This window comes from Marinomonas sp. (genome assembly GCF_965225885.1).
GTDB lineage: Bacteria > Pseudomonadota > Gammaproteobacteria > Pseudomonadales > Marinomonadaceae > Marinomonas.
The window spans coordinates 1,608,187-2,530,932 of record NZ_OZ245329.1; the positions used below are offsets into that span (position 1 = coordinate 1,608,187).

The window sequence follows — 922,746 nt, forward strand, 5'->3', positions numbered from 1 at the left end:
TGGCGTACTATTTTGTCCGCTGCGATGAGGTTCATTTTTGGCGTACCAATGAACTCTGCAACAAAGCGGCTGTTTGGTTGGCGATAAAGTTCAAGTGGCGTACCAACTTGCTCAATTTGGCCTGTATTCAAAATAACCACGCGGTCGGCCAAGGTCATGGCTTCAACCTGATCATGGGTAACATAAATCATCGTTGTGCCGAGTTTTTTGTGAAGGCGAGCGAGTTCTAAACGCATTTGTACACGCAGTGCGGCGTCTAGGTTAGATAGCGGCTCATCGAACAAGAAGACTTTCGGCTGGCGCACAATGGCGCGACCAATGGCAACACGTTGGCGTTGGCCACCAGACAGTTCTTTTGGTTTACGTTCTAATAGCGCATCAAGCTGCAAAGAAGCAGACACGGAGCGAACTTTTTCTTTGATTTCGGTATCCGATACTTTGGCAAGACGCAGCGCAAACGATAAGTTGTCGGCCACCGTCATGTGTGGATACAAAGCATAAGATTGGAACACCATGGCAAGGTCGCGTTTTGACGACGCCACTTCGGTAATGTCTCTGCCGTCTAGTTCTATACTTCCGCCAGTGCTGGATTCTAAGCCTGCAATAGTCCGTAGTAATGTGGATTTACCACAGCCAGATGGCCCAACGAAGACGACGAATTCACCTTCCTTAATACTTAGATTAATGCCGCGCAATGCGTGGTAGCTGTCATAGTGTTTTTGTAAATCAGTGATCGCTAAGTAAGTCATAAAGAAACTTCCTAATAATTATTTTACGGCGCCGAATGTAAGGCCTTGGACTAATTGTTTTTGACAGAACCAACCGAAAATAACGATTGGTGCGCAAGCAAGTGTGGATGCGGCTGATAATTTCGCCCAAAACAGACCCTCAGGGCTCGAGTAAGAGGCAATCATCGCGGTTAATGGAGCAGCATCGGATGCAGTCAAGTTGAGAGACCAAAAAGCCTCATTCCAACAAAGCACGATAGATAAAAGAGCAGTTGACGAAATGGCACCAACAGAAAGTGGCAGCACAACTTTCACCACTTCATCCCAAGGGGTTGCACCGTCCATTCGCGCGGCTTCAAGGATTTCTTTTGGCAAATCTTTGAAGTAGGAGAACAGCATCCACACGATAATCGGCAGGTTCATTAGGGTGAAAATGATCACCAAAGCGGTTTTTGAATCTAATAAGCCATAATCTCTGCAAAGGATATAAATAGGGACTAACACGCCGACTGCTGGCAGCATCTTAGTAGAGAGCATCCATAGCAAAATGTCTTTGGTGCGTTTTCCTGGGAAAAATGCCATGGAATAAGCCGCAGGAATGGCAATCACCAGAGCGATAATGGTTGAGCCAAATGACGTGACGACGGAGTTCCATGCATGATGAATGTAGTCACTACGCTCTTGAATGATTCTGAAGTTATCCAGTGTTGGTTCAAAGAACAGAGACGGTGGTACAGATATCGCCTGCAGTTCGGTTTTGAACGAGGTGATAAACATCCAAAAAATCGGGAAAAATAACACCAATGCTACCGTCCATGCGAACAGTCCAGTAAGAATGGTTTTGAGTTTGCGTTGTTGATTAAGAGTCATTGTATTCACCTCACACCGTTAAGTTTTTGCCAACGGCACGAATTAAGAAAAAGGCCACGATATTGGCAAGCAACACGGCAAACAAACCTCCAGCAGAAGCCACACCAACGTCATATTGCAGAAGTGCTTGGTTATAAATTAGATACGCTAAGTTTGTACTGTCGTAACCTGGACCACCGCCAGTGGAAACGAAAATTTCAGCAAATACCGCGAGTAGAAAGATGGTTTCTATCATCACCACCACGGCAATTGGGCGTGCAAGGTGTGGAATAGTTAAATAGCGGAAGATATGCCAACCTGTTGCTCCATCCATTTGAGCAGCTTCTTTTTGTTCCGTATCTTGTGATTGAAGAGCAGTAACAAACACCAAAATAGCGAAAGGTAACCATTGCCAACTGACCATGATAATGATTGACACTAACGGGTAACTTGATAGCCAATCTATGGGTTCAAAACCTAGCGATTCTGATATCCACGCAAAAATGCCGTAAACAGGGTTCATCATCATGTTTTTCCAAATCAATGCATTGACGGTTGGCATGATAAAGAAAGGCGATATTAATAAGACTCGAACAATGCCTTGGCCGAAAAACGGCTTATCAATCAAAGCGGATAGCATCACACCTAAGACCACAGTGATGATTAAGACGGACAGTAGCAAAATTAAGGTGTTCGATACCGCTGGAATAAAGCCAGGGTCAGTAATAAAGAATTCAAAATTCATCAAACCGACGAAGTTATTCTGACCTGGGTACAATAAGTTGTAGCGGATGGTGGAAAAATAGATGGTCATGGATAATGGAATGATCATCCAAACCAAAAGCATGATGACGGATGGTGCCATTAATAAGCGAGTAATTGAGCGCTTCATGTTGTGTTTCTCTTATTATAAGCAGGGGAGAATCTGTTCTTGTGCAGAACGAATCAAAAGTAAGAAATAGGGCTAAGCCCTATTTCTTTGTCGAGCTTAATGATGGCTAGTAATAACCCGCTTGACGCATTTGACGATCTGCAGAGGTGTTTGCAGATTTCAAGGCTTGATCGACTGTCATAGAACCAGACAATGCACCTGAAATCATTTGCCCTGTTGTGGTCCCAATCGCTTGGAACTCAGGGATAGCTGCAAACTGAACACCCACATAAGGAGATGGTTTTAGTGTGCTGTCATTTGGATCAGCAGAATTGATGGCTTTTAATTCTGCTTCAGCAAAAACGGCGGCTTTTTGGAACTTAGGATTCTCATAAGTGCTGGCTCTTGTACCTGTTGGTACGGCTGCCCAGCCATTCTTTTCACCGACAAGCTTGATGTATTCCTTAGACGTTGCCCAGCGAACAAATTTTTGTGCGGCATCTGCGTTTTTAGTCGCCGCTGGGATACCCAATGCCCATGACCAAAGCCAGTTCGCGCCTTTTTCCGTTACTGCATAAGGCGATTGAGCAAAGCCAACTTTATCAGCCACTTTACTTTGTTGAGGGTCGGTTACGAAAGACGCCGCGATAGTCGCGTCAATCCACATGCCACATTTGCCTTCGTTGAATAACGCTAGGTTTTCATTGAAGCTGTTGCTGCTTGCGCCTGGAGGACCATATTTGTTCAATAGATCAACATAGAAGTTAACGGCATTTTTCCATTCCGCTGTTTCTAACTGAGGTTTCCAGTTTTCATCAAACCAACGTGCGCCAAAGGAGTTTGCCATGGCTGTCATGAATGCCATGTTGTCACCCCAGCCAGCTTTGCCACGTAAGCAAATACCATAAATGCCTTTTTCAGGGTTATTGACGGCAGCTGCTACATCACGAATGTGTTCCCAGCTGTCTCTGTCATTTATTTCCATGCCTGCCGCTTTCACAAGGTCTTTGCGGTACATGACCATGGAGCTTTCACCATAAAATGGCGCTGCATACATGGTGCCTTTGTAAGACAAGCCGCCACGAATGGATGGCAGGATGTCTTTTGCATCATAGCTTCCGCTGGTGTCGACTGCTTGTAGCCAGCCGCGTTCACCCCAGATAGGTGCTTCATACATACCAATGGTCATGACGTCATAAAGACCACTTTTGTTGGCTATATCTTGAGTGACGTTTTGACGTAAAACACCTTCTTCTAAAGTTACCCATTTAACTTTGATGCCTGGGTTGGCTTTTTCAAATTCAGGTGTGAGTTTTTGCATTTCGATCATGTGGCCATTGTTTACAGTAGCCACTGTGATTTGAGTTGCTGAGAAGGCGCTAGCAGCTGTCATAGCCGCTGTGATAGATACCGCATAAGTTAGGGTATTTTTGGTAAGGCGTTTCATAGGTTTCCCCCAGTTTGGAGTTTCTTTGTTTTTATAGTCGTACCTAATTCTTGATAATTGCTCATCAAGTGATCATTAATATAGGTCATGTCAGAATTGACCTGTTAATACATAAAACGCCAATAAATGTACTATTTTGTTTCATTTTTTAGTTATTGATAGAAATTGAGTCAATTTAATACTCTTTTGATGTCCTTTAATTGACTCTATGTCTAATAAGGTTTTACGTGATAAATGTCAGTGAATGATGCCAAGGTATTTTCGTTTTTTTTGTATAAATGGCTATAATGGCGGCATTCTATCTCAAGGGTAATGACATGACTGAAACCACAGATTCGATTAGTTTTAAACGTCTTAAAATGCAGTGTCGTCGCGGCATGTTGGAACTCGATGTTCTGCTAGAGCCCTTTTTAGCGGACGTGTATTTGACGTTGGAAGAAGAAGACAAACAGCGCTTTGTTAATTTGCTTACCTGCGAAGATCAAGATCTTTTCCCATGGTTTATGCAAAGTGCTGTACCGGAAGATCCGGATCATGCTCGCATTGTTAATATTATTGTGTCTCGTGTTCAGCCTGAAAACTACCGAGCTTAAATGCTCGTGGATTGGCATAAGTCTGTGGCTATTTGTAGTCGTAGCTTATGTTGCTCTGTTGCAGATTTATTGGATGCCTGCCGTTTGGCGGGCATTGCTTTATCTGGTTGTTGGCTTAGGAGGATTGGTGCTACTCATTCGTATGTTTCGTCAGCCTGCACGACAAATAGGCATCGATGAGCAAGGCGCGTTTTTATTTGATCGAGGAGGTTATGAAAGGCTACTTTTTATACGCGCCAATGGCGTTCAATTGATCGCTAAAGTGGATCAAGGGCAGACTTTTTTAGATCGAATTTGGCCCAAATATCGAGTGATATATCGCGATAGCGTGGCAGTGGAAGCGTATCAAGTTCTGCGTTCTTATGCGGCGCAACAAATCTTGCAGCGCCGCAGTGAAGAGGCTAAAAAACGTTTTGGTTCAAAAGCTTAATCTGTGTTTTTGGGTGTCAATATCGTTGGTGTGCTGGTGGTTAGCTTATTTGGATAATCTAACGTGAAGTGCAAGCCGCGACTTTCTTTTCGAGACATCGCCGAGCGAATGATCAAGTCAGCAACCACGGCTAAATTTCGCAGTTCCAATAAATCATTCGAAACCTTGTAGTTAGCGTAAAACTCTTGGATTTCTGACAATAATAAATCAACCCGATGTTTGGCTCTTAATAGGCGTTTATCGGTTCTTACTATGCCGACATAATCCCACATAAAACGTCGCAATTCTTGCCAGTTATGGGTAATCACCACGTCTTCATCAGAGTTTGTTACCTTGCTTTCATCCCAATCAGGAATCACTACATCATTGGTTTGTAAATTGTTTTCAGAGATATGATGAGCGGCAGAGCGAGCAAAAACAATACATTCTAATAAAGAGTTACTTGCTAGACGATTAGCTCCATGAAGACCGGTATAAGCGGTTTCACCAATAGCATAAAGGTTGTCTATATCGGTTGCGCTGTGACGGTTAACAACCACGCCACCACAAGTATAGTGCGCAGCAGGTACGACAGGGATTGGCCCTTTCGTCATGTCATGGCCATATTCTAAACAGCGTTTATAAATGGTTGGGAAGTGCTCTTTGATGAACTCTGGATCTTTATGAGAAATATCCAATAAAACATGGTGAATCCCAAGACGTTTCATCTCGTGGTCAATTGCACGTGCAACAATATCTCGCGGTGCCAATTCCTCTCGTTTATCAAACTTCGCCATAAAGCGAGTGCCATCCGGCAATAAGAGTTTACCGCCTTCGCCACGAACTGCTTCAGAGATCAAAAAGGTTTTGGCTTTAGCATCGTAAAGACAAGTTGGGTGGAATTGATTGAACTCCATGTTTGCAACTCGACAACCTGCTCGCCACGCCATAGCAATGCCATCTCCAGAAGCGGTATCTGGATTACTGGTATAAAGATAAACTTTGCTGCTGCCACCACAAGCGAGTGATACAAAGCGCCCATGGAAAACTTCAATCACATCGTCATCAAGATTAAGAGCGTAAACGCCAACCGCTCGGTTTGGTCCTGTGATGCCGAGTTTTTTAGTGGTGACGACATCAATGGCCACGCGATCAGGGAAAAATTCGATATTTGGATGATTGCTTGCGTTCTTGATAAGCGTTTTAGAAATCGCTAAACCTGTCGCATCAGCGCTATGAATAATGCGTCTGTGGCTGTGACCGCCTTCTTTTGTTAGATGATATTCCTCACTTTCCCCATAACGAGTGAAAGGAACGCCTTGATCAATCAGCCAATCGATACTTTCTTTAGAGTGTTCAACCGTAAAGCGAATCGCTTCTGGATCGCCAAGCTCAACGCCCGCGTCTATGGTGTCGTTGATATGAGAATCAATAGTATCTTTGTCCGACAATACAGCCGCAACACCACCTTGAGCATATAAAGTGGATCCTTCACGGATATCTGCTTTGGTCAAAATAGCAACGCTATGCTTGTCTGCCAGCTCAAGAGCAAGCGTTAGCCCTGCGGCTCCCGCGCCAATAATGACGATGTCGTGTTTATAATGTCGGCTCATGTTATTGATCTAATTATGGCTTAAAAATTAATGTTACTATTGTTGCCAGTAAATAGTGAATACTTTCTGAGATTGCATTTTAAATATTCATCATACTTCATTATTTAGAGCGAGCGGTTATTTCTCTAAATAGGTGATTTGATAATATGAAATGGGAACTCGTTGAGTGGAACGTTGTCTTCTCTTGTAATGAGCAAGGGCGCAGACGAAAAAGGTTTTAATATGAGGTGCCTATGCAGCACGAAACGTCTTCTGATCAGGCGTTAGTTGAGAAAGTACAGCAGGGTGACAAGCGGGCGTTTGATCTGCTTGTTATCAAATATCAATATAAGGTCATGGGTTTAATTGGACGTTATGTACAAGATAGAAGTGAAGTACTGGATGTAGCTCAAGATAGCTTTATTAAAGCGTATCGTGCGATAGGGAGTTTTCGTGGAGAAAGTGCTTTTTACACTTGGTTGTATCGTATTGCTGTAAACACAGCAAAAAACTACCTTGTGAGTCGTTCTCGTCGTCCGCCAGAATCTGATGTTGAGCTGGATAATGAAGAGGTTTTCAGTGTGTATGAATCCTTAGCGGATATAGACACGCCTGAAGCAAAGCTAAACAGTGATCGTCTTGAAAAAGCGATTCATTATGCCATTCAGCATTTGCCGGAAGAATTGCGTAGCGCATTAACCTTACGTGAATTCGATGGTCTGAGTTATGAAGATATTTCATTGATCATGGACTGTCCTGTAGGAACGGTTCGATCACGTATTTTTCGCGCACGAGAAGCGGTAGAAAAACACATACGTCCATTGATGGATACAGGAGAGTAAATATGACAGCTTTAAACGGCAGTTTCCCAAAAAATGATTGCTCCCGAGATAATGACAGTACTCGAGAAAATGATGGCTTCCAAGAACACAATAGTTCCGAAGAAGTGCATTCTAGTTTGTCGGCTATGTTCGATGGCGAAGCGACAGAGCAGGATCTAGAACGATTAATTGATGAAGACAGTGCTGAGTTAAGTTGTCAGCTGGAAGCTTACCATTTAATTCAGCAGGCACTTCACAAAGAGTCACCGGTTGCCGTAGGTCTTGAAGATAGCTTGATGCGTCGTGTGCGAGCAGGAATTAATGTTGATGCTTCATTTCCAGAAGAGCAAAGCGCAAAAAATTTGCTGCCTTTTGTTTTATCTAGTGAAAACAGAGCTTCTCGTCCAGTGTGGCGCGTTGCCTTGTCTAGCGTTGCTGTGGCCGCGAGTGTTGCGTTTGTCGTGATTTTTGGTGGCAATGAATTACTAACGCCAGGTTCAGAGACACCTAATTTGGTGGCGGAAGTTCGTTCGCCATCAACCAATAATATGGTTGTAACGCCATTGGCTGAGTTAGATAAAGATACTTTACAGATAGATAACGTTAGGTTGCAAAATTACCTTCGACAACATGCTGAACAAGCCGCGATGACCGTTGGGCAGGGAATGATACCTATGGCTCGAGTCGTTAGTTACCCAATAAAAGAGTAATTTATGAGACTATTTCCGCCATTACATATTTTTTTCACAGTGCTATGCCTTACTATTTCGGGTATGAGTGTGGCAAGTAGCACGATGCCAGATGCATTGCATTTATTAAGAAGTATGACTCAATCATTTTCTACGCTGAGTTACGATGGTGTGTTTGTACATTCTGAAGCAACGAATATTAATAGCATGCGTGTACGTCATGATTTGATGGGCGGTGTGGAATATGAAAGCTTGGTGGATTTAGATGGTGATAAAATTGAAGTCTTGCGCATTGACAACAAAATTATTTCTGTCTATCCAAATGCGCTTGTTGCCAATATGCGCGCACCATTAGTGCCGCCTTTCAAACGTTTTAAAGATGTAGAAAGTGACCGACTTATTAAAGGTTACGATATGGTTGTTGGCGAACACACAAGTCGGATTGCGGGTCGCAAAGTGGTCGCTGTAAAGCTTGTGCCAAAAGATCAATATCGCTATGGGCATCAATTTTGGTTAGACACAGAAAATCATTTTCTTTTAAAGCATGATATGTTGAAAACGAACGGTGAGTTGTTAGAGCGAATCCAATTTACCTCGGTTAATTTTGCACCTGACTTGAAAGATAAAGACTTTGTCCCCAAAGAGGGTAGTTACTCTGAACCCGTTGTTGAAGCTCAGCCAAGACGTATCAAAAATCTTTGGCAATTCGACTGGTTACCGGAAGGTTTTTCTTTGGTTTGGCCAGAAGCGAGATCTTTAAATCATGGCACCAGTATGTTGCTGTTGTCTGATGGAATGGCGACAGTATCTATTTTTGTTGAGCCGACGATGAAGTCCAAAGCCATGTCCATTTTAAATATGGGCGCAACCATCGCTGGTGAGCGTAGTATTAAAGTAAAAGATCAGTTGTATTTGTTGACCATGGTTGGCGAAGTTCCAGAATCTACCATTGAAAAACTGATGACTGTATTTATGCCAAGGCAAGAGTAATGATTGAAGAAACTGGAAGAGTATTATCCATAGAAGATGGCTTTGCGGACGTAGAAACAATACGTACGAGCAGCTGTACTTCCTGTCGTGCTCGTCATGGTTGTGGACATCATGCAATTGCTCAAGTGTCTTCCTCGAATCGAATGCGCATGCGAGCCATTGACCCTTTGTCAGTAGAAGTTGGACAGAGTGTTGTTGTCGGAATTCCAGAGGATACTTTATTGCAGGCTTCAGTTTGGATGTATTTGGTTCCATTACTTGGTCTGGTTGGCGGAGCGGTTATACCGTCCTTGTGGGGCGGCGAATCGGGTATCGCGGTTATTTTCTCGATTATTGGCTTTGCTGGCGGTTTGTTATTGGCAAGAAACAAGTCAAAACAAGAAATGAACAATCTTGAGTATTATCCCAAAATTTTAAGAATTGAATCGCTTAACGATGGTCATATCCCTTTGGTCGTGACATCGTAAGCGTCTAAATGTCTTCACCTGGCACTGTAATGAATTTGGTACGTCTTAAGGAGACCAATCAATGAACAGATTGCTTAAACACGTTAGCATGATTGTCGTCAGTAGTTTTATGATGGCTTCGATGTTGACTCATGCGGCTTCGCTTCCTGACTTTACCGAGTTAGTGGAGAAAGCCTCTCCCGCTGTTGTGAATATCAGTACGGAACAAACTGTTACCACAAAAACGGCTAATGAAGGTGGTCAGCAATTAGGGCCAAACAGCGAAGAACTTAATGAATTCTTCAAACACTTCTTTGGTCAGCAGCCTTTCGGTCAACAAGCGCCACCGCAGCAGGGACAGCGAAGTTCATTGGGATCTGGTTTTATTATTTCCCATGATGGTTATGTATTGACCAATAATCACGTTATTGATGGCGCGGATGTAATTCATGTTCGCCTTAATGATAGACGTGAATATATCGCAAAACTTATTGGTACAGATCCTAGGACCGACTTAGCTCTGCTTAAAATCGAAGCGGATGACTTACCTATAGTTAAGATGGGCGATTCAGACAAGCTTAAAGCGGGTCAGTGGGTGCTAGCAATTGGCTCACCATTCGGTTTTGACTACACAGTGACAGCTGGTATTGTTAGTGCAACAGGACGAAGCTTGCCGTCTGATAACTATGTGCCATTTATCCAAACGGATGTCGCGATCAATCCGGGCAACTCCGGTGGTCCATTATTTAATTTAGACGGTGAAGTGGTTGGTATTAATTCGCAAATCTACACTCGATCTGGTGGTTTTATGGGTGTGTCATTCGCGATTCCGTCCAAAGTCGCTATGTCGGTAGTAGATCAGCTGAAGAACGATGGCAAAGTATCTCGCGCTTGGTTAGGTGTGTTGATTCAGGATGTCAATAATGAGCTGGCTGAGTCATTTGGTTTAGACAGATCAAACGGTGCATTGATTAGTCGTGTATTACCAGATTCTCCTGCCGAAAAAGCAGGCTTAAAATCTGGCGATATCATCTTGGAATTTAATGGTGAATCCATCGCCCATTCTGGAGAGCTACCTTATATTGTTGGGCAGATGAAAGCGGGTGAAAAAGTCGACGCGAAAGTCTATCGAGATGGCAAAGAACAAACCATTTCGGTGACGCTAGAAGCTCGACCAAATGATCCTAAAACGATAGCTCAATCTCAACAGGATCAAAACCGTCTTGGTATGATTGTTGGAGAAGTACCTGCAGACATGGCGAAGAAATTTGAAATTGACGGTGGTGTTGTTATCGAACAGGTACTTGGTGGTACAGCCGCTCGTAATGGATTGCAGCAAGGTGATGTGATCACTATGTTAAATGGAAAACGCATTGCCAGTGTCGCGGAATTTACTGACATTGCCAAAGATATTCCAAGTGGACGATCTGTACCTATGCGAGTGATTAGACAAGGCTATCCAATGTTTATTCCATTCAAAATAATGGATTAATCATTATAAATTGAACAAGAAGAAATGATTAAAGCGACCAAACGGTCGCTTTTTTTTGCTTTAAACTTGCAGTTAAATATTAGACATGTAACTATTTTTTATAGTTTTAGGCCATATTTTCGGTGTTTTTTATTTAGAGAACGAATTATTTTAAAGGAGCGGATTGTGGAGCAAGTGGTAGAGAAGGGTATTTGTTTTCGTTTAGGAAGTGAGCGTTATGTTCACCCTATTTCAACTGTCAAAGAAGTACTTAGTTACCAGTCTCCGGCTCCTGTTCCAGGTGCTCGTGAAGGTGTTGAGGGCATGATTGATGTGCGTGGTAATATGGTCACCGTTTTGTATGGCACGCATTTGTTGAATTTAGATCCAGCTGAGTGTGAAGAGGAAGGTCATATTATTGTACTGGATTTACCAACTGGCTATTTTGGAATTCGAGTAGAAGCCGTGGAGCGAGTTATGGACCTACCTGAAAATAATGACACTCATGGATTGGAGTATCGAGATCATGACTGTATTCAAGGTACTATTCAGCACGATGATGAGCTTTATATTTTAGTGGAGTTCAATGATTACTGTTCTGCGCTAGATTAATCTTATTTTAATTTGCGAGCCAATGAAAAGGTATCATTGACTCGCTAGTTTTATCTGTTCTTTGGGCTGTTTTTGAATAGCTATTACAGCTGTTTTGAGAAGATTTTGGAGTTACGTTGATAGTTGTACAGCGCTTGTTTTTGCGTTGGTAAGCTCGCCAATGTCGTTTCGCTAAATCCCCTTTCTATAAACCAATGAGCGGTTCGTGTGGTTAATAAAAAGAGCATGGTTAGATTTTGACGCTTAGCAGATTGCTCTATGCCTTTTAGTAAGCGTTCACCACGATTTGAGCCTCTGTAATCTGGCGATACTGCCAAACAAGCCAACTCACCGGAGTACTCTTGCTCAAACGGATAAAGTGCCGCGCAGGCGACAATGGCGCCATCACGTTCAATGACAATAAAGCGATCTATTTCATTTTCTAGAAGTTCGCGAGATCGCCTTACCAAAACACCTTTTTCTTCCAGTGGAGCCAACAGTGCCATCATACCGCCCACATCATCAATGTGAGCTGGGCGCAATTGCTCATAGCTGTCTTCATCAATCATGGTGCCTGAACCTTCACGAGTGAAGAGTTCTTGTAAAAGGCCACCATTTTCATTGTAAGAAATTAAATGCGCTCTCGGTACACCTTGACGCACGGCTTGAACACAGGCCTCTAATGAGGCTTGGGTGATGGTAGATAGCGTTTTTTCTTTAAGAATGGCTTCAGCGTCTTTGGTTAATAACTCAGAGTAGAGTTCGCCGTCACTTTTGAATACGCCTTCTTCTTCAGAGAAAATAACCAGCTTATCTGCTTTTAGCTGTACCGCAGCTTGGATGGCAACGTCTTCGCTTTTTAGGTTAAACACCTCTCCTGTTGGAGAAAAGCCAAGGTGAGGTAAAAGTACCATGTTGTCATCTTCAAGTAAGCGAAAGATGGCTTCTGTGTCGATTCTGCGTACCTCACCTGTGTGTCCATAGTCGATGCCATCGACGACGCCCAACGGTCTGGCGATAACATAATTACCGCTACACACTTTTAGCCTAGCGCCATCCATTGGTGTGTTTGAAAGTCCCATAGATAGCTGAGCTTCAAGCTGAACGCGCACCGCAGCAGAGGCTTGGATAATGTCCAATAGCTGATCTTGTGGCGTGACGCGATAATCGTCTTCGACTCGACTGACTAAATGCCGATTCGCTAATATTCGGCTTATTTGTGGTCGTGCGCCTTGTACTAAGACAAGGCGGATTCCTAGTGAATCCAACAAGGCAAGGTCGTGAATAATGCTTGAAAAGTGAGCGCATTCTACGGCCTCACCTGGAATCAATATGACAAAGGTTTTTCCTCTATGAGCATTGATATAGGGGGAAGAATGGCGGAACCAGTCCACATGATTGAATTCTTCTGTCACGCTATTCCTCATTTTTTTGCTCGTTTAATTGCAGGCAAAAACGCTCGATTAGACCGCGAATCACCTCTTGCATAGGTTGAATATGATCCAGCGCCATAAATTCATTTGGCTGATGGGCTTGATCAATAGAGCCTGGCCCTAAAATTAAGGTTTCCATTCCCAATTGATTTAGAAAAGAACCTTCAGTTGCAAACGCCACCGTACTTGCTTGACGATTGGTTAAGGCTTCACAGGCTTTTATGATATCCGATTCGATTGATGTATAAAAAGATGGAACATCAGGAAATAAACTATTCAACTGTATTATTGTGCCCGTTTTTTCTTCTATACGTGGCAATATCTGAGCAATTTCCGCCATTAATGCTTGATTACTCATGCCTGGTAGTGCTCGTAAATCAAACTCTAACTCACAGTGTCCGCAGATACGGTTTGGGTTATCGCCGCCATGGATGCAGCCAAAGTTCATGGTTGGGTAGTCAATGACAAAGCTCGCATCTCGATAATTAGTTTTAAGCTTCTGGCGGAATAGCATTAATTCTGACATTACATCATGCATCGCATCCAGTGCGTTATTACCCAATAACGGATTTGAAGAATGTCCAGATCGCCCTGTCACTTGGATACGCTCCATCATAATGCCTTTGTGAGCATAAATAGGTGTTAATGATGTGGGCTCTCCGATCAGAGCGTATCTTGCTTTTAATGAAGCTCGTTCAACTAGGGTTCTTGCACCCGACATGGAGCTTTCTTCGTCAGCGGTCGCCAGAATAATAAGTGGCTGTTTTAAATTAGACAGCTGCATTTGTCGAACAGTATCGATCACAATGGCAAAGAAACCTTTCATATCACAGCTGCCTAAGCCATAAAGTTTTTGATCTCTTTCTTCCAATTTAAATGGGTCTGATTTCCAACGACCTTTATCGTAAGGAACCGTATCTGTGTGGCCTGCAAGCACCAAGCCACCATCGCCAGTTCCGAGTGTCGCAATCAGGTTGAACTTATGGGGTTGGTCAGGTAATGGCATGACTTCGCATTGAAAACCTTGCGAGCTGAGCCAGCTTTCAAGTAATTGAATCACGCCTTTATTTGACTGATCCCAATGGGTTTGACTAGAACTGATAGAAGGTGAAGCAATAAGTTGCGACATCATACTAATTAGAGAGGGGAGTGCGGGCATAAAAGGATATTCCTTGAATCCGAGTTATTGTCGAATATTACTACTGTAAGCTAGGCATCTGATACACTTGCTCGCACATTATTTTTTCTTTGTTGTTTGCTCAACAGCAAAGGTTTTAGAGGTTCAAATATTATGGCTACCGAGCTAGAGCTAAAGTTAATGCTTCACTCTGAGTATCTCAAGTCCGCAAGTGAGTTTCTTGATGAAATTTGTGCATCTTCTGATTCTGATGAACAATCTCGTCAGCCAACATTGGCTTTGATGAATGCCTATTTTGATACGGAAGACGCAGACTTGATGCAAGGCGGTATGGCATTGCGTATCCGCGCTGTTAATAATAAGTTTATTCAAACCGTCAAAACGCGTGGCAGTAACCGCATCGGCATGCATGCTCGTGGTGAATGGGAGTGGTTTGTACCCAGCGATCAATTGGATTTGTCTTTATTAAGTGACGTTCCTTTGCCCGAATCATTGCAAGATAAGTCTTGGTGTAGCAACTTGGTCGAGGTTTATCGTACGGACTTTGAGCGACAAGTTTGGAACATCCAATCCCAAGAAACCAAAATGGAAGTGGTTTGTGACCAAGGTTTGGTAACCTCTCCTTATGGTGAAGACGCGATTTGTGAGTTAGAACTGGAGCTTAAAGAGGGTGAGGAGGCGGGTTTGTATCAGTTTGCGTTGCAACTCGCAGAGCATGTGCCAGTTCAGGTTAGTATCGTTTCCAAGGCACAAAAAGGCGTGCGTTTAAAATACGGACAGATTGAATTCCCTAACAAGCCAGTGAATACTTCTAATACATTAGAATTGGCCGCATATTGGTATGAAGTGTGGTTAGTTTATTGGGAAGCCATGTATTTTATGAAAGACGAAGCGCTGATGCAGCCTTTGCGCCATTCCATGGCCCAATTAAATGCCTGTTTGCCCAATCAATTAGCACTAGCATTAGAGCGTTTAGATAGTGAATTAGAACAACAACTAATCGAGGAAGAAGACTTGTTGCTGAAAAAGCTCGCAGGAATGACTCAAATTGGCCTCACCATGCTGGCTGTTGGACAATGGTTAAACCAACAATCTGTGTAAAAAATAAAAAGAAGATTTTGTAAGGAAGCCCTGTGACACCTCCGCATTTGAACCCGAACTACGCGATATTTTGTGAACAATCCTCTTCTCGTGCTTTGTTACTGGAGCATATCCAAGACGCTCGAGAAAGACATGGTCTTGATTCATTAAACCAAGAGCAAATTGATACGTTAGAGCCCTTGTGGATTTTGAGTGATTATTTGCATCAGCAATTTACTCGTTTTCCCCATTGGTTAGATGATTTGCTGGCGCTTAAAAAATTACCTGAAAAGCCGTCCAAAGAAGCCTTGATGGCTGGTGAAGCGTTTTTCTCATGTGAGGCGGGCGCTTGCCCGGCAGAATCGCCAGAGCCATTGGACGAAGCGGGTCTTGTTAAGCGTTTGCGTTTGTATCGTCAGTGGTGGATGGTGCGGTTGATTGCCTTGGATATTCAGCAGAGACTTTCATTGACCGAGCTGACGTCACGTTTAAGCGCTTTAGCGGATGCTTGTGTGAATGCCAGCCTTCAATGGACAACGCAGCACTATCTCGCCTTGTATGGTCAGGCGTTGGATAGTCACGGTCAGCCTCAGTCGATGATTGTCATTGGTATGGGCAAACTGGGCGGCAACGAGTTAAACCTGTCTTCTGATATCGATTTGATTTTTGCGTTTCGTGAACATGGCGATACCCAAGACGGAAAGAAAAGTCTGTCTCACCAAGAGTACTTCACTAAGTTAGGTCAAAAACTGATTCAGCATTTAGATCAGGTTAACGCAGATGGGTTTGTGTTTCGAGTCGATATGCGTTTGCGGCCGTTTGGCCAGTCTGGTGCTTTGGTACTTAACATGGATTCCTTGGAAAACTATTACCAAGATCAAGGGCGAGACTGGGAGCGTTATGCCATGATCAAGGCTCGTGTCATGTCGGGTAATGCGCTGGATGTAAGGGAATTTGAGGCCTTACGAAAGCCCTTCGTCTATCGTAAATACCTTGATTTTGGTGCGATAGGCGCGCTGCGTGATCTTAAGCAAATGATTGCCAAGGAAGTACGCCGCAAAGGCATAGAACACAATATTAAATTGGGCGAAGGCGGTATTCGTGAAGTGGAGTTTATCGCTCAAGCTTTACAGATATTGCATGGTGGCCGAGATCAAGGTTTGCAAACCCCGGCCTTGTTGAAAGTCTTACCTTACCTTGCTCAACAGGATTATTTGCCCGTCGAAGAAATGGATCAACTTCGTGAGGCATATTTACTTTTACGTCGCACCGAGCATGCATTGCAAGCAGTAAATGACGAGCAAACTCAGCTATTGCCAGAAGATGATCGAGCGCGAACTCGTATTGCTTTGATAGTAGGTTTCCCTTCGTGGGAAGCTTTAGATAAGCGACTCTGGGAAGTGCGAAAAAATGTGCATTGCTCTTTTGTGGCGCTAATCGATGATGGTCACGAAAGCAGTGAGGAAGTGAAAAATCAGGAAACATGGCGTTTATTGATTAAGCATCCGGAAGACCGAGAGGCCATCCAAGACGCGATTGAGCAGATTGCTTGGCAGGATCAAGAGGCAAGCATTTCACGTATTTCTCAATTGCTTAGCTCGCGCACTGTGGTGTTTATGCAGCCTATTGGTCATGAACGACTTGCTGTATTTTTAGCAGCTCTGATTTCTAAGTTAACAGACGAAGCCAATCCAGATTTGGTATTAGAGCGTGTTTTCCCTATTCTAGAAGCAGTGTTACGTCGTACTGCGTATTTGGTTTTATTGTGCGAAAACCAAACCGCGCTGACGCACCTAATTCGGTTGTGTCGAGAAAGTGTCTGGTTTACCGAGGCAATTTCGACGACACCTGCGTTGTTGGATGAACTGCTAGATGCTAATACGCTCTTTTCGCCACCCGATAAAACCATGCTAGCGGAAGAGTTGCGACTTATCTTATTGCGTTTGCCGGAAGATGATGAAGAAGCTCAGATGGACGCCATGCGTCGCTTTAGGCGTTCTATTATCTTGCGTATTGCTGCCTGTGATATCACCGAGATATTACCTGTCATGAAAGTGAGCGATCACTTAACTTGGTTGGCGGAAGTACTTTTAGATCATGTGTTACAGCAGTCTTGGCAATATTTGACTAAGAAGCACGGCTTTCCAGTGAGTCAAGGAGAAGCCGCTTTAACACCACAATTGGCGATTATTGGTTATGGTAAGTCAGGCGGCTGGGAGCTGGGTTACGACTCAGATCTCGATCTTGTGTTTATTCATGATGCGCAAGCAAACGGCAGTACAGATGGTGATCGCAGTATCGACAATCTCACTTTCTATACGCGCCTCGGGCAGCGCTTAATTCACATGATTACTAGCTTTACCGCTGCTGGTCGATTGTACGAAGTGGACATGCGCTTACGTCCTTCGGGTAACTCTGGTTTGTTGGTATCGAGTTTAGATGCTTTTAAAGATTACCAGCAAAAAGAAGCCTGGGTTTGGGAGCATCAGGCGTTGACTCGTTCACGTGGTTTGGCAGGTGAGCCTCATTTGCTAGCCAAATTTGAAGATTGCCGCAAAGAAATTATAGCGTCGGTTCGAGATCGTAATGAATTAAAAGCGGAAGTCATCAAAATGCGCGAGAAGATGCGTGCTCACCTTGATACGGGCGGCAAAGAAAAAGGTTTTGATCTGAAACAAGGGGCTGGTGGCATTATTGATATTGAATTCATGGTGCAATATTTAGTGTTGGCTTGGTCATGTAAATACCCCGAGCTGATGCGATTCTCCGACAATGTTCGACAGCTTGAAGCAGCCGCTTTAGTTGGCTTGATTGGTGCTGAGCAGGCCGAAAAAATGACGGATACTTATACGCTTTATCGGTCTCTAACTCATCGATTGAGTTTGCAGCAGCAGGGTAGAGTGGTTCAAAAGGATACCTTGGTCGATAACCAAAACTTGGTGAGTCTGTATTGGGATAGCTTTGTGAGTGATGACAAAATTTGATGGTGCGGTTTGTTATAAAAAATGTTGTGAAAAGATGTTCGTAAATTGATCAAAGCCCAGCTATACTGAATTTATTGATGTTTTTTTAGACGGAAGATGTAAGTAAAAAGTGTTCGTCTAAAATCATTACTACGAACCCAAGATAGATAATTAAGGGGGCAAAATGCCAAGCATTAATGGTTTAAGTAGTCCTGCAATGGATTATGCCAGTGAAGTTTATAGCGCAAATCTAGCCAAAGCCGCACAGGAACAGCAAGGGAAGCAAAACCTTGAGTTACTTCAAGAAGCGACAAAAAACGTCACTCCTGTAGCGAGTAGCGGCCCACAAGCCACAACGGATAACCTAGGACAAAATATCAATATTAATGTTTGATAGCTGTGTTTGGTTGCCCTTGAAATACGTTTAATAATTAAAAAGCCCCGCTGAGTATTTTCAAAGTACTCAGCGGGGCTTTTTGTTCTCTGACTGGAACGAAGTAGAGCTTAGACTTATTTATTTACTTATTTATTAAGCGCTGCTCTTCTTCGGATAATGGTTGTTCTTTAATTACTGCTTCAAAAGCTTTGAGACGTTTGTAGATAGATAGTAATTCTACGATGGTTGTCCAAGAGTTAATTAAGTATTGAAACGAATTCTCTACCTGATTAAACGCATTGATTACACGTTGCATAATACCAAATGTTAAAGCACCAGCGACGATAGAAGGGCCCAAAACAATGAATGGAATAAACTGACCAATACTTAGGTAGCCATACCGAATGACGTTAAAGTACAAGTAGTTAAAATACAAACGGAAGTAATTTTTTCTTACATTGAGAAACAATTCACTTAAGGTGATCGGATTGGCTCTGTCTTCATTATCTTCACCATAGACAAGCTCTTTACGGTAAGCCGCTTCTACCCGTTGGTTTTTGAATTCTAATCCTGGTAAACGGATACCAGCGACAGCCAGTAATATCGTGCCAATAATGGACCATGTGATTGCGACAAAGACAAGTGCCTGTGGAATCTCACCAATTAATGGCAGCGTGGTTACATAACCTGACAGACTCCATAGAATAGGTAGAAAAGCGATTAAAGTCATAATGGCGTTTAAGAAATTCACCCCAAGGCTTTTTAAGATCGAGGCGAAGCGCATTGTGTCTTCTTGGATACGCTGAGATGCCCCTTCAATATGACGAACTCGTTCCCAATTTGCTGTGTAATATTCGGTCATTGCGGTACGCCAGCGAAAAACATAATGGCTAACAAAGAATAAATTCAACACAGAAACTGTGATTGACACCACCACAATCAGGGTGACCGTCGCCATTTGACCATAGAAATCCGCTAGTGTTATTTTGCCAGGATCAGATAGTGCTTTTTGTATTAAGTCGTAAAAGCTACCATACCAGTTATTTAGCATCACGCTCACTTGAACATGAAACCAAGTGACAAACACAATGAGTGCTGATCCAAGTACTGACCATTTTGCCCATTTCTGACCACCGTAAGTTACCCAGAAACTGACAAACAATAGATAACAAAGGATCATGTATTGGTATGACCAAATATCAATGGCTGTTTTTTGTGCGTCTTGGAAAGCGGCCTGTGCCGCGGCATCAGCGCCTTCGGCTAATGCATCTGGAAAGTGAACACCAAACAATGAGCCTAAGCTCAAACTGGCACCAAAATCTTGGACAAAAAAATACCATGCCAATATGCATGAAATAGACCATAGGGCAAAACTAAGAAAAAAGAGCTTGGGGTTTGGAAAGAAGGATTGAAACACGGTTTAGTTTCTCTATTAGTTGAATAATTCATAAGCCATTGATTTACGCAGGGTTGTTTAATGGCGCTTTATCGGAGCTTAAACCAGTCAAGTGATAATCACAATCAAACAGCCCTTAAGGAATCAGCAAAAAAGACGATAACCCATTAATAATTCGTCATTATGATTATAATTGGCTGTGAGGTTACTGGATTGGAGCAATAAGGGAATAGTATGACACGGGTTGATGTGTATTTAGTTAGAGCTTTTTCTATTGCTGGCCATGGTGGAAACTTAGCAGGTGTGGTTTTAAATGCCGATACGTTAACGGATGTGCAGAAACAATTCATAGCTAAGCAAGTGGGTGTGTCAGAAACGGCCTTCGTAAGTCAAAGTGATACAGCGGATTTCGAGTTGTCTTTTTTCACCCCAACGGTAGAAGTGGATTTTTGTGGTCATGCCACGTTGGCGGTATTTTGGTTGTTGCATTATTTTCAGCATATTTTGGCTGGTAGCTATCAACAAGAAACAAAAGCAGGCATCTTATCTGTCGAGGTGGCGTTGCATGGCGATGTTTTGATGAGTCAGAGTTTGCCTGTTTGGTTGGCAGAGCACAGCGCAGAAGAAATTGCCCCTATGTTAGGTCTCCGATCACAGGTTATTGCTCAACTTGGTTTGCCTATTCAGGTTGTGTCGACCGGATTGGTTGATGTTATGGTTCCTGTTCCCTACGGCGTGTTGGATTGTCTTGAAGTTGATAGTGAGGCGATAACGCGTTTCTGTCAGCAGCATCAATGTGTCGGATTTCATGTGTTTGAAATGAACCCACCAGAGGCTATCTATACGGCAAGTTGCCGAAACTTCGCACCAGCCGTTGGTATTCCAGAAGAATCCGCGACAGGTAGCTCGAGCGGAGCGCTTGCGTGTTATTTGAATCGACACTTTGGTTATCAGCAGATGGTTTTTGAGCAAGGTCGAGCAATGAAAATGCCGTCGCGTCTAGTGACTCAATTAACAATAAAAAGTGGCGCGTTAACCCAGGTTCAAGTTGGTGGAGAAGGGGCGTTTTTAAAAAGAGTAATGTTAACCTGCTAATGTAGATGATTGTTACATATAGCTTGTTTGGTTATTTGATATTGGAGAATAAAATTCTATATAGATATTGTTAGTTTTTAGGGGGAGGGCAGCTAGTTATGCCTTTATCAAAACATGCTTGATAATGTTTTCCCATATTGATGCGTAGATTAGAGCTTGGATGGCTTGATAGAAAATCGGATAAATTATTATCCTCTTTGTTTTCTTCTATTCTAGTCGCAGGCTCATCGTGTATTTGATCAATACTACCAATAGAATCTTGTTCTATTCTTGTTAATATGGCTCCCAAGCTTGAAGGGGGGATACCCGCAGTCAAGGCATGTTCATAAGCAAACTGGTCTGCCTGAGCTTCATAATGTCGAGAATAGACGCTGCTGACAAGAAATGAGCCAACGCCAATACCTAAATCAGCAACAGAGCTGACATCACCCAATATCAAAGACGAAGCAACTGTCATGATACTGCCTTCGATGACTTTTTTTAAGGCATGTCTATCAACAATATGACCCATTTCATGCAGTAAAACTATATCCATTTCACTTTGATTTTGTGTCAGTTCGACAAAACGATCAGTTATTATAATATTACCATTAGGCAGTGCTAATGCATTAGCGATACTGTCTTTTTCATTTAATGGCCAGCGACGAAAATATAATGAAAAGTGTGGTGTATCATTTGCTTGATAAAGCGGCGCGACATTTTTTTCAAAATGTTGGCGAATTTTATCTTGCTGTAATATGGGTAGCTGGCTTGATTTTAAAATGTTGGCGTCTAAAAATTGCAAGGCATGGCTGGATAATATTTGATTGGCTGAATCGGGTAGCGCTTCTGCAATAACATGACTAACGGCTGGCAATCCCCATCTGATGCCTGAAAAAAACAGTCCAGCAATGATAAAAATACTTAAAATCACTAAAGTCAGATTTTGTTCTAATTGATGAACAAAAACCATGAATTGAGAGGATTTGGTCTGTTTTCTTAGTGATTGGTCTATTGCGTCATTCGCTTTTGTTTCAAAGACGCTGCCATCTTTAAGTGTTATTTTGCGTGCAATATTGCCTAGACGGTGGGATATTTCAAGTTCATCAAGTTTGCCTTTAATAGAAAGATGGTCGTCAGTATAAAGCTGAAAACCATCCTCAGAGATGTGCAATTTGGCAGGAATGGATTTTGCACTTCCTGCCAAATAAAGCTTCCCATTAATCATTAAAAAACGAGACCGCCAACGTCTGCATTAAAGGCATCACCAAGCTCTTCTCCTAGTGGGCCCTTGTTATCACTCTGTGTACTGATGAATTTGTCAAAGCCTTGCTCAGCTTGAACACTGACACTTTCGATTGAATAACGATATAGACGTATTGCTGTCCATGGATAAGCCAAACCTAGAGTGCAGACAAGTAGTAATAGGTTTGTGAACATAACGCCAAAATATTTATTTGTCGAGAGTGTCGATTCAAATGTGATCGAATTGTCTAGTATGGTTTCATTTAAAAGATATGCGCGTTGGTTTGCTTTTGTATAAGCAAGCGCATACATACTAATGAGAAGAAGTGTGACATAGAATGCTATCAAGCTATAAATAATTAAGCTGCTTGGTCTTGCTCCTTGCCCTAGGTTGCTGATGTTTTGCATCAGTGAATTAATTTGGTTTGAGCTTATGCTCATGTAAGCCATACCAGCAAAAATGATTGCAGCAGCTAGGGCAAGTAACAACGAAATACCTGTAGCCTTTAAAAAGATAATAAGAAAAGGCTTGAATTCAAGTTTATTATTAACTTTCCCTTGACCAAAATGAATGCCATTGAAAATGTAGCTGTTGACTACTTTAGTTGTCATTGCAATATAAGCAGGGTAAGCCATAACGGTTAAGAGAGCTGCTAGCCAAAAGGAAATTGAACCGGCTAAAGATACGGCACCAATAGCGGCTAATAACATTCCGATAGGATAAGCTAGTAATACGATATAAGATCCAGAAAGCTCACCATTAAAGCCAAAGCGTACATTTCGGTAGCTGGACATACTAAGGTTAAACTTCATTGAACGCCAAATAATCCAAGGTAAAGCAATAAGAAGGGCGATTGGTAGGATGAGACCTAATATTGGGTTTAATTGGCCAATAACCAAGTATACAAGAAGCAGTGCAACGGCAATGATGAAACTGACAAACAGTTGTTTGCCCGTTGCATGGTATTCAAAGTTTGCATTATCAAGTTCTGTATTGCCGTAGAAGTAGCGCAATGTTCGAACTTTAGCCCATGGTCTATATAAACCTAGTGTAATAATTGTCAGCAGAATATTCACTATCCAGATTTTGAAATACTCTGAACCAGATCCATTGAATTTAAGTGGAGTCATTTCCTTTTTACCCTCTTATGCAGATATATATCTTAAAATTTCGGCGATATTATCGTTATATTAAGTTTTATTCAATCTTTAATATGAAGATGATGTGCATAGGAGTATGTGTTATTCAATACTTTTAATCATATTTACTTTTTAAAGGCGGTGTCAGGGAAAGTAGGTAAGAGTTTTTTCGCGGATGTAATGATAAAAAAATCGGACCGAAGCCCGATTTTTGAACATGCTATCTAGTACTTAATTGCTTACGCAGCTTTGTTGTTAGCTACCACTATCGCGATAGCTTTATCTAGTCGAGCAAGGCCATCTGAAATGTCTTGTTCAGTGATAATCAAAGATGGCGCTAAACGTAGAACGTTTGGACCCGCAACAAGAACAAATAGACCTTCTTCAGCGGATGCTTTAACAATCTCACCGGCTTTACCTGCAAGGCTATCAATCACTTCGGCACCGATTAGAAGTCCCATGCCACGAATATCTTTAAAGACATGGTATTTTTCATTAATGGCTTTTAGACCTTCAACAAATAAATCATGACGTTTCGCTACACCGCCTAACACTTCAGGCGTGTCGACTATATCGATAACAGCTTCCGCGATGGCGCAAGCCATTGGGTTACCGCCATAAGTACTACCATGAGTACCGAACGCTAAGCTTTTAGCGGCTTTTTCTGTGGCTAGCATAGCGCTAACAGGGAAGCCGTTTCCTAGTGCTTTTGCAGTCGTTAGGACGTCAGGCGTAACGCCGAATTGCTCGTAAGCAAAGAAAGTGCCAGTTCGACCTACGCCAGATTGTACTTCGTCATAAACCAATAGCGCATTGTATTGATCACATAATTCACGCACTTGTTTAGCAAATTCAATGTCGGCTGGAATGATTCCACCTTCACCTTGAATAGGCTCCATAACAACGGCGCAGGTTTTGTCGCTCATAAGAGCTTTAAGCTGCTCAATGTTATTGAAGTCGCAATGCTTAATGCCAGCAGGTGTTGGTTCAAAACCTTCTTTATATTTTGCTTGTCCACCGACAGACACTGTGAATAAGGTGCGTCCGTGGAAAGATTTGTAAAAAGCGATTATTTCATGTTTTTCTGGACCAAAATGATCATAAGCGTAACGACGAGCGAGTTTAAAAGCAGCTTCGTTGGCTTCTGCACCGCTGTTTGCAAAGAAAACTCGGTCAGCGAAGGTCTTTTCAGTCAATTTTTTAGCTAATCGTAGCGCTGGCTCATTGGTCATGGTATTTGACAAATGCCATAGTTGCCCAGCTTGCTCACGCATGACATTGACTAGAGTAGGATTTGAATGACCCAATGCAGTAACAGCAATGCCGCCTGCAAAATCGATGTATTCTTTGCCTTCTTTGTCCCATACGCGAGAGCCTTCGCCACGCACTGGAATAATCGCAGAAGGTGCGTAGTTAGGAACCATCACTTCATCAAAGGTCGCTCTCGTTACTTGTTGTGTCACTTTTCTATCCATTTTAAAAAAAGACCTCTTAAAAATAGGCGGCTGCAAAGGCAGCCGCCTGTTGGTTTATATCAGATTTCTCAATTCACGAATAGCAACAGTTACCATAGCAAGCGTTAATTCACTTTCGGTTTTTACTTCACCGAATGTCGCACGATAATGCTGGATACTGTCATTATTTGATTCGCGCCAATGGGTTAGACGTTGTTCCAGTTTCTTAATGTCGGCACTGGATTGAATAACCTCTTGGGTGAGGGTTCTTAGGCTATTATCTATCTCATCGCCAAGACCAGCTTTTGCACGGCGTTGCCACATATCTTCAGCTGATAACTCAGTGACTTTATGGCGCAACCAATGAAGTTCTAAGTCCATTTCAAGCGCGAAGTAGGTTTGAGCAACATCCAATACTTCTGTCTCGGTATTTGCCGCAACTCGGATAATATCTAACCCGTAGAATAGGTAGTGAAGAGACGATAGTCTTTCCGCTACTTCGGCTGGAATATTTTGCTCGACAAGGCTTGCCGCGATGTCAGCCAAATGCGCTTGACTAGATTCTGTCAAAATCGCCTGCATATTGGCTCGAATGACTTCGACACCAGGTTTGTAAGCGTCTTTCAAACGTTGGATCGACAAGCTCTCACGAGTGTTACGTAATAGCCAAAGCGTCGCGCGCTCTAGAAGCCCTTGTATGCGAATCAGCAAGCTGTTCAACACAGGATTAGAAGCAGTGAAGTCTAGCCCGTTAATCGCATCCCATAGCGCCGGAATACCAAAAATGTCTTCTGCTGCCATGTAAGCCCGCACAACGTTTAAAGAAGATGCGCCGGTCTCTTCTTGCATGTAGGTGCTGAATGTCGGTCCCATTCGGTTGCCAACATTATTGGTAACATGACCGGCAATGATTTCTTGGATCAACGGATGCGACGCCATTTGGCCGCCGAAATGTTTGGTCAACTGTGTTGGGAAGTATTCATTGATTTGAGTGGTCAAATCAATGTCTTCACCAATACCGTCTTCTACTAGTTGCTCAGACAATTTGATTTTTGAATAAGCGAGTAGCACCGAAATCTCAGGACGTGTCAATCCTTGACCTTTGTTTAGGCGTTTTTTGATTTGTGCGTCACTTGGTAAGTATTCGATTTCACGGTCTAAACGACCTTCTTTTACGAGCGATTGAATTAGTCGCCAGTGATCCGTTAAACGTTCCTGTGCTTGTGCATTGGCAAGAGACAATACATGGCTTTGTCCACGGTTATGGCGCAATACTAAGTTGCCCACTTCGTCTGTCATTTCAGCAAGCAAGCTGTTGCGTTGCTTCTCGGTCAAGTCGCCGTTTTCAACCACGCGGTTTAGTAGGATTTTGATGTTTACTTCGTGATCCGAGCTGTCTACACCCGCAGAGTTATCGATCGCATCTGTGCTTATTAGGCCGCCTTTTTGGGCGAACTCGATACGACCAAGTTGGGTTAAACCAAGGTTGCCGCCTTCGCCAACAATCTTGCAGCGTAGTTCTCTGCCATTTACACGTAATCCATTGTTTGCGCTGTCTCCTACATCTGCATGAGATTCGCTTTCGGATTTCACATAGGTGCCGATGCCGCCGTTCCAAAGTAGATCAACAGGTGCTTTTAAGATCGCATTGATCAAATCCGTTGGTGCCATGGATTTGATGTTGCCTTCTATACCCAATGCTTTTCGAATGTCTGCATTAATTGGGATGGATTTCGCTGAACGATTGAAGATACCGCCGCCTTTTGAAATCAACTCTTTGTTGTAGTCTTCCCATGAAGATCGAGGTAGCTTGAACATGCGTTCGCGTTCAGCAAAAGACGCTTCAACATCTGGCGTTGGGTCGATAAAAATGTGCATGTGGTTGAAGGCTGCGATCAAACAAGTGCGTTTAGACAACAGCATGCCGTTACCAAACACATCGCCCGCCATGTCGCCGATACCAACGGTAGTGAAATCGGTTGTTTGGCAATCGATGCCGATTTCTTTGAATTGGCGTTTAACCGATTCCCAAGCACCGCGAGCTGTGATGCCCATTTTCTTATGGTCGTAGCCGTTAGAGCCACCTGAAGCAAACGCATCACCTAACCAGAAACCATATTTCGCAGAAATGCTGTTTGCTAAGTCAGAGAAGGTCGCGGTGCCTTTATCGGCAGCAACCACTAGGTACGGGTCGTCTTCGTCGTAGCGAAGAACGGATAGTGGCGGAACCACTTCGTTTTGTACTAGGTTGTCAGTAATGTCTAGCAAACCGCTAATGAAAGTGGTGTAGCAATGGATGACTTCTGCTTGAACTTCTTCGCGTGACGCATTCTTTTTGAGTTGTTTGGCAACGAAACCACCTTTCGCTCCAGATGGAACAATAACGGCGTTTTTCACCATTTGGGCTTTTACCAAGCCAAGTACTTCAGTACGGAAATCTTCCATACGATCAGACCAGCGCAGACCACCACGAGCGACTTTACCACCGCGCATGTGGATGCCTTCTACCCAAGGCGCATAAACGAAAATTTCGAATTTCGGTCTTGGAAGTGGTACCGCTGGAATTTGTGAAGGGTCCAGTTTGAAAGAAACGTAGTCTTTCACTTCGCCTTCAGCACCTGCTTGGTAGAAGTTGGTGCGCAACATTGCCTGAATCACAGATAGATAGTGTTTCAGAATGCGGTCTTCGTCCAAGTTAGCGACTTGATCTAGTTCTAGATCGATTTTTTCGAGCAGTTTTTGTACTTTTTCTTCGCGTTTGGATTCTAAGCTAGGGTCGAAGCGTTGTTCGAAAAGTTGAACTAGAAGACGAGCAATGCCGGCATTCTTTTCAAGGGTTTGTTGCATGTACTGCAAAGAGAAAGGCACTTGTAGTTGCATTAAGTACTTGGTCAATGCTCGCAACATGGTCACTTGGCGCCATGTCAAGGAAGCGCTTAGTACCAAGGCGTTAAAGCGATCGTTTTCAACGCGACGGCTGAAGACTTGATTGAACGCATCTTGGAACGCTTCACGTTGAGAGTTTTTCTCAAGATTGATATCGGCATCGACACTGATGGCAAATTCCACTACCCAGGTGTTCGCCGTGCCGTCACCATTTTGATCCAATTCGTATGGTCGAGCTTCTAGTACTCGCAATCCCATACATTCCAAAATAGGCAATACATCAGACAAAATCAACGTAGTACCTGAGCCGTATACTTTGAAAAAGTAATTGTTTTTGGTTTGGCCAACTTGGCGATAAATATGGGTCGAAATATCGCCTTCGCCACCTAATTGGCTTAAGCGCTCTATATCCAATACTGCGGCATTTGGCGAGAAGTCTTCACGGTAAGCCGCTGGTAAGTATGGCACGTAGTCAGTGAAAAGGACGTTGCCATTTTCCTCACCGTGACTCTTGTGAAGCGCACTTAGTAGCTTGTCTTCCCATGAGCTCATTGCATCTTGCATCTTACGCTGAATGTCTTCTGCGTCGATGGTTGGGCTTTGTTTAGGGTCGGCAATTTGAATAGTGAAGTTGACACGAGCCAAAACTAGCTGCGAGAACTGAACGTTGAATTCTGAGCTGGTGCCGTTACAAGCCGTCATCAAGATGTCTTCCATCTTCATGCGTAGTTCGGTGTTGTAACGATCTCGTGGCACGTAAACCAAAGCGTTTAGGAAACGACCGTAGATATCCTTGCGCAAGAATACTCGTAACTGGCGGCGCTCTTGAATGGCTAAAATGCTTTCTATGGTGCTAAAAAGCTCTTCAACTGGCGCTTGGAACATCTCGTCACGAGGGTAGCTGTTTAGGATGTGTTTAAGGTTTTTGCCCTTGTGGCTGTTTGGATCCACATTGGCTTTTTCAACAATGACGTTGAGCTTTTTACGCAGCAGAGGAACATCTTGCAAGCGAGCAATGTAAGCCGCGGAAGAATACAAACCAAAGAAGCGCCACTCACCGATGACATGGCCTTTTTTGTCAAAGCGTTTTACGCCAAGGTAATCAAGGTGAACAGGGCGATGAACCGTAGAAACCGCTGTCGATTTGGTTAGTACGAGAATGTTGCTGCTATCAATGGCTAATTTAGCAAGGTTGTCTTGTAAAACAATGTCACGTTTTACTTTTTTGTTGTTGATGTCGCGGAACGTACCTAGACCGGAACCTTCGACTAGTTTTAGGTGAGTTTCATCGCCTTCAACTGCTAGGTCATACGCTCGGAATCCAATAAAGGTGAAGTGATCGTTTTCTACCCAGCGTAAGAAGTCCAAAATCTCTTGGTGCTCTTCATTGCCTTTTAGGTGAGCAAGTTGCTCAGACTCGCGGATAATTTCGTTCAGATTGGTTTTCATTTTTGGCCAATCAGCAACGGTTTTCTTTACATCAACTAAAGTTTTAAGGAGCTCTTCTTTAATATCGTCGAGTAAATTGATATCTGACAAGCGATCGATTTCAAATCGCATTAATGCTTCTTGAGCTGTAGAAGAAGCATTGATTCCTTGTAGTTCGCCTTTTTTCGTACGATCAACTGGAACAACTGGATGCGCTGTTAGGTGAATGGTATGACCCAGTCTAACGAGTGACATATTAAAAGATGAAACAAGGAATGGCATGTCATCCGTTAGAATTTCGATAACGGTATGAGTAGATTGCCAGCTGTGTTCCTCGTAGTTCGGGTTGTACACACGAATCTTAGGTTGGTTAGAAGAGCGTTGTTGCAAAAAGTCCCATAAGCAAATAATCGTGCCGTATAGGTTTTCGATAGATTCATTGACCAAATCTTCCGTTAAAGAGTCCTGGAAGTAGAGGTGGGTAAGTTGAATCAAGTTATTGGCTTCTGCAGCGCTAAAGTTTTCGTTTATCTCAACTTCAACACGTTCGATTAATTCGTTTTTTTTGTAATCAGTCATTAGAACTCATCCCTCATGAGTGGTGTTCTTAATAAAACTAGTTGCGTTCTTAATAAAAGCTAGTAGTGCAATTTTACGAAAGTATTCAGTTCGGACTCTGGATATGATTATTATGAAAATTCCACTCCTTTGATAGCTGTAAACTTATCTAATTGCGACATATTGTTGTGATGTCTGGTTAATTGGACTAAAAAAGTCTTGCTCAATACGAAAAAAACCTTTGTTATCCATTTTAAACGAAATAAACTCCTTTTTTGTCTATAGTTCGCAGGATAATATTTTGTACAAGAGTGAATTCGCATCAAGAGAAATCATGCAGGCAAGCAAAAAGCCATTAAAATACGGTTTTTTGCTTTTGCCACATTATTCTATGCTGGGTTTTTCTTCCGCTATTGAAACATTGCATATGGCGAACTGGGTGACAGGAAAAGAGCTTTATTCTTTTTGTACTATTAGCCATGAAGAAAGGCAGATCCCTTCAAGTACGGGGGTTACAACTGTTTCAGATTACCTGACAAGTGACGCGCCGAATGATTTAGATGCGATTTTTGTCTGTGGCGCATCCCCAGTGATAAAAAACGAAAGTCTAACTTTAGAAAATTGGATAAAAAAACAAGCAAAAAAGCAGGTTGGACTCGGTGGTGTGTGCACAGGAAGTTATTTATTAGCAAAAGCAGGTCTGTTAGATGGTTATCGAGCAACGATTCATTGGCGCAGTTTGGCGAACTTGCGAGATGAATTTTTACAGACGATCGTTTCTAATCACCTTTTTGAAGTCGATAGAGATCGTTATACTTGCAGTGGTGGAACGGCGGCGATGGATATGATGCTTTTTCTTATTGGCAAACAGCATGGTATGACGCTAGCTAGTAGTATTTCTGAGCAATTTGTTTGTGAGCGAATCCGCACACACGAAGACCCGCAAAGAATTCCTCTTCAGGCTCTTATTGGTTCAGGTCAACCCAAGCTTGTTGAAGCGGTTCAGCTGATGGAAGCCAATATTCAAGAGCCATTATCGTCAGACGATATTGCTTATCATGTTGGGGTTTCTAGGCGACATCTAGAGCGGCTGTTTAAAAGTAATTTAGATATTGTGCCGTCGCGCTATTATCTAGAGTTACGTTTACAGCACGCTAAGCAGTTGATTATTCAAACAGATAAAGCCATTACCGAGGTGGGTGTAGAGTGTGGATTTGGATCTGCGCCCCATTTTAGTACAACCTACAAAGGTTTTTTTGGCATTACGCCAAGAGAAGAGCGTAATAAAATCAACAATAAAACCGCAGCCCCTGTCCAAATAGACAAGAAAAAGAGGCGACTTTGGAAAAAGTAACTTAAAATACGGGTTACATTGTTTTTGGCGTGATTCTTGTATTCTGCTTGGTTGCGTAAGCTGATTGTTTTATTAGCTAGATGCTAGTTAAGAGTTGCGTTGTTGTTACTGTAAGAATAATAAGTTCATAGAGACCTTTGCACGACGTGACGAGCGAAGCCAAGACGAGGCAAAAATAGACGAGAAAGCGGAGTTTATGGGTTATAAATGAGCATTTCGAGTCTATTTTTAACAAAGTATTGACAAGCACAGTAGTCGTGAAATGGTTTCTCATAAAATAAAAGAAGGTATAAAACATGTCGAAAGTCCCGGCGTTAGAGCTCATTGATATCCACAAAACGTTTGGTGATATTGAGGTGTTAAAGGGGATTTCCCTAAAAGCTTACGATGGTGACGTTATTTCCATTCTTGGTTCTAGTGGCTCAGGTAAAAGTACGTTTTTACGCTGTGTTAACCTGCTTGAGAATCCCACTCGGGGCGATATTCTTTTCAATGGTAATAAGCTAGATTTAATTCAAGGTGAGTCTGGTTTAGTTGCTAACAATATGAAGCAACTTACTCAAATGCGTCAGCAGATTGGTTTTGTTTTTCAAAGTTTCAATTTATGGCCGCACATGACGATCTTACAGAACGTGATGGAAGGCCCGCTTCATGTTTTGAAACGTCCTAAGCACGAAGTGGCTGAATATGCAGAGCATTTATTGCGTAAGGTTGGTATCGCAGAGAAAAAGGATATGTATCCTAACCAGCTGTCTGGTGGCCAGCAGCAGCGTGTCGCCATCGCTAGAACACTGGCAATGGACCCACAAGTCATTTTGTTTGATGAGCCGACATCAGCACTAGACCCTGAGTTAGTAGGTGAAGTGCTGACTGTTATGCGTAACTTAGCAGAAGAAGGGCGTACTATGCTTATAGTAACCCACGAAATGAACTTTGCTCGTGACGTTTCCAGTGAAGTTGTGTTTTTACACCAGGGTAAAGTAGAAGAGAAAGGTACGCCAGATCAAGTGTTTGGTGCTCCAAAATCAGAACGCTGCAAGGCGTTTTTATCCAGTGTTTTTTAGGTAATATCTCGTTATTCAAACAAGAAACTATAAAAGCAAAAATGATTAAATAAACAAATATACTAAGGGGATTGCAATGAAATTGAAAAAAATGGTTTTGGGATCAGCGTTGTTGCTAACAGCAGCATTGTCAGCCGTTTCTGTACAGGCCGCAGATAAAGTTCGATTCGTAACAGAAGGTGCTTGGGCACCATTTAACTTTATTGATTCTGCTGGTAAGCCGCAAGGCTTTGACGTAGATATTGCTCGCGCATTGTGTGCAAAAATGGAAGCAGATTGCGAAATTCTAACTCAGGATTGGGATGGTTTGATTCCAGGCCTTAAAGTGCGCAAATTCGATGCGATCATTGCGTCTATGTCTATTACTGAGGATCGTTTAAAGGTCGTTGACTTCACGAATAAATATTACTCAGGTGGCTTGCGTTTCATGGGGCGCGTTGGTGAAAAATTTGACCTTGCTAAGCTTGACGGAAAAACTATCGGCGCGCAGCGTGCGACTTTAGGTGCACAGTACCTTGAAGATAACTTTACAGGTAAGGCCAACTTAAAATTCTATGATAACCAAGATAACGTTTATCTAGATCTTGTTTCAGGTCGTTTAGACATCGTTCTATCTGATGAGTTACCAACTTACAACTGGTTGAAAACATCAGAAAGCGGTTCTAAATTTGAGTTTAAAGGCGATGCTTTCATGAAAACAGACAATATTGCCATTGCTATTCGTAAGGGTGATGACAAGCTGAAAGCGAAATTAAATAAAGCGCTAGATGCTATTTTGGCTGATGGTACTTATCAGAAAATCAATGCTAAATACTTTCCGTTCTCTATCTACTAAGTGTAGATATTTCTTAGAGTTTCTCGGCGCAGTTGCGCCGAGAAACCTACTTTAAGCTTACTCTGAGAAAAAACTATGATTGATCTTCATGGATTCGGTGACCAGCTGCTGCAAGGTGCTGTTGTTACTTTAGAGCTAGCGCTGGCTTCGCTGTTTGTTGGTTTGATTCTGGGATTATTAGGTGCGTCTGCTAAATTGTCCTCTATTGCTGTTATTCGATGGATCGCTAATGGTTACACCACAATTATTCGTGGTATTCCTGAGCTGCTAACCGTGCTTATTATTTATTTCGGTGCCACCAGTGTTTTGATGGCGATAGCCGGTTTATTTGGCTACGGCGAATATATTGAAGTTGGTGCATTTGCGGCTGGTGTTACCGCGTTAGGTTTGACGTTTGGTGCTTATGCAACGGAAGTGTTTCGTGGCGCTTTACAATCTATTCCGAAAGGACAACATGAAGCGGCAACCGCTTTAGGAATGGGCTCAGTTCGTAAATTCTACCGTATTATTTTGCCGCAGGTATGGCGAATTGCACTGCCTGGGCTAGGAAATTTATTTCTGGTTTTGCTAAAAGATACCGCTTTGGTATCTGTTGTCGGGCTAGACGATATTATGCGTAAGGCAAATATTGCTGTAAGTAGTACCAAGCAGGCGTTTCTGTTTTATTTGGTGGCAGCATTTATGTATTTGGCTTTAACCATTATCTCTATGGTGTTCGTTTCCTATATGGAAAAACGAGCGAGCCGTGGTTTGACTAGGGGATAATGTATGGATTTTTCGGTTGTTGTTGAATATTTTCCTCGTTTGCTCGAAGGAGCTTGGGTCAGTCTTCAGTTAGTGCTTATTTCAATTGTGTTGGGTGGTGTCTTTGCCCTGCCGATTGCGCTAGCAAGAATTTCACCCATAGCATGGATTCGAGCGATACCTTTTGCTTATATATTTTTCTTTCGTGGAACACCGCTGCTGGTACAGATTTTCTTAGTGTATTACGGCGCATCTCAATTTGATGCAGTACGAGAAAGTTTCTTATGGCCAATACTGAGAGAGCCTTTCTGGTGTGCGATTATTGCCTTTACGCTAAATACCTCTGCTTACACGGCGGAGATCTTCCGTGGTGCGATTCAGGCAATTCCTCAAGGGGAAGTGGAAGCATGTAAAGTAATTGGCATGACGAAGGTTCAAATGTACCGCCGTGTCTTATTGCCTCGTGCTTTTGGTATCGTGTTACCAGCTTATGGTAACGAAATAATCTTGATGTTAAAGGGCAGTGCTCTGGCGAGTACCATTACCATTTTGGATTTGACAGGTATGGCGCGAACCATCATTGCAAGAACCTATACGCCGATGGAAATTTTCTTGGCGGCAGGTGCTATCTATTTGGTGATTAGTATTGTGATTATTGCGATTTTTCGTCAAATAGAGCTGCGTCAAAATCGCTACTTGGGCACTTTATCTATCAAGGTTCCTGACAAGGGTTAGCTTTGTGGGACATTAGTACTTAAATAAAAAAGAGGCTTTTTATTAGCCTCTTTTTTATTGTCTTGATGTTTTGGCGATAGCTTAGATTGCTTCGGCGCCTGTTTCACCCGTGCGAATGCGGATGATTTGTTCTAGCGCAGTAACGAATATTTTACCGTCACCAATTTTTCCTGTATTCGCACTATGCTGAATAGCTTCAATGGCGCGTTCAACTTGGTCAGTCTCCACCGCAAGCTCTAGCTTTACTTTTGGTAGGAAGTCGACAACATATTCTGCACCACGGTAAAGTTCTGTATGGCCTCGTTGGCGCCCAAAACCCTTCACTTCTGTGACGGTAATGCCGTTAATCCCAATTTCAGAAAGCGCTTCACGCACCTCATCCAGTTTAAAAGGCTTAACAATGGCCGTAATTAATTTCATTTCTTTTCTCCATACAAATTGAGAAATCCTTGCACGACTACTGTGCTTGTAACATCGAGTAAAGATTTCAAAGCATTATTTAGTCTAAAAATACCACTCTATTGTAAAAGTCGCCACAGGCTCGATGATTATGATCTACATTTAGTGTACATATCTTCATAGGAATGGAGTGCTTGAAATGAAAAAAATAACATCAAACGAGTATTTTAGAGCGAGCTCTGAGTCTTTTTTTGCTCAAATTGGCGCTTTACTATCTCATCAGGCAGGTGTGCGGTTATCTAGTGTGTCTTCGCCACAAAGTTTAGTTTGTTATCAGGCTAATGGAGCGACTAGTAATTTACAGCTTAGATTGGTTTTAATTCCGCTTACCAATGGGCGTGTATTAGGGCGTTTATCTTGGTTGGACTGGCGTGGTGTCGATCACGTTTGTTGTTATGTAAACGAGACCTTCGATAGTTTGATTATGGCATCAGATGGTATTTGGAGAAAACAGCATAAGAGTGCCGAAGCGTTGTGTTTGCAGGGCTTTGAAGCGTTAGTGGCGTAAATGCTAAAAGACCTTTGCTGGGGAGTAAAGGTCTTTGTGACAAAACTCTATTTATTGATGGCTATCTTATTTTAAAGGCCATTCAACTCATCTAAGTCATCATATTTAGGTTCGTGATATTTTCGTCCTAGCTCGTGAACCGCATCAATCAAATATTTTGGATGATCAGGATTGACGAATTGATGAATGCCGTGACCAAGATTAAATACATGACCGCTGCCTGTGCCGAATCCCGATAATACGTTTTCAACTTCACGTTCTATGACATCTTTGTCTGCATAAAGAACACAAGGGTCAATATTGCCCTGTAGTGCAACTTTGTCGCCAACACGGGCGCGAGCTTCTGCCATGTCTGTTGTCCAATCTAAACCAAGTGCATCAGGTCCCGTTGCAGCCATGTTTTCTAGCCATTGCCCGCCATTTTTGGTGAACATAATGACAGGGATTCTTTTGCCTTCATGTACGCGAATAAGACCGTCTAGAATTTGCTTCATGTAGAGCAAAGAGAACTGTTGGTACATTGGGCCGCTTAATACGCCACCCCAAGTATCAAAAATTTGTAGTGCTTGTGCGCCCGCTAATATTTGGCCATTTAGATATTCAGTAACAGACTTAGCCAGTTTGTCTAATAACGCGTGTAAGGTCTCAGGAGAGCGATACATCATCGCTTTGATGTGACGGAAGTCTTTGCTAGAACCACCTTCGACCATGTAAGTTGCCAACGTCCATGGGCTACCAGAGAAACCGATTAGCGGAACCACTCCATTCAAAGCATGGCGAATCGTGGTGACTGCTTTCATTACGTAATCTAAGTCGTTCGCTGTTGTAACAGGAATGGCGTCCACATCCGCTTTGTTCCGAATCGTGTGTCTGAACTTAGGGCCTTCGCCCGTTTCAAAATACAAGCCTAAGCCCATCGCGTCAGGAATAGTAAGTATGTCAGAGAACAAAATAGCAGCGTCTAGGTCGTAGCGCTTAAGTGGCTGAAGTGTTACTTCGCAAGCGAACGCATCGTTTTTGCAAAGGCTCAAAAAGTCTCCGGCTGTGGCGCGGCTGGCACGGTACTCTGGTAAGTAGCGCCCGGCTTGTCTCATCATCCATACAGGTGTTGTATCGACAGGTTGTTTGAGTAATGCGCGCAAGAAGCGGTCATTTTTGAGCTCTGGAAACATTAAGACTCTCCGATATGAATTTTCAGTTGGCGCATTTTACCTAAGTTAGACAGGAAAAGCAGAGTGAATAAGTACAATTTATGAAATGGTTGTTGAAAAGGCTAATAATGTTGATCTATGGCAGGGTTTGTTAATGGCTATTTGACCGATAGTTTGTAAGGAAAATCAGTCACCTAGATAGGTCTTTAGGCTGTATCTTTGTACCCGTTGAGCGGCATTTTCAATGTCTTTATTGGCGTGTAGCTCCGCTAACACCTTGGAGAAGGCGGCTTTGGTTTGTGCGACATCCATTCCGGGCTTGAGATGAGAAGAGTAGAGGGCTTTTAGTAGCAAATAATCCAGTGGGCTAAGATAGGTATCTATGCTGACATCGTTAAACACCGATGGAAAGACATCGTTAGAATCATTCGGTAGCCCCAGAAGCTGGGTGATTTCTTCAACGATGCAATCCAAAAAACGTGCCTTCCTGCGCGCATAATCGACAGGAATGATGATGCTTCCCTTGGTGATCTCGTATTTGCCATTTCGACTAAAATTGCCCAGACAAATCGCTTCATTAAGCGCTGTGCGGATTTTTTCTGGGTCGCCAATATATTGTCTGACTTTGTTTTCGATATTGTCGTAGGTGGTGAAGATAACAAAAATATTGGCTTGTTTAGGGTCATTGGTGAAGTCGATAGACAACCCTGTGATATAGGCAAGGTGCTGGGCATGGACACTGAGCAGTTCTTTTTGCAGGCTGGCGTCACCACTGTCGCTTTCAAAAAACAGTTTAATGGGTTTGTTCCAGCGGATTAATTTAGGGTATTTGGTTTCTTTGTACTCACGCTCCAAAGCAATTTTAATAAAACTGTCTTGGATGTAAGCATCATTTTGCCAGCGTTCCTCACCTAAGGCGAATGAGGAGATAAAAAAAGTGAGTAGCCAAAAAAGACTAAAGCGGATCATTAATCTGAGGCTGAGTAAGTTTGTCAGCATAATGCTGTAACGCACTTAACGAGTCTGGGGTAAATGGCATGTTGTCGGCGTTATTAAGTATGCTATCGATGCTCATTTCATGAATGGAAGCGACTTCTTTAGGCTGCAATGTCAGCTCACCATGTATCGCAGCATCATATTGGCAAGTAAATATCTTGCCCCATATTTTGAATCCTTCGCCTTCGGTAAAAAATACGCCTTGGCTTTCAAGTGGTGCATCGAAGCCTAGTTCTTCTTGTAGTTCTCTGTGGGCCGAATCGATATAAGATTCACCTTTTTCAACGACACCACCGGTCGTTACGCCGTAGAAGCTTGGGCAAAACGCTTTATCGTCAGTTCTTTTTTGAATGAGTAAATTTCCAGCCTTGTTGAACACTAAAATATAAGTGACACGATGATAATCCTTGCCAAAATTCATTAAGCGTCGTGGTACATCGCCAATTATCTTGTTGTTCTTGTCGACTAAGATAATGACTTCGTCATTTTCGGACATAAAATACTCTATTTAAAAGTGAATCTGGTAGAAAACGAAAGGGTATCGGCATTTGTGTTGAAAGAAAAGCTTTCTAATGGTTAAAGAAAGTAATCGATTAAAGGTTAACTGAGTATAAAAAAAGCGACCTGTTTTTGTGTTTTTTGCATAAGCCAAAAGATTGAAGATGCTCATAGCCTGAAAAACGGTATGATGAGTGATTACTTTAGTCTGTATTTTACAATGAAATTGATAGGGAAAGTTGGTAAGAAAATGTCCATTTTGAACAATGATTTTTTAGCCTTAACACTCGCAAACCAAGATGGCATTGTGCCTTTTCAATTCTCTTTTCCTAGTGGTGTAGGTTTTATTGAAGATGCAGGAATTTTACGCCTTGAGCCTAAGCAATCTAGTGCGACTAGTCTTGTATTGTCTGTTGGCGTACATGGTAATGAGACAGGGCCGATAGAGCTAGTCAATCAAATGGTCACCGCTATTCTAAACGGTACGATCTCATTAAAAATTCGGCTCTTGGTATTAATTGGCAACCCTGTGGCGGCCAACTTGGCTAAGCGTTTTTGTGATGTGAACCTGAATCGATTATTTAATGGGGCTTGGCAAGAATACGATGGCTTTGAAGCACAGCGAGCGCAGCGCCTAGAACAGGCGGTTAGTGATTTCTATTCGATTGCTGAAAATAAAGCGGATCAAATGAAGCTGCATTACGATTTACACACCGCTATTCGTGGCTCTGTACATGAAAAATTTGTCGTTTATCCCTATGTAGAAAATGGCATTTATAACAAGGAGCAATTGGCGTTTTTGGCGGCAAGTGGGATTGACGCTGTTTTATTGTCGCATCAACCGACAACGACTTTTTCTTACTATAGTTATGCTGTGCATGGTGCTCATGCTTTTACGGTCGAACTTGGGAAAGTATACCCATTTGGCGAGAATGATTTGTCTCGCTTTGCTGATCTTAAAAAAAGTTTGACTTTGTTGTTAGAGAAAGGGACTTTGGCGCAATCTTCTTTGGATAGCTTGCAGATATTTCGCGTATTGGATAGCTTGGTGAAAGACGATGACAGTTATGAACTCAGTATTGCCAACGATGTGAAAAACTTTACTCAGTTTGAAGCGGGCTATTGTATGACTCATTCTGATAAAAGTGATTACTACATTAAGCAAACAGGGGATGCGATTGTGTTTCCTAATACTAATCTGCCTATTGGACAGCGCGCTGGTTTAATAGTGCGGCCAACAATAATAGGTGATTTAGAGTTTGACTGAGTTATATATTATTGAAATGAGATTTAGGTTAAACCGCTTGAATCTCTTTTTTTATTATCGTACTGTTACGTTATAACATAAATTTAATGGTATTGAATAATGAATAAACTTCTTTTGGCCTTGGGCGTTTCTGCTTTGTCTCCTTTAGCATTGGCTAAGCCAGTTATTGCGACCAGTATTTCACCCGTCTCTATGATTGTTGCGGCTATTGCAGGTGATAAAGCTGAGATTCAACAGATTGTATCCAGTACAGCCTCTCCCCATGATTTTGCTATGCGTCCTTCGGATCTGAAAAAAATCATCAATGCTGACACTGTTGTTTGGGTTGGCGAGTCGCTAGAGAGCTTCTTGGAAAAACCGCTTGAGAATGCAGGCAAAGAAGAGTCGTCAATTGAGTGGCTTGCTCTGGATGGCATGGCATTGCACAACTTCGCTAAAGAGCATCATCATGATGATCATGACCACGAAGCACACGATGATCATGACCACGAGTCACACGAAGACCATGATCACGAGTCACACGAAGACCATGATCATGTAGCACATGACGACCACGGCCATGAAGGCCACCATCATGATGGTGTAGATCCACATGTTTGGTTATCGCCAGATAATGCCAGAGTATTAGCAAAAGCAGTGACGGCTCGTTTAGTGTTATTGGATTCCGCGAATGCTGAGTACTACAAAGATAATTTAGCCTCTTTTGAAAAGGGTTTGAGTGTGAAAGATGCTGAAATCCGCAAAGCAATGAATAAGGTTAATAAAGTGCCTTATATTGTTTTTCATGATGGTTACAGCTATTTTGAACAGCATTATGGCTTGAGCCATGCAGGTGAAATTACGGTCAGCCCTGAGCGTAAGCCTGGCGCGAAAAAAGTCGCTGAAATCCGTCACGAAATTGAAGAGCACAATGTGCAGTGTGTATTCAGTGAGCCACAATTTAGCCCTGCGATAGTGAAAACTTTGCTGGAAGGTTCTGATGTGAAAACAGCACCATTGGATCCATTAGGGAGCAAAGTGAAGATGGGTACAAATGCTTACTTCTCATTTTTAGACAGTTTGAGTGGTCAATTCCTTAGCTGCTTAGGTTAATTCCTTAATACCTACCAAGAGTAAGTGATGAAAACTTGCTCTTTGGTAGGCGACCCGCTTCCTCCTCTGTATAATGATGCCACTTTACGATTATTACATTGAGCAGCGAGGCTTTATGAGCGATCTATTTAATTTGAGTGCTGGTTCGAGTACCCACTCCGATATCCTTATTGAAAGTGCTCGACGTACTTTATCAACGCAAGCTCAATCTCTCGTCAATTTAGCCAACCAAGTTACCGAAGAATTCCCCAAAGCCGTTCGAATGATTCTTGCCAGCAAAGGGCGTACGATTATTTGTGGTATGGGCAAGTCTGGCTTAATAGGCAAAAAAATTGCTGCCACTTTAGCGTCAACCGGCACGCCGAGTTTCTTTCTTCATCCGGGTGAAGCCTTTCATGGTGATTTAGGTATGATCCAGCCTGAGGATGTCTTAGTGCTGATCAGTTTTTCGGGTGAAACCGAAGAGTTGATGCGTTTACTGCCTTCTCTAAAAAGCTTTGGAAACCCAAGTATTGCCATGGTAGGAAACATTGATTCTACCTTGGCGAAGCATTGCGATTGCGTACTGGACCTTTCCATCGATAAAGAAACTTGTCCAAATAATTTAGCGCCCACCACATCGACGACCATGACAACTGCCATGGGCGATGCATTGGCAGTGGCTTTGATGGAATGCCGTAACTTCCAGCCGCAAGATTTTGCCCGCTTTCACCCTGGTGGCAGCTTAGGTCGTAAACTGTTAACTCGAGTTAAAGACCTAATGCACAAAGAAAACCTTCCTGTTTGCACGCCAGAAACCACATTAAAAGACGCTATTTCAGTAATGACTCATGGCAGAATGGGTGTAGTCTTGATTCAAGAAGCGGGTAAGCTGTTGGGTATCTTTACCGATGGTGATTTGCGTCGTGCCATGCTTAAAGAAAGCGAAGGCATGATACATAAAACCATGGCAAGCTTGATGACACCGAACCCAAAAACCATCAATGAAAATGTGATGATAGTGCAAGCCGAAGAGCAAATGCTGCGTGATAAAATCACCTTACTGGTCGTTGTGGACGATGCGAAAAAACTATCCGGCATTTTAGAAATTTACGACCGATAAAAACGGTTCAATGAATTGTACGCCGCTTTAGACGTGTTTAGAGTGAGCAAACCTAGATTAAAAGTGGAGTTCTCATGACGCAGTCATCTCAAGAATCAAAAATTATTAAAATTGGTAGCAAAATTGAAGTGGCCAACCACCTTCCTTTTGTTTTGTTCAGTGGTGTGAACGTATTGGAGTCTCGTGACTTGGCAATGCGTGTCGCAGAAGAGCATATGAAAGTGACAGAAGCACTTGGTATTCCTTATGTATTTAAAGGTTCTTTTGATAAAGCGAACCGTTCGTCTATCAATTCTTTCCGCGGTCCAGGCATGGAAGAAGGTCTAAAAATTCTGCAAGAGATCAAAGACACCTTTGGCGTGCCAGTGATTACCGACGTGCATGAAGCTTACCAATGTGCACCAGTGGCTGAAGTGGCGGATGTGATTCAATTGCCGGCGTTCTTGTCTCGTCAAACAGATTTGGTTGTGGCGATGGCGAAAACTGGCGCCGTGATTAACATTAAAAAAGCGCAGTTTTTAGCGCCACATGAAATGAAGCATATACTGACAAAATGCCAAGAGGCCGGAAATGATCTGCTTATGCTTTGTGAGCGTGGCACCATGATGGGCTACAACAACTTGGTTGTTGATATGCTTGGCTTCGGTGAAATGAAAAAGTTTGGTTTTCCTGTCATGTTTGACGTAACCCATTCTTTGCAGCGTCCAGGTGGTCGTGAAGATTCTGCGGATGGTCGTCGTGCTCAAGTGACGGAGTTGGCTCGTGCGGGCATGTCGCTTGGTTTGTCTAGCTTGTTCTTAGAAACCCACCCAGATCCTGACAATGCAAAATGCGATGGTCCGTGTGCTTTGTCTTTGGGCAAATTGGCTCCATTCCTAAAGCAAATGAAGCAGCTTGATGAATTGGTTAAAACATTTGAAGTATTGGATACGAGTGTTTAATGAATGGATACCGCTTTTCTTTCTTCTTATCCTGCGCTTGATAATGGCCAAGGTTTGCTAGTCAAGTTGCAAGCCTTGAGGCTGGTGGTTTTTGATGTGGACGGTGTATTAACCGATGGCCGTCTGCTTTATACCGAGCAGGGTGAATCCATAAAACGTTTCAATGTAAAAGATGGCGTGGCAATGAAGTTGCTGCCAAAGTGGGGCGTTCAAGTTGCGGTTATTACGGCAAAAGACTCCGCACCTTTAAGGCAGCGGATGAAAGAGCTAAAAGTTGAACACTTTTATCCCGGTTGTCATAACAAAGCCGAAGCCTTTGATGAGTTGGTCGAGCGTTTAGGAATTACACCAGACCAAGCCGCCTATGTGGGTGATGATGTGATTGACCTTCAAGTTATGCCTAAGGTCGGCGTTGCCTTATGTCCTGCTGATGCGCATGTTTTATTGCAACGTTATTGTCCGATTATACTTAGCAAAGCCGCTGGTGAAGGCGTTGCAAGAGAAGTCGCTGACATGGTGTTAGCCTCTCGTATGTCCTTGGAACACGCTTATGAATTGGCTCAAAAGCCGGAGTTTGAAAAATAATGACTGACTCTTTAAATACAATGACTGGTACTGCAACGCTACCTGATTTTCACATAGTGATTCCTGCTCGCTACGCTTCTCAGCGCTTTCCGCAAAAATTAATGGCGGATTTGGGTGGCAAGCCGGTACTGCAATGGGTTTATGAATTGGCATTAAAAGCGGGCGCACAATCTGTAACGATTGCCACAGATCATCAGCTGATAGAAAAAGCGGCGTTAAGTTTCGGTGCTTCGGTATTGATGACTCGCGATGACCATGAAAATGGTACAGAGCGTCTTGCTGAAGTGGCCGCCAAAATGGGTTGGCAGGGTGATGAAATTGTCGTCAACGTGCAAGGCGACGAACCTTTTTTGCCAGTGAACTTGATTCATTCCAGTGTGATTGCGCTAAACCAAGATAAAGAAGCCGAAATGGCGACGGTTGCTTGCGCGATTGATCAGGTTGAAGATTTCTTTAACCCTAACGTGGTGAAAGTAGTTTGTGATGAAAAGCAGCGCGCGCTGTATTTTAGTCGCTCGCCTATTCCTTGGGATAGAGACGGCTTTGCCAGTAATACTGAAAGAACAGGTTTATTGCCAGTAGGTTTTTCCGCCCTTCGTCATATTGGTTTGTATGTTTATCGTGCGAGCTTACTGGCACGATACGCAGATTTGCCTATGTCGCCATTAGAGCGTTGGGAGAAACTTGAACAGTTACGCTTCTTACATCAAGGGATTAAAGTGCAAGTAGCTCTGGCGGATGGTTTACCAACTCATGGCGTTGATACACCAGAAGATTTGGAAAAGCTTAGGCATCAGCTGTCTTTGGCCAGTATCTAGTCTTTTCATTCAAAAAAGCATTCATTTAAAACGCTAAATCTTAATAAGGTTTAGCGTTTTTTTTGCTCTTTATTTGCGCATTTTTCACATTTCACTCTTTTTTATGTAATTTTTTAGTAGGTTTATGATGGTTTTTTTAGAGCCATCCTACTTTCAACTCAGTTTCTAGGTTTTTCTTATTTAAATATCTTCTTATTGTATGAAATGTGTAAAAAGTTAGTTTACAATGGTCATAAGTATTTTGTATTTATTGTTCAGTCAATTTGATTTCTAAAGGATAGAACCATGAAAAAGCTCTTGTTTGTTTCCAGCAGTTTGTTAAGTACAGCAGCTCTAGCTGCCACGCCTGTTTATCTTCCCACGGGTTCTTCTTTTACTCTTGGTAGCTCTGTTAATCAAAGAGCCTTATCAACATCTCTTAGTAATCCAGCTGCGCCTTTTTTAATGGTAAACGAGCAGGATGAAGACAATTTTCGTTTCGGTATTGTTGGCCCAATTAGTGTCGGCGTGGAGTTAGGTGATGTGAGTGACTTGCAGGATCGAGTTGATAAATTACAAGATCTTGTTGATGGATTAAGTGCAACAGATATCGAATCTATTAAAACAGATATTAGTAAGTTAGGTATTTCTCAGTCTTTGCAGAATCAAATTGATAGTGCAACTTCTCAAGAACAAATAGAGGCCATTTTTAAGAAAGAGCAGGCAAATCTTCAAGCCAAAGTTGATAACGTCATTGGAGCTAAAGTTCAAGCGGCAGTAGATGAAGCAAACAATATCTTAGTGGGTGTCAGTCAAACCGCCTATGTCAAGGCGATGGTTAGTGCTCAAGTCCCTTTTATGCCTGTGATTTATAAGACAAAGGATAAAGGTGCATTTACCATTGATTCTAGTATTTCTGCTGTGGTGAAAGGTAACCTAATAGAAGGGAGAGTGAATAAGACCACTGACAACAAATTCGAATCAACGGCTTCCTTCTATACCCAAGCAGCAACTGATTTTAATATCGGCTTTGGTTACAGTAAGGATATGTGGAAAAACTCACACGGTGTTCTTATTGGTGGTGCAAAAGCCAATGTTCATAAAATTACTATGGGAAGGGCTCTCGTCGCATTAACAGACGATAAAGCTGATGCGGGTGATGCGATTTCCGATGCTATTAAAGAAGATGGCGTAAGCACGACAGGTATTGGTATTGATCTAGGTGCCGTATGGTCTGCTGATTACTACCAAGTTGGTATGACGTTAGCGAACATTAATGAGCCTGATTTTGATGGCGCGGCATTAGGGCAAAATTGTGGAGTCTCTGAAAGCTGTAAAACCGCAGCAAAATTACAGAAGGCAGGAAGTTTATCTGTAAAAAATGACTACACGATGGAAATGCAAAGTACAATTGATGCGGCCGTTACGTCAAAAAATAGACAGTGGACATTGGCTGGCTCTTACGATGTCAATTCTGTAAAAGACCCAGTTGGTGATGAGTACCAATGGGGCGTTGCCTCTGTATCCTGATTCGCATTGGTTGCCGGGTCTTCGTGCAGGTGTCCCTCAGAACATGGCTGGTACAGAATTAAGTTATGCTACTTTTGGTCTAACTATTGTTAAGCGCTTAAATATAGATGTTGCTGTTGCTTTAGATACAGTTAAAGACGAAGACGGTGATGAACTTCCTCGCAGTGCCTATTTCTCAATAGGCTATGATACGGCCTTCTAAATAGTAAAGATTTAGAAAAAAAAGCCGATAACCTTATAGGTTCTCGGCTTTTTTGTTTTTGTAAATTGTTGAGATATATGAATTCACTGATATGGATAAGTGATTAATGCGGTATTCGATTTTGTTTTTAGTGTTTGTTAGTGCCAATTCAATAGCCTCTGCACCTATTGGATCGACTACCGTATTGGGTAGCTATGCAAATAGGCAATCATTAATGACATCTTTGTCTAACCCTGCTGCTCCTTATTTGATGACAAATATCCAAAGTTTTCGTGCCGGATTTATAGGGCCGCTTAGTTTGGGTTATGAAATAGGCGATGTAAAAGACCTAAAAGATCAGGTGGATCAGCTGGAAAAAATTCTTGAAAAAGATTATAGCTCGTCCTTAAGTGGCTTAAGTGCTAAGGATCTTATTGATCTTGGGTTAACAACGAGCTCAACCAATGCTGAAATCAGTAACGCATTACTTAACGGTAATACTGAAGTTTCTAGAGCGGTTGCACAGGCGAATAATATTTTGGGTGATATTGGTGACACGGCTTATATCAAACTGTCTGGAGCTGTCCAGATTCCGTTTATGCCTATTATCTATAAAACCAACAATCGCGGTGCATTTATGTTGGATTCTAATGTTTCCTTTGTTGGTCGAGTAGGTGTGTTATCGGATGATATTTCGGCGAAAGTAGCTGGCAAGGATGTTGAGTTGTCATCTGATACTGCTGTATTCCTAAAAAGAGCAACGGATTTTCGTGTTGGAGTTGGTTATAGTCAAGCGGTTGGTCGTCCTGTAAGTGGTGCGCTTATTTTGGGTGGGAAGGCAAATTTTCATAGTATTGCTTTAGGGCAAAAATTGTCTTTTTTGACCAATAAAGAGGACAGTGGAACAGATGCCTTTGGTGATTTTCTAATGAATAGAGAAAATGCACAGACAGGAATCAGTTTAGACTTAGGGGCTATCTGGACTGCGCCTAACTATCAACTAGGTGCATCTGTCACTAGCATCAATGAACCCGAGTTCGACTTTGAAGAGTTGGGTAATTGCAGTAATTTATCAGGTTCAGAATTGTCTAGCTGTAATAGCACGGTTCGCTTATCAAATAAGGGAAAACTAGAGCTGAAAGAAACCTATAAAATGAAAGCACAACTTACATTGGATGCCGCTTTGATGTCTACAAATCAGAATTGGTCTCTAAATGGCTCTTATGATGTAAATTCTGTAGCAGACCCTGTTGGAGATGAGTATCAGTGGAAAACGGTTTCCTTGTCGTATTTTAGCGATAACCTTTACCTCCCTGGTATTCGAGTTGGTTATCGGAAAAATCAAGTGGGAAGTAAGTTGAGTTATGCGACTATTGGGGCGACGCTTTTTAGGCGTCTTGATTTCGATATAGCTTATGGTTTAGAAAAAGCCAGCGGTGAGAGCTTACCTCGTAGTATTTACTTCTCGTTAGGTTATGGTTTTGCTTTTTAATATTCAGAACTAAGTTACACCGATATTACTTTTGTCGGTGTAACGATAGCCTGCAGTGGCACATCCCAGCCTTCTACAGGTAGATTTTTCACTTCTTGGCAGTCATGTGCTAAACCTATTAATAACGGCTTTTCATCCGCTCTTTTGTTGGCAAAGGTTCTGTCGTAAAAGCCGCCTCCCATGCCAAGACGCCCGCCTTTTGAATCGAATCCAACCAAAGGTAACAAGACAATATCTAGCTCATTGCCTGATAAGTATTCTGTCGTCATAGGTTCTTTGATGCCAAAAATATTCTCTTGCCAGACTGTCTCAGCGCTATAGCGTGCAAACGTAAGTTGTTTGCCTTGTACAACGGGGAGGTAGGTTTCGATATTTTGCTGCCAGAAAAACTCGCATAATAAGTGAGGAGAAATTTCACCATCATTGCTGAGATACAAAGCAATGCGTTTGGCGCTGTCTACTTTGAGAGAGACAAGTGAGTTAATCTGTTCTTTGAAGTTTGATAACAAGTCGATTGACGCATTAAGTTGCTCATCTTCGGATAAGCTTCTTCTTGTTTGACGTAATTGACGACGCAGTGTTTGTCTAGGGTCGAGGTGAGAGGTCATAAAAGAGTTTCCCAAGTTGCCGTTTCGGCTATTGGCCTTGAACCCAGTGGTTCAAGGTGGAAAGAACTGTGACTCTTTAGGCTTTCCGACGCACGGACATGCACACCAAACCAGCAGGCTCTTTCCGGGGTATTACTCATAGGCTCAAGGGCGTTAAGCCGCTTCGAACAACCCAGGAAACGAATTTCAGTATAAAGTAACTCACTGTAGAAATCACTCAATAGCACAAATCGTTTTCTGTGTTGTATGAAGAAAATTCGTGTTCTACGCTTGCAATCAAAAAAGTAGATCAAGAAATAAACCACGGATGTTTATTCGTTAACCAACTTTGTTTCATGCGTTAAAGCAGCATCAAGCTGCGACGTCAGTTCTCGCAACTGCTGCTCGTTAGAACGAGCGTATTTTCGATTGTTAAGCATATCGTGAGTAATATTCAATGCCGCCAGTACGGCTATTTTTTCTAAGCCTACGATTTTACCGCTGGCTTTGATTTCACGCATCTGATTGTTCAAATACTCAGCAGCTTCTTTCAAATCTGCCTCATGCCCTTTAGGGCAATTTATCTTATAATTTTGTCCCAGTATGGCGACTGAAACGGTTGGCTTATCCATATTGACTCCATTTGATAGCAAGGCCCACAATAAAATGGTCTGTTTTTCCATCATTGGGTAGCGAATGGCATTTTATGCTGCGGTTAAATTCGTTACAATTCCGTAATCACATTTATCCACTCTGTTTATAGCAAATTGACGCAATTATGGAAATCAACCCGATACTTTCTAAGATAAAAGACCTTTCAGCACGTACTTTAACCCTTCGGGGGTATCTTTGACTACGAGTCAAAGAAAGAACGTTTAGAAGAAGTGAACCGCGAACTGGAAGATCCAAACGTTTGGAACGATCCAGACTACGCTCAAAAGCTCGGTAAAGAACGTGCCGCGCTTGAAGCCGTCGTGGAAACTATTGATAGCATGGAAAGCGGCATAGGAGACGCCAAAGAACTTTTGGAGCTTGCCGTAGACGAAGACGATGAAGAATCCGTCGACGCAGTGCAATCCGAACTGGAAGAACTAGAAGCTTTATTAGCTAAGCTAGAGTTCCGTCGTATGTTCTCTAAAGAAATGGACGAGAGCAGCGCTTTCTTGGACATTCAATCTGGCTCTGGTGGTACCGAAGCTCAGGATTGGGCGAACATCCTATTGCGCATGTACCTTCGCTGGGGCGAAGACAAAGGCTTCAAAGTGGAATTGATGGAGGTCTCCGCAGGCGATGTGGCCGGAATCAAATCCGCGACGATTCGTTTTGAAGGAGAATACGCCTTTGGTTGGCTTCGTACTGAAACGGGCGTGCACCGCTTGGTGCGTAAATCGCCGTTCGATTCGGGTAACCGTCGTCATACCTCGTTTGCTTCTGTGTTTGTTTCACCTGAGATAGACGACAACGTCGAGATTGAGATTAATCCAGCAGACATTCGGACTGATACCTACCGTTCATCCGGTGCAGGTGGTCAGCACGTAAACACCACCGACTCGGCGGTGCGTATTACCCACGAACCAACGGGTATCGTTGTACAGTGTCAGAACCAGCGTTCGCAACACGCTAACCGCGATTTTGCCATGAAACAACTTCGTGCCAAATTGTACGAATTTGAAATGATGAAACGAACGGAAGCGGCGCAAGCGGTGGAAGACAGTAAATCCGATATCGGTTGGGGCAGCCAGATCCGCTCCTACGTACTGGATGCATCGCGCATTAAAGATTTGCGTACCGGAGTAGAAACCTCTAACACCGGTGCGGTTCTGGATGGCAATCTAGACCAATTTATCGTCGCGAGCTTAAAACAAGGCTTGTAAGCGCCAGAACCCATTTTTAAACTTTAAAAAAGAGCAATAGCAAACCATGGCTAACGAAAACACTACAGAATCTACAGCACCATCCGATGACAACCGCTTAGTTGCAGAACGTCGCGCTAAATTGGCGGCCATTCGTGAGCAGCGTAATGCCTTTCCAAACTCTTTCCGTCGTGATGCCTATGCCGCCGACCTTCAAGCTGAATTTGGTGAGATCGAAAAAGCGGACTTAGAAGAAAAAGACCATAAGGTTAGCATCGCGGGTCGTATTGTTCGTAACCGTGGTGCCTTCATGTTGCTGCAAGACATGACGGGTCAAATTCAAGCCTACGTTAACCGTAAAGCACTAAGCCCTGAATTATTGGCAGAACAAAAAACATGGGATTTGGGCGATATTATTGGTGTTTCTGGCCCTGTTCACAAATCAGGTAAAGGCGACTTGTACATCGATATGCAAGAAGCGCAATTGTTGACTAAATCGCTTCGTCCATTGCCAGACAAACACCATGGTTTGTCTGATATGGAAATGCGTTACCGTCAACGCTATGTGGATTTGATCGTAAACGAAGAGTCTCGTGAGACGTTTCAAATGCGTTATAAAATCATCTCCACGATTCGTCGCTTTCTAGAAGATCGTCGTTTCATGGAAGTGGAAACGCCTATGCTGCAAACCATCCCTGGTGGTGCAACGGCTCGTCCATTTGTTACCCATCACAATGCCATGGACATGAGCATGTACTTGCGTATCGCGCCTGAGCTTTATTTGAAGCGTTTGGTTGTGGGGGGCTTTGAACGTGTGTTCGAGATCAACCGTAACTTCCGTAACGAAGGTACCTCAACTCGCCACAATCCAGAATTCACCATGATCGAATTCTACCAAGCGTATGCTGATTACAAAGATTTGATGGATCTGACGGAAGACATGCTGCGTACTGTGGCTGAAAAAGTGCTTGGTACAACGACCGTGACTTACCAAGGTTCTGAATACGATTTCGGTGCGCCGTTTGTTCGCATGACCATGCTTGAGTCTATCCTTCACTACAACCCAGAATTGACTGCAGCCGATCTAGAAACATTAGAAAGCGCCACAGCCGTTGCGAAGAAACTAAAAATCGACGTGAAACCAATCTGGGGTCTAGGCAAACTTTGGACAGAAATCTTCGAAGAAACCGCTGAGCACAAATTGGATCAACCGACTTTTATCACGGAATACCCTGCGGAAGTATCCCCATTGGCACGTCGTAACGATGACAATGACTTCATTACAGACCGCTTTGAATTCTTCGTGGGTGGTCGTGAAATCGCCAATGGCTTCTCGGAGCTTAACGACTCTGAAGACCAAGCGGAACGTTTCAAACGTCAAGTGGCAGAAAAAGACGCCGGTGATGACGAAGCCATGCATTACGATGCAGACTACATCAACGCCCTAGAATACGGCCTACCACCAACCGCTGGTGAAGGTATCGGTATTGACCGTTTGGTGATGTTGTTCACGGATGCGCCTTCTATCCGCGATGTATTGTTGTTCCCACATATGAAGCCTCAGGACTAATCCCAGGCCACGTATCGAAACAATACTGAATAGATAAATAAAAAGGCCTCATAAAAGAGGCCTTTTTTGGTTTGAACTCTTTTGCACTTTCTACCTTTGCTGAAAAATAATGGAGTACTCCATGAGTCGTTTTTGGACAGATAAAATTGCTTCTCTTGACCCTTACGTACCAGGTGAGCAACCGCAAGACAAAAAGTACATCAAGCTAAACACCAACGAAAGCCCATACTCGCCTTCACCAAAAGCGCTATTCGCTATGGAAGAGCAGGTCAGTGAGCGTTTACGTCTCTATCCAGATCCAAACTGCATAACGCTGAAAAATGCCTTGGCAAAAAATTACCAGCTAGATGCTAACCAAGTCTTCGTTGGTAACGGCTCGGACGAAGTCTTAGCACTGGCCTTCATGGGGTACTTTGCTGGTGGCAAGCCGTTGGCATTTGCCGACATCACTTATAGCTTCTATAAAGTGTACGCTGGCTTATACGGTATTGAACCAAAACTGATTCCATTGAGCGATGATTTCGACATCATCCCAGCGGATTACAACAACCTAGATGTATCCGGTGTAGTGGTAACCAATCCAAACGCACCAACAGGCAAAGCGCTACCTTTGTCAGACATCGAAGCCATCTTAAAAGCGAATCCAGATGTGGTTGTGCTGGTGGACGAAGCTTATGTGGACTTTGGAGCGCAAAGTGCAACGACCTTGATCAACCAATACCCAAACCTATTGGTCGTACATACCTTGTCTAAATCTCGCGCCTTGGCAGGGATTCGAGTGGGCTATGCACTAGGCCATCCAGACTTGATCGAAGGGCTAGAGCGCTTGAAGAACTCCTTCAACTCCTACCCAGTTGACCGCGTTGCACTGGCTGGCGCCACTGCCGCCGTGGAAGACCAAGCGTACCTAGAAGAAATTTGCGGGAAAACCATCGCCACACGCGAGCAATCCGTCAAAGACCTCGAAGCATTGGGATTCAACATCGTCCCATCCGCAACCAACTTTGTATTCGCGACACACCCAAACAAAGACGCTGAACAAATCTACCTTGCTCTAAAAGAACAAGGCATCCTTGTTCGCTTCTTTGGCAGCAACAAAGCGCGCATTGGAAACTACTTACGCATTACGATCGGTACTGATGACGAGATGGCCGCACTGACAGCCGCTTTAGAAAAGCTTTTAAAATAAGTTTTTTTGCTTTGAAAAGGCCACAGTTTGTGGCCTTTTTTTATGCTTAGGGGTCGAACACCTTTTCGACCTGATAACGTTTAACTGTGTGATGTATTTAACCGAAAAGGGCTTTGACCCCGGTGGTTGTGTTTGTGCTGTTTGAAGCTTCTCATTGGCTTTTATTCCGCTCTGCTGAGCGGGTAACTTTTGTCAAACGATACAAAAGTAACCAAAAGATCTTTCATCGGACTTTCAGCCCAAGCGTGTGATCGACATTTTATACAACTTACTTTGCCAGTACGCTTTATGCTGTAAGGCATAGATTAGCTTTGAGAGTAGAAGAAAGGTCAGTTTTAACTGACTCTGAAACGCCTTACCGTCGCGCAACTTCGTCGCGTCGAAGCTGATTTGTAGGTTGGACTTTAGTCCAACAGTAACTTTTCCCTTTTTTATGCTTAGGGGGCGAATATCTTTTCGACCTGATAACGTTTAACTGTGTGATGCATTTAATCGAAAAGGGCTTTGACCCCAGCGGATGTGTTTGGAGATTTCTCATTAGCTTTTATGGGGGAGCTTTTATTCCGCTCTGCTGAGCGGGTAACTTTTGCCCAGATCCGAAAAAGTAACCAAAAGGTCTCTTATCGGACTTTCAGCCCAAGCGTGTGATCGACATTTTATACATCTTAATTTGTCGGTACGCTTTATACTGTAAGGCATAGATTAGCTTTGAGAGTAGACGAAAGGTCAGTTTTAACTGACTCTGAAACGCCTTACCGTCGCGCAACTTCGTTTCGTCGAACTGACTGATTTGGACATGCCGGTTTTTGTAGGTCTGACTTTAGTCAGACAATCTTTGCCAATACGAAGCAGGATGGGATTATTTGGAGTTGGATTAGCTTAATTATGGCTCATCCCAAGTAGAACTCGTCATTTCCGCGAAGGCGGAAATCCATTAAGGCGGCCTACAACGCAAAATATGTGCTCGATTTGTATGGCTATATTTCTCGTTTTTCTTGGCGGTAGCTGAAAATTTGTACTAAGATCAATGATTAATAGAGTATATGAATGAGATAACACGCTGTGGATAAAGTGAATAACACACATGCTCCTTTTTCCTTTTTCCTTTTTTCTATTTTGCTGATATCTTTATTAATGTATTTAGGATCAGTTACTTAAAACCATAGCCATAAGACCTTGCAAATGTGTAAGTACGCATGCGCACTATTAAAACGTTATAGTTTAAAAACGAGTATTTAATGAAGCCTGATTTCTCAGAATTTTCGTACGGATATGCTGTAACAGAAGAGTTGGCATCCTCTCTTAATGCTCGATTGGTTGGTTCTCCTATATTCCCCTCGCTTTATGCAGAAGGACAGAAAGGTGGAGGGTATGATGTAAAGCTGCCAACGTCAGGAACGGCTCTTTTTCTTCAGTTCAAACTGAGTGATTACTTGGAAAGAGCAAATGCCAAAGAGCATCGTGATGGTGTAATGGATGTTCCTTATTACCGGATGCATATAAGACCTACAAAACACTCAGATCAGCACAATTTGCTATTAGGCCTAGAAGACTCCGGGGAATCAGTTTTTTATATTGCTCCTGAGTTTCATCTTCCAAGAGAGTTGAACGACTATTATCTAAATAAGACAGTCATTCGAAATTCTGCAGCATTTGCACCAAAGGACATTGGTGTTATGCCGGATGATGACGATCATTACTTAGTTTTTGATAAAGCTAGCAGCATCGCACATCGATGTTCAGAGGAGCCTAAAGAAGTCCGGAAATCATCGCTTTCTAATGGTTTCAGAGCATTACTGATGCAGCGAGATGTCAGGCATATAGATGTTAATGAAAGAAATCTGAGATCATTGGCTTCCAATATGCTGGAAGTTCTTGAATCAAGTGAAAGTCGGCTGAAAAAATACAGAAAATCAATCGATATAGACGGCATAAAGCGAATAGTCGATGAGCGTGACCCCGTGAGCGGCATTAGTTACATGGCTAGGACGTTCTATGATTCTGAACTGGTTATTATGCCAGATTAGCTATAATAAGGTGGTCAACGGGACGCCAACTACGCTCCGCTCCGTTGTCGCCCATTACGTTGAATAGGGAGAATATGATTAAGAAGTACGATAAAGAAGAATACAAAAATAAGTTTGAAACAGATAAATCTCATTCTATTTTATTACAGTCGGCATTTTCTCAAGCTTCAGACATACGAAAATTTGAAATCGAGCTTTACTGGAAAAGAGCTACGTATTTTTGGGCGTTGATAGCGGTAGCCTTTGCTGGTTTCTTTGCTGTTGCTTCAGGAGAATTTCCTAAAGGTGGGCAGCCACTGTTTCTTACAGTAATTGCTTCAGCTGGTTTTGTTTTTACTTTTGCTTGGTTTTCAGCAAATAAAGGTAGCAAGTACTGGCAAGAGAATTGGGAAAATCATCTAGATCTTCTAGAGGATAGCGTTACGGGTCCATTATACAAATCCTTTTTGGAGCGACCAGATCAAGGGGATTTCTATGAAAAATATATAACAGGTCCTCAACGATATTCGGTTTCAAAAATTAATCAGTGGGTAGCCGTTTTTACGTTGTTTATCTGGGGTGTATTGGCAATCTTTTCACTATCGACTTACGAAGAGTATTGTTCAGTAGGTTTTGCTTTTCATGTTTTCATTCCTATTGCAGCGTTAGTGCTGTGTCGAATAATGATCTCAAAAGGTAGTACTCATGATGACTCGCACAACCCAGAATTTGGCTTACGAGAAGTAAACGTTACAAAGAAGTAAATACATATAACAAAGTGTTCAAGAGTGATTCTCAACGCTTGGCATTTTTAGTTTGAATCAGCTTTAGGAACTACGGCACAATGGTTTAAGTTAATGGTAGCTCTGCTTACTACTTAATGCGGTGTTAAACGTAAATCCCGCCTAATATTTGGGAGTATCCCTTAGCAAGGAAGAAAAAACACTGCGATATTAACAGGGACGTGACCAATCCTGAAAAAGCAAATCCCCTATAGATAACGTGGCCGTTCAACAGACGGTTATAGCTATGGCTTCGCCGCTCTATAACCGCTTAGTAGTTTGCCTTCAAAGAGTACCGCACATGGATATAGCAAAATTAATATTAGAATATCTGAAGGTTCTAATTTGGCCTTCTGTAGCTGTGTTTCTTTGTATATATTTCAAAAGTCATGTTGAAGGAGTATTTTCTAGGCTTAAAAGCGCGAAGCTTCCAGGAGGCATTTCCTTTGAGCTTGAAAATAGCATTAAGGAGGCTGCTAAGCTTGCTGAAAAAGTACAAGAGGAAACGATAGAAAAGAAAAAGGAGCACAAAAACTCGAAGCCAATCGAATATACAAAGGCAAATTTGAGGTTGGTTGAGTTGGGGTTGCGTCCATCTCCAAGCGGAATGGATGTGGGGTATTACCGTGAAATAGTCAATGACAACCCTAACTTGGCATTAGCGGGGCTTAGAATGGAGGTTGAAGTCTTGATTAAAAATCTTGCTTCGGGTTTTAAACTGGAGTTTGATGAGCGCCGCTATTCTGGCGGAAGACTACTTGAGTTGCTCCTTGATAATCACGCAATTTTGGATAGTCAGTATCAATTGGCGGTGAAAGTATTATCTTTGTGTAATAAGGCCGTGCATGGTGAATTAATTACCCGCGATCAAGCTAATTCAATCTTAGATTCCGTAGATGTCTTAATTGAAGACTATTTGGCATGGTTAAGTTGGGGCTTTGATGGGGATTGGATTTCGGAAGAAAAAGGCTAACACACGCTTCCAGTCTGACGCCAAAACGGGCATTATATTTCATTCTCTACTAAAAACGTAAGCATAACATGGAAAATTTAGCATTAATTAAAGGTCTAAGTGAGGCTTCTAGGCTACTAAATGGCATGAAGTTTAAATCTATCTATGATTTTGAAAAATTTTCAGAAGAAATATTGAGAAAGTTTATCGTAGATAAAGAATGCATTAAGGTCATAGCTTCTTCTAAAGCTTTCTCCTTTGAAGTTATGTTTCTAAAAAAAATGAAGGCACCTATTTAGAGGACTTCACGAAATACTTCTTTCATCATTTTTCATTGGCAGTTGAACATCATAAGTCGTATGTTGTTAAGCTTTATTTAGAAAATGATTTTCTTATTCATGAAGCACTTATTGGCTATCAAGACTCAGCTGCCCTTAATAGCTCTATCAATACTGAGAATAAGAGAAGGTTTACTAAATCAGCCTTCAATATGCTTGGAGACATAATTGAAAGTAGTCTATATCCACAACTAAATCTTCTTTATAGGATTTTTGCCCTAAGCAAGGAATCTAGTATTTATGGAGATAATAAAACCTTAACGAATGGTAAAATTGTTTCAAACCTAGTTGAATCGTCCGAATTCTTTAAGTATGTTCTAAAAGATATCCTACATGATGTACCCTTAAACCAATGGCGAAATATCAGCAATCACTCATCATATTCGTATAATAAAGAAACCAACTCTATAAATTGCAATTATGGTCAAAATAATAGCAAGTCAGTAACATTAGAATTCGAAGGGCTAATTAATCTGTCAAAGTACATTGACACTATTCAAATTCTACTTAAAACATGCCTTGAACTTTCAGGTATGATTTTGCGAATTAAAGACTCTATTGGAATTGATGAAAAACGTTATGAAATAACAGAAGAGAGTATATTGTCTCAAATTGGTAATATGTTTGCCGTACTGAGCTATGAGATAAGGGACATAGAGAAAAATAAATCGCACTGGAAAATAAATATTATTGATCAGGGATCATTAGGAAAATCCAAATTTAGAGAGTTTGGCAAGGAATTAACTCCATTTTTAGCATGTATGTACGATCTTCATGGTTTATTAATCGATATAGAGGTTTTTGATATTAACGGAAGGACTTTCCAGAAAATGTCACTAGTTTATAAAGACAACCCTAGATCAGTTGCTAAGTAGTGATATAGAACATTTAATAAAACCCCGCACACAAACTATATAATAATTGGTAAATGTAATTGTTCAATTTATCGCCGTTATGCCGCTTCTTGAGCGTATTTTTCTCAGAAACAGGTCGACGTAACGATGACAGAACCAATAGACTTCTATTGTTGGGGCGACAAGAAAGTTAAATTTTATCTAGACTGGCCAGCGGTTGAGTACCAAATAATCAAGGAAAGAGATGGTAGTAAATATAAAGAAGGTTCTTTTTCTTTTGGTCTTAAGTCTAGTGACAACTTCGTGTGCTTTTGTTCCAGAGGTAGACAAAGATCAGGGTTATGCGAAGCAATGTGACATGGTTATACGAAAGCTTAATCTGGCAAGTGTTACATTGGGTCATTTAAATTGTAGCGTTGGAGGCGGAGGTGACGAAGCTTGTTTAGCCGCAATTGGTGTGGCTATACCTGCGGTTACCTTGGTTGTTTCGGGTAGCATTGTGGTGATAGGGAACACTCTCCACTGGGTTGAATACCAAGGTAAATGTGAAAGTGGTTATGTATCTCAGTACGTAAAATTTTTTAAGGAAAAACTGTATTAGGCGTACTCGTTCAAACTATGTTTAAAAAAGCCAGCAAGGGCCGACAATGTCGATTCCTCGCTGGCTCTACATTGGTATCATTTACGCTTTTGATGGACGAACGATGATTTTCACTGCCGATTCATTATTGTGAATTAGCGTATCGAACCCTTGAGAAATTAGGTCATCTAATTCGATTCGCTGGGTAATAAAAGGTTCCAGATTCACTTTGCCTTCTTCAACCAATTTAATGGTTTCTTCATGGTTGTTGACATAAGCTATGGTGCCGCGAACATCTAATTCTTTCATGACCACACTGTGTACGTTCACGCTTGCTGGATGGCTCCAAATGGAGACAATAACGATAGCCCCTTTGGCTTTTGTGCTTTCCACTAAGGTGTCTAATACTTTGTTGTTACTGGTGCACTCGAAAGCGACGTCCACCCCTCGGTTTTCTGTGATTTTCATCACTTCCTCTGTGACGTTGACCTCAGTTGGATCTAAAATATAATCTGCTACGCCCGTATCGTGGGCTTTTTCTTTACGCTTAGCGCTTAGCTCTGTCAGGATAACCGTGATGCCCTTGGCTTTTAAAACGGCCGACAATAACAAACCGATGGGACCGCCGCCGCCAACTAAAGCCACATCACCCGCTTTCGCTCCGCTGCGAACAAACGCATGATAACCAACGGCCAAAGGTTCAACTAAGGCGGCTTGATCCAAAGGAATTGAATTCGAAATAGGGTGAACCCAACGGCGTTTTACGGCTATTTTTTCGGATAAACCACCACCGCAACCACCAAGTCCAATAAAGTTCATATTCTTAGACAGGTGATAATTTTCACCCGGTCCAGTAGGCACTTCATCGGCAATGATATAAGGTTCAACAACAACATGCTGACCGACTTTAATGTCGTCCACGCCTTCGCCAACGGCATACACAACACCGGAAAACTCGTGCCCCATGGTAACGGGTGCAGATTCCCCTGAAATAGGGTGTGGATGGCCACAAGGTGGAATAAAAATCGGCCCTTCCATAAACTCATGTAAATCAGTACCGCAGATGCCACACCACGCAACATCAATGCCTACTGTACCAGGCTCAACACTAGGCTCAGGGATGTCTTCAATGCGGATATCCCCTCTGTCATAAAAACGAGCAGCTTTCATTTTGCTTTCCTTGTGTTCGACTAAAAAAATGGCTAAAAAATGATTAGACCAAGCTACTCAGCACATTGAGTGGCGTCAAACGGTATGAGCAGAATCCTGCTTTTCACTGACAATGATCAAGTAACTCCAATAAGAGGTTAAGATATGACGTGATAGGAACTTGTTTTTATACTGCAATTGGTATGGATTCAGTGTCTGGGGTTCCGTTGGTTTTCATGATTAGTGTCTAACGATGGAGCAGGCCAACATATAACAAGAATGATAAAGTGTTGATTGAGTACCATATTGAGAACTTAGACCTATGATTTCAGTAAAGTTGAGAGACCTTCAAGAGAAAGATAAAGTCGCAGTAAAGTCTATGCTGGGAGACCCTCAGGTAATGACGTTTATCGGGCCTCGTCGTGCTCTTACTGACATTGAAGCAGATTTGTGGTTTCAAACTACGCTTGATACGCCATCTCGATTTGTTATCGCCAATGCTGAGTCTGATGAGCTCATTGGGTTCTGTGGCGTTAAAGAGATAAATGGCGTTTTGGATTTCGGCTACTTCATAAGGTCGGAGTGTTGGGGAAAAGGTATCGCAGTGACTGCTTGTGAATTAGCGATTGAAAAACTTGTAACCAAGTTTGACTTAGATACTGTCCAGGTTTTCATTGCAGAGGATAATATAGCCAGCAGGAGAGTGGCCGAAAAGTTAGGTTGGCTGGTACTAAACAGTGCAACTAAAGATGGGGAGTATGGTCAATATTACCGAATTATAATGTAGCGATTGCGGTTAAGCGTTGCCCTAGAACCGAGGTGTGACGTTATTTCAAGAAGGCTTAGTGTGCGATGCTCCAATAGCGGTCTTGTTTCTAACAGTCGATGCTTAAAGCACTTAGGTTGTCATATGCAGGACGTTATGTATCAAATTGAGGTCGCCAAGGATATCACCCAACTGGAGCAGTTGTTACAGTGTGAGCAGGTAGCAGAAAAGGTAAAGCGTCATTTCTTAGTTGTTGTTTCGGATGAGAAGCAAATAAACTTGAATTTTTTATCTGAATGCCTTGATGTGAAGCGGCTGAGTTTTGCCTCTCCTCAACGACTAGAAAAGTATCTAGACACTGCGCCTGGCTCTGTTTCTATTTTAGGTGTGGTGAATGACCCTGAGGGCTTAGTGGAAGTTATTATTGATCAAGATGTATGGCAATCCGAGACGTTACAGTGTCACCCCTTGGTGAATACCTCTACTTTGGTTATGAAACTTAGCGACTTAGCGACATAGCGACATAGCGATATTATTTGAACACTTAGGCAGGACAAGTAAGGTTATTCAGCTTTAAATATTTAAGGAGCCATTAATGCTTGAACCTGTAATGCAAGAGGAAGCCACTGGTTGCGGCATTGCTACTGTGGCGAATATTTTGGGTAAAACCTATGCGCAGATGAAAGCTTCGGCCAATGCGATGGGGATTTATGCGGATGATAAATCTCTTTGGTCGGATACCCAGTATGTAAGAAAAATGCTTTTTTCTGCTGACGTTAAAACGTCTACAGAAGAGATTCCTTTTGCATCATGGAGCACTTTGCCAGATTTAGCTTTGCTTGCTATTAAACACCACCAAGAAGCAGGTAAAGACTTCTTGCATTGGGTGGTGTTTAAGCGAGTTGATGGCAAAGCTTTTGTGCTAGATTCCGCCAGTTACTTACCTGCTAATATTCGAACAGACTTCGAGGATATGCAGCCTAAATGGTTTATTGAAGTGATTATTAAATGATTGCCAGTATAAAATGTAATTGAGCTTGGGGGGGGGGGGGGGATGGATATTCAGAAAGTTGATGTTGCTGATTTGGAACTTGTTAAGCACTTTATTAGCCAAGTATCTGCAGTGGATGTGTTACCTAATTTCAATGATCAGGGAAAAGCCGAATTTAAAGCGCGTATTTTACCTGATATTACTACGACCTTTGATAATGAGCATTTTCAGACACTAAAAGTTATTTTCGCTGGCGAGATGGTTGGTTTTGGTGCGTTACGTGATGGCAATTATCTTACTCATTTATTTGTGTCTAAATCGATGCAAGGCCAAGGAATAGGAAAGCGGCTTCTTGATGCTTTATTGAGTACGACAGAGGCTAAAGAAATCAGCCTGCGTTCGTCGGTGAATGCGGTTGGCTTTTATGAATCTTATGGGTTTGAGGCAACAGGGAGTGAGGCTGATTTTAATGGCATTCGCTTTGTGCCTATGTGTTTGACGCGTTGATTAAATTATTAGAAGGAAAGTTCTTTTGCCTGAGTTAAAAACGATAGGTCTTTTTATGGTGACAGCACTGGCAGAAATTGTCGGCTGTTACCTGCCTTATCTTTGGCTACGTGAAGGTAAAACGGTTTGGTTATTAGTGCCAGCGGCGTTAAGTCTGGCGATATTTGCTTGGCTGCTGACGTTACACCCGACGGCTTCAGGAAGAGTCTATGCGGCTTATGGCGGTGTTTATATCTTCATGGCCGTTTTATGGCTCTGGCTTGTTGACGGTATTCGCCCAACCACTTGGGATATGCTTGGCTCTGCGGTGGCGCTTTTGGGGATGGCCATTATTATGTTTGCACCACGGACTGCATAACGTACAGACCGTGGCTTAGATTTAGCTTTGGAAGCTTTTATAGCGAGTTCAGCTTCTTTTCGATGGATTTCTGAATGCCTTTCGCGTCCAACCCGACACGTTTTAGCATAGATGCATGGCTAGCATGTTCTTCATATTGGTCTGGTAGGCCAAGGTGTAGCGTTGGAATGTTTATGTTGTTCGCAATTAGGAACTCACTTACTGCCGATCCAGCCCCGCCCATGATGGCGTTTTCTTCAACAGTCACGATGAGTTTTGCATCGCGATGAGTAAGTAACGCTTCTTCATCTATCGGTTTAATAAAGCGCATATCGAGCAAGGTCGCGTCTAATTTATCGGCGGCTTGAAGTGCATCGTAAGTAGGACGACCGAAACCGCAAATGATAATACCGGATTGCCCTGTTCTCAGTGTACGAGATTTGCCGATTTCAAGAGTGCTCAATGTTGATTCAATATCGACACCTTGACCTGTTCCGCGCGGATAACGCACAGCAGCTGGGCCTTTGTATTCGTAGCCTGTTTGTAGCATTTTACGGCATTCGTCTTCGTCTGACGGAGCCATAACAATCAAGTTTGGAATGCAACGAAGGTAACTTAAATCGTATACGCCTGCATGAGTTGGACCGTCTTCACCGACTAATCCTGCTCGGTCAATAGCGAACAAGACATCAAGGTTTTGCAGAGCCACATCGTGAATAAGCTGATCATAGGCTCGTTGTAGGAAAGTCGAGTAAATCGCAACAACGGGTTTAACGCCATCGCATGCCATGCCAGCGGCTAGCGTCACGGCATGCTGCTCTGCGATGGCTACGTCAAAGTATCTTTCAGGAAAGCGATCAGCAAAATCAATCAGATCTGAGCCTTCTTTCATAGCTGGCGTGATAGCGACCAGTTTATCGTCTTGTTCGGCAGCATCACATACCCACTTGCCAAAGATGTTACAGTATTTCGGCAGTTTGCTTTTCTCTACGTTCGGTTTTGGATCAGGCTCGATTTTATTAATAGCATGATAGCCGATTGGATCGCCTTCAGCTGGCTCAAACCCCTTGCCTTTTTTGGTGATGACATGAAGGAATTGGGGGCCTTTTCGATCTTTTAAGTTGGCAATTGTGGTTAATAAGTGATCCATATCGTGACCATCAATCGGCCCGATATAATTAAAACCTAGCTCTTCAAACATCATGCCTGGCGATACCATGCCTTTCATGTGTTCTTCGGCTTTACGAGCTAATTCAAGGGCTGAAGGCAGCCCAGAGAAGACTTTTCTGCCACCTTCACGAATATGGTCATAAGTTTTACTGGCCCAAATACGCGCAAAATAACTTGATAATGCGCCAACTGGTTTTGAAATAGACATCTCGTTGTCATTTAAAATGACCAGCATGTCGGCTTTCACATCGCCCGCGTGATTAAGTGCTTCGAATGCCATACCTGCAGACATAGCTCCATCGCCAATGATAGCAACGGCTTTACGACCAGTTTTTAACTGTCGTGCAGCAAGAGACATGCCCAGAGCGGCACCAATCGACGTACTCGAATGACCTACACCAAAAGTATCGTATTCACTTTCATCGCGCTTTGGAAAACCGGATATACCGTTTTCTTGGCGAATGTTGAGTAAAGCCTCACGGCGGCCCGTTAAAATTTTATGAGGATAGGCTTGATGGCCAACATCCCAAACGATGCGATCTTCTGGGGTGTTGTATAAATAGTGAAGGGCAACGGTGAGTTCTACAACGCCAAGGCCTGCGCCAAAGTGCCCGCCAGTTTGTCCGACGCTATAAAGCATGTATTCGCGTAATTCGCGCACAAGAGTCGGTAATTGCTCTTTTTTAAAGGCACGCAAGTCAGCAGGTGAGTTGACTTGATCAAGTAGCGGCGTGTCAGGTCGCGCAGTGGGTATCTCTTCGAACATCGGCACAGGTTTGGTCACATCTAATTAATCTAAAAAAGCGGGTAAGTATATCAGTGGTTACGACCAATAATATAGTTCGCAAGCTCAACTAAAGGCTGAGCGGCGTCACCAAATGGTGAAATCGCTGTAATGGCTTGGTTATGTAAGCTTTGAGCTAGGGCTTGAGCGCCTTCTAAACCAAGTAGTTTTGGATAAGTAGGTTTGTTTGCTTCTTCATCTGAGAATTGGGTTTTGCCTAGGGTTATTGTGTCACTGGTAATGTCGATAATGTCATCTTGAACTTGAAACGCTAGACCAATTGCTGCAGCGTAAGCGTCTAGGGCAGCGAAATCAGTTTGCTTACTAGCGCCCGTACTGATGGCGCCCATACGAATACTGGCTCGAATAAGTGCGCCCGTTTTATGTTGATGCATTTGTTCAAGTTCAGCAATGTTGATATTTTTGCCTACATTGGCTAGATCGATCATTTGTCCCGTGACCATACCATGTCGACCAGAAGCATGAACAAGTTCTTGAATTAATTGTAGTTGAACTTTCATATTCTGGTGTTTTGAAGCACTTAATAATTCAAAAGCAAAAGTCTGCAAGGCATCGCCAGCAAGAATGGCTGTGGCTTCGTCGTATTGTATATGGCAAGTGGGTTTGCCGCGACGTAAGTCGTCGTCGTCCATAGCTGGAAGGTCGTCATGAATCAAAGAATAGGCATGAATGGATTCAATCGCGGCTGCGCTGGCGTCCGTAAGGTCGTTAGTCTCGCCAAATAAAGATGCAGCCGCATAAGTCAACATAGGTCGAACGCGTTTGCCACCGTTAAATAGGCTATATGCCATGGCATTTTGTAAATGAGTAGCAGGATCGTATTGGCCTAAACTTTGTGTAAGATAGCTATCAACTCGTTGGCGAGCGTAATGAGAGAAATCGTCTAAAGTCACGAATTTAATTCCGGATCAAAAGTTTCTAGGTGCTCACCATCTTGTTTTTCCAGCAGTATTTGAACTTTTTGCTCGGCTTGGGTGAGAACAGACTGACATTCTTGACTAAGTTTAACACCTTTTTCAAAGGCTTTTAGCGCCTCTTCAAGAGAAAGCTGGTTGGACTCAAGTTGAGTAACGAGCGTATCTAATTCACTGAGGTTTTCTTCAAAATGACGGACATTAGTTTTTCGGGACATGATGACTACTCTTGTTTTAACCTACGTTTTGTAACAGAAAATGACCTACTGTTCGAGGGAGTGTTAATGAAAATTACAAAAATCATGTAAGAAGATGTCATTCTTCCTATTTGTTTCGTATAGAATCATTAAAATGTATCGGTCGCATTATAGCTTTTTTGTTAGGAGACGTGTGTGGATATCGCAACGTTAATAGGACTCGTTGGATCTTTTATAGTAATTATTTCCGCCATTTTTGTTGGTGGATCAGCAGGGATGTTTATAGATACAGCGTCAACACTGATTGTGTTGGTTGGATCCACATTTGTTGTTTTAATGCAATATCCTTTAAGTCAATTTCTTAGTGCTGGTAAAGTTGCTGCGAAAGCTTTTATGTTTAAAAGTATTCCTTTAGATACATTGATTGATGAAATCTATGGATTGGCAGATGAAGCTCGTAAAGGTGGCTTGCTTTCATTGGAAGGTAAAGAAGTAAGTCACCCTTTTTTATCGAAAGGCATTCAAATGCTGGTGGATGGGCATGATGGGAATGTGGTGAAAAGCCAATTATCTAAGGATATGAACCAGTCTTATTATCGTCATACAGCAGGAGCTAAAGTTTTTAAAGCTTTTGGTGATGTCGGTCCTGCGATGGGTATGATAGGGACTTTAGTTGGTTTGGTGCCGATGTTGGCAAACATGTCTGATCCAAAAGCAATCGGACCTGCAATGGCTATAGCCTTGTTGACTACTCTTTATGGTGCCATGTTAGCCAATATGGTGTGTTTGCCAATTCAGACAAAATTGAATATCCGTGCCGATGAAGAGTTGACATGCCAGAAGTTGATTTTGGATGCGCTGCTTGCTATTCAGTCTGGTCAGAACCCTCGTATCTTGGATGGCGCGCTGAAAACCTACATAGCGGAAGGTAAGCGAACAGAGCGTGAATAAATTTTTTGTTGTAAACGGATTCTATAATGAGTGATGAAGAAGAGTCAGATTGCCCCGAATGTGTAGAGGGCTTACCTGCTTACATGGGAACCTTTGCGGATCTCATGTCTTTGTTGATGTGTTTCTTTGTGCTACTGCTGTCGTTTGCTGAAATGGATGTTATCAAATTCAAGCAAATTGCAGGGTCATTAAAAGTGGCATTTGGTGTTCAGAATGAAGTGAAGGCCGATTCTATTCCTATGGGAACCTCGGTGATCGCGCAAGAGTTTAGTCCTGGGCGTCCAGAACCAACGCCTATCAATGAGGTAAAGCAAAAGGCAGACAATACACCTGAAAATACGCTTGAGGTTATTTGTAAGCCAGGTGATGCTGAACTTAAAGAGCAAAGTGATTCTGGCTCACCTTCGCCTGTTACCTTTGTTGATAAGTCTCATGCAGATCTTGAAAAAGAGAAGAAAATTCAAGAAACAGAAGGTGATGCACAAATGATCGCTTCTGTTATGCGTGAGGAGATCTCTAAAGGCACGGTGGAAATTGAAACACAAGAGCAGACCATTACCATTCGTATAAAAGATCAGGGGTCGTTTGAATCAGGTTCTGCTGAATTGAATTATGATTTCATTCCGGTTATTGATTTGATTCGTGATGTACTTGTTGGTATTCAAGGCACTATCTCGGTTGAAGGTCATACTGACAACGTTCCAATAGGCAGTGGTCGATTTCGTTCAAACTGGCAGTTGTCATCGGCTCGCGCGATTTCAGTGGCTGAGGAATTGTTTTCGACAGGGCAACTTAATCAAGGTCGATTTGCAGTAACAGGTTATGCTGATACGCGTCCTTTGGTACCAAATGATACGCCGGCTCATCGGGCAACCAACCGACGAGTTGAGATTGTGATTAAGCAAAATGATATGTCACGACCAAAACTGCGCAATACAGTAGATGAGATACCATCTGATGGGGTGATTGAATTCGATCAAACTATGGTGGATGAATTGAAACCAAACGAAATTTTCTAATCAATAGTCTTTCATTATGTAAAGGAGCTTCGGCTCCTTTTCCATGTTTTGTAGTATGTCTTATTGATTTTTAATGCTGAGATTCAAGTGTTTTTTTGCTATGGTTTGCGCAGACAATATTGAGGAAGTAGATAAATGCGAGTAGCAGTCATTGGCGCTTCAGGGCGTATGGGAAAAAATCTAATCACCGCCATTCATGATGCCAAAGGTGTTTCTTTAGGTGCGGCCATTTTAAAACCGGGTAGTAGTTTGATTGGTGCAGACGCTGGTGAGATTGCTGGTGTTGGAAAGTTGGGTGTTGCAGCTGTCGCTTCATTGGCAGATTGTGTGAACGATTTTGATGTTTTGATTGATTTCACAACACCGACGTTGACCTTAAAAAATGCCGCTTTTTGCGCTAAACATCAAAAAGCCATTGTTGTTGGAACAACAGGTTTAAGCGACGTGGAGAAGGCAAAGCTAAACGAATCAGCACAGCAGTCTCCGGTTGTTTTTGCTCCAAACATGAGTGTTGGTGTGAATTTAACGCTTAAGTTGCTCGCTACTGCAGCGCAGATTTTAGGGGATGATTACGATGTGGAAATCGTCGAAGCGCATCATCGTCACAAAGTCGATTCGCCTTCAGGTACAGCATTGCGAATGGGAGAAGTGGTTGCTGAAGCATTGGGTCGCGACTTAAAAGAGTGTGCTGTCTATGGCCGTGAAGGTCAGACTGGCGCTCGTACTCAAAAAGAAATTGGTTTTGAAACCATACGCGCTGGTGATGTGGTTGGTGAACACAGCGTTTGGTTTGCTACCGAAGGTGAGCGTATTGAGATTGTTCACAAGGCGAGTAGCCGTATGACTTTCGCTAAAGGTGCGGTACGTGCTGCAAGCTGGTTGGAAGGTAAGTCGGCTGGTATGTATGATATGCAGGATGTACTTAATCTGAAGTGATCTCTATTTCTATTTGAGATGAACTAAACAAAAATGGTCGCAAATTAACGGCCATTTTTGTTTGAGAGTTTTTTAAACTAACGCATCGGGTGAATTGATATCAAGTAAAGGTGCAGCGTCTAGATTCTCTGCATCCATCATCATGGCGATGCGTTGTAAGGACGAGAGTACTTGGGTTTGTTCCCAGCCTTCTAATGAGTCGAATTCATCAATAAATTTTTCATGCAGAAGTGGCGGTGTGGTTTTAAGAATTTCCATACCGGTGGCCGTTAAGCGAGCATTGACGATACGTTTGTCTTTTTGCCCTCTAACTCGTTCTACATATTTTCTGTCTTCCAGACGGTTTAGTATAGTTGTTACTGTGGCTTGGCTTAGGGATACGCTGTCGGAAATTTTTCGCACAGTGACATCGCCCAGTTCCTCAATAGAACGAAGCACCATTATTTGAGGAATCGTTAATCCACAGGCTTTTACAACGCGTTTTGATTGTAAATCCGTAGCACGGATAATGCGTCGTAAGTGGACAAGGACATCGTGTAAGTGTTGTGGGGAATCAGGCATGGCAATTAATTAATCCAAATAAATTTTACGGATTATATGATTTTGTTTTGATCTGTAAAAGCTTAGTTTGAGAAATATTACAGCTCAAAGTATAGGTGTGTTTTGCTGTTTTGCCAATATACACGAAATGACCACTAGAAAAACGCGCCTAGTTTAACGGCTTTTTAGCTCATCGAACGCCGCGATAGCAGCTAATCTTGCTGGTTTGTAATCAATAATAGGTTCTGGGTAATGACATTGTCTTCTTTGCTCTGGCTTAGGTTCGTGTATGGATTTTGCGTCTAGCTTGGCGAGTTCTGGAACAAAGCGTCGGATGAAATCACCATTTTTATCATAGGTTTGTGATTGTCTGGTCGGGTTAAAGACTCGAAAATAAGGCGCAGCATCACAGCCAGTCGATGCGCTCCACTGCCAGCCGCCATTGTTTGCAGCGAATTCACCATCAATCAATTTGCTCATAAAATAAGCTTCGCCTCTGCGCCAGTCTGCAAACATCAGTTTGGTAAAGAAGCTTGCTGCTACCATTCTTAAGCGGTTGTGCATCCAGCCAGTTTGGTTAAGCTGGCGCATGGCAGCATCTACAATTGGAAAGCCTGTCCTACCTTCGCACCATGCCTGAAACTCTTCTTCGTTTTGTCGCCAAATCAACGCGTTTGTTTCTGGCTTGAACGGACGGCTCTTACAAAGAAAAGGAAAATGCGCCATTAGTTGGCGGTAAAAGTCTCGCCATGCGAGTTCCTTTAACCAAATGCTGTCTTGCCAACGTCGCTCTTCTTGATTGCACGTATAGAAAATGGCTTCCAAGCATTGCCTTGGTCCCAAAGCACCTAACGCAAGATAGGGAGATAACGTGCTGGTAGCGGGTTCAATAGGGTAATCTCTGCCTTCTTGGTAATGGCGTTCTTTGTGGTGACAGAACTGCCAAAGTTTTTGTTTGGCCGTGTCGTGATCTGCAGGCCATAAATCGTCCCGAAATGACTTCTTCCATGCCAGCTTCAAACTGGGTTCTGGCAATGCTTCTGTTTGTGGTTCAGGCGCTGGTAATGGTGTTCTATCTTGCTGAGCAAGCATGGTGACCCATCGATTAAAGAATGGTGTGAAGACCTTGAATGGTGTGCCTTGCTGGCTAAGCACATCTTGGGAAACAATAATATCTGTCGCCTGAACGTGAGTACTAATTTGGTGTTGCTGCAATTGTTCGCAGACAGCTTGATCACGCTGTTGTTCGTGAATAGGCAGATCGCGGTTAAACCAAAGGTGTTTAATATTATTACTGAGACAAAACTCTGTGATGGCATCTGGAAGCTGATCAAAGGTTTCGGCATCCAGAATATGCAGTGGAATGCCAAGCGTTGCCAGCGTCTTGGCTAGGTTTTTGATTAGTCCTGCACGAAGCCCTGTTTTTGCGTCTGATTCATTATGCAGTGCCCATTGTGCCGGTGTGGGAGTGATAATAACAGCAACGCCTTCTTTAGCTGTTTTCGCTTTTATAGAGGCGAGGTAAAGAGCCGGATTGTCTAGACAGCGTAGGTCGTTTCTTAACCAAACCAGATGTGTAATCTTCATTCTACTGCGTTACCTTAAACTGTATTACGGATGCCAAGAGGCGATGGGTATGGAATGAAATAGCTTTGTTCATTGATGTATTCACTGCCGTAATGTTTTAGGTAGTGATGGAGCAAGGTGACAGGCGTGGCAAGATTCACTTCGCCACGTCGGTATTGCTCAACCACATCTAAAATATCTTTTCGAACGGACACATCGACCGCGTGTTTTAAATAACCTACAAGATGCATAAGCACATTACAGTGATTTTTGCGTTCTGCTGGCTTTGAGAGTGTTGTCATTAAGATCTCAAAGTAAGCTGTTTTCAATTCGTTAAAAGATCTTGGGTCATCACCTGAAAGCATGCGCCCTAGCTTGCGATAAATCGGTTGTGAATGCGCCATAACCATATATTTATAACGACTATGAAAAGCAATAAGGTCTTTCATTCGAGCGTCTTCGCCCATACTGTGACGAAAATCATGATGGGTGAAAACACGTAATAAAAAATTCTCTCGTAACGCTGGGTCATTCAAACGACCATCTTCTTCCACTGGCAATAATGGATAGCGCTGCTGCAACGCTTTGGTAAAAAGTCCCGCACTTCTTTGCATGTGAGGGTGACCGTTTTCTTGATAAACCTTGATACGTTCCATGCCGCAGCTTGGGGATTTTTTCATCAAGATGTAGCCATCCAAGTGTGATAGGTTTTCCAGATACTTATTAGAGGCAGCCATGAAAACGTCAGAAACATCTTCTTCAGAGTTTTTACTGAAAACCATTCTTGGTTCGTCTGGATTACCTTCTAAGCGAAGTGTAGGGCGAGGTGTACCAAATCCAGCGGCTACTTCAGGGCAGAATTTCTGATAATCAAAATAATGGCTGAGTACTTTGTCACAATAATCAGAATGGCTATGTCCGCCGTTGTATCGAACATTTTCACCTAATAAACAGGCACTAATTCCAACAGGAATTTTATGGGTTAGCTGGTCTGGTGTTGGTTGAGAGTGTGGCATAAGTGAATCCTCCAAAAGACGACAAGGTCGTTGTTCTAATTTATGTCTTTTATATGATTAATAAGAGACATTGCGCTGAGCAATGCGCCTTCTGCATCGCCTTGACATAACCAGTCACCGGCCAGTCCTACATTGTGTTCAAATGACCAAGCAAAACAATGGTTGCCTTTATTTTCAGTAAAACGGCTGAGGAACCAACGATGCGGCTCACCATGTTTTAACACCCTGTGTTCGGTTATTTCCGCAAAAGCTTGCAGCAAAGTTTGCGTGATCCATTCTTTGTCTGAATCGAGGTGCTGCGCTGTCCAGTTAGGTTCCGTTTGGATGACCCAGCGGTCGACTTTTTCGCTGTGGCGCATAGGCTTGTAATTGTCTTTTATCATGCGTTTGATCAGAGAACCTTTTGGTTCAATCAATGCATTTAAATCACATGGCTCTGTTTCTAACCACATCGCCCATTGTGATTGATAAGAAGCACTTGCTTGATTGGCTCTGAGTAACAGCACCGCTAATTTTTCGTGTGAAGCCAGAATAGAAGCCGCTTGAGAAGCTGGTGCGGCGATGATGACTTTTTTCGCAATCACAACCGGTTGATATTTATCGTCTCTCAATAACCAGCTTGGCTGATCATCGCCTTGTGTTGTGATCTGGTTAAAATGATGAATACGCGTGCTAGTAATAAAGTTGGCATTTTGCACCCAGTGGCGAGTAATAGCGCTCATTTTTGGCACACCAACAAAGGCTTGAGAACCAGCTTTGCTTAGTTGTTTCCATGGCGCTGTTACATGTTCTTCGGTGAGCTGTTTGAATAGAGCAAGAGTATCTGAGTGTTTAGCAACAATATAAGGTGTGCCAAGATCACAGCTAGTATCGTCTTCTAATCTTTTACTACTGGCTCGGCCGCCGCTGCCGCGGCTTTTGTCTATGATGCAAACGGTTTGACCTGATTGGGATAGCAGATGAGCGCACAAGCTGCCAGCCAGACCTGCGCCAACAATGGCGATGTCAAAGATTGGAGTGTGAATTTGATCTGTATTTGATGTGTTCATCTTATTTTTCCCAGTGTTCGTGCTGCTTTTCTTATACAATATAGAAGTCTGTATAAGAAAATCAACTATCTTATACAAAAAAATATTTGTATAGTTTTTATTGTATGGCTTCTGACGGTTATAGAAGTTTAGGTCAGAATAGGTTTATTGCCTTAGATGAATGATGATTTATTGGAAATAATGTATGAGTCAGTCAAACCAAAATGCGCAAGCAAAAAATCAAGAGTCTCTAGATGAGTTAACCTTGTTAGATAGTCCAGAATATTTTCCCATTCGCGAATTATCTCTAAAAACAGGCGTGAATTCGGTGACATTACGAGCTTGGGAGCGACGCTATGGTTTGTTAAAACCTAAGCGTACTGACAAAGGTCATCGACTATATGATCAAGGTGATATACAGCGTGTAGAAGCCATCTTGCGTTGGATTCAACAAGGTGTTGCAGTCAGTAAAGTGCGGGCTTTATTGGAGCAAGGTGTAACGCTAGATGGTGTTGTTCTGTCAAATGAATGGCTCGAATGGCAAGCGTCCTTGGTGAAATCGGCAGGGGCTTTTCAAGAAGATAAAATTGAGCAGATGTATCAGCAAATTTTTTCTCAGTATCCGGCTGAAATTGCTATACGAGATTGGTTGTTACCGAGTTTTGAGCAGTTGGGTAAAGGTGTCGTCTTGGCATTTTGTGAGTCGGTCGTGTTGTCTTGTTTTATGGCTCGTGTGAGCAGCTTCAAATCGCAGAAGAAGAATACGGCTAAGGTGTTGATTACTGGATTAGCTTCTCAGCGCAACTTGTGGTGTTACATGGCCGCCGCCATTTTATTAGATAAAGGCTTGTCATGTTGTGTCGTGCCAAATGCCCAGCATAGTAACGATTGGGCGAGCTTAGTTGAAGGGGTTCAGGCTCAGTCTGTATTGGTTTTTTGTGAGAATGAATTGGTTAACAAAGCCGCAGACTTGGTTTATCAAATGCAGCAATGGCAAAGGCCCGTTGGTGTGATTGGTGCGAGTTTTTGGTTGGCAGCTAATAAATCTAATGTGACGGATATTGGAGAGGTTAAGGTTTACTCTGAGTCATTGGAAGGCGTAATTAATTTTACAAATAGGATAGCAAGGTGAAGAAAGTAAAAAACTATCAGATAGATATCTATAATATATTTTTCTTATTGGTTGGCTAGCCTTACTCTTCTTTATATCAAATAAACGAAAGAAGGGGATTCAACATGGCTAAAACAATGACTTTTGCTGTTATGCACTTTTCGATAGCGTTTTCTGTGGCGTACCTTATCACTGGAAGTTTGTTAGTGGGTGGTTTGGTAGCTATCGTGGAACCGGCAATTAATACCGTGGCATTTTATTTCCATGAAATTGTTTGGAATAAATTTCAACAAGCTGACGTCGCGTCTGAATTGAGTAAGACAATTCAATCTGCTGGAGAAAATTACGCGTTAAGATCGATGTGATTTTTTACCTATGACTTTCTTTCTTATAAAAATAAACCCCACCAGCGTAAACCGCTAGCGGGGTTGGTGTCTGTATTAAATCTAAATTATTAACACGTAAACTATTTTAAGAGTTACTTAATCGGGTTTAATAAGAAATACAACACAACAGCAACCGCGATTGGTGCTGTGAACTTCATAGAGAAATTCCATAGCGTGAATACTGTGTTAGACAGATTTAGCTCGTCTTGTGAGAACTTGTTTTTCACTACCCAGCCAGAGAATAGAGCAATCAGAATGCCACCTAACGGCAACATGATATTGGCTGTAATATAGTCAAAGAAGTCGAAAGTATTTTTGCCGAAGAAGGTTACGTCAGACATAAAGCTGAATGAACCTAGGCACGCAATGCCTAACCCCCAAACCACAATGCCTAAGCCAATAGACGCGGTTAAACGTTTCATTTTGAAGCGCTCTACCAAGAAGGCAACCGTTGGCTCTAGCAAAGAAATTGCAGACGTCCATGCTGCTACGCCGACTAAGACGAAGAACAGAACACCGAATAATTGACCGAAAGGCATTTGACCAAAGGCAACTGGCAAAGAGATAAACATCAAGCCAGGACCTGCGGCAGGATCCATTCCATTAGAGAAAATAATTGGGAAGATAGCCAAGCCAGCTACCAAGGCAACAAGCGTGTCCAGTGCGCCGATAGCAAGTACCGTTTTACCGATAGATGCACCTTTGGTCATGTAAGAGCCGTAAGCCATAATTGTTCCCATACCCAAGGAGAGAGTAAAGAACGAATGGCCCAGAGCGATCAAGGCGGCATTCCAAGTCAGTTTGCTAAAGTCAAACTCGAACATGAAATTCCAACCTTGCGCAAAACCACCAGTTGTCATCGCATAGCCAAGTAAGATAATGAGCAACACGAACAAGGCTGGCATCATAATACGAGTGACTGTTTCAATGCCTTTATTGATGCCTGCAGCTACGACAACGACAGTCATAATGCTGAATAGTGTATGCCAAGCTAAAAGTGTTGCAGGGTCTGCAAGAAGAGCACCGAAGGCAGCACCAGCATCATCAGATGAAATGCCATTCATTTCACCCGTTAGCATGGCTTTAATGTAATAAAGTACCCAACCACCAACGACAGAATAAAATGAAAAGATAAGAACGCCAGACAGCATCCCCATTAAACCTATTAAACCCCAAGAGCGAGTGCTACCAGATTCTTCAGCGACGTCACTTAAAGCATTAATTGGGTTTTTGCGTGCACGACGACCGATAAACACTTCGGCCATCATAATAGGGATGCCGACCAGCAAAATACAAACCAAATAAACCAGAACAAACGCCCCACCACCATTTTCACCTGTGATGTAAGGGAATTTCCAAATGTTACCTAAACCTACAGCGGAACCTGTTGCCGCCAAAATGAAAATCCAGCGGCTCGCCCACGAACCTTGGATAGATGTTTTATTTGTCATAGTTATCTCTAAATGATTGAAAGCAAAATATATAAACAGCGATCAGAGTTAGTTTTTTTACCCATACCAATGCTTCCCACTTCATCAGCATGAATAGATGCCAGTAAGCAAAACTCCGATTAGGGGCGGGATTTTCCGAATTTCGATGCATATATGCAACTAAAAATGTGAATTTATAATGTTTTTCGCTATTTAGTCAGTACTTTTCACCCTAGAGCTAATCTAGCGTTGAATAAATTATTACGCCTGTAATGGTTAGTTCTCTAAATAAATGTCTGGACTTGGTTTTACTTTCAGGTAGAATAATTAGACATCAAATCAATTTGATTTTAAAAATCAGTTAAGTAACATTAACTTCATATAGGTAAGCCATTATCGTTACTTCAGGCCATCTGGTTTATGAAATTAACTGGTTAATAATGCTTTGTACTCTAATGGATGTAATTATGAATTCAGAAAAAATTGTGTTTACTAAGCCCAGTGCATTAGATGGAATGGCAGTTAATCAGCTGGTGGCGTCTTGTCCTCCACTGGATACCAACTCGGTGTATTGTAACTTGCTGCAAGCGAGCCATTTTGCTGAAACCTCTGTTGCGGCTAGCCTTGAAAACGGAGAGATGGTGGGGTTTGTCTCTGGTTATATTATTCCTAACCAAGTCGACACTCTGTTTATTTGGCAAGTAGCGGTTAGTGAAAAGGCTCGGGGCCAAGGTTTAGCAAAAAAAATGGTTTCATCACTGCTTGAACGATCTAACTGTTCAGATGTGCGTTATATAGAAACCAGTATTACAGCATCAAACGAAGGTTCTTGGGCTTTGTTTCGACGCCTTGCGAACCAGCTAGGCGTACCTTTAGAAGAGTCTGTGATGTTTGACAAACAGGATCACTTTAAGGGAAAGCATGATACCGAACATCTAGTTAGGATTGGTCCCTTTTCCATAAATGAAAAAGCCGTAAATTAAAAAGCCATATGAATTCATCCGTTCAATGAATTCACATGCAAACGAGTTAGAAATGCGATGAGTTAGAAGATCACTTTTACTCTCAGTTTTTGCTTTCTACTCAAGCTCTAAAATTACTATTTATTAACTTAAAGGATGATAACAATATGAAAATTTTTGACGAAATCGAATCAGAAGTACAATCTTATGCTCGCTCTTTTCCACGTGTTTTTCATCGTGCACAAGGTGCGTATCTGTTTGACCAAGAAGGTAACAAATATCTAGATTTCTTGGCGGGTGCTGGCACATTGAACTACGGCCACAACAACCCAATTTTTAAAGAAAAATTAGTGGAATACATTTTAGATGACGGTATTACTCACGGTCTAGATATGCATACCAAAGCTAAAGGCGAATTTCTTGAAGTCTTTAAAAAGCACATTCTTGAGCCTCGTGGTCTTGAATACATGGTGCAGTTTACTGGGCCGACTGGTACGAACGCGGTTGAAGCTGCACTTAAGCTAGCTCGTAACGTTACCGGTCGTGAAAATATCATTAGTTTCACCAACGGCTTCCATGGTTGTAGCTTGGGTGCTTTGTCTGTAACGGGTAATTCACATCACCGTGGTGCTGCGGGTACTAGCCTTGGTGCTGGTGTTTCTACCGTGCCGTTTGATGGTTACTTGGGAGAAGGAATTGAAACAACGGAATACCTAGACAAAGTATTGTCTGATTCTAGTAGTGGTGTTGATACACCTGCTGCCGTAATTGTTGAGACGGTTCAGGGTGAGGGTGGCATTAATGCCGCGAGTTTTGGCTGGTTGCAGAATTTAGAAGCCGTTTGTAAGAAGCACGGTGTTCTATTGATTGTCGATGATATTCAAGCTGGTTGTGGTCGTACTGGTACCTTCTTCAGCTTTGAAGACGCAGGTATTAAGCCTGATATCGTTACCATGTCGAAATCGTTGAGCGGTTATGGTTTGCCATTTGCTGTTGTTCTAATGCGCCCAGAGTTGGATGAATGGAAACCAGGTGAGCACAACGGTACATTCCGTGGCAATAACCTGGCATTTGTTACTGCAAAAGTCGCTATTGAAACTTATTGGAAAGATGACGCGTTTGAGAAAGAGATCAAACGTAAAGGTGAGTACATTCATCAGCGTACACAAGCCATTGTCAATGAATTTGGTGAAGGCAACTTCACACTTCAAGGTCGAGGTATGATGCGTGGCATCAACTGTGTTAGTGGCGAATTAGCAGGCAAGATAACTAAAAAATGTTTCCAAAACGGTTTGATGATCGAAACCTCTGGTGCCGATGATCAAGTTGTGAAGTTCCTTTGTCCTCTTATTATTAGTGACGAAGATCTAAAACAAGGTATTGATATTCTAGAACGCGCCATTCGTGATGTGTGCGCCAAAGAAGATGATATGCCTGAAGCGAAAAGTTACTTTGATGAGAACTACGACATCGCTGTCTAGTTCTTCTAATCCTAAAATTGCCTTCATTTTTGAAGGCAATTTTTTGATAAATACTTGAGTGAAGCAAATAGTAAGTTAAGAACCTCAAGTTTCTTCCGGTAATGCTTTACCGGCATTTAAGCGATCTTAGGATCATAAGGAGAAAAGAATGTTTGCACGTGATTTAGCAGAATGTGAAAAAACCGAACGCCGCGTCGTCTCTCCAGACGGTAACTGGGAAAGCACACGTCTCTTATTAAAAGAAGACAATATGGGCTTTTCTTTTCACATTACCACTATCTATGAAGGAAAGGATTTTGATATGCATTATCAAAATCACCTTGAATCTGTGTACTGCATTTCTGGTGAAGGCGAAGTAGAAAGCCGTGAAACTGGTCAAAAACATCATATTAAGCCAGGTGTTGTTTATGTACTTGATAAGCATGATGCACACACCTTGCGAGCTTTTAAAGAATTGAAATTGGCTTGTGTCTTTAATCCGCCAATTACGGGTAAAGAAGTACACAACTCAGAAGGCGCTTACGAGTTGCTGGATTAAAAATCGAAATATAGATCAGGCTGTTAATTATTGAAGGAGTAGATAAGGAGGTACGTTAATGTCATCGTCGGCATCCGCTTTAGCAAGTGATATTTTTTATGATACAGAGCTTTTGGAAAAAGAGCTTTTAAGTAAAAAAAACTCTAGCGAAGATAAGGTGAAAGAGAATACACAAGGAGGAGATCAGAAAGATGACTATCCTTCCAGAAAGTATTCCTTACCAACGTATATTAATCGTAAGGATCCAGTTATTTACTCAACTGATCGACAAAAAGCGCCGCTCGAAGAAGCGCTTTTAGATCAATATGAAAAGAAAGGTTTTTTATTCTTAGATCATCTTTTTGATGATCATGAAATCGCTGATATGCAGCAGCAAATGCAGAACTTGCGAGACAGCGATGCAATTAAGCAAAGGGAAGAGAGTGTTACGGAACCTAGCAGTGGAGACGTTCGTTCGGTCTTTGATGTTCACAAGTTAAATGATTTTTTTCAGAAGATTGCCCAAGACCCAAGATTGGTTCGAATCGCAGAGTATCTGTTAGGTGATGAGGTTTATCTTCATCAAACGCGCTTGAATTACAAACCGGGCTTTCGAGGCAAAGAGTTTTATTGGCACTCGGACTTTGAAACATGGCATGTGGAAGATGGAATGCCACGAATGAGGGCGCTAAGCATGTCCATTACGCTTACACCTAACGATCATCATAACGGCCCTTTATTGTTAATTCCTGGTTCCCATCGCACTTATGTATCTTGTGTTGGTGAAACTCCAGAAAACAACTATCTGTCTTCACTAAAAAAACAAGACGTTGGTGTGCCTGATGATTCTTCATTGCAGTCATTGATTGAACAGAATGGCATCGAAGCAGCCGTTGGTCAGCCCGGCAGAGTTATTTTGTTTGATTGTAATGTGTTGCATGGTTCAAATGGCAACATTACCCCAGCGCCTCGCTCGAATTTATTTTTTGTCTACAACGCCTTGTCGAATCGTGTGGATTTGCCATTTGGTAACACGGCTCCAAGGCCTGAATACATCGCGGCTAGGAAGTCGATAAAAGCGCTTAAAAAAAGCGATTAATGCTTAAATTTTCCACAACCTTATGACAATATAGCGGCAGTTTTGGATTTCGGCATAAGTTGGCTTTCAGCCCCTTAAAAAATTGGAAAAATGATGGGACAACATACAGTTGAAAAAATTGGCGGCACGTCCATGAGTGACTACCGTTCAGTGAGAGATAATATAATTTTCAAACCCACTTTAGTGAACAACATGTACCAGCGTGTTTTTGTTGTTTCTGCTTATGCCGGTATGACCGACAAGCTGTTAGAGCACAAAAAAACAGGAGATGCTGGTGTGTTTGCTTTATTCGCTCAAGAGCGTAAGCAAAACAACTGGTTCCCAGCGTTACAAGATGTTCGCTCGGCCATGTTAGACATTAACCATAGCTTGTTCGAAGCGGGTGAATTACGTCATAAAGCAGATGCTTTTTTAAACAGCCGTTTGCAAGAGGCACAAGAGTGTCTTGAAGACCTGCATCGCCTTTGTCAGCACGGTCATTTTTCGATTAGCGAGCATCTTGCTACTGTACGAGAAATGCTTGCTAGTCTTGGTGAAGCGCACAGTGCTTGGAATACAGCGCATTTGTTACAGCGTGATGGCGTAAATGCCGTGTTTGTTGATTTGACTGGTTGGAATAGCCCAAGCCACATGTCGCTTGATGAGCGTATTTTAGATGCGTTTAAAGACATTGATTTGAGCAAAGAGCTTCCAATTGCAACAGGCTATGCTCACAGTGAAACGGGTCTAATGTCTACCTTCGACCGTGGTTACAGTGAGATGACGTTCAGTCGAATTGCGGTTCTGACTAAAGCTCATGAAGCCGTGATTCATAAAGAATTTCACCTAAGCAGTGCCGACCCTCGTTTAGTGGGTGAAAGCAATGCTGTGCCAATTGGTCGAACTAACTATGATGTGGCCGATCAGCTTGCTAACCTTGGTATGGAAGCCATCCATCCAAAAGCGGCAAAAGGTTTGCGTCAAAGTGGTATTTCATTACGCGTAAAAAACACCTTTGAGCCAGAGCATACTGGTACGCTTATCACTGGTGATTACGTCAGTGATGCGCCTTGTGTTGAGATCATTGCAGGTTGTCGCGGTGTGTTTGCTGTAGAACTATTTGATCAAGACATGGCAGGCGATATTGATAAGTTTGATGTGGATATTCTTAAGGTACTAAGACAGTTCCACGCTCATATTATTGCTAAAGATATTAATGCGAACACCATTACGCATTATCTAGCAATCAACCTAAAAACCCTGAAACGTGTCATGAGAGTGCTGCATGAGCGTTTTGCGGACGCTGAAATTACGCAACGTAAAGTAGCGATTGTTTCTGCGATTGGTAGTGATATGAAAACCACAGGTATGTTGGCGAAGGCAGTAAAAGCCATTGCTGAGCAAGACGTCAACGTATTGGCTATGCACCAATCTATGCGTCAGGTCGATATGCAGTTTGTTGTTGATGAAGAAGACTACGAAAAAGCGATCTGCAGTCTACATAAAGAATTGGTTGAAGTTCATAACCACGGTCGAGCGATTTGCTTAGCGTCTTAATCAAATAAGCGTATTGCTAAAGTTCTTTAAAGCCTCAAGCATCTATGATGATTGAGGCTTTTTTGTGGTCAGTATTAAAGACTGATTGGTGGGATTATCGGTGGAGATGTCAGCGTGGTAAGAAAAAGCCCTAATCGTTATGAATAATCGGCGTACCTTGATTAAATTCATCGGCGGTTACCGCTTTGCTAACATAGTAGCCTTGACCAAAATCACATTGGAATTCGGCTAACATTTTCCATTGTTCTCTGGTCTCGATGCCTTCAGCGAGTACTTTGATATTGAGTTTGTGAGCCATGGCAATGATAGCTTCAACGATTTTTCTATCGTCGGGATCGTTCTCTAAATCCATCACAAAACTACGATCAATTTTTAGCAAGTCTACTGGAAGGTTTTTAAGCTGAGAAAGGGATGAATATCCTGTACCAAAATCATCGATGGCGATACAAATACCCATGTCTTTTAGTGCTTGCAGTAAATATCTAGCAAGATGAATATCCTCAAGAATAGAGGTTTCAGTGATTTCAAAACCAATTAAACGGGCTGGTATTTGATATTTTGATAATAGCGCCTGAACCAAAGTAACAAAGTGAGGGTCTGACAATTGCTCAGAAGCTAGATTGATATGCAGTAAAATATCAGCTCGACCTTCTTGTTTACGTTGTGCTAGATAGGCGACGCTACTCTCTAAAACCCAGTGACCTAATTCAACAATTTTCCCCGTATTTTCTGCAAGCGGAATGAAATCCTTAGGAAAAATCAGGCCTTTTTCTGGATGATTCCAACGAATTAGCGCTTCAGCGCCAAAGACATGATTGGTATGAAGGTTAAACTGCGGCTGGAAATATATTTCAAATTCGTTTTTTTGTAGAGCAAGCGTCAAATCTTCTTCTGCCTTAATAAGACTGTGTGTACTGATTTTCATCTTTTCAGTATAAAAAGCGTATTGATTTTTTCCAGCCAGCTTTGCTTGGTACAGAGCCATGTCTGCATTTTGCATGATGGTAACGAGGTCATAACCGTGCTCTGGAATCATGGCGATTCCTAATGATGTGCTTAATATATACTCGCCGCTACCAACCTGTACGGGCATGCGAATACTTTCTAAGATATGCTCTGCTTGCTCACCTGTTTGTTTGTAATTGTTAATGTCGCCTAATAATATGCCAAATTCGTCACCGCCTAACCGTACGACAAAGTCTGCAGTGCCTTTTAGCTTGTTAAGTCTATCACCGACTATCACAAGTACTTTGTCTCCAACATCATGTCCTATGGTGTCGTTAATGCGCTTGAAGTTATCAAGATCAAAGTAAATAAAAGCTGAAATGCGTTTGCGCCGCTGATTGTTGTGTAGGATCTTGGGAAAGCTATCTTGTAAAAAACGTCGGTTTGGTAAGCCTGTTAATGGGTCTTTATAGGCGAGTTCTTGAAGTTCTGCTGTTTTTTCTTTGACTAATTTTCTGAGCTTTAATGGTTGGTTCAAAATGGCATATAAAGCGAGAGACAGTAAAAATGCCACGGCTAAGCTGATCGCATAACCTGTTATCTTTCGTTCTTTTAATTGAGTATCTAGTGCTCTGCTAATTCTGAGAGTCCAAGTGCCAACAGGGAGAATAAGATTAGTCGAAGCTTGAATGTCAGAAAGTGGTGTAACAGAGGTAGATAGCACAATGGTATCTTTAGTGACAGCGTGTTTTCTTGACAGACTGTATTGGTAACCTTCACTTTCTAGTTGTTTTAATTGTGTTGCTTCTAATAAATCGTCTAAATAAATAACCGCTGAGGCAAACCCCCAAAATAGCTCTCTTTGTGTACCTTTACGCAAGAAAATAGGTGCTCGGCTGATGACGGCAACACCGCCTTGAATCAATGTGACAGGGCCTATAACAAACATTTGATGGTTTTGAACAGACAACATTGCTTCTTCTCTAAAGCCAGGCGTCGATATAATGTTAAATCCTATGGCAGTTTCGTTTCCTTCTAGAGGATATATATCAGAAATGATGCCATCGGGCGCGAGTTGCAGGTTTTCAATGCCACCAATCGAATCGATTAACTTGTTTGCATAACTAGGAAACCACTCACCGCTACCGCCATTTTGCTCTACTTCATAAGCTAAAATTTGTGCCGAGGTAAAGGCAGAAGAAAGGCGGCGTTCTAATACCGAGGCCTGAGTGCGAAATATACCACTTAAAAGAGATTGTTGCTGATTCACAACGGATCTATTGGTTGACTGGGTCCAATAACTGCCAAATATGGCGATAGCGAAAAAAGCAATTAATGAAAAAATTAAGGCGGAAGGCTGCTTAAGCTCTGCTTTCTTCAACTAATGATCCTTCACTGAATAATAGACATGCGAAAAATAATACAGATAAATTCTTTATTAGTATTTAGTTTTTTTGTAAGCCTAATTGATGAGATTTAACTGGGATAAATAAGTAGAAAAAACGTTACCTATAAAGAGAGAGTAGCCACTGTTTTAAGGATGAATAAAACAGTGGCTGACAGGCGTTATGCTAGTGCTAAAAATAATCCAGCGATAGCAATGAGACTACCTGTAACGCGAGTCACGATAGGTGCTTGGAAGCGGGCAACCGCCATACCAAAACCAATACCCGCAACATGCAGCAGCGCCGTTGCTCCAGCAAAGCCTAATGCGTATTCTGCGCCATTAGTATTTAACGGCATTTCTAAACCGTGTGCTGCGCCGTGGAAAAGAGCAAACAATCCTGCAATGCCAGCACAAACTGCAACAGGGAAGCGTGCAGCGCCAACTAATAAAGCTCCCATTAGAATCACCGACAAGACAATTCCTTGTTCGATGAAAGGAACTTGCACGCCAGCAACAGCTAAACCGCCCCCAACTAACATAGTACCAACAAATGCCGTAGGTACGGCCCACAACGCACGACCGCCAAGGCTTGCAGCCCATAGGCCAATGGCTAGCATAGCCAATAAATGATCCAAGCCACCCATAGGGTGCATGAAGCCTGTCATGAAACTGGTTGAGTGTTCGTGTCCTGGGTGAGCAGATGCAAGAGCTGGTATTGCGGCAACAAGTGCGGCTAATCCCATTTTAAGCGATGAACGCATGGTGTTGTCTCCAAAAAAGTATATGAGTATGAAAGACCTTACAAAATAGTCTTCTCTAAACCACCGCTCTTGCGGCTGGAAGTGAGAATTCTAACATACCCACAGTTAGGGTAAATTGAATGATGTTGCCAATAGGTAACGAAATATTCAGTTTGCCAAATAAAGTATAAATAAAGAGTGTTTAACTTTGTGATATTGTCTTGAAACAGAGTCTTAAAAACATCTGTTTGCGAGCGACTATTAATAATAGAGGCCTTTACACGGAGGTATAGCAATGGCAATTTTTTATTTAGGTTTAGCAATTATTGGGACACTTATTCCGTATGCGGCTTTCGTTCCTTGGCTACTGCTAAACGGTGTTAATATCCCTCAGTTTTTCTCTGATATGATGGCTAATCCTATCAGTATTTTTGCATGGCTAGATGTTATTGTGGCAGCGATCACACTATTGGGTTTTATTGTTCATGATGGCCAAAAGAACCAAGTTAAGTGGCGATTTATAGCAATAGTTGGAACGTTAAGTGTTGGAGTGTCCTGCGGATTACCTTTGTATCTTTACCTGCGGGAACAGCAGCGAAATAAAGCAAAAAACAATAAATAAGAGGGGCAGTGTTTTTTATGGCTAGCGGTTGGGCGCAAGATGGTGCTGTACAAGATCAAATAGACGCAACGGTTGACTCCGAAGTGGAGCGTGCAAAAAATAGCATGCCAAAAGGCGAGAGCCTGACCCATTGTGAAGAGTGTAATGCTTTGATTCCTGAGCCTCGGCGCAAAGCCATTCAAGGAGTGCGTTTGTGCATTCAATGCCAGTCTGAGCAAGAGAAGAAAGGCCGCTCTGCTTTGTACAATCGAGCTGGTAGTAAAGACAGCCAGTTAAGATAAGCCTTGTTCGTTATTTTCTCTCATTTCATTGATATTGGTTCCAGTATTGTCCTCAGAATCTGCGTATTTATCGGCGAATTTTGCCTGCTTGATCTTCTTCATTATGGTAAGGTTTCGCCTATCTAAAGAGTGTTTTGGCTATGAGTCTGATGCTCTATTTCTTTCAGAATAAATAAGGATGAGGTTGTGGTCGACACTTACTCAACAGAAGTAAATAAATTAGAGAAATTACGTGCGGCTTGGTTGCCTGCGGTAGAGTTTCTTTTTGGTGAAGCCGTTGTCGAAGCCAAATTTGATGGCTTTGACGTCAGTGATGATATTGCCAAACCAAGTGCCGTATTTGAACACGCTGATGAACCATATCGCTATAAGATTCAGATGCCGACTCGAGTATTCAGTAACGATGTCATGTTGTTGGCGGATGTCATTCAAGAAATGGTACGTGGTCAATATCCTGTTGGTTTTGAAGGTGCTAAAACGCCAGCATTGTGTGAAGGAGTCGCTGTTTTTGGTGCGATTACTGCTATCAAGCAAGTGTTCGGAGAAGAGTCGGTTGACTCGTACTTGAACGCATTGCGTGAGCAAGCTTTTCCTTATTACGACGCGTTCTCTTATGTTGCGGTCTTGTTAGCTGAAGACCCACAAGCGATCAAGAAATTACGTGGTGTTCAGCCTTTCTTATACAAGGTAGAGCGAGCGGATTTTGAATCAGCACAAGTAGAAATAGATCGTAAAATCAAAGACATTCTTTTATTGGCTTTTCGTGCCTAACCAATAAAACTGAATGATAGATATAAAAATGCCGCGTGACCGCGGCATTTTTGCATGTAATTTTAGTTATTCAACCCAAACAATTAAGCCCTCTTAAGGTCTCTTCTATTGCTTGGTCGATTGGGGTGGAAGGTTCTTTTTCCAGTTGTTGAATCAGCTTAGTGTTGTTCATGCGAATAGGCTGTTGCCATAGGTATTTCATTTCCATCATTTCTCTAAGTGTTTCGTTGAATGGTGTGATAAGAGGCATCAGCCACCAAGGAAAAGAAGAAATTTTAGGTATTTTACCAGTCTTCTCTTTTACTATTCGACAAATGGCTTTTGCCATTTTTGTGCCATCCTCATCCCAAAAACCATTCATGTGAAAAGTTGAGAAGGCATCTAAGGTGTCACGAGTTTCTATCAATTTAACCATTGTCGCTGCGACATCTGGCAAGTAAGCCCATTGATGCCCCGTATTCATTGTAGAAGGATTACTGATCGTTTTTACTGGTTTATTAGGTTTGATAAGCCCTTGAGAAAACCAATTGTTAGCGGCATTGGGCCCAAAGAAATCCCCCGCTCGAACTATGATGACTTGTCCGCCTTGTTGGGCGAAATCCTCTAAGCGTCGTTCCATTTCTACTCGAATACGACCCTTTTTAGTGACTGGTTTTTGTGGTGATGTTTCGCTTAGTAATGGAAAAGCATCTTGACCATAGTTATAGACATTACCTGGAAGGACGATACAGGCGCCGCTCTTCTTTGCAATAGCAATAGTGTTGTCCAACATAGGTAACACTAATGTTTCCCAGTTTTTGTAGCCAGCAGGGTTAACGCCATGCAGGATAACGCTGCAACCTTGTGCTGCGGTTTCCACATTGGTTTGATTAAGTGCATCACCTTGGAACCAAGTTATATCGTTGTTTTTAGCCGTCTGGTGAATATCGCGTTTGAGCGCATTAATGTGCCATCCTGCCTTGTTTAGTTGTTTAGCGACTTCACTGCCAATGCCGCCAGTGGCTCCTAGTATTAAGGCTTTTGGTTTTTTATTTTTTAGCTGATTCATTATTCTCTCCAAGAGATGGTTTTCTAAATAACTAGATTGATCAAGCAAGCTTAGATATTATGTTGGTTAAATGAAATTGGTGAAAACGATAGAGTGGCTATACATTTTTGTATGAATGAAAATATTGGATGGGAATTGTATCGATCATTTCTTAGCGTGATGCAGGAAGGTTCTTTATCGGCTGCAGCACGTTCTCTTGGCTCTACTCAGCCGACCATTGGACGACATATTGCTGAGTTAGAGCGAGTATTAAATATAACGCTATTTATTCGAACTCAAGGTGGATTAATTCCTACCGAATCGGCGAATACGTTATTGCTTCCTGCTAGTGAAATGGCGAGTATCGCAGCGGCAATGGAGCGGGTTGCTCGTAGTCAAGGAGATGGCATTCAGGGTTCAGTTCGTGTGACCACAAGTGACGTGATTGCAATCGAAGTTCTACCTAGAATCTTCGCTGACATTGCGGAGAAGTTTCCGCAGGTAAACATTGAGTTGGTATTGTCAGATAAAGTACAAGATCTACTCAATCGAGAGGCTGATATTGCGATACGTTTGTTTCGTCCTAAGCAAACTCAATTAGTTGCTCGGCGTATTGGTAATATTGAAGTTGGCTTTTTTGCACATAAAACGTATTTGCAAAAACATGGTACGCCAGTGACACTAGCAGATCTTGAACAGCACCGTTTAATTGGCTTTGATCGCTTAACCGATTACATTCGTAGTGTGGCAAAAACACTTCCCTTTCCTATAGACAAAAATAATTTCAGCTTCCGTACCGATAGTAATGTGGCGCAATTAGCGTTAATTCGCGCTGGTGTTGGAATAGGTATTTGTCAGATAGGGCTGGCCAAACAAGACGATAATTTGGTTCGCTTACTAGCGGATGATTTTTGTTTTGAAATGGACGCCTGGGTGACCATGCATGAGGATCTTAGAAAAAGCCCAGTCTGTAAAGCCGTCTTCGATGAGCTGGTTATTGGTTTGCTGAGTTACTTAGATTAGCACTTTTGGTATTCAAATTTGGGTGTTTAGAAGGTAGAAAACACAGCTCAACAGAATGTTGGGTTGAGCCGTGTTTAATTCTAGCCCTTCAATTCAGACAGTTCTTCACTGAACCAGATTTTACGTTTAAAGCGCGGATTTTTAGACGACATATCAATTTTGTAAGGGTTTGGCTCGTGAGTTTGTGGCAGATCAAGAATGTTGCAAAGCTCTTGAGCAAGCCATTTTTCTACTTTTAGCACGACCATTTTCTTACGTAAGCGACCTTGTTCATCACGGTTCAAAATCGTTGGTAAGGTATTTAGCGTTAAAATTTCACCAATCGCTGGGTGCGCCATACGCTCACGACCTTCATCACTGGCATAAAAATGCGATACCGCAAACACCATACGCTCAGGATTTATCTGTTGTAAGAATTGGCAAGATTTCACTACGGTAGAACCCGTTCGAACCATATCGTCGAACAATACAATGCTCGCGCCGTCTAATCCGTCGAAAGTATGTTCGCTTTCTTTGTGAAGAGTGATTTCCACTTTGCGTTCAGCAGTACGGTCTTTATCTAGCATGATGAATTTTGCTTTGCTTAGACCCAGTGTTTTGTACATTTCTTTAACGAAATCACGGGCACCTTTATCAGGAGCGCAAAGGACAAGCCCTTCGCCGTCTTCGCCGTAGTTCAGAATATTTGAATTCAACAAGTAATGAGCGTAAATCCCATAAGGGATTAGGTTATGGAAGTCGCCTTCAAACACTTCAGTAAACATCTTTTGTACAGAATCGGAATGGTTGTGAATCGTCATCACAGTATCCACACCAGACAGCTTCAATAATTGTGCATAAAGCTTAGCAGTGAACGGCTGGCCATCGAATTTTTTAACGTCTTTGATATCTCTTTCAAAACTGGTTTCACCTAAACTTTGGTGAGGGCCTCGATCTTGTGCGCTGTAAAATAGGTCTGGTTCAACCAAAATAACGCGGTCGGCGCCGTTTTCTTTGGCAGCACGGGCGATAATTAGGTTAGACATCGCCAGTTCTTGGCGGCTTTTTACGTGACTGCCAGTACTAACGATGATGACAGCCTTACCCTTGAGTTTGCGGCCAATGTTATCGAAATCTGCTTCGTCAGATATAAAACGAGGGCAAAATTCGGAGTTCATGAACTGTTTCATACTGATCAAATCAGCGATGTCTTCGTGTTGACCCATTGCATAAGCAACATCAATAGCAAAAGGGTTATCGGAAGAGTTACTAACAACGACGACATTAGTAGCCTGACCGGTCGACAAAGTCATGAGAGATCCTTAACTAAGGGTAGGAGAATTTGCGGTGATTTTAATACTTGTAGGCTTTTTTCGATAGGGTTGATTGAGGATAAATGACATTTTTATGTTGATTTGGTGCCACAGCATATTCAGTTCAAGTGTAAATTCAGCTGAAACACTGATGTCATTTTTTGTTTTCAAAGTCCTTTAGTAGAATGAATAGATCAGGAGGTATCACTCCTGCTATATTCTGACTTTAATCATTTTGGTCCACAGCCATAGACATTATAAGGAAGCAAGCATGAGTGCGACGGATATTCGTAACATAGAAAAAACGCTGTTGTCCGATAACTGGTATACCTTAAATAGGTTTTCATTTGAGTTGAAAGACCAGAATGGTCAGTGGCAACACCAAGAACGTGAAGTCTACGATAGAGGTAATGGCGCAACGATTCTGCTCTATAACGTTGAGAAAAAGACCGTCGTGTTGACTCGACAATTCAGAATGCCGACTTACGTAAATGGTAATCAAGATGGAATGTTGATCGAATCTTGCGCAGGCCTATTGGATCAAGATAACCCAGAAGTTTGTATCAAACGAGAAACGGAAGAGGAAACCGGCTTTAAAGTTGAACGAGTGAAAAAAGTCTTTGAAGCTTACATGTCGCCAGGTGCTGTAACGGAAATTCTGTACTTTTTTATAGCTGAGTATTCTGACAGCATGAAGGTATCTAATGGTGGTGGCCTTGAGCATGAACAAGAAAACATAGAAGTGCTTGAATTAGACTTTCAGCTAGCTTGCTCCATGGTGGATTCTGGTGAAATTAAAGATGGTAAAACCATTATGTTGCTGTAATACGCTAAGTTAAACGGCTTGCTCTAATGTTGCCTAATGTAAAAGCAAAATTTGATGTTTATCCCGAGGGCGTCAGAAGCATCATGTTAGCCATGAGACAACTCATTCTCTCTGTAGCAGAAGAGAATGAACTTGGTGCTGTGGAAGAAACGTTAAAGTGGGGCGAGCCAAGCTACCTTGTAAAAGGTGGCAGTGCGGTACGAATAGACTGGAAACCCAAATCGCCAGATCAATACTGCTTTTACTTTAATTGCAAAAGCAAACTTGTTGATACTTTCCGAGAGTTATACTCTGATAAATTCAAGTTTGACGGCAACCGCGCTATCGTGCTTAGCCTGAATAAAGAGCCTCCGCTTAACTGTTTATCACATTGCATTGAACTGGCAATGAAATATCAGAAAAACAAACATCTGCCTTTGCTTGGTGCGTAAACCACGCTGGTTACTATTTCCCTATTGAAACTGAATCCAAGGTTACGCTGTATTTTTTCCGAAATTGCATTGGGGTTACATTGAAGGCAAGTTTAAATTTTTTAGCAAAGTAAGCAGAACAATTAAATCCGCTTTCGTAGGCAATGTCTGCGATTTGTTTATTGCTTTCGGTCAGTAGTTGAACTGATTTTCGTAACCGATAATTCAATAGGTAACTGTTTGGAGAACAGCCCAAAGCGTGGCGAAATATGCGATAACATTCGCTTTCACTGATGTTGGCAGCCTGACTTATATCGGCAATGGAAATCCGCTCTTCATAATTGTTATGGATAAAATTTAGCAAGGATTGTACTCGTTTTTCGTTGGCCTTTGCGGTGTTTTGACTAACGGTGATGTCTTGCTGATTGGTACAGAAAATGTGCCAGAATTTCATTAATGCAATGTTCATATAAAACTCGCGATCATAACCTTGCTCTTTCCACACATCAAAAGCCGCTGCTAATTCATTGATTACTTTCTGGTGCCAAGCTTTCTCGCCGGAGAATTTATAAAACAGCAGCTCTTTGTTATTGATAACAGGAAGCACATGCTTTTTATAAATTAGCCCAAAGCCAACACCACCAAGCATTTTTGGACTGAATACCACATTGAGTATTCGACAGTCTTCGGTGCCATGGTTCGTTAGCTTGTGTAAGGTATTGGCATTGATAAAGACCATTTCGCCAGTCTTCACTATGTCACTAGAATTAATACATTCGACCTTGGTGGTGCCTTCTATAACCAACACGACTTCTATTTCATCATGCCAATGCCAGGGTACTTCGCCACCCACAAAATGTGAAAAACGTTCGTCATAAGATCCACAGGGAAAGTCATGACTACCGTGAATAGTCAGCTCTCTGCCGTTTTCTTCTGTTTCAATCTTATAAATTTGCATGACATCGCTTAGTAAAGTCGTTTTGTTACATAGCTCGGTGAAATCATTTTGGTAGAATCGTTATATTTTAAGAGAGTATATAGCTATATATAAAGAAAGTTAGGCGGTATTGTCTCAAGTTGTTCAAAATAGCCAAATAAAAATAGGTAAATTTGTTTATGTTATTGCTTTTCATTATCTACATCGCTTTTATCAGTTTAGGTCTGCCTGATGCTGTGCTTGGCTCATCGTGGCCAGTTATGAGAAACGACTTAAATGCCTCACTGGAATTTGCCGGTGTTATTTCTCTCATCATCAGTGCTGGTACAGTGATCTCCAGTCTTTATGTGACGAAAGCGATTCACTATTTTGGAATAGGAAAAGTTGTAGCGCTAAGTGTCTTACTGACCGCAGTAGCATTACTTGGCTTTAGTATGTCCAACATGGCGTGGGCGTTAGTGTTCTTGGCTATTCCATTAGGCGTTGGGGCGGGTGCTGTTGATGCTGGATTGAATAACTTTGTTGCATTGCACTACAAAGCCAAGCACATGAATTACCTGCATTCATTCTGGGGCGTTGGGGCGACAGCAGGCCCGCTTCTAATGGCGAATTATTTGGCTCTCAAAGAAGGTTGGCGGGATGGCTACATGACCATTGCGATCGTACAATTCTTACTGGTCATTTTATTATTTACAGCCCTGCCATTGTGGAAAAAGTTTGTCATTAACTCTGTAAGAAGTGATGAGACAAGCGCTCCTTTAGTGACAAATGCTTCCGCACTAAAAATGAAAGGCGTGCCGCTGCAATTAGCGGTATTTTTTAGCTATTGCTCAATAGAAATGAGCACTGGTTTGTGGGCGGCAAGCTACCTAACGACACAAAGAAGCATACTTCCAGAAGACGCGGCATTCTGGGTCGCCATGTATTATTTAGGCATTACGGTTGGGCGCTTTGCCTGTGGGGTGATCGCTGAAAAAGTGGCTGAAGAAAGCCTTATCCGCTCAGGTGTTGTCATTATCCTGCTCGGTTGCATTTTACTTGCTTTGCCGTTTTCAGGCGAGCTGGCAAAAATCGGTTTAATATTCATCGGGTTAGGTTGTGCTCCTATCTTTCCGAATACTATTCAAATGACGCCAAAACGCTTTAGCTCATCGGCATCGCAAGCCATTATTGGTTTATCCATGGCCACGGCTTATATCGGCATCATGGTCGTACCACCAATACTTGGCGCCACAGCAAAGCTATTCACCTTTGCTTCGTTCCCCATGATACTGCTGTTACTGGCTTCCATCATATTACTGACCACCGAACGATTGAGGCGTTATAGCGACACCTCCTTACGCTAGCAACTAAGAGCGGTATCATGATGAGCATCGAGAATAGGCAAAGCATACAACGACAACAAACAATACTGTTGTTGCTAGCATTGGATGGAAAAGTATTCTCTGAGACGCTAAAGCAGCGATTTAATGTGTCGGATAACATCATTTTAAACGACATGATTTCTCTAGAAAAAGCGGGCTTGCTAAAACGTATTGAAGCTGGGGCAATTGTTGTAGAAGTGTGTTCGGAGTCAAAAGAAAAGTAGTTGTTATCTTGTCTTATTCACCGTTAAATTTTAAGGGTGATGAAGACAAAGAAACACGTATGGACTACGATTCAGATTCTTAGAGAACCTCGGAGAATTTCAATGTCTTTAAAAGCAACCTCCGTCAGACTAGACGAAGAGACACTACAACCTGTTGGCCAAATGGCTGAAGCGATTAAACAATACGTTGCCCGCAAAGATTGGTTTATCCGCGAAGTGGAAAAAGGCATTGAGTCAGCGGACAAAGGGCAATAGATCGACCACTCTGATATTAAAGCGAAATGGGATGCAAAGCGTGCTGCTCAAATGGACTGATTTAGTTCATTGATTATGCAAAAGCCGCGGCGAAGTTTTGCAATTCTGCTAGATGTTTTGGTTGCTTAGGCTGAACGATGTCCTCATTGATTCTAAGTATCAGACTTTTAAAGACTTCCGTGTTATTTTTCAGTTTTTGCGATGCCATTAAGGATTTGATTTCGTTAATACTCTTTTCATTAAGCTTAACTGAAAAGCGCTTTGAGGCTTTTGCCTTGGCAAGGTCGGATGTTAACAGCAAGCCTAAGTCGTTTTGAGAGAATCGATTGGAACTTAAGGCGTGAAGATAGTACAAAACCAAGGCTTTATTAAAGCTGTCTCCCAAGCTGGCGTCTATTTTCTGCGTCGCTATATTTAGAATATCTAAAAAGTGAGCAGGCAAACGCACATCGATTGGCGTTTTGATTTTATTGTACTCGGCACGCACTTTCGCGGTGGATTGTTTTGGGAGGCTAACTACTGTGTTACAGTGATTACACACCGCCGCCAAGATATTTTTCACCATGCCTGAATCATCATTAAAATTGACATCTCGAAGCTGATAAGTCGCGTGTGTTAAACCACATTCTGGACAAATGACCTGTCTTGAATCACCTTCTTTAACTATCTTCATTTTACACTCCGCTTTCGTGAACACTGATAAACATGGCATCGGGCTCGATAAAGTAAAATTTTATATACCATCGTTTACCATTCTTGAATGGCTTTAATACATGTACATCAATAGTAGGTGCTTGATGGTGAGGGCTGGATTCATATTCGTTGCCGCGAGTATGACGTATCAGTTCAATAACCTCATCATCGTTTAACTGACCGCACTGGAAAAGGTTTTTGACATCAATTTTTTCTCTTACTTCATGGTCGTATGAGCCATTTTCTAGGCAAGTTATCACTTGTGATTTCACATCCTTGAAACCCATTACTACTCCTTTTGTACGAAATAAATCGTACTTTTTTATTGTACGTCATTATTCGTACTTTTCAATCCGTTATCTTTATTTTAGTTCAAACTATCACCAAAAACCGAGACGATAAAAAAACAGAAGTAGAAGTTAGCTATGTGGTGTTTTGCGCTGACGACGTCAGTGACGCAAGCAAAACACCACACGGCTTGGCTTCCACCGACAAACTCTCCTCAAACAAGCTGACTAACGCGCCTCGCATTGTTGATAACAACTCGGTTTCCTTGGGCAAACTGCGCCGCGGGAGCAAATCAACCGAGCATCGTTGTCTATGCCCCGTTCTACCCAATTGATATTGAGAATTTTTGCCACGCTCATGAGGTCTTTTTTGATGCTTCTCGGGATCTGTGATGAACCGCCTTTGGTGACGCAGGCTTCGCGTAGATCTGCCGCGATGGAGAGGGCGTCTTTGCCTTGGGCATCAATGGCAGGATTCAAGTCGATGCCGGAGCAAAGCACATGATTGTTGCCGGCAAGATCTTGAACTTTGATCGACTCACAAGCGTAAATCCGTGGTTCGTCGCCGACGTTAAGAATCGAGATTTGTGCAGAGGTGCCAGTGCTTGGTTCGCTGATTTTTCGAAATACCGACCAGTGTTGGCAAGGATCTTCCACTGTACTCATGTTTCCCCAAGGTAGTGGAATACCATTTCCTCGGTACACGGCTTTGAGTTTGCCCGGAGCGTAGGCATCAAAATAATGCCAGTGTGGATAAGGCGACGCTGCCGTCATGCGGCGCATGGTGACGGATTCAGAAACACCCGCTAGTTGTGCGGTATTAATTTCGTAGCCATTACGATCCAGCATTTGTCTAAACGGCACTTTTGGGCAAAGCAAAGCCCCAGCAAAGAAGCTACATTCGAAGTCCCGCCAAGCGTACAAAATATCCTGAGCATCCATACCTGACGATTGTATTTTCGCGGTTTGTGCTTGTAAGGGAGAAATCTCATTTCGTCCTGTGACCAAGACGTTTTTCATGCCGTCTTTATCATGTAAAACCGTGTGACCAATATGCACCGCAAGATTGTATTTCAACCTTTGTGGCTGGGATTTCATGATTTGGTTGATGTAAATCGTACTTGGCGGATCAAAGAAAGACGTCACCACATGGCTTTCACTGATGCCCATTTCTTGTAACACCGCTAACGGGGTTTTTCTAAACCACTTGATCTGCAAACCCATTTGCTTGGTGATGGCGACAATCTCATCAAGGCTTAATGGTAAGCGTTTAAGTCCGACTTCTTCTGCCGCGCGTTCTAAATCAGGGAAATGATTTTGATGATGTTCTTGGTGGGCGCGAATCAACAAATGAGCAAATTGACGACCGCTGGTGCCGGTTTGGGAAAGCATCTCAGGAATGGCGATTTGCAGTATTTCTTTGGAGAACAAAAAGTTTGGTTCTAACGCCATACCATTAATGCCACCGCCAGAGCCTTTCGTTGGAGTAATGGCTTCTTCTTCCGGAATATCATCCAAAAACCAGTCAACATTTTTTTGAAAAACGCTGGCGATCACTTCCAATACGTCTTCACTGGGGATGCGTTTCCCCCTTTCTATCATGGATAAATAAGACACAGATGGGGCCGATTCTGCGTCTACTTTTATGCATCGCGCCGACAGGTCTTCCATCGTCAAACGGTTGCGTTTACGCAGGTTGCGGATCTTGGTACCCAAAAAATGGGCTTTGCGATTGAGGCTATTTTTATTTTTCATTTTTGTAAAATTTACACTGTGTAATTCTTATTGTGAAATTTTATCTTAGTGGGGCATAGACTATAAATCAAGCAATCGTAAGAGAGATCAAACGAATTGCTAACCCTAAGAATCAGAGTGATATGAGAAAGAAGGAAAGCGAGATGAATATGCCCCAAGCTAAAAATAACAGTGTGATTCATCCAGGGTTTTGCCACTTCATCAATGAAGAAGTGCTGCCACTTCACGCTATCGAACCAACAAAATTTTGGCGCGACCTTGAACAGCTAATTGCTGATTTGTCGCCTATAAACCGTCAGCTATTGGCCACTCGTGATCAGATGCAGCAGCAGATTGACCAATGGCACCTGGCTCGAAAAGGTCAAGCCATGGACATAAAGGCCTATGAAGCCTTCTTACGTGAGATTGGTTATTTGGTCAAAGAGGGCGAAGATTTCACTATCACTACGGCGAATGTCGATGAAGAAATTGCCCATTTGGCTGGCCCTCAGTTAGTTGTACCAGTGAAGAACGCACGCTTTGCATTGAATGCCGCCAATGCTCGTTGGGGCAGTTTATATGATGCTTTTTACGGTACGGATGTCATTGCGAAAACACAGGGTCTTGAGACAAGCAAAGTCTACAACCCAGCTCGTGGCGAAGCGGTGATTGCCAAAGCCAAAGACTTCTTGGATGACGTGTTTCCGCTGGAGTCTGGTTCTCACCAAGACGTGGTCAGCTATGTGGTTTATTACCACCATCTGTTGGCGTTTTTTCAAGACGGCAGCCAAACCGGTTTGAAGCAGCCTCGTCAGCTGGTGGCGGTAAATGGCCAACGCAGTGAACCAGAAGCCATTTTACTGAAAAATAATGGACTGCACGTAGAAATCCAGTTTGATCGTAACGGTAAAAACGGTGCGAAAGACCAAGCCAATATCAACGACATTCTAATTGAGTCGGCATTAAGCACCATTATGGACTGTGAAGACTCAGTGGCAGCCGTTGATGCGGAAGACAAAATTGACGTGTATCGCAACTGGTTAGGACTAATGCAAGGCACGCTGGAAGCCTGCTTCGAAAAAGATGGGCAGACACAAACGCGCCGCATGAACCCTGATCGTATTTTTACTGACTTAGACAACCAAGAATACCGGTTACATGGCTGTTCTTTGTTGTTGATTCGCAATGTGGGTCACTTGATGGAATGTGACTTGATGCAAGACGAACTGGGTAACTTTGTGCCCGAAGGCATTATCGATGCCGTGGTGACAAGCTTGATTGGTGCTCTGGATTTACAGCGTACTCAAGGCATGAACCATAGTCGAATGGGGAATAGTCGCACTGGCAGCATTTATATCGTTAAGCCAAAGATGCACGGACCAGAAGAAGTGGCGTTTAGCTGTGAACTCTTTGCTCGAGTAGAGCAGATGCTTGGCTTGCCAGCAAACACCATCAAGATCGGCATTATGGATGAAGAGCGTCGTACCACTCTGAACTTGAAAGAGTGCATTCGTCAGGCGCAATCAAGAGTCTTCTTCATCAATACGGGGTTTCTGGATCGAACTGGTGATGAGATTCACACCAGCATGCAAGCGGGTGCCTTTTTACCAAAGGACCAAATCAAGAATCAACCTTGGATCCAAGCTTACGAGAACCGCAATGTAGACATTGGATTGCAATGTGGTTTGCCAGGCAAAGCCCAAATCGGCAAGGGAATGTGGGCGATGCCGGATGAAATGGCGGCGATGATGACAGCCAAAATTGCACATCCAAAAGCCGGCGCTAATACGGCTTGGGTGCCTTCGCCAACGGCGGCGACACTGCATGCTTTGCACTATCACCAAGTGAATGTGTTTGAAGTGCAAGAGCGACTAAAAAATCGTCCGAAAGCGAGCTTAACAGATTTACTTACCATCCCGACGATTCCAAGCAATTTGACCTTGTCGCCGAAAGTGATCGAAAGGGAAATCGAAAACAACGTTCAAGGCTTGTTGGGTTACGTAGTGCGCTGGGTTGAAGCGGGCGTCGGTTGTTCAAAAGTGCCTGATATAAACAACGTGGGCTTGATGGAAGACCGTGCCACTTTGCGAATTTCCAGTCAGCACTTGGCTAATTGGTTACTGCATGGAATCTGTAGCAAAGAGCAAATTGATGAGGTGATGCAACGCATGGCATTGGTGGTAGATGAACAAAATAAAGCCACCGAGGGACATCGTCCGATGGCGAACAATGCCAATAGCGTCGCTTTCAAAGCCGCGCAGGATTTGATCTTCAAAGGTGCCATTCAACCTAACGGTTATACAGAGCCCTTGCTACATGCCTACCGAATACAGGTGAAGGACACGCATTGAAAACGAATTAATTGTTAAGAGTTTGTACCCATTTAAACAACCTAAAGAGCGAGAAATACTATGCATACTTACAAAAATAAAACGCAACAAGCTAGCCAAACGATTCATTCACAAGGTCCAACTTGGGCTGCGATGAACCCAGAATCTGTGGTTAGAATGCAATTGCAAAACCGTTTTAATACAGGGCTAGATATCGCGAAATACACAGCTAAGATCATGCGCGAAGACATGGCGAGCTACGACAAAGACCCAGCGAACTACACTCAGTCTTTAGGTTGCTGGCACGGCTTTATAGGCCAACAAAAAATGATTTCTATTAAGAAACATTTTGGCACCACGCGCAGCCGCTACTTGTACTTGTCAGGCTGGATGGTTGCGGCCATGCGTTCTGAATTTGGCCCATTGCCAGATCAATCTATGCATGAAAAAACTTCAGTGCCCGCTTTGATTGAAGAACTCTACACCTTTTTGAAACAAGCGGATGCCCGTGAATTACAGCATTTATTCAAAGAGATGGATGAAGCGAGAGCCGCTGGAGATCAAGTGCGTGAGCAAGCCGCACAGCAAAAAGTGGATAACTTTGAAACTCACGTTGTGCCAATTATTGCGGATATCGATGCAGGTTTTGGTAACGAAGAAGCGACCTATTTGCTAGCGAAGAAAATGATCGAAGCGGGTGCTTGCTGTATCCAGATCGAGAACCAAGTATCTGATGCGAAACAGTGCGGTCACCAAGATGGCAAGGTAACCGTGCCTCACGAAGATTTCTTGGCGAAAATTAACGCCGTACGTTATGCCTTCTTGGAGTTGGGCGTGGACGACGGTGTGATCGTGGCTCGTACTGACTCTTTGGGCGCGGGTTTAACGCAAAAGATCCCAGTATCACAAACGGCTGGCGACTTGGCAGAACAATACAATGCCTTCATTGATGGCGAAGAAGTGACCTCACTTGAGCAAATGCAATCTGGCGATATGGCGATCAAAATGGGTGAGCGTTTAATCAAGCCAACTCGTTTGGCTAATGGTTTGGTACGTTTTAAGCCGAATACGGGTGAAGATCGTGTGGTGTTGGATTGCATCACCTCTTTGCAAAATGGTGCCGATTTATTGTGGATCGAAACGGAGAAACCACACATTGGGCAAATTGCCGCCATTGTGAATCGTATTCGTGACGTTATGCCAAACGCTAAGTTGGTTTACAACAACAGCCCGTCTTTTAACTGGACGTTGAACTTCCGTCAGCAAGTGTTTGATAACTGGTTGGAAGAAGGTAAAGACGTTAGCGAATATCAACGCGAGAAACTGATGTTACAAGATTACGATACTACAGCACTTGCAGCTGAAGCCGACGAATGTATTCGCAGCTTCCAGAAAGACGCGGCGGCTCAAGCGGGTATTTTTCATCATTTGATTACCTTGCCGACGTACCATACGGCCGCTTTGTCTACGGACAATTTGGCGAAAGACTACTTCGGTGAACTTGGCATGTTGGGTTATGTAAGAGAAGTACAGCGTAAAGAAATTCGTCAAGGCTTGGCCTGTGTGAAACATCAAGATATGTCAGGTTCGAACATTGGTGATGATCACAAAGAGTACTTCTCAGGTGAGCAGGCGCTGAAAGCGTCAGGTAAAGATAACACCATGAATCAATTCGCAGTCTGATTGAACGAAATAAGTATCGGAGTGTATTGATAACAAAGGCCAGCAGTCTTCCCCCTGCTGGCCTTTTTTGTTTAGTTTTCAACAGTACTTAAATACACTATTATGGTGTAAGTCAGTCTATGGTAACTGGTGTATCCAAACCTTTCATAACCATGGGATTTGAGGATTTTATTGAATAATTCACGTTATGCGCTGGGTGATAAGCAAGTCAACGACATTAGCTTAAAAGATTTAGCTAAACGGACTAGATATGGTGGGATTTTCTATCTACTTGCATTTTGGGCGGCTGTTTTTAGTTCGGCAACAGCTCGTAATCACCTAGATATTATTGGTGTTTTTTCTGGCTGTTTTCTTCTGCTTCAAATTTATCGTTTGGTTTTATTTTTCAAAGTGTTTTCCTCACACGAAATTGACTACCCGTCCTATTTCTCTCGTTATGCTTTTATTTACAATTCATCCGCGATTGTGTGGGTAAGTGGTTCTGCTTGGCTTTTTTACATTAACCCGATTGTCGACTTACCTGTGACCATTAATATGATGGCCGCAGCAGGTATTAGTATTGGTGGTATCACAGTATTAGCGCCTTCTTATAAAATAATGCGCAGTTATTTCGTGTTGATTTGTTTCCCCTTTGCCTTAGGGGCTGGATTGCTGTTAAACGAGCCGGGTAACTGGATTGTTGTTGGCTTAATTCTTGGTTATGGCGTGTTTATTTTCGTGACAGGGAAACAACAGAATCGTATGTATTGGCAGGCGCTTAATGATAATTTAAAGCTTTCTGAACAAGCCGAAGAACTGGAAAAGGCAAAAATAGCCGCTGAACGTGCTGGTCAAGCGAAGGCGGACTTTTTGGCGGCGATGACACACGAAATACGTACACCAATGAACGGCGTGCTAGGTATGGCTCAATTATTAGCAATGGGTGACCTCAACGATAAACAGCAACAACAAGTAACCGTAATTAATAATGCCGGCCGAACTTTGATGCACATTATCAATAATATTTTAGATTACTCTAAAATTAGCGCAGAGCAGCTGGCGTTAGAAAAAATTCCATTTAGCTCGCGCAATATCGTCAACGAAGTGATGTTATTGCTTGCCCCTCAGTTTGAAAAAAAACCAATAAAGCTAACTTGCCTCGTCGATGATATTCCAGAGTTAGTGCTAGGTGACCCTTACCGACTGCATCAAATTCTTTATAACCTTGTCGGAAACGCCTTTAAATTCACTGACGAGGGGGAAATATCCATAAAGGTTTCCTGTAAGAAAAGGGATGATGAAAATAAAACGATGTTGTCTTTTTCTGTAAAAGACACTGGTATTGGTATTGCGCCTGAGGAGCAGAAACAGATTTTTGAGCAGTTTTATCAGGTTAGTCATTTTAACCCCAACATTCGAGGCACAGGGTTAGGGCTGAGTATTACACAGCGCTTAGTCGAGCTTATGGGTGGGACTATTTCGGTTGAGAGTGAAGTGGGGGTGGGGAGCACTTTTAGCATCGCCATTCCTTTTGCTCAGACTGTCCAAACCGCTTTTAAGGAACCACTAGCATCAGGGAATGTAGGAGTGAAATCTGATCTCCCGGCTAATTTACATGTTCTTTTGGCTGAAGATAATAAAGTGAACCAAATGATCTGCGAGCAATTTTTCTTTAAATTGGGATGCTCTGTTGATTTGGTAGAAACAGGCATCATGGCGTTAGAGAAATTTAATGGTTCTCAACATTACGATGTGATTTTTATGGATTGTAATATGCCTGAAATGGATGGTTTTTCAGCTACTGTTGCTATTAGGCAGATTGAGAAAGACAAAGCGTTACATCAAACACCAATCGTTGCATTAACGGCTCATGTGGAAGAAGACATTAAACGAAGATGCCTAGAATCAGGTATGAACGCTTTTATTAGTAAACCTTTTTTGTTTGAAGATTTAGAAGCCATTGTTAACAAAACCAAAATGGGAGGATTTTTTAAGCAATATTAATTTGTTTCCAAGTACAGTTTTCTTGTAACCTATATTTCAACGCAATTATTTTTCAGGAGATATATATGCCAAGCGCAGTTAAAGTTGGCGATACAGGGACAGACCACGATGGGTTTCCAGCAACACCAGTGACTGCTGGTTCGCCTAATGTGAAATACGATGGTGCTCCTGCAGCGCGCGTAGGTGATCCACTTGAAGCACACGATAAGCCAAAACACCCACCTCACCCAAGAGCTATCGCAGCGGGTTCATCTTCCGTTTTTATTAATGGTAAGCCTGCCGCCATTACAGGTGGTGCTATCAGCTGCGGTGGCGTAACCGAGGGAAGCGCCTCCGTTAACATAGGCAGCTAGTACGGCTTTTTAGCAGGGTATGCATGCTTTGTGGCGCGAGCGGATTTTTGCTCACCGGGCAATTTTTCGCTCGATCTCAGGCGGATTCTTGCTTGCAGTGAATGACTTAACTCTCTAACCTTTTGAATTAAAATACTATTTTTAGTTGGCATCCATCTTGCTCTATGGATGTGTGTTTCATGTAAAGCACGTCTTTTACTTTTTATACATAAGGAATATTATTATGCCAACGCCATGTTATATCTCTCTCGAAGGTGAATCTCAGGGTCTTATTACGGCTGGTGCTATGTCTGTCGATTCAATCGGTGACGTAGGCCTGGAAGGCCATGACGACGAAATGCTGGTGCAAAAATTTGACCACAACGTGACGGTTCCAACGAATCCACAGTCTGGCAACCCTTCTGGCCAGCGTGTTCACAAACCATTCAAATTTACTGTCGCCTTGAACAAAGCCGTTTCACTGCTGTACAACGCCTTGTCTTCTGGTGAGAAATTGTCAAAAGTAGAATTGAAATGGTACCGCACGTCTGCTGAAGGCAAGCAAGAAAACTTCTTCGTGACGTCGTTGGAAGGTGCCGTTATCGTAGACATTCATTGCGAAATGCCACATTGCCAAGACCCTGCGAACGGCAATTTCACACAAAATCTAACCGTGTCGTTGGCTTACCGCAAGATCAATTGGGATCACATCAGCTCTGGCACATCAGGTTCTGATGATTGGAGCAAGCCAATCGAAGCGTAAGCTTCTATTGGTGAAGGCCGCCTGTTTGCTCAGGCGGCCTTTTTGCGTATTAATGTATTCTTTTAGTGCGCAGCTATCGTTGTTTATAGTGTTGTTTTACGAATTGGATTGACCCGTCATAACAAAGGAAACTGGTATGGCTACATTGACGTTTACATTGGCAATCGACGGAATGGAAGAAGACACCCTCGTCGTTCGAGAATACCAAGGGCATGAATCGATCTCTGATTCCCTGCTGAAAGACGGTTCGCCTTGTTATGGCTTCCGTTATCAATTGTCTCTTGCCAGTCGTCAATCGGATCTGTCTGCCGACACCATCGTCGATAAAAACGCCGAATTACGCCTGTTCCGCAATGGCGAACTGATTCAACGAGTGCACGGCATTGTGCGTTATTTTGAAAAAGGCGACACTGGTCACAACTTCACCTACTACGGCTTAACCCTCGTTCCAGCACTGGAACGTTTGTCTTTACGTCACAACAGCCGTATTTTTCAAAAGCAAACCGCCCAAGCCATCATCACCCAACTATTGGATGAAATGGGCATCACGGAATGCACTTTTACTACACAACGCACGCCGCTTGAGCGCGAGTTCTGTGTTCAGTATCGTGAAACCGACCTAGAGTTTTTACATCGATTGGCCGCCGAAGAAGGCTGGGTCTATTACTTCACCCACGAAGAAGGCAAACACCTGCTGCACTTTGCTGATCAAAGCCAGTTTTTACCTAAGTACCCAGAAAAAATCCCGTACAATGTATTATCCGGTGGTGGCTCAGACGATCTTTACATCTCCACTTTGACGCACCACACACAAAGCTTACCAAGCCAAAGCACGCTGAAAGACTACAGCTTTAAAAAGCCGGATTATCGTTTCTTGCATCAGCAAGATGGCGAGAACATGGATTACCAGCTTCCGACTTATGAACACTTCGATGCCCCAGGGCGCTTCAAAGACGACGTCACCGGCAAAGCCTTTTCTCGTATCCGCTTAGAATACCTACGTCGCAGTGCTCGTACCTTAGTAGGTGAAAGCAACCACGCGGGCATCCAAGCCGGCATGAAAATCACCCTCGAAGGCCACACCGAAGACAGCATCAACCAAGAATGGCTGCCTGTTTTTGTCGAACACCACGGCACCCAACCGCAAGTCTTGGAAGAAGGCCAATCAGGCAGCACCACCTACAACAATCGCTTTACCGTCATCCCAGCCATCTCCAATTGGCAAGCCACGCCACAACCGAAACCCAGTGTCGACGGCCCGATGATGGCCACGGTTGTCGGTCCAGAAGGCGAAGAAATATTCTGTGATGAACACGGACGAGTCAAACTGCACTTCCCATGGGATAGATACAGCGAAGCCAACGACCACAGCTCGTGCTGGGTGCGAGTCTCCCAAGGCTGGGCAGGCAACCAACATGGCATGATGGCCATCCCACGAATCGGCAGCGAAGTGATTGTTAGTTTTTTAAACGGCGACCCAGACCAACCGATTGTTACTGGTCGCACCTTTAACGCGAAAAAACCCCCGCCGTACTTGTTGCCAGACCACAAAACTAAAACCGTGTGGCGCAGTGATACTCACCAAGAGGAAGGCTTCAACGGCTTTTTACAAGGAACGGCTTCGAAGACCAAGTCGACAATGAAAAAGTCTACGTCCATGCGCAAAAAGACCACGAAACCGATGTCCTCAACGACAGCATTACCCACATTGGCCATGACCAACACAGACAAATCGACAACGACCGCTTCACGCAAATCGGCGGCGAAAACGGCACAGGCAACGACCACCTCACCATCAAAGGTGAAAGTCGTCACAAGATCTGTAAAGACCAAACGCTCAGCATCGATGGCAGCTTGCAGCAGAAAGTCGGAGCGAAAGCCGTACTGGATGCAGGGAACGAAATACATTTAAGCAGCGGCGTGAAATTGGTTGTCAACGCAGGCGCAGAGCTCACCTTAAAGGCAGGGGGAAGCTTTCTTAAAATAGACGGATCTGGCGTACACCTAGTCGGTTCAGCTATCAACTTAAACTCAGGTGGTGGTGCGGGATCGGGTAGTGGATTTAGTGAACTATTGCCATTGTTGCCGGGTGAAATGGCTAGCCCTCCGGATAATCCAGAACCGATGCTTGCACCACCCCCAACATTAACTTCAGCTCAGGCTGAAACTATGAAATCTGCTGCACCGTTCTGTGAAGAGTGTGAGAAGTGTAAGGATGGATCATGCGCGATTTAATAGATCATATGGAATCTGATTTAAACTGGTATGTGATTCTTAATGAAACTAGCGATGGTCAGCCTCAACGCTGCTTTTATGATAATGGCGGAAGTGGTACGCAAGGATTATGGCTTAATACTCCTTATGCGAAGTGGCATGAGGTTATGCCTACAATTGCTTCGATATCGCCAGATCACCCATTTCTTGACTGGATTGAAGGTGAATCATGTGATGACTGGGGTGTGTTAGTCGGTAGTTACGCAGATTTTCTCACTGTTCAGGCACATTTTCGTAGTCTTACCCATGTATGGCTACCCTCCAGCGAGCATGTATTTTTCCGTTTCTACGACCCGCGCTTCGGGATTGATGTGGCGAGGTTTTGTGATGATGAGCAGCGAACTGCGCTGATGGGGCCGACACAATGCTGGTTGAGTGTCACTGCACAAGATGATCTCACGCGAGTTGATAACCCTGCACCGATAACCCAGGATAATTTTCAGGAGCGAGCTTTTCCCTGGTGGACTGTGCCTGAGGCTGTATTGGCAGAACTTAGCAAGCAAGATAAATCTACTTTGATTGCGAACAGTCTCAAATGGCTTAAAGAGCAACACGCAGATATCTATTTTTATTTCCCGGAGCCGATACTCAATGCCAAAGTGACCCACTTGGTCAATCGTTATAACAAAACGACATCCGTTTCTCTCAACCAGTATTTACATCAATCCCTGCATCAGGAGGTTTACCGATGAGTTCTACGAACACCGACTTAGATCAGATGTTTGCGAATATCAAAACAGATTTTCAAGGCTCTATCGATGAATACCGTAAACATTCAGAGAATATGCTGTATGGCTGGGCATTAGAGATGGATCAGAAAATCGCAGTAAATGGTAGTGAGATGTCGGCGGATATTGATGACAACGAAATTCGATCCGATATCATCACCTGCCCATTAGATGGCAAATTGACATTGGTACATTGTTTTGAAGCCGAAACCTTTGTCCCACTCGGCAATACGCCTTTTGAAATTCAACCCGTCAAACGCGGGGCCTATTATGGATATAACAATGATGGTCCGGCTTATCAAGACACTATAGGAGAGTCAGGTTCGATATTAGTCGAATTAGATGCAGCTACCTATGGTGGTAAGCAGTTACAAATCACTTTTTATCCTGATGTGACCAAAGATGATGTGAAAACATTATTGGACTCCTATGACAGCACGCTAAACAAACTGACCCAGTGGTTGGAAAAAGAATGGGAAACTCAGAGGGGAGAGTGGGAGGCGTTTTTGGATAATCCAATTGACGTGTGGGATGAGGTGAAAAAATTTTTCCATAGCATGGTGAATGAGTTAATTAAAGCATGGGATGAAATTGCAGAGCTGTTTGATTTACTGGCTCATCCGACTAAGTTGGCGAAGATGCTGAGTAAGTATATGGAAAACCCAGAGCTGATAGCCAAAATGCTTCAGGATGCAAAAGATGAAGCGGCTAAAATGCTCATGCTCCTGAAAGACGAAGCGCGCTGTTTTTTGTGTATCAAAGCCGTATATAGCTGGATACGAATGCTCAGTCCCACGCAAATCCTCAGTTTTATCGGCACTAGTTTGGCTGCGATTTTGGTAGAAGTCATACTAATGTTGATTATTCCTGGTGGGGCAGTATTAAAGAACGTTAACCGAGTCCGAGATGTTGCCGGTTATGCCTAGATAGCTGGCTAAGGCTATATTAGAAGAACAACAGGTTAGGTAAATAAAAGATGGCGCGTAAAGCAAAAAATGTCGATATCATCGGCAAAATAGAAAAGTTGGTAAAGCTGGTTCAGGAAGACGCTGATCAAGGTTTGGCTGCTCTGAAAAAATTGTCACAGCATGGAAAGGGCGATTTTAACAAAGGGCGGAAAAAGAATCAGTTGGTTGATGGTGAGGTGCTTGAAGGTGCAACGGGGCAGGCTCGGAAAGCGAAACAGCAGTCTAAACTGATTGTCGAAGAGAAAATCGATAATGTCGATAAAATTGGTACAACTCCGAATAAAAAACCAGCCGATAAAGTTGAAAATACTTCTACCAACGGTTGCCCAGTTTCGATGGTGACCGGGGAAGAGTTGCTTTCTCTGGAGGATGTGACTTTGCCAGGGGCGCTGCCATTTACTTTTAGTCGGACATACCGTACCAGTGGCTGTGAAATCAATACCGGTTTAGGTTACGGTTGGGGTCATTCGTTATCGCACCGGCTTGAATTTAAACATGGTGAAGTGCTGTGGCATGATGAAGAAAACCGCATTACTCCATTGCCTGAGCCAACAGAAAGCCGCCCAGAAATCTTCAACAACCTTGCCGGTGCGGCGATTTTTCTGGGCAGTAAGTCTGGCGAGTATGTTCTGTCAGCACCGGGGAAGCCGTTTTATCACTTTGAACGTCAGGGCGACCGTGCGCGTCTGGTACGTTTGTCAGATAATTACAATAATACGCTGAGTATCACCTATGACCGTCAGCAACGCCCACAAGCTGTAGTTAGCCCACACGGTATCGCTTTATGGCTGACTTATGACCATGATTTGATTGTTCAAATCGAGTTGAAGGTATCCAGTGATAGTCCAGAAGGGAAGGTCTGGACAACGGATCGTCTATGCCACCAATACACTTATAATGACCATCAGCAACTGATTGGTGAGTGCAATGAAGCGGGCCTGGGGGAAAGCTATGCTTATGACGCGCAACATGTGATTACTGAGCGAAAAATGGCAGGCGGTATTGCCTTCGGCTGGGAATGGGAAGGTGAAGGTAACGCGGTTCGCTGTATCAAACACTGGAGTAATACTGGTTATCTTGCTGACTATGTGTGGGATGATGATGCTCATACGGTGACGGTAATTAATAGCGATGGATCTCATGAAGTTTACCAGCATGACGGCAATGCTAAGCTGATAGCGACCACAGATCCTGACGGCGCGGTGACGACCAATGCCTATGATAAGAGCGGTAATCTTGTCAGTACTGTGGATGCGCTGGGTAATGAAACTCGTCACGAGTACAACGCAAATGGTGAGCGTGAAGCAACCATTAGTGCGGATGGCATGGTGACCGAATTTCAATACCTAAGAGGCAAAATTTTCAAGGTCATTCAGGGCGAGGCAGTATGGCGTTACTTCCATAATATGGAGGGGGATTTAACCGAAAAACGCGATCCGCTGGGTAACACAACCTTCTATCACTACAACAAAATAGGGCGTTTGTCGAAGATAGACTATCAGGATGGTAGTGTACACCAACTGCGCTGGAACCGACTGGGGATGCTGATTGGTGAAACGTATCCGGATGGTAGTGAAGTCGTTTACCGCCATGATATTTCTGGCCGAGTAATTTACGAGCAATCGTCTGTTGGTGGTGTCACCGAATACCAATGGGATAAAGCTGATCGACTTATTTATCTCAAACGTGCCAACGGCACGTCGCAATCTTTTGCGTATAATGCGTACGGTAAAGTGACCGAAGTGGTGGATGAAAAAGGCCACAAAACCCAGTATCAGTATGGTGAAAACAGTCATCTTGTTAGCCGAGTGATTCACCCCGATGGCACGAACTTGCGCTACGGCTATGACAATGTGAAAAACTTCGTCAGTGACATCACCAACGAACGGGGTGAAGCCTATCATATTGATTACTTCCCCAATGGCTTAGTCAGCCAAGAAAACACGTTTGACGGCCGCAGCCTTGCGTATACCTATGACCTAAACGGTAAGCTCTTAAGTAAAATAGAAACTGGAACCAACGGCACTGAGCTTGAAACCATCTTTGAGCGTGACTCTCTCGGTCGGTTACTGGTTAAGACTCTGCCTGATGGTTCAAAAATTGAGTATCAATACGATAAAAAGGGCAATCTCATCTCTGTCGATGATGGTGATACGCCGTTAGCGTGGCGTTATGACATCATGGATCGCGTGATTGAGTCGCACGCGGGTTGGTCGTCTCATTACTATGAATACGATGAGCTAGGACTGCTAAGTAAATGGCAATTGCCTGATGCCAATGTGTTGGAGTACCAACGAGCCAAAGGCGGTGTGTTAAGAGCGATCAACCTGAATGATGCCGTATTAACGCAGCATCATTTCCAGAAGGGGTTGGAGGTGATGCGTAATCAAGGCGAGGTCAAAAGTCATTTCCACTATGACGATCAAGGCCGCCTAGTGAACCAATCACAAATGCTTGAAGGGCGTGAAAAGCAACGTCGTCAATACCAATACGATGGGCTGGGTAACCTTGTTCAAATCTCCGACAAACAGCGCGGCGACACGTTTTATGATTACGACCCACTGTCTCGGCTAACCGCGGTACGTGGCAACCTTGATGAGCAGTTCACACACGATGCGACCGGTAACTTAATACCTAATCACATAAGCTTGCAAAGCAGCGAACTATTTGAGCATGCGCCGGGCAACCAACTGAAAATTAATGGAGATAGCCACTACGAATACGATGAATTTGGCCGGTTAATCAAAGAAAGCCGCGGCAGACAGCAAAGCTTAGTGACTCACTACGAATACGACTGCCAGCATCGCCTAATCAAGGTCACGATGCCAGATGGCAGCCAAGCGCATTACCGCTATGACGCCTTTGGTCGCCGTATTGAAAAACGAGTGACGGACAAAACCGGTGTGGAAACTATCACCGAGTTTCTCTGGCAAGGCGATAACCTTATCGCTGAAATGACCAATAGCGAGCAGTATCAAAGCTATGTGTATGAGCCCGGTACATTCCGCCCGTTGGCGCTGCTAAAAGGCGAAGGCAAGGACGCTGAGGTTTATCACTACCATCTCGACCAAATTGGGACGCCGTTAGATATTACGACCCCACAAGGGGAAACCGTTTGGTCGGTACAATACCGCGCCTATGGTAACGTCTTTAGGAAAATTGTTGCCGAAATAGACAGCCCACTGCGCTTCCAAGGTCAGTATTTTGATGCGGAAACAGGGTTACATTACAACCGCCATCGCTACTATAATCCCAATGCAGGGCGCTTTATCACCATCGACCCCATTGGGCTTGCCGGTGGTTTAAATAACTACCAGTATGTGCCTAACCCGACCGGGTGGGTGGATCCGTTGGGGTTACATAATATTCCTGGTAAGGGGGCGTGTAAGGATCCATCAGAAGAGCAAGCTCCTGAACCTAAAGTGGATGAGGTAGAAAATCCTGAGAGTGATGTTTCAACCCCTAAAATATCTAAAAATGCAGAGACTCTTAGAACTGGTGGTAATAATACGGTTATAAATGTAAGGACAAAATCGGAAGCAGACAAATTACTTAAAGAAGCTTTCCCTGATTATCAGAAGGTCAATGGTGTTGGGCATAATGACCCTGCAGGTATAAGGAAAAAACGTAAAATGGACCGTTTTAAACAAGGCGGAGCATATCATAAAGATTATGCAATTGACCCATCTACTGGAACAGTTAAAGGGCATGCTCCAAATAATGATCATGGGAAATATCCTCATATCAATATTAAAAGAAGAGATGGTGTTAAAGTACTTATTAATATCGTAGGTAAGAAATAATGGTTGAGTTAAAAAAAATAAAAGAGTGGGTGCTAAATAATAAACAAGTCGGGAAAGTTTTTTCTTATGAAAAATGTGGTGAGTTATGTTGGTCTTCTGTCGCGATACAAAAATATGAAGGGATTATAAAACTGTACATCGATGAAATACTTGAGTCTCAAATGGATTCCGAGAATTATTTACGAGAAGAAATTCTAAAATTTTCCACTATAGAAGAAGCAATAGATTATCTTTCGAACGAAAGCCAAGTTAGAATAGAAGATTTATCTCCTTGTAAAGGTCAGAAAATATTCAATCCTGCATTAGGCAATTAAATGTCATAACAGGTCAAGTCTTGCCTTTTGCCTAATTGGCAGTGATGTAATTAATGAGGACCCCCACCGTTAAACGAGCAAGGTAACTTATCGACTGTCAAATCCCCAGACGGCAGTGAGCATACGCTGTCGTGCAACCGCTTAGGGATGCTGATTGGCGAGACGTTACCGGATGGTTCGAGTACCCGTTATCGCCATGATATTTCTGGCCGAGTGATTTACGAGCAATCGTCTGTTGGTGGGGGCACCGAATACCAATGGGACAAAGCGGATCGTCTGGTTTATCTCAAGCGCGCTAAAGACACGTCGCATTACTATGAATACGATGCGCTAAAGACACGTCGCATTACTATGAATACGATGCGCTAGGGCTGCTGAGTAAATGGCAATTGCCTGATGCCAATGTGTTGGAGTACCAACGCGCTAAAGGCGGCGTGTTAAGAGCGATCAACCTCAATGATACCGTATTAACGCAGCATCATTTCCAGAAGGGGTTGGAGGTGATGCGTAATCAAGGCGAGGTCAAAAGTCATTTCCACTATGACGATCAAGGCCGCCTAGTGAACCAATCACAAATGCTTGAAGGGCGTGAAAAGCAACGTCGTCAATACCAATACGATGGGCTGGGTAACCTTGTTCAAATCTCCGACAAACAGCGGGGCGACACGTTTTATGATTACGACCCACTGTCTCGGCTAACCGCGGTACGTGGCAACCTTGATGAGCAGTTCACACACGATGCGACCGGTAACTTAATACCTAATCACATAAGCTTGCAAAGCAGCGAACTATTTGAGCATGCGCCGGGCAACCAACTGAAAATTAATGGAGATAGCCACTACGAATACGATGAATTTGGCCGGTTAATCAAAGAAAGCCGCGGCAGACAGCAAAGCTTAGTGACTCACTACGAATACGACTGCCAGCATCGCCTAATCAAGGTCACAATGCCAGATGGCAGCCAAGCGCATTACCGCTATGATGCCTTTGGTCGCCGTATTGAAAAACGAGTGGTGGATAAAACTGGTGTGGAAACCACCACCGAGTTTCTCTGGCAAGGCGATAACCTTATCGCTGAGATGACCAATAGCGAGCAGTATCAAAGCTATGTGTATGAGCCCGGTACATTCCGCCCGCTGGCGCTGCTAAAAGGCGAAGGTAAAGAAGCTGAGGTGTATCACTACCATCTCGACCAAATCGGTACGCCGCTCGATATTACGACCCCACAAGGTGACACCGTTTGGTCGGTACAATATCGTGCCTATGGGAATGTGTTTAAGAAAATTGTTGCGGAAATCGACAGCCCGTTGCGCTTTCAAGGCCAGTATTTTGATGCCGAAACGGGGTTACATTACAACCGCCATCGCTACTATAATCCTAATGCAGGGCGCTTTATCACCATCGACCCAATTGGACTTGCCGGTGGATTGAATAACTACCAGTATGTGCCGAATCCGACAGGATGGGTGGACCCGTTGGGGTTGTCGAATAAGCCGACAAATTGTCCGGGTTCAGGCGTTCCAAACACTCCAGAAATTAACCCTAAGACTAGGTTACCTAGAACTAAAGGCAGATGGGATGTGCAACCGGGAAATAGCTTTTGGCATTCTGATATTAATGAAGTTAATGAAATCACTGGAGGTAAACCAATTGAATTTGTTAACGGAAGGCCAGTTTTTACGCCATGGGCAAAAGGTCAAGTTAAGTTTCAGCCAGGCCAGTTGGATGGAAGTAAGGCAGATTTTGATGCGGTTTATAAATATGTTGCGAATCAAAAAGGTTTATCAAGTCCAAATGCAGCTAAGAATTATCTCAAAGAGGTTGGATTGACGCCTCATCATTTAGATAAAGTAACAATACAGTTTGTGCCTACAAAGCTACATGGCAATATACCGCATATTGGGTCTGCATCCGACCTAAGAGGAGAGTTTTAATGTTGATAGAAAATTTGAAAAAGCTCGGTGCAAGGTCTTTAGAAAATGACTCTTTAGATAAGGGCTCTATTTCCCAGGTTGAGTCAGAGTTAAATATTACGTTTACAGATGGTTATGAATCAGTATTGAAGAGCTTTGATAACTCAATTGTTTTTGATCATGGCACGATCTATAAGCCCGTACAAAATTCACCAGTGGATACATCTGACGGCTACCAGTCTTTAGAAATGTTGTATGGACTTCAAGGTGCTTCAAATTTAGTTGATAAAAATAAAATGTATAAGGATCAGATTCCTGAAGATTGTGTTGTTATTGGTGAATCTATTGGAGGAAGTCAAATATGTTTATCTCGTAGTTCAGGTAAAGTATATTTTTGGTTCCACGAAGCGGAGTTTGATGATAGTTCTTTGTTTGAAATTTCCCCAGTTGTAGATGATTTCATAAAACGGCTTGTTCGAGATGAAATAGTAGCTGGAAATAGAGACGTAGACGAATCTGGTTCGTTTTTGGACTTTTAAATTGTTATTCCAAACAGTACCAAGTTTGGGAATTGCTGTAGCTTCCTCCCTAGCAGGGTACGTTCAGAATTCTGTGTCAACTAATTTTGACTAAATATCTAAACGACCATCAAAGTGTCGCGCCAGCTGAGACAGTGTCATACTCTAACTCTCGATGGGCACTGTCCATTTTTAGAGGCTTTCAATATCTATGCGTACAGCACTTTAGTTCGCTATCGTCGTTCGTATTAATGTGATTACGTGTTCTTTATCCATCATTTCTCGATAACGTGCAGAATAATAGGTTCACTCTAACTTTTTCCTAATTAGCTGTGATGCAATTAATGAGGACACACGCTGTTAAACGAGCAAGGTAACTTATCCACTATCAAATACCCCGACGGCAGCGAACATAAGCTTTCTTGGAACCGTTTAGGGATGTTTATTGCTGAAGTTTTACCGGATGGTTCGAGTACCCGTTACCGCCATGATATTTCTGGCCGAGTGATTTACGAGTAATCGCCTGTTGGTGGGGTCACCGAATACCAATGGGATAAAGCTGATCGACTTATTTATCTCAAACGTGCCAACGGCACGTCGCAATCTTTTGCGTATAATGCGTACGGTAAAGTGACCGAAGTGGTGGATGAAAAAGGCCACAAAACCCAGTATCAGTATGGTGAAAACAGTCATCTTGTTAGCCGAGTGATTCACCCCGATGGCACGAACTTGCGCTACGGCTATGACAATGTGAAAAACTTCGTCAGTGACATCACCAACGAACGGGGTGAAGCCTATCATATTGATTACTTCCCCAATGGCTTAGTCAGCCAAGAAAACACGTTTGACGGCCGCAGCCTTGCGTATACCTATGACCTAAACGGTAAGCTCTTAAGTAAAATAGAAACTGGAACCAACGGCACTGAGCTTGAAACCATCTTTGAGCGTGACTCTCTCGGTCGGTTACTGGTTAAGACTCTGCCTGATGGTTCAAAAATTGAGTATCAATACGATAAAAAGGGCAATCTCATCTCTGTCGATGATGGTGATACGCCGTTAGCGTGGCGTTATGACATCATGGATCGCGTGATTGAGTCGCACGCGGGTTGGTCGTCTCATTACTATGAATACGATGAGCTAGGACTGCTAAGTAAATGGCAATTGCCTGATGCCAATGTGTTGGAGTACCAACGAGCCAAAGGCGGTGTGTTAAGAGCGATCAACCTGAATGATGCCGTATTAACGCAGCATCATTTCCAGAAGGGGTTGGAGGTGATGCGTAATCAAGGCGAGGTCAAAAGTCATTTCCACTATGACGATCAAGGCCGCCTAGTGAACCAATCACAAATGCTTGAAGGGCGTGAAAAGCAACGTCGTCAATACCAATACGATGGGCTGGGTAACCTTGTTCAAATCTCCGACAAACAGCGCGGCGACACGTTTTATGATTACGACCCACTGTCTCGGCTAACCGCGGTACGTGGCAACCTTGATGAGCAGTTCACACACGATGCGACCGGTAACTTAATACCTAATCACATAAGCTTGCAAAGCAGCGAACTATTTGAGCATGCGCCGGGCAACCAACTGAAAATTAATGGAGATAGCCACTACGAATACGATGAATTTGGCCGGTTAATCAAAGAAAGCCGCGGCAGACAGCAAAGCTTAGTGACTCACTACGAATACGACTGCCAGCATCGCCTAATCAAGGTCACGATGCCAGATGGCAGCCAAGCGCATTACCGCTATGACGCCTTTGGTCGCCGTATTGAAAAACGAGTGACGGACAAAACCGGTGTGGAAACTATCACCGAGTTTCTCTGGCAAGGCGATAACCTTATCGCTGAAATGACCAATAGCGAGCAGTATCAAAGCTATGTGTATGAGCCCGGTACATTCCGCCCGTTGGCGCTGCTAAAAGGCGAAGGCAAGGACGCTGAGGTTTATCACTACCATCTCGACCAAATTGGGACGCCGTTAGATATTACGACCCCACAAGGGGAAACCGTTTGGTCGGTACAATACCGCGCCTATGGTAACGTCTTTAGGAAAATTGTTGCCGAAATAGACAGCCCACTGCGCTTCCAAGGTCAGTATTTTGATGCGGAAACAGGGTTACATTACAACCGCCATCGCTACTATAATCCCAATGCAGGGCGCTTTATCACCATCGACCCCATTGGGCTTGCCGGTGGTTTAAATAACTACCAGTATGTGCCTAACCCGACCGGGTGGGTGGATCCGTTGGGGTTACATAATATTCCTGGTAAGGGGGCGTGTAAGGATCCATCAGAAGAGCAAGCTCCTGAACCTAAAGTGGATGAGGTAGAAAATCCTGAGAGTGATGTTTCAACCCCTAAAATATCTAAAAATGCAGAGACTCTTAGAACTGGTGGTAATAATACGGTTATAAATGTAAGGACAAAATCGGAAGCAGACAAATTACTTAAAGAAGCTTTCCCTGATTATCAGAAGGTCAATGGTGTTGGGCATAATGACCCTGCAGGTATAAGGAAAAAACGTAAAATGGACCGTTTTAAACAAGGCGGAGCATATCATAAAGATTATGCAATTGACCCATCTACTGGAACAGTTAAAGGGCATGCTCCAAATAATGATCATGGGAAATATCCTCATATCAATATTAAAAGAAGAGATGGTGTTAAAGTACTTATTAATATCGTAGGTAAGAAATAATGGTTGAGTTAAAAAAAATAAAAGAGTGGGTGCTAAATAATAAACAAGTCGGGAAAGTTTTTTCTTATGAAAAATGTGGTGAGTTATGTTGGTCTTCTGTCGCGATACAAAAATATGAAGGGATTATAAAACTGTACATCGATGAAATACTTGAGTCTCAAATGGATTCCGAGAATTATTTACGAGAAGAAATTCTAAAATTTTCCACTATAGAAGAAGCAATAGATTATCTTTCGAACGAAAGCCAAGTTAGAATAGAAGATTTATCTCCTTGTAAAGGTCAGAAAATATTCAATCCTGCATTAGGCAATTAAATGTCATAACAGGTCAAGTCTTGCCTTTTGCCTAATTGGCAGTGATGTAATTAATGAGGACCCCCACCGTTAAACGAGCAAGGTAACTTATCGACTGTCAAATCCCCAGACGGCAGTGAGCATACGCTGTCGTGCAACCGCTTAGGGATGCTGATTGGCGAGACGTTACCGGATGGTTCGAGTACCCGTTATCGCCATGATATTTCTGGCCGAGTGATTTACGAGCAATCGTCTGTTGGTGGGGGCACCGAATACCAATGGGACAAAGCGGATCGTCTGGTTTATCTCAAGCGCGCTAAAGACACGTCGCATTACTATGAATACGATGCGCTAAAGACACGTCGCATTACTATGAATACGATGCGCTAGGGCTGCTGAGTAAATGGCAATTGCCTGATGCCAATGTGTTGGAGTACCAACGCGCTAAAGGCGGCGTGTTAAGAGCGATCAACCTCAATGATACCGTATTAACGCAGCATCATTTCCAGAAGGGGTTGGAGGTGATGCGTAATCAAGGCGAGGTCAAAAGTCATTTCCACTATGACGATCAAGGCCGCCTAGTGAACCAATCACAAATGCTTGAAGGGCGTGAAAAGCAACGTCGTCAATACCAATACGATGGGCTGGGTAACCTTGTTCAAATCTCCGACAAACAGCGGGGCGACACGTTTTATGATTACGACCCACTGTCTCGGCTAACCGCGGTACGTGGCAACCTTGATGAGCAGTTCACACACGATGCGACCGGTAACTTAATACCTAATCACATAAGCTTGCAAAGCAGCGAACTATTTGAGCATGCGCCGGGCAACCAACTGAAAATTAATGGAGATAGCCACTACGAATACGATGAATTTGGCCGGTTAATCAAAGAAAGCCGCGGCAGACAGCAAAGCTTAGTGACTCACTACGAATACGACTGCCAGCATCGCCTAATCAAGGTCACAATGCCAGATGGCAGCCAAGCGCATTACCGCTATGATGCCTTTGGTCGCCGTATTGAAAAACGAGTGGTGGATAAAACTGGTGTGGAAACCACCACCGAGTTTCTCTGGCAAGGCGATAACCTTATCGCTGAGATGACCAATAGCGAGCAGTATCAAAGCTATGTGTATGAGCCCGGTACATTCCGCCCGCTGGCGCTGCTAAAAGGCGAAGGTAAAGAAGCTGAGGTGTATCACTACCATCTCGACCAAATCGGTACGCCGCTCGATATTACGACCCCACAAGGTGACACCGTTTGGTCGGTACAATATCGTGCCTATGGGAATGTGTTTAAGAAAATTGTTGCGGAAATCGACAGCCCGTTGCGCTTTCAAGGCCAGTATTTTGATGCCGAAACGGGGTTACATTACAACCGCCATCGCTACTATAATCCTAATGCAGGGCGCTTTATCACCATCGACCCAATTGGACTTGCCGGTGGATTGAATAACTACCAGTATGTGCCGAATCCGACAGGATGGGTGGACCCGTTGGGGTTGTCGAATAAGCCGACAAATTGTCCGGGTTCAGGCGTTCCAAACACTCCAGAAATTAACCCTAAGACTAGGTTACCTAGAACTAAAGGCAGATGGGATGTGCAACCGGGAAATAGCTTTTGGCATTCTGATATTAATGAAGTTAATGAAATCACTGGAGGTAAACCAATTGAATTTGTTAACGGAAGGCCAGTTTTTACGCCATGGGCAAAAGGTCAAGTTAAGTTTCAGCCAGGCCAGTTGGATGGAAGTAAGGCAGATTTTGATGCGGTTTATAAATATGTTGCGAATCAAAAAGGTTTATCAAGTCCAAATGCAGCTAAGAATTATCTCAAAGAGGTTGGATTGACGCCTCATCATTTAGATAAAGTAACAATACAGTTTGTGCCTACAAAGCTACATGGCAATATACCGCATATTGGGTCTGCATCCGACCTAAGAGGAGAGTTTTAATGTTGATAGAAAATTTGAAAAAGCTCGGTGCAAGGTCTTTAGAAAATGACTCTTTAGATAAGGGCTCTATTTCCCAGGTTGAGTCAGAGTTAAATATTACGTTTACAGATGGTTATGAATCAGTATTGAAGAGCTTTGATAACTCAATTGTTTTTGATCATGGCACGATCTATAAGCCCGTACAAAATTCACCAGTGGATACATCTGACGGCTACCAGTCTTTAGAAATGTTGTATGGACTTCAAGGTGCTTCAAATTTAGTTGATAAAAATAAAATGTATAAGGATCAGATTCCTGAAGATTGTGTTGTTATTGGTGAATCTATTGGAGGAAGTCAAATATGTTTATCTCGTAGTTCAGGTAAAGTATATTTTTGGTTCCACGAAGCGGAGTTTGATGATAGTTCTTTGTTTGAAATTTCCCCAGTTGTAGATGATTTCATAAAACGGCTTGTTCGAGATGAAATAGTAGCTGGAAATAGAGACGTAGACGAATCTGGTTCGTTTTTGGACTTTTAAATTGTTATTCCAAACAGTACCAAGTTTGGGAATTGCTGTAGCTTCCTCCCTAGCAGGGTACGTTCAGAATTCTGTGTCAACTAATTTTGACTAAATATCTAAACGACCATCAAAGTGTCGCGCCAGCTGAGACAGTGTCATACTCTAACTCTCGATGGGCACTGTCCATTTTTAGAGGCTTTCAATATCTATGCGTACAGCACTTTAGTTCGCTATCGTCGTTCGTATTAATGTGATTACGTGTTCTTTATCCATCATTTCTCGATAACGTGCAGAATAATAGGTTCACTCTAACTTTTTCCTAATTAGCTGTGATGCAATTAATGAGGACACACGCTGTTAAACGAGCAAGGTAACTTATCCACTATCAAATACCCCGACGGCAGCGAACATAAGCTTTCTTGGAACCGTTTAGGGATGTTTATTGCTGAAGTTTTACCGGATGGTTCGAGTACCCGTTACCGCCATGATATTTCTGGCCGAGTGATTTACGAGTAATCGCCTGTTGGTGGGGTCACCGAATACCAATGGGATAAAGCTGATCGACTTATTTATCTCAAACGTGCCAACGGCACGTCGCAATCTTTTGCGTATAATGCGTACGGTAAAGTGACCGAAGTGGTGGATGAAAAAGGCCACAAAACCCAGTATCAGTATGGTGAAAACAGTCATCTTGTTAGCCGAGTGATTCACCCCGATGGCACGAACTTGCGCTACGGCTATGACAATGTGAAAAACTTCGTCAGTGACATCACCAACGAACGGGGTGAAGCCTATCATATTGATTACTTCCCCAATGGCTTAGTCAGCCAAGAAAACACGTTTGACGGCCGCAGCCTTGCGTATACCTATGACCTAAACGGTAAGCTCTTAAGTAAAATAGAAACTGGAACCAACGGCACTGAGCTTGAAACCATCTTTGAGCGTGACTCTCTCGGTCGGTTACTGGTTAAGACTCTGCCTGATGGTTCAAAAATTGAGTATCAATACGATAAAAAGGGCAATCTCATCTCTGTCGATGATGGTGATACGCCGTTAGCGTGGCGTTATGACATCATGGATCGCGTGATTGAGTCGCACGCGGGTTGGTCGTCTCATTACTATGAATACGATGCACTAGGGCTGCTGAGTAAATGGCAATTGCCTGATGCCAATGTGTTGGAGTACCAACGAGCCAAAGGCGGTGTGTTAAGAGCGATCAACCTGAATGATGCCGTATTAACGCAGCATCATTTCCAGAAGGGGTTGGAGGTGATGCGTAATCAAGGCGAGGTCAAAAGTCATTTCCACTATGACGATCAAGGCCGCCTCGTGAACCAATCACAAATGCTTGAAGGGCGTGAAAAGCAACGTCGTCAATACCAATACGATGGGCTGGGTAACCTTGTTCAAATCTCCGACAAACAGCGGGGCGACACGTTTTATGATTACGACCCACTGTCTCGGCTAACCGCGGTACGTGGCAACCTTGATGAGCAGTTTACGCACGATGCAACAGGTAACTTAATACCGAATCGCATTAACCTGCGAAACAGTGAGCTATTTGACCACGCACCGGGCAACCAGCTAAAGCTGCATGGCGATAGCCACTACGAATACGATGAATTTGGTCGTATGGTTAAAGAGAGTCGTGGTAAAAATCAAAGCTTAGTGACTCACTACGAATACGACTGCCAGCATCGCCTAATCAAGGTCACGATGCCAGATGGCAGCCAAGCGCATTACCGCTATGATGCCTTTGGTCGCCGTATTGAAAAACGAGTGGTGGATAAAACTGGTGTGGAAACCACCACCGAGTTTCTCTGGCAGGGCGATAATCTCATCGCGGAAATGACCAACAGTGAGCAGTATCAAAGCTATGTGTATGAACCCGGTACATTTCGCCCGTTAGCTTTACTAAAAGGCGAAGGTAAGGAAGCTGAGGTTTATCATTACCATCTCGACCAAATTGGGACGCCGTTAGATATTACGACCCCACAAGGGGAAACCGTTTGGTCGGTACAATACCGCGCCTATGGTAACGTCTTTAGGAAAATTGTTGCCGAAATAGACAGCCCACTGCGCTTCCAAGGTCAGTATTTTGATGCGGAAACAGGGTTACATTACAACCGCCATCGCTACTATAATCCCAATGCAGGACGCTTTATCACCATCGACCCCATTGGCCTTGCCGGTGGCTTAAATAACTACCAGTATGTGCCAAATCCGACAGGATGGGTGGATCCATTGGGGTTGGTTGGTGAGAAAGGAAATGCATGTCCAATAGCCAAATTAGGAAAAAAAAGCTACACAGCTTTTGTTGATGATCCAATAAAGCCTGAATCATTAAGTCCTAAAAATATCCTTTATATGCAAAGCTCTATAAAAAATACTACAGGAGATTATACTGTTTTAGGCAACGCAGCAGCTTTGAACAATGGTTCCCTAAAAGCGGAACAACTGACTAAAATAAAAGTATGGAAAGATACAGAAGGTAATATCTGGTCATTAGACCATAGGCGACTAGCTGCGTTTAAAGAATCTGGGCTTGATAATATTCCTGTTGAATGGGCGGCATCTGATGAAGTTAAAAGTCAAGCATGGAAAATGACAACTAAAACTGGCGGTAAAACAATTAAGCTGAAACGAAGTGGTGGTGATAATGTTATATTGGGTACTAAATAGTCATAGGGGATTATAAAATGAAAAATTATGAATTAGATATTGTATTCAAAGACTTGGTGTTTGATTTTGTTCCAATGGAAGAAGTCAACTATGACTCAGCCCAAAATATGATTAGTATTTCTGCTGATCAGGAAGATGATAACAGAAAAACACTAATTTTCCATAATGTAACTAAAATTATCATGGAGTCAAATGAAGAGTATGATATGGAAATATTTTGTCCAGGTGATTCATTTTTAGTCACTTTATACAAAGTCAGAGGAGAGAGCGTTTTCCTGCTGCCAACAGAAGAGAATATCTGGACAATACATTCATCTTTTCCGGAAATAAAAGATAGTTAAAGTTTTATAACTGGCAGTTTTCCTCTTCGAAACCACCCAAGAAAACAGCTGGATTGATCCAATCACCAGCTATATTGGCTGCTAATCTGAAGCCCAGAGATAGCACAGCTATCTGAATTTAAACGATTAAAAGGCATAGACCTTTAGGAAAGTAAAGAGAGTTAGGGGGCTGTATTTGTATCTTGCGCACAGAAATTCGAGTGGGTAGGAAAAATGAGTCTAAATTTAACGAAGACACGCACCATTAAATGAAAAAGGTGTCATCACAAAATATCAGTATTTTGAAAACAGTCATCTTGTTAGCCGAGTGATTCACCCCGATGGCACGAACTTGCGCTACGGCTATGACAATGTGAAAAACTTCGTCAGTGACATCACCAACGAACGGGGTGAAACCTATCATATTGATTACCTCCCCAATGGCTTAGTCAGCCAAGAAACCACCTTTGACGGCCGCAGCCTTGCGTATACCTATGACCTAAACGGTAAGCTCTTAAGTAAAATAGAAACCGGAACCAACGGCACTGAACTTGAAACTGTCTTTGAGCGAGATTCTCTTGGACGTTTACTTGTTAAGACTCTGCCTGACGGTTCAAAAATTGAGTATCAATACGATAAAAAGGGCAACCTCATCTCTGTCGATGATGGTGATACGCCGTTAGCGTGGCGTTATGACATCATGGATCGCGTGATTGAGTCGCACGCGGGTTGGTCGTCTCATTACTATGAATACGATGAGCTAGGGCTGCTGAGTAAATGGCAACTGCCTGATGCCAATGTGTTGGAGTACCAACGCGCTAAAGGCGGTGTGTTAAGAGCGATCAACCTGAATGATGCCGTATTAACGCAGCATCATTTCCAGAAGGGGTTGGAGGTGATGCGTAATCAAGGCGAGGTCAAAAGTCATTTCCACTATGACGATCAAGGCCGCCTAGTGAACCAATCACAAATGCTTGAAGGGCGTGAAAAGCAACGTCGTCAATACCAATACGATGGGCTGGGTAACCTTGTTCAAATCTCTGACAAACAGCGCGGCGACACGTTTTATGACTATGACCCGCTGTCTCGCCTAACCGCGGTACGTGGCAACCTTGATGAGCAGTTCACACACGACGCAACAGGAAACTTAATACCGAATCACATCAACCTGCGAAACAGCGAGCTATTTGAGTACGCACCGGGCAACCAGCTAAAGCTGCATGGCGATAGCCACTACGAATACGATGAATTTGGTCGTATGGTTAAAGAGAGTCGTGGTAAAAATCAAAGCCTAGTGACTCACTACGAATACGACTGCCTGCATCGCTTAATCAAGGTCACGATGCCAGATGGCAGCCAAGCGCATTACCGCTATGACGCCTTTGGTCGCCGTATCGAAAAACGAGTGATGGACAAAACCGGTGTGGAAACCACCACCGAGTTTCTCTGGCAAGGCGATAATCTCATCGCGGAAATGACCAACAGCGAGCAGTATCAAAGTTATGTGTATGAGCCCGGCACCTTCCGCCCGCTGGCGCTGCTAAAAGGCGAAGGTAAAGAAGCAGAGGTTTATCACTACCATCTCGACCAAATCGGTACACCGCTCGATATTACGACCCCACAAGGGGAAACCGTTTGGTCGGTACAATACCGCGCCTATGGTAACGTCTTTAGGAAAATCGTTGCGGAAATCGACAGTCCACTACGCTTCCAAGGTCAGTATTTTGATACGGAAACGGGGTTACATTACAACCGCCATCGCTACTATAATCCTAATGCAGGGCGCTTTATCACCATCGACCCCATTGGCCTTGCCGGTGGCCTAAATAACTACCAATATGTGCCGAATCCGACGGGGTGGGTGGATCCGTTGGGGTTGGATGTTCAGAAGCAGAATTGTCCTAAATTTAATAGGTTTGTTGATGAGTTTGCTGAGCTTAAGTCTGCAAGGCAATATGGACAGTGGAAACAGAAACTTGTTGATGAAGGGTTAAGTCCTCCTCAAATTCAAGAAGCCGTCCATCAAGGATCTCTAAAACGTGGGAATAACTTGTGGGGAGGTAACTGGAAAAAATATTATGAGGAAATTTCTGGTACAGACTATCCAGGTTCACCAAGTCATGCCCATCATTTAGTTGAAAAAGCCAGTGCAAGTGATGCTGCTATTGATAATAGATCTATCTTGAAAGAAGTCGGACTAGATCCCAATTTGAGCCGAGAAAATCTCACATGGGCTCCAAATGTTGCAGGACAACATGGAGCAGGTCCGCAAGGTGAATTAAATAAAATGCTATCAGAGGTTAGGGGTAATAGAACAGCTATTATCACTGTTCTATCTGAATGGGATAAAATAGCAAAAGCGAGATAATTATGAGAAGTATAGACTTAAAGATAGAACTCTGCGAAAAATTAAAAAATGCGTGTAAAAATTGTATAAATCAAGCTAAGCAATTATTAAATAATCAAGATGTTTTTTCATTTGTTATTTATTGTAGTTCTGGATGTAATAATATGGGCGTTGCCATATGTACAAGAAGTGGCTTAGAGAGTAAGAATAAAGAGTTATTTAACGCTAATCTTCCTGATTGGTATGCTGAAGTTAATGCTGCTGAATGGGATCATGTAAATGAATTTTATAATTTATTTCAAGATGTTGATAGTTATGTTGGGCAGCTCTACGAAACTTTTTATGAGGGAACGCTTGATGATGTTAATTTAGATGCGTTGGATAGTGATGAACTTTGGGGCTTTATTAGTGGTTTTTTTATCGATGCTATTGTTAATTGTGTTTTTGAATTGAAAAATGATAACTTCTTTGATGAAGATTTCTTTGAGGATGACTTACTATTAGGTATTCAGTTTGGAGATCCGGATTCTTATTCTGTTCATATGATAGAAAATTCATCTTTGATGCTTAATTCAGAATATTGGCATGATAAGGTAAAAAAATACTGCGACTTAATTAGAATAAATATGTAAAACTTCCACTGAAATTTCGTCAAATTCTAGCCAAGGAACAATAGGGTCAAGTCTTGCCTTTTGCCTAACTAGCTGTGATGGACGAGATTTATTTTATACGCAGTAGTAGGTAAGAAAAGATGAGTTGACCATGACGGATTGAGTACGCAGGTGCTTTGTATTACGTTATGTCCAGAGAAAAGCCTGAGCGCCGATTTATTTAGATGAGTCGGCGCACGGGCTTTTTCTTGAGGTGCTAGCCTCTACCTGTGGACGGTTTAATTGGGTGATTCACTGCTTCTGCTTAATGACCAACCATTTCACCTTCTAGTTGAAACACCAGACCGCAATCTGAGTAAAGGGGGGCGCCAACTAAATGGCGTGTATCACCAGAAATTCAATCGTAAGCACAATCGAGTAGGGCATGTAATAAAACATCCTATGAGTATGGCGAGAATAGTCACCTTGTCAGCCGAGTGATTCACCCCGATGGCACGAGCTTGCGCTACGGCTATGACAATGTGAAGAACTTCGTCAGTGACATCACCAATGAACGAGGTGAAGCCTATCATATTGATTACTTCCCCAATGGCTTAGTCAGTAAAGAAACCACGTTTGACGGCCGCAGCCTTGCGTACACCTATGACCTAAACGGTCAGCTGCTCAGTAAAGTGGAAACCGGCACCAGTGGCACTGAGCTTGAAACCACCTTTGAGCGAGATTCTCTTGGGCGTTTGCTTGTTAAGACGCTGCCGGATGGCTCAAAAATAGAGTATCAATACGATAAAAAGGGCAATCTCATCTCTGTCGATGATGGTGAAACGCCCCTAGCGTGGCGTTATGACATCATGGATCGCGTGATTGAATCGCACGCGGGTTGGTCGTCTCATTACTATGAATACGATGAGCTAGGATTGCTAAGTAAATGGCAATTGCCTGATACCAATGTCTTGTCTTATCAGCGTGCCAAAGGCGGCGTGTTAAGAGCGATCAATCTGAATGATGCCGTATTAACGCAGCATCATTTCCAGAATGGTTTGGAAATGATGCGTAATCAAGGCGAGGTCAAAAGTCATTTCCACTATGACGATCAAGGCCGCCTCGTGAACCAATCACAAATGGTTCAAGGACGTGAAAAACAGCGCCGCCAATACGCCTATGATGGTGCGGGCAACCTGACGCACATAGCGGACAAACAGCGCGGCGACACGTTTTATGATTACGATCCACTGTCTCGCCTAACCGCGGTGCGCGGGAATTTGGATGAGCAGTTCACGCACGATGCAACAGGTAACTTAATACCGAATCGCATTAACCTGCGAAACAGTGAGCTATTTGACCACGCACCGGGCAACCAGCTAAAGCTGCATGGCGATAGCCACTACGAATACGATGAATTTGGTCGTATGGTTAAAGAGAGTCGTGGTAAAAATCAAAGCTTAGTGACGGGTTATGAATACGACTGCCTGCATCGCTTAATCAACGTCACGATGCCAGATGGCAGCCAAGCGCATTACCGCTATGACGCCTTTGGTCGCCGTATCGGAAAACGCGTCATTGATAAAACGGGCTTAGAAACCACCACCGAGTTTTTATGGCAAGGCGATAATCTTATCGCTGAAATGACCAATAGCGAGCAGTATCAAAGCTATGTGTATGAGCCCGGTACATTCCGCCCGCTGGCGCTGCTAAAAGGCGAAGGTAAAGAAGCTGAGGTGTATCACTACCATCTCGACCAAATTGGTACGCCGCTCGATATTACGACCCCACAAGGTGACACCGTTTGGTCAGTTCAATATCGTGCCTATGGGAATGTGTTTAAGAAAATCGTTGCGGAAATCGACAGCCCGTTGCGCTTTCAAGGCCAATATTTTGATTCGGAAACAGGGTTACATTACAACCGCCATCGCTACTATAATCCCAATGCAGGACGCTTTATCACCATCGACCCCATTGGCCTTGCCGGTGGTTTAAACAACTACCAGTATGTACCGAATCCGACCGGATGGGTGGATCCGTTGGGGTTGGCTAATAAAGCAACTAATTGTCCTGGAGCAGAAAGTGGTGCAGATAAAGCTGAAGAAACAGGAAAGCCTGAGACACAATCTGGAGAGGTTGAAAATCCGGAGAGTGCGGTTTTAAAGAGCGGAGTTTTCCCTAAGACAGCGGACGAAATGAGCGTTCTAATTGGTGCCCCTAATAAAGTGGGAATAACACCAGATGGAACAGTTAGAACAACTTGGATGCCAAATTCTAGCACTAAGATTAGGCATGAAAGTCATCCCCATGGATTAAAGCCTAATGATCCCGATTATAATCCTAGACATCATGGTGAACATTTCCATGTTGAGACTAAACCGCATGATCTGTCTTGGAGCCAAGCAAAAAAACAAGGGGTAATTCTAAAATCGAAACCGGAAGGTTACACTCCAGGGAGTGGCACCGGTTTCATATCGGGTGAAACATTCCCAGGATTGTAGTTATGATAATTTCTGAATTAAATGTATCTGATGGGCAGATTATTGAATTTACTATTGCCACAGATGTTGCGACTATCGTTTTAAAGGATTGGAAAGACCAAGTGCATAAGCTAGTTTTTAACAATATAGTTGGAGTAGAGGCATATTCACCTGAATTCGTTGATTTATGCCATATAAAAGAAACAACTGATTCGGAACAGTTACGGAAGCTTCGCTCTATAATCGAAGCTGAAGAGGATGAAATTATAGAGTATTCGTTTATCGCCGCATGGAATGATCTTCCAATATTAAGTATTTTTGGTGAAAGTGTAGAAATCAAATCATAGCAACCTCAATATGCTGTTTGTTGGTGACGGACTAATTTATCTTACATGCAGAAGCTCGAGTGCGAAAAAATGAGTCGGCCATTGCAAATAGAGTACTCGAGGCTGGTACTATTTACTTTCAAAGAAAATTCATGAGTGCCTCTTTATTTAAATTAAGAGGGGCTGGCTCTTTTTAAGTATTAGTCTAAAAGACACCCGCCGTTAAACGAGCAAGGTAACTTATCGACTGTCAAATCCCCAGACAGCAGTGAGCATACTCTGTCGTGGAACCGCTTAGGGATGCTGATTGGCGAAACGTTACTCGATGGCTCAACGACCCGTTATGGCCATGGTATTTCTGGCCGAGTGATTTACGAGCAATCGTCTGTTAGTGGGGTCACCGAATACCAATGGGACAAAGCGGATCGTCTGATTTATCTCAAGCGCGCCAACGGCACGTCGCAATCCTATGAATACGATGAGCTAGGACTGCTAAGTAAATGGCAATTGCCTGATGCCAATGTGTTGGAGTACCAACGCGCTAAAGGCGGCGTGTTAAGAGCGATCAACCTCAATGATACCGTATTAACGCAGCATCATTTCCAGAAGGGGTTGGAGGTGATGCGTAATCAAGGCGAGGTCAAAAGTCATTTCCACTATGACGACCAAGGCCGCCTCGTGAACCAATCGCAAATGGTGCAAGGGCGTGAAAAGCAGCGCCGCCAATACGCCTATGACGGTGCAGGCAACCTCACGCACATAGCGGACAAACAGCGCGGCGACACGTTTTATGACTATGACCCACTGTCTCGGCTAACCGCGGTACGTGGCAATCTTGATGAGCGGTTTACGCACGACGCAACAGGTAACTTAATACCGAATCGCATTAACCTGCGAAATAGTGAGCTATTTGACCACGCACCGGGCAACCAGCTAAAGCTGCATGGCGATAGCCACTACGAATACGATGAATTTGGTCGTATGGTTAAAGAGAGTCGTGGTAAAAATCAAAGCTTAGTGACTCACTACGAATACGACTGCCTGCATCGCTTAATCAACGTCACGATGTCAGATGGCAGCCAAGCGCATTACCGTTATGATGCCTTTGGTCGCCGTATTGAAAAACGAGTGACGGACAAAACCGGTGTGGAAACCACCACCGAATTTCTCTGGCAAGGCGATAATCTCATCGCGGAAATGACCAACAGCGAGCAGTATCAAAGTTATGTGTATGAGCCCGGCACCTTCCGCCCGCTGGCGCTGCTAAAAGGCGAAGGTAAAGAAGCAGAGGTTTATCACTACCATCTCGACCAAATCGGTACACCGCTCGATATTACGACCCCACAAGGGGAAACCGTTTGGTCGGTACAATACCGCGCCTATGGTAACGTCTTTAGGAAAATCGTTGCGGAAATCGACAGTCCACTACGCTTCCAAGGTCAGTATTTTGATACGGAAACGGGGTTACATTACAACCGCCATCGCTACTATAATCCTAATGCAGGGCGCTTTATCACCATCGACCCCATTGGCCTTGCCGGTGGTTTAAATAACTACCAGTATGTGCCTAACCCGACGGGGTGGGTGGATCCGTTGGGGCTGAATAATGTTCCTGGTAAAATGCCGTGTAAGGATTCATCTAATAGTGTAACTGCTGATCCCGAAGTTCCCCAAAACCAGAATATAGCTCTTTCTGAACCAGAAACGCCCAAAGTAAAATTCAGGGCATTAACAGAGTCACAAGCTAAAGATGCTCTTGAAGGGAAAGATATACAGCCCAAGGATATTAATGCAGATTATTCAATACAAGAGCATATTGATGATGGAAAGTTGGATACTCAATATATATCATTGGGTTCGAAGAAAGCGGCAAACCGTTATGCACGTCCAAACCCAAAACGAGGGAAGTTTAGTCAAAGTGTTATTATTGAAGTAGATACTTCAAAAATTAAGTTATCCTCTGTTCATGATGTGTCAAAAGGTATAGATCCTTCCACAGGAAAAGCATTAAGAGACCCCGGCTATAGATATTCAAGAAAAGATAAAGAAGTATTGATTGAAGGAGCAATTCCATCTGATGCGTATAAGGTTGTCGAATGAAAATAGAGATTGATGAAAAAGTAAAAGAGTTATCTTATCATATTGATAAGGCAATGGAATTTGAATCAGATGACGAGGATGAAGAGTATCAGGTAAATAAATTATCAAAGGATAGTGTGTTAAGTTTTATTTTAGAGCAAAATGATAATTTAAAAAATAACTTAATTAGTCGTGATGATTTTATTAAGTTATTTAATAGGTGTGTTCTTTTATTGGTTGGTAATACTGGGTGTTCAGAAGATTTTGAAATATTAGAGTTAATATTGGATGAGCTTTATAATAAAAAACTAATTGATAAAAATAAATATAATGAAATTATTAATGGTTCAAATTTAGGTAGGTGGTTGGATTGAGTATAAAGATTCCAAATTAAATTGGGGCCTTTTCCCTAAAATTTAGCAAGGACACAACGTTAAATATTCTTACATCAAAGGTTTCAGGTATAGTCCTGAAGAATCCCCTGATGATTTTCAGAAAAATCATCAATTTAAACTGGATGCACATCTTGTCATGTATGAATAATGGGGTCAAGTCTTGCCTTTTGCCTAAGGAACATGCGATCAAGTCGAGCGGTACACTTTAACTTTCTAAAAAGTCCAATGGTAGTCAGCAATGCCGCCTATTTATTCTTTTCTTGTTACTCAATTCGGCCATTAAGCCTCATTTTTTGACCTTTGAATGGATTAATCCCGTGAGGCTCGCATCATCTGGTCAACTCGAAACACGTTGGCAAGAGCAAACAGCATGGCGAGCTTACTGTCATTTTTAGCCAATCCACGATAAATAGCTTTTCTAAAACCAAACTGACACTTGATGATTCTAAAGGGATGTTCGACTTTTGCTCGAATACTGGCTTTGATATATTCCGTTCGGATGGGCTGTTTATTTTTTCTAGGGTGTTTTTTTAAGAGTCTTATTTTGCTTGGAATCTCTGCAATCAACCAGTCTGCTTTGACACCTTTTAACTCTTCTCTCTTTTGAGCGCCACGATAGCCAGAATCCGCCGAGACAAAACACCCTTCTCCATGAAGAAGGTTCGCTGTTTCTGTGATGTCATGAACGTTGGCTGCCGTTGTACTCACGCTGAGAGTTAGCCCCGTTCTTGCGTCAACACCAATATGGGCTTTTAAGCCAAAGAACCATTGCTTACCTTTTTGAGTTTGGTGCATCTCAGGGTCTCTTTCTTTGGCTTTATTCTTAGTCGAACTGGCTGCTTCAATAATAGTCGCGTCCACAATGGTGCCTTCTTTGAGATAAATACCTACGTCAGACAGCCATCTATTCACTTCTTTAAAGAGCTGGCGCGAGAGTTTGTGTTTTTCTAATAAGTGCCTGAAATTCATTATGGTAGTGTGATCGGGAATCGGTTTATCTAACGACAGGTCAGCAAACAAGGGCATAGAAGTAATCTCATACAAGGCATCTTCCATCGCTGGATCACTCATGTTGTACCAATGTTGCATGCAGTGAATGCGGAACCTGGTTGATAGCGGATAAGGTCTTCTGCCATTCCCTGATTTAGGATAAAACGGCTCAATAACCGCTTCTAGTTGATCCCAAGGCATCAATTCATTCATGCGAGAAAGGAAAATCTCCTTACGTGTTCTACGGCGTTTGTTGTTAAATTCGCTGTCGGCAAAGGTAAGTTGGTGTGACATGGTTGAGACTCGAAGACTTAAAACGCGATTGTCTCATGGCAGGGACTTATTCGCATATTCCCAAGCTCTAAACGACAAACACGAAACAGATCCGGTGCGCGATAATCAAATACAAAACATTAATTGAGAATGGCGGCACCAGATATCACTTTATTGCAATTGCTTAATTAATAATTCAGATAAATCTGCTCGATCATCTGCTAACTTTTCATAATACACAAGCGCTTGTGGTTTAGATATTGCCGTGCCTATACCATATTGATACATCATCCCGGCAGTATAAATCGCCCTAAAATTTCCAAGATCAGCGGACTCTTTTATAAACGTGAAGGCTTTCTTATTATCGCGCTGAACAAAATCATATTGCGGTGAATCCTTAAATAGATATTGCGCGAAGTCTTCCTGCAGGTAGTTAAAGCCCGCGATAAATAGATTATTCATATCTTTTAATGATGCCGCCCGCAATATATACGACCAGGCCTTTTGCTCACTGCGCAGCCAGGGCAAACGCATGAACGCTTTTTGATCAGTTGATGCAGCATTTGCATTCAATCCGTGTTTGATTAATGATCGTGCCTTTTCGAAGCCGATGACCTTATTAGAACGTATGATGCAGCTAAATGACCCACGCCAACAAGCAAAATGTACCCATGATTTAGGGGAAGTCGTCTTTATGACGACCTGTGCAATACTTTGTGGTGCGGATGATTGGAAGTCTATTCAGCTCTTTGCTGATACTCGAAAGGACTGGTTTAAACAGTATCTTCGATTACCTGGTGGCATTCCATCGCATGATACCTTTAACCGTTTATTTTCTTTGTTGGATCCGGCCTGTTATCGAGAAATGTTTTGTGGCTGGGTTCAAGATATGTTGATGGATACCCCATTATCGGGTGTCGTCGCGATTGATGGAAAGACGGTGCGGGCGTCGCGCTCGAACAAGCACCAAGCAATTCACATGGTGAACGCTTGGGCCTCGCAGGCAGGCGTGTCTCTTGGTCAATACAAAGTTGATAAAAAATCCAATGAAATCACAGCTATTCCTAAGCTACTAGACCAACTAACTATCAAAGGTTGTTTGGTCACAATGGATGCCATGGGGTGCCAGAAAGACATTGTCTCCAAGGTCATTGAAAGAGAGTCCGATTATTTGGTTACCGTAAAAAGTAACCAGAAAACGTTACATAAAGAGTTGGTTACCTACTTCGACCATTACTGGGCAAACCATATACAAGACACGCTAAGTGATCAATTTTTTGAGCAACAAAACGAAACCCATGGTCGCAAGGAGCATCGTCGATGCTGGGTCACGATGGATTTATCTTCCCTGTCTATTGCAGCAGAATGGCAAGCTAAAACCGTCGCCGCGATACAATCAGATCGAGTTTCTAATGAAAAAGGCCGAAGCCATATTCGTTATTTTATTTCCAGTAAAGCGATGACGGCGGAAGAAGTGCTAAAGGCTACTCGTGAGCATTGGGGGGTCGAAAATCAGCTTCATTGGGTGTTGGATGTCTCTTTTGGGGAAGATCAGTGCCGAGCTAGACAGGGTTATGCTGCAGAAAACCTAGCCACCACCCGACAAATCGCTTTAAATTTATTAAAGCAGGAAACAAGTTTGAAACTGGGTATCAAAAACAAGCGCAAAGCCTGCGGCTGGGATGATAAGTATCTGTTTAAAGTGATGGGACTGGTTAAATAATATTCATGCGTTTGCCCTGACTGCGCAGCGCTTTAAAAACATTATTACCCTCGCTATAAATATAGCTCAGTTTATTCAACGCCTCGAGATCGTTATTGTCAGCCGCTTTGTTATACCAGTACAACGTTTCTTTAGGGGCATTACACATGTAATAGAACCATGCCAGTTGAGTTTGCGCCTCACTGTCATTGGCTTTGGCTTTTTGTCTGACGTTATCGGGGTTCAGTAAACGGTCACTATAACCACAGCGAATACTAACTAACTTGCCATTGTTATATTCACGTCGCGGCGCTTTCCCATCAATAAGTGTTGCTATCGGCCAACTTTTCTCACCCAGATAATCGATCGTCGCTAATTGCCCGGTGTTAGCATCGTAAGTTTTTTCTGGAGTAACGGGGTTACCGTCTTTATAAGTAATCTCGTAAACCAAATGACCAGTTTTTGAATCCCATTTCTTGTGCGTGCCATTCTTTTGTCTATTATGGTAGTAACGTTCTTCAGTCGGTTTTCCTTGCTCTGTCCAGGTCTGTAGCGATTCCAAGTCGCCATGATTATAGCGCTCTTCTTTCTTCAATTGCCCATTTTCATACCATTCTTTCCTTACTCCGTTTTGACGAACATTTTCATCAAAGCTTTCCTGAAGTTTTTGTTGACCATTATCGTACCAATATTCTCTAGCACTTTGATAAGTATGGATTTCAGTTGTAATACTGAACTCTCTGGAGACCAGCTGTCCCTGTTCATTATAGGAATCAGAGATTTGCTGATTACCTTTATTGTAATTATCACTTCGGAGTACCCCGTTGCTATAAAATGATTGGCTTTGTTGATGATGGCCTTCTTTATATACTGCGGAACGTTGCACTTTACCGTTTTCGTAATAGTCCGTATATTGCCCATCAAATACACCGTTTTTGTAATGATGCAGCCGCGATAATCGACCTAATTCATCGTAATGCTTACATTCACCGTCGGCATGTTTATTATTAATATACTGTTCTTCACTTTCCAGTTTGCCATTTTGATGAAAAGTGCTGACCGTGCCATTTAATTGGCCGTTACTATAATGAAGTGTTTGATGCACCGTGCCATTTTTATAAAAAATCGTCTGAGCCCCATCTTTGATACCGTTCAAATCATAGCTCGTAGTTTGTTGGATTTTACCGTTATTGTAATACTGCTTAAATTCGCCAATATAAAGTAAATTGGTCAGATCTTTATCTGAGGTATAACCGACAATAGCCTGTTTCTTTGTCACCTTCCCCGAGGCCACATAATAGCCGTCCACTTTCCAAAGTTTATTCCTTTCATCAAACGCTAAAGGCATCTTAATCGCAATGAACGCATTGCGTTTATAGACTTTCTCTAAGTCTTTGTTTAACCAAAGCACATTGTCATTGGCTAAATATTTATCGTCACAAAGCCCTTTTTCACACATCTTTAGCTGGGTGACCAATTCTGATCCCTCACTATGACATCCGCTGGTTTTCACCATAAAATAATTATCATCTAGAGCCTGACGCCAGATTTTTTCTAAAAATGGCCTATAGTCGCTCATTGCTATACCCAGAGAGTCGTTATTCATGCTGATGGTTGCGGCACCACAGTCGGTTTTATCCACGAAGGTAAGTTTTTCCCCGCGAATTAGTTTACCCTCCGCGCCGATAGCTGTGCGATTTAGGTCTATATTGCTAATGCGGCTGATAAATTGAGTAGGTTGGGAATCAGTAGCAAAAGCAGAACCTGCTACCACGAAGGAGAGAGCAAGTAGTATAACTTTTTGTTTCATAAAATAAGATCCTAACATTAATATTACAGATGCAAGAGCGGCTGATAGTTTGAACTACTATTTCTATATCAGATTAAACATAATTTTTTTGAGATGACGATTAAAAGACTAAACCGCTACTTTCTCCACTAATGCTGGTTTGTTCACCATTACCTGAATATCAGTTATCACTGGTGTAGCCATTGGGGCGGTTATTGACTCATGAGCCTTTGTCTGGCTACCAAACAGGATGATTTTGAGAATGCGAAACTCAGTCTTACTAACGTTTCCTAAGTCATTCTTATTTTTTAGTCCAGATTCGAGTGTTTAAATCAAAGTCATCAACAATGTCTGTTAAGAATGTTAGTTGGTTGTAGAATTCCTCCACTACAGAAAATGATGTGGCTGGTGTAAATAGCTCAGGTTCAAAATGGTTTTTACTGGATTCGATTGCAATAAAAAGCATTCCGTCAATAAACGAAATTCGAATTTGATTGCTGAATTTTTGTCTAAATTCAACCAATTTTTCCATTAATTTGGAGGACAAAATATAGCGAGCTTCAATTTGATCTGACGAATACACTTCAAAGAACTCTTCAAATTCGGTGTTCTCTAATTTAACCAGTTGCCCCATCTCATTCGAACCATCACCAAATATAGTACTCACTGAGGAAAAGAATCTACGTTGTGGAACAATAAATAAATGGCAGTCAAAGTTTTTGTTGAAATCGGCAACAAAAAACACGCCTTTAAATATTGTCTTATTTTTAGTGTTTTGATTTCCGTTTGAGTCTCTATTTGTAGTTGTGTGGAAGGACTCCAATTCAGAAAACTCTATTGCCGTATCACCTAGTTTTCCTGATATGTAATCTTCTCCTGAGAAAGAGTTGGCCTCTGTTAAATACAAACGGCTTTTTTTATATAGCTTTGAGTCAATTGACTTATTTGCAGAGAATGTTAAAGAAGGAAAGATAGTACTCAACATCGCATTCATAACTTGCTGTTTATAGTTATAGCGATATTGATTCCAAGTGCTGCGACAATACCCATAATAAAACATGATCATTACCGAAGCTATGCCCATAGAGATTCTTGGATCTAGGCGGTAAGATTCGGTCATTAAATAGGCGATTATGCAAATAATAGGGAGGAGGAGTATTCCAACAAAGATGACATTAATCGATTTTTCACGCATGTCTTCTAGTGGTTTTAATTTCGGTTTGTATTCTGTTTCAAATGCCGTTTCAATTTTTTGTAAATTCATATTAAACTCTAATTAACTGTTGAAAAGTGAGCTCACATTTGGTGTTATTTTCTCAACTTCAGGAATTTCAAACAGCTCACGAGTCTTTAATCCCATACGCTTAGCAAAGAGGTTTGTAGGAAACATTTCTACCGCGTTATTTAAATCATTAATAGTGGCATTAAATGTACGACGAGAAGCTGATATTTGCTCTTCAACTTCATTTAAGGAGCGCTGTAACATTGCGAAGTTTTCACTTGCTTTTAGATCAGGGTAATTCTCAAAAGATAGACGTAAGCTAGTCATTTCTTGGCTGAGTTGCTTATCAATCGAGACTTTTTCACTTTGGGATAAATCCGAGGACGTGCCTTGAGCGCGAAGTTCAGTAATGCGCACTAGCGTTTTACTTTCGTGATCCATGTATGTTTTAACACTGGAAACCAAGTTAGGAATAAGATCAAAACGTTTTTTAAGCATTACATCAATGCTTGATTCTGCGGTATTAGCTGCATTTTTTTTTCTGATTAGTGAGTTGTAGATGCCAATGAGGCAGATTACTACGGCAGAGATAATTAAGATTATGATCAAGGAAGTTAGCATTGGTAGCTCCTAAATGCACATGTTCTAAATGTAAGGTGGAGGTTAGGGTGTGAATTGAAAAATATAATTCAGCTTATGATTCTAAAATTCCTTGGCATTAGGAACTCGTTTAAACTTTGTAAATTGAACTATGATACCAATTGGGCCAAAGATGAATGCAAAACTCCAACATAGCCATAAAGCAAACAGTTTTTTAAAAAATGATCGATCGTTATTGGTTGCTGAGTGATAAAAATAAATGGAGTAAGGGTAGAGTAATGAATTTATTACTATTAAAATTATAGCTTCATAGCCCCAATGAGCGCCTTGAAAAAGCATAAGTAAGCAACTAGTGGCGCTAATAGCGAGTTGAATTAAGAAATAACGAGAAGGGATGCCAAGCAAAATCCATCTATAAAAAGAATTCATAAATTCCATATAATAAGCCTTTGTGATTTGAAAGTCCTTTTGAAGACATTATCTCGTGAAGGTGCGCATAAGTCTACTGAGTTTCAGTTTTTCAGGGAAATTGTTAGACTTGGCAAGGCTCTGCAGGAATACTGGATGTCTTTTAAAGAGTTGCAATGCTGTATGTTGATTTCTCTGAAAGACCTGCAGGGCATGGTCTAGAAGACTGTATTTTTTGTTGTTCTCTCGCTCCAGTTTTTCGTGAATTCTCACTAATTATTTCAGTGTATAACTCCAAAATGATATGTCGTTGGTTGTAAAAAAAATGGCGCTTCGATTCAATGATTATTCAAGATATTCTATTAAATCTATATTTTTTCTTAGGTGAAATTTTTTTGAACTCAGTAGTCAAGATGAGATGTAGTGGCTAAGCAGCTTGGAGGCTATCGAGGTGCACAAGATGCCTATCAATTGATCTTATGGCTAACCCCGAAACATGCGACCAATAAAGATTTAACAGGGAGAAAACGTGTGGCGCTAAATATGCTGCACGATATGGGCCATCAGATACGTTCGTCGTTACATGACGGGTGATAATCCTATCTATATTGAAATGAATAAAGAGCCAAGAAAGCATGGCGTTAATTATGAATATGCTTTGGAGCATGGTGAGAGTAAAGCGAAAGCTATTTTTATGTTTGCTATTTCTTTGCCAAAGCTCCTGCTATTCATGCCTAATTGGTTTGCTCTACTAACCCCTTTCAAACACAAGTGGCCCGAAGAAGTCCACAAATGGACAGGTGAGCGTTGCGATTGGCATTAATAGTCCTTTTCCTAAAGAACTAACCGATTGTTGTTCCAGTCATTGCTCCTATAAAGGATATTTTTTTCGTGAGTCATAATACAAAAACCATCAGCCATTATGAAGACACCGCCTATAATTCGCAGGATTTTCCACCACAAAAACCCCGTAGAGAGCAGGTTTTTTTACGACGCATGATAACTAAGGGCAAGCTGTTTGATTTTTTTCATTCGACAGATACACTCTGTATACTGGCGATAAATGATGTATCGCCCTCAAAAATGGCGCAATATGAAGCCTTTGATGATGGTAATGATCTCTTTTGGAATGAGAAAGTACTCACGCATTCTGGGTATGTATTTTGGGGACGGGTGTATAATTTTATAGCTACTCTTTCAAAAGCTTGCCTTTTGTACATGTTACCCTTGTCTTATACTGTGGCTGTATTGATGTGGATATTTGATGATAACGTATCTAATAGTGAAACTTATGGGTTTATACTGGGTCTTACTATATATGGTCTTCTGCCGAGTCTGTTAGTCTATGGCCATTTAAGATTGGTCATATCAGGACACGAATACTTGGCGCCTTTTCTAAAAATCCAAAGGGTTTTCCAATTAGACCGGACCACGGGCATGGTGACTTTATACAAAAAAGGGAAACCATACTTTACCCATCCTTTTATAGAGTTTGACTGTGTGCTCATGTCCGCGCCAACACATCAGGGTTTGTTAAATTATTCGTTAGTTCTTATACATCGTTACCACAACTACTCTGTTGGCGTACCGCTAGGAGCAGTTAGATTAGGCCCTAATGAAAAGGTTATAGAATATTTGCGTTTTTGGAATATGATTCAGCGTTATATGGATATTAGCCAGCCATTACCCGATATCATGATGTTAGAAGGGGTCCGTCAATATGACCCCACCACCATTACTTACGACAAAGAACATAATCGTAACCCAAGATATTGGCGTGACATGACACAAGAAGAATTTGTCGCCCAACTCAACGAAATACACGCTGAAAACCAAGTTACAGATTGTGTAGGTGAAATCATCGATATTTTTAAAGTCCCTAAGCCGTTACCCAAAAAGCACAACAAGAAAAAATAGCTAATAGACTCGGTGGATATGAACACTTATCAAGATCAAGATGCGAATGACACACCGAAGAAAGATGTATTTCATATAAATTTTTCTGTGGAGCGGGTGGTTTTGTATGATGAGGACCTGATTTTAACATTGGGGTTTTGGTATGCTCTCCTGTGAGATTGGCACTAGGCTCGTTACTCGTTGATTAATATAACTAGCCAGCTGGTGTTTACTCTAGCTGGCTTTTTTATGTCTGTTCATCAAACCGTCATGGCGAGTCTTTACCCTGAAGTGAGAATTATAAAATGCACTGATGTGCCATTTCACAAAGGGGTGGAAAATGACAAGTAAAATTTGGTTGGCGAGTTTGGTTTCTGTTGGAGTTTTGTCGGGGTGTGCAAGTAACTCGATGACAACGCCGACGTCTAGTTTTACAGAGAGCTTTCCAATGCAAGGTAGTGAGTTACCTTACTCTGTGTTACGTGATGATCTGATTGATGGTAAAACGAATCAGCCATTTGAAATTCGTAATGGTGGTTTTGGCTCGGCAATGACGGCAAATCCAAATCAAGCGAATCAGTTTTATGCCCTAACTGACCGTGGCCCAAATGCTAACTATAGTGGCGATTACGGCAAGGGCAAAAGTTTCCCTGTTGCCTCTTACACTCCTCGTATTGGTCTTTTCGAAGTAGCCGAAGATGGCTCAGTTTCTAAGGTAAAAAGCATTTTGTTGAAACGCCCAGAAGGCAGTTTGATTTCTGGTTTACCAAATACTTCTGCTTTAGGTGGAACCGGTGAAACGCCTTATCATGCGGATGGCAAACCAGTTTTAGTGAACGACAATAAGCCTTACGACAAGACAACTAATCCGATTAAATTGGACGATTACGGTTTGGATGGCGAAGGTTTAGTTGCACTTAAAGACGGGACTTTCTGGGTCAGTGATGAATATGGTCCACACATTGTTCATTTCGACAGTAACGGTGTTGAAATTGGCCGTATTAATGCGTTTAAAGACGATGCTCGCGATGTCTACCATCTTCCGGCCGTATTCCAGCATCGCCGTGCCAACCGAGGAATGGAAGGTTTAGCGATCACGCCAGATGAGACCACCTTAGTGGGCATCATGCAGTCAACCATGCAGAACCCAGATAAAGCCGCGCAAAAAGGCACCTTGACTCGTATTGTTACGGTTAACTTAACGAATGGTCAAACTGAGCAATATTTGTATCGCCAAGAAAAATCTGAAAATTCCAATTCTGAAATTTCGACGTTAACGGCAAATACGTTTTTGGTTATCGAACGTGATGGCGCTTTTCTTTTCGGAGGCCCAGATGGCGAATCGAAAGCTAAGCCAAATGCACAAAAACATATTTATCGTATTGATTTAAGAACAGGAACCTCGCTTTCTTCGGTTGCTGAGTCCAGTTCAATCAAGCGCGATAAAAGTCATGGTTTGATGGTTGATGGGCTGACTTTGGAGCAGTTCGTGAACCAAAATGGTTGGGAAGCGTTAGCGGTAAAAGGCATTAATCCAGTAAGTAAAACGCTAGTTGTGGATATGGTGAAAGCTGCTTCTTACCCACATGACAAAATGGAAGGTTTGTGGGTGATTGATGAACATCATCTTGGCGTGCTGAATGATGATGATTTCGCTACTTGGTCGACCAAAGGCAAATTGGAACAAAAACACCTTGATAAAAACACTGTTGACTCGAATCGACTTTACATTATTAAAGCAGATTTGATGGGAAATTAATCGATTTTAGCGGTTTAAAAAATGTTTTAAACAAAGGGATGCCAAAGAGCATTCCTTTTTATTTAACTGTACTAATGTCAAAAATTGAGTACCTTAATAAGACGGTTTTTATTCTTCCCATTATGGCGTTTGTCCTAAGCAAGATCGTATGAATTTAGAAGCGTTATTTGTTATTGCTCCCTTTAGTTGGAGTTCAATTGCGACGGCGATTTTTTGTGGCGTGATTGTCGGCTTAGAGCGTCAGTTGAGAGGCAAGCCGGTAGGAATCAGAACGTCGGCGTTAATTGTATTGGGAACATATGTGTTTATTACTTCGTCTATGTTTGTCGCCGCTGAAACGACTGATCCATCACGAATTATAGGACAGGTGATCACGGGTATTGGCTTTCTTGGTGCTGGTGTTATGTTGTCTAAGGACGGTGCGGTTATTGGCGTTACGTCTGCTGCGACGATCTGGACACTTGCTGCAATTGGAGTGTGCATTGCCATTATTGGTTCTTATGTGGCGATAAAGCTGTCGGTTATTGTGGTCGCTATTTTATATGGTGTGGACATTCTTGAAGGATACTCGTCGAACTTGACTCGTGGCGTGCATTCCAAATACAGCCGTTGGCGTAAAAGAGATGAATAAATTGAGGAGAGGTGAGGGCTAGGTTATCGAGTTAGTAATCTTCGTGAGGAAATGGATTTTTATGCCATTCATGCTTATATTGCAAAAACTTATTGGGCAGAAGGTATTCCTAAAGAAACGTTTAAAAAAACGCTGGATAACTCGTTGTGCTTTGGCTTTTTTTCGATTGAAGGAAAGCAAGTTGGTTTCGCTCGAATGATCGCCGATCAAGCAACCTTTGTCTATTTAGCAGATGTGTTTATTTATGAAGCACACCGTGGCAAGGGTTATCAAAATGGCTTATGCAAGAAGTTCATGATCACCCATCATTACAGGGTTTGCGCCGAATTTTATTAGCAACACGTGACGCTCATGGTCTGTATGAAAAGTTTGGGTATACACCGCTGAACAACCCTGTCACTTTCATGCAGAAATGGCAGCCTAATATTTATAATAAGTTGCCGGATTCTCAATGAAAAAAGACAAAATCTAGTAAGTCACTTTTTACACTCGCATAACGCACTAATAAATCGATGCATTGTGCTAAATTCATGGGCTATTTTGTTAAGTGTTTAAAGGAAAGTTCGATGAGAATAAAAAATTCAGTTGTGGTATTTGGTGCTTTGCTGACTGCTTTGGCTACTGCGCCAGCAATGGCTGCAACCTTTGAAGTGCCAAGATCTTTTGAAATTATGTATGTTGATCTTGAAAGTGCTAGTCAGTTTGGCAATGACTTCAAAGTCGATATTGATGAGGGACAGCATCAGATCGTTGTGCGTTTCAATAAATTGCTACGCAGTGGCGGCGATACTGAGAATTTTCAATCTGAGCCAATTGTGCTGGATTTACAATTCGAAAAGAACGCTTACTTAACGTTGAAAGCGCCTTATATTTCAACGAAAAAACAAGCTGAGAGCAATGCGAAAGACCCACAATTTACCATTTATGATGATGTAAACGGTCAAGATGTTGATTACAAAAAACAAAATCTGGCGACTAAATCTGGCCTTCAGAACACTCGTGATTACGTAACAGAAATTGAGCGTTTAACAGCGAAAAACACACTGAGTAATGTTTCCTCAGGCTCAAGCCCAGTCCCTGCCCCTATTCTAATGACAGAAGACGTTGCATTAGAAATGATGCAGTTTTGGTATAACCGATCGGATGAAGCGACTCGCAAAGATGCTCGGATCTGGATCGCGGATGATATGTATAAACCGACAGTGGCTAACATTCAGTTGGAAATGTTTCAATTTTGGTTCAAGAAAGCAGATAAAGAAGCGAAGAAAAGTTTTCAAGCTTGGCTCGTTGAATAATGGTTATGTAGCAAAAAAAACGCCCAATTCAAATTGGGCGTTTTTTTTTGATCTATTTCACTTTGACTAAGTTATCGCTTGTGCTTTGGTGTGCTTTTGATTGAACTTATCGTTTACTAAAAGTGCCAATAATATAATCCCACCACCAATAGCTAGACGTATAATGTCGGCATCTCGGTTCCAGAAAACCACGTTAACAATAATACCGGCAGGAATTAGTAGGTTGTTGGCAACAGCTAAAGTGCCGATGTTTACCATGGTTGCGCCTTTGTTCCACGCGAAATAGCCCAAACCCGACGCGACAATGCCTAGATACACCAGAATAGACCACTGAAGTGTGGTGGTTGGTAACTTTTCAAGATTTCCGAATATCATGTAGCATGGAACAACCACGGCTAAAGCGCCGATAAAAAACCAACCGAAGACAGTTCTTTGAGGTAGGTCTGGGCGCTCTTTGGCAATAACGCGTTTGTAACCAACTTGACCGGAGGCAAAGCAAATATTTGCACCTTGTACTATCAGTAAGCCCTTAATAAAACCTTCATCGATTCCTTGGTAGCGTATGGCAACGGCACCAAGAATGGCTAAGATTGCGCTGATGGCAAAGCCTACATTAAGACGACGGTCTAGCATGTCATTGATAAGCGTGACATACAGAGGCGTCATTACGGTAAATAGTAGAACTTCAGGAACCGATAGGTATAAGAAGGATTGGTAATAAAAGCAGTACATAATACCCAGTTGTAATGCCCCGCAAACCATTAATTTGAAAGCTATTTTAGCTTCAATTTGGCGGAGCTTTAAAAAGGGTAAAAAGACCATGGTTGCGAGAGCTACTCGCATTAATACTGAAAACCAAGCATCCACTTGACCGGCTAGATAAACCCCAATCAAGCTAAATGAAAAAGCCCAAAGTACAGTGACGGCAATAAGTATTGGCATGGCTATTAATTCCAAATGAAAATTTTCGCAAAGTTTACCGATTAATTGAGCTTTGGTAAATTAGTTTACTTTCATATTTTGTTAGGTTTACTACTGTGATAAATACCGTCAATTTTTATTGATATCCTTTTTATCTGCAATATTGAATGAAAAGCGATTTAATTTGAGTAATTGGCCTTTTATTGATCTAACCCGTATACCACCTATATTGCTCTTTGAACAAGTGTCAAACCTTGATCTAGGTTAATAATTTAATCTCTCATCCTGTTACCTTTTTTGTCACAGACATATTGTTTGACCTAAAAAAGGAATCGATTATGAAAGCTTTACTTCCTGTTGCTCTTGTTTCTGCACTTTGTTCATCTGTGGCGTTGGCTCATAACGCGGGCGATATTTTTGTTCGTGGCGGTCTTGCGACCGTAATGCCAAATGAAAGCAGTGATAATGTGTCGGGGACGGGTGAATTTGAGGTTGATAATAATACGCAGATTGGTCTGACCTTGTCATACATGTTGACGGATCAGTTTGGGGTTGAGTTATTAGCAGCGACACCTTTCACTCATACCGTATCTACTAAAGGTTTGGGAGATATTGCTGAAGTATCGCATTTACCACCTTCAGTAATGGCACAATATTATTTTGGCCAGGCTAATAGCCAAGTTCGTCCTTATGTTGGTGCTGGCTTGAATTACACTGTTTTCTTTGATGAGAAAAGCGAAGGAAAACTTGCTGGTAAAGATGTGGATCTTGATAACTCTTTTGGCTTGGCGGCCCAAGTGGGTGTTGACGTGAACTTTGCTGAAAACTGGTTTGCAAATGCGTCACTTTGGTACATGGATATTAATACCGATGTTCATGTTGAGGGCGAGAGCCAGAGCTTTAACACGGATCTTGATCCTATTACCTTTATGGCCAGTGTTGGTTATACCTTCTAGTTTGGTTATACCTTCTGGTAAAGAGTGGGTTAGGAAAAACGAAGGCTTTGATGTTGAATCAAAGCCTTTTTTATTGTGCTATTTCATCGGATTAGGGTAGGCTTTCCCATTTAAAATTACTCTGGAAAAATGATGTCCTTAACTTTTATCTCTGAGTTTGAATCTTGCTGCCGGACTTTTTTACAGACTCAAGGTTATGTCGATGCGGCTCATGATATGAATCATATTTTTCGTGTCGTAAAAGTGGCAAAGCAATTAGTACGAGAAGAGAAGGCTGATTTAGCCGTTGTTGTGCCAGCCGCTTGGTTACATGATTGTGTGTCGTTACCTAAAAATCATCCTGAGCGTTATTTGGCTTCGTCCATGGCAGGTGATAAAGCCGTAGAGTTCCTGTCTTCAATTAACTATCCAAGTCATTATTACGATGCGATTCATCATGCTATTTGCGCGCATAGCTTTAGTGCCAATATTTCACCCAATAGCCTAGAAGCCAAAATCCTTCAAGACGCAGATCGCTTAGATGCATTGGGCGCCGTGGGGATTGCTCGATGCATGCAAGTCAGTGGCGCACTTAATCGTGTTTTGTATGCGTCAGAGGATCCATTTTGTGAAAATCGACAGCCCGACGATTCTCTGTACTCAGTCGATCATTTTTATAATAAATTATTCCGCATCGCCAACAGTTTACATACAGTTTCTGCTCAGTTGGAAGGGAAGAGGCGAGAAGCTGTAATGCGTGTTTTTTTGGAGCAGTTATCGTTAGAAATCTAACGCAAACTGCTGTATTTGCTGTATTCATGTTCCCGGTTTGTGGTTGATTCTGTTCAAATTAGTCAGCATTTTCTGTCCAATTTCCAAGAATTTTTTCAGTTCCTCATCACTAATATCTGTCCGCATTTTTGTCAAAATCGCATGGTCAGCACTGGCCAATTGCTGGTAACACTCTAAACCTTTATCCGTTAGTTGAAGAAACTGGCTGCGTTTGTCATTCGGGTTGGGCGTTTTTATCACATATCCATGGTTCATCACTTCATGTACTAACCGAGTGATTTGACCTTTGTCCCTTTCTGTTGATTCAGCAAGGTGATGCGCTGTGCAGTTCTCTATGTCATGAATTTGTTTTAGCACCATGAAGTACAGCGGGGAAAGCGGTAGACCTATTTCTTTCATAGTGTCTTTCATTGAGTTTTTTAAACCGCCAATAGTATTGATAAAGAGTGATTGCAGTTCAGATTCATAATTATGCATGACGATTTCCAGTTGTTGATAAAGTCAACTTAATTTAATATAGTTGACTTTGTCAATATAGTTTATTGTTTTAGCCTTATCATTCACTGAGAGAAGATCTATGTCAAAAATTGTTCAAAAAATTGCTGTTATTGCTAGTCTAGTTATTGTTTTTGGTGGATTTTTAACCTTCTTAATGACTTGGAAAAATATTGGGTTCTCCGATAACTTTATGCTCACCTGGCTAACGTCTTTTGCTTTGTGTGTTTTATGTATTGCTCCTATTGGTGGTGTGATTGCATTTTTAGTTCATCGATTTGTTAATTCTGTTCTTCATAACTTGTCGCCACTAAAACAAAACATTTGTTTTGGGCTTGTCATGGCGGTAGTCATGGAATCTATCATGGCCATTGTTACAACCGTCAATATACATGGCTTTATGGTACTGAAAGAGTTTGTGGATTTTTGGCTTGTCACATTTGTTTCAGCGCTACCGGCCGGATTGGTTATTTCTGTGTTGATGTCTCTTGTTATTAAGCCCAAACTAGCCGCTTTCTGGGCTAAGGCTGCATAATTCTGCTGAACGTTTTCAGCTGTTTAGGATGTAAAGGGCACTGCCTGCTTAATTTGAGTTATCAAAGTTGTCCTTTTTAGTTTTAAACTATGGTCGGGCAGGCAATGATGGGGTTGCTTTTTATTGGTAAAGGTTTGCTGCAACAGTCGAATGAATGCTGTTCGTTGTTACTAATTTAAGCCGTGCCAAAAGAAAACCATAAAGTGATATAGACGCTAAGCCAATCTGATAAGACGTCTTGTTAGCCACTAAAAACGCCTTTTTTTTATTCGGTGAGGTTTTTTAGCTAGGCAAATAGCAAGTAACAGTTGCCCTGCTCTATGCCAACCGTCGCTTTTTTAAGGTGGCTACCCTGGCACGGGCCAGTAATACACGTGCCGTCTAATGGAGAAAATAGGGCGCCGTGATGGTGGCATTTTAAGTAATCGCCTTCTTCATCGAGCGCCGAATCAGAAGATAAGTTAAGTTGCTTTTTTTGATGAGGACATAGGTTCTCATAAGCAAGAATTTGCCCCTTATGCTTGGTGACTAAGAAGTTATTTTTTTCTATTTTGATATTTAATGCTTTTCCTTCAGGAAGGTTTTGCGCATTAGGTATAAGGTATTTATTAAACACGTGATTACCGCACTTTTTTATAATGAATGTTGTTTACTTCAATAGAATTGACGCTTTCCATAATCATGCGAACTAGAGTGATAACAAAAAATATCACATTCTAGTGGTGTTTTCTTTCAATTCTAACGCTGACTGAGTGAATAAAGTTCAACAAAATGTCAGTTAAATAAACTTTCCGTGAGCGCAGACTCTAAAGTGCTATGATGATTGAGTCAATATGCAAGAATTGAGTTAGTTGTTTTTTGATCGTTGCTTGAGCTCCGTAAGCTACTTATAATCGCTCGCTATGACTAAAAAAACTCTGGCGAAATCTTCACGTAAGCCCCCAACTCGAAAGAAAAAAACACCTAGATCTTCCTTGTTGAAGAGGATGTTTCGTTTCTGCTTTAAATGGGGACTCATTATTAGTCTAGTCGGCAGTATTCCTTTTGCTGGCTGGGTGTGGTGGTTAAACGGACAGGTTGTTAGTCGATTTGAAGGGCAGAAGTGGCAAGTGCCTTCAGAAGTGTATAGCGCACCTATTATTTTATCGCGAGGGGCGCCTTGGAAAAAACAAGACCTCGAAAACTTATTGGAAGAAACCGGCTATCGATTTGGTCGAAACAGTCAGAATGTTGGCTGGGCTGCACGCAGTCGAACAAAAGTCAGCGCACATTTACGTTCCTATGTTGACCATTTGGGGTTTCATGAAAGCGAAAGGCGCATCTTTTCGTTCCAAGATGGTCGTTTAGTGATTCAAGCATTGAACGGCGATGAAATAGACGAGGCACGAATTGAGCCGCAGCGTATTGGTTTCTTGTATGGTGGTAATACGGAAAGCCGTCAAATTTTAGCCTACGATGATATTCCTAAACCTCTGATCGATATTTTGATTGCTGTAGAGGATCAAGACTTTTATCAGCATTGGGGCATTTCTCCGACTGGTATTGCTCGAGCGGCGCTGATTAATCTAACACATGGCTCTCGACGTCAAGGCGGCTCTACGTTAACTCAACAGCTTGTGAAGAATATGTATTTGAGCTCTGAGCGAACTTACACGCGCAAGTTAACAGAAGTCGTCATGAGCTTGTTGCTTGAATATCATTATTCAAAAGAGGCCATTATCACAGCCTATATGAATGAAGTGTATTTAGCTCAGCTAGGCAGCAGTGCCCTACATGGCTTTGCCGCAGCGAGTCAGCATTTCTTTGGTCGTCCACTTAATGAACTAAATATTGATGAGTTTGCTTTGTTGGTTGGCATGGTTAAAGGTCCATCTCTATATAATCCTGAGCGCTCTCCAAACCGTGCAAAAGGTCGTCGTAATACAGTATTGGCGATATTAAAAAATCAAGGTCGCTTATCTGATGCAGATTATAACAGTCTCATAAAGCAACCTATCCGACTTGCTGATAAGAAAAAACAACGCTCTGTGTTTGGCGACTATCTAGATCTGGTTGCAATGCAATTGTCGCGAGATTTTGACGAGACCACTTTAGCGACGAAAAATTTACGTATTTACACTGGTGTCGATATACGCGCACAGCGAGCAGCAAGTTTAGCGATGCAGCGCCAAGTTGCTACGTTGGAAAGGCGAGACCCGAAACTAAAAGGCTTGCAAGGCGCTATGGTTGTTACCGATAGATTGACGGGGCAAGTACGTGCTGTGGTTGGCTCTAGTGGCCAGAATTATACTGGTTTTAACCGAGCGTTAGGGGCGGTTAGGCCGATCGGCTCATTGGTGAAACCACCGCTGTATTTATCGGCGTTGGCGACGGGGCGCTACACTTGGTGGACCGAAATCGAAGATAAAAAGTTACGCTTTAATGTGGGCGGTCAGGTTTGGGAACCTGAAAACTACGACAGACAGACTCATGGTGTTGTACATCTTTATGAAGCCATGGCCAAATCTTATAACTTAGCAACCGTCTCTTTGGCCAATCAAATTGGCTTTGATCGAGTCGGTGACACCCTGCGGCAGTTAGGCGTGAAACGTCCTTTTACTATGCATCCTGCGATGGCGTTGGGGGCATTAGAATTATCTCCCTTTGAAGTGTCTCGTTTATATCAACCCATAGCTTCTCAAGGAAAGAGTAGTGAATTGGGTGTCGTGCTTGCGGTGATGGACCAAAAAGATCAGCTGATGAAGCGATTTGATCAACACAATGATGTACCTTTTACCGATGCCTTGCTTGCTGTGACCTTGGATGGTATGACAAAAACACCCCAAATAGGCACAGCTCGAGCGGCTCAAGCGGCCTTTCCTGATCTAAATTTTGCCGCGAAAACGGGGACAACGAATCAACAGAAAGACAGCTGGTTTGTTGGTATTACCGGCGATTATTCTTCAACGGTATGGCTTGGTGATGATGATAATGTGCCTTTAAGTATTACTGGCAGCAGTGGTGCAATGAAGGTTTGGGTGGATTTCACCAGAAACGTTAATCCTAGATCTTTGCCCAATACCTTGCCTAATGGAGCAGCTCGTTACAATGTCTTAGACGCTAAATTTGAAATTGCAGCAGACCGCTGTAAAGACAAGGCCTCGCTTGCGTTTATTTTAGGTACTGAACCAAAAGAGAGCACCGCATGTTTTTGGCCTTTCTAGATTCATATATATGAAATTAGAAAAGAAGATTGATAATTACTTAGTTCTTATATAGCCTCTTAGATTGCTAAAAGATAAAAAACGCTTTTTTTAAATGTTTAAGTTATTGTTGTAAAAGGTTATTGGTGCCTTTATGGAAGTTGGATATTAAGGCAGTTGAGGAGAAACTGTCGAGAAAAGGAGTAGGTAAAATACTTCTTAGAAATAACACCACCTTGAGTATGCAAAAGAAAAAAGCTTCGCTTATCGTTTGAATTTTACTTGTAAGGGAGTGGCGCTGTATGAGGCTACACACACACATAGTTTGCTGTTTATTAGCGGTGACTTTTTTTAATATCAGTACTACTTTGGCAGCAGAAGAGCAGTCTTTGTCTTGTGAGTCTCTTACTGCATCCGGTAATTCTGAATATCCTCCTTTTTTGTGGCGAGAGACATCAACGTCCACTGAACTACGTGGCGTTAATCGCCTTATTATTGATGAATTAAGTCGTCGTATTAATATCCCAATTGAGCTTATCCATGTTGGTCCTTGGTCACGAGCCCAAGGCGAAGTAAAAAATGGTCGTGTCGATCTTATGGCGGGTGCTTTTTTTACTAATGAGCGTGCTGACTACATGGATTACTTCACACCAGTGATGCTTCATACGAACAGCGTCGTTTGGCAGCGAAAAGATAAACAGTTCCCATTTAGTAAGAAAGAAGACCTAGTTGGGAAGTGGGGAGTAACCGTTATTAATAACAGTTTTGGTCAGGAGTTTGATCAATACGCTCAACATAATTTGAATATATTAACCGTCGCCAGTTTGTTACAAGCATTACGTATGTTGGCTGCGGATCGTGTTGATTATGTCTTATATGAAAAAAATCCAGCGTATGCCTATGCAACTATGCTTCGCTTGTCCGATGCCATCGTTCCTGTATTGCCTTATATCAGTAGTGAAGGTTTGTATTTGACTATGTCTAAGAAGTCGCCTTGTAATATTAATAGTGTTAAGTACAAAATTGCGGTTGCTTTACAGGAAATGAAGCAAGAAGGTTTTACAGAACAGGCTGTACTTGATGGTGTGCAGGAGTGGGAGGCCCGAAGCCGAAAAGGTGTCGCTTTAAAATAACGACTTGCACTTTAAAAAATGTCCAAAGGGAAATGAGCTGATGTTACCCTTATTCCCTTTGTTTTGCTTTTTAGTGATTATTTTTGATGGATTAAAGATTCATATAGACTGATCCATTGATCTGTAACTGCTTCCCAGCTGTAATCATAATTCATTGCATTTTTCTGTTTTTCTTGCCAACGATTAGTATCATGGAAACATTCAATACTGCGTTCCATTGCTGCTTGCAAAGCTTCTGTTGAGGCTTCTTTGAAAACAAAACCGTTTGCTTTTTCACCTTCCTCAAACACAGTATCCGCTAAACCGCCTGTTTGTCTTACTATAGGTAAGGTTCCGTATTTGAGCGCATAGAGTTGTGTTAAACCACAAGGCTCAAAGCGTGATGGAATGAGTAGGGCGTCGATGCCTGCTTGAAGGCGATGAGAATAATCTTCAAAGTATCCAATACGCACAGAGACTTGGTTTGGATAATTGTTTTGAAGTTCCAAATATTGGCTTTCTAAATATTTATCGCCTGAGCCAAGTACGACTAGTCGAGCACCTTTTTCTAATAGAGCTGGCATAACTTGTAACACAAGATCTAGTCCTTTTTGTTCTGTTAGTCGACTAACAACACCAAAGACTGGCTGGTTAAGATCTTCTGACAGGCTATTTTCTTGTAATAAAGCCAGCTTGTTAGACTGTTTTTGACTGAGTGTGTCAATACCGTAATTACGTGGAATTAGTGCGTCTTTCTCTGGCGACCATTGGTCGTAGTCAACACCATTTAAAATACCGACTAACTTGTTTTGCATTGCTCTTAGGGTGCCATCTAGTCCGTCTCCATATTCTGGTGTGAGAATTTCTTGGGCATAAGTAGCGCTGACTGTGGTGATCGCATTTGCGTAGACTAAACCCGCTTTAAGACCAGAGAATCGGCCATAAAACTCCATGCCGTGCATACTGAGTAATTCTGGTGATAAATGCATGGCTGAAAATTGATTCATGTCAAAACTACCGTTATAACGTAAATTGTGTACGGTCGTGACAACAGGGATATGTGCTGTTTTCCAGCTTTCAAGGTAAGCAGCGGCAAAGCCGGTTTGCCAATCATTCAAATGCAGAATGTCTGCTTGCCAATTCATAAGGTGTCCATGAAGCGCTAATGTAGCGGCAGCCCATGATAGCGCAGCAAAGCGTATATGATTATCTTCGAAGTCTAGACCGTTTCTATCGACGTAAGGCCCGTCTTCACGTTCATAAAGAGCTTGGCATTGTAATAGCCAAATTGGGGTATCGTTTTCGGGGATATGAGTTTCAAGAAGTAACAAATCTCCAACCCCAAATGGATTTCCTAGGTTGATACTCTTTTGAATTGGCGCTACCTTTTCTAATATGCCTTGGTATGCGGGCATGATCAGTTTGACATCGTGGCCTTTTTTTCTCAAAGCAACGGGAAGGGCGCCAGCTACATCGGCTAATCCACCTGTTTTGATTAAGGGATAAATTTCGGAGGCAGCAAATAGTATTTTCATTAATAGGCATCTTATTGATTTGGAATAATGATAAGAGTATACCTAAATGAAACTTCGAATAGCGTGTGTTGATAAAAATTTTAAGGGCATTACATGGATTTAAATACGGCGCGCATGAAAACTCTGTCCATTATTTTAGCCGGTGGACGTGGTTCAAGATTAAAACAATTAACAGATAATCGTTCAAAACCTGCCGTGCCTATTGCCGGTAAGTACAAAATTATAGATTTTCCGCTATCTAACTGCATTAATTCAGGTATGCGTCGTATTGCAGTCCTGACTCAATATCGTTCTCATACTTTAAATCAACATGTTCAAAGGGGCTGGAACTTTCTGCGTTCAGACTTCAATGAATTCATCGAGTTATGGCCAGCTCAGCAACAGACTGGCAGCGATTGGTATCGTGGTACAGCAGATGCGGTTTATCAAAACTTGACCATGATCGATGGTCTAGAAAGTGAGTATATTTTGATTCTTGCTGGTGACCATGTTTACAAGCAAGATTACAGTCTCATGCTGCAAGACCATATCGAAAGCGGTGCCGATGTTACGGTGGCTTGTATAGAAGTGCCGTTGAAAGAAGCCGATCAATTCGGCATTATGCATGTGGATGAAAACGACAATATTATTGCATTTGAAGAAAAGCCTTCGACCCCACCAACCATGCCTGGCAAACCAGATGTATCGCTTGCGAGTATGGGGATTTATATTTTTAACACTAAATTCTTGTCTGATAACTTGCGTTCAGATGCCAGTGATGACGCATCGAGCCATGATTTCGGTAAGGATTTGATCCCCTTATTTGTTGGTCGCAGTAAAATTAAAGCGCATCATTTTGCGAACAGTGTCATAGATAACAAGAGCTATCCTGATGAGCCTTATTGGCGTGATGTAGGGACGTTGACGGCCTATTGGGAAGCCAATATGGACCTGACTCGTTTGGTACCTGAGTTAGATTTATATGATGAAGAGTGGCCGATTCGCACGGCTCAATATCAGCGACCAGCGGCTAAGTTTAACTATAATTACGAAGAACGTATTGGTACTGCGCTAAATTCTGTTGTGTCCGCGGGTTGTATTGTTTCTGGTTCAACGGTTGAGCAATCCATCTTGTTTAATAACGTTAGAGTGAACTCATATTCCCATGTGAATAAATCGGTCATATTGCCTCGTTGTGATATCGGACGACATTGCCGACTACATAAAGTGGTAGTTGACTCTGATTGTTGTATCCCTGAAGGGACTATTATTGGTGAGGATGCGGTTGCGGATGCAGCGCGTTTTTATCGAAATTCGGATGGTATTACTTTGGTAACACAGGGCATGATAGAAGCATTAGCTGACTAGTTTTTGGGCTATTGAGTTCTGTTTTATGGGACGAAAAACCGCTTCGACAAGCGGTTTTTTTTTATGTCTAAATTAAGTTTAAACAACGTATTTTATTTCGTGGGTAGTTGGTTTTTATTTAACTATTGTTCTGCTTGTGCTTGAAAAACAATAAATTGGGCGCATTAGTAGGGTTTGGATTTTTAGTTATTGGATTGGATGTCGGTTATCCACGTAACCTGTGGATAACCCTATTGGTGAATCTTTGATAACTTACGCAAAACCAGTCAGTGTGCCGCTTTGGTCATGGGTGTTCATTTCTTCTGCAGATCTTTGATCTAGTGAGCTTTGTTTGGCTGATGTGTTTATATTTTCACCTGAAAATGAGGATGTTTTATGTTTACGGGTATTGTTCAAGGTAAAGCAACAGTTCAGGCCACGACTCAAGTCGGACGAAATAAGCGTCTTGATATTGTCTTTCCTGCTGGGGTTATGTTGAGTCAGCAACTGGGTGCCAGTGTAGCGATCAATGGTGTTTGTCTTACGGTCGCAGAAATTGGCCATGACGTACTGACGTTTGATGTTATTGATACCACTTTGGCGTTAACTAACATTGGTTTATTGCAGACTGGTGATGTGGTTAATTTTGAGCGCGCGGCAAAAATGGGCGACGAGATTGGTGGTCATGTTATGTCTGGTCACATAATGACGTCCGTGACTGTATCACGCATCGAAAAAATTGAAGAAAGTGTTCATATTCGTTTTACGACGGATCGCCAAGATGAGGTAGACGCCAGACGCTATTTATTCAATAAAGGCTATGTCGGTTTGAACGGCGCAAGTTTGACGATCAGTGATATTGGTAATGATTGGTTGGAAGTTTCTTTGATTCCAGAAACACTTAGGCTGACGACGTTTGGTAGTTTGTCGGTTGGCGATAAGGTGAACCTTGAAATAGATGCTCATACACAGGCAACAGTCGATACCGTTGAACGTATTTTAAAAGAGCGAGGCATTGTCTTACCGTAAAGGTAAATTTTACGTTAGTTGCTGAGACTCTATCTTGTTTGATCTATGAAATAAATGGAGTCCTAGCTCGAATTTCGGTAGAATGCTCGCCAATTTCTATCCTGAATACTTGTTGATAAGTTTTTCACTGGGCTGACATGATGATGTTAGCTGACTAATGCATTATTTAGATTAAAAAATGTGCATATGTAACGTATTTACCAACAGGTAGTCATTCAAACATCGCTTTTAAAGTGTGAGTAAATAGTGTCTTCCAATAATCTTAAGCACATACGCAATTTTAGTATTATCGCCCACATCGACCACGGAAAATCGACCTTAGCTGATCGCTTCATTCAGACTTGTGAAGGTTTGAGCGAGCGTGAAATGTCAGCTCAGGTTCTCGACTCTATGGACATCGAGCGTGAACGAGGCATTACCATCAAGGCGCAAAGTGTAACGCTTGATTACCATGCGAAAGATGGTCAAGTTTATCAATTGAACTTTATCGACACACCTGGACACGTGGATTTCTCTTACGAAGTATCGCGCTCACTTGCTGCCTGTGAAGGTGCATTGCTGGTGGTTGATGCTGCGCAAGGTGTTGAAGCTCAATCTGTTGCTAACTGCTATACCGCTATCGAGCAAGGTCTCGAAGTTATGCCGGTATTGAACAAAATCGACTTGCCTCAGGCTGAACCAGAACGTGTTTGTGCTGAGATTGAAGAGATCATTGGTATCGACGCTATGAATGCTGTGACCTGTTCTGCAAAAACAGGCATGGGCGTTGATGAGGTTCTAGAGCGTTTAGTGGCGACTATTCCACCACCAGAAGGTGATGTTGATGCGCCGCTTCAAGCCCTTATTATTGACTCTTGGTTTGATAATTACTTAGGTGTGGTTTCTCTTGTTCGTATCAAACAAGGTACTTTGCGTAAGAAAGACAAGATTTATATTAAATCTACCAAGCAGTCTCACCCTGTTGATATGGCTGGTATTTTTACACCAAAACGCAAAGAAACTGGCGTGTTAAAAGCGGGCGAAGTGGGCTTTGTTGTTGCGGGTATTAAAGACATTCATGGTGCACCAGTGGGTGACACCATTACTCATGCTTCGACGCCTGATGTTGCTCAGTTAGCGGGTTTCAAAAAAGTTAAACCACAAGTTTATGCGGGTTTGTTCCCAGTAAGCTCTGATGATTATGAAGATTTCCGTGTCGCCTTGAATAAACTGACATTGAATGACGCGTCATTATTTTTTGAGCCAGAAAGCTCAGATGCGTTGGGTTTTGGTTTCCGTTGTGGCTTCTTGGGTATGCTGCATATGGAGATCATCCAAGAACGTTTAGAGCGAGAATATGACCTTGATTTGATCTCTACAGCACCAACAGTGGTGTTTGAAGTTGAGCTCAATAACGGCGATGTTATCAATGTAGACAGTCCGTCAAAAATGCCTGATCCAGGGACCATTAAAGAAATGCGTGAACCTATTGTGGAAGCCAATATATTGGTGCCACAGGAATATTTAGGTAACGTTATTACATTGTGTGTTGAAAAACGCGGTGTTCAAAAGGACATGTTATACGTTGGTCGACAAGTGCAATTACGTTACGAATTGCCAATGAACGAAGTGGTAATGGATTTCTTCGATAAACTGAAGTCTTGTAGTCGTGGTTTTGCCTCTCTGGATTACAGCTTTTCTCACTTTAGCCCAGCACCGTTGTGTCGTTTGGATATTTTGATTAATGGCGAGCGTGTTGACGCATTGGCGCTGATTATGCACAAAGATAATGTGCAGTTTAAAGGCCGAGCATTGTGCGAGAAAATGAAAGACTTGATTCCTCGTCAAATGTTTGATGTGGCGATTCAGGGTGCAGTTGGCGCGAAAGTGATTTCACGTACAACAGTCAAAGCATTGCGTAAAAACGTAATTGCCAAGTGTTACGGTGGCGACGTGAGTCGTAAGAAGAAATTGTTACAGAAGCAGAAAGACGGTAAAAAACGTATGAAGCAGGTTGGTAACGTTGAAGTGCCACAATCTGCTTTCCTTGCGGTTTTACAACTGGATAGCTAGCCAGATAATCAACAGGTGTGCCAATGCACACCTTGGTGGAGAAATGAACTATGGGTTTTGATTTCGAATTGATACTGGCCATTGCGTTTTTAGTGACAGGTATCTTCTGGGTTTACGATCGCATTATATATTTACCTAAGCGCAAAGTAGTGTTGGCAAATATGGCAACCGAAACGCGAGCAGTTTTAAGCAAAGACGCTGAGCAGCGATTGGCCGAAACCCCTAAATTTGTTGTAGAGGTAAAGTCGTACTTCATTATTATTGCCGTTATCTTTGGTTTGCGATCTTTTGTTGTTGAGCCGTTCCAGATTCCATCCGGTTCTATGTTGCCTACATTAAAAATAGGCGATTTTATTCTGGTGAACAAATTTGACTATGGTCTTCGTTTGCCGGTTCTAAATACGACTATTATTCCTACTACTGAGCCGAAACGCGGTGATGTAGTTGTTTTTAAATATCCTCTTGATCCTAGTCTAAACTACATTAAGCGCTTAGTTGGTCTTCCTGGCGATCAAGTGAGTTATCATAATAAAGTTCTGACGGTTAATGGTCAGCAAGTGAGCAAAGAGTTTTTAGCTAAGTTACCAATCTCATTGAATCCAGATCAAGAGCCTGTTGACTTGTTCAGTGAAAACTTAGGTGGTGTACAGCACGATATTTATAATAGTTACCGATTTACTCCCCATGAAGGTGAATGGACTGTTCCAGCAGGTCATTACTTTGTGATGGGAGATAATCGAGACAATAGCGCTGATAGCCGATTTTGGGGTTTTGTCCCAGATGAAAATATGAAAGGTCGTGCCTTTTATGTATGGCTGCATTGGGATAAATTTTTCAGTATCCCAAGCTTTAAAAATAACGGTTTGATTGAATAAGTATTTTTTGGAGACATTTTGAGTTCATCGTATCAGAAGCTGAGTCGGCGAATTGGGTATTTTTTTGCTGACCTTGGACTGCTTGAACTGGCGCTAACGCACCGTAGTTTTGGTGGCAAAAATAATGAGCGCCTTGAGTTTTTGGGTGACTCGATTCTTAACTACGTGATTGCGGAAGATCTTTTTCACCGTTTTCCAAAAGCCAAAGAAGGCGAATTAAGCCGCTTGAGAGCCTCATTAGTTAAAGGCGATACTTTGGCCGAGTTGGCCCGAGAGTTTGAGTTAGGTGACTACCTTAAATTAGGCGCTGGGGAATTGAAAAGTGGTGGTTTTAGACGCGACTCGATTTTGGCCGATACCGTAGAAGGCATAATCGGCGCCATGTATCTAGATGCCGGCATGGATGTTTGTCGCCAGCATATCTTGGAATGGTATAAAGAGCGCTTGGATGCGACATCGTTAAAGATTGTCACTAAAGACGCTAAAACCCGTCTACAAGAATTTTTACAAGCGCGAAAGCATGCGTTACCTCAATATGATGTGGTTAATATTGTAGGTGACCCTCATGATCAAACGTTTTATGTGCATTGTCATATTGAGCTTTGTGAAGAGTTCATTGAAGGTAAGGGTAATAGCCGCCGAATTGCAGAGCAAAATGCTGCTGCGAAAGCATTGAAAAAATTGGAAAAGAAAGATGTCTGAAGTTGAAGTTACGCACTGTGGTTATATTGCCATTGTTGGGCGCCCAAACGTGGGTAAGTCGACTTTGCTTAATCACATCTTGGGGCAAAAATTATCGATTACTTCACGTAAACCACAGACAACACGTGATCAAATTCTTGGTGTTAAAACCGAAGGTCACGTTCAGGCTATTTATGTTGATACACCAGGTTTGCATCTAGGTGAAACAAAAGCCATTAACCGTATTATGAATAAAACGGCCGCTGCGGCATTGAAAGATGTGGATGTGGTGTTGTTTGTTATTGATGCAGATCGATGGACTGAGGAAGATGAGTCTGTTCTTCAGAAGGTTAAGCATGCGCGCTGCCCAGTTATCTTGGTAGTGAACAAAGTGGATCAATTGGATCAGAAAGAAGATCTTTTACCGCGTTTGGCTAATTTATCTGATCGTATGAATTTTGCTCAGATCGTGCCTATTTCAGCGTTGCGTAATAACAACTTGGATCGTTTGGAGCGCTTGGTAGAAAGCTATATTCCAGAAGGTACGCAGTTTTATCCTGAAGATCAGATTACTAACCGTAGTTCACGTTTTTTGGCTGCGGAAATAGTGCGTGAGAAAATTACTCGTCAGCTTGGCCAAGAAGTGCCTTATGAAGTGGCTGTACAGATCGAGGAGTTTGTTTACGAAGAATCTGCTATTCATATTAGTGCGTTAATTTTGGTCGAGCGAAATGGCCAAAAACGCATTATTATCGGTGAACGTGGCGATAAAATTAAGCTTATCGGTAAAGAAGCACGTATTGATATGGAGAATTTATTTCAGCATAAAGTGATGTTGAATCTCTGGATCAAAATACGTTCTGGTTGGTCTGATGATGAGCGTGCGTTAGCTAGTTTAGGCTATCAGGAAGAATAATTCCGATGCGCGTTTCTGCGTATGTGATCCATACTCGCCCTTTTCAAGACAGTAAAATCTTGCTTGATATGTTAACGCTCGAGCAAGGTTTGATACGCGGAGTGTGGCGATTACCAAAAAAAGAGGCTCGGGTCATACCTGGGCCTTTTTTGTGTTATGAAATGGAGTTCTCTGGCCGCAGTGATTTAAAAACAGTGAAAAGTTTGGAGTCGATAGCGTCAGCGTCTTCTTTAGAGGGTTTGCCTTTGTACGCGGCGCTCTATGTGCATGAGCTGCTTGAAAAGCTGTTACCGATTAACCTTCCTTTGCCTGACGTTTTTGAACTGTATAAATGGTTGATTGAAAGTTTGTATTCAGGTGCTCCGATTGCGCCTTTGTTAAGGCGTTTTGAAGTCGGGCTCTTTTCGGAGTTAGGTGTCGGTATTAATATGGTATCAACCGGTCGTGGTGAGCTGCTTGAGGCACGTCAGCTTTATCAGTTTCATTATAAATTCGGTCTGCGACCTTATTATGGTGAGATACCCAAGCAAATGCCTATGTTGTTTGTCGAAGGACAAGTGGCGCTTAATTACCATGCAGGCAAGTGGATGGATAAGCAGGTGTTGAGTCTTGCCAAAGAGTTACACCGTAATTGGTTGGATAGTTTGTTGAATGGCAAGCCCGTTGTCTCTAGGCGCTTGTTACCGAAGCAACCTTTTCAAGGGGAACGACATTTAGGTGTGCCTATTTTTCGTGCGTTGTGAAAGTTGGTTTAATAAAGAGGTGAGTGTTTGATTATCGGAGTTGGAACGGATTTAGTCGAAATTGCTCGTATTGCTCAGTCAATTGAGCGTTTGGGTGAGCGATTCATCGATAGGATATTAACGGTCGATGAGAAAGAGCGCTGGCTACAAATTAGTAATCTAGAGAAATCTAATGCTTATGTTGCGAAGCGTTTTGCGGCGAAAGAAGCAGCGGTTAAGGCGTTAGGAACGGGGATCGGTTCAGGTGTCAGCTTTCAGCATTTTACTGTTAGTAACCTAGCTTCTGGTCAGCCAATTCTCACGGTCGATGATAGTATCATTGCTCGTTATGACTTCCCTGTATCCTGGCATCTAAGTTTAACCGATGAAAAAGCCTATGCTCAGGCTTTTGTAATACTTGAGTCTAAATAGCTGAGTCTAAATAGTTGAATCTAAGAACTGAGGCCAAGGAATAAGCTGTCTATGGTTTAGCAGCTCTTCAATTGCTTCAATGAAGTCTTCCGCTACGCCGTCAGCGCCTTCCAAACCTAATTCCTTCAAATGTGTTTCTAAAAAACCAGCATGGCGTGCGATGTTGATGGTGCCAGTATATTTAGAGGCACCGTGTATTCTATGTACCACTTCAATGAGTTTTTCTGTGTCTTGGTTCTCGAGATGATGCCGGATAAGTTTTTTCTCTGCATCCAGAGAGTCTGCCAGCATATCAAACATTTCTTTTGCTATGTTGGTTTTGCCATCAACGATTTCGAGCGCTTTTTCTAAATCGAAAATACCAACAAGTTTCGCATCAACTTGATCTTGAAAGGTTTCTGTATTGGCACGCCAGGTTTCAATCGTGCTAAGTAATAGCTCTTCATTTATGGGCTTGGTTAGATAGGCATTCATGCCGCTAGACAAGATCTGTTGTTGTTCTGATCCTAAGGCGTGAGCGGTTAGCGCAATAATGGGTGTGTTTTTATAATTTTCTATTTGCCGAAGTTGTCGCGTGGTTTCCATGCCGTCCATTTCTGGCATTTGTATGTCCATGAAGATCTGATCGTAGCTTTCGTTCATCGCCATATCTATGGCTTGTCGTCCACTGTAGGCTAAAGATACTTCTAAGCCAATAGGCTCTAGCCAGTGTTTGAGCAGTTGTAGATTTATTGGTGAATCATCTACCGCCAGAATCTTAAGGCCGCTAATTCTTTCATGTAGTGTATTTATCTGAGGTTGCTTAGGTGTAATTGGGGCGCTGCTGTTACTAAGGTGTTGCAGTGCATTGTAGAGACGATCTTGACTTATAGGTTTAAGCAGGATGTCACTGCACAAGTCTTTTAGGTCTGGATAATGTGCAATTTGGCCAGGTGGCTGAATCATTAAAATACAGGGAATAGAAAATTGTTGCGTTGAATAATTAATTAATTCGCGAGCTTCGGCAACATTTTGATCGTCTGGTATCATGCTCAGTAAAATTGCATCAATAGTGTCATGTTGTTTATTTAGTAGGGCGACCATTTGCTCTAAGTCAGAACAAGCTGTGCAGCTAACGCCAATGTTCTTCAGATAACTGCTGAGATAGCTTTTATAGGTTGCACTTGGTTCGAGTAAAACCACGTGGCGATTTAGTGCGCTTTTATCCTTGCTCAATTTTGGTGAGGCTTTGAGATTGATGGTGAAGCGGAAGGTTGATCCAATGCTTGGGTCGCTGCTCACTTCGATTTTGCCATTCATTTGCTCAACTAATTTTTTGGTAATAACCAAGCCAAGCCCAGTGCCGCCGAATTGTCTAGTTGTACTGGTATCTACTTGTGAAAAGGGCTTAAACAGACGGTTTATTTTGTGTTCGGCAATACCTATTCCAGTGTCTATGATTTGAAAAGATAGTGTGACATCTTGGCCGTTTTGCGCTGTGATAGATACTTTTGTTCGCACCGAACCTTGGTGGGTGAACTTGATGGCGTTACCAATTAAGTTGGTTAAAATCTGACGAACTCGTGTGCTGTCACCAATTACCCATTCTGGTACGTCCTGATTAAATTCTGGTACCAAATCGATTTGCTTGTCTTTCGTTAGCAGGTTGATACTGAGGATTTGATAAACGTCGTCGAGAAGCGCTTTCAGATTGAAGTGGTTACTTTCAAGGTTTAATTTTCCTGCTTCAATTTTAGAGAAATCTAATATGTCGCCAATAATGGTAAGTAGGCTATTGGTCGATTGTTCAATGGTATCCACATAAAGTCGCTGTTGGGTATCTGTTATGTCTTTCTGCAAGGTTTTGGTGTAACCCAAAATAGCGTTCAACGGAGTACGAACTTCGTGGCTAATGTTGGCCAGAAACTGCGATTTCAAACGGTTTGACTCCATGGCCTCGCGGTTTGCTATGTGTAGCTGCGCGCTTTTTTCTTCCATGCTATCCATGCTGCGGCGGATGTCTTCAGTTGATTGTTCAATGCCTGCAATTAGTTCTTCATTGTGGTGTTCTAATCTTTCGGTTAGATCAAATAGGTCTTTTTGGAGTGCCGCGTATTCCGGTGGGAATTTCATTAACTTGATATTAGAAAACTGGCCCTTAACCAGTTTGCTCAACGCAGAAGAGAGCCTATTTATTGGTAAGGTTAATGTTTTTGATAGGTGAGATGCCCCTAATATAACCAATATATTAAAGATAAGTAGAATGAAAAAAATCAGAGTAGCGTATTGATATTTTTCTATTTGAATAGAAGATTTGTTGGCTTCAATTTTTACCCAACCAATTAAGCTTCGTTGATCTACAGAGTTGAATAAATCTGCTTGAGAGTTAAAAACGCCATCTAGTGTATTGCTAGTGTAGTGGATAGTGCTCATGGATTCTAAATAAGTATCGTATTCTTTTATGGTGATTTCATCTGGAAAAATGGCATTGCTTGGCTCAGGCGCTTTGCCTAATTCCGCAATGAGTTTTTGTTCACTGTTAAAGAGCTGTACGCTGCTAATGTCTTGATTGTTTAATGCATTTTGTAATAACCGATACATCATATTTTGGTCGGAAAAGACAATGGCGTATTCGCTGGTAGTGGCAACTTGTTGGGTTATATGTAATGTACGTTCGTATAGACTTCGGTTTAGGTCATTAAAGCGAGTAGATAAGAGAAAACCACAGGACAATAAAGAAACAACAAAGACAGGCGCAAACAATGCCCAAAACAATTTATTGCTTAAGCTAGGTGTTGGTAAATGTATAAGTGGTAATTTCTTCATGCGACAAATCTAATAGGCGAGTTAATAGCAAGATAGATTGCCTTTATTTTTACGGTCATTACATTCTTTTTCATAGTTAGCACACATCTGCTGTTCACTGCTAGATGGAGTGTGAATGTAAGCACATTCACGCCATTTTTTTCTGAGTTCTACACTGTTCAGCCCTGTAAGGTCTTTGGTGGACTTGTCACAGCTACTTATCATGAGTAATAAAAAAAGTACGGCGAAAATGCGTGTTATGGGCATATCTTTTACTCTAGAATGCGAAATTGAAACTAAGTTTATAACGCTTTCTTATTGTACTGTTTAGCGTAAGTGTTCTTAAATAGGCTTGAGTGTTAAGTTTCATTCCCTAAGTCATCAATGTCAATGAAGTTTTTTTATGATCCAATACCCTAGTATCGAGTCCTTAATCGGGCAAACTCCTTTGGTTCGCTTGCAGCGCATCAATCCTAATTCAAGTAATACGATTTTATTAAAGCTTGAAGGACAAAATCCGGCAGGCTCAGTGAAAGACCGTCCCGCTTTAAATATGATACTTCAGGCAGAGCTTCGCGGTGATATAAAGCCGGGAGATAGTTTGATCGAAGCAACCAGCGGCAATACTGGGATTGCGTTAGCCATGGTGGCAGCGATTAAAGGCTATAAAATGCACTTAATTATGCCTGACAACATGAGTCAGGAACGTAAGTCTGCTATGTCGGCTTATGGGGCAATATTGCACTTGGTGACAAAAGAAGAGGGCATGGAAAAAGCGCGAGATCTCGCTCAAGAGATGCAAGATCAAGGTGTTGGTATTGTCTTAAATCAATTTGCTAACCAAGATAACCCGAATGCACATTATGTAACAACTGGGCCAGAAATTTGGCAACAAACACAAGGTTCAGTGACACACTTTGTAAGTTCGATGGGAACCACTGGCACCATTATGGGGGTTTCGCATTATTTGAAAGAGCAAAATAAAGACATTCAAATTGTAGGGCTTCAACCTCAAGACGGCTCCAGCATTCCTGGCATTCGACGTTGGCCAAAAGAGTATTTGCCGTCTGTTTTTGATGAGACTCGAGTGGATACAGTAATGGATGTGTCTCAAGAAGCCGCCGAAGTGACGATGCGTCGCTTAGCAAAAGAAGAAGGTATTTTCTGTGGTGTGTCTTCTGGGGGTTCCGTTGCTGTGGCCTTAGAGTTGTCTAAAAAGTTGAATGATGCTGTGATCGTTGCGATTGTTTGTGATCGTGGTGATCGATATTTGTCTACCGGTGTTTTTGATAGCTAGGATATCTTTGCCAGAAATATCGAGTCAGGACATTAGAAACTTGCAATTATTTAAGGCTCGCTTTCGCGTACTGTTCTGTATTCAGATGCGATAGAATAACCGCGCATTTATCCTATTTATCCCAATAAAGAGAGTCGGGAATAAGAGAGCCTCCTTTGAGAAGAAGAACACCGCCACGTCGAACAATAACTTCTAAGCCTCAGCCGATGGGGCCAATACAAACCTTCGTAGTGGATGGTTTGACACATGAAGCAAAAGGCGTCGCCCGTTTGCAAGGTAAAGTGACCTTTATTGAAGGCGCTTTACCGGGTGAAACCGTCGAAGCGCAAGTTACCAAAGCTGGGCGTCGTTTTGATGAAGCGATTTTGGTGAACATCATTGAGCCAAGCGCTCATCGAGTTGAAGCATCCTGTCAGCATTTCAATGTCTGTGGCGGCTGCAGTTTTCAGCATTTAGCTGATGAGCAACAGCTCTCTGCAAAAGCCAATTGGTTGCAAGGACAGCTGCGCAATCTAATCACAACCCAAGAATTAGAACTGCTATCAGATACATCTACTGGTTATCGTCGACGTGCTCGTATCGCAATTGATCTAAAAAAAGGCCGTATGGCATTAGGTTTCCGTGGGAAAGCATCCAACGAAATCATCTCGATTGATCAATGTGTTGTGCTTACCACTAATTTGCAAAGTACCTTCCTTTCACTTAAGCATGCCTTATTAGAAAATGATCTGGCGGGTGTACTGGGCCATGTAGAATTACTTGAAGACACGAAAGGTGTTTCTGTATTGTTTCGCTTAACATCTTCGATTTCTGATGAGCGTCAAAAAGTGTGGGAAGATTGGGCTGAAAAGGCACAAATCACTTTATATTGGCAAGCACCAAAAGCGAGCAAGGCGGAAGTGGCGCTTGAAAAAATGCGCTATTATGATCTTGGCGACTTGAGTTTGAAATATCATCCGCAAGACTTTATTCAAGTAAATGCCGTCATGAATCAAAAAATGGTAGCACAAGCTATGGACTGGTTAAGCCCAAGTAAGCAAGATGTTGTATTGGATTTGTTTTGCGGTGTGGGAAACTTTTCTTTACCGTTGGCACAGCATGCACAATCAGTCATTGGCGTTGAAGTGCAAGAAACGATGGTTGAAGCTGCGCGAGAAAATGCGCGAGTTAATGGTTTGGATAACCTGTCTTTTGTGGCAGCTGATTTGACTAAGCCTGTGAATAATGAACTTTTTAAGCAGACCATTACCAAAGTATTGTTGGATCCACCTCGTGCTGGTGCATTTGAATTTTTAGACAGCATAATAAAAATTAGGCCAAAGCAAATATTGTATGTTTCTTGCAATGCTTCTACTTTAGCTAGGGATGCCGAGTATTTAGTTGCAAAGGGATATCGTGTTTTACGTGTTGGTTTGATGGACATGTTTCCACAAACCTCCCATGTAGAAACGATGATGTTATTGCAAAAAAAGAAGTAAATTTAAGGGCGGACAAATGGTAACGGTAAGAAAAGATCACCCTGTATTAGAGGATGGTAGTGTCGATATTGATGCTTGGATGGGGCATTTTTCACATCTGATTGACGATAGTACTCGAGTTCCTTTACGTATGGCCTGTGAGTTGGCTCGTCAAGCTGAACTACAGTGCGCTCGACCCTCTTACTGGGGGGCGCAAGCGAGTACTTTCCGTGCTGGACTGGAAATGGTGGAAATCCTCTCCGGTTTTCGAGCAGACCAAGATTCATTAGTAGCCGCCGCCTTATATCGTGTTGTACGAGAAGATCAATTACCCATTTCCCGTGTGACTGAAATGTTTGGTCGAAAAGTCTCTTCGCTTGTCGAAGGGGTAATAAAAATGGGTGAAGTCTCGAAGAATTTGACCGCCGACTCAGCTGCCGAGGTATTAGGCAGCAGTGAAAATCAGCTGGAATCACTGCGCAAAATGCTGGTTTCTATCATTGATGACGTGCGAGTGGTGCTGATAAAGCTTGCTGAGCGTGCCTGCGCGATTAAAGAAGCTAAGCATCAAGACGAAGATCGTCGTGTTGCTGTTGCGCTGGAAGTACAGAGTGTTTATGCGCCGTTGGCCCATCGTTTGGGTATTGGTCATATCAAATGGGAATTAGAAGATCTCTCTTTCCGCTATCTTTATCCTACCGATTACAAACGTATCGCCAAGTGGTTAGATGAAAAGCGCCTTGATCGTCAGCAGTTCATTGATGATGTTATTAAGCTGTTAGATGAGCGTTTGAAAGGCATTAATATTCATGCCGATCTGATGGGAAGAGCAAAGCACATCTACAGTATTTGGCGCAAAATGAAGCGCAAAAATATTGGCTTTGATGAGGTATACGACGTCCGCGCTGTCCGCATTTTAGTGGATGAACCGATGGAATGTTATGGCGTTCTCGGTGTGGTACACAACTTATGGCGTCCAATACCTCAGGAGTTTGATGATTACATTAGTAACCCCAAATCGAACGGTTATCAGTCATTGCATACCGCTGTTATTGGCCCTCAAGGCCGTGCTCTAGAGATTCAGATTCGTACCCACAAAATGCATGAAGACGCAGAACTTGGGGGTTGTGCACACTGGAAATACAAAGGTACGGATTTAAGTTCTAATAGCAGTAGCTACGAAGAAAAGCTTCAGTGGCTAAGAACCATTTTGGATTTCCATGAAGTGCAAGGCGATTTGGAATCTTTGTCTGAGCAAGTACGCAGCGATATCGAGCAAGATCGTATTTATGTCTTTACCCCTGACGGTCATGTAGTCGATTTACCTATTAATGCGACTGCGGTGGATTTTGCGTATCGAGTTCACACTGAAATTGGCCATCGCTGTCGTGGTGCCAAGGTCAACGGCAAAATCATTTCCTTGGTCACTCACTTAAAAATCGGCGACAAAGTTGAAATTCTCACCACCAAAGAGGGTGGTCCTAGCCGTGATTGGTTACATCCGACACTAGGTTATGTACAAACCAACCGTGCTCGAGCCAAGATTCAAAACTGGTTTAGAAAAGAAGATCGAGAGAAAAACCTTGAAGCCGGTAAGCATTTACTCGATAAACAATTGAAGAGACTTGGTCTTGAAGATAATCGTATCGATTTACAAGCCATTTCTTCTCGCTTTAATTTTTCTTATGCTGAAGAAGTATATGTAGCGCTTGGCGCGGGAGATATTCAATTATCTCGCGTACTACGTGTCATTGATGACTTCTACAATTTGAATGGAGAGACGGCAACTCCTCGTCCAATTCGTCTGAAAAAGAGCCGTCACAAATCTTCGGATAACGATATTCATATCTTGGGGGTGGGCAAGTTATTAACCCAGATGGCCAAATGTTGTACGCCTATTCCAGGTGATGACATTGTTGGTTTTATCACCCAAGGTCGTGGTGTGTCCGTGCACAGGCAAGATTGTATTAATATTGTTCAATTAGGCTTAGAAGAGCCCGAACGTATTATTGATGTAAGTTGGGGGGAAGAGCTAGATAACCAATATCCTGTCAATATTCAGGTAGAAGCTTACGACCGCACTGGTTTGCTCAACGACATCACCAGTTTGTTGGCGAATGAAAAAGTAAATCTATTGTCGATGAATACCATATCAGCAAAAGAAAACCACACGGCAAGTATTCGCTTTACGATTGAAGTGGGCGAATTGAGTGTGTTGAGTAAATTGCTGCATCGTATTAATCAGCTGCCAAACGTTCTGAATGTATTTAGGGAGAGAGACTTTTGAGAGACCTTTGCACGACTACTGTGCTCACCAATACTTTGTTAAAAACAGACTCGAAATACTCATTTATAACTTATAGACTCCGTTTTCTCGTCTGTTTTTGCCTCGTCTTGGTTTTGCTCGTAACATCGTGCGGAGGTCTCTTTGAGTAATTCGATAACACAGCTACAGTATTTGATGCGTTGTCTGAGGGACAAACAGTTTGGTTGTGCTTGGGATAAAAAGCAGACTTATAAAAGCATTGCACCTTATACGTTAGAAGAAACGTATGAAGTGTTGGATGCCATTGAACGTGAAGATTTCGAGCATTTAAAAGAAGAGCTAGGCGATTTACTTTTCCAAGTGATTTTTTATGCGCAAATGGCGGAAGAAGAGCAACGTTTTACGTTTGATGATATCGCGGCTGGTATTGTTGAAAAAATGCTGCGCCGCCATCCTCATGTTTTTCCTGAAGCTGATATCACTCGTTTTGGCGAACCAACAACGTTAACTGAAGAACAAATAGCACAGCAATGGCAGCAAATTAAGGCGCAAGAAAAAGCAAAAGGCCCAACAAATAATAGCTTGTTGGCTGACGTGCCTGCTTCTATGCCTGCATTAATGCAAGCAGTGAAAATTCAACAGAAAGTCGCTAAAGTTGGCTTTGATTGGCCTGATGTCGTGCCAGTTTTTGACAAGATTAGAGAAGAGCTTGATGAACTAGAAGAAGCAATGAAGGAGCAAAATCGCCTTCATGTCGAAGAAGAGATGGGCGACGTTTTGTTTGCGGTCAGTAACTTGGCTCGCCATCTTAATGTTTCACCTGATTTAGCGTTAAACAAAACAAATATAAAATTCCGCCGGCGCTTTGGTAAAATCGAAACCCTTGTGTCGGCGCAAAATAAGAAACTAACAGATTGTTCTTTAGAGGAATTAGATCATTATTGGGATCAGGCCAAAAGCGAAGGTTTGTAGGCTGGCTTATTTGTTGGATAAATAATAGGTTGGATGAATAATAGAACGCTTGTAAGGCGTTATTGGCAACATTAGGAGGGTGAAGTGAGTGATAGTCAGGCGTCATTACGCGAAAATGTTAGGTTGCTAGGAGACTGTCTTGGCGAGAGCATGAGCAATCATTTGGGGGAAGGTTTTTTAGAAAAAGTGGAAAACATCCGGTTGCTTTCGAAAGATGGACGTCAATCAGGCGACTCAGCCGCTCTTATTCAAGCCTTAGAAGCATTGGATGACAAAGAGATCGTGCCGGTTGCTAGAGCATTTAATCAGTTTTTGAACTTATCTAATATTGCTGAACAATATCACCGAGTACATCGCCGACGTACTAATGAAAGTTTGGGTGTATACCATAACCCGGTCGGAGATTTGTTAACTCGCCTTTCAAAACAGAATTTTACTGCCGAGCAAATGGTTGCATCGTTGCAATCTCAATCTATCGAGCTTGTTCTTACTGCTCATCCAACTGAAGTGGTTCGTCGTTCGCTGATTCGAAAATACGACAATATTTCCAGTGAACTAGAAGCCCTCGACAAAGATAATATTCTGCCCTTAGAAGAAACCAAACATATCCGTCGGCTGAAAGAGATTATTACTCAGGCTTGGCATACTGACGAAATTCGCGAAGAGCGACCTACACCTGTTGATGAGGCAAAATGGGGTTTTGCTGTTATTGAGCAATCCTTATGGCAGGCCGTGCCACGGTTTTTCCGTCAGCTAGATGAACAATTTAGTGAGTTTTCAAAAGAAGATCGTTTGCCTTTGGATTTGGCGCCTATTCGCTTTGCGACTTGGATGGGCGGTGACCGAGACGGTAATCCGAATGTGACTCATAAAGTAACCAAAGAAGTGACTTTGTTGGCTCGTTGGATGGCCGCTGATCTTTATATAAAAGACTTAAATGTGCTGCGGTCAGAGTTTTCTATGACGCAGTGTAATGCTGCTCTACGCGCACGTGTTGGCGATAGCGCTCAGCCTTATCGGGAAGTCTTACGACATCTAGAAAACAAGATGTTGGCGACCAAAAACTGGGCGAAAGCATGCTTGGATGGTAAACCAACTTCTGGTGAGGATATTTTTCTTGATATTCAAGAGCTCACCGATGATCTTATTTTGTGCTATCAGTCTTTGTTAGATTGCGGTATGAAGGTGATTGCTAATGGGTCACTGCTTGATCTTATTCGTTGTGCGGCAACCTTTGGCTCGACCTTAGTTCGTTTGGATGTTCGCCAAGATGCTTCTCGTCATATCGATGCCTTATCTGCTATTACGCGCTTTTATGGGCTTGGTGATTACGCCGAATGGGATGAAGCGTCCCGACAAGCTTTCTTGTTGACCGAGTTGAATTCTAAACGTCCGCTTTTACCTATGGAGTGGACGCCAACAGCTGAAGTGAAAGAAGTGCTCGATACATTCGCGATGATTTCCCAAGGTCAGCAGAATTCGTTTGGCTCTTATGTTATTTCAATGGCCAGTGCGCCATCGGATGTTTTGGCAGTTGCCTTAATGCTGAAAGAGTCTGGTGTTAGTTTTCCAATGCGTATTGTACCTTTGTTCGAAACCCTTGCTGATTTGGATAATGCTGAGCCGATTATCGAGCAGCTATTCTCAATTCCTTGGTACAAGTCTTATATCAATGGCCGTCAAGAAGTGATGATAGGTTATTCGGATTCTGCCAAAGATGCTGGACAAATTGCCGCGACGTGGGGGCAATATCGAGCGCAAGAGGCGTTGACTCGCCTTTGTAAAAAACATGGTATTCATCTGACTTTGTTCCATGGTCGTGGCGGCACCGTAGGTCGTGGCGGCGGCCCAGCTCATGTGGCGATTTTGTCGCAACCGCCTGGTTCCGTGAACGGTGCTATTCGAGTGACTGAGCAAGGTGAAATGATTCGCTTTAAGTTTGGTATTCCGGATATCGCGGTACGTTCTTTAGAGCTTTATTGTTCCGCTGTGATGGAGGCGTCTTTGATTCCTGCTGAGCCTCCAAAAGAGGAATGGCGTGCGATTATGGATGAAATGGCCGAAGTAGGAATGAATCAATATCGCTCCATTATTCGTGGACATGAAGACTTTGTGCCTTACTTTAGAGCGACAACACCAGAGCAAGAGTTGGCAAAATTGCCTTTAGGCTCTCGCCCTGCACGTCGTCGATCGGATGGTGGTGTAGAAAGTTTGCGAGCTATTCCTTGGATCTTTGCTTGGATGCAAATTCGCCTTATGTTGCCTGCTTGGTTGGGCGCTGAGAGTGCCTTACAGCAAGGTGTTGAGTCCGGCAATTTAGAAAAGCTACGCGAGATGCACAAAAAATGGCCTTTCTTTGGGGCTTACTTGGACATGCTCGACATGGTGTTAGCAAAAGCAGAGCCGGAAATTGCTGAGTATTATGAAAAGCGTTTAGTAGGTGAAGAATTGCAAGGCTTAGGGCGTTTGCTACGCAGCAAGCTTAAGCAGGTGAGTGAGCTGGTGAAAATGCTTAAGAAGCAAGAGCGACTCATTGAAGATAATAAAACTATACGTCAATCTATTGACGTGCGTAACCCGTATATAGATCCGTTGCACTATTTGCAGGCGGAGCTTTTGTATCGCAGTCGCAAAGATGAAGAAAATGCTGAAGTGAATAAAGCCTTAATGATTACCATGGCGGGTATTGCTAGTGGCATGCAAAATACGGGCTAATTGCAAATCTGGTTGATAAATGCTCATTATGAGTAAGAAAATGATAAAAAAAGGCAGGTAAATTTGCATAATGGTTGGCTGCTTGGGTATGCTTGGCGGCCATTCAATTTTTTAGTATGCAATTGGTTTGTCTGTCACCTTGCTGCCGTGCTTAATTGCACGTTGATGAGACATTGTGCCAGTCATCCTTGCTATTCAGTTAACGCTGTCTTTGGAGACTTTTTATGCGAGTAATATTATTAGGTGCGCCAGGCGCTGGTAAAGGTACTCAAGCTCAATTCATTACAGAGGAGTTTGGCATTCCACAAATCTCTACAGGTGATATGTTGCGTGCGGCCGTAAAAGCTGGAAGTGAGATGGGCTTAAAAGCCAAAGCGGTTATGGACGCAGGGCAACTTGTTTCTGATGATATTATTATTGGTTTAGTTAAAGAGCGTCTGATGCAAGACGATTGTACCAATGGCGCTTTGTTTGATGGTTTTCCGCGTACTATTCCTCAGGCCGATGCTTTGAAAGACGCTGGCGTTAAAATTGATTATGTCGTTGAAATTGATGTTGCCGATGAAGAAATTGTAAAGCGTATGAGCGGACGCCGTGTTCATGAAGCATCAGGTCGCACTTATCATGTGATTTACAATCCACCTAAAGTAGAAGGCAAAGACGATGTGACAGGGGATGACCTTGTGCAGCGTGCCGACGACACAGAAGAAACAGTTCGTCTTCGCTTAGGTGTTTACCATGATCAAACCGCGCCATTAATTGGTTACTACCAAGATTGGTTAAAAGCAGACAGCGCAACAGCGCCTAAGTTTGTCAAAGTTAATGGTATTGGCGATTTGAATGAAATTAAACAAAGCCTATTAGCATCGTTAAAGGCTTAATCATTCAATGACGGTTATTTTAGCATTAGATACATCAACGCCTGCTTGCTCAGTGGCGTTGAATATTGATGGGGTTGTGCTGGAAGACTTCCGCATGGCTCCGCGTCTTCATAATGATCTGATTTTGCCAATGGTTGATCAGATTCTTAGTCAAGCTGGTTTGGCTTTATCAGATCTAGATGCTATCGCTTTTGGGCGAGGGCCAGGGTCTTTTACTGGGCTAAGAATCAGTGCCGGGGTTGTACAAGGTCTTGCCTTCGGTGCAGATTTGCCTGTTATCCCTGTTTCTACGCTTGCTGCGTTGGCTTTAGAAGGTTTTCAAAAGACGGGTAAAAATAATTGGCTAGCCGCTCTTGATGCTCGTATGGGCGAAATTTACATGGGGGGTTATAGCGTCAATAAAGATGCAGGGTGTTACGAAATAGAGTCATTGATTGATGAATGTGTTGCAAAACCTTCTGAGTTATCTGCGTTTTCAACAGGCTTTGACGGTGTCGGTTCTGGCTGGTGCTATGAAGATGTTTTAACGCCTTTGCTGCCTACTCCTCCCGACCATATTTTGACTGATTTAGCACCTCGTGCCGCTTGTATTGCTGAATTGGCGCTGTTGCAATTTAAAAAAGGTGAAATGGTAGCTGCCTATGATGCTATTCCTACTTATTTAAGGGATGAGATTAGCTGGGAAAAACAGGCTCCGCGTATAGGGAAGCGTTAGTTATATGTTGTGGTATCACATCGTTTTTTTGGCAGTGATTCAAGGATTAACAGAGTTTCTGCCTATTTCAAGTTCTGCTCATTTAATACTTCCTGCGCAATTACTGCATTGGCCTGATCAAGGGCTGGCGTTTGATGTTGCTGTGCATGTAGGAACGTTAATTGCCATTGTTGGCTATTTTAGAAAAGACATCGTGCAAATTGTGGTGGCGTGGTGTGTATCCATTAGAGATAGGCGCTCGACATCAGATAGTCGTTTAGCTTGGTGGATCTGTCTTGCTACTTTGCCTGCTTGTATTGCAGGTTTGCTATTTGATGACTTTATTAGTACCAACCTGCGTTCTTTGGAAGTGATTGCTTATGCCACCATTGGATTTGGTGTGTTGCTTTGGTTGTCTGACCGATATGGCGCTTCTAACAAAACTGAGCAAGACTTTGGCTTAAAAAATGTGCTTTATATTGGTTTGGCTCAAGCGCTTGCTTTAATTCCTGGGACCTCTCGTTCTGGTATTACGATGACGGCTGCTCGTTCTCTCGGTTTTAGCCGTGAGTGTGCTGCTCGGTTTTCATTTCTTTTGTCTATCCCTCTTATTTTGGCTGCTGGTGGCTTAAAGTCGATTGAGCTTGTGTCGTCAGATATTGCGGTCGATTGGGTGAGTATCTTGATGGGCGTTATTCTGTCTGCAATCAGCGCCTATCTTTGTATATATCTATTTTTGAAGTGGCTTAATAGGATTGGTTTTTTTCCGTTCTTTGTCTATAGATTAGTCTTGGGGATAGCCCTTCTATTAATTGTTTATCTCTAGAGGCTTGATGGTATTTAGCTAGATTAAGTGCTTTATTGTTTGATGTGACGGATTAGCTTCTTTAGTTAAGATGAAAAGCTTCTAATATTTAGAGGCTTTTTCTATTTGTAATCATATAAATATTCGTTTTATTTAGCGTTATTACAATGCGGTGACGCGCGTTTTCATTCTTGTTTAGTGATGTTTTTTTGGAGAGAGGCTTTTGCCCAATTCTATTGCAGTAGCAACAACAGATAAGTTTTTGGAGCCGGAATCTCGCTTATTGGCTAAGTCGTTGAATCTCGATTTCATACTGTTGCATGAGCCTCTTAAGTTTGTTTCCAAATATGATTATCTTCTATTGAAAACAACGGATGGCATTGCAGTGGCTAAAACCGGAAAGGGCGCGCCTAAGCCCGTTTATGTGGATTTTACCTCTGGGGCTGTTGATCACAGACGACGGTTTGGTGGCGGAAAAGGACAAGATATTGCTAAAGCGGTTGGACTGAATAAGCGAGGAAACTTATCTATTCTTGATGCAACGGCTGGTTTGGGGCGAGATGCTTTTGTGTTGGCTTGTCTTGGCTGTTCTGTTTCTCTTTGTGAGCGTGTGGGCTTTGTTAGAGCTATGTTAGAGGACGGTTTATATAGAGCGTCTTTTCATCATGAAGTGGCTGAGATTGTCGCTAAGATGTTTTTGCTTGATTCCGATATCACTGGTATCGATGAACAAGGGGTGTTTGATGTGGTGTATTTGGATCCTATGTATCCACACACAGATAAATCGTCAGCTGCAGCCAAAAAAGAAATGGCATTTTTTAGGGATTTGGTAGGCAAGGATTTAGATGCCGATAGCTTGCTGTCTTACGCATTGCGTCTGGCGGAATATAGAGTGGTTGTGAAACGCCCTAAAGGCGCTCCATTTTTAGATAACGCTGAACCAACCTATCAATTGGAAGGAAAGTCAGGACGATTTGATGTCTACGTTTTAAAATCACTCGACTCGATTTCTGCTTAGTATTTTTTGTTAGTAGTGCGGTGGTCTGTCGCCATCATGAATAGGCTGTTGTTGGCGGTAAGATTCTAGCTGATTGCCTAATAGAACCAGTTTTTCTTTCATCAATAGCATGTCTTTTTGTTGGCTAATAAGAGCCTGATTTAAACTATCAATCGTATCTTCTTGAAATTGCAGTTTGAATTCTAATTCGTCGATGCGTTGATTGATTTGTGAGGTGTTCATAGATACCTTCTGTGTGTTAACCTTACTAGGCTAAATTCATATTTAATTTGCAATTCTATACAAAAATCTGACGCAAGTATTGGTCATTTAAATTGTAAGGGTGGCGTGAAAATTGCTCTCATAAGAAGTTGAGTATTTTACTACTATCTTCTTTAGCTTCACATGGCGATTTCAGCAAGAGTTTAGTAAAAATATTCATTTATTCACGTTTGTACTAACACAGGCTTTACTTCTTTGAAGAAAGTGGCCTGCTTCACAATAATATTTAATTTAATAAGAGATATACTGTTATGAATGATCATCAGGATAATGTTTCGCGTAATAAAGGGTCTTCTGTTGGTTCCGGTTTGTTTTCGTTGCGCACATTTATAGTTAGCCTTGTTATTGCTTTGATTGTGCCTCTGCTTTTGGCTGGCGTTTTAAAAGAAGAAATGGGCACAAATTTCCTAGTCTATTTTGGCTTTATTCTAGTATCTGTTTATGTCGGTGCTATGGTCAGCCAGGCCAGTTCCGCCGGTTATGACTCTGAGTCTGAAGAAGACGAAGACGATGATCGAGAGCAGGGAACAGTTAAATGGTTCAACTCTTCTAAAGGTTTTGGTTTTTTAACCATGGAAAATGGTGATGATGTTTTTGTTCATTACCGTGCTATCCGTGGTCGTGGTCGCCGCTTTTTAGTTGAAGGTCAGTTGGTTCGCTTTTATGTCACTGAAGGTGAGAAAGGCAAGCAAGCTGAAAATGTATCTATAATCCGTGGTTAATTTTTTATTCGATTTAAGAGGTATTTATGGCAACGGTAACATTAAAAGGTAATCCTTTTGAAACAGTGGGTTCCCTTCCTGTTGTAGGTTCTGTAGCTCCAGCATTTGAGCTTGTTAAAACGGATTTGTCTGTCGCTACATTGGCAGATTATCAAGGCGCTAAATTGGTGCTAAATATTTTTCCTTCGGTTGATACGCCTACTTGTGCAACATCGGTTCGTAAGTTCAACGAATCGGCGGCGGCATTGAAAGGTGTTAACGTAATTTGTGTATCTGCTGACTTACCTTTTGCTGCAGCGCGTTTTTGTGGTGCAGAAGGCATCGATAATGTTGATACTGGATCGACTTTCCGTTCAACATTTGGCGATGATTATGGTCTGACTTTTGCAACTGGTCCTCTTGCAGGCCTTTTATCTCGTGCTGTTGTAGTGCTAGATGAAAAAGGTTCTGTCATTTACACAGAGCAAGTTGCCGAAACGGCTGATGAGCCTAATTACGAAGCGGCTTTAGCTGTATTGTCGTAATTATCATTATAAAAAGGCCGCTTCTAATCAACTTAGGAGCGGCCTTTTTTTTGTTGTTGTAAAAGAGCTTTTGGCTCTCAAGAAAGCAATTGCGCTCTTAAATAAAAGTGCTTAGATTAATCTTTTTGCATGGGAGTGGTGTTGGTGGTTCTTTCTACACTATTATCTTTGTTTAGATAGACTAATTTTGGCTTGAATTCATCGGCTTCCGCTTCGTTCATTTGACCATAAGCGGCAATGATAACTCGATCACCTACTTGTACTTTTCTAGCGGCAGCGCCATTCATTGAAATAGTGCCAGAGCCTGGTTCTGCCAGTATTACGTATGTATGAAAGCGTTCGCCGTTATCGACGTTATAGATGTCGATTTGCTCAAATTCTCTAAATCCAGCGAGTTCTACAAGGTCTTTGTCAATGGCGCAAGAACCGTCATACCAAAGCTCAGCTTGGGTTACGCTTGCCATATGGAGTTTGCCTTTAAGAAGAGTAATTTGCATGTATTAAGTCTCTATAATTGTTGCTATGTCGCATGTTTGTTTTTGGCGCTGCTTTTATTTGTCGTGTTAATTCCAAATAAATGGGCCTTCTTCGTGGCTATTTATTCGCCACCATTGGTCTGGATCTTGGTTGCCTTCTTCTTCCCATCCTTGAAAGTTGCAACGTACTTCACAGTTTAGGGATTCGAATGCTTGTTTGGCGCAAGCTATGTCATCTTCCCAAGGGGTTTTGTCTGAGTCGAACCAGATAGAGGTAAAGCGCTTGCCTGCTGCTTGCTCTAAAATGGTGACCTCAATTTCGTTATCATTTGATGCAATGATGACTTTTGAGCAAAGTGTGGATGGACTGCTTTTTTTGACCAGAGTAAATGTACTTTCTAGCCAGGAAATGATCTTCTCTGTCGGGCAGGACAATACATATATTTCAATGTCAGCTTGCATCGTTCTAATCCTTCTTTTTAATCATGTGGTAAATTCTGAGAACACTCATTGATAAATAGCCAATAAGTGTCCACAGTACGCCGCAACCCGCAAGTATCAATCCAAATAGCGCCATGATCTCTTGGGCAAGAGACTCGACAACAACACGATCCGCCACCATAAGCATAAGAACGCCAAAGACGAAAATCAATCCGCCTTGGATCATCTTGATAAGTGCAGCTCTGGGGTTGTTACCCAGTTTCATCGCTAATTTATGTATGGCGTTTCTCATTCGGATGCTGTTCTATGTGCTCTCAGGTTATTTTGCTTCGGTTACTTTTTAGTAAAGAGATTCTCAAGTATGCGAGCGTAAATTTCTGAAAGCTGGTTTAGGCTCTCGGCTTCGACGCATTCATTGATTTGATGGATAGTGGCGTTTATGGGGCCAAGCTCCACGACTTGCGTTCCCATTTTGGCAATGAATCGGCCGTCTGAAGTACCGCCTGAAGTTGATAGTTCAGGAGTGATATTGACAGTATTTTGCACCGCTTCAACAATTGCATCAACTAACTCACCGGGGCGAGTTAGGAATGGTAAACCATTATAAGTCCATTCGATGTCATAGCGTAAATTATGCTTGTCTAAGATTTCTATAACACGAACTTTAAGTGCATCAAAATCCAGTTCAGAGGAAAAACGGAAATTAAACTGAGCGTTTAGTTTGCCGGGAACAACATTGGTTGCGCCTGTACCAGAGTGAATGTTCGAAATTTGGAAGCTAGTAGGCGGAAAAAAGTCGTTGCCATCATCCCAATGCGCACTCGCCATTTCGGCAAGTGCTGGTGCTGCTAAATGAATAGGGTTTTCTGCTAAGTGCGGGTAAGCAACATGACCTTGTTTACCATAAACAGTTAGGTCTCCGCTGAATGAACCTCGGCGACCGTTCTTGATGACATCGCCCAGTGTTTTAGTACTTGAAGGTTCGCCAACAATACACCAATCAATTTTTTCTTTTCGAGCCATAAGAGCATCAACCACACGGGTTGTGCCATCCACGAAAGGGCCTTCCTCGTCACTGGTGATTAAAAAAGAAATTTGCCCCTGATGGTTGGGGTGCTTGGCCACAAAATCCTCAACAGCGGTCACCATAGCGGCAAGGCTGCCTTTCATGTCAGCCGCGCCGCGCCCGAATAGCATGCCATCAACAATAGTTGGTGAAAATGGTGGGACTTTCCATTCGGCTTCGGGCCCTGTTGGTACCACATCTGTATGCCCCGCAAAGCAAAGATTTGGTCCGGATGTGCCGCGTTTAGCGTAGAAGTTTTTTACTTCTCCGAAGGGCATGTATTCGATTTCAAAACCAATGTTTTTCAATCGCTCTATCATTAGATCCTGGCAGCCTGCATCTTCTGGTGTCACAGAAGGGCGAGAAATAAGATCTAGGGCAAGTTTTAGTGTGGGGGATAAGTCAGACATTCTTTACCTTTGTATTGGTTTTCGCTACCTTATGGAAGATTCTGTTACTATAACAGGAGATTCAAATAAAGGTGGGGTTATGAAATTAGGTGTCGTTATTTTTTTGAGTTTGATTTCCGCTGGTTGTAGCCTTTTTCAACAGCCTGTCATTCAAGAATCGTATTTTGTTCCAGTGATTCGTTCAGATGTCTCATCTTCTGGTTATACGCCAACAGTGACACCAATGTCGTCACCTAAATCGAACAAAGAGAGGCCTCGTATTTACACACCTGTTTTACGCTAAAGTAGTTTTTGTGCGTAACTTTCTGCATCGAAGCCTAGGTAAATAGATTCTTTAACCATTAGTAAAGGGCGCTTAATGATAGAAGGTTGAGCCATCATGATGTGGACGGCGTTGTTATTGTCCATAGTGCCTTTTGTTTCTTCATCCAGTTTCCGCCAAGTTGTGCCACGTTTATTGATGATGTTTTCCCAGCCTAGTTCATCTATCCACGCTTTTACTGTAGCTTCGTCTACACCTTCTTTTTTGTAATCATGAAATTGGTATTCTAGGTTATTTTCATCTAACCAGCGAAAGGCTTTTTTCATCGTGTCGCAGTTTTTGATGCCAAATATTTTAATCATATTATATTCCCGCAATGCGCCATTTTGTGAGTAATCAAAATGGCGCATTTGGTTGTTTTTTTATCGCTATTAATTATGAGCGTGAAGCGCTTCGTTCAACTCAATAGCGGTTTTGTTTGTTTTGCATTCGATTGCGCCCGTTGCTGAGTTGCGGCGGAACAATAGGTCGGATTGACCTGAAAGCTCGCGGGCTTTTACTGTAGACACAACTTGGTTGTTTTCATCAAGAACGGCCACTTTAGAACCCGCAGTAATATAAAGACCGGATTCAACGATACAGCGATCACCTAGACCAATGCCAATACCGGCGTTCGCGCCGATCAAGCATTTTTCGCCAACAGCAATAACAATGTTTCCGCCGCCAGACAGTGTGCCCATAGTGGAACAACCGCCACCAAGGTCGGAACCATTACCTACAACAACCCCAGCAGAGATACGGCCTTCAACCATGCTGTTGCCAAGTGTTCCTGCATTGAAGTTTACAAAACCTTCATGCATAACGGTTGTACCTTCAGCAAGGTGAGCGCCTAGACGTACGCGAGCCGCATCGCCAACACGGATTCCAGTAGGGACGATGAAGTTTAGCATTTTAGGGAATTTATCGACGCTAAATACTTCGATTGTACGTCCTTCCATACGAGCGCTTAATTGACGGTCCGCTAGTTCACGAACATCAATAGGGCCTTCGCTTGTCCGCGCCGTATTGATCAATAGACCAAACATACCATCCAGTACTGTGTTGTGAGGTTTAACTAAACGATGGGAGATAAGTTGTAGTTTTAAGTAAACTTCAGCAGGATTGCTTGGCGCTTCGTCAGTGGCTAATACACAAAGAATAACCGGCTTTGTAGAGGCTTTTAGGCGAGAAGCCAATTCTGCTTGTTCGATGTTGCCAGCTTTTAAAAGGCTCATGTGTAAGCGATTTAAGTCGCTTTCATCTAATACCAGTGTGCTGTTGCCGCCTTCGTAGTTGGTGCTTTCTAAAAGTGCATCTAGCGTACTTTTTTCTACGTTTAGGCTGGGTGCTGAATAGAACACTTCTAACCAGTTGCCTTCTTTATTTTGTGAGCCGATACCAAGACCGAACGCGAAAATTGTATTACTCATATGATTCTCCAGCTGAGTTATCTGTCTAAAGGGGGTTACTAATGGATTATCTGCGACTGAGGAAGTCTCTAATTCTTTTAGCTGCCTCAATACATTCTGATTCTTCTGCAACCAGTGCCATGCGGACATGGTGGCTACCTGGATTGATACCTTCTACGTCACGGCCTAAATAGCTGCCAGGTAAGACTAAAACCGACTCTTCTTGATACAGTGAAGTGCAAAACTCTTCATCAGTTATACTGAGTTCCGGCCAAAGGTAAAAGCCTGCTTCCGGTTTAGATATTGGCATAACTGGCGACAATATTTCTAAAACTGAATCAAATTTGCGTGTATAGATCTCGCGATTTTTTATAACGTGCTCTTCATCGTTCCAAGCGGCGACGGAGGCGTCTTGATGATGAATGGGCATAGCGCAGCCTTGATAGGTGCGATACAACAAAAAAGGTTTAAGGACAGACGCGTCTCCAGCCACGAAGCCTGACCGAAGGCCTGGCAAATTGGAGCGCTTTGATAGGGATTGGAAAATAAGGCAATGTTTATAATCCTTGTGTCCCAAAATTTCACAGGCTTCTAATAATCCTAGTGGTGCTTGATCGCCAAAGTAAATCTCGGAATAACATTCGTCTGCCACAATAGTGAAGTTGAAAGTTTTGGCCTTCTCGATCAGGTAGGCGTATTCCTCTAATGTGGTGATGCTGCCGCTAGGGTTGTTGGGTGAGCAAACAAACAATACTTCGCAGCGTTGCCACGTGGCGTCGTCGACAAGTTGGTAATCTACTTTGTAGTTTGTTTCAGCTCCGCAAGGTAGGAAATGCAGCTCGGCTCCCGCAAGAATGCCGGCGCCTTCGTAAATTTGATAAAAAGGATTTGGGCTGACAACCAGAGCGTTTTGTTTTTCGCCAACCAATGTTTGGGTAATAGCAAACAGTGCTTCTCGCGTTCCAGTAACGGGTAAAACTTCCGTATCAGGATCAAGTTTTTCTAGATGAAAGCGACGCTTCGCCCATTTGCTAATGGCGTCTCGGAGCGGTAATTCGCCTTTGGTGCTTGGGTACTTGCTAACGCCACCTAGGCTTTTGGCAAGTGTCTCAAGCACGACAGATGGGGCATCGTGTTGTGGCTCTCCAATCGTTAGTTTGATTAGCGGCTTTTCTGGGTTTGGAGTTAACCCTTCTATAAGCTCTGCAAGCTTTTGGAAAGGGTATGGGTGCAAAGAGTGTATAAGAGGATTCATTGGTCTTTAGTCCATCGCTTGAGAAAAACGGTCTATTTTCTCTTTTAAAAGGGTGCAAATTTTGTTCATGGTTTCAGGGTCAGTAATAAGATCACCGTTCTCTTCGGTGATGTAGAAAGTATCTTCTACGCGTTCTCCTAGAGTAGCGATTTTTGCCTTATGGAGCATGATGTTTTGATTCATAAAAAACTGCCCCACTAAGGCTAACAAACCAGGTCTGTCAGGCGCGGTTATTTCAAGAGCCGACCAGACTTCTTCTGGTTGACTGACAAAGTGAGCGGTCGACGGGGAGTTAAATATCTTTAAAATCCTCGGCGTGTGTCGCTGAACGACGCTTTCGTAAAGTGATGGTGTTTCTAATTGCTCCATCAATGTTTTTCGAATAAGCGTGATACGTTCTTTGTCTAAATGAAGATTGTTATCACTGTCGTTGCTGTCCATAACAACAAAACTGTCTAAGCTGTAGTGGTCTGTGGTATGACTGATTTTGGCGTCTAGAATGGTGAGGCCAAGTTGTTCAAACGTCGCTGCGGTGACGGCAAACAAGTGTTTGCTGATTAACGTGTAGATGAAGATTTTACTTGCACCTGAGAAGTTTCGTCCGCCTAATGGTGTGATGGCGATTAGCGGTTTTTCACTTGGGCGATGGCGTAAAATAGCTTCCGTGTTCCAGGCTATTTCATCACCATTTGAACGAATAAAGTACTCTTCTTCTATGGTTTCCCAAATCGCTTCCGCTTCCATAATATCGACGTTGCGTTCGATGATAATCTCCAAGGCGCGTTGTTTGTGTTCGTCACTTATCATGTCGGCATCGATTGGGAAATCCAATCCGCGGCGAAGGGCGCGTTTGGTTTCTAAATAAAGCTGACGCATTAAAGAAGCTCGCCAACTATTCCACATGGTTGGGTTGGTCGCGTTGATGTCGGCAACAGTGAGGATGAACAAATAATCTAGATGCTCTTGATCCTTGACGTAGCTGGCAAATTCCCAAATTACTTCTGGATCGGAAATGTCTTTGCGTTGTGCAGTAACCGACATGAATAGATGGTTTCTTACTAACCAAACGACAAGGTCTGTATCCTGTTTTGATAATCCATGACGCTCGCAAAAAGCCTGTGCGTCTACGCAACCTAGTTCAGAGTGATCGCCACCTCGGCCTTTGGCTATGTCGTGATATAAGCCTGCTATGTACAGCAGCTCAACTTTTGCTACGTGGCGAATTGCTTGGGCTGAAATGAGGAATTTTTGTTTGAACTCTGGCAACCAGAGACGACGTAAATTCTCTACCAGCTGGAGTGTATGAGCATCAACCGTATAAATATGAAATAGATCGTGCTGCATTTGTCCGATGATGGCGCCGAATTCTGGTAAATAGCGGCCTAGTAAGCCCAAGTGTTTCATCGATCTTAATATGCTTGTTAATCTATATCGGCTGGCGATGATGTCCAGGAATAGATCAGTGTTTGTCTTGTTGTTTCTAAAATCGTCATCAATTAGATCTAAGCTGTCGCGCAGTTGACGCATTGTGTTGGCGCGAATGCCTTTGATGTTTTCATGAGCCCCAAGTAAAACGTATATTTCCAGCATGCTTGAAGGAGTGTCTTGAAACAGTGTCTTGGAACGGGCTTCAAGTTGACCGTTGGCTATTTGAAAATGGTCATTAATAACTTCAACGGTATTGATGGCGTCCTTGGCTAAAAAAGATTCTTCGAAGTGTTGAAGAAGTAAATCGTTGAGTTGTTGAATGGCAGCGACGCTTTGGTAGTAGCCTTGCATAAAGCGTTCAACGTTGCGTTTTAAGTCATCATCGTCAAAACCGAATAGTTTGGTAAGAGTACGCTGATGGTCAAAAAGCAGTCGATCTTCTTTGCGCCCTGCGACCATGTGTAAAGCCCAGCGAATTCTCCAAAGGTGGCTTACCGCGCCTTTAAGTTGGATGTATTCATCTTCGGACAAAAAGTGTTTATCTATTAAAGCGCTCAGTCTATGTGTGTGTAGATGGCGTTTAGCGACCCAGTCAATGACTTGCATATCTCTAAGGCCGCCGGGGCATTTTTTTAGGTTTGGTTCTAGGTTGTAGGCGGTGTTTTGATATTTTGCGTGACGTTGTTTTTGCTCAGCTAGTTTGGCTTGATAAAAAGAGTGTCCATCCCACATTTGAGAGATGTCAACGTGCAGCTTGAGTGTGGCTAGTAAATCAATTGGCCCTATCAGTGTTCGTGACTCAATCAAGTTAGTAATGATGGTAATGTCTTTGGCTGCCATCTCCGTACATTCATCAATGGTGCGGACGCTGTGACCGACATCTAGATTAATATCCCAAAGAAATGTGATGAAAGCTTCGATTTTGTTTTTTGGCGCGGAGGTTTCATTCTCTAATAAAATCAGTAGATCAATGTCTGATTTAGGGTGTAATTCTCCGCGACCATATCCGCCAACCGCAACAAGGCTGACATGCGGCTCGCTTTTCAACCCTTTAGATGTCCAAGCGGCTTGCATTACTTCGTCATAAAAAGAAGAGAGTCCTTTTACGAGCTTTTCTATTGGATATAAAGAATGGAAAAGGTCGTTGAATATGGTTGTTTTTTCTTCAATGATGGCTTTGTAGCGTGAAACAGAGCAGTTTGGTTGTTCTAGCTCGTGTTTTTCTTCCTGTGTTAATAATGGCGGAGCGTCTGGAAAAGCAGGGAAGTCCATACAATAGCCTCGAAGAATGAATAATTGTTATAGGGTGTTTGCAATAAGTTAAGCGGTACTAAATTAAGTTTTAAATACACTCGCTTCCCTTAAGAGAAGCGAGTTTCTTCTGGTCGACGAGTAAGTACTTCTACTCCATCGGCGGTGACTAGAAGAGTGTGTTCGTACTGTGCAGATAGTCGGCCGTCTTTGGTTTTAGCAATCCAGTTATCTGGTCCGGTGTGCTTAACCTGTTTTTTGCCAGCGTTAATCATTGGCTCAATGGTAAGTGTCATGCCTTCTTCTAACATAACGCCTGTGCCAGCCTTGCCATAATGAGCGACTTGAGGCTCGCCATGAAACGTCGTTCCAACACCGTGGCCGCAGTATTCTTCAACTACTGTATAATGGTGTTTGTGCGCATGGGCGGAAATGGCTGCGCCTATATCGCCAAGAAGTACGCCAGTTTTCACCATATCAATGGCAAGGTAAAGGCATTCTTGAGTGACACTTGCTAAGCGTTCTGCGTGAGGTAGGGCAGGGCCTGCGAAAAACATTTTGCTGGTATCGCCGTAATAACCATCTTTGATAATGGTGATATCAATATTGACTACGTCGCCTTTTTTCAGGGCTTTGTCGTTTGGGATGCCATGGCAAATTACATCATTGACAGAAGTGCAACAGGACTTAGGAAAGCCATGATAGTTTAATGGTGCTGGGATCGCGCCTTGTACTTCGATGATATAATTGTGGGCAATGATATCAATTTGTTCTGTTGTGACGCCTGGCACAACAAACTCTTCCAGCATAACTAAAACATCAGCGGCTAATTTGCCTGCGGTGCGCATGCCTTCTATGTCGCTAATGTCTGTAAAGCGTGTCGATGCTGGGCGTGGCGTCCAGCTAGGTGCATCAATTCGACCATTTTTGGTCAGTTCTTCAACTTTTTGTAGGATTTCGTTGCTCATAATGTAGGTATCTTAAATAGGTTTATGTCTATATTGAGAGTAAGCTGCGGGACATTCTACATGACTTGAGCAGTAGAATCGCCTCTCTGATTGAAAAAAACGTGCCTCTAATGACGTGTAAAAAATACGTTCAAGCCTTTTGGTTTTTGCTTGAATGTGGTATAAAACGCCGGCTTGTTAGGCTTGCGCCTAAAATAAGCGAATTTACTTAAATCAACGATCTTGCCGCTATTGAAGAAAGTGTCTTGGGTGTCTTAGGTTGTCTTAAACCTTATTTGACTGACGCTTTTAGCTGGTAAGCATAAATAACCCAAATTTAAAGGATAGTAAAATGCCTACAGTTTCTATGCGCGACCTATTATTGGTTGGTTCACACTTCGGTCACCAAACTCGTTACTGGAACCCAAAAATGAAACCTTTCATTTTTGGTGCTCGTAACAAGATCCACATCATTAACCTTGAGCACACTGTTCCAGCTCTTAATAATGCTCTTGAGCTTGTTAAGAAAATGGCTGAAAACAAGAACAAGGTTTTGTTTGTTGGTACTAAGCGTGCTGCATCTAAAACGATTAAAGAGCAAGCTGCTCGCTCTGGTATGCCATACGTTAACCACCGTTGGTTAGGTGGTATGTTGACTAACTACAAAACAATTCGTGCATCTATCAAGCGTCTTCGTGAGCTTGAAACTCAAATGTCCGATGGTACTTTCGATAAGCTGACTAAAAAAGAAGCTTTGATGCGTACTCGTGAGCTTGAAAAACTAGAGCTTTCTATGGGTGGTATCAAGGATATGGGCGGCCTTCCTGATGTATTGTTCGTAGTTGATGTTGATCATGAACGTATTGCAATCAAAGAAGCTAACAAATTAGGTATTCCTGTTATCGGTATCGTTGATACTAACAGTAATCCAGATGGTGTTGATTACATCATTCCAGCTAACGATGATGCTATTCGTGCAGTTCAATTGTACGTTGGTGCTTTTGCTGATGCAGTTCTAGAAGGTCGTAATGCGACTGCTGGTACTGCTGACGAATTCGTTGAAGTAAGCGAAGCTACTGAAGCGTAAGCAAACTTTCTAGTTTGTTCCGGTTTCTAAAGGGAGGTGTCTTACCTCCTTTTTTAAATTTGAATTGGTATAAAGAGGATTTAACATGGCCGCAGTATCTGCAGCATTGGTAAAAGAGCTACGTGAACGTACTGGCCTAGGCATGATGGAGTGTAAAAAAGCACTTGTCGCTGCTAACGCTGACATCGAAGTGGCTATCGAAGAACTACGTAAATCAAGTGGCATGAAGGCAGCTAAAAAAGCGGGCCGTACTGCAGCTGAAGGTACAATCATTATGCGTGTAGCTGATGATTCATCTTACGGTGTCTTGGTTGAAGTTAACTCTGAAACTGACTTCGCTTCTCGTGACGAAGGTTTCATTTCTTTCGCAAATAAAGTGGCTGACGTTGTTTTTGCAACGAAAGAAACTGATATGGCGAAAGTGGTTTCAGGTGAAATGCTTGAAGCTCGTGAAGCTTTGGTTCAAAAAATCGGTGAAAACATCACACCTCGTCGTGCTGTTATTATTGAAGGTGGCTTGGTAGGTGGTTACCTTCACGGTAATGGCCAAATCGCTGTATTGACTCAACTGGAAGGCGGTTCTGCGGAATTGGCTAAAGATGTTTCTATGCACGTTGCTGCTGTATCTCCTCGCGTTGTTCGCGGTGAAGATATGCCTGCTGAAGTTCTTGCAAAAGAAGAAGAAATCGTTCGTGCGCAGCCAGACATGGCTGGTAAGCCAGCAGAAATCGTTGATAAAATGATTGTTGGTCGTATGAAGAAGTTCTTGGCTGAAAACAGCTTGACTGAACAGCCTTTTGTTAAGAATCCAGAAATTAAAGTTGGTCAGTTAGTTAAAGACGCTGGCGCAACGGTAACTTCTTTCATTCGCCTTGAAGTAGGTGAAGGTATTGAGGTTGCTGAAGTGGATTTCGCAGCAGAAGTGGCAGCACAACTTAAAGGTTAATTCTAAGTTGTAATGTCTTGCAAAAAAAGGGGCAGCTTGACTGCCCCTTTTTATGAGAGATGAATGCAATGAGTGTCGGTTATATTGACCTCAGTTATTCAAGAAATGAAATCATTGCCGGAGGTTGATATGCCAAAAGAAAAGAGTCCAAAATACAAAAGAATTTTGCTTAAGCTGAGCGGCGAGGCCTTGATGGGTGATGAGTCCTTTGGTATCGACCCTAAAGTATTGAATCGTATTGCTCTAGAAATCGGGCAGTTGCGCGGTATTGGTGTTGAAGTTGGTATCGTTATTGGTGGTGGTAACTTGTTTCGCGGTCAGGCTTTGAGTCAGGCTGGGATGGATCGTGTTACTGGTGATCATATGGGGATGTTGGCAACGGTAATGAATGCGTTGGCAATGCGAGACGCGTTAGAGCGTGCAAATATTGCTACTCGTGTGATGTCGGCTATCACTATGACGGGTATCGTAGAGCCTTATGATAGACGTCGTGCCATGCGCTTAATGAAAGAGGGTGACGTGCTCATTTTCTCTGCTGGTACAGGTAATCCTTTCTTTACGACTGACTCTGCTGCTTGTTTGCGCGGTATTGAGATTGATGCAGATGTCGTATTGAAAGCAACTAAAGTAGACGGTGTTTACTCTGCAGATCCAATGAAAGACCCTGCTGCAGTGAAATATGATACATTGGGCTACGATGAAGTTCTTGAAAAACAATTAGGTGTCATGGACTTAACAGCAATATGCTTGACCCGTGATCACGGTATGCCAATACGTGTATTTAATATGAATAAGCCGGGAGCCTTGGTAAATATCATGGTTGGTGGCAGTGAAGGTACACTGATTAAGTGAGGAAGTTATGATTAACGAAATTCTTAAAGACGCAGAAGACCGCATGGGCAAAGCAGTTGCTTCTGTTGAGTCTGCGTTTAAAAAAATCCGTACAGGTCGTGCACACCCTAGTATTTTAGATTCAGTTAAAGTGAACTATTACGGATCTGAAACACCGTTAAGCCAAGTGGCTAACATTACGGTTGAAGATGCGCGCACTTTGGGGGTTTCTCCTTGGGAAAATAACTTGGTTCCTGAAATTGAAAAAGCCATTATGAAATCTGATCTTGGCTTAAACCCTGCGACAAACGGTAATTTGATCCGAATTCCTATGCCAGCTTTGACAGAGGAAACTCGTAAAAATTACTTCAAGCAAGCAAAAAACGAAGCTGAGAATGGTCGTATTGCTATTCGTAATATTCGTCGTGATGCTAACGGTAGTCTTAAAGATCTAGTGAAAGAAAAAGAAATTTCTGAAGATGACGATCGTCGTGGACAGGATCAAGTTCAAAAAATTACAGATAAGCATGTTGCTTTAGTAGAAGAGCGTCTTGCAGCAAAAGAAAAAGACTTGATGGAAATTTAATGAAGAAGGCGAGCCTTGGCTCGCTTTTTTTATTGACTAGGGTAACGCTATGTCTGAATTGAATGGCGCTGATCTTAATTCAGCTGTCGCTCCGGCACATATTGCCATCATCATGGATGGCAATAATCGCTGGGCAAAGAAAAAACACCTTCCTAGTATTGCGGGTCACACAGCGGGAGCATCTGCTGTGCGTCGTGTGGTTGAGGCTGCGGCTAGGTCTGGTGTTAAAGTGTTGACGCTGTTCGCTTTTTCGAGTGAGAACTGGAAGCGTCCTAAACTAGAGGTTGATGGCTTGATGGCGTTGTTTATGCGTTCTTTGAAGAAAGAGCTTAAACGATTAAATGAGCATAAAATTAGACTTAGAGTAGTGGGCGATCTTTCTGGTTTTAGTAGCGGATTGCAAAAACAAATCAAGACTGTAGAAGATTCGACAAAAGACAACGATCTAATGACACTGGTCATTGCTGCGAATTACGGTGGTCGCTGGGATATTGCTGAAGCAGCGAAAGCGATAGCTAAGCGCGTTGTATTGGGTGAGCTTGTTCCGGAAGATATTAATGAAACCTTATTGGGTGAGCATATGCAATTAGCTGATTTGCCTGAGCTTGATCTTTTGATTCGAACTTCAGGGGAAGAGCGCATTAGTAACTTTTTACTTTGGCAAACAGCTTATTCTGAGTTTGTTTTTCTTCCAGTTCTATGGCCGGATTTTGATCAACAACATTTTGATGAGGCAATTCAAACTTATCAAAACCGTCAACGTCGTTATGGTGGCCGATAACCATGTTACTTCCTCGAATTCTCAGTGCCATTGTTATGGCTGTATTGTTTATTTGTGCTGTTTTTGTGTTGGAAACTTCTCAGTTTGTTTTTGCTATGGCAGCCGTTGTTTTTTTGGCTAGCTGGGAGTGGGCGCGTTTATCTGGCGTAAATAATCAAGTTGGCCGTGTCTTATTTGCTGTTTTTATTGGCGCTGTCTGTTTTGTTGTACTGAATTGTAATTTACAGAAAACATCACTTTATTTAAGCCCATTATTGTGGGGGGTAGCGTTATATTGGGTTATTCGATATCCCACGCCGTTGATTTGGCAGTATGTTGCTAGTCGTTTGGTGTTTGGTGTTTTGGTGTTGCTTACAACTTGGGCTGCTTTGGTTGTTTTGAAGCAATCTAATAATTTTGTTGTATGGATATTGCTTTTAATGGGGTTGATCTGGGGAGCGGATTCTGGTGCTTATTTTGCTGGTCGAGCCTTTGGTAAAAGAAAGCTTGCACGCTTTGTAAGCCCCGGAAAATCGTGGGAAGGCGTTATTGGTGGTTTGCTGCTGACTCAAGTCGGTGTGATTATTTTTGCTGTATTGAGTGATTTCACGTTTTCTAATTGGTGTGTTTTAGCTGTTATCGCGTTGATAACATCCTCTGTTTCCGTTTTGGGTGATTTGACTGAAAGTCTATTCAAACGTCATGAAGCGTTGAAAGATTCAAGTCATTTGATTCCTGGTCATGGAGGTGTTATGGATCGTGTTGATAGTCTGACTGCAGCAGCTCCCATTTATGTTTTAATGCTAAGTTTGGCTGGGTGGCTTTGATGCAAGGTATTTGTTTGTTGGGTGCGACTGGATCTATTGGCCAAAGTACGCTTGATATCATCGCTCAGCACCCGGATAAATTTATCTTGATTAGCGCATCAGCGAATGAAAGTGTGGATGAAATGGCGGAAATTTGTCGCCGTTTTACGCCGCAGCGTGTCGTGATGGGGTCGCAAAAAGCACGTGATGAATTGGCTCAACAGTGTCAAGGTTTAGCTATTTCATTTGAGTGGGGGGAGGAGGCTTTAAATAGTATTGCTTCTGACTCTGCTGTTGATCAAGTGATGGCTGCGATTATGGGCTTTGCAGGGCTTAAGCCTACTTTGGCTGGTATACGTGCTGGCAAGCGAACCTTATTGGCTAATAAAGAATCCTTGGTTACTGCTGGTAAGCTCTTTATGGACGAAGTGACTCGTCATGATGTCATGCTTTTGCCGATAGATAGTGAGCATAATGCGATTTATCAGAGTTTGCCTCAAACAGTTCGAGGTGCTCATAAACAAGATGTCTCTAAAGTGATTTTGACGGCTTCTGGTGGGCCTTTTAGAACTTGGTCTTTAGATGAAATGGCTACAGTAACGCCTGAACAGGCGTGTAAGCATCCAAACTGGTCAATGGGGCAAAAGATCTCTATCGATTCGGCGTCTTTGATGAATAAAGGCTTGGAGTTGATTGAGGCTTGTTGGTTGTTTGATATTACCCCGAATGAAGTGGAGGTTGTGGTTCATCCTGAAAGCATTATTCATTCGATGGTGTCATATCTCGATGGCTCTGTTATTGCACAAATGGGTAATCCAGATATGAAAATCCCAATAGCTTATGGTATGAGTTGGCCAGGTCGTATTGAAACAAATGTTCTGCCTTTGAGCTTGGTTGACATTGCACGTCTGAATTTTGAATCCCCTGATTTAACTCGCTTCCCTAATTTGAAGTTGGCTGCTGATGCTTGGTTCATGGGGGGGACGGCGATGGCGGTGTTGAATGCCGCGAATGAAATTGCAGTGGCGGCTTTTATGAATCGGCAGATTGGCTTTCTTGATATTGCAAGATTGAATCAGCGGGTCTTAACGGCTGCAAAGATTGTTGCGGTTAATGAGCTTGATGATGTTTTTGAAGCGGATCGGTACTCTCGCCATGTGGCAATGAATATGATTTCTCGCGGTAGTTTTTCATGATACAAAATATTCTTTCTATTGTTGTTGCTTTAGGCTTACTAATTACTTTTCATGAGTTTGGTCATTTTTTTGTTGCTCGTCGTTGTGGTGTCAAAGTGCTGCGCTTTTCTATTGGTTTTGGAAAGCCAATTTATCGCTATGTTGGCAAAACCGGTACAGAATATACATTGGCAATGATTCCACTTGGTGGTTACGTCCGAATGCTTGATGAGCGCGAAGGAAATGTTCCTGCTGAGTTGAGAAATCAGGCTTTTAATACAAAAAATGTTTGGCAGCGCATTGCTATTGTGGCCGCAGGCCCTATTGCTAACTTTATTTTGGCAATCGTAATTTACGCAGTGGTTGCTTTACTTGGTGTTCAATCTATTGCTCCAAAAATAGGTCAAATTGAACAAAATTCCCCGATTGCTCAAACTCAAATACAACCCGGAGATGAGCTTATTTCTGTTGCTGGTGAGTCTGTTGCATCGTGGGAGGATGTAAATTTAGTGTTAGCAGGCTTGATTGGTAAAACAGGAACCATTATCGTTCGCTATCAACCGGAAGGGCTTGGCTCTTTACAAGAAGATACCGTGCACTTAAATCGGTGGTTAGTTGGTGACGAGCCAAGTAATCTAATTCGTGCATTTGGTTTGGCTCCATGGCAGCCTACTGTGCTTCCAATCGTTGCTCAGGTTGTCGGTGATGGCGCTGCGTTCGCTGCTGGTTTCCAAGCTGGTGATAGGATCTTAAAAATAAATAATCAGCCTGTCGCTAGTTGGCAGCAAGTTGTGGCATTGGTTCAAGCGAATCCTAATAAGCCTTTGGAAGTTGAGGTGCAGCGTTCGCAAGATTCTCTAACGTTATTATTATCGCCTAAATCTACTGAGCAAAATGGCAAAATGGTAGGGTATGCTGGGTTGGCAGTAGTTCCGCCAAAATGGGATGAGGATCTTATTAGAGAGCGTTACTATGGTCCGCTTGAAGCACTTTCTTATGGTGTTGCACAAACTTCTAAGATGATATCTTTAACCGTTTCTTCTATTGGGAAAATGTTACAGGGATTGATTTCGGTTGATAATTTATCAGGGCCGATAACGATTGCAAAAGTGGCGAGTGCGTCCGCAGATTCTGGGTTACAATCTTTTTTGAAATTTATGGCTTACCTCAGTGTCAGTTTGGGGGTGCTTAATTTGTTGCCTATTCCAATGTTAGATGGTGGGCATTTGTTATTTTTTGGTATTGAAGCTATTCGTCGAAAGCCAGTTTCTGAGAAAATTCAGAACATGGCATATCGAGTTGGTGCTTCTCTTTTATTTGCTCTAATGGCTGTCGCCATTTTTAATGATATTGCCCGCTTGTAGAGAGGTAGATGTGAAAGTCGTTTCAGTTGTATTTTTGGCTTTATTAAGCGTGCAGAGTTTTGCAGAAACAGTAGAGGATGTGAGGGTTGATGGGTTGGTACAAATGCCTTCAGCTAGAGCGTTCGATGTGATCGGGTTTGATAAGAATGAATCATATGATTCTAATAGGGTTTATCAGGCGATTAACTCTCTCTTTGACACTGGTTATTTTAGTGACATAGATGTGTACGACGACAATAATGTTTTGGTATTTGATGTAACGGAGCGTCCTTCTATTGGTAATTTAACCATTGAAGGCAATGAGCTAATCAAGACTGAAGACCTAGAGCGAGGCTTAAAGCTTTCAGGCTTAGAAATTGGTGAAATTTATAAACCTGAAACGTTAAATCAAATCGTTCAAGAGCTTCAGCGTCAGTATTATGCTCTTGGTCGATACAGTGCCAAAGTTGATATATCCGTAGAAGATATGCCGCGCAATCGTACTGGGATTGTTATCAAAATTGATGAAGGTGACACAGCTAAAATAGTTCACATCAATATTGTTGGTAATAAAGATTTTGATGAAGAAACATTAACCAAGAATTTTGAGTCAAGAGAAACGGGTTATTGGAATCCTTTCAGCTCTGCCGACGAATATGCAAAAGGTAAAATAGAAGGTGATATCAATACGCTAAAAAGCTTTTATTTGGATAATGGCTATTTAGATTTTAGTGTTGTCTCTAGTCAGGTAAGTTTATCTGCAGATAAACGAGATGTTTATATCGTTATCAACCTGGAAGAGGGGAAGCCTTATAAAATTAACGATGTTACTTTGAGTGGTAGTTTGCCTATTCCTGAGGATCGTGTTTGGAAGCAAATTTCTCAGAAAAAAGGCGATGTATTTTCTCGTAGCGAAGTAACCAAAATCATTGAAGGTATTTCTACTGAGCTGGGTGACGATGGTTATTTGTTCACTAACGTCAATGTGATTCCTGAGAAGCTGGATAATCATACCGTTAACCTTAGCTATCAAATAGCTCCTGGACCTATGGTTTATGTTCGACGTATTACCTTTAGTGGTAATAGCGAAACACAAGATGAAGTATTGCGCCGTGAAATGACCCAGTTTGAGGGGGCTTTGGCGACGCATTCAAAAATACAATCGTCTAAGCGTCGAATTGAACGTCTTGGTTTCTTCGGTAGTGTTGATTTAAGAACTCGACCTGTTGCAGGAACATCTGATCAAGTTGATCTTGATGTTGTGGTGCAAGAGCAGGCTTCGGGTAGTATTCAAGCAAGCATCGGTTACTCGCAAGAAGATGGCACCGTACTGGGCTTTGGTATTTCTAAACGTAACTTTATGGGAACAGGTAATAAACTTTCGTTTAATGCGAGTCGTACGAATCAGAAACAAGATTATGCAGTTTCTTACGATAACCCATATTTTACCGTTGATGGTGTTAGCCGAGGATTTCAGGTTTTCTATAAAACGAGTGACCATGCAGCTGATAGCGTAGAAAATTATGACTTGGATGAAATCGGCGCGGGGGTAAATTATGGTTATCCTATTTCTGATACTCAGCGCTTGTCATTTGGTCTTACCGTTAAAGAGAGTACAGTTAAATTAGGTTTTGATCCGTCTAATGAAACAAAGGATTATGTCAATAAACAGGGAGACAGTTATGAAGACTATATTGCTAACCTTGCTTGGAGTGACAGCGATTTAATTGGTGGTGTACTTCCAACGAATGGCTATTCAACTCGAGCAACATTAGAAGTTTCCTTGCCTGTAGGGGATCAGCAATACGCAAAACTTGGGTTGACATCTCAACGTTACTGGAATCTCAATGATTCAGATTTGTGGTTATTCAGACTGAAAGGCCGTTTGGGTTATGGTAAAGGTTATGGTGATACCGATACCTTGCCTTTCTTTGAAAATTATTTTGCAGGTGGGTCTTATTCTGTTCGAGGTTATGGCGCGTCTTCTTTAGGGCCTAAAAACTCTTATAATGCAGGTTCAAAGAATAAGAATTCTGCTTTAGGTGGTAATATTATGATGGCAGGTACTGCTGAACTGATTTTCCCATTACCTATGGTAGAGGATCATAAGTCGGTTAGAACCGCATTATTCTTAGATGGTGGTAACGTATTTACAGACTCTTGTCTTGCTAGTAATGCAAATTGCAATACTGGCGTTGATCTTTCAGAGATACGCTATAGTGCTGGCTTAAGTTGGACATGGATTACACCAATAGCTCCGTTGTCTTTTAACCTTGCTAGAGCCCTGAATGCGAAAGACGGCGATAAAACAGATTTTTTCCAGTTCCAATTGGGAACCACTTTTTAATTTAGAAAGTGTTAATTAAGAGGGTTTAAAAATGAAAAAAATCATAATGGCAGTTTTTGCTTTATGTTTAATTAGTAGTGTGCAAGCAACAGAAGTTGCGGTTGTTGATTTCAGGTCTGCACTTTTGCAAAGCAATATTGGTCAAGACGCAGCGAAAGAGCCTAAGCAAAAAGTAGCGGCGATGGATGCTCGTTTGAAAAAAGAGCAAGAAGATTTGGAAGCATCAGCAAAAGATTTAAAGCGTGATGAGTTAACTTTGTCTGAAGAAGAGTTTAAGGCGCGTCGTCAGCAGCTTGCAGATAATCAGAATAAAGTAAGATCACTGGCAGCTAATATGCAGCGTCAGGCAAAAGAGCTAGAGCAGCAATTAATCCAGTCTCTGACTCCAAAAGGTGAAGCGGCTTTGAAGTCACTAATTGAAGAGCGAAAATTGGATTTGGTGTTAAATAGACAGTTAAGCCTATATGCGAATGCAGATGCTGATATCACGGATGAGCTTGTAAAACGCATTAATAAGGATAACTAGTCTATGGGCCATACGCTAGGGCAATTGGCAGTCAAAGTTCAGGGTATTGTTAAAGGTGATGCTGATCTTGTTATAGAGAGATTAGGGACATTAGAGAAAGCAGATAAAGTTGCGTTAAGCTTTTTAGCTAATCCTAAATACCAAAATCATCTTGCAACTACTTCAGCAGGAGCCGTGCTTGTAAAGACTAATGAGTTGGCTGACCTTGTTGAAAACGCCATTGTAGTGGCAAACCCTTACCTAGCGTATGCTCAGTTATCTCATCTATTTGTACCTAAGACCCATGGTTGGAAGGGCGTTCACTCAAGTGCCGTAGTGTCATTGAAAGCGATTCTTGCTAATGACGTTGTAATTGGTCCTAATGTTGTTATTGATGATGATGTTGTTATTGGTGAGGGCTGCGTTATTGGTGCCGGTAGTGTAATTGGTCGAGGGGTTAAAATAGGCCAGAATTCCATCATATACCCTAATGTAACTATTTATCACGATGTTGTGGTTGGCGAATCATGTATTATTCATAGCGCTGCTGTAATTGGTGCAGATGGCTTTGGTTTTGCGCCTAGTAAGGCTGGTTGGGAAAAAATCGATCAGCTAGGGTCTGTGGTTATTGGTAATAACGTTGAAATAGGTGCTGGTACGACGGTCGATCGTGGCGCTATAGAAAATACGCAGATAGGTCATGGCGTTAAGATAGATAATCAAGTTCAAATTGCTCATAACGTCGTAATTGGTGATAATACTGCAATTGCAGCGTGCACAGCGATAGCTGGTAGTACAATAATCGGTAAATTTTGTACTATTTCTGGTGGTGTTTGTATTACTGGGCACTTAACGCTTGCTGATAAAGTGCATATTACAGGTATGAGTTTGATAAGTAATTCTATTGCAGAAGGATGTTCTTACTCTTCTGGAATGGGGATGGAGCCAACAACGAAGTGGCGTCGAACAGTTGCTCGAGTCAGAAGAATTGATGAAATGGCAAAGCAATTTGCACAACTAAAACAACAGGTTAATAAGTTTTTAGAGAAGGTTGATAAATAAATGATGGACGTAAATGAAATCCGCCAATACTTGCCGCATAGGTATCCGTTTTTATTGGTAGATCGTGTTGTTGAACTAAATTTGAAAGAGTCCATTATAGCTTATAAAAATGTCACGATTAATGAGCCATTCTTTAATGGGCATTTTCCAGATCATCCTGTCATGCCTGGCGTCTTGATTATTGAAGCAATGGCTCAAGCTGCTGGTATATTGGGTTTTAAAACGATGGATAAGAAGCCCGAAGACGGTTCTATTTATTATTTCGTTGGCGTTGATAATGCCCGTTTTAAACGACCTGTTGTACCCGGTGATCGCTTGCAATTAGAAGCGAAAATAATGGCAGAAAAACGTGGTATTTGGAAATTTGAATGTAGAGCAACTATCGATGGTGAGTTGGCTTGCTCTGCAACTATTATGTGTGCAGACAGGAAAATATAGTGGCGATACATCCAACTACTTTAATCGATTCGAAAGCAGAGATTGACTCTAGTGTGGAGATTGGTCCCTTTTGTGTGATCGGACCGAATGTAAAAATTGGTGCTGGTAGTATTATTAAATCCCATGTCGTTATCAATGGTCATACGACAATTGGGTGTAATAATGAGATTTATCAGTTTGCTTCTGTTGGAGAGGCGAACCAAGACAAGAAGTATAAGGGTGAACCAACGCAACTTGTGATTGGAGACAGTAACGTTATTCGTGAAAATGCGACGATTCATCGTGGTACGATTCAAGATAATGGTATTACTCTTGTTGGCAATCATAATTTGTTTATGGCAAGTACACATATTGGTCATGATTGTATTGTTGGTGATCATAATATTTTAGCGAATTTTGCAGCGCTCGCAGGACATGTAGTAGTAGGGGATAATGTCATTCTTGGTGGATACGCAGGTATACACCAGTTTTGTCAGGTTAACTCTTTCAGTATGTGTGGTATGGGGTCAATGGTTTCTAAGGATATACCAAGGTATGTCATGGTTTCCGGTAGTCCCGCGAAAGCACATGGAATGAATTTTGAGGGAATGCGTCGTCGAGGTGTAGCGGCAGAAGTAATTAAAGCATTACGAAAAGCATATAAGGCCATATACCTTAAAGGATTAACCTTGGAGGCTGCATTACTTGAGCTTGAACAAGGGGATTTGAGTCACGTTCCTGAGGTCGCTGAGTTCATTTTGTCCATTCGGAATTCAAAACGTGGAATAGTCCGATAGACACCATGTTTTTAAAAGAAAACCCCGGACTATTTCGGGGTTTTTTATTATTAGAGGTTTTGTAAATGCAAGTGACGTCTGCGATACGTTATGTGTTGGTGGCTGGAGAGGCTTCGGGTGATATTTTGGGGGCCAACTTAATTGCTCATTTAAAAGAGTTACAACCAGAGGCTACTTTTGAAGGTATTGGCGGTCCGTTGATGGAAGCGCAGGGACTAAAGAGTCTGGTGCCAATGGATCGATTGTCTGTCATGGGTCTAGTGGAGGTATTAGGTCGTCTCAGAGAGCTTTTAGGGATTCGTAAGTGTCTTTATCAATCATGTTTGAAAAATCCACCCACTGCTTTTATAGGTATAGATTCTCCTGATTTTAATATGCCTCTGGCGAGAAAATTAAAACAAGCAGGAATACCAACCGTTCATTATGTCAGCCCTTCCGTTTGGGCGTGGCGTCAAAAACGGATTTTTAATATCAAAAAATCCATCGATCTTATGTTGGCGCTTTTTCCATTTGAACTGCCTATTTATCATGAACATAATATTCCGGTGGTTTGTGTCGGTCACACATTGGCTGATGATATCCCTTTGCAAAGTGATGCAGAAGAAGCTCGTAAGAAATTGCATTTACCTACTCAGTTAGATGGGCCTGTATTCGGTATTTTACCTGGCTCTCGTGGTGGGGAAGTGGGTCGCCTAGCGCCTTTGTTTATTGAGGCAATGAAGTTAATTAAGCTTCAGCAACCCAAAGCGACATTTTTGATTCCTGCCGCGAACGAAGAGCGTAAGGAGCAAATCGAAAACTTGTTACACGCTGCCAACATGGAGGCGGTTTTGGTTGATGGTCAGTCACGCACTGTAATGACGGCGAGTGATGCTATTTTACTGGCGTCTGGTACGGCGGCATTAGAAGCTATGCTGGTAAAAAGGCCGATGGTGGTGGCGTATCGTTTTAACAAGCTGACTTACGCTATTATGTCACGCATGTTAAAGGTTCCTTATGTGTCTTTGCCTAACTTATTAGCAAACGATGCTTTAGTTCCTGAGTTATTGCAAGATGATGTAACGCCAGCTAATTTAGCGCGGCGTTTATTGCAAACTTGGCAGTCTTTTGTAGGGGATCAGAATATTCAGAATCAGTATCGTCAGCTTCATGAAATGTTAAGAAAGAATGCGGGGGCTACGGCTGCGCAAGCTATCGTTTCTATGCTAGAAGAAAAATCAAAGTAATGGAGCCTTTTGTTAGTCAGATATATTTTGGTGACTTATTAGCTGGAGCCGACGAAGCAGGGAGAGGGCCATTGGCGGGTGAGGTCGTTGCCGCTGCTGTGATTCTTGATCCAACACGACCAATATCAGGCTTGGCAGACTCTAAAAAGTTAAGTGAAAAAAAACGCGAAGCTTTATTTATTGAAATACAAGAAAAAGCTTTAGCGTATGGTATTGCCAGTGCCAGCATTGAAGAAATCGACGAGCTTAATATATTGCACGCGAGTATGCTGGCTATGAGCCGAGCTGTTGCCAAACTATCGGTCACACCGGAACATGTTTTGATTGATGGTAACCGAGTACCAAAACAACTAGTTTGCAGTGCGGAGGCTGTTGTAAAAGGTGATGCACGACAGGCTGCTATTTCTGCAGCCTCTATTTTGGCGAAAGTCACCCGTGATAGAGACATTGTACAAGCGGCAAAGGTTTATCCAGAATATGGATTTGAAAAACACAAAGGCTACCCAACTGCCCAGCATCTAGAAGCGATTCGTTTGCATGGTATCACGCCGATTCATAGACGCAGTTTTGGTCCAGTTAAGAAGATTTTAGAGGGATAATATTTTGTCCACATCATTTATACATCTACGAGTCCATACCGAGTTTTCTTTGGTAGATGGCTTGGTGAAAATCAAAGGCTTGCTCGGCACGACCGAGTTTATGTCTATGCCTGCTGTGGCTATTACAGACGAAAATAATCTTTGTGGTTTTGTACGCTTTTACAAAGGCGCGATGGAAAAAGGTATTAAACCTATCTGTGGCGCTGATGTTGTCGTTGCCGAAGACGATGATGTGGATTCTCGTTATCGCTTTACCTTATTAGCCACGTCGAATAAGGGTTATAAAAACATTATTGCCATTATTTCCAAGGGTTATCAGCTCGGTCAGGTAGAAGGTCGTCCTATTGTTCAGCGTGAATGGATAGAAACGCATAGTGAGGATGTTATTGCGTTGTCTGGCGCAGGTTTTGGTGATATTGGCTACCTACTGCAAAAAGGTCGACATGAGCAGGCTAAAAGCCGATTAGCGCATTGGATGTCAGTATTCCCCAATCGCTTTTATATTGAGTTACAGCGAACCAGTCGTCCCGGAGAAGAAAGCTACATACACGCTGTTGTACCATTGGCTGGGGAGCTCGATTGTCCAGTTGTGGCAACTAATGATGTGCGTTTTTTAAAGCGTGAGAACTTTGAAGCCCATGAAGCTCGAGTGTGTATTCATGATGGTGTGACCTTGGATGATCCGCGTCGCAAGCGTCGTTATTCCGAAGAGCAATATTTTAAAACGCCAGAAGAAATGGCGGAGCTTTTTCAAGACATTCCCGAAGCGCTAGAAAACACTGTAGAAATTGCTAAGCGATGTAGCGTTGATGTTTTGTTGGGCGAGTACTTTTTGCCAGACTATCCTGTGCCTGAAGGCATGACGATGGAAGAGTTCTTTAGCAAGCTATCTTATGACGGACTGATAGAACGTTTTAATTTCCTCACCAAAAAATATGGCGAACGCATCGAAAAGCGCCGTCAGGAATATTGGGATCGTTTAGATTTCGAATTAACCATTATTAATCAAATGGGTTTCCCCGGTTACTTCTTAATCGTAATGGACTTTATTCAATGGGCCAAAGACAACGACATTCCTGTTGGTCCAGGTCGTGGTTCTGGTGCCGGTTCTTTGGTGGCTTATGCCCTTAAAATAACCGACCTTGATCCACTTGAATACGATTTGCTTTTTGAGCGTTTCCTGAATCCAGAGCGGGTATCCATGCCTGACTTTGATATCGATTTCTGTATGGATAACCGTGACCGAGTGATCGATTATGTGTCGCGTACTTATGGCCGTGACGCTGTGTCTCAAATCATTACCTTTGGTGCAATGGCGGCAAAAGCCGTGGTTCGAGATGTGGCAAGGGTTCAAGGTAAGCCTTATAGCTTAGGTGATAAGTTGTCTAAACTGATCCCTTTTGAAATAGGTATGACGCTTAAAAAGGCCTTAGAAGAAGAGCCTGCGTTGCCTGAGTTTTTAGCGGGCGACGAAGATGCGGCCGAAGTCATGGAAATGGCGATTTCTTTAGAGGGCGTGGTGCGTAACTTTGGTAAGCATGCGGGTGGCGTGGTAATCGCACCAACTAAGCTAATTGATTTTGCCCCGCTTTATTGTGAAGAAGATGGCTCTGGTCTGGTTACTCAATACGATAAAAATGACGTTGAAGAAGCTGGGCTGGTGAAGTTCGACTTCTTGGGTCTGAAAACACTGACGGTTGTCGATTGGGCGGTTAAAAATATTGATACCATCAATGCCCTAGAAGGTAAGCCGCCGCTCGATATCTCTTTGATCGATTTGGAAGATAAGTCAACTTACGACTTATTGAAGCGAGCAGAAACCACTGCTGTATTCCAGCTGGAATCCCGCGGTATGAAAGAGTTGATTAAGAAGCTTTTGCCTTCGCGCTTTGAGGATATTATCGCCTTGGTGGCTTTATATCGTCCTGGGCCATTGGGTTCGGGCATGGTGGACGACTTTATCAACCGTAAGCACGGTCGTGCCGAACTGGCTTTCCCTCATCCAGATTATCAACATCAAGATTTGATCCCAGTATTAGAGCCAACTTACGGCATTATCTTGTATCAAGAGCAAGTAATGCAGATCGCTCAGGTACTGGCTAAGTTCTCCCTAGGTGGCGCTGACTTACTTCGTCGTGCCATGGGTAAGAAAAAAGCCGAGGTCATGGCTGAGCAGCGTTTGATTTTTATGGAAGGCGCGCTTAAAAACAATGTTGATAAAGATTTATCAGGCAACATCTTTGATTTGATGGAGAAGTTCGCCGGTTATGGGTTTAACAAATCTCACTCAGCGGCGTATGCACTGGTTTCTTATCAAACAGCTTGGTTAAAAAATCATTATCCAGCGCCTTTTATGGCGGCAGTATTGTCTGCAGATATGCAGAACACAGATAAGATCGTTATTTTCATTGAAGAGTGTCGCTCAATGAAGTTAGCGTTAGAACTGCCTAATGTGAATGAGTCGGTTTTCAAATTTACTGTTAATCCGAAAGGGGCCATTGTTTATGGTCTTGGCGCGATTAAAGGAGTGGGCGAAGGTCCAATTGAAGCCATTGTTGAAGCTCGTAAAGAAGGGCCTTTTGAGCACATTTTTGATTTCTGCCAACGAGTTGGGCGTAAAGTTAATAAACGTGTTATGGAGGCTTTGGTTCGTTCTGGGGCGTTTGATACCATAGGCCCGAATCGAGCAACCTTGTTTGCATGTATTGATGAAGCATTGAAAAGAGCCGTGCAGGACGCTAAAAACCAAGATGCAGGCATGATGGATTTGTTTGGCATCGCGGTAGAAGAAAACACGGAAGACGCTTATAAGGAAATAGGTATTCAACATGAGTGGCCGCCGCGTCAGCGTCTTGATGGCGAAAAAGATACGCTTGGTTTGTATGTGACAGGTCATCCAATTGATGAATATGAAAAAGAGATTCGTCGCTTTGTTCGTTCAAAAATTGTCGATTTACAACCAAAGCGTGGTGATACACAGATCATGGCAGGTTTGATTGTTGACTTGCGTATTACCAAGAGCAAAAAAGGTGGTAACATCGCCTTCGTTACATTAGATGATCGTTCAGCTCGTATTGAAGTGACGGTATTTCCTGATAACTATGACACTTTTAAAGACGTTATTGTCAAAGATGAAGTGGTAATCGTTGAGGGTGAAATTACCGTTGATGAATTTCGTGGTGGACAAAAAGTAATCGCCAGAAATATTTTAGATATTGCTCAGGCTCGAGTTCGTTATGTGGAAGCATTGCGAATTACCTGGACGTCAGAGACAGTAACACCGACAGAAATACAGACACTGGCAAACTATATGGAATCCTATCGTGGCGATGGCTGCGATGTGGTGATAGGTTTTGATACACCAGAAGCGTGCGGTGATATACGCTTAGGGTCGGGTTGGAAGGTTCGTCCGGATGACGAATTAATTCACCAACTTCAGAAACAATACGGTAAACAAAATGTTCAGTTAGTGTATACTTAGACTCATTTAATAGTTTTAGCAAAGGAATGCGGCATAGAAATGTGCTTTAAAGAGCTATAGAGCAACTGGCTAGCCGCCTTTTGCCCTTGTATTTGATGGCAACCAAACAGTAGTGTAATTAAACCATGAATTTAGATTATCTCCCATTTGAGCAGCCGATTGCTGAGCTCGAACAGAAAATTGAAGAGTTACGTTTAGTCGGTAACGATAATGAACTCAACATAAGCGACGAAATCAGTCGTCTTGAAGATAAAAAAATAGCGCTAACTAAGAGCCTATTCAGTAATCTAGGGGCATGGGAAGTTTCTCAATTAGCGCGTCATCCAAAGCGCCCATATACTCTTGATTATATTAAACACGCTTTTACTGACTTTGAAGAAATGCACGGTGACCGTCATTATGCCGACGATCGTGCTATTGTTGGTGGTATTGCCCGCTTAGACGGCCGTCCTGTTATGATTATTGGTCACCAAAAAGGTCGTGAAGTTAAAGAAAAAGTACTTCGTAACTTTGGTATGCCTCGTCCAGAAGGATACCGTAAGGCGCTACGTTTGATGGAAACGGCTGAACGTTTCAATATGCCTATCGTGACATTAATTGACACACCTGGAGCATATCCTGGTATCGGAGCGGAAGAGCGTGGTCAGAGTGAGGCGATTGCTTTTAACTTGGCGGTTATGTCTCGTCTTAAAACTCCGATTATCTCTACAGTCATTGGTGAAGGTGGTTCTGGTGGTGCTTTAGCAATTGGTGTTTGTGATGAGCTAATGATGCTGCAATACGGCACTTACTCAGTTATTTCTCCAGAAGGCTGTGCGTCTATTCTATGGAAGAGCGCTGACCGTGCTTCTGATGCTGCGAAAGCCATGGGTATTTCGGCTCAGCGTCTACAAGAATTGGGTTTTGTTGATAATATCATTCAAGAACCTCTTGGCGGTGCGCATATTGCCCATGAAGAAATTGCCCAGAGTTTAAAGAAAGATATTCTAGCTGCACTAGATCGAATGGAAGCCTTGACGACAGAAGAGCTATTGGCTCGTCGTTATAATCGTTTGATGTCTTACGGTCTATAAGTTTTTGTTTTCTTAAAAAGCCTCCTATATTTAGGGGGCTTTTTTGTTTCTTACGTTTAAGGCACTTTGCTCCCAGACTTTATGATGAAACGCTCAACTCCTAAACCGCTTACTTCCGCATCCCCTCTTAGATTTAATGCTGAGTGGATTGACTCTGTGTTTTCTAAGGCGAAGAAAGTCTGGATTGGTTTTAGTGGCGGCGTAGACTCTTATGTCTTGCTTCATGCTTTGGTGAATCAAATTTCTGCGGAGCAAAAACAGAAGCTCATGGTACTTCATGTACATCACGGTTTGAGTGTTAACGCCGATGATTGGCTGAAGCATTGTGAACATGTCAGTGACAAGCTTGGTGTGTCTTTTCTTGCTGAAAGGGTACGGCTAGAAACACAAGCTTCTCTAGAAGATGCCGCCCGTAACGCTCGATACCAAGCCTTTCAAAAGATAATGAGCGATCAGGATGTGATTCTGCTTGCTCATCATGCTGGCGATCAGGTTGAAACCGTATTGTTTCGTTTATTACGAGGAACGGGAGGGAAGGGATTAACTGGCATTCCCCAAGAAAGGTTGCTTGGCAACGGCAATGCTCGTCTGATTCGTCCTTTTCTTACGGCTTCAAAAAACGATATTGAAGATTATGCCTTGCAACATAAGCTTGTTTGGATCCATGACGAGTCCAATACTGATGAGCGTTTTACGCGTAATTTTCTTCGTCAACGTGTCGTACCTGTTCTGAAAGAACGCTTTCCAAAAATGGAGCAGAATATCGTCTCGAGCGCGCAACGCATTGCGACGGATTACGCTATGCTTTCTCAATTTGCTCAACAGCAGCTAACGGTTTGGTCTGATGCGTTTGGTGGCTTAGACCTATCTTTTATAATGGATAAACCTGCAGAAGAACGATTTTTTTGGTGGCGATATTTTTTGCAGAGTAAAGACGTTTCACTACCGCAAGCTCAGTTGGAAAGTGTTGATGCTATGTTTTCTAGTGCGGAAGATAAGCAGCCAGAATTTGAATTTCCCCATGGACGGATTATGCGTCATCAACATGCGGTTTACCTTCTGCCACCAGATGAAGCCGTTAAACTAGCAGTCTTGGTATCTGGTGAAATGTTACTTCGTCCTTTTGATGAAATTTGCGTGACTGGCAGTGATTCCTGCGAATTGAAAGCTCGTCCTCATGGCGTGTCTTTGAATATGCCCAATGGAAAAACGCGTAAATTAAAAAAATGGCTTAACGATCAAGCGATCCCGAGCTGGTGGCGAGAGCATCTTCCGTATTTATATCAGGGAGATACTTTGGTTGCTATTGGAGACCTTTGGCAGCACCCTGATTATTCTTATCTTGATATTAAATGGCAAGCAAGCTCAGCGTTGCCGCTGCCAATAACCAAATGTAGATAATTGTTATTGTTGTGTTTTTATTTGGCGTTAGCTGCACAATTAGTTTGTGTTATCGAGATAAAATTCTATTCTTAATAGGTTATCTGTTTTTGAGTGCTTCATAACACTGTCTAACATCTTAATACGACAGGATATTTATAATGCTTCATGTTGTTGTTTTTGGTGGGCTAGAGTTTAGCCCTTTGGTCGTTTATTTTCCGATTGCGTTCATATTGGCAGCACTTACGCGGTTTTCCCTGCATCGTTTAGGCTGGCATGATCGTATATGGAAAGTATCTTGGTTTGAGGTGTCTTTGTTTGTTTGTTATTTGGCGCTAACTGTTTATGTATTAGGTGGAAGATAAATCAATGGCAAAATATCTACGTATTTTAGTGACATTATTGGTCATTGTGGCTGCCATATTTGCTGGTCGTTGGGTGTGGAACGATTATATGCATTCCCCTTGGACGCGTGACGGCCGCATTCGAGCCGATATAGTAACGGTTGCGCCTGATGTGTCTGGTTGGGTGACGAATTTGAATATCACCAATGATCAAGCCGTTACCAAAGGTGATTTACTATTCAGTGTTGACCAACAGCGTTATCAAGCGGCATTTGATCAAAGCAAAGCTAATACAGAAAATGCTTTTTATTCTTGGCAGTTGGCGAAACATAAGTATGAAAGACGTACGGCATTGCTTAGTCAAAAAGCCATTAGCGCTGAAGATTTAGAATCTTCGCGTATCAGTACCGAAATCGCCAAAGCCAATTATGATTTGGCTGTCGCTCAGCAAGCGACAGCTCAGCTTAATCTAGACCGAACGCAAGTGCATGCGCCAGTATCAGGGCATATCATTAACTTGAATTTACGTCAGGGGAATTATGTTGGTCAAGGTGCTTCGGTCTTTGCCATTGTTCAGTCGGATTCTTTTTATGTAACAGGCTATTTTGAGGAAACTAAAATACCGCTGGTTCATTTAAATCAACAAGCCAAAATCATCTTGTTGAGCGGAGGCAAGCCATTAACAGGTCATGTGGTGAGCATTGGCAAAGCCATAGCAAACACCAATACTCAAAGTAATGGTCAGCTTTTGCCACAAATACAGCAAACCTTTAATTGGGTGCGATTGTCTCAGCGAATCCCTATTGATATTGAATTGGATCCTTTGCCAGAAGGCACTCAGCTTAGTGCGGGTATGACGGCCACTATTCATCTTACTAAGCAGTAAGGAGAGTATTTTGGGAATCGTTTTTCAGAATCTGTTTTTCCCAAAAAAACAGGCCATTATCTTTGCATTAAAAGGCGTCATTGCTATGGCAATGGCGTTAACTCTAGCCTTATTTTTAAATCTTGATCGACCTTATTGGGCATTGGTTTCTGCGGTTTTTCTACAAATGCGTCCTGAAAACGGCTTGGTGCTTGAAAAAGCGCTTTGTCAGATTATTGGTACGATTGTGGGTGGTTTATTTGGTATCTTTTTACTCACTCAATTAATTGATTACCCATATTTGGCTTTGAGTGTGTTGGCGTTATGGTTGGGTTTAAACTCCGCTTTGTCAGCTATGGTTCGACAAGCTAATTTTGTTTACGCCTTTGCGATGGCAGCCGTCACAGCAGAGCTTATTGTTTTGCTGGTGATGGTGAATCCTCCAATGGCCAGTAGCCAAGCGGTGTTTGATATCGCTCAAGCGAGAGTGAGTGAAATAATCATTGGCTCTATTTGTGCTGGTGTTGTTAGTCATATGTTCTGGCCTGTGAAAGTTAAGGAAAGTTTGCAACGGCAAGCGCGGTCGGTCATTAATCAAACATTGCAATATTTAGTCACAGAGCTAGATAAAGCTGGCTCGCATGAGACTCGTCATAAGCAAATTGACGGTATTATGGCGACATTAGGCATGGTCAGCGAAGATTCTAGTGCCGCCAGTTACGAAGGTCCGCAAGGTCCAGGAAGAACCAGAGCAGCCAATCAATTGGCTCAGAAAGTCTTGTCTTTATTGGCATTGGTACAAATATTTGGGCGTTTACAACGACGTCATCAAGAGTTAATGACGTCAGCTTTGACACAGCTGCTTGATCGATTACGAGAAGCATTTGGTCGTATTGCAGAATCCAGTGATTTTGAATATTGCTTGGAGCAAGTAAAAGTCTTGCGTCGGGACCTTGCTGATTATCGCGCCAATAACGATGCCGATTCGCCTTTTGAATCCCATATGTTGAATATTGCGTCAGAAATTACCGCTGATCTAACGGTTTTGCTGCGCGCTTTTCGAGCATTAGAAGAGCGTGATAATACCTTGTTGAATGCGCCGAGTATGTTGACCTACCGAGATCCTTTAGCGGGTCTTATTATTGGTATCAGAACCATGGTGGTGTTTTCAATAGGATCTTGTATTTGGGTGAGTACAGGATCGACGTCTGCATTAATGATCATGATTTTACCCGTGATTTTTTCGATCATGCTGGCTAGGTTGCCATTGATGATTCTAAGAATCGTGCTAAAAAGGCTTCTAATTGGTGTGATTGCGGCGGTGATCGTCGCGATTTTCTTTGCTTTAAATCTGCTTTCTCAGAGCACCGGACAATTAGAAATTTTGCTACTTGTCTTGGCGGCTCCTTACTTTTTTGGGTTATTGCTACTCGCGGATCAACAAACTTTGCCCTATGGCTTGGGCTTTAGTATTCCTTTTTCTATTCTTGTTAGTCCTAGTCGTGATATGAGTCGAGCCTTTTCTATTGATTTTACCCTGAGCACGGCGATGGCCATTTTTGTTGGCGTGAGTATTTTGTTTTGGGTGTTTCATTTGATCACTGGGCCCAGCGTTCGGCTCTTGGTACATCGAATTTTCAAAACCACGTATCAAGATTTATTGGAAATTAACCAACACAATGGACCATCGACTTGGTTCAACCGACGTATGGCGGATCGGTTATTGCGTTTGACCAATTATGATCAAGGTTCTAAATCTCGTGCTATTACAGATTTGGCTTTGACTGCATTGAATTTAGGGCATGTTTCGATTCGAGTGCGTTCAGTCTGTGAAGGCTTGGCTGGAAAGCGTTTAGAATCTTTGGAAGTTTGGCAAAAGTCGCTGGCAAATGCTTTTTTAGAGTCGAGCAAAGGACGTTTTGATGATCAATTCGAAAAAGCTAGCGACTCGCTTTACGCCGACTTAGCTTCTTTGGTCGAGGACGCTAACCAAGTTGAAGCGATACAAGGCATGTTCATACGGATTAATCTGACCTTTGAAAGAAGTGCTGAAGCCATTGCGGCCCAAAGAGCATAATTTAAAAAAACATAACCTGAAAGAACAGGGAGAAAGTCTAGAGAAGCGTTAGACTCTTAATAACCAATCTGCCTGATTTTTATATGTTGCAACTAATTCAGCGTTCAAACCGTCACTTTTATTGATTCTGTCCATGGCTCGCTCATGACTGAATCCCCAAGCCTTCATGTGGCGTTTTGCTAAACGCTCGATTGCTACTTCAATGGGAATGTCTAAAAACCAATGTTGGTCAAATAAGGTTTTCGATTCTTGCCAGCCATCTTGTTGATGTAACAAGTACAATCCTTCAACTAATATGACTTTCGTTTTTTTCTTTATCGATAAATCATCTTCAATTGGATCACCAAGCGCATGATCAAAGCTTGGCCATAAAATATCGTCTTGTTGATAGGCCTGTTTAATTTTCTTTACGCGTTCAATGAAGGCCGTACTATCAAATGTCCAAGGAGCGCCTCGTGTAGCGAAAGCTTCTTCTGCATTAGGTAAAGCATGAAGCTGGGCTTTAGAAAGGTGAAAACCATCCATTGAAAGACAAATGACGTGTGTGTTTTGCTGCTTTGTAAAGTAATCAAGCAAATAACCCGCGAGCGTACTTTTCCCTGAACCTGGTCCACCGGTTAAACCGATTAGAGTACGGTTTGGTTTGTCTAGGCAGGATTGGATTTTACCTAATGCGGTTTGCACATCCGCTGAGTTTTTATAGCTGTTGTTAATATCAAGGAGTGTCATGGTTTTTCCTGTTCTTATTGTTCATCACAATACTTTAGCATGAACTTATTTCCACGATTCGTACTTTTATGTGAACTGAATGATGACTAAATGCGTAATTAAAGAAAACAGTGAAGGTGCGTCGTTATGTTGTTAAAAGAACTTAAAAAAATTTCTCATGTCGATAAGGTGAAACTGCATTCTTTGGAGTCAAACTTATATCAGCTGTCGGTGGTGATAGGAAACAAAGAAGAATACATACAAACAGACGCAGGGCGTTTCCTCACTAGTCATAATAAGTTAGATCTGCAAGCTTTGTTTAAAGGTAAAACGGTAGGTGCTATGGTGCTTTGCCATCAAAGTGCCTATGACGAAATGGTTGGGCAACCTATTGGTATTAGTAACGCCTTAGAAGTGCCGCTTGGTAATACGGATTTGTCTTAGTCTAGCGAGCTCATATTATTCAAAACGTGCATTTTTTCACCGTTTTCTTCCATTTGGGAAAATATTTTTGCGTAGCGGTGTGTGGCATTGGCGTGTTCACGCATGATGGCTTCAGCGCGGCTTCCTTGTCCGTGGCTGATAGCATCAAATACTGCATGATGCTGCATATGGGCAAAATTAAAACGGCGATATTCTTGGGCCAGATTATGACGGTCAAATGCCAGTGCGCTGACAGAGGCAAAAGGTAGATGCTCATTACGACTTAAGGCTTCAGCTATGGCTGGATTTAAACTGGCTTCTATGATGATTTGATGAAAACGCTGGTTCATGTCGTGGTAGATGACGAGGTCTTGCTCATTAATGCTGCCTTTGACAAACAATTCATCGCCTTGTTTTAACAGTTGCAGCAATTCATTAGCCTGCGATTTTGATAACTTATTTTCTGCTGCTTGCCTTGCAGCCAAGCCTTCCAGCACTCCTCGTACTTCAATAGAACCGCTAATCTCTGCTTGCGTCACTTGACGGACAATGTAGCCGCGCCCCGCTAATTTAGTCAGCAAACCTTCTTGTTCTAGGGTTCGAAAGGCAATGCGAACCGGAGTGCGTGATACGCCAAGTTGCTCTGCAGTTGGAATTTCAGCAAGGCGTTGTCCTGACGCTAGTTCACCAGACAAAATCATTTGTCGTAATCGACTGATTACTTGTTGTCCAGGTTTACTCATTGGAACGTACTCATTGGGAAGTGCTCATTACTCTTGCCTCAGCGTTTTTATGTAAAAAATAATCATAACGTAAATATAGATGAAAAAGGAATAATTGGATCCAATGAGGAAGCTTTTATTTATCAATTGCTTAGGGTGAAAGCTATTATTCATTATGCATTAAGTGGATCCAATTAATGCATAACTATATTGTTTTCTGATTTGTTTTGTCTATATTGGATCCAATAAATAAAAATAAAAGCAGGAGAATTCCAATGAGTCAGCAAACTTTCCCCAAAAATACCTGGTATGTCGCAGCCATGTCTGAAGAGGTTGCGGGCAGCAAACCTCTTGGTCGTAAAATTTGCGGTGAAAGCATTGCTTTTTACCGTTCCCACGATAACGAAATAGCTGCGGTATTGGATTTTTGCCCACACCGCGGTGCCGCTTTGTCTTTAGGTTATGTCGAAGAAGGTCTTTTGGTGTGTGGTTACCATGGTTTAAAAATGGGAGCCGATGGTAAAACTAAAGAAATGCCACTGCAGCGAGTTAAAGGCTTTCCTTGTATGAAGTCCTATGCGGTTGAAGAACGCTATGGTTTTATTTGGGTGTGGCCGGGTGACCAATCTCAAGCAGATAAAGCTTTGATTCCTCATTTAGAATGGGCGGTAAATCCTGAGTGGGCTTATGGCGGTGGCTTGTATCATATCAACTGCGATTATCGTTTGATGGTCGATAATCTGATGGATTTGACTCACGAGACTTATGTTCATGCCAGCAGTATTGGGCAGAAAGAAATCGATGAGTCTCCTGTTTCTACTACGGTGGATGGCGATAAGGTTATTACCAGTCGCTTCATGGAAAATATTATGGCACCACCGTTTTGGCAAGCAGCGTTACGTGGTAATGGTTTGGCTGACGATGTTTTAGTGGATCGTTGGCAGATTTGTCGTTTTAGTCCACCTTCTCATGTGATGATTGATGTTGGTGTTGCCCATGCAGGAAACGGGGGCTTTGATGCGCCAGCTGAGAAAAAAGCCAGCAGTACTGTAGTGGATTTTATTACACCAGAAACAGAAACCTCTATTTGGTATTTCTGGGGTATGGCACGTAATTTCAAACCAGAAGATCAAGCATTAACCGATACCATTCGCGAAGGGCAGGGCAAAATCTTTTCTGAAGATTTGGAAGTGCTTGAGCGCCAACAGCAGAACTTATTGGCTTTTCCAGACTATGATTTATTAAAACTGGATATTGATGCCGGTGGCGTTCAGTCAAGACGAGTGATTGATCGACTTATTGCTAAAGAGCAGACGGCCAAAGAGCAATCTAAGTCGCCAGCATCTAATGTGAGCGCACCGCTTCAAACAGTGTCATTTTAGCTTAATCGATGCCAGCTAGGGTGTGATATAAGTTACTCCCTAGTTTTTAAAAAAATAATAGGTTAGGAGAGCCAGATGATTCCGGTAGTGGTAAGAAATGTTGTTACCGAAGCGCAAGGCGTGGTTCGGTTGGTGTTGGGCTCTGTAGATGGTTCTGGATTGCCTTCTTTTGAAGCTGGGGCGCATATTGATATTCATTTGCCTAGCGGCTTGATTCGCCAATATTCATTGTGTCGTTTGCAGACCGAAGCACAATATTATGAAATTGCGGTTTTAAAAGATCCGCAATCAAGAGGTGGGTCGGCAGAAGTGCATCGCTTGACTATAGGCGATGCTTTGTCGATTAGTGAGCCGAAGAATCACTTTCCTTTGATGGAAACAAAACGCCATAGTGTCTTGGTCGCTGGTGGCATTGGCGTGACACCAATGCTTCCAATGGCGCAGCAGCTGCAGAAAAAAGGCTTGTCTTTTGAATTTCATTATTGCGCAAAATCACCAGAAACGGCGGCATTTTCATCCGCACTAGAAAGTAGTTCTTTTGCTGACAAAATGCATTTTCACTTTAGCCAGGTGGCGAGTTCTGGTCGAATGGACGTGGTGAATGTTTTGTCACGTCATTCTAATGATTCTGAACTGTACATATGCGGTCCTGCTGACTTTATCAATTACGTGCTGTTACAAGCAAAAATGCTGGGTTGGCCTGAAGAGCGTTTGCATCGTGAGTTTTTTGCGGCCCCTGCACTCGATGAAAATGTAAGTGAAAATACTGCATTTAAAGTGAAAATCCACAGTACTGGTGAGATGTTTGATGTTGGAGCGGATCAAAGTATTTTTGAAGCCTTGGACGAAAACGGTGTTTTCCTAGCTGTATCTTGTGAGTCTGGTGTATGTGGAACTTGTCAAACAGGTGTTATAGACGGCGTTCCTGATCACAGAGACGTCTTTCTAACCGATAAAGAACATGCTCAAGGCAAGTTAGTTATGCCTTGCTGTTCACGCTCTAAAACACCTGTCTTAGAGTTAGACTTGTAGCTCTGCTTTCACTGGCCTCGCCTTTCTTGGTGTTGATCTTTCACTCAATGTAAAACAACTGTGTTTTACATTGAGTGAAATGCCTTCCGATGTTATTATTTTCCCCCGTCCTGAAGGTATATTGTTATGTGCTTTCAAATCTCATTTTTTTATATTTTAAGGCGGGTTAAACACTCATGGCGACACGATATATTTTCGTTACAGGTGGTGTAGTTTCATCTCTTGGTAAAGGTTTGGCAGCCGCATCTCTGGCCGCAATCCTTGAATCTCGTGGTCTAAAAGTCACCATGCTAAAGCTAGATCCATACATCAACGTGGATCCAGGCACCATGAGTCCTTTCCAGCACGGCGAAGTATATGTCACAGAAGACGGCGCTGAAACTGATCTAGATCTGGGGCACTACGAGCGTTTCATCTCCACCAAAATGGGCAAACGCAATAACTTCACCAGTGGTCGTGTCTATCAACATGTTCTGAAGAAAGAGCGTCGTGGTGAATACCTTGGTGGCACTGTTCAAGTCATTCCTCATATTACTGACGAAATCAAACGCCGCGTTATTTCTGGTGCCGAAGGCGCAGATGTTGCTTTGGTTGAAATCGGCGGTACCGTTGGTGATATCGAGTCACAACCTTTTTTAGAAGCTATTCGTCAATTAAAAGTAGAATTGGGTCCACGTCGCGCCTTGTTCATGCATTTGACACTGGTTCCTTATATTCGTACTGCTGGCGAAACCAAAACCAAGCCTACTCAGCATTCCGTAAAAGAGCTTCGCTCTATCGGTATTCAACCTGATATTCTGATTTGTCGTTCTGAAGTGTCTATTGAAGCGCCAGAGCGTAAGAAAATTGCTTTGTTTACTAGCGTTGAAGAACGTGCGGTTATTTCTCTTCCTGATGCCGACACTATTTACCGCATTCCACAGATGTTGAATGACCAAGGCCTAGATAGCTTGATCGTTGAATATTTCAATCTAGATTGCGATATGCCAAATCTAGATATCTGGAACAAAGTAACTCAGGCTAAATTGAACCCTGAGAAGCAAATCAATATCGCCATGGTTGGTAAATACATGGAGTTGTTGGATGCGTATAAATCTTTGATTGAAGCAATGGATCACGCTGGTATTCATGCCCGTACAAAAGTGAAATTGCATTACATCGATTCTGAAAGCATTGAAGAAAAAGGTACGGAAGTACTAAAAGGAATGGACGCAATCCTCGTTCCTGGTGGTTTCGGTGAGCGTGGTGTTGAAGGTAAGATATTGACGGCTCAGTATGCTCGTGAAAACAAAGTGCCTTACTTAGGTATTTGTTTGGGTATGCAAGTAGCGGTAATCGAATTTGCTCGTAATGTGGCAAATTTAGCCGGTGCGCACAGCACCGAGTTTAATTTAAAAGCAGAGAACCCAGTTGTTGGTCTGATTACAGAATGGACTAATGCAGAGGGTTCCAAAGAAATCCGGTCAGAGGAATCCGATCTAGGTGGCACAATGCGTCTTGGCGCGCAGAACTGTAATCTTACTGAAGGCACAAAAGCCTTTGACGCTTACGGTAAAGCAGTCATTAAAGAGCGTCATCGTCATCGTTATGAAGTAAACAACTTTTATGTTGATGCGTTGGAAAAAGCTGGTCTGACGATTTCCGGTCGTTCAGAAGACAATTCCTTGGTAGAGATGATTGAAATTGCTGATCACCCTTGGTTTGTTGCTTGTCAGTTCCATCCAGAATTTACTTCAACACCTAGATATGGACACGGCCTGTTTAGTGCCTTTGTACATGCGGCACTAAAATACGCAGGAAAAGAAAAATAAATAGAGCCCCTCGCACGACTACTGTGCTTGCCAATACTTTGTTAAAAATAGACTCAAAATGCTCATTTATAATTTATAAACTCCGCTTTTTCGTCTATTTTTGCTTCGTCTTGGCTTCACTCGTAACATCGTGCAAAGGACTCAGTCGTGCAAACAGGCAGTTTGTGATTTTTCATTTATTTTAAGAGGTTTGTTATGAGTCAAATCGTTGATATTAAAGCCAGAGAAGTTTTAGATTCTCGTGGTAACCCTACCGTTGAAGCTGATGTTATTTTGGCAGACGGCTCCGTAGGTTCAGCGTGTGCACCGTCTGGTGCCTCTACCGGTTCTCGTGAAGCTTTAGAGTTGCGTGATGGTGACAAAAGTCGCTATCTAGGCAAAGGTGTATTAAAAGCCGTTGCAGCAGTTAACGGTCCAATCCGTGACGCTTTGATCGGCAAAGGTGCCCTTGCTCAAGCTGAACTTGATCACATTATGATTGATCTTGATGGCACAGAAAACAAATCTACTTTTGGTGCTAACGCTATTTTGGCGGTTTCTTTGGCAGCGGCGAAAGCGGCAGCGATTTCTAAGAAAGTCCCATTATACGCTCATATTGCAGACATCAATGGCACACCAGGCGTTTACTCAATGCCTGTGCCTATGATGAACATCATCAATGGTGGCGAGCACGCAGACAACAACGTTGATATTCAAGAATTCATGATTCAACCAGTTGGTGCGCCAAATTTCCGTGAAGCTTTGCGCTATGGTGCTGAAATCTTCCATGCTCTGAAAAAAGTATTGAGTGATCGCGGTTTAAGTACTGCGGTTGGTGATGAGGGCGGTTTTGCACCGGATTTGTCATCGAATGCTGAAGCTTTGGCTGTTATCAAAGAAGCCGTTGCAGCTGCTGGTTACGAGCTAGGTAAAGACATCACTTTGGCGATGGATTGTGCTGCCTCTGAGTTTTATGACAAAGAAGCCAATATCTATGACCTTAAAGGTGAAGGTAAAAAATTCACCTCAGAAGAGTTCAACTTCTTCTTGCAAGACCTTACTAAGCAATATCCAATTGTTTCTATCGAAGATGGTCTTGATGAGTCTGACTGGGATGGTTTCGCACACCAAACTAAACTAATGGGTGATAAAATCCAATTAGTGGGTGATGATCTTTTCGTTACTAACACTAAGATTTTGAAGCGTGGTATTGATAACGGTATTGCTAACTCTATCTTAATCAAGTTTAACCAAATCGGTTCTTTAACTGAGACGTTAGCGGCCATTAAAATGGCAAAAGACGCTGGCTTTACAGCAGTCATTTCCCACCGTTCTGGTGAAACCGAAGATGCGACGATTGCAGATCTTGCAGTTGGTACAGCGGCTGGTCAAATTAAAACAGGTTCTCTATGCCGTTCTGACCGTGTTGCTAAGTACAACCAATTGCTACGTATTGAAGAGCAATTAGGTGGTAAAGCACCTTATAAAGGTCGTTCTGAGATCAAAGGTCAGGCTTAATATCGCCTGATTTAATAAAGGGAGAACTTGGTTCTCCCTTTTTTTATTTTTTTTTGCTTCAATTCCTTTGGCTTTAATTTTATGGTAATGGGAATGTATTTTTTTAGTTTTGAGGGTGTGTATGGCACGTTTGTTAATTTTCTTCTTTGTCTGTGCCGTGGGCTATCAATCTTATCATTTGTATTTTGGTGAGCAGGGCGTTAAGCGACAAGAAGAGCTAGCAAAGCAGATCGCCTATCAAGAGCGTATTAACTTACGCCTGAAGCACCGTAATCAAGCTCTTAGAGCGCAAGTTCATGATCTTCGTCTTGGAGAAGAAGCGGTAGAGGAGCATGTTCGTAGCGAACTTCAGTATATAAAAGATGGTGAAGTATTTTATCGCATGGTGAATAAAAAATGATAAAGCCTTTGTGGGTTATCATTCCCGCCGCTGGTGTTGGCCAGCGTATGCAAGCGAATTGTCCCAAACAATATCTACCTCTTGCCGGTCAAACTATTCTAGACCGCACTATCGAGATTTTCATTTCGCATCCGCTTATTGCAGGTGTGCTGATAGGTGTGGGTGAAAACGATGCCTATTGGCCTGATTCAAAATGGCAGCAGCATGATTTAGTTCATAGCTTCGTTGGCGGTAAAGAGCGCAGCGACACCGTGCAGAAAGGTTTACGCTATTTGCTGGATACAGTAGATATAATTCAGCAAGATGTTTTGGTTCATGATGCCGCGCGCCCTTTGTTAAGCCAAGCTGCGCTGAATCGAATTATTCATCATGCCTCTGATCAAGGTGCGTTGTTGGCAATGCCAGCAAAAGATACGGTGAAGCTTCAGGTATCAGATCAACCGTCGGTTGATGCCACACTTGACCGAAGTGCTATTTGGTTGGCGCAGACGCCACAAAAATTCCCTGTCCAAGCATTATTCGATGCATTGGAGCAAGCTCAAGCACAAGGCGTCATGGTGACAGATGAATGTTCTGCGATGGAGTTTATCGGCTGGCATCCAGATCTTATTGTCGGAGAAAGTAGCAATATTAAAATCACTTTACCCGAAGATCTGCTGATTGCTGAGGCGCTTTTTTCTTATATGTTAGGTTCAAACAGTAAGTGCAATTCATAGCACAGGAGTAACTATCATGATGCCTTTTCGTATTGGCCATGGTTTTGATGTTCATAAATTTGGTGAAGGCGATCACATTGTTATTGGTGGCGTTTCAATCCCTTACTCTCAGGGTTTGATTGCTCATTCTGATGGAGATGTCGCATTGCACGCTTTGACCGATGCCTTGTTAGGCGCTGCGGCATTGGGGGATATTGGAAAGCATTTTCCAGATACCGATGTGGCTTTTGCTGGTGCGGATAGTCGAATTTTATTAAAGCGTGCTTACCAAGAAATACAAGCTCTAGGTTTTAGTGTGGGCAATGTTGATGTCACCATTATTGCTGAAGCACCCAAAATGCGTCCATATATTGATGCTATGCGAGCAAATATAGCCGAAGACTTAGCGGTGGATATCAGTGCTGTGAATGTAAAAGCAACGACGACGGAAAAGCTTGGCTTTACTGGTCGAAAAGAAGGCATCGCTGTCGAGGCGGTTGCTCTCATTTTTAAACAGGATCAAATATGAATACCGAATGGCGATACGCTTGGTCAAAGCCGACGGTTTCCGGGGATTTGAAAACCCATGTACAAGATTTTTATGTTGAAGAGCAGCTAGGTTTTGAACCTGATGGCAAAGGTGAATTTTGCTTTGTGTTTATTGAAAAGGAAGGGGTAAATACTGACTTCCTTGCTAAACGCCTGGCTCAAATTGCCGGTATTGCTCCGAACAAAGTAACTTACAGTGGTGTAAAAGATCGCCATGCTTGTACGCGTCAATGGTTCTGTCTGCATGTATTAAATCAAGAACCAGATTTAACGACCATTCAGGAAGCATTTAGAGAGCCGGAAAGTGTTCGAGTAATTGCGCAGTTGCGCCATTCTAAAAAGCTTCGTACCGGCGCGCATTTAGCGAATCGTTTTGTTATCCGACTGCGTGGTGTTAATGGTGATTTAGACGAACTAGAAGGTCGTTTGAATCTCATTAAACAAGCTGGCGTACCTAATTATTATGGCCCACAACGCTTTGGAATAAACGGTAATAATTTGCATAACGGCAAAGGTTTTGTTTTAAAAGGGCGGCAAAGTCGCCGTAAATTATCAAAGACAGAATCCTTTTGGTTATCGGCTATTCGTTCTTGGTGCTTCAATGAGGCGCTAAGTGATCAAGTTGAAAACGGTATGTGGATGCGATTATGTGATGGTGATATTGCGCAATTTCAGCATAAAGATGAGCAATTCCGCGTAAAAGAAGTCGATGCCTTGATGCATTTAAGTGTACTGCGCGGTACGGTAAGCCCCGTTTTACCTATGATTAGCGAGGGTTGGGAAGCTGGCACAGGTCCTCAGCGTGAGCGAGCAATGAAAGACTCTTTATCTGAAAGGTTGGATATAGTCGATGCTTTAATTGCCTTTGACCTTTCTAGAGACAGCCGATTGGCGCGCCTTGTGCCAATGAATATGGCCTGGGAATTGCTAAGAGAGAAAGAAGGGAATGCGCAACTGATCGTGGAATTTGCCTTGCCAAAAGGATGTTTTGCGACCAGCTTATTGCGCGAAATGATAGATTATACGGATAAATCGACAGAGAAATACCATGAGAATATTGATCGCTAATGATGATGGCCTTGATGCGGTTGGTATACAAATACTGGCTAGGTATTTACAGCAAGAATACGCTATTTTAGTGGTGGCGCCAGATCGTAATCGCAGTGGTGCGAGTAACTCTTTGACCTTGTCTCGCCCAATACAGCCGTTAAAGGTTACGGAGGGTCAGTATCGAGTTGATGGCACGCCAACAGATTGTGTCAACCTCGCCTTGTCTGGTGTGGTTGATGGCGATGTGGATTTGGTGGTTTCTGGGATTAATCACGGGGCGAATTTGGGCGACGATGTGATTTATTCCGGTACGGTTGCTGCGGCGATGGAGGCTCGTCATTTGGGGCGTCCTGCACTGGCGGTGTCTTTAGTTGGGAATCAGCATTTTGATACCGCAGCAAAGGTTGTTATGCAGCTTTTGAAGGATTCTCACGCCCTTACTTTGCCAGTCGGTATCTTATTGAATATTAATGTCCCTGATGTTCCTTATGAAGAGTTAAAAGGCATACAAGTGACACGTCTCGGTTATCGTCATAAGGCGCAAGCGCCTATTTCAGCTCAACATCCCAGAGGTTTACCAAGTTTTTGGATCGGTGCTTTGTCTGAACCTCATGATGTGTCAGAAGGCACAGATTTTTGTGCTGTGAAAAACGGTTATGTCTCTATTACGCCAATTCATACGGATATGACGTGTTATGAAGCAAAATCCCCTCTTGAAAAATGGACAGACACCATAACGTTATGAGCCTGAATGATCTTAATTGGTTAGTTTCACATACTGAGCCTAGGGCCTCTAAGATGATTCATCAACTTAGAGAGCAAGGAATTACTCATGAAGAGTTGTTGGCTTTAATGGCTGCTCTTCCTCGTCATGAATTTGTCGAGCCTGCGTTTTCACATTTGGCTTATTCAGCAACGCCACTTCCTATCGGTCGTAATCAAACCATTAGCCAGCCGCTTACGGTGGCGAAAATGACGGAATGGCTTTTAGCTCATTCTCGGCTGGGTCGTGTGTTAGAAATTGGTACTGGGTCTGGTTATCAAACCCGAATTTTGTCGCACTTTTTTAATAAAGTTCATACCGTTGAGCGCCATGAGCCGCTTTATTTACAAGCTAAAAAGCGTTTGTCGTCGATGGGAATCAAGAATGTCGAGTATTTATTTGGCGATGGTCAGAGTGGATGGCCTAATAAAGTAGAAATGGACGCCGTTATTATTACGGCAATGGCAAGCAAAATTCCGCTGGCCTTGACGGATTGTTTGAAACAACAAGGTATTTTAATTATGCCGATTGATCATCCTAGCCCACATATAGGTTGTTGGCGAAAGAAAGGTGATAGGTGGAAATGTTTAGGTACAGAATCGGCGTATTTTGTGCCCTTATTAGAAGGAATGGAACATGCCTAAATGGCTTAAAGTGTATTTGAGTGGGTTGTTAATGGGGGCGGCAGATGTTATTCCCGGCGTGTCAGGTGGAACCATTGCTTTTATTTTAGGTGTCTATGATCGCCTTATTCGTTCGTTGAGTGGTGTAAATAAAGACAGTGTAATTATGTTATTCAAGGGCGACATAAAGGCTTTGTGGCGGCATTTTGATGGTGCTTTTTTGTTGTCATTAGGCGCTGGTATTGTGACCAGTATTTTTTTGCTTGCAGGTTTAATTACGCATCTTTTAGCTGAGTATCCTAGTTATTTGTGGAGTTTCTTTTTTGGTCTCATTTTAGCTTCTGCTTATTTTTTGATTAATCAAATAGCTGGTTTTTCTTTTCGTCATTTTGTCGGTCTGCTTATCGGGGTTGCTGCTGGTGCTAGCTTGTCATTGCTTGTTCCAACTCAATTAAATACCTCTTACACCATGGTTTTTTTCTCGGGCATGATTGCGATTTGTGCAATGATTTTGCCAGGTATTTCGGGCAGTTTTTTGTTGCTCATGCTTGGTATGTACGGATTCATTCTCTCAGCGGTTAAGAGCTTAGATTTGGCTGTTATTGTCGTGTTTGCCGCAGGTGCTTTAATTGGGCTGTTGAGCTTTTCTAAAGTTCTTCATTATTTGCTTAATCATGCCAGGTCGATGACTTTGTCATTTCTGACAGGTGTTATGCTAGGTGCTTTAGTGAAAGTCTGGCCGTGGAAGGTAACGGATACGTGGAGTGTTATTGGTCACAAAAAACTCCCTTTAGAAGAGCATCTTATTTTACCTTGGGATTTACCTAACTATTATTGGCCGACCGATTTTTTGCTGCCAATAGGGTTTGTTTTTGTCGGCTTTTTGAGTGTTATTCTTATTTCTTACATTTTTTTACGAAACTCGACAAATATTAATAATTAATTTGAAGTGGATATTGGGGTAAAGAATTATTTTTTGCAGTTGCTTTAAAAGACATAATATATTGTCGCTAACTTGGTTAATAAGTCGGCTGGTTTTATTGTGTCTTTTATTGTCTGGATGCTCTTATGAGATACTTCATTACTCAGCAAAAAATAATCGTACTTATGCCTCTAACAATGCCAGTGTCGCTTCTGTTCCTTCTTCTGGTGTCCATCGTGTCCAAAGCGGTGAGACCTTGTTTTCTATAGCTTTTCGTTATGGATTAGACTATCGAGAGCTGGCTGATTTAAATCATATCGACGCACCTTATACTATCTATCCTAAGCAAAAAATTCGTCTTGGTGGGACTAAAAATTCGACCTCTTCGGAACCAATTAATTCAGTATCACCTTCTCCTTCGGTGGCATCAAATACCAAAACTATACCTTCTAAATCTGCTCCAGTTGTTTATGCCAAAGCGCCAAAAAAATTGCCAAAAAACGACGTCAAGGACGAAAAAATATTGGGTAGTTGGTCTTGGCCAATCGATGGTCAGGTCACTAGGGGGTTTTCAAATGCTGGCGTTAGTAGTAAAGGTATAGATATAAAGGCTGGGGAAGGAGCATTAGTAAAAGCGGCAGCAGATGGTACGGTTGTTTATGCTGGTAGCGGTCTTATTGGCTATGGGAATCTTGTCATCGTGAAACACAATGATATTTATCTGAGTGCTTACGCTTATAACGAAAGGATATTAGTGAAGGAAAAGCAAAATGTTCGAGCAGGTGACTCTCTTGCTGTTATTGGTGGCAAGGGCGACGATAGACCACTACTTCATTTTGAAGTTCGTCGCGATGGTCAACCGATCGATCCGCTAAATGTTTTACCCAAAATGAATTAAGCGAAATTAGCGTTTTAAGGAGGGGACATGAAGTTTGCAAATAGGGATAAAGAAGCAGCTAAAGTTTTGAATGTTGGAGATTTTGATCTTGATTCACTAGATGATGATCTCGTTGATGATGCTGTCGCTGGGGATGGAGCCATCGATGAGGATTTAGTTGATGAAGAATTTGAATCGGCAGTAAGCGCCCGTTATGCAGAGGCCGATTCTAGCCGTAACCTTGATGTTACTCAGTTGTATTTGAGCGAGATTGGCTTTTCTCCATTGCTTACTGCGGAGGAAGAGGTGTACTTTTCTCGCCTTTCTTTAAAAGGTGATCAAAAAGCGCGTAAGCGCATGATAGAAAGTAATTTGCGTTTAGTGGTTAAAATATCTAGACGCTATCTAAATCGAGGTTTGTCTCTGCTGGATTTAATTGAGGAGGGGAACCTAGGTTTGATTCGAGCAGTGGAAAAGTTCGATCCTGAGCGAGGATTCCGCTTTTCAACTTATGCGACTTGGTGGATACGACAAACCATTGAACGCGCCATTATGAATCAAACACGAACGATACGTTTGCCTATTCATGTAGTGAAAGAGCTTAATGTTTATTTACGTGCAGCTCGTGAACTCACTCAAAAGTTAGATCATGAGCCTAGTGCAGAAGAAATTGCAGAAATGCTAGATTGCCCCGTGGAAGATGTACAAAAGATGCTTGGCCTGAATGAAAAGGTTAGCTCTATTGATGCGACATTCGGGGGTGACAACAACGATAAGAGTTTGGTAGAAGTTTTAGCGGATACTCTTCATCAGGGGCCAGAAGCAGATCGTCAAGATGGTGACGTTTTGAGCAGTATCGAGCTTTGGCTTGATGAATTGAGTGAGAAGCAGTGTGAGGTCATTACACGTCGTTTTGGCTTACGTGGGCATGAAGCTAGCACGTTAGAGCATGTTGGCGCTGAAATCGGTTTAACGCGTGAACGTGTTCGTCAAATCCAAGTTGAGGCGCTACGGAAATTGCGTCTGATTATGGATAAGGAAGGGCTGTCATTAGACGACGTGATTCGGTTTGATGATTAGAGCCCAGTCTAATACATAAAATATATTGTAAAAGACCCGCATATAAGCGGGTTTTTTTGACTCAGAATTTTATGACAAAACTACAAAGCGTTGTCTTGCTGATCTTCTGGGTTGGCGATTTCAACAATATGCTGCTGGATTTGTTGTTTGTATTTATCTGACATGCCTTTTACTTCATAGGCTAAGATTTCTGTGCCATTGTCATCAATCACTTCTGGAAGGCCTGTAAAAACTCGGTTTTGAATATGGGATAGGGTGAAAATATCATCACTAATGACCAGTTTGTTTATACTTTCTGACTGGCTGAGCTGATGGACATTATTCAAAATGGTTTCAATCTTTTCTGGATCGAAGCGACTTTCTTTCACCATGTTAGTAATTTGAGTGTTGCCTTGGTGTAACCCTAAATGAAAGTTTAGTTTAGGAATATCTTCATACAGTTCGTTTTCTAATAGTTTATCCACTAATCCTAAGAAAAGTTGTGCCGTACTCACGGCATTAATATAAAGGTTATCTTCGCAGTTATGGGCACTGAAAAGAATGATGACAGAATCATTCTTGTATTGGTGAACTTGGCCTAAATAGACGTCACTGGCCTGAAATATAGCTCGGTAGATCGGCGTTAATAAATTGGCTACCTGCAGCGGTGTCATTCCTTCGTGCCACTCTTCTAAATTGATAATGTCAAAATAGAGAACACAGCTGCGCTGTCTAGATTCTTCGAAGATGGCGTCGAAGTTGATTTCGAATTGAGGCTTTGCCGTTGAAGCGACGTTTTCTTCCTCTGGCTTAATCGGTTTTTCGACAACTTCTTTAGGTGGAGTTATGGACTGTATTGTTTCAACTGCTTGGAATAATGCCTTTGCTTCTTTGTATATTGGCGTTGCTAATTCGGCTGGTTTTCGGCCTTTGCTGTAGTTTATGAGGGCAGAAGAGGCATCGTTGATTGGTGCAAAAAGCCACTTTGTAATTAGGATAACAAGCAATAATGCAATGGTGCAGGTAAAAATGGCTACGCCAATTAACAAATGGTTTAGGTGTTGTAATGTAGCCTGAGCAGGCGTTTTGTCTAGCGTAATTAATACATGCCCAACAATCTCGTCTCTGAATTTTATGCTGGAACTGTATACACGTCGTGTATCACTTGGTCGGAAGTCTTGTTCAGATTGCATTTCTGCATTGCCACTGTTTGCTTCGGCCAGCAGCTCGTCTTTTTTATTAAAGACTCTGGCGCTCAAAATATTGTCATCGACAACAAGACGGTTGAGTAACACATTTAAGCTTAATAAATCGTTGTTTAGGATGGACTGTGTGGCATTGAATGCGGCTTGAGTGGCTAGGCTGCTGCCTAGCACTTCAGTTTGTTGCGATAAATAATTGCCTAGCGCGTGAGTCATTGTGTACCAAAATATGCACACAGTGAGAATCATAAGCGAGATAAAGGTGGCAACGGTAATGGCTGACGCACTGAGTTTTTTGCGTATAAAAGCAGCGATAGCCTTAGTTTTCGGTTGGGTGTCCATTAACTTCCTTCGGGGTAACTCAAATGACAGTGACTAAAGTATACACATCATAACGGCCGTTTTCTGAATTCTTTAAAGTAGAACAGGTGCTTAGCGAAAAGAAAACGATTTGCTATAGTAGGCGTCTTATTGAATTAGGAGCGTTTATGTCTGCCAGTATTACTCTTATTGGTTCTTTGAACCCTGAATATCTTGATAAATTTAACGCTTGGTTAGACGCGCGAGGTTTGCAAGGGCCTATTCGTCTGTTGACAGATACCCATGATGCCGTTTCTGTGGCACAAGTTATGATTGGTGACGGTGTACTTGATAGCGCTACTATTCGTGCTGAGCTCCTTAATTTATCTAACGATACTGGTATTGATCATATTTATCAGTCGACAATGCTAGATATTAAAACACCGGGTGTTGCTGTATTCGATATGGATTCCACGCTTATTAAGGCGGAAGTCATGGATGAGCTGGCGGTAGAAGCTGGAATCGGTGAGCAAATTTCCGCTGTGACCGCGAGCGCAATGCGTGGTGAAATCGATTTTGTTGAAAGTTTTGTGCAGCGCCTAGCCTTGTTAAAGGGTTTGAGCAGCGAGGTTATGGATGGTGTTTATAACAGAATCCAACATATGGATGGTATTTCAACCTTGATGAAGGTGTTACATCATTATGGCTGGCATACAGCGATTTTATCTGGTGGTTTCACCTATTTTGCCGATCGGGTTCAAGCAGAATATGGTATGACTGAAGTGCATGCCAATGTGTTAGAAATTCAAAATAATGAACTAACTGGCAAGTACCTTGGAGATATTGTTGATGGTGAACGAAAGAAGTTACTTCTGACAAATATTGTTGCAACGCAAAATGTAGATTGGCAACAGACGATTGCCTGTGGTGATGGCGCTAACGATTTGTTGATGTTAAATCATGCTGCTTTAGGTGTGGCTTTACACGCTAAGCCTTTGGTTAGAGAGCAGGCACCATGCCCGATGAATAACCTTGGTCTAGACGGCATTTTGTATTTGTTAGGTATGACCTCGGCACAAATTCGTGAGTTGTCTTTGTAGTCATTGTCATGACTTTGGTCTTTTGGTTGTGAATGCGAAAATGTAATTTTTGCGTTGCGATAGTGTGATTCCTAAAAGCTTGTTATGATTCTCAGTTATAATTATAACAAGCTTGTCGGGGTGTTGTTTTGTCAGAAATACGTTTGTCTGATATAGATTTGAATCTGCTGTATGTTTTTCAGGTTTTAATTGAAGAACTGAATGTTACGAAAGCGGCAACGCGGCTTAACGTATCTCAGCCTGCTGTCAGTCGCTCATTATCACGATTGCGCGATGTGTTCGACGATCCGTTATTTATTCGCACCTCCCATGGTTTATCCGCCACAGCCAAAACGCAAGACTTGGCACCACTTTTGGCGGACACATTAAAGGGACTTGAAAGTCTCATTCAACCCAGTGAATTCATTCCTCAAAGTAGTAAACGTCGGTTTACCTTATCAACCACAGATTTTGGCACATTAACTGTCTTGCCTAAAATACTGGATCAATTTCGACAAAAAGCGCCTGATGCTATATTGGATGTAAAATCTTGGAATGAAGATATGGTGGCTGAATTAGACCAAACGAATATTGATGTGGCTGTCGCTGTTTTGTCCAAAGAACCTCCAGCCGGTATTCGTGCGATGCGTTTAAAGAGTGATCGTATGGTCTGTTTGGCTCGTAAAGATCATCCTGGAATTGAAGACGAATTAACATTAGAAAGTTACTTGCAAGCAAGCCATGTGCAAGTAGTGTTAGGTCGTCGAGAGTATTTCGCGGTTGATCGAGAGTTGGAAAAAATGGGTCATAAGCGTCATGTTTCGGTGCATTTACCTAACTTTGTGCCAGCAGCAAGAGTTGTAATGGACAGTGATTTATTGTTGACGGTTCCAAAGCTGTTTGCTGAAGATATGGCGGCGACAGTATCTGAAATTGTCGTACACGAATTGCCTTTTGTTTCGCGCGAATTCGATTATTCAATGATTTGGCATGAGCGCTTCCAACATGACGCTGCCCATGTTTGGTTTCGTGGGTTATTACGACAGGCTTTTCTTGATGCTTCGGTATAGTCTAGATGCTTTGCGCTTATCAAGACGGGTTTGATAAGCGAGTTATCCATTCTTTTGTTAACACTTCCACTAAGCTATAGCGTCGAAGTGTCATCGCTTCTTCTAAATCAGCAAAATTTTCGTCTAGATAATCATGCAGAATTCGATCTCTTAAAACGATTAGCGATCTAATTTGTTCTGCTTGCTCATAAGTAACCTCTTTATGCGCGATCAGCGCGTTTAATACTTCTTTGCGCGAAGAGATTTCGGTTTTGTAATGGTGTTTTAAAGCATAACGAGCAAGGTCCAGCATGGAAGCAACCAGCAGCTGAAATGAATGTTCTATTACCATGGTTTCATCTTTCGAATATTCGACAACTTTTGCTCCTTTTCGAAAAGCATCGAGCCGCTTGATCATGGTGTGTTGATGTTCATATAGGGAATTTTCCCATTCTATGTCTCTCATTTTCTTCGCCTTTTTTGAGTGCTAATGGTTATTAGTGCCTATCAAATCAAGAGAGCGGCATGCTGATTTTTTAGAATGCTGCTCTCTTAGTTTAGGTGAGTTATGAAGAAAGAGGGAAGTTAGAAGCCTGAGAACGGATAAAAAGAATAAGAATGACCGTATACGACTTGTGTATTAGCTTTGATGTGCAAGTAACCTTGGCTTTCAGACGCTGCGAGCAGGGCGCCAGAGCTTTGTTGCGGATGGGCGTAAGCCAGACCATCTTTACCAATGGAAACTCTTAAGAACTCATCTCGTTGGATTGCTTTATTTCGGTTAAAGCCTGCGTCGACAGGATAAGACTTGGGAAGTTCCGCAACTTGACCTGCACAGATGGACAGCAAAAGACGAGCGAACCAATGATAGGTTACTAACGTTGAGCTTGGGTTTCCGGGTAAGCCAAGAAAAGGAATGCCTTCAAGCGTGGCGTGAACAAGTGGTTTGCCAGGCTTAATGGCTATTTTCCATAAATGCACTTTGCCCAGTTTTTCCAAGGCTCCTTTTACATGGTCTTCTTCGCCCACAGAAACACCCCCAGACGAAAGAATAACATCACAGGATTGCATCAAGGTTTTTAAAGCTGTTTTTGTGTCTTCGGGTGTATCAGCTGCATGCAAACATTGGCTAACGTTATGACCAGCTTGAGCCACAAGCGCGCTTAACATTGGGCCATTTGAATTATAGATTTGGCCTTCTTTTAGCTTCTCACTAGTAGGAATCAGCTCATTACCTGTTGTAAGGATACCGACATTCAACTGTTTATAGGCAATGATGTCTGTGATACCAAGGCTAGACAAAAGGCCAATGTGTATTGGTGTAATTTTCTCTCCTGCTTTAACAACCGTTTGACCGATCTGCATATCTTGCCCTAACGGTCGAATATTGTCGGAAGACGTCGGCGGTTTAGTAAAGATGACCTTGTCACCTTCTAGTTCGGCGTTTTCCTGCATAACAACGGTATCAGCGCCGGAAGGAATATTTGCACCAGTGAAAATACGAGCACAGGTACCTGGCATTAAAGGCTGAGGATGCTGGCCAGCAGCAACACGCTGACTAACGGTAAAACGTTTGCCGTCTTGCCAATCTTGGCTAGCAAGTGCGTAGCCATCCATTGCGCTGTTATCGTGAGGCGGCACTGATATTCCAGCGATTACATCCTCTGCTAAAATGCGCCCAAGAGCGTTTATAAGCGGGATTGTTTGCTGTTCTACAAGAACACTAGCGCTGCGCTTAATTTCTTCTAGGGCGTCCTCAAAGGCGAGCAAAGCGGCCATGTTCGTTATGCCTCATGTTGGTTAGTGTATGGGCCAATCAGCATACTGACAAAATTACAGGGCCTATGAGAAGCATTAAGCTGCTCTTCTAAAATGCCATTCCATGCGGTTTTACAAGCACCAGTGGAACCTGGCAAACAGAAAATAAGCGTTTGATTGGCTAATCCAGCAATAGCGCGTGATTGAATAGTGGATGTGCCAATTTCTGTGTAAGAGATCTGTCGAAACAGTTCACCAAAGCCTTCGATGTTTTTATCAAACAGCGGTGTCATGGCCTCTGGTGTGCTATCGCGCGAATAAAATCCTGTTCCACCTGTGATTAGCACAACATGGGTGTCTTGATCTGCTATCCAGTTAGAAACGACGGCACGCATTTGATAAACGTCGTCTTTCACTAGCTTTCTTTCATTGAGTGTGTGACCTGCTGTAGTTAATAGCTCAATTAGAGCATCACCAGATGTGTCCTCAGCAATGGATCGAGTATCGGTAACAGTTAGGACACTGATATTTAATGGTCGAAAAGGTGTTGGTGTTTTAGCCATGGGAATTCCTTGTTTAGCCTCCTGTTGCGCTCATGAAACGTAAAATTTGTGGAGCTTCATCGAGATTAAAGTGATGTTTTTCGGGTTTGAGTGCTAGCGCCTCAATAATGGCGTTTTTTAGTTCTGTTGAGTCATGATTTTTTGACCCTAAAATCGTTGAGCAATATGAACTATCACGTAGTACGGTTCTTAAATCTTTTGAGTGCTCATTGCCTAGGCAGAGTAATAAGCGGCCTTCAGCCGTTAGTCTGACACGATTGCAAGTGTCGCAGAAGTTGTGGCTGTGTGGTGAAATAACACCGATTTTATGATCATAACCAGCCACTTGATAATAGCGTGTTGGTCCGCTGGTGGTGATTGAACTCGGCGTGAGTTCATAGTGCTCGCTAAGCGCATCGATGACATTGTCGCTAGATAGATATGTTGCAGCACGATTGTGGTCAGTGATCACGCCAAGCGGCATTTCTTCAATAAAACTGATGTCCATTTTGTGATCTAAGGCAAATTTAGCAAGATCAAAAAGCTCATCATCATTATGGTTTTTTAGCATCACGCTGTTAATTTTTAAGCGCTTAAAAGGTAATTTACTGGCGGCTTCTATACCGTCGATCACTTGTTGGAATTTATCCCGACGAGTTAGGGCGTAAAATCGATCTGCTTTTAATGTGTCTAGGCTGATGTTAATACGTGATACGCCTACGTCGAGAAGGCTTTGCGCCATTTTATAAAGCTGAGAACCATTGGTTGTTATGGTGAGCTCTTCTAAACCATCAGTGTTGGCTATTTGTTCTATGGCCCAAAGGATGTTTTTGCGTACCAAAGGTTCGCCACCCGTAATTCTAATTCGCTTGGTACCCATGGATATAAAGGTTTTTGCCACATGAACAATTTCTTCTAAAGATAATATATGGTCTCTAGGCATAAAAGTGACATCTTCGTCCATACAATAGGTACAGCGAAAATCGCATCGATCGGTGACAGAGATGCGTAGATAGTCTATTTTTCGACCAAATGGATCGATTAAAGCGGACGTTACCAAGAAAAAATTACCTCACAGATTAAGTGTTCATCAAAGCAAAAAAATGCCTATTTAGCAAAGTGCTAAAAAATATTTCGACAAGATTCTTGGTGTTTTTGTATTTTATGAGTTTTTTGTTCAAGCTGCAGTTAAAAAAAACGGCATAATATGGATAATCATATTGCATAGGAGGGTAACGGTGAATCAAGTCGTTCATTATCTCATCGGTTTATTAAAGTTAGAGCGTGTGTCAGCGACTAAGTTCATTGGTCGTAGTCAGGATATCGGTTTTCCCAAGCTATTTGGTGGCCAGGTTATTGGCCAAGGTTTGAGTGCGGCTACTCAGACAGTTGAAGGACGGTTTCCTCATTCACTACATTGTTATTTTTTACGCCCAGGGGATTCATCTCATCCTATTGAATACGAAGTCGAAACCGTCCGTGATGGAAGGAGTTTTAGTGTCCGACGAGTGATTGCCTCACAATTTGGGAAAAGTATTTTGGCGATGACGGTATCTTTTCATATTGAGGAAGAAGGTTTGGCCCATCAAGATGCTATGCCAAATGTTCCGGGACCAGAGTCGTTTAAGTCCGAATTATCACTCTATCGAGAACATGCCGATGAAATTCCGTCTAAAGTGCGGGATTTATTCACGGCAGATCGCCCCATTGAGTATCGAATAGTCGAAAATCAAAACCCATTTCGTCCTCGTCCAGGGATTGCGAAACGCCATATGTGGATTCGTAGTGTGTCAGCTTTGCCTGATGATGCGTTAATCCATCAATCTATGCTGGCTTATACAACAGATTATGGCTTCATTGAAACCGCATTGATGCCTCATGGTATTTCAATTGGTAGCCCTTACCTTACTGCTGCAAGCTTGGATCATGCTATTTGGTTTCATCGCCCATTTAGATTGGATGAATGGTTGCTTTATGTAGCGGATTCGCCATCGGCTGATTCGGGAAGAGGATTTGTTCGTGGACAAATTTTTAATCAGAAAGGAGAGTTGGTAGCGTCAACAGCTCAGGAAGGTTTATTGCGTTACTCTTGTTAGCTGTCAAAGGTTGTGCTGTTCTAATGCCCAGATAATGTGCTCTTTCACTAACTCAGAAGCGTGAGGGAGTGCATTTTCGAGTGTTTGTATAGTGTCTGGGCTTGTGGGTGCATTGCCCAGTGCTACAGCGATGTTTCGGCGCCAATTTTCAAATCCTGTGCGACGAATAGGCGAACCTTCGGTATTCTTTAAAAAGGTTGCTTCATCCCACTCAAATAATTCAACCAGATCCGCTGAATCTAAGTTATGTCTTGGTTGGAAATCATCTTCTTCGGTGTATTTGGCGAACTTGGTCCAAGGGCAGACGAGCTGGCAGTCATCGCAGCCAAAAATCCGGTTGCCCATTTTACTTCGCAGATTTTCTGGAATAGGGCCTTTGTGTTCAATGGTGAGATAAGAAATGCATTTTCCTGCATCAAGTACCCAAGGTTCGACAAAGGCATCAGTTGGACACTGAGTTAAGCAGGCCGTGCAGCTACCGCAATGCCTTGTCTCAGTTGGCTTATCGACAGGAAGCGGCAGGTTAGTAAATATTTCACCGAGCAAAAACCAGCTGCCCGCTTTTGGCGTTAGTAATAAGGTGTTTTTGCCAATCCAGCCCATGCCGGCTTGCTCGGCAATTTGCCTTTCTAAAATGGGCGCGCTGTCTACGAAGGCTCTGTAGCCATGATCGCCAACTTGTTGCTCTATTTTCTTAGCAAGTTGAGTAAGGCGTTTGCGAATTAGCTTATGGTAATCACGCCCCAAGGCATAGCGTGCAATATAGGCTTTGTCTTTAGTTTGCAGCCTTTTAACGGTTTCGACGGATTGAGGGAGATAATGCATCCTAAGGGAGATAACCCGACGAGTTCCCGGGTGTAGTTGCTCGGGATAAAAGCGCATGTCACCATGGTTGGCAAGGTAATCCATGCCAGCGTGATAGCCATTATCAAGCCACTCGTTAAAGTCGTCTTTGTATTGTGCTAGATCGGGCTCGACGATACGAGCTTCAGCAAAGCCAAATTCAGTTGCCCATGATTTAATATCATCAGCAAGTTGGTTTATTTCTTCTGGGCTGGATAAAATCGAAGGAAGCAAGTGAGTACCGAAACATAGAGCGCTAGGCTAGAAAGTAGCCTAGCGTGAAAAACCAAAAATTAGTAAAGCTGAGAGTCGCCTTTAACGACATCCATCAAGAGTTTGATGAATTTTTTATCCGCTTCTGTGTGCTCTTCTTGGATTTTAATGGTGGTTTGGTTGGACACTTCTTCTGCAATGCGCTGGTAAGCATTCGGTTGGTTGATATTTTCTTTGGCAATACGGACTAATTCTCCAGCGAGCTCTGGATCCATAAGCATTTTACGAAAACAGCGTGAAAACTCATCAATAACTCGTTGTTGGTTAAGCTCATTAGCCATGGTAAAACTCCTAATCAATTTATGCCGCTATGACACCATGAAGCGTAGTTTAGAGCAAGTTTTTATACGCTTTGTGTTGACAAATCTGAGGCGCAAAGACAAAATGAAAAGCTATATAATTCGACGACACCCTGTCGATGACTCCTTTTTATGGGCCACTAGCTCATCTCAGTCAGATTCGTTCTGATAAGCACAAGTGTAGAATGACGCAATATTGTTATTTTACGCTTCTCCTCGCGAAAAGACGCGGGCAGTGTAAAAACTGCGATTTCTTGCGTTTGAGTGTTTCTTACTTTTAGATAAATGTTCCTTATTTATAAAAGTTGCCTCAGTTAGTTTAGAAACTTCGTTCTATCAACTTTAATCTGTTTGTCTTATGCGGTTACAATAGCTGCACTAAAATTAAAAGACAGATAAATACTATAGAGGGTAACAAGGTGGAGTTATTATCCGGTGGTGAAATGATCGCCCGCTTCCTCAAAGATGAGGGAGTTGAATATATCTATGGTTATCCAGGTGGAGCCGCACTTCATATTTACGATGCTTTGCATCGTCAGTCTGACGTAAAGCATATTCTGGTTAGGCATGAACAAGCTGCAACGCACATGGCTGATGGCTATGCGCGCGCCACGGGAAAAGCGGGTACGGTTCTCGTAACTTCGGGTCCTGGTGCAACCAATACAGTTACTGGTATTGCGACAGCCTATATGGACTCTATTCCCATGGTCATTATTTGTGGTCAGGTTATGAGCTACCTGATCGGCGAAGATGCGTTCCAAGAAACCGATATGATTGGTGTATCACGTCCAATTGTGAAGCATAGTTTTACGGTTAAGCATCCTTCTGAAATTCCTATGATCATGAAAAAGGCGTATCACATTGCTAGCACTGGTCGTCCAGGCCCTGTTGTGATTGATGTGCCAAAAGACATGACCATGCCAGGCGATAAGTACGAATACAAATACCCAGAATCTGTTTCCATTCGCTCTTATACGCCACCGACTAAAGGTCACAGCGGTCAAATTAAAAAAGCTGTTGAGCTTCTTCTTGCTGCCAAGCGTCCAATCATCTATGCAGGTGGTGGCGTCATCATGGGCGGTGCATCTGATTTGCTAGTAAAACTGGCGAAATCATTGAATGTTCCTGTTACTAACACGCTGATGGGCTTGGGCGGATACCCAGGAACTGATAAGCAGTCTGTTGGTATGTTGGGTATGCACGGTTCTTACGAAGCGAATATGACAATGCATCACAGCGATGTGATCCTAGCTGTTGGCGCTCGCTTTGATGACCGCGTAACAAATGACCCAGATAAATTCTGTCCTGGCGCGAAAATCATTCATATTGATATCGACCCTGCCGCTATCTCTAAAACCATCCGAGCTGATGTGCCAATTGTTGGTCCTGTTAATCAGGTTTTGGAAGAGATGTTGTCTTTGGTTGAAGGTCAAAGCTCAAACACCGAAGCGCTTGTTGGCTGGTGGAAGCAAATTAATGAATGGCGTTTAGTGCACGGCGGTCGTTACGATACTAGTAGCGAAAAGATTAAGCCTCAAGCTGCTGTCGAAGCTTGCTGGCGTGCTACTAAAGGTGATGCCTTTGTTGCGTCTGATGTAGGTCAGCATCAAATGTTTGCTGCGCAGTACTATAAGTTCGATAAGCCTAACCGTTGGGTTAACTCTGGTGGTTTGGGGACGATGGGATTTGGTCTTCCTGCCGCTATGGGTGTGAAGATGAGCTTCCCTGAAGAAACCGTAGTATGTGTAACGGGTGAAGGCAGTATTCAAATGAATATTCAAGAGCTTTCTACCTGTTTGCAATACGGTTTGCCAGTGAAAATCTTGTGTTTGAATAATGGCTACTTGGGCATGGTTCGCCAGTGGCAAGACATGAACTATGAAGGTCGTTACTCAAATTCCTACATGGATTCATTGCCTGACTTTAAAGTATTGATGGACGCTTATCGCCATAAATACGTTGAAATTCGAACGAAAGATGAACTCGATGCCAAGATGGAAGAAGCGTTTGCGATGACAGATCAATTGGTCTTCATTAATTGTTACGTGGATCCAGAAGAGCATGTGTATCCAATGCAAGTGCCTCGTGGCGCGATGCGCGATATGTTCTTGAGCAAGACGGAGCGTACCTAATATGCGACATATTATTTCTGTATTGATGGAAAATGAGCCGGGTGCTTTGTCGCGAGTAGTTGGTTTGTTCTCTCAGCGTAACTTTAACATCGAATCATTGAACGTGGCGGCAACGGATGATCCGACTTTGTCTCGTCTCACTTTGACGACGTTTGGTTCTGATCAAGTCGTTGAGCAAATCACTAAGCAACTGAATAAGTTGATTGATGTGGTGAAGCTGGTGGACTTGACCGAAGGTCAGCATATTGAACGTGAGTTAATGCTGGTTAAGGTTCGTGCAACTGGTGCTCAGCGCGCTGAAGTGAAGCGAACTGTTGATATCTTCCGTGGCAACATTGTGGATATGACGCCCTCTATTTACACGGTTCAAATCGTGGGTGAATCAGATAAGCTAGATGGATTCTTGCAAGCCTTGGGCGGTGCTCATTTGCTTGAAGTAGTTCGAACTGGTGTTTCTGGTATTGCTCGTGGTGAAAAGACATTGTCTTTGTAATCACCTTGTAGTTAGACTTAAAAAGCCGCGATTATTCGCGGCTTTTTTATGGTCATTTGATTGAGTTCCATACTGGAGGGAAAATGGATAAGACGAATTGGAAGCTACTTAAACTGCTTGAAGGAAATGGCCGTTTAACCTATGCAGAACTAGGTAAATTAGTTCATCTGACTGCACCAGCGGTCGCAGAACGCGTTAGAAAATTGGAAGAGTCTGGTGTGATTACTGGCTACAGCGTTCAAGTCAATTTAGAAAAAGCAGGAATCCCTATTACTGCTTTGGTTGAGTGTCAGGTTTATCGTACCAAGGAGCGTGAGTTTAAAGCACTTGTTATGGGGTTAGAGGAAGTGATTGAATGCTACAACGTCACAGGGCCTTATGCTTTTGTGCTCAAAGTAGGGGTGAAGTCTATGTCTAAACTAGATGCATTATTAGAGCGATTAATTGATTTGAGCGATACCAACACCATGATGATAATGACTACCCCCGTCAAACGCACCATGCCATTACATATCGCTCAAGAGGATTAGCTTACCGCTACTTCTGCTGTGATGGCTTTTCTTGGCCACTGACTAATAATCATCCCAGTCATAATAAAACCACAACCAATTAAAGCGCGGGTTGAAAGAATTTCCTCCATAAATATCCAGCCTCCTAATACGGCAAATACCGCTTCAGACGAGAGAATAAGAGCACTTATACTCGGTGTAACATTTTTTTGTCCTAGTGTTTGTAATGTGAAGGCAATACCAGACGAAGCGACACCAGCATAAACTAAAGGCCACCAAGCCATTTTAATGCCTTCAAGCGTGGGTGTCTCTAATGTGAAAGCTGTCATGGTGGCTAATATTGTCGCAACGGAAAACTGCACTATCGATAGTGGTAAAGCCGATACATACCGAGATAGATAGCCAATCAATAAAACATGCCCAGTCCAAAAAAACGTGCCTAATAGCTCTATCGCATCGCCTTTGTTGATGGATAGGTTTGGCCCAACGGTTAAGCTGTAAAGGCCAATTAATGCTAGCCCAACGCCAATCCAAGTGTGTTTTTCGGTTTTATGGCCGAGCATAAGTCCTAATATCGGCACAAATACAATGTACATGCTAGTGATGAAACCTGCGTTACCTGCTGTAGTGTATTGCAAACCAATTTGTTGACACGTAAAACCCAAAAATAAACAGCTTCCTGCCACTATACCGCCTAACCAAAGCTTTCGATTATTTTGAGATTGCTTTGGTTTAAAAATAAACAATAAAGGTAGAAGCGATAAGGTGGCTAATAGAAATCGCATAGCGTTAAAACTGTGTGGCCCAAGGCTTTCCATGCCAGCACTTTGGGCGACAAAGGCAAAGCCCCAAATGGCGGCAGTGGCCCATAAAAAAATATGTGAAATAGACATAGTGAATCCCTGGTAAGTGGTAATGGAGTGGTTATTTTACTCAGAGGTATTGCTGCCCCACAGTTGAGAAAAAAGGTTCTTTGTGTGTTTAGCTTTGGATAAAAAAATAAATCTAAGGTTTTGCTTTCATTAATGAAGTGAGCTAACTATTTGATTCTCTGGCATCTTAATACATTCACTTTTTGATCTTATAAAAGGTTAAAAAATAGGCTGACATGAGTGTTGTTTAATTGTACATTGGCGCCCAACTTCAAGGTCTGATTAGACCACTTCAAAGCTATATTAAGAGATTTCATTGTTATGACATTCAGTGTTTGGTTGGCAACTGCGCCGTTATTAATGTTGCTTTCTTTAGGGCCTGGTCCAAATAATTTCACAGCGATGCATAATGGAATGCAGGTTGGGGCAACTAAGGCAGTGATTGCGGTTGTTGGTCGAAACCTAGCGTTTAGCATTTTGATGCTGATTTCTGCTCTCGGTTTGGGAGCGATCATTGTGTCTTCTACATTTTGGTTTAGTGTCATCAAATGGTTTGGTGTGGCTTACTTATTTTACGTTGGCATCAAAACATGGCGAAGTGCAGCAATGATTTTAGAAGAGCATGAAAGCGAAGTGGGAACTAAAGTCAAACGTGGGCATTTAGCCAGAATGCGGCAAGAGTTTTTTGTGGCGATTGGTAACCCGAAAGCTGTCTTGCTATTTACCGCTATTTTTCCGCAGCTGCTCGATCTTAGTCAGCCTGTTCCTATGCAATTTTTTTGGATGGGGCTGACATTTTGTTGTACTGAATTTATTGCGGCTTATGTTTACGCCATGAGTGGAAAACAAATCCGACGTTTGATTCGCAGTCCTAATGGCATGAAAAACCTCAATCGCGGTATGGGGAGTGTATTTGTTGCAGCGAGTGCCTTTTTAGCAACGGCGACGCGTTCTTAAGATTGTTAGACTTTTTGAGCCCACTAAAAAAGGTGGTCGCATTGACCACCTTTTTTTATATAGTACTTAGTAAAAGCTCTTAGCTGTGTTCTTTTAAGAACTCTTCGCTTAGATATAGCTCTTCATTGCTATTCACTTTTACGTCACGGCTTAGGATCATTTTTGCAATTTCTTGCGCTTCTTCTAGGGAATGCATTTCGTAAGTGCCGCACTGGTATTCGTTAAGCTCTGGAATGTCCGATTTAGCTTTTACTTTTAATACGTCTTCCATTGCTGCTTTCCAAGAAGCTGCGACCTTTTCTTCAGAAGGCGTGCCAATCAAGCTCATGTAAAAACCAGTACGGCAACCCATTGGTGAGATATCAATAATCTCTACGCTGTCGCTGTTTAGGTGCTCACGCATAAAGCCAGCAAATAAATGCTCTAGTGTATGGATGCCTCTTTCTGAAAGAATTTCTTCGTTTGGTACGCAAAAACGTAAATCAAATACGGTGATGTCGTCGCCTTTTGGTGTCGACATGGATTTTGCAACACGAACGGCGGGTGCGTCCATACGAGTATGGTCGACGCGGAAGCTGTCTAATAATGGCATAAAAACTCTCCTGCTTAACTTAACGAAATCATCGTTGCTGTATAAATGATGATATTAATTGACGTTATTGTACATGAAGTTTTGAATCTTTGATTGGGCTTTTTGGAGACTTCAAATATTCGTAGCTGAGAGCCAAACAAAAAGCAATAACTGCGAATAGCATACTTTGGCCAATGAAAAGCACCATGAAACCACAGTTTATCAAGGCAACAATGGCCAGCATTTGAGTTACTCTATTAACCAGTTTGAGTGCGGCAATGCAGGTGAGAGTGTAAATGAGTAAAAAGCTACCGTTTGTCATCTCAATGAACCATGACATTTTCCATCCAGATAGTTCAGAAAACACAATGGAGAATAACGTAATAAAGCCAACCAATAAAACAGCTCTTTCTGGCGCGCCGTTTTTATTAAGCTGAATAAAAATTTTAGGCAGTGCACCTTGCTGTGCCATGGATTGTACCATGCGCGAGAAGCCTAAAATATAAATGGCCACGTTAGCGAAGGCGATTACATAGGCGCCAACGGCAAAGAATCGACTGCTCGTTTCGCCCATTAGTTTGCTAACTAACAATGCTAGAGATTGGCTGTTGGTAATTTCGTCGCCGTAAGTGTGATGCCAAGCAATGAGTAGTACTAAACTTAGGTAAGCAAGAATCACGATGGTGATGCCGCCCAGTAAAGCAATTTGGAAATCTCTGGTTGGGTTTTTAAATTCGGCACCCATATGCGCCATGACTTCAATGCCTAAAAAACACCAAAATATAACACCTGTGGCGTACAGGGTTTGCTGCCATTCTGAACTTGTTATCGGCGCCTCTATTACTTGACGACTATCAGCAATATCGCCAATAAAACAAAGCCATATAATGGTGCCAATCATGGCGATCACTACACCTGTTTGAAATCGCGCCGACGTTTGCATGCCCACGATGGCGAAGAGAAGCATGCCAGCAAGGGTTAATAGACTAAAGGCAAGAATCCATTCATCAGATGTTTTAAATATGATGGTTAAATACGCCGCTGCGACTTTTATAGCGACAGCAGGGCCAACCAACAGAATACTTAAAAACAACCAGCCCACTGCTTTTTCGTAACGCGATCCGAACGCTCGTCCAATATAGTGTGATGCCCCACCTGCAGACGGATACTTTGAGCCAAGTAACGCGAAAATAAATGCAATAGGGATAATCATAGTGGCGGTGATTAACCAAGCATAAAAAGCAAAGGATCCGGCCTGAGCAACAGACATGGCGGGCAATATCATCAGGCCAGTGCCAATAAAGGTTGTCACCGTCATTGCTATGCCTTGAAGAGGGCCGAGAGTTTTTTGGTATTGAGTCATTTGTTTGCCTTTATGCAGCTGTTTTTTATTGCTGCTAAGGATAAAATAACCGTATAAACAATACCCTATACAAGTTGGCCCTATTAGGGCGCATTTTGTCGGAATAACCGTCAATTTGAATGGAAAATAATAAGAGAGGAATGCCGGTGGCGGATCATTATGATCAAAAAATATTAGCGTTACTGGTAGACGATGCTCGGCTTTCTGTTTCAGACATTAGCCGACAGGTTAATCTATCGCGCTCGGCAGTGACCGAACGAATTCGTCGCATGGAAGATAATCGGACTATTACGGGTTATCACGCTCATACTTCTGTATCAAAAGAAGAAGGGGTTAGTGCATACATTGCTCTGACATTTCGGCCTTTATCTTGTGAACAAGTGTTGCCTTTGATTAATAGTATTCCAGAAGTTAAATTAGCTCACTCAATTAGTGGTGATCTTGATTTGCTATTGTTAGTGCAAGCTCCATCCATGGATAGGCTGAATGAAATACGAGAGAAAATGGAGACGTGGCCTAATCTACACAAAGTGGTGACACACATGTGCCTCGCTAAGCGGTTAGATCGTTGGTGAGTAGCTTTTAGCACATACGGCTTGATTTAATGAACGTGTCCGAATAATGGAGAGGCCTTCTGAAACGATTAAATTTAAGGAAAAACTGGTCTGCCAAAGCCAAGTCTTATGATGACTTGTTGGTGTTGGCGGCTCTTGGTGCTTTTTGCGGGTTGTTAAGCGGCCTTTTGATGGCATTTTTCTACGCTGTGATCTATTTGCCTGCTCGATATTTGATTGGTCATGATTTTGATTCGTTTCAACTATTATCGGTTGAATGGCGCATTGGGCTTTCTCTTTCTGCTTGTGTTGTTTTAGCGCTGGTCTTTACTTTTGTGCCTCGTAGGTTACAAAAAGTCGGTGTCCCTTATGTCATTGAACGTTTAAATCATCATCATGGAAACTTGCCTGTATGGAATGCCGTCGTACAGTTTTTTTCTGCGGCTATCGGCTTGATCGGTGGTCTTTCTATTGGTAAAGAAGGCCCGGCTGTGCACCTTGGGGCCACGCTCGGTGGCTATTTGGCTGAAAAAGCCAAGCTGCCTCAGTATGGCGTCGAAACCTTGTTGGCATGTGGTGTTGCTGGGGCGATTTCAGCGATATTTCAAACGCCTTTGGCGGGTGTTTTGTTCGCCTTTGAAGTGATTTTTCTGGAATACCGACAACGTTATGTTTTGCCTGTTTTGTTATCTTCCGTTATCGCTACCTTGGTAAGTCATTTCTTTATTGGTCCTTTGGATATTTTTAGCATTGAAAAAATTTCTTCTGTGTTGCTTTCAACTGACTTATTTTTCGCGTGTTTTATCTTAGTTGTTTTCATTGTCTTGCTGTCTGCTTTATTTCTTCATACGCAAAAGAGCCTTTGGCGCTTAAGTGGATTGTCTGTTTGGTGGCGTTTTTCCTTAGTGGCGGTTGCCACGTCTTTGGCCGCTATTTATATGCCGGAATCATTAGGGAGCGGCTACCTTTCTCTTTCTCATTTGTTATCTGGTGATTTGATCTTATATTCTCTGTTTTTATTAATACTGGTTAAGACGGCGTTAACTGCTTTTACTATCGGTTTAGGTATTCCCGGTGGGATGATTGGGCCGACGTTTATCATTGGCGGCTTGGCGGGTGTTCAGGTTGCTTTGGTATTTGATAGTAATGTAACTGATGTTGCTTTATTTGCCTTGTTGGGAATGGCAGCCATGATGGCAGCCTGTTTTCAAGCGCCATTAACCGCTCTGGTTGCCATAATTGAAATGACACATTCGTCTGCGGCTATTGTGCCAGCATTGTTTGTCATTGTGTTTGCTTGTTTGTTGATGCGAGTATTTTTCCACCAAGAGTCTGTCTTTGTTGAAAGATTGAGCTTCATGGGAATGTCTTCGACAATAAGTCCCTTTCAGCGTTATCTACGACATCATACAGTCAAACCTGTAGCTGAAGATGTGTTGATCCTTCCTAGGCATGTTCCTATTGAGCAGGTAAAAGATTTAGCGTCAAGTATGGTAGACTATATCGTTTTCGAGGTAGGGAATGAGCATCGTCTTGTTCGGCGGATTTCGATATTGGATGCGTTGAATACGTTAGAGCAAGGACCTCAGTTATGGTTGGTTGCGGAAGGGGATAGAGTGAAGATGGATTTGTCTTTGGCTTTAGAGTCTACTCTTGTTCCTGTGATTGATGAGCCTTCTTCTTTAGAAGCCATGCTTGGTTGGTTTCAGCAATATGGTTTGCCAGAAGTGCTGGTAGCTGTTGCTGACTCTTCTTCTTTTAGTTTGGTTTCTCGTCATCGTCTCGATCAGTTTTTGTTAAAAAGTGACCAGTAGTGATTTTTCAGACAGGAATTTACTCATTGGTTCTTAGGTAAAGTCTTTATAGTCAGCGGCGCTTTTCATGTTGAAGGTTGCTTGTTTTTGTAAATTATCAGTTATGGGATTTGAATAAATATGAGTCGTTCAGAAGATCTATACGCACGTGCCCAACACCGTATTCCTGGAGGTGTTAACTCTCCTGTACGAGCTTTTAATGGTGTCGGTGGTACGCCTATTTTTTTCCAGCGTGGGGAAGGAGCTTATATTTATGATGAGGACAAAAAACGTTATATAGATTATGTGGGTTCTTGGGGGCTGATGATTTTAGGCCACTCTCATCCTGATGTATTAGATGCAGTTAGACAACAGCTTGATTTTGGCTTGAGTTTTGGTGCGCCGACAGAAGTAGAAATCACCATGGCTGAGAAAGTCTGTGAACTTGTTCCTTCGATGGATATGGTGCGCATGGTTAACTCAGGCACTGAAGCCACTATGAGTGCTATCCGTTTGGCTCGCGGTTATACCGGACGCGATAAAATCGTCAAGTTTGAAGGTTGTTATCATGGTCATTCTGACTCTTTGCTTGTAAAAGCGGGTTCTGGAGCGTTAACTCTTGGTGTTCCTAATTCTCCTGGTGTTCCGGCGGATTTGGCGAAGCATACTATTACGTTGCAATACAACGATATTGAAGAAGTGACTCGTTGTTTTTCTGAAATCGGGGATCAAATCGCTTGTATCATTGTCGAACCTGTTGCCGGCAATATGAACTGCATTTTGCCGGTTAAGGGTTTTCTTGAAACCTTGCGTAAGGTTTGTGATGAGTCAGGTGCTGTGTTGATTTTTGATGAGGTTATGACTGGATTTCGTGTAGCACTTGGTGGTGCACAAGATCATTTTGGCATCGTCCCAGATCTGACAACACTAGGTAAAGTGATTGGTGCCGGTATGCCTGTGGGCGCTTTTGGTGGCAAGCGTGAAATCATGGAGCACATTTCTCCTTTAGGCCCTGTTTATCAAGCTGGTACATTATCGGGTAATCCTGTTGCGATGGTGGCAGGCTTAGCTGTTTTAAATAAAATCAGTGAAGAAGGTTTTCATCAGACTTTAGGATCTAAGGCTAATCGTCTTGTGACTGGATTAAAAAAAGCAGCGAATGCTGCTGGTGTGCCATTCTGTGTGGTTAGTGTAGGTGGAATGTTTGGCTTCTTCTTTACTGAAGCTGAAGCCGTTAAGACATTTGCGGATGTGCAGAAGTGTGACTTAGATGAATTTAAAGCGTTCTTTCACTATATGCTAGAAGAAGGCGTGTATTTTGCTCCGGCTGCGTTTGAAGCTGGGTTTATCTCTCAAGCTCATACTGAAGAAGATATCGATTACACAATAGAAGCAGCTAAGCGTTCTTTTGCTAAGCTTATATAAAAATTCGTAAGAAGGAAGGTTGATAACATGTCTATTGATGATATGAAAAAATCACCGGTTGATGAAATCGAAGACGTCGATGTCGGTGATGAAAAAAAGCAGCCTCACAAAGGGGTATATTTGCTTCCCAACTTGTTTACAACAGCGGCACTTTTCTCGGGTTTTTATTCTATCATTGCTGCAATGAATGAAAATTTTACTCATGCAGCTGTCGCGATTTTTATCTCGATGGTATTTGATGGTTTAGATGGACGAGTTGCTCGTTTGACTCATACTCAAAGCGCATTTGGTGCTGAGTATGATTCCCTTGCTGATATGGTTTCTTTTGGTATTGCGCCAGCGCTTGTCGTGTTTACTTGGTCTTTAGCGCCGCTTGGAAAGATCGGTTGGATTGCAGCATTTATCTACGCTGTTGGTGCAGCGCTTCGCTTAGCCCGATTTAATACTATGATTGGTGTTGAGGAGAAGCGTTACTTTACCGGGTTACCTAGTCCAGCAGCCGCGGCTCTTGTGGCTGGTGTTATCTGGGCCGCCAATGATAAAGGTGTTTCTGGTGAAAGTATGGCGACGCTGATGGCGCTACTTGTTCCTATTGCTGGCTTGTTGATGGTTAGTAATGTGAAATATCGTAGTTTCAAAGATCTTAACTTAAAAGGGCGCGTACCTTTTGTTGTGCTTCTTATTGCGGTTTTGGTTTTGGTTTTCGTTGCTCTAGAACCTGCTCTGGTGCTGATGAGCGTTTTTTGCCTTTATGGTTTATGGGGTGTGCTAGGTATCTTTTTTGAGAAATTACGCTAATTTTTTCTAAGATCCTTTGTAATAAATAAGAGCCTACTGTCGTCTAAGTCAGTAGGCTCTTTTTGTTTGAACGTTCAAACAGGTTTGCTGTCAACTATATGAATAACATGTTCTATGGGGAAAGCTATGTTAATTAAAAATAAGAAACAGTCGGATTGTTCTGAGCTTGAAGTGACAGATCAATCCGTATACCTAAATCGTCGTCAGTTTATGAAAGCCACGGGTGGGATTGCTCTTGGTGTAGGGGGAATTGGCAATGTTGCTGCAGCCCTTCAAGAAGGTAATCCTTTATCTCCACCTTCGTCTCTAAAATCTTCCTTTGCAAATATAGCTGAAACCACGTTTGGTAAAGACGATAAAGTGTCTCCTTACGATGTCGCTACTTCCTACAATAATTTCTACGAGTTTGGATATGGTAAGAGTGATCCAAAGGAGCGAGCTTCAGAGTTTAAGACATCACCTTGGACTATAACGGTAGAGGGTGAAGCCGGAAAGACCGGTGTTTTTGACCTTGATGATATTATCAAAGAGTCGATGCTAGAGGAGCGTATCTACCGCCTTCGCTGTGTAGAGGCATGGTCTATGGTGATTCCTTGGGTTGGAATTCCTCTTGCGACAGTTTTAAAGAAGTTTGAGCCAACGTCAAAAGCAAAATATGTATATTTTGAAACCTTATATGATCCTAAGTAAATGCCAGGTCAGCGAGGTGGCGGGCTGGATTGGCCATATCGAGAAGGGTTACGTATTGATGAAGCGATGAACCCCTTGGCGTTTCTTGCTGTTGGTATGTATGGCAGCATATTGCCCAATCAAAATGGTGCGCCGGTTCGTTTAGTTTTACCTTGGAAGTATGGTTTTAAAGGCATTAAATCTATTGTGAAAATTCGTTTTGTTGAAACGATGCCCGAAACTACATGGAGTATGTTAGCTCCTAATGAATATGGTTTTTATGCCAATGTGAATCCTAACGTAGATCATCCTCGTTGGTCGCAAAAACAAGAACGACGTCTGCCTGGCGGTGTGCTTTTTCCAAATGTTATTGAGACAAAAATGTTTAATGGCTACGAGGAAGAGGTCGCGAGTCTATATGGTGGTATGGATTTGAAGAGGAACTACTAGCGTGTCGACATTTTGGGATAGGAAAGAGAAGCCGTATATCCTTCTCTTGTTTTGTTTGCCATTTGTGTGGATGTTTTCCTCTTTATTGATGGGGCAATATTTCCCGGATCCAGGCAAATTATTGATGAGACTAAGTGGTATTTGGGCATCTGTCTTTGTTGTGGCTGTCATGGCAATGTCATTGGTTGGTAAGGTTGCATCGCTGAGATTTATCAATCGCTATCGTCGCTTTATCGGTTTAACAGCCTTTTTTTATGCCTTACTTCATTTCGTTATTTATTTGGTTTTATTTGCGGGATTAAGTTGGACTTGGATAACTTCAGATCTAATTGAAAAGCCATATATTTATGTTGGTACCTTGGCTTTGGTGATTATGGCTGTGCTGGCGATAACGAGTACAAAGGCAATGATGCGTAGGTTAGGGAAAAAGTGGAAGCCGCTTCATCGATTAATGTACCTTGCCGCTGTTGGTGTTATTGCCCATCTATGGTGGCAAGTGAAGGATGATGTTTCATTAGCGGTGTATTTTTCTTTATTTCTAGTGCCTTTATTAATGGTGAAAATTCCCACTTTGCCAGCATATAAGAAGTTTTTTAAGAAAACTTAAAAAAAGGGCTTGCGCTAAAACTTCTAGGCTGTATTATACGCCTCCACTGACACGGACAACGACGCAAGCAAGAGTTTGCCACTTACTTAAGTAAGAGAGTTGAACGTAAGATCAGACGCTCTTTAAAATAGATAATCAGATAATTTGTGTGGGCGCTCGCTGGAGGCTTCAGAAGATTGTCCGGATTGGTTTTTGACTGATTCGAGATGATCAAAAAATTGAAGTCTTGCGAAACGTCTAACACGTCAATTCGCTTTATGTTGGCTTGTTGTTCTTCGGAGCAGTAAGTCGATTAAGTTATTGTTAGTGTAATAGATTTTGAGCAGGCAAACTCATACTTTTAAGTATGAGTTTAAAAATTAAACTGAAGAGTTTGATCATGGCTCAGATTGAACGCTGGCGGCAGGCTTAACACATGCAAGTCGAGCGGTAACAGGGGAGCTTGCTCCTGCTGACGAGCGGCGGACGGGTGAGTAACGCGTAGGAATCTGCCTAGTAGAGGGGGACAACATGTGGAAACGCATGCTAATACCGCATACGCCCTAAGGGGGAAAGGAGGGGACTCTTCGGAGCCTTCCGCTATTAGATGAGCCTGCGTAAGATTAGCTAGTTGGTAGGGTAAAGGCCTACCAAGGCGACGATCTTTAACTGGTCTGAGAGGATGGCCAGTCACACTGGGACTGAGACACGGCCCAGACTCCTACGGGAGGCAGCAGTGGGGAATATTGGACAATGGGCGCAAGCCTGATCCAGCCATGCCGCGTGTGTGAAGAAGGCCTTAGGGTTGTAAAGCACTTTCAGGGGTGAGGAAGGGTAACTGGCTAATATCCAGTTACTTTGACGTTAGCCCCAGAAGAAGCACCGGCTAACTCTGTGCCAGCAGCCGCGGTAATACAGAGGGTGCAAGCGTTAATCGGAATTACTGGGCGTAAAGCGCGCGTAGGTGGTTTGTTAAGTCGGATGTGAAATCCCAGGGCTCAACCTTGGAATGGCACCCGATACTGGCAGGCTAGAGTATGGTAGAGGGGTGTGGAATTTCCTGTGTAGCGGTGAAATGCGTAGATATAGGAAGGAACATCAGTGGCGAAGGCGACACCCTGGACTAATACTGACACTGAGGTGCGAAAGCGTGGGGAGCAAACAGGATTAGATACCCTGGTAGTCCACGCCGTAAACGATGTCTACTAGCCGTTGGGTTGTAATGACTTAGTGGCGCAGCTAACGCAATAAGTAGACCGCCTGGGGAGTACGGCCGCAAGGTTAAAACTCAAATGAATTGACGGGGGCCCGCACAAGCGGTGGAGCATGTGGTTTAATTCGACGCAACGCGAAGAACCTTACCTACTCTTGACATCCAGTGAATCCAGAAGAGATTTTGGAGTGCCTTCGGGAACACTGAGACAGGTGCTGCATGGCTGTCGTCAGCTCGTGTTGTGAAATGTTGGGTTAAGTCCCGTAACGAGCGCAACCCTTATCCTTATTTGCCAGCACTTCGGGTGGGAACTTTAAGGAGACTGCCGGTGACAAACCGGAGGAAGGTGGGGACGACGTCAAGTCATCATGGCCCTTACGAGTAGGGCTACACACGTGCTACAATGGCGTATACAGAGGGCTGCAAGCTAGCGATAGTGAGCGAATCCCAGAAAGTACGTCGTAGTCCGGATTGGAGTCTGCAACTCGACTCCATGAAGTCGGAATCGCTAGTAATCGTGGATCAGAATGCCACGGTGAATACGTTCCCGGGCCTTGTACACACCGCCCGTCACACCATGGGAGTTGATTGCTCCAGAAGTAGCTAGCTTAACCCTTCGGGGATGGCGGTTACCACGGAGTGGTCAATGACTGGGGTGAAGTCGTAACAAGGTAGCCCTAGGGGAACCTGGGGCTGGATCACCTCCTTAAACGATAGAAACCTCTGGTGAGCGTTCACACAAATTATCTGATGGTGTTTTAAACGACACAATATCTAGTTTATAAGAAGCACAGAAAGTATTTGGGTCTGTAGCTCAGTTGGTTAGAGCGCACCCCTGATAAGGGTGAGGTCGGCCGTTCAAATCGGCCCAGACCCACCAAATACGATCTAGTTAGTAATGGGGCTATAGCTCAGCTGGGAGAGCGCCTGCTTTGCACGCAGGAGGTCTGCGGTTCGATCCCGCATAGCTCCACCATTTACTGATCATTCTGTGCGAAAGATTTAGAGAGAGTTCTAAGCAAGACGCTAAGCATCTTACATTTAATCATGTTGGGTGATTTTTAGTCTCTGACTTAGTGCTTTGCACTAAACTTGCTCTTTAACAATTCAAATTTTGAAATAACGATGAATCAAGCGTTAAACCGGTGGAAGTTCACTCGCTCTTATTCTTTAAGGATAACGGCTTAGTGACTTCTATTATCGTAAATCCAGAGGGGTACAAAAGCCCTTTGGTATGTGATTCTTAATATTGCACTCTTTTGAGTGGAAACTATTTTGGGTTATATGGTCAAGTGACCAAGCGTGCACGGTGGATGCCTTGGCAGTCAGAGGCGATGAAGGACGTGGTAATCTGCGAAAAGGTTCGGGGAGTCGATAAACAGACTTTGATCCGAACATGTCCGAATGGGGAAACCCACTCTACTTGTAGAGTATCCCACAGTGAATACATAGCTGTGTGGAGGCGAACCCGGGGAACTGAAACATCTAAGTACCCGGAGGAAAAGAAATCAACCGAGATTCCCTAAGTAGCGGCGAGCGAAAGGGGATTAGCCCTTAAGTGGTTTTGGTGTTAGTAGAAGGCTCTGGAAAGTGCCGCGATAGAGGGTGATAGCCCCGTATACGAAAACACCTTAATCATGAAAACGAGTAGGACGGGACACGTGTTATCCTGTCTGAATATGGGGGGACCATCCTCCAAGGCTAAATACTCCTGACTGACCGATAGTGAACCAGTACCGTGAGGGAAAGGCGAAAAGAACCCCTGTGAGGGGAGTGAAATAGATCCTGAAACCGTGTACGTACAAGCAGTGGGAGCGGACTTGTTCCGTGACTGCGTACCTTTTGTATAATGGGTCAACGACTTATTTTCAGTAGCAAGGTTAAGCATGTAGTGGAGCCGTAGGGAAACCGAGTCTTAATAGGGCGTTTAGTTGCTGGGAATAGACCCGAAACCGGGCGATCTATCCATGAGCAGGTTGAAGGTTGAGTAACATCAACTGGAGGACCGAACCCACATCCGTTGAAAAGGCTGGGGATGACTTGTGGATAGGAGTGAAAGGCTAATCAAGCTCGGAGATAGCTGGTTCTCCTCGAAAGCTATTTAGGTAGCGCCTCGTATCTCACCATTGGGGGTAGAGCACTGTTTGGGCTAGGGGGTCATCCCGACTTACCAACCCCATGCAAACTCCGAATACCAATGAGTGCAATTACGGGAGACACACGGCGGGTGCTAACGTCCGTCGTGGAAAGGGAAACAACCCAGACCGTCAGCTAAGGTCCCAAAGTACCAGTTAAGTGGGAAACGATGTGGGAAGGCTTAGACAGCTAGGAGGTTGGCTTAGAAGCAGCCATCCTTTAAAGAAAGCGTAATAGCTCACTAGTCGAGTCGGCCTGCGCGGAAGATATAACGGGGCTCAAACTGGTCACCGAAGCTACGGATGCTTAGTTTACTAGGCATGGTAGAGGAGCGTTCTGTAAGCCGTTGAAGGTCAAGCTGTAAGGCAGGCTGGAGGTATCAGAAGTGCGAATGTTGACATGAGTAACGATAAGGGGAGTGAAAAACTCCCCCGCCGGAAGACCAAGGTTTCCTGTCCCATGTTAATCAGGGCAGGGTGAGTCGGCCCCTAAGGCGAGGCAGAAATGCGTAGTCGATGGGAAACAGGTTAATATTCCTGTACTCGTGCATATTGCGATGGAGAGACGGAGAAGGCTAGGCCAGCACGGCGATGGTTGTCTGTGTTTAAGGCGGTAGGTTTAGGGCTTAGGCAAATCCGGGCCCTTTTAAGACCGAGAACTGATGACGAGCCCTCTTTTGGGCGAAGTGGTTGATGCCATGCTTCCAGGAAAAACTTCTAAGCTTCAGATATGCAGGAACCGTACCCCAAACCGACACAGGTGGTCAGGTAGAGAATACCAAGGCGCTTGAGAGAACTCGGGTGAAGGAACTAGGCAAAATGGTACCGTAACTTCGGGAGAAGGTACGCCGGCCGGTGTGAAGGACTTGCTCCGTAAGCACTAGTCGGTCGAAGATACCAGGTGGCTGCGACTGTTTATTAAAAACACAGCACTCTGCAAACACGAAAGTGGACGTATAGGGTGTGACGCCTGCCCGGTGCTTGAAGGTTAATTGATGGGGTTAGCGCAAGCGAAGCTCTTGATCGAAGCCCAAGTAAACGGCGGCCGTAACTATAACGGTCCTAAGGTAGCGAAATTCCTTGTCGGGTAAGTTCCGACCTGCACGAATGGCGTAACGATGGCCACACTGTCTCCACCCGAGACTCAGTGAAATTGAAATCGCAGTGAAGATGCTGTGTATCCGCGGCTAGACGGAAAGACCCCGTGAACCTTTACTATAGCTTCACAGTGAACTTTGAACCTACTTGTGTAGGATAGGTGGGAGGCTTTGAAGCGCAGACGCTAGTTTGCGTGGAGCCACTCTTGAAATACCACCCTGGTATGTTTGAGGTTCTAACTCAGGTCCCTAATCGGGATCGAGGACACTGTGTGGTGGGTAGTTTGACTGGGGCGGTCTCCTCCCAAAGAGTAACGGAGGAGCACGAAGGTGTGCTCAGCATGGTCGGAAATCATGCATAGAGTGTAAAGGCAAAAGCACGCTTAACTGCGAGACAGACACGTCGAGCAGGTACGAAAGTAGGTCTTAGTGATCCGGTGGTTCTGTATGGAAGGGCCATCGCTCAACGGATAAAAGGTACTCCGGGGATAACAGGCTGATACCGCCCAAGAGTTCACATCGACGGCGGTGTTTGGCACCTCGATGTCGGCTCATCACATCCTGGGGCTGAAGCCGGTCCCAAGGGTATGGCTGTTCGCCATTTAAAGTGGTACGCGAGCTGGGTTTAGAACGTCGTGAGACAGTTCGGTCCCTATCTGCCGTGGACGTTTGAGATTTGAGAGGAGCTGCTCCTAGTACGAGAGGACCGGAGTGGACGAACCTCTGGTGTTCCGGTTGTCACGCCAGTGGCATTGCCGGGTAGCTATGTTCGGACGGGATAACCGCTGAAAGCATCTAAGCGGGAAGCCTCCCTTAAGATAAGATCTCACTGGAACTTAAGTTCCCTAAAGAGCCGTTCGAGACTAGGACGTTGATAGGTTGGGTGTGTAAGTGCTGTGAGGCATTGAGCTAACCAATACTAATTGCTCGTGAGGCTTGACCATATAACACCAAAGTGGTTTTACTGGAGATTGTTCCTGACAATCCCAGCACTTCCTCCATCCATGGAGGTCGTAAAACGTTAAAAAGACACATAATACGATCCGGTTTAATACTTGATACACGTTATTTCAAAAAAGAATTGTTAAAGATCCAAGCACGTATTCGCGTGTTTTGGTAAGACTGACACAGTCCAGCCAGAACAAAACGCAAAACGAATTGCTTGACGATCATAGAGGCGTTGAACCACCTGATCCCATCCCGAACTCAGAAGTGAAAAGCGCCATCGCCGATGGTAGTGTGGGAGATCCCATGTGAGAGTAGGTCGTCGTCAAGCTTTATATTAAGAAAGCCCTGATAGCTAACGCTGTCAGGGCTTTTTTTCGTCTGGAAGAAAGTCTCTGTAGAAAATAAAATACATACCGCCCCAAGAAGTGTTTTATAAAGAGACTGGGCGGTGGGCTTTGGAGAGTGTTTTAGTTTCTTCTTGAAGCCAGTTTTTTAAGTATTGTATGGCTTTTTCGTTTTTACGGCTTTCTTTGTAAACGAGGTGAAAGTTGTCATCGGTTTTATAGGCGCTACAAGGTAGTCTCATTAAAGCTGATTCATTGCTAACATCATTTAGCATGTAGTCATTTACAAGGGCAATTCCAAGCGAATGTTTTGCTGCTTCATAAGCAAGCATAAGATGGCTGAAGCGATGAAACTGGATGTTTGTTGGAAGTGATGTGCCTAAGTGTTCAAACAACCTTCTCCAATCCTCTGTATGTCGCCCATAAATGCTAAAAGCGGTGATTAGTGGGAATTGTGCTAGCGCTGAAGGGGTAGTTTTTAGTATTTTTTCTAATTCGGCATTTGAGTTTAAAGCTAGATTATTTTTAATTATTTCCATATAGGTTTGGCTACAAACAGGAAACAGTTCTTCTTGGTAGAGAGATTCAAAAATAAAGCCTCTTTTGTCTTTTTCTGTGGTAATAAATAGATCAGCAGTGCGGTCAGATAGATCTGGAGAACCGTGGCTCATTTCTATACTAAGTTCGAGGTTTGGGTGTAAACGCTTGAGGTTTGGCAGCCTGGGAATCAGGACCCTGTAACAGATTCTGTGTAACTACCATTTAGTTAAGGTGCTTTTCGAGTCGCTCCTCGAACTCAATAATAAATCGACTCATCGCTTGGCGCCAGTTTTGAATGGGCATTGTCCATTTTTTACTGGCCTCTCTAATGGCAAGATAAACCATTTTCCTCGCAGAATCGTCGCTTGGGAAGACTTTACGTTTTTTAATGGCTCTACGGATGACACTGTTCAGTGATTCAATAGCGTTCGTTGTGTAGATCGCTTTGCGGATATCGTCAGGGTAACTAAACAGTGTATTAAGATTATGCCAGTGATTGCGCCACGATTTGGTGATTTGCGGGTATTGATCGTCCCAGACGCCTGCGAAACGATCTAACTCCAACAAGGCTTCTTCTTCCGTTGCAGAGCGGTAAACTTGCTTTAAGTCCGCCGTCACCGCTTTGTAGTCTTTCCATGATACATACTTCAATGAGTTGCGTACCATATGCACGATACACAGTTGAATGCTGGTTTGTGGGAAAACGGCATTGATGGCTTCTGGGAAGCCTTTTAGACCATCAACACAAGCGATGAGAATATCTTCTACACCACGCTGCTGAAGCTCAGTGAGGACGTTTAGCCAGAACTTAGCCCCTTCGTTCTCAGCAATCCACATGCCCATGAGTTCTTTATGACCGTCGGTGTTGATACCGAGTGCCAAGAAAATCGATTTATTGATAACACGCTTATCTTGGCGGATTTTCAACACAATACAATCAAGATACACAATGGGATAGATGGCATCCAAGGGGCGTGCTTGCCATTCAGTTACTTGCTCGATCACCGCGTTGGTAACACGTGATACCAGTGTCGGAGATATCTCAGCACCGTACCATTCATCGAAGGCATTGACGATGTCTCGGGTGCTCATACCTTGCGCGTAGAGCCATAGGATTTTATCGTCCATGGAAGTAAAGCGGGATTGGTGCTTTTTGACCAGCTTTGGTTCAAAAGAACCTTCGCGGTCACGAGGCGTATCCAGTTCAAACTCACCATCTTCCGTCTTAATACGCTTACTGTTCTTACCATTACGACTGTTGGTTGACGAGGATTTTTGATGTCTCTCGTAACCCAGATGCTCATCCATCTCTGCATTCAAGGCCGCCTCAACGGTAATCTTCTTCAGCATTTGGCTAAATTCGTTAAGATCCTCAGGCGTTTTAATGCCTTTGGCGGCTTCTTTTGCGAAGGCTTCCAGTTCTTTTTGGTTCATTTGCATCTACCTATCCTTAATTCTCTATAGAATATGTTGTGATAGGTAGTTACACAAAATTAGTTACAGTCTCGGAATCAGCCAATAGACAGCAAATGAGCTGTATACCGCCAATCTGATATGAGTTGTTTGTTCGCCTTTTATTTGGCTTGTGGCTTGTGCTATTTGGATTAATGAATGACCGATTGCATCCAAATATTGTTTCCCTTCTTTTGTTAGTTCTAGATGTCGACCTTGGCGATGAAATAAGCTTTCACCTAAGTGGTTTTCTAAAATTCTAATTTGATGTGATACGGCGCTTTGGCTGACATTGAGCTCATTCGCAGCTAAAGAGAAGCTATTAAGGCGAGCGACGGCTTCAAACACAGGTAATGATTTTAGTGGAGGGAGCATTTTAATATCCAAATAACTAATAGATAATTTAAATATATCATTTTATCTAATGTATTTGTCTCTCTACACTGCTTCCTGAATGTTTTTAATGTTGCGTTGAGGGAAGTGTATGTCTGGCCGTACTTTAGGTAGCGCTATTTTTGTTCTTGTACTTGGTAGCTTTTTTGCAACGTTATGTGATGTTGTGGTTAAGCTTGCCGATGCAAAAGTCGCGATTTATCAGCTTACTTTTCTTAGAATTGTGTTTATGTGCTTGATCCTTTTACCAATTGTTTTTGTAAGGATGTGGCGTCGCCCAGATCATCTTTCTGTTGGTATAAAGCTGCATTTTATACGAGGACACTTATGGATTGTCGCAGCACTCTTCTTGGTTTTGTCTTTGTCTGAATTATCTTTAGCGACCGCCAATGCCGTTTTCTATACCATTCCTATTTTTATTATGGTGTTTGCTACGGTCTTTTATAAAGAGCGTTTAACACTGGATGTCGTCGTGACAGCTATTTGTGGGTTTGTAGGAGTGCTGGTAATTCTTCGACCTACGGAAGTGAGTATGGGGATGATTAGTGCGGTACTGTTTGCTGTGTCGATCGCGTTAAATAGTTTATTAATCAAAAAAATACCTCAACAGCAAGACATGCTATACGGTTTGTTGATTACTCAAATGTGCGCTTTGCCAGTTTCTGGAGGGTTGGCTTGGTGGGAAGGTGAGCCTTTGCAATTAGAGTTAGTTATTTATGCTGCCTTGGCTTCGGTTTGTTCAATTTTGTATTGCATGGCATGCCTGACTGGATATCGATATGTGGAATCAAGTAAAGTTACCAGTGCAGAGTATTCTGGTTTGATTTTTGCTTTTTTAATTGGTTGGCTATTTTTTGATGAGACGTTAGATATGTGGCTTTTCATCGGCTCATTCCTAATTATAGCGCCACTCTTTTACTTGACTCACAGAGATGCGAGAAAACTACGAAAAGATCAGTTATTGTCCAATGCCCGTGCAAACCTCAATGCTGGTTGATGAGTTGGATTGAGCAAAGGTTGTTAATCATTTGTTCAATCATATCTGTTGAATCTTCTGTGTCTAGATAGATACCATCTATAAACAGTCGGGCTAGTCCATGTATGCTAGCCCAAGTTGTTTGTCCAATCCTGAGCGGTGTATTGTTGTTTGGCAGGATATTTTGCTCTTGTAACTCTTCCACCCAGTCGATCCAGGCTTTGAAGGTTTGCTTAGATGCTGCTTTTAGCGAGTCGCTTGGGGCGCCAGCTTTCCACAGGGCTCTGCCATACATAAGATCATATGTTTCGTTATGTTGAAGCGCGTATTCTAAATAAGTGTGAACGTATTTCTTGAAACCTTCTTCAGCGGTGTTTTTTTCTGACCTTAAAACGTTGAGCATTTTTGCTTGCTCGTAAAAGCCTTGTTCTGCTAGTGCGCATAGTAGCGCGTTTTTATCTTTGAAGTGATGGTAAGGCGCTGTTCTTGAAACACCAACAGTGTCTGCAAGTTTGCGCATACTGAGACTTTCGACGCCTTGTTCTTTAATGATTAAAGAGGCGGACTCAAGTAAAGATTTAGTGAGATCACCATGGTGATATTGTGTTTTTAATGTCGACATGGGCTGATTAAATACTTCTATCTTGACAATGTCAAAATGAAAACCTATCTTGACAGTGTCAAAATTGCTTGCGGGCAGCAGCAATCTAAAAAATAATAAACAAAGTGAGTCATAATTATGAGCCATTCAACCTATCCGAATTTATTTGAACCGTTAGATCTAGGGTTTACTCAGTTAAAAAATCGAGTGCTGATGGGATCGATGCATTTAGGTTTAGAAGAAGTGAAGGGCGGAATAGAGAGAATGGCTGTGTTTTATGCAGAGCGTGCTCGTGGCGGGGTTGGGCTTATCGTTACGGGTGGCATTGCACCTAATTCTGAAGGCGCTGTTTATGCAGGTGCGGCGACAATGGCATCTGAAGAAGATGTTGAAAAGCATCGAATCATTACCAGTGCAGTGCACGCAGAAGGCGGAAAGATATGCATGCAAATCTTGCATACGGGCCGTTATGCGTACAACCCAAAACTGGTTGCACCGTCAGCTTTACAAGCACCGATTAATCCTTTTAAGCCTGAGGCACTGACTCCAGAAGGCATTGAAAAGCAAATATCCGATTTTATCAATGCCGCTACTTTAGCGAAAAAAGCTGGTTATGATGGTGTTGAGGTGATGGGGTCAGAAGGCTATCTGCTGAACCAATTCATTGCTGCTCGAACAAATCAACGTGAGGACGAGTGGGGTGGAGAGTACGATCATCGTATTAAATTGCCGACAGACATAGTAAGACGAATTCGAGAAGCGGTAGGCAGTGATTTTATTATTATCTACCGATTGTCTATGTTGGATCTTGTTGAAGGCGGTAGCGACCTTGAAGAGGTTGTGAAACTTGGTCTTGCCATCGAAAAAGCGGGTGCGAGTATCATAAGTACAGGAATTGGTTGGCACGAAGCGAGAGTGCCGACGATTGCCACCAAAGTACCACGAGCGGCATTCACTTGGGTAACGGCTGAGCTGCGTAAATCCTTATCTGTGCCTTTGGTCACCTCCAATCGAATTAATACACCTGAAGTGGCGGAGCAGGTTCTAGCTCGTGGTGATGCAGATATTGTGTCTATGGCGAGACCTTTCCTTGCCGACCCTGAATTTGTGGTAAAAGCTGAGCAAAATCGTGCTGACGAAATCAACACCTGTATTGCTTGTAACCAAGCCTGTTTGGATCATGTATTTGATCAAAAAATGACATCTTGTTTGGTCAACCCAAGAGCGTGTCATGAAACTGAGATCATTATCACACCAGTTGATTCCCCTAAGCGTATTGCTGTTGTTGGAGCTGGCCCTGCTGGTTTAGCGTTTGCTACCACGGCAGCAAAGCGCGGACATATTGTTACTTTATATGATGCGGGCAATGAAATTGGCGGGCAATTTAATATCGCCAAACGCATCCCTGGTAAAGGCGAGTTTTATGAAACTTTGCGATATTTTGCGCGTCAGGTAGAACTGACAGGCGTTAATCTGCAATTGAAGACTCGTGTGGATGGTGAGTTGTTGAAGAAAGAGGAATTTGATGAGGTTGTACTGGCAACGGGGATCTTGCCTAGAACCCCGGAGATTGAAGGAATAGAGCATCAAAAAGTACTGAGTTATTTAGATGTGATAAGTGGTCACCCTGTTGGTAAACGAGTTGCCGTTATTGGTGCCGGTGGCATTGGTTTTGATATCAGTGAGTATTTAATGCATTCGACAGCGCATAAAGAACAAAAAATTGAGGACTTCATGACTCAGTGGGGCGTAGATATGAATTTTTCAGCCCGCGGAGGGGTTGAAGGAATCAAGCCTGTATTTGAAAAAGCCGAGCGCGAGATTTTCTTGTTACAACGTAAGAAAAGCAAAGTGGGCGCTAACTTAGGCAAAACGACAGGTTGGATTCATCGTACAGAATTGTCGAAAAAAGGTGTCGTCTTTTTGTCAGATTGTGATTATCAACGTATTGATGATGAAGGGCTGTATTTAACGGTAAATGGCGAAGCCCGTTGTCTTGAGGTCGATACGATTGTTGTGTGCGCGGGACAAGAGCCAAACCGATTATTAGAACATGAGATTGGGCAAGCGGTTCACTTCATCGGAGGAGCTGATGTGGCTTCTGAGCTAGATGCGAAGCGAGCTATTAAACAAGGGACTTTATTGGCGTGTGAGTTGTGAGTTTCTATTTTTTAATTAAATTCGGCACCTTTGTTCTGGTTGTCATCGACTTTCGGTATTGCATTGGTGTCATGCCTTTAAACTTTCTGAATGCTCTTATCAGATTGTTGCTATAGGCAAATCCTACTTTTTCCGCCAGTAGGTTAAGTGGGGCATCTGATTCAGTGAGCAGTGTTTCTAGCAACTGCATTCTGGCTAAAAATATGTATTGATGGGGCGCCATACCAAAGGTGTTTTTAAACACTCGGGCAAAATGGAATTTACTCAGCGATACGACCTTTGCTATTCCATCAAGTGATAATTCGGCATGCAAATTTGCCATGATATAGTCTTGCAGCGCTTTTTTCTTAGCTGAGGTGAAAGTCGTACTGATTAGGTCGTTGGCCGTTGTGATTCCTGCATAATGTTTTTGGACATGGAGCGATAGGAGGGTTGAAATAGTTTCACCATAAGATGGTCCAAATAGGCTTGGGGTCATCATTTCTGCTTTTAATTGCAAAGCGAGTTGCAGCATAAAGTCATCTTTTATTCCCATTTTGGGTATTAATGCTTTTGCTTCCAGTTCGGTGATTGGTAATAAGATACGGAAAATCTGTGAGCTTTGTTGTGTATCGTTATGCTCCCAGCGCCAAGATGAACCCTCTCCCCCAGCTGGAGCAATATACCACTCATTATTTCTTTTGGTGTATTTGCGCCATGCTTCTTTATTAAAGCTTACTTCGCCATGTTCTGTTGCACCACGGTATAGTACTAATTGATGTTGCTTTGTTGCAGGTCGATAACATTCATTTAAGCCATATGATTGCTTGTGAATGGTGGCAAAGGCATTTTGCCACTGACAGTGACTAGAATCGACAATTATGTCTTCTGACGGTATGCCAAAATACCGAGCAGTGTCAGACTGCTTCTGTGCTCTAAGAGCATCAGGTATATTCATATAGCCACCTTTTTTTGATTCATCACTGTCATATAAGTGAAGTATCGTTTTTATAGATTCTCAATATTTAATTTTGCACTAGTCCTTTACGGTTGAAGCAGAACCAAGCCATTCCAGAGCAAATAAAACACAGTATAAATGAGATAATGGCAATGGTCGAAAAACCATAGTGAGTAAAAATATAACCGTAAACTAGGCTTCCTAGCATGGTTCCACCATAGGATAGGGCACTGTAGATGCCTAAGGTTGCTGTTTTGTAGCCTGAGCTAAGTTGAATCAGTAGGCTTACGATGACATTCAAGCCAAAATGATTGACGCCTCCCCATAACAAACAGGTTATCAACAATAGATATAGGCTTGAATTACTCAGCGCGAGAATTATATAAACGACTGAAATGATGATAAAAATGATACTGGCACAAGCGCGAGCGCTAAATTTGTCGATCCAATGGGATTTCATGCTTGCTAAACCAAAACCTATGCCATAAGTCAAGGTAATCAAACCCGCCAGCGATGCGTTGTTATAAAAGCTATTTCTGGCAAAGGTGCCGATAAAGGAATACAAGCCATAAAATGAGGTCATGTATAGCAAGGTAATGATGAACATCATCAAAATTGCTGGTTGCTGACAGTATTCCTTAAAAGGAAAGCCCGTTTTTTTTTGTGTTAGTTTCGATCACAGGTAGCTTGCTACTGAAGAACAAAAATACTAGCCCTAGTATTGCCAAAAGCATGTAAGCACAACGCCAGTTGCTGACATCCGCGATTGTTGCCGAGAGAGGGATGCCAACCACCATGGCTAAAGACCAACCAGTAATAACTTTCCCTAGTGCCGCAGATTCTTTTCCTTTAGGAGCGATATGTGAGGTCACCGAATAGATAGCCGGCAACATAAGCCCGGCAGCCAAACCTGTTAATGCCTGCGCTAAAGTGAGCATCCACCATGACATGGACATAGCGCTTAGTATTATGCCAAAGACCATCAGTACCCCTGCCAAGCTTATTGTGCGAGTTACACCTATTTTTCCTGCATAGGGCGCGAGAAATAATGACGAAAGCGCAGTGGCGCCACCATATGCAGAAATGGCTCTGGAAATCTCTGAGGTAGAAGCCGAGAGGTTGGTGGCAATGTCATTGAGAATAGGGCTGATTAGAAAAGAGTTACAGCCAATAATCGCGATGGCAATCATCAGAATGATAATATTACCGTCGGTTTGCTTCGTTAAAGACATGACTCTCCTCCAATCCATGATTCGTGTTTATAGCAAGGTTTTGTCAGACATCGTTGTTGTTTATATGTCTCTACTAAAGGTAACGTGATTTCATCAAGAAAAGGGATCTCATATTGCTTAATAATGATCCCTTCTTGTTGTTCATAAATGAGATTTACTATCCTTGGATGTAAAAGGAATAAAATTCGGCTTTGGATTGGAGTGTAATTACACCAGTACTTGCCTAGTCGTGGCGATGTAGTGATGGACCTGATCCTCAATTTTAGAATCGACCATGGTTTCTGGTCCGCAATCATTAGGGCAGGCCATTTTTGGTGTCGTGCCGAAAAGTCGGCAAATTAGCGGACGTTCATCGTAGACTTCGCAACCATTCGGTCCTAAGTGGACGCAATTGAGCTCCTCTAAAGCCGCGTCATGCTCTGCATCCGATTTGACAGGTAAGCGCAACATTTCTTCCGATGAGGCGGTGACAGGCCCGCAGCAGTCGTGACAGCCCGGCTTGCATTTGAAAGTCGGAATTCGCTCTCGTAGCCGTGCAATAATGTCTCGGTCATTGGTCATGTATTTCTGCCTTTGGGTCGCTGTTTTAGCATTATTGCTGATATCTTGAACTTAATTATTGCCCGAATAGCTCGTAAGCTTTCTGTAAACCGCTTTATCTCGTTGATTAATGGTGTAACTTATCACATATGAAATAGTTGATAAAAGTAACGGATAGCGGCGACAAATTATTAGAGTTGGAGTTTATGCAGGTATTAGAAGCATTGTTTGAATGGATTAGCTTTCACTGGGTAACTATTATCGTCGTGTTGCATATTGGTTTGTCTGTTGTGACATCCTTGCATGTGCTGCTGTTCAAAGAAAACGAACGTACTTCTCTTGCTTGGATAGGCCTGGTGATATTTTCGCCTGTATTAGGCAGTTTGTTCTACTGGTTGTTTGGCATAAACCGCATTAGGCGTATAGCAAAGAGAGAACATCCTCAAACGCTTAAACAAGACTTTCGTTATAAAGAGGATTGTATTGATTTTCACTGTCTACCTGAAAACTGGCATTCCTCTGTTATTGCGGGATACACCATTCATCCAGTTAATTATGTTGATGATAATAGTATTGAGCCCCTTGTTAACGGCGATAATGCTTATCCTGCGATGATCAAATCTATTCAAGCTGCAAAACATCACATTGTTTTATCGAGTTATATTTTTGATTACGACTCACTCGGGCGTCAATTCGTTAATGCACTAGCACAAGCGCAGCAGCGAGGTGTGGTGGTGCATGTTTTGTTAGATGGCATTGGAGTTGGTTATAGCTGGCGTAAATCAGATAGGGCATTAAAGAGACGAGGTGTGAGAACCGCGCAATTTTTACCTGCGATTTCATTTACAAGCATTCGTTTTATTAACCTAAGAAACCACAGAAAAATACTCTGTGTCGATGGTGAAGAAGCTTATATTGGCGGCATGAATATCAGTAAAAATAACCAAGTGAATTCTGCTAAGCATCCGATTGATGATGTTCATTTTAGAGTAACTGGTCCTGTGATTGATCAGATTAGCCAAGTGTTTATAGAAGACTGGTTTTTTGCCACAAGAGAGTTGATTCAATTTCCTTCCTACAGCCCAAGCACTCCGAAGGTAAAAAATGATAAATCCGTTGTCGCTAGGGTCATTCAAGATGGCCCAGATGAGCATCATAATAGGATACGTTGGACATTAATTAACGCACTCGTTTGCGCGCAAACAAGCGTTAAGATTATCACGCCTTATTTTATTCCAGACCAAACATTAATGACGTCTCTTCATGCCGCAGCTTTGCGTGGTGTAGATGTTGAAATTATTGTGCCTGAGCACAGTAATATTCTTTTCGTTGATTGGGTTATGGAAGCCAATTATTCAAGAATCATAGAGCACGGTATAAAGATATACAAAAACAAGAGGCCATTTGATCACAGTAAAATCGTTCTTATCGATGATATTTGGTCATTTATAGGCTCTACGAACTGGGATGCCAGAAGTTTGGAATTTAACTTTGAAATAAACCTAGAGTGTTTTGATACGAGACTGAATTCGCAGCTTAATGAGTTGTTTGAGTCGAAGAGATTTAACGCTGAGCGAGTATTAGCAGAAGAGATGAATAACCTATCCATCTATAAAAAAGTCCGTAATAACTTGTTTCGTTTGTTTTCGCCGTATTTGTGATTTTTAGTGCTTTTTTGGGGGCATCTTGATGATTAAAAGTCGATATAGCGCTGTTGAATCGTTAAAAGTAATGGGTAGTGCCTCTAAAGAGCTTATGGGGCCAAGTATCAAGGTGTTGCTGTGGAATGTATTCAAATGCAAACGAAAGGGTTGGCAGAATGATTTTATTTCTCTGACGGACGACAAAGATTTAATTCTGCTTCAAGAGGCTATTTTAAACTCACCTTATGATGGTCTTTTTAACCACTCTTCACAGCATCAGTGGATTATGGCGAGTAGCTTTAAACATGTAAAATCCAACATTGAAACGGGGGTTAAAACCGGATCAAGTGTTGTGGCAAGTAAGCATTTTTTTTCAGCGTCTGCTCATAGTGAACCTGTTACTAATACCAAAAAAATGGTGTTAGCGACTGAGTATCCGCTAGCGAGTTCGGCAGAGTCTTCTCTTGAGCAGTCGTTGCTTGTTATCAATACTCACATGATCAACTTTGTTTCTTTCGAGAAGTTCAGGGCGCATTTAGATCAGGCTTTTCAGGCACTAGAACATCATAATGGTCCAATCTTATTAGCTGGTGATTTTAATACTTGGAACAAAAAAAGAATGCAGTATTTTAATGAGTTGGCTATTTCATGTTCGTTAAAAGAAGTTCAGATCACGCGCCAGCCAAGGCTAGGTCATTTATTCCGTCACCTTGATCATATCTACTGTCGTGGCTTAGGTATTATTGATGTGCATGTTCACACAGACATTCATTCTTCCGATCATTACCCAATCAGTTTGTCGCTCCATATCTCTTAGTTTGGGAATTAAGTAAGACGAACCAAAACGGCAGTTTTATTTTTTTAGTTGGCTCTAATTCGCCTATTAGGCGCTATTGACTCTTTTCGTTTGGCTCGCCAGTTTTTAGCAGTTTGAGTAAGTCTTCTCTTTCTATGCTGCCTTTTAGTGCTAAGTCTAGCTGATATTGATATTCGTCATTCCAGTCGGTGGTTCTTGGACTGAGCGCAGCTAAGTCTCCCATGGCCGATTTCATTACTTTCAAATAGGCCTGAATATTTCGCTCTTGGTCGACTAAAATATTTTTTAGTGCCGTTGCGCTGCTGTGTCTTAGGTAGAGTTTAAGTACATCCGTTTGTTCTTCAATTGCTTTTATTTTTGCGTCTTGTTGGGAAAGTGATTGCTCAACATTTGAAAGTAGAGCGCTTTGCTTAGTAATTTCTTCTGTGACTTGAGGGTCTTTTTGCGAAGGCTGAAGCAGAAAGTAAGTGACGCCAGAAGAGGTGGCAACACTAAAAACAAAACATAGGAAAAAGGCGATAATAAGCATGATTGGCTTTTTCCTAGGAGCTTCTTCCTGAAGCTTTTTATCATCATTAGGTTTTGATGGCATGGTCTTTCCTTTTGGTTCTGCTCATTGAAATTAATAGTGTGCTTATTTGTACGAAAAGGACAAGGCTTTTGTCACTCATGATTTTTCAAAATGGTGATGATGTTCTTTTAGAGGCATTCATTAGTTTAGTTTTTTCCTCAGTGAACGTAAAATATGTACGCATTATTGCATGTGAGTAATAACCTACTAAAATAGTCAGGTAAATACTTGATCAAAACAGTAGGTTTTGTGTACTATTTGCCCTCACTGAATAATTTTAATTGGATAGCTTATGCGCCTGACAACAAAAGGTCGTTATGCGGTAACCGCCATGCTCGATCTGGCATTGCATTCGGATCAAGGGCCAGTGTCTTTATCCGATATTTCGAGTCGACAAGGGATATCGTTATCTTATCTTGAGCAACTGTTTTCCAAGCTGCGTAAAAAGGCATTGGTAAACAGCGTGAGAGGTCCCGGAGGTGGATACCGCCTGAGTCGTTCGAATAATGATATTTTTGTTGCGCAAATAGTCGACGCGGTTAACGAGTCCGTCGATGCAACAGGTTGCAAAGGACGGAGTGATTGTCAAAGTGGTAACACCTGTCTTACCCACCATTTGTGGTGTGATTTAAGTGATCAAATACACGATTTTTTAAATCAAATTAGCCTAGATCAGCTAGTACGTCGGAATGATGTGCGTCTAGTCTCAGAACGGCAAGAATTCGAAAGCCGACAACGTTGTCTGGAAAATGACAAAATTCGCGCGGCCATTGTTGATTAAACAGAGAATAAATTAGTAGAGCTTAATGCGCTGATTCACAGTGTGTTAGTGACTATAATTGAGTGAGTTTTTATATGACTGAGCAGATAGATAAGGCGCTGGCACGGGAATACGAAGCGGGCTTTGTGTCTGATGTGGAATCAGAAACATTCGAGCCTGGTTTGAATGAGGATGTTATTCGTCGTATTTCTGAAATGAAAGGCGAGCCTGAATGGATGCTCGAGTGGCGCCTAAGTGCATTTCGTGAATGGTTAGAAATGGAAGAGCCTGAATGGGCATTGGTTGATTATCCAAAAATAGATTTCCAGTCTATTTCTTACTATTCAGCACCAAAAAGCATGAAGGACAAACCTAAGTCTTTGGACGAGGTTGATCCAGAACTACTGCGTACTTATGAAAAACTGGGCATTCCTCTGATAGAGCAACAAATGTTAGCCGGCATCGCCGTTGATGCGGTATTTGACTCTGTTTCTGTTGTGACAACATTTCGCGAGAAGTTAGAAGAAGCGGGTGTTATCTTTTGTCCAATCTCCGAAGCCGTTCACAAGTATCCAGATCTGGTTAAAAAATACATAGGTAGTGTTGTTCCTAAAAAAGACAACTATTATGCCGCGTTGAACTGTGCTGTTTTTACAGATGGTTCCTTTGTTTATATTCCTAAAGGCACTCGTTGCCCAATGGAGTTGTCGACTTACTTCCGTATTAATGAGCAAAACACCGGACAGTTCGAGCGAACTTTGATCATTGCTGATGAAGGTAGTCATGTTAGCTATCTTGAAGGTTGTACTGCACCGCAACGTGACGAAAACCAGCTACACGCTGCTGTTGTGGAATTGGTTGCTATGGATAACGCTGAGATTAAATATTCAACCGTTCAGAACTGGTATCCAGGTGATGAAAATGGCAAAGGTGGTATTTACAATTTTGTCACCAAACGCGGTATTTGCCATACCAATGCCAAAATTTCTTGGACCCAAGTAGAGACAGGTTCTTCTGTTACTTGGAAGTACCCAAGCTGTATTTTGAAAGGCGATAACAGTGTTGGTGAGTTTTACTCGGTTGCTTTGACGCGTGGTCGTCAGCAAGCAGATACGGGTACTAAAATGATTCACATTGGTAAGAACACCAAGTCCACCATCATTTCTAAAGGTATCTCTGCAGGTCGAAGTAATAACAGTTACCGTGGTCTTGTTCGTATGAACCCAGGTGCCGAAGGTGCACGTAACTTTACTCAGTGTGACTCTTTGTTGATTGGTGATCAGTGCGGAGCGCACACTTTCCCTTATGTAGAAAGTCGTAATCCTTCTGCGATTATTGAGCATGAAGCAACGACATCGAAAGTCAGTGACGAGCAGATGTTCTTGTGTCGTCAGCGTGGCCTTGATCCTGAAAAAGCCGTATCCATGATTGTGAATGGCTTCTGTAAGGAAGTATTTAAAGAATTACCAATGGAATTTGCCGTCGAAGCGGGCAAGTTACTAGAAATAAGCCTTGAAGGCTCAGTAGGTTAAGGAATTATTAAAGATGTCGAACACGAAAAGTTTGTTGACGATAAAAGATTTGCACGCCAGCGTTGAAGAAAAACAGATCATCAAAGGGTTAGATTTAGACATCAAGCCGGGTGAAGTGCATGCAATCATGGGCCCAAACGGTGCCGGTAAAAGTACCTTAGGTTATGTTCTTTCAGGTCGTGATGGTTACAGCGTAGACAGTGGTAGCGTGACTCTTGATGGTGAAGATTTGCTTGAAATGGAAACGGAAGACCGTGCTCGTGCTGGTTTATTCTTGGCGTTCCAATACCCTGTCGAAATTCCTGGTGTAAGCAACTTAGAATTCTTAAAAGCGTCAGTTGATGCGCAACGTCAAGCACGTGGTGAAGATGCTATTACTTCTGCTGATTTCTTGAAAGAAGCGAAAGCGGCTTGTAAACAAGTTAACTTGCCAGTGGCTTTCTTGAAGCGTGGCGTTAATGAAGGCTTCTCTGGTGGTGAGAAAAAACGCAACGAATTAATGCAAATGCTATTGCTTAAGCCAAAGCTTTGTATCCTAGATGAAACTGACTCTGGTTTGGATATTGATGCGCTACAAGTGGTTGCAGAAGGTGTAAATAGCCAGCGCTCTGCGGATCGTAGCTTTATCGTAGTGACTCACTACCAGCGTCTTTTGGATTACATCAAACCTGATTTTGTCCACGTACTATCTGACGGCAAAATTGTTAAGAGTGGTGATGCTTCCCTTGCTCTTGAGTTAGAGGCTCAAGGTTACGCTTGGTTGCAGAAAGAGCCAGCTGAAGACGAACTTGAGGGGTAATGCATGAGTGAATGGTTAGAAAGCGCCATTGCTCGAGCGCAAGGTATCAATGATTGGCTTGCTCCCAAGCGAGCTCACGCACTTGAACTTTTAGCAAATACCAAATGGCCAACACGTAAAACTGAAGCGTGGCGTTACACGCCACTTCGCCCAGTAGAGCGTACCCAAGCCAAAGTAATAAGTGATAAAGTTGATTTGTCGCCAGTTAGCATTGCGGATTTATCTGCTATTGAATTGGTATTTGTAAACGGTCAGTTTGATCAAGCTCAATTGGCGCAAACTTTACCTGAAGGCTTGTCCATCTCCTTGGGCGGTGATTTAGGTTCGGCTGAACAATCTGATGCACTAAGTGTTTTTTCAACTATTAAACCTGAGCGTCATATTTTTGGTCTAGTAAACGATGCGCTAGCACAAGATGTTGTCGTTGTGACTGTTGCGGAAGGAGTTGAGATTACTCAACCGATTCGTGTTAGTTCTTTGCTAAGTCAAGGTGCGGAATCTCATACGCGTGTTCAAGTTGCTCTGGCGGCGGGTTCGCGATTAACCGTTATTGAAGATGTTCAAGCGCAAGGTGAGAGCTTCAACACAGCATTTGTTGAATACAATGTGGCGGCCAATGCACGTCTAGAGCATTATCGTTTTGCGTTACAAACAGGTAGCAATATTGCCATCGGTGGTAGCCATTTTAACTTGCATGACCATGCGAAAATGAACAGTACAATTGTAGGTTTTGGCAGTGACTTGTCTCGTTTGGATACAGATATTATTCATGCTGGTGAGTTTGCTGATGCAAAACTAAATGCCATGTATTTGCTGGATGGTAAAGAGCTGTTTGACCTTCATGCGACCGTTGAACACGCTAAGCCAAATGGCAAAACTGAAGAAAACGTTCGTTGTATCGTCGCGGATCGTGCGCGTGCGGTATTTAATGGGCGTATTCATATTCACCGCGATGCACAGAAAACCTTGGCAGAGCTAAATAACCGCAACTTGTTGTTATCCGATAAAGCCGAGATTAACACCAAGCCTGAGTTAGAAATTTACGCTGACGATGTGAAATGTGCTCATGGTGCGACGGTTGCTCAGATTGATAAGCAAGCTTTGTATTACTTGCAGACTCGCGGTGTGAGCCGTTCGAAGGCGCAAGTCATGCTTAACTTTGGTTTTATTAACGAGTTGATTGATTTAATGCCAAATGCGGCGTTAGCGGAATGGATTCGTCCTATTATCCGTGAGCGTTTTGCGCAAATGGAAGTGAAATAAGCGAGAATCGAATGAGTTTTGATGTAGCGGCTATCCGCGAGCAATTTCCGATTTTAAAGCGCGTCATTGATGGTAATCCGCTTATTTATCTCGATAATGCAGCGACAACGCAAAAGCCACAGTGTGTGATTGATGCTTTGGTGGATTACTACACGACATGCAATTCTAATGTGCATCGTGGTGCCCATCGTCTTGCGGATGAGGCGACGCGTCGTTTTGAAGACGCACGCGACATCGTAAAAGACTTTATTAATGCGCCGAAACGCGAAGAAGTCATTTGGACAACAGGCACCACCGAGGCGATTAATATAGTCGCCAATGGTTTGGGGTCTTTGTTATCACCGGGTGATGAAGTGATTGCAACTGGAATGGATCACCATGCCAATCTCGTTACTTGGCAGCAAGCCTGCAAAGCGTCAGGTGCTACTTTAAGAACGATTCCCGTGACAGATGCTGGTGAATTAGATCAAGCGGCTTATGATGCTATGTTGAACGAACATACTAAGTTTGTTGCTTTTCCGCATGTTTCCAATGCCTTGGGTACCGTGAACCCAATTAAAGAAATGACCGCGAAAGCCAAGCAGTTTGATGCTTTGGTTTTAGTGGATGGAGCGCAAGGTGCTGCTCATGGCTATGCTGATGTGCAGGATATAGGTTGTGATTTTTATGCCTTTTCAGGTCATAAAATTTATGGGCCGATGGGTGTTGGTGTGCTTTGGGGTAAAGAGTCAATTTTGTCGACTTGGCCTGTTTGGCGTACCGGTGGCGAAATGATTTCCACCGTGACTTTGCAAGACGCTACATGGAATGTATTGCCTTATCGCTTTGAAGCGGGCACGCCAAATGTGGGTGATGCCATTGCTATGGGCGAAGCGATTCGTTGGTTTAGCGCCTTGGATCAAGGCGCTGTTGCTGCACACGAAAAAGCCTTGTTGGATCATGCCACAGAGCTTGCTGAGCAATTTGAAGGCTTAACCATTATTGGTACAGCCAAAGAAAAAATTGGAGTGCTAAGTTTTGTGATGGATCAGGGGCATCCTGCTGATATCGGTTTTTTGTTAGACCGCCAGGGGATTGCTGTTCGTACTGGTGATCATTGCGCGCAGCCTTTGATGGCGCGTTTTAATGTTCCTGGTACAGCGCGAGCATCGTTCGCTATTTATAATACATTAGAAGAAGTTGACGCTTTGTTTGTGGCACTGAAAAAAGTGCGAACAATGCTGGCTTAGGAGGTTTCAATGACAGTAACAACGTTTGATCCTGTCTCTAGCGTGTCTTTAACCGCTTCTGCACAGAAATATTTTGCCTCAAAACTGATAAAGCAGCCAGGCAAGCTGATTCGATTAAGTACTAAAGAAAGCGGTTGTACAGGCTTTTCCTATGTACTAGATATTGTTGATAGTGCTTCGGAAGAAGATACCGTATTAGAGTTTGGCAGTGTCACGCTTGCGGTAGATTCACAGTCAACTGCTATGTTGAAAGGTACAGAAATTGACTTGGTGCGCGAAGGCGTTAACGAAGTTGTGAAGTTTAAAAACCCTAACGTTGTAGCGGAATGTGGCTGTGGCGAAAGCTTTAGTGTGAGTTAACTTCATGCAGAAAATGGTAGTAACACAGCATGCTTGTCCTGCGCGACGAGTACCAAGCGGTGAACCAGTTAGTATTCCTGAAGGTCAGTTTATTACGATTAATCAGAGCTTAGGTGGCAATTATACCGTTACGTGGCAAGGTAATATGCTGCGCATAGATGGAACCGATGCTGAAGCGATTGGTCAGCAACCCGAGGTTTTAGATTTTGAGGATCTCGGTACCGGGGAAATCAGTAAGGATCAGGTTTGGCAGGCATTGGATACCATCTACGATCCGGAGATTCCTATCAGTTTGGTGTCCTTAGGTTTGGTATATAAAGTGACGCTTGACCAAGAGGCTAAGTCTGTTTTGATTGATATGACGTTGACTGCACCAGGTTGTGGAATGGGACCTGTTTTGGTTGGTGATGTTAAGTATCGAGTGGCGAAAGTGCCAAATGTTGACTCAGTGAAAGTTGATTTGGTATTTGATCCACCTTGGTCGCGAGAAATGATGAGTGAAGAAGCTCAATTGGAAGCGGGTCTTTTCTTTTAGCCGCTTTCTTTTGATAGCTTCGGTCATTCATTAAAATCGAATACAATATGAAACGGCCTTGGTGCTTAGCCAATGCCGTTTTTGTTTTAATAGGCACAGTGCAAAAAATAGGGTAGTCATGGCTTTACCTAGTACGGAAGACATCGTAGACGATCTGTCGTTTTTTGACGATTGGGAAGATAAGTACAAGTACATCATTGATTTGGGTAAATCTTTGCCTGCATTTGATGATGCTTGGCGCACGCCTGAGCGTTTGGTGAAAGGCTGCCAGAGCAGTGTTTGGATTCAGCCGGGCAGTGAGCAAGATGCAATAAAAGGCGAAGTGCTGACTTTTGCGGTAGACAGTGATGCCATTATTGTTCGCGGCTTGCTTGGTTTGGTTTTGGCGGCATTGGATCATAAAACACCGCAAGAAATTTTAGATTTCGATATTACGGCGTACTTCGAAGAGCTCGATCTTGAAAGACACTTAAGCCCAACTCGTGGTAATGGTTTGCGCTCCATTGTGGGGCGTATAAAAGGTATTGCACAGGCCGCTGTTTAGCTTTTTTGATTATAAAAAAGTAGCCGTTTAATTTTTATTGGAGAGCGTTAAATGAACACCCCAGTTTACCTAGATAATTCTGCTACCACGCCAGTTGACCCAAGAGTGGCTGAAAAAATGATGGCGTGTTTAACGCAGGACGGCAACTTTGGAAACCCGGCTTCGCGTTCGCATCTGTTTGGCTGGCGTGCGGAAGAAGCGGTAGAAGAAGCTAGGTTGCAGGTGGCTAGTTTGATTAAAGCGGACTCTCGTGAAATTGTTTGGACCTCTGGCGCGACGGAAGCAAATAACTTAGCTCTGAAAGGTGTTGCTCATGCTTATCGCCAAAAAGGCCGCCATATTATTACTTCGATGATTGAGCACAAGGCGGTTTTGGACCCTTGTAAGCAGCTTGAAAAAGAAGGCTTTGAAGTGACTTATTTGCAACCAGATGTTCATGGTGTTATTTCACCGAGTCAGGTTGCTGAAGCGCTTCGTGAAGATACAATTTTAGTGTCTTTGATGCATGGTAATAATGAGCTTGGTGTGCTGACGGATATTGCTGCAATTGGTGAATTAACTCGATCTCATGGTGTGTTTCTTCATGTAGATGCCGCGCAAACCACAGGTAAAATTGATATTGACGTTAATGCTATGAAAGTAGATTTAATGTCGCTGACGGCTCATAAAACCTATGGCCCAAAAGGCATTGGCGCTTTGTTTGTAAGACGCTCGCCGAAAGTGAAGCTAGAGGCGCAAATTCATGGTGGCGGTCATGAGCGCGGTATGCGCTCTGGTACCTTGGCGACTCATCAAATTGTCGGTATGGGTGAAGCATTTCGTTTGGCCGGTGAAGAAATGGAGCAGGATTGTGCTCGTATCAAAGCCTTGCGCGAACGTTTGTGGTCGTCTTTGAATGAGTTGTCTTGTGTGCATCTCAACGGAGATTCTAATAATCGCGTTGCTGGTGTGTTGAATGTGGGTTTCTCTGGTGTTGATGGGGAAGTGTTGTTGATGTCTTTGAGTGATATCGCAGTGTCTTCTGGTTCTGCGTGTACTTCAGCAAGCTTGGAACCTTCTTATGTTTTACGCACGATTGGTTTGGCTGATGATCTGGCTCATAGCTCCTTGCGTCTTTCAGTGGGTCGCTTTACGACCGAGGAAGAGGTGGATTTTGCGGCTGAAACTATTAAAAATGCAGTAACTCGTCTTCGATCCGTAGCTTAGTCGTAAGAATTGGTACTTTTATTCTTGTTTGAATAAATAATGTTCGTTTGATCATACAATTTTAATGAATTGGTGCGTATAATACGCGCGCTGAACTTTTATGTCCTGGGTCATGGCTTTTATGGTTATCGCTATGCTAGTCATCGCCCCTTTAAATTTAATTTGGAGTTATATCATGGCGTTAGAACGCACTCTATCTATCATCAAGCCTGATGCTGTTGCGAAAAACGTAATTGGCGAAATTTACACTCGTTTTGAACGTGCTGGTTTCAAAATCGTTGAAGCTAAAATGATTCAACTAGATGACGAATTGGCTGGTGGTTTCTATGCTGAGCACAAAGAGCGTCCTTTCTACAAAGATTTGGTTGCTTTCATGACGTCTGGTCCTGTTGTTGTTTCTGTTCTTGAAGGTGAAGGCGCTGCTCTTCGTCACCGTGAACTTATGGGTGCAACTAACCCTAAAGAAGCAACTGCTGGTACTTTGCGTGCAGATTACGCAACGTCTATCGATGCAAACGCTGTTCACGGTTCTGATTCTGTTGAATCTGCAACTCGTGAAATTGCTTACTTCTTCGGTAAGTAATTGACAGCTAGGACCTTTATGTCCGATCTATTTTGTAAAAGCGGGCGCTAGCCCGCTTTTTTACAGAGGCTTCTGAAAAGACTTTTCTTTTCAGAGGCTTTTTTCGTTTACACTTAATGCTAACTACAGCAAGCGACATTGAATTATGACTGACATCAAAAAAGTAAATCTGTTGGGTTTATCTCCCGACAAACTGATTGAATTCTTTGAATCCATCGGCGAGAAGAAATTTCGCGCTACGCAAGTGATCAAATGGATTCATCAAAAGGGAGCGGAAAGCTTCGAAGAAATGACGGATGTCAGCAAGGCGTTGCGTGCAAAATTAGAGCAAATTTGTGAGATTCGTGGACCCGAAGTGGTGTCACAAAATATTTCCACTGATGGTACGCGTAAATGGATTATTCGTACTGACGGTGGCAAAAACGATTGTGTTGAAACGGTTTTGATTCCTGATGGCGATAGAGCAACTTTGTGTGTGTCTTCGCAAGTTGGCTGCTCTTTGGATTGCAGTTTTTGCTCAACGGGCAAGCAAGGTTTTAATCGTAATTTAACGCCAGCTGAAATTATTGGTCAGGTTTGGATCGCGATTAAATCGTTTGGCCCTATGGGCCCCAATGGTCCTCGTCGTGTAACTAATGTGGTTATGATGGGCATGGGCGAACCTCTGATGAACTTCGAGCCTGTGGTTGATGCGATGATTCTGATGATGCATGACCATGCTTATGGTTTGTCTAAGCGTCGTGTAACCTTGAGTACTTCTGGTGTTGTGCCTAAAATTTATGAATTGGTAAAACGTACTGATGTGTCTTTGGCTATTTCGTTACATGCACCAAATGATGCGCTACGTAACGAGCTAGTGCCAATTAATAAAAAATACCCGATTGCTGAGCTGCTTGAGGCTTGCCAGTTCTATTTGGCAAACTTGCCAGATAAACGTCACATCACGATCGAGTACACCTTGATGTCAGGTGTGAATGACAATGAAGAGCAAGCCCATGAATTGGTGGAACTACTTAAAGTATTAGAATGTAAAATCAACTTGATTCCATTTAACCCGTTCCCTCATTCTGGGTATGAAAAGCCGTCTAATAATCGTACTCGTCGTTTCCAGAAAATTCTGGCTGATGCAGGTTATACTGTGACTGTTCGAACCACTCGTGGCGATGATATTGACGCGGCTTGTGGCCAATTGGTTGGTGACTTCCAGGACAAAACTCGCCGTAGTCAGAAGTACATAGAGTTGCGTGAAGTGAAAAGCTAACTTTTTGAATCATTAATTTTGTGTATGACAAGGATGTCAGTATGCGTTTATGGTTATTACCATTCTTATTGTGTTGTTTGTTTTGTACGTCGTGTGCTTATCAAGTTGTTTCTCCGGCACCACCTCCTATTTCTGAATCTAAAAAACTGTCGATTGTTCAGGCGCATCTTTTATTGGGACAATGGGGGTTGGCAAAAAAGAAATTAGATCAGGTTGACGATGCTTACCAAGGTCGTGACTACTGGCGATTACTTAGTTTGTATTGGTTGAGTGTTGAGAGCTATAACGAAGCATTTTTAGTGCATGAAAAAGCACTGAAAAAGTTTCCTGATGATACCTTTATATGGAATAACTATGGGGTGCTTTTGGGGCTTAGAAATCGCTGGGGTGAAGCTTGTAACGCTTTCACAAAAGCTGATAGGAAAGGCTTTGCAAAGCGTCAATCGGTGCAAATTAATCTTTCCAGATGCGCTATACGTCAGAATCAAGTAAATTTAGCCGGAATCTATCTAAAACAGGCAAAAGAAATTGCTGATTTGCCTCTGATTGGTTTGATGACAGAGCTCAATCTTGTTTTAATACAGGGTAGTAATGACAAAGCTCGCTTAATTTTTAATAATATCCAGGCTGATAAAGAAATTGCCCGAGAATCGGTGCATTTTAATGAATACAACTGTCTGTCGCGGCATCTAGTTGCACGCGAGACTGACCCTACACTGTATTCGTCTGCGAGTGATTTTACATGCCTGAATGGCTCAAGGTATTGACATGACAACTGAATTTCAAACTGATGCTTCTGTAAGTAAAACGAATATGGACACTATTAATATTGGCAATAGATTAAAGGCAAAAAGGTTAGAGCTAGAGTTTGATGAAAGATATGTTGCTACAGAGCTAAAAATTCCCATTGATCAAGTGCGAGCACTTGAAGCCAATAATTTTAATTACTTCCGTTCTGTTACCTTTGCTCGAGGCTTCCTAAAAAGCTATTGCCGTCTTTTGCAGATAGATGCTTCTGAAATGCTAAGCGCTTTTGATAGCGAACGAGAAGATGCTGAGCCAACGATCAAACCTGTTGATAAAGTAAATAAGCAAACAAATTTTGGCGACCCAATCGTTATTTTTATCTCTGTGGTGATTGTTGCTGTTCTGGTTTTTTTGGTTTTTTGGTGGCCTTCTCAAACAAATACACCTGTTACTCCTAATGAAACAAAGAGCGAAGTTGGTGAAACCGTTTCAGCTCCTGAGCCAGCGCCGACTGAATCTATTTCAAGTGAGTCAGATAATTCCGTCGCTATTGCAGATGTCTCCAGTTCAAATTCTGCCACAAATGTGGATGTTGCCTCTGATGCTAATACTGAAAACGCGAATGTTCAAATTGAAAAAGCGGCTGGTAATGGTGGTGTAGTAACTGGGTTGTCAGCTGAAACAATGGCGATTTTGGAAGAGGCTGGCGTCAAACCAGAAGATGTTGTTAGAGCAACCGCTGAAGTACCTGCAGAACTTGCTGCTTCACCAAAGTTACCTTCTTATACCGATGAAGTTGAGATTGCTTTTGATGCAGACTGTTGGACAGAAGTGCGTGACGCTTCAGGTAAGATTTTGTTTTCTGGGGTGAAATCTGCGGGTAGCCAGTTGTCGTTAACAGGTAAAGCGCCTTATCGCGTTGTCTTGGGTTGCGCGAATGGCGTGTCATCTTTGAAATACAAAGGTGAAGAATTCGATTTTTCTTCTTTTACACGTAAAGATTTGGCTCGATTTGAGCTCAAGTAGAGACTCCTATGCATTTTGAATCACCTATTAAACGCCGTCATTCCCGTCAAATTATGGTTGGGAATGTGCCGGTTGGCGGTGGTGCGCCAATCAGTGTTCAGAGTATGACGAACACAGAAACTTGTGATGTTGACGCGACCGTGGCTCAGATTCGCGCTATTGCTGATGCTGGTGCCGATATTGTTCGTGTTTCTATTCCGTCGATGGACGCTGCTGAAGCGTTCAAAAAAATACGCGAAGCGGTTTCTATTCCATTGGTTGCAGATATTCATTTCGATTATAAAATTGCTTTGAAGGTGGCTGAGTATGGTGTCGATTGCCTGCGGATTAATCCTGGTAATATTGGCAATAAAGACCGTATTCGTGCAGTGGTAGATTGTGCCCGTGATAAAAATATTCCTATTCGTATTGGGGTCAATGCTGGATCTTTAGAAAAAGATCTGCAAAAGAAATACGGTGAGCCAACGCCTGATGCGTTGGTGGAATCTGCTTTTCGACAAATACAATATTTTGATGAATTAGATTTTCATGAGTACAAGCTGAGCCTTAAAGCGTCTGATATTTTCATGACGGTCGAAGCCTACCGAAAAATTGCTAGTCAAATAGATAATCCGCTGCATTTGGGGATTACTGAAGCAGGTGGTTTGCGCTCTGGAACAGTTAAGTCTTCCATCGGGCTTGGTTTGCTTTTGATGGATGGTATTGGCGATACCTTGCGTGTTTCTCTTGCCGCTGATCCTGTTCAAGAAATTAAAGTGGGTTGGGACATGCTACGCAGTTTAAAATTGCGTAATCGCGGTATTAATTTTATTGCTTGCCCAAGCTGTTCTCGTCAGAACTTTGATGTCATTAAAACGATGAATGAGTTAGAAGAACGTCTTGATGACATCACTATTCCAATGGATGTGGCCGTTATAGGTTGTGTGGTAAATGGGCCAGGTGAAGCAAAAGAAGCAGACATTGGTCTTGCTGGAGGTTCGCCAAATAACTTGATTTATCAAGATGGTAAGCCGAACAGCAAGACGAAAAATGAAACGCTTGTCGATGATTTAGAAAAAATGATTCGCAAAAAGGCTCTCCTTAAAGAACGGGAATTAGCCAATATCATTGTAAAAAATTAAGGATCCATTGTGGCTCGTAAAATTCAAGCGATCAGGGGAATGAATGACATTTTGCCTGACCAATCCTCTGTTTGGTTATATCTAGAAAAAACAGTGGCAGATGTTGTTAAGTCTTATGGATATCAGCAAATTCGTTTTCCGATTGTGGAAAATACGGATTTGTTTAAACGCGGTGTCGGTGAAACAACGGATATCGTAGAAAAAGAAATGTACACTTTTGATGATCGTAATGGCGAGTCTCTTACCTTGCGTCCAGAAGGTACGGCGAGTTGTGTGAGAGCAGCTGATCAGGCTGGACTTTTGTTTAATCAGGTCCAGCGTTTGTGGTACACAGGGCCAATGTTTCGTTACGAGCGACCACAGAAAGGTCGCTATCGCCAATTCCATCAGATTGGAGTGGAATCTTTTGGTATGAGTTCTGCGGATATCGATGCTGAATTGATTATCTTATCGGCTCGCTTATGGCAAAAATTGGGTCTGTTAGAGCATGTTGAGCTTCAGCTGAATACAATTGGTTTGGCGTCTGAGCGTGAAACGTATAAGGCAGCTTTGGTTGATTATTTGACTGAGTTTAAAGATCAGCTTGATGAAGACAGCCAGCGCCGTTTAGGAACAAATCCGCTGAGGATTTTAGACTCTAAAGATGCATCAACTCAAGCGGTACTGAAAGACGCACCAAACCTAGAAAATTTTATCGGCGAAGAATCCCAAGCTCATTTTGATTTTTTACAGGCTATCTTGAAAGCCAATGGTATACCGTATGTGATCAACCGTCGCTTAGTACGAGGTCTAGATTATTATGGTAAAACGGTTTTTGAATGGGTGACAACGCATCTGGGCTCTCAGGCTACAGTATGTGCTGGTGGCCGTTATGATGGCCTGGTTGAGCAATTGGGTGGGAAATCAACTCCAGCCGTTGGCTTTGCAATGGGCATAGAGCGTTTGGTTCTATTGCTTGAAACGTTAAATTTAATTCCTAATGAAGCGAAATTCTCTACTGATGTGTTTGTTATTAGTATGGGGGATGACGCTGAGCTTGCTTCTTTTGTTTTAGCTGAGCGGCTGCGTGAGGAAAGCTCAAATCTTGTTGTATTGCGCCACTGTGGCGGTGGTAACTTTAAGAATCAAATGAAAAAAGCCGATCGTTCTGATGCTCGTTTTACAATTATTTTAGGGCAAGATGAGGTTGATAAGGGTGTTTGTCAGATAAAAAATATGTCAACGGGCGAGCAAGAGTCTCACCCACTTGATGATGTCGCAGCCTACATTAATGCTAAGTTATAATTTGATTTAATGGAGTGCTGTCATGTACGTTATTTGACAGCGCCTAGTATGAGGAAGAAAAAGTGTCTGAATTAAAGACTGAAGAAGAACAAATCGAAGCGTTTAAATCGTGGTGGAAAAAGAACGGCATGATGTTGGTCATTGCTATTGCTGTTGCTGTTGGTGGTTATTTTGGTTGGCAAGCGTGGAAAACCAATCAAGCTAACTACACGAGCGAAGCTTCTGCGTTATATCAAAATTTGGTTCAAGCCTCTGCTGATTTAAGCGATGAAAACAACCAAAAAACGGTTACTTTTATCGCTAAGCAACTTGCAGATGATTATGGAGATACGGGTTATGCAATGTTCGGTCAGTTGTTTGTAGCTCGTGTAGATGCTGAAAATGGAAAGTATGATGAAGCCATTAAGGCATTGGATGATGCTATTGCTAAAACAAAAGACATTTCTTTTGCTGCTATCGCTGATTTGCGTGTGGCCCGTTTGATGCTTCAGAAAGAAGATTATGCAGGCGCAATGGCACGTGCTGAAAAAGTATCGGCAGAAGAGTTTGCAGCTCAGAAGCAAGAGTTAATTGGCGATATTTTAATTGCACAGGGTAAACGTGACGATGCTCGTATTGCTTATCAAAAAGCAAATGAAGCGTTGGGTGTGGGTGTCAAGCATCCATTGCTTGATATAAAGCTTAAAGATTTGGTAAAAGGCTAATTATGAGCAAGTCTCTTTTTTTCGTTGTTTTGTTTGCTGCTTTGATTATTCAGGGGTGTTCCAACTCTCGTCCAGCTTTGCCAGACCTTCCTTCTATAGAAAGTAAAGTTAACTTAAAAACGTCATGGCGAACTGGTGTTGATGGTAATTTTGGTGAATCTAGTGAGCGTTTTAATCTTGTTGCAGAGAATGGTTCTTTATTTTTTGTAACGGATAAAGGAACGGTTTACGAGCTTGCACAGGAAGATGGAAAGAAGAAAGATACTTTCTCAACTGAGTTTAGACCGAGTGCTGGCGTAATGCGTCATGGCGATGTTCTGTATTTTGGAACATACGATGCTCAACTGATTGCCGTTTCATTAGCTAGTAAGTCTATTTTGTGGGAAAAAACATTAAGCTCTGAGGTATTGTCAGAAGCTTCATATGCCGCAGGCAAGTTAGCTGTACAAACGGCTGATGGCTGGTTAAGTGTGTTGGATGCGGAGACGGGCGATACGCAGTGGCGCGCAAAAGAAGATTTGCCATCTTTAACAGTACGTGGTACAAGCGCACCCATTATTACTGATGGTAAAGTCATTGCAGGTTTTGCCAGTGGTAAATTGAAAGCTTATTCATTACAAGATGGCAATTTACTTTGGTCTTATGACGTAGGTAAACCAGAAGGGCGTTATGAAATTGAGCGATTAAGCGATGTGGATGGTCGTTTAGTGGTAGAAAATGGTGTTGTTTATGCCGTTGCCTACAATGGTACGCTGGCCGCGCTTTCGATTGAAAGTGGTCGACCACTATGGCAGCGTAGTATTCCTAGTTCAGTAGGTGTTGCTGTAAGGGGCGAGCTATTAGTTGCTGTTGATATGATGAGTAAAGTCATTGCGTTGAATGCTAAAAATGGCACTGAAGTTTGGGAAAATAAAGATCTTGTCGGCCGAGATTTGATTACGCCAGAATTTTTCCGCGATTATGTTGCTGTGATGGATCGTGGTGGTTATGTTCATTTACTTGATCTATCGACAGGCGAAGTGGCAGCTCATAAGGTAGCTGGTAATGGCGTTCCGCCGGGTAGTCGAATGGTGGCAAATGACAAACAATTGTTTATTCTTACGCCGAACTCTAATGTGACGGCATTAAGCTATTGAGATCAATTTCGATTTCTTTTTAGCGATTTTTTAAAGAGGCTGCCATCCCTTTATTAGGGGTGGTGGCCGCTTTGTATTTTTATAGGTAAAAAAATGATTCCAGTTATTGCATTGGTAGGTAGACCCAATGTTGGCAAATCAACTCTCTTCAATCAATTGACGAGATCTCGTGATGCTTTGGTTGCCGATTATCCCGGCCTAACTCGTGACCGTAAATACGGTGATGGTAAACTTGGTGAACATGAATTTATTGTTATTGATACTGGTGGTATCAGTGGTGACGAACAAGGTATTGATGAAAAAATGGCTCGCCAGTCTTTATTGGCGATAGAAGAAGCCGATGCTGTTTTGTTTCTTGTCGATGGTCGTCATGGCTTGAACCCTTCGGACGAGATGATTGCTAATCATTTGCGTCGTTCTAATAAGCCAATTTCTCTTGTGGTAAATAAGACTGACGGTATTAATGAAGATATCGCTTTGGCAGATTTTTATTCATTAGGTTTTGGAGAACTGCATCCTATTGCTGCTTCTCATGGCAAGGGGGTGCACGTCCTAATTGATAAGGTTATGTTGCCATTTGCCGAGCGTGTTGAAGAAGCTAAAAATCAAATTAGCATTGAATCTCGTGGTATTCGTATTGGTGTTGTAGGTCGTCCAAATGTAGGCAAATCTACATTGGTAAACCGCATGTTAGGTGAAGATCGCGTTGTGGTTTATGACATGCCGGGCACTACGCGAGACAGTGTTTATATTCCTTACGTGCGTAATGATAAAGAATATACCCTTATTGATACGGCCGGTATTCGTCGCCGTAAACACGTTAAAGAAGCGGTTGAGAAGTTTTCTATTGTTAAGGCTTTGCAGGCCATTCAAGATGCCAACGTTGTTATTGTGGTGATTGACTCCCATGAAGATTTGGTTGAGCAAGATCTACATATGATTGGTTATGTACTGGATGCTGGCCGCGGTGTGATTATTGCGATCAACAAATGGGATGGTCTCAAAAAAGATGATCGTGAGCACATCAAGAGTGAAGTTGAGCGCCGTTTGGGCTTTGTTCCTTACGCTAAAGTGCATTACATTTCCGCTTTGCATGGTACTGGTGTTGGTGATTTGTACGATACGATTGAAAGCACTTACGAGTCTTGTTATGCCAAATGGACAACAAATCGTTTGACGAGAATTCTTGAAGATTCCATTGCAGAGCATCAGCCTCCAATGGTGAACAGCCGTAGAATTAAGCTTCGATATGCACACCAAGGTGGATCAAACCCGCCACGTATTGTGGTTCATGGTAACCAGACCGATTCATTGCCAGGAAGCTATAAGCGCTACCTTGAAAATAAATTTAGAACTGTGCTGAACATTACAGGTACACCGATTATTTTCGAATTCAAATCGTCTGAAAACCCGTTTGCTCCTAAGAAATAATTTTTATTTTCTAGAAGAAAACCTGAAAATCTCTGAGTGCCTTTGTTAGACAAGGGGGCTTGGAGATTTTTTTATGTAAAATGCATGAAATCTCTTTCTAAATATAAGGTTATTCACTATTCTCGCGCCAATGGCGTTAATCTTTTTGTAAACATCTTTTTTAATAAGCATCGTTTGTACGTTTGCTTTCTTATTTTGTTCAAAGGACATCTATGAAAATCGCAATTCTTTCTCGTAATCCTCGACTCTATTCTACTCGTCGATTGGTTGAGGCAGGTGAACTGCTTGGGCATGAGGTAGATGTAATTGATACGATGCATTGTTATATGGACATTACAAGTTGCAACCCTTCCGTTCGTTACGATGGAATGCCATTGCCTAAATATGATGCGGTTATCCCAAGAATTGGAGCGTCAGTTACTTTTTATGGTACGGCTGTGGTTAGGCAGTTCGAGATGATGGGCACTTACAGTATTAACGAATCCGTAGCGATTAGTCGTTCACGTGATAAGTTAAGATCATTGCAGCTTATGTCTCGTAAGGGCTTGGGCTTACCCAAAACCGGCTTTGCGCATCATCCTGATAAGATAGGCGACTTGCTTAAAAACGTCGGTGGCGCGCCTGTGGTGATTAAGCTTTTAGAAGGCACACAAGGTATTGGTGTGGTTTTGGCTGAATCGAACAAGACAGCTGAGTCTATCATCGAAGCCTTTATGGGATTAAAAGCCAATATCTTGGTACAAGAATATATTAAAGAAGCGGGTGGTGCCGATATCCGTTGTTTAGTGGTTGGCGGTAAAGTTATAGCTGCGATGAAAAGGCAAGGTGCTGAAGGTGAGTTCCGTTCAAACCTTCATCGTGGTGGAACCGCTTCTTTGGTAAAACTATCGCCTGAAGAAAGACGCACTGCAGTAGAAGCCGCAAAAGTAATGGGCTTGAATATGTGTGGTGTGGATATTCTACGGTCCAACAATGGCCCTCTTATAATGGAAGTGAATTCCTCGCCAGGATTAGAAGGTATCGAGTCTGCAACGGGTAAAGATGTTGCAGCTATGATTATTAAACACATTGAAAAAACAGCGTTATTGGGTAGTACAAAAACAAAAGGTAAAGGTTAATGGAGAAAACGGCTTTAACAATTGGCGGTGTGGAGATTCCTTTAGGTGGTACTGCTCGTATAAAGCTGCCGATGGTAAAGTTGTATACGGACACCAATATGTCTATGCCGGTGTTTGTAAAGCGAGGCAAGCGTTCTGGTCCTACCTTATTTATTAGCGCCGCGATTCATGGTGATGAGCTGAATGGTATCGAGATTATTAGTCGAATCATTCAAAGCAAATACCTTGATAGTTTAAAAGGCACCTTGATCGCAGTGCCCATTGTTAACGGCTATGGTGTATTGAGCCAAAGTCGGTATTTACCTGATAGGCGAGACTTAAATCGTTCTTTTCCTGGTTCTCAGCGCGGCTCATTAGCAGGACGCGTTGCAGATCGTTTTTTGAATGAAATTGTTTCCAAGGCAAATTACGGTATTGATCTTCATACGGGGAGCTTGCATCGCACCAATTTGCCACAAGTGCGCGCTAATCTTGATGATCCTGAAACGCTCGCTATTGCGAAAGCTTTTGGGGTGCCTGTTTTGATGAACTCTAACCTTCGTGATGGTTCATTACGCGAATGTGCGAATGATGTCGGTGCGAAGGTTATTCTGTATGAAGCAGGTGAGGCACTGCGCTTTGACGAGTTATCCATACGGGCTGGTGTGAAAGGGGTTGTTGGCGTAATGAGGCATTTGGGAATGTTGCCCAAGTCGCGCAGTAAAAAGTCATTATCTGAGCCAAGAATTGCACGCAGCAGCAGCTGGATAAGAGCGACAGACAGTGGTTTTACCACTCACATAAAAGAGCTAGGTGATCTTGTCGAAGCTGGCGATGTGCTTGCTGAGATTAAAGATCCTTATGGCGATATATTGGATAAAGTTCTGTGTAAGAATGGCGGAATTATTATCGGTAAGCAAAATATTCCCTTGGTTCAAGAAGGTGACGCTATGTATCATATTGCCCATTTTTCATCCCCAGATGAAGTGGCAGGGCATGTGGAAAGCATGCAGGATGAGTTGATGGATAGTGAAGCGTCTTTGAACTTAATTGATTATAAGTCCTCTTAGTTTGGTTTTATGTAGCCAATGCCTTACTCGTTTAACCTTGACGAGGTTGTCATCATTCAGCAGCAAACTATTCTAGTGTTATAAAAAATGCGCCATGTTGAATAAGCATGGCGCATTTTTTTATGTCTGTCTCTCTGTAAATCAGTAAACTTAATTCTGGGATAGGCTTACTGTTGGCGAGACTTGACTTTTGTCTTGCGACGTTTTGTTGGAGTAGCAGTAACACCGCCGTTGTTGTTTTTACGGCGAGCTTTTTCCGCTGCTAGGTTCTTCTCCATAGTCGGTCTGTTTGACGTATGAGAAGCGCCTGTTGCTTGGCCGGGTTTGGCTTTTTGAGGACGACGACGTACCTGTTTATCTTTCTCTTCCGCTGGCACCAATTTGTTATCCCCATGACCAATAAGTTCAGGGCGGCCCATTTTTATCAAGGTGTTGCGCAGATCCTGCCAGTTGCTCGGATCATGATAGCGCAAGAAGCCTTTTTGTACCGTACGTTGCTTGGCGTCTTTTGGGGTATAAACGTCTTCACTCTTATAAGTCACTGGTTTGAGTGGGTTTTTACCTGAGTGATACATAGCCGTCGCCAATGACATTGGCGAAGAATAAAAAGTTTGTACTTGGTCTGGTTTGAAATCGTTGGTTTTCAACCATACCGCAAGGTTAAGCATATCTTCGTCTGAGCTACCGGGATGTGCAGCGATAAAGTAAGGGATTAAATGCTGTTTCTTACCTGTTTCTTACCTGCTTCTTTGGAGTACTTATCAAACATGCGTTTGAAGCGATCATAGGTTCCCATACCCGGCTTCATCATTTTTGACAAAGTACCTTGCTCTGAGTGCTCAGGGGCAATTTTCAGTAAGCCACCAACGTGATGAGTGACAAGCTCACGAACGTACTCAGGATCTTCTACAGCAAGGTCATAACGTAAACCTGAGGCAATAGACACAGTATGAATACCTTCAACCGCACGAGCCTTACGATACAGTTGCGTCGTTGGGCTGTGATCTGTATTTAAGTTGGAGCAAATGGTCGGATAAACACAAGACAGTTTACGGCACGACGCTTGAACTTCATCGTCGTTACAGTTCAGTGTGTACATGTTGGAAGTCGGTCCGCCAAGGTCTGAGATATGCCCTGTGAAACCTGGCACCTTGTCCTTGATATCTTCAATTTCCTTTAAAATAGATTCGTGTGAACGAGATTGAATCACTCGACCTTCATGTTCGGTAATCGAGCAAAAAGTACAGCCGCCAAAACAGCCACGCATGATGTTGATCGATGTTTTGATCATGTCATAAGCAGGAATGCGAGCTTTTTTGTATTTCGGGTGCGGCACACGTGCATAAGGTAAATCAAACACGCCGTCCATTTCTGGTGTTTCCAATGGAATCGGTGGTGGATTTACCCAGATCTCTTTCTTGCCATGTTTTTGAATCAATGCGCGTGCGTTATGTGGGTTTGACTCAAGGTGCAAAATGCGTGATGTGTGGGCGTATAAAACAGGGTCTTTAGAGACTTTTTCAAAAGAAGGTAAACGAATATACGTTTTTTCTGGGTCAAGCTTTTCGCCACGACGAAGTGGCGCTGGAATCACGCGAATCGGCATGACGTCAGATTCTTCTTCGTCCTTTGTCTGACATTTCCCTTCTGGGATATATTCATAAGGGCTGTAAATTTGTTCAACCTTGCCGGGCCAGTCTACACGAGTCGAATCGATTTCTGTATAACCGCCAGGTGGGGTATTTCGAACAATCGTCGTGCCGCGAATGTCAGTTAATTCATCCAGTGTTTTGCCCATCGCCATCTGATGAGTTACTTCAATCATGGCGCGTTCAGCGTTGCCATAAAGTAAAATATCAGCCGTCGAATCGATTAACACCGAACGACGAACCTCATCACTCCAATAATCGTATTGGGCAATACGTCGAAGACTGGCTTCAATGCCCCCAATCATCACAGGAACATCATGGAACGCTTCTTTACAGCGCTGAGAGTAGACAATAACCGCGCGATCAGGACGTTTTCCGCCAACGCCATAAGGCGTATAAGCATCGTCATTGCGCACTTTTAAGTCTGCAGTATAACGGTTGATCAAGGAATCCATGTTGCCTGCGGTAACACCAAAGTAAAGGTTAGGGCGACCAAGGCGCATGAAATCTTCCGTGTTGCGCCAATCGGGCTGATCAATAATACCAACGCGATAACCTTGCGCTTCTAATAAACGACCTAAAACTGCCATACCAAAACTGGGGTGATCAACATAGGCATCACCAGATACTATGATCACATCACAGCTGTCCCAGCCAAGAGCGTCCATTTCTTCTCTTGTGGTGGGTAGGAAGGGCGAAACGCCATAACACTCAGCCCAATATAATGGGTAAGAAAAGAGTTCTTTGGCGGTTTTATGTCGTTTGATCATTATTTACTCTTGGTATCGGGTGCAATGGCTAATTGGCATTCTTTGTCATTACGAGGATACATGGATTATCGTTGAAAAATTGTGCTGCATTATCCCAGAAAAAACCTAGGGTAGACAGCCTAATCTAGGTCTATTCAGCCTTATATTCTCTAAGGTTGAATGCGCCAGACACTTTCCTCAAAAATGTTGTGTCCTTGCTCTTTATATTGAGGATTCGTCAGAGCTAGGTTTTCTGCGGTAATTTTCTGAATTCTGCTCCCCCAGAATGATATTAAACTGTCTTCATTAACGGAAAATGGTGGCCCTTGCTCATCGCCATCATACTGTAATGAAATCAACAATCCGCAAGCAGACGAGGACAAACGTTCGAGGGTGTGGGAGACATACTCGGAGCGTTTTGAGTCGGGCATGGCTACCATGGCTGCGCGATCATAGCAGGCATCGAACTCTGTTTCGGTGAATTGGAAATAGTCGCCTTCGACAATCCGTAAAGGCAATCCGTCCACGGTATGAACTTTTAAATCACCTTCTTGATGAGTGTTATAGGCTAAATCGTTATCGCCTAAAAATTGAATCACTGCCAAGGATGAGAGTTCAATACCTGTGACTAGATAGCCTTGCTCGGCTAACCAAATCATGTCATTTGACTTACCACATAAAGGCACAAGAACACGGCTGCCTTTTGGCAAGATAGGCCAGAACTCAATTAGCTTCGGATTGACGCCTTCTTGATGAAAGCCAATACGCCCTGTTTTCCATCGATCCAACCAGAATTCATTTGTAATCACGATAACCTCGTTAAATTAGGCTTGTTTATGTTCCATGTGTATTGTATTTGTTTTATTTTACGTCGAACAATTCGTAATGCAAAAAAGCCATTATAGACGGCAAAAACGTTTTTTAATTGCCTATTTTTCGCATTTTACATATAGATTATTGCAGTCTTTTATATGGAGTTTTTATGTCTTTAGACCACGCGCCAGATCATATCAAGCTGGCTGTTGATCTTATTGAGTTACTTGAAAGTCATGATATTGAGCCAAGTGTCGCCGTTGGCGCTTTAACTATTGCATTGAAAGACTTTCAGGGAAAGCTCGAAAAAATAGATAAAACGTAAAGTGCGTTTGTTAAAAAACGCCTCGCCAAGTATAAATTGTCAAATTAATGGAATAAAAATAAGAGGTTATATTTATGGAATTAATCGCAATAGTTACCACTGCACTTGTCGCTCTATTACATCTGTACATCATGTATATTGAGATGTTTCTTTGGGATAAGCCTAAAGGCATGAAAACATTTGGCTTAAAGCCTGATTTTGCCAAAGCGAGTAAGGTGATGGCAGCGAACCAAGGACTTTACAATGGTTTTCTTGCCGCCGGCTTGTTGTGGGGGGTGTGGCTTGGTACAGCGGGTTCACAGGTGACGATTTTCTTTTTGCTTTGTGTTGTGGTTGCAGGTGTTTACGGTGCGATTACCTCAAGTAAGAAAATTTTGTTTGTACAAGGTTTGCCTGGTTTGATTGCCCTGTTAGCCGTTTTATTGGCAGCTTAACAAATATCTTAAGAGGAGGGGCTATCGTGTCAGTAAAAGAAAATATGCAGTTGATGGCATCGTATAATCAATGGATGAATAAGGCGATTTATAAAGCGGTTAGCGAGCTGAGCCATGCTGATTTAGTTGAAAATAAAGGCGCATTTTTTGGCTCTGTATTAGGTACGCTTAATCATAATCTCGCGGCGGATATTATTTGGTTGAAGCGTTTCGCGGATCATTTTTCTGAGCTTTCTAGTCTAGATCGTGTTCGTGTGCTGGAGCGTCCGGCTGCGCTTAATTCTCAGTTGTTTGATGATTTACTCTTATTGCAAAATAAGCGTTTCGAGTTAGACAAATTGATTATTGCCATTATTAATGAAGTAACAGATGAGATGCTGGCATCGGCACTTGCGTATAAAAATATGAAAGGTGACGATAGGTCGCAAAAATTTGGTTTGGTGTTACAGCATTTCTTTAATCATCAAACCCATCATAGAGGCCAGATAACTACCTTACTTTCTCAAATGGGCATCAATGTTGGTACGACAGACTTGATAACCACCATTCCACCCATGTAATTGGTTATAATGCGTATAAATTATTGTTTAGAAAGAGTTCTATTTTGCACACACTTGACCAACTTAATCGTGGAGAGTTGAAAGGCGTTACTCGTCTACAGTTATCCGAAAACTTAAGCGTTTTTCCCGAGGCTATATTTGATCTCGCCGACAGCCTAGAAATTTTAGATTTATCGAATAACCATTTAAGCTCGCTGCCAGCGGATTTATCACGTCTTAAAAAACTGCGTATACTTTTTTGCTCGAATAATCGCTTCACTCAATTGCCAGAGATTCTAGGGCAATGTGAGAACTTGGAGATGATTGGGTTTAAAAGCAATCAAATTACTAGCGTATCTTCTGATTCGTTGCCTACACAGACCCGTTGGCTAATTCTTACCGATAATAAAATTGCTTCTCTTCCAGAGGATTTTGGAAGACTGGTTCGCCTACAAAAGCTGGCTTTAGCGGGGAATCGATTAACGTCACTGCCTGATTCCATCGTCAATTGTCGAAATTTGGAATTGGTTCGACTTTCGGCTAATCAACTAGCGGCTTTTCCTGATGTATTATTAGAGCTACCTCGGTTGGCTTGGTTGGCATTTTCTGGCAACCCATTTTGTGCTGAGCGTGATCCGCATAATGAGTTTAAAACGGTTCAGTTTCGTGATTTGGAATTGCATCAAGTATTAGGGCAAGGCGCATCGGGTGTTATTTCTCTCGCGACTTGGCGAGAAAATACCTTTAATTTTTCTGACTCTATAGCCGTCAAAGTATTTAAAGGTGAGGTGACCAGTGATGGTTACCCTGAGGATGAACTTGATGCATGCCTTGTTGTGGGAAGCCACAATAACTTGGTTCAACCGCTTGCCAAGGTGACGGAGGAGGATTGTTCTGCGCTAGTTATGGAACTTATTCCAGCGCATTATACGAATCTGGGGCAGCCACCAAGTTTTGTGTCTTGTACACGTGATACCTTTTCTGAAGAGCAGCAATTCTCGATAGATAAAATTGTCCGAATTGTTGAGCAAGTTGATCAACTAGTGGCGCATTTTTGTGAGAAAAAAGTCAGCCATGGCGACCTTTATGCCCATAACACCTTGATCAATGAAGAAGGTCATGTCTTGTTTGGTGACTTTGGGGCGGCATCAAAATATGCCAATTTATCTCTACAGCAGCAACAAGGAATTGAGCGAATAGAGCGACGAGCTTTAGGCTTTTTTATCGATGATATGCTGGGGTTGTGTGCCAGTGAAGATCGAAATGGCGATCTTTATAAAGCGCTTCGGTCGCATGCGTTTTATTAATATATGTTAGGTAAGCTAAAACAAAAAAACGGCTCGCATCTCATGACTCGTATCTCATGAAATAGGAGCCGTTGTTACGAACCTAGTACTTTCTAAGGCAAATGCTTAGAGCATTTTTTTGGCTTTTTCTGTCAAGCGAATGGTTTGATCACAGGCGTTCGCCAGCTCAATGCCTTTCTTAACAAAATGACGGCTGAAGTATTCTTTATGCTCGTCGTGCTCATGGAAGTTGTGAGGGGTTAATACTGCCGTTAGGACAGGTACTTCCGTTTCCAATTGAACTTGCATTAAAGCATTACAAATCGCCTGAGCAACAAAATCGTGACGGTAAATGCCGCCATCTACAACCAATGCTGTGCCAGCAATAGCGGAATAATGTCCACTTTTCGCTAGTAGTTTTGCTTGTAATGGAATCTCGTAGCCACCAGGTACGGGGATAACGTCAATTAAAGAAGAGTCGTATCCACGAGAGATTAGTTCGTTTTTAAAGCCTTCCACGCAATTCAATACAATATCTGTATGCCAAGAGGCATGAAGAATAGCGATGCGTTTTGTAGCTGGAGTGAAATCAATGTTATTCGTTGAGCTCTGATTCATTTTTTAATCCTAAATATCTAAGGTGAATCAGGGCGAACGGGCAGGCAAATACACCATGTTAAAATGGCATACCTTAAATCGGGCGCAGCAAAAAGTGCTGTGCTAATATAGGTCTTGTCTGACGCGCTCTCTATCATCCGGACTGTAACCGTCGGCTCTGGAATCACACCAGATCTGCTGACCCTAAAAGAAAGGCTTCTTAAAGGCGCTCGCGGGCTTAGATTTTTGTTTAAACTCTTTAGTTTAAACAAAGTCTTTACCGCCGGTGGGGAATTTCACCCCGCCCCGAGAACGAAGTCGAATAAATCCGACTGGGGAAATATACTCGTTTTCATCCTTGTCTGTCAAAGTGTGTGCTGTTGCCAATTGTGGTGATTTTATGACAATTTAACGGTTGATAATTGATAAAAGACCGTTACGTAACAAAAAGTAACTAACTAATTGATATTACCCAGTAGAGCTTATTATTTGGGTCGATATACAATGAGTTGATAATATTCACTGAACCTTTTGGTCAGGAATAGGTGGTTGGTCTATTAAGGTTTTTAGAATGGAGTCTCATACAGTGCAGATACAAAAGTTACTTTTAAAAAGCGTCTTGCTCGGCTCGTGTTTATTTGGGCTGGCTGCTTGCAGCAGTGTTAATAAAAGCGTTTTTTTAGATGAAGATGTATATGAAACGGAAGATGAAACGGAAGACGTTGCTCAAACTAATGAGGCCGACTATCTCTGCAATAACCTGCCTTTAAATATATTTTTCCATGCAGAACAAGCCCAATTGTCTTGGAAGGAAAAAAACTACGTACTAACCCATGCAATAAGTGCATCTGGTGCATTTTATTTGGGTGAAGGTCTATCTTTTTGGATTCATGGCGATGAGGCTGAATTGGAGTTTAATGGCGTAGAAAAAAATCACTGTCGTCTTGTTCGTATTGAATCCTAAACCTGAACATCACTCATTTCAAATAGTGGTGTTTTCACCCCGTCAAATTTGTAATCCGTGTACAATGGCCTCATTCGCGCCCTGTGGCGCTTGATTATAGTGTAGAGAGTGAATGAGCAAGTTATTTGTAATGGGCATGGGGCCCGGTGATTTAGGTTTGGTGGCGCCGAATGCCACCAAAGCATTAGCAGTTTGCAGTGATTGGGTCGCGTACGGCTATTATTTGGATTTACTGGGTGAGTTAAGCGAAGGAAAAACCTTTCATAACTTGCCTCTGGGTGAAGAGATTGGGCGTGCGCGTTTAGCGCTTGATTTGGCCGCCCAAGGCAAAAACACTGCCTTGATTTCAAGTGGTGATATCGGCATCTATGCCATGGCAACGTTAGTTTTTGAATTGCTGGACATGCAATTACAAGGCAAAGAGAATCATCCTGAATGGCTGGACGTGGACATCGAAGTCATTCCCGGTATTTCGGCGATGCAAGCCGGAGCAAGCCGAGTTGGCGCCATGCTAGGCCATGACTTCTGTACTATCTCTCTGTCCGATTTATTGACTCCTTGGGAAACCATCGATAAACGCTTGCATGCCTGTGGCGCTGGCGATTTTGTGGTGTCTTTTTACAACCCTGTTTCGAAAAAACGCGATTGGCAATTGAATCACGCTCGTGATGTTTTACTGCAATATCGTCCTGCTACCACACCAGTCATGATTGGACGTCAGTTAACTCGCCCTGAAGAAGAGATTACCTTTACGACGCTTGGCGAATTAGATGCCAAAGATGTCGATATGTTCACTATGGTCAGTGTCGGAAACGCCGACACCCAACACATAGTCAATGGTGATAAGCATTGGATATATACGCCGCGCGGCTATTCCAAGAAGCTTTAAGGCACGCATAAAAGTTAATAAGTAAGGGAAATGCATGAAGGTTTACTTTATTGGCGCAGGCCCAGGCGATCCAGATTTGATGACGGTAAAAGCAGTCAAAACCATGGAACGTTGTCCAATTGTGCTTTACGCCGGTTCTTTGATTCCACCACAGGTGATCGATAGTGTCCGTGGTTCTGCCGAAGCAATTTACGATACGGCGGAAATGAACCTAGATGAAACCACCGCGGTAATCGAACAAGCTGCAAAAGAGGGCAAAGACGTTGCTCGTTTGCAGTCTGGTGACCCCGCTTTGTATGGTGCGATTGGTGAGCAAATTCGTCGTTTGGAAGTGTTAGATATTGATTACGAGGTGATTCCTGGTGTCAGTGCTGTTGCCGCATCAGCCGCTTTATTACGCAAAGAATTGACCTTATCGGGCGTTTCACAAACCGTTATTATGACGCGTTACGAGGGGAAAACGCCTTTTCCAGAGCGCGAACGTTTGCCGGCTTTGGCACAGAGTGGCGCGACCTTAGCGATCCACCTTGGTATTACTCGTATCCATAAAATCGTCGAAGAACTTATTCCCCATTATGGTGAAGATTGCCCTGTTGCTGTGTGTTATCGCACAAGTTGGCCAGATCAAGACTATGTCGTGGGAACTTTGGCGGATATTGTTGCCAAAGTAAGAGAGAAAAAATTTACTCGCACCAGTTTGATATTGGTCGGGAAGGTATTAGACACAGAAGATTTCGCCGATTCCTACTTATACGATAAAGGGCAAGCGCACATTTTCCGTAAGATACATAAGTCTAAAAAATCATAATTTTAAAATACTATCCCTGAAAGTAAGAAGGATGAATCATGCAATTGAATAAAATACCAACAACAATTGTGACTGGCTTTTTGGGCAGTGGTAAAACCACCTTATTATCCAATGTGCTAAAGCAAGCGGCCGGCAAACGTATTGCTGTGATCGTCAATGAATTTGGCGAGTTAGACATCGATTCAGATCTACTGCGTTCTTGTCCTCTCGATTGCCCAGAAGGGGTGGAAGAGGGAAGCCAGCGTAGTGATGACGGCTTTTATGAACTGGCCAATGGTTGTATTTGCTGTACGGTAGAAGAAGAGTTTTTGCCAGTAATGCAGCAGCTGGTTGCTCGTCGTGGTGATATTGATCATATCTTGATTGAAACCAGCGGGTTAGCGTTACCAAAACCTTTGGTGCAAGCCTTTAACTGGCCAGGCATTAAAGAATATTGCACAGTTGATGCGGTGATTACCGTGGTTGATGGTGCTGCTGTGGCCGCAGGCCGCTTTGCTCATGACGAAGACAAAGTTCAAGCACAACGCCAAGCTGACGAAAGTCTCGATCATGATCCTAGCTTGCAAGAATTGTTAGATGATCAGTTAAGCGCAGCCGATTTAGTGGTGGTGAGTAAAAACGACTTACTGAACGATGAAGAGCGCGCTCGTGTACAGGCAATTATTGCTCATGAAGTGCCAAGTACAGTCAAAACTGTTTATATCGAAAATGGCGAAGCGGCATTGGATGTCTTGTTAGGCATTGACGCCGCTACTGAAAGCCGTATCGACGAAGTGCATAACCACCACGATCATCATCACGCTCATGGCGCGCATCACGATCATGCCCACGATCACTTTGATTCTTTTGTGGTGACATTGGGCGAAGTTCAGTCTGATCTTTTGCAAGAGACCCTGACTCAGCTGGTCGAAGAGCACAACATATTCCGGATCAAAGGTTTTGCAGCTGTGCATGGCAAGCCAATGCGTAAGGTTTTTCAAGTGGTAGGAACTCGAGTAGATCGTTACTTTGACCGTTTATGGCTACCAGAAGAAGTACGTAAAACACAGTTGGTGTTTATCGGTAAAGGTATCAGTAAAGAGCAGATTGAGAATATTCTGCATGATGCTTTGAGTGCTTGATATCTAAGCACAACGACTGCGCTCGCCAATACTTTGTTAAAAATAGACTCGAATTGCTCATTTATGAATATAAACTCCGCTTTCTCGTCTATTTTTGCCTCGTCTTGGCTTCGCTCGTGACGTTGTGAATAAGTGTCGAATAATCGAATGACAAGATTGATTTAGTAAAACAATTGGAGAAACCGTGCACTTATTAGCAGCCAAACCGGGTGGCTTTGTTGACGATGAAGGGATTGTCGATCTTGGACAAACCCCAGCAGACTTAGTGATTTTGGCGGCGGCTGATAGTGTGCTCGGTGCTTTGGGTAGTGCTTTAGATCAACTGCTTTTAAAGAGTGCTTTCAATAGCACCAATGATGGATTGGACGACGTCCGATTACCAAGTGTTCGCCTTGCCAATTGGATGCAGTTGGTCAAACCGGCTGCTTACGATTTATACGAACACAAGGTGCTCGATCACGCTAAAGTCGTGGTTGTTTCTCTACTTGGTGGCGAGCACTATTGGGAATATGGTTTTCAGCGCTTACAAGAATGGGCCAATGCCAAAGCTGGCCGAACACTGATTGTGGTGCCAGGGGACGATTCACAAGATCCATCGCTAATGAAGGTATCTACCGCACAACCAGAAGACTGCCATCGAGTGTGGCGCTATCTGCGTGAAAGCGGTCAAACAAACTCCCAGCAATTATTTTATTTCCTCACCGACCGATACTCTGATCAACCTTGCCCTTGGCAAGAGCCAACGCCTTTACCCAGTGCGCTTATTTATCATGCCGGTTATTCGTCTGGTTTTGTCCAGTGGCAGAACCACTATGCAGATTGGCTAGCGCAAGGTCGTCCTGTTGCCATCTTGGCGTTTTATCGCTCTCATCTGCAAAGTGGCAACACCGCTATGTTTGATGGCTTGATTGAGATACTAGAGCAAGAAGGGCTGGTGCCGTTGGCCGTGGCGGTGAGTTCTCTCAAAGACGATGTGTCGGTGGGTTTGATCGAGTCGCTGGTGGATCGAACCCAAGCCAAGGTGATTTTAAACACCACCGGCTTTGCGGCGAATCGAGTGGGTAGCCCAGATTTAGCCTCTGAGCCGACGGATTTTCAATCCGCGTTTGCCTCACCGATTCCGGTTTTACAGTTGATTCTTTCTGGTAGTACTGAAGCGGATTGGCAAGCGCAAACTCAAGGCCTGCGCAGTCGTGATGTGGCTATGCAAATTGTTTTGCCGGAAATGGATGGACGTATCATCACTCGTGCTGTCAGTTTTAAAGCTTTGAGTCATTTCAACGACATTGCCCAAGTGGATTTAGTACGTTATGAGTTACACCAAGAGCGTGCGCGTTTTGTTGCTCAACTTGCCAAGCGTTTTGCCAATTTAGCCAGCAAACCAAACCATGAAAAGCGCATCGCTTTTGTGTTAGCCAATTACCCAACCAAAGATGGTCGTATAGGTAATGGGGTAGGCTTAGACACACCAGCTTCGGCAGTGAATTTATTAAAAGCATTAGAAGCAGCCGGTTATCCTATCGATAATATTCCCGATCATGGCAATGCTTTGATTGAAGAATTACTGGGCGCGGTGACTAATAACCCTAACACCTTGCATGAACGGGGTTGCTGGCAAAGCCTCGCCTTGGAAGATTATTTAGAATATTTCTATCAGTTACCGTTGGAATGCCAGAACGCTGTTTGGGATCGCTGGGGGCCACCGGAAAACGATCATAAATGCCGTGAACAAAACGGCCAGCGTCGCATCATGTTGGCGGGGATTCGCTTAGGGGAAACCTTTGTAGGCATTCAGCCGGCGCGTGGTTTTAATTTGGATCTCGCGGCGAATTATCACGACCCAGATCTGATTCCGCCTCACAGTTATTTGGCGTTCTATTTTTGGTTGCGTCATGTGTATCAGGTGGATGCGTTTGTGCATGTGGGCAAGCATGGCAATCTAGAGTGGTTGCCAGGCAAAGGAACCGCCTTGTCTGTGTCTTGCTGGCCAGATATTGCGTTGGGTCCAATGCCACATTTTTACCCTTTTATCGTCAATGATCCGGGTGAGGGCGCGCAAGCCAAGCGCCGCACACAAGCGGTGATTATCGATCACCTTATGCCGCCCATGACTCGTGCTGAAACCTATGGCGACATGGCCGAGTTAGAAAACTTAGTAGACGAATATTACCAAGCCATGGGAATGGACGTGCGCCGAGAAACCTGGCTGCGCGAGCAGATTCTCAAAAAAGTTCAAGAGTCCCATTTGTTAGAAGAGCTTACAGTCGTTGAATCCGGTAATGACGATGCTGTACTGGAAGGGCTAGATACGTATTTATGTGAGATAAAAGAAGCACAAATTCGCCACGGTTTGCATCGACTAGGGGAATTGCCTGAAGACGATAAACTCGCTGATACGCTGGTGGCCTTGTTACGTTTACCACGGGGTAGTGAAATCACCAGTCAAGGGATTCTCCATGCATTAGTAAAAGACTTTTCATTGGAACAAGAAGATTTTGATCCAATGAAAAGTGAGCGAACACCTTGGTTTGGTAATAAGCCTGAGCTTTTACAAACCATTAGTGAATTAGATTGGCGCACCCACGCGGATACTAAAGAACGCTTAGAGTTATTAGCCAAATTACTGGTGCTAAGCCATTTGATTGGTGACGATTCAACAGATGAGTTAGCAGCACAGTTACCTCAAATATCCGCTTTATTAGCCCATAGCAAAAAACGCCTGTTAGTCGCTTTGCAGCAAAGCGCTCGTGATGAAATCCAAGCGTTAATAACAGGCTTGGCAGGTGGCTTTATTCCCCCTGGCCCAAGTGGCGCACCCACACGTGGTCGGCTCGATACCTTACCAACAGGGCGTAATTTTTTCTCTGTGGATAATCGGGCGATTCCATCCCCTGCGGCCTGGGCGATTGGTCAGATGTCGGCCGAAGCGCTGATTCAACGACACTTACAAGAACATGGCGATTACCCGAAAGATCTAGGTCTGTCCGTGTGGGGAACCGCCACCATGCGAACGGGCGGCGATGATATTGCTCAAGCTTTTGCGCTGATGGGTGTTCGTCCGGTTTGGGCACCGGGATCAAACCGTGTGACCGACTTTGAAATCCTTTCCTGCATGCAATTAGGTCGTCCGCGAGTGGATGTGACTTTGCGTGTTTCAGGTTTTTTTCGTGATGCGTTTGCCAACGTCATGCGGCTCTATGATGCGGCCGTACAAGCCATCGCCGGCTATCAAGAACCCGGAACTGGCAATGTTATTCGCGCCAATGTGGAAGCGCGCAAAAGTAAATTGCTCGCTCAAGGTATGAGTGAAACTGAGTCAAACCGTCAAGCCACTTATCGCGTATTTGGTAGCAAACCGGGTGCGTGCGGTGCTGGGTTACAAGGTTTGATTGATGAGCGTTGCTGGGACACCAAAGCGGATCTTGCCGAAGCGTATGTAAACTGGGGCGGTTATGCTTATGGTTCTTATAGCGATGACGCTGAGAACGATGGCGTTAAAAACCAAGGCGAAGGTGTCGAAGCGAAAGACGCCTTTATTGAGCGCTTGTCTCAACTGGATGCGGTGGTGCAAAACCAAGATAATCGCGAGCACGATATTCTCGATTCAGACGATTATTATCAATTCCAAGGAGGCATGACCAACGCTGTCACCGAGTTTAGCGGCCAAGCGCCGAGCGTTTATCACAGCGATCACTCCAACCCGAGTTCACCAAAAATTCGTACCTTAAAAGAAGAGCTTAATCGTGTGGTGCGCTCACGAGTATTAAACCCGAAATGGATCGAAGCCATGCAAACCCATGGCTATAAAGGTGCGTTTGAAATGACCGCCACGGTGGATTATTTGTTTGCTTATGATGCCACAACAGATCTGGTGGCGGATTATCAATACGAGCAAGTGACCGATCGATTGTTGCTGGATCCAGACAACCAAGCTTTTATGCGCGATAATAACCCCCACGCTCTGGAAGAAATGGGTGAGCGCTTATTAGAAGCCATACAGCGTGGCATGTGGCAAAATGCCGATGAGCACCGTGAAAAAATTCAATCCTTGTTGCTTGATTTAGATCAGCAGCAAGAACAACGTCAGTGATCTTGGGCAGAAGATCTCTGGTAACCTTGCTGTTAGTCGTTACACTTACTATCAGCTAAGACGATTTAAAGTAGAGAGAAATAATGAGCAATAAAGAACAGGCCAAAAAGGGCATTATGATTTGTGGTCACGGCAGTCGTGATAAAGACGCAGAACGTGAATTTGGCCTAGTGGCAAAAGGGCTTAAAGCGCGTTATCCAGATCTTCCTGTGGAATACGGCTTTCTAGAATTTTCTGCGCCGAATATTCACATGGGATTAGATAGCTTGGTGAACCAAGGCGTTGAGGAGATTTACGCGGTGCCAGGTATGTTGTTTGCGGCGACTCATGCGAAAAACGATATTCCCTCTGTGTTAACCACATACGAAGAAAAACACCCTGGTTTAAAGGTGACTTATGGCCGTGAATTAGGCCTACAAGATGACATGATAGAAGCGTTCCAAGCGCGTATTTATGAATCCCTTGGTCTTGATCCAGAAAACCCACCAGAAAATCTTTATGACACCCTATTGGTGGTTGTCGGTCGTGGTACGTCCGATACTTCTGCCAATGCCGAAGCGGCAAAGTTAACGCGCATCGTTAATGAAAATATGGGCTTTGGTTGGGCGGACACTGTCTATTCCGGTGTCACTTACCCATCAGTTGGTGTAGGTCTTGAAAAGCTAATGAAGCTTGGCTTTAAACGTATCGTTGTTGCGCCATATTTCTTATTTACAGGTCGTTTGATCAAGCGTATTCAAGGCTATGTGAACAAAGTCGCCGAAGCGAACCCTGAAGTGGAATTGATTCAAACCCATTACTTGAGCGATCACTCTCGTGTTATCGATGCCTTCCAGAACCGTGTGGAAGAGATCATGCAGGGCGAATTACAAACGGGCGAAGAGACCTTAATGAATTCCTTCAAACGTCGCCTTGCGGCAGGCGAAGTAGATGTTCACCACCACCACGCAGAGTTTGTTGACCCACAGGACGATACACAAGGCTTGTCGGAATTTGACACCAAACACTTTACCAACTTGGTTCAAGCGTTAGATCATGCTGATCACGGACATTCTTTGGTATTGAAGCATCATGACCATTCACATGGTCATGGGCACTCACATAGCCACGGCCACTCGCATAGTCATTCACACGATCATGGTCATAGTCATGGTGTGTACAAACACATTGGTCACCCAATGGGCCCGCGTACCATGATTGGCGAAGGAATTTGTTGTTGCTTTATGGGACAGTTCACCGACGAGATTTTGGAAGAAGAAAAAGACAAAATTGATGGCGATTGCACGAAAACAGCATTTGCTCATCGATAATATGATTTACGTTGTATTAAAAACTAACTAAATGGAATAATATTCCTTTAGTTAGTTTTTCTTGCTCTTTTGCTCCACTTTGATAATCCCTTCTTAAATCGTTTTTACTCTTAATACTCGACTCGATGATTCTATTTCTAGAAAATAGAAAGCTCTTAGTAATAGAGGGAGGCTTTAAATATTCTGCTATCAACGTACTAGACATGATTGTAAACAATCTGTAATGTGTTTTATTCGAATCTATCAATAGTAGATTTAAATCTAGCGACTTATTTCCTTTTATATAGGTATTTGTATATGAGTCTTTTCAGGGAAGTGCTTGCATTGAAAAAAACATATAAAATGATTTTTTTATGTTTGCTCTTCTTTAGTTTTTTTGTAGTTCTGTTTGCAAACTCCCAATACAATATTAAAACACTCGATCTCATTGAGATGGCCAAAAAAAATGAGGTTGTCATTGAGGCATCTGGCACAGACGTTAATTTAACAAGGAAAAAAAATAGCTTTCTTGTTGAGTGTTGGGTGAAAGTCGTTGGTAATGATATTTGTGGAATATTTGTTGGTTTGCCAGATAATAATGGTTTTGGTTTTTCTTTAAATGATTTTGACTCTTTAGATTTTAATATTACGCAGGCATCGACGAGTAAAAGCTATGATGAACGCATTCGCGTTTTTGTAAGAACAAATCTCAGCTCTAAAGAAGAGATTGCAAAGCTAGGTACACAATACAAATATCATGCTGTTCGAATTAAGGCTGACGGGAATAAGGTCGTTCCATTGACTCGTTTCAAAGTTGAAACTTGGTGGGAAGATATGAACCGAGTGCCTTTCGAACTGGCTTATTATGACATAAGCAATGTAAGTAGTATTGAATTCTTTTTTAATGAGATGCCGGTTTTATCCCCAGGTAAATATTCAATGTCTTTGTCTGATCTTAAAATATCAGGAAAGATAATTAATCAAAATCTATTGTATAAGATTCTGACAGTGTTATGGCTTTTTGTCGCAGCGCTAGCATGTGTTTTATATTTGATTATCAAATATAAAGAGCTTAAAAAACTCAAAGGCCAAGCTTATCGAGACTCTTATGTTGACTTATTTAATGCTTTGGGATTTGAGCTGAAATATTCGAAATATATAGGAAAAAAAACGACGGTATACCGTGTAAAAATCATTAATTGGCAGAGTTTGTTGCGTCACTTTGGCCTTTCGACAGCCAATCATTTGTTAAATGAAGTTATTGGAAAAAATGCCCCACGCTATAGAGCTGAATTTTATTTAAGCGCTAGATTGAATGAAAATGATCTTGTTTTTATTAAAAAAGGCGAACGTTTTTCGGAAGAAATAGAAAAAGACTTTATTGACTCTCTTATAACATCAATAAATATTATTGGGTTAGGCGATCTATGTTTGGATGTGAAGGTTGGGGTGAGTGAAGAGATATCTCTGCCAGAAAATAAAGCAATAATATTAGAGCGTACAGAAATATCCATCCAATCCATCCTCAATAGTAAGTCTTTTCTGCAGCTGTACACTAACGATGTTGGTCGAGAAGCAGAGAAGAAAGCTCATTTAGAAAGTCTCATTAAAGTCGCACTTAAAAAAGATGCTTTCTACCTTTTGTATATGCCATTGTATCGCGCTTCATCAAAGAAAATAGTGGGAGTAGAGGCGTTATTGCGTTGCAGTTTGCCGGAGCTCTATAGTTTATCGCCAGAAGTGTATGTGTCGGTTGCAGAGGAGACTGGGCTTATCCGTGATATTGATTTTATGGTGATAGAAAAAGCATTAGCTGACTTTAAAATATTTGAATTGCGTGAGGATTTTACACTTTCTATTAACATTTCATCTAAAGAGTTATTGGATACTTCTTTCGTCCATCATTTTAAAGAACGAGTATTGAAAAGCGGTATTAGCTTCGAAAAACTCTGTTTAGAAATAACGGAGACCTTTTTACTCGATATAGATGCTACTTGCATTAAAACACTGAGTGACATCCGTAGTATGGGATGCCGAGTTTCTCTTGATGATTTTGGTACGGGTTATACTTCTTTTCAGCAACTGATTAACTTCCCTGCTGATGAAATTAAAATAGACAAAGGGTTTGTAAGCGGTATTCAAAATGACAAAGGATATGGTGCGATTGTTGATTCTTTGATCTTAATTGCAGATTCTTACCAATATACTATTGTTGCTGAAGGCGTAGAAACGCGAGATGTTTATCAACTCCTTACGGATAAGGGTTGTGACTTATTTCAGGGCTATTATATTTCTAAGCCAGTTTCTTTAAATGATATTGTGGTCTTGAGTAATAAAATTGAAGATGGCGGTTTATAAGTCACTAGAAAAATATAAAAGTTTCGATAAAAATAACCCCGCTAATGCGGGGTTATTTTTTGGTATTGATCGCTAGTCTTAGCTATTAAAGTGTAAAAGGGCGGTCGCCGTTTTCGTCTTTAATACGAGTTGGTAAGCCCATCTCGTTTAGCAAACCTAGGAAAGGTTTAGGATCAAGTTGTTCGACGTTACGCATTTCTTTTGCATCCCATGTGCCATTGGCAACTAGGATGGCAGCCGCAACAGGTGGTACGCCAGCAGTGTAAGAGATACCTTGGCTACCCACTTCGTTGTAAGCGTCTTTATGATCCGCTACGTTGTAGATAAAGACTTCTTTCTCTTTGCCATCTTTGATGCCTTTTACCACATCACCGATACAGGTTTTACCTGTGTAATTTGGCGCAAGAGATGAAGGATCAGGTAGGACGGCTTTCACTACTTTAAGCGGAACAACTTCAAGTCCTTCTGCTGTTTTAACCGGTTGCTCAGAAAGCAAACCTAGGTTTTTTAATACAGTGAATACATTGATGTAATGCTCACCAAAGCCCATCCAAAAACGCACGTTTGGTACGTCTAAGTTTTGTGAAATAGAGTGAACTTCATCGTGGCCTGTCATATAGGCTGTTTGTTTGCCGACGACAGGTAAATCGTCTGTACGACTTACTTCAAACATCTTATTTTCTTGCCACGCACTGTCTTGCCAAGAGTAGACACGACCGGTGAATTCACGGAAGTTAATCTCTGGATCGAAGTTGGTCGCAAAATATTTGCCATGGCTACCTGCGTTAATATCAATGATATCGATATCACTTACGCTGTCGAAGTAGTCGTTATAAGCAAGCGCGGCATAAGCGTTTACTACACCTGGATCAAAGCCCACACCTAGAATGGCGGTGATGCCTTTTTCTTTACAAGCGTCGCGACGCTTCCATTCGTAGTTGGCGTACCAAGGTGGCGTTTCACAAATTTTTGCTGGGTCTTCATGGATAGCAGTATCCAGGTAAGCTGCCCCCGTTTCCAAACAAGCTTCAAGCACAGACATATTGATAAACGCTGCCCCAACGTTAATAACAATCTGGGATTTCGTTTCTTTAATCAGTTTAACGGTTGCTGGCACGTCAAGAGCGTTTAGGGCGAATGCTTGAATGCGGCCCTCTACCTTCATGCTGCCTTTGTCGAGGACACTGGATACAATATCGTCGCATTTCGAAACGCTGCGCGAAGCAATTGCGATATTGCCCAGTGTGTCATTGTGTTGGGCGCATTTATGTGCCACGACACGTGCCACGCCTCCGCTGCCAATAATGAGTACATTTTTTTTCATGGTAGTGCTTACTCCAAAATTATTAACCGAAGCAGAATTAAGACAGGTTCTGCTCAAAATCGTTGTAACCAAATTCCTTTACAAGTTCTATGCTGCCATCCAATTGGCGTATGGCAATAGACGGCATTTTAACACCGTTAAACCAGTTCTTTTTCACCATGGTGTAACCCGCTGCGTCTTGGAAAGACAGGCGGTCGCCCACTTGCAGTGCTTTATCAAATTTAAATTCGCCGAAAATGTCTCCTGCCAAACAGGATTTTCCGCAAATCATGTATTCATGTTCGCCATCGCAAGGCGCCATTTTAGCGTTTTCACGGTAGATCAGTAGGTCTAGCATGTGAGCTTCAATGGAACTATCAACAACAGCCAAGTTTTTGCCATTAAATAGTGTGTCTAATACAGTCACTTCTAGAGTGGTGCTTTTGGTAATGCTGGCTTCACCAGGCTCTAGGTAGACTTGAATGTCGTATTTTTCGGCAAACTCTTTTAGACGTTGGCAGAATTTATCAATTGGATAACCTTCGCCAGTAAAGTGAATGCCGCCACCAAGGCTGACCCATTTTACTTGTTGAATCAAATGGCCAAAGCGCTCTTCGATAAGAGTTAGCATTTCATCAAAACGCTCAAAACTATTGTTCTCACAGTTGTTGTGGAACATAAAACCTGAAATATCGTCAATTACAGTGGCGATTTTTTCTGGATCCCATTCACCAAGGCGGCTAAAGGGCCTAGCTGGATCGGCAATCAAGAATTCAGATGTACTCACTTGTGGGTTAACACGTAAACCACGGGTCTTATCTTTACTGGCTTCTTTAAAGCGATTGAACTGACCAATGGAATTGAAAATGATTTTGTCAGAGTTATCTAATACTTCGTCGATTTCATCGTCTGAATAGGCCACGCTATAAGCATGAGCTTCGCCTTGAAACTTGGTTTTGCCCAATTTAACTTCGTATAGAGAAGAAGACGTGGTGCCATCCATGTAGTCTTGCATTAAGTCAAATACAGACCAAGTAGCAAAGCATTTAAGAGCTAACAAAGATTTGGCTCCGGACTGCTGGCGCACATAAGCGATCTTCTCTAGGTTCTTAAGAAGTGCCGCTTTATCAATAAGGTAATAAGGAGTCTTGATCATGGCTACTCGCCTGTCCGTAAAAGAGCGTATTCTAGTGCAAATAAGGGGCTGTTTTCTACCGCGTAGTGGGTCTTTTTTGGCGCTATCTCTTTTTGTTAGTCTGATATCTCCAAGTTTTGATTGTTAATCAAGGTGTCTGTAGTTTGGATTTTGCTCATTAAGAGACTATTTTTAAACATAATTTATCCTAATATGACTTTGTTACGACCCGTGTGCTTTGCTTGATATAGAGCGTAATCTGCTGCTTCAAATGCAGCATTAGCTTGTATCAAAGCGTCTTCAATAACGGTAAAACCAATAGAAACAGAATATGTTATGGTTTCCTGTTGATATATGAAGGGAGTTTGGTAAACCTCTCGACACAAGGTTTCTAGCTGATTTTGTGCGTCATTTTGATTGGTGTTTGGCATAAGAATGGCGAATTCTTCGCCGCCGATGCGGGCTAGGAAGTCTGTAGGTCGAACGTTTTTTTTACATGTTTGAGAAAATTGAGTAAGTACATGATCTCCTACAGAATGCCCATATCGATCATTAATTTTTTTGAAAAAGTCAATGTCAAGAATTGCCAATGAAAATGGGCGTTTGTGGCGCGTTAGCGGTGCAAATTGTGTCTTGATAATCGATTCAAATTTACGACGATTTATCAAACCAGTGAGAGAGTCTGTGGTTGCTTCCAGCAGAAGGCGTTCTTCATCGGTTTTTCTTTTGGTGATGTCCCAATAAATACCGGCAATGGTATTGTTTGATGTTTCTTCATTTTTTACGGCATTGCAGGAGATTTCTATCCAACGATATTGACCATCTGAGCGCATGATTTTGAGATCATAACGAAGAGTGGGCGTCGAGAATTTTAAAAAGTGTTTGGCAATATCTAAAAACGGTTTTCTATGTTCAGGGTGAATACGTTTTAGCCATTGTTTAAAGGTAAATAGTTGGCGTGTGACAAGCTTTTCATCAGGGTTAAGAACTTCAGAGGTACACCAAAGATGTCCACGGCGGCTGTCCATTTCCCAACTGCTACAAGAGATATTTTCTTTGAGGATGTTAAGTTGGTTTTGTTTTGCTCTATGATTATCCCGAACTATTGCACTGGAAATAAAGTAGCTCGCTGTCCGAAGTAACGTAATGTCATTGGCGGTCCAAATGCATTCTCTTTCGCAATCGTCCAGACCAAGCGTTCCCCACCATTGGTTTTCAATAATAATGGGAATGGTCAACATAGCCTTAACGCCCTGGCTTCTCAGGTGTTTCTTCAACCACGCATCAGGCAGTTTATTCGTCACCACACTTTGATATTCACCTCGTTTTCGGCTTTCGATTAAGGCAATATATTCAGGCTCAATGAGTGGTGACTTGAAGTGATTGAAATGGGGTAAACCAATTTGCTTGTACTTTTCATGGGAATACCATTCAAACGCGTAGTCTTGAACAATATGGCTATCTTGAATGTCTAGTGTTTGAAAAATCCATACGCGGCTTACTGAAGTGATGTTTCCCAGCTCAGCTAGCAGTTTATTTATTCCCTCTAACCAGCCTTGCCCCGTTATTATATCTTCTGCGCTATGTAAAATAGCAGCAAGGATATCATTGCCTAGACTTGTGACTTTCTCGTCCACAAGCTTATTTAGATCGCCTGTATTGATTGCCATTCTAAAAAAACGTCACCTTGTGTCATCTGTAGGAGGTTAAAGTATAGATTTTTTCTGTTGGAAAAAGTATTTTACTCGGCTTTTCTTACAGCTTGTCATGCTTTTTGTGGTTTTTTTAGTCATAAGATTGAGCTTTATCTGCGCCATTAATCACAGATTCAGCGTTAGGAAAGTGCTTTTCAATTGTTGAAAACAAGGTACTCTTACTTTCAATAATTTTTTACCCCTATGGGGAGCTGTTTTCTGGTTGAAAATAGTCGTTCTGGTTTTTGTTTACTGTTTAGGAATTGAGTTCATATGTTGATTTTAGTTTTAGGGTTGATCATTTTCTTTAGCGTTCATTCAGTTCGCTTGATAGCACCGAAATGGCGAGAGTCGAGCATGGCAAGACATGGGGAAATGCGCTGGAAAATGCGTTTTGGCATGATCACATTGATTGCTTTTGGTTTGATTATTATGGGGTATATGCAAGTTCGAATTGAGCCTGTGTGGTTGTGGTTTCCCCCTGTCTGGACTCGCCATTTGGCTGGCTTACTTGTATTAGTTGCGCTTTTCTTCGTGGGTTCTGCTTTAGTGCCAAATACGACAATGAAAAAGAAAGTAGGCTATCCAATGTTGATCGCAGTTAAAATTTGGGCATTTGCCCATTTGATCAGCAACGGAACCTTGGCCGATGTTATTATCTTCGGTAGTTTCTTGGTTTGGTCTATTGTTAGCTTTGCTGTTTACCGCCGTCGTGACCGAAAAGCTGGTGTAGTACGTGATCAAGAGTCTGGTGTTCAGTTTGATTTGGCCGCTTTCACCTTTGCTATGGTTTCTTGGTTTGCTATCGTCTTTTACCTGCATCAGGCTATTATTGGGGTTTCGCCATTAGTGTGATTGGTATTAATGAGTAACCATAACAAGCAAAAAACGCCCAGCTCGGCTTAGTCTGACTGGGCGTTTTTGCTATTTATTCTTTATGTCCTAAAGTGGTTGATGTTTCTAGTTAGGTCATCCGCAAGAGATTTTAGTTCTTCTGCACGAGCGGCACTTTCAGCCGCAAGAGCAACCAACTCAGTTGAGCCTTGCTGTATGTCAGCTGTGTTTTGATTCACTTCTGCGGTAACACTGGTTTGCTCTTCTGTTGCTGTTGCAATCTGTGCCGCCCGATCGTTGATTGTAGTAACCGATATTTGAATCTTGTCTAGGCTCGCCTTTGCCTGATTGACATCTTCAACGCTATTGTTAGCTCTGGTATGGCTCAGTTGAATTTTGCCTACTGCGTCTTTCGTTATTTTTTGCAGAGACTCAATCATTGTTTGAATTTCTTCAATCGAGCTGTAAGTACGCTGAGAAAGGACTCGTACTTCGTCAGCAACCACCGCAAAGCCTCGTCCTTGTTCGCCTGCGCGGGCGGCTTCAATCGCGGCGTTTAGCGCTAGTAAGTTCGTCTGTTCAGCAATGCCTGAAATCGTCGTTAAGATGGTATTGATACCATCGGCGTTTTTGCTCAGGTCGTTAATGACATCGGCCACGTCTTGTATGTCTGCCGCTAATGTTCTAATGCTTTCTTGACTTTTTAGAACTTGCGATTGACCAACATTACTTGCCGCTACCGTTTCGTCGGCATTTATTGCAGTATTCGTCGCATTACTGGCGATTTCTTGTGTCGCTTGTGCCATTTGGTGAATAGCAGTCGCCACCATCGAAATATTGTGTTGCTGTTCTTCTAGTTTAAGCGAGCTGTTTCTAGAGGAGGTATGAGCGGCATTTGCTTGACCCGCTAAATCATGGCCAATCTTTTTAAGGTGTGACACTGTGCCATGCAACAAGGCCACAAACGTATTGAAGTTATCCACTAAAATCGCAATTTCATCTTTCGAGCTGGCTGTTAATCGTTGTGTAAGATCGCCGTCACCTTTTGCAATTTGCGACATACTGTCAGACACACGGCGTAAATCTTTAAGTAGGAATCGGGTGACTTGAATGACTACCAATATGGCAATAGAAAGCAAAACAAACACCGCGATAAGAATATTGGTACCCAAGCTAACAAGAGGCGCATTTAAAACATTCTTGTCCATCACTAGGCCTAATACCCAAGGGCTGCCTTTGATATTACTGGCGTACATATCCATGTCTTTACCGTCTAAATTAAGCTCAGTAAATTTGGCTTGGTTGCGGACACCTTTAAAGAAGTCGCTGCTTAATATTGGAGATAAATCTGTAGCATCTTTCAAAATTCTATCTGTATTCGGGTGAGCGATTATTTTGCCGTCACCATCGAATAATATACTATAACCGTCACCCGCTACTTTCATGGCTAAAATGCTGTCTAAGACACTGTCTAAAAATACCAATCCGCCGATGGCGCCAACAAACTTGCCATTAATAGTAATGGGTTCAACAAAGGTCATTGACAATTGTTTGATTGATGCTGAGATATAAGGTGCAGTCACGTAAGCGCTATTTTTAGCTTTTGCATCAATATACCAACTGCGTTTACGAGGGTCGTAGTCTGCGCTGTTCAAAGATGGATCATGGCGATACATAGCGCCATTTTCTAAACCCAAAAAAGTTAAGCCGAACTGCAAGCTTGTTTGTGCTTGTTGCAAGATATTAAGAATATCTTTTTCATTTACGTCTGGGTTTTCTTGTAGGGATGCTTCTATTTTTTGTTTGACGGCTTGCATGGCGCTGATACGGTCATCAGACCAACTGTTAATATAGGTAGAAATCGCATTAGCTTGAGAGCTGGCCTCCGACTTGATGCGAGCATCACTGTCAGTCATAAAGGCGTAAAAGGAGACTCCGCCTACACCAAGAGCGATAATTATCGCGACAATAATGGATTGAAGGGTGATTTTCGCCTGTAGGAAAAGGTGCATTTTTTTTCTCCTGACTTCATGGTGTCAAATGCGATAATGCTTTAATCATTTATTGTATACGAGGCATTGCTATTTCACTGCGACTTTATGTTATCTAGCGTAATGTTCTTATAGTACAGCTTAGAGCTTTGATACTTTTCGGTCTTTCTGTTATCGTCCGCGACCCTTTGTAATTAGCGATGACAGGTAAATATTAGATGATTTGTGGATTTGATTACGGAACATCGAATTGTGCATTAGGTATTGTGCAGGATTCTGCTGTGCGCTTGGTCGCTTTAGAAGGAACCCATTCTTTTCTGCCTTCCACTTTGTACGCCTTGGATCGTGACTTAATTACCGAAGCGGTCGGAAGAGGTCTACAAAACATTCATTCAAGACAGGCCTTTGCCGAATTACGTACGAATGCTTTAACAAGAGCCAAACGCGCGCGCTACGAAGAAGACATTGCGGATGACGATCAAACGTTATTCTTTGGACGTGCCGCATTTGATGAATACTTCCAATGGCCTGAAGAAGGCTACTTTGTAAAATCACCGAAATCTTTTCTTGGTGGTGTTGGGCTACGCACAGAGCATATTCATTTTTTTGAAGATGTGGTGACTGTGATGATGCAAAACATCAAACAGCGCGCCGAAAAAAGCTTGGGTGCAGAGATTACTCATACGGTTATTGGTCGCCCTGTGAATTTCCAAGGTCTTGACGCCGAAACAAGCAATCGCCAAGCATTAGAAATTCTAACGACAGCCGGTAAACGAGCAGGTTTTAAAGAAATCGAATTTCTTTATGAGCCAATTGCCGCCGGTTTGGATTTTGAAGTCACACTGAAAGAAGACAAAACGGTTTTAGTTGTCGATATCGGTGGTGGTACGACGGACTGTGCCATGGTTCGAATGGGGCCAGATTATCTTAATAAAGAAGACCGCCGCGGTGATTTTTTAGCGCACACAGGGGAGCGGATTGGTGGTAACGATCTGGATATTCAAATTGCTGGCAAACATTTCATGCCGTTATTTGGTATGGACTCATTGTTAAAAACTGGTTTGCCCATGCCGACTCAGCTGTATTGGAATGCGGTCACCACCAATGATGTATCGGCTATCGCTACCTTCAATAGTATGGAAACCAAGAATCAAATAAATCAGCTGCGTTTAGACGCTGCCCAGCCAAAATTGATTGAGCGCTTCTTGCGCATGCGAGAAGAAAAACATAACTATCATATTGTGCGTAGTGCCGAAGAAACCAAGATCGCCTTATCTGACGCCCAGAGTTACCTTGCATCATTAGGCTATATCGAAGAAGGTTTGGCGTCGACTGTCACTCGTGATGAATTGACCCGATCCATCGCATCACCACTTGAGAAGATGTTGAATCTAATGACGGCGGCCATAGAACAAGCTGGCGAGAAGCCAGATTTGATCTATATGACAGGTGGTTCGGCCAAATCTCCAGTGATTCGTGAGGCGATTCAGCAGCGTATCGGTGACATTCCTGTTTTGGATGGCGATCACTTTGGTAGTGTGGCGGCAGGCTTAACCGTTTGGTCTGAACGTATTTTTAGATAAGAACGTTAGAGATAAATATCGCCCCATAAAAAAAGCGAGTAGATATTGTCTACTCGCTTTTTTTACGTCAGTCTATTGTGCTCGCAATTATAGCGAGAAACGCTCAATCGACAATTTCAATTTGTCTAACACCTCAGAAAGTGTTTCTGTCGTTGCCATCATTTCTTGAACACCATTCGCTGTATCGTTGGAGACATTGCGGATGTTGTCTATATTCTCGTTGACGCTAACTGCCACAGCAGATTGCTCGGTAATGGAACTTGCGATGTTAATCGACATAGCGTTAATTAAGCTGACCGATTCCGTCACTTTCATTAATCCTTTGCTCGCCGCTAGTGCTTTTTCAGCATTATTTGCAGCCTGATCTCGGCCTGAAATAACTTCTGTAGACGCAGTTTTAGAAAGCTCCTGAAGGTGATGAATCATACCTTCGATCTCAGCCGTTGCCGTTTGAGTTCTAGTTGCAAGTGTTCTTACCTCATCTGCAACCACTGCAAAGCCTCGTCCTTGTTCTCCAGCACGAGCCGCTTCAATGGCGGCGTTCAATGCAAGTAGGTTAGTTTGTTCGGCAATGCTACGAATCACATCCAGAACCGACCCAATGCTCACGCTTTCTTTTTCGACTTCTTGCATGACAGTAGAAGCATGACCGATAACGTTGGCGAGGCTTTGCGTGTCGGTAGCAACTTTGTTTACTACTAACGTGCCTTCTTTGGTCTCTTGATCGGCTTTTTGAGTTTCATTGGTTGTTTCATTGACATGCTGTGAGACGTTTTCTACGGCGATCACCATTTGGCTCATGGCGGTGGCAACAAGATCTGTCTCTATTTGTTGTTTTTTCATGCCGTTAGCGGTAAGCGTTGCGGTGTCTTGTACCTTATGACTGGATTGCGTGAGTAACTCCATGCAAGATCGCACTTCCATTTGCATGGATCTTAATTGTGTAATGGTGTTTCGGCCATGTTTGAATAGAATATCAATTTCATTGTGGCTTTGGGTTTGATTATCTTGCCCGTTTTCAAAAAGGTGTGTAGACAGATTGCCATTGCCTAGTTCTTGTAGATCTTGGCCAACACGTTTCAAAGGGGAAAGAATTCGTTGTGTAAGGTAGGCAACCAGAAGCACAAGAATAAGCGCGCAAACCAGTGAAATAATAATCAGACTGTTGCGAACCGAGTCAGCCACCACGGTAAATTCGTCAATGGGGCCGCCAGTTAGAATCACCCAATTCCAGTTATCCGCTCTGCTGAAAGCCATGATGCTTCGTTGTTGATGACCGTTAATCGTTTGCTCTGTAAAGAAGGTTCCACTCTCTTGGTTTTTCATAAGTTGCAAATTCTTTTCGGCGTTTTTATAGCCAAGTTCCGTAAACAACTTACCTTTGTCGTTTGAATCTATGACGACTCGGCCGAAGTCTTTGCCTTCTTTTAGGTTAATAACGGTGGCTTTGCCTGTTTTACCGTAGGAGAGACCATTAATTTTTTTCTCAAGGCTTTTTAGTCCTTCTGTATAGTCAAAGCCAACATAAAGAATGCCAATGACTTTGCCTTTTGCATCTTTAAAGGGAACATATTTGGTCATGTAGTGACGACCAAATAATGCGGCAGGACCGGAATAGATTTCGCCGTTAATGAGCTTTTTATAACCTGGGTGTCCCTTGCCTAATAGCGTGCCATAAGCACGTTCGCCATCCGTTTTTTTAAGGGACGTACTAACACGAAGGAAGTCATCTCCATAACGGATGAATACGGTCGCTGTGCCGCCTGTCATGCTGGTGAATTGATCTGGCTTGCTAAAGTTGAGGTTGATTGCCTCGCCGGAGTTGGTTGCAAGAGGGCTGTCGTATTGGCCAATTTTTATTGTTTCAGAATCATTTACCGTGATGCCGTTTGGGAAAAGCGTAAAGAAGATATCGGCTAATCTATCCGTACTGCTTTCTAAATTGTTGTAATAAAAATCGAGCAGCATATCGCCTTGGCTAGAGCTGGTGTTTAGTTCATGTTCGATGCTTTGCATAAAGCCAGCTGATGACTTATTTGATGCAAGCCAACTTAATGAGCTAAAACATAAGATCGATATTATAAATACCACCGCTGCTAACTGGCGCGTGATTGGCATGGCTTTGATTCTCTGAATCATCAATATTATTCCTTCTTGTGAAGTATGTTTTTCATTAGATTAGTGAAGCATGGGATAAAGCTTTTATTATTTTAGTTGTCTTTATTATTAGTGCTAAATAATGACTGAGTGAACGTGACTGTCTTTTGAAAAGCCTTTGGCTGTTCTTGAGTTTCATTGAAATCATTTTATACAACAGGCAATAAGGCGTTATCCGCCTTGTTGCCTTGTATATTATTTCATCGAGACCTTTGCCGGAAGTCGTGAGTAAAGGTCTCTAATCATTATAAATTTGGGTGCGTTTTTTCTACATGGTGCTTTTCATTCACAGGGCGCACCATCAAGTTGGCAAAGAAGCCAACAATCAACAAACCTGCCATCACATACATTGTTGTATTGTAAAGGCTAGGGGTTGGGTCGATTGTGCCTGCTGGGGCAATTTCCATGAGTTTAGCAACGGTAACGGATTTCGCAGTGATTAATTCATTTAACTGAGAAACTGAGGCATTGAATTTTTGTTCAAATGCAGCAGGATCAATTTTATTAACTAAATCGTAGATCGCATTTTCTACCGACAGATTTCTTAAATAGGTGATAGCAAATGGCCCTAGTACGCCAGCGGTTGCCCATGCTGTAAGTAAGCGTCCATGAATACCGCCAACGTGCAGTGTGCCAAAAATATCGGCTAAATAAGCTGGGATAGTAGCAAAGCCACCGCCGTACATGGTGAAAATAACCATGGTTGCTGCATAGAACATGACCAACCAAGTTACAGAAGGGTCTGCACTGACCGCGGAGGCTGCGTACGGAATAGAAAGGTACAAGATCGTGCCGAGTACAAAGAAACAATGATACGTGTTTTTGCGACCTATAAAGTCGGATGTTGACGCCCAAAAGAATCGACCGCACATATTAAAAACAGAAATCATTAATACATATGTACCCGCAAAACTCGCTGTGGCTATGGTGGGAAGTGTGGAGCCAAAAATTTCTGTCATCATGGTTTTGGCGATACCGATTACACCAATACCGGCGGTCACGTTAAAGCACAATACAATCCACAATAGCCAAAACTGAGGTGTTTTTAATGCCTGATCAATATGAACATTGTTACGGCTAATCATAGCGTTTGCCACATCTTTTGCTGGTGGCGTCCAACCTTCTGGTTTCCAATCTTTCGCTGGGACACGGTAGGCGAACGCAGCAATCATCATGATAATGAAATACACAATGCCCAGTGTTAAAAACACGCTGGCAGCACCGGTGTTTCCTGTTCCAACCACATACACACCGGCATCACCAGGCATTGGCAATTTCGCGGCTTCGGATGCACTGGCAACAACCACTTCTATTTTGCCGCTTGCCATTTCCGCAAAGCGCTTACCGCCTTCGGTAATAAGATTTACTGCTGACTCAGGTCCAAGATACGTCGGCGCGACAGCGAATTTTTCCAATAAAAAAGTTTTGAGCGGTGCGCCAATCATAGCGCCGCCGCCGAATCCCATGATCGCCATGCCTGTTGCCATACCGCGTTTATCTGGGAACCAGCGAAGTAGTGTAGAAACAGGAGACACATAACCAAGTCCTAAACCGCAGCCACCTAGCACGCCATAACCCAAATAGACGAGCCATAATTGGTGAGTCGAGATACCCACGCTGCCAATAATAAAACCGCCACCCCAAAGGAATGCCGCCGTGACTCCAACACAACGAGGGCCCACTTCTTCTAGCCATTTGCCTGCAATAGCGGCTGATAAGCCGAGAAAAACAATGGCCACAGAAAATATCCATACAACACTGCTTAGGCTCCAATCCTGTGCAGAACTGGTAACAACACCAAACTCTTTCGTTAATGCTGGATTAAAAATACTCCACGCATAAACAGAACCAATACATAAATGAATGGCAATTGAAGCGGGTGGAACTAACCAACGGTTAAAATTGGGTGAGGCAATTATTTTATCCTTCATTAAAAAGGATAAGAGGGTGCGAATCAGATTCATATCTGTGTCCTTGCAGAAAATATCGTTGTCAATTGGCGGGAACAAAAATTTACAAACGCAATTATAATTTTTTTTTATAGAAAATATATAAATATTTATAAAATAGTTGACTAATTAGGCAGGTTTTTTGTCGTTATAAGCGATTTTTTATGAAGATTAGTTTTTTTCGTCTAGTAAGATAGTTTTTTGAAGTCTTTTATAAATGTCGCTGGTAACTTATTTTCAATAATTTAGACCATAGAATACTGATACAATATTGATCAATTAAACATTATTAGCGGAGTATGTACTTGTTTAACGCTTTATTTATCCAGATCAAAGGCCTTTTTTCGTGGAGTGATGTCAAGCGTCCTTGGCATCTTGCCGTCCTTGCTGCTGTTTGTGTTGGCATTCCTGCCTTGATTGGTGCGGCAACAGATCAATTTGCCGTGGCGACCTTATCTAGCTTAGGGGCTATGGTCATCTTGTATTTGCCTAAAACACGTACTGCGCATCGAATGGTGACGCTTGCTATGTGCTCATTTGGCTTTATGGTGTGTTTTACTATTGGCTCTCTTTCCAGTTTTAATCCTTACGTTGCTGCGTTTGCGCTTGGACTTTTGTCCTTTGGCGCGATTGTTATTACTCGGTATTATCGTTTGCCTCCACCTGGCAGTTTTTTCTTTATTCTTGTTTCTGCACTGGCAATCTATTTGCCGTTTGATTTAGGTAAATGGTCATCGAACATCGGCATGGTTGCTCTGGGGGGAATCTTGTCTTGTGGGTTGGCGTTTATTTATAGCTTGATGACTGGTGCAAATGATTTACCTGTAACAAAAGTTGAAACGGATACTCAGGTAAATGCGATTATTTTAGAAGGTGCGTTAGTGGCTTTCTTTATATCTTTCTCTTATCTCGTTGCTGTTTTGCTTGAATTACCTAATGCACTTTGGGTGCCTATTTCTTGTGCGGCTATTTTGCAAGGTGCCACTTATCGCATGATTTGGCACCGAAATATTCATCGAATTGTAGGCACTGCAATTGGCATGGGGGTCGCTTGGTGTTTGTTTTCTTTGCAGCCAAATTATTGGGTGCTGGCGTTAAGCATGATCTTCTTTCAATTTGTCGTGGAATTATTGATCGTCAAAAACTACGGCGCAGCGGTGATTTTTATTACGCCATTGACAGTCATCATGGCTGAATTTACCAGTGCAAATATGAGTACTGCTGTGTTACTAGAGCATCGATTAGTTGATATTTCTATTGGTAGTGCGATTGGGATTATTGGCGGCACTATCTTTCATCGAACGTCTTTGCTAAAGAATATTGAGTCGCGTATGAATGCTCGTAGTTCTTTATCTGGACGTAAAGCTTCCTAGCGTGTTTTGCAATTTGTTAGTTGCTTAAAACCTTTTATAAACGTACGCTGCAAATCTCTGTGAATTGATTTAAAAATCGATTTCGTAGTTCGTGTGAAGGTGCCTGTAATAGGGTGAAACGGGAAACAGGTGCGCTTAAATAAGCAAACCCTGTACTGCCCCCGCAACGGTAAATAAGTGGTGTATTTTTCTCGCTTCCACTGTTCATAAATAGCAATGTTTTTGAATGGGAAGGGACGAGAGTATTTCAATAAATACAGATCTGCCAAACACTTATCAGTCCGGAGACCGGCCTTCATTGATTAGGATTTTTCTATCGGCAATTATAGCCATGCAAAAATCCGTGAATTTGAATCATACGGGTGAGTATGAAGCATATTTTGGAGGCACATAGTGCATATTGAACCTGGCGTCGTTGACGGCGCAAAAATCGTTTTGAGTTACGCTACCGCGTTGGCTGCTTTTGGCTTTTCGGCTAAAGCGTCTATCGACATGATCAAAAAAGACGGCTTTATGTCTTTAATCAGTCGCAGTACTTTGACTACACTTTTTGTTTTTGCCTTTTTTGAACTTTTGCCTCATCACGCTGTTGGCGTGTCTGAAGTGCATCTCATATTAGGTTCAACCCTGTTTCTGATCTTTGGCCCAGCTGCGGCTTCTATTGGCTTGATATTAGGTTTGTTAACGCAAGGCGTTTTCTTTGCCCAGTTTGACTTACCTCAATATGGCATGAACGTGACGACCTTGTTGTTACCTCTGTTTGCCATGTCTGCGGTTGCCCGTCGTACTATCGCTGTCAATACCGCTTACGTCGATATTAGCTACAAGCAAGCGTTGCAGCTGTCCTTAACTTACCAAGGCGGTATTGTTGCTTGGGTGGCTTTTTGGGCATTTTATGGACAAGGTTTCGGTACCGAAAACTTAGCGTCTGTCGCGACGTTTGGCGTGGCTTACTTAAGCGTTGTGTTGATCGAGCCTGTTCTAGATCTTGCTGTATTGGCTGGGGCGAAAAGCCTACATCGCTTTAAGAACTCGTCTTTGTTTGAAACGCGTTTGTTTCAATAATCCGTTTTAAATGGTTCTAAATGCTCACTCTGTTTACTGATAACACAGTAACAAAGTGGGCATTTTTTATGGGCGACGTTTATAGCGCCCATGTTCGCTAACAAATTCCAAAAAGGCTCGGTTGGCTTTCGATAGGTAGCTGTCTTTGCGCCAAGCAATGCCAAGGTCTAGCCAGATTGGTGGATCAAAAGGGCGAGTGATAAGTTCATCGTCTTCTTCAATCACCATGGCAAGCAGAGTCGATATGCCGAAGCCTTGCTGAGTGATGGATTTGATTAGCGGAATCAAATTAGTTTCAAAACCAATCTTGGGTGTTCTTTTACACTGCTTTGCCAGCTTGTCGACAATACGACGGTGAAAATAGCCTTCCTTGAACATAACCAGTTCTTCGTCGAAAAAGGCATCAGGGGAGATTTTATCCAGTTGACTGAACGGGTGATCTGTTGCAATGGTGACACGCATTTCTTCACGTATTAACGCTTTCGTTTCCAAGCTATCTGGCAGTGTTTCGGCAACAATCACACTGAGATCCAGTTCGCCATTTTCGAGCGTTTTTTGTAACTGCCAAGTGCCACCTTCAATGACTCTTAACATGATGCTCGGATACTTATGCCGAAATGCCATCAGTATCGGAGGGAAATAATAAGAACCGAGCATGCTAGGAATGCCCACTCGAACTTCGCCTTGGCTTAAGCCTTTTAGCTCACTCATTTCTAATAAGGCATCGTCGGTGGCCTGAATGATTTTTTCCGCGTGGGTTAGCAGCTTTTTGCCTTCGTCGGTTAGACCAATGTTTCGGTCGGCGCGATGAATAAGTGTTAACCCCAAATCGGTTTCTAGTTTTTTGATTGCCATACTCACAGCAGGCTGCGCAACGCCAAGTTGTTGAGCGGCTTTGGTGAAACTTTCTGTTTTTGCAATCGCAATGAAATAACGTAGCGGCTTAATATCCATCAATGACTCTTATGATTTGTATAAGGTTAATATATTTTATTGATAAAATAGCGAAGCGTATAGTAACTCAATACTATTTGTTTGATTCATTTTTTTGATGTCTGTGGAGTTTGCTGTGATAGAAGTCGGTAGTTCGGTATTTTGGAGAGGAACCTTGGCTTTGGTGATTGGCTCTTTTATGATTTTTGCCAATGTCTACGTCACACAACCTTTGTTACCCATGATTGCCAACGAGTTTTCCATTAGTCCGCTGCAAGCCAGTGGTAGCTTCACTATTACGACATTAACTTTGGGTATTTCTTTACTTTTTTATGGCCCAATTTCAGATGCTGTAGGTCGTAAAGGCATTATGGTGATGACCATGATTGGCATTACCTTAACAACATTTTGTTTGTCTCTAGTGCAAAGCTACGAGTCTCTATTGGCGCTGCGAGCTTTACAAGGCTTCTTTCTAGCAGGTTTGCCAGCCATTGCTGTCGCGTATTTGGGTGACGAATATACGCCAGAAGCTTTGATGGTTGCGGTTGGTTTATACATCAGCGGGAACACGTTAGGTGGCATTGGTGGTCGTCTGATTGGTGGTTTTGTTGGTGAGTGGCTAGGGCGTTCGGCAACCTTTGGTGTGATGAGTGCGATTAGTCTGATTTGTTTATTGGCCTTTTTCTTTCTACTGCCAAAATCACAGCACTTTGAAGCAAAACCACTGCGTGTTGGTCATATACTGATGAACATGAAAAGCCATCTGCAGAATCGTCGTTTATTAACAAGCTACTTTATCGGCGGTTTTAGTTTTTTCATTTTTATCAATCAATACAGCTATGTGACCTTCGTTTTAGAAGCTGAGCCGTACAACTTAACCGCTAAATACGTTGGCTTGCTTTTCCTAACCTACTTGTCTGGCACGCTGGGATCGGCTATTTCGGGCAAGCTTGCCAAGCGTTGGAGCCAGCCAAATATTATGGTTCTGGGAACCTGTATTTTCATGTTTGGCTCGTTAGTCACATTGGGCGATTCTTTGTTGGCGATCATCGTTGGTTTATTGGTCAACAGCTTTGGTTTCTTCTTATGTCATTCGACAAATAGCAGCTTTGTGAGCCGTAATGCCAAACACGCCAAAGCCAGTGCATCGTCTTTGTATCTAGTGTTTTACTACTTAGGTGCCAGTCTTGGTGGCTTTTATCTTGATCCTTTCTGGCAAGCGGATGGTTGGACCGGGGTTATCATAGGGTCTTGGTTTGTGCTTGGTTTTGTTGTGTTGGCGGGCGTCAGCTTGATTCGAGGACAAAAAGCCCTACAAGTTCAGAGCTATTGATTGCGCTGTTGATCTAATGGTTGAGCTGCGCATAAGCTGAATAAAAGGCGTTACTAATCTAAACTGACTAATCTAAGTCAACGCCTGCATTTCTAAGTCTACGGTATTCTGCCAATGCCAATTTATCAGCCTCAACATCTAGAGGATTAGAATCAAGAGAATGCCAAGTCACTTCGTCTGCCTCTAAAGACAATATTTCACCTTGCCAGCGATTAACAACGTAATAGTGAATGAGTTGAAGTTCGCCAGTTGGATGATAAAGAGAGCACAAGTGGACATAAGACGTCGGGACGATATCTAGCTCTTCTTTTAGCTCTCTTAACAAGGCTTGATCCTGTGTTTCTCCTAGCTCCATATGACCACCAGGAATCGCAATCAGATTTGGATCATATTCTTTGTCTTTAGCGCGTTTCTCTAACAATACCTGATTGTCTTTTAGCAATATAAAAGAGACACATTCGTGAACTTGCATTTAGATAACTCCTATTATTTGTGAAGAACCCAGCGAAAAGCTGTCATAAATCCTCTATTAAAATTACCATACTTGCTATGACATAATCGAATGCCTTAAACAGAGTGAAATATGAACACTAAAATATACAAAGAAGTGCTTTTTTTAGCCAAAGAACTCATGACCTGCGCGAACAAAAAAGACCAAGCGGGCTTTGATGCTTATTATGCAGAATTGAAAGCCATCTGTGACGACAACGACGGCACAGACAAAGATCACCCAGTTCAATGGGAAACCCTTGGCGACTTTACCGATGATTTAGAACAGGCCATTGTCATCTACGATAAAGCTTTAGAAAAAGCCGCTGCAATCAACTCAAAAGACTACCGGTCTTCTATCGGCTTCGCTGCCGCTCAATTGAAAATAGAGCTTGGCGATAACGCTGGTGCCATTGAATACCTTGAGCAAGCCAAAATCCACAGCAATAAAATCATCGACAAAGAGTTAAAAGCGGAAATTCACGACGTGCTATTTGACCTGAAAAAAGCCTAAAGAAACAAGAGAAAAAAGAGACAAAGAATGGAACGTCCAACCAAGGAACAGATCAGCCAATTACCCTTGTATATTGGCCTTAGTCTTTCCGACATCTACGTCGTTGAAAACGAACTTGATGCCGCACAAGCCATAAAAGAGCTAGAAAACGAGGCTTTTATCGGATTCGATACCGAGAGCAAACCGATTTTCCAGAAAGGCCAAGTTAGCCCGGGTCCATCACTCATCCAACTGGCGACAGAGTCAAAAGCGTTCCTATTCCCAACTCGGTTTCCTTCGGCTGTCGCTGCGGCCAAGGAAATACTAACCAACTCGAAGATCAAAAAAATCGGCTTTGGTATAAAAGACGACAACAAAGAACTGCGTAACAAACTCAACATCGACATCACCAACACGCAAGACTTGTCTGTCACTTTAAAGCAACTCGCCGGAGATAAAAACAGCATCGGCGCCCGCGCCGCCGTCGCCATGGTACTGGGAAAACGCCTTGGCAAAGGCGCCCAAAAATCCAACTGGGGCGCTTATCCACTGAAAGAAAACCAAATACTTTATGCCGCCAATGATGCGCACTCGGCTATATGTGTAGAGAGGGCGCTAGTCTGCAAGCTTTCTTTATTAGCAAAAAACAGCCACTAACTTGTCTGAAAAATAGTTGATTATCACGTAGATATCTTTATCTTAAAAAGCTGAATTAACAATAAATCTAATAAAATTCGGTGATGACATGGAACGTAAAACAAAAGTGTTTTTAGCTTCGCTATGCGTAACTTTTTCTTTCTCAGGGTGGGCCCAAAACGTGACAACCAGCGAGGTAGATGACCAAATCCCAACGGATTATCAGACTCAAGCAATAAACTCCCCAGACCGCAGTTTTCCTTTGTTCTACCAAAAACTTAAAGATCGAATACCGTTCGCTTTAGGCTGGAATGAAACTATTCAAGACCCGCAAGCATGGAAAGAAAAAGGGTTAGCTAAAGCTAAAGAATTAATTTTTCCTTATCAGGATGATACTCCTTTTGATGCCGTGGTGATTGATGAAGTTGATCGTGGCAGTTATCTCGCGAAAAAAATAGTCTTTAATATCAGCAATGAGAGTCGAGTCTTAGCGCTCTTGTTAGTTCCAAAAGGAGACGGTCCTTTTCCCGCCGCACTGTTTTTGCATGACCATGGCAGTAAGTTCGATATAGGAAAAGAAAAATTTGTCGAAACGTGGGGGGACGACAAACGCCTTACTTCTTCCAAAGCATGGGCTGATAAATTCTTCACAGGTCGCTTTCCTGGAGATGTGCTTGCGAAACGTGGTTATGTTGTTTTATCCATTGACGCTTTGGGCTGGGGCGATAGAAGCGTTGACGGTTTTAAAACTGATTCGCAACAAGCATTGGCGTCCAATCTGTTTAACCTAGGCACTTCTTACGCAGGCATTATTGCTTTGGAAGATGTACGAGCAGCTAAATTTCTCGCTAATTTACCTAAGGTTGATAAAACTCAGGTCGCAGCGGTTGGTTTTTCTATGGGCGCATTTCGTGCTTGGCAAGTGACAGCTTTATCAGATGACATTACAGCAGGTATCGTCGACTGCTGGATGGCGACCATGAAAGGATTAATGGTTCCCGGAAACAATCAACTAAAAGGTCAATCTGCGTTTGCCATGTTACATCCATTTATCGCTCGATACCTAGATTATCCAGATATCGCCGCCCTCAGCGCTCCCAAGCCACTTTTAGTCTATGCGGGTGAAGAAGACACATTATTTCCTGTTGACTCGGTCAACGACGCTTTTTCAACCCTGCATTCTGTTTGGGCTGCTAATAACGTATCAGATAGTTTAGAAACAAAAATCTGGCCAAACAAAGGCCACACTTACACAGCAGACATGCAAAACGCTTCTTTTGATTGGTTAGACCAACAGTTTGGACGTTAGGGGTTGTTTTATACTGCTAGGAAGATTTCAAAAGGGAAGGTTAAATTTTATAAAAAATACTCCAACTACTGTAATGCTTTAGTGATTGGAGTATTTACAACAAATTAGAAGTTACTTTTGTACATTAGGTGCGGCATAGGGACCATTCAGTAATCCCTGATTATGTCTATATAGTGCGATATTATTTGCTGTTCTCGCGACAGTCGGAGTTTGATCCGAAATAGAGTTCATTATTTGTGAAGCAACTGCGTTTACTAGGCTACCGATTAAGCCATTATTACCTGAATTAGAGCTTTGGACGACAGAAGCGCTTGCATCCCATAAGAGAACGCCTGTTTTTCCATCAACTAGCTTCATAGACACGTTAACTACAGTATCCGAAGATAGTATGTTGTATTTTTGCCCCCAGTCATTAATTTCGACATACAATACTGCATCAGCACCAATATGTTCATACAGCTTGTCGAGAGGAACTGAATTCATTTCTTCCGGCGTTGGCAATCCATTTTCTTTCATAAAAGTATCAATGACAGCTACTGGAAATACGTAATAGCCTTTTTCACCTAATGGTCTGCTTATTGTTGATAGGTAAATATATGGTGCGTTTACCTCTACAGAGTTATTCTTAGGTGGAATCACCAAGATTGATCTAGGCTCAGCTGCCAATAGTGCGTCATAATTATAAGGAGGAGGTGTTGAACACCCTGTAATTAAAAGAGCTAATGAGAGCGTGAATAGTAAAAACACTTTTTTAAACGTTAGCATCATTTAGTTCCTTCCAAGCGGTTCATCATTCCATCTATAAGTATTGCAGATTCTGGAAATAAGGTTTTCTCAGTCATAAACTCTGATTTAGATTGAGCCACATTTCCTTCTAAAGCATACATATAGCCAAGATGGGCATGAATGCCAGGTGCCACGGGAATATTTTGTGCTTCTGCTTTTTGAATATCTGTTACTAAGGTCGAAATTTGAGTGGTCGAATCAGCACTACCTGGCTCGATATACATTCCATATAGCATGTTTTCGTATTCTCCCCAGTAGAAAGTGCTTTTCTTAGTGGCGCAGCCACTCAAGATAAACAACGAAAAAAATACTATAGCGAAAGATACTTTATTGGAGTGTTTGATGTTTTTATTACTGCTCATTTGATAGCACCACCCATGTGCCGTTCTCTAGATCACGTACAATATTATTTACTGCTTCTGTGATAGCGAAGTTTAATACTTTGCCGTTTAGTGTTGCATCGTAACTAGCAGTTGATCCAAAGCCTACTACTTCGCGATTACTGAGTTCATATTCGCCAGCGGCTTGTGTTGAATAAACAATCTCTCCGTTCACAACATCGACAATGTTAATGCTGACTTTTGCATAGGCAGTTTGAGTTTTAGCAGATCCAAGAATTCCAAAAAGCTGTTTATCTCCAGTTACTTTTCGCCCAAATTCTGTTACATCACCGGTAATTGTATATCTAGCACCAGTTAAAGTTTGTTTTATACCATTCAGCTCGGCTTCACGTTTTAAAACTTCTAAATTCTCTCTGTCTACTACTTTAAATCGATTAGTTTGTTGAAGGTGTGTCTTCAGAATGGTTTTAGATTGGTTACCTAGTTTGTCAGTACCTGACGAAAAAAGGCCTTGCATGTATGAAGAGCGGTTTTGGAAATTACCAACAACCAACGTAGTTTTTAATCCTTTATAATCAGTGTTATAGCTTTTTACTGTCTCCGATTCTACAGCACGATGCGACTGGTTTACCGAACAGCCTGCTAAAGTTAAAGCTGTTGCTATAGATAAGCAAACCATAGAATTTTCTGATTACCACTCAAATTCCGCTCTTATAGACTATGCTTAAAGCCAGAACAGAACGGAGATAATCATCATGGCAAAGAATAAGGTTCAGTTTCAAAAAGGTCTTTCAATTCATGCTTTTATGTCGAAATTTGGTACTGAAGAGCAGTGCCGTAAACGACTGTTCGATATGCGATGGCCTGCTGGTTACCGCTGTGAATATTGTGGGTGTGATCAATATTGTGAGTTAACAGCAAGGCAACTCTATCAATGCAATCGCTGCCATCATCAAGGTTCACTAACATCTGGCACGTTATTTTCCTCCTCAAAATTGCCTCTTAAAGTCTGGTTTTTAGCCATTTATCTTATGACTCAAGAGAAAAATGGTATTTCTGCATTAGAGTTGTCTCGCCAGCTTGGTATTTCTTACAACGCCGCTTGGCGTATGAAGCATAAATTGATGCAAGCCATGAAAGAGCGGGATGATGAAACGCCTCTAAAGGGTTGTATTCAGCTTGATGATGTTTACTGGGGCGGAGTTAGACGAGGAATACGAGGGCGTGGAGCAAAAGGAAAGCGTCCTTTTGTTGCCGCCGTCTCGATGAATGAAGAAGGGCACCCTATTGCTATGCGTTTTAGTGTTGTTACCGGGTTTAAAACAGAAGAATTAACCTGTTGGGCTAAAGAGCACCTTACTCCTCAATCGCTTGTTATTTCAGACGGTTTGGCCTGTTTTAAGGGGGTAGAAAGCGCCGATGTGTATCATCAAACCATCGTGACAGGAGGTGGATTTGAAAGTGTTGAGTTACCTTATTTTCAATGGGTAAACACAATGATTAGCAATGTAAAAAATGCGATGCACGGTACTTATCATGCGATCAACCTTAAGCATTTACCGCGTTATCTGGGCGAGTTTTGTTTTAAGTTCAATAGACGTTTTAATCTTGAAAACATGCTTGAGCAACTTATTTCCTCAAGCATCAGAACAGCACCAATGCCTGAACGGTTGCTAAAGTTAGCGGAGGTTCGATGGTAATCAAATAGAATTTTTTAAAGTTCGAAAGGAAGGGGTTGTCATTTTATACTCCATGTAAAAATACAATTTAATTTTTCTGATTTAAAATTCGGGGTGATTATATCCATATCTGGATATAATCACCAGAATTATTGATCACAAAGTTTCCTTTATCTTTGTTTTGTTTTTACAAGTGCTGCTTAAGCAAGTTTTGGTCAAAATCAATGCAGATAGTTTTTATACTTCGTTAGGATTAGGAGCATTAATATCTTGTGAATGGGACATCCACAGTGATTCGTAAATATTTTTTGACATGAGGATTAGATGAAAAGTTATCCTATTTTTCATCTAATACTGGCTGACCCCTTATTCCCTCAGGCTTGTAACAAACGGCGTTCGAGAAGAGATTGCATATCGCGACGACCATCGGCGATCACCATGACATAAACAGACAGCGAGTTGATTCGATAAATAATACGGTAGGGTTTGAAATAGATTTCTCGATACTCCCGTAGGCCGATAGCTAGCAACTCATTTGGATAAGTCCCGCGTTCTGGATTATCGGCAAGGCTTAAAAATGTTTCCTCAATTTTGTCGAGAACGTAATCAGCCTTTTCTGGGACATCATGAGATTCGATATAGTCGTATAGAGCCTCAAGATCGTAAGCGGCATCATCAGTGAGAAATACCTGATAACTCATTAGCGACTTTTGCTCCGATTACGAAGCTTGGCAACAACATCACCTGCAGGCTGAACTTTCCCTTCTTCTACTTGGCGCTGCCCCAGAGCCAACATCTTAAGTAGCGCCATAGTCTCTTGAGTTTGCTCATAGCTTTTGATGTCTTGTATAACCGCCTTAGCCTCACCGTTTTGAGTGATCACCATCGGCTGCATATTTGTAGACAGGTTACGCACGACTTCAGCGGCATGAGCTTTCAAATAGCTAATAGGTTTGATTTGATCTGATAGTTTCATAAATACCTCTTTGTTACGACCAAATATAGTCCTTAAACAGGTCCTCGGTCAATGAATGGTCTTGATGCAAGCTCACCTCAGAAGTTTAATTTTTATCTGAGGGAATGGTTCTTTCAGAAGGGAATGTAGTTGATGTGTATTGCTGCATTTGTGGCTATTTACTAAAGTTCTTGAATAACACTAAGGGAATTTATTATGTCTACAGTAAGTATTCGACTTGACCAAGAGCTGGTTGATAAAGCGGCCATCACGGCGAAAGCCTTAAACCGAACAACACCTAAGCAAATTGAGCACTGGGCGAAAATCGGTGAAATGATGGAAGATAACCCTGATTTACCTTATGAATTTGTAAAACAAGCCATCATTGCCAAAGCGGAAAAAGAAGCCGGAAAACTTGAGGAATACAGCTTTGACTAACATTACTCAAATTCTTTAAACAACCACATTTAAAAAAGCGGTTAAAAAGCTGCATAAAAACCAAAAAGCGGATCTAGATAATGCAATCAGAGAATTGATTAAAGATCCGCTTCTAGGGCAACAAAAGAAAGGCGATTTATCCTTCCTTCGTGTCTATAAATTTAACATGGTGAAACAACTTACATTACTTGGTTACAGCTACGAAGATGGCACCGTGACACTCGAACTAATGGCGTTAGGTAGCCATGAAAATTTTTATCGTGATGTGAAAAATAGTGTTTGAGCTGGTATGAGCCATAATGGTTAAGCCCGCTCCAATGGTTCCAGATATTTCTTAGGCTTAGAACAAAGGACTAATTTTCATCTGACCCTAATTGTTAGCATTATGGACAGACAAACTTTCACCTGACCCTGATTGTTATTGTTTTGTTAGACTTGCTGAAGGACTTTCTCTCAGGCGCGTTGTAAGACTTTGCAAGCACATATTTAGGTAATCAGTCGCATTTCAAGGGAAAAGCATTTCTAACGGGGTTCTAACGGAGGTAGAATTGTAAATAACTAAATAAATTGAAAGGAATGTTTATGGGGGAGGGGATTTTAAATTTTTGGGCTGAATTTCATGAGGCCATCGAAACCTCCTCAGACTCTAATTCAGCATCCAAATCAATATTTTATAGGGGGGTGTCAGATGCTAGCTATAGCTTATTACCCTCAATTGCTAGGGGGGTAAGTAAGGAAGAACTACAAAGTATTGAAACGAAGATGTTGGGCGAATTTAAGCGATTATCTGCCCCTTTAGTTGATAGACAAAACTCTTCTGAAATTGAGTTGCTATTTTTAGCTCAACATTATGGCTTGCCTACAAGGTTACTTGATTGGACAACTAGCCCTCTAGTAGCTCTTTTTTTTGCAGTTGAGAAAGATGATCAAAAAGATGGAGTGTTGCACATAAAAGTAGCGCCGTTAAAAGAGTTTGGCCCTGATTATGATTACCATGATTCTATAAAACCTCCGCCTTACATAAGTTTAAAAAGGCCTATAATCCATATAAATCACGAATATTTTGTTCGTCCAAGTTATTTAGATTCCCGATATGCTAGCCAGAAAAGCGTTTTTAGTTACTCCACCATTCCAACCCAAGCTATTGAATCAGATAAAAAAATCGAAATCAGTAGTAAACTAAAAAAGCCAATACGTGATTTTTTAAAAGTTGTCGGGATTTCTCACTCTTCTATTTATCCAGGTCTTGAGGGTATCTCTAGAGAAATTAAAGATCACATATTTATGGATAACAACTTATAGTCGTTTAGGAATTTTGTATGGGATTAGTGAACTGGATTAAGCGATTTTTCGAAAATGAAATAAAGCAACAGACTGATAGAATCCCTATTGAGAACGAAGAAAGACCAATAAGGCGTTATGATCAAGATACAGAAAGTAAGTTGGTTTTTGTAAGTAAGCGAGACTTATATGTACCATTGAAATACTTGGAAATGGATGGGGAAAAGGTAATAGCTTCGGTGCGTAGTAAGACAAAAGATTCTGAATCATCAGGATATGGTGTTTGGCTTCCTATCCATTCTGAACGTAGCTGGTCATTCTATCAGGAAAATTATTTTTCCAGTGAGAAGGTCTCTAAATTACCTTTTTTAAAAAAGGCGCGTGATCTTTTGGAACAGCCTTTAGTATCAGGGCATGAGCTTACAAGTGCTAGAGAGCGATCTAACGAAATACTTCTTGATTCTGAAGACAATTTTTATTCGAATAAACCAAATGAGCTGACAAAACTCATGGTCGAATGGCATCTTGGTTTAAGTATATCGCCACTTTCAGCTGATCACCTCAATGAACTGATAGTAAGTGGGCATAATAGTTTTGCACACTTGTTTACTCTAGAAAAATCAGAACTAGTAGCTTTAAAAGGAATTGGGGAAAAGAAAGCTAATGATTTTAAAAATAAATTTAGAAATATGGACTCATAGATGGAAATCGAACTAGAGGACTTGCGTCCACCATTAGACAAGTTTTGGTCAGATTTCTACGTATTTAATGAAATATTACCAGGCCTAGATGATCGTTTTGTTTACAGAGGACAATCTGATATTGATCATCACCTGATTTCCTCGATTATTCGGTCTCAGCACTTGGAGCATAGCTGGCGATTTCTGGATAATGAAAGCTTCGCTTTCAGCGGTGGATCACGGTCGTGCCTCCCTCATCGCGCCCTACAAAAAACTAGCATCAGCAATAAAGTCAGTTCGACGCATTCCTGATTGCGCGACTCTATGGCGTTTCAGAGTCAGTTAAAAATATCTTCTCTTAAGCCTGCAAAAACAATCTATGCCTTACGATATAAATCGTCTTGCTAAACGTAATGTTAAACAAAGTAAATGAGACGTTTGGGCGATAGCCCGATAAAAGATTTTTTGGTTACTTTTGTATCGATTGACAAACGTTACACGCCCAGCTTTTTCCTGAATTAAAAAGCGGAATAAAGGTTGGGAATGCAAAGCGTTTGAATGGAACGTCAATTCCGCGTCGGGCTGAAGCCGCGACCTACAATGAAAGCTTCGCTTTCAACGGCGGATTACGGTCGTGCCTCCCTTATCACGCCCTACGAAAGAGCGGCATCTCCGATGAAGTCAGTTCGACGCAATCCTGATTGCGCGACTCTATTGAGTTTCAGAGTCAGTTAAAAATACCCTTCCTTAAGCCTGCAAAAACAATCTATGCCTTTCGACAAAAATCGTCTTGCTAAAACGATAATAAACAAAGTGAATGAAACGTTTGGGCGATAGCCCGACAAAGAGACTTTTTGGTTACTTTTGTACTTTTCTGAATTAAACGACGGGCAAAAGTTACCCGCCCAGCTTTTTCCTGAATTAAGGAGCGGAACCAAGTTTGCAAACTAGGAAGCGTTGAGAAGTAACAAATATACTTGAAGAAGAAAGAAATAAAAAAAGCCCCGCAGGGCGGGGCTATAAAACTAGGGAGTGACTACGATAAGGTCACGCGCTGCTTTTACACAGCATTCTGATCTGGTGCTGCATTAAAAAACACATCACCAAACGCAGACTGGTATCCCGCTGCGCGGATTGGCCGCGGCGGGAAGATTCTTTAAATGGCTTTGTGGTTCAGTTCGTTGTTTTTCAGTACTTCATCAAGGTGTAGCCAGGTTTCGATCACTGTGTCTGGGTTAAGAGACATGCTTTCGATGCCTTGGGCGACGAGCCAGTCGGCGAAGTCGGCGTGGTCGGATGGGCCTTGGCCGCAGATGCCGACGTATTTACCTTGTTCACGACAGGCGGTGATTGCCATTTTTAGCAGTTTTTTAACCGCTGGGTTACGTTCGTCGAATTTGTCTGCGATCAATCCTGAGTCGCGGTCAAGTCCGAGTGTTAGCTGAGTCAAGTCGTTAGAGCCGATTGAGAAGCCGTCGAAGTATTGTAGGAACTCGTCAGCCAATAGGGCGTTGGACGGTAGTTCGCACATCATGATGACTTTCAGGCCATTTTCGCCACGAGCCAAGCCTTGTTCAGCAAGCAGTTCGGTGACTTGTTGTGCTTCTTCCAAGGTACGAACAAATGGGATCATGATTTGTACGTTGGTTAAGCCCATGTCGTTACGAACGCGGCGGATGGCTTCACATTCTAGGGCGAAGCAGTCGCGGAACGAGTCGTCGATGTAGCGTGCTGCGCCACGGAAGCCAAGCATTGGGTTTTCTTCATCTGGTTCAAACAACGGACCGCCAACAAGGTTGTGGTATTCGTTTGATTTGAAGTCAGATAAACGCACGATGACTGGCTTCTGAGAGAAAGAACATGCCAATGTTGCAACGCCTTCGACCAGTTTGTCGACGTAGAATTCCACTGGGCCATTGTAGCCGGCGATGCGGTGGTTGATCTCTTCTTGTAGCGCTGGCGTCATGTCTGCGTAGTTCAGCAAGGCTTTCGGGTGAATGCCGATCATGCGGTTGATGATGAACTCTAAGCGAGCCAAGCCAATGCCAGCGTTTGGTAGCATGGCAAAGTCGAAAGCGCGGTTTGGGTTGCCCACGTTCATCATGATTTTTACTGGCAGTTCAGGCATATTACCGACTTCAGAGGTGATGATGTCGAATGGCAGTTCGCCTTGGTAAACAAAGCCCATGTCACCTTGTGAGCAGGATACGGTGACGATTTGACCATCTTGCAATACGTCGGTTGCGTCGCCACAGCCAACCACCGCTGGAATACCTAATTCACGGGCGATGATCGCCGCGTGACAAGTACGACCACCACGATTGGTGACAATCGCAGACGCACGTTTCATTATAGGTTCCCAATCTGGATCGGTAATGTCGGTCACTAGAACGTCGCCCGGTTGGATGCGGTCCATTTCGGTGATAGAAGACAAAACTTTTACTGCGCCTGTGCCGATTTTGTGACCAATGGCGCGGCCAGTGATCATCACCTGAGAGGTTTTTTTCAGGTTGTAACGTTCCATGCTTTGGGCATTGGCTTGGCTACGAACGGTTTCTGGACGCGCTTGAACAATGTAGATTTTGCCGTCGATGCCGTCTTTTGCCCACTCAATGTCCATCGGACGTTGGTAGTGTTTTTCAATGATGCAAGCTTGGCGAGCAAGGTCTTGGATTTCGTCGTTGGTTAGTGCAAAGCGGTTTTGGTCATCTAAAGCGACTGGGACGATTTTGACGAATTCGTCATCATTGCCAGCTTCGGCGTATTCCATTTTTTGTGCTTTGCTGCCTAGGCTCTTGCGCACCACCGCAGGACGGTTCGCTGCCAGTGTTGGCTTGTGAACATAGTATTCGTCTGGGTTAACTGTACCTTGAACAACCATTTCGCCAAGCCCGTAAGCGGCGGTGATGAAAACTACTTCGTCAAAACCAGATTCCGTGTCTAGGGTGAAAAGTACGCCAGAAGCGCCAATGTCACTGCGTACCATTTTTTGAATACCTGCGGATAAAGACACGCCTTGGTGCTCAAAACCTTGGTGAACGCGGTAAGAAATCGCACGGTCGTTAAACAGAGAAGCAAACACGCGTTTGATTGACGCCTTAATGTCTGCCAATCCTTTCACGTTTAGGAAAGTTTCTTGCTGGCCCGCGAAAGAGGCATCGGGTAAATCTTCTGCTGTGGCAGAAGAACGCACCGCAAATGACGTTTCTTCTGTGTTGTCATCGCAAAGTGTTGCGAAGGCGTCTTTAATTTCTTGGTCGAATTCTGCTGAAAAAGTGGCATCTTCAATCCATTGGCGAATCTTTACGCCTGTTTCAGCAAGGGCGTGAACATCGTCCACATCCAATGCGTCTAGTGCTTGATGGATTTTTTCGTCTAGGCCGCTTTCTGTAATGAAGCTTTGATAAGCATAGGAAGTAGTTGCGAAACCGTTAGGTACTTGAATACCAAGGTCTGTCAGGTTGGAAATCATTTCACCCAAAGAGGCGTTTTTCCCGCCTACTTCACCGACATCTTCCATATGAAGATCTTTAAACCACTTAATAAATTTGCTCACAAGAGACTCCAATTATTTTTTCTTATTAAAAGAATATGGCTGGTTTGCCAAGTAGACTTCAGACATTTATCAAATTGCTGTGTGCTCTTGTCAAAGCGCTGGGTCTGGGTTCATTGTATGTAGGGTAGTTGCTTTGAATAAAATCGATTATTCGATGTAGTTTTATTTCAATCGAAAAAACGAATGTCGTTAGATAACAACAAAAACGGGAAAAAACGCATGAAAGTGTATTTTGTGTCAGATGGGACAGCGATCACGGCTGAGGTATTTGGGTCGGCAATGTTGTCGTTTTTTGACGTAGCGGTAGAGACCAAAAGTGTGCCTTTTTTGGGCACCAAAGATCAGGCAGAAGGCTTGAAACAACAGATCAATTTGGAAGTGCAGCAAGGTATCGCTTTGTTGGTGTTTTATACTATTTCCGATGTGGCAATCCGCGATATTATCGATTCTTGTGATTGCCATTGTTACAACTTGTTTGGCGATTTATTGTCGCCGATTGAACAAGCCTTAGGTGTTAAAGCCCAGCCGACAGCACAGAAAGCCCATGGTATGAAAGAGGGCGTTTACGATGGTCGAATAGACGCCATAAACTACGCGTTGGCGAATGATGACGGGGCGTCGGTGAAGAATTTTGCTGAGGCAGATATTATCTTGCTGGGTGTGTCGCGTTCCGGTAAAACACCGACCAGTTTGTATTTGGCGATGCAGTATGGCATCAAGGCGGCGAACTATCCGATTACCGAAGATGATTTTTCCTCGCCCGGTTTGCCTAAGGTGTTAAAAGATCATAAGAAGAAGCTGTTTGGTTTGACCATAGACGCTCAGCGCTTGCATGAGATTCGTACTGGTCGAATGGCGGCGAGTAAATACGCTTCGGCTCGTCAATGTCGCTATGAAGTGGACGAAGTGGAGTCTTTATATCGCCAAGAACGCATTCCTTTTTTGAATTCAACAAGGCTGTCTGTGGAAGAAATTTCCACCAAAGTGATGGCAGAAATGAATTTAGTGCGTCATAGGCAGTAAAAACGCTGGGAGAAATGATCAGATAATTCGATGGGTTCATCGTTTTTGCCCGAAATTTAGACAATTTAGTAATGAAAATATTTCGCTTAGGTCAAAATGGCATTACAAATGCTGGTAAAAGACAGACTGATATCGAGTCATAAGGGCTATTTGTTGTGTAATTACCAAATTAACTCAAAGAGAGTGTGCAGATAATGCTAAGAGCTGCGCTAACTTGCAGAGTATTTGGTTAATATGCTCTATAATGACGATTAATTGAGCGCGACAGTGACTCGCATTAAGTGGCTTATCAGAAGTGATAGCGAGTACTGCAAATGTTCTAAATAGTGAGATGTTCATATTTCTATTTTATAAAAGGGCGTCTTATTGAAAAAACCAAGGATAAAAATACATTGAGTAATAAAAAAATTAACGATCCACACATGCAGCGAGAAGCGTCTAAGTACGACAATCCCGTACCAAGCCGTGAATTCATTCTAGAATTTCTTGCCACCCAAAATAAAAGCATGGGTCATTTAGATTTATGCAAAGCGTTTTCGCTGACTGGCGAAGACGAAATTGAAGCCCTCCGTCGTCGTCTCATCGCTATGTGCCGAGACAATCAAATGACCAGCAACCAAAATGACGAATACTCGCCGATTTTAGAAAGTGACCTGATCGAAGGTTACGTTCAAGGCAATAAAGAAGGTCATGGTTTCTTACTACGTCCGAGCGATGACGATATTTTCCTATCTGCCCGTCAAATGCAGAACGTGATGGATGGCGACAAAGTAAAAGCACGTCTTTCTGGTCGTAGCGTTAAAGGTCGCTTAGATGGTGTCGTGGTTGAGGTGCTAGAACGCAAGCACAGCCAATTGGTTGGCCGTTATTACCTTGAAAAAAACAGCGAAGAAAGCCGAATAGCTTTTGTTACACCAGAAAACCCACGTATCGCTCAAGATATCTTGATCACCACTGACTCTGGCTTAACGCCAAAGCATGGTCAATATGTGTTGGCGGAAATTGTTAGCTACCCTGAGCGCGGCAAACCAGCTCAAGGCTTGGTGAAAAAAGTCCTTGGCGACTTTATGGCGCCAGGTGTTGAAATCGAAGTGGCGATGCACCGTTATGAAATACCTAACGAGTGGCCAGCGGCGGTTGAAAAACAAATTAAAAACTTCAGCACAGAAGTCGCGGAAGAAGACAAAGCACATCGTGTTGATTTACGTGATACGCCTTTTGTCACTATCGATGGTGAAGACGCTCGTGATTTTGATGATGCGGTATATTGTGAAAAAACACCGGGTGGCTGGAAGTTGTTTGTCGCCATTGCCGATGTTTCTCATTATGTGAAAAAAGACACAGCATTAGATGAAGAAGCGATTGTTCGTGGTAACTCGGTCTATTTCCCTGGTCGCGTTATTCCTATGTTGCCGGAAGTCTTGTCGAATGGCTTGTGTTCACTTAACCCAGATGTAGATCGTTTGGCGATGGTGGCGGAAGTGTCTTTGACAAGCAAAGGCAAAATGCGTGGTTTCAAGTTTTATGAAGGTATTATTCGTTCTCATGCGCGCTTAACGTACAGCAAAGTGGCGAAGATGATCGCTGATGAGCCGGAAGAGCAAGGCATTGAACTGCGTGAACGTTACGCGTCTATCGTGTCACACATCGATGATTTAAACGGTTTGTATCACGTCTTGAAAGGTGCTCGTGATGAGCGCGGTGCGATGGAATTCGATACCATCGAAACTCGTATGGTGTTCGACGAGAATTCTAAGATTGAACACATTATTCCCGTAGAACGTAACGATGCCCATAAGCTAATCGAAGAATGTATGTTGTGTGCCAACGTGGCGGCAGCAGAGTTATTGATTAAAGCGGATTTGCCAGCCTTGTTCCGTGTTCACGAAGGGCCAAAAGACGACCGTTTGTTAACCTTGCGTACTTACCTTGGTTTGCTTGGTCTAGAGCTGACAGGTGGCACTAAGCCGACGCCAGCGGATTACGCTGCATTGTCTGAAAGCATTAAAGACCGTGCAGACGTTCGTAGTATTCAAACTATGATGCTGCGCTCTATGTCTCAAGCTGTGTATCAAGCGGATAACTTGGGCCACTTCGGTTTGAATTACGAAGCTTATACGCACTTTACGTCGCCAATTCGTCGTTACCCAGATTTGTTGGTTCACCGTGCAATTCGTTATTTGATTCGTGGCGAAGGCCGTCCGACTGTACGTCAGGCGCATCGTGTGGCAGGCAGCCCTGAATTGAAAGAACGTAAAATATACGGTTACAACCACGCGGATATGGACGGTTTAGGCGATTCTTGTTCCTTGACTGAACGCCGTGCTGATGAAGCAACCCGCGATGTAGAAGCTTGGTTGAAATGCCAGTACGTTGAACAACATTTGGGCGAACCGTTTGACGGTGTCGTTACTGCTGTGACCTCGTTTGGTTTGTTCGTTGAACTGCAAGGTTTGTTTGTCGATGGTTTGGTGCATATTTCAGGGCTTGGACAAGATTACTTTGTTCACGACATTGAACATCAGGCAATTATTGGTGAGCGAACTGGCCGAGTGTTCCGCCTTGGCGATACGTTGAAAGTTCGAGTGTCTAATGTGAACTTGGAGCAACGTAAGATTGATTTGAGTTTGGATGAAAGCGCTGCGCGTCAACCACGTAAAAAAGTGGAACGCAACGACATGTCCGAACTTGAAATGCAATTGGCTCAGTTGCCGCCGATTGAATTGGGTGGTCGTCCTAAGCCGAAGTCAGCTGCAAAAGTAGCAGGCGATAAGTCGAAAGACGGCAAATCAGAGGGCAAAGAGTCGGATGGCAAGGCGAAGAAAAAACGTCGTTCGCCTGCTTCTAAAGGCAAACGAATCAGACAGAAAAAGTCGGGTACTGTGTCGGCAAATGGTAAGCCAACTTCTGCGGCTGCTAAAAAGCCGAAAAAGCCTAAGAAACCGAAAAAGAGCAATGCTAAGCCAAAAGCAAAAGACTGATCAGAAGCTTTGAATTGAGCTTTCTAGATGAATAACTTTCTAGATGAGTAAAAGGGGGCGTATGCCCCCAAATTAATAGAGTAAAAGATGTCAGATTTAGAATGGATATACGGTATACATGCCGTGGAAAATGCGTTGAACCAACAGCCAGAACGTATCAAAGAAGTGCGTTTTCAAGAAGGCCGTGACGATAAGAAAACTCAGCGCTTAATGCAGCTTTGTAAAGCCAACAAAGTGCGTCATAGCGTTGTTGCCCGCCGCGATCTCGATCAGTTGTTTACCTCAAATAAAGATCGTGTAGTTCACCAAGGTGTTGTCGCTTATACCACGATGAACAAAGCAGGTAATGAAGCCGACTTGCATACGCTAATCGCTGGTTTAGATGAAACACCGTTGATCATTATTCTAGATGGCGTGACAGATCCGCATAATTTGGGCGCTTGTTTGCGTAGTGCTGATGCCGCTGGTGCTCATGCGGTTGTGATGCCAAAAGACAATTCTGCACCATTGAATGCCACCGTAAGCAAAGTCGCTTGCGGCGCGGCAGAAAGTATTCCTGTTTATGCGGTGACCAACCTTGCTCGCACCATGAAGAAGTTACAAGACCAAGGTGTGTGGATCTTTGGTACGGCTGGCGAAGCGACACAAACCATTTACGAGCAAGACTTAACCATTCCGACGGCCATTGTTATGGGCGCAGAAGGGGATGGCATGCGTCGTTTGACTCGTGAGCAATGTGATTATCTAGTGAAACTGCCTATGGCTGGTGTGGTTTCTAGTTTGAATGTGTCTGTAGCGACCGGTGTTTGTCTCTACGAAGTAGTGCGTCAACGCGCTGTTAAGGCCAAAGGTTAAGGGGCACAAAGCCTTGTTTAAGCAATTTAATATTCCCGCACCTTCGGTTGTTATTGCCGAACAGTTACAACACAAGATCGATAACAAAACTAAGCCGTTAGGTGCGCTGGGTGAGTTGGAAAGCATCGCTTTTCAGCTTGGCAAAATTCAGCAAACATTAACGCCTGATACGTCAAAACCTAAGATGATCATCTTTGCAGCTGATCATGGTGTTGTCGCGCAGGGCATTAGTTTGTTTCCTCAAGAAGTGACGCCACAAATGGTAATGAACTTCTTGATGGGCGGTGCCGCTGTGAGCGTTTTCTGCGAGCAACATAAGGTGCCGTTGCGAATTGTGGATGTAGGTGTGAATGCAGAGTTAGCTGCGCATCCTTTATTAGGTGCGCGCAAAGTTGCCTTTTCATCTCAGGACTTTAGTCAACAAGCCGCAATGACAACGCAGCAACTTGAACAAGCGATTCAAGCTGGTGTTGACGAAGCCAATCTTGCTATTGATGATGGCGTGAACTTGTTGATGTTTGGTGAAATGGGCATTGGCAATACTTGTGTGTCTTCTTGCATGATGACGGCATTAATTGGTGTTAGCGCGATAGACAGCACTGGACGTGGCACTGGATTGGATCTTGCTGGGGTTTCCCATAAAACGCAGATTATTGAGCAATCATTAAAACGCGCAGAACAAGAAACTGGCCAGATGATGTCTGACTGGAGTGCCCAAACTCTCGCGGAACAGATTGGTGGTTTTGAAATTTTGGCGATGGCGGGTGCTATGTTGCAATCGGCTCAGCGCCAAACGGCCTTTGTTGTGGATGGTTTCATCTGCTCAGTCGCTTTGTTGTTTGCGCAGAAAGTCGCTCCAAATGTGCGTGAATATGCGATTTTTGCTCATCAATCGAATGAAAAAGCCCATAAAATGCTGCTTGATCATTTAAAGGCAGAACCAATTTTGTCATTGGATCTGCGTTTGGGTGAAGGCTCGGGGGCTATTTTGGCTTACCCATTAATCAACAGCGCGTGTCTGTTTTTGAATAAGATGGCGAGCTTCGAAAGTGCTGGTGTGACTGATTCCAAATAATTCTTTGCTCTTTGGTCAACAAATAACTAAGTAGAAACTAACGATGAAAGGTATGAGCATTGGCCCATATTGGCAGGGCTTTAAACGTAGCCTTGTTACTTACACTCGAATCCCTCTGAAAGTGGATTGGAGTGATGACATAAAGCACATCCCTGCGGTGTGTTTTTTGCCATGGATTGGTTTGCTTGTCGGTTTATTGAGTGCTTGGCCCTTATGGTTTGATTGGTCGACGTCGCTGCAAGCGCTGTTTATGTTGTTAACCGCGGTGTTATTAACCGGTGGGTTTCATGAAGACGGCTTGATGGACAGTTGTGATGGTTTGGTAGGCGGCTGGGACAAAGAGCAGCGCCTGTCTATCATGAAAGATTCGCGCATTGGCAGTTATGCCGCCTTGTCTATTTGGTTTTCCTTAACACTGAAATGGTTGTTGCTTAGTGAATGGTTGCAGATCATTCCGGACTCGTTTTTAGGTTTTATTTATACTTTAAGCGGTTGGTGTGTGGTGCATGTGATCGCTAGGTTAATACCTTTGGTGCTAATGAATTCGCTAGATTATGTGACCATGGGACAAAGCAAAGCATCAAGCATGATTGCTAAGTTAGATCCTAGTCAGTGGCTGGTGGCTTTGCTGCCTTGTTTATTTGTGGGTTTGCTGGCGTTTAGTTTATCTGACTTGATTACGACGTTTATCTTCGCAGCTGGTTTGGTGTTTTTAATGCGTCTTTATTTACGCAAAAAAATTGATGGTTTTAATGGCGACACTTTGGGGGCGAGCGAACAGGTTGGCGAAATTTTTGTCATTATATGCTTGTTGGCGTCTTATTCATGAAGCTGTATTTGATTCGACACCCAAGACCAGACGTTAAGAAAGGCCTTTGTTACGGTGATATGGATGTGCCACTTGCCAGTGGTTGGGAAGAAGGTGCACAAGCATTAAAAAGTGCCTTGTCGATCGAATTTAATGGTGAGTCTAATGTGTGTTTTCACAGTCCATTAAGCCGAGCAGCACGATTAGCTGAACATATTGGTGATGGCAAATCACAAGTTGTTGACGCACTAAAAGAGCTGGATTTTGGTGATTGGGAAGGATTGTGTTGGCAAGATATTCCAAAGCAAGAAATAGATCTGTGGGCTGACGACATTGTGCTCTCCGCGCCTTATAATGGTGAATCGCTGCAAGTTGTAGCTGATCGCGTTTGGCGATGGTGGCTATCGGTGAAAGATATGCCGATGGAGAATTGTGTATTGGTTGCCCATTCTGGTGTCATCAAGGTATTTGTCAGCATGCTCTGTCAGTGGCCTTTGGATCAATGTCACCGAATTGATGTGGGTTTTAGTAGTTTGACGGAGTTTTCTATACAGGGAGATTTTGTGATGCTAAAACGATTGGGTGCTGGAGACTGGGTAACCGGCTAATACTCCGTGCTTGTTTAATGTTGAGTTTGGCATTCGCCAGCTTGTCTTAAGTTCGATTGAGAATAAATAAAAAATGTTGCTATATCTTTTGGGTATGTTTGGGATTGCTGCGTTTGCAATCACAGGGGTTATTTCATCCGGCAAAAAAGACATGGATCTTTTTAGTGTGGTATTCCTTGGCATGGTAACGTCATTGGGCGGCGGTACGATTCGAGACACGGTTTTATCAGTAGAAACGGTTTATTGGGTAAGAGACACGTCTTATTTATGGGTGGCGTTTTTATCTTCTGCCTTGGCGTTTTTTACGGTGCGATTTGTTGAAGATAGGCAAACTGTTTTCCACTATGCTGACTCTTTTGGTTTGGCGCTTTTTACCGTAGTGGCAACGGAAAAAGTGTTGAACTTAGGTTTTTCGCCAACGATAGCTATTACTATGGGAATTATCACTGGCGTGGCGGGTGGCATTATTCGTGATGTTTTGAGCCATCGCCCACCTTTGGTTTTGGGGCGAGAATTTTACGCAACACCGGCATTTTTAGGCGCTTTGTTACTCGTGCTACTTGAAAAAAACGTACCGACGCATGAGTTTAACTCGATTTACGCCGTGACTTTAGTCTTTATACTAAGGGTGTTCGCGATACATAAAGATTTGTATTACCCAAGCTGGTTGTTGTACAAGAAAAAATAGCGCAAGAAAAAGTAGTACAAAAATATAATTCAAAGAGACAAATTATGACGGATCCTTCTCCTGAACAAAAAGCAGAACAAGCAGAAAAGAATGAAGCGCGCTTGTTGAAGAAAAAGGCGGTTGTTGATCAGCGTATTGCCGCTGCAACGGAAGAACGTGGTGTGACTATTTTGCTAACCGGTAATGGCAAAGGCAAAAGCTCTAGTGCCTTTGGAACCATGGCTCGTGCTTTAGGTCATGGGCAAAAAAGTGCGGTGATTCAGTTCATAAAAGGTCGCAAGGCGACGGGTGAACAGTTGTTCTTTGGCTCTCATCCATTGGTTGATTTTCACGTCATGGGGCATGGTTTTACGTGGGAAACACGTAATCCAGAATTGGAAAAAGAAGCCGCTGAACAAGCTTGGGCCTTGGCAAAAGGCATACTGTCTGACCCAAGCGTGCATTTTGTCTTGTTGGATGAAATCACCTACATGTACAAATATGGCTATTTAAACGAAGACGATTTGATCGCTGCGTTGGCTGCTCGTCCCGCTCATCAAAATGTTATGATGACAGGCCGTACAGCACCACGCGTTTTGTTAGACAGTGTTGATACCCACAGTAAAATTGCCAATGAACGTCATGCTTTTGCGAATGGTGTAAAAGCTCAAGTCGGAATTGAATGGTAGTTCGCGCAGCGAGCTACCCTTTCTGAATTACCCTCTATTTCAATCCCTTTATCTTCCCTTTCTTTGTGTCTGGGGTTAGACCCGCACAGACTCTTCATAATGTAAAAAATGTACTCAAATGAGATTTATTCTCAAATTGGCTGGATTTATTCAAAATCTTTTACGATAATGATTCTCATTAAGTTTAATTGATGCGTCATAACATATCGTGGAGAAAACAATGCAGGACTGGGAACGTTTAACGAGACAAGCCAACCGAGCTTATTCAAACCATGCTTTTACTGATGCTGTGGATTTAAACCGACAGGCGTTGATGGAAGCAGAGCGTTCATTTGATGAAGATTTCTACCGAGATGCTGAGTCGGCGGTTGCTGCCGCTGCGGTAAGTTTTTTGAATATTGCCGAATCTTATACCGCCTTAGGCGACTTTATTTCCGCCAATACGCAATTTGAGTGTGCGGTCAATTTTCTGCAAACCATTATTGCTCGACCAGATATGGACACAGAGCAGCGTGATCTAATCATGCGAACAGCGACACATATACGTTTTGAATGGGAGTTGTTTACCCAGAGTTATAGTAAGGAGGTTTCTGCGCAAAGTAGAGCATTGATATCGTCACTATCTAACGCAGTGTCTATGCCAGCTACTATGGCGCGTCACTAACTTTTTGCACTAAAAGAGAGGAATGATGATATGAAATCCATTATTAGAGTCATGTTGTTCAGTGTTTTTATTGTCATGAGCCAATTGGCTCTAGCGCACCAAGGTCACGAGTATTCATCTTGGTCGAGCCAACTGGTCCATGTTTTAACCGTATTTTCTGTTGGAAGCATTATTGTCGGTGGTTTTATTTATAAGCAATTACTGCGTCGCCGTAAACAGCTTGAACTAGAGGATATTTGTCATGATGCATAGTTTGATTAAAACACTGGATAAAGTGATTGGGTTTAAAACCGCACAAGCTTTGTGTTTAGTGGGTTTTAAACGTGATTTGAAAGAATCTAAGAAGCCAAAAGAACATATTAAAAGGAGTCGGAAATGCTTCATTTAATCAAGGTACAAGGCGAGAGTATGGCCCCAGTTTTGAACGATGGAGACTTTGTTTTTACCAGCCGTTGGCATAAAAAGCTTAAAGTTGGTCATTTAGTCGTAGTCGATCATGCTTTGTATGGGTTTATTGTCAAAAAAGTATTGCGCATCGCCCCAGATGGACAGCTTTGGCTAGGCGGCGAAAGTAATAAAAGTCTCCAATCTGAACGGATTGGTTGGGTGTCTCCTCGTCGCGTCATTGGTAAAGTGGTCAGTCGCATTTGTGCTTCTAAGTAACTGTACAAAAATCTAGACACTTCTGATTGATAGGTTAAAAATGCTTTTGGTTGTTATGTTGGTCTTATGACTGTTTTTCTCTAAAATCCACGCTTTCTATTTAATATCTACTTCATTTTTAAAGCAGAGAGAAATCCATGTCGACAGCCGAACTGCCTAAGGTAAAAAAACACACTCGTCTTGAAGATGCTCAAGCTGTGATTCTGGGTACATTGATTATTGCATTAGGTGTGAACCTTTTCACTCATGCAGGTTTGTTAACAGGTGGCTCTGCTGGATTGGCTTTTCTGATGAAGTACTCAACGCCTTTATCTTTTGGCCAGGCATTTTTCTTAATTAACCTTCCTTTTTATGTTTTGGCGATTATGCATTTTGGTTGGGAGTTTACTATTAAGACCTTCCTTTCTGTATTTTGCTTGTCTGTTTTTGCTGATGTAACACCGATGCTGGTGACCTTTGATAAGGTTAATTCACTTTATGCCAGCATAGCGGGCGGTTTTTTGATGGGCGTTGGCTTCCTGATGCTATTCCGTCACAATGCCAGCTTAGGCGGGCTGAATATTCTGGCGCGTTATCTAGCTGAAAAATATGGTATTTCCATGGGAAAATTCCAGATGGCCGTTGATTGCATGATCGTGCTCTTGTCTGTTTTTGTCGTGGATTACACCTTGATCATTATTTCGTTTGTTGGTGCTGTGGCATTAAATATGATCATCGCGGTTAACCATAAACCAGGGCGTTACATGGGGAATGTTTAATTTACACATTAAATTTGTGGGAAAGGCGGCTGAGGTCGCCTTTTTTGTGTCTTCAATTCGCTTAAGCCGCGTTGTCGTTTCCTAACAGAGCCTTGCTCAGGTATTATTAAGCTAATCAAAAAGTCAGAGGAAAAGAGTTTGGAATTACTCAAAGTAGACAACCTTAACCCCTATCTAAATGATCTTGTCGAGTTGTTATGCGACGCTGTCGATTCAGGTGCGCCAATTGGTTTTTTACCGCCAATGAGTGAGTCTGAAGCGAAAGCTTATTGGTTGTCGGTTAACGATGATTTACAAGCTAATGCCCGCCAAGTGTTATTGATCCGCGAAGACGATAAAGTCGTTGGCAGTGTGCAAATTGCCATGTCACCAAAAGCCAATGCATTGCACCGTTGCGATGTAGAAAAGCTAATGGTTCATACTCAAGCGAGAGAGCATGGTTTGGGCGGTATGTTAATGCAAGGTGTGGAACGTGTCGCCGCATCGATGCAGCGACAGCTACTCATGCTTGAAATCAGAAGCGATGACATTGCTCACGACATGTATGTCAATATGGGCTATATTCCATTTGGTGAAGTGCCTGGCTACACTCGAAGTGCGAGCGGCATGTTGCATAATGCGACGTTTTTCTACAAAGAAATTGATACCACCCACGAAGTATTCTCTTAAATTTAATTTAAAAAGCCATAGGCGATACCCTTGAGACTTGATTTTTATTTATCCCATGTGACCGAATTGGCACGTAAAGCTGCAAAAATTGCAGCATCAAAAGGCCGTGTAACTGTAAATGGTGAAGTGGTTAAAAAAGCCAATTACACCGTGCAAGAAGGGGATCAGATTTGCCTAGATGATATCCTTTTGGCATGGCCATCTGAGGGATACTATTTACTGCATAAACCTGCGGGTTATGTGTGTGCTACCCAAGATCCAGACCACCCGACAGTGCTGGATCTTTTGCCTTCTCATCTAGGGCAAGAGTTAAAGATTGTTGGTCGTCTAGACAAAGACACGACTGGTTTGTTGTTGCTAACCACAGATGGGCAATGGCTGCATCGAATTACGTCACCACGTAATGCTTGTAACAAGCGTTATCGTATGATGTTGGCTGATCCAATTAGTGATGAAGATTTGAAGCAGTTGGAAGACGGTGTGATGCTCAATGGTGAGTCACAGCCAACATTACCTGCGGTCGCTGAGCGTATTAGCGATTGTGATATTTATTTGACCATTCAAGAAGGCAAATATCATCAAGTAAAACGCATGCTGGCAGCCGTAGGTAATAAAGTGGAAGAGCTTCATCGCGATCAAATTGGTCCGTTGTCACTGGATGCAGATATTCAAGCTGGCGAGTTCCGTGAGTTAACCGAAGAAGAAGTTGCTTACTTTTAATAAAGAGATTGAATGATGAAAGAATTATCGATGGATGAACGCGTTCAGCTATTGGTTGCGCCTGACAGCGAACGTTTAGAATATTTTGTTGAGCAAGCAAAAGCCACGGAATTGGTATGGAGCTTGAGCAACGAAGAAGGTTTCGTGATGGTTGAAACCGACGACGGTGATTGCGTGATGGTTTGGCCAGATGCTGAATTTGCCAGCCAGTGGGCGATCGAAGATTGGGACGACTGCGAGCCTGTGTCAGTGTCTCTTGATACCTTTAAAAACGAATGGCTGCCAAGCCTTGCGTTAGACAAGGTTACTGTTGCCGTATTCCCGAATATTGAAGACGAAGGTAAGCTATCTACTGCAGAAGAGCTGACTGCGTTGTTGGCTTAATTCAATAGAAATTAAAACAACCCCTCCCCCTCCCCTTCAAAGACACAAGGGGAGGGAATAAAATTAGCTTGCTCCTCCCCCTGGCAAGGGGGAGGTTGGGAGGGGGTTGTGTCTTGTTTCAGTACTGTTTGCAAAAATACAAATAAGGACTTAACTCCCCCATGAGCAAACGTCAAAATCACCGTGAAGAAGTCTTTGTTAAAATTTTAGAAGCCGCCGAAATTGAATTTGGCTTAAAAGGCTACAATGGCGCTAGCCTTCAGCATATTGCTGAGCGTGCTGGTTTACCTAAGCCGAACATTATTTATTATTTTCAATCTAAAGCGAACTTGTACAAACAGGTGCTTGATCAAACCTTGATGGGCTGGAATGATTTGTTTGATAAAGCGACTATCGATGATGATCCAGCCACTGTATTGGACAGTTTTATTCGCGTGAAGCTGAAGCATAGCTTTGAGAAAGGCGTTGCTTCTCGTCTGTTTGCTATGGAGGTTATTGGTGGCGCACTGCACATTGGTGACTATCTAAAAGAAGAGTTGCGGCCATGGTTTAAGTCTCGCGTAGCCTTGCTGCAATCTTGGATGGATGCCGGAAAAATGCGTCAATGCGACCCAGCTAGTGTGATCTACATGATTTGGGCTACGACACAACATTACGCGGATTTTGAAGCGCAAGTGCTAGCCTTAAGCGGAGTTGAATCCTTGGAAGATGAAGACCTACAACGTATCGGTGATACGGTGAGTGGAATTATTCTCGCAGGTTGTGGTTTAAGTCTGCCTACAACGAATTAATATTTGTTACTTCGCATCTTCTCTTAATTGATGAATGTGTTGCACCAAAGCCCGCAATTTTGCGGGCTTTGCTGGTTTTGCCATGTAGGTAATGTTCTGTTGTTTGCATTGCTCGACTAATTCAGGGTCGCGTAGGGCGGTGATCAATACCGCTGGGATGATTTTCCCCGCGCGAGCCCGAAGTGCTTTAATCAAAGACAAACCATCTTGGTTATCGTCAAGATGGTAATCCACTAATAATAATTCTGCTTCGCCTTCGGCCTGTAAGGCATCATTGAAGCGATTAAAGGTTCTACAATCACATTGCCAATGGGTTAATAGCGTGTTCATGGCCGTGAGATTATTCTTTTCGTCATCAATGCACCAAACATAGCAATGGGCGCGTTTTTCTTGTGGTGTGATTGTTCCTTGAGTGGTTGGGAAGTCAACGATGTGATCACTTTTTGCCAAAGGTATACCGATACTAAAGCAGCTGCCTTTGCCAGGTATTGAATGTATTTCAGTGGCTAAACCTAGCTGTTTCTGCATCCGACGAACCAAGCCTAGCCCTAATCCCATGCCGGGTTCTTGGGTGTTTTCCCAACGATAGAAGTCATCAAAGATTTTCTTTTGTTCTGTCGCTGGAATACCGATGCCTGTGTCCCATACTTGTAAATACACCACGCCAGCGCGAGATCTAACGCTCAATAATACTCGGCCTTTCTGCGTGTATTTCACCGCATTAGAGACGAAGTTTTGAATGATGCGGCGTAAGTAGATAGGATCTGTATGAACTCTAAAAGGGCGTAAATGCGTGGTTAAACGGATGTTTTTACTCTCTGCAATCACACCAAATTCAGCCACGATGGGCGTGAGGATATCTTGCAGATTGCAATCCACTAACTTGGGCTGAATCGCACCTTGGTCTAGGCGGGCGATTTCAAGTAGGGTTGAGATAAGTGCTTCGGTTGATTCTAATGAATCGGATAATTTTTCAATGATTTGGTTGGTGTTGTCTGGCAATTCTGTGGATTGTAAAATTCCCATATAAAGTTTGGCGGCGTTGAGCGGCTGCAAAATATCGTGGCTGGCTAAGGCGAGGAACTCTGTCTTTGACGTATTGGCTTGTTCGGCTTCAGCTTTGGCGCTGATTAGGGCTTTTTCGGCTTGATTACGGCGTTCGATTTCTTGCATCAGTTCATGGTTAACGCCTTGCACTTCAACAGTACGGGCTTCGACTCGCTTTTCTAAGTCGATGTTGGCTTCTTTTAAGGCCTGCTGGCTTTCTATGTGTTCTGTAACATCAGTGAAACTGGTTACAAAGCCACCATCTGGCAGCGGATTGCCTACCATTTCGATGACTCGACCACTGGCACGGCGACGTAAGAATCGGTGCGTGGTGCCTTTTTTAAGATGTTCCAAGCGTTTGTTAACTAACTCTTCTATGTCACCAACGCCACATTCGCCGCGTTCTGCATTAAAGCGGATCAATTCTTCTACGGGTAGACCAACGGTTAACATGCCTTCTGGATATGGATAAAGAGACAGATAAGTTTTATTCCAAGCGACAATTCTTAGGTCTTTATCGACCACGCTGATGCCTTGGTCTAAATTGTCCATGGAAACGAACAGTAAATTTTGGCTGAACTGAATGGCTTGGGTGGTTTCATCCAAGTAAGTCACCATTTCTTCCACCTTGATTTGTTTATCAATCAAGATTGAATTAATGATAGTGCGAGCCGAAGAACCACCTAATACGCCACCTAGAATACGTTCGCAGTAGTCGACAAATAAGCGATTTGGTGAAGTATTCGATGGAATGGTTTGGCTGTAGTCTTGCTCAAAGTTCGACAGGACTTGCTGGCTCTTTTGCTTGCCCAAAAAGGTTTCTAACAGCACAAAAAAGTCACCGTTAGTGGCTTTGCTTTTGGGTTTGAAAAAGCCTTTTTCCAGTTCTGTGGTTGGGCTAACAAAGGCAGTGGCCTGAATACGATCTATCAAACGCTCCGTGGATAATAAAGAGCCAACCACATAGCCAAAAATATTCGCTAATAAACTGATAAAAGCGCCATAGCTAATGAGCTCTGAGCGCGACTGGGCATTTTCTAAGCCCCAATTAATATTGCCTGTAAGTGGCAACATCATCAGTAATACCCAACACAAGAAGCCCAAAGTTAAGCCGGTATAAACGCCATGAGCATGAGCGCGCTTCCAATAAAGGCCACCAAGTACAGCGGGCATAAGCTGTAACACGAGAGAGAACGCCAAGATGCCTGTGTTTGCTAATGATTCAGCGTTGGCCATTTTTTGATAATACAAAAATGACAACAGCAAAATCCCCATCATAGCGAAGCGGCGAATCATCAATATTCTACGTCGATACAGTGGCAAGGCTTGTTGCTGAGCACTGGCTCGAGCCAACATCAGAGGCAAGATTACATCGTTACTGATCATGATGCTTAGGGCAAAGGTGGCGATAATAATCATCGCGGTGGTAGCTGACATACCGCCAAGAAAGATCAACATTTGCAGCGGTAGATTGTCAGATACTAAAGCGAACTGAATGACATAAGTATCTGGATTAATGTCAGCGGAAAACAAGCTCTGGCCCGCAATCGCTATGGGTGGAATGATGGTGGCAAAAACCAGCAAATACAAAGGGAATAGCCAGCGTGCCATATTGGATTGTTGGTTATTTTGATGGTCGACCACGGTGACATGAAACTGTCTAGGTAAACAAATTACTGCCGCCGCCGACATGAAGGTTTGCATTAGAAAAGGGAAGGATAAAAACTGCTCTGGATTCCATACCGTAAAATCGACGTTCTTACTGAGTTTGTTTATATCAAATTCTTGCGTCATAAGAACCGCAACGACACCCACTGCCACAATAGCGATCAGTTTAAATAAAGATTCAGCCCCAATCGCTAACATCATACCTGAGCGATATTCGGTTACTTCGACTTTTCGAGTGCCGAAGAGCATGGCGAAAATACCGATTAAAATGGTCGCAATTAAGACGATAAAACTGGTTGAAGACTCATCCTGATTGACAAAAAGCGCGAAGTTCGAGCCGATGGCTTTAAGTTGTAAAGCAATGTAGGGAATTACCGCGAGCATACTAATAAGGATGACCAAAGGCGCGGTCATGGGGCGTTTGCCATACCGAGAAGAGATAAAGTCAGCAATAGACGTGATGTTTTGCTTGCGGCTGACGGTAATCATCTTTCTTAGGATGGGAAAGGCAAACAAGTACAACAAAATAGGCCCCAAAAGAATGGGGAGATAAGTCCAGCCAGAGCGAGAAGCTTCGCCAATCGAGCCGTAAAATGTCCAGGCGGTACAATAAATAGCCAATGACAAGCTGTAGACCAACGGATGACGAGTCAGTTTTTTTGCTGTTGGGCTTTCTTTATCGCCCCAGATCGCAATCCAGAACAGACCCAGAACATAAAGAATGGCTAATAAAATCCAGAAAACAGTCATTGAATAAATTACCTGAACATAGGCTGATATATTGTGGTTATTCGTTTTAATGTAACACAGCCTATCTAACAATCCTCTACGACTTAGGTCGCGTAGCAAATGAAGTCGGGGGAATTGTTTCCAATATAGAAATACTGCTTTCCTTATAAGCCGTTCTTACTATCGTGCTACAAATGCTAGACTTACCTTATCTTCAGTTGGTAATACATTAACGTCAGGCGGTACCATGACTGCAATTCTTACAGATCAAAATATTAAAGCGTTCCATGCGCACCTTTATTATAGCGATGCGGCAGGTGTTGAGATGGCAAAAGAAGTGGCAGAGCAAGCGGCGGAATTGTTTGAAATCCGTGTCGGGCGCTTTCACCAAAAGCCAGTAGGCCCGCATCCTGTTTGGAGTTGCCAGCTGTCATTTGCCGCAGAAACCTTTGGCAAGATCATTCCTTGGTTGATGTTAAACCGCCAATCATTAGATGTTTTTGTTCATCCATTAACCGGCAATGAATATGTTGATCATACTCAAGGTGTCAGTTGGTTAGGCAAATCGTATGAGCTCGATGTCTCTCAGTTCATGCCGTCGAGTGAATAAGTTTTTTAACTGATGAATAAATGGAGTAGTAAGAAGTAATGGACATTCGATTAGCTATATTGAAAGAAGCCAAGGCCATTGCTGAAGTTGCTTCAGCATTAGGTTAACAAAACACGGTATCAGAAGAGCTTGCCATAAAACGCCTTGAACGGTTGCTAGCATCTAGTAATGACAAAGTTTGGGTTGCAGAACTTAATGGTCAACTTATTGGCTGGCTGCATGCTCAACATGCTTTTCGGGCCGCCTCGGCAGATTTTATCGAAATTCTAGGTTTGTCCGTTGCGGATCAAGCCAGATTAAACGGTGCGGGTCGTGCTTTAGTTGAAAAGGCAAAAAAGTGGGCTTTGGATGAAAAAATAGTATTACGGGTTCGTACCAATGAAACCCGTGATGGCGCGAAAAAGTTTTATACCGCGCTCGGTTTTTCCATTGCAAAAAACCAATCTGTCTTTCAGTTTTCGGATCAACTAGAGAATTAAATTTTGCTTTAAATATGATCAACGCAGATTATTTTTGCACTTTTTCTAAAAAATCAGTCAAACATCCCTTTAAAAATCGTCGAACGTACCAAACTTCTAAGGTTATACGGTGGTTATTGAGCTTATGGGACGTTATCATAATGCCACAAACTATTGTTTGGGTTCGTGTTGTGGCGGTGTAACGCTTATTGTTGAAATGTAAGATTTGCTTGTATCAAGCGCTCGTTCCCTCATTATTTATTATTTGTTCATTAGGAGAATACAATGCAAATCACAGAAAACGCCGTTGTTAGCATGCACTACACCTTGACTGACGAACAAGGCCAAGAACTAGACTCATCTGTTGGTCAAGAGCCTTTGGTGTTTCTAAGTGGCGCTCAAAACATCATTGATGGCCTAGATAAAGCGCTTCAAGGCAAAGCCGCTGGCGACAAGCTTGCTGTTTCTGTTGCTCCTGAAGATGGCTACGGCGCGGTTCACGAAGAGCTAATTCAAAAAGTACCGACTGAAAATTTCCAAGGCGTTGACGAAATCCAAGTTGGCATGCAATTCATGGCGCAAACGCCAGGCGGTCAACAGCCAGTAACCGTTATCGCAGTAGAAGACGATGGCGTGATGCTAGATGGTAACCATCCTTTGGCGGGTAAAACATTGAACTTTGATGTTGAAATCATTGAAGTTCGTGAAGCACTGGCTGAAGAGCTAGAGCACGGTCACGTTCACGGCGCTGGCGATCATCACCACTAAGCACTAAATGCTATTAAGCAGCATCCTTAAAAAAACGGCTTCTGACTTTTTCAGAAGCCGTTTTTTTGCTCAACAATCTGATAAAAAACTCCGTTTCACCCAGCGCCTAGAAAGGCAGAAAGATAAGTGTTTAAATACTGTCGAATATATACTTTTGCTACATTGTTAGCTGTTCTGTAACAAACCTTATTCTAAAGGGACTTGAGATGAAAAAGACGTTATCTGTGTTTTTGCTTTTTTTAAGCCATTCCGTTTTCGCGTTAGACTTGGCTAAATATCCAACGGAATTAACTTCTGGCGAAGGTGTAAACGTCGTCATTGCGCCGACCACTGACAATAAACAGGCTTTGGTGAAAGTAACTGGCGTGAATCACGAAATTGATGGCGTGGTTTTTCTTACCGAAATTAACAAACAGGGCGATGATCAAAGACTTAAATACACCTTTGACGGTTCAAAAAGATCGTTGATTTATATCGCTAATAACTATGGTTGCTGCTCTTATACCTTGTATTTGCCAGACACCAAAGATGGCATTTATCTTGGCAAAAAAGATGATGTGAAAGCGGATACCGTTCAGACTATTTCTGCACTTTATGACCAGCAATTAAAGCAAGGCGTGCAAGAAAAATTAGCAATGTTTAATCGTGAAAAACATTTAGCGTATCAAAAAACCAAAATTCAACAAGCCGATGACAATGTGGCTAAGCAGTGCGGTATAGAGATACCAACCAAGGTTGATTGGAATAAAATCTCTGATAGTGACTTAGGGTCTTATGCGATTGCCGCTTATTGCGCGCAAGTGTCATCAAAAATTGCGTATCAATGTGCGACAAAACCAGCTTTTAAAGAAACAGCAAAAGAGTTTAAAGCGATTAGCTGTGATTTTACCGATGAACTTAAGTTACGACTTAATGATCAAGTGTTGAACTTTAAAACCGCACCTAAAGCACCAAACCAAGGTCAGTTTATCGAGGCTTACTTAAACAACATGTAATCGCCTTTCAAATCAGAAAAGCACTGCGCACGAGCAGTGCTTTTTTATACGGTAACTTTTATGTCTCATGATGCATTTCTTGTACTAAAAGACGCGATTCTCTCTTGCCAGCATTGCGCTGATGCTCTGCCTTATCCTCCTAAACCCATTCTACAAATTCACCCTAATGCAAAACTATTAATCGCTGGACAAGCACCAGGGCAAAAGACGCATGATATTGATCGGCCATTCGATGATCTAAGTGGCGAACGCTTACGAGATTGGCTCGGGCTATCTGTAGACGAATTTTATGATGAGCAGCAAGTCGCTATCGTTCCAATGGGGTTTTGTTTTCCGGGGAATAGTGTCCATAAAAGTGGACCATCTGCGGGGAAAAAATCAGGTGATTTACCACCACGGCCTGAATGTGCGATTAAATGGCGCGAAGCAGTGCTTAATCAGCTGACGAATATTGAATTAACGATTGTCTTGGGCGCTTATGCACAAGCCTATCATCTAGGTCAGTCTGGCAATGTCACAGAGCAAGTTAAGCAATGGCGTTTTTGGATAGAGCAAGGCAAATTAGTATTGCCTCATCCAAGCCCAAGAAATAACCGTTGGCTCAAGCAAAATCCTTGGTTTGAGGCTGACGTTTTGCCTGAGCTGAAATCACGGATTAAAGGTTTACTTCAGTTTCCCTCGTCATAATATAATGCTCTATGCCATCTTCCATGTAGGGTTCAGATACTGTGATAAATCCATGGGATTGATAAAAGTCTTCAAGATGAGATTGTGCGCCGATTTTAATCGGACTATCTGGCCAAAGCTTAAGCATCTCTTTAATCGCATGTGTCATTAGTGCGTGACCCATTTTATCTTTACGGCTTTCTTCTGCGACTACTACTCGTCCTATGCTGCTATGGTTAGGATAACAGTCACCTTTTGCCAAAAGCCTCACATAAGCGACCACTTTGTTATCTTGTAAGGCAAACAAGTGTCGAGTGTCAGGCAGTGTATCCAAATTATCCATATCAGGAAAAACGCAGTTTTGCTCTACTACAAACACATCACTTCGAAGCTTCAATAGGTCATATAAGGTGTAATTGGATAGCTCGCTAAATGCCTGACAGTGCCATGAGATCATTTCTTTTTCCTATTCGAATCTGTTCAATTATATTTGTCCGACATTATGCCTAGGAAGTCACATCATGAACATGAAAGAAATGTCTTCCTCTGATAATCTGTTATTTGAACTTTCATTTAAAATTCCGAGACTAGATTCTTATGATTATCGAAAATATAGAAACAGAAAAAGGTAATATCTTGATCGATAAACTAAAGCGGGAAGGCTGGAAGTTAAAGTCACAATATAGTCCTTTTGCGTTTGATAAAGGAATCGACTATGACTGCTATGAGTTGGTTTTGGGCAATAAAACGATAGTGCTTGAATGGGATAATTGGTTTGAGTGGTCGCTAACAGGAAGCGAAGATATTCTGTGTGACTTTAAGACACGATTTTTCTTATGACGTTATTTAGTTATGTTAATCGACTTCGAAAAATTACCTGTTTGACTAGCTGATGAGGTAGCATTAGCATTCTTTTTCTCAATCTTTGTATAAGTGACTTACCCCATGAATAAACTGAGCTTTGACAAACTTTCCGCCCTCAGTGATACAGCTCGACAATCACCACGTCAGCGTATGAATCACAACATTCATAGCGAATTATCCGATACCATTCAGCGCTTAGCCATTGCGATGGAACCAGACACTTATATTCGTCCGCATCGTCATTTAAAGACTTGGGAGTTGCTGACGGCTTTACGTGGTCGGTTTGTCGTACTGACGTTTGATGATAATGGTGTGGTTATCGATAGAGCCGTTTTAGGTGAAAGTGAGTCGGTAATTGAAACGCCTGCTGGTGGTTGGCATGCCGTACTTTCGCTTGATGCTGACGCTGTTATTTTTGAAGTTAAACATGGGCCGTATGCGCCGTTTAAAGAAGAAGATTTTGCGCCTTGGTCACCTGCCGCTGATGATGAAAATCACAAAGTATTGATGGCTTGGTATCGTGATGCCGAAATTGGCCAACAATGGTCTGGTTGCTAGTGTGATCACGCATCATTTAGTGGTGTGACGGATGGGGTTATTCTCTTGGTGTTTTTAAAGGCGGTGTTGTATCCGCCTTTTGTGTTTTTTTAGATGAGTGTTTTTAGTTTAAGATATACAAATAAATTGCTTCAAAGTTTGTTAGAAATGCGTTTTACTGATATCAATAAAATAATAAAAATTGAGGTCTCTAGAATGAAAACCATGCTTGAACACTTGTCCCAATATGCTTTTTACCACCAAGATCGTCGTAATGTAGCAACGCATTTTGTTGGGATTCCGATGATAGTTGTTGGAATTGCTGTTTTACTGTCTCGTCCACATTTTGACTTGCTCGACATAGTGTTCACGCCCGCTCTCATCATTGCCCTTGCCAGTAGTGTTTTTTATGTCCGCTTAAACAAAATGATTGGCATTGTAATGACAATATTGTTGGCTTTGATAATTGGGTTCGCCGAGTTTGTTGCAGTTCAAAGCACATTCGTATGGTTAATCACGGGGATTGGTTTGTTTGTCGTAGGTTGGATATTTCAATTTGTAGGGCATTATTTTGAAGGTAAGAAGCCTGCATTTTTGGACGATATTACAGGGTTAATTATTGGACCTTTGTTTGTCTTTGTTGAACTGTTGTTTTTACTAGGGCTAAAACGGGATTGGCAACAAACAATAGAACGTTCTTGCGAAAAACAAAATAAAGCTGAGAATAGCAAATAATTAAGATTGAAGTAGAATTGCTTGGAGCGGATTAGATAGATAAGGTAGGAACAGGAAGCGCTTAATGTTTTTATTCTAGCGCCATTTCCTTACAAGCCTGTTGGAGTAAGCCAAAATATCTGTTTTGAAACAGACGCTTACCCAATAACTTTCTAGTGTACTTAACTGTTACAGCTTATTGATCTATTAAGCGTGTTGAGCAGAAGTAGATACAAACGCTGATTTTACTTTGATTGCTACGTTCTTAATTGCTTGGAATGCAGAAGCGAAGCCAGCAATGATGTATTCAGCACGTTCAGCTCGAGCGATTGCTTCGTATTTTTCTGCATCAGTTAGGTAAGTAGAGTTAACTTTTTCTAGTAGTTCTGCGATAGTTTGAGTGTTTTTCATGATGTATTCCTCGTTTATGGTTGTTTCAAAATCTTCAAAACTTGTTTCGCTTTGATGCTTGTATAGTAGAAACTACGCCTAAAAAAGACAAACGATAAAAAATACGCCTATACCTGAAAAAAACTAATCAATCGGACAATAAATGAATTTAGATAAGATTTTTTAACGATTTTTATATCTTATCTAAAGGGCTGCCATGTTGTTTGGCCGTGTCTAAACGTATGTAGGATTTTGTGCTTACTACATTCGCATGAGCATAGAGCTGTTTGACGACCAAATCAGTGAATTTCGCCATGTCTTTAGCACAAATTTCTACCATCAAATCGACGTCTCCAGTCACACCATGAACGTTAATAGCAGCGTTTTGTTGTTGCAGAAAACTCATCACATTATCTCGTGCATTGGGCACGTCTTTACTTACAGTGACTAATGTCCAAGCCATGACACTGTAGCCAAGTTTTTGGTAATTCACCTGCGCTCGATAACCACTAATAATGTCCATTTCTTCTAGCTGGCGTAAGCGTCTTAGACACTGAGATTGCGAAAGGTTTATGCTCTCTGCTAGCTGCGTGTTACTAAGGCGACCATCTTTTTCTAATGCTTGGATTATTTTGTAGTCGGTACGGTCTAGGGTGATTTCTTTCATAAAATGCCCAATTTAAACAAAAATCTTGTATTACGTTAGTGATTCTCTCTTCAAATAGCAAACAACTTGTGTGGCATATTGCCTATAATTTTCTCATATTAGTTTGTTGTTGATGACAAGCTGTAGACTGTGTTCGATAAGGAGATAAGGTTATGGCATCTAGATTAGATTTGGCGTTTGTTCGTTCTCAATTCCCAGCATTCAAAGAACCTTCTTTAGCGGGTCAGGCGTTTTTTGATAATGCCGGTGGTTCTTATGCTTGTCAGGCGGTGATTGATCACTTAGATCAATATTATCGAGAAACCAAGCTTCAGCCTTATCATCTTCATCCTGCGGCACAAAAAGCGGGTGCTCAGATGGATTTAGCACACGAACGTTTAGCCTCTTATTTGAATGTGAGTACCAGCGAAGTGCATATTGGACCTTCTACGTCTCAAAATACTTACGTGTTAGCACAAGCTTTCAGCAAGATTCTACAAACGGGCGACGAGATCATCGTGACCAATCAAGATCACGAAGCAAACATTGGTGTTTGGCGTGCATTAGAGTCACGTGGAGTCGTGATTAAAGAATGGCAGGTTGATACGAAAACCGGGTCGTTAGATATTAATGATTTAGAAACGCTTTTTACTGAACGAACCAAGCTCTTAGCCTTTACTCATTGTTCAAATATCGTTGCTGAAATCAATCCAGTAGCGGATATTTGCGCACGAGCGAAAGCGGCGGGTGTGGCGACAGTGGTAGATGCTGTTTCATTTGCTGGTCATGGCTTGCCCGATGTGGATGCGCTTGGCGCTGATATTTATCTATTCTCTTTGTATAAAGCCTACGGAACGCATCTTGGCGTGATGGTCATTCGTGATGCCATGGCGGATAAATTGGGTAATCAGGCGCATTATTTTAACAAAGCTTATCGTCAGAAATGGTTTGTACCAGCAGGTCCTGATCATGCCCAAGTGGCGGCAAGCCGTGGCGTGTTGGATTACTTTGATACTTTGCACGATCATCACTTCGAAGCGACGGACTCTGCGATAGAAAAAGCCCAGCGCGTGCGAAATTTATTCCATGATGCCGAGCAAGCTTTATTAGCTAAGTTGCTAAACTTTGTTGATCAACATCCGAAACTGACCCTGCTTGGAACGGCTGATCCCGCGAAGAGAGCAGCGACTGTGTCTATTATTCCTAAAGGACAAACGCCTCAGGAGTTAGCACAGAAGTTAGTTGATCAAGGCATTATTTGTGGAGCAGGGCACTTCTATGCGGTGCGTTTGTTAGAAGCGATGGGCGTGGACACAAGTACGGGCGTGGTTCGCTTGTCATTCGTTCACTATACGAATGATGAAGAAATGGATCAGTTGATCAAGGCATTAGAAAAGGCGCTTTCATAGGACTAAAGCGAGGGTAGATTTGGTCTCTACTCTCGCTTTTTTTTAGTATGCATTATTCTTTAGTTCGCTCGGGCCAAGACTCATAGTGAATTGCAGAACTAGTCTCTCGTCTTGGTAACCAACCAGCCCTTTCCAGGTCTGGTGTGTCGTGAAATGTGTCTACATAGCCCACGCACAAATAGGCAATGATATCGATAGATTCAGGAATATTGAGCGTGTCACGTATGACTTTGTCATGAACGATGCTGACCCAACCAACGCCAAGGTTTTCCGCTCTCGCGGCTAGCCATAGATTTTGTACCGCGCACACAGAACTGAACAAATCCATTTCTGGCTTGGCTGTTCGTCCCAATACCACAGAGCCTGTTCGGCTGCGGTCGCACGTCACACAAATACCCAAGGGTGCTTCTTCAATGCCTTCGAGTTTAAAGCTTTTATATTGTTCTTTGCGTTCTCCTTTAAAGAGTTCAGCCGCTTCGGCGTGAGCTTGCAAAAAACCTTGTTTAATTTGTGTTTTAGATTCTGCTTTGGTAACAAGGATGAAATCCCAAGGCTGCATAAAACCGACGCTTGGCGCATGGTGCGCAGCGAGCAAGATACGTTCTAAAACATCATTTGGAATAGGATCAGGTTTGAATTCTCGACGCACATCTCGGCGAGAAAATATGGTTTTGTAAACCGCGTCGCGCTCTTCAGGAGTGATGTTCATAATATCGGCTTTTGTTTTGTGGAAAGCCGATATTATGGGGATTGAAATCAATTTATGCCAATGAGGAAAACTCGGGTCATCAGGACTTTTTCTAAGTTTGGTTTTCGTTAATGTGGTCGATTTTAAGCTTGATTGCTACAAACCGCTTTTAGCAATGGATCATTGTTTTCAAGTGGGTACCAGGTTGAAGTCGATGGTTGTTTTGAATCTTGGGAAGCTGTAAAAGATTGAGTGAAGTCAGTTCTAGCGCCTTGTACACAATCGACAATTTGAGGAACACGTTTCGCTATATGGCGACGCTCAAAGAAATATAAGTCTACTAGCACGAGATTTGGGTCAATTTTATTTTTTGCAGAATTCTCAACGTCGGCAGCGATAAAACGAAGCGTTTGTGGGAATACGTAGCTCCAAGGGCGCCATGGGGCTTGTTCTTGAACGGTTTTTACAACGACAACACCTTCTGGCAATAAGCTAGTTTGGTGGTCGTACCAGTCGTATTCGCCTTGGATTTGAAAGCCAAGCATGGCAACGCCAGCAAACACAGGAACCAGCCATTTCGGCGCCGTTTGTTTGGTAATCTTTCTTAACAACAGTGCAATACCTGCGCCGCCAATACCGGCAAAGACGGTAGCAATGAGTTCCCAAAACATAAGCGCTCTCTTTTCTGATTTTGTGTGGATTCGTATTATAAGGAAAGTGGGCCTCACAAAGAAGCGAGACCCACTTGATAGCAAGTGCTTTTTGTTTAACCTTAATGGTCAACTGCACCGCCTGCGCCTTGAGGATATCGAACACTTTCAACAAGGTCTTGGATTTCTTTTGGTGGTGGCGCTGTCATCGAAGAGACAGTGAACGCGACCACGAAGTTAATTACTGCACCAATGGCACCGAACGACAATGGTGAGATACCGAACCACCAGTTATCAGGAGTATTGGCGAACGACGCTGTACCTGGAATGAAGAACCAGCCAAGGAATAAGAAGATATAAACCAAGGTTGAAATCAGACCCGCTAGCATACCTGCCACAGCCCCTGTGCTATTCACACGTTTAGAGAAGATACCCATCATTAGAGCAGGGAAGATAGACGCGGCGGCAATACCAAAGGCCAATGCAACTACCTGAGCCGCAAATCCCGGCGGGTTCATACCTAGATAGGTTGCCACAATAATAGCGACGAACATGGATATCCTTGCGACTCTCAGTTCTCCTTTGTCACTAATATTGGGGTTTATCGAGCCTTTTATTAAGTCATGACTTATTGCTGACGAAATGGCTAATAGCAGACCTGCAGCGGTTGATAGTGCAGCAGCAAGACCACCAGCAGCAATTAGACCAATAACCCAACCTGGTAAGTTCGCAATTTCTGGGTTCGCCAATACAAGAATGTCTCGGTTAACCTCTAGTTCATTGCCTTCCCAACCACGAGCAGTCGCTTCGTCTTTAAACGCTGGTACGTCGTTATAAAGCTGAATACGGCCGTCATTATTTTTATCTTCGAACTTAATTAGACCAGTGGTTTCCCATGTACTAATCCAATCTGGACGCTCTGCGTATTCGATTGACTGTTCGGTAGGACCTGATGGGTAAATAGTGTTCATTAGGTTCAAGCGAGCCATAGACGCAACAGCAGGCGCTGTTAGGTACAACAATGCGATGAAAACTAATGCCCAACCAGCAGACCAACGAGCGTCGGCTACTTTAGGGACGGTGAAGAAACGAATAATAACGTGTGGTAAACCCGCTGTACCTATCATTAGAGATAGAGTGAACAACACCATGTTTAGTTTGTTATCAACGTCTGCGGTGTAATCTTGGAAACCAAGTTCACGCACTACTTCATCTAGTTTTTGCAACAAAGGCAAACCAGATTCAGTATGAGTAGAGAAAAGACCGATGGCTGGAATGAAAGTATCTGTTAATTGCAAGGAGATGAAAATAGCAGGAATGGTATAAGCGATGATTAACACCACATATTGCGCAACCTGAGTATAGGTAATACCTTTCATGCCACCTAATACGGCATAGAAGAAAACCACAACAGCGGCGATCATTAGGCCCGTATTGCTTTCTACTTCTAAGAAGCGAGAAAATGCCACGCCCGCACCAGTCATTTGACCGATAACGTAAGTGACCGAAGCAATGATTAAACAAGCGACAGCCACTAGACGTGCCGTGTTGCTGTAGAAACGTTCGCCAATGAAATCTGGCACGGTAAACTTGCCAAACTTACGTAGGTAAGGTGCTAAAAGCATTGCAAGCAATACGTAACCACCAGTCCAACCCATTAAATAGGTTGAGTTAGCGTAACCACCTGCGGCGATTAAGCCCGCCATAGAAATGAAAGACGCCGCTGACATCCAATCTGCCGCCGTTGCCATACCGTTTAAAACGGGATGTACGCCACCGCCAGCTACATAGAATTCTTTTGTTGAACCAGCGCGAGCCCAGAAAGCGATACCGAAGTAAAGCGCAAAGGAACCACCGACGAAAAGTAAATTGATAGTAAACTGATCCATGCGACTTACTCCTGAAGGCCAAATTCTTCATCAAGCTTGTTCATTTTCCACGCGTAGTGGAAGGTCAAAGCGATGAATACAAGAATGGAACCTTGCTGAGCAAACCAGAAGCCTAAATCAGCACCTCCGATCATGATGCCTGAGAGCATGGGACGAAGTAGGATGGCACAGCCATAAGAGGCTAGCGCCCAAACCACCAAGCTGCCTAGTATCAGCCTTAGGTTTGCTTGCCAGTATTTTTCTGCATTAATGTTATGATCTGACATGGTAGATCTCCTTATAATTATTTTTATACGCCCTGTTAATTTAGCAGGCAGTTGTTTAATAAGAAGTCAGACTTTAGTCGCATAGCGCAACTTTTAATCGAGAGGCGTCTATGCGAGATTCATGCAATGTCGCCTTGTAAAAAAGAATAATAGAAGTGAATACTAGGATTAAGCAAAAGATTCTTTTGGTTTGTGCTGAAAAAATCAGACAAAAAGGCGATGGCGTACAGGTATCGTTTTATGCCTTTTTTGCCAATAAAAACGATGATCCAGTCACCCTGATGGCGGTTGCTCGCTGGTGGATCGAAGAGAATCAACTGAATCACTTTGAAAAAGCCACTAAGATTTACGCCATGGTGACCTCCCTTGATGATTGCTTGTCCTTCCAATCATCTGCTATAGAGCAAGACAAAGGTCTTAACCATCTAACCTTGAGTGTGACGAATCTCGACATTTCGCTCGAGTTTTATTGTGACTTACTGGGATTTAAGGGCGAGGTGCGTTGGAATACTGGCGCCTACTTGTGCTACGGGAATTGTTGGCTTTGTTTATCATTGGGAAAAGCGAGGCCCAGCAAGGATTACACGCATTTTGCGTTCGGTTTTGACGCCTTGGCTATGTCCCGTATTCAGCAAAAAAGTGCTTTTCAAGATGTAAAACAATGGCAAGTAAACAGCAGTGAAGGGGGTTCTTTATATATTGAAGATCCTGATGGCCACAAGTTAGAGCTGCATTCAGGCTCCCTTGCTACGCGTCTTGAGTCTCTAAAAGCTAAACCTTATGAAGGATTGGAGTGGTTATAGTAAATCTGTACCATATCAACCCTAGTAAAGAAGAACGGACCCATTGGTGAAGGTTTTTAATCATTGTGTATGTCATAATCGACCAGTGACAGACTTGTCTTAGGAGACAAAGGGTGATTCAAGCTATTTTCGTGTCGAAAAAATCCAAACAAGCTCAAATAGGCATTGATGCCGTTAAAGTTGATGCGGGTAAAGGTATCGTAGGCGACAGATATTACGGAAAAAAGGGCACAGATGGCCCAAATATTACTTTTGTGGAAAGTGAAGAAATTGCCGCTTTTAATGCAAACTTTGGGCAAAATATTGGTCTTTCTGCGACCAGAAGAAACATAGTGACCCAAGGCGTGCGACTTAACCAACTGGTTGGGCAAGAGTTCTCTATTGGTGATGTACGTTTTTATGGCGTTGAGCTTTGTGAGCCTTGTGGTTCGCTAGGAAAATCCCTAGCGAATGATTCTATCTCATCACCACAAGTTGTAAGAGGTTGGCTTCATCGTGCAGGTTTAAGAGCTAACGTCTTGAGTACTGGAATATTAAGAACGGGCATGCAGTTTAATTTGATTCAGAAAGGCACTAAATAGCACCTCTCTGGATCGTTTAATTAGACAAGATCCTCAGCCAAAACAAAGCGTTTAATGTCTTTGAATTCTTGATTAAAGGGCTGTGATTGCGGTGTGTATTTTCCTGCTAGGCAGTCTTTCACAATCTCTTCAGCACGCGTTATATAAGTGTTTCTATTTTCCGTTTGACTTGGCTTTGGTTCGGCTTTTTGCTGCTGTACTTTTGTTTGCAACAACAATAGCTCATTAAGTGATTTAGCTGTGCTAGATTTACCTTGGAAACGCCATAAATCAATGCCTTGGTCATAAGCGTAATAAGGCAATAGCGTCGTGCCGTGTTTCGCGACAAAATCGATAGCATCTAAAATAAACACCGCTTCTGCATCATCTAAGAAATAATTCAAATTGAAGCGAACCCAGCCCGGTTTTACCAGTTTTTCGCCTTTTTTCATTGCTTCTTGAATGCGTTCTGATTCAGCTTTGTCTATGCCTAAAAGCTGGTGGCCATAAGGTCCAGCACAAGAGCAACCGCCTCGAACTTGGATACCAAATACATCATTCAATAATGCGGTGACAAAACCGTGATGTAAGTAACCCAATTCGGTTTTAATGCGAAAAGCGGTAATCGACAAACGCGCTGCGCTAGCATGGCCTAAGCGTTCAATATTTGGGTGATTGTACCAATGTTGGTCGATCAATTGCACGAGTTCGTGTTCACGGGCTTCGATGGCTTTTTCGCCAACCGCTTGTTTGAGTTGAAACACCAAACCGGCACGAATGGATTCTAAAATTCCCGGTGTACCGCCTTCTTCTCGGCGTTCGCCAATAGGCAAAAAGGTATGATCTTCAGGCGTAACAAAAGACACGGTGCCGCCGCCAATAAGGCTGGGTTTTTGGCTGCTAATAATGGCTTTTTTGACCACCAAAATCCCCGGTGTCCCCGGGCCGCCGATGAATTTATGCGTAGAAAAAAAGATCGCGTCTTTGGCAAGTGCTTGGTCTGCGGTTGGATTCATATCAAGCGCCACATAAGGCGCTGCCGCCGCAAAATCCCAAAACGCCAAAGCATTATAGCGATGTAGCAAAGCAGTAATCGCGTCCTGATCACATAAAATTCCTGTGACGTTGGATGCGGCGCTAAAACTACCGATGAGGCGCTTATTTTGATTCGCCTGTAATTGCTCTTCCAAGGTGGCCAGACAAACGCCGCCGCCTTTTGATTCTGGAATTCGGATGACTTCAATGTCTAATTCCCGCCAAGGTAATTCGTTGGAGTGATGCTCATAAGGACCAATAAAAACGCAGATCTCTGATTTGTCAGATTCACTTAATTGACGTAAACCTAATTGGCTAATTAAGGTATTAATCGCGCTGGTGGCGCCGCTGCCACAAAATATCACCAAGTCTTCAGCTGATGCGTTGACGGCGTTTCGAATTTGCTGGCGAGCTTGTTCACGAAACACGGTAGTTTGTTGGCCAGTGGCGTTGGCTTCGGTATGAGTATTTGCATAAAACGGCAAGACGCTGTGGCGAATCGCGTCTTCGATAAAGTCTAGACTGCGACCCGATGCCGTGTAGTCTGCGTAGGTTAAGGTTCTTGCGCCAAATGGTGTATTGATTTGAGTGTTTTTGCCGATAATGCCGTCGCGAATGCGGGCAAACAAAGCTTCTTCATGAGATAGCTTTTTTGTGCTTTGGTTTTTAGTACTTTGTTCTACAGTTCTTTGGGTTAACGTGCTTTCTGCGGCAGCAATGGACATGTTTCTTTCCTCATTTGGCTTGCCGCATTAATGAACTTGTAAATCACTCAATCTTTCAAGCTGGGCAAGGGCAACTGAGTTGTCCACTTTATTTGCTCCATGGCGAAGTTTGAGGTGACGTCGGTTAATGCGGTGGCGCTAATTAATCGTTTATAAAATTTGTCGTACGCTGGAATGTCTTTTACCAGCACACGAAGTAAGTAATCGTATTCTCCTGCCATGCGGTAAAATTCCATCACTTCAGGGAATTCAGCCACAACGCGAGCAAATTCATCGGCCCATTTTGCTTCATGCTGATTGGTTTTAACCTGTACAAAAACCGATACGCCAAGTCCTAGTTTGTCTGCATCTAAACGCGCAACTCGACGTTTGATAAATCCGGCGCTTTCAAGCTTTTGAACCCGTCGCCAACAAGGCGTTTTTGATAAGCCAACTTGCTGGGCCATCGATTCTGTGGAAATACTATCATCACTTTGAATTAAGGCAAGTAATTGCAAATCTATCTCATCTAAGTGCATTTTGTTCTCTTATTTCGATTAAAGTTGAAATATTTTTTCTTATTGTCTGTTTTTTTTGTAGCGATTGCAACGTGGTTCCTTATAAGGAGCTACTATGAGAATATGAGTTCATTGAATACTGGATAAATATAGTTAAATAACCCAGTAATTAGATGGTATAGGCGTATTTTTTTTAAATTCGTATTTAATTCAAATGTTTTGGCGTTTTTTATTCAAACAGCTTAATTTACGGTCATATTGAATTGCTGGAATACCTTATATAAAAGTGTGCTTTTCTTTTGGAATAAATGAAAAGCTTATGTGGCTAAAATCTAGACTGAACTAAGGAATGGCTTATGAGAATAAATGCAGTTGTTGGTGTGATTGGGTTGACTGTTTTTTCAGGAATTTCTTATGCTGAAGAGCATAAGGTGCTTTCTGATGAAACGATTAATGAGCAGCGTCAAACTTTGGCTGGAAATACCGATGGCAAGGGGTTTGGCCCGCAATCTCCACGAGATATTGATCTTAAATTTGGTCGTAATATGCGAACATTTGGAGAGGCGCCAGTATCGGCTCAAATGAACCTCTGTAATATCCACTTTCATAAGAATGCAGAGCATAAGGGGGGCGAGTTCACTCAATATGCAGGCGATGGCGATGGCGAAGGTTATCAAACAGGTTATTTATACTCAGGTAAACTGACCGCTCAAGAGCTCAAGCCTATCAAAGGTCGTTCTGTTTGTAACAGTAAGCACAGCCAAGTCTTCCCCGGCGATACCATCGAAGTGCATTATGTGTATTCTTCTGCACAAGTACAGCCAGGCGCTACTTTAGGCGCTTGCATCAGTGAAGCAATAAAGAATCCACAGTTGCGTGTTGAAGCGCAGGTTTATGTGGTGGTGAATGATGATAAAGCACTGAACTTCAATGCTTTGACGGCTCACGATGTTCGCAATGGCCATTATCAAGCAACAGACATTCCTAATAATACAGGCACACCAGTGACTTATGCTGGTTCTACGACTGGACCAAGTTACAACGAGAAAGCCTCGCCTTTTCAAGTGACATGGAATGTTCGTCCTAAAGTCGCGAAGGTTGATATTCAATCGGTAGGAGATTGGTGTGATAGTCAAAATATCTACAAAGAAGATCACGCTCATGGTGTGAGGAACTTGATTACTAATCCAGATTTGCTATCAAAGATTTCTAATTAAAATGAAACAGCATTAATTTCCGTTTAAATCGCTTTTTAGCTTCTGTGTAAAGCCCTCTTTTTGAGGGCTTTTTCGTTGGTTTTTAGAGATGTTTTTGCTTCTGCCAGATCTTATCAAAAAGGCACCTATCTCGCTTTATAGAAATGTTATATCATAACATTAATATCTTGTAGGAGAGGTTTATGAAAAGTATGCAAGGCAAATTGCCAGTTACGGTTTTATCTGGCTTTTTAGGGGCTGGTAAGACGACGGTTTTAAGCCATATATTGAATAATCGTGATGGTTTAAAAGTCGCGGTGATTGTGAACGATATGAGTGAAATCAATATCGATGCGGCGACAATTAAACAAGAAGTGTCATTAAATCGCAGTGAAGAAAAGTTAGTCGAAATGAGTAACGGCTGCATTTGCTGTACCTTGCGAGAAGACCTTTTGATTGAGGTTCGAAAGCTTGCTGAAGACAATTGCTTCGATTATTTAGTAATTGAATCGACGGGGATTTCAGAGCCTTTACCGGTAGCTGAAACTTTCACGTTTGCGGATGAAGACGGTGTGAGTTTATCGGACATTGCGCGCCTTGATACCATGGTCACTGTCGTGGATGCGGTGAATTTTATGAAGGATTATGATGCGGCAATCTCTTTGCAGGAAACGGGTGAGTCTCTTGGTGAGGAAGACGAACGCAGCGTGGCGGATTTGTTGATTGATCAAGTTGAGTTTGCTGACATCATCTTAATCAGTAAAACCGATTTGGTGAGCGAAGCGGAATTACGACAATTAGAATCCATCCTGCGAAGCTTTAATACAGAGGCTGAAATTATCCCAATTCATCAAGGCAAAATAGAGCCTAAACGTCTTTTGGGAACCGGCAAGTTTAGCTTTGAAAAAGCGCAACAAGCTGCGGGATGGTTAAAAGAAATGCGTGGCGAGCATGTGCCAGAAACAGAAGAATATGGCATTGCTAGTTTTTCCTATTTGGCGAGACGACCTTTTCGCCCACAGCGCTTTTTTGATTTTCTTCATGACACGGAATCTTACGGAAAATTGTTGCGTTCGAAAGGTTTTTTTTGGCTAGCGACTCGCCCAGAGTTCGCAGGGCAATGGAGTCAGGCGGGCGGTATTGCGCATTATGGTTTTGCAGGTATGTTTTGGAAGGCTGTTCCCAAAGACAAATGGCCACAAGATCCAGAATATCTTGAATCGATAGCAGATCAATGGGTAGAACCTTTCGGCGACATGCGTCAGGAGTTGGTGTTTATCGGCCAAAACCTGAAAAAAGAGGCAGTGATAGCAGCGCTGGACGCTTGTTTGTTAAGTGACCAAGAACTTCTCGCTGGTAAAGCGGAATGGGCAACATTGCCTGATCCATTTCCTGAATGGGATGAAGTTGCTTAAGATCATTAGATGTAAAAACTAAGAAGCCTTGCTTAAACAGATAAGCAAGGCTTTTTAGTTTGTATCGCTTGTTCGTACTACTTGTATTGTTTATTTGTTTTCTTTTATTGGCTCTAGCACTTCTACGGTTTTGCTTTTTAATCGATCAATTAGGTTATGAACGTCTTCTTTGATCATCAGTAGTACAGGAATTAACACCAGCGTAATAACGGTGGCGAACATAATGCCGTAACCAAGTGACACCGCTGCAGGAATCAAGGCTTGAGCTTGTCTTGATGTTTCCCACAGGATTGGAATGAGCCCTGCAAAAGTCGTGAAAGACGTCAGCAATACTGCGCGTAAACGGCTTTGGCAAGCTTGGCGAATGGCTTGTTTTACATGTACTGTGTCTTTGCGAATGTCGTTGAATCGTGAGACGAGCAATAAGCTATCGTTTACCACAACACCACTCAGAGCCAGGATGCCATTGAGCGAGAAAATGCTCAAGGCAAGGTCATTCATCCAGTGACCTAAGAGCGCACCAATGATGCCAAATGGAATCGCCATCATGATGATGATGGGTTGGCTGTAAGATTTTAACGGAATGGCTAACAAGGCATAAATGATCAGCATTGCCAGCATAAACATTTTCGCTAATGAGGATTCTGTTTCGGCTTGTTCTTCGGCTTCTCCTGAAAAGTCAAAATTCACACTGGAAAATTGCTTTTGCAAATTAGGCATGATGGCGCTTTGCAGATAATCGACCACTTCTGTGGAGGACATGACGTCTTTGTCTACTTCGGCAGACAGATAATAAGAGCGTTTGCCATCAATGCGAATAATGTCGGTCTGAACTTCTGTTTTCGTTAGGCTTGCCACCGTCGAGAGCGGGATCCTTGCGCCATTTTCGAGGGCAATTTTGGTGTTCATCACCGCCGCTGGAGATTCTTGTTGATCTTTCGGAAAGCCTAGGCGGACTTCAATTTCGTCGTTATCTCGTTGGTATTTTTGTACGACGGTACCATCGAAATTTTGTGATACTTGGCTGGCAAGATCCGTGGTGTTGAGCCCTAATAAACGTCCTTGCTCAGTCAGATCGAGCGCCAAGCGTGCTTCAGGCGGCGTATCAAATTTTTCCACACCAGTGACGGCTGGAATAGCGTTTAATTTTTCGATAAAAGTTTCCATTGCGCCGTCCAGCGCGCTGGAATCGCTACTGGTGAGTTCCACATACAGAGCATCTACCGTGTCTTGACCGTAGCGGATCCGCAAGCTTTTCACACCTTCCACTTGGGCCGAAATGTCCTGCCATTTACTAGTGAATTGTCTTGAATTGTAATAAGGAGAACCGCTGACCAGCTCGACACGAAAATTACCGCCTTGATCACCACTTGAAGCCGTTTGTATATGTTTAATCCCTGTAGCTTGCGGAGACGTGTCCGCGGGAATTGTGCCTTTTTTCTTCGCTTCTTGAATAAGTTCTTTATCCGCTTGATAGGCTTTTTGCTCGATAATTAATAGCGCTTTTTGCGTTTCTCCGTAGCTGCTGTCACTTTGCATGGTTAGCGTGGTGCGAACAGAATCGCCGGGAATACGAGGGAAAAAGCTCATGCGAATATCACCGGTGAAAGGCATTGACATAACCAATGCAAACAAGGTGATGAAAACAACACACATGGCGTAGCGTTGCTGTAATGCAAAGTCAATGGCAGGACGGTAGAGTTTGTCGCTAAAAAACTGTAAGCCTTTATCGGCGCCGCCTTGAATGATTGCCCAGAAAGAAGACAAGATATTGTTTGGTTTGGATTTGCGAGTATTTAGGTGAGACAAATGCGCAGGCAAAATAATTTTTGACTCAATCACCGAGAGCACCAAGCAAATGGCCACAACAATGGCGAATTGGGAGTAAATCTGTCCGAGTCGACCATCTATATTGGATAAGGCCCAAAAGGCCGCCACTGTGGTGAATACGCCAAATAACGTTGGCACGGCCACTTCCATTGTGCCCTTAATGGTATTGCCTAAGGTGTCGCCGTCTCTGGCTCTGGTGGCATAGACGCTTTCCCCGACCACCACGGCATCATCGACGACAATCCCTAACGCAAGGATAAAACCAAAGGTGGTGATCATGTTTAAGGTTAGGTTAATACTGCTGGTTCCCATGGCAAAAATAGTGCCGAAGAAAATGAAAGGCAAACCCATGGCAACCCAAAATGCCACGGTGATATTGAGGAAAATCGCCAGCAATACAAATACTAACAACACACCAGTGAGGGCGTTTTTGATCATCAATTCTAAACGTTGGTTGATGGATTCACTGCGATCATTCCAAGTAGTGAGCTGTATTTGCGACGGTAATCGACCGCTTTGTTTCCATTTATCCACTACTTTTTTAGTGGCTTCCACGGTATTGATGATGTCATCGTTGCCAGTGGTATTGACACGAATCGACAGACTGTCCTTTTGATTAAAACGTGACAACACAAACTTGTCGTCGTCAAAGGTGTCACGAATGGTCGCGATATCACCCAATTTAATGTTGCCGCCTGTGGCGTTGGTTTTGATGATGATATTGCTAAATTGTTGTTTAAAATACGCTTGTTCTGCGGCGCTGATTTTTAAGTAAACATCTTTATTACTAAGTGTTGCGACCCGCGCTGTGGCAGACTCAGCAGCAATGGCACTACTCAGATTAGCTAAGGTCAAGCCATAAGCTTCGAGTTTGTTTTTATCAACATCGATCAACATGGTGGATTTTAACGTGCCAGATATCGCCACTGAGTTGATTTGCTCATCAGCTAATAAGTCTGTTTTTAAATCATCTGCCAGTTTTTGTAAGGTGCGTCGATCCGCATCACCGTAAAGCTGAATAATAATGGCGAGTTCTGAGCGTGTGTCTTTGGTGATGATCGCACGATCAGCTTTGCTCGGAAAAGAATTTATTTCGCCGACTTTGTCTTTGATGTTGGAAAATACATCATCTAGTTCGTAGCCGTCTTTGACTTCAATATTGACGTCAGCCCCGCCCGCAGAAGACATCGACATAATGTTTTTGATGCCTTCTACGCCTTGTAGCTTTTGTTCGATGGGAATGGCGATGGCTTCTTCGCTTTCTTTGGCCGAGCCGCTGTCGTAGCTGACACTGATGTCTATGCCGTTAGGTGGAAGCGTTGGAAAGCTTTTTTTATTCAGCGATCCCATGTTGATAACGCCAAAAGAAATGACAAGCAACATCAACAAGTTGGCAGCAACAGGGTTGCCTGCAAACCAAGGAATAATGCCTTTTGGTTGATCAAGTGGATTCATTATTGAGACTGCTCTGACGGATTAACAAGGGTATTTTTTAAATAGCTACTAAATGGTTTTTTAACGACCTGATACGCTCGGTTTCTAAGATTTTCAGGTACCAAAATGTAGATGGATTGAGAATCAACAAAAAACGGTGTGGTATCAAAAGCATCAAGACGTTTCTCGTCATTCACGTACCAAATTTCACTTTTTTGGCTTAACGCGGTGCTAGGTAACTTCCATAAATTAGCAATGGCTTTGCCTTCCAATTGTGTGGTGACAAATGATCCGGGTAAGAGCGGTGGCGTTTGATCTAATGGCGAATCAACACCGACAATTAAACTGCGCATTCTGGTGGTGGTATCTATATGTTGATCTATACCAATAACTCGGCCTTGCCATTGATCATTGGAGTCTATGCTATGAATAATCACTGAGGTGCGGTTAAGCAGTGTTTTCATATCTGGCAGTTTTTGCCAATCGGTACTGGCAAGGTTGATAGTAATTTCGGCTCTGTCTGTGCTGTACAAAGTAGCCACTTCGCCGCCTGAGCTTAAGTAAGAGCCTGGCGAAATATTACGGCTGATAACCAAGGCATCAAATGGTGCGACTATTTGTGTGTGTTTTAGGTTGTCTTGGGCTTCTAATAAAGTGGCTTTCGCGGAATCCACTTCTGCCTGTGCGTTGGCTAGTTGAGGAACACGTAATACTAGATCAGAATCTGGATCGCCTTTAAATCCAGCGGCTTTCCATTCAGCACGGGCTTGATCGCCTTGGCGCATTTCTTCTTTGAGTGCCAGTTCTGCACTGGCTAAGGTTTTTTTGGCGTTGGCCACGGCACTGTTAAGTTCTTTGTTGTTTAAGCTAACCAAAATATCGCCTTTTTTGACGCGCTGGCCAGCTTCTAGATGATCAGATACCTTGGCTACTTCACCACTGACTTTGCTGTTTAAAGTCAGTTTGTATCTTGGGTTGGCAATGCCTGATGCCTTAATTGTCGCTTTATGGCTGGATGCGTTAACCGATACGACACTGATATCCAATGCTTCTTCTTTTTTCTCTGGTAGTGGTTTGCCTAAATCAAATTCTTTTTCACTTAAAGCATCGTCTATATAGAAATAGGCAGCGACAGCGATGAGTACAGAAATGATAAGAAGTATCCATTGCGAAGAGAGTTTCATTGTTGTTTTACTCCAAGGCCTAACGCCACGCCCAAGGTGATGCGGTTTGATAAGTGTTTGAAAATAAGTCCATCAAGCTGAGCTTCTAGATCAAAGGTGGTTTTTTGTGCGGCAATTAAATCATTGAGCTTTACCAAGCCGCTGCGATATTTTTTTTCGTATTGGGCAAGGTTGCTGCGAGAGCTCGCAAGGGCTTCTCTAATATGACTGACTTGCTGCTGTAGAACTTTTTCTTGCCCTATGGCGTTTTCCACTTCATTGACCGCGGTTAACAAGGTATTTCGATAGGCTTGGTAGGCTTTGGCGGTCTTTAATTTGGCAACTTCTCTGGCGGCTTTGAGTTTACCGCCTTGATAAAGTGGCTGGGTTAGCTGAGCCACTAACGACCAAACGGGCGAAGTAAATAACGCCATGCGAGGCGAGTCTGCGGATTGGCTTAACGCGGCGCTTAAGCTGATTGATGGCAGCATGTTTTTATAAGCCACTGTGGTATTTAGGTCTGCGGCTTCAATATTTAGATAAGCAGATTTTAAGTCAGGTCTGCGTTGTAGGCTTTGGTTTGGTAATTCGTCTAAGGTCAAGCTGACCTTCGGGTAATCCAGATTAGGCGAAATGTTTAGCTGTGTTGCTGTCCCCAGCAAAAGTTGTAGCTCGCGTTTTTGGGTTTCTAAGTTTTCTTTGTATTCTGCAAGATTGGCCCTCGATTGTGAGGTGGAGGTTCGTGCCTCGTCCATTTTTTCGAGATTATCTAGCCCGTTTTTAAAACGTTTTATGATGAGTTTTTCATTGGCCTCAAGTAGCTCAAGTCGTTGTTGCTCGATACTGATGGCATGTTGCTTGGCGGTTAATGACAACCAAGTCTTCATTACATTGGCCACAAGTGTGTCTCGGCTAGCTTGATAGAGTGCTTCGTCACTGGCTAAGGTTTTGCTGGCAGCTTGTTCTGTATTGGCCAGCTTGCCCCAAACGTCTAATTGCCAACTGACACTGATGTCAGCACTGTAGTTAGTGTCTGAGTCTTTGGACTTTTTCGAAGAAACATTGGCATCAACGGAAGGTAGTTGACTGCCTTGGGTACTTTTCAGCTCCCATAGGCTGGATTGTAGGGTAAGCAGGGTGCTTTGTAAGTTTGGATTTGCTTTGAGTGCTTGCTGGATTAATTCATCTAACAGTGGATCTTGAATGAGATCGGTTAAATGACTGGCAGGCGCTACAGTGTCTAGTGTATCCCATTGCGATACTTTTTCATTACTGACGGTATCTAGTTCTTGTTGTGCAAGATTGGCAAAATTTTCGCGGTTCTCTGTCGTGCTACATGCGGCGAGACTTAGGCTCAAAAAAAGGAGCCCTAAGTACCGTAAAGGCCTGTTTTGCATTCATTAAATCCTAATGAGGTGTTTGTTTAGACCGTCTTGGGCCTTTAAATAGCGTTTGTAAGATGACTTTACAATCAAGACGGTATTTTTACCTCATTATTGTGTCATTCGTTAGCGTTTTTAACTTTCTTTTCGTTTATTTACATTGCTGATTCATCTAGTCAGCTCGCCATGAGGTTGATGTTTATTGGCTTAGTTTGATCCATGGATTGCTTGAGGATTTTCGCCAAGGTTTTGATCGCCCATTCTCGCTTTTCCATGCTTTGCTCGCTGAAGTTAAGTCTAAAACAATTACGATATTTTCCGGTAGCTGAAAATAGTGGTCCGGGGGCAAAGCCAACACCTTCCTCTCGGCATTTTTTTACCAATTCCATGCTGTCGATATTAGGATTAAGTTCGACCCAGAGAATGAAACTGCCGGCAGGATAACTGACTCTTGTATCGTTAGGAAAATAGGTTTTTATAACGCTGAGTAAATGATCTCGATGTGTTTCATAGTTTTGCCTCATTTGACGAATATGTTTGGCGTAGCCGCCTAAACGAATGAATTTGGCGATGGCAAGTTGAGGCAGAACAGGACACATGGAGCTGCTAACGTATTTTATGTGAGTCACTTTGTCCCGATAACGTCCCGGTGCAATCCAGCCTACGCGCATGCCGGGTGCAATGGTTTTAGAAAACGATGAGCACAGCAGAACGCGGCCATCTGTATCAAAGGACTTAATGGTTTTAGGGCGAGGGAATTGATACGAAATATCACCATAAATATCGTCTTCTATGATGGCAATATCATAACTTTGTGCCAGTCGATAGAGCTGTTCTTTTTTATCTTCTGGCATGGTGTAACCCATTGGATTATTACAGGTCGGTGTGACAAAAATGGCTTTGATTGGCCACTGATCAAGTGCCAGCTCTAGCGCTTCTAAACTAATGCCTGTTTCGGGATGGGTTGGAATTTCCATCGCTTTAAGGTTTGCGGCTTTGATCGCCTGCATGGAACCATAAAAACTTGGTGATTCGATAGCAATGATGTCGCCGGGTTGTGTGACAGCTCGTAGACAAACCGATAGCGCCTCTTGGCAACCTGAAGTGACCACGAGATCGTCAGGGTGTAATTGGCAACCAGATGCGACAGCAAGTCGACAAAGTTGAGTGCGTAATTCTTCTGTGCCACGAATGTCCGCATAACCTAATCCTAACTCTGGTTTTTGCTTAGTAAGGTCTGACAAGGTTTTGAGTAAGGGCTTTAACGTTGCCGCTTTCATATCTGGCATGGCGTGCTGCAACTGTACGCCTTTATTGCCACTGCGATTCATTAACATATTGAGCACTTCTTCCCATTGGGAAACTTCTAAAGGGCGCTGCGGTGGCCTTGAGATACTCGGCAGATTGTCTTTTTTTCGAGAGCAAACAAAGTAGCCGGATTTAGGACGAGCTTCCACAAGTAATTCTTGCTCAAGCTGTCGATACGCTTCTTGTACAGTGGAAATGCTGACACCATGTTCTTGGGCTAATTGACGTACAGAAGGCAGTTTATCGCCTGACTTATAAAAGTCGTGCTGGATATGTTCGCGTAAGCGATTGGCAAGTTTTTGATAAAGCGTCATCTTATTCCCCTTAACTGCTGTCTTTTGGCCTGTATTGATTATAGAGCGATAAAGCTTCTCAGGTGACCATACAGATTTGAGTTTATTCTGCCATACAGTGCAATAAAACGGCTTACTGTGTGTTTGTCAAAGTGATTTTCTGAATCTGTATTGTATTTCTGTCTTCTCTTAAAGTGGTTGCTCATACACTTGGCACTTTTTAATTATTAAGTAGTGCGGCTTAAAAGGAGAAGATCATGCTAATTGTCAGCTTATTTGTTTGTATTCAACAAAGTGTAGAGCGTTTTCAAACGCGTAGAAAACTGATGAGATTAACGCCTCAGCAAATGACAGACATAGGTATGACAAAAGAACGACAGCAAGCCGAAGTGTCACAGGCAACGCTGTTGGGGTTGCTACGAGATGTGCTTTCATTTTCGAAAAGTAAAGGCTGGCCGTTATGATAGATACGTCGTTTTTTCTGGCATTGGCTATGTTTGCTTTTGTGACTTCAGTGACACCGGGGCCGAATAACATTATGTTACTAGCATCGGGGGCAAAATTTGGTTATCGCCGAACTTTACCGCATATGCTGGGGATTGTATTGGGTGTCGCAAGCTTGCTGCTGTCTACTTTGCTTGGTCTTGGTGCGTTGTTTACCTGGTATCCGCCGTTATACAGCGTATTAAAATGGGGTGGTTGTGCTTACTTGCTTTGGTTAGCTTGGAAAATTGGTAGTGCGCCAGTGGGAAACTTAGAAACTAAAAAAGCGCCATCTTTACCAATGCATTGGTGGCAGGCTTTGCTTTTCCAATATGTGAATCCAAAGGCTTGGATGATGGCGATTGGCTGTGTAAGTTCATTTGCTATTGCTGGAGATTTATATGTTCAGTCCGGTTTTTGGATGATCGTCTTATTTGCCGCGATGGGATTTCCTGCCATTTCAGTTTGGGCTTGGGCAGGTGTGAGTATTCGGCGTTGGTTAACCAATCAAAAACGCCAACGAATATTTAATTTTTTCATGGGAATGGCTACCGCCTCGACGTTATTACTGATTATTGGTCATTAAATAGCTCAGAAAGGAGTATCAAGTGACAGACTCGCAGGAAGAAAAAATTGTCTCGAAGGATAACGAGTGGAGTCTTTATATGATAAAGACTCGTATGAACACACTTTATACGGGCATTACTACCGATGTTGATCGACGCTTCAAAGAGCATTCTGGTAGCAGTAAGCGATCCGCTCGTTATCTAAAAGGTAAGGGGCCACTTGAATTGGTTTGGTATCAATCTGTTGGTTCAAAGAGTAACGCTTTAGTATTGGAGTATCAGGTGAAAAAACTGAATCGCCGACAAAAACTGAGCCTTATAGAAGGCGAAACAGACTTAATGTCATTGGGTCATTTATTGCAAAAAGAGGCAAGTCTTTAAGAGAGAATATAAGCTTGTCTTTCCTGCTGATCATTCGTAGCATGTCCTATATTTTGTGATGTCTTGCACTGGGAGGCAAGGAGCTATGATAAGTCATTTTGACCACATCGTTTTGACGGTGGCAAATATCGACAAGGCCGTGTCTTTTTACGAAACCGTGCTAAAAATGGAGACGGTCACTTTTGCTAACGGACGCAAAGCAATGCGCTTTGGTCAACAAAAAATCAACCTCCAATTATTGGGTCAAGAGCTTAGAAATCATGCAATGGAAGGGTCTGGCGATTTATGCCTGATTACCAATTGGACCATGGACGAAGTTGTTACTCATTTAAGAGCGTGCAAAGTGACTATCTTAGAAGGCCCCGTAGCGAAGTCTGGTGCACTAGGGCCAATCCAATCTGTCTATTTCAATGATCCAGATAATAATCTAATTGAAGTGAGCGTCTACGAAGACGAACTTTCTAATGACGTGCAAGAAGCTGAGTAACGGCTTCTAACACCGACAAATAGCTTCGCTCTTCATATACGCCAAAGCCGCTAAGTTGGCGGGCTTTTATCTTGGTGAGTATTGGTTGTGTTAAGCCTGTTAAAAAGCGCGTTATCAATACCGCTGTGACTGGCGTTGTTGGGCTTTTGCTTGCAACATGCTGAGCGAATTCTTGAACGTATCCCGCTAAATTACTTTGCCATTCAGCATCACTATTTATTTCTGCTTGCTGCGAAAATACAAGAACCTTTCCTCGGCAAACAGAACAGTGGCCGCAGTGTTCAGGTGAATTTTGATCACCAAAATAGCGTGCTAAGTTATTATTCAAACAGCGATCTAATTGGAAGAAGCGAATCATGGTAGCGATTCGTGCCACTTCGGCACTTTGTTTTTCCTCCACGTATTGGTGCAATTGGTTTGCTAATGTTTGATGGTGAAAATTCTCGGTATGCACCTGATACACTTCAGTTAAGCCTTTACTTTCTAGCGTCAAAACATTTTGATCGGCCGCGAATTCTAAGACTTGTAGTACGTCGCCCCGTGATAAGCCTGCTTCGTTAAACAGTCTATCAAAATCTGGTGTGCCCCAGATTTTCTTATATTGGATGCCTTTGAGGATTGCTTGGTAAGCGGCTTGCCATTCCGCTGGAATTTGGTTGGCAAAGGCGATTCTATCGCCTTCCCATTTGATTTTTACATCCGAGTAAAAGCTGTATTTTGGCATAATAGCGCCTAATAACTCTAGCTGAACTAATACCGTTTTTAACGGTAAAGACCGAATGTTGGTATGATTCGACAATCCATACAGCTGTGTTTGCCATTCGCTTGCACCGTTTTGTTCGACTGTTTGTTCCGTGATACTGCGCAGTAAGGTGTCTATGTCTTGCGGCTCTGGTGTGTCGCCATAGACAAAGTTTTCTAGGGTGCTTAAACCCTCTAAACTGGCGAGCATTACACATCGGCTCGGTTGGTTGTCTCGCCCCGCACGGCCAATTTCTTGGCTGTAGTTCTCGATTGATTTGGGTAAATCAAAATGCACGACTAAACGAATATCAGATTTGTCGATGCCCATGCCAAACGCAATCGTTGCAACGATAATGCGTGTTTTACTATTCATTGCTTTGTCATTCATGAAACGGGCTTGAATCTCGCTGCGGACATCGCTACCCAATCCAGCATGATAAGCTTCAGCAGAATAACCAGCGGCTTGTAGGGCGCGAGCGACATCTTCGGCGGTTTTCTGCTGGGTCACGTAAACTATGCTCGCACCTTGAGTTTCGTTCAGAATGTTTTTTAAGGCGTTTAGTTTTTCATAGCTTGATTCTTTATTAGAGGGAATCGAAATCAGGTCAATGTCTAAATTGTGTCGATAAAAACCAGTTTGAACTATGTGTTCAGGGTAAATGGCAAACTTCTGTGCCATGTCTCTTTGTACTCGCCGCGTTGCTGTAGCGGTTAGCAGCAGAACTAATGGAATGGCTAATTCTTGTTGGTAAGAGGGCAGTTTTAGATAGTCAGGTCGAAAGTTATGGCCCCACTCAGAAATACAGTGAGCTTCGTCAACCACTAACATAGAAATCGGAATGCGCTTGATAAAACGACGAAAGCGTTCGTTTTTAAAGCGTTCGACTGAGATCATTAAAATCTTAATCGAACCACTCTGTACGCCAGCCATGACAGCTTGGCTTTCATCTTTGGTTTGACTGGAGTCTAAACAGGCGGCAGGAATGCCTTTTGCGGTTAGAAACGCCAATTGATCATGCATCAAAGCGATCAATGGCGAAATCACTAGTGTCAAATTAGGCAGTTGCGTGGCGGTGAATTGGTAACATAAGGATTTACCTGAACCGGTAGGGAAAACCGCTAGAGAAGAATGTCCATTGAGTAATTGTTCGATGGTTTGTTTTTGGCCTTCACGAAACTCTGTGAATCCGAATAGTGATTGTAGAGATGGTTCTAAAGGCGTTGTATTGATAGGTATCATCTTGAGATTTGTCCCCATTCTAATTCGCAGTTTTTGAGTTCGTTTAAGTGATTTATCCAGTAATCTTCACTGCCAAACCAAGCGAAGGCTTTGGGAAAAGCAGGGTCATGCCAACGACTTTGTAGCCACGCCGTGTAACTGATAATACGCACGCATTTGAATACATCGACCAAATCTAATTCGCGAGTTTCAAATGGCAAATAGGTTTCATAGCCTTCGATGATTTCGCTTAACTGTTGTCTTGGATTTTCTGTCTGGGTGATGTGTAGCCATAAATCTTGCACGGCAACGCCATTCTGGCAATCGTCAAAATCTAATAAGTGGAACTGGCCGTCGTGCAGCATTAAGTTGCTACGATGGCTGTCGCCATGAATTGGGCGAAGCCGCGTTGGCCAATAGTTCTTTATGCTGGCCTCGCACTTATCTCGTAGTATTGAAATTTGCTTTTTATAAATCGGCTTGAGCTTTTCAGGTAGCTGTAACTCTTCTGCTAGTTCTGCTTGTCCAAATAAAGTACGCCCCGTCAAAATTTGATTGGCAGCATCGTCCATTTGAGACAGAGGGGAGACGCTGATGCGCTCTTTAAAGGGGGTTGTTGATAGCGTTTGATGCAGCTGGCCAATGAGTTCGCCAATTTGATAAAGCTGATCTAGATTGTCTGCTTCAGGGTGTTGTCCAACTAGACGTGGAGATAAACAAAAATACATGTCGTTGTGGCGAAGCAAACTCTCACCATTAAATTCTAACGGAGCAACAACGGGAACGCCCGCCGCTTTGAGTGTTAACAATGTTTGGTGCTCTTCGCGAATCTGTGCTTCGTTCCAGCGTTCTGGGCGGTAAAACTTAGCAATGACAGACGAAGCCTCTTCAATACCAATTTGATAAACCCTATTTTCGTAACTATTTAACGGGTAAATACGAGAATCGCTCCATAAACCGGTGGACTCTACGGCATCTAAAATGACATCAGGAATAAGGGAAGAAAAGGAATGAGTAGCCGTCATAAAGGATGCTCTGATATTAAGGATAAAAATGTGTATGTGACGATAGCGTCAATTTGAAAATTAGCGCATGACCATAACGGTGTGAGGGGATTATAGCAAGCCGAGGCGTTTTTTCAGTGTGTGTTTTTGGGCATCAGTAAGAGGAGAGGCTTGTCCTGATTTAATCAAACGGTTCCATTGCTTCCACGATTTAACCGCTTCAATTACATGATCACGAGCTAGATACTGCTGGATTTCGACACGAAAGGAGTTGGAGATAGCCGAGGGATTTGTTTTTCCAAAGGCCCTAAGGCGGATAAGTGTACGCTTAAATTTATCAGCCAGCTTTGAATTGTCTGAGCTGCTTGTCATCATATTGGTTAGGCACTTTAAGTACTCGTAATAGTATTCGACTTTTTCGTGGCTGGTTTCTCGGGTTAATCGAATTAAACGAGAATAGGCTTGTTCCGCAGTGGGCCAGTCTTGTAGTTGCATACTTATTTGAGCAAGTCTGATTACACGTTCTGAAGAGCGAGGAGAGGCTTTAAGTGCGCTGATCATGGTTGCTTGAGCGTCTTCTAGATTGCCTAGCTCTTCATAGGCATCGGTCAGTAGATCATAAGCAGATAAAAAGTGCCGACTTAAGTTGATTGTGTACTCTAGTTTTTTGACAGCGGCAACAATGGCACCTAGTTTTAACTCGCAGAGTGCAATACCAAAATGTGCCCAAGCAAGGTTTTTGCTTTTTTGAGTGACCAGTGTGTAATGTTTTTTGGCCTCTTTATAATGGCCTCGCGCATATAAGGATTCGCCAATTGTTTTTAAACACTGACTGGCAAAGTGAGGATGTTGCGTCATGATGATTTTTGCTTGTGCTTCCATTGTTTCGAAATCATTTTCTTTTCGTGCATTATTGATGGTTTCAAATATTTTCTTTTGTTTTTGAACTCTCTCGAAGCGACGGAAAAAGGCAGCAGGAGGAAAGGGTTTTACCAGATAGCTATCTGGTTGAAACTCTAAGGCACTAACCACGCTCTCATAGGCGGTGTCGGCCGTAATCATGATGAAGATGTTGGAGTAATCTTGAGAGTAGTTTTTGCGTGATGCTTCTAAAATTTGCTGTCCATCGACGCTACCACCAAGGTTGTAATCCGATAAAACGACGTCGTATGGCCTTTCTAATATTCGTTTGAGGGCTGACTGCCCTGACTGCTCCACATCGATATTGGTGTATCCTATTGATGCCACTAACGATTTCAACATAAGCCGCATTTCACCAATATCTTCGATGATCAAAACACGTTTTTTGCTTAAGTCGATAAACTCTTGCTGAACGCTGTTTGTGTTTTCAACACCTGGGATGATTGCATCTGCCAAAGGTACTACCTGACTTTAAAAGCTTGATATAAATTTAGAGTTACCTTTATATCATTGGAAAAACTAAAAAAACTTATAGTAATCGTTACTTATAGTTAAAATCTGTAAGCTATTAAAGTTTTTATTTAATATCAATGAGATATGGGGGGATTAAGGTTTTACGGGCGTAAGCGGAGTTGTCTTGTTATGAGTGTTCTAGTTCGAATGATTGTGTTTTTAAAGGATTTAAAGTTGGCAGCTTTTATTGGATAGCTTTTTAAATAAGTTTTTATATTGGTTAAACTGGGTGTAAGAGACTGTAAATAAAGATATGAAGGTTTCTATTTACAGTCTAGATTACATTTAAGGCAATCCTAGTCGTCTTTTTAAAGTAAATTCTTGCTCTCGCGTTATCGGCGATGCTTTCCCAGATAATATTAACTGCTTCCATTGTTTCCAAGACTTAACAGCGTCATTGACACGTTCTAAATTGAGGTGTTGCTGAACCTCAACACGAAAGGAATTTGAGATAACAATCGGGTCGTCTTTTCCTAACATACGTAATCTTGTTAAGGAGCGCTTGAGCTTTTCTGCTGTTTGCGGTGGATGCTCTTTATCTTCTTGTATTGCGATGAGGCATTTTAAATGCTCGTAATAGTGTTCTATTTTTTCATGCTGAGTATCTTTGGTTAAACGAATGACTCTTGAATAAGCTTGTTCCGCAACTTTCCAGTCTTTTAGTTGAACACTAAGTTTGCCAAGTCTTCTCGCCCTAGCTAGCGATCTAGGTGTTACATCTAGACTAGCCATGATCGCTTTTTGAGCGTCTTTTAAGTTGTCTAACTCTTCTTGTATATCAGCTAGGAAATCATAAGCGGGTAAAAAGTGAGGACTAATACTGATGACTTTTTCTAAATTACCCACTGCCGCCAATGGCTGTTTTAGGTTTAAATCGCATTGTGCAACACCGAAGTAAGCCCAAGAAAGTTCCTTATTATGTTTGAGCACTCGCATGTAGTGTATCTTGGCTGCTTTATAATCTTTTTTTGATAGCAAAGACTCACCAATAATCTTCAGGCATAAGTTACGATATTGAGGATGTTGAGTCATGATGGCCTTAGCTTTGCTCTCCATCATCTCAAAGTTCATTTTTCCACGCAGTTCATCAACTTCTGAAAATATATTTTTTTGTTGCTTAATACGGCTTAGTCGTCGATGTAGTGTTGCAGGCGTAAACGGTTTAACCATATAACTATCAGGTCGATGTTCTATTGCGCTCACTACACTGTCATAACCTGTATCTGCAGTAATCATGATGAAAATCGTAGAGTCGCTTAGTAACTTGTTTTTACGCGAGGTCTCTAAAACTTGTTGGCCATTGATTCGACCACCAAGGTTGTAATCGGAAAGGATTATATCAAAACGTTTTGAAGCGATACGTTTTAGAGCACTTTGACCTGAGGCCTCGACTTCTATGTTTGTGTAGCCCAAAGAGTGCATCATAGATCTCAGCATTAGACGCATTTCACTCATATCGTCAATGATCAATATGGTCTTTTTACTTATATCTTCTAGGGTTGTTTTGTCATTTACGTTAGTCGCGAATGCGTCTGTCACTTGTCAACTTTCCTTAGTATGCTTACTCACATAAAGAGCGTATAAAATTACAAATAGTTACAGTGCAATTTATACCATACTTAGCAAGGTTGTCCCTAGTGCTTTTTGATTAACTTAACTAGAAAAAATTGTAAAAAATATGGAGTTTACATATGAGTGCGTTGCTTTGTTTAATGTATTAAGTTTGCCGTAAGTACGAAAATATCCATGTGGCCTTGAACTCCATCAACAGGCTTAATTGGCTGAGCGCTATGGAAAAATTTATGATCGTTTAGAACAACGAATTCGCCTTTATCAAAGTCATGGCTAATCAATGCAGGGCTATTTTTTCCTAAGTGAACACTAATACTGCCGCCTTTAATATTATGGCGCTGTATTACATAAATGCCGATACGATCAAAGCCATCCTGATGGATACCTTCAGGTGCCACTTCGGCGCTCTTATGGTCTGCAAAAATACGCAGTTGATGCACTTCGATTGGCGTGTCGTCTGCCACGCTGGCCATTCTTTGAAAGTGCTCAAATAACTCAGAAAAGGCGGGATCTTTTATTATCTTGTCTTCAATTTCTTCGTAACTGCGAACAATATTGCCTTGGAAGTGGTTAATGCTTTCATCTTGGACAAAAGCTTGTGGGGGCAAATGCTGTAGCTTTCCTTGCTCAAGAGTAAAGCGGGAATAGCGACGCAAACGGAATTCGCCATCAGCATAAGGGTTTGCGGGTAAGTGATTAAAAGACGGGGAAAGATGGCTAACGCTGTCAGCGGTTAGTTGTCCTAACTCAAGATAGAAGGATTCTGTTTTAAATTTATTGATGATCATGATGCTTATCCTCAACAGGTGCGTTGGCAGATTGTGCGCAACGGCGTTTTTATTTTTGTTGTGCTTTGTGAGCTTGTTTTCTAGTGTAGTTGGATTTACAGAGATTTTTTCTGTTTTTTATGTGCAGAAAAACAATTTTATGAGGTGAAAAAATCAGAATTTTCTCTTTCTATGCATAGATAATCTAGCCATTGAAAATGGCTGGATGTACTTACAAAATGAATGTACTTACAAAATGGATGCTTGCTATAAAGACGTTGTATTCCTAAGAAAACTGAGTTGCCTTTGCCAATGTGATTTTCTTGATAGCAAGAATTGTTGTTTTTTTCAGTGCGACTTTAGTCTTAGGTCCCACATTTTATATTGACCTTCAGCTTGCATAGTTAAACACTGGATAAAATAATAATTAAAAGGAAGGAAAAGACGATGGTTTATTTCCAGTTATGTGGTGTTGCAGGGCTTCTCGTACTTTTTATTGTTGGGTATTTACAAGGCTCTGTTCCTCAGTCTTATGTTGGTGTTGGTATTTTGCTATGTGTTTTTTTAGTTGTCCCAACGCTTATTCGAAAAAAACCAACGGACATTTCCCAAAACACCGATACTCAGGATGCTCAAACTTTTTCTGAAGTAAGTAAAACCGTTACTCAGGCTACTTCTAAAATGGCAATGGGTGCAGCAGAAGTGTCTCATTTTGTCGATACGTTAAGTAAAGATATACACCTTACCCACGCTGATAGTGAACAGATTTCTCAAGCCGTAGAAACCTTGTCGAATACGGGGTTGACGCTATCAACTAATTTAGGTCAGCTGGCTCTTACCATGAGCGATACAGCCAAATCGAGCCATACTGCTCAAACCGCCTTGTCACAAAGTGCAGATCAAATCCATGAACTCACGGGAAAAGTACAAACCGCCAGTGAGCAATTAGCCTTACTAACTAAAAGCGCTGATGATATCGACAGCATTACAGCGGTTATTAAGGGGGTTTCTGAGCAAACCAATCTATTAGCACTTAATGCGGCAATTGAGGCTGCACGTGCTGGTGAACAAGGTCGAGGCTTTGCCGTGGTAGCAGATGAAGTAAGAGCTTTGGCAGCAAAAAGTGCAAGCGCGTCTGAGCAAATTTCGAGTTTATTGACGGACGTACGCCGTAACAGCGAATTAACTAACCATGAAATGTCCTCTCTTAAAAGCTTAACCGAATCTCTATCGACGACCTTATTAGGAGAAACTCAACGCTTTATTTCTTTGACGGAAGAGGTTCAAAATGCCTCTGCCGTATTGTCGGAAGTTGAAAGTGCTGGAGAAGAGTTAGGCGCAGCCAGCACACAGATTAATGGTTCAATTTCCCGTATTAGTGGCTCCTTGCAAGATATTTCTCAGCGCAGTGATAAATTGTCCAAAGAGGCATCTGGTTTGAGTAATGGTGCTGAAATCGTCTTTAGAGAACTAGATAAGGTTGATCAATCACTGTTCTTTTCTGAGTTGCTGATGGTTGCCAAAACAGCGGCCCAATCCATTGGGCAACTTTTTGAAGAAGCCATTCAAAAGGGTGAGTTAGCAGAACAAGCGGTTTTTTCTAAAGACTACCGACCAATCAATAATACCAATCCACAGAAATACAGTACTTCCTACGATGCCTTTAGTGACCGTGCTTTTCCAGTTATTCAAGAAGCTATTTTAGAAAAATATGAGCAGGTGATGTTTGCCGGTGCTGTGGATGTAAATGGCTATTTTCCGACCCATAACAAAAAATTCAGTCAGCCATTAAGTGGCGATTATGAAAAAGACTTGGTGAATAATCGCAGCAAGCGCATTTTTAACGACGCCACAGGCAGCCGATGCGGTGCCCATACAGAGAGCTTTTTACTGCAAACTTATAAGCGTGATACAGGCGAAATCCTCCATGATCTTTCCGTGCCTATTTTTGTCAATGGTAAGCATTGAGGTGGTTTTCGCATGGGGTTTAAATCGGCAGTTTGATCTTTTTTTAGAGTAGTCATACAAAGATCTCCTTGAATAATCACTACTTGGTATTTACCCAGTTATGATTGCATGGATGCGCTATAGTGACGGTCATTATAACTTTGTAATGGTTGTGACTGATGAACAAATTAGAAAGTGCTGAAAGCACAATGGCAGATAGCGGAATAAAAACATTACTGCCTTTTTTACGTCCGTATCGACGCCATATGGTGTTGGCTTTGATCGCCTTAGTGGTAACGGCTGGCACCATGTTGAGTTTGGGTAAAGGCGTGCAGTTTCTTATTGATCAAGGTTTGGCTTCTGGATCGGAAGCGGGCTTGACTCATGCTTTGATGATTTTCATTGCTTTGGTATTTTTATTGGGCATTGGCAGCTTCTGCCGTTTTTATCTGGTGTCCTGGATAGGTGAGCGCGTGGTGGCCGACATTCGTCAAGCTGTGTTTGCGCATCTTCTCACTTTGTCGCCTTCTTTTTTTGAAGACAATTCTCCTAGTGAAATTCAGTCCCGTATTACCTCAGATACCACGCTTTTACAAAGCGTGATTGGCTCTTCATTATCGATTGCCTTACGCAGCAGTTTGATGTTGATTGGCGGTATTTTATTCTTGCTGGTAATGCATTTTAAACTAACGCTTATTTTGCTGACTTGTGTGCCTTTTGTCATTGTTCCTGTGGTGTTTTTTGGACGACGAGTACGCCGACTCTCACGTGATAGCCAAGATGAAGTGGCCAATGTCGGGCGCTATTTATCACAAGCACTGCGCCATATAAAAGTAGTGCAAGCCTTTACTCATGAAAGGCATGATGCACAGCGTTTTTCAGCTACGGTTGATCGAGTCTTTGATGTGAGTGTGAAACGTATTCAACAACGTTCTTGGCTTACTTTAATGGTTATTTTGCTTTCCATGAGTGGCATTGGCGTGATGCTGTGGTTTGGCGGAAAAGATGTCATATCTGGTGCCATCAGTGCTGGTGATCTGGCGAGTTTCTTATTTTACTCGATTATTGTTGCTGGTGCAGTTGGCGCCATTTCCGAGGTAATGGGCGAGCTACAACGGGCAGCGGGTGCCGCTGAGCGCATTATGGAATTGCTTAGTGCCAAAAGCGCGGTGGTCAGTGGCTTGACTGAATTCCCTTCTCAACGCATGACAGAGATCCAACAAGGCGAAGAGGTTATCAAGTTTGATAATGTTGAGTTTCGTTATCCAACAAGACCGGATTATGCGGCGTTGAAGAACCTTTCTTTTTCTATCAAACAGGGTGAAATGTTGGCTCTAGTTGGGCCGTCAGGTGCGGGCAAGTCAACCTTGTTTGAATTGTTGTTAAGATTTTATGATCCTCAGCAAGGCGGTATTTATTTGGCGGGTGAGAATATTAGAGCGTATTCCTTAGAGGATTTACGTCAACACTTTGCCTTAGTACCACAAGAGACGGTTCTTTTCGACCAAACCGTTTACGATAACCTGGGTTACGCCAATCGTAATGCCAGCCACGAGTCTATCCAATATTCGGCAAAGCAAGCCAACGCCCACGAATTTATTACTCGTTTGGATAAAGGTTACGAGACTCGCTTAGGTGAAGACGGCGTGCGTTTGTCTGGCGGTCAAAGGCAACGTGTGGCGATTGCGCGGGCGATATTAAAAGATGCTCCGATTTTGTTATTAGACGAAGCAACCAGTGCTTTAGATGCAGAAAGCGAAAACAAGGTTCAAGCTGCACTTGAGCCTTTGATGAAGGGCAGAACCACCTTGGTAATTGCTCGTCGCTTGGCAACGGTATTGAATGCAGATCGAATTATTGTGATGGATCAAGGGGAGATTATCGCCCAAGGCACCCACAGTGAATTACTCGAAACCTGTGCCTTGTATAAGCGATTGGCTGATTTGCAGTTTAATCAAAATGATGACGTTCTATCTGATTAAAACTTCCCAACAAAAACACCACGATAAGCGCAATGGAGTGTGCTGTCGGTAATGGATAATCCAGGAGTTTGATAAAGTGTTTCAATAGTGTTGTTTTCAGCTGGTAACGGAATGCTAAGTGGCGAATCGTCACTGTAAAATACCATCCAAAAACTGCTGGAATGGTCGGCTGGTGTGAGCGTTAACGCAATGAAATGTCGGCTGTCATCAGCCCAGTTTTCTATTGTCATCGGTTCGCTTTGTTCGTTGAGCCAATGGATTTTATCCGACGACGTATGTTGATAAAGCGGATCATCTTCTAGGCGAATCTCTGCCAAAATCGGATAAGTTTTACGCAATGCCATGAGCGTCGCTATGGTGTCTTGAATTGCCTTTCTAGCATGGCTAGTTTCACTGTCTAGGTCTTGCCAGGTTTGCCATGTAATGTCGTTGTCTTGGCAATAGGCGTTGTTGTTGCCTTGTTGGCTATGGGACAGTTCGTCACCACCTAAAATGTGTGGTGTGCCTTGGCTTAAAAGAAGCGTCGCCATAAAACAAAGTTGCTGGTTTAAGCGTTTCTGCTGAATCTCTTTGTCGTCTGTTTTGCCTTCTTTACCAAAGTTCTGGCTGATGTTGTCGCCATGGCCGTCACGGTTTTCTTCCATATTAGCGAGATTATGACGCTGGTGATAAGACACCAGATCTTTCATCGTATAACCATCATGGTAAGTGATGTAGTTAACCGAATTTAGCGCGCTTTTTTGGCCTTTGTGGAAAAAATCTCTTGAACCTAAAAGTCGTGTGGCGAATTCTGGTACTTGAGCATCATCACCGCGCCAGAAGCGTCGAATCGTGTCTCGGTATTGGTCGTTACATTCTAGAAAACCTCTCGGGAATTGTCCCACTTGATAACCGTTTGGACCAATATCCCAAGGTTCCATGACAAGGCAAGTTTCGCTTAAAACCGGATCTTGGAGAATGGCTTGTAACAAGGGCGCTTTTGCCGTGAAATCGTGATCGGTTCGACCAAGATCGACACCTAAATCAAAGCGAAAACCATCGACACCCATGACGTCGACCCAATAACGCATACTGTCGCAGATAAGACGAATGCTGGTGGGGTTATAGGTATCCACACAGTTACCACAGCCTGTGTAATTCAAATATTGGCTGTCTTGGTGACGATAGTAGCGTGCATTGTCTAAGCCGCGGTAACACACGCTGGATTGGTCTACCTCACTTTCAGCTGTGTGGTTATACACCACGTCTAAAATCACTTCAAAGCCAGCTTGGCGAAGCCCGTCTATCATCTGTTGGAATTCTGAAACTGGGTCTTTTATGGCATAAGAGGGCTCAACGGCAAAGAAGCTAATCGGGTTATAGCCCCAGTAATTGTTGAGCTCCAATTGCTGTAAATGACGTTCTGTCATAAAGCTAAAGCAAGGCATTAGCTGAATGGTTGTTATGTTAAGGCTTTTTAAATGTTCTATGCCAACGGAAGAAATGACGCCGAGGTAAGTGCCTTGAAGCTCGCTTTCAGTCGGTAGGTTTTTGCTAAAACCTTTGACATGTAATTCATACAAGGTACGACTAGACGGTGTGACTTTTACTCTTGCCGGTCGATCTGATTTTGCGTCAATGGTACGGACAATAGATTTGGGAACGCAGTAGGCCGAATCGGTCGGATGAGCTAGCCCTTCTTTTGTTATCGCAGCTTGGTCTTCGTGCCAAACCAGTTTGGCGCTTAACTCTTTTGCATAAGGATCAATCAGTAGTTTTTGTTCATTGTAGAGCAACTGGAGTTCGGGTTTGAATTCGCCTTTGGCTCGCAGTCCATAATGCTGACCTTCTTTTAAACCAAATACCTCCATATACCAAATGCCCTTGTGTTTATTGATAAAGGGCAGAGGTTCTTGTTCATTGCCTTCGTGATCAAATAAACACAAGTACAGTTGGCTGGCGTCTTCAGCGACAACGGCGAAATTCACGCCATTGTCGGTCACTGTGGCACCTAGAGGAAAAGGGGAGCCATTGGAAATTTGGTGAGCTTGGTTCATTAATACCTCTAGATGCTATTTGTGGTGCTGTCGTTGGTGCTAAATATTGTTAGTGTTAATGATTAATACTCGCCCAGCCATTTTAATAAAACGCCAGCCAGTGGTGGCACTTGCAGTTCAATACTTTGGTCACGGCCATGACTGACAATAGTCTGCGTATCGTATTCTTTTATTTTGGCAAAGCCGCTGCCGGTATAGCTTGTCTTATCCGTATCCATGATGATTTGGTAACGACCCGCTTTAGGCACACCAATGCGGTAATTGCCATGTGGTGTTGGTGTAAAGTTAATCACAGCGACTGTATGTTCATCGCTGTCTTTGGCTTTACGTGCAAAGGCCAAAATACTGTTGGCGCTGTCGTCGTAACTAATCCATTCAAAGCCTAGATAAGAATGATCAAACTGCAAACTCGCTTCGTTTTGATAAAGATGATTTAGGTCTTTTGATAGAGTTTGCTGAGCTTTATGGAAATCGGTGTCTAACAAATGCCAATCTAAAGAGCGCTCATGGCTCCATTCTTGACCTTGTGCAAACTCGTTGCCCATAAAATTGAGTTTCTTGCCAGGGTGGAAATACATGTAAGCCGAAAACGCGCGTAAATTAGCGAATTTCTGCCAAGCATCACCGGGCATTTTAGTGATCATCGAGCCTTTGCCGTGGACGACTTCATCGTGAGAAATCGGCAGAACAAATTGCTCATCGAAGGCGTAAACCATACTAAAGCTGAGTTCGCCTTGATGATGCTGACGATAAATTGGATCACGTTTGATATAAGCAAGCGAGTCGTTCATCCAGCCCATATTCCATTTGAAACCAAAGCCTAAACCATTCATATAAGTCGGCTTTGATACACCCGGAAAGGCGGTGGATTCTTCCGCTACGGTAAAGCAGCGTGGATGATTCAAGTACACGGTTTCGTTTAAACGGCGTAAAAAATCAATGGCTTCGTAGTTATGATTGCCGCCGTCTTTGTTGGGAATCCATTCGCCGTCTTCACGGGAATAATCCAAATACAACATAGAGGCCACGGCATCAACGCGCAGACCATCAATGTGGAATTCTTCTAGCCAATAGACTGCGTTACTGATTAGGTAATTCACCACATGTTCTTTACCAAAATCGTAAATCAACGAGTTCCATTCTGGATGCCAGCCTTTTTTAGGATCTGGGTATTCGTATTGTTTGGAACCATCAAAGTTCGCCAAACCATGGCTATCGGCTGGAAAATGCGCTGGAACCCAATCCATAATCACACCAATGTTGGCTTGATGAAGCGCATCGACAAGGGCTTTGAAATCTTCAGGCGTACCAAAACGAGACGTTACCGCGTACAAACCAACAGGTTGATAACCCCACGATCCATCGAATGGGTATTCGGTAATCGGCAATAATTCAACGTGGGTGTAGCCCATTTCTTGAATATAAGGAACCAATTGATCTTTGATTTCTAGATACGTCAGTGGTTGATTGTCACCCTTACGACGCCATGAGCCGATGTGTAACTCATAAATGCTCATGGGTTTTTCATAGATGTCTTCGATAGGGCGTTTAACCCAAGCGTCGTCTTTCCAAACATGTTTGTTATCAAAGCAGGTCACACTGGCAAAAGACGGATACTGCTCAATACGTTGAGCATATGGATCGCTACGATGAGGAAGAATTTCACCAGATTTTGCGCGAATTTCGAACTTATATCGCGCACCGTGATTCACGTCTGGAATAAACAATCGCCAAATACCGTCGCCATTGCTCGACATTGGGTGAATGCGGCCATCCCAAGTATTAAAGTCGCCAACCACAGACACAGAACGCGCTGCTGGCGCATAAACCGCAAAGCGTGTGCCTTGGATAGTGAGCTTATCGTTTACCTTGGCCCCAGCGCGAATCGCGCCTTGGCTTTTGTATTGACTTGCCTGATGGTGCTCTGGATCGACAAAGGTTGTATTCGGGAATTGATAGGGATCGACTAGTGTATAAGTGCTTTTGTCTTTGTAAGTAATTTCAAGACGATAATGAAAGCGAGTACTTTCTTTTGGCCATTCGGCGTGAAACAAGCCTTTGTCATTGGTCTCGCTCATTTTGGCGAGTTCTTTGTCTGAGTCTATGGCTAATACACGAATAGAGATCGCTTCTGGTTGCCAAACCAGTAACGACAAACCTTTTTTAGAAGGGGATATTTGTAGTCCTAAACAGCCAAAAGGGTCCGAACAATGCGCATTCAGCACATCGTCAATTAGGGCATTTTTTATTAGATCCATTCACTTCTCCAGCAAGAGTGAGTGTGTTAACTCGATGAGTGTTGGTGCTGATGACTGTGAAGTTTGCTCACCGCCCAACGCAAATATTGGTTTACTTTATTTGGTGTTATTTGTGCAAATTCATCCAAAGCGGCTTCAGCTCGGCTGTCTTCTGGGTGTTCTGCTTGATGTTGCTTGGCATGATCCAAGGCTGCTTGAGTTACTAACACAGGCAAGTTGATTTCTTGCTCAAACTTACAGTTTTTATGTTGCTGGCAAAACTGTATGAAGGCATACAATCCTTCAAAAATAAGACTTTTATACCAGCTAGGGTGAATGTCTGACGTTAGAGTTTCAATCAGCAAAGCAAAGGTGTCTTCGCCCGGAGTCATTGAACTAAGAGCACGTTTACAGTCCAGTGCGGTATTACTCTGTGAATCACCAAATACAATGGTATTTGCATGACTTAAACTGCCCCAGAGTTGTAATAACATAGATTCTGGTAGCTTAGTGATCATACCTTGCTCAGAACGCCAGTCAAACCAGTCGACGTCTTTCATCTTGCTTTGCGCATCGGTACTGTTGTGATAGCGCATGTTGTTCGCCACATGGGCGTATTCATCATGCTTTTGTTGTAACACTTGAGTGAGTGCTTCGTAAAGCTGACTTGGAGAAACTTTGGATAATGTGTCAAAAACTGGCGCATCGTCTTCTGGGTCAAATTGTCGAGCGCAAAGCATGGCTAAGTTGTTAATACGAATAGTACGAACGCCAGAGAAAAACTCTGGATGTACTTTAATTAACGTGCCTGCAATCGCAATTAATTCATGACAAATTACCAACCCAATAGATGATGACGAGACGCTTCTTAGCATGTCTAAAATAGCATCTTGATGCAGTGGTGAGCTGATATCGACTTCTGTTTCTGGTGTTTCACCAATCACTAACAAGCGCTGACGAACCGTAATGTCGGCAATGTAGGTTGCTAGATCGGTCGAAGGCTTCAAAATCAGAGAATACAGCTGACGAGCAGGCTGCCAATTTTCAGATAATAGCGCTTGAAGATAGACACTATTCAAGACTTTATAGGCGGTAATAGCAGGCGTCGAGTTGGGTATTGTATTCATCAATGCACGACGCCCCCCCAGTTCCATTAAGCAATCTACCGCTTCATCTAAGCTCGGCTTATCGACAAGGCGAGCAAGCAGAGCATCCGTTTCAGCTGTTTTAATAGAGGCAACATCGTAAGGTTTTGGTTTGTCTGCTAAAGGCCAAGGCGTATCGTGAAGCGGCAACTTGGTTTCTAACTGTTTATGATCAAGTGAGCTAATGATAATGGCGCGACGATTACCTGATTTAAAGGCATTTTTAGCCGATTGAGGAATTACGCGGAACTCTTCGTGCTCACGTTTTTGCAGTAAGCGAATAAATTCAAACAGTTCGTCGCTGCCTTTCATTTCACTCATTGCTTCATCGATGAGAATGCTGAAAACTGCATTGGCTTGATAATACCAATGGTTGGCGATGGTTTTTAATTCGTTACGAATGTGTGCTTGGAATAGGCTGGGATCAATTTTTCGATAATCTTTGTCTTCATTTTGAATCCAAGACAAACACAAATAACTTTCGTCATTGATACTAAACGCCTGAGAGGTTGCCAAGCTATTCAGCGCACGATTGGGACGACCTGTAAGTCCCAATGTCTCCGAAGCACCAAGATGACGGTAAGTTTCGACCAACTGATCGGCACTAATGGCTTTCAATGGCGCAATGTCTTCAAGTGTCTGGCAAAGGCAGCCGGCATTTAATAGCTTTTGTTTGACCTTGTCATTTTGCGCCAAGATAACCATCGACGTGGTGACTTTGTTTGGTCTGTGCTGAATACGGTGCAAACCAAGTGGATCTAGATCGTCAGTAGTGATGAGCTCTTCATCGATCATTTTTCCAACTAAAAACAGACTTTGTGCCCAAACTAAAGGCAGGTTGTCATTGGGAACACGTTTTTGTGAGCCGGGCTTTTCTTTTTCGGCCAAGATATTTTCTTGCGGCACATAGTAAAGTTCGGGGAGTAACATTTGTCCGTCTTTTTCGACCATTAAAGATTCGAGTTTATGGCGATAGAAGTTGGCGCTTTCCCAGTCACGTGCAAATAATCGGTCGATATAAAGATAGGTGAAAAACAGCGGCCATTCGGACTCTATGTGTTCAAAATTAATCAGCTCATCGTATTCGTAATAAATTCGGCTTTGGTCTTCAAGCTCGGATTGGTGACCATCTAAAAGAAAACGCTTGCAGCCATATTCGCCACCCAGTTTGCTAATGATTTCTTTGCGCGTTCGGCGGGTTAATTTTTCATCGTTCACCGCAAAGGCTGGGAAGCCAATGATACTAAGAATGGCGCTATCAACTTCTTTGGAGCGAGACTCTTTAGGCAACAAGGATTGTAATACAGAGCCTGCGCGAGCAACGGCATCAGCAAAAGAATGCACTACCGCCCATTCGGGACCTTCTTCACCAAATAAATTTAGTCCATCCATGGCTTCCATGGCGGCTTTTGCCATGCCCACTGAACTGGCGTTTATTTCGGCTTTGCCGTTGTTTACTTTATTGCCGCGTTCCCAAATACCGTAATCCGGTGTGCGATAAGTACGGGAAATATAATAAATGAGGTTTTGGATGAAGTTAAATTCGTCACGCGAAAATATCAGCTTGCTGCCAGCTTTGGTCATCTGAGCGAGCATCAATAAATAAAAGCTGGTGGCGTCAATTTGCAAGTGTCCCCAAGCATCATCAGCGACGGCTTCTAAACCAGTTTTAGTATCGTATTTGGCGTGAAGCGCATCTTTTGGATCTAGACTGTGCTTGAAGGCTTCTACTTTATGGGACTGACGCATCATGGCGAATAATAAACCACGCATCATTTTTATACAGGCGAACTCAAGTTCATTGGCGCGCTTTTGTGGATTAGATGCGCGTTTATAGGCTAGGTGTAAGGCCCATACGGCTTGAATGCTGTAAACATTGTCTCGCACCCAAGCATCGGTGTAGTTACCGTGATTGTTAATGCTGGTGCTTGCAGGGAAAAGCCCTGTTACTGGGTGTTGGCGGGATAAGATAACCGCTTGGATATGTTGATAAAGAGAATCTAGCTTATCTTGCGTATCAGACGCCATATTCGATCCTTTATGAAACGCTGTTGTTTAAAGACCTAAAGCTTAGCTCGTACTATATGTATGAATTAAGTTTAAAACCACTATACCCAAACATAATGTGACTCTCCAAGAAGTTAAAGAGCTAAAGAAGCTTCTTTTTCACTTAATTTTTCAAAATGTCGTGATTTATACAAAATGATACTCTCAATGCACAAAATGAGAGCATTAAGCGCTGTTTAAGCTAGGTTTAAGAGATATTTATGAGTTTTTTATGAACTTATACAATAGCACTAGAAAGGAACGCTAAATGATCCATAAAGGCCGCGCTCTCATTTGAGTTTGGCCTTTTGATTATTAGGTGCTGAACTGATTAACCAATTGGCGCAATTGGCTGGCGCAATCTTGTAAATTGTTTACTGATGTTTGAATATCGGTGGAGTTGTGTTTGGTTTCTTCACAAATGCTCGCAATACTTTCAAGGGTTTGATTCACGGTTTGCGAGGACTCAAATTGACGATCAGCGGCTGTACTAATACTGCTGTTTAGCTTGGAAATAGAAAGAACACCATTGGCAATCTGACTAAATGCCTGCCCAGCCTGAGAAGTTTGCTCTGCACCTTGGCTAGCGGTGTTTCTGGCGGACTCCATGACTTTAACAGTATTAAGTGTTTGCTGAGTTAATTGATCGATCAAACCGCCAATTTCTGTAGCGGCAAGTTGTGAGCGCTGTGCTAGCTGTCGCACTTCGTCTGCTACCACAGCAAAGCCTCGGCCCTGTTCGCCTGCGCGAGCGGCTTCAATCGCTGCGTTCAGCGCTAATAGGTTTGTCTGGTCTGCGACTTCGGCAATGATGCCTAATCTATCATTAATATGAGTGACGTCTTCTCGTAATTGTTGAATTTGTTTGGCCGCATCGCCCACTTCAACCGAGAGTTGCTGAATGTCTTGGTTGGCTTTCTCCATGACACCAAGACCTTGTTTGGAGTGCTGGCCAAGCTCTTGCGTTGTGTTATTAGCTTGTTCGGCAATAGCAAGGGTGTCTTCAACCGAGGTCATCACGCTTTGCATCAGCTCTGTCGCTTTACCTGTATTGGATAATTGTCTGGCGACGCCTTGCGCTGTTTTTGTTGTCGAATTATTCGTTTGACCAACGATGTTGTCTAAGGTCTCGCTGGAATGACTGACATTGCGCACGATAGATTGGAAGTCATTCATCATGCTGTTAAACGCACGCGCCATTTCGCCCATTTCGTCTTGGCCAGAAAATTCGACGCGCTGAGTAAGATCGCCGGAATGTTGCACCGATGTCATTGTCTGACATAGAGAAGTGACTCGGCTAGTTACCAAGTGAATAATATATAAAGCTGTCCCGCCAACTAACACGGTCAATAGACCGACGACAATAGCGTAATCTATCAAGGCTTTTAAGAAGAAGTTGATCACCGCATCCATAGAAGCGGTGGCAATAATGGTAAGGTTCCAAGGTGTGAATGTGGACGCACTGGCAATCATCCGATGAGCTGCGCCATCGTTACCTTGATACTCAAATTCGATAGTCTGATAATTCTTTTTAGCAGTAGATGGTTGAGCCTTGTTTAGTGCATCCGTTAGGGACGAAGGTGAAGTACTGTTTTTATAGTTTGCTGGGGCGTTGATTAAGGTGCGGCTGTTTTTGTTGACGATCCATAGGCTCTGCTGGTCGCCATAACTAAACTCAGATAACAATGTAACGGCTTGTTGTTTTGCTTGTTCTGGGGTTAGCTCACCCGTTTCTTGCTTTTTATAAATAGGGGAGAGTGTGGTGTTTACGATATCGAGAATGTCTTGAGTTCTATCTTTTCTAGCGTCTACATGGCTGTTAAACAACGAAGTTAGTGAAACGAGAATAAGTGCCGTAGTCCCCATCGACATTAGACCAATGATGGCCCATAACTTATAACGAATTTTTATGTCATTAATGCGATCCAGCATGTTGGCTCCGTTTGAGTGGTTTTATGTTTTATACACTAATAATTGGAGCTATTGGAATAGCTGCTTTATATAAAAATGGTTATGATTTCTAGGGAAGTTACGAATAACAGGATTTTATCCACATGCTGAGGCAAGAGGATATGTTCACAACTTCCTTAGCGTAATTGTTTTTTCATATGTTTCCTAGTAGATAAGATTGAGCTGGATCATTGTTTTTGTATTTAGGTATTTATCTAATAAAAGTTGATAACGAGAAATAGTGTTGGATTACTTATTTATTTTTTTAGTCTCTTTTTTGGCCGCGACTGTTTTACCCTTAGGGTCAGAAGGTTTGTTGCTTTACTACGCAAATGATGCGACGTCTTCAGTCTTTGCTCTATGGCTTTGGGCAAGTTTGGGTAATACGTTAGGAGGTTTAACCAACTGGTTTCTAGGGTTGTTCTTGGTCCGTTTTGAGCACAAAAAATGGTTTCCTGTGAAGGCGGCTACTCGACAAAAAGCGGAACGTTTTTTTAATCGCTATGGCGTTTGGAGCTTATTATTTACTTGGCTTCCTATTGTTGGCGATGGGATTGCTTTAGTATCGGGTGTATTACGCACTTCTATCTGGTATTTTTTACCTTTAGTTTTTATTGGCAAAGCGTTTCGTTATGCCTTAGTTTTGTGGGGACAGCACTTACTATTTGTTATATAAAATACGTTTAATAGCAAAGTAGTCGTGCAAAGCTCTCTAAGAGAAGCATTTTTAACGTTATAAATGGAGAATTAGATAATGGGAATGTCCAAAAAATTAGTTGTTGTTATGGCGGGTTTATCATTAGGTGCTTGTTCATCTGTAGACGAAAAAAACACCTTTATGACCTATGAAGACTTACAAAATAAAGTTATTTCTCATGAAGAACAATGGCAAACAGTACAGCCGAAACTAGATCGAATTGATGAACTTGAAGCAGAGGTTGCTGCTTTAAAAGAAGAGAAAGCAGCTAAAGAAGCACCTGAAGAGATGTCAAATAATATGGCCACAGATGAAAGTATGCCTGCGGTTAACGTTGCTCCTGCTGTTATGGCTACGCAACAAACGACTGCTCCAGTGGTTACCGCGCCTGTGATGGCGAATGAAAAAGAATATGGTGTTCAGGTTGCTTCTTACGGCAATCGAGATGAAGCCATTCGGGGGTGGAAAGTATTGCTAAAATCGCATCCAACTTCTTTTGATGGTTTAACACCTTTGGTTAATCAAAAAGAAGTTAATGGTCGTACTATGTATCAGCTTAAAGTTGGACCTTTTGTTAACAAAACGTACAGCCAAGATTTCTGTAAAATGCTGAAAGAAAAAGGCAAAGATTGTTTGGTCACTCAATATAATGGTGAGGCTTTCGCGAGCAACTAAACCGCTTTCCAATTTTTGAGTAATAAAAAAGGCGCGCCTTAAACTCTGTTTGACGGAATTTAAGACGCGCCTTTTTAGTTTGAAAAGGAAAAATATTACATCAAAGGAAGGGGCGTTCCATTGACGATAGTTTGACCCTTTTCAAATAAAAGGTCACTGGAGTAAAAATACGTATCTGATTTAATTACCGTTTTTTGTGGCCCTTGAATGATGCCTGCAGCGACTAAACTAAAAAGTAATTTTTGTACCTGCTGTTTAACTTGTGGCGCATTTTTAGGTGCTCGCATTTTATTTGCGATGAATTGCTCAGTTAAGTCTTTAAGTAATGGCTCATCAATTTCAAAATGTGCTTTTGTTATGGTGTTGTAACGCCAGAAATCAAGTGACAGAAATTCTTCCGCCGTTGGTGTGCCGATGTCTGCAAATGAACTCGTTAAATTTGAAGTGAAGTCACCTTCAGGGAAAGAGCCACTAAATTTAGTGATATTAAACTCTGGCTTGTTGCTAAGTAACTCATCAACATGGTCTTGCATAAAGGCGACTAATTTCTCGTAATTATTTTCTTTTAAAGGATTGCTAGGAGAGAAATTATTCGAGAATTTCTGCAGATTCATAAAGAATGTGTTGCTTAGATTGGTTAGCTCAGTCATTAACGTGAGGTCACTGACTTTCGTTTCTGCGAAGATCACATTGTCAATATAGTAATCTAGAGTGACTTTTCCCAGTTGAGTATCTTTATCTAGTTCAGAGCCTACTTCAATGTTTAACCCAGCAAGCTCGGTATTATTGCCTACCGTCAATTTATCCAAATTAAAGTCCGAGGTACTTTCGTAAAAGCTACCACTCATTAACGTGGCTAGATCTGTGTTTAATTCAATCGAGACAGCAAAATTTTCTGCTTTGATAGGTGTAAATCCGTCAACCAGTGATAATTGATCAAATGTGCCTTGGTAGGCGAATTCTTTAGCACTTAGCTCGCCTTGACCTGAGTAACCACTGAACTGAATGGTGTCTGCTGGATTGCTAATCGCAGGAATCGAATCGGCTACTTTTATATTGCCACTAAAGCCACCGATAACAACAAGTTGATATAAAGGCTGACTCTCATCCCAACTAAGCAAAGCGCGTTGTTTCTCTCCCGTAATGCTAACGTCGGTTGCAAAAAGTCCCATTAGACCTTGGCGTGAAAATAATAACGGACCGTAATGCGTCACAATAAGTAGTTCGGTTTCGAGTTTTTTACCCTGCAATGATGGATCAACCAGACCGATATCATAACTTACTTGTACTTTGTTTTCGGAACCAAACCACGCGGTGTTAGACGAAATGAGAGTGGCAGAATAACCAGCACTCTTATTAATATTTTCAACAATCTCGACGAGTTTTGCTTGGTGTATTGAAGCAATAAATTTAGGTGCAACTAAGCAAGCAGCGACAAGCGTGAAAACGAGCACGGCAAGTATTTTTTTCAATGGAAGTTCCTTTTCATAGGATGGGTTTAAGGTGCGCGTATGATACAGATTAATTGTAATGAAACAAAACGAAGACGGGGATTTGTGAGGGATCTTTGCCAAGTCTGGTCATATTCAGTTTAAATTGATATAAGGTGGCTTCTTTTTACTCTAGCTACTCATTTTACAAAGGGTTATCACGATATGGTTTTTGAAGAGTATTCTCAGATAGTAAAAGTATTTCAACATGAGGCGTCATTATCGTTAACTGAGACTTTTGGCGCAGTGTGTTCGGCTCAGGATACTCTAATTACCAAGATCGTAGAGAAGGGTGCCACCATCGCTGGTTGGAAAATTGTCGATAAAGATGGCGTAATTATTCTCTCTCCTATTTTTGATTTTCAAGTATTTGCTAACCTTGGCGAAACGATTCCCCATCAAGCATTTCGCGGTACTGAGTTAGAAGTGTGTTTTCAATTGACTGTGCCAAGCTCAGCAGATGTAATGAATGAGTTGGTTGACGAATTGATGCCTTTTACGGCTGTCGAATTGATTCGTCCGGCTATTCATCCAACAAATCATTCTGCGTGTGACTTTTATTTTAACTACGGTGTTTTTGTTTCTCAAAAGCCTGTCGCAGGTGAACTATTTTTTGAAGGTGGCAATCAAGGTTACAGATTTACGGCTGAGCTAGATCAGCTTGTAGAGGCAAAGAAAGAAGTTGTGAAGAAAGGCATACTTCAGTGTATTCAGCGTGGCTACGGCAATAAAGATTACTTTTTTATAACCGGAACCTTAAATGGGTTAGTGCCAGCTGCTGAGTCTTTAGGTGTGAATCGAGTCCTGAATCAGGATGACGCTATTATTCAATTTGAGATTGTCTGATAGCGTCATTTATTGTGTTGCTTCATAAAAAATGCGGCTTTATCGCGTAGGCCCTTGCGTTTCTTGGACCTTAACATCGAGATTGAGCAGTTCTACCGGTGGGCCAAACTGGGTGTAGATGGCAACATCCGCGGCATCTCGCCCAAAGGCGATGGCGACACGACCACCTTGTAAATCAGCTTGCGTTGGGTCGAAGGTGTACCAACGATTACCAACGTAGGCTTCAAACCACGCGTGTAAATCCATCGGCTTTAAGCCTTCAAGGTAACCCACTACCATGCGTGCAGGAATGGCAAGCGCGCGACAGCAAGCAATACCTAAATGTGCCATATCTCGGCAAACGCCTCGACCTAATTCATTTAGCTCAGACGCACTCAAGTTCTGTTCGCCTTCACCCGGTGTGTATTGAATGTTTTGACGAATATAATCGACGATAGCGCTGCATTGGTCATAACCTGGCGTTAAGCCTGTAACGATGGACGAGGCCATTTCGGTAAAATGATCAGAGTCGCAATAACGACTTGGGTGCAGAAAAGGTAAGGTTTCGTCGGGTAATTGCTGGATGTCGACAAAAGGCGCGCCGGGTGCAGTATCTGAAGCGTTAGCGGTTTCTATCACTACAGAGATACGAATCGAAAAATGTCCGACAGGCGCAACTAATCGCTAACATAAGTTACCAAAGGAATCGGTAAATTCCACAGCAGGCACACTGGGGGACAATACATATTCTTCCCGTGCAATCCATTGCTGCATTCCGCTACGAGGTCGCAACATAAGCACAAAAGGTGAGGGTGCTTCAATGTTGAACTCAAGAGTACTGGATGCTTCTAGCCACATAAATCAACTCCCGAACGGACAATGTATTAACCACAGTAGCAGTTATAAGTGTTATCAGCCATAAAGCAGACGCAAGATTTACTTTTCCACGTATGAAACGTTTATTATGCTTATTTAAGTCAAAACTTATAACTGAACCTTTGGGTATGGCAGAAATTGTTGTTTTTAATGCTTCCTGTGATAAAAGCTCCCGTTTGCTCCTTGCTTAGAATAATATCCTCGTAGTCTATGATTGGAGCTTATGCTCTAAATACCTTTTGCTGCTGGTGATATAACGGGACATATTTCTAATGACGTCAGAATCACATAAAAATAATAGCTTTCTTAATGCGTCTTTACCTTTTGTGTTTCTAAAAACGGCCGCGCCGATTATTTTGATTATGATGGTGAATGGTTCTTTTGCGCTGGTGGATGCGTATTTTCTTGGCGTGTTTGTTGGTGCGGATGCTCTGACTGCGGTGACTTCTATGTTTCCTGCTTTCATACTGATTGTCGCGTTATCAACGCTTGTCTCGAATGGTTTTGCCAGTTTAATGGCGCGGCAATTAGGCGCGGGAAATGGCTCCAGTGCCGTGGAAGTATTTTCCCAAGCGATAAGTTTGTCTTTAGTGGTCTGCATTGTATTGATTAGCTTGTTTTTACTGGGCGGTCACGCATTGACGGATGCTGTGAGTAATGGCTCAAATCTGATTGCCGATATGAGTTATCGTTATATTTCGATTTTGGTTTTCTTCTCTCCCTTGGTCTTTGTTTTAGCGATTAATGGCGATAGCTTACGCTGTGAAGGGCGTGTTTCTTTCATGGCGTCAGTTTCTCTTTTATCGGTGCTATTGAATGGTATTTTCAATTATTTATTGATTGTAGGTTTGAATTGGGGGGTGGAAGGCTCGGCTTATGGGACTGTTTTAGCGCAAGCTATTTCTTTGGTTATTGTTTTTTTCTACCGTAAATATCAGAAAAACGAGCTTAACCTTCAGGTTATCTTGTTTTCAAAATCTCGACAGCATTGGCTGACGTTTTTGTCTTTAGGTGCACCTTCGAGCTTAAATTATATCGGCTTGGCATTAACGTCAGGCGCTATTTTATACAATTTACAAATCTGGGACGCTGCTAATTATGCAACGACAGTGGGCGCTTATGGCATTATTACGCGTTTAATGACATTTATTTTCTTGCCCTTACTTGGGCTGAGTATGGCTTTTCAAGCCATTGTTGGTAACAACTTTGGCGCCAATGCATTAGGTCGAGTAAATACCAGCATCAGAATAGCTTTGACCGTTGCCTTTGTTTATTGCCTGCTGTTACAGATTATTGCGTTTGTTTTTAAAAGTAGTTTAGGTGCGTTGTTTGTTAGTGATCCGGCGGTTATCAGTGAGGTCGTTCGAATCTTACCGCTTTCTACTCTGGCGCTTTTTCTGGTTGGCCCGCAAATGATGATTAGCATGTTTTTTCAAGCCATTGGTGACGCGAAAAGAGCGGGTATCCTTGGCATCATGAAAACCTATGCCTTTTCTCTACCGTTGATTTTCATTCTGCCTTATTTCTTTTCCGAATGGGGGATTTGGTATGCCGCCGCGAGCACTGAATTTCTTGCTTTGTTGCTGACTGTTTTTGTATTAAATCAGCGCAATCGAACTCAAAACACAAGGCTTGGATTGTTTTTTAAAGAAACACAATGAGTCCATGAAAGGCTCATTGTGTTAGTGGTTATTATAGGTTCCCAATACTGCTAGCTCCACAGAGTTTGAGTGTTTGAAGAAAGCTCTAGATGATTGCCCAGCGAAAGATGATGATTGGTTTTGTCTAAATTGCAGCTTTGGTTAGTTGAGCTAGAACAAATCCGTCGCTTGACCCACGAATTACAAGTTCAAGTTCATGGTGAAAATATTAAAGGTATGGCCGCGCACTAATTAAGGCGGTCTTGATGTGTCTTTACTAGCTCTGAAAGAAAATCCGCGACAGCGCGGATGCGTTTTGATTGGGTTAAATCGGTCTGGATAACTAGGTAAATTTCTTGATTGATCTCTGGTATGTCTGCCAAGCAAACAAGCTTAGTTGGTCGAGCAACTGGGTGTGGCAATATCGCCACGCCGATTCCCGCCAGACAAGCAGTGACTTGGGTCGCCACCGATGTGGTAGTGATAATAGGTTCTTTTCCGGCTAATTGGCCAGAGATCCATTGTGCTGCGGGCAAGTGCTCGTAATGCTCTCCCCATTGAATAAAATCATCCTTAGCGTCATCGCGTTCCTTTTGGTAATAAGCGCTGCAATAGAGTCCGTAACCTAGTTTACCAACACGTTGGAAGCTGACATTGCCATTGGTTGGACGCACCATACGTAAGGCGAGATCCGCATCGCGACGATGTAAATTGGCGGTATGAATATCGGTGACAAGATCGATGTGTAAGTTAGGATAACTTTGCTGAAAAAGGCCTAGCGCTGGCAAAATGAGGTGAGTGGCAAGGTTTTCAGCCGTGGCAACTTTGACCCTTCCGATCAGTTGAGATTCCTTTTCCGCACTCTTGCTAAACGCAAAAGCCGCAGTTTCCATTGCCTCTGCGTTAGTTAAGAGATTTTTGCCTTCGTCCGTTAGTTGATAGCCAGTCTGAAAGCGCAAAAAGAGTGGCGTTTGTAGGCTGTGCTCAAGGCGTTCAATTTTTCGCGATAGGGTGGCAATCCCCATGTTTAGAGATGTAGCCGCTGCGGTTAATGTGCCACAGCGTGCCAGTGCCAAGAAGGCTTTAGTATCGTCCCAAATCATCTCATTCATAGGATATTCCACTGAAGTTGTTTTTCAATATTGGAAAATGGCTTCTCTATTTTATCTAAATATTTCGATTATAAAAAATGACATAGTAACAAACAATGCAATAAGAGTTGTCTAATGAACTGTTTAGGAGAGAGAAATGAGTGAAGATCGTTATCAATTAGGTTTGAAAAAGCTTGCTGAAATAGACGGTGATCAAGGCCAGAAAGTCGTCGATGCATTGCAATCTATCGCACCAGATTTTGCTACCTTGATGATAGAGTTTGGTTTTGGTGATATCTATAGTCGATCTGGCTTGGATTTAAAATCACGTGAAATCGCCACAGTAGCGGCGTTAACCGCATTAGGCAATGCAACCCCGCAGCTTAAAGTTCATCTCCATGCCGCACTTAATGTTGGCTGTTCTCCAAAAGAAATCGTCGAAGTGTTGATGCAAATGGCACTTTATGCGGGTTTTCCAGCGGCATTAAATGGACTCTTTGCGGCCAAAGAAGTGTTTGCCGAGCGAGGTATTGACATGACAGAAGGATCTGATCAATAGCGTGTTAACAAGAAAAAAGGGCTGTCTATGTATTAGAAAGCCCTTTTTGTTATTTTTTAAATCAAATGCTTAGACGAAACTTCGAGCAGTTATTGATCTGCTTTGGCGTTAATACTCAATGCTATGGCTTCGGCGATTTTAATGCCGTCGATAGCGGCTGACATGATACCGCCTGCGTAGCCAGCGCCTTCACCCGCTGGATACAAGCCTTTGGTATTGATGCTTTCAAAACTTTCTGGATCGCGCTTGATATTGATCGGCGCTGAGGTGCGTGTTTCTACGCCAGTTAATAAAGCATCGTCAAAGGCAAAACCTCGAATTTTCTTATTGAAAGCCGGAATCGCTTCGCGAATGGCCTCGATACAAAAATCGGGTAGAGCATCTGCTAAGTTAGTGAGCTTAATACCCGGCTTGAAAGAAGGCTCCACTGTGCCTAGTGCTTTCGGTGTTTCATTACGCAAAAATGCACCGACTGTTTGAGCTGGCGCATCGTAGTTGCTACCACCCAATTCATAAGCAAGACTTTCTAATTTGCGTTGGAATTCGATGCCAGCAAGTGGGCCGCCTGGGTAATCGGAAGGATCAATGCCCACCACGATAGCGCTGTTGGCGTTACGTTCGTTACGAGAGTATTGACTCATGCCGTTGGTAACAACACGGTTTTCTTCCGACGTCGCTGCAACGACGGTGCCGCCAGGGCACATGCAGAAGCTGTAAACGGAACGACCATTTTTACAGTGGTGAACCAGTTTGTAATCCGCCGCACCCAGAATCTCGTTACCCGCATTTGGACCAAAACGGGCTTTATCGATAGACGATTGCTCGTGTTCGATACGAAAGCCCACAGAGAAGGGCTTGGCTTCAATGTACACGCCTTTGCTGTGCAGCATCTCGAAAGTATCACGAGCACTGTGGCCAATTGCGATGGCGATGTGCTTAGAATGCAGTTGTTCACCATCCGCAAGCGTCACACCAGTGACTTGACCGTCTTCGATATGTAAATTATCAACGCGACAGCTGAAACGAATCTCGCCGCCTAATTCAATAATCTGTGCGCGTATTTTCTCGACCATGGCAACCAGCTTAAAGGTACCAATGTGAGGTTTCCTGACGTAAAGGATTTCGTCCGGTGCGCCCGCGGCCACAAATTCGTTTAGTACTTTACGACTGTATTGTTTAGGGTCTTTCACTTGGCTGTAGAGTTTACCGTCAGAGAAAGTACCCGCGCCGCCTTCACCAAACTGTACGTTGGATTCAGTGTTCAGAATTTTTTTACGCCAAAAACCGAACGTGTCTTTGGTGCGTTCACGTACTTCTTTACCACGCTCCAGCACGATTGGCTTGTAACCCATCTGCGCTAAAACTAAGGCGGCTAACAAACCACAAGGGCCAAAACCAATCACGATAGGACGTTCAGTCAAGGTTACTGGTGCTTGTGCAACGGGATGATAATCTAAGTCCGGTGTTGCTTTAACTTGTTGGTGATCGACAAACTGGCTAAGCAACTCTTCATTGCATGTCGTCTCAACATCCAAGGTGTAAATCAACATGATGTTGGTTTTCTTGCGCGCATCGTAGCCACGACGAAAGACGTTAAAACTAACGAGTTTCTCTGCTGGAATTTCAAGCATGGATAAAATCGCGTTTTCTACTGCGCTAGCGTCGTGATCAAGAGGAAGTTGGATATTGGAAAGTCGTATCATAGGAATCAATAATTAGAATGCTGGGTCAAGAGTGATTTAACGGGCATAGTACGATATTTTAGCTGAAAAAGCTGTCTTCAAATAGCAGAAGTGATCTTTAAAAAGAGGCACTTCTGCTAAATAGCTTAGTGGATAAGCTAAGAAGCTTGCCTAAAACATACCGAGAATATGCCACCAGAGGAAGTTTAGTGGCAACAAGACGAAACTTGTCAGCGCAAAAGTCGCCAAACATACTTTCGTGACGGCGCTGATGGATAAATTGCCAAGCGCAATTGCAGTTATCAGAGGTGGCGCTTGATAAGGCAGTAAGACGTTTGAAAATGCCAATACTTGGGTCATTAGCACGGCGTTATTAGACAAGCCGGCAATGTTGGCAAGATGTTCCGCCATTGGCGTCATAATGGCAGGAACGCCAGCCAAATTGGTCACCACCGCCACGCAAGTGGAAATAAAGGTCAGCAGACTCAAATTCATCAAAGGTGAATCTTGGGTGAAAGGAATGACCTCGGTTAAATAATTCACCAAGATAGTACCCAAACCAGAATAGGCAATGATGGCACTTAAACCGATAATCCCTGCAGCGAATAGCAAGGTGCCATACTGAATGTCTTTGTCGATGCTATTTTTTGCGGTTAATCCAAGGCTTGGTCATAAGCAAACTAACGCCGTAATAAGCCCAATCCAACCTGCTGAAATATGATGTAGCGAGTCGGTAAACCAGAAAGCAAAGCAAACACAAAGCACAATTAATAAGCGCGTTTCTACTTTTGTCATGGCTGATTTTTCAATGGTCGCTTGTATGGCTTGGTTTGGCGCCTTATCCGGAAAAAGCCATAAAATGACACCAATAGTCATGATTAGCTTGCCAAACCCCAAGACAGGAAAATGCAAAAGTAGATACTCGCCATAAGAAAAAGGCGCGTTATATAAGGCTTCGGTCATACCTGAAAGTAGCATGTTGGGCGCGTTCGCAGGCAAGATCGAAAAGGCTGGTAAGAAGGTTCCGAATGCTGCTGCCAGTAACATGCCTTTTCGACCATTGGAATCTTGGTCATATCCAAAGTGATCGGCGAAAGAGGCAATGATCGGGATGATGAGTACAATACGGCTCACACCTGAAGGAATCAAAAAGGCCAACGCCATCGCAAACAAAGCAATTTTGACTATGGTGCCTCGGTAACTATTACCCAAGATAAGCATCAATAATCGCGTTGCACGGGAATTTATCCCCGTATGATTAATCGCCGCGCCAAACACCATGCCGCTGAACAATAACCAAAAAGTTGATGATTGAAATCCGGCGAATATGACTTGTGTCGGAGCAAGTTGTGTTGCCGTCGCAAAAGCAAATAACCCCAAAGCTGGCCAATAAGCCGGCACCAAAGTCGTAGCCCAGAAGGCGATACAAATGAACAACAGTCCAGCAGTCAATGATTGGGGTAACGTTAGAAATTGGTAGGAAACAGAACCAATGGCTAATGTCATCGCTAAAATTAGGTAAAGCGGCCAGCTGGACTTACTTGAGGGGGTCAGTGAGGGAGTCGGTGTTGTAGTCTGATTGGCATTATTTTTATTATTCATTTGAGGCTCTAAGGACAAATCTCGCCTTCTATGAAAAAGAAGGCGAGATAAGATGACTAGCGAAGGTTAACAGCAGTTGCTTCGTCAAAACCTAACATGATGTTTAGGTTTTGTACGGCAGCGCCAGACGCGCCTTTGCCGAGGTTATCCAGTTTGGCAACCAGTATTCCTGACTTGTTACCTGGTTCACTTAGAACCGATAACTCGATTTGGTTCGTGTCTTCAAGACCGTGTGGTGTTAAGAATGGCGCTGCGTTATCCGCAACCACATTAAAACCATTTACGGTTACAAACGTGTCGTTGGCATACACTTCAGCCAATTTAGCTTGTAGCTGTTCCATGGTGACATCGCCTTTTAGTTGAATTGGCAAAAAGGTCAACATGCCTTGGCGGAAGTTGCCCACACTAGGAACGAAAATAGGTGCATTATCCAAACCTGACCATTTTTTCATTTCAGCTAGGTGTTTGTGGTTGAAGGACAAACCGTAAGCACCAAATATTGGCGCATTGTTGGTGCTTTCATAACGGTCAATTAGCGCATTACCGCCGCCACTGTAACCAGAGACCGCATTGATTGAGTAATCATAAGATGCAGATAGCAATCCCGCTTCAATCAAAGGTTTCAATAGCAAGATTGCCCCCGTTGGGTAACAACCAGGGTTAGAAACAAACTGGGCACCTTTGATTTTGTCGCGTTGTGTGACATCGAGTTCAGGCAAACCGTACACCCAGCCATCGGCGACACGGTGAACAGAACTGGCGTCTAAAATGCGGCAGCCTTCTTCTTTTGCCAAAATAACGCTGTCTTTAGCGGCATCATCAGGTAAACAAAGTACGGTGACATCCGCTTCTTTCATCAAGCGGCGCTTTTCTTCTACGTCGCGTTTTTTATCTTGATCGATACTGATGATTTCAATGTTTGGATGGTTAATTAGGCGATCTTTTACTTGCAGGCCGGTGGTGCCAGTTTCGCCATCAATAAATACTTTTTTCACAGCAGGGTTCCTTACTGGAGGTCTTAAACGAGGCAAAAGCAGGTCGTTGCTATGTGTTCCTGCTTATTGTCGAATGTTTAATGAAGATAAATATATGGCAAACAGTGTAATGCATCCCGATGCAACTGAATAGTTGATAGAAACGCTTAATGCCTAAAAAAGCATTTTTATCTCAGAAGAGTGAATGGTGACGACTGTTGGTTGCTACTCTGCAACAGGTTACACTTTCGGTTTCTTAAATTCGTTAAGTGGTTGTATGAAGAAGTCCGATAAAAAAATTGATAATGCCCTTCGTGAAGCGTTAACAAATGTCTGCGAAACAGCCTTGGGGTCTGTGGATGGGTTCGTCTGGCTAACACATTTAGTGAATTACAGTGCCTTTCCTAATTCACTCAAGATCATTTGTGTGTTCGAAACGGACGAGTCTTTGTCTAATGCTCTTGAAGCCAAGCGGGATGACTATTTTTATCAGCTTATTCAAGACAAGTTAAATGCCGTTAACATCAAATTCAACAAGCTTCGCCAGCAAGTGAGCTTTGATAGCGAAGAAGCTTGCGAGCGCTCTCATGCAGGTAAATGGAATGAACGACTCGCTAAGCTGCAAAGCAGTGTGACGCTGCATTAGCTTAATAAATAAGGCAAGCCGTCGTTTAATCGTCTGTTTGTGCCTGAATGTCTTGCATGGCTTTTTGAAGTTGAGGATTTTTCTCTTCTAGGTATTTTTTAAGACGAGCGATAAACACTTTGTTTTCATGGAAGGGCACGCCTATTTGATGGGCGTCGGCCACTTCCACCATGGATACTTTGTCGTGTTGATTAAACACGTCAATCATCTGTTCGGCTTTATGATGAGAAATGCCCAGCGCTTCAAAAGCAGATCGTCCCATACGCAAGCTACTGTCGTAGTTTTCTCGAATAATGTCGCGACATCCCGACGCCCATAAATCGTAAACGTGGTTATTGTCGAAGGCTCTCGCGATGACGTGTAGGTCTGGATAGTTTTCTCGAACATATTTGACGAGTTTGGTAATTTGCTCTGGATCATCAATGGCGATAATCAGCACCGATGCTTCATCTATGCCAGCAGCTTGCAGTAAGTCAGGACGAGTGGCGTCACCGAAGTAGTTTTTAACGCCAAAATGCTGCAGTGCTCTGAGTCGTTTTACGCTGAAATCAATGACCGTTGAGTGATAACCTGCCAAGCGTAAAAGGTTGTCTATCGTGCTTCCCATTCGTCCTGAGCCGGCAATAATGATTTTATTGTCATCGGGTAGTTCATCGTGTGTGCCTGCCGTTTGGTCTGTGGCATATCGAGGCGCGATGACACGGTCATAAAGGATGAATAGCATTGGCGTGAGCAACATAGACAACGCCACGACAAGCAGCAGAATATCGGCTACTTCTTGTGATATCACGGCATTACTGACAGTAAAAGAGAGCAAGACAAAACCAAATTCCCCAGCTTGGGCAAGGCCTAATGCAAATAGCCATTTGTTGGAACCCCGAATATTAAAAATCCGTCCTAATATCAAAAGCGTCGTGGCTTTCAGCAAAATTAATCCGATAGTTAAGCCAAGGATAGAGAGGAAATGGCTAAATAGTAGAGAGAAGTTTATGCCTGCGCCGACGGTCATAAAGAATAGCCCCAGCAGCAAGCCTTTAAACGGCGCGATGTCACTTTCTAACTCATGCCGATAAGGTGAGTTGGCTAATACCACACCGGCTAGAAATGTTCCGAGTGCAGGAGACAGTCCAACCAAAGACATGAGTAGAGTTGTGCCGATAACAAACATCAGTGCGGCAGCAATAAAAAGTTCTCTCAATTGAGCGACGGCGATAAAACGGAATATAGGCGTGACTAAAAAACTACCGCTTAAAATCACAATGCCAATGGCGCCGATGGTAATCAAAGCCGTTTCCCATGCTTCTAATCCATCGACTAAAGATACGGAATGGCTTCCACCCTGAGATATTTCTGCCGCGTGGTTTAAAGATTCGATGAGTTCTGGTGTGGCAAGCAGAGGAATAAAAGCCAGCATTGGGATAACGACAATATCTTGAGCGAGCAATACGGCAAAAGACGATTGGCCACCATCTGATTTCATCAAGCCTTTTTCCGTTAGCGTTTGAATAACAATGGCGGTAGAAGAGAGAGCAAGTACTAAACCAATGGCTAAGCTGGTACGCCATTCTTGGTTCAATAGCATTCCTAAGCCCATAATAAAAACGGCAGTTAACGCAACTTGTCCGCCACCTAAGCCTAGTAGTTTGGACTTTAATGCCCAGAGTTTTTTAGGGTTTAGTTCAAGTCCAACGAGAAATAGCATCATGACAACACCGAGTTCGGCAAAATGCTGGATTGAAACAATGTCGACTTGGAGTAAAGCCAAAATAGGGCTGATTACGATTCCCGCCATTAAGTAACCTAATACCGAGCCAAGCCCAAGGCGAGATGCAATCGGTACAGAAATGACCCCAGCAACCAGAAAAACAAAGGTTAACAGTAGCGCGTCAGTCATTTCGTTGGTTCCTTAATAATAATTAAAGAGATTATCTATCTCTGTAACGTATTTTAATAGTCTTGATTACATATCGCAGACGGCTTGAGCAAACGTATCAACGCTATTCCAATTAGTAAATTCCATATTGGTTTTGGGATCGGTTGGTCCTTTGGTCATCCACATAATGAAGCGGATCATATTGCGGTCGATAAAACCGTATTTTGGGTAATTTAATTTACCCGCAAAAACCCCTTCTAAACTGGGTTTCCAATCTAGTTGGGCTAACAGTTTGATGATGTATGGGTTGGTATCTGGTTGACACTTCTCAGGTTTACGAGCAACAAGGTTAACGGTGTAAAAAGCACTCGGCTTGCTTTCAAGCTGAGCTTTATTCTGTTCAATAAAATCGATTACGACTTTTTGATGTTTTCCATAGCGAATGCTGGCGCCAATGACTATCTTGTCATGGTTGCTTAAGGTTTCTGCCGTTGCCTCTTCTACTGGTAGAAGAGTGACTGAATGGCCTTGGCTTTCGATAACCGCTTGCATTTTTAGGCTTATCTTTTTTGTGTGACCGTCTGTTGTGGAATATATCAGTAAAGTATTAGACATGGTGATTCAGAAAAGCTGCCTCAGTTAGAGTGGAGAGAAAACGAATAGAGGGAGTTGTTATAAACACTCAAAGGCTTGCTGTAAAGGGTGCAGGGTGCTGTTGTTGATTTTGAAGGTTTTCTTCGCAAAAAAACGGCCTAGATTGAGTAGGCCGCTTTTACTTGTTAAATAGTCAGACTATTCGGCGGAACTGTGTTTTCGAGCGCGTATATCGGATTGTGCGCTACGATAGAACTTTTCCTGCGGTTTAGATTTAGTGACCTGATCGTCATCGCCATCTTCACTACGAAGCAACATAAAGTCAGCGACGCGTTGCTCGTCCAAACGGCCAGCTTTTACCGCTGCTTTTATTGCGCACCCTGGTTCACCTTGGTGACGACAATCACTGAAACGGCATTCTTTTTCCAATGCAATGATGTCTGCGAAATTGGCAATGGCACGACTATCGAACTCAGCAAGTTGTAGTTCACGCATGCCTTGCGTATCTAATAAAATAGCGCCCGATGGCATGATCTTTAATGCGCCAGAATCGCCGATGTTTCTTTGTGCTTTGCCTTCGGCGGTGGTTTGCATCAAGGTATTGATCAAGGCAGATTTACCTGACCCAACCGCGCCAAGTAAGGCAATCGTTTTACCTTTCTTAAGCAAAGGCGCTAAACAGCCTAAGCTATCTGCGTCCAAAGCATTAACGGTTTCTACAATAAGTAATGGATCAAGCTTTTCTACTTGGGCACGTTTTTCTGCCGCATCATTACAAGTGTCTGCTTTTGTGAGTATAACAACGGCATCTGCTTGCGCTTCATGAGTCAGTTCTAAATAACGTTTAATCAAGGCCAGATTGAAATCTTGATTTAATGCACACATTAAAAACACAGTGTCTATATTTGAAGCGATGTTTTCAAATACAGAGCTTGGTTCTAAAAGACGTAGGAAGTTTTGTTCAGTGTCAGTAATAACCCAATCACCGACAGACATGCTTGGCATATCTGAGTCGCTTTCTATATTAAAGAAACCGAATTCACTGACAAGCTCGTAGTTGCCGCCTTTTTGAGAGCAGATACGTGCAATACGATTAGATTCTAAATCATCCAATGATAACTGTTGTTGAAAGTAAGCCTGCCAGCCTAAGTCCAATAAAGTAAACGTGGAATCCATTAATATTACCCCAAGCGAAATACGCCATCGTAAATAAGAAGCAATGCGCTTCAATTAGTACAACCGAACATAAGCAAAAAATTGTTTATGTTCTAGCCAGAAAATATACAAAACACCAATGCGTTATAAACCGTTTTTACAAGGCGTTAATACACGAGATTAGCACAGTGTGAGAGCACTACAAACAGAAATATTATTGTCATAAAAACGGTTTATATTTGATGCTTTTATATGGAAATAGCAACTAAATATTTGTTATCAAATGGTAACTCTATTCAATAGCTTTAGTGCATTAAAACTTTTTAATCGTGCATTTCATTGGTACTTGTTGAGTAATGCAGTGAATGTTTCCCCCACCTAATAATATATTTCTTGCGTAAACACCTATTACTTTATGATCAGGAAATGCCTTTTGTAGAATCTGCTGTGCTTGCTCGTCGGTTTCTTCGCCGAATGTTGGAAACACAATGCTGTTATTCGTTATCAAAAAGTTAGCGTAAGAGGCGGCAAGACGTTCACCTACTTGGCGATTCATGTGATCACTTGCAACTAGGTTTTTGGCTTCATCTGCTGATACAAAAAGCGGTCCCGGCATCGGAAGCTTAATAATCTCCAATGTTCGGCCTTTTGCATCGACAGTTTCGCTTAGGACTTTCAACGCCGCTTTGCTAATAGCGTATTGCGGATCACTTGGGTCTTCACAGTCGGTTAAAGCCACAACTCCCGGACGAACAACATGCATGATGTTATCGACGTGGCCATTGGTTTCGTCGTTATAAAGTCCGTCTTTTAGCCAAATAATTTTTTCGACATTTAAGTACACCTTTAATAGGTCTTCTATGTCTTCTTTGCTTAAATGCGGATTTCGGCTTGGGTGAAGCAGACATTCTTCTGTTGTATATAAGGTGCCTTCACCATCCACATGAATCGAACCGCCTTCTAGAATTAATGGTGTGTGATAAACATAGTCACCTGTGACCGCAGCCATTTTTTCGGCTACCGCATTATCTTGTTCCCAAGAATCATATAGACCGTCTAGTTCACCACCCCAGGCATTAAACTGCCAGCTGTTTGCTCGGCGCTCACCTTGATCGTTCACTACATAGGTCGCGCCTATGTCACGCATCCAGCAATCATCGGATGGAATCTCGATCACTCGAATTTGATCGGGTAAGGCGAGGCGAGCTTGTTCATAGTGCTTAGCATCGACAATGAAAGTGACCTTGGTTGATTGTGCAATGGCGGTAGCAACGGCAACAAACTCCGCTTGAGCGTGCTTGCCTTTCTCTCGCCAGTTGTCTTCGCGTGTTGGCCAAGCCATCCAAACTTGCTCTTGCGGTTCGTGCTCCGCAGGCATACGAAAGCCATCTAATCTTGGTGAGGTGTGCAGCGTAGAGCTCATTAACGTGTCCTTAAGGGTAGCTTTTATAAGTAAAGCAAAGGTTTCGGCCAATTCTATGGCAGACATACAAACATTCAAGAGCATTTTTGTTTTATTTCATCAAATTAGCGGTTTATTTCATCGGCAAAAGTGGTCGGTGAATCATATTTTTTGCGTCTTTACAATTACTCGACGGAAAAAGTTACCGAGTGGCTTTGTAAAAACTACTTATTAAGCGTTTGTTAAACGTCGTATTTAAATGCTGGATTTAAAATAAAGTCTTTTAATATCAATGGTTTGATTGTGATTTTAAAAGTTGGCACGTGCTTCGCAATACTTTAGGGGAAATCAACGATCAGGACTTAAATTCTTCTGTTCGGATTGTTGAATTGATTGCTTGGGAAGACTAGAGACAAACGCAGTCATGACTCCCAAATTTTAAAAAACTAAATGGAGGTTACCATTATGAATATTAAACGCACTCTACTAAATACCGCTTTGGTTCTTGTTACTGCTGGTACATTGGCTGCTTGTGATCAGAGTTCTGATGACAATAAAGTAGAAGACGCAATGTCCAATGCTGGTGATGCCGTTGAGCAAACCATGGACAATGCTGGTGAAGCGCTAAACAACGCTGGTAATTCAATTGAAGACACCATGACAGATACTGGTAATGCCATTGAAGACAAGTGTGAAGAAGCGAAAGAAGGCATGAACGCCAAAGATACTGATTGCTAATACGAAGAGAAAAAAGGCCGAGTAATCGGCCTTTTTTCTGAAGTACTTTTTGAAGCCACTTCTGTTGTTTTATAAAAAATCGGTTTGGTCATATTTATCGAGTTTGTTATATAGGGTTTTTATGCTGATACCAAGTTGATTGGCCGTGTCTGTTTTGTTGCCGTCATTGTTTTTCAGCGTTTTTAAAATGGCGATTTTTTCTATGTCATCAAGGCGCATACCAGTTGGAATGCCTGATGTTTTGTCTGTTTCGGTTTGTTCGTTTAGGTCATTGGTAACAAGGTGTTCTGGGTGAATAATTTGATCGGCTAGGATGTAAGCTCGCTCTATAGCGTGTTTTAGCTCTCGAACATTGCCAGGCCAATTATAGTGATTTATTTTTTCTAGGCTTTGTATTGAAAGTTGTTTGTGTTGACCATCTTGCGCATTGCGGTAGGCCAGAAAGTGTTGAGCAAGGCCACAGGCATCGCCCTCTCGGTCACGCAAAGTGGGAACCATAATAGGAAATTGAGCCAAACGAAAATACAGGTCTTCACGGAAGACTTCATCGCGGATGGCATCACTTAACGTACGGTTTGTTGCCGCAACAATGCGCACGTTGGCCATTTTTACTTGTTGGGCGCCGACGGGTTTGTATTCACCGCTTTCGAGTACTCTTAACAATTTTACTTGCTGCTCATAAGGCATTTCGGTGACTTCATCTAAAAAGAGCGTACCGCCTTCTGCTTGCTCGAAAACGCCTTGATGATCTTTATGTGCTCCGGTGAAAGCACCTTTAACATGACCGAATAGTTCGCTGTCGATCAGTTCTGGGCTCAGTGCCCCGCAGTTAATAGCAACAAATGGGCCTTCAGCGCGTTGGCTGAAAACATGCAAAGTATTGGCGATAAGTTCTTTACCTGTACCGCTTTCGCCCATGATAAAAGCATTGGCGTTGGTTACCGCTACTTTTCTAATAGTTCGGTAGAGTGAATGCATGTCAATTGATGAGCCGACTAACAAACCAAATTGATCCAAATAGCTGGTTTGTGTAGTGATGTTTTCGTGGGAACGGTTTAGCTCAGCAAAGACTTCCTCTAACGAAGACTCAATCAGTTTTAAATTGTAAGGCGCGCGGTAGTGAAATCCAGCGCCTTTATGCATCAGGCAATCCAATATTGGGTCGGGTTCGCCTTTGCTAAAAAATAAGAACTCTGTTTGATACAGAACAGGGCTGTTAATCAGTTCTTTTAGGGCTGTGTCATGTAGAGAATTGACTTCGATAAGAGCAATATCGCATTTAGCCATAGAGAGTTGATCTAGCCAACTTTCACCTTGATGGCTAATGTTGAGTTCATACTGGCGAACGCCATGTAAAGAAAGCAGATTTGAAGCTAATAATGGATCTTGAACATGCATAAATAGCTTTGGTAAAGACATTATTATTTTCCCTAGATAGAACAGAAGAATGATCATAAAAATTTAATAGAGTCATGGAATCATAGGGTGGTAAGTCTGTCCTAGTCTTTCCCTGTAACTTTGCATTAAACACGGCCTTAATTATCCTTGTTTGCACAAAGTTCACCCTTTTTTGAAAGGAGACAAACATGCTTGAAGATCATAGATCGAGAAAAATACTGTATCCAAATAGGGATTCGCGTATTTTATGTGACATGCTGTCTATGTGTTTTGACGGTTTTTTTGCGAACTCGGCGTTATGTGGGCGAGTCGGGAATACACTGGATAAGCATGTGTTTAAGAAAGTGTCTTCTTTGTATCGACGGTTGGCTGAAAGACTACTGCATAGTGTTGGGGTGTTACCGGAAGATACTGGCACAATGAATCCAGAACCCGGTTATATAGCAACGGCTTATTTGTCTGCTCTTAATGCAGCAGATAGATATGCACCAAGTCGCGTTATGTCAGTCAATTGGCAGGTAATAAAGCGTATTGGGAAGTTAGTCCGAAAGTTAGATGATAAGCTGTTCGCCAACATGATAGTGGATTATTTAGCCTGTATTCAGATAGTCTTAGACAACGCACAGCAACGGCGTAAGGTGGCTAAATTAGTTAAGTGAACCAACAAAAAAAGAGCATCAATATGAGCTCTTTTTTTGTTCATGAAGAATGTTGAGTGTTGAGGCTATTTATTATTAACGATTCGATAGTCCAATTTACCAACCACCGTGCCGCTATTACCAGTTGTCGATACATTAAAACTGGCGTTGTTTTTTTCTTTGTTTGGGTTGATGGTCGAGATAACTTCGCCATTGATAACAAGCTGGTATGTTTCTGAAAATGTAATATTCAAATCTTCTGATTTTGGGTTTTCAAACAAAATATTGTCTTTTAAACGAATGACTCTGCTTTCGCCGCGAACCCATTGGCCCACAAGTGGTTGCGCTTTGAATGTTGTTTTGCCATGAGTAACCGTCGCTTCTGATAGAAAAATGCGAATCAAATCACCATTCATTGCTACTTTTTCTCTGTCATCTACGCGCGCATTTAATAATGCAATGGCGGTATTGGTCTTACTGATATACGAGCGTAATTCTTGAATGCCTGAGCTCATTTCTTTTGAATTTAATTGTTCTGTTGCTAATAGTCTTGGCAGCTCAGGAGCATTGCCAACTCGTTTTTTCAATTCAGAATAATTAGTTTTAGCCAGTTCTTTTTGTGCAGCAAATTGTTCGGCTAGATCGCCATTACTGCTTTTAGCATTGCTGACTTCATTGGTGTCAATAACAACGCTTGTTTCTACCGTTTCTGCGTTGTTGGCAGTAGTTTTACTTGGCGTGGTTTGTTCAGTACTTACTGTGTTCGGCGTAGAGGTATTCTCAGTTTGTTCGTTTTGTAAGTCTTTTAAAATTGGCATCGAGCAGGCACTGAGTAAAAGTGTCGCAAGTAAAAGGCCGGTACGGAATGTAGACATTAATTAATCCTGAGATTATAAGCGAAAAATAAGTCATCAAGTATGCGGTATGAAGGATTGTATGTCGAGCTGAAGTGCCAGCTACCGAGGTGAGTATTTTATTTATAAGTGTAAATAAAAACTCTCATGACGGCTGGAGGTAAAGATGTATTGCACAGAGCATGAGAGACAAGTCGATAACTTGTCTCTCATGCCGTTATTTTTGTGACTGATTCCATAGAATACATTCGTCTAGCGTGACGCCTTTGCCGCCAAAAATATCCAACGCGCTGCCAATGGTTAAATCGACAATGCCATTGGATAGTTCGTGAACGCGTTTTAAGTCTGCTAGAGAGCGAGCGCCACCCGCATAGGTTACGGCAACAGGGCAGCCTTGGCCGAGAAGGGTAACTAAATCTTCATCAATTCCAGCTTGTAAGCCTTCTACATCGGCCGCGTGAATCAGAAACTCATCACAATGATTGGCTAATTCAATGAGGTTTTCTTGGTTAACTTGAGTGGATGTAATAGTTTGCCAACGATCAGTTGCAATATACCAACCATCTTTTGTTCGACGGCAACTTAAATCTAAGACTAAACGGTCAGTACCGGTTTCGCGCTTGATTTTATCTAAGCGATCCCAAGAAAATTCCCCATTTTCAAATAAATAAGACGTGACAATAACGTGAGATGCGCCCGCTTTTAAGTAGCTAGCTGCATTGTTAGCCTTGACACCGCCGCCAAATTGCAAGCCATTCGGATAAGCGCGTAGGGCACTTAACGCTTCTTCTTGGTTGCCTTTACCCAAAGCAATAACATGTCCACCAATTAGGCCATGCTCTCGATACATATTGGCATAATGCTCAGCATTGTGTTCGCTGATAAAGTTCTCTGTGGCGCCTTTGTCATTCAGACTTCCACCTACAATTTGCTTAACCTTGCCTTGGTGTAGATCGATACAAGGACGGAACTGGGTCACAAAAAACTCCTATTTGGTTGGGAACGAGTCGGCGATTGTAACCGATAATGTACTGATAAACGATGTACCAAAGCAAACACTTCTTAAGCCTGTTATAATCGTCGGCCATTCAAATAGAAAGAAACATAAAGCAATCATCATGCTGCAAATTACCCTCGCCGTGGCGATCCCAGACCACGAAATTGAATTGACCGCTATCCGAGCGCAAGGCGCAGGCGGTCAAAACGTGAATAAAGTCTCTTCAGCCATTCATCTTAGGTTTAATGTCGCCAATTCTTCTTTGCCTGAATTTTATAAAGAACGCTTGTTAGCATTAAGCGATTCTCGTCTTACCAAAGACGGTGATATTGTGATTAAAGCTCAGCAGCACCGAACGCAAGAACTGAATCGAGAAGACGCACTAGCAAGACTGAAAGAGCTAATTTTAGAAGCGGTTCGTGTGCAAAAAGCGCGTCGTCCGACTAAACCAACACGTTCTTCGCAGAAAAAACGTATTGATCAGAAAAAGCAAAAAGGCCAAATTAAAAGTTTGCGTCGCAGCAATTGGGATTAATACCATCTGCGTTAAATAGAGGAGAGAAATATGATTGCGTTACGAAAAATGCGCCAAGAAGAGTTCCCCGCTTATTGTACTTATTTTATCGAAGACTACAGTCAAGAAATTGCTCTCAACTATGAGCGTTCTATTGAAGATGCCGTTGTAATAGCACAACAAGACCTGTCTAAAAGTCTTCCTAATGGTGTCGAAAGCGAAAATCAAGAATTGTTATGTATTGAAGCAAATATTAACAATCAAGCAACATTGATTGGTTATCTTTGGTACTCAACAAACTTTGCTGATAAAACCGTCTTTATTTGTGATTTCTATATTTCTGAGCGGTATCGAGGCAAGCAATATGGCAAGAGCACGGTGGAGTACCTTGAAAAGAGTCTGAAAAATAACGGCATTCATCACATCAAACTAAGAGTTGCTTATCATAATAAACGCGCATTTTCGCTGTATGAAAAAGTAGGCTTTGTGGTTACGGGATATAACATGTCTAAAAATATAGGTTGAAGGATGGGGAATAGATAATTATGTCCGTGAACCATGAAACTGATAAAACCATAAAAAGCCCTTGTATTCGGCATTGCTGTCTTGATGGTGACGATGTTTGTGTGGGCTGTTATCGAACCATAACCGAAATTATGGATTGGCAAAAATCGACTGAAGAACAAAAGCTTGTAGTGCTTGAAAATTGTTTAGTACGCAAAAAAAGACACGATTCCCTTTATCGATAACTCAGGATACTTCGTCCGCAAAACTTCCCGTAAATTTCCCTATAGCGACTTTTAAGATCCGCTTTGTTTTTCCTTTTTTATTTTTTCGAAGTTTTTTTACCTATTAGTGTAATAAACCAATGACTAGCCACGACTAATCTATAATTAAAACAGAGTGAGCTTGGAATATTTCAAGTTTTGGTTGTAGACGTTTTAGCAATATTGATGGGTAACTTACTTTGATCGCAGAATTACAGGCATGGCTAACATCAGGAACGGCGTCGTTGACTCTGTTGTGTGTTGGTATTGTGCTCTTGTCTTATTTACTGGAAGACCTTGCTATCGCCACGGCAGCAACCTTGTCTGCTCACGGGGAATTGCCTCCAGCACTTGCGCTGTTAGCGATTTTTGTTGGCATCGCCACAGGTGACTTAGGTTTATATATTTTGGGGCATTACACCCGCAGAGTGAGATGGCTACGTTATCGAGCCCTCACCAATTCTTCGTTTAAAGTGGTGAGAAAAAAGCTGACCCAAAGAGCGTTTTTAAATCTTTTTGTCATTCGCTTTATTCCCGGGTTAAGAACCATTGGTTTTACCTTAAGTGGCTTTCTGGCGATCTCGTTACCTCTTTTTCTAAGTGCTGTTTTGCTGGCAACGTCTATTTGGACGCTTTTGGTTTTCACGCTTATTTATCTGTTAGGAAGCAGTGTTTTTATGCAGTTATCAGAATTGAAATGGGGGCTGATTCCTCTGGCCTTCGGTGTGTTGTTCTTTATGAATCGTTTTCTTAATAAGTCTTTTACGCGAGGTGTGTCATGAGCGCCATGATAGAAGGGCAATTTATATCGCCCAATAAAATCAATGCTGGTATGCCAATACTTCAAGTCGAAGAAGAGGCGAGCATTTCGCCTTATGAATTTATGCCAACTTGGTTCTTTTATGCGCCTGTTGTTGTGCAAAGTCTGTTACTCGGTCTGCGTCACGGCGATGTGTGTTTGCCCTTAATCGCGAATCCAAGCATTAAGCTGAGCGGCATGGTCGGAGAGTCCAAAACAGAGATTCTTGATTTGGCAGGACCCATTGCCAAACAATGGATAGAACCTTTTATTACCTTGACGAAAAACCAAGACGATACCGCTATTCAGCTAGAAAATGCCTTACACGCCATGGACGCTGCTAAGTTGTCTTTTCCTATCGTGGCGAAACCAGATTTAGGGTGTCGAGGCGTGGGCGTTAAGTTGCTGAAATCGCAAGCACAGCTTTTGGACTACATTCAGAATTTCCCGTACTCCGCACGATTTCTTTTGCAACGTAAAGCACCTTATCAAGCGGAAGCAGGCGTGTTTTATGTTCGCTATCCGGGTAATGAACAAGGTGAAATTATTTCGATTACGTTGAAATACACGCCAAGCGTAGTGGGCGACGGTGTGCATAGCTTAAAAGAGTTGATCGAGCGTTGCCCACGTGCCGGTCAGTTAACCCATCTGTATTTTCCTCGTCATACGAGCAAACTCGATTGGGTTCCTGAAGCCGGTGTTGAATTTCCATTAGCATTTGCTGGCAGTCATAGCCGTGGCTCGATTTTTCGTAATGGCAACCAATACATCACGCAGGCATTAACGCGCAAATTGGATGAGATTCTAAAAGACGTGGATGGTTACTACTACGGCCGTTTGGACATCAAATTTGCCGACATTGAATCCTTTATGGCAGGTGAGAAATTTTCCATTTTAGAAATGAATGGCGCGAGCAGTGAAGCCACGCATATTTGGGATCGTAATACCAAGCTATCTGAGATCTTTAGTACTTTATTAAAACAGTATCGAATTTTGTTTGAGATCGGTGCGTTACACAAAAAGCGTGGTTTGAAGTCGCCAACGATACGTTCTCTATTAACCGCATGGCGAGAAGAGAAAGCATTAACGGAGCGTTATCCAAGTACGGATTAAGAATTGGTATTTGCGAAAAAATATAGGTTTATCAAGACAGAAAAGAGATGCCTAGTCACAAGGTGATGGTGAAAGGTTTTCTTTAGAAGGTAATTAATTATGTATTCAGTGTTAAAAAAACGAGAGGTCGAAGCGGCGCAACTCTTTGCTTACGCGCCGACAATACAAGGCTGTCTTGAGGTGTTTGCCCAAGCATCGAGTTGCTTGGAAATGTTAGACGATACGGATTACCAAGCTTCGCTCAAACCTCATGTGAGCAGCACTATTGGTGAACATTTTCGTCATTGGCTCGATGTATTTCAGGCCGTTTCTCATGCCGGCATTGTGATTGATTATAACCAACGTCGTCGTGGTCATAAGGTGGAAACCTCTCGTGAAGTGGCTTTGGCGGAAATTGCTGACTTAACAAATTGGTTAACAAGTTTGTCAGAGAAAGATCTTAAGAGAATGGTCAACATTATGACTGAAGTGTCTGTGTCTCAGAAGCAAGCTTGTTTGATGTCGTCCACATTAGAACGAGAAATTACCTTTGCGGCACTGCACGCTAATCATCACTTTGCCATGGTGAAAGTCGGCGCTAGCCTTTTGGGTAAAGCCATTGCCGATGATTTTGGCATTGCCCCAGCCACGGCTACTTTTTTACGAGGCCAATAGTTATGTGTTCAGTGTCTTGGTGGATAGACGAGGCTGGCTATCAGGTGTTTTTTAATCGTGATGAGCAGAAAACTCGCGCTCCAGCTTTGCCCCCCCAAACTTTTACCCAGCAAGGCGTAGACGTCTTGATGCCAGTGGACCCTGTCGGTAAAGGCAGTTGGATTAGCTTGAATGAGTACGGTCTGTCTTTGTGTTTGCTCAACAATTATCAGGGCATTGCTCCTCAAGGCGAGCTGATTAGTCGTGGTCAATTGCTTAAGCGTTTGTCTAGCGAAGTGAGTACCTCACAAGTTGAACGCCATTTCGCTCTGCTTACTCTTGAGCAGTTCGCGCCTTTTACCTTATTGGCGTTTGAGTTGGGAAATGCCAAGGTTCGAGAGTTTAAATGGGATGGCAAAAATGTGCAGATTAGTGACGCGGTCTCACCGCATTTCTCCTCTGCTGTGGCGTTAGATAAAGTCTCTCATTATCGGCGGTCAGTGTATGAAGAGGAAACGACAAAAACAGCGGAAGGCTTGTTGGTGTTCCATGCTCAGCATCATCCAGAGCAGTCGCACCTTTCTGTTTGTATGCACAGAGAGGATGCTGAAACGGTAAGTTTTACGCGTATTCAAGTCTCAAAAGACAATATGAAAATGAGCTATGTGCCGGGATCGCCTTGCTCTCATTTAACGCCAGAGTCTCTGGCAGCAAGGACGTATCTTTTAGTAAAACCGGTTTCCCTTGTTGGTGTTCCCTTTTAATAGCAGTTTAGGAGTTGTTATGAAGCGTTTAATGATATTTGTAGCCTTTTTTATGAGCAGTCTGGCGTTTGCGCAAGATGAAATTTATACAGGTTATTTTAGTAGTAAGGCATTGAGTGGGTACGATACAGTGGCGTACTTTACGGACCACAAGCCAGTCGAAGGCAATGCCAAATTTACAGCGAAATACAAAGGCGCAGATTGGTATTTCGTATCCCAAGAGCATTTGGATATGTTTAAAGCAGAGCCAGAGAAATACGCGCCTCAGTACGGTGGATATTGTGCTTGGGCGGTGTCTGCCAAAAATGATTTTGCCTCTGCCGATCCTAAAGAATGGGCGGTGGTTGATGGCAAGCTTTATCTCAACTATGACGACGATATTAAACACAAGTGGGATCAAGATCCGGCTTTGCATATCAAACAAGCCGATGCTAATTGGCCAAAACTCATTAGCAAATAATATTAATAAGTAAGGTTAAGAAAAAATGAAACAATCCTTAATAAAATATGTTCCAACTGTGTTTATCGCTTTCGTTTTTGTGCAGTCGTTGTTTTTTAAATTCACCGGTTCCTACGAAACGGACTATATCTTTGGCGTATTGGGGGCTTGGTCCGGTTTGGGATTCTTTGGTAATTATGGCGGCTATATCATCGGCGTTGCTGAATTGATTGCTTCTATTTTACTGTTTACTCGTTTTCATGGTCTTGGTGCTTTAATGGCAATGGGCATTATGACCGGGGCGATTTTCTTCCATCTATTTACGCCGCTTGGTGTGGTTATGCCAGAGTTTAGCGAAGCGGGTGAAGTTATCGGAAACGATGGTGGTTTGTTGTTTACTATGGCTTGTTTTGTCTGGTTGAGCGGGGCATTTTTAGCGATTCGTGACTTTCAAAACCCGCAAGGTACATTGAATAAAATCGCCCGTAATATCGTTAATCACGGAGCATAATTATGTTGGCCAGTTCTTCTCGTGTAGCAAGTCCTTTTCGTTTGCCAAGAGTCACGCCGTTTGGTATCGGGGAATCCGTCGTTGAATGGGCGACAGGGCTTGCAAAGCTGGATCGCATGTATCAAAAGCGGCCGGGTAGTCAAACCAGCTTTGAGTTCATGCGTTACACCTTAGACACATTGAACATTGATTATTCCATCGCTAAAGGCGGCCTTGATAATATTCCTCAAGAAGGCCCGGTGGTTATCGTTGCTAACCATCCACTTGGGGCGATTGAAGGTGTGGTGTTGGCGGATTTAGTAGGACAAGTTCGAACGGATGTAAAAGTTCTGGCCAATGAGTTACTTAAACGTTTACCTGAAATCAGTGATTTGTTTATTGGTGTTGATGTGTTTGGTGGCAAGTCTGCCCAACGAACCAATGCTAAAGCCATTCGTGATGCTCATCGACATTTAGCTGAGGGCGGTGTACTGATTGTTTTTCCTGCGGGAGAAGTTTCTACCTACCCAAAAATCGCTAAAGGAACAGGGCAGAACAAAAAGCAACGCACGTTGGCAGACATCGAATGGAGCCAATCCGTTGCTAATTTCTTAAAGCGCAGCGAAGCAACAACGGTGCCTATTTTTATCAATGGCAAAAACAGCGAGTTGTTTTACAGCGCCGGTCGCATTCATCCTTTGTTGCGCACTGCGATGTTGGGTCGAGAGCTGCTAAACAAAAAAGCTTCTATCATTGAAATTTCGATTGGCAGTGCCATACCTTTCTCGGAAGTGAGTCAGTTCGAGAGCAATCAAGATCTTGTCAGTTATTTACGGCTAAATACCTATTTGATGAGCCCTCAGAATGCTCAGGAATTTAGCAGTCAGCAAGGCGGTCAGGATTTACCGATTATCGCGCCACTTGATCCTATCGTGCTGGAGGAAGAAATCGCGGGCTTAGCGGACGAAATGCTGTTGCTGAAACAAGGTGATTTCAGTGTTTACTGTGCGCCGACAGAATCTATTCCTCAGTTAATCCAAGAAATCGGTCGTATTCGTGAAGAAAACTTCCGTGCCGTGGGGGAAGGAAGTGGTTTAGCCTGCGACATTGATGAATACGATGGTTATTACCATCAATTGTTCGTTTGGCATAACGTTAATAAAGAAGTTGTTGGTGCTTATCGAATGGGAATGGTGGACAAGCTCATCGAAGCGCATGGTTTAGAAGGCTTGTATTCACGCAGTTTGTTTAACTATGACCAAACGTTTATTGATAGCTTAGATAACAGCATTGAAATGGGTCGATCTGTTGTCGCCGCTAAGTATCAAAAAAACTTGAACTCTCTATTGTTGCTTTGGAAAGGCATTGCCACTTTTGCTTATCGCAATCCAAAATACACGCATTTGTTTGGCCCTGTGAGCATCAGTAATGATTACACTCATACCGCTCGTCAGTTAATTGCCGCGACCTTGTCGATCCATTATTACGATAAAGAAAAAGCCAGCTTGGTTATGCCTTCGACGCCACTACGAAACAGTGGCTCAGTATTCTGGCAGCCTAATTTGTTGTCGTCGCTGGCGAGTGTGACTTTGCTTTCAAAAGTTTTATCTCGAATGGAGCAAGGAAAAGGTCTGCCTGTGTTGATTCGTCAGTACCTAAAAATGAACGGCAAGTTGGTGTGCTTTAATGTCGATCCAGGGTTTCATAATTCATTAGATGGTTTGATTGTGGTGAATTTGAAAGACGTGCCTGTGTCAATTTTAGGCAAATACATGGGGCGAGAAGAAGCGCAAGCGTATTTGTCTGATGTACATTAATCGGCTTTAGTACGACGCCCAACGTTGTCTGTGTGGGTATAAAAAAAGAGGCAATGGAGAAGGATTTCATTGCCTCTTTTTTATTGGCTTACTTTCTTTAATAAACTCGACCCAATGTTATTGGGTCGAGTTTTTATCTTGTGAACTGCGAGTATTGATGTCGCGAACGGCTTCAATGACTTCGTTGGGATGTTGCAAGTCAATAATGTGACTCGCGCCTTGAATCCATACCACTTTCAAATCACTTTTGGTGAATAGCGTCTTCGCATAGTCGATACTCTTTGGATTCACCAAGGTGTCATCGGTGCCTTGCACAATGGTAATTGGCATGGTCAAACTGGCGAATTTAGGTTGCGCTTCTTCCAGGCTCTTAGTCAGGTCAAGTACTTCTAAATTGGAATGGTTCCACATGTCTGGGATGAGAAAACTTGGTGTCCAGTCTAATATTGTGTTGTACCAGCGTGCTTCTGCTAGAGACGGTTTAATATCCCCAGCTAAAATCACCACACCACGCACATAATCTGTATAGTTCGCAGCTAAAAGCGGCACAAGAGAAGCGCCTAATGAATGGCCGGCTAAAATGATTTTTTGTTTACCGTTTCGTTCCCAAATATTTTTGAGAACAGGGCCAAGCATGTCCGATTGAGTTTGCAGTTTTGTCGGAAAAGGTCCCGCGAAGGTTGATTTGCCCCAACCGGGACGATCAATAGAAATGACGCGAAAGTCTTTTTTGAAAGTATCTTCTAAAAAGTAACGTGCAAAAGATGACCAATCCCCTGGCGTTCCGTGTACGAACACCACGGTATCACGAGGCTTTGTGCTGGTGTCGCTACTGACATAATGCAGTTTAAATTCTCCATTAGGGCCTTTCATGTACAAGACATGATGCTCAATTAAGCCAGGCGTATTTTCTACTTGTAGGGCAATGGCTTCGTTTTCTTTGATTTCTTTCGGCATAAAGCAAGCTGTTAGCAAGGTGGCTAACGAACCGATAAAGCAGACCTTAAGGCCGGGATAAATCACATTTGACATTAATTTCATAGATTTAGGCTCTAGGATAAGGAAGAGGCTTAGGGAATTAGGATCTTCTGATCATTAATAAGGTGTTTGGTTTGACAGTAATTATACGATTTATATCCGAATGAGTGCTTATCATTTTATGTTATTCCTTTAGAACCAATTTATTTGCTCATTAAGCTAATCTTTTTTACTACTTATTTTTTTCACTCTCTTTATCTTGATCTAACGCAATGTTTCCAATCGCAACAACACTCATAATCTGGCCTTATAGTAAGCCTTGAATAGTTTGAGGCTACGGTGGGCGTTAGATAATAAGAGCACTATGGAAAGTAAAGTGTCTACAAACGCCTTTTTCTCAATCAAGTGAATGGGTTGAAGTCATTATGATTAACGAAGCGGTAGTGGATTTATCACGGTTCCAGTTTGCTCTAACTGCCTTGTACCACTTTTTGTTTGTTCCTTTAACATTAGGGATGTCTGTAATACTTGCTATCATGGAGTCGGTTTACGTCATCACGGGCAAGCAAGTTTATAAAGACATGGTGAAATTTTGGGGTAAGTTGTTTGGTATCAACTTTGCCCTTGGGGTGACAACAGGTCTTACCATGGAGTTCCAATTCGGGACTAACTGGTCTTATTACTCTCATTATGTAGGCGATATCTTTGGTGCGCCGCTAGCAATTGAAGCCCTAATGGCTTTCTTCTTAGAATCCACCTTAGTTGGTATTTTCTTCTTCGGTTGGGATCGACTAAGCAAAGAGAAGCACTTAGCAGTGACCTGGGCGGTTGCGATTGCCTCTAACTTGTCTGCACTTTGGATTTTGGTGGCTAACGGTTGGATGCAAAACCCAGTCGGTTCTGAATTCAACTACGAAACCATGAGAATGGAATTGGTTGACTTTGGCGCCTTGGTTTTCAACCCAGTTGCTCAAGTGAAATTCGTTCATACCGTTTCTGCGGGTTATTGTACCGGTGCAATGTTCGTACTGGCTATTTCAAGCTACTACCTTCTTAAAGGTCGTGATTTGCCTTTTGCACGCCGTTCATTTGCAATTGCTTCAGCCTTCGGTCTTGCCTCTGTATTGAGCGTTATCGTATTGGGTGATGAATCTGGTTATGAACTAGGTGAAGTGCAAAAAGTGAAATTGGCTGCAGTAGAAGCTGAATGGAAAACTCAAGCGGCTCCAGCAGACTTCACATTAATTGGCTTCCCGAACCAAGAGCTTCAGGAGACCGAGTTTGCGATAAAAATCCCTGCTCTAATGGGCTTGATCGCGACGCGTTCCCTCGACAAAGAAGTTGAAGGCATCAAAGAACTGAAAGAGCACAACCGTCAACGTATTATCAACGGTATCTACGCCAATCAGTTACTAGAAGAATTACGTGCTGGTACAACGGATCCTATGGTCAAAGAAAACTTTGAAAAAGTAAAAGGCGATCTAGGTTACGGTCTTTTGGTGAAAGGTTTTGCTGAAGACATGAATAAAGTGACATCTCAGCAGATTGATCAAGCGGTTGAATTCAGTATTCCGCAAGTCGCTCCGTTATTCTTCTCATTCCGCATCATGGTGGCCTGTGGCTTCATTATGTTGATCGTCTTTGCTACCGCCTTCTACCAGAATGCACGTCGTAAAATTGGTCAGAATCGTACTTTCCTGAAAATTGTCATGTGCTGTTTGCCATTGCCTTGGATCGCCTGTGAAACAGGCTGGTTTGTTGCAGAGTATGGTCGTCAACCCTGGGCGATTGGTGAAATCTTGCCAGTTAACCTAGCGGCATCTGGTTTGTCTGAAGCGGAATTGTGGATTTCTATTGTAGCCATCATCGCACTTTATACAGCCTTCATTATTGCTGAAATGTACTTGATGATTCGCTTCTCTAAACAAGGTCCTTCTAGCTTGCATACCGGTCGTTACTCGCTAGAAAAAGAAACCGATCAGCTTAAATCGCAAGAGGTGTAAGATGGATTACGAACTATTAAAAATCATTTGGTGGGTATTGATTGGCGTATTGCTAATCGGTTTCTCTATCGCCGACGGTTACGACATGGGTGTGGGCAGTCTGTTGAATGTGATCACCCGTGACGATAGTGAACGTCGTGTGATGATCAACTCCATCGCGCCTCACTGGGATGGTAACCAAGTTTGGTTCATTACCGCAGGTGGTGCGTTATTTGCCGCTTGGCCTGTAGTGTACGCGACGTCTTTCTCTGGATTCTATCTGGCGATGATTCTTGTCTTGGCTGCATTGTGGTTCCGCCCAATTGGCTTCGACTATCGTTCTAAAATAGAAACACCACGTTGGAGAAGAAACTGGGATTTCGGTATCGGCTTTGGTTCAACTGTACCACCAATCATTTTCGGTGTGGCATTCGGTAACCTGCTTCAAGGCGTACCATTCCAATTCGATGAATACATGCGTGTGACTTATACTGGCTCATTCTTTGGCTTGTTGAACCCTTTTGCTATTCTTTGCGGCTTGGTTAGCTTGATGATGATCGTGACTCAAGGTGGTGCTTGGCTTCAAATGAAAACCGAAGGCGACTTACTACGCCGAGTCAGCACTGCGACAACCGTGACATCGGTTCTTGGTGCTGTGTTGTTTATCCTTGCTGGTGTTTGGTTGGCTTATGGCATTCCAGGTTATGTCATGATAAGTGCTGTCGATGGTAATCAAGTCACTACCCCTTTGATGAAATCAGTAGAAATGCAACCCGGTGCTTGGTTGGCAAACTACAGTAAAGTGCCTTTGCTAATGTTGGCACCCGTGATTGGGATTGTAGGATTGTTGCTTGCTGCATTCGCTAGTCGAATTCAAAAAGGTGGTTTGGCGTTCTTAGGATCTTGTTTGGGTATTGTTGGTATTATCGTCACAGCGGGTGGGTCTATGTTCCCATTCCTAATGCCATCTTCTTCTTTCCCTAGCATGAGCTTGACTATGTGGGATTCAACTTCAAGTCAACATACGCTACAAATCATGTTTATCGTGGCATGTATCTTTGTACCGATTGTCTTGTGTTACACCTTGTGGAGCCATTTAGTGATGTTTGGTCGATTAAGCAAGGAACACATTGAGAAGAACAAACACTCTCTTTACTAAACTGTTTGTTAATCAATTCATCATGGTGAGGCGCTAAGCGCCTCACAAAGGAGATAAAGTTATGTGGTATTTTGCTTGGGTTTTAGGTGTTTTCTTAGCCAGCGCCTTCGGAATTGTTAATGCAATATGGTTAGAGTTTCATGGTTATGAAGGCGAAGAGGAGCAAAAGTAAGCCTTATGTCTAAACAAGAGAAAGCACGTAAACCGCGTCGTCAAGAAAGAGTGAAAACCCCTGAAATGGTGTTTTTGAATGACTGGGCAGGGTGCCAATCAAAACGCTATCGCCTTGTTCAATTATTAGGTGTGGTGTTTACGGTTGCTTTGGTTGTACAAGCGTGGTCGCTTGCCAATGTCTTTTCTGACATGGTGATCGAAGGGGCTTTCTCTGTTTCGCTAATCATACTTGCTTTATCTGGCTTGCTTATCCGCGCCGTGTCCAGTTTTGGGCGCGAGCGGTTAAGCGCCAGTGCCAGCCGAAGTATTCGGTACTCACTGCGAGAAAAAATTGTGTCGCATTTGACCAAACTTGGGCCAGCGCGCTTAAGAATCGAAGAAGATGCGGCCTTGTCTACACGCGTTTACGAACAAGTCGACGCGTTAGACGATTATTTTAGTCGCTATAAACCCCAGTTGTTTATGGTGTCACTTATTCCTTGTGTGATTTTATTCACCATGTTGCCAGTGTCTTGGATCGCCTTTGCCATCTTTATGGTGACAGCGCCACTGGTTATTTTCTTTATGATACTAGTTGGGCACAAAGCGGCCCAAGCGAATCGCCGACAGTTTAGTGTGTTGGCGATGTTGTCTAATCAGTTTATGGATCTAAACCAAGGCCTTGCTGAATTAAAACGTCTTGGTCGTACCGGACAAGCAAAAGACCGTTTGTCACAAACCGCCAGTGCTTATCAAAAAACCACCATGGGTGTGTTGCGTTTGGCTTTCTTATCGACGGCCACCCTAGAACTGTTTGCCTCTATTTCTATTGCTATGATCGCCTTGTATTTAGGGCTTGGCTTAATAGAGCTTTTACCTTGGTCGAAGGGCGTGGCACCGTTTTCCTTAACGACCGCTTTCTTTATTCTGTTATTGGCCCCTGAATTTTATTTGCCATTGCGTCAGTTAGGCAACGATTATCACGCCAAACAAAAAGCCGAAGCAGCTGCGACTGCCTTGTTAGAAATTTTAAATACCTCTTTGCCTAAAACTTCAGCACAAGCGAAAGAAGACGCTCAAGCCGCCGCCAAACCTTCTCATTTGTCTGTGGTAAAAACACATCCTTTATCGCTATTAACCTTCTGCAAATTAAGTTGGCAAGAAGCAGGGCGTTCTCGTCTAGCGCCGATTAGCAATCACATTCGCAAAGGTGAACGTATTTGGCTTAGCGGTGAATCCGGTGTGGGTAAATCCAGTTTATTGCATCTTTTATTAGGCTTTGAAGAAGGTTACCAAGGCGAGTGTTTTGTTGAAGAAAAAGAGTTTGCTCAAGTAGATCTTGCCGAGTGGCGTTCACGTCTGGCTTGGTTACCACAAACTCCAGAATGGGTAAACGGCAGCATTCGTCAAAATCTAGTATTAGGCATTGATGCGCCAACAGAAGACGATCTAAATATGGCGTTGGCAAAAAGCCAATGTGCCGAGTTCGTTAACGCCTTGCCCAATGGCCTAGAAACTAAATTAACTGAATTAGGGGCGGGCTTGTCTGGTGGACAGATGCAGCGTTTGTCTATTGCGCGTGCCTTGTTGTCAAAAGCGGATGTATGGTTGTTGGATGAACCTTGTTCTGGGCTCGATGAAGACACGGCAAACGCCGTATTAGACACGCTAAACACGGCATCAAAAGGCAAAACACTGCTGGTTGTTAGTCACGATACGCATCCTATTGCGTGGGCTGACAGACATTGGACTCTAACCCAAGGAGGATTGCATGAGCAACGTATCCAAGCTATCGCTTAAACGCCTTTTATTGGCGAACCCTTGGGGATTTGTCTTCCCATTATTTTTAGGTGTTATCGCCAGTTTGGCAGGTGTTGCCTTGTTGGGGATTTCTGGCTGGTTCCTATCGGCCGCTGGTTTAGCGGGTGCAATTGGCGCTGCGCAAGGCTTTAACTATTTTACCCCCGGCGCCTTAGTGCGATTGATGGCCATTTTGCGAACTGCCGGTCGTTATGGCGAACAAGTGTTTGCTCATGACCATTTATTAGGTTTGTTAAAAACATTGCGTCTTTGGGTTTGGGATACGCGAGTGGCGAAAGATTCTGCCAACTTGCACCAGCAAAGCCGAGGCGATTTATTGCAGCGTTTGGTGAGCGATCTGGATCAAATTATTCGCTGGCCTTTGGTCGTCATGATGCCTTGGATGTATGCCGTGTTGGCGTATTTGAGCGTGATGGTGTTAGCCTATTTTGTATCAAATACATTATTGTGGCCGATAGGTATCACCGCCGTTGCGCATTTATTTATCGTGCCATTCTTCTGTGGTCGCTACGCGAGCCATTCAGTTCATGTCGGGCAAATCTTAGGCACACATCGTCGTAGTCGTTTTGTGAGCTTGTTTTCTGCCTTAATCACCTTAACCATTCGTGGCCATTGGCAAGAATACGCAGAGCGTCTTAACGAACTCGATGCCCGTCAAAAACGTGCAGAACTGCGCATTCAACAAGCTATTAGTGTCGGGCGTTTGGCATCTTATAGCGTCACCATTATTTTATTGGCTAGCTTCTTTGCGCTCTTGATGCAATACAACCCAGAAACAGGCGCGCTTGCTTTGCAGCCAAACGTCGATGGCGCTTGGCTAGTGGCCTTGGTGTTGGCTACTTTAGCAGTTAATGAATTGGTTTTACCTTTGGTGCAATCTTTTGTTGCACAAGGTCAATCTCAAGTTGGGTTGCGTCGCTTGAATCAACTCAATACGCAAACAGATCAAGATAAGGTCGTATCGGCCCCAGCCTTAAAAGCCATTAAAAGAATCGAACTGACTAACTGGCGTGGTTACCACGCGTCTTCCGGCTTGGGTAATGCGCCTATTTCTATGAAGGTAGAAACCAACGACGTTGTCTGGTTACGCGGTAATAGCGGTTGTGGTAAATCTACTTTATTAGCGTCATTGGCTGGGGATTGCTTGTCACATGGCGATGCCTTAGTGAATGACTTGCTAGTGGATTTGTACGATAACCAAGACTACCAAGCACAGTTCAGCTACCTGCCACAAAACCCTTACGTGTTTCAGCAAACCTTAGCCGCTAACTTACGATTGGGTGATGACAACGCCTCCGATGAATCTTTGTGGGAAGCCTTAGATGCCGTCGCCTTAGGCGACTGGGCACGTCAGTTACCCAATGGTTTGAATACTCTGTTAGGCTCCCAAGGCCGAGATATATCCGGCGGACAACGCAAACGCTTAGTGCTCGCTCGTTTATTACTGCGTAATGCTCCAGTGCTTCTATTGGACGAACCCTTCGACGGCCTAGACAGTGACAGCATCAAATACATTTGTACCTCGCTACAACGCATTTATCGTCCTGAAATGTTGGTGTTTGTGAGTCATATTAATAGCCCGCTTTCCGAAAAAGCGAGAGTCATCGAGCTATAGCTCTTTTCCCTCCCCTTATGTCTTCCAAGGGTTAGGGTGGGGTTGTTCTCTTCTTTGGGTTCTATTCAAACGCTTTGTATTCCCGACCTTTTTTCCGCTCTGCTGAGCGGGTAACTTTTGTCCAGATCCACAAAAGTAACCAAAAAGTCTCCTTATCGGGCTATCGCCCAAACGTATCATTCACTTTGTTTAAGTTAGCGTTTAGCAAGACGATTTTTATCGTAAGGCATGGATTGTTCTTTTAGTAAGAGATAAACCTTCAAACAATGACTCTGAAACTCCATAAAGTCGCGCAACTTCGTCGCGTCGAACTGACTATATTTGGAGCACAATGCAGAAAGTGAAATTGCCAATACACCAAGTCTCTTCCCCTTTTTTCAAGGGGAAGACGGAAGATGGGGTTGTTGCTCTTCTGGGCGCTACTTTGTTTAGGATAAGTCGCGGCTTTAGCCCGACGCGGAATTTTTGATATACGATTTATTTTTGGGATTGTCTGTGTCATTTAAAAATAATCAAAGTCTTTCACGTTGGTGCTGGTAGGGAGTAAGGAAGTCTTTTAGTATTCATTGAGAATGACTCATCGCCTAGAAATAATCGCGCATTCGTATTATTAAAATGCCATGTATTGGAAAGGGACAATGATAGAAACTGAACGATTGATTCTGCTTAAACCAAACCAAAATGATCGGGATGTCATTTCTGAAATACTATCGAGCCCTAAACAAACTAAGTACCTTCCAAATGAAGCGCCATATTCACAAATCCAACAGAAAGCGTATTTAGATAAGCGCATTGCCCATTGGGAAAATAATGGGTTCGGTACTTTTATTATTTGTTTGAAAGATAACCCTCGCATCAAACTCGGTTTTGTCGGTGCTGAATACGCTCCAAACCCAAATTATGTAGATATTCGGTTCGGTATCACCAAGGAGTTTGAAGGGAAAGGCTTTGTCACTGAAGCAGCAAGAGCGTTGGCAATTTGGTTTTTCGCTAACACTCAACACGAAAAGCTTTATGGCGTTTCAATGGTTGATAACGTGAGTTCTAAAGCTGTTCTAAAGAAACTTGGCATGACACCTGAGAAAAACGTAGACCTCTATAATTGCGAAGGGCTGGACAACTATAGCTTAGAAGCACCTACGGCATAACAATCACAGGCAGTTGGCGCACATCTTTGACGCGTCGAAATGACTGACTAACTTCCATTCAAACGCTTTGTATTCCCGACCTTTTTTCCGCTCTGCTGAGCGGGTAACTTTTATCCAGATCCATAAAAGTAACCAAAAGGTCTCTTTATCGGGCTTTCGCCCAAACGTCTCATTTATTTTACTTAAGGTTATGTTTGGCAAGACGATTTTTATCCTAAGGCATGGATTGGCTTTGTTGATGCTAGAAAGGGTATTTTTAACTGACCCTGAAACTCCATAAAGTCGCACAATCAGGATTGCGTCGAACTGACTTCATCGTAGCTATTCGTGTAAAACCAAAGCGTAGGGCATCATGAGCGCAGCGGCTCTAAATTTAAAAAAATGCCGTTGAAAGCGAAGCTTTAATTGTGCGTCGCGGCTTTGGCCCGACAAGTAACTACAGCTTTACGGCTTAATTCTGCTCCCGTCAAAACATTGCTTGCTTTGTCTGATATATTTAAAGAGATGCGTGTTTATGCTGGTAGGAAGTAAGAAAATCTTTTAGTATCAATGTACAAGAGTTCACAGTTTAGGAGTAACAGGCTATGAAAAAATAAAATAATGTGTATGTTCTGTTCTTATTTTTTAGCTTTTTGTGGTGGGTTATGAAAATCATTTTCTAGATTATATAAAGGGGTTGAAAAACTCGCTAAGTTTTATAAACGCGAATACGTACTATTAAATTCTTTAGTATTAAGGGTAGTCTTGTGAGTAATGTACCTAAGAAACAACATTATGTACCTCAATTTTTGTTAAAAAACTGGTCTCAGGGTAAAAAAAATAAAATTTTTGTTTTTGATAAAAAATTAAATTAATCCTTTTCCACAAATATTAATAATATTGCGCATGAAAACAACTTCTACGAAGATGTAATCCTAGGTTACGAAAATAATACTGAAATAAAGCTATCGAAGCTTGAAAGTGATGTAGCTCCAGTAATAAGTAAAATAATATCAGAAGGAACGATTAAAAATTTAGACGATTCAGAGCATAAAGTTTTGTGTTTTTTTACTGCAGTACAAAACCTTAGAACCAATCATACTCGTGAAATTATTGCAGGCTTTAATGAGATATTGTCAGAAAAAATTCACGAATGGGAGTTAGATCATAGTTCAGGAGTTGAAAAGTTTTCAGAAATGTCAAAAGAAGAAGTCAAGAGTTCATCGATTGACATACTGAACTCATTACCAAGTGATCTTGTAGGTCATTTTATTGGTAAAGAACTAACTTTATTGAAAGCTCCAAGTAACTGTAGTTTTTACATTTCTGATCACCCAATAGTTAAACATAATCACTTTCCTAAAGAGCATAGAGGTAATTTAGGTATAGGGTTATATGGTATAGAAATATATTTTCCAATATCACCTAGATACTGCCTTAGTTTTCTCTGCTCTGAATTAGCAGAGGAAGTTAAGCGAGCGGTTAGTAAACATAAAGCTCTGAAAATTTTAAGTTGTGAAAAACAACCAGATATATCAGAGGCTGAGTTAATGGTTGAGTACTTTGAAAATAAAACTACCAACAAAATTTTACCTATTAATATAGATTTTACTAACTCAAAACAAGTCATAAGCTCAACTAGGTTTATATATTCGGCTTATAATGATTTTTCTCTAGCCATTGATATGTTAAAAACTAATCCAGAAATAATCACTCAACCTAAAGTAGTTGATGGTAGTAAAATATTTTAAAAAATTATTGAAGAAAGGCTTGTTAGAACGCTTGCTGACCTCCTTCACAACTATTTTAGCGAGCCTAAACTCGCTTCTTAAGAAGCGTCAATAATGAGTGGATCTGAAAAATACACAGAATATTGCGAATACGGAAAGCAGCAAGCAGCACATATTTTACGGCACATTGTCTTAAACCTTTGCAATGGCATAACTCAATATTGTTAGCCATAAGAAATGGTGACAGTTTTGGAAATAGAGTTTTTCATCTGTCCCACCCCCCCTAAGAATCCCAATATTCCACATCAAACCAGAGACAAAATGGATTTAGTATTACCGTCCTCAAAATATATCCAAAGCTATAACAAGTACATCGAAGAGTTGGGTGATGAAGTCCGTTATCCTTTTCCTATGGGTTTTGACCATCAAGATTTTAATGTACTTTTAGCTAAGTTGTCTGATTTTTCCTTGGGTATAAATCTACCTGACGGTTTTGTGCTAAGTACAACCTTGTGGCTGGTGGAAGGCGATCAATTGCTTGGTGTGACAAATTTACGTCATTACCTTAATAGCGCTATTGAAGAGTGTGGTGGTCATATTGGACTAGGCATTCGTCCGTCTTATCGAGGCAAAGGTTTGGGTAAGTTGTTAATGAAGCTGTCGATAGAAAAACTTAATGCTATGGACGTAAGTGTTGTTCATATTCACTGCTATAAAGATAACTCCGCATCGGCCAATACGATTATTGCGAATGGCGGTGAGTTAAGTTCTGAGCTGGCTTTGGGTGATAAAGTGGTTCATAGATATCTGGTAATGAGTTCTTAATAGCGTTCGCTAATATGACTTGAGGAATTATGAAATTTTACCGTGCTGAACAATATCAAGCGTCTTGTGAGGTGCTTTTTTTTAGGTATCAGCTTGAAGTACAACAGTTACTTCCTGCCGCAAGAATTGAACATGTTGGTGCATCTTCTATTCCGACTGCTGTCTCTAAAGGGGATGTAGATATATTCGTCGGTGTAGACGCTGGCGAGGTTGAGAATGCAATTAAATTACTTATCACTCTAGGTTTCCAAGAGAAAATCGACACATTAAGATCACCTGAGTTGTGTATGCTTGAGTCAACATCAAATGATGATGTCGCCCTTCAAATTGTAGCTAATGGCTCTGAATTCGAGGACTTTTTGGCGTTTCGAGATAAATTGCGTGCAAGTGCTTCGTTAGTACAGCAATACAATGAACTCAAAATATCTTGTACTGGTTGGCCTCAAGAAGAGTACCGTAAAAAGAAGTCGATTTTTGTAGTGCAAGTGTTGGCTCTGTCGTAATAATTTATTCAAACTTGTTTCTGTAGAATGGCTTGGTGCTTAGCTTTGATCCTGATTTCGACTTTAATTACACGTGTTTTATTCCTAAGTTTCCTCCCTCTAGTCCCTCTCCATTTTCTACAATTTCATTGACATTCCACCGTTCTTTATATAGAACGTTCTATATAAAGAACAATTTGAGATGCACTATGAATAAACCCATTCTCGGCTCGTTGGGTCGAAATATACAAAAGTTGCGTATGGCAAAGGGGCTGTCTTTGTCTCAGCTTGCGCTGGATGCTGGGCTGGCGAAGTCGAACTTGTCTCGTATTGAGCAAGGTGAAGGCAATCCGACTATAGAAACGATTTGGCGTTTGGCTGTTCAGCTGGATGTTCCGTTTGGGGATCTTGTCGCCAGTGTGGAATCACCTCTGGGAGAAAACGGTGTACAGGTAAGGTTGATCGATCAAGGCGAGGGGAATCCTCGCGTCGATGTGTATTGGATGTCTTGTGCGCCGAACACTGTTAAGCAATCAGAGCCGCATATTGCTGGCACGACAGAAGCCATAACCTTAATAAGCGGAAAGTTGTTGGCGGGTGAAAATAATGATCTGCACCATTTGGAAATTGGCAAAGCCCATACTTTTGCGGCCGATGTTCCGCACAGTTATCAAACTGACGATTCATGGGCTACCTTGATGGTGGTCATTACCTACGCAAAACAGGACAGCGCCAAACAGGACGATGCCAAACAGGAGGTATAATCATGAATACAACAACTCAAACTCTTGCAGGAACACCTTGGAAGCAGGGCGTAAAAGACGCAATTCCGTTACTGGGTGGTTACATTCCGGTGGCCATTTCTTTTGGTCTGATTTCCGTTCAGTCTGGCTTTAGTGTGTTAGAGACCATTCTTATCTCTACCTTTATTTATGCTGGTGCATCACAGTTTCTTTTTGTTGCCATGGCCGCTTCTGGCGCGCCGTTATGGCTTGTGGTTATCATGACGTTGCTAATCAATGCTCGTCATATTGTTTATGGGCCAAATCTCTCACCCTATTTAAACCATGATAAAAAGTGGCTGCCATTAATGCATGGTTTGACGGATCAGATCTTTGCGCTGGCTCATGCCCGTTTGCCTCAGTTGCCAGATCAGGCGCGGCTAGGTTGGTACACAGGCGCGGCGGTGTTGGCCTGGTTGAGCTGGATTGCTGGTACCGCACTGGGTGCCATTGCGGGTGGAGAACTGACGCAACGTTGGCCATTAATCAACGATATTTTACCTTTTGCACTGCCAGCTCTGTTTCTCGTTTTAATCATTCCACGTTGCAATAATCGGCTATGGTCACTGACCATTGCTTTGTCGGCTGTTACCGCTGTCATTTTGAAAATGTTAGGTTACCCGAATGTCGCTATTCCATTAGCAGCGATGAGCGGTGCGGTGTTGTTCTACGCACTAAAAAATCAACGTATTTTGGGAGGACAATAAGTATGGATACGTCTATGTGGCTGGCGCTTGTCAGCATTGCCATTGGCACGTATTTACTTCGCCTTTTACCGTACATTTGGATGAAGCGAAGCTTGGCTAGAAAACAAGCCGAAGACGGTATTGGCGCCATGCCGACTTGGTTAACGATACTAGGCCCAACCATGATCGCTGCGATGTTTGGCACTTCTTTAGTGCCTCATCACCCTGACATCTTGTCTTGGTTAACGACTGGGGTGGGGATACTGGTTACCTTTGGTGTTTGGACTCGTACTCGATCCATGGGCTTGCCCATTTTATGTGGTGTGGTGGCATTTGGAATTATGACGTTACTTTTGCCAGTATGAACCAAGATAGATTTCGCTGATAAGGAATAGAGTATTCAATGTGTGGCAGATGAAAAATAGAAAGCCTTTATCATTTGCCACAAAGCACTTATCTGCATTGAACGTGGCTGGCGTTGTTATGTGAAGCGATTCCAAAACATTTCCGCCAATGCATAGCATCTTGCTTCTACTCCCTGTACATTGGTTACTCGGTCTGTTTCTTTATTAAGATCAATATTGGTTATTTACAAAGCCTACCAGTGTTATTTCCTGCAATGTTAGCGTTCAAATAGGAGTGCTCGATGCAAGCTAAGTTTACCGTTCAAATCGATTCCTTTCAGAAGATTAGCAAGATTCAAAACGCGTGGTCCAATGAGGATTATCGTGCCTTAATGAGCCTTATGGATTTCGACGATGATGTCGAGAAAATGGATGCGGCAGAACTGCGCGAGATGTGCATGATGTCGCTAAACGACCTTGAGCCTGCTGATGCGGCGAAGGCGGTGTTAACGCATTTATTCCCTGAGTTAGCAACAGGCAAAATAGATCAAATCAGCCACGATATGTTGGATGACCGTTCTTGGGAAGAGTACCCAGATTGCTTGTTTCATGAGCGTTTCTTTAGTGCTTATGCCTTGTTGCGCGAAGCTTTTAATGGCACCTTCGCGAAGCCGACTGGTGTTGAGTTGGCCATTACGGTTGTTGCTGGCCATGCTGAAGATATGGCGATTTTTGATGAATCGCTACATTCTTCTATTGTACGTTTGTTGGCGAATGGGCAGGGCGATGATGCGTTAATCAATCGTTTATACGAAGATCAAATTAAAGGCACGCACTTCCCAGAAGCGCCGGGTCTTGTTTGGCAGCTTAAGCAAGTTGCAGACGAAGGCACAACACGCCAGTTTAGCTTGGTAAGTTCCTATTTCTGGATGGAGAACTTCGAGCAGGTGGAAAGCTTTGAAGCCGAATCTCATGCGGATGTAGAAGAATAGCTTAGTGGTGTGAGTTGAATCAGGCATACTAAGGCAACAAAAAGCGGATCAAATGATTCGCTTTTTTCGTTTTCGAGGTTGGCAAACATGCAGTATTTCGATTTAATCCTGTTCTGTTTATGAATGAAAGCACTTAATCACGAGGCTCAAAATGACCAATTCACCGATACAAATAGTTTGTCAAAGTTGCGGTACAAAAAACCGTGTACCGAAAGACAAGCTGGGCAATAAGCCTCTTTGTGGCAAGTGTAAGAACCCTGTTCTTTCTACCAGTCCTGTTAAAGGCAGTGATCAAAATTTTAGACGTTATATCACAGACAATGATTTGCCTGTGGTTGTCGATTTTTGGGCGTCATGGTGTGGGCCGTGTCAGCAATTCGCGCCTATTTTTGAACAGGTAGCCAGCGAGATGTCGACACAAGCTTGTTTCTTGAAATTAGATACTGAGCAGAATCAAACGACGGCTGGTGGCTATAATATTCGTTCCATTCCTACTTTGATGATCTTCCATCATGGCAAAGAAGTGGCTCGTCTTTCTGGTGCGCTACCGAAAGCACAATTTAAACAGTGGTTAGCTCAGAACTTGCCTACTATCTAATATATGTTTGATATTGGTTAGGTATTAAACGCTGGTATCAAAGTACATTTCTACAAACTTCTCGTACAACGCTTCTTCGGTTTCGCGTCTGTCTGGATCGGGTTTAACACAGTCAATCGGGCAAACGGCGACGCAGGTGGGTTGGTCGTAGTGACCAACGCACTCTGTGCATTTATCTGGATCAATGACATAAATCTTCGCACCCATGGTGATGGCGTCGTTAGGACACTCTGGTTCACACATGTCGCAGTTTATGCAGCGATCGTTGATTAATAATGCCATTGCGTTGCCTTTAAGCTGTTGCGCTGGTGTGAGGTTGGCGAGTGGTTTGTCCTTCCGCTAGATTCCTCAATAGGATGCCCATTGACGCGTCGATACCTTGAGGGCAAGGAATAGAAACCACATGGCCGCTGCCTTTCGCGACGTCGATAGGGCGACCTTGTTTGTCGTTCAGTTCGCTTAATTGAAAGGTGACATTGCCTTTCGGTGTCATCAATTCTAAGGAGTCGCCAACACTGAAGCGGTTCTTTACTTCTATGGTGAGTGAATCGTCGTTGGTGGCGATGACTTCACCGACAAACTGTTGCTGCTCGCTAATGGAGTTGCCTGTCTCATAGTTCTGCAAATCCACATGACGGTGGCGTTGTAAGAAGCCATCGGTGTAACCTCTGTTGGCAAGGTTTTCTAAGCTGCTCATTAAGCCTTTATCGAAGCTTTTGCCAGCGACAGCGTCGTTAATGGCTTGGCGGTATATTTGTGCGGTTCTGGCGCAGTAGTAAAATGACTTAGTACGGCCTTCGATTTTTAATGAATGCACGCCCATTTTTACCAAGCGTTCGACATGTTCAATGGCGCGTAAGTCTTTCGAGTTCATGATGTAAGTGCCGTGTTCGTCTTCAAACGCTGGCATGTATTCGTCTGGACGGCCGCGTTCTTGCAGCAAAAAGAGCTGGTCCGTTGGTTCTTGCATTTGCACTGTAGAGGTTTGTGCAGCGCTGCTGGCGATGATCTGACCCACGTCGTCTTGTGTTGCTTGGTGGGCGTTGTATTCCCAGCAACACGCATTAGTGCAAGCGCCTTGGTTTGGATCGCGTTTGTTCATGTAGCCAGACAGCAAGCAACGACCAGAGTAGGCCATGCATAACGCGCCATGAACGAAGACTTCCAATTCCATGTCGGGTACTTTCAAGCGAATTTCTTCGATTTCATCTAGCGATAATTCGCGCGATAAAATAACACGGGAAATGCCTTGTTGTTGCCAGAATTTAACGGTTGCCCAATTGACCGCATTGGCTTGTACTGATAGGTGAATCGGTTGATCGGGAAAGGCTTCGCGAACCATCATGATAAGGCCTGGATCAGACATTATGAGCGCGTCTGGCTTTAGATTAATAACTGGTGCTAAGTCTTGCAAGTAGGTTTTTAATTTTGCATTGTGAGGCGCAATATTGCTTACCACGTAGAGCTTTTTGCCCAGCTCGTGCGCTTCATTAATGCCAATGCCAAGCTTTTCCAAATCAAATTCGTTATTGCGTACTCTTAGTGAGTAGCGTGGTTGTCCTGCGTAAACGGTATCTGCGCCGTAGGCGAAGGCATAACGAAGGTTTTTTAACGAACCAGCTGGAGACAATAATTCTGGTTTAAAGCTTTTTTCTTGAGACATAAGGCGCACCGATCGATCAAAACGCGCGGAGTTTACCTGCGTGCTGATTGAACTCAAGCTCTTAGAGCGGGATTGGTGGCTTAAATAAGGTCTGTTTGATCTAGGTCAAATTTCATCAATGACAGAGAAAGGTAAGGTGTCAGATCCCTTTAATCAGCTAAAGGAATCTGACTCTGTTATTACTCTTTACTCAGTTAGAAGTCGTACGTGGCTGAGAGGTAAACTCGACGACGTTCACCGACGAATGAGCCTATATTTTTGGTAAAGCCGCTCACCGCGTATTCCTTATCGAGCAAGTTTTTGATATTCAACTGGAATTTCCAATCCTGCCATTGTGTCTGCCAAGACATGTCGTAAACCGTGTAAGGTTTAACGGTTTGACCTTGACGGTTGATTTGGTCGCTAACGTAATCAGCACCAAAGGCAATAGAAGAGGTGATACTTGGGAAGTCGTAACGAGTCCAAGCGCCCAGTTGATGATAAGGCGTATTGGCAAAACGATCACCGCTGGCGTATTGAATGCCTTTGGTAGATTCTTTTACGCGAGTATCGTTATAAGCGTAGCTTACGTTGGCAACCCAACGCGGTGTAATGTCTACCAAGGCATCCAGTTCTACACCCTGACTGCGAACTTTACCGACGGCAACCAGTAGGTTTTCATCGTTAAGGTCTGTTTGCAGAATGTTTTCTCGAACGATGTGGTAAGTTGCCAGATTAATATTTAAGCGATTGTTAAACCAATAGCTGCGCACTCCCGCTTCAAATTGTTGGCTTTCTTCTGGGTCAAACAAACTGCCATCTGCGGATTTTTGTTGGTCTGCTGCGCCTTGAGGTACAAAACCTGTCGAGTAAGACGCATAAGGTTTCCAGTTGTCATTGATTCGATAGGTCGCACCGACTCGGCCGGAATAGCCAGTGTCGCTGTACTTTGCTTTTGTGGTGCCCGTTTTTACTTTGAAGCCATCGTATTTTTCTTCCATTCGATCAATTCGTGCGCCAGCAAGTAAGTCTAACTGGTTGGTGATTTTCCATTGATCTTGAATGTATAAGCCAATTTGATCTGTCGTGGTACTTTCGTTGGTTTGGGGAACCATATCGTAGGCACTGGTATCGTCTTGCCCATAAACTGGGTTGCTTAGGCTAAGTTCAGCAACACCTTTGGTGCTTTTATCATATAAAAAATCGTTTTTCTGATGAAAATAATCACTACCAACTAACAGGGTGTGATCACCTAATTCTGCAATCAGGTTGCCAACTAAGGTGATGCCTTCTCGGGAGCGGACTTGATCACGAAGTTCGCGCTTTATTTTGTCGCTGTCTTTGTCAGAAATGCCTTTGGATTCATGATATTTCATTGTTTCTGTGTTTTCGAAATAGCGTACAGAGACATTGCTGTCTAGCCATGAGTTTATGCTGTGGTCTAAACGTGCTTGAAAGACTTGTGCGTCCAGCTCTTGGTAATCGGATTTTTCGTTATTATTCCAAGACGTGTCAGCCAAGAAGTTGCCATCATCATCGGTTGGAATGCCGCGTAAGCGTGCGCCGGAAATATATTGATGAATGTCAGTGTACTGAACAGTCAGCGTATTATTGGTATTGATGTCCCAAGCGTAACCAAGGTCAATAATCCGGTTTTCTTCTTCCACATTGTTTCGATAGGAATCTTGGTCGTCTGAGTAAACGCCGACACGATAACGTTGTGACTCGTCTTCATTGGCAGGGCCAGATGATTCAACGCTGCCGCTTAAGAAATCTTTATTACCTGCGCTGACTTTGAGAGTGTTCTTCTGTTCGTAGGTTGGTTTTTTGGTCACATAGTTAATGACACCGCCCGGTTCACCTGCGCCGTACAGGGCACCAGATGGGCCTTTAAGGACTTGTATTTGCTCGATAGTAAATAGCTGAGGAATGGAGAAATCACCGAATGGATCACCTTTCAGGCCATCATAAAGCACTTCGTCTTGGCTAAAACCTCTTAGCGTCACCGTTGAAACGTTATTTTGCGACATACCGGAAATGGATCGGTATAGATCGGTGATTTGCCTCGCGGCTTGGTCTTCAATCAAAGCTTCAGTCACCACTTGAACAGACTGCGGCGTTTCGTCTATTGGTGTCGAAGTACGAGTGGCAAGAGCGGCTTCATCTTCTTTGTAATAAGACAGTGCGCGACCTTTAACTTGTAATGTGTCGAGTTCTACGTTGGATCCATCCTGTATCGTGTTTTTTTCTTCATTGAGAAACGAGTCTTGCGCTGAGCTATCGGCTTGAGTTTCGGCAAAGATTGCAGTAGAAAAAACAAGCACACCACATGCTTGCATCATAATTAAGGAGGTTCTTAACGTCATAGGAAAACCAAAGGCAAATAATTAAGTTGCGTATGGTAATGTTTATGATAGTCGTTTTCAATTTTGGGCTTGTATTCAAAAGATTCAAAAAGCGGTTTTGTCGTTTTTAAAAGAAACTGAATGGCGGAGAAGGACGAGAAATCGTGCGAAATAAACAGGGCCGCTTTGTTAGGCGGCCCTGTTTATGGTCGGGTTAGGCTTTTTCGGCAGCCAATTTTGACGCTTTAATATAGCCTTGAATCGTGTCTTTTAATTGTAGGCGTTGTTTTTTTAGCTTTTCTTCTTCCATTGTGGGAGCTGGGGTGATTTCCTGCTCTATCTTTTCCACTTCTTTTGTTAAGTGATTATATTCGTCATAGAGTTTTTTAAAATGTGCATCATCCATTTTTAGCTGGTGGATGTCGTCTTTATACTCAGGAAATTCGTTTACTAAATTATGGTCTTCAATCGGCATGCTTGCCTCCTATATTTACTAGCTTTCATTTAAGACTAACCGAGTTGGGTTGGTCTGCTCTTGATGCTGGTCATGTTTTAGTGAGTCTTTAAAACATCAACCAATTACTTTGCTACATAGGGATTTCAAACGCTGTAATACAGTTATGGCTTGTTTATTTCATTTTTCAATGGAGCGTTATAAGTCTAGATGATGTTGCACTGTTTCGTGGGTTTCTTTGCATCTTTTTGACATGAAAAAGCCGTGATAGAGTTTGCTATCACGGCTGGTTTATTCGGCTTGCTTCGAGTTGAGACTCCTTAAAAAATAGGAGGCTTAGAAGTTTAGCTCTACTCTTGGTTTACTGCTTTTCGATAGATCTACTTCAGGCGAGCAAAGGAAAATACGTGCAGAAGAAATACCTTCTTTCACCAAGTAGTCTTTCAAGTGATCGGCACGTTTTTGGGCTAGGCTCTTTGCGGATTCTTGGGTGTCTGCGTCAATCGAAACCGGTGGTTTCTCAAAGCCCAAATCACGATAACTGGCAATGCCACAGGCTTTGAGTTGACTGTCTTTTTTGTCTTTCATTAACGCAACAAGCTGTTTTAAGAAAGCGTCTTGTGACTCGTTTAGCTTGTCGTCTTCCGCTTCAAATAATAAAGGCTCAACGCGAATCTTAAGCAGTTGATCTCCAGCAAATTGCGCAATGCTGATGACATTGGCATAAGGAATAAAAGTCTGCATTAAATAGGTGCTTGATGCGCTGTACAAGGCTTTTCGTACAGGGAGAAACAAGAAATCCTGCCAGCCGAATTCAGGGTTTTCAATATCGCCAGACAGAGGAATGTCCAAATCAATATTGTTGCTGCTGTCTTTTAAAACACTCACAGCGATATTAAGCGGAACTGCGCCAGCCTTGATAACGGAATTACTTTCCTTGCGTCCGCCTAGTTCGAACTCCCTCAATAGAATATGAGAGCTGCCGTCTAAAACACCGTCATCGGCATTGAGTTTTAGATCTAAATCGAGTTGACCTGAATCAATCTGATAGCCAAGCACGTTGGCAATGTAGGAAGAGTAAGGCGGTAGCTCGGCTTCACGAACAATCAAATCACTTTTCATGGTCAGCTTGTCGGCCAAAGGCCAAATGGTCACATCACTTTGCAAGGTGGCGTATTTGCCGCTGCGTGCTTTTAATGCCAATACGGTCGCTTGGTCTTTTTTCTGGGTGTTTAGGTTACGCAACGAAAACGTATCTATATCCAGTGAGCGCAGCAAGTTTGGTGTAATGCTTTTGTCTTGTACATGAATATTTGATTTGCCAGTAATGTCAAATGCATTCAAAACAACGTAATAGGGTGCTTTAAAAGCTGGGTTTTGCTCAGCGTTTTGAGTGTTTTGAATAGCATTCTGAGCGTCTTTTTGTCTTGGTGTTGCTGAGCCTTGTAGTGATGGTTCTGCAAGCTTAGGTTGTGTTGATTCGACAAAAACGAGATTTTCTAAACGCTTTTGTGCATCAAGAATCAGGTTGACGGTCATTGAGTCGGTAGTGATTTTGTTGATTTTAGCGCCATCTTGATTCATATCGACTTGCTCTACTTTAATGCTACCAATATGACTGACGGGTGGAAGGTTCTTTTTGCTTTTGGGGTCTGCAAGGAATTCAGACAGTGTTAGGTCGGCGATATTAAGCTGATCCAATGACGCGCTGTAATTTTGATCTTGCTGAGTAAATGAAAGGTTGCTGAAACCAGCATTTTGCCAAGAAGCAATGCGTTTTTTATTAGTCAGCATACTGTCCAATGATTCACTGGTGAAGTCGAGATTAGTACCTTTTATCGCTGGAGCTTGCTGGCCAGCTTGATCAACATTTAACTGCTGGGCGGTGAGTTTTGCCGCTGCCAACGAGAATTGTTTTTCGTCACTTTGCTTGGCTTTCAAGCCTTTAATATCGATGATCAGTTGGGTGTTTTTAGCGGCAAGCGAATCACCATTTTTTTGCAGGGAAAGTGTATTTGATAAATTGAATGTGTCGTAGTCAGCTGTATTTCCCGCTTGTTGTACGGATAAACCATTGCTTTGTATCTCGGCAAGCAGTGAGGCGGTAAGCGCTTCATTGTTATCCATAATGAAAGCGACATCGTTTAATGCAATGTGTAGCAGCTTGTTTTGCACGGCAAGGCTTTCTGATGAGAGGGAAAGCCCGTTCATGTCTAATACTGTAGAGGCAAGGTTTGCGGTTAGCCCTGATTGCTTATCTTGTTTGATGTCGAAAGGCGTCTTTAACGTCAGGCTATCAAATTGTACGTTTTGCTCAGCTTGTGCAAAGAGGGATTTTCCTAGTTTTAATTCAAGGTCACCGCTGGCCGCTAATCCAAGCTCATTCTGTGTGATATCGAATGGCGTGTTTAATTTAAGCATATCAAGCTGTACTTTTTGCTCGGCCTGAGTAAAAAGAGGCTGTTCTAGTTGCAAATCAAGGTTTCCGTTTGCTACTAACCCTTTTGCATCACGTTTGATGTCAAATGGTGCGTTTAGGGTTAGCTTATCAAACTGTGCTTCTAGATCCGCTTGCGCAAAGGAAGACTGTGTAGATTGTAGGTTAATCGTTCCTGTCGTAGCTAATTGGTCAGCGGAAACAAAACGGATATTGGTTTTTGATAGCGCCAGCGACGTAGATTTGGTGGCGGCTTTGTCTTGCTCGCTTAAGGGTAAATCAAGGTTGTCGACTTGAGTGTTAAGGGTAAGGTTTTTTATGTCAAAAACCGGCGAGCCTTTAACTTGCTGTTGTGAAAATTGAAAGCTTCCGGCGAGATTCAATTGACCTTTGCCTTCGCTATAGGGCGCTGGTAGAAAATGGCGAAAGCTTTCTATTAGCAAACGCGTATTTTTAATGTCGACGTCGGCGCTGGCTTGTTCTGGTGAATAATTAAACTGGCTATTTAGGGACAGTGCCGTTTCATTGATTAGGGCGGATAAGGCGATTTTACCTTTCCATGATACTTCTTGGCCGGAGAGGTCTTTAATAGATAGATTCGTTAAGACGAATTTATCTGATTCTGCAGGTATATTTAAGTCCGGCTGACGCGATAAATTAACTTGGCTGTTCGTGAACGAAAATGATGGCAGTTTTATTGCCCAAGGTGCACTTACTTTTTCTTCTTCTGTCGCTTCTGGCTTTGGTTCTTGTTGATCTTCAGATGTGATGAATTGAGAAGTATTGATGCCGGCGACAATCCAGTCTTTCTCTTGTTGAGCAACAATTAAGTTTAAGCCTTCAATTTTTGCTTCCGAGATATGAACCGTTTTTGTCAAAAGTGGCCATATTTCGACTTCGAAAATAGCACGTTTAAGAGTGAGTGTGTCTTGGGTTTTATTATTGATGACGATGTTTTTTAAATCGATTTTAGGTGGGAAGAAATCGATAGAGAGTTTACCAACCGTTACGTCTTCGCCTTGTTTTTGGAAATAATCGGTTAAGTAGTGTTCTGCTACGAATGGCGCTGCTAGCCAGATTGCAGTCGTGAGACCAGTTATGGCTGCAAATGGATAAAAGACAAAGTTGCGAAAGTGTCGGCGTGTCATCATAAAGTGCCTTTCTGCTTTTTAAATAATAAGTGAATATGGGTTAGCTGGTTCCGTCTTTATCTTCTGGTCTTTTTGATGTGCCTGTCGTTTCTTTGTCTGGTGCTTTAAGATCAGCTGTAACTTCTGAACGAATAGGCATGCGTAATAAATAAGTGCTGACGCAGAGTCCTATAGTAATTAATCCTATCGTTGCCCAGAAGCGAGAAACAATAAAGATCGAAATCGCCATGCCAGCCCACATAAAAATGATGGCGCGGTTTCTTGCTTTGCGAGGAATGCCATCGGAGGATTGCCAATCACGAACAATCGGGCCAAAGAATTTATGCTCAATTAGCCAAGTATGGAATCGCACAGAGGATCGAGAAAAACACCAAGCAGCGAGTAACACCAGCGGCGTTGTAGGAAGTAAGGGAAGGAAAATGCCAATGATGCCGGTAATTAGGGAAAACCACCCCAGCATCAAATATAAAATTCGCTTTCCTTGCATAGATAGTGACCTGTTCAATGGCTAAAGAAAAAAAGGGCTTTGATTGTTTAAGCCCATTCTCATTATGGCGTTATTTTCCTGAATGGAAAATAGCTGCCATGCTATCTTCTGCTTCGTTTTCAACCAAAGGCCAACCGCCTAAGCGTTTTAAACGATTAACCATTTCACAAAATAGTTCAGCGGTTTTTTCAGTATCGTATTTAGCAGAATGCGCTTCGGAGTTGCTAAATGGAATAGAAGCCGCTTCACAGGCTTTCGCCAATACGGTTTGCCCGAACACCAATCCCGCTAGGCTTGCGGTATCGAAGCTAGAGAAAGGATGAAAAGGGTTGCGTTTAATGTCAGCACGTTCAATTGCTGCATTCAAGAAACCGTGATCAAAAGCCGAATTGTGGCCAACTAAAATGGCACGCTTACAACCAACAGATTTCAGTTCTTTGCGTACTTTTGTGAACATTTGATTGAGAGCTTCCGTTTCTGGCATGTCTTGTCTGCCAGCGGCAAAAGGGTCAATGCCCGTAAAGTCCAGCGCTGCTTTTTCAAGATTTGCGCCCTCAAATGGTTTGATCAAAAATTCCAATGTTTCGTGGATATATAAGTCGCCATTTTCATCCATTCGCAGGATGCTGGCCGCCATTTCTAATAAAGCATCGGTTTTTTGATTAAAGCCTGCGGTTTCTACGTCGATAACAACAGGTAGGAAGCCGCGGAATCTATCTTTGATTTCATGGTTTGACAAAAGAAGGTCCTTAATTCTGCCGCTTGATCAACAGTAACGGTATACAATAGGATCGGATCATAACACATTTGATAATGCTTGAACGAGATGTCTAAATGGGAATTCCCCAACAACTTCTAATTCGCACGACTTTTTTACTGGCTGCTTGTATTCCGTTTGGGCAAGCGAACGCCATAACTCATTTTCAGTCCGGAATTTCGGATTCTGAGTGGCTATTGTCGGGCGATATTTTTTCGTGCAGTTTAACGCATCCCGTGCCGAATTACGGCGAAGGCCATTTTATAAAAGAAGCGGGCGAACCGATGAAGTTTATTTTGCAGCCGCAGAATGAAAAACTGGGTCCCGGTCAGGTTTATATTATTTCCCAAGCGCCAGATTGGTCGCCGGGTTTAAAACCAGAAACCTTAGATATTCTGCCTTATCCGGGTTACGGTTTAACAGTTGAAGTGGGCGGAAGAGTGGCCGAACGAATGCTGACGAGTTTGGATCGTGGACGTCATCCTGTTGTTGCCGGAACGGCTTGGGAAAACAACCGCGAAACAATAGAAGTAGGCTTGTCGAACATTAACTTTGCGCCTGCATACAATCAATTTAGACGTTGTTTGTCTAGCCTGTTACCAGTAAATTACGATCAAATTGCTAGAACAGCGGCCTTGTTTCCGACCAATGGCGTGAACCTTACTGATCGAATTAAGGCGCGTTTGGATCTGGTTGCTCTTTATGTTTCTTCTGATCCAAGTGTTGAATATATTTATATCGATGGTCACACGGACATTATTGGCTCTCGCCGAGATAACCGTGAATTGTCAAAAGTCCGAGCCGAAAAAGTAACGTCATATTTACTTGAGAAAGGTGTACCAGCCGGGAAAATTATTTCTCGTTATCATGGTGAACGTTATCCTTCGACCACAAATAATACCGCTAAAGGTCGAGAACGTAACCGACGAGTCACCATTCGTTTGGAGAAATCATCTGAGTCGAGTTAATTTGTAAACGATTATAGATTTCTCTAATTTACTAAAAGAGCCCCGTTTTGCTGAATTATCTGAGTGGGGCGGGGCTTTTTACTTGCTAAGCAAGAATCGAGATCTTACACTTACAGCCCTTTTTTTAAATTTTTTGCGCCGCCATGTTCTGGTTTGAAAGCACTGGTGAGGGAGCGCGAGCTCGTTGAGGAGAATAGAGATAATGTCTGACGTGAAGAAGGTAGTGCTTGCCTATTCTGGCGGCCTGGATACTTCCGTAATCGCGAAGTGGCTTCAAGAAGAGTATAACTGTGAAGTGGTTACCTTTACCGCTGATTTGGGTCAGGGTGAGGAAGTTGAACCAGCTCGTGCTAAAGCTCAAGCGTTGGGTATTAAGGAAATCTACATTGAAGATTTGCGCGAAGAGTTTGTTCGCGACTTCGTTTTCCCTATGTTCCGTGCCAACACTATTTATGAAGGCGAGTACCTATTGGGTACATCCATTGCGCGTCCTCTGATCGCTAAACGCTTGATCGAGATTGCCAATGAAACAGGTGCTGATGCGATTTCTCACGGCGCGACAGGCAAAGGTAACGACCAAGTACGTTTTGAACTTGGTGCTTACGCATTGAAACCTGGCGTTAAAGTGATTGCACCTTGGCGTGAATGGGATCTAACGTCTCGTGAAACCCTAATGGCATACTGTGAAGAACACAAAATTCCAGTGGATTTTTCGACTAAAAAGAAAAAATCTCCTTACTCTATGGACGCTAACTTACTGCACATCTCTTTTGAAGGTGATCAGTTGGAAGATCCATGGACAGAGCCAGAAGACGACATGTGGCGTTGGTCTGTCTCTCCTGAAAATGCTCCAAACGAACCAACTTACATCGAAATTGGTTACGAGAAAGGCGATCCTATTTCTATCAACGGCGAAGCAATGTCTCCAGCGACTATCTTGGAAACATTAAACAAAGTTGGTGGCGCGAATGGTATTGGTCGTGTTGATATCGTAGAAAACCGTTTTGTTGGTATGAAAGCCCGTGGTTGTTATGAAACACCTGGTGGCACCATCATGATGAAGGCACACCGCGCGATTGAGTCTATTACTCTAGACCGTGAAGCGGCGCATTTGAAAGATGAAATGATGCCTCGCTATGCTAAATTGATCTACAACGGTTTTTGGTGGTCAGAAGAGCGTCGCATGATGCAAGCTTTGATCGACACATCACAAAAATACGTGAACGGTACTGTACGTTTGAAACTGTATAAAGGTAACGTAATTGTTGTTGGTCGCCAGTCTGAAAACAGCTTGTTTGACAGCAAAATTGCGACTTTTGAAGACGACGCAGGTGCTTACGATCAGAAAGATGCAGCAGGCTTTATCAAGCTAAATGCACTACGTATGCGTATTGCCGCTCAAAAAGGCCGTGGTTTTCTAGATTCTGATAAGTAATAGCTTGTTACGTTAAAAGTAGCGATTTAGAAAAATAAGCTTTCAAAAAACGCTCCATTCTTGCAGAATTGGAGCGTTTTTTATTTTTGTACACTTGGTCAGTATTTGCTGGAGAATTGATATAGCATGTTGCTTTGCAGAGTGAACCGTAGAATGAAATGTTCTGATACGATAATCACGCAGATCTTGAAGGAAGAGAATTATGACAATTTATAACTTTGGTTCGATTAACCTCGACCACCTTTATCAGCTAGATCATTTTGTTCGACCAGGCGAGACCATGGCTTCTAATAGCTATCAGTGTTTACTGGGTGGCAAAGGAGCAAATCAATCTGTTGCACTTGCTAAAGCGGGTGCTGATGTGAAACACGTTGGTGCGATTCATCACAGTGATCAAGCGGTTATTGATCAGTTAGAATCCCTTGGTGTGGATACAGGGCTGATAAAGCGGATTGATGTGCCAACGGGTCATGCGATTATTCAGCTAACCAAAGAAGCAGAAAACTCGATTATTTTGTACCAAGGCGCGAACCACGCGCTGACGGAAGAGCAAGTTGATCAAGTATTGTCGCAAGCAAACGCTGGTGATTGGGTGTTACTACAAAACGAAACTAACCTGATTGAATACATCATGCGCAAAGCGCAAGAGAACAAAGTTAAGGTCGCGTTTAATCCAGCGCCTATGGATGCGGAGCTTACTAAAAAAGTACTTGGTTTTGTTGATCTATTGATTGTTAACGAAGTTGAAGCCATGGATTTGATTGGCACAGATGATATAGATAGTACTATTGAGGCGTTTCCAAAAGCTTACCCAGAACTTGCTGTCTTGATGACGCTTGGCAAAGCCGGTGTTTGTTACTTTGATGGAGATGAACGTCTATCTGTAAAAGCATTTTCTGTCGAAGCGGTTGATACCACAGCGGCTGGTGATACGTTTATTGGTTTTTGCTTATCTTCGCTAATGAATGACGAAGACATGAAGCAATCTATTACTCGTGCCTGTGCAGCATCCGCTATTTGCGTAACTCGTTTGGGTGCAGCGTCATCTATACCGACACAAGATGAAGTGACGGCCTTTCTTACCAAGAACAGTTAGCCAAATACATAGCCAATAACGAATAGCTAAAGAGGAATTGAAACATGGCTCGTAAAATTATTATAGATACAGATCCAGGTATAGACGATGCAATGGCGATCTTCTTCGCCTTTCAAGCGCCACAGCTTGAGGTGTTGGGTCTAACGACGACATTCGGTAATGTGTCTGTAGATTTGGCAACACAAAACGCCATCACTTTGACTGAGATCGCGAAAGTAAACGTACCTGTTGCTAAAGGTGTTGCCGTACCAAGCAAGATTGCACCACGCCCACACCCAGATTTTGTTCACGGCGCAGATGGTTTCGGTAATATTGATTGGCCAGCACCAAAAGGTAAGGCAATCGAGAAAAGCGCGGCGCAGTTTATTGTGGATACTGTGCGTGAGTTTCCGGGGGAAGTCACCATTATCGCCCTTGGGCCATTGGGTAATTTGGCGAAAGCGTTAGAGCTTGATCCCGAAGTGGCGAACTTGGTTGATGAAGTAGTTCTTATGGGCGGCACTGCGATTGAATACGGCAACGTATCTCCCGTTGCAGAAGCGAACATCATGAACGATCCACATGCTGCGGATCTTGTGTTTACCGCGCCTTGGCAAGTGACCATGATTGGTTTAGACGTGACTCATCAGGTGTTATTGGATAACACTGTTTTAGAGCGCATCAAAAAAGCCAACCCAACAGAAGGTAGCTTCTTATACGATTGTGCTCAGCATTATATCAATTTCTATAGCAGCCGTTTTGATATGGATGGTTGTTATTTCCATGATGCGTCTACTATCGCTTATATTCTAGACCCAAGCATTTTTGGTGTGGAACTTGGCGCGGTGCGTGTTGCCTGCGAGGGGATTGGTATCGGCCAAACTATTTTTGCACCACAAGGGATGGATTTTCCTGAACCACACTGGAACGATGTACCAATGACACAGGTTTGTATGGAAGTTGACAGCGAACGTCTTTTGGCATTGTTTGAATCGGCAATGGTGTCTTGATTTATATTTATAACTAAGCTCGCAAACTTGGTCTCATGACAATGAGACAAATAAAAACGTAGGTTTCACAACCTGCGTTTTTATTTGTGGGCAGTCGTTTGTCAGTCGACTTACATTGGCGCTGTGTAGACTTCTCTGCCGCCAAGGTAGGTTTTCAAGACTCTGGTTTCACTTACTTGATCCGATGGAATGTTAAGCAAATCTCTATCAATAATGATCATGTCTGCGAACTTGCCAACTTCCAATGAACCTACTTTGTCTTCCATGCTTAGTGAATAGGCGGCATTGATTGTAAAAGCACGAAGAACGGTTTGAATATCAAGGCCAGGATCATCTCCAAGGCGTCCTTGGTATTTTGGATCCGTTGCGTTTTCATCCATGCGGGTTAGGGCGACTTCCATTGCATACCATTCGTTTAGTGCTTCTACAGGCCAGTCACTGCCGTAAACAATAGTCGCATTGGCTTGTTTGAATTTTCCGGTTGTCTCAACAAAGTTAAATCGTTCTTCCCCCATATAATCTTTTACTGAATCAATCGTATCTGGCGCAGGTTTACCCCATTGAAATGAAAGAACAGGAAGGGCATTGAGTTTGGAAAAACGAGCGTAATCTTCAGGAAGCATCACTTCACAATGTGCTAAGGCTGGACGTAGACCTGAATCAGGTCGAGTTTGTTTTAACGTTTCTAAGGAGTTCAACGCCGTGTGTACTGCTCTGTCTCCATCGGTATGCATATGAACGTTAAAGCCGGCGTCAGAGAAAGCAATCATGGCTTTGGATAGCGTATCTTCATTGACATAAAGTTCGCCATCATGGTCACTTTCTTGCCAAGCTGGCTTGTTTGTCGAACCCGTATTATGAAGATAAGGAGCCATCAAAGCGCCAGTTTGTGCAGGTGCTTGAATAACACCATCCATAAATACTTTTACTGTATTTACGCGAATGCCTGGCTGTGTTGCTGTGTTCTGTAAATTAAACTTATCAGCATAACCTTTTACTTCTGCCACAATTTTTTCCGGCTCTTGTAATCGCTCTGGACCAAAATTAGGCGCTAAGCTTGCGCGTACGTTTAATTTGCCTTGTTCCGCTAAGCTGCGAAGTGTGGAGATAGAGGGCTCACTGGCCGCAGCATCTAAAATGCTGGTAACACCTTGAGAAGACACTTCTTTGATGGCCATTTGCATATCGTTAAGGTTTTTCTGTCTTGCTTCTTCTTGTGGTAACTCAGGAACATTTGCGGCGAGAGCCCACATGGCACTGTCTAAAAATATCCCTGTTGGATTGCCTTTGGCGTCTTTTTCGATTGATCCGCCTTCAGGAGAGGGCGTGGAATGGTTTATTCCTGCTGCTTTTAGCGCGGCTGAGTTGGCAACCATCGAGTGGAAGTCGTTAGCAAAGACATAAATAGGGCGGTCAGTTGGAATTCTGTCTAGAATTTTCGCTGTTAGATCTGCTCCAGCAGGTGTCATCGCTTGGCGAAACCAGCCAGCGACTTTTAGCCATCGAGTTGGATCTTGTTCGTTACTTTCTTCGAGGCAGGTGTTGATTTTTTCTAACACTTGATCAACTGATAATGGCGCATAGTTGAGCGAACAAGTATTCAACTGTTCACCGCCAGCCATGGGATGCATATGAGCATCAATTAAGCCGGGCATTAACGTTTTCCCTTCTAAATCGACAATGCTCGTGTGTGAGTCGACCAGCTTGTTTAACTCTTGTTTAGAGCCAACGCCAATAATGGCACCATTTTTAATGGCTAAGGCTTCGACAACTCGGTTGGCCTTATCAAGCGTATAAATTGGTCCGCCCATAAATACGGTATCCGCACTTTGGGTCGTATCTGATTGCCCAAAGGAGCTACAACCTGCTGTGATCAGTACGGCGCCAGTTAATGCAACGGATGTTGCGATTTTTTTTAGTGCAAATGTCATGATTGTGTTCCTTTTTAATTATTGGCTTCATCAGCATATAAGGTTTGAAAAACATAAATAAATACCTCTAAAAGGGTAGTGGAGAGCAATAAGCATAAGACCAAGGTTCAGAAGAGTGGCGTTTTGTGTTTGTTGTTATGAGTTAAGTTAATAACGTAAAGTATTTGAGACAAGCTTGTCTTAAGCAATTAGAATGGAGCAACTTGAAGTTAGAGCTGATAGCTCTGTGCTTTTATAGAATGTTGTTTTTAAATTAATCTCTGAGATGATGATGAAATTATTAGTAAGAAATTTGGCGCGTAACACCACGGAAGACGAGTTGAGAAGCTTATTTGCCGTTCATGGTACTTTGCAGTCTTGCACTATTGTGATGGACAAAGAAACTGGCGAATCGAAAGGTTTTGCCTTCGTTGAAATGCCAAAGGTTGGCGAAGCAAAAGTCGCGATCAAAACGCTAAACGGCGTGGATGTTGATGGTTCTAAAATACGTGTGAAAAAAGCGGAAGATGTCACTAAAAAAGACGAAAGTGATTCTGAATAAATAAGACTGAATACGTATTAAGCAATATCCGCTTTCCTAGCTTGTCTCTGTTACGAGCTAGGAGTGGGCGTCTGCAAATGTTTTGATGAACTCTACGTCTTTACTTGAAATGGTATGATAAGTCAGCTTTATATAATGCTTATTATGTTCGTTAAAAACATCCAATTGTGGGTCGCACAATACCTTTATTGTGGCCGTTTTTCCTTCGTGAATTGCCTTTAGTTCTAGTTTTACAATCTTCGAGCCTTGTAAACCATCAGGTGCTTCCACTTCTATCGTTTGCGTAGATATGTGTGTGCAATGAATAGGCATTACTGTGCCGTTAGTTAAATATAGTGAACCTGTCCAGAAGCAGCGAACATAAGGAGAATGTGAAATAGACATTGGTTTATCCTTGTATGGTGAAGATCCAAGGTCGTTGATGACTCTTCTAGGATAGCCATTATAGAGCAATAACACAGACAAGTGGTAGTGGGAAAAAATTCATATGAATCAATATGTTGTTGCTTTACGTTCGACGATATATTGGTTGAAAAAGAAATGATTAGAAAAGATAAGGCAAAGCGCCTTATCTTTTCAGTACAGAGATGTTTTAGTCTTGCTGTTTAATTGTCTCGCCTAGCGCATTGATTAAACTATCAATTTCAGACTGTTCTGTTGTGAATGGCGGAGCCAATTGAATGGTGTCAGCACCGTAGCGAACGTAGTAGCCCTTGTTCCACATGGTCATGGCGATTTGGAACGGACGTTTCGCTGGTTCGCCATCTATTGGTGCAATGGTAATGCCCGCTGCAAAACCGTAATTACGAATGTCAGTAATCATTGAGCTGGCGTCTTTTAGCTGATGAACGCTATTTTCCCACGCTGAACTCATGCTACTAACTCGTTCAATCAAGCCTTGTTTCTTAATCTCATCAAGGGATGCTAACGCCGCGGCACAAGCGATTGGGTGAGCGGAATAGGTGTAACCATGAGGGATTTCTAACATATATTCCGCGCCGCCGTTATTCATGAAGGTGTCGTAGATCTCCTGTTTGAAGGCCACAGCGCCCATTGGAATAACACCGTTGGTAACTTGTTTTGCCATGACAATCGCGTCAGGTGTGACGCCAAAGGCTTCTGCGCCTGTTTTATCTCCCATGCGCCCAAAGGCAGTAATCACTTCATCAAAAATTAACAAGATATTGTGTTGGTCACAGATCTCACGTAAACGCTGCAAATAGCCTTTTGGCGGCACAATTACACCCGCAGAGCCAGACATAGGCTCAACAATCACCGCGGCAATATTAGATGCATCGTGCATAGTTATTAGATCAAGCAAATTTTCTGCGCGCTCTTTGCCTTGTTCCGCCATGCCTTTAGAAAATTCACTGCCAGGTACTTGGGTATGAGGCAAATGGTAAGACTCTAAACCTTGACCATAAAGCGTTCGGTTCGCAGGAATACCACCAACGCTGAAACCTGAGATTCCCGCACCATGATAACCTTTAGCACGACCGATAAATTTAGTCTTAGTGCCCATGCCTTTTTTACGCCAGTAGGCGCGAGCCACTTTCAATGCAGTATCGACAGATTCAGAACCTGAGCCGGTAAAGAAAATACGGTTTAAACCAGCAGGCATAAATTCGGTAATTCGCTCAGCGAGTAAGAAAGACTTCTCGTGACCGAATTGAAAAGCAGGGGAGTAATCGAGCGTTTTAACTTGTTGGGCTACAGCTTCATTAATCGCAGGAACACTATGACCCAAACCACAAGTCCATAAACCAGACAAACCATCAAAAACCTTTCTGCCTTCACTGTCGATGTAATAGTTGCCAGCGGCAGAGGTGATAATGCGAGGATCTTTTTTGAATTGACGATTGCCTGTGTAGGCCATCCAATGGGCATCAAGCTGGGCTTGGGTTAAACGGTGACTCATGGCATTTTCCCTCTAAAAAATGAAATCTTAATAGAGTAAGAATGCCGAGCTGGAAAGGTTTAATAAATGTGATGTTATTTAATTTTAGGTTAGTCTTTAGTTAACTTAAAAAGTTGGGAATTAAGTTGAGGTCTTGTCTTTAAACTCACACAAATCTTCAATGATGCATGCATCACATTTAGGTTTGCGAGCGACACAGATGTAACGACCGTGAAGTATCATCCAGTGATGCGCATCCAAAAGAAACTCCTTCGGAACAAACTTCAACAGCTTCATTTCCACTTCTAAAACATTTTTGCCCGGCGCGACTTTTGTTCGATTACCAAAGCGAAAGATATGCGTATCGACAGCCATAGCGACTTGGCGAAAGGCGGTATTCAATACCACGTTAGCGGTTTTGCGGCCAACACCGGGAAGGGCTTCGAGTTCTTCGCGCGTTTCAGGCACGATGCTGTTGTGTTTCTCGATCAGAATCTGACAGGTCTTGATGGCGTTTTCGGCTTTGGCGTTAAACAGACCAATGGTTTTGATGTAGCTTTTTAGGCCATCAACACCAAGTGCCAGCATGGTTTCTGGCGTATTGGCGACAGGGAAAAGCTTGCGCGTGGCTTTATTGACGCTTACGTCAGTGGCTTGTGCTGAAAACAGCACCGCAATCAAAAGCTCAAAAGGCGAGCTGTATTCCAGCTCGGTTACGGGATTTGGGTTTTCAGCTCGTAAGCGAGAAAAAATCTCGTAGCGCTTTTCTTTGTTCACTTTTGATAGCCTTTGTTAAAAATAAATAGCCGTTGTTCACTTTAAATAGCATGTGGGATAAAAGTTAACTTACTTGCCCGGTCACACGAACCCGTTTCGACGCACTTGGGCCGTCTTTGGCTTTTTGTGTCGCGACGCGTTTCTTCTCACGTTCGTCTAGGTAGTTTTTACCCGCGATCAATAAGCCTAAACCAATAAAGGCACCCGGTGGTAATACGGCAAACAATACATTTGGGTAGTTTTCAAAGACAACGATTTTCCAATGAATGGCCATGTCGCCAAATAATAGCTGCATGTCAGAAAACAGTGTGCCTTGGCCGATTAGCTCGCGCATTGCGCCCAAGGTGACAAGGATGAACATGAAGCCCAAACCCATCATAAAGCCATCTAGCGCGGAAGGCAGCACTGGATTACGGCTAGCAAAGGCATCGGCGCGGCCAAGGATTGCGCAGTTAGTTACGATAAGCGGGATGAAAATCCCCAAAATCTGATAAAGCTCATAGGTGTAAGCCTGCATTATCAATTCGATACAAGTAGTGAACGAGGCGATAATCATGACAAAAGCAGGTAGGCGAACCGCATCGGCAACGTAGTTACGAATGATGGAAACGGCAATGTTAGAGCCGATTAAAACCACCATAGTTGCCAAGCCTAGACCTAAGGCGTTGACGACTGTGCTGGTTACCGCCAACATAGGGCATAAGCCTAGTAATTGAACTAGGGCAGGGTTGTTTTTCCAGATGCCGTTGTAAATGATTTCAGCGTAATTGGCGCTTGGCTTACTCTCTTCTGGAGTCGCGTCACTGCTTGCTGTCTCTGCACTCATTTTCATTAGCCTGTCCTAATACGCTAACAGCGTATCTTTGTGTTGATCAAAATAAATTAGCGTATTTTTTACGGCACGAACCACGGCACGAGGCGTGATGGTTGCACCAGTAAATTGGTCAAAATCGCCACCGTCTTTTTTCACTGCCCAGCCTTTTAAGGTTGGGTTTTCTAACGACTTGTTGGCAAAGCTTAAAATCCATTTGGATTTTTTGAGATCGACCTTATCGCCAAGTCCTGGTGTTTCTTTATGGCTGATAACTCGACTGCCAGTGACTACGCCGTTTTTATCAATGGCAACCAGCATGTCTAAATTGCCGTTATAACCACGCGGGGCGATGGTTTCGAAAATGATGCCAGAGACTTCGCCGTTCTTACGGGCGATGTGAATCTTAATACCTTCTTCGCTACCCAATAATGGATCGGCTGGCAGAATGGCAGTGTCTTTAGTTAAGTCGTTATCGTACAAATTGGCTGGTAATATTTCGTTAAAGGCCGAAATTTGCGCATCCAGAATGTTGTTCTTGATGGTGTGATCTGTCAGTTGATGAGTGATGGCAATAAGGCCAGCCGTCAGCACCGCAAAGATAGCTAAACCAAGACTGTTACGACGAATAGAGGCGAACAATTCCATTAGTTATCCTCCCCAATTTTTAAGCCGGATTTGGCTTTTTTATGACCGTAGGTTCTTGGTTGTGTGTAGTAATCGATTAGCGGAGCTGCGAAGTTCATCAGCAAGACGCCAAATGCCACGCCATCAGGATAACCGCCCCAAGAGCGAATGATGTAGATCAAGATGCCAATTCCTGCGCCATAAATCAGTTTGCCACGATTACTGGTGCATGAAGACACAGGATCAGTAGCGATAAAGAAAGCGCCAAACATAGCTGCGCCAGTGGTAAGGTGGAAAAATGGCGTTGCCGTATTGCTAGGATCAAATAAATGAAACGCGCCCGACATTACTAACAAAGCACCTAAAAGCGCTACTGGCGTGTGCCAAGTGATAATGCGTAACCAGATCAGCCCAAGGCCACCGACAAGGTAAGCTGCATTTACCCAAAGCCAGCTGTTTAAGCTGGGACCTTGAAGTGCAGCAATGCTGCTAAAGGCGGCTTGCGAATCTAATAGGTCTTTGTGTTTGAAGCCATCTAAAGGCGTTGCCATGGTGTAGCTATCGATCACTGGCAGCTGATGAAAAATAGCTTGCAAGCTTTGCATGAAAGACAGGGTCTCGCCTGCTGGAATCATGCCTTGTACGCCAAGCCATTGGCTCATTGGTACAGGGAAAGATACCAGCACAATGGCATAACCGACCATGGCTGGGTTGAACGGGTTATTACCCAAGCCGCCATAAAGTTGTTTGGCAAAAATAATCGCAAAGGCGACTGCTGTCACGGTTACCCACCAAGGCACAACGGGAGGAAGCGCCACGCCTAACAGTACCGCTGTTAATAGCGCACTGTAATCTTTCAAGAAGAACCCGACAGCACGACGACGAATCGCCAAAATAGCCGCTTCGCTTAATAATGCCGTGATACAGGCGATCATTAGGTTGATTAAGGTGCCCCAGCCAAATAGCCAAGTCTGTACGACTATGCCAGGAATGGTCGCTAAAATGACCATCTGCATCACCCAAGAGGTGCGGCGTCCTGCACGTTGTGTGTGGGGGGAGGTGATCCTCAATAATGCCATTTAACGATTCTCTTGCATGTTGGTTTGCGAATGAATAAGTTTTTCTAACAAGATTTCGGCGCTCTGCAAGCGTTGCTCAGTAGCGGTAATCTCTTGGTTAATACTGTCTGCGTCTTCAGGAGTACTTTCTAAGCGCTTATTCAGTTTGTTGATTTGTGCTTTGGCCAAGGCAACGGCGATTTTTTCTTTCTTGATCTGATTTGCCAAATCCATTTCAGGTTCTACTTTGGCTTCGCTGTCAGCTGCCGCTGTTTTCTCTACAGGTGTAGAAACGGAAGTAGCTGGTGTGGTTTCATCAGCTTCAAGCGCGGCTAGCTTTTGTTGTGCTTCAATGAGCTTTTTAGGCCACTCCGATGCCTCTATCTCGCTTTCGTCTTTGCCTTGGTCTTTTAAAAGCTGAATATTTTTCTCGGCTTTCTTGATACCGGCCTTAGCAATAGCTAGGTCTATCTTGCGTTTTTTAGCGGCATCTGCATCGACGTTTTCCGTGGCTACTGGTGCGGCTGGCGCACTGGCTTCTGTTGTCGCAGGAGATTTAGTAGTTTCTGCTGCTTGTTCTTTCTCAAGTACGGCGAGTTTATCCTGTGCTTCTTTTAGTTTGCTTGGCCATTCAGAAGCATTGATTTCAGCTTCGTCTTTGCCTTGCTCTTTTAGAAGCTGAATATTTTTCTCGGCTTTTTTAACGCCTGCTTTGGCAATGGCAAGATCAATTTTGCGTTTCTTCGCTGCATCGGCATCAAGATTCGCGGCGGTTGGCTCTGCTTTAGCCGCCGCAACTTTTGGCGCCGTTGTTTCTGGATTAGCTAAAGCTTTTTCTAGTTCATCAGCTCTTTGCTGGGCTTCTTGTAATTGCTGGCGAATCGCTTCGATTTCTGGTGCTTGAATTTCTTCGGCTTTCTTCAAGGCTTTTTCGACTTTTTTCACTGCAGCTTTGGCAATGGCAGCATCGATTTTTAGCTTTTTCAGTTCATCGCTAATCACGGCTTTCGGTTCAGGTGTTGTCGCGTTTGTACTTGGCTGAGTGCTTTCGCTTAGCTTGCTGACTGTGTCTTGCGCAACTTTTAGGTCGGCTTCAAAAGCAGCAACCTTGTCTTTCAATTCCTGATCTTCAGGCGTATCAGCAAGTTGCTTTTGCAGTTTCTTCAGTTTCACGCCAATCAAGGCTACATCGACTTTGGCTTTTTTCAGCTCGTCGCTAACCGGCGCAGGGCTTGCCTTGGCGGTATTTTCTACTGGAGCGACAGGCGCCGCGCTAGGAACTTGCGCAAGCTGCTCTTCAAGTGATGCGATAGCTTTTTCTTGATCAGTGACTTGCAGTTGCAAGCTGTTGATCTCTTCCACGTGTTGGTTTTCTTGCGCTTCAAGCAGCTGTTTTTGTAGCTTCTTCAACTTGGATTTGCCAATGGCGATATCGACCTTGAGCTTTTTCGATTCGTCATTGCTTGCCGGCGCAGCAGTGGCCGTTGGAGCCGCTTTTGCTGGTGCGGCTTTTTTCGCATCGGTTGCTTTGCTTGATGTCGCTTTTTGACGAGCAAGGCGTTTGGCTTCTTTCTCCGCGGCTTCTGCGTCTTGGCGAGCTTTACGAGCTTCAAAACGTTGCTTGGCTAAGTCTGATTTGACGTTGGCTTCGCGAGCTTCACGGATGCTGCTCTTGGAATGACGGTAATATTGCACCAGCGGAATGCTGCTTGGGCAAACATAAGAGCAAGCGCCACATTCGATGCAATCGAATAGGTTATGGTGTTCGGCTTTTTCAAACTCTTGGCTTTTACTGAACCACAGCAACTGCTGAGGCAACAAGCTAGCAGGGCAGGCTTGTTCGCACATACCGCAACGGATACAGGCTTGTTCAGGTGCTGGTGGAGGCAGTTCTTTTTTGCTGGCGGCTAAGATGCAGTTACTGGTTTTAACAATCGGTACTGCGGTTGAATCTAAGGTGTAGCCCATCATTGGGCCACCCATGATCAAACGGCTGATTTTTTTCGGCTCAGAATCGGCGTATTCTAATAAATGCGCTACTGGCGTACCGAACAGTACTTCGACGTTTTGCGGACTTTTTAACGCATCACCCGTTAAGGTAGTAAAGCGTGAGATCAAAGGCTTGCCGAGTGTAATTGCATCATGAATGGCTACACAGGTGCCGACATTTTGACATAAAACGCCAATATCTGCTGGGTATTGCCCACTTGGGACTTCTTTGCCCGTTATTAGCTGGATTAACTGCTTTTCGCCACCAGAAGGGTATTTTGTTGGTACAACGGCAATTTGAATATTGCTGTTACGTTCTGCCAATTCGGTCTTTAATGCAGCAATGGCGGTGGGTTTGTTGTCTTCAATACCAATGACCACATTATCAGCTTCAACAAGGTGTTGAAGTATCTCGATACCGACTATCAGCTCTAGTGTTTTTTCACGAATCAGCATGTCATCAGCGGTGATGTAAGGTTCACATTCTGCCGCATTAATAATGAAATGAGTTAGTGGGTTTTTGTGTGCACCTTGAAGTTTCACTTGAGTTGGGAAGCCAGCACCGCCCATACCGATGATACCCATTTCAGACAAGTACGCCAGAACGTCTGTTTTACTGATATCTTGCCAATTGTTTAGTGGCTCGAGGTTTGCCCATGTATCCTCGCCATCTGGCGTGAGGATAATACAAAGGTCGCTTAAACCAGATGGGTGAGCAATAAGACGCTCTTCAATAGCAGCAATGGTGCCAGAAGTCGGCGCATGTAAAAAGCTGCTTAAAAAGCCATTATTAATAGCAATGGTTTCGCCTTTTAAAACCTTGTCGCCCACTTTTACTAATGGGCGAGAGCTCTGGCCAATGTGTTGGCCAAGCGGCAAAATAAGCTCGTTAGGTAGGCTTGGTCGACCCAAAGGTAATTGCAGAGATTGCGCTTTGTTTTCTGGTGGGTGAATGCCGCCGTGAAAAGAAAACACCTTTGCTGTTTGTTGTTTATCAGCTTGCATCAGTGCGTCACCTCCGCTTGGCGGTCGGTGGCAATAACGTTTAATGAAGTTGCCGCGATACCTTGCGGTTTATCCCAAGACCAAGTTTTCGCTGTCACGCCTACTTCTACCATATCAATACAATCTACAGGGCAAGGCTCGACACAAAGGTCACAGCCTGTGCATTCATCTGCTATAACGGTGTGCATTTGTTTCGCCGCACCTAAAATTGCGTCTACAGGGCAGGCTTGAATACACTTGGTGCAGCCGATGCACTCGTCTTCACGAATCACGGCAACACGCTTTGCGCTTTCTGTGCCGTGGTCGCCGTCTAAAGGAACCGCTTCTACATCCAATAAGTCGGCTAAGGCTTGGATTGTTGCTTGGCCGCCTGGAGGGCAGTGGTTTATGGCTTCGCCGTTCGCAATGGCTTCTGCATAAGGACGGCAACCTGGATGACCACATTGGCCACACTGAGTTTGCGGCAGAAGAGCATCGATTTGGTCAACAATTGGATCGCCTTCCACGTGAAAGCGTACATTGGCATAACCCAAGATTGCGCCGAAAATAAGCGATAAAAGTACTAAGATGCCGATAGCGAGTAAAACAGTAAACATCGTCAGGCTCCTAAATCTGCACGAGGGCGGTGAAGCCCATGAAAGCAAGAGCCATAAGGCCAGCGGTAATCATACCGATGGCAGAGCCTTTAAAAACAGTCGGTACATCAGCAACGTTAATGCGTTCACGCATAGCAGAGAACAGAATCAATACGAAGGAGAAACCCACCGCAGCACCAAAACCATAAAGGATAGATTCAACAAAGCCATTTTGTTTGCTGATGTTTTGCAGCGCCACACCCAAAACCGCGCAGTTTGTCGTGATCAAGGGTAAGAAAATCCCCAATACACGATAAAGCAGAGGACTGGTTTTATGGACGACCATTTCGGTGAACTGTACAACCACCGCAATCACCAAAATAAAGGAAATGGTTTGCAGGTATTCAAGTCCAAATGGCTGAAGTATGTAGGTATAAGTGAGATAGCTACATAGGCTCGACAAGGTCAAAACAAAGGTCGTAGCCATTGCCATGCCAATAGAGGTTTCTAGTTTCCCAGACACACCCATGAAAGGGCATAGGCCCAGAAACTGTACCAATACAAAGTTGTTAACCAAAATGGTACTGACCAGTATCAGGAGATATTCAGTCATCTCAAATCCAAAGTATGCGGTGAATATTGTGTGGTTATAGACACTTTTAGATAAAAGTATCTTTGAGCGTAACTATACCAATCTGCTTATAACTAACAAGACTAAAGCTTTTGTATTTCTAGTCCGATTTAGTATATAGATAATAAGTTATGCTTATATAAGTTCGATTTATGTTTCTTTATTAATGCCAATGCCCACCTTATTAAGAATGTTTCTTATTAACTAAGGTGAGCATTGGTTTCTCATGCAATTTTTAGAGCTACCAAGAGGTGCTCTGTTGTTTGCTGAATAGTTGTTACATCACCCGTTGGCCAGGTTTCGCGCCTGCATGAGGTTCCAGTAGGTAAATTTCTTCACCACCAGGGCCAGCCGCCAATACCATGCCTTCTGACATACCAAACTTCATTTTGCGTGGTGCTAGGTTAGCAACCATCACCGTGTGTTTGCCTTCTAAGTCTTCTGGCTTATAAGCAGACTTGATACCAGAGAACACGGTGCGAGTTTCGCCACCGATGTCTAAAGTCAGTTTTAGTAGCTTATTGGCTTTTTCAACATGCTCGGCTTTGACGATCAAGGCGATACGTAAGTCAACTTTCGCGAAGTCATCAAAATTGATTTCTGCTTCGATTGGTTCTTTGCTTAGTTCAGTTTCTATTTGAGCGGGTTGAGCGGGTTGAGCGGCTGCTTTCGCTGCGGCTTCTGCCGCCGCTTCTAGCTTGCCTTCTTCGATGATGGCATCAATTTGTGTTTGCTCAATACGACCCATTAGCGGTTTAAAGGTATTCACCGTACGACCAAACAACAATTCGCTGCGGTTGTCCCATGTTAATTCTTTGCCAAGGAAAGCTTCAGCGTCGGCCACCAAGTTTGGCATGACGGGTTTTAAGTAAGTCGCTAAAATGCTGAATAGGTTCAAGGCAACGCTACAAACGTCTTGAACTTTCGGTAAGGTCGCTTCGTCTTTTGCCAATACCCAAGGGGCTTGCACGGCAATGTATTCGTTCGCTACGTCAGCCAGACGCATGATTTCACGAATGGCTTTACCGTATTCGCGGCTTTCAAAGTGCTCAGCAATTACTTCGCCGGCATCGATGAAAGATTGAATCATTTCCGCTTCGCTCACGTCGCTAGCCAATTGACCGTCAAACTTCTTATTGATGAAGCTGGCTGTGCGGCTAGCAATGTTAACTACCTTGCCAACAACGTCAGAGTTAACGCGCTGTAAGAAATCGCCTAGGTTAAGGTCGATATCGTCAACACGAGAGTTCAGTTTTGCAGCATAGTAGTAACGCAAGTATTGCGGATCCAAATGCTTCAAGTAAGTACGGGCTTTAATAAAAGTACCGCGTGACTTAGACATTTTTTCGCCGTCAACCGTTACATAACCGTGTGCGTTGACTGCGGTTGGTGTGCGGTAGCCGGCACAGTCCAACATCGCAGGCCAGAACAAAGCGTGGAAATTGATGATGTCTTTACCGATGAAGTGGTAAAGTTCAGCGTCAGAATCTTTGCCCCAGTAATCGTCAAACTCTAATCCTTCCGTGCGATCACACAGGTTTTTAAAGCTCGCCATGTAACCAATCGGTGCGTCTAGCCAAACGTAGAAATATTTGCCCGGCGCGTCTGGTATTTCAAAGCCAAAGTAAGGTGCATCACGGCTGATGTCCCACTCTTTTAGGCCAGAATCCAACCATTCAGATAGCTTGTTAGCCACTTGGTCTTGCAAGGTGCCGCTGCGTGTCCATTTTGCTAGGAAGTCTTGGAAGTCTGGTAACTTAAAGAAGTAATGCTCAGAGTCTTTTTCAATCGGCGTCGCACCAGAGTAAACAGAGCGAGGATTGATCATTTCCATTGGCGTGTAAGTGGCAGAGCATACTTCACAGTTGTCGCCGTATTGATCTTCCGCTTTACACTTAGGGCAAGTTCCCTTGATGAAACGATCCGCAAGGAACATTTCTTTTTCAGGGTCATAGGCTTGCACGATAGAGCGAACAGCGATTTTGCCATTGTCACGAAGGGCCGTGTAAATGCTGTTTGAGAATTCACGGTTTTCGTCAGAATGCGTAGAGTAGTAGTTGTCGTAACCAATTAGGAAGTCATTAAAGTCTGCCATGTGCTCTTGGCGAACACCTTCGATCAACTCTTCTGATGTGATGCCATTTTGCGCAGCTTTGATCATAATCGCCGTGCCGTGAGCGTCATCCGCACACACTGCTGTACAAAGATGGCCGCGCATTTTTTGAAAACGCACCCAGATATCGGTTTGGATGTGTTCCAGCATATGCCCCAAATGGATAGAACCATTTGCATAAGGAAGGGCGCTGGTGACTAAAATTTTGCGTTGCGTTTGTGCCATTTTTGATAAGCCTGCTGGATTAAAAAAGGTCGGGTATTCTATCAATAATTAGGCGTAGATGACGAATAAATAAAGCGCCTAAAGGATAGATAGTCTAAGAAAATCGACATTATAAGACCCAATCTTCCATGTGCAAGGGCTTGTCTTCTTCCATAGCTCTGCTTTTCTGGTTTCTGGGCTTGCTTTTCTGCAATTTGCCCCCAAACTTGGCTCAACGTTAAAAGATTTACATTACGCCTTACAAGGATCCCCCCATGTTAACTGATGCCCAATTACAGGCGACTTTAGAAATCCTAACCGATGACAATTCAGGCCAAGCCTACGGTGCAGTTTGGAACGTCGTCACAGATGATAGTCGCGTTCATGTCACTTTAACGCTCGGCTATCCTGCGCAAAAACAACAAGCTCAATTAGAAGCTAAGATCAAAGAACTCTTGGGTGATTCTCGCAACTTGGTGCTAGACATTGACTTTCAAGTTAAAAGCCAAGCCACTCAAGGCAACATCGCAGGACTAAAAGGCGTGAAGAACATCATTGCCGTAGCGTCAGGTAAAGGCGGCGTGGGTAAATCGACTACCACAGTGAACCTTGCCCTTGCTATGGCAAAAGAGGGCGCTCGTGTTGGTATTTTAGATGCTGATATCTATGGCCCAAGCCAAGGCATGTTGCTAGGTTTCGCTGAAGGCACTCGTCCTCAAGTTCGTGAAGACAAATTTTTTGTGCCACCAAGTGCGTTTGGCGTGCAAGTGATGTCTATGGCATTTCTGACCACTAAAGACACGCCAGTTGCATGGCGTGGACCAATGGTAACTGGCGCCTTGATGCAGATTTTGACGCAAACCGATTGGAATGATCTCGATTACTTATTCATCGACATGCCACCGGGCACTGGCGACATTCAACTTACCCTAGCGCAAAAAGTGCCAGTGACAGGTTCCGTCATTGTTACAACGCCGCAAGATATCGCCTTATTGGATGCTCGTCGTGGAATTGAAATGTTCAACAAGGTGAAAATTCCCGTATTGGGCGTGGTTGAAAACATGTCGACGCATATTTGCTCCAACTGTGGTCACCACGAAGCCATCTTTGGTGACGAAGGTGGCGTGAGCCTAGCGAAAGAATATAACGTCAATGTATTGGGCAAACTGCCATTAAGCCTAGCGATCCGTGAACAGAGCGACGCTGGCCGACCAATTGTGGTAAATGCACCAGAAAGTGATACCGCAGGCATTTATCAGTCGATTGCACGCAAGCTTGGTGCTACCCTTGCATCCCAACAAGGCTCTGAACAAGGTGAGCAATTTGCCATGCCGACCATCAGCATGAGCGACGATTAAAAAAACACCGCAATCAGAGCGATTAAATAGAAAATTGAGGAAAAGAAATGCGTTTGTGTGACCGAGATATCATCAAAGCCCTAGACGAAGGTTCTATCGTTATCGAACCTCGCCCCGACAACAGCGTCATCAGCGGCGTATCTGTTGATTTACGATTGGGCAATTCGTTTCGCGTCTTTCAAGGTCACCCAGCGCCTTACCTCGACCTAAGCAGCTCAAAAGCCGACTTAAGCAAAGTCATCGAATCCGTCATGAGCGAAGAAATTATCGTCGAAGACGGCAAGCCTTTCTTCATCCATCCGGGCGAATTGGTCCTTGGCGTGACCAAAGAATCCGTCACCCTTCCTGACAACCTAGTCGGCTGGCTCGATGGTCGTTCTTCCTTAGCGCGCCTTGGCTTAATGGTTCACGTAACCGCACACCGCATCGACCCAGGTTGGAGCGGCGGCATCGTTTTAGAATTCCTCAACGGCGGCAAACTGCCAATCGCCCTAAGCCCAGGCATGACCATCGGCGCCATCAACTTTGAAACCATGTCGGGTTCTGCTGATCGCCCTTATAACAAACGTGATAATGCTAAGTATAAAGACCAAACCTCAGCAGTTGTTAGCCGGATCTCCGGCGAGAATTAGTTTTTAATTGCAAATTGGTTTTTCTTACGTTCAATAGGAAAGAGGCTTCGGCCTCTTTTTTTGTATCTTTATTCCCTCCCCTTATGTCTTCCAAGGGGAGATACCATCTTTCCATTCAAACGCTTTGTATTCCCAACCTTTTTTCCGCTCTGCTGAGCGGGTAACTTTTTGCTAGCGCCCAAAAAGTAACCAAAAATTCGCTTTAAGATCTTTAATGCCTGATTTTCTTTATAAGAGCATGATTGCTTCCTACGCTCTGGGGCAGTAAGGCATAGATTGTTTTTGATGGTGTTAGGAAAGGTATTCTTAACTGACCCTGAAACTCCATAAAGTCGCGCAACTTCGTCGCGTCGAACTGACTTTATCTGTGATTTCGATTTTTGTAGGGCGTGATGAGGGAGGTACGACCGTGATCCGCCGTTGAAAGCGAAGCTTTCATTGCGTACTCGATGGGAGGCTTCCATCGAAGGCGGGAATCAAGCTTTTATAGTTAATGAGAGCGTGTTTATTTGACTAAATTTGGTATGTTCTTAGGTTGATAAATGTACAGTTTGTTGACATTAACGTCTGAGATAACGATACTAAGCATGTAGATGACGTGGCGGTAGAGGCATCCTCACAGGAAAAACACCAACCTCATTTGAAGTCGCGGCGGTAGAGGCATCCCCGCAATAAATAGCATCAACCTCAATGGAAGTTCTACTCAGAAAACCCTTATTTTATAAGGGCTTTTTGTTTTTTATAACAAGGATGGCTATGAAAATCAGGCTTTTAACAGAAGTCTAATATGTCACCATTCAAACGCTTTGTATTCCCAACCTTTTTTCATTTTCTCATGCAGTTGTTCTTCAGGACTACAAAAAACTAAATGCACATGCGCACTATTAATTTTTGAGCTAAGCCGCTTTGTGGAGCGACAGAGAAGAGTAAGTTCTAAAAAACGGATCAGGTCATAAGGACTGAGGGAATCGCTTGCCTCGCGGGTGAAATCGCGCTACAAAAGAGCTAATAAAGAACCAACATAGCGGCTATCAAAGACCATCTGAAGAAGCATCGTCCAAACAGACGTTGGTATTTAGCAAGTTATCTAGCAGGGAAGTCCTACCATCCATGAAAAAAGCAAATCCCTATATAGGCAACGCAGCCATTCAGCAGTGGGTTATAGCCGCAGCTACGCTGCCGTATAACCCTTAATTGTTAGTTTCTGATAGCCACTGGAGATTGAGAAGAGGTATGAGTGAATAAACTGAAATTAGTGGCGCTGCAAATTGATGACATGCACCTAGCCTTCAGAGATGGCCTGAACTACATCGTCGGAAAAAATAATAGCGGGAAAACAACAATTTTTAACTGCATTAGATATGTTCTTGGCTTGGTTAGATCAAATGCAAGCCAAAATGTATATAGCATTAATTTGGAAGTCAGAATTGATGATCGTAACTTGGTTTTCTCACGCGATATTGGTGACTCCTATATTTCGGTATTCGTGAATAACGTGCCCAATAAATTTCGGCCATTGTCCAAAGAATTAAACGATTTTTTTTGCGATTATTTGCTTCCAGATTATATCTTTGGGCGTGAATATGAAGACATGTTTAAGTTATTGGATTTTTTCTTCCTATCGGAAGAGCGTCCAGAGAATCGTCGGCAGCAGTGGGAAGCAATAAATTCAATTTGCGGAATAAATGTTTCATTGCTGGGTTCTCTTGAAAAAGATATATCTTCTTTGAAGAAAGAAGTTTATAGGAGCCAAGAAATCCATACTGCCATCGAGGAATTTTCTGAATTATTCTCAAAAAACCTAGGTAATTTCTCTGACAATAAAGATATCGAAAATAGTCTAGAGAAAACGAAGGGCGAGTATTTTTGCGATTTTCGAAGAGATAAAGAACTGCTTATTGGCGCAACTAAGAAGCTAGCGGCTATTAAGGATGAGTCTGATCATCAACTAAGAGATCGAATTTCTGAGATAGAGAGAGTATTTGTAGGTCTTAAAAATTTCTCGGGTTATGAGCGTTGGGATCTTGATGATTTGGAATCGTTTGTTAAAGGCAAAAACCGCTATATGTCATATGGCCAAGAGATTTTTTCCAAATTTATCCTTATCCTGGCAATCTCAAAAGTAGCTCAAAATAGTAGATATAACTTTCCGGGGTTGATTATCAATGACAGCTATTTGTCAGTTGGCCTTGATAATAAAACATATAAAAGTGCCCTTGAAATATTGGAGGATGTTGCCGGCAAAGAAAGCGGGATTCAGTATATCGAGTTTACTACCTATCGCGACAACCTTCCCAAAGACCATGTCGTACTGGATTTGAATTCTAAAGGAGTCCTTAATGTCTTCAGGGACTAATTATATGAGCTGGGCCGAAAGAATTTCTCTGACAATATCAGTACTTACTTTCTTTGTCGCTTTTATTGGTCTTACGTTAAGTGATAGCGTTTCGGAATTGATAGAAAAATCAGATATTGTGGCGACTCAGGATTCCATAAATCTAAAGGGGCTCACTGACTCGAGTGGTTATATAGATACTCTTAACCTTCGAAATCGAGGAAATGCTGCATCCAAAAACATGATCCTGATTGTTGAGTTTGAGTCAGGAATTCCAGATTACGAACTTTCAAGCAATGAAGATGTAGGTAAGACGGATGTTAGCGGCCATAGACTCAGAGTTCGTATGGATAGGCTTTCGATAAACTCAAGTCTAAGTATAAAAATGTATTCTATGCTTCCTGTAGGTTATGAAGCATCTTACATTGACGATAGTGGTAACTATAAAGTTACTTCTAATAATGGCACCAATCAAAGAAGTCTAGTTGATATGATCTTGCTTCTTTTGGTAATCGTTTCGTTATTAGCTATTGTTTGGATATATAGACGTGCATCAGAAAGCGCCTTAATCGAGACTTTAGAGAATCACCAGAATGAAATTCAAGAAAGGCTACGTGAAGTTCGCGACGAAATAGGAAATATTGAAGTTGTTGTCAAGGACTCATCTGGCTCTGTTACCACAGAGCCAGATGATAAGGGCGTTAGTCAAAGACTCGCTGACTGGATGAATAAAATCTAACAATCGCAGGCACTGGGACAAAGTTTGCGCTGCGCTCCAACTTTGCCTGTGCTGCAGGCGTTAGCATTACAGAACCAATATTCGATAGAGGTGATAATATTAAACTCTCAGAACTAAAAGGCTCGATAGAACGTTCATGTCGTATATCGAATCAAGAAGGTGCGTTTTCTTTAGCGCTCATATGTGCTTATTCAAAGTCTATCGGGTTTGCCTTAGAGATCGAAAGCTCTAAGTTTGAAGATAAACCATTTTGGATTTCGTCTACGCTAAGGTCTATCTGCGAGGATTTAATTGTACTAAGTTTCATAGACAAAAATTTTAAAGTACAGTCTGATGAAATAATTAAATTACAACTTAATATTGACACAGCAAATTCGTTAGAGGCTCAGGCTGAGTTTTTTTCAAAATATAGGCCTCAGCAACCGATAATAAAACCCAAAAACGGTAACTCCAATCCAGAGGACAAGCTTAGGTCAATCTATAAAAACCATATACAAGGAAATAGGCAATACAAACCATCGGTATGGGGTAAGCGCCCTTAAATCAGCATTATTATCGTTTGTTTTGTGTCGTCGTAAATGATCCCTTAATGACCATTCATCGGTGTAAATGGATACTTGAGGTTGCATCAAGTATCAAAAAAGTTTAAGTTAAATAACAGACAGAGGGCGAACGGATTTGCCTACACCTCCAGGATGGAGGCTCTGTCTGTTTTCAGGAGGATTCAGGCTGCAAGGATGCAGCGGTAAGACCTTTCTTTTTTCTCTTCTTTATTTTGGTTGTTTCTGGTTTTCCATTTCGTTTTTTTACTGCATCCGTTTGCCGGATGGTTCTGCGTCTTTACAGCGCCGTTTTAACCTGCCAAGGCAGTAATGCTTCCAGTTTCTCAACCGTGTCGGCGCTAGCGATGTGTTGCAGAATATGCAAAATATACGCGTAAGGTTCTAGCCCGTTGGCTTTGGCCGTTTCAACGAGACTATACCAAGTCGCACTGGCATGAGCACCTTGTGAAGTGTCGGCGAATAACCAGTTCTTGCGTCCAATCGCGAAGGGGCGGATGGCGTTCTCAGCGAGAACATTACTAATGTGCAATTGCCCATCCTCACAGTACCCTGTCAGGTAGTCCGATTGGTTCAGGGTGTATTGGATGGCTTTATAAGTCAGTCCGTCTTTTAGAACGGTACCGACATTCTTGTTTAGCCATTCTTTAAAGGCGTTGAGAATAGGACGACTCTGTTCTTGACGTGCAGTTGTTTTTTCTTCGACACTCAGCCCTTTGATTTTCGTTTCAATAGCATAGAGCTTGCTGATACATCCTAAGGCCACGTCAGCTTTGGCTGGGACCGCGTTTTTACTTTTTGTCTTCGTTTTACCCGCCTTACTGGCTTCGACGAACTTTCTCCTAGCATGATCCCAACAGCCAATGCGCGTTAGGTTGTTTTCCCTACACACGGCGTTGTAACCCCCATAGCCGTCGGCTTGCAGCACGCCATTGAACCCATCGAGCAGGCGCACGGGCACTTTACCGCCACGAGACGGATCGTATTCAAAATGAATCACTGGTTTGTCCGGTGGGCCACCGCGAATGACCCACATCCATTTATCAGATTGGGCGGTTTTACCGTCTTCTTTAAGGACTTGGATGCGTGTTTCGTCACCTTGCAGGTAATTTGCCTCCAATTGCACTTCCCACAGTAAGTTCAGCAGCGGTTTAATAGGCTCATTGAGTCGGATCAGGTAATTCGCCATGTTGGTGCGATCCAGATGCGCCCCGTAGCGTTCGATCTGTTTTTCCAGGCGATACAAGGGCAAGCCATCGGCATACTTCCCCGCGATAATATAGGCTAATGAAGAAACGCTGACAGCACACTTGCCTAATGGATGAAGGGGACGTTCGGCTGAGCGGATCCGTTCCTGTTCATTCTCCTCTTGTTTGAAGACCGCCTTTTCCTGCCAGTATTCGAGGACCCTGACCTTGGCGGGAACGATATCCAACTCTTCTTTGACCTTACTGAAAAAAGTGGACGTGGCACCGACTTTTTCGTCTTCAGACAATCGCAGTTCTACCCGTACTCTAGGAAGCTTATCGGAGAAACCACGTTGGCGCTTGCGAGGTCGAAGCGTTTCTGGAAGCACCCCTTCAGGCAGTTGTTCAATGAGCGCGTCCATCGCCGCTTCGAGCTCTGCTTCATCAAACAGATCGATCTGATAAACAGATTTCTCGCTGCTGGCGGCAAACTTTTGTGCTTTGGCTAAGCGCAGTAATTCTTCTAACAGCTCGATTCGTTGCTTTCTTTCATCCAACAATTTTTCCTGATGGCGAATGACTTGATGATGGTCATCAAGAAGCTGGTCTTTCTGCGTCAGCAATTCGACCAGCTGAGTGTGGCTCAGGCCTTCATAGGAAATGGGGGTTGGGAATGGAGACGGCACTTTTTTCATGCCCAGCATTATAGCAAAACATAATTGAAAAGTGCTTATAAAACAGACTCATAATACAACTTTTTATGTCCTTTCATCCGCGATAAATCATAGCCATCCAGCAACCAATTGATCTGTTGTCCCGTCAATGACATGATCGCCTCGTCACCCTTCGACCAGCGGAACTTTTCCTCCGCTAAGGCTTTGTAATAGAGAACAAAACCGTTGTCTTCCCAGAATACGCATTTGATCTTGTTATAGCGTCGGTTGGTGAACGCGTACAATGCGCCATCGAAGGGATTGCGTCCCAGCTCTTGTTCGACAATCGCCGCCAACCCTAAAGCCGCTTTACGAAAATCCACCGGCTGGCGATAAAGATAGATCTCAGGCATCTCAACCGATGGGCGAAAATAGCGTGTCATGACGCCCATTCCAGCAACTGACGAACCAAGGCCAAATTGCCAGAATCAATGCCACGGATTTGTATCCCGCTAGGTAAAGATACCGATAAGCTGGATGGAGACTCTAGGATCGAGGGGGCTACTTTAACAAAACCAGACGCCTTGCCTTGTGACGTTGGGTTGGATTGTTTCTGGCACTTCTGCCGCCAATACATAAACTGCGAATAATTGAGATCCTGTTGTTTGCAAAACTGAGCGCCAGACAAGCCGGACTCGCCAGCGACTTTTACCTGTTCAAGCCAAAACTCAGAACGTGATTGAGAATCGGAAGGTTGATTCATAATAAACTCCTGCTAGTAAAAAAATAAACAGGCGTTAGGTTCTGAGATTATTCAATGGTCGGCAAGAATGCTGATTTAAGGGCGCTTACGGTATGGGCAATGGCAAAAGATCAAGACTTAGATGTTTTGTATTCCTACCTATACCATGCAACTTCTAGATTTGTTCATTTTTCTCCGAATACACTATTGAAAATGGCGTGGTATGATCCAGAAAATGAAGAGAGTCAATGTGATCCAGACTCTTGTAGCAAATACTATTATCAGTTTGTTAAGTTTTATAGCGCTCAATTATTGTCGTCTCTAATAAATCGTTTTCCTGAAAAAATTAATATAGAGGATGACCTAAAGAAAGCAATAAAGGAGAGATTGGACGAGGTGAATTCAATTCAGCGTTGGCCTGAGCTTGTAACTTTTGAAGAGCTAAACGTCAATAGCCCGTGGAATGATCATGATTTCGCTCGAAAAAACTCTTTTTGGAATGCATTTGTTTCCAGTCCAGAAGTTATTTTTGTACCAAAATGCTAACAAGCGCATGTTGCCGAACTGGTTTTCCGCTACGCTCCAAATTTGCCTCAGAGCAAGGCGTTACCCCCTTCGACGCAATCCCGATTGCGCGACCTTATGGAGTGTCAGGGTCATTGTTTGATGATCTATCTCTTACTAAATAACCAATCTATGCCTTACGATAAAAGTCGTGTTGCTAGACGTGATGTTAAACAATGTAAATGAGACGTTTGGGCGAAAGCCCGAGAAAGCGAATTTTTGGTTACTTTTTGGGCGCTAGCAAAAAGTTACACGCCCAGCAGGGCGGAATAAACTTGCAGCTCAAAGTCATTGAGAAGCCACAAATATACTTGAAGATCCAAAGAGCAACCCCATCCTCCGCCTTCCCCTTGGAAGACAAAAGGGTAAGGTACTAAGCCCTCGCCCAGCAGAGCGGAATAAAAGTCTTGAATCCAAAGCGTTTGAATGGAATCTAAATTCCGCGTCGGGCTAAAGCCGCGACCTACCTTAGAAAATGAAAGCTTCGCTTTCAGCGGCAGTTTTTAATTAGATAGTCGCTGCTCTTATGATGCCCTACGTTTTGGTTTTACACGAATAGCTACGAATAAGCCCCTTCGACGCAATCCCGATTGCGTGACTCTATGGAGTTCCCGAGTCATTAACGGAAAGGCTCTCTCGAACAGCAAGACTAATCTATGCCTTACGATAAAAGTCGTGTTGCTAGACGTGATGTTAAGCAAAGTGAATGAGACGTTTGGGCGATAGCCCGAGAAGAGAACAACCCCATCCTAACCTTCCTCCTAAAAAGGGAAGAGATTAATTCTTATTTTCCGTCAAATATCCGTACAAGTTGAGAGTGTTTTAAATTTGCACTACAATCCCTAAAATTACGGAATACATCCGTACGTAGGAGGGGTTATGGTAACGGCACGTTTAGATATCCGTCTTGATGAAGAGGTTAAGGCAAAAGCGGAAAAGGCTACGGCATTACTGGGTTTAAAAAGTCTCACTGAGTACGTCGTGAGGCTTATGGATGAAGATGCTACTCATGTTATTGAAAAGCATGAAAGTCTTGTGGTTAAAGACAGTGTCTTTGATGAGTTTATGGTGGCGTGTGATAAAGCAAAAGCACCTAATCAAGCGTTGTTGGATGCGGCTAAATTGACAGATGAGAGTGGTATTAGGTGAGTTGGGGTAAAGAGTTCGTAGAACTTAGTAAATCAAAGCATGACCGCAACTCATTTGACTGTGGTGAACAAGAGCTCAATACTTTTATCAAAACTCAAGCAGCAAAGCATATGCAAGCGGGTATTAGCCGAACGATGGTTTTACCTAGTGCTCAGCCACTGTTGAATCAAAAATACGCTATTTGTGCGTTTTATAGCGTTGCCCCGAGTTCTATCAGCCGAGAAACACTGCCAACAAAACTCGCTAATAAACTTCCTAGGTATCCCATCCCTGTTTTTCTTTTAGCTCAATTAGCCGTGCATAAAGAGTTTCATGGTTCAGGACTTGGTAAAGTGAGTTTAATTCGTGCACTGAAGTATTTGTGGGAAGTGAATCATCACATGAGGGCGTACGCCATTGTTGTGGATTGTCTGACAGATTCCGCTCAAGCCTTCTATACAAAGTTCGGATTTGAAGTGCTATGCGAACATAATGGGCGTGTTCGTATGTTCTTACCAATGAAAACGGTAGAGCAGCTTTTTAATCAATAGGCTACGAATATAACTATGTGAGTGATATGTTTGGGCGGCAGTCCGAAGAAGAAATTAACTCCACTCTAATCTTCCCCTTGGAAGACAAAAGGTGAAGGGACTAAGCCCTCGCCCAGCAGGGCTTAATGACTTAACTACAAGTGGTTTTGTGGGTGTTGTGATTGAGCGAGTACAGCCACTACCAAAATAAAACCGTCTTCTTTTGTAAAGTAAGCCGTGTGTTTGCCAACAGGAAAATAAAAACTGTTTGGAAAAATATCATCGCAACTACGACCTACGTCTGGATTGTCGGCTAGCATTTGAAAACCAGTTAGTAACGTGTGTTTATAGCTTTTGATTTTTTGTAAATGGGTCTGAGCCAATATACTCAGTTTGTATTTTGTCTTTTGCATAATGGGTTACAAGGCGCTTAGGAAATCTTCACCATCAACCACATTGCCTTGCGCCAAGTCTTGCTTAGCCGACTCGAAACAATGTTTAAGGTAGTCAGTTTTCATTGCTTCTAGTTCTTCATAGTCTCTGATAGACATTACCACTACGGCATCTTTGCTGTTTTTGCTAATTTTAACCGGCTCACGTTGGGCGCTTAGCAGAAGTTCACCAAAATTACGCTTAGCATCATTTGCTGTTAATGTGTGCATATTCAATCTCCAAATTTGGAGCTAAAGTAATATTATAGTTAGTCGCATGAAATGATCAATCTAATTAAATCGTGCGATTTGTGTGAAAAGTAGACTAGCAAAGCATTTAAGATGGATTCCTAATGCTTGGCATTTTTGCATCGATTGGCAAAAGTTACCCGCTTAGCAGGACGGAATGAAGGTTGTGAATTCAAAGCGTTTGAATTGAGTTTAAATTCCGCGTCGGGCTAAAGCTGCAACCTACCCTAGAACATGAAAGCTTCGCTTTCAATGGCACATTACGCTGCGCTCATGATGCCCTACGTCCTTTGTTTTCCATTACTGCAATCCCGAAGAAGTCAGTTCGACGCGACGAAGTTGCGCGACTCTATGGCGTTTCAGGGTCATTAACGTAAAGATTCTCTCCAGCAGCAGAACCAATCTATGCCTTACGATAAAAGTCGTGTTGCTAGACGTGATGTTAAACAATGTGAATGATACGTTTGGGCGAAAGCCCGAGAAAGCGAATTTTTGGTTACTTTTCGGGCGCTAGCAAAAAGTTACCCGCCCAGCAGGGCGGAATAAAGGTCGCGAATCCAAAGCGTTTGAATGGAACTCAAAGAAAAAACTAACCCAACCACACGAAGTGCCCCAATCTATGCGTTTACTAAAATCCTCTATCCACCCAAGTATCGAGTCTCTCGATCAATCTTCTTTTTTACGTCTTGCTGCCCGTGGGATTATTCTAAAAGGCGAGGATATTTTGATGTTGTATACCCAGCGTTACGATGATTACACCTTGCCGGGTGGTGGGATTGATGAGGGTGAAAATCAGGTGGAAGGTTTGATCCGTGAGTTAACGGAGGAGACTGGGGCGCGGAATATTCGCAATGTGAGGCGTTTGGTTTATATGAAGAGTTTCGGCCTTGGAATAGGGATGGTTTTGAGATCATGCAGATGAAGTCTTACTGTTATACCTGTGAGATTGATGAGCAGTTAGGCGAGACGAGTCTGGAAGATTACGAAGTCAAAAATGGTATGAAGCCAGTCTGGATTAATGTCCACGATGCTATTGAGCATAATCTCGATACGATTAAAAACAGTGATAAAAAAGGTATGTCGATTGAGCGGGAAACTTTTTTGTTGTGCTTGATTCGAGATGAGTTGTTGGTGGTATAGTAATCCCCTAAAAATAACAGCAGTCACAAGTAGAATTTTCTCGAAATCTAAACGCAAGAGGTTCTGCATGAAGAAATCTTATTACACTGACAGTCAGATCATGACTGTTTTAAAACAAGCGAAAGCTGGCACTGCGATTCCTGAATTGTGTAGAGAGTATGGTATGAGTGCTGTGTCCTTTTATAAATGGCGGTCTAAATACGGTGGTATGGATGATTCATTGATGGCTCGAATGAAAGAGCTTGAAGAAGAGAATTGTCGCCTTAAAAAGGTGTATGTCGAAGAGCGATAAAAGCAGAAGTGATCCAGTAAGCTATGGCAACGAGTGATGAAGCCGTCTCATGAAACCTAGCCTCTACTTTTAAATGTCTAAAAAAAGGGGCGTACTGTATAACCGATTGAAGAATGAATAATCGGTTATGTTTTCTCTAATTAACGATAAAATTTGATTTCTTATTGTGGGGTATATGAATATAAAAAGTTATTTTAAAAATATTAAAACACTTCACTTTGGCTATACATGTGCAGCCGTTGTTCTTCAAAGTGTGGCCATTTATTTACTTTTTCATCAAGAGTACCAGCGGTTTTTGTTCTATAGCTTTTTTGCGCTTGTGAATCTGGGATTAGCTATTTATTTCCGTCCTGTAAAACAAGACCCTTATCATCAAATATTGACTGAAGATGGTGAAATTGACAAAACCGTTTTCACCCTCGACTTTGACTCGTCAAAACAAATTATAAAAATATTGAACACTTTGAGATGGAATACCACGCTTGATCGTATGGAGAAAAAATTTCTTAACCTGCACCAAAATATTGCCTTGGCATTTGTACCAAGCAATGCCTCCAAAGCTGAAATTGAGGATGCGTCAGTCTACGACACTAGCCATACTTTTTTTACCGCAGCAATCAAATTTGAAGACGCTCGTAACACTGCTGTTAAATTATTTAAACAAATTATTGAATACAATAAAAGGCATGGTGAGTTTGCCACTCTATATGCGGATTATGACACGCTCGAAATACCGTATGGTCTAATTCTTGGTCAATACTTGGTAAAACATTCAAAACAATACTGTCATTTATATGGACAGTTTATAAAAACATTAGATATGGATCATGAAGTTTATGAGGCAGATGTAATATTTGATGGGTTTGAACGTTATGGTTGTTGTCCTGAAACACTCGAATTACTGGCTATTCGGTGCTTAAGTGCATCCGGCCAACATGGCGTAGAGGAGTTAGAGCTTTATGTTGATAATTTTTCTGTTAATGATTACTTAACTAATAAAACACACTATCAGTCATTCTTAGCCCAACTGAAACAAGAGTTGTTATGCATGTCAGCTAAAGAACAATCAAATGTACCAGAAGACCAAAGAACCGATTGCCTTATCAACCCAGATATTGTGGAATTTTGCCAAACGATCCTAGAGCAAAGCATTATTGATGAAAACCCCGACACACCTATCGCTTGCATCTTTAACGAGTTATACGACTGGGCACAAGAAAACCAATAGCCAGCCCCTACAAATTCCATCATCCGATATCTTATTAACGTAATCTAAAGGAACAAAGCCATTAATTACTCCTAAATTCAGATAATAAGTGCGGCACTGCGAATCAGGTGTAGAAGAAGCCAACTGCTGAAGTTGGTATGATTCTTCTTATCATAGAACAAAGCAGTACCAACATGAATTATCAGCAGTTAACCGAAGGCAAAAGATACCAGATTTCCGCTCTTTTAGGGCAAGAAATATCAGTGGCAAATATTGCACGAATACTGAATTGTCATAGTAGGACACGTAAAGTGCTGGTGAGTTCATCCGCGTTTTTTGTGGTGTTATTGTTGGTTTTAGGGCAACACTGGTGTTTTGCTCAATGAGGTAGGGTATGTTGGTTAGAAAATTTTTATACTTATTGGTGTTTATTTTATTACAGGGGTGCTCAAGTATTATGCCGAATTTAGGTGTTTCAAATGGAAAATTAGCTGTTTGTCCTAACTCGCCAAACTGTGTGAGTAGCCAAGTTCAAGTCGAGGATACGCATTATATCGAGCCTATCGTGCTGAAAGGCTCTAATGTCGATGCTCATGACAGTGTGTTAGCGGTGCTGGAATCGTTGAAGCGAGTGAAGGTTGTGGCGAATGAAGAGAATTACATTCATGCGGAATTTACCTCGGCGGTGTTTCGTTTTGTAGACGATGTAGAGTTTTTGTTTTCGCAAGAGCGCAGTGGAGAAGTTATTATCGATATTCGTTCCGCATCTCGAGTTGGGCATTCAGACTTTGGCGTGAATCGAAAACGTATGGAAGCCATTCGCAGTAAGTTACAGTAATAGCATTTTCTTAAGTCTAGCATCAAGGCTTGTAAATCGATCATGTCAAGAATTCTAAATGTATGGTTATAGGTATTGAGTTATAACTCTTGCTTCAATATAACGAAACGATGAATTTAAATGGTTCTTTGCTTAAGTAAGGTGAATGTATAATAGTTCATCGTTATTAATTAAGGGACTATAAATGAAGCAATCTTCCTCTGATATCACTGTCATTTTGTCTGAATCTAGCCTTGTTAGAGCCATTAGTGAGGTGGTTGCAGCTGTGGTTCAGTATGATGGTGTTCTGTCGATGGCCGAATATGCAGTTGTGGCCGATGTTAGTGTAGATTTAGCTGCCATTAGTGATAATAATCTTTTTGCCAACGCTATATTGACTGATTGTTTACTGATAAATATGGATTTAGATTCATCATTAAAGCATTTGTCTTCCTATGCAAAGAATTTAACGGAAGAGCAGCGGAATGCTCTACGACTGCTGTTTTCACCGCTTATTAAAATACAAGGAGAGTATGCGGATGAAATTGATGGCAAGTTGTCTCGTTGTCTTCGTTTGGGTGGGAAAACAGGGGCTTTTTTTTCTCATGCAGCAAGTTTTACTCAGATTAAACTACCTGTATTTGGAAAAAACAAAAAAACATCACTATCTAAAGGTGCTGTTGTTAAAAACGCTATGCTTATTTATGGAAAAGAGGAGTTGGCGAATATTTTTTCTGGAGATGAGGGCAGTTTTACTGCTTCACAGGTTGAAGCTTTATTTAAGTTTCAGAGTGACATAAAACAAATGTTGGCTCAGCTTCATGATCATACAAGAGTAATTGATAAGCAATCTGATGCTGTTGCTCAGGTCGTTGAGATCAGTGAAGCGCTAGAAATGCAGATAATGCAAAGGCTAAAGTTCGTTGAAAAGCGGTTGTTTTTATCAGCAGATCACTTTTCACAAGATATGGAAGACTTCTATGAGGCTGTATCAACAAGTTTTGCTTTAGACCTTAAAGATCTTGTATATGCCGTAGATTATACAAGCTCCGATGTTTGGGAGGTGCTTAACAAGGGAGGAGCAGGTCGCCAAATTCAAAGTGGTTATGAGCGAATAAAGAAGCGAATGGATGAAAATCTTCGTCTTTGGAATGATGAGTTAGAGGCTTTTTCAGGTGAACTCAATAGTTTAAATCATGCGGTGATGAGGTCACTCAATAGAATGGAATTTGAATCTCTTATTCCAGCTCGATCTCTTGGATTTAAAATCGCTGGTACCGCCGATATTGCCGCTAATACTGCAGTAACGGCAAGTGTTTTAGCTGTGTTAAGTACAAGTGCCTTAGTCGGTTTAAAGTTGGTAGCGTTCGGTTCTGTTATGTCAGTGCTAGGTACTCCAGCGGGTTTGGTTGCTCTTGGTGTTATGGGTGTTTCAACTGGATACACTATGTTCCGTAATGTCCGTTCTCGAATAAATAAAGAAATCAAAGAGCAACAGAACAAGCTTGTATCTGCTTTGCGTAAGGCTTTAGGTAATCCTGAAGAGGTTTATATTAAGGCCTGTGAAGAAATAATGGCTGGCTTTAATGAATCAGCCGAGCGAGAGCTACAGCCGATAATGCTAGAAGCTGCTTTAGCTAAGCATTATGGAGAGCAACAGCAAAGATTGATCGTTAAGTTATCAGCAGGAACAGAACAGTACATCGATACGTTAATGCTCCAGGTAGGTATAGATAAATAGTCCCCTTTCAATGATTAGCATGGAGTTTAGGGCAGACAAAAACTAGAATCGTTGGGGTTCTTATCTGCTCAGACTACCATTTCATTTTTCTAGTAGAAGAATCTCTTTTTATGCCGATAGAATACCTTGTGTTGTTGAGTTTCTATGTCTCCCTAAGCCTAATTACTTTCTGTTTCTATGGCGTTGATAAGTCCGCAGCTAAGCGTGGAAAACAAAGGATTCGTGAATCAACTCTGCATTTATTGTCTTTGTTTGGCGGTTGGTTTGGTGCTCTGTTGGGTCAAAAAGTGTTCCGTCATAAGACGAAGAAGTTGCCTTTTCTGCTGGTGTTTTGGTTGACGGTTATCGTGAATATTGTTGTAACCGGGTGTGTTTTTTATTTTCTCAGTTCTTTTGCTTTTGGTTAATCTCGTTACGTTATGTAATTTACATAGATTTTTTAGGCAAACACCATCAATAATAAGTACTTAGATGCGACGCTTTATTAGGTTGTTTTCTATAACCCTGTAAAAACGTGGATGTGTTTAGGTGCCTGCCCTATGAATAACAAAGAACTCGCAATTAATTTAGCTGACGTTATGGAGCTGATGCTTGATGCTGTTTGTGTTGTTGATCGCGATGGAAGTTTCGTTTTTGTTAGTGCGGCTTTTGAGGATATGTTTGGTTATGCGCCTGATGAAGTGATTGGCAAGCCTATGGTCAATATGGTCTATCCAGAGGATCGGGAGAAAACCCTATATGTTGCTGAGTCTGTCGTCGGTGGTAAGGTTTTGCCGCGCTTTGAGAATCGCTGGGTACGTAAAGATGGCAAGGTGGTGAATGTGCTTTGGTCGGCTAGGTGGTCGGAAGAGCATCAAGTCAGAATTGCGGTTGCCCATGACATTACTGAGCGTAAGGAAATGGAGGCTCAGCTGCTGTATGCGGCGGGCCATGATGATTTGACGGATTTACCAAATCGTACTTTGCTTTTAGATCGTTTGCAGGCGTCGCTATCCTTGGCAGAGCGTGAGCAGGTTGGGTTATCGGTTTTGTTTATTGATATTGATGGCTTTAAAGATATTAATGACGGTTATGGTCATGCGGTTGGGGATTTGTTATTACAGCAAATAGCCAAAAGGCTAGGTGATTGTGTCCGTAAGTCAGACACGGTTGGGCGACTGGGTGGCGATGAGTTTTTAATTATTTTAAATAAAGTGAATAATACGCAAAGCGCTGTTCTGGTTGCTGAAAAAATCCGCGAGACTTTATCTACCATTTTTGTTGTTGAAGGTTCTTCTATGCTTGTTTCTGCCAGTATCGGTATTGCGCGTTATCCCGAAAACGGTAAACAGCCGTTGGATTTGGTGCAGTCTGCGGATCAGGCTATGTATCAAGCAAAAAAAAAATGGTGGCGATAAGGTTGTTTTAGCCGCTTCTTAGGTTTTTTCGCTTTAGGATGTGCTTTGGGTTATTGAGCGCTTCTTATCGAGAAGGTAATATCCTTGTCACGTCTCATCACTCTTCTGTCAGTTTATTTTCTGGTGCAAATTAGCAAATATACTGGAAATACACATTCTGTTTGATCCGTGGTTTACGATTTGCTTTCTTCGTGTAGCTTTCCGTTTTACTATCGGGGGATTGGGCGAGAAGCAAAGTCTAGAGTCCACATAACACCAATACATCTCACTGGTGTTGTTTGTAATCATTTAACTTTATAGGAAACAATAATGGCGGCTTTTGGTAGCGTGTTTATGCCTAAGATGGCATTGGCAACATTCGAAAATAATCAGTGGAGTGACGCAAAAATTGTCGCATCGGACAGCATTCAGTTGCATCCAGGTGCGCACGTATTGCATTACTCAAGTACCTGTTTTGAGGGTTTGAAGGCGTTTCGTCATGCTGATGGCAGTGTACATGTGTTTCGTATGGACCAAAATATTAAGCGTTTAGCACAAAGTAGCCGTCTATTGTCTTTGCCAATTTTGGATGAAGCTCAAGTTTCTAAAATGATTATTGATGCGGTTGCTGAGTTTGCGACTGATGTGCCAGAGCCACCAGGATCTATGTATATTCGCCCCACTCACATTGGTACGGAAGCGGCGGTTGGTAAAGCGGCGGCGCCAACAGCAACGTCTATGTTGTATGTTTTGTTGTCTCCTGTAGGTGATTATTTTACTGGTGGTGCTAAAGCGCTTCGCCTTCTATTGGATGAAACGGGCATGCGTTGTGCGCCACACATGGGGATGATCAAAAGTGGTGGTAACTACGCCAGTGCTTTGGGTCCTATGATGAAGGCGAAAGCGGAAGTGCAAGCAGACCAAATTTTGTTCTGTCCAAATGGCGATGTACAAGAAACCGGCGCGGCGAACTTCTTGTTGATCGACGGTAATGAAATTATTACTAAAGGCTTGGATTCCTCTTTCCTACATGGTGTGACGCGTTCTTCTATTCTTACGCTTGCAGCGGATTTGGGTATGACAGTAACGGAGCGCGATTTGACGGTTGCTGAATTATTAGAGCGTGCTGCTAAACCAGAAGTGGAAGCGGTGTTGTCTGGTACTGCTGCGGTATTAACGTCTGTTGGTACTTTTATTCACAAGGATAAAGAGTACAAAGTCGGTACTGGCGAGCCAGGTCCTATCGCGCTGAAACTTCGCCAAGCATTGAATGATATTCAGTGGGGCAAAGCGGAAGACAAGCATAATTGGTTAACCAAAGTTTGCTAAGTTGATTCTATTTTAGGCTGTAAAAAAAATGGGCTGACATGTTGAGTGTCAGCCCATTTTTAGTAATGTCGTATTAGCTTCTTAAAGTGCTAGTCTCAGAGAGGCAAAAAAAGCATTTTGATCATTTTGGGAAAATTGAGCAACATCATAATTTGCTCCAATAGAGAAGTTTTTCGTCATGTAGTATCTTAGCCCTAGGGCAAAACTGCTGTCGGTTTCTCTATAGACATCATCGTATTTTATTTTACCTTCAAACTCTAGGCGGTCAGCTAATGAGCTACGTAGGCCAGCGGTAAATCGATAGCCAGTTTCATCATTATTGTTGCCCCAGTCTGCTTTTACAAGCTGTAGCAAGCCGAATAAGCTAGATGCTCGACCTACAGGTGCATAAATACCAGCGCCGATAGCCGTGACATCAAGGCTGCCGTATTCGGTGGATTCAGCAGCAATGAAAGGTCCATTTCCAAGCTCAAAAGCACCAGAAAGAGAAGAATAGCCATCATCGGAAGGGTTGCGGTTGTCTGGATCTATTTTGCCAAATCCATAATCAAGATAAGTAAATGTCGCCGCTTGAGCGCCAGTTGATAGGGCAAGTGTTGTTGCTGCTAAGCCTGCAAGTAGTATTTTTTTCATTCTCTTCTCCATACATTCGATAAATGAAAACGGTGAGCAAAATGTGTGCTTTGCTATTTTATCTACTAGGTAAGCGGCCGCTTTCCCTCAAAGTTTAATGAAACTTAAGAATTATTTTGCTTTGAAACCTTATTTTTGGGTAACCTGATGATATAAATGATATTTTAATCGTTATATGTATTTGCTATATCAAGTGCTTGTTTTATCCCAATTTCAAAGCTGAAGGCATTGTCTATGAAAGCTGTTCTGAGAAAACTCTGTTCCCCTGTGTTGAGGATATTTGAATCTGGCGAGGGGGAGTTTGATTATAAATCATCTCATCGGACTATTTTGATTGTATTGGGATTACTTTGCTTAGTGATCGCGTCTATTTCCTTGGCGATGACCTTGATGACGCGCGAACCCGCTGGCGTTATTCCAATTATGGTATTCTTATTGACGGGTTTGGTGTGTGAAATAGTTGGCTTGCTAGGAACGGATCGAGCGGTAGCGAGAATTTGGAAACGTAATTAATTACATGGTTAACCGTTGTTTTAAAAAGAAAAAGGCGACATTGAGTCGCCTTCAGTGATCTTGTGCTAATTTACACACTTAAGAACGGTCTTTGCCTTTATTGCGAGGCATGTCTTTTCCACAATTTTCTAGACGTTGTTTTTGTAGCTCGGTGAATTTTGCTTTTTGCTCGGGTGTTAAAAGACTGAGCATTTGGTGTTGTTTACTCAGCATCTCCGTTTTGCGTTTAACTTGTTTATCTGACATTTCTTGTGCCAGTTGCGTGGCTTTAGCTGGATCAAATTTATCTGCCATAAGTAGAGCATTTACTTCATCAAAGTGCGCCATTCTTGCGTCTTTACGTTGCTCAGCGTTGTCTTTGAAGCTTGCTTTCATTTCTTCTCGGTTGGTCTGATGAAGCGTTTTAAATTGTTCTTTTTGGTTATCTGTTAGATCGAGTTCTTTCATTATGCCGCGGTCTAAGCCAAGACGACATTCATCATGTGGGCCTTTGTGATATTTCCCGCCAAACGCATATGCGCTAGTGCTCAATACTAGTGGTAAAACAACAGAAGCTAGAATAAGTTTTTTTGCGATTTTCATATTTTCTTCCTTATATTCTTTAGGGGATCAGATTATTGATAAGTACTGCGTTCTGAACGCATAGAAGTAGAATAGAGGCTGTAAGGTAAAGCGGCGTATCCGCAAGGTAAAGTATCGTAAAGGCTGCGTCGCGCTTGGTATTTCGACGTAAAATAAACAATGCTAGATAGACGTAAAGTACAAGGCTGACATTCTTTGCATTTCGGTTGTGCTAAACGGTAATTGATAAATTTCATATTTTAGGATGGGTAAATGCCACACATTTTGATAATCGATGATGACGTTGAATTGAGCGATTTGCTCAAAGAAGTGTTGTCATTTGAAAGCTTCACAGTATCCACCGCTTATGACGGTGTGGCAGGTTTGGCGACGATGGATGATAGTGTGGATTTGATATTACTTGATGTGATGATGCCTAAGCTAAACGGTTTTGAAACGCTAAAACAGTTACGTGAAAAATGGGATGTGCCTGTTTTGATGCTAACGGCGAAAGGTGAAGAGATTGATCGTGTGGTGGGTCTTGAACTGGGTGCGGATGATTATTTGCCGAAGCCGTTCAGTGAGCGCGAGTTGCTGGCAAGGATTCGCGCCATATTACGCAGAACGCAAACCAATCAAGCTCAACCGCAGAATGATGGCGTCGTTTATCGAGACATTAAGATTTATCCGGGAAGAGTAGAAGCCTATTGCAATGAGGTTCTATTGGATCTAACCAGTACGGAATTTGCCTTGTTACATCATTTTTTACTTCATCCAGGTCAAGTATTAACGAAAGAGGTGTTGAGCCTTGATGTTTTGGGTAAGCGTCTGGCGGCTTTTGATCGGGCAGTCGATATGCATGTTTCGAATTTACGTAAAAAACTGCCAGACTGGCCGAATGGCAAACCTCGTATTAAAACCTTACGTGGACGTGGTTATTTGCTGGTGGAGGGCGATTGATGCGCTTACCAAAGATCACCAGCTTGTACGGTCGTATTTTTGCTATTTTTTGGTTTACCATGTTTTTGGTGATTTTGGCGGTGTTGGCTTTACCGCATTTTGACCCTCGTAAGCCAAGAGACATTCCGCCTTCTTATTATGATCGGATGCTGCAAATGCGAGATCAGGTTGAGCGGAAGTTTGCTTCGGCTGATGATTTAGCCCAAGTGCTACCTAATTTAGAGGGCTGGTCTCGTCGTGGGCCAGATGATAATAAATTGCGGCTTTTTATCACCGACCTTGATGGCAATGTTATCACTACGGATCGCCGTCCTGATTTTAGTTATAAGGCGTTGCGTAATTTCGTCACGACCATTGATAATCCTGAGAGTCCGCAGCAAAAACTCTATGCTAAGACGATGATCTCTGGTCCGCTTCCCATTCGTTTAGCAAAAAGTGACTACTTTCTTTATGTTGGAGCTCGCTGGAGTGAACCGCCGCATTTCTTATTACAATTATTTGATCATCCGTTCCGTTTGTTGTTAGCCGTGATGTTAGTTAGTACGCCTTTATTACTTTGGTTGGCATGGGCGTTGAGTCAGCCCGCGCGTCGTCTTGAAAAAGCGGCGCAGCGGGTTGCGCAGGGTGTGTTTGTAATTGATCCAGAACTTGAGAAAGGCACGTCGGAGTTTCGTCAAGCAGGCGCCAGTTTTAATCAAATGGTGGAAGCGGTTAATTTGATGATTTCACGTCAGCAGCGTTTGTTATCGGATATTTCCCATGAGCTGCGCTCTCCTTTGACTCGTCTGAGAATGGCGCAAGCTTTGGCAAAGCGCAAGTTAGGCGAAAGTGCCGATTTAACGCGCATTGATACCGAAGCTCAGCGTCTTGAGCAAATGATAGGTAAACTGCTTGAACTGTCCAGCGTGCAGGTGGATAGCCATGTGAAGCGAGAGGCTCAGCCACTATCTAGCTTATTTGACGCCTTGTTGGCAGACAGTCAATTTGAAGCGGAACAAATGGGCAAAACCTTGTTTTTGTCGGATGTTCCTAACCGAATGATTACTTGTCATCCGCAATTGTTAATGAGTGCATTGGAAAATATTGTTCGCAATGCAATTCATTACGGTAATAATCAGATTCAAGTCTCGTTGGAGGCCCGCGCAGATACATTATCTATTCGAGTGGAAGACGATGGTGACGGTGTGCCTGACGATGAATTTGATTCTATTTTTCGGCCGTTTTATCGCGTTTCGGCGGCACGTGATCGACACAGTGGAGGGACAGGATTAGGGTTGGCCATCGCCGAAAATGCGGTTCGTCAACATAATGGAACGATCAAAGCCGCTCGGAGCGTATTAGGTGGGCTGCTGGTGGAAGTGACTTTGCCGCTCGTTTTGCCACGACAAGAAAAGCCATAATATTTTTAATCTTTGTTTTTACGAAAGCATTAGTAGACAAAGCGATTGATTCGGCTCATATTAGTAACTCATCGTTCTTATTATGCATTCGGTTAATCGCTTTCCCAAAAGCTTTCCTTAGAAGTACAGAGTAACGCAGAGAGTATCTCTCTCGCACCTTGCCTTTTTTATACTTTATTTGAATAAGAAATTTGCTAATAAGCGCTTGGTCTATTTAATTAGACTCGTTTTTGAAAACAAGAAAAGGGAGAAGCCTTGTCGTTTTTCTCTAAAACAATAGGTCATACATGATAAATACAGCTAAAGAATTTGTACTACAACGAATTTGCATTTTTGCAAGTCAGACATTCGACCCTAACTCCGACTCGCAAGTGGTTGGATTATTAAAAAGTAAATTCAATATCCGTTTGCCGCAAAGACGTTCTATCAATGAGTCTTTATCGTCTTCTGTAAGTGATCACGAAATTATTTCTTTAATTCTAAAATATCGCTCGATGAAAGAATCTTAATGTCGAGTCGTTAATTCCTGCTTATTTTTTGACACACAAAAAGATTGCGTTACCAGATACCTTGTCCCAAGGGGTGATTTTGTCGTGCTCGTGTTCAAATATATGAACATCAAAATATGGCATTAACAGCGCTTGTAGTTCATTAAAGCTTGATGCCACCATAGGGTGTTCGTCTGTCCAAAGCTGAGTTTGTTGTGCGCTTGTTTTTTCAATGCTCAGCTTTAGTGTTTGCTTTTCGCCCTCGCCATGATAATACCAAGAAGAACCAAACGAGAACTCGCTGTTGTCGTGCATCACGCTGTGTTTCGCAGATAGATTATTGTCTATATGGTTCTTATCGACCGAGTTGAAACAAAACACACCGCCAGTATTGAGGGCTTTGTGGACATTTTGAATACAGCTCGTGAGGTTTTGGATGTCACCGCTGTAATGAATTGAGTATAAGAAACAGGTAATGAAATCATAAGGTGCAGCTGTTTCAAACGCGCACATATTGCCTAATTCGAATTGCGCATTAGGGCAACGTTGCTTAGCAATATCCAGCATAGGCTGATTGATGTCTAGTCCGCTGCATTGATAGCCTTGTTGGCTAAGGTAGCTGATATGCGGTCCTGTTCCACAAGCCAAATCTAAATGCAGTTTCCCACCATTGCCGAAAATTTGATGCAGTCGATGCGCGCTGTTGCTTTGGGCTTGATAATTAATATCCGCACACATTAAATCGTAATAGCCGGATAAGTCCGTATAGAGCGCGTTGTCAGACATGTTTTCTTCACTCGGTGAGTAGATAATATGATGGGGTGAATTTTGATGGCGAATAATATAGTAGATCGTATTTTTTGCGAAGCTAAAAAAACAGGAACAAAGTGAGACTTTGTTCCTGTTTTTTTTATTGATCTTGTTCAGACAAAGATAAAGAATTTAGCGATGAACAAGGCTGCTAAAAAGTAAACTGCAACGCTTACTTGTTTGCCTTGCCCCGACAATAGCTTGATGACAGCGTAGCTGATGAAAGCCAATGCAATGCCATCTGCGATTGAATAGGTTAGCGGCATAGTGAAAGCAGCAATCAGAACAGGGGCTGCTTCAGTAATATCATCCCAATCAACATGCGATAGACTGCTTGTCATCAAAACGGCGACATACATTAATGCACCAGCGGTTGCATAAGCAGGAATAGATCCAGCCAGTGGAGCAAAAAACAAGCTTAATAAAAACAGTAGCGCAACAACCACGGCTGTTAATCCAGTACGGCCGCCAGCAGCGACACCAGAAGCACTTTCGATGTAACTTGTTGTAGACGATGTACCCAATGCAGCACCAACAACAGTCGCACCAGAATCCGCTAGCAATGCTTTTTTAAGACGAGGCAGCTTGCCTTCTTTATCCAATAAGCCACCGCGTTGTCCCACGCCAATCAAGGTACCAGATGTATCAAACAAATCGACAAAGAAAAACGCAAAAATCACACTTAGCATGCTGATTTGGAAAGCACCTTCTATATCCATTGCCATGAAAGTTGGAGCCACGGATGGTGGCATAGAAACTAATCCACCAAATTCATTTTGACCAAATAGAATCGACAGAACTGTCACGAATAGTATGCCGATCATCACTGCGCCTGTGATATTCAAATACGCCAAAGCACAAATGATAAAAAAGCCAAGCAAACCATAAATTGCAGCAGGAGAAGAAAGGTCGCCTAGGGATACCAATGTGGCTGGGTTTGTCACAATGATGCCTGTGTTTTGCAGGGCAATCATGGCTAAGAAAAGACCAATGCCGGCAGCAATACCTAGTTTCAAAGAAGATGGAATAGCATTAATAACCCATTCGCGAATACGAAAAATACTGATAAAAATGAAAAGAATACCAGATAGGAATACCGCGCCAAGTGCTTGTTCCCATGTGTAGCCCATGCCTAAGACTACACCGTAAGTAAAGAAAGCGTTCAAGCCCATGCCAGGTGCAAGCGCAATCGGGTAATTGGCATAAAGACCCATAATCAGACAGCCTATTGCGGCGGCAAGACAGGTTGCGACAAATACAGCACCTTGATCCATTCCTGCTTGAGCAAGGATAGAAGGGTTAACGAAAATTATATAGGCCATCGTTAAGAAGGTAGTAATACCTCCGATAATTTCATTACGTACTGTCGTATTGTGTGCTTTTAGTTGGAAATAACGTTCGAGCATAGCGCAACCTTTTACTAGTGGGGCGACGGGTATTCATGTTTTGTGAATTGGCTCACAATAAAATACGCCGAGATAAGTTAGCAACTGATCATTTGGTCAGTAATAATTTCGGTGGCAAGTATAAAAAAAACGAAGGAGTTTTGGGAGGAAAAATGCACAAAATAATAGATTTGGTTCATGAAAGAGTAAAAACTCCTCTATTGTTGAGCTTTTACTCTAATGAAAACTGGCGTGATTAAAGCCTAGAGACTTGATAGCCGTTAGCTTTGAGTTTTTGAAGAAGGCTGTCTGGCCCTGCTAGATGCATTGCCCCAACCATGATGAATTCGACTCCGTCGTCTCTCAGCATGTTTTCGATTTGAGGTATCCAAAGGTTATTTCTATCAACTAATAATGATTGATATATCTCTGGATAATCTTGTTCAAAGTCTTTTAATTCTATGGCGGCCATGGAGTCCATGTCGCCTTTGCGCCAGCTTTCTCTAAGATCATTCATGGTTTTTGGCATATCTTTGATGTCTGATAAGGTGTAATTAATCACTTCGTTACTGTCTTGGTTATTGAGATTGCTAAGCATTTCGACTTGGGCTTCGGGCTCTTCCAACCAGCCTTTAGGTTTGTGATCTTGCTGGGCTTTTTGTGCATAAAACTGATCTACGCCTTCACTGGTAAATCCTAGATGCTTCAGCTCAATCATACTTAGGGAAATGGCTAGCGCGCTTGGTTTGAGGTGTTGAATGGCGGTAAATGGAATTTGTCTGGCGTTCAAATAGATTTTTAGTGATTGATAGGTTTCTGGCGAGATCACTTGATCTATGGTAGTGCCATCGGAATAAGATAGCTCTGTTTGCATTTGTCGCCTGAATGCAGCATCGCTTAGGGTTTCCATGTTGGTTTCAAAAATAACTTTGTCGGCCGCTTGATAAGCCTTTTCGTAGGCTTTAGGTAGCGGGTAATCTTGTGGCGTGAGTAAGTGAATAGTGCCACCAATGTAAAGTGTATTTGCACCTGATGTTACTTTCCAAACGGAAGCGGCTTGAGTTTGAAATGTAGCGGCCGCAAGTAAGGTTAGGCCAATTTTTTTGAGAAAGTTCATTAGATACCTGAATGGTTTGGTGAATTTTTTATTTCTTTCAGTTTACCTATCTCAATGGTGAGCGGAAGAGGTTGATGAAAGTTGTACTGCTTTTTTCTCATTTTTTGCTACGGAATAAGTCAGATTTAACGAGTCAATAGCCTCATAAAGAATGACAAGCATAACGAGCAAAAGTGATATTATCCTTGCTCTTATTTAATGCGAGCGTGTGAGTTTTTGATGAGAAATGAATTTGTTTCTATAGGATTAACCAATCCTAAAAGCACTTCAAATGTCGGCTCTGTAATGAGGGCGGCTGGGTGTTATCAAGTGGACCAGGTTTTGTATTCTGGTAGTCGTTATGATCGGGCTGCGAAGATGTCGACAGATACTAAGAAAGCCACTTCATCCATTCCTTTGATCAATATAGATAGCCTTGGTGCCGATAATTTAATTGATGCTGTGGATTCCGATACCAAAATAGTGTGTGTCGATTTGATTCAAGGCGCGACACCCTTACCGGCCTTCAGTCATCCTGAAAAAGCTATATATATCTTTGGTCCAGAAGACGGCACGATAGGCCAAAAAATTGTCGATAGAGCCGATTTTGTGGTGTTTGTCCCAACAGTGGGTTGTATGAACCTTGCCGCCTCGGTCAATGTATTGCTCTATGACCGCTTGGCAAAGTCTGCACGGGCAACGGCAGGAGATGAGCTAATTCGTCAGAGTAAAGATGTGAATAATAACGTTAAAGTACGCCTTAACGTTTGAAGGTGAAGCGGCTCAATGTAAGGAGGCGTTGTTTTCTTATCCATTACTTTCCATATAGTTAGCATAATGCTGACTGTGATAAATCAGTATCAATGTAAAAATGTCTCTTAAACCTAATGGCTATATTAGGAGGTAGACAAGCGCTTTGTTTTTCTTATTTTTGAACACCATCTTGTTCTCTGTTACTTCCTTCTAGCCATCGTGGAATTTGTTTGATGAGAGAGAAGGAACGTATCCGAATGGAGCCTATAAAACGAGTTGTGCTTGCTATTTTAACTTGTTCTGCGCCTTTCGTTTATGCCGCTGACACTCCCTTTACTCCGTTAGAACCTTTGAGTGCGGAGTTAGAATTGGGTGTCATTGCAATTACTGGCAATACAGAGAGTACGGCACTAAAAGCGAAGGCGACGATTAAACAGGATTTTGAAGCTTGGAAAGCGAAGTATCAGTTAGATACGCTTTATAAAAAAGGTAAAAATGAGGGCGAGGCTGACACTAGAACAACGGCTCAAAAACTATTTTTATCTGCCCAGAGTGATTATAAATTAAGCAGCGAGAATACTTCTGTCTTTGTCTATGGATCCTATACTAGAGATCGTTTCAGTGGCTATAAATATCAGAATACTGTATCGGTTGGTTATTCTGCGCGGTTGTTGGCGAATGAAGACTCTTTTTTAGATTATAGCATTGGTCCTGGTTACTCATTTAGTAAAACGGATAAAGGTGCTGAAGACGAAATGGCAATAGTGCATGTTGAAGTTCAATATGAATATACGCTTAGCCCCAATGCCACATTTAAACAAGTCCTTAGTACCGAAGCTGCGTTACAGAGTGACAAAAACACTCGCTCTAAATCAGAGACTTCCCTTAGTGTAAAACTGAGGGATGACCTGAGTATGAAAGCCGCTTATAGTCTTACTCATAATAGCCAAGTGTTGAATAATAAAAAGAACACAGATGGCACGACAAGTATCATATTCGCTTATACATTTTGAGATGTTTTTTATGCGCTATCAAGGTATAAAAGTCACTTTGGTGACGGGGTTTTTAGGAGCGGGGAAAACCACGCTTATTCGTCAGTTACTTGAGCAATCGCCTTCTAATGAGCGTTGGGCTGTGTTGGTTAATGAATTCGGCGATATCGGGCTTGATGGTGCTTTTTACGCAGATTTGGGCGTGGCAATCAGTGAGGTGCCGGGCGGTTGTGTTTGCTGCACGACGTCTGCCGCTTTTCAGCAAGGACTGAATAAATTAATTCGCCAATATAATCCCGATCGTATTTTTATTGAGCCATCTGGCCTTGGCCATCCAAAGCAGATCATGCAAAAGTTACGCAGTGATTCTTATCAAGATGTGTTGTTATTGACGGGGGCGTTTTGCGTATTGGACGCTCGCAATTTGAAAGACGAGCGTTACACCAAACACGATATATTTAATGATCAAATAGAATCTGCAGACGGCATTGTATTCAGCCATGTGGATCGTTATCAGCAAGAAGATATTGATCGATTGGAAACTCGATTCGGTAAGCTTACTTCAAAGTCATCAACTTCAAAGTCATCAACCCCTGTTCTTTTCATGTCTGATCCCATGAGTTTGAACGCGGATTCGTTGGATATTGGTCTAGTGGATCTATCGCATGCCTTTCTTACTACAGAAAGTGATTCGAATCACTCTTCCCATCACCATCACCATCACCATCACCATCACCACGTCCATGATGATATTGAAATAGTGAATCTAGACGAACGTTGGAGCTATCATAAACAGCAAGATGCTATGCAGGTGGTCGGTTGGCGTTGGCCTAATTCTGATTATTTTGATAAACAAAAATTAACGTCAGTTATTAAAGAAATGGCTAAGCTTAATGGTGTTTACCGTATCAAAGGCGTATTTGTTACTAACTCAAGCGAAGCGCTTTTTGTGAACGTAGCTAGAGGCGAAGTTGTGATCACAACATCACCTTGGCAGGAAGATAGTCGTTTGGAAATCATCGGCGGAATTGAGGGGGATTGGCTAGGAATTTGCCAAGATTGCTGTGCTGAGTTGCTCTAATTAAGACTTGCTGATTATATTTGCTAGCTTTGTGTTTACTTCTTTTGCCTTAATTCTCTTTGTTTGACTGACAGAACTCTATACTTGGTCTATTTTGTCATTAACTTTGGCACCTTTTGTTATTGAGAGAAAGTCTCCGATAGAGGAACCTTTCTACCATAAGAGGTTCCTATTGGAACAGATGGATAAAAACAATAAGAGGTCATAGGCCATGCCTGAATATAAAGCGCCACTGCGCGATATCAAATTCGTCACTGAAGAAGTTCTCGATTTTCATGGGCACTACGCTAAGTTGCCGGGTGCTGAAGAAGCGACGCCTGATATGGTGGCGGCGATTCTAGAAGAAGGTGCCAAGTTTGCTGAGCGTGTTCTTTCCCCTCTAAACCGTGTTGGTGATCAGCAAGGTTGTCAATTTAAAGATGGAGTCGTGACGACGCCTGAAGGTTTTAAAGAAGCTTATCAGCAGTATGTTGAAGGCGGCTGGCCATCGCTGTCTCACCCTGAAGCAGTGGGTGGACAGGGTTTGCCAGACTCCCTTGGAATGATGGTGACGGAAATGATCGCCACTTCTAACTGGTCTTGGGGAATGTACCCAGGTTTAAGCCACGGAGCCATGAACACTATTGAATTGCATGGTACCGATGAGCAAAAACAAACCTATCTAACGAAACTCGTCTCTGGGGAATGGACTGGCACCATGTGTCTGACCGAACCTCATTGTGGTACTGACCTTGGTATGTTGAAAACCAAGGCCGAGCCACAAGCTGACGGCAGTTATGCCATCACTGGTACTAAGATTTTCATCTCTGCAGGTGAGCATGATATGGCTGACAACATTGTCCATATCGTATTGGCTCGTCTACCAGATGCACCAGCTGGTACAAAAGGCATTTCATTATTTATTGTGCCAAAGCATAACGTCGATGGCTCTGGTGAAATGGCAGATCGCAACCAAGTGTCTTGTGGCTCTATCGAACACAAAATGGGCATTCATGGTAATGCGACTTGTGTGATGAACTTTGATGGCGCGAAAGGCTTTTTGATTGGCGAACCAAACCGCGGTTTGAATTGCATGTTTACTTTCATGAACACGGCGCGTCTTGGTACGGCATTACAAGGTTTGGCACATGCTGAATGGGCATTACAAAACTCTGTGGCTTACGCCAAAGATCGTCTGCAAATGCGCTCTTTATCTGGTCCTAAAGCGCCAGAAAAGGCTGCGGATCCAATCATTGTTCATCCTGATGTTCGTCGTATGCTGCTAACGCAAAAAGCCTTTGCTGAAGGTGGTCGAGCCTTGATTCATTATTGTTCTAAACTGGTGGATATCACTAAGAAGGGCTCTAAAGAAGAGAAAGAAGAAGCGGATGAATTGATGTCCTTGCTGACTCCGATTGCTAAAGCATTCCTGACTGAAACTGGTTTTGAAGCAGCAAATCATGGTCTACAAGTGTTTGGTGGTCATGGCTATATCGCCGAATGGGGCATGGAGCAAAACGTACGTGATTGCCGTATCTCTATGTTGTACGAAGGCACAACAGGAATTCAGGCTTTGGATTTGTTGGGTCGAAAAGTACTCATGACTCAAGGTGCAACACTGCGTCGTTTTACAAAAATCATTCATAAGTTCTGCAAAGAACACAAAGGCGATAAACGCTTAAAATCTTATATCACTGCACTGGATAAGTTAAACGGCGAGTGGGGCGATGTGACGATGAAAATCGGCATGAAAGCCATGCGCAATAAAGATGAAGTAGGCGCAGCGTCTGTCGATTATTTGATGTTCTCTGGTTATGTCGTGTTGGCTTATTTCTGGGCTCGCATGGCTGTGATAGCACAAACCAAGCTAGATGAAGGTACTGATGAAGTTGGTTTTTATACTGCCAAACTACAAACAGCGACTTTTTACTACGAGCGATTGTTACCACGTACACGCGCTCATGCAGAAGCCATGCTGTCAGGTGCTGATAATTTATTGGCAATGGATGAAGATAACTTCTTATTTCTAAACGCATAGTGTCTCACGACGCTAGTGCAAAAAATAAGTGCCGGTATGTTAATACTATCCACACAGACAATAAAGTTTTTACCAGATTAAAAAGGTTTATATTATGAGCGAAGCAAGAGCTGTTTTTGAATCCATGCTAAATCGTTTCGATGCGGATGAAGCAGACGACATGGAAGCGGTGTTTCAATTTGACTTAGACGATGCTGACAGTTATTACTTAAGTATCACAGATGGACAATGTGATATGGGAGAAGGTGAGCATGATGATCCAACCGTCACTTTGAGTATGGATTTAAATACTCTGAAAGAGGTTATGAGTGGTGAACTAGATGGTATGGCTGCTTTTATGCAGGGAAAAATCCGTGCCGATGGTGATATTATGCTGGCGACTAAGTTAACTCAAATTTTCCCTCAGTAAGGGATCTTTTAGCGAATTTATAGCTCTAAAGCTCAACTACACTGCATGTAGTTGAGCTTTTGTACTGAGACTTTACACGATACTGCGCTCGTCAATACTTTGTTAAAAACAGATTCGAAATGCTTATTTATAACTTATAAGCTCTGTGTTCTCGTCTGTTTTGTCTCGTCTTGCTTTCGCTGCAGGTATTGTGAAATAGGCTCATATTCTCCTAAATAAAAAAAACAAATGGAGCTTATTATGACAATGGATACTTCTTCTCCTAGTAATGTAAATATTGGAAAACCGCCGGGCAGCTATTTACCAGAGTCGCTGAATCCACATGGCTATCAGTCATTAAATGATGTCTTAGCATTGGCTACGAAAAAATTTGCTGATCGATCTGCTTTTACCAGTGTGGGTCATACTTTGACGTATCGTGAATTAGGTGAAAAATCTGATGCGTTTGCGGCGTATCTTCAGCATGAAACAGATTTAGTGCCCGGTGATCGCATTGCAGTCCAATTGCCAAATGTTATTCAATATCCTGTGGTACTGTTTGGCGCGGTGAAAGCTGGCTTAATTGTTGTTAATACCAACCCACTTTACACACCAAAAGAGCTTGAGCATCAATTCAATGATGCTGGCGTAAAAGCCTTGGTGGTGTTTGCTAATATGGCGCATAACGTCGAAAAAATATTAGCAAAGACCTCAATTAAGCACGTCATTATCACTGAAATTGCTGATTTTCATCCTCCATTAAAACGCTTACTCGTTAACTCCGTTGTTAAGTACGTGAAGAAAATGGTGCCTGCGTATCATATTTCCAATGCTTTAATGCTTAATGACGTGTTGTCGAAAGGCAAGGGTAAACCAGTAGAAAAAGTAGAATGTACTCCAGAGCAAATTGCGGTATTGCAATACACTGGTGGAACAACTGGTGTGGCGAAAGGGGCAATGCTGACTCATGCCAATTTAGTTGCCAATATGTATCAGCTAAGTTCTAGATTACGATCTATTATTGCTGATAAAAACGAAGTTTATATTGCGCCTCTGCCGCTATACCACATCTACGCTTTTCTGATTCATGGTTTAACCTTGCTGGAGCGCGGTGCTCATAGTGTTTTGATTCCCAACCCTCGCGACTTGCCGGGCTTTATTAAAGAGCTTAAAAAATGGCCATTTACCGGCTTTGTTGGTCTGAATACCTTGTTTGTGGGGCTGTGTAATAAAGCAGAATTCAAAGCACTCGATTTTTCTACTCTTAAGCTAACTTGTTCGGGTGGTATGCCTTTAACTCACGCTGCTGCGGATGAGTGGGAGAGAGTGACTGGTTGCAAAATTGTGGAAGGTTATGGTTTAACCGAAACATCCCCCGTTGTGTCTTTCAATCCGATTGGCAAACAGCGCATTGGTACGATCGGACTACCTGTTTCGGAAACCGATATTAAGATCCAAGGGCCTGATGGCGAAGCCTTGCCACAGGGAGAGTCGGGTATGTTATGCGTACGTGGACCTCAGGTGATGAAAGGCTATTGGAATCGCGAAGAAGCAACCCGAGAAGTGATGACAGAAGATGGCTTTTTAATCACGGGTGATATTGCGATGCAGCATCCAGATGGTTATTTACAAATTGTTGATCGTGCAAAAGACATGATTATTGTGTCCGGTTTCAATGTGTATCCAACGGAAGTGGAAGATTGCCTTTCCTCTCATCCATCGATCCTTGAGTCTGCGGCTATTGGTGTGCCAGACGATAAAACGGGCGAGTCTGTAAAAGCCTTTGTGGTTTTAAGAGCCGATGTTGAAACACTGGATGAAAAGGCTTTGCGCATATATTGCAAAGAAAATCTTGCGGCTTACAAGGTTCCTAAATTTGTTGAGGTTCGTAAAGAGTTGCCAAAGACCAATGTGGGGAAAGTCTTGCGTCGTGCTTTGCGCGAACAAGAGCAGGCTTAAAAGCTTGTGTTAAGACCTTTTGACGTATTGGGAGAGCGATAATGGCACCGGTTAAACGTAAGCTAATGCATCGACGAAGTATCGAATCTTACGGATTCTTACGCGACGACGGTCTTTGGGAAATAGAAGCTACGATGAGAGACCTGAAATCTTACGATGTCAGGCGCGATTTTGATGGAAGCTTGGTGCCGGAAGGTAGCCCTTTTCATGATATTAGCGCTTGCTTGACGCTAGACGATACCTTTTTAATCAAAGAGGTGTCGGTCACTATGGACTCTTGTCCTTTTCCTAACTGCGGAGGTGCAGCGCCTAGTTTTTCGATTCTAAAAGGCACTCGACTTAAACCAGGTTGGAGTCGTTGGCTAAAAGAAACGTTTAGTGGCAAAGTAGGTTGCACTCATGTGTTAGAGCTTTTCCCCGTGATTGCTACAACCGCATTTCAAACAATGTGGGGGCCGCTGGGAGAAAAATATCCTGATCACGTTCCTGTCGCAGTGACTAAATTGATTAATAGTTGCCATGGTTGGTCTGAAGATAGTCCAATGGTTCAAAAATTAGTCGATGAACAAGTACTTAAATTGCCATCAGAGGAGAGTCAGTAATGAGTGATTTTGTTACTGAAAGCGTTGAGTCTGGTGTGCAGATTTTGTGCCTAGACAGGGTGGAAAAGAAAAACGCAATCACGCTAGCTATGTATCAGGCGTTAACCAATGCACTGCGCAGAGCGGAGCTTAACCCCGACATAAAAGTGACCTTGGTTCATGGTGCGGGGAATGACTTTTCCTCGGGAAATGATATTAATGAATTTGTTCAGATTGCCCAAACCCCAGAGAAAATGGAAGCCATTATGGCTTTCTTGCAAGTGTTAAGTAGTTATAAAAAACCTCTCATAGCAGGTGTTGAAGGCCGTGCTGTTGGTATTGGCGCGACCATGTTACTTCATTGTGATTTAGTGCTTGCCTCTCGCGAAGCGCGTTTGCAATTTCCATTTGTGCAACTTGGGTTGGTACCGGAAGCGGCGTCGAGTCATTTATTACCTCAGTTAGTGGGTCACCAAAAAGCATTTGAGATACTGGTCTTAGGTGAAGCCGTTGACGCGGTGCAAGCTCATCAAATGGGACTGGTTAATCACCTATGTGAAGAGGGTGAAGCCTACAAAGTCGCGTTGCATTATGCAGAGAAAACAGCGGCGCTCCCTGTTGAAGCCGTGGCGTTAAGTAAGGATCTTTTGAAATATCGAGCTCAGGATGATGTCCAAATGGCCTTGATGCGAGAAGGTCGAATTTTTAAAGATCGTTTACGCTCAACAGAAGCTCATCAAGCTTTTGCCGCGTTTTTGTCGCGTAATAAGTAAAACCATGTAATTAAAGTTTATGAAGCCTCACTTATCAGTGGGGCTTTTTTGTTATTAGGGCTAGACTAGTTGGGTTGAAAGGGTTCGAACCTTTCTAACAGACAATGCGCCATTTGAATGAAGCGTGAATATTTTTGTCAGTTAACTGGCGCTTTTTTGTTATTGATGAAAAGCATTCCCAAACTACTATAGAGGTTAAATGAAGAGTTCTATTGATAGGGAATATTTGCATGCAATCATTCTTATGAGAATCATAGACTGAATGTATGAAACAGAACTTAATAATAAATACGAGGGGCTTATGAAAATCTTAGTATCTGTAAAGCGAGTCATCGACTACAACGTCAAAGTTCGTGTTAAATCTGACCATACAGCGGTCGATCTAACCAATGTCAAAATGTCCATGAACCCTTTCTGTGAAATCGCCGTGGAAGAAGCTATTCGTTTAAAAGAGAAAGGCATCGCTTCTGAAGTTGTGGTGGTATCTGTTGGTTCAAAATCTTGCCAAGAAACCTTACGCACAGCAATGGCATTAGGTGCAGACCGCGCTATTCAAGTTGAAACAGAAGATGGTTTAGATTCTTTATCTGTCGCCAAACTCATCGCCAAAGTTGCTCAAGATGAGGCCGCTGATTTGGTGATTATGGGTAAGCAAGCAATCGATTCTGATAATAATCAGACAGGTCAGATGGTGGCGGCTTTATTGGATTATCCTCAAGCAACATTCGCATCTGAGATTGTTATTGAAAACGGTGAAGCACAAACGTCCCATGAAATAAAAGTAACCCGTGAAATCGATGGTGGTTTGCAAACCTTGGCGATTACGCTGCCAGCGGTTGTTACCACAGACCTTCGTCTAAACGAGCCGCGTTTTGCTTCTTTGCCAAATATTATGAAAGCGAAGAAAAAACCATTGGATGTAAAAACACCTGCCGATCTAGGTGTGGAAGTTGGATCTAATGTCAGCATCGTTTCTGTTACACCACCGCCGCAACGCGCTGGTGGTATTAAAGTTGGCTCTGTTGCTGAGTTAGTAGACAAACTTAAAAATGAAGCGAAGGTGGTGTCATGAGCGTTTTAATCATTGCAGAACATGATAATAAATCTCTAAAACCTGCGACATTGAACACAGTGACCGCAGCAACACAAATTGATGCTGACGTTCATATATTGGTCGTCGGTTTTGAATGCCAAACTGTTGTAGAGCAAGCATCACAAGTGGCTGGAGTGACTAAAGTCTTAGTTGCTGATAATGCGGCTTATGAACATCAGTTGGCTGAAAATGTCTCTAAATTGATCGTTGAGGTTGCTGATGGGTATGAACACATTTTAGCGCCAGCAACGACGACGGGGAAAAACACCTTGCCACGTGTGGCAGCGCTATTAAATGTGGCGCAACTGTCTGATGTGATTAAAGTCGAATCCACAGACACTTTCGTTCGTCCTATCTATGCAGGCAACGCCATTGCGACGGTTAAGACAACAGACGCAGTAAAAGTGCTGACTGTCCGAGCGACAGGCTTTGATGCCGCAGCAAGCACAGGCGGTAATGCTGAGCGCCAAGTCCTTTCTCAAGTAATTACTTCTGACCGTAGCCGTTTTGTGAAAGAACAACTAGCAGAGTCTGATCGTCCTGAATTGACAGCAGCTAGTGTGATTATTTCTGGTGGTCGCGGCATGGGCAATGGCGAAAACTTCAAGTTACTGGAAGGTGTTGCAGATAAACTTGGTGCCGCCATTGGTGCGTCTCGTGCGGCAGTGGACGCTGGTTTTGTACCCAACGATTTACAAGTGGGCCAAACAGGTAAAACCGTTGCGCCAGATCTTTACATCGCAGTTGGCATTTCCGGTGCCATCCAACATTTGGCGGGTATGAAAGATTCAAAAGTGATCGTTGCTATCAACAAAGATGAAGACGCACCAATCTTCCAAGTGGCAGATTATGGTTTGGTCGCCGATTTGTTTGATGCCGTGCCTGAACTGGAAAAGAGTCTGTAGTCTCTTTAGAAACTAAATTTTACAGCAACTAACTTTCTATATACCGGATGACGGTGAGTCAGATAACCATCGTCATCATAATAAAAATAATTGGAGACCAGCATGATTTTCGAAGGACAAGCAGTCAAGGTTGCAGTCGATGATGCCAGCGTGGCAACCGTCACTCTGGATTTGGTCGGTGAATCGGTCAATAAATTCAATAGTCTTACCTTGAATGAATTGGCCGAAGCCGTTACTGCGCTAAAACACATTGATGACCTGCAAGGCGTTATCTTTGCCAGTGCAAAAGACGTTTTCGTTGTGGGCGCGGACATCACAGAATTCACGACTTGGTTCAAACTTGAAGACGACGATTTAGCCGATAAATTGCGTCACGCTCACAGTATTTTTAATGACATTTCGAACCTATGTTGCCCAACGGTAGCGGCCATTAATGGTATCGCACTTGGTGGTGGTATGGAGTTGGCGTTGGCGTGTGATTATCGAGTCATGGCTACGACAGCGAAAATAGGTTTGCCGGAAACGCAATTGGGTATTTACCCAGGTTGGGGCGGTACGGTTCGTCTGCCTCGCCTGATTGGTGCGGATAATGCTTGTGAATGGATTTGTGGTGGCGCTCAGAAACGCAGCGAAGATGCCTTTAAAGATGGCGCGGTTGACGCGGTTGTTCCAGCTGAAAAAGTCAATGAATCCGCTCGTCATCTTATCCAGCAAGTGCTTGACGGTAAGTTGAATTATCATGCTCGTCGCGATGAATTACGCGCGCCGATGGAATTTACACCGATTGAAAAAATGATGGTTTTTGAATCAGTTCGCGGTGTAGTTGGTGCGAAAGCGGGTAAACATTACCCTGCGCCAATGGCAGCGATTAAAACCATTGAAAAAGGCATCAGCCAAGATATGGAAAAAGCCCTTGATACCGAAATCAAAGGCTTTATTAAACTTGCCAAAAGCCCAGTAGCCAAATCCTTGGTGAACTTATTCTTAAGTGATCAACAAATTAAAAAAACAGCAGGCAAATACGCGAAAAATGCGACGCCTGTGAAACAAGCCGCGGTATTGGGTGCAGGCATTATGGGCGGTGGTGTTGCCTATCAGTCTGCGTCAAAAGGTACGCCAATTATCATGAAAGACATTCGCCCTGATGCTTTAGAGTTAGGCTTGAGCGAAGCGAATAAACTGTTTAATGGTCAAGTAGAGCGCGGACGTTTAACCACCGAAAAAGCCTTTAAAGCCATGAACGCAATTGTTCCTGCGTTGAGCTATGGCGAATTTGAGCACGTTGATCTAGTCGTCGAAGCGGTTGTTGAAAACGTTAAAATCAAAAAATCGGTTTTGGCAGAAGTAGAAACCAAAATTGCCGACGATGCTATTTTGACATCGAACACTTCCACAATTTCCATTACTGAATTGGCAAAAAATCTAAAACGCCCAGAAAATTTCTGTGGTATGCACTTCTTTAACCCAGTGCATCGTATGCCTTTGGTAGAAGTTATTCGCGGTGAAAAAACCAGTGATGCAGCTATCGCCAAAACCGTTGCTTATGCTCAAGCCATGGGTAAAACACCGGTTGTGGTAAATGACTGCCCAGGGTTCCTTGTAAACCGTGTGTTGTTCCCTTACTTCGCTGGTTTCTCCTTGATGATGCAGGAAGGCGCGGATTTCCAAGTGGTTGATAAAACCATGGAAAAATTCGGTTGGCCAATGGGGCCAGCTTATTTGCTGGATGTGGTTGGTATCGACACGGCTTATCACGCGGATCAGGTCATGGCAGAAGGATACCCGGATCGTATGAAGCACGAAGGCACCAATGCCGTAGATCGTTTGTTTGAATTAGAACGATTCGGTCAGAAAAACGGTAAAGGTTTCTATTCGTATGAACCAGATCGCAAAGGCAAACCGAAAAAAATCTTTAATGCTGAAATTGATGTTTTGCTTTCCTCCGTTGTGGTGTCGAAATCTGAATTGAGTGAAGACGATATTGTTGCGCGAATGATGATTCCACTTTGCATTGAGACAGTGCGTTGTCTTGAAGAAAACATCGTGGCATCGGCAGCAGAAGCCGACATGGGATTGATTTACGGTATTGGCTTCCCTCCATACCTTGGCGGTGCTTTGCACTACTTAGACCAAATGGGACTGCAGGCCTTTTGTGACCTTGCAGACAAATACAGCCACTTAGGTAAGTTGTACGAGCCAACCGCAAAAATGCGTGACATGGCGAAAAACAACGACACTTACTACGGCGCATAATTTCCCATAGGCTAGAGGAGAATTTCCATGAAACTGAATCCAAATGATGTCGTCATTATCGACGCTGTTCGCTCACCAATGGGTAAAACGAAAAATGGCGTATTTCGTAATGTACGAGCAGAAAATTTATCGGCAGCGCTTGTAAAAGAACTGTTCAAGCGTAATCCAAATGTGGATCAAAAAGACGTTGAAGATTTGATCTGGGGTTGTGTTAACCAAACCCTAGAACAAGGCTTTAACATGGCGCGTGCAGTGTCCTTGTTGGCGGGCTTGCCGATCACTTGTGCGGCGCAAACCGTGAACCGTCTTTGTGGTTCGTCTATGTCAGCCATCCATACGGCAGCTCAAGCTATTATGACAGGACACGGTGATGTGTTTGTCGTCGGTGGTGTTGAACACATGGGCCACGTTGGCATGATGCACGGCGTTGATGTAAACCCAGCGTTATCAAAACACATGGCGAAAGCTTCAATGATGATGGGCGTTACGGCAGAAATGCTAGGCAAAATGCACGGCGTTAGCCGTGAAGCACAAGATGCCTTTGCGGTGCGTTCACATCGTCTTGCTCATGAAGCGACTTTGCAAGGTCGTTTCAATAACGAAATCGTATCTATTGAAGGCCATGATGCCGATGGCAACAAGATTCTAGTAGAAGTGGATGAAGTGATTCGTCCAGAAACGTCTATGGAATCTTTAGCGGGTTTGGCGCCAGTCTTTATGCCGAAAGTCGGTACGGTAACAGCGGGTACGTCTTCTGCTTTGTCTGACGGTGCGTCCGCTATGCTGATGATGTCTGCGAAAAAAGCCGAAGAGCTTGGCTTAACGCCCATTGCTAAAGTGCGCAGCATGGCTGTAGCGGGTTGTGATCCGGCGATTATGGGTTACGGTCCAGTACCTGCGACTAAGAAAGCCCTTAAGCGTGCTGGTTTGACAATAGCTGATATTGATATTGTCGAGCTAAACGAAGCCTTCGCAGCTCAGTCTATTCCAGTACTAAAAGATCTTGGTTTGCTGGATCTTGTTGACGATAAAGTGAACTTGAATGGCGGTGCGATTGCCCTTGGTCATCCACTTGGTTGCTCTGGTACGCGTATTTCCACTACCTTGCTAAACGTGATGCGCGAAAAAGACGCGACGGTTGGTCTAGCAACCATGTGTATTGGTATGGGGCAAGGTATAGCGACAGTGTTCGAACGCGTGTAAATGCACGACTACTGTGGATGTCATGTCAGGGCTTTAATAAGTCTGAAATTGTAATCTCTGTCTTTAGCCCCGCCTTTGCGGGGCTTTTTTTGCTCTGGTGTTTTTTACAATCTTGGTCGATGATAAGCACCATTAACCAAGTGACATCAGATAAGTAAACGAGGATTGTTTCGTGAAAATAGCAATATTAGATGACTATCAAAATGCTGTTAAAGGCCTTACGTGCTTTGATATTTTGCAAGGCCATGATGTGCGTGTATTTAATGAGACTTTTACAAATACCGAGGATTTAGTCGCCAATTTGAAGGATTTTGAGGCGCTGGTTTTGATACGTGAACGTACGATTATTTCGGAAGAATTGCTCGCTTATTTGCCTAATTTAAAACTGATTAGCCAAACAGGAAAAATCAGTAATCACATTGACGCCAAGCTTTGTCATAAATACGGAGTTGCTGTGGCGGAGGGCGTTGGCTCTCCGGTTGCTCCATCTGAATTATGCTGGGGTTTGATTATGGCGGCGAGTCGACATATTCCCGAGTATGTAGCGCAGTTTTCACAAGGCCATTGGCAGCAGTCTGGTTCCTTGGGATTGGGGCGAGTATTAAACGGATCTGTTTTAGGCATTTGGGGATACGGTAAAATCGGCCAACGAATCGCGCAGTATGCAAAGGCTTTTGGTATGGATGTGATGGTTTGGGGCAGTGAAGTCTCTAGATCGCTTGCAAAAGAACATGGGTTTTTAGCTGCTGAATCGAAAGAGGGTTTCTTTCAATGCGCCGACATTGTTAGTTTGCATTTGCGACTCAATGACGCCACTAAAGCCATTGTGACGCAGGCGGATTTGGCCTTGATGAAGTCTGACTCTTTGTTGGTGAATACCAGTCGTGCAGAGCTAATTGAAAGCGGTGCTTTGTATAGTGAAATGTCATCGAACCCGAGTAAACGTGCAGCCATCGACGTGTTTGAAACAGAGCCTGCGAATGCGAATAATGAGCCTTTGCTGTCTCTGTCAAATGTACTTTGTACGCCACATATTGGTTACGTTGAAAAAGCCAGCTATGAGCTTTATTTCAAAATTGCGTTTGAAAATGTTATAGCGTTTGCTAATGGTAAAGCGGAAAATTTGGTTGTGATCGATAAAACTAAATGTGTTTAGTGTAGAATTAACGCTGAAAACCCCTATAGGGATAGGGAGTACAAATAATGGATGGAATTATAGGATCATGAATAAAATGACTTCAGCAGAGCAAAGTATCAATCAGCCAACTACAGCATATGTTTTTGCAACTTGGGCTGCATTGGCTATCGGTGTTTTTGGGTACTTAATTGGGTTATGGAACGCAACACTTGAATTCAATGAAAAAGGCTATTACCTAGCAGTGTTTTTGTTATCTATGTTTGCAGCAGTCACTTTGCAAAAGACGGTTCGGGATAAGGAAGAAGGAATCCCTGTTACAGGGATTTTTTCTAGTATATGTTGGGTAGCTTTTTTAGCAGGGATAGCCTTGTTAATCTTGGGCTTGTTTAATGCTCAAATGCTACTAAGTGAAAAGGGCTTTTACTGCATGGCGTTTGCTTTGTCTTTATTTGCTGTTATCACAACGCAGAAGAATATTCGAGATGTTGCTGGTGCTCCAAATAAAGAAAATCTTAGCTTCTTTAACGCTTCTAAAAAATCTGATACTACCTTAAGTGATGATGATATTAGCAATGAAATCTGAGTTGTCTATTAGGTTCGATTTGAGTTAGTTATACCTTGTGTGGCCAACTTGGAGAACTTTAACAAAGTAAAGTGAAACTGCTTAACCACTTGATCTTTTTGTTGTTAATACAGTCCAGCCGATAAAAAATGAAAAAAGCTCTTTAGTAACGCCATCTACTAAAGAGCTTTATATTTTCTCGTATCATTAAAATTTTTACCTTGATAAAATCAGACTTTAAAGTTTCCTACTTCGCTATTCAGTGTTTTATACAAATTTGTTATTTGTGTGGACTGTTTGTTTATTAAGTTTGAGACATCTTTCACACCATCAGTTTGCTCTTTCAACTCCATCAGGCTTTGATTTATATCATCGGACAGAGTTGCTTGTTCGAGGGTCGCTTGGGCTGTTTTTGATGCCATTTGTTGTACTTTTTCGAAGGAGTGATTAAGAGAGTCAAAGATGTTGATGACGTTATCAAAATTTGACGCAGTATTATCGGCATTATCTCGACTATTTTGAGTGGAGGTAGAGGACTCTTTAACGTTCAGTTTAAGTTGTTCGATGATCGTCTCGATTTCGTCCGTACTGTTTTGAGTTCGAGTTGCTAGTGTTCTAACTTCATCAGCTACGACGGCAAATCCTCGTCCTTGTTCACCTGCACGGGCAGCTTCGATTGCGGCATTTAACGCCAACAGGTTGGTTTGTTCGGCAATGTTTCTAATAACTTCAAGCACAGACGAAATATTTTCTGAGCTTTTTTCTAACTCTTCCGCTCGCTTTAATGACTCTTCAATATTGCTGATTAAGCTCGAAATAGCTTTGTGTGACGTATTTACTGCTAGAATCCCTTGTTCAGTTAATTGACTTGAAGTGGTGGCTTCTGTTGCCGTATCTTTTGCTACTTCCGCCATTTGTTGGTTGGATATGCTCATTTCCTCTCCGGCACTAATCATAGACGTTGAGGCATTAACCAGTGCTTGAGTTATATTATTGGTCGTCTCTGAGGCATTTTTTAATTCTGTTGTCATGCCTCCCAACGCTGAAGACTGTATATGGATATTGCTAATAATGGATCTAAGTTGTTCAACAAAGGCGTCGAATTCTTGGGCTAGATCGCCAAGCTCGTCTTTCGCATTTGAGTTGATTCGCTGAGTCAAATCGCCATCACCTTCGGCAATCTCTCTAATACGACGTCCCATATTCTCGACATTTTTGGTGATTTTGAGGGGAATGATATAGCCAAAAATAAGAGCAATAACAAAGGCTATTGCTGTCACTATCATGGCAATTTCTTGATTGCGGGCAATGTTTTGTTTGGTTATCTCTTCTATTTCTCTGGAATGCTTTCTGACCGCTTCACCAGCTTGATCTAGGAGTGTACGAATAGCGGCAAATTTTTCGTCTGCATTTATTATTTCTTGTGGAAGTTGCTTAGACGTTTGGGCTTCGGGAGATTCAAAATGAAGTAGACTCCCTTCAAACCATTCATTAAAAAGGACATCGAATCCACTATAAGGTTTTGTGAGTTCTGGTTCATGAATAAGGTAGCCTCGATATGCTCTAAACCTTTCCAATGCTTGCGCAGCATTTAGTTTGAAGTCTTCTTTATTACCGGTACGATCGCCAATGCCATTAATGATTCTTTGTTGAGCTAAGCGTGCTTGATATAAATCTCTATCTGCGTTTAAAACTTCGGTGATTGCTTCAACATAATTATTCAGCTCTTCGGCGGAGTTTATTTGATCTTTAATGTCATGGGTGTGAGTTCGTAGTTTTTCACCTGCTTCATCGAGCATATTACGAATGATCTGGAACTTGTTATCTAAATCGATCATTGTTTCTGAAAATTGAATACTACCTTTCGAAGTCGCAATGAGATTCTCGCTTGTTTTAACCCATTCATTATAGAGCGTATTAAAGGATTCAAAAGGAGTCAGCAGTTCTTTGGGTTCGTTTTCCAGGTATTTTCGATAAAGTTGAAAACGATCGAAAACTTGTTGCGCATTTTCCCTGAAGTCGGCTTCGTTACCATTTTTAGGACCTTGACCATCAAGCATTTTTTCTTGTGCAAGTCGGGCTTGATAAATATCGCGGTCAGCATTTAACACCTCTGAAATAGCTTCGAAATAATGCTCAGCCTGTAGTTTCATATTATTTTTTTGCATGCTGCTCATGAGCATCATAAAGGCAAACAAAGACATTAAAATAAGTGAGAGGAAGATAATCGGTAGCATCATTTTGATTCGAATAGAGTGGATACGCATTTATAATCCTTTATCGTTTTGTAAGTTAATTACAGTCTAGGAAAGGATGTTTGTAAGCGCAAAGAAATGATCGAATTTTGATCTAATGTATCTGGTTGTGATTATTTTTTTAACAAAACATGGATAACTAGAAAAGGTGAGAGAGTATGTCTTTCACCTTTTTTGGGAAGGGTTATTTACTTATCAACTATTTCATCGCTTGGGTAATCCAAGGTTGAGTGATTACTTGAGAAGGCTGGCGTTGCATGATGATTTCACCGTGACGTACAGAAAGTAATACTTCACCTTGCTGGCGCAGCACGCTGTAATCATCATGTCCTTCCAGTAAAATAAAGTTCGCCGTGTTGCCCACCTCAATGCCATAACCTTGCAAACATAAAGTACGAGCGCTGTTGTCTGTGATCATATCTAATGCTCGGGCATAGTCTTGATAGCCCATCATCTGACAGATGTGCATGGCGTAATCTAATGTGCGTAGCAGCTTGCCGTTTCCGAGTGAATACCAAGGATCAAAGATAGAATCTTGACCCAAACAGACGTTGATGCTGGCTTCTCTAAGTTCTTTTACTCTCGTTACGCCGCGACGTTTCGGGTAGCTATCAAAACGACCTTGTAAGTGAATACTTTCAGTTGGGCAAGAAATAAAGTTAATACCGGAGTTCTTCAATAATCGAAATAGCTTCGAGCAGTAGGCATTATCATAAGAGTGCATGGCCGTGGTATGGCTTGCGGTGACTTTTGATCCCATATCATGGAACAGGGCTTCACAGGCAAGAAACTCTAAGAAACGTGAGTTTGGATCGTCGATTTCATCACAATGAACGTCGACCAAGCGGTCGTATTTTTTTGCTAGTTCTATTATTAATTTGACGGATTTCTCACCCAGTTCACGTGTGTATTCAAAGTGTGGAATGCCACCGACCACATCGGCGCCTATCTCTAAGGCTTCTTCCATCAGTTTTAAACCATTTGGGTAAGACAGCATGCCATCTTGCGGAAAGGCCACCACTTGCAAATCGATTTTGTCTTTTAGTTCATCACGCAGAGCGCAGAGCGTGCGAACGCCGATTAAAGTCGGGTCTGTGGTATCCGCATGAGTTCGAATGGCTTGTACGCCGTTTTGCACTAAAAGCTCTATTGTTGATAAAGCACGACGTCGAATGTCGACCTCGTTCAGCATTGGCTTACGTTGGCTCCAGCGTTCGATACCTTCGAAAAGTGTACCGCTCTGGTTCCATTCAGGTTCGCCAGCAGTCAACGCGGCATCGAGGTGAATATGTGGCTCGACAAAAGGCGCGCAGACTAATTTTCCCGTGGCATCAATTGCATTGTTGGATGCTGCCAGAGTGCTTTCTTGTGCTTCAATTTTGCTGAAACGACCTTCCTCAATGTGGATGGAGAATAGCTCTGGACGTTGGCGTAAACGGGCGTTGATAATATGCATGAAAACCTCAATTTTGTTGTAGAGCAGTTTGATTAGATTGTTCTGTAATATATGTTCTTACAGTAATGCATTTTGTAAGTAGTGCAATCCTGGGTGCTGGCGTTGCAAATGCCCATGGCTTTTCTAGTGTGATTATTGCCTGATGAAGCAAAAGTGCCCCATAAGAGTGTTAAAGCAAGAAGAAAATTACCGACTAGAATAACTAAGAGTAACTCTGAAAATGAAAAAGCCGTACCCAGCGTTCCACCTGCCCACATAGTTGCAGTGAAGAAGGTAAAACCGAGTAAGAGAAGCATCATTGGTAACAGGCCTCGGCGTTTATTTTTAGGAACTTCAATTAATGGATAATCTGATTGCATCATGGTCATCTCCCTTGATGATTGAGCGAAAGTTGCTTTATGGCAAGCAACTTGTGAACCATTTTTTATCGAAACAGCTTAACTATTTTGGGTTATGGCAAGATGACGAGAAAATATTAAGATTGGTTGGGCAGATTATCCAAACTCTTGATTTTAACACTCTAAAGTTTGTCATAATCGTGTTACAGAATGCACTAAAAGGATGCGGAAAAAGCGATAGAAAAGTTATGCTATTAACGTGTTAGTCTAAATTTATTAGATGTTATAAAAGCTAAAGACTATAACTATTAAAACAAAGCGAAGTAAGCAATATTGTTTGCTTGCATGCCGAGCACTAGAAAAGCAACAACACAAGCAGGAGAGTAACCAATGTCTAAATGCCCTTTTAATCATACAGCTGCAGGCAGCAATGATTCAGCAGGTCGTGGTACTTCTAACAAGGAGTGGTGGCCTAACCAATTAAACCTTAAAATTCTTCATCAACATTCCCAAAAGTCTAACCCAATGGGTACTGACTTTGATTACAAAGAAGCATTCAAGAGCTTAGACCTTGAAGCATTACGTAGTGATTTGATGGATCTAATGACAGATTCTCAAGAGTGGTGGCCTGCCGATTACGGTCATTACGGTCCTTTCTTTATTCGTATGGCTTGGCACAGTGCGGGTACTTATCGTACTGCGGATGGCCGTGGCGGTTCTGCGACAGGCTCTCAGCGTTTTGCGCCGCTCAACAGTTGGCCAGATAACGTTAACTTAGACAAAGCGCGTCGTTTGCTTTGGCCTATCAAACAAAAATACGGTAGCAAAATCTCTTGGGCAGACTTGATGATTTTGACTGGTAACTGTGCATTAGAGTCTATGGGCTTTAAAACATTCGGTTTTGCGGGTGGTCGTGCTGACATTTGGGAACCAGAAGAAGACATTTACTGGGGGACTGAAAAAACATGGTTGGATGACAACCGTTACTCTGGCGAACGTGATCTAGAAAATCCATTGGCAGCCGTGCAAATGGGTCTTATCTATGTGAACCCAGAAGGTCCAAATGGTAAGCCTGATCCATTAGCGTCTGCTGTTGATATTCGCGATACCTTTGCTCGTATGGCGATGGATGACGAAGAAACCGTGGCTTTGATCGCTGGTGGTCATACTTTCGGTAAAACACACGGCGCTGGCGATGCAGCACAAGTTGGCCCTGAGCCTGAAGCGGCCGGTATCACCCAGCAAGGTCTAGGCTGGAGCAACAGCATGGGCTCTGGTAAAGGTGTTGATACTATTTCTAGTGGTCTTGAAGGTGCGTGGACGCCAAACCCAATTCAATGGGATAACGGTTTCTTCGATACACTTTTAGATCACGAATGGGAATTGACTAAGAGCCCTGCTGGCGCTTACCAATGGACACCAAAGAACGGTGCATTAGCGGACGCTGTGCCAGATGCGCATGATCCATCTCGTCGTCATGCACCAATGATGGCTACATCGGATATCGCATTGAAAGAAGATCCAGCTTACAAAGTGATCTCTGAGCGTTTCCATAAAGACCCAGAGTACTTCGCTGACGTGTTTGCTCGTGCTTGGTTTAAATTGACTCACCGTGATATGGGACCAACCAGCCGTTACCTTGGTCACTTGGCACCAAAAGAAGAGTTGATTTGGCAAGATCCGATTCCAGCGGTAACACATGAATTGGTAAACGACGCCGATGTTGCTGATCTGAAAGCGAAAATTGCCGCATCTGGTTTGAGCGTGGCTCAGTTAGTTTCTACTGCTTGGGCGTCGGCTTCTACTTACCGTGGTTCTGATATGCGTGGTGGTGCAAACGGTGCTCGTATTCGTCTTGCTCCGCAGAAAGATTGGGAAGTGAACCAGCCAGCTCAACTAGCCACAGTGTTAGGTCAGCTAGAAGCGATTCAACAAGCTTTTAACAGTGCGAACTCAGGCAAGCAAGTTTCTATTGCGGATTTGATTGTTCTTGCTGGTAACGTGGGTGTTGAGCAAGCGGCTAAGAAAGCAGGTAAAACGGTTTCTGTGCCCTTTACACCAGGTCGTGCTGATGCGACTCAAGAGCAAACAGACGTTGACTCTTTTGCGGTGCTTGAGCCAATTGCGGATGGTTTCCGTAACTACCAAAAAGGCCACTTCACCGTAACAACGGAAGAGTTGTTGGTAGATCGTGCTCAGTTGCTAACATTGACTGCCCCAGAAATGACGGTGCTTGTAGGTGGTCTACGTGCTTTGAATGCGAACACAGGTCAATCTAAACACGGTGTTTTCACGGATCGTCCAGAAACATTAACCACTGACTTCTTTGTGAATGTGTTGGATATCAACAATGTTTGGACAGCAACCTCTGAGCAGGAAGTTGAATTTGAAGGCCGTGATCGTCAGTCTGGTAAAGTAAAATGGACAGCGACTCGTGCGGATTTGATCTTCGGTTCTAACTCTCAGTTGCGCGCACTAGCCGAAGTGTATGCATCTTCTGATGCTGAAGATCGTTTCGTTCATGACTTTGTTGCGGCTTGGACTAAAGTGATGGAGTTGGATCGTTTTGATCTAGCCTAATCTGTAGGTGTTACCAACAACACCTAACCCCGCTTTCGTTTAGATTGCGGGGTTTTTTTATTGTGCTGTTCTTGTAAAATGCGCCACCGGATAGTTGATAGGTTATTAACTCTCCGGCTTCGTCATTCTGAAACAATTTAGTGGTAATAAACTATGTGAGTTATATGAAAGCATGGAAGCAATAAAAGTGATTGAAAATATTGATTTAAGTAGGATCTTTAAATAATGAAAGTGTCTCATAAAGTTGTTATCTGCGCGTCTATCGTGGTCGTGTTGGCGTTCTCTATTTATTCATGGTTGCAATACAGTAGTTTAAGAACGGCTTTGTTTGAAAAAACAACAACCAGCACTCAAGAAAGCAGTAAGGCATTGGCCTTGCAGGTGAATAATTGGCTTAAAAATAAAATGGATTTGATTGAGGTTATTTCGCAAACGGTTGATGAAAATTTCAGCACAGAAACGATTCAAAACGCCTTTGACCTTCCTATTTATAAAGATGAATTTATTTTGTTATTTGGTGGGTTAGATATCAATGGTAGCCGAATTACCAATGATCCTAATTGGAATCCACCAGGTTGGGATGCGCGTAAACGCCCTTGGTACAATATGGGCAAACAGCATAAACAAGCGGCACTAACAGAACCTTATGTCTCTACTGAAGGCGATATTCTGATTTCTGTGATTGCTGACTTTTCTGATCATGGCCAATTTAAAGGTACTTTTGGTGGGGATTTAAGTCTTAAAACTGTCTCTGAAGCAGTCAATGCGCTTAATTTTAATAACACAGGTTATGCATTCTTATTAAGTAAAGATGGAAACATAATCAGTCATCCTAATGCTGATTTAAACGGTAAATCTGTTTCTAATTTGTTGCAAGGTGGTGTGCCTGAGTTAAGTAAAGACTTAATTGAGAAACAACTGGCTGATGGCACTTCGGTCTATGTGTCTTTTAGTCCATTACCTAACTTATATGGTTCTGATTGGTATATCGGTGTGGTGTTGGATGAAGATAAATTGTTTGCCAGTGTCCGAGAGTTTGGCTGGGTTGCTTTTTGGGGAACGTTAATTGCAGCCTTACTTGTCTCTATTGTGCTGTATTTTGTCATTACAGGTTTATTGCAACCCCTTCGTGCTTTGCATGAATCGCTCAAAGATATTAATGGTGGGGAAGGGGATTTAACCAAACGTCTAGCGATTACTAGTAATGACGAATTTGGTCATGTATCTGGTGAATTTAATAAATTTATTGATTATTTACAGCGCTTAATTGGCGAAGTAAAAAGTCAATCGCGTCATATTCGTGAGAACACCGATAAGACCGCTGCCTCTTCTATTGAGTCTTCGAAGCAGTTACATATTCAGCTTAATGAGTTGGATCAACTTGCTACCGCTATGCACCAAATGTCGGCAACTGCCCATGATGTGGCAGACAATGCACAAACGGCAGCTAGTCGAGCGAATCAAGCCGACGGTGCGGCAAAAGAAGGTGAGGTTATCGTTGATCGCACTACAACCTCTATTGAACAATTGACTCATAAAATGGGCGATGTGGTGACCACCATCAATGACTTGGTGAAATACAGCGACAATATAGAATCGATTCTTACGGTTATCACAGACATTGCTGATCAAACGAATTTATTAGCCTTAAATGCTGCGATTGAAGCGGCACGAGCGGGTGAACAAGGCCGCGGTTTTGCTGTTGTTGCTGATGAGGTTCGAACATTGGCGTCAAAAACTCAAGAGTCTACTGAACAAATCCAGAACATGATTCAGCAGCTGCAAACCGGTGTAAGAGGAGCAGAAAAAGTCATCCTAGAAAGCCGAGAAAGCGCCAATGCGACTCAACAAATTGCAGACCAAGCTAAGCAGTCTTTGGAAGCGATTCGTTTAAGCATTAATGAAATCAATGATATGACAGTGCAAATTGCCGCGGCAGCAGAAGAGCAAAGTGCAACATCCAATGAAATTAACCGTAATACCACGAATATTCGTGATATTAGCCAGTCAGTTTCGGATGCAGCACAAGGTCAATCTGTGCTTTGTGACACCATGGTGGAAATCACGGTTGAACAAGCGAGATCTTTAGATAAATTTAAAGTGTAAGGGCCTTTTCCTAAACTCTATCAAGGCGAGCCGGTATTTTTGAACCTAGCTCGCCTTTTTTGTCATCCAATTAATGTATGATGATTTTTTAAAAGAAGTTGTATTTATGAAGTTCGAAGGTTTAAAAGCGATTGCGTTAATCGATGGGGTAAAAGGTGTGTTGGCTTTATGCTTGGCACTGAGCGTCAATGCAATTGCTAAGCAAGACCTTCATCAACTTGCCGCTCAGGTAATGCGAAATTGGCCTATTTCGCCAAGCAACTATTATGTTGATTTACTGTTAACCTTTGTTGAGAGAGCGACTCAGCAAGATCATGTATTAGTTATCTCAATTTCGTTGATGTATGCCAGCTTTCGCTTTGTCATAGCGTATGGGTTGTGGCACAAACTACGCTGGACGGAATGGTTCGCCTTTATCAGTGGTTCGCTTTATATCCCCTTTGAACTCTACGCTATTTATCAAAATACCAACCTAGTTAATGTCTCAATACTCTTGTTTAACTTGATGGTTGTTGCTTACTTATATTGGGTGTTAAAGCGAGGAGAAAAAACTCTAGCGATGACTACCAAATAAGAGAAATTTAAGTTATATGATTATTCGTCCATTTGAAGAAAAAGACAGAAAAGCGGTGATTGCTCTATGGAATCAATGCGGTTTGGTGGCACCTCAGAACGACCCGCATAAAGATATTGATCGAAAACTGAAGGTGGATGCTGACTTGTTTCTTGTTGGCATTGTTGATAATGAGCTAGTCGCCACTGTAATGGGAGGGTATGAAGGTCATCGTGGCTGGATTAATTATTTAGCCGTTAGCCCAGATCATCAAAGAAAAGGCTATGGACAAGCCATTATGAAAGCAGTTGAAGGGTTAATTATGGCCAAAGGTTGCCCTAAAATTAACCTGCAAGTGCGTAATACGAATCAAACCGTCATCGCATTTTACAATGCGATTGGTTACGGCAATGATTCAGTTGTTAGCTTAGGAAAGCGCTTCGAACACGATAACTAATGTTTCCATTCTATTTGTTTAGTATCGCCCATCTTGCCGTCACTGTTCAGTCGGTATGCCAAAGCGACGAGTAGGGTTTGAGCCAATGTCATAGAGGAAGTGAGCGAACGAAACCCCAATACTTCCGCTTCTTTTATATCAAAACAAATGTCTGACAGTGCTGCCAACGGACTGATCTTGCTATCAGTTATGGCAATGACTTGTGCGCCTGCTTTGAAAGCATATTCGCTGACATTAATGGTTTCTTTGGCATAAGGGCTAAATGCGGTAGCAATGATTACGTCGTTTTCACGAATATTGCTGGCTTGTTCAATTAACATGCCGCCGCCGCCATCAATAAGGTGAGTCGTTTTATTTAGATGCCTCAAGCTGTACGCAAAGTAACTTGAAATAGGGAAAGCACGGCGTAAGCCAATGAGGTAAATATTTTGCGCGTTTTCGAGTAAGTCGACCGCTTTGTTGAGCATTTCTTGAGAGAAGTGGTGGTTCATATGGTTCATCGAGAACGCATTACTGCTGCTGAACTCTTCTAGAATATGCGAGGCATCAATCGTGGTACTGAGGGTGCTTTTGCTTAACTTAACCCGTTCGCTATAGCTGGATGTCTGTTCGACGAGCGCTTGCCGAAACAAATTTTGCATTTCACTAAAGCCGTTGTATTCAAAAGCTGCCGCAAAACGAACCAATGTGGAAGGTGGGACATCGCATTGCTCTGCCAGACTTGCCACTGTTTCTAGGGCAACTGTATTGGGATGCTCTAGTAAAAAACGCGCCACTTGTTGTAAGCGTTTACTTAAGTCGTCGTAGTTTCGACTAATGGCTTGCTGTAGTTGGTCAAGAGATGTTGGTGCGCCCAAAAAATGGCTCCTAAATTGAGATCTAGATAGTTATTTAACGGTTTGCATTATAGCGATATTTCGTTGTAAATACTTATTGGTTTCTCAGCCAGCGACAAGCTAGATAAGCCTTGCCGCTGGATGAGAGGTTGTGTTGAGATCAATCATGACCTCGGCTATTTTGATTAAATTGAATTAACGGAATTCACCTGCGTATTTTTCAACAAGAGCGATGTTGTCTTTGGTAATGAAGCCAGGACCTGAATTCACATCGTTACTTGGCATCAAGCCATAACGGGTGTAAAGCGTTAAGAAGCTAATCGGCAAATAACCTTGTAGGAAAGGTTGTTGGTCGATAGCGTAACTAATACGACCATCTTTAATTGCTGCCGAGATTTCTCCACTCAAATCAAAAGTACCGAAGTAGATGCCTTTAAGATTGCGGTTTTTTTCCAAGGCTCGCAACGTTGGATGAGCTGAGGTTGGCCCTAAAGTTAGGATTGCTTCAGTATTTGGATTCTTACGAAGGTAAGCCGATACTTTGGTTTCCACGTTGGTCGGATCTGATCCAGAGTCAATCATCTGGCTACCTAATTCCACACCTAAGCCTTTGGCAAACCCCATGCAACGTTCAACCGACGCTGGGTTGGTGATGTAGTGGTTAACACACAAGAAAGATTTTACACCTTGTTTTTTAGCTCGTTGACCTGCTCCAAAGCCAGCCGCAAATTCAGGCTGACCCACATGCAATAACGCACCCCATGCTTTGGATTGTTCTTGTGTACCAGAATTCATAGTAATGAAAGGGATGCCTTTCTTAGTGGCTTTTTCTAGTGGGCCTTCTAAAGTGTCGAAGTCTGCGATAGAAAGCACAATACCGTCTGGGTTAGTCGCAACGGCTTGCTCAACAATACGCGCCATATCGGCTAAATCACCTGTTGGTGGATTGCGATACTCCACAGTGACATTCATATCGGATGCAGCTGTTTTAACGGCGTTTTTGATGACATTCCACCACGAGTCAGAATCTGGTGCATGGGAAATGAACACATAACGTTCACCTTCAGCGTGAGCCACTGTGGACATGGACATAACGCCCAGAGTTGCAACACCAGCGACTAATATGGCTGTGCTTTTTTTAAGAAATTTCTTCATTACGACTATCTCCGTTTCGTTTAATTATTTTTGTTATTACTTATTTTTGGATTTAGCAAACACAACTTCTGATCTATTTTTAATCAGAATTGAAATGATAATAGAATGAATATTTCACAATTGCAATATTTTGAAATTTTTTATTCTGAAGTGGCGGTTTTCTTTTATTTGTTTGTTTTTTAAAGGGTTTATAGTTATTTTTTGACGATTTATCTAGGTTTATAAGGCAGTTTTTTTTGTATTTAATGTAAATTTTTATTTTGCCTATTGAATAAAATGAAACATATATTCTATTATGATTCCATTGTTGAAATGAAAAGACATTAAGCTCTATCGTGTTACTGAGTAGGTTATAAAAAGCAACTTGTGCGAGAGTTAGAGGAGTAACGAGTTGTTAGGAAAATAGGACTGCTCGCTAGAGCATGGTTAGAAATCACAAAAAATAAATATAAAAAAGTAAGGTGTGACGCTATGACTGATCAAACTCAATCGGTTGATTTATCTAAAATGGCAGAAGATAACTCAACAGAAGAAAAATCGGCTGGAGATGAGCGAATTCGTAAAGTTCCCGCTTGGAAGCGACTTTTGCATCGTCCTGAGTTTGGGGCGATTTCTGGTGCAGTATTGGTATTTGTTTTCTTTTTTATCACTGCTGGAGACTCCGGTATGTTTGCCTCAGATGGCATCATGAACTGGACAACCGTATCAGCGCAATTAGGCTTGATTGCTATTAGTGCCTGTCTATTGATGATTGCGGGTGAATTCGATTTGTCGATTGGTTCGATGATTGGTTTCGCTGGCATGATGATGACAATTCCCGCAGTTTATTGGGGCTGGCCGATTTGGGGCGCTATCCTGTTTGCTTTTGCTGGCGCAATGTTTATCGGTTTTTTGAATGGCTATATTGTTGTTAAAACTGGTTTGCCTTCTTTTATTGTTAGTCTTGCTTTCCTTTTCATGTTGCGCGGTTTGACCATCGCGCTGTCTATTCTATTCACTAATCGCACCATAGTAGGTGGTATCGACAAATACGTTGATGGAGATTGGCTGGCAGCCTTGTTTGGCGGGGTGATAGGCAAAAGCCTGTTTGTCTGGTTTGCCAACATTGGTTTTATTAGTTCTTACGACGATGGCACTCCAGTGGTGGAAGGTATTCCTATGGTGATTGTCTGGTGTGTATTCCTAGCCGTCATCGCAAGCTGGGTTCTATTGCGCACGTCATACGGCAACTGGATTTTTGCGACGGGTGGCGATGACAAAGCGGCGCGAAACGTTGGTGTGCCAGTTGATAAAGTCAAAATTTCTTTGTTCATGTTTACGGCATTCACCGCAACGGTTTACGCGGCTTGTCAGGTGTTTGAATTTGGTTCCGCATCCGCTGACCGCGGTGTTTTAAAAGAGTTCGAAGCCATTATTGCTGTGGTCATCGGTGGTGCGTTACTGACCGGTGGTTATGGTTCAGTCATTGGTGCGTGTTTTGGCGCCTTGATCTTTGGTGTCGTACAAATGGGCATCTTCTTCACCGGTATCGATTCAGATTGGTTCCGCGTGTTTTTGGGAGCCATGTTGTTAATCGCGGTTTTGTTCAATAACTACATTCGTAAAAAGGTAACAGAGGCCCGACATTAGCGGCGAGCCCGTACTCGAGTTGACTTTTTAGAATCAGAATTTAGGAGAACAAAATGAGCGAATTTATTATTGAATTAAAAAAAGTGAGCCGCTACTTCGGTTCAGTTATTGCCATCAAAGACATCGACATGAAGGTGAAACTGGGTGAAGTTCACTGTTTGCTAGGTGATAACGGCGCTGGTAAATCCACCTTGATCAAAACCCTAGCAGGTGTTCACGCACCAAGCGATGGTGAGTATTTGTTTGAAGGCAAACCAGTGGTGTTCGAATCACCAGTAGAAGCCCTTGATTCAGGTATTGCGACCGTTTATCAAGATCTTGCATTAGTGCCTTTAATGAGTGTGACACGTAACTTTTTTATGGGGCGAGAAATCACCAAAGGGCGCGGCATTTTTAAGCGTTTTGATATTGAAACCGCTAATCAAATTGCTCAAAAAGGCATGGCCGAAATGGGCATTAATGTCCGTGACCCTTCCCAAGCGATTGGTACTATGTCAGGGGGGGAAAGGCAGTGTTTAGCGATTGCTCGTGCCATTCACTTTGGTGCCAAGGTGCTGATCCTTGATGAACCCACTGCGGCCCTTGGTGTGAAGCAATCTGCCAATGTTTTGAAGGTCGTGGCGAAAGCCAAAGCCAGAGGGTTGGCGGTGATTTTGATTACTCATAATGTCCATCATGCTTATCCTATTGCCGATCGTTTTACTTTATTGAATCGTGGTCAGAGTCTAGGTTCCTTTATGAAATCCGAAGTTAGCCGCGAAGATGTATTGGAAATGATGGCGGGTGGTCAGGAGCTAGATGAACTCACGGCTGAGTTAGAAGAATTTAGCCGCTTGGATGCCACCGCATAAGGAACGACATCATGACAACGAAACAAATGCGTGTTGGTTTGGTTGGCTCTGGATACATGGGTAAAGCCCATGCGATTGCTTACCGAAATGCGATGGCGGCTTTTGCGATTCCTCAAGGTCAGTTGCACTGCGAGATGTTAGCCGATGCCACGCCAGAATTAGCTAAAACGAAAGCATTGGAATTAGGTTTTAACCGCTCAACCGGTGATTGGAAAAGCTTAATTAACGATGCTGATATTGATGTGGTTGATATCTGTGCGCCGAACTTTTTGCATAAAGAAATTGCCCTCGCTGCTATTGCCGCAGGCAAGCATGTTTACAGTGAAAAGCCGTTGGCTCTAAACGCTGATGATGCGAAAGAAATGACTGAGGCGGCAGAAAAGGCTGGGGTGAAAACATTGGTTGGCTTTAATTATATTAAGAATCCAACGGTGCAATTTGCCAAGCAATTAATCGCTCGTGGTGATATCGGTGATGTGGTGCATTTTCGTGGTGTCTTTAATGAAGATTATCTTGCCGACGCGAACTTACCGTTTAGTTGGCGTTTACAAAAGCAATTTGCGGGAACGGGAGCGCTAAATGATTTAGCCTCACACCTTGTGCAATTGGCTATTCATCTTGTCGCACCGATCACGTCATTGTGTGCCGATTTAAAAATTGTTCATCAACAACGTCCATTGTCTCAAACGTCAGACGATTCGAAATCGGGTGTTGGTGAAGTCGAAAACGACGACCAAGCTCATATGATGGTGCGCTTTGCCAATGGTGCTCAAGGTACATTAGAAGCGTCACGTATCGCGTGGGGTCGCAAAAATGGTTTGTCGTTCGAAATTACAGGAACCAAAGGAAGTTTGATTTTTGACCAAGAAACCTTATCGGAATTGTCTTTGTATATCGCTGAGGGCAACCCTCAAACCCAAGGTTTTAAACGTATTTTAGTGGGGCCGGAGCATCCTGATTATCAAGCTTTTTGTGTGTCGGCGGGTCATGGATTGGGCTTCAACGATATGAAAGCCGTTGAAATTCGAGACTTGTTTCAAGGTGTTGTTAACGATGCTCCTTCATGGCCAGATTTTCGTGCCGCGACTCAGGTCAATATCATTCTCGACAGCGTGGTGGAATCCGTTGATAAAAGAGCGTGGGTCGAGGTGGAGCAATACGATGGGGATCACAGATGAATAATAAAAATTTGGATGTTATTTGCTTAGGGCGTGCTGCGGTTGACCTCTATTCGGAACAAATTGGCGCGCCATTAGAAGACGTGAGCAGTTTCAAAAAATACCTTGGTGGTTCGTCATGTAATATCGCCTTTGGAACCTCTCGAATGGGATTGAAGTCTGCGATGCTAACCCGTGTGGGTGATGAACACATGGGGCGCTTTGTGCGCCAAGAGCTCGCGCGAGCTGGTGTGGATGTCTCTCATGTCGTCACGGACAAAGAGCGTTTAACCGGCTTGGTGTTGCTTGGTATCAAAGACAAAAATACGTTTCCATTGATCTTTTATCGTGAAAACTGCGCGGACATGGCGATCAGTGAAAGCGATTTTGATGAGGCTTACATCGCCTCAGCAAAAGCCTTGCTGATTACCGGTACGCATTTTTCAACCAAAGGCACAGATCAAGCGGCTAGAACAGCGATCAAATACGCCAAAGCTAATAACACAAAAGTCGTGGTCGACATCGATTACCGACCTGTATTGTGGGGCTTAACCGGCAAGGGCGAAGGCGAAAACCGTTTTGTATCAAATGACTCTGTCACTCAGCATTTGTTGTCTATTATGCCTTTGTGCGATCTGGTAGTAGGAACCGAAGAAGAGTTTCATATTGCTGGTGGCTGTGAAGACACCATTGAATGTTTAAAGCGTATTCGTAAAGTCTCCTCTGCGGAGTTTGTGGTGAAGCGTGGTGCTCTAGGATGTTCTGTTTTTAAAGGTGAGATTCCTGAAACCTTGGACGAAGGCATTACTCGCTACGGTGTCACTGTGGATGTGCTGAATGTGCTAGGTGCTGGCGATGCCTTTATGAGTGGTTATTTGCGTGGCTGGATTCCAGGTGAAGCGACGGAAAATGCTTGTGACTATGCTAATGCTTGCGGAGCGATTGTGGTTTCTCGCCATGGCTGTTCGCCTGCTATGCCTAGTCTAGAAGAGCTGGACTATTACTTGGCCAATCGCAATGACATTCCAAGACCTGATCTGGACCCTATACTAAACTATTTGCATCGGGTCACGACTCAGCGCATGTTGCGTGAAGAGCCAACAAAAGAATGGCAAGACATGTGTATTTTGGCGTTCGATCATCGACGCCAATTTGTCGATATGTGCCGTGAAGCGGGCGCACCTTTGTCACAAATATCGAAAGCAAAAAAATTGATTCTACAAGCTGCTTATCAAGGGGCTTCAGCTTTAGAAGGTAAAGTCGGCGGCACAGGAATCTTGGCTGATGGCACATTTGCCCAAGACGTTTTGAATGACATTACCGGCAAAGATTTTTGGATCGCTCGACCTGTTGAGTTACCCAGCAGCCGTCCATTGCGTTTTGAACTAGGCAATAACGTCGGGCAAGCGATTGCAACATGGCCAGCCAACCATATTGTGAAATGCTTGGTGTTTTATCATCCAGATGATGAAGTCAGTTTGCGTAATGAACAAGAGCAAAAGGTCATGGATCTGTATCGTGCTTGCTGCACAACGGGCCATGAATTGCTGGTGGAGATCATTCCGCCGGTGGGATCCGAGGTAAAAGACGATACCTTGTCTCGTTCAATTGAACGTTTCTATAACTTGGGCGTATTTCCTGATTGGTGGAAACTGCCATCACCGAGCAAAGCCGCTTGGCAAAACATTAGCGACTTGATCAAGGCGCGAGCGCCGTATTGTCGCGGTGTGGTTTTGTTAGGATTGGATGCGCCAGTGGATGCACTAAAAGCAGGTTTTGAAGCAGCCGCAGGGCAAGACATTTGTAAGGGCTTTGCCATTGGTCGAACGCTATTTTCTGAACCGGTAAAAGCTTGGCTAAGAAAAGACATTGATGATGCCGTGCTCGTTGAGCGTGTAACGCAAAACTACTTAGAAATGAGTGCATTGTGGCAGCAGCGAAACGACAGCCAGATGATGAAAAGGAAGGAGGCATGATGGACACAATACGTTTAACAATGGCACAAGCCTTGGTCAAACATTTGCAGGCGCAATTCACTGTGGTGGATGGTGTGGAAGTACCTTTGTTTGGTGGGGCTTGGGCCATTTTTGGTCATGGCAACGTGGCTGGGATGGGCGAAGCCTTGGCTCAAGTCAAAGACGAGTTCACGACCTTTCGAGCGCATAATGAGCAAGGCATGGCATTAGCGGCTTGCGCTTATGCTAAACAACATCGTCGTCAACGTATTATGGCTTGTACCTCTTCTATTGGTCCGGGAGCGCTTAACATGGTAACCGCCGCTGGCATGGCGATGGCGAATCGTTTGCCTGTATTGTTTTTACCGGGTGACGTATTTGCTACGCGAACGCCAGATCCAGTATTGCAACAAGTCGAACATTTTAATGATCCGACCTTGTCGGTGAATGATTGTTTTCGTCCTGTATCGCGTTATTTTGACCGAATCAATCGACCAGAACAGTTGATTACCAGCTTACCTGTGGCGATCAATACCATGTTAGATCCAGCTACTTGCGGACCTGCCACCTTAGCATTACCGCAAGATGTGCAAACCATGGCATTTGATTACCCAGTTAGTTTCTTTGCGAAAAAAGTTCATAAACCTCGTCGAAATCGCGCCGATGTTGATCAGTTGGCGACAGCGGTTGCTGCGATTAAACAGGCGAAAAAACCACTGATCTTGCTCGGTGGCGGTGTGCATTACAGCTTAGCACTTGAAGAAGCGACTGCTTTGATTGAGCAATGCCATATTCCCGCCTGTGAAACACAAGCAGGCAAAGGTGCATTGCCTTGGGATCATGAATTTAACCTTGGTTCGGTGGGCGTGACTGGTTCAAGCGCTGCGAATACGGCGGCACAAGAAGCGGATTTAATTATTGCGATTGGCACGCGTTTGCAAGATTTTACCTCAGCGTCGCGTACCTTGTTTGCTAATCCAGATCACACTTTATTAAGCATCAACATAACGTCTTTTGATGCAGAAAAACACAATGCCGTGCCTTTAATCGGTGACGCAAAGGTAACACTGCAAGAGTTATTGGCCGAGGTTGATGGTTACCAAACACCTACGACTTGGACTGATAAGGTGAAAGCCTTGAATCTTGATTGGCTCACTGCAGTGGATCAAGTTACTGCCTTGCCAAAACAAGCAAGCGATCATAACTATTTGCCAACCGATGCGAATGTGATTGGTGTGATTAATCGCACAGCAAACGCTAACAGTACCTTAGTGCAAGCAGCGGGTGGTTTGCCTGGCGAATTGCACAAGTTGTGGCGTACTTCGTCAGACCTTGGTTATCACGTGGAATATGGCTTTTCCTGTATGGGTTATGAGCTAGCGGGTGGCCTTGGTGTGAAAATGGCGACACCAGAACGTGAAGTGATTGTGATGGTGGGAGATGGCAGTTATTTGATGTTGAACTCTGAAATCGCCACGTCGGTGATGTTGGGTTTGAAGCTTATTATTGTTGTTTTGGATAACCGTGGTTATGCCTGTATCAATCGCTTGCAACAAGCCTGTGGCGGTGAATCATTCAATAATTTATTACAGCACTGCCATGCCGTAGAAGCCGGCGCACCAAAGACCGACTTTGCCGCTCATGCCAAAGCCTTAGGGGCAAATTCCGAACAAGTCGCTTGTCTTGCCGATTTAGAACAAGCTCTGACGCGAGCAAAAGCCAGTGACAAAACCTATGTGATTGCTATCGATACGGACCCAATGCCAAGTACACAAGAAGGTGGTGCTTGGTGGGATGTGGCAGTGCCAGAAGTATCGAGCCGTGAGCAAGTGGTCGATGCCGAGCGTCAGTACAAAATAGCCAAACAACAGCAACCTTATTAATTATAACTTTCACTTTTAAATAGAAAGTAGAAAAAAGAACTTAGATCTTGGAGCAACTTCATGAACAGCACGAATAAAAATAACAATGCGACAACGGAATCAAAGATCAGAATTGGTATTAACCCACTGACTTGGACCAACGATGATTTGCCATCGTTAGGTGCCGATACACCGCTAGAAGTGTGCTTGAGCGAAGCGCGTCAGGCAGGTTACAGCGGCGTTGAGTTAGGTAACAAATTTCCCCGTGATGCCAGTGTGCTTGGACCAATCCTCAAGCAACACGACTTATCTTTGGTATCTGGCTGGTACAGCGCACGCCTGTTAGAACGTAGCGTGGAAGACGAAATTGCTGCCATGCAGGATCACCTTAATCTACTAAAGGCCTTGGGTTCTAACGTCATGGTATTTGCCGAGGTGAGTGGTTGTGTTCATGGCGACCAATCAATGCCTTTGTCACAACGTCCACGTATGACCCAAAGTCAGTGGGAGGAATACACAAAACGCATGACGGCAGTCGCAGACTATATGGCGTCGGAAGGCGTAAAAATGGCTTATCACCATCACATGGGAACCGTGATCGAAACCGCGGAAGAAGTCGATAAACTTATGCAGATGACGGGCGACAATGTGGGTTTATTGTTGGATACCGGACACATAACCTTTGCGGGAGGCGATGCTTTGGCGATGGCGAAAAAACACGCCAAACGTATTGTACATGTGCACTGTAAAGACATTCGCCCGGCGGTTTTGCAAGACAACCTTAATCGCGACAGTGCTTTTTTGAACGCGGTTCTGGATGGGGTTTATACCGTACCCGGTGACGGCAGCATTGATTATTTTCCAATTTTTGAAGTACTGAAAGCAGCCGATTATCACGGCTGGATTGTGGTGGAGGCGGAGCAAGATCCTGCTATTGCGCATCCATTAACGTATGCGACAAAAGGCTACGAGTATTTGTCGGCGAATTTAGAAAAGGCCGGTTTTCATTTTTAATCAGGCACTGGTCATTCACCTACTTTAAGAGATAAGAAAGAAGAGAGAATAAAATGTCTAATAACGTCATGGGTAACTTCATCAATAACCAGACTGTAGGAAGTGCTTCCTCACGCCAAGCAAAGGTCTTTAATCCTGCAACGGGTGATGTGTCATTGCAGGTTTCCTTGAGCACTGCAGAAGAAACACAGAGTGCGATTGCTGCTGCACAAACCGCGTTTGAGACATGGTCTCAGGTGACGCCATTAAATCGCGCTCGTGTACTGTTTAAGTTCAAAGCCTTGGTAGAACAACATAGCCATGAGTTGGCGGAATTGATTTCCAGCGAACACGGCAAAGTCTATTCCGACGCCATGGGCGAATTGACTCGTGGTCTGGAAGTGGTGGAATTTGCTTGTGGTATTCCTCATCTACAAAAAGGTGAACACAGCCTAAATGTAGGACGAGGCGTTGATAGTTATAGCTTGATGCAACCGCTAGGCGTTTGTGCAGGTATTAGTCCATTCAATTTTCCCGCCATGGTGCCCATGTGGATGTTCCCTGTGTCCATCGCCTGCGGCAATACCTTCGTGATGAAACCGTCTGAGAAAGACCCAAGCACCATTATGCGTCTTGCTGAATTATTAAAAGAAGCGGGTTTGCCAGACGGCGTGTTTAACGTGGTTAACGGTGATAAAGAATCGGTCGATGTTTTGTTGACTGACGAACGCATTCAAGCGGTGAGCTTTGTTGGCTCTACGCCAATTGCTGAATACATTTATGCCACGGCTGGTGCTCACGGCAAACGTGTTCAAGCTCTAGGTGGTGCAAAAAACCATATGTTGGTGATGCCTGATGCGGACCCTAATCAAGTGGTGAATTCACTAATGGGCGCGGCTTACGGCTCTGCTGGAGAGCGTTGTATGGCGATCTCGGTTGCTGTGTGTGTTGGTGATGACGTGGCTGATAATTTGATTACCAAGTTGAAAACAGAAATTTCTACCATGACGATAGGGCCGGGTTTGTACAAACAATTTGGCATTGAAGAAGAGCCACACATGGGGCCGCTAATCAGCAAAGAACATGCGCAAAAGGTTCGAGATTACATTACTTCAGGTGTTGAACAAGGCGCAACTTTGGTGGTGGATGGCCGTGATTTTGTGCGTAAAAATCACGAGCAAGGCTATTTTGTCGGACCAACTTTGTTTGATCATGTGAAAGCAGGCATGCGAATTTATGACGAAGAAATCTTCGGTCCCGTTTTGTGTGTAGTGCGGGTGGATTCGTATGAAGAAGGCTTGGCACTCATCAATCAACATGAATACGGTAATGGCACCGCGATTTTCACTCGAGATGGTGATACGGCTCGCCAGTTTACCGAGAAAGTTCAAGTCGGCATGGTGGGTGTAAATGTGCCCATCCCTGTACCGATGGCGTTCCATAGTTTTGGTGGTTGGAAGCGTTCTTTGTTTGGACCTTTGCATATGCATGGGCCAGATGGTGTACGTTTTTACACTCGCATGAAAACCATTACCGCGCGCTGGCCAACGGGTTTACGGGCAGGCGCTGAGTTTTCAATGCCAACCATGAAATAATAAGTTTCGAGGTTTTTAATATGTCCTTATTAAGTAAAAACAGACTCAGTAAAAAAAATCAGAAAGCAGGGCAGTCACAAACTCAATTAGTGACACCAGAAAGTGCCAATTGGCAGTATGTTGGCTTTGAAGCACATCAGCTTAAAGCTGGAGAGTCTGTTGCGATTCAAACCGAAACCGATGAAGTGTGTGCCGTGATCTTATCGGGCAAAGCCAATGCCAGTACCAAGCAGGAAGCGTGGCAAAACATTGGTGATCGTATGAGTGTGTTCGAGCAAAAAGCACCCTATTCGGTGTATTCGCCAGCGCAAGACGAGATTCGTATTGAAGCCATAACCGATGTGGAAGTGGCTTTTTGTAAGGCACCAGGCAAAGGTGGATTCCAAGCGAAATTGATCACACCGGAGCAATGCCAATACGAAACGCGAGGCGTCACCAGCAACACTCGCCATGTGTGCAATATCTTATTCGGTAACGAACCCGCTGACAGCTTGTTAGTCTGTGAAGTGATTACGCCAAGTGGCGGCTGGTCAAGCTATCCGCCGCATAAACACGATACCGATGCGGCGCCTGCTGAAACTCAGCTGGAAGAAACTTATTATCACAAGATTGATCCGCCACAAGGCTTTGCTTTCCAGCGTGTGTATACGGATGACCGAAGCATTGACGAAACCATGGCCGTGGAAGACGGTGATCTCGTCATGGTGCCAGAAGGTTATCATCCAGTTGGTGTGCCTCATGGTTATCAATCCTATTATCTGAACGTTATGGCGGGGCCAAGTCGTAATTGGATTTTTCATAATGATCCGGATCATGCTTGGATTATTGAAAGAGATAAACAGCTTTAAAAGGTGTGAACCTTTGGGCGACTACTGCGCTCGCTAATACTTTGTTAAAAATAGACTCGAATTGCTCATTTATAACCCATAAACTCCGCCTTCTCGTCTATTTTTGCCTCGTCTTGGCTTCGCTTGTAACGTCGCTTGCTTGAAAGTGTTTTCAACAACTTAACAATATCTACAAGTCTAATAGTCGCCTTGTATAAAAAAAATAAACCTAAGGATAAAACTATGTTGAATTTTGCTTTGTTTGGCGCCGGTCGAATCGGAAAAATGCACGCCCAAAATATTCAGGCGTTTGCACAATCGAATTTAAAATATGTATTTGATGTGTATGCGCCAGCGGCGGAAGCGGTAGCCAAAGCCACCGGTGCTCAGGTTGCTGATAGCGTAGAAGTGGCTTTAGCGGATCCTGAAGTCGATGCTGTGTTGATTGCAACCAGTACAGATACCCATGTGGAGCTGATTATTAAAGCGGCTAAAGCAGGTAAAGCCATTTTGTGTGAAAAGCCAATTGATTTGGACACGGCCACGGTGAACGCTTGTTTAGAGCAAATTAAAGATTGTGGGGTGCCGATTCAGATTGGTTTTAACCGTCGTTATGACCCAAGCCATGCGGCAGTAGTAAAAGCGGCGCAAGATGGCAATATTGGTAAGTTAGAGCAGATTATCATTACCAGTCGTGATCCAGGCATGGCGCCAGTGGAGTATCTGAAATCGTCTGGTGGTATTTTCCGTGACATGGTCATTCATGACTTCGATATGGCGCGTTTTGTCTTGGGGGAAGAGATTGTCGAGCTGCAAGCTTTTGGTAGCGCTATGGTGGATGAAAAGATCACCGAAATTGGCGATGTCGATAGCGTGATGGTTATCATGAAAAGCCAATCTGGTCGCTTGATTCACATTAACGGATCGCGTCGTGCGATATATGGATACGATCAACGAGTAGAAGCGTTTGGCTCAGAAGGCATGGTTATTTCAAATAACCAAACGCCAACCTCGGTAACGCGCTTCACCAAAGACACGACGCAAGTACAAGACCCACTTTATAACTTCTTTATTGATCGTTACGTGGATGCCTATAATTTGCAGCTAACCTCTTTCATTGAAAATGTTCTCGCTAAGAAGCCGGTATCCCCAAGTTTCGAAGATGGGCGTCGCGCACAAATGCTTGCTGATGCGGCACAGAAATCGTTGGAAACAGGGCAGAAGGTGACACTGAGCTGGTAATTGATATTGAGGCGGTTTAACTCAATACAATAAAAAAGGGCGAATAGCCCTTTTTTATTGTCTAATGTTAGAGAGTTTCAACCATCACTCTTTGGTTTAAGCCCTTCGAATTTGTTATCGAATGCTTCTATAAAGGCGTTTTTCAATGCTTCTAAAACAGCGTCAAACGCACTAATTTCAGGATCCTTTAATGAACCAGTAATTTCGATGATGGTGGCGGCTTTGTTCGTATCGCTGTTGGTAAATAAGCCTGTTAGTCCGCCACTTAATCCTTCCCAAGAAAGTTGGAACAGACCATCGCCATCTTCTACTGCATCTTGTTGCCAATCCAGAATATCGACTTTTTTGAATAAGGGTTTTACGTAGCCTGTTAACTCTCCATTTTCTGCTTTTAGTTCGCTGACCACTTCGCCAGTTCCGGCTCGAAAATCAAATCCGGCATAAATTTGGGCAAAATCATTGAGCAAAGGCAATGAAACGGATTCTGTTTTTAGGGCAATGTTAAAATCGTTAGAGACAAAAGGGTCGAATTCAGCGTTCATTTCCAACGAGGCTGAATTCAGAAGCTTGGCATCTAAGTCCAAGCTCGCGACACGTTTGCCATCTTGTCCCGTAATATTTGTTAGGTTAGCGACGTCTGCATGAAGCTCGGTAAGCTGAATATTAACGGGCGGTTCTGATTCGAAATTTCGAAAGGCAATACTGCCGTTGTTTAAGCTGATTTTGCTGATGGTAATGGGAATAAGCCCTTCGACGACGCCTTGCCAGTCACCACCTTTGCCTGATTGTGCATTATCTGCTTTTTCACTGTCGACAAAGTTTACTTGTGGTGAGTCTAGGGATAGGTTCGCAAGAATTTCGCCTTTAAATAATGCGTGCCAGCTTAATGCAATATCTATGTTGTCAGCACGAACAAAGGGCACTTTGTGTGCGCCTTTTACTTTTGAAACAGACAATTCCTGCAGCTGATATGCGCCTCGATAAAGATCTATATCGACGTTTTCTATATGCCCTGAATAATCGCCCATATCGGACAATTTTTGATTCACTGTATAAAGCGCCCAATAGGGTAAATATAGCCTCAATATGATCAGAATACTCAAGATCATTACGAGAAACGTAATGGTGTTTTTCAGTCGTTCTGCTTTCATGCTAATGTCTCCTTGTTAACGCTTAGCTTAAGTGGTAGAGCGATTTTTCTCAATGAAAATCAAGGCTTTCCCTAATCTATACGCGACCTTTGCACTTATTTCCCACACTGTTTATACAAAAAATCAGAACGGCTTTATGGCTACTCTAAAGATGCAATAGACTGCTCGACTTTTTGTCTGAAGTCATCAGGAAAGGGAATAGCTGATTTGGCGGCTTTGGAGAAACACACATAGGTGACATCGGCTTCAACGACTGTGACCTTGGTTTGTACGTTAATGATGGTCTGTTTCATGGTGATGCTGCGATTGCCAATTTTAGCGTAGCGGGTTTGTACTTCGAGAAGATCACCGAAGTTGGCTTCAGATTTAAAATTAATGTTGATGTTGACCACAGGCCAAACAAGGTCTTGTTGCATCCAGTCGTCTTTATCGAAAAACTCATCAAAAAACGCCCAGCGGCCTTCTTCTATAAATTCCAAATAACGGGCGTTGTTGACGTGTTGAAAAAGGTCTAAATGATATCCGCGTACTTTTATTTGTGTCTTATTGAGCATGTTATTTTTCTCCACATAAAAACTCGAACGAAAAAGGTTACGATGCTTTTAGCAGGAAACAAATAACAAAATCGCTCGACTTTACTAACAGCGAATTTGAATAGCTATCAAGCACTTGGACGCACAGTGTGTCGCCACACGGGTGGAGCATGAAATATGAGGTGTTGTTTTTTGCGTTCTTTGTCAGAGGCGTTTTCCAGTAATGTTGAAATGGCATCGGCCATTGCGCCAAGTGGTTGTGCGAATGTGGTGAGTTGATAGCCGAGCCAACTGGCTTGTTCTATGTCATCGAATCCGACAATGCAGATGTCTTCTGGAATGCGTAGACCAAACTCATTTTTGGCTACATCCATAAAGCCACAAGCGATTAGATCGGTGACACAAAAAATGCCGTCGGGTCTGTCGCGAGAAGCCAATAAACGTCGTGCTGCGTCTACGCCAGTTTGGTAACTGGTTGGTCCTGCTCGCAACAAGGTGCAAGCTTGCTTGGCGTCTTCGGCGGCTTGAATAAACAGGTTTTCAGGAGTCAATAAACTAGGGGATTGAATCGTTGACGACACAACCGCAAGCTTCTGGCAGCCCGCTCGAAGCAGCATATGATGAGCGTCGGCCATGGCAGATTGGTAATCTATGCTGATGTGATCGGTGCCTTCAAATTGGCCAGCACGGTTAACAAGGATGACTTGTTGCCCGCTTTGTACACAAGTCTCAATCAAGGTGGTTTGCGGCGTGCCAGATAAAACAATGGTTGCTGAGGCGCGATAATTTAACGTTTGACGTAACGCCGCATCGGCACTGGCTTCGCCGCCAGAAGTATTGATCACCATCACGGCTCGACCAGCCAATTGCAAGCGCTGGGTGAGGGCGTCGAGCAAGCTGGCTTGATAAGGGGCATTCAGGTTGGCGCCTAGAATACAAACAGGTCGGCTTTTTTCGCTGGATAAGCCACGGGCAAGATGATTGACGTGATAATTCAGTTCTTTCGCGGCCGCTATTACGCGTTCTCGAGTGTCTTTAGAAACACTTGCTCCGGGCGTAAAGGTGCGAGAAACAGCGGACCGAGAAACGCCAGCGAGTTTGGCAACTTCTGCGGCGCTGGCGATGTTTTTCGGTCGTTGCTGTGTCATTTCTTTTTCATGTCCTGACCAAAGCCTGCCTCTCGCAGCATTTTCTCCATGCTGGCGGCGCGTTCTGCTAAGTGGATCAAAGCCGGTTTTGGGGTTTCAAACCATTCATCTGGATGAAGCTCACGCTTCTCACGAATATGTGCAATGGCAGAATCCAGAGTCGGGTAACGATCTGGATATTCTAAATGCAAAAATAGGGCAACTATAGTGACTGAGCGACTGCGACCACCGCGACAATTCACCAAAATGTTGCCTTTTTCGCGAACTTTATAAGACGCCTTATCAGGAAGCTCTTGATCCAGTGCTGAACGCATTAAGTGATAACCTGCTAATACCATGGACTCTGGGTTTCCTTGGCCATCGATCATGCCAATTTTGTAATATCGAACAGGAGCCCAACCATGTTTTAGTAAGTGTTCTGGTGGGTTAGGTTCTTGCGAATTTACAAGGTCAATATCTAGGTTTATCGCGCAGTTAAGCACTACTTTTATATTATGTTTTTTAAGTAGCTCTGCGTCTGCCACACTGGTAGAACCGCCAATATAAATATCCACTCCCCAGCCAGGAATATTACTCTCAATTAGGCTCATTGGCGGGCGAGGGTAGCGTTTTTTTACTTTTTCAGATGTCATTGTTTTCTCTTTTCTTACTCTTTAAAAAGGTAAATGTGTGAATGCGCAAAATTTTATAGTGTGTGTTCAAGTTCTGGCGCGGTATTGGTCTCAGCTAACATTGACTTAGCTGCAAGCGATATCATTGTGTCATGGGAAAATTGTTCTGCAACACCGGGTGCGACCGCGAGAATTGGCCCGCCGTGAATAATATCTGCATGCGTTTTGGGGAAAGCCCCAGTACGTCCTCCCGCCTCTCGCACCATGAGTAAGCCTGCTAAGCAATCCCATGCGTTCATATGCGATTCTGCATAACCGTCGGTTCGTCCTTCAGCCACCCAAGCTAATGCCAATGCACCAGAAGCACCACGGCGAATATTGGTGCCGCTTGTCAACAAAGATTTCATGATGGTTAAGTAGACCGATTCTGGGACTCGTGTTGACCAGCCTAATTCAAAAGATGAGCTGTGGGTATCAGTTATGTTGGAAACACGTAGAGCTTGACCATTTTTGGTAACGTATTGGCCTTTGCGAGCTAAGTACATTTCGTTCGTCGCTGGATTATAAATCGCCCCGAGTAACGTCTCGCCGTTATGTACAAAGGCGATTGAAATACAAAAATGATCGATGCCGCGGGCGAAGTTGGCGGTGCCATCAATCGGGTCAACTACCCAGAGAGACGCATTGGTGACTGAGCCTCCTGTTTCCTCGCCAAGCAATCCATCTTCGGGAAAAAGGTTGTAAATAGCGTGGCGGATATGTTCTTCGACCAGTGCATCGGCTTCGGTTAAAAAGTCTTGCTGGCCTTTCATGGTGAAATCACCGGGTTGTCTGGCGCGATAGCTTTCTAATGCCAATGCTCCTGCGGTTAGCGTGATAGAGTGCAGGGCGGCTTCGCGTTTTTCTAGTTCGCTTTTTTTGATGTTGTTGGGCGTCAAAGATGGATCCTTTTCTAAAATGTTGGATTGAGATCAGCTAAGCGTTTTTTCGTCCTAACTGATCTCATTTTCGTTATTACTGAAGCTGTCTCTTGCTTAATTTTTAAAGCTTAGGCTCCAAAGATCTTGCCAGTCCTGACGGCTCTCCCAATCTGATTTTGCCGTAGAGGCATCGTAGCCCATGATTTGATCTCGAACTTTATCAATGCCTGACGGTTCGTTATCTGGCAGTTTAACGGTTTGGTTGGTGGACATTTTACCATCTACGCCCTGTGGCGCGATGCCTTCGGCTGTCATCATGTAATGAATAAACAATTTCGCGGCGTTAGGGCTTTTTGTTCCTGTGGTGATAAAGCCTAAGCCAGGATAGCTCCAACCACTAAATGGCACCATGTCGGCACAAAGGCCTAGTTTCATGCCATTTTTGTTGTTTCTAAATTTGGCAGCACTGACCATGCCGACAAAGCTGTCTTTAACATCTGGCGCGCCGATAGCGTTAGCTGCTTCGGTGTCTGAGCTGGTAACCAGTGGGCGGTTTTCTGCAAGGGCTTTAACAAATGCTGCGGTGGCGCTGTCTTCATTGGTTTTTAATGGTTTGCCAAATTCTGCTTGATAGGCATCGGACATTAATTTGTCATGATGTGTAGCTAATTGGTTGAACCAGTCTGTGTAAGATGGTTTGCCAAGCGGATCTTGCATGGCGATTTTACCTTGCCATTCAGGCTTGGTCAGTTGCCAAATATTGGTAATTGGACAGGTATCGTAAAGTCCTGTGTTATAGGCCCAAATGTTGGGTGCCAAAACCACGGTCAGTGGGCTTTGGTAGGTGGCTGGAATGTGTTCGGCTAAATCGGTCGGCACCCAGCTTGTCACGTAACCTTTTGATAAAAGCTGTTCTATACCTGCAGGCGCATCGGCAAGAATCGCGACATCAGCTTTGACGTTACCGGCTTTGGCTTCACGGCTGACGATTTCTAGAATTTGCGACGCTTTGGCTTTGATGCCCGTTGCCTGAATGCCGTATTTTTTGCTAAAGGACTCGGCTTGTTTAACGATTTTTCCTGTTGAATCGTACACAGTCAACGGCGCTTCTTGTTTGGCGGCCGCGATTAATGCTTGAAGGTCAAATGAGTCTGCGGCTGAAGCTGAAATAGAACCGAGGGCTGTTAAGCTAACACTCAGTGCAAGAAGGCTTTTTTTCATCGGGAAGTTCATAACAGTTTCCTTTTTAAGTTTAGCTTATGCTTGTTTAGCGTAGGGTTGATTGGTGTGTTTCTGATTAGCGTTTTTTGAATTAGCGTCTCTTGAATTAGCGTCTCTTGAATTAGCGTCTCTTGAATTAGATAGAGACGAGCTGAGCAGTAAATTGTCGAAGTCTCTACCGTTACCGGAGAGCACAAGTCGGTTGCCATGGTGATCAAAAAAATGCAGTGATGGTGTCGGCAAATAAGCATTTACCTGATCGCCTTCACGCCATTTTGGGCGAGACTGAGTGGAGTGGAATAATCGGTCTTCACCGAAACTCAGTTCAATCACCCAGCTGCCACCAGTGGGCATGATGTTTTCGATGGTCATGGGCAAGGTATTAATGTTGGCGCTGTCGGTCAGAATGATTTCTTCTGGACGAATGGCGCACACTTTGGCGTTGTCAACTTCCAATCGTCTCGCTTGAATGTGCTTCGCAATGTTTATTGCCTCGGCATTGGAATCTTCTAGCTTGATCAGATTGATTTTCGGGTTGCCGATAAACTCCGCCACAAAGCGATTGCTTGGCTCGGCGTAAATTTCATCTGGCGTACCGATTTGTTGCAGCTGACCTTTGCTCATCACCGCAATGGTATTGGCAAGCGTCATGGCTTCCCATTGGTCGTGGCTGACAAAAATAATGGTCGTACCAAAGGTTTGATGTAAGCGACGCAGCTCGGCGCGCATTTCCAGACGTAAAGTCGCATCAAGGTTTGATAATGGCTCGTCCAATAGCAAAACCCCCGGATTCACTGCCAGCATGCGCGCTAAGGCAACGCGCTGTTGCTGACCGCCAGACAATTGAGACGGATAACGGTCTGCGTATTCAAGAATACGTAGCTTGCTCATCACATCTAAACAACGTTCTTTGCGTTCTTGAGCGGGGACTTTTTGTAGGCGCAAACCAAAATCCACATTACGTTCCACTGTCATGTGCGGCCAAAGGGCATAGTTTTGGAAGACTAAACCAATACGACGCTTTTCGGGTGGAATGAAACAAGACTGATGAACCGAATCAACCACTAAATCGTCTACGGCAATTTCGCCGCTGGTGGAATGCTCGATACCGGCAATCATGCGCAAAATCGTGGTTTTTCCGCAACCAGAAGGGCCGAGCAAACACATAAATTCGCCATCTTCTACTGTCAGCGAGACCTTATTGACAGAAGGTTCTGTGTTGCCGTCGTAGCATTTTGTGAGGTTGGTTAATGTGATAGTAGGCATATTAATTCTCCAGACCTTGAGCCAAACCCGTACCGGAGATCTTTTGGATCAATACGGTGCCAAGCCAAGCGATAAGCGCAATCATCAAGACCACCGCGTTGGCGGCTTGGTCATAGTTGTAATCGAGTAAACGCAGTGAATACGTGGTGAGAACATCGGTGGATGGAATCGCCAAGATAATGAACAGGCTGACGCCTTTAATACCGGAAATGAAAGGCAACAAAATGCCCGTTGCCAATGGTCCAGCTTGTATTGGGATAATGATTTTGCCCATGCGGCTAAACCAATTGGCACCGGCAATACGCGCGGCTTCTTCGGGTTCTTTGCCTAGTTGTGTCATGGCTGCGATGCCAGATCGGCTTGCAAAGGGCATTTTTTCCGCGACGAGGGCGATGATGAGAATCAGTGGTGTTCCATACAGAGCTGGAATCGGGCCACGCGCCACAGCGAACAGAGATAAAAACGCTGCCGCAAAGGCAATGCCGGGAACCAAGTAAGGCAAGAAGGTAATTTGGCGTAAGAAAGAACCGACGCCTTTGAATGAACAACGTAATACCGCATAACCGACCAGCAAACCTAAGACGCCAGAGATCATCGAAGACGAACCGACAATCACAATAGTGTTCCACGCGGCTTGCCAAAATTCTGGTGTTAGCAAGATGCCGTTGCGAAGGGCCACTGTGTCTAAATTGCTGCCGATCCAATAATCAAAGGTGAAGTTTTCCAGCGTAAAGCGACCGGGCAAAATCATGATGGTGGATAAGAACAGGGTCAGTAGCGGCAGAACCACCCCGATCATTACAAAGGCACCCGCAAAACCAGACGCTGGTATACGCATACGACCCAGTTTGCGTAGTCTGTCCATGTTGCCTTTACCGCCGACAGTGACAAAGCGGCGGGCTTCTTTCATCATGCGAACATCGATCAGCAAAGTAATTACGCCAATGATCATAATCACCGCGGCAATCACCGCAGCCACACCGTTTTGACGAGTGTCTAAGGCGCGATACAGTCCGGTCGCTAATGTGTCGTATCGCACTGGTAAACCTAAAATATATGGCACCGCGAACTCGCCAATACAGTCGGCAAATATCAATAAAGCCGCCGACATTAACGCAGGGCGAATCAAGGGTAAGACGATGGAAAAAGCGATCACTCTAGAAGGCGCACCGAGCACACGAGCGCTGTCTTCCATTTGTGTATCAAGACGACGTAACGCATTGCCCACAATCAAAATTACCAATGGTGTGTAATGCAAAACCAATATAAACACGATAGGAAAATAGCCGTAAGCCACACTGTTTGATGTGGTGATGCCTAAGGACTCTAGCCAACCGGGTTGACCGCCAACGGTACGGTTTTTAAAAATCGTTGTCCAAGCGAGAGCAAACGTCCATGTCGGTAACATAAAAGGCACAATAAGCGCCGTGGCGAACCAAGCTCGTCCCGCCATGTTGGTACGATTCACTAACCACGCCAGCGCCACTCCGATACTCATTGAGAACACCACAGTGCCAGCGGCAATGGCTAAGGTGTTGTATAGCGGTTGCCATAAGAGGATTTCAGAAATGCGTGAATACAGCGTTCGTACAATATAGTAGAAGGTGAAACTGCCTTCATCCTGATGGGTTCTTGCTTCGTCTCCAGATTGCACAATAAAGGAATCCACTAGAATCGAGAGCACAGGTGCAAGAATCAAATAAGCAAAGAAAATAGCCAGAACCAAACCAATTAAATTAGCGGGTTCATGTCGAGCAACTGCAAATGAATGCCTTGCGCGTCGCCAAAGGTTTGGCTTCTTTTGCTCTGTTGCATTGAGCAGGGTGGACATAGGTTATTCCCTAGAGGTGTATTTAATTTTCTAAACAATAATCTTCCTCTATGACAAACCGATGACATTTTGCACGTATGTGCAAAAAAGTTTTGCGAACGGTTTTTTAAGCTAAATAACCTTATTAGATTGAGCACGCTGACATCTCTTGTTACTTTAGTTTTTCTAGTGACGGGAGAATGTAATGGAACATGTATTGCCGAACGAAGAGGCTTTTTATGGAAAGACCTTTATGGATTTGTCGATGGAGCAGGGCAAGGTGAGCCGTAAGGTATTTGAGTCTTGTGTGTTTGAATCCTGTGATTTTACCGAAGCATTTTTTGATGCCTGTACCTTTAAAGATTGCCAGTTTCGTAAATGCAAGTTGACCGCGGTGAATGTGAGAAACAGCAAATTCTCCGACGTGCAGTTTTATGAATCAAAGGTGTTGGGTGTGGATTGGACCAAAGCCTATTGGCGAGGATTAGAGCTAGGCGCGCCGCTATTTTTTAAAGAATGTCTGCTCAATGCCTCGTCGTTTTATGGCTTGAAGCTATCGGGTATCGTATTTGAAGATTGCCGAGCACATGATGTGGATTTTAGAGAGGCAACGATTTCTCGTGCGCGTTTTACTGGAACCGATTTAACCAATAGTTTGTTTGTGAATACCAATCTTACAGGCGCCGATTTTAATGGTGCGACCAATTACGATATTGATGTGAAGAAAAATACCATTAAAAACGCCATCTTTTGTCGATATGAAGCGGTGAGCTTGCTGACGTCACTGGGTATCAAATTGGTTTAAAGGCAGCGTGAAAAAATAAAAAGGAAAGCAGCATGTTAAGAAAAGACAAAACGGGTTTGGTGGTGATCGATGTACAAGGAAAGCTAGCGACGATCGTTCATGACAGCGAGGCGTTTATCGCTAATTTGGTTAAGCTAGTAAAAGCCGCCAAGCTACTTGGAATGCCTATTCTGTGGTTAGAGCAAAACCCTGAAAAACTGGGCGCAACTGTGCCAGAGCTGTGCGAAGTTTTGGATATGGTTGAACCAATCGCTAAGTATTCTTTTAGTGCCTGCGGCGAACCCGTTTTTGTCGAGGCGATTAAAAAAGCCAAGATGAACACTTGGCTTATTACCGGCATCGAGGCGCATATTTGTGTTTATCAAACGGCGTTGGGCTTGCTGGATTTAGGTTATGACGTGGAACTGGTGAGCGATTGTGTGTCGTCACGATCTATAGAGAATAAAGACATGGCGCTCGCCAAATTGGCTCGCAAAGGCGCAGAAGTGACGAGCCTTGAAATGTGTTTGTTTGAATTGATTGGTGATAGTCGGGCGGATGAGTTTAGAGGGGCGTTGAGTTTAATTAAGTGAAAACTTTTGTACGACTGCGGCTCATTATATCGATTTAATTTATCTTGAACGGTCGGCTTTGTGGTTTAATCCAGCAATAGTTTTTCATTGAGACTCAACACCTTTCCCTTTAGGCAGGCAGCATGAACATAGATAAATCGAAAAAACGTATCGCGAAGAAAGTAAAAATGGGTTTCAAAGGTTATCCGCAACTTTCCATTGCTTACTTTGGGGATACAGCAGACATCGCCACAGAAGTGATTGTGACCTTTACCGCAGAAGAAGGCGCAGAACCACAAGATCAACGTTTTGCGGGTCAAAGTGATGTACGCGAAGACGAAGTGATTCAATCCGCCTTGGTGAAAATTATGGAACGTACTGACGCAAAAAGCGTATTGGAAGTAGAAGGCGTTTCGATTAAGAGCTAAGGTTCACGACTATTTTGGTTTGCTGAAAATGAACCGTCAGTCATGAATATTTCATTAGTGTTAATGAAATGGGTAAGAAAAGATTAATCCACTGACAAAACGCCATGTTTTGTCAGGTAAGCACATTTTTATAGAAAGTTGGTGGTAGGATTTCGCACCTTGTGTTTGATGTTGGTCGTAGAAAGGGCGCTTTGGGTGGTTTTAAATCAACCAAAATACGCTCCCACTGCGGTTAGCCTATATCAATGTCTGATGGTGGCGAGGTGCTTTTGGTCTGTCTCTCTTTGAGAGTTGATAACAAGCATGTCCTGTCATCCAACTATAAAATAATAGATGTTGTTTGCTTTATGAAAAATCAAAATACAGCTCCTGAAAAATCCCTCTCTGCCCCGTTCGTTTACCCGAACATGAAAATCGCGTTTATCTTATTGATTACCTGTTTTGCTGCCTGGGGCGTCGCTGCCAACATGACAGATCCTCTGGTAAAAGTGTTTAGTAAAATTTTCACCATGAGCACGTTTGAATCCGCTTTAGTACAGTTCGCGTATTATGGCGCGTATTTCTGTTTGGCGATTCCTGCGGCGTTTATCAATGCTCGTTACTCTTATAAAGCGGGTGTGTTGACAGGTTTAGGCTTGGCTATCTTAGGTGCCTTGGCTTTTTATCCTGCCAGTGTATCGATGACGTATGGTTTCTTTTTGGCTGCTTTGTTTATTTTGGCGGCTGGTTTGTCTATTTTAGAAACCTCGGCGAATCCTTTTGTGATGACCATGGGGCCAGAAGGCAGTGCTGCACGTCGTTTGAATTTGGCTCAGGCGTTTAACCCAGTTGGCACCAACATCGGTGTGTTTCTTGCCGCGACATTGATTCTTCCAAATCTAAATACCGCATCTCCAGAAGAAAGAGCCAGCATGGCGCCAGAAATGCTGCTTAGCATTCGAGCTGATGAATTAAACAGCGTGATGACACCTTATGTCGGCATGGCGTTTGTGTTGATGATCATCTGGGCGCTGATCTATTTTATGCGTGTGCCTAAATCGGCTAACACCGTCAATGTTGATGAAGTTCAGACGATTGATTTTATGGCGACACTGGGCCGATTGTTTGCTCGAAAACAATACCGTTGGGGTGTGGTTGCGCAGTTCTTTAACGTTGCGGCACAAACATGTACTTGGACCTTTACCATTCAATATGTACAAGAAACTCTAGGTGGCACCGAAGCCAGCGCGTCTGATTATTTGCAGTACAGTTTGATCATTTTCTTAGTATCACGTTTTGTGATGACTTGGTTAATGGGCTTTTTCCGTCCAGCAGTATTGCTAAGTATCTTGGCTTTATTGGGTAGCGCTTTGTGTGTTTACGCTGTCATGGTGCCTGATGTCTCTGGTGTGTGGGCGATTGTGTCTATTTCCGCTTGTTTATCTTTGATGTTCCCAACGATTTACAGCATCGCGTTGGACGGTCTTGGTAGTGACACTAAATTCGGTTCTGCGGGTTTGGTTATGGCGATCTTGGGTGGTGCCGTGATGCCATTGATCCAAGGCGCAACCATTGATGAATACGGCGCGATTTTTTCTTATGTTGTCCCGGCCGCCTGCTTTTTGGTTGTGGCGGTTTACGGCATGTTCTCAGTGAAAAACACGTCGGTTTAAAATGTCTGGTTTTTAACAAAGGCTAGAATGAATGCTGAAGAGCCTCGCGAATGCGGGGCTTTTTTTTGTTTGTGACTTTGCCCCCTTACTTCTTTATGATTCTTGTTCACTAAAATCCATGTCGAAATGGCTGTGGTGGGATTTAGTCAGATGATTAAGGATGTTAATTTGCTATGTATTTGTCGAATAGAGCGGAAATTTTAGAAGAAGAAAGCCGCATTTTTGCCCATTCTGTGACTCAGTGTGATTTACATCATCATGATGCACATGAATGCTTGTGGGTAGTAAAAGGGCGAATCCGTGTTCAAGTGATGGATGAGATACTGCTTTTGCAAGAAGGCGATGTGTTATTTATTAATAAAGAATTACCTCATGCCACACAATCGACCGAGGACGACAACCTGGTGCTTTGTCTGCAATATAATTTTGCCGGATTGGCTTTGGATAGCAGGCCAATGAAAGACTGGAGTTTGGTTCAGAAAAGTTTGTTGCCTAAGATTAAGCAGCTGATAGCGCATCTTTGGTGGGAGCAGCATTATAAAGCGGATCACTGGCAACAAGCGCAAACCAGCTTGCTTACTCAACTTGGCTTGTTGTGTACTCGCTATTTTCCCTCTAGAAACCCCATTAAGCCTGATCTAATGGAATCCACTTTATTAATGAATGATTTGTTAAGTCAGATATCTTTGCGCTACCAAGAACATATTTCTTTGTCTTTGTTAGCTGAAGAGCGAGGGTTGTCAGAAGCCTATTTGAGTCGTTATTTTAAAGCCAAAGTAGGCGAGACTTTTTTGCGCTATTTGACCCTTTATCGATTGGAAAAGAGTCTATCGGATTTGGCACAAAAACCGAATAAAGCAGTATCTGAAATTGCCTTTGATCACGGTTTTCCTTCGGTGAAAGCCTTTAATATGGCGTTTCGTCGGGAATACGATTGTACGCCAACGGAATTTCGCCTTAAGCATGAGAAGGTAACTTTAGTGAATGTTGGTCAAGCCTATGCTGGAGTAGATTTAGTACTTCTGAAACAACGGATTATGCCGTGGCTTGATAGGCAATTTTTATATATTTAGTAAAAGATGATTTTTTCAGGTCAAAAAACGGCTAACAAGCAGGTCAAAAATCGGATAGCGCGTTTGTGATTAATTCCCATAATGAAGAAAAACAATAAATACAAAAGGGTTTTAATATGAAGAAGTTGTCGTTTTTCGATAAGGTAAGTTATGGCTTTGGTGACTTAGCCAGTAATGTGGTGTTTACTGCGGTAAGCACTTATCTGATGTTTTTTTATACCGATGTGTTCGGGATTTCTGCGGCGCTGGTAGGGACTTTGTTTTTTGTCACGCGAATGTGGGATGCCATTTCTGACCCAATTATGGGCATGATAGGCGATAGAACAAAAACGCGTTTTGGTAAGTTTCGTCCCTATTTGCTCTATGCTCCTATTCCTCTGGCAATTGTTGCTGTACTTACTTTCACAACGCCTGATCTGGATGAGTCCGGTAAAATTATTTGGGCATTTGTGACCTACATCCTGTTGATGACACTCTATACAGCCATCAATATTCCATATTCCTCTTTACCTGCAACCATATCGGATAGCCCAGTTGAGCGTGGTCAAATGGCTTCATTTCGAATGGTGTTAGCGTTCACTGGTGCATTGATCGTAAACGCAGGGACGTTGCCACTTGTTGAGTTCTTCGGCGATGGTAATAAGCAACAAGGCTTTCAATACACCATGATGCTGTTAAGTAGCGTTATGGTCGTGATGTTCTGGTTGTGCTTTTCTCGCGTGAAAGAGCGTGTTCCCATGATCAAGCAAGACTCTTCCTTGAAAGATGATTTTGCCGTGGTGATTAAAAACCGTGCTTGGTGGATAACCGTATTGGTGGGTGTGCCTATTTTTACCTTTGCTTTATTGCCTTTCTCAGTTGGAATGTATTTCTTCACCTATAACGTGGGGGATGTTAGTGCAGCAGGATTGTTTTTTATGTTTGGTACGCTAGGGATGATTGCCGGAGCAACTCTGATGACCGTGATCGTAAAGCACTTATCTAAACGTATTATTATCATTATGTCAGCACTGGGGAGCATGTTCTGCATCGGTAGTTTGTATTGGCTACATACGGTGGATGTTAAAGTCATTTATATCATCATTTTCTTTAATCAATTCTTAATGGGTATGTGTGCTTCTGCTCTTTGGGGAATCGTAGCGGATACTGCGGATTATATAGAGTGGAAATCGGGTAGACGAGTCATTGGCTTATCAACCAGCTCAGCGACTTTTTCGCATAAATTTGGTATGGGTTTAAGTGGTGCTTTGGTCGGGGCTGGGCTTAGCTTTGTTGGTTATCAAGCTGGTGTAGAACAAAGCGAAGAATCTAAACATATGATTTTACTATTCATGAGTTTAATTCCTGCTTTTGGAGGGGCGTGTGTTGCTTTGATTGCTTATTTTTATCCTATTAATCAAGAAGTAGAAAGAAAGATGCAGTCAGAGTTGCGAGCTAATCGTGAAGCCAAATTAAAAGCGCAAGCTAATCTATAAATAAAGGAATTATTACTATGTTTGAGTCATTTCGAAATGCGCCTTTTTGTTTGAACGATCAAGCCATTGAATGGGCTGAGAAGACTTTTGCAGAATTAACGCTAGAGCAAAAAATCGGACAGCTTTTTAATCTGATGATTAGAGAGAACTCAGATGAACAATTATCGTTAATTAAGTTAATTCAGCCAGGTGGTGTGACGAAGTTTGTCGTAGAAGGCCTTGATGCTGAAGTGAAGATGATGAATCAACTTCGCAGTCACTCTACAACGCCGCTTTTGGTCAGTGGCGACTTGGAAGGCGGTGGCATGAGCTTTCCTTTCGGTGCTCAGGTGCCAAATCAGCTCGGTCTTGCGGGTTTGAAAGAGGAAAGTGCGGTGGAATACTGCACTCAAGTGATTGCGCAAGAAGCGAAATTGCTGGGTATTAATTGGTCATTTACGCCTGTTATTGACATTAATGCTAAGTTTCGAAGCGCTGTTGTTGGTACACGGTCCTATGGTAGTGATGTTGATATTATTGAAACGATGGGGCGTTCAAACATAGCGACTTTCCAAAAGCACGGCATTGCGGCAACCGCAAAGCATTGGCCGGGAGAAGGTTTTGATGACAGAGACCAGCATCTCGTCACCACGGTAAATCCATTAAGCATCTCCGAATGGGAAGAGCGCTATGGCCGACTTTACCGCAGCGCGATTGATACTAACGTGATGTCAATAATGTCGGCGCATATTGCCTTGCCTGAGTACATGAAAGTTCATGAGGCAAACCCTGAAGAATGGTGGCGTCCCGCCAGTATTAATAAATTGCTTAATGAGCAATTACTTCGTGGTGAACTTGGCTTTAACGGCCTAATTGTTTCCGATGCTTCTACTATGGCGGGTTTGAGTAGCTGGGGCAAACGCGAAGATATGATTGCCGAGATTATTGAAAATGGCTGCGATATGCTGTTGTTTTGCAAAGACCCTATTGAAGATTATGCGTTTATGCTAAAAGCGGTTCGTGAAGGTCGAGTATCGGAAGCGCGTTTAGAGCAATCTGTGATGCGCATTTTGGCGATGAAAGCGGCTTTGGGTTTGCACAACAAGCAAGAAGACATCAGCGTGGCTAAGTTTAACGATTTATTGGCTTCGGATTATGCAGAGCGCATTCCTGAATTAAATCGTCGCACCGTACATCTAGTTAAGAATCGCTATGATATTTTGCCGATCAACCCAGATAAGCAAAAACGTGTCTTGGTGATGTCTACCGGTATTAAAAATACTTTCGTCCCTTTACCTATCCCTTTACATGTTCCAAAAATGCTGGAAGACGAAGGATTTGACGTGACGGTTTTTGAAACAGGAATGGCGCTAGATACGAAAAATTACGACTGGGTACTTTATCTCAGTGCGGATGAATCTATGCTGATAAAGTCGCATATTTACATCGACTGGATGTCGCTGCATGAAGGTTTTGGTAATGCCATGTTCCGTCCTTGGGTCGATATTCCGACCGTGATGGTGTCTTTTGGTCATCCTTATCTTTTATACGATGCACCGAAAGTGCCTGTTTACATTAACGCTTATAGTCCTTTATTAGAGGTTCAAAAGGCCGTCGTAGATGGTTTATTAGGGCGACTGAGCTTTAATACCGAGGCCGCTATTGATCCTTTCTGTGGCTTAGAGCAGCTGCGTTATTGATAAGCGCAAAATTTGCTGACAAGAAAATAACCCCTTGCGTTTGACGCTTGGGGTTATTTTTTGAGTGTTGTTTTTGATTATGTTAGTTGTCTTTTATTTCAACGTGCAAAAGCAGTAGTTTGATTTTTTACATGGTTTGTTACTTGTAGAAAAAGCAGTACGCCTGACAATACTCCAAAGCATGCAAGTCCTGTCCAAATCCAACCATGGTCTATGTTGGTTGAAGAAAGTAGCCAGCCTGTACTGATGTTGCCGATAAAGGCATAAAACCCACCAATACACGAATACAAGCCATAGTGACTGCCCAATTCTTTTGGGGCGCAAAACTTCGGGATATAAGCGCCCAGTAATGGGAAAACCAACATGGAGCCGAGGCTAAAAAAGACGGCACAAATTATGAAGGGCAAGGCTGGCAGCCACGGCAAGCTAAGATTTAGCCATAGATAGCTGGAGCCCATAACCGCCATACCTAAGCCAATGCCGCGAGCTGTGCCCAAATTGGACTCTACAAATCGACTTACTGGCATTTGCATTAAAACGCCCATAATAGACGATGTCGCGAAAACCCAAGTAATGATACTCACGTCCTGAGTGACGGTGCGAATTTCATGTGGAACAGCAATATAAAGCTGGTGGAATAATAAGTGGTAGACCGAGGAGCAAAGCACAAATTGCATAAAGGCTTTGTGAGTGAGCATTTGGCCCCATTGCTTCCAAAAATGCGAATGTGTGTGCATCGTGTTGTTTTGAGAGGCAAGCTCAGGTAAAAAGCGCCATTGAATAATCAGCAATATAGTAAACAAACCAGCCGAGACCAAACCAACCAAAGCAAAATCCACATACAATAAAGACAAGCCTAATAGCGGCCCTAATAACATTCCTGCTTCGGAGGTTAAGTTTTGCAACGCGAAAACTTTGTCTCTGGCTTTTTGTTCTGGGTATTCCGATGCCAAATAAGCTTGGCTGCTCGGCGTAAAAAGCGCGCCAGCAAAGCCAGAGAAAAATGCGCCTAACATCAGAACAGGAACCGTTTGTCCGATTCCTAACAAGGCGAAGCCAAGGATACGAACAGCACAGCCCAATAGAATTAAGCGCTTGTAGCCTAATCTGTCGCCTAAAGTACCGCCTACCAAAAACATACCTTGTTGGCTTAAAACTCTAAGCCCAATGATCACACCTACATACCAACCGCTGATACCCAAATTGTGCTGTAAATGATCAGCAAGATAGGGCAGTAACATGTAAAAGCCGAGGTTAAAGGTAAAGCCATTTATGACCAATACTCGTCCCGCAGAAGACAGTATTTGCCAGTCTTTGAACAGGTGTTTTGAGCGCATAATCTTGTAAATAAAGCCTTAAAAAATAATAACGTGAAGCACGTACTTGGTTGTTGTGGTTTGCTTTGACTAGAGTCGTTAGATAGCGCCTTCTGTAATTTTCATTGCTTGTTCTTTAGCTATTAAGCGTGCTTTTGATTCTTTGTTCGTGGTTGTATCCAAGACCCGATTGTTTCTAATGGTGCGTACAAAAGGAATGCCAGAAGCGTCTTTGGTGACATCGGCGTTGACTTTGTAAACATCTTTAACTAAAGCGGGCGTCAGTATGTCCCTTGGATGGCCACTTGCTACGAGATGACCATTTTTCAGCACCAGTAAATTGTCGGCATATTGTGCAGCAAGGTTCAAATCATGAAGCACCATTAAGGTGATCCAGCCTTGTTGCTTGGTTTGGGTATCTAAATGGTCGAGCAAAACCTGCTGAAAATAGAGATCGAGAGCACTAACAGGCTCATCCAGCATGAGTATTTTAGGTTTACGCATCAAAGCTTGTGCGAACAAAATCATTTGGCATTGTCCACCACTGAGCTTATTCACTGAACGATTGGCAAGATGAAGCAGGCCGATTTTATCCAGCGCCGTAAGTGCTTCTTTGATAATGCTGTCATCTAAACGATAACCTAAGTTATTGAGTTGCCCGAGTAAGACGACTTCTAAGACACTTAATTCGACATCGAGACGAATATCTTGCGGCATATAGCCAAATTGCTTTCGCCAGCGCGATAAGTGCTTGCGTTGCAATATGTCGTTTGCGAAGCGGATGTCTCCTGAGGTTGGCTGAATATCACCAAACAAGGTTTTTAATAGTGTGCTTTTGCCTGTGCCGTTTGGCCCGATGATGACATTGACCTTGCCAGGTTCCAGAGAAAATGACATGTCTTTTGCCAAAACAAGGTCATCTAAAACCACATTGAGATTGTGTACTTGCAGCATAAATTAGCGCCTTTTGCCTAAAATTAGCCAGAAAAAGAAAGGCACACCGATGATGGCGGTGACAATACCGATTGGGAAGAGGGCGCCGGGAACGATGACTTTTGATAACACGGACGCACTGGACAGCAAAAAAGCACCGATAATGAAAGACAAAGGCAAGAAAAAACGCTGATCTTCGCCGACTAAGATTTTGGCAATGTTTGGTGCCACAATACCAACAAAGCCGATAATACCGACAAAGCTGGTAACCGTTGCTGTCATAATCGCCACGATCAGTAAGGTTCGTAATCTTAGCTGAGTAATATTGACACCTAGGCTTTTGGCTCTTTCTTCGCCAAGGCGCAACGCGGTCAATTTCCATGCATCTCGAATCAAGAAGAACATGCAGACGACCGTTACACTGACGATAATAGAAAGATTTGACCACGAGGCTTTTGACAGGCTGCCAAACAACCAGAATAAAATTTGTTGGCTCAGTTCAGGTGAAGAAACAAACTGCACCAAAGAAAGTAAGGATTGGAAAAGAAACAATAAAGCAATCCCTGCCAAAATAAGCTGGCCAGAGCTGATGTGTCTCATGGTCGCCAGTGCGAACAAAAATGTCGCCGCTAACATACAGCAAACAAATGCCCCAAGTGGCACCGCAATGTCGGTATTAATGCCTAAAGAGCCAAAATACAACATCAAAGCAGCACCAAATCCTGCCGCTGCTGCCATGCCAAGTGTATAAGGGCTGGCCATTGAGTTATTCAGTAAGGTTTGCATTTCGGCGCCACCAACCCCCAAAACACCACCGACAATGACGGCCATAATGGCAATGGGCAATCGCAAACTAGAGACAATAACTTGTGTGGTAGGGTCGACTTCAACAGGAAAACCAACAAGGCTGAGCAAAGCGTTCGCCACGTCTTTGACATTGAGCAAAGAAGGCCCAGTTGCAACATCCAATACGAAGGAAAAGACAAGGATAACAAGTAAGATGCTAATGACAGACCAACGGCGCTTTTCATTGCGCCGTTGGTTGATAATGGCATCAGAAATTAAGTCTGATTGCATAAGTGTTGATTCATCATGGTTTAAGTGATGAATGTTACTCCGTTAGTTGAGCAGTAAAGGTGCCGGTTGGGGTAACAGGCAAGTATTTCTGGTAGAAATCTAGGTACTCTTGTTCCGGATTAACATCTTCAAACAAACTTGGGTACAGAGATTTGGCAATAAACTGCACCATGGAAGCGTCTAAAATGGTACGTGAAGCTCCTTGGTAAATACCATATACGCGGTTGTTTTTCACCGCTGGCATTTGCGCCCAACCTGGGCGTTTGGTGTAACCTGCCAAACGTGATTCTGCTAGTGCTCGGTCAATGCCTTGTCCCATTACAACCGCATCGCCTTTTGCCCCAGATTCGGTTCCGGCTAGAAAGACAACTTCTGGCTTAGAGGCTAATACTTGCTCTGGATTCATTGGTCCCCACCATTCAACAAATGGCGCGGCAATGTTTTCACCGTCCATCATGGTAATAACTGCGCCCCACATATTTTTACCATAGGTAAAACTGTATTCGCTTGGGCCTTTATTGCCGAACTCAACATAGGTGCGGGGTTTGGGAAGCTTAGCGGCTTCGATGCGTTGCAAGGTGGTTTCAATGGTTTGCTTGTATTCGTCGGCTATTTTTTCTGCACGTTTTTCTTGTCCAGTGAGTTGACCGATTATTTGTGTGCTTTTTATGTGGCGCTCTAATGTTTGAGCGTTGTAGTCGACCACAACAATGGGAATACCTGTGCTTTCTAAATATTTGGCATCCATACCAAGCCCTTGATACTGCCAAGCTGCGAGTACAATTACACTTGGCTTAAGGCTGATGACTTTTTCAACAGAGAAAGTTTGCGCTTCTACTTCACCAACATCTGGAATGTCTTTTAGTGAAGGGCGATAGTTTGTATAGAGATGCCAACTCGCAGGGCGCCAACCTTCCCAAGTATCACGTGACAAACCAACAACTTTATCAAAAGATTTTTCTGTGCCGATAGCCATATAGTCTTCAGCGTAAAAGCCTAAAATTACTCGTTGAGCGGGTAAATCAACCTCAACTTTTCGGCCTAACACGTCATGGATGACGGCCATTTTGGCTTGAACAGCACCAGTGAAAAAAGATACCCCTAACAGCAGAATAAACATCAAGCGTCGATTCATAAAAAGCCCTTTATTGAGAATGGTTTTCGTTTGCCGGGAATAATACGGATGGTCGTAAAATTATCAAGCATTATATTAAGATTTAAGAATCATTTTTATTTATGGAAAGAAAATACACTGTCTAATTATAATAATAGACAGTGCTTTTATTTAATGCAGGGGTTGCAACGTTCACACAGTAAAACACCAAAAATTAATGCTGTAGGGGCTGACAAGGTTGAGTTTAGAAAGTTTGGGAAAGTCACTCAGTTTGACTTTGCCATTTTTAAATTTAGGCTTGATGCCGTTGATGCGAATTTTCTTGGAGGTAAGTGTATCGGCGGTGATTTCAAAGCGGCGTTTTTTTGACCCGAAGCCATTGCAATGAAGAATTTTAGGACTCGGCGACATATTGATAATGAGCAAAGTACATTTGCCTTCTTTCTTTGCACTATGACAGTAAATTTGTACAAATGGGTCGTTGCTTTGTACGTCAAAGACTTCTTCGCCCATCAGTTTTCCCCATAGCCAGCTGACCCAGTAATCTGGGTTCGGTTTTAATGTTTGGCGGTTAATAAGCGCGTAGTCGCCACCGATGAGGCTTTGTCTTATCATGACTTTTTGACCAATTTTTGCACCTCGTCCTAGTTGATCAGCCCACCAAAAGCACGACAAAAAGCGATCTGATAATTTTGCTTGTCCGCCACACTGTGCTGAGCCCGTTTCTCCTGTCCATAACTGAGCAGTTGGTTGATGTTGGTCGCGAAGCACTTCTAAGCGTCGTGAGTATTTTTCGTAGTCCGCTAAAGAATTAGGCGAGAGGATGTTTTTTAATGTTGCGGCACGGGTTCTTACCGGAGATCGGCTGCTTTGAAACGGGTAATAATGCCAATCGACAATGTCGAGTGATTCTTCAAGATAATTTAAGAATGGCGCGGAAATATTGCTAAGTGGTTTGATGGCTTCGCCGATTCTTGGCCAGAAGGCACTGCCGGGACCTGCGACTTTACTCATTGGGCTGTATTTGCGAACACAGCGAATAAAAGTGTCATAGTCTTTGGCGAGGTTTTTTGCACTGGGTTGCGAGGCTAAGCCATGAAACGCCCAATAGGCATTCAGTTCATTGCCGAGTTCACAAATATCGATTACTTGCCCATGAGCTTGGCTATATTCTAAGAGTTTTGTTACTTCGTCTGCCCGCCATGCACCTTGCTTACGACGCTCGAACAGCCCGTATTTCATAGTGAACATAAGCGCTAAGTCATTACGCTGACAAAACTCATGAAGTTGATGCCACATTTCTTGAGTCAGTGTCAGTCCGTTGGGTGTTGTTTCGGAATTTGATATTTTACTGGTGAAATAAGTGACATTGTCTGCCTCGGATCCACCGACACGAACATAGGCGCTACCAAGACCTTTTACCAATAAGTTGAGTTTTTCTTGGCTTAAGTCAAGAGGTTCTACACGTTCTGTACCAAGCCCACGTTGTGTGCCTTTACTGCCTTCCCACCAGAATCCACCCGCTAAAACGGAAATATCAATCGAGAAAGATAAGTATCTTGGGTCTATGGTTGTAATGGGGGTCGTGCTGTTAAGATTGACGACAAGAGATTTACTCTGGCGAATGTTTTGTCGTCCTTGATTCCACGGACGTATTAGTCTATTGCTAAACAAGAGGTTTCTTCCCTCACAAAAGGTTTTAGTAGACTGCAATAAAAGTATGACATTTGTATGATGGTTTAAACTTGCTGATTGTTTAAATGTACTGATTGCTTAAATGTACTGATTGCTTAAATGTACTGATTGCTTAAATGTACTGATTGCTTAAATGTACTGATTGCTTAAATGTACTGATTGCTTAAATGTACTGATTGCTTAAAAGGACACTTTGATGAAAGTAACGGATTGGATTAAAACTATTTTATTGGTCAGCTTTACCTTATTGGTGGGCTGCACCAGTGCGCCTAAAAATATTGATCCGGTGACGCAATTTCAAATAGAGCGTTATTTGGGCACTTGGTATGAAATTGTTCGCCAAGACCATGCCTTCGAAGAAGGTTTGTCTAATGTCACAGCGACCTATTCACGTCGAGAAGATGGCGGCGTGGCGGTGCTTAACCGCGGTTATTCGGCTGAAGATAAAGAATGGCGAGAAGCGGAAGGCCGCGCTTATTTTGTCAATTCTTCAGATGTTGGGCATCTAAAAGTATCATTTTTTGGACCGTTTTATGGTGCTTATGTGATTTTTGAATTGGATCAAAAAGACTATCAGTACGCCATGATATCAGGCCCGAGTCGCGATTATTTTTGGTTATTGTCTCGCACTCCAACTATGCCTGAAGCCGTCAAACGAAGACTTTTAATGAAAGCGGAAGCCTTAGGGTTTCCGATGGACAAATTGGTTAATGTTGTGCAAAGCAGTAATGTGCCAGCCAGTTAGTTTTTCTAGGTGTTTTTTAGAAAAATGAGCAAGTTATGGACAGCTTGGCGGCTTCGTTTGAGCATACTTCTCCATAAGCTGTGGGACTTTGAATAAGAGCATAGTGCGCATTTGAATCTCGGCACACCGCAATGAAATTCTCATACTCTTGTTGAAAGACGGCTTTTTCATACTCGAAGTCGATAATGGTTTCATTGCCACCAAAGTCCTTTTTCACCGCATCGGCTTCTGCTCTGGTAATGCGGTAATTTAATTCATTGTATTGGCGACGAACCTGATGACAGTAAGCGCTGTTTGGTGTGGTTTCATTACAGTCTGTCATTGAGGTTTCGAGTTTTTCTTTCTCTTCTTTGTAGCGTTTTAAGTTGTCTACTGCTTGGTTGCTTGTGACTTGCCCTTGTTCAGATCTAAGAGACGCAATGTCTAGTTTCATTTTGGTTTTATTCAGACGCTCTTCTTTCGCCAAACACTCTTTTCCAAACGCGATTAAATCGTTGCCATGTACTAGGCTTATAAAAGAACATCCAAATACAAGAATGCTGGATTTAATGATCGAAATACCCATCAGATTATTGATCCTATTTGTTTTTTTGTCACACGTTTGAGGTACGCTCATTGTCACTATGCTCAAGTATACACTGTGTTTTTCTGGAGGAAATATGGATAAGTCGTTATCAATAAAAAGTGAAGGAAAAGGGATTGCTATTTCTCTTGATCGGGGGCCTTATCAGAATAATGGTGCGTCACCTTGGTACGCCTACGTTGGACTTGGTACAACAGCGCAACCATTGAAGTTTTCCTTTGATACAGGCAGTAACTTTATTTGGGTTACTTCTAGCTTATGTGAGTCGGACACTTGTCATCATTATGGAGATCAAGAGTTTGTTTGGTCTGCTTCGTCGAGTCTTTCATGGGTAAGTAAAAAGCCGACTGAAGTGGGTTTTGGTCCATGGGGAAGCATGAAGGTGCAGACGGGTAAGGATATTTTTACCTTAACACCAGACACATTGGGACAAATGGAGAATGGTTTAGTGTCTGTTTCTTCGGATGTATATTTAGCTCAATCTTATGAAGGGGCTCAGTTTCAAGAGCTTGATTGGGATGGCGGCATTGGCATTCCAAGCACGACGGATATACCGAATGCTCACGCTGTTTATCAATCCTATCGTGGGATGACAACTAACAAAGAGTCTGAACCCACGTCATTTCATTTCTTCCAAAGTTTGGTCGATCAAGGCGTGGTCAATGCGAAACGTCCCTATGTGACTTTTCTAACCGATATCGATAGCAAGTGCGGTCAAGTTGCATTTGGGCAGCTTAATCACGATTATCGAGAGAGTCGAGAATATTTGTTTTTGCCTTGGGAACCTTATCCTATTGCTTCGGTTGCCTATATTTGGACCAGTCCGCTGGCTTCTTTTGCTGTGGGCGATGAAAAACTCACTAACGAAGGCGACCCTTCAAAACCGACTTATTTCTTTTGCCTAGACTCTGGCTCCTCTCAATTCAAAGGAGATCCTTCGTTAATGAGTGAAGCGTTTAAACTGACTTCTTTGCGTGGCAAAGATGTCACGATTGAGCTTGGAAAAACCGACCGAGGTGAGAATGGTAAATTAGTGATTCCGTCTTCAATTTACAATGTTTATGTTGAAGAGGGTGAAGGGAAAGGTAAAAACATTTCTCAATTTGCCCCTTTAACTGGGATGGACAGTCTTGTGTTAGTGGGTTCTGTGCTTATGGACTATTTATATACCGTATATGAATACGAAATTACTACTATTGGATCTAAAAGCCATATAACGCCTATTGGGATGTGGATTTTTAATAAGTTTGATGGGCCAAAAGTTATTGCAACCAAACAACATTCGGTAGCGCGTATTTTTCACTCGTAAAATAGGAGGAGTTATGTCTCAGGATTTAAATGGTTCTTGGGTGAATAGCTATGGCTCAAAAATGGATCTTTCGGTTGTAGATCAGGGTGGAATAGTCGGTCAATATTCCTCGACAACCGGTTCTACTGGAATCTATAGCGTTATTGGTCAATGTTCGCCAAACGTACCTATGACAGGATATGGACTTCCTGTTGTTCTATGTATTTATTGGCATCCGGTAAACTCAGAAACACCCGATGAAAGTTGGCATTGGGTGTCTACTTATTGTGGTCAACTTTTAGAAACTGGCGAGCTAAGTGTCACTAATTCACTTGTTGCTACATGCGACTTTAATGGATTTTCTGCGGGAGATTACATCGATAAATTGTCCTTCCAAAAGGTTTCGAGCACACCTGATCCGTTTGTATCTTCTTCAAACGCTAAGCCCGAAGGCTATACATTTAATAACCCTATTGCCAGTGAATGGATCGGCGTTAACCCTGATGTTCAATTAGGCTTAACGGTGACGGATAGTCTTTATGGTTTGGTGCGAGGTGTTGTTGAGTATCAAGATACGATAATCATTCTGAGAGGCTTTACGGATACAGCGGTTGATGGCCTGGGTCGTCAAAGTATCAGTGTATGCGGCTATATGTCCGGTAGGGATGTTCCTCTGTCATTGAGTGGATGGTTGGATTTGAGTAACAATTCTTTACAGCTATCTAGGTGGATTGCTAACGCCACCAGCCCAGATAATGTTTACTATCAGTCTGATGTTGAAAGTTGGCTACTCAGTAAAAAGTAGCCAAAAAGGATTATTAAACTGATGGAGCATATTGGTATGAATTTGATTAATGCCTTTGATCAAGTTGAACATGATCAGATGATTATTGATTGTTTTTTAAAACTGTGGAGCTACTCTGCAGACCTGATGTTTATTATGTCTGTAGAGCCTAACGGCGAATTTTCCTTATTTGACAATAACCCCGCATCACGGGAGGTCATGGGGTTGTCGAGAGATGCACAAATTCATCGTATGAACATTAGGGAAACGTGGGAAGATGAGATTGTTGAAGGATTATACAGCTCTTATCGACAAGCCATCGACGCACGAGAGCCTATTTTTGTTGCCCAATATGCTACCTATGATGGCAAAGATGTCTATGTTGATACTTTACTTGTTCCCATTTTTGATGCATCGGGGCTGCCTATTTTTGTGTGTGGCGTAAGCCGTGATATTACGAAAATAAAAGAAGCAGAAATCGTTGCATTAAAAGCCAATGAAAAACTTCTGGAATACAGCGCCGCACTCGAAACGATAAACCAAGATCTTGATCACAAGGTGCAGGAGCGAACCAAAGAGCTTGAAGATGCGAAACGTACGGTAGAAGACGCATTGGTGGCAAAATCCTCGTTTGTTGCCAGAATGAGTCATGAAATACGCACGCCAATTAATGCGGTGATTGGATTAAGTCATTTAAGCTTAAAAACGACTTTAAGCCATGAGCAAAAAGACTATATCAATACCATCTTATCTTCAGGGGAAATTCTACTTAGCCTCGTAAATGACGTACTAGATTTTTCAAAGATCGAGGCTGGCAAAATGAGTGTAGAAGAAGTGCCTTTTTCTCCTCGATTGATTGTCCAGCATGCAATCAATATGAACATAATTAAAGCCGAAGAAAAAAAATTGTCGATGACGGTCAATATTTCTCCATCACTACCTGCAATGCTCTTGGGCGATCCGTTACGAATACAACAAATATTGGTTAATCTGGTGACAAACGCTGTTAAATTCACATCGCGCGGCGGTGTTTGTGTTCGCATGTATGCCGAGGAAAATAATGATAAAGGTGCCTTACTAAGATGTGATGTGATTGACACTGGTATAGGAATATCGAAGGTGCAATCAGATCAGCTATTTAAATCTTTTCAGCAAGCTGATAATAGCATCACGCGGCAGTTTGGTGGAACTGGTTTGGGCTTAACCATTTCTCGTCAGTTATGTGAATTGATGGGCGGCGATATTTGGGTGCATAGTGAATTAGGGCAAGGCTCCACCTTTAGTTTTACTCTCCCTTTGAATATCAGCTCTTCTAATTCAGCTGATTTAAATGAAAAAGCATTAAATGATATTGTACTAGAAGAATATAGTGAAGAAAAAAACATCCCTGATTTATCTCAATATCATATTTTGTTGGCAGAAGATAATCTCATTAATCAAAAAGTTGTTTTGGGGTATTTAAACGATACTTATATAAAAGTAGATATTGTCGAGAATGGTGAAGAGGCAATTAATCAATTAAGTAATAAAAAATACGATTTGATTTTGATGGATATTCAAATGCCGATTATGGATGGATTAACCGCTACTAAGAATATCAGGCAATCTTCTCTCTATGGTCATCTTCCCATTATTGCAATGACCGCTCATGTCTCAGACGAAGCAAAAATGCAGTCTGCACAGGCTGGCATGAACGCGCATTTGGATAAGCCAATTAAAAAATTTGATTTATACAAAATTTTACAAAAACACCTAAGTATAGACAAGCTTGATAGCTCCTTACAAAGTGACGAATTTTTGATGCAGGGACAAGATTCGTCGCATTCAGAGGTGTTGTTTAAATTATCCTCAATAGATACATTAGACGTAAATAAAGCAATAAAAAACCTTAGTGGAAAAACAGACCTATATGTTGATTTGGTTTTGTCTTTCTATAATAGATATAAAATATTTTCTTTAGAGAGATATGATGAGCATTATTTGTCTGGCGTTATTCATTCATTGAAATCTAATTCTGCTTATATCGGAGCATTAAAATTATCCTGTTTTTGTGCTGAATTAGAAAGTCATATTACAGGTGAAATGCTTAATTTAGAATTGATTGATCGTCTTGTAAAAATGGTTAAGGACTTAGTTAATCAGTTAGAGATGTATTTAATACCTTATGAATCCACAGTTGAATTGAATGAAAGTGCAATGGAATTTAGGGGAAGTGACTTAGCGAATAAACTGGAAGAGATTATTCCTTTGTTAAAGAAATCAGATTTTTTTGTAGAAGATCATTTTAGCTTACTGCGTAAAATATCCAGAGGTACAAAGTACGCTCTGGATATTGAAAATTTAATTCACGATGTGGAAAATATTGAGTTTGAGATTGCTTCTGTTAAGGCATCTCGGCTTATTTCAGAGCTCCAAGGCGATTAGACGATGACAGAAGTACAAAGTGTTTTAGTCATTGATGACGAAAAAATCAACCTGAAAATAATCAGCGACATACTCAGCGATGAGGTTAGCATTATGCTCGCAAAAAGTGGTGAACAGGGTATTAGAAAGGCTATAGAATATAAGCCTGACTTGATTTTACTGGATGTTTTGATGCCAGAAATGGATGGTTTTGAAACCATGAGCCGCCTTCGCCATGATGTTCGCACAAGTGCTATCCCTGTGATTTTCATTACTGCTTTAAATGATTCTAGTCATGAAGAAAAAGCCCTATTAATGGGGGCTAGCGATTATATTCAAAAGCCGCTGCATACCAATATCGTACAAGCACGTGTCCGTCTTCATTTACAGCTCGTACAACAGCGTAAGATGTTGGAGCAGCTTGCTAATATTGATCCACTGACATCCCTTGCTAATCGGCGTAAATATCAAGAAGTATTTGAATTAGCATGGCGTGCTACCGTAAAAAATAGTGATTGCCTTTCTTTGTTAGTGATTGATATCGATAACTTCAAGCAATACAACGACTGCTACGGTCATGCAACGGGCGATAAAGTACTAAAGCAAGTGGCTAACGTGTTAGCTGATCAAGTGTCGGATAGCGGTCTGGTGGCTCGATATGGCGGTGAAGAATTTGTTGTTTTACTGTCTAGTCATTCGAAGGAAGCGTCTGTAGAGATTGCATATCGGTGTATGCAGGGGATTGAAGCGCTAAATTTGGCCTATAACCACAACGACTTCAATGGCAAAGTGACGGTGAGTATTGGCGGCGCTACAAAATACCCAACTAAAAATTGTAATAGTGACGACATTTTTAAAGTCGCAGATGATATGCTTGGGCTGGCAAAAAAGAGTGGCAAAAACAAATTGTTATGGAAATTGATCGATGATTTTCAAGCCGTCGCTAAGTAATATTTAACACCCTTTAACTCAAATTTTTGCCTTACGTCCATTATTTACATGTTTACCGGAAGGAACAGTGACCCAAGCTACTAACTCCTATGGATTAGCAATACATCCATTGCGCGATGCTCTTTATGCAGAATTGCATTCACGCCCTTTTCAAGTGCTTCCTAGTCCCGCCAGAATCAGTTATCTCGCGGTGATTATTGGAGCAGATCAAAAGCAAGCAGAGTTTGAGCATTTTTGTTCACTGTACAATCATTTTAATGGCACACCACCAGAAAATGACAGTGTGTGTTTTGAAGTGGATTTTGGTCCTTTTAAGGTTCGCCGTGATAAGCACCTTGAATTCATTTCTTACATGATAATTCACTCTGAGGTTGATACTGAGCTAGGTTTCTTTGATCAAAATGCCTTGGCTTATTTGCCACTTGAATGGTTATCAAGCATGCCTGGTAACACCATCACGGCTTTTCATGTGTCAGTTGAAGATGCGCGAACGATTCCAGAACCAGACCTCGTTCTTGTAAAAAGTCATTTTGAAGGCATGCGTTTGGTAGGCAGTCGTCCTCAAAATGGTGACGCCCAAGTTTGGACAACTTTTCAGCTGCACAGTGATGGTTGTGGACGCTTTTTGATTTACAACAAGCGCATGAGTGATAGCCAACTGGGCCGAATGGTTCAGCGCGTAGTCGAGATAGAAACCTACCGTTTGATGGCGTTATTAGCGTTACCCATGGCGCGAAAATACAACGCCGAATTGGTTGCCATGGACGAAGAGTTAGCTCAAACCACCGCTAGCTTGTCCGATGCGACAGAAGCACTTGATGAACAAGCCTTGTTGAGTGAGCTAATTGACATGGCGGCCTGGGTTGAAGCCACTCGGTCAAAAACTTCGTTTCGCTTCAGTGCCACAAGGGCCTATCACGAACTGGTTCTAAAACGCTTAAATGAGTTAAAAGAAGACGAAGTGTCGGGACATTTAACCATTACCGAATTTATGACTCGTCGGCTAACGCCTGCGGTACGAACCTGTAATACGGCTGGAAACCATTTAGAAAGTCTTTCTACACGCATCGATAGGGTGTCAGACATGATGCGCACCCAAGTAGAAATGTCGATTCAATCTCAGAATCAACAATTGCTCACATCCATGGATCGTCGCTCAAAGATTCAACTTGCCATGCAACATACAGTCGAAGGCTTATCTGTTGCTGCCATCAGTTACTACAGCGTGGGTTTATTGAAGTTCTTGATCGAAGCAGTGTACGACAAAGGTGTCCATTTTGATAAAAGCCTAGTGATTGGTTTGTCAGTGCCTCTTGTTGTTGGTAGTGTGTGGCTGGCGACGCGAAAAATACATAAACGCTTTTTGTTGCTGGCTAAGGCCAAAGAAGAGAAATAGTACAAATATTAGAAATTAGATTTACCTTGTTGCCATCTATTTTTAGAAAATGGAAATAAAGCTATCTATCCAAAGTGTATCTCTATACTATGGCGGCACAAGCTAGAAAGAAGTCTAAATTATTAACTCTGCAATACGTTGTTTTATTCATAAAATCCTCGTCTGAAAGTTTCTAAGTACAAGTCTATTTTTTTTGCAAAACTGGCCCCTAAAGGGCTATTTAAAACTCAGGTGATTATTTATGTCTAATACAGTGAAAGGAACCGTTAAGTGGTTCAACGAAATTAAAGGTTTTGGTTTTATCGAGCAAGAGTCTGGCCCTGATGTGTTCGCACATTTCAGCGCTATTGCTAGCTCAGGATTCAAAACTTTGGCTGAAGGCCAACAAGTAGAATTCGTTGTTACTGCTGGCCAAAAAGGTCCTCAAGCAGAAAATATTACAGTACTTTAATTAGCTACTAAGAATATTTAAAAAAGGGTAAGTTCTTCGGAACTTACCCTTTTTTTTGCTATAAACAAAGCGCATAAAGTGTTTTCCCCCCTTGATCAAGGCTTGAGTGTGCTGTATCGATTAAGTGATAATGTAGCTTTTCCAGTTTGCAGGGGCTTTGTCTAGAATTTGGAAGGCACTTTAGCGTGATGAAGTTGCTTGAGGTTCGTTAGATGAAGGCTCAATCGTAAAATTTTATAAAATTCATGTGAAGTATATGGCATTTTTAAGTCGGTTATTTTTATTGGTATCTTTATGTGTATTGTCTTTTTCGACTTCTATATTTGCCTCCCCGCTGCGTTTAGGAGCAGACACTGCTTACACTTTTTATGAAGATAAAAATGGTGCTCTTAGCTTTGAGGAATTCTTAGACATTCCCGAAGAAAAATTGACTGAGTCACATCGAATCCTATCAAAAGGTTATACGAACTCTGTTTTTTGGGTGAAAGCTGAAATTAACGATGAAAGCTTTAAAGACAAAGACTATTGGTTGGAGATATTGCCAACTTATTTAGATGATATCGAATTTTATTATAAGAAATCTAATAGCTCTGACCCTTGGATAAAAAGAACCGCTGGTGATTTTAATGATAATTCCGAATGGGATTTTGATTATCGTTCACCTGTTTATATTTTGCCACCCTCAAATGAGGGTTATTCATTTTTATTTAGAATAAAAACGAGTAGTTCAATGGTTTTTAATGTAAAAATATGGGAGGAAAAAGATTTTATTTATCACGCATTAAAAAATAATACATTCTGGCTTTTTTTCTTTGGATTTTTTTCTTTTGCAGCGTTGACCTTTTTTTTGTTAGCAATAGTCATGAAAAAAAGAGAGTTTTGGGTCTCTTTTTTATCCACTACGATTTATTTTAATGTGTTTTGTGTTCAAGGGTATTTTGATTGGGTTTTTGGTAGAAATGGATTTCATATACAGCATTATTTAGTGTGTATTACATCAATAATGACGTTCTGTGTTGCATTGTTGATGTGCACTGAGCTATTAGGGCGGCGAGATAAAAATAAGAAGATTTATTTTTTTATTGATTTTGTTTTGATAATTATGATGGTGCAAAGTTTTCTTATAGTGTTTGATATGTACTTGATAGCTATTAGAATTGTATATGTCCTATTTTGTATTTGTTCATGTGTTGTTTTTTATTTGTGTTTTTTGATTTTTTTGGGAAAAAAGCTAAATCTGTCACGTTTATTAATTGGGCTAGGAGTTATATTGTTGCTTTTAGTCGGTCTGTATAGGGTGTTGACACTAAATAATTTTATATTTTACCCAGAAGGAGATGGGTATTTCTGGCAAATTTTAGTTGCAATTATAACGTTTTTTATGATGGGCGTAACAGCGCTAAACTTTTACAAGGAAAAAATTCAAGATATAGAAAGGAAGAGCTTAATTAGAGAGCTAAATATAGAAAGAGAAACTAGATTTCATCAAAGGCAATTTGTCAGTATCGTTTCCCATGAGTTCCGTACTTCCTTGTCCATTATCTCTGGTGCTATTACTAATCTTCTGAACTTCTACGATAACGACGAGCAAGTAGAAAAGCGCTATAAGCGTATTGAGCGAGCAAATAAAAGGCTTATACAGCTTACGGATAATTGTCTAGCAGATGATAGATTGTCATCTAAAATTCAAGGTCTTCAGTTGAAGAGAGAGAATCTTTCAAAAATTATACTGAATGCTGCCGACTTGGTTTATATGTCTGATCATCACGCTATTAAATTTTCTTTAAATGGAAAATTGTTAGAGCTAAATGATTCTCCTGAACTACCAGTTGAAGCCGATTTTGCAATGTTACAAATTGCTTTTTCGAATATATTTGATAATGCTTTGAAATATATGGAAGAGGGTTGCTTGGAAGTTGGAGTTTATGTAAAAGAGGATTTTTATATTGTTGATATTTTAGATCACGGTATTGGAATTGATAAGAATAAAGAAGATGAAATTTTTGATAAGTACAAAAAACTTACGCAGAGTGATATTGGATCAAAACCTGGTGTTGGCCTTGGGCTTTATGTCTGTAAAAACATTTTGGTTAGTCACGGTGGAGATGTAACCTTGTTACATAATTCAAATAAAGGATGTTGCTTTCAATTTAAAATACCAAAATTAATGAATTGATTAGAGTTTTAATAATGTATAGAAAACCAAATATTGCAATTATTGAAGATAATGAAGACTTAATGGATGATGTTTTGTTTTTTCTACAAGGAAGTGGCTATAACACCTGGGGAAGTAAAAGTGCAGAATATTTTTGGCGACAACTGCATGCGGAACCGACAGATATTGTGCTTGTTGATGTTGGCCTTCCGGGAGAAGACGGATTTAGCGTTGCAAGGCACCTTAGCTCACTAAATAAATTCGGTATGATCATTATTACAGCACGAGGTGATCAGCAGGACAAACTAGAAGGGCTGAGCAGTGGTGCTGACTTATATTTAATAAAGCCAATTAATTTCTTAAGCTTAGTTGAAGCAATTGATACTTTATGGAAAAGAATATGTGACAACACTCCCGAGTCGGCGAAGTGTGAAGAAAGCAAGGTGATAGTGAGTTCTACACATGCTCTACCAGAAAAGAAAAATTATTGGCAATTAGATGACGGTTCTCATTCGGCTACTTTTAGAGGGGTGCCTATATCATTATCTACTCAAGAGTATGCTTTATTGAAACAATTAGTTGATTCGCCTGGGCAAATACTCAATAAACAAGATTTGCATGACTCTCTTTTTGGGCACGTGGAGGACGTTGATTTACATAGGGTTGATGTGCTCTTGAGTCGTTTAAGGGTTAAACTAAAGTTAAAAAACATTAAGTTTCCAATACATAGTATTTTCGGGAAAGGTGTTGTTTTTAAATCAAACGATTAAATCCTCTTTTCTTGCTCAATTCATGTGTCTATTTTGAGAGGATTGAGAGGATTGAGACTGACACTCTCACTTTTAAATCAGGACAATGTAAGCAATGTGTGTGTTTACGTTTTTCTTGGTAACGGAGTGTTAGGTGATTGTGAATAAAAAATTAATGGTTTTGTTGGGTTCTGGTTTGTTTGTTGGTGCGCTTCATGCGGAACCAGTTGTGTTAAACACTGAGTTGGTGCGTTTGCTGCAAGAGCATGCATTGATTTCCCAGATCGACAAAGAGTTATTGTCTGCTCAGCAGCAGGTGGATGTTGCGGAGTCGGGTTGGTATCCGACGCTGAGTCTTTCTGGTCAATACGGCCGTGAAAACATCGACCGTGAAGGCAGCAGTGTTACTCGTCTTAATAAGTCTCAATTGGATGCTAGCCTACGCCAACCTTTATGGGATTTTGGAAAAACGTCAGGCGTTGTTAGCAAAGCCGAAAAAACCGTCACGCGCAAAGAGCTAGAACGCGATCTGCAAACGCCAAACCTGCTGTTGGCTGGCATCGAAGCCTACATCAATCTTAAAAAAGCGTACCGAGTAGCAGAATTTGCTCGTCAATCGGAAGACAATATCAAGCAACAAACTCAGCTTGAAGACACGCGTATTAGCAACGGCAAAGGCTACACCACCGACGTATTGCAAGCCAAAGCCCAGTTAGCTGGCGCTAGAGCAAAACGTGTCAGTGCGGATCAAGCCTTGTCGACCGCGAAACATCGCTATGCCACAGTGTTTAATACCACTGCGCCTGTGGATGCCGATATGACCATGTTGGCCATGCCTACGGAACTATTACCTGCCGACCGAGCTGTTTTGCTGAGCAATGTGGTTTTGCACAACCCAGACGTGCGTCGTGGACAAGCCAGCGTAGCGGTTGCTGCCGCGGAAATAGAACGCGTAAAAGCCAGCGAATGGATGCCCAATTTAGACCTTGTTGCCTCCACATCGCGTCAGCGTAATAAAGACGGCGTAGAAGGGGATCGCATCAACAACGAAGTCTTCGTACAGTTTAGCTGGAACATTAACGTCTCAGGTCAAGCGAACCACCAAGTCAAATCGGCCACCGCCGACGAAGCCGCGCAACAAGCTCAAGCGGACTACACGCTCATGACCGCCAAAGAAACCGCTGAAAATGCGTGGTCAGATTTAATCCTTGCCAAAGAACGCGCCGGTTACTTGCGAGATCAAGCTGAAATCGCTGGGCAGTTTCTAGAGCTAGCGCGTAAAGAGCGTGAACTAGGTCGTCGTTCGTTGATCGATGTTTTATCTGGTGAAACCTCATTAATCAATGCACAAAGTGACTACAGCGCCGCGCAAGCAGACGTGGTGATTGCTTCTTACAACATCGTTCGTAGCATGGGCAAACTCACGTTAGACAATGTAAAAAACCTATAAAACGATAAGCCGAGCACCGTCGATAAACTGATCGATAGCGCTCGGCTTTTTGCGTCAACGAGACAGCAGGTGACCATCATGGCCGACGAAAACAACAGCACAGACCAAAACAACAGCACAGCTCAAACCACCAACACACCAAGATTGACTGAACAAGAGCAGCAAATCCTCGCGCAAGCCAAAGCCGCGTATGACGAAGCCATCGCGCAAGGGCAAAGTGTGGCTCAAGCCGAGGGCGTGGCCAGTGATATTTTAGACGACACGACACTGCCGACTGAATTTAAAACCACTACCTTGAATTCATGGCGTGTTATTAGTAATGACCAAGCAGAGCAAGCGACCGAGACTAACACGGTGCAGCTTACGGGCAATAGCAATGACGACGATGACCCAAGCGTGCCGACTGGCGTATTGAGTAATGACAATAACACCATCCTAAATTTAGCGAACAACTCGTCAACAAACACGAATGAAACGGCTTCCATTGTTACCAAAGTAGATCGAATTGAAATCACGGGTTTGACAGGGCTTAGCGGAATAGACCAAAACGGGTCACAAGTTACCCGAACCGAAATCACAGAATTTACCGACGAAAATAATACCGTTACATCGAGTCGCTCCTTTGCCCCGATCACGGCTGAAACCCAAGCTGATATTACACTGTCAGCACAAGCCGATGTTACACCGCCAACCACTACATTAAGTGGTGTTGTCTTGAGTGCCGACAATGGTGCATCCGCGGACTTTATTACCAACACCGCTTCACAAACCATCAGCGTGACTTTAGGTCAAGCATTAGCCGGAGATGAATCAGTCTGGGGATCGGTAGACGGCGGTACGACGTGGACTCAAGTGCCAAGCGGCAGCATTGCTGGTACGTCAGTGACGTGGTCAACCACCTTAAAAGACGGTGAGAATACGATACAGCTTGCGGTACGAGATACCGCAGGGAACGTGGGGCCGAAGATTAAGCAGGAATATACCTTAGACACCACCGCCCCAATGGCATCGGCAAGTGCTGACACAATCAGTAGCTCAGAAAGTGCTAAGGTAATAAGCAGCGAAATAGGCACGGCCTATTTAGTGGATAGTACGATCAAAGTGACATCGTTGAGCGACATTACAGGCAGTGCAGACAGCAAGTGGAATCAAGTAGCGATAACTGAGGCAGGTAAAGAAACAAACCTGGCCGCCACCGGATTGGCTGACGGTAAATATAAGGTCTACACCACGGACGCGGCAGGGAACCTATCATCAGCGTCGTCCGATGTGGTGACGGTGGAGAATGTTAATAAGTCAATCGTTGTGTTCGACTTAACCAAAGGGGAAAGCTCGTCGCACAGCAACCGGACTTTTGACGCCGACGTGTCGTATAAGATCTACATTGTGGTCGATAGTGATTCCGCGATGGTTAAATTAAACAGCGGTTCGAGGTGGGGCGGTTGGGCTAATTTGGGCGCGAATGACGAAGTCATACTGGTCGGTAACGGGAGCAAGGTGGTTAGTGGAAACGGGCAAAACGTATCACGGATGGTGATCGATACGACGCAGGACACAGCAGCGGCGAGGTGGAAGCATGGTAGTAGAGAAGGATTCAATATATTGTCAAATGGGAAGGTAGGCCGGCGCGCACAGGGGGACTCAGTGAGAGCAACTTTAGCAGTCGACCGGACGAGGTGGGGTGATAACCCCAACGGCGACGATGTGGCATTCTCCATGCGTTATAAGACCGCTTTACCCACGACAATCGCCAATTCGCAGCCGATGTCATAGTCGCTTGTCTTTTTTGGCAGCGTCGTTGTCAATCCGCTTTGCAGCCAGCGCTGCCAGCGGATTCGGTACTTTGCCACACGGCGTTCTATTGCATCAGGTTGTTGCTTAGAACGCCTTGCTTGCTCATAAAGCCGGCGAAGTGTGTTGTGGTGATTTTTGTCGCTTGGTCTTTAGGCCAACAAGGTATTTGAATTTTTCATGATAGAAGATATTTCCGTATTGCGCCGCTGTGTCGAGCGTCAAACCTTTGATTTGTTAAAAACGGCTTGTTTGGTCTTGTTAAACAAAGACGCTGACGATAAGGCGGCACGGGTGTTGCTGAGCTTGGCTTATGCCCATTTGGGCGAACGTGATGCCTTGGCAGAGAGCATGGTTTTGGTCGAAGCGCAAACTGCCCATTACGATCAGGATGTGTTGTGTGATTTGGCGGCTGTGTATATTGCTTGTCATCAAGTCGATAAGGCACGTTCGCTGTTAGAAAAACTGGTGGCGGATGCCCCAGAGCATGATCTGGCGTTGGCGCGTTTGGCATGGTGCTGCATGGCACAAGGTGACGCAGAAGAAGCACTGGCTTTGTTCGAGCGTTCTTTACGTTTGTCGTCTTGGCGCACGACGGTACATTTGAACCGTTTGCAATTGGTTTTGTCCTTGCTTAAAGAAGCAGCAACCGATGAACTGATCGCGCAGGCGTTTGTTTGCTTGCAGGCTCAGCAAGATGAATTGTCCGATACTGTGTTCGAGGGCTATGAAACGCGGCTTAATCGCTTGCAATTACAATGGTGGGTGAGCAGCAAGCAATACGCCGCCGCGGAGCAATGGCTAGCAGCATCAAAAGATTCCGCAGACGATCAGCATGGTTTTGACGAAGAAAAGGCGGTGTTTTGGAGCAAAGAATACGCGACCTTGTTGGCCGAGCATGACCAGCATGGCATCGCCGAATCCTATCTAAAAGATGTATTAAAAACCCTTCCAGATAATGTGGCGTTGTTATTGGCTTTGTCGGAGTTGGCTCAGGTTCAGGGCTTGACCATGCCAGCGATTGCTTACCTTCGTCGGGCGATTGCACAAGATAAAGACAACAGTGCGTTGTGGGTGAATTTGTCCAGTGCCTGTTTGCATTCGTTAGATTCTCAGGCGCGCCATGCGGCGGAAAAGGCGGTGACATTGGCCGACGCCATGGTGGTGGGCGCGGAACACAGTGCTGAGAAGGTCGAGCTGTGCCGACTGCAAGCGAAAAATGCGTTGGCCTTGGTGGAGTCGGATGCACAAGCGTTTGATAAAGCCGAGGCGCTATTTCGTGACGTATTGGCCGAGCGGCCGTATTTCTTGCCCGCGTTGTCAGGTCTTGGGCAACAATTGATGCAGCAAGGTCAGATCGATGACGCGGTGGCGTTGTTTGAAAAAATCAAAGAAGTGGACCCAACCAAGGGCTACAGCGCCTTGATAAATGCGCGACGTTTTCCTGACGATGTGGAAACACTAGAGAAGCTGGAAAAAGCCGCTAAGTTGCCAAGCATGGAAGGCTCCATGCGCTCCAGTTTGTTGTTCCAACTCGCTGCCGCGTGGGAAAAACGCAAAGATTACGACAAAGCGTTTGAGATGGCCGAACAGGCGAATGCCGCGAGTTTGCGTTTTTTGAAATATGACCCGAAAGATCACCGTAACCGTTGTGCGCGTATGCGTTATGCGTTTTCTGCTTCTTTGTATGAACACAGGGCAGACTGCGGTGTGGCGTCGACTTTGCCGGTTTTTGTTTTGGGTATGCCGCGTTCAGGCACCACCTTGGTGGAACAGATTATCGCTGGGCACAGTGATATTTTTGGTGCCGGTGAATTGGGGGGGATTCCTAACGTGATACAAGGCTTAAATCGTTGGGAGCGTCATGTGGGTTCTGGACGTGAATTTCCCGATTGTATTGATGACATGGATGCGTATGTTTGCCAAGGTGTGGCTAATAACGTGCTTAAAGAGCTGCAAGCTTATGCGCCAGAGGCGAAGCATATTGTTGATAAATTACCGCATAATTTTGAAAATGTGGGCTTGATCAAGTTTCTTTTCCCTAACGCTCGTATCATTTCGGTGCGTCGTGATCCTCGCGATATTGCCCTGTCGAATTATTTTACCGATTACCAAGCCAAGCATGGCGGCATGGGCTTTGCCTACGACATGACCCATATTGGTGAGCAGTTGGCGGATCATAATTTGATGATGCATCACTGGAATCAGGTATTTCCCAACCAAATTTTAGAAATTCGCTACGAAGATGTGGTGGAAGATTTGGAAGGTTCGGCGCGTAAAATGTTGGATTATATTGGTGTGGAATGGCAGCCCGAGGTATTGAAATTTAATGAGTTAGAGCGCTCGGTAAAAACCGCCAGCGTCTGGCAGGTGCGTCAGCCTTTGTATAAAACCTCCAAGGCCAAATGGGTGAATTACCAAGATAAGTTAGCGCCTTTGATTAAGGGCACAAACGCGATGATTGAGTTTGACCCTATTGAGATGCTGACCTTGCCTGAGCCAGGCTTTCTGACGTCTGGTGTGGCGCATTTTCATAAAGATGAACTCGATGAAGCGGAAACTTGTTTCAAAAAAATGCTGCATCATAACCCGAATCATGCGGCTTGCCAGTATATGACAGGCTTGGTGTATTTCAGGAAAAACCACATGGCAGAAGGTATCAAGCTGGTTGAATCGGCATTGGAAACCTTGCCATGGCAAAAAGAGTGGCGAGATAATTTGATTAAGGCGTATGAACTAACGGGCCAAACGGACAAGGCTGTGGCGTTAACGCAGAAAGGCACAGGTGAAAGGTCAACATCGGCTGCGGAGCCTATGTTGGAGACGAATAACGTCACCGATGATGTGGAAGACGAGGCGTTGTTTCCTCTGGTGGGTTCCGAGCAATATTTTTAATTTTTAAAGGCTTTTGTATGCGTGCGTTATTAGCCCCTTTGTGGGCTCGGTCAGATTTGAATGTGTATATGGTGCTGAGCAGTTTGGTGATCCATATTTTGGGCCTAACCTCAACGGTGTTTGTGATGTTAGTTTACGGTCGCTATTTGTCTCATGGCGTAGACAGTACTTTGTACACCTTGACCACGGGGGCGTTGGTGGGTATCTGCGTGGAAATGTTTCTGCGTCGTGCGCGGTTTAAAATTGCGTCTTCTTTGTGTGCGGTGGAATCGCGTAAGTTGTCTGAAAAGGTCAGTCATACATTGCTGAATGCGCGCAGTGGTGCGTTGCAGTCGCATCTTAATTCGGCCGCAGACGGCGGCACGACAACCTGGTTAGAGCGAATCGGTCAGGCGGTTAGCCCACAGCCAGTATTGGCCTTGTTGGACATGCCTTTTGCTTTGTTGTTGCTGGCGGTGTTGTTTGCTTTGGCTTGGCAGTTGGCCTTGTGTGTGTTGTTGGTTGTGGTGGTGTTGTTAGTGATGTTGGGCGTGAGTTCGCATCGCATGAAGTCTATAACCTCGGATCACCAAACTAATCAGGGTAAATACAATGTGTTGTTGAAAAATGCCGAGCTGACGGAAGCGGTGCGTATTAATAACGCACAAGACTGGTTGGCAGAGCGTGTGGCGGACGGCAGTGGCGAGAGCCGACTGTCGCGACATAATTTGCAGCTGCAACAAGAAAAAATGCAAAGTCAGGTGCGTAATGCGACGGTTTTTATGTCGGTGTTTGTTATCTCTGTGGGGGCGGCGTTGTCGGTTCACGGGGAGTTAAACTTTGGTGTGTTGATTGGTGCGAATATTTTATCGGCGCGTTTGATTATGTTGATTAGTCAGCCGATTCAGCAAATGCCGATGTAGTTAAACGCGGTGCGTGCTTTTGATAGTGTAAATGAATTTATTGCCTTGCCGGAAGAAACGCAAAAAGGCACTAAATTGCCGAGTTTTAAAGGCAAGGTCAGTGTTAAGCAGGCGATGTTTGCTTATCCCAATTCGCCTTTGATGGTGTACGAGAATCTGAATTTTGAGCTAGAGGCAGGTGAAACTCTAACGGTAACAGGCAGTAACGGTAAGGGAAAAACTACTTTGGCACGCTTGTTAACGGGTTTGATTCAACCCTTGCGCGGCAGTGTTGCCATTGATGGTGTGGAGCTGCGCCAAGTGAATGCCCATTGGTGGCGAGAGCAGTTGGTTTATTTGCCGCAAGATCCTGATCTGTTGCCTGGAACCTTGCGAGAGAATATGACGTTAATGAATGCGTCGCTGGAAGATGTGCAAATTGCTGAGGTGATTCGCAAAGTTGGCTTGGGAGAATGGTTAGATCAACACCCTGATGGTTTGGACATGGAGATCCAAATGCGTGGCCGAAATTTGGCGTTGGGGATTCGTCGTCGTATTGCTTTTGCGCGTGCGTTGCTTTCTCAGGGCCAGTTGGTGGTGATTGATGAGCCATTAGAAGGTTTGGATAAAGCGGGCATTACTATGATGCAAAAAGTCTTGGCCGAGTTGGCAAAAGAGAAACGTACCTTGATTATTATTTCGCAGTTTATGCAGCCGTTAAAAGCGGGCGCTAAATTTATTAATTTAGACGAGCGTCCCATTATGCAAGTGGCGGCTACTCGTCCATCGCCTTCTCCAGCCGTTGAGAAGGAGTTGTTTGCATGAGTCAGGAAAATAAAGCCGCGTACAAATCGTTAGAGCAGGTGAGTAAAGTTCAGCGCAGTTTATTGGTTATTTTGATATTGGGTTTTGTGGGCTTTTTTACTTGGTCAGCGGTGAGTCCGTTAGATGTGGTGAGTATGGCGAACGGCTCGGTGGAGCCCGTGAATAAAGTGCAAACCATTCAGCATTTAGAAGGCGGTATTGTTCGCAAGATTTTGGTGCAAGAAGGCCAGCATGTGGTGAAAGGCGAAGCTTTGGTGGAGCTGGAAACGACGAACAGTGGTTCTTCTTATGGTGAAATGCTGTCGCGGGTGAATTCGTTAACGGCCAACAAAGTTCGTTTGCAAGCAGAAGTGCAGGGCGCGGATAAATTGGCATTTGATGATGCATTTACTGAGGCGAATCCACAGTTGGTTAAACGCAGTGAAGCCTTGTTTTATGCTCGTCGTAATCAATTGAAAAGTGCTTTGCAGGCTCAGCAAGAAGAGATGAACGTGCGCCAGCAGGTGATCAATGAAATTGCGACACGCATTGAATTTAGTGAGAAACGGTTAACGCTGGTTAAAGAGCAAAATGCGATTGAGCAAGAGCTGTTAACCAATGCGTTAAGTAATCGTTATGATCATCTAAATAGCCTTAAAGAGCTGAATGAACTCGAAAGTGATATTGCCGAAGGTAAAGCGAGCTTGGCGAAATCTAGGGCGTCTTTGTTGCAGGCAAAAAGTAATTTGATGGCGATTCAAAACAAATACAATGAAGAGGTGAATACGTCTTTATCGGATACTCGCTCTCAGCTAAGTGAAGGTACTCAGCGCCTGAAAAAGTTTAAAGACAGTTTGGAAAGAACGGTGTTGCGTGCGCCGATGGACGGCATTATCAAAAATCGTTATGTGGTGACCGAAGGCGGTGTGGTCGCACCGGGTGGTACAGTGATCGACATGGTGCCAGGTAAAGATGGTTTGGTGGTTGAGGCTAAGTTGCCGCCGCAAGACATTGGTCATATTCAGCAAGGTCAAGAAGCCTTTATTCAGTTGGCGTCTGGTGAGGCGAGTCATTATGGACGTCTGCTTGGAACCGTAGCTTCGGTTAGTCCTGATACGATTACGACCAAAGAAGGAGAGGTGTATTACGTTGTGCGTTTGACTCTTGATCAAGACCAATTTGTGAAGGGCTCAAATCGCTACAAATTGTCTCCGGGAGTTTTGGTGACCGCAGGGATAGTGACGGGCAAGCGCAGTGTGCTTGAGTATATTTTATCGCCGTTTTTGCAATCTTTGCCGTTTGCTTTGTCTGAACGCTAGGTGGTGTTATGACGAATGCGAATATTGTCTGGCAAGAGACAATCATTACACAAGGTGATAGAGCGGCACAAAAAACGCAATCTCCTTGTGTTGTCTGGTTTACCGGATTAAGTGGTGCGGGTAAATCGACTCTGGCTAATGCGTTAGAGGCGGCTTTGTTCGAACGTGGTAAGCACAGCTATTTATTGGATGGTGACAATCTACGTCATGGTTTGAATCAAGATTTGGGCTTTTCTGAAGCAGATCGTACGGAGAATATCCGTCGAGTCGGAGAAGTGGCTAAGTTATTTGTCGATGCTGGGTTGATTGTATTGGCGGCGTTTATCTCACCTTTTCAAACGGATCGAGCGTCAATTAAAGACCTGATTGGCGAGTATAAGATGGTCGAAGTGTATTTGGATACGCCGCTCAGTGTCTGCGAAAGTCGGGATACTAAAGGTTTGTATCGCAAAGCCAGGGCAGGGGAGTTGAAGGGTTTTACCGGCATTGATTCTCCTTATGAAGCACCTGAGTCTGCTGATATAGTGATTAATACTGGAGCCGTTTCTGTTGTCGATAGTGTGGCGATCATTTTGGCCTATTTGGATAGGCATTCATTTACCTAGTTCTTGATCAGAATGATTTTGGAAAGGGTAAGTTCTTCGGAACTTACCCTTTTTTTTGCTCCAGATAAAGGCTTTATTTTCTTAACGTCGCCATTATGGTTGCCAATAAAATACAGGCGCCGCCTATCATTTTGGGACGGCAAATTTCCAGTCTTTTGCTATTCCTGTGCGTAGCTCTTTGATAAAAACAGGAGCAAGTATGATCGAGGTTAAGCCAAAACGGATGTTGATATTAAAGCCTAAAGATCACTTACATGCTTTTCTTATAGGATTTATTGCCTATCACGAAAAGTACCAAGAAGATGCCTAGGCCAATGCAATTTATCCAAAGTGCTAGATGTGGCCACAGCATCATTACCGAAGCGACCAAAGCAAGGAGTCGTGAAAGGATCGACAACTTGTCTTCTAAGTAACCTTCCATTGCCCCAACCAACGCATACATGCCAAAGATTGCAAAGAAAGACAGACGCAATAAGGTTTCAGGATCACCGCCAATTAAGGGTGTGTAGGCCATCAATAGCGGAACTATGTATAAGCCTTTTGCCAGTTTCCATGCAGTCAGACCCGTTAACATTGGCGGCGTTTTTGCAATGGCTGCTGCAGCGAAAGCGGTTAAACACACAGGAGGCGTCACGTTACTGTCTTGTGAAAGCCAAAAGATGATCATGTGCGCTGTGACTAAAATCATCGCGACACTCTGAGCCCCTAGGGCTTGATCCATTAACATGCTTTTGAAGTCGTTAGGCACTTGCGCCAATAATGCTTGAGCTTGCTCGATTGGCATGCCTTGGGCTAAGGCGGCAATCGCGGAAGGATCAACCAGCATGAAAACAGCGCTGGCGGCTTCAGGTAAACTTCCAGAAGACATCATGTCCAAGAGTTGGCTTTCAGCGATGAGATTAAATAGAGCCGGTGCAGACAAGGTGCCCAATACGATATAAGACGCCGTTACTGGTAAGCCCATGCCCAAAATCAAAGACGCAATCGCGACTAGAATAATAGTAAAGAACAGACTACCGCCCGCCCAGTTGGTAATTAACAAAGAGAAGGTATTACCAACGCCAGTGGTGCTGATCACGTTAACTACTAGACCGATTCCGACTAACAAAACCGCAGTGGTAGACATGTTTTTCGCGCCTTGAGCCATGGCATCAAGAATCGCTGCTGGCCCCATTCTATGCTTCCTAGAAAGCAAGGACGCAGCAACAACCGCAAGAATACTGATCCCCGCAGCGTACGTTGGTGTAAAGCCTTGTACCAACAAGGTGACTAAAACCCCAAGTGGCACAATATGATGCCAGCCATCTTTGAGGACTTGTGAAATATCGACCGCATCATCGCTTTCTGTCGCGATAACCTTGCTGCGTTTTGCTTCGACACGAACAAAGAAGCCAACAGAAAGGAAATACAATAACGCAGGAATGGCCGCAACGCTGATGATGGTGACATAAGACACTTGCGTATAAGAGGCCATAATAAAAGCACCTGCACCCATAACCGGTGGCATTAACTGTCCGCCGGTAGACGCTGCGGCTTCTACGCCAGCAGCAAAGCGTGCTGGAAACCCAGCTCTGCGCATAAGTGGAATCGTGATGACGCCAGTCGATACGGTGTTAGCCACAGAAGAGCCGGAAACAGAACCCATCAAGCCAGAACCTAATACCGCCACAAAACCGGGGCCGCCAATCATTTTGCTAGCCAGTGAACGGGACAGGTCAATAATAAAATCGCCTGCACCCGATTTAACTAAGAAGGCGCCGAATAAAATAAACATGAAGACAAAGCTCCATGAGATTCGAGAGATAGAACCGAACATGCCATCGGTGCTAAAAAAACTGCGATATAACAAGGTTTCAAGGCTTAATCCAGGAAAGTTAAACATCCCACCAATCCAACTTCCCCATAGCACAACGTAAGTCAGTGCGATGATAATGAGAAAAGGAATAAACCACCCACTGGTACGGCGAATTAGTTCAAGAGATAGCAAGACAGCGACGCTGGAGACAATCCAATCAGAGGTGTTGAAGGTCACACCTCTGGCATAAAGCGCGTCTTCAAAGAAGATGATGTAAAGCACCATGCCAATGAGTGCGAGTACAACGACGATATCAAAAAATAGGGCGATTTTACTGTCTTGCCATTTAGGGGTTGCTGGAATCAGCAAGGCACACAAAATACCGAAGCCAGCAAAATGAAAGGATGATACCCATAAGTCAGGTAACGTTGCTAATGTATTAATGTAAATATGAGCACACGCAAGTAAAATTGATATAACAAATACTAACCGATTGAGTATTGGACCTGATCGGTGTTTTGTTTCAAAATCCTCAAGGTTAATCTCGTTATTTGATGTTTTTGTTTGAGAAGAGGCGGTCATGAACAGCTACCTTTTATACTTTCTAGTAAGGGCAGTTAATAACAAGTACCGTAAAATTTACGGTACTTGTTTAGATAGAGTGTTACTGCTTTAAATAGGCAGACTTAATTACTTTGCAATTAATCGATCTGGGATCTGAATGCCTTGCTCGCGGTAGTATCGAGCCGCGCCTGGGTGAAGAGGTACAGGAAGTCCTGTGGTGGCTTTTTCAAGAGACATGTCTGCAGTTGCTTTATGAATAGCACTTAAATAAGCCAAGTTTTCATAAATCGACTTAGTTAATTGATAGACATCTTCTTCAGATAAATCCGCTCTGACAGCTAAGAAGTTAGGCTCTGCTATGGTATTGATGTCTTTCGTTTGGCCTGGGTAAGTGTTGGCAGGGATGACATAACGAGTCCAAAGGTCATATTCTTTATTAACGGCTTTTAGTTGCTCATCATTAAAATTGAGCAGGGTGACCTTATCCCCCATAGAGGCATATAGTCGAGTGACTGCACTTGCTGGTACGCCAGCTGGTGTATTCATACCATCAATATTGCCATTTTGTATGGCATCTGCACTGGCCCCATAGCCTAAGTAAGCCAGACTGAATTTTTCGGGGGCAATATCTAAGCCTTTCAATAAATGACTTCCAGAGGCTTCTGCGCCGGAATTTTTCTTACCAATAGAAAACTTGTTATCTGTTCCTTCTAAATCTTTTAAATCGGCGATGGTGCCTGTTTTAGCAAGGTTTGATCTAAGAACAAAATGCTCGACGTTTTGCCATAGCATAGAAATAGAGCGTAATTCTGTTTGTTTTCCTGCATTTTTAAGCGGGCCTACGCCATCCCATGCCCAAGCACCATTAATACTTTGCAATATCGCCAGTTGGGCTTGGTTTTCACCAAGTAGTTTGATGTTCTCACCAGAGCCCGCTGAGCTGATGGCAGAAAGAGATAAGCCAAATTTAGGCTCTAGTTTTACTTTACTTAAGGTGGCGATAGCGACACCAACAGGATAATAAGTCCCGCCAGTAGAAGCTGTTGCTAGAATGTAGTTGCGGTTATCTGCAGCAAAAGAGCTGGTGGCAGATAAAGTGATGGCCGCTGCAGTAGCGCTAGAAAGAATTGCTTTTGTGACAAATCCCAATTTCATAATTATTTTTCTCCGTTAATTAGGGTTATTGTTCAATTATGTTCATAGCGAATTTCATGCCATAAATTCAAGGTATTGATTTATAACAATATTTCATTAAGCATGCTGAAATAAATCACATTTTTCACATTAATGAGCTATTTCTTGCTGATAGATTATCATTATATATCGGCAATATATTGCTCATTAGCAAAGACGGTGTCTTTCAAGCATTCACGTGTTATTTTGATCTATATGCTTTTATAGTAAGCAAAATATTGCCGATGAGTTCAAAGTGAGAAAATAATGAAACAAGATCATAATATTCGCGTTGTATTGTTTGATTTAGGAAATGTCTTAGTGGATTTAGGCGATATTTCTGAAATGCATGCTATGTTAAATACGCAAGGTGTGGAGTCTGAAGTCTGGTTGAAGTGGTTAAGATCACCGACGGTTGCTGCATTTGATACTGGCAAAATTACCTTTGATCAATTTGCCAGTGATTTATTAAAAGAAGTTGGCAGTAATATAGACCAAGAAACCTTTAAAGCGTCTTTTAAGGCATGGCCAAGAGGTTTGTTTGCTGGTGCACTTGAACTGGTTGAGTCAGTAAAGCCTGAATATCATCGTGCTATTTTGTCTAACACTAATGCGGCCCATTGGCCGAGGCTGATGGAAGAAATGGCGCTGGCAGGTAAATTTCACAGTTATTATGCTTCTCATATGGTAGGTTTTGTAAAGCCGGACGAAGCGATTTATCAATATGTTATTCGGAATTTACAGGTTGCTCCCGAGCAGATCCTTTTTATTGATGATAATCAGGTCAATATTGATGCGGCCAATGCGCTCGGTATGAAAGCGTTTCGAGTTAAAGGCGTTGATGAAGCACGTCAGGTGCTTAATCAACATGGGGTGTTATCTAGCTAGATCATAATCTGAGATAACAGCAATAGAATTGCTTGAAGCCTTAAATTAAGCAGTTAAGGTATAAATACCATTTGGTCTAGAGGTTTCTATGCGTACTTTTGATGGACAATCTTCTACTAGTTATTCTCGTACTCGACCGATGTACCCGGCCGAGCTTTATTATTGGTTGTCCCAGCAAGTGCCTCCATCAAGTGTTGTATGGGATTGTGCTTGCGGTACGGGTCAGGCTTCTGTTGATCTTGCGGCGTATTTTGATCGCGTTGAAGCTTCTGACATTAGTGAATCTCAAGTGACGGCAGCGACACCACATCGCAAGGTGAATTATCAAGTTTTTCCTGCTGAGAAGACGCTTTATCCTGATGATTATTTTGATGTGGTGTGTGTTGCTCATGCGCTGCATTGGTTTAATCTAGAGGCGTTTTGGATTGAACTTAAACGAGTCTTAAAACCCGGTGGAATGTTTGTTTGCTGGGGATACAACTGGTTGCAAGTAGGAGAAGCAGAAGACAAAGCGATTGCAGAGTCTGTATTGCCGCATCTTGAAAGTTACTGGCCAGCAGAAAGTCGCTTATTATGGAATCAATATCGTGATATTAAGTTTCCTTTCGAGTTAATGGCGGTTCCAGCTTTTGAACTAAACTGTCATTGGTCTGTTGCGCAAACGCTGGATTTCATTCGGACTTGGTCGGCGTCTCAATTACGCATTCAGGAGAAGGGAGACGATTTTTTATTGGATGCTTCTCCTATTATCCGCGAAGCTTGGTCTGAACCCACAAAGAAACAAAAGGTACGTCTGCCATTTTTCGTAAAGGCGGGGCGTTTTGCTTAGGTCTGCTTCTGCAATAAGACTAAAGTGGAATAGATCAGGACGCCTAGCGGGTTATAGTAGTTCAGCATCCGAATAACAAATTTAACAATGGAGCGGGTTATGAAGTCATTATATAGCGCAACCTCAAATGAGGCGGCAAAAAGTGCCAATGTGAGTCAAGCAGAATTTGAAAAACGCTATCAAGAATCGATTGAAAACCCAGACGAATTTTGGGCAAGAGAAGGGAAGCGTTTAGATTGGTTTAAGCCTTACACTAAGGTCAAAAATACTTCGTTTAAACGAGGTGATGTTAGTATTAAATGGTTTGAAGATGGTGAGCTCAATGTGGCTTATAACTGTATTGATCGGCATTTAGACAAATCTGCGAACAAAGTTGCTTATTACTGTGAAGGCGACAAAGAAAGCGATGAAAAAGTCGCGATTACCTATCAAACATTGCATGATGAAGTCGGGCGTTTGGCGAATCTGTTAAAACGTCAGGGCGTCAAAAAAGGCGATCGAGTCGCTATTTACATGCCAATGATTCCGCAAGCTGTTTACGCTATGTTGGCGTGTGCTCGAATCGGTGCTATTCACTCGGTTATTTTCGGTGGTTTTTCAGCTCATGCTATTGCTGATCGTTTAAACGATTGTGAAGTAAAGTTAGTCATCACCGCAGACGAAGGTCGTCGTGCTGGTAACACTATTCCTCTTAAACATAACGTCGATATGGCGTTGGACAACAATGCTTGTCCATCAGTTGAAAGCGTTGTTGTTTATCGTTATACCCAAAAAGATGTGCCTTGGTTTGAAGGCCGTGATCTGGATTGGGCGGTTGAAGTTGAGAATGAAAGCGCTGAATGTCCAGCAGAGCGCATGAACGCCGAAGACCCGCTTTTTATTCTTTATACCTCTGGTTCAACCGGTAAGCCAAAAGGTGTGGTGCACACTACTGGCGGATATTTGGTCTATGCCTCGTTAACTCATGAATTGGTATTTGATCTTAAACCAGATGATATTTATTGGTGTGCCGCCGATGTAGGGTGGATCACAGGTCATAGTTACATGGTTTATGGGCCGCTTGCTAATGGTGCAACAAGCATCTTGTTTGAAGGTGTTCCAACCTACCCTGATTCAGGTCGAATTGGTCGCGTGGTTGATAAATTTGACGTAACCATTCTGTACACAGCACCGACGGCTATTCGAGCTTTGATGGCGAAAGGCGATGAAGCGACGCGTTCAAGTAAACGAGATTCATTGCGCGTACTAGGTAGTGTGGGTGAGCCAATCAACCCAGAAGCGTGGTCTTGGTATTACACTGAAATCGGTAATTCCTCTTGCCCTATCGTTGATACCTGGTGGCAAACCGAGACTGGCGGCATGATGATGACGCCACGAGTTGTTCAAGGTGATATCAAGCCGGGTTCTTGTACTGGTCCTTTGTATGGCGTGCAACCTGCTTTGGTCGATGCGCAAGGCATTTTGCAAGAAGAGCAGGGCGTACTAGTAGAAGGCGGTTTGGTTATTACCGATTCTTGGCCAGGCCAGGCGCGAACTGTTTATGGCGACCATGAGCGTTTTGAGCAAACCTATTTCAGTACCTTTGAAGGCATGTATTTTACTGGTGATGGCGCATCGCGTGACGAAGATGGTCATTATTGGATCACTGGGCGTATGGATGATGTCTTGAACGTTTCTGGGCATCGCTTAGGAACCGCTGAAATCGAAAGCGCGCTGGTTGCTCATCCTTCTGTTGCTGAGGCCGCTATTGTTGGTTACCCTCATGATATTAAAGGCCAAGGCATTTATGTTTATGTCAGTGCGATTGCTGGTGTGATTCCAGATGAAGAGCTGACTAAATCATTGAAGCAGTTTGTTCGACAAGAAATTGGGCCTATCGCCACGCCAGATCTTATTCAGTGGGCAAGCAAAGGCTTACCGAAAACTCGATCTGGTAAAATTATGCGTCGAATTTTAAGAAAGATCGCCGCCAATGAACATGATCAACTCGGTGATACAAGTACATTAGCTGACCCAAGTGTGGTTGATGATTTGATCGAAAACCGTTTAAATGTGTGACAGTTTACATATTTAAAAAGGATACACAGTGATTTCACTTGTTATCGCGGATGATCATCCCTTGTTCCGTAGTGCGCTATGTGGCGCATTACGAGCAGAGATTGAGGGAATTGTTATAGTCGAATCTCATGACTTGGATTCGACTTTGCAATGTTTGGAGAATGTAAATGACCTTGATTTGCTGCTGCTGGATTTAAATATGCCCGGTAGTGGTGAGTTGTATGGATTGATTCGAATTCGTAAAGATTTTCCGGATGTGCCAGTGGCTGTGATTTCCGGTAGTGAAGACAGTGTGATGGTTGCGAAAGTCATTGATGCTGGCGCTTTGGGGTTTATTCCTAAAACCAGTGAGCCTGCAACTTATGCCAAGGCGATTCATGCCATTTTAGCGGGTGATATTTGGCTACCAGATGGTCTTAGGCAAGAGGTTGCTAATCAGCCAAAGCCAGATTTATCAATGCAAAACAAAGTCGCAGAGCTGACTCCGCAGCAATATAAAGTGCTTTGTTATTTACATGAAGGGTTGTTAAATAAACAGATTGCTTATGAATTATCTATTTCTGAAGCAACGGTGAAGGCGCATATTACGGCGATTTTTCGCAAGCTGGAAATTAACAATAGAACGCAGGCTGTATTGGTTGCTAGTGACTTGAAATTACAAATGACCACGACGCAAAGTTAATTCTTTTCTTTCTCTCTTTTAATTTGATTTTCTTGTGTTTTTTCGTCTTTACAGTGGCATGAACCGGGAACCGGGTCCATGCCGCCTTCGTGCCATGGATGACATTTAGACAATCTTTTTAAGCCTAAATACACACCTTTAAAAATCCCAAAGCGCTCAATAGCTTCGATCATATATTGTGAGCAGCTAGGATAAAATCGACAGTTATTTCCCAGTAAAGGACTAATTAAAAACTGATAACCTTTTACCAGTAATATGAATGTTTTTTTCATAAGGCATTTTTTGGTCAGTAGTTGGGTGGAAGTATTTGTTCATGTCATTTTTGTGTAAATAATAACGTCTATTTGTTACTGTAGCGGAAATATATCACAGAATCGATTCTACTATGCCAGATCAACATCTTACTCTTGATGCAACGCAGGTTGTTGCTTATCAAGGCGAGCCTGGGGCTTATTCGCATCTTGCTTGCAAACATACCTTTCCTGATTGGACCAGTATTCACTGCGCAACCTTTGTTGATGCTTTACAGATGGTGGAGCAAGGTGAAGCTTATTACGCCATGATTCCTGTTGAAAACTCTACCGCTGGTCGAGTTGAAGAAATCTATCGGGAATTAAAACGTACTCAATTGTATGTGGTAAAAGAGCACTTTGAGCCAGTTAATCATTGTTTAATTGCTCGTCATTCTATGACATTAGACCAAATCACTCGAATTGGCAGTCATCCACAGGCGCTGGCGCAATGTGATACCAACATCAAGGTGTTGGGGGCGAAGAGTCAAGCTATGTATGATACGGCTGGAGCCGCTAAGCATATTGCTGAATTTGATGAGCCTGGATTGGCAGTGATTTCATCAGAATTGGCGGCTGAGCTTTATGGTCTGAAAGTGCTTAAAACCCATTTTAATGATACGGAAGGCAATACGACTCGTTTTTTGGTGTTTGCTCGTCAGCAAAAAATGCCTGTTTATGAAGATGGCTTAACTTATATCACTTCCTTTATGTTTCGCGTGCGAAATATCCCTGCAGCGCTTTATAAGGCGATGGGTGGCTTTGCTACCCAAGGGATTAACATGTTGAAGTTAGAAAGTTATATGGTGAATGGTAATTTTACCGCAACTCAGTTCTATGTGGATGTTGAAGCGCATTTTCAGTCTTCTCCGATGCAGGAGGCGCTTGAAGAATTGCGTTTCTTTTCAGAAGATGTGCGAATATTAGGAACCTATTTAGCGGACGATTATAGGTTGAATTAGTGATGATGATTCGTTGGTTGTGTGATCGTTTGTCTATCTTGAAGGCAGTGAATTTTGTCTTAGAAGATTCAATGGCGATCTTTTCACTGGTCGATACTGAACTCTATAAAAATGGCATAGCGCAGGACATATTAAAATTACTATTCCATAAGCAACGAATAATGATAGGGCCTTCTTTTGCTTTTGTCCGAGCAGGCTCATTGTTTGCAATTTACTCTGACACTGATACGAAACTAGGTATGTTGGCTGATCGTATTAGTACGTGGCAGTCAAAAGGGGTTCTACTGGACGCAGTGTACCCCGATAAACTGAGGGTGAGTTTTAACCCTTACCTGATTAAATCATACGGTGTCGTATTACCGTCCCCATCGTATTTAAAAGACAAATATGGTCTGTGCTCCGAAACGGGTTGTTAGTGATTACCGCAAAAACCGTTTTACAAGACTGGTAAAGGGTAATGGCTTTTCAGCATGTAACCAGTGACCAGCGCCAGATATGATCTTAAAGCTAGCGTTTGGAAAGAGTGTCAAAATTGCGTTTTGATACTCGGCCACAATATAGTCTGAGTTTTCACCTTTGATAAATAACGTCGGTATGTCTACCGAGCTTTCAATAATCGGTTTTTTTAGAATAGTAGAATAGCTATCGGCTATGTTGTTCACAGAGAGCTCTAGCTTGAAGCCTTGTTCACTTCTTACTAGGTTTTTCAATAAGAATTGTCTGACAGTCAAATTTGACTCGTATTGACTTAATAATACGTCGGCTTCTTTTCTTGATGCCGGCTGCGACTCATCAATTGCTTTTAAACCTTCTAAGATACGAGTATGGCTTGGTTGGTAATCAACTGGAGAGATATCAACCACGATGAGTTTTTCAATTTTTCCGGCTGGTGCGATTGCAGCCATTTGCATGGCGACTTTCCCACCCATTGAGTGGCCGAGAAGGTAGAAAGAGTTAATTTTATTGAGTGTTGTCCAATCAAGTATCGCCTCTGCCATCTTTGGATAGCTGGCATCAGACATACTATCTGATTTACCATGATTAGGAAGATCGATACAGTGCACGGTGAAGTGTTCAGCCAAGGCTTGAGCAATAGAGTGCCAGTTGTCAGCATTGCCAAATAAACCGTGTATAACAATAAGATGTGGGCCTGAAGAGCCGTATTGTTGAGCGTTTATCATAAAAACCTTATTTACAATTGAGTTGTTGGCGAGTCTCAGTATGTTTGCATTGTATCAAGTCTTGAAAAGTTTCGTCTCTCTAGAATCAAGGTAGTTGTTTGAATGTTAGATACATTTTTTATTAAAACCCTGAAACATCCTTTGCGTTTAACGGCTTTGGTGATTGATAAGTTAGGTGTGAAAGCTGATTGGATTACCGTTTTTGGTTTTGTCATTGGTATTATGGTGTTACCTGCTTTGTTTTTTGGAAACACCTCTTTGGCTCTGGTGTGTGTGATCATTAATAGAGTGATGGATGGTTTAGATGGTGCTGTGGCGAGAGTGCAGGGGGCAACGGATCTAGGTGGCTATTTAGATATTACCTTGGATTTTATTTTTTATTCAGCGGTGATTTTTGGTTTTGCTCTGATGAGTCCAGTAGACAATGCGTTAGCCGCTAGTTTCCTGATTTTTTCTTTTATGGGGACGGGAAGTAGTTTTTTGGCGTTTGCCATTATGGCAGAGAAGCGAAAAATAGAACGATTAGAGTATGGTCGTAAATCTCTGTACTTTTTAGGGGGATTGGCAGAAGGGACAGAAACCATTGTGTTTCTGATATTGATTTGTTTGTTCCCTAGTTACTTTGCCATCATGGCGTATGCTTTTGGTGTGATCTGTTGGATAACGACAGCAACCCGAATTTATGCGGGCTACCGTACGTTGCGCTAGTGCAAAGATATTATTTTGCCTATGGCTGCGTCAGTCAAAAAAAGCGATTTCAATGTCGCTTTTGACAATCGCACAGCAAGCTAATAAATAACCGCTTTGCACCCATGCTAGGGGCTCAAATGGATAAATGACATTTCCCCATAAGAGCTTGATTGAGCAAGAAGAGCAATATCCTTCACGACACTGGTATTCAACGTGAATACCAGCTCGCTCAAGTTGTACTAGTAAAGGTTCATCCTCAGTAACGAGAATTTGTTTTTTCCCTAATAGTACTCGATGCACTTGATCTTTGTTTTCGAGCGCTTGTGGTTTAGAGATCGAAGTCATCGAAGTCTGAATCATCTAAGCTGTTGTCAGTTTGTCCGACTAGGTAAGAACTGATTTCTGCCTCTTGTGGGGCAACTTGAACATTGTCACTTACCAACCAAGCGTTAATCCATGGAATTGGGTTGTGCTTGGTTTCAAAGCAGGTATCAAGTCCAACTGCTTGCATTCGTACGTTAGTAATGTATTCAACATATTGGCCTAAGATTTGAGCGTTAAGACCTATCATAGAGCCGTCTTTGAATAAGTACGTTGCCCATTCTTTTTCTTGTTCCGCAGCTTCAATGAATATTTGACGAACTTCGTCTTGGCATTCTGCTGCAATGACTGCCATTTCTGGGTCATCTTTGCCGGAAGCCATCAAGTTCAACATGTGTTGAGTGCCTGTTAAGTGCAAGGCTTCATCACGAGCGATCAGTTTGATGATCTTGGCGTTGCCTTCCATTAGCGTACGCTCAGCAAAAGCAAAACTACATGCAAAGCTAACATAGAAACGAATCGCTTCTAATACGTTGACGGAGGCTATCGTTAGGTAAAGGGCTTTTTTAAGCTTAGGCATAGAAATTTCAATTGCGCCTTTGCCAGGAACGTCAAAGGTTCCCATGCCCATGGTGTTATACAAATTGACCATTTCGATTAGACGATCATAGTATTTAGACACACTGTCGGCACGTTTAGTGATTTCTTCGTTCGTCACGATATCATCAAAAATCTTGGTCGGATCGTTAACAATATTACGAATAATATGAGTGTAAGAGCGGCTGTGAATGGTTTCACTGAAAGACCAAGTTTCAATCCAAGTTTCTAATTCAGGTAGAGAAACAATTGGTAATAGTGCAACGTTTGGCGAACGGCCTTGCACACTGTCGAGCAATGTTTGGTATTTTAGGTTGCTCAAGAAAATGTGTTGTTCGTGTTCTTCTAATCGTTGGAAGTCTTTGCGATCAGTAGAAAGATCGACTTCTTCAGGTCGCCAAAAGAAAGACAATTGTTTTTCGATTAGCTTTTCAAAAATGGGATGCTTTTGCTGATCATAGCGAGCAACGTTGACATTTTCACCAAAGAACATAGGTTCTTTTGTACTATCGAAGTGCTTACGGTTGAAAGTCGAGTAACTCATGTTTCAGGGTATTCCTCAAAAGCGTAGGGCATTTTCGGTAAGAAGATGCCTTAGTTATTAATAGATTTTAGTATTTCGTTAAAGCGGTAAACATAGCAAAGCCTCATTGATATGAGGCTTTGCTTGTCAGATCATGCAAAAGGTCTCTGTACGATGACTGACTGGTTAGATTTTGCAAGCACCGCCGGCGCAATCATCCATGTCTTCTTGCTTGTCATCAGCGCCATCACGAGTGTTGTGATAGTACAGTGTTTTCACACCAAGTTTATAAGCGGTAAGTAGATCTTTCAAAATCACCTTCATTGGTACTTTTTGAGACTCAAATTTTTGCGGATCATAGTTTGTATTAGCAGAGATCGCTTGGTCGACAAACTTCTGCATAATACCCACTAATTGTAGGTAGCCATCGTTTGATGGGATGGTCCACAACAATTCATAGTTGTCTTTTAGGCGTTCAAACTCAGGAACGACTTGCTTCAAAATACCGTCTTTACTTGCTTTAACAGAAACGAAACCACGAGGTGGCTCGATGCCGTTAGTTGCATTGCTGATCTGAGAAGAGGTTTCAGATGGCATCAATGCAGTAAGCGTCGAATTACGTAGACCGTGAGTAACGATTTCTGTACGCAAGGTTTCCCAATCGTAGAACAATTCGTTAGAAACGATGTTGTCTATTTCTTTTTTGTAAGAATCGATTGGCAAGATGCCTTTAGAGTAAGTTGTTTCGTTAAAGGCCAAACATGGGCCAAACTCTTTCGCTAACTTGTTAGAAGCTTTCAATAGGAAGTACTGAATCGCTTCAAATGTTTTGTGAGTTAGTTCGTTTGCACTGCCGTCAGAGTATTTAACGTCATTTTTCGCTAAGTAATACGCGTAGTTAATAACGCCGACACCTAATGTACGACGCAGTTCTGTTGCACGCTGTGCCGCTGGAATTGGGTAGTTCTGGTAATCCAACAAGCTGTCCAAGGCGCGAACGATTAGCTCTGCTAATTCTTCTAGTTCATCTAGATTTTCAAGTGCACCTAGGTTGAATGCAGACAAGGTACACAACGCAATTTCGCCTTCTTTATCATCAATGCTGTTCAGCGGCTTAGTTGGAAGGGCGATTTCCAAACACAAGTTACTTTGTTTAACTGGCGCAACTTTAGGGTCAAATGGGCTGTGAGTATTACAGTGATCCACGTTCTGTAGATAAATACGACCAGTGCTTGCACGCTCAGAAGCAAACAGAGTGAATAGCTCTGTTGCTTTAATGCTTTGTTTACGGATTGAAGGATCTTGCTCATACATAGTGTATAGGCGGTCAAACTCTTCTTGATCAGCAAAGAAAGCATCGTATAGACCTGGCACGTCAGATGGGCTAAACAAAGTAATATTGCCGCCTTTAATCAAGCGTTGGTACATCAGTCGGTTAAACTGTACGCCGTAATCCAAATGACGAACGCGGTTTTCTTCTACACCACGGTTGTTTTTCAGTACCAATAGGCTTTCGACTTCTAAGTGCCAAATTGGATAGAAAACGGTTGCTGCGCCACCACGAACACCACCTTGAGAGCAGCTTTTTACTGCTGTTTGGAAGTGTTTGTAGAATGGGATACAACCTGTGTGGAAAGCTTCGCCGCCACGAATAGGACTACCCAGAGCACGAATGGCACCAGCGTTCACGCCGATACCGGCGCGCTGGCTGACGTATTTGACAATAGCACTAGATGTCGCGTTGATAGAGTCTAAAGAGTCACCGCATTCAATCAGTACACAGCTACTGAACTGACGAGTCGGTGTGCGAATGCCAGACATGATCGGTGTCGGTAATGAAATTTTAAATTTAGATACGGCGTCATAGAAACGGCGAATTAAGTTCAAACGATCTTTTTTGTCATAACCAGCAAATAGGCAAGCCGCGACAAGGATGTAGATAAACTGTGGGCTTTCGTAGATAGCCCCCGTTACTCGGTTTTGTACCAAGTACTTACCTTCAAGCTGTTTCACCGCAGCATAAGAGAAATCCATATCACGAGAGTGATCAATGAAAGAATTTAGCTGGTTGAAATCTTCTTCTGTGTAATCTTCTAGCAGATGCGAATCATAACGCTTTTGCTCAACAAGATTTTTTACATGCTTGTAAAGGTGCGGCGGCTCAAAATCACCGAAGGCTTTTTTACGGAGGTGAAAAATAGCTAAACGTGCCGCTAAGTATTGGTAATCTGGCGTGTTTTCAGAAATGAGATCCGCAGCAGATTTGATAAGTGTTTCGTGGATGTCTGTAGTACGAATACCCTCAAAGAACTGAATTCGTGCTTTTAGCTCTACTTGGGAAACAGAAACATTGTCTAATCCTTCAGCAGCCCATGCGATGACTTTATGAATCTTTTCTAGGTTGATGTTTTCTGTCGTCCCGTTACGTTTAGTAACTGTGAGAGTGCTCATGCATTGACTTCCCATTAGTGCTATATAAAAAGAGGCGGTTTACTCTATGTAGTGTGTATATTTTAGCTAACACACTATATGTAGTGTTTCGTTGATAATCTGTAGCGAACAATAGTGCTCATTCAAGTGAAAATCAAGGCTTGAAAAAAACTCTAAAATGATAATTAAACAATAGCTAAGTGGTCACTTACTTTACTTGCCTGAAAAAGCGTAAAGTTAGCAATTGGCAAGGCCATAAAATCTATTTTTATCTATTTTTTGATGAAAAAAACTCATCTGGTTGAGCGCACGAAAAGTGATCAAAAAATGAGGCCAAGCACCATTTTGAACGAGGCTACAAGGCAAAATAGTATAAGTTGATGGGTTAGATAAATGGGCAGTGCGTAGCGGTCCATAAAGGCCAAAATATCAATTGCTAGATTACTTGGAGTAGGGATCTTATGCCAATTTAGGTAGCCAAGAAGAGGGCCTATTAAAACAACGCCAATCCACGGAAAAGGAAATACGATATCCAGAGTTCTTTCTGGTAGTTCGACATAAGATGTGATGGTTGTGAAGGCGTTAGGGAAGTGTAGCCAGTTGGTTGAGTGATAGACGAAGATAATAATAGCGCCAAGTAATGCTGAAGTAATTGGCCATTTGACCAGCGGTCTCGTGATCAAAGAGGCAATAAAAATGAAGTGTAAAATGCCAAAGTAAATCCACTGGTTGGGCACGGCAAGGTAGGTTGCCAATGAAATCCCCGTTGCTGAAATAAATAGCTTTAAGTCTCTCTTCCAAAATGATGGGTTGCGAGCTTTGTTTAGTGTTATATATGTTGACCAGCCAATGGCAGTTAGAAAGAGTGTGAGAATCAAACTGCGAAAATAGATCCAAAAAGGGTCATAAATAGAAAACTCCATAAAACCAAAATTCCGCAAATCCCAACAGAAGTGGAATATTATCATTAGAAGTACGGCAGAGCCGCGATATACGTCTAAAAATGCGCTGCGTTTGATTTGCTCATGAGGAAGAGAGGTTTGCATTGAAGTCCAAGGTGAATAATTAAATGGAAGCTCGGCCATCATACCGATACTCAATTTCTAGCTCAAGCTTACAGCAGCTTATGTCGCGGCTTAAGTTGAATCTGTTGTGGGAGCGAGAAAGTTTGCTCATGTTTGGGCGCGATATATTGGTGCCAAGAAAAGTGGCGTTTATTGCGGATTTTGGTATTTGTTATCGCTATTCAGGTAAAGATCATCATGGCATTGGTTGGCCTGATTGGCTATTACCTATTAAAGAAGAGGCTGAGCGGCTTGCGGGTCAGTCGTTCAATGCCGTGTTGTTGAATTGGTATCAAGATGGTGAGGAATACATGGGCTGGCATGCGGATGATGAGAAATCACTAGGGCCTGCGCCAGTCGTTGCTATGTTGAGCCTCGGAGCGAGTCGACCGTTTCTATTTCGCCTTAAAGCGAATCATCAAATTAAACACAGTGTGGAATTAGACGATTCAAGTTGGTTGGTTATGTCTGCTTCGACACAGGTGATATGGCAGCACTCACTGCCGGTAAGAAAGCGAATCAAAGAGGAGAGAATGAGTTTAACCTTTCGTCTCCTGCTTTGAGTCCTGTTCACTCTTCACAATGAATCATTTGCTGCGAGTAATAATTACGGTGCTTTTCGAGTTCTTATCCAATCGTTATCTTTTTGTGCATAACAAATGCGGTCATGAAGCCGGCTTGGTCGTCCTTGCCAGAACTCAATGAAACTGGGCTTTAATACATATCCGCCCCAGTTTTCAGGGCAGGGAACGCTTTGCTCGCTGAAAGCTTGCTCTTCTGCATCAAATGCTTTTTGCAGCGCATCACGGCTCTCAATAATGGCACTTTGCTTAGAGGTTCTCGCTGCGAGCTGACTGCCTCGTGGGCGACTTGCAAAATAGGTTTCAGATGTCTCGCGGGATACTTTTTCTATGATGCCTTCTACACGAACTTGACGAGACAACGCAGGCCAAAAGAAGGTCATGCTGGCTTTGTTGTTCTGGGCTAATTGCTGGCCTTTTTCACTGTCATAGTTGGTAAAAAAAGAAAAGCCAGCATCGTTACGTTGTTTTAATAACACCACGCGAGAATGCGGCCAGCCATCTAGTCCAACGGTGCTTAATACCATTGCAGTTGGGTCGTCTGGGCAAGCTTCGATGGCTTTTTCTAGCCAGGTGTCAAATAACGCAAGAGGATCTTCTCCTGCGTTTTCTTCCAAAAGGTCGTCGAATTGATAGTCACGGCGAATAGAATGAAGATCTCTGTTCATGATTAAATCCGGTAGGTTGTTGTGGTCATGACTTTGGATACTTGGGTCATGATGACCATAATAGGTTGTGGAAACTCGTATCCACCTGCTTCTAACGCCATTGCTTTGTGCTTGGCTTCATCAATATGCATTTGTGCCAAAACCGCTTTGCTTCTTTCATCTTGTGTTGGCAGGGTTGCCATGTGTTTTTCAAGGTGAATGCAAACCTGTTCTTCTGTGGCAGCAACAAAGCCTAAGCTTAATTTATCACTAATAAGGCCAGCGCCAGCGCCTATGATAAAAGATGCACCGTAGAATAAAGGGTTTAAAACACTGGGTTTGCTGCCTAAGTCATAAAGCCGTTGTTCGCACCAGACTAGATGATCTATTTCTTCGTCCGCCGCATGCTCCATTTCTTTGCGAACAGCAGCGAGTTTTGCTGTTGTTGCTTGTCCTGCATATAGTGCTTGGGCGCACACTTCGCCAGTATGATTGATGCGCATGAGACCAGATGAATGTTTGCGCTCAGTCTGTTCCAATTCAGCTTCTTCTAGTTTTTCTGCAGGAGATGATCGCTTTGCTTTCGCGGCATGAGGAACAAGCGTTTGTAAGGCTCGATCAAGTTGTAATACGGCTTTGTCTAGAAAAGAGATCATTTTTTATCCTCTCATTAACCTGGAGGCCATGTCATTGCACGGCCACCCAATACATGCATATGAATGTGGTAAACGGTTTGTCCACCCATCTCGTTACAGTTCATAACAACACGATAACCAGCGTCGCTGATGCCTTTTTGCTTTGCTATTTTCGCTGCGGTGATTTGTAGTTTACCAACCACGGGAGCATCTTCATCAGTAAGGTCATTCAGCGTACTAATATGACGTTTAGGAATAACAAGAAAGTGGGTTGGAGCTTTTGGCATAATGTCTTCAAAAGCGATAACGTCATCGTCTTCATATAAAACGTTTGCCGGAATGTCACCTTTTACTATCTTGCAAAATAAACAGTCCATATCATCTCCTTTCGTTTGTATTATTCAAGGTTGGTGGCTTTGCTTCAAGGTGTTTTGTGCAAAGGGTTGATCCGTGACAAAGATGTATTCTTTAATCTGTCTCCCTTTTGTATAAGGCGAGATATTCTTTGCTCTAGTTGGCTATCTAATTCTGAGTAGGCCAGTAAATCATCGAAACTAAGCTTTTTAGCATAATCGAGCGACATTTTAACATTGTTGCTAATCAGTAAACACTGATCTTCATGACGCATTAAAGGTAGTAGTCTTTGTTGCGTAATATGGGGAATGTGGCCGCCGTTGTCGAAGACTAAAATAATAGAGCCGGATTCTCTTTTTGCTGGTAATTCTAAATAATCTAATAAGCTTTCTAACGTAGTGAAATGCTCTATTTTATTAGCGTGGCTTTGCAAAACGGTTAATGCTTTGTGGAGATTATTGTCTTCTTGACCAAATAATATGATGTCGAAGTGGTGTTGCTGTGACATGTTGCTGTTTACCGAGCGAATACGTGCGTGCATAGGAAGCTGAATAGTAATGCTTCGTGTAGAGTCGCTCTCGGATATTTGTATCTCACCGTCTAAGTGTTGGATAAGAAGCGTGATGTAGTGCATACCAAGATCAAAGCTTGTCGCAGTGGTTCGGATTCGTGTTGGTAGAGGGTAGCATTTGAGCTCTAATAAAGTGACGCCTTCTCTATTTATTTCGTGGCGTGTAATGTTTAGGGTAAGTGGTTGATCAGTAAAATGCTTGAACTCTTGCGCAAGACTTTCGATAAGGTGCTGTAAAATGGATGCATTTTGTAAAATTTCAACGTGATCCGTTTTGTAGGTATTCAGTTCAATTTGTGCATTGTCTTGATCTAAACGCTGAAAATTATTATAGGCATTGTCTATTAATTGGTTGAGCAATAAAGGCGATGGCTGATCGGCTAAAGTGTTTTCTTTAATGTCGCTCAGTAGATCAATTCGTTCAATGAGATTTTTAAGATTGTTGTTAGCGGTTAGGCTGCTGGTTAAAAACAGCTTAGTGTCGTTTGAAGCTGCCGCCTGCTCAAGATAAGAAAGTCCGCCGCCAATAATGTTAATTTGACGGCGAAGTCGGCTGGAAAGATCAGATAGAAGATCGGCTATTTCCGTTTGAGAGTATTTATTTTTCTGGATGTGTCTTTGGAGTAGTGGGGCTGTTTGCGCAACCATGCCTGTGAAATGAATCATCGCTTCAACAATGATGGTTAACGTGAGTCCCCATTCAAATAATAAGACGCTTGGAATGATGCCGTAAACCGACATTAGCCATGCAAAATGCCCACAAAGTAATGTTAATCGAGCGACTAGATAGTAGCCTGAAAAAGGAATGTTTTTGATAAAAGCGATGATGGCATGTGTGGTTAATATAATGAGAGTACAGACCACTATAAAAGAGAGCACCATAATATTTATTTTTTCAGGTGCCATGGTGAATATGATGGCAAATAATGCATTGAGAGTGCCAACGGCAATTAAAATTCGATCCATTTTTGGCAGATGGTCTTTGGTCTCAAGGTAGAGTCGTGAAAAGAACACAATCGCACATAAACAAGATAGTGCCGCAAAATTATAAATTTTTTCTTGAATGTTGACAGAGTTTGGAAACAACTGAGAAAGCTGGTCATGAAGAGCAAGGTGCAGAACCGCAATGCCGACCAACAACACACAGTATATTATGTACATCGGGTGCGATGTTTTGATAAAAAAGAACACATTGTAAATCAATAGCGTCAATAATATGCCAATGAGAATTCCCGTAAAAGTTAGTTCTTTCTGTGCATCTGAGCTCATTTTAGAAAGTGTTTTCAGCTTTATTTCTGCATTAATTGGTAAATGAGATGAGAGCTTAATATACAAGGTAAAAACGGGTGGCGAGTTGGCTGGAATCGAAAAAATATAGTTTGGTGCTTTAATTTTTTTGTTGTTATAAGGTCGTGCACCACCGAGCTCTGCCTGAACTTGGTTTTCGTATAAATTAGGAAGATAGATATCTAGGTTCTGGAGTCTTGGAGAGTCAATCGTTAGCAATATCGGCATGTTACTGGTTCGTATCGCTACGTCGGTGCGAATCCAGATATTGCCTTGTACCATTCCGAACTGTAGATAGTCGCGATTAAGAGGTCTAAAACGTTTTGCATACTTGTCAGACGTAATGGTATCAAATGATAAGTTTTGATCTTTATCGATAAAGTAATAACCACTTTTGCCAATATTGAATGCACTATTTGTATCATCAATAATGGCAATAGTGTTTGAGCTCCAAGCGCTGTTGGAGATAATGAGTAAAAATAGTAAAATTAATCGATAAAACAAAACGCTAGCCCAAGCACAATAAAGGCTATCATTATTAACTAGATAGGGGATCAAATGCTATATCCAATTTTGGTGGAGTATTATGTTTGGTTTAGCATATTGCTGTTAGGGGTGACATGGTTCGCCAGACAGTCCAAGCCATCAACGCGTACTAATCTATTTTATGGCTATGGAATGATTGCTGCATTGGGCTTTGTGCTGGGTTTAGATTGGGTTGCTGGCATTATTTTTGGTTTATTGGTGTTAGAAGTAGGGCGCTTATTTAAAGTGTGGTTAGACAAAAAAGAGTCTCAGTTGAAAAAAAAGTTATAAGTCCGAATCAAGTTTAAGATGTAAAAAAGGCCTCAATTGAGGCCTTTTTTATTAGCGAGTCACTGTTTTAGCCACGGCTAGATTACTTTTTCTCACGAGCAATGGCGCGATGGCCTATGTCAGTGCGGAAGTAAACTTTGTCCCAAGACAGTGTTTTAACAACCTCGTAAGCAGACGCTTGTGCTTCTGCAACCGTATTGCCAAGAGCAACCGCGCAAAGAACACGGCCACCATTAGTAACAACTTGGCCATCTTTTAATGCAGTGCCTGCTTGAAATACTTTCTGACCTTCAGGAAGGATTGTATCCAAACCAGAAATCACATCACCTTTAGGGTAATCAGCAGGGTAGCCGCCAGCTGCAAGAACAACACCTAAGCTTGCGCGAGGGTCCCAGTCAGCTACGATTGTATCAAGCTTGCCATTGATGGCTGCCAAACACATTTGAGCCAAATCAGAACGCAAGCGCATCATTATTGGTTGTGTTTCTGGATCACCAAAGCGACAGTTATATTCGAGTGTTTTTGGTGTGCCATCTGGTGCAATCATCACGCCAGCGTATAAGAATCCGCGGTAGCGATTGCCTTCCGCGTTCATGCCTTTAACGGTTGGCATGATGACTTCATTCATAATGCGATCATGAATTTCTGGTGTGACAACCGGTGCTGGAGAATAAGCGCCCATGCCACCAGTATTTGGGCCTTTGTCGCCATTATCGCGTGCTTTGTGGTCTTGGCTTGTCGCCATTGGCAAAACGGTCTCGCCATCAACCATGCAGATGAAGCTGGCTTCTTCACCGACCAAGAATTCTTCGATAACAACACGGCTACCTGCATCGCCAAAAGCGTTGCCTTGTAACATATCTTCAACTGCTTCAATGGCTTCGGCTTCAGTTTGCGCCAAAATAACGCCTTTACCTGCCGCTAAGCCATCGGCTTTAACAACGATTGGAGCGCCATGCTGCTTGATGTAAGCGACAGCAGGTTCGATCTCAGTGAAGTTGCCATAAGCTGCCGTGGGAATGTTGTGGCGTGCTAAAAAGTCTTTAGTGAAAGCTTTAGAGCCTTCTAGTTGTGCTGCAGCTGCTGTTGGACCGAAGATAGCTAAGCCTTCTTTTTCAAACGCGTCCACCACACCAATAACCAAAGGCGCTTCTGGGCCAACAATGGTCAAGTCGATGCTTTCTTTCTTCGCGAAAGCCACAAGATCAGCGATGTCTGTCACGCCGATGTTAACGTTTTTAACTTTGTTTTCTGTTGCTGAGCCTGCATTACCTGGAGCAACAAAAACTTTTTCGACTTGGCTGGATTCTGCGGTTTTCCATGCTAGAGCATGTTCACGACCACCGTTACCAATAATAAGAACTTTCATTATCTAATCCTTTGTATTGCGAGCCAGAGACCGAAGTCTCTGGCAACTAACTAAAAAGTTTTGACGTATTAATGGATGCTTCCATCAATGGCGGCTTCTTAGTGGCGCGTTCTTAGTGACGGAAGTGACGCATGCCAGTGAAGACCATTGCCATGCCAGCTTCGTCAGCTGCAGCAATAACTTCTTCGTCACGCATAGAACCACCTGGTTGGATAACAGCTGTAATACCAGCTTGTGCAGCCGCATCGATGCCATCACGGAATGGAAAAAATGCATCAGATGCCATAACCGAACCAACCACTTCTAGATTTTCGTCAGCCGCTTTGATACCGGCAATCTTAGCGCTGTAAACGCGGCTCATTTGGCCTGCGCCTACACCAATAGTTTGTTCTGCTTTCGCATAAACAATCGCATTGGATTTAACAAATTTAGCCACTTTCCATGCAAACAATAAGTCTTTTAGTTCTTCTTCGCTAGGTTGGCGTTTAGAGACAATTTTAAGATCGTCTAAAGTAATCACTCCGTCGTCACGGTCTTGAACCAATAAGCCGCCGTTAACGCGTTTGTAATCTAGCGCCGCTGGCTTGTCTTTTGACCATTGGCCACACTCAAGCACACGAACATTTTGTTTTGCGGCAACGATGTCGGCCGCTTCTTTGCTAACGCTTGGAGCAATGATTACTTCAACGAATTGGCGATCAACAATTGCTTGTGCGGTTTGTGCATCTAGCTCTTGGTTGAAAGCGATGATGCCGCCAAAGGCAGACGTTGGGTCTGTTTGGAAAGCAAGATCGTAGGCTTCAAATTGACTCGCTGCTGTTGCTACGCCACAAGGGTTAGCGTGTTTAACGATAACGCATGCTGGTTTATCGAAGCTTTTTACGCACTCAAGAGCCGCATCAGTGTCTGCGATGTTGTTGTAAGACAGTGCCTTACCTTGGATTTGTTTAGCCGTGCTGATAGACGCTTCTTTAGGATTCGCTTCAACATAGAAAGCGGCTTTCTGGTGTGGATTCTCACCGTAGCGCATTTCTTCTTGTTTGTTGAATTGTAGGTTGAAGGTGCGTGCGAAGTCCTCGCTGCCGCCTTCCACTTTTTTACCTAGGAAGTTAGCAATAGCGCCATCGTAGTGAGAAGTGTGTTCGAATGCTTTAACAGCAAGGTCGAAACGCTGTTCGAAAGTCAAACCTCCGTCAGCTTTAAGTGATGCCAAGATGCCTTCGTAGTTCGAAGGGGAAACCACGATAGCCACGTCTTTATGGTTTTTCGCTGCAGAGCGAACCATGGTAGGGCCACCGATATCAATGTTTTCAATCGCCATCGGTAAATCGCAATCAGGACGTTCGATCGTTGCTTCGAATGGGTAAAGGTTAACAACAACCATATCGATTTCTTCGATGCCGTGCTCTTTCATGATGGCGCCGTCGATGTCACGACGACCAAGAATGCCACCGTGTACTTTTGGATGTAGCGTTTTGACACGGCCATCCATCATTTCTGGGAAGCCAGTGTAGTCAGACACTTCCGTTGCTTTAACGTTGCTGTCCAATAAAAGACGGTAAGTACCACCAGTTGAAAGAATTTCAACACCTTGAGCGGTCAGTTCACGTGCGAATTCGACAATGCCTGATTTGTCGGAAACACTGATTAACGCTCGTTTGATTGGAGTTACTGTATTTTGATTTGCCATCATGGTTCTCGCAATTAATTTAACACTAAATAAACAAGGGGAAGATAAGACGAAAAAAAGGGCGAATTCGCCCTTTTTTCTTTGTGCTTATAGCATGCCGTATTGCTTCAACTTCTTGCGAAGTGTGCCTCGGTTTAAACCAAGGATGGTGGATGCTTTGGTTTGGTTATCCTTTGTGTAGCTCATGACAGACTCTAGCAAAGGCGCCTCAACCTCGGCTAAGACTAACTGATATAAGTCTGTTATTGGCTGCCCATCAAGATGAGCGAAATAGTTTTGTAGGGCTTTTTCAACATTGTCACGTAGGGTTTGTGACTGCTCTGAAGAAGCGGCTTGAAACGTATGAGTATGAGTTTGTTCTACCACAGAATGACCTTCTATTTTTTTAAGCTAACCATTTATTAGATATCTTTACACGACTACTGTGCTCACCAATACTTTGTTAAAAACAGACTCAAAATGCTCATTTATAACCCATAAAATCCGCTTTCTCGTCTGTTTTTGTCTCGTCTTGGCTTTGCTCGTTACATCGTGTAAAGGTCTCTATTAATGTGCATTGATTACTATAGAGAAGAACGATTTCGGTCTTCTTTTTAGATATTCATTACATTAAGTGTAAGGTTCGTTTGCCTATTGGCAAACAAAGAACTCTTGCAATTTATCAAGCTGTTCTTGCGTATTATCAATACGGTTAAACAGGCTGCGAAATTGTGTTTTATCCGCTAACGTCTGCAGGTACCAACCAACGTGCTTGCGAGCAATACGCACGCCTAAATAATCACCATAAAATTGGTGTAAGGCGTTCACGTGATTAATAACAAGCTGTCTCACCTCAGATAAAGAAGGAGGTGCTAACAATTCGTTTGTTTCTAAATAGTGGTTTATTTCGCGAAAAATCCACGGTCTTCCTTGGGCGGCTCGGCCAATCATGATGCCATCCGCTTTGGTGTAATCTTTCACAAACTTTGCTGACTGCGCGTCTTTAATGTCCCCATTAGCAAAAATAGGGATGCTCAAATGATGCTTAATCTCTGCAATCGTGTCGTATTCAACTTGTCCTTGGAATTTGCATTCCCGTGTTCGTCCATGAATCGCCAATGCTTGAATGCCTATATCTTCTGCCATTTTCGCAATTGCAAGACCATTTTTCTGATCAAGACTCCATCCAGTACGAATTTTTAGAGTGACCGGAACAGAAACACTATTTACAACAGACTCCAGTATTTCACGAACAAGTGCTTCATCTTTAAGTAATGCAGAGCCTGCTGCTTTATTGCATACTTTTTTAGCGGGACAACCCATGTTGATATCAATGATTTGTGCACCTAGCTCAACATTTTGTTGCGCGGCTTCTGCCATCATTTTAGGGTCGCCGCCAGCAATTTGAACGGATCTCGGCGAGACTTCCGCATCGTGAATTAAACGATGGCGGCTTTTTGTCGAGTTCCACAGGCGAACATCGGAAGTTACCATTTCTGATACCACTAAGCCTGCACCTTGATCATGACAAAGGCGGCGAAAAGGCAAATCAGTTACACCAGCCATAGGAGCAAGGATAACGGGTTTGTCAACGCAATACGGGCCAATAGCAAATGCCATGATGTTCCTGAATACTGGATTGAATGTTAAAGATCGTCGACAGCGTCGAGCGGGCGTGAATAATACCTATGCAATCGTTGTTTTTGAAGTCTTGACAGGCTAAAAACTGACTATTTTTTGTTCTTTTTTTAACCTTAGCACTAAAACAGTGAAAAATTAGTAAGAGCGAGTGTCTGTAGGAAAGGCTCTCAGCTGATGAGTGACGGCACGAGCGCCTGGATCTTGTATTGGAATGACCAAATGAATAGGCGTATTTGGTGGCATGTAAGTGATATCGAGAAAATCTTTATGTAAATAATCGCTTGGTGAAAAGAGTCGTGCAGCGACTGGTAAACCATTTAAATCAAAAAACTCTAAGGCGATTTTTGGCATTGGTTGAGAAAAATCGCTGGTGTTGGTGATGATGGCATTCACTAAAAGCGTGTTGGGTATAGATGGGTGGCTTTGAATACGTACATGTTGAATGCTAATAGCGCTGATGTCTTCAAATCTAGGTAGGACGCAGCCAGAATAGGAACATATTGTTTTGTAGATGGCTCTAAAATTAGATGAACGGCTGCCTTCTTCAAAAAAATGCGTGGCAACTTGTGCCGTGAGCAATGCAATCCCTAATAAAGAAGCAAAAAACCATAACCACGGATGGCCTTTTTTCTTACTTGTGGAAGGTTCGCTTTCGCCCATTAGTGGGGCTAGGCTTTCTTGAGCGGATAGTTGCTCAAGAATAGTGTGTTGGTTCTTAATATCCGACGGCCGAGTTTGTTCCGCTGCTGTTTGTGCTAAAGAATGCAGGGCAACCATATAATCAGGCTCTGGGGTTGCAGGGCTTTCTGTCGCTGCAGCTTTTTGTACTGGCTTGGTAGTTGACTTGTTTGCTACAAAAGGTTGTTGTGGTGTCGCTTTAAGCGCAGCTTCCACTTCTGCAAGTTCAACTTCCCAGGGTGCGGGTTCATCTTGTCGCTTTGTTTCTACTGCGGCTCTTTGAGTTGCTTCTTGTCTTCGCGTAGATTCCTGATAAGTATTTTTTGTTTCTTCGGCCTCAGCTTCTACTAATCGGCTTTTGTTGGTGCTTGAGCTTGCCGCACTTTCATTGGGTGGTTGCAGATCTTTGTCATCAAATAGAGTATGTAGCCAATCTGGGTTAACAATTTCTTCCGCTGGGGCGAGTCTACTCTCGATGGATGCTTCTATATTTTTACGACTTTCATTGTTTGGTGTCGCCGGCTGACGAGTTGAATCAGCTTGTACTTGATTTTCTGGAGTGACTGTTTCTTTGGTTGGATTAGTGTTTTCGTATTGAGTTTTTTCTTTGGTGCTGGCCAGTTTTGTCTTGTTGTTTGCCGCGTCGCTGGCATTAAAAATATGGAAACATTGGCCGCATCTGACTTTCCCCTTAGCCATGCTTAATACTTCATCGCTTACTCGAAATGCGGTTGAACATTTTGGGCAACGGGTTATTAGGCTATTGGCCATAGGGTGTCATCATCCTGTTTAAAGCTTTACGAGACCTTTGGTTCGTGACTTTGTGCAAAGGTCTCTTATATATAAAGTTAAGTATTATGCGTGCTTCGTGCCGACAATACGAACCCATTCTTCTTTTTCGGTAATAGAGTCAATTGTAAACCATTCTTGATACGCCTCAATCACTTCCTGTGCTTGGTTAGCAAGTATCCCTGAAAGGGCTAATTGACCTTGTTTTTTCACCAGAGCAGAAATAGTCGGTGCTAGATGAGCAAGTGGGCCAGCAAGTATGTTTGCCACCACTATGTCTGCTTGTAGATCCGATTCGTACGGTGGCAGTTTAACTTCTAAACGGCTCGGATCGATCTTGTTACGTTCAGCGTTAGCCTCGGTTGCCTGAACGGCTTGCGGATCGATATCAATGCCAACCATGTTGGTTGCACCAAGTAGTAAACCTGCAATACCAAGAATCCCTGAGCCGCAACCGTAATCTATAATGGTTTTGTCTTTGCAATCAATGCTGTCTAACCATTGTAGGCACAATGCAGTCGTTGGGTGAGTGCCAGTGCCAAATGCCAAACCTGGATCTAGCATTAGTGTAACCGCATTTGGATCGGGTACTTCGCGCCAGCTAGGACAAACCCAAAGACGTTCGCCAAATTGAATTGGATGGTAGTTGTCCATCCATTCTCTTTCCCAATCTTTATCTTCGACTATCTCTATTTTCATATCGATATCGGTTTCATTAAGGGATTCGGCTTTATGTTCAATCACTGGGCGAATGTGTTCGATATCAGCGTCTGCTTCAAACAGGCCAGTTACTTTGGTGTTTTTCCATAGTGGTGTGGTATTTAGGTCTGGTTCGTATACGGGATCGTCATGAACGTCTTCAAAAGTGACAACCATAGCACCACAGTCGAGAAGAGTATCTTCAAAAGCTGGGACGTGATCGGGCGTGGTATGAATACGTATTTGAAGCCAAGGCATAAAGTGGAGTCCAACAATAAAACAATCAGGAATAGAATAGCGAAGCTTGGTGCGAGAGGCGAGAGGAAAATGATTGCCCCTAGTGATTTATGTTGTCACTAGGGGCAAAACTGCAGTCTTTATAGACCGAGTTTTTTCTCCAAATAATGGATATTAACGCCGCCAGCAATGAAATTAGCATCATTTACTAGGTCTTTTTGTAGCTCTATATTGGTTTTAATACCATCGATGAAGGTTTCATCTAGAGCGCCAGAAAGGCGTTTTAGTGCAGCAGTACGATCTGGCGCATGACAAATAATTTTAGCAATCATTGAATCGTACGTAGGTGGCACTGTGTAGCCGCTGTACAAATGAGAGTCGACACGAACACCCATACCGCCTGGCGCGTGGAAATAATCCACTTTACCTGGGCAAGGCATGAAAGTTTTAGAATCTTCTGCGTTGATACGTGATTCAACTGCATGGCCATTTAGCTTGATGTCTTCTTGTTTGAAAGACAATGGCAAGCCGCTAGCAATGCGAAGTTGTTCTTTAACGATATCCACCCCCGTGACCATTTCAGTAACAGGATGCTCTACTTGAACACGAGTGTTCATCTCGATGAAATAGAAGTTGCCGTCTTCGTATAGGAATTCGAACGTACCTGCGCCGCGGTAGTTGATTTTGATGCAAGCATCAACACAGGCTTTTAAACAAGCTTGGCGAGATTCTTCGTTCAACATCGGCGCTGGTGCTTCTTCCAATACTTTTTGATGGCGACGTTGCAAAGAGCAATCGCGATCGTATAAGTGAACAGCATTACCTTGACCGTCAGCCAATACTTGAACTTCGACGTGGCGTGGGTTTTGTAGGAATTTTTCCATATAAACCGTGCTGTCACCGAAGTAAGAACCGGCTTCAGATTGTGTGATGCTGATAGATTTTAGAAGGCTGCCTTCGTTGTGAACAACGCGCATCCCACGACCACCACCACCTGCTGCTGCTTTAACGATAACAGGAAAGCCTATTTCATTAGCAACACGGATGCATTCTTCTGGGTCCGTTGGTACTGGGCCATTAGAACCTGGAACAGTAGGAACACCAGCTTCTTTCATTGCCTTGATAGCAGAAACTTTGTCACCCATTAGGCGAATTGTTTCGGCTTTAGGACCGATGAAAGTGAAGCCAGAACGCTCAACCTGCTCTGCGAAATCTGCATTTTCAGCAAGGAAGCCGTAGCCTGGGTGAATCGCTGAAGTATCTGTTAATTCTGCAGCACTAATGATAGCTGGAATATTCAAATAACTTTGAGCTGATGGATTTGGCCCTATGCAGATAGATTCGTCTGCAAGGCGCACATGTAACAAGTCACGGTCAATCTTAGAGTGAACCGCAACGGTTTTGATACCGAGTTCTTTACACGCACGTAAAATACGTAGCGCGATTTCGCCTCGGTTAGCAATCAATACCTTATCGAGCATGATGAAACCTTTGCGTTGGATTAAATGATAGTAATAAGAGGCTGGTCAAATTCAACTGGCTCGCCGTCTTCAACAAGGATTGCGCCAATTGTACCAGACTTATCTGCTTCAATTTGGTTCATCATTTTCATTGCCTCAACGATACAAATAGTATCGCCAACGTTAACTTTTTGGCCTACTTCGATGAAAGGTTTAGCGCCAGGTGCAGAAGACTTGTAGTAAGTGCCGACCATTGGAGAGTTTACAGTGTGACCAGCAATAGCAGCAGGTGCTTCTGGCGCTGCAGTAGAAGCAGCAACTGGTGCAGCAGCAGGAGCTGCCATCATTGGAGCGGCCATCATAGGTGCTTGTACTGGAGCACCACCACGACTAATACGAACAGCCTCTTCGCCTTCTTTGATTTCAATCTCGTAGACGTTAGATTCTTCTAAAAGTTCGATTAGCTTTTTGATTTTACGAATGTCCATAATTACTCTCTTCTGTCTGTGTTGGTGTTTCAGCGGTTATGTTACGCACTGACTATTATGAATTTTGAGTACTGCTTGTGTTATCCAACAAACAGGGCTTTTATAAAAAAACGAATTGTAAAAGCTTGTAACGCGAAATTATCGATAAAAAGCGGGATATTGTCCAGTTTTGCGTTAAAAAAACCGAAAAATGTTCCTTGTGGTTTATTTTTAATCAAAGGTAAACTGCTGCGCTTTTTGATTAAAATTATTGGCTGATTACTCGGTTTAGACGATCAATTAAAGTAGGTTTGCTGGGTTCTCCCATCAAAGTAAGCATTTTACGTTCTTCACCTTGATTATCTAAAAATACCAGTGATGGCGGGCCAAATAAGTTGAACTTCTGCATCAACGTCTGATTCTTGACTGAGTTTTCGGTGACATCCACTCGAATCAGTTGAACCTTGTCGAGTAGTGGTAACACATCGGATGAAGCAAACATGTCTTCTAATGTTTTGCAGCTGATACACCAATCGGCATAAAGATCTAACATAATAGGGCGATTGTCTTGATTCGCTATAATCGTATCAAGTTCATTTAAATTCGTGATCGTGGCATCAAATACCACCTTTTCTTTTAGTGTTGCTGAGGGTGATGATAAATTTTTCAAGGGTTGCAATGGGCTGCTACTACCTGCCGCACCGCCAATAAATTCCATACAACCAATAAGAAAAAAGGCCAAGGCAAAGAACCAGCGAAGAGGATGAGAGGCGATTTGATAAGCTCGATGAATGAAGTAGCTGCTTATCGCCAGTGCAAGAATGCTCCAGAGATACAAATGGCTGCTCATTGGTAACCAACGAGTCATTAACCAGATCGCCATAGCAAGTAATGCAAACCCCATTAATACCTTGATATCGTGTAACCATTCGCCGCTTTTGGGTAATACTTTAGGGCCAAAAAGCCCTACCAGTAATAAAGGAGCTCCCATGCCGAGCGCCATGACAAAGAGCATCATCGCACCATACCAGCCATCGCCTTGAGTACTTATGTAAAGTAGTACGCCAGCAAGTGGTGCTGAGACACAAGGTGAGACAATTAGCGTAGACAAAATGCCAGCGATAAAAATACTCACCGTTGATTTCCACGCTGAACCTGTTGATTTGGTTGGCACTTGAAGGCGTTGTTGCCAAGAACTTGGCAGTCTTATTTCATAGACACCGAACATGGCTAAGGCAAGCAATACAAAGATAATGGCGCTGCCAATTAACAATAGAGGGCTTTGTAACTGAGCTTGTAGATTAAGTTGGGTACCAAAAATACTCACTAATCCGCCAATAGCAGCATAGGTTAATGCTATAGCCATGACATAAACAAGGCTGTAATAAAATGCGCCTAATCTTGAATGGCGAGTACCAACTACAATGGCACTGACAATAGGCACCATAGGAAGCACACAAGGCGTAAGCGATAAGAGCAAGCCCAAACCAAAGACAGCTATGATAGTTGCCCAAAGGTTATTCGAATTAAGTAGTTGGCTGACAGATTGTGCTTCTGAAGGTACGATATTTGTGTTGGCTGTTTGAGGTGTTTTGGCTCTAGCTTGAGACTCTGTTAGCGGCTTTTCAGCTGCTGTTAACAGCGGTGGAATCGTAAATTGAATGGGCATTTGTTGAGGAGCATAACATAAGCCCTTATCAGCGCAGCCTTGGTAAGTCAGTACAGCTTTAACTTCTGTTCCGGCTGCAAGTTTGATGTCGTAATAAATAGGCAGAGTCAATTGATCTCGATAAACGATTACTTCACCATAATAAGGGTCTTGTTTGGATTCTCCCGCAGGAAAAGGTGAAAAATGCAGTTTATCTGCGTGTTCACCAGACAAGGCGAACCGTTCTTGATATAAATAGTAACCATCATGAATCTGCCATGTTGCCATTAGTTTACCGTCTTTAGGGGCGGAAACGGATAGCTGGAAAGCTTGCTCAACGGGTAAGAATTCTGGTTCTGAAAGTCTTGATGTAGGAGCGAAAGTAAAAGCGTGGGACACGCTTTGAAATGTCAATAAGAGCAGTAGAACAAGTAGGCGCATATTTATCTTCAATCAAGTTGAACGTGTTATGTAAATCCATATTTCATCACGTTAAGTATAAGGTGTAGACTACCAATCCACCTTTAAGTTGCCAATCGTAAGGGGGCAAATTGAGTAAAAACTTAGTTTCTTTGCTGTTTGTTGTCACTTTCCTGACGGCTTGTCAGGAAAATGTGAAACCATCAGAGAATAGTCAGTCAGTTGTAGTTGCAGAGGAAGTGGGGCAAGTAGAACAAGTCACTTCTAATGACTCGCTTAAACAGTTGACAGAAATTGAACATGTACCCGTGGCTAAAAAGGCGCAGCAACCTAAAGCGAAAAAAACACTTACAGCAGCCGAGAAACTGACATCGAGTCTTATTGAACAAGGTGAAGCGGCCTTATCAGCTGAACGACTTTTAACGCCAGTGGATGACAATGCGAACCTATATTTTCAAGCTGCATTAGGGCGTGATCCGGGTAACTTTAAAGCTATACAAGGCATCACAGCTATTGTTGATGTTTACACTCAGTGGGCATGGCAAGCGGCGAGAAGTGGTGATTATAAGAAGGCCGAGAAGTATTTAGACTCTGCGCGTTCAGTTAATCCTGAAGACCCTTCTATCGTGGAAATGACCTCACGAGTTAGCGATTTAAAAGTGAAACGAGAGCAGGCTGAGAGAGTGTCAAAAATAAAGTCTGAATCGAAAGACTCGAAAGGGCCTGAGCGGAAAGAACCTAAAGCACCAAAGGAAGGCCAATTTTTATTGCCCGCAACGCTTTTTAGTTTGAGTGAAGATGAGATAATCGCAAAGATTCAGCCTATTATAGAAGAAGTGGCGAAAACGGATCGGCCTCTCGCGATTTACTGGCCAAATGACAAAGAGGCACGTTTGATTTATCAAATTATTAACAGTCGTGTTCCCGAATTTCGTGTACGCGCGATGACATATCATCGTGCTGATTACATGGTCGAATTACAACAAGATTAAGGTAGGTCAACAATGTCCTGGTTAACAAATAAGTTACAAGGTTTAAAACCGAGTTTTAATTTCTCAAATGTGGGTAAAGTCGCCGGGGCTGCTGTGCTCATCGTTGCTATTCTATTGAGCTTCTTAGGCATGTACTGGAGCAGCGAGCCGGATCAATTTGATGTGGTAGCGACAGCGAAAGAAAAAGCCGCTGAACGTGGTTATCTAAACAACAGCAAAAAACTTGTTGTTGGCTACACAATGGCGAGCACTCTGCACACCATCATGGAGACATTACTGGATAAACCGGGTGGTTTTATTAGTAACGACATACTGCCGCCGGGCTTGTTTATGGACAACATGCCAGCATGGGAATTTGGTGTGTTGGTTCAGTCTCGTGATTTGGCTAGAGCGTTTCGTAAAGAATTTAGCCGCTCGCAGTCTCAGTCCACAGAAGATGTGAACTTAAAAATAGCGGAGCCTCAATTTAACTTTGATAACAAAAGCTGGGCCTTACCATCTAGTGAGAGCGAATATCGTCGTGGTAATAAAGAGCTAATGGGATACCTTGATCGCTTGGCGGGTCAATCAAACAACAAAGCCCAATTCTATGCTCGTGCCGACAACCTTTCGGATTGGTTGTCAGATGTCAGCACTCGCCTTGGTAGCTTGTCTCAGCGCCTATCAGCAAGTGTTATCGACGACAAACCGCAGTTGGAGTCAGACGAAAATACGCGTTATGTGCGTACACCTTGGTCTAAAGTAGATGATGTCTTTTATGAAGCGCGCGGCACAAGTTGGGCACTGATCCACATGCTACGTGCTGTAGAAGTGGACTTTATCTTCACTTTACAGGACAAAAACGCACTGGTTAGCCTGCGTCAAATCATCCGTGAACTTGAAGCCACTCAAGCCAATGTTTGGTCTCCCTTCATCTTAAACGGCAGTGGTTTCGGAGTCTTGGCAAATCACTCTTTGGTCATGGCGTCTTATATCGCTCGTGCAAATACGGCGATTATTGACTTACGTCGTTTGCTTGAGCAAGGTTAACGCCTTCCAAATAAGGTCAACGTTGTTATGTTTGTAAATCAGAGTCGAGTCATTCGTCTGGCTGAGTTGGAAGATGCTCCGGCTATTTTAGAAGTGTTTCAGCGTTGTGATCAGTTTGCCAGCTCAGGGCATCGTCAAGATAATATTAAATTGATTGATGTCTTAGATTGGCTGGAAAACGTCACCGACAATCACCCCATGTTGGTGATAGAAGAGCGGGGCAGCGTGATTGCTTGGTGCTCTGTTGAACCTTTTTATGGTTTACCTGCCTTCGACTCTGCTTGTGAAATAAGCTTCTATGTCTCACCAAATAGGCAGAGAAAAGGCATTGCTACACAGCTATTTCAATACCTAGAAATGAACCGATCAGAGCTTGGCTTCACCCACCTTGTCGCTTATATCTACGCCAGCAACCTCGAAAGCCAAGGCTTCTTCACACGCCAAGGATTTGATCAATGGGGACTGCTGCCGAACATTGCTCAGAATGAACAGATTAAAGAAGACGTGTTTATTCTTGGAAGAGAGTTTTAGTTTTCTTATTCCCTCCCCTTATGTCTTCCAAGGGGAGGGTTAGGGTGGGGTTATTCTTTAGATCTTTAAGTCTGTTTGTTACTTTTCAGCGCCTCCTAGTTTGCAACCTTTATTCCGCTCTTTAATTCAGGAAAAAGCTGAGCGGGTAACTTATGTCTAGCGACACAAAACTTCAGTATATAAGGTAAGCAAAAGGTCGCTTTATCGGGCTATCGCCCAAACGTCTCATTCATGTTGTTTTATATCGGTTTAGCAAGACAATTTTTATCGTAAGGCATGGATTATGAATTTAGCTAGAGATGACCATTCAAACAATGATTCTGAAACTCCATAAAGTCGCGCAACTTCGTCGCGTCGAACTGACTTCTAGAGCGAAAATAAGGCTAAGACAAGTCATTCCCGCGAAGGCGGGAATCAAACTCTTATGATCTAGGGTAGGGCATCTTGAGCGCAGCGAAGCTTTTATTGTCTAAATAGAGCGATTATCCATTAAGTGACGCATTTTCTCAGTGATCCAATCTGTCAGTTTATTGCTTGGGCTGTCGAGTCGTTTCACTATGCCTATTTCAATTAATTGATCTGTTAAGAAATCGCTTTTGGCGATTTTTATTTGCTCAAAAAACCAATGCGCTTTGGCAATATGCTCAGGCACGATGGCCCAGCCCTGATTCTGCGTGACCAATTCACAAATCAAATAGTAACTGTCTAAATCCCAATGATCTGGACTTAGGGCGTTTTCGCGGTTCTCTCCTGAACGGTTGCATAACACGAACTGACGGTATTGCTGTAGTTGCGATAGACTCAATACATTTTCTTTAGCAAGTGGGTGCTTTTTACCGACAATCAGAATTTTTTTAAAATATCCCAAAAACTGCATGGTTAATTTTGGTGGCAAGGCACTGTTGCTAATCATAAAGCCCATGTCGGCTTTTTGATTGGCAATGGCTATGGCGATGTCGTCTTGTGATCCGTTAGTAATAACCAAATGCGTATTAGGAAATAAATCGCCAACTTGTGAAAAAATGGAATGAATGGTTTCCAGTGGCAAGGCTTCATCTAGGGCGATGCGTAACGAAATAGGTTCTTTGTTTGCCGCTGATAACGCACGTGAGTCTAAGCGTAAACATTGGTTAAGCACGGCTCGCGCTTCGGGAAGCATCTCGTTTCCCAGTGGCGTTAATACGGGGAATTTAGAGCTGCGATCAAATAACTCAAATCCTAAATCCAATTCTAAATTAGCGATGGCGCAGCTGATGCGAGACTGGGCCTTTTGTAATTGCCTTGCTGCAGCCGAAAAAGAACCAAGCTCAGCGGCGGTAACAAACGCCAGTAACTGATCCAGTGTCCAATTCATTTCTTTGCTCATAAAATGGTTACTCTCGCGGCATAGATAATGGCTTAATCCATCCTATAAGCGGATGGTAACTAACTTTCTTATATCTTAATTATATATATTATGCCTGCATTCTTACTTTCTGGATATTTAAGTTATGCAAGCCGCTCCACAGGTTCAACCATCACAATCCGTCGCAGGCGCGTTTTGGCGCTTTGCCATTCCTTCCATCGTCGCTATGTTAGTTAGTGGTTTGTATCAGATCATTGACGGCTTCTTCGTGGGCCACTTTGTTGGTGCGGACGGACTTGCAGGCATCAACATGGCCATTCCCTTGCTTGGTCTAATCATGGGCTTTGGTATGCTGGTGGGAATGGGCGGTGGCAGTGTGCTGTCTAAATATCGAGGCGAGAACAACCTAAATGGTACCCAAGCAACACTCGTCACGGCGCTTTTCTTGATTATTTTGATCGGCTTATTGGCCACTGTTGTATTTATTGCCTTTGGACAGAGTCTGCTCAATATTCAAGGCGCGACAGGCGTGACCCTAGAAATGAGCTGGAGTTATGTGCAGACCATGTCGTTTGGTGCGCTTATTTCGATTGGTGCCAGTGCCATGCCTATGCTGGTCCGAAACGACGACAGCCCAAACCTTGCGACAGTGTTCATTGTCGTTGGCGCCGTCGCCAACATTGTCTTGGACTATGTTTTCTTAGCCCATCTTGATATGGGATTAAAAGGCGCCGCCATTGCGACCTTAATTGCTCAACTGGCGACCTGTATTCTGTGTCTACGTTACTTTACGTCCTCAAAAGCCAAAACCAAGCTGGCGATTAAACAACTCGATAAAACCATCGCTATTCGTATCGTGCAACTGGGCGCGTCAAACTTAGTGATGTTTATCTATTTTAGCTTCGTCATGGCATTCCATAACCTGCAATTTATGGCCTACGGAGACACCACACAACTCGCCGCCTTCGCTATAGTTGGCTACTTAGCGAGTTGCTACTACTTCTTCGCCGAAGGCTTAGTCAGCGGCTTGCAGCCACCGGTGAGTTACTACTTAGGCGCCAAGCAATACAAGCGCATAACCGAAACCGTAAAACTGGCTTTTTCCGTCACCGTTGGATCGGGTATTGCCTTGGTTATACTGTTTAACATTTTTCCAGAACTCTTTATCAGCATCTTTACCACAGGCAACGATGCACTGCTTGAAGCCAGTAAAAATGGCATTCGTCTGCACTTAATGGCCCTGTTTTTAGATGGCTTCTTATTCATGGCGTCCATCTACTTCGTCGCCGTTGGCAAAAGCGGACAAGCCCTGTTTGTCTCCGTTGGCAACATGTTGATACAGATTCCATTCCTGTTCATCTTACCGAAATACCTCGGCATCGATGGTGTTTGGTTAGCCGTTCCTCTATCCAATATCACCTTCGCACTGATTGTACTGCCGATGCTATTGATCAACCTGAAAGGCCTGATGAAAATGCATAACCAACAAAGTGATATTGAAGCAAGATCGGTCGCTTATCAGTAATCTCTGAACCTATTAGTGAAGAACACTTTGTTCAAGGTGTTCTTCAAATTTGGCTTCTTCGTTTCCATTCAAACGCTTTGTATTCCCAGCCTTTATTCCGCCTTTTAATTCTGGGAAAAGCTGAGCGGGTAACTTCTTGACAAAAGCCATTTTACCTATCAATATGATAGGTGTTGACTCAATGGATGAGTAATATGAAAAAGAATAATCCACAAGGAGCCGTGGCGTTTCCTCTCAGTGAATTTACAGCTCGAAAAATCATTAATGATCTAGCAGAAAACCATACCAATAGAATCCGCTGGAGTAAGCACATTAAAGAGAGAATGCTGGAACGTGGTGTGACAACGGGACAGGTTTTGGCGCTACTTAAAAGTAAGCGATCTGTATTTCGTGAAGGGCCTTATCTTGAGCTAAATGGTGATTGGAAATTTAATTTAAAAGGAATGGCGGCTGGATCTATTATAGAACTCAGTGTCGCCATTAAGAACCATGCTGATAACCCGACTTCAATTCTCATCACAGTTTGGGTTCATTAGGAGTAAAACTATGTATCACTATACAGAATGTGGCTTGCCTAACGTCTATCTAAAAAACGGTTTTACCATTGAAAATATAGACGGCGAAGACTACACCAGCATTGATGATATGAATAACTTACATGTCGCCATCGCGCAAACAATCGCAGACAGTCACATGATACTTCGTCCTGCTGAATTTAAGTTTTTACGCATAGAGTTAAACCTATCGCAAAAAATGCTCGGACACCGCTTTGGTGTATCAGAACAAACGATAGCGCGTTACGAAAAAGGCCAGTCAGAAATCCCCCGAACGACAGACGCCGCGCTTCGATCTCTATTCATGGAAAAACTAGAGAAAACAAACTCCGTCAGCTACTTTCTAGACCTTTTGTCAGATGCCGAAGCCCAGCAAGCTGCAAAGGAAATATTACTGGAAGAAATCGACAACCGCTGGGGGATCGCGGTTTAGCTAGAGTTTGAATATAGCAATATTCAAACTCTTTGACTTCATTCTAACTATTTGCATTCCCAACCGTTATTCCGCTCTGCTGAGCGGGTAACTTTTTGCTAGCGCCCAAAAAGTAACCAAAAATTCGCTTTATCGGGCTTTCGCCCAAACGTCTCATTCACATTGCTTAACATCACGTCTAGCAACACGATTTTTATCGTAAGGCATAGATTGGCTTTTTCTGTTCGAGAGACTTTGTCTGTTAATGACTCTGAAACTACATAAAGTCGCGCAACTTCGTCGCGTCGAACTGACTTCTTCGTAGCTAATCGTGTAAAACCAAAACGTAGGGCATCATAAGCGCAGCGACTCTTTAATCACAAAAAAATGCCGTTGGAAGTGAAGCTTTCATTTTCTAAGGTAGGTCGTCCTTCAGGGCGACAAAAAACTAAACGCGCATGCGCACTATTAATTGTTGAACTAAGCCGCTTCGCGGATCGACAGAGAAGAGTAAGCACTAAAAAATGCATAAGGTCATAAGGCCTCAGGGAATCGCTTGCCTCGTGGGTTAAATCGCGCTACAAAAGAGCAAACGAAGAACCAATGTAGCGGCGATCAAAGACCATCTGAAGCGGCATCGTCCAAACAGGCTTTGGTATTTAGCGAGTTAGATAACAGGGAAGCCCTACCATGAAAAAAGCAAATCCCCTATATAGACAACGCAGCCGTTCAACAGTGGTTTATAGCCGCAGCTACGCTGCCGTATAACCCTTAATTGTTAAATGGAGGGTACGGATATCTCACGAAATGTCGTTTATCAGAATTTCCCTCACAATAGTGAATACGAGATTGGTTCTTTTCTTGGTTGTTTGCATGAGGAGAGCGTATGGAATGAGGAAGAGTATTGGAAACTTGAAGGAGCTATTTATCAGCTTTTTAACGAGGAAGTTAAAAATACTATTGCTAGAGATATTGCATGGCCGCTTTTTCGAATTTATAGCCACGCAATGCTACTACTTCAGTCTCATTATGATAAAAATGATCAATATTTCATCATGAACTTGGATGAAGTAGAGGTGCAAGACTATAGAGAGCGCATTCAACAAGTCTTTGAAGGCTTTTTTCAAAACAAAATGCCAAAGATTCAAGATTTTGAAAAGAGAAATCCCTTGTTCTAAGTGCTCATTTAACAAGCGTAGCCATTGGGATAAAATTTCCGCTACGCTACATTTTTACCCGTGCTACGGGCGTTATAAATCCGAGTGAAGTTATGGAAAAATCAAAGAAGAACTTGCTTCAACTAGAAGAAGCATTAAACCATATTGAATTACCTCGTACCGACAAGGTCGTTGTTGCAAGTTCGTATTACTCAATATGCATGGAGCACTACCGCTCAATTTTAACCTTACTTGAACTTCAGCTTTATAGTTCAGCAAGTGCTCTCTTAAGGAGTCTTTTTGAAAGCTATGTTAAAGGTTTGTGGTTTTACTACTGCTCGGATGCTAAAGATATTGATCGACTTAGAAAAGATGATTTTGAAAAACCATTTGGGGCATTGGTTAGTGAAATTGAAAAGAAAAAAGGTAAGGGTTTATCAACCGCTAAGAAGATTTTGTGGCGAACTTTAAATGGACTAACACACTCCGGGGCAGGGCAAGTTTCACGTAGAATATCTGACGAAGCGATCGGATCAAACTTTGACGAACTGTTTATCCAAGATGTGAAAAAGTTTACAAATAGCTATGGTTTGTTAGTTGCTGGCGAGCTAGCGTTAATTAGTAATAATAGAAAAGCTCAAACTGCCGTGCTAGAAGTTCAGGGGGATTTGGGTTTCGCAAAATTGGATTTATAACAAAGCATTTAAGAGTGATTCGCAGCGCTTGGTGTTCTCGTTTTGTTTAAGTACAGCCAAGCGTCGCTCACATATTAATGCGGCGTTAAGCGCTTTCAACAGTTGTGCATAGTACTCATTTCAGAAAATGAATAATTAAAGGATTAAGTTATATAGCCATGAAAAAAATAATTGTATTTACATTTTTTCCTTTCTCTCTTATTGCTAATGCAAGTTATTTAAACTGCATACCTGAAAAAGCAACGACAATTATTCAATCACCAAATAATGAGCATAGAGGAGGTTCAATGGCCGTCGATACTAGCTTTGTTCTCTTTAATGAGCAAAATAAATGGATGGTGAAGGAAAAGGGAAGTACGCAGATTCTTTTTGATAGTTGCAATGAGACTGGACACCTCTGTCAACGAAAAATTGGATATAGTGGTCACTTTGTACTACGTGATAACAATCTGTTTTCTGTTTTTATTATGTGGGATACTGACAAGACGGTCAATGATAGTGATATTCAATATATTTTGTATGCAGGTAAATGTTCATAACAAAATCGGCACTTAACAAGGTATTTCAGCAGGACTAAAACAGCTGGCTGAGCTCCTTGGTCGAAAGTTTTAGCCAAGCATTTTTACGTTATTTGCCTTAGATGGAGAGGTTAGATAGGTGCAGGAATCAAAATTAAAATCTATCGCATTTGCAGTCCGTCAAAAAATAGAACAGGTTATCGATGAATTACCATATGTAGATGTTGAGCTTCAAAACTTTCCATCTGGCTCTTGTGAAGTTGCAAGCGTAATTTTAGGTTTGTACGTTCAATCTGAACATGGAATTGATGTTGTTCAATCTGTAGGTAAACGTCCGATATTGAATGATTATCGAGAAAACAATCACGTATGGTTAACTGTAAATGACTCGTTGATAATCGATATCACAGCAGACCAATTTGAGGACTTTCAAGAGCAAGTTTTCGTTGGTTCTGAAAGTGCTTTTCATAGCACATTTGAAGTATATGAGACTCGACCGATAGACTTTAGCTATCTAAATCGCCGTGGCTCTGTGGGATACGGCGGTGTATACAAAATTGTATCAACTAGTTTGGCTAGCACATAACAAGTGCAACTAAACCAAATACTTAAGTTTTGTTGTTTTTTTGCAAAAGGGCGTATAAGTGCAGTCATGTCAACGTGCCGTTGTTGCAAGCGTTACCACGGAAAAATAACATGAAAATCATCGTGCTCTGAAAAAGGGGAAGGGACTTAGTGATTTGTAGCGGTCGAGTAAAACTAGTTATAGTTATGAAACAAACTTCGTTTCTTAAAAAATTATGAATATCAAATATATAAGATCATTATGCTAGAAAAAATAATCGAACATTACAAAACTCAGCATCAGTTAAATTTAGAATCTGAATTAGCTGATTTTATGCCGCCAAGTAGTTTTAGTGATGTGATATCTAGAGTGGCGTATTGCAATGGAAAAGACGAAAAAAAATTTCCCCATCAATATCGAATAACAAAACAAACATGTGATGTGAGTCATAGGATTTTAAAAAATATGTCGTTCAATAATATAAAGGATTTTGAATCACTATATGAATGTTTAAAAAAGAATTTGTTACCTATTCATGGAGTTGGAAAGCTTTATGTTTATGATGCGGCTTTACGTTTAGGGGCTTATTTTAGTCAGGAACCTACGAAAATATATCTCCATGCTGGTACATTAAAAGGAGCAAGAAATTTAAATTTAGATACTTCTAAGGATAGTTTAAATATTCAAGATCTTCCTCTGCATTTACAAACAATTAATCCGAAATTTGTTGAGGCAATACTCTGTATTTATAAAGATAGCTTTCAAAATGGCGAAGTGATGTTTGACCCGTTGAGTTACCCCAGTACAAAACGTTGTTCTGGAACGTTACGCAGGGACAGTCGGTGTTAAATGTGCCTGCCACTTTCTGCACTGAAACTTCTCAGTCCAACTTTTGAGTAGCATAAGAGATTGATTCCCGCCTTCGCGGGAATGACGTGTCTCGGCAATACATGGTGTGTCGTTTTGAAATTACCTTCCGCACTTGAAATCCCGAAGAAGTCAGTTCGACGCAACAGAGTCGCGCGACTTTATGGAGTTTCAGAGTCATTTAAAAATATCCCACCTACCAACATCAAAAACAATCTATGCCTTACGATACAAATCGTGTTGCTAGACGTGATGTTAAACAATGTGAATGAGACGTTTGGGCGATAGCCCGATAAAAGATTTTTTGGTTACTTTTGCATCGATTGGCAAAAGTTACCCGCTCAGCAGAGCGGAAAAAAAGTCTAGAATACAAAGCGTTTGAATGGAACCAAAGCTTGCAACCCCTCCCTAACCCTCCCCTTGGAAGACAAAAGGGGAAGGGATTATCCCTCTCTACATTGGCTCAAACACCGAGCCCAAGCTCGGAACAAACAACTTATTGTACATGCGGCTGGCGTAGTCGTCGGTCATGGAGGCCATGTAGTCGCAGATGATGCGCAGTCCGTTTTCTCCGTGTTCTTGGCTTTTTTGCCATTCGCTGGCGATTTCTCTTGGCAGTAATCGGCTTGGGTCGGCGGAGTAGGCTTCGAACATTTCCAATAACATTTGCTGGCCTTTGTAGACGAGCATTTGCACTTCTGGACGTTGGATGATGTGTTGCATTTCGAATTGTTTTAACAAGTTTAAGGCTTGGCGTTGGCCTTCAGGTAAGCCGACTTGAAAACGTAGTAACGGGTGTTCGAATTGCTGCTTTTCGATGACTCGACAAGAGGTGATGAACCAGCTGACTAAGCTGCCGATGGCTTCTTTGCGAAGGTGGCTTTGGCGGCTGAACAGTTGGGAGCGAATGTCGTTTAGGTTTTCTGCCAAAAAGGGTGATGCTAAGGCGGCGAGTTTGGGTTCTAGGTGTTCTAGCCACATGTCTTTGGTGACCATGCCGAGGACGATGGCGTCTTCTAGGTCATGTACGCCGTAGGCGATGTCGTCGGCGAGATCCATGATGCTGGTGTCGAAGCTGGCGTGTTTGGCTTTGGCGTGGCTGTCTGGGTCAGTTCGGTTTACTTCTTGTAATAAGCTTTTGTCGGCTTGGCTAAAAGGCTCGATGATCCAATTTAGTAAGTCTTGCTCTTCTTGGTAGACGCATTTTGGTGGCGCCCAGTTAGAGGCTTTGAATTGGCGGAAGTTGGCTGGCTTTTCTGGGTATTTGCCAACCACGCTGGCATGTAAAACCGGGTATTTTAAAATCCCTAATAAGGTACGACGCGTGACGTCCATGCCATAAATAGGTGAGTAGGAGCCGCGCTTGCCTAGGATTCTTAATGATTGTGCGTTGCCTTCAAAACCGCCAAAGGTTTGCATCATGTAGTTAAGGGCAACTTCACCACCGTGGCCAAATGGCGGATGGCCGATGTCGTGACTCAGGCAAACGGTTTCAATTAAAGCATCGTCGGCGAGCCAAGGTTGAAAGTCGGCATCTGCAGGTGAGCTGAATTTAAGTTGGTGAACAATGCCGTTGCCAATTTGGGCGACTTCTAAGGAGTGTGTTAGGCGTGTGCGGCTGTAATCGTTTTGTCGAATGGCAAGGATTTGCGTTTTGGATTGTAAGCGACGAAACGCGGCGCTGTGGATGATTCTAGCTCGATCACGTTGGTAAGGTGTGCGGTAATCGTTGTCGCGGGATTCTTGATGACCTGATTGTCTTTCGTGCCAAGGTAGCATTGTGTCTTGTGCGGTTGTCATGCTCTTAATCCACTTAGGTTAATAACTTTGAGTCTTTCACGAAAACACGATATAGGTCAATGTTCGTAAAATTGGCATTGGGCATAATGGAATTAACTATAAGGAATCTTTATGCTTAATACACAACATCTCATTACCTTTAAGGCGCTGGTTGAAACAGGGAGTTTTACGAAAACTGCGAAGAAGTTGGGATTAACTCAGCCTGCGGTTAGCCAACATATTCAAAAATTAGAACGAGAAATGGGCGAGCCTTTGTTGATTCGACATGGTCGAACAACGGATATGACGCCAGCGGGAGAAGTATTGCTGCAACACATACAAGAGCTTGAAGCATGCTACAAAGGTTTTATCGCGTCATGGAAAAGTCATTTAGAAAGCAAATCGGATGAGGCGGTGTCTGCACTGTAAAGTGCCTGATTTTAAGAGTCAGGCACTTTTAATCTAAGCGCTTTTAAATAGAAAGCGATGTTTATTGTTGAGCGGTTGGTATGATATTACCAATATGCAGGCCACATTCTTTGTGTTCAGATTCTTCCCACCACCAGCGACCTTCGCGTTCGTGTTGATTTGGTAGAATAGGGCGAGTACAAGGCTCGCAGCCTATGCTGGTAAAACCTTTCAAATGCAACTCATTGTAAGGTACATCAAACATTTTGATGTAGTTCCAAACGTCTTCAGAAGACCAATTTGCTAATGGATTGAATTTAAACAGATCTTTTTCATCTGTGCTGAATGCGCTGTCTTTTTCAGCAAAGGCTAAAACGTTACGTGTGCCTGGGCTTTGGTCTTTACGTTGTCCAGTAATCCACGCATCTACCGTGGCAAGTTTGCGTTTCAGTGGCTGTACTTTTCGAATGCCGCAGCACTCTTTGTGACCATCTTCAAAAAAACTAAACAAGCCTTTTTCTCTGGTGAAGTTTTCAAGTGCTTCGCGGTCAGGGGAAAGAATATCGATATTGATCTTGTAGTGTTTGCGAACTTGTTCGATAAAACGATACGTATCTGCGTGCAGGCGACCCGTATCCAGAGAGAAGACGTGAATGTCTTTTTTTGCTTTGACTGCCATGTCAATAAGGACAACATCTTCTGCACCACTAAAAGAGATGGCAATGTTGTCGAATTCTTTCATCGCGTTGTGGATGATTTTTTGTGCTTCGTCTTCTTTGTTGTTGGCAATGAAAGACGCTAAATCAAATGCTGACATAGGATGATTTACCATGATCTAGGTTACGATAGCTGTACCATAACAATTTGCGGCTCCGAAAGAAAAGACGAAAGAACACTAACCTTATAATGCTTGACCCATATGACGTGCTAGCGTTTGATAAAGTCCATAGAGAATCCCAGCGGTTACGCCCCAAATGCGAATGTCCTCGTAATCGATTTCAAAATAACCACGAGACGTTGTATCGAGCACTTTCTTTTTAAAACGGTAGTTTTGTGGGGTTAGCAAGTAGCGCAAAGGTACCCAATGGACGGATTTTACTTCTTCTTCACACAGACTTAACTCACTTCTGCGCGTCATTTCGGCTACGATGGGTTTGATGCAATAACCCGAGATGGTGCAATATTCGCCTAGTTCGCCCAATAGATCGAAACAATCTGGTGACAGCCCGACTTCTTCCAATGTTTCCCGCAAAGCGGTGTATTGGATACTGGCATCGTCAGGGTCATGTTTGCCACCGGGAAAGGCAATTTGTCCCGGATGATTGCGCATATGAAGTGCGCGTTGTGTTAGAAGTACGTATAACTCGCCATTTTCTGGCTCTCGCCAAATGGGAATTAGCACAGCAGCAGATCGGTAATTCAAATCATAACCACTGGGAAACATTTCCTCATCTGGGTTATGAATTTGTTGCGCGTAGGGTTCTCTGTCTAATGCAGCGCGAATATCATCCAAGCTCAGGTCAATGGGAGGAGCATTTAAAAACTGCTCTATGTCAGACATGATACGGCCTATTTCAAAAAGTCTTGTTCTAGAGTATGGGTTAATTTGCCCACTTTGGTAAAGGTTTCTTGGTATTCTTCTTGGCATTTCGAGTCGGCGACCAGTCCGCCGCCGGCCCAACAATGCAAGTTACCATGATCAGCAACCAGTGTACGGATAGTGATACTGGAATCCATTTGACCGTTTGCACTGAAGTAAGCAATCGAACCGCAATAGGCTGAACGTTCATGAGGTTCGAGCTCATCGATAATTTCCATGGAGCGAATCTTAGGCGCGCCAGTAATGGAGCCGCCTGGAAAGCTTTGATGAAAAACACGAATCGCTTGATCCGCCTGATCAATGCGACCTTCTACCGTGGAGACTAAGTGATGGACATTGGCATAACTTTCTAAGGCAAACAGCTTAGGTACTTTGATGCTGCCGGTTAAACAGGTTCGCCCTAAATCGTTGCGTAGCAAATCGACAATCATCAGGTTTTCTGCGCGATCTTTTTCTGATGCAAGTAACCAATCGGCGTTGGCCTTGTCTTCTTCTGGTGTTTTGCCGCGAGCGACCGTGCCTTTGATTGGCTTGGACTCTACTCGACCTTGATCGCATAACAGGAAGCGTTCAGGAGAGTGACTCAATAAACTTTGCTCTGGCGAAAATTCCATGTAAGCGGAAAATGGCGTCGGGCAAACGTCTCTTAATGTGTGATACGCCGTGAAGGTATCGCCTTGGTAGCGAGTAGAAAAACGCTGCGCCAAATTAACCTGATAACAATCACCGGACTGAATGTAGTCTTGAACCGCAGCAAATTTTTGCGCGTAGTCGGCTTCTGTCATATTGGAAGTAAAAGGTGCTTCTAAAGTAAAAGGTCGTGCTTCGTTTAAATCATGTTTTACCAGCACGTCATCACAAGCGCTGGTGAAACGGTTGATAAGGTCAGCAACATCTTCGGAAGGACACCAAGGAGAGGTGATCAATTGGGTGGTTTTTTTCTGGTGACAAGTAACCACCGCCCAATCATAAAGTCCAATGCTCAAGGTTTCTAACTGGATGTCGTGTTCTACCGTATCCGGTAATTTCTCAACATAATGGCCGCTTTCATAACCGTAATACCCCAGCAAACCACCAACGAAAGGCAAATCTTTTGGGGCGGATTGTGCCCAAGGCTCTTGGCAAATTAGGCTCATCAATTCGTTTAGCAAGGTCATTGGGTTGTCAGTATTACTTAACTCATAAAGCGGTTTGCTGTACCAAGTGATCGGCTGGTTATTTTGGACTGGATGAACGCGAGCAAGTGGGTTGGCGACCAAAATGTCGAAGTTGGTATCAGGAAAATGTTCGTGATTACTGTCGAGTAAAGCGGGATAAGGTAAGTCTCGCACAGCAGAAAAGAAAGACAGTAACGACGCCTGATAAGGGAGATTTACTTTTTTGATTTCTGACATTTTTTTATTAATACCTAGTAATAGAGACCTTTGCACGACTACTGCGCTTACCAATACTTTGTTAAAAATAGACTCGAAATGCTCATTTATAACCTATAAACTCGGCTTTGGCATCCTGCGTCGCTCTAACACCTACATCCATGTAGGTGTCTGCTTTCTCGTCTATTTTTGCCTCGTCTTGTTTTCGCTCGTAACATCGTGCAAAGGTCTCTAATATACGTTTGTGTGTAGAGTGCGATTAAGTGCAAGCATTGTATTCTTTTAATAAGGGTCCTCACAGGTTAATTACAAGTGTCTGACATTTTTTTTCTTTCTTTACCCAATGCGCGTATTGCGTACCGTCTTTACGAAAATCCACAGGCAGAAAGTGACCGAGCTTGCCTGTTGTTACATGGTGCAGGTGTTGCTGGGGAAATTACGTATTCTCCGATGTTGCCGTATTTTACCCAGTGGCGTTGGATGCTGGTGCCTGATCTAAAAGGCATGGGCGATTCTTTTCATCATCATGGTGATGAGGGCGCGGTATCAATTGCCGAATTGACCAACGAAGTAGAAGCGCTATTGGCCCATGTTAAATGGGACGACTTTGATCTGGTTGCCTATTCTCTTGGCGGCTTGGTGGCATTGAACTTAAATTATCAGCGTAGCTTACAAGGCAAAAAGACAGTCAAAATGGCTTTGCTGGAACCTGCGTCTTTGGATCGTGAAGATTTGTCTACTTTGATGGATGTGCGTCAAAAATACCGTCATGCGTCGAAGCTGATTCGTGATACCGGCGATGTAGAGCTTGGTGTAGCGAGTTTTATGGATGGTGTGTCGCCGAACCGACGTAAGCTCCCTGTAGCGGAAGCGACGACAAAATCACGTCTAGCACATCGACCTTTTGGTTTTGCCTATGCATTGGATGCGGTGACAGATCATGTAGAAAAGATGGTGAAAGAGCCGCATATTCGTCAGGCGATGATAGAGGCGTCCGAGCAGGTGTTTTTGTTCTCCGGTGAATTGAGTCACGAAGCCTTGCGACAACACTATGATTTGTTGAGTGAGCAAAATGCCGCTTGGCAACACAAAACGTTGAGTGCGTGCGATCATTCATTGCCCTTTCAAAAACCGAGACAAATTGCCAATCATATTAATAATTGGTTTGCAGCGCACTAAGATCAAATAAGCGTTAAGATAAAACAAGCGTTGCTTATAAAGGGCAGGAAGCCCGTTTAATTTATGATTTTCTAGAAAGAAAATGTAAAAGCAAAAACATGAAGACAAGGAGGTTTTCAATGAGCCGTCAATACGGTTTTTCCCTGCTGGAGCTACTCTGTGTTCTGGCCATCTTGAGCATATTAGCTCATGCAGGTTCGGCGCAATTTCTCAGCGTTAGCCAAAAAACCAAAGATAAAAACACTCTCAAAAATGAAATGAAGCGTCTGGCAGATGCGCTAACCCAGGCGCGTCAATTGGCTGTCATAAGTGGTCAAACCAGCTTTTTGTGTGGCGGCGTGAATTGCGACGGCGGTTGGTCATCAGGTTTTATACTCTATCAAGTTGAGTCCAATAGCGGCGCAGAAAAACACTACCGTCAGATCGTTTTTGATCCTTCCTTGGCGGTATCTTGGCGTGGCTTTCCCACCCAGAAAAATCAAATAGAATTTCGATCTAATGGCTTGTCTGGTTATCAAAACGGCACCTTTGAGTTTTGCTTAGGCGCTTGGCAGGCGGACTTAATACTCAATCAAAGCGGGCGTTTTTATCTCACTGATCCACAAGGCGTTGATCCAAAAGGCTCTTATTCTCAGGGAACGAATGGAGGGCAATGCGGATGAATAAACAGCGATTAATGCAGCGATTGTCTGAGCCAAGACAAAAGGGGTGGATCATGCTCGAAGTGATTCTTTGCTTGGCGTTATTTGCCGTGGTGTTGTTGGCTGTACAGCGTCAGAGCGAAGCGCAATGGCAATCGGTTCAGTTGGCCGACACACAGGGTAAACTTCAGGAAAATCAGCAAAAGCAAGCGGCTATGACGCAGTTAGTTGGCTCGGTTGCTTGGCTTGATACGCCGAAAATATTGCACAAAGAAGAGTATCCAGATTGCCAAAAATGTACAGGCAATGAGCTTAAAAATTGGTTTTATGCTTCACAACATGTTTTGTCTGAATCTGCTGTTTTAGGTCTGAGTGAAGAGGGCAAACCATGAATCAGCGACGTCATATGAAAGGCAGTTTGTTGATCGAATTGCTGGTGGTGTGTGGTTTGATCGCCTTGTTTTTACCCTTTTTGGTGATGGCGATAGCTCGCATGCAAGAGCGACATCTATTGGCGCAAACTTATCAAGATCAACATACGATAAAAGCCGCTATTGAAGCGCATTTGAAGGCGCAATGGTCACGCCTGTTACCTGCGAGTTGTTCGCTCGATGAGTCGTTATTTTTGACGATTGAATCGGGTGTGTCTCCGCCGGTTCGTTTGGCGACACGGCGTATCGACAAAGACTCAGATTGGGTAAAGGGTGTGGATTATGGTTTGTGTCGCAGCTCGGTAACAGTGAACAATAACCCTATGAAAACGACCATGGCTTGCCATTGGAAAGCAGGTGACAGAATGACTTTCTCGTCTTGCGAATCCAATTATAAAGGTCAGGTGTTAAGTGAGTCTGCGAGTAAAAGCCTGATTAAACTTGAGGATGATGTAGCTATTGGCCAATCTGGTATTTTAGAAAGCGAAGATGGCTTTTATTGGTATCTATCAGAAGGCAAAGACGGCTGGAATGCCTTGTGGCGCACACCAGAAGAAAGCGGTAATTCGTTAGAGTTATGGAATGGCATTGAGCGCTTTGCTGTTCTTCCGTTGTTGGATGATAGCCAGGATGGTTTGGTGGATACGTTAGATACTCGATATGGACGCTTTCCCTTAAAAAGCTTACGAGGATTATGGGTCGAGTATCAGTATCGATTAAGTGATTGCAAGGCTGACCGTGATGCAGATTTTCAACAGGAATATCATTCTATGCGAGGCGAAACTTGGTACTATTTTTCTCCTTGTCAGGGCGTGGGTAATCAAATTATTGTGCTGTAATCTGCGTGTTTTAATTCTCATAGATGAGATGACGTTCTCAAAAGGGGCAGATAAAATGGATTTTTCTTTGTTTAGAACCCAACATGGTTGGGTGTCTTTGCCGATTATTGCTTTGCTACTGGCGATGTCTAGTTTGTCGATGCACTTTCAAGAAAGGCTCATGGCATCCTATAAATGGCGTGGGCAAGTGAATGAAGTGGAAGCGAATCAGCAAATTTGGACAGATTTTCAGCAAGCCTTAGTTGTGTCTCCAAGTTTCGCATCGGCAACAGCGAGCGAATGTGTTGGCTTTTGCGATCTAGGTAAGCCTATTCAGGAAAAGACATGGCAAAAAGCTAACCAGCTTGTGCATTACCGTTGGGAAAGTTACGAGTCGCTGCCAGATGAAGCTGATAATACGAAAACGTCCTACCGACTCTGCGCCACGCAAAACCAGCAACAATATCGTTGCTGGTGGTGGCGAGAGAGTAGGTTGCTTGCAAACGGTTGGGTTAGTGCTTCTGATTGAAGGCTTTCAAATGCTCCGCACTGCAAAATGGACGCGCTTCTTGGTCATGAATAGCATGAGAACGTGGCGTGAAAGTTTTGCATTCCTCACAGCGAACCATGCTTTCTTGTGACTCATCCTTTTTGGTTGAATCCTGTTTTTTGGTTTCCGCTGGCGATTGACTGCGTTTAAAAGCGACAAATTGGCGATACAACCACCAACCAATAAAGAAAATAGCAACAAAAACGATCAAACGTACGATCATATACTTTACCTAGCTTGGGTTATTCCAGACAATAACGGGCATATTCTAACAGAGTTCATGAGATAGCAACTGTATGACATTACGAATTGCAATGGCCCAGCTGGATATGCTGGTCGGAGACATCACAAAAAACACTCAATCCGTCATTGATGCGGCCAACAAGGCCCGTGATGAAGAACACGCGGATGTGGTGGTTTTTCCTGAATTGACCTTAACTGGCTATCCACCAGAAGATTTATTGTTACGTTCTAGCTTGGATCAGCGTATCGAATCTGCCTTGGCAAAATTATTAGCCGAGATTCACGACATCTACGTGGTCGTTGGTTACCCTCGTCGCATTGATGGCGAACTGTTCAACTGCGCTGGCGTGATTTATCAAGGTGACTTGTTGGTGGAATACGCCAAGCAGAAACTGCCTAACTTCCTAGTGTTTGATGACAAACGCTATTTCAGCGAAGGCCGTGAAGCGGGCCTTGTGGATATCAAAGGCGTCACCGTTGGCTTGAGTATCTGTGAAGATATTTGGCATCCAGAGCCAACAGCACAGGCAAAAGCAGCAGGTGCAGAATTGATTCTGAACCTGAACGCCTCACCTTATCACATTGAAAAAATGGGCGAGCGTGAACAACTACTTCACCAACGTGCGACCGAAGTGACTTTGCCGATTGTCTATGTGAACTACATGGGCGCGCAGGACGAATTGGTATACGAAGGCGGCTCTTTTGTAGTCAACGCCAAAGGCGAGAAAATCATGCAAGCGCCTTGGTTTGAAGCCGGCCTGTACAGCATCGATATGATCGTCGACGAAAGCCAACCAAATAAGGTTGAACCGGTCGCTGGTGTTATTGCTCCGGCATTAGATGTGGAAGCTAGCGTCTATCAAGCCATGGTGCTTGGCTTGCGTGACTACATCACCAAGAACCGTTTTAAAGGTATTGTGCTGGGCTTGAGTGGCGGTATCGACTCTGCCTTGTCTTTGGCGGTAGCTGTCGATGCCATCGGCGCAGACCGAGTTCAAGCCATCATGATGCCTTACACTTATACCTCGTCCATCAGCTTGCACGATGCTGAAGAAGAGGCAAAACTGCTTGGCGTTAAATACAGCGTCTTGCCAATTGAATCTATGGTGTCAGCTTTTACCGACGTGCTCGCGCCAGAGTTTGAAGGCTACGCCAAAGACACCACAGAAGAAAACCTACAAGCTCGTACCCGTGGCGTGACCCTAATGGCTATTTCCAACAAGAAAGGCTACATGGTTCTGACCACAGGCAACAAAAGCGAAATGGCAGTAGGCTACGCCACATTGTATGGCGACATGGTCGGCGGCTATTCCGTACTAAAAGACGTCTTCAAAACTTTGGTATTCAAACTGTGCCGCTACCGCAACACCTTGGGCTACGTCATCCCCGAACGCGTAATCACGCGTCCACCTTCTGCGGAATTGGCTCCAGATCAAAAAGACGAAGACTCTTTGCCAAGCTATGACATCCTCGATGAAATCTTACGCATGTACATCGAAGAAGACCAAAGCGCGGAAGCGATTCTCGCGACCAAGAAATTCGACCGAGACACTGTGTATCGCGTACTTCGCCTTGTTGACGTCAACGAATACAAACGTCGCCAAGCGCCAACCGGTGTTCGCATCACCGCACGTGGGTTTGGACGAGATCGTCGTTACCCGATTACCAATGGTTGGCACATCGGAGAGTAGCGCTTTTAAAAAAGCTTTCAAAACTTGTTTTGCGCCTTCTCTTTGAAGAAAGGGAAGGCGTTTTCTTTGGTTTCCATTCAAACGCTTTGTATTCCCAACCTTTTTTCCGCTCTTTAATTCAGGGGAAAGCTGAGCGGGTAACTTTTTGCAAGCGCCCAAAAAGTAACCAAAAATTCGCTTTATCGGGCTATCGCCCAAACGTCTTATTTGCTTTGTTTAACGCTGCGTTTAGCAAGACGATTTATATCGTAAGGCATGGATTGGTTTTTGCTGGTGGAGGGAAGGAGATTTTTAACTGACTCTGAAACTCCATAAAGTCGCGCAACTTCGTCGCGTCGAACTGATTTTATAGTGAATTCAATAGTAGGCACCAAAGAACGTAGGTCTGATGAGACGAGGCACGAGGCGTAATCTGACGCTGAAAGCGAAGCTTTCACATGTAAGTCGCGCCTTTAGGCCGACAAAAAACAGAGGGTGTTTTTTGTACTAGTAGGAAGTAAGAAAGTTTTTTAGTATCAATGGATAAGAATATTGATAGACGAAATAACGTGCATGCCTGTTATAACTTTATTTAGTATCTCCATTAATAGCTTTAGAGTCAGTGGCTTATAGTGAAGCAACTTACAGGACACCCATTTAAACTTGATGATTTGAAATTATACTGTATATTTAACCAGTATTGTTTATTTCTCATGGAAGGGGAGTCGTCATGCCAAGAGCTAGAAGTCAGCAAATTAGTATTAGAAAATACGCCTTACTATCACTGTGTTTCACGCTGTGTTCGTAGGGCGTTTTTGTGTGGCGAAGATCCTGTCTCAGGTGAAAGCTTTGAGCACCGTCGAGGTTGGGTTGAAAATAGATTGTTATTTCTTGCCAGTGTCTTTGCTATTGATGTTTGTGCCTATGCGGTAATGAGTAACCATCTCCATGTAGTGTTGCACATAAACGCAGAAAAAGCGGCTAAATGGTCTACGTTAGAGGTTCTGAAAAGGTGGCATAAGCTGCATAAAGGTACCTTGTTTACTCAGCAGTACGTCCGAGGAGAAGAACAACCAGAGTTTGCTTTGGCCTTGGTCGAAAAGTCTGCTGAAGCTTTTAGAAGCCGTCTTATAGACATTAGCTGGTTTATGAAAGAGTTGAATGAACCCATTGCTCGACAAGCCAATTTTGAAGACAAATGTACAGGTCGATTCTGGGAAGGACGTTTTAAGTCCCAAGCTTTGCTGGATGAAGCTGCATTAGCGGCTTGTATGGCTTATGTTGACCTCAATCCCTTAAGAGCAAAAATCAATCCAACACCTGAAACCTCGGAGTTCACTAGCGTTAAAAAACGCATCGCCGCCGCAAGGCATCAAAAGCAACCAAAATTGCTTTATCCTTTTGTTGGAAATCCTAGAAAAGATATGCCTGATGGATTGCCATTTAAATTGACGGACTATCTTGAATTGGTCGATATAACAGGGCGCCTCATACGTGAAGACAAACGCGGTGCGATAGACGCTTCAATGTTACCAATTCTTCAAAGGCTTAATATCTCCTCTGAGAACTGGCTGTGTATTGCCACGGAGTTTGGGGCAAGAACAGGAGCAGTTGTGGGTGCAGAGCAGTCAATTATGGATTACTGTCATGCAAACAATCTCCAAAGAAAGCCTAGATCAAGCAATATTCGGCTTCACACCTAGCTTCCCTAAATCAACCCAAGTCTTTCGTCATTAACTAATCCTTCATTAGTAAATTCACTCGCATAAAAATCACTAAACCTGCCTTTAAGCAATGAGTTTCGTATTTTAAAAATAGTAGAAGAAAACTTTCTTAGAAACATGCTTTCTGTGCGAGGGTGCATATTCCGCTGATTCCGGACACTGGTACCGTTTTAATCCGGACACCTTTTTCCCTTCATTTTCTCAGTTTCTAGTTTTACTCCATGTGTCCGGATTGCGCCAGTTTTCTCATCGATTCTCCTCCTAGTTCGATGCGGTGACTGTTGTGGATTAAACGGTCTAATAAAGCATCCGCTACCGTGGCATTGCCTATCATGTTGTACCACTCTTTCACCGGCAGTTGACTGATCATGATCGTGCTGCTTGTTTGGTAACGATCTTCTAAAAGCTCTAATAAATGGCCTGCATGATCCGCACTGAGTTTTTCCATTCCCCAGTCATCGAGTATCAGCAGCTGCTTTTTGGCGAGGGCGGCGAGTTGTTTTTGATAGGTGCCGTCTAAGCGGCCAAGGCTGAGGTCGTCCAGCAGTCGACTCAGACGCAGATAACGAACGCTATAAAGTTGCTCGCACGCCTGTGAGGCAAGAGCGCAGGCAACATAAGTTTTTCCCGCGCCCGTTGGGCCTGTGATAAGGATGTTTTGATGCTTTTGCAGATAACCGCCTGTCAGCAGTTCTCCTAATTGGAGGCGTTTCAGTCCACGCCCTTCTTTGTAGAGTAGCTGGCTGGCGCTGGCTTCTACGCGCAGTTTTGCTTGTCGCTTGAGCCGTTCGATTTTGCCTTGATTTCTGCCTAGCAGCTCACTGTCAAGGAGCAATGTGAGACGTGGCTCAAAGTCCAGTTCTCCATAGGTAGTTAATTGTTCTCGTTGTTGCTCTAACGCGGTGACGGCATGGCTCAATCGCAGCATTTTTAGTTGTTCAGTCAGGTGATTCATGTCGTTCTCCTAGTGGTAGCAGTGTGGCCCGCGAACATTGCTGTGCGGGATGTCGGGTGTCGAGTCAGAAGGAAGGGACAGCGTGCCTTCTCGATGATGGTCGAGCAGATTTCGGATAAAGCGTAGAACGGGCTTGTTTACCAGTAAGGCATCCTGACAGGCTTGCTCTAGGCGAACATCACCATGTTTGCGCGCTAGACTCAGTATGCCAAGGCAGCGACGAGTGGCTTGGGCTGGATGAGCTTTGGACTGGATTTGTTGTTTGATGACGTTTTCGGTGGCGACGCCTATCTGCTTGCTCCATCCGATCAAGCGTTCTGGTGACCACTTTTGATGTTGATGATGGCTCGGCATATGTTCCATGTGGGTACTCAGTCCATACTCTTTTCGGCTGATTGGGTGAGACGAGACAGGTTGACCTTGATGGAAGATTTGTATGATCTGCGACGTGGCTTCCAGTGTCACATGTTGACCCACAAGCTGATGCGGTACCGAGTAGTAATGTTTTGCGTACTCAATGTGGTAGTCCGGCCCCACTTTGGCGCGTTTATGTTCTGTGTAGACATATTTTTGCATCGGTAATGGTTTCAGGGCGGGCTTATCGAGGGTGTCAAAAAGGGCTTGGCGGCTCACGCCAATCTTTTGCATTGGTCGCTGATTCAGAACCTTCATCAGCTCTCGAATCGCATTATTCAGCTCTCTCAGGGTGTGGAAGGTGCGATGACGAAGACGCATCATGATCCAGCGCTCAACAATCAGAACCGCATTTTCGGCCTTGGCTTTGTCTTTGGGTTTATAGGGACGAGCCGGCATAATAGCGGTTTGATAGTGATGTGCTAACTGACGATAACTGTCGTTGAGTTTCGGCTCATAACGATCTGTTTTTGTCACGGCAGCTTTTAAGTTGTCTGGCACCAATAAAGCGGGAACGCCACCGAAGTGTTCAAACGCATTGGCGTGACACTGTAACCAATGCTCCAGCTTTTGACTTTCGCTGGCTTCAACGTAGGTGTAGTTAGACGCTCCCAGTGTGGCGACAAACACTTGTGAGTGGCGAACGTCGCCCGTTTCCGGATTGACGATCGGGATAGTCGGTCCGCAATAATCAATGAATAACTTGTCACCTGCGGTATGGAGTTGACGCATACTGCGTTTTTGTGTGGTGAGCCAACGACGGAAGTACTCGCAGAACTGGCTGTAGCCATAAGTGCGCTCTTGGTGCTCGGCAACATATTCTTCCCACAACAATTGCTTCGTCGCCCCTTTGCGCTTGAGTTCGATAAAAAAGTACGCAAAGTCCGGCATCACTTTCAGGCGATTAGCCGGTTTTTCTTGATACAGCGCTTTAGACAGATCGGTATCGGAAACGTCACTGGCAAGGGGCCAATAATAGTCACTTTGTTTGAAACGAGTCAGGACATCGGACACGGTAGAGCGGCCGATATTCAAACAAGAAGCAATCTGCCGCGTGGATAAATGGCACTCATGTTTGAGACGCAAAATCTCTTTAATATTGGTCATTGAGGTTCTCTTTCTGGTCATGATCACTTCCTGGCAACGTATTAGGGGTAACCAAGTGTAGTGAGCGATTGATTTAAAAGAGAAAACGAAGGGATTCCGGTGAATACGGACAGAGTTTACGCTAATCCGGACAGGGATTCCGGGAAAAGCCAAAAAGTGTCCGGTTTAGAGCGTAATAGGTGTCCGGATAAAAACGGAATGGGTGTCCGAGTTATATCGGAATGGGTGTCCGGATTGCTCCGGTATATGCACGAGGGCTGTTTTTGTATGATGAGGTTATATTTTTAATGTGGGTGTCCTACTGTGTCTAGAATCTACTGTGCAGAAATAACGCGCTGTGGATAAATGAAATAACACGCATGCTCGTTTTTCCAGACTTGGCTCTTGTTGGTATCTCTATTATTCGCTTTAGAGTTAGTAACTTATAGTGATTTCAGGAAAGTTTCTGTAATGTGTAAACGCGCATGCGCATTATTAAAATGTTAGCCCTTAATAGGAATATCATGTGAAATATTTTCAAAAAGGTAGTGGTGAATATTTAGTCTTGGTTCATGGAGCATTAACAGATGGTTCTATGTGGCTCCCTCATACAGATTTCTTGGCTCAGTATTTTGATGTAGTTTCAGTGACTTTAAGTCATTTTGATAATGATGAAAGTTTAAGCTTTGGTCTGAACTCACACGCTCAAGAGCTATGTGAGCTTGTGAAAAAGTTAGTTTCAGATAAGCCCGTGAATGTTGTTGGCTGGTCTTATGGTGCAGATGTTGTATTGAACATGATAGCAACGTCTCAATTGCCATTGTCTAAGGTATTTTTGTATGAGCTGGGATATCCCGGTTGTGTTCAAGAAGATGAAATGAAAACTTGGGTTGCGGATGCAGAGTCAATGTTTGAGCCTGTTTTTAATCATGTACATCAGGGGGATTTGAGTTTAGCTGTTGAATCATTGATTGACGGTTCTGGGAATTGTCATGGTTACTTCGATAAGCAACCAACTGAGGTGAAGAGTTTACAGTTAAAGCAAGCTTATACATTGCCTTTGCAACTAAATCAGCAAGAACATCCATCGATTGATGCCCAAAGTCTATCGAATATCGATCTGTCTTTGATATTTGGGCATGGCGATAAAACACGAGACTTATTTAGGCTGGCCACACAGAGTGATGCACGAGCTTCAAGACACTCAAAATTGGTGGTTATTGAAAATGAATCTCACATGTTACCTCAAGAAAATCCAGAAAAGTTTTCGAGTTTACTAATTGATTTACTGGGGAAAAAGGGCTAACAAACGCTTCAAGAGGGACAGCCAACGCGTGGCATTTTTATTATGCGTTGGTTTTTGTGATTACGGTGTTATGCGGAAAGTTAGTAGTAGCGTTGTCTGCCCCTTAAGCGGGCGTTGGTATGACTCCCTACGTCAATTAGCACACAGCCATTTCTTCTAAATGAATAGACTTTTTGTACTGCTCAAAAGAGATGAGTGAACACATTGGAAGAAGCCAGTAAATTCGTCGGTTATCATGCTGGTATCCGTAGATTAATAGGGCTTTTCCCTATCAGAGCTGACCTTACTTGATACGTCGTGGCACCGTTTCTTCAGTCTATGCTCGTGGTTCAATCAGATAGCTATCTGATTGCCATCCTAACGCCGTCGGAGTTTATGCCACCCCCGTTGCTTGTTCCAACGCATCCACTCAAATTGATAAATCATGCAGGCACTCTCGCTAAACGTAATTTAGGGTCGACTCTAGGAAGAACAATTTCTTTTGATATAGCCCAGATGTACGCAATCATTTCTCTCGCTATGGCGGTGACGACGAGATTGTAGTGTTTACCTTTCTTAATGAGCTTTTGATACCGTTTGCATAGTCTTAACTGTGCCCGCCAAGCGATATCGACCACTTCTTTAGGGAGCCCTTCTTGTCGTATTTGTAAATCGGTTGAAATGTTAGCTGGGTAGCGGTAAGAGTGTGCCCCTTCGACGAGAAGCCGTCTTGCTCGTCCATTGCCACATTTTGTAATGGCACCCACATGGCGTTTACCTCCGCTGGAGTGTTCAGATGGGACGAGACCTAAATACGCCATCAGCTTTCTTGGGTGGTCGAAACGATTTAAATCACCCAGTTCTGCGATCACACCTGTAGCGACCAGCATTCGAACACCACGAAGGGCTTGAATCGCTTTAACGACAGGGTAGTAGCGCCAATTTTTGACATGATGTGAGAGTTCATTATCCAGCCGTTCCAATCGAGCGATGCGTTCAGTAATGGTTTGAAGCGCTTCTTGTAAAACAATTTGCTGAGCTGGATGAGGCAGTACAAGTTCAGTTAGCCATCGTAGATGCTTTAAAGACCAGTTTGCCGTACCTTCATAATGAATGTTATTGCGTAGGAGCAAGGCTTTTAGCTGATACTTCGCTTCTTTTAAATCTTTCATTGCAGTTTCGCGAGCACGGGATAAGTCACGTACAGCTTCATCTTCAGGCTCAGGAACGTAAATCGGTGTTAGGTCTTCAGATTTCAGCAGTTTTGCTAATTTGATGGCATCTCGTTTATCCGTTTTCACCTTATCACCGGGCTTTTTGGGAATAAGAGACGGTGCAACCACGTAGCAGCAGTTGCCTAAGCTTGTGAGCAGTCGATAGATCCAGTAGCCACATGGTCCAGCTTCATAAACAAAATGAAGTGTTGCAGAGGGGTACTTAGACTGAAATTGTCGAGCCAGCTTTTTGATTGAGATCTTTGCGCTTGATATTCGTCCAAAATGAATGGGCGTTGCTCCACGCTGATCTTCAATATAAGCGACTTCGATGAACTCTTTATGAGTGTCCAAACCAATAAATATTATGCTATGTTCAATCATGCTAGCCTCCATGATTTAGTTGTTAACATGCTAATTATGGCACTGGCTTTACGCTAACCCACGGAATTGGAGGCTAGCCTCGTGGGGAGTCATTATGTCTATGTGTAGTCATTACATCCAAAAGAGGAAGGTTAGATGAACATGGTTTATAGAGTAACACTTAGTCTATTTTGCTTAGTTGCAGCAATAGGCTGTTATGTATTTGGAATTCCCGTAGGTGGAGTAGTCTTCTTTATTCTTGGGTTAGTCTTTGAAGGTCTATTCTGGTTTGGCATATTCGGTAAGAAGAAATAAATCTTATCTCAGTAAGCCAGAAAAAGTAGATTTTCTTCAAAAAAAAGATTTTTATTTTTGTCGCTGGGTGACTTAATAATTGTATTAGGCTCCCTGCAAATACACTCACATAACAAGTGGCAGCAGCAACGCCCTTAAAACACTCTCGCTTCGCTCGGCGGGCTGGACGTCGTTTCGGGGCATTAAGTTTTTCCTTCGCAAGCTCAGTTTAGCAAAACTTAAGCCCCTCACTCCGCCGCTGTGCCAGGCGTTAAGTGATAAAGAGAGACGTATGACAACATCCACGATAGTTATAACTTGTTTTTGTCTACTGCTTTATCTGAATGCGGCTGCTATCTACTATGCAGTAAAAACTGAAATGTACTCTATTAAGCAGTTAGTGGCTCAAGCATGTATTGTATTTATTATTCCACTTGTCGGCGCCGTCGTAATTCTCTCATTCTCAATAAGCCAGCTTTCGCCCGAAACACCTCTAGCTCTAGAGAGGGAGAGAAAGACTTCCAGTAGATTGTTTAGCTTATTGTTTCTGAGCTTTATTGTTTCAAACTTGAATGGCCAGTCAGAAAGTTCTGTATCTGAATCGAGTACCCCTGATTCTGGAGGCGGAATTGACTCCTCTGACCACTAAATTACTTAACAAAGCGCAGCACTACGCAGCCTCCGGCTGTCGGATGCTCGCACCGGTGTGCGCGGCGTTGAACTAAGGAGACAAAGACAATGGGCGATGAGATCACTATCCAGCAGGGCTTTCCAGAAGAGCTACTTTCATCGGCAGTTGAGTTGTACGACGCTGCGTTTGGAGCCAAGCTCGCAATCGCCATGCCCAACCCGATCTCACGAACGGCAGTCCTAAAGGCGGGCTTCAATCCAGAGTTTTCCTTCGTCGCAATATGTGATGGTGAAATGGTCGGAATCGCAGGTTTCAAGACAGGCCGTGGGGCGCTGACAGGCGGGATTTCATTTCGTGTGTTGAAAGATGAGATTGGGCTCTGGGGTGCAATTCGTTCCGTCCTCGTTCTTGCATTGTTTCAACGGAATCACGTCGAGGGCCAATTGCTTATGGATGGAATAGGCGTTTCGCCCAAGATGCGCGGCAGCGGCATTGGAACAAAGCTTTTGCATAGCCTCATAGAGTATTCAAAGACAGAAGGGTATCGGTCAATTCGCCTTGATGTTATAGACACGAATCCCGCCGCTCGGCGCCTTTACGAACGTGTTGGCTTTGTACCTGTAAAGACTGAACAGTTCGCCTATTTGGAATGGCTACTTGGCTTTGGGGCGGCCACACAGATGAAATACTCACTCAATGCGCAGGCATAACAACAGGTTGCAGCCGACGTTGCTGCGCTGCGTGACTGAACCTGGCCGTTAGGCGAGAGGAAATCTTATGGAAAATTACATCGGATATGCGGTGGCGGGCTTACTTGCACTATCAGCGGTATTGCTTGGAGTCTTGATCCCAGGCGGACCAATTGAAAATAGGAATTTCTCACATATATCTCCCTTAAAGTTGGGGGTGTTTAATGTGTTTCTAACTATTTTGGGGATTGGTAGTTTTGCGTTAGTCTATTTTTCAATTGTAGGAGCCGGGCCTGCATTCATCGCAGCAACGCTTTGTGGAATATCGTATTTCCTAGTGTATGCCCTAGATTTAGGAAAGATATTTCCTGTCTCTCCAGATAGGATGCCACGTGCATTGTTCTGGATTGAGGTTGTCGGGCTTATCCTATCGATACCGCTAATATTTCTATCATTTGTCTATATCTTCATGTCAAAAGGTGGTGTCAACGCCTCTGGAATTACATCGGGTACTATGATCATTGTGTTGGCTGTTATGATTGTTCTGGGTATTGGAATAGTCATATTCGCTACAAAATCAGCAATGAGACAATCGCCTAACAAAGCTAATTCAGCCGACGCAAAAAAACGCGCGGCTGAATAGCAGCGTTAGCCGACTTCTTCCACCTTACTCATCAGTAAGTGTATACTTAGCCAAGTTTTACTTTGAATTGAAGAAGATCACTATGACAGCAGTGACAGATAACATGTGGAGTATGAAACCAAATATACCGTTGGCTAAACAACTTGCCAAGAGAGATGTACCAGCTTTGGTTTATGACGCTGTTAACCTCGAGGGTGTTGCAATGACTTTACCTGAGGTGCAGACCATTCTTGACGGTATCACCGTAGGCGGCCATCGAATTGGTGATCAAAATATGGCAATGAACCAAGCTCGAGCATGGGAGTTTATTTTTGGCTTAGTTGATCAAGGTGAGTTTCAATTTAATAAAGAAACCGCCTTAAAAATTCACAATATTGCTGGCAAAGAAGAAGCGTTAGAGTGGGGTAAGTTCCGCTCTGGTTTCGTTTCCATTACGGGTTCGGAGTATGAGCCTCCTGCTCCAGATGAGCTGGACGAAAAATGGCTTGAAGTTGAGAGCAAGGTGAATAACGAATCTGATGTTTACGATCAAGCAATTACAGCATTTTTACAAATGGCACGCGCTCAATTTTTTTGGGATGTTAACAAACGTACAGGTCGGTTCATGATGAACGGTATTTTGTTGGCTAACGGTTTTCCTATCATTAATGTGCAAGCTAAGCGTCAGCAAGAGTTTAATACGCTCATGCTCGACTTCTACACTTCTAATGACATGACACCAATGAATAAGTTTTTACGAAGCTGTTTGGATGAAAAGATTATTCGTAATTTCAAGCTAGATCTGAAAATCGGCTAAAAAATAAACAAGCCACCCACCTTTGTGAGGCCGTGCTATCAAGGATTAGCCTTTTAATGTTGCTTCGTTAGTCGTCGAGGGTGTTGGTTGTTGGCATGCGTTTCGTGTCTAGTCTCATCAGGGCTGCAATTTTTTGGTGTTTGGCAAAAGTTACCCGCTCAGCTTTTCCCTGAATTAAAGGGCGGAATAAAGGTCGGGAATACAAAGCCTTTGAATGGAGCCAAAGAACAACCCCATCCTCCGCCTTCCGCTTGGAAGACAAAAGGGGAAGGGACTTAGTCCCAAATCGCCAACGGCTAAACCCCAATGTAATAACCACTTAATACCTTTTCCCTTTCTCTAGCTGTTACAACATAGGACGTTTTAACCAAAACAGGAGAAGGTGTCATGTCTAATAAAAAAATCTTAATGATCACGGGTGATTTCACGGAAGATTACGAAACTATGCTGCCGTTTCAGGCGTTGATGAGTGTTGGCCATACTGTGCATGCGGTTTGTCCAGATAAGAAGTCTGGGGATACGGTGGCGACGGCGATTCATGATTTTGAAGGTGATCAAACCTATACGGAAAAACCGGGGCACCGTTTTGCGTTGAATGCGACCTTTGCTGATATCAAGGTGGAAGATTACGATGCGCTGGTGATTCCCGGTGGCCGAGCGCCTGAGTATCTTCGTTTGAATAAAACGGTGATTACTATGGTTAAGCATTTCTTTGATACCAATAAACCGGTGGCGGCGGTGTGTCATGGTGCGCAAGTGCTTGCCGCAGCAGGTGTGTTGGAAGGTAGGAAGTGTTCTGCTTATCCAGCGTGTCAGCCTGAGGTGGAGCTTGCGAAAGGGGAGTTTATGGATATTCCAGTCGATCAAGCGGTGACCGATGGTAATCTGGTGACAGCGCCAGCATGGCCTGCACATCCGGCGTGGCTTGCTCAGTTTTATGTTTTATTGGAAAAGTAAATAGAGACTTTTCACGAATGTACTGAGTGAATTCGGGTGAGTATGGTAAGTGTAAAAATGCAAACTCACCCGACTCTTTTTCCCTATCTTCGGCTAGACTGTTTGCATTGAGTTATTTCATTCCAATAATAAAAAACGTCATTCAGTAGGGAAAATACAATGTGTAAGCTCTTTGTGAATTCAGATCCTAGGCTGTGGGAAAATGTCACTCGTTCTTTGCGTATTGATGGCATGGTCACCAGTATTCGATTGGAAAGTTTTTTTTGGTTTACGCTGGAGGAGATCGCTCAGCGCGACAAGTTGTCTTTGTCGCAGATGATCGCCAAGCTCAATCATGAAGCCTTGGATGCCGGTCATGATTTGGATAATTTCACGTCTTTTCTTCGGGTTTGTGCCATGCGTTATCTGCATTTGCAAACCATTGGTATGTTGCCTCACTCCCATGAGATTAGTATAGCGTCTCTAAACACAGATCGTATTCTTGAACAGGAGAAATGCTATCTAGAGACGCATCAGTAACCATTTATCAGTAGCCATTTATTGGTCGCTATTTCTGCCCAAACATCTTCATTAAAGTTCCGTCTTTTAATACGTATTGATGGAGCAGTGCTGCTGCGGCATGCAGTAACACCAACGACATCATGATGTTCATGGCAATTTCGTGTACATCTCCCATAAAGTGAATGCCTAAGTACCAAGCGGTTGCGCCAAATACAGGCACTAAAAACATCAGTAAATATAAGGTTTCATGGGTTAGGTGGGAAATTCTATCAAGCAAATTTTGTGAGCTTTTTTTGTTTTTTCTGGAGACTAAGCGAACAATAATACGTATTACGACTAGGGCAATTATGGCTAAACCAACGTATACATGTAGCGATGACACTAGGTTGTAGCCTGTGTTGCTGTCGTTTAGATGTTGGCGAAAAGCGCGCCCCATTCCTTCACTAACGAAGTAATTAAAAATAATCAAAGCCGCAATGGCCCAGTGTAGTACGATTTGGGCTGTGTTGTAGGAACGCTCTTGGTTTTGCATTTTCATCTCCATAGATAACCCGTTGATGTGGTGACTCCGCTTTTACCCGTTAACTTTAGCGAGTCAAGATTAAGGCTTTCTTAACGATTATTTTATTGTCGATATATTTCTAGATTTCTGTGTATCTCCCTAAAATGCTCATGGCGTTTCCTATATAATGTGCGCCATCTCGTTGTTGACGATTCATTCAGTTTTGGTTCTTTCTTCGTAGGAAAGGCTTTTTATAGGTAAAAACGGCACTTTATGTTTAACGCTTCATCTACTCGTTTAAATAAATACATCAGCGAAAGCGGCATCTGCTCTCGAAGAGACGCTGACCGCTTTATTGAACAAGGTAATGTGTTCATCAATGGCAAGCGTGCTTCGGTTGGTGATCAAGTGGTTGCCGGTGATACGGTACGAGTGAATGGGCAAATTATTGAGCCGCAAGACGCGGATGATTTTGTTTTTATCGTGTTAAATAAGCCAGTGGGCATTGTCAGTACCACGGAAAGCTCTGAGAAAAATAACATTGTTGATTTTGTTAGCCATGGGGTGCGTATTTTTCCTATTGGTCGTTTGGATAAAGACTCTCAGGGTTTGATCTTTTTGACCAATAATGGCGATCTGGTTAATAAGGTATTACGTGCTGGTAATAACCATGAGAAAGAATATTTGGTGACGGTGAATAAGCCGGTAACCGATGACTTTATCGCAGGCCTGGCGGGCGGTGTGCCTATCTTGGGGACAATGACGAAGAAGTGCCCAGTTACTAAGGTAGCGCCGAATGTGTTTAACATCACCTTAGTACAAGGTTTGAATCGTCAAATTCGTCGCATGTGTGAGCATTTTGGCTATGAAGTCATGAAGCTTGAACGTACACGAATTATGAATGTGAGTCTGAAAGGCATTCCAGTGGGGGAGTGGCGAGATTTAACACCCAAAGAATTATCTGTGTTACTTAAATCGATTGAAGATTCGTCTTCAGAAGCCAGTGCCACAGCGAAGAAGTCTCGCAATGCACCGCGTAAAAATACTCGTAATGATGGCGCTGCAAAACCAAAAGCGTTTTCAAAACCAACAGGAGCGACAAAAGGAAATACCAAACATCCTAAAGATGATTCTAGAAAACCTGCGGGTTCTAAAGGCAAAGATCGTCGACCTTTTGGTGATGGGAAGAAGCCTGGAGGAGGTAAGAGACCAACAGGTAAGCCGGGCGGGTCGCCAAAAAGCAATGGTAAGCCTGCGTCTAACGGCAAGCGTCCTGCAAAAGGCCGAGGCCCTCGTCCATAGTGGTTTGTTGCTATTGGTAATAAAAAAGCCCTAATAAAGATTAGGGCTTAGATGACTCGATAATCTCACCATGACAAGATGGTGGCTAGCGGGAAGGATTAATTACCTAATACATTGGTCGGAGACTTTTTCGTTGCCTTCGCTGCTTTCTTTTCTTTTGCTGTTAAAAGCGGTTTCTTTTTTGTCTCTTTTTTACTGTTTTGACCCTTGCTCATGATATTCACCATTAGTCATCACTGTATAACCTTTGTTGGTTCTCACCAACGTAAGGGCTGTTGCTGCGCACGGTTGTAATAGACGCCGTGAAAGTTGTTACGCAGCCAATTGAGTATGTGCTTTTTGTAGAGCAAGTAAAGGGATACTTGAGACGAAAATAGTAATTTTTTTGTCGTTCCATTTTGCTTGTATGGTGTTCAAAAAAGAGGTTGTTGAGGAGCTATTGTAAGTTTGAAGCAGCCGTTTTTATTTTGTTTATAATGGTTTTTTTATATAGGCAAAACAGTGTCGCGTTTGCAATTTATTTGACCTGTGATGCGCGTTATTTTAAGGATAGTTATGTACACAGACGAAGATTTAAATTTAGCAGTGAAGCAGGGCGTTTTTTCTGCAGAGTCGGTCGAGGAGTTCCGCCAGTTAGTGTCATCATCCAATGGCTCGCCTGCGATAGATGAAGAAAACTTTCGCTTGGTGGGCGGTTTTAACGATATTTTTATCGTGATTGCCAGTGCCTTGCTATTGTTTTCATCCCTTTGGGTATTGATGTTAATTAATGAGAGCTTGGCGTATTTGGTGTTTGCGGCTTTGTCTTGGGGCTTGTCGGAAATATTTGTGAAACGTCGAAAATTGGCGTTGCCTGCCATTGTATTATTACTGACGTTTGTTGGTGGCGCTTTTGGCTTAGCTGGTTCTTTATTTGGTGCTGAGTCTAGTTATGCGGTGATTTTCGCGACGGCGTTTTCGACACTGGCAGCCTATCTTCATTGGCGTCGATTTAGTGTACCTATTACGGTCGCTGTCGGCACAGGAACTGGCTTGGCGTTATTCGCGTCGATGGTGCTGAGTATTTTTCCTGACAGTGCTGGTTTTCTTATGGTGACTTTGTTTTTGTGCGGTGGTGTGGCGTTTGTCTTAGCCATGTATTGGGATGCAGGCGATACGAGCCGCACAACGCGCAAATCTGATGTGGCTTTTTGGCTGCACTTGTTGTCTGCGCCTTTGATTATTCATCCTATTTTTTCAAGTCTTGGGGTGTTGGATGGCAATGAAAGTCTGAGCAATATGTTGTTGATTGTTCTTTTATATTTGTTGATGACCATGGTGTCTATCTCGATTGACCGTCGCGCTTTTATGATATCTTCGTTGATGTATGTGATTTACGCTTTGGTGAGCTTGTTTGACCATTATGGCGGTGTGGGTTATAGCTTTGCGATCACGGGGATTGTGATGGGGGCATCTTTGCTGTTGCTGTCTTTCTATTGGCATGCGGTTCGATCTATTTTTGTACAAAGGTTACCTGAACGTATACAAGGCTATCTTCCAGTTATTAAAAAGGTGTAGGAAATGTGTGTGTTGCTGACAATGCGAATTTTATGGATTGCTTTGTTGGTTATGTCGTGAATAAAAACCAGATGGCGATAAATAAATTGCGCCCACTATTTTGTCTCGGCTAATGAAAACTGAATAAAATATGCTTTTTCTGTTGAGAAATATTATTAGCGTTTCCCGTTCACTAGAATAATGCATAAATGTTGTTGAAAGGAATATCTTAGATAGCTTGATTCTTGCCTGTGTCATCGTGTTATATAGAGGACTTGGGTGTTTTTGTCGGGTTTTTTATTGGGTCGTGGTTTTGTTATGAGTCATTCGGTATTTTATGAAAATATAACGACTTGTGAAGAGTGCGACTTTGTTAACGATATTCCTCCATTGCAAAGTGGAGAGCGTTTTCGCTGTCGGCATTGTGGTTATGTTTTAGTGAGTGCACATAAGCATGTCGCGGCGAGAATTATGAGTGCAGGTATTTCTTCTTTGTTAATGCTTGCACTGGCGATGAGCTTTCCCTTTCTTGGATTTTCTACCAATGGCATTGATCGAAGTGTCACTTTGTTTGATACACTCAGTGTATTGCTTAGTCAGGGGTATCTTGTCCTTGGGGCGATTATTAGCTTAGCTTTGTTTGTTTTTCCTTTGGTTTATTTATTGTCGGTTCTCTTTCTCGTTTGGTCTTTTCAGCATCAGCATGTCTTGCGCTTTGCTCAGCGTTATTGCTTACGTTGGATCACAGTTATTCAGCCTTGGTTGATGGTGGATGTTTTTCTAGTTGGTATTTTGGTGGCATTGGTTAAGATGAGCAGCTTGGCAGATATTTCATTTGAGCTGTCTTTTTGGGCGTTTTGTGGCTACGTTCTTTTGTTATTAAAAACCGTCACCTTAGTCGATAAACGCTGGTTTTGGAATCAGGTTGCAGGTAAGTCGGCAGACCACTCTGTAATTGAGGCAACAGCGAAACAACAAGGGCTAATTGGTTGTCATTTTTGTGGTGCAACATTACTTGGTGATGCAAAACATTGCGACCGTTGTGGGCACTCTGTTTATAGTCGACGACCGAAAAGTATCAACACCACAATTGCATTATTAATTGCTTCTTTGGTGATGTACATTCCCGCCAATATCTTTCCGATTATGCAAACTACATTTTTGGGTAGTACAGAACCTTCTACTATTATGGGCGGTGTGTTATTGCTTTGGTCGTTAGGCTCTTATCCTATTGCTTTGATTATATTGATTGCGAGTGTGGTGATTCCTCTCGCTAAAGTTTTAGCGTTGAGTTGGTTATGCTGGCAAAGTTATTTTCCGAGTCATCGACAGACGGAACAAAAAATTAAGCTCTATCGTATTACTGAATTTGTTGGGCGTTGGTCGATGATTGATGTTTTTGTGGTGGCTATTTTGACCAGCGTGGTTCAAATGGGGAATTTCATGTCAATTTTGCCGGGACCTGCCGTGTTGTCATTTACCTCTGTCATTGTGTTGACCATGTTGGCAGCCATGACATTTGATCCAAAATTATTATGGGATAAAGATAATGAGTCCAGTATCTCTTCTTCAGCAGGGGGAAAAGAGTGAGTGATCCGAACAAGCAAGTAGAAAATATACGACAAGTCCGATTTAACTCTATTTGGCTCGTGCCATTGATTGCGCTTATGGTTGCGGGGTGGATGCTTTATCAAAATTGGTCAAGCCAAGGTCCTGTTATTACCTTGATATCGGCTAATGCCGATGGCTTAGAAATGGGCAAAACGAAGCTCAAATCCCGTAACGTGGACGTGGGGAGAGTTATAGATATTCGCCTCAGTTCAGATTACGAAAAGGCGATAATTAAAGTTCGAATGAACCATGGCACAGAGCAAATGTTGCGCGATGATGCAAAGTTTTGGGTTGTTAAACCGCGTGTTGGAAAAGAAGGTGTAAGTGGATTAGGAACCTTGTTGTCGGGCGCTTATATAGATATGACGCCGGGTTCAAAAGGCAAACTACAGACCGATTTTACACTCTTAAGTCAGCCGCCATTGTCTACCGAAAATGAGGGTGTGCGACTTGTTTTATCGAGTACAGAAGGTTCCAAATTAGATGTTGGTGCTTCGGTGCATTTTCGTGGCTATGAAGTGGGTTATGTCGAAAAGGTGGGCTTTGATGCAGGAAAAGGCGCTATAACTTACCGTGTAGTAATTCGTTCACCTTACGACGCCTTAGTAAATAGTGAATCGCAGTTTTGGATGACACCGGGCTTGTCATTTAAGAGCTCAGCCAGCGGCTTTGAGGTGCGACTTGATTCTTTAGAAACATTTTTTGCTGGCGGTATTTCATTTGGTTTGCCTGAAGGGCGATTAGCAGGAAAAGCCGTTAATGATTTGGCAGAGTTTCGTTTATTTTCTTCTAAAGAAAGTGCATCGAATAATATGTATGACCAATTTATTAATTATGTCTTTTTGTTTGATAGTAATGTCAGTGGCCTAAAACCAGGCGCCGCGGTTGAGTTTCGTGGGGTTAGAATCGGTACGGTATTAGATGTGCCCTTTAATGGTATTCCAATGGATGCTTTAACGTCGCTTGATACGCCTGTGATTCCCGTTCGAGCTAGGATTGAACCTCAGCGCCTGTATTCCTTAGAAGCGTCTGATGCGATGTCGTTGCAAAAATGGAATGTACTTATTGATGATCGTGTTAAGAAAGGACTTCGTGCTACGCTGATTATTGGTAATTACTTAAATGCCGCAAAAGTGATTAGCATTGATTTTATGGATAATCCACCGCCAATAAAATGGAAAGAATTTGAGGGTTACCAAATATTTCCTACCGCACCAGATGCGTTCGCTAATATTGAGACTAAAGTGGGTAACATCCTAGATAATTTGTCTCAAGTGCCTCTCAATAAGACGTTTGAACAGCTTGGTCAAACGATGAGTGAAGCGAATGAAACCTTGCGCCAGTTGCAAGAGGTCAGTAAAAGTGTCAAACAGTTGCTTGATAAGTCAGAGACGCAACAACTTCCAGCAGATCTTGCGGCAACCATCAATGAGTTAAATTTAACATTAGAAACTTATCAGGCGAATGGTCAAATTGGTCGTCCTTTGAAAGAAAATATGGTGTCGTTAGGGCGAGCGTTAAATGAGTTACAGCCTTTGCTTCGACAGTTGAGAGAGAATCCAAATACTCTGATCTTTGACAGTAAACCGCGAGCAGATGTACAGCCGAGAGCGGCGAGATAGTTGAAAGGAATAAAATGAATATGATGATTTATTGGCGTGTTTTTGTGCTGGTTTTGATCAGTTGGATGATGACTGGTTGCGCTACGCCAACGCCACCGAGTAAAGAGTATTTGTTAATGGATGTCAGCTTAAAAAACGCCCAGGCCCAGTCAACGACAGGAATGTCTGTACAATTGATGCCAATCGTAGTGGCCAATTATTTGGCTGGTAACGAGATTGTATTAGTGACAAAACAAGGAAGCGTTCATCGCTCCCAGAGTAATTTGTGGGCAGAGCCTTTATCCCCTCAATTAACGCGTTTAACACAGCAACGATTAGAAAAAACTTTACCAAATATTACTTGGTTTGGTGGGCAGAGATTGCCTTCTTATGCGATTGCATTATTGAATATTGAAGTGGATGATTTTTACGCTGACTTGGAAGGCATGATACATATTTCTGGGCGCTGGCAAATGATTTCAGAGATGGGGGAGTTGTCTGCTTCAAACACTTTTGATGTACAAAGTAAATTGCAGTCGGATGGTTATTCAACCATGGTGCAAACACTTTCTGCCAGCTGGTTTGATCAAGTGATTGACCCTATGGCAAAAGAAATAGCGCAATCATTTAAAAACTAACCTCTATTTGAGCGTTATAAGAAAAAGCTATAACAAAAAAAAGACACAAAGGATAAACCTTTTGTGTCTTTTTTATAGAAATAACCAAAATGTGTATTAACTCGTTTTGTTGAACTCATCCATGGCGGCAATATGTTCTGGCCCAATGCCACAACAACCGCCAATCAAAGTGGCACCGTCTTCTACCCATTGTTTAACCCAAGTTAGGTAAGCTGGTGGTGTTAGATCAGCGCGTAGCTCATCAAGACCTTCGTTTGCCGTGGCATTTTTAGGCTGTGGTGGAAAAGCATTCGCGTAAGCTCCGATTTGGATGCTGTTCGCATTTAAAGAAGACAATACTGTTTGAGTGACTTGGATAGCTTCGCCAATAATTTCTGGCTGACTGCAATTAAACAGAATTGCATTTACCCCAATGGCTTGCATGGCTTTTACCGCTTCAACGACGGTTTCACCTGAACGTAATAAAGGCTCTGCGGTTGGTTCTGAATCTTCAAGCGTAAAAGACACCCAGAAAGGTTTGTGATCGGTATCAATTTTGTCGACAAGGGCTTTTACACGAGTGACTTCATCGATCAAGCTTTGCGTTTCGGATAACCAAAGATCCACATAAGGATTGAGTGATTCAATGAGCGGAACAGCTAACTCTTCCACTCGATCAGCTTGATATAGGTCTGCACGGTATGAACCAAACAATGGTGCAAGAGAGCCAGCAACTTTTGTATCTGTGCCGCTTTCGTCAGCTGCCTCACGAGCGACTTTGCCTGAAAGTACGGCTAACGCACGGCCTTGTTCTTTAAAAACATCTTCGCCTATGTGAAAAGGCACTAAAGAATAGCTATTAGTAGTGATGACACGAGATCCGCTCGCAATGTAAGACTGGTGTATTTCCTTCACAATGCTTGGTGCTTCCATCATCGCTAAGGCTGACCATTCCGGTTGTTTAAATGGTGCGCCGCGGCGTTCAAGTTCACGGCCCATGCCGCCATCAAGAATAGTGAATGCAGTCATATAAAATCCTATAGTGTTTTAGAGTATGGCGGGATTTTAGACATATTTTTAAAGTATTCAATGCTCACGCAAATTATCCAAGTGAAACTAGAGATCTTTTGTATAACGCTTAAGCATATCTTCTTGTGTTTCAGGCTCACCTGTAATCGCCAGTTGATCATTGATCATGACGCCCATAGTGGGTAGAGAAGAGCGTTCGATTGTTGACTCACTGGACCAAAGTTTAGATCGCATTAAAGCTTTCGCACAATGTAGAAAAACTTCGGTGATTTGTACTTCAATGCAGGCTTTCGGAGGGTTGGGTTCTTCTGCAAAAAGTGCCAAATAGTTTGCCGCGGTACTGATGCGAGCGGTGCCATTAATACGTAAGCTTTCATCAACGCCCGGAATCAGGAAAAGACAGCCAATATTTTTAGTCTCTACTAAATTTACTAAGCTATCTAAACGATTGTTGCCTTTTGACTCAGGAATAACGATACATCTCTCATTGATGATTTTTACAAAGCCAGGCTTGCCTCCACGAGGAGAACAATCTGTACGGCCTTCAGTGTTGTAACTGGCGAGAGTAAAAAATGGCGATAGGTTGATAAATGCGATTGAATGCTTTTCTAGTTTTGTTAGCTGCTTGTCTTTTGCTCGGCCTTTGGGAAAATCAAATACTTCTCTTAGTTCCTCTTCCGATTTTATGTACATAAAAAAGTCCTTATCTTTTTAACGCATATTTTTTCGTAAGCCGAGAGTGTCGGGCTCGGTAGACGGTTATTCAGTGTACTTTAAAAATGCCTGCATGGAATCGAGAACATGTATTGGATGAGTCATGTGCAAACAATGCCCATTACCTTCGATGATGTCTAACTTGGCATTCTGTAATTTACTTTGCGTATATTCACCGACACTTACAGCAACTAATGCATCGTTTGAGCTTTGTAATATTAAGCATGGGTGAGATATTTGAGGAAGCAATTCTCGATAATCGGAGAAGAAAGTTGCTTCAGCAAAGGGCTTAGAATAGGTCACATCGGTAGAGCAAAAGCTGGTTAATAATTCATGTACCAAGGCATCACTTTCTGACATGCTTGGGCCAATAGGGGACAAGTCGCTTCCCATGACCATAGGCGCTAGATAGTTCCCCCAGCCGATGTAATCTTTATCCATTAACTGTATTAACCCTTCCAAATCTTGTTTTGCAAAACCGCCTTGGTAGTCTTCTCCTAAGTTTAAAAAACAAGGCGAAGGGCAGATGGCAACCATCTTCGAAAATAGTTCTGGGCGTTGCTGAGCGGCAATCCATCCAATAGTGCTACTCACAGAGTGACCAACAAATATGGTGTCTTCTAGGGCCAGAGCATCACATATTTCTATGATGTCTAAAGCGTAACCTTCGAGGTGCTGATAGCGATCGGCTTCATAAGCAGAGAAGTCAGAATTGCCACTGCCAACATAATCAAACAGTAGGACTTGGTAGTTTTTTTCAAGAAAAGGCAGCATGAAACGCCACATGTTTTGATTACAACCAAAACCATGGGCCAAAATAATGGTCTTTTTGCCAGTGCCTACCAATTTGATATTATTGCGCTGCATAATATCGTTTAACTCATGCTCTCCATGCTGTGTCTTAAACATCATCATTTCCATTCTATTTAATAGGTTCTACTAGCTATGTTTTCTATCATAGATATAACGCTATTTTATAGTACCCGAATGATCATTTTACTGATCTACGACAAGGTTTATTGCTGGAGTGGTTGTTCCCGTTACATTGGAACAAAAACGCCAACAAAATGTTGGCGTTTTTATTTGTACAATAGCGCTTTCAATAGCAGTGCTGTAAAAGCCGCTTATCAAAAGAGAGAAGCCTGTGTTTATTTCGCTTTATCTTTCGCTGCTTGAATACTTTTTTGAATCAAAGGCGAAATCGTTAGGCCTTGTACAATGATGGAGAAAATAACAACCACATAGGTAATAATGACTATGATGTCGTGTAAATCTAAACCTTCAATCATTATTTTATTGGTTGGAATCGCCGCCGCCATAGCAAGTGCTAAACCGCCTCGTAATCCGCCCCAAGTCAAGATCTTCACAGAATGTTTATCGTACTCGCGGTAGCGTTTGAAAATTAGGTAAGGGCTGCCAACGCTGATAAAACGAGCCAGTAAAACGACTGGCACCATGACCAAACCTAAACCAATAATTTCCCAGGTTAACGGCATGGTCACAATCAACATACCAATGATTAGGAAAAGCAAAGCGTTTAAGAAGCTGTCTGTCGCATGCCAAAAATCTTTTACATAACGAGTGCCATCTGGACCGCTTCTCTTAGATGCTTTCGCTCGTGTGATATTTCCCAAAAGAATGCCGCTCGTCACCATCGCGAGTGCACCGGAAATTTCCCAAATATTGGCTAAAGCAAAACCCGCCGAAGGAATGGTTAGAGTAACCAATAGACGTGTATTGATATCTTTACAGTTGATGATGACAAAGTGACCAACCAGAGCAATAACAAGACCAAACACAATGCCGCCAATCGCGTCGACTAAAAATAGCTCGGCAACTTCTTGGAAACTGGCTTCAGTACCATAAAATGCGACCGCAAAGATGGTAGTGAAAATGACCAGGCCGACACCATCGTTAAATAAGGACTCACCTTCCACTTGGATCGAAATGCCTTGCGGTGCGCTCATTTGTTTTATGATGGCCAAAACTGCAATCGGGTCAGTAGGGCTTATCAAAGCGCCGAATAGTAGGCAATAAATGAAAGGTATAGGGAAACTGAGAAGAACAAACACATAGTAGCTTAAATAACCGACAATAAAGGTCGACGCTAGTGTGGAAAACAGCACCAATATAGTGATTTCCCATCGCTGTCTTTTTAAGGCTGCAAGATCTATCTCTAATGCGCCTGCAAATAGTAAAAAGCCTAACATGCCTTTTAATAGAAGCTGATTAAAATCTATTCCGGAAACAACTTGAGTAATGAATACCGCTGTTTCATCGCCAAGCATTTTAACCGCAAGAATCAGGAGTAATGAAATTACGACAGAGCCTGTGGTAATGGCAATCGTAGTTTGCATTTTTAGTATGTACTGGTTGGTAAAAGCGATGAAAACCGCTAGTGCCGATAGAAAACAGATGAGATACCAAGCGTTCATTTGAGAACCTTAACATTTATCAATAAAAAAGAGTGAGAGCCATAAAAGGGCGCATGGGGGATGCTGGGGCTGTATGTTATCCCTAGAATTTTCCTCTGTCACTGTTTTCGCTGTACAAAAACTGATCCTGATGCATCTAAGGACAAAAAAAGCATGAATCTTGCGCCTATTATTGTTTTTTGAGCGATTTCTTCTGTAATTTACTTACAAAACCTAACCAGTTGGTCTGAATTAGATGAAGCAAACTCATAAGGGGAGTATAATCGCGGCCATTTCCACTATATGTAACTTAGTGACATTTTTTAGGAGTATATTTATGGCAACACCTTCCCAGCATGATTTGCGTAATGATTTTCGAGCATTATTAGCAAGTGGCAAGTGCTATTACACGGCTTCTACATTTGATCCTATGTCGGCTCGTATCGCTGCAGATCTTGGCTTTGAAGTAGGGATTTTAGGTGGCTCTGTTGCATCTTTACAGGTATTGGCTGCACCAGATTTTGCTTTGATTACGTTAAGTGAATTTACTGAGCAAGCGACTCGAATTGGTCGTGTTGCGCGTTTACCAATCATTGCCGATGCTGACCACGGTTATGGTAATGCATTGAATGTGATGCGTACTATCGTTGAACTTGAGCGTGCTGGCGTTGCGGCATTAACGATAGAAGATACTTTGTTGCCAGCAAAGTACGGTCATAAATCCACAGATTTGATTCCAGTAGAAGAAGCGGTTGGTAAATTGAAAGCGGCTTTAGAAGCACGTATTGACCCTATTATGAGCATTATTGCTCGTACTAATGCGGGTCAATTGACTACTGAAGAAACTATCTCTCGTGTTAAGGCTTATCAAAAAGTCGGCGTAGATGGGATCTGTATGGTTGGTATCCGTGACTTCGCTCATCTAGAAGAGATCAGCCAACATATTTCTATTCCAATCATGCTTGTGGCTTACGACAACCCTGAATTACGTGATCGTGAACGTCTTGCAGCTAACGGAGTGCGCATCGTAGTAAACGGTCACGCGGCGTATTTTGCGGCGATTAAAGCGACCTACGATTGCTTGCGTGAGCAACGCGGTATTGCTGAGGGTACTTTGGATGCCTCTGAATTATCTACACGCTATTCAACGCTTGAAGAAAACCGTGTATGGGCGAACAAATATATGGATGTTCAAGAGTAAGCTCTTATTGTTATTCGATATTTAAAACGAAAAGGCCAGCTAATATAGCTGACCTTTTTTGTGATTTAAAAAATATGGCAATTAACCAAGTTGTGCTAATTGCTCATAAGTATTACGTAGCCAGACCTTCATGCGTTGACGCTCAGCAATATTCATAATGCCTTTGTCATTCGCTACGGCCCAAAAGCTGCTGTTATTAAAATCAATTTTTTGCGTCAACTTACTTTGTAGTTTTGGTAACTCAATAATCAAAGCTTCGCGGCTAACGGCTTTCTTAAAAGTGTCAGATTTTTGAAAACGAGAAAAATCAGTGCCGCGACCTAGGTTTTGCACGACAACAAAATCAACCGATGGCTGAGTGTAACGGTCAAGCAAATCATCCAATAGCGCGACCGAGTCAGCGCCATCGTCCATGACGTGCCATAGGCATACTTGGTAACCCATTTCATCTAGTAAGCCAAAGACATCGGTTTCTTCAATCCATTTGCCCAATGGCTGAGCCGCTTGAGCAGCTAGATCAATAATTAAGTCACGCTCTGGGTATTCTTCTATCGCGGCCAACATCCCGTCTAAACTGTCTTCTTCACCAATTAAAATAGGAGAGGCGAACTCGTTGTAAAAACGTGAAAATGTACCGTGAGACGCGTCACAGTCAAAGCCCAAAAACGGCTGATCGTTATCAATGTAGAATTGCGCTAAGACTCGTGCGGTCATAGATTTTCCAACACCGCCTTTTTCACCACCTACAAAATGTACCTTACCCATCTAGATTTCCTCATCGAAACTTAACCATGTTTTAAAGGGCTTATCCTTGTCTATAAAGACATACTATCAATATTTATTGAACAAGCATGATGCTTTCATGACAAAGTAACAGAAAAAAGAATAAATGGGTTAGTAGTATGGAGGATTGGGTGGCTTTTCTAGGTACTTAAACAAATAGGTGCTAGGCTGAATAACTGTAAATTACATACTAGAAGGATCATTTTATGGAGATCTTAGCTTTTTTGTTTATTGGTGCCTTGGCGGGTTGGTTAGCTGGTCAACTAGTAAAAGGCGGTGGCTTTGGTTTGATTGGTAATATCGTTATCGGTGTTGTTGGTTCTTTTGTCGGTGGGTTTACGTTCCAGTTGCTCGGTTTATACGCAGGTAGTTTTTTAGGGTCTCTTGTTACGGCAACGGTAGGAGCGATTATCCTGCTTTATGTTGTCAGGTTGGCTAAGTCATAGCCTCAGACTTTTTTAATCCATTAGCCCGCACCTTTTGATGCGGGCTTTTTAATGCGTGTTTTTTTTTAAATGAGTGCTTATTAAGTTAAGGCTTAAATAAGCTCTAACTCTTCCATAATACGTCGAATGGTCGCTTTTGTGCTGTCTTGTAGAGGCACCATAGGTAAACGACATTCATCACTGCAAAGGCCCAATAATGACATGGCGTACTTTGCACCGGCTGGGTTTGGTTCAATAAAGAGTGCGGAATGAAGAGCAAATAGTTTGTCTTGTAACTGTGCCGCTTCCAAATATTTGCCTTCACGGCATAGGCGATGCAGTTCCACAACTTGTTTGGGTACGACGTTTGATGCAACAGAAATACAGCCATTACCGCCACCGACGTTATAAGCCACTGAAGTGACGTCATCACCACTTAGAAAATTGAAAGGTTTGTTGATTAAGGCAAGTTCACGAATAGGGCGTGTTAAGTCGCCAGTCGCATCTTTTACCCCAATGATTCTTGGTAGTTCAGCCAGACGAGCTAATGTACTAACTTCTAAGCCGACAACAGAGCGCGGTGGAATGTTGTAAAGGATGATGGGCAATTTGCTGTTGTCGTGCACGTATTTAAAATGTTCGTACAAACCCGTTTGATTTGGACGGTTATAATAACCCGCCACATGCAAGGTCGCATCTGCGCCTGCTTGATAAGCAAATTCAGAATAATTCACTGCTTCAACGGGGTTGTTTGATCCTGCACCTGCAAGAACCGGCACGGCTTTATTGGTTTCTTGTACGGTAATTTCAATAACACGTTTGTGCTCGTGTTCGCTTAAGGTTGGGGATTCTCCAGTGGTACCAACAGGCACTAAACCATTGATGCCTTGATCAATTTGCCAACGCACGATGTTACGCAAAGCGTCTTCGTCTAATTGGCCATTACGAAAAGGAGTAATTAATGCTGTGATTGCGCCGTAAAACATACTTTTGCCTCATTTAGGCCGGTATGCATTCTGCTGAAGAGAGAGATAGACCGTCAGCGAGAATGCTGCCGGGGAGTTGTTTGAATCTTAATTCCACACGTCAGCGCCGCAAAGCTTCTTAGCCTTACGTTTATCGCCGTTGCGTTTATTTAAGATATTGTTATTCATAGGGTAATAAAAATTTCATCAAGTTTTGTATAGTTAGCTTTTCTATGCTGACGTTTTTTCTAAAAAAGGTCAATACGATGGAGGATTTTTATTTAGGAAGATGAAGTAGTACGATGAGCTAGTTGGTTATGTTTGATTGGTGCGTTTTTGATACCTCTAACGATAATATCTCAGCTTTTGTGATTACGTTTTAGTGTACTTGAAAGTACTCACCCAATAATCAGGCGGCCAATTATTGGGTGAGGGCGAATCAAGGTGTTTATTTTTGAAAAATAAAGCTCTCGGATTCAAGTAGCTTTTGTGTCCAAAGCTCATACGCTTTTGGGTTCAAGTGCAGTCTGTCGCCATCAAACAAGTTTTCTTTTATCTCACCATGTTTGTCGAGCAGGGTAGAGAACAAATCTACGTATTGAGTGTTAGGGCGTGTTTTGGCAAGACGAACCAATTGTTTATTGGTTTGCTCGATAATTTTGCGTACTTTCAATCGTGCAGGGCTGCATTTAATGCTGATTAGAGTGACTGGAATGCCGGGTAGATGGCGATCTATTTTTTGTAGTAGCTCAATGTATAGATCGACCACCTTGTTGCTGTCACAATGGTTACCAATATCATTGTCGCCGGCATAAATCACCAAAGAACGTGGTTTGTGTGGCAAGATGATGCGTTCAAAATAGTAAACGCAGGCTTCTAATGTTGCACCGCTAAAACCTAAGTTAATACCATCTTTGTCGCGGAAATTATGCGCGAAATCATTCCATAAACGCACGGTCGATGATCCGTAGAACGCGACTGGCTGTTCCTTGTATTCTTGATAGGCGAGGTGAAACTCTAGTTCACGCACATCCGATTCGAATTCCACATCGATTTGATTCAGGCTCATTACGTTAGAGCGATAGCCATTTTTACCACTGAATATAGGGTATTGGCGAATCTCTCGAGATAGCTCAACCGCTTCGTTAACATAGCCTTTGTAATCTTCCTGATAGGAGGCTAAGAATTGTGCTAAGGCTTTTTTATCCTTGTAATCGACTTTGCTGGACAGCTTAAACGCAGGCTTGATGATCACCGTATAAAGGTTATGATCGGCACGTTTATCAAAGTTCGCCACTACGATAGGAACAATCCAAGGTTCGTCACTTCCCATTGAGCCCGCAAGCTCAAAGGCGTGGGGTAATAAGGCACCGGGTGATTGTTGCGTACTAAAACTTTGTCCTTCAGGGGAGATCATAATTGGAAAGTTCTGGCGTAGCGTTTCCTGAGACTGCTTGATAAATTCGTCGTGCTCTGGTGTGTCTTGAGTCAGACTCTCCCAGCTGTCGATAAAGATATTGCCAAACTTGCCATAGAAATCGTCACGCCAAAACTCGCTTTCCTTACTGCGGCGCACGACGCGTTGCCCAGAAATGCCGTACTGGTTATCGATGACCATGGCGCTGATAAATTGCGCATCCATCGAGAAGCGGAAACCATTTGGTAGGCGGTTAGTTGGGGAGCCTAATAAATGGTTGTAGATGAACAGAGAGCCGGCTTTTTTAGGTAAATTTTCTAGTCCTTTAATAACGTAGGGAACTTGTTGGAAAGCTTGTTTGAACAGCTCTGTGCCTAAACGTCTGGCGTCTAAAGCCGGAGTGTCTTTGGGTAAATTATTTATCGTGTCATAGACATTTTGCAGGTGACGATAAAAAGCATTTTCGCGCTGCAAATCTTTTAGGATGTCCAAGCACATACCAGAGATGGTGCGCTCTAGTACGCTGCCAAAGTGTAGGCATTTATAAAGCACGCCAAAGGCTTCGTCGGTTGTGATGGCACTTTTCAGTAATTCGCTGACTTTGTACAGAGGTGAACTAACGGGCAAAAGCGCTGCGTTTTGGTCTATGACGTTGCTCACTGCCAATACTTCATCGTTCGCTATCTGTGAAAGATAGCGCATTCTGGCGGCCAATAAATGCGCGCTAATTAACCAAATAAGTCGGTATAAGTATTTAACTGAAAATTTAGGGCTGTCTTCGAATATTTCTAACAAATCATCACGTTTGATAAACAAAACGCTGCTGTCTCTAGATGAAATGATCGAAGTACGATTTTTCATTTCTTTATTTTGTGTCGCCCAAGCCAGTACTGTGCCTTTGCGAGAGATTGTTCGGGTGGTAATAATGTCACCCGAGTCAGTTTGGTAACTGATGACGACTTTACCCTTGATTAGTATATATAAACCATCAGCTGGCTGGTCTTGCTGGCTTAAAATATCGCCTTGATGTGCTAATAAAATGGACGATTTTTTGGCTAATGTGTGTATTTCTGCTTGAGTAAAGGTTTCACAAAACGGCGCATAGTTTAGAAGACTGATAGCATCTTTCAGCGCGTGAACCTGAGTTTCAGAATCCACTAATGGTCGAGTTTCTTCAAAAGCTAAAGACTCATTGGAAAAGAAAGGGCGTGTTTGATTTTGTACATTGGTGAGAACAGGTAAGGACTCTTGGTAAACAAACTGCAGAAATTGGCTGGCGAAAAGTAAATTAGCATCGAGAATTTTTTGTAATTCAACAATTGGCCAATAGAGCAGCTTAGATGATTTAGTCGCGGTGAAGGTAGTTGCATAACGAGAAGGATGACGGAATGCAGACCAACCAATAGGAGACAGAAAGTTGCTGATCATGCCGACGTTATAAGATTTCCCTGTATCTTGCAGCGGAACAGAGATGGCAACTTCGCCCTCTAGAAGGAAATAGATATTCTGACCAATCTCAAATTGCTTGGCCAGAATATCGCCAGCTTTTAGGGTTTTAATAGACGCGAGATCGGTTAGAGATGATGCTAGTTCTGCATCAGTATCTGCCATGAAAGGAAGCGCTTTTATATGTTTTTTTATATCCATCTTGTGTACCTCAAATCTGTCTTGCCCTAGTTAGGACGTTTGATCGTCACCGTCTCGCCTAAAAGTGCATAATCATCGCCACCTAGTCGTGAAAGAGGGTTTAGTTTTTTGTTATTGATGAAAATCCGAGACTCTTCTTCGGTTACAAGATCTTCATCAAGGTATAAGTCTAATATTTCCAAATACACCGCATTGAACGATGCATTTCCTAATGTATGTATGTCGAACAGTTTGCAGTGAATAGCGACTTTAGCTTCTGCAATTCGCGGTAGTGTCTTGGTGAAGTCAGTTAGCGACAATCCTGCTCTGGGTAGTTCAGATTCACCATAAGATAAAGTGGCTGCGCTCTCATTCACGGCATTAACTAAATCCCCACTCGGAATATGCAAAACACATTCCTTTTCCCTAATTAGGTTGTGCTTTGTGTCTTTGGCGACATCGGTGGTTTTGTTGCCAATAGAAACCATTAAGAGGGCCGGATCAGATGAGATAGGAGCAAAGTAAGAGAAAGGGGCGAGGTTGAAGCTCTCGTTGTCATTTTTGGTCATGATCCACGCAATAGGGCGCGGTGTAATTGTCTGAGTGATCAGATGATAGCGCTGATTGCCGCTTAGTTGATCAAACTGGAAACGCATAGACTTCCCCGTGGTTATGAAACATTGCTTGTTAAATTACTACAAATACCAATCCATTGTGAATCTTTGAGTGGAAACTTATGAAATTTATTGTAAAAAACAGAGTTTTGGATGGGAAGAGAGGGTAGGCGAGCCAACTCAATCTATTAGTAAGTAGAAAGAAGAAAGCTCGTAATGTGCAGACATGTTTTTGTCTTTAGGTCAGTACGCTTCGATAATGGCGTTAAAGGCAATGACAACACGATCTTTATCACCAAAATACGGTAAAGCAGAGTGCTTTAGGTAAGACGGGAAAATGATCACTTGGCCGTCTGTTGGGGTGAAATCCCAAACGCCATGGCCACCAAGATAAGCGGTCCCCGGATCGGCATAATGTTCTGCGTTAACTCTTGGATCATAAAAGCGATTTAGGCCGCCGTTGCCTTCGATATTGGCATCGCCAGGCTCTAAATAATAAATGCCACACCAAGAGCAGTTTGGGTGAGAGTGTGCGTCATGGTAGCCGCCTTTTTGCGTAACATGATACCAAGACTCGATAATATGCGCGTCAGCTTCCATGTCTTCTGGCCAAAACGCTTGGTTTACCGATGCCGCAATTTCCAGAATCAGCTCTTCAAAAGCGCGTTTTGCTTCCATGATATTGGCGTCAGCGAGATCCAAAAAATCCAATGTACTTTCATGTAAAGCATGTTTTGCTGTTGGCGCAATTCGGCTTTCAATTGCCGTGGTTTGAGTCGCTTTTTGTTGATAAACAGCGGCTAAAAGCGCTTCTTTTAAAAAGTCATGATCAGGCATTTGGGTGACAAAAAGAGGAGTCGTCCAAACATTTATTTCTTCGATGATTGAGGTATTCGTCATGTTTTAAGCCTACAGAAAAGATGAGCTAGAGTATGTGGTTATGCGGGAATGTCTAATTCAGTTACTACTGGTTTGTAGCCACAAAACATCATCACTAGGTTGCGAAAGCCTGTTTCGCTGTCAGGGCCTTCTAATCCCTTGATGCTTTTATCAATCAAGGCTAGGTAGTTTTGCATGTAAGGCAAAGTGACTTTATTGTGTCGAGACATGGCGCTTTCATAAAATGGCACACGCTTATCCCAGATTTTCTCGCTTTGGCAAGCTTGTTTAAAACTAGAAGATTGCATGCTTTGCAGTAGGTTCGCTAAAGTTTGAATTTCTCTGTTAAATAACCAAAGAATAATACTGGCTTCGACCCCTTCGCCTAGCAGCTGATGTAGGCAGTGCATAGCATCTTTGGTCTTACCCATTAATAGTCGATCACTTAAGTCATAAATTGAGTAGCGACTGCTGTCTGCCACCGATTCGGCGACTTTTTCGGCATCGATTTGCACACCTTTTCCATGTGTCAGAGCAAGCTTTTCTAGCTCTTGTGAAAGTGCTAAGAGATTGCCTTCTCCGCGCTCGCAAATCATGCTAGCAGCATCACGAGTTAGTGATAAGTCTAGTGCTTGCGCTCTCTGCTGTACCCACGCGGGCAGTCTGTTTGCGTCTATTGGCCAGATTTGTACAAATACGCCTTGTGATTCAAGTTGTGTGAACCACTTGGCTTTTTGAGTACGAGCATCAATTTTAGGCAAGGTGAGCAAGATGATATTGTCTTCGCTAAGTGATTGGCTTAATTGAGCCAACGCTTTGCTGTGCTTCTCGCCCATTTTGTCTATTTGAATATCAAACATTCTACGCGTAGAAAATAATGACAAACTTTGATTTTCGTTGATGACATCTTGCCAATCAAACTGTGCATCGGCAACGAAACGCAAACGTTCATCAATATTGTGGTGCTGAGCGGCTTTGCGAATGCTGTCTGCCGCTTCCTGACACAATAGAACTTCGTCACCAGAAATAATATAAATGGGCGCTAAGCTTTTTCTTAGCTGAGATTCTAGCTGATCAACTCTGACCTTCATAATGTTTGCCTAAAAGTGATGCGAGTTACAATGGTGCATAACCTAGGTCGTACGTTAATTGATTGGCCAGCTCTTCATTCATGCTTTCGGTTTGATCTTGATTGTAGGAGAGCTTGGCGCTTTCTTCTGCATCCTGATTGGTGAGTGTCTTTGTAGCGCTAATGGTTCTTGGCCCATAAACGGATTTTCCGTCTGCTTGACGAATAAAGTAGTTACTAGTTAAGCGACGCTGTATTTGTGATATATCATTAGAAGCGTTACGGGCTAATTCAGTATCAGCAGAAGCAATAGGGTTAACTTTTAGGTTATAGGTTTCCTTTGTTGCATCGGCTTCATTAATAATCTTAACGCCAGCTCTAGTAAGTGCAATGCGCAGTGAGCGGTCAAAAGCCTCAGAACCACTGTTAGATGTTAACGTTAAAACTTTTAGCTTCGCTGGAATGTCGACTTGTCCACGTAAATGGAAACCACAGGCGACAATACTCATGGTCAGCAACGCTAATAAAAAGAGGCGAGTTGTTTGTGTTAAGGGGGCGGTCATATCAATGATCTCTTTTTTGTGAGAAGGAAAAAGGGATGACAAGGTCATCCCTTAGTGCGCTTCAATTAGTTGGCAACAATGTTAACCAAACGACCTGGAACAACAATGACTTTACGTACTGTCTTGCCTTCGAGGAACTTGGCAACACTTGGGTGCGCAAGCGCTTCTGCTTCAATTGTTTTAGCATCTGCGCTAGCAGAAACAGTCAATTCAGCACGTTTTTTGCCAAGTACTTGAACAACAATCGTCAGCTCGTCTTTGATCAAGGCGTCTTCATCTAGCGTTGGCCAAGGTGTGTTAACGACGTTGTCGCTATGGCCTAGTTCGCTCCATAACTGGTGAGCGATGTGAGGCACAATAGGTGACAACAACAATGTTGCCGCTTCTAGCGCTTCTTGTTCTACAGCAAGACCCAGTTCAGACGTGTCTTCGAATTTGCTGATCTCGTTGCAAAGTTCCATTACGGCTGCGATGGCTGTGTTGAAGGTTTGGCGACGTTCGATATCGTCTGATACTTTCTGAATGGTTTCATGAGTCTTACGACGCAACGCTTTTTGAGCACCATTTAATTCGGCAATGTTTAGCTCGCCGATCTTTCCTGCATTGGTGTGACGATAAGCCAAAGCCCATAGCCGGCGTAAGAAACGTGATGCGCCATCTACACCGGCGTCGTTCCATTCAAGTGATTGCTCTGGCGGTGCGCTAAACATCATGAACAAGCGAACGGTATCGGCACCGTATTTCTCGATCATTTCTTGTGGATCGACCGTGTTGCCTTTTGATTTGGACATCTTAGTGCCGTCTTTGTTTACCATGCCTTGCGTCAAAAGACGTTTGAATGGTTCATCAGAGTTCACAAGCCCCGCATCACGCAACAACTTATGGAAGAAGCGTGAGTACAATAGGTGAAGAATGGCGTGTTCAACACCGCCAACGTATTGGTCAACAGGAAGCCAGTAGTTGGCTTCTTCTGTCAGCATGGCATCAGTAGAGTCTGGGCAGCAGTAACGTGCAAAGTACCAAGATGACTCCATGAAGGTATCGAAGGTATCGGTTTCACGTTCTGCTTCTTCGCCATTAAACATCACAGAAGAAAATGCAGGGTTGTTTTTGATCGGTGAATTAACACCGTCCATGATCACATCTGTTGGCAATTCAACAGGTAGCTGGTCTTGTGGCACAGGTACAACAGAACCATCTTTTAGGTTGATGGTTGGGATTGGTGTTCCCCAATAACGCTGGCGGCTAACGCCCCAATCACGTAGACGATAGTTCACTTTTACTTCGCCTAGCTTATGTTCGACCATCCACGCAGAAATAGTTTCAAACGCTTCTTTGAAGGCTAAGCCATCGAATTCGCCTGAGTTGCAAAGTACGCCTTTCTCAGTGAAAGCCGCTTTTTCTAGATCAATCACTTCGTCGCCAGCAGGCTGGACAACTTGCTTGATGGCTAGGTTGTATTTTTTCGCAAATTCAAAGTCGCGTTGGTCGTGAGCAGGAACCGACATAACCGCGCCAGAACCATAATCCATCAATACGAAGTTAGCAGCGTAAACCGGAACTGCTTCGCCAGTGATTGGATGAATGGCTTTGAAGCCAGTGTCCATGCCTTTTTTCTCAACGGTTGCCATATCCGCTTCTGTTGTGGACATTTTTTTGCTTTCTTCAATGAAGGTCGCTAAATCTGCATTGTTCGCAGACGCTTCTAAAGAAAGAGGGTGCTGTGTTGCTACAGCAACATAAGTCACACCCATGATAGTATCTGGACGAGTGGTGTAAACAGAAAGACGCTCGTCTTTGCCTTCTACCGCAAAGCTAAATTCTAGGCCTTCTGAACGACCGATCCAGTTACGTTGCATGGCTTTTACTTTTTCAGGCCAGCCGTCTAGTTGATCAAGATCGTTTAACAATTCTTCTGCGTAGTCTGTGATACGGATAAACCATTGAGAAATTTCTTTTTTCTCAACAATAGTGCCACAACGCCAGCAACCACCGTCTTCAACTTGCTCGTTCGCCAATACGGTTTGGTCATGTGGGCACCAGTTAACGGCAGCGGTTTTTTTGTAGGCCAAGCCTTTTTCTACCAACTGGGTGAAGAACCACTGTTCCCATTTGTAGTATTCAGGCGTACAGGTAGCGATTTCACGATCCCAGTCATAACCAAAACCAAGCTCTTTAAGTTGGCCTTTCATATAGGCGATGTTTTCTGTGGTCCATTTTGCTGGAGCTGTTTGGTGTTTGATCGCTGCGTTTTCAGCAGGGAGACCAAAAGCGTCCCAACCCATTGGCTGTAGGACGTTTTTACCTTGCATACGCTGGTAGCGAGAAATTACATCGCCGATGGTGTAGTTACGAACGTGACCCATGTGCAGGCGGCCACTTGGGTAAGGGAACATAGAAAGGCAGTAGAACTTCTCTTTGTTGGAATCAGCGACGGCTTTGAAGACTTTATTTTCGTCCCAAAAAGATTGAGCAGCTTGTTCGATTTGCTGCGGATTATATTGCTCTTGCATGATGTATTCTTATCCCGTGATCGACGAAAGGTTGGTAGACCTGTATTCTCTTTAATGAAAAGAAGCCATTATAGCGGCATAGCTCAAGATAATGATGCAATAGCCAACAGAGTCTGAAAATATCCGCTATTTTATAGAGATGGAGCCCTAATTAGAAGGTGCATAGAGGAGGAGTTATGAAATCTATGAAAAAAGATTCGTCAAAAAGCGCAATCGATTCCAATCTGGTCGAAGAAGCTCGTAAAACATTGATTGGAGCGAAGGATTGGTTTTTAGAAGATGTCGCTCTGATGACAGCCTATTGGCATGACAAAATGGGTTATACCGAAGCTTGGGTCGATGCGAACTGGCATTTAGTTGTCGATGAGGGTCAAGAGTTGGTCGAAGAGCTTGATGATAAAGAAGATATCGCCTTGTTGTGGTTGATTAACCATGCAAATAATAATCCTGTGCCGCTCGAAGAGTGTCATGTGGTTGGTGCGATTGTTGAGCCGGGAAGCTATCATTGTATGGCTTGTGGCCATGATAACGTAATCGAAACTAAGCAAGCATTAACGCCATGTGAAATTTGTCATTATGGTTTGATGTCGACCCATGATGATCAGACTAATAAAACTGAGTAATTCATTGTTCCTCGTTCCCACGCTCCTGCGTGGTAACGCATAGCATGAGCCTTGGTATTCAGTTCTTAAAATAAAAAATACTTGCGCCTGTTTCGCAAGCTCAACGCGTCAGCGTGAATCAAATTCCAAGGTTCATTTCTTTATTGGTTATCTGTTTTTGCGGTTTAAAACTAAGCCGTTTAAATAAGCAAATATCACACATACTCCCAACAGTAAAAGCGTTGGCCAATAACCCCATTGCACATAGGGCGTATTGCCCGTAAAGGCTTTGGCCTCGGCCGTTAGGGTGGTTCTTTCAAACTGTGGCGCTTGCGCGACGACTTCGCCTTTTTCATTGATGAACGCGGTAATACCAGTGTTAGTCGCGCGGATAACATAACGACCCGCTTCTTTGGCTCTAAATTGTGCGATTTGTAAATGCTGCCAAGGGCCAAAAGAGGTGCCAAACCAACCGTCGTTACTAATAGTAATTAAGAAATCGCTGTCTCTTACCATGCGTCTTACTTGTTCGGCATAAACAATTTCATAGCAAATGAACGGCGCGATTCCCCATTCGCCAACTTGTAGAACAGGTTGGTTTTCATCGCCGGATTTAAAGCTCGACATGGGCATGCCGAATACATCTAGAATTGGGCCTATATATTGTGCAAACGGAATGTATTCACCAAAAGGGACTAGCCTGCGTTTGTAATAAAGCCCAAAGCCATTCCCTGTTGCCCAGATGGCATTGTAGTAATTTTTATTGTCTTCGCTGACATCGGGAATGCCAGTGATTAGGGTTGTATTGGTGTTTTCTAGCTCTTTGCTGAAACTGGCAAAATAGGGTTTTATTCTTGGATAAGAATAGGTGACCGCCGTTTCCGGCCAGACAACTAATTCACTGTCTAAATGTTCAATGGTGGTTTGCTGGTAATAAGCTAGAGACTTGCCTGCCGTTTCAGCTAGCCATTTTTCGTCTTGTTTTACATTACCTTGTACCAAGGTGGTTTTTAGTGTGCCCGTTTGCTTTACCCAAGAAACAGGGTAATAGTTTAAATAGGCAGAACCTAACCAGATAATAATGAGTACGAAAACCAGCATGAGCTGATTCGTTTGCTTAAGCATCAGGCTGGCAATTACGCTAGAAGTTAATACAACGCATGCGCTGGTAAGCCAAATTCCGCCGACGGGCAAAAGCTCAAATAACCAGGTGTTTTCAATCGCGTAGCCGGGTAATAACCAGGGAAAGCCAGTAAAGAGAGTGCTTCGAGCAAATTCACCAAGCAATAAACCTAGTGTGATCCAGAGGCTTGCGGGTATTTGTGGTAAGCGGTGGATGAGCTTCCAAGATGCCCACGCCGAAAACGCCCAAAAAATGCAAAGTACTGCGACAAACGCAAAGGTGATGAGTCCGGCTATTAAATTACCAACCTGTCCATATTCGGCAATGCTGACATAAACCCAAGAAACCCCAGCGCCAAAAAAGCCGAACGAGACAGAAGTGCCACGCCAGCAAGCGGATTTTGCGCTTGTGCTGGTGAAAACGAGCAAGCTAAATACGATTAAGCTAATAAAATAGCCGGGCCAGAAATGAAAAGGTGAAAAGCTGGTGACGCCAATAGCGCCAGCAAGAACACCGATAAGACCAATAAATGCGGGAGGGAGTTTGGATAGTTGCGCCACCAAGAGTGGCTCCCACCCCGTCTTGGTATTGGTTAAGTCGGGGTGAGACATAGTCATATTAATCTGGTGTGTTTATGGTTGGTTTGGTGACTTGAATGGTTTTGATTCGGCGTCCGTCCGATTTCACCACGCGGAAATGGAAATCACTGAAGAAAAGTTCTTCATCACGCAGAGGGACGTGGCCAAATTGTTGTACAAGAATCCCACCGATAGTGTCGAACTCTTCTTCATTGAGCTCGACTTTGAAGAACTCGTTGAAGTCTTCAACTGGGCATAGCGCTGGTACAAGATAAACACCGGGTTCGGTGGTGACTTGAATGCCTTCGTCATCAAGCTTGTCGGTTTCGTCTTCGATTTCACCAACGATCTGTTCTAGTACGTCTTCAATGGTAACTAAGCCAGAAACGCTGCCGTACTCATCTAATACTAATGCCATGTGATAACGCTTGGTACGAAAGTCATTCAGCAATACATTTAGTCGTTTGCTTTCAGGGATGAAGTTAGCAGGGCGTAAGCGCGCTAAAATATCTTCTATTGTGACATCGCCTTCTTTGAACAATAAAGGCAATAAGTCTTTGGCAAGTAGGACACCGAGAATTTCATCGGAGTCTTCGCCAACGACCGGGAATCGTGAGTGAGAAGAGTCTATTATTTTGCGGATTGACGTTTTAGGGTCATCTTCGGACTTAATGACCACCATTTGAGACGGTGGAATCATAATGTCACGCGCTTGGACTTCTGAAACTTCTAACGCGCCTTCAACGATAGTAAAGGCATCACGATCAATAACATCGGATTTTACTGCGGCTTCTAGAAGTTTAACGATATCCGCACGGCTGCGTGGTTCGTCGTTGAATGCTTGGGTTAAACGTTCAAACCAAGATTTTTGTTGATCGTTGGATAAACTCGATCGGTCGTCACTCATTAGGGTATTAGCTCACTCTTTAATCAAATAAGGATCGGAAATCGATAGGGAAGCCAGTAGCTCTGTTTCTATCGTTTCCATTTCATCTGCATCATCATCATTTATATGATCATAGCCGCGTAAATGCAAGATGCCATGAATGGTCATATGAGCCCAATGATGGAATAGCTCTTTATTTTGCTCTGCGGCTTCTTTTGCCACAATTTGAGTGCAGATGACCAAATCGCCCAATAATGGAAGCTCTAACCCAGGAGGCGCCTCGAATGGAAAAGATAGGACGTTGGTAGGTTTGTCTTTGCCGCGGTACTCATAATTCAGTGCGTGGCTTTCTTCTTCATCAACGATACGAATGGTGACTTCAAACTCTTCATCTGCGTCTGGAAAGGCTTTTTCGACCCAAAGTCTAAAATCTGCTTCGCTTGGTAGATTTGCGGTTTCTTCTGTTGCGATTTGTAGATCAAGCTCTAAATGCGCCATTATTTGCTACCTACAGATTGTTCTGCTTGTGCGGTTAGGCGAGCTTCAGTGCGCGCTTTTTTCTCAGCTTCCACTTCAACGTCAAACTTATCATAGGCTTCAACAATACGCTGAACCAGCGGATGACGAACCACGTCAGAAGAGCTAAACAAGGTCATGCTAATGCCATTTACGTCTTTTAAAACGTGCATCGCTTGCGCCAAGCCAGAGGTCGTGCCACGAGGCAAATCAACCTGCGTTGTGTCACCAGTGATAACTGCGGTTGAGCCAAAGCCAATGCGCGTTAAAAACATTTTCATTTGCTCGCGTGTGGTATTTTGGCTCTCATCTAAAATGATGAAGGCGTTATTCAAAGTACGGCCACGCATGAAAGCAAGCGGTGCGATTTCGATGACATTTTTTTCAATTAGCTTATCGACTAGCTCGAAACCAAGCATTTCGTACAAGGCATCATAAAGAGGGCGCAAGTATGGATCGATTTTTTGTGATAAATCACCCGGCAAGAACCCCAGTTTTTCGCCAGCTTCTACGGCAGGACGAACCAACATAATGCGTTCTACACGGTCTGCTTCTAGCGCTTCGACTGCACAAGCAACCGCCAAGTAGGTTTTGCCTGTACCAGCTGGTCCGATACCAAAGTTAATGTCGTGCTTACGAATCTGTTTGACGTAACCTTGCTGGTTATTACCTTTTGGCTTGATAAATGCCTTGCGAGTTTTAATCACTAGCTGATCAGCTTTCTCTCTTTTGCTGCTGGTCAGTGATTCAATCGCTGACTCTTGCAGGTAAAGATGAATCATTTCAGGTGTGATTTCGGTATTTGCCAGCGCTTCACGGTAGAGGTTTCTTAGTAGCGTTTTTGTTGCTGCTACGTGCTCAGAATCTTCACCGGAAATGTCGAATAGCTCACCACGGTATTTAATAGAAACATCAAGTCTCTTTTCTATTAACTTGATGTTCTCGTCGAGTTGACCGCATAGTCCAACCAAAGCATCGGCTTCGGCTGGGACTAAACGGATTTGTTGAGTTGTCTGTGTGATTTCCAAGATTTACCTTTGATTATTGAAGTGCGCTTTTATTGTAATACAAAGTCAGAGTCGAGTTCAGAGCCTACTAACTCACCCAATAAGGAGTTAGGGTAAGCATCTGTGATAACAACATCTGCGAATTTACCAATCAATTGTGGATCGAACGCACGGAAATTTACAATCCGATTGTTTTCTGTTCGACCTTGAAGTTGTCCAGGGTCACGAGGCGAATAGCCGCTTATCAAAATACGCTGTACATCACCCACCATAGATAAACTAATATCGTAGGCTTGTTGGCTGATACGACGTTGAAGAATCGCAAGACGCTCTTTTTTGATATCTTCTGGCGTATCATCTTCTAAGTTGGATGCAGGTGTTCCAGGTCTTTGACTGTATACAAAACTGAACGAGTGATCAAAGCCGATTTCTTGAATTAAATTCATTGTATCGACAAAGTCATCATCGGTTTCGCCCGGGAAGCCAATAATAAAGTCAGACGATAAGCTGATTCCAGGGCGCGCTTCTTTAATGCGGTTGATTTTATCAATGTAATATTGACGGTCATGACCGCGTTTCATCGCGCTTAGAATGTTATCGGCACCGCTCTGAACGGGCAAATGTAAATGACTTACCAATTTGGGTTCATTGCGGAACGCTTCGATTAAACTGTCGCTGAATTCCACCGGATGAGATGTAGTGAAACGGATACGTTCAACGCCATCAATTTGTGCAACTGCATGAATGATATCAGCAAGATCGGCTTCGTCGCCTTCTGCTGTATCGCCACGGTACGCATTAACGTTTTGTCCAAGCAAGTGAATTTCACGTACGCCTTGTTCAGCAAGCTGCACAACTTCTTTCAAAATGCTGTCAAACGGGCGGCTTACTTCTTCGCCGCGAGTATAAGGTACAACACAGAAAGTACAGTATTTACTGCAGCCTTCCATGATAGAAACAAAGGCTTCTGCGCCTTCAACACGAGGTGCTGGAAGGTGATCAAATTTCTCGATCTCAGGGAAGGTTACGTCAGTGATCGGAATGTGTTTACCGGCCGCGTTTACCATCTCTGGCAATTTATGCAGAGTTTGAGGCCCAAAAATCATATCAACGTGTTTAGCGCGCTTGCGGATTGCATCGCCTTCTTGGCTTGCAACGCAACCACCCACACCGATAACCAGATTAGGATTTTTCTGCTTGAGTTTCTTCCAGCGTCCTAATTGGTGATAGACCTTGTCTTGCGCCTTTTCACGAATTGAACAAGTGTTAAGCAGCAGAACGTCTGCTTCTTCTGCGTTGTCTGTGAGTTCCATTTCATGGCTTTCGCCAAGTAAATCCGCCATACGAGATGAATCATATTCGTTCATTTGACAGCCATGAGTCTGGATAAAAAGTTTTTTTGCCATGTAACGTATTAACCTAAAAATGAGTTCGTCTAATCGACTTTGGCGCTATTATATTGGGCTTTGCTTCCGAATCCCAGAGGTGTTCTGAAATCACTTCGTTTTAAATAAAAATAGTCGTCACTTTCTTGCTGGAGCTTTTGTTAAAGACAAGTCACAATAGCACCACAATTCAAATTTCAGTGTGGGCATGTTTTGATCGTATTTTCTCGTTTTCTTATTTTGTTAGTGGCAGTTAGCAGCACAGCTAACGCAAAAGGCTTAACAAATTTCGCTTTTGGTTTGGGGTATGGGCTTTTGGACGAAAAGTCGCTGTTAAATATTGATTTTAAAATAAATATGCCGATTAACGATTACCTTTCTACTCAGTTAATATTAAACAGCAATTATCTGATTACAGGCTCTTCAAAGGATAGTTTCGCTCAATCTGAGTTTTCATCAAACTGGTTTATTCAAAATGATATCGGCCGTTTAGGGCTGGGGCTTGGTGTAACAGAGCTTGAGCCAATGGACGAAGATGCGGAAACCCAGCGAGATGTTCTTGGTCAGTTTTTAGGTGATGTGTTTTTTGATGACTTCTCTTTAACGGCTAATGCTATTTCTAATGAAAAGACTTTCAGTAATGTGACCAGCTCTCGATTGGGGATTAATTATTATTTTAACGATGATTTACGCACCTCCTTGTACCGTGAGAATTACAGTAACGACAATGTTGGCTGGAGGTTGGATGCTTTTTACCAACCGGAAAAGTACCGCCGAATGGTGAGTTTTGGAACGGTTTTGCGAACAGGTGAGGATTTTGACTATTTTGGTGTGGTTGCTGAGTATTATTTTGATTACGCCGTATCATTAAAGCAACGTGAGCGTGAATTTCATTAGTGCTTTGGCTTTTTTTGCAGCTCTAGTTGATCCACGCTCCAAATAGTCCACTTTGGTAGAATCACTTCTTTGCTGGCCTTAAACTTTTTAACGATTGTCGTGTGAACCCTGCGGTTCTTTGCTCTTCCTTCTATTGTCTTATTCGATGCGATCGGAAAGCTTGGCCCATATCCCAAGATTTTTAGTCGATCTTGCGAAATAGAGAATTGCGAGGACAGTAGTTGTGCGACTTTATTCGCCCGTTTCTTTGATAGCATGATGTTGTAATTTTTGCTGCCAGAGTTGTCAGTATAACCCTCGATAATGATTAAAGTGTCAGGGTTGTTTTGCAGCACTTGCCCTAAACTCAGCATGGAGGGTTGGTAGGAATTTTTAATGCCAACATGATTCCTTCTGAAAGGGATCACCAATTCACTCTTGTTTATATAGGGTTGTGGCGTTGTTTCTTGTTGTTCCCCGTTTAATGTCTTCTGGTATTGAAAAGGGATGACAATCTCGCCACTGACTCTACGGTTGCTCTTTCTTCCTTCTTCCGTTTCATTCGATGCGATAGGCCGTTCTTGCCCATAACCAAACGTTTTAATACGATTTGGTGTAATATTGAATACTGCTATTAAAGCATCTGCAATGGCCTCCGCTCGCTTTTTGGATAGGGTAAGATTGAAACTTTCTGCCCCTACATTATCTGTGTGTCCTTCAATAATAATCAGTGTTTCCGGTGTTTGCTGTAAAAATATCGCGAGGTCTTTTAGTCGAGAGTGAAACTCCGGCTTTAGCTTGTAACTGCCAGTGCTGAACTGAACATCAAAGTTAAAGCTAAAATACTCAAGTTCAGTAAGAGGGCAGCCATCATTATCAATATCGCTGTTTTTTGGTGTGTTGGGGCATAAGTCTCTAGCGTTGATAACGCCGTCGTAATCGGAATCTTTTAATGTTTCAACAAAATGAGTCGGATATAGGCTTTGGCTAATGGCAAGTGGGCTGAATGAGCCGCATACAAGAATAGCGCCCCATATAACTGTTGAAATAATGATTGTGTTGTTCAATTCATATCGCATGATCCATCCAAATATAGATTTCACAAAAATCCTTTTTCATAGAAAAAATATTAAAGCTTAGTGTTATTTTTGTAATATTTTGGTGATGTACTCCCATTCGCTTTGGGTAATTGGCATGACAGAAAGTCGGCTGCCTTTCTTTGTTAATAACATATCGGCCAGTTCAGGGTTTTGCTTTAATTCGGCTAACGTCAGAGTTGATGACCACTTGTCAACAAACTCAACATCCACCATATACCAACGCGGACTATTTGGTGTTGATTTAGCATCATAATAAGCACTGCTTTTGTCCCAGCTTGTATGATCTGGGTAAGCGGTTTTACAAACTTTCGCGGTTCCAACAATGCCTGCTGGAGAACAGCTTGAATGATAAAAAAATATTAAATCACCTTCGCTCATTTGTTTCATGAAGTTTCGGGCTTGGTAATTTCTGACGCCATCCCAAGGCGAACGTTTTAGCCGTTTTAAATCATCTATTGAAAATGCATCAGGTTCTGATTTCATTAGCCAGTAATTTTTCATGCTTACCTCGTTTGCACAATGAAACATACTATATGTTCATGTTTACAAATATTCTATCTACAATAAGAATGTTGTGCTAAAAAATCGCTAATGCCTTGATTGGTTCCAATGTATTTTGATGTTGTTAACTCCTTGTAATGGATGAGAAAAATGAGTCATTTTGCTTGCAAAGCATTTTCAGCGCTGGAAAAAGAACTCAAGGATGACCTACTTGAATGCTATGTGGAAGCACAACAAGAAATTGAAGAAACCATTAATAGCATTGAAGGTGATGGCTTTTCATTTGATAAATTGGACAAGCTTTTTCGTTCGTTACACAGTATGAAAGGTAATTGTTCGGTTTGTTTTCTTGACCCTTTGGTTGGTGTGCTTCACAAGCTAGAAGAAATCGTCGATGGCATGCGTGGCGGATACATTCGGTATCATCCTTATTTGGGTGAGCTGATCATAGTTGTCATCGAAACCGTCTACGACTTACTGCAACAAATTTATCAATCTCATGTTGCTGAAGTTGCAGTACGTGATCAACTACAACAAGGCTTGGATGCGATCTATGCCGAAGAAGATGACAGCAAGCGTCCTGATATGGCGGCGGCATTGCTTAATAAATGCAATCAAACAATAGAAGAAGAAAAAGAAGAACCCGCCAGCACTTCTTTGATAATTAAAGTCGAATACACTGACGAACAAAAAGAAGACATTGATCTATTTATTGGGTTTAGTCAAAAACTCAACCGTTTATTAGGTTATTCATCGGAGCGTAGTGAACGTATTCTCAAGCTCTGCCAACTGATTAATGTTGAGTGTAAAACTCAAGTTGACCGAGTACAGCTTAGTGCGGCGGCTTACATGCATAATATGGGGATGGCGGTCATTTTAAACTGCAAAGATGACGAATCAAAATATCAGGCAGAACAAAATCACCCATTAGTTGGCGCAAAACTTTTGGCCAAACACAATGGCTGGGAAGAAGCTGTCGACATGGTTAAAGCGCATAAAGAGCGCTTTGATGGTACAGGCTTTCCAGAAGGATTGGTTAGCTCTTTGATTCCGCAAGGTGCTTTTATCTTGTCCATGGCTGTCATGTTTATTGATATTGTCTGGGGCAAATCCGGTAGCGAATACAACAAAAGTGCCATGCGTGCTGTACAAAAGGTGAACTTCGAAAGTGGCAAAGGCTTCCCGCCACATCTTATTGAATCCTTCAATGCGGCCATCCGAAAAGTGCTCGTTGCTAAAAGCAAATAACAAAAGAAAGTGGCTTACCCCAAGCGACACTTGATAGCATGATGCTCTTTTCATGATGCTCTTTTAAAGAGATAAGTTATTTGTTTTATGAATGCCACCTTGTTACCGCTCGTTTTCCATCCACATTACAGCATCCCATTTCCAGCAGGGCATCGTTTTCCCATGGGCAAATTTGGCTTGCTAGCAAAAGCCTTAAGAGAGCAAGGGATTCTAACGGACGAAAACGAATACACGCCAGAACCCTTGTCTTTAAGCTTGCTGATGTCTGCTCATCAAAAAGAGTATGTGCAACGCTTCATTCGTGGTGAACTCACAAAGCAAGAAGAAAAAGAAATCGGTTTGCCTTGGTCTGAATGGCTAGTTGAACGAACTTTGCGCGCTGTCTCTGGCACCATACTTACCAGCGAATTGGCACTGCAACATGGTTTGGCTTGTCACCTAGCGGGTGGTACGCACCATGCACATCCATCACATGGATCGGGTTTTTGCATCTTCAATGATCTCGCTGTTGCGGCGCATGCCATGATCGAGTCGGGAAAAGCGAAGAAAATCCTCATCCTAGACTGCGATGTACACCAAGGTGACGGCACCATCGTCTTCTTCAAAGACAGAACTGACATTATTCCCGTTTCGTGGCATTGCGAAGAAAATTACCCGCAAAATAAACAAACCGATGGCATCAATATTGGCATTCCGAAAAGTGCAAACGACCAAGAATATTTATCGATTCTAAAAAATACCTTGCCTGTCATATTGGCTGAACATCAGGCAGACTTCATTTTCTACGATGCGGGTGTCGACGTCCATCAAGACGACCGACTTGGCTACGTTAACCTAACCGATCAAGGGATTTTAGAGCGAGATAAATACGTTTTAGAAACATGCGTCGAGTTAAAACTGCCTACTGCTTGCGTCATCGGCGGCGGCTACGACAGACAAGAAGAAAAAGTCGCACGGCGACATAGCTTGCTGCATCAAGCGGCTAATCAGGTTTGGCAGGCCTATTTTTAGTTGTCTCTGATCAATATCAGAACTGTTTTTTGGCTTGTACCCATAACCTTGGTTTATCGGAGGTATTGTCTGGTTCAGATTGAGGTTTGCTGTTTGTGCCACGCCAAGCAGCATAGGCATCCAACTGTACGCCTAAAAATAGTATATTTGCTCCGAAGCCTACCCCCGAAAGGAATCGATGGTTGGTGTCTGTGGTATATGGTTTATGGTTAATCGTCACCGATCCCGCATCGTAGAATATTAAACCTTTTAGGGTTGGGCTAAAGCTATGTTGTAGTGATAAGTTGGCTAGCCAACCCTCATCACCGCTGGCTTCACCTGAAGGGTAAGCACGTACACCGTATATGCCACCTAACGAAAATTTTTCTGATGAGTTTAGATTTTTGTTAGCCAACTGGCCGGATAGGGTTAGTGATAGTGTATTACTATCGTTCAAGTATTGAAGGCGGCTAGTGTTTAAATTTATATGTGTGAACGCACCATTGCTCTTAGCCGAGTTTTGGTCTGTTGTAAGTGAGTCTGCGTCCATAGTAAGCGTTCCTCTCGATAACGTTAGGGCAAATGTGTTCACCCCACCTCCGCCCAGTGTGTCTCTGAGATCCCCGCTCAATTCCAAACTGCTTAGACTAACCTGTTTATTAATATTACTGACTGGGATGTCGGTTTTGTCGATGAGTTTTTTGTTTTCCCAATTTAAAGTTGTGGAGATATTGGCGGTTTGACTGCGGATTAATGGATAAGTGATGTATAGATTACGGCTAGTTGCACTACCATGAGCCTGTAAAGAGGCGAATTCCCGTCCTAGCTTGTAATGCGTATCTGAATAGGCAGCACCTAAGCGTAGACCATTGGATGCCAGAGGGATCGAATAAGCAATGCGCGAATAGGTAGTGCCAAGATCACTGCCTAAGGCTCGAAGCGTGAATTGGTCGCCGATCTTGAGTGGACTATTTAACTTAAGTTCTGCGTCGAGGCGATTTTTGCCTGTATAGCGATTACCGAAATTATCCAGTTTTACATTTGCATTAAAGGGAGAGGAAGGCTTTAGCTCGACAAGTAGGTCCGTAGTACCAATATTGCTTCCCGGCTCTAGGCTAGCGTTAGCCTGGCCAATACCGGGAGTATCATTTAATAGCAATAGTGCCCGCTCAATGGGGTAAATTTGCAATCCTGCACCGCTTTTGATGTTGTCAAAATAGTGTTCGGCTCTTGCGTCGGATAAGCGTGCCGTATTGAAAATGCGTAACTGATCAAGTTGCCCTTCTATTACTTTGATGGTGACTAGACCATCCAAAATATCTTGTGCGGGAAGGTAGGCTCGAGCTACAAGGTAACCATGTTTGCGGTAGTAGGAGGTGATACGTTCTGCCCCTGCTTCAAGCTCGGCGAGTGTGCGTTCGCCATCAACTAAGTCAGCGACTAATGCTTCTAGTTCTGCCGCAGTAAATACGCTGCTATCCTCGACTCTCAGTGTCTTTACTGGAATGTAAACAGTATTGTTAGTTGACTCTTTTTTATCAGCGTTATTTTCAATAGGTAACGAAGGAAGTGCTTTTGGTGTTGTTAAAGTAGGTTGTTTTTGTAATTCTTGGTTGGTTTGTCCAGCATCAGGTCGAACCGATGCGGCAAAAGCGGAAAAGCTTCCTAATAAAGACAGTGTTAGAATGACGATAGATGTCGACGTTATTTTCATTGTATCGTGAATCATTATATTTCCTTAGCCGATGTTGAGTCGTCTTTCTTCTTGGCTTGGCCGTTATCCCTTACATTATTGATTTTATCTATCTTTATCATTGATGAATTAAGTTCATTATTGAATAAGTTAAAGTTATTTGTCGTAACGCCTTCGTTAATATTGTTTGTGTTACTAATATTCGGGGAGGTTTGCGGTGTTATCAGAGCGCTAGTATAAGCTGGGATCAATTTTTCTCCGTTTGGCATGGCTCTAATAGCTCGGCTAATCACATCACCAGAAGAAGTGGCGGGAGCCTCATTGTTTTTTGCTGTTATTGGTTTTTTCTCAATGGTCAGGGTGCCGTTGACATAGTTGATGAGGTAGTTTTGATTGGACACCAAACCACTAAGCGTAATGTCGTGTGTGCCCGCATTGATACCTGAATGGTAGCTTAAGGTGCCGGATAGGTCTGACATGTCGGGTGTGGACGAATAGCTTACGCCAGCACTGCCGTTATAGACCTGTCCATCGTAGGTTTTTGTCGCATTGTTCGCGGTAATGGTGAGAGGTTTTTTCTCAATGGTCAGGGTGCCGTTGACATAGTTGATTAGGTAGTTTTGATTGGACACCAAACCGCTAAGCGTAATGTCGTGTGTGCCCGCATTGATACCTGAATGGTAGCTTAAGGTGCCGGATAGGTCTGACATGTCGGGTGTGGACGAATAGCTTACGCCAGCACTGCCGTTATAGGCCTGTCCATCGTAGGTTTTTGTCGCATTGTTGGCTGTGACTGTTAATGGGGTCATCAAAGCACGTAGCAGAGGGTTGGATTGACCTTCAACCATGAACCAGACTCCAGTTTCTGGGGTGAAATTCCATTGGTTGGCGTCTTTACCTGTCGGCACAAAACTGGACTGTGTGTGCATTTGCTGAGTGGTGAGGCCTGTTACGCCTGTTTGTGGTGTGCCGACGGTACCTGCAGAGGACTTGATCATACCGATTCCTAGTCCATCAGCTAGGTCTGAGCGTGTAACATCCCAGAAGTTGCCTGTATATATACTTAAGCTTAAACCACTTGCTCGACCAACTAGGCCGCCTACATTGCTGGCACCATTGACGTGGTTGGCAGCGTAGTTGTTACTGATGGAGATACTTTTTGTACCGAAATCATATCCTATCAGTCCACCTACCCTAGTGGCACCGCTGACGGTACCACTGGCATAGCTATTGCTGATGGCTCCTCTTGTATTATATCCAACCAAGCCACCAACGTTGTCTCCTGATGTGCTGGTGATTGTGCCAGTGACGTAGCTGTTGTAGATAGTTCCTTCGGAATTAGATCCAACCAAGCCGCCAACGCTGTTCCCTGATGTGCTGGTGACAGTACCAGTGACGTAGCTATTGCTGATGGTTCCATTGGCATTAGATCCAACCAAGCCGCCAACGTTGCTCCCTGATGTGCTGGTGACAGTGCCAGTGACGTAGCTGTTATTGATAGTTCCTTGGTTATATCCAACCAAACCACCGGTAGATGAGCCTATACTAGAGCTTACATTGATATTGGACAGCCCGATATTTTTAATATTCGCACCTTTTGTTGTTTGACCAAATAGGCCGGTATAGCGAATCAATGTATTGTTGAGAGTGAAGTTAGACAGGATATTATTATTGCCATCGAATGTTCCTTCCCAACTGGGAATGTAAAATCCAGATGGTGCGTCGGCCATGTCGATATCTGCTGCTAAAGTGAACGTGTAGTCAGCCTTGTTGGCGAACCCCAAAAGGTCTTTTAGCCCCTGTATTCCAGAGATCTTGTAGCTATTGGTTGCCGTCGCCGCACCAAAATAAGTGACTGGATTGAGGCTAAGACCGCCATTTAGCCAATCTTGGAACTGGTGATGGTAAATACCATAACTGTCCACCGTAGGTGTGCCATTGATGGCAGCCGAGTCTATGTCATAGTAGGAATTAGTGATCTGTACATTTATTATGTTGTTATTATGGCCGATCAAGCCGCCAACTTTACTTTTACTCTCGACAGAACCTGTGGCATAACTGTTGCTAATAGTGTTACCACTACCAATGTCTCCAACTAAGCCGCCAACAATATTATTCCCCTTGACAGAGCCTGTGGCATAACTGTTGCTAATAGTGTCACCACTACTGTTTCCAACTAAGCCGCCGACATTATTATCACCCTTGACAGAACCTGCGGCATAACTGTTGCTTATAGTGGTACCAAGACTACTTCCAACTAAGCCGCCGACATTATAACTATCTCCCTCGACAGAACCTGTGGCAAAACTGTTGCTAATAGTGGTACCATTACTCTGTCCAACTAAGCCGCCAACCCCGTTATAACCCTTGACAGAACCTGTGGCATAACTGTTGCTGATAGTGACACTCTTCATACTTATTCCAACTAAGCCGCCAACAGAAAAAGAAAAACTATTCCCCTTGACAGAACTTGTGGCGTAGCTGTTGTTAATGGAGCCGCTTTGAATTGCTCCAACTAATGCACCGACACTTTGGTTTCCTGCGATACTACCGCCTATCAGGCCAATGTTACTTATGGAGGCTGTATTGTCGATGGAAGAAAATAAACCAATGTTGGATTCCGTTAAGCGGTTGATAGTGAGTTCAGAGATTGTGTGTCCAAGACCGTTGAATGTGGCTTTCAACCCAACGGGTTTAAAGCCAGCACCGCTGTCCCAATTTGTGGTGGTTGTGGCATCGATGTTTGCACCGAGGGCGTAGTTCAGGTTGTCATTGCCACTTATACCCTGAAGGTCCGTAGTGGTTGTGCTTCCCATTGCTCCCAGTGAAGTAATAACCGTGTAGTGCTTAACCTCACCATCTGAGCCTTGTTTTGTGGTGAAATTGGTGGTGCTGGCGGGGAGGTTGACGACACCACTTTTGCCTGTGATGATGTTGCTGCTGTTATTCGCGGCCACCGCACCTTGACCGAATTCCAACGCGAGGCTTGCGCTGCTGCTGGCGTTCATTACGGCATTGATATTGATATCGTTTTGTGCGTTAAGTGTGAGTTGGTTGGCACTCCAATTTATGGTGTCGTTGACGTTGATGTCACCCTTAGTGCCAGCTTTACCGTTTACGCTCTGGATGCTGACATTACCGTTAGTGAGCGCATTTGATACTGCGGTGCCTGTCATATCTGCCCCGCTGGCAGCAATGGTAAAGTCGACGGGATCGATTAGCCAGGTACCGCTTTTGCCATTGGTAGCTTTAGTGGTGATGTGAGTGTCATTGGCTACATGCACATGAGCAGCACTGGTTTCAATAAAACCTCCGTTACCACCAGTGGGTGCCGATGCATCTAGGGTACTGCCAACGTTGACTGTGCCATATTGCATGTCGCCCATTAATTTGATGGTGCCATTAATGTTTTTTACGGTATGAGCCTGAATAATGCCGGTATTGTTGACGACGGCTGTGCTGAGTGCATTGGCGGCTTTTGCTGATATGAAGACTTGTCCGCCATCGGCTTGAATGAGTTGCTTGTTGTCGGCTAACGCTTTGAGTGCTCCTTGGTCGATATTGTAGTCAAGCAGACTGCCGCTGTTGAGGCTAAGTGTGACTTTGTTGCCTGCGGCAAGCAAGGCCGTACCCAGAGTAGCACTAATCACACCTTCATTGCGTACATTTGGAGCAAGCAGGGCGATGTAGCCCTTTTGTGTTGCTGTCAGTGTACCCTGGTTGAGGATGTTGCCACCTGTGCCGTTAAAGGTGTGTTTACCCGCCATGAAGTCTGTATCTGACAGCTCTAATGTAGAGGCAACGAGTCCACCAACATTGACTTTTGAGCCTGTACCGAACAGTACCCCATTGGGGTTGATAAGAAACACTTGGCCGTTGGAGGAAAGTTGGCCGAGTATCGAGCTGGGGTTCTGGCCAATTATGCGGTTGAGTGCGATGGATGACGTATTGGGTTGATTGAAGTTCACCGCTTCGTTGGCACCAATGTTGAAGCTTTGCCAGTTGATGGCGAGGTTTTGGCTGCTTTGGTTAATATTGGTGTTTTGCCCCGTCTGGGTAATAGAACCTGTCCCAGCACTAATTTTTCCATCGGTTGGAGCCGCTAGTGATAGTGGCGTCATTGATACTATGATGACACTGATTACACATTTTTTTTCTAACGTGGATTTGCCGCGCCCTTTGGCTATTTCAGATGCAACAATCCAAGTGTTTTGTATGGGGTTCCAGATAAGGCGAAAAGCGCGGTTCATAACAAAGTCTCCAGACGTTTAAGCGTTAGTTATGAGCTTTATATCAGGCAAGCGTTTATAAAACGTTTATTGCATATATAATGAATTTGCCGTGATAATCGCTTGATGAACAAAAATAATTTTTACCTACCAACAGAACCTCTTCTCAACTTGTCCTTGCTCGGTGGCTTTGTTGCGCGGGTGGATGATAAGACTATTTTGGATTCAGGCTATGCCAAGTTACGAGGGTTACTTGCTTTATTAGCCATGTCGGCAGATACGCCTTTATCACGTGAATTTCTGGCCGAAATGCTATGGCCGAATATGGACAGTAAGATAGGTCGTCAGAATTTGCGCTTGGCTTTGTTTAATTTGAAATCATCAATGGATGAAGCTGGGTATTTACTTTCTAGTCAACGGGATTTTGTCACCTTGTCTAGTCAAGGCTTATTGTTTGACGTGACTGAGTTTGTCGCTGATGCTCCTGTGAGTATTCTGCAAATGGAGCGGCAATCTGATCTTTATCGGGGCGAATTTATGTCAGGTTTTTATTTGCCTGATTGCCATGAGTTGGATAATTGGCTTTTGTTGCAGCGTGAAACTATGCAGCGTCGCGCTTTGAGCCTGTTAGAAAGACTTTCAAACCACTATGAACGAACAGGTCATTTACAAAATGCGATGCAATACGCCTTACGTTCTTTGGAATTGGATTCATGGAATGAACATGCTCATCGACGAGTAATGCGCCTTTATGCCCTGAGCGGATCGAGTGGTGCTGCTTTGGCTCAGTTTGAAATGTGCTGCAAGTTGTTAAAAAACGAAATGGGAGTATTACCTAGTGAAGAAACTCGACAGTTAGCTGAGCGAATCCGCAACGGTGCTATTGAACTTCCAGACAGCTTTACTCACTCTACGTCTACTGCAACATTTGTCCGAGCAGAGCGTATCCGGGTAACTGTATTGTATTGTGAATTAAGTGCTGTCGATATAGATGACCCTGAAGATGCGATGGCTCTTTTGCATGCTCCGCAAGCTCGCTGCATGACAATCATCCAGCAGTTTTTGGGGCATATAGTACAGACACACGGTGGTGGTTTGTTAGCTTATTTTGGTTACCCACAAGCTGATGAGCGGTCTGCTTCTCATTCCGTTCAGGCTGCTCTTGCTGTCACCCGTATCGCGTCCGATAATGTTAAAATACGTGTGGCAGTCCACACTGGTTTAATTATCACCAGCTCTGATAGTACGATTCCAGATACGGTAGGTAATACGTCCAAACTGGCCATTCAGTTACGACATTATATTACTCATAACGAGGTGGTTATCAGTCGAGAAACTCAGCTTCTTGTTGATGGCTATTTTAATTGCGTCAGTTTGGGAGAACAACCCATTCCTAATACTAGTGGGATGCTAATTTTTAAGGTGATGGGAGAAAGTGGTGCTCGTACAAGGCTGGAGGCGGCCTCTCACTTAACGCCCTTTATTGGGCGTCAAACTGAGCTTGTTGAGTTAATGAAGTTATGGAGAAAAGCTGAGCAAGGAAAATTCCAAGTTGTGTTAATTAAGGGGGAAGCAGGTATTGGTAAATCTCGTCTACTGCATACCTTGAAACAACAATTGACAGAACAGGAATATGAAATACGAGCAATACATTGTTTTCCAAAATACAACCAGTCACCTTTTTATCCAATAATTGAGTTGCTTAGTCAGGTTTTTTCTTTCTCTAAAGAGGATTCGCCCTCAACAAAGTCGAACAAATTGGTTCGGTATATTGAACTCCGATATCCTGCGATGGCTCGCAATGCTATTCCGCTTCTTTGTCAGTTGTTTTCTTTGCCCATGGCTAAAGAGTATGTTGCACTCGCCTTGTCGCCGCATAAGTTAAAAGAACAGATACTCATATTGTTACTTGATTTGATGCAAGCGTTGGCAACACAGCAAGCGACTTTGTTGATTGTAGAGGATTTGCATTGGTGTGACCCCTCCACCTTGGCGCTTTTATCATTATTTGTTGAGCAAAATCGAAAGTCGTATACCCTTGCTTTATTTACAGCTAGACCTGAGTTTGTAGCGCCTTGGGAGACTGATTTGGTAAATGTATTGAATCTTGCTCCGCTGAATGAGGAGGCTATGACCCAGCTAATAACTCATGTTAACGCAGGAATGTCACCCATAATAATACGTAGTATTGTGAAGCGGGCAGATGGAGTGGCATTGTATGGTGAGGAAATGGCAAAAGTTGCGCCATTGAGCCATTCAGAAATTATTCCTCCAACGTTATACGATCTTTTGGCCGCGCGTATAGACTCTTTAGATTCGGCTAAGTCAACTGTTCAGCTTGCCTCTGTTATTGGGCGAGAGTTTGATTTGGATTTGCTGGGCAGAATATCTCAACTTGATCAGGCTTCTTTAGTTTCTACCTTGGATGAATTATTGGCTGCAGGGCTGATTGTGAATAGCGGTGAATTAAGCTATCAGTTTAAGCATGCCTTGATTCAGGAAGCTATTTATCAATCACTGATTAAGGCCGAGCGGCAAGTTGCGCATAAAGGGATTGCACAAATTTTACAAGTGGATTTTCCTTATGTGGAAATTTCTCAACCTGAGCTTTTGGCGCAGCACCTAACCGCCGCAGGGGAAGTGCGTCGGGCGATTGATTACTGGCTTAAGGCTGGTCAACGTGCGACGTTATGTTCCGCTAACATAGAGGCTATTGAACACTTCAATTGCGGGTTACAACTTTTGTCAGAACTTAAGATCGACGATGAGCGACACTCTCTAGAAATAGATCTGTGTTTACATCTTGGTACTGTCCTGGTTGCTGGCAAAGGGTTTGGTTCTGTTGAGGCAGGAGAAGTCTATGCACGTGTGTTGGATTTAAGTGAGCAGTCGGGTGATCAGTCTAGTTTGTACCAAGCTTTGTGGGGAATGTGGTTAACATCGAGTTCTCGTGTTGGTCATGGACATTCTTTGGAATTGGCTGAAAAACTGCTGCGTTTGGCACAACAAGGTGATGATGTTTTGCAATTGCAGCAAGCCTATTACGCGCTGGGTAATAGTCAGTTTTGGACAGGGGATTTTGATTCGGGGTGTTTTCATTTAGAACGGTCTATGGCGCTTTATCATCCTTCGCACCATGAGTTAATGGTAACTCGATTCGGTGAAAATACCTGTATATCGAGTGGTGCCATATTAATGCTGGTATTATGGCTACAAGGTTATCCAGATCGAGCCGAAGTGGTTAGGCAACGGACGCTTAACTTGGCACGGCAAGTGAATTATCCCTTTAACTTTGCTTATGCGTTGTCTAATTCGGCTATGTTAAGTCGTTGGATGAGGCAGGTAGAACTAAGTGAGCAATTTGCGCTGGAATGTATGAATATATCAGATCAGTTCGGTTTGCCCTTTTGGTATGGTATGGGAGCTACTTCATACGGATGGGCGATGGTAGTACGAGGTCAGATGTCTGGTGTGGTGCAAATCCAACAGTGTCTAGATAACGTCAATACTGTTATGAGTGGTGCTAAACTTTTATTTCTTGCTCCATTGTGTGAAGGGTTGATAGCGTTGGGTCAATATCAAGAAGCACTCAAAAAATTGGATGAAGCGCTGGCTGTTGTAGAAGAAAAAAATGATCGCTTTTTTGAAGGCGAATTTCATCGTTTTAAAGGTGTATGCCTATTGGAAATATTCCCTTCTAAGATCAAAGAAGCTGAAGACTGTTTTAATCAGGCTTTGATTATTAGTCGTCAACAAGATGCAAAATCGTTAGAACTACGTGCTGCAGTAAACATAGCGCAGTTATGGCAACAGCAAGGCAAGCAAAAAGACGCATGGCGCCTTTTGAATCAGGTTTACAGCTGGTTTAGTGAAGGTTTTGTCACGAGAGACCTTTACGATGCTGCTAGTTTATTAAGTACTCTTAGTAAGGAAAGTGGCTCATCCTAAAGGGTATATTTTAATGATTTTTCAGAATCAAGTAGCCAATCATGTATGGAAAAAAATACTTCTTGTAGGTTAAATCTTCGGATGCTTTTGTTCTAGGACTTGAGGTTCGCATATTGGCTTTCCGTCATTATTGAAAAACTCAGAGGGCTTGCTTAGACCTTTTAATTTCCATGACAGAATTTTGGTTATCATTGTAAGGTTAATGCTTAACGAAGAAGCTTTAAGGTTCTCGAGGACTGGCGTTATAGCAAACTTAGTAAGAACGTGGCCTCTGCTTTTTCCCAAATCAGCGTCACGTGTTTTCGCGTTATCTAAGAAGCTATGAATAACCCCAATAAATGGCCCACCAGCGCTAAATGTATTACCAATTGGCGTGTTACAGCACTTTGCATACCAACGATACATGCCTTTAGAACTAAGTCTGACGCAGGCAATTTCTGTTTTTCCTTCGCTTATCGTGAGAAAAGACACCGGTATTTGCAATATATCCGTTCCACCGTACTGATCTAAAACACTCTCATCTTGTCCCAGATAATGAGCAAAGGCTTGGCAGTCGTTGCAGCAACACGTAATCCTAGTGCCAATTTTTGAGCTGCTAGAAGAGACTTTTCCTTGAACGGTTCCGCAAGCGCATTTTAAATTTATGTCAGACATAGTGTTCCGCCTTCTTACTTGATTGAAGAGAATCATTCAGAGTTTAGCAGTGTTTTATAAAATAAATGGAAAACACGGACGAATGGTCAGTGGATAAATCTAACAGGTTCGACATACAAAAAAACCGCGTGGCGGCATAGTTTTGCTTCATCAAGACTGTGCAGGCAGAAGTCCTTGTTTTGTTGTTAAAAATGCTAAAACAGCGGGACTAATTGCATTCCTTGTAATTTTTAAAGTGTCACAGGCGGTTGTGTAAAATGCAACCAACAATATTTATGTTTTGTTCTTCCGTTTTAAATCTTCGTTAGCGTGTGCTAGCAGGGTAAGGCTAGCATTTTGGGCTGCTTTTTCGTCGCGCATGGTCAATGCATCAAGGAGTATTTTATGGCTAGCAATGGTTCTGGAATAGTCTTCTACTGATTTATTGGAGGCTAGTAGCATTAGATTGAGCCCGGCACGCACTGAGTGTACAAACTGGGCAAAAACAGGGTTATGACTAGCCATTAATAGTGCTTCATGAAAAGCAAGGTCCGCGTCGGTGAATGCATCAGGATTACCCGTCGCGGCAGACATGGCATTTAGAGCGTTTTCAATGCGGGAAAGATCTGTCAGGTTTGCACGACGACAAGCCAGCACAGCTGCGGCAGGTTCAATAGCTCGTCGCGCCTCTAATACTGCTTCAATAAAGATATTCACGTTTAGTAGATCTGCTATCCAGCTTAGTACATCTTGATCCAGTATGGCCCATTCTTCTTGCGGTAATACAGAGGTACCTACTCGGGGACGAGACTTAACCATAAACTTAGCTTCAAGGCCTTTAATAGCTTCACGTAATGCCGTGCGTGATACGCCAAATTTTTGGGCTAATTCTGCTTCTGGTGGCAAGTTTTCACCTGCGGCAAATTCTCCTTTCGCAATGGAGCGAGCAATGCTTGCTTGAATATCGCCACGCACCCGTGGACGTTTCTGATCGTTAGCTGCCATTTCATTCCTTTTTAAGTGCATGGTTATAAAGTACATGTTTCTAAACATACCGTTTATTAACATAGAGGATTGGGTAAAGCCTATGCCAACCGCCTAAATTTCAGTGATTTTAGCACAAGAAGAAAAAACAAGTATCAAAAAATAAGATCACAAGATTTATTTATAATACCAGAGTATTGATCTGGTATTACCAATAATATAGGATAGTTTCACGAATGAAAAAAATAATAATATTTGGAGTAAAAATATGAGCATTTTGAAAACGGTCGTTCTTGCCACAGGCGTGAGTATGCTAATGGGTGGGATGGTTTCTTCAGCTTCTGCTGCGGAAAAAATCAAGATAGGTTATATCGTTAAGCAACCGGAAGCATCTTGGTTTCAGGATGAATGGAAATTTGCAGATAAAGCCGCTGCAGAAGCGGGTTTTGAAGTGGTTAAGATAGGGGCCTCTGATGGTGAGCAATTGATGGCAGCCATTGGTAATTTATCGGCTCAAGGGGCAGAAGGTTTTGTGGTTTGTACGCCTGACGTTAATCTTGGTCCTGCAATTGTCGCTCGATCTAAAGCTGCGGGTCTGAAAGTGATGACAGTAGATGATCGCTTGATAGATTCAGATGGTAAGCCGATTGATAGTGTACCTCACATGGGGATTTCTGCTCGTAAGATTGGTAATGATGTTGGTAAGGCTATTGCTGCTGAAGTCAAGGCGCGTGGCTGGAATATGGCGCAAGTGGGTGCGTTGCGTATTTCTTATGACCAACTTCCTACCGCGGTTGATCGTGTTGACGGTGCTATTGAAAGTTTAAAAAGTGCCGGCTTTCCTGCCAAGATGATTTTTGATGCGCCACAGATTCGCACAGATACTGAGGCCGCATTGAATGTGTCTACCTATGTTATTAACCAACATCCTGCGATTAAACATTGGGTCGCTTTTGGTCTAAATGATGAAGCCGTATTGGGTGCGGTTCGCGCTGCTGAAAGTGTGGGCATTGCTTCTGCTGATTTTATAGGTGTTGGCATTGGTGGTGCGGACTCTGCTATTAATGAATTCGAGAAACCAGATGCTACTGGCTTTTTTGGTACCGTCGTTATCTCTCCTTTGCGTCATGGATATGAAACCACAATGAATATGTACAACTGGGTCGCTAAAGATAAAACGCCTCCAATGTTGACGTTTACAAGTGGTTCATTGGCGACGCGAGCTGACTACAAGCAAGTGCTTGCTAGTTTGGGCATCAAATAAATTCAATTTGTCGGCGAATCAGTCGAACACTTTTTATCTTAGTTTAGAGTGCTAAATGTGGGTAATGGAAGAATATAGCTCTTCCTTCCCCACAATTGAATGCTGAATAGATTTCAAGGTAATAATCATAATGAACCATTTTTTTGAGTACAGCCAAATTACCAAGACTTATCCAGGTGTAGTGGCATTGGAAGAGGTGAGCTTTGGTGTGCGAAAAGGTGCCGTGCACGGCCTAATGGGAGAAAACGGAGCGGGTAAGTCAACCTTAATCAAGATTCTTTCTGGCGACCTAAGAGCGGATTCAGGGGAAATAATGATTGATGGTGAGGCTCAGAACTTCACCTCGGTTAAGGGGGCTTCTGATAAGGGGGTTGTTGTAATCCATCAGGAGTTGCAGTTGGTACCAAATTTAACAGTTGCTGAAAACCTATGTCTCGGTCATTTTCCTAATCAAGCAGGGTTTGTCTCCCGTAAAACTATGTTTGCAGAAGTTCAGTCCTTACTCGATTTTCATGGTATCGAGGTTAATGCACATACTAAGGTTTCGGAACTGCCATTAGGTGCACGACAAATGGTGGAAATAGCCAAGGCTGCCATGGGCGATGCTAAAGTTATTGCGCTTGATGAACCCACATCTTCCTTATCAGCACATGAAAGTAAAGTGCTATTTCAGATGATAAATCGGTTAAAAATGAAAGGGACTGTAATCCTTTATGTGTCTCATCGTATGGATGAAATATTCGAGCTTTGTGACAGCATGACAATATTGCGTGATGGCAAGCTGGCAGCTCATCACAATTCATTGGCAACAATAACGCGTGATCAAGTAGTCGCAGAGATGGTTGGGCGTGATCTAACTGATATTTGGAATTGGCGAGCTCGTGAATTAGGTAAAGAAAGACTGACCGTAGAGGGGTTGACTGGCTCAACTTTACCTTATCCCGCGGCCTTTAGTGCCAAAAAAGGCGAAATTCTCGGTTTCTTTGGGCTTATAGGCGCTGGTCGCTCTGAGTTAATGCGCCTTATTTTTGGTGCCGATTTGGCGAGCGCTGGCACGGTAACACTGGATGGGGAAAGTATGGGTCGAACCAATCCACATCTTTCTATTCGATCAGGTATTGCTTTTTGTTCCGAAGATCGCAAGCAGGATGGCATTTTGAATGGTCGCTCATTGGAAGAGAATATCAATATCTCTGCTCGTCGACTTTGGTCAAGAGGTGGAATATTACGTTTGCAACGGGAGGCTGATACAGCAGACGAACAGATTACGCGACTGCGTGTGCGTACCCCGTCTCGTCAACAAGATATAGTCAATTTATCTGGCGGAAATCAACAAAAAGTCATTCTTGGTCGTTGGTTGGCTGAGAGTGGCATTCGAGTGTTGATTATGGATGAACCTACGCGTGGTATTGATATTGGCGCCAAATCCGAAATATACAACATTCTTTATGAGTTGGCCGAACAGGGCATGACAATTTTGATTGTGTCGAGTGAGTTACCAGAGGTGATGGGGATTTGTGACCGAGTAGTGGTCATGTGCCAGTCGAGAATTAGTGCCACATTTAATCGTGATCAATTTAACGAGACAGTTCTTTTGGCTGCGGCATTGCCAGATGGTCACAACAGTAAAGAAGCCATTTGAGGTAGGAATTAACATGCTGAATACATTTAAAAAAATATTGCTTGGCGAGCAGGGGTTGCTAGTGATTTTTGTGACCGCCTTGCTCATCGTTTCTATTTTTGTACCAAATTTTCTCAGTGAACGTAATGCTATTGGTCTGCTCCAGTCGGTAGTCACTATGGGGCTGGTTGCTTGTACTATGATGTTTTGTTTATCAATCCGTGATTTTGATCTTTCCGTTGGTTCTAACGTGGCTTTTTCAGGCATGATCGCCGTGATCGTTACTAATGACACTGGTTCTATTCCACTGGGTATATTAGCGGCTCTTGTTGCTGGTTCAATAGTGGGATTGGTTAATGGTGTGGTCATCGCTAAATTTAAAATCAATGCTTTGATAACAACACTTGCCATGATGCAAATAGTGCGTGGCTTCTCGTTATTGTCGTCTAATGGTCGCTCGGTTGGCGTTAAAGATCCCGATTTCTACAATATTGCCTTATCCAGTGTGTTTGGCGTACCCACACCCATTATTATTTTAGTGATCGCTTTTATTGTTTTTGGTGTGATTTTAAACCGGACTGTTTTTGGTCGTAATACCCTCGCTATTGGTGGCAACCCAGACGCCGCAAGACTTGCAGGAGTTAAGGTAGATTGGACTCGTATTATGATTTTCACTCTACAAGGTGCCGTCTGCGCCATTGCTGGTATTTTGTTGGCCTCGCGTATTACCTCTGGACAGCCAAATGCAGCCACAGGTCTTGAGCTTTCGGCTATCTCTGCTTGTGTTCTTGGGGGCGTGTCACTCGCTGGAGGACGGGCCACTATGACAGGCGTCATTATTGGTGTGCTTATTTTAGGCATAGCTGAAAATGTGATGAATCTGATGAATATTCAAGCCTTTTATCAATATGTTGTGCGTGGAACCATTCTGTTATTTGCGGTTCTGCTTGATAACTTACGCCGTTCAAATGGGGCGCGTGTTTAAGAAAATAAGGACAAGCTAATGACGACTGTTTTGCAACTTGAGGCAGGAAAACTTGTACTGCGTATAGCTCGTTGCGGTGGATCTGTGCTGAGTTTTGTATACGATGGCGAAACGCTGTTGCAGCCAGTGCAGAACCATTCTGCTGCGGGTGTGTCCGCTTGTTTTCCTATGGTACCTATCTGTAATCGAGTGCCAGGTAATCAACTTAATTTTGCCGGTAAAGTGTTTCCAGTTAGCGCCAATACGTTGTCGGACCCTCTTCATATTCATGGAGAGGGTTGGCTGGCAGACTGGTCTGTAGCTGAGCAGGGCGCTCATTTTGTTGAACTGGTTTTGCAGTATGACGGACACAGACTACCGCATCGTTTTGAGGCTAGGCAGCGATTTACATTAACTGACGAAGCACTGTCTATGACATTAAGTGTAAGAAATATGGGGGCGGAAACAATGCCATTTGGTATTGGTTGGCATCCCTTTTTCCCTCTCACGCCACAGACAAAGCTGACTTTTTCAGCCCAGAGAATGTGGCGAGAAGGAGAGGATCATTTACCTGATGTAGCTGAGATTATATCGCCCCCTTATGACTTTCAAACGGGTGCTTATCTTCCTAATCAATGGATAAATAATGCTTTTGATAGCTGGCAAGGAAATGCCCGCATTGTTTGGGCGGAAAGGTCTTTAGCCATGGATATCTCGGTGTCGTCAGGCATGGATGTATTGCAACTCTACCGTCCCGTATCGGGCGACGAATTTTTTGCCTTTGAACCTATGAGTCATTTACCAGGTAAGGCTTATTCAGATAATGCAAAAGCTCTAACTCCGCTTGCTTATGGAGATATTTTAACTGGAACTTTAATGATGCGACCAGAACACCTTTTGGTGGCTCGGTAATCTAAACAATTTTTGGAGTACTATGATTTGAAAATTACAGCAATTAAAACCTATATTGTACCGCCACGCTGGTTGTTTTTAAAAATTGAAACGGATGAAGGCATAAGTGGTTGGGGAGAACCTGTTGTTGAGGGTCGTGCACATACGGTTGAAACAGCGGTTAACGAGATGGCTGACTATTTGATAGGCAAAGACCCTATGTGCATTGAAGATATTTGGTCTGTGATGTACCGAGGAGCATTCTATCGTGGAGGTCCTATTTTAATGAGTGCCATCTCTGGTATAGATCAGGCTCTGTGGGATATCAAAGGCCGTGCTTATGGACAGCCAATACACCAACTTCTTGGTGGCCCGTGTCGTGATCGAATCAAGGTTTATTCCTGGGTTGGTGGTGATCGTCCTATGGATGTTGCTGCTGCTGCGAAAGAATCGGTCGAGCGAGGATTTACTGCACTAAAAATGAATGGTAGTGAAGAACTCCAAATAGTCGATAGTTATGCAAAAATAGATCGTGTGGTGGAAACAATAGATGCTGTACGTCAGGCGGTTGGTCCACACATTGGTATAGGGGTCGATTTTCATGGTCGGGTGCATAGGCCAATGGCGAAATCTCTGATTCAGGCATTAGAACCTTTCCGGCTTATGTTTATTGAAGAACCGCTTCTATCTGAGCATATTGATGCCATTGGCGAAGTTACTCGCGGTACATCAACCCCCATTGCTCTAGGCGAACGGCTATATTCACGTTGGGATTTTAGGAAGGTGTTTGAAAGTCGAGCGGTTGATATTATTCAGCCTGATCTCAGTCACGCCGGTGGGATTACCGAATGTCGTAAAATTGCAGCTATGGCGGAAGCCTATGATGTGGCTTTTGCGCCTCACTGCCCGCTGGGACCTATTGCACTGGCCGCATGCCTTCAGGTTGATGCCGTTAGTTATAATGCCTTTATTCAGGAGCAGTCTCTTGGCATTCATTATAACAGTGCGGGACATGATTTACTGGATTATTTGGTTGACCCAACAGTGTTTAAGTATGCCGATGGTATGGTGACTATTCCCACAGGGCCGGGGCTTGGCATAGAAATTAATGAGGCAGTGGTGATTGAAGCTGCTAAAACGGGACATCGCTGGCGTAACCCCTTGTGGCGTCATGAAGATGGCAGTGTGGCGGAGTGGTAATATGACAGAACGATTAGCAGGGCGATTTATTGCAGTGACAGGCGCTGCACAAGGTATTGGTCGAGCGATTGCCGAAGCTTACCGAGCTGAAGGGGCCGACTTATTTTTAATTGATCTTGATGGCGAAGGGCTGGCGAATTTTGCCGAAGAGCTACAACGAGAAAAAGGCGGATTGGTATTAACAGCCAAGGCGGATATTGCGGATTCAGCTCTTATTACGGCTATTTTTACCCAAGCCAGTAAAAGTGCCGGCCGTACATTCGATGGGTTGGTTAATAATGCGGGTGTAAATGTATTCCACAAACCTCTGGCCACTTCGGATGAGGAATGGCGGCGAGCCTTTGCTATCAATCTTGAAGGGGCATGGTCATGTGCACGGGCTGTGTTGCCAGGTATGATTGAAGGCAATCATGGTGTTATTCTTAACATTGCTTCCACTCATTCCTTTACCATTGTACCAGAAACCTTCCCCTATCCTGTGGTAAAGCATGCGCTATTGGGACTGACTAAATCATTGGCGTTGGAATATGCTGCCAATGGGGTACGAGTCAACGCAATTGCTCCAGGTTACGTTGCGACACAAAAAGTGCATGATTGGTGGGAAGGTCATGATGACCCAGAAAAAGCACGAGCCGAAACACTGGCGCTTCATCCACAAGGACGCATAGCAACACCGGAAGAAATTGCTAATGCGGCCGTGTTTATGATTTCAGATGAATGTCCTTTTATGACAGCAAGCTGTTTGATTATAGACGGTGGACTCAGCGTGCGACAGCATGCCTGATGTTTATTACTTCAAGCAAGTGTTATCGGTTTTCTTGTTATCGGTTTTCTCTTATTAATCTAGGCAGAAAAGGCTCAGAAGGTCTGTGATTATTAAGTATATTTTTTCTGCTGTCATGTGATTGCCATTATTTTCTTTTACTGTCTATGAAGATAGGCTGAAAGTAGGAACGCATGCAAAGCAAGTTACCTGAATTGGCAGAGCTACAGCGCTTGTTGCGCTTTGATATTCCTCGCGTGCATCATGAAACGCTTGCTCAGATTACAGATGGACCACGTCAATTTCCTGTTGATGCGGTTTTTATTGGTAGCGAACGTCTGAATGTGCCCACTTTTTTGCTGGTGGGCGGTGTGCATGGCGTTGAGCGTATCGGTTCACAGGTCGTATTGGCCTTTCTTAATTCTTTGCTGCATCGACTAACGTGGGATCAACAACTGCAAACCGCATTGGAAAGTGTGCGGATTGTCTGTTTACCAGTATTAAACCCAGTGGGCATGATTCATCAAAACCGTGGCAATGGTAATGGTGTAGATCTGATGCGAAATGCGCCAATGAATGCCTTAGATCCTATTACTTGGCCTTTTGGAGGGCAGCGTATGACACGTCGTCTGCCTTGGTTTCGTGGCGCTTTAGGGAAGCCTTTAGAGGTGGAGTCTCAGGCATTATGCGATTTGGTAGAAAGGCTTTGTCAGCAAAGTCCAATGGTCATGGCGCTGGATGTGCATTCCGGCTTTGGCTCTCATGACCGACTTTGGTTTCCCATGGCTGGTTCTCGTCAACCTGTGCCTCATATTGCAGATTATTATGCTCTAAAAAAGCTCTTAAAGCGTTGTCATCCTCATCATCGTTATTTGCTTGAACCACAATCTCACCATTATCTTTGCCATGGTGATCTATGGGATTATCTGTATCTCAATGCGAATTCGCGTCAGCAAACGTTACTGCCGATTACTTTGGAGCTAGGATCCTGGCGCTGGGTAAAGAAAAACCCGTTACAGTTACGATCCTTTTTAGGGATGTTTCACCCGATCAAACCACATCGAGTGAAACGCGTTTTGCGGGAGAATCTGTTTCTTATTGAAATGCTTTGGCGAGCCAGTGCGAATGCAGATCAATGGGTGCCCAAAGGCTCAAAAAGGCAGCGAATGCATAAAGCGGCCTTACGACACTGGTATCAAAATGACTGAGACGATGAAAGCGGAAGATAAAAGCACAACTTGGCTTTTACTAAGAGGGCTAGGGCGCGACCAGCGTCATTGGGGAGGCTTCCCAACAAACTTGCAGCAAGCGCTTCCAACTCATCGCGTTCTCACTCCCGATTTACCGGGCAATGGCTCATTAGTGCATTTAACAAGTCCGACTAGCATTGCCCAAGCGACGGATTATTATCGCTTATGGTTACGGGAACAAACCGTGACAGGCCCAATACATTTGGTTGGCTTATCAATGGGTGGGATGGTTGCCATTGACTGGCTATGTCGCTATCCGAACGACATTTCCTTTGCTTATGTCATTAACTCCAGCATGAAAGGCTGCAGTCTTCCTTGGCAACGCATGCGCTTAAACGCCATGCTGCGGCTTTTGTTTTCGTCACTCATATCTAAAAAGCAGCTAGAACATCAAGTTCGTTTGTTAACCAGCAACATGCAGCCAAACCCACAAGCCTTGGAACTGCAATGGGTAAAATGGGCGAAGGATGCTTCTCCATCGCTTTTTAATTTTGTACGCCAACTGTGGGCCGCAGCGAGTTTTGAAGTGACAACTCTGCCTCACACAGAGCGACTTTTACTGCTCGCGAGCACTCATGATCATCTAGTCAATAGCAGCGCCTCGCGTCGAATCGCTGACAAGTGGAATTTACCACTGATTGAACATCCCAAAGCAGGGCATGACTTACCGCTGGATGATCCGCAGTGGTTGGTAGATCAGCTTATAAAGCGAAAAAATAACGAGTCGATTATTTAAGTCTTTAGTGGTTCCACAAGCGCACTTCAGATTTGCTTCAGACATAGTGCTCCACCTTCTTACTTGATTGAAGAGCATAATGCACCGCTTAGAGGTGTTTTAGCTTACTTTTTTGTGCTTGGCATTCCAGCGTTTTACGAGTGTGAAGTATAAAAGTGAGTGCTCTAAACACCTACCTTGACCCACACAAATATTGAGGTACCAACAAATGCGTAAAACAAAACGTCGCCCAGTTAGCGTTGGTGAAATTCTTAAAATTGAGTTTCTTGAACTGATGAACATTACCTCCAAAGCACTGGCAGAAGCCATGGGCGTGCATCGTAATACAGTAAGTAGTCTTATTAACGGTGGTGTGTTAACCGCTCCAATCGCAATAAAACTAGCGGCCGCCTTTGGCAATACACCTGAATTTTGGTTAAACATACAGCACGCCGTCGATCTTTGGGATACACGAAACCGCTATCAAGAAGAAGCGAAACTGGTAAAGCCTTTGGTGGTGGGTAAGAAAGAAGAATTGCATGCATAACAAGTTATATATTTATCCCTTATATCTAGTTTTTTAGCCCTTGATATGAAAAGTGTGATTCGTTAATCCAGAAGGTCAGTCTAACTACTCAGTCTTCGTTTGTTTACGGCCAACAGCTTTGATAACTGCTATATCAATAGGCTTACTTTCTCTACTTATCCTGCTGTTCAGTCAGAGTGATGGTTTTTTGATACATGCTCATAATGGGTGCTTCCAGTAAAGTAGGGTGTGGCAATATCACACCAATTTGCTTGGGTTATAAGGCTAATCCTTAGTTTGATTAGCTTCTAAAGATAGCTGCTTTGCTAGCACTTGACTTTAATGTATATGATGGCAATATACATAAATGATTAATTGGAAACAAGTTACCGGTTTTGACTGGGACGCTGGAAATGAAAGAAAAAGTGTTGAAAAGCATTCTGTTAGCCGCTTTGAGGCTGAACAAGTGTTTTTCAACCAGCCTTTGTTGATTTTGGCAGACCCTAAACATAGCCAAGGTGAAGAACGTTATCATGCGCTCGGAAAGACAAATGAAACAAGGCTGCTGCATATTACTTTTACCCTTCGCTCTGCTGAGACTTTAATACGTGTTATTTCAGCTCGTGACATGCACCGGAAAGAGAGGAAGATTTATGAGTAAAACTAAAAAAATACCTAATTTTAAGACTGAAGCTGAAGAAAGAGAATTTTGGGAAATTCATGACTCCAGTGATTACATTGACTGGAAAAATGCTCAATCTGTCTCAATGTCAAATTTAAAACCGTCAACAAAAACCATATCGCTCAGACTTCCAGAAGGCTTATTAGAGAGCATCAAAATAGAAGCTAATAAGCTTGATATGCCCTATCAATCATTAATTAAAGTTTGGCTTGCTGATGATGTTAAACATAGCCGTAACGCTTAAAGGCGCAAACGCGCAATCTTGGAGCAGCAAAGCAGAAATTGTCGCTATGCAGCCAATTGTTATGACAGTTACCCACTTATCCTGCTGGTCAGTCAGAGTGATGGTTTTTTGATACATGCCCATAATGGCTGCTTCCAGTAAAGTAGGGTGTGGAAATATCAAACTGCTTGATAGACTCGAACCTAGATCAGTACAGTGATTGTTGTTGGGGGGGGGAATGTAACGCTAGCGTGAGTGATAAAGCCAATTCCTTGATTTTACTGGGTTACAGAGATAGGTGGCTTGTTAACTAAGTGGAAGCCACGCTGTTTGTGGCCGGAGCGATGTGTGTTATAACACTTTCCATACAGCGATCTAAAAACCCCTCTCTGCGATAACTTGAGCCACTTTTAGGCCCTTTCTGAACTCAGTTGCGTAACTATCATTACGCCCAATGGCGCTAGCAAATTCAACGGGATCAATGTGTTTAAGCTGATCGGCGTACTTGATTACAAGATACATGTTAACTGCATCTTTACTTTTCGAGAGAGCTGCATGAGCTACCTCTGATTTTATATGAGCCAACAATTCACTTGTATTCATATTAAGATCCCTGATGTTAAGTGTTCAACGCTTACAGCATTGGCGCGGTTGCCTGTGATTGTTAGCACTATACTCGCTCAAGTGCTATGTGTGGCTCTGGAGGCATCTTTAGCGAAATACTATCTCCAACTTTTACAATTCCGCCTTCATCAACTACTGCCATTATTCCAGCTTTACGAACCAAACTGCCATCTTCATCTCGATCTAGAACGGCCTTCGTTAGACCTGACTGGTAATTATCAAGCTGAGCACACGGATTCCTTAAACCGGTAACCTTCAATACAACTTGTGAACCGAGGCTGATCAATGTATCTCTAGGTAGTGACAATAAGTCTACACCTTCGGTAAAAACGTTTTCCCCGATAGTCCCAGCATCTACGTTGAACCCGGAGTTTTTAAGTTCTGATATTAACTCAGAATGAACTAAGTGGACTTGCCGTAAGTTGGGCTGCGTTGGGTCTGCCTTTACACGAGAGCGATGTTTCACAGTAACACCACAATGTGCGTCACCTTCAATTCCAAGGCCTTTCAAGAAAATAAGCGACTCGCATGTTTCTTTAGAAAAATGATGTTCGGAATCTTTACTTAATGATATTACTTTCACACTTCCTCCTTGGTGCTAACATTTTAATAGTCCGCATGCGCATCTACACAGTTTTAAAAACGGATAAAAACCTTTGCAAAGTACGGTGTTTATATCGATTTTATGTGTTATCCACACTTTTCATCACTGGAAATCCGAGCTTGCGGGTTATGTCTTTTATGCACAGCGGGTTATTTCCGCTGGTGATAATCTTATTCGTTGATACTAAAAGACTTTCTGATTCGCTACCAGTGCAAGCGGGTTAAATTATGATTATTATTTACACAAACCAACCGTAAAAATAGACTGTATATCTGTTTAGTTTCTTATTAGCTATTCACAAGGCACAAGCGACGTGCTGATGGATTCTGCGGATTATGAAAGCTTCGCTTCCATCGTCAGATTACGCCTCGTTCCTCGTCTCATCAGACCTACGGTCTTTGTCTTGAATAAGTCAGTTCGACGCGACGAAGTTGCGCGACTTTATGGCGTTTCAGAGTCATTCCAAAATATCCTTTCGCACATCAACAAAACCAATCTATGCTTCTCATCTGGCCTACGGTATTGGATTTAACTATTGGTAAGTCTATGTTCAATGCTTTTGGGATTCTGGCGATTATCTAATGCGGCTAAAATCAAGACTTGATCGTCTATAACTTGGTAGTAGATTGAAAAAGGAAAGCTGCGTGAAAGCACTCGGAATCTGCCATTAATGTTAGGGTTAATACCTGCGAAAAATCGTAACCTTTCAATGTCTAACATCAAACTATCAACACAGTATTGACCAAGTGCCTCATTTGTTTTTGCATAAAATCGTTTTGCATTTAGCAAATCATTTTCGGCCGATGGCGTAAAGAAAATGTTAAATATCAAGATTTAAGCCTTTCTCGTACCTCTTCAAAACTACGCCATTTTTCAGTTTCGTTAAGCTCATGTGTGCGAGCTTCTAATTCTTGCAGGTGCCATTTAGGTGAGTCAAATTCAGCTTGGTTCTGAGCCAATGCACTCATTACGGCTTCCATTAATTCAATTTGCCCATCGAATGGCAGTTCTGCGATTTTTTTCGTGTCAATCAACATACCAAGCTCCTTTGTTTGGTTTCTTGAAAATAAGTATACCTATATTAACAAAATAATCATTTCCTCTTTTTCACTCGGTTCTTTCCTCTTTAATTTTTGTACATGTTGTTTCCGCAGGGCATCATTTTTTGAATGGAAACAAAGAGTAGATTAGCCCTATCCTCCGCCTTCTCCTTGGAAGAAAAAGGGGAAGGGACTTGGTGATTAGTAGTCGTTACCTTCTGTGCTTGAGATCCCGATGAAGTCAGTTCGACGCGACGAAGTTGCGCGACTTTATGGAGTTTCAGAGTCATTGTTTGATGATCTATCTCCCACCGAGTGAACAATCTATGCCTTACGATAAAAATCGTCCTGCTAAACCAGTATTAAAAAAATGAATGAGACGTTTGGGCGATAGCCCGATAAAGAGACCTTTTGGTTACTTTTGCGGATCTGGGCAAAAGTTACCCGCTCAGCAGAGCGGAAAAAAGGTTGGGAATACAAAGTACTCGAATGGAACCTAAATACTGTAGGACAAAAAGAGATTGATTCCCGCCTTCGCGGGAATGACTTTGTTTAAGCAGGAATGATGTGTAGTGGTTTAAGCGGGAATGACTTTGGTTAAGTGGGAATGACGTGTAGTGGTTTAAGTGGGAATGATGTTGCTCAGCTTCTAGGGCGGTGGGCGGGTTCTAAAAAGGACAGGGTGCGACAAATGCTACCCATGCTTTGGTAAACGGATGTCGAAACTCCAGCCGATAGGCGTGAAGCAATAAGCGAGGGTCATGTTGATATGCTGGGTCGTAGAATTCATCGCCAATAATCGAATGTCCGAGGCTTTGCATGTGGACGCGAAGTTGGTGAGAGCGACCAGTAAAGGGCACGAGTCGAACACGGGTGGTGTTGTTTTCGTAGGCCATTTTTTCCCAGTAGGTGATGGAATCTTTGCTCCATTCATCGGTGCAGATGATTTGTCTTGGTCGGTTTGGCCAATCACAGCGCAGTGGTTTTCGTACTTCGCCTTTTTCACCCAAAAGATGACCGCGCAGCAAGGCGCGGTATTCTTTTTGGACTTCTCGCTCACGAAAATGCGCATACATACGTTTTTGACATTCGTGGGTTTTCGCCACGAGGATTAAGCCTGAGGTGGCTTCGTCCAGTCGATGTATGGCAAAGGCTTCGCCAAATAAACACTCTGCTCGATGCAGGATAGAATCGAGCTTATCTGGGCCACGACCGGGCACAGATAAGCAGTTAGCAGGTTTGTTTATTACGGCAAACCAGTCGTCTTCGTACAATATCTCTAAGCGAGATAGCTCTAAACTCGGCACGGCATCCTGCACAGGATGTTATTCCGGCTTGGTAGTTAGGATGATACGAATCGCATCCAATCGGATTTGGTGCTCGTCGATACGAGTCAAACCTTCTTGCATGTTGGTTTCGAGGCGTTCTATGTCTTCATCACGAATGGTATCGTTGAAGGCTTTCAATTCCACTAAACGTTCGATTTCATTCTGGCAACGATGTTGGTAAGACGTTTTCGCAGCGTGAACGATCGGACGTGCTTGCTCTTGGGCATTTAGCTGGTGAGCTTGCAACACTTCAATAAGGTTTTTGCGCAAGGCAGCAACCCATTGTTCCGCGACTCGGTTTGGCACGCCTTTCAGTTTTTCTGCCCATTTGTCTGCAGTAAATTGCTGATGGAGGAATTTGCCGTTGGAGTCAGATAATTGCCACATTGGTGTCATTGGTAGAGATTGCGCCAATTTCAAACGTGGGTGAGCAGTCGCTTCTATGACGAACATACTTTCCACCAATACTGTGCCTTCTGGCAATGCAGCGATTGGCAAAATAGCCGAAGTAAGTTTACCAGAGTCAAAGCCTTGAACTTCGTCCATTAGCATGGTGATTAACGGGTGTTCCCAGGTTGCGAACGCTACGTCTTCACGCTGGCTAGCTTGACGGCGATCAAGCATGAGCATTTTACCTTCTTCCTCGATGCCTGGCAGTGCTTCGAGCATCATGTCGGTAGAAGGGCGCAAGAACCAAGCCGCGCGATCTGGATCATCATTGATGCAGTCTGCGTAGATGTTGAATGCGTGAGTAACTTGCTCAATGTAGTGATGCAGGCCTTTTGTCGCTTGGTTGTTAACCTGTTCGATTAACGCACGGGCTTGTTCGGGGCGGCACGAGCTCATTTCTAGCAAGCGGTTACGACCTTCTTCCATTTGTTTTAGTAGCGCTTCATGGTAGATGTTTGCTTCTTTTAGCAAATCAGTGTCGTCGTCTTGACCATGCAAGTACGCATGTAAGCTGTCGCCAAAAGCTTCTTCGACTTTATCGCCAGCACCTGTGGTTCGGCAAAATGCGTTTAGGGCGTGGTGATACCAGTTGAATAGGCGCTCTTGCACACTTTTCTTGATATAAGGTACGTGTATTTGCACGTCGTTTAGTTGTCCTAGACGATCAAGACGACCAATACGCTGTTCTAGTAAATCTGGGTGCTCTGGCAGATCGTACATGACGATATGATGGCTGAACTGGAAGTTACGGCCTTCACTGCCGATTTCAGAACACACTAAAATTTGCGCGCCGTCTTCGTCTGCGAAATAAGCGGCAGCGCGGTCACGGTGGATTAGTGGCATTTGTTCGTGGAAATCCGCACTTTGGAAGCCAGCAAAAGTCAGTTGATCATTTAGCCATTGCGCCATGTCGGCGGTATGACAGATGACGAGGACTTTGTCTGCTTGGCATTCTAGAAATTCTTTTAACCAAATCCAGCGAGGATCTTTTTCCCATAAGCCGTCAGACACTTCGGTTTCTGGTTGCACATGGCGATCAGCGGATTCAAAGTGTTCATTGTTTTCCAACGGATAGGAATGAAGGTAACGATCCGGGAAACCACCAACAGCGGCACGGGTGTTACGGAACATTTCGCGTCCAGTCCCGTGGCGGTCGATCAACCAGCTAATGGCTTCTTTCGCGGCTGCGGTTTGTTCTGCGCCAGATTTTGTAGTGAGTGCTTGGAACCAGTCTTTGGCGCTAACTTCTTGCAAGTAAGAACCAAACGCTGCGTTCCAATCTAGTGCTTTTGGTGAGTTGTCTTCTTGACTGAACGGCAGCAGAGCTTCTGCTAATTCAGCGGCTTGTTTGAAAGCTTGTTGTTGTGCTTGGTAATGCTCGAAATCGTGATAATGATCGGCATCCAACAGTTGCAAGCGAGAGAAGTGCTCACGTTCGCCAGTTTGTTCTGGGGTTGCACTCAACAGCAATAACGATTCTGTTTTCGCGGCTAAACGTGCTACGACTTGATAGCCAATGCTTGGTGTTTCTGGGTGCCAAGCAAGGTGATGGGCTTCGTCGACAATAACCATGTCCCATTCCGCATCTAGCATATGCTGAGTGGCTTTCGGGTGTTGGCTTGCCCAATCGATTGGCGAGATAACAAAAGGTTGTTGTTCGAATGGGTTGTCGTCACCGTCCATAAAGTCTTCATACACGGATTCGTTGATCAGTGAGAATGGCTGGTGGAAGCGGCGTAGCATTTCAACCAACCACTGATGTTGTAGGTTTGTTGGAGTCAAAATCAGTACGCGTTTGCAAAGACCGTTTAGTAAACGTTGATGCAAGATCAAGCCCGCTTCTAGGGTTTTACCCATACCCACTTCGTCACACAAAAGCGCGCGAGCTTTCGGGCGATTAGCAATCTCATGAGCCAGATAAATCTGGTGCGGTAGAAGCTCTGCTTTCAAGCCCATTAAGCCGCGCACTGGCGATGCCGCATTGGCTGCTTGGTGTTCAAGGGTATGACGACGCAAGTCGAACCACATACGGCGAGCGGGCGACAATGCCAATAATGAATCTAGCTCGTTTTTGTCATTGCGTGGGAATTGAATTATGGATTCTTCTAACCAATCATCGTCTTCGCTGATACGGTATTCGATTAGGTCATCAATTTCTTCTACTTCCAATATGGTGAAGGTCTCATCTTGGAAGTGCAGTTGATCGCCGACAGTTAAAGTGCGTCGAACAAGACTGGTCTGGTCATTTGAGTATTGACGATCCGCTTCCGCATCAGGGAAGTGCAAGGTAAAAGACTTGTTTTGTTTGTCTACTATCATGCCTACGCCGAGATCAGGCTCGTTGCGGCTACTCCATCTTTGTCCAGTTTGGTACATAGTTATTCGTTGTCCGGTTCAATTAAAGTTAAACTGCCTTGGCATAAATTCGTCAATACGATTTTATGTTCGGGCCAAGTACGTTCAATAACAGCAAGATCAATCACTATGCTATCACTGTATGTTTTGTTGGTTATTTCTATATCGCTCTGTTCTAGCCAATATTCAACCTTACCCAGTAAAGAGTAGGCGATTTTTAGCTGAACGGGGCTGCGCGGGTACACATTTTCATATTCAGTTTGCGAAAGCGCTTCTTGTACGGCTTGGCTATAAGCTCTTACTAAGCCACCTGCACCGAGTTTTACACCACCAAAAAAGCGCGTCACGACGACTGTGGTTTCACCATAATCTGAATGCTGTAACACATTCAGCATGGGCTTTCCTGCCGTGCCTTTGGGTTCGCCATCGTCACTTTGATCCCATAAATGGGCATTATTTGGTATACCTGCAATAAACGCCCAACAATGATGGTTAGCATCTGGGTAACGCTGGCGCACTTCTTCGATAAAAGCCTTTGCTGCATCACGTCCGTTAGTACGGCAAACGGTGGTGATGAACTGGCTATTTTTTATTTCTAGATCAAAGCGTTGCGTGTGTGTTGGGCTTAGGTAGTAATCCATGTAAACTTATCGAGACCTTAGCATGACTGCTGCGCGCGCCAATACAGTGTTAAAAATAGACTCAAAATGCTCATTTATAACCTATAAACTCCGCTTTTTCGTCTATTTTTGCCTCGTCTTGCCTTTGCTCGTGACGTCATGCAAATGCCTCACTTTGTTAAAAACAAACATTTAAAATAGCGAGTTTAAATTTATATGACAGATTGGCTTTCGCAATCAGTTTGGGTGTTATCGGGCTTTTGTATCGGCGCGATTCTTCTATCTGGTATTGCTGGCGTTATTGTACAGGCTATGCGCCGTCAGTGGCAGCACACACAAGAAAAAATGCAGCAACAAAATGAGGAATTACAGCGCCTTTTAGAACAATCGAAAGATCAGATTCATTATTTGGAGAAAGAGTCGCTGACTTTAGAGCAACAATTCGCCGCTGCACAAAGTGTTTGGCAGGAGAAGGAAGCCTTTTACCGCGAGCAAAAAAAGCAAAACGAAACCGAATTTAAGCAAATGGCTCATGAGATCATGAGTCAGCAAGGTCAACAATTGGCAAAAGAAAATGAGCGTCAGTTAGGTTCTTTATTAACGCCGCTTGGTTCACAAATTCAGAAGTTTCAGGAAAGTGTAGAAAAGAGTTATCAAGAAGAAGCCCGCGAGCGTTTTTCTTTGGTGAAAGAAATCAAAGGCCTGCAGTTACTGAATCAAAAAATCAGCGATGATGCGGTTAGTTTGACTCATGCCTTAAAAGGTCAAAATAAGCTACAAGGCGGCTGGGGTGAAGTGATTCTGGAGCGCATTTTAGAACGTTCTGGTTTGGAAAAAGGTCGTGAATATGAGACACAAGCATCTTATCAAACAGCAGAAGGTCGACGCCTGCAGCCCGATGTGGTGATTCATCTGCCCGAAGGTAAGCAAATTATTGTCGATTCGAAAATGGTGCTGATTAGTTATTTAGCTTATATGGAGGCCGAAACCGATGAAGATAGAAATCGCGCGCTAAAACAGCATTTGGATGCGGTGCGTCGTCATATGAAGGAACTAAGCGCCAAGTCTTATCACGATTTGCCAGGCGTTACTTCGTTGGATTTTGTGTTGTTGTTTATCCCAATCGAAGCAGCGTTTGGTTTGGCGTTACAGGGCGACAATGGGTTGTTTAGCGAAGCCTTTGAGCACAATATTATTATCGTCGGACCGTCTAATTTATTGGCGACCTTGCGAACGATACAAAATATTTGGCGTAACGAAAAACAGAGTCAAAATGCCATTGAAATCGCTCGTCAGGCCGGTGCGATGTACGACAAGTTTTCAGGCTTTGTGCAAGATATGGATGACATAGGTAGCAAACTAGAAGCGGTGAGTCGTACCCATGATTCAGCCTTGAAGAAGCTAACAGCAGGGCGGGGCAATCTGGTTGCGAGAGCCGAAAAGCTAAAGTTGATGGGTGCTAAAACCAGTAAGGCGCTGCCAGTGGAGTATCTCAACGACGACACTCTCACTGACGAGTCCAGTGATTAGTTGACATTAAAGTGTTTAATGCCTGATTACGGTTGTACCTCCCTCATCAGGCCTACAAAAGTCTTAGTAGATTAACTTTCTTTGTTATTCAGGAAAGACCCAAAGCACGGTGGCTTTGTTGGTATAGCTTGTTGTTTGCAGTTCCTGAAGAATTTTTGCTGTCAGTTGTTTTAGATCCGCACCTTCTGGGGCTTTTTCTGAATGAGCGATGATTTCTAAATCAAGCTTATTGTTTAAATAATGCAAACGCGAGTCTGGAATATCCACATAAGCGCTATGTTGGCGCAGTAAAAAGCCTAGATCTGCCAAGATTTGATGACGAGCTGGCAGTTTTAAATGCGGCGGTTTGCCGGATTCGTGGATAAAGCTTTCCGTTTGGATTTTATCGTCCGTGTCGATATGCACCATCACATCTTGCACTTGTGAGTGAGCTTTTTTGATGGTGTAGGCGACTAAATCACCAAGGTAATGACCTTCGCTGACGCTAGCGCGGCTTGGCACATGAATGTGCATATCTAAATAGATTTTGCCGGCCATGGATCTTGCTCTGACATCATGAGGTGCCATGACATGTTTTAGGCTGTTGGCCGTTTCTTTGATTTGTGCAATGAGTTTTGGGTCTGGTGCTGTGTCTACCAGTTCCGCCAAGTTTTCCCACACCATGCTGACGGCCATTTTTCCGATCAATAGGGCAACAACAATTGATGCCACCATGTCCGCCCAGCCATAACCGAAGTAAACGCCAATTAAGCCAATTAGTACGGCAACAGAGGAAAGTGCGTCACTGCGACTGTGCCATGCATTGGCAACCAGCATTTTACTGCCAATTTTATCGCCGGCTTTTTTGGTGTAATGGAAAATCGCTTCTTTGATTACAATCGTTGCAAGAATTGCGGTGAGACCATACCAAGTAAATTGTGCTTGCGAGGTTGATGCTGTAACTGATTCATAAGCAATACCAAGGGCAACAACAATAAGTACGACACCAAGAAATACGGCGGTCAAGGTTTCAAAACGAAGGTGTCCATAAGGATGATTTTCGTCTGGCCCTTGGCGAGAGTTAGCAGAAGCAAAATACACAAATACGTCTGTGACTAAGTCTGATAACGAGTGAATGCCATCTGCGACCAAAGCTTGGGACTGAGAAAAGTATCCTGCCACAATTTTTGCCAAGCCTAGTAGGGCATCCCACACGGCTCCGACAAGGGTGACTCTTATCGCTATGTCTTGTTCTTGCTTCTGTTTTGTCATTAGGCTTTTTGACCTGTTGTAGAGTTTTTAAATTCGAAGGTTAGTTAGCGAGACCTTTGCACGACAGCAGTGCTGGTGACTTAGTGTAAAGGTGTCTTAACATAATTCATCTTACTTAATTTGTCTTAAGTTTCTATTAAGCGCGTGAGTTTAAGTTGGGATTATTGTGGATTTAGAGACTTTTTTGGTTGGATTTCGCTTTGCTAATAAGGACAGATTATACTTGCTCAAATTGGTGCATTTAGGCACTTTTTGGCAAGAGCGCCTTGTTGTCTGGCTTACCCAATGTTCTCCCCAAGCTTATCCACGATATCTGTGGAAAAGGTTGGGGAGCTAAGGAAACTAGGGCTAGCGCAATGCTTTAATTAATTTCAAACCACAAGCAATAAGACGCAAAAAATTCTCTCATAGTCAATGACATTAGGGAGAAATTTGCATCCATATCTGATAAACCGCCACCTTGTGAATCATTAAACGCAGCTTCTTTTAGTGCGTCATCAAATTTGATTTTGCGTAACGTTAGATCATCATGCAGCACGAAGCTCAATTTGTCTGCCCATCGAAGACCAAGGTTTTTCACTGCCATGCCTTGTTGCAAATGGCGTGTCACATCTTCAGATAAAGGTTCTATCGATTTGAAACGAATGGTCGCTTTGTCCTCGGAGCCATCTTGTATTTCACACTCGTCGCCGGTTTCTAGGCTGGCTGGTACTTCATTTTTAACCAACCAATCTGTCATTAGTGAAGACGGTGAAACTTGCGCTTGCAGTGGGGTCATTGGGAAGCTGCCAAGTGTGGTTTGCAAGTGTTTAAATAATTGCTCTGTCATGCTGGCATTGGTGCTGTTGAGAACTAGAATTTTAGCTTGTAAATCAATGTAGGCCCAAATGTCGGTGCGCTTTGAAAAAGCCTTCGGACGAAGGGTGAAAACCAACTCGTCTTTCATGTCGGATTTTTCTTTACGGCCAACTTTACGACCTTCGATCAATTCGATTTCAGCCACTTTGGCTTCTAGTTCTTCGCGGACAACGGCAGAAGGCAAAACTTTTTCTTCTTTACCTGCGCGGAACAATAAGCAGCGATCACTGGCTAGACTCCATTGCTCGCTGTTACGGATAAGAGGCAACCAGCCGAAAGAGAATTCCTCCTGAGAGCCACATTCTTTTAATGGGAACTCAGGAATCTTGTCGATTAATTCATTAGTATCTAGTGATTCGGTGTCTTTTAATTGGAAAATTTGGGCGTTCTTGAACCACATAATTAGTCTCTCACGGCTTCTTTAAAGTGTTTTCGGCAAACGGACAAGTAACGGTCGTTGCCGCCTATTTCTACTTGTGCGCCTTCTTTAACTGGTATTCCTTGTGCATTGAGTCGAATGACCATAGTGGCTTTGCTTCCACAATGACACACGGTTTTTAATTCTATTAACTTATCTGACCACGCTAGCAATGCTTTGCTGCCTTCGAATAGTTCGCCTTGAAAGTCAGTACGAATGCCAAAAGCCAAAACTGGGATGCGCAGTTTATCAACAACTTCTGAAAGGTCGTAGACTTGTTCTTTGGTTAGAAATTGTGCTTCATCAATCAATATGCAGCTTAATGCTTTTGGCTGATTATCATTTTTAATTAATGTAATGAGGTCAGTGCTGTTATCAAACAAACTGGCTTTTGCTGATATGCCGATTCGAGAGGCAATTTGTCCGGTCTCAAATCGGTCGTCTATCGATGCTGTAAGGAGTAAAACTCGCATACCTCGCTCTTGATAGTTATGAGCGGATTGCAATAGAACGGTGGATTTTCCTGCGTTCATTGCCGAGTAATAAAAGTACAGTTTGGCCATATTAAGTCTGTTTAATCATTTGCTAATTAATTCGGCTGGCTAGTATAGCAAATCAACAAAGTGAATGGCCTTATTTTTTGGATCTTGCGCTTTTGGTTTTATCTAGGCTTTTGTTAATTTGCTGCGTTAGCCATTCGGCGCGTTTTAATCCATTCATTTCACAGAGTTTATCCAGCTTGTCGATAATGTCTTGTTCGATAATGAGTTCTAAGCGTTTTAGTCCTTGTGCTTTTTCCTTCTCTCGTTGTGCTCGCTTATTGATCTTTAGCTGGTCTTTGCGAGTAAGCGGTTGAGTGCGAGGTCGGCCAGGGGATTTGCCAAATAGGTCGATTGTATTCCGGTCGGATGACGCTTTTGCCATGGGGTAATGTTCGTATCAATGGATTAATGATTTAGATAACACATAAAAAAGAAGAACGAAAAACAGCAAAATGCTGTTTTTCGTTCTTTATGTTTTATCTTTTAATTTTGCGCTGTTTTCTTCTCAGCCTGTTTTTCTGCCATTTGATTGGTGGCAATAAAGTCTAATAGAATTTCAGACGCTTCTTTTGCGTAAGTGTCTTCTTCTACTGGTTTAATATCATCGACAGAAGTTAGAAGTTCCAGCCCTAGTGCTTTGCGGCGAGTATTTTCGCGTTCTAGCTCATTTTTTTTGTTGTCTTCTCTTTGTTGTATCCGAGTACTTTCTTTCAAAGAAATGGTTTTATAGCTCTCTGCTTGTTTCTTGAACTCATCTATTTGCTCATTGATAGCAATGAAGTTTGGATCTTTTGCCATTCTTGCTTCATGGCGAGGTTCTAAAATCGGCAAGTAAGCTGGCATATTCCAATAAACAGGATAGCGAGTTTCGTGGATTTTATCCCAAGGTAAAGGGTTGTCTAGCGCGCTTTCTCCGATGGTTTCTTTATCAACCAAAGAAGGGAAAGCGATGTCTGGCATCACGCCTTTGTGCTGCGTACTTTCTCCAGATACTCGATAGAATTTAGCTTGGGTAACTTTAAGCTGTCCTTTATCCATGTCTTGCAACACTTGCACTGTGCCTTTACCAAACGTTTGGTCGCCAAGAATTAAGGCACGTCCGTAATCTTGTAATGCACCGGCGACGATTTCAGAGGCAGAGGCGCTCATACGGTTTACTAATACAGCCATTGGGCCGCTGTAAGCAATAGCCGGATCAGAATCGCCTAACGGCGTCACTCGTCCGCTTTGATCGCGGATTTGTACCGTTGGGCCTGATGGAATAAACAATCCAGCTAGGGCGTTGGCTTCTTGAAGAGAGCCACCACCGTTATTTCTTAGATCAAGAATCAGCGCAGAAATATCTTCTTTACGAAGTTCTTCTATTAACTGTTTGGTATCACGAGTGGAGCTTTTGTAGTTTTTGTCGCCAGCTTGGATCGCGGCAAAATCAGAATAAAAAGTTGGCAAGGTAATCACGCCTACTTTGTATTTTTTGCCATCACGCTCGATTTCAACGATTTCTTTTTTGGCAGATTGATCTTCAAGTTTCACTTTTTTACGTACAATGCTAATGCGCTTGCTTGTTTGAGTGTCGCCTTTGCTTGGTGTGACTTCCAAGATTACCGTGGTGTCTCGTTCGCCGCGGATCATGTCGACAACATCGTCAAGACGCATTCCAACCACATCGATCATTGGTTTGCCTTCTTGGCCGACGGCAATAATTCGGTCGTTAGGAGAAAGGTCACTCTGGGTTGCCGCTGGGCCGCCAGGAACCAAACGCACAACTTTGGTGTAGTCGTCGTCCATTTGCAGAACCGCACCAATGCCTTCTAGAGATAGGCTCATGTTGATGTTAAAGGCTTCTGATGCGCGTGGCGCAAAGTAATTAGTGTGAGGGTCTAACGCCGCAGTGATTGAGTTGGCAAAGGTTTGAAACACATCGATCGCATTCGTTTGATCGACTTGTTTAATTTGGTTTTTATAGCGACGCTCGAGTGCCGAGATTATTTTTTCTTCGCTTTCGCCATTGAGCTTCAGGGTTAATGCTCGGTTTTTAAGGCGTTTGCGCCAGTAGTCATCCAGCTCTGCTTCTGTTGTCGCCCATTTTTGTTTGTCGGGATCGACATTGAAGGTTTCATCGATTTTATAATCGAAGCCTTTTACCATCTCTGGCAGACGATCTTGAAGATTTAGAAGTCGTTTTTCTAAGCGCTCAAGGTAAAGGTTGTAAATGGTATAGGCAACTGTTGTGTCGCCGTCTCTTAATGCGTCATCAAAGCTGTTTCTATATTGAGATAGATTATCTATGTCACTTTTTAGAAAAAAGCTTTTGCTAGGGTCTAAAGCATTAATATAGTAATCAAAGGCTTTTGCTGAAATAGCATCATCAATGTGTGGTCTGTTATAATGAATGCCTTCAAGCATCTCAACGAGTTCTTTTGATACTTTGTCGTATTCATGAGGAGGTTGCAGCTCCTGATAAGCAGACGCAGGTGTTGAGGCAAAGGTATAGCCGGTTAAAAGGCAAAGCAAAAGGCGTTTATAGTTCATCCGGTATGGGCTCTCTCTGTCTATTTTATACGTCATTGGTAAAATCATATTAGACACTGGGCTGTAAGGCTAGCCAAAGTGTTAAAAAGTCACTTTTTTAAAGCATTCTGCTTATAGGACATTATGGAATTTTCAAATTTTAATGACTCTTTACTGTCATTTCTTCAATCTTCTCCGACACCTTTTCACGCAACAGCAAGCATGCGCAATGCTTTGGCCTCTGAAGGCTTTATTGAATTGTTGGAAGAAGACGACTGGGTAATAGAAGAGGGTGGGAAGTATTTCGTCACGCGTAATGAATCCTCTTTAATCGCCTTTACCACACCACAACTTAATGTTAGCCAAAGTGGTTGGCGCATGATTGGGGCTCATACTGACAGTCCTTGTCTTAAATTGAAACCCAATGCGCAAGTTGATCGCTTTGGTTATCATCAGTTAGGTGTCGAAGTTTACGGCGGTGTGTTGCTTCACACTTGGTTAGACCGAGATTTATCCATTGCGGGTCGTATCACACTGAAAACACAAGCGGGCGATATTGTTAGCCGTTTAGTGGATTTTAAAGATCCGATTGCTGTGGTGCCTAATTTGGCTATCCATTTGAATCGTCAAGCGAATGAAGGTTTTTCTGTTAATCCTCAAGAAGAAATTTTGCCAATCTTGTGTGGTGCTGAAAATGAATTTGATCTGCATGAGTTATTAAAATCCCAACTTAAGAAGCAATATGCAGATTTGGCCGTTGATACGGTACTGGATTTTGAGTTGAGTTTGTACGATACGCAACCAGCCGCTCTCGTTGGTTTGCACAAAGAGTATATCTGTTCAGCGCGCTTAGATAATTTACTGAGCTGCTTTGTTGGTTTGCGTGCTTTGTTAGATTCGGATCAACAGCGTCCTAGTTTGCTTATTTGTACTGACCATGAAGAGGTGGGTAGTTTGTCTACTTGTGGAGCAAATGGCCCATTCTTAGAAGATGTATTGCGTCGTCTGACACCGAACCCTGAGCAATATGTTCAAACGGTTCAGCGTTCTATGCTGGTTTCTGCTGATAATGCCCATGCTTTGCACCCAAATTATGCTCATAAGCACGATAAGAACCATGCGCCTTCCATTAACAAAGGTGCGGTTATTAAAGTGAACGCGAATCAGCGCTATGCAACAAATAGCGAAACATCGAGTGTGTATCGCGATATTGCGGCTGAAGAGAATTACGAAGTTCAGTGTTTTGTTGTGCGTAGTGATATGGCTTGCGGTAGTACGATAGGTCCAATCACGTCAGGCGAAATAGGCGTGCCGACGATTGATATCGGTTTACCGACGTTTGGTATGCATTCTATTCGCGAATTGGCCGGTAGTCGTGATGCTTTCGGTTTGTATAAAGTGTTGGCTCGTTTCACCAAGCGAGAAAAGTTGATTGCTCGCTAAGATAATCTGATTAATAGAGCTGAAAACCAAAAAAGCCGTAAAACACTGTTTTACGGCTTTTCATTGGTTATTACAAAAGCTAGCTTAGTTTTTAGCGACTAACCATTTGTCTAACTCTTTGATCTTGTCTTCGGTAAGATCGCCTGTGGCTTCTAACAAGTTCAGTTTTTTCAACACAAAATTATAACGATATTGCTCGTAAGTGTTCTGTGCGTTGAATAGATTGGATTGAGCATCCAACAATTCTACAAGGTTACGAGTTCCTACATCGTATCCCGCTTTAGTGGCTTCTAGTGCACTGGTACGAGAACGGATTAGTTGTTGTTGCGCATCAATTTGAGCAACTGCTGTTTGTAGATCTAGATACAGACTGCGAATATTAAGTTCGATAGTTTGTAATGAACTTGCTCTTTGTTCTATAACCGATTCAGCCTGTGACGTTGCTTGACGAACTGAGGCGTTAATTGCACCACCGCTGTATAGCGGGATGCTGACGCCTAATCCTACAGATGCATTGTTTGTGACGCCATTTGACACATTGGATGGTGCGCCACTACCTGGATTACTTTCGTTACGAGCTATTTTTCCTGTAATCTTTACGGTTGGTGTACGACCATTAGCTTTTTGGATATTGATATTGTTTTCTGCACTTTCAACGGAATAGTTGAGAATTTGCAGTTCTTTATTGTCCACATGCGCTTTAGTAATTAAAGATTCCACCGTCATGTTTGGATCTAGACGAATCGGATAGTCTTTAGCTAGCTGAGGAATGCTTTTTATCTCTTGCCCCGTTCTCTGATATAAGGCTTTTTGCGCGTAAGATACTTTAGAACGTGCATTGAGTTCTGTTACTCGTACAGAGTCATATTCAGCTTGGGCGTCCTGCAAGTCTGTAATAGAGGCTAAACCTACTTCGTATTGCTTTTTAGCGCGATCTAGCTGACTTGCTGTACTTTTAACCAAAGCTTCTGTTGTTTGCAGTGTAGACTGTGCAATTAACAGATTGAAGTATTCAGTTAAGGTTTTAAGAGCGAGGTCTTCTTCAGCGTTGTTGTAACTAATGCCAGCACTTTCAGATTGTAGCTCTACAGCATCAACAGCATAACCCAGCGCTGGAGAGTAAATTGGATAATCTAGGTTTAACGATAAACTATTAGAAGTGCTATCAAAGTTGGCGGAAGGAGCATCTGTTTTATCGTATCCAAGGTTGCCGTTAAAAGAGATGTTTGGGTATAGGTTACCCTTGCTGACGGTTACGCCTTCTTTTTGCGCTTGATAAGTCGCAGCGGCAGCTCGTAAACCTGGGTCATGTTGTTTAGCAAGTTTGTATACTTCGTAAATGCTTTCAGCATGAGCAGCTGAACTACTTAGAACAGCTGCAGCGATGAGTGATGATATAATATGCTTTTTCATAGATCTCTGTGGGCTCGTAGTATGAAATATAGTTATAATAGTACCTTAAGTTTTTAACTTTCGGCAGTGTCAATCTTGCTATATCTATTATGACTATTGACCATATCATAACAAAATATTTTAAATAGACTTTGAATGTGAAAAATTGATGCAAGCAGGTCTGCTTTTTAGGTCATTTTTTTCACATTCTTCGATTTTAGTTTTTCACATCTATTTTATAAGTAACGGTTTTTTTCGAGTTTGCTTCTATTTCACCCGTAATGATTAAACTATTCGCATTTATTGGAACCACGTCGTTACTTTCTAATATTTCCACAATGCCATTAGTGTTTTGCTCTATTGAATACTTTTGTGGTGCATTTGAGTGGTTTTCAATAGTGGCTTTCCAGACTTGAGTGCTAGGAAGTTTTTGTGATGAAGCACTGATCAGGGTTAAATATCCCGTTATGTCTTGGCTTTTATTGGTGATGACATTAACTTCACGACCTTCGCGAACCGTATCTAATCGCACTGTATTACCGGGAATAAGCAAATCTCCTCTTTTCCAAAAAGTCTTGTATTCGCCTGGAAGTCCATTCTTTTGCAAAGAGAAGCTCAAATTATTATAAAAATCTAGGTCAATCTTTCCTGTATTGTTGCCATAAGTATAAAGACTAGCTTTATGTGTTTGGCTGTCTATTTGGCTGGCGCTGCTAGGTAAAGGGATTAACGTATTTGAATAAGGTGCGATTGAAAGTGTGCCACCACCGAGAGAATAACTAACTTCATTATCTTGATAGTTTATGTCTGGTCTATCGGCACTCATTGCAAGTGAGCTACGCTCTGCTTTGAATAGCTGGGGAGCTGCGCTTCTGGAATAGTGAAGCAGGCTGTCTTGTATTTGAATGGTCGAACTTGAGTTGTTGTGGATTAGCGCCTGTTGAGAAACAGAAACCTTGTCATTTTCGAAAATTAAACTGAGTTGCGGTGTCCACGAAAGTTCGCTTGTTTGATAGCTTACTTTGTAAGGCTGTGTTGTATTTGTCTCAGTTTTATTCTCGGTTGGTGTTTTATCCGCTGTACTTGGATTTTCTAATGGGATTAAGTAGAAATCGTCCATGGGTAAGGTTGTAGAGTAATCCTTACTGCTAAGTACAAAAGAGCGTGTGTTTTGCTCGATTTTAGTCAATGTGCCCGTGTAATTTAAGTCTCTCTGTTTGTGTTCTACTCTTACTTTTTTGTTTATCTGGTCAAACCAATTTGCGTTGAGATTATTTTCAAAATGAGTGATAGGGGCGAAGTTTTCTTGAAGTGGTAAAAGTGAACCTGTGTTTGGAGTAAGGCTTAGCTGCTGACTATTTTCTACAATCTGGCTGTTATCTAAACCTATAACGGCATTGATTGGAACTGCAAAAACGCTGTGAGCCGTGGCTCCTAAAAGAATGCTAAGGCAAAAATAGGCGGGTTGTTTATTCATAACAGAGTCCTTTTGTTGGTTATAATATCATGCAAATCGTCGTGATGAATCTTCTCTCATGGTACCCTAATAAATTCAAGTAAACGTAAAACAATGTAGCAAAAATAAGGGTTTGCAGTGAATAAAAAATTACTAATTATTGACGGATTGAACCTGATTCGACGACTTTATGCCGCATTAGAGTCTGAGCAAGATTCAGTGCGTCGAATTGAGCGCACCCAAAGCATTGCTATTGAAGCGTTAGCGAAGTTAACTCACCAATTTACCCCTTCTTATGCCGTTGTTGTGTTTGATTCAAATGGCAAAACGTGGCGTCATCGAGTCTATCCTGAATATAAGTTAGGCCGCGTTCCAATGGATGACACGTTACTCGAATCCTTGCCAAGCTTTGCTAAGGTATTTCGCTTTAATCATTTACCTTGTTTGAGGATCGATGGTTGGGAAGCTGATGATCTTATTGCGACCTTAGCGGTTAAAGCGGCGAGTAATAATGTTACATCTTATATTGTTTCAACGGATAAAGGTTTTACTCAGTTGTTGGGCGATGATCGTATTCTTCAATATGATTATTTTGCCAAATTGGGATACGACAAAATCTGGGTGCCTGGTAAATATGGCGTTGAGCCACATCAATTGACAGATTATTGGGCCTTGGTGGGTGACACCACGAATCGAATTCCGGGCGTTAAAGGGATCGGGCCGAAAACGGCGTTAAGTATTATTCGTTCGTTTTCCACCATCGAAGAAATTTATGCCAATCTATCGTCTTTTTCAGAGCGAATCCAGGCAATGCTGGCTGGTGGCTATGAGCAATGTCTGCAATCACGGTCTTTGGTGGCGTTAAAAACGGATGTGGAAATTGGCGTTCGGCTTTCCCAGCTTAGGTATATCGAAAGTAAAGTTGAGTGAATATCAAACTTCTAAGTAGAAAAGATAGGTTTAGCCCCTTACTCATATCTTATGAGGCGCTTATAATAGCGGCATTTCAGACAACAAATAAATGAGATCTTTATGTCAGAGGTAAGAACACGTATTGCGCCTTCTCCAACAGGCGACCCGCATGTAGGCACAGCTTACATCGCATTATTTAATATGGCATTTGCACGTAAAATGGGGGGCAAGTTCATTTTACGTATTGAAGACACTGATCAAACTCGTAGTACGCCAGAATCAGAAAAAATGATTTTGGATGCATTGCGTTGGTTAGGTCTAGATTGGGCGGAAGGTCCAGATGTTGGTGGTGAATATGGTCCATATCGTCAAAGTGAAAGGGGCGATATTTACGGTCAATATGCTCAAGAATTGATTGATAAAGGACATGCATTTTACGCGTTCGAAACCACTGAAGAGTTGGATCAAATGCGTAATGAGCAAAAAGAGCAAGGCTTGCCACAAAAGTATGATGGTCGTGCTCTTAACCTAACTCCAGAAGAAGTGCAGGCAAAATTAGATGCTGGCGTTCCTTATGTTATTCGCATGAAAATTCCTGAAGAGGGCACATGCGTTGTTCAGGATATGCTTCGAGGAACAATCGAAATTGATTGGTCCCAAGTAGACATGCAAGTGTTGCTAAAAGCAGATGGTATGCCGACTTACCATTTAGCAAACGTTGTTGATGACCATTTGATGAAAATCACTCACGTTATTCGTGGGGAAGAATGGATCAACTCTGCACCTAAGCATATTTTGTTGTACCAATACTTTGGTTGGGATATGCCGACTTTATGTCACATGCCTTTGCTGCGTAATCCTGATAAATCTAAGTTATCAAAACGTAAAAACCCAACGAGTATTTTGTACTATCAGCGCATGGGTTATATGTCTGAGGCGGTAATCAATTACCTTGGTCGTATGGGCTGGTCTATGCCTGATGAGCGTGAAAAGTTCTCGTTAGACGAAATGATTGAGCACTTTGATATTCAGCGTGTTTCTTTGGGTGGTCCAGTTTTTGATGTTGAAAAATTGAGCTGGTTAAATGGTATGTGGATTCGTGAGAATCTAACCCCAGAAACTTTTGCGCGAAAATACGTTGAATGGGCGCTTAACCCTGAATACTTGATGAAGATTTTACCGTTAGTTATTCCGCGTGTTGAAACTTTCTCAGATGTTGCTGATGTGGCGGGTTTCTTCCTAAAAGGCATGTTGCCAATTAGCAAAGAAGATTTCTCTTCTATAAAGATGGAAGAAGAAACGCTTCGTAAAGCCATGCAATTCGCTTTATGGCGTTTGGAAGCGTTGAGCAAATGGGAAAAAGACGAAATCTTTAATGATATGAAATCATTAGCTCAAGCGATGGAAATTAAGCCGAAAGACTTTTTTGCCCCCTTGTTTGTTGCTATTTCAGGAACAACGGCATCTGTTTCTGTTTTTGATTCAATGGCGATTTTAGGTTCTGATATTTCTCGGGCTAGAATGCGTACTGCAGTAAATGTACTTGGTGGCCCTTCTAAGAAAGAAGCGAAACGTTGGGAAAAAGAATACGCTGATCTATAAAGGCAGCGTTTTTTTGTAAAGAGACAAGTGACAATGCAAAGCCACCTTGTTATTGGAAATGATATTTTCAACGACAAGGTGGCTTTTTTACTGGTGTTTTTTATTTTTGATAGACGAGTATTAGGTCTAGCGTTGATGAACGCATTTGCCTGCGGAGTAGGTTGCTTGAATGGCACGGTCGTCGCCAATGGTCATGAAGACAAATAGACTTTCTTCGATGTTCTTGGATAGCGCTAAGCGAGATTCAAGTAACGGCGTGCCTTTTTTGTCGAGAATGACGAAATCGGCTTCGCTGCCTACCGCTAAGTTACCAATTTTATCTTCTAGGCGAAGTGCTCTAGCGCCGCCCAAAGTAGACAAATACAGGGATTTGATTGGGTTTAGGTTCTCGTTTTGCAGCTGAATCACCTTGTAGGCTTCATTCATGGTTTGCAGCATGGAGAAACTCGTGCCGCCACCTACGTCTGTGCCAAGACCAACGTTGACCTTGTGCTCTTCCGCTTTATTGAGTTTGAACAAGCCGCTACCGATAAACAGGTTAGAGGTTGGGCAGAAGGAAATCGCCGAGCCTGTTTCGTGCAATCTATGATATTCGCTGTCACAAAGGTGAATGCCGTGAGCGAAAACAGAACGCTCACTCAATAGTTTGTGCTGGTCATAGACGTCTAAGTAGTTGGTGCTTGTTGGAAACAGCTCTTGTACCCACGCGCACTCGTCTTTGTTTTCAGATAGGTGAGTGTGTAGATAAACATCGTCATATTCGCTTAATAGTTTGCCCGCCAATTGCAATTGTTCGTCTGAACTGGTTGGAGCGAAACGCGGTGTGATGGCGTAATGCAAGCGGCCTTTATTGTGCCAAGTGTCGATAAGTTCTTTGCTTTCTTGGTAGCTGCTCTCTGGCGTATCTGTGAGGTAATCTGGTGCGTTGCGGTCCATCATGACCTTGCCACAAATCATGCGCAAGTTATGGACTTCGCTGGCCTCAAAAAAAGCCTCAACAGATACTTTATGGACCGTGCCAAATACTAACGCTGTGGTCGTGCCGTTGCGTAAAAGCTCTTTTATAAAACGATCTGCGACGTTGCGAGCGTGGGCTTTATCGCTAAATTTTCCTTCTTCGGGGAAGGTGTAGGTGTTCAACCAAGTCAGTAATTGTTCGCCGTAGGAACCGATCATATCCGTTTGTGGGTAATGGATGTGTGTATCAATGAAGCCTGGTGTAATAATGGTATCGGGGTGATGCTCAATTAAGGTGTCGTCTGGCAGTGTCGGTAGAAGATCGACAGCATCGCCAAGGGCGTAGATTTTATCGTCTTGAATGACTAGTAAGCCATCTTCAAAATATTCGTAAGCGGCATCGACACCCACGTCTTTTGGGTCTGCAATGCAGTGAACAATGGCGGAGCGCCACGCTTTTAAATGACTCATATGTCTCTCTTAAGTGTATTGCTTGAAAGGTGATTTTTGACCGAATGGTTATACTTTATCAGGTCTTTTTCATTCTTTCATTAAACCTTGTATTTTGATTTAAGAAACTGTCTAGCAGTTAATTTGCTTAGCACGACTAATATCACACCTAGTGCGTCCGCATAGAAATCTAACCATTCGCCATATCTATTCACATAAGGCTGAATTAGTTCGATCATACCGCCCCAAAAAATGATAAATAAAGCCATATAGGCAAAGCGTTTTGTCGGACCGAAAGCGCATATAAGTGCCCAACTGCCGAAACCGAGAACATGATGTAATTTATCTGAGCCCGGTGCAGGAAGCAGGTATTCTGCGGGTGTGAGAGTAATTAGGATGACAATTAATGCACCAATAACAAAACCGGCAGCTTGTGCTGCCGGTGAAGTAAGCCTGTTGATCATCGTAAAATGCGTGCTCGAATGTTTTTGCCTTTAATCTTTTTGTTTTCAAATTCCTTGACAACGTTTTTAGCCACTTCGTTGTCGACTGATACATAGGCGTGAAAATCAAAAATATCGATTTTTCCAACTTGAGACTTATCCAAGCCTAGACCGGCGGTTAGCGCACCAAGAATATCTCCAGGGCGAAGCTTGTTTTTACGGCCTGCATCAAAAGAGATAGTGGTTTTTTGTGGAATCAAACGGTAATGCGGGTCGATAGCATCAAGTACGATGAAATTTGCTGTGGTGTTAAAGCGTGTTTCAATATCACGAACTTTGTAATCGTCTTTTGATGTAACAAGGTTGACTGCAATGCCTGCTGCGCCAGCACGGCCTGTTCGTCCAATACGATGCGTATGAACATCGGTGTCGCGAGTGGTGTCGTAGTTCACTATCAGGTCAATTTCTTTTACATCAATACCGCGAGCTGCCACATCGGTAGCGACTAATACACAACTACTTTGGTTGCTGAAACGCACTAGCACTTGATCGCGTTGTCTTTGTTCTAGATCGCCATGAATGGCTTGAGCGGCAACTTTGTGCTCGGCAAGCCAGTCCGCAACCACTTGTGATTCCGCTTTCGTGTTACAAAAGACAATTGCCTGACGCGGCTCGAAGTGTTGCAGAGCGGCTAATAATGTCTCACATTTGTCTTTGTTTTCACTGCGAACAAAAAACTGCTCTATGTTGGGTTTAAGGTCTTCTTGGGCTTCAACCTTGATGCTCACTGGCTTGTTCTGGAATTCAGCGCTGATGGCTTCAATGCCATCGCCGTAGGTGGCGGAAAAAAGCAGTGTTTGGCGATTGCTTGGCGTTAATTCGACTACTTCACGAATGCTGTCGACAAACCCCATATCCAGCATGCGATCCGCTTCGTCCAATACCAAGGTATTTAATGCGTTTAGTTTCAGTGTGCCTTTGCGCAAATGTTCCATTAAGCGACCAGGTGTGCCAACAACGATGTGCGCGCCGTGTTCTAGTGAGCCAATTTGTGGACCAAATGGCATGCCACCACATAAGCTAAGCACTTTTATATTGTCTTGGTAGCGAGCGATTTTGCGAATTTCTTTGGATACTTGATCCGCCAACTCACGAGTCGGACACATCACAAGTGCTTGTACTCCAAAGAAGCGAGGATTGATTTTGAGTAGCAGGCCAATGGCAAAGGCGAGGGTTTTTCCGCTGCCTGTTTGTGCTTGTGCAAGAATGTCTTTGCCATCAACCATCGGTGGCAGACTTTGCTCTTGGATCGGAGTAAAGGTCGTGTATCCCAAGTCTGAAAGCAAACTTGTTAGCTTAGGAGGTAGGAGGTTGTTTAATGGATGTTGAAATTGGGTCACAAAAGGCCTGTCTAGTTAAGTCGATAATAGGCGGAGGATAGCAGAAAATTGCTGTGAATACTTTTCTTAACTATTTATTAGGTGTTGGTTTCATTGTTTTTAGGTAAAGTGGCTTATTTACAGGGACAAAGTGTTAGGCAACGGCGTTTTATGGTGGAAACACATCGATGGGTAAAGAATGATTTCTTCAAAAAAACAGATGAAATTTAATAAAGTGCACTATGCGGTTTTTTGCGTTGTTTTTTTGTGTGGTGTTTTGGCAAGTTTTACGTTTTTTTTAGAGGAACGTAGGCACGTCAATACCGATCAAAAAGCCATGGGGGTTAATTTCACTGAAAAACTTAGTGATGCGGTAAATCAATATAAGTCAGAGCTTAGTTCCATTGTTGCCTTGATCCAATCCAATAAAGGTGAGGTGTCATCGAATCATTTTTCACGGTTTGCTCAGAATCTTATAAAGACACCTGGGATTCATTTGTATTTTGCTCAGTATCTTCCCGCCTATAAAAAGTATGATTACGAGTTGCAGCAGCAGATATTGTTAGGGATACCTAATTTTACCATTTTCCCTGAAGGCGACCGAAAAGAGTACATGCCTCTAGCTCTGGTCTATCCGGATAAAATCCCTTATGGCTATGATATTTTGTCATCGAAAAATCGAGATATTGAATCGGTTTATCAAGCGCGAAGTACGTTTACTTTAGTGGCGTCAAAGCCTAGCGCCACCCCATTTATAAGTGCTGGTCAGAATGATCCTGTTGATACCATTATTCTGAGCGCGCCTATTTATTTACCTCTTGATGCGCGTTCTTACAAGCTAACCGACAATATTGGTTTTCACGGTATTGTTGGCGCGTATTTTACTATAGATAGTCTACTTAACTTGATTTCCCCGACAGCGAGCCAAGGTCTTGTGTATCGTATTGCAGATATTTCATCCGAGGAGCCAATTTGGTTTGCTGATTCGGCAAATAACATCTTGTGGGAAGAAGGGCATTACGATACGCATTACCTTTATATTGCGAATCGAAAGTGGCGAGTAGATACACGTCATATTGTAAGCGTATGGAAGCAAATTCATTGGACACTCGTTATAACTTCATTGTTAGCGTTTAGCTTGTTGGCTATTCTTCTCTTTTTCTATACTCGCAAACTGTCTGTCACCTATTACACCGCGCTGAATGCTGTTAATAAGCGTATTGAGGTGGATGAGTTAACAGGGCTTTCAAGTCGATATCATATACAACAGAAGTTGAATGAATTAATTAAGTGTTGTCATAAAGATAATAAACAGCTTGCTACGCTTATTTTAGATTTAGATCATTTTAAAACCATTAATGATGCGTTTGGTCATGAATTAGGGGATAAGCTACTGGCTAAGGTGTCTCAGCGTTTGTTGTCTATTTTGCCTGATAATACCGTTATAGGATATTTGGGAGGGGATGCGTTTTTAGTCTTGCTTGTCCAAGGTGATAATCAAGATATGCCCTCATTGGACATTGTTGCTAAAGACCTTATTGAAAAAATCAGCCAGAGTTATTTTATTGACGGTTTGACGTTAAATATTGGCTGTTCTATTGGTGTTGCTTTATACCCTGAATTTGGTGCGGATGCGGTGACCTTGATCAAAAATGCGGATATGGCCGTTTACCAAGCGAAAACAGCAGGGCGTTCTACTTATCATTTTTATGATGGTGAGATGGGGAGACGTTTCGCTCGTAATGTTCGTATAGAGACACGACTGAGAAGGGCGCTGCAAATGGGCGGCTTAGAGTTACATTTCCAACCAAAAGTTGACCTGATTTCCGAGCGATGTGTTGGTGTGGAAGCGCTTCTTCGTTGGGAAGATGAAGAGCTTGGTGTGGTGTCTCCAGCAGAGTTTATTCCAATCGCTGAGCAAACGGGGGTTATTTTGCCTTTGGGTGATTGGGTTTTTGAACAGGCATTTCGTCATATTCTTGAATGGCAGGAGCAAGATATTAACGTGCCACCGATTGCGATCAATTGTTCTGCTGCTCAGTTAAAAAGAGTCGATTTTCTACCGAATCTATTATCTTTACTCGATAAATATCAAGTTGATCCAAGTCTATTAGAAATTGAAGTGACTGAGTCAATTTTGATTGAAGATGCGGAAGGCTGCGCAGAGCTTTTGCGTCAAATTAGTCGCCTTGGTGTGAAGTTGGCGATTGACGATTTTGGTACAGGGTATTCCAGCTTAAGTTACTTAAAAGATCTTCCATTCCATTATGTCAAAATCGATCAAGTTTTTATTCGCGATATTATAGAAGACAAGAAACACGCCGCATTGACTCATGCCATTATTAGTCTCGGCCATAATTTAAACCTTAAGGTTATTGCAGAGGGGATCACGAATATGGATCAGTTGATCATGCTGCAAGAATTTGGTTGTGATATTGGGCAAGGTTATCTATTCAGTAAAGCGCTTGGTGCAAATTCTATGGGAAGCGACCCTATGATAGTGGCGCTTAATGAGCAGGAAGGGCTTGATAAGCTGTAGTGATAAACCAAGAAATAGAATAGCCCGCATTAAAGCGGGCTATTGCGAGCGATCTTGTCTTTTAGAGCCTGCCAAAATTGATTGAGATTAGGGTTCTGATTGAACCTAGATCGGTACAGGCGAATCTCAAGTGGTATATTCCAATTCTCTTCACCAGCCAAAGCGACTTTTCCATAATTTAATGTGTCTAGCATTAAACGCTTTGGAATCCAGCCAATGCCATAACCTTCTTTCACCATGGCTTTTATGCTGACTGAGTGATAATTCTCTGACAATGTTTGCAGTTGTGGAATGTCTCTTTGCCTTTGCAAATGATGGTGAATGACAGGCTGTAAGAACGAATTTTCGTAATATCCAATGTAAGGCAATGGTTTGCGTTTTGCGCCAGGCAGCGTGAACTTAGGCTCACCTGCCGCATCCGTTGCACTGCAAGGAATGAGGGTTTCTTCAGCGATTACAAGATGCTCGTATTGATCATCATCAAGCGCACGAATGAAGTTAATCGCTGGATGCCAATAACAAAGCATGATGTCGAATTGCTGATCCATCAAAGAGTTTACGAAGTCGATACCAAGCCAAGAGCTAGACTTCATATTAATGTCTAAATCCATGTCGATGCTTTGGCAAAATGGCTCGATGACTTCTTTGTAGAAGCTAAGAAACAAGGTTTGCGTGGTCACAAAACGTATTTGGGATTCTTCTTGTTTGCGTATTTCTTGGCAGCGTTCTTTGGTGTCTCTTAATTGTCTGGTTATGAGCTCAGCGCTTTGAAGAAACACTTCTCCCGCTGGTGTTAAAGACAGAGGCAAGGTGTTACGGTCTATTAAAGTGACGCGCATTTCCTCTTCAAGCAATTTAATGCGTCGACTAAATGTCGGCTGAGTAACGTTTTGTTCGTCTGCAGCACGAGAAAAATGACGTGTTTTTGCGAGGGCGATAAAGTCCTCAAGCCATCTTATTTCCATGTGACCTCCTGACAATCAGAAGTCGTAACATAGGTGATTAATGAGAGAATCATAGTCGACCCTCTTCAATAGCGTGACAAGCCACACTGCTGCCGTCACTTTGTAGCGTCATAGCCGGTAATACTTCGTAGCAGCGCTGATTTGCATACGGGCAACGCGCCTGAAAAACGCATCCAATGGGCTTTTCTATAGGTGTGGGAACTTCACCAATTAATCGAATGGGTTGAGCTGTGTTGCTATCTAATCTAGGAATGGCTGACAGCAAGGCTTGAGTGTAAGGATGTTTTGGTGAACTAAATAATGTCCCTGTCGGCGCAAGTTCACAAATTCGTCCCAAATACATTACCGCCACTCTGGTGGCAAAATGCTCAACGACAGCCAAGTCATGGGTAATGAAAAGATAACTAAGGTTGCGTTCCTCTTGTTTGTCCATCATTAGGTTTAGTACTTGTGCTTGTACTGATACATCCAGTGCTGATAGCGGTTCATCCGCGACAATAAAGTCGGGTTCAACCGACAATGCTCGAGCCAAGCTGATGCGTTGGCGCTGACCACCGGAAAATTCATGAGGATAACGATCTGAGCTGGATGCCGAAATACCGACAGACTCTAAAAGCTCATCAATTTGCTCATCCACTTGCGATTGTGACAGCTGTGGATTATGAAAAGAAATTGGCTCACTGAGTGTTTGATAGACCGTCATTCGAGGATTTAATGACGCATAAGGGTTTTGGAAAACCATTTGCATACGACGTCGAAAAAACATGCGCTGACGGTTATTTAATTGATCGATACGTTGGTCAAGGTAATGAATTTCACCGGCGCTAGGCGTTGTTAGGCCCATAATGACACGAGCCAGAGTCGACTTTCCGCAACCTGTCTCACCAACAACGCATAAGGTTTCACCTTGATTGATGGTAAGATTGACACCATTCAGTGCATGAACGCTGTCTTTGTGTCTTTTCAGTTTACCGTGACGGAATCGCCATTGGCCAAGCCAGCTTTCGTTGCTTGAAAAGGCTTTTTCCAATCCGCTAATTTGGATGAGTGGTCGGGTCATTCACCTGCCTCCTGATTATTCTCGGCAAATTCATTCACCATATCTTCCACCAGAAAGCAGGCGACGCTTGAAACGCCACTATAAATAAAACTTGGCTGCTCTTGTTTGCATTTTTGTGTGGCGTAAGGGCAGCGTGGATGGAATGCACAACCAGTCGGACGTTCAGCTAATGATGGCATACTGCCTTGAATTTGATTCAAGCGCTGACCGGGTAATGTCATTTGTGGTAACGCATTCAGTAATCCTTGAGTGTAAGGATGCTGAGGATCGTTGATTATTTCTAGTGTAGGGCCTTCTTCAACCACGTGACCTGCATACATGACTAAGGTTCGCTCGGCGACCTTCGATACTACGCCAAGATCGTGACTAATCAGCACGAGCGCCACACCATTGTCTCGGCAAATGGTTAGTAGGAGTTGTAGTATTTCGGCTTGAATGGTTACGTCTAAAGCCGTGGTCGGTTCATCTGCAATAATGATGTCAGGGTTTAGTAACAACACCGAAGCGATGATTACACGCTGTCGCATGCCACCGGAAAGTTCATGAGGATATTGGTCAAAACGTTTTTCAGGTGAAGCGATCTGCACATTATGCAGTTTTTCAATAGCAATGTTTTTTGCGTCTTTGTAAGTGATTTTTGTATGGCTACGGATGGTTTCAACTAGTTGATCGCCAATGGTTAGTACAGGGTTCAATGTCATCATTGGGTCTTGGAAAATCATAGCGATGCGTTTGCCACGAACTTCTTGTAACTGACGCAGATTCATTTTAGTGATTTCTTTGTTTTCCAGCTTGATTGAACCAGATTTTATATAGCCTGGTTTGCCAATAAGATTGACAATAGAAAAGCCTAAAACCGATTTTCCTGCACCTGACTCGCCAACAATAGCAATACGTTCACCCCGATTAAGAGTGAAGCTAACATCAATAAGAGCGGCAAGCTCTTGGTGTTTCATATGGAAGTTGACGTGTAAGTTACTGACGCTTAATAAATTCATGTGAGACCTTTACGCGATTGCTGTGTATGCCAGTGCTTTGTTAAAAATAGGCTCATATTAGTCTTTATACGTCCTTGGATTTAGGTGGTCGCGCAACCAATCGCCAAGTAAATTCATGGCTAGAATTAAAATGATCAATGTGATGCTTGGAATGACACAAATCCACCAAGAGCCGGCAAACATATAAGCAAATCCAGCAGAGATAAGGGAGCCAAGAGATGGCTCTGTCGCTGGCATTCCAAGGCCTAAAAAGGATAAAGCGGCCTCAGCAACAATGGCGTTGGCAATTTGAACGGTAAAAATAACCAGAATTGGTGAGAGCGTATTGGGCAAAATATGGCGAAACATAATTTGCTTCGAACTAATGCCCATAACTCTAGCGGCATCAACGTATTCTTTTTGCTTTTCAGCAAGTACAGAAGCGCGGATGGTTCGGGCGAAGAGGGGCCATTCTGTTAAGCCAATGACAAGAATAAGAATGACCATGGCGAGCTGTTGATAGCGAGCCATACCAAACATGGACTGGAAGATCGCTAGAAAAACAATTGCAACCATCATATTTGAGAAAGACAACTGAATATCCGCGCAGCGCATCAGAAAGTTATCAATACGACCACCTAAATATCCTGCCATTAGGCCGATGCAGATTCCTAGCGTAGCTTGGATTAATACTGCGCATATACCAATAGTCAGAGAAAGTCGTGTGCCATATAAAATAACCGATAGTAAATCTCGACCTTGGGCGTCGGTGCCTAATAAAAAGCGGCTGTCTCCACTGATCCAACTAGGGGCAATCTCTGCATTCATCAGATCCATAAAAGCAGGATCAACGATATCGTAGGGTGCCACTAAAGGCGCAAGAAGGGCGATAAGGCAATAAAAAAGGAAGACAATTAAAGCCAGCATCGCGAGTTTATCGCCTATGACACCAGAAAGTATATGGCTCCAGCGACTTCCAGAAGCTGGATGTAGTAGGTCTTTTTTAGTGTATTTCATAGTCCATGACTCGCTAGGCGTACCGTGGGATTAACTAATCCATAGATTAAATCCACTAAGGTGTTAGTAATAACAAAAATGCCACCTACGACAATTAGGTACGCAGAAATAAGCGGAGTATCGACGCGGCTTACTGCATCCATAAATAAAAACCCCATTCCCGGCCATTGAAAAATCGTTTCAGTCAGAATGGTATAAGCGACCAAGGTTCCGGCTTGAATACCACCCACTGTAATGACAGGTAACATGGTATTTTTCAGCGCATGCTTAAAATAGATGCGGCGCGCAGAGAGGCCCTTTGACCAGGCGAAGCGGATATATTCAGACTGCAGAACTTCCATCATCTCTGCGCGTATCAAGCGAACAAAAATGGGCATTAAGGCAATAGCAAGCGACAAGCTAGGCAGAAGTAAGTGTTTCATACCATCTTTTGTGAATAGACCACTTTCCCATAAGCCGAATATTTCTATTGTCTGACCGCGTCCAAAGCTGGGGGCCAGATTTAATTCGATAGAAAAAATGTACACCATTAAAATAGCAACTATAAAAATGGGTACAGAGAGGCCGATTGAGCTGATAATCATCAACAGGCGAGACAGTATGTGTTTGGGGTTGATCGCGGCTAAAACACCACAGGGCGTAGCGACAATAATAACCAGTAAAATAGCGCAAAAAGCCAACTCCAATGTAGCGGGTAGCTTTTCAAGAATGACGTTGAGAGCGGGTTCTTTATAGTAATACGAGGTACCCAAATCGCCATGAATTGCGCCTTTCGCAAAGTGCCAATATTGAAGGAAAAAGCTATCGTTTAAGCCAAGCTCGTTACGAATCTGATTGCGTTCATCTTGAGATACGGTCATACCAACCATTTGTTGGACAGGATCGCCTAGCTTATCTTGTATGGCGAAGCTGATCACACTGATAATGATCATCACAAAGCAAGCCTGCATCAAGCGGCGGAGTAAAAAAATCAGCATGAAATCAAATTTCCCTATTTATCATGGCAAGACTTGTTTGATAGTTATTGTTCAATGAAAAGGTCTCCTAAATAAGGGTAGTTTTGACCATTGACAATGTGTTGAATATCGACGTTTGTTTTGGAGGCCCAAATCAGTGATTGCCAATAAAGAGGCACAATGGCAGCGTCGTCATATAAGGTTTGCTCTATGCTTTGTAACAGCTGCGTGCGTTTTTTGATGTTCATTTCCTGATTCGCTAGACGAATTCCATTATTTATTCCAGCATGACAATACTCACTGGCATTATAAGCGCCTAAACCTATTTTTTGATCTGGACAGGCGATAATGTATTCAAATAAGTTGTTGGAATCCATGGTGTCTGATTGCCAACCCAATATCATCATGTCTGCGCTGCGCTTATCAAATTCTTGAAAGTATTGTGCTTTAGGCAGCGTTTTTAGATCGACTGTGATGTTAATTCTCGACAGCATCGCGGCAATGGCTTGAGCGACTTTTTCGTCATTCATATAGCGATTGTTTGGTGCCATCATGCTGATACGAAAACCTTTCTCGTAGCCTGCTTGTTTCATGAGCTCTAAGGCTTGCGTTAAATCGTATTGAGGTTTCAATGAATCAAGGTGGCCTAAAAACGGCTCTGCACTGAGTTGTCCCGCTGGCGTGGCATAACCTTTGAGAATTTTGTCGACGATCAGCGATTGGTTAATGGCTAGATTGATGGCTTTTCTGACTCTGACATCTTGGAATTCTTTACGGCGATTCTGATTCATGTGTAGCAATAAAATACGCGTACAGGGCAAAGTAACCAATTGAATTCTGGAAACCTTTTGAGTACGTTCAATGTCGATAGGTGAAACGGGGAAGATAAAATCCACATCGCCAGACAGAAGCGCGGCCAGTCTAGTTGAATCGGCTCGAATGGGAGTCAGAATAATGGTGTCGACGTTGCCCTTTGAGCTTTTGTCCCAGTAGTTTGGGTTGCGCTTTAGCTCCATTCGGCTGCCAAGGTCTCTACTGACTAATATAAAAGGCCCAGTGCCAGATACATTACGGGAAGCAAAGGTTTCGCCGTATTTAATGATTTGATCTTGATCCTGATAAAAAAGCTTATCCATTGGGAAAACATACGTCATGATGTTTAACAGCAATGGATTTGAATGGCTTGAGTGAACGTCAATTGTGTATTCATCGACTTTTTCGACGGACTCAATGGTATCGAACATGGCTCGAAAATCGGGCGATTTTTTTAATCTTTCGACTGTATAAATGACGTCTTTCGCAGAAAAAGAATTGCCGCTGCTGAAGTGAATGTTTTGTCGTAAGAAAAAACGTACTGTTTTTGGCCCTATTCGTTGCCATCTAGTGGCTAGTCGAGGTTCGAATTCCCCGTTTTTTTTCCAACGTAATAATGGATCAAAAGTGAGGTGTGAAAACTGTAATGTGCTTTCTGACAGCTGTTCATGAGGGTCCAATGAAATAGGATCCGCATCAAATGCTATTTTAACTGTGGTTGCCATGGCATTATTGAATAAAAAAAGAGCTAGGCAGCAAGCTAATATCACCTTGATTTTCATTTCTCTGGTCTCATTTTTAGTTGGGCTGATGGAATGGTTAAAACATCGAAAGACATGAGAGTTGTGTAACCTATTAATGGTTTCTATTTCGTAATATTTTGACTTTTCGGACAGGGAAAGCATTTTTGCAAAAAAAAGAGCAAAAAGACAGCAAGAGTCTGGCTACTGACGCATTTAGATAATAATTGTGTTCTTATTCTTCCTCTGTGAACGAAAAAAATAAGGTAGAGATGAATTATTTTGCACATCTTCACATTGCAGCGATTACAAATACTTCCTGGGTTGGTAATTTACTAGGAGATTTCCCCGTTGACGCAAGTCGATTAGATTCTGATTTGTTGGTTGGCTGGCGACTGCACCAAAAGGTCGATGTGATGGTTGATCAGCACGAGGCAAGTTTGTTATTTCGCTCAATGCCCCGCAAAGGTCGTCGTCGATTTTCGGGCATAGTACAAGACATCGCCATGGATTATTGGTTAATCCAAAACTGGGCGCAATTCAGTGAGGTGCCGCTTGAGGTATTTTGTGAACAAGCTGTCGTTGGATTAGTGAAAGATAAAGAGCGCAGTCCAGAGCGTTTGAAAAACATGATCAACTCATTGGAGTATGAAAACTGGTTATCAAATTTGGGAACATTAGAAGGAGTAGACAGGGCAATTCGTTCAATTATGCGGCGCTGGAAGCATGGTGAGCATTTGCAGAGTTTTGTCGATGATTTGCCAAAGGTGATTGATCAGGCTGAAGCACCATTTTTAGCTTTGTATCCAGATTTATTAGACTTTGTGAAACAAGAAATGAAAAAAGCCGAGGCCACACACAGCCTCGGCTAATGGGCCTTGTTGCTATAATTTACATAGCAGACCCGATCGAGAGAACAACCAGATAAGCGAATGTAGCTTGGTGCAGATTCCTCGCCTTCGTTTATCTGGAATGATGAGTATAGGTATTTTCTACTGAGGCTCCTTGATTTAAGTCAGATTAGAAGAGATCACTGCTATAAAAGGTCTCTAATAGTATTTTCTCTATCTTGTACTAACTTATGGTAGAATCCGCCACCGAAAAAGACTTGGTTAGAATAGGGGAGTTAGGTTGAGCGTTCAGTGGTATCCAGGGCACATGAATAAAGCGCGTCGAGAAATCGAAGAAGTCATGACGCAAGTAGATATCGTCATCGAGGTATTGGATGCCCGTATTCCCGATTCCAGCCAGAACCCCATGCTGAATACTTTGCGTGGAGAAGTGCCTGTTCTGCGTCTGTTGAATAAAAAAGACTTAGCCGACAAAGCTAGACTAGACTTATGGTTAGAGCATTGGCGTGGTAATGAATCCATTTTGGCTCACCCTTTTTCTACGTTAGATAAAGCCGATGTTGCCAGAATAAGCCAGTGGGTGAGCCAGATGGTTCCTCACAGAGGCAGTGCAGAAAAACCAATCAGAGCAATGATCGCAGGTATTCCTAACGTTGGAAAGTCTAGCTTGATGAATGCTTTGTTAGGTCGTCGAGTGGCAAAAGTGGGTGATGAGCCTGCTGTCACTAAGTCGCAGCAAAAATTGAAAGTCACGAATGGTTTTCAGATTCTGGATACACCGGGTATTTTGTGGCCCAAAATTGAAAATCCTGATGCCAGTTATCGCTTGGCTGTGACGGGCGCTGTTCGTGATACGGCGATTGATTACGAAGATGTGGCCTTGGCAGGATTGAAGTTTTTTATTGCCGATTATTTAGAGTCACTTACAACACGCTATAAATTGAAAGAAATCTCGCCAGATCCTTATGAAGTGCTGAAGGTTATTGGCTCTAAGCGAGGCGCGTTGCGAGCCGGTGGTAAAGTCGATATGCACAAAGCGGCAGAAGTATTTTTAAATGATGTGAGAACCGGTGCAATTGGACCTTACGTTATGGAAACACCTGACATGATTGCCCATGAAGAGCGTTTAGTTGAAGAGGCGAAAGCGAAAAAAGAAGCAGAAAGACAAGCACGGTTGGCGGCGGCTGTTCCGCAACGTCAACAAGCAAGTAACCGCGCTTATCGCAATGCTCAATCAACAGATCAAGTGGAATCAATGGAACAAGCTCAAACTATTAAGCAAGATGAGAATATAGATGACAAACAGTGAGGTTCACGGTCATGGATTATGAAATTGCCTTTGATCAGGACGAAAATGTTTACCGTATTTATACAGGATATGAGTTCGCCGCAATTGGTGAATGGGTCTCTGAATACGTACGTGATTTGGAAAGTATTCAGCGAGTGTTAATGGCGGCTCGTTTGGCTGAAACAGAAAAAGAAACTACGGAATTTAAGCATGGTCCTTTTGATGTTATTTTGAGTGAAGAAGGTGTGTCTGTTTCTCGACAAGTTGATCTAGACTCAGCGGAAGAAGAAATAAAAGCGATGTTTGATTCTCAAGAAAGCTTTTATCAAACCTCGACAGATGGTATTCAAGCTGAGTGTGGTTTAGAAGACCTAATTAATATGATCGAAAATTGGCACGAAGTGTTGCAGTAATTCTAAAGTGTTAGGATAGTTGTTCCTTGCGCTGGCTGGGTTTACACTAGCGCTTGTTTTATTTTTTATGTTTTTTTAGGGAGCCGATATGCTCATCGAATTGGAAAAAGCCCGCACTCGAAATAATGTTGTTCGTATATTTCGTGAAGAATTGGATGGGCCAGATGGCTGGACTGACGGTTTTGTTGTGGACGCCAACGAAGAAATGGTTTTGCTCCAATTAGTGGATGACAGTGTTCGTCTTAATGGCTATCAAATTCTCTTTTTAGAGGACATTAGTGACTTTGCTCATCCGGCTCCCTTTAATGATTTCCAGAAAAAAGTATTGGCGCTTCGTGGTGAGGAAGTGGTTGATCCTGAGGTTGAGCTTGACGACTTAGCGGTATTGTTGATTGATATCAGCGAAGAGTTCGGTTTAGTCACGCTTCATCGTGAAGAAATTGAGCCAGATAGTTGTGAGATTGGTCGTGTTGTTCGTGCAGACGCTGTTACCTATGAGTTAGAAGAAATTGGCTCAGATGCACGTTGGTTTGATGATACGTTTGAATACGATTTATACGATATTACTCGTATTGAATTTGGTGGCGCTTATGAAGATGCTCTGCTATTAGCAAACGATGATATGGGCGACGATGCTTATGAGTTATCGGATGATTATCCAGATGACGGAATGGTAGACGACGAATAACGGATAGAGCACCTGCTTATTTTACGCATTCATAAAAAACGCCTTATAGGGCGTTTTTTTATTTATATTAGTGTCTTTGTTGGGTTATTAATTAAGCAAAGATAGAGTTATTTTATAAGTCTGGCTGGCAGTGATCTTGTGACATTATAGGATGAAGTGCTTCGCGAATACGATAAAACGGAAAATGAGGAACCTTTTTATGTCTCGGTGGCTGACCTTTCTTTGTTCGCTGTTGTTGATATCTGGCTGTGCTGCTTATGCAACGCATCAATTTGATGTTGTGTTTGGATCACAAGATACAGCGAATCGAATTAGTGATGTTGGTGAAGAAGACAGTGCGTTTTACAATGAGCAAGTAAAGCCTATTCTAGATAGTCGATGTGTTTCTTGTCACGCTTGTTACGATGCGCCTTGCCAATTGAAGTTCACTGCTTCTGGAGGTATTGAGCGAGGTGGCTCTAAAGAGCTTGTTTATGATGGCACTCGTTTACTGGCCTCTTCTCCAACCCGCTTATTTATTGATGCTAAAAGCACTGATGAGTGGCGCTCAAAAGGTTTTCATCCTGTTTTAAACGAACGAGAGCAGTCTCCCTCGGCCAATTTGCAAGGTAGTTTATTGTATCGAGCCATTGCTTTACGTAAAAAACAGGGCGATTTTACTCAACCTGTTTTGCCAGATAGTTATGATTTTTCACTTGCCCGTGATCAGCAATGTGTCAGCATTGAAGATTATGATCAGTTTGAGCAAGATTTCCCTAGCTGGGGAATGCCATATGGCCTACCCGCTCTAAGTAATGACGAATACGATGTGCTAACTCGGTGGTTGGCCAAAGGTGGCAAGATGCCTGAAGCTAAGCCCTTGCCTAGTAAGCTGCAGCAACAAGTTGCTTTGTGGGAGTCGCGTTTTAATAGCAATGACCTAAAAGGTCAGTTGGTTGCTCGCTATATCTACGAACATCTTTATTTGTATAGTCTTTATTTGGGTGATAGCGGGGTGAGGGATGGCGAAGAATTTCGCTTTCAGCTAGTTCGCTCTAAAACGCCTCCGGGAGAGCCTATTGATCGTATTGCTACACGTCGCCCTTATGACCCGCCAGGTGTTGATCGTGTTTATTATCGCTTATGGGCAGACCCAGAAATAAAAGTGCAAAAAAATCATATTCCTATGCAGTTAGATGAGGTCAGATATAGTCGCTGGCAATCTTATTTTTATGGCGATGATTATCAAGTGACAAGAGACCCGGGTTATGACCCAGAGGTAGCGACCAATCCTTTTAAAGCTTTTCGTGAAATACCGCCATACGCGCGTTATCGCTTTTTATTAGACCATTCGCAAAAGACCATAATGTCATTTATTAAAGGCCCTGTATGTCGTGGTCAAGTTGCGGTTAATGTGATTAATGAGCAATTTTGGGTGTTCTTTATTGATCCTGAAGTGGTTTATAACAAAGGCTCTGCTGACTATTTAGAAGGGCAGGTTCAAGACTTGGATTTACCTGCTATTGGGTCGAGTAATACATTGGCTTTGGCTTCTTGGGTTACTTTTTCAGATCAACAAAAGTCTTATTTATCGGCTAAAGCCAAGTTGATTGAAAGTGAATTAGGCAGCAAGCTTCCCTTGGATTTAAGTCTAATCTGGAACGGTGATGGCAATAATGAAAATGCGGCGTTAACCATCTTTCGGCATTTTGATAATGCCTCCGTCGTTAAAGGCATGGTTGGGCAGCATCCGAAAACCGCTTGGGTGATTGATTATCCTCTATTAGAACGTATTCACTATTTGCTGGTGGCGGGTTTTGATGTTTATGGTAACGTCGGGCATCAATTAGAAACACGTTTATATATGGATTTCTTGCGAATGGAAGGAGAGATGAATTTCTTGCTATTACTTCCGAAAGAAGACAGAGAATCGATTCGACGATATTGGTACCGAGATGCAAATCAGACGATAAAGGATTACATCTTTAATGACTATATTAAAGTAAATCGTCAAACTCAAATTGAGTATGAGACGGATGATCACCAATCTGAGTTGTATGAAAAGCTTCGAGATAGGTTGGCAGGTGTGCTTGATCACAGCTACGACTTGGAACAAAGCAAGCTGACTTCAAATCAGCGTAAGGCCTTGTATAAACTGCAGGCAATCCGTGGCGGCGGATTGGTTTATTTGCCCAATGTAGCGACGGTGTTGGTAACACAGCAAGGTGTGCCGCTGGAAGTCATTAGTTTGATTCACAACAAAGCGCACGCCAATATTTCAAGTTTGTTGGATGAAGAAGCGGCGCGACTACCAGACGAAGATGGCGTCACTTTGGTGAAGGGTGTCTTGGGAGATTATCCTAATGTGCTTATGCAGGTAGAAGAAAGTGAGTTGATCAATTGGGCAGATCAAGTTGGAAGCCTCAAGACAAAAGAAGATTATTCGGCTCTTTTAGACAGCTTTGGCATTCGCAGAACGCATCCTAATTTTTGGTTCGTTAGTGATGCAATAGGGAACTTGAATAAGCAAGATCGACCAAGAGAAAGTGGCATTTTAGATTATAATCGGCTTGAAAATAGATAAGGCAATTATTCTCAAAAAGACATAATGAGCGCTTCTGCATTTAGTGCATGATTGAGTACTTGTAACTCGCATCGATGAGTCTTAAATAGAGGGTATATTAGTTTTATTGGATAAATATTATGGTTCCATTTTCGATACTTGATCTTGCTCCTATTGCCGAAGGTTGTTCGGTGGCGGATTCCTTGGCAATGAGCCGACGCATGGTGATGGCGGCAGAAGAGCTTAATTATGAAAGGTTCTGGCTGGCAGAACATCATGGTATGGCGGGTGTCGCTAGCTCTGCCACTTCTGTTGTGTTGTCGCATCTTGGCGCTGCAACGTCAAAAATTCGTATTGGTTCGGGTGGCGTCATGCTGCCGAATCATTCGCCTTTAGTTATTGCTGAACAGTTTGGGACTTTGGCTGAGCTTTATCCTGGTCGTATTGACTTAGGGTTAGGGCGAGCGCCGGGTACTGATATGCAGACGGCTAGAGCGCTACGACGTAATATGGATGCTTCGGTTGATAGTTATCCAGATGATGTCCTAGAGTTGCAGCGATTGTTAGGTGATGGCGATCAGGGCGTCATGGCTGTTCCGGGTCGTAATACGCACGTGCCCTTATGGATGTTGGGTTCGAGTTTATATAGCTCCCAAGTTGCCGCTGAATTTGGCTTGCCTTATTCCTTTGCTTCTCACTTTTCTCCGGATCAATTGATTCAGGCACTCACTGTTTATCGTCGAAATTTCAAGGCCTCCGAACAGCTTTCTAAACCTCATACAATGGCTGGCGTAATGGCGGTTGTTGCTGATACCGATGAAGAGGCGAAATATTTATTTACTTCTGCTCAGCAACAGTTTGTGAATTTACGTCGTAGCCGAAACCTGCCTTTTGCGAGACCTGTTGATAGCATGGATGGAATTTGGTCACCGAGCGAGAAGCACATGGTTGAACATATGTTGCAATACGCTATCGTAGGTTCAAAAGAATCGGTCGCTTTTCAATTGTCTAGCTTTATTGATATGACTGAGGTAGATGAGTTGATTATTTCTATGCCTATTCATGATTCTGAAGCGCGTTTGAAGTCTCTACGCTTGATGGCTGAAGTTCGAGATAGTCTGTAGTTAAAAATGCAGCTCAATAATAAAACCACTGAAAGTCCGTCCTTCAGTGGTTTTTTCTTTATTGATCTTATTTATCGTATGGAGTTGGATCGTCTGGATTTTCTTGGGTTTTAAAGCGTCTATGAGCCCAAAAGTATTGTTCTTTTTTCGGCTCTATAACGGCTTCCATTAATTCATTTATTCTCGTTGCGTTTTCAACATCGTCTTTACTTGGGTAGTTTTCTACTTCAGTTAAGCTTAGATGATAGCCGTTCTTTGTTCTTCCGTAGTCATACAATACAACTGGTGCGTTGGTCATATTCGCGATGCGTCCAATGTGAGCAATGGTTGCGCATTGGCGACCATAAAAAGGAGCGAAGACCGAGTTTTTTCGACCGTAGTCTTGATCAACCGCATACCATACCGCTTTGTTCTGTTTTAGGGATTTCAAAACTTCTCGCATATTAGTACGTTCAATGGTTTTGGAAAAAATTGCTTGGCGCTGACGTTCCATAACCCAATTCATGACGGGGTTGGTTTGTAATTTATAGATGGGGTGAACATCGATAAAGCGCGGCATTTGTCCTCCGCAAATATCGAGAGAGGAAAAGTGCCCACTAATAAGTATACAGCCGCGTCCTTTAGCTAGCACTCGTTCTATCACATCTTGTCCTTCAAAAGTAACTCTAGACTGAAATTTCTCTTGGCTTTGGAACCAGGATGAAAACGTTTCAATAGTGCCCTTTCCCATGCTTTCAAAGTGAGCTTTGGTAAGCGATTTACGTTCTGTAATGCTCATCTCTGGATAACAGATTTTCAAATTAACATCGCATATATGGCAACGTCTTTTGGCTATGGCATAAAGTGTGCGTCCAAGACATTTTCCTAATCCTTGTTGTAGTGACCAAGGTAAAAAACTTAAACTATAGGCAATCCCCATAGCAAACCAGCTTAACCAGTGTTTTGGTCCTATAAAATTGAGAATGTTTTTGTCTAGTGTCGATATCTTTTTAGCCACAGTAGCCTTCCAGAAAGTTGCGCCATTGCGCATCAGAGATATTGAATTGAGTGTATAGGTTGGACTCCTTGTCCAGCGACCGCTTTAATCGGTCAATGTTTGCTTGTTTCCATTTCTCATCCTGAGGTCTTTGTTCGCATTTATCAAAATCAATAAGCCAAACCTTGTTGGCTTGATCGATCATAATGTTATGACAATTTAAGTCTGAATGATAAATACCTTCACTGTGGAAGCGTTTAACGACTGCTCCAATTTCTTGCCAGTCTAAAGATTGGCTGTTTCCAGTTTTAATGATATCAAAAAGGTCTTTTGCGTTTTCTATTGTTTGGGTTAGTAACTCGCCTCGATAAAAGCCTTTTTCGCGAACATATATACCGCCGATTGGGCGAGGAACGGGCAAGCCTATTGAATGCATATATTCTAATAAACTCAGTTCAAGCCAAGGTCGTGTTTTTTCTAACCCAGTAAATAGGAATCGGTTTTTATTGAATTTTGCTATAAGCCCACCTCGACGATAGCGTCGTATGACAAACCTGCCAAATTGGCTATTAATAAACCAAACTTCACCTCGTCCGTTTCCCGTTCCAGACAGAGCATCTTGTGACTGCCAAAATTTGGGGTCAAACCATGATGACGATATGGGCAAGGTATGATCGCTTCTTAACAATATTGTATTAGGCGATATTTTGATGGTTTGTGGCATGGTGCTCGCTTTATCAAGATGTTCTTTGTGATGTCTATAAATTTGGACACATTTAAGGTTGAGTATTCTATAATACTTGCCAAGTTTAAGCAGCCCTAGAGGAAGACATGCAACAAGAGAATATTCAACAAATAGCTGTGGTTAGGTTGTCAGCGTTAGGCGATGTATGTCATGCAGTGGCCGTAGTGCAGGCAATGATGAAAGTTTACCCAACAGCTAAAATAACTTGGATTACTTCTCCATTAGAGGCGAGGTTAGTTCGCTTGTTAGAGGGTGTTGATGTTGTTGAATACGACAAGAAGACTGGTTTTTCAGGTATGTTTGAGCTTAGGGCGAAGCTTAAATATGTAACTTTTGATGCTTTGCTGCATTTGCAATGGTCGTCGCGGTCTAGTGTTTTGACTAGAATGCTTAAAGTTAACCGACGTATTGGCTTTTCTTTGTCTCGATCTCGTGAAAAACAACATTGGTTTGTGAATGAACTTGCTCCTGAGCCTCTTGGGGATCATGTATTGGACTCTTTTTTGTCTGTAGCCAGTGTTTTAGGTGTTACTGAAGTCGCTTTTCCATGTCAATTAACCTTGCCTGAAATCGATTTTAATCTACCAAACTCTTATGTTGTTGTTAATCCTTGTGGTTCTAAAATTGAAAAAAATTGGACATTAGAGGGCAATAGAGCGGTTGTAAAACGTATTTTAGAAAAAGGTTGCACGCCTGTTTTAACCGGTGGCCCATCTGAGTTGGAGATCAATTTTTCCCAGAATATTGAGGCGGGGATGGATGGTGTTGTTAATTTAGTGGGGAAAACTTCAGTAGAGGCAATGTGTACTTTGATAAAAGGCGCCTTGCTGGTTGTTAGTCCGGATACTGGTCCAGCGCACATTGCGACTTTGGTCGGGACGCCTGTTTTAGGTTTGTATGCGCTTTCCAATCCGAGGCGTACTGGGCCTTATAAAGATATAAAAAATGTGGTGAGTGTTTATGAGGAACTTGCTGAAAAGGAATATAAAAAGCCAGTAAGTGAGTTGCCTTGGGCCACGACTGTGCATGACCCTAAGGCCATGCAGCATATTCGTGTTGAGCGAGTTTTAGCTATGTTAGATACGCTTATTTAATAAGGCTAGTTAGAAGGATTATTTGTTAGAAAGAGACTGCTCAGCGAGTCTAAGATCTAGTGTTGCCTTTAGTAGCTTGTAAAGCTGGATAGAGGCGTCAATTTCTTCCTTTCTATTGGTTAGGCTTTCGATGTTTAAACCAAGTGGAACGCCAAGTGGTAGAGCGGTTTCAATGATTTGTTCTAACGCATTACGGCAAATCTTAATAGACTCTTCTAGTGGTGCTTGAGCATCTAAAATGCGGTGCTTAGTAGCGTCTGGTACGGAAATTCCTAACCACTCCATGAACTCTAGTGTTTTTGCACTGCCACATGGAGTGAAAGTCAAAATGATGCGCTTAGGCGCTTCGCCCTTTTCTTTACAAGTTCTCGCGTAGCGGCTGATTAGATCTGCTGTCGCTTGGTGGTTATAGACGGCTTGTGAAATAAAGAACTCGCAACCTGATTCTGATTTTTTCAACAGACGTAAATGCTCGTCGCCTTTTTTCGCATGACGTTCTGCAATGGTAACGCCACCAAGGTTAAATTCATGAGGTGACGCTTTTAGTGTTTCGTAAGCTTGCGGCAGTGGCAGTTTGATATCGCCATTTGAAGAAGGCGAGCCAACTAATACTAAATCACGAATGCCGTATTGTTCCCATGCTTCAGTTAACCAGCCTGAAAATTCTTCTGAGCTACGAGATGAGACAGACTTGTAGGTAATGACAGGCTTGCCTGATTGCTGGTGAAGGCGTTTTGACCAAGCTCGTGGGTCGTGAGTTTCCATAAAAGGAAAAGGGCGTGGCTTGTCAATTCGGCTAGTTTCGTCTTGAATGTCATAAACGATTAGCCCATCGACGTCGATATTATCAAGGCGCTCAAGTAGCTTTTGGCTTACTTGTTTTAGTTGCTCTTCTTCAAGAGAAGACTTGGGTGGCGTTGTACCAATGAAGTAAACGCCTCGACTAGGGTCTTGAAACTTTTTTGCTAATTCCGATTTCATAATGTCACACTCTAATTAGACGAGGCAGGTAATATTGTACAAAGGTTTCGATCTGCGTCTCGTGATGTTTGTCTGTTGGGGGTATTCTAACAGTGAAATGAATTCAAGGCTTTGCTTGGAAGTTGAATAATATTGTTGATGAAGTGAGGCGCGCTAATCTTATAGAGAGGGATTATGTCAAATATAGAATTAAAAGGTCTTTCTGAGGTAGCGACTTCTAGCTTGCCACCTGTTCATAATTGGAAACCGCCTTTTTGCGGTGACATGGATATGGTGATTAAAGCGAACGGCGAATGGTTTCATGAAGGCAGCAAGATTAAGCGTTCTGCCATGGTAACTATGTTCAGCCGAATATTATGGTTTGAAGGTGGCGAGTATTTCTTGGTAACACCTGTCGAAAAGGTTCGAATTCAAGTAGAAGATGCGCCTTTTCTTGTTACGCGTTGGCAATGGATAGAAACAGAACGCGGAAAATCTATTGAGTTCATAACCCAAACTGACGACGTGCTGGTGCTTGGTGTTGATTGTGATCTTTGGATGGAACTATTCAATAAAGAGGAACGCCCTTATGTATCTATGCGCTATGGTATGAAGGCTTTGGTAGGGCGAAATGTGTTTTATGGTATTGCTGAAAGCCTTGAGCAGGTTGAGACACCGAAAGGTGCTGGTATGGGCATAATAAGTGCCGGTAAAAGCTATCTTTTAATGCAAGATGCATAACGAATTTGAGCCTGTCTAGGTTATAATGCGCGCATTAGACGTGACGCTTTGTTTGCGTAGTATTTTAGTTTTGAAGGGGTGTTTGTTTGTTATTCGAAGAATTTGGTTTTGATAATCGCATTTTAAAGTCCATTGCCCATTTGGGGTTTGATGAGGCAACTGAGATTCAAGCTCGTGCTATTCCAGAAGCGATGGCTGGCAGAGACTTGTTAGCGTCGTCAAAAACAGGTTCAGGAAAAACACTTGCCTATCTTTTGCCTGCCTTGCATCGAGTTTATAAGAAAAAAGCCTTGTCTAAACGTGATCCACGAGTGGTTATTCTGGTACCAACTCGTGAGTTGGCAAAGCAAGTTTTTGGTCAACTGCGTCTTTTGCTAGCCGCGAGTCGTTTTACCTCAATTCTTATTCAAGGTGGGGAAAACTTTAACGATCAGCATAAGTCTTTGCAAAAAGACCCACATTTTATTGTGGCAACACCCGGTCGTTTGGTTGATCACTTAAAGCAGCGCCATGTTTTTCTGGAAGGGCTTGAACTGCTTATTTTAGATGAAGCTGACCGCATGTTGGATTTAGGCTTCGCTGATGCAATGCGAGCTATCAACGCGGCAGCGAGCCATCGTCAACGTCAAACTTTGTTCTTTTCTGCTACTTTAGATAACACTGAAGTGAGTGAGATTGCTGGGGAGTTATTGCGAGAGCCTTCCCGTGTTGCTATCGGGCAAGGCTTTGATGAACACACTGACATATCTCAGCATGTTTTGCTTTGTGATCATCTGGATCATAAGGAAGCCTTACTGAAACACTTATTGATGGGGCAAACCATTAAACAAGCGATTGTCTTTACGGCAACCAAAAGTGATACGGTGCGTTTATCTGAGATCATTGTCGGCTGGGGGTTAAGCACTCAAGCTTTGAACGGTAACTTGTCTCAAAGCGCTCGTAATAAGACTATGGAAAGCTTCGCAAAAGGACAGTTTGATGTATTGGTAAGTACCGATGTTGCTTCTCGCGGTTTGGACATTGCCAGTGTCTCTCATGTTTTTAACTTTGATTTGCCAAAGCAAGCTGAAGAGTTTGTGCACAGAACGGGTCGTACTGGTCGTGCGGGTTTTAAAGGTGATGCTTATTCTTTGGTGGGCCCAAAAGATTGGGTGAATTTCAAAGCGATAGAAGTTTTTTTGCAGAAGACGTTTGCCACAGAGTCGATTGAGGGTCTTGAGGCAAAATTTAAAGGTTTGCTTCCACCTAAGCCTGCTCGCCAAGAAACGAAAAAAGACAGCACCAAAGCACCAACCAAAGCACCTAAGAAAACGAATAAAAAGCCAGCAGGAAAAGCACGCTTCCACGATAATCAACAAGATGGTTTTGATGCGTTTAAATTGCCACCTAAGCGTTTTGCGGTGCCAGACAACATTGGCGATGAAGAAGAGTAGACTTTGTTGTTTTTTTGTTAATTTACCCAGAGAGTTAGATTTTATTAATTGACAGGTGAGTTGTATTCACGCTATTGATTAATCTTCCTTATCTATTGGAGATGAGCTTATTAATCGTTTACCCCCATTAAATTCATTAAAGTGTTTTGAATCTGCCGCTCGTCATGGCAGTTTCAACAAAGCAGCCAAGGAATTGTCTGTAACACCTTCTGCAATTAGTCATCAAATCAAAGGTCTGGAAAGTTTTCTAGACCTTGAACTATTTCGTCGAACTAAACGTAAAGTGATTTTAACGGAAGCTGGGGAGTCCTACTTAAAGCCAATAAAAAGCATTTTTGAGCAGTTGGAAAACGCCACAGCAGAGCTTAAAAGTAAGCAGAAGTCGGGATCGCTTCGGTTGGCCGTCGCGCCGGCTTTCCTTACTCGTTGGTTAATGCCAAGAATGGAGCGTTTTCAGCAGCAATACCCAGATATTGAAATTGAGATAAGCTCTTCGATAGGGCTCATTGATTTTTCAGCTGGTGATATCGATATGGCTGTGTATTTTGGCTACGGTGACTGGGATGATGTGGAGTCGCACTTTCTAACTCCGGCCAAGCTATCTCCCGTTTGTAACCCAAAGCTGATTCGTCCAGATCAACCAATTAATACGCCAGAAGATATGCGTTTTTATCCTTTACTTCATGTAACAAAGCGCAAAGATGAGTGGCATGATTGGCTTAAGCAAAACGGTCTGGATCCGAAAGTTTTTCGTCGTGGTTTGATGTTCTCTAGTGGCTCGCTGACAGCAGGAGCTGCCGCTCAAGGCTTGGGTATTTCTTTGTCTAATGTGGATCTGGTTATGCCTGAAATTGCGGCAGGTACGCTAAAAGTGCTGTTTGATCAGCCTTTGGTCACAGCGCGATCTTTTTACTTGGTTTACGAAAAACGCCGCTCTGTAACTTCTGCCATGTCTGCCTTTAAAGAATGGATAATTGAAGAAATGGTTGGCAACAATAATACGTAAATGTATTTTTAACGCGGATAAAACAGATTTTTAAACGTAAATGAGAGCTTGTCTATGAGTACAGCGTTAACGGTAAATAGCTATTTTAATGATCAAGTAAAGTCCGTTGCATTGAATAATGCGGAAGGAGCGTCAACGGTTGGTGTTATGGCGGTTGGTGAATACGAGTTTGGTACGAGTCAGCGAGAATATATGACAGTGGTGTCAGGCGCCTTGACTGTTAAATTGCCTACAGAAAGTGATTGGAAGACGTTCGTTAAAGGTGATAATTTCATTGTTGAAGCGAATCAGACCTTCCAATTGAAAGTGGCTGAAATGACTGCTTATCTTTGTCGTTACGAGTGATACTTTAATATTAGAATTATGATATGCGAGTTACAAAAAAGGGCTGAAATTCAGCCCTTTTTTGTTGGATCTTAAATTAATAGAATGGACTTACTTATCCGCCAACGACATTAACAAGTAGAGTGACTTTATCGCCGGGTTGAACGTATTTTTTACTGCCAACCTTTGGATTCCAATCTCGAATATCATTTATTGATACTTTGAATTTGTTGGCAACTACAGCTAAAGATTCGCCAGAGCGAATGGTGTAAATCACCTTTTTCATCACGCTTCGTGTGCTGTTTTCTGACTGCTTAGGTTCTAACCACACAACCAATTTCTTTCCTGGAAGAAGTGGATCTGCTAGCCCCATATTGTTCCATCGAGCCAATGTCTTGCTGTCGGTGCCGTATTTGTTTGAAATTAGCCATAAACTGTCACCAGAATTAACTGTATAGTTTATTTTTATGCGATTACGGTTTGGTGCATGAGATTGCTTGGCCAATAAGCGTTGATGGGAGCTTAGCGTATAGCTTTCTATGTCATTACCGGCAACAGGAATCATCAGTTCTTGTCCAACACGAATCATCGTTGAGGATATTTTATTTACATTTTGCAAGACATTAACTGTGGTGTTGTGTTGTTTCGCAACGAGAAGTAAGTTGTCGCCCGCTTTTACAGTGTAGCGGACCCACGTGACTCGTTCTTTACTCGGTATTTCTGCCAGTTTGGTTCTAAATTGTTTTGCTTTAGAAACTGGCATTAGTAATCTGTGTGGTCCATCTGGAGAAGTTGCCCACTGATTAAACCCAGGGTTTAGCAGATAGACTTCATCAATGCTTACATCCGCCATTTCTGCTGCTTGAGCTAAATCGAGTTGCCCGCCGATGTTGACGACATCAAAGTACGGTTTATTGGGAATGAAGTAAGTTGAATAATTATATTTCTCTGGGTTTTTAATGATTTTCGCTAGGGCGATCAGTTTTGGAACATAAGCGCGTGTCTCTCTAGGAAGATCAAGAGACCAAAAATCCGTGGGTTTGCCCGCTTTTTTGTTTTTTCTAATGGCTCTTAATACTGTGCCTTCACCAGAGTTATATGAGGCAAGGGCATGTAACCAATCACCATCGAACATTTTATGCAATCGAGTTAAGTAAGCAATGGCTGCTTGAGTTGAGCCAATAATGTCTCGGCGACCGTCATACCACCATGTTTGGTCTAGCCCATACATTTGACCGGTTGAGGGGATAAACTGCCAAGGGCCAGAGGCACGGCCGTGACTGTACCCAAAAGGATCAAAGCCACTTTCGACGATAGGTAATAAAGCTATTTCGGTTGGAATACCTGCTTTTTCAAGTTCATCAACAATGTAATAAAGATAGCGTTCACCGCGTTTTGATACTCTGTCTAGATACGAAGGGTGAGAACTAAACCAGCGCAGTTGAGAAGACAGTCTAGGACGATCTATGTCTAGATTTAACTGATATCCTGATCGAATTCTTTGCCAAATGTCTTCTGGCGCTCTTGGTTTTTTGTTTGCAATAACGGGTTCTGCTTTAGCAATTTCTTCGTCTTCAGTGGTTGAAACGACTGGAGGAACGGTGTCAATAAAGCCAAGTTGCTCGGTATCTGCTTCTACGGCATCAGCATCGGCACTCTCTGCAGATTCCAGTAGATCGCTGGAGGTGTTTTTTCGCTCTATTTTAGAGGCTGTTTGGCATGCACTTAGTGCTAGGCTTGCAAGGCAAACCAATAAAAATTTATATATCATGAAGGTCACAAAATTGAGTAAAGTTTCGCCATTTTAAAGGTGTGGTTATAGAGGTCAACTAAAACTATCCTTAGCACGTCTAACTTGACTAAAAGCAGCAATCGGATTTGATGCCGGTTTTTCGTTAAGTTGTTGTGCTGCATGTATTTTAAGGGCCTCAATGTGGCTTCTTAAAAAAGGGTTAGTTTTTTTCTCTAAGCAGAGTTTTGTTGGCAATGTGGGCTTTTCTTCTAAGCGAAGCTGTTGGCTAGCGTTATTACTTTCTATTAGTTCTTTATTGTCAGGTTCTATGGAAAGAGCAAAGCGGTAGTTGGCTAATGTGTATTCGTGTGTGCTGTAAATTAGCGTATCATTGGGCAAGTTTGATATTTTTGCCATGGCTGTTAGCATTTGTTCTGGCGTACCTTCCATTATACGACCGCAGCCACCTTTGAATAATGTGTCACCGCTAAATAGAATGGGAGACTCTTGATCTGAAAAGTAACATAAATGGTCAAGAGTGTGGCCTGGCGTCGCTATGACAGTAAATGTTTTTGAAAAAACTTGGACTCGATCATTTTCATTGACAGGGTGAGTTACCAGCTCTGAGAGGTGTTCAGGCCCATATACGAGGCAGTTTGAGTATTGTTTGAGTTCAGCAACGCCACCCGTGTGATCTTTATGGTGGTGGGTGATTAAAATGCCTACTAAGGTCTTTTTATGTTCGTGACAGTAGTTTAAAACAACATCTGCTTTGCCTGGGTCTACCGCCCAAATACCCGAACTATCTTTATCTTGGATTATCCAGATATAATTGTCTTGGAAGGCGGGAAGCGGAAAGATAGTCATAAGTTGTCTACTTTTAAGAGGTTGTTGTGTTTCATATGACGCGCCAAGAAAAATAATAAAGACACAGTCATACCGTTTTAAATAGAGAATTCATTGTATGTTGGATGATCAATCAAGACAATTTTTTCAAAATTGGTACAAAAGTAACCTAGGCGATAGTCTGTTGCAATTGGAGTTGAACGAGATAGCCTCAGAACTTGATTCCGCAGTAGGTTACTATTTAGTGAGTCAGTCACCTCTTAAGGATTTTTCTCTGAAGAATCACCGTTTACGTGAAAGCGTTCTAATTGCACCTGTTTTAGAATTCGGTGCTCCCAGTAATACTATTGTCGCTAGAGCAAGTGAACTGCCTTTTGAGGCTGATGGTGTCGATGTGCATATTTTTCATCACACCTTGGATATTTCTGCGACACCGCATGATGATCTTAGGGAGGCCGCAAGAACCTTATTACCAAGTGGGAAGCTAGTTATTATCGGTTTTAATCCTTGGAGTCTGTGGGGATTTTGTCGTTTGTTTACTAAAAAAATCAAAGCGCCTTGGTGTGGGCATTTTATTGCCCATCAACGTTTGGAAGACTGGTTGAAAGTGGCTGGCTTAACCTTGGAGTCAAAACGTTTTGTTTATTATGAGCCGCCTCTGCAAAGTGGTAAGTGGCGGTCGCGCTTTGCTTGGGTTGACAGAGTTTTGAGGCCTCTCAAACTGCCTTTTAGTGGTGTGTATGTGATGACAGCAACCAAACAAGTAAGGCGTTTTATTCCATTAAAACCTCGTTGGTCAGGGGCTCGAGTTAGAGTGCCGCCATTAACAAAACCAACAGCAAAAGAGATGAAAGAGTGAAAAAGGTAATAATGTATACAGATGGTGCTTGCAAGGGTAATCCGGGTATCGGTGGTTGGGGAGCTTGGCTTACTTTTGGTGAACATGAAAAGCATCTATGTGGTGGTGAACATGATACCACCAACAATCGAATGGAGCTTATGGGGGCGATAGAAGGGCTTCGAGCCTTGAAAGAAAAATGTTCTGTAACACTTTATACCGATTCCTCTTATGTACAGAAGGGAATTACTGAGTGGTTAGCGGGTTGGAAGCGAAAAGGCTGGATGACAGCTTCTAAGCAGCCTGTTAAAAATAAAGACCTTTGGCAAGCTTTAGATGAGCAGTGTCAGTATCATGAAGTCACTTGGAAATGGGTGAAAGGTCACGCTGGCATAGAAGGTAACGAAATTGCTGACCAATTGGCGAATAAGGGTATCGATGAATTAAGGGCTGCATCATGAGACAAGTAGTGCTCGATACGGAAACAACTGGTATTGACCCAAAACAAGGGCATCGAATTATCGAAATTGGTTGTGTGGAAATGATTGGTCGTAAGCTGACTAAGCGACATTTTCACGTTTACATCAATCCCGATAGGGAGGTGGAAGAAGAGGCCTTCCGCGTTCACGGGATCAGTAACGAATTTCTTGCTGACAAGCCACGTTTTCATGAAATTGCTCAAGAGTTTTTTGATTTTATAAAAGGTGCCGAACTTATCATACACAACGCGCCGTTTGATATTGGCTTTATGGATCATGAATTTGCTCGCATCGGTGGTTATCCAAAAACGGCAGAAGTGTGCGGTGTCTTTGATAGTTTGGTTTATGCTCGTAAAAAGCACCCAGGGCAGAAGAACAATCTAGATATTTTATGTCGACGTTACGGTATTGATAACTCACACCGTGAATTGCACGGCGCTCTTTTAGACTCAGAGATTCTTGCCGACGTTTATCTGTTGATGACAGGCGGCCAAACTAGCCTTGGTTTGGCTAATAATTCTGATTCAGACTCTAAAGAAGAAGGTGGTGTTGAAGAAATTCGTCGACTTTCTCAAAATCGCCCTGCGTTGAAAGTGATTAGAGCGAGTGAGGATGAATTAAAAGTCCATGAAGAACGTTTGGATTTGATTGATAAAAAATCAGGTCAGTCTTTGTGGCGAATTAAGCATTAGCTTAGCAATGTGAATAAGACAAACTCATAAAAGTAATAAGCAAAAAAATGCCCTCCTAGTAGAGGGCTTTTTTATGCGCTTAATTTATATGGTGGCTGCACTCATAATAAGTAAGAGACGCAAAGTCCGCCAACAACGCTCAGTACGACTGTATAAGGCAATGCCATCCAAACCATTTTGCCGTAAGACAATCGTAGCAGAGGTGCAATTGCAGAGGTTAGTAAGAATAGGAAGGCGGCTTGCCCATTTGGTGTTGCTACACTTGGTAGATTTGTACCTGTATTGATGGCAACAGCCAGTGTATTGAAATGCTCGCGGGTAATAGTGCCAGCATCAAGTGCGGCTTTTACTTCACCAATATAAACGGTTGCAACAAATACGTTATCACTGATCGCAGATAAAATACCGTTGGCGATAAAGAACATGATTGGCTGAGAGTGTGTTGGCATATGCAACACAACATCAATAATTGGCTGAAACAGATGTTGCTCATGTATTACGGATACTATGGTGAAAAATACAACTAATAGGGCGGTGAAAGGTAATGCTTCTTCAAAGGCGTGGCCTATTTGATGTTCCTCAGTAATGCCATTAAACGCAGTAAGTAGCACAATGACCATAAGTCCGACCAAGCCTACTTCAGCGACATGAAAAGCCAAAGAAAGAATCAACACAACAGCCACAATGCCTTGAACAACCAGCTGTGCTTTATGTTTGGTGGTGCTTTTTTTAGACTCTTCCGCTTCAAAATTTTTCAGAATGTTGCGTACGTTCTCAGGAAGATGCGCGCCGTAATCAAACCATTTCGTTTTTTCTAGGATAATGACGGTTAATAAGCCGCATGCCAGTACTGGCATGGAAATGGGGGCAACGCGCAGAAAGAACTCAATAAAGTCCCAGCCAGCTACTTTGGCAATGAGCAAGTTTTGTGGCTCGCCAACTAGAGTTGCTACACCACCGAGCGCTGTACCAATGGCACCATGCATAAGTAGGCTGCGAAGGAATGATCGAAATTCAGCCAAATCTTTTTGATTTACTGGAAGGATATTTTCATCGCTACTGTGATTGTGTGAGTTATTGGCTGATTGACCAGAAGCCACTTTGTGATAAACCGAGTAAAATCCAACGCTTACGCTAATTAAGACGGCGGTTACGGTTAATGCATCTAAAAAAGCTGAGAGGATGGCCGCAGTGAAACTAAAAACTAAAGAAATGATTACTTTTGAACGTATTTTAATCAATAACTTGTTAAAGATGAAAAGCAGCATGCCCTGCATAAAGTAAATGCCGGCGACCATAAACATTAGCAATAAAATAACATCGAAGTTTTTAATAACTTCGTGATAAACCCCATCTGACGTTGTTAGTCCTAATAAAACCGCTTCAATGGCAATGAGTCCACCGGGTTGAAGTGGGTAGCATTTAAGCGCCATGGCGAGGGTGAAGATAAATTCAATGATAAGAAGCCAGCCAGTAATGAAAGGCCCTAATGTCACTACGGCAATGGGATTGATGATAAGGAATGCGATCACGGCTTGTTTGTACCAGAGGGGAGATGCCCCAAGGAAATTATTGCCAAGCGCATGTGACAAGGTTGTTTTCATTCATTGCTCCTTTCAGGAAAGCATATAGGGAAGGTACGAACAAGTCCTCTTGCCTCAGCATGTGGATAAAAGCCTGTTATTCGAAGCGAGTACCGAATGTGAATATTGGTTCTATTTTCGAGGTGCTCAACAAAGAATACAGGCTTTTAGACCATGCCCTCGGCAATTGCTCCTGCATTGCCCTAATTACCTACATCCATGTAGGCATACGGGTCTTTCAGAGAAAACGCCACATGTCGTTGCGTCTCTTTGAAAGGTACCTACATTCCTTCAGAGCTGCGCCTTATTTGGCGATTTCTCTGAAAGACTGAGGCTTAGTAGACTTATTCGCACCTTCCATAGGCAAAGTGTTTTTATGTTTTTAAGCTAGTTGATAATAAGGGATAAAGAAAACAGTATCTATAGTGACTAATGAGTAAAAGATATTGCTATTTTTAAAAATAGCCCCACTATCTCAAGAAGTTATGATTATTTAGAGGAATGAATGTTGGAATTTTTAACAGACTACGCGGGTTTTTTATTAAAGTTGGTAAGTGTTGCTTTGGTTATAGGTTTTCTTTTGGTTGCTTTATCTGGCAGTAAGCGCAAATCGCAGCCAGGCAGTCTCTCTGTTACTAAGTTGAATGAAAGCTACGATGCCATGAAGGCCGAACTAGATCATCAATTGTTGGATAAAAAGGTTCTTAAGAATTTAGCAAAAGAAAAAAAGAAAAAAGAAAAATTAGAAAAAAAAGCGTTGAAAAAATCGCCTAAGGAAGCTGAGGAAGTTGCTAAGAAGCGCCTCTATGTTTTGGACTTTGATGGCGATATAAAGGCCTCAGCGGTTGAAACCATGCGCGAAGAAATTACGGCAATTTTAAGTGTGGCTAAACCGCAGGATGAAGTGGTTGTTCGTTTGGAAAGTGGCGGCGGTGTTGTACATGGTTATGGCTTGGCTGCTTCTCAGCTACAGCGTATTCGAGAAGCCAATATTCCATTAACTATCTGTGTAGATAAAGTTGCTGCCAGTGGTGGCTATATGATGGCATGTGTTGCTGATAAAATTATCGCAGCGCCGTTTGCAATTCTTGGTTCGATTGGTGTGGTGGCACAAGTTCCAAACGTACACAGATTGCTTGATAAAAGTTTGATTGATGTTGAGCTTCATACTGCGGGTAAGTATAAGCGCACCTTAACTATGTTGGGTGAAAATACCGATGAAGGTCGAGAAAAATTCAAGCAGGATTTAGAAGATACGCACGGTTTGTTTAAACGCTTTGTTTCTAGCCAGCGTCCGCAATTGGACATTGAAGGCATTGCTACCGGTGATACTTGGTATGGCTCAGAAGCAATAGACAATAAGCTGATTGATGTGGTGATGACCAGTGATGCGTATTTGGTTTCTCATTATGAAAATGCAGAAGTGATACAAGTGACTTATAAGCAGCCAAAAGGCATGGCGGAGCGTCTAGGTTTGTCATTCTTTTCTGCTTTGGAGCACAAAGCGGTATCTTGGGTTGGAAAAATAACACAATCGCGTGGTTATTAATTAATAATTTTGAAAAGTGAGCTTTGACATAAAAAAGAGTGATATGCGCTGCATGTCACTCTTTTTTTTGTTTGTTACTTGTTGTTCTATCTGTTGGTGAGTTCGTTTGTGCTTTGCAGAGAATCGTAAGTCAGGCTTTTTCCTGTCTCGGGCGTTACCGATTGTGCCGCAATTTTTTCTATCGCATCTTCTAATTCAATTGGCTCAAAATAAATTAATGTGCCAATTATTGGATGATCTAGATAGTTCACTTTTTTGCTGGCGGTTTTATTGCTTTGATTTAGCTTCAATACCAATGCGGGCTCAAACTCCTTAAATTCAGGTTGGCTTGCAGCCTGTGAGAATATTGAGGTGCTTCCAGCTTGTTCATTGCTTTGAATCGGGTCGGGTCGTGTAAAACTGTCAAATAGATAGTGTTTGTATTGAATGTCTGATTCTAAATAGCGTCCAAGTTTAATGGCTATGTTGCCTGTTAGTTCGGGGTAGCCATCTTTCTCTTGTTTGCTATGAAACGATTTTTCGATAGTGTCTCCTGGAAATCTGAAAATAAGCGTCCATTTTTGGTTGGCCAATATTTTTACATTCCTGCCCAATCTCTCTTCTATGTTGCCGAAAGGAGTGGACTGGTCTGTGTTGTTGTCAGGGTCGATAGCTTTCTCTTCTTCTGACGTTATGCGAAGAAGGCTTTCCGGAGACAGGACATTTTTGTAATCAACTTGTTCGGTTGACAGTCCTTCAGGCCACTGAAAGGTTACTAGATAGCCTTCATAGGGTCTAGCTGTGTCAGGGTTGATTTGCTCCTCTGCGGCATAAAGACGAGTGTTAAGTATGATCAGGGATAAGAAAATAACAATCAGGGATTTCAATGTAATAATTCCAAAGTCATTGTCGTTTGTTGGAAACGCTCTTCTGCGCTGTTCATCGGAGCTAGAAATTTCAACGTATCAGAACCAACCAGTTTATAAATGTCAGGTTTCGTTTGGATGAGGCGAATAAGCTTCATCGGGTCGACCGGTGTTTTGCTGTTAAAGAAGATTTTGCCTTCTTTGGCGTTGGCTTCAATTTTATTAATGCCAAGACTTTCTGCTTTGAGTTTAAGCTCCGTTTGGCGGAATAAATTTTTCGTTGCATCTGGTAATAGCCCAAATCGGTCAATCATTTCTACTTGAAGGTCTTTTAGTTCTTCACTGACCTTTGCGCTAGCAATACGTTTATACAGAATCAAGCGTGAATGTACATCACCTAAATAATCTTCTGGAATGAGCGCGGGTACTCGTAAGTTTACTTCGGTTTGTGCTGGCGATGTAATGTCTACATCAGGTGACTCACCATTTTTGAGGGATTTCACCGCTCTGTCTAGCATGTCCATAAATAGAGAGAAGCCGACGTGTTCAATGTGTCCACTTTGGCCGTCACCCAATAATTCGCCAGTACCGCGAATTTCTAAATCGTGCGTGGCCAGAGTAAAGCCAGCGCCAAGAGTATCGGCAAGCGTGATAGCTTCTAGACGTTTCTCTGCGTCGCCAGTTACTTTGCGATCATTTGGAGTTAACAAGTAGGCGTAGGCCTGATGGTGGGATCGACCAACACGACCGCGTAATTGGTGTAATTGTGCTAGACCAAACTTATCGGCGCGCTCAATGATAATGGTGTTGGCGTTCGGTATATCTATGCCTGTTTCTATAATAGTGGAGCAGACGAGAACGTTGGCTCTTTTATGGTAAAAGTCAGACATGACTTGTTCCAGCTCTCTTTCGCGCATTTGGCCGTGACCGACAATAACGCGAGCTTCTGGAATTAATTCTTCTAATTCCTCGGCCGCTTTTTGAATGGTTTGCACTTCATTGTGTAAGTAATAAACCTGTCCGCCTCGATGCAGCTCGCGCAAAATAGCTTCTTTTATTTGATGCTCATCTTTTTGTTTTACAAAGGTTTTTACGGATAAGCGTTTGGCTGGTGGTGTGGCAATAATGGATAAATCACGAATGCCAGACAAAGACATGTTTAGTGTTCGAGGAATCGGTGTGGCGGTTAACGTTAATATGTCGACTTCAGCTCGTAAGGCTTTGAATTGCTCTTTTTGTTTCACACCAAAACGATGCTCTTCATCGATAATAACCAGTCCTAAATTGGCGAATTTAATATCGCTCTGGATAAGCTTGTGGGTGCCGACGACAATGTCTGCTTTGCCTGATTCTAGTCGATCAATGGACGTATTGGATTGTTTTCCTGAGCGGAAACGGGACAGTAGTTCTATCTCTACTGGCCAGTCTGCAAAGCGGTCGCAAAAGTTTTCATAGTGTTGTTGAGCGAGCAGTGTGGTGGGGACAAGAACAGCTACTTGCTTGCCATCTTGGACGGCTAGGAAGGCGGCTCTCATGGCGACTTCAGTTTTGCCAAACCCTACGTCCCCACAAACCAAGCGATCCATTGGTTTTTTAGTCGACATATCCGCCATAACCGCATCGATAGCCATTTGCTGATCCGGTGTTTCTTCAAACGGGAAGCCTGCAGAGAATAGTTCGTATTGATCATCTGGCTTAGCGAAGGCATAACCGACGCGTGCCTCGCGTTTTGCGTAGATTTCTAGTAGTTCTGCGGCTGTGTCACGGGCTTTTTCTGCTGCTTTTTGTTTCGCAACACTCCACTTGTCAGTGCCAAGTTTATGCAGCGGTGCAGTGTCTTCGTCGGCCCCTGTGTAGCGAGAAATGAGTTGTAATGACGAGACGGGTACGTAAAGCTTGGCGTCATTGGCGTAGCCAAGAGTGAGTAGCTCTGTTTCTTGGCCGTCTATTTCTAGATTGGTCAGCCCAAGGTAGCGACCAACGCCATGATCGATATGGACCACAGGAGCGTTTAACCTCAATTCAGTGAGGTTGCGAATAATCGCATCTTCACTAATGTTGTTTTGCTTGTTGCGTCGACGGTGCTGAGAAACGCGTTCGCCTAATATTTCACTTTCTGGAATCAGAGCTAGCTCATCATTAATGATGAAGCCGCGGCCAATATTACCCTCAGTGATGGCGAGTGTTTTTGTTGACTTAGTGAAAGCTTCCCAGCCGTCCACTTGCTTAGGCTTAATGTTGTATTTTTTTAACAGATCAAGCAGGGCCTCTCGGCGACCGGCAGACTCTGCCACAATCAGTACTCTAGCCGTTGTTTTTGCTAGGAAGTTTTCTAGCTTGCCAAGCGGTTGTGCTGCTTTTGAGTCAATTTTAACAGCATCAAGGGCTTGGTATGTGGGGTGAGTGCCAGCTGCCGAAAAAATTATATTTGTATATCGATTAAGTTGCGCAAAAAGCTCATCTTCTCGTAGGCAAATTTCATCGGGCTTTAAAATTGGGCGCTCGATATTGTAATTAAGTGACTCGTGACGACTGCGGAAATCGAGCTGAATGCTGGCAAACTGATCATTGAAATTATCTGCACGAATGATAAGTGTGTTGTCAGGTAAATACTCAAATACACTGGCTGTTTGCTCAAAAAACAAAGGCAAATAGTATTCTATACCGGCAGGTATTAGGCCGCTGGAAATGTCTTGGTAGATCGGACTAGAAAGAGGGTTGGTTTCAAATCTCTCCCTAAAGGCTTGGCGAAACTGTTGAATTCCCTGTGGTGTAGTCGGAAACTCTTTTGCAGGAAGCATTTTAATTTCGGATACTTTGCTGATGCTGCGTTGAGTTTCAGGGTCAAACCATCGAATGGATTCAATTTCGTTGTCAAACCAGTCAATCCTAATGGGGTTTTCTGCCCCCATTGGATAAACGTCCATCAAGGCGCCACGAATGGCGTATTCACCATGTTCGTGAACGTTTTCTACATTCAGGTAGCCTGCGTTCGTTAGCTTTCTTGAGAGCTGCTCCAGAGGCAGTTCTTGCCCTTCTTCTAAATGAAAGCGTTGAGCATCTAGATGATGTCTTGGGCAAAGGCGCGTTATGCAGGAAGCAACCGTGGTGAGTACGATTGGGTTTTTCGTTTCAGAAAGTTTAGCGAGTGTTTCTAAGCGTTGAGAAATGATGTCTTGATGTGGTGAAAAGGCATCGTATGGTAACGTTTCCCAATCACTAAACCTCAATATTTCTCTTTTGTTTTGATTCAGAAACTGTATTTCATCTTCAAGCTCATTTAATTCGGCGACAGTGTTTGCCATATAAAGCATTGGTTGCTTTTGTTGAGCTGCTATCGCTAGTAGCTGTAATGCTTTTCGGCTGCCATCTAGGCCACTAATTAAATTTTTGAAGCCTGGTTTTAGGGTGATTGATACGGTTTCAGACATGTTGGGCTTATTGTTCTCTAGTGGCGGATAGTGTCAAGGATACAGAGTCTGCAAAACGTAATGCATGTGGTTTTGCGACTTCTACTTTTGCAAAGGTAACATGGTTTGACGTCATGCAAAGCTCCAATAAATCTGCGGTTAGCTTTTCAAGCAAAAGAAAGCGATTATTTTCGGTGTGAGCTATCATTTCTTTGCAGATTGTTCGGTAGTTTACCGCATTTTCAACATCGTCGGTGTCGTAGGCTTGAGATGCTGGATAGTGTACCCAAGCATTAATAACAACGTCTTGCTTGTTTTGTTTTTCAGACTCGTTGAATCCAATATAAGTCCGTAGACGTAAATTTTTAATATGAATTTGAGCTTCTGGTTTGATCATAGTTGTGCTTCCGTGTGTGAGCCTATTCATTTATTAGGCGATATTGTGTCGTTTTCAATCTTGTATGGCAACTGACTAAAGTACGGTGCGGCGTGTTGTTTAGATCGCCTTATTTGCTTTTTATTCATTTGATAAAAGATGTTGTGATGAATTGCGTAATAAAATAACAAAAAAAAGTATTTTTTGTGGCTGTAAATCATGTAATAAGGACAAAGTTGTGCTTTTAAGTAAAAGTTGGTGCTTAAAGACGGTCTCATGAGCTGGTCAATGGGGGGAATGATCTTTATAATACGTCGGTTTTTTGGTGAAGTGAGTTTGTGTTTTACAATTGCCTTACCTTAAGGTTGGTTGTTCGTTCATGCATGTTTTCCCGGAGGGGGGTGTGAACATTACGCATTACGCTTTTTGTGTTCAATTTATTGTTGGGCAGAACATATGTATAAAATTACAAAAGGCCTAGATCTACCGATCTCAGGTGCTCCCAATCAAGTGATTGAGACGGCGACTGCTGCTAAAACAGTCGCTGTGATCGGTCCAGACTTTCATGGAATGAAACCCACCATGCTTGTCAAGGAAGGGGACAAAGTCAAGAAAGGTCAGATTGTCTTTACAGATAAGAAAACAGAGGGTGTTAACTACACTGCTCCTGCTTCTGGAACTGTAGTTGCTATCAATCGTGGTGCACGACGTGTTTTTCAATCGCTAGTTATTAGTGTTGAAGGGAATGAATCTGAGACCTTCACCGCTTATTCTGGCTCTGAGTTAAAATCATTAGAGCGTAGCAAAGTTGTAGATAATCTTGTTAATTCTGGGTTATGGACCGCTTTCCGTACTCGTCCTTTTTCGAAAGTGCCTGAAATTGCTTCAGCGCCTAGCTCTATTTTTGTTACCGCTATTGATACTAATCCGCTCGCTGCTTCTCCTGAAGTTGTGTTGGCTGATCAAGCGGAAGCATTTGCAGATGGTCTTACCGTGTTAACTCGTTTGACTGAAGGTAAGGTTTTTCTATGTAAGGCAGCTGGTGCAAAAATCCCGACAACGTCTGATGTGACGGTTGAAGAGTTCTCTGGTGTACATCCTGCCGGACTTGCTGGTACGCACATTCATTTCCTTGACCCAGTTAGCGACAAAAAAACAGTTTGGTCTATTAATTACCAAGATGTTGTTGCTATCGGTAAACTTTTTGTCACTGGTGAGCTAAGTGTTGAACGAGTTATCGCATTGGCAGGCCCACAGGTTAAAAAACCTCGTTTAGTTCGCACTCAAATTGGTGCAAGCTTGGGTGATTTGTTGGCTGGTGAATTGGCAGAAGGTGATAACCGTGTTATTTCTGGTTCTGTTCTTTCTGGTCGTAATGCTTTTGGTGCTTTTGCCTTCTTGGGTCGCTACCACAACCAAGTATCAGTATTGCTTGAAGGTCGTGAGCGTCAAATGATGCATTATCTTCGTGCTGGTGTAGAAAAACATTCTGTTATGAATGTGTTTTTATCCAAGCTTACCGGTAAAAAATCATTCGATATGACAACGACAACAAATGGTAGTGATCGTACTATGTTGCCACTTGGTAATTTTGAGCGCGTTATGCCGCTTGATATTTTGCCAACACAGTTGCTACGTGCGTTAGTTGTGAATGATACGGAGCAGGCTCAGAAGCTTGGTGCACTTGAGTTGGATGATGAAGATTTGGCTTTGTGTACTTACAGTTGCTCAGGTAAGTTCGAATATGGCCCGATCCTTCGGGATTGCCTAACTCTAATAGAGAAAGAGGGTTAATTCATGGGGCTTAGAAAAGTACTCGATAAAATGGAACCTGAGTTTCACTCAGGTGGAAAATACGAAAAGTGGTACGCGCTTTATGAAGCGGTAGATACTATTTTTTATCGCCCAAGTTCAGTGACCAAAAATGGCTCTCATGTTCGTGATGCTGTGGATATGAAGCGCATCATGATTTTGGTGTGGATGTGTACATTCCCAGCTATGTTCTTTGGTATGTACAATATTGGTTTACAAGCAAATACGGCTATGGAAGCAATGGGTGTCGCACCTGCTGACTCTTGGCGCCATGCTATTATTGGTAGTCTGACTAGCTATAATGCCTCAAGCATTTGGGACAATATGATTTACGGCGCAATGTACTTTTTGCCTGTTTATCTTGTCACCTTTATTGTTGGTGGTTTTTGGGAGGTATTGTTTTCTTCTGTGCGTAAGCATGAAATAAACGAAGGCTTCTTTGTTACCTCTATCCTGTTCGCGCTTTCATTGCCTGCAACGGTTCCTTTATGGCAGGTTGCCTTAGGGATTAGTTTCGGTGTTGTGTTGGCGAAAGAAGTGTTTGGAGGTACAGGTAAAAACTTCCTAAACCCTGCATTGGCTGGCCGTGCTTTCCTATTCTTTGCGTACCCAGCATCTATGTCTGGTGATGCAGTTTGGACAGCGGTTGATGGTTTTTCTGGTGCGACAGCGCTAAGTCAGCTTGCAGCTGATGGTGTCGCTGGTTTGACGGTTGCTTGGTCTGATGCGTTCTTTGGCTTTATTCAAGGTTCAATGGGCGAGACTTCTACTCTAGCTATCTTAATTGGTGGTTGTGCATTGTTAGTGATGCGAATTGCTTCTTGGCGAATCGTCGCTGGCGTTATGCTGGGTATGGTACTAACCTCTGCGTTGTTTAATGTAATTGGTTCTGACACTAATCCTATGTTTGCTACACCTTGGTACTGGCATCTTGTTCTAGGTGGCTTTGCTTTCGGGATGATGTACATGGCGACGGATCCAGTATCTGCATCAATGACGAATCGTGGTAAGTGGTTTTATGGCGCTCTGATTGGTTTGATGGTTGTTCTGATTCGTGTTGTTAACCCTGCGTACCCAGAAGGTATGATGTTGGCAATTCTGTTTGCGAATTTGTTTGCGCCATTTATTGACCACTTTGTTGTTCAGGCAAACATTAAACGGAGGATTGCACGCAATGGCTAGCAGTAACGATAGTATTAAAAAGACCATTATAGTTGCTTTATCTTTGTGTTTGGTTTGTTCTATTTTTGTTGCAGCGGCAGCAGTAGGCCTTAAGCCTATTCAGAACACCAATAAAGATTTAGACCGTAAACGCAATATTTTATCTGCTGCTGGAATGCTTGAAAAAGATAAATCTGTTGATGAAATTTTTGAGTCAGTTGAAACTCGTATTGTGAATTTGCAGACTGGTAAGTTTGCAACACAAGATGAGTTGAAAGAAGCAGGCATTAAACCTGAAACTTTTGACCAGAAGGCTGCATCGAAAGATCCTAGTTTATCTATTTCACTTAAGGGTAATGATCCAGCGGGTATCAAACGCCGTTCAAACTTCTCTGCAGTTTATCTTGTGAAGTCTGGTGATAGCATTGATCGAATCATTCTTCCTGTTCATGGTTATGGCTTATGGTCAACTATGTATGGTTTTATGGCTTTGAAAAATGACTTCAATACTGTGATTGGTTTTGGTTTCTACGATCAGGCTGAAACTCCTGGATTGGGTGGTGAAGTTGACAACCCTAACTGGAAGGCATTGTGGAAAGGTAAAGAAATTTACAATGAGCAGGGTGAAGCTGTTATCCATCTTGTAAAGGGTGGTGTTGATAGTTCTGATCCTAACGCTGCTTATAAAGTAGATGGTTTATCTGGTGCAACACTAACCAGTCGTGGTGTGACTCATCTTGTTCAATACTGGTTGGGTCAGGAAGGTTTTGGACCGTTCTTAACGCAACTTCGTAGCGAAGGAGTTCAATAATGTCTGATGTGAAAAAAGTCCTCTTTGGGCCAATTCTTGCTAATAACCCGATTGCTTTGCAAATCTTGGGTATTTGTTCTGCGTTGGCTGTAACAAGTAGTATGAAAGTTAGTTTGGTTATGGCTATTGCCTTAACTTTAGTAACGGCTTTTTCAAGCTTCTTTATTGCGATTATTCGTAATCACATTCCAAACAGTATTCGTATCATTGTTCAGATGATCATCATTGCTTCATTGGTAATTGTGGTTGATCAGATCTTGAAGGCGTTTGCTTTCGAAATCAGTAAGCAGCTTTCTGTATTTGTTGGTCTTATCATTACGAATTGTATCGTGATGGGTCGTGCAGAAGCGTTTGCGATGAAAAATGGTCCTGTAATGAGCTTTGTAGATGGTATCGGTAATGGTTTGGGCTACAGTGCGATGTTAATCGTTGTTGCCTTTTTCCGTGAGCTACTTGGTGCGGGTAAATTATTTGGCGTTGAGATCTTCGCTACTGTTCAGAATGGTGGTTGGTATCAGCCTAATGGCTTGATGTTGCTTCCACCTAGTGCATTCTTTGTTATTGGCTTGGTTATTTGGGCTTTACGCTCTTATAAGAAAGAGCAAGTTGAAGAGCCTGAATTCAAGATTGCAGCGAATTCTCGTTCTCAGGAGGCGCTCTAAATGGAACATTTAATAAGTCTATTTGTTAAGGCTGTTTTTGTTGAAAACATGGCGTTGGCTTTCTTCCTTGGTATGTGTACTTTTTTGGCTTTGTCCAAAAAAGTGGAAACAGCGATAGGTTTGGGGATAGCGGTTGTTGTTGTTTTGGCGATTACGGTTCCGCTTAATAACTTGTTGTACCAGAATCTATTGGTAGATGGCGCGCTTGAATGGGCGGGTTTACCTGGTGTTGATCTTAGCTTCCTGGGCCTATTGAGCTACATTGGTGTTATCGCTGCTGTCGTTCAGATATTGGAAATGACTTTGGATAAATATATGCCTGCGTTGTACAACGCGCTGGGTGTGTTTTTACCTCTTATCACAGTGAACTGTGCCATCATGGGGGCTTCTTTGTTCATGGTTGAGCGCGACTATAACTTTGGCGAGAGTGTTGTTTACGGTGTGGGTGCTGGTGTTGGTTGGGCGTTAGCGATTGCTGCGCTGGCCGGTATTCGGGAGAAACTTAAGTATTCAGATGTTCCTGCGGGTCTTCGTGGTCTTGGTATCACGTTTATTACAGTGGGTCTGATGAGCTTAGGTTTTATGTCATTTTCTGGTGTGCAGCTTTAATTGGCTGCCCATTTAGACAACCAAGAATAAGGTTTAACTAACATGGTCAACTTAGAAATTATTCTAGGTGTGGTGATGTTCACAGCTATCGTGCTTGCGTTAGTGGCAATTATCCTTGCTGCTCGTGCGCGCTTGGTAAGTACTGGGGACGTTACAATTCGCATCAATGGTGAAAAGGAAGTAACTGCACCTGCTGGTGGTAAGTTGCTGCAAACTTTGGCGAACAGTGGCATTTTTCTATCATCTGCTTGTGGCGGTGGTGGTACTTGCGCGCAGTGTAAATGTAAGGTGACTAGTGGTGGTGGTTCTATGCTATCTACTGAGCAGTCTCACTTTACTCGTCGTGATGAAAAAGAAGGTTATCGTTTGTCTTGTCAGGTTTCTGTGAAACAGGACATGGACGTTGAAGTGCCTGAAGAAGTATTTGGCGTTAAGGCTTGGGAATGTACTGTGGAGTCAAACCCTAACCTAGCTACCTTTATCAAAGAGTTAACGTTGAAATTGCCTGAGGGTGAGAATGTTGATTTCCGTGCTGGTGGTTATGTTCAGCTAGAAGCGCCAGCGCATACTGTTTATTACAAAGATTTTGATATTGAAGAAGAGTATCGTGGTGACTGGGATAAATTTAACCTTTGGAAGTTTGTATCTAAGGTAGATGAAACCGTTATTCGTGCTTATTCAATGGCGAACTATCCTGAAGAAAAAGGCATTGTGAAGTTTAATATTCGTATTGCTTCTCCACCTCCAGGTAAAGATGATTTGCCTCCAGGTCAGATGTCTTCTTATGTCTTTAGTCTTAAGCCTGGCGATAAGATAAAAGTATACGGTCCATTTGGTGAGTTCTTTGCCAAAGATACTGATGCTGAAATGGTGTTTGTTGGTGGTGGTGCTGGTATGGCACCAATGCGTTCACATATCTTTGATCAGCTTAAGCGTTTGAATTCTAAACGTAAGATTTCTTTCTGGTATGGTGCCCGTAGTGTCCGTGAAGCTTTCTATTCTGAAGAGTACGATAAACTTCAAGAAGAGAATGATAACTTCGAATGGCATTTGGCGCTTTCGGATCCTCAGCCAGAGGATAACTGGGAAGGTAAAACAGGTTTCATTCATAATGTTCTTTATGAGAGCTATCTAAAAGACCATCCTGCTCCAGAAGATTGTGAGTTCTACATGTGTGGGCCTCCAATGATGAACGCATCTGTTATTAAGATGTTAGAAGATCTAGGTGTAGAAAAAGAAAACATTCTGCTTGATGATTTCGGTGGCTAGCACCTGAATAAAGACCCACCTTTTGGTGGGTCTTTATTTTATTGGTGGCTAAAAAAGACCTTATATGCGTAAAAAAATACTATTTCCAATTTTCCTACTTATCGCTATTGCGGTTGTTTACCGTCTTTCTGTTTTTACTCCTGAACTGGCAAGTTTCTCTGGCCCGACAATGGGTACAACCTATACAGTGAAATTTTTTACTACAAAAGACGTTAATAATTCTTCGGATTTGAAATACGACGTTGATGCAGCTTTGGTTAGAGTTAACAAGCTTATGTCGACTTATGATCCTAATTCAGAGTTATCGCTATTTAATAAGTTGCCTAAAGGTCAGTCTGCGGTTGTCAGTAAAGATGTGGCTTATGTTATTGATAAGGCTTTGCTTATTAGTGAAATGAGCGATGGTGAGTACGATGTTACTATCGGTCCTTTGGTTAACTTGTGGGGGTTTGGTCCAGGTAAACGCGAAGATAAAGTGCCTAGTCAAGATGCGATTGACGAAGCCAAGTTGCGAGTGGGCTACCATTACTTAAAGCTTGATAACCTCCATTTGACAAAAGAAAAAGATATTTATGTGGATTTATCTTCCATTGCTAAAGGATATGGCGTTGATGTTGTTGCGCGGGTTTTGGAGGATAAAGGGATAGAAAGTTACTTGGTTGAAGTGGGTGGTGAGATCGCGTCAAAAGGTATTAAGCCTGATGGATCACCCTGGAAGATAGCAATAGAGAGCCCGGCAGGTGGGCACGATATCGCAGAGCGTATAATTGATGTAAAAGATGTTGCTGTTGCGACATCGGGTGATTATCGAAATTATTTTGAGAAAAACGGCGTGCGTTATTCTCATACAATTAGTCCAGCAACGGGTAGGCCCATTACGCATAGGTTGGTTTCTGTTACTGTAGTAGATAAAACAACAACAATGGCTGATGGTCTTGCTACTGCAATTACTGTGCTTGGTCCCGAAAAGGGTTTCGAGTTTGCGCAGAAAAATGGCATTGCAGCGTATTTGTTGGTGAAAACAGATTTCGGTTTTGAGGAGCATCCATCTGATGCTTTCAGGTCTTATTTAAAATAAATGCGCTTTTAGTTTTCTTGTTTTTAGGAGATATCATATGTTGACGATTATTTTGGCATTTGCCCTTATGCTTTTATTGGTTACTGCTATGTCTGTCGGTGTGTTGATGGGTAGAAAGCCTATTTCAGGTTCTTGTGGCGGCATGAGTGCTCTGGGTATGGAGGTCGCCTGCGATATTTGTGGTGGTGACAAAGGTAAGTGTGAGAAAGAAACGAAAAAAGGTATGGCGGCAACAGTTTCTGATGACACGTTTTATGACGCATCTAAATAATTGAACAGTGAAGAGGGTATTATGACAACCAGACATTATGATGTGGTGGTGTTAGGCACTGGGCCTGCCGGAGAAGGCGCGGCAATGAGCGCTGCAAAGGCTGGCAAAAGAGTGGCTGTTATTGAGGCGAGTTCGCAAGTTGGCGGAAGTTGTACGCATTTAGGAACCATTCCGTCAAAGGCGTTGCGTCACGCTGTTAAGGAGATTATAGCTTTTAATACTAATCCGATGTTCCGTGATATCGGTGAACCTCGTTGGTTTTCATTTCCAAAAGTTTTGGATCGTGCGAATCGAGTCATTGATAAGCAAGTGATGGGGCGTACTGAGTATTATGCGCGTAACCGAATTGATATTTACTTTGGTAGAGGTAAGTTCAAGGATGCGAATACAATAGAAGTAAATACTTATGAGAAAGGGCCAGAGCTTCTGGTGGCTAAAAAGGTGGTTATTGCAACGGGCTCACGTCCATACCGTCCAGCCAATATCGATTTCTCGCATCCTCGTATTTATTGTTCCGATACTATCTTAAGTTTAAGTCACACTCCGCGCTCTTTGATTATTTATGGTGCGGGCGTAATTGGTTGTGAGTATGCATCTATTTTTTGTGGTTTGGGTGTGCGTGTTGAGCTAATCAATCCAGCCAAAAAACTATTGAGCTTTCTTGATGATGAAATTACCGATGCCTTGAGTTATCACTTGCGTGATGGTGGTGTGCTTATTCGTCATAACGAAACATATGACTCGGTTGAGACAACAGAGCGTGGTGTTGTTATGCATATGGCGTCAGGTAAAAAACTACGCGCAGACGCCTTATTGTTCTGTAATGGTCGATCAGGTAATACCGATAATTTGGGCTTAGAATCGATTAATCTAGACGTTAATAGTCGTGGGCAGCTGGCGGTAAATGATACTTATCAAACGCAAGTTGAAAACGTTTATGCTGCGGGTGATGTTATTGGCTGGCCGAGTCTAGCAAGTGCGGCGTATGATCAAGGCCGTGCTGCGGCAGCTAATATGTTCGGTGCGCCAGGTGGTGAGTTCATTAGTGAAGTGCCAACAGGTATTTATACAATTCCTGAGATCAGTTCCGTCGGTAAAACTGAAGCAGAATTAACGGCTGAAAAAGTGCCTTACGAAGTGGGTCGTGCTTTCTTTAAAAACACTGCTCGCGCGCAAATTACAGGTGAAGCGGTTGGTATGCTTAAGATTTTGTTTCACCGCGAGTCTTTGGAGTTGTTGGGGATCCACTGTTTTGGCGACCAAGCGTCAGAGATTGTTCACATCGGGCAAGCTATTATGAAGCAACCAGGTAAGCAGAATACATTGAAATATTTTTTAAACACGACGTTTAACTACCCAACTATGGCGGAAGCCTATCGAGTTGCAGCGCTTAATGGTTTTAACCGAGTTTTCTAGTTTTTGTTTGTCATAAAAAATGCCCGCTTCATTGAAGTGGGCATTTTTTTTGTTTGCGATTTAATGAAGAGTTAGCTGCCTTTGATGGCGTAGATGCCTTTTAGATTTCTGAAGAAGCCTTTGTAATCCATGCCGTAACCGAATAAAAACCTATCAGCCACATCGGTTCCGATATAATCGGGTGTCATGTCTGTTTTACGGTCGTGCAACTTATTGATGACGGTTGCTGTGTATACACTGCTTGTTTTCTGCTCTTCTAGCCATTGAGTTATAGCTTGTAGGGTATGCCCTTGATCGAAAATATCATCTACAACTAGGATGTGCCGATCCTTAAGGTTTGTTTGTGGGTAGCTTAGCCAGTTAAGTGAGGCGCCTTCCGTTTCCATTCCGTATCGAGTTGCATGAATGTAGTCGAGTTCTAAGGGAAAATTTAAACGTTCTATCAAAGCGGCTGTTGGAATTAATCCGCCATTCATAACACAAAGAACAAGTGGAAGTTTGTCTGCAAGGTCTGCTGTTATTTGTATTGCCATCTTATCAAGGGCTTCGTTAAGTTTTGCTTCGTCAACTAAGCAATCCGCCTCATCTAAAATTTTGTTTAGGTCGTTGATTGTATTCGTCATGGTAAGCTCTATTGTGGAAAATTTGCGGGATTTTACATTAATCCTGACCGGATGCTAAGTTTTTCTGTTGGGATGTGGTCTTTATGTTGTGTAGTGTGGCGCACAGGCAGATGGATGCAAGAACGATTAGCCATGAGCTTTGCAACCAGATAAGAAAAATGGGGATGGCTGCAAACGCACCATAAACGACTTGATAGCTACTGAAGAACTGGGCAAATGAGCTAAATATAGTGTTTAAGATAAATAAGCCGATACTGCCTGCTAAGGCTGATATTGAAGCCCACTTTAATGAGACTTCTGCATTTGGAGTTAAAAAATTTAGTGTTAATAGCATTAAAAAATACAGTGTGATGCTACCCAGTTCCAACAAGTTATCAGTCCAAGCGTTTGTTTGTGTTCCTTGTATTTCCATTGAAATGAGGGTGCCGTATAGGCTTAACGAAGAGGCAAAGATAATTGGCCCTAACGTTAGAATCGCCCAATAAGTTAATAGTCTCTCTCGGATTTTTCGTACTTTTTTTATTTCCCAAATCGATTGAACACTGCTTTCAAAGCTATTTAGTAATAGTAGGGCGGTCAAAACAAGGGCGACCAGTCCTGCGGCAGGCAGGTTTTTGCTTTGTTCTGAAAACTTAATTAAGTAAGGCATCATTATATCGCTAGAGCCGGGCGCTAGGTGTTGTTCGATGAGTTGGAATAGTTGAGCTTGCATCGCTTCGAGTGCAGGGGTAAAGCTTAGTATTCCAACAATAATGGTTATGATGGGGACAGCTGCTAGTAGGCTTGATAGAGTGAGTTGTGCTGCTTTTTGTGAAAGGTTGCTGTGTTTGAATCTTGTTATTGTTAAATGTCCATAGCGTTTAAAGACAAGAAAGAAGTAGATTAAGCGTTCAGGCATAGCGATCAGGCTCTATTGAATAAGGTATTACAATATCACAGCTGAAAAGAGATTTTAAAAAACTTCCTTTTTATGCACATTGCACAAGCATAGTGCAATGTGACTTCTTTTGGAGCATGAGGCTTGTTTTTTAAAGGGGGAGCTTGTAATATTTATATCGTTCCTTTTGTGATATTTGTGCTGCGGAGTAGTGAATTTTAACTATTCTCGGTTCCTTGGTTGCAAATAGTCATTTTTAGCCCAGTTTTACTGGGCTTTTTTATGTCTATTGGTTGACGATTGCTATTCCATCCCTATAATAGCCCACCACATGAAATGTAATGATCTTTGTTCCGTTAGCTCAGTTGGATAGAGCAACCGCCTTCTAAGCGGTAGGTCACTGGTTCGAATCCAGTACGGAGCACCATTTCAGTCCATTACTTTAATTAAATTATTATTTAGGTTTTGTTGGCTGTAAGTGAATAGATGTCTTGTTAATGACAAGATTGCCAACAAATTAAAGCAGGTTCCCGAGAGGAAGTTTTATGCAAGTTTCTGTAGAGACAACGTCTCCAATTGAGCGCGTTCTAACAATTAGTGTTCCAGCTGCTCGTGTTGACGAAAAAGTAAATTCTGAAGTGGCTAAAACAGCGAAAACAATTCGTATTGATGGTTTTCGTAAAGGTAAAGTGCCTGTTAGCGTTGTAAAAAAACGTTATGGCCAAGGTATCCGTCTTGACGCTGTAGAGCAAATTATGCGTGATGCATATGTTGAGGCGATTCAGAAAGAATCTATTCAGCCTGCAGGTATGCCTTCAATCGAACCTAAGAACTTTGCCGAAGGGGCTGATCTTGAGTTTGTTGTTAAAGTGGAAGTTTATCCAGAAGTAACATTAGCTGATAATTCTGCTATCAAAGTGGATCGCGTTGTGTCTGATGTAACTGATGCAGATGTTGATGTTATGCTAGAAACTTTGCGTAAGCAAAATTCTGAATGGACTGCTGTTGAGCGCGCATCTGCGGACGGCGATCAGGTTACAATTGATTTTGTTGGTTATCTAGGTGATGAGGCTTTCGACGGCGGTGCTGCTGAAGGTCATAAATTGGTGTTGGGTTCCAATACCATGATTCCAGGTTTTGAATCTGGTATCCTAGGTGCTAAAGCTGGTGAAGAGCGTACTATCACAGTTACTTTCCCAGAAGACTACCAAGCTGAAAACTTGAAAGGTAAAGAAGCGACTTTCAAAATTACTGTTTCTGAAGTTGCAGAGCAAGTTCTTCCTGAGCTAGATGATGCTTTCGTAGAAAAATTTGGTCTAGAGGAAGCGACTATTTCAGCTTTACGTGCAGAAGTGCGTAAAAATATGGAACGTGAACTAAATCAAGCAATTAAGGCAAAACTTAAAAATGCTTTGTTTGAAGGTTTGTCTTCAATCAATGAAGTTGAAGTGCCTTCTGCTCTTATTGATCAAGAAGTTGATGCACTTCGTAAGCAAGCTGCTCAGCAGTTTGGCGGCCAAGGTTTTGATGCTTCTCAGCTACCTGCTGAATTGTTCCAAGAAGAGGCTAAAAAACGCGCTAAGCTAGGTTTGTTGATTTCTGAAGTTATCAAGAAAGATGATTTGAAAGTTGATGATGACCGTGTTCGTGCTTTCTTAGAGGACATGGCTCAGGCTTACCAAGAGCCTCAGCAAGTTATTGATTTTTACTTAAAGAACAAAGAGCAATTAGCGCAAGTGCAATCTGCTGTACTTGAAGAGCAAGTTGTTGATAAACTGTTAGAATCTGCTCAAGTTACTGAAGTAACTTTGGGATATGAAGACGCTATCAAGCCAAATGCCCAAGCTGAAGAGGCTGGGGAAGAAGCATAAGACGAGTCTTATCTTTTTTAATAAGGTCGACATAGCAAATGCTATGTCGACCTTTTTGTTTTAAGGAATGCGATATGAATTTGATGAACCCGACTACTGGTCCTGTTGCAATCACAAGTAATGGTCTTGTCCCAATGGTTATTGAGCAGACCGCTCGTGGAGAAAGGTCATTTGATATTTACTCTCGCCTACTTAAGGAGCGAGTGATCTTTTTGGTTGGTCAAGTTGAGGATCACATGGCCAACTTGGTTGTGGCACAGTTACTATTTTTAGAATCAGAAAACCCAGATAAAGATATTCATTTGTATATTAATTCACCTGGTGGGTCTGTTACTGCTGGCATGTCTATTTATGATACGATGCAATTTATTAAGCCAGATGTTAGTACCATGTGTATTGGTCAAGCGGCGAGCATGGGGGCCTTGTTGTTAACAGCAGGTGCTGCTGGTAAGCGTTATTGTTTGCCCAATTCACGAGTTATGATTCATCAGCCTTTGGGCGGTTATCAGGGGCAAGCTTCTGATATTGAGATTCACACCCGTGAAATCTTAAGTATCAAACATAAATTAAATGAAATTATTTCTTTTCATACAGGTAAGCCAATTGAGCAGGTTGCTATTGATACGGACCGTGATAACTTCATGAATCCGCAAACAGCAAAAGATTACGGTTTGATTGATGATATCTTGCAGAAACGAACAGTTTAAGAAAAGGGTGGAATAAATGTCGGATGATAATTTTAGCCGTGGCGACCACTCCGATCGGTTATTGTATTGCTCTTTTTGCGGAAAGAGCCAAGACGAAGTAAAAAAACTTATTGCAGGGCCTTCTGTCTATATTTGCAATGAGTGTGTGGATTTGTGTAATAACATCATCACGCAGGAGCTGTCTCAGATTACTGAAGATGGTGAGTCTGCGGATGAATTGCCAACACCTGCAAAATTGAGTGCAGCGCTTGATGACTATGTTATTGGTCAAGATAAGGCTAAACGTGTTTTGGCTGTAGCGGTTTATAACCATTACAAGCGTTTGCGTCATCAGGGTAAAACGGATACTAGTATTGAATTGGGTAAGAGTAATATCTTGCTAATTGGTCCAACGGGTAGTGGTAAGACACTTTTGGCTCAGACGCTTGCTCGTGTTCTAGATGTGCCTTTTACTATTGCTGATGCGACTACGTTGACAGAGGCTGGATATGTTGGTGAAGATGTTGAGAACATCATTCAGAAACTATTGCAGAACTGTGATTACGATGTAGAAAAAGCGCAGCGTGGTATTGTGTATATTGATGAGATTGACAAGATTTCTAGAAAGTCTGATAACCCATCTATTACGCGTGATGTGTCTGGTGAAGGTGTTCAGCAGGCTTTGCTTAAGCTAATTGAAGGTACGGTTGCTTCTGTCCCTCCACAAGGTGGTCGCAAGCATCCTCAGCAAGAATTTTTGCAGGTCGATACTTCTAATATTTTGTTTATTTGTGGTGGGGCGTTCGCTGGTTTAGAGCGTGTTATCAGTGATAGAACAGAAAAAAGCAGTATTGGTTTTTCTGCAACCGTGAAGAGCAAAGAAGAAGGCCGATCTTTTTCTGAAGCCGTTCACCGTGTAGAGACGGAAGATTTAGTTAAATTCGGTTTGATTCCTGAGTTTGTTGGTCGTTTGCCTGTTGTGGCGACACTTTCAGAATTGGATGAAGAAGCGTTAATGACGATCTTAAGTCAGCCTAAAAATGCGCTTGTAAAACAGTATCAGCATTTGTTTGAACTGGAAGGTGTTGAGCTTGAGTTTACCCCAGAGTCTTTACGTGAAGCGGCTAAATTAGCCTTAGAGCGTAAAACTGGTGCTCGTGGTTTGCGTAGTATTTTGGAGTCTGCTTTATTGGATTGCATGTATGAGCTTCCAACTCGCAATGATGTTGCGAAAGTTGTTATGGATGCCACTTCAATTCGCGGCGAGTCTGCACCTCTGATGGTGCTAGAAAAAGAAGAATTGGCTAAAAACGCTTAATTCTCTTTATAGCCAAGAAAAATAAAAGGCCGAATTTAAGTTTTATTACTTAAACTCGGCCTTTTTTATGATGTTTCGCTTTAAAACACTGTGTAGACTAAATTCAAACGGTGATAGTGCTTGTAATTTCGGGCTTCGCCCTTATCTCTTTCCTAATCAATGTTGAAATATAAAAGTGCGCTTTTCTTTATGTGCCCGGATTGGAAAAAAATATGACAGATTCTTTGCTCCTGCCAATGTTGCCACTTCGTGATGTGGTCGTGTATCCCCATATGGTGTTGCCGTTATTTGTTGGTCGCGCTAAATCCATAGCGGCATTAGAGTCTGCTATGGAAAATGACAAATATGTGTTTCTTGTTGCTCAACAGGACGCCTCTAAAGATGATCCAGCTTTTGAGGATCTTTACTCTATTGGCACGACAGCAAAAGTAATGCAGCTGCTGCGTCTACCTGATGGAACCGTTAAGGTTCTTGTTGAAGGTGGTAAGCGTGCTCGTCTTGATAAGATGGAAAATGCAGATGGTTTTGTTTTAGGTCGTATTGTTGAGCTTGATCTTCAAGAAGAAGATCAAACGGAGCATGGCGTTATTCGAAATGCTCTGCTTAAGCAGTTAGATGAATATGTAGCAGGTAGCAAGCGTATTCCTGCAGAGGTTGTGGCCTCTCTAAAATCTATTGATGATCTTGCCAAGCTTATCGATAACATCACAGGTCATATGAGTCTGAAGCTTGAAGATAAGCAAAAAGTATTGGAAATAGACTCTTTAACGGGTCGTGGAGAATATTTGATTGGCTTGATGGATGGTGAACTTGATATCGCTCATCTTGAAAAAAGCATTCGCAGTCGTGTTAAAAAGCAAATGGAAAAAAGTCAGCGTGAGTACTATTTGAATGAGCAAATGAAAGCCATTCAGAAAGAACTTGGTGATATGGAAGATGGCAGTAATGAGTTAGATCAGCTGCAAGAAAAAATTGCTGAAGTTGGCATGTCTGATGAGGCAAAAGAAAAAGCCGAAGGTGAGTTGAAGAAACTTCGCATGATGTCACCTATGTCAGCTGAGGCTGCTGTTGTTCGAGGTTATATAGATTGGTTAACTTCTTTGCCTTGGAAAAAGCGCAGTAAAGTTCGCAATGACTTGGCTTATGCTGAAAAAGTCTTGAACCAAGATCATTACGGTCTTCAAGATGTTAAAGAGCGTATTTTAGAATTTCTAGCTGTGCAGCAGCGAGTGAAAAAAGTTAAAGGCCCGGTGCTATGTTTGGTTGGGCCGCCAGGTGTGGGTAAAACGTCACTTGGTCAATCGATTGCGAAAGCAGTTAATCGCCAGTATGTGCGTATGGCGCTTGGTGGTGTTCGTGATGAAGCTGAAATTCGTGGTCACCGTCGTACTTATATTGGCTCTATGCCAGGTAAGTTGTTGCAAAAATTGGCGAAAGTGAAAGTTAAGAATCCACTATTTTTGTTAGATGAAATTGACAAGATGGGCATGGATCAGCGTGGTGATCCAGCTTCTGCACTTTTAGAGGTGCTTGATCCAGAGCAAAACCACACTTTCAACGATCATTATCTTGAAGTGGATTTCGATTTGTCTGATGTGATGTTTATTTGTACTTCAAATAGTATGAATATCCCTGGTCCACTCCTAGATCGCATGGAAGTGATTCGAATCCCGGGTTACACCGAAGATGAGAAGTTGAACATCGCAAAACGCTATTTATTGCCTAAACAAATTAAGCTATCAGGGCTTAAGGAAAGTGAAATTAAGGTAACAGATGGTGCCTTGATGGATGTGATTCGTTATTACACCAAAGAAGCTGGGGTTCGTGGATTAGAACGTGAGCTAAGTAAAATTTGTCGTCGCGTTGTCAAAAAACAAGCACTAAGTAGTGATAAAGAATCAAAAGCGGTTGAAGTAATCAGTGATAATTTAGAAGATTTTTCTGGCGTTCATAAATTTAGTTACGGAAAAGCGGAAGAAAAAAATCAAATTGGTCAGGTAACAGGGCTGGCTTGGACGTCTGTTGGTGGTGAATTATTGACCATTGAAGCGGCTGGTGTGCCGGGTAAAGGTCGCCATGTTAAGACGGGTTCGCTTGGTGATGTGATGCAAGAATCCATTCAAGCGGCTTTGACAGTGGTTAGAAGTCGAGCAACGGGTCTTGGTATTGATGAAGATTTTCATGAAAAAACAGACCTTCATTTACATGTTCCTGAAGGAGCTACACCTAAAGATGGTCCGAGTGCTGGTGTTGCCATGTGTACAGCCATTGTGTCTGTGCTAACTAAGATCCCTGTTAAAGCTTCTGTGGCCATGACTGGCGAGATTACGCTGCGTGGGGAGGTATTACCTATTGGTGGACTTAAAGAGAAGCTTCTAGCGGCTCACAGAGGGGGGATAAAAACTGTGATTATTCCTCAAGAAAATGCTCGTGATTTGAAGGAAATTCCTGATAATATCAAGGCTGACATTGAAGTCATCCCTGTCAAATGGATTGATGAAGTACTTGATATTGCTTTGGAGTACATTCCTTCACCAAAAAAGGTAGAAACATTACCTTCAAGTGAAAAAACTGTTGATGAACAAGAAACTGTAAGTCATCATTAAAGGCATAACCTGTGTTGACAGGGGGTAGGCTGGGCTTGTATAACTGCTGGCTCGGCCTTATCGGTAGTCATTTATACTGCGCCGAAAAACACTAAGGAACCAAGAAAATACTGAAGGGGTACAACGTGAACAAATCTGAATTGATTGATGCTATTGCAGCGTCTGCTGATTTATCTAAAGCTTCTGCTAGCAATGCACTTGATGCTACTTTGAAAGCAATTGAAGCTGCTTTGGCAAAAGGTGACCAGGTTACACTAGTTGGTTTTGGTACTTTTGCAGTTAAAGAACGTGCGGCACGTACAGGTCGTAATCCTCAAACTGGTGAGGAAATCCAAATTAAAGCAGCGAAGGTTCCTGGCTTTAAAGCCGGTAAAGGTCTTAAAGACGCTGTAAACTAATGTTTTTGGAGCAGTAGTTCAGTTGGTTAGAATACCTGCCTGTCACGCAGGGGGTCGCGGGTTCGAGTCCCGTCTGTTCCGCCATTAGACACAAAAGGTGTATTCCAAGCGGAATGCACCTTTTTTATTTGTCATTTCATTAACTCATTTGGAGGCAGTAATGCTCCAGGATATCAGAGATAAGTCACAAGGCATTGTGGTAAAGATCATAGTTGGTTTTATCGTTGTGACTTTTGCTCTATTTGGCGTAGACGCCTTGGTTCAAAGTTTTAACTCATCAGATACTGTGGCTAACGTGGATGGTGTAGATATTACCCGTACACAAATGCTGCAAGGTGCTGAAACTCAACGTCGTCAATTAATTTCGATGATGGGCGGGCAAGTCAATCCTGCATTACTGGAAGATAACTTGCTGCAGCGTCGTGCTTTAGATGAGTTGATTCAGCGTGTTGTATTGGCTAATCAAGCAAAAGAATTAGGTCTGGGTGTTTCAGATGCTCAAGTGAATGCTTATTTGTTACAGGCTGAGCAGTTTCAGACTAATGGTCAATTTGATCAAAATAAATATCTTAACTTTATTCGTTCTCTTGGCTTTACTCCGTTAGCCTTTAAAGAGCGTATTAAACAAGATGTTTTGATTCAGCAGCCTCGTAATGCTATTGCGGGTTCTGAGTTTGTTTTGCCTTATCAAGTGGACAGTGTTTCTAAATTACAGTCTCAAGAAAGAACATACGATTATGTGTCTTTTTCTTTGGCTGATGAGTCAGAAAACACCAGTGTGTCAGACGATGAGCTAAAAGCGTATTACGAAGCGAATAAAGAAAACTTCAAAACGCCAGAGCAAGTTAAAGTAAATTACGTTGTGATTTCTAGCTCTGATTTTAACAATAAAGTTAAAATCACAGATGCAGAGTTACAAGATGCTTATCAAGCATCTATTTCAGGTCTAGCTCAAGAAGAAAGATCTGCATCACATATTTTGATCGAGACATCTGATCGCAGCGATGATGAAGCGAAAAAACGTCTTGAAGAAGTAGAGGCTAAGCTGAAAGCAGGTGCAAAGTTTGCTGATTTGGCTGCTAAATATTCAGAAGACATTGGTTCGAATAAAAATGGCGGTAACCTAGGTTATGTTGAAAAAGGCATTATGGGCTCTGCTTTTGACGATACGCTTTTCTCTATGAAAAAAGGCGAAGTGAAGTCGGTTAAAGGTCAGTATGGATACCATCTAATCAAATTGGATGATATTTCTAAGCCTGATGTGCCAAGCTTTGCTTCTAAGAAAGAAGAGTTGCAGCAAAAATTACGTGAAGACAAAGCAAGAGATGCTTTGTTGACGGCCCATGAAGATATAACTGATTTGGCTTATGCCAGTGATAAATTAGATGCTATCGCAAAAGAATATGGCGTTGATGTACTGCAAAGCGCTTACTTTGGTCGTGATGGTGGTTCTGACGAAGTGACTAGCAATCCAGCGGTTATTGCGGCAGCCTTTGGTGCACCTGTGCTGGAAGATGGCCAAAACAGTAACTTGGTTGAGTTGAGTGATGATCAGGTGGTTGTGCTGCATTTAAATGATCATAAGCCAGAAGCTTTTCAATCATATGAAGAAACCAAAGAGCAGGTTGCTTCTATCGTGGTGCAAAACAAAGCGGTAGAGTCACTGCGTGCTAAAGCTGAAAAAGCGAAGGCTGCAAGTAAGACCAAATGGACGTCTGTAAAAGATGCTAAGCGTGGCCAAGATGAAATGACATCCTTGGCTTTCTCTTTGCCTCACCCAGATGGTAAGCCTGTTGTTGAGGTGAAAGGCCTGTCTAATGGTGATCTGGCTTTGATTCGCTTAAACAAGGTTGACGTTGGCGATTCAACGGTTCCTGATGATCAAAAATTGGCTTATGAACGTTACTTGAATCAAACTCAAGCAACTCTTAGTACCCAAGGTCAACAAGACTACTTGAAAAACAAAGCTCAAATAGAAAGATAAGCGTTTATTTTGCTCACAAAAAAGCCACTCAATGAGTGGCTTTTTTATTGCCCAACGTTTTTTTAAGATAAAGACACTAGCCATTTATTTGATGGAACAAAGAAGGCCTGCCCTGTTGTTGCACGAGTGTATTTCATTAGATGATCGGTATTGCCGTTCTCATCGCCTTTTACCATACTTTCCAGCATTAGATTAAAAATCACAGGCGTTTTGCTGTAGCTAGCGAACATTAGGCCTTTTTCGGTCAAAGAAGCGAATGGCATACTGTGCCGCAAGATTTCCATCGAGTTGCCATTCTCATCCTTTAGTGAGGTGCGTTTAGTATGGGCATGAACAGATTTTTCTGCTGAAGGGTATTCTTCGTTAGTATGTTTGGTCCGTCCGTATGTGTCCTCTTGCGTTTTGAGATCTTCTTTTTCCCATTTCTCTAAATCATGAACGAAACGCATTAAATTTAAGTATGAGCCGTTTTCAAAGCTTGGGTCTTCATTGCCAACTAGCGCGACTGATTTGCGTTGTTCTCCAGCTGGATTCTCAGTGCCATCCACAAAGCCTGTCAAATCGCGGTTATCAAGATATTTAAAGCAGCTAACTTCTTCTACTAGTGAAACGCTGTTTCCAAAAGCTCTAAAAAGAATGTTAACCAACTGGTAGGTTGCGTCATGGCGAGAAGAGCGAATGTGAAGAACAAGATCCACATCTGTTGGGGTGAACTCAATGTCTTTACCAGCGATATGCGGGAATGTAGCAAGGTGTTGCGGTCGATTATTGTCTAGTTCATCCCAAACAAGGCTGCTAAGGCCTATAGCAGCGTGTAGCTCTGCTGCTGGAAATTGTACTTGCAGCCCTTCAATAAGCGCAGGAGCAGCGACTAGAGCGCGTTTGAGCGCGCTAATTTCGGATCTATTTATATTAAGCGTAATAAAAAGAGCATCACTTGAAGCTTCGGCAATAATGCCAGATTGATATGGTGTCATCATGGTGTCCTTTTAGGGAATAGCATTCATTAAAAATTTGGGTAAAGGGTTTTTAGCTGGCTAGCCTGTGATGGTTTGGCTTGTCCGCTGGTGTACTCTTCTAATGCGTCGGCAAGCGGTTCTCCTTGCCATTCATGTGCTGGATTGTTTGAGTACAGCATTAATTCTGCTTCCATAAGAAGCTGAGTGACGTGTACAGACGTTAGGCGCTTTATATCATCTACGCTACGAATTTCATTATCTCCCCAGCGATGTCGAGCCCATTCTAAGAGGCTTGGTCTTAAAGATGGCAAGCTATTTTGTTGGCAACATTCAATTAGCGCTTTATAAGCGCTTTGTTCATCAGACGTGCTGAGTGGTGCAAACTCTTGCAATGTTGGGACTTGGTAACTGTTGTCAGGTTGTGTTTTTTTGTGTTTGACCCGAATTACAGCCCAAGTGCTCAGCATGGTTAACGCCAATAGAAGTAACCCAGCAATCAGGTAGTGGCGAAGTGAAAAGCCATCTTTTTCTTCTAGAACCTCTAGGTTTAGTCCATTTTCTGGCCTTGTTTGATCAGGTTCTGTTTTTTTGTCTACTGTCTTTTTAGCCAAAGATATTGGGGCAACCGAGCGGGTCTGTGCTGGCAGCGGTTCGTCGATTTTTTGTTCATTCTTCTTCGCATCGTTTGTCTTGCTAGAAGTGCTTGGAAGTGGTGCTATTTCAATCGCTTTTGTGGAGGCGCTGACCGTGCTGATGGATCTTGTTTCTGTATCCCAATAGGTAATATTGATATCTGGCAGAGTTAGCGTGCCTTCCTCCGTTGGAACCACTTCGACGGTTATGCTTTGACTGCCGGTTACACCGTTGGCCGTTTTTTGGTTGTCGAACTTCGGTGGTTTTGGATAGAGCTTGTATTTGCGCGTGCTGTTGAAATCCAGTGTTGGAATTTGCTCGGGCAAGGCGCCTTCGGCGCTGATGTTAATCGTCCAAATAAGTGTGTCGCCAACTCTTGGAGTATCATTCGACTTATCAAGAGAGGTTGATACAGTTACCTTGCTGCTAGGCAACCAAGCATCGCCCGTGTAGCTGGCTGGAATAGGTATCACTTGCAGGTTAAGTGGTTCGCTTTGAACCTTAATCATTCTTCGGCCAGTTGATGTGTTGATCATTGCCTGAATGCTTTGAGGCGGTATCGTCAATAGACCGCTACGCTGTGGAAACGCTAAATAATCTCGTGTAATAACCTGATACTGAGTGCCATTAACTGTTTGATAATTCATCTGATCGTCAGTAAGTCTTTCAATCACTAGGTCTGGATGCGAAGGGACTGATCGATTCGCATTTTGTAGTGCGACAGACGTATAAAGCTTGACGCTCAAGATGACTTCTTGCTGAAGGTATGGCTCTATTTCAGAGACTTCTGTTTTTAGCATGACAGGCGGATTGCCATTGCTATCCAGTAGTTGTGGCGAGCTTTTAATGGTCAGTCTAATAGGTTGAGATTCATGATCACCTATTTTTATTGGGGGGATTTCAAATGTGCCGACCGATTTCGGCATCAAGGTGACAACCCAAAAGTTTAAAGCAGTACTCGTGCCTAGGTTAAAGCTAAATTGGCTGTTTTGGCTTTTGCCTAAGATATCAAAATCGCGTTCTAAAGGTGTTAGGTCTGGGCCATTTCCAGTGTCTGAAAAATCAGCGCGTAAGGTCAGTTGGACGACTTCGTTTTCAGTTGCGACGTTTTTATTAAGGGAAGCGGTAACGCTGGTAGCATGAAGAGAGCTTGATAATGTAATAAAAAGCAGAGTCGTCATTAGTGAGAAAAACAAGCGACTTGACTTGTTTTGCGATATTAATGAAAGGAAGTATTGCTTTATTACCATGGGTTTTGCCCATCCTCTTGCGAAAATCGATTTTCATTGCGTTTTTCTTGGTGTAAATACCAAAGCTTGCGTTGCAGTAATAATCCTGGGTCGTCTTGGATTTGTCTTAGCCACTGGTTCAGCGCTTGTGTTTTTTCCCTATCTAGTTGAGAGTCGAGCTGAGCGTTTTCAGCCTGTTTCTGTTCTTGCTCGTCTGATTTTTCATCTTGCTTATTATCCTCAGGTGTTTTGTTTTTGTCTTGTTTTTCGTTCTTTTTATTATCTTTTTTTGAATCAGACGGATCTTTTGAGTCATTTTTATCCTTTGAATCACTTTTATTATCTGCATCAGACTGCTTGGGTTGTTTGTCTTGGCTCTTCTCTTTGTCTTTCTGCTTAGATTTTTCCTGTTCTTTTTTTTGTCGGTCTTTCTTTTGTTGTTCTTGTTGCTGCTTTTTTAAGTAATCAAGATTGTCTTTGGCGGCTTTTAGCGAAGGATCTTGTTCCAATGCTTTTTCATAGGCTTGAATAGCCTTTTCGGTATCGCCTGATAATGCCAATGCATTGCCTAAATTATAATTTTCTGCCGCGTTTCTGTTTAGGCTGTCTAGCTGCTGAACCGTTTCAGTGTAATTTTCTAAGGCGTAAGACGATGCCGCTTTCCATTTTGGCTGCTGAAAGTATTGATCTGCCGCTTGCCAATTGCCTTGATCGACAGCTTGTTGGCCTTTTTGATCTGGGGTCATAAACCAATCAAGAGGTGAGGCTTGAAGCTTCTCTGAAGGTAAATAAAACACGCTAATCAGCAGCATAAATAGCATACCTTTGCGAAACTGAAATGCCAGCCAGACTAGAAAAGGCAAAGCAAGCCATTGGCCTTGTTCTATCCAGTGTATGCTTTTATTTTGTGCTTTTTGAGTTTGCTGATCATCCGGTGCGGTATTAGTGATTTGTGCAAGTTCTTGAGGGCTTAAACGTCCTTGATGAAATGTGCCGCCAAGGGATGTGGTCAACACTTTTAAGTCTTTGATCGGTGTGATCGGCGAGACATTCCTGCCATTTTTTTTCAAAATTTGACCGTCAGGCAGTTTAATTAATGATGTATTGGTTGTGCCAATAGCCACTAAATCTAACTGTATGTTTTTGTCTTTAAATAACGCAGGAATGGCCGTTTTATCCTGTTCGCTAAGGTCATCGGTTAACACAATAAGATGAATCGGTGAGGCGTCATCTTTATTGAGAGACAGCGCAGTTTCAATGCCACTGGTTAAGTTGCTGCCATACATTGGCATAATGATCGGATCTAATGCGAGCAAGAAGTGAGTGATGGTTTCTCTGTCTTGGCTGAAAGGACTGATAATAAAGCCTTCACCCGCAAACGCGACTAACGCAATCTCGCCTTCTTTAGTTTGTGCCAGTATGTCGCGAATGGTTTGCTTTAACTGTGTTTGTCTATTGGGCTTGATGTCGGTCGCGTACAGTGACAACGATTGATCGACAACCAACACCGTTTTCTGGGTGTTTTCAAACATGGTGGTTGGTGCTTTCGTCCAGCTGATGCCAGCTAAGCCAATCCAACATAACGATATTGCCACTAAACCAAGCCATTTATTCACGTTACTGGAGGTATTTTGATAAACCAAATGCTGCATCAATCGTTGATCGACCACTTTATTGAGCGTGCTTTTGTTCGAGCTTTTTGCGGTGATGAAATACGTCAGTAGCAAGGTGATGGGCAGCAAAACAAGCCAGTAGGGGCGTTCAAAATGAATCAAGTCAAAAAGCATCATGCTTGATCTCCTTTGCGCGAGGTTCTTTTATGGAGAAAGCTTCTATGCCATGCAAGTTGCTTACTGGCGAGCAATGCCAAACCTAAAAATATAATCGAGCCCAAACCTAACCAATGGAACAAGCTGGTCAGTGGCCGTTGCCAAATATCTTCGGCAGGTGTCGGTTCTAACGCATCAAGTGTTTGGTAAATGGCTTGCAGATCTTCAGTACTTTTGGCACGGAAATATTCGCCACCTGTTTGTGCGGCAATATTTTTCAATAGTGTTTCATCTAGATCGCTAGAAGGGTTTATGGCTTTAGGGCCAAAGAAACTTTGAACAATCATGCTATCTGCGCCAATACCTATGGTGTGGATTTTTACATTCTGTGAAGCAGCAAAGGCGGCGGCTTGTTGAGGTTGCACTCGACCTGCGGTATTCGCGCCATCCGTCATCAGGATAAGTACTTTTTTATCCGAGGGTTTGTCTTCAAGTCGTTTTATTCCCAGCCCGATGGCATCGCCAATGGCGGTTTGTTCACCAGCAAAACCAATTTGAGCCTCTTGCACTAGCTGATTAATCGTTTTGGTGTCAAAGCTTAACGGTGCCTGCAGGTAGGCCTTTGAGCCAAACACGATAATGCCAATGCGATCACCGCGACGCTCTTGAATGAAGTCAGACAAAACAGATTTGGCGGCCTCTAGTCGGTTTGCCGGTTGGTCATTAAGTGCCATATCGCTGACTTGCATGCTGCCAGATAAGTCCAGAGCAATAAGCAAGACTCGTCCTGATGGCGTGACTTTTGTGGGTTCGCCTAACCAAACAGGTTGGCTTATAGCAAAGATCAGCAAAACCCAAGAAACCTGCAGGCAGGTGTAACGCAACGTCGGGCGTTTAGGGATCGCTTTGCCATCTTGGTGGTCGACTAACTGTTCGGTATTGCCCCACCAAATGCCGTCGCCTTTTGGCTTGGCTTTTGGCAGAAAATACATAATAAAGGGTACAGGCAAAAGAAGAAGGAACCAAGGCCAAGATAATTCAAGCATGGTGTTTCCTTATCCAATAACAGGTGTTTTTGATCATAGCGTTGCGTTGTTCTGTGGTTAGCTCAATCTGGCTGCGATAAGGCCCATCGATAAACTCGTTGCCGAGCGCAGAGAATTGTCGTTTTGCTGGCATGGTTTTGTCTAATGTTTCAAACAAGGTCTTGCTAGGAAAAGCGGCAGTCTCTGTTTTGCCTTCACTTATCAAGCAGCGACGTATCATTTCGTGGCAAAGTAAAATGCAGTCTTTATCAGTCACCTCGCTGGATTGCTTATTGATATTAGAAAGTGCCTCGCGTCGGTAGGTGCGCTTTTTGTGGCGTCGATACCATAAGAACAGCAAACCTATTATTGCTAAAATAATGGCCGCAACAATAAGCCATGTCCACCAAACGGGCGGCCACATAGGAACGGATTGCGGTAGCATGTAAGCTTTGTGTGGCAAGTCTATTGCTTGTGTTGCTGATTGTAGAGGCGCTTGTGCAGCAGGCATCAGTGTAGCGCTCCTTGAGAAAGTAGATAGCGAGCGATTTTTTCCGGCGATTCGGTGATATCAAATATTTGGTGGCGAATACCAAAAGAAGCCAGCTTTTTACGCATCAACGTATTTTGTGAGAGAAAATCGGCTTTCGCTTGTTGCATACTGTTTTTGCTGATGGTCACGGGTTTAATGCCGTTATTGTCGGCCATCTGATATTGGCCAGCAGGTAGATTAAAGACATTGCTATCGATGATTTGTATCCAGTGAACAGAATTGTGCTCGGCGAGCTTCATTAATGCGCTTTCTTCGTCTTGGTTCCAGCTCTGTTTGTCCGTCAGTATGATCACATCTTTATTGTGAGCTTTATTGGTCAGCAAGGTGTTGGCCCAAATGCTGGTCGTTTTGTGGCCATTGGCTCGATTTTCTATTTTAGAGGCGTCTTTTAAATAGTTTAGTAGCGTTGGCAGAGTGCCAGATTTATTGCTGGCGTGTTCTTGGTTGCCGTAGGTGATTCGATAAGACAGGGTGTCGCCTTGCTGTTTGGATCGCCAAGCAATAATGCCGGCAAGCTGAAGAAAACGCGTGGCAATAAAAGTATGACGAGTTCCAAAGTAAGCGCTGCTAGACAGATCCAACAATAACAGTCGCTGATGGTCATTTTCTTGCGCATAAAGTCGAGTATGCGCTTGGCCTGTTCGAGCTGTCACTCGCCAATCGATGTGGCGCAAATCGTCACTGGCTTGATAAGCTCGAAGTTCGAGCATTTCCATGCCGTGACCTTTTTGACGGGAACGACGCTCTCCTGAATGGGTTGCAAAACGAATGGCTTTTGGCGCTCTTCCTAAATGCTTGGCATAACTTGCCAAGAGAACAAAATGGGCGTCATCCAGCTCAGGAGATTCGGGTGATAATAATGGGCTCATTGTACTAATTGCCTTTTGCTGCGATTCCCTGAGTTACAGTGCAGGAACGTGACTAATTAATCGCTTCAATAGATCGTCAACAGATAATCCGGCGGCTTGTGCTTCAAACGTCGTAATGATGCGATGGCGCAGTACAGGTAAGGCAATCTGGCGCACATCATCAGGCGTTACGAAATCTCTACCGTTTATCAGCGCATTGGCACGAGCACAACGATCAAGAGCCAAGGTGCCGCGAGGGCTGGCGCCAAATTCAATAAGATTGGTTCCTTTGCCCGCTTCGCCCAAATAAAGCTCTGGTTGGCGGGTAGCCATCACGAGTTGCACTATGTATTGCTCGACACTTTCAGACATATATAAAGACAGCGCTTTATGCTGAATTTCAAGAATATCATGGGGCTTGCAAACGGGTTGAGGCTTGCTCGACGAGGTTTTGTGTAGGTCTTGTTGGCGTACTAATCTGAGAACATCTAATTCGCTGGCAGCGCTTGGGTAGCCGAGGTTTATTTTCATCATAAAGCGATCAAGCTGCGCTTCAGGCAAAGGGTAAGTGCCTTCTTGCTCGATGGGGTTTTGTGTCGCAATCACAAAAAATAAAGACGAAAGGGCGTAGCTGTGATTACCAACGGTGACTTGTCTTTCGCCCATGGCTTCAAGTAATGCAGATTGTACTTTGGCTGGCGCTCGGTTGATCTCGTCGGCTAGCACGATGTCGTTCATGATAGGGCCGGGGATAAAGCTGAATTTGCCGGTTTCTTGCTGATAAATATCGGATCCCGTCACGTCACCCGGTAACAAATCAGGCGTAAATTGAATGCGTTGGAAGCGGCTGTCGATGGCGCTAGCCAGAGCTTTTGCGGCGGTGGTTTTTGCTATACCCGGTGGACCTTCTAGAAGTACATGGCCATTAGCGATTAAAGCGACAAGTAATTCATGGGTTAAATCTGGTTGGCCAACAACGGCGTGGTTTAAGTGATCTTTTAATTGCTCAATTACAGTTACCATCGAACCTAGGTTCCTTATACTTTTGTCAATAAAAGTGTCAACGCAAGATGAAAACCTTGCAAAACGACGGTGCCCACCAATACTTTGTTAAAAAACAGACTTAAAGTGCTCATCTATAACCAATAAGCTTGGCTTTAGCGTCTGTTTTTGTCTCGACTTGGCTTCGCTCGTGACTTCGTGCAAAGGTCTCCATATAATAGCCTTCATCTTATCGGATTCAAATCTTTACGCACAGGGTGATCTCTGTAAGGGTAACGTAAGCACAGGACGAAAAAATGGCAAAAATTGTATTAAATGTGGCTTTGCCCGCATCTAAATATGAAGCTATGTATTCAGGAGCGGCGAAAAACCTAGTCGCAAGCAGTCTAGATGGACGTAAAGTTCAGTTGCCTTTGTCGGCTTTTCAGCGTTTTGTGACTCATCAAGGGATTTACGGTTTTTTTGAAGTAGAATTTGATGACATGAATAAGCTAGTTGCTGTCACTAAAATTAGATAGCCTAAAGTTAAATAGCGTTAAACCCGATAATACGAATTAGAAGATCATATAAATTAGATCGCACAGATCAGCTAAGGCATTCACCTGATCTTAACCGCCTAGGAGCCCTAACAATGTACCAACTTGCTCGCTCGTTACTTTTTAAATTGGACCCAGAAGTGTCCCATGAATTGTCATTGGATCTTCTTGCAGCAAGCAGTCGATTGGGTTTGAACAAATTTCTAGGTGGATTGCCATCGACTAAACCGGTTGATGTGATGGGATTACGTTTTCCCAATGCTGTAGGTTTAGCGGCTGGCTTAGATAAAAATGCCGATGCGTTTGAAGCCTTGGGTGCATTAGGGTTTGGTTTTGTTGAAGTGGGAACCGTGACACCGAAAGGGCAGGCCGGAAATCCTAAGCCGCGTTTGTTCCGTTTGCCAGAGCATGAAGCCATTATTAACCGCATGGGCTTTAATAACAAAGGTGTGGATCATTTGGTTTCGCGGATTAAATCCCACCGTTATCCTGGTGTGTTAGGTGTTAATATTGGCAAAAATTTAACCACTTCGGTGGAAGACGCCGCAGCGGATTATTTGGCCTGTTTAGAATCAGTTATTCCTTACGCAGATTACATTACAGCAAACATCAGTTCACCAAATACACCGGGACTTCGTAGTTTACAATTTGGTGAAAGCTTGGCTCAGTTAATTGCGCCATTGGTTGCGGCACGTGATCGTTATGAAGCAGAGAACGGTAAGCGTGTGCCATTGGCGGTGAAAATAGCGCCAGATATGACAGATGACGAAATCAAAATGGTCGCCGATACTCTGGTTGAGCAGGGTGTTGATGGTATTATTGCCACCAATACCACCTTGTCTCGTGATGCGGTTTTAGGTCATCAATTTGAAAAAGAAGCGGGCGGTTTGAGTGGCATGCCTGTTCGTGATGCGTCGACTCATGTGGTGAAAGTATTGGCTGAGCATTTGAAAGATACTTTACCAATTATTGGTGTTGGTGGCATTTCAAGTGGCGCCGATGCAGTAGAGAAACTGCAAGCGGGTGCGCGTTTAGTACAGATATATTCGGGCTTTATTTATCACGGCCCTGAGTTAATTAAGGAAGCTATAGCTAGCACTGATGCTTATTACCGAGAGCTTGATCTCGGCATCTAAAGATCGAATTGAAAACAAGGCGCAGCGTATTTTGTGCCTTGTTTAAAAAAGAGGGCGGGACACAATCCCGCCCTCTTTATGCGTTTCGAAACATTCATTGAAATTTAAAAAAGTATTTTATAAATGAGCACGATATTACAGACAACTGATTCAGCAAGTCAGGTTTACGCATTAGAAATAACCTGTCCTCTTGGGTTAGAGAATGTCTTAGAAAAAGAGCTGCATGGTGAAGGCCTAACGCAAACTCGATTGGGTGAGGCGCAGGTTAAGCTAACCACAGACTTAGAAGGTATGTACAAAGCGTGCCTTTGGTCTCGCGTTGCAACTCGCGTTATGTTGCCGATTGCCAATTTCAAAATGGAATCAGCCGACGACTTATACGATGGCATAAAAGCGATTCAGTGGTCCGATCACATGAACGCAACCAACACCATCGCGATTGATTGCCACGGCACCAATCACCATATTCGTAACACACAATTTGGTGCGGTTCGTGCCAAAGATGCGATTGCCGACTATTTTGTCGCCTTGTCTGGCGAACGTCCTAACGTTGAAAAAGAACAACCAGAAGTCCGCATTGCTTTGCGTATTAAGCGTGAAGTAGTAACAGTCAGTATCGATTTATCTGGCGAAAGTATGCATCGCCGTGGTTACCGTCAACAAGGCGGCATGGCACCTCTTAAAGAAAACTTAGCCGCCGGTCTTTTGCTGCGCGCCGGTTGGGGAACAGATTGCGGTTTGACGCAATTAATCGATCCTATGTGTGGTTCTGGTACCTTTCTTGTTGAAGCCGCGATGATGTCTTTGGACATCGCACCGGGTTTGCGTCGTCCATATTGGGGGTTTAAAGGCTGGAAACAGCACGATCACCGTATGTGGCAGCAGCTAATGGATTTTGCTAAGAACCGTAAAAAAGATCCTGCAACCTTAGGTATTCGTTTCCAAGGTACGGATAGAGAGCAAAAAGCCATTGCAGCCGCGCGAGAAAACATCAAGCGTGCTGGATTAACGGACGTCATTGATGTGACCATGTCGTCGTTCCAAGAACACGAATTCGATATCAACCCTGATGCTCCGGGTCTATTAATTACCAACCCACCTTACGGTGAGCGTATTGGTGATGAGATGGCCTTGATTGCCTTGTATCGTCAGTTAGGCGAATGGGTTGTAACTCATGTGCGCGGTTGGCAGTTTATGATGCTAACCAGTAACGATCATTTGGCGCGTCAAATTCCAGCTAGACCAGAGAAAAGCACACGAGTGATAAACGGTGGCATCGAATGTCGCGCGTATCAGTTCCCATTGTTGGCTGGCAGCATAAAAGAAGACGTAGTCGCGCAATCGGTCATGACGCCGGGAGCACAAATGTTTGCTAACCGTCTGCAAAAGAATGCGAAGAAACTGAAAAAATGGGTCGAGAAAAATAAGATTCAGTGCTACCGCGTTTATGACGCCGATATGCCAGAATACTCTGTTGCCATTGATGTCTATGGCGATTGGGCGCACGTGCAAGAATACCAAGCGCCAAAAAGTGTCGATCCAGAAAAGGCCAAGCAACGTTTGTTTGAGGTCATGTCTGCGATTCCGACCGCGTTGAATATTTCAGAGTCCAATGTGATCTTGAAAAAACGCCAAAGACAGACTGGCAAAGAGCAATACGAAAAAATAGATCAAACGAAACACGAAATGATCGTCGAAGAATATGGCTGTGATTTCATTGTTAATCTAAAAGATTACTTAGACACGGGTTTGTTCCTTGACCACAGACCTGTGCGTAAATTGATTCAAGACAAAGCCGATGGCGTACGTTTCTTAAACTTGTTTTGTTACACCGCAACCGCGTCGATTCATGCTGGACAAGGTGGTGCGCGCAGTTCATTGAGTGTCGATATGTCGAACACTTACACCGAATGGGCACGTCGTAATATCGAATTGAATGAATTTTCAGATCGCTACCATCAGGTAGAACGTGCTGACTGTATTGAATGGCTAAAACAAAGCCGCGATAAGTTTGACTTGATCTTCATGGACCCGCCGACGTTTTCGAACTCGAAAAAAATGGCAGACATTCTAGATATTCAGCGCGATCATGGTGAACTTGTACGTTTGGCAATGGCAAGACTGGCGAGAGGCGGGGAGCTTATTTTCTCTAATAACTATCGTCGTTTTGTATTGGACGAAGCATTAGAGCAAGAATACGATGTGAAAAACATCACTCGCGAAACGCTCGACCCAGATTTTGATCGTAACGACAAAATTCACCAGTGCTACATTATTAAGAACAAGTAATTAAGCATAAGTAGTTAAGAATAAGTAAGTGAATTCAGTATAATTCGCCGACGTTTTTAAGGCTAAACACGTTGTTTAGCCTTTGCGATTTTTAAAAGTTTTTAAGGTTTGTAAGTTTTATTATGAGAAAGAAAACATTTCGACTTGTGATTAGTTGTCCCGATAGAGTGGGGATTGTAGCGGCGGTGAGTCAGTTTTTAAACGAGCGTCAAGGCTCGATTATCGAAGCCAGCCACCACACAGATTTAGAGCAAAAATGGTTCTTCATGCGTCATGACATCGACGCGGAAAGTTTGTCTATTGACGTAGAAACCTTCCGCAAAGAATTCGCGCCTATTGCCGAAGAATTCAACATGCGTTGGTACGTAAAAGACAGCGAAGATCGTCCTAAAGTTGTCCTATTGGCCACCAAAGAATCCCATTGCCTAAACGACATCATGCATCGCTGGCACACAGGCGAACTGAACTGTGAAATCGTCGGCGTGATTGCCAACCATGAAGACCTGCGTTCTATGGTCGAATGGTACAAGATTCCATACTTCTGCATTCCCGTGCCAAAAGAAAACAAAATGCCAGCCTTCCAAGAAATTGAAGCTTGCATTGATTCTACACAAGCCGATACCATTGTATTAGCGCGCTACATGCAGATCTTCCCTGAATACTTGTGTGAGAAATACCGCCATAAAGTCATCAACATACACCACAGCTTCTTACCGTCTTTCATTGGTGCGAAACCGTATCACCAAGCGGCGGTTCGTGGCGTGAAACTGATTGGCGCGACCTGTCACTACGTCACAGCCGATTTAGACGCAGGCCCGATTATCGAACAAGACGTGATTCGTGTTCGCCACAGCCATGCTGCAGAAGACATGGTTCGTCTAGGCAAAGACATCGAAAAACTCGTACTTTCACGCGGACTACGTTACCACTTGGAAGATCGTGTTCTAGTGCATGGTAATAAAACCGTCGTGTTTGCTGAATAAAGTAATCACTGCAAGGATTGTGAAAAGGGAAGGCTTCATGCCTTCCCTTTTTTTGGGCTTTTTGAGACCGTTAAGCGACAGCTCAGCCCTTGGCAGGACGAAAAGGTTTCTTTTTTTATCTTTTTGTAATGTTAGAGGCAGAAAATTACTGTTCTTGAAAAAAGTGTCTATAGTCTATAGTTAACATGAACGATAAATGATCAACTGATTTACATTTAAGAGACGGCAGGCAATGTGAGGTGAACAATGAAACTCAAGTTAACGCCAACTCAAAACTTATGTGTTGGGTATCTAGAATCTGGTTTTAAATTAATCCAATTGGGTGAGCAATTTTACTTTATCAAAGGCGAACGACGTCAAAAGGTATTGCCAAAAACCTTAGACGCACTAGTGAACCGAGGCGCACTTGCTCACACCGAGCAGGGCGACTATATGCTGAGTGACGAATTTGTCGAACACCGCAAACGCATGCGCGAAATGAACGAGCCAAAACAGACTCGTCATTGACAACCAATTTATGTCTACCTTGGCCCCATTTTGTCTACTCAGGTAAATGGGGCCTTTTTTATACGACAACCTTTTTTCTTTATTCCCTCCCCTTATTTGTTATTACCTTGCTCCAAGTTATATGGCGTTTCTTTTCGAAACTAAACGCCTACCTCATCGAAACGCCACATAACTTTCCGCGATCCTCAATTGTAGGTCTGCATGAGGGAGGTACGACCGTAATCAGGCGTTTTATTGAATTTGCGCTGGCAGCTCATTAGAAAGTCTTTTAGTATCAACAGATAACCAAATTAAATTAGACACATTTGGAGGTATAAAATGTCAACGATTGTCAGTAAGGAAGAAGCACATAAGCTGATTGATCAACTCCCCGCCAATGCAACATGGGATGACCTGATGCATGAAATATATGTTCGAGAAGCGATTGAAAAAGGGCTCGAAGATAGCAAGGCTGGAAGAACAAAGGGGGTTGCTGACATTAGAAAAAAATATGGATTGCCTGAATGAAGGTTCAATGGACCGAAACAGAAAAACACTATTTTTTCATCCTAACTCGTCTCACACCAACATTCCCCGTAGGCCTGCATAAGGGAGGTACGACCGTAATCAGGCGTTAGAAACTCGCCGTTACAACATACCTCATCGAAGCACTAAACAACTTTCTGCACCATCAAATGTAGGTCGCGCATTTATGCCGACAACGTAACTATTGTCTTCCAAGGGCTAGGTTGGATTATTGCTTTGCCGCGACTTGCCGCGATCTTAACGCTAAAAATCACACAATATTTTTATGGTTTTCGTTTTTAGCTTCTTGTATTCTGTAAAGAAATAGTCAGGGAAGACGAGTAGACAATTCATATCAAATAAACACTTTTTTCCCCCTTCAATAACTTTGCATGTTTGTACTGGCAGCGACTCAGAAAGTCTTTTAGTATCAATAGGTCAAAATTCCGCAGCCAAAATAACAGGCAGTGAATAAATGTCTAAACACGAATGCTCGACTTTTCAATTGATTGGGCTGTGGGGGGAATAAAAAAGGCCATAAAATCAGTGTTTTATAGGAGGTTGTATGGAAATTGAAAACAGTGTAGATGCGCATGCGCACTATTAAAATATTATAAATATTAGAGGGTACATTGGAGTGAGTGGGGCGACTGCAAAGCAGCGGTAATTCTCAATTACCAATCAACATCGCAAAGTAGTCGTTCAGTAGGTTCAATTCCTACCGTAGTAAAGCAAGTTATAAAAACATCAGCCAAATTGAAAATGGAGGTGCGTATGGAATGTAAATACAAACTAAAGTCTAAATGGGTAGTTGCTGTGGTCGCTTCACTATTGCTGGGTTTGTTTGGCGTAGACTCCACTCAGCCCAATGTATCTTTATAACAAAGCCAAGCAACATCAGTCGCTGCGCTCCTTGGGCAGCCTTACGTTTGTGCTTTTTGTGCATGATTTCGCCATTGTTGCACAAAAATCACAACTACAAGTCTGCCGTTATTGGCAGTGATAGCAAATAAAATTGGAATACAAGGTAGGCTCATAAAATGTCCGCAAATAGATTCTCAATTGATGGTAGCCGCATCGACTCGCTATCGGAATTCTTGCGGGCTGAAACCGACAATTGCTTTAGAGATATTCTCTATTATCCACAAGAGTTCATGAAGTCAGAAAATAAGCCACTCGTTTTCAGAGATAAAAAATTCAATAGTGTTTCATTTAAAGACACTGTGCTAAAAAACATAAGATTCATTGGTTGTGAGTTTCAAAATTGTCTTCTAATAGGCTCAACGGTGGTAGATTGCGAATTCATTGATTGTACATTCTCTGATACAAACACTTCGAAAATGAAAATTTCTAATTGCTTAATTGATCCTCTATCTTTCGAAAATAATTTTGATCTTAATGATGATGCTAATATAGCAATCGATCTATATCACTCGCTATATAGAAATTCATCAGAAACACACCAGCCTAAATATGCACTGATAAGTCTTTACAGGATGAAAAAGGCAGAAAGTAAGTATTTGGACTGAAAATTTAGGCATAATCGTATAAATTCAAAACAATACTACAAAGAGAAAATTACACATCTAGCTCATGATTTTGCATCAGGATATGGTTTGAAGCTGTTTAATGTTGCTCGTTTATTGCTTTTTGTCATTGGGGTATTCTCTGTTCTCAACTATCTTCTCTCATCCTTTATCTTTACCAAAGATGCTGGAGTCAATACATTCTTAGATTCCATTTATTTTACCTGTGTAACGATTACTACTCTAGGCTACGGCGACATGACTCCTGACACACAATTTGGGCGTATTTTTGTTATCTTTCAGACGTTAGCTGGTTTTGGCGTGATTTCGTTATTCCTTGCCGGTGTAGCAAGTAGAGCCTTGAGGTCTAATTGACATGTACTCTATTGCAAAGTTTGGCTCAAGCACAATGAAGGAAAATGATATATACAGTGATTCAGACCTTCTTGTTGTATGTCCAGCGAATTATAGAAAAAAACTGTATAAAAAATATACTGATCAAGGGTTTAGTGTGACCCTTCTGAGTCAGTCGCAGCTTGAGTATATGCAAAAAAAGAACTCTCTTTTTATACAGCACTTAAAACGAGATGCAAAAATAATTGCTGATGACAATAGTAAGCTTCGAGGTTTCTTGGATGGTTGCGCTTTTACCCCTCCAGATGAGGCCGAAATTTCACGGTGTGAAAATACTATTCAATATATCGCCTCGTTACCAAATACGTTAAGTACAAGTGCTTGGAAGGCAGATTTTTTGTACTGTATCTCTAGGGATTATTTAGTGAAAAAACTTGCTAGGGAAAACATTCTATCGTTTGGATTCAAGGATATTTGTAGTAATTCAGCAGATATGTTCAATATTAGACAAAATGAACTTCATAAACTTTCGATGCTTAGAAAGGCCAAAGCTGCATACCGAAACACTTTTTCCTGTGATTTTGACATAGGTGAAATTAATTATAAATGGCTTGTATCTCTGGGTAATGCATTTGGTATTAATATTGAAACAGATAAATACATGGGGTTCGATTTTGTTGTGGGGAGATCATTTAATTCAACCTACGAGAAGCTTAGGACTCTTGAGCTTTTATATTTAGTCGCTCGATCTATAGGGTATTTTCACCCTGATCATAAATTAGTTACTAATTTTATCTGTAATCCAAATTTGTACGGATCATCTAGAAAATGCAGCGACGATACTATTAGTAAATATATGCTAGATATTCACTCCGGTATTGCTAACAAGGTCATGCACTGGACAGCTTCTCCATTGCGCTTCGCTTCACTTCAAAGCTTCCAGTGATGGCAGCGTTAGTCTTGCATAAACATTACTTTTTAGAAGCCTATCTTATCAAGGCGTTCACTTTTAAATATCACGTCGCAAATGCTTACCGAGGCTGGTCCCGTCAGATTACGCCTCGTTCCCGTCTCATCTGACTTGCATAATCGGTTGGGCGAATGTTTGCCTGATCACACTCAATCATTGAGATTTAGAGGGAATAATGAGCGGTAACATTAAACAATTATTCAAGGGCTATTTGTTACAGTTGGAGACGATTGTTAATAAAGTACCGACCGAGTTGTTCTCTGAGTCTTTAATGGATGATATGTTTTCTCTTGAAATGAACGCAAAAATTGCAGCCAATTTTGTGTTAAGGGGGTATTGCCCGCTATTGGGGGAAGAGGCTGTTTCGTTAATGTCTGATGAGGTTGGGAAAACTACTGTCGTTCGCCAAATCATCGACACGAGAGCGTTATTAGACACGCTTCCTGAAATTCATAACCTTGATGATAGTAAAGTCATAACGGATAAGGCTGGCTTTTCAGAGATAGAGTTGTGCCAGTCAGATTTTATTCATCAATACATAGTGCCTAATTACTTCTTTCATATGGGGATGGTTTACGCTATCGCTAAAAGTAAGGGTGTAGCGGTGAGTAAAGGCGATTTTGATGGTCTTCATTCTTACCCTGCTGATTTTAGTTTTGTAAGCAGTTAAGTAGAAAGCATTCGTATTATTTCTGCACGTAAAGCAGGCAAACAAGAACGTAAGGTATATGAGGATTATCGCTATGCGTGATCATTATGATTTTAAAAACCCCTACGCTAAAAAGCTTAAGAAGCAGGTTACGATAAGGCTTGACGAAGATACTGTTGAGTATTTTAAGGCGTTGGCGGATGACAAGGGCATTCCTTATCAAAGCTTAATCAATTTGTATTTAAGGGATTGTGCGCAGTCACACCGCGTTTTGAAGATGGAGTGGCAATAAAGCATTTTTATACATCCTAAAAAAAAGAGTCTGAAGCATCATTAATTTCAGACGCCTCAGACTCCAATCATCTCTCTTCTAATCTTTCCCAATTACTGCATTGGCAGTGTTGCAGTGTGTTAGGGTATTTTTGAGCATGCTTATATTTCTATCGACAGGTGATGCGCATCACGCTACACTTTCTTTATGATTAAATCTTTCAAACACAAGGGCCTTAAGAAATACTTTCAAACAGGTAGTGTTGCAGGTATTCAAGCAAAGCATGAGCGTAAATTACGCATGCAGCTTGCGGCAATTGATACTGCTGAAGAGGTAGAGGATATCAATTTGCCTGGTTTTAATTTGCATCCGTTAAAAGGGAATCGCGATGGGGTTTGGTCTATTACTGTAAATGGTAATTGGCGCATTACGTTTGAGTTTATCGATGGTAATGCCTACATTCTCAACTATGAGGACTATCACTAATGACTATGCATAATCCGCCACATCCAGGGGAATTTATTTACGAGGTGTATCTGGAACCTGCTGGTTTAAGTTGTCGTTACCTTGCTAAGCAGTTGGATGTAGCTTCATCCACTTTGAATCGAATTCTTAAAGGTCAAAGCGCTATTTCTCCAGAAATGGCTCTTCGTTTATCTAAAGCCATTGGCAGAACGCCAGAGAGTTGGTTGGCGATGCAAGATAACTATGATCTTTGGCATGCTAGACAAAAGATCAATTTGGCTAATGTCCAATCAGTAGATTTCGCAGTGGCATAAAGTCTCCATTGTCCCAAGAACCGGAGTCTGTCGCGTCTTAGTTCAAACGCCCCAGACTCCAATCTCTTCATTTCTAACTCTTCCCAATCACTGCACTGACTTTGGTGTCTGTGTGAAAATGTAGCTCACGGCTTGTGCCAGTTGTGGGCTGACGCGTCCGCTACGTAGTAGTGTCCAAAGAGGTTGTTTGGCTTCCGGGTGTTGGCTTAGTTCGGCGGCAATTTGTTTGAAGGCGATGTAGCCATCTTCTCGGTGCGCCAGTTTTTCCATGATGATGCGCAGTAGCTGTGGGTTTTGACCTAACCAATGTGGGCATTTTGCGGCGAGTGCGGCGATAGGATGAAGGTCGTCGTCTTTGCATTCGGTCAGACTGCCAAGTAAACCAAACAGCGGTAATAATAGCGTGTCGTTTAAGTCGGCTCTTGATAAGGCGCGTAGATAGCTTGCTTGCATGAGAGCATCTTGCTCAGTTTGCAGTTTTTCAATCAAGGTATCTTGCAGTTGGCTAGATAGAGTCTCGTGCTCAAGAGCATGGCATAAGGCGCTAACAACAGGCTTGGCGGCTTGTTGAATGGCTTTTTGTATCAGAACTTGGTATTTGTCTTCGTCAACTCTGGCGGCCAGTTCTGCAATGCCTTGCAGTCCGAGTGTTTGCCAGCTGTCGTCTTGTTCTGTTAGGTCTGACGATAGGTGATTAACAACGTCGTCGAAGTAATGTGACGGTGTTTTATGTAGGTTTTTGCCTAGAATGGCATGCAGGCTTGCCATTCGTTCTTGGTCTGGTTTGAAGGCATAGGGGCTGTCTTCTAGGGCTTCTGATAAGCCTGCTTCTTCGCCTTTATGCAATATTTTATCGACGATGCTCTTGATGAAGTGATCGCGGGTGCCAAGGTTTAGGCAGCCAGCTTCGTCTAGCGGTAATTTAATAAACCAAATTACGCCTTGATCAATGATGTCTGCTTTTTTGGATTTTTTGCCTTGTTGGCTTCCCATGTTTAATAAGCAGGCCAGCCAAGCGTGCTGGCGAAATGGGAAAGGGTAGGCTTGTTGTTTGCGGTCGAATTGTACCGCTTGTTGTGGTGTGACTTGGGTGATGTTGCGACCTAGGTCGTAGTAGCTGACGTCACAACCGACCATATCAAATAAGTCAGACAGAGATTCGATTTTGTTCATGATAAAGTTTTGGCTCTTGTTGTCGCTTTTATTGCCGCTCTTGTTGTCTGTGAAAGCGCAATTATGCGTGTAAATAAAAATACGCTATATTACCGTTTTTCAAAGGAGAAAGCAGGTTGAAAACAGCCTTTTCTGACCATCACGTGTTAGCCGATTTATTGATGGACTTGCAAATGGCAATGCAAGATTGCGATGTTTGGGAATGTGAAACGCCAAGCGACGAGGCGTTACTGAGTTTGGAGCCTTTTTGTATTGATACGATGCGATTCGAGCAATGGTTGCGTTTTGTGATGATAGAGCGTTTTAAAACCATGTTGGCAACAGGGAGTGATTTGCCTGTACGCTGTCATATATCGCCAATGGCTGAGGAAGCTTTTAAAGATAAGCCGAATGTAAAAGTTCATCATATCGTTACTTGTTTAAATCGGATAGATCAACATTTAAGTGGTACTTTGTGATATCTAACCAGCTGTATCATCCATTGGTCAAGGATCTTGCTTGGTTGGTGGAAGGGCATTATATCGAGCGTGATTTTGATCTTCAGCCTTATTGGGTTACGGATGTAAAGGAGCGTTTGTTAAGGCTGGATCAGGCACCAGAGCCTTTAATGACGGCAATGGCGGCTTGTAAATCTCACTTTCTTGGTAGTTATTTCGAGACGTTATTTTCGTTTGCAATAGAGTATTTGTCGCAATTAACAATACGCTTAGAGCATTTTCAGATTGAAAGCGAAGGGAAAACACTGGGCGAAGTGGATATGTTGGTGGAAACACCAGACGGTGAGCTTCATCAATTTGAAATAGCGATTAAATTTTATTTAGAAAGACCGGATCTTTTTCCTCACGATTGGATTGGGCCAAACAAGAACGACAGTTTATTAAAGAAGGTCACGAGAGCCAGAGAGCATCAATTACATATCTTGCAAACCGAAGCAGGTTTGTCTGCGATTGAGCCTTTTGCTAAAGGACGTCAGCCGATTTCCAATCTACTAGTATTTGGGCGATTGTATTCTGCTTTGAATAGTCAGGAAGAGGTTAGTGTGTGGCTTGCCCAGACTCATCGCGGTGGTTGGATTCGTGTGTCTAATATTGATTTACTCATGCCGTTTTTTTCGGGTTTTTTAATCTTACAAAAGCCTCATTGGTTGTCTGCACCCAACATAAATGATAATTTCCCTTTCAATTCTCTGCAATCTGCCTACAATCTTGTAGGCGATTTCCTACTTGATGATCGTCCTCGACATGTGTTTCTTAGGTCGGCTCTTTATAAAACAGACCAAATGCATAGAAATGTATTTATTGTGCCTGATTCATGGTGAAAGATTCGACAGAATCTAATCCCAAAACGTATAAACTGTATTTTATTTATTAGTAGTATTTAAAACAAATGACCGATTTATCTACATTGCTGCATCGTAAGATGCCATTAGCTGCTTGGATTATAGATATAGAGAAATCAAGCGTGCCATGGTGTAATGAAGCGGCAGAAGTTCTATTAATGGACTCTTTGAGTGAGATTAAATCGGGTCAACGTGTTATTGGGTCCGATTTGAAAAATCGCCTGACTTTGTATTTAGAAGAGCTCGAGGTAGGAAAAACACTTCCCTTCAAATGGCCGTTCGTTTCAAAAGATGGCACACATTATAATGTATGCGGATCTGTTATTTCTTTAGATGGTGCGCGTAAAGGGTTGTCGGTCGAGGCGCATCCAGTCTTGTCACCTCCTGTTTCAGTAGAAAATTCTCATTCCAATCTTCTTTCGCATTTTACAACTTTATCTTTCGCAGTTTTTAAACAGAATGGCGTTTATCTAGAAGCTAGCGAGCGCTTTACTGAGCAGTTTGGTGGCATTGCGCACGTACGAGATTTGTTTGCTGTAGCGGGCGCTGCTAACAGCTTTATTCGTCGTTTGGCTGAGCGGGAAAGTTTGTCTCAAGAGATAAGGCTGTCGACAAAAAATGGGGTTCGTTGGCACAAGATTGAAGTGTCGCATCAGCCAGCAACCAATGTAGTTTATTTGTTAACCCACGATATTCAAGAAGAAAGAGATCACGAAGTCGCGCTTTATCGACTTAATAATTATGACAACTTAACTCACCTGCCGAATAGAAACTTGCTGTATCAACAGTTAGAAAGTGCGCTGGTGAATGCGCGTAAGCGTCATCGTCAATTTGGTCTTTTGTATTTAGATTTAGATGGTTTCAAGGTTATCAATGATAACTTTGGTCACCGAGTGGGTGATGAGCTTATTCAGCGAGTCGCAGAACGTATACAAGGTAGTATTCCATCGGGTGCTTGTCTGTATCGGTTGGGTGGTGATGAGTTTGTGGTGGTATTGGAAAATACCAATGCCATTGAAGAACTAGAAAGTATTGCCGAAAGTATTATGCATAATGCGAGTAATACTTATCCTGTGGCAAAAATGGAAATGATGATTACCGCGAGTATTGGTATTGCAAGCTATCCTCAGCATGCTGAGGATGTCGATAATTTACTCAAAAATGCCGATGCGGCCATGTATCGAGCCAAGTCTATGGGGCACAATATGTATTGTGTTTATGAAGATCACATGGCCGATAATATCAATGCGCATCTTACATTGGGCGGTGGCTTGCGAAAGGCGATAGAAGAAGAGCAATTTATCCTTCATTATCAGCCGAAAATTCGTCTTCCAGATGAAGTCGTTGTCGGCGCAGAAGCTTTGATTCGATGGGTTCATCCAGAACTTGGGATGATCAGTCCTGATCAATTTATTCCTTTAGCAGAAGAGAGCGGTTTGATTCTTCCGCTTGGTGAATGGGTGATTCGCAGAGCTTGTCGTCAGTTGCAAGAATGGCGTGAAGCCGGTTTGGATCCCATTAAGCTGTCGGTAAATTTATCTAGTCGCCAATTTATGCAAGCTGATCTAGTCGATATGGTGCAGCGAGCGCTGGAAGAGACAGGTGTTGATCCTGAATATTTCGAGCTTGAATTAACTGAAAGCATGCTGATGGCGGACGCCCAACAATCTATTGAGAAGTTGCACAGCTTCCGTAAGCTGGGTCTAACTTTGTCTATTGATGATTTCGGTACTGGATATTCATCGCTTGCTTACCTGAAAAAATTCCCAATCCAAACGCTAAAAATTGACCGCTCTTTTATCCAAGATTTGGGACAAGGCTGTGATAATGATGCCATTGTAAAAGCCACCATTGCCATGGCGAATGGCTTGAATTTAAAAGTCATTGCGGAAGGTGTAGAAGAGCGATCACAAGTGGATGCGTTAATTGGTTATGATTGCCAAGAAGTGCAAGGCTATTTGTTTTCCAAGCCGTTATCCAGTGATGACTTTCTTATTTATTTGAAAGCTCGCAGTTTAGAGGCCGTTTGCTAAACGTTAAAATGAATCATTGAAATAAGAAAGCGTTATTGCTTTAGATTTTCTGATATTCTGCTGGTAGCTAATAGGTTATTCTCCTTGTTCAAGCGCCAATTAATAAACTATGGGTACACTGTGTCGACGCTCGAAAACCTTTCCTGTCCAATAGATTCTGCACTGTTAACGCGTGATGAACGAGTATTAAAGTGCGAACATGGACACACTTATGATGTAGCCAAAACGGGTTACGTTAATCTTCTTCCTGTACAAAACAAACGTTCTAAAGATCCTGGCGATAGCAAAGAAATGGTTGCCGCAAGGCAAGCCTTCTTGAATCAGCAATACTACTTTCCCATTGTAAATGCCATGCTATCTTCTTGGCCAAAAGATCAATTAGTCAAAGGAGTTCGAATTCTCGATGCTGGCTGTGGTGAAGGTTATTATCTCAGCGAAATTGGCAAGGCTTTGAGTGATCAAGGTGTCAATGCTGAACGTACTGGCCTCGATATTTCAAAGTGGGCGATTTTAGCGGCAAGTAAGCGTGACAAAGCGGTGAGTTGGATAGTGGGAAGTAATGCGAGCTTACCTGCGCCAGATGAACGCTATGATGCGGTCTTGTGTCTATTTGGTTTTCCAGTGTTTAAAGAGTTTTCCCGGGTACTCAGTGACGATGGCTTGATGTTGCTGGTCGAGTCTGGCCCAAACCATCTAATCGAATTACGCAAAATACTTTATCCGTCGATTCATGAATACAAACAAACCTTTTCTGAGGGTGCTGCGGATTTTGAGTTGGTTTTGGAACAAACAGAAACCTTTGCTTTTACCCTAGATTCTCAAATTCAAATTCAACAATTACTAAGTATGACGCCTCATATTCATAAGGCATCTTACGAAGGTCGAGAAGCCATAAAGCAGCTCGATTCTATTATCCTCACTGCGGACATTAAGCTTCGCTGGTATCGGAAGAACATTAAGGAAGTGAATCATGTCTAGCCATTTAGATGATCTTTTTAATAAAAACAGAGAGTGGGCCGCTAAGGTTACCGCCGAAGATCCAGATTTTTTTTCTACACTATCCAAGCAGCAGCAGCCTGAATACCTCTGGATTGGTTGTGCTGACAGTCGTGTTCCGGCTAATCAGATTGTAGATTTATTGCCGGGTGAAGTGTTTGTTCATCGTAATATTGCCAATGTTGTCGTTCACACAGATTTAAATTGTTTGTCGGTTATTCAATTTGCTGTCGATGTGCTGAAAGTAAAACACATCATGGTGGTTGGGCATTATGGCTGCGGTGGCATCAAAGCAGCCATGGGAACCGAGGAACACGGCATGATCGACAACTGGTTGCGTCACATTAAAGACGTGTACCGTTTACATCGAGACGAATTAGACGCGATAGAAGACGAACATGCGCGTTTTGATCGTATGTGCGAGCTTAACGTGGTTGAGCAGGTTGCCAACGTTTGTCAGAGTAGCATTGTACAAAATGCATGGAGAAGTGGGCAGGAGTTACATGTTCATGGCTGGTGTTATAGCATTGATAATGGTCATATTACCGACTTGAAACGAACGGTATCCAGTGCTGAAGAATCGCTTGAGCAAATGAACAACATGTAAAAACTAAGTTAGCGGATACATCGCGAACTTTCTTTAAAAGCAAAAAACGAGCCTCGCGCTCGTTTTTTATTTTTTACTCATTAAGTCAAACAGACTATTTAATTAGCCGAATACATAACGCGTAACTTGTCGATAAGTATCTTCTGGCGCAAGTAAAATTGGCGGGAAGTGAGACTGGTTAATCGCATCCGGCCAATGTTGCGCTTCAAGGGCGAGACCGGCGTAAGCCGTTAATGCACCTTGGTTGATATTTGATTCGGCGTCGAGTTGAATATGACGGCCGTCGTAAACTTGCAGCCCAGGCTCCGTGGTTTGATAATTTAGCGTGAGTCCGGTGATTGGGCCTTTTAGTGTCGCAACGGTTTGTACTGGACGATTACTAGCAAGAGAAAGACAGAAATTAGTGTCTAGCCCCGGATAGTCGTCACGACCAATGGTGCGAAGCTGATGAAAATCAAACGCGCCGCCAGCAGTAGGAGTGACTTCTCCCGTTGGAATAAGCTCTGCATCGACAGGTAAATAATGATCGGCTTTAATGCTTAACTGATGATCTAAAATGGAGCCTTTGCCATCAAGGTTAACGTAGCTGTGTCCGGCAAAATTACAAATAGTCAGTTGATCAGTGGTAGCGGAAATTTCCATTTCTAATGTGCTATCAAGCAAACGATAAAATACATCAACAACCATATTGCCTGGGTAACCCATTTCACCGTCAGCGAGCGTAGTTTGCAGCTGAACCATGTCATCATTTTGTTCGATGATCGACCAAATTTTGCTGCCTGTTCCATCAGGTCCGCCATGCAAATGGTGAGCTTCTGGCAGGGTCGGTGGCAATTGATAGGTTTTACCACCAATTACCGCATGGCCTTTATTGGTTCGGTTCGCAACTCTGCCGACGACCGCACCAAAGTATTTTGCACCTTGAAGGTAATCAGTCAGCTTTGGCGAGCCCAACACTAAAGAATGCTCATAGCCATTTAGATAAACGGATTGAATACTAGCGCCCAGTGTCAAAATAGACACTTTGAGTTGAGCGTTTTGTAATGTGACACATTGAACTTGGTTTAAATCTGGAGTGAGATTCACGGAAGTATCCTTTTCAAATAAACGGGAGCCGAAGCTCCCGAAAGTATAGAAATATAGATAGATTAGATGTTTTCTAATAAGTCGTTAACTCGATATTGCGCTGTTTTTAAGGCATCGTCTATCGATTTGTTCCCACTGATGGCAGAACTCAATTCTTCACCAATGATGTCTTGAATGGCAAATTGACGTAACACTGCCGAAGGCAAGGCTTGTCCTGTTTTAGCTATTTTTGCAATATCACTACGATGCGGTAAGGATTTGAACTTGTCGCTGGCGATGACTTTTTTGACTGTTGGCAAGTGGCCAGTACGAGACCATTCGTAATTATTGTCGTAGAGGAATTTAAACAGTTTGCCAATAGCGGCCATTTTTTCATCGCTACGATCACCACGAGGTACAACCCAACCGTGTCCATCGGCGTAAGTGGCGTCTTTTTGTTTAAAAAACTGAGGCACTGGGAAAACACTGTATCCATTTGATAATGGGTTATTGGCTTGTTTTGATTGCGCATCATAAGAGCCAATTAACCAGGTTCCGTTAACCGCAATACCACCATCACCATTGGAAAAGGCGGATACCGCAGCAGGGTAATCTAAGTTATTTGTGCTTAGGCCTTTGTCTATAATATCTTTCATCAAGGTCAGTGAGGCTTTGGCGTCTTTACCACTTAGATCTATATGACTTGGATCATCAAAGAATTTGCTGTTCTGTTGCATCATTAACGTATAAAAAATACGTGCATAAGCTGCGGTCTCGTTGGCTGATATTTGAACTAGGTAAGGTTTTCCTGTGGCATCTTTAAACTGCTTGCCTTGCGAAAAAAGCTCATCACGATTAGTGGGTAAAATGGGGTTGCCATCCGCTTTCATTAAATCTGCTTTTTTCATTAAGTTGTTATTAACGTGAAATAGCATGGTCCAGTTATCGAATGGCAAGGCATAGACTTTGCCTTCTTTTGTTACACTGGAAATAGCCGCGTCTGTAAAATCTGTTGGCTTAATATTCTGGTCTTTTAAAAGCTTATCTAGTGGCACTAGAAGACCACGAGATTGATAATCTGACATGGCAGAGTAGTGCATAGAAACCACGTCAGGTGCGGATCGTGACGCTAGTTGAGCATTAAGCTGGTCGTATCCAGGCCATTCGACAGTGGTGACTTTCACATCAATATCTGGATTATCAGCTTCGAATTTATTAACTAACGCGGTGATGATGCCACATTCCCCCACAGCGGAAGACACATCGGTGACCTTACCGTATTCGGCTTCACAAGCACCAAAGAAACGTTGTAGTTCAATAGTGGTTGCGCTGGCCATAGGTGATAATGCCAAAAGGCCTACGGCTGTGGTTCCGAGAAGTAATTTTTTCATTATTTTTCTCCCAGTTAATTTTTTATTGTTGTTTTATCAGTATTACTTTGTACGCTTTTAATATTGTGATGAATGCTATTTCACGGCGCCTCCTGATACCGCGGTCACTATGTGACGCTGAAAGAATATGTACACAAGCACAACGGGTAACGAGGCAAAGATTGCTTGAGCGCCTAAGAAGCCCAACCCTTCAGATTGTGCAAAGTTTGTTTGGGACGATGCGATACCAATAGTGAGTGTATACATGTCTGATTTGGTGGCGGAGATGAGCGGCCACCAATAATCGTTCCAAGCTTGCAAGAAAGTGAAAATGCCCAAGGTCGCTTGCGCCGGTAGCGTCAGCGGTAGCAGTACTTTCCAGAAGATACGGAAAGTTGATGTATTATCCAGCATGGCGGCTTCATCAATCTCTTTGGGAATGGCTCGAAAGAATTGCGTCATTAGAAAAACGCCAAACGCCGAAGATAAGTTAGGCAATATCAAACCTATGTGTGTGTTATGTAGGTCAAACCAGTTGAACATTTGGTGACGCGCAATAATTACCGCTTGTTCTGGTACCGCTAAACCAAACAACACAATGATGAATAGCGTTTTGCGGAATGGGAATTCCAGTCTTGCAAAGGCGTAACCTGCTAGAGAAGAAAGCAGTAACACGCCGACGGTTTGACCGACTGCCACTATCATAGAATTCATAAACCAACCAAACACGCTGGAGGATTCTAAAATGTTGGCGTAATTCATCAAGGTATAGGGAAATGAAAAGACAGCTTCTGTGCCTTTGAGCAATTCCGCGTTGTCTTTCAGGGATAACCCTATGATCCATGCTACCGGCGCCATCATGATGACACCAAGTACAGCCGCTATCCAAAACAAGCGACGGTTCGAGGTTAAATGATCAGGCGAATAGTTGAATGCTTTCATGCGTCTACCTCCTCTTTACGAGTGCTGACCCAATATTGCAGCATGGCGGCACACAGAATGATTAAGAACAGAATTTGCGACGCAGCCGCGCCCATTCCCACATCCCAACGTAAGAAGCCAACTTCGTATATGTACATGACGATTGGTCGAGAGGAGCCTGCTGGGCCACCGTTAGTCATCAATTGTGCCTGACCAAACAATTGGAACTGCATGACCACTTGGATAATGGCAACCAACATAATGGTGGACTTAATAGATGGCAGAGTGATGCGCGTGAGCACCCGCCAGCGGGAAGCGTTATCTAATGCTGCGGCTTCATACAGATCTTTTGGAATCTGTTGTAAGGCGGCCAAAAAGAGCATCATGGGCAAACCAATGCACCACCAAACGGTTGCGACACCAACCGAAAATAGCGACCAACCTGTGGTTGAAAGAAAGCCAATCGGTTGCCAGCCGAAAAACTCAAAAATCAACGACATCAAACCGTCATTGGGAATGAAGACGATTCGCCAAATGAGCGTCACTATGGTGACGGACAAAATGGAAGAGGCAAAAAACAAACCTCGCAAGAAAGACGAACCTTTACTGGTTTTATTCAAAGCCAAGGCCAGAAACAACCCAAGAATAACCAAGGTTGGAACGGACACGCCGACAAAAATCAGTGTGTTTTTTACCGCTTGACCAAAAATGGGATCGCTTAATACTCGTGCATAGTTTTTTAAGCCGATAAAGCGCTCGCCACCAAACAGATCTACTTTATTGAGCGACAGCCAGATCCCCCAGCCAAGCGGAAATACCAACAAGGTTAAAAAAACACTGAGATACGGGACAACAAATAGACCATTCGTCCAACGGGGACGACGATAACTTTCTGCCATCTTACACCTCCATTTGACTGTGATAAGCAAGGCCATCACCGTCAAAAATATGCGCCGCCTGAGGCGAAATTGATACGCGTACCGTATCGCCTGCTTTTACTTTTGAACGACCGGAATCTTCGGCGATCAGATCTGTGCCGTCGATTAAAGTGCCATAAAGCAGCGTACGATCACCAAGCCGTTCGACCACTTTTATAGTCAGATCAAGGCCATCTTCAGCAGCGGAAACCACCGCAGTATCTTCCGCGCGAATGCCGATAACCGCATTTGTGGCGTTGAACTCTGGTGGAAGGACAATCGCAGTAACGACTTTGCCAGCACCGCTGACTTCGACCGTCACACCATCAGGCGTATTTTCAATACTATTAATCGGCAACATAGACATTGGCGGAGAACCAACAAACTCCGCGACAAAACGACTCGCCGGATATTGGTAAATCTCCATTGGTGTGCCGATCTGCTCGATCTTTTGCTTGTGCATGATGACAATGCGGTCAGCAAGCGTCATGGCTTCTACTTGATCGTGAGTTACAAAGATCATGGTCGAACCAAGACGCTGGTGGAGTTGTGCCAGTTCCAATCGCGTTCTGCCGCGTAACGCTGCGTCTAAATTGGATAGCGGCTCATCAAACAGGAAGGCTTTAGGTTCTTTGACAATGGCGCGACCTATCGCGACGCGCTGACGCTGGCCGCCAGAAAGTCGTCCCGGTTTACGATCCAGTAAATGATCTATTTCGAGAATTTTTGCCGCATCATTAACACGACGATCAATTTCGTCTTGTGCGACTTTGACGTTTTCTAGACCAAACGCCATGTTTTGGCGAGTCGTCATGTGAGGGTAGAGCGCATAGGATTGAAATACCATGGCGACGCCGCGTTGACCTGGAGGCAAGGTATCAATGCGTTTTTCGCCAATATCGATAGAACCTTCTGTAATGGATTCCAGCCCCGCAATCATGCGTAATAAGGTGGATTTACCACAGCCGGAAGGGCCAAGGAATACAACAAATTCACCGTCTTCAATGTGTAAGTTGATGTCGTCTAATACGGTAACGCTGTCATATCGCTTTGTTATATTTTTTATAGAGATAGATGCGGACATGGTTTCCCCTCTCAGCAAGTTTTAAACGGAAAATCTTGGGGTATTACACCCCAAGTCGAATCATGCGATAGCTCATAGGAGCAATGCTTGCCGTTAATTGTTGCTGTTTGACTGTTGTGCCTTGGCCGTCTTTTGGTGCCACTTGCTCTGCATCTGGGCCGTTTTTTGCGTCAAGCGCATGGCCGGCCATGACTTTATCCATAATGACTTTCTGATGTGAAAATCCTTGTAGGGATAGGTCTAATTCAATGTTTTCGTCTGGGTGACGGTTAACAATAAAGAGGGTTAGCGCGCCATCTTTATTGGATTCCACCGCAGAAATATCCAGATAGGAAACATCACTGGCGAACTCGGTATCATAGCCTTGGCATTGCACGGCAAGATTGAGTGCTGTGCCACGGCCGTATTGGGAAGCATATAAATATGGATAATAAGTCGACTGGCGCCAAGCTGGGCCGTCTTTGACTGTCATGATAGGTGCAATAACGTTGACCAATTGCGCCAAACAACCAATTTTGACCACATCACTGTGGCGAATAAAGGTGTTCAGAATACAGCCAACTTGCAGTGTATCGGCAAAGTCGTAAATGTCTTCTAATAAAGCAGGAGCATGTGGCCAACCGTCATTGCCACCGAGGATTTTTTTGTCTTGTTCGTTAGAGTGATACCAGACGTTCCATTCATCGAAGGAAATATACACATCGTGTTTGGAGCGTTTTTTGGCTTTAGTGGCTTTAATAACCGCCGCGATAGTGTCGATATAGTTATCAAGCAAGCTGGCTTTGGCTAAGTAATTGGCAGTGTTCTTTTCGTGGTTGTCGAAATACATGTGCAGTGAAATGTAGTCGACTGTGTCGTAGGTGTAATCGAGAACTGTGCTTTCCCATTCAGGGTAAGTGGGCATTTTAGGTGAAGAAGAACCACATACGACTAACTCGATATTTTTATCAAATGCACGCATAGCTTTGGCGGTTTCAAAGGCTACTCGACCATATTCAGCGGCGGTTTTTTGTCCGATTTGCCAAGGGCCGTCCATTTCATTGCCAAGACACCAAAGCTTAACGTCCCAAGGTTTTTCACGGCCGTTTTGCTTGCGAAGATCAGACCAATAAGAACCGCCCGGATGGTTCACGTATTCAAGAAAAGCGCGTGCTTCGTCTAAGCCCCGTGAGCCAAGGTTCACCGCTAGCATCATTTCAGTGCCGGCTTGTTCTGCCCATTCAGCGAATTCATGAATACCAATTTCGTTACTTTCTGATGTGTGCCAAGCAAGATCGAGGCGAGTAGGGCGATCCTCTTTTGGCCCAATGCCATCTTCCCAGTTGTAAGCAGAAACGAAGTTGCCACCAGGGTAGCGAGTAACAGGCACATCAATGTCTTTAATTAATTCGATGACATCTTGGCGGAAACCATGTTTATCAGCGGTTGCATGACCGGGTTCATAAATGCCGCTATAAACAGCACGCCCTAAGTGCTCGATGAAAGAGCCATAAAGGCGAGGATCTATCTTGGCAATAACATAGTCTTTGTGTGCGGTCACATTGGCGCGCATGGAAGTCTCCTTTTTTATTTTTGTATTTTTTAAGAACTGATTAAATATCTGTATTTATGTTTTTTATCCGATTAATGGATATTAAAAGCATGCTTGACCTGAGGTCAATCAATAAGACGTATATTTTTTGTGCAAATAAATACCAAAATTGGTATGAGTAAGTGGAGTTTGTAACGAAAAAAGAAAGAGGTAAGTATTTGGAGAGTTACTAAGGTAGTGAGATTTATAGATTTTTTTAAGTGTTATTTGCTATAGCAGGTTTACTGATATCCATATCAGAAAATAAGATGCTGTGTATGAGGTTAAGATTGAAGGCGTAATACTATGTCTTGGTCGTAATTACCAAATTGCTTGCCAAAAATATTAATGCCGCCAGGATGTTCAGCATCATCGGGAACCGAGATTCGTACCCGAATGGATCTATGATCTTCTAGTGCAAGATCTTTCAAAGAGACATCAGAAACCCGTACACCATCGACGAACGTTCCGTCATTAGTGACACGGAAGCTTTTTAAATGGCCATACTGACTACCAGCAAGCTTCCACCAATCTGGTGTGTACTTGCCTTGGTGATCGCCATAATCGCCAGGAGCCGTCCAGATTGCGGCGGTTCTACCATTAATTGAGATATGGATGTCAGAAGGCCAGTTTTCAGACGTGCCAGGCACTTCAGAGGATAGTTCCATGACCAGCTCTAGTTCTTTTACTGTCTGACCTGCAATGCGGGCATTATTGGGGAATTGATATTCTATATAACCTTTAGTGAACCATAACAAGCTGGCGCGCATACGATCAGGAGAAAGGTAAGTGTCTGGGCTGTCAAGGAAGCCGACAATGCCAGATTCCGAACATAAACCACAAGGTGCCATCACATCAAATTCAGAATACAGGCCAACAGGCATGGATACTTCAATGACATTATTTTGATTTTGCTTGGTGTTGCTGAAAGATAGGACGATTTCTTCGTGTGTCGCACGGCATATTTTTTGGTTGCCTTTGCGACCTTTTTGACTTTCGGTGGTAATTAAACCAGTACTTTCGAGAGAATTAATATGACTGGAGGTCGATGATTGCGGTAGTTCAAGAAGGTCGGCAATGTCATTGACATTCATTGGCCCTTTTTCATGTAGCAAGGACAAAATTGCCAATCGAGCGGGCGCGGCTAGGCTTTTTAAAACATCCGCACCATCTTCGGGGGTTAGCAATAAGAACTTTTTGCTCATCGTCATCTCCAGCTGAAGATGTCTTTATATCGAGATTTATGATTCTTATCAAGTTTTAGTTATTGATTAATTGTTATAAAAAGTACGCAATGACCGCTTTTATAAGAGTATAAAACGGTCATTAAAGTGAAGTCTGGGTCTAGGCCAGCGGCCCACCGATAATAGTGGTGCGCAATCCTGCGATGATATTTTCGCCTGTTTCGTGTCTTAGCTCATCATACCAGGCTTGAGTTTCTTGCATGTCTTTACCATGAGTAACATCGCAACGTTTACGAGCTTTTAGTACAAGATCTTTAACGCGAAAACGGCGCTCTTCTTCGTACTGCTTCAAAGCGGCTAGCACACCAGAAACCGTTTTGCCTTTCTCTTTGAATTGATCCGCGAAACACTGACCAAGAACAACGGCGTCTTCGAGTGCAGAGCAACCGCCTTGGCCAATGTCTGGGGTTGTGCTGTGAGCCGCATCGCCAAGTAGGGCGATATTGCCTTTTACCAAGGTATCGAATGGCTCGATGTCATGAATTTCGATACGGTTTGTGGTTTCTGGATTAATGGCGGTAATCAGTTTTTGGACAGGTTCAGCCCAACCTTTAAAGTACCTCGTTAGATCGGCAACGACTGTGCTTCTGTCTTCCGCTAGGCCTTTTGGTAATGGCACATCAAAGAAGAAGTAAAAGCGACCATTGGCAATTGGCATAATAGAAACGCGTTTGCCTTCGCCAACAAAGGTTGTCCATTGATCGCCAGGGGCAATGCTTTCATCAATTTCTACCAAGCCATTCCAGTTTACATAATCGGCGTAGCGACGTTCTGTTTGATAACCTATCACGTCAGCGCGTACGACAGAATGAGTGCCATCGGCTGCAATCATAAAATCACCTATCGCGCTGGTGCCATCGGTAAAATAAGCGGTGACGCCAGTGTCACTTTGCTCGACTTTTTCAATGCGCTTGCCAAACTGGACTTTATCGCGCCCCCACCAATCGATCATTTGGCTTTGTAAGTCTGCGCGCGATACAGGACAAGGGCGTTCGCCAACGGCATCAACTAATGGTGCAAGACTGAATTGCGTCATCACGGAGCCAGTTATACCGTCGTGATAGGCCATGTTGTGCATCGGGCCGCCGAGTTTGTCCATAATGCTGCCCATGCCTAAATGGTTCATGCATTTTACGCCGTTAGACCAAATAGAAAGCGCCGCACCGACTGGTTTGATTTCTTTTACCGCTTCAAAAATATCGCATTCGATGCCTTGCTGTTTTAATGCAGCCGCTGCCGACATGCCACCGATACCGCCGCCAATAATAAGTGCTTTCATCTCATTCCCCTTTAATCTTTCGCTCGTTTTCGAGTTGTCTTAGCGAACGTTTAATCTCTTGTTAAAGGAGTAAATGGCAATAAATATGCCATGAAACAAATGGACCTATGTTTTTATATGTGAAACCTTTGTTTTAGAGGGATGCGTAATCTATGGTGTTAGATCAAAGAAGAAAACGGCTTGTTTTCTTCTTTGACCGATAGGACAGAAAATGACTTATCTTGGTGCGGGCTGGGTGAATTTTGCTTCATTCTGGCTCGTTGAGACTTGAGTGGAAGCCTAATTAATTAAGACTAGCTGCCACGATAAGTGCTGTAAGAATAAGGCGAGACAAGCAGTGGAATGTGATAATGGGCGTTTTCATCATTGATACCGAAACGAATGACGACCGTGTTTAAGAAACTAGGAGCGGTAGGTTTGTTATTGTCTGAGTCTTCGAGAGAGTCAGCGAAGTACTCGTCAATGGCAAACTCCAGTTCGTACACGCCCACAGAGAAGCTATCAGCCTGCAGCAAGGGCTGATCACAGCGACCATCGCTATTGGACACAGTGCTATGAATAAGCTGTCGTTGACCTTTTGTAGAATGTTGATAAAGGTGTATTTTTACGCCAGCCGCCGCCACGCCTTTTGTCGTATCTAAAATGTGAGTGGTTAAGTATCCCATTGTTTTACCTCAATCTAATGTGAAAGCTTGCCTGATTTTTGCAGATAAGCGTCTTTATAAGTGAAATAGTTCTGAAAATATTGTTTCATAAGGATCAATATTTGTGCCATGTGTTTCTGTAATGCGATTTATTGTTATTTATAGAGCTCTTTTTTTTATAATTTTTTAGAGCCATCAGAATTTGGAGTCCTATTATGCACGACCCGTTAGCTGTAATTAGTCAAATGGAAAAAGCGGATTTTATCGCTTTATTTAGCAGTATTTATGAGCATTCGACTTGGGTTGCAGAAGAATTATGGCGACAAAAAGTCGAGCATCCAAGTGAGTATTTCGACAGCATAGATAAAATCAAAGCCACCATGGCAGGCATCGTAGAACAAAGTACAGACGAACAAAAACTCATACTGCTACGCGCTCACCCAGATCTAGCAGGCAAAGCGGCTTTAGCAGGCGAGCTGACTCATGCGTCAACCTCAGAACAATCAGCAGCAGGATTAGATCAATGCTCTGAAGAAGAGCTAGCTCATTTTCTACAGCTGAACGATACCTATCGGGAGAAGTTTGGTTTTCCCTTCATCATGGCCGTAAAAGGCGCTACCAAGGAGCAGATACTTGCAGGATTTGAATCTAGAACGCCCAATGACTGGCAAACTGAGTTTGACCGAGCCATGAGCGAAGTGCATAAAATTGCAAGTTTTAGATTAGCGGACCTCTAAAATCGTTCTGAGTTGTTAATATAGAAAACGTCATCGGTTTGTATTAATCGATGGCGGTTTGTTGTTTATCTTTCTATTTTTTCTTTGGATAAACAATAAATTTAAACAACAGAGAAGCTGATTTTTTTTCCTAGTGCCTCTAAGGCAGAGACTAACGTATCGATTTTTGTATTATGGCCAAGGTTGATAATACGTTGCATTTCTTGCTTCTTTTTACCAATACGTTTTGCCAGTTCTGCTTGTGATACATGCTCTTCAAGCATGGTATTCAGCAACAGGACTTTGCTCCAAATACTAAGCGGTACACTGACAGATTCGCCTTTTACTTTAGATGGTAAGGGAACTGAGCGCTCATCTTCAAAATAGAACTCAAAAGCTGTAACCAAAGCGTCTGCTGCTTCGGCTAATGCTTCTTCGTAGGTGTCTGCACAGGTTAGCGCCTCAGGGATATCTGGAAAGCTGACGCTGTAGCCATTTCCGTCTTTTTCAATAATGACTGGGTATTTCATATTCTTCTCCAGCTGTTGGAAAGAGTACCTTTAAGATTGGTTTCAATCGTCTATTCCTAGTTGTTTGAGAATTGCTTTTCTTGTGCCTTCGGCTATTTCTTTACTTGGATGTCTTGGCATAACAGATCGCTTACCTTTGTAATAAAGTTTTAAATGGTTGGTACCTTGTTTGACCTCTACGCCCATTTTTTCCAAATATCGTCTGAATTCACTTTGTTTCATCTTGCCTCCGTGCTGATGAACTGAATATAGAGTAATCAAAAATGTTTACTAAGTAAAATGTAAAGTAAGCTTTTTTGTTTACTAATTGATGTCTTAAAGGTTAATTTTCTATTGAGTGAGGCATAAAAAAACGCCATCGTTTTGTAATAATCGATGGCGGTTTTCTTTGCGTAGTATGAAAGATTATTTATCTACAAAATTAGCCTGAATACGTTGAGTCAGAAAATCCGCTGCGCTGATAGGTTGATACCGTTTAGCCGGACCTTGAATAATCTGTGTTTTATTGGCTTGGCAGAAAAAGGCGATGGAATGACGGCTGCCGCAGTATTCGTCGATTCGTGGCTGCCGAACTCTATGCAGGTTGGATTTCAGTTGGTCGTCGCTCCAACGCATGAGCATATCGCCGATATTGCAGGTAATGACACCACCAAGGGGCGGGATGCTGGTCCAGCGTTGCGTTTCTGCTTCGGCACCGGGGCAAACTTGTAAACCACCGTGGCCTTCGTGTTGAAATAAAAGAGTTAAACAATCGAAATCCGTATGGGCGCCAGCACGCCACATATTACCTTGTTCGGTGACGCCTTCAGTTGCGTAGTAGTGCAACAAACGTAAGGTGCTTTGGTAGTCAGGTTGGCTCGAGTCGTGGGCTTTGCTAAAGAAGTCTCGATCAAAGCCTAGTTTGTCAGCAAAGCAAGACAATACCTTCATGCCCACTTCCCAGCATTGTTTTTCAAAACGCAGCGTATTGGCTTGAAAGTTTGGCAACTCTTCTTCAGTCGGCCACAAATTATCCATGTGGTATTGAGTGATTTGATAGGATTCTTTTTGGTCTTTTGTGCCAGTGGAAGGGCGGATCTGGCTGCGACTTTCCCAACCCGCATTGACGCTTTTTGGTCGAGGGTATTTTCCTTTAATGCTTTCTGGAAGATTAAAGAAACGTTCGGATTCGCTGAATGCGGCTTTGATTTCTTTGGGATCAATGCCGTGGTTACTTAATTGAAAAAAACCAATTTCGGTCGCGGCGAGCCAAAGTTGCTCACGGATTTCTTCGCGACGATTCTCAAAATCGCTCATATCAATGATGCGAATTTCTCGGTCGTTGGTGTCTTCACCGGCACCGCCAAAAGTGGTTTCACGTTGCAGTTCTTCAAGTGAATATGAATTAGTCATGGTTTTCTCCCATTCTCCTAGGTTAAAAATAACTAGACACTTTTGCCTAGTGGAAAATGGAGCAATGACCTGGCGCATAAAGGTTATGCGCCTGACAGCTTCTACTCCTGTTTATTTACTTTTTACATTCCGATTTTAATCTTATCTCGAAAATTATCATTGCCGTGTATGAACTTTTTCACCTTGAACCCATACTTCTTGGATGTTTTCCGGTCGAGCGAGGTACATTATTTTTTGGAATGTATCGTTTAAGTCTTCATTTGCGTCAAAAATAGGCAGCTTGGCTGACGATAATGTTGAATCGATAATTTGAACATCCCATGTGAAATTTTCCTCTAAACGACCGATGGGTAAGCTTAAGCTTTTGCCGCCGCCTGCTGTGGCAAAGTAGAAAGCTTCATTGATGGTTATTCTTGAAGATGGCAGCCCTCGTTGATCCGCTGGGATATTCGGGTTAACGCCGTCTTCTAGCATTCTTGATGACATAACCGACTGCCTTGCGTTATCGAAAAGGCTTGGTGAAAAACCACCGGATAGGTCTGAGCCTAATCCCACATCAACGCCTTGTGAATGAATGTGCACGATGGGAATAACACTGTTGGCAAAATAGGCATTCGAAATCGGACAATGTCCAACGGCTGTGCCAGTTTTGGAAAACAAATGAACGTCATCTGTGTCTAGAAAATTACAATGGGCCATTACGGATTTGTCGCTTAATAAGCCAAAGTCATTTAACGCAAAGGCATCATTCTTGTTAAATCTTTCCTGTACATGGCTGTGAGCCCAATCACTTTCACTGCAATGGGATTGAATGTGTGTGTCGTACTTAGCAGCCAGTTCGCCTAATCCCTTCAAAGCCGCATCGGTACAGCTTGGAATAAAACGCGGGGTGACAACTGGATAAACGCCTTGCTTAGTGGACTTTGCGAGCTCTTTCACCGCGACAATAAATGCTTCTGTTTCTGCAAGGGCCGTTTTTGTATCGGCGTCACGATAAAAAGATGGATTTTGTTCTGGGTCATCCATAACCACTTTACCGACTAAACCTCGCTGTCCTTTTTGGGCGCAGATTTCAGCAAGCAATAAGCTGGCGTCTTTATGAATGGTGGCAAAATACAGAGCGGTCGTCGTGCCGTTTGCCAGTAATGTGCGGACTACATCTTCATAGACTTCTTTGGCGAAATCTAAATCGGAAAACTTGGATTCAATTGGGAATGTATAAGTGTTCAACCAGTCGTAAAGTGGCAAATCTAATGCTGTTCCAGACTGAGCCCATTGCGGCGCATGAACATGAAGATCAACAAAGCCGGGCAGTAGATATTGGCCTTTTTTTAATTGATGAAAATACGGTTTATCCTGATGGCTATCTAGAACCGTTTGATAGTCAGTGTCTTCCGGTGAAATGACTTTTTCAATCATTCCATTTTCGTTAATACAAAAAAGGTGTTCTTTTAAAACAAGAATGTCTTTTGAGTTTTTACTAGTAAAAGCCGTTCCTTTGAACACTAGTGAATAATTTGTCATTAGGTTTTCTCTATACGCATTTTTCTAAAAAATCTTTACCAAACGCCTTCATGCAATTTGGCTGCCTCTTCTTCAAGGCAAGGCCCAATCACTTCCACTTTTCGTTGTCCCGATTCAAATACGGTACGACAAGGCAAAGCCAAGGTTGGGTTTTCTGGGTGATTCCCAGTGATCTGTTTCAAGCTGTCTTCGCTCAATCCATACACAAGGCGTCCTAATCCTGCCCAATAAGCAGAGCCTGCACACATAGCGCAAGGCTCGGCGGAAACATACATGGTGCATTTTGCCATAAAATCTGGGCGATAGGCTTTGCTGGCGCGCGTCATTAACTTGCGCTCTGCATGACCTGTCATATCGAAATCAGGCAAGTAGCCGTTTACTTGCGTCATCAGTACATTGTCTTCATCGTCGACTAAGATCGCCGCAAAAGGGTGGATGCCTTGTTGTTTGGCTTCATCCGCTAGGGCAAAGCTTTGGCGTAAAAATTCGGTGTCTTTAGTATTTAACTTCATACTTGTCTCTGTTATTAAGATTTTTAACGCAGTATTTAAGAGCGCAATAATCGTAAGTTATTTCTTTTTAGCTATTTTTTCTTAGACTATTTCTTTTTAGGAAGGCTCCACGGAAACCACCACGCCTGAATCCACTGGATCGATTTAAACAGTAACAAACTGATAACCGACAAGAAAATCAGCCCTGCAAAGGCTTGGGGGATTTTAAAGAAAGAGGTGGAGAACTGAATAAAATAGCCCAATCCTTCTTCTGCTGCGACGAACTCCGCCACCACGGCACCGATAATCGCCAAGGTAATAGACACTCGAAGGCCACTGAAAATGTGTGGAATCGCATAAGGAATGCGAATCTGCCAAGTTTCACGATAACGCGGAGCACGCAAAGATTGGCTGAGCTCGATCATTTCTGGCGGTGTTTCCAACATGCCCGTTGTGGTTGATACAACAAGAGGAAAGAAGGTGATCAAGCAAGTGATCAGCACGCGAGAGGGATCGTCTGTTCCAAGCAATACAATGATCAAAGGCGCAACTGCCACCACAGGTGTCGATTGAATCACGATCAAAGCAGGATAAAGCACACGGTTCATCAATTCAGAGCGCATCATGCCAATCGACAGCGGAATCGCAATCACGATAGATAAGGCAAAGCCCATCAAAGCCACTCGTAAGGTCGCCCAAAGATGCGTTAACCAGCGAGAAAACTCCACATCAAAAAAGGCCATAAAAATAGCGGATGGAGAAGGCAGAATATAGTTTGGCACATTGCCGAAACGACAGATTAATTCCCATAACAGCACAAGGCCGATAAAGAACAAGCCAGGCGCGAAACGGTTTGCCTGCTGTGTAAGCCAAGATTTAGGCTGGTACGTTGGGTTCATAAATATAGCCTCTAATTAAATCGGTTAGCTCAGCAAAACGAGGGGAATTAATGGTTTTTGACGAACGCGGACGCGGTAAATCCACCTCGATCAAATCCAGAACCGTGCCGGGGCGTTTGCTCATCACCAAAATGCGATCAGACAACAACACGGCTTCACTAATGGAGTGGGTGATAAATAACACGGTTTTTGGATTCTTCTTCCAAATATCCAGTAGATCAAAACCGATTTGCTCACGGGTCAACGCATCTAATGCCGAGAAAGGTTCGTCCATCAATAGAATGTCTGGGTTGAGCAACAATGCGCGAATAATGCCCACACGTTGTTGCATGCCACCAGACAACTCGTCTGGCATCTTGTCAGCAAACTGGGTTAGCCCCGCCATTTCCAGTAACTCGTTTGCGCGTTTTTCATCGCTGGGGGAATAACTGCCGTATTTGTGTTTTAGCGGGAATAACACGTTTTTACGAACGGTTAACCAAGGCAATAAATTGGCCTTTTGAAAAACGATGCCCACGTCATCACGAGGTTCGGTGACTGGCAGATTGAATACCGACACTTCACCATGAGACGGAATTAACAACCCCGCCACCATGCGCAACAGCGTTGATTTACCGCAACCAGAAGGGCCAACCACTGCCACGAATTCGTGACGGTGAATGTCGAGATTAATACCTTGCACTACCATTGGCGTTTCTGGACGTGGGTCATATTTATGACCCACGTTTTTCATGCTGACGTAGGCCGCTTTAGCGTTGTTTTCAACAGAGCTTTTGTCTTCCATTTGGCTTTTATCTTCCATACCGTTACTCCGGTTTAAAGCTGCTGTTTACTGCGGTTTTTGGATCGATAGCATCAACAGTTAAACCGCTTGCTTCCGCCACGTATTCCCAGGTTTTTTGAATGCGTTCGTCGGTGAAATTACCAAAGCCATCTTTTGTGGTGACATCGTTGTACACCAAATTGTGAATGCTCTTAATTTGTGCAGAAACAATGCTGGCATCCACTTCTGGCACCATTTTGTGTAGGTCGGCACCGGCTTGATCTGGGTTGGCATAAGTAAACTCAATGGATTTCGCAAAAGCCTTTATGAAGCGTTTTGCCACATCTGGACGTTCTTCTAAAAAGCGTTCAGACGCTAAAACAGAGGAACTATAAAGTGACAAACCAGAATTTGACCAAGGCATTTCGATCAGTTCTTTGCCTGCGCCTTTTGCTTGCGCGTCATAAAGTGCCGTGTTGGTCACCCAAGCAATAATGGCGTCTGTACTGCCGGTAATCATCATTGGTGCCAGCGCACCCGGATCGGATTTTACTAATTTAATATCGCTTTCGCTCAAACCGTTTTGTTTCAATACCAAAGGTAAGAACGCATTAGATGAGGTGAAAGGAGAGGTCGCGACTTTTTTGCCTTTCAAATCTTTAATGGATTTAATACCACTGCTTTTCAGCACAAAGAAAGCGTGAGGAGCTTGCGTGAAGTAAGGATAAACCGCCATAACAGGGACATTGTCCTGCGCTTTCGCTGCCATCAAAGCGCCAATATCAGAACTGCCAATATCAGACTGGCCTGTTGCCATCTTCGTCAACGCATCGGTAGAACCGCGACCGCTGGCGATTTTGACTTCTAAATCTTCGTCAGCAAAGAAACCTTGTTGAATACCCACATAGACAGGCGCTTTATCGCCACCTGGTAACCAATCTAATTGAAATGTCACCTGATCTGCCGCCATGACAGACGTGCTTGAGATGAGACTGGCTAAAAGAGTCAATCGAATTGCTGTTTTCTTTGCCGCTTTCATAAACATGCTCCATACAATTAATAAGGACTAAAGACCCACTTGTTTCATGTTTTTAGTATTTAGCAACATTTGTTCCATGTTTGTGTGGAACTGGAAATATTTCTTTAAGTGTTTGAATTTAATATTAAAAAGTAAAGTAGAAGACTTTGGGTGATAAGACAGAAAAGGATTTGAATAGAGAAGATGAAACAAAATGGTGCGTTAAAAGTAGTGTAGGATGTAACAGTAGGTGAGGGACTAAAGGTCGTTTGCTTGGAAATAGAGAATAGATATCAAATCGAGTTTTATGAAATTTTGTGGATCAGCAGCGATGCCATTTCTTTTTTTCGTTTACTATAAAGCACGCTCGCCATGTAGCAAACCACTATGACATTTAACAAAAATACGCAGATAGTCAAAATGTGTGGATGAAAAATAATTTCATAGATTTCAAATGGTAAATAGATGGCTCCCGATACCAAGGCAAACCATTCAGTCCAAACAAACGCTTTCCATAAGCCATACGCTTCAACGAACCGAATCAGTGAATAAGCGAGAGCGCCAATAGCAATAAGGCTGATATTACTGTCTGTAATGGAACTCGCTGCATGGATGAAAATACTTGGAAAATGGCTGGCAGGGTTTAAATGTGCGTGATTGACGATGGATTCAGCCATTTTTTGTAAGTTTTGCCCAGCTAATACATGGATTCCTAACCCCACCACAAGAGACATTAACCCTTTCAGCGCTTCTATGACTGCGACGGCTTTCAGCCCATTTTTTGATGATGTCATCTCGACCTCTTAATAAGCCAAATAGTTTGTGTATAGCATGTCTTTAGAAGCAAAAATACATCGCTTCTATACGGTAAGCTTTTGTGATCTGAGTTTTAGTGTTGATACTAAAGCGCATGCTTAGTTATACCAGTATAAAGCCAATAGATTGTTGAAAAATAAATAATATTTTCGGTAAATTGAAAGGTGTCCTTTGGTCTCTCTCCCCTAGCCACTGAGAGGGAATAGCTTATTCTATGTATTGGAACTATTTATTAACTGCCCTATGGTTGGGCTTTGAGACCATTCCCAGTGATTTGGCAATTTAAGCTGTTTGCTTTCAATCGCATTCATTGCTTGGATTTCATCTGAGGCTCTACTTATTACTGCAATCTCATCTAAAAATAACATTTCTGTTGCGTCCGGTATTTCTACTAATGAGCCATTAAGAATTCCCCAGCCTATGTCCCAAGGCAGCAGCTCAATTTTTCTTAATGCAAATAAGTCACGGATTACATTGGCTTTGATGAAAGAAAGCCCTGTCAGCCCTTGGATGCCAAAATTCGCTGGATTCTCTTTACCACTACGACAAAGTTCCCACGCTTCACCGGCGAACAAAAATTTATCGTTTGGTACATTGCATGTGTCGAAGTCAATTTCTAAGTATTCCAAATGTATTGCATCAAGCTGAGCATCGACTTTAATCCAACTTGCGGTTTCTTTGTTCCAATATTCACAAACCCAATGATCTTCGAAGTGGTCGGGAGTCAAATAAGTAGCAAACCCACATCTTAGTCTTGCTGGAATTTCTTTAGCCCTGAGGATAGAGCAAACCAACAATGAAAAATCTCGGCAGATACTGATGACCTTTTGGGGTGGAGTTCTTGATGGCTCTAAAATGCTTTTGCTCTTTGAAGTTGCTAGATCAAGAACATCAGCAATTGTCCTCAACTGCATTTCTTGGTGTTTTACGGATTCAGAAACAGAATATTGATATTTATCTAGCCAATAGGCATGTATTAAAAGGTTTTGCGCCAAGGCACAAATTTTATCAAGCTGATTTGGGCAGTTAAGAAGAAGGTCTTTGTAATGTTTTAGATCAGTAAATTCACTACTGCTACGATAATAATCCATTTTTAAGAATTCCATTTATAGCATCTGTTGAATTTGTATAATGTACCAGCTTCATAAAGTTATCCTTTATCTTATGACCATTTTTTTACATTCTATGAATTACACAAGTTGTATCAACCAGCCCGAGAAGCGAGTTTTTTATACACCGCGTCTTTGTCTCGTTTGCCAATTGCCAGTACATAGATGACGATTTCATTATCAATGACTTCATAAGCTAGGCGGTAGCCTGAGGTTCTTAGTTTTATTTTATAGACAGAATCATAGCCGCGCAGCTTTGAGGCAGGAACATGCGGGTTGTCTAGTCGCTCTGCTAGCTTCTTTTTAAACTGTGTTTGAATGTTTGGTGCTAATTTCCGCCATTCTTTTAGAGCAGCAGGAAGAAATTTTAACTTATAAGTCATCTAAACTCACTTCGATGGCTTTGGATAAATCAGTACGGCGAGCCTCAACCAATTTTGCTAGTTCAATATCATCGGCCATCTCCATTAAAAGCTCATAGGCCTCAGCAGGAACGAGGTAAGCCGCTGGCTTATTGTGGTTTAAAATGGCGATAGCAGAACCACCAGATTCGTTAAGTAAAGCCGTTGGGTTTTTCTTTAATTCAGAAATACTGGCTGTGTAATTGGCTAAGACTTGTCTCATAGGAACCTCAATTAAGTACTAAATTTAAGTCTTATTTTAGACCTAAATTTTTAACAGTGCTATATCTTTATCGCCCTGGTTTTATATTTGATGCTCACCTTGGAGTGCAGACTAAGATGGCTCAATCATCATAAAGTGTGTGTCGGGTTGTGCCACTGGGCAGTGATCAACACCTTTTGGCATCACATACATTTCACCTGCATCAAGGACAACGTCGTTTGATGATTTGAGTTTTAATGTGAGTTGGCCTTTAAAAACGACGATGACTTTTTCGTCGTCTTCATGCTTATGCCAACCCAATTCTCCTGTTCCTTTTAGAATTCGAATCGACTGTCCATTACATTGTGCAATGACTTTTGGTGCCCATTCTTCTGATAGCAGCGTAAATTGTTCTGTAATATTAAGTTTATTCATCATGTCCACCTTGGGTTACTTGCTTAAATTTAGTTAATGATAATAAAACTCATTTGCAAATATTTCTAGGGTGGTAAACCTTTTTTGAGCGTTCAATATATGTTTCGGTTGGATATAGTGTGTTTAGCGTTGCAAAATTGATTGTTCAGGGGACATTATTAGTTTTTAATTAAAACTTTGTACGATTGGTCAGGTTTTTGCATTTCAACTAGTATTATAGAAACCCATTCAATAAGGAGAGCGCTTTGAAATTTATACTAAACGATGAGCTCATCGAAGATAACACGCTCCCTAGCGACTTTACCGCTTTGCGTTACCTAAGAGAGAAGCGTGGATTAACGGGGACAAAAGAAGGCTGTGCATCAGGCGATTGTGGTGCATGTACGCTTCTTGTTGGTGCATTGGAAGACGGTAAGCTGACGTATTCGACTTTGAATGCGTGCATTACGCCGATGCAGTCTTTGACTGGAAAGCATGTTGTCTCGGTTGAGTATTTATCGAAGACAGGCGAATTGCACCCAGCGCAGCAAGCCATGGTGGAATCTCATGGTTCTCAGTGCGGTTTTTGTACGCCAGGTTTTGTGTTGTCATTGGCGGGGCTTTATGAAAATAAACAGAGCAGCGAACAACCAATTGATCGTGAAGCGGTGTGCGATGCGATCTCTGGTAACTTATGTCGTTGCACGGGCTATCGCCCGATCATTGATGCGGGATTGTCCATGGTTAAAGAGTACATGACTAGAAAAGAAATGGTTAAAGAGTCCGACGAAACACCTTATGTCGAGCTGATGAGTAAAAACGACAGTATCAAAACTCAGCTTGAAGGTTTACAAACAGAACCACATGACAGCAGCAACTATTTACAACCAACCGATTTAGATCAACTCGCGCACGCATTGAAATCCAATCCAGAGGCCGTTTTGATCGCTGGTGGCACAGACTTGATGCTAGAGAACACTCAACGCTATCGTGATTTTGACACCTTGATCGATGTATCTCGCGTGGCCGAGCTAAAACATTTACACATTGGTGAAACATCCTTGACCATCGGCGCCTCGGTGACTTACAGCGAGTTGGAAGATTTCAGCAAGACGCTTTATCCGCAGATGAATGCTTTGCTAAGTCGCATTGCCTCTAGACAAATTCGTAACCGCGGCACGATTGGCGGCAACGTCGCGAACGCCTCACCAATTGCCGATTTACCGCCTTTACTATTGGCGTTTGATGCAGACATTCAATTGCTGAAAAACGACGGCAGCACAAGAGTGGTGAATATCGCGGATTTTTACCAAGGCTACAAACAAACGCAATTAGCGAAAGATGAGATGATCGCCTCGTTTGACGTATCTCTCGATAAGCTCGCGCAATTCCATCGTTTTTATAAAGTCTCGAAACGCATGGAAGACGATATTTCCAGTGTCATGTTGGCGGTTCGTTTTGAAGAGAAAAATGGAACGTTAACTGACGTGCGTTTGGCATTTGGTGGCATGGCAGCCACGCCGATTCGCGGATTAAAAGCCGAAGCCGTGTTGACAGGTAAACTGATCAATGATGAGCAAGCGTTAAACCAATCCATCGAAGCATTGCGCAGTGAATTAACGCCAATGAGTGACATGCGAGCCAGCTCAAATTATCGATTGGATATGGCCTGTAACCTGATCCGCAAAACGTGGCTGGAACTGAACGGCACCGATGTGGTGACTTTCTCTGGTCATGCTGTCAGGGACTCAATTTTATCGACTGGTTCGGAGGCAAGCAATCATGCGTAAACTTCCACAAGATTTTACTTTAGGCGCAAAAAACGCTGCTAATAATAGACTGTTGCCCGTTCATGAATCGGCTATTAAACACGTGACAGGCCAAGCAGTTTACATCGACGATATGCCTGAATGGCCAAATGAATTGCATGTGGCGACGGGATTATCGACCGAAGCTTATGCAGATATTGTGTCGATCAATTTGGATAAAGTTCGTGCTTATCCAGGCGTGGTGGATGTAATCGTTCAGGCAGATATTCCCGGCGAAATTGATGTGTCGCCTGTTTTGAGTGGTGACTTGCTGCTGGCTGGCGATTTTGTACATTTCATTGGCCAATCTATTTTTGCTGTCGCGGCTACCAGTTTACGTGCTGCGAAACAAGCGGTTGCGCTGGCGGAGATTGAATACAAACCGCGAGAAGCGACCTTGCATCCTCGCCAATCGTTAGAGCGCCAAGAATTTGTTTTACCGACTCACACCATTAGCTGTGGCGATGCTAAAGGCTCACTAGAAACCGCGCCTAATAAGCTTAAATCCGATATGTACATCAAAGGTCAAGAGCATTTTTATTTGGAAGGGCAGATCAGTGTTGCCGTTCCTAATGAAGATGGCGGCGTTCAAGTGTTCGCTTCGTCTCAGCATCCTGCGGAAGTGCAAAAGCTGGTGGCGCGCGTGCTTGGTTTACCAGTGGCACAGGTTCTTGTCGAAGTGCGACGCATGGGCGGAGGCTTTGGCGGCAAAGAATCGCAAGCGGCGGTGCTGGGCTGTATGGCGGCAGTGCTTGCCGTACGTAATCGCTGTCCGGTGAAATATCGCATGCCGCGTCAAGATGACATGGTGCAAACCGGTAAACGTCATGATTTCTGGAATAGCTACCAAGTGGGCTTTTCTGATGCGGGGGAGATCCTCGCGGCAGAATACGATATGGTCGGAAAATGTGGTTGTACCGCTGATTTGTCGGACGGCGTGGTCGACCGCGCCATGTTCCACGCAGACAATGCTTACTTCCTGCCGAATGCTCGTATCAGCGGTTATCGCGGTAAAACCCACACGGTTTCCAATACCGCATTTCGTGGTTTTGGTGGGCCAAAAGGCGTGATCTTAGCGGAAAACGTCATTGAGGAAATCGCCTGCGCGGTTGGCAAAGATGCCTTAGATATTCGCAAACTAAATTGTTATCAAACGGGTAAAGACACTACGCCGTATGGGCAAAAAGTCGATGACGATGTGTTGCTGACATTGATTGAAGAGCTGGAAACCAGCTCAGATTATCGAGCTCGTCGTGAAGCGATTAACGCCTTCAACAAGCAGAACCCGTTCTTGAAAAAAGGCCTTGCATTAACGCCGGTGAAATTTGGTATTTCCTTTACCTCGAAACACCTAAACCAAGGTGGCGCCTTGCTGCATATTTACACCGACGGCAGTGTGCATGTTAGCCACGGCGGAACGGAAATGGGGCAGGGGCTTTATACTAAGGTAGCGCAGATCGTTGCCAAAGCCTTTGGTATTGATTACCAACGTGTCAATGTTGGTTCTACTCGTACCGATAAAGTGCCAAACGCGTCACCAACCGCGGCATCAGCGGGAACCGATTTGAACGGCATGGCGGCACTAGACGCAGCAATGACGATCAAAGGTCGTTTGCAAGAATTCGCCATGGAGCATTTCGGTATCGCTACCGACGCCTTTGCCATTGAAGACGATCAAGTGATTCTAGGCAGCGACACAATGAGCTTTCCTGAATTCATCAAACTGGCGTACATGAACCGCGTGTCTTTGTCGTCTACTGGGTTTTATAAAACACCAAAAATCGGTTACGACCGCAAAGCGGCCAAAGGCCGACCATTTTTGTACTTTGCCAATGGCGCCGCAGTGGCGGAAGTGATCGTCGATACTTTTACCGGCGAATACAAGGTCACGCAGGTTGATATCTTGCACGATGTAGGAGACTCGATTAACGCGGACATCGACATCGGCCAAATCGAAGGCGCGTTTGTACAGGGCATGGGTTGGCTCACTTCAGAAGAATTAAGCTGGGATGAAAAAGGCCGCATCACCACCAACAGCCCTGCGAATTATAAAATTCCAACCTCGGCGGATATTCCAGAAAAATTCACCGTCAAACTGTTTGATCGCGCTAACAGCGAAGAATCGGTTTATCGCTCAAAAGCCGTGGGTGAACCTCCATTGATGTTAGGGATTTCAGTATGGTGTGCGTTAAAAGACGCCTGTGCTTCGGTTGCGGATCATACATTCTCGCCACCATTGGCCGTGCCAGCCACGCCAGAAGCGGTGTATTACGCCATGCAAGCGGCGCAAAATCATAAAGCTGGAGTCAAGGTAGAAGTAGATAAGGAAGCCAGCCTATGATGTCTTCCATGAGTTGGGTTCATGCTTTACAGGAAGTTGAAAAAGCAGGGCAAGCTTGGGTGATCGCCACTGTGATTGGCACCCAAGGTTCTGCGCCTAGGGAATCATCCAGCAAGGTGATCATTACCGAGGAACACAGCTTCGACACCATCGGCGGCGGACAGCTGGAATACGCTGTCTGCCAAAAAGCCCGAGCCATGTTGCAAGATGCATCTTCGCCTTCTCATGTGTTGGAAAACTTTCCGCTCGCCGCCAAAACCAACCAATGTTGCGGCGGTACGGTTAGCGTGTTGCTGGAATATTTCCCAGAACCTGCGACGAAAATCACCATCTTTGGAATGGGGCACGTGGCAACCACCTTGGTCAATGTATTGGGGAATATGCAGGCGAAAATCTCTTGGGTCGACAGCCGTGAGAATCTCGCTCAAGACCAGAATCTCAAAGGCTTACCGAGTAACGTCACACCGTTTCTGTATGAATCTATGTTGGAACACATAGACCACATGAGTCATAACGAAATCGCCTTGGTCATGACCCACGATCACTCGTTGGATTACCAACTAGTGGAAGCTTTGCTAGATCGAAAAGACTGCCGATTCATCGGCTTAATCGGCTCGAAAACCAAAGCCCTGCGCTTCAAAAAACGCCTCGTCAGCGCTTCCTTTAGCCAAGCGGAAATCGACTCGGTTCACTGCCCGGTGGGACTAAACGAAATCGCAGGCAAGAAACCCTTCGAAATCGCCATCTCCATCGCCGGGCAAATCATACAAATCACCCAAACAAAAACACCAACGAAAAAGGTCAGTGGGCTTACCTGGAAAGAAATCAACAACGCTTTAAGTAGTACAGTCGCAGAGACTTGAAGAAATGACATTCCTCCCTCGCTGTATTTTTAAAGAAAAGTACCGCCTACCTCGGAGGAATGTCATTTTTCAATTCTAGCTTGTTTAGCGGCGGTTAAAGTCTTTTGACCTCGCTCTTGGCGTTAGCCTTGCTCCGCATCAACCTTGTAAGTTGTTGATTTAAATTTTTTTGTAGGTCGCGGCTTTAGCCCGACAACGTAATTATTCCCTCCCCTTATGTCTTCCAAGGGAAGGGCGAGGGAGGGGTTATTACTTTGGTGCTTTAACGTTATAGCGCTACAATGTTATGACTTCATAACAATAGTTGAGGGATAAAATGAGTAATTTATCAAAGCGTTCAACCGTTTTCTTTGAACCAGATACCCTCAAAGCGTTAAAAATGCGAGCGGCATCATCAGATGTTTCAATTTCAGAACTAATTGATGAAGCGATCCGTTTGCTTATGAGAGAAGATCAAGAAGACCTAGCTGCCATATCTGAACGTTCAAGTGAGCAAGAAATATCTTATGAAGACTTTCAAAGTGAATTAGAAATTATTGGCAAAATATAAAATCTTTATCGAGAGTGCTTCAATAACCCAAAGGGAGACTGTAACTAATTTTGTGTAACTACCTATCACAACATATTCTATAGAGAATTAAGGATAGGTAGATGCAAATGAACCAAAAAGAACTGGAAGCCTTCGCAAAAGAAGCCGCCAAAGGCATTAAAACGCCTGAGGATCTTAACGAATTTAGCCAAATGCTGAAGAAGATTACCGTTGAGGCGGCCTTGAATGCAGAGATGGATGAGCATCTGGGTTACGAGAGACATCAAAAATCCTCGTCAACCAACAGTCGTAATGGTAAGAACAGTAAGCGTATTAAGACGGAAGATGGTGAGTTTGAACTGGATACGCCTCGTGACCGCGAAGGTTCTTTTGAACCAAAGCTGGTCAAAAAGCACCAATCCCGCTTTACTTCCATGGACGATAAAATCCTATGGCTCTACGCGCAAGGTATGAGCACCCGAGACATCGTCAATGCCTTCGATGAATGGTACGGTGCTGAGATATCTCCGACACTGGTATCACGTGTTACCAACGCGGTGATCGAGCAAGTAACTGAATGGCAAGCACGCCCCTTGGATGCCATCTATCCCATTGTGTATCTTGATTGTATTGTGTTGAAAATCCGCCAAGATAAGCGTGTTATCAATAAATCGATTTTCTTGGCACTCGGTATCAACACCGACGGTCATAAAGAACTCATGGGCATGTGGATTGCTGAGAACGAAGGGGCTAAGTTCTGGCTAAACGTCCTCACTGAGCTTCAGCAGCGTGGTGTAGAAGATATTCTCATCGCTTGTGTTGATGGTCTAAAAGGCTTCCCAGAAGCCATCAATGCCGTTTTCCCACAAACCAGCATTCAACTGTGTATCGTGCATATGGTACGCAACTCATTGAAGTATGTATCATGGAAAGACTACAAAGCGGTGACGGCGGACTTAAAGCAAGTTTACCGCTCTGCAACGGAAGAAGAAGCCTTGTTGGAGTTAGATCGTTTCGCAGGCGTCTGGGACGATCAATACCCGCAAATCACCAAATCGTGGCGCAATCACTGGCATAATCTTAATACACTGTTTAGTTACCCTGACGATATCCGCAAAGCGATCTACACAACGAACGCTATTGAATCACTGAACAGTGTCATCCGTAGAGCCATTAAAAAACGTAAAGTCTTCCCAAGCGACGATTCTGCGAGGAAAATGGTTTATCTTGCCATTAGAGAGGCCAGTAAAAAATGGACAATGCCCATTCAAAACTGGCGCCAAGCGATGAGTCGATTTATTATTGAGTTCGAGGAGCGACTCGAAAAGCACCTTAACTAAATGGTAGTTACACAGAATCTGTTACAGGGTCCCCAAAGGGTAGAACCCCTTTTCCTGTAACCTACTATCGGAAACAACAAGCCTTCATTGAAAAGGGCTTTGACCCTGATCTCCGTTGGAGACGCGAGCAAACCAAACATCACCGCTCGACGTTACTGTTTTAGATTGCCGTTTGACCTCGCTCTTGGTGTTCGCCTTGCTCCGCATCAATCATCAAAATACCTTGCATCCCAACTCACCTTGTAGGGCATATAAGCGAAGCGGATTTTTATATATTTTAAAAGTGCCGCGAAAGCGAAGCTTTCTTTTGTTTATCTTGGCGATGTCTCTGGGAGTAAAGTGACAGAGCGGCTTCGCATCATACTGCCATGGGACAATGGCAGTTAGCGTTAGCACTTAGTGAGATCAGCGTATAAAAACAGATCAGGTCAAAAGGCCTGAGGGAATCGCTTGCCTCACAAGTCAAATCACGCTACAAAAGGGTTTATTATGAACCAACATAGCGGCGATCAAAGACGATCTGAAGCGGCATAGACTAAACAGACTTTGGTATTAAGCGAGTTATTTTACAGGGATGTCCCACCATGAAAAAAGCAAATCCCCTATATAGACAACGCAACCGTTCAACAGTGGGTTATAGCCGCAGCTACGCTGCCGTATAACCCTTAATTGTTATCTATATAAGGAAAACATGTGACAGAAGAAGTTACTCAAGCATTGACAGTATCTACGTGGTTGGACCCAAAGTTCACGGGAAGTCGTGCTGGAAAAAGGTTTCGCCGCAAAAGTATTGGTAATAAGGCGATTCAAGCCATTGCTTTAACACCATCTCATCAGACAAATTATGCAAGTGCTGCAAATACAGCAATCCCGCCATAAGACGCGTTGGCAACGCGGCCGCACCAACGCTTGAAAAATGGGTACTAAGCGTTGAGTCCAATTGCTTCCAATCAATGATCTTAGCCAGTCGAACTAAAGGATGATTGGGGTTAATGATGTCTACGAGCTGAGGTTGGAACAAATCTTTTTGTGGGACGATCTTTGTCTGACGAGGTTTCATAAAACTCAACCATTCTGCGACTTTTTAGTTCTAAAGGTGTATTTTTCGTAAGATTTAGGTATTAACTAACTTATAAAAACACATTAGATTCAATAGGTTGAGAGTTTTTCAGGGGCGACTAATTATTGTACTATTCAAATAATAGTAAAAAGTCAGTGTCGTTCCTAATTCTCGTTTTTATAAGTTGTTAAATATCAAGTTAGTTTTTCTACCTGGTTTTTTAAAATTAACTGAAAAAAACCATAAGAATTTAGGTTCTTTTCTTCTGTTTCAATTCGCATTTTATTTACATCATTATGAAGATATGCATTAATAAAATTTTCAAAAATTGAAAAATGACTACGAAGTAAATTAATTCGTAAAGCCTTAATATTAGCGTTTGAGTGTGCATTGATTTCACAGTCGCCTATGCCAAATAGTTTGATTGTCTCTAAAGCTTTCTCATAAAAATATCCTGTGTCATGTTTAGGTGTTAACTCTAATACTTTTCTACTGTTTGGTAATCGCCTAGTAACTACTTTAAATAAATTGAATATATCATCACTTATAGGGTTAGCAATGAGTGGTTGTTCTGTTGCTAATTGAGCAAAATTAGTTGCTCTAGCTGCGTGAGCTCCAAATAGTGGGAATTCTGATTTTTTATAAATATTATTACATTCTGAGCACATCAAAATATAATTCATATGCTGAAACTCCAAAAATGGATAATGCATTTTCGGACGGTAGTGATCAACGGTAGGTATAATTTGTACTGGAGGCTTTCCAGATTTGTTACTCGGTCTAGTTAATAGGTGGTCAATTAAAGTACATTCACAAATTGGGCATTTGTTTTTAGTAACCGCAAGGTGAACCCCTTGAAATTTTGACCACTTCTTTGGTGTAGAGCTATTGAAGTTTTGAAGAGCTAGGGGGTAATCACTATGTTCATATAAAGAACGCATATCAATCATCGAATGAAACTCCAAATTCACTTAAAAAATTTGCCATTTCCTGCTCTGAAGCAGATTCATACTCTTCATAACTAATATTTTTGTTCTTTTTAAGAAATTTTAAAAACGCAAAATATTTTTTATTATAAATAATATCTCCAGCCAAACTATTTTCTAAGATTTTACTAAGGTTAGCCAGTTGCTCTTGTTCTTTAGTGTCTAATTCACTCTCGCGCATTTTAAAATCACTAAAAAGTTGGATGTCATTTTGCATTTGAGTTCCGACCAAAGATGGCAACTGGAAGTGATCTAACAAAATAGAGGATATATCTAAGTATTTAGTTCCGTTTGCTCTTTTCTGAACTTCTTCATTGTTTGCTTCGATAATGCCAATTTCATCATTATCTCTATTTAATAAAATAAGAGGGTTGTGCGTCGCAATGATGATTTGCGCGTTAGCGTTTAATTTTTTAATATGATCAATAAATGTAGCCTGCCATTCAACATGCAAGGACGTTTCCGGCTCATCCATTAATAAAATAAACGATTTATTTTTTTGTAAAATTACTGTTAGAAAAATAATCAAAAGTTGCTTTTCACCCGATGATAAGTTAGTTACTTTAATGCGGAGAGGATTATTTTCATTTTTTAGTTCAATAAGTAATGGAAAATCTTCATCATCAATAATTATGGATTTTTGTGTGCCTGAGAAGTACCCATCAATAATTGATTTGAATTCAATTAATGGCTTATTTATTTTTTCTGTTGCTTCTTTTATTTGAAAACTCAATTCTTGTAAACGAGAAAAATCATCTGTAGTTGCTGTTGCCAGATTACTTATCCCCCAGGGCAAACGCATGAACGCTTTTTGATCAGTTGATGCAGCATTTGCATTCAATCCGTGTTTGATTAATGATCGTGCCTTTTCGAAGCCGATGACCTTATTAGAACGTATGATGCAGCTAAATGACCCACGCCAACAAGCAAAATGTACCCATGATTTAGGGGAAGTCGTCTTTATGACGACCTGTGCAATACTTTGTGGTGCGGATGATTGGAAGTCTATTCAGCTCTTTGCTGATACTCGAAAGGACTGGTTTAAACAGTATCTTCGATTACCTGGTGGCATTCCATCGCATGATACCTTTAACCGTTTATTTTCTTTGTTGGATCCGGCCTGTTATCGAGAAATGTTTTGTGGCTGGGTTCAAGATATGTTGATGGATACCCCATTATCGGGTGTCGTCGCGATTGATGGAAAGACGGTGCGGGCGTCGCGCTCGAACAAGCACCAAGCAATTCACATGGTGAACGCTTGGGCCTCGCAGGCAGGCGTGTCTCTTGGTCAATACAAAGTTGATAAAAAATCCAATGAAATCACAGCTATTCCTAAGCTACTAGACCAACTAACTATCAAAGGTTGTTTGGTCACAATGGATGCCATGGGGTGCCAGAAAGACATTGTCTCCAAGGTCATTGAAAGAGAGTCCGATTATTTGGTTACCGTAAAAAGTAACCAGAAAACGTTACATAAAGAGTTGGTTACCTACTTCGACCATTACTGGGCAAACCATATACAAGACACGCTAAGTGATCAATTTTTTGAGCAACAAAACGAAACCCATGGTCGCAAGGAGCATCGTCGATGCTGGGTCACGATGGATTTATCTTCCCTGTCTATTGCAGCAGAATGGCAAGCTAAAACCGTCGCCGCGATACAATCAGATCGAGTTTCTAATGAAAAAGGCCGAAGCCATATTCGTTATTTTATTTCCAGTAAAGCGATGACGGCGGAAGAAGTGCTAAAGGCTACTCGTGAGCATTGGGGGGTCGAAAATCAGCTTCATTGGGTGTTGGATGTCTCTTTTGGGGAAGATCAGTGCCGAGCTAGACAGGGTTATGCTGCAGAAAACCTAGCCACCACCCGACAAATCGCTTTAAATTTATTAAAGCAGGAAACAAGTTTGAAACTGGGTATCAAAAACAAGCGCAAAGCCTGCGGCTGGGATGATAAGTATCTGTTTAAAGTGATGGGACTGGTTAAATAATATTCATGCGTTTGCCCTGACTTATCCCCTCATCGCGTAGCTTAATTTTTTCCCCTACAGTTTTATTAATCGATTGCAATAAACTTCGTTGAAAGCCTTCGAGTTCACCTGTTAACTTCAAAAGCTGACTATCTAGGTCAACAACATCGTTGTTATGTCTGTCTAGTTTAATATCGAATGTATTTACCATGACAGCATTTATTTTTGATGGTGATTTGCTTTGTGATATTTTCGATATTTGAGTTTCATTATTATCGAAAGTTTTTAAGATAGTTAGCTCAACATATGGAGATTCAAAAGACTCTAATATCTCTTCATCATTATTAATACAAGCGTAAATAAGCTTTAATAACGTTGATTTCCACAACCATTTTTACCAATTAACACACTTACATCATTGCCTAGAGACCATTCAATATTTTTATAGCCGAATATTTTTTTTATAGATACATGAGTGATTTCGGTTTTTATCGCAGTCTTAAGTTCAAGTGCACCTGATTTTAATAATAGGTCTTTTATATCTTTTTTAAATGATATAAATGCGTCTTCTCTATTTTTACTTGGTAAAAACTTTCTTACTATTTGATTAAAAATAAAATCTTTGCGTTCTCTATGGGAGCCTGTACCGTTTTTTTCATAGGCTTGTTGCCATAAGTGTTCTTTTTCAACAATAAAATTTCTATAAATATAGTGAATTAATTTTTGTGAGATATTTTGTTTTATTTTATTTTGACTATCAAATACTTCTGATGTTAGCTCGTCTCTTTTAAGAAAAGAGTTAAGCTCGTGCATCAAAAAAATTAGGATCCAGCTAATTGGTTTTAAGTGACGATACTCTATATCTGCGTTGTGGAGACGTTTAGAAAGAGCCTTGACTACAGACCAGTGCTCGCCTTCTATTCTATTAGTAATCGTGGATACTAAGGTCTCGCTATTGTATTTAGAAAATAGTAAATCAAAATCGTATTCTAAAGGGATTGAATTTTTTCTTTACTACTATTAATATTAGTTAATAACCGTTGTATCGATTTTTTAGACTCCTCGTTAATTGTTTTATCATCAAGTGCATTTAATTTGAATGTGTCTTTGTTTTCTTCTTTAAAATCTATGTCATCTTGTTTTAACGCATTTCTAAGATTATTTAAATTACGTCTAAAATATGCATTTTGGTCCGTTTGCTCAAGTTTGTCTGTTTTGGAAAATACTAATTTAAACTTTTCTTGATAACCATTTAAAAATATACCTTCAATTGCTCCATGCCCTCCAGCAGCAAAGGGGTCATTTGCATCATCTATTAGTACAATGCTGTTACAATAGTTAAAATAATTATAATGACGAGCAGATAACGTATCTCTTTTTTCACCTAAAGAGTGCCCAATCCCTTCTCCATCAATTAATAGAAATTCGAGGCTAGGATCAAGCCAATCTACTAATAAATCACCTTCAATTCGTATATATTCAGCCAAAATGGATATCGAGCCAAAGTCATGGCTTAGAAGCTTTTTAGTTTTCAGTATAAATTCATCTTTATTATCTATATTTTCGATTACTAATGTTTCGTTGGAAAATGGAGTATGAGTGTTTTTGCAAGCTATTTTGAAATTTTCTTCTATTTCAGCAAGAATTTCGGCAACAATTTTATCGATTTCACTTTTAATAAATGAGTTTGATAACAGTGTTTCATCATTAATGTCTTTAGCTTGGATAGGAGGTAATACATTAGTGATGATATCGTTTGCAATTTTTGAAAAAGTATCACTGCTGACCATTTGGTTAAGTTTGAATCGGTCATCTGGTGATTGCTCTAATTCAAAAATTATATCTTCGATAACACTATTGTCTTGTTTGGCTTTTAATATAGCCCCTTGTATTAATTCCTCTATTGCAAAAAGAACATCGTTTTTGTTTTTTAAAATAATAGTCGTTTTATAAGGAATGTTTTTTTGAATTACATATTCGGTAGGTGCAATTGTAGTTCGCCTTTGACTAGTGACAGGGAAGCCATGCTTTTTTGAACCAATGATATGTTGAACTAGAGATGTTTTGCCTGCACCCGTACAGCCAATAAGGTATATTTTCTTTACATCTGGAGGTGTACCTAAAATCTCTTGTATTTCTTTGAAATTTCTCATGATTTTCAACTTTATTTTTCTATAATTAAATAATTTTACACTGCCAAAGCGAACTTTTCATCACTAATTTTTTCTTGGTAAGGGTTTTCTCATATTTTGAGTTCAGTACCGACTAACTCATCGTGTAATGTTAGCTTAAGAACATTAACTTCCGTTGTCATCTTCGTCTTCTAGGAGTCCTTTCCATGGGGAGTTGATTAATGGTTGTTCTTTGGTTGCATAAGCTGATTGTGTTTGCGATGAAGTGATACGAGCATCATTATTTTCAAGCAGTGTTAAAACCGCTGTGAGTTTTTCTCTTGGGATTAATAGAACTTCACTGTTCAGGCCTTGATCAATCAGTTTAAGCGTGTCGAGTCGAGGGTTGCCTTTTGTTTCAAGCCGTTGGTATTGCTGTCTAGACCTTAACCCTTGGCCGGTTATGACGAAGTTAGTGTTTAGGTTAAAATCACAACCCTGCAACAAGGGCACTCATCAAGCGCCCTTGCTCCCGCCTCAAAAAAATTACTTCCAAACCGGTTTTCTCACTTCTTGATCCACGTCGGCGGCGGTTAGGCCGATGTCTTTCAGTTGGGCGTCGTCTAGGCGGCTCAATCTACTTCTTGTTCGTCAGTCAGTTATTGGCGATTTGTGCTAGGCGTTGTTTGCATGTGCTTTTTTAGGAGAAAAGGTTTGATGGATAAGGCTTGTCAATTAGGTGAAGTCGAAGTAAAAAGACACATAGAGCAAATTAAAGATTGCGTAACTAGTAAATGGCAGTAATACGTGCAAAACCACATTGTAAGCGAACAGGGAAGCCAGATAATGAAAAGAGTAAATCCCATATATAGCCTTGCCTAAGCCACCGTATAACCTTTAATTGTTAAGTGATGGTCAATTTTTGCAGATCCCAAATAATGTAAATGGAGAAAAAATGCAGTTTGCTAAGGCGTTTCAATACAAGAAGTGGGCAAATAATGAGTTGCTTGATCTAGGAGAAAAGCAGTTTTCAAAACTTCTAGAAAGTGATGGGACTTTTTTTATCAGGATCTTAAATCATACAGCGGTCGTTGATAGTCTCTTTATCAGCCGGATTTTAGGAGAGCCTGAAAAATACAGTGGCGCTAATACACAGGAAACTCCGGCGTTATCGGAGTTACGCGAAGTCATGAATCAAAATGATTCTTGGCTGGTTCATTATGCTGAATCAGCCTCTGAGAAAGAACTAAAAAGGGTTATTTCATTTACATTTGTTGATGGCGATACTGGGCAATTGTCGGTCGAAGAAATACTGATCCATTTACTAACGCATGGTAGTAATCATCGAGGCATGGCATCTAGAACGCTGGCTGTAAATAGTTTAGAGCGTCCAAAAGATACGTTTACGCGATATCTGCATCAAGCAGAACCTTCAAGAAGAGTAGGAATTAGCTTATAACTGGCTATGTTTATATTCCCTCGATATTTTTCATCAATTCAAATAAATAAAGAGAGCCGAAATGACAGAGAATATGACAGGAAAGACGGTGGTAATTACTGGGGCAAGTTCGGGAATCGGTGCTATAGCAGCACGTCAGCTTGCTCGACAAGGAGCTAGAGTCGTGCCCGTTGGGCGTTCCCAGAATGAGACCTTTGCGTTGGCTAGGGAACTTGGCGTGGAAGCGTTCGTTGCGGATTATGCGCGACTTGATGACGTCAAGGCTCTGGCTAATCAACTGCTAGATACCTTTCCTAAAATAGATGTGCTGGCTCACAATGCTGGCACGATGATGGGCAAGCGAACCATTACCGAGGATGGCCACGAATATACGTTGCAAGTTAACTATCTTGCCCCGTTTCTTTTGCAGCATCTCTTGCATGATCGGTTATCCACCAGTAAGGCTCATGTCGTTGTCACCAGCAGTCTAGCTCACTGGTTTGGCGGGATACATCTTGATGACTTGAATTTTGATAAGCGCCGGTATTCAACGCAAGCAGCCTATGCAGATTCAAAGTTGGCCGATCTATTATTCGCACGTGAAATTGCTAGTCAATCGCCGCAAACAGGCATCACCGCCGCCGCATTCCATCCCGGTGTGGTGGCAACTCGTGTTGGGCGAGATGCGGCAGGAGTGCTTTCTGTCTCATACAACACTTCTATGGGCCGTGCCTTTATGTTTAACCAAGAGAAAGGTGGGGGCAATCTGGTGGCAATGCTCAGCCATGAAAACCAGAATGGCATCAACGGTCAATATTTCAGTGCGAGTCTTATTTCTAACCGTTTAATTTCCAATGCGCGATCTTCCAAACAAGCCCGAGACATTGAGCTCGGTCAGAATCTTTGGCAACGAACCGAGAGTATTCTTGGGCTCTAACAGGCGTACTCTATTCAAAATTTAAGTAAAAAAACACAACCTTGAAACAAGGGCTCCCATGATAAAGCGCCCTTGCTCCCGCCTCAAAAAAATTACTTCCAAACCGGTTTTCTCACTTCGTGATCCACATCCGCAGCAGTTAGACCGAGGTCTTTTAGTTGAGCGTCATTTAGTTGGCTGAGTCGGTTTCTCGTGCGCCAGTTATGAGCGATTTTTTTGAAGATCGCTTTCCATGGCTTTTCTTTCAGATTATCTAATGTGTCTTTGCAGCATTGGCTTATGTCTATTTGGCAGCTTTTGATGTTGTTCATTTCTTCTGGAGTGCAAGTTTTCATGGCGCTATCCTTTTTTCTGTTAATAGTTTGTTTGCTTTATGGTCAAATAATCGGCTTTTAATTGCGGTGCGACAAACGAGAAAAAGTGTTTTATAGTTAAGAAAATCTTACTTATAAAAGGTATTTTTCCATGTCTTCTAGTCGAACTTTGCCGCCGTTGAAATCTTTGCAAGCGTTTCGTTATGCGGCGCAGACGTTGAGTTTTAAAAAGGCGGCGGAGTCTCTTTTTGTGACGCAGGCGGCGGTGAGCCAGCAGATTAAGACCTTGGAGCAGGCGTTGAGTGTTGAGTTGTTTGAACGACACACTCGCCAAGTGGTTCTGACATCGGAAGGGCAGTATTTATTTGAATACGTTGAAAAGGCGTTTGGTTTATTAGAAGAAGGCGTGAAGGGAATTACGGAAGATCCGAACCCCAATACCTTGGTGATTAGTTCGGTGCCGTCGTTTTCAAGCCGTTGGTTGGTGTCGCGTTTGGGTGGGTTTCAAACGCAGGAGCCGGAGATTAACCTTCGTTTGAGTCCGAGTATTGAGTTGTCGACGTTTGCGGACAGTGATTTGGATTTGTGTATTCGCTTGGGTCGAGGTGAATACGCAGGGCTAAAGTCGCAATTATTATTTCAAGAGCATTTAGTATTGGTGTGTCATCCTTCGATGATTGATATACAGCAGCCGATCAAAGAGCAGTTAATTACTATTCCTATTATTACCGATACTGGGCCAGATGTTGCGCATGTGTGGCCTGTGTTGCAGCGGTTCTTGGATCTTTACGACATGCCGATGAAGTCGAATTTGCATCTGGCGGATTCGACTTCTTTGGTGGAGGCATTGTTGTCTCGACAAGGTTTGGCGATGATGCGTTATGGTTTGGTGTATGAGCAGATTGAGAAAGGTCAGCTTATTTGTCCGCTGCCTATTTATATGAAGTCCCAATATGACTTTTATCTTGTTGCGCCTGCGCCGCATTTTAAGTACCAGAAAGTAATGACGTTCAGACACTGGATTGAAAACGAGGTAAAGGTGATTGATTCCTCCTGGCAGGCGTATTTGAAGAATAATCCAGAGATGAAAGAAGTCGAGTTTTAGCGACTTCTGTTATCACGAGTTTACCCCACGATGTGATTAAATGTTTTAGCCGGAGTTAACGGAACGAACATGCGGGTTTTGTGGTAATATTTTCGACGATTTTATTTTTCATCAACAATGATTGTTAGGATTTTTATGGCTAATTCAAAAAAGGATAAGGAAGGCTACATTGATGAGGATTATATTTTAAATAAGCTAGAAAGGACTCATGATCAGGATGTGACTTTAACGCCTGATTTTGTTTTAAAGGAGAAGGCAAGGATTACGTTGATTGTTGCTGGTGTTTTTTTGGCGGTTTTTTATCTCTTTAACTCTCTTTGGGGTTTTTTCAATCTCCCAGTTCAGCTTGTGTTGCTAATTGGTGCGCCTCTATTGTCTTTTGCGGCAACGGTTTATTTGACTTTTTATGGTCGCTCTACGTTTCTTTCAAAACTGTCTGGTGTCGTGTGTTTGGCCTCTTTTGTGGTGAACCTTTCTGCGCTTGTCACTTTGTTTACTGTGATGCCTTCATCGCTTCCGCTTTTGGTTTGGGCTCTATTCAGTGTCTTCCTATATTTCATGTGTCACTCACGTATTTTTCTTGTGTCTGGGTTGGTATTTACCGGGCTCCTTTTTACTTTTTTAAGTAACATAGAATATATCTATAACTGGTAAAGCCGTTCAGGGGAAAGGAATGAAAAAATATATATTTTATGGACTGTGCATTATTCTAGGTGCGAATGCGTTATTTTTAGCACAAGTTTATTTTAATAAACAGAAAGTAACGTCATCTATTACTCTGACCGAGCGTGAACTTTATGTTTATAGTGTCGATAAAGGCGAGCTTGCGATTAATATAAATCGAAGAGAAAATTATGATTCAAGTGTGGCAACGAGTCGAAATGCTATTTTTCTAAATGCAAGTAAAGCAGATGACTTAGGTTTTTTAAAATGGAATGATAAATCTTCGCGCGAGTTGTTCTGGGCTGTTGAGTTTGATGGTGATGTTTTTGAAAATGAAGTGGAACACCAGAAAGAAATACACAAACCAATATCCTCAAAAAGGGTTTCGATTTCAAATCTTGAGGAACATCTGAGATTAATTAGTAGCAAGCGCGCTCCTGAAGATTTAGATAGAGCCTTGCATCTTTTAAATGCAGATAGTCATTTATTTGTTCTTGATCTTTCTGAAAGCTATAAAGAACTGGCTAATAAATATAAAGATAGAAAGAATATTTTTATCGCCAAAGGATTAACGAGAATATTGAGGGTTATGCGATATAAAGTGGATAACCACCTTGAATATCGTATGAATAATGAAAGATTGGCTATTCGAAATATTAAAATTTCGCCAGAGCTGATGGCGAAAGTAGCCGATTTATCGCCTTGGCAAAAAGGCATGGCGCCACGTTACACAGTAGATGTGAAATGGGGAGCAAACTTTGAGCCTTGGGTAACAGACATCAAGAGGATTGATAAGTAACCCTTTTGATGTCTGAGTTGTAAAACATATTCATTTCCTTAGGTTCTCAATAGCGCCTTTGGGAATGTTTGGTGTTATGTCATTGCCATATAAAGTCCGTCTATTTCCTCTCTAAGTCTTCTTTGTACGTTTTTATTTTCTCTTTATGGCTGTATTTTTCTTCGACTTAGCGTCCTTAATCATGCTCTGTGATTCCTAATCAATGTAAGACTGACGTGTTTTTTGGATGGGCGATTTTTTACAAACCAACAAGCCAAACCAACTTTGTCTACAAATATTTAGATTCGATTGCAGCATCAAGTTGGTGCAGCCAAATTTTATCAGCCTTTTATTGATTATTTTTTAATGCTTCCAAAGCTAATTTCTTAGCTCATTTTTTAACAGTATTTTGCTGAGTTTATTCATAAAAACTTATGAAATCAGTGCGCTTTTATTCAGATTTTAGATTGATTTTTCCATGCGTCTTTTTGGTGCTTAATTGTGAGGTTTGGCGTCATATTGATGCATGAAAATTATTATGCAATCGATTGCATAAAACCCTTGAATTACCCATAAAAACATTACTAATATAAATGTATTCACACGAAAGAATTGATTTATAAGGTTACATTCATGGTTGATTTTAATATTGGAAATATAAAGTTCGGTGTAGATCTTGTGACTTTTTCGCACCCCGATTATTGGGGGGTAAAAACAGATGATGAGGTTGGTGTTAAGGCAAAAAATCAGCCAAATCAATTTTGGTCAAAGATGCTAGACGATGTCGCGGCAACGGGCGTGACAGGCATCGAATTGACCTTTCCTCCTTTTGATTGGCGCGGTGCAACGGAGGCTTTTGGCAGTGTCGATTTGTTTAAGCAAGAGCTTGATAAAAGAGGACTAATCCTGTCGAGTGCCTTCTTCTCGCATTTTGAACGACATCCTAATATTTCAGATCCAATTATTCGTGCAACCTTACTGGATGAAGCGACGCATTATGCAGAGTTTTTAAACGAGTGCGATGCTGATGTGTTGGTCGTTGGTTGCCCGTTACGTCGATCATTGGGGCAATCACCAGTTGAAGCATTTGATTTTGATAAAGCCAAAGAAATTGCAGATTTTATTAATGAATTAGGCATAGCGACGTATAAGCAAGGTGTGCGTTTGGCGCTGCACTCTGAAGTCAGTACTGTTTTTGCTATGCCCAGAGATATTCAGCTTCTTATGATGCTGACGGATCCTTACTACGTGCATATGTGTCCAGACAGCGCTCATTTGCTGCTCGCTGGTGGAAGACCTGCCGATGTTATTGCTCAGCATAAAGAACGCATTGCCATCTCTCATTGGAAAGACGCGAAAGGGCTTTTTCCTACCGATGAAGTCATAGACAGTTCTATTCATCACAAGCATCGACCTTATTTTTGTGAATTTGGTAAAGGCGAGGTGGCGTTTAAAGCGTGGGCTTCTGTGCTGCTTAGTAAGCAAGAAAATAGTTGGAATATTTTAGAGTTGGATGCCAGCGAAAACCCAGTAGAAAGCATTGTTCATGCTTTAAAAGAGGTTGCTGGTGTTATTAAGCGTTTAGATTAAAAAGAACCACAAAAGGAGCACATCATGAAAGTAAAGACAATTGTGAAGCTGGTGAGTTTGAGTGCGATGATTTCTTCTGTCCCTGCCGTGATGGCAGAGGACAGTAAAATTGAAATGATGACCTCTTGGACATCGGGTGGCGAAGCGGCGGCATTGAATGTTTATCGCAGTGAATTTGAAAAAAGTGGCGGAGAGTGGGTAGATTCCTCTATTGCTGGATTTGGCGCGGCGGACGCGGCGTTTTTAAATCGAGTCATTGCTGGAAAGCCACCATCAGGAAAGAGCACTCCCATTGGTGCCGCGGCAGACGAATATGTTGCGCAAGGTATTTTGGCGGATCTTGGTTCTGTAGCACATAAAGAAGATTGGAAGTCTGTATTGCCTGCCAGTATTTACGATCTCATTACTTATGATGGCGAAACCTATTTAGCACCAACTGGTGCGCATGGTGAAAGTTGGATGTTTTACTCTAAGTCAGCTTTTGCAAAAGCTGGGATTGATGGGGATTTTGCTTCTTGGGAAGACCTTTTTGCGGCATTGGATAAGCTAAAGGCCGCGAACATTATTCCGATTGCGTGGGGTGGGCAAGGTTGGCAAGAAGGCATCGTGTTCAACATGATTTTATTGTCTCAAGTTGGGCAGGAAAATTACCTTGCGATTTACCGTGATAAAAAACAAAACGCTAAGCTTGAAAAAGGTGTAAAGGATGCATTGAGTATTTATCGTAAATTGAGTTATTACGATGATGAAGGCTCACCGGGTCGTAATTGGAATGATGCGACCGCCATGGTGATTGGTGGCAAAGCGGGTATTCAGTTTATGGGCGATTATGCCAAAGGCGAGTTTGATCAAGCGGGTTCTAAGCTTGGCGTTGATTACGGTTGTTCGTTAGTCCCTGAGTCAAAATCTATGGTGTACATTGCGGATTCTATTGCTTTTCCGAAGATGGAGTCTGGTAGTTTAACAGCTGGGCAAGCCAAGATTGCAAGCATCATTATGAATCCTGAAAGCCAAATTGAGTTCTCCCTCAAGAAAGGCTCCATTCCTGTTCGTCTTGATGTCGATACTTCTCGATTGGATGAATGTTCTAAACAGGGATTGAGTCTGATGAACGAAAACAAGATTGTGCCAGATTACGCGTTGCTGATTACGCCAGAGCAGAAAGGCAATGTGGCTGACTTTACCGATAATTTTTGGGTGAATAACAGTATTAGTGTGAAAGACGGCGTTAAGACATTTTTTTCGGTTCTTAAATATTAATCTTTCTTGAGGAGCTCGTTGAGCTCCTTTCTTTTGGAGTCATTAATGCTTAGAAATAAACTGTCTGTCTCGGCATTTCTTTCGTTAACGCCTACATGGATAGTGGTGTTAGTTATTTATCTGGGCACCTTGGTGTGGTCGGTTAATCTGTCTTTTACTAATTCTCGATTTATGCCATCGGATAAATACATCGGTTTTTATCAGTATGAAAAATTATTTCATACTGCTCGTTGGCTTGTTTCGATTGAAAATCTCATTGTCTTCGGCGTGCTTTATATCGGTGGCTGTTTGTGCCTTGGCTTTATATTAGCGGCCTCCCTTGATCGAAAAGTTCGCTTTGAAAATACCTTTCGTACCATTTTTCTTTATCCGTACGCCATGTCGTTTGTCGTCACTGGCGTTGTGTGGCAATGGATACTCAACCCGACGTTAGGGGTTCAGTCTGTTGTGCGGTCTTGGGGTTGGGAAACGTTTGAATTCAATTGGATTGTCGATCCCAATATGGCGATTTATACCGTTGTATTTGCTGCTGTTTGGCAAGGCGCTGGGTTGGTGATGGTGATCTTGCTTGCCAGTATGAAAGGCATCAATGAAGACCAATGGAAAGCGGCTCGAATCGAAGGTATTCCGGTTTACCGCATGTATTTATCGATCATTTTGCCTCAGCTGACACCGGCGATTTCTGCCGCTTCGATGATTCTTGGCATGGCGGTGATCAAGACCTACGACTTAGTGGTGGCACTTACTTCTGGCGGTCCGGGTTATGCGACCGAAGTGCCGGCGAAATTTATTATGGATAATTTATTCGAACGCCAAAATATTGGGCTCGCTGCGGCTGGCGCAACGGTTTTGCTGGTCAGTGTTCTGGCTGTCATTGTCCCTATTAAATACGCGTTTTATTTAAAAGCTAAGTTATCTGGCAGTAAGGGGAAAGTGCATGCGTAATGCAAAATTCATCACGCCGGGGCGAGTGGGGTTGTATGCATTCTTATTCATCTCAGCGGTTTTTTTCACTTTGCCTTTGTACACCATGATTGTGACATCGCTAAAAAGCATGGATGAGATTCGTTCGGGTGGAATCTTTAATTTACCTATGGACATAACGTTCGATGCATGGAAAACCGCGTGGAGCGGAGCCTGTATGGGAACTCAGTGTAATGGTGTGCAAGAAGGATTTTTTAATTCGATAAAAATCACCGTGCCCGCTGTGCTGATTTCCGTGGTGATTGGCTCTGTAAATGGTTATGCCTTGTCGCTTTGGAATCCGAAAGGTGGAAAGCTGTTGTTTGGCATTTTGATGGCTGGCGGACTGATTCCTATGCAGATCTTTCTTTATCCATTGGTTCGATTGTTTGCCGCGGGTGAATTATACGACACGTTATTTGGTGCGGTTCTGGTTCACGTGATTTTTGGTTTGCCACTGGTGACTCTGTTATTTCGCAGTTATTTCATGTCTGTGCCTGTTGAGTTGTGTAAAGCCGCACGCGTTGATGGTGCTGGGTTTTGGCGAATCTTTTTTGAAATCATGTTGCCTATGGCGGTTCCAATGGTGGTCGTGGCGTCGATTCTTCAATTCACCGGTATCTGGAACGATTTCCTACTTGGGCTTGTGTTTGCAGGCCACGACAATCTGCCAATGACGGTTCAATTAAACAATATTGTTAACACGACGATGGGTGAGAAAGCTTACAACGTCAATATGGCGGCGACGATTCTCACCGCGCTTGTTCCTCTGCTGGTTTATTTTATCTCTGGGCGGTGGTTTGTCAGAGGCGTAACAGCTGGCGCAGTTAAAGGGTAATTTTATGAATAAGAATATTGCAGTATCTATTAAAGATCTAAAAATAGATTACGGTAAAAATACCGTGATCAAGGATCTGAATATCGACATTAAAAAAGGCGAATTTTTGGTTCTTCTAGGGCCATCTGGTTGTGGTAAATCCACCTTGCTAAGTTCAATCGCGGGATTGCAAGAAAACGCTGATGGACGAGTCTGGATTTCTGGCAAAGATGTGACATGGTCGGAACCGAAAGATCGTGGCATCGGCATGGTATTTCAGTCGTATGCGCTGTATCCAACCATGACAGTGAAGAAGAATTTATCGTTTGGTTTGCGTGTTGCTGGTTTGGCAAAAAACCTTATCGAAGAACGAGTCAGTCGCACGTCTACTATTCTCAAACTGGATGAGTTACTTGACCGCAAACCCTCTGAGCTTTCTGGCGGTCAGCGTCAGCGAGTTGCCATTGGCCGAGCGCTAGTGCGCGATGTGGATGTTTTTCTGTTTGACGAACCGTTATCAAATTTGGATGCCAAGTTGCGAAATGAGTTGCGTATTGAGTTAAAAAAGCTGCACCTAAGTTTAGGCAATACGATGATTTATGTGACTCATGATCAGATTGAAGCCATGACGTTGGCAGATCGAATTGCCATTATGCGCGGCGGAAAAATCCAACAATTAGCCAGTCCTCATGAAATTTATTCTAAGCCGAAGAATTTATTTGTGGCTGGATTTATTGGCTCACCTGCAATGAACTTCATCCAAGGGGATATTCATTTTGCAGGCGAACAATGGGTCTTTAAAAATAGCGCATTAACTCTTCCTCTTGCAGAGTATGAATTTTCAACGATCTATCCAGAGCCTCAGCATGTGACCTTGGGGATGCGCCCCGAGCATTTGTTTCTTGCGGAAAAGGAGGCCGATATTCGAGGCACTGTCACATTGGTTGAGCCGATGGGCGCGGAAACCGTGGTTTGGTTTGACTGGAATGGTGCGAATTATGCGTTCCGTTTTATGGGCGATACGCAATTCCGCCCAGGGGATGACATTGCTTTGAATATTGATGTAGCAAAAGCCTTGTTGTTTGGTGCTGACGAAGAGCGTTTATAGGCTGTGATGAAAATGAGAGATGATATGACGAATTCAGAATACGATGCGATTGTTATCGGTGGCGGAGCGACAGGAACCTTTGCGGTTGATGAGTTAACGCAAAAAGGCTTAAAAGTCCTATTACTAGAGGCCGGGCCAGCGGTAAAAGAAGCCGATTTTAAAGCGCCGAGTAATCCCAAGAAGCGACCTGATATCAACATAATGGAGCGAGCAATTGCGACGATAAAAGGTCAGCCTATTCAGTCACGAGCGGCGTTTTTCTCCAATCAATTTAGCCATCTGTATGTGAAAGATTCCGAGCATCCATACACGACGCCCAAAGACGCGCCTTATTTATACATAAGGGGAAAGCAGCTGGGCGGGCGTTTGCATACGTTTGGTCGAGTGCTGCTGCGATGGACAGACGATGATTTCAAAATACATTCAAAGCATGGCATCGGTGTAGATTGGCCTTTGTCTTACGCTGAGTTGGCACCTTTTTATTCAGAAGTAGAGCAAAAGGTGGGGTTGTTAGGCACGCAAGATAATGTTGCCCAGTTGCCTGATGGCGAATACGCCGCGCCGTCTGAATTTACTCAGGCCGAGAAAGAATTTAAAGCTTGCCTCGAAGTTGTATCGCCCACTCGCCATGTTGTGCCTTGGCGTTATATGTTGCCCCAGCGAGAAGAGGTCGCCAACCCTCTGAAAGCGGCCAAAGCAACGGGGTTACTTGAGGTGAAAACCAACGCCATTGTTCGCAAGGTAATCATGAATGAAGCGGGCGACCGAGCGGTTGGTGTCGAGGTGATTGATCGAGTGAGCAAAGCGGTTTCTACGCTGAATGCTAAGCTCATTGTGCTTAGTGCCTCGCCGGTAGAAAGTATTCGTTTGCTGTTGAATTCCAAGCACACTCGCCATCCGAATGGTTTGGGAAATGACTATGGCAACCTTGGCAAATACTTTATGGATCAAGTGCCTTGTATTGCCATGGGCAGTTTCGCTAAGAGCAAAGGCTCTGGCTTGAATGAACTTGAGCCAATTGACGATTTTTATGGGCACTCTGGCGGTATTTTTATCCCACGCTTTGATAAACACGATGAATTGTACGGCGACTATAATTTTCAAGGTACTGTCGGTCGAAATGATGTGGCATCGAATTTGCCATCTCGTTTGTCGTTCTTTGGTTTTGGTCGAATGTTACCCGATGCCAATAACGCGGTTTCGCTCGATAAAAAGTTAGATCAATGGGGTGTTCCTATTCCTCATATTCGTTGTGTCATGGGAGAAGCGGATAAGCAATTGCTGCAGCGTCAGGAAAAAGCCGTCGTTGAATGTGTTGAATCTGTGGGCGGTGAGTTGGAATTTGTTGGTTCTCCGTTGGGTTTAACGGAAAAAGGCAAAGGCGCTTATCCCAATGAGTCTTCTATATCGCGTTTATTGTTTCGCAAATTGTTTAAAAAAATTATGCTTATGGGCGCGGCGATTCATGAAACTGGTGGCGTTCGCATGGGAGAAGAACCAACGACCTCTGTACTGAACCCTTATAATCAAGTGTGGAATGTGCCAAATGTCTTGGTTACCGATGCGTCTTGTTTTCCCGGAAGCGGCATCGCTGGTACGACATTAACGGGCATGGCGATCACGGTTCGGGCTTGTCGTCATGCGGCGGATTTAATTAGGCGCGATGAGCTTTAAGTATAGCGAGACCTTTGTTCGTGGCCTTTCTTTATGACTGGACGCAAAGGTCTCTATTATAAAAATATAAGTTGGAATGTTATGCAGAAAAACCGAGATGTCACCATGGCGGAAGTAGCAAAGCTTTCTGGGATTTCCACCTCTACAGTGAGTAGGGCGTTGGCTAATCCCGAAAAGGTGAATAAAAAAACCCTTGCTATAGTGCAGGAAGCCGCTAGAAGCCTTGGTTATACGCCGAATATGACAGCGCGAAATTTTCGTAAAGGCAAAACAACCACCATTCTAATTGTTCTTCCTGAGTATTTGCAGGCGGGTATTTCTCAGGTCATTTTGCAGCTTTTGGAGAATATCAACCGTTGCTTGGTTCAGCAGGGCTATAACTTAATGATTGCGAACATAGGCAGCGCTGAACTATCTCATAAACATATTTTGGATTTGGCTTTTGGTGGAGCGATTCGAGGCGCGATTATGCTTTCTCCAATCATTCCTAAAGAAGGTGGGCGATCTTTGTTGCAAACTGGCTTTCCTGTTGTTTCCGCTATATTTGATTTGAGTGAGCAAGGCATTCCCAGTGTGGTGACCGATGAGCGCGACATTATGAAACAAGTGACGCTTGACTTTGCACAGCGCGGATACCGAACGTTTTTCTTTGTCAGTGGCCCAGATGGCAGTTATCAGGAGTTAGAACGATACGCGGGCGTTCAGCAAGGCATAGAAGCGGCTGGCTTAAGTGCAGATTTGTTGGTCAAACTTGGTGGCGACTTTGGTTATCATGAAGGTTTTTTGACGGGTGAATCAGCGGCCGAGCTGTTTTTGACATTGGATGTAGAAAAACCCTTAGTCTTGTTATCGGGTGATGATATGTCTTTGAGCTTTATGAGTACCCTTCAACGCGCCGGAAAATCCATACCAGATGATGTATCCGTTGTTTCGTTCGATAATTCTCCTGCCTGTGAGTGGTTGCGCCCAGCGTTATCTAGCATTGCTTTTCCGTACATTGAGATCGCGGAAAATGTGGTGGCCAGTCTCTTGGATCTGTTGGAAGATAAATCGACGTCTGTCCCTGCACGAATTATGTTGGACAATACATTTCATGAGCGAGAAAGCTCAAAATAAGAGGTGCATTGCAAGGACTTAGTTTATTAAATAGACAAGTCCTTTTTGTTTTTCCTTCCGTTTTTCATCAAATAATCAATTGATCATGACTTCCATCATTGCTCAATTACGTTTTTTTAATCGCGATAAAATCTTATAAATCAGCGTGATAGTTCTTATTTTTTGCATATTTTTCGATGTTTTTATTCTGCGGCACAGTCATTGCTTTAATTCACTTGACCATATTTGTTGGCTAACACAATAAAAATAAAAGGAAACAATTGTATGTCAAATAATAAGTTGATTAATCAATCTATCTCGCGTCGTCATTTTATTAAAGGCGCAAGCACCATTGCTGGGGGAAGTATTGTTTCTCTTGGTTTGATGGGCGCCCAGTCTGTTTTTGCCAATCCAGATAATATTATTCGTATTGGTTATGTTGTTCCTCGATCTGGCCCGCTTGGTGTGTTTGGGCAAGGTGATGAGTTTTTGCTTGCGCAGATTAATAAACAATTTGCCAATGGATTGAATATTGAAGGCAAGCAATATGCGGTCGAGATTTTGGTTGGAGATACGCAGTCGAGTTCGATCCGCGCCAGTCAGGTGGCGAAGGATCTGATTAACGGCAATAACGTGGATTTGATGTTGACGTCTTCAACACCCGAAACGGTGAACCCAGTGGCTGATGCTTGTGAGGCGGCGGGTGTGCCTTGTTTGTCGACTACAGCGCCATGGGAAAGTTTCTATTTTGGCCGAGGCGCGAAACCGGGTGAGCCTTCGCCGTTTAAATGGACGTATCATTTTTGTTTTGGTGTGGCCGATTTTGCCAAGTTGTATATCGATCAATGGAGCAAGGTCGAAACCAATAAGCGTGTCGGTGTCTTGTTGCCAAATGATGCGGATGGTAATGCCATTCGCGGTTTGCTGTTACCGAGTTTGGAAAAAGCCGGTTTTACGGTTATCGATGCGGGTCCTTATGAAAACGGCACCAGTGATTTTTCTCAACAAATAAATTTGTTTAAAAAAGAGAAATGCGAAATTTTTAATACCTTTCCTTTTCCACCTGATTTTCCTGTTTTTTGGCGTCAAGCTGCACAGAAAGGCTACGCCCAACAGGTGAAAATCGCTCAGCTAGCCAAAGCGGGTTTATTCCCTGCAGAGCTCGAATCGTTAGGACGCTTGGGTTACGGCCTTCATGCTGCCGCCTATTGGCACAAAGATTTTCCATTCTTTTCTAAATCCACTGGCTTGTCTTGTTCTGAAATCGCTGCTGGTTTTGAAAGCGCCTCTGGTAAACAGTGGAATCAGCAAGTGGGCGCGAATGCGGCCTTGTTTGACGCGGCGTTAGAATCGCTTATTTCATCGAAAACGCCGAAAGACAAAGTGGCGTTAGCGATGGCAATTTCCCAATTAAATACGGAAACGGCCGTTGGCATGGTCGACTTTACATCTGGTCCAGTGCCGAACTGTGCGACGACGGGTTTGGTTGGTGTGCAGTGGGTGAAAGCTAAATCCGGTCCATGGGAGTTTGACCTTCCTATTGTGTCGAATGCGGATCATCCGTTTGTACAGCTTACCGGCAAGATGACTCCTTATAAAATTGGGGGTTAAGTATGACGATTCTTTCGACGCCGGTGATAACCGGAATCGGGATTGATAAGCACTACGGTGCTTTTCAAGTCCTGCATGGAGTGGATTTTTCGGCCAACAAGGGCGAAGCCGTCGGTATTGTCGGACCCAATGGCGCGGGTAAAACCACGCTGTTTGGTGTGCTGGCTGGAGCGACTGCGCCTTCGGCTGGTTCGGTGATTTATCAAGGTGAAGACATTACAACTATCAATGCTGCTCAGCGTTGCCATGCTGGCATTGCTCGAACGCATCAGGTGCCGAGGCCATTTTTAGGCATGACAGTATTTGAGAACTTGCTGACGGCTGCGAACAATGGCGCGGGTCTGTCTGGTGATGACGCCGAAAAGTACGCGGTACAAGCGTTGCAACAAACTGGGATTGCTCACTTGGCAAATCGGCCGACGGCAGCGCTGGGTTTATTAGACAGAAAACGTTTGGAGTTGGCGCGTGCTTTAGCAACGGCGCCTAAGGTGTTGTTGTTGGATGAAATCGGCGGTGGTTTGACCGAGGGCGAGTTGCATCAATTGGTTGCGCTGATTAGCGAATTAAAAGCAGAAGGCCTTACGATTATTTGGATCGAGCATATTTTGCACGCTTTACTGAAAGTGATTGATCGCTTGGTTTGTATGAGTGAAGGCCGAGTGATTGCAGAGGGCGCGCCCAGTGACGTGATGAATGATCCAGACGTAATGAAAGCCTACCTTGGTTCAGAATTGGAGGAGGCAGTATGAGTGCTTTGGTTGTCGATCAGTTAGTGGCGAAGCATGGTTTGCTGACGGCGGTGAGAGGTGTGTCGTTTTCTGTTGAGCAAGGCGAGGTTTTAACTGTGGTCGGTGCGAATGGCGCAGGAAAAACCACGTTATTTCGTACGTTAAGCGGCGTTCATTCGGTTGATTCTGGTTCAATTTTGCTTAATAGCGAAGAGGTTTCTGAGCTGCCTGCGTATCGGCGGGTGAATAAAGGTTTGGCCATGGTGCCAGAAGGCCGTCGTTTGTTTGTCGATATGACAGTGCGAGAAAACTTACAGATCGCTGGTGAACATGGACGTTCTGGTTCGTGGTCGTTGGATAAGGTGGTGGCGGCTTTGCCTGCTTTAGAGCCGATTCTAAATAAAGTCTCGGGCGGTTTGTCTGGCGGTCAGCGTCAGGCGGTAGCGATTGGTCGAGCGCTTATGTGTAATCCGTCGGTGTTGTTGTTAGATGAAGTGTCGCTTGGTTTATCTCCGATTGCGGTAGAAGGCTTGTATCAGTCTTTAGAGCAGCTGAAGAAAGGCAAGGAAACCACCATGATTATTGTCGAGCAAGACTTGAATAGAGCCATTCGATTCTCTGATCATTTGTTGTGTTTATTAGAAGGCAAGGTGGCGCTATCTGGGCGTTCAGATGAGCTGTCGCACGCCGATATTACTAAGGCGTATTTTGGCTTGGAAGAGGAGGTGATGAATGCTTGATTCTCTGATTCAAGGTCTTTTGTTAGGTGGTTATTACGCCATGTTAGCCGCGGGGTTGTCCTTGATGTTTGGCGTGGCGAAGTTTATTAATTTGGCCCACGGCGATTTGGCGATTCTTGGCGCTTATTTGGTGTTGTTTGGCGTTGATAACTTAGGACTTTCTCCTTGGTTGGCGGTATTGCTGTCTTTGCCTGTGATGGCGTTGGTCGGTTGGCTTTTGCAGGCATTTCTTTTTACACGGACGCAAGCGGCGGGTTTTTTATTGCCTCTGTTGGTGACCTTTGGGCTAGGCGCGGTATTGCAAAATGGCTTGTTTGGTGTGTTTGGTTCCGATACGCGCTCTCTGGCAAATTACATTGGCGATTTGTCTTGGGACAGTTGGCAAATCACCGATGAGTTAAGTGTCGGAAAGTTACCTGTGATGACTTTTGCTATCGCTATTTTAGTCTTGTCTGGCTTGCAGTTAATGCTCAGCTTTACACGCCTTGGAAGAGCGATTCGAGCGACGGCAAGCGATCCAGAGGCGGCAGAATTAAGCGGTATTAATTCCCATGCTGTGCATCGTTCTGTGGCGGCGATTGCCATGGTGTTAACGGCATTGGCAGGTTCGTTATTGGCCATGCGTGCTCAGATAACGCCATACGATGGCCCGATGCAGTTAATCTTTGCGTTTGAGGCGGTGGTCATCGGCGGTATCGGCTCGCTGTGGGGAACCTTGGTTGGCGGTATTGTGTTGGGGGTTTCTCAGAGTTTGGGCGCTACGCTGATTTCCTCTCAATGGTTTCAACTGACCGGGCATTTGGTATTTCTTGGCGTTTTGAGTTTGCGTTTCTATGGCACCATTGCTCACCAGCGAGGTGGTTGGTGGATGTTGATTAAACAACTTGCCGGGCCGATGACTCGTTGCTCATCACAAGGTTCTATTAAAGCAAAAGCCACTAAAACAAGAACAAAAAATGGGTGATCTAATATGAAGCAATTTTCAAAAGTGAATCCAACTAGTTTTACAACAGAACGTTGGTATCAAGTAGGGCGACCAGCTTTGTTGATTGGTGTGCTTTTGTTGGTGGTGTTAGCGACGGTGCCATTTTGGAGCAGTGGTTTGGTGGTCGATAAGCTGACCACTTTGTTTGTCTATATTTTGCTGGCGGTGATGTGGAATCTGTTGGCGGGTTACGCCGGATTGGTGTCCGTTGGTCAGCAAGCGTTCTTTGGTTTGGGGGCTTATTTTGCGTTGCGTCTGGTGGAAATGGGCATGTCGCCTTATCCGGCTTTTTTTGTCGGTGCATTGGGTTGTGCTGTCATCGCGCTTTTTATCTCGGTGTTTGCTCTGAGGTTTAAAGACGGTGAATTTGCCATAGCCATGTGGGTGACAGCGGAAGTGATTCGTATATTGGTAATGTTTGATCCTATTGTGCAAGGTGAAACGGGCACGTCTTTGTTGGCAATGAATCAATATGAACCAGAATTTCGCCGCAATAGTAATTTCTGGTTTGGCTTAGTTGCCATGGCCGGCATGTTAGGTTTGGTGTTGTGGTTAATCAACAGCCGTATTGGTGCTGCGGCGCAAGCCATTCGTGACGATGAAGAAGCCGCTAATTCGGTGGGCATTCGGGTGATGCGAGTGAAACAGGTCATTTTTGTGGTGGCGGCGTTTGGTTGTGCCTTGGCGGGCGCCATTTGGTTAGCCAGCGCAGTGACCTTTCAACCACGAACCTATTTTGGTGTGCAATGGACGGTTTTCATGCTGTTCATGGTATTGGTCGGCGGGCTGAAAACCTTTGAAGGTCCTATCATTGGTGCGATTGCGTTCTTTTTGTTGCAGGAATTCTTAGGTGATTATGGTGTTTGGTATTTGGCTGGGTTGGGTGCGGTGGCGATTCTTTTTGCTTTGTATGTGCCAAATGGTATTTGGGGAGAATTAGAGCAGCGCCGCGGTTTACGTTTTTTACCGACTGGGGTGAGATTGACTTTGTTTAAGAAAGAATAAGATGAGGCGTTTTTAGCGTAAAAAAAAGACCGCTCAAAGGGGATTTGAGCGGTCTTTTCGTTTCTTGGTTAAGGGTTTGGCTGAATGTTATTTCAGGCTATTTTACTTTTAGCAAAGACAAGATGGCGGTGAGTTTTTCCACTGCTTGTGAGCTGTTTTTGTTGCTGTTTTCCAGTTCGCTCACGATGTCTTTAAGTTGTAGTGATGAATCATTAATACCAATTAAGTTGCGGTTGATGTCTTCTGCTACGTTGGATTGTTCGCTGGCGGCAGACGCGACTTGGATTGTATTGTCTGAGATACCAGAAACTCGTTGGTTAACAATGCCCAGCTTGTCGGCGCTTTCAATAGACGATGCCACGGTTTGGCTGGCATTTTCTTGGCTGTCTTTGATTAAGGCCACGGCGGATTGAACATCGCCCTGTAAGCCTTTGATCAATGCGTCCACTTCTTCGGTCGATTCTTGAGTTCTGGCGGCCAGGCTGCGTACTTCGTCGGCAACGACGGCGAATCCTCGACCTTGCTCACCGGCTCGGGCGGCTTCTATAGCGGCGTTCAAGGCAAGTAAGTTGGTTTGCTCGGCAATGGCTCGAATGGTATCCAAAATGCCGTAAATAGAGTCACTACGCTGGGATACTTGACCCACTTGCTCGCCAGCTTTGTTCAGTTGTGTCGCTAAGTTTTCCACCATGGTTTTGTTGGCTTGAACCAATTCGAAGGATTCACTTAGGTATTTGCTGATTTCTGTTGCCGCATGACCGTTCTCACGAGCTAGGCTGGCGACATCGGTCGCAGAGCTCGACATTTCAGTAACTGCCGTAACAACGGAGTGAATTTGTTCTGATTGTTTTACTGTGGATTGATTGGCAATGGCGGTCGCTTTGACGAAGTCATCGTTCGCGCTGGCAACGACATCACGTTGCTGAATCAACTGAGTAATCATCGACTGGAGTTTGCTTGTGAACTGGTTGAAGCCGTTTGCCAACAGGATCAGCTCTAGATGTTTTTGTGGTTCTAGACGTTGCGTCAAATCGCCATCTTCAGAGGCGAGCGCTTCCATTCGTAGGGCAATGCAAAGTGGTCGTTATCATGCTGAGATAGTGAATGTTTCAGCTACGAGTTTAAAAAAACAAGACAATCATCTTGAGTTCGAGGTGCTTGGCGGAGCTTTCATGTATGACATGATAAGCTTGAGCCGCTAGATTATAAAACAACACAAAGGTGCCAAAGCTCCTTTGTGTTGTTTGGTACTCCATTTCTTAGGGGATCCATCGTTTTATCAATTACTATCATTGAGATGGTTGGCAATACAGCAGTATTTCTCGATCGGTTTTGTCTCTTTCATCACATGACCCGTTTGAATGCTTAGTGTGATCATGAGGAATCAGCCAAAAGCTAATCATCATAACGTCGTAAAAAAGTGATTCACTTTTTTTTCATGCTTTTATGTGACAATCTGACTTTAATTGGAACCGCTTTTTGCACCATGTTTTGCCACCATTGAGACAAATATGAAATTACTGTTAGTAGAAGACCATAAAGATATTGCGGGTGTGATCTTTGATTATTTTGAAATCAAAAACTATGTATTAGATTATGCAAACAATGGTTTGCAAGGCTATGAATTAGCAAAAACAGAACATTATGATGCCATTATCTTGGATGTGATGTTGCCGAAAATGGACGGACTAACGGTATGTAAATCATTGCGAGAAGTGGGGGTTGATACGCCGATCCTAATGCTGACAGCTCGTGATACCAAAGACGATATATTGATGGGTTTTGCTCATTTTGCTGATGATTATTTGGTGAAGCCTTTTGATTTAGATATTCTCGATTCTCGGCTTCAGGCTTTGGTTAGACGAAGAAAAGGCAGTGTTGCAGTCCGCACTCTTAGTTTTGGAAATATGTCATTGGATATGAGTACCCGCGTCTTGCAGCGAGAAGGCAGTCGATATTCTTTAAACCCTTCGCAATATACTATTTTAAAATGTCTCATGCAGAAGGCCCCAGATGTTGTATCTAAAGATGAAATCTGTGATGCCTTGTGGGGGGATGAAGAGCCGGACAGTAAAGTCCTAAGAAGTCATATTTATCAGTTGCGTACCTTGATAGATCGGCCATTTGAGCATGCTTATCTAAGAACGGTGTCAAAGGTAGGTTATCGTCTCGTTGCTGAAGGTGATGAATGAAGCAGATAAAAACCGCCAAGCAGCTTACCTTTACCTATTTTTCTATCATGGCATTCGCCATTATTGCGTTTTATTTTTCCATGTTTGCTTCCATGACTGAAAACATAGAAAAAATTTATGCTGAAAATCGCATGCAGCAAGATAAGGAAACGGCGCTTTCTTTGTTAGTAGGTACACAGTTGACTCATGTCTCTGTGCCACCGTTTTCTGAGGTGTATGTTGGTAAAGACAATTTACCGATTGGTGTCGTTCTTGCTAAAAATCTTGTTGATGATAAGGCTTATTTGCTCGATAAAGCGTCAGATACAACTCATGAAATGTATTCGATGCGCTCGAAAATTATGTTAAATGGAGAGCTGAAAGATTTGTATGTGATTCATTACGATAATATTTTTGAAATTTCCGAAGATGAAATGTTTGAAACACAAAGTACCCCGTTGATCTTGTCATTGTTGTTATTAATTGTCAGTTTGTGGGTCGTAATGCGAATCTCAGATCGCCTAACCAAACCACTTGCTCAACTTTCCAGAAGCCTTGGAGAGCGAAGCCCCGGCAATTTATCTGCCATTGAATTCCCAGAAGGGGCTGCAACGAGAGAAATTCGTCAGTTAGTGGATCGCTTAAATAGCTATCAGGGTAAAATTCATGAACTGATCGAGAGAGAGCGAGCATTTAATCGTTATGCGAGTCATGAGCTGCGTACGCCTTTGATGGTGATGAAGGGGGCAACGAATTTACTCGGCAAGTCTGATTCAAAAGTATTTGTTGAGCGTCAGCGGGTACGCTTAGTTCAAGCTTGCCAAGAAATGGAAGATTACATTACTACTTTGTTATCACTGACACGGGATGAAGACTTGACTGCAATTCATTTTCGTGTCGTGCATGACAGTGAGTATGAAAATATCCTGCAAACTCATACTGGTTATCTCTCTGGAGAATCTGTTTCGGTGGAGATTGTGAAAAATGGTCAAATAAATACCAAACTGCCTATTCCTACTTTTCATATCTTGGTGGGGAATTTACTCAAGAATGCCTTGGCCTGTACCGAAGATGGTCATGTAAATATCGTCATATCAGAAAATGAGTTAATGATTGTCGACACAGGGTGTGGTTTGAGTGGCAAACCAGGTGGTAAAAGTTATGGTTTAGGTTTGATGATAGTGCGTGATATATGTTCCAAATATCACTGTTTGTTTTCACTTGAAGATAATGATGATTCAGCAGGGTGCACTGCTAAGGTCATTTTTCCAAGCGTATGATGAAGGGCCCCAAAGAATTATTGGTTTATTTATTTTTTATAAATGAAGTTATTGGAAAAATATATTGAAAAAATAGATAGATTGAAACTGATATCAGCATAAAATAATCAAGTTTATAGATGTTATGATGTCTCTAACTTAGACACAATTTTCTTGATGGAGAATTATATGAGCTCATCAATTTTAAAACGAATTCCTTTGCAAATGTTCTGGCCGACTTTTGATCCTTTTTTGTTTTGTGCTTTTCATAACGATACTTACCCAAAAGCAAACGTTTCTATGGGGCCTGATGCACCGTTAAATAACCGTCCGTTAGGGCAGGATTTTGGCGGTATCGATGGTTGGCGTATGTATCACGGTAAAAGTATTCCTGGGTTTCCTGCTCACCCACATCGTGGTTTTGAGACAGTGACCGTTGTCAATAAAGGCTTTGTGGATCATGCCGATTCCATTGGCGCCGCTGGCCGTTATGGAGAAGGCGATACTCAATGGATGACTGCTGGTTCAGGCGTTCAGCATTCTGAAATGTTTCCTTTGCTGAATGAAGAGGGTGAGAATCCATTAGAGCTTTTTCAGATTTGGTTGAATTTGCCAAGCAAAAACAAAATGGTGCCACCGCATTTCGCCATGTTGTGGAATGAAGATACACCAGTGGTGAAAGTGGCAGACAGTAAAGGTTTGGAAACCCAAGTTAAGGTGGTGGCTGGTGCGTTTCAAAATGTCGATCCTTCGCCTTGTCCACCAAATTCTTGGGCGGCAGATAGCAAAAACGATGTTGCTATTTGGTTGATCGATTTGCCAGAAAACGGCGAATGGACACTGCCTGCGGCAGCGGCTAATTTGAACCGTACTTTGTACTTTTTTGAAGGTGAAAAGGTCACGTTAGACGATACGAAAGCGTCTATTAATGAAGCCTTTGTCTTAAAAAGTGACGCGTCTTTAGTGTTGCGAAATCAGGGCAAAAAAGCCAGATTCCTGTTGTTGCAAGGTCGTCCAATTGGCGAGCATGTTGAACAGCATGGTCCGTTTGTTATGAACACTCGTGCTGAGTTGCAGCAAGCCTTTGCTGATTATCAACGTACGCAGTTTGGCGGTTGGCCTTGGCCGCGTCATGATCAAGTACATGACAAATCCAAAGGGCGCTTTGCGGAGCATGGAAACGAAAAAGCTTAAAAGAGTTTCCTGAAATTTAGTTAATCTATTTAGTATTTCATTAAAAAAACCGTCGTATTGCGTTGATCGCAAACGGCGGTTTTTTTTGTTACTGAACTGCAAAAGCTTAAAATAGCTTGTTTGGCTGGTCAGCTGTTGATGTTTTTTATACGATAAAGTGACACAAATCTTGTATATAAAAGTAGTGCATGATGGCATTCTAAATACTGATATTTAAAAGTAATAAAATAGTGTTGCCATTGTTTAATATAAATGAACCGAAAGGACAAAAAATGAAAATACTTGCATTTGGTGCGAGCTCTAGCAAACAGTCTATTAACAAAGCCTTGGCCGGCTACACGGCAAACCTTGTAGAAGGTGCGGAAGTGACTCTTCTAGATCTTAATGATTTCGAAATGCCGCTTTTCAGTGAAGACTTTGAGAAAGAATCAGGAGTTCCTGCTCAAGCGCAAGCTTTTGTGGATGCCATTGCTCAAACAGATGTCATCATTGCTTCGTTCGCTGAACACAACGGTACGTACTCTTCGGCCTATAAAAATATTTTCGATTGGGCATCTCGAATTGAAAAAGCGGTTTATCAAGATAAGCCAATTGTTGTGCTTTCAACGTCGCCAGGCCCTGGTGGTGCGAGCAGTGTGTTGGCTCAAACCGTTAACAGCATGCCGTTTTTCAAGGGAAACGTTGTTGGTAGCCTGAGTGTGCCTAACTTTTATGGTGTGATGAAAGACGGTGAGATGGTTGACGAGTCTGTTAAGCAGGCTCTGTCAGATATTGTTGTTAAATTTTAATTTTTTAAAGTTCTAAGCTTTAAGTAATAAGGAAGCCAGATGAAGCAATTTCGTATTTGTGATTGGTTAGGAATCGATTATCCAATTATTCAGGCGCCAATGGCTGGCGTTCAAGACAGCGCTTTAGCTATTGCTGTGTCGAAATCGGGTGGTTTGGGCTCTTTGCCTTGCGCTATGTTGAGCGTAGAAGATATTGCTCGTCAGGTTTCTTTAATTAAAGAGGCTACGACTAAACCCTATAATCTGAATTTTTTCTGTCATAAGACAGCAGAATACGATGAGAAAAAACATCAGCAATGGCGAGCTTTATTGAAACCATACTTTGACGAGTTTTCTAGTCAATATGATGAGACTGTAAGAGCAGCTTCTCGAATGCCTTTTAGTCATGATGTTGCCGATGCGATAGAAGCTTTTGCACCGCCTGTTATTAGTTTTCACTTTGGCTTACCTGAGCCGGGCTTGCTGGCTCGAATTAAACGCTGGGGAACTAAGGTGTTGTCTTCGGCGACGACCTTGGAAGAGGCTATTTGGCTAGAAGAGAATGGCGCTGATGGTATTATTGCTCAGGGACTTGAAGCGGGTGGTCATCGAGGAATGTTTCTATCGAAAGACGTTTCTACCCAAGCCGGCTTGTTTTCGTTGTTGCCACAAATCGTTAGTCGAGTCAGTATTCCAGTGATTGCTGCTGGCGGAGTTTGTGATAGCCGTAGCATTGGCGGCGCATTGTTTCTCGGGGCTGATGCAGTACAAATAGGGACTTCGTATTTATTGTGTGATGAAGCGAAAACCTCAGATCTACATCGTACGGCTTTGAAAAGTGAAAGAGTCCATCATACTGCTTTAACCAATGTGTTTACGGGACGACCAGCAAGAGGAATCGCTAATCGAGTTATGAAAGATCTTGGTTATATGAATAGTAATGTTCCAGAGTTTCCTCATGCCTCAATGGAAATGGCGCAGTTGAAAGCTCTGGCAGAGAAGCGTGGCTCGGATGACTTTTCCTCTTTGTGGAGTGGGCAGAATGTGTCAGGTTGCCAAGAAATATCCGCTTTTGAATTAACCAAGCAATTTGCCAAGGCTTGTTGAATTGTTTTCTAGGTATTCCCATATAGAATCCAAGTTATAAGTTTTATTCCTTTTACAAATACCTATCTTAACCGCATGCTAGCGCCTTTAAATCGCAAGATAAGGTGTTGGCATGTGGATCTTTATTACTCTGTTTGCAGCAGGTTGTCAGTCGGTTCGAACGGCGTATCAAAATACTTTGGCTCGTGAAGCGGGCTTTTTACATGCCACTATGTCGCGTTCTTTGTATGGGTTGCCATTAGTCAGTCTATATCTGGTTATTTGTTGGCAATTATTTGGCTGGGTTTCGGTTGATCAAAACCTCACTTTTTTTGTCGCTGCCAGTATTTGTGCTATTGCTCAGATTATGGCGACGTATTTTATGTTGCGAACCTTTCAGTCTGGTAGTTTTGCCATTGGAACCTTGTTAGCGAAAACGGAAGCCGTTCTCGCCGCGCTCATTGGATTGCCTTTGCTTCATTATACGTTGACCCTTGGGTCATGGATCGGTATTTTTATAGGTGTGTTGGGCGCGGTTGTGATGAGTGTCAAATGGCAGAATATTAGGCAAGTTCATAGAGATGTTTCTCTATTGCTTGGGCTTGCGAGTGGCTTGTGTTTCGCTGTTACTTCTGTGTCTGCCTCGATTGCCAGTCATTCTTTATCCGGTTCCATCATTACTAGCGCGGGTGTCACGCTTTGGTATGTTTTGGCTTTGCAGTCTATTATTTTGTGTAGCATTCAGGTTTATAAGAGCAAAGATATTCTGGCTCCGTTTAAACATGAGTTCGCGTTAAGTTGCAAAGTAGGTGTGTTGAGCTCTTTGGGCTCAATCGGTTGGTTTACGGGGTTTGCTTTGGTTAATCCTGCCTTGGTAAAAACGCTAGGGCAAATCGAAATAATCGGAACCTTGTATTATTCAAAAGTACGTTTTGCTGAAAAAATGACGAAACAGCAGTGGATTGGTGGCGCTATGATTATGATTAGCGTTATTTTAGTGGTGACATCGACGATAAGGTGAGGGAAGCATGGAATCGAATAAGATCAATTATGTGGAATTGCCAGCACGTGATTTGGCGTTAAATAAAGCCTTTTTTAGTCAAGTATTTGGTTGGGGTTTTAAAGATTATGGTCCGGAATATTCAGCCTTTGAAAATGCAGGATTAGATGGCGGTTTCTTTCAGGCGAACTTTTGTTCAAGACCACAAAATGGCGCGGCGCTGATTATTTTATACAGTAGTGAACTCGAAGTGGTGTTTGAAAAAGTGCAGGTGGCTGGCGGGACGATAGAGCAAGTGATTTTTGATTTCCCCGGCGGTCGTCGTTTTCACTTTCTTGATCCATGCGGTAATGAATGGGCGGTATGGAGTGAACCTAGCGAGTAAAAAAATGGCCTTTGCACTGTGTCGTGTGAAGGCCATTTATATGTATGTCGAGTATTATTGATGAGTAAACTCACCACAATAATTCGTGTTCCACTTTTCTAAAATGCTGTAATAACTTTCGCCTGTGGCAATCAGCCAATGGAGTTTGCAGAAGGCGGCTTCTAAGGTCATGTCTCTTCCACTTAATACATTCATCGAAGATAATATAGATCCCGCTGCATACGCGCCCTGAGAGACTCCACCGTGCAGGCATTGTGTCACATTCACGGTGTTTTTCTTGCGCAACATGGCTTCCGTTAAGAAGGATAAAAACGCAGGATTTTGATCAGGCACATTACCCGCGCCATAGGTTAACAGGACAATCGCTTTGCAATTATCATCGTCCAGTAGGCTTTGGTACACCGCAACGGGCTGACTTGGATGCAAAGTAATGACACCAACGGCACCCGCTTTAAAACACACAATGCTGTTTTCAAGTGAGGTTGTTAGGGGGTCTTCGTCGCTGTTAATCATACGATTTGGATAAAGCTGCATACCAATCGCCAGTTCACCAAGCAAATCATCATTTGGGGTGTGAAAAGCTTCAAACCGACCACTGCTGATTTTTTGAATACGATTGCCGCGCATGAGTTTGCCATCAAACACTAGACTCACGTCGGCTATTCGATGAGAAATTGCCAGCGATAGTGCAGCCTGCAGATTCGAAGTGGCATCACTGCGATTCATTCCTAGCGGAATTTGAGAGCCAGTCAGGATGATGTTTTTAGCGCAAGCACCGAGCATGAAAGACAAGGCGGAAGCGGTATACGCCATGGTGTCCGTACCGTGGAGAATGACAAAACCATCGTAATCTTGCCAATGGGTTGCAAGAATAGACAACAATTTTGTCCAGTGTTTTGGCGTGATATTGGCGCTGTCAATTAAGGGTGAAATTTCCAGTACTTCAAAAGAGGGAAGCGTGTTTATGCTCATCCCTAATGCCATTTCTATGCGTTCTTGCAAACCAGAAGCAGGGGCTAGGCCTTGCTCTGTTTGAACCATGCCTATGGTGCCGCCTGTATATAAGACGAGGACTTGAGCGCTCATATTACCACCTTGCTGGGAGACAACATGGATTGTGGGCTTAGCAAAATATTCACCTGTTCTTCTGTGAGTAGGTTTTCCTCAATGACCAGAGCCTTGACGGTATTGCCAGTATGCAGCGCGGTGTTAGCAATGCGGGAGGCATTGGCGTAACCAATATGCGGAACCAGAGCGGTAATAATGCCGATACTATTTTCTACGTGGCCTGCGCAGACTGCTTCATTGGCGGTGATGCCGCGTATGCAGCGAGTTTCTAACATCTGACAAGCCTCTTTAAGCATTTTTAACGAATTCAGTACGTTATAAATGATCATGGGTTCCATGGCGTTCAACTGTAATTGGCCAGCTTCTGCAGCTAATGTTACTGCAAGATCTGAGGCAATGACCTGATACGCGGTTTGGTTCATTGCTTCCGGAATCACTGGGTTTACCTTGCCCGGCATAATGGAAGAGCCTGGTTGCATGGGCGGTAAGTTAATCTCACCTAAGCCTGTGCGAGGGCCGCTTGAGAGTAGGCGCAAATCATTGCTCATCTTGCTGAGTTTGATAGCAAGGCGTTTCAATATGCCGGAGAAAAACACAAACGCGCCCATGTCAGAGGTGGCTTCTACTAGGTTGCTGGCAGGTACCAGTGGCTTAGTCGAAATGGTGGCTAATTTTTCTACAACCAGTTTGGCGTAACCTTCAGGAGTATTGATGCCAGTACCGATTGCGGTGCCGCCAAGGTTAACTTCGCATAGCAGTGCACAAGCTTCACTGATGCGATCAATGTCTTCGCCAAGGGTAACGGCGAAAGCGTCGAATTCTTGGCCTAATGTCATGGGTACAGCATCTTGAAGTTGTGTGCGGCCCATTTTTACAATGTGTGCAAATTCACGCGCTTTGGCTTCTAGCGCTTCTTTCAATGAGGCAAGGCTTGGAACAAAGTTATCTGCTGCAAACTGAATGCCCAAGCAGGCGGCTGTTGGGTAAGCGTCGTTGGTGGATTGTGAGCGGTTTACATCGTCATTTGGGTGTAGGAATTTGTATTCGCCTTTTTCATGACCTAATTTCATTAGGGCAATGTTGGCAATTACTTCGTTGGCGTTCATGTTGGTTGAAGTGCCAGCGCCACCTTGAATAACATCGACAATGAATTGATCGTGATATTGACCTTGGATTAAATCTTGGCAGGCATAGACAATGGCATCGGCTTTTTCGGTTGTTAGTAGTTTCATTTCTTGGTTGGTTCGAGCGGCAGCGGCTTTTACCATGGCCAGCGCTTTGATTAGCTCAGGGAAGTGTGAAATCGGAACGCCAGTGATGGAAAAGTTCTGAGCTGCACGCAACGTTTGTATGCCGTATAACGCATCAGCGGGAACGTCCATATTGCCAAGTAAATCGTATTCAGAGCGAGTGTTCATCTTGTGTTTCCTGGCACCTCACCGGATCACGGTGAGGTGTAATCTAAGTAAGGTTATGGGTGTTTTTTCTCGTTAGTTGGCCAAGACTCTTGGTCTAGATCCAAATCGGCGAAACGGTTTGCTTCAAACGTTGGCGTTTTGTTGCCTTGCTTACGTTGATCGTCAAAGTCTTTCATGACGCGTTTAGCTATTTTGAATAGCAGGGCAAGAGCAAATAAGTTAACCAAAGCTAATAAGCCCATGCTCAAATCCGCAAAAGCAAATACAGTACCTAAATCAAGAATCGCTCCAGTGCAGCAAAGACAAATGATGATGACGCGGAAGGTATTCATATAGAAGCCATGATTGTCCGATTTGGTTAAATAGCTGACGCTGTTTTCACCTAGGTAGTAGTTGTACAAAATCGTACTAAAACCAAATAGTAATAGAGCAATACTGACGAACATGCGGCCATAATCGCCCATATGAGTTGCTAAAGAGGCTTGAGTTAAGGCGACGCCTTGAATAGTGTCGGTGCTGCTTGGGTCATAAGCGCTACCAAGAAGAATGATCAAAGCGGTACAAGTACACAGTACGATGGTGTCGATAAATACTGAAAAGGCTTGCACAATACCTTGGTTGGCAGGGTGTGGAATGTACGCTACCGCTGCAACGTTTGGTGCACTACCAAGACCCGCTTCGTTAGAGAATAAACCACGTTTTACACCCATCAAGATCGCGGCACCAATACCACCACCAAACGCAGGCTCCAAGCCAAACGCGCTTTTTACTATCATGATCAAGGTGTCTGGAATCGCGCTTAGGTTCATCGCAAGCACGATAAGAGCGATTAACAAATAGCCGCCAGCCATAACAGGAACGAGAACTTCTGCTACTTGCGCAATACGTTTCACACCGCCGAAAATAATTAGACCGACAATGAATGCCATACCGATGCCGCTGTAGTAAGGCTGGATGCCAAATGCATCTTCTAATGATGTGGCAACAGAATAAGATTGCAACGTAGTGAAGGCGATGCCAAATGTTGCTAATAGCAAGATGGAATACAGGACTGATAGCCACTTCCAGTTTTTACCAAGACCACGTTCAATATAAAACGCTGGACCGCCGCGGAAGGTGCCGTCTTTTTCTGCTGCTTTATAAGTTTGTGCCAGCATACATTCTACAAAACTGGTAGCCATGCCCATTAGACCAACAATCCACATCCAGAAAATAGCACCTGGGCCGCCAATGGTAATGGCAACCGCAACTCCGGCAATGTTACCGCCGCCAACACGACCTGCTACAGATAAGATTAAGGCTTGGAATGAGCTTAAATGTTTTCCATCTGCTTCATGGTGTTTGGCAGTAAGAATGCCGAACATATTGCCAAAATAGCGGAATTGTACAAAACGGGTTGCAACGGTAAACCAGATGCCAATGCCGATTAATACAGCGATAAGAACCTTGCTCCAAAGCAAGTCGGTGATAAGGGATAACATGGGGGGGGAACTCCTAATTTTTTAGATTTATTATTTAGTTTTATTGGGGTGTACCAATGAAGCTCATTGGAACGAAAAAATGCTAAGAAAGGGAGTTCGTAAAAAGGTGCTTTGTGATGCTAATTGGTGCTATAAGAGTATCAACTAGCATCACTTTTAAAGTGTTTTTGTGAGGTGGATTTATTACACTGCTAGCGTTGAATGTTGGCTTATTGGGTGAGGTGGGCTGTGGCTCGGGATTTTGCGGATAACTTGCAGTTGTTATGTAGTTACTACAAATCGGTAGCAGATGTTTGTCGTCGATTAAATATTAATCGCGCGCAATTCAATCGCTATCTGAACGGGACGACGGCACCGAGCAATAGTACCCAGCGACGTATAGGTGAGTTTTTTGGTGTTGAGCCAGCTGAAATGGCGTTACCGCATGGGCAATTTGTTGCGTTGGTGCAGGCGCGTCCAATTCGTCAGAGTGAAGATGCGAAAAGCCTTACGCCCGAACAACAGGAATTTAATAAGTTAAATCAATCTGGAAGGCATGGTTTAGCCAAGTATTGTGGCTATTACTTTGAATATTATCTTTCTATGGCATGCCCGGGAAAGATTTTACGCACCTTGGTGCACGTAGAGTCTCAAGGTGATAAAACTTACTATCAGCGTACTGAACGCTTGAACCCACGTAATTTAAAGAAGTCTTTTCATGGCGTTTATAATGGCGTGGTGCAGTTATTGTCGGATAGATTATTTTTGATCGACTATGAAAGCCAAACTCATGTGGAGATGACGCAGACGATTCTTTATCCTTCTTTTCAAAACCGCGTCGAGCGATTGACTGGATTGCGTTTAGGAGTGTCTGGGAGTGGTGAAAGAGCGCCATGTTGTGCGCGAGTTGTCTATGAATATTTGGGTTCGAATATTAATGAAAAGCGTGCTGTTGCCCAGTGCGGATTATATGAAGTGGACAGTGATCAGATAGATGCAGATATTTGCCAGTCAATCAAAAATGATATGAAAGAGGGAGACTGGCACTTTAGAGCGCGATTTTAAGCGTCTTTTACTTCGCTTGTCTCAGTTGCTTCTGTATCAACGTCTGAGTTTAGGTTGGCAGCCGCTTCGGCTTCCATTTTTGCGCGCTCAGCTTTAGAAATGTATTTAGGCTTCGCCTTTTTAGGGTTCACCTTTAAATTAGCTTGTTTCATACGCTTGTCGTATATGTCTTTAATTTTTTTGCGGCGATTCATATTTTGTTCCTAAAATGACGCATTTGTCTGATTTAATAGCCCAAGAATGACATTCAAGGAACGAAAAAAAAGCCCTGATCAACGATCAGGGCTTTTTATGTTGGTACCAGTAGGCGGACTCGAACCGCCACACCCGAAGGCAACGGATTTTGAATCCGTCGTGTCTACCAATTCCACCACACTGGCCTTGAAAAAGGTGAGGGGTATTCTAGGGTATTTAGAATATAAGTCAACGGCTGTAAGGTTTATTTTTTATCTTTTTAACAACTAGTGGCTTAGAAGTACCTTTTTGAGTGGATTTTCGCTAGAATGCCGGGTCGTTTTTTCTAGGTAGCTTCCTTTTCATGCTCGTTTCCGATTATCACTTTGATTTACCCGACTCGTTGATCGCTAATTACCCTATGCCAGATAGAACCGCTAGTCGGTTGTTGCATCTTGATGGCCCTAGTGGTGATGTGGTTCATCGTCAATTTCCCGATGTGTTGGATTTGGTCCAGCCGGGTGACTTGATGGTGTTCAACAACACTCGAGTGATTCCTGCCCGCGTATTTGGGCAAAAGGAATCTGGTGGAAAAGTTGAGATTCTGGTTGAGCGGGTCATCAATACGAATGAAGCGTTGGCCCATGTTCGTGCCAGTAAGTCGCCAAAAGAAAACAGCAAACTGATTTTAGGGCAAGATAAAGGTGAGCAGATTGAAGCGACTATGATAGGTCGTTCAGGTGCGTTGTTTCACCTTGTTTTTAATGAGCCTGTGTTGGATGTGTTGACGCGCGCTGGGCATATGCCGCTACCGCCTTATATTGAGCGTCCTGATGAAGACAGTGATCAAGAGCGTTATCAAACGGTTTATAATCAAAAGCCCGGTGCGGTTGCGGCACCGACTGCAGGTTTGCATTTTGATGATGCTTTGCTTGAAAAACTAAAGGCAAAAGGTGTGGAAGTTGCATTTGTTACTTTGCACGTTGGTGCTGGAACGTTTCAGCCTATGAAGGTCGAAAATGTAAAAGATCACATTATGCACGCCGAATATGTAGAAGTTGAGCCGAGTGTGGTTGAGCAAGTTAAAGCTACTAAGGCCCGTGGCGGACGAGTTATCGCTGTCGGTACGACCAGTGTTCGCAGTCTTGAGTCGGCAAGCCAAAGTGGTGAAATTGCTCCAATGCAAGGTGACACCAGTATTTTTATTTACCCAGGTTATGAATTTAAAACAGTGGATGCTTTGGTGACGAACTTTCATTTACCAGAGTCGACGCTGATTATGCTGATTAGTGCTTTTGCGGGTTATGACCATGTGATGACCGCTTATAAAAAAGCCGTCGAGCAAAAGTACCGATTTTTTAGTTATGGTGATGCCATGTTTATTACACGAAATGCGCAGGCGAAAGGCCCGCAAGGTGAGGAATAAGACGTATGTCTGATAAGCGTCCAGAATGTTTTATGGATTTTGAACTTCACACCACGTCAGGAAAAGCACGTCGTGCGACCTTGACGTTCCCACGTGGAAAGGTTGAAACGCCAGCTTTTATGCCTGTTGGTACCTACGGTACAGTGAAAGGTGTGTTGACCAAAGATATCGAAGAAATTGGTGCCGATATCATTTTGGGGAACACTTTCCATCTTTGGTTGCGTCCTGGAACAGATGTGGTGAAAGCGCATGGCGATTTGCACGATTTCACTCAATGGAAAAAGCCGATCTTAACGGACTCTGGCGGTTTTCAAGTGTTTTCTCTAGGAGAAATGCGCAAAATCACCGAAGAGGGAGTTAGCTTTCGTTCGCCAATTAATGGCTCGAAAGTGTTTTTAAGCCCTGAAATCTCCATGCAAGTTCAGCGCGACCTCGGTTCTGATATTGTGATGATTTTTGACGAGTGTACGCCTTATCCAGCGACGCCAGAAGTGGCGGCCAAGTCTATGCGTATGAGTTTGCGTTGGGCGCAGCGCTCGAAGGATGAGCACGGTGACAGTCCATCTGCGTTATTTGGTATCATTCAAGGCAGTATGTACGAAAACCTCCGTGATGAGTCTCTAGAAGGTTTGGTTGATATTGGCTTTGATGGTTATGCGATTGGCGGATTGTCAGTGGGTGAACCTAAAGACGAAATGATGAAGGTGTTAGATTACACCACACCAAAAATGCCTGAAGATAAGCCACGCTATTTGATGGGGGTTGGTAAACCAGAAGATTTGGTGGAAGGCGTTCGTCGTGGTGTTGATATGTTCGATTGTGTTATGCCAACGCGTAATGCTCGTAACGGTCACTTGTTTACATCAGATGGTGTTGTTCGTATTCGTAACGCTCAATATCGTCATGATGTTGGCCCGTTAGACAAAGAATGTGATTGTTACACTTGTAAAAACTTTTCTCGGTCTTATCTACATCATTTGGATAAGTGTCAAGAAATGGTAGGGGCGCAATTAAATACGATTCATAACCTACGATATTACCAAACGCTCATGGCGGGATTGCGTAAGGCGCTCGATGAAGGTAGATTTGACGCCTTTGTTGATGAGTTTTATGCAAAGCGAGGCCTAGAAACGCCAGCTTTGAGTGAATAATAAACAAAATTATGCAGATTCCTTTACAAAAGGGTTCGCAACAGTTTCATAAACCATTGGAGAGTTAACCCCATGATCGCATTGATCTCACCAGCTTACGCTGAAGGCGGCGCAGCAGCAGATACAGGTATTTTTAACCTAGTGCTTCTTGCAGGCTTCGTTGTCATTTTTTACTTCCTTATGTGGCGCCCACAAGCAAAACGTGCAAAAGAGCATAAAAACTTGATTGCATCTCTAGCGAAAGGTACTGAGGTAGTAACTGGCGGTGGTGTACTAGGTAAAGTGTCTAAAGTAGACGATAACTATGTAGTACTAGAAGTATCTGAAGGCGTTGAAATGAAATTTCAAAAATCTTCAGTTGCGGCTGTTTTGCCTAAGGGAACGTTAAAGTCAATTTAACCTTCTTTGAAAAGCGCCTACCTAGGCGCTTTTCTTCTTTATCGATCCATTTAATTTTTTAGGTGTAAAGGAATTTTCATGCTTAACAAGTATCCCTTGTGGAAGTATTTGCTAATTCTTCTTGTTTTGGCTTTGGGGCTACTGTATGCCTTCCCAAACCTTTATCCGGATGATCCAGCGCTACAACTATCTACCCAAAAAGCGACTGCTGTTGTTGATGAGCAGGCTTTGCAAAAAGCGAAAAGTGCGCTTTCAAAAGCGAATATAGATTTAAAAGAAGCAGAGCTTACCTCTGCTGGCGGTACCTTACGTTTTAATAACGGTGAGGACCAACTTGCTGCTAAGCCGGTTGTGGCGGCAGCACTGGGTGATGATTATGTAACTGCGCTTAACCTTGTTCCTACGACGCCGGAATGGTTGTCTTCGTTAGGTGCAGGCCCTGCCAAATTGGGTCTTGATTTACGCGGTGGTGTGCATTTCTTGTTGGAAGTGGATACGCCTGCGGCGTTAAAGCAAAAGCTTGAAGTTAGCTCAAGTGAAATGAAGGCGGCATTGCGAAAAGATCGAGTGCGTTATCGCAGTGTTGATATTGAAGATGGTGTGCTTTCGATTCGCTTCTTGCAGCAATCTGATTTGGCATCTGCAGAAGTTTTGTTGAAAAAAGATTTCTCTGAATATCGCTATGCGACTCGTGAAGAGGGTACAGATTTCTTCTTGGATGTTAGCTTTACCGAAGCGGCTAAGAAAGAGATCGAAGCTTACGCGCTACAGCAAAACTTAACCACATTGCGAAATCGTGTAAACGAACTGGGTGTGGCTGAGCCTTTGGTTCAGCGCCAAGGTAGTAATCGTATTGTTGTGGAGTTGCCAGGTGTGCAGGACACGGCGGCGGCGAAACGTATTATCGGTGCAACCGCTAACCTTGAGTTCCATTTGGAAGCAGGGCTGGATGATAAGGGTGCAGATATTGAAACCTTGTCTTTCCGTGATGGCAGTGGTCGTACAGCTCGCTTAGAACGCGATCTTATTATTACGGGTGATAGTGTTTCTGATGCTAGCTCTTCTTTTGACGAAAATGGTCGCCCGCAGGTAAACATTAATTTGGACGCCAAAGGCGGCAAGCAGATGAGTAAAGTGACTCGCTCTGCTGTTGGCCGTAATATGGCCGTGGTGTTTATTGAGCATAAATCTCGCAGTCGTTTTGTTGAAAAAGACGGCAAGATGGAAGAAGTGCGCAGAAGTTATAGTGAAAAAGGCATTATTTCTTTAGCAACGATTCAAACGACGCTAGGGAATTCATTCCGTATTACCGGTCTAGACAGTCCTCGTGAATCATCTGAATTAGCTCTGTTGCTTCGTGCAGGTGCCTTAGCTGCGCCAATTTACTTTGTTGAAGAGCGTACTATTGGCCCTAGCTTGGGTGCAGAAAATATCAAGTTGGGCGTGAGTTCTGCGCAAATTGGTTTGCTGGTTGTTATGTTGTTTATGTTGGTTTACTACAAGGTATTTGGTGTTTTTGCCAATATCTCATTGGCGCTGAACATTATACTTTTGATGGCGTGTATGTCTTTGCTTTCAGCAACGCTTACCTTGCCCGGTATTGCCGGTATCGTTCTGACGATGGGTATGGCGGTGGATGCCAACGTGCTGATTTTCTCACGGATAAAAGAAGAATTAGCAAGTGGTGTGCCTAATCAACAAGCCATTCACTCTGGTTTTAACCGCGCATTTACCACTATTTTTGATGCCAACATCACCACGCTATTGGTGGCGGTGATTTTGTTCGCAGTAGGGACTGGACCTGTTAAGGGTTTTGCGGTGACTCTGTCACTGGGTATTCTTACTTCTATGTTTACGGCAATCGTTGTAACTCGTGCACAGGTTAACCTTGTGTATGGCGGTCGTAAAAACAAGAAACTGTATATTTAGGAGAGTGCCATGAAAGTGACAAATATTCCGTTTATGGCAATGCGTAAAATCGTAGCTGTCTTTTCGCTAACGCTGATATTGATCTCTCTTGTCTCTTTGGCAACAAAGGGCCTGCAGTTTGGTTTGGATTTTACTGGTGGTACCTTGATTGAGGTGGCTTATGAAGAAGCGCCACAGTTAGATGATGTACGTACGTTGCTAGGTGAAAATGGCTATTCTGACGTCGTTGTGCAGAACTTTGGTTCGCCAACTGACGTTGTGGTTCGTATGGCCAATTCCTATACAGCGACCCTTGGTGATGAAGTGTTAGCTACGCTTCAAAATCAAGGTGAGACTGCGGTGTCGCTGCAGCGTTCTGAGTTTGTGGGTGCGCAAGTGGGTGAAGAGTTACGTGAGCAAGGTGGCTTGGGTATGTTGCTTGCCTTGGCTATCGTGATGATTTACGTAGCGGTGCGTTTCCAGTTTAAATTCTCTGTTGCGTCGGTAGCTGCGTTGGTCCATGACGTCATTATCACGTTAGGGTTCTTTTCTATTTTTGAAGTAGAATTTGATCTGACAGTACTGGCGGCTTTGCTTGCGGTGGTCGGTTACTCCCTGAACGATACGATCGTGGTGTGTGACCGGATTCGTGAGAATTTCCGAATTATGCGTGATACGACACCGTATGATTTAGTTAATGAGTCTATTAACCAAACCCTTGGTCGTACATTGATTACATCATTAACGACCTTGTTTGTATTGGTTGTATTGTTCGTTGCTGGCGGCGAGGCTATTCATAACTTCTCTATGGCTTTGTTGGTAGGGATTGTGATTGGTACTTATTCTTCTATCTTCGTGGCGGCAAATTTACTGCTGGCCATGAATGTCACGAGAGAAGATTTAATTCCAGCACCAAAAGAAGAGTTAGAAGACGATTTGCCCTAAATAGGTTTTTCTCTTTTTGCTAATAAAAAGCCTGCTTCGTGCAGGCTTTTTATTGAGTGCTTGTTAATTTAATTGGCAATTATTTGTCGGCAATTTTGCCGAAATGCATGCCCATTTTTGTTGGGGTTTCAGCTTGTATAGATTCTTCCCAATTAACGGCGTCTTTACCAAAAAGAACGATGGCGGTTGATCCCAGTTTGAATCGACCCATTTCTTCGCCTTTCTTAATTTCAATATCATTGAGTTCTTTGTAGTCCCAAGTAACGACATTTTTATTGAATGGTGTGACTTGTCCTGCCCACACTGTTTCTATACTGGCAACAATCATAGCACCTACCAATATGACAGCCATTGGACCAGCTTCTGTGTCGAATAGGCAAACGGTACGCTCGTTACGGGCAAAGACGTTAGGAATTTGCTCAGCCGTTACCTTGTTGACTGAGAAAAGCCTTCCAGGGATGTGGATCATTTTTGTTAGCTTGCCAGTCAATGGCATATGAACGCGATGGTAGTCTTTTGGGGATAAATAAACAGTAGCAAAAGAGCCGCCAAGAAATTGATTAGATAGAGAGGCGTCGCCACCTAAAAGTGTTGTTAGGCTGTAGTGGTGGCCTTTTGCTTGAAATAGGGTGCCGTGCTCTATGTTACCTAGCTGGCTTACTGCGCCGTCAGCAGGGCAGGCAATGCCATTGTTTTCATCGCATACTGGACGAAGTTCTGGGCGAATAGCGCGGGTAAAAAAGTCGTTAAAGTTACGGTAAGAAAGAGGGTCGCTGTTGATTGCCTCAGACATATCTACTTGGTACTTTTTAACAAATTGGCTAATAAAGGTATTTTTCACCCAGCTATTTTCGCATTCTGCTATTTTGCCAATAGCGCGAGATAATGTTTTTTGCGGGGTAATGTGTTGTGCAAAGGCAAAAAGTTGATCTTTAGTCACGTTATTTATCCTGATATTTGTGAATTTATAGTGTGCTGTGGCTGATTAAAGACACGATCTGTTTTAGGTTTTTATAATCACTTTCGTTAAATTCTGTGCGAGTTTCTAGCCAAAATATGACGGTTTCATTTTTTGATGTTTGTGTAGAGGCCAAAATAAGGTGGCTGTTTTTATCAATTATTTGGTCTGATGTATGTGGAAGTTCTTCTAGTAAATTATCAAGCTTTTGACCAAATAGATGAATAGCTGAGCGTTTACCGGATAGTTTCTTAAATACGCTTGACGGAGCGTTCCACTGAATGGCTTTTATGATTTCTATGTTGTAGCCGAATTGATACATAGGGGATGTTTTGTTATTTACATGCTTAAAAATGATGCTGTGTTGTGTGTTTGGTATAGCTTGCTTAATGGTTTTTAGAGCAAACCCAGTTTTTTGTTTTGTGTCGTAATCATTGTTTTTGCTGAGTGCTTTTTTAAGGGCTGCAATAGGTGACAATGTGGCTTTTGGCTTTGAAAGTTTTTTACTCGTATATAAGTCAGGATCAAGTAGTTGTTGCGCAAGTGGTATTTTTCCGCCTGTGTTGTACAGTTTTGCGGCTTCTGTGCTGGCCAAATGAGCTGTTTGGATTATTTCACTGACTCGACGATGCATTACTGTCGCTACAACGCGATAGAAAAAAGGTAGATTTTTAGAGTCCCAGCGCATTAGGCTTGCTTCGTGAGCGACCTTGTTTGCGCAATATGAAAAAATAAGTGGATTGTTTACTAAAATGGTCAGTCTTTTGTCTTCTGTGAAGCTTGGTAGCTCGTCTGGGTGGTGTGCCAGGTGCGCCAATGCCTGCAGTTCTTTTGCGTTTGGTATGTGCTTGGTTAAAAAAGATTCGATGACTTTTTTGGGGGTGTTCCAATGTGTGCATAAGTGAACAGTAAGTTCATCTATATGACACCCTAAAATGTTTAGTTCTGCTTGGCTGGATTTTTCGCCTTGCTGTATTTTTTGATTGACAGCTAGCATCGTTGGATAGGCGTAGAACCACAATAGCCATCTTGCGGCATCTCGAAACAAGGTGATCCAGAAAATATCGTCTTCATGGCTGGTTAGCTTTTCTATTGCCCAGTGTCTGGCTATTGTTGCCGCTTCGAAGCTGGTCTGTAGTTCGCTTAAAAATGCAACCAAATGAGGTGGTTTTTGTTTGTTTTTGGTTTCGTAAGCGACAAAATGTGGAAACAATTTTGCAATGCCGTTCATGCCTACCATGGCGGCAGCGTGAAAAGGCGTTTTTATTTCGTTGTTCTTATTCGGCACGATGCGATTGGCTTCGTTAAGAATGGCGAAAGCTAATAATGGATCTGAGGCTATATTTGCTTGCATGCCATCAAGAGTGTCTTCTGTTCTTTTGATTTGAGTCTTTAGGCGCGCTAAATTAACTGATCTAACAGGGAATTTTTTATTTTTAAGAAAATGTAGCCATTCATTTAGGCCAGAAGGTGACTTGTCTTTCATAGCTGGTTACATTAGTGGCTCGGTTGTTGTTGAGTTTTCAAATGTTTTTATATTTTTGATCTCATTAATCATACTGTATATTGAGATGAGAGCATACTTTGTCGGTATTAAGGAAGAGAATATGTTTGCATTAGCTGGCTTGCTAGTGGTTATTGTTAGTGTTGTGTCAGGGTATTTGGCTTCTCATGGAAATCTGTTGGCATTGTGGCAACCGTTCGAAGTGCTTATTATCTGCGGTGCGGCACTCGGTGCGTTCATGATGGCGAACCCGTTTGTCGTGCAGAAAAAAGTGTTAACCATGTTGCCTCAGGTGTTTTCGGGTAGTCGACACAATAAAAAGTTTTATCTCCAGCTTTTAGGGTTGATGTACAGTCTTTTTCAAAAAAGCAGACAAGATGGCTTTTTGTCCATTGAAGAGGATATTGAATCGCCGTTTACCAGTGAATTATTTAATCGTTTTCCTGATGTGGTTCGTGATCATGAGGTGGTTAACTTTTTAACTGACAATTATCGAATCTTCACCTTAACCGGTCTACCGGCCTATGAAATCGAAGCTATAATGGATAACGAAATCGAACAAATTCAAGAAGAACTTGTTGAACCGAGTCATGCGCTAACTCGTGTTGCAGAAGGTTTGCCAGGCTTTGGTATTGTTGCCGCTGTGTTAGGGATTGTTATTACTATGGGTTCTATAGGTGGGCCGCTAGAAGAAATTGGCGCCCATGTTGCCGCTGCTTTGGTTGGGACGTTCTTAGGTATCTTTTTTGGTTATGGCTTTGTTGGTCCTGCAGCGTCGCATTTAGAGAGTTTAGGTACTCATGAATTAAAAGCATATCTGTGTGTTAAAGCCTGTCTAAACTCTATTGTTTCTGGTTATGCACCTCCTGTTGCGGTGGAAACTGGCCGTAAATTGCTTCCTCCCGATATGCGTCCGAGCTTTATTGAGTTGTCAAATGAACTTAAGCAGTATCGTTAGAATGGCCATATGCCAAGGTAAGGAGAATATTGGATGGCTTTAGGTTCTAACGGGTTAGTAATTCGCCGAGTTAAAAAAATTAAGAAAGGCGGTCATCATGGTGGTGCTTGGAAGATAGCGTTGGCTGATTTTGCTTTGGCAATGATGGCGTTTTTTTTGGTTTTATGGATTATGAGCGTGGCTTCTCCAGAGGAGTTAAAAAGTATAGAAGGGTATTTTCAGGATCCTATGGGGCCTTCTACTGCTGGCTATAGTGCCAATCCTATTGATTTGGGGGGGAGCCCTGCGAAAAGCACCGAAAGAAAGTTGGATTTACAGTTACCCGAGTCTGGTAGTGTTGATGTTGAATCTAAGGATAAGTTGATTGCGAAAGGTCCTGGTTCCACTGAGTCTAAGAGCATTAATGAAACTGTTCGTAAAGAGATGGAGAAAATGAACATTGTGCTTTCTCGTCAACCGAACTTACGAATCGAAATTACACCGCTCGGTGTTCGTATAACTTTGTTAGATGACCCAGATAAGCCGATGTTTGAACGCGGAAGTGCTCGAATGATGCCGGATATTGAAAATACTTTACTGACTATGGCGCCGATTTTTAATAAGGTGACGAATCCTATTGTCATTACGGGCCACACTGATTCTTCTAAGTTTAGTGGCGCGGGTGCGATTGATAATTGGGATTTATCTGCCTTGAGAGCCAATGCTGCGCGTCGCATATTAGAAGAGGGTGGGGTAGAGAATAAGCGCATTGCTCAGGTGATAGGTTTGTCTGACACTATTCCTTACAATCGATTTGATACCGATGGCGCAAAAAATAGGCGCATTAGTATTACGTTATTAACTGATGACGCCTATAAAAAATTGCTGGATCAGAATCGACGTAATTTTGGTAACCCTGGCCAGCAATCTGATGTGAAACTAACGCCTGAAACAGTTTTTTAGAAGGCTTGGTTCTCACGTATTGAGTGTTTAATTCTTAAGAAGCTTTGGAAGCGATGTTCTGTTATCTCACCTTTTTCTAAAGCTTCTAGGATTGCGCATCCTGGTTCTTTTTCGTGGGCGCAATCGCGGAATCGACAGTAGCCGATGTGTGGTCGAAATTCGATAAATCCGTTCAATAACTCGTCTTCTGAAATATGCCACAAACCAAATTCCCGAATCCCAGGAGAATCAATAAGATCACCGCCTTTCGGCATATGGAATAGTCGTGCTGTGGTGGTGGTATGTACACCCTTTTTGCGTTTCTGTGACAGTTCGCCAACGCTAATGTCTATATCAGGAAGTAAGGTGCCAATAAGGGATGATTTACCTACGCCTGATTGCCCAACAAAAACGCTTGTTTTGTCCTGTAAGAAGTCATAAAGCGATTCCATTCCGGCTTGATTTTTGATGGAGGTTCTGATGATTTTGTAATTCAAATCTTCATAGGTTTTAAGTAGCTTGTCTAAATCTGCTTTGTTGCTGTCATCGATTAAGTCGCATTTGTTGAGCAATATAACAGGCGGTATACCGACAGTTTCTGCGGCAACCAAGTAACGATCTATTAGGTTTGCATGTGCGACGGGCTCGGCAGCAATAACAACGATAATGTGATCTATATTGGCGGCAACGGGTTTTATTCTGCCGTGCATATCTGGGCGAGATAGAGACGTATGTCTTGGCGTGGTCGCAACAACAACGCCGCCTTCATTTTGTTTTGGACGCCAGACAACTTTGTCGCCAGTTACAAGCTGACCTAGATTAGCGCGCAAATTACAGCGTGTGGAAGTGCCAATAAAAGGTTCTTGAGTGCCTTCCACTTCAACTTGTGTGCCGAAGTGAGAAATAATAATGCCTTCAGTCTCAGGTCCGAGATCTGATGATTGTAGGTGCTCTTCGGCGACATCTCCCCGTTTTTGAGTGCGTTCAACGCGCTCTTTGTGAATTCTTTCGATTCGCCACGTTTGTTGTTTAGTAAGTTTTCGCTTCGACATTAGATTCGTCTGGTCATAAAGTAAGGCGCATAGAGTATAATGCTTGGCATTGATAATAAAGGACTTGGAAGGTTATGAGCTTAAATGAAGAGAATTTAGTCTGGATCGATCTTGAAATGACAGGATTGGACCCAGAAACCGATACAATTATTGAGATTGCTACGGTAGTAACAGATAAACATTTGAATGTGTTGGCTAAAGGGCCGAGCCTTGCTATTCATCAAGACAAAACGGTGATGGATGCCATGGATGAGTGGTGTACTCAGCATCATGGTGATTCTGGACTAACGGCAAGAGTATTGTCTTCAACCATTAGTATGGCGCAAGCAGAAGAAGAGACGATCAAGTTCTTGGCTCAGTATGTTCCTGCTGGCAAGTCGCCTATTTGTGGTAACAGCGTTGGGCAAGATCGTCGCTTTTTGTATCGTTATATGCCTAAGCTGGAAGTGTTTTTTCATTACCGTTATTTGGATGTTAGTACCGTTAAAGAGCTGGCAAAGCGTTGGAAGCCTGAAGCGTTAGAAGGTTTTTCTAAATCGGGTTCGCATCTGGCAATGGATGATATTTTAGAGTCTATTGGTGAGTTGAAGCATTATCGTAAAACTATGTTTGGTTTGGATGATATGGCTTAAGTGGTTTTATGTTGATCTCTTGTTATGAATTGGCGGGCTTTTACCTGTTTTGCCCGCCAATTGATTTGTTCCTTCCTTTATTCTTTCCCTTTTTGTTAATTCAGTCCTGCTATTCCGTCCCATATTAATTTAATTCCTGTCAGGAAAAGAAAGCTGTACATGACTTTGAAAAAGAGTGCGGTAGATATTCTGTAATGTAGCCATGCGCCAAGCTGCACTCCTAAAAAAGCCACCGGTGTGAAGCAAAGCGACAGAAGTATATTTGAGCTATTAAGTTGCCCAAGCATCCCATATGGAATGAGTTTTACATAGTTGATTGCGGTGAAAATAACGGCGGCTGTTGCTACGTACTGCGTCTTATCTAGATTTGCTCTTAGTAAATAAACGCTCATTGGTGGTCCGCCGGCGTGGGCAATAAAACTCGTAAAGCCGCCAAGTGCGCACCAGAGTTTTCCTGCAAGAGTGCTAAGCGGTTTTTGTAGTGTTGTTCTGCTCTTTTTTGGCCATGAGTTTAGGGTGAAGCCTACCGCAATTGCCCCTACTATTATTTTTAACCATTCTGCCGAAAACCATGATGCAGTGAGTCCACCAATAGTAACGCCGACTATGGCGGCTGGAATGCATTTGATGAGTTGCTCTGTGTTCCATTTTTTCCAGAATTTTTGCACGGTAAATATGTCCATAATGCACAGAATGGGGAGCATGATAGCAGCTGCAAGCATTGGAGATGTTTGTAGTGAAATAAGCGGAACAGCGAGAATGCCAAATGCACCAGAAAAACCGCCTTTAGATATGCCTGTAATGAAAACGGCAAGGGCAATGAGTGAAATGAAAAGCCAGTCCATAGGAATCCTTTGCTGTGTGATTGTTATTGTGGGTGGGGAAGTTTGTTTATTATGAGTTATTGATGCTTGTTTCAAAAGGCTTCTGTATTAGAATTGTCAGAAATAAAATGACCGTGTGGTTGATGTTTGCTCTATTTTGAGTGGAAAAAGGATTGATAGGTAATGCAAATAGAAAAAGATGTTTATGGTGAAGAGGCGATGGAAGATCTCGGCGAGATTTTTTCATCGGTGCTGAAGTCAGGTGCAGTGGTGTACTTAGAGGGCGATCTTGGAATGGGTAAAACGACTCTAGTCAGAGGTGTTTTACGTGGTTTGGGATATGAAGGACCAGTAAAAAGTCCAACCTATACTATTGTTGAACCTTATGATTTGTCGGGTTTTGAGGTGTTCCATTTTGATTTATATCGAGTTGCGGATGCTGAAGAGCTTGAGTTTATGGGGATTCGCGATTATTTCACTGATGGAAGTTTATGTTTAATTGAGTGGGCTGAAATGGGCCGAGGTGTTTTGCCTGAAGCGGATTTAGTTGTTTCGCTGAGCCTAATTCGACAGGGTCGTCATATGTCTTTAGAAGCGAATACAGAAAAAGGGAATGCGGCCATAAATGTTTTGCGAGGCTCTATAACTTCTTGATGTATAGAAGACTTTACTATAAGTAAGATTGAGATCCATTTAATCAGCAGTTATAGTGTGTCAGATATACTAGCTAGCTGTCTGATATGCATACTAAATTTCGTAATTATCTATTTATATTTGTTAACTTAATCCTGTCTTTGGCGACCTGTAGTGTTTTAGCTGCAGAGGTTCGAGATATTCGTGTTGCTCAGCAAGAGGGCGTGACGCGTTTGGTATTTGAGCTTTCTGAAGCTGCAGAGCATCGAATTTTCCCTCTTTCAAATCCTGATCGCATTGTTTTAGATATTAGTGGTGTTGATCTTAATACCTCTGTTGTTAACGGATTGTCGGCGCTAACTTCTGATGTGCTGATGCGTGTGCGTTATGCTCGCCGAGACTCTGGAGTCCGTTTTGTGCTTGATTTAGGGCAAGCAGCGAAGGCAAAAAGTACTGTCTTAGCAGCAAATGGCACTTATGGCCCTAGAATATTGGTTGAGCTTGAGTATGGCGTAAGAAAACCTGCGACCATTGTGAAGAGCTTGGCGAATCTATCGAAAGAGAAGCGCGATATTGTGATTGCAATTGACCCAGGCCATGGTGGAAAAGACCCCGGTGCCTTGGGTCAATACAATGTGCGAGAAAAAGATGTTGTGCTTTCTATTGGTAAAGAGTTAGCAAAACGAATTAATGCTGTAGATGGTTTTAAGGCGGTTTTGACACGATCAACGGATACGTTTCTTCAGCTTCGAGAGCGTTCTCGAGTGGCTCGTGATGCCAATGCGGATTTGATGATTTCCATTCATGCTGACGCGTTTACCAAGTCAAGTGCTCGAGGGGCCTCTGTTTGGGCGTTGTCATTAAGTGGTAAAAGCTCCGAAATGGGGCGTTGGTTGGCGCAGCAAGAAAACTCTGCAGATTTGGTTGGTGGGATTTCATTAGATGATAAAGACCAGCTGCTCGCTGAGGTTCTATTGGATATGTCGATGAACTCTACTATTCAAATGAGTCTTAATATAGGTAAGAGTGTCTTGGGGGAAATGAAGGGAGTTGCTGTTTTGCATAAAGACAGCGTTCAGCAGGCAGGCTTTGTGGTGCTGAAATCGCCAGATATTCCTTCTATATTGATTGAGACGGGGTTTGTTTCGAATAAAACCGAAGCCAAGAATTTGTCGAGCAGAACTTATCGTGTGAAATTGGCGGATTCTATTTCAAAGGGTGTGATTGAGTATTTTACCAAAAATGCCCCAGATGGCACCTTGGTTGCTTGGAAGCAGAAAAAGCATTCTGATTACGTCTATACGGTGAGTAAAGGTGATACCTTGTCCGAAATTGCTCGTCGTAATCAAGTGTCTTTGCCTGATTTGCGACAAGCCAATAATTTAAGCAATGATGTTATTTGGATTGGTCAGAAGCTTGTCATCCCTGCTGGTTAAAGTCATATTTAAGTCTCTTTTGTTTTTTGCAATAGAGACTGTTTTCACATTAAAGGTCGTTCATGCAAAGAATTAATCTTCTATCTCCACGTTTAGCCAACCAAATTGCCGCGGGAGAGGTGGTTGAGCGACCTGCGTCCGTTGTTAAAGAGTTGCTTGAAAATAGCCTTGATGCGGGTGCTTCTCAGCTTGATATTGATGTAGAGCAGGGCGGCGTAAGGCGCATCAAAATTCGTGATAACGGCACTGGCATCATGAAAGACGATTTGTCTTTGGCTTTAAGTCGTCACGCAACGAGCAAAATTATTACACTGGATGATCTAGAGGCAGTGAGTACGCTGGGATTTCGTGGTGAGGCGTTGGCAAGTATTAGCTCTGTTTCAAGAATGCATCTTACTTCTCAGGCTAAAAATGAGGTCGAAGCTTGGCGGGTTGAAGCCGAGGGCAAGGATATGGCGACGGCTATTCGGCCTGCCTCTCATCCGCAGGGCACAACCATTGAAGTGCGAGATTTATTTTTTAATACGCCGGCTCGCCGAAAATTCCTTCGTACTGAAAAAACAGAATTTGTTCACTTGGAAGAAGTGGTAAAGCGTCTGGCGCTGAGTCGTTATGAAACTGGCTTTCGTCTCAGTCATAACGGCAAGCAGGTTTATGATCTTCGTCCTGTCACCGATCAGCTCCATGCCGAGCATAGATTGGCGACTCTATTGGGCAAAAAATTTATCGAAAACTCTCTAACACTAGACGTTGAAGCGGCTGGATTGCGTCTGTGGGGGTGGATTGGTTTGCCGACGTTTTCTCGTTCTCAGGCGGATTTGCAGTATTTCTTTGTGAATGGCCGAGTCGTTAAAGACAAATTGGTTGCTCACGCTGTGCGTCAGGCCTATCGTGATGTTTTGTATAATGGCCGCCATCCTACCTTTGTATTGTATCTAGAGTTAGATCCGTCGACAGTTGATGTGAATGTTCACCCTACGAAGCACGAGGTGCGTTTCCGGGATGGTCGCTTAGTACATGATTTCTTATTTAGTCGAATTCATAAAGCGATTGCCGATGTGAGGCCTGAATCTGATGCAGCGCCTACGGGTATGAATGATTCCGCTAATAATGAGTCTGCTGCTTATGGAGCGAACATTACGGAACAATCCGCTTTGCCGTTGTCTAATCGTTCTGCGTCTTCTTCGATGGACTGGATGCGTTCTACTTCGAATTCGTTGGGAGCATCAGAGGTTCGGGGCCAGCTTGATGGCATGAGTCGTCTGTCTGGTTATGCACAAGAGTATGCCTCTAAAACTGAGGAGGTTGATCCTGAGACGGGTGAAGTAAGAGAGATTTCACCTCCTAGCTCTGTAGGGCAAGGTGAAAGTCCATTTTTTAGGCAGGAGGGCGATTATCAGGCTGTGCCACCATTAGGTTTTGCGGTGGCACAGTTGCATGGCGTGTACATTCTTTCTGAAAGTGAGCAAGGGCTTATTTTGGTTGATATGCATGCGGCTCATGAACGAATTGTTTATGAGCGTATGAAAACAGCCTTTTATCAAAAGAACATATCATCTCAGCCATTATTGGTGCCAATTAATATTGCTGTTTCGCAAAGTGAAGCGGATCTTGTTGAAGATAGTGGTGAGGTTTTCGAGGCTTTTGGTTTTAGAGTAGAAAGAACGGGGCTAGAAAGCGCGATGGTTCGCGAAGTTCCCGTTATACTCATTCGAGGTGATGTGGAAGGTCTTGTGCGTGATGTGATTAGTGATCTGTCTGCAAATGGTGTGTCAGATCTTATGGAGTCGCGAGCGAATGAGTTGATGGCGTCAATGGCTTGTCATGGCGCTGTTCGTGCAAATCGTAAGCTTACTGTGGCTGAGATGAACAGCCTTCTTCGTGATATGGAAGTGACTGAGCGCAGTGGGCAATGTAATCATGGTCGACCGACTTGGGCGCATTTAAGTATGTCCGATTTAGATAAACTCTTTTTGAGAGGACGTTGATATGACAAAGCCGCATGTTGTTTGTTTGATGGGGCCGACGGCTTCAGGAAAAACTGGGTTAGCTGTTGAGTTGGCTGAGTATCACGATTTTGAAATTATCAGTGTTGATTCCGCTCTTGTTTATAAGGGGATGGATATTGGTACGGCAAAACCTGACGCAGAGTTGCTAGCTAGAGCGCCTCACCGGTTGATTGATATTATTGATCCGATCGAGTCTTACTCGGCGGCTGATTTTGTGTTGGATGCGGTTGAACAGTCGCAAGAGATTCTTGCAAAAGGTAAAACGCCGCTTTTAGTCGGCGGCACCATGATGTATTTCAATGCTTTGCAAAAAGGTTTGGCGGAAATGCCGCAAGCTGATGCGGAGCTTAGAGCGTTAATTGAAGTTGAGGCGGCTGAAAAAGGTTGGGTTGCCTTGCATAAAGAGTTACAAACCTTCGATCCTGAGGCTGCGTCTCGTATTCACCCAAATGATCCCCAGCGTTTGCAGCGCGCTATTGAAGTGTATCGATTGACGGGCAAAACCATGACTCAGTTCTGGGCGCAGCAAGAAACGGTCTCTTTGCCATTTGAAATGATTAATATGGCGGTGATGCCTAAAGAGCGGAGTGTGTTGCATGAGCGAATCGAACGGCGCTTTTATGCCATGATGGATCAAGGTTTTTTAGCTGAAGTGGAAGGGTTTTATCGTCGTGGTGATTTGACGATTGATATGCCCTCCATGCGTTGTGTCGGTTATCGGCAGCTGTGGCAATATTTAGACGGCGTTGATTTGCTAGATGATGCTATCTTTAAGGGAGTGGTTGCCTCTCGTCAATTAGCAAAAAGGCAACTTACTTGGTTGAGAGGATGGGAGGATTTAATGATTTTTGATAGTTTGTCGAAAGATCTTGTGTCCGAAGCCTTGAATTACATAGAAAGCAGGATTATATAGGGGGAAATAGATAAAAATTTGGTGTAGTATCTACAGTATTGTTTTATCAATAATTAATTTAATATTTTTTGCTTGTTTAAGGAGATTACAATGTCAAAAGGGCAATCATTACAAGACCCTTATCTAAATATTCTACGTAAAGAAAGAGTGCCAGTATCCATCTTTCTTGTAAATGGAATTAAGCTTCAAGGTCAAATCGAATCATTCGATCAGTTTGTGATTCTATTAAAAAATACTGTTAGTCAAATGGTTTACAAACATGCCATTTCTACAGTTGTGCCTTCCCGTACAATTCGCATCCCGTCTCCTGATCAGCCGGAAGATGACGCTGAATAGTTTGTCTGTAATTAGACAAGCAGAGGAATACTAGATTGTTTTTTGAACGTCCAGATAGTGGTGAAATAGCTGTATTGGTCCATATAGATTTTCACGATCAAAGTGAATCTTATGGTCCAGAAGAGTTTGTTGAGCTTGCTATTTCGGCTGGTGCGGACCCTGTTGCTGTAGTTTCAGGGACTCGCCAGCGTCCAGATGCTAGATATTTTATTGGTACTGGCAAGCTAGCAGAAATTAAAGATATTGTTGATCGAGAAGAGGCGCAAGTTGTGCTTTTCGATCATGCATTGTCTCCCTCCCAAGAGCGTAACCTAGAAAGTGTTTTACAATGTCGTGTACTTGATCGTACAGGGCTTATACTTGATATTTTTGCTCAACGTGCACGTACTCATGAAGGTAAGTTGCAGGTAGAGTTGGCTCAATTACAGCATATGTCGACTCGTCTTATTCGTGGTTGGACGCATTTAGAACGCCAAAAAGGCGGGATAGGTATGCGTGGGCCTGGTGAGACACAGCTTGAGACTGACCGTCGATTACTTCGAGAGCGCATCAAGGCCATTCAGAAAAGATTGGCCAAAGTGGGTTCTCAGCGTGACCAGAACCGTCGATCTCGCGATCGATCTTCTGTACCAACGGTGTCATTGGTTGGCTACACTAACGCTGGTAAATCTACTCTTTTTAATCGTGCTACCGGTGCAGAGGTTTATGCTGCGGATCAGCTGTTTGCAACACTCGATCCAACGTTGAGGCGTCTAGATATAGAGCAGATTGGTTCCATAGTGTTGGTCGATACGGTTGGTTTTATTCGTCAATTGCCTCACCGATTGATTAAAGCGTTTCAGGCAACATTAAAAGAGTCGTCTGAGGCGGATTTATTGCTACATGTAGTTGATGCTGCTGATATTTCTCGTGATGAAAATATGAAGCATGTTGACTCTGTGTTGGAAGAAATTGGTGCTAATGAAGTGCCAGCTTTGACTATATTCAACAAAATTGATGCGTTGCCAACAGCTGAGCCTAGAATTGATAGGGATGCTAACGGGAACCCTTTTCGAGTTTGGTTGTCTGCTCGTGATGGTCAAGGCATTGATTTGCTTAAGCAGGCTATTGCTGAGTTGTTGGCAGAAGATGTTTTTAATGAAACGCTTTATTTGTCCAGTAAGTATGGGCGTTTAAGGGCTATGTTGTTCGAGCATGGCGCCGTAAAGGCAGAGCGTTTTGATGAAGTAGGTCGTTTTGTTCTTGACGTCAAGTTGCCTAAAAAAGATTATTTGCAGATTTTGGCTCGCGCTGGCATGTCTGAGGATCAGATCGAGGCCGCGTAAGTTATACAGGATTATCATTAAAATAAAGTGGAGATGTAGTATGGCCTGGAATGAACCGGGTAATAACGACAATGACCCATGGAATCCAGATAAAAACCGTAATAATGGTGCTGGGCGCCCAGATGGAGATCGTGAGAAAGAGACTAACAATGACCCATGGGGTCGTAAGCCTGGAGGGAAGGATCAAGGTCCTCCAGACTTGGATGAAGCTTTTCAGAAGTTAATGGGGATGCTGGGTGTTAAAAAAACTCGCAAATCCGGTGGTTCTAATGGTGGTGATTCCGGTATGTCTGGCAAATTTGGCGGTGGTTTGGTTGCCATTGTTCTAATTGCTTTGCTTGCTTTATGGGCAGCTACGGGTGTTTATCAGGTGGATCAGCAAGAGCGAGGTGTTGTGCTTCGTTTGGGTAAATATCATTCTACAGTGATGCCTGGTCTTCATTGGAATCCGCCAATGATTGATTCTGTGAGTAAGGTGAATGTGACTAAAGTTCGTTCTCATGATCACAAAGCGCTAATGTTGACAGTTGATGATGCTATTGTAGAAGTGGGTGTTTCTGTTCAATATTCTGTACAGAATCCAAAAGATTTCTTGCTAAATGTGCGCAACCCTGAGGAGTCACTTGCTCAGGTAACTGAGAGTGCGCTTCGTCATGTGGTCGGTAGTTCTGAAATGGATCAGATCTTAACGGAAGGTCGTGAATTGTTGGCGACAGAAGTGAAGGCGCGTATTCAGGATTACAGTAATGCTTATGGTACTGGCTTGTTAATTTCGAAAGTTAACGTTGAAAATACTCAGGCGCCAACTCAGGTGCAAGAGGCATTTGATGATGTTATTAAAGCGAAAGAGGATGAGTTACGAGTACGTAATGAAGCTGAGTCTTATGCAAACGGTATTATTCCTGAAGCCCGTGGTCGAGCTCAACGTATCAGGGAGGAGGCTGAGGCTTATCGATCTGAGATAGTGGCTCGTGCTAGTGGTCAGGCTGATCGTTTTGATCGATTGTATCGTGAGTATACTAAAGCGCCAGATGTTACTCGCCGTCGTTTGTATATCGAGACGATGGAGTCTGTATACAAAGACGTGAATAAGGTTGTTGTTGATACTAAAGGTGGAAATAACATGATGTATTTACCTTTGGATCAGCTAATGAAGCAGCGTGCTCAGGCAGATTTGTCTAAAGGGTCAGGGTCTGCGAATTCGGCTAACATTGGGGCGTTAACAGATCAAGTTCTTGATGAAATACGTAAGCGCCAAAGTGCAACTATTCGTAGAGAGGGCAGAAACTAATGAAAGGCTTTTCTTTTTCAGTTTTATTTGTTGTTCTTCTCGGTGTGTTGATTGCTTCCCAAACGCTTTTTGTTGTCAATGAAACGGAGCGTGCGGTAGTGCTTAAGTTTGGTGAAATTGTTCAGGATGATGTTCAGCCTGGTATTCACTTTAAGCTTCCGATTATGAATGAAGTGAAGACATTTGATGCTCGAATTTTAACAATGGATTCTCGTCCTCAGCGTTATTTGACGTTGGAGAAGAAAGCGGTTGTTGTTGATTCTTATGTTAAATGGAAAATCGACTCTGTTGCTAAATTTTATCAAGCAACATCTGGTGATGAGTTTGTCGCGAATCGCGTATTGTCTTCTCGTGTAGATACTGGACTTCGAAATAAGTTTGGTGAGCGAACTATGCACGAAGTGGTTTCTGGAGAGCGTGATCAGTTGATGACTGAGTTGCGTGATGACTTGAATAAAGTTGCTCAGAATGAATTGGGTATTTCTATTGTAGATATTCGGGTTAAGCGAATTGATTTACCGCCAGATGTGAGTGAATCTGTCTATCAGCGCATGAGAACTGAGCGTGAGCGTGAAGCTCGTGAGCATAGATCGAAAGGCTTGGAGTTGGCTGAAGGTATTCGAGCTGACGCAGATCGTCAACAAGTGGTATTGGAAGCTGAAGCGCAACGTGATGCTGAGATGATTCGTGGTGATGGCGATGCTAAAGCGGCCGCTATTTATTCTAAAGTCTACAAGCAAGATCCTGAGTTTTACGAGTTTTACCGTAGTCTTCAGGCGTACCGTGAAAGCTTTAATGGTAAGAATGATTTGTTTGTGCTTGAGCCTGATAGCGAATTCTTTAAGTATCTGAATAGCTCTACTAGTCCTAGTGCTAAATAGAGTAGATATTCATCAATAATCGTGCATGAAGCCTATTTGTTAAAATGGGAAACATGATACTATTACACAAACCGGGCCAAGCCCGGTTTTTTAATGGTCAAAATAAAGAGAATCTATGCAGGAATTGTTGCAGTCGCTGCTGGTTGGCGTCAGCCTTTTATTGATCGCCGAAGGGGTTTTGCCGTTTCTCGCGCCAAATATTTGGAGAGAAATCATGGTGAAAGCTATCGCGAGCTCGGATTGGAATTTGCGTATTCTGGGCGCGGTTAGTATGTTTCTTGGATTAATACTTCTTTTGCTGACTCGAAGCTAAGAGGATAATTTCATGTCATTAGCAGATCGCTGGTTGCTTCCTGAGGGCGTTGATGAAGCGTTGCCTGAACAGGCCGCAAAGATCGAGCACCTTAGAAGAACTCTGCTTAATCTCCACGAGAGTTGGGGATATCAATTAGTAATACCTCCTCTTTTAGAGTATCTGGATTCCCTTCTTACGGGTGCAGGCTCAGATCTAGAAATTGAAACATTTAAAGTGATTGACCAGTTATCGGGTCGTCTTTTAGGTATTCGTGCCGATTTTACATCCCAAGTTGCTCGAATTGATGCTCATTGTCTTAAAGATGATGGTGTGCAGCGTTTGAGTTATTGCGGCAGTGTGCTAAGAACAATGCCTGCAGGCTTAGATGGTACTCGTAGTCCTATTCAGTTAGGGGCTGAAATTTATGGTCATGGCTGTGTGGAAAGTGATATTGAGGTTTTGTCCTTGATGTTGCAAACCTTATCTGCAGCTGGTTTGTCCAATCTTGTTCTTGATCTTGGGCATGTTGATGTAGTGAGTGGTGTGCTTGCTGCTTGTAATCTTAATGCAGATCAAGAAAGTAAGTTAATTGAACTTTATAAAGCGAAAGACTTGCCTGAGCTTGACCGATATGTTGAAGAGCTTAGCTGTTTGCAAGATGTTCAAAAACAGTGGCTAGTTGGTTTGCCGCGTTTGTGTGGTGGTAAAGAAGTATTGGTACATGCGACAGATTTGCTTGGCAGTATCAATGAGTCAATTCGTGATGCTATTGTCTTATTGCAAAAGGTGAGTGATTCCATTTGTCAGCGCTTCCCTAAGGTCGGGCTACATTTCGATCTGAGTGATTTAGTTTCTTATAGTTATCATACTGGTGTTGTGTTTGCAGCTTATGTTCCCGGTCATGGTAATGCTATTGCTCGTGGTGGACGTTATAACAATATCGGGCAAGTGTTTGGTCGGTCTCGTCCGGCTACAGGTTTTAGTACGGATGTGAAAGCCCTGGTTGCTTTGGCTGATATCGTGGTCAATAAGCCAAAAACTGTTCTGTCGCCAATTTGCTCAAGTGATGGGCTTTGGCAGAAAGCGAATTCCCTGCGCGCTGAGGGATATCGAGTGGTAGAGGTTCTGGATGATTTCTACACAGGAGATGCTGATTTTAAGCTGGAATTTGTTGATGAAGCTTGGCAGTTGATGCCGATTCATAGCTAGACTTTTCTTTAAGAACTATCTAAATGAGACCTGAAATTATGGGTAAAAATGTTGTTATTCTAGGCACTCAATGGGGCGATGAAGGTAAAGGTAAGGTTGTAGACCTACTTACTGAAGATGTTGCTGCAGTTGTACGTTTTCAAGGTGGTCATAATGCAGGCCACACTTTGGTTATTGATGGCAAGAAGACAGTCTTGCATTTGATACCTTCTGGCATTTTGCGAGAAGGTGTTCAGTGTATTATCGGTAATGGTGTTGTGTTGTCTCCTGCGGCGTTGAAAACTGAAGTGCTTGAATTGCTTGAGCAAGGTGTTCCGGCAGTTGATCGCTTAAAAATTAGTGCTGCTTGCCCATTGATTCTTCCTTATCATATTGCTATTGATCAGGCTCGTGAGCTTGCTAAAGGTGAGAAGAAAATTGGTACAACTGGCCGTGGTATTGGGCCGGCCTATGAAGATAAAGTGGCTCGACGTGCAATTCGCGTTGGTGATTTGTTAGATTCTGAGCGCTTCGCGTCTAAGCTTAAAGAGGTGCTTGAGTATTACAACTTTGTTTTAACTCAGTATCACAAAGTTGAGCCTATCTCTTTTGATGAGGTTTATGCTGCTGGTTTAGAAATGGCAGAATTCCTACGTCCTATGGTGGCTGATACCATTACTTTGTTGCATGACTTGCGTAAAGCGGGTGCGAACATTATGTTTGAAGGTGCTCAGGGTTCATTGTTGGATGTTGATCATGGCACTTATCCTTATGTGACGTCTTCAAATACAACGGCGGGTGGTGCTCCGGCGGGTACTGGTTTCGGTCCTTTGTACCTGGATTACGTACTTGGTATTACGAAGGCTTATACCACTCGAGTGGGTTCTGGCCCTTTCCCAACGGAGCTTTTTGACGAAGACGGCGAGCGTTTGGGTCGTCGTGGTCATGAGTTCGGTGCAACGACTGGTCGCTCGCGCCGTTGTGGTTGGTTTGATTCGGTGGCGTTGCGTCATGCGGTTCAAATTAACTCTGTTTCTGGCATTTGTTTGACTAAGTTGGATGTGCTTGACGGCTCTTCTGTCATTAAAGTTTGTGTTTCGTACGCAGATGAAAGTGGCAATCCTGTCGCGGGATCTTTGGTTGACAGCGAAGGCTATGAGAAGGCTAAGCCGGTTTATGTTGAATTGCCTGGTTGGGCTGAATCTACCGTGGGTGCGGAAAGTTTTGATGCATTACCAAAAAATGCTCAGGATTATATTCGCTTCCTAGAGGATCAGGTTGGTGTGCCGGTTGATATTATTTCAACTGGTCCAGATCGAAATGAAACCATTGTGATTCGTGATCCTTTTAAGCAATAAGCCTGTATTGCTGAATGTATCTCTAGGAAAAGCCTCTTAGTGCGGCTTTTTTTGTTTTTATAGGTAGCTAAGTTCATCATATTAGTATTCTTTGTAAATAGAGTGAAAAGAGGGGGAGGAGTTTGTCTGGCGCTAGGGTAATATTTACAATTGAATTTAAGGCGGTGTAACTGCCTGCTAAATAATGAAAAAAATGAGAGGTAATATTTATGGTTAAGTTATTGCTTGCTGATGATGATGCTCGTTTATCGGATTTAATTAAAGAGTACTTTGATGGCGAAGGCTATGAAGTGGCACATGCTTGGAATGGTCGTGAAGCATTAGAGCTTATGGCAGCAGATATGCCTGATATTATTATTCTCGATGTAATGATGCCTGAATTAGATGGTTTTGAAACATTAAAGCAGATTCGTAATAAAAGCTCTGTGCCTGTAATTATGTTAACCGCAAAAGGTGATGATATAGATCGTATCCTTGGCTTGGAGATGGGGGCAGATGATTATCTATCTAAACCTTTTAATCCGCGTGAGTTATTAGCTCGAATTAAAGCGATTTTGCGTAGAGCTAGTCAAGAGCGTGAGGATGATCCTACTGCTGATATTGATCTTTCTGGTGTTTTGTTGCGCCGTAAGGATCGTACGGTTTACCTAGAAGGTGAGTTGGTTGAGCTGACGACATCTGAATATACTTTGTTAGAGTGTATGTTGATGGCACCAGGTCAGGTATTAACAAAACAAGAGCTATCGGAGAAAGCTCTTGGTCGTAAATTGACTATGTATGATAGAAGTTTGGATATGCATATTAGTAATTTACGTAAAAAAATTGGTAATTTAGAAAATGGCGATCCTCGAATTAAAACCGTTCGTGGTGTAGGTTATATTTTTGTATCAAATGAGCAAGGCGCTTAGTTTTCTATGAAAAATACTTTTCTGCGTGTGTTTCTGGTGGTGTTACTGTCCAATATTGTCGTCGTTAGTATTGGTTTAGGGATGGTGCAGTTTATCCAGAAGCGTAACCAGGTATCTGCTGATTTGCTGGGTGATGTTGGTGTTCAGTTGGTGGCTGGGTATGAAAAGTTTGGTATTACCTCTCTGCAGGAGGAAACTAAAAAAGCAGAAAAGCGGCTGTCCGGTACTATTTATCTGTATCAAGAAAATGGGCGTCCGCTTCTTAAGCCTTTACCGCGTAATTTTAAAGAACAAAATGCGCCTAATGTAACTACAAAGCCAGCTGCGGACTTTCTGCATAGTCAGTTTATTCAGGTTATTGGTGGCAATAACGTTCAGTATTTGCTGATTTTTAAGCCTAATCCTGAAATCAATTCTCTTGCTCCGGAAGCGGTTGTGGGCTTTTCTTTGTTAGGGTTGTTTGTTTCAAGCGGGGTGTTGGCTTATTGGTTGTTGGGCCCATTACTTAAATTACAGAGGGTGGCTCGTTCTTTTGGTCAAGGTGATATGACCGCTAGGGTTGAAAATAAGCTGGCTAGAAGAAGTGATGCGGTTGGTAAGTTGGCGCGAGAGTTTAATGAGATGGCTGTCAGGATTGACACATTGCTTTCATCGAAAGAGCGGCTTATGCGTGATGTTTCCCATGAGTTAAGGACGCCGCTGGCAAGAATTGAAGTTGCGTTGACCATAGCGGAGGATAAGTACGCTATGGAGGCTCAGAAAGGGTATTTACACCGCATTCGTACTGAGCTTCATGAGCTTGATGAGTTAATTGGTCAGGTTCTTACCTTGAGTAGATTAGAGGCGGCCTCGCTAGTAAAAGAGGAGATGGATCTTCAGGAGTGGTTAAGTGAAATTGTTGCGGATGTTAGCTTTGAAAGTCAGTTGAAGGGAATATCTGTTTCTAAGATTGGTCGTGTACCAAAAATGATATTGGGCGATCCCCTTCAGTTACGTCATGCTATTGAGAATGTGCTCCGAAATGCTTGTTTTTATGCTGGTTGTAATGGCGTTATTGAAGTCGAGACACAAGAAAAAGCCGGGACGGCTTTTATCTATGTGCGTGATAATGGTCCTGGCGTTTCTGACGATAAGCTAGAGAAAATTTTTCACGCTTTTTATCGCTCGTCCGAAGCGAGGGAGGCGAATAGTGGTGGATTTGGAGTAGGTCTTACAATTTCTCAGCGTATTATTCGAGCTCATAAGGGGCATATTACAGCTAGGAATCGAGAGGAAGGTGGTCTGGAGGTTTGTTTTCAGTTGCCTATTGTTTGATTTTGAGTTTTTTGTATTTTAAGAAGAACTTCTGTTTTTGATAAAACGCTTGTTATTGTCTCTATAGATAAGTAGTATGCCCCTCGCAAGTTGGCTAGGCAGTCGCCGCTCAATGTATTGAGGGGAGGAAAGTCCGGGCTTCGCAGGGTAAAGTGCCAGGTAACGCCTGGGGGGCGTGAGCCTACGGAAAGTGCAGCAGAAAATACACCGCCTAAGCAGTTTACTGCCGGTAAGGTTGAAATGGTGCGGTAAGAGCGCACCGCGCGACTGGCAACAGTTCGTGGCAAGGTAAACCCCACTTGAAGCAAGACCAAATAGGAACTCTTTGGCGTGACCCGCGCTGAGTTCGGGTAGGTTGCTAAAGACGTGCAGTGATGTACGTATTAGATGAATGACTGTCCACGACAGAACCCGGCTTATCGGCCAACTTGCGATTCCCCCATCCCAATATTTGATTTCCTTTTTTGTTTTAAACGTGCCATTTTTAGTGGTGCTTTCTGCTTTATTGCATTTCTATATCTATTTAATTTTTCTGTTTCTCATTCGTGCTCACTTCTGTGAATGGCTTTCTTTTGTCTAAAAAGTGTCGTTTTTAGTTTTCTTTTCTGTTTTAGCCTCTCTATTTCTCTGTTTTTTTGCCTCTTTACAAAATCATTGCATCTATTTTTGTCTATTTGGTTGGTTTTTTTTTACTCTTTTTCATAAATAGTGTTAAATTGTGGGATAAAGTGTCGATAAGTGGGATATGGCAATGTTTCGTGGGATTCATCAGGTGAGTGTAGATGTGAAGGGGCGAATGTCGCTTCCGGCACGCTTACGCGATGATCTTGCTCAATATGACGAAGATGGTGTGGTTGTAACCATTGATCCTGTTTCTCGATGCCTGCTGCTTTATCCCTTGTCTGAGTGGGAAATAATTCAGCAAAAACTAGATAAGTTGCCAACGTTTCAGCCACAGGCTCGGCGCTTACAGCGTCTTTTGGTTGGCCATGCGACTGATTTGGAAGTGGATAAAGCGGGTCGGATTTTATTACCTGCACCACTACGTGAATTTGCTCGGTTAGATAAAAAATTAACGATTCTTGGTCAAGGTAAAAAGCTAGAAATCTGGAGCCAAGAAGAGTGGGAAGCGCAGCGCGAAGATTATTTGTCCCAAGATGCTCTTGAGGACTTACAAACTGAAACCATGATGGATATTTCTTTATGACAAAGACGATGGCAGAACACATAAGCGTCATGCTTAATGAGTCCGTCGATATGCTAGTAACCGATACTAATGGCCTGTATGTCGATGGGACGTTTGGCCGCGGTGGGCATACTCGTTTGGTTTTGGATCGATTGGATAAGGGGCGCTTACTGGGGTTCGATAAAGACCCTGTAGCGATTGGTCATGGCAAGTTGTTAGAGCAAGAGGATGCACGTTTTTCTATCGTGCAAGATAGCCTTGCCAACATGGCTGAACATATTGCGGATGTGTTTGGTGTTGATAGGGTCGATGGCGTGATGATGGATTTGGGTGTGTCTTCTCCTCAGATTGATGACGCCGAACGCGGTTTTAGTTTTATGAATGACGGTCCGCTTGATATGCGGATGAATCCTGATAAGGGTATAAGTGCTGCCCAGTGGATTGCCACTGTTAGCGAAAAAGATATGGCAGATGTCATGTATCAATACGGCGAAGAAAGATTCTCTCGTCGTATCGCTAAAGCTATTTGTGAATATCGCTCCCATACGCCAATCCTAACCACGCTTCAGCTTTCAAAAGTTATTGCGGAAGCGAATCCTGCTTGGGAGAAGGGCAAAAACCCAGCTACTCGGGCGTTCCAAGGTATTCGAATTTATATCAATAATGAATTAGGTGATCTAGAGGTTGGCCTTGATGCTGCTGCGCAAGCTCTGAAGGTTGGTGGTCGATTAGCGGTCATTAGTTTTCATTCTCTTGAAGACCGTATCGTTAAACGCTTTATGAAATTGCAAGCGAAAGGGCCTGATCTGCCAAGGCATTTGCCAATTCGAAACGCACATCTTGATATTAAGTTTAAGACTGTCGGTAAGGCGATTAAGCCATCTCAATCTGAAGTGAGTGAGAATGTGCGATCTCGCAGTGCTGTTCTGCGCGTTTTGGAGCGGGTCAGTGATTAAGGCTCGTTTTACGCCATTAGTATTTGCTATTGGTGTTGTGGTTTTGGCGATTGTTTCAATCGCTGTTGTTATTCAGGTTTACGATTTTAGAAAAGACTTCTCTTACCTTCAGACGTTGAAGCAAGACGAAGTGGATTATGAGGTGAAGTGGGGCCAGTTGCTTCTTGAGCAGAGTGCACTAACCCAGCCTAGTCGCTTAGAGCAGGCGGCCATTAAAGATTTAAACATGCATGCACCCTCTCAGGATGAACTGATAATAGTGAAGCCATGAATATTGATAATAGTGTTCACATCCCAGGAAAATGGCGCTTTAGATTTGTCTATGGCGTCGCTTTGCTATTGTTTCTTGTTGCTGGCGGTCGACTATTTTATTTGACCGTAGTTGATAAGGCATTTTTACAAAACCAAGGCGAGATCCGAGCTGTACGCACGGAAGCTATTCCAGCGACCCGAGGTATGATCTTGGATCGTCGTGGTGAGCCTTTGGCTGTTAGTACACCAACTTGGACGATAATTGCCAATCCGAAGGCGTTATGGAAAATTCCTCGCGACCCTTCTTTAAAAATTGGTCCAGAAGAAGAGATTAAGCGTCTAGCAGAGGTGATGGGTGTTGGTCGGGCTTGGTTACAAGAAAAATTTGAAGCCAACAAAACTCGCTCTTTTATGTATCTTCGGCGTCAAATTCCACCTCATGAAGCAGATGCCATTATGGCGGCTAATGTTGTTGGGGTGAGTAAAACCAAAGAATACAAGCGTTTCTATCCTGCTGGTGAAGTGGCGTCACATGTTGTTGGCTTTACCAATATCGATGATAAAGGCCAAGAGGGTATTGAGCTTGCTTATGATCAAGCTTTGGAAGGTCAGCCTGGACGTAGAAGTTATGTGAAGGATCTTTCTGGCAATATCATTCGTGGTGTTGGTGTGGAGGAGGCGGAGCATCCCGGTGAAAATATTGAATTAAGTATTGATCTTAGGTTGCAATATTTGGCTTATCGAGAGCTTAAAGCAGCCGTAACTGAGCATCGCGCGACTTCTGCGTCAGCAGTGATTTTAGACGTTAAAACTGGTGAGATTTTGGCGATGGTAAATCAGCCATCTTACAACCCGAATGACCGTTCTAAACTTGAATATGAAGAGTTGCGTAATCGTGCGGTAATCGATTTGTTTGAGCCAGGCTCTACCATGAAGCCGTTCACCATTTCAGCAGCGCTAATGTCAGGCCAATATACGACAGAAACAACGATTGATACTTCTCCTGGTTATTTGCGTTTTGGGCGTTTTACTATTCGTGATGCGGCTAATTACGGTGTGATCGATTTTGAAAAGCTGCTAATTAAGTCGAGTAACGTAGGGGCGTCGAAAATTGCTTTGTCGCTTCCTCAGGATGCTGTTTGGAATATGGATTATGAATTAGGTATAGGCTCGCCAGTTGGTATTGGTTTTCCTGGTGAGGCTTCCGGCGTGCTTCCTTCTCACCCTAAATGGCATCCATCAGAGATTGCTACTTTGTCGTATGGTTATGGCTTATCGGTGTCTACTTTGCAGCTTGCTCAAGCTTATATGACGTTGGCGAATGGTGGTTATCGAGTTCCGGTTACTATCTTCAAGCAAGATGCGCCAGCTGATGGTAAGCAGGTGATTCCACCCAAAGTGGCTCATGATGTTGTGAAAATGATGGAGTCTGTTGTGCAGCGTAGCTCAGGTAAGGCAGCACAAATTCCAGGTTATCGTGTCGCAGGTAAAACGGGTACGGTTCATAAGGTGGGTTCTAAAGGTTACGAATACGACCAATATATTGCTTTGTTTGCAGGGGTGGCGCCGGCGTCAAACCCTAGATTAGCAATGGTGGTAATGATCAATGACCCGAAAGGTCGTGAGTACTATGGTGGTGAGGTTGCGGCACCGGTGTTTTCGCGTGTGATGGAGGGGGCGTTAACGACTTTGAATATATATCCTGACTTGCCGGAAGGGCTCAGAGAAGTTCGTTTAGAACCTAAAAAGGTTCCTTATCAAGTTGTACAAGGTGGTTAGATGGGGCAATTAACGCATACTCAACTACTTAATTTAGCGGGTTACTCTTTAGAGGGTAATCCGCATTCTGCTTTATATAGCCATCTAGAAACGGATAGTCGTAAAGTTGATCGGGATTGTGTATTTTTTGCTTTGCCGGGCGTGGCTTCAAATGGTTGGGATTATTTGGATAAGGTTGTCGCATTGGGTTGTAAAGTGGCTGTTGTCCCTTCTCGGTTGAGTTTGGAGCGCGGTGACATTGAACTCATTTTTGTTGATGATCCTGCTAAACTGTTGGTTGCTTGTCTGCATGGTTTTTTTGGTCGTATGCCACAGCGGATGGTTGCAGTCACAGGAACCAATGGTAAATCTTCTATCTGTTTCTACATTGCTCAACTGGCCAAATATATCGGTTTTTCTAGTGGCTTAGTTGGGACTTTCGGGGTTGGACCCTTAGATCATTTGTCTGAGGCTAAGCAAACAACACCGGATATTCTCTCGTTACATTCAACCTTGATGGGCATGGCTGAAGTAGGTGTAGACTTTGTTGCTTTTGAGGCGTCGTCTCACGCTTTAGATCAAGGACGCGTTGAAGGGGTTCCTTTTCAAACTGCTGTTTTTTCAAACTTATCTCGGGACCATCTTGATTACCATGGTGATATGAATGCGTATGCTTTGGCTAAGCAGCGTTTATTTACCTTTGATAGCTTATCGCATTCTGTATTTTGTCTTGATGATAGCTACGCTGGTTTTATGGCGGAAGGTGCGGTTGGTTCTAATTGTCATTATTACAGTGAGCAAGACCCGCAGGCTGATTTTTATGTGAAACAGCTAGCTCTTGAGCCGACAGGGTGTCGATTTATTCTATGTCATCCTGAAGGTGAAGTGCCTGTGTTTTTGCCTTTGTTGGGGCGTTTTAATGTGCAAAATGCTTTGGCAGCATTGGCGAGTCTTTGGTATGGAGTAGATGATAAATCGACTTTAATAAATGGACTATCTACTTTATGTGGCGCGCCTGGTCGTATGGATAAAGTTCAGATGCCAAATGCGCCTCTTGTTGTTGTTGATTTTGCACACACTTCAGGTGCCTTGGAGGTCGCTTTGCAGGCATTGAAAGAGCACACGTCTGGTCGGTTAATCTGTGTATTTGGTTGTGGCGGCGATAGAGATCGAGGTAAGCGTCCTTTGATGATGGCGGCGGCAATGCAAAATGCTGATTATGTATGGTTAACGTCAGATAACCCTCGTACAGAGTCGATAGAGCAAATATTTTCCGATGTTTTGGCGCAAACAAGCGAAGATGAGCCGTTTAGCTTTGAACCTGATCGTCGAGTGGCTATTTGTCAGGCTATATTGTCTGCTAGCCCCAATGATGTGGTGCTTATTGCCGGTAAAGGGCATGAAACTTATCAGGACATTCAAGGAGTTAAGCATCATTTTAATGACAAAGAAGAAGCGCTGAAAGCGTTGGGGGCTTATGTTAATTAACCTTAGCCTTTCAGATATTGCTCAAGTTTGTTGCGGTCAACTTATTGGCGAAGATTGTGCATTAAGCGCTGTTGTTACTGATACGAGAAAAATAACCTCAGGCTGTGTCTTTGTTGCCTTGAAGGGTGAGCGATTTGATGGGCACGACTATATTTATCAGGCTATTCAGAATGGCGCTATTGCTGTTGTGTCTGATCGCATTCTTGATGGTATTAATTATGTCAAAGTGGCTGATACAACATCGGCTTATGGTTCGATTGCCCGTTTGATTCGAGACGCTTTTAAAGGGCCAGTTGTCTGTATTACTGGCAGCAATGGTAAAACAACCGTAAAAGATTGGTTGGCGCAGTCCCTCACTGGTAAAAATGTGTTAAAAACACGCGCCAATTTGAACAATCAAATCGGTGTGCCGCAAACACTCCTTGAGTTAGATGCTGGTCACGATCTGGCTGTTATCGAGGCGGGCACCAGTTTTACTGGTGAAATTCCACTACTGGCGAACATTGCGTTTCCAGACATAGTGATATTAACGAACGCCAGCGGAAGTCATTTTGAAGGGCTGGGTGGTCTTGAAAGTATTGCCAAAGAAAAAGGTGCTTTGATTTCTGGTTCTTCACCTAATGCTAGTGTCATTCTCAATGCTGATGACATGTACTTTGATTATTGGTGTGGTTTGGCTGGAGATCGTAAGGTTTATTCCTTTGGTTTTGCTGAATCTGCAGACCTTTATGCGTCTGATATTGAGCTGGGTGCTGAGTCTAGTTCAGCCGTATTTCATTTCGATGGCGACTCATTACCGGTTGTTGTTGCAGGTGCTGGTAAACATCAAATTGCAAATGGTATGGCCGTTGTTTTAGCAATGTTAATCATGGGGATTGATTTTAAGCAAGCGACTGGTAAATTAGCCGCCCCAGTATTGGTTTCGGGGCGATTAGAGCGCCTTAAAGCAAAAAATGGCGCTCTATTAATCAATGATTGTTACAATGCCAGCCCAAAATCTGTTGAGGCGGCTATCGATGTGCTTGCTATGCAGCCAGTTGAAGAAACTTGGTTGATTTTAGGCGCTTTGGGGGAGCTTGGTGCTCAGCGAGATGAGATTCATCACGGCTTAGGGATGTACGCTAAAGAAAAAGGTATTTCGTATTTGATTTGCGTCGGTCCCGTAGCGGGTATTGCCGGTGCTGCTTTTAGGAGTAAAGGTGGTAACGCTATTTTTTGTAATACTCATAATGAAGCGGCGACAGTAGTTCGTCCGCTAGATAAAAAACACGCTATTTTAGTGAAAGGTTCTCGTTCCGCTAAAATGGAAAATGTCATTGAAGCATTAATTAATTAGGATATTCCTTACCAATGTTACTTCTGTTAACGGCTTATTTGAGTAAATACCATACGTTTTTTACGGTATTTAACTACTTGTCTCTGCGTGCCATCTTAGGTGTTCTCACTGCGTTGGCTATTTCTTTATTGATTGGCAACAAGGTTATTGTATTGTTGCAACGCTTGCAAATTGGTCAGGCCGTTCGTAGTGATGGGCCTCAGACCCATTTAGCAAAAGCGGGAACGCCAACCATGGGTGGTGCGCTTATTATTTTTTCGATTTCTGTTAGTACCCTTTTGTGGGGGGATTTGCGTAACCAATATGTTTGGGTTGTTTTATTGGTTATGTTGGCGTTTGGTGTTGTTGGTTGGGTTGATGATTATCGTAAAGTGGTTGAGAAAAATCCACGTGGTCTTCCTGGTCGATGGAAATATTTTTGGCAGAGTATATTCGGTTTGGCGGCTGCATTTTATTTGTATTATACCGCCAGTACGCCTGCTGAAACAGCTTTGATTGTGCCTCTCTTTAAAGATGTAGCGATTCCTTTAGGTATGTTTTTTATTGTGCTGACGTATTTTGTTATTGTCGGCACAAGTAATGCGGTGAATTTAACGGATGGCTTGGATGGGTTAGCGATTCTGCCAACTGTGTTGGTGGGTGGGGCGCTTGGTGTGTTTGCTTATCTAACGGGTAATATTCGATTTGCGGATTATCTGCTTATTCCTTATGTGCATGGCTCAGGGGAGTTACTGGTATTTTGTGCTGCGCTTGCGGGAGCCGGTTTAGGGTTCTTATGGTTTAACACCTATCCTGCACAAATTTTCATGGGCGATGTAGGATCTTTGGCTTTGGGGGCGGCGTTGGGAACCATTGCCGTTATCGTTCGCCAAGAATTGGTGCTGTTTATTATGGGCGGTGTTTTTGTAATGGAGACGGTGTCGGTGATTTTGCAGGTTGCTTCTTATAAGTTAACCAAGCGAAGAATATTTAGAATGGCGCCGATTCATCATCATTTTGAATTAAAAGGTTGGGCTGAGCCTAAAGTGATTGTGCGCTTTTGGATTATCACTGTATGTCTTGTATTAGTAGGTCTTGCCACCTTAAAAGTACGTTAGGAGTTTTGCATGTCGTTGATCGGGTCAGATCGGGTAAGAGCCGTTGTCGGCTTGGGTGCGACAGGCTTGTCTTGCGTGCGCTTTTTAGCGAGCAAGGGAATTGAATTTTATGTGGTGGATTCTCGTGAGAATCCACCTGGATTGGAGCAGGCGAAAGAGTTTTGCCCAGCAGAGCGAATTTTTACTGGCAACTTAGAAGTGCTTGAAACTCTCGGGGTGACTGAGCTCTTCGTTAGTCCGGGTATTGCGTTGCGCACACCTGTTTTGGCTCGCTTAGCTGAGCGTGGCGTGGCCATGCGTGGTGACATCGATTTGTTTTGTGATTATGTCGATGCGCCTTTTGTTGCTATTACTGGATCTAATGCCAAAAGTACCGTTACCACGTTAGTGGCTTTGTTGCTGCAAGCGAGTGGAAAAAATGCAAAAGCTGGCGGTAATTTGGGCTTGCCAGCTTTAGATTTATTATCTCCTAATACCGATTTTTATGTGCTTGAGTTATCTAGCTTTCAGCTTGAAACAACGCACGCACTACAAGCCGATTTGGCTTGTCTTCTCAATGTCTCCGAAGATCATATGGATCGTTATAAAGATCTTTATGAATATCAACGCGCTAAGCAAAAGGTTTATCGAGGTTGCAAAGCGGCTGTCTGTAACAAGCAAGATATCTTAACAGCGCCATTGTTGGCTGAAGGTGTGCCGGTTCGTGCCTTTACAACAAAAAGTCCTGATTTGAAAGAATATGGCATGCTTGAAGACGGTGATGGGGCTTGGTTGTGTAAGGGGGTTGAACGTCTTTACCATACTTCCGATATCGCGTTAAAGGGAACTCATAATCATGCCAATGTTCTGGCTGCCTTGGCAATGTTAGAGTTGCTTGGTGTGGCGGTTATGTCTGAGTCTATTGCTAAAGTATTGAGCGAGTTTGGTGGTTTGCCTCATCGTTGTGAAACGGTTCGTGTGCGTAATGAGGTAACTTACATTAATGACTCAAAAGGCACGAATGTGGGGGCAACTTTAGCTGCGCTTCAAGGGTTAGGCTCTTCTGCGACTAAGAATATTTTGCTTATTGCTGGTGGTGAAGGAAAGGGTGCGGATTTTAGAGCGCTTGCGAACTCCGTAAATGATTTTGTACGCACTACATATTTGTTTGGCAAAGACGCTGAACGAATTGCTGAAGTGTTACCCGCTGATGCTGAAGTAAAGCGTTTTGAAACCTTGGATCAAATTGTAGCTAGCATTGGACAAGATGCTAAAGAAGGAGAGGTTGTTTTGTTCTCGCCTGCTTGCGCTAGTCTAGATATGTATAAGAATTATGAAGTACGCGGTGAGCACTTTGCTCGATTGGTTAATGAATTATGAAATGGTTGAAGGTATTTGACCGAGTTTCTATTCGTGAGTTTGCTCAGGTTGATGCGGTTTTCATTGCTTCTGTAGTGGCCATTCTTGCACTTGGAATGGTTATGGTCTCAAGTGCTTCTATTTCTATATCTGAAAATATTCACGGTCATCCTTACTTTTTTATGGTGCGACAAGCTCTATATCTAATTATCGGTTTGATTTCAGGTTGGGTTCTATTGTCATTACCGACAAGTCAGTTGCATAAATGGGGTATTTTGATGATGGGATTATCTCTCATCTTGCTCATTCTTGTGTTGATGCCAGGTATAGGTAAAAGTGTAAATGGCAGTCGCCGTTGGATTAACTTAGTGGTCTTTAACCTTCAGGCATCAGAAGTCGCTAAAGTTTGTATGGTGGTTTATGTCTCCGGTTATTTGGTGCGAAGGGCTGACCGCGTTAGAGAGGGTTGGGTTGGTTTCGTGCTCCCGCTATGCCTTTGTAGTATTTTTCTTTTGTTTTTGCTTTTTGAACCGGATTTCGGTGCATCAGTCGTGTTGCTGGGTACCGTGATGGTATTGCTTTTTTTGGGTGGCGCACCTCTGTATCAGTTTTTGCTATTGATGGTTGGTGCGGTTTCAATGTTGGGTGTTGTTGCTATTTCCGAAAGTTATCGTTTAAAACGTTTGATGAACTTTATAGACCCTTGGGCTGATCCTTTTAATGAAGGTTATCAGCTTAGTCAGGCTTTAATTGCTTACGGGCGTGGTGAGTGGTTTGGTTTGGGGTTGGGAAATAGTGTTCAAAAATTATCTTATTTGCCAGAAGCACACACAGATTTTGTGTTTTCTATATGGGTTGAAGAGACCGGAATGTTTGGCGGTTTGCTGCTGATATGCTTGTTTGCGCTCATGGTTGCTCGTGCCTTTAAAATTGGTCGTCAAGCCATGACGTTATCTCGACCGTTTGCCGGTTATATGTGTTTTGGTTTTTCAATTCTGATTCTGGCTCAAGTCATTATCAATATAGGCGTGAATACCGGTTTTTTGCCAACCAAGGGGCTTACTTTGCCATTGATTAGTTATGGCGGTAGTAGCCTGATAATTACCTTGGGGAGCTTGTTTGTTGTGGCGCGTGTCGATATCGAGAATAGACGAGCTGAGATGAGTGGTGACTCTGGTGGGTCGGCGAAAATGAAAGAGAGTGAAAAATGAGCGATGTTAAAAGAGTCGTTATAATGGCTGGCGGAACAGGTGGTCATATTTATCCAGCATTAGCTTGTGCTCAAAGTTTTAAAGATAAAGGTGTTGAGGTTCAATGGCTTGGCTCTAAAGGAGGGATGGAAGAAACCCTTGTGCCTAAACATGATATTGCATTGCATTCTTTATCTATCAAAGGTGTAAGAGGTAAAGGTGTATTGGGTCTCTTAGTGGCCCCTTTTAGAATCTTGCATGCTATTGGTCAAGCTGTGGCGGTTTTACAAAAAATTAAACCTGATGTCGTCCTGGGTATGGGGGGGTTTGTTGCTGGCCCTGGTGGCGTAGCGGCTAAGCTTTTAGGTATTCCGTTAGTAGTGCATGAGCAAAATGCCATTGCGGGAACAACGAACAAACTACTCTCTAAAGTCGCGAACTTAACGTTACAGGCTTTCGATGGTGCGTTTCCTAATGCAGTTAGCGTAGGTAATCCTATTCGAAGTGATATCTTGAAACAGCGTGTTCGGATATCAAGAAGTGGTGTTGCAAGACCGCTGCGTTTGCTTGTTGTCGGTGGGAGCTTGGGGGCAAAAGCAATTAATGATGTTATGCCTAAAGTTCTAACGAAATGGTCTTTTTCTCAGCGTTTAGATGTTTGGCATCAAACTGGTATTCGCAACTATGACGAAGTATTGGCACTTTATAGAGAGGCTGGCGTAGATGCTCGTGTTGAGGCATACCTAGATAATATGGATCAAGCATATTACTGGGCTGATATTGTGTTGTGTCGAGCTGGCGCTATGACAGTGAGTGAGTTGGCTGTCGCTGGCTTGCCTTCTATTTTGGTGCCTTATCCACATGCGATAGATGATCATCAGACAGCCAATGCGCAATATTTAGAAAAAATTGGGGCTGCTTACTTGTTGCCACAACCACAGTTAAGTTGTGAAAGAATCATTTCTTTGCTTTCTGAGTTTATCGAGGGTGAAGAGGCATTATTGAAAATGGGGGAGCAGGCTAAATTGGTTGCTCATCCCAATGCAACACAAGATGTTGTTGCACATTGTTTAAGGTTAATAAAATCATGATTGATATTAAAGCTCAGTACGATATTCCTACGATGCGTCGTATTCAAAATATCCACTTTATTGGTATTGGTGGTGTTGGTATGTGTGGCATCGCTGAAGTGTTACATAACCAAGGTTACCAAGTCTCAGGGTCTGATTTAAAAGCGTCATCGACCACTGAGCGTTTGGAAGAATTGGGTATCAAGATTTATCTAGGGCATTTAGAAGAAAACGTTTATGACGCTCATGTCATTGTTGTATCTACGGCTGTAAATGATCAAAACCCAGAAATCATCTGGGGCAAAGAAAACAGGGTGCCAATTGTTCGTAGGGCGGAAATGCTAGCTGAGTTGATGCGTTATCGCCATGGTATTGCTGTTGCGGGTACTCATGGTAAAACGACGACCACAAGCTTGATGGCTTCTATATTGGCGGCCACTGGTGAGGCGCCAACTTTTGTAATTGGTGGGCGTTTAACCAGCGCCGGAGCAAATGCACAGTTGGGCAGCAGTGCTTATCTTGTGGCTGAGGCGGATGAAAGTGATGCGTCTTTTCTGCATTTACAGCCACAAACTGTGATAGTAACCAATATCGATGAAGACCATATGGATACTTATGGTGGTGACTTTGAAAAGGTTAAACATACCTTCATAGAGTTTGTGCATAACCTACCGTTTTATGGTTTGGCTGTTTTGTGCGTAGATGATGAAAATGTTCGTGAAATTCTGCCTTCCTTGAGTCGTCCAGTTTTAACTTATGGCATTGATCAAGAAGCGGACTTTTATGCGACAGATATCGTACAGACTGGTCGCTATTGTGAGTTTTTGGCGCATCGTCCTGAGGGAGAGCCACTGAAAATTCGCTTGCCTATGCCGGGTCGTCACAACGTTCTCAATGCGCTTGCAACGATTGCTGTTGCCACTGATTTAGGTGTTGAGGCAACGGCTATTCAGGCGGGTCTAATGGGGTTTGAAGGTGTGGGGCGTCGTTTCCAAGAGCAAAAACCACTGGAGCTTCCTAATGGTTCAAGTGTGATGTTTGTTGATGATTATGGTCATCACCCAAGTGAGGTGTTGGCAACGATTAAGGCGATTCGTGCCGGTTGGCCTGAAAAGCGCTTAGTGATGGTGTATCAGCCGCATCGCTATACCCGAACTCGTGATCTGTACGAAGATTTTGTCAGGGTTCTCTCTCAGGTAGATGTTTTACTTTTGTTGGATGTTTACTCGGCTGGTGAAACGCCTATCAATGGTGCGGATAGTCGTTCTTTGTGTGGCAGTATTCGTCAGCGCGGTAATGTTGATCCTATCCATGTTGGGAGTGAAGCGGATCTGCGTTCTATTTTGAGTAATGTCTTACGTGAAGGGGATTTGCTGATTACGCAAGGTGCTGGCGACATCGGTATGGTTTCGAAGAATTTATCAGTGAGCGGTATTTAATATGTCAAAAGCACTTAAAGAGTCAGTTATCGCTGTGATTTATGGTGGTCGTTCTGCAGAGCGTGAGGTGTCAATGCAAAGCGGGCCTTTGGTTGCCGAAGGATTGCGCTCAAAAGGTTTTCAGGTGGTTGAATTGGATCTTTACGGCCCTGATGCTGCATTTGATCCTATTGTGCAGTTGCAGTCTATTGAATTTGATCTTGCCTTCATTGCGCTGCATGGTGGAGAAGGGGAAGATGGTCGAGTTCAGGCTTTGCTAGAAATGTTTGGTAAGCCGTATACAGGTAGTTCGCCTTTGTCTTGTGGTTTGGCGATGGATAAAGTCTTAACCAAGTGTTTTTGGCATGGTATTGGAATTCCTACTCCCGCTTATTTGTCCTTTGTTGATCATGCGGATGCGGATGTGATTGAGGAGCAAATGTCTTATCCAATGATCGTTAAGCCTTCTAGGGAAGGTTCTACTATCGGGATTAACAAGGCTATGAATAGAGCAGAACTTGATGATGCTCTTCTGAAGGCGCTTGAATATGATTCGGATATTTTGGTTGAAGAATTTGTCGATGGTCCTGAATTTACCATTACGGTAATCGATGACGTAGCGTATCCGCCAATAGGCTTAAAGCCTGCTCCGGATCATAAATTGTATGATTATGAGGCGAAGTACATTGCGGATGACACAGAATATCTGTTGCCTTGTGGTTTAAGCGAGGATGATGAAAATGAGCTGCAAATGTTGGCGCTTGATGCTTATCGCTCGTTGGGTTGTTCAGGTTGGGGGCGTGTCGATGTAATGCGAGATCAGGCTGGTGTGTTTTGGGTGTTAGAAGTTAACACCGCGCCAGGTATGACGTCTCATAGTTTGGTGCCTATGGCGGCTAAATATGTCGGAATTGATTATGCTTCATTGGTAGAAAAAATTGCGCAAAATGCTTGGGATAAAGTAGGGCGTAATTAACTTATGAGGATAGCGGCACTGATTGGGGCGGTCTTGTTGATATTGTTGGCCACTTTTCAGGGGGATGATTCGCCTGAAACCTGGTTTGCTATTCAGAAGATCGAGATTAAAGGTGATCTAAAATATGCAACTGAAGAAGAGTTGCAATCGGATTACTCTTCTTTGCTTGGTGAAAGCCTCCTAAGTGTCTCTTTGTCTGATGCTTTAGCTACGGTTTTGTCATCAGAGTGGGTGGCAAGTGCAGAGATTCGTAAAGTTTGGCCAAATACCTTGCAGGTGGTTGTTCACGAGCATATGCCTCTTGCATACTGGGGGGATGGGCAATTGATATCCACCTCGGCGGTAGTTATTACGCCGCCTAAGGTGCCAGATTTGCCGCTTACTAGGTTGTATGGACCTGAGGACTCAAGTGATGTTGTGCTTGAGCAATTTGGCTTGATTAGTCAGGTGTTAGCCTCAACGTCTTTACGTGTCGCAACTCTTACTTTAGAGCCAAGAGGGGCGTGGAGTATCATTTTTACCAATGGGGTAGCGGTGAAGCTGGGTAGAGAAGAGATTTTAGAAAGATTGCAGCGCTTTATAGCGGTGTATAAAGGTGATTTATCGGGTAGAATAGACCAGATAACGTCAGTCGACGCTCGCTATCCTCATGGGGTGGCCGTTGGTTGGAAAAAAAATAAGTGATATTGGCCTGTTTGTTGCTTTTTTAAACAACAAAGGCGGTTTTTTCGAAACAACACGCAATGCCGGGAAGGTGAAATGATAGTCGGTTTGGATGTAGGCACATCGAAAGTTATCTGTTTGGTTGGCGAAGTTCTAGCTGATGGTAGTTTGGAAATTGTCGGTATTGGCTCTCATAGTTCAAAAGGCATGAAACGCGGTGTTGTAATCAACATTGAGTCAACAGTTCAATCTATTCAACGTGCAGTTGAAGAGGCTGAGTTGATGGCGGGATGTAACATACATTCTGTTTACGTCAGTGTTGCTGGTAGCCATATTCGTAGTTTGAATTCTCATGGCATTGTTGCCGTTAAAAACGGTGAAGTACAACAAGAAGATATAGATCGAGTTATTGATGCGGCACAAGCTGTGCCAATTTCCTCTGATCAGCGTGTGCTTCATATTTTGCCTCAGGAGTATCACATCGACTCTCAGGAGGGAATTAAAGATCCTCTTGGTATGTCTGGTGTTCGACTAGAGGCAAATGTGCATTTGATTTCTGGTGCTGTTAACGCAGTGATGAACGTTGAGAAGTGTATTAAGCGATGCGGCTTGGGTGTGGATGGTGTCATCTTATCTCAGCTTGCCTCTAGTGAATCTTCACTTAGTGAAGATGAAAAAGATTTAGGTGTTTGCTTGATTGATATCGGAGCAGGAACATCTGATATTGCTGTTTGGATTGATGGTGCTTTGCATCATACAGCGGTGGTTCCAGTGGCTGGTGATCAGGTTACAAATGATATTTCAATGGCTTTACGCACGCCAACTCAGCATGCGGAAGAAATTAAAGTGAAATATGCATGTGCCATGTCTTCTATGGCATCGGCAGATCAGGTTCTTCAAGTGCCAAGTGTTGGTGATCGTCAGCCAAGATCAATCACTCGTCATGCTTTGACAGAGGTTGTTGAGGCCAGATATGAAGAAATTTATAATTTAATTCTGGATGAATTAAGGCGTAGTGGTTATGCGGAGCGTATCCCTGCAGGTATTGTAATTACTGGTGGTACGTCGCTTATGGAAGGTGCGGCGGAGTTGGCTGAGAAGGTATTTCAGATGCCAGTTCGATTATCCTTACCAGATTGTACTAAAGGAATGTCTGACATTGTCGATAACCCTATATATTCAACAAGTGTTGGATTATTGGCTTATGGTAGTAAAGAGGCTGAAGTAACCGAGATCTCGAAGCGGATGATGTCCAAGACGCAAACTAAACGAGAAGCATCAGTTCTGGCTCCTAAAAAAGAAATCGGGCCATCCTTCAGTGCAGCGAAGGCATGGCAGAAATTAAAACACTGGTTTCAGAGTTATATTTAGTCAGAATTGATTGTGAATTTATTGAGGAGCGATAAGCCCATGAATGTCTTTGATTTAGCCGAAGATAATTTATCAGATAATGCTGTTATTAAAGTGATTGGTGTAGGCGGTGGTGGTGGCAATGCTGTGCGTCATATGCTTGAAAACCGATTGGAAGGTGTTGAGTTTATTTGTGCCAACACCGACTCTAAAGCGCTGATAGGTTTTGAGACCGGAGTGTCTTTGCAGTTAGGTTCAACCATTACTAAAGGGTTGGGTGCTGGAGCAAATCCAGAAGTGGGTAGGGATTCGGCCTTAGAAGATCAAGAAAAAATCACTCAGTTGTTAACGGGTGCAGACATGGTATTCATCACCGCTGGCATGGGCGGTGGAACGGGTACAGGTGCTGCGCCAGTTATTGCCAAGGTGGCGCGTGAACTGGGTATTTTAACGGTGGCGGTTGTTACTAAACCTTTTCCTTTTGAAGGTCGTCGTCGTGCAAGAGTTGCTGAAGAGGGCGTTAGAGAGTTGCGTGAAAATGTCGATTCTTTGATTACCGTTCCAAATGAGCGTCTTTTGCCAGTTTTAGGTAAGAATATCTCATTACTGAAGGCGTTTGGCGAAGCAAATAATGTTTTGTTTAATGCGGTTCAGGGTATTACAGATTTGATTATGAGACCTGGTTTAATCAACGTCGATTTTGCAGATGTAAGAACGGTTATGTCTGAAATGGGTATGGCGATGATGGGTACTGGGTCTGCATCTGGCGAGGATAGAGCTAGGGTGGCTGCTGAGGCTGCAATACACAATCCATTGCTTGAAGACATTAATCTTAGAGGTGCGCGCGGTGTACTTGTAAACATTACAGCAAACGAAGAAGTTGGTTTGTCTGAGTTTACCGAGGTTGGTGGAATTATTGAAGAATATGCATCGGAAGATGCTACTGTCGTGATTGGTTGTGCAATTGATCCTAGTGTAGGGGATGAAATGCGAGTCACGGTGGTTGCAACTGGTTTAGAGGGTCGCTCTGCAGTTGAAATGAAGTCTGCTGTTGGTGAATCTGTTGTCTCTCAACCGGTTATGGCAAAGGTAGAGCAAGTTGTTGAAAGTGATAACACTAAAATGACTGTTGCTCAATCTGCGCCTAAGCCTGCACATCATGTGAAGGCTGAAGTGGTAGAGAAAAGCTTGGATGAAAAAAAGGAGTCTGTCGACTCTGCTTCTATTTCAAGTGGCGATAAATTATCGTATTTGGACATTCCGGCATTTTTGCGTCGTCAAGCTGATTAGTTTTAGTAAAAACGATGTGATATCAAGATGTTGGATTGTATAAAAAATGTGTTATTGATACTATTTGTAAAGAATAGTATCCAGTCATAAAAATGTAGGAATATAATGGTACGCCAACACACACTTAAAAACATTATTCGAGCAACTGGAGTTGGATTACACTCTGGCGAGAAGGTGTATTTGACACTGAAACCTGCGCCAGTGAATACAGGTATTGTATTTGTTCGTACAGACTTGGATCCGGTTGTAGAGATTCATGGTGATGCGCGAGCAGTCGGATCAACAAATTTTGCTACGGCTTTATGTCAGGGTGATGTGAAGGTTAGTACTGTAGAGCATTTGTTGTCTGCAATGGCTGGTTTGGGTGTTGATAACGCTTATGTAGAAGTAAGTGCTAGTGAAATTCCTCTTATGGATGGAAGTGCTAGTCCTTTTGTTTTTCTTCTGCAGTCGGCTGGTTTGGAAGCTCAGAATGCACCGAAAAGATTTATTCGAGTTAAGAAACCTATTAGAGTGGATGAGGGTGATAAGTTTGCCTCTCTTGAGCCTCATTCAGGTTTTCGCTTGTCTTTCACGATTGACTTTCAACATCCTGCTATTGGCGAAGATGTTCAAAGTACATCATTTGATTTCTCAACGACCACTTTCGTAAAAGAAATTAGTCGTGCGAGAACATTTGGTTTCATGAAAGATCTTGAATACTTTAAAAACAACAACCTTGCTCGTGGTGCAAACATGGAAAATGCCATCGTGCTTGATGACTACCGTGTGCTAAACGATGAAGGCTTGCGCTATCGAGACGAATTGGTGCGCCATAAAGTATTGGATGCGATTGGTGATCTATATCTTCTTGGTCATAGCTTGATTGGTGAATATAAAGCTTACAAGTCTGGACATGCATTGAATAACAAGCTATTGCTTGCCTTGCTAGAACATCAAGATGCTTGGGAATATGTTGTTTTCGAAGACGAAGCACAAACGACGCCAATTTCTTATGTAGAGCCTGCTTTCGTCAGTGCTTAGTAAGTGATTAATTCTTGATCGAAATATAAAAAACCAGACTATATGTCTGGTTTTTTTGTATTTAGGTCCTTGATATTTCATGTTTTGTCACACATTACCATGATAGACTGTCTCAATTACTAATTGGCTACGATGAGTTCAAGATGTTAGGAACTGTAATTAAAAAAATTGTCGGCACAAAGAATGACCGAGAAGTTAAACGATATAGAAAAGTCGTTTCACAGATAAACCAACTTGAAGAATCTTTCCGCAAATTGTCAGATGATGACTTGTCTGGAAAAACTGGCGAGTTTCGTGATCGTCTTGCAAAAGGTGAGTCGCTAGACTCTATTTTACCTGAGGCTTTTGCTGTCGTGCGTGAAGGTAGTAGCCGTGTTATGGGGATGCGTCATTTTGATGTGCAGCTCATTGGTGGCATGGTTCTAAATGAAGGTAAAATTGCCGAAATGCGTACTGGTGAAGGTAAAACGCTCGTTGCGACGCTCGCTGTTTACTTAAATGCTTTGTCCTCTAAAGGTATTCATGTTGTTACGGTGAACGATTATCTGGCTAAGCGTGACGCTAACTGGATGAGACCTCTTTATGAGTTTTTGGACATGAGTGTCGGTGTAGTTTTTTCTGGTCAAGATAGGGATGAGAAAAAAGCGGCATACTTGTGTGATATTACTTATGGTACTAATAACGAATTTGGTTTTGATTATCTTCGCGACAATATGGTGTTCCGTCTGGAAGATCGTGTTCAGCGAGATTTGAATTTCTCTGTAGTGGATGAAGTAGATTCCATTTTGATAGATGAGGCTCGAACGCCTCTAATTATCTCCGGCGCGGTTGAAGATAGCTCTGAGCAATATCGAAAAATTAATCAACTTGCTCCATTGTTGGTTAAGCAAGAGGATGTTGAGGATGAAGAGCCAACTGGTCATTACATTTTCGATGAATCGCAGCGTAGTATTGAACTAACGGAAGAAGGTCATTCTTTCGTTGAAAGTTGGTTAGTAGAGCAGGAGTTGTTAGGTGAGGGTGAAAGCCTGTATGCTGCTGGCAACCTTTCTTTACTACACCATGTTCATGCTTGTTTGAAAGCCCATGTCATTTTTAAGAAGAACGTTGATTACGTTATTCAGGGTGATCAAATTGTTATTGTCGATGAGCATACTGGTCGAACTATGGCTGGCCGTCGCTGGTCTGAGGGTATTCATCAGGCTGTAGAAGCTAAAGAGGGTGTGACTATTCAAGCTGAAAGTCAGACTTTAGCATCAACCACTTTCCAAAATTATTTCCGTTTGTACGAAAAATTGTCAGGTATGACAGGTACTGCTGATACTGAAGCCTTTGAGTTTCAGCAGATTTACGGCTTATCCGTGATTGTTATCCCTACAAACCGTCAGGTTCAGCGTAAAGACTTCAATGATTTGATTTATATGTCTACTGAAGACAAATTCGAAGCCATTGTGTTGGATATTGAAGAGATTGTTAAGCAGGGTCGTCCTGTGTTGGTTGGTACGGCGTCTATTGAATATTCTGAGCTGTTATCAAATTATCTGCTTAAGAAAGATGTTAAGCACAATGTTCTTAATGCTAAGCAGCATGAGCGTGAAGCTGAAATTGTTGCTGATGCTGGTCGACCAGGTGCGGTAACAATTGCTACCAACATGGCGGGTCGTGGTACAGACATTGTGTTGGGTGGCAACTTACAAGTTGAGCTGGCTCAACTTGGTGAAAATGCTAGCCAAGAGAGTATTGATGCGCTTAAGGCTGATTGGAAGTCTCGTAATGAGTCAGTTTTGGCCGCAGGTGGTTTGCATATTATCGGTACTGAACGTCATGAGTCTCGTCGTATTGATAACCAGTTGCGTGGTCGTGCTGGTCGTCAAGGTGATGTTGGTTCCTCGCGCTTTTATTTGTCATTAGAAGATAATTTAATGCGTATCTTCATGTCTGACCGCATTAAGAAAATGATGTTGGCGCTTGGCATGGAGAAAGGTGAGGCTATTGAACATAAGATGGTCTCAAATGCGATTGAAAAGGCCCAGCGTAAAGTTGAAGGTCGTAACTTTGATATTCGTAAGCAATTGCTTGAATACGATGACGTGGCTAATGATCAGCGCCAGGTAATCTATCGTCAGCGTTTCGATATGATGGTGTCTGAAGATCTTTCTGAAGCTATTTCTGCGATGCGAGAAGAAGTTGTTACCGGTTTGATCGATGAATTTATTCCACCTCAAAGTATCTTCGATATGTGGGATCTTGAAGGGTTGGAAGAGAAGGCTCGTAATGAGTTTGGTCTAGAGCTTCCTGTTGCCAAATGGGTAGAAGAAGATAAAAAACTATACGAAGAGCCTTTGCGTCAGAAAATATTGGATGCTTTTGTTAATGACTACCAGGCTAAAGAGCAAATTGCTGGTGAACAGCCTTTTAGGTCTTTTGAGAAACAAGTGCTGCTACAAGTGCTTGATACTTTGTGGAAAGAGCATCTCCAGACTATGGATATGCTTAGACAGGGTATTCATTTGCGTGGTTATGCGCAAAAGAATCCTAAGCAGGAATATAAGCGAGAGTCGTTTGAGTTATTTCAGGGTTTGTTAGAGCAAATCAAATATGAAGTGATTCAAATTATTACTCGTGTGAAAGTTCAGTCTGCCGAAGAGGCCGAGAAAATAGAAGAGGCCCGTAGAAAGCAAGAAGAGAAAACAACCGTTAACATGATTCATGACTCACTGAACTCGTTGGCTGGAGAGTCTTCTGATTCTGCTGATGCTCAAGAGTACCCTAAAGTAGGTCGGAATGAGCCTTGTCCGTGTGGCTCAGGTAAAAAATACAAACAGTGTCACGGTAGTCTTATTTAACTGGAGAAAGTTTCAATGGCTGTAGGGTTACATGATTTTCCTCTTATTCCAGAAATAAAAGGAATTAGAATTGGTGTTGCGGAAGCTGGAATTAAAAAGCCCAACAAAAAAGATGTTGTGATTTTTGAATTATGTGAAGGCGCATCTGTTGCTGGTGTTTTTACTCAAAATGCTTTTTGTGCAGCGCCTGTGCGTATTTGTCAAAAGCATTTAGGCTTGGCCGGTAGTCGTTATCTGTTAATCAATACGGGTAACGCTAATGCTGGTACGGGAAAATCTGGCCTTGATACTGCTCTAAAGACTTGTGAGGCTTTGGCTGATGAGACGGGTGTGAGTGTCGAATCTATTTTGCCTTTCTCTACAGGTGTTATTGGTGAGCCGTTGCCGGTGGCGAAAATTGTTGCCGCTATTCCTAAAGCGCTTGAAAACTTATCAGGTGATAACTGGAAGTCAGCTGGTGTTGGTATTATGACTACCGATACTTTGCCAAAAGGCTCTATTCGCACTTTTGAGTTTGATGGGCAGACGTATTCGATTGCTGGTATTTCCAAAGGTGCAGGTATGATTCGCCCAAACATGGCTACTATGTTGGGTTATGTTTGCAGTGATATAGCAATGGATGTGGATGTTCTTCAGTCTATATTGAAAGATGTCGTTAATAAGAGTTTTAACCGCATTACTATCGATAGTGATACATCGACAAACGATTCTTGTATTGCTGTGGCAACTGGTATGGCTGGCAATGCTAAGGTGACTTCTATCGATGAGCCTCTAGCTCAAGCTTTTATTGTTGCTTTTACTGAAGTTATGCAAGAGCTTGCTCATGCCATTGTTCGTGATGGTGAAGGTGCGACTAAGTTTGTTACCGTAGAAGTAGTTGGTGCCGCTATTGAATCTGATGCGACGAAAGTGGCTTTCGAGATTGCTCACTCTCCTTTGGTTAAAACGGCGTTATTTGCTTCTGACCCTAATTGGGGGCGAATTTTAGCGGTTGTTGGTCGTGCAGGTGTTGAGGGTTTAGATGTGGACCGTGTGCAACTTCATATTAATGGTTTTGAAGTTGCTCGTGATGGTGGTCGTTCTCCTGATTATCTTGAAGAGCACGGAAAGCAGGCTATGGCGCCACAAGAGATTCATATTGTGCTTGATTTAGGAATGGGTGCTGAGTCTGATATTGTTTGGACAACAGATTTCTCTCATGAATACGTCACTATTAATGCTGAGTATCGTACCTAATGTTGGTTAGAGTGGCTGTTGGTATTGTTCTTTGTGACGATGCTGTCTTCATTGCTTTGCGTAACTCAAGCCAACATCAGGGTGGCTTGTGGGAGTTTCCAGGTGGGAAATGTGAGTCTTCTGAATCGGCCCAAGCAGCCTTGGCAAGAGAACTTAAAGAAGAGATTGGAATTACTGTGATAGAGAGCTCTTTTTTTAAAAAAATTACCCATGATTATGGTGATAAGCAGGTTGAGCTCCATTTCTATAAGGTGACAGCCTTTGATGGTGAGCCAGAAGGGAGTGAGGGGCAGAAAGTGAGTTGGGTGGCTATTAATGAATTATCCGCTTATCAATTTCCGGAAGCCAATCAGCAAATCGTATCTGAACTGATGTCGGCAGCCTGATTTGAGATCGTCAATGCTTAGTTAAAAAAAAGAGCTTCAATTGAAGCTCTTTTTTTGTTTGAAAATCATGCGATCTATTAAAGGTTCGGGGTTAATTTAGTATTTTTGCCAGTAGTTTTTTTACCACACTTGGCTCAAAAGGCTTGCCGCAAATTGCATCGACACCTTCTTGTGCGATGTTTGATAGCTGGCTGTCTTCTGAATTCGAACTTACCATCAATATTGGGATATGAGCTAGTGATGGGTCTCTTCTAACGGCATCAGTTAACACTTTTCCGTCCATTTCAGGCATATTGTAATCGGTAACAATAAGATCAAATTCCATTTCATTAAGAAGGGTGATTGCCTCTTTGCCGTTTTCTGCAAATTGTATGTCTTCAATTCCCATTGTGTTTAGTGTTTTGCTGACGTGTTTTCTGGCCATTCGGCTGTCATCTGTAACTAATACTCGTAGTGTTCTTGGATCAAATAGTTCGAGGTCTATTTCTTCTTCAACAATTAGGTCTAGTGTGGCGTGAATGGCGCGAGTTAGGTCTTTTTGGTTAAATGGTTTTGGAAGGATAGCGAGTACGCCTGATTGTCTTAAATGTTCTAGATGGTCTCTGTTTCTTTCGCTGGAGATTAGCATGAAGCATTGGCTTTCTGTGTCCTTATTGGTTCTGATTTTATCAATAAGATCGTTTGCGGAACCGTCTGGAAGGTACATTGAAGATATAACAAGATCGGGTGGAAAAGCGGACAGTGATTTTATGGTTTCTTCGATGTCATTGGCATATTCTATTTGTTTAATGCCGGCATCTTGTAAGGCTTTAGTGATGATCTTTTTTTGCATATCTGATGGTTCGACTAGTAGAAAAGAAAGATCGCTTATTGCTGCATAAGTACTCATATTGTAAAGCCGCCTATATTTTAATGTTTATGCTACTTTTTACCGAGAATATTTTAAGGTTAATGATTGCATGTAGTTAATTCCATTATGCTAAATAGGTTAACATGTTTTATCTAGTTTATTTGAATGGTTGGAGTGTGAATGTCAACGGCGAGTGCGTGTCATATTTTAGTTAAGACTAAAGCTGAGGCAGAGTCTTTAAGGTTGAAGCTTGATAAAGGTGCTGACTTTCACAAATTGGCCAAGCAATTTTCTACTTGCCCTTCTGGGAAAAAAGGTGGAGATCTTGGTGAGTTTCGTAAGGGAGATATGGTTTCTGCTTTTGATAAGGCTGTTTTTAGTGGTCCTTTATATAAGATACAGGGGCCGATTAAAACGCAATTTGGATTCCATCTTATAAAAGTGTTGTACCGTTCTTAAATTTATTTAAGGGGAATATTTATGGGTAATATTATTCAGCTTGATGATTCTTATTTTGTCGCGCCTCAATTAGTTGAGGTGGATTTGGTATCGCTCAAGTCCCAAGGTTTTGAGCGAATTATTAATAATCGCCCAGAAGCTGAATCTGACGATCAACCTTCTGGCGATAGTATTCGTATTGCTGCTGAAGCACTGGGTATGGAATATATGAGCAACCCGATAGATTTGTCTAAATTATCTCAAGAGCAAGTTGATTTTCAAAGAGATATCTTGCTTGAAGATAAGAAGACGTTGGCTTTTTGTAGAACAGGAACTCGATCTTCTGTGTTGTGGGTTTTGTTAGAGAATGGCAAGGGTGGAGACTCTGGGCGTTTGATGTCTTATGTTTCTGGTAAAGGATTTGATCTCTCTCGTTGTTCTGAAGCAATGGCACCTTTATTAAAAGTATAGGAGCTGCTGGTTTCTTACATAAAAGTAGTATTGGTAAATTATGGTTAGTCGTCCTTCGTTAGAAACAGCTACAGCATCAGATCCTGATCGATTTGTTGAGCCACTTGAGCTTGGTAAGCGCGTGAAGGAAATTCGTTTGGCAAAAGGCTGGACGCTTGAAGAGGTGGGGAAAAGGACTGGAATTGCTCGCTCTACGTTATCAAAAATTGAGAATGATCAGGTTTCACCAAGCTTCACTATTGTGCAAAAGTTAATTAAAGGTTTGGAGATGGACTTGCCGCAGCTTTTTGTTGAGGCGAGTGAGCATTCTATTGCTGGGCGTCGAGATATTACCCGTAAAGGAAAAGGGGAGCCCCACCCAACAGCAACTTATGAACATGAGTTGTTAAATTATTCTATTAGTCGCAAGAAAATGGTGCCTTTTAAAACAACGGTAAGGGCTCGGTCATTTGCAGACTTTAAAGAGTGGGTTCGTCATGACGGCGAAGAGTTTTTGTTGGTTTTGCAAGGTAAAATTAATTTTTTCTCTGAGCTCTATGAACCAATTGAATTAAAAGAAGGTGATAGTGTGTATTATGATGCCACTATGGGGCACGCGGTGGTTTCTTTATCCGTAAAAGATGCAGAAATACTTTGGGTTGTTGCTCGTTAATGTATGTTAAAAAATAATGAAAGAATAAGGTTGTAGAAAATTATGTCACAGTGGAACTTAACAAGTTGGAGAGAAAAAACGGCGCTGCAGCAGCCTGTTTACCCAAATGCAGAGCATTTGGCTCAAGTTGAAAGCACGTTAGAGAAAATGCCTCCTCTTGTTTTTGCCGGCGAAGCTCGTCAACTAAAAAAAGCCTTAGCGCAAGTGGCCAATAGGCAATCGTTTTTGCTTCAGGGCGGTGATTGCGCTGAAAGTTTTGCTGAGTTTCATGCCAATAATATTCGCGATACGTTCAAGGTTATGTTGCAGATGGCTGTTGTGCTTACTTATGCTGGTAAGTGTCCTGTAGTAAAGGTTGGGCGGATGGCTGGGCAGTTTGCTAAGCCTAGATCAGCGGGAACTGAAGTGATCGGCGGTGTTGAGTTGCCAAGTTACCGTGGCGATATTATTAATGGCATCGACTTTACTGAGCAGGCGAGGGTTCCAGATCCTGAGCGTTTGGTGCAGGTTTACAATCAAAGTGCATCGACAATGAATTTACTCAGGGCTTTTGCTCAAGGTGGCTTTGCAGATTTGCATCAGGTGCATCAATGGAATTTGGACTTTTTGAATACTAGTCCGGCAGGTAGTCGTTTCCAGGGTGTGGCTGATAAGATTGATGATGCCTTGCAATTTATGGAAGCGTGCGGCATTGGTCCTGGTTTGGCTCAATTGAAAGAGACAGACTTTTATACTTCTCATGAGGCGTTGTTGTTGCCTTATGAGCAGGCTTTAACTCGTAAAGATAGCTTGACTGGTGAGTGGTACGATTGTTCTGCGCACATGTTGTGGATTGGAGATCGTACTCGTCAATTAGATGGTGCGCATGTTGAATTTTTGCGTGGTGTGCAAAACCCAATTGGTGTGAAGGCTGGTCCGACAATGGATCCTGAAGACTTGCTGAGATTGTGTGATGTTCTGAATCCAAACAATGAAGCTGGCCGCTTAAATATTATCGTGCGTATGGGTGCGGATAAAGTTGAAGAAGGTATGCCTAAGCTAATTCAAGCCATTCAGCGCGAGGGTAAACAAGTTGTATGGAGTAGTGATCCGATGCACGGCAATACGGTTAAGGCATCTACAGGTTATAAGACTCGCCGTGTGGATGATGTATTGAGAGAGGTTCAGCAGTTCTTTCAGGTTCATAATGCTGAAGGGAGCTACGCAGGTGGTGTTCACTTTGAGATGACAGGTCAGAATGTTACTGAGTGTGTTGGTGGGGCCTTTGAGGTGACTGAGGCGGATTTAGCTGATAGATATCATACTCATTGTGACCCGCGTTTGAATGCTGATCAATCTTTAGAGTTAGCGTTTATGATTTCAGAGACGCTTAAGAAGGCACGATCTTAATATTTGGTTTGTTTGGCTAAATAGATAATTTTTAGAGAATAAAAAAGCTCAGTTAAGAATTTAACTGAGCTTTTTTTACGTCTAATTTTTGAGCTTAGCTTTTTCGGCGACGAAACGCAGATGTGGCAGATTTGGACGTCACATCAATTTTTGCCATGATAAGAGCCATTTCTTCAGCTTCTGCTTGCTGCTGTGATTTTAGTTTTTCTTCGCGTTCTTTTTTCGATGCTTTCTCAGCTTCGCTTAGCATCTTCTGAATGCTTGCCTTGCTCTTCGTGCGAGTTGGCGCTTTTTTCTTTTCTGCGGCTGCTGTAGCGAGCGGTGCGCCTATTCTTTCTTCACCGATGAGTTCTCCAAAGAATGATTTTGCTGTTGGGGTTGGCTCAATCGTTTTTTTTGGTAGTTCAACGGTTTTTTTTGCAGCTACTTTTCTTGTTTTTTTAGGTTGTTCTGCGGTTGATACGCCATTTGCATCAAACAAGGCTTTTTTGCCAAGGCTAAGGTTCGTGGCTTTTTCTGCTGTTTGAGCAATTTTATAGCCGCGTAAACTTTCGCCGTTATAAATAGAGATATAGTCTGTTTCTAGCTCGTAAAGCTCTTCTTTGTCGCTTGTTTCAAATAGTTCTTCAACTGTAAAAGCGTCAACGCCATTCTCCCTAATGTCGTTGTATAAAGGAAAGTCCAAACCTTCGCTCGTTGCTTCTACGTATTGTTCGAAACGTTGAAAGCCACTATTGAAAGACGTTCCAATGTAGTGTTTGCCGGAGATGTTATTTGTGATTTTAAAAACGACCAAAATCGCTGCCTCTTACGTAATATCTTTTTAATAGCACATAAACCCCATTCACCTGAGGTGACCCAAAGGTGAATGGGGTTTATAAGAAATAGGGTTAGTGTTTTACGACGATGTTAAGACCGTCACGAACGTTCAAGTGAACGTTTTCAACTCGATTGTCTTGCGCGATAAGGCGGTTGACTTGGTTGACAGCGATATCGCTGTTTTCTTTCGGGTCTAGAACTCTTCCTTGCCATAGGGAGTTATCAATAATGATAAGGCCACCAGATCTAACCAGCGGAAGTACTGCTTCGTAGTAATTTAGGTAGTTACGTTTATCAGCATCAATAAAGACAAAGTCAAATTCCCCTTCAAGGGATTCGATCGTATCGAGAGCGGGGCCAAAAATCGCTTTGATTTTTTTGCCGTACTCACTGCGGTCGAAAAAAGATTGAGCAAATTGAATTGCTCTAGGGTTGGTTTCACAGCATATAAGCTCACCATCTTTGGGCATGCCTTCTGCAATAGACAGTGCTGAATAGCCAGTAAACATGCCAATTTCTAACGCACGTTTTGGTTGTGCTATTTTTGCCAGAAGCTTCAGAGTGCGGCCGATGGTTTTTCCTGATAACTTATTTGGGTAGCCCATGTCTGAGTAGGTTTTTTCAACCAGCTCAATTAATAGGTCAGGTTCTGCTTGAGTGGTTTCAATGCAGTAGTCGTCAAGATTATTGAGATCCATATTGCCTTTTGATAAATGAAGTCTATGTGAAACAGAAACTAATTTTACTCTGCACGCAGAGAATGTCTATGGCTTAATGGTAGAAAAAGGGCTTGATTTTTGTCGATGGCCGCTACATGCAGAAAAAAGGCTTATTTAAATTAGATTCGCATGAATAATCGAAAAATGATAGTTTATGCGCTGAAATTTACATGTGCTCTTTGGTATGGAGCACCACTGACTCCGATAGGGGAATAAAATGCCTGTAATTACTTTGCCTGATGGCAGCCAACGTTCTTTCTCAACCCCAGTAACTGTAATGCAAGTCGCCGAGGATATTGGTCCTGGTTTGGCTAAAGCCACAGTTGCGGGTCGCATAGATGGTCAACTTGTTGATGCGTGCGAACTTATTTCAGACGACGCTAAATTGAGCATCATTACGGGGAAAGACCCTGAAGGTGTAGAGATTATTCGTCACTCGTTTGCTCACCTTGTTGGTCATGCGGTTAAGCAGTTATACCCGACGGCAGAAATGGCAATCGGTCCTGTTATTGATGAAGGTTTTTATTACGACATCGCTTACGAGCGTCCTTTTACGCCAGATGACCTTGCTGCTATAGAAAAACGTATCGCAGAATTGGTTAAGACGGATTGCGATGTTATTAAGAAGATGACACCGATAGCGGAAGCTCGTCAGCAATTTGTCGACCGTGGCGAAAGCTATAAAGTGGCATTGATTGATGATATGGATGAGTCAACAAAAGAAGTTGGTTTGTATCATCACGAAGAATATATGGATATGTGTCGTGGTCCACATGTACCAAATACTCGAGTCTTGCGTCATTTCAAATTGATGAAGTTGGCTGGTGCGTACTGGCGTGGTGATTCTAATAACGAAATGTTGCAGCGTAT

Annotated in this window: 852 protein-coding genes, 5 tRNA genes, 3 rRNA genes, 2 other RNA genes, 13 pseudogenes and 2 riboswitches (2 of these 877 cut by a window edge); of the genes and pseudogenes, 553 read left to right on the forward strand and 322 right to left on the reverse strand. The window is 43.0% G+C overall.

Annotated elements, in window-relative coordinates; genetic code table 11:
• From ACO05V_RS07605 to ACO05V_RS07620, 4 genes are all read right to left on the reverse strand, one after another.
• Window positions 1-749 carry the 5' portion of an ABC transporter ATP-binding protein gene (locus ACO05V_RS07605; protein ID WP_421849168.1) on the reverse strand. The gene continues 346 nt to the left of window position 1, outside the view, so 749 of the gene's 1,095 nt are visible here — the first part of the coding sequence; it begins with the start codon at window positions 747-749; its stop codon lies beyond the left edge, outside the window.
• Window positions 750-767: 18 nt separating this feature from the next.
• A complete protein-coding gene (locus ACO05V_RS07610; protein WP_421849171.1) occupies window positions 768-1,598 on the reverse strand; it encodes a carbohydrate ABC transporter permease in 831 nt (276 codons plus the stop codon).
• A 10-nt stretch (window positions 1,599-1,608) separates the two neighbouring features.
• Window positions 1,609-2,469: a carbohydrate ABC transporter permease gene (locus ACO05V_RS07615; RefSeq protein WP_421849174.1), complete on the reverse strand. Its 861-nt coding sequence runs from the start codon at window positions 2,467-2,469 to the stop codon at window positions 1,609-1,611.
• A 106-nt stretch (window positions 2,470-2,575) separates the two neighbouring features.
• Entirely contained in the window at window positions 2,576-3,895 is a 1,320-nt protein-coding gene (locus tag ACO05V_RS07620; RefSeq protein ID WP_421849177.1) for an ABC transporter substrate-binding protein, read from the reverse strand.
• Window positions 3,896-4,212: 317 nt separating this feature from the next.
• On the opposite strand from ACO05V_RS07620, the gene ACO05V_RS07625 reads away from it, so the two are divergent.
• Both ACO05V_RS07625 and ACO05V_RS07630 read left to right on the forward strand, forming a co-directional pair.
• A complete protein-coding gene (locus ACO05V_RS07625; protein WP_421849180.1) occupies window positions 4,213-4,488 on the forward strand; it encodes a succinate dehydrogenase assembly factor 2 in 276 nt (91 codons plus the stop codon).
• 73 nt (window positions 4,489-4,561) lie between these two features.
• Entirely contained in the window at window positions 4,562-4,918 is a 357-nt protein-coding gene (locus ACO05V_RS07630; RefSeq protein WP_421849183.1) for a hypothetical protein, read from the forward strand.
• Here the strand turns inward: ACO05V_RS07630 and nadB are convergent.
• A complete protein-coding gene (nadB, locus tag ACO05V_RS07635) occupies window positions 4,915-6,510 on the reverse strand; it encodes an L-aspartate oxidase (protein ID WP_421849186.1) in 1,596 nt (531 codons plus the stop codon). The two genes, ACO05V_RS07630 and nadB, sit on opposite strands and share 4 nt — an antisense overlap.
• 233 nt (window positions 6,511-6,743) lie before the next feature.
• Between nadB and rpoE the strand changes: the two genes are divergently transcribed.
• The 6 genes from rpoE to ACO05V_RS07665 all read left to right on the forward strand — a co-directional run bounded on the left by rpoE (window position 6,744) and on the right by ACO05V_RS07665 (window position 11,518).
• A complete protein-coding gene (gene rpoE, locus ACO05V_RS07640) occupies window positions 6,744-7,331 on the forward strand; it encodes an RNA polymerase sigma factor RpoE (protein ID WP_421849189.1) in 588 nt (195 codons plus the stop codon).
• A gap of 2 nt (window positions 7,332-7,333) precedes the next feature.
• Window positions 7,334-8,020 (forward strand): sigma-E factor negative regulatory protein, encoded by a 687-nt coding sequence (locus tag ACO05V_RS07645; protein WP_421849192.1) that lies wholly within the window; start codon window positions 7,334-7,336, stop codon window positions 8,018-8,020.
• A gap of 3 nt (window positions 8,021-8,023) precedes the next feature.
• Window positions 8,024-8,989 carry a MucB/RseB C-terminal domain-containing protein gene (locus ACO05V_RS07650; protein WP_421849195.1) on the forward strand — a complete coding sequence of 322 codons (966 nt, stop codon included), beginning with the start codon at window positions 8,024-8,026 and terminating at the stop codon, window positions 8,987-8,989.
• Complete coding sequence (locus tag ACO05V_RS07655) at window positions 8,989-9,456, forward strand: SoxR reducing system RseC family protein (protein ID WP_421849198.1); 468 nt, start codon at window positions 8,989-8,991, stop codon at window positions 9,454-9,456. Before ACO05V_RS07650 ends, ACO05V_RS07655 begins: the two co-directional genes overlap by 1 nt.
• Window positions 9,457-9,517: 61 nt before the next feature.
• The gene (locus ACO05V_RS07660; protein WP_421849201.1) at window positions 9,518-10,927 is read left to right on the forward strand and encodes a DegQ family serine endoprotease; all 1,410 of its coding nucleotides are present in this window, start codon (window positions 9,518-9,520) and stop codon (window positions 10,925-10,927) included.
• 165 nt (window positions 10,928-11,092) lie between these two features.
• Window positions 11,093-11,518 (forward strand): chemotaxis protein CheW, encoded by a 426-nt coding sequence (locus ACO05V_RS07665; RefSeq protein ID WP_421849204.1) that lies wholly within the window; start codon window positions 11,093-11,095, stop codon window positions 11,516-11,518.
• Window positions 11,519-11,601: 83 nt separating this feature from the next.
• On the opposite strand, the gene argA is transcribed toward ACO05V_RS07665, so the two are convergent.
• Both argA and argE read right to left on the reverse strand, forming a co-directional pair.
• Window positions 11,602-12,924 carry an amino-acid N-acetyltransferase gene (argA, locus tag ACO05V_RS07670; RefSeq protein WP_421849207.1) on the reverse strand — a complete coding sequence of 441 codons (1,323 nt, stop codon included), beginning with the start codon at window positions 12,922-12,924 and terminating at the stop codon, window positions 11,602-11,604.
• Window positions 12,914-14,089, reverse strand: coding sequence for an acetylornithine deacetylase (argE, locus tag ACO05V_RS07675; protein ID WP_421849210.1), 1,176 nt, complete (start codon window positions 14,087-14,089; stop codon window positions 12,914-12,916). The genes argA and argE overlap by 11 nt, the downstream gene beginning before the upstream one ends.
• Window positions 14,090-14,221: 132 nt before the next feature.
• On the opposite strand from argE, the gene ACO05V_RS07680 reads away from it, so the two are divergent.
• The 3 genes from ACO05V_RS07680 to ACO05V_RS07690 all read left to right on the forward strand — a co-directional run bounded on the left by ACO05V_RS07680 (window position 14,222) and on the right by ACO05V_RS07690 (window position 18,505).
• Window positions 14,222-15,169 carry a CYTH domain-containing protein gene (locus tag ACO05V_RS07680; RefSeq protein WP_421849213.1) on the forward strand — a complete coding sequence of 316 codons (948 nt, stop codon included), beginning with the start codon at window positions 14,222-14,224 and terminating at the stop codon, window positions 15,167-15,169.
• A 32-nt stretch (window positions 15,170-15,201) separates the two neighbouring features.
• Window positions 15,202-18,132, forward strand: coding sequence for a bifunctional [glutamate--ammonia ligase]-adenylyl-L-tyrosine phosphorylase/[glutamate--ammonia-ligase] adenylyltransferase (gene glnE / locus ACO05V_RS07685; protein ID WP_421849217.1), 2,931 nt, complete (start codon window positions 15,202-15,204; stop codon window positions 18,130-18,132).
• 163 nt (window positions 18,133-18,295) lie between these two features.
• Window positions 18,296-18,505 (forward strand): hypothetical protein, encoded by a 210-nt coding sequence (locus ACO05V_RS07690; RefSeq protein ID WP_421849220.1) that lies wholly within the window; start codon window positions 18,296-18,298, stop codon window positions 18,503-18,505.
• Between the two features lie 124 nt (window positions 18,506-18,629).
• Here the strand turns inward: ACO05V_RS07690 and sbmA are convergent, their stop codons facing one another.
• Complete coding sequence (gene sbmA / locus ACO05V_RS07695; protein WP_421849224.1) at window positions 18,630-19,904, reverse strand: peptide antibiotic transporter SbmA; 1,275 nt, start codon at window positions 19,902-19,904, stop codon at window positions 18,630-18,632.
• A gap of 213 nt (window positions 19,905-20,117) precedes the next feature.
• On the opposite strand from sbmA, the gene ACO05V_RS07700 reads away from it, so the two are divergent.
• Window positions 20,118-20,978: a PhzF family phenazine biosynthesis protein gene (locus tag ACO05V_RS07700; protein WP_421849227.1), complete on the forward strand. Its 861-nt coding sequence runs from the start codon at window positions 20,118-20,120 to the stop codon at window positions 20,976-20,978.
• A 70-nt stretch (window positions 20,979-21,048) separates the two neighbouring features.
• Here the strand turns inward: ACO05V_RS07700 and ACO05V_RS07705 are convergent, their stop codons facing one another.
• The 4 genes from ACO05V_RS07705 to ACO05V_RS07720 all read right to left on the reverse strand — a co-directional run bounded on the left by ACO05V_RS07705 (window position 21,049) and on the right by ACO05V_RS07720 (window position 29,689).
• Window positions 21,049-22,185, reverse strand: coding sequence for a M48 family metallopeptidase (locus tag ACO05V_RS07705; RefSeq protein WP_421849230.1), 1,137 nt, complete (start codon window positions 22,183-22,185; stop codon window positions 21,049-21,051).
• Window positions 22,185-23,333 carry a YjgN family protein gene (locus ACO05V_RS07710; protein WP_421849234.1) on the reverse strand — a complete coding sequence of 383 codons (1,149 nt, stop codon included), beginning with the start codon at window positions 23,331-23,333 and terminating at the stop codon, window positions 22,185-22,187. The genes ACO05V_RS07705 and ACO05V_RS07710 overlap by 1 nt, the downstream gene beginning before the upstream one ends.
• Window positions 23,334-23,581: 248 nt before the next feature.
• Entirely contained in the window at window positions 23,582-24,817 is a 1,236-nt protein-coding gene (locus ACO05V_RS07715) for an aspartate aminotransferase family protein (protein WP_421849237.1), read from the reverse strand.
• A gap of 54 nt (window positions 24,818-24,871) precedes the next feature.
• Window positions 24,872-29,689, reverse strand: coding sequence for an NAD-glutamate dehydrogenase (locus ACO05V_RS07720; protein ID WP_421849240.1), 4,818 nt, complete (start codon window positions 29,687-29,689; stop codon window positions 24,872-24,874).
• 313 nt (window positions 29,690-30,002) lie between these two features.
• Here ACO05V_RS07720 and ACO05V_RS07725 point away from each other — a divergent pair, with 313 nt between their 5' ends.
• The 5 genes from ACO05V_RS07725 (at window position 30,003) to ACO05V_RS07745 (ending at window position 34,400) form a co-directional block, all read left to right on the forward strand.
• Complete coding sequence (locus ACO05V_RS07725; RefSeq protein ID WP_421849243.1) at window positions 30,003-31,022, forward strand: GlxA family transcriptional regulator; 1,020 nt, start codon at window positions 30,003-30,005, stop codon at window positions 31,020-31,022.
• Window positions 31,023-31,318: 296 nt separating this feature from the next.
• Window positions 31,319-32,086: an ABC transporter ATP-binding protein gene (locus ACO05V_RS07730; RefSeq protein WP_421849246.1), complete on the forward strand. Its 768-nt coding sequence runs from the start codon at window positions 31,319-31,321 to the stop codon at window positions 32,084-32,086.
• A 76-nt stretch (window positions 32,087-32,162) separates the two neighbouring features.
• Window positions 32,163-32,921 (forward strand): transporter substrate-binding domain-containing protein, encoded by a 759-nt coding sequence (locus ACO05V_RS07735; protein ID WP_421849249.1) that lies wholly within the window; start codon window positions 32,163-32,165, stop codon window positions 32,919-32,921.
• Window positions 32,922-32,996: 75 nt separating this feature from the next.
• Window positions 32,997-33,686 (forward strand): ABC transporter permease, encoded by a 690-nt coding sequence (locus tag ACO05V_RS07740; protein WP_421849252.1) that lies wholly within the window; start codon window positions 32,997-32,999, stop codon window positions 33,684-33,686.
• Between the two features lie 3 nt (window positions 33,687-33,689).
• On the forward strand, window positions 33,690-34,400 hold the full coding sequence (locus tag ACO05V_RS07745) for an ABC transporter permease (protein ID WP_421849255.1): 711 nt from the start codon (window positions 33,690-33,692) through the stop codon (window positions 34,398-34,400).
• Window positions 34,401-34,481: 81 nt separating this feature from the next.
• Here the strand turns inward: ACO05V_RS07745 and ACO05V_RS07750 are convergent, their stop codons facing one another.
• Window positions 34,482-34,820: a P-II family nitrogen regulator gene (locus tag ACO05V_RS07750; RefSeq protein ID WP_110577288.1), complete on the reverse strand. Its 339-nt coding sequence runs from the start codon at window positions 34,818-34,820 to the stop codon at window positions 34,482-34,484.
• 178 nt (window positions 34,821-34,998) lie between these two features.
• Here ACO05V_RS07750 and ACO05V_RS07755 point away from each other — a divergent pair, with 178 nt between their 5' ends.
• Window positions 34,999-35,367 carry a hypothetical protein gene (locus ACO05V_RS07755; RefSeq protein WP_421849258.1) on the forward strand — a complete coding sequence of 123 codons (369 nt, stop codon included), beginning with the start codon at window positions 34,999-35,001 and terminating at the stop codon, window positions 35,365-35,367.
• Window positions 35,368-35,438: 71 nt separating this feature from the next.
• On the opposite strand, the gene hemE is transcribed toward ACO05V_RS07755, so the two are convergent.
• The 3 genes from hemE to ACO05V_RS07770 form a co-directional block, all read right to left on the reverse strand.
• A complete protein-coding gene (gene hemE, locus ACO05V_RS07760; protein ID WP_421849261.1) occupies window positions 35,439-36,539 on the reverse strand; it encodes a uroporphyrinogen decarboxylase in 1,101 nt (366 codons plus the stop codon).
• 165 nt (window positions 36,540-36,704) lie between these two features.
• Window positions 36,705-37,517 carry a DUF2927 domain-containing protein gene (locus tag ACO05V_RS07765; RefSeq protein WP_421849264.1) on the reverse strand — a complete coding sequence of 271 codons (813 nt, stop codon included), beginning with the start codon at window positions 37,515-37,517 and terminating at the stop codon, window positions 36,705-36,707.
• A complete protein-coding gene (locus ACO05V_RS07770; protein ID WP_421849267.1) occupies window positions 37,474-38,010 on the reverse strand; it encodes an NUDIX hydrolase in 537 nt (178 codons plus the stop codon). Before ACO05V_RS07770 ends, ACO05V_RS07765 begins: the two co-directional genes overlap by 44 nt.
• A gap of 252 nt (window positions 38,011-38,262) precedes the next feature.
• Here ACO05V_RS07770 and astE point away from each other — a divergent pair, with 252 nt between their 5' ends.
• The 9 genes from astE to traF (ACO05V_RS07815) all read left to right on the forward strand — a co-directional run bounded on the left by astE (window position 38,263) and on the right by traF (ACO05V_RS07815) (window position 46,999).
• A complete protein-coding gene (gene astE / locus ACO05V_RS07775; protein WP_421849270.1) occupies window positions 38,263-39,279 on the forward strand; it encodes a succinylglutamate desuccinylase in 1,017 nt (338 codons plus the stop codon).
• 99 nt (window positions 39,280-39,378) lie between these two features.
• Entirely contained in the window at window positions 39,379-40,371 is a 993-nt protein-coding gene (gene znuA, locus ACO05V_RS07780) for a zinc ABC transporter substrate-binding protein ZnuA (protein WP_421849273.1), read from the forward strand.
• Window positions 40,372-40,486: 115 nt separating this feature from the next.
• The gene (locus ACO05V_RS07785) at window positions 40,487-41,473 is read left to right on the forward strand and encodes a KpsF/GutQ family sugar-phosphate isomerase (protein WP_421849276.1); all 987 of its coding nucleotides are present in this window, start codon (window positions 40,487-40,489) and stop codon (window positions 41,471-41,473) included.
• A gap of 74 nt (window positions 41,474-41,547) precedes the next feature.
• Window positions 41,548-42,414: a 3-deoxy-8-phosphooctulonate synthase gene (gene kdsA / locus ACO05V_RS07790; RefSeq protein ID WP_421849279.1), complete on the forward strand. Its 867-nt coding sequence runs from the start codon at window positions 41,548-41,550 to the stop codon at window positions 42,412-42,414.
• Window positions 42,415-42,417: 3 nt separating this feature from the next.
• Window positions 42,418-42,999, forward strand: a complete 582-nt coding sequence (locus ACO05V_RS07795; protein WP_421849283.1) for a KdsC family phosphatase — start codon at window positions 42,418-42,420, stop codon at window positions 42,997-42,999.
• Window positions 42,999-43,817, forward strand: coding sequence for a 3-deoxy-manno-octulosonate cytidylyltransferase (gene kdsB / locus ACO05V_RS07800; RefSeq protein ID WP_421849286.1), 819 nt, complete (start codon window positions 42,999-43,001; stop codon window positions 43,815-43,817). Before ACO05V_RS07795 ends, kdsB begins: the two co-directional genes overlap by 1 nt.
• 285 nt (window positions 43,818-44,102) lie before the next feature.
• A complete protein-coding gene (gene traF / locus ACO05V_RS07805; protein WP_421849289.1) occupies window positions 44,103-45,326 on the forward strand; it encodes a conjugal transfer protein TraF in 1,224 nt (407 codons plus the stop codon).
• Window positions 45,292-45,528 (forward strand): hypothetical protein, encoded by a 237-nt coding sequence (locus ACO05V_RS07810; RefSeq protein ID WP_421849292.1) that lies wholly within the window; start codon window positions 45,292-45,294, stop codon window positions 45,526-45,528. The genes traF (ACO05V_RS07805) and ACO05V_RS07810 overlap by 35 nt, the downstream gene beginning before the upstream one ends.
• 106 nt (window positions 45,529-45,634) lie before the next feature.
• Window positions 45,635-46,999, forward strand: a complete 1,365-nt coding sequence (traF, locus tag ACO05V_RS07815) for a conjugal transfer protein TraF (protein WP_421849295.1) — start codon at window positions 45,635-45,637, stop codon at window positions 46,997-46,999.
• Between the two features lie 14 nt (window positions 47,000-47,013).
• On the opposite strand, the gene ACO05V_RS07820 is transcribed toward traF (ACO05V_RS07815), so the two are convergent.
• From ACO05V_RS07820 to ACO05V_RS07830, 3 genes are all read right to left on the reverse strand, one after another.
• Window positions 47,014-47,607 carry a 5-formyltetrahydrofolate cyclo-ligase gene (locus ACO05V_RS07820; RefSeq protein ID WP_421849298.1) on the reverse strand — a complete coding sequence of 198 codons (594 nt, stop codon included), beginning with the start codon at window positions 47,605-47,607 and terminating at the stop codon, window positions 47,014-47,016.
• Between the two features lie 4 nt (window positions 47,608-47,611).
• A non-coding RNA gene (ssrS, locus tag ACO05V_RS07825) (6S RNA) lies at window positions 47,612-47,789 on the reverse strand.
• A gap of 129 nt (window positions 47,790-47,918) precedes the next feature.
• Window positions 47,919-48,218 carry a cell division protein ZapA gene (locus ACO05V_RS07830; RefSeq protein ID WP_421849301.1) on the reverse strand — a complete coding sequence of 100 codons (300 nt, stop codon included), beginning with the start codon at window positions 48,216-48,218 and terminating at the stop codon, window positions 47,919-47,921.
• A gap of 146 nt (window positions 48,219-48,364) precedes the next feature.
• Here ACO05V_RS07830 and prfB point away from each other — a divergent pair.
• The 9 genes from prfB (at window position 48,365) to ACO05V_RS07875 (ending at window position 57,731) form a co-directional block, all read left to right on the forward strand.
• A protein-coding gene (prfB, locus tag ACO05V_RS07835) for a peptide chain release factor 2 (protein WP_421849304.1) occupies window positions 48,365-49,460 on the forward strand; the annotation gives its coding sequence in 2 pieces (ribosomal slippage) (window positions 48,365-48,436 and window positions 48,438-49,460; 1,095 coding nt in all).
• Between the two features lie 46 nt (window positions 49,461-49,506).
• A complete protein-coding gene (lysS, locus tag ACO05V_RS07840; protein ID WP_421849307.1) occupies window positions 49,507-51,009 on the forward strand; it encodes a lysine--tRNA ligase in 1,503 nt (500 codons plus the stop codon).
• A gap of 121 nt (window positions 51,010-51,130) precedes the next feature.
• Window positions 51,131-52,198 (forward strand): histidinol-phosphate transaminase, encoded by a 1,068-nt coding sequence (gene hisC, locus ACO05V_RS07845; RefSeq protein WP_421849310.1) that lies wholly within the window; start codon window positions 51,131-51,133, stop codon window positions 52,196-52,198.
• Between the two features lie 1,238 nt (window positions 52,199-53,436).
• Window positions 53,437-54,225, forward strand: coding sequence for a hypothetical protein (locus ACO05V_RS07850; RefSeq protein ID WP_421849313.1), 789 nt, complete (start codon window positions 53,437-53,439; stop codon window positions 54,223-54,225).
• A 74-nt stretch (window positions 54,226-54,299) separates the two neighbouring features.
• On the forward strand, window positions 54,300-54,968 hold the full coding sequence (locus tag ACO05V_RS07855; protein WP_421849316.1) for a hypothetical protein: 669 nt from the start codon (window positions 54,300-54,302) through the stop codon (window positions 54,966-54,968).
• 319 nt (window positions 54,969-55,287) lie between these two features.
• Window positions 55,288-55,959, forward strand: coding sequence for a hypothetical protein (locus ACO05V_RS07860; protein WP_421849319.1), 672 nt, complete (start codon window positions 55,288-55,290; stop codon window positions 55,957-55,959).
• Window positions 55,960-56,027: 68 nt separating this feature from the next.
• Window positions 56,028-56,237 (forward strand): hypothetical protein, encoded by a 210-nt coding sequence (locus ACO05V_RS07865; RefSeq protein WP_421849322.1) that lies wholly within the window; start codon window positions 56,028-56,030, stop codon window positions 56,235-56,237.
• A gap of 35 nt (window positions 56,238-56,272) precedes the next feature.
• A complete protein-coding gene (locus ACO05V_RS07870; RefSeq protein WP_421849325.1) occupies window positions 56,273-57,151 on the forward strand; it encodes a hypothetical protein in 879 nt (292 codons plus the stop codon).
• 223 nt (window positions 57,152-57,374) lie between these two features.
• Entirely contained in the window at window positions 57,375-57,731 is a 357-nt protein-coding gene (locus ACO05V_RS07875) for a hypothetical protein (protein ID WP_421849327.1), read from the forward strand.
• 81 nt (window positions 57,732-57,812) lie between these two features.
• Here the strand turns inward: ACO05V_RS07875 and ACO05V_RS07880 are convergent, their stop codons facing one another.
• The gene (locus ACO05V_RS07880) at window positions 57,813-58,880 is read right to left on the reverse strand and encodes a 2,3-butanediol dehydrogenase (RefSeq protein WP_421849329.1); all 1,068 of its coding nucleotides are present in this window, start codon (window positions 58,878-58,880) and stop codon (window positions 57,813-57,815) included.
• 301 nt (window positions 58,881-59,181) lie between these two features.
• On the opposite strand from ACO05V_RS07880, the gene ACO05V_RS07885 reads away from it, so the two are divergent.
• The 5 genes from ACO05V_RS07885 (at window position 59,182) to ACO05V_RS07905 (ending at window position 61,481) form a co-directional block, all read left to right on the forward strand.
• Window positions 59,182-59,646 carry a GNAT family N-acetyltransferase gene (locus ACO05V_RS07885; RefSeq protein ID WP_421849332.1) on the forward strand — a complete coding sequence of 155 codons (465 nt, stop codon included), beginning with the start codon at window positions 59,182-59,184 and terminating at the stop codon, window positions 59,644-59,646.
• A 123-nt stretch (window positions 59,647-59,769) separates the two neighbouring features.
• Window positions 59,770-60,144 carry a YbaK/EbsC family protein gene (locus ACO05V_RS07890; protein ID WP_421849335.1) on the forward strand — a complete coding sequence of 125 codons (375 nt, stop codon included), beginning with the start codon at window positions 59,770-59,772 and terminating at the stop codon, window positions 60,142-60,144.
• Window positions 60,145-60,220: 76 nt separating this feature from the next.
• Window positions 60,221-60,637: a hypothetical protein gene (locus tag ACO05V_RS07895; protein ID WP_421849338.1), complete on the forward strand. Its 417-nt coding sequence runs from the start codon at window positions 60,221-60,223 to the stop codon at window positions 60,635-60,637.
• Between the two features lie 42 nt (window positions 60,638-60,679).
• A complete protein-coding gene (locus ACO05V_RS07900) occupies window positions 60,680-61,123 on the forward strand; it encodes a GNAT family N-acetyltransferase (protein ID WP_421849341.1) in 444 nt (147 codons plus the stop codon).
• 25 nt (window positions 61,124-61,148) lie between these two features.
• On the forward strand, window positions 61,149-61,481 hold the full coding sequence (locus ACO05V_RS07905) for a YnfA family protein (RefSeq protein WP_421849344.1): 333 nt from the start codon (window positions 61,149-61,151) through the stop codon (window positions 61,479-61,481).
• Window positions 61,482-61,518: 37 nt separating this feature from the next.
• Here ACO05V_RS07905 and dxs read toward each other — a convergent pair whose 3' ends face one another.
• From dxs to ACO05V_RS07920, 3 genes are read right to left on the reverse strand one after another with little or no spacing between them, the layout of a single operon-like run.
• On the reverse strand, window positions 61,519-63,396 hold the full coding sequence (gene dxs, locus ACO05V_RS07910) for a 1-deoxy-D-xylulose-5-phosphate synthase (RefSeq protein WP_421856906.1): 1,878 nt from the start codon (window positions 63,394-63,396) through the stop codon (window positions 61,519-61,521).
• 50 nt (window positions 63,397-63,446) lie between these two features.
• A complete protein-coding gene (locus ACO05V_RS07915; RefSeq protein ID WP_421849347.1) occupies window positions 63,447-64,328 on the reverse strand; it encodes a polyprenyl synthetase family protein in 882 nt (293 codons plus the stop codon).
• On the reverse strand, window positions 64,325-64,567 hold the full coding sequence (locus ACO05V_RS07920) for an exodeoxyribonuclease VII small subunit (RefSeq protein WP_072839552.1): 243 nt from the start codon (window positions 64,565-64,567) through the stop codon (window positions 64,325-64,327). The genes ACO05V_RS07915 and ACO05V_RS07920 overlap by 4 nt, the downstream gene beginning before the upstream one ends.
• A gap of 174 nt (window positions 64,568-64,741) precedes the next feature.
• On the opposite strand from ACO05V_RS07920, the gene pomA reads away from it, so the two are divergent.
• The 3 genes from pomA (at window position 64,742) to dapB (ending at window position 67,452) form a co-directional block, all read left to right on the forward strand.
• The gene (pomA, locus tag ACO05V_RS07925; RefSeq protein ID WP_421849351.1) at window positions 64,742-65,497 is read left to right on the forward strand and encodes a flagellar motor protein PomA; all 756 of its coding nucleotides are present in this window, start codon (window positions 64,742-64,744) and stop codon (window positions 65,495-65,497) included.
• 26 nt (window positions 65,498-65,523) lie between these two features.
• Complete coding sequence (locus ACO05V_RS07930; protein WP_421849354.1) at window positions 65,524-66,516, forward strand: flagellar motor protein MotB; 993 nt, start codon at window positions 65,524-65,526, stop codon at window positions 66,514-66,516.
• A 135-nt stretch (window positions 66,517-66,651) separates the two neighbouring features.
• Complete coding sequence (dapB, locus tag ACO05V_RS07935) at window positions 66,652-67,452, forward strand: 4-hydroxy-tetrahydrodipicolinate reductase (RefSeq protein ID WP_421849357.1); 801 nt, start codon at window positions 66,652-66,654, stop codon at window positions 67,450-67,452.
• A gap of 72 nt (window positions 67,453-67,524) precedes the next feature.
• Here dapB and ACO05V_RS07940 read toward each other — a convergent pair whose 3' ends face one another.
• The 4 genes from ACO05V_RS07940 to ACO05V_RS07955 all read right to left on the reverse strand — a co-directional run bounded on the left by ACO05V_RS07940 (window position 67,525) and on the right by ACO05V_RS07955 (window position 71,623).
• Entirely contained in the window at window positions 67,525-68,013 is a 489-nt protein-coding gene (locus tag ACO05V_RS07940; RefSeq protein ID WP_421849360.1) for a MarR family winged helix-turn-helix transcriptional regulator, read from the reverse strand.
• 153 nt (window positions 68,014-68,166) lie between these two features.
• On the reverse strand, window positions 68,167-69,579 hold the full coding sequence (phrB, locus tag ACO05V_RS07945) for a deoxyribodipyrimidine photo-lyase (protein WP_421849363.1): 1,413 nt from the start codon (window positions 69,577-69,579) through the stop codon (window positions 68,167-68,169).
• 14 nt (window positions 69,580-69,593) lie between these two features.
• The gene (locus ACO05V_RS07950; protein WP_421849366.1) at window positions 69,594-70,574 is read right to left on the reverse strand and encodes a YbgA family protein; all 981 of its coding nucleotides are present in this window, start codon (window positions 70,572-70,574) and stop codon (window positions 69,594-69,596) included.
• A gap of 35 nt (window positions 70,575-70,609) precedes the next feature.
• Entirely contained in the window at window positions 70,610-71,623 is a 1,014-nt protein-coding gene (locus ACO05V_RS07955) for an NAD(P)/FAD-dependent oxidoreductase (RefSeq protein WP_421849369.1), read from the reverse strand.
• Window positions 71,624-71,807: 184 nt separating this feature from the next.
• On the opposite strand from ACO05V_RS07955, the gene ACO05V_RS07960 reads away from it, so the two are divergent.
• Both ACO05V_RS07960 and ACO05V_RS07965 read left to right on the forward strand, forming a co-directional pair.
• Complete coding sequence (locus ACO05V_RS07960; RefSeq protein WP_421849372.1) at window positions 71,808-72,734, forward strand: MerR family transcriptional regulator; 927 nt, start codon at window positions 71,808-71,810, stop codon at window positions 72,732-72,734.
• 104 nt (window positions 72,735-72,838) lie between these two features.
• Window positions 72,839-73,078 (forward strand): DUF2061 domain-containing protein, encoded by a 240-nt coding sequence (locus ACO05V_RS07965; RefSeq protein ID WP_421849376.1) that lies wholly within the window; start codon window positions 72,839-72,841, stop codon window positions 73,076-73,078.
• 113 nt (window positions 73,079-73,191) lie between these two features.
• Here the strand turns inward: ACO05V_RS07965 and ACO05V_RS07970 are convergent, their stop codons facing one another.
• Complete coding sequence (locus ACO05V_RS07970; protein ID WP_421849378.1) at window positions 73,192-74,550, reverse strand: sodium-dependent transporter; 1,359 nt, start codon at window positions 74,548-74,550, stop codon at window positions 73,192-73,194.
• A 446-nt stretch (window positions 74,551-74,996) separates the two neighbouring features.
• On the opposite strand from ACO05V_RS07970, the gene ectA reads away from it, so the two are divergent.
• The 5 genes from ectA (at window position 74,997) to ACO05V_RS07995 (ending at window position 80,124) form a co-directional block, all read left to right on the forward strand.
• A complete protein-coding gene (gene ectA / locus ACO05V_RS07975; RefSeq protein ID WP_421849381.1) occupies window positions 74,997-75,512 on the forward strand; it encodes a diaminobutyrate acetyltransferase in 516 nt (171 codons plus the stop codon).
• A gap of 146 nt (window positions 75,513-75,658) precedes the next feature.
• Window positions 75,659-76,972 (forward strand): diaminobutyrate--2-oxoglutarate transaminase, encoded by a 1,314-nt coding sequence (gene ectB, locus ACO05V_RS07980; protein WP_421849384.1) that lies wholly within the window; start codon window positions 75,659-75,661, stop codon window positions 76,970-76,972.
• A 148-nt stretch (window positions 76,973-77,120) separates the two neighbouring features.
• A complete protein-coding gene (locus tag ACO05V_RS07985) occupies window positions 77,121-77,510 on the forward strand; it encodes an ectoine synthase (RefSeq protein ID WP_067013657.1) in 390 nt (129 codons plus the stop codon).
• Window positions 77,511-77,568: 58 nt separating this feature from the next.
• Entirely contained in the window at window positions 77,569-78,588 is a 1,020-nt protein-coding gene (thpD, locus tag ACO05V_RS07990) for an ectoine hydroxylase (protein ID WP_421849387.1), read from the forward strand.
• 93 nt (window positions 78,589-78,681) lie between these two features.
• A complete protein-coding gene (locus ACO05V_RS07995; RefSeq protein ID WP_421849390.1) occupies window positions 78,682-80,124 on the forward strand; it encodes an aspartate kinase in 1,443 nt (480 codons plus the stop codon).
• Between the two features lie 130 nt (window positions 80,125-80,254).
• On the opposite strand, the gene ACO05V_RS08000 is transcribed toward ACO05V_RS07995, so the two are convergent.
• Together ACO05V_RS08000 and ACO05V_RS08005 are read right to left on the reverse strand one after the other, a co-directional pair.
• Window positions 80,255-82,450: a putative bifunctional diguanylate cyclase/phosphodiesterase gene (locus ACO05V_RS08000; protein WP_421849393.1), complete on the reverse strand. Its 2,196-nt coding sequence runs from the start codon at window positions 82,448-82,450 to the stop codon at window positions 80,255-80,257.
• Between the two features lie 185 nt (window positions 82,451-82,635).
• Entirely contained in the window at window positions 82,636-83,217 is a 582-nt protein-coding gene (locus ACO05V_RS08005) for a HupE/UreJ family protein (RefSeq protein ID WP_421849396.1), read from the reverse strand.
• Between the two features lie 274 nt (window positions 83,218-83,491).
• Here ACO05V_RS08005 and ACO05V_RS08010 point away from each other — a divergent pair, with 274 nt between their 5' ends.
• The 3 genes from ACO05V_RS08010 (at window position 83,492) to ACO05V_RS08020 (ending at window position 84,870) form a co-directional block, all read left to right on the forward strand.
• The gene (locus ACO05V_RS08010; RefSeq protein WP_421849399.1) at window positions 83,492-83,818 is read left to right on the forward strand and encodes a DUF2834 domain-containing protein; all 327 of its coding nucleotides are present in this window, start codon (window positions 83,492-83,494) and stop codon (window positions 83,816-83,818) included.
• Between the two features lie 17 nt (window positions 83,819-83,835).
• Complete coding sequence (locus ACO05V_RS08015) at window positions 83,836-84,099, forward strand: DksA/TraR family C4-type zinc finger protein (protein WP_421849402.1); 264 nt, start codon at window positions 83,836-83,838, stop codon at window positions 84,097-84,099.
• Window positions 84,100-84,285: 186 nt separating this feature from the next.
• On the forward strand, window positions 84,286-84,870 hold the full coding sequence (locus tag ACO05V_RS08020) for a hypothetical protein (RefSeq protein ID WP_421849405.1): 585 nt from the start codon (window positions 84,286-84,288) through the stop codon (window positions 84,868-84,870).
• A 70-nt stretch (window positions 84,871-84,940) separates the two neighbouring features.
• Here the strand turns inward: ACO05V_RS08020 and ACO05V_RS08025 are convergent, their stop codons facing one another.
• The gene (locus ACO05V_RS08025) at window positions 84,941-85,918 is read right to left on the reverse strand and encodes an NAD-dependent epimerase/dehydratase family protein (protein ID WP_421849408.1); all 978 of its coding nucleotides are present in this window, start codon (window positions 85,916-85,918) and stop codon (window positions 84,941-84,943) included.
• A gap of 111 nt (window positions 85,919-86,029) precedes the next feature.
• Here ACO05V_RS08025 and ACO05V_RS08030 point away from each other — a divergent pair, with 111 nt between their 5' ends.
• Window positions 86,030-86,920 (forward strand): LysR family transcriptional regulator, encoded by an 891-nt coding sequence (locus ACO05V_RS08030; protein WP_421849411.1) that lies wholly within the window; start codon window positions 86,030-86,032, stop codon window positions 86,918-86,920.
• 80 nt (window positions 86,921-87,000) lie between these two features.
• Here the strand turns inward: ACO05V_RS08030 and ACO05V_RS08035 are convergent, their stop codons facing one another.
• Window positions 87,001-88,212 carry a phosphoribosyltransferase family protein gene (locus tag ACO05V_RS08035; RefSeq protein WP_421849414.1) on the reverse strand — a complete coding sequence of 404 codons (1,212 nt, stop codon included), beginning with the start codon at window positions 88,210-88,212 and terminating at the stop codon, window positions 87,001-87,003.
• Between the two features lie 271 nt (window positions 88,213-88,483).
• On the opposite strand from ACO05V_RS08035, the gene nudK reads away from it, so the two are divergent.
• Window positions 88,484-89,038: a GDP-mannose pyrophosphatase NudK gene (nudK, locus tag ACO05V_RS08040; protein ID WP_421849417.1), complete on the forward strand. Its 555-nt coding sequence runs from the start codon at window positions 88,484-88,486 to the stop codon at window positions 89,036-89,038.
• Between the two features lie 26 nt (window positions 89,039-89,064).
• Window positions 89,065-89,469 (forward strand): DUF1801 domain-containing protein, encoded by a 405-nt coding sequence (locus ACO05V_RS08045; protein ID WP_421849420.1) that lies wholly within the window; start codon window positions 89,065-89,067, stop codon window positions 89,467-89,469.
• Between the two features lie 13 nt (window positions 89,470-89,482).
• On the opposite strand, the gene ACO05V_RS08050 is transcribed toward ACO05V_RS08045, so the two are convergent.
• A complete protein-coding gene (locus ACO05V_RS08050; protein WP_421849424.1) occupies window positions 89,483-90,406 on the reverse strand; it encodes an AraC family transcriptional regulator in 924 nt (307 codons plus the stop codon).
• A 158-nt stretch (window positions 90,407-90,564) separates the two neighbouring features.
• On the opposite strand from ACO05V_RS08050, the gene ACO05V_RS08055 reads away from it, so the two are divergent.
• The 3 genes from ACO05V_RS08055 (at window position 90,565) to ACO05V_RS08065 (ending at window position 92,228) form a co-directional block, all read left to right on the forward strand.
• Window positions 90,565-91,731: an MFS transporter gene (locus tag ACO05V_RS08055; protein ID WP_421849427.1), complete on the forward strand. Its 1,167-nt coding sequence runs from the start codon at window positions 90,565-90,567 to the stop codon at window positions 91,729-91,731.
• A 17-nt stretch (window positions 91,732-91,748) separates the two neighbouring features.
• Window positions 91,749-91,973 carry a DeoR family transcriptional regulator gene (locus ACO05V_RS08060; RefSeq protein WP_421849430.1) on the forward strand — a complete coding sequence of 75 codons (225 nt, stop codon included), beginning with the start codon at window positions 91,749-91,751 and terminating at the stop codon, window positions 91,971-91,973.
• A gap of 102 nt (window positions 91,974-92,075) precedes the next feature.
• Window positions 92,076-92,228 (forward strand): CopG family ribbon-helix-helix protein, encoded by a 153-nt coding sequence (locus ACO05V_RS08065; protein ID WP_421849434.1) that lies wholly within the window; start codon window positions 92,076-92,078, stop codon window positions 92,226-92,228.
• A gap of 73 nt (window positions 92,229-92,301) precedes the next feature.
• On the opposite strand, the gene ACO05V_RS08070 is transcribed toward ACO05V_RS08065, so the two are convergent.
• The 3 genes from ACO05V_RS08070 to ACO05V_RS08080 form a co-directional block, all read right to left on the reverse strand.
• Window positions 92,302-92,901 carry a hypothetical protein gene (locus ACO05V_RS08070; RefSeq protein ID WP_421849436.1) on the reverse strand — a complete coding sequence of 200 codons (600 nt, stop codon included), beginning with the start codon at window positions 92,899-92,901 and terminating at the stop codon, window positions 92,302-92,304.
• Window position 92,902: 1 nt separating this feature from the next.
• Window positions 92,903-93,208, reverse strand: a complete 306-nt coding sequence (locus tag ACO05V_RS08075) for a hypothetical protein (RefSeq protein ID WP_421849439.1) — start codon at window positions 93,206-93,208, stop codon at window positions 92,903-92,905.
• A 228-nt stretch (window positions 93,209-93,436) separates the two neighbouring features.
• Window positions 93,437-94,963: a DUF3612 domain-containing protein gene (locus ACO05V_RS08080; RefSeq protein WP_421849442.1), complete on the reverse strand. Its 1,527-nt coding sequence runs from the start codon at window positions 94,961-94,963 to the stop codon at window positions 93,437-93,439.
• A gap of 143 nt (window positions 94,964-95,106) precedes the next feature.
• Between ACO05V_RS08080 and ACO05V_RS08085 the strand changes: the two genes are divergently transcribed.
• From ACO05V_RS08085 to ACO05V_RS08215, 27 genes and pseudogenes are all read left to right on the forward strand, one after another.
• The gene (locus ACO05V_RS08085) at window positions 95,107-97,293 is read left to right on the forward strand and encodes a malate synthase G (protein WP_421849445.1); all 2,187 of its coding nucleotides are present in this window, start codon (window positions 95,107-95,109) and stop codon (window positions 97,291-97,293) included.
• Window positions 97,294-97,353: 60 nt separating this feature from the next.
• Window positions 97,354-98,955 (forward strand): isocitrate lyase, encoded by a 1,602-nt coding sequence (locus tag ACO05V_RS08090; RefSeq protein ID WP_421849448.1) that lies wholly within the window; start codon window positions 97,354-97,356, stop codon window positions 98,953-98,955.
• A gap of 171 nt (window positions 98,956-99,126) precedes the next feature.
• On the forward strand, window positions 99,127-100,938 hold the full coding sequence (locus tag ACO05V_RS08095; protein WP_421849451.1) for an ATP-binding protein: 1,812 nt from the start codon (window positions 99,127-99,129) through the stop codon (window positions 100,936-100,938).
• Window positions 100,939-101,003: 65 nt separating this feature from the next.
• On the forward strand, window positions 101,004-101,291 hold the full coding sequence (locus tag ACO05V_RS08100; RefSeq protein WP_421849454.1) for a type VI secretion system PAAR protein: 288 nt from the start codon (window positions 101,004-101,006) through the stop codon (window positions 101,289-101,291).
• A 223-nt stretch (window positions 101,292-101,514) separates the two neighbouring features.
• Entirely contained in the window at window positions 101,515-102,033 is a 519-nt protein-coding gene (locus ACO05V_RS08105) for an Hcp family type VI secretion system effector (protein WP_421849457.1), read from the forward strand.
• A gap of 172 nt (window positions 102,034-102,205) precedes the next feature.
• Window positions 102,206-103,576, forward strand: a pseudogene (tssI, locus tag ACO05V_RS08110) (type VI secretion system tip protein TssI/VgrG); the annotation flags it as partial.
• 137 nt (window positions 103,577-103,713) lie between these two features.
• Window positions 103,714-104,268 (forward strand): annotated as a pseudogene (locus tag ACO05V_RS08115) (bacteriophage T4 gp5 trimerisation domain-containing protein); the annotation flags it as partial.
• On the forward strand, window positions 104,256-104,999 hold the full coding sequence (locus ACO05V_RS08120) for a DUF4123 domain-containing protein (protein ID WP_421849459.1): 744 nt from the start codon (window positions 104,256-104,258) through the stop codon (window positions 104,997-104,999). The pseudogene ACO05V_RS08115 and the gene ACO05V_RS08120, both read left to right, overlap by 13 nt.
• Window positions 104,996-105,961, forward strand: a complete 966-nt coding sequence (locus ACO05V_RS08125; RefSeq protein ID WP_421849461.1) for a hypothetical protein — start codon at window positions 104,996-104,998, stop codon at window positions 105,959-105,961. The genes ACO05V_RS08120 and ACO05V_RS08125 overlap by 4 nt, the downstream gene beginning before the upstream one ends.
• A 50-nt stretch (window positions 105,962-106,011) precedes the next feature.
• Window positions 106,012-109,806 (forward strand): RHS repeat-associated core domain-containing protein, encoded by a 3,795-nt coding sequence (locus ACO05V_RS08130; protein ID WP_421849463.1) that lies wholly within the window; start codon window positions 106,012-106,014, stop codon window positions 109,804-109,806.
• Complete coding sequence (locus ACO05V_RS08135; protein WP_421849466.1) at window positions 109,806-110,120, forward strand: hypothetical protein; 315 nt, start codon at window positions 109,806-109,808, stop codon at window positions 110,118-110,120. Before ACO05V_RS08130 ends, ACO05V_RS08135 begins: the two co-directional genes overlap by 1 nt.
• Window positions 110,121-110,267: 147 nt before the next feature.
• Window positions 110,268-110,489 carry a hypothetical protein gene (locus ACO05V_RS08140; protein ID WP_421849469.1) on the forward strand — a complete coding sequence of 74 codons (222 nt, stop codon included), beginning with the start codon at window positions 110,268-110,270 and terminating at the stop codon, window positions 110,487-110,489.
• Between the two features lie 20 nt (window positions 110,490-110,509).
• Complete coding sequence (locus tag ACO05V_RS08145) at window positions 110,510-112,054, forward strand: RHS repeat domain-containing protein (protein WP_421849472.1); 1,545 nt, start codon at window positions 110,510-110,512, stop codon at window positions 112,052-112,054.
• On the forward strand, window positions 112,054-112,572 hold the full coding sequence (locus tag ACO05V_RS08150) for an SMI1/KNR4 family protein (RefSeq protein ID WP_421849475.1): 519 nt from the start codon (window positions 112,054-112,056) through the stop codon (window positions 112,570-112,572). Before ACO05V_RS08145 ends, ACO05V_RS08150 begins: the two co-directional genes overlap by 1 nt.
• Before the next feature lie 609 nt (window positions 112,573-113,181).
• Window positions 113,182-115,251: an RHS repeat-associated core domain-containing protein gene (locus tag ACO05V_RS08155; protein WP_421849478.1), complete on the forward strand. Its 2,070-nt coding sequence runs from the start codon at window positions 113,182-113,184 to the stop codon at window positions 115,249-115,251.
• The gene (locus ACO05V_RS08160; protein WP_421849466.1) at window positions 115,251-115,565 is read left to right on the forward strand and encodes a hypothetical protein; all 315 of its coding nucleotides are present in this window, start codon (window positions 115,251-115,253) and stop codon (window positions 115,563-115,565) included. The genes ACO05V_RS08155 and ACO05V_RS08160 overlap by 1 nt, the downstream gene beginning before the upstream one ends.
• Window positions 115,566-115,712: 147 nt before the next feature.
• Window positions 115,713-115,934, forward strand: coding sequence for a hypothetical protein (locus ACO05V_RS08165; protein ID WP_421849469.1), 222 nt, complete (start codon window positions 115,713-115,715; stop codon window positions 115,932-115,934).
• A gap of 20 nt (window positions 115,935-115,954) precedes the next feature.
• Entirely contained in the window at window positions 115,955-117,499 is a 1,545-nt protein-coding gene (locus ACO05V_RS08170; protein WP_421849472.1) for an RHS repeat domain-containing protein, read from the forward strand.
• Window positions 117,499-118,017 carry an SMI1/KNR4 family protein gene (locus ACO05V_RS08175; RefSeq protein WP_421849475.1) on the forward strand — a complete coding sequence of 173 codons (519 nt, stop codon included), beginning with the start codon at window positions 117,499-117,501 and terminating at the stop codon, window positions 118,015-118,017. The genes ACO05V_RS08170 and ACO05V_RS08175 overlap by 1 nt, the downstream gene beginning before the upstream one ends.
• 609 nt (window positions 118,018-118,626) lie before the next feature.
• Entirely contained in the window at window positions 118,627-120,681 is a 2,055-nt protein-coding gene (locus tag ACO05V_RS08180; RefSeq protein ID WP_421849481.1) for an RHS repeat-associated core domain-containing protein, read from the forward strand.
• A gap of 17 nt (window positions 120,682-120,698) precedes the next feature.
• On the forward strand, window positions 120,699-121,022 hold the full coding sequence (locus tag ACO05V_RS08185) for a hypothetical protein (protein WP_421849484.1): 324 nt from the start codon (window positions 120,699-120,701) through the stop codon (window positions 121,020-121,022).
• A gap of 307 nt (window positions 121,023-121,329) precedes the next feature.
• Window positions 121,330-123,369 (forward strand): RHS repeat-associated core domain-containing protein, encoded by a 2,040-nt coding sequence (locus tag ACO05V_RS08190; protein ID WP_421849487.1) that lies wholly within the window; start codon window positions 121,330-121,332, stop codon window positions 123,367-123,369.
• Between the two features lie 2 nt (window positions 123,370-123,371).
• On the forward strand, window positions 123,372-123,980 hold the full coding sequence (locus ACO05V_RS08195) for a hypothetical protein (RefSeq protein WP_421849491.1): 609 nt from the start codon (window positions 123,372-123,374) through the stop codon (window positions 123,978-123,980).
• 455 nt (window positions 123,981-124,435) lie between these two features.
• Window positions 124,436-126,439, forward strand: coding sequence for an RHS repeat-associated core domain-containing protein (locus ACO05V_RS08200; protein WP_421849494.1), 2,004 nt, complete (start codon window positions 124,436-124,438; stop codon window positions 126,437-126,439).
• A gap of 2 nt (window positions 126,440-126,441) precedes the next feature.
• Entirely contained in the window at window positions 126,442-126,765 is a 324-nt protein-coding gene (locus ACO05V_RS08205) for a hypothetical protein (protein WP_421849497.1), read from the forward strand.
• A gap of 279 nt (window positions 126,766-127,044) precedes the next feature.
• The gene (locus ACO05V_RS08210; protein ID WP_421849500.1) at window positions 127,045-128,844 is read left to right on the forward strand and encodes an RHS repeat domain-containing protein; all 1,800 of its coding nucleotides are present in this window, start codon (window positions 127,045-127,047) and stop codon (window positions 128,842-128,844) included.
• Window positions 128,841-129,197: a hypothetical protein gene (locus tag ACO05V_RS08215; protein ID WP_421849503.1), complete on the forward strand. Its 357-nt coding sequence runs from the start codon at window positions 128,841-128,843 to the stop codon at window positions 129,195-129,197. Before ACO05V_RS08210 ends, ACO05V_RS08215 begins: the two co-directional genes overlap by 4 nt.
• Window positions 129,198-129,527: 330 nt before the next feature.
• Here ACO05V_RS08215 and ACO05V_RS08220 read toward each other — a convergent pair whose 3' ends face one another.
• Both ACO05V_RS08220 and ACO05V_RS08225 read right to left on the reverse strand, forming a co-directional pair.
• The gene (locus ACO05V_RS08220; RefSeq protein WP_421849506.1) at window positions 129,528-130,502 is read right to left on the reverse strand and encodes an IS5 family transposase; all 975 of its coding nucleotides are present in this window, start codon (window positions 130,500-130,502) and stop codon (window positions 129,528-129,530) included.
• A gap of 150 nt (window positions 130,503-130,652) precedes the next feature.
• Window positions 130,653-131,054 carry a hypothetical protein gene (locus ACO05V_RS08225; RefSeq protein WP_421849509.1) on the reverse strand — a complete coding sequence of 134 codons (402 nt, stop codon included), beginning with the start codon at window positions 131,052-131,054 and terminating at the stop codon, window positions 130,653-130,655.
• Between the two features lie 37 nt (window positions 131,055-131,091).
• Between ACO05V_RS08225 and ACO05V_RS08230 the strand changes: the two genes are divergently transcribed.
• Window positions 131,092-132,204, forward strand: coding sequence for an ISAs1 family transposase (locus ACO05V_RS08230; RefSeq protein WP_421847783.1), 1,113 nt, complete (start codon window positions 131,092-131,094; stop codon window positions 132,202-132,204).
• Here the strand turns inward: ACO05V_RS08230 and ACO05V_RS08235 are convergent.
• From ACO05V_RS08235 to ACO05V_RS08250, 4 genes are all read right to left on the reverse strand, one after another.
• Entirely contained in the window at window positions 132,197-133,993 is a 1,797-nt protein-coding gene (locus ACO05V_RS08235) for a hypothetical protein (RefSeq protein WP_421849511.1), read from the reverse strand. The two genes, ACO05V_RS08230 and ACO05V_RS08235, sit on opposite strands and share 8 nt — an antisense overlap.
• A 280-nt stretch (window positions 133,994-134,273) precedes the next feature.
• A complete protein-coding gene (locus tag ACO05V_RS08240; protein WP_421849514.1) occupies window positions 134,274-135,236 on the reverse strand; it encodes a DUF3137 domain-containing protein in 963 nt (320 codons plus the stop codon).
• 12 nt (window positions 135,237-135,248) lie between these two features.
• A complete protein-coding gene (locus ACO05V_RS08245; protein ID WP_421849517.1) occupies window positions 135,249-135,815 on the reverse strand; it encodes a LemA family protein in 567 nt (188 codons plus the stop codon).
• A gap of 81 nt (window positions 135,816-135,896) precedes the next feature.
• Window positions 135,897-136,232, reverse strand: coding sequence for a hypothetical protein (locus ACO05V_RS08250; protein ID WP_421849520.1), 336 nt, complete (start codon window positions 136,230-136,232; stop codon window positions 135,897-135,899).
• Window positions 136,233-136,785: 553 nt separating this feature from the next.
• On the opposite strand from ACO05V_RS08250, the gene ACO05V_RS08255 reads away from it, so the two are divergent.
• The 6 genes from ACO05V_RS08255 (at window position 136,786) to ACO05V_RS08280 (ending at window position 141,783) form a co-directional block, all read left to right on the forward strand.
• Window positions 136,786-137,025 (forward strand): hypothetical protein, encoded by a 240-nt coding sequence (locus ACO05V_RS08255; protein ID WP_421849523.1) that lies wholly within the window; start codon window positions 136,786-136,788, stop codon window positions 137,023-137,025.
• 68 nt (window positions 137,026-137,093) lie between these two features.
• Window positions 137,094-138,119: a hypothetical protein gene (locus ACO05V_RS08260; RefSeq protein WP_421849526.1), complete on the forward strand. Its 1,026-nt coding sequence runs from the start codon at window positions 137,094-137,096 to the stop codon at window positions 138,117-138,119.
• 319 nt (window positions 138,120-138,438) lie between these two features.
• Window positions 138,439-139,857, forward strand: coding sequence for an esterase-like activity of phytase family protein (locus ACO05V_RS08265; RefSeq protein ID WP_421849529.1), 1,419 nt, complete (start codon window positions 138,439-138,441; stop codon window positions 139,855-139,857).
• A 148-nt stretch (window positions 139,858-140,005) separates the two neighbouring features.
• A complete protein-coding gene (locus tag ACO05V_RS08270; RefSeq protein WP_421849533.1) occupies window positions 140,006-140,488 on the forward strand; it encodes an MgtC/SapB family protein in 483 nt (160 codons plus the stop codon).
• Window positions 140,489-140,539: 51 nt separating this feature from the next.
• Complete coding sequence (locus tag ACO05V_RS08275; RefSeq protein ID WP_421849536.1) at window positions 140,540-140,824, forward strand: GNAT family N-acetyltransferase; 285 nt, start codon at window positions 140,540-140,542, stop codon at window positions 140,822-140,824.
• A 230-nt stretch (window positions 140,825-141,054) separates the two neighbouring features.
• Entirely contained in the window at window positions 141,055-141,783 is a 729-nt protein-coding gene (locus tag ACO05V_RS08280; RefSeq protein ID WP_421849539.1) for a DUF2057 family protein, read from the forward strand.
• A 66-nt stretch (window positions 141,784-141,849) separates the two neighbouring features.
• On the opposite strand, the gene ACO05V_RS08285 is transcribed toward ACO05V_RS08280, so the two are convergent.
• Window positions 141,850-142,725 (reverse strand): carboxylate/amino acid/amine transporter, encoded by an 876-nt coding sequence (locus tag ACO05V_RS08285; RefSeq protein ID WP_421849541.1) that lies wholly within the window; start codon window positions 142,723-142,725, stop codon window positions 141,850-141,852.
• A 317-nt stretch (window positions 142,726-143,042) separates the two neighbouring features.
• Here ACO05V_RS08285 and ACO05V_RS08290 point away from each other — a divergent pair, with 317 nt between their 5' ends.
• Window positions 143,043-143,660 carry an OmpW family outer membrane protein gene (locus ACO05V_RS08290; protein ID WP_421849544.1) on the forward strand — a complete coding sequence of 206 codons (618 nt, stop codon included), beginning with the start codon at window positions 143,043-143,045 and terminating at the stop codon, window positions 143,658-143,660.
• 132 nt (window positions 143,661-143,792) lie between these two features.
• Window positions 143,793-144,431, forward strand: coding sequence for an HD domain-containing protein (locus ACO05V_RS08295; RefSeq protein WP_421849547.1), 639 nt, complete (start codon window positions 143,793-143,795; stop codon window positions 144,429-144,431).
• A 24-nt stretch (window positions 144,432-144,455) separates the two neighbouring features.
• On the opposite strand, the gene ACO05V_RS08300 is transcribed toward ACO05V_RS08295, so the two are convergent.
• On the reverse strand, window positions 144,456-144,908 hold the full coding sequence (locus ACO05V_RS08300) for a MarR family winged helix-turn-helix transcriptional regulator (protein ID WP_421849550.1): 453 nt from the start codon (window positions 144,906-144,908) through the stop codon (window positions 144,456-144,458).
• 100 nt (window positions 144,909-145,008) lie between these two features.
• Here ACO05V_RS08300 and ACO05V_RS08305 point away from each other — a divergent pair, with 100 nt between their 5' ends.
• The gene (locus tag ACO05V_RS08305) at window positions 145,009-145,461 is read left to right on the forward strand and encodes a DUF2798 domain-containing protein (RefSeq protein WP_421849554.1); all 453 of its coding nucleotides are present in this window, start codon (window positions 145,009-145,011) and stop codon (window positions 145,459-145,461) included.
• A gap of 286 nt (window positions 145,462-145,747) precedes the next feature.
• Here the strand turns inward: ACO05V_RS08305 and ACO05V_RS08310 are convergent, their stop codons facing one another.
• Window positions 145,748-146,077, reverse strand: a complete 330-nt coding sequence (locus ACO05V_RS08310; protein WP_421849557.1) for a Rieske (2Fe-2S) protein — start codon at window positions 146,075-146,077, stop codon at window positions 145,748-145,750.
• Window positions 146,078-146,447: 370 nt separating this feature from the next.
• Between ACO05V_RS08310 and ACO05V_RS08315 the strand changes: the two genes are divergently transcribed.
• Window positions 146,448-148,664, forward strand: coding sequence for a transglycosylase domain-containing protein (locus ACO05V_RS08315; protein WP_421849560.1), 2,217 nt, complete (start codon window positions 146,448-146,450; stop codon window positions 148,662-148,664).
• A 281-nt stretch (window positions 148,665-148,945) separates the two neighbouring features.
• On the forward strand, window positions 148,946-149,776 hold the full coding sequence (locus ACO05V_RS08320) for a substrate-binding periplasmic protein (RefSeq protein WP_421849563.1): 831 nt from the start codon (window positions 148,946-148,948) through the stop codon (window positions 149,774-149,776).
• Window positions 149,777-149,853: 77 nt separating this feature from the next.
• Here ACO05V_RS08320 and glgA read toward each other — a convergent pair whose 3' ends face one another.
• Window positions 149,854-151,290, reverse strand: coding sequence for a glycogen synthase GlgA (glgA, locus tag ACO05V_RS08325; RefSeq protein WP_421849566.1), 1,437 nt, complete (start codon window positions 151,288-151,290; stop codon window positions 149,854-149,856).
• 93 nt (window positions 151,291-151,383) lie between these two features.
• Between glgA and glgC the strand changes: the two genes are divergently transcribed.
• The 8 genes from glgC to acpS all read left to right on the forward strand — a co-directional run bounded on the left by glgC (window position 151,384) and on the right by acpS (window position 159,323).
• Window positions 151,384-152,637 carry a glucose-1-phosphate adenylyltransferase gene (gene glgC, locus ACO05V_RS08330; RefSeq protein ID WP_421849569.1) on the forward strand — a complete coding sequence of 418 codons (1,254 nt, stop codon included), beginning with the start codon at window positions 151,384-151,386 and terminating at the stop codon, window positions 152,635-152,637.
• A gap of 375 nt (window positions 152,638-153,012) precedes the next feature.
• A complete protein-coding gene (locus ACO05V_RS08335; protein ID WP_421849572.1) occupies window positions 153,013-153,645 on the forward strand; it encodes a riboflavin synthase subunit alpha in 633 nt (210 codons plus the stop codon).
• Window positions 153,646-153,891: 246 nt separating this feature from the next.
• The gene (gene lepA / locus ACO05V_RS08340; protein WP_421849575.1) at window positions 153,892-155,697 is read left to right on the forward strand and encodes a translation elongation factor 4; all 1,806 of its coding nucleotides are present in this window, start codon (window positions 153,892-153,894) and stop codon (window positions 155,695-155,697) included.
• 50 nt (window positions 155,698-155,747) lie between these two features.
• On the forward strand, window positions 155,748-156,572 hold the full coding sequence (lepB, locus tag ACO05V_RS08345) for a signal peptidase I (protein WP_421849578.1): 825 nt from the start codon (window positions 155,748-155,750) through the stop codon (window positions 156,570-156,572).
• 18 nt (window positions 156,573-156,590) lie between these two features.
• Window positions 156,591-157,274, forward strand: coding sequence for a ribonuclease III (gene rnc / locus ACO05V_RS08350; protein WP_421849581.1), 684 nt, complete (start codon window positions 156,591-156,593; stop codon window positions 157,272-157,274).
• The gene (gene era / locus ACO05V_RS08355) at window positions 157,267-158,169 is read left to right on the forward strand and encodes a GTPase Era (RefSeq protein WP_169459435.1); all 903 of its coding nucleotides are present in this window, start codon (window positions 157,267-157,269) and stop codon (window positions 158,167-158,169) included. Before rnc ends, era begins: the two co-directional genes overlap by 8 nt.
• Window positions 158,170-158,174: 5 nt before the next feature.
• Window positions 158,175-158,912 (forward strand): DNA repair protein RecO, encoded by a 738-nt coding sequence (gene recO / locus ACO05V_RS08360; RefSeq protein ID WP_421849584.1) that lies wholly within the window; start codon window positions 158,175-158,177, stop codon window positions 158,910-158,912.
• Window positions 158,913-158,939: 27 nt separating this feature from the next.
• Entirely contained in the window at window positions 158,940-159,323 is a 384-nt protein-coding gene (gene acpS, locus ACO05V_RS08365) for a holo-ACP synthase (protein WP_421849587.1), read from the forward strand.
• A gap of 6 nt (window positions 159,324-159,329) precedes the next feature.
• Here the strand turns inward: acpS and ACO05V_RS08370 are convergent, their stop codons facing one another.
• Window positions 159,330-162,128 (reverse strand): response regulator, encoded by a 2,799-nt coding sequence (locus ACO05V_RS08370; protein WP_421849590.1) that lies wholly within the window; start codon window positions 162,126-162,128, stop codon window positions 159,330-159,332.
• A 382-nt stretch (window positions 162,129-162,510) separates the two neighbouring features.
• On the opposite strand from ACO05V_RS08370, the gene cysM reads away from it, so the two are divergent.
• The 9 genes from cysM (at window position 162,511) to ACO05V_RS08415 (ending at window position 174,212) form a co-directional block, all read left to right on the forward strand.
• Window positions 162,511-163,404 (forward strand): cysteine synthase CysM, encoded by an 894-nt coding sequence (gene cysM, locus ACO05V_RS08375; protein WP_421849593.1) that lies wholly within the window; start codon window positions 162,511-162,513, stop codon window positions 163,402-163,404.
• Window positions 163,405-163,559: 155 nt separating this feature from the next.
• Window positions 163,560-164,882, forward strand: a complete 1,323-nt coding sequence (rlmD, locus tag ACO05V_RS08380; RefSeq protein WP_421849597.1) for a 23S rRNA (uracil(1939)-C(5))-methyltransferase RlmD — start codon at window positions 163,560-163,562, stop codon at window positions 164,880-164,882.
• Window positions 164,883-164,898: 16 nt separating this feature from the next.
• Window positions 164,899-167,148 carry a GTP diphosphokinase gene (gene relA / locus ACO05V_RS08385; protein ID WP_421849600.1) on the forward strand — a complete coding sequence of 750 codons (2,250 nt, stop codon included), beginning with the start codon at window positions 164,899-164,901 and terminating at the stop codon, window positions 167,146-167,148.
• Between the two features lie 141 nt (window positions 167,149-167,289).
• The gene (mazG, locus tag ACO05V_RS08390) at window positions 167,290-168,099 is read left to right on the forward strand and encodes a nucleoside triphosphate pyrophosphohydrolase (RefSeq protein WP_421849603.1); all 810 of its coding nucleotides are present in this window, start codon (window positions 167,290-167,292) and stop codon (window positions 168,097-168,099) included.
• An 84-nt stretch (window positions 168,100-168,183) separates the two neighbouring features.
• The gene (gene ppc, locus ACO05V_RS08395) at window positions 168,184-170,814 is read left to right on the forward strand and encodes a phosphoenolpyruvate carboxylase (RefSeq protein ID WP_421849605.1); all 2,631 of its coding nucleotides are present in this window, start codon (window positions 168,184-168,186) and stop codon (window positions 170,812-170,814) included.
• 224 nt (window positions 170,815-171,038) lie between these two features.
• Window positions 171,039-171,695, forward strand: coding sequence for an adenylate kinase (gene adk / locus ACO05V_RS08400; protein WP_421849608.1), 657 nt, complete (start codon window positions 171,039-171,041; stop codon window positions 171,693-171,695).
• Window positions 171,696-171,702: 7 nt separating this feature from the next.
• A complete protein-coding gene (gene tsaB, locus ACO05V_RS08405) occupies window positions 171,703-172,410 on the forward strand; it encodes a tRNA (adenosine(37)-N6)-threonylcarbamoyltransferase complex dimerization subunit type 1 TsaB (protein WP_421849611.1) in 708 nt (235 codons plus the stop codon).
• 4 nt (window positions 172,411-172,414) lie between these two features.
• A complete protein-coding gene (locus ACO05V_RS08410) occupies window positions 172,415-173,215 on the forward strand; it encodes an undecaprenyl-diphosphate phosphatase (protein WP_421849614.1) in 801 nt (266 codons plus the stop codon).
• A gap of 202 nt (window positions 173,216-173,417) precedes the next feature.
• The gene (locus ACO05V_RS08415; RefSeq protein ID WP_421849617.1) at window positions 173,418-174,212 is read left to right on the forward strand and encodes a class I SAM-dependent methyltransferase; all 795 of its coding nucleotides are present in this window, start codon (window positions 173,418-173,420) and stop codon (window positions 174,210-174,212) included.
• Window positions 174,213-174,221: 9 nt separating this feature from the next.
• On the opposite strand, the gene ACO05V_RS08420 is transcribed toward ACO05V_RS08415, so the two are convergent.
• On the reverse strand, window positions 174,222-174,434 hold the full coding sequence (locus tag ACO05V_RS08420) for a SlyX family protein (protein WP_012068974.1): 213 nt from the start codon (window positions 174,432-174,434) through the stop codon (window positions 174,222-174,224).
• Between the two features lie 290 nt (window positions 174,435-174,724).
• Here ACO05V_RS08420 and ACO05V_RS08425 point away from each other — a divergent pair, with 290 nt between their 5' ends.
• Both ACO05V_RS08425 and tpx read left to right on the forward strand, forming a co-directional pair.
• Window positions 174,725-175,195, forward strand: coding sequence for a cold-shock protein (locus ACO05V_RS08425; RefSeq protein WP_421849620.1), 471 nt, complete (start codon window positions 174,725-174,727; stop codon window positions 175,193-175,195).
• A gap of 26 nt (window positions 175,196-175,221) precedes the next feature.
• Window positions 175,222-175,719, forward strand: coding sequence for a thiol peroxidase (gene tpx / locus ACO05V_RS08430; protein ID WP_421849623.1), 498 nt, complete (start codon window positions 175,222-175,224; stop codon window positions 175,717-175,719).
• 116 nt (window positions 175,720-175,835) lie between these two features.
• Here tpx and panD read toward each other — a convergent pair whose 3' ends face one another.
• The 4 genes from panD to dapE all read right to left on the reverse strand — a co-directional run bounded on the left by panD (window position 175,836) and on the right by dapE (window position 178,112).
• The gene (panD, locus tag ACO05V_RS08435) at window positions 175,836-176,216 is read right to left on the reverse strand and encodes an aspartate 1-decarboxylase (protein ID WP_421849625.1); all 381 of its coding nucleotides are present in this window, start codon (window positions 176,214-176,216) and stop codon (window positions 175,836-175,838) included.
• A gap of 66 nt (window positions 176,217-176,282) precedes the next feature.
• Window positions 176,283-176,657 carry a hypothetical protein gene (locus ACO05V_RS08440; protein WP_421849627.1) on the reverse strand — a complete coding sequence of 125 codons (375 nt, stop codon included), beginning with the start codon at window positions 176,655-176,657 and terminating at the stop codon, window positions 176,283-176,285.
• A gap of 4 nt (window positions 176,658-176,661) precedes the next feature.
• Window positions 176,662-176,928, reverse strand: coding sequence for a hypothetical protein (locus ACO05V_RS08445; RefSeq protein WP_421849630.1), 267 nt, complete (start codon window positions 176,926-176,928; stop codon window positions 176,662-176,664).
• Between the two features lie 41 nt (window positions 176,929-176,969).
• Complete coding sequence (gene dapE, locus ACO05V_RS08450) at window positions 176,970-178,112, reverse strand: succinyl-diaminopimelate desuccinylase (protein ID WP_421849633.1); 1,143 nt, start codon at window positions 178,110-178,112, stop codon at window positions 176,970-176,972.
• A 79-nt stretch (window positions 178,113-178,191) separates the two neighbouring features.
• Here dapE and ACO05V_RS08455 point away from each other — a divergent pair, with 79 nt between their 5' ends.
• On the forward strand, window positions 178,192-178,395 hold the full coding sequence (locus ACO05V_RS08455) for a hypothetical protein (protein WP_421849636.1): 204 nt from the start codon (window positions 178,192-178,194) through the stop codon (window positions 178,393-178,395).
• Here ACO05V_RS08455 and ACO05V_RS08460 read toward each other — a convergent pair.
• The 5 genes from ACO05V_RS08460 to map form a co-directional block, all read right to left on the reverse strand.
• Window positions 178,392-178,736 carry an ArsC family reductase gene (locus ACO05V_RS08460; protein ID WP_421849638.1) on the reverse strand — a complete coding sequence of 115 codons (345 nt, stop codon included), beginning with the start codon at window positions 178,734-178,736 and terminating at the stop codon, window positions 178,392-178,394. The genes ACO05V_RS08455 and ACO05V_RS08460 overlap by 4 nt on opposite strands.
• A 69-nt stretch (window positions 178,737-178,805) precedes the next feature.
• Window positions 178,806-179,843 carry a 2,3,4,5-tetrahydropyridine-2,6-dicarboxylate N-succinyltransferase gene (gene dapD / locus ACO05V_RS08465; RefSeq protein ID WP_421849642.1) on the reverse strand — a complete coding sequence of 346 codons (1,038 nt, stop codon included), beginning with the start codon at window positions 179,841-179,843 and terminating at the stop codon, window positions 178,806-178,808.
• A 46-nt stretch (window positions 179,844-179,889) separates the two neighbouring features.
• Complete coding sequence (gene dapC / locus ACO05V_RS08470) at window positions 179,890-181,077, reverse strand: succinyldiaminopimelate transaminase (RefSeq protein ID WP_421849645.1); 1,188 nt, start codon at window positions 181,075-181,077, stop codon at window positions 179,890-179,892.
• A 6-nt stretch (window positions 181,078-181,083) separates the two neighbouring features.
• On the reverse strand, window positions 181,084-183,777 hold the full coding sequence (gene glnD / locus ACO05V_RS08475; RefSeq protein ID WP_421849647.1) for a [protein-PII] uridylyltransferase: 2,694 nt from the start codon (window positions 183,775-183,777) through the stop codon (window positions 181,084-181,086).
• 89 nt (window positions 183,778-183,866) lie between these two features.
• The gene (gene map, locus ACO05V_RS08480; RefSeq protein WP_421849650.1) at window positions 183,867-184,724 is read right to left on the reverse strand and encodes a type I methionyl aminopeptidase; all 858 of its coding nucleotides are present in this window, start codon (window positions 184,722-184,724) and stop codon (window positions 183,867-183,869) included.
• A 331-nt stretch (window positions 184,725-185,055) separates the two neighbouring features.
• Between map and rpsB the strand changes: the two genes are divergently transcribed.
• The 21 genes from rpsB to ACO05V_RS08585 all read left to right on the forward strand — a co-directional run bounded on the left by rpsB (window position 185,056) and on the right by ACO05V_RS08585 (window position 208,410).
• Entirely contained in the window at window positions 185,056-185,790 is a 735-nt protein-coding gene (gene rpsB, locus ACO05V_RS08485) for a 30S ribosomal protein S2 (protein WP_012068986.1), read from the forward strand.
• An 85-nt stretch (window positions 185,791-185,875) separates the two neighbouring features.
• The gene (gene tsf, locus ACO05V_RS08490) at window positions 185,876-186,736 is read left to right on the forward strand and encodes a translation elongation factor Ts (protein ID WP_421849653.1); all 861 of its coding nucleotides are present in this window, start codon (window positions 185,876-185,878) and stop codon (window positions 186,734-186,736) included.
• 129 nt (window positions 186,737-186,865) lie between these two features.
• Window positions 186,866-187,588 carry a UMP kinase gene (pyrH, locus tag ACO05V_RS08495; protein WP_072839635.1) on the forward strand — a complete coding sequence of 241 codons (723 nt, stop codon included), beginning with the start codon at window positions 186,866-186,868 and terminating at the stop codon, window positions 187,586-187,588.
• Window positions 187,589-187,595: 7 nt separating this feature from the next.
• Complete coding sequence (frr, locus tag ACO05V_RS08500) at window positions 187,596-188,153, forward strand: ribosome recycling factor (RefSeq protein WP_255828291.1); 558 nt, start codon at window positions 187,596-187,598, stop codon at window positions 188,151-188,153.
• 49 nt (window positions 188,154-188,202) lie between these two features.
• The gene (gene uppS, locus ACO05V_RS08505; RefSeq protein ID WP_421849657.1) at window positions 188,203-188,934 is read left to right on the forward strand and encodes a polyprenyl diphosphate synthase; all 732 of its coding nucleotides are present in this window, start codon (window positions 188,203-188,205) and stop codon (window positions 188,932-188,934) included.
• A 2-nt stretch (window positions 188,935-188,936) separates the two neighbouring features.
• Entirely contained in the window at window positions 188,937-189,740 is an 804-nt protein-coding gene (locus tag ACO05V_RS08510) for a phosphatidate cytidylyltransferase (protein WP_421849660.1), read from the forward strand.
• Window positions 189,740-190,915: a 1-deoxy-D-xylulose-5-phosphate reductoisomerase gene (gene ispC, locus ACO05V_RS08515; RefSeq protein ID WP_421849662.1), complete on the forward strand. Its 1,176-nt coding sequence runs from the start codon at window positions 189,740-189,742 to the stop codon at window positions 190,913-190,915. The genes ACO05V_RS08510 and ispC overlap by 1 nt, the downstream gene beginning before the upstream one ends.
• On the forward strand, window positions 190,912-192,258 hold the full coding sequence (rseP, locus tag ACO05V_RS08520; RefSeq protein ID WP_421849665.1) for a sigma E protease regulator RseP: 1,347 nt from the start codon (window positions 190,912-190,914) through the stop codon (window positions 192,256-192,258). The genes ispC and rseP overlap by 4 nt, the downstream gene beginning before the upstream one ends.
• Window positions 192,239-194,584: an outer membrane protein assembly factor BamA gene (bamA, locus tag ACO05V_RS08525; RefSeq protein WP_421849669.1), complete on the forward strand. Its 2,346-nt coding sequence runs from the start codon at window positions 192,239-192,241 to the stop codon at window positions 194,582-194,584. The genes rseP and bamA overlap by 20 nt, the downstream gene beginning before the upstream one ends.
• Window positions 194,585-194,615: 31 nt before the next feature.
• Entirely contained in the window at window positions 194,616-195,110 is a 495-nt protein-coding gene (locus ACO05V_RS08530) for an OmpH family outer membrane protein (RefSeq protein WP_421849672.1), read from the forward strand.
• A 3-nt stretch (window positions 195,111-195,113) separates the two neighbouring features.
• On the forward strand, window positions 195,114-196,151 hold the full coding sequence (gene lpxD, locus ACO05V_RS08535; RefSeq protein ID WP_421849675.1) for a UDP-3-O-(3-hydroxymyristoyl)glucosamine N-acyltransferase: 1,038 nt from the start codon (window positions 195,114-195,116) through the stop codon (window positions 196,149-196,151).
• Window positions 196,152-196,589, forward strand: coding sequence for a 3-hydroxyacyl-ACP dehydratase FabZ (fabZ, locus tag ACO05V_RS08540; RefSeq protein ID WP_421849678.1), 438 nt, complete (start codon window positions 196,152-196,154; stop codon window positions 196,587-196,589).
• A complete protein-coding gene (lpxA, locus tag ACO05V_RS08545; protein ID WP_421849681.1) occupies window positions 196,589-197,365 on the forward strand; it encodes an acyl-ACP--UDP-N-acetylglucosamine O-acyltransferase in 777 nt (258 codons plus the stop codon). The genes fabZ and lpxA overlap by 1 nt, the downstream gene beginning before the upstream one ends.
• 65 nt (window positions 197,366-197,430) lie before the next feature.
• The gene (gene lpxB, locus ACO05V_RS08550; protein ID WP_421849684.1) at window positions 197,431-198,591 is read left to right on the forward strand and encodes a lipid-A-disaccharide synthase; all 1,161 of its coding nucleotides are present in this window, start codon (window positions 197,431-197,433) and stop codon (window positions 198,589-198,591) included.
• Window positions 198,591-199,190, forward strand: coding sequence for a ribonuclease HII (gene rnhB, locus ACO05V_RS08555; RefSeq protein ID WP_421849687.1), 600 nt, complete (start codon window positions 198,591-198,593; stop codon window positions 199,188-199,190). The genes lpxB and rnhB overlap by 1 nt, the downstream gene beginning before the upstream one ends.
• A gap of 4 nt (window positions 199,191-199,194) precedes the next feature.
• Complete coding sequence (gene dnaE, locus ACO05V_RS08560; protein ID WP_421849690.1) at window positions 199,195-202,671, forward strand: DNA polymerase III subunit alpha; 3,477 nt, start codon at window positions 199,195-199,197, stop codon at window positions 202,669-202,671.
• A gap of 125 nt (window positions 202,672-202,796) precedes the next feature.
• Window positions 202,797-203,744 (forward strand): acetyl-CoA carboxylase carboxyl transferase subunit alpha, encoded by a 948-nt coding sequence (accA, locus tag ACO05V_RS08565; RefSeq protein WP_421849693.1) that lies wholly within the window; start codon window positions 202,797-202,799, stop codon window positions 203,742-203,744.
• 81 nt (window positions 203,745-203,825) lie between these two features.
• Window positions 203,826-205,145, forward strand: a complete 1,320-nt coding sequence (gene tilS / locus ACO05V_RS08570) for a tRNA lysidine(34) synthetase TilS (protein WP_421849696.1) — start codon at window positions 203,826-203,828, stop codon at window positions 205,143-205,145.
• Between the two features lie 140 nt (window positions 205,146-205,285).
• Complete coding sequence (locus tag ACO05V_RS08575; RefSeq protein WP_421849699.1) at window positions 205,286-205,489, forward strand: DUF1656 domain-containing protein; 204 nt, start codon at window positions 205,286-205,288, stop codon at window positions 205,487-205,489.
• 4 nt (window positions 205,490-205,493) lie between these two features.
• A complete protein-coding gene (locus ACO05V_RS08580) occupies window positions 205,494-206,354 on the forward strand; it encodes an efflux RND transporter periplasmic adaptor subunit (RefSeq protein ID WP_421849702.1) in 861 nt (286 codons plus the stop codon).
• A 10-nt stretch (window positions 206,355-206,364) separates the two neighbouring features.
• The gene (locus tag ACO05V_RS08585) at window positions 206,365-208,410 is read left to right on the forward strand and encodes an FUSC family protein (RefSeq protein WP_421849705.1); all 2,046 of its coding nucleotides are present in this window, start codon (window positions 206,365-206,367) and stop codon (window positions 208,408-208,410) included.
• A 48-nt stretch (window positions 208,411-208,458) separates the two neighbouring features.
• On the opposite strand, the gene ACO05V_RS08590 is transcribed toward ACO05V_RS08585, so the two are convergent.
• The gene (locus tag ACO05V_RS08590) at window positions 208,459-209,139 is read right to left on the reverse strand and encodes a hypothetical protein (protein ID WP_421849708.1); all 681 of its coding nucleotides are present in this window, start codon (window positions 209,137-209,139) and stop codon (window positions 208,459-208,461) included.
• 126 nt (window positions 209,140-209,265) lie between these two features.
• Between ACO05V_RS08590 and ACO05V_RS08595 the strand changes: the two genes are divergently transcribed.
• Window positions 209,266-209,562, forward strand: coding sequence for a DUF6482 family protein (locus tag ACO05V_RS08595; RefSeq protein WP_421849711.1), 297 nt, complete (start codon window positions 209,266-209,268; stop codon window positions 209,560-209,562).
• Here ACO05V_RS08595 and ACO05V_RS08600 read toward each other — a convergent pair.
• The gene (locus ACO05V_RS08600; protein WP_421849714.1) at window positions 209,559-210,284 is read right to left on the reverse strand and encodes a GntR family transcriptional regulator; all 726 of its coding nucleotides are present in this window, start codon (window positions 210,282-210,284) and stop codon (window positions 209,559-209,561) included. The two genes, ACO05V_RS08595 and ACO05V_RS08600, sit on opposite strands and share 4 nt — an antisense overlap.
• A gap of 254 nt (window positions 210,285-210,538) precedes the next feature.
• Between ACO05V_RS08600 and ACO05V_RS08605 the strand changes: the two genes are divergently transcribed.
• The 13 genes from ACO05V_RS08605 (at window position 210,539) to rpoS (ending at window position 222,944) form a co-directional block, all read left to right on the forward strand.
• A complete protein-coding gene (locus ACO05V_RS08605; protein ID WP_421849717.1) occupies window positions 210,539-211,645 on the forward strand; it encodes a Rieske 2Fe-2S domain-containing protein in 1,107 nt (368 codons plus the stop codon).
• 75 nt (window positions 211,646-211,720) lie between these two features.
• A complete protein-coding gene (locus ACO05V_RS08610; protein WP_421849720.1) occupies window positions 211,721-212,677 on the forward strand; it encodes a PDR/VanB family oxidoreductase in 957 nt (318 codons plus the stop codon).
• A gap of 176 nt (window positions 212,678-212,853) precedes the next feature.
• Complete coding sequence (locus ACO05V_RS08615; RefSeq protein ID WP_421849723.1) at window positions 212,854-214,488, forward strand: CTP synthase; 1,635 nt, start codon at window positions 212,854-212,856, stop codon at window positions 214,486-214,488.
• Between the two features lie 195 nt (window positions 214,489-214,683).
• Window positions 214,684-215,985 carry a phosphopyruvate hydratase gene (gene eno, locus ACO05V_RS08620; RefSeq protein WP_421849726.1) on the forward strand — a complete coding sequence of 434 codons (1,302 nt, stop codon included), beginning with the start codon at window positions 214,684-214,686 and terminating at the stop codon, window positions 215,983-215,985.
• A 121-nt stretch (window positions 215,986-216,106) separates the two neighbouring features.
• Window positions 216,107-216,385: a septum formation initiator family protein gene (locus ACO05V_RS08625; RefSeq protein ID WP_012069014.1), complete on the forward strand. Its 279-nt coding sequence runs from the start codon at window positions 216,107-216,109 to the stop codon at window positions 216,383-216,385.
• On the forward strand, window positions 216,382-217,101 hold the full coding sequence (ispD, locus tag ACO05V_RS08630) for a 2-C-methyl-D-erythritol 4-phosphate cytidylyltransferase (RefSeq protein WP_421849730.1): 720 nt from the start codon (window positions 216,382-216,384) through the stop codon (window positions 217,099-217,101). The genes ACO05V_RS08625 and ispD overlap by 4 nt, the downstream gene beginning before the upstream one ends.
• Window positions 217,102-217,117: 16 nt before the next feature.
• Window positions 217,118-217,609, forward strand: coding sequence for a 2-C-methyl-D-erythritol 2,4-cyclodiphosphate synthase (ispF, locus tag ACO05V_RS08635; protein ID WP_421849733.1), 492 nt, complete (start codon window positions 217,118-217,120; stop codon window positions 217,607-217,609).
• On the forward strand, window positions 217,606-218,697 hold the full coding sequence (gene truD / locus ACO05V_RS08640; RefSeq protein ID WP_421849736.1) for a tRNA pseudouridine(13) synthase TruD: 1,092 nt from the start codon (window positions 217,606-217,608) through the stop codon (window positions 218,695-218,697). The genes ispF and truD overlap by 4 nt, the downstream gene beginning before the upstream one ends.
• Window positions 218,678-219,424: a 5'/3'-nucleotidase SurE gene (gene surE, locus ACO05V_RS08645; protein WP_421849739.1), complete on the forward strand. Its 747-nt coding sequence runs from the start codon at window positions 218,678-218,680 to the stop codon at window positions 219,422-219,424. Before truD ends, surE begins: the two co-directional genes overlap by 20 nt.
• The gene (locus tag ACO05V_RS08650) at window positions 219,421-220,086 is read left to right on the forward strand and encodes a protein-L-isoaspartate(D-aspartate) O-methyltransferase (RefSeq protein ID WP_421849741.1); all 666 of its coding nucleotides are present in this window, start codon (window positions 219,421-219,423) and stop codon (window positions 220,084-220,086) included. The genes surE and ACO05V_RS08650 overlap by 4 nt, the downstream gene beginning before the upstream one ends.
• On the forward strand, window positions 220,079-221,008 hold the full coding sequence (locus ACO05V_RS08655; RefSeq protein WP_421849745.1) for a DUF368 domain-containing protein: 930 nt from the start codon (window positions 220,079-220,081) through the stop codon (window positions 221,006-221,008). Before ACO05V_RS08650 ends, ACO05V_RS08655 begins: the two co-directional genes overlap by 8 nt.
• A 235-nt stretch (window positions 221,009-221,243) precedes the next feature.
• A complete protein-coding gene (locus ACO05V_RS08660; RefSeq protein WP_421849748.1) occupies window positions 221,244-221,885 on the forward strand; it encodes a peptidoglycan DD-metalloendopeptidase family protein in 642 nt (213 codons plus the stop codon).
• Between the two features lie 27 nt (window positions 221,886-221,912).
• Window positions 221,913-222,944, forward strand: coding sequence for an RNA polymerase sigma factor RpoS (rpoS, locus tag ACO05V_RS08665; RefSeq protein WP_421849751.1), 1,032 nt, complete (start codon window positions 221,913-221,915; stop codon window positions 222,942-222,944).
• An 80-nt stretch (window positions 222,945-223,024) separates the two neighbouring features.
• On the opposite strand, the gene ACO05V_RS08670 is transcribed toward rpoS, so the two are convergent.
• Window positions 223,025-224,467: an AhpA/YtjB family protein gene (locus ACO05V_RS08670; RefSeq protein ID WP_421849755.1), complete on the reverse strand. Its 1,443-nt coding sequence runs from the start codon at window positions 224,465-224,467 to the stop codon at window positions 223,025-223,027.
• 146 nt (window positions 224,468-224,613) lie between these two features.
• On the opposite strand from ACO05V_RS08670, the gene serB reads away from it, so the two are divergent.
• Entirely contained in the window at window positions 224,614-225,525 is a 912-nt protein-coding gene (serB, locus tag ACO05V_RS08675; RefSeq protein ID WP_421849758.1) for a phosphoserine phosphatase SerB, read from the forward strand.
• Window positions 225,526-225,653: 128 nt separating this feature from the next.
• A complete protein-coding gene (locus ACO05V_RS08680; RefSeq protein ID WP_421849761.1) occupies window positions 225,654-226,574 on the forward strand; it encodes a LysR family transcriptional regulator in 921 nt (306 codons plus the stop codon).
• A gap of 19 nt (window positions 226,575-226,593) precedes the next feature.
• Here the strand turns inward: ACO05V_RS08680 and ACO05V_RS08685 are convergent, their stop codons facing one another.
• From ACO05V_RS08685 to moaA, 4 genes are all read right to left on the reverse strand, one after another.
• Complete coding sequence (locus ACO05V_RS08685) at window positions 226,594-227,019, reverse strand: HepT-like ribonuclease domain-containing protein (protein WP_421849764.1); 426 nt, start codon at window positions 227,017-227,019, stop codon at window positions 226,594-226,596.
• 119 nt (window positions 227,020-227,138) lie between these two features.
• The gene (locus ACO05V_RS08690; protein ID WP_421849767.1) at window positions 227,139-228,332 is read right to left on the reverse strand and encodes a molybdopterin molybdotransferase MoeA; all 1,194 of its coding nucleotides are present in this window, start codon (window positions 228,330-228,332) and stop codon (window positions 227,139-227,141) included.
• Between the two features lie 5 nt (window positions 228,333-228,337).
• Window positions 228,338-228,874 (reverse strand): molybdenum cofactor biosynthesis protein B, encoded by a 537-nt coding sequence (gene moaB, locus ACO05V_RS08695; RefSeq protein ID WP_255828327.1) that lies wholly within the window; start codon window positions 228,872-228,874, stop codon window positions 228,338-228,340.
• 13 nt (window positions 228,875-228,887) lie between these two features.
• Entirely contained in the window at window positions 228,888-229,913 is a 1,026-nt protein-coding gene (moaA, locus tag ACO05V_RS08700; protein WP_421849770.1) for a GTP 3',8-cyclase MoaA, read from the reverse strand.
• A gap of 178 nt (window positions 229,914-230,091) precedes the next feature.
• Here moaA and ACO05V_RS08705 point away from each other — a divergent pair, with 178 nt between their 5' ends.
• On the forward strand, window positions 230,092-230,949 hold the full coding sequence (locus ACO05V_RS08705; RefSeq protein WP_421849773.1) for an acyl-CoA thioesterase: 858 nt from the start codon (window positions 230,092-230,094) through the stop codon (window positions 230,947-230,949).
• A gap of 3 nt (window positions 230,950-230,952) precedes the next feature.
• Here the strand turns inward: ACO05V_RS08705 and queG are convergent, their stop codons facing one another.
• Window positions 230,953-232,026 (reverse strand): tRNA epoxyqueuosine(34) reductase QueG, encoded by a 1,074-nt coding sequence (gene queG, locus ACO05V_RS08710; RefSeq protein WP_421849776.1) that lies wholly within the window; start codon window positions 232,024-232,026, stop codon window positions 230,953-230,955.
• A 59-nt stretch (window positions 232,027-232,085) separates the two neighbouring features.
• Window positions 232,086-232,346 carry a hypothetical protein gene (locus tag ACO05V_RS08715; protein ID WP_114413407.1) on the reverse strand — a complete coding sequence of 87 codons (261 nt, stop codon included), beginning with the start codon at window positions 232,344-232,346 and terminating at the stop codon, window positions 232,086-232,088.
• Between the two features lie 437 nt (window positions 232,347-232,783).
• Here ACO05V_RS08715 and ACO05V_RS08720 point away from each other — a divergent pair, with 437 nt between their 5' ends.
• The 3 genes from ACO05V_RS08720 (at window position 232,784) to ACO05V_RS08730 (ending at window position 235,519) form a co-directional block, all read left to right on the forward strand.
• Window positions 232,784-234,496 (forward strand): acetolactate synthase 3 large subunit, encoded by a 1,713-nt coding sequence (locus ACO05V_RS08720; protein ID WP_114413406.1) that lies wholly within the window; start codon window positions 232,784-232,786, stop codon window positions 234,494-234,496.
• Window position 234,497: 1 nt separating this feature from the next.
• A complete protein-coding gene (ilvN, locus tag ACO05V_RS08725; protein WP_110577225.1) occupies window positions 234,498-234,989 on the forward strand; it encodes an acetolactate synthase small subunit in 492 nt (163 codons plus the stop codon).
• Between the two features lie 83 nt (window positions 234,990-235,072).
• On the forward strand, window positions 235,073-235,519 hold the full coding sequence (locus ACO05V_RS08730) for an Lrp/AsnC family transcriptional regulator (protein WP_421849780.1): 447 nt from the start codon (window positions 235,073-235,075) through the stop codon (window positions 235,517-235,519).
• Here ACO05V_RS08730 and ACO05V_RS08735 read toward each other — a convergent pair.
• Window positions 235,516-236,391 carry a DMT family transporter gene (locus ACO05V_RS08735; protein WP_421849783.1) on the reverse strand — a complete coding sequence of 292 codons (876 nt, stop codon included), beginning with the start codon at window positions 236,389-236,391 and terminating at the stop codon, window positions 235,516-235,518. The two genes, ACO05V_RS08730 and ACO05V_RS08735, sit on opposite strands and share 4 nt — an antisense overlap.
• A gap of 300 nt (window positions 236,392-236,691) precedes the next feature.
• On the opposite strand from ACO05V_RS08735, the gene ACO05V_RS08740 reads away from it, so the two are divergent.
• Complete coding sequence (locus tag ACO05V_RS08740) at window positions 236,692-237,327, forward strand: LysE family translocator (protein ID WP_421849787.1); 636 nt, start codon at window positions 236,692-236,694, stop codon at window positions 237,325-237,327.
• Between the two features lie 79 nt (window positions 237,328-237,406).
• Here the strand turns inward: ACO05V_RS08740 and luxS are convergent, their stop codons facing one another.
• Entirely contained in the window at window positions 237,407-237,919 is a 513-nt protein-coding gene (luxS, locus tag ACO05V_RS08745; RefSeq protein ID WP_421849790.1) for an S-ribosylhomocysteine lyase, read from the reverse strand.
• Between the two features lie 64 nt (window positions 237,920-237,983).
• The gene (gene yjeH, locus ACO05V_RS08750) at window positions 237,984-239,261 is read right to left on the reverse strand and encodes an L-methionine/branched-chain amino acid transporter (RefSeq protein ID WP_421849793.1); all 1,278 of its coding nucleotides are present in this window, start codon (window positions 239,259-239,261) and stop codon (window positions 237,984-237,986) included.
• A 140-nt stretch (window positions 239,262-239,401) separates the two neighbouring features.
• On the opposite strand from yjeH, the gene ACO05V_RS08755 reads away from it, so the two are divergent.
• From ACO05V_RS08755 to rrf, 11 genes and pseudogenes are all read left to right on the forward strand, one after another.
• Window positions 239,402-239,836, forward strand: coding sequence for an Lrp/AsnC family transcriptional regulator (locus tag ACO05V_RS08755; RefSeq protein ID WP_421856909.1), 435 nt, complete (start codon window positions 239,402-239,404; stop codon window positions 239,834-239,836).
• A 170-nt stretch (window positions 239,837-240,006) separates the two neighbouring features.
• The gene (locus tag ACO05V_RS08760; protein ID WP_421849796.1) at window positions 240,007-241,629 is read left to right on the forward strand and encodes a chloride channel protein; all 1,623 of its coding nucleotides are present in this window, start codon (window positions 240,007-240,009) and stop codon (window positions 241,627-241,629) included.
• A gap of 120 nt (window positions 241,630-241,749) precedes the next feature.
• A complete protein-coding gene (hemL, locus tag ACO05V_RS08765; protein WP_421849799.1) occupies window positions 241,750-243,033 on the forward strand; it encodes a glutamate-1-semialdehyde 2,1-aminomutase in 1,284 nt (427 codons plus the stop codon).
• A 27-nt stretch (window positions 243,034-243,060) separates the two neighbouring features.
• The gene (pssA, locus tag ACO05V_RS08770; RefSeq protein ID WP_421849802.1) at window positions 243,061-243,831 is read left to right on the forward strand and encodes a CDP-diacylglycerol--serine O-phosphatidyltransferase; all 771 of its coding nucleotides are present in this window, start codon (window positions 243,061-243,063) and stop codon (window positions 243,829-243,831) included.
• Between the two features lie 126 nt (window positions 243,832-243,957).
• Window positions 243,958-244,950 (forward strand): annotated as a pseudogene (msrP, locus tag ACO05V_RS08775) (protein-methionine-sulfoxide reductase catalytic subunit MsrP).
• A 1-nt stretch (window position 244,951) separates the two neighbouring features.
• Window positions 244,952-245,557, forward strand: a complete 606-nt coding sequence (locus ACO05V_RS08780; protein WP_421849805.1) for a sulfite oxidase heme-binding subunit YedZ — start codon at window positions 244,952-244,954, stop codon at window positions 245,555-245,557.
• 361 nt (window positions 245,558-245,918) lie between these two features.
• Window positions 245,919-247,458, forward strand: a 16S ribosomal RNA gene (locus ACO05V_RS08785).
• A 94-nt stretch (window positions 247,459-247,552) separates the two neighbouring features.
• Window positions 247,553-247,629, forward strand: a tRNA-Ile gene (locus ACO05V_RS08790).
• A gap of 20 nt (window positions 247,630-247,649) precedes the next feature.
• A tRNA-Ala gene (locus tag ACO05V_RS08795) sits at window positions 247,650-247,725 on the forward strand.
• Window positions 247,726-248,035: 310 nt separating this feature from the next.
• Window positions 248,036-250,925: ribosomal RNA gene (locus tag ACO05V_RS08800) — 23S ribosomal RNA — on the forward strand.
• A 217-nt stretch (window positions 250,926-251,142) separates the two neighbouring features.
• A 5S ribosomal RNA gene (rrf, locus tag ACO05V_RS08805) occupies window positions 251,143-251,257 on the forward strand.
• The 16S, 23S and 5S rRNA genes sit together here with 2 tRNA genes alongside, the layout of an rRNA operon.
• Window positions 251,258-251,359: 102 nt before the next feature.
• On the opposite strand, the gene ACO05V_RS08810 is transcribed toward rrf, so the two are convergent.
• The 3 genes from ACO05V_RS08810 to ACO05V_RS08820 all read right to left on the reverse strand — a co-directional run bounded on the left by ACO05V_RS08810 (window position 251,360) and on the right by ACO05V_RS08820 (window position 253,640).
• On the reverse strand, window positions 251,360-252,019 hold the full coding sequence (locus tag ACO05V_RS08810) for a LysR substrate-binding domain-containing protein (RefSeq protein ID WP_421856911.1): 660 nt from the start codon (window positions 252,017-252,019) through the stop codon (window positions 251,360-251,362).
• A 16-nt stretch (window positions 252,020-252,035) separates the two neighbouring features.
• On the reverse strand, window positions 252,036-253,247 hold the full coding sequence (locus ACO05V_RS08815) for an IS256 family transposase (RefSeq protein WP_338269659.1): 1,212 nt from the start codon (window positions 253,245-253,247) through the stop codon (window positions 252,036-252,038).
• 63 nt (window positions 253,248-253,310) lie between these two features.
• Window positions 253,311-253,640 (reverse strand): LysR family transcriptional regulator, encoded by a 330-nt coding sequence (locus ACO05V_RS08820; protein ID WP_421849808.1) that lies wholly within the window; start codon window positions 253,638-253,640, stop codon window positions 253,311-253,313.
• Between the two features lie 109 nt (window positions 253,641-253,749).
• Between ACO05V_RS08820 and ACO05V_RS08825 the strand changes: the two genes are divergently transcribed.
• The gene (locus ACO05V_RS08825; protein WP_421849811.1) at window positions 253,750-254,655 is read left to right on the forward strand and encodes a DMT family transporter; all 906 of its coding nucleotides are present in this window, start codon (window positions 253,750-253,752) and stop codon (window positions 254,653-254,655) included.
• On the opposite strand, the gene ACO05V_RS08830 is transcribed toward ACO05V_RS08825, so the two are convergent.
• The gene (locus ACO05V_RS08830) at window positions 254,642-255,382 is read right to left on the reverse strand and encodes a TetR/AcrR family transcriptional regulator (RefSeq protein WP_421849814.1); all 741 of its coding nucleotides are present in this window, start codon (window positions 255,380-255,382) and stop codon (window positions 254,642-254,644) included. The two genes, ACO05V_RS08825 and ACO05V_RS08830, sit on opposite strands and share 14 nt — an antisense overlap.
• On the opposite strand from ACO05V_RS08830, the gene ACO05V_RS08835 reads away from it, so the two are divergent.
• Window positions 255,374-257,395 carry an FAD-dependent oxidoreductase gene (locus ACO05V_RS08835; RefSeq protein WP_421849817.1) on the forward strand — a complete coding sequence of 674 codons (2,022 nt, stop codon included), beginning with the start codon at window positions 255,374-255,376 and terminating at the stop codon, window positions 257,393-257,395. The two genes, ACO05V_RS08830 and ACO05V_RS08835, sit on opposite strands and share 9 nt — an antisense overlap.
• A 4-nt stretch (window positions 257,396-257,399) precedes the next feature.
• On the opposite strand, the gene ACO05V_RS08840 is transcribed toward ACO05V_RS08835, so the two are convergent.
• From ACO05V_RS08840 to ACO05V_RS08855, 4 genes are all read right to left on the reverse strand, one after another.
• Window positions 257,400-258,332 (reverse strand): helix-turn-helix domain-containing protein, encoded by a 933-nt coding sequence (locus ACO05V_RS08840; RefSeq protein WP_421849820.1) that lies wholly within the window; start codon window positions 258,330-258,332, stop codon window positions 257,400-257,402.
• A gap of 67 nt (window positions 258,333-258,399) precedes the next feature.
• Window positions 258,400-258,942 (reverse strand): MFS transporter, encoded by a 543-nt coding sequence (locus ACO05V_RS08845; protein ID WP_421849822.1) that lies wholly within the window; start codon window positions 258,940-258,942, stop codon window positions 258,400-258,402.
• A 28-nt stretch (window positions 258,943-258,970) separates the two neighbouring features.
• The gene (locus ACO05V_RS08850) at window positions 258,971-259,564 is read right to left on the reverse strand and encodes an MFS transporter (RefSeq protein WP_421849825.1); all 594 of its coding nucleotides are present in this window, start codon (window positions 259,562-259,564) and stop codon (window positions 258,971-258,973) included.
• Window positions 259,565-259,771: 207 nt separating this feature from the next.
• Window positions 259,772-260,125: a YkgJ family cysteine cluster protein gene (locus ACO05V_RS08855; RefSeq protein ID WP_100188393.1), complete on the reverse strand. Its 354-nt coding sequence runs from the start codon at window positions 260,123-260,125 to the stop codon at window positions 259,772-259,774.
• Between the two features lie 185 nt (window positions 260,126-260,310).
• Here ACO05V_RS08855 and cls point away from each other — a divergent pair, with 185 nt between their 5' ends.
• Both cls and ACO05V_RS08865 read left to right on the forward strand, forming a co-directional pair.
• A complete protein-coding gene (gene cls, locus ACO05V_RS08860; RefSeq protein WP_421849828.1) occupies window positions 260,311-261,765 on the forward strand; it encodes a cardiolipin synthase in 1,455 nt (484 codons plus the stop codon).
• Window positions 261,766-261,793: 28 nt separating this feature from the next.
• Window positions 261,794-262,564 (forward strand): endonuclease/exonuclease/phosphatase family protein, encoded by a 771-nt coding sequence (locus ACO05V_RS08865; RefSeq protein WP_421849831.1) that lies wholly within the window; start codon window positions 261,794-261,796, stop codon window positions 262,562-262,564.
• A 73-nt stretch (window positions 262,565-262,637) separates the two neighbouring features.
• Here the strand turns inward: ACO05V_RS08865 and ACO05V_RS08870 are convergent, their stop codons facing one another.
• Window positions 262,638-263,156, reverse strand: a complete 519-nt coding sequence (locus ACO05V_RS08870) for a hypothetical protein (protein WP_421849834.1) — start codon at window positions 263,154-263,156, stop codon at window positions 262,638-262,640.
• A 271-nt stretch (window positions 263,157-263,427) separates the two neighbouring features.
• Here ACO05V_RS08870 and iscR point away from each other — a divergent pair, with 271 nt between their 5' ends.
• The 20 genes from iscR (at window position 263,428) to ACO05V_RS08970 (ending at window position 282,823) form a co-directional block, all read left to right on the forward strand.
• On the forward strand, window positions 263,428-263,916 hold the full coding sequence (gene iscR, locus ACO05V_RS08875; RefSeq protein WP_421849837.1) for a Fe-S cluster assembly transcriptional regulator IscR: 489 nt from the start codon (window positions 263,428-263,430) through the stop codon (window positions 263,914-263,916).
• Between the two features lie 74 nt (window positions 263,917-263,990).
• A complete protein-coding gene (gene sufB, locus ACO05V_RS08880) occupies window positions 263,991-265,427 on the forward strand; it encodes a Fe-S cluster assembly protein SufB (protein WP_421849841.1) in 1,437 nt (478 codons plus the stop codon).
• Between the two features lie 13 nt (window positions 265,428-265,440).
• Window positions 265,441-266,226: a Fe-S cluster assembly ATPase SufC gene (sufC, locus tag ACO05V_RS08885; protein ID WP_012069059.1), complete on the forward strand. Its 786-nt coding sequence runs from the start codon at window positions 265,441-265,443 to the stop codon at window positions 266,224-266,226.
• Between the two features lie 3 nt (window positions 266,227-266,229).
• Complete coding sequence (gene sufD, locus ACO05V_RS08890; protein WP_421849845.1) at window positions 266,230-267,489, forward strand: Fe-S cluster assembly protein SufD; 1,260 nt, start codon at window positions 266,230-266,232, stop codon at window positions 267,487-267,489.
• Between the two features lie 11 nt (window positions 267,490-267,500).
• On the forward strand, window positions 267,501-268,718 hold the full coding sequence (locus tag ACO05V_RS08895; RefSeq protein WP_421849848.1) for an aminotransferase class V-fold PLP-dependent enzyme: 1,218 nt from the start codon (window positions 267,501-267,503) through the stop codon (window positions 268,716-268,718).
• Between the two features lie 9 nt (window positions 268,719-268,727).
• Window positions 268,728-269,078, forward strand: a complete 351-nt coding sequence (locus tag ACO05V_RS08900) for a HesB/IscA family protein (RefSeq protein ID WP_421849850.1) — start codon at window positions 268,728-268,730, stop codon at window positions 269,076-269,078.
• A gap of 4 nt (window positions 269,079-269,082) precedes the next feature.
• Window positions 269,083-269,613 carry a putative Fe-S cluster assembly protein SufT gene (gene sufT, locus ACO05V_RS08905; protein ID WP_421849852.1) on the forward strand — a complete coding sequence of 177 codons (531 nt, stop codon included), beginning with the start codon at window positions 269,083-269,085 and terminating at the stop codon, window positions 269,611-269,613.
• A 118-nt stretch (window positions 269,614-269,731) separates the two neighbouring features.
• A complete protein-coding gene (locus tag ACO05V_RS08910; RefSeq protein ID WP_421849855.1) occupies window positions 269,732-270,157 on the forward strand; it encodes a SufE family protein in 426 nt (141 codons plus the stop codon).
• Between the two features lie 51 nt (window positions 270,158-270,208).
• On the forward strand, window positions 270,209-271,363 hold the full coding sequence (locus ACO05V_RS08915; RefSeq protein WP_421849858.1) for an IscS subfamily cysteine desulfurase: 1,155 nt from the start codon (window positions 270,209-270,211) through the stop codon (window positions 271,361-271,363).
• 175 nt (window positions 271,364-271,538) lie between these two features.
• A complete protein-coding gene (gene ndk, locus ACO05V_RS08920; protein ID WP_421849861.1) occupies window positions 271,539-271,946 on the forward strand; it encodes a nucleoside-diphosphate kinase in 408 nt (135 codons plus the stop codon).
• A gap of 145 nt (window positions 271,947-272,091) precedes the next feature.
• The gene (gene rlmN / locus ACO05V_RS08925; protein ID WP_421849864.1) at window positions 272,092-273,207 is read left to right on the forward strand and encodes a 23S rRNA (adenine(2503)-C(2))-methyltransferase RlmN; all 1,116 of its coding nucleotides are present in this window, start codon (window positions 272,092-272,094) and stop codon (window positions 273,205-273,207) included.
• A gap of 41 nt (window positions 273,208-273,248) precedes the next feature.
• Entirely contained in the window at window positions 273,249-273,974 is a 726-nt protein-coding gene (locus ACO05V_RS08930; protein WP_421849867.1) for a tetratricopeptide repeat protein, read from the forward strand.
• Window position 273,975: 1 nt separating this feature from the next.
• A complete protein-coding gene (locus ACO05V_RS08935; RefSeq protein ID WP_421849870.1) occupies window positions 273,976-274,980 on the forward strand; it encodes a RodZ domain-containing protein in 1,005 nt (334 codons plus the stop codon).
• An 8-nt stretch (window positions 274,981-274,988) separates the two neighbouring features.
• Window positions 274,989-276,101: a flavodoxin-dependent (E)-4-hydroxy-3-methylbut-2-enyl-diphosphate synthase gene (gene ispG / locus ACO05V_RS08940; RefSeq protein WP_212918147.1), complete on the forward strand. Its 1,113-nt coding sequence runs from the start codon at window positions 274,989-274,991 to the stop codon at window positions 276,099-276,101.
• 9 nt (window positions 276,102-276,110) lie between these two features.
• The gene (gene hisS, locus ACO05V_RS08945) at window positions 276,111-277,385 is read left to right on the forward strand and encodes a histidine--tRNA ligase (RefSeq protein WP_421849874.1); all 1,275 of its coding nucleotides are present in this window, start codon (window positions 276,111-276,113) and stop codon (window positions 277,383-277,385) included.
• A gap of 62 nt (window positions 277,386-277,447) precedes the next feature.
• Window positions 277,448-278,089 carry a YfgM family protein gene (locus tag ACO05V_RS08950; RefSeq protein ID WP_421849877.1) on the forward strand — a complete coding sequence of 214 codons (642 nt, stop codon included), beginning with the start codon at window positions 277,448-277,450 and terminating at the stop codon, window positions 278,087-278,089.
• A gap of 2 nt (window positions 278,090-278,091) precedes the next feature.
• Window positions 278,092-279,225 carry an outer membrane protein assembly factor BamB gene (bamB, locus tag ACO05V_RS08955; RefSeq protein WP_421849880.1) on the forward strand — a complete coding sequence of 378 codons (1,134 nt, stop codon included), beginning with the start codon at window positions 278,092-278,094 and terminating at the stop codon, window positions 279,223-279,225.
• Between the two features lie 93 nt (window positions 279,226-279,318).
• Complete coding sequence (gene der, locus ACO05V_RS08960) at window positions 279,319-280,656, forward strand: ribosome biogenesis GTPase Der (RefSeq protein ID WP_421849883.1); 1,338 nt, start codon at window positions 279,319-279,321, stop codon at window positions 280,654-280,656.
• A gap of 212 nt (window positions 280,657-280,868) precedes the next feature.
• Window positions 280,869-281,774, forward strand: a complete 906-nt coding sequence (gene rimK / locus ACO05V_RS08965; RefSeq protein WP_421849886.1) for a 30S ribosomal protein S6--L-glutamate ligase — start codon at window positions 280,869-280,871, stop codon at window positions 281,772-281,774.
• A complete protein-coding gene (locus tag ACO05V_RS08970) occupies window positions 281,774-282,823 on the forward strand; it encodes a succinylglutamate desuccinylase/aspartoacylase family protein (protein ID WP_421849888.1) in 1,050 nt (349 codons plus the stop codon). The genes rimK and ACO05V_RS08970 overlap by 1 nt, the downstream gene beginning before the upstream one ends.
• 167 nt (window positions 282,824-282,990) lie before the next feature.
• Here ACO05V_RS08970 and ACO05V_RS08975 read toward each other — a convergent pair.
• Together ACO05V_RS08975 and ACO05V_RS08980 are read right to left on the reverse strand one after the other, a co-directional pair.
• A pseudogene (locus tag ACO05V_RS08975) lies at window positions 282,991-285,242 on the reverse strand (YgiQ family radical SAM protein).
• Window positions 285,243-285,391: 149 nt separating this feature from the next.
• Entirely contained in the window at window positions 285,392-286,030 is a 639-nt protein-coding gene (locus ACO05V_RS08980; RefSeq protein ID WP_421849891.1) for a thiopurine S-methyltransferase, read from the reverse strand.
• Between the two features lie 173 nt (window positions 286,031-286,203).
• Between ACO05V_RS08980 and ACO05V_RS08985 the strand changes: the two genes are divergently transcribed.
• The 4 genes from ACO05V_RS08985 to ACO05V_RS09000 all read left to right on the forward strand — a co-directional run bounded on the left by ACO05V_RS08985 (window position 286,204) and on the right by ACO05V_RS09000 (window position 288,639).
• The gene (locus tag ACO05V_RS08985; protein WP_421849894.1) at window positions 286,204-286,359 is read left to right on the forward strand and encodes a DUF2496 domain-containing protein; all 156 of its coding nucleotides are present in this window, start codon (window positions 286,204-286,206) and stop codon (window positions 286,357-286,359) included.
• Window positions 286,360-286,433: 74 nt separating this feature from the next.
• A complete protein-coding gene (locus tag ACO05V_RS08990) occupies window positions 286,434-286,793 on the forward strand; it encodes a DUF1304 domain-containing protein (protein WP_421849897.1) in 360 nt (119 codons plus the stop codon).
• A gap of 26 nt (window positions 286,794-286,819) precedes the next feature.
• Entirely contained in the window at window positions 286,820-287,353 is a 534-nt protein-coding gene (locus ACO05V_RS08995; RefSeq protein WP_421849900.1) for a DinB family protein, read from the forward strand.
• A gap of 44 nt (window positions 287,354-287,397) precedes the next feature.
• Window positions 287,398-288,639 (forward strand): leucine-rich repeat domain-containing protein, encoded by a 1,242-nt coding sequence (locus ACO05V_RS09000; RefSeq protein WP_421849903.1) that lies wholly within the window; start codon window positions 287,398-287,400, stop codon window positions 288,637-288,639.
• A 105-nt stretch (window positions 288,640-288,744) separates the two neighbouring features.
• Here ACO05V_RS09000 and ACO05V_RS09005 read toward each other — a convergent pair whose 3' ends face one another.
• Window positions 288,745-289,236, reverse strand: a complete 492-nt coding sequence (locus ACO05V_RS09005; RefSeq protein ID WP_421849906.1) for a 6,7-dimethyl-8-ribityllumazine synthase — start codon at window positions 289,234-289,236, stop codon at window positions 288,745-288,747.
• Window positions 289,237-289,357: 121 nt separating this feature from the next.
• Window positions 289,358-289,533: riboswitch (FMN riboswitch) on the reverse strand.
• 253 nt (window positions 289,534-289,786) lie between these two features.
• Between ACO05V_RS09005 and ACO05V_RS09010 the strand changes: the two genes are divergently transcribed.
• The 7 genes from ACO05V_RS09010 (at window position 289,787) to ACO05V_RS09040 (ending at window position 300,734) form a co-directional block, all read left to right on the forward strand.
• Window positions 289,787-290,179, forward strand: a complete 393-nt coding sequence (locus ACO05V_RS09010) for an MliC family protein (RefSeq protein ID WP_421849909.1) — start codon at window positions 289,787-289,789, stop codon at window positions 290,177-290,179.
• Window positions 290,180-290,291: 112 nt separating this feature from the next.
• Window positions 290,292-291,068, forward strand: coding sequence for a precorrin-3B C(17)-methyltransferase (gene cobJ / locus ACO05V_RS09015; RefSeq protein WP_421849912.1), 777 nt, complete (start codon window positions 290,292-290,294; stop codon window positions 291,066-291,068).
• A 34-nt stretch (window positions 291,069-291,102) separates the two neighbouring features.
• Window positions 291,103-291,876, forward strand: coding sequence for a precorrin-4 C(11)-methyltransferase (gene cobM / locus ACO05V_RS09020; protein ID WP_421849916.1), 774 nt, complete (start codon window positions 291,103-291,105; stop codon window positions 291,874-291,876).
• A gap of 38 nt (window positions 291,877-291,914) precedes the next feature.
• A complete protein-coding gene (gene cobW, locus ACO05V_RS09025; protein WP_421849919.1) occupies window positions 291,915-292,997 on the forward strand; it encodes a cobalamin biosynthesis protein CobW in 1,083 nt (360 codons plus the stop codon).
• 184 nt (window positions 292,998-293,181) lie between these two features.
• Window positions 293,182-297,087 carry a cobaltochelatase subunit CobN gene (cobN, locus tag ACO05V_RS09030; protein WP_421849922.1) on the forward strand — a complete coding sequence of 1,302 codons (3,906 nt, stop codon included), beginning with the start codon at window positions 293,182-293,184 and terminating at the stop codon, window positions 297,085-297,087.
• Between the two features lie 83 nt (window positions 297,088-297,170).
• Window positions 297,171-298,397 carry a sirohydrochlorin chelatase gene (locus ACO05V_RS09035; protein ID WP_421849925.1) on the forward strand — a complete coding sequence of 409 codons (1,227 nt, stop codon included), beginning with the start codon at window positions 297,171-297,173 and terminating at the stop codon, window positions 298,395-298,397.
• Between the two features lie 297 nt (window positions 298,398-298,694).
• Window positions 298,695-300,734 (forward strand): EAL domain-containing protein, encoded by a 2,040-nt coding sequence (locus ACO05V_RS09040; RefSeq protein ID WP_421849928.1) that lies wholly within the window; start codon window positions 298,695-298,697, stop codon window positions 300,732-300,734.
• 85 nt (window positions 300,735-300,819) lie between these two features.
• Here the strand turns inward: ACO05V_RS09040 and ACO05V_RS09045 are convergent, their stop codons facing one another.
• The 3 genes from ACO05V_RS09045 to ACO05V_RS09055 form a co-directional block, all read right to left on the reverse strand.
• Window positions 300,820-302,058 carry a saccharopine dehydrogenase C-terminal domain-containing protein gene (locus tag ACO05V_RS09045; RefSeq protein WP_421849931.1) on the reverse strand — a complete coding sequence of 413 codons (1,239 nt, stop codon included), beginning with the start codon at window positions 302,056-302,058 and terminating at the stop codon, window positions 300,820-300,822.
• Between the two features lie 37 nt (window positions 302,059-302,095).
• The gene (gene nspC / locus ACO05V_RS09050; protein ID WP_421849934.1) at window positions 302,096-303,193 is read right to left on the reverse strand and encodes a carboxynorspermidine decarboxylase; all 1,098 of its coding nucleotides are present in this window, start codon (window positions 303,191-303,193) and stop codon (window positions 302,096-302,098) included.
• Between the two features lie 182 nt (window positions 303,194-303,375).
• On the reverse strand, window positions 303,376-304,842 hold the full coding sequence (locus tag ACO05V_RS09055; RefSeq protein ID WP_421849937.1) for a diguanylate cyclase: 1,467 nt from the start codon (window positions 304,840-304,842) through the stop codon (window positions 303,376-303,378).
• Window positions 304,843-305,139: 297 nt separating this feature from the next.
• On the opposite strand from ACO05V_RS09055, the gene ACO05V_RS09060 reads away from it, so the two are divergent.
• Complete coding sequence (locus tag ACO05V_RS09060; RefSeq protein ID WP_421849940.1) at window positions 305,140-305,721, forward strand: NnrU family protein; 582 nt, start codon at window positions 305,140-305,142, stop codon at window positions 305,719-305,721.
• A gap of 80 nt (window positions 305,722-305,801) precedes the next feature.
• Here the strand turns inward: ACO05V_RS09060 and ACO05V_RS09065 are convergent, their stop codons facing one another.
• Window positions 305,802-307,712, reverse strand: coding sequence for a methyl-accepting chemotaxis protein (locus tag ACO05V_RS09065; protein ID WP_421849943.1), 1,911 nt, complete (start codon window positions 307,710-307,712; stop codon window positions 305,802-305,804).
• A 197-nt stretch (window positions 307,713-307,909) separates the two neighbouring features.
• Between ACO05V_RS09065 and yegD the strand changes: the two genes are divergently transcribed.
• Window positions 307,910-309,274: a molecular chaperone gene (gene yegD / locus ACO05V_RS09070; protein WP_421849946.1), complete on the forward strand. Its 1,365-nt coding sequence runs from the start codon at window positions 307,910-307,912 to the stop codon at window positions 309,272-309,274.
• An 87-nt stretch (window positions 309,275-309,361) separates the two neighbouring features.
• Here the strand turns inward: yegD and ACO05V_RS09075 are convergent, their stop codons facing one another.
• The gene (locus ACO05V_RS09075; RefSeq protein WP_421849948.1) at window positions 309,362-311,413 is read right to left on the reverse strand and encodes a methyl-accepting chemotaxis protein; all 2,052 of its coding nucleotides are present in this window, start codon (window positions 311,411-311,413) and stop codon (window positions 309,362-309,364) included.
• A 263-nt stretch (window positions 311,414-311,676) separates the two neighbouring features.
• On the reverse strand, window positions 311,677-313,395 hold the full coding sequence (locus ACO05V_RS09080) for an OFA family MFS transporter (protein ID WP_421849951.1): 1,719 nt from the start codon (window positions 313,393-313,395) through the stop codon (window positions 311,677-311,679).
• Between the two features lie 284 nt (window positions 313,396-313,679).
• Here ACO05V_RS09080 and ACO05V_RS09085 point away from each other — a divergent pair, with 284 nt between their 5' ends.
• On the forward strand, window positions 313,680-314,753 hold the full coding sequence (locus tag ACO05V_RS09085) for an FUSC family protein (RefSeq protein ID WP_421849955.1): 1,074 nt from the start codon (window positions 313,680-313,682) through the stop codon (window positions 314,751-314,753).
• 80 nt (window positions 314,754-314,833) lie between these two features.
• Window positions 314,834-315,064: riboswitch (cobalamin riboswitch) on the forward strand.
• An 82-nt stretch (window positions 315,065-315,146) separates the two neighbouring features.
• Window positions 315,147-315,818, forward strand: a complete 672-nt coding sequence (locus ACO05V_RS09090) for an energy-coupling factor ABC transporter permease (RefSeq protein ID WP_421849958.1) — start codon at window positions 315,147-315,149, stop codon at window positions 315,816-315,818.
• Window positions 315,819-315,884: 66 nt separating this feature from the next.
• On the opposite strand, the gene ACO05V_RS09095 is transcribed toward ACO05V_RS09090, so the two are convergent.
• Window positions 315,885-316,772, reverse strand: a complete 888-nt coding sequence (locus ACO05V_RS09095; protein ID WP_421849960.1) for a LysR family transcriptional regulator — start codon at window positions 316,770-316,772, stop codon at window positions 315,885-315,887.
• A gap of 115 nt (window positions 316,773-316,887) precedes the next feature.
• Here ACO05V_RS09095 and ACO05V_RS09100 point away from each other — a divergent pair, with 115 nt between their 5' ends.
• The gene (locus ACO05V_RS09100) at window positions 316,888-318,084 is read left to right on the forward strand and encodes an MFS transporter (RefSeq protein WP_421849962.1); all 1,197 of its coding nucleotides are present in this window, start codon (window positions 316,888-316,890) and stop codon (window positions 318,082-318,084) included.
• A gap of 67 nt (window positions 318,085-318,151) precedes the next feature.
• Here the strand turns inward: ACO05V_RS09100 and ACO05V_RS09105 are convergent, their stop codons facing one another.
• Complete coding sequence (locus ACO05V_RS09105) at window positions 318,152-318,556, reverse strand: NUDIX hydrolase (RefSeq protein ID WP_421849965.1); 405 nt, start codon at window positions 318,554-318,556, stop codon at window positions 318,152-318,154.
• 111 nt (window positions 318,557-318,667) lie between these two features.
• Between ACO05V_RS09105 and ACO05V_RS09110 the strand changes: the two genes are divergently transcribed.
• The 3 genes from ACO05V_RS09110 (at window position 318,668) to ACO05V_RS09120 (ending at window position 321,011) form a co-directional block, all read left to right on the forward strand.
• Window positions 318,668-319,087, forward strand: coding sequence for a tetratricopeptide repeat protein (locus tag ACO05V_RS09110; RefSeq protein ID WP_421849968.1), 420 nt, complete (start codon window positions 318,668-318,670; stop codon window positions 319,085-319,087).
• 27 nt (window positions 319,088-319,114) lie between these two features.
• Window positions 319,115-319,723, forward strand: a complete 609-nt coding sequence (locus tag ACO05V_RS09115) for a 3'-5' exonuclease (RefSeq protein ID WP_421849971.1) — start codon at window positions 319,115-319,117, stop codon at window positions 319,721-319,723.
• Window positions 319,724-319,883: 160 nt separating this feature from the next.
• Complete coding sequence (locus ACO05V_RS09120) at window positions 319,884-321,011, forward strand: dienelactone hydrolase family protein (protein ID WP_421849974.1); 1,128 nt, start codon at window positions 319,884-319,886, stop codon at window positions 321,009-321,011.
• 111 nt (window positions 321,012-321,122) lie between these two features.
• Here ACO05V_RS09120 and ACO05V_RS09125 read toward each other — a convergent pair whose 3' ends face one another.
• From ACO05V_RS09125 to ACO05V_RS09135, 3 genes are read right to left on the reverse strand one after another with little or no spacing between them, the layout of a single operon-like run.
• Complete coding sequence (locus ACO05V_RS09125) at window positions 321,123-321,779, reverse strand: DUF799 domain-containing protein (RefSeq protein WP_249411719.1); 657 nt, start codon at window positions 321,777-321,779, stop codon at window positions 321,123-321,125.
• The gene (locus ACO05V_RS09130) at window positions 321,776-322,159 is read right to left on the reverse strand and encodes a DUF4810 domain-containing protein (protein ID WP_212918187.1); all 384 of its coding nucleotides are present in this window, start codon (window positions 322,157-322,159) and stop codon (window positions 321,776-321,778) included. Before ACO05V_RS09130 ends, ACO05V_RS09125 begins: the two co-directional genes overlap by 4 nt.
• Window positions 322,149-322,817: a CsgG/HfaB family protein gene (locus ACO05V_RS09135; protein ID WP_421849977.1), complete on the reverse strand. Its 669-nt coding sequence runs from the start codon at window positions 322,815-322,817 to the stop codon at window positions 322,149-322,151. Before ACO05V_RS09135 ends, ACO05V_RS09130 begins: the two co-directional genes overlap by 11 nt.
• A gap of 76 nt (window positions 322,818-322,893) precedes the next feature.
• Between ACO05V_RS09135 and ACO05V_RS09140 the strand changes: the two genes are divergently transcribed.
• Window positions 322,894-323,838 (forward strand): IS1595 family transposase, encoded by a 945-nt coding sequence (locus ACO05V_RS09140; RefSeq protein WP_421848107.1) that lies wholly within the window; start codon window positions 322,894-322,896, stop codon window positions 323,836-323,838.
• A 353-nt stretch (window positions 323,839-324,191) separates the two neighbouring features.
• Here ACO05V_RS09140 and ACO05V_RS09145 read toward each other — a convergent pair whose 3' ends face one another.
• Together ACO05V_RS09145 and ACO05V_RS09150 are read right to left on the reverse strand one after the other, a co-directional pair.
• Complete coding sequence (locus tag ACO05V_RS09145; RefSeq protein ID WP_421849980.1) at window positions 324,192-324,518, reverse strand: type II toxin-antitoxin system RelE/ParE family toxin; 327 nt, start codon at window positions 324,516-324,518, stop codon at window positions 324,192-324,194.
• Window positions 324,518-324,793, reverse strand: coding sequence for a type II toxin-antitoxin system Phd/YefM family antitoxin (locus ACO05V_RS09150; protein ID WP_219703463.1), 276 nt, complete (start codon window positions 324,791-324,793; stop codon window positions 324,518-324,520). Before ACO05V_RS09150 ends, ACO05V_RS09145 begins: the two co-directional genes overlap by 1 nt.
• A 195-nt stretch (window positions 324,794-324,988) precedes the next feature.
• Here ACO05V_RS09150 and ACO05V_RS09155 point away from each other — a divergent pair, with 195 nt between their 5' ends.
• From ACO05V_RS09155 to ACO05V_RS09170, 4 genes and pseudogenes are all read left to right on the forward strand, one after another.
• Window positions 324,989-325,210: a TA system antitoxin ParD family protein gene (locus tag ACO05V_RS09155; protein WP_421849983.1), complete on the forward strand. Its 222-nt coding sequence runs from the start codon at window positions 324,989-324,991 to the stop codon at window positions 325,208-325,210.
• Window positions 325,203-325,493 (forward strand): annotated as a pseudogene (locus ACO05V_RS09160) (type II toxin-antitoxin system RelE/ParE family toxin). The gene ACO05V_RS09155 and the pseudogene ACO05V_RS09160 overlap by 8 nt, the downstream one beginning before the upstream one ends.
• A gap of 299 nt (window positions 325,494-325,792) precedes the next feature.
• Window positions 325,793-326,512: an FRG domain-containing protein gene (locus tag ACO05V_RS09165; protein WP_421849986.1), complete on the forward strand. Its 720-nt coding sequence runs from the start codon at window positions 325,793-325,795 to the stop codon at window positions 326,510-326,512.
• 17 nt (window positions 326,513-326,529) lie between these two features.
• Window positions 326,530-327,192, forward strand: coding sequence for a hypothetical protein (locus ACO05V_RS09170; RefSeq protein WP_421849989.1), 663 nt, complete (start codon window positions 326,530-326,532; stop codon window positions 327,190-327,192).
• Between the two features lie 1,135 nt (window positions 327,193-328,327).
• Here the strand turns inward: ACO05V_RS09170 and ppsA are convergent.
• Window positions 328,328-330,727: a phosphoenolpyruvate synthase gene (ppsA, locus tag ACO05V_RS09175; protein ID WP_421849992.1), complete on the reverse strand. Its 2,400-nt coding sequence runs from the start codon at window positions 330,725-330,727 to the stop codon at window positions 328,328-328,330.
• Window positions 330,728-330,946: 219 nt separating this feature from the next.
• On the opposite strand from ppsA, the gene ACO05V_RS09180 reads away from it, so the two are divergent.
• The 16 genes from ACO05V_RS09180 (at window position 330,947) to ACO05V_RS09255 (ending at window position 344,082) form a co-directional block, all read left to right on the forward strand.
• The gene (locus ACO05V_RS09180; RefSeq protein ID WP_421856913.1) at window positions 330,947-331,750 is read left to right on the forward strand and encodes a pyruvate, water dikinase regulatory protein; all 804 of its coding nucleotides are present in this window, start codon (window positions 330,947-330,949) and stop codon (window positions 331,748-331,750) included.
• Between the two features lie 422 nt (window positions 331,751-332,172).
• Window positions 332,173-334,731, forward strand: a complete 2,559-nt coding sequence (rnr, locus tag ACO05V_RS09185; protein ID WP_421856916.1) for a ribonuclease R — start codon at window positions 332,173-332,175, stop codon at window positions 334,729-334,731.
• 87 nt (window positions 334,732-334,818) lie between these two features.
• Window positions 334,819-335,586, forward strand: coding sequence for a 23S rRNA (guanosine(2251)-2'-O)-methyltransferase RlmB (gene rlmB, locus ACO05V_RS09190; protein ID WP_100187386.1), 768 nt, complete (start codon window positions 334,819-334,821; stop codon window positions 335,584-335,586).
• Between the two features lie 13 nt (window positions 335,587-335,599).
• A complete protein-coding gene (gene cobT, locus ACO05V_RS09195) occupies window positions 335,600-336,661 on the forward strand; it encodes a nicotinate-nucleotide--dimethylbenzimidazole phosphoribosyltransferase (RefSeq protein ID WP_421849995.1) in 1,062 nt (353 codons plus the stop codon).
• Between the two features lie 43 nt (window positions 336,662-336,704).
• Window positions 336,705-337,490 (forward strand): adenosylcobinamide-GDP ribazoletransferase, encoded by a 786-nt coding sequence (locus ACO05V_RS09200; RefSeq protein ID WP_421849999.1) that lies wholly within the window; start codon window positions 336,705-336,707, stop codon window positions 337,488-337,490.
• On the forward strand, window positions 337,487-338,077 hold the full coding sequence (locus ACO05V_RS09205) for a histidine phosphatase family protein (protein ID WP_421850003.1): 591 nt from the start codon (window positions 337,487-337,489) through the stop codon (window positions 338,075-338,077). Before ACO05V_RS09200 ends, ACO05V_RS09205 begins: the two co-directional genes overlap by 4 nt.
• Window positions 338,078-338,150: 73 nt before the next feature.
• On the forward strand, window positions 338,151-338,765 hold the full coding sequence (locus ACO05V_RS09210; protein ID WP_421850006.1) for a trimeric intracellular cation channel family protein: 615 nt from the start codon (window positions 338,151-338,153) through the stop codon (window positions 338,763-338,765).
• 44 nt (window positions 338,766-338,809) lie between these two features.
• Window positions 338,810-339,433, forward strand: a complete 624-nt coding sequence (gene cobO, locus ACO05V_RS09215; RefSeq protein ID WP_421850009.1) for a cob(I)yrinic acid a,c-diamide adenosyltransferase — start codon at window positions 338,810-338,812, stop codon at window positions 339,431-339,433.
• Between the two features lie 220 nt (window positions 339,434-339,653).
• Window positions 339,654-340,097 carry a tetratricopeptide repeat protein gene (locus ACO05V_RS09220; RefSeq protein WP_421850012.1) on the forward strand — a complete coding sequence of 148 codons (444 nt, stop codon included), beginning with the start codon at window positions 339,654-339,656 and terminating at the stop codon, window positions 340,095-340,097.
• A 30-nt stretch (window positions 340,098-340,127) separates the two neighbouring features.
• The gene (locus tag ACO05V_RS09225; protein ID WP_421850015.1) at window positions 340,128-340,349 is read left to right on the forward strand and encodes a hypothetical protein; all 222 of its coding nucleotides are present in this window, start codon (window positions 340,128-340,130) and stop codon (window positions 340,347-340,349) included.
• A 123-nt stretch (window positions 340,350-340,472) separates the two neighbouring features.
• The gene (locus ACO05V_RS09230) at window positions 340,473-340,760 is read left to right on the forward strand and encodes a S24/S26 family peptidase (protein ID WP_421850018.1); all 288 of its coding nucleotides are present in this window, start codon (window positions 340,473-340,475) and stop codon (window positions 340,758-340,760) included.
• Window positions 340,761-340,897: 137 nt separating this feature from the next.
• Window positions 340,898-341,518, forward strand: a complete 621-nt coding sequence (locus ACO05V_RS09235; protein ID WP_421850020.1) for a YitT family protein — start codon at window positions 340,898-340,900, stop codon at window positions 341,516-341,518.
• A 138-nt stretch (window positions 341,519-341,656) separates the two neighbouring features.
• On the forward strand, window positions 341,657-342,187 hold the full coding sequence (locus ACO05V_RS09240; protein ID WP_421850023.1) for a GNAT family N-acetyltransferase: 531 nt from the start codon (window positions 341,657-341,659) through the stop codon (window positions 342,185-342,187).
• A 30-nt stretch (window positions 342,188-342,217) separates the two neighbouring features.
• The gene (locus ACO05V_RS09245) at window positions 342,218-342,907 is read left to right on the forward strand and encodes a pseudouridine synthase (RefSeq protein WP_421850026.1); all 690 of its coding nucleotides are present in this window, start codon (window positions 342,218-342,220) and stop codon (window positions 342,905-342,907) included.
• Window positions 342,908-342,919: 12 nt separating this feature from the next.
• Window positions 342,920-343,291, forward strand: coding sequence for a DUF2750 domain-containing protein (locus ACO05V_RS09250; protein ID WP_421850029.1), 372 nt, complete (start codon window positions 342,920-342,922; stop codon window positions 343,289-343,291).
• 161 nt (window positions 343,292-343,452) lie between these two features.
• Entirely contained in the window at window positions 343,453-344,082 is a 630-nt protein-coding gene (locus ACO05V_RS09255; RefSeq protein ID WP_421850032.1) for a TetR/AcrR family transcriptional regulator, read from the forward strand.
• A 6-nt stretch (window positions 344,083-344,088) separates the two neighbouring features.
• On the opposite strand, the gene ACO05V_RS09260 is transcribed toward ACO05V_RS09255, so the two are convergent.
• Window positions 344,089-347,547, reverse strand: a complete 3,459-nt coding sequence (locus tag ACO05V_RS09260; RefSeq protein WP_421850035.1) for a PAS domain-containing hybrid sensor histidine kinase/response regulator — start codon at window positions 347,545-347,547, stop codon at window positions 344,089-344,091.
• A gap of 226 nt (window positions 347,548-347,773) precedes the next feature.
• Here ACO05V_RS09260 and ACO05V_RS09265 point away from each other — a divergent pair, with 226 nt between their 5' ends.
• From ACO05V_RS09265 to ACO05V_RS09285, 5 genes are all read left to right on the forward strand, one after another.
• Entirely contained in the window at window positions 347,774-348,136 is a 363-nt protein-coding gene (locus ACO05V_RS09265) for a DOPA 4,5-dioxygenase family protein (RefSeq protein ID WP_421850038.1), read from the forward strand.
• 134 nt (window positions 348,137-348,270) lie between these two features.
• Window positions 348,271-348,615: a GNAT family N-acetyltransferase gene (locus ACO05V_RS09270; RefSeq protein WP_421856919.1), complete on the forward strand. Its 345-nt coding sequence runs from the start codon at window positions 348,271-348,273 to the stop codon at window positions 348,613-348,615.
• Between the two features lie 264 nt (window positions 348,616-348,879).
• Window positions 348,880-349,362 carry an FKBP-type peptidyl-prolyl cis-trans isomerase gene (locus ACO05V_RS09275; protein ID WP_421850041.1) on the forward strand — a complete coding sequence of 161 codons (483 nt, stop codon included), beginning with the start codon at window positions 348,880-348,882 and terminating at the stop codon, window positions 349,360-349,362.
• 206 nt (window positions 349,363-349,568) lie between these two features.
• Window positions 349,569-350,357, forward strand: a complete 789-nt coding sequence (locus tag ACO05V_RS09280; protein ID WP_421850044.1) for a hypothetical protein — start codon at window positions 349,569-349,571, stop codon at window positions 350,355-350,357.
• 60 nt (window positions 350,358-350,417) lie between these two features.
• Window positions 350,418-351,044: a uracil-DNA glycosylase family protein gene (locus tag ACO05V_RS09285; RefSeq protein ID WP_421850047.1), complete on the forward strand. Its 627-nt coding sequence runs from the start codon at window positions 350,418-350,420 to the stop codon at window positions 351,042-351,044.
• On the opposite strand, the gene ACO05V_RS09290 is transcribed toward ACO05V_RS09285, so the two are convergent.
• Window positions 351,013-351,480 carry a GNAT family N-acetyltransferase gene (locus ACO05V_RS09290; protein WP_421850050.1) on the reverse strand — a complete coding sequence of 156 codons (468 nt, stop codon included), beginning with the start codon at window positions 351,478-351,480 and terminating at the stop codon, window positions 351,013-351,015. The two genes, ACO05V_RS09285 and ACO05V_RS09290, sit on opposite strands and share 32 nt — an antisense overlap.
• A gap of 140 nt (window positions 351,481-351,620) precedes the next feature.
• On the opposite strand from ACO05V_RS09290, the gene ACO05V_RS09295 reads away from it, so the two are divergent.
• The 3 genes from ACO05V_RS09295 to ACO05V_RS09305 all read left to right on the forward strand — a co-directional run bounded on the left by ACO05V_RS09295 (window position 351,621) and on the right by ACO05V_RS09305 (window position 353,159).
• A complete protein-coding gene (locus ACO05V_RS09295) occupies window positions 351,621-351,863 on the forward strand; it encodes a hypothetical protein (protein ID WP_421850053.1) in 243 nt (80 codons plus the stop codon).
• Window positions 351,864-351,968: 105 nt separating this feature from the next.
• Entirely contained in the window at window positions 351,969-352,445 is a 477-nt protein-coding gene (locus ACO05V_RS09300) for a WbuC family cupin fold metalloprotein (RefSeq protein ID WP_421850056.1), read from the forward strand.
• 195 nt (window positions 352,446-352,640) lie between these two features.
• On the forward strand, window positions 352,641-353,159 hold the full coding sequence (locus ACO05V_RS09305) for a DUF962 domain-containing protein (protein ID WP_421850059.1): 519 nt from the start codon (window positions 352,641-352,643) through the stop codon (window positions 353,157-353,159).
• Window positions 353,160-353,345: 186 nt separating this feature from the next.
• On the opposite strand, the gene ACO05V_RS09310 is transcribed toward ACO05V_RS09305, so the two are convergent.
• A complete protein-coding gene (locus ACO05V_RS09310) occupies window positions 353,346-353,549 on the reverse strand; it encodes an RSP_7527 family protein (RefSeq protein ID WP_421850062.1) in 204 nt (67 codons plus the stop codon).
• A 172-nt stretch (window positions 353,550-353,721) separates the two neighbouring features.
• Window positions 353,722-354,195, reverse strand: coding sequence for an Lrp/AsnC family transcriptional regulator (locus tag ACO05V_RS09315; protein ID WP_421850065.1), 474 nt, complete (start codon window positions 354,193-354,195; stop codon window positions 353,722-353,724).
• Between the two features lie 152 nt (window positions 354,196-354,347).
• Between ACO05V_RS09315 and ACO05V_RS09320 the strand changes: the two genes are divergently transcribed.
• Complete coding sequence (locus ACO05V_RS09320) at window positions 354,348-355,583, forward strand: aminotransferase class V-fold PLP-dependent enzyme (protein ID WP_421850068.1); 1,236 nt, start codon at window positions 354,348-354,350, stop codon at window positions 355,581-355,583.
• Window positions 355,584-355,635: 52 nt separating this feature from the next.
• On the opposite strand, the gene bluB is transcribed toward ACO05V_RS09320, so the two are convergent.
• From bluB to ACO05V_RS09340, 4 genes are all read right to left on the reverse strand, one after another.
• The gene (bluB, locus tag ACO05V_RS09325) at window positions 355,636-356,292 is read right to left on the reverse strand and encodes a 5,6-dimethylbenzimidazole synthase (RefSeq protein ID WP_421850071.1); all 657 of its coding nucleotides are present in this window, start codon (window positions 356,290-356,292) and stop codon (window positions 355,636-355,638) included.
• A gap of 122 nt (window positions 356,293-356,414) precedes the next feature.
• A complete protein-coding gene (locus ACO05V_RS09330) occupies window positions 356,415-356,942 on the reverse strand; it encodes a hypothetical protein (RefSeq protein ID WP_421850074.1) in 528 nt (175 codons plus the stop codon).
• A 101-nt stretch (window positions 356,943-357,043) separates the two neighbouring features.
• A complete protein-coding gene (locus ACO05V_RS09335) occupies window positions 357,044-358,810 on the reverse strand; it encodes a sodium:solute symporter family protein (protein ID WP_421850077.1) in 1,767 nt (588 codons plus the stop codon).
• Between the two features lie 5 nt (window positions 358,811-358,815).
• Window positions 358,816-359,076, reverse strand: a complete 261-nt coding sequence (locus tag ACO05V_RS09340) for a DUF4212 domain-containing protein (RefSeq protein ID WP_114411667.1) — start codon at window positions 359,074-359,076, stop codon at window positions 358,816-358,818.
• Between the two features lie 155 nt (window positions 359,077-359,231).
• Here ACO05V_RS09340 and ACO05V_RS09345 point away from each other — a divergent pair.
• The 3 genes and pseudogenes from ACO05V_RS09345 to ACO05V_RS09355 all read left to right on the forward strand — a co-directional run.
• Window positions 359,232-359,423: pseudogene (locus ACO05V_RS09345) on the forward strand (DUF6500 family protein); the annotation flags it as partial.
• A gap of 6 nt (window positions 359,424-359,429) precedes the next feature.
• Window positions 359,430-359,879, forward strand: a complete 450-nt coding sequence (locus ACO05V_RS09350) for a VOC family protein (protein ID WP_421856922.1) — start codon at window positions 359,430-359,432, stop codon at window positions 359,877-359,879.
• 113 nt (window positions 359,880-359,992) lie between these two features.
• A complete protein-coding gene (locus ACO05V_RS09355; RefSeq protein WP_421850080.1) occupies window positions 359,993-360,460 on the forward strand; it encodes an MOSC domain-containing protein in 468 nt (155 codons plus the stop codon).
• A 20-nt stretch (window positions 360,461-360,480) separates the two neighbouring features.
• Here ACO05V_RS09355 and ACO05V_RS09360 read toward each other — a convergent pair whose 3' ends face one another.
• Both ACO05V_RS09360 and ACO05V_RS09365 read right to left on the reverse strand, forming a co-directional pair.
• A complete protein-coding gene (locus ACO05V_RS09360; protein WP_421850083.1) occupies window positions 360,481-362,199 on the reverse strand; it encodes an aminotransferase class V-fold PLP-dependent enzyme in 1,719 nt (572 codons plus the stop codon).
• A gap of 47 nt (window positions 362,200-362,246) precedes the next feature.
• Window positions 362,247-362,717 (reverse strand): Lrp/AsnC family transcriptional regulator, encoded by a 471-nt coding sequence (locus tag ACO05V_RS09365; protein ID WP_421850086.1) that lies wholly within the window; start codon window positions 362,715-362,717, stop codon window positions 362,247-362,249.
• Window positions 362,718-363,052: 335 nt separating this feature from the next.
• Here ACO05V_RS09365 and ACO05V_RS09370 point away from each other — a divergent pair, with 335 nt between their 5' ends.
• Window positions 363,053-363,913 (forward strand): delta-class carbonic anhydrase, encoded by an 861-nt coding sequence (locus tag ACO05V_RS09370; protein ID WP_421850088.1) that lies wholly within the window; start codon window positions 363,053-363,055, stop codon window positions 363,911-363,913.
• Window positions 363,914-364,095: 182 nt separating this feature from the next.
• Complete coding sequence (gene zigA, locus ACO05V_RS09375) at window positions 364,096-365,307, forward strand: zinc metallochaperone GTPase ZigA (protein ID WP_421850091.1); 1,212 nt, start codon at window positions 364,096-364,098, stop codon at window positions 365,305-365,307.
• A 90-nt stretch (window positions 365,308-365,397) separates the two neighbouring features.
• On the opposite strand, the gene ACO05V_RS09380 is transcribed toward zigA, so the two are convergent.
• The 4 genes from ACO05V_RS09380 to ACO05V_RS09395 form a co-directional block, all read right to left on the reverse strand.
• Window positions 365,398-368,592: an efflux RND transporter permease subunit gene (locus ACO05V_RS09380; protein WP_421850094.1), complete on the reverse strand. Its 3,195-nt coding sequence runs from the start codon at window positions 368,590-368,592 to the stop codon at window positions 365,398-365,400.
• Window positions 368,592-369,755: an efflux RND transporter periplasmic adaptor subunit gene (locus ACO05V_RS09385; RefSeq protein ID WP_421850097.1), complete on the reverse strand. Its 1,164-nt coding sequence runs from the start codon at window positions 369,753-369,755 to the stop codon at window positions 368,592-368,594. The genes ACO05V_RS09380 and ACO05V_RS09385 overlap by 1 nt, the downstream gene beginning before the upstream one ends.
• On the reverse strand, window positions 369,752-371,092 hold the full coding sequence (locus tag ACO05V_RS09390) for a TolC family protein (RefSeq protein WP_421850100.1): 1,341 nt from the start codon (window positions 371,090-371,092) through the stop codon (window positions 369,752-369,754). Before ACO05V_RS09390 ends, ACO05V_RS09385 begins: the two co-directional genes overlap by 4 nt.
• A gap of 200 nt (window positions 371,093-371,292) precedes the next feature.
• Window positions 371,293-372,738 carry a PLP-dependent aminotransferase family protein gene (locus ACO05V_RS09395; RefSeq protein WP_421850103.1) on the reverse strand — a complete coding sequence of 482 codons (1,446 nt, stop codon included), beginning with the start codon at window positions 372,736-372,738 and terminating at the stop codon, window positions 371,293-371,295.
• Window positions 372,739-372,974: 236 nt separating this feature from the next.
• On the opposite strand from ACO05V_RS09395, the gene ACO05V_RS09400 reads away from it, so the two are divergent.
• The 4 genes from ACO05V_RS09400 (at window position 372,975) to ACO05V_RS09415 (ending at window position 374,634) form a co-directional block, all read left to right on the forward strand.
• The gene (locus tag ACO05V_RS09400; protein ID WP_421850106.1) at window positions 372,975-373,181 is read left to right on the forward strand and encodes a hypothetical protein; all 207 of its coding nucleotides are present in this window, start codon (window positions 372,975-372,977) and stop codon (window positions 373,179-373,181) included.
• A complete protein-coding gene (locus ACO05V_RS09405; protein ID WP_421850109.1) occupies window positions 373,178-373,786 on the forward strand; it encodes a LysE family translocator in 609 nt (202 codons plus the stop codon). Before ACO05V_RS09400 ends, ACO05V_RS09405 begins: the two co-directional genes overlap by 4 nt.
• A gap of 22 nt (window positions 373,787-373,808) precedes the next feature.
• Window positions 373,809-374,147: a GIY-YIG nuclease family protein gene (locus tag ACO05V_RS09410; RefSeq protein WP_421850111.1), complete on the forward strand. Its 339-nt coding sequence runs from the start codon at window positions 373,809-373,811 to the stop codon at window positions 374,145-374,147.
• Between the two features lie 85 nt (window positions 374,148-374,232).
• Window positions 374,233-374,634 (forward strand): VOC family protein, encoded by a 402-nt coding sequence (locus ACO05V_RS09415; RefSeq protein ID WP_421850114.1) that lies wholly within the window; start codon window positions 374,233-374,235, stop codon window positions 374,632-374,634.
• On the opposite strand, the gene ACO05V_RS09420 is transcribed toward ACO05V_RS09415, so the two are convergent.
• The 5 genes from ACO05V_RS09420 to ACO05V_RS09440 form a co-directional block, all read right to left on the reverse strand.
• Window positions 374,609-376,618: a RecQ family ATP-dependent DNA helicase gene (locus ACO05V_RS09420; RefSeq protein ID WP_421850117.1), complete on the reverse strand. Its 2,010-nt coding sequence runs from the start codon at window positions 376,616-376,618 to the stop codon at window positions 374,609-374,611. The genes ACO05V_RS09415 and ACO05V_RS09420 overlap by 26 nt on opposite strands.
• The gene (locus ACO05V_RS09425; RefSeq protein ID WP_421850120.1) at window positions 376,615-377,622 is read right to left on the reverse strand and encodes a serine/threonine protein kinase; all 1,008 of its coding nucleotides are present in this window, start codon (window positions 377,620-377,622) and stop codon (window positions 376,615-376,617) included. Before ACO05V_RS09425 ends, ACO05V_RS09420 begins: the two co-directional genes overlap by 4 nt.
• A gap of 90 nt (window positions 377,623-377,712) precedes the next feature.
• On the reverse strand, window positions 377,713-378,978 hold the full coding sequence (locus ACO05V_RS09430) for a response regulator (RefSeq protein WP_421850123.1): 1,266 nt from the start codon (window positions 378,976-378,978) through the stop codon (window positions 377,713-377,715).
• Window positions 378,979-379,320: 342 nt separating this feature from the next.
• Window positions 379,321-380,574, reverse strand: coding sequence for a response regulator (locus tag ACO05V_RS09435; RefSeq protein WP_421850126.1), 1,254 nt, complete (start codon window positions 380,572-380,574; stop codon window positions 379,321-379,323).
• Window positions 380,575-380,744: 170 nt separating this feature from the next.
• Entirely contained in the window at window positions 380,745-381,395 is a 651-nt protein-coding gene (locus ACO05V_RS09440) for a 2OG-Fe dioxygenase family protein (RefSeq protein WP_421850129.1), read from the reverse strand.
• Between the two features lie 426 nt (window positions 381,396-381,821).
• On the opposite strand from ACO05V_RS09440, the gene ACO05V_RS09445 reads away from it, so the two are divergent.
• Window positions 381,822-383,342, forward strand: a complete 1,521-nt coding sequence (locus ACO05V_RS09445) for a methyl-accepting chemotaxis protein (RefSeq protein ID WP_421850132.1) — start codon at window positions 381,822-381,824, stop codon at window positions 383,340-383,342.
• Window positions 383,343-383,500: 158 nt separating this feature from the next.
• Entirely contained in the window at window positions 383,501-385,303 is a 1,803-nt protein-coding gene (locus ACO05V_RS09450; protein ID WP_421850135.1) for an ABC transporter transmembrane domain-containing protein, read from the forward strand.
• Here ACO05V_RS09450 and glgX read toward each other — a convergent pair.
• The 4 genes from glgX to ACO05V_RS09470 form a co-directional block, all read right to left on the reverse strand.
• Window positions 385,300-387,339, reverse strand: a complete 2,040-nt coding sequence (glgX, locus tag ACO05V_RS09455; RefSeq protein ID WP_421850138.1) for a glycogen debranching protein GlgX — start codon at window positions 387,337-387,339, stop codon at window positions 385,300-385,302. The two genes, ACO05V_RS09450 and glgX, sit on opposite strands and share 4 nt — an antisense overlap.
• A 62-nt stretch (window positions 387,340-387,401) precedes the next feature.
• Window positions 387,402-389,597 (reverse strand): 1,4-alpha-glucan branching protein GlgB, encoded by a 2,196-nt coding sequence (gene glgB, locus ACO05V_RS09460; protein ID WP_421850141.1) that lies wholly within the window; start codon window positions 389,595-389,597, stop codon window positions 387,402-387,404.
• Between the two features lie 26 nt (window positions 389,598-389,623).
• Window positions 389,624-392,749 (reverse strand): glycoside hydrolase family 15 protein, encoded by a 3,126-nt coding sequence (locus tag ACO05V_RS09465; protein ID WP_421850144.1) that lies wholly within the window; start codon window positions 392,747-392,749, stop codon window positions 389,624-389,626.
• 333 nt (window positions 392,750-393,082) lie between these two features.
• Window positions 393,083-394,699, reverse strand: coding sequence for a methyl-accepting chemotaxis protein (locus tag ACO05V_RS09470; protein ID WP_421850147.1), 1,617 nt, complete (start codon window positions 394,697-394,699; stop codon window positions 393,083-393,085).
• Between the two features lie 259 nt (window positions 394,700-394,958).
• On the opposite strand from ACO05V_RS09470, the gene ACO05V_RS09475 reads away from it, so the two are divergent.
• Window positions 394,959-395,393 carry a YqaA family protein gene (locus ACO05V_RS09475; protein ID WP_421850150.1) on the forward strand — a complete coding sequence of 145 codons (435 nt, stop codon included), beginning with the start codon at window positions 394,959-394,961 and terminating at the stop codon, window positions 395,391-395,393.
• Between the two features lie 78 nt (window positions 395,394-395,471).
• Complete coding sequence (locus ACO05V_RS09480) at window positions 395,472-396,089, forward strand: SPOR domain-containing protein (RefSeq protein WP_421850153.1); 618 nt, start codon at window positions 395,472-395,474, stop codon at window positions 396,087-396,089.
• 95 nt (window positions 396,090-396,184) lie between these two features.
• Here ACO05V_RS09480 and ACO05V_RS09485 read toward each other — a convergent pair whose 3' ends face one another.
• On the reverse strand, window positions 396,185-397,561 hold the full coding sequence (locus tag ACO05V_RS09485) for a YdgA family protein (protein WP_421850156.1): 1,377 nt from the start codon (window positions 397,559-397,561) through the stop codon (window positions 396,185-396,187).
• A gap of 183 nt (window positions 397,562-397,744) precedes the next feature.
• Here ACO05V_RS09485 and ACO05V_RS09490 point away from each other — a divergent pair, with 183 nt between their 5' ends.
• Window positions 397,745-398,425: a hypothetical protein gene (locus tag ACO05V_RS09490; protein WP_421850159.1), complete on the forward strand. Its 681-nt coding sequence runs from the start codon at window positions 397,745-397,747 to the stop codon at window positions 398,423-398,425.
• 39 nt (window positions 398,426-398,464) lie between these two features.
• Here ACO05V_RS09490 and ACO05V_RS09495 read toward each other — a convergent pair whose 3' ends face one another.
• Window positions 398,465-399,043, reverse strand: coding sequence for a transglutaminase-like domain-containing protein (locus ACO05V_RS09495; RefSeq protein ID WP_421850162.1), 579 nt, complete (start codon window positions 399,041-399,043; stop codon window positions 398,465-398,467).
• A 45-nt stretch (window positions 399,044-399,088) separates the two neighbouring features.
• Complete coding sequence (locus ACO05V_RS09500) at window positions 399,089-399,262, reverse strand: hypothetical protein (protein WP_421850165.1); 174 nt, start codon at window positions 399,260-399,262, stop codon at window positions 399,089-399,091.
• A gap of 290 nt (window positions 399,263-399,552) precedes the next feature.
• Between ACO05V_RS09500 and ACO05V_RS09505 the strand changes: the two genes are divergently transcribed.
• Window positions 399,553-400,941 carry an MATE family efflux transporter gene (locus ACO05V_RS09505; RefSeq protein ID WP_421850168.1) on the forward strand — a complete coding sequence of 463 codons (1,389 nt, stop codon included), beginning with the start codon at window positions 399,553-399,555 and terminating at the stop codon, window positions 400,939-400,941.
• A 227-nt stretch (window positions 400,942-401,168) separates the two neighbouring features.
• On the opposite strand, the gene ACO05V_RS09510 is transcribed toward ACO05V_RS09505, so the two are convergent.
• Window positions 401,169-402,032 (reverse strand): LysR family transcriptional regulator, encoded by an 864-nt coding sequence (locus ACO05V_RS09510; protein ID WP_421850171.1) that lies wholly within the window; start codon window positions 402,030-402,032, stop codon window positions 401,169-401,171.
• A 136-nt stretch (window positions 402,033-402,168) separates the two neighbouring features.
• On the opposite strand from ACO05V_RS09510, the gene ACO05V_RS09515 reads away from it, so the two are divergent.
• Window positions 402,169-402,570: a carboxymuconolactone decarboxylase family protein gene (locus ACO05V_RS09515; protein ID WP_421850174.1), complete on the forward strand. Its 402-nt coding sequence runs from the start codon at window positions 402,169-402,171 to the stop codon at window positions 402,568-402,570.
• Between the two features lie 89 nt (window positions 402,571-402,659).
• Here the strand turns inward: ACO05V_RS09515 and ACO05V_RS09520 are convergent, their stop codons facing one another.
• The 4 genes from ACO05V_RS09520 to argC form a co-directional block, all read right to left on the reverse strand.
• Window positions 402,660-404,273: an NAD(P)/FAD-dependent oxidoreductase gene (locus ACO05V_RS09520; RefSeq protein ID WP_421850177.1), complete on the reverse strand. Its 1,614-nt coding sequence runs from the start codon at window positions 404,271-404,273 to the stop codon at window positions 402,660-402,662.
• Between the two features lie 150 nt (window positions 404,274-404,423).
• A complete protein-coding gene (locus tag ACO05V_RS09525) occupies window positions 404,424-404,864 on the reverse strand; it encodes a hypothetical protein (RefSeq protein WP_421850180.1) in 441 nt (146 codons plus the stop codon).
• Between the two features lie 57 nt (window positions 404,865-404,921).
• Window positions 404,922-405,854 (reverse strand): SLC13 family permease, encoded by a 933-nt coding sequence (locus ACO05V_RS09530; protein WP_421850183.1) that lies wholly within the window; start codon window positions 405,852-405,854, stop codon window positions 404,922-404,924.
• Between the two features lie 56 nt (window positions 405,855-405,910).
• The gene (gene argC / locus ACO05V_RS09535; protein WP_421850186.1) at window positions 405,911-406,849 is read right to left on the reverse strand and encodes an N-acetyl-gamma-glutamyl-phosphate reductase; all 939 of its coding nucleotides are present in this window, start codon (window positions 406,847-406,849) and stop codon (window positions 405,911-405,913) included.
• 256 nt (window positions 406,850-407,105) lie between these two features.
• Between argC and ACO05V_RS09540 the strand changes: the two genes are divergently transcribed.
• A complete protein-coding gene (locus ACO05V_RS09540; protein WP_421850189.1) occupies window positions 407,106-407,474 on the forward strand; it encodes a Fis family transcriptional regulator in 369 nt (122 codons plus the stop codon).
• A 25-nt stretch (window positions 407,475-407,499) separates the two neighbouring features.
• Here ACO05V_RS09540 and ACO05V_RS09545 read toward each other — a convergent pair whose 3' ends face one another.
• The 4 genes from ACO05V_RS09545 to aguA form a co-directional block, all read right to left on the reverse strand.
• Window positions 407,500-409,368 (reverse strand): cation:proton antiporter, encoded by a 1,869-nt coding sequence (locus ACO05V_RS09545; protein ID WP_421850192.1) that lies wholly within the window; start codon window positions 409,366-409,368, stop codon window positions 407,500-407,502.
• Window positions 409,369-409,434: 66 nt separating this feature from the next.
• Window positions 409,435-409,962, reverse strand: coding sequence for a menaquinone-dependent protoporphyrinogen IX dehydrogenase (gene hemG / locus ACO05V_RS09550; RefSeq protein ID WP_421850196.1), 528 nt, complete (start codon window positions 409,960-409,962; stop codon window positions 409,435-409,437).
• 177 nt (window positions 409,963-410,139) lie between these two features.
• Complete coding sequence (rsgA, locus tag ACO05V_RS09555) at window positions 410,140-411,117, reverse strand: GTPase RsgA (RefSeq protein ID WP_421850198.1); 978 nt, start codon at window positions 411,115-411,117, stop codon at window positions 410,140-410,142.
• 292 nt (window positions 411,118-411,409) lie between these two features.
• Complete coding sequence (gene aguA, locus ACO05V_RS09560; RefSeq protein ID WP_421850201.1) at window positions 411,410-412,519, reverse strand: agmatine deiminase; 1,110 nt, start codon at window positions 412,517-412,519, stop codon at window positions 411,410-411,412.
• 444 nt (window positions 412,520-412,963) lie between these two features.
• Here aguA and ACO05V_RS09565 point away from each other — a divergent pair, with 444 nt between their 5' ends.
• Window positions 412,964-413,236, forward strand: coding sequence for a hypothetical protein (locus tag ACO05V_RS09565; protein WP_012069204.1), 273 nt, complete (start codon window positions 412,964-412,966; stop codon window positions 413,234-413,236).
• A gap of 69 nt (window positions 413,237-413,305) precedes the next feature.
• Here the strand turns inward: ACO05V_RS09565 and ACO05V_RS09570 are convergent, their stop codons facing one another.
• Window positions 413,306-414,655: a sigma-54 interaction domain-containing protein gene (locus ACO05V_RS09570; protein ID WP_421850205.1), complete on the reverse strand. Its 1,350-nt coding sequence runs from the start codon at window positions 414,653-414,655 to the stop codon at window positions 413,306-413,308.
• A gap of 167 nt (window positions 414,656-414,822) precedes the next feature.
• Between ACO05V_RS09570 and ACO05V_RS09575 the strand changes: the two genes are divergently transcribed.
• A complete protein-coding gene (locus ACO05V_RS09575; protein WP_421850208.1) occupies window positions 414,823-415,293 on the forward strand; it encodes a hypothetical protein in 471 nt (156 codons plus the stop codon).
• Window positions 415,294-415,358: 65 nt separating this feature from the next.
• Here ACO05V_RS09575 and ACO05V_RS09580 read toward each other — a convergent pair whose 3' ends face one another.
• Together ACO05V_RS09580 and hisA are read right to left on the reverse strand one after the other, a co-directional pair.
• Complete coding sequence (locus ACO05V_RS09580; RefSeq protein WP_421850211.1) at window positions 415,359-416,147, reverse strand: hypothetical protein; 789 nt, start codon at window positions 416,145-416,147, stop codon at window positions 415,359-415,361.
• Window positions 416,148-416,343: 196 nt separating this feature from the next.
• Window positions 416,344-417,105 (reverse strand): phosphoribosylformimino-5-aminoimidazole carboxamide ribotide isomerase, encoded by a 762-nt coding sequence (hisA, locus tag ACO05V_RS09585; protein WP_421850213.1) that lies wholly within the window; start codon window positions 417,103-417,105, stop codon window positions 416,344-416,346.
• A gap of 139 nt (window positions 417,106-417,244) precedes the next feature.
• Between hisA and arfB the strand changes: the two genes are divergently transcribed.
• From arfB to ACO05V_RS09635, 10 genes are all read left to right on the forward strand, one after another.
• Entirely contained in the window at window positions 417,245-417,658 is a 414-nt protein-coding gene (gene arfB, locus ACO05V_RS09590; protein WP_421850216.1) for an alternative ribosome rescue aminoacyl-tRNA hydrolase ArfB, read from the forward strand.
• Window positions 417,659-417,688: 30 nt separating this feature from the next.
• A complete protein-coding gene (locus tag ACO05V_RS09595) occupies window positions 417,689-418,162 on the forward strand; it encodes a GNAT family N-acetyltransferase (protein WP_421850219.1) in 474 nt (157 codons plus the stop codon).
• A gap of 20 nt (window positions 418,163-418,182) precedes the next feature.
• Window positions 418,183-418,386, forward strand: a complete 204-nt coding sequence (locus ACO05V_RS09600) for a DUF1289 domain-containing protein (RefSeq protein WP_421850222.1) — start codon at window positions 418,183-418,185, stop codon at window positions 418,384-418,386.
• 218 nt (window positions 418,387-418,604) lie between these two features.
• A complete protein-coding gene (locus tag ACO05V_RS09605; protein WP_421850225.1) occupies window positions 418,605-419,186 on the forward strand; it encodes a DedA family protein in 582 nt (193 codons plus the stop codon).
• Window positions 419,183-420,316: a D-alanine--D-alanine ligase gene (locus tag ACO05V_RS09610; RefSeq protein WP_421850228.1), complete on the forward strand. Its 1,134-nt coding sequence runs from the start codon at window positions 419,183-419,185 to the stop codon at window positions 420,314-420,316. Before ACO05V_RS09605 ends, ACO05V_RS09610 begins: the two co-directional genes overlap by 4 nt.
• 99 nt (window positions 420,317-420,415) lie before the next feature.
• Entirely contained in the window at window positions 420,416-420,970 is a 555-nt protein-coding gene (locus ACO05V_RS09615; RefSeq protein WP_421850231.1) for a hypothetical protein, read from the forward strand.
• A 2-nt stretch (window positions 420,971-420,972) separates the two neighbouring features.
• Window positions 420,973-421,713, forward strand: a complete 741-nt coding sequence (locus ACO05V_RS09620) for an NRDE family protein (RefSeq protein ID WP_421850233.1) — start codon at window positions 420,973-420,975, stop codon at window positions 421,711-421,713.
• 19 nt (window positions 421,714-421,732) lie between these two features.
• Window positions 421,733-422,173 (forward strand): YHS domain-containing (seleno)protein, encoded by a 441-nt coding sequence (locus tag ACO05V_RS09625; RefSeq protein ID WP_421850236.1) that lies wholly within the window; start codon window positions 421,733-421,735, stop codon window positions 422,171-422,173.
• A 25-nt stretch (window positions 422,174-422,198) separates the two neighbouring features.
• Complete coding sequence (locus tag ACO05V_RS09630) at window positions 422,199-422,663, forward strand: hypothetical protein (RefSeq protein WP_421850239.1); 465 nt, start codon at window positions 422,199-422,201, stop codon at window positions 422,661-422,663.
• Between the two features lie 2 nt (window positions 422,664-422,665).
• A complete protein-coding gene (locus ACO05V_RS09635; protein WP_421850242.1) occupies window positions 422,666-424,459 on the forward strand; it encodes a lysophospholipid acyltransferase family protein in 1,794 nt (597 codons plus the stop codon).
• Between the two features lie 117 nt (window positions 424,460-424,576).
• Here the strand turns inward: ACO05V_RS09635 and ACO05V_RS09640 are convergent, their stop codons facing one another.
• Entirely contained in the window at window positions 424,577-425,500 is a 924-nt protein-coding gene (locus ACO05V_RS09640) for an alpha/beta fold hydrolase (protein ID WP_421850245.1), read from the reverse strand.
• Between the two features lie 362 nt (window positions 425,501-425,862).
• On the opposite strand from ACO05V_RS09640, the gene ACO05V_RS09645 reads away from it, so the two are divergent.
• From ACO05V_RS09645 to trxC, 14 genes and pseudogenes are all read left to right on the forward strand, one after another.
• Complete coding sequence (locus ACO05V_RS09645) at window positions 425,863-427,440, forward strand: cytochrome ubiquinol oxidase subunit I (protein ID WP_421850248.1); 1,578 nt, start codon at window positions 425,863-425,865, stop codon at window positions 427,438-427,440.
• Window position 427,441: 1 nt separating this feature from the next.
• Complete coding sequence (cydB, locus tag ACO05V_RS09650; protein ID WP_421850251.1) at window positions 427,442-428,578, forward strand: cytochrome d ubiquinol oxidase subunit II; 1,137 nt, start codon at window positions 427,442-427,444, stop codon at window positions 428,576-428,578.
• A 61-nt stretch (window positions 428,579-428,639) separates the two neighbouring features.
• Complete coding sequence (gene cydX / locus ACO05V_RS09655; protein ID WP_421850254.1) at window positions 428,640-428,750, forward strand: cytochrome bd-I oxidase subunit CydX; 111 nt, start codon at window positions 428,640-428,642, stop codon at window positions 428,748-428,750.
• 5 nt (window positions 428,751-428,755) lie between these two features.
• Window positions 428,756-430,531 carry a thiol reductant ABC exporter subunit CydD gene (gene cydD / locus ACO05V_RS09660; RefSeq protein ID WP_421850257.1) on the forward strand — a complete coding sequence of 592 codons (1,776 nt, stop codon included), beginning with the start codon at window positions 428,756-428,758 and terminating at the stop codon, window positions 430,529-430,531.
• The gene (locus ACO05V_RS09665) at window positions 430,503-432,167 is read left to right on the forward strand and encodes an amino acid ABC transporter ATP-binding/permease protein (RefSeq protein WP_421850260.1); all 1,665 of its coding nucleotides are present in this window, start codon (window positions 430,503-430,505) and stop codon (window positions 432,165-432,167) included. The genes cydD and ACO05V_RS09665 overlap by 29 nt, the downstream gene beginning before the upstream one ends.
• Before the next feature lie 638 nt (window positions 432,168-432,805).
• Window positions 432,806-433,315, forward strand: a complete 510-nt coding sequence (locus ACO05V_RS09670) for a GNAT family N-acetyltransferase (RefSeq protein WP_421850263.1) — start codon at window positions 432,806-432,808, stop codon at window positions 433,313-433,315.
• Window positions 433,316-434,061: 746 nt separating this feature from the next.
• A pseudogene (locus tag ACO05V_RS09675) lies at window positions 434,062-435,045 on the forward strand (DUF4238 domain-containing protein).
• A 300-nt stretch (window positions 435,046-435,345) separates the two neighbouring features.
• Window positions 435,346-435,849 (forward strand): GNAT family N-acetyltransferase, encoded by a 504-nt coding sequence (locus ACO05V_RS09680; protein ID WP_421850266.1) that lies wholly within the window; start codon window positions 435,346-435,348, stop codon window positions 435,847-435,849.
• Window positions 435,850-435,878: 29 nt separating this feature from the next.
• The gene (locus tag ACO05V_RS09685) at window positions 435,879-436,352 is read left to right on the forward strand and encodes a GrpB family protein (RefSeq protein ID WP_421850269.1); all 474 of its coding nucleotides are present in this window, start codon (window positions 435,879-435,881) and stop codon (window positions 436,350-436,352) included.
• 188 nt (window positions 436,353-436,540) lie between these two features.
• Complete coding sequence (locus tag ACO05V_RS09690; protein ID WP_421850271.1) at window positions 436,541-437,095, forward strand: helix-turn-helix domain-containing protein; 555 nt, start codon at window positions 436,541-436,543, stop codon at window positions 437,093-437,095.
• Window positions 437,096-437,097: 2 nt separating this feature from the next.
• Complete coding sequence (locus ACO05V_RS09695) at window positions 437,098-437,820, forward strand: AzlC family ABC transporter permease (protein WP_421850274.1); 723 nt, start codon at window positions 437,098-437,100, stop codon at window positions 437,818-437,820.
• Window positions 437,821-437,822: 2 nt separating this feature from the next.
• On the forward strand, window positions 437,823-438,164 hold the full coding sequence (locus ACO05V_RS09700; protein WP_421850277.1) for an AzlD domain-containing protein: 342 nt from the start codon (window positions 437,823-437,825) through the stop codon (window positions 438,162-438,164).
• 281 nt (window positions 438,165-438,445) lie between these two features.
• Window positions 438,446-439,135, forward strand: a complete 690-nt coding sequence (locus ACO05V_RS09705; protein WP_421850280.1) for a hypothetical protein — start codon at window positions 438,446-438,448, stop codon at window positions 439,133-439,135.
• Window positions 439,136-439,286: 151 nt separating this feature from the next.
• Entirely contained in the window at window positions 439,287-439,733 is a 447-nt protein-coding gene (gene trxC / locus ACO05V_RS09710) for a thioredoxin TrxC (protein ID WP_421850283.1), read from the forward strand.
• 24 nt (window positions 439,734-439,757) lie between these two features.
• On the opposite strand, the gene ACO05V_RS09715 is transcribed toward trxC, so the two are convergent.
• The 7 genes from ACO05V_RS09715 to rnt all read right to left on the reverse strand — a co-directional run bounded on the left by ACO05V_RS09715 (window position 439,758) and on the right by rnt (window position 448,988).
• The gene (locus ACO05V_RS09715) at window positions 439,758-440,015 is read right to left on the reverse strand and encodes a YfhL family 4Fe-4S dicluster ferredoxin (protein WP_421850286.1); all 258 of its coding nucleotides are present in this window, start codon (window positions 440,013-440,015) and stop codon (window positions 439,758-439,760) included.
• 10 nt (window positions 440,016-440,025) lie between these two features.
• Window positions 440,026-441,396 (reverse strand): tRNA 5-hydroxyuridine modification protein YegQ, encoded by a 1,371-nt coding sequence (yegQ, locus tag ACO05V_RS09720; RefSeq protein ID WP_421850290.1) that lies wholly within the window; start codon window positions 441,394-441,396, stop codon window positions 440,026-440,028.
• Between the two features lie 194 nt (window positions 441,397-441,590).
• On the reverse strand, window positions 441,591-443,741 hold the full coding sequence (locus ACO05V_RS09725; protein WP_421850293.1) for a TonB-dependent siderophore receptor: 2,151 nt from the start codon (window positions 443,739-443,741) through the stop codon (window positions 441,591-441,593).
• Between the two features lie 193 nt (window positions 443,742-443,934).
• Complete coding sequence (locus tag ACO05V_RS09730) at window positions 443,935-444,195, reverse strand: YdcH family protein (protein ID WP_421850296.1); 261 nt, start codon at window positions 444,193-444,195, stop codon at window positions 443,935-443,937.
• A 315-nt stretch (window positions 444,196-444,510) separates the two neighbouring features.
• Window positions 444,511-447,762: a DUF748 domain-containing protein gene (locus ACO05V_RS09735; protein ID WP_421850299.1), complete on the reverse strand. Its 3,252-nt coding sequence runs from the start codon at window positions 447,760-447,762 to the stop codon at window positions 444,511-444,513.
• 40 nt (window positions 447,763-447,802) lie between these two features.
• Window positions 447,803-448,249: a YbaN family protein gene (locus ACO05V_RS09740; RefSeq protein ID WP_421850302.1), complete on the reverse strand. Its 447-nt coding sequence runs from the start codon at window positions 448,247-448,249 to the stop codon at window positions 447,803-447,805.
• 70 nt (window positions 448,250-448,319) lie between these two features.
• On the reverse strand, window positions 448,320-448,988 hold the full coding sequence (gene rnt / locus ACO05V_RS09745; protein WP_421850311.1) for a ribonuclease T: 669 nt from the start codon (window positions 448,986-448,988) through the stop codon (window positions 448,320-448,322).
• Between the two features lie 95 nt (window positions 448,989-449,083).
• Here rnt and ACO05V_RS09750 point away from each other — a divergent pair, with 95 nt between their 5' ends.
• The 4 genes from ACO05V_RS09750 (at window position 449,084) to ACO05V_RS09765 (ending at window position 453,494) form a co-directional block, all read left to right on the forward strand.
• Window positions 449,084-449,974: a flagellar protein MotY gene (locus ACO05V_RS09750; RefSeq protein WP_421850314.1), complete on the forward strand. Its 891-nt coding sequence runs from the start codon at window positions 449,084-449,086 to the stop codon at window positions 449,972-449,974.
• 202 nt (window positions 449,975-450,176) lie between these two features.
• The gene (locus ACO05V_RS09755; RefSeq protein ID WP_421850317.1) at window positions 450,177-451,409 is read left to right on the forward strand and encodes an argininosuccinate synthase; all 1,233 of its coding nucleotides are present in this window, start codon (window positions 450,177-450,179) and stop codon (window positions 451,407-451,409) included.
• A gap of 202 nt (window positions 451,410-451,611) precedes the next feature.
• Window positions 451,612-452,505 (forward strand): ribokinase, encoded by an 894-nt coding sequence (locus ACO05V_RS09760; protein ID WP_421850320.1) that lies wholly within the window; start codon window positions 451,612-451,614, stop codon window positions 452,503-452,505.
• Window positions 452,506-452,549: 44 nt separating this feature from the next.
• Window positions 452,550-453,494, forward strand: a complete 945-nt coding sequence (locus tag ACO05V_RS09765; protein ID WP_421850323.1) for a nucleoside hydrolase — start codon at window positions 452,550-452,552, stop codon at window positions 453,492-453,494.
• A gap of 110 nt (window positions 453,495-453,604) precedes the next feature.
• Here ACO05V_RS09765 and ACO05V_RS09770 read toward each other — a convergent pair whose 3' ends face one another.
• A complete protein-coding gene (locus ACO05V_RS09770; protein WP_421850326.1) occupies window positions 453,605-455,425 on the reverse strand; it encodes an amidohydrolase in 1,821 nt (606 codons plus the stop codon).
• Window positions 455,426-455,696: 271 nt separating this feature from the next.
• Between ACO05V_RS09770 and ACO05V_RS09775 the strand changes: the two genes are divergently transcribed.
• Window positions 455,697-455,966, forward strand: a complete 270-nt coding sequence (locus ACO05V_RS09775; protein ID WP_421850328.1) for an RNA recognition motif domain-containing protein — start codon at window positions 455,697-455,699, stop codon at window positions 455,964-455,966.
• A gap of 57 nt (window positions 455,967-456,023) precedes the next feature.
• Here ACO05V_RS09775 and ACO05V_RS09780 read toward each other — a convergent pair whose 3' ends face one another.
• From ACO05V_RS09780 to metG, 10 genes are all read right to left on the reverse strand, one after another.
• On the reverse strand, window positions 456,024-456,350 hold the full coding sequence (locus tag ACO05V_RS09780; RefSeq protein ID WP_421850332.1) for a hypothetical protein: 327 nt from the start codon (window positions 456,348-456,350) through the stop codon (window positions 456,024-456,026).
• A gap of 208 nt (window positions 456,351-456,558) precedes the next feature.
• Entirely contained in the window at window positions 456,559-457,884 is a 1,326-nt protein-coding gene (locus tag ACO05V_RS09785; protein ID WP_421850335.1) for an aspartate aminotransferase family protein, read from the reverse strand.
• 120 nt (window positions 457,885-458,004) lie between these two features.
• Window positions 458,005-458,640: an endonuclease III gene (gene nth / locus ACO05V_RS09790; RefSeq protein WP_421850338.1), complete on the reverse strand. Its 636-nt coding sequence runs from the start codon at window positions 458,638-458,640 to the stop codon at window positions 458,005-458,007.
• 64 nt (window positions 458,641-458,704) lie between these two features.
• Window positions 458,705-459,466, reverse strand: a complete 762-nt coding sequence (locus ACO05V_RS09795; RefSeq protein ID WP_421856925.1) for an electron transport complex subunit E — start codon at window positions 459,464-459,466, stop codon at window positions 458,705-458,707.
• Window positions 459,467-459,481: 15 nt separating this feature from the next.
• The gene (gene rsxG / locus ACO05V_RS09800; protein WP_421850341.1) at window positions 459,482-460,099 is read right to left on the reverse strand and encodes an electron transport complex subunit RsxG; all 618 of its coding nucleotides are present in this window, start codon (window positions 460,097-460,099) and stop codon (window positions 459,482-459,484) included.
• Window positions 460,099-461,157 carry an electron transport complex subunit RsxD gene (rsxD, locus tag ACO05V_RS09805; protein WP_421850344.1) on the reverse strand — a complete coding sequence of 353 codons (1,059 nt, stop codon included), beginning with the start codon at window positions 461,155-461,157 and terminating at the stop codon, window positions 460,099-460,101. The genes rsxG and rsxD overlap by 1 nt, the downstream gene beginning before the upstream one ends.
• Window positions 461,158-464,130 (reverse strand): electron transport complex subunit RsxC, encoded by a 2,973-nt coding sequence (gene rsxC / locus ACO05V_RS09810; RefSeq protein ID WP_421850347.1) that lies wholly within the window; start codon window positions 464,128-464,130, stop codon window positions 461,158-461,160.
• The gene (gene rsxB / locus ACO05V_RS09815; RefSeq protein WP_421850350.1) at window positions 464,130-464,726 is read right to left on the reverse strand and encodes an electron transport complex subunit RsxB; all 597 of its coding nucleotides are present in this window, start codon (window positions 464,724-464,726) and stop codon (window positions 464,130-464,132) included. Before rsxB ends, rsxC begins: the two co-directional genes overlap by 1 nt.
• Window positions 464,727-464,736: 10 nt before the next feature.
• Window positions 464,737-465,318 carry an electron transport complex subunit RsxA gene (gene rsxA / locus ACO05V_RS09820; RefSeq protein WP_012069258.1) on the reverse strand — a complete coding sequence of 194 codons (582 nt, stop codon included), beginning with the start codon at window positions 465,316-465,318 and terminating at the stop codon, window positions 464,737-464,739.
• Window positions 465,319-465,613: 295 nt separating this feature from the next.
• Entirely contained in the window at window positions 465,614-467,674 is a 2,061-nt protein-coding gene (metG, locus tag ACO05V_RS09825) for a methionine--tRNA ligase (RefSeq protein WP_421850353.1), read from the reverse strand.
• A gap of 254 nt (window positions 467,675-467,928) precedes the next feature.
• On the opposite strand from metG, the gene apbC reads away from it, so the two are divergent.
• From apbC to ACO05V_RS09845, 4 genes are all read left to right on the forward strand, one after another.
• On the forward strand, window positions 467,929-469,011 hold the full coding sequence (gene apbC / locus ACO05V_RS09830) for an iron-sulfur cluster carrier protein ApbC (RefSeq protein ID WP_421850356.1): 1,083 nt from the start codon (window positions 467,929-467,931) through the stop codon (window positions 469,009-469,011).
• A gap of 47 nt (window positions 469,012-469,058) precedes the next feature.
• Window positions 469,059-469,643 carry a dCTP deaminase gene (dcd, locus tag ACO05V_RS09835; protein ID WP_421850359.1) on the forward strand — a complete coding sequence of 195 codons (585 nt, stop codon included), beginning with the start codon at window positions 469,059-469,061 and terminating at the stop codon, window positions 469,641-469,643.
• Window positions 469,644-470,880: 1,237 nt separating this feature from the next.
• Complete coding sequence (locus ACO05V_RS09840) at window positions 470,881-471,999, forward strand: ATP-binding protein (RefSeq protein WP_421850362.1); 1,119 nt, start codon at window positions 470,881-470,883, stop codon at window positions 471,997-471,999.
• The gene (locus tag ACO05V_RS09845) at window positions 471,983-472,717 is read left to right on the forward strand and encodes a hypothetical protein (RefSeq protein ID WP_421850365.1); all 735 of its coding nucleotides are present in this window, start codon (window positions 471,983-471,985) and stop codon (window positions 472,715-472,717) included. The genes ACO05V_RS09840 and ACO05V_RS09845 overlap by 17 nt, the downstream gene beginning before the upstream one ends.
• Before the next feature lie 840 nt (window positions 472,718-473,557).
• Here the strand turns inward: ACO05V_RS09845 and tnpC are convergent.
• From tnpC to tnpA, 3 genes are read right to left on the reverse strand one after another with little or no spacing between them, the layout of a single operon-like run.
• Window positions 473,558-475,159 carry an IS66 family transposase gene (gene tnpC, locus ACO05V_RS09850; RefSeq protein WP_421856928.1) on the reverse strand — a complete coding sequence of 534 codons (1,602 nt, stop codon included), beginning with the start codon at window positions 475,157-475,159 and terminating at the stop codon, window positions 473,558-473,560.
• Between the two features lie 35 nt (window positions 475,160-475,194).
• Window positions 475,195-475,560 carry an IS66 family insertion sequence element accessory protein TnpB gene (gene tnpB, locus ACO05V_RS09855; protein WP_421850368.1) on the reverse strand — a complete coding sequence of 122 codons (366 nt, stop codon included), beginning with the start codon at window positions 475,558-475,560 and terminating at the stop codon, window positions 475,195-475,197.
• A complete protein-coding gene (tnpA, locus tag ACO05V_RS09860; protein ID WP_421850371.1) occupies window positions 475,557-475,880 on the reverse strand; it encodes an IS66 family insertion sequence element accessory protein TnpA in 324 nt (107 codons plus the stop codon). Before tnpA ends, tnpB begins: the two co-directional genes overlap by 4 nt.
• A 99-nt stretch (window positions 475,881-475,979) precedes the next feature.
• Here tnpA and ACO05V_RS09865 point away from each other — a divergent pair, with 99 nt between their 5' ends.
• The 3 genes from ACO05V_RS09865 (at window position 475,980) to ACO05V_RS09875 (ending at window position 478,102) form a co-directional block, all read left to right on the forward strand.
• A complete protein-coding gene (locus tag ACO05V_RS09865; protein ID WP_421850374.1) occupies window positions 475,980-476,405 on the forward strand; it encodes a hypothetical protein in 426 nt (141 codons plus the stop codon).
• 897 nt (window positions 476,406-477,302) lie between these two features.
• The gene (locus ACO05V_RS09870; protein ID WP_421850377.1) at window positions 477,303-477,572 is read left to right on the forward strand and encodes a DUF1778 domain-containing protein; all 270 of its coding nucleotides are present in this window, start codon (window positions 477,303-477,305) and stop codon (window positions 477,570-477,572) included.
• Window positions 477,569-478,102 (forward strand): GNAT family N-acetyltransferase, encoded by a 534-nt coding sequence (locus ACO05V_RS09875; RefSeq protein WP_421850380.1) that lies wholly within the window; start codon window positions 477,569-477,571, stop codon window positions 478,100-478,102. The genes ACO05V_RS09870 and ACO05V_RS09875 overlap by 4 nt, the downstream gene beginning before the upstream one ends.
• A gap of 134 nt (window positions 478,103-478,236) precedes the next feature.
• Here the strand turns inward: ACO05V_RS09875 and ACO05V_RS09880 are convergent, their stop codons facing one another.
• Both ACO05V_RS09880 and ACO05V_RS09885 read right to left on the reverse strand, forming a co-directional pair.
• Complete coding sequence (locus ACO05V_RS09880; RefSeq protein ID WP_421850383.1) at window positions 478,237-478,494, reverse strand: type II toxin-antitoxin system RelE/ParE family toxin; 258 nt, start codon at window positions 478,492-478,494, stop codon at window positions 478,237-478,239.
• Between the two features lie 6 nt (window positions 478,495-478,500).
• Window positions 478,501-478,743: a type II toxin-antitoxin system Phd/YefM family antitoxin gene (locus ACO05V_RS09885; RefSeq protein ID WP_111606950.1), complete on the reverse strand. Its 243-nt coding sequence runs from the start codon at window positions 478,741-478,743 to the stop codon at window positions 478,501-478,503.
• A 637-nt stretch (window positions 478,744-479,380) separates the two neighbouring features.
• Here ACO05V_RS09885 and ACO05V_RS09890 point away from each other — a divergent pair.
• From ACO05V_RS09890 to ACO05V_RS09935, 10 genes and pseudogenes are all read left to right on the forward strand, one after another.
• Complete coding sequence (locus tag ACO05V_RS09890; RefSeq protein WP_421850386.1) at window positions 479,381-479,683, forward strand: NUDIX domain-containing protein; 303 nt, start codon at window positions 479,381-479,383, stop codon at window positions 479,681-479,683.
• A complete protein-coding gene (locus tag ACO05V_RS09895) occupies window positions 479,674-479,901 on the forward strand; it encodes a hypothetical protein (RefSeq protein ID WP_421850389.1) in 228 nt (75 codons plus the stop codon). Before ACO05V_RS09890 ends, ACO05V_RS09895 begins: the two co-directional genes overlap by 10 nt.
• A 67-nt stretch (window positions 479,902-479,968) precedes the next feature.
• A pseudogene (locus ACO05V_RS09900) lies at window positions 479,969-480,190 on the forward strand (transposase); the annotation flags it as partial.
• A gap of 178 nt (window positions 480,191-480,368) precedes the next feature.
• The gene (locus ACO05V_RS09905; RefSeq protein WP_421850391.1) at window positions 480,369-481,421 is read left to right on the forward strand and encodes a hypothetical protein; all 1,053 of its coding nucleotides are present in this window, start codon (window positions 480,369-480,371) and stop codon (window positions 481,419-481,421) included.
• A 173-nt stretch (window positions 481,422-481,594) separates the two neighbouring features.
• Window positions 481,595-481,705: pseudogene (locus ACO05V_RS09910) on the forward strand (IS30 family transposase); the annotation flags it as partial.
• A gap of 89 nt (window positions 481,706-481,794) precedes the next feature.
• Window positions 481,795-482,238, forward strand: a complete 444-nt coding sequence (locus ACO05V_RS09915) for a DUF1499 domain-containing protein (protein ID WP_421850394.1) — start codon at window positions 481,795-481,797, stop codon at window positions 482,236-482,238.
• A 184-nt stretch (window positions 482,239-482,422) separates the two neighbouring features.
• Complete coding sequence (locus ACO05V_RS09920) at window positions 482,423-483,958, forward strand: hypothetical protein (protein WP_421850397.1); 1,536 nt, start codon at window positions 482,423-482,425, stop codon at window positions 483,956-483,958.
• A 110-nt stretch (window positions 483,959-484,068) separates the two neighbouring features.
• On the forward strand, window positions 484,069-484,365 hold the full coding sequence (locus ACO05V_RS09925; RefSeq protein WP_421850400.1) for a DUF1294 domain-containing protein: 297 nt from the start codon (window positions 484,069-484,071) through the stop codon (window positions 484,363-484,365).
• 132 nt (window positions 484,366-484,497) lie between these two features.
• Window positions 484,498-485,355, forward strand: coding sequence for a diguanylate cyclase domain-containing protein (locus tag ACO05V_RS09930; protein WP_421850403.1), 858 nt, complete (start codon window positions 484,498-484,500; stop codon window positions 485,353-485,355).
• A 309-nt stretch (window positions 485,356-485,664) separates the two neighbouring features.
• Entirely contained in the window at window positions 485,665-486,663 is a 999-nt protein-coding gene (locus tag ACO05V_RS09935) for a branched-chain amino acid aminotransferase (RefSeq protein ID WP_421850406.1), read from the forward strand.
• Window positions 486,664-486,744: 81 nt separating this feature from the next.
• On the opposite strand, the gene ACO05V_RS09940 is transcribed toward ACO05V_RS09935, so the two are convergent.
• On the reverse strand, window positions 486,745-487,296 hold the full coding sequence (locus ACO05V_RS09940; protein WP_421850409.1) for a hypothetical protein: 552 nt from the start codon (window positions 487,294-487,296) through the stop codon (window positions 486,745-486,747).
• A 234-nt stretch (window positions 487,297-487,530) separates the two neighbouring features.
• Between ACO05V_RS09940 and ACO05V_RS09945 the strand changes: the two genes are divergently transcribed.
• Window positions 487,531-487,809, forward strand: coding sequence for a hypothetical protein (locus ACO05V_RS09945; protein ID WP_421850412.1), 279 nt, complete (start codon window positions 487,531-487,533; stop codon window positions 487,807-487,809).
• A 78-nt stretch (window positions 487,810-487,887) separates the two neighbouring features.
• On the opposite strand, the gene ACO05V_RS09950 is transcribed toward ACO05V_RS09945, so the two are convergent.
• A complete protein-coding gene (locus ACO05V_RS09950) occupies window positions 487,888-488,391 on the reverse strand; it encodes a CpxP family protein (RefSeq protein WP_421850415.1) in 504 nt (167 codons plus the stop codon).
• A gap of 252 nt (window positions 488,392-488,643) precedes the next feature.
• Between ACO05V_RS09950 and ACO05V_RS09955 the strand changes: the two genes are divergently transcribed.
• From ACO05V_RS09955 to ACO05V_RS09965, 3 genes are all read left to right on the forward strand, one after another.
• On the forward strand, window positions 488,644-489,330 hold the full coding sequence (locus ACO05V_RS09955; RefSeq protein WP_421850418.1) for a response regulator: 687 nt from the start codon (window positions 488,644-488,646) through the stop codon (window positions 489,328-489,330).
• Window positions 489,330-490,730, forward strand: a complete 1,401-nt coding sequence (gene cpxA, locus ACO05V_RS09960; protein WP_421850421.1) for an envelope stress sensor histidine kinase CpxA — start codon at window positions 489,330-489,332, stop codon at window positions 490,728-490,730. The genes ACO05V_RS09955 and cpxA overlap by 1 nt, the downstream gene beginning before the upstream one ends.
• A gap of 287 nt (window positions 490,731-491,017) precedes the next feature.
• On the forward strand, window positions 491,018-491,239 hold the full coding sequence (locus ACO05V_RS09965) for a hypothetical protein (RefSeq protein ID WP_421850423.1): 222 nt from the start codon (window positions 491,018-491,020) through the stop codon (window positions 491,237-491,239).
• Window positions 491,240-491,260: 21 nt separating this feature from the next.
• Here the strand turns inward: ACO05V_RS09965 and ACO05V_RS09970 are convergent, their stop codons facing one another.
• From ACO05V_RS09970 to ACO05V_RS09980, 3 genes are all read right to left on the reverse strand, one after another.
• Window positions 491,261-492,004 carry a class I SAM-dependent DNA methyltransferase gene (locus ACO05V_RS09970; protein ID WP_421850425.1) on the reverse strand — a complete coding sequence of 248 codons (744 nt, stop codon included), beginning with the start codon at window positions 492,002-492,004 and terminating at the stop codon, window positions 491,261-491,263.
• 137 nt (window positions 492,005-492,141) lie between these two features.
• Entirely contained in the window at window positions 492,142-493,434 is a 1,293-nt protein-coding gene (locus tag ACO05V_RS09975; RefSeq protein ID WP_421850428.1) for an NCS2 family permease, read from the reverse strand.
• A gap of 235 nt (window positions 493,435-493,669) precedes the next feature.
• Complete coding sequence (locus tag ACO05V_RS09980; protein ID WP_421850431.1) at window positions 493,670-494,530, reverse strand: TraB/GumN family protein; 861 nt, start codon at window positions 494,528-494,530, stop codon at window positions 493,670-493,672.
• A 219-nt stretch (window positions 494,531-494,749) separates the two neighbouring features.
• Between ACO05V_RS09980 and ACO05V_RS09985 the strand changes: the two genes are divergently transcribed.
• The 14 genes from ACO05V_RS09985 to yiaA all read left to right on the forward strand — a co-directional run bounded on the left by ACO05V_RS09985 (window position 494,750) and on the right by yiaA (window position 510,228).
• Entirely contained in the window at window positions 494,750-495,280 is a 531-nt protein-coding gene (locus ACO05V_RS09985) for an RNA methyltransferase (RefSeq protein ID WP_421850434.1), read from the forward strand.
• 239 nt (window positions 495,281-495,519) lie between these two features.
• Window positions 495,520-496,275: a DUF481 domain-containing protein gene (locus ACO05V_RS09990; RefSeq protein WP_421850437.1), complete on the forward strand. Its 756-nt coding sequence runs from the start codon at window positions 495,520-495,522 to the stop codon at window positions 496,273-496,275.
• A gap of 10 nt (window positions 496,276-496,285) precedes the next feature.
• A complete protein-coding gene (locus tag ACO05V_RS09995) occupies window positions 496,286-497,335 on the forward strand; it encodes a CobW family GTP-binding protein (protein WP_421850440.1) in 1,050 nt (349 codons plus the stop codon).
• Window positions 497,336-497,546: 211 nt separating this feature from the next.
• Entirely contained in the window at window positions 497,547-499,352 is a 1,806-nt protein-coding gene (locus ACO05V_RS10000; RefSeq protein WP_421850443.1) for an acyl-CoA dehydrogenase C-terminal domain-containing protein, read from the forward strand.
• Window positions 499,353-499,446: 94 nt separating this feature from the next.
• Window positions 499,447-499,761 carry an SCP2 sterol-binding domain-containing protein gene (locus ACO05V_RS10005; RefSeq protein ID WP_421850446.1) on the forward strand — a complete coding sequence of 105 codons (315 nt, stop codon included), beginning with the start codon at window positions 499,447-499,449 and terminating at the stop codon, window positions 499,759-499,761.
• A gap of 240 nt (window positions 499,762-500,001) precedes the next feature.
• Entirely contained in the window at window positions 500,002-501,699 is a 1,698-nt protein-coding gene (locus ACO05V_RS10010) for an AMP-binding protein (RefSeq protein WP_421850449.1), read from the forward strand.
• A 41-nt stretch (window positions 501,700-501,740) separates the two neighbouring features.
• Window positions 501,741-502,301 (forward strand): DUF2889 domain-containing protein, encoded by a 561-nt coding sequence (locus tag ACO05V_RS10015; RefSeq protein WP_421850452.1) that lies wholly within the window; start codon window positions 501,741-501,743, stop codon window positions 502,299-502,301.
• A complete protein-coding gene (locus ACO05V_RS10020) occupies window positions 502,301-503,053 on the forward strand; it encodes an enoyl-CoA hydratase-related protein (protein ID WP_421850455.1) in 753 nt (250 codons plus the stop codon). The genes ACO05V_RS10015 and ACO05V_RS10020 overlap by 1 nt, the downstream gene beginning before the upstream one ends.
• Before the next feature lie 301 nt (window positions 503,054-503,354).
• Window positions 503,355-504,125: an electron transfer flavoprotein subunit beta/FixA family protein gene (locus ACO05V_RS10025; protein ID WP_421850458.1), complete on the forward strand. Its 771-nt coding sequence runs from the start codon at window positions 503,355-503,357 to the stop codon at window positions 504,123-504,125.
• Window positions 504,122-505,051, forward strand: a complete 930-nt coding sequence (locus ACO05V_RS10030) for an electron transfer flavoprotein subunit alpha/FixB family protein (protein ID WP_421850461.1) — start codon at window positions 504,122-504,124, stop codon at window positions 505,049-505,051. Before ACO05V_RS10025 ends, ACO05V_RS10030 begins: the two co-directional genes overlap by 4 nt.
• A 102-nt stretch (window positions 505,052-505,153) precedes the next feature.
• Entirely contained in the window at window positions 505,154-507,304 is a 2,151-nt protein-coding gene (gene fadB / locus ACO05V_RS10035) for a fatty acid oxidation complex subunit alpha FadB (RefSeq protein WP_421850464.1), read from the forward strand.
• Between the two features lie 27 nt (window positions 507,305-507,331).
• Complete coding sequence (gene fadA / locus ACO05V_RS10040) at window positions 507,332-508,507, forward strand: acetyl-CoA C-acyltransferase FadA (RefSeq protein WP_421850467.1); 1,176 nt, start codon at window positions 507,332-507,334, stop codon at window positions 508,505-508,507.
• Between the two features lie 172 nt (window positions 508,508-508,679).
• A complete protein-coding gene (locus ACO05V_RS10045; RefSeq protein ID WP_421850469.1) occupies window positions 508,680-509,663 on the forward strand; it encodes a D-2-hydroxyacid dehydrogenase family protein in 984 nt (327 codons plus the stop codon).
• A gap of 67 nt (window positions 509,664-509,730) precedes the next feature.
• Entirely contained in the window at window positions 509,731-510,228 is a 498-nt protein-coding gene (yiaA, locus tag ACO05V_RS10050; RefSeq protein ID WP_421850472.1) for an inner membrane protein YiaA, read from the forward strand.
• 209 nt (window positions 510,229-510,437) lie between these two features.
• Here the strand turns inward: yiaA and ACO05V_RS10055 are convergent, their stop codons facing one another.
• The 3 genes and pseudogenes from ACO05V_RS10055 to ACO05V_RS10065 form a co-directional block, all read right to left on the reverse strand.
• On the reverse strand, window positions 510,438-512,474 hold the full coding sequence (locus ACO05V_RS10055) for a methyl-accepting chemotaxis protein (protein WP_421850475.1): 2,037 nt from the start codon (window positions 512,472-512,474) through the stop codon (window positions 510,438-510,440).
• A 187-nt stretch (window positions 512,475-512,661) separates the two neighbouring features.
• Entirely contained in the window at window positions 512,662-513,918 is a 1,257-nt protein-coding gene (codA, locus tag ACO05V_RS10060) for a cytosine deaminase (protein WP_421850478.1), read from the reverse strand.
• A gap of 170 nt (window positions 513,919-514,088) precedes the next feature.
• Window positions 514,089-514,280, reverse strand: a pseudogene (locus ACO05V_RS10065) (cytosine permease); the annotation flags it as partial.
• A 366-nt stretch (window positions 514,281-514,646) separates the two neighbouring features.
• Here ACO05V_RS10065 and katG point away from each other — a divergent pair.
• The 4 genes from katG (at window position 514,647) to ACO05V_RS10085 (ending at window position 519,952) form a co-directional block, all read left to right on the forward strand.
• Window positions 514,647-516,836 (forward strand): catalase/peroxidase HPI, encoded by a 2,190-nt coding sequence (gene katG / locus ACO05V_RS10070; RefSeq protein ID WP_421850481.1) that lies wholly within the window; start codon window positions 514,647-514,649, stop codon window positions 516,834-516,836.
• Between the two features lie 225 nt (window positions 516,837-517,061).
• Window positions 517,062-518,942 (forward strand): methyl-accepting chemotaxis protein, encoded by a 1,881-nt coding sequence (locus ACO05V_RS10075; RefSeq protein WP_421850484.1) that lies wholly within the window; start codon window positions 517,062-517,064, stop codon window positions 518,940-518,942.
• A gap of 106 nt (window positions 518,943-519,048) precedes the next feature.
• Window positions 519,049-519,516: a DUF2127 domain-containing protein gene (locus tag ACO05V_RS10080; RefSeq protein ID WP_421850487.1), complete on the forward strand. Its 468-nt coding sequence runs from the start codon at window positions 519,049-519,051 to the stop codon at window positions 519,514-519,516.
• A gap of 16 nt (window positions 519,517-519,532) precedes the next feature.
• Window positions 519,533-519,952: a GNAT family acetyltransferase gene (locus ACO05V_RS10085; RefSeq protein ID WP_421850490.1), complete on the forward strand. Its 420-nt coding sequence runs from the start codon at window positions 519,533-519,535 to the stop codon at window positions 519,950-519,952.
• Here the strand turns inward: ACO05V_RS10085 and ACO05V_RS10090 are convergent.
• Together ACO05V_RS10090 and ACO05V_RS10095 are read right to left on the reverse strand one after the other, a co-directional pair.
• A complete protein-coding gene (locus ACO05V_RS10090) occupies window positions 519,949-520,809 on the reverse strand; it encodes a MurR/RpiR family transcriptional regulator (RefSeq protein ID WP_421850493.1) in 861 nt (286 codons plus the stop codon). The two genes, ACO05V_RS10085 and ACO05V_RS10090, sit on opposite strands and share 4 nt — an antisense overlap.
• 174 nt (window positions 520,810-520,983) lie before the next feature.
• Window positions 520,984-521,943, reverse strand: coding sequence for a sugar ABC transporter substrate-binding protein (locus ACO05V_RS10095; protein ID WP_421850496.1), 960 nt, complete (start codon window positions 521,941-521,943; stop codon window positions 520,984-520,986).
• A 471-nt stretch (window positions 521,944-522,414) separates the two neighbouring features.
• On the opposite strand from ACO05V_RS10095, the gene ACO05V_RS10100 reads away from it, so the two are divergent.
• The 9 genes from ACO05V_RS10100 (at window position 522,415) to iolG (ending at window position 534,054) form a co-directional block, all read left to right on the forward strand.
• Complete coding sequence (locus ACO05V_RS10100; protein ID WP_421850498.1) at window positions 522,415-523,572, forward strand: ABC transporter permease; 1,158 nt, start codon at window positions 522,415-522,417, stop codon at window positions 523,570-523,572.
• A 53-nt stretch (window positions 523,573-523,625) separates the two neighbouring features.
• A complete protein-coding gene (locus tag ACO05V_RS10105; protein WP_110573690.1) occupies window positions 523,626-524,423 on the forward strand; it encodes an ATP-binding cassette domain-containing protein in 798 nt (265 codons plus the stop codon).
• An 11-nt stretch (window positions 524,424-524,434) separates the two neighbouring features.
• On the forward strand, window positions 524,435-525,601 hold the full coding sequence (locus tag ACO05V_RS10110) for a Gfo/Idh/MocA family protein (RefSeq protein ID WP_421850501.1): 1,167 nt from the start codon (window positions 524,435-524,437) through the stop codon (window positions 525,599-525,601).
• A complete protein-coding gene (locus ACO05V_RS10115; RefSeq protein WP_421850503.1) occupies window positions 525,598-527,556 on the forward strand; it encodes a bifunctional 5-dehydro-2-deoxygluconokinase/5-dehydro-2-deoxyphosphogluconate aldolase in 1,959 nt (652 codons plus the stop codon). The genes ACO05V_RS10110 and ACO05V_RS10115 overlap by 4 nt, the downstream gene beginning before the upstream one ends.
• Window positions 527,556-529,418, forward strand: a complete 1,863-nt coding sequence (iolD, locus tag ACO05V_RS10120; RefSeq protein WP_421856931.1) for a 3D-(3,5/4)-trihydroxycyclohexane-1,2-dione acylhydrolase (decyclizing) — start codon at window positions 527,556-527,558, stop codon at window positions 529,416-529,418. The genes ACO05V_RS10115 and iolD overlap by 1 nt, the downstream gene beginning before the upstream one ends.
• A 60-nt stretch (window positions 529,419-529,478) precedes the next feature.
• Window positions 529,479-530,411 carry a myo-inosose-2 dehydratase gene (gene iolE / locus ACO05V_RS10125; protein WP_421850506.1) on the forward strand — a complete coding sequence of 311 codons (933 nt, stop codon included), beginning with the start codon at window positions 529,479-529,481 and terminating at the stop codon, window positions 530,409-530,411.
• A 53-nt stretch (window positions 530,412-530,464) separates the two neighbouring features.
• On the forward strand, window positions 530,465-531,985 hold the full coding sequence (locus ACO05V_RS10130; RefSeq protein WP_421850509.1) for a CoA-acylating methylmalonate-semialdehyde dehydrogenase: 1,521 nt from the start codon (window positions 530,465-530,467) through the stop codon (window positions 531,983-531,985).
• Window positions 531,986-532,005: 20 nt separating this feature from the next.
• Window positions 532,006-532,833: a 5-deoxy-glucuronate isomerase gene (gene iolB, locus ACO05V_RS10135; RefSeq protein WP_421850512.1), complete on the forward strand. Its 828-nt coding sequence runs from the start codon at window positions 532,006-532,008 to the stop codon at window positions 532,831-532,833.
• Between the two features lie 222 nt (window positions 532,834-533,055).
• The gene (gene iolG / locus ACO05V_RS10140; protein ID WP_421850515.1) at window positions 533,056-534,054 is read left to right on the forward strand and encodes an inositol 2-dehydrogenase; all 999 of its coding nucleotides are present in this window, start codon (window positions 533,056-533,058) and stop codon (window positions 534,052-534,054) included.
• A 77-nt stretch (window positions 534,055-534,131) separates the two neighbouring features.
• On the opposite strand, the gene ACO05V_RS10145 is transcribed toward iolG, so the two are convergent.
• The 8 genes from ACO05V_RS10145 to ACO05V_RS10180 all read right to left on the reverse strand — a co-directional run bounded on the left by ACO05V_RS10145 (window position 534,132) and on the right by ACO05V_RS10180 (window position 542,735).
• Window positions 534,132-535,205, reverse strand: a complete 1,074-nt coding sequence (locus ACO05V_RS10145; RefSeq protein WP_421850518.1) for a DUF748 domain-containing protein — start codon at window positions 535,203-535,205, stop codon at window positions 534,132-534,134.
• Between the two features lie 140 nt (window positions 535,206-535,345).
• A complete protein-coding gene (locus ACO05V_RS10150; protein ID WP_421850521.1) occupies window positions 535,346-535,759 on the reverse strand; it encodes an acyl-CoA thioesterase in 414 nt (137 codons plus the stop codon).
• Window positions 535,760-535,866: 107 nt separating this feature from the next.
• Window positions 535,867-536,886, reverse strand: coding sequence for a substrate-binding domain-containing protein (locus ACO05V_RS10155; protein WP_421850524.1), 1,020 nt, complete (start codon window positions 536,884-536,886; stop codon window positions 535,867-535,869).
• Window positions 536,883-537,518, reverse strand: coding sequence for a dual specificity protein phosphatase family protein (locus tag ACO05V_RS10160; protein WP_421850527.1), 636 nt, complete (start codon window positions 537,516-537,518; stop codon window positions 536,883-536,885). The genes ACO05V_RS10155 and ACO05V_RS10160 overlap by 4 nt, the downstream gene beginning before the upstream one ends.
• 53 nt (window positions 537,519-537,571) lie before the next feature.
• Window positions 537,572-538,435 carry an inositol monophosphatase family protein gene (locus ACO05V_RS10165; protein ID WP_421850530.1) on the reverse strand — a complete coding sequence of 288 codons (864 nt, stop codon included), beginning with the start codon at window positions 538,433-538,435 and terminating at the stop codon, window positions 537,572-537,574.
• Window positions 538,436-538,531: 96 nt separating this feature from the next.
• Window positions 538,532-539,650, reverse strand: a complete 1,119-nt coding sequence (locus tag ACO05V_RS10170; protein WP_421850533.1) for an ABC transporter substrate-binding protein — start codon at window positions 539,648-539,650, stop codon at window positions 538,532-538,534.
• Window positions 539,651-539,674: 24 nt separating this feature from the next.
• Entirely contained in the window at window positions 539,675-540,904 is a 1,230-nt protein-coding gene (locus tag ACO05V_RS10175; protein WP_421850537.1) for an ABC transporter ATP-binding protein, read from the reverse strand.
• A gap of 1 nt (window position 540,905) precedes the next feature.
• Window positions 540,906-542,735: an ABC transporter permease gene (locus ACO05V_RS10180; RefSeq protein ID WP_421850540.1), complete on the reverse strand. Its 1,830-nt coding sequence runs from the start codon at window positions 542,733-542,735 to the stop codon at window positions 540,906-540,908.
• Between the two features lie 184 nt (window positions 542,736-542,919).
• Between ACO05V_RS10180 and ACO05V_RS10185 the strand changes: the two genes are divergently transcribed.
• The 7 genes from ACO05V_RS10185 (at window position 542,920) to ACO05V_RS10215 (ending at window position 550,377) form a co-directional block, all read left to right on the forward strand.
• Window positions 542,920-543,519: a pentapeptide repeat-containing protein gene (locus tag ACO05V_RS10185; RefSeq protein ID WP_421850544.1), complete on the forward strand. Its 600-nt coding sequence runs from the start codon at window positions 542,920-542,922 to the stop codon at window positions 543,517-543,519.
• A gap of 32 nt (window positions 543,520-543,551) precedes the next feature.
• Complete coding sequence (locus tag ACO05V_RS10190) at window positions 543,552-544,091, forward strand: hydrolase (RefSeq protein WP_421850547.1); 540 nt, start codon at window positions 543,552-543,554, stop codon at window positions 544,089-544,091.
• A gap of 122 nt (window positions 544,092-544,213) precedes the next feature.
• A complete protein-coding gene (locus ACO05V_RS10195; protein WP_421850549.1) occupies window positions 544,214-544,498 on the forward strand; it encodes a hypothetical protein in 285 nt (94 codons plus the stop codon).
• 347 nt (window positions 544,499-544,845) lie between these two features.
• Complete coding sequence (gene fucP, locus ACO05V_RS10200) at window positions 544,846-546,150, forward strand: L-fucose:H+ symporter permease (protein WP_421850551.1); 1,305 nt, start codon at window positions 544,846-544,848, stop codon at window positions 546,148-546,150.
• Between the two features lie 173 nt (window positions 546,151-546,323).
• On the forward strand, window positions 546,324-547,223 hold the full coding sequence (locus ACO05V_RS10205; protein ID WP_421850553.1) for an AraC family transcriptional regulator: 900 nt from the start codon (window positions 546,324-546,326) through the stop codon (window positions 547,221-547,223).
• Window positions 547,224-547,339: 116 nt separating this feature from the next.
• The gene (locus ACO05V_RS10210; RefSeq protein WP_421850557.1) at window positions 547,340-548,698 is read left to right on the forward strand and encodes an MFS transporter; all 1,359 of its coding nucleotides are present in this window, start codon (window positions 547,340-547,342) and stop codon (window positions 548,696-548,698) included.
• A gap of 17 nt (window positions 548,699-548,715) precedes the next feature.
• Window positions 548,716-550,377, forward strand: coding sequence for a glycoside hydrolase family 3 protein (locus ACO05V_RS10215; protein ID WP_421850560.1), 1,662 nt, complete (start codon window positions 548,716-548,718; stop codon window positions 550,375-550,377).
• A 98-nt stretch (window positions 550,378-550,475) separates the two neighbouring features.
• Here the strand turns inward: ACO05V_RS10215 and ACO05V_RS10220 are convergent, their stop codons facing one another.
• The 5 genes from ACO05V_RS10220 to ACO05V_RS10240 form a co-directional block, all read right to left on the reverse strand.
• Complete coding sequence (locus ACO05V_RS10220) at window positions 550,476-551,714, reverse strand: MFS transporter (protein ID WP_421850563.1); 1,239 nt, start codon at window positions 551,712-551,714, stop codon at window positions 550,476-550,478.
• Between the two features lie 78 nt (window positions 551,715-551,792).
• Window positions 551,793-552,647 (reverse strand): ABC transporter ATP-binding protein, encoded by an 855-nt coding sequence (locus ACO05V_RS10225; RefSeq protein WP_421850566.1) that lies wholly within the window; start codon window positions 552,645-552,647, stop codon window positions 551,793-551,795.
• A gap of 3 nt (window positions 552,648-552,650) precedes the next feature.
• Window positions 552,651-553,703 (reverse strand): FecCD family ABC transporter permease, encoded by a 1,053-nt coding sequence (locus ACO05V_RS10230; RefSeq protein ID WP_421850569.1) that lies wholly within the window; start codon window positions 553,701-553,703, stop codon window positions 552,651-552,653.
• A gap of 34 nt (window positions 553,704-553,737) precedes the next feature.
• On the reverse strand, window positions 553,738-554,838 hold the full coding sequence (locus tag ACO05V_RS10235) for an ABC transporter substrate-binding protein (protein ID WP_421850572.1): 1,101 nt from the start codon (window positions 554,836-554,838) through the stop codon (window positions 553,738-553,740).
• A gap of 171 nt (window positions 554,839-555,009) precedes the next feature.
• A complete protein-coding gene (locus tag ACO05V_RS10240) occupies window positions 555,010-556,491 on the reverse strand; it encodes a glycoside hydrolase (RefSeq protein WP_421850575.1) in 1,482 nt (493 codons plus the stop codon).
• Between the two features lie 217 nt (window positions 556,492-556,708).
• Between ACO05V_RS10240 and ACO05V_RS10245 the strand changes: the two genes are divergently transcribed.
• A complete protein-coding gene (locus tag ACO05V_RS10245) occupies window positions 556,709-557,257 on the forward strand; it encodes a lipocalin family protein (RefSeq protein ID WP_421850578.1) in 549 nt (182 codons plus the stop codon).
• Between the two features lie 16 nt (window positions 557,258-557,273).
• Here the strand turns inward: ACO05V_RS10245 and ACO05V_RS10250 are convergent, their stop codons facing one another.
• Window positions 557,274-557,822: a hypothetical protein gene (locus tag ACO05V_RS10250; RefSeq protein WP_421850581.1), complete on the reverse strand. Its 549-nt coding sequence runs from the start codon at window positions 557,820-557,822 to the stop codon at window positions 557,274-557,276.
• A 94-nt stretch (window positions 557,823-557,916) separates the two neighbouring features.
• Here ACO05V_RS10250 and ACO05V_RS10255 point away from each other — a divergent pair, with 94 nt between their 5' ends.
• From ACO05V_RS10255 to cysC, 15 genes are all read left to right on the forward strand, one after another.
• A complete protein-coding gene (locus tag ACO05V_RS10255) occupies window positions 557,917-559,149 on the forward strand; it encodes a pepsin-like aspartic protease (protein WP_421850584.1) in 1,233 nt (410 codons plus the stop codon).
• Window positions 559,150-559,162: 13 nt separating this feature from the next.
• The gene (locus tag ACO05V_RS10260) at window positions 559,163-559,933 is read left to right on the forward strand and encodes an avidin/streptavidin family protein (RefSeq protein WP_421850587.1); all 771 of its coding nucleotides are present in this window, start codon (window positions 559,163-559,165) and stop codon (window positions 559,931-559,933) included.
• A 36-nt stretch (window positions 559,934-559,969) separates the two neighbouring features.
• A complete protein-coding gene (locus ACO05V_RS10265; RefSeq protein ID WP_421850590.1) occupies window positions 559,970-562,336 on the forward strand; it encodes an ATP-binding protein in 2,367 nt (788 codons plus the stop codon).
• 3 nt (window positions 562,337-562,339) lie between these two features.
• On the forward strand, window positions 562,340-563,266 hold the full coding sequence (locus tag ACO05V_RS10270) for a GGDEF domain-containing response regulator (protein ID WP_421850595.1): 927 nt from the start codon (window positions 562,340-562,342) through the stop codon (window positions 563,264-563,266).
• Window positions 563,267-563,333: 67 nt separating this feature from the next.
• Window positions 563,334-564,662 (forward strand): DUF3422 family protein, encoded by a 1,329-nt coding sequence (locus tag ACO05V_RS10275; protein ID WP_421850598.1) that lies wholly within the window; start codon window positions 563,334-563,336, stop codon window positions 564,660-564,662.
• Window positions 564,663-564,903: 241 nt separating this feature from the next.
• Window positions 564,904-565,113, forward strand: a complete 210-nt coding sequence (locus ACO05V_RS10280; protein WP_012069364.1) for a cold-shock protein — start codon at window positions 564,904-564,906, stop codon at window positions 565,111-565,113.
• Between the two features lie 256 nt (window positions 565,114-565,369).
• The gene (locus ACO05V_RS10285) at window positions 565,370-567,289 is read left to right on the forward strand and encodes a 7TM-DISM domain-containing protein (protein WP_421850602.1); all 1,920 of its coding nucleotides are present in this window, start codon (window positions 565,370-565,372) and stop codon (window positions 567,287-567,289) included.
• A 14-nt stretch (window positions 567,290-567,303) separates the two neighbouring features.
• Window positions 567,304-568,038 (forward strand): response regulator transcription factor, encoded by a 735-nt coding sequence (locus ACO05V_RS10290; protein ID WP_421850605.1) that lies wholly within the window; start codon window positions 567,304-567,306, stop codon window positions 568,036-568,038.
• A gap of 133 nt (window positions 568,039-568,171) precedes the next feature.
• The gene (locus ACO05V_RS10295; RefSeq protein ID WP_421850609.1) at window positions 568,172-569,467 is read left to right on the forward strand and encodes a TolC family protein; all 1,296 of its coding nucleotides are present in this window, start codon (window positions 568,172-568,174) and stop codon (window positions 569,465-569,467) included.
• Between the two features lie 78 nt (window positions 569,468-569,545).
• Window positions 569,546-571,240 (forward strand): Ig-like domain-containing protein, encoded by a 1,695-nt coding sequence (locus ACO05V_RS10300; protein ID WP_421850612.1) that lies wholly within the window; start codon window positions 569,546-569,548, stop codon window positions 571,238-571,240.
• 198 nt (window positions 571,241-571,438) lie between these two features.
• A complete protein-coding gene (locus ACO05V_RS10305; RefSeq protein ID WP_421850615.1) occupies window positions 571,439-574,153 on the forward strand; it encodes a sulfotransferase in 2,715 nt (904 codons plus the stop codon).
• Window positions 574,154-574,170: 17 nt separating this feature from the next.
• Window positions 574,171-575,055: a hypothetical protein gene (locus tag ACO05V_RS10310; protein WP_421850618.1), complete on the forward strand. Its 885-nt coding sequence runs from the start codon at window positions 574,171-574,173 to the stop codon at window positions 575,053-575,055.
• A gap of 9 nt (window positions 575,056-575,064) precedes the next feature.
• Entirely contained in the window at window positions 575,065-575,859 is a 795-nt protein-coding gene (locus ACO05V_RS10315) for an ATP-binding cassette domain-containing protein (protein WP_421850621.1), read from the forward strand.
• Window positions 575,856-577,157 (forward strand): HlyD family type I secretion periplasmic adaptor subunit, encoded by a 1,302-nt coding sequence (locus ACO05V_RS10320; RefSeq protein ID WP_421850624.1) that lies wholly within the window; start codon window positions 575,856-575,858, stop codon window positions 577,155-577,157. The genes ACO05V_RS10315 and ACO05V_RS10320 overlap by 4 nt, the downstream gene beginning before the upstream one ends.
• An 8-nt stretch (window positions 577,158-577,165) precedes the next feature.
• The gene (gene cysC, locus ACO05V_RS10325; RefSeq protein ID WP_421850627.1) at window positions 577,166-577,762 is read left to right on the forward strand and encodes an adenylyl-sulfate kinase; all 597 of its coding nucleotides are present in this window, start codon (window positions 577,166-577,168) and stop codon (window positions 577,760-577,762) included.
• A 250-nt stretch (window positions 577,763-578,012) separates the two neighbouring features.
• Here cysC and ACO05V_RS10330 read toward each other — a convergent pair whose 3' ends face one another.
• A complete protein-coding gene (locus ACO05V_RS10330; protein ID WP_421850630.1) occupies window positions 578,013-580,139 on the reverse strand; it encodes a TRAP transporter permease in 2,127 nt (708 codons plus the stop codon).
• Between the two features lie 108 nt (window positions 580,140-580,247).
• A complete protein-coding gene (locus tag ACO05V_RS10335) occupies window positions 580,248-581,276 on the reverse strand; it encodes a TAXI family TRAP transporter solute-binding subunit (protein WP_421850633.1) in 1,029 nt (342 codons plus the stop codon).
• A gap of 285 nt (window positions 581,277-581,561) precedes the next feature.
• Here ACO05V_RS10335 and ACO05V_RS10340 point away from each other — a divergent pair, with 285 nt between their 5' ends.
• The 4 genes from ACO05V_RS10340 (at window position 581,562) to ACO05V_RS10355 (ending at window position 585,751) form a co-directional block, all read left to right on the forward strand.
• Window positions 581,562-582,182 (forward strand): HAD family hydrolase, encoded by a 621-nt coding sequence (locus ACO05V_RS10340; RefSeq protein WP_421850636.1) that lies wholly within the window; start codon window positions 581,562-581,564, stop codon window positions 582,180-582,182.
• Window positions 582,183-582,270: 88 nt separating this feature from the next.
• A complete protein-coding gene (locus ACO05V_RS10345; RefSeq protein ID WP_421850640.1) occupies window positions 582,271-583,011 on the forward strand; it encodes a methyltransferase domain-containing protein in 741 nt (246 codons plus the stop codon).
• A 99-nt stretch (window positions 583,012-583,110) separates the two neighbouring features.
• Window positions 583,111-585,069: an acetate--CoA ligase gene (acs, locus tag ACO05V_RS10350; protein ID WP_421850643.1), complete on the forward strand. Its 1,959-nt coding sequence runs from the start codon at window positions 583,111-583,113 to the stop codon at window positions 585,067-585,069.
• Between the two features lie 28 nt (window positions 585,070-585,097).
• On the forward strand, window positions 585,098-585,751 hold the full coding sequence (locus ACO05V_RS10355; RefSeq protein WP_421850646.1) for a LuxR C-terminal-related transcriptional regulator: 654 nt from the start codon (window positions 585,098-585,100) through the stop codon (window positions 585,749-585,751).
• On the opposite strand, the gene yidD is transcribed toward ACO05V_RS10355, so the two are convergent.
• Window positions 585,748-586,023, reverse strand: coding sequence for a membrane protein insertion efficiency factor YidD (gene yidD, locus ACO05V_RS10360; RefSeq protein ID WP_421850649.1), 276 nt, complete (start codon window positions 586,021-586,023; stop codon window positions 585,748-585,750). The genes ACO05V_RS10355 and yidD overlap by 4 nt on opposite strands.
• 113 nt (window positions 586,024-586,136) lie before the next feature.
• Here yidD and ACO05V_RS10365 point away from each other — a divergent pair, with 113 nt between their 5' ends.
• Window positions 586,137-587,003 carry a prephenate dehydratase gene (locus tag ACO05V_RS10365; RefSeq protein WP_421850652.1) on the forward strand — a complete coding sequence of 289 codons (867 nt, stop codon included), beginning with the start codon at window positions 586,137-586,139 and terminating at the stop codon, window positions 587,001-587,003.
• Window positions 587,003-587,419, forward strand: a complete 417-nt coding sequence (locus tag ACO05V_RS10370; protein WP_421850655.1) for a hypothetical protein — start codon at window positions 587,003-587,005, stop codon at window positions 587,417-587,419. The genes ACO05V_RS10365 and ACO05V_RS10370 overlap by 1 nt, the downstream gene beginning before the upstream one ends.
• 3 nt (window positions 587,420-587,422) lie before the next feature.
• On the opposite strand, the gene ACO05V_RS10375 is transcribed toward ACO05V_RS10370, so the two are convergent.
• The gene (locus tag ACO05V_RS10375; protein WP_421850658.1) at window positions 587,423-588,184 is read right to left on the reverse strand and encodes an alpha/beta fold hydrolase; all 762 of its coding nucleotides are present in this window, start codon (window positions 588,182-588,184) and stop codon (window positions 587,423-587,425) included.
• Window positions 588,185-588,286: 102 nt separating this feature from the next.
• Here ACO05V_RS10375 and ACO05V_RS10380 point away from each other — a divergent pair, with 102 nt between their 5' ends.
• Entirely contained in the window at window positions 588,287-588,892 is a 606-nt protein-coding gene (locus tag ACO05V_RS10380) for a CDP-alcohol phosphatidyltransferase family protein (protein ID WP_421850661.1), read from the forward strand.
• Between the two features lie 30 nt (window positions 588,893-588,922).
• Here the strand turns inward: ACO05V_RS10380 and yfaE are convergent, their stop codons facing one another.
• From yfaE to ACO05V_RS10400, 4 genes are all read right to left on the reverse strand, one after another.
• Window positions 588,923-589,219 carry a class I ribonucleotide reductase maintenance protein YfaE gene (gene yfaE, locus ACO05V_RS10385; protein WP_421850664.1) on the reverse strand — a complete coding sequence of 99 codons (297 nt, stop codon included), beginning with the start codon at window positions 589,217-589,219 and terminating at the stop codon, window positions 588,923-588,925.
• Entirely contained in the window at window positions 589,203-590,336 is a 1,134-nt protein-coding gene (nrdB, locus tag ACO05V_RS10390; RefSeq protein ID WP_421850667.1) for a class Ia ribonucleoside-diphosphate reductase subunit beta, read from the reverse strand. Before nrdB ends, yfaE begins: the two co-directional genes overlap by 17 nt.
• Before the next feature lie 165 nt (window positions 590,337-590,501).
• Window positions 590,502-592,766 (reverse strand): class 1a ribonucleoside-diphosphate reductase subunit alpha, encoded by a 2,265-nt coding sequence (nrdA, locus tag ACO05V_RS10395; RefSeq protein ID WP_421850670.1) that lies wholly within the window; start codon window positions 592,764-592,766, stop codon window positions 590,502-590,504.
• Between the two features lie 299 nt (window positions 592,767-593,065).
• Window positions 593,066-593,833 carry a heparan-alpha-glucosaminide N-acetyltransferase gene (locus tag ACO05V_RS10400; RefSeq protein ID WP_421850673.1) on the reverse strand — a complete coding sequence of 256 codons (768 nt, stop codon included), beginning with the start codon at window positions 593,831-593,833 and terminating at the stop codon, window positions 593,066-593,068.
• On the opposite strand from ACO05V_RS10400, the gene ACO05V_RS10405 reads away from it, so the two are divergent.
• Entirely contained in the window at window positions 593,815-594,372 is a 558-nt protein-coding gene (locus ACO05V_RS10405; protein ID WP_421850676.1) for an alpha-ketoglutarate-dependent dioxygenase AlkB family protein, read from the forward strand. The two genes, ACO05V_RS10400 and ACO05V_RS10405, sit on opposite strands and share 19 nt — an antisense overlap.
• 44 nt (window positions 594,373-594,416) lie before the next feature.
• On the opposite strand, the gene pdxH is transcribed toward ACO05V_RS10405, so the two are convergent.
• Genes pdxH through ACO05V_RS10425 form a run of 4 tightly spaced genes read right to left on the reverse strand, consistent with a single transcriptional unit; the run spans window position 594,417 to window position 598,388 of the window.
• On the reverse strand, window positions 594,417-595,058 hold the full coding sequence (pdxH, locus tag ACO05V_RS10410) for a pyridoxamine 5'-phosphate oxidase (protein ID WP_421850679.1): 642 nt from the start codon (window positions 595,056-595,058) through the stop codon (window positions 594,417-594,419).
• Window positions 595,059-595,060: 2 nt separating this feature from the next.
• Entirely contained in the window at window positions 595,061-595,693 is a 633-nt protein-coding gene (gene coq7 / locus ACO05V_RS10415; RefSeq protein ID WP_421850682.1) for a 2-polyprenyl-3-methyl-6-methoxy-1,4-benzoquinone monooxygenase, read from the reverse strand.
• 14 nt (window positions 595,694-595,707) lie between these two features.
• Window positions 595,708-596,049 (reverse strand): histidine triad nucleotide-binding protein, encoded by a 342-nt coding sequence (locus tag ACO05V_RS10420; RefSeq protein WP_421850686.1) that lies wholly within the window; start codon window positions 596,047-596,049, stop codon window positions 595,708-595,710.
• A 44-nt stretch (window positions 596,050-596,093) separates the two neighbouring features.
• A complete protein-coding gene (locus ACO05V_RS10425) occupies window positions 596,094-598,388 on the reverse strand; it encodes a 7TM diverse intracellular signaling domain-containing protein (protein WP_421850689.1) in 2,295 nt (764 codons plus the stop codon).
• Between the two features lie 54 nt (window positions 598,389-598,442).
• Here ACO05V_RS10425 and ACO05V_RS10430 point away from each other — a divergent pair, with 54 nt between their 5' ends.
• Window positions 598,443-598,700 carry a hypothetical protein gene (locus ACO05V_RS10430; RefSeq protein ID WP_421850692.1) on the forward strand — a complete coding sequence of 86 codons (258 nt, stop codon included), beginning with the start codon at window positions 598,443-598,445 and terminating at the stop codon, window positions 598,698-598,700.
• A gap of 82 nt (window positions 598,701-598,782) precedes the next feature.
• Here ACO05V_RS10430 and purD read toward each other — a convergent pair whose 3' ends face one another.
• The 9 genes from purD to dsbD form a co-directional block, all read right to left on the reverse strand.
• Window positions 598,783-600,069, reverse strand: coding sequence for a phosphoribosylamine--glycine ligase (gene purD / locus ACO05V_RS10435; RefSeq protein WP_421850695.1), 1,287 nt, complete (start codon window positions 600,067-600,069; stop codon window positions 598,783-598,785).
• 112 nt (window positions 600,070-600,181) lie between these two features.
• The gene (purH, locus tag ACO05V_RS10440) at window positions 600,182-601,759 is read right to left on the reverse strand and encodes a bifunctional phosphoribosylaminoimidazolecarboxamide formyltransferase/IMP cyclohydrolase (protein WP_421856934.1); all 1,578 of its coding nucleotides are present in this window, start codon (window positions 601,757-601,759) and stop codon (window positions 600,182-600,184) included.
• Window positions 601,760-601,846: 87 nt separating this feature from the next.
• The gene (gene fis, locus ACO05V_RS10445) at window positions 601,847-602,125 is read right to left on the reverse strand and encodes a DNA-binding transcriptional regulator Fis (protein WP_012070668.1); all 279 of its coding nucleotides are present in this window, start codon (window positions 602,123-602,125) and stop codon (window positions 601,847-601,849) included.
• Between the two features lie 264 nt (window positions 602,126-602,389).
• The gene (dusB, locus tag ACO05V_RS10450; RefSeq protein ID WP_421856937.1) at window positions 602,390-603,361 is read right to left on the reverse strand and encodes a tRNA dihydrouridine synthase DusB; all 972 of its coding nucleotides are present in this window, start codon (window positions 603,359-603,361) and stop codon (window positions 602,390-602,392) included.
• A gap of 153 nt (window positions 603,362-603,514) precedes the next feature.
• The gene (locus tag ACO05V_RS10455) at window positions 603,515-604,828 is read right to left on the reverse strand and encodes a DUF3426 domain-containing protein (protein ID WP_421850698.1); all 1,314 of its coding nucleotides are present in this window, start codon (window positions 604,826-604,828) and stop codon (window positions 603,515-603,517) included.
• An 84-nt stretch (window positions 604,829-604,912) separates the two neighbouring features.
• Window positions 604,913-605,803, reverse strand: a complete 891-nt coding sequence (gene prmA, locus ACO05V_RS10460) for a 50S ribosomal protein L11 methyltransferase (protein ID WP_421850701.1) — start codon at window positions 605,801-605,803, stop codon at window positions 604,913-604,915.
• 119 nt (window positions 605,804-605,922) lie between these two features.
• The gene (accC, locus tag ACO05V_RS10465; protein ID WP_421850704.1) at window positions 605,923-607,263 is read right to left on the reverse strand and encodes an acetyl-CoA carboxylase biotin carboxylase subunit; all 1,341 of its coding nucleotides are present in this window, start codon (window positions 607,261-607,263) and stop codon (window positions 605,923-605,925) included.
• Window positions 607,264-607,283: 20 nt separating this feature from the next.
• Entirely contained in the window at window positions 607,284-607,730 is a 447-nt protein-coding gene (gene accB, locus ACO05V_RS10470; protein WP_212915870.1) for an acetyl-CoA carboxylase biotin carboxyl carrier protein, read from the reverse strand.
• A gap of 247 nt (window positions 607,731-607,977) precedes the next feature.
• Complete coding sequence (dsbD, locus tag ACO05V_RS10475) at window positions 607,978-609,798, reverse strand: protein-disulfide reductase DsbD (RefSeq protein ID WP_421850708.1); 1,821 nt, start codon at window positions 609,796-609,798, stop codon at window positions 607,978-607,980.
• Between the two features lie 110 nt (window positions 609,799-609,908).
• Between dsbD and ACO05V_RS10480 the strand changes: the two genes are divergently transcribed.
• From ACO05V_RS10480 to ACO05V_RS10490, 3 genes are read left to right on the forward strand one after another with little or no spacing between them, the layout of a single operon-like run.
• Window positions 609,909-610,769 carry a tetratricopeptide repeat protein gene (locus ACO05V_RS10480; protein ID WP_421850712.1) on the forward strand — a complete coding sequence of 287 codons (861 nt, stop codon included), beginning with the start codon at window positions 609,909-609,911 and terminating at the stop codon, window positions 610,767-610,769.
• A gap of 12 nt (window positions 610,770-610,781) precedes the next feature.
• Window positions 610,782-611,798: a DUF2333 family protein gene (locus ACO05V_RS10485; RefSeq protein WP_421850716.1), complete on the forward strand. Its 1,017-nt coding sequence runs from the start codon at window positions 610,782-610,784 to the stop codon at window positions 611,796-611,798.
• A 27-nt stretch (window positions 611,799-611,825) separates the two neighbouring features.
• Window positions 611,826-612,329 (forward strand): GNAT family N-acetyltransferase, encoded by a 504-nt coding sequence (locus ACO05V_RS10490; protein WP_421850719.1) that lies wholly within the window; start codon window positions 611,826-611,828, stop codon window positions 612,327-612,329.
• A 469-nt stretch (window positions 612,330-612,798) separates the two neighbouring features.
• Here ACO05V_RS10490 and ACO05V_RS10495 read toward each other — a convergent pair whose 3' ends face one another.
• The gene (locus ACO05V_RS10495) at window positions 612,799-613,683 is read right to left on the reverse strand and encodes a LysR family transcriptional regulator (protein WP_421850721.1); all 885 of its coding nucleotides are present in this window, start codon (window positions 613,681-613,683) and stop codon (window positions 612,799-612,801) included.
• Window positions 613,684-613,819: 136 nt separating this feature from the next.
• On the opposite strand from ACO05V_RS10495, the gene ACO05V_RS10500 reads away from it, so the two are divergent.
• Window positions 613,820-615,199: an MATE family efflux transporter gene (locus ACO05V_RS10500; protein WP_421850724.1), complete on the forward strand. Its 1,380-nt coding sequence runs from the start codon at window positions 613,820-613,822 to the stop codon at window positions 615,197-615,199.
• A 12-nt stretch (window positions 615,200-615,211) separates the two neighbouring features.
• On the opposite strand, the gene ACO05V_RS10505 is transcribed toward ACO05V_RS10500, so the two are convergent.
• Window positions 615,212-615,349 (reverse strand): hypothetical protein, encoded by a 138-nt coding sequence (locus ACO05V_RS10505; RefSeq protein WP_255825501.1) that lies wholly within the window; start codon window positions 615,347-615,349, stop codon window positions 615,212-615,214.
• A gap of 44 nt (window positions 615,350-615,393) precedes the next feature.
• On the opposite strand from ACO05V_RS10505, the gene ACO05V_RS10510 reads away from it, so the two are divergent.
• From ACO05V_RS10510 to ACO05V_RS10540, 7 genes are all read left to right on the forward strand, one after another.
• Window positions 615,394-615,735, forward strand: a complete 342-nt coding sequence (locus ACO05V_RS10510; protein WP_421850727.1) for a hypothetical protein — start codon at window positions 615,394-615,396, stop codon at window positions 615,733-615,735.
• Window positions 615,736-615,745: 10 nt separating this feature from the next.
• On the forward strand, window positions 615,746-616,186 hold the full coding sequence (locus ACO05V_RS10515; protein ID WP_255825497.1) for a helix-turn-helix domain-containing protein: 441 nt from the start codon (window positions 615,746-615,748) through the stop codon (window positions 616,184-616,186).
• A gap of 761 nt (window positions 616,187-616,947) precedes the next feature.
• Complete coding sequence (locus ACO05V_RS10520; RefSeq protein ID WP_421850730.1) at window positions 616,948-617,343, forward strand: Imm41 family immunity protein; 396 nt, start codon at window positions 616,948-616,950, stop codon at window positions 617,341-617,343.
• Window positions 617,344-617,435: 92 nt separating this feature from the next.
• On the forward strand, window positions 617,436-618,017 hold the full coding sequence (locus ACO05V_RS10525) for a DUF6988 family protein (protein ID WP_421850733.1): 582 nt from the start codon (window positions 617,436-617,438) through the stop codon (window positions 618,015-618,017).
• 158 nt (window positions 618,018-618,175) lie between these two features.
• The gene (locus ACO05V_RS10530; protein ID WP_421850736.1) at window positions 618,176-618,556 is read left to right on the forward strand and encodes a hypothetical protein; all 381 of its coding nucleotides are present in this window, start codon (window positions 618,176-618,178) and stop codon (window positions 618,554-618,556) included.
• A gap of 118 nt (window positions 618,557-618,674) precedes the next feature.
• Entirely contained in the window at window positions 618,675-619,121 is a 447-nt protein-coding gene (locus ACO05V_RS10535) for a hypothetical protein (protein ID WP_421850739.1), read from the forward strand.
• Between the two features lie 240 nt (window positions 619,122-619,361).
• A complete protein-coding gene (locus ACO05V_RS10540; protein ID WP_421850742.1) occupies window positions 619,362-619,949 on the forward strand; it encodes a hypothetical protein in 588 nt (195 codons plus the stop codon).
• Between the two features lie 471 nt (window positions 619,950-620,420).
• Here the strand turns inward: ACO05V_RS10540 and ACO05V_RS10545 are convergent, their stop codons facing one another.
• Window positions 620,421-621,767, reverse strand: coding sequence for an anti-phage deoxyguanosine triphosphatase (locus ACO05V_RS10545; RefSeq protein WP_421850746.1), 1,347 nt, complete (start codon window positions 621,765-621,767; stop codon window positions 620,421-620,423).
• Between the two features lie 111 nt (window positions 621,768-621,878).
• On the opposite strand from ACO05V_RS10545, the gene ACO05V_RS10550 reads away from it, so the two are divergent.
• Window positions 621,879-622,175, forward strand: coding sequence for a LysR family transcriptional regulator (locus tag ACO05V_RS10550; protein ID WP_421850749.1), 297 nt, complete (start codon window positions 621,879-621,881; stop codon window positions 622,173-622,175).
• A gap of 61 nt (window positions 622,176-622,236) precedes the next feature.
• Here the strand turns inward: ACO05V_RS10550 and ACO05V_RS10555 are convergent, their stop codons facing one another.
• The 3 genes from ACO05V_RS10555 to pabB all read right to left on the reverse strand — a co-directional run bounded on the left by ACO05V_RS10555 (window position 622,237) and on the right by pabB (window position 625,148).
• Window positions 622,237-622,971 (reverse strand): phosphoadenylyl-sulfate reductase, encoded by a 735-nt coding sequence (locus ACO05V_RS10555; protein WP_421850752.1) that lies wholly within the window; start codon window positions 622,969-622,971, stop codon window positions 622,237-622,239.
• A gap of 84 nt (window positions 622,972-623,055) precedes the next feature.
• Window positions 623,056-623,715, reverse strand: a complete 660-nt coding sequence (locus ACO05V_RS10560; protein WP_421850755.1) for an NUDIX hydrolase — start codon at window positions 623,713-623,715, stop codon at window positions 623,056-623,058.
• 8 nt (window positions 623,716-623,723) lie between these two features.
• On the reverse strand, window positions 623,724-625,148 hold the full coding sequence (gene pabB / locus ACO05V_RS10565; protein ID WP_421850758.1) for an aminodeoxychorismate synthase component I: 1,425 nt from the start codon (window positions 625,146-625,148) through the stop codon (window positions 623,724-623,726).
• 291 nt (window positions 625,149-625,439) lie between these two features.
• On the opposite strand from pabB, the gene ACO05V_RS10570 reads away from it, so the two are divergent.
• From ACO05V_RS10570 to ACO05V_RS10590, 5 genes are all read left to right on the forward strand, one after another.
• Window positions 625,440-626,306: an alpha/beta fold hydrolase gene (locus ACO05V_RS10570; protein ID WP_421850761.1), complete on the forward strand. Its 867-nt coding sequence runs from the start codon at window positions 625,440-625,442 to the stop codon at window positions 626,304-626,306.
• A 119-nt stretch (window positions 626,307-626,425) separates the two neighbouring features.
• Window positions 626,426-626,968 carry a GspH/FimT family pseudopilin gene (locus tag ACO05V_RS10575; RefSeq protein ID WP_421850764.1) on the forward strand — a complete coding sequence of 181 codons (543 nt, stop codon included), beginning with the start codon at window positions 626,426-626,428 and terminating at the stop codon, window positions 626,966-626,968.
• On the forward strand, window positions 626,959-627,339 hold the full coding sequence (locus ACO05V_RS10580) for a hypothetical protein (RefSeq protein ID WP_421850768.1): 381 nt from the start codon (window positions 626,959-626,961) through the stop codon (window positions 627,337-627,339). The genes ACO05V_RS10575 and ACO05V_RS10580 overlap by 10 nt, the downstream gene beginning before the upstream one ends.
• On the forward strand, window positions 627,336-628,217 hold the full coding sequence (locus ACO05V_RS10585; RefSeq protein WP_421850771.1) for a type II secretion system protein: 882 nt from the start codon (window positions 627,336-627,338) through the stop codon (window positions 628,215-628,217). Before ACO05V_RS10580 ends, ACO05V_RS10585 begins: the two co-directional genes overlap by 4 nt.
• Before the next feature lie 55 nt (window positions 628,218-628,272).
• Complete coding sequence (locus ACO05V_RS10590; RefSeq protein WP_421850774.1) at window positions 628,273-628,725, forward strand: hypothetical protein; 453 nt, start codon at window positions 628,273-628,275, stop codon at window positions 628,723-628,725.
• Here ACO05V_RS10590 and ACO05V_RS10595 read toward each other — a convergent pair.
• A complete protein-coding gene (locus ACO05V_RS10595; protein ID WP_421850777.1) occupies window positions 628,709-628,969 on the reverse strand; it encodes a PP0621 family protein in 261 nt (86 codons plus the stop codon). The two genes, ACO05V_RS10590 and ACO05V_RS10595, sit on opposite strands and share 17 nt — an antisense overlap.
• 73 nt (window positions 628,970-629,042) lie before the next feature.
• On the opposite strand from ACO05V_RS10595, the gene ACO05V_RS10600 reads away from it, so the two are divergent.
• Both ACO05V_RS10600 and ACO05V_RS10605 read left to right on the forward strand, forming a co-directional pair.
• Complete coding sequence (locus tag ACO05V_RS10600; RefSeq protein WP_421850780.1) at window positions 629,043-630,680, forward strand: NAD+ synthase; 1,638 nt, start codon at window positions 629,043-629,045, stop codon at window positions 630,678-630,680.
• Between the two features lie 709 nt (window positions 630,681-631,389).
• Window positions 631,390-632,362, forward strand: a pseudogene (locus ACO05V_RS10605) (transposase).
• A gap of 235 nt (window positions 632,363-632,597) precedes the next feature.
• Here the strand turns inward: ACO05V_RS10605 and istB are convergent.
• Together istB and istA are read right to left on the reverse strand one after the other, a co-directional pair.
• Entirely contained in the window at window positions 632,598-633,338 is a 741-nt protein-coding gene (gene istB, locus ACO05V_RS10610) for an IS21-like element helper ATPase IstB (protein ID WP_421846544.1), read from the reverse strand.
• 9 nt (window positions 633,339-633,347) lie between these two features.
• Window positions 633,348-634,880, reverse strand: a complete 1,533-nt coding sequence (istA, locus tag ACO05V_RS10615; RefSeq protein ID WP_421846542.1) for an IS21 family transposase — start codon at window positions 634,878-634,880, stop codon at window positions 633,348-633,350.
• A gap of 484 nt (window positions 634,881-635,364) precedes the next feature.
• Between istA and ACO05V_RS10620 the strand changes: the two genes are divergently transcribed.
• On the forward strand, window positions 635,365-636,144 hold the full coding sequence (locus ACO05V_RS10620; RefSeq protein ID WP_421850783.1) for an alpha/beta fold hydrolase: 780 nt from the start codon (window positions 635,365-635,367) through the stop codon (window positions 636,142-636,144).
• A 422-nt stretch (window positions 636,145-636,566) separates the two neighbouring features.
• Here the strand turns inward: ACO05V_RS10620 and ACO05V_RS10625 are convergent, their stop codons facing one another.
• Complete coding sequence (locus tag ACO05V_RS10625; protein ID WP_421850786.1) at window positions 636,567-637,721, reverse strand: IS110 family transposase; 1,155 nt, start codon at window positions 637,719-637,721, stop codon at window positions 636,567-636,569.
• A gap of 1,011 nt (window positions 637,722-638,732) precedes the next feature.
• Here ACO05V_RS10625 and ACO05V_RS10630 point away from each other — a divergent pair.
• The 5 genes from ACO05V_RS10630 to ACO05V_RS10650 all read left to right on the forward strand — a co-directional run bounded on the left by ACO05V_RS10630 (window position 638,733) and on the right by ACO05V_RS10650 (window position 642,229).
• Complete coding sequence (locus tag ACO05V_RS10630; protein ID WP_421850790.1) at window positions 638,733-639,335, forward strand: GNAT family N-acetyltransferase; 603 nt, start codon at window positions 638,733-638,735, stop codon at window positions 639,333-639,335.
• A 67-nt stretch (window positions 639,336-639,402) separates the two neighbouring features.
• Window positions 639,403-639,957, forward strand: a complete 555-nt coding sequence (locus ACO05V_RS10635) for a hypothetical protein (protein ID WP_421850793.1) — start codon at window positions 639,403-639,405, stop codon at window positions 639,955-639,957.
• 82 nt (window positions 639,958-640,039) lie between these two features.
• Complete coding sequence (locus ACO05V_RS10640) at window positions 640,040-640,753, forward strand: Fic family protein (RefSeq protein WP_421850796.1); 714 nt, start codon at window positions 640,040-640,042, stop codon at window positions 640,751-640,753.
• A 387-nt stretch (window positions 640,754-641,140) separates the two neighbouring features.
• Window positions 641,141-641,710, forward strand: coding sequence for a DJ-1/PfpI family protein (locus ACO05V_RS10645; RefSeq protein WP_421850799.1), 570 nt, complete (start codon window positions 641,141-641,143; stop codon window positions 641,708-641,710).
• 159 nt (window positions 641,711-641,869) lie between these two features.
• Window positions 641,870-642,229, forward strand: coding sequence for a ribbon-helix-helix domain-containing protein (locus ACO05V_RS10650; RefSeq protein WP_421850802.1), 360 nt, complete (start codon window positions 641,870-641,872; stop codon window positions 642,227-642,229).
• Window positions 642,230-642,257: 28 nt separating this feature from the next.
• On the opposite strand, the gene ACO05V_RS10655 is transcribed toward ACO05V_RS10650, so the two are convergent.
• The gene (locus ACO05V_RS10655; protein ID WP_421850805.1) at window positions 642,258-642,743 is read right to left on the reverse strand and encodes a cytochrome b; all 486 of its coding nucleotides are present in this window, start codon (window positions 642,741-642,743) and stop codon (window positions 642,258-642,260) included.
• A 243-nt stretch (window positions 642,744-642,986) separates the two neighbouring features.
• Here ACO05V_RS10655 and rluF point away from each other — a divergent pair, with 243 nt between their 5' ends.
• The 5 genes from rluF to ACO05V_RS10680 all read left to right on the forward strand — a co-directional run bounded on the left by rluF (window position 642,987) and on the right by ACO05V_RS10680 (window position 649,401).
• Window positions 642,987-644,015, forward strand: coding sequence for a 23S rRNA pseudouridine(2604) synthase RluF (gene rluF, locus ACO05V_RS10660; RefSeq protein ID WP_421850808.1), 1,029 nt, complete (start codon window positions 642,987-642,989; stop codon window positions 644,013-644,015).
• Window positions 644,016-644,570: 555 nt separating this feature from the next.
• A complete protein-coding gene (locus ACO05V_RS10665; protein WP_421850811.1) occupies window positions 644,571-645,572 on the forward strand; it encodes a hypothetical protein in 1,002 nt (333 codons plus the stop codon).
• A gap of 297 nt (window positions 645,573-645,869) precedes the next feature.
• Window positions 645,870-647,141 (forward strand): PqiA/YebS family transporter subunit, encoded by a 1,272-nt coding sequence (locus tag ACO05V_RS10670; RefSeq protein ID WP_421850814.1) that lies wholly within the window; start codon window positions 645,870-645,872, stop codon window positions 647,139-647,141.
• Window positions 647,138-648,784: an intermembrane transport protein PqiB gene (gene pqiB, locus ACO05V_RS10675; protein ID WP_421850817.1), complete on the forward strand. Its 1,647-nt coding sequence runs from the start codon at window positions 647,138-647,140 to the stop codon at window positions 648,782-648,784. Before ACO05V_RS10670 ends, pqiB begins: the two co-directional genes overlap by 4 nt.
• Before the next feature lie 14 nt (window positions 648,785-648,798).
• Window positions 648,799-649,401 carry a PqiC family protein gene (locus ACO05V_RS10680; RefSeq protein WP_421850820.1) on the forward strand — a complete coding sequence of 201 codons (603 nt, stop codon included), beginning with the start codon at window positions 648,799-648,801 and terminating at the stop codon, window positions 649,399-649,401.
• Between the two features lie 96 nt (window positions 649,402-649,497).
• Here the strand turns inward: ACO05V_RS10680 and ACO05V_RS10685 are convergent, their stop codons facing one another.
• From ACO05V_RS10685 to ACO05V_RS10700, 4 genes are all read right to left on the reverse strand, one after another.
• Window positions 649,498-650,409 (reverse strand): homocysteine S-methyltransferase family protein, encoded by a 912-nt coding sequence (locus tag ACO05V_RS10685; protein WP_421850823.1) that lies wholly within the window; start codon window positions 650,407-650,409, stop codon window positions 649,498-649,500.
• A gap of 87 nt (window positions 650,410-650,496) precedes the next feature.
• The gene (locus ACO05V_RS10690; RefSeq protein ID WP_421850826.1) at window positions 650,497-651,102 is read right to left on the reverse strand and encodes a pyridoxamine 5'-phosphate oxidase family protein; all 606 of its coding nucleotides are present in this window, start codon (window positions 651,100-651,102) and stop codon (window positions 650,497-650,499) included.
• A 66-nt stretch (window positions 651,103-651,168) separates the two neighbouring features.
• Complete coding sequence (locus ACO05V_RS10695) at window positions 651,169-652,038, reverse strand: alpha/beta fold hydrolase (RefSeq protein ID WP_421850828.1); 870 nt, start codon at window positions 652,036-652,038, stop codon at window positions 651,169-651,171.
• Between the two features lie 233 nt (window positions 652,039-652,271).
• Window positions 652,272-653,558, reverse strand: a complete 1,287-nt coding sequence (locus ACO05V_RS10700) for a cation:proton antiporter (RefSeq protein WP_421850831.1) — start codon at window positions 653,556-653,558, stop codon at window positions 652,272-652,274.
• Window positions 653,559-653,874: 316 nt separating this feature from the next.
• Between ACO05V_RS10700 and ACO05V_RS10705 the strand changes: the two genes are divergently transcribed.
• On the forward strand, window positions 653,875-654,738 hold the full coding sequence (locus ACO05V_RS10705; protein ID WP_421850834.1) for an isocitrate lyase/PEP mutase family protein: 864 nt from the start codon (window positions 653,875-653,877) through the stop codon (window positions 654,736-654,738).
• An 81-nt stretch (window positions 654,739-654,819) separates the two neighbouring features.
• Here the strand turns inward: ACO05V_RS10705 and ACO05V_RS10710 are convergent, their stop codons facing one another.
• Entirely contained in the window at window positions 654,820-655,503 is a 684-nt protein-coding gene (locus tag ACO05V_RS10710; RefSeq protein ID WP_421850837.1) for a mobilization protein, read from the reverse strand.
• Window positions 655,504-655,727: 224 nt separating this feature from the next.
• On the opposite strand from ACO05V_RS10710, the gene ACO05V_RS10715 reads away from it, so the two are divergent.
• The gene (locus tag ACO05V_RS10715; protein ID WP_421850840.1) at window positions 655,728-655,967 is read left to right on the forward strand and encodes a GlsB/YeaQ/YmgE family stress response membrane protein; all 240 of its coding nucleotides are present in this window, start codon (window positions 655,728-655,730) and stop codon (window positions 655,965-655,967) included.
• Between the two features lie 92 nt (window positions 655,968-656,059).
• Here the strand turns inward: ACO05V_RS10715 and dapA are convergent, their stop codons facing one another.
• The 7 genes from dapA to leuS all read right to left on the reverse strand — a co-directional run bounded on the left by dapA (window position 656,060) and on the right by leuS (window position 665,592).
• Window positions 656,060-656,932: a 4-hydroxy-tetrahydrodipicolinate synthase gene (gene dapA, locus ACO05V_RS10720; RefSeq protein ID WP_421850843.1), complete on the reverse strand. Its 873-nt coding sequence runs from the start codon at window positions 656,930-656,932 to the stop codon at window positions 656,060-656,062.
• A gap of 427 nt (window positions 656,933-657,359) precedes the next feature.
• Window positions 657,360-659,975 carry a cyclic nucleotide-binding domain-containing protein gene (locus ACO05V_RS10725; RefSeq protein WP_421850846.1) on the reverse strand — a complete coding sequence of 872 codons (2,616 nt, stop codon included), beginning with the start codon at window positions 659,973-659,975 and terminating at the stop codon, window positions 657,360-657,362.
• Between the two features lie 26 nt (window positions 659,976-660,001).
• A complete protein-coding gene (locus ACO05V_RS10730; RefSeq protein ID WP_421850849.1) occupies window positions 660,002-660,610 on the reverse strand; it encodes a flavin reductase family protein in 609 nt (202 codons plus the stop codon).
• A gap of 201 nt (window positions 660,611-660,811) precedes the next feature.
• A complete protein-coding gene (locus tag ACO05V_RS10735; protein ID WP_421850852.1) occupies window positions 660,812-661,468 on the reverse strand; it encodes a TIGR02466 family protein in 657 nt (218 codons plus the stop codon).
• Window positions 661,469-661,506: 38 nt separating this feature from the next.
• Window positions 661,507-662,538 (reverse strand): DNA polymerase III subunit delta, encoded by a 1,032-nt coding sequence (holA, locus tag ACO05V_RS10740; protein WP_421850855.1) that lies wholly within the window; start codon window positions 662,536-662,538, stop codon window positions 661,507-661,509.
• Window positions 662,539-662,563: 25 nt separating this feature from the next.
• Window positions 662,564-663,079 (reverse strand): hypothetical protein, encoded by a 516-nt coding sequence (locus ACO05V_RS10745; RefSeq protein WP_421850858.1) that lies wholly within the window; start codon window positions 663,077-663,079, stop codon window positions 662,564-662,566.
• A 65-nt stretch (window positions 663,080-663,144) separates the two neighbouring features.
• Window positions 663,145-665,592 carry a leucine--tRNA ligase gene (leuS, locus tag ACO05V_RS10750; protein WP_421850860.1) on the reverse strand — a complete coding sequence of 816 codons (2,448 nt, stop codon included), beginning with the start codon at window positions 665,590-665,592 and terminating at the stop codon, window positions 663,145-663,147.
• 176 nt (window positions 665,593-665,768) lie between these two features.
• Here leuS and ACO05V_RS10755 point away from each other — a divergent pair, with 176 nt between their 5' ends.
• Window positions 665,769-666,215 carry a zinc ribbon-containing protein gene (locus ACO05V_RS10755; RefSeq protein WP_421850862.1) on the forward strand — a complete coding sequence of 149 codons (447 nt, stop codon included), beginning with the start codon at window positions 665,769-665,771 and terminating at the stop codon, window positions 666,213-666,215.
• A 147-nt stretch (window positions 666,216-666,362) separates the two neighbouring features.
• On the opposite strand, the gene lnt is transcribed toward ACO05V_RS10755, so the two are convergent.
• The 5 genes from lnt to miaB are packed head-to-tail and all read right to left on the reverse strand — an operon-like array spanning window position 666,363 to window position 671,710.
• The gene (gene lnt, locus ACO05V_RS10760) at window positions 666,363-667,934 is read right to left on the reverse strand and encodes an apolipoprotein N-acyltransferase (protein WP_421850864.1); all 1,572 of its coding nucleotides are present in this window, start codon (window positions 667,932-667,934) and stop codon (window positions 666,363-666,365) included.
• Between the two features lies 1 nt (window position 667,935).
• Window positions 667,936-668,802 carry an HlyC/CorC family transporter gene (locus tag ACO05V_RS10765; protein ID WP_421850866.1) on the reverse strand — a complete coding sequence of 289 codons (867 nt, stop codon included), beginning with the start codon at window positions 668,800-668,802 and terminating at the stop codon, window positions 667,936-667,938.
• A gap of 12 nt (window positions 668,803-668,814) precedes the next feature.
• Window positions 668,815-669,279 (reverse strand): rRNA maturation RNase YbeY, encoded by a 465-nt coding sequence (gene ybeY, locus ACO05V_RS10770; RefSeq protein WP_421850869.1) that lies wholly within the window; start codon window positions 669,277-669,279, stop codon window positions 668,815-668,817.
• On the reverse strand, window positions 669,279-670,325 hold the full coding sequence (locus tag ACO05V_RS10775; protein WP_421850872.1) for a PhoH family protein: 1,047 nt from the start codon (window positions 670,323-670,325) through the stop codon (window positions 669,279-669,281). Before ACO05V_RS10775 ends, ybeY begins: the two co-directional genes overlap by 1 nt.
• Window positions 670,326-670,354: 29 nt before the next feature.
• Window positions 670,355-671,710 (reverse strand): tRNA (N6-isopentenyl adenosine(37)-C2)-methylthiotransferase MiaB, encoded by a 1,356-nt coding sequence (miaB, locus tag ACO05V_RS10780; protein ID WP_421850874.1) that lies wholly within the window; start codon window positions 671,708-671,710, stop codon window positions 670,355-670,357.
• A 192-nt stretch (window positions 671,711-671,902) separates the two neighbouring features.
• Between miaB and ACO05V_RS10785 the strand changes: the two genes are divergently transcribed.
• Window positions 671,903-672,586, forward strand: a complete 684-nt coding sequence (locus ACO05V_RS10785) for a hypothetical protein (RefSeq protein WP_421850876.1) — start codon at window positions 671,903-671,905, stop codon at window positions 672,584-672,586.
• Here the strand turns inward: ACO05V_RS10785 and ACO05V_RS10790 are convergent.
• The gene (locus tag ACO05V_RS10790; RefSeq protein WP_421850879.1) at window positions 672,583-673,668 is read right to left on the reverse strand and encodes an OmpA family protein; all 1,086 of its coding nucleotides are present in this window, start codon (window positions 673,666-673,668) and stop codon (window positions 672,583-672,585) included. The genes ACO05V_RS10785 and ACO05V_RS10790 overlap by 4 nt on opposite strands.
• 39 nt (window positions 673,669-673,707) lie before the next feature.
• The gene (locus tag ACO05V_RS10795; protein WP_421850882.1) at window positions 673,708-674,166 is read right to left on the reverse strand and encodes an EVE domain-containing protein; all 459 of its coding nucleotides are present in this window, start codon (window positions 674,164-674,166) and stop codon (window positions 673,708-673,710) included.
• 150 nt (window positions 674,167-674,316) lie between these two features.
• On the opposite strand from ACO05V_RS10795, the gene ACO05V_RS10800 reads away from it, so the two are divergent.
• Together ACO05V_RS10800 and ACO05V_RS10805 are read left to right on the forward strand one after the other, a co-directional pair.
• Window positions 674,317-675,414, forward strand: coding sequence for an HD domain-containing phosphohydrolase (locus ACO05V_RS10800; RefSeq protein WP_421850885.1), 1,098 nt, complete (start codon window positions 674,317-674,319; stop codon window positions 675,412-675,414).
• Window positions 675,415-675,501: 87 nt separating this feature from the next.
• Window positions 675,502-676,425, forward strand: a complete 924-nt coding sequence (locus ACO05V_RS10805) for a histone deacetylase (protein WP_421850888.1) — start codon at window positions 675,502-675,504, stop codon at window positions 676,423-676,425.
• A gap of 16 nt (window positions 676,426-676,441) precedes the next feature.
• On the opposite strand, the gene ACO05V_RS10810 is transcribed toward ACO05V_RS10805, so the two are convergent.
• Both ACO05V_RS10810 and ACO05V_RS10815 read right to left on the reverse strand, forming a co-directional pair.
• Window positions 676,442-678,133, reverse strand: coding sequence for a ShlB/FhaC/HecB family hemolysin secretion/activation protein (locus ACO05V_RS10810; RefSeq protein WP_421850891.1), 1,692 nt, complete (start codon window positions 678,131-678,133; stop codon window positions 676,442-676,444).
• A complete protein-coding gene (locus tag ACO05V_RS10815; RefSeq protein WP_421850894.1) occupies window positions 678,133-682,347 on the reverse strand; it encodes a GLUG motif-containing protein in 4,215 nt (1,404 codons plus the stop codon). The genes ACO05V_RS10810 and ACO05V_RS10815 overlap by 1 nt, the downstream gene beginning before the upstream one ends.
• A 105-nt stretch (window positions 682,348-682,452) precedes the next feature.
• Between ACO05V_RS10815 and ACO05V_RS10820 the strand changes: the two genes are divergently transcribed.
• Window positions 682,453-686,274 (forward strand): AAA family ATPase, encoded by a 3,822-nt coding sequence (locus ACO05V_RS10820; RefSeq protein WP_421850897.1) that lies wholly within the window; start codon window positions 682,453-682,455, stop codon window positions 686,272-686,274.
• A gap of 69 nt (window positions 686,275-686,343) precedes the next feature.
• On the opposite strand, the gene ACO05V_RS10825 is transcribed toward ACO05V_RS10820, so the two are convergent.
• Window positions 686,344-686,928, reverse strand: a complete 585-nt coding sequence (locus ACO05V_RS10825) for a DUF6151 family protein (RefSeq protein ID WP_421850900.1) — start codon at window positions 686,926-686,928, stop codon at window positions 686,344-686,346.
• Between the two features lie 273 nt (window positions 686,929-687,201).
• The gene (locus ACO05V_RS10830) at window positions 687,202-687,912 is read right to left on the reverse strand and encodes a FadR/GntR family transcriptional regulator (protein ID WP_421850903.1); all 711 of its coding nucleotides are present in this window, start codon (window positions 687,910-687,912) and stop codon (window positions 687,202-687,204) included.
• Between the two features lie 247 nt (window positions 687,913-688,159).
• Between ACO05V_RS10830 and ACO05V_RS10835 the strand changes: the two genes are divergently transcribed.
• The 11 genes from ACO05V_RS10835 to ACO05V_RS10885 all read left to right on the forward strand — a co-directional run bounded on the left by ACO05V_RS10835 (window position 688,160) and on the right by ACO05V_RS10885 (window position 698,011).
• Window positions 688,160-689,155: an arabinose ABC transporter substrate-binding protein gene (locus ACO05V_RS10835; RefSeq protein WP_421850906.1), complete on the forward strand. Its 996-nt coding sequence runs from the start codon at window positions 688,160-688,162 to the stop codon at window positions 689,153-689,155.
• 130 nt (window positions 689,156-689,285) lie between these two features.
• Window positions 689,286-690,797 carry an L-arabinose ABC transporter ATP-binding protein AraG gene (gene araG, locus ACO05V_RS10840; RefSeq protein WP_421850909.1) on the forward strand — a complete coding sequence of 504 codons (1,512 nt, stop codon included), beginning with the start codon at window positions 689,286-689,288 and terminating at the stop codon, window positions 690,795-690,797.
• A gap of 13 nt (window positions 690,798-690,810) precedes the next feature.
• Complete coding sequence (gene araH / locus ACO05V_RS10845) at window positions 690,811-691,761, forward strand: L-arabinose ABC transporter permease AraH (RefSeq protein WP_421850912.1); 951 nt, start codon at window positions 690,811-690,813, stop codon at window positions 691,759-691,761.
• A gap of 18 nt (window positions 691,762-691,779) precedes the next feature.
• Window positions 691,780-692,652 (forward strand): aldose 1-epimerase, encoded by an 873-nt coding sequence (locus tag ACO05V_RS10850; protein ID WP_421850915.1) that lies wholly within the window; start codon window positions 691,780-691,782, stop codon window positions 692,650-692,652.
• Between the two features lie 27 nt (window positions 692,653-692,679).
• The gene (dgoD, locus tag ACO05V_RS10855) at window positions 692,680-693,831 is read left to right on the forward strand and encodes a galactonate dehydratase (protein WP_421850917.1); all 1,152 of its coding nucleotides are present in this window, start codon (window positions 692,680-692,682) and stop codon (window positions 693,829-693,831) included.
• Window position 693,832: 1 nt separating this feature from the next.
• Window positions 693,833-694,615, forward strand: a complete 783-nt coding sequence (locus ACO05V_RS10860) for an SDR family oxidoreductase (RefSeq protein WP_421850920.1) — start codon at window positions 693,833-693,835, stop codon at window positions 694,613-694,615.
• Between the two features lie 173 nt (window positions 694,616-694,788).
• Window positions 694,789-695,802 (forward strand): DUF2817 domain-containing protein, encoded by a 1,014-nt coding sequence (locus ACO05V_RS10865; protein ID WP_421850923.1) that lies wholly within the window; start codon window positions 694,789-694,791, stop codon window positions 695,800-695,802.
• On the forward strand, window positions 695,795-696,580 hold the full coding sequence (locus ACO05V_RS10870; protein ID WP_421850926.1) for an alpha/beta fold hydrolase: 786 nt from the start codon (window positions 695,795-695,797) through the stop codon (window positions 696,578-696,580). The genes ACO05V_RS10865 and ACO05V_RS10870 overlap by 8 nt, the downstream gene beginning before the upstream one ends.
• A 208-nt stretch (window positions 696,581-696,788) precedes the next feature.
• Window positions 696,789-697,106: a HigA family addiction module antitoxin gene (locus ACO05V_RS10875; RefSeq protein ID WP_421850929.1), complete on the forward strand. Its 318-nt coding sequence runs from the start codon at window positions 696,789-696,791 to the stop codon at window positions 697,104-697,106.
• A gap of 346 nt (window positions 697,107-697,452) precedes the next feature.
• Window positions 697,453-697,746 carry a BrnT family toxin gene (locus ACO05V_RS10880; RefSeq protein ID WP_421850932.1) on the forward strand — a complete coding sequence of 98 codons (294 nt, stop codon included), beginning with the start codon at window positions 697,453-697,455 and terminating at the stop codon, window positions 697,744-697,746.
• On the forward strand, window positions 697,739-698,011 hold the full coding sequence (locus ACO05V_RS10885; RefSeq protein WP_421850935.1) for a BrnA antitoxin family protein: 273 nt from the start codon (window positions 697,739-697,741) through the stop codon (window positions 698,009-698,011). Before ACO05V_RS10880 ends, ACO05V_RS10885 begins: the two co-directional genes overlap by 8 nt.
• Window positions 698,012-698,365: 354 nt before the next feature.
• On the opposite strand, the gene ACO05V_RS10890 is transcribed toward ACO05V_RS10885, so the two are convergent.
• The 7 genes from ACO05V_RS10890 to ACO05V_RS10920 all read right to left on the reverse strand — a co-directional run bounded on the left by ACO05V_RS10890 (window position 698,366) and on the right by ACO05V_RS10920 (window position 705,032).
• On the reverse strand, window positions 698,366-698,593 hold the full coding sequence (locus ACO05V_RS10890; RefSeq protein ID WP_421850938.1) for an HTH-like domain-containing protein: 228 nt from the start codon (window positions 698,591-698,593) through the stop codon (window positions 698,366-698,368).
• Window positions 698,594-698,660: 67 nt separating this feature from the next.
• Window positions 698,661-699,197 carry an MOSC domain-containing protein gene (locus ACO05V_RS10895; RefSeq protein ID WP_421850941.1) on the reverse strand — a complete coding sequence of 179 codons (537 nt, stop codon included), beginning with the start codon at window positions 699,195-699,197 and terminating at the stop codon, window positions 698,661-698,663.
• 549 nt (window positions 699,198-699,746) lie between these two features.
• The gene (locus ACO05V_RS10900) at window positions 699,747-700,049 is read right to left on the reverse strand and encodes a type II toxin-antitoxin system RelE/ParE family toxin (RefSeq protein ID WP_421850944.1); all 303 of its coding nucleotides are present in this window, start codon (window positions 700,047-700,049) and stop codon (window positions 699,747-699,749) included.
• Window positions 700,046-700,255, reverse strand: a complete 210-nt coding sequence (locus ACO05V_RS10905; RefSeq protein ID WP_421850947.1) for an addiction module protein — start codon at window positions 700,253-700,255, stop codon at window positions 700,046-700,048. Before ACO05V_RS10905 ends, ACO05V_RS10900 begins: the two co-directional genes overlap by 4 nt.
• A gap of 671 nt (window positions 700,256-700,926) precedes the next feature.
• Window positions 700,927-701,577, reverse strand: a complete 651-nt coding sequence (locus ACO05V_RS10910; protein ID WP_421850950.1) for an RluA family pseudouridine synthase — start codon at window positions 701,575-701,577, stop codon at window positions 700,927-700,929.
• A 6-nt stretch (window positions 701,578-701,583) separates the two neighbouring features.
• Window positions 701,584-704,412: an RNA polymerase-associated protein RapA gene (rapA, locus tag ACO05V_RS10915; RefSeq protein ID WP_421850953.1), complete on the reverse strand. Its 2,829-nt coding sequence runs from the start codon at window positions 704,410-704,412 to the stop codon at window positions 701,584-701,586.
• A gap of 2 nt (window positions 704,413-704,414) precedes the next feature.
• Complete coding sequence (locus ACO05V_RS10920; RefSeq protein WP_421850956.1) at window positions 704,415-705,032, reverse strand: YigZ family protein; 618 nt, start codon at window positions 705,030-705,032, stop codon at window positions 704,415-704,417.
• A 195-nt stretch (window positions 705,033-705,227) separates the two neighbouring features.
• On the opposite strand from ACO05V_RS10920, the gene ACO05V_RS10925 reads away from it, so the two are divergent.
• The gene (locus ACO05V_RS10925; protein WP_421850959.1) at window positions 705,228-706,541 is read left to right on the forward strand and encodes a DNA recombination protein RmuC; all 1,314 of its coding nucleotides are present in this window, start codon (window positions 705,228-705,230) and stop codon (window positions 706,539-706,541) included.
• Window positions 706,542-706,625: 84 nt separating this feature from the next.
• Here the strand turns inward: ACO05V_RS10925 and ACO05V_RS10930 are convergent, their stop codons facing one another.
• From ACO05V_RS10930 to ACO05V_RS10950, 5 genes are all read right to left on the reverse strand, one after another.
• Entirely contained in the window at window positions 706,626-707,792 is a 1,167-nt protein-coding gene (locus ACO05V_RS10930; RefSeq protein WP_421850963.1) for a cation diffusion facilitator family transporter, read from the reverse strand.
• Between the two features lie 361 nt (window positions 707,793-708,153).
• Window positions 708,154-709,050: a recombination-associated protein RdgC gene (locus tag ACO05V_RS10935; RefSeq protein ID WP_421850967.1), complete on the reverse strand. Its 897-nt coding sequence runs from the start codon at window positions 709,048-709,050 to the stop codon at window positions 708,154-708,156.
• 2 nt (window positions 709,051-709,052) lie between these two features.
• The gene (locus ACO05V_RS10940) at window positions 709,053-709,631 is read right to left on the reverse strand and encodes a thymidine kinase (RefSeq protein WP_421850970.1); all 579 of its coding nucleotides are present in this window, start codon (window positions 709,629-709,631) and stop codon (window positions 709,053-709,055) included.
• Window positions 709,632-709,701: 70 nt separating this feature from the next.
• Entirely contained in the window at window positions 709,702-709,992 is a 291-nt protein-coding gene (ybfE, locus tag ACO05V_RS10945; RefSeq protein WP_421850973.1) for a LexA regulated protein, read from the reverse strand.
• Between the two features lie 101 nt (window positions 709,993-710,093).
• Complete coding sequence (locus tag ACO05V_RS10950) at window positions 710,094-712,178, reverse strand: carboxy terminal-processing peptidase (RefSeq protein WP_421850976.1); 2,085 nt, start codon at window positions 712,176-712,178, stop codon at window positions 710,094-710,096.
• An 87-nt stretch (window positions 712,179-712,265) separates the two neighbouring features.
• Between ACO05V_RS10950 and ACO05V_RS10955 the strand changes: the two genes are divergently transcribed.
• A complete protein-coding gene (locus ACO05V_RS10955) occupies window positions 712,266-713,564 on the forward strand; it encodes a M18 family aminopeptidase (RefSeq protein ID WP_421850979.1) in 1,299 nt (432 codons plus the stop codon).
• A gap of 84 nt (window positions 713,565-713,648) precedes the next feature.
• Here the strand turns inward: ACO05V_RS10955 and ACO05V_RS10960 are convergent, their stop codons facing one another.
• Together ACO05V_RS10960 and ACO05V_RS10965 are read right to left on the reverse strand one after the other, a co-directional pair.
• On the reverse strand, window positions 713,649-714,977 hold the full coding sequence (locus ACO05V_RS10960) for a TolC family outer membrane protein (RefSeq protein ID WP_421850982.1): 1,329 nt from the start codon (window positions 714,975-714,977) through the stop codon (window positions 713,649-713,651).
• 196 nt (window positions 714,978-715,173) lie between these two features.
• The gene (locus tag ACO05V_RS10965; protein WP_421850985.1) at window positions 715,174-716,433 is read right to left on the reverse strand and encodes a hypothetical protein; all 1,260 of its coding nucleotides are present in this window, start codon (window positions 716,431-716,433) and stop codon (window positions 715,174-715,176) included.
• 117 nt (window positions 716,434-716,550) lie between these two features.
• Here ACO05V_RS10965 and xni point away from each other — a divergent pair, with 117 nt between their 5' ends.
• Together xni and gltX are read left to right on the forward strand one after the other, a co-directional pair.
• Window positions 716,551-717,342 carry a flap endonuclease Xni gene (xni, locus tag ACO05V_RS10970; protein ID WP_421850988.1) on the forward strand — a complete coding sequence of 264 codons (792 nt, stop codon included), beginning with the start codon at window positions 716,551-716,553 and terminating at the stop codon, window positions 717,340-717,342.
• A 102-nt stretch (window positions 717,343-717,444) separates the two neighbouring features.
• Complete coding sequence (gltX, locus tag ACO05V_RS10975) at window positions 717,445-718,926, forward strand: glutamate--tRNA ligase (protein WP_421850991.1); 1,482 nt, start codon at window positions 717,445-717,447, stop codon at window positions 718,924-718,926.
• Between the two features lie 126 nt (window positions 718,927-719,052).
• Here gltX and guaD (ACO05V_RS10980) read toward each other — a convergent pair whose 3' ends face one another.
• From guaD (ACO05V_RS10980) to dbpA, 3 genes are all read right to left on the reverse strand, one after another.
• Window positions 719,053-720,354 carry a guanine deaminase gene (guaD, locus tag ACO05V_RS10980; RefSeq protein ID WP_421850994.1) on the reverse strand — a complete coding sequence of 434 codons (1,302 nt, stop codon included), beginning with the start codon at window positions 720,352-720,354 and terminating at the stop codon, window positions 719,053-719,055.
• Window positions 720,355-720,434: 80 nt separating this feature from the next.
• Window positions 720,435-720,797: a hypothetical protein gene (locus ACO05V_RS10985; RefSeq protein ID WP_421850997.1), complete on the reverse strand. Its 363-nt coding sequence runs from the start codon at window positions 720,795-720,797 to the stop codon at window positions 720,435-720,437.
• Entirely contained in the window at window positions 720,794-722,176 is a 1,383-nt protein-coding gene (gene dbpA / locus ACO05V_RS10990; protein ID WP_421851000.1) for an ATP-dependent RNA helicase DbpA, read from the reverse strand. Before dbpA ends, ACO05V_RS10985 begins: the two co-directional genes overlap by 4 nt.
• Window positions 722,177-722,354: 178 nt before the next feature.
• Between dbpA and ACO05V_RS10995 the strand changes: the two genes are divergently transcribed.
• Entirely contained in the window at window positions 722,355-724,694 is a 2,340-nt protein-coding gene (locus tag ACO05V_RS10995; RefSeq protein ID WP_421851003.1) for a bifunctional diguanylate cyclase/phosphodiesterase, read from the forward strand.
• A gap of 29 nt (window positions 724,695-724,723) precedes the next feature.
• Here ACO05V_RS10995 and ACO05V_RS11000 read toward each other — a convergent pair whose 3' ends face one another.
• Genes ACO05V_RS11000 through ACO05V_RS11025 form a run of 6 tightly spaced genes read right to left on the reverse strand, consistent with a single transcriptional unit; the run spans window position 724,724 to window position 731,264 of the window.
• On the reverse strand, window positions 724,724-725,659 hold the full coding sequence (locus ACO05V_RS11000; RefSeq protein WP_421851006.1) for a LysR family transcriptional regulator: 936 nt from the start codon (window positions 725,657-725,659) through the stop codon (window positions 724,724-724,726).
• A gap of 49 nt (window positions 725,660-725,708) precedes the next feature.
• Complete coding sequence (locus ACO05V_RS11005; protein WP_421851009.1) at window positions 725,709-726,719, reverse strand: ABC transporter ATP-binding protein; 1,011 nt, start codon at window positions 726,717-726,719, stop codon at window positions 725,709-725,711.
• Complete coding sequence (locus ACO05V_RS11010) at window positions 726,716-727,717, reverse strand: ABC transporter ATP-binding protein (RefSeq protein WP_421851013.1); 1,002 nt, start codon at window positions 727,715-727,717, stop codon at window positions 726,716-726,718. Before ACO05V_RS11010 ends, ACO05V_RS11005 begins: the two co-directional genes overlap by 4 nt.
• 57 nt (window positions 727,718-727,774) lie before the next feature.
• A complete protein-coding gene (locus ACO05V_RS11015) occupies window positions 727,775-728,713 on the reverse strand; it encodes an ABC transporter permease (RefSeq protein ID WP_421851016.1) in 939 nt (312 codons plus the stop codon).
• Window positions 728,710-729,690: an ABC transporter permease gene (locus ACO05V_RS11020; RefSeq protein WP_421851019.1), complete on the reverse strand. Its 981-nt coding sequence runs from the start codon at window positions 729,688-729,690 to the stop codon at window positions 728,710-728,712. The genes ACO05V_RS11015 and ACO05V_RS11020 overlap by 4 nt, the downstream gene beginning before the upstream one ends.
• Before the next feature lie 44 nt (window positions 729,691-729,734).
• A complete protein-coding gene (locus ACO05V_RS11025) occupies window positions 729,735-731,264 on the reverse strand; it encodes an ABC transporter substrate-binding protein (RefSeq protein ID WP_421851022.1) in 1,530 nt (509 codons plus the stop codon).
• A gap of 230 nt (window positions 731,265-731,494) precedes the next feature.
• Between ACO05V_RS11025 and ACO05V_RS11030 the strand changes: the two genes are divergently transcribed.
• The 6 genes from ACO05V_RS11030 to ACO05V_RS11055 all read left to right on the forward strand — a co-directional run bounded on the left by ACO05V_RS11030 (window position 731,495) and on the right by ACO05V_RS11055 (window position 738,128).
• Window positions 731,495-732,094: an ACP phosphodiesterase gene (locus ACO05V_RS11030; RefSeq protein ID WP_421851025.1), complete on the forward strand. Its 600-nt coding sequence runs from the start codon at window positions 731,495-731,497 to the stop codon at window positions 732,092-732,094.
• A gap of 259 nt (window positions 732,095-732,353) precedes the next feature.
• Window positions 732,354-733,382 (forward strand): ribosome biogenesis GTPase YlqF, encoded by a 1,029-nt coding sequence (gene ylqF / locus ACO05V_RS11035; RefSeq protein ID WP_421851028.1) that lies wholly within the window; start codon window positions 732,354-732,356, stop codon window positions 733,380-733,382.
• 11 nt (window positions 733,383-733,393) lie between these two features.
• Window positions 733,394-733,774: a YacL family protein gene (locus ACO05V_RS11040; RefSeq protein ID WP_421851031.1), complete on the forward strand. Its 381-nt coding sequence runs from the start codon at window positions 733,394-733,396 to the stop codon at window positions 733,772-733,774.
• Window positions 733,775-733,862: 88 nt separating this feature from the next.
• On the forward strand, window positions 733,863-734,462 hold the full coding sequence (locus ACO05V_RS11045; RefSeq protein WP_421851034.1) for a hypothetical protein: 600 nt from the start codon (window positions 733,863-733,865) through the stop codon (window positions 734,460-734,462).
• Between the two features lie 199 nt (window positions 734,463-734,661).
• On the forward strand, window positions 734,662-737,025 hold the full coding sequence (locus ACO05V_RS11050) for a fatty acid cis/trans isomerase (RefSeq protein WP_421851037.1): 2,364 nt from the start codon (window positions 734,662-734,664) through the stop codon (window positions 737,023-737,025).
• Window positions 737,026-737,144: 119 nt separating this feature from the next.
• On the forward strand, window positions 737,145-738,128 hold the full coding sequence (locus tag ACO05V_RS11055) for an LLM class flavin-dependent oxidoreductase (RefSeq protein WP_421851040.1): 984 nt from the start codon (window positions 737,145-737,147) through the stop codon (window positions 738,126-738,128).
• Between the two features lie 67 nt (window positions 738,129-738,195).
• Here the strand turns inward: ACO05V_RS11055 and ACO05V_RS11060 are convergent, their stop codons facing one another.
• Together ACO05V_RS11060 and ACO05V_RS11065 are read right to left on the reverse strand one after the other, a co-directional pair.
• The gene (locus ACO05V_RS11060; RefSeq protein WP_421851043.1) at window positions 738,196-739,125 is read right to left on the reverse strand and encodes a lysophospholipid acyltransferase family protein; all 930 of its coding nucleotides are present in this window, start codon (window positions 739,123-739,125) and stop codon (window positions 738,196-738,198) included.
• Complete coding sequence (locus tag ACO05V_RS11065; RefSeq protein ID WP_421851046.1) at window positions 739,118-739,828, reverse strand: 3-deoxy-D-manno-octulosonic acid kinase; 711 nt, start codon at window positions 739,826-739,828, stop codon at window positions 739,118-739,120. The genes ACO05V_RS11060 and ACO05V_RS11065 overlap by 8 nt, the downstream gene beginning before the upstream one ends.
• A 107-nt stretch (window positions 739,829-739,935) precedes the next feature.
• Here ACO05V_RS11065 and ACO05V_RS11070 point away from each other — a divergent pair, with 107 nt between their 5' ends.
• Window positions 739,936-740,943 (forward strand): glycosyltransferase family 9 protein, encoded by a 1,008-nt coding sequence (locus ACO05V_RS11070; RefSeq protein ID WP_421851049.1) that lies wholly within the window; start codon window positions 739,936-739,938, stop codon window positions 740,941-740,943.
• 18 nt (window positions 740,944-740,961) lie between these two features.
• Here the strand turns inward: ACO05V_RS11070 and ACO05V_RS11075 are convergent, their stop codons facing one another.
• On the reverse strand, window positions 740,962-741,924 hold the full coding sequence (locus ACO05V_RS11075; RefSeq protein ID WP_421851051.1) for a hypothetical protein: 963 nt from the start codon (window positions 741,922-741,924) through the stop codon (window positions 740,962-740,964).
• Window positions 741,925-742,098: 174 nt separating this feature from the next.
• On the opposite strand from ACO05V_RS11075, the gene ACO05V_RS11080 reads away from it, so the two are divergent.
• From ACO05V_RS11080 to ACO05V_RS11095, 4 genes are all read left to right on the forward strand, one after another.
• Entirely contained in the window at window positions 742,099-742,644 is a 546-nt protein-coding gene (locus tag ACO05V_RS11080; protein ID WP_421851053.1) for a DUF1285 domain-containing protein, read from the forward strand.
• Between the two features lie 86 nt (window positions 742,645-742,730).
• Window positions 742,731-744,077, forward strand: a complete 1,347-nt coding sequence (locus ACO05V_RS11085) for a DEAD/DEAH box helicase (RefSeq protein ID WP_421851056.1) — start codon at window positions 742,731-742,733, stop codon at window positions 744,075-744,077.
• Window positions 744,078-744,186: 109 nt separating this feature from the next.
• On the forward strand, window positions 744,187-745,083 hold the full coding sequence (gcvA, locus tag ACO05V_RS11090) for a transcriptional regulator GcvA (RefSeq protein ID WP_421856940.1): 897 nt from the start codon (window positions 744,187-744,189) through the stop codon (window positions 745,081-745,083).
• Window positions 745,084-745,137: 54 nt separating this feature from the next.
• Entirely contained in the window at window positions 745,138-745,428 is a 291-nt protein-coding gene (locus tag ACO05V_RS11095; RefSeq protein ID WP_421851058.1) for a pyrimidine/purine nucleoside phosphorylase, read from the forward strand.
• A gap of 94 nt (window positions 745,429-745,522) precedes the next feature.
• Here the strand turns inward: ACO05V_RS11095 and ACO05V_RS11100 are convergent, their stop codons facing one another.
• Window positions 745,523-747,178, reverse strand: a complete 1,656-nt coding sequence (locus ACO05V_RS11100) for a LysM peptidoglycan-binding domain-containing protein (protein ID WP_421851061.1) — start codon at window positions 747,176-747,178, stop codon at window positions 745,523-745,525.
• A gap of 54 nt (window positions 747,179-747,232) precedes the next feature.
• Window positions 747,233-748,006, reverse strand: coding sequence for a hydroxyacylglutathione hydrolase (gene gloB, locus ACO05V_RS11105; RefSeq protein WP_421851064.1), 774 nt, complete (start codon window positions 748,004-748,006; stop codon window positions 747,233-747,235).
• 97 nt (window positions 748,007-748,103) lie between these two features.
• On the opposite strand from gloB, the gene ACO05V_RS11110 reads away from it, so the two are divergent.
• From ACO05V_RS11110 to dnaQ, 3 genes are read left to right on the forward strand one after another with little or no spacing between them, the layout of a single operon-like run.
• Window positions 748,104-748,844, forward strand: a complete 741-nt coding sequence (locus ACO05V_RS11110) for a class I SAM-dependent methyltransferase (RefSeq protein ID WP_421851066.1) — start codon at window positions 748,104-748,106, stop codon at window positions 748,842-748,844.
• 11 nt (window positions 748,845-748,855) lie between these two features.
• Entirely contained in the window at window positions 748,856-749,284 is a 429-nt protein-coding gene (rnhA, locus tag ACO05V_RS11115) for a ribonuclease HI (protein WP_012069413.1), read from the forward strand.
• A complete protein-coding gene (gene dnaQ, locus ACO05V_RS11120) occupies window positions 749,281-749,994 on the forward strand; it encodes a DNA polymerase III subunit epsilon (RefSeq protein ID WP_421851069.1) in 714 nt (237 codons plus the stop codon). The genes rnhA and dnaQ overlap by 4 nt, the downstream gene beginning before the upstream one ends.
• Before the next feature lie 101 nt (window positions 749,995-750,095).
• Here the strand turns inward: dnaQ and nhaB are convergent, their stop codons facing one another.
• Window positions 750,096-751,598, reverse strand: a complete 1,503-nt coding sequence (gene nhaB, locus ACO05V_RS11125) for a sodium/proton antiporter NhaB (protein ID WP_421851072.1) — start codon at window positions 751,596-751,598, stop codon at window positions 750,096-750,098.
• A gap of 484 nt (window positions 751,599-752,082) precedes the next feature.
• Between nhaB and sohB the strand changes: the two genes are divergently transcribed.
• Window positions 752,083-753,126, forward strand: coding sequence for a protease SohB (sohB, locus tag ACO05V_RS11130; RefSeq protein ID WP_421851075.1), 1,044 nt, complete (start codon window positions 752,083-752,085; stop codon window positions 753,124-753,126).
• A gap of 86 nt (window positions 753,127-753,212) precedes the next feature.
• On the opposite strand, the gene ACO05V_RS11135 is transcribed toward sohB, so the two are convergent.
• The 3 genes from ACO05V_RS11135 to folX are packed head-to-tail and all read right to left on the reverse strand — an operon-like array spanning window position 753,213 to window position 757,778.
• Window positions 753,213-753,992 (reverse strand): CsiV family protein, encoded by a 780-nt coding sequence (locus tag ACO05V_RS11135; RefSeq protein ID WP_421851078.1) that lies wholly within the window; start codon window positions 753,990-753,992, stop codon window positions 753,213-753,215.
• Window positions 753,989-757,402, reverse strand: coding sequence for a transcription-repair coupling factor (mfd, locus tag ACO05V_RS11140; protein WP_421851080.1), 3,414 nt, complete (start codon window positions 757,400-757,402; stop codon window positions 753,989-753,991). The genes ACO05V_RS11135 and mfd overlap by 4 nt, the downstream gene beginning before the upstream one ends.
• Before the next feature lie 7 nt (window positions 757,403-757,409).
• Window positions 757,410-757,778 carry a dihydroneopterin triphosphate 2'-epimerase gene (gene folX, locus ACO05V_RS11145; protein WP_421851082.1) on the reverse strand — a complete coding sequence of 123 codons (369 nt, stop codon included), beginning with the start codon at window positions 757,776-757,778 and terminating at the stop codon, window positions 757,410-757,412.
• Between the two features lie 435 nt (window positions 757,779-758,213).
• Here folX and ACO05V_RS11150 point away from each other — a divergent pair, with 435 nt between their 5' ends.
• The 9 genes from ACO05V_RS11150 (at window position 758,214) to sthA (ending at window position 766,846) form a co-directional block, all read left to right on the forward strand.
• Window positions 758,214-759,551, forward strand: coding sequence for a Na(+)-translocating NADH-quinone reductase subunit A (locus ACO05V_RS11150; RefSeq protein WP_421851085.1), 1,338 nt, complete (start codon window positions 758,214-758,216; stop codon window positions 759,549-759,551).
• 3 nt (window positions 759,552-759,554) lie between these two features.
• Window positions 759,555-760,751, forward strand: a complete 1,197-nt coding sequence (locus ACO05V_RS11155) for an NADH:ubiquinone reductase (Na(+)-transporting) subunit B (RefSeq protein ID WP_421851088.1) — start codon at window positions 759,555-759,557, stop codon at window positions 760,749-760,751.
• Entirely contained in the window at window positions 760,744-761,541 is a 798-nt protein-coding gene (locus tag ACO05V_RS11160; RefSeq protein WP_421851090.1) for a Na(+)-translocating NADH-quinone reductase subunit C, read from the forward strand. The genes ACO05V_RS11155 and ACO05V_RS11160 overlap by 8 nt, the downstream gene beginning before the upstream one ends.
• The gene (locus tag ACO05V_RS11165; protein ID WP_421851093.1) at window positions 761,541-762,203 is read left to right on the forward strand and encodes an NADH:ubiquinone reductase (Na(+)-transporting) subunit D; all 663 of its coding nucleotides are present in this window, start codon (window positions 761,541-761,543) and stop codon (window positions 762,201-762,203) included. The genes ACO05V_RS11160 and ACO05V_RS11165 overlap by 1 nt, the downstream gene beginning before the upstream one ends.
• On the forward strand, window positions 762,204-762,812 hold the full coding sequence (gene nqrE / locus ACO05V_RS11170) for an NADH:ubiquinone reductase (Na(+)-transporting) subunit E (RefSeq protein WP_255825250.1): 609 nt from the start codon (window positions 762,204-762,206) through the stop codon (window positions 762,810-762,812). It abuts the gene before it with no gap.
• 42 nt (window positions 762,813-762,854) lie between these two features.
• Window positions 762,855-764,081 (forward strand): NADH:ubiquinone reductase (Na(+)-transporting) subunit F, encoded by a 1,227-nt coding sequence (gene nqrF, locus ACO05V_RS11175; protein ID WP_072838023.1) that lies wholly within the window; start codon window positions 762,855-762,857, stop codon window positions 764,079-764,081.
• A gap of 64 nt (window positions 764,082-764,145) precedes the next feature.
• Complete coding sequence (locus ACO05V_RS11180; RefSeq protein ID WP_421851097.1) at window positions 764,146-765,159, forward strand: FAD:protein FMN transferase; 1,014 nt, start codon at window positions 764,146-764,148, stop codon at window positions 765,157-765,159.
• 37 nt (window positions 765,160-765,196) lie between these two features.
• Window positions 765,197-765,430: a (Na+)-NQR maturation NqrM gene (gene nqrM, locus ACO05V_RS11185; protein ID WP_212918468.1), complete on the forward strand. Its 234-nt coding sequence runs from the start codon at window positions 765,197-765,199 to the stop codon at window positions 765,428-765,430.
• Between the two features lie 21 nt (window positions 765,431-765,451).
• Window positions 765,452-766,846: a Si-specific NAD(P)(+) transhydrogenase gene (sthA, locus tag ACO05V_RS11190; RefSeq protein ID WP_212918469.1), complete on the forward strand. Its 1,395-nt coding sequence runs from the start codon at window positions 765,452-765,454 to the stop codon at window positions 766,844-766,846.
• Window positions 766,847-766,917: 71 nt separating this feature from the next.
• Here sthA and ACO05V_RS11195 read toward each other — a convergent pair whose 3' ends face one another.
• Together ACO05V_RS11195 and ACO05V_RS11200 are read right to left on the reverse strand one after the other, a co-directional pair.
• Window positions 766,918-767,469, reverse strand: a complete 552-nt coding sequence (locus ACO05V_RS11195) for a hypoxanthine-guanine phosphoribosyltransferase (RefSeq protein ID WP_421851100.1) — start codon at window positions 767,467-767,469, stop codon at window positions 766,918-766,920.
• A 37-nt stretch (window positions 767,470-767,506) separates the two neighbouring features.
• Window positions 767,507-768,367: a YihY family inner membrane protein gene (locus ACO05V_RS11200; RefSeq protein WP_421851103.1), complete on the reverse strand. Its 861-nt coding sequence runs from the start codon at window positions 768,365-768,367 to the stop codon at window positions 767,507-767,509.
• Between the two features lie 329 nt (window positions 768,368-768,696).
• On the opposite strand from ACO05V_RS11200, the gene ACO05V_RS11205 reads away from it, so the two are divergent.
• From ACO05V_RS11205 to ACO05V_RS11240, 8 genes are all read left to right on the forward strand, one after another.
• A tRNA-Arg gene (locus tag ACO05V_RS11205) sits at window positions 768,697-768,773 on the forward strand.
• A gap of 118 nt (window positions 768,774-768,891) precedes the next feature.
• Window positions 768,892-770,217 (forward strand): trigger factor, encoded by a 1,326-nt coding sequence (gene tig / locus ACO05V_RS11210; protein WP_421851106.1) that lies wholly within the window; start codon window positions 768,892-768,894, stop codon window positions 770,215-770,217.
• 74 nt (window positions 770,218-770,291) lie between these two features.
• Window positions 770,292-770,924 carry an ATP-dependent Clp endopeptidase proteolytic subunit ClpP gene (gene clpP, locus ACO05V_RS11215; protein ID WP_212918473.1) on the forward strand — a complete coding sequence of 211 codons (633 nt, stop codon included), beginning with the start codon at window positions 770,292-770,294 and terminating at the stop codon, window positions 770,922-770,924.
• 16 nt (window positions 770,925-770,940) lie between these two features.
• Complete coding sequence (gene clpX / locus ACO05V_RS11220; protein ID WP_421851111.1) at window positions 770,941-772,221, forward strand: ATP-dependent protease ATP-binding subunit ClpX; 1,281 nt, start codon at window positions 770,941-770,943, stop codon at window positions 772,219-772,221.
• 212 nt (window positions 772,222-772,433) lie between these two features.
• A complete protein-coding gene (gene lon, locus ACO05V_RS11225) occupies window positions 772,434-774,827 on the forward strand; it encodes an endopeptidase La (RefSeq protein WP_421851115.1) in 2,394 nt (797 codons plus the stop codon).
• 125 nt (window positions 774,828-774,952) lie between these two features.
• Window positions 774,953-775,225 carry an HU family DNA-binding protein gene (locus tag ACO05V_RS11230; protein ID WP_012069435.1) on the forward strand — a complete coding sequence of 91 codons (273 nt, stop codon included), beginning with the start codon at window positions 774,953-774,955 and terminating at the stop codon, window positions 775,223-775,225.
• Between the two features lie 7 nt (window positions 775,226-775,232).
• Window positions 775,233-775,309, forward strand: a tRNA-Asp gene (locus ACO05V_RS11235).
• A 76-nt stretch (window positions 775,310-775,385) separates the two neighbouring features.
• Window positions 775,386-777,209: a SurA N-terminal domain-containing protein gene (locus ACO05V_RS11240; protein WP_421851118.1), complete on the forward strand. Its 1,824-nt coding sequence runs from the start codon at window positions 775,386-775,388 to the stop codon at window positions 777,207-777,209.
• Between the two features lie 62 nt (window positions 777,210-777,271).
• On the opposite strand, the gene ACO05V_RS11245 is transcribed toward ACO05V_RS11240, so the two are convergent.
• The 7 genes from ACO05V_RS11245 to ACO05V_RS11275 are packed head-to-tail and all read right to left on the reverse strand — an operon-like array spanning window position 777,272 to window position 785,248.
• Window positions 777,272-778,189, reverse strand: a complete 918-nt coding sequence (locus tag ACO05V_RS11245; protein ID WP_421851121.1) for a Dyp-type peroxidase — start codon at window positions 778,187-778,189, stop codon at window positions 777,272-777,274.
• 26 nt (window positions 778,190-778,215) lie between these two features.
• A complete protein-coding gene (locus tag ACO05V_RS11250; protein WP_421851124.1) occupies window positions 778,216-780,051 on the reverse strand; it encodes a BatD family protein in 1,836 nt (611 codons plus the stop codon).
• Window positions 780,045-781,820, reverse strand: a complete 1,776-nt coding sequence (locus tag ACO05V_RS11255) for a VWA domain-containing protein (protein ID WP_421851127.1) — start codon at window positions 781,818-781,820, stop codon at window positions 780,045-780,047. Before ACO05V_RS11255 ends, ACO05V_RS11250 begins: the two co-directional genes overlap by 7 nt.
• Window positions 781,817-782,845, reverse strand: coding sequence for a VWA domain-containing protein (locus tag ACO05V_RS11260; protein WP_421851130.1), 1,029 nt, complete (start codon window positions 782,843-782,845; stop codon window positions 781,817-781,819). The genes ACO05V_RS11255 and ACO05V_RS11260 overlap by 4 nt, the downstream gene beginning before the upstream one ends.
• Window positions 782,838-783,335, reverse strand: a complete 498-nt coding sequence (locus tag ACO05V_RS11265) for a DUF4381 domain-containing protein (protein WP_421851133.1) — start codon at window positions 783,333-783,335, stop codon at window positions 782,838-782,840. The genes ACO05V_RS11260 and ACO05V_RS11265 overlap by 8 nt, the downstream gene beginning before the upstream one ends.
• Window positions 783,335-784,246, reverse strand: coding sequence for a DUF58 domain-containing protein (locus ACO05V_RS11270; RefSeq protein ID WP_421851135.1), 912 nt, complete (start codon window positions 784,244-784,246; stop codon window positions 783,335-783,337). The genes ACO05V_RS11265 and ACO05V_RS11270 overlap by 1 nt, the downstream gene beginning before the upstream one ends.
• A 33-nt stretch (window positions 784,247-784,279) precedes the next feature.
• Complete coding sequence (locus ACO05V_RS11275; RefSeq protein ID WP_421851138.1) at window positions 784,280-785,248, reverse strand: AAA family ATPase; 969 nt, start codon at window positions 785,246-785,248, stop codon at window positions 784,280-784,282.
• Between the two features lie 275 nt (window positions 785,249-785,523).
• Here ACO05V_RS11275 and ACO05V_RS11280 point away from each other — a divergent pair, with 275 nt between their 5' ends.
• The 12 genes from ACO05V_RS11280 to ACO05V_RS11335 all read left to right on the forward strand — a co-directional run bounded on the left by ACO05V_RS11280 (window position 785,524) and on the right by ACO05V_RS11335 (window position 795,731).
• Window positions 785,524-785,745: a DUF2835 domain-containing protein gene (locus tag ACO05V_RS11280; protein WP_421851141.1), complete on the forward strand. Its 222-nt coding sequence runs from the start codon at window positions 785,524-785,526 to the stop codon at window positions 785,743-785,745.
• 113 nt (window positions 785,746-785,858) lie between these two features.
• The gene (locus ACO05V_RS11285) at window positions 785,859-786,899 is read left to right on the forward strand and encodes a quinone-dependent dihydroorotate dehydrogenase (protein ID WP_421851144.1); all 1,041 of its coding nucleotides are present in this window, start codon (window positions 785,859-785,861) and stop codon (window positions 786,897-786,899) included.
• Between the two features lie 123 nt (window positions 786,900-787,022).
• A complete protein-coding gene (rlmKL, locus tag ACO05V_RS11290) occupies window positions 787,023-789,188 on the forward strand; it encodes a bifunctional 23S rRNA (guanine(2069)-N(7))-methyltransferase RlmK/23S rRNA (guanine(2445)-N(2))-methyltransferase RlmL (RefSeq protein ID WP_421851147.1) in 2,166 nt (721 codons plus the stop codon).
• A 122-nt stretch (window positions 789,189-789,310) separates the two neighbouring features.
• Window positions 789,311-790,171, forward strand: a complete 861-nt coding sequence (purU, locus tag ACO05V_RS11295; RefSeq protein ID WP_421851150.1) for a formyltetrahydrofolate deformylase — start codon at window positions 789,311-789,313, stop codon at window positions 790,169-790,171.
• A 246-nt stretch (window positions 790,172-790,417) separates the two neighbouring features.
• Entirely contained in the window at window positions 790,418-790,678 is a 261-nt protein-coding gene (locus tag ACO05V_RS11300; RefSeq protein ID WP_012069448.1) for a hypothetical protein, read from the forward strand.
• A 318-nt stretch (window positions 790,679-790,996) separates the two neighbouring features.
• Entirely contained in the window at window positions 790,997-791,185 is a 189-nt protein-coding gene (locus ACO05V_RS11305; RefSeq protein ID WP_111607702.1) for a hypothetical protein, read from the forward strand.
• A 1,613-nt stretch (window positions 791,186-792,798) separates the two neighbouring features.
• The gene (locus ACO05V_RS11310; RefSeq protein WP_421851154.1) at window positions 792,799-793,083 is read left to right on the forward strand and encodes a potassium channel family protein; all 285 of its coding nucleotides are present in this window, start codon (window positions 792,799-792,801) and stop codon (window positions 793,081-793,083) included.
• A gap of 1 nt (window position 793,084) precedes the next feature.
• Complete coding sequence (locus ACO05V_RS11315; protein ID WP_421851157.1) at window positions 793,085-794,008, forward strand: hypothetical protein; 924 nt, start codon at window positions 793,085-793,087, stop codon at window positions 794,006-794,008.
• A gap of 199 nt (window positions 794,009-794,207) precedes the next feature.
• A complete protein-coding gene (locus tag ACO05V_RS11320; RefSeq protein ID WP_421851160.1) occupies window positions 794,208-794,702 on the forward strand; it encodes a DUF1993 family protein in 495 nt (164 codons plus the stop codon).
• A 73-nt stretch (window positions 794,703-794,775) separates the two neighbouring features.
• Entirely contained in the window at window positions 794,776-794,973 is a 198-nt protein-coding gene (locus ACO05V_RS11325) for a BrnA antitoxin family protein (protein ID WP_421851163.1), read from the forward strand.
• 186 nt (window positions 794,974-795,159) lie between these two features.
• Entirely contained in the window at window positions 795,160-795,438 is a 279-nt protein-coding gene (locus ACO05V_RS11330) for a type II toxin-antitoxin system RelE/ParE family toxin (protein ID WP_421851166.1), read from the forward strand.
• Window positions 795,438-795,731, forward strand: a complete 294-nt coding sequence (locus ACO05V_RS11335; RefSeq protein ID WP_421851169.1) for a HigA family addiction module antitoxin — start codon at window positions 795,438-795,440, stop codon at window positions 795,729-795,731. The genes ACO05V_RS11330 and ACO05V_RS11335 overlap by 1 nt, the downstream gene beginning before the upstream one ends.
• Window positions 795,732-795,818: 87 nt before the next feature.
• On the opposite strand, the gene ACO05V_RS11340 is transcribed toward ACO05V_RS11335, so the two are convergent.
• Window positions 795,819-796,904, reverse strand: a complete 1,086-nt coding sequence (locus ACO05V_RS11340; RefSeq protein ID WP_421851172.1) for a DUF3549 family protein — start codon at window positions 796,902-796,904, stop codon at window positions 795,819-795,821.
• Window positions 796,905-797,020: 116 nt separating this feature from the next.
• Here ACO05V_RS11340 and ACO05V_RS11345 point away from each other — a divergent pair, with 116 nt between their 5' ends.
• The 5 genes from ACO05V_RS11345 (at window position 797,021) to can (ending at window position 801,879) form a co-directional block, all read left to right on the forward strand.
• A complete protein-coding gene (locus tag ACO05V_RS11345) occupies window positions 797,021-797,362 on the forward strand; it encodes a YqcC family protein (RefSeq protein WP_421851174.1) in 342 nt (113 codons plus the stop codon).
• On the forward strand, window positions 797,359-798,222 hold the full coding sequence (locus tag ACO05V_RS11350; protein ID WP_421851177.1) for a DUF1853 family protein: 864 nt from the start codon (window positions 797,359-797,361) through the stop codon (window positions 798,220-798,222). The genes ACO05V_RS11345 and ACO05V_RS11350 overlap by 4 nt, the downstream gene beginning before the upstream one ends.
• Window positions 798,223-798,290: 68 nt before the next feature.
• Window positions 798,291-800,276 carry a putative bifunctional diguanylate cyclase/phosphodiesterase gene (locus ACO05V_RS11355; RefSeq protein WP_421851181.1) on the forward strand — a complete coding sequence of 662 codons (1,986 nt, stop codon included), beginning with the start codon at window positions 798,291-798,293 and terminating at the stop codon, window positions 800,274-800,276.
• A 120-nt stretch (window positions 800,277-800,396) separates the two neighbouring features.
• Window positions 800,397-801,254, forward strand: coding sequence for a putative RNA methyltransferase (locus ACO05V_RS11360; protein ID WP_421851184.1), 858 nt, complete (start codon window positions 800,397-800,399; stop codon window positions 801,252-801,254).
• Entirely contained in the window at window positions 801,247-801,879 is a 633-nt protein-coding gene (can, locus tag ACO05V_RS11365; RefSeq protein ID WP_421851187.1) for a carbonate dehydratase, read from the forward strand. Before ACO05V_RS11360 ends, can begins: the two co-directional genes overlap by 8 nt.
• A gap of 102 nt (window positions 801,880-801,981) precedes the next feature.
• On the opposite strand, the gene ACO05V_RS11370 is transcribed toward can, so the two are convergent.
• From ACO05V_RS11370 to uraH, 9 genes are all read right to left on the reverse strand, one after another.
• On the reverse strand, window positions 801,982-802,965 hold the full coding sequence (locus tag ACO05V_RS11370) for an aldose epimerase family protein (protein WP_421851190.1): 984 nt from the start codon (window positions 802,963-802,965) through the stop codon (window positions 801,982-801,984).
• A 62-nt stretch (window positions 802,966-803,027) separates the two neighbouring features.
• The gene (locus tag ACO05V_RS11375) at window positions 803,028-804,335 is read right to left on the reverse strand and encodes an extracellular solute-binding protein (RefSeq protein WP_421851193.1); all 1,308 of its coding nucleotides are present in this window, start codon (window positions 804,333-804,335) and stop codon (window positions 803,028-803,030) included.
• Between the two features lie 75 nt (window positions 804,336-804,410).
• Window positions 804,411-805,256 (reverse strand): carbohydrate ABC transporter permease, encoded by an 846-nt coding sequence (locus ACO05V_RS11380; protein ID WP_421851196.1) that lies wholly within the window; start codon window positions 805,254-805,256, stop codon window positions 804,411-804,413.
• Window positions 805,253-806,134, reverse strand: coding sequence for a carbohydrate ABC transporter permease (locus tag ACO05V_RS11385; protein ID WP_421851199.1), 882 nt, complete (start codon window positions 806,132-806,134; stop codon window positions 805,253-805,255). Before ACO05V_RS11385 ends, ACO05V_RS11380 begins: the two co-directional genes overlap by 4 nt.
• Window position 806,135: 1 nt before the next feature.
• Entirely contained in the window at window positions 806,136-807,236 is a 1,101-nt protein-coding gene (locus tag ACO05V_RS11390; RefSeq protein WP_421851201.1) for an ABC transporter ATP-binding protein, read from the reverse strand.
• Window positions 807,237-807,279: 43 nt separating this feature from the next.
• Window positions 807,280-808,788 carry an alpha-N-arabinofuranosidase gene (locus tag ACO05V_RS11395; protein WP_421851204.1) on the reverse strand — a complete coding sequence of 503 codons (1,509 nt, stop codon included), beginning with the start codon at window positions 808,786-808,788 and terminating at the stop codon, window positions 807,280-807,282.
• Window positions 808,789-809,090: 302 nt separating this feature from the next.
• A complete protein-coding gene (locus tag ACO05V_RS11400; protein WP_421851207.1) occupies window positions 809,091-810,011 on the reverse strand; it encodes an ArsR/SmtB family transcription factor in 921 nt (306 codons plus the stop codon).
• Window positions 810,012-810,150: 139 nt separating this feature from the next.
• A complete protein-coding gene (gene hpxO, locus ACO05V_RS11405; RefSeq protein ID WP_421851210.1) occupies window positions 810,151-811,329 on the reverse strand; it encodes an FAD-dependent urate hydroxylase HpxO in 1,179 nt (392 codons plus the stop codon).
• A gap of 293 nt (window positions 811,330-811,622) precedes the next feature.
• Window positions 811,623-811,994 (reverse strand): hydroxyisourate hydrolase, encoded by a 372-nt coding sequence (gene uraH, locus ACO05V_RS11410; protein WP_421851214.1) that lies wholly within the window; start codon window positions 811,992-811,994, stop codon window positions 811,623-811,625.
• Window positions 811,995-812,188: 194 nt separating this feature from the next.
• Between uraH and uraD the strand changes: the two genes are divergently transcribed.
• The gene (uraD, locus tag ACO05V_RS11415) at window positions 812,189-812,710 is read left to right on the forward strand and encodes a 2-oxo-4-hydroxy-4-carboxy-5-ureidoimidazoline decarboxylase (RefSeq protein WP_421851217.1); all 522 of its coding nucleotides are present in this window, start codon (window positions 812,189-812,191) and stop codon (window positions 812,708-812,710) included.
• A 101-nt stretch (window positions 812,711-812,811) separates the two neighbouring features.
• Here the strand turns inward: uraD and ACO05V_RS11420 are convergent, their stop codons facing one another.
• The 13 genes from ACO05V_RS11420 to ACO05V_RS11480 all read right to left on the reverse strand — a co-directional run bounded on the left by ACO05V_RS11420 (window position 812,812) and on the right by ACO05V_RS11480 (window position 822,269).
• The gene (locus tag ACO05V_RS11420) at window positions 812,812-813,219 is read right to left on the reverse strand and encodes a type II toxin-antitoxin system HicB family antitoxin (RefSeq protein WP_012070396.1); all 408 of its coding nucleotides are present in this window, start codon (window positions 813,217-813,219) and stop codon (window positions 812,812-812,814) included.
• Window positions 813,220-813,261: 42 nt separating this feature from the next.
• Complete coding sequence (locus ACO05V_RS11425) at window positions 813,262-813,441, reverse strand: type II toxin-antitoxin system HicA family toxin (RefSeq protein WP_012070395.1); 180 nt, start codon at window positions 813,439-813,441, stop codon at window positions 813,262-813,264.
• A 183-nt stretch (window positions 813,442-813,624) separates the two neighbouring features.
• Window positions 813,625-814,611 (reverse strand): isopenicillin N synthase family dioxygenase, encoded by a 987-nt coding sequence (locus ACO05V_RS11430; RefSeq protein WP_421851221.1) that lies wholly within the window; start codon window positions 814,609-814,611, stop codon window positions 813,625-813,627.
• 156 nt (window positions 814,612-814,767) lie between these two features.
• Window positions 814,768-816,135 carry a guanine deaminase gene (gene guaD / locus ACO05V_RS11435; RefSeq protein ID WP_421851224.1) on the reverse strand — a complete coding sequence of 456 codons (1,368 nt, stop codon included), beginning with the start codon at window positions 816,133-816,135 and terminating at the stop codon, window positions 814,768-814,770.
• A gap of 35 nt (window positions 816,136-816,170) precedes the next feature.
• Entirely contained in the window at window positions 816,171-816,647 is a 477-nt protein-coding gene (locus ACO05V_RS11440) for a nucleoside deaminase (RefSeq protein ID WP_421851227.1), read from the reverse strand.
• A gap of 86 nt (window positions 816,648-816,733) precedes the next feature.
• Window positions 816,734-817,525, reverse strand: coding sequence for an ABC transporter permease (locus ACO05V_RS11445; protein ID WP_421851230.1), 792 nt, complete (start codon window positions 817,523-817,525; stop codon window positions 816,734-816,736).
• A complete protein-coding gene (locus tag ACO05V_RS11450) occupies window positions 817,503-818,327 on the reverse strand; it encodes an ABC transporter ATP-binding protein (protein ID WP_421851234.1) in 825 nt (274 codons plus the stop codon). Before ACO05V_RS11450 ends, ACO05V_RS11445 begins: the two co-directional genes overlap by 23 nt.
• Window positions 818,328-818,331: 4 nt before the next feature.
• Entirely contained in the window at window positions 818,332-819,327 is a 996-nt protein-coding gene (locus tag ACO05V_RS11455) for an ABC transporter substrate-binding protein (protein WP_421851237.1), read from the reverse strand.
• Between the two features lie 284 nt (window positions 819,328-819,611).
• A complete protein-coding gene (locus tag ACO05V_RS11460) occupies window positions 819,612-820,100 on the reverse strand; it encodes a DUF2127 domain-containing protein (protein WP_421851240.1) in 489 nt (162 codons plus the stop codon).
• 234 nt (window positions 820,101-820,334) lie between these two features.
• Window positions 820,335-821,213, reverse strand: coding sequence for a transglutaminase-like domain-containing protein (locus tag ACO05V_RS11465; protein WP_421851243.1), 879 nt, complete (start codon window positions 821,211-821,213; stop codon window positions 820,335-820,337).
• Window positions 821,214-821,326: 113 nt separating this feature from the next.
• Window positions 821,327-821,614, reverse strand: coding sequence for a type II toxin-antitoxin system RelE family toxin (locus ACO05V_RS11470; protein ID WP_421851246.1), 288 nt, complete (start codon window positions 821,612-821,614; stop codon window positions 821,327-821,329).
• Window positions 821,604-821,855 (reverse strand): type II toxin-antitoxin system Phd/YefM family antitoxin, encoded by a 252-nt coding sequence (locus ACO05V_RS11475; protein ID WP_219703656.1) that lies wholly within the window; start codon window positions 821,853-821,855, stop codon window positions 821,604-821,606. Before ACO05V_RS11475 ends, ACO05V_RS11470 begins: the two co-directional genes overlap by 11 nt.
• 111 nt (window positions 821,856-821,966) lie before the next feature.
• Window positions 821,967-822,269, reverse strand: coding sequence for a cupin domain-containing protein (locus ACO05V_RS11480; protein WP_421851249.1), 303 nt, complete (start codon window positions 822,267-822,269; stop codon window positions 821,967-821,969).
• 245 nt (window positions 822,270-822,514) lie between these two features.
• Between ACO05V_RS11480 and xdhA the strand changes: the two genes are divergently transcribed.
• The 5 genes from xdhA (at window position 822,515) to ACO05V_RS11505 (ending at window position 829,129) form a co-directional block, all read left to right on the forward strand.
• A complete protein-coding gene (xdhA, locus tag ACO05V_RS11485; RefSeq protein ID WP_421851252.1) occupies window positions 822,515-824,038 on the forward strand; it encodes a xanthine dehydrogenase small subunit in 1,524 nt (507 codons plus the stop codon).
• Window positions 824,031-826,397: a xanthine dehydrogenase molybdopterin binding subunit gene (gene xdhB, locus ACO05V_RS11490; protein WP_421851255.1), complete on the forward strand. Its 2,367-nt coding sequence runs from the start codon at window positions 824,031-824,033 to the stop codon at window positions 826,395-826,397. Before xdhA ends, xdhB begins: the two co-directional genes overlap by 8 nt.
• Window positions 826,394-827,260 carry a xanthine dehydrogenase accessory protein XdhC gene (gene xdhC / locus ACO05V_RS11495; protein ID WP_421851258.1) on the forward strand — a complete coding sequence of 289 codons (867 nt, stop codon included), beginning with the start codon at window positions 826,394-826,396 and terminating at the stop codon, window positions 827,258-827,260. The genes xdhB and xdhC overlap by 4 nt, the downstream gene beginning before the upstream one ends.
• A gap of 316 nt (window positions 827,261-827,576) precedes the next feature.
• Entirely contained in the window at window positions 827,577-827,810 is a 234-nt protein-coding gene (locus tag ACO05V_RS11500) for a ribbon-helix-helix domain-containing protein (protein ID WP_421851261.1), read from the forward strand.
• A gap of 107 nt (window positions 827,811-827,917) precedes the next feature.
• Complete coding sequence (locus tag ACO05V_RS11505; protein WP_338269659.1) at window positions 827,918-829,129, forward strand: IS256 family transposase; 1,212 nt, start codon at window positions 827,918-827,920, stop codon at window positions 829,127-829,129.
• Window positions 829,130-829,880: 751 nt separating this feature from the next.
• On the opposite strand, the pseudogene ACO05V_RS11510 reads toward ACO05V_RS11505, so the two are convergent.
• The 3 genes and pseudogenes from ACO05V_RS11510 to ACO05V_RS11520 all read right to left on the reverse strand — a co-directional run.
• Window positions 829,881-830,189 (reverse strand): annotated as a pseudogene (locus ACO05V_RS11510) (transposase); the annotation flags it as partial.
• A 194-nt stretch (window positions 830,190-830,383) separates the two neighbouring features.
• Window positions 830,384-831,139, reverse strand: coding sequence for a hypothetical protein (locus ACO05V_RS11515; RefSeq protein ID WP_421851264.1), 756 nt, complete (start codon window positions 831,137-831,139; stop codon window positions 830,384-830,386).
• Window positions 831,132-832,016, reverse strand: a complete 885-nt coding sequence (locus ACO05V_RS11520) for an AAA family ATPase (protein ID WP_421851267.1) — start codon at window positions 832,014-832,016, stop codon at window positions 831,132-831,134. Before ACO05V_RS11520 ends, ACO05V_RS11515 begins: the two co-directional genes overlap by 8 nt.
• 37 nt (window positions 832,017-832,053) lie before the next feature.
• On the opposite strand from ACO05V_RS11520, the gene ACO05V_RS11525 reads away from it, so the two are divergent.
• The gene (locus ACO05V_RS11525) at window positions 832,054-833,166 is read left to right on the forward strand and encodes an ISAs1 family transposase (RefSeq protein ID WP_421847783.1); all 1,113 of its coding nucleotides are present in this window, start codon (window positions 832,054-832,056) and stop codon (window positions 833,164-833,166) included.
• Here the strand turns inward: ACO05V_RS11525 and ACO05V_RS11530 are convergent.
• The 5 genes and pseudogenes from ACO05V_RS11530 to ACO05V_RS11550 form a co-directional block, all read right to left on the reverse strand.
• A complete protein-coding gene (locus tag ACO05V_RS11530) occupies window positions 833,159-833,533 on the reverse strand; it encodes a hypothetical protein (protein WP_421851270.1) in 375 nt (124 codons plus the stop codon). The two genes, ACO05V_RS11525 and ACO05V_RS11530, sit on opposite strands and share 8 nt — an antisense overlap.
• Window positions 833,512-833,961 carry a hypothetical protein gene (locus ACO05V_RS11535; protein ID WP_421851273.1) on the reverse strand — a complete coding sequence of 150 codons (450 nt, stop codon included), beginning with the start codon at window positions 833,959-833,961 and terminating at the stop codon, window positions 833,512-833,514. The genes ACO05V_RS11530 and ACO05V_RS11535 overlap by 22 nt, the downstream gene beginning before the upstream one ends.
• 173 nt (window positions 833,962-834,134) lie before the next feature.
• Window positions 834,135-835,298: a hypothetical protein gene (locus tag ACO05V_RS11540; RefSeq protein ID WP_421851276.1), complete on the reverse strand. Its 1,164-nt coding sequence runs from the start codon at window positions 835,296-835,298 to the stop codon at window positions 834,135-834,137.
• 144 nt (window positions 835,299-835,442) lie between these two features.
• Window positions 835,443-835,769, reverse strand: a complete 327-nt coding sequence (locus ACO05V_RS11545) for a hypothetical protein (protein WP_421851279.1) — start codon at window positions 835,767-835,769, stop codon at window positions 835,443-835,445.
• A 33-nt stretch (window positions 835,770-835,802) separates the two neighbouring features.
• Window positions 835,803-835,898 (reverse strand): annotated as a pseudogene (locus ACO05V_RS11550) (DUF1127 domain-containing protein); the annotation flags it as partial.
• Between the two features lie 313 nt (window positions 835,899-836,211).
• Here ACO05V_RS11550 and ACO05V_RS11555 point away from each other — a divergent pair.
• Both ACO05V_RS11555 and ACO05V_RS11560 read left to right on the forward strand, forming a co-directional pair.
• Window positions 836,212-836,715: a DinB family protein gene (locus ACO05V_RS11555; protein WP_421851282.1), complete on the forward strand. Its 504-nt coding sequence runs from the start codon at window positions 836,212-836,214 to the stop codon at window positions 836,713-836,715.
• Window positions 836,716-836,788: 73 nt separating this feature from the next.
• Window positions 836,789-837,631, forward strand: coding sequence for an SDR family NAD(P)-dependent oxidoreductase (locus ACO05V_RS11560; RefSeq protein WP_421851285.1), 843 nt, complete (start codon window positions 836,789-836,791; stop codon window positions 837,629-837,631).
• A gap of 92 nt (window positions 837,632-837,723) precedes the next feature.
• Here the strand turns inward: ACO05V_RS11560 and ACO05V_RS11565 are convergent, their stop codons facing one another.
• Window positions 837,724-837,966 (reverse strand): DUF1127 domain-containing protein, encoded by a 243-nt coding sequence (locus ACO05V_RS11565; protein WP_421851288.1) that lies wholly within the window; start codon window positions 837,964-837,966, stop codon window positions 837,724-837,726.
• A 130-nt stretch (window positions 837,967-838,096) separates the two neighbouring features.
• Between ACO05V_RS11565 and ACO05V_RS11570 the strand changes: the two genes are divergently transcribed.
• The 15 genes from ACO05V_RS11570 to ACO05V_RS11640 all read left to right on the forward strand — a co-directional run bounded on the left by ACO05V_RS11570 (window position 838,097) and on the right by ACO05V_RS11640 (window position 854,067).
• The gene (locus ACO05V_RS11570) at window positions 838,097-839,050 is read left to right on the forward strand and encodes a LysR substrate-binding domain-containing protein (RefSeq protein WP_421851291.1); all 954 of its coding nucleotides are present in this window, start codon (window positions 838,097-838,099) and stop codon (window positions 839,048-839,050) included.
• A 135-nt stretch (window positions 839,051-839,185) separates the two neighbouring features.
• Window positions 839,186-839,704 (forward strand): hypothetical protein, encoded by a 519-nt coding sequence (locus ACO05V_RS11575; RefSeq protein ID WP_421851294.1) that lies wholly within the window; start codon window positions 839,186-839,188, stop codon window positions 839,702-839,704.
• Between the two features lie 19 nt (window positions 839,705-839,723).
• Window positions 839,724-840,512 carry a DUF4824 family protein gene (locus ACO05V_RS11580; protein WP_421851297.1) on the forward strand — a complete coding sequence of 263 codons (789 nt, stop codon included), beginning with the start codon at window positions 839,724-839,726 and terminating at the stop codon, window positions 840,510-840,512.
• Window positions 840,513-841,124: 612 nt separating this feature from the next.
• Complete coding sequence (locus tag ACO05V_RS11585) at window positions 841,125-842,081, forward strand: sugar phosphate isomerase/epimerase family protein (protein WP_421851300.1); 957 nt, start codon at window positions 841,125-841,127, stop codon at window positions 842,079-842,081.
• Window positions 842,082-842,105: 24 nt separating this feature from the next.
• A complete protein-coding gene (locus ACO05V_RS11590; protein ID WP_421851304.1) occupies window positions 842,106-843,341 on the forward strand; it encodes an ABC transporter substrate-binding protein in 1,236 nt (411 codons plus the stop codon).
• A gap of 45 nt (window positions 843,342-843,386) precedes the next feature.
• The gene (locus tag ACO05V_RS11595) at window positions 843,387-844,286 is read left to right on the forward strand and encodes a carbohydrate ABC transporter permease (RefSeq protein WP_421851308.1); all 900 of its coding nucleotides are present in this window, start codon (window positions 843,387-843,389) and stop codon (window positions 844,284-844,286) included.
• A complete protein-coding gene (locus ACO05V_RS11600; protein ID WP_421851311.1) occupies window positions 844,279-845,142 on the forward strand; it encodes a carbohydrate ABC transporter permease in 864 nt (287 codons plus the stop codon). The genes ACO05V_RS11595 and ACO05V_RS11600 overlap by 8 nt, the downstream gene beginning before the upstream one ends.
• Before the next feature lie 4 nt (window positions 845,143-845,146).
• Window positions 845,147-846,229 carry an ABC transporter ATP-binding protein gene (locus ACO05V_RS11605; protein ID WP_421851315.1) on the forward strand — a complete coding sequence of 361 codons (1,083 nt, stop codon included), beginning with the start codon at window positions 845,147-845,149 and terminating at the stop codon, window positions 846,227-846,229.
• Between the two features lie 24 nt (window positions 846,230-846,253).
• Window positions 846,254-847,903 (forward strand): GMC oxidoreductase, encoded by a 1,650-nt coding sequence (locus ACO05V_RS11610; protein WP_421851318.1) that lies wholly within the window; start codon window positions 846,254-846,256, stop codon window positions 847,901-847,903.
• Window positions 847,904-847,984: 81 nt separating this feature from the next.
• Entirely contained in the window at window positions 847,985-849,019 is a 1,035-nt protein-coding gene (locus ACO05V_RS11615) for a LacI family DNA-binding transcriptional regulator (protein ID WP_421851322.1), read from the forward strand.
• 264 nt (window positions 849,020-849,283) lie between these two features.
• Complete coding sequence (locus tag ACO05V_RS11620; protein WP_421851325.1) at window positions 849,284-850,609, forward strand: ABC transporter substrate-binding protein; 1,326 nt, start codon at window positions 849,284-849,286, stop codon at window positions 850,607-850,609.
• A 2-nt stretch (window positions 850,610-850,611) separates the two neighbouring features.
• On the forward strand, window positions 850,612-851,358 hold the full coding sequence (locus ACO05V_RS11625) for an ABC transporter ATP-binding protein (protein WP_421851327.1): 747 nt from the start codon (window positions 850,612-850,614) through the stop codon (window positions 851,356-851,358).
• The gene (locus tag ACO05V_RS11630; RefSeq protein ID WP_421851330.1) at window positions 851,355-852,077 is read left to right on the forward strand and encodes an ABC transporter ATP-binding protein; all 723 of its coding nucleotides are present in this window, start codon (window positions 851,355-851,357) and stop codon (window positions 852,075-852,077) included. Before ACO05V_RS11625 ends, ACO05V_RS11630 begins: the two co-directional genes overlap by 4 nt.
• A complete protein-coding gene (locus ACO05V_RS11635; protein WP_421851333.1) occupies window positions 852,070-853,041 on the forward strand; it encodes a branched-chain amino acid ABC transporter permease in 972 nt (323 codons plus the stop codon). Before ACO05V_RS11630 ends, ACO05V_RS11635 begins: the two co-directional genes overlap by 8 nt.
• Window positions 853,042-853,047: 6 nt before the next feature.
• Window positions 853,048-854,067 carry a branched-chain amino acid ABC transporter permease gene (locus ACO05V_RS11640; RefSeq protein ID WP_421851336.1) on the forward strand — a complete coding sequence of 340 codons (1,020 nt, stop codon included), beginning with the start codon at window positions 853,048-853,050 and terminating at the stop codon, window positions 854,065-854,067.
• Between the two features lie 97 nt (window positions 854,068-854,164).
• On the opposite strand, the gene ACO05V_RS11645 is transcribed toward ACO05V_RS11640, so the two are convergent.
• On the reverse strand, window positions 854,165-855,127 hold the full coding sequence (locus ACO05V_RS11645; protein ID WP_421851340.1) for a methyl-accepting chemotaxis protein: 963 nt from the start codon (window positions 855,125-855,127) through the stop codon (window positions 854,165-854,167).
• 451 nt (window positions 855,128-855,578) lie between these two features.
• On the opposite strand from ACO05V_RS11645, the gene ACO05V_RS11650 reads away from it, so the two are divergent.
• The 7 genes from ACO05V_RS11650 to ACO05V_RS11680 all read left to right on the forward strand — a co-directional run bounded on the left by ACO05V_RS11650 (window position 855,579) and on the right by ACO05V_RS11680 (window position 861,929).
• Entirely contained in the window at window positions 855,579-856,259 is a 681-nt protein-coding gene (locus ACO05V_RS11650; RefSeq protein ID WP_421851343.1) for a response regulator transcription factor, read from the forward strand.
• Window positions 856,256-857,518 (forward strand): sensor histidine kinase, encoded by a 1,263-nt coding sequence (locus tag ACO05V_RS11655; RefSeq protein WP_421851346.1) that lies wholly within the window; start codon window positions 856,256-856,258, stop codon window positions 857,516-857,518. The genes ACO05V_RS11650 and ACO05V_RS11655 overlap by 4 nt, the downstream gene beginning before the upstream one ends.
• Before the next feature lie 168 nt (window positions 857,519-857,686).
• Entirely contained in the window at window positions 857,687-858,691 is a 1,005-nt protein-coding gene (locus tag ACO05V_RS11660; protein ID WP_421851349.1) for a pirin family protein, read from the forward strand.
• Window positions 858,692-858,963: 272 nt separating this feature from the next.
• Window positions 858,964-859,479: an NADPH-dependent FMN reductase gene (locus ACO05V_RS11665; protein ID WP_421851352.1), complete on the forward strand. Its 516-nt coding sequence runs from the start codon at window positions 858,964-858,966 to the stop codon at window positions 859,477-859,479.
• A gap of 39 nt (window positions 859,480-859,518) precedes the next feature.
• Window positions 859,519-860,565 carry an NAD(P)H-dependent flavin oxidoreductase gene (locus ACO05V_RS11670; protein ID WP_421851355.1) on the forward strand — a complete coding sequence of 349 codons (1,047 nt, stop codon included), beginning with the start codon at window positions 859,519-859,521 and terminating at the stop codon, window positions 860,563-860,565.
• 112 nt (window positions 860,566-860,677) lie between these two features.
• Window positions 860,678-861,565: an EamA family transporter gene (locus ACO05V_RS11675; protein ID WP_421851358.1), complete on the forward strand. Its 888-nt coding sequence runs from the start codon at window positions 860,678-860,680 to the stop codon at window positions 861,563-861,565.
• Between the two features lie 7 nt (window positions 861,566-861,572).
• The gene (locus ACO05V_RS11680; protein WP_421851360.1) at window positions 861,573-861,929 is read left to right on the forward strand and encodes a VOC family protein; all 357 of its coding nucleotides are present in this window, start codon (window positions 861,573-861,575) and stop codon (window positions 861,927-861,929) included.
• Window positions 861,930-861,983: 54 nt separating this feature from the next.
• On the opposite strand, the gene ACO05V_RS11685 is transcribed toward ACO05V_RS11680, so the two are convergent.
• From ACO05V_RS11685 to ACO05V_RS11695, 3 genes are read right to left on the reverse strand one after another with little or no spacing between them, the layout of a single operon-like run.
• Complete coding sequence (locus ACO05V_RS11685; protein WP_421851363.1) at window positions 861,984-863,015, reverse strand: asparaginase; 1,032 nt, start codon at window positions 863,013-863,015, stop codon at window positions 861,984-861,986.
• Window positions 863,012-864,415: an aspartate ammonia-lyase gene (locus tag ACO05V_RS11690; protein WP_100185582.1), complete on the reverse strand. Its 1,404-nt coding sequence runs from the start codon at window positions 864,413-864,415 to the stop codon at window positions 863,012-863,014. The genes ACO05V_RS11685 and ACO05V_RS11690 overlap by 4 nt, the downstream gene beginning before the upstream one ends.
• A gap of 53 nt (window positions 864,416-864,468) precedes the next feature.
• Window positions 864,469-865,896: an alanine/glycine:cation symporter family protein gene (locus ACO05V_RS11695; protein ID WP_421851366.1), complete on the reverse strand. Its 1,428-nt coding sequence runs from the start codon at window positions 865,894-865,896 to the stop codon at window positions 864,469-864,471.
• 228 nt (window positions 865,897-866,124) lie between these two features.
• On the opposite strand from ACO05V_RS11695, the gene ACO05V_RS11700 reads away from it, so the two are divergent.
• Window positions 866,125-866,940 carry a helix-turn-helix domain-containing protein gene (locus tag ACO05V_RS11700; protein ID WP_421851369.1) on the forward strand — a complete coding sequence of 272 codons (816 nt, stop codon included), beginning with the start codon at window positions 866,125-866,127 and terminating at the stop codon, window positions 866,938-866,940.
• Here ACO05V_RS11700 and ACO05V_RS11705 read toward each other — a convergent pair.
• The gene (locus ACO05V_RS11705; protein WP_212915595.1) at window positions 866,937-867,134 is read right to left on the reverse strand and encodes a DUF2986 domain-containing protein; all 198 of its coding nucleotides are present in this window, start codon (window positions 867,132-867,134) and stop codon (window positions 866,937-866,939) included. The two genes, ACO05V_RS11700 and ACO05V_RS11705, sit on opposite strands and share 4 nt — an antisense overlap.
• A gap of 101 nt (window positions 867,135-867,235) precedes the next feature.
• Window positions 867,236-867,320 (reverse strand) — tRNA-Leu (locus ACO05V_RS11710).
• Window positions 867,321-867,478: 158 nt separating this feature from the next.
• On the opposite strand from ACO05V_RS11710, the gene queA reads away from it, so the two are divergent.
• The 5 genes from queA (at window position 867,479) to secF (ending at window position 872,943) form a co-directional block, all read left to right on the forward strand.
• Window positions 867,479-868,540, forward strand: a complete 1,062-nt coding sequence (gene queA / locus ACO05V_RS11715; protein ID WP_421851372.1) for a tRNA preQ1(34) S-adenosylmethionine ribosyltransferase-isomerase QueA — start codon at window positions 867,479-867,481, stop codon at window positions 868,538-868,540.
• Between the two features lie 32 nt (window positions 868,541-868,572).
• Window positions 868,573-869,691, forward strand: coding sequence for a tRNA guanosine(34) transglycosylase Tgt (tgt, locus tag ACO05V_RS11720; protein ID WP_421856943.1), 1,119 nt, complete (start codon window positions 868,573-868,575; stop codon window positions 869,689-869,691).
• A 72-nt stretch (window positions 869,692-869,763) separates the two neighbouring features.
• Window positions 869,764-870,090 (forward strand): preprotein translocase subunit YajC, encoded by a 327-nt coding sequence (gene yajC, locus ACO05V_RS11725; protein ID WP_421851375.1) that lies wholly within the window; start codon window positions 869,764-869,766, stop codon window positions 870,088-870,090.
• 78 nt (window positions 870,091-870,168) lie between these two features.
• The gene (gene secD, locus ACO05V_RS11730; protein ID WP_421851377.1) at window positions 870,169-872,019 is read left to right on the forward strand and encodes a protein translocase subunit SecD; all 1,851 of its coding nucleotides are present in this window, start codon (window positions 870,169-870,171) and stop codon (window positions 872,017-872,019) included.
• Window positions 872,020-872,028: 9 nt separating this feature from the next.
• A complete protein-coding gene (gene secF / locus ACO05V_RS11735) occupies window positions 872,029-872,943 on the forward strand; it encodes a protein translocase subunit SecF (RefSeq protein ID WP_421851380.1) in 915 nt (304 codons plus the stop codon).
• 79 nt (window positions 872,944-873,022) lie between these two features.
• On the opposite strand, the gene asd is transcribed toward secF, so the two are convergent.
• Both asd and ACO05V_RS11745 read right to left on the reverse strand, forming a co-directional pair.
• On the reverse strand, window positions 873,023-873,883 hold the full coding sequence (gene asd, locus ACO05V_RS11740) for an archaetidylserine decarboxylase (protein WP_421851383.1): 861 nt from the start codon (window positions 873,881-873,883) through the stop codon (window positions 873,023-873,025).
• Between the two features lie 25 nt (window positions 873,884-873,908).
• Entirely contained in the window at window positions 873,909-875,387 is a 1,479-nt protein-coding gene (locus tag ACO05V_RS11745) for an HDOD domain-containing protein (protein ID WP_421851386.1), read from the reverse strand.
• Window positions 875,388-875,508: 121 nt separating this feature from the next.
• Between ACO05V_RS11745 and motA the strand changes: the two genes are divergently transcribed.
• Together motA and ACO05V_RS11755 are read left to right on the forward strand one after the other, a co-directional pair.
• On the forward strand, window positions 875,509-876,363 hold the full coding sequence (motA, locus tag ACO05V_RS11750) for a flagellar motor stator protein MotA (protein WP_421851390.1): 855 nt from the start codon (window positions 875,509-875,511) through the stop codon (window positions 876,361-876,363).
• 33 nt (window positions 876,364-876,396) lie between these two features.
• Window positions 876,397-877,305, forward strand: coding sequence for a flagellar motor protein MotB (locus ACO05V_RS11755; protein ID WP_421851393.1), 909 nt, complete (start codon window positions 876,397-876,399; stop codon window positions 877,303-877,305).
• Here the strand turns inward: ACO05V_RS11755 and rsgA (ACO05V_RS11760) are convergent.
• Window positions 877,302-878,336 carry a small ribosomal subunit biogenesis GTPase RsgA gene (gene rsgA / locus ACO05V_RS11760; protein ID WP_421851400.1) on the reverse strand — a complete coding sequence of 345 codons (1,035 nt, stop codon included), beginning with the start codon at window positions 878,334-878,336 and terminating at the stop codon, window positions 877,302-877,304. The two genes, ACO05V_RS11755 and rsgA (ACO05V_RS11760), sit on opposite strands and share 4 nt — an antisense overlap.
• A 74-nt stretch (window positions 878,337-878,410) precedes the next feature.
• Between rsgA (ACO05V_RS11760) and orn the strand changes: the two genes are divergently transcribed.
• Window positions 878,411-878,968, forward strand: coding sequence for an oligoribonuclease (gene orn / locus ACO05V_RS11765; RefSeq protein WP_421851403.1), 558 nt, complete (start codon window positions 878,411-878,413; stop codon window positions 878,966-878,968).
• A gap of 95 nt (window positions 878,969-879,063) precedes the next feature.
• On the opposite strand, the gene ACO05V_RS11770 is transcribed toward orn, so the two are convergent.
• A complete protein-coding gene (locus tag ACO05V_RS11770; RefSeq protein ID WP_421851406.1) occupies window positions 879,064-879,813 on the reverse strand; it encodes a sulfite exporter TauE/SafE family protein in 750 nt (249 codons plus the stop codon).
• Between the two features lie 162 nt (window positions 879,814-879,975).
• Here ACO05V_RS11770 and tsaE point away from each other — a divergent pair, with 162 nt between their 5' ends.
• The 33 genes from tsaE (at window position 879,976) to mutT (ending at window position 916,538) form a co-directional block, all read left to right on the forward strand.
• The gene (tsaE, locus tag ACO05V_RS11775; protein WP_421851409.1) at window positions 879,976-880,446 is read left to right on the forward strand and encodes a tRNA (adenosine(37)-N6)-threonylcarbamoyltransferase complex ATPase subunit type 1 TsaE; all 471 of its coding nucleotides are present in this window, start codon (window positions 879,976-879,978) and stop codon (window positions 880,444-880,446) included.
• 86 nt (window positions 880,447-880,532) lie between these two features.
• Entirely contained in the window at window positions 880,533-881,861 is a 1,329-nt protein-coding gene (locus tag ACO05V_RS11780) for an N-acetylmuramoyl-L-alanine amidase (protein ID WP_421851413.1), read from the forward strand.
• A 62-nt stretch (window positions 881,862-881,923) separates the two neighbouring features.
• The gene (mutL, locus tag ACO05V_RS11785) at window positions 881,924-883,849 is read left to right on the forward strand and encodes a DNA mismatch repair endonuclease MutL (RefSeq protein ID WP_421851416.1); all 1,926 of its coding nucleotides are present in this window, start codon (window positions 881,924-881,926) and stop codon (window positions 883,847-883,849) included.
• A 1-nt stretch (window position 883,850) separates the two neighbouring features.
• Entirely contained in the window at window positions 883,851-884,783 is a 933-nt protein-coding gene (miaA, locus tag ACO05V_RS11790) for a tRNA (adenosine(37)-N6)-dimethylallyltransferase MiaA (RefSeq protein WP_421851419.1), read from the forward strand.
• Between the two features lie 90 nt (window positions 884,784-884,873).
• The gene (gene hfq / locus ACO05V_RS11795; protein WP_012070321.1) at window positions 884,874-885,119 is read left to right on the forward strand and encodes an RNA chaperone Hfq; all 246 of its coding nucleotides are present in this window, start codon (window positions 884,874-884,876) and stop codon (window positions 885,117-885,119) included.
• A gap of 35 nt (window positions 885,120-885,154) precedes the next feature.
• Complete coding sequence (gene hflX / locus ACO05V_RS11800; protein ID WP_421851423.1) at window positions 885,155-886,444, forward strand: ribosome rescue GTPase HflX; 1,290 nt, start codon at window positions 885,155-885,157, stop codon at window positions 886,442-886,444.
• 40 nt (window positions 886,445-886,484) lie between these two features.
• Window positions 886,485-887,735 (forward strand): FtsH protease activity modulator HflK, encoded by a 1,251-nt coding sequence (gene hflK, locus ACO05V_RS11805; RefSeq protein ID WP_421851427.1) that lies wholly within the window; start codon window positions 886,485-886,487, stop codon window positions 887,733-887,735.
• A complete protein-coding gene (hflC, locus tag ACO05V_RS11810) occupies window positions 887,735-888,616 on the forward strand; it encodes a protease modulator HflC (RefSeq protein ID WP_421851430.1) in 882 nt (293 codons plus the stop codon). Before hflK ends, hflC begins: the two co-directional genes overlap by 1 nt.
• A gap of 115 nt (window positions 888,617-888,731) precedes the next feature.
• Entirely contained in the window at window positions 888,732-888,929 is a 198-nt protein-coding gene (locus ACO05V_RS11815; RefSeq protein WP_421851433.1) for a DUF2065 family protein, read from the forward strand.
• Window positions 888,930-888,941: 12 nt separating this feature from the next.
• The gene (locus ACO05V_RS11820; RefSeq protein WP_421851437.1) at window positions 888,942-890,120 is read left to right on the forward strand and encodes an ATP phosphoribosyltransferase regulatory subunit; all 1,179 of its coding nucleotides are present in this window, start codon (window positions 888,942-888,944) and stop codon (window positions 890,118-890,120) included.
• Between the two features lie 38 nt (window positions 890,121-890,158).
• Entirely contained in the window at window positions 890,159-891,457 is a 1,299-nt protein-coding gene (locus tag ACO05V_RS11825; RefSeq protein ID WP_421856946.1) for an adenylosuccinate synthase, read from the forward strand.
• Between the two features lie 209 nt (window positions 891,458-891,666).
• Window positions 891,667-892,365, forward strand: coding sequence for a response regulator transcription factor (locus ACO05V_RS11830; RefSeq protein WP_072840568.1), 699 nt, complete (start codon window positions 891,667-891,669; stop codon window positions 892,363-892,365).
• Window positions 892,366-892,371: 6 nt separating this feature from the next.
• Window positions 892,372-893,679: an ATP-binding protein gene (locus tag ACO05V_RS11835; protein ID WP_421851440.1), complete on the forward strand. Its 1,308-nt coding sequence runs from the start codon at window positions 892,372-892,374 to the stop codon at window positions 893,677-893,679.
• Between the two features lie 86 nt (window positions 893,680-893,765).
• Window positions 893,766-894,114: RNase P RNA component class A (rnpB, locus tag ACO05V_RS11840), an RNA gene on the forward strand.
• 316 nt (window positions 894,115-894,430) lie between these two features.
• Window positions 894,431-894,886 (forward strand): division/cell wall cluster transcriptional repressor MraZ, encoded by a 456-nt coding sequence (gene mraZ, locus ACO05V_RS11845; protein WP_421856949.1) that lies wholly within the window; start codon window positions 894,431-894,433, stop codon window positions 894,884-894,886.
• Entirely contained in the window at window positions 894,883-895,821 is a 939-nt protein-coding gene (rsmH, locus tag ACO05V_RS11850; RefSeq protein ID WP_421851443.1) for a 16S rRNA (cytosine(1402)-N(4))-methyltransferase RsmH, read from the forward strand. Before mraZ ends, rsmH begins: the two co-directional genes overlap by 4 nt.
• On the forward strand, window positions 895,814-896,092 hold the full coding sequence (ftsL, locus tag ACO05V_RS11855) for a cell division protein FtsL (protein WP_421851447.1): 279 nt from the start codon (window positions 895,814-895,816) through the stop codon (window positions 896,090-896,092). Before rsmH ends, ftsL begins: the two co-directional genes overlap by 8 nt.
• Window positions 896,089-897,852: a peptidoglycan D,D-transpeptidase FtsI family protein gene (locus tag ACO05V_RS11860; protein ID WP_421851450.1), complete on the forward strand. Its 1,764-nt coding sequence runs from the start codon at window positions 896,089-896,091 to the stop codon at window positions 897,850-897,852. Before ftsL ends, ACO05V_RS11860 begins: the two co-directional genes overlap by 4 nt.
• The gene (locus ACO05V_RS11865; RefSeq protein WP_421851453.1) at window positions 897,853-899,319 is read left to right on the forward strand and encodes a UDP-N-acetylmuramoyl-L-alanyl-D-glutamate--2,6-diaminopimelate ligase; all 1,467 of its coding nucleotides are present in this window, start codon (window positions 897,853-897,855) and stop codon (window positions 899,317-899,319) included. It abuts the gene before it with no gap.
• Window positions 899,309-900,655 carry a UDP-N-acetylmuramoyl-tripeptide--D-alanyl-D-alanine ligase gene (locus tag ACO05V_RS11870; protein WP_421851457.1) on the forward strand — a complete coding sequence of 449 codons (1,347 nt, stop codon included), beginning with the start codon at window positions 899,309-899,311 and terminating at the stop codon, window positions 900,653-900,655. The genes ACO05V_RS11865 and ACO05V_RS11870 overlap by 11 nt, the downstream gene beginning before the upstream one ends.
• A 14-nt stretch (window positions 900,656-900,669) precedes the next feature.
• Entirely contained in the window at window positions 900,670-901,752 is a 1,083-nt protein-coding gene (mraY, locus tag ACO05V_RS11875; protein WP_421851460.1) for a phospho-N-acetylmuramoyl-pentapeptide-transferase, read from the forward strand.
• 9 nt (window positions 901,753-901,761) lie between these two features.
• On the forward strand, window positions 901,762-903,111 hold the full coding sequence (gene murD / locus ACO05V_RS11880; RefSeq protein WP_421851464.1) for a UDP-N-acetylmuramoyl-L-alanine--D-glutamate ligase: 1,350 nt from the start codon (window positions 901,762-901,764) through the stop codon (window positions 903,109-903,111).
• A complete protein-coding gene (ftsW, locus tag ACO05V_RS11885) occupies window positions 903,108-904,301 on the forward strand; it encodes a putative lipid II flippase FtsW (RefSeq protein WP_421851467.1) in 1,194 nt (397 codons plus the stop codon). Before murD ends, ftsW begins: the two co-directional genes overlap by 4 nt.
• A complete protein-coding gene (gene murG, locus ACO05V_RS11890; RefSeq protein WP_421851470.1) occupies window positions 904,298-905,371 on the forward strand; it encodes an undecaprenyldiphospho-muramoylpentapeptide beta-N-acetylglucosaminyltransferase in 1,074 nt (357 codons plus the stop codon). Before ftsW ends, murG begins: the two co-directional genes overlap by 4 nt.
• A complete protein-coding gene (murC, locus tag ACO05V_RS11895; RefSeq protein ID WP_421851473.1) occupies window positions 905,368-906,789 on the forward strand; it encodes a UDP-N-acetylmuramate--L-alanine ligase in 1,422 nt (473 codons plus the stop codon). Before murG ends, murC begins: the two co-directional genes overlap by 4 nt.
• 1 nt (window position 906,790) lies before the next feature.
• The gene (locus ACO05V_RS11900; RefSeq protein WP_421851477.1) at window positions 906,791-907,744 is read left to right on the forward strand and encodes a D-alanine--D-alanine ligase; all 954 of its coding nucleotides are present in this window, start codon (window positions 906,791-906,793) and stop codon (window positions 907,742-907,744) included.
• 3 nt (window positions 907,745-907,747) lie between these two features.
• Entirely contained in the window at window positions 907,748-908,428 is a 681-nt protein-coding gene (locus tag ACO05V_RS11905) for a cell division protein FtsQ/DivIB (RefSeq protein ID WP_421851480.1), read from the forward strand.
• Between the two features lie 75 nt (window positions 908,429-908,503).
• The gene (gene ftsA, locus ACO05V_RS11910) at window positions 908,504-909,778 is read left to right on the forward strand and encodes a cell division protein FtsA (RefSeq protein WP_421851483.1); all 1,275 of its coding nucleotides are present in this window, start codon (window positions 908,504-908,506) and stop codon (window positions 909,776-909,778) included.
• A gap of 39 nt (window positions 909,779-909,817) precedes the next feature.
• On the forward strand, window positions 909,818-911,047 hold the full coding sequence (gene ftsZ / locus ACO05V_RS11915) for a cell division protein FtsZ (protein ID WP_421851486.1): 1,230 nt from the start codon (window positions 909,818-909,820) through the stop codon (window positions 911,045-911,047).
• Window positions 911,048-911,152: 105 nt separating this feature from the next.
• On the forward strand, window positions 911,153-912,070 hold the full coding sequence (lpxC, locus tag ACO05V_RS11920) for a UDP-3-O-acyl-N-acetylglucosamine deacetylase (protein ID WP_421851489.1): 918 nt from the start codon (window positions 911,153-911,155) through the stop codon (window positions 912,068-912,070).
• 143 nt (window positions 912,071-912,213) lie between these two features.
• Complete coding sequence (secA, locus tag ACO05V_RS11925) at window positions 912,214-914,916, forward strand: preprotein translocase subunit SecA (RefSeq protein WP_421851493.1); 2,703 nt, start codon at window positions 912,214-912,216, stop codon at window positions 914,914-914,916.
• A 15-nt stretch (window positions 914,917-914,931) separates the two neighbouring features.
• Entirely contained in the window at window positions 914,932-916,152 is a 1,221-nt protein-coding gene (gene argJ, locus ACO05V_RS11930; RefSeq protein WP_421851496.1) for a bifunctional glutamate N-acetyltransferase/amino-acid acetyltransferase ArgJ, read from the forward strand.
• Window positions 916,152-916,538 carry an 8-oxo-dGTP diphosphatase MutT gene (mutT, locus tag ACO05V_RS11935; protein WP_421851498.1) on the forward strand — a complete coding sequence of 129 codons (387 nt, stop codon included), beginning with the start codon at window positions 916,152-916,154 and terminating at the stop codon, window positions 916,536-916,538. Before argJ ends, mutT begins: the two co-directional genes overlap by 1 nt.
• A gap of 91 nt (window positions 916,539-916,629) precedes the next feature.
• On the opposite strand, the gene ACO05V_RS11940 is transcribed toward mutT, so the two are convergent.
• The gene (locus ACO05V_RS11940; protein ID WP_421851501.1) at window positions 916,630-917,427 is read right to left on the reverse strand and encodes a response regulator; all 798 of its coding nucleotides are present in this window, start codon (window positions 917,425-917,427) and stop codon (window positions 916,630-916,632) included.
• 141 nt (window positions 917,428-917,568) lie between these two features.
• Here ACO05V_RS11940 and ACO05V_RS11945 point away from each other — a divergent pair, with 141 nt between their 5' ends.
• Genes ACO05V_RS11945 through ACO05V_RS11960 form a run of 4 tightly spaced genes read left to right on the forward strand, consistent with a single transcriptional unit; the run spans window position 917,569 to window position 920,338 of the window.
• Window positions 917,569-917,847, forward strand: coding sequence for a peptidylprolyl isomerase (locus ACO05V_RS11945; RefSeq protein ID WP_421851504.1), 279 nt, complete (start codon window positions 917,569-917,571; stop codon window positions 917,845-917,847).
• A gap of 21 nt (window positions 917,848-917,868) precedes the next feature.
• Window positions 917,869-918,297 (forward strand): TIGR01244 family sulfur transferase, encoded by a 429-nt coding sequence (locus tag ACO05V_RS11950; protein WP_421851507.1) that lies wholly within the window; start codon window positions 917,869-917,871, stop codon window positions 918,295-918,297.
• A gap of 40 nt (window positions 918,298-918,337) precedes the next feature.
• Window positions 918,338-918,949, forward strand: coding sequence for a helix-turn-helix domain-containing protein (locus tag ACO05V_RS11955; RefSeq protein WP_421851509.1), 612 nt, complete (start codon window positions 918,338-918,340; stop codon window positions 918,947-918,949).
• A gap of 42 nt (window positions 918,950-918,991) precedes the next feature.
• On the forward strand, window positions 918,992-920,338 hold the full coding sequence (locus ACO05V_RS11960; protein WP_421851511.1) for a class II 3-deoxy-7-phosphoheptulonate synthase: 1,347 nt from the start codon (window positions 918,992-918,994) through the stop codon (window positions 920,336-920,338).
• Window positions 920,339-920,432: 94 nt separating this feature from the next.
• Here ACO05V_RS11960 and ACO05V_RS11965 read toward each other — a convergent pair whose 3' ends face one another.
• The gene (locus tag ACO05V_RS11965; RefSeq protein ID WP_421851515.1) at window positions 920,433-921,134 is read right to left on the reverse strand and encodes a GIY-YIG nuclease family protein; all 702 of its coding nucleotides are present in this window, start codon (window positions 921,132-921,134) and stop codon (window positions 920,433-920,435) included.
• Window positions 921,135-921,228: 94 nt separating this feature from the next.
• Complete coding sequence (locus ACO05V_RS11970; protein ID WP_421851518.1) at window positions 921,229-921,855, reverse strand: O-methyltransferase; 627 nt, start codon at window positions 921,853-921,855, stop codon at window positions 921,229-921,231.
• A gap of 238 nt (window positions 921,856-922,093) precedes the next feature.
• On the opposite strand from ACO05V_RS11970, the gene thrS reads away from it, so the two are divergent.
• Window positions 922,094-922,746, forward strand: the 5' portion of a protein-coding gene (thrS, locus tag ACO05V_RS11975; protein ID WP_421851521.1) for a threonine--tRNA ligase. The gene runs 1,285 nt beyond the window's last position; only the first 653 of its 1,938 coding nucleotides appear in the window; its start codon is at window positions 922,094-922,096; its stop codon lies off the right edge, out of view.

What these genes read in the sequence shown, in the direction of transcription:
- ACO05V_RS07715 (WP_421849237.1), bottom strand. Translation starts at nt 24,817, where the DNA reads ATGGATAGAAAAGTGACACAACAAGTAACGAGAGCGACCTTTGATGAA.
- ACO05V_RS09445 (WP_421850132.1), top strand. Translation starts at nt 381,822, where the DNA reads ATGGTTTATTTCCAGTTATGTGGTGTTGCAGGGCTTCTCGTACTTTTT.
- ACO05V_RS10745 (WP_421850858.1), bottom strand. Translation starts at nt 663,079, where the DNA reads ATGACCGCCCCCTTAACACAAACAACTCGCCTCTTTTTATTAGCGTTG.
- ACO05V_RS10380 (WP_421850661.1), top strand. Translation starts at nt 588,287, where the DNA reads ATGTTAGATACATTTTTTATTAAAACCCTGAAACATCCTTTGCGTTTA.
- ACO05V_RS08625 (WP_012069014.1), top strand. Translation starts at nt 216,107, where the DNA reads ATGGCACGTTTGTTAATTTTCTTCTTTGTCTGTGCCGTGGGCTATCAA.
- ACO05V_RS11955 (WP_421851509.1), top strand. Translation starts at nt 918,338, where the DNA reads ATGGTTAGTCGTCCTTCGTTAGAAACAGCTACAGCATCAGATCCTGAT.
- ACO05V_RS08220 (WP_421849506.1), bottom strand. Translation starts at nt 130,502, where the DNA reads ATGTCACACCAACTTACCTTTGCCGACAGCGAATTTAACAACAAACGC.
- ACO05V_RS10930 (WP_421850963.1), bottom strand. Translation starts at nt 707,792, where the DNA reads ATGACAAAACAGAAGCAAGAACAAGACATAGCGATAAGAGTCACCCTT.
- ACO05V_RS09210 (WP_421850006.1), top strand. Translation starts at nt 338,151, where the DNA reads ATGTTGCTATATCTTTTGGGTATGTTTGGGATTGCTGCGTTTGCAATC.
- ACO05V_RS10515 (WP_255825497.1), top strand. Translation starts at nt 615,746, where the DNA reads ATGTATCACTATACAGAATGTGGCTTGCCTAACGTCTATCTAAAAAAC.
- yfaE (WP_421850664.1), bottom strand. Translation starts at nt 589,219, where the DNA reads ATGACTTCGATCTCTAAACCACAAGCGCTCGAAAACAAAGATCAAGTG.
- ACO05V_RS09255 (WP_421850032.1), top strand. Translation starts at nt 343,453, where the DNA reads ATGAGCAAACGTCAAAATCACCGTGAAGAAGTCTTTGTTAAAATTTTA.
- ACO05V_RS08125 (WP_421849461.1), top strand. Translation starts at nt 104,996, where the DNA reads ATGAGTTCTACGAACACCGACTTAGATCAGATGTTTGCGAATATCAAA.
- apbC (WP_421850356.1), top strand. Translation starts at nt 467,929, where the DNA reads ATGTTAACTGATGCCCAATTACAGGCGACTTTAGAAATCCTAACCGAT.
- ACO05V_RS11665 (WP_421851352.1), top strand. Translation starts at nt 858,964, where the DNA reads ATGAAAATACTTGCATTTGGTGCGAGCTCTAGCAAACAGTCTATTAAC.
- ACO05V_RS10300 (WP_421850612.1), top strand. Translation starts at nt 569,546, where the DNA reads ATGGCCGACGAAAACAACAGCACAGACCAAAACAACAGCACAGCTCAA.
- ACO05V_RS11080 (WP_421851053.1), top strand. Translation starts at nt 742,099, where the DNA reads ATGTCAAATATAGAATTAAAAGGTCTTTCTGAGGTAGCGACTTCTAGC.
- ACO05V_RS09040 (WP_421849928.1), top strand. Translation starts at nt 298,695, where the DNA reads ATGAGTCTTTTCAGGGAAGTGCTTGCATTGAAAAAAACATATAAAATG.
- ACO05V_RS09235 (WP_421850020.1), top strand. Translation starts at nt 340,898, where the DNA reads ATGTCGACAGCCGAACTGCCTAAGGTAAAAAAACACACTCGTCTTGAA.
- yajC (WP_421851375.1), top strand. Translation starts at nt 869,764, where the DNA reads ATGATCGCATTGATCTCACCAGCTTACGCTGAAGGCGGCGCAGCAGCA.
- dxs (WP_421856906.1), bottom strand. Translation starts at nt 63,396, where the DNA reads ATGTTCGAAGAGATACCCACTGCGCGACCTGACACGCCGCTACTTGAT.
- pyrH (WP_072839635.1), top strand. Translation starts at nt 186,866, where the DNA reads ATGCCAAAAGAAAAGAGTCCAAAATACAAAAGAATTTTGCTTAAGCTG.
- ACO05V_RS08120 (WP_421849459.1), top strand. Translation starts at nt 104,256, where the DNA reads ATGCGCGATTTAATAGATCATATGGAATCTGATTTAAACTGGTATGTG.
- ACO05V_RS08590 (WP_421849708.1), bottom strand. Translation starts at nt 209,139, where the DNA reads ATGACACTCCTTGATATTAACAACAGCTATAAAAACTCAGCGGATGTG.
- ACO05V_RS10860 (WP_421850920.1), top strand. Translation starts at nt 693,833, where the DNA reads ATGACAGAACGATTAGCAGGGCGATTTATTGCAGTGACAGGCGCTGCA.
- ACO05V_RS10020 (WP_421850455.1), top strand. Translation starts at nt 502,301, where the DNA reads ATGAGTGATTTTGTTACTGAAAGCGTTGAGTCTGGTGTGCAGATTTTG.
- ACO05V_RS11160 (WP_421851090.1), top strand. Translation starts at nt 760,744, where the DNA reads ATGGCTAGCAGTAACGATAGTATTAAAAAGACCATTATAGTTGCTTTA.
- ACO05V_RS09105 (WP_421849965.1), bottom strand. Translation starts at nt 318,556, where the DNA reads ATGCAAGTTCACGAATGTGTCTCTTTTATATTGCTAAAAGACAATCAG.
- ACO05V_RS07810 (WP_421849292.1), top strand. Translation starts at nt 45,292, where the DNA reads ATGAGTACCAATGGGGCGTTGCCTCTGTATCCTGATTCGCATTGGTTG.
- mraZ (WP_421856949.1), top strand. Translation starts at nt 894,431, where the DNA reads ATGTTTCGTGGGATTCATCAGGTGAGTGTAGATGTGAAGGGGCGAATG.
- ACO05V_RS10305 (WP_421850615.1), top strand. Translation starts at nt 571,439, where the DNA reads ATGATAGAAGATATTTCCGTATTGCGCCGCTGTGTCGAGCGTCAAACC.
- ACO05V_RS11460 (WP_421851240.1), bottom strand. Translation starts at nt 820,100, where the DNA reads ATGACATCATCAAAAAATGGGCTGAAAGCCGTCGCAGTCATAGAAGCG.
- ACO05V_RS11355 (WP_421851181.1), top strand. Translation starts at nt 798,291, where the DNA reads ATGACCGATTTATCTACATTGCTGCATCGTAAGATGCCATTAGCTGCT.
- ACO05V_RS10105 (WP_110573690.1), top strand. Translation starts at nt 523,626, where the DNA reads ATGAGCGAATTTATTATTGAATTAAAAAAAGTGAGCCGCTACTTCGGT.
- ACO05V_RS10110 (WP_421850501.1), top strand. Translation starts at nt 524,435, where the DNA reads ATGACAACGAAACAAATGCGTGTTGGTTTGGTTGGCTCTGGATACATG.
- ACO05V_RS08290 (WP_421849544.1), top strand. Translation starts at nt 143,043, where the DNA reads ATGAAAGCTTTACTTCCTGTTGCTCTTGTTTCTGCACTTTGTTCATCT.
- ACO05V_RS09295 (WP_421850053.1), top strand. Translation starts at nt 351,621, where the DNA reads ATGATTATCGAAAATATAGAAACAGAAAAAGGTAATATCTTGATCGAT.
- ACO05V_RS10430 (WP_421850692.1), top strand. Translation starts at nt 598,443, where the DNA reads ATGCTATATCCAATTTTGGTGGAGTATTATGTTTGGTTTAGCATATTG.
- ACO05V_RS10765 (WP_421850866.1), bottom strand. Translation starts at nt 668,802, where the DNA reads ATGAGTGACGACCGATCGAGTTTATCCAACGATCAACAAAAATCTTGG.
- ACO05V_RS10170 (WP_421850533.1), bottom strand. Translation starts at nt 539,650, where the DNA reads ATGAACTTCCCGATGAAAAAAAGCCTTCTTGCACTGAGTGTTAGCTTA.
- panD (WP_421849625.1), bottom strand. Translation starts at nt 176,216, where the DNA reads ATGCAAATTACTCTTCTTAAAGGCAAACTCCATATGGCAAGCGTAACC.
- ACO05V_RS09915 (WP_421850394.1), top strand. Translation starts at nt 481,795, where the DNA reads ATGTTGGTTAGAAAATTTTTATACTTATTGGTGTTTATTTTATTACAG.
- ACO05V_RS09620 (WP_421850233.1), top strand. Translation starts at nt 420,973, where the DNA reads ATGTGTTCAGTGTCTTGGTGGATAGACGAGGCTGGCTATCAGGTGTTT.
- ACO05V_RS08030 (WP_421849411.1), top strand. Translation starts at nt 86,030, where the DNA reads ATGAATGAAAATATTGGATGGGAATTGTATCGATCATTTCTTAGCGTG.
- glgA (WP_421849566.1), bottom strand. Translation starts at nt 151,290, where the DNA reads ATGAAAATACTATTTGCTGCCTCCGAAATTTATCCCTTAATCAAAACA.
- ectB (WP_421849384.1), top strand. Translation starts at nt 75,659, where the DNA reads ATGAAAATTTTTGACGAAATCGAATCAGAAGTACAATCTTATGCTCGC.
- ACO05V_RS11470 (WP_421851246.1), bottom strand. Translation starts at nt 821,614, where the DNA reads ATGACTTATAAGTTAAAATTTCTTCCTGCTGCTCTAAAAGAATGGCGG.
- iolB (WP_421850512.1), top strand. Translation starts at nt 532,006, where the DNA reads ATGTCCTTATTAAGTAAAAACAGACTCAGTAAAAAAAATCAGAAAGCA.
- ACO05V_RS08090 (WP_421849448.1), top strand. Translation starts at nt 97,354, where the DNA reads ATGCATACTTACAAAAATAAAACGCAACAAGCTAGCCAAACGATTCAT.
- ACO05V_RS10690 (WP_421850826.1), bottom strand. Translation starts at nt 651,102, where the DNA reads ATGTACATAAAATCGGAAGAGGAACTAAGAGAAGTATTTGATTTTCCC.
- ACO05V_RS09770 (WP_421850326.1), bottom strand. Translation starts at nt 455,425, where the DNA reads ATGACATTTGCACTAAAAAAAATCGCAACATCCGTTGCATTAACTGGC.
- ACO05V_RS10955 (WP_421850979.1), top strand. Translation starts at nt 712,266, where the DNA reads ATGGAATTTTCAAATTTTAATGACTCTTTACTGTCATTTCTTCAATCT.
- ACO05V_RS07895 (WP_421849338.1), top strand. Translation starts at nt 60,221, where the DNA reads ATGCTTGAACCTGTAATGCAAGAGGAAGCCACTGGTTGCGGCATTGCT.
- dnaQ (WP_421851069.1), top strand. Translation starts at nt 749,281, where the DNA reads ATGAGACAAGTAGTGCTCGATACGGAAACAACTGGTATTGACCCAAAA.
- ACO05V_RS11635 (WP_421851333.1), top strand. Translation starts at nt 852,070, where the DNA reads ATGCTTGATTCTCTGATTCAAGGTCTTTTGTTAGGTGGTTATTACGCC.
- ACO05V_RS09330 (WP_421850074.1), bottom strand. Translation starts at nt 356,942, where the DNA reads ATGTTTTGGGAACTCATTGCTACCGTCTTTGCCGGTATTGGCGGCGCA.
- ACO05V_RS11385 (WP_421851199.1), bottom strand. Translation starts at nt 806,134, where the DNA reads ATGGCAGAAAGTTATCGTCGTCCCCGTTGGACGAATGGTCTATTTGTT.
- ACO05V_RS09465 (WP_421850144.1), bottom strand. Translation starts at nt 392,749, where the DNA reads ATGGCGTCTGATACGCAAGATAAGCTAGATTCTCTTTATCAACATATC.
- ACO05V_RS10555 (WP_421850752.1), bottom strand. Translation starts at nt 622,971, where the DNA reads ATGTCAGCATTTGATTTAGCGTCTTTCATTGCCAACAACAAAGAAGAC.
- ACO05V_RS10220 (WP_421850563.1), bottom strand. Translation starts at nt 551,714, where the DNA reads ATGCGCTCAAAACACCTGTTCAAAGACTGGCAAATACTGTCTTCTGCG.
- ACO05V_RS07860 (WP_421849319.1), top strand. Translation starts at nt 55,288, where the DNA reads ATGGATATAGCAAAATTAATATTAGAATATCTGAAGGTTCTAATTTGG.
- ACO05V_RS09715 (WP_421850286.1), bottom strand. Translation starts at nt 440,015, where the DNA reads ATGGCATTATTAATCAACGATCGCTGCATAAACTGCGACATGTGTGAA.
- ACO05V_RS09290 (WP_421850050.1), bottom strand. Translation starts at nt 351,480, where the DNA reads ATGATCTCATGGCACTGTCAGGCATTTAGCGAGCTATCCAATTACACC.
- ACO05V_RS08865 (WP_421849831.1), top strand. Translation starts at nt 261,794, where the DNA reads ATGATTAAAAGTCGATATAGCGCTGTTGAATCGTTAAAAGTAATGGGT.
- ACO05V_RS10215 (WP_421850560.1), top strand. Translation starts at nt 548,716, where the DNA reads ATGTTTGAGTCATTTCGAAATGCGCCTTTTTGTTTGAACGATCAAGCC.
- ACO05V_RS11065 (WP_421851046.1), bottom strand. Translation starts at nt 739,828, where the DNA reads ATGCCACAAACCATCAAAATATCGCCTAATACAATATTGTTAAGAAGC.
- ACO05V_RS10485 (WP_421850716.1), top strand. Translation starts at nt 610,782, where the DNA reads ATGTCCTGGTTAACAAATAAGTTACAAGGTTTAAAACCGAGTTTTAAT.
- ACO05V_RS09280 (WP_421850044.1), top strand. Translation starts at nt 349,569, where the DNA reads ATGAAAAAGACGTTATCTGTGTTTTTGCTTTTTTTAAGCCATTCCGTT.
- ACO05V_RS11315 (WP_421851157.1), top strand. Translation starts at nt 793,085, where the DNA reads ATGTACTCTATTGCAAAGTTTGGCTCAAGCACAATGAAGGAAAATGAT.
- ispC (WP_421849662.1), top strand. Translation starts at nt 189,740, where the DNA reads ATGCAAGGTATTTGTTTGTTGGGTGCGACTGGATCTATTGGCCAAAGT.
- traF (WP_421849289.1), top strand. Translation starts at nt 44,103, where the DNA reads ATGAAAAAGCTCTTGTTTGTTTCCAGCAGTTTGTTAAGTACAGCAGCT.
- coq7 (WP_421850682.1), bottom strand. Translation starts at nt 595,693, where the DNA reads ATGATCTCTTTTCTAGACAAAGCCGTATTACAACTTGATCGAGCCTTA.
- ACO05V_RS09405 (WP_421850109.1), top strand. Translation starts at nt 373,178, where the DNA reads ATGATAGATACGTCGTTTTTTCTGGCATTGGCTATGTTTGCTTTTGTG.
- ACO05V_RS11690 (WP_100185582.1), bottom strand. Translation starts at nt 864,415, where the DNA reads ATGAACACTCGCTCTGAATACGATTTACTTGGCAATATGGACGTTCCC.
- ACO05V_RS11940 (WP_421851501.1), bottom strand. Translation starts at nt 917,427, where the DNA reads ATGAGTACTTATGCAGCAATAAGCGATCTTTCTTTTCTACTAGTCGAA.
- ACO05V_RS08445 (WP_421849630.1), bottom strand. Translation starts at nt 176,928, where the DNA reads ATGAGAAACGCCATACATAAATTAGCGATGAAACTGGGTAACAACCCC.
- nrdB (WP_421850667.1), bottom strand. Translation starts at nt 590,336, where the DNA reads ATGAGTTACTCGACTTTCAACCGTAAGCACTTCGATAGTACAAAAGAA.
- ACO05V_RS07965 (WP_421849376.1), top strand. Translation starts at nt 72,839, where the DNA reads ATGGCTAAAACAATGACTTTTGCTGTTATGCACTTTTCGATAGCGTTT.
- ACO05V_RS08285 (WP_421849541.1), bottom strand. Translation starts at nt 142,725, where the DNA reads ATGCCAATACTTATTGCCGTCACTGTACTTTGGGCTTTTTCATTTAGC.
- sthA (WP_212918469.1), top strand. Translation starts at nt 765,452, where the DNA reads ATGACAACCAGACATTATGATGTGGTGGTGTTAGGCACTGGGCCTGCC.
- luxS (WP_421849790.1), bottom strand. Translation starts at nt 237,919, where the DNA reads ATGCCATTATTAGACAGCTTCCGCGTCGACCATACTCGTATGGACGCA.
- ACO05V_RS08460 (WP_421849638.1), bottom strand. Translation starts at nt 178,736, where the DNA reads ATGATTAAAATATTTGGCATCAAAAACTGCGACACGATGAAAAAAGCC.
- ACO05V_RS10270 (WP_421850595.1), top strand. Translation starts at nt 562,340, where the DNA reads ATGACAGAAGTACAAAGTGTTTTAGTCATTGATGACGAAAAAATCAAC.
- ACO05V_RS09895 (WP_421850389.1), top strand. Translation starts at nt 479,674, where the DNA reads ATGCAGATGAAGTCTTACTGTTATACCTGTGAGATTGATGAGCAGTTA.
- ACO05V_RS11650 (WP_421851343.1), top strand. Translation starts at nt 855,579, where the DNA reads ATGAAATTACTGTTAGTAGAAGACCATAAAGATATTGCGGGTGTGATC.
- ACO05V_RS10940 (WP_421850970.1), bottom strand. Translation starts at nt 709,631, where the DNA reads ATGGCCAAACTGTACTTTTATTACTCGGCAATGAACGCAGGAAAATCC.
- ACO05V_RS10695 (WP_421850828.1), bottom strand. Translation starts at nt 652,038, where the DNA reads ATGATGATGTTTAAGACACAGCATGGAGAGCATGAGTTAAACGATATT.
- ACO05V_RS09500 (WP_421850165.1), bottom strand. Translation starts at nt 399,262, where the DNA reads ATGTGGCTAGAAGCATCCAGTACTCTTGAGTTCAACATTGAAGCACCC.
- ACO05V_RS10075 (WP_421850484.1), top strand. Translation starts at nt 517,062, where the DNA reads ATGAAAGTGTCTCATAAAGTTGTTATCTGCGCGTCTATCGTGGTCGTG.
- ACO05V_RS07730 (WP_421849246.1), top strand. Translation starts at nt 31,319, where the DNA reads ATGTCGAAAGTCCCGGCGTTAGAGCTCATTGATATCCACAAAACGTTT.
- ACO05V_RS11620 (WP_421851325.1), top strand. Translation starts at nt 849,284, where the DNA reads ATGTCAAATAATAAGTTGATTAATCAATCTATCTCGCGTCGTCATTTT.
- secD (WP_421851377.1), top strand. Translation starts at nt 870,169, where the DNA reads ATGCTTAACAAGTATCCCTTGTGGAAGTATTTGCTAATTCTTCTTGTT.
- ACO05V_RS11420 (WP_012070396.1), bottom strand. Translation starts at nt 813,219, where the DNA reads ATGAAATACCCAGTCATTATTGAAAAAGACGGAAATGGCTACAGCGTC.
- relA (WP_421849600.1), top strand. Translation starts at nt 164,899, where the DNA reads ATGGTAACGGTAAGAAAAGATCACCCTGTATTAGAGGATGGTAGTGTC.
- ACO05V_RS11390 (WP_421851201.1), bottom strand. Translation starts at nt 807,236, where the DNA reads ATGTCCGCATCTATCTCTATAAAAAATATAACAAAGCGATATGACAGC.
- recO (WP_421849584.1), top strand. Translation starts at nt 158,175, where the DNA reads ATGCGCGTTTCTGCGTATGTGATCCATACTCGCCCTTTTCAAGACAGT.
- ACO05V_RS11825 (WP_421856946.1), top strand. Translation starts at nt 890,159, where the DNA reads ATGGGTAAAAATGTTGTTATTCTAGGCACTCAATGGGGCGATGAAGGT.
- hfq (WP_012070321.1), top strand. Translation starts at nt 884,874, where the DNA reads ATGTCAAAAGGGCAATCATTACAAGACCCTTATCTAAATATTCTACGT.
- ACO05V_RS08755 (WP_421856909.1), top strand. Translation starts at nt 239,402, where the DNA reads ATGCCGGTGGCGGATCATTATGATCAAAAAATATTAGCGTTACTGGTA.
- rnhB (WP_421849687.1), top strand. Translation starts at nt 198,591, where the DNA reads ATGGAGCCTTTTGTTAGTCAGATATATTTTGGTGACTTATTAGCTGGA.
- ACO05V_RS08985 (WP_421849894.1), top strand. Translation starts at nt 286,204, where the DNA reads ATGTCTTTAGACCACGCGCCAGATCATATCAAGCTGGCTGTTGATCTT.
- ACO05V_RS09845 (WP_421850365.1), top strand. Translation starts at nt 471,983, where the DNA reads ATGTCTTCAGGGACTAATTATATGAGCTGGGCCGAAAGAATTTCTCTG.
- ACO05V_RS11180 (WP_421851097.1), top strand. Translation starts at nt 764,146, where the DNA reads ATGCGTAAAAAAATACTATTTCCAATTTTCCTACTTATCGCTATTGCG.
- ACO05V_RS09230 (WP_421850018.1), top strand. Translation starts at nt 340,473, where the DNA reads ATGCTTCATTTAATCAAGGTACAAGGCGAGAGTATGGCCCCAGTTTTG.
- glgX (WP_421850138.1), bottom strand. Translation starts at nt 387,339, where the DNA reads ATGAACCAAGCTCACCAAATTTCCAATGGCTCCCCTTTTCCTCTAGGT.
- ACO05V_RS09045 (WP_421849931.1), bottom strand. Translation starts at nt 302,058, where the DNA reads ATGAAAAAAAATGTACTCATTATTGGCAGCGGAGGCGTGGCACGTGTC.
- gltX (WP_421850991.1), top strand. Translation starts at nt 717,445, where the DNA reads ATGTCAGAGGTAAGAACACGTATTGCGCCTTCTCCAACAGGCGACCCG.
- lpxC (WP_421851489.1), top strand. Translation starts at nt 911,153, where the DNA reads ATGGTACGCCAACACACACTTAAAAACATTATTCGAGCAACTGGAGTT.
- ACO05V_RS11960 (WP_421851511.1), top strand. Translation starts at nt 918,992, where the DNA reads ATGTCACAGTGGAACTTAACAAGTTGGAGAGAAAAAACGGCGCTGCAG.
- ACO05V_RS10820 (WP_421850897.1), top strand. Translation starts at nt 682,453, where the DNA reads ATGAACAAAAATAATTTTTACCTACCAACAGAACCTCTTCTCAACTTG.
- ACO05V_RS10015 (WP_421850452.1), top strand. Translation starts at nt 501,741, where the DNA reads ATGGCACCGGTTAAACGTAAGCTAATGCATCGACGAAGTATCGAATCT.
- ACO05V_RS08895 (WP_421849848.1), top strand. Translation starts at nt 267,501, where the DNA reads ATGAGTTTTGATGTAGCGGCTATCCGCGAGCAATTTCCGATTTTAAAG.
- glgB (WP_421850141.1), bottom strand. Translation starts at nt 389,597, where the DNA reads ATGGATCTAATAAAAAATGCCCTAATTGACGATGTGCTGAATGCGCAT.
- ACO05V_RS09205 (WP_421850003.1), top strand. Translation starts at nt 337,487, where the DNA reads ATGAAGCTGTATTTGATTCGACACCCAAGACCAGACGTTAAGAAAGGC.
- ACO05V_RS08595 (WP_421849711.1), top strand. Translation starts at nt 209,266, where the DNA reads ATGTTGTTAAAAGAACTTAAAAAAATTTCTCATGTCGATAAGGTGAAA.
- ACO05V_RS11605 (WP_421851315.1), top strand. Translation starts at nt 845,147, where the DNA reads ATGAATAAGAATATTGCAGTATCTATTAAAGATCTAAAAATAGATTAC.
- dapD (WP_421849642.1), bottom strand. Translation starts at nt 179,843, where the DNA reads ATGAGTAATACAATTTTCGCGTTCGGTCTTGGTATCGGCTCACAAAAT.
- nadB (WP_421849186.1), bottom strand. Translation starts at nt 6,510, where the DNA reads ATGAGCCGACATTATAAACACGACATCGTCATTATTGGCGCGGGAGCC.
- rlmKL (WP_421851147.1), top strand. Translation starts at nt 787,023, where the DNA reads ATGAGCACGATATTACAGACAACTGATTCAGCAAGTCAGGTTTACGCA.
- ACO05V_RS11645 (WP_421851340.1), bottom strand. Translation starts at nt 855,127, where the DNA reads ATGGAAGCGCTCGCCTCTGAAGATGGCGATTTGACGCAACGTCTAGAA.
- prmA (WP_421850701.1), bottom strand. Translation starts at nt 605,803, where the DNA reads ATGCCTTGGCTTCAAATACGTATTCATACCACGCCCGATCACGTCCCA.
- ACO05V_RS09890 (WP_421850386.1), top strand. Translation starts at nt 479,381, where the DNA reads ATGCGTTTACTAAAATCCTCTATCCACCCAAGTATCGAGTCTCTCGAT.
- tig (WP_421851106.1), top strand. Translation starts at nt 768,892, where the DNA reads ATGCAAGTTTCTGTAGAGACAACGTCTCCAATTGAGCGCGTTCTAACA.
- tnpB (WP_421850368.1), bottom strand. Translation starts at nt 475,560, where the DNA reads ATGACACGCTATTTTCGCCCATCGGTTGAGATGCCTGAGATCTATCTT.
- ACO05V_RS09670 (WP_421850263.1), top strand. Translation starts at nt 432,806, where the DNA reads ATGATAGAAACTGAACGATTGATTCTGCTTAAACCAAACCAAAATGAT.
- yegD (WP_421849946.1), top strand. Translation starts at nt 307,910, where the DNA reads ATGATTTGTGGATTTGATTACGGAACATCGAATTGTGCATTAGGTATT.
- murG (WP_421851470.1), top strand. Translation starts at nt 904,298, where the DNA reads ATGAGCGATGTTAAAAGAGTCGTTATAATGGCTGGCGGAACAGGTGGT.
- ACO05V_RS07770 (WP_421849267.1), bottom strand. Translation starts at nt 38,010, where the DNA reads ATGTCCGAAAATGACGAAGTCATTATCTTAGTCGACAAGAACAACAAG.
- argA (WP_421849207.1), bottom strand. Translation starts at nt 12,924, where the DNA reads ATGAGGAATAGCGTGACAGAAGAATTCAATCATGTGGACTGGTTCCGC.
- ACO05V_RS09275 (WP_421850041.1), top strand. Translation starts at nt 348,880, where the DNA reads ATGCAAATCACAGAAAACGCCGTTGTTAGCATGCACTACACCTTGACT.
- ACO05V_RS09615 (WP_421850231.1), top strand. Translation starts at nt 420,416, where the DNA reads ATGTATTCAGTGTTAAAAAAACGAGAGGTCGAAGCGGCGCAACTCTTT.
- ACO05V_RS10685 (WP_421850823.1), bottom strand. Translation starts at nt 650,409, where the DNA reads ATGACTGCATTCACTATTCTTGATGGCGGCATGGGCCGTGAACTTGAA.
- ACO05V_RS11475 (WP_219703656.1), bottom strand. Translation starts at nt 821,855, where the DNA reads ATGAGACAAGTCTTAGCCAATTACACAGCCAGTATTTCTGAATTAAAG.
- ftsW (WP_421851467.1), top strand. Translation starts at nt 903,108, where the DNA reads ATGAAATGGTTGAAGGTATTTGACCGAGTTTCTATTCGTGAGTTTGCT.
- ACO05V_RS08440 (WP_421849627.1), bottom strand. Translation starts at nt 176,657, where the DNA reads ATGCAAGCTGACATTGAAATATATGTATTGTCCTGCCCGACAGAGAAG.
- ACO05V_RS11770 (WP_421851406.1), bottom strand. Translation starts at nt 879,813, where the DNA reads ATGGACTGGCTTTTCATTTCACTCATTGCCCTTGCCGTTTTCATTACA.
- dapE (WP_421849633.1), bottom strand. Translation starts at nt 178,112, where the DNA reads ATGTCTGACTTATCCCCCACACTAAAACTTGCCCTAGATCTTATTTCT.
- ACO05V_RS09965 (WP_421850423.1), top strand. Translation starts at nt 491,018, where the DNA reads ATGATAAATACAGCTAAAGAATTTGTACTACAACGAATTTGCATTTTT.
- ACO05V_RS11540 (WP_421851276.1), bottom strand. Translation starts at nt 835,298, where the DNA reads ATGAGAAATTTCAAAGAAATACAAGAGATTTTAGGTACACCTCCAGAT.
- ACO05V_RS11655 (WP_421851346.1), top strand. Translation starts at nt 856,256, where the DNA reads ATGAAGCAGATAAAAACCGCCAAGCAGCTTACCTTTACCTATTTTTCT.
- iolE (WP_421850506.1), top strand. Translation starts at nt 529,479, where the DNA reads ATGAACAGCACGAATAAAAATAACAATGCGACAACGGAATCAAAGATC.
- ACO05V_RS11590 (WP_421851304.1), top strand. Translation starts at nt 842,106, where the DNA reads ATGAAAGTAAAGACAATTGTGAAGCTGGTGAGTTTGAGTGCGATGATT.
- der (WP_421849883.1), top strand. Translation starts at nt 279,319, where the DNA reads ATGATTCCAGTTATTGCATTGGTAGGTAGACCCAATGTTGGCAAATCA.
- ACO05V_RS08670 (WP_421849755.1), bottom strand. Translation starts at nt 224,467, where the DNA reads ATGGACACCCAACCGAAAACTAAGGCTATCGCTGCTTTTATACGCAAA.
- nqrE (WP_255825250.1), top strand. Translation starts at nt 762,204, where the DNA reads ATGGAACATTTAATAAGTCTATTTGTTAAGGCTGTTTTTGTTGAAAAC.
- ACO05V_RS09320 (WP_421850068.1), top strand. Translation starts at nt 354,348, where the DNA reads ATGGCATCTAGATTAGATTTGGCGTTTGTTCGTTCTCAATTCCCAGCA.
- ACO05V_RS08850 (WP_421849825.1), bottom strand. Translation starts at nt 259,564, where the DNA reads ATGTCTTTAACGAAGCAAACCGACGGTAATATTATCATTCTGATGATT.
- ACO05V_RS10635 (WP_421850793.1), top strand. Translation starts at nt 639,403, where the DNA reads ATGGAAAATTACATCGGATATGCGGTGGCGGGCTTACTTGCACTATCA.
- ACO05V_RS07615 (WP_421849174.1), bottom strand. Translation starts at nt 2,469, where the DNA reads ATGAAGCGCTCAATTACTCGCTTATTAATGGCACCATCCGTCATCATG.
- ACO05V_RS10825 (WP_421850900.1), bottom strand. Translation starts at nt 686,928, where the DNA reads ATGTCTGACATAAATTTAAAATGCGCTTGCGGAACCGTTCAAGGAAAA.
- ACO05V_RS10310 (WP_421850618.1), top strand. Translation starts at nt 574,171, where the DNA reads ATGCGTGCGTTATTAGCCCCTTTGTGGGCTCGGTCAGATTTGAATGTG.
- ACO05V_RS10710 (WP_421850837.1), bottom strand. Translation starts at nt 655,503, where the DNA reads ATGGGTAAGGTACATTTTGTAGGTGGTGAAAAAGGCGGTGTTGGAAAA.
- ACO05V_RS07855 (WP_421849316.1), top strand. Translation starts at nt 54,300, where the DNA reads ATGATTAAGAAGTACGATAAAGAAGAATACAAAAATAAGTTTGAAACA.
- ACO05V_RS11505 (WP_338269659.1), top strand. Translation starts at nt 827,918, where the DNA reads ATGAACCAAAAAGAACTGGAAGCCTTCGCAAAAGAAGCCGCCAAAGGC.
- ACO05V_RS09700 (WP_421850277.1), top strand. Translation starts at nt 437,823, where the DNA reads ATGGATACGTCTATGTGGCTGGCGCTTGTCAGCATTGCCATTGGCACG.
- ACO05V_RS10375 (WP_421850658.1), bottom strand. Translation starts at nt 588,184, where the DNA reads ATGATAAACGCTCAACAATACGGCTCTTCAGGCCCACATCTTATTGTT.
- tnpC (WP_421856928.1), bottom strand. Translation starts at nt 475,159, where the DNA reads ATGAAAAAAGTGCCGTCTCCATTCCCAACCCCCATTTCCTATGAAGGC.
- ACO05V_RS08900 (WP_421849850.1), top strand. Translation starts at nt 268,728, where the DNA reads ATGACAGTAACAACGTTTGATCCTGTCTCTAGCGTGTCTTTAACCGCT.
- ACO05V_RS07725 (WP_421849243.1), top strand. Translation starts at nt 30,003, where the DNA reads ATGCAGGCAAGCAAAAAGCCATTAAAATACGGTTTTTTGCTTTTGCCA.
- ACO05V_RS10320 (WP_421850624.1), top strand. Translation starts at nt 575,856, where the DNA reads ATGAGTCAGGAAAATAAAGCCGCGTACAAATCGTTAGAGCAGGTGAGT.
- ACO05V_RS09665 (WP_421850260.1), top strand. Translation starts at nt 430,503, where the DNA reads ATGAGCAACGTATCCAAGCTATCGCTTAAACGCCTTTTATTGGCGAAC.
- ACO05V_RS09955 (WP_421850418.1), top strand. Translation starts at nt 488,644, where the DNA reads ATGCCACACATTTTGATAATCGATGATGACGTTGAATTGAGCGATTTG.
- ACO05V_RS10995 (WP_421851003.1), top strand. Translation starts at nt 722,355, where the DNA reads ATGATTTCTTCAAAAAAACAGATGAAATTTAATAAAGTGCACTATGCG.
- aguA (WP_421850201.1), bottom strand. Translation starts at nt 412,519, where the DNA reads ATGAGCTCTACGCTGCACACCTCACCAAGATTAGATGGCTTTCGTATG.
- ybeY (WP_421850869.1), bottom strand. Translation starts at nt 669,279, where the DNA reads ATGGCGCATTTAGAGCTTGATCTACAAATCGCAACAGAAGAAACCGCA.
- ACO05V_RS09990 (WP_421850437.1), top strand. Translation starts at nt 495,520, where the DNA reads ATGGAGCCTATAAAACGAGTTGTGCTTGCTATTTTAACTTGTTCTGCG.
- rnr (WP_421856916.1), top strand. Translation starts at nt 332,173, where the DNA reads ATGCAGCGAGAAGCGTCTAAGTACGACAATCCCGTACCAAGCCGTGAA.
- ACO05V_RS08165 (WP_421849469.1), top strand. Translation starts at nt 115,713, where the DNA reads ATGCTGATTGGCGAGACGTTACCGGATGGTTCGAGTACCCGTTATCGC.
- ACO05V_RS08065 (WP_421849434.1), top strand. Translation starts at nt 92,076, where the DNA reads ATGTCTTTAAAAGCAACCTCCGTCAGACTAGACGAAGAGACACTACAA.
- ACO05V_RS11100 (WP_421851061.1), bottom strand. Translation starts at nt 747,178, where the DNA reads ATGATATATAAATTTTTATTGGTTTGCCTTGCAAGCCTAGCACTAAGT.
- ACO05V_RS09980 (WP_421850431.1), bottom strand. Translation starts at nt 494,530, where the DNA reads ATGAACTTTCTCAAAAAAATTGGCCTAACCTTACTTGCGGCCGCTACA.
- ACO05V_RS09515 (WP_421850174.1), top strand. Translation starts at nt 402,169, where the DNA reads ATGAGTGAAGATCGTTATCAATTAGGTTTGAAAAAGCTTGCTGAAATA.
- secF (WP_421851380.1), top strand. Translation starts at nt 872,029, where the DNA reads ATGAAAGTGACAAATATTCCGTTTATGGCAATGCGTAAAATCGTAGCT.
- ACO05V_RS10245 (WP_421850578.1), top strand. Translation starts at nt 556,709, where the DNA reads ATGAAAGTAACGGATTGGATTAAAACTATTTTATTGGTCAGCTTTACC.
- ACO05V_RS10715 (WP_421850840.1), top strand. Translation starts at nt 655,728, where the DNA reads ATGGAGATCTTAGCTTTTTTGTTTATTGGTGCCTTGGCGGGTTGGTTA.
- murC (WP_421851473.1), top strand. Translation starts at nt 905,368, where the DNA reads ATGATTGATATTAAAGCTCAGTACGATATTCCTACGATGCGTCGTATT.
- ACO05V_RS11830 (WP_072840568.1), top strand. Translation starts at nt 891,667, where the DNA reads ATGGTTAAGTTATTGCTTGCTGATGATGATGCTCGTTTATCGGATTTA.
- rseP (WP_421849665.1), top strand. Translation starts at nt 190,912, where the DNA reads ATGATACAAAATATTCTTTCTATTGTTGTTGCTTTAGGCTTACTAATT.
- ispF (WP_421849733.1), top strand. Translation starts at nt 217,118, where the DNA reads ATGATGCCTTTTCGTATTGGCCATGGTTTTGATGTTCATAAATTTGGT.
- ACO05V_RS11330 (WP_421851166.1), top strand. Translation starts at nt 795,160, where the DNA reads ATGATTAAATCTTTCAAACACAAGGGCCTTAAGAAATACTTTCAAACA.
- ACO05V_RS10850 (WP_421850915.1), top strand. Translation starts at nt 691,780, where the DNA reads ATGACGACTGTTTTGCAACTTGAGGCAGGAAAACTTGTACTGCGTATA.
- ACO05V_RS08605 (WP_421849717.1), top strand. Translation starts at nt 210,539, where the DNA reads ATGAGTCAGCAAACTTTCCCCAAAAATACCTGGTATGTCGCAGCCATG.
- ACO05V_RS10155 (WP_421850524.1), bottom strand. Translation starts at nt 536,886, where the DNA reads ATGACACAGCAACGACCGAAAAACATCGCCAGCGCCGCAGAAGTTGCC.
- purH (WP_421856934.1), bottom strand. Translation starts at nt 601,759, where the DNA reads ATGGCAAATCAAAATACAGTAACTCCAATCAAACGAGCGTTAATCAGT.
- clpX (WP_421851111.1), top strand. Translation starts at nt 770,941, where the DNA reads ATGTCGGATGATAATTTTAGCCGTGGCGACCACTCCGATCGGTTATTG.
- ACO05V_RS09365 (WP_421850086.1), bottom strand. Translation starts at nt 362,717, where the DNA reads ATGCACTTAGATGAGATAGATTTGCAATTACTTGCCTTAATTCAAAGT.
- ACO05V_RS08270 (WP_421849533.1), top strand. Translation starts at nt 140,006, where the DNA reads ATGAATTTAGAAGCGTTATTTGTTATTGCTCCCTTTAGTTGGAGTTCA.
- hflK (WP_421851427.1), top strand. Translation starts at nt 886,485, where the DNA reads ATGGCCTGGAATGAACCGGGTAATAACGACAATGACCCATGGAATCCA.
- ACO05V_RS08915 (WP_421849858.1), top strand. Translation starts at nt 270,209, where the DNA reads ATGAACACCCCAGTTTACCTAGATAATTCTGCTACCACGCCAGTTGAC.
- hisC (WP_421849310.1), top strand. Translation starts at nt 51,131, where the DNA reads ATGAGTCGTTTTTGGACAGATAAAATTGCTTCTCTTGACCCTTACGTA.
- ACO05V_RS11000 (WP_421851006.1), bottom strand. Translation starts at nt 725,659, where the DNA reads ATGGAAATAAGATGGCTTGAGGACTTTATCGCCCTCGCAAAAACACGT.
- ACO05V_RS07970 (WP_421849378.1), bottom strand. Translation starts at nt 74,550, where the DNA reads ATGACAAATAAAACATCTATCCAAGGTTCGTGGGCGAGCCGCTGGATT.
- ACO05V_RS08275 (WP_421849536.1), top strand. Translation starts at nt 140,540, where the DNA reads ATGGATTTTTATGCCATTCATGCTTATATTGCAAAAACTTATTGGGCA.
- ACO05V_RS11155 (WP_421851088.1), top strand. Translation starts at nt 759,555, where the DNA reads ATGGGGCTTAGAAAAGTACTCGATAAAATGGAACCTGAGTTTCACTCA.
- nqrF (WP_072838023.1), top strand. Translation starts at nt 762,855, where the DNA reads ATGGTCAACTTAGAAATTATTCTAGGTGTGGTGATGTTCACAGCTATC.
- frr (WP_255828291.1), top strand. Translation starts at nt 187,596, where the DNA reads ATGATTAACGAAATTCTTAAAGACGCAGAAGACCGCATGGGCAAAGCA.
- ACO05V_RS10835 (WP_421850906.1), top strand. Translation starts at nt 688,160, where the DNA reads ATGAGCATTTTGAAAACGGTCGTTCTTGCCACAGGCGTGAGTATGCTA.
- ACO05V_RS10530 (WP_421850736.1), top strand. Translation starts at nt 618,176, where the DNA reads ATGAAAAAAATAATTGTATTTACATTTTTTCCTTTCTCTCTTATTGCT.
- ACO05V_RS10540 (WP_421850742.1), top strand. Translation starts at nt 619,362, where the DNA reads ATGCTAGAAAAAATAATCGAACATTACAAAACTCAGCATCAGTTAAAT.
- ACO05V_RS11615 (WP_421851322.1), top strand. Translation starts at nt 847,985, where the DNA reads ATGCAGAAAAACCGAGATGTCACCATGGCGGAAGTAGCAAAGCTTTCT.
- ACO05V_RS08600 (WP_421849714.1), bottom strand. Translation starts at nt 210,284, where the DNA reads ATGAGTAAACCTGGACAACAAGTAATCAGTCGATTACGACAAATGATT.
- ACO05V_RS09310 (WP_421850062.1), bottom strand. Translation starts at nt 353,549, where the DNA reads ATGAAAAACACTCAAACTATCGCAGAACTACTAGAAAAAGTTAACTCT.
- ACO05V_RS08610 (WP_421849720.1), top strand. Translation starts at nt 211,721, where the DNA reads ATGATTCCGGTAGTGGTAAGAAATGTTGTTACCGAAGCGCAAGGCGTG.
- ACO05V_RS11465 (WP_421851243.1), bottom strand. Translation starts at nt 821,213, where the DNA reads ATGGATTATTATCGTAGCAGTAGTGAATTTACTGATCTAAAACATTAC.
- ACO05V_RS08760 (WP_421849796.1), top strand. Translation starts at nt 240,007, where the DNA reads ATGGCATTTTTCTACGCTGTGATCTATTTGCCTGCTCGATATTTGATT.
- ACO05V_RS11600 (WP_421851311.1), top strand. Translation starts at nt 844,279, where the DNA reads ATGCGTAATGCAAAATTCATCACGCCGGGGCGAGTGGGGTTGTATGCA.
- ACO05V_RS09870 (WP_421850377.1), top strand. Translation starts at nt 477,303, where the DNA reads ATGGTAACGGCACGTTTAGATATCCGTCTTGATGAAGAGGTTAAGGCA.
- ACO05V_RS09625 (WP_421850236.1), top strand. Translation starts at nt 421,733, where the DNA reads ATGAAGCGTTTAATGATATTTGTAGCCTTTTTTATGAGCAGTCTGGCG.
- ACO05V_RS08335 (WP_421849572.1), top strand. Translation starts at nt 153,013, where the DNA reads ATGTTTACGGGTATTGTTCAAGGTAAAGCAACAGTTCAGGCCACGACT.
- ACO05V_RS08815 (WP_338269659.1), bottom strand. Translation starts at nt 253,247, where the DNA reads ATGAACCAAAAAGAACTGGAAGCCTTCGCAAAAGAAGCCGCCAAAGGC.
- rapA (WP_421850953.1), bottom strand. Translation starts at nt 704,412, where the DNA reads ATGTACCAAACTGGACAAAGATGGAGTAGCCGCAACGAGCCTGATCTC.
- ACO05V_RS10960 (WP_421850982.1), bottom strand. Translation starts at nt 714,977, where the DNA reads ATGAAAAAGCATATTATATCATCACTCATCGCTGCAGCTGTTCTAAGT.
- ACO05V_RS07755 (WP_421849258.1), top strand. Translation starts at nt 34,999, where the DNA reads ATGAAAAAAATAACATCAAACGAGTATTTTAGAGCGAGCTCTGAGTCT.
- ACO05V_RS08300 (WP_421849550.1), bottom strand. Translation starts at nt 144,908, where the DNA reads ATGCATAATTATGAATCTGAACTGCAATCACTCTTTATCAATACTATT.
- tsaE (WP_421851409.1), top strand. Translation starts at nt 879,976, where the DNA reads ATGCAAATAGAAAAAGATGTTTATGGTGAAGAGGCGATGGAAGATCTC.
- ACO05V_RS11270 (WP_421851135.1), bottom strand. Translation starts at nt 784,246, where the DNA reads ATGAGCCCATTATTATCACCCGAATCTCCTGAGCTGGATGACGCCCAT.
- ACO05V_RS08855 (WP_100188393.1), bottom strand. Translation starts at nt 260,125, where the DNA reads ATGACCAATGACCGAGACATTATTGCACGGCTACGAGAGCGAATTCCG.
- istB (WP_421846544.1), bottom strand. Translation starts at nt 633,338, where the DNA reads ATGAATCACCTGACTGAACAACTAAAAATGCTGCGATTGAGCCATGCC.
- ACO05V_RS09150 (WP_219703463.1), bottom strand. Translation starts at nt 324,793, where the DNA reads ATGAAACTATCAGATCAAATCAAACCTATTAGCTATTTGAAAGCTCAT.
- ACO05V_RS11745 (WP_421851386.1), bottom strand. Translation starts at nt 875,387, where the DNA reads ATGAAAGACAAGTCACCTTCTGGCCTAAATGAATGGCTACATTTTCTT.
- ACO05V_RS08650 (WP_421849741.1), top strand. Translation starts at nt 219,421, where the DNA reads ATGAGCCTGAATGATCTTAATTGGTTAGTTTCACATACTGAGCCTAGG.
- acs (WP_421850643.1), top strand. Translation starts at nt 583,111, where the DNA reads ATGAAGTCATTATATAGCGCAACCTCAAATGAGGCGGCAAAAAGTGCC.
- ACO05V_RS10520 (WP_421850730.1), top strand. Translation starts at nt 616,948, where the DNA reads ATGGAGGGTACGGATATCTCACGAAATGTCGTTTATCAGAATTTCCCT.
- nudK (WP_421849417.1), top strand. Translation starts at nt 88,484, where the DNA reads ATGAGTGCGACGGATATTCGTAACATAGAAAAAACGCTGTTGTCCGAT.
- ACO05V_RS09140 (WP_421848107.1), top strand. Translation starts at nt 322,894, where the DNA reads ATGGCAAAGAATAAGGTTCAGTTTCAAAAAGGTCTTTCAATTCATGCT.
- ACO05V_RS10545 (WP_421850746.1), bottom strand. Translation starts at nt 621,767, where the DNA reads ATGACAACCGCACAAGACACAATGCTACCTTGGCACGAAAGACAATCA.
- ACO05V_RS11780 (WP_421851413.1), top strand. Translation starts at nt 880,533, where the DNA reads ATGCATACTAAATTTCGTAATTATCTATTTATATTTGTTAACTTAATC.
- ACO05V_RS11860 (WP_421851450.1), top strand. Translation starts at nt 896,089, where the DNA reads ATGAATATTGATAATAGTGTTCACATCCCAGGAAAATGGCGCTTTAGA.
- ACO05V_RS09570 (WP_421850205.1), bottom strand. Translation starts at nt 414,655, where the DNA reads ATGTCTTTACCAAAGCTATTTATGCATGTTCAAGATCCATTATTAGCT.
- ACO05V_RS08990 (WP_421849897.1), top strand. Translation starts at nt 286,434, where the DNA reads ATGGAATTAATCGCAATAGTTACCACTGCACTTGTCGCTCTATTACAT.
- ACO05V_RS11950 (WP_421851507.1), top strand. Translation starts at nt 917,869, where the DNA reads ATGGGTAATATTATTCAGCTTGATGATTCTTATTTTGTCGCGCCTCAA.
- ectA (WP_421849381.1), top strand. Translation starts at nt 74,997, where the DNA reads ATGAATTCAGAAAAAATTGTGTTTACTAAGCCCAGTGCATTAGATGGA.
- ACO05V_RS10230 (WP_421850569.1), bottom strand. Translation starts at nt 553,703, where the DNA reads ATGCAATCAGACTTAATTTCTGATGCCATTATCAACCAACGGCGCAAT.
- ACO05V_RS11265 (WP_421851133.1), bottom strand. Translation starts at nt 783,335, where the DNA reads ATGCCTGCTGCACAAGCGCCTCTACAATCAGCAACACAAGCAATAGAC.
- ACO05V_RS08010 (WP_421849399.1), top strand. Translation starts at nt 83,492, where the DNA reads ATGGCAATTTTTTATTTAGGTTTAGCAATTATTGGGACACTTATTCCG.
- ACO05V_RS11335 (WP_421851169.1), top strand. Translation starts at nt 795,438, where the DNA reads ATGACTATGCATAATCCGCCACATCCAGGGGAATTTATTTACGAGGTG.
- ACO05V_RS09760 (WP_421850320.1), top strand. Translation starts at nt 451,612, where the DNA reads ATGACAATTTATAACTTTGGTTCGATTAACCTCGACCACCTTTATCAG.
- ACO05V_RS08935 (WP_421849870.1), top strand. Translation starts at nt 273,976, where the DNA reads ATGACAACTGAATTTCAAACTGATGCTTCTGTAAGTAAAACGAATATG.
- ACO05V_RS09480 (WP_421850153.1), top strand. Translation starts at nt 395,472, where the DNA reads ATGGGAATGTCCAAAAAATTAGTTGTTGTTATGGCGGGTTTATCATTA.
- ACO05V_RS11305 (WP_111607702.1), top strand. Translation starts at nt 790,997, where the DNA reads ATGTCAACGATTGTCAGTAAGGAAGAAGCACATAAGCTGATTGATCAA.
- bamA (WP_421849669.1), top strand. Translation starts at nt 192,239, where the DNA reads ATGATATTGCCCGCTTGTAGAGAGGTAGATGTGAAAGTCGTTTCAGTT.
- ACO05V_RS10830 (WP_421850903.1), bottom strand. Translation starts at nt 687,912, where the DNA reads ATGGCAGCTAACGATCAGAAACGTCCACGGGTGCGTGGCGATATTCAA.
- ACO05V_RS11320 (WP_421851160.1), top strand. Translation starts at nt 794,208, where the DNA reads ATGAGCGGTAACATTAAACAATTATTCAAGGGCTATTTGTTACAGTTG.
- ACO05V_RS10160 (WP_421850527.1), bottom strand. Translation starts at nt 537,518, where the DNA reads ATGACATCTGAAAAAGTAAAAAAACGCTACCCTCGCCCGCCAATGAGC.
- ACO05V_RS09610 (WP_421850228.1), top strand. Translation starts at nt 419,183, where the DNA reads ATGAGCGCCATGATAGAAGGGCAATTTATATCGCCCAATAAAATCAAT.
- rsxB (WP_421850350.1), bottom strand. Translation starts at nt 464,726, where the DNA reads ATGTTTACTGTTTTACTCGCTATCGGCATCTTAGTACTTTTATCGCTT.
- secA (WP_421851493.1), top strand. Translation starts at nt 912,214, where the DNA reads ATGTTAGGAACTGTAATTAAAAAAATTGTCGGCACAAAGAATGACCGA.
- ACO05V_RS11260 (WP_421851130.1), bottom strand. Translation starts at nt 782,845, where the DNA reads ATGCTTGAATTATCTTGGCCTTGGTTCCTTCTTCTTTTGCCTGTACCC.
- ACO05V_RS08930 (WP_421849867.1), top strand. Translation starts at nt 273,249, where the DNA reads ATGCGTTTATGGTTATTACCATTCTTATTGTGTTGTTTGTTTTGTACG.
- codA (WP_421850478.1), bottom strand. Translation starts at nt 513,918, where the DNA reads ATGCATATTATCAACGCCCGTTTACGCCAACGTCCAGAGCTATTCTCC.
- ACO05V_RS10920 (WP_421850956.1), bottom strand. Translation starts at nt 705,032, where the DNA reads ATGGATTACTACCTAAGCCCAACACACACGCAACGCTTTGATCTAGAA.
- cls (WP_421849828.1), top strand. Translation starts at nt 260,311, where the DNA reads ATGCAGGTATTAGAAGCATTGTTTGAATGGATTAGCTTTCACTGGGTA.
- kdsB (WP_421849286.1), top strand. Translation starts at nt 42,999, where the DNA reads ATGACTGACTCTTTAAATACAATGACTGGTACTGCAACGCTACCTGAT.
- ACO05V_RS07880 (WP_421849329.1), bottom strand. Translation starts at nt 58,880, where the DNA reads ATGAAAGCTGCTCGTTTTTATGACAGAGGGGATATCCGCATTGAAGAC.
- ACO05V_RS11575 (WP_421851294.1), top strand. Translation starts at nt 839,186, where the DNA reads ATGGCTAATTCAAAAAAGGATAAGGAAGGCTACATTGATGAGGATTAT.
- ACO05V_RS09420 (WP_421850117.1), bottom strand. Translation starts at nt 376,618, where the DNA reads ATGATACCTATCAATACAACGCCTTTAGAACCATCTCTACAATCACTA.
- ACO05V_RS09075 (WP_421849948.1), bottom strand. Translation starts at nt 311,413, where the DNA reads ATGATTCAGAGAATCAAAGCCATGCCAATCACGCGCCAGTTAGCAGCG.
- ACO05V_RS08175 (WP_421849475.1), top strand. Translation starts at nt 117,499, where the DNA reads ATGTTGATAGAAAATTTGAAAAAGCTCGGTGCAAGGTCTTTAGAAAAT.
- ACO05V_RS10455 (WP_421850698.1), bottom strand. Translation starts at nt 604,828, where the DNA reads ATGGCCAATAGCCTAATAACCCGTTGCCCAAAATGTTCAACCGCATTT.
- ACO05V_RS09130 (WP_212918187.1), bottom strand. Translation starts at nt 322,159, where the DNA reads ATGAGCAGTAATAAAAACATCAAACACTCCAATAAAGTATCTTTCGCT.
- ACO05V_RS07745 (WP_421849255.1), top strand. Translation starts at nt 33,690, where the DNA reads ATGGATTTTTCGGTTGTTGTTGAATATTTTCCTCGTTTGCTCGAAGGA.
- ACO05V_RS10795 (WP_421850882.1), bottom strand. Translation starts at nt 674,166, where the DNA reads ATGAAAAATTACTGGCTAATGAAATCAGAACCTGATGCATTTTCAATA.
- murD (WP_421851464.1), top strand. Translation starts at nt 901,762, where the DNA reads ATGTCGTTGATCGGGTCAGATCGGGTAAGAGCCGTTGTCGGCTTGGGT.
- ACO05V_RS10670 (WP_421850814.1), top strand. Translation starts at nt 645,870, where the DNA reads ATGAGTCATTCGGTATTTTATGAAAATATAACGACTTGTGAAGAGTGC.
- ACO05V_RS08970 (WP_421849888.1), top strand. Translation starts at nt 281,774, where the DNA reads ATGGAGAAAACGGCTTTAACAATTGGCGGTGTGGAGATTCCTTTAGGT.
- ACO05V_RS09360 (WP_421850083.1), bottom strand. Translation starts at nt 362,199, where the DNA reads ATGTCCATTGCTGCCGCAGAAAGCACGTTAACCCAAAGAACTGTAGAA.
- ACO05V_RS09260 (WP_421850035.1), bottom strand. Translation starts at nt 347,547, where the DNA reads ATGACTGTTTTCTGGATTTTATTAGCCATTCTTTATGTTCTGGGTCTG.
- ACO05V_RS09125 (WP_249411719.1), bottom strand. Translation starts at nt 321,779, where the DNA reads ATGATGCTAACGTTTAAAAAAGTGTTTTTACTATTCACGCTCTCATTA.
- ACO05V_RS10185 (WP_421850544.1), top strand. Translation starts at nt 542,920, where the DNA reads ATGGAACATGTATTGCCGAACGAAGAGGCTTTTTATGGAAAGACCTTT.
- ACO05V_RS08730 (WP_421849780.1), top strand. Translation starts at nt 235,073, where the DNA reads ATGGATAAGACGAATTGGAAGCTACTTAAACTGCTTGAAGGAAATGGC.
- ACO05V_RS11640 (WP_421851336.1), top strand. Translation starts at nt 853,048, where the DNA reads ATGAAGCAATTTTCAAAAGTGAATCCAACTAGTTTTACAACAGAACGT.
- ACO05V_RS08245 (WP_421849517.1), bottom strand. Translation starts at nt 135,815, where the DNA reads ATGCTAACTTCCTTGATCATAATCTTAATTATCTCTGCCGTAGTAATC.
- ACO05V_RS07930 (WP_421849354.1), top strand. Translation starts at nt 65,524, where the DNA reads ATGAGTGATGAAGAAGAGTCAGATTGCCCCGAATGTGTAGAGGGCTTA.
- ACO05V_RS10290 (WP_421850605.1), top strand. Translation starts at nt 567,304, where the DNA reads ATGTATAGAAAACCAAATATTGCAATTATTGAAGATAATGAAGACTTA.
- ACO05V_RS10340 (WP_421850636.1), top strand. Translation starts at nt 581,562, where the DNA reads ATGAAACAAGATCATAATATTCGCGTTGTATTGTTTGATTTAGGAAAT.
- ACO05V_RS11165 (WP_421851093.1), top strand. Translation starts at nt 761,541, where the DNA reads ATGTCTGATGTGAAAAAAGTCCTCTTTGGGCCAATTCTTGCTAATAAC.
- ACO05V_RS11835 (WP_421851440.1), top strand. Translation starts at nt 892,372, where the DNA reads ATGAAAAATACTTTTCTGCGTGTGTTTCTGGTGGTGTTACTGTCCAAT.
- ACO05V_RS11625 (WP_421851327.1), top strand. Translation starts at nt 850,612, where the DNA reads ATGACGATTCTTTCGACGCCGGTGATAACCGGAATCGGGATTGATAAG.
- ACO05V_RS09750 (WP_421850314.1), top strand. Translation starts at nt 449,084, where the DNA reads ATGGGAATTCCCCAACAACTTCTAATTCGCACGACTTTTTTACTGGCT.
- ACO05V_RS08410 (WP_421849614.1), top strand. Translation starts at nt 172,415, where the DNA reads ATGTTGTGGTATCACATCGTTTTTTTGGCAGTGATTCAAGGATTAACA.
- lysS (WP_421849307.1), top strand. Translation starts at nt 49,507, where the DNA reads ATGGCTAACGAAAACACTACAGAATCTACAGCACCATCCGATGACAAC.
- zigA (WP_421850091.1), top strand. Translation starts at nt 364,096, where the DNA reads ATGAAAAGTATGCAAGGCAAATTGCCAGTTACGGTTTTATCTGGCTTT.
- mutT (WP_421851498.1), top strand. Translation starts at nt 916,152, where the DNA reads ATGTTGGTTAGAGTGGCTGTTGGTATTGTTCTTTGTGACGATGCTGTC.
- yegQ (WP_421850290.1), bottom strand. Translation starts at nt 441,396, where the DNA reads ATGTCTCAAGAAAAAAGCTTTAAACCAGAATTATTGTCTCCAGCTGGT.
- ilvN (WP_110577225.1), top strand. Translation starts at nt 234,498, where the DNA reads ATGCGACATATTATTTCTGTATTGATGGAAAATGAGCCGGGTGCTTTG.
- ACO05V_RS09565 (WP_012069204.1), top strand. Translation starts at nt 412,964, where the DNA reads ATGAATATTAAACGCACTCTACTAAATACCGCTTTGGTTCTTGTTACT.
- ACO05V_RS07680 (WP_421849213.1), top strand. Translation starts at nt 14,222, where the DNA reads ATGGCTACCGAGCTAGAGCTAAAGTTAATGCTTCACTCTGAGTATCTC.
- ACO05V_RS10655 (WP_421850805.1), bottom strand. Translation starts at nt 642,743, where the DNA reads ATGCAAAACCAAGAGCGTTCCTACAACACAGCCCAAATCGTACTACAC.
- ACO05V_RS10815 (WP_421850894.1), bottom strand. Translation starts at nt 682,347, where the DNA reads ATGAACCGCGCTTTTCGCCTTATCTGGAACCCCATACAAAACACTTGG.
- ACO05V_RS11525 (WP_421847783.1), top strand. Translation starts at nt 832,054, where the DNA reads ATGACCTTATTAGAACGTATGATGCAGCTAAATGACCCACGCCAACAA.
- ACO05V_RS11450 (WP_421851234.1), bottom strand. Translation starts at nt 818,327, where the DNA reads ATGGAAGATAAAAGCCAAATGGAAGACAAAAGCTCTGTTGAAAACAAC.
- map (WP_421849650.1), bottom strand. Translation starts at nt 184,724, where the DNA reads ATGAGCAACGAAATCCTACAAAAAGTTGAAGAACTGACCAAAAATGGT.
- rsmH (WP_421851443.1), top strand. Translation starts at nt 894,883, where the DNA reads ATGACAAAGACGATGGCAGAACACATAAGCGTCATGCTTAATGAGTCC.
- ACO05V_RS10665 (WP_421850811.1), top strand. Translation starts at nt 644,571, where the DNA reads ATGTACACAGACGAAGATTTAAATTTAGCAGTGAAGCAGGGCGTTTTT.
- ACO05V_RS10145 (WP_421850518.1), bottom strand. Translation starts at nt 535,205, where the DNA reads ATGAAAGCAGAACGACTGAAAAACACCATTACGTTTCTCGTAATGATC.
- serB (WP_421849758.1), top strand. Translation starts at nt 224,614, where the DNA reads ATGTCTGCCAGTATTACTCTTATTGGTTCTTTGAACCCTGAATATCTT.
- cobM (WP_421849916.1), top strand. Translation starts at nt 291,103, where the DNA reads ATGAAGGTTTACTTTATTGGCGCAGGCCCAGGCGATCCAGATTTGATG.
- znuA (WP_421849273.1), top strand. Translation starts at nt 39,379, where the DNA reads ATGAATAAACTTCTTTTGGCCTTGGGCGTTTCTGCTTTGTCTCCTTTA.
- ACO05V_RS07655 (WP_421849198.1), top strand. Translation starts at nt 8,989, where the DNA reads ATGATTGAAGAAACTGGAAGAGTATTATCCATAGAAGATGGCTTTGCG.
- ACO05V_RS10705 (WP_421850834.1), top strand. Translation starts at nt 653,875, where the DNA reads ATGGCAACACCTTCCCAGCATGATTTGCGTAATGATTTTCGAGCATTA.
- ACO05V_RS08050 (WP_421849424.1), bottom strand. Translation starts at nt 90,406, where the DNA reads ATGCAAATTTATAAGATTGAAACAGAAGAAAACGGCAGAGAGCTGACT.
- dapB (WP_421849357.1), top strand. Translation starts at nt 66,652, where the DNA reads ATGCGAGTAGCAGTCATTGGCGCTTCAGGGCGTATGGGAAAAAATCTA.
- fabZ (WP_421849678.1), top strand. Translation starts at nt 196,152, where the DNA reads ATGATGGACGTAAATGAAATCCGCCAATACTTGCCGCATAGGTATCCG.
- adk (WP_421849608.1), top strand. Translation starts at nt 171,039, where the DNA reads ATGCGAGTAATATTATTAGGTGCGCCAGGCGCTGGTAAAGGTACTCAA.
- ACO05V_RS07630 (WP_421849183.1), top strand. Translation starts at nt 4,562, where the DNA reads ATGCCTGCCGTTTGGCGGGCATTGCTTTATCTGGTTGTTGGCTTAGGA.
- ACO05V_RS07885 (WP_421849332.1), top strand. Translation starts at nt 59,182, where the DNA reads ATGATTTCAGTAAAGTTGAGAGACCTTCAAGAGAAAGATAAAGTCGCA.
- ACO05V_RS09115 (WP_421849971.1), top strand. Translation starts at nt 319,115, where the DNA reads ATGGAACGTCCAACCAAGGAACAGATCAGCCAATTACCCTTGTATATT.
- sohB (WP_421851075.1), top strand. Translation starts at nt 752,083, where the DNA reads ATGTTGGAATTTTTAACAGACTACGCGGGTTTTTTATTAAAGTTGGTA.
- ACO05V_RS11500 (WP_421851261.1), top strand. Translation starts at nt 827,577, where the DNA reads ATGAGTAATTTATCAAAGCGTTCAACCGTTTTCTTTGAACCAGATACC.
- ACO05V_RS11610 (WP_421851318.1), top strand. Translation starts at nt 846,254, where the DNA reads ATGACGAATTCAGAATACGATGCGATTGTTATCGGTGGCGGAGCGACA.
- guaD (WP_421850994.1), bottom strand. Translation starts at nt 720,354, where the DNA reads ATGAGTCATTTAAAAGCGTGGCGCTCCGCCATTGTTCACTGCATTGCA.
- ACO05V_RS09095 (WP_421849960.1), bottom strand. Translation starts at nt 316,772, where the DNA reads ATGGATATTAAGCCGCTACGTTATTTCATTGCGATTGCAAAAACAGAA.
- ACO05V_RS10875 (WP_421850929.1), top strand. Translation starts at nt 696,789, where the DNA reads ATGCGTAAAACAAAACGTCGCCCAGTTAGCGTTGGTGAAATTCTTAAA.
- ACO05V_RS07830 (WP_421849301.1), bottom strand. Translation starts at nt 48,218, where the DNA reads ATGGATAAGCCAACCGTTTCAGTCGCCATACTGGGACAAAATTATAAG.
- ACO05V_RS08025 (WP_421849408.1), bottom strand. Translation starts at nt 85,918, where the DNA reads ATGAATCAGCTAAAAAATAAAAAACCAAAAGCCTTAATACTAGGAGCC.
- rnhA (WP_012069413.1), top strand. Translation starts at nt 748,856, where the DNA reads ATGTATACAGATGGTGCTTGCAAGGGTAATCCGGGTATCGGTGGTTGG.
- tnpA (WP_421850371.1), bottom strand. Translation starts at nt 475,880, where the DNA reads ATGAATCAACCTTCCGATTCTCAATCACGTTCTGAGTTTTGGCTTGAA.
- ACO05V_RS09795 (WP_421856925.1), bottom strand. Translation starts at nt 459,466, where the DNA reads ATGAGTGCAGAGACAGCAAGCAGTGACGCGACTCCAGAAGAGAGTAAG.
- ACO05V_RS09765 (WP_421850323.1), top strand. Translation starts at nt 452,550, where the DNA reads ATGGCTCGTAAAATTATTATAGATACAGATCCAGGTATAGACGATGCA.
- ACO05V_RS10005 (WP_421850446.1), top strand. Translation starts at nt 499,447, where the DNA reads ATGAGCGAAGCAAGAGCTGTTTTTGAATCCATGCTAAATCGTTTCGAT.
- motA (WP_421851390.1), top strand. Translation starts at nt 875,509, where the DNA reads ATGTTTGCATTAGCTGGCTTGCTAGTGGTTATTGTTAGTGTTGTGTCA.
- ACO05V_RS10080 (WP_421850487.1), top strand. Translation starts at nt 519,049, where the DNA reads ATGAAGTTCGAAGGTTTAAAAGCGATTGCGTTAATCGATGGGGTAAAA.
- ACO05V_RS11055 (WP_421851040.1), top strand. Translation starts at nt 737,145, where the DNA reads ATGGTTCCATTTTCGATACTTGATCTTGCTCCTATTGCCGAAGGTTGT.
- rpoS (WP_421849751.1), top strand. Translation starts at nt 221,913, where the DNA reads ATGAAGTTTGCAAATAGGGATAAAGAAGCAGCTAAAGTTTTGAATGTT.
- ACO05V_RS09880 (WP_421850383.1), bottom strand. Translation starts at nt 478,494, where the DNA reads ATGCAAAAGACAAAATACAAACTGAGTATATTGGCTCAGACCCATTTA.
- ACO05V_RS10755 (WP_421850862.1), top strand. Translation starts at nt 665,769, where the DNA reads ATGAAATCTATGAAAAAAGATTCGTCAAAAAGCGCAATCGATTCCAAT.
- ACO05V_RS09170 (WP_421849989.1), top strand. Translation starts at nt 326,530, where the DNA reads ATGGGATTAGTGAACTGGATTAAGCGATTTTTCGAAAATGAAATAAAG.
- holA (WP_421850855.1), bottom strand. Translation starts at nt 662,538, where the DNA reads ATGAAGGTCAGAGTTGATCAGCTAGAATCTCAGCTAAGAAAAAGCTTA.
- ACO05V_RS11110 (WP_421851066.1), top strand. Translation starts at nt 748,104, where the DNA reads ATGTTGGATGATCAATCAAGACAATTTTTTCAAAATTGGTACAAAAGT.
- ACO05V_RS09975 (WP_421850428.1), bottom strand. Translation starts at nt 493,434, where the DNA reads ATGCTCGAACGTTATTTCCAACTAAAAGCACACAATACGACAGTACGT.
- ACO05V_RS08580 (WP_421849702.1), top strand. Translation starts at nt 205,494, where the DNA reads ATGGCAAAATATCTACGTATTTTAGTGACATTATTGGTCATTGTGGCT.
- hpxO (WP_421851210.1), bottom strand. Translation starts at nt 811,329, where the DNA reads ATGAAAGCACTTATTATTGGCGGCGGTATCGGTGGCATGTCGGCAGCG.
- ACO05V_RS10195 (WP_421850549.1), top strand. Translation starts at nt 544,214, where the DNA reads ATGAACATAGATAAATCGAAAAAACGTATCGCGAAGAAAGTAAAAATG.
- ACO05V_RS09425 (WP_421850120.1), bottom strand. Translation starts at nt 377,622, where the DNA reads ATGACGGCTACTCATTCCTTTTCTTCCCTTATTCCTGATGTCATTTTA.
- ACO05V_RS09755 (WP_421850317.1), top strand. Translation starts at nt 450,177, where the DNA reads ATGTCTGACGTGAAGAAGGTAGTGCTTGCCTATTCTGGCGGCCTGGAT.
- ACO05V_RS07660 (WP_421849201.1), top strand. Translation starts at nt 9,518, where the DNA reads ATGAACAGATTGCTTAAACACGTTAGCATGATTGTCGTCAGTAGTTTT.
- ACO05V_RS09505 (WP_421850168.1), top strand. Translation starts at nt 399,553, where the DNA reads ATGACGTCAGAATCACATAAAAATAATAGCTTTCTTAATGCGTCTTTA.
- ACO05V_RS10000 (WP_421850443.1), top strand. Translation starts at nt 497,547, where the DNA reads ATGCCTGAATATAAAGCGCCACTGCGCGATATCAAATTCGTCACTGAA.
- mutL (WP_421851416.1), top strand. Translation starts at nt 881,924, where the DNA reads ATGCAAAGAATTAATCTTCTATCTCCACGTTTAGCCAACCAAATTGCC.
- ACO05V_RS09685 (WP_421850269.1), top strand. Translation starts at nt 435,879, where the DNA reads ATGAAATTTTACCGTGCTGAACAATATCAAGCGTCTTGTGAGGTGCTT.
- ACO05V_RS08135 (WP_421849466.1), top strand. Translation starts at nt 109,806, where the DNA reads ATGGTTGAGTTAAAAAAAATAAAAGAGTGGGTGCTAAATAATAAACAA.
- ACO05V_RS07820 (WP_421849298.1), bottom strand. Translation starts at nt 47,607, where the DNA reads ATGACCTCTCACCTCGACCCTAGACAAACACTGCGTCGTCAATTACGT.
- ACO05V_RS07690 (WP_421849220.1), top strand. Translation starts at nt 18,296, where the DNA reads ATGCCAAGCATTAATGGTTTAAGTAGTCCTGCAATGGATTATGCCAGT.
- ACO05V_RS08150 (WP_421849475.1), top strand. Translation starts at nt 112,054, where the DNA reads ATGTTGATAGAAAATTTGAAAAAGCTCGGTGCAAGGTCTTTAGAAAAT.
- ACO05V_RS08910 (WP_421849855.1), top strand. Translation starts at nt 269,732, where the DNA reads ATGGCTTTACCTAGTACGGAAGACATCGTAGACGATCTGTCGTTTTTT.
- ACO05V_RS09695 (WP_421850274.1), top strand. Translation starts at nt 437,098, where the DNA reads ATGAATACAACAACTCAAACTCTTGCAGGAACACCTTGGAAGCAGGGC.
- ACO05V_RS07710 (WP_421849234.1), bottom strand. Translation starts at nt 23,333, where the DNA reads ATGACTCCACTTAAATTCAATGGATCTGGTTCAGAGTATTTCAAAATC.
- ACO05V_RS09450 (WP_421850135.1), top strand. Translation starts at nt 383,501, where the DNA reads ATGAACAAATTAGAAAGTGCTGAAAGCACAATGGCAGATAGCGGAATA.
- ispG (WP_212918147.1), top strand. Translation starts at nt 274,989, where the DNA reads ATGCATTTTGAATCACCTATTAAACGCCGTCATTCCCGTCAAATTATG.
- ACO05V_RS10640 (WP_421850796.1), top strand. Translation starts at nt 640,040, where the DNA reads ATGACAGCAGTGACAGATAACATGTGGAGTATGAAACCAAATATACCG.
- ACO05V_RS07625 (WP_421849180.1), top strand. Translation starts at nt 4,213, where the DNA reads ATGACTGAAACCACAGATTCGATTAGTTTTAAACGTCTTAAAATGCAG.
- ACO05V_RS10905 (WP_421850947.1), bottom strand. Translation starts at nt 700,255, where the DNA reads ATGTTGATTGACACGAAAAAAATCGCAGAACTGCCATTCGATGGGCAA.
- ACO05V_RS08615 (WP_421849723.1), top strand. Translation starts at nt 212,854, where the DNA reads ATGGCGACACGATATATTTTCGTTACAGGTGGTGTAGTTTCATCTCTT.
- ACO05V_RS09725 (WP_421850293.1), bottom strand. Translation starts at nt 443,741, where the DNA reads ATGACGTTAAGAACCTCCTTAATTATGATGCAAGCATGTGGTGTGCTT.
- ACO05V_RS10210 (WP_421850557.1), top strand. Translation starts at nt 547,340, where the DNA reads ATGAAGAAGTTGTCGTTTTTCGATAAGGTAAGTTATGGCTTTGGTGAC.
- ACO05V_RS08830 (WP_421849814.1), bottom strand. Translation starts at nt 255,382, where the DNA reads ATGGCTCATAATTATGACTCACTTTGTTTATTATTTTTTAGATTGCTG.
- ACO05V_RS11040 (WP_421851031.1), top strand. Translation starts at nt 733,394, where the DNA reads ATGGATTATGAAATTGCCTTTGATCAGGACGAAAATGTTTACCGTATT.
- ACO05V_RS09905 (WP_421850391.1), top strand. Translation starts at nt 480,369, where the DNA reads ATGAATATAAAAAGTTATTTTAAAAATATTAAAACACTTCACTTTGGC.
- ACO05V_RS10735 (WP_421850852.1), bottom strand. Translation starts at nt 661,468, where the DNA reads ATGACGAATACCTCAATCATCGAAGAAATAAATGTTTGGACGACTCCT.
- ACO05V_RS09315 (WP_421850065.1), bottom strand. Translation starts at nt 354,195, where the DNA reads ATGAAAGAAATCACCCTAGACCGTACCGACTACAAAATAATCCAAGCA.
- ACO05V_RS11555 (WP_421851282.1), top strand. Translation starts at nt 836,212, where the DNA reads ATGCAGTTTGCTAAGGCGTTTCAATACAAGAAGTGGGCAAATAATGAG.
- ACO05V_RS11685 (WP_421851363.1), bottom strand. Translation starts at nt 863,015, where the DNA reads ATGAGCGCTCAAGTCCTCGTCTTATATACAGGCGGCACCATAGGCATG.
- hemL (WP_421849799.1), top strand. Translation starts at nt 241,750, where the DNA reads ATGAGTCGTTCAGAAGATCTATACGCACGTGCCCAACACCGTATTCCT.
- ACO05V_RS09200 (WP_421849999.1), top strand. Translation starts at nt 336,705, where the DNA reads ATGAAAGGTATGAGCATTGGCCCATATTGGCAGGGCTTTAAACGTAGC.
- ACO05V_RS10625 (WP_421850786.1), bottom strand. Translation starts at nt 637,721, where the DNA reads ATGATTGAACATAGCATAATATTTATTGGTTTGGACACTCATAAAGAG.
- ACO05V_RS10805 (WP_421850888.1), top strand. Translation starts at nt 675,502, where the DNA reads ATGAATGCCACCTTGTTACCGCTCGTTTTCCATCCACATTACAGCATC.
- ACO05V_RS11675 (WP_421851358.1), top strand. Translation starts at nt 860,678, where the DNA reads ATGTGGATCTTTATTACTCTGTTTGCAGCAGGTTGTCAGTCGGTTCGA.
- ACO05V_RS11375 (WP_421851193.1), bottom strand. Translation starts at nt 804,335, where the DNA reads ATGAAAAAATTACTTCTCGGAACCACAGCCGTAGGCCTTTTGGCATTA.
- bamB (WP_421849880.1), top strand. Translation starts at nt 278,092, where the DNA reads ATGAGCAAGTCTCTTTTTTTCGTTGTTTTGTTTGCTGCTTTGATTATT.
- ACO05V_RS09885 (WP_111606950.1), bottom strand. Translation starts at nt 478,743, where the DNA reads ATGCACACATTAACAGCAAATGATGCTAAGCGTAATTTTGGTGAACTT.
- ACO05V_RS10055 (WP_421850475.1), bottom strand. Translation starts at nt 512,474, where the DNA reads ATGCGTATCCACTCTATTCGAATCAAAATGATGCTACCGATTATCTTC.
- lpxD (WP_421849675.1), top strand. Translation starts at nt 195,114, where the DNA reads ATGGGCCATACGCTAGGGCAATTGGCAGTCAAAGTTCAGGGTATTGTT.
- ACO05V_RS10585 (WP_421850771.1), top strand. Translation starts at nt 627,336, where the DNA reads ATGAATCAGCGACGTCATATGAAAGGCAGTTTGTTGATCGAATTGCTG.
- ACO05V_RS09575 (WP_421850208.1), top strand. Translation starts at nt 414,823, where the DNA reads ATGCTTGAAGATCATAGATCGAGAAAAATACTGTATCCAAATAGGGAT.
- ACO05V_RS11395 (WP_421851204.1), bottom strand. Translation starts at nt 808,788, where the DNA reads ATGCGCGCCAATGTGACCGCACACAAAGACTATGTTATTGCCAAGATA.
- ACO05V_RS11245 (WP_421851121.1), bottom strand. Translation starts at nt 778,189, where the DNA reads ATGATGACACCATATCAATCTGGCATTATTGCCGAAGCTTCAAGTGAT.
- uppS (WP_421849657.1), top strand. Translation starts at nt 188,203, where the DNA reads ATGTCTGAATTGAATGGCGCTGATCTTAATTCAGCTGTCGCTCCGGCA.
- ACO05V_RS11630 (WP_421851330.1), top strand. Translation starts at nt 851,355, where the DNA reads ATGAGTGCTTTGGTTGTCGATCAGTTAGTGGCGAAGCATGGTTTGCTG.
- rsgA (WP_421850198.1), bottom strand. Translation starts at nt 411,117, where the DNA reads ATGGATTCCACGTTTACTTTATTGGACTTAGGCTGGCAGGCTTACTTT.
- ACO05V_RS07850 (WP_421849313.1), top strand. Translation starts at nt 53,437, where the DNA reads ATGAAGCCTGATTTCTCAGAATTTTCGTACGGATATGCTGTAACAGAA.
- ACO05V_RS07610 (WP_421849171.1), bottom strand. Translation starts at nt 1,598, where the DNA reads ATGACTCTTAATCAACAACGCAAACTCAAAACCATTCTTACTGGACTG.
- ACO05V_RS11095 (WP_421851058.1), top strand. Translation starts at nt 745,138, where the DNA reads ATGAGTACAGCGTTAACGGTAAATAGCTATTTTAATGATCAAGTAAAG.
- ACO05V_RS11025 (WP_421851022.1), bottom strand. Translation starts at nt 731,264, where the DNA reads ATGAAAATCAAGGTGATATTAGCTTGCTGCCTAGCTCTTTTTTTATTC.
- iolD (WP_421856931.1), top strand. Translation starts at nt 527,556, where the DNA reads ATGGACACAATACGTTTAACAATGGCACAAGCCTTGGTCAAACATTTG.
- truD (WP_421849736.1), top strand. Translation starts at nt 217,606, where the DNA reads ATGAATACCGAATGGCGATACGCTTGGTCAAAGCCGACGGTTTCCGGG.
- ACO05V_RS10250 (WP_421850581.1), bottom strand. Translation starts at nt 557,822, where the DNA reads ATGGGTATTTCGATCATTAAATCCAGCATTCTTGTATTTGGATGTTCT.
- ACO05V_RS08315 (WP_421849560.1), top strand. Translation starts at nt 146,448, where the DNA reads ATGTTTCGTTTCTGCTTTAAATGGGGACTCATTATTAGTCTAGTCGGC.
- ACO05V_RS10085 (WP_421850490.1), top strand. Translation starts at nt 519,533, where the DNA reads ATGATTATTCGTCCATTTGAAGAAAAAGACAGAAAAGCGGTGATTGCT.
- ACO05V_RS10925 (WP_421850959.1), top strand. Translation starts at nt 705,228, where the DNA reads ATGACAGATTGGCTTTCGCAATCAGTTTGGGTGTTATCGGGCTTTTGT.
- ACO05V_RS11970 (WP_421851518.1), bottom strand. Translation starts at nt 921,855, where the DNA reads ATGGATCTCAATAATCTTGACGACTACTGCATTGAAACCACTCAAGCA.
- sufC (WP_012069059.1), top strand. Translation starts at nt 265,441, where the DNA reads ATGTCGAACACGAAAAGTTTGTTGACGATAAAAGATTTGCACGCCAGC.
- ACO05V_RS11200 (WP_421851103.1), bottom strand. Translation starts at nt 768,367, where the DNA reads ATGCCTGAACGCTTAATCTACTTCTTTCTTGTCTTTAAACGCTATGGA.
- ACO05V_RS09595 (WP_421850219.1), top strand. Translation starts at nt 417,689, where the DNA reads ATGATTGCGTTACGAAAAATGCGCCAAGAAGAGTTCCCCGCTTATTGT.
- lpxB (WP_421849684.1), top strand. Translation starts at nt 197,431, where the DNA reads ATGCAAGTGACGTCTGCGATACGTTATGTGTTGGTGGCTGGAGAGGCT.
- tsaB (WP_421849611.1), top strand. Translation starts at nt 171,703, where the DNA reads ATGACGGTTATTTTAGCATTAGATACATCAACGCCTGCTTGCTCAGTG.
- accA (WP_421849693.1), top strand. Translation starts at nt 202,797, where the DNA reads ATGAATTTAGATTATCTCCCATTTGAGCAGCCGATTGCTGAGCTCGAA.
- ACO05V_RS10985 (WP_421850997.1), bottom strand. Translation starts at nt 720,797, where the DNA reads ATGATCAACAGGCTTACTTCACCGGCAGCACAAGCTGCCGGTTTTGTT.
- ACO05V_RS08035 (WP_421849414.1), bottom strand. Translation starts at nt 88,212, where the DNA reads ATGACTTTGTCGACCGGTCAGGCTACTAATGTCGTCGTTGTTAGTAAC.
- ACO05V_RS08280 (WP_421849539.1), top strand. Translation starts at nt 141,055, where the DNA reads ATGAGAATAAAAAATTCAGTTGTGGTATTTGGTGCTTTGCTGACTGCT.
- ACO05V_RS09135 (WP_421849977.1), bottom strand. Translation starts at nt 322,817, where the DNA reads ATGGTTTGCTTATCTATAGCAACAGCTTTAACTTTAGCAGGCTGTTCG.
- ACO05V_RS11425 (WP_012070395.1), bottom strand. Translation starts at nt 813,441, where the DNA reads ATGAAACAAAGTGAATTCAGACGATATTTGGAAAAAATGGGCGTAGAG.
- sufD (WP_421849845.1), top strand. Translation starts at nt 266,230, where the DNA reads ATGAGTGAATGGTTAGAAAGCGCCATTGCTCGAGCGCAAGGTATCAAT.
- rsxC (WP_421850347.1), bottom strand. Translation starts at nt 464,130, where the DNA reads ATGCAAGCTGATAAACAACAAACAGCAAAGGTGTTTTCTTTTCACGGC.
- ACO05V_RS09735 (WP_421850299.1), bottom strand. Translation starts at nt 447,762, where the DNA reads ATGATGACACGCCGACACTTTCGCAACTTTGTCTTTTATCCATTTGCA.
- ACO05V_RS10505 (WP_255825501.1), bottom strand. Translation starts at nt 615,349, where the DNA reads ATGGCTTTTGTCAAGAAGTTACCCGCTCAGCTTTTCCCAGAATTAAAA.
- ACO05V_RS08420 (WP_012068974.1), bottom strand. Translation starts at nt 174,434, where the DNA reads ATGAACACCTCACAAATCAATCAACGCATCGACGAATTAGAATTCAAA.
- ACO05V_RS10175 (WP_421850537.1), bottom strand. Translation starts at nt 540,904, where the DNA reads ATGCCTACTATCACATTAACCAACCTCACAAAATGCTACGACGGCAAC.
- ACO05V_RS09920 (WP_421850397.1), top strand. Translation starts at nt 482,423, where the DNA reads ATGAAGCAATCTTCCTCTGATATCACTGTCATTTTGTCTGAATCTAGC.
- ACO05V_RS09985 (WP_421850434.1), top strand. Translation starts at nt 494,750, where the DNA reads ATGAGAAATGAATTTGTTTCTATAGGATTAACCAATCCTAAAAGCACT.
- ACO05V_RS10580 (WP_421850768.1), top strand. Translation starts at nt 626,959, where the DNA reads ATGCGGATGAATAAACAGCGATTAATGCAGCGATTGTCTGAGCCAAGA.
- ACO05V_RS08045 (WP_421849420.1), top strand. Translation starts at nt 89,065, where the DNA reads ATGTTGCCTAATGTAAAAGCAAAATTTGATGTTTATCCCGAGGGCGTC.
- ACO05V_RS07700 (WP_421849227.1), top strand. Translation starts at nt 20,118, where the DNA reads ATGACACGGGTTGATGTGTATTTAGTTAGAGCTTTTTCTATTGCTGGC.
- ACO05V_RS09470 (WP_421850147.1), bottom strand. Translation starts at nt 394,699, where the DNA reads ATGCTGGATCGCATTAATGACATAAAAATTCGTTATAAGTTATGGGCC.
- ACO05V_RS08655 (WP_421849745.1), top strand. Translation starts at nt 220,079, where the DNA reads ATGCCTAAATGGCTTAAAGTGTATTTGAGTGGGTTGTTAATGGGGGCG.
- ACO05V_RS11905 (WP_421851480.1), top strand. Translation starts at nt 907,748, where the DNA reads ATGAGGATAGCGGCACTGATTGGGGCGGTCTTGTTGATATTGTTGGCC.
- ACO05V_RS10130 (WP_421850509.1), top strand. Translation starts at nt 530,465, where the DNA reads ATGTCTAATAACGTCATGGGTAACTTCATCAATAACCAGACTGTAGGA.
- ACO05V_RS10030 (WP_421850461.1), top strand. Translation starts at nt 504,122, where the DNA reads ATGAGCGTTTTAATCATTGCAGAACATGATAATAAATCTCTAAAACCT.
- rimK (WP_421849886.1), top strand. Translation starts at nt 280,869, where the DNA reads ATGAAAATCGCAATTCTTTCTCGTAATCCTCGACTCTATTCTACTCGT.
- pdxH (WP_421850679.1), bottom strand. Translation starts at nt 595,058, where the DNA reads ATGAACAGAGATCTTCATTCTATTCGCCGTGACTATCAATTCGACGAC.
- ACO05V_RS07890 (WP_421849335.1), top strand. Translation starts at nt 59,770, where the DNA reads ATGCAGGACGTTATGTATCAAATTGAGGTCGCCAAGGATATCACCCAA.
- phrB (WP_421849363.1), bottom strand. Translation starts at nt 69,579, where the DNA reads ATGAAGATTACACATCTGGTTTGGTTAAGAAACGACCTACGCTGTCTA.
- ACO05V_RS08055 (WP_421849427.1), top strand. Translation starts at nt 90,565, where the DNA reads ATGTTATTGCTTTTCATTATCTACATCGCTTTTATCAGTTTAGGTCTG.
- ACO05V_RS10115 (WP_421850503.1), top strand. Translation starts at nt 525,598, where the DNA reads ATGAATAATAAAAATTTGGATGTTATTTGCTTAGGGCGTGCTGCGGTT.
- clpP (WP_212918473.1), top strand. Translation starts at nt 770,292, where the DNA reads ATGAATTTGATGAACCCGACTACTGGTCCTGTTGCAATCACAAGTAAT.
- ACO05V_RS09640 (WP_421850245.1), bottom strand. Translation starts at nt 425,500, where the DNA reads ATGAAATTAATGTCAAATGTGATTTATCCCGGCCTTAAGGTCTGCTTT.
- ACO05V_RS10950 (WP_421850976.1), bottom strand. Translation starts at nt 712,178, where the DNA reads ATGACGTATAAAATAGACAGAGAGAGCCCATACCGGATGAACTATAAA.
- katG (WP_421850481.1), top strand. Translation starts at nt 514,647, where the DNA reads ATGTCTAAATGCCCTTTTAATCATACAGCTGCAGGCAGCAATGATTCA.
- tgt (WP_421856943.1), top strand. Translation starts at nt 868,573, where the DNA reads ATGGATTTTGAACTTCACACCACGTCAGGAAAAGCACGTCGTGCGACC.
- ACO05V_RS07940 (WP_421849360.1), bottom strand. Translation starts at nt 68,013, where the DNA reads ATGCCTGATTCCCCACAACACTTACACGATGTCCTTGTCCACTTACGA.
- ACO05V_RS08265 (WP_421849529.1), top strand. Translation starts at nt 138,439, where the DNA reads ATGACAAGTAAAATTTGGTTGGCGAGTTTGGTTTCTGTTGGAGTTTTG.
- eno (WP_421849726.1), top strand. Translation starts at nt 214,684, where the DNA reads ATGAGTCAAATCGTTGATATTAAAGCCAGAGAAGTTTTAGATTCTCGT.
- ACO05V_RS10600 (WP_421850780.1), top strand. Translation starts at nt 629,043, where the DNA reads ATGACATTACGAATTGCAATGGCCCAGCTGGATATGCTGGTCGGAGAC.
- ACO05V_RS09380 (WP_421850094.1), bottom strand. Translation starts at nt 368,592, where the DNA reads ATGAATCCACTTGATCAACCAAAAGGCATTATTCCTTGGTTTGCAGGC.
- can (WP_421851187.1), top strand. Translation starts at nt 801,247, where the DNA reads ATGTCTAGCCATTTAGATGATCTTTTTAATAAAAACAGAGAGTGGGCC.
- ACO05V_RS11070 (WP_421851049.1), top strand. Translation starts at nt 739,936, where the DNA reads ATGCAACAAGAGAATATTCAACAAATAGCTGTGGTTAGGTTGTCAGCG.
- ACO05V_RS11660 (WP_421851349.1), top strand. Translation starts at nt 857,687, where the DNA reads ATGAGCTCATCAATTTTAAAACGAATTCCTTTGCAAATGTTCTGGCCG.
- mfd (WP_421851080.1), bottom strand. Translation starts at nt 757,402, where the DNA reads ATGTCTGAAACCGTATCAATCACCCTAAAACCAGGCTTCAAAAATTTA.
- ACO05V_RS07620 (WP_421849177.1), bottom strand. Translation starts at nt 3,895, where the DNA reads ATGAAACGCCTTACCAAAAATACCCTAACTTATGCGGTATCTATCACA.
- ACO05V_RS11300 (WP_012069448.1), top strand. Translation starts at nt 790,418, where the DNA reads ATGAAACTCAAGTTAACGCCAACTCAAAACTTATGTGTTGGGTATCTA.
- ACO05V_RS09510 (WP_421850171.1), bottom strand. Translation starts at nt 402,032, where the DNA reads ATGAATGAGATGATTTGGGACGATACTAAAGCCTTCTTGGCACTGGCA.
- ACO05V_RS10700 (WP_421850831.1), bottom strand. Translation starts at nt 653,558, where the DNA reads ATGAACGCTTGGTATCTCATCTGTTTTCTATCGGCACTAGCGGTTTTC.
- hflC (WP_421851430.1), top strand. Translation starts at nt 887,735, where the DNA reads ATGAAAGGCTTTTCTTTTTCAGTTTTATTTGTTGTTCTTCTCGGTGTG.
- ACO05V_RS08690 (WP_421849767.1), bottom strand. Translation starts at nt 228,332, where the DNA reads ATGGCCGCTTTGCTCGCCTTTGAGGACGCCCTAGAAGAAATTAAGCGC.
- fucP (WP_421850551.1), top strand. Translation starts at nt 544,846, where the DNA reads ATGAAAAATCAAAATACAGCTCCTGAAAAATCCCTCTCTGCCCCGTTC.
- trxC (WP_421850283.1), top strand. Translation starts at nt 439,287, where the DNA reads ATGACCAATTCACCGATACAAATAGTTTGTCAAAGTTGCGGTACAAAA.
- ACO05V_RS09600 (WP_421850222.1), top strand. Translation starts at nt 418,183, where the DNA reads ATGTCCGTGAACCATGAAACTGATAAAACCATAAAAAGCCCTTGTATT.
- ACO05V_RS10650 (WP_421850802.1), top strand. Translation starts at nt 641,870, where the DNA reads ATGTGTAAGCTCTTTGTGAATTCAGATCCTAGGCTGTGGGAAAATGTC.
- nspC (WP_421849934.1), bottom strand. Translation starts at nt 303,193, where the DNA reads ATGATCAAGACTCCTTATTACCTTATTGATAAAGCGGCACTTCTTAAG.
- ACO05V_RS09005 (WP_421849906.1), bottom strand. Translation starts at nt 289,236, where the DNA reads ATGAATCAGAGCTCAACGAATAACATTGATTTCACTCCAGCTACAAAA.
- nrdA (WP_421850670.1), bottom strand. Translation starts at nt 592,766, where the DNA reads ATGAGCACTCTCACAGTTACTAAACGTAACGGGACGACAGAAAACATC.
- ACO05V_RS09250 (WP_421850029.1), top strand. Translation starts at nt 342,920, where the DNA reads ATGATGAAAGAATTATCGATGGATGAACGCGTTCAGCTATTGGTTGCG.
- ACO05V_RS08230 (WP_421847783.1), top strand. Translation starts at nt 131,092, where the DNA reads ATGACCTTATTAGAACGTATGATGCAGCTAAATGACCCACGCCAACAA.
- ACO05V_RS10870 (WP_421850926.1), top strand. Translation starts at nt 695,795, where the DNA reads ATGACTGAGACGATGAAAGCGGAAGATAAAAGCACAACTTGGCTTTTA.
- ACO05V_RS09540 (WP_421850189.1), top strand. Translation starts at nt 407,106, where the DNA reads ATGAAGAAGTCCGATAAAAAAATTGATAATGCCCTTCGTGAAGCGTTA.
- ftsZ (WP_421851486.1), top strand. Translation starts at nt 909,818, where the DNA reads ATGAATGTCTTTGATTTAGCCGAAGATAATTTATCAGATAATGCTGTT.
- ACO05V_RS07985 (WP_067013657.1), top strand. Translation starts at nt 77,121, where the DNA reads ATGTTTGCACGTGATTTAGCAGAATGTGAAAAAACCGAACGCCGCGTC.
- ACO05V_RS10680 (WP_421850820.1), top strand. Translation starts at nt 648,799, where the DNA reads ATGAATATGATGATTTATTGGCGTGTTTTTGTGCTGGTTTTGATCAGT.
- kdsA (WP_421849279.1), top strand. Translation starts at nt 41,548, where the DNA reads ATGACGCAGTCATCTCAAGAATCAAAAATTATTAAAATTGGTAGCAAA.
- ACO05V_RS09440 (WP_421850129.1), bottom strand. Translation starts at nt 381,395, where the DNA reads ATGATCATCAATAAATTTAAAACAGAATCCTTCTATCTTGAGTTAGGA.
- hemE (WP_421849261.1), bottom strand. Translation starts at nt 36,539, where the DNA reads ATGTTTCCAGAGCTCAAAAATGACCGCTTCTTGCGCGCATTACTCAAA.
- dcd (WP_421850359.1), top strand. Translation starts at nt 469,059, where the DNA reads ATGCGTTTGTGTGACCGAGATATCATCAAAGCCCTAGACGAAGGTTCT.
- ACO05V_RS07920 (WP_072839552.1), bottom strand. Translation starts at nt 64,567, where the DNA reads ATGTCCCGAAAAACTAATGTCCGTCATTTTGAAGAAAACCTCAGTGAA.
- queA (WP_421851372.1), top strand. Translation starts at nt 867,479, where the DNA reads ATGCTCGTTTCCGATTATCACTTTGATTTACCCGACTCGTTGATCGCT.
- ACO05V_RS10265 (WP_421850590.1), top strand. Translation starts at nt 559,970, where the DNA reads ATGAATTTGATTAATGCCTTTGATCAAGTTGAACATGATCAGATGATT.
- ACO05V_RS09385 (WP_421850097.1), bottom strand. Translation starts at nt 369,755, where the DNA reads ATGAAACTCTCTTCGCAATGGATACTTCTTATCATTTCTGTACTCATC.
- ACO05V_RS11075 (WP_421851051.1), bottom strand. Translation starts at nt 741,924, where the DNA reads ATGAAATCGGAATTAGCAAAAAAGTTTCAAGACCCTAGTCGAGGCGTT.
- ACO05V_RS09155 (WP_421849983.1), top strand. Translation starts at nt 324,989, where the DNA reads ATGTCTACAGTAAGTATTCGACTTGACCAAGAGCTGGTTGATAAAGCG.
- ACO05V_RS10100 (WP_421850498.1), top strand. Translation starts at nt 522,415, where the DNA reads ATGACTGATCAAACTCAATCGGTTGATTTATCTAAAATGGCAGAAGAT.
- miaA (WP_421851419.1), top strand. Translation starts at nt 883,851, where the DNA reads ATGACAAAGCCGCATGTTGTTTGTTTGATGGGGCCGACGGCTTCAGGA.
- ACO05V_RS10800 (WP_421850885.1), top strand. Translation starts at nt 674,317, where the DNA reads ATGAGTCATTTTGCTTGCAAAGCATTTTCAGCGCTGGAAAAAGAACTC.
- ACO05V_RS11150 (WP_421851085.1), top strand. Translation starts at nt 758,214, where the DNA reads ATGTATAAAATTACAAAAGGCCTAGATCTACCGATCTCAGGTGCTCCC.
- ACO05V_RS09395 (WP_421850103.1), bottom strand. Translation starts at nt 372,738, where the DNA reads ATGACGCTTTATCAAAAACTTGCCAATCGCTTACGCGAACATATCCAG.
- ndk (WP_421849861.1), top strand. Translation starts at nt 271,539, where the DNA reads ATGGCGTTAGAACGCACTCTATCTATCATCAAGCCTGATGCTGTTGCG.
- lnt (WP_421850864.1), bottom strand. Translation starts at nt 667,934, where the DNA reads ATGACTATGTCTCACCCCGACTTAACCAATACCAAGACGGGGTGGGAG.
- ACO05V_RS08425 (WP_421849620.1), top strand. Translation starts at nt 174,725, where the DNA reads ATGAATGATCATCAGGATAATGTTTCGCGTAATAAAGGGTCTTCTGTT.
- ACO05V_RS10965 (WP_421850985.1), bottom strand. Translation starts at nt 716,433, where the DNA reads ATGAATAAACAACCCGCCTATTTTTGCCTTAGCATTCTTTTAGGAGCC.
- ACO05V_RS09080 (WP_421849951.1), bottom strand. Translation starts at nt 313,395, where the DNA reads ATGAATCTGATTCGCACCCTCTTATCCTTTTTAATGAAGGATAAAATA.
- guaD (WP_421851224.1), bottom strand. Translation starts at nt 816,135, where the DNA reads ATGACAAATTATTCACTAGTGTTCAAAGGAACGGCTTTTACTAGTAAA.
- ACO05V_RS11480 (WP_421851249.1), bottom strand. Translation starts at nt 822,269, where the DNA reads ATGAATAAACTTAATATTACAGAACAATTTACGCTGCTATCAGAAGAA.
- ACO05V_RS11010 (WP_421851013.1), bottom strand. Translation starts at nt 727,717, where the DNA reads ATGAATTTATTAAGCGTCAGTAACTTACACGTCAACTTCCATATGAAA.
- ACO05V_RS09580 (WP_421850211.1), bottom strand. Translation starts at nt 416,147, where the DNA reads ATGTCTACATTCCGTACCGGCCTTTTACTTGCGACACTTTTACTCAGT.
- ACO05V_RS10280 (WP_012069364.1), top strand. Translation starts at nt 564,904, where the DNA reads ATGTCTAATACAGTGAAAGGAACCGTTAAGTGGTTCAACGAAATTAAA.
- era (WP_169459435.1), top strand. Translation starts at nt 157,267, where the DNA reads ATGTCTGAAGTTGAAGTTACGCACTGTGGTTATATTGCCATTGTTGGG.
- tpx (WP_421849623.1), top strand. Translation starts at nt 175,222, where the DNA reads ATGGCAACGGTAACATTAAAAGGTAATCCTTTTGAAACAGTGGGTTCC.
- rsxG (WP_421850341.1), bottom strand. Translation starts at nt 460,099, where the DNA reads ATGGAATTGTTCGCCTCTATTCGTCGTAACAGTCTTGGTTTAGCTATC.
- ACO05V_RS10420 (WP_421850686.1), bottom strand. Translation starts at nt 596,049, where the DNA reads ATGGACTGTTTATTTTGCAAGATAGTAAAAGGTGACATTCCGGCAAAC.
- ACO05V_RS10890 (WP_421850938.1), bottom strand. Translation starts at nt 698,593, where the DNA reads ATGAATACAAGTGAATTGTTGGCTCATATAAAATCAGAGGTAGCTCAT.
- ACO05V_RS08255 (WP_421849523.1), top strand. Translation starts at nt 136,786, where the DNA reads ATGACGGGTGATAATCCTATCTATATTGAAATGAATAAAGAGCCAAGA.
- arfB (WP_421850216.1), top strand. Translation starts at nt 417,245, where the DNA reads ATGCTGCAAATTACCCTCGCCGTGGCGATCCCAGACCACGAAATTGAA.
- yjeH (WP_421849793.1), bottom strand. Translation starts at nt 239,261, where the DNA reads ATGACTCAATACCAAAAAACTCTCGGCCCTCTTCAAGGCATAGCAATG.
- ACO05V_RS09780 (WP_421850332.1), bottom strand. Translation starts at nt 456,350, where the DNA reads ATGTCTATTTCACATTCTCCTTATGTTCGCTGCTTCTGGACAGGTTCA.
- ACO05V_RS10935 (WP_421850967.1), bottom strand. Translation starts at nt 709,050, where the DNA reads ATGTGGTTCAAGAACGCCCAAATTTTCCAATTAAAAGACACCGAATCA.
- purU (WP_421851150.1), top strand. Translation starts at nt 789,311, where the DNA reads ATGAGAAAGAAAACATTTCGACTTGTGATTAGTTGTCCCGATAGAGTG.
- ACO05V_RS08320 (WP_421849563.1), top strand. Translation starts at nt 148,946, where the DNA reads ATGAGGCTACACACACACATAGTTTGCTGTTTATTAGCGGTGACTTTT.
- uraD (WP_421851217.1), top strand. Translation starts at nt 812,189, where the DNA reads ATGCACGACCCGTTAGCTGTAATTAGTCAAATGGAAAAAGCGGATTTT.
- mraY (WP_421851460.1), top strand. Translation starts at nt 900,670, where the DNA reads ATGTTACTTCTGTTAACGGCTTATTTGAGTAAATACCATACGTTTTTT.
- rpsB (WP_012068986.1), top strand. Translation starts at nt 185,056, where the DNA reads ATGCCTACAGTTTCTATGCGCGACCTATTATTGGTTGGTTCACACTTC.
- ACO05V_RS11455 (WP_421851237.1), bottom strand. Translation starts at nt 819,327, where the DNA reads ATGAAAGCGGCAAAGAAAACAGCAATTCGATTGACTCTTTTAGCCAGT.
- ACO05V_RS08835 (WP_421849817.1), top strand. Translation starts at nt 255,374, where the DNA reads ATGAGCCATTCAACCTATCCGAATTTATTTGAACCGTTAGATCTAGGG.
- ACO05V_RS09220 (WP_421850012.1), top strand. Translation starts at nt 339,654, where the DNA reads ATGCAGGACTGGGAACGTTTAACGAGACAAGCCAACCGAGCTTATTCA.
- ACO05V_RS08005 (WP_421849396.1), bottom strand. Translation starts at nt 83,217, where the DNA reads ATGCGTTCATCGCTTAAAATGGGATTAGCCGCACTTGTTGCCGCAATA.
- cobO (WP_421850009.1), top strand. Translation starts at nt 338,810, where the DNA reads ATGACGGATCCTTCTCCTGAACAAAAAGCAGAACAAGCAGAAAAGAAT.
- ACO05V_RS10525 (WP_421850733.1), top strand. Translation starts at nt 617,436, where the DNA reads ATGGAAAAATCAAAGAAGAACTTGCTTCAACTAGAAGAAGCATTAAAC.
- ACO05V_RS11050 (WP_421851037.1), top strand. Translation starts at nt 734,662, where the DNA reads ATGTCTCGGTGGCTGACCTTTCTTTGTTCGCTGTTGTTGATATCTGGC.
- ACO05V_RS09935 (WP_421850406.1), top strand. Translation starts at nt 485,665, where the DNA reads ATGGCGGCTTTTGGTAGCGTGTTTATGCCTAAGATGGCATTGGCAACA.
- ACO05V_RS11585 (WP_421851300.1), top strand. Translation starts at nt 841,125, where the DNA reads ATGGTTGATTTTAATATTGGAAATATAAAGTTCGGTGTAGATCTTGTG.
- ACO05V_RS09055 (WP_421849937.1), bottom strand. Translation starts at nt 304,842, where the DNA reads ATGGCAATCAATACAGGCGATCTAAATAAGCTTGTGGACGAGAAAGTC.
- ACO05V_RS09545 (WP_421850192.1), bottom strand. Translation starts at nt 409,368, where the DNA reads ATGACTGACGCGCTACTGTTAACCTTTGTTTTTCTGGTTGCTGGGGTC.
- ACO05V_RS09530 (WP_421850183.1), bottom strand. Translation starts at nt 405,854, where the DNA reads ATGAATAATAAAAATAATGCCAATCAGACTACAACACCGACTCCCTCA.
- traF (WP_421849295.1), top strand. Translation starts at nt 45,635, where the DNA reads ATGCGGTATTCGATTTTGTTTTTAGTGTTTGTTAGTGCCAATTCAATA.
- ACO05V_RS09110 (WP_421849968.1), top strand. Translation starts at nt 318,668, where the DNA reads ATGAACACTAAAATATACAAAGAAGTGCTTTTTTTAGCCAAAGAACTC.
- dapA (WP_421850843.1), bottom strand. Translation starts at nt 656,932, where the DNA reads ATGTTTTACGGCGCAATCACAGCATTAATTACTCCTTTTCGTAATGGC.
- ACO05V_RS10180 (WP_421850540.1), bottom strand. Translation starts at nt 542,735, where the DNA reads ATGTCCACCCTGCTCAATGCAACAGAGCAAAAGAAGCCAAACCTTTGG.
- rluF (WP_421850808.1), top strand. Translation starts at nt 642,987, where the DNA reads ATGTTTAACGCTTCATCTACTCGTTTAAATAAATACATCAGCGAAAGC.
- ACO05V_RS10550 (WP_421850749.1), top strand. Translation starts at nt 621,879, where the DNA reads ATGCTTAATACACAACATCTCATTACCTTTAAGGCGCTGGTTGAAACA.
- ACO05V_RS11705 (WP_212915595.1), bottom strand. Translation starts at nt 867,134, where the DNA reads ATGAATCGCCGCAAAAAAATTAAAGACATATACGACAAGCGTATGAAA.
- ACO05V_RS10810 (WP_421850891.1), bottom strand. Translation starts at nt 678,133, where the DNA reads ATGATTCACGATACAATGAAAATAACGTCGACATCTATCGTCATTCTA.
- ACO05V_RS09145 (WP_421849980.1), bottom strand. Translation starts at nt 324,518, where the DNA reads ATGAGTTATCAGGTATTTCTCACTGATGATGCCGCTTACGATCTTGAG.
- ACO05V_RS09370 (WP_421850088.1), top strand. Translation starts at nt 363,053, where the DNA reads ATGAGAATAAATGCAGTTGTTGGTGTGATTGGGTTGACTGTTTTTTCA.
- ACO05V_RS10225 (WP_421850566.1), bottom strand. Translation starts at nt 552,647, where the DNA reads ATGCTGCAAGTACACAATCTCAATGTGGTTTTAGATGACCTTGTTTTG.
- ACO05V_RS09350 (WP_421856922.1), top strand. Translation starts at nt 359,430, where the DNA reads ATGGTGACCTCCCTTGATGATTGCTTGTCCTTCCAATCATCTGCTATA.
- ACO05V_RS08100 (WP_421849454.1), top strand. Translation starts at nt 101,004, where the DNA reads ATGCCAAGCGCAGTTAAAGTTGGCGATACAGGGACAGACCACGATGGG.
- ACO05V_RS08195 (WP_421849491.1), top strand. Translation starts at nt 123,372, where the DNA reads ATGAGAAGTATAGACTTAAAGATAGAACTCTGCGAAAAATTAAAAAAT.
- ACO05V_RS09645 (WP_421850248.1), top strand. Translation starts at nt 425,863, where the DNA reads ATGATTAACGAAGCGGTAGTGGATTTATCACGGTTCCAGTTTGCTCTA.
- surE (WP_421849739.1), top strand. Translation starts at nt 218,678, where the DNA reads ATGAGAATATTGATCGCTAATGATGATGGCCTTGATGCGGTTGGTATA.
- ACO05V_RS08015 (WP_421849402.1), top strand. Translation starts at nt 83,836, where the DNA reads ATGGCTAGCGGTTGGGCGCAAGATGGTGCTGTACAAGATCAAATAGAC.
- ACO05V_RS08130 (WP_421849463.1), top strand. Translation starts at nt 106,012, where the DNA reads ATGGCGCGTAAAGCAAAAAATGTCGATATCATCGGCAAAATAGAAAAG.
- ACO05V_RS08240 (WP_421849514.1), bottom strand. Translation starts at nt 135,236, where the DNA reads ATGAATTTACAAAAAATTGAAACGGCATTTGAAACAGAATACAAACCG.
- tsf (WP_421849653.1), top strand. Translation starts at nt 185,876, where the DNA reads ATGGCCGCAGTATCTGCAGCATTGGTAAAAGAGCTACGTGAACGTACT.
- ACO05V_RS10630 (WP_421850790.1), top strand. Translation starts at nt 638,733, where the DNA reads ATGGGCGATGAGATCACTATCCAGCAGGGCTTTCCAGAAGAGCTACTT.
- purD (WP_421850695.1), bottom strand. Translation starts at nt 600,069, where the DNA reads ATGAAAGTTCTTATTATTGGTAACGGTGGTCGTGAACATGCTCTAGCA.
- ACO05V_RS11565 (WP_421851288.1), bottom strand. Translation starts at nt 837,966, where the DNA reads ATGAAAACTTGCACTCCAGAAGAAATGAACAACATCAAAAGCTGCCAA.
- ACO05V_RS09285 (WP_421850047.1), top strand. Translation starts at nt 350,418, where the DNA reads ATGTCTCATGATGCATTTCTTGTACTAAAAGACGCGATTCTCTCTTGC.
- ACO05V_RS10725 (WP_421850846.1), bottom strand. Translation starts at nt 659,975, where the DNA reads ATGGATATAAAAAAACATATAAAAGCGCTTCCTTTCATGGCAGATACT.
- ybfE (WP_421850973.1), bottom strand. Translation starts at nt 709,992, where the DNA reads ATGGCAAAAGCGTCATCCGACCGGAATACAATCGACCTATTTGGCAAA.
- lon (WP_421851115.1), top strand. Translation starts at nt 772,434, where the DNA reads ATGACAGATTCTTTGCTCCTGCCAATGTTGCCACTTCGTGATGTGGTC.
- ACO05V_RS11255 (WP_421851127.1), bottom strand. Translation starts at nt 781,820, where the DNA reads ATGATGCTTTTTGACTTGATTCATTTTGAACGCCCCTACTGGCTTGTT.
- ACO05V_RS11045 (WP_421851034.1), top strand. Translation starts at nt 733,863, where the DNA reads ATGCTCATCGAATTGGAAAAAGCCCGCACTCGAAATAATGTTGTTCGT.
- rsxD (WP_421850344.1), bottom strand. Translation starts at nt 461,157, where the DNA reads ATGGCATTATTGAGGATCACCTCCCCCCACACACAACGTGCAGGACGC.
- ACO05V_RS11680 (WP_421851360.1), top strand. Translation starts at nt 861,573, where the DNA reads ATGGAATCGAATAAGATCAATTATGTGGAATTGCCAGCACGTGATTTG.
- ACO05V_RS11440 (WP_421851227.1), bottom strand. Translation starts at nt 816,647, where the DNA reads ATGAAGTTAAATACTAAAGACACCGAATTTTTACGCCAAAGCTTTGCC.
- nhaB (WP_421851072.1), bottom strand. Translation starts at nt 751,598, where the DNA reads ATGAAAACAACCTTGTCACATGCGCTTGGCAATAATTTCCTTGGGGCA.
- ACO05V_RS10575 (WP_421850764.1), top strand. Translation starts at nt 626,426, where the DNA reads ATGAGCCGTCAATACGGTTTTTCCCTGCTGGAGCTACTCTGTGTTCTG.
- lepB (WP_421849578.1), top strand. Translation starts at nt 155,748, where the DNA reads ATGGGTTTTGATTTCGAATTGATACTGGCCATTGCGTTTTTAGTGACA.
- ACO05V_RS11670 (WP_421851355.1), top strand. Translation starts at nt 859,519, where the DNA reads ATGAAGCAATTTCGTATTTGTGATTGGTTAGGAATCGATTATCCAATT.
- ACO05V_RS11195 (WP_421851100.1), bottom strand. Translation starts at nt 767,469, where the DNA reads ATGACGAATACAATCAACGACCTAAACAAAATTTTAGATGAGGCGGAT.
- ACO05V_RS07795 (WP_421849283.1), top strand. Translation starts at nt 42,418, where the DNA reads ATGGATACCGCTTTTCTTTCTTCTTATCCTGCGCTTGATAATGGCCAA.
- dapC (WP_421849645.1), bottom strand. Translation starts at nt 181,077, where the DNA reads ATGAATCCTCTTATACACTCTTTGCACCCATACCCTTTCCAAAAGCTT.
- cydB (WP_421850251.1), top strand. Translation starts at nt 427,442, where the DNA reads ATGGATTACGAACTATTAAAAATCATTTGGTGGGTATTGATTGGCGTA.
- ACO05V_RS07875 (WP_421849327.1), top strand. Translation starts at nt 57,375, where the DNA reads ATGGTAGTAAATATAAAGAAGGTTCTTTTTCTTTTGGTCTTAAGTCTA.
- ACO05V_RS10190 (WP_421850547.1), top strand. Translation starts at nt 543,552, where the DNA reads ATGTTAAGAAAAGACAAAACGGGTTTGGTGGTGATCGATGTACAAGGA.
- ACO05V_RS09400 (WP_421850106.1), top strand. Translation starts at nt 372,975, where the DNA reads ATGCTAATTGTCAGCTTATTTGTTTGTATTCAACAAAGTGTAGAGCGT.
- cysM (WP_421849593.1), top strand. Translation starts at nt 162,511, where the DNA reads ATGATCCAATACCCTAGTATCGAGTCCTTAATCGGGCAAACTCCTTTG.
- ACO05V_RS07900 (WP_421849341.1), top strand. Translation starts at nt 60,680, where the DNA reads ATGGATATTCAGAAAGTTGATGTTGCTGATTTGGAACTTGTTAAGCAC.
- ACO05V_RS08235 (WP_421849511.1), bottom strand. Translation starts at nt 133,993, where the DNA reads ATGAAACAAAAAGTTATACTACTTGCTCTCTCCTTCGTGGTAGCAGGT.
- cobJ (WP_421849912.1), top strand. Translation starts at nt 290,292, where the DNA reads ATGAGCAAGTTATTTGTAATGGGCATGGGGCCCGGTGATTTAGGTTTG.
- ACO05V_RS07995 (WP_421849390.1), top strand. Translation starts at nt 78,682, where the DNA reads ATGGGACAACATACAGTTGAAAAAATTGGCGGCACGTCCATGAGTGAC.
- ACO05V_RS09775 (WP_421850328.1), top strand. Translation starts at nt 455,697, where the DNA reads ATGAAATTATTAGTAAGAAATTTGGCGCGTAACACCACGGAAGACGAG.
- ACO05V_RS11340 (WP_421851172.1), bottom strand. Translation starts at nt 796,904, where the DNA reads ATGAACAAAATCGAATCTCTGTCTGACTTATTTGATATGGTCGGTTGT.
- cobW (WP_421849919.1), top strand. Translation starts at nt 291,915, where the DNA reads ATGCAATTGAATAAAATACCAACAACAATTGTGACTGGCTTTTTGGGC.
- ACO05V_RS10285 (WP_421850602.1), top strand. Translation starts at nt 565,370, where the DNA reads ATGGCATTTTTAAGTCGGTTATTTTTATTGGTATCTTTATGTGTATTG.
- ACO05V_RS11400 (WP_421851207.1), bottom strand. Translation starts at nt 810,011, where the DNA reads ATGAGCAAAAAGTTCTTATTGCTAACCCCCGAAGATGGTGCGGATGTT.
- ACO05V_RS10500 (WP_421850724.1), top strand. Translation starts at nt 613,820, where the DNA reads ATGCAAGCCGCTCCACAGGTTCAACCATCACAATCCGTCGCAGGCGCG.
- ACO05V_RS11280 (WP_421851141.1), top strand. Translation starts at nt 785,524, where the DNA reads ATGGCAAAAATTGTATTAAATGTGGCTTTGCCCGCATCTAAATATGAA.
- rpoE (WP_421849189.1), top strand. Translation starts at nt 6,744, where the DNA reads ATGCAGCACGAAACGTCTTCTGATCAGGCGTTAGTTGAGAAAGTACAG.
- tilS (WP_421849696.1), top strand. Translation starts at nt 203,826, where the DNA reads ATGATGAAACGCTCAACTCCTAAACCGCTTACTTCCGCATCCCCTCTT.
- ACO05V_RS08060 (WP_421849430.1), top strand. Translation starts at nt 91,749, where the DNA reads ATGATGAGCATCGAGAATAGGCAAAGCATACAACGACAACAAACAATA.
- accC (WP_421850704.1), bottom strand. Translation starts at nt 607,263, where the DNA reads ATGCTCGATAAGGTATTGATTGCTAACCGAGGCGAAATCGCGCTACGT.
- ACO05V_RS11020 (WP_421851019.1), bottom strand. Translation starts at nt 729,690, where the DNA reads ATGCTGATTTTTTTACTCCGCCGCTTGATGCAGGCTTGCTTTGTGATG.
- ACO05V_RS08215 (WP_421849503.1), top strand. Translation starts at nt 128,841, where the DNA reads ATGAAAATAGAGATTGATGAAAAAGTAAAAGAGTTATCTTATCATATT.
- cydD (WP_421850257.1), top strand. Translation starts at nt 428,756, where the DNA reads ATGTCTAAACAAGAGAAAGCACGTAAACCGCGTCGTCAAGAAAGAGTG.
- ACO05V_RS08870 (WP_421849834.1), bottom strand. Translation starts at nt 263,156, where the DNA reads ATGCCATCAAAACCTAATGATGATAAAAAGCTTCAGGAAGAAGCTCCT.
- ACO05V_RS07955 (WP_421849369.1), bottom strand. Translation starts at nt 71,623, where the DNA reads ATGAACACATCAAATACAGATCAAATTCACACTCCAATCTTTGACATC.
- ACO05V_RS08575 (WP_421849699.1), top strand. Translation starts at nt 205,286, where the DNA reads ATGCTTCATGTTGTTGTTTTTGGTGGGCTAGAGTTTAGCCCTTTGGTC.
- ACO05V_RS10595 (WP_421850777.1), bottom strand. Translation starts at nt 628,969, where the DNA reads ATGATCGTACGTTTGATCGTTTTTGTTGCTATTTTCTTTATTGGTTGG.
- iolG (WP_421850515.1), top strand. Translation starts at nt 533,056, where the DNA reads ATGTTGAATTTTGCTTTGTTTGGCGCCGGTCGAATCGGAAAAATGCAC.
- cpxA (WP_421850421.1), top strand. Translation starts at nt 489,330, where the DNA reads ATGCGCTTACCAAAGATCACCAGCTTGTACGGTCGTATTTTTGCTATT.
- ACO05V_RS09520 (WP_421850177.1), bottom strand. Translation starts at nt 404,273, where the DNA reads ATGATACGACTTTCCAATATCCAACTTCCTCTTGATCACGACGCTAGC.
- ACO05V_RS11820 (WP_421851437.1), top strand. Translation starts at nt 888,942, where the DNA reads ATGTCATTAGCAGATCGCTGGTTGCTTCCTGAGGGCGTTGATGAAGCG.
- ACO05V_RS10400 (WP_421850673.1), bottom strand. Translation starts at nt 593,833, where the DNA reads ATGATGGCCGAGCTTCCATTTAATTATTCACCTTGGACTTCAATGCAA.
- ACO05V_RS07785 (WP_421849276.1), top strand. Translation starts at nt 40,487, where the DNA reads ATGAGCGATCTATTTAATTTGAGTGCTGGTTCGAGTACCCACTCCGAT.
- ACO05V_RS11755 (WP_421851393.1), top strand. Translation starts at nt 876,397, where the DNA reads ATGGCTTTAGGTTCTAACGGGTTAGTAATTCGCCGAGTTAAAAAAATT.
- ACO05V_RS08085 (WP_421849445.1), top strand. Translation starts at nt 95,107, where the DNA reads ATGAATATGCCCCAAGCTAAAAATAACAGTGTGATTCATCCAGGGTTT.
- ftsA (WP_421851483.1), top strand. Translation starts at nt 908,504, where the DNA reads ATGATAGTCGGTTTGGATGTAGGCACATCGAAAGTTATCTGTTTGGTT.
- ACO05V_RS09060 (WP_421849940.1), top strand. Translation starts at nt 305,140, where the DNA reads ATGTTGATTTTAGTTTTAGGGTTGATCATTTTCTTTAGCGTTCATTCA.
- ACO05V_RS09085 (WP_421849955.1), top strand. Translation starts at nt 313,680, where the DNA reads ATGTACTTGTTTAACGCTTTATTTATCCAGATCAAAGGCCTTTTTTCG.
- ACO05V_RS08140 (WP_421849469.1), top strand. Translation starts at nt 110,268, where the DNA reads ATGCTGATTGGCGAGACGTTACCGGATGGTTCGAGTACCCGTTATCGC.
- uraH (WP_421851214.1), bottom strand. Translation starts at nt 811,994, where the DNA reads ATGGGATACTTAACCACTCACATTTTAGATACGACAAAAGGCGTGGCG.
- ACO05V_RS11695 (WP_421851366.1), bottom strand. Translation starts at nt 865,896, where the DNA reads ATGTTATCCCTTATCACCGACTTGCTTTGGAGCAAGGTTCTTATCGCT.
- yidD (WP_421850649.1), bottom strand. Translation starts at nt 586,023, where the DNA reads ATGAAAAAAACATTCATATTACTGGTAAAAGGTTATCAGTTTTTAATT.
- ACO05V_RS08715 (WP_114413407.1), bottom strand. Translation starts at nt 232,346, where the DNA reads ATGGCTAATGAGCTTAACCAACAACGAGTTATTGATGAGTTTTCACGC.
- cydX (WP_421850254.1), top strand. Translation starts at nt 428,640, where the DNA reads ATGTGGTATTTTGCTTGGGTTTTAGGTGTTTTCTTAGCCAGCGCCTTC.
- ACO05V_RS08105 (WP_421849457.1), top strand. Translation starts at nt 101,515, where the DNA reads ATGCCAACGCCATGTTATATCTCTCTCGAAGGTGAATCTCAGGGTCTT.
- xdhC (WP_421851258.1), top strand. Translation starts at nt 826,394, where the DNA reads ATGATGTCTTCCATGAGTTGGGTTCATGCTTTACAGGAAGTTGAAAAA.
- ACO05V_RS08250 (WP_421849520.1), bottom strand. Translation starts at nt 136,232, where the DNA reads ATGGAATTTATGAATTCTTTTTATAGATGGATTTTGCTTGGCATCCCT.
- ACO05V_RS10365 (WP_421850652.1), top strand. Translation starts at nt 586,137, where the DNA reads ATGCCAGATCAACATCTTACTCTTGATGCAACGCAGGTTGTTGCTTAT.
- nqrM (WP_212918468.1), top strand. Translation starts at nt 765,197, where the DNA reads ATGTTGACGATTATTTTGGCATTTGCCCTTATGCTTTTATTGGTTACT.
- ACO05V_RS08825 (WP_421849811.1), top strand. Translation starts at nt 253,750, where the DNA reads ATGTCTGGCCGTACTTTAGGTAGCGCTATTTTTGTTCTTGTACTTGGT.
- ACO05V_RS10865 (WP_421850923.1), top strand. Translation starts at nt 694,789, where the DNA reads ATGCAAAGCAAGTTACCTGAATTGGCAGAGCTACAGCGCTTGTTGCGC.
- fadB (WP_421850464.1), top strand. Translation starts at nt 505,154, where the DNA reads ATGATTTTCGAAGGACAAGCAGTCAAGGTTGCAGTCGATGATGCCAGC.
- ACO05V_RS10255 (WP_421850584.1), top strand. Translation starts at nt 557,917, where the DNA reads ATGGATAAGTCGTTATCAATAAAAAGTGAAGGAAAAGGGATTGCTATT.
- ACO05V_RS07765 (WP_421849264.1), bottom strand. Translation starts at nt 37,517, where the DNA reads ATGCTGACAAACTTACTCAGCCTCAGATTAATGATCCGCTTTAGTCTT.
- ACO05V_RS11515 (WP_421851264.1), bottom strand. Translation starts at nt 831,139, where the DNA reads ATGATTGATATGCGTTCTTTATATGAACATAGTGATTACCCCCTAGCT.
- bluB (WP_421850071.1), bottom strand. Translation starts at nt 356,292, where the DNA reads ATGAACATCACTCCTGAAGAGCGCGACGCGGTTTACAAAACCATATTT.
- ACO05V_RS08820 (WP_421849808.1), bottom strand. Translation starts at nt 253,640, where the DNA reads ATGCTCCCTCCACTAAAATCATTACCTGTGTTTGAAGCCGTCGCTCGC.
- ACO05V_RS08305 (WP_421849554.1), top strand. Translation starts at nt 145,009, where the DNA reads ATGTCAAAAATTGTTCAAAAAATTGCTGTTATTGCTAGTCTAGTTATT.
- ACO05V_RS11580 (WP_421851297.1), top strand. Translation starts at nt 839,724, where the DNA reads ATGAAAAAATATATATTTTATGGACTGTGCATTATTCTAGGTGCGAAT.
- accB (WP_212915870.1), bottom strand. Translation starts at nt 607,730, where the DNA reads ATGGACATTCGTAAAATCAAAAAGCTAATCGAACTTTTAGAAGAATCT.
- ACO05V_RS11275 (WP_421851138.1), bottom strand. Translation starts at nt 785,248, where the DNA reads ATGGTAACTGTAATTGAGCAATTAAAAGATCACTTAAACCACGCCGTT.
- ACO05V_RS08160 (WP_421849466.1), top strand. Translation starts at nt 115,251, where the DNA reads ATGGTTGAGTTAAAAAAAATAAAAGAGTGGGTGCTAAATAATAAACAA.
- ACO05V_RS07705 (WP_421849230.1), bottom strand. Translation starts at nt 22,185, where the DNA reads ATGATTAATGGGAAGCTTTATTTGGCAGGAAGTGCAAAATCCATTCCT.
- argJ (WP_421851496.1), top strand. Translation starts at nt 914,932, where the DNA reads ATGGCTGTAGGGTTACATGATTTTCCTCTTATTCCAGAAATAAAAGGA.
- ACO05V_RS10730 (WP_421850849.1), bottom strand. Translation starts at nt 660,610, where the DNA reads ATGCGTTTCCAGTTTGATCAACTAAGCGGCAATCAGCGCTATCATCTG.
- ACO05V_RS08080 (WP_421849442.1), bottom strand. Translation starts at nt 94,963, where the DNA reads ATGAAAAATAAAAATAGCCTCAATCGCAAAGCCCATTTTTTGGGTACC.
- ACO05V_RS07735 (WP_421849249.1), top strand. Translation starts at nt 32,163, where the DNA reads ATGAAATTGAAAAAAATGGTTTTGGGATCAGCGTTGTTGCTAACAGCA.
- ACO05V_RS11570 (WP_421851291.1), top strand. Translation starts at nt 838,097, where the DNA reads ATGTCTTCTAGTCGAACTTTGCCGCCGTTGAAATCTTTGCAAGCGTTT.
- hemG (WP_421850196.1), bottom strand. Translation starts at nt 409,962, where the DNA reads ATGTCTAATACTTTACTGATATATTCCACAACAGACGGTCACACAAAA.
- ACO05V_RS09970 (WP_421850425.1), bottom strand. Translation starts at nt 492,004, where the DNA reads ATGTCTGACAACGCGCTCTATACGGACTTATCCGGCTATTACGATTTA.
- ACO05V_RS08510 (WP_421849660.1), top strand. Translation starts at nt 188,937, where the DNA reads ATGTTACTTCCTCGAATTCTCAGTGCCATTGTTATGGCTGTATTGTTT.
- ACO05V_RS09705 (WP_421850280.1), top strand. Translation starts at nt 438,446, where the DNA reads ATGCAAGCTAAGTTTACCGTTCAAATCGATTCCTTTCAGAAGATTAGC.
- ACO05V_RS08840 (WP_421849820.1), bottom strand. Translation starts at nt 258,332, where the DNA reads ATGAATATACCTGATGCTCTTAGAGCACAGAAGCAGTCTGACACTGCT.
- ACO05V_RS08370 (WP_421849590.1), bottom strand. Translation starts at nt 162,128, where the DNA reads ATGAAGAAATTACCACTTATACATTTACCAACACCTAGCTTAAGCAAT.
- ACO05V_RS08205 (WP_421849497.1), top strand. Translation starts at nt 126,442, where the DNA reads ATGATAATTTCTGAATTAAATGTATCTGATGGGCAGATTATTGAATTT.
- ACO05V_RS09865 (WP_421850374.1), top strand. Translation starts at nt 475,980, where the DNA reads ATGGCAAAAGATCAAGACTTAGATGTTTTGTATTCCTACCTATACCAT.
- thpD (WP_421849387.1), top strand. Translation starts at nt 77,569, where the DNA reads ATGTCATCGTCGGCATCCGCTTTAGCAAGTGATATTTTTTATGATACA.
- sufB (WP_421849841.1), top strand. Translation starts at nt 263,991, where the DNA reads ATGACTGAGCAGATAGATAAGGCGCTGGCACGGGAATACGAAGCGGGC.
- ACO05V_RS10885 (WP_421850935.1), top strand. Translation starts at nt 697,739, where the DNA reads ATGAGTAAAACTAAAAAAATACCTAATTTTAAGACTGAAGCTGAAGAA.
- ACO05V_RS09930 (WP_421850403.1), top strand. Translation starts at nt 484,498, where the DNA reads ATGAATAACAAAGAACTCGCAATTAATTTAGCTGACGTTATGGAGCTG.
- ACO05V_RS10335 (WP_421850633.1), bottom strand. Translation starts at nt 581,276, where the DNA reads ATGAAATTGGGATTTGTCACAAAAGCAATTCTTTCTAGCGCTACTGCA.
- argE (WP_421849210.1), bottom strand. Translation starts at nt 14,089, where the DNA reads ATGCCCGCACTCCCCTCTCTAATTAGTATGATGTCGCAACTTATTGCT.
- ACO05V_RS07865 (WP_421849322.1), top strand. Translation starts at nt 56,028, where the DNA reads ATGGAAAATTTAGCATTAATTAAAGGTCTAAGTGAGGCTTCTAGGCTA.
- ACO05V_RS09680 (WP_421850266.1), top strand. Translation starts at nt 435,346, where the DNA reads ATGGATTTAGTATTACCGTCCTCAAAATATATCCAAAGCTATAACAAG.
- ACO05V_RS08075 (WP_421849439.1), bottom strand. Translation starts at nt 93,208, where the DNA reads ATGGGTTTCAAGGATGTGAAATCACAAGTGATAACTTGCCTAGAAAAT.
- ACO05V_RS11865 (WP_421851453.1), top strand. Translation starts at nt 897,853, where the DNA reads ATGGGGCAATTAACGCATACTCAACTACTTAATTTAGCGGGTTACTCT.
- ACO05V_RS11945 (WP_421851504.1), top strand. Translation starts at nt 917,569, where the DNA reads ATGTCAACGGCGAGTGCGTGTCATATTTTAGTTAAGACTAAAGCTGAG.
- ACO05V_RS09690 (WP_421850271.1), top strand. Translation starts at nt 436,541, where the DNA reads ATGAATAAACCCATTCTCGGCTCGTTGGGTCGAAATATACAAAAGTTG.
- ACO05V_RS09950 (WP_421850415.1), bottom strand. Translation starts at nt 488,391, where the DNA reads ATGAAAATCGCAAAAAAACTTATTCTAGCTTCTGTTGTTTTACCACTA.
- ACO05V_RS10590 (WP_421850774.1), top strand. Translation starts at nt 628,273, where the DNA reads ATGGATTTTTCTTTGTTTAGAACCCAACATGGTTGGGTGTCTTTGCCG.
- ACO05V_RS10645 (WP_421850799.1), top strand. Translation starts at nt 641,141, where the DNA reads ATGTCTAATAAAAAAATCTTAATGATCACGGGTGATTTCACGGAAGAT.
- ACO05V_RS11595 (WP_421851308.1), top strand. Translation starts at nt 843,387, where the DNA reads ATGCTTAGAAATAAACTGTCTGTCTCGGCATTTCTTTCGTTAACGCCT.
- ACO05V_RS07950 (WP_421849366.1), bottom strand. Translation starts at nt 70,574, where the DNA reads ATGCCACACTCTCAACCAACACCAGACCAGCTAACCCATAAAATTCCT.
- ACO05V_RS08685 (WP_421849764.1), bottom strand. Translation starts at nt 227,019, where the DNA reads ATGAGAGACATAGAATGGGAAAATTCCCTATATGAACATCAACACACC.
- ACO05V_RS09335 (WP_421850077.1), bottom strand. Translation starts at nt 358,810, where the DNA reads ATGGATCAGTTTACTATCAATTTACTTTTCGTCGGTGGTTCCTTTGCG.
- ACO05V_RS10880 (WP_421850932.1), top strand. Translation starts at nt 697,453, where the DNA reads ATGATTAATTGGAAACAAGTTACCGGTTTTGACTGGGACGCTGGAAAT.
- folX (WP_421851082.1), bottom strand. Translation starts at nt 757,778, where the DNA reads ATGATCAAACCAGAAGCTCAAATTCATATTAAAAATTTACGTCTACGG.
- araG (WP_421850909.1), top strand. Translation starts at nt 689,286, where the DNA reads ATGAACCATTTTTTTGAGTACAGCCAAATTACCAAGACTTATCCAGGT.
- ACO05V_RS11560 (WP_421851285.1), top strand. Translation starts at nt 836,789, where the DNA reads ATGACAGGAAAGACGGTGGTAATTACTGGGGCAAGTTCGGGAATCGGT.
- pabB (WP_421850758.1), bottom strand. Translation starts at nt 625,148, where the DNA reads ATGTCAGAAATCAAAAAAGTAAATCTCCCTTATCAGGCGTCGTTACTG.
- istA (WP_421846542.1), bottom strand. Translation starts at nt 634,880, where the DNA reads ATGACCAGAAAGAGAACCTCAATGACCAATATTAAAGAGATTTTGCGT.
- ACO05V_RS11015 (WP_421851016.1), bottom strand. Translation starts at nt 728,713, where the DNA reads ATGAAATACACTAAAAAAGACCTACTACATCCAGCTTCTGGAAGTCGC.
- ACO05V_RS09165 (WP_421849986.1), top strand. Translation starts at nt 325,793, where the DNA reads ATGGGGGAGGGGATTTTAAATTTTTGGGCTGAATTTCATGAGGCCATC.
- ACO05V_RS07750 (WP_110577288.1), bottom strand. Translation starts at nt 34,820, where the DNA reads ATGAAATTAATTACGGCCATTGTTAAGCCTTTTAAACTGGATGAGGTG.
- ACO05V_RS09300 (WP_421850056.1), top strand. Translation starts at nt 351,969, where the DNA reads ATGAATAAACTGAGCTTTGACAAACTTTCCGCCCTCAGTGATACAGCT.
- ACO05V_RS10330 (WP_421850630.1), bottom strand. Translation starts at nt 580,139, where the DNA reads ATGACCGCCTCTTCTCAAACAAAAACATCAAATAACGAGATTAACCTT.
- ACO05V_RS11325 (WP_421851163.1), top strand. Translation starts at nt 794,776, where the DNA reads ATGCGTGATCATTATGATTTTAAAAACCCCTACGCTAAAAAGCTTAAG.
- ACO05V_RS08185 (WP_421849484.1), top strand. Translation starts at nt 120,699, where the DNA reads ATGAAAAATTATGAATTAGATATTGTATTCAAAGACTTGGTGTTTGAT.
- yiaA (WP_421850472.1), top strand. Translation starts at nt 509,731, where the DNA reads ATGAATAAAATGACTTCAGCAGAGCAAAGTATCAATCAGCCAACTACA.
- ACO05V_RS08530 (WP_421849672.1), top strand. Translation starts at nt 194,616, where the DNA reads ATGAAAAAAATCATAATGGCAGTTTTTGCTTTATGTTTAATTAGTAGT.
- ACO05V_RS09995 (WP_421850440.1), top strand. Translation starts at nt 496,286, where the DNA reads ATGCGCTATCAAGGTATAAAAGTCACTTTGGTGACGGGGTTTTTAGGA.
- ACO05V_RS09785 (WP_421850335.1), bottom strand. Translation starts at nt 457,884, where the DNA reads ATGAGTCACCGTTTAACCCAAGCCCAGCTTGATGCCCATTGGATGGCC.
- ACO05V_RS08740 (WP_421849787.1), top strand. Translation starts at nt 236,692, where the DNA reads ATGACATTCAGTGTTTGGTTGGCAACTGCGCCGTTATTAATGTTGCTT.
- rsxA (WP_012069258.1), bottom strand. Translation starts at nt 465,318, where the DNA reads ATGACTGAATATCTCCTGATACTGGTCAGTACCATTTTGGTTAACAAC.
- ACO05V_RS09415 (WP_421850114.1), top strand. Translation starts at nt 374,233, where the DNA reads ATGATAAGTCATTTTGACCACATCGTTTTGACGGTGGCAAATATCGAC.
- iscR (WP_421849837.1), top strand. Translation starts at nt 263,428, where the DNA reads ATGCGCCTGACAACAAAAGGTCGTTATGCGGTAACCGCCATGCTCGAT.
- ACO05V_RS10260 (WP_421850587.1), top strand. Translation starts at nt 559,163, where the DNA reads ATGTCTCAGGATTTAAATGGTTCTTGGGTGAATAGCTATGGCTCAAAA.
- ACO05V_RS08295 (WP_421849547.1), top strand. Translation starts at nt 143,793, where the DNA reads ATGTCCTTAACTTTTATCTCTGAGTTTGAATCTTGCTGCCGGACTTTT.
- ACO05V_RS09740 (WP_421850302.1), bottom strand. Translation starts at nt 448,249, where the DNA reads ATGCAAGGAAAGCGAATTTTATATTTGATGCTGGGGTGGTTTTCCCTA.
- rsgA (WP_421851400.1), bottom strand. Translation starts at nt 878,336, where the DNA reads ATGTCGAAGCGAAAACTTACTAAACAACAAACGTGGCGAATCGAAAGA.
- ACO05V_RS11250 (WP_421851124.1), bottom strand. Translation starts at nt 780,051, where the DNA reads ATGGTAATAAAGCAATACTTCCTTTCATTAATATCGCAAAACAAGTCA.
- ACO05V_RS09630 (WP_421850239.1), top strand. Translation starts at nt 422,199, where the DNA reads ATGAAACAATCCTTAATAAAATATGTTCCAACTGTGTTTATCGCTTTC.
- ACO05V_RS10510 (WP_421850727.1), top strand. Translation starts at nt 615,394, where the DNA reads ATGAAAAAGAATAATCCACAAGGAGCCGTGGCGTTTCCTCTCAGTGAA.
- ACO05V_RS09635 (WP_421850242.1), top strand. Translation starts at nt 422,666, where the DNA reads ATGTTGGCCAGTTCTTCTCGTGTAGCAAGTCCTTTTCGTTTGCCAAGA.
- cysC (WP_421850627.1), top strand. Translation starts at nt 577,166, where the DNA reads ATGACGAATGCGAATATTGTCTGGCAAGAGACAATCATTACACAAGGT.
- ACO05V_RS11285 (WP_421851144.1), top strand. Translation starts at nt 785,859, where the DNA reads ATGTACCAACTTGCTCGCTCGTTACTTTTTAAATTGGACCCAGAAGTG.
- ACO05V_RS09180 (WP_421856913.1), top strand. Translation starts at nt 330,947, where the DNA reads ATGAAAGTGTATTTTGTGTCAGATGGGACAGCGATCACGGCTGAGGTA.
- ACO05V_RS09925 (WP_421850400.1), top strand. Translation starts at nt 484,069, where the DNA reads ATGCCGATAGAATACCTTGTGTTGTTGAGTTTCTATGTCTCCCTAAGC.
- ACO05V_RS09010 (WP_421849909.1), top strand. Translation starts at nt 289,787, where the DNA reads ATGGAGTCTCATACAGTGCAGATACAAAAGTTACTTTTAAAAAGCGTC.
- dsbD (WP_421850708.1), bottom strand. Translation starts at nt 609,798, where the DNA reads ATGCGCCTACTTGTTCTACTGCTCTTATTGACATTTCAAAGCGTGTCC.
- ACO05V_RS07650 (WP_421849195.1), top strand. Translation starts at nt 8,024, where the DNA reads ATGAGACTATTTCCGCCATTACATATTTTTTTCACAGTGCTATGCCTT.
- ACO05V_RS11445 (WP_421851230.1), bottom strand. Translation starts at nt 817,525, where the DNA reads ATGAACCCAACGTACCAGCCTAAATCTTGGCTTACACAGCAGGCAAAC.
- ACO05V_RS11870 (WP_421851457.1), top strand. Translation starts at nt 899,309, where the DNA reads ATGTTAATTAACCTTAGCCTTTCAGATATTGCTCAAGTTTGTTGCGGT.
- ACO05V_RS10490 (WP_421850719.1), top strand. Translation starts at nt 611,826, where the DNA reads ATGTTTGTAAATCAGAGTCGAGTCATTCGTCTGGCTGAGTTGGAAGAT.
- miaB (WP_421850874.1), bottom strand. Translation starts at nt 671,710, where the DNA reads ATGGCAAAAAAACTTTTTATCCAGACTCATGGCTGTCAAATGAACGAA.
- pssA (WP_421849802.1), top strand. Translation starts at nt 243,061, where the DNA reads ATGTCTATTGATGATATGAAAAAATCACCGGTTGATGAAATCGAAGAC.
- gloB (WP_421851064.1), bottom strand. Translation starts at nt 748,006, where the DNA reads ATGACTATCTTTCCGCTTCCCGCCTTCCAAGACAATTATATCTGGATA.
- ACO05V_RS09305 (WP_421850059.1), top strand. Translation starts at nt 352,641, where the DNA reads ATGAAAACCATGCTTGAACACTTGTCCCAATATGCTTTTTACCACCAA.
- ACO05V_RS10025 (WP_421850458.1), top strand. Translation starts at nt 503,355, where the DNA reads ATGAAAATCTTAGTATCTGTAAAGCGAGTCATCGACTACAACGTCAAA.
- ACO05V_RS10345 (WP_421850640.1), top strand. Translation starts at nt 582,271, where the DNA reads ATGCGTACTTTTGATGGACAATCTTCTACTAGTTATTCTCGTACTCGA.
- ACO05V_RS09035 (WP_421849925.1), top strand. Translation starts at nt 297,171, where the DNA reads ATGAGCAATAAAGAACAGGCCAAAAAGGGCATTATGATTTGTGGTCAC.
- ACO05V_RS07645 (WP_421849192.1), top strand. Translation starts at nt 7,334, where the DNA reads ATGACAGCTTTAAACGGCAGTTTCCCAAAAAATGATTGCTCCCGAGAT.
- ACO05V_RS09945 (WP_421850412.1), top strand. Translation starts at nt 487,531, where the DNA reads ATGAAAGCTGTTCTGAGAAAACTCTGTTCCCCTGTGTTGAGGATATTT.
- ACO05V_RS08210 (WP_421849500.1), top strand. Translation starts at nt 127,045, where the DNA reads ATGCTGATTGGCGAAACGTTACTCGATGGCTCAACGACCCGTTATGGC.
- ACO05V_RS11030 (WP_421851025.1), top strand. Translation starts at nt 731,495, where the DNA reads ATGAATTATTTTGCACATCTTCACATTGCAGCGATTACAAATACTTCC.
- astE (WP_421849270.1), top strand. Translation starts at nt 38,263, where the DNA reads ATGTCCATTTTGAACAATGATTTTTTAGCCTTAACACTCGCAAACCAA.
- ACO05V_RS10095 (WP_421850496.1), bottom strand. Translation starts at nt 521,943, where the DNA reads ATGAAGAAATTTCTTAAAAAAAGCACAGCCATATTAGTCGCTGGTGTT.
- ACO05V_RS10150 (WP_421850521.1), bottom strand. Translation starts at nt 535,759, where the DNA reads ATGCTCAATAAGACACAAATAAAAGTACGCGGATATCATTTAGACCTT.
- ACO05V_RS10235 (WP_421850572.1), bottom strand. Translation starts at nt 554,838, where the DNA reads ATGAATCGACGCTTGATGTTTATTCTGCTGTTAGGGGTATCTTTTTTC.
- rlmB (WP_100187386.1), top strand. Translation starts at nt 334,819, where the DNA reads ATGTCAGATTTAGAATGGATATACGGTATACATGCCGTGGAAAATGCG.
- ACO05V_RS08070 (WP_421849436.1), bottom strand. Translation starts at nt 92,901, where the DNA reads ATGAAGATAGTTAAAGAAGGTGATTCAAGACAGGTCATTTGTCCAGAA.
- ACO05V_RS11380 (WP_421851196.1), bottom strand. Translation starts at nt 805,256, where the DNA reads ATGAAAGCATTCAACTATTCGCCTGATCATTTAACCTCGAACCGTCGC.
- ispD (WP_421849730.1), top strand. Translation starts at nt 216,382, where the DNA reads ATGATAAAGCCTTTGTGGGTTATCATTCCCGCCGCTGGTGTTGGCCAG.
- ACO05V_RS09065 (WP_421849943.1), bottom strand. Translation starts at nt 307,712, where the DNA reads ATGCACCTTTTCCTACAGGCGAAAATCACCCTTCAATCCATTATTGTC.
- ACO05V_RS09265 (WP_421850038.1), top strand. Translation starts at nt 347,774, where the DNA reads ATGACTGCAATTCTTACAGATCAAAATATTAAAGCGTTCCATGCGCAC.
- metG (WP_421850353.1), bottom strand. Translation starts at nt 467,674, where the DNA reads ATGGCACAAACGCAACGCAAAATTTTAGTCACCAGCGCCCTTCCTTAT.
- ACO05V_RS09490 (WP_421850159.1), top strand. Translation starts at nt 397,745, where the DNA reads ATGGTTTTTGAAGAGTATTCTCAGATAGTAAAAGTATTTCAACATGAG.
- ACO05V_RS09940 (WP_421850409.1), bottom strand. Translation starts at nt 487,296, where the DNA reads ATGAAAAAAATACTACTTGCAGGCTTAGCAGCAACAACACTTGCCCTA.
- ACO05V_RS08845 (WP_421849822.1), bottom strand. Translation starts at nt 258,942, where the DNA reads ATGATGTTCATCATTACCTTGCTATACATGACCTCATTTTATGGCTTG.
- ACO05V_RS10405 (WP_421850676.1), top strand. Translation starts at nt 593,815, where the DNA reads ATGGAAGCTCGGCCATCATACCGATACTCAATTTCTAGCTCAAGCTTA.
- ACO05V_RS09730 (WP_421850296.1), bottom strand. Translation starts at nt 444,195, where the DNA reads ATGCCGATTGAAGACCATAATTTAGTAAACGAATTTCCTGAGTATAAA.
- ACO05V_RS11815 (WP_421851433.1), top strand. Translation starts at nt 888,732, where the DNA reads ATGCAGGAATTGTTGCAGTCGCTGCTGGTTGGCGTCAGCCTTTTATTG.
- ACO05V_RS08735 (WP_421849783.1), bottom strand. Translation starts at nt 236,391, where the DNA reads ATGTCTATTTCACATATTTTTTTATGGGCCACTGCCGCCATTTGGGGC.
- rlmN (WP_421849864.1), top strand. Translation starts at nt 272,092, where the DNA reads ATGACTGACATCAAAAAAGTAAATCTGTTGGGTTTATCTCCCGACAAA.
- ACO05V_RS07960 (WP_421849372.1), top strand. Translation starts at nt 71,808, where the DNA reads ATGAGTCAGTCAAACCAAAATGCGCAAGCAAAAAATCAAGAGTCTCTA.
- ACO05V_RS10495 (WP_421850721.1), bottom strand. Translation starts at nt 613,683, where the DNA reads ATGAATTGGACACTGGATCAGTTACTGGCGTTTGTTACCGCCGCTGAG.
- ACO05V_RS07720 (WP_421849240.1), bottom strand. Translation starts at nt 29,689, where the DNA reads ATGACTGATTACAAAAAAAACGAATTAATCGAACGTGTTGAAGTTGAG.
- glnD (WP_421849647.1), bottom strand. Translation starts at nt 183,777, where the DNA reads ATGGACTTCCCTGCTTTTCCAGACGCTCCGCCATTATTAACACAGGAA.
- leuS (WP_421850860.1), bottom strand. Translation starts at nt 665,592, where the DNA reads ATGCAAGAGCAATATAATCCGCAGCAAATCGAACAAGCTGCTCAATCT.
- ACO05V_RS10010 (WP_421850449.1), top strand. Translation starts at nt 500,002, where the DNA reads ATGACAATGGATACTTCTTCTCCTAGTAATGTAAATATTGGAAAACCG.
- ACO05V_RS11430 (WP_421851221.1), bottom strand. Translation starts at nt 814,611, where the DNA reads ATGACTAATTCATATTCACTTGAAGAACTGCAACGTGAAACCACTTTT.
- ACO05V_RS09340 (WP_114411667.1), bottom strand. Translation starts at nt 359,076, where the DNA reads ATGTCAGATCATAACATTAATGCAGAAAAATACTGGCAAGCAAACCTA.
- araH (WP_421850912.1), top strand. Translation starts at nt 690,811, where the DNA reads ATGCTGAATACATTTAAAAAAATATTGCTTGGCGAGCAGGGGTTGCTA.
- sufT (WP_421849852.1), top strand. Translation starts at nt 269,083, where the DNA reads ATGCAGAAAATGGTAGTAACACAGCATGCTTGTCCTGCGCGACGAGTA.
- ACO05V_RS10560 (WP_421850755.1), bottom strand. Translation starts at nt 623,715, where the DNA reads ATGTCTGACATAGAGCAGTTTTTAAATGCTCCTCCCATTGACCTGAGC.
- orn (WP_421851403.1), top strand. Translation starts at nt 878,411, where the DNA reads ATGAGCTTAAATGAAGAGAATTTAGTCTGGATCGATCTTGAAATGACA.
- ACO05V_RS10205 (WP_421850553.1), top strand. Translation starts at nt 546,324, where the DNA reads ATGTATTTGTCGAATAGAGCGGAAATTTTAGAAGAAGAAAGCCGCATT.
- moaB (WP_255828327.1), bottom strand. Translation starts at nt 228,874, where the DNA reads ATGGCTAAAACACCAACACCTTTTCGACCATTAAATATCAGTGTCCTA.
- xdhB (WP_421851255.1), top strand. Translation starts at nt 824,031, where the DNA reads ATGCGTAAACTTCCACAAGATTTTACTTTAGGCGCAAAAAACGCTGCT.
- ACO05V_RS11005 (WP_421851009.1), bottom strand. Translation starts at nt 726,719, where the DNA reads ATGACCCGACCACTCATCCAAATTAGCGGATTGGAAAAAGCCTTTTCA.
- ACO05V_RS09225 (WP_421850015.1), top strand. Translation starts at nt 340,128, where the DNA reads ATGAAATCCATTATTAGAGTCATGTTGTTCAGTGTTTTTATTGTCATG.
- ACO05V_RS08455 (WP_421849636.1), top strand. Translation starts at nt 178,192, where the DNA reads ATGAAATTAGGTGTCGTTATTTTTTTGAGTTTGATTTCCGCTGGTTGT.
- ACO05V_RS11240 (WP_421851118.1), top strand. Translation starts at nt 775,386, where the DNA reads ATGCTCCAGGATATCAGAGATAAGTCACAAGGCATTGTGGTAAAGATC.
- glgC (WP_421849569.1), top strand. Translation starts at nt 151,384, where the DNA reads ATGGATTTAAATACGGCGCGCATGAAAACTCTGTCCATTATTTTAGCC.
- ACO05V_RS11900 (WP_421851477.1), top strand. Translation starts at nt 906,791, where the DNA reads ATGTCAAAAGCACTTAAAGAGTCAGTTATCGCTGTGATTTATGGTGGT.
- ACO05V_RS07740 (WP_421849252.1), top strand. Translation starts at nt 32,997, where the DNA reads ATGATTGATCTTCATGGATTCGGTGACCAGCTGCTGCAAGGTGCTGTT.
- fadA (WP_421850467.1), top strand. Translation starts at nt 507,332, where the DNA reads ATGAAACTGAATCCAAATGATGTCGTCATTATCGACGCTGTTCGCTCA.